We start from the raw sequence: 922,746 nt of genomic DNA, 5'->3' as shown, positions 1-922,746 counted from the left end.
GCGCGAGATCGCGGACCGGGCACGGCAGAAGGGCATCTGGCTGGCGCCGGGGGATTTCTTCCATCTCTCGTCACCGCACAAGACCAGCTTCCGCTTCAATGTGGGGTATGCGGATGTGCCGGAGTTGTTTGATTTTTTGCGGGGGTTGTAGGATCTGGTAGCTGAGGATGCAAACAGTCCCCGAAGGGGAAATGTACTTGGCCACGGCTGGCGTGCCACACTCTGTGGCGCCGGGAAGTCATGGCACACTGACGACCCTTGATCCCGTCGGAACCTGAAAGAGTGAGCCCAACCATGACGTTTTCTGCACCAAGCCCCATCCGCGCCGTCGTCTTCGATTTCGGCGGCGTACTTCTGGACTGGAACCCGCAGCATCTGTATCGCAAGCTGATCGCTGACGAGCAGGAGCGCGACCATTTCCTCACACACATCTGTTCGCCCGAATGGAATGTGCAGCAAGACGGCGGCCGCACCCTGGCCGAAGGCACCGCGCAGCTGATCCGGCAGCATCCCCGGCACGAGGCGCTGATCCGCGCCTTCTATGACCGCTGGATCGAGATGCTGCCTGGTCCATTGCCCGAGGGCGTGGCCTTGCTGCGCGAATTGCATGCGCAGCAGGTGCCGGTGTTCGGTCTCACCAACTGGTCTGCCGAGACCTATCCGCATGCGCGGGACTATCACGATTTCCTGCAGCTGTTTCTCGATATCGTGGTCTCGGGCCACGAGCGTTGCATCAAGCCCGAGCCGCGCATCTTCGAGATCGCGCTGGAGCGCTATTCACGGCATCTGCCGGGTCTGAAGCCGGAAGAACTGGTCTTCATCGATGACCTGCAAAAGAACATCGACGGTTGCCGCGCGCTGGGCTGGCAGGGCATCCATCACGTCGATGCCGCAGCGACCCGGGCGCAATTGCGCGCATTGGGCCTGCCGGTCTGAACCGGCCCCAGGCTCAGTCGCAACGGCCGGTCTGCAGATCGCAGCGGACCGGCGCGCTCTCCGATGCGTCCACCGGCGCGGCCGCTGTCTCATCACGCAGATAGCGCGCCCACTCTTCCGGCTGCCCCAGCCAGCGCCCGGTATCGAGCACCTCCAGCGTGTCGCCCCGTTGCAGCACGAAGGTCGGGAAGCCCCGTCCTCCGACGTAGTTGAGCAATTCACGGCTGGCCTCGATATGGTCGGCCAGTTCTTCCGATTCCACACGCTGCATCTCGCTGGCGAAGGCGGCGGGTTCGATGCCCAGTGCCTGCGCCAGTTCGGTCAGCGTCGCCAGTTCCGAAATGCGTCGCCCATGATGGTAATGCGCACTCTGGATCGCGGCCAGCATGTCCAGACCGGCCGCTTCGCCCTTGATCGCCTGCACCGCCAGCACGGCAGCAATCGGCGGGGCCGAGTCGAAGACGGCTTCGTTATCCCGCAGCAAGCCGTTGAAGTAGCGTTCGCCAAAAGCCTGTCCGGTCATCTGCGCGATGCGCTGGTCATGCGGCATCACGTACTCGCGCAACTGCGCGTCGACGCGGCGGCGGTTGCGTCCGGCCATCATGCCGCCGCCGTGCGCCTGCACCGGCAGCACCGCGCGCGCCGCCGCCACCAGCGGCGCGGCGCCGTAGCACCAGCCGCACAGCGGATCGTGGATGTAGTGAAGCACGGTCTCGTGCGGGGTGGCCGAAGCGCTCATGATGCGATGTCCTTGAACTTGAATGATGTTGCACCGGGCCTGAGGTTTTCTGCACCATCAGGCCCGTGATGCGAATGGGCTCAGTAGCCCACGGTGAAGCGTGCGCGTACGTGCCTGGGTTGTTCCAGTTCGTCCAGCAGGGCGACGGCGTAATCCTCGTAGGAGATCCAGCTCTTGCCATCGGCATCGACCAGCAGTTCGTCCTTGCCCAGGCGGAACTGGCCGGTGCGCTCACCGGGGACGAACATGGCCGAAGGCGACAGGTAGGTCCATTGCAGCTCGGTTTCCTCACGCAGGGCATTGAGGAAATCACGGCCGCCGGAAGCCTCGGGCATGTATTCGGCAGGGAATTCCGGCGTATCGATGAGCGCCTTGCCCGGTGCGATTTCCAGGCTGCCAGCGCCACCCACGACAGCCAGGCGCTTGACGCCAGCGGCCTTCACGGCCGGCAGCAGGTCGGTGGCGCCGAAGGCGGTGAAGCGGCCGCTGGAGATCACCACGTCGGCCCCCTTGATGGCCACGGCCAGGGCGCTGGCGTCCTTGACGTCGGCCGAGACGGCGGTCACGCCGGTGCGCTGGGCGATCTTGCCGGCGTCGCGGGCGATGGCGATGAGGTTGTGGCCGCGGCGCAGGGCTTCGTCCACGATGCGGGTGCCGACGTTGCCGGAGGCGCCGATGAGTGCGATTTTCATGATGTTTCCTTTCTGAGGTGGAGGGGCTGCGAGCAGATTGGGAGCAAATCGAGCCGGGGTCAAGTCAGGTTAAAGTCAGGATCAACTCAGGCCGCGTCAGGGCCACTTCATTTCACCCTTGATGACCTTGGCCGACAGCTCCAGCGAGCCGGTGTCGCCCAGGTCAGGATAGCGCTGCTTCATGGCGGCGATCAGGGCATTGCCATCGGCGGCCTTGGCGGCTTCCTGGTCGAAGGCCTTCAGGTAGTCGCGGGTGAAACGCACCGAGGCGATGTCCAGCGGCGCACCGGCGGCATAGTGGCCGGGTACGACGATGGCCGGCTTCAGTTTTTCGATGCGGCCCAGCGTACCGAGCCAGTCCAGGCGCGACTTCATGCTTTGCGTATCGGCCATCCATACGTGGATGTTGCCGGCCACGACCACGCCGCCGACCACGGCCTTGAGCGAAGAAATCCAGACGAAGCTGCGATCCGGTTGCGGACCGTCCAGGCCGACGATCTCCAGCCTGCGGCCTTCCAGCGTCAGCGTCTTGCCCTTGAGCACTTCCGGCGTGATGGTCGCGCGGGGGGCATTGTCACCCAGCTTCGGACCCCAGTAAGCCAGCTTGCCGGCAGCCGTTTCCTTGATGTGTTGCACGGTCGGCGCGGAGGCCACGATCTTTGCTTCCGGATAGGCGGCGTGCAGGGCTTCCAGGCCGAAGTAGTAATCCGGGTCGCCGTGGCTGATGTAGATGGTGGTCAGCTTCTTGCCGCTGGCGCGGATCTTTTCCACGAGCTGCTGCGCTTCGCGCTGGCCGAATTGCGCATCGACCAGGATCGCTTCGCGCTCACCCGTGACCAGCACCGAGCTGACCGGGAAGAGGGCTTCCTTGCCGGGATTGTAAATATCGAGCTTGAGCGGGGCGGCGGCCTGGACGGCAGCGCCCGAGAAGGCCAGCAGGCCGGTGGCCGCGATGGCCAGCAGGGGACGCAGCAGGCGACGGGTGGAAAACATGGCGACTCCGAAAAGAGGTGTATGGGTGTCAGGAGTGGTCATCATAGGATCGCTTTTGATTTCGAAAAACAGCATAATCGATCACAGTTTGTTTCTGAAATCGTTCAAATGAAAAAGGAAGCGCAATGGATCGCCTGATGGCCATGCAGGTCTTCGTGACGGTGGTGGACAGCGGCAGCCTGTCGGCGGCGGCCGAACAGCTGGACTTGTCGCGCCCGGTGGTCTCGCGCTACGTGGCCGAGCTGGAAGACTGGGTGGGCGCGCGGCTGCTGCACCGGACTACGCGGCGCATCTCGCTGACCGCAGCCGGTAACGAACTGCTGCCGCGTTGCCGCCAGATGCTGGAGTATTCCGAGGACATGCGCCACGCCCTCGATGGCCCCGACGAAACACCGCGCGGGCTCTTGCGCATCACCGCCAGCACCTCCTTTGCGCAGACCCAGCTGATCCAGGCCGTGGTGGATTACGGTCGCCGCTATCCGGGCGTGGCGGTGGACCTGCTGGCGCTGGATCGCACCGTGAACCTGGTGGAAGAACGCATCGACCTGGCCATCCGCATGACCAACCGGCTGGAACCCAACCTGATTGCGCGTCCGCTGGGGGTCTGCCACTCGGTCATCTGCGCCACGCCGGATTACCTTGCGCGCCACGGCACGCCGCGCAAGGTGGAGGAGCTGGCCTTGCACAATTGCCTGACGCATTCCTATGTGGGACGCAGCCTGTGGCAATTCGATCCGAAGAAGAAAAAAACCAGGGGCGGCAAGGGGGCTGCCTCCGCGAAGACGCAGACGAAGACGCAGACGCAAAGCGTCGCGGTGGGCGGCACCATCAGCGCCAACGAGGTGACGGTGTTGCTGCAGGCGGTGCTCGCCGGTGTGGGGATCGGCCACATGCCGGCCTATATGGTGGCGCCGCTGGTGGCAAGCGGCCATCTGGTGCAATTGCTGCCCGATTACGAACCCTTGCAGCTGGGCATGTATGGCGTCTATGCCTCGCGCAAGCACATGCCGGCGACCTTGCGTACGATGCTGGATTTCCTGGCGCAGCGTTTTGCGGACCTGCCGTTCTGAGCGAGGGTGATCAGGGCGTGATGCTCAGCAGCTTGTGCACCAGTTCGGAGGAGGTGGACGCGGCGAACTTGCGCATCAATCGGGCGCGATGCATTTCCACCGTGCGCGGGCTCAGTTCCACCTGGCGTGCAATGAGCTTACTGGTTTTGCCTTCCACCAGCAGCGCGGCGATCTCGCGTTCGCGCGGGGTCAGGCCGGGGGCGATGGGGCGCTTGGCGCTGACGTCCTCGAAGGTCCAGATGCCGGCCGCGTGCGGGTTGTCGCGGTTCAGGGCATGGCCGGTGACGTGGCACCAGAACATCTCGTCGTTGGAGCGCTTCATGATGCGCTCGTCCGAATAAAATCCCTTCTCGTTGAGGAGGGGCACCAGGCGCAATCCGGTGCGTTCGAATTCGTCGGCGGTGGGATAGATTTCCTGGAAGGAAGTCTGCCGCAGCGCCTCCACCTCGTAGCCGAACATCGCCGCCATGGCCAGGTTGGCCTGCTGGATGATGCGATTGTGCGAGACGCACATGCCGATGGGCGCGTGCATGAAAACCTGTTCGAAATCGATGGGAAGTGGCTGGGTCATGGAGTTGCTGCAAATATTCGGCGGATCCCTCGCACCTGGCGGTACCATGCTGCATTGCGCCAGGTATTTTTACCGTATTGTATGGCCTATTTCAGCTGCCCTATGATATTTGGCGCTATCCGGAGCCGAACGGTGCCTGGCGACGTCCCCGCGCGTCGTGCAAGAGAAGCCCCTCTGCCCCTCCCTGTTGAAGCCGGCATGTCCGCCGGCCCGCTTGCAACCCTGCTCGCAAGACAAGAGCCGAAAGGAGACTCGTGAACAAAGTGTATCCAGACGCGGCCACCGCGTTGAAAGATATCGTCAAGGACGGCCAGACCATTGCGGTCGGCGGCTTTGGCCTGTGTGGCATCCCCGAGGCGTTGATCGCCGCCCTGCGTGATTCGGGCGTGCAGAACCTGACCGCCATTTCCAACAACGCCGGTGTCGATGGTTTCGGCCTGGGCCAGTTGCTCTCCACCCGCCAGATCAAGAAGATGATCGCTTCCTACGTGGGCGAGAACAAGGAATTCGAGCGCCAGTACCTGGCCGGCGAACTGGAACTGGAGTTCACCCCGCAAGGTACCCTGGCCGAGAAGCTGCGCGCCGGTGGCGCCGGCATCCCCGCCTTCTTCACCAAGACCGGTGTGGGCACGCTGGTGGCCGAGGGCAAGGAAGTGCGCGAGTTCGACGGTGAGCGCTACGTGATGGAACGTTCGCTGGTGGCCGATGTGTCGCTGGTGAAGGCGCAGAAGGCCGACAAGGCCGGCAACCTGGTCTTCAACAAGACCGCGCGCAACTTCAACCCCAACGTGGCCATGGCCGGCAAGGTCACCGTGGTGGAGGTGGAAGAACTGGTCGAAGTGGGCCAGCTCGACCCGGACCAGATCCACACCCCCGGCATCTTCGTGCATCGCATCGTGGTCAATGCCACGCCCGAGAAGCGCATCGAACAACGCACCGTGCGCGCATAAGGAGACACAGAAATGGCATGGACCAGAGATGAAATGGCTGCGCGCGCAGCCAAGGAACTGCAGGACGGCTTCTACGTAAACCTAGGCATCGGCTTGCCCACGCTGGTGGCCAATCACGTTCCCGCTGATATCGAAGTGTGGCTGCAATCCGAGAACGGCTTGCTGGGCATCGGCCCCTTCCCCACCGAAGACCAGGTGGACCCGGACCTGATCAACGCCGGCAAGCAGACCGTGACGACCATTCCCGGTTCGTCCTTCTTCAGCTCGGCGGATTCCTTCGGCATGATCCGCGGCGGCAAGATCAACATCGCCATCCTCGGTGCGATGCAGGTCTCGGCCAAGGGCGACCTGGCCAACTGGATGATCCCCGGCAAGATGGTCAAGGGCATGGGCGGCGCGATGGACCTGGTGGCTGGCGTGGGCCGCGTGGTGGTGCTGATGGAACACGTGGCCAAGGCCAAGGATGGCACGACCTCGAAGAAGATCCTGAACGACTGCAACCTGCCGCTGACCGGTGTGGGCGTGGTCAACCGCATCATCACCGACCTGGGCGTGATCGATGTCACGCCGGGCGGCCTGAAGCTGATCGAACTGGCGGCCGGCGTGACCAAGGAAGAAGTGATCGAAAAGACCGAGGCACCGCTGGATGTGAGCGAAGTCTGAGAGTGATCGTGGCCGATGCGTTGGCCGCGTCGTGATGAAACGAGGGGTGCCATGCAGATGGCGCCCCTTTGTCTTTGCAGCGGTCAACCGGCCTTGACGGTCAGTCCGCCCCGCTGACCCGCACCGCATTGCGCCCATCGCGCTTGGCCCGATAGAGCGCGGCATCGGCGGCATTGAGCACGTCTTCCACGCGGCGGTGGTGTTCGCGCTGGAGGGTGGCTACGCCCGCGCTGATGGTGACCACGCGCAGCGGGCTGGCGGCATGCACGATGAGGCGGCTGTAGACCGCCTCGCACAGGCGCTGGGCCATCAGGCGCGCGCCTTGTCCGTCGGTCAGCTCCAGCAGCACCACGAACTCCTCGCCACCGTAGCGACCGGCGCAGTCGGTATTGCGCGGCAGGTTTTCCGCAATGGCCTGCGCCACTTCCTGCAGCACCTCATCGCCCATCTTGTGACCGTAGGTATCGTTGTAGAGCTTGAAGTAGTCGACGTCGATGAACAGCACCGAGAAGGTCGAATTGAGATTGCGCCGGCAGCGTTCCCAGGCGGCCTGCAAGGCTTCGTCCAGGGCGCGGCGGTTGAGCAGGCCGGTGAGGCCATCGGTGAGGGCCAGTTCTTCCAGGCGCTTTTCGATGGCCACGCGGCGGCGCAGTTCCTGGCGGACGTGCCAGAGCAGATACGCCGAGAGCAGGGCAAAGACTGCCAGCGAGAGGACGACCACGTACAAGGTCTTGCGCCAGCTCTTGAAGATGGCTTCTTCCGCATAGCCGACAAAGACGATCAGCGGTGAATCAGGAATGCGGCGGAAGGTGTAGAGCCGTTCCACGCCATCGCTGATGGCGCGCGCGAAGAAGCTGCCTTCCTCATGTTGCAGGGCGCGCTGGATGCGCTGGAAATTGGGGCTGCTGCTGGCGTCGCGGCCGATCATGTCCTCGCGGTAGGGGATGCGCATGTAGGCGATGCCATCGTCCGAATACAGCGAGATGACGCCATCGTCCCCCAGCGAGAGACCTTCGAACAGATCGCGGAAATAGGCCAGGTCCAACGCCATCATGACGATGCCGCCAAAGCTGCCATCCTTATTGAAGAGGCGCTTGGACAACACCACCACGGGTAGCTCGTTGCCCAGGCTGGCACGAATCGGCCGCGACACGTACAGGCCCACCCTGGCGGAATCACGGTGCGCGATGAAGTAGGCCCGGTCGCCATAATTGGGGGCGGCCTCTCCCGGCGCGCGGCGCGAACTGGCGAGCACTTCGCCGCTGGCACCCACGACAGCCAGCCCGTTGATGTGAGCGACGCCGGCCATGCTGCCAAACAGATAGGCATAGCGCTGGGACTCATCGAGCCGCTGAACGCTCAGCGGATGCTGGTAACGGTAGGCCAGCGTGTCCAGCGACAGCGACAGCATCTCCAGGTTGCGGGAGATGGCGCGCTGGGAGATCAGGGTCACGTTGCCGGCATTGGTCACCGCCGAAAAACGCGTCTGCCGGTAACTCTGATAGAGCGTGCTGGCACACATGGCAATCACCATCAGCATTGCGATGCCCAATACCACCACCAGGTATTTCTTCAACTGCTTGATTTTGCTTCCCCCCGAAAACCCCAGGCGCAATTAACGCACAAAGCAAAACCAGCTTCCAGCTTGATCGCCGGCAACGTGATTGTCTTGCAACAAAATGCTGAACCCCGGCGTGCGCAGTCCTGTCAGATGATTCATCACCGGCGGCGCTTCGTGTTTAAATGCGAGCGCTGTCCTTGGACCGCGAGAACATCAAGAACACCCACAGCTGCGCCCGGCGCCGGAGGCCTCCTGAACATCAAGAACACCATCAAGCGCGATCTGCTGATCCTGTGGGCCTTCATTGCCCTGATCGCGCTGGTCCTGGCTTTCCTGCTGCTGCAACTGAGCCGCCAGGGCGCCTCATCGCAGATCAGCCTGGCCACCGGCCAGGCGGCGGTGAGCTGCGCCACCATGAGCGCGGGCCTGGCCCATGCGCTCTCGGGCAATGGCGTGGCGCCCGGCCGCAAGACGGATGCCGATGGCCTGCCCGGCAGTTCGGTGATGCAGGCGGTGATCGACCTCTCCCTGCGCGATCAGCCCGGTGTCGAGGGCGGCTTCTGGCATCCGCAGCGCGATGTGGTGGCCTATGCCTTCCCGACCTATGACGGCAGCGGGGTCAAGCGTGATCCGCCAGGCGCCGAGATGGAACGCATCGTCTCGACCGCGCAACGCGCACGCAATGCCGGCAGCACCGTCACGGATGTGCGTCCGGGACTGCGCGAGGCGGTCGTGTTCGCGGCCTGCCCGGTGCCGCTGGAGCATGTCTCCCTGGCGGCCTGGACCCTCAAGCGGGTACCGGTCATGAGTGCTGCCGTGCTCAACCAGTTGCTGGTGGCCAGCGCCTTGCTGCTGGCCTTCGTGATCATCAGCGGCATCTGGCTGGGCGCAACGCTCACGCGCTGGCGCCGCCAGTCCGAACGTCTGGCCAGCCAGCTCGCCCACGCCGAACGACTGGCCACGTTGGGCCGGGTAGCGGCGGGCATGGCCCATGAAATTCGCAATCCCATCGGCGCCATGCGCATGAAGGCCGAGAATGCCCTGGCCGCACCGGCGCAGGTGCGCCAGACGCGCGTGACCGGTGCGCTGGAAATGGTGGTCAGCCAGACCGAGCGGCTCGATGCCCTGGTGGCCAGTCTGCTGGCGCTGGCCCAACCCTTTCAGGTACAGCGCCAGAGCATCGACCTGTCGGCCTGGATCGAGGCGCGCTGCCAGGTGCACGCCGAACTGGCCGAGCAGCGGCAGGTCCGCCTGCACGCAGCCATCGACCTGCCCAGCTTTGCCGGCGGTCTCACCACCACTGCAATGGACCCGGTGCAGATGGCACGCGCCCTCGACAATCTGCTGCTCAATGCGCTGGCGCATTGCCATGCCGGTGGCCAGATCGAGATCGGCGCGAGGCTGCGCAATGAGCAACGGGAGGAGCGGGCCCTGCTGTTGTGGGTGGCCGATGATGGTCCGGGTGTCCCGCCCGAATTGCGTGACTGCCTGTTCGATCCCTTCGTCAGCCAGCGCAGCGGCGGCACCGGACTGGGCCTGGTGCTGGTGCGCGAGATCGTGCATGCGCATGGTGGTGTCATTACCCTGGCCGCCTCCGAGCGCGGCGCCCGTTTTGAGATGGAGTTGCCATGGCGCGCATCCTGATCGTCGATGACGATGCTGCCTTTCGCGGCAGTCTGGCCGAGACCGTCGGCGACCTCGGCCACGAGGTGCTGGAAGCCGGCAGTACCGCTGCCGGCCTGAGCCTGCTGGCCGCGCACGCGGTGGATGCGGCCATCGTCGACCTGCGCATGCCCGACGAAGATGGCCTGGTATTCCTGCAGCGCGCCCCGGCCATCGCGGCCATCCCTTGCATCATGCTGACCGCCTACGCCAGCGGTGACAACACCATCGAAGCCATCCGCCTGGGCGCCTTCGATCACCTGACCAAGCCGGTACCGCGCGCGGCCCTGGTGGAAACACTGGAGCGCGCCCTGCGCCAGAGTGCGCCCCGCACCGATACGGCCGACAGGGCAGATGCCCCCGCCAGCAGCGAACGCAATGCCCTGGTCGGCGACAGCGAGGCCATGCGCCAGGTGTTCAAGCAGATCGGGCGCGCCGCCACCAGCGACGCCACCGTCCTGATCCTGGGCGAGACCGGTACCGGCAAGGAACTGGTGGCGCGCGCCCTGCATCGCAACGGCCTGCGCGCTGCGCGTCCTTTCGTGGCCATCAATTGCGCGGCCATTCCGGCCGAACTGATCGAGAGCGAACTGTTCGGCCACGTCAAAGGTGCCTTCAGCGGCGCCACCGCAGCGCGCCTGGGCCGCTTCCAGGAAGCCCATGGCGGCACGCTGTTCCTGGACGAGATCGGTGACATGGCCCTGCCTACGCAGTCCAAGATCCTGCGCGTGCTGCAGGAACGCGAACTCACGCCGGTGGGCGGCCAGCAGCCGGTGAAGGTGGATGTGCGGGTGATCGCTGCCACCCATCGTGACCTGCCGCAGGAAATCAGCGAGGGGCGCTTCCGCGAGGATCTCTGGTATCGCCTGCAGGTCCTGTCGATCAAGGTACCGCCGCTGCGCGAGCGTCCCGGCGACATCCTCGCCATTGCCGAGCATTTCCTGCGCCAGCAGGGTGGCGATGCGCCCAAGCGCATCAGCCCGGCCGCAGCGCGGCGCCTGCTGCAACATGCCTGGCCGGGCAATGTGCGCGAACTGCGCAATACCATGGAGCGGGCGGCGGTGATGAGCCACGGCGCCTGCATCGAGGCTGAACATATTGAACTGGCCGACCGCACTGCCGTGGGCAGCGCCAGCGAAGTCGCCATCGACTGGGACGGCGAACTGGCCGTAGCGGTGGCGCAGGTCGAACGGGTGATGCTGCAGCGCGCGCTGGCGGCGGCCAACGGTAACCGCGCCGAAGCTGCGCGCCGGCTGGGCATCTCGCGCCAGCAGCTGTACCGCAAGCTGGCAGAGCCAGGGGCTGACGACCACTAGCCCGCCCGCGCTGGTGTCAGGTGCCGGGACTCAACGCTGCGTTGCATTGCGTCTTTCCAGCAGCAGGCCCAGCAGTGCGCAGCACCCTGCCAGCAGACCGATACCACCCACCCAGCCCAATGCCAGGATGCCTGCTCCCGCCGCGCTGCCCAGCGAGAAGCCCAGGTACATGGTCGAGGTATTGAGCGACAAGGCCACAGCGCGGCAAGAGAACCCGAAAAGGATTTCTGCTACAGCCGGTCGCGGTTGGAGGAGCGGTCCCGATCAGACCGGGATGGGATTGGCGATCAGCGCTTCGTTGAATCCGTTGACCAGCCCGTGTTCATTGGCGCCGGGGTTGTCGCGCAAGGGCTTGACGGCATCGACGATGATTTCTTCGGCGTCGCTCTCCAGCTTGGCCATGGTCTCGGCGATGAAGGCATCCAGCGGCATGGCGCGCGGGTCGCCGCTCTTCTTGACCAGATCGGTGTCGACCCAGGGCGGGGCGATCTCTTGCACCCGCACCGAAGTGTTGCGCAGCATGAAGCGCTGCGACATGGCATACGAATGCAGGGCCGCCTTGCTGGCCGAATACACCGCCGTGACCGCCAGCGGCACGTAGGCCAGCACCGAGGTGTTGTGGATGATGGTGGCGCGCGGCTGGGCCTTGAGCAGCTCGATCAGGGCGGAGGTCAAACGGATCGGGCCCAGCAGGTTGGTGTCGAGGATGCTGCGGCTCACCTGGTCATCGATGAGGCCGCCGGCGTCGTCGAAGGGCATGATGCCGGCATTGTTGATGAGCACGTTGAGCTTCGGGTAGCCTGCCTTCAGGGTGGCGGCGGCGGCATCGATGCTGGCGAGGCTGGAGACGTCGAATTCGATGGCGTCCATGCCGGGATTGGCGGCAGTCACTTCATCGAGCAGGGCCTTGCGGCGGCCGCCGATGATGACCTGGTTGCCCAGTTTGTGGAAGGCCTCGGCCAGGGCGCGGCCAATGCCGGAGGTGCCGCCGGTGATGAAGATGGTGTTGTCGGTCAGTTTCATGATTTTCCTTCACGTGGTCAGGGTTGGGGTGCCGCAAACGCCCGCCCGTAGCGGGCCATCGCGGCAAGGTTCATATCGGGACAAAAAAGGCCCGATCCGTGGTGCTTCGGGCCGCTCAGTGCAGATCGGTGCCGCTGTAGCGCGGCGCCGGGGTATTGGCGGAAAGCTGGGTGGCCATGTGCTGGCGTGCGCTCTCGAAACGGGTCCAGGCGTCTTCGTCATGCAGCGAGGGGATGGTGACCAGTTCGCCGCGCTGGAATCCCACCAGGGCGGCATCGACCATCTGCTCGGCCGACATCACGATGGCCGGGTCCAGGTGTTCCACCGGCAGGCCGCCGATGGCCCAGAAGTCGGTGGCGGTGGCGCCCGGCAGCACGGCCTGCACCTGCACGCCCTTGGCGCCCAGTTCATGGTGCAGCGATTGCGAGAAGGCCAGCACGAATGCCTTGCTGCCGCCGTAGACGCCATTGAGCACTTCCGGCGCCACGGCCACGATGGAGGAAATGTTGATCACCGCACCCCGGCCACGGGCCACGAAACCGGGCACGGCGGCATAGGTCAGGCGGGTGGGGGCGGTGACGTTGAGGGCGATCATGTCGCTCATGTGCTCGACCTTGCTTTGCAGCAGCGGCGTGTGCGTGCCGATGCCGGCGTTGTTGACCAGCAGGGTGATGCTGGCATCGCTGCGCAGCTTCTCTTCCACCCGGGCCAGCGCATCGGCCTGGCCGAGATCGGCTTCCAGCACTTCGACATTGCGGGCGGTCTCGTTGGTGATGCGCGCGGCCAGGGCATTGAGGCGCTCGCGGTTGCGGGCCACCAGGATCAGGTCGTAGCCCAGACGTGCCAGGCGGTCGGCGTAGATCGCGCCGATGCCGGAGGATGCGCCGGTGACGAGGGCAGTGCCACGGTGGACTTGGTTGTGCGGCTGGTTCATGCTGTTCTCCTTGGGTGTGGTGTGTCGATGGAGTGCATCTTAGGCCGCTTGCGGACTTCCGAAATGACGTATATGGTAGTGTTTTAGGACATTCGTTACGGAGTCAGGACATGCACCACATCGGCTATCTGCTCACGCAAGGATTCCAGGTCATGGGCCTGGCCACGCAGTCGGTCTTTGAATATGCCAACAAGGTCGTCGGCCACGAGTTCTACCGGATACACAACTATTCGGTGGACGGCGGTGATCTCACCTCGTCCCTGGGTATGCGCGTTACTACCGCCAGGGCAGCGGCCACGGCCACCATCGATACCTGGGTCGTCTGCGGTGTGGGCAATCCGCTGGAGTCGCCAGCGAGCCAGGAGGAGCGCGCCTTCCTGCAACGTGCAGCCAGGAAGGCCCGGCGCATCGCCGGCATCTGCACCGGCGGCTTCGTGCTGGCCGAGTCGGGATTGCTGGCGCGGCGCCGTGCCACCACGCACTGGGCGTATGCTGCGGCGATGCGTGCGCGCTTTCCGGACATCCAGGTGGAAGACGACCGCATCTACATCGTCGATGGCCCCCTGTGGACCTCGGCCGGCATGACCGCCGGGCTGGACCTGGCGCTGGCCATGGTCGGCAAGGACCTGGGCGAGGAAGTGGCGCGCAGCGTGGCGCACAAGCTGGTGATGCACCAGCATCGCGCCGGTGGACAGTCGCAGCATTCCGAAATGCTGGCGTTGGCGCCCAAGACCGACCGCATCCAGGATGCGCTGAACTATGCGCGCCGCCATCTCAAGCGCGCGCTGACCGTGGAAGAACTGGCCGAGCAGGCCAACCTGAGTGCGCGCCAGTTCACCCGCGTGTTCACGGCGGAGACCGGGCAATCCCCGGCCAAGGCCATCGAGGGCCTGCGACTGGAGGCGGCACGTTTGATGATCGAACAGAGCCGCCATCCGCTGGAAGTGGTGGCGCGCGAGACCGGTTTCCGTGACCGCCGCCACATGCGCGAAGTGTTCCTGCGCGGCTTTGGCGTACCGCCGCAATCGATGCGGCGCGAGGGGCGGGCCTGATTCGGCGCAGTCCGAAGGCCGGATCGGCCTGTGGACAATCCAATGCCGTGCCGGGCCGGCGAGGACAGCGTGTCCGGTAGCGGACGGTCAGGTGTCACGAAAACGGACACCCGACCAGTGATGGCGATGCGCAAGCTATTGATTTAAAAGGGATTCATGGCGGGCACGGGGTTTGCAGAAGACAGCGTACCCCTCTCACCCCAAAGGAGTTGCCATGAACCGTTCATCCTTTCTCCCCCGTTCGCTGGCCGCAGTGTCGGCCCTGATGCTGTCGGGTGCGCTGATGGCCGCGCAGGCCCAGGCATTGCCCCCGGCCCCGCCGCCGGGAGCTGGCCCGGTGGCAGCACCGGTGGCACCGATGGCGCCGCCCGCGCCACCTGCCACCTACGATGCCGCCATGACCGCGCAGGCCCCTATCACCGAAGGCCGCGTAAGCCGCTTCCTCATCAACCCCTACGGCGAAGTCGACGGCCTGATGGTGGGCAAGCGCACCGTGGTCAAGTTCCCGCCGCACCTGTCGCAGACGCTGCAGAACGCGGTCAAGCCGGGCCAGTCGGTGCGCGTCTTCGGTCAGGCTGAAGCGGCCGGCATGATCAGGGCCGACGCCATCGTCAATCTCGCCAACGGCCAGACCGTGATCGACCGGCCGCCCGCCTTCGATGCCAATCCGCCGCTGCCGCCGCACCTGCGCGCAGCGCAACTGCGCCCACTGTCCGTGCGCGGCAAGATCGCCCTGGTCCTGACCGGTCCGCGCGGCGAAGCCAATGGGGTCATCCTCGATGACGGCAGCATCGTGCGCTTCGCCCCCGACAGCCTGCGCACGCCCCTGGAACCCGGCGCGCCGTTTGCTGCCAATGGACTGGGGACCCGCAACAGTCTCGGCACGGCCATCGAGGCCATCGACGTCGGCGCCAGCGCGGATTCCCTGCAACCCTTGTACAGCCGCGTCCGGTAAGGGTTTGCGGCCGGGGCGGCGGATCGCTCCGGCCGATCTTTCGCGTTTCCCTTCATCCACCTGATAAAGAAAAAGAGCCATGTCGCCAAAAATCCTTCCCATCGTTTTCCTGATCGTCTCCAACGTCTTCATGACCTTTGCCTGGTACGGCCATTTGAAGTTCGAGAACCGGCCGCTGTACCTGGTGATCCTGGTCAGCTGGATGATCGCCCTGGCCGAATACTGCTTCGCCGTCCCCGCCAACCGCATCGGCCACACCGTCTACAACGCCGCCGAACTGAAGACCATGCAGGAGGTCATCACGCTGGTGGTGTTTTCGATCTTCTCGGTGTTCTACCTCGGTGAGCAGTTCACCATCAATCACCTGATCGGTTTCGGCTGCATCTGCCTGGGTGCCTTCTTCATCTTCAAGGGGCCGATCGGATGAACGCCAAGGCCGGCTCCATCGCCTGGCTGTCCAGGCTGAACTTCTTCCTGGCCGATGTGCGTGACGGGCTCGGTCCTTTTCTCGGTGTATTCCTGATGGGCCACGGCTGGGCCGCTGATGACATCGGCTACGTCATGACGCTGGGCGGCATCGCCGGCATGCTGGCCACCACCCCGGCCGGGGCGCTGACCGATGCGGTGCGCGCCAAGCGACTGGTGGTCGGAACCGGTTCGGTGCTGGTGGTGGCCGGCTCGCTGCTGTTGCTGGTCTCGCCCGGCTTCACCGTGACGGCCATCTCGCAGGTCGGTACCGGCATCGTCGGCGCCATCATCGGACCGGCCATTGCCGGCCTGACGCTGGGCATCGTCGGCCAGCGCGGCCTGCCTTCGCAACTGGGACGCAATGAGGCATGGAACCACGCCGGCAACGTCTTCTCGGCGGCGCTGGCCGGTGCGCTCGGCTACTTCTGGGGCCTGCCGGCGGTGTTCGTGCTGATGGCGGTGATGGCGGTGGCCTCGCTCGTATGCCTCTCGCGTATCCGGCCCGAGGACATCGATCACGATGTCGCCCGTGGCCTGGACCCCGAACGCGCCGCCGACCAGCCGCAGCTGTCCACCTGGCGCGTGCTGGCCGGTTCGCGCCCGCTGATGCTGCTGGCACTGGCGATGATGCTGTTCCACCTCGGCAATGCGGCCATGCTGCCCTTGCTGAGCCAGTCGGTGGTCGCGCGCGGCGGTGCTGATCCGGCGCTCTATACCGCGCTGACCGTGATCGTGGCGCAGCTGGTGATGATCCCGACGGCGCTCTTTGCAGGCCGCTTTGCCGACCGCAAGGGTTACTGGCTCCTGATCACGGTGGCGCTGCTGGCCTTGCCCTTGCGCGGCATGGTGGCCGGTGTGTGGGATTCGGCCTGGGCGCTGGTGCCGGTGCAGATGCTCGATGGTGTGGGCGCGGGTCTCTTGGGTGTGGCCTTGCCCGGTTCGGTGGCGCGCATCCTGCAGGGCAGCGGCCACATCAACATCGGCCTGGGCGCGGTGACCACCATCCAGTCTATCGGCGCGGCCATGAGTCCGGCGCTGGCGGGCGTGGTCGCCAAGCATTACGGCTATGGTGCGGCCTTCACGGCCTTGACCGGTATTGCGCTGCTGGCACTGGTGGTGTGGAGTGTGCTGGCGCAGCGGCGCGATCATGCCCCGACACAGGTGGCGGTTCAGCGCTAGAATCCTCCGCACGCCCGTCAGGGTAGAACTTGTTAGAGCCGATCATGCGTTCCCATCTGTTGTTTGCCCTTGTTCTTGCCAGCCTGCCGTGGGTGGTCCACGCAGCCGGCGACCCCGTGGCCGGCCGTGCAGCCTTTGCCAAGTGCGCCAGCTGCCATGCGGTCGGCCCGTCGGCGCGCGGCGGCTTTGGTCCGCAGCTGACCAACGTGATCGGACGCAAGGCCGGCTCCACCAGCGATTTCAAATACTCCCCGGCGATGGCCTCGGCCGGTTTCATCTGGACCGAAGACAAGCTGCGTGCCTTCCTCAAGGCGCCCAGCGATGTCGTGCCGGGCAACAAGATGCGCTTCTGGGGGATCGGCAGCGACAAGCAGATCGATGACATCCTGGCTTATCTTCGCAGCGTCGAGCAACGCTGAGCGTCAGCCAAGTCAGTGAGTCAGCCAAACGGCGGCAATCCCATGCGTCGCCGCGCCAGGTGGATGGAGCCATTGCGCATGGCCCAGCGGATCGGCTGCGCGGCCACCAGCACTGAGCGCCGCAGCAGTGCGCGCCGCACCGGACCACGCGGGGTGACGCCCAGCATCTCCTGCGCCCAGGTGGGCAGCAGGTCCACGCCACCACGCATCATCAGTCGTGTCCACGGCTGCGCTACCACGTTGGGAGCGGGTGCATTCAAGACCAACTGCAAGGTCGCGCGGGTGCGTTCGTCACAGCGCAATTGCGGCCGCATGCGCTCGATGTAGTCGGCGATGGCCACACGGGAACGGGGTACGTCGCGCGCACCCAGTGCCTCGCCAACGCGGGCGATTTCATCGAAATACCGGTCTTGCCGCGCCTGCGGAAAATCCGGATGGCGATAACGCAGATAGCCCTGCAGGAAGCAATGCACCTCGGCCACGTGCACCCAGGTGAGCAGGTCCGGGTCGCTGGCCGCATAAGGCCGCCCGTCCGGCGCCACGCCGTTGACCCCCAGATGGATCTGCCTGACCCGCGCGATCAGTCGCTCGGCATCGGCGCGTCCGCCAAAGGTGGTGCCGGCGATGAACTGCGCGGTGCGGCGCAACCGACCCAGCATGTCGGCCTGGAAGTTGGAGTGATCCCACACACCGGCCAGCGGCAAGGGATGCAGCATCTGCAGCAGCAGCGCGGCCACGCCGCCGGTCAGCATGGCGGTGAAATCGCTGTGGACCTGCCAGGCGGCGGAGTCCGGACCGAACAGGCCAGGGTCGCCCGGGGGCCTCAGGAAATCGGCACTGCCGGGGCCACGGCTGACGGACAGGACACTGGCTTCGATGCGCTGGCGCAGGAATTCCATGATGTGTAGAACCCATTTCATCAACAGGCGCACTCACGCCTGTTGATGAAATGGGTTCTGGAAGACGAAAGGGAAGGGCAGTGTGCCATAGCGCCTGCATTCCTGCCGGGGCCGTCATGTGGAGTTTTTTCCGGATGTGCTTGCAGCCGGCGAGAAGCGTCTCGCTGACATTTCTGTCAGAAACCGATACCGCGAAAAAGCCTTCTGCACGGCCCCCGCGAGGCCGCTACAATAGCCACGCCGCACGGTCTTCGAGAGCAAGCCGGACCGCACGACAGCAGCAACAGGACATCACAACTCAGGGAACGCGGCCGGGCCACCGGGGCAGCATGCCGGGCCGCGCAAGACAGAACAATGCATCGCGGGAGGGGATGGCAGGCGCCGCACGGGCAGCCTGCCTGGTCCTGCCCGTTTCACAGGGATAGCAGTTCATGAACATGGTCGCGCTGGCCTTGCGCCGCCCGTACACCTTCATCGTGATGGCCTTGCTCATCGTGCTGGCCACGCCATTGACGCTGAAGAACATGGCCACCGACATCTTCCCCGAAATCAATATCCCGGTGGTCTCCATCATCTGGAACTACAACGGCCTGTCGGCCCAGGAGATGGGCCAGCGCATCGCCGCCCAGAACGAGCGCGGGCTGACCACGGTGGTCAGCGACATCGAACACATCGAGTCGCAATCGCTGGCCGGGGTGGCGGTGATCAAGGTGTTCTTCCAGCCCAAGGCCAACATCCAGCAGGCCATCGCGCAGGTGGTGGCGTCGGTGCAGTCGCAGATTCGCCAGCTGCCGCCGGGCATCACGCCGCCGCTGGTGATCAAGTATTCGGCCTCCAGCATTCCGGTGATGCAACTGGCGCTCTCTTCGCCCTCGTTGCCGGAGCAGGCCGTCTTCGATACCGCCGTGCAGACTCTGCGCCCGCAGCTCATCACCATCCCCGGCGTGGCCGTGCCCTTTCCCTATGGCGGCAAGACGCGCCTGATCTCGGTCGACCTGGATACCCCGGCGCTGCAGTCGCGCGGACTCGCGCCCATCGATGTGGTCAATGCCATCAACACCCAGAACCTGATCCTGCCCTCGGGCACGGCCAAGTTCGGAGGCACCGAATATTCGGTCAAGATCAACGGATCGCCGGAAGCGGTGGCGGGTCTGAACGAACTGCCGGTGCGCACCAGCAATGGGGCGACCATCTATCTCAAGGACGTGGCCAACGTGCGCGACGGCTTTTCGCCCCAGACCAACGTGGTGCGCCAGGATGGCGCGCGCGGCGTGCTGCTGTCCATTCTCAAGAACGGCGGCGCCTCCACGCTGGACATCGTGGACAACCTGCGCAAGCTGCTGCCCACGGCCGCCCAGACCCTGCCGGAAGACATCAAGATCACGCCGCTGTTCGACCAGTCGCTGTTCGTCAAGGCCGCCGTGACCGGCGTCATCAGCGAGGCGCTCATCGCCGCTGGCCTCACGGCGGCCATGGTGCTGCTGTTCCTGGGCAACTGGCGCAGCACGCTCATCATCGGGCTGACCATTCCGCTGTCCATCATGGCGGCCATCCTGATGCTGGCGGCGCTGGGCGAGACGCTCAACCTCATGACCCTGGGCGGCCTGGCGCTGTCGGTGGGTATCCTGGTGGACCAGGCCATCGTCACCATCGAAAACATCGAACGTCACCTGCACCTGGGCAAACCGCTGCACGATGCCATCATCGTCGGCGCCGGGGAGATCGGCGTGCCGGCTTTCGTGGCCACGCTGTGCATCTGTATCGTGTTCGTGCCGATGTTCTTCCTGTCGGGCGTGGCGCGTTTCCTGTTCGTGCCGCTGGCCGAGGCGGTGGTGTTTGCCATGGCCGCTTCCTATCTGCTCTCGCGCACGTTGGTCCCTACGCTGGTGATGCTGCTCATGGGCAGCCACGGCCAGGTCGACAGCGCCAAACAGAGCCTGTTGCAGCGTCTCTATCGTGCCTTCGACAACCGTTTCGAGCGCGTGCGCCATGGCTATACGCTGGTGCTGTCCTCGCTGCTGGCACACCGGCGCCGCTTCGCGTTGGGCTTTTTGGGCTTCTGCCTGTTGTCCTGCCTGCTCTATCCTTTCCTCGGGCGCGACTTCTTCCCCAATGTGGATGGCGGCCAGATCCGCCTGCACATGCGCATGCCCACCGGCACCCGCATCGAGGAAACCGCACGCGCGGCCGATGAGGTCGAACGCGTCATCCGCACCCTGATTCCGGCCTCCGAACTGGAGACCATCCTCGACAACCTGGGCGTGCCCAATTCCGGCATCAATCTCTCCTACAGCAATGCCGGCACCATCGGCACCCTCGATGGTGAAATCCTGATGGCCCTGAAGGAAGGCCACCGGCCCACCGAAGCGCTGGTGGCGATGTTGCGCGAGCAGTTGCCGCGCCGTTTCCCCGGCATCGAATTCTTCTTCCAGCCGGCCGACATCGTGACGCAGATCCTCAACTTCGGCCTGCCGGCGGCCATCGACGTGCAGTTCACCGGGCCCAACATGGAAGCCAATGCGCGCCTGGCCGCCGAACTGACCAAGCAGATCCGCCTGATTCCGGGTGCGGTCGATGCCCACGTCCACCAGCGCCTGGATGGCCCCTCGCTGGACCTGCGCATGGATCGCACGCGCCTGCAGCAGTTCGGCCTGTCGGCCTCCAACGTCGGGCAGAACCTGTTGATTGCGCTGTCCGGCAGCTCGCAGACGCAACCGGCCTTCTGGCTCAATCCCAACAATGGCGTGGTCTACAGCATCGCGGTGCAGTCGCCGCAATATCAGGTCGATTCGCTCGATGCCCTGCTCAACATCCCGGTGGGCGCGGGGGCCAATGCCACCACGCCGCCGCAACTGCTGGGCAATCTGGTCGATGTGCACGCAGGACGCCAGATGGCGGTCGCCTCGCGCTACAACATCTCACCGGCCATCGATGTCTATGTCAGCGTGCAGGGCACCGACCTGGCCAGCGTGGCCGGCAAGGTCGCCAGGCTGGTGGAGGAGATCAAGCCCAGACTCGCGCGCGGCAGCCAGGTGGTCATTCGCGGCCAGGTGGAAACCATGCAGTCTTCCTTCATCGGCCTGGGCGTGGGTCTGGCCATGGCCATCGTGCTGGTCTACCTGCTGGTGGTGGTGAACTTCCAGTCGTGGATCGATGCGGCCATCATCATCGCCGCCTTGCCGGCGGCACTGGCGGGGATTGCGTGGATGCTCTTCATCACCGGCACTACGCTGTCGGTGCCGGCCCTGACCGGGGCCATCATGACCATGGGTGTGGCCACGGCCAACAGTATCCTGATCGTCGCCTTCGCCCGGCAGCGCCGCGAGGATGGGGCCACGCCGCTGGCGGCCGCTCTGGAAGCGGGCTCCACCCGTATCCGCCCGGTGCTGATGACGGCGCTGGCGATGATCATCGGCATGATCCCCATGGCCCTGGGCCTGGGCGAGGGGGCCGAGCAGAACGCGCCGCTGGGGCGCGCCGTGATCGGGGGGCTGCTGCTGGCCACCGTATCGACCTTGTTCTTCGTGCCGGTGGTGTTCGCCGGCGTGCATCAGAGACTGGCCCGCCGCGCCGACAGGCGCCGCGCAGTGGCGGGCGGGCCCGCGCATCAGGAGTCTTGAATCATGTCGCATGACCGTCATTCCGAACTCGGCATCCATCCTCTTTCCGAGGGCGAGCCGCAACAGCGCCAGCAGATGATGAAGCGCGCCAAAGTCGTGCTGGTGGTGGTGCTGGTGCTGCTGGCCGCCGTTGCCGCGCGCACCCTCATCAGCCGCGCCGCCAATGCCCGCGCACTGGAGGCCGGCACCGCTGAACGCGCCCGGGTCTTCGTGCGGGTGGCACCGGCCCGCAGCAGTACCGATGGCCAGACGCTGGCCTTGCCGGGCAGCCTGCAGGGCTTCGTGCAATCACCCATCTCGGCGCGTTCCGGTGGCTACCTCAAGCGCTGGACCAAGGACATCGGCGCGCAAGTGCAGAAGGGCGAGCTGCTGGCTGAACTCGATACACCCGAGATCGACCAGCAGCTCTCGCAAGCCCTGGCGGCGCGCCAGCAGGCCGCTTCCAGCCTCGAGCTTGCGAGGAGTTCGATGGCGCGCTGGGAAGCCCTGCGCAAGAAGGATGCGGTCTCGCAGCAGGAACTCGATGAACGCCGCAGCGCCTTTGCCCAGGCCAGTTCCAACCTGGCGGCGGCTGATGCCAACGTGGAGAGGTTGCGGCAGGTGGAAGGATTCAAGCGCATCGTGGCGCCGTTCTCGGGCATCATCACGCGCCGCAATGTGGATGTGGGTGACCTGATCGATCCGGGTGCCGGCCGCGCGCTGTTCGTGCTGTCGCAGACCGATCCGCTGCGCGTGTACGTGAACGTGCCGCAGGCTTATGCCAATCTGGTCAAGCCGGGCCAGCAGGTCACGGTGACCCAGGCCGAACTGCGCGGGCGCAAGTTCGAAGGCAAGGTGGCGCGCACTGCCGGCTCCATTGATCCGGCCACGCGCTCGATGCAGATCGAGGTGACGCTCTCCAATGCCGACCATGCGCTGCTGCCCGGCGCTTTCGTGCAGGTGGAGTTGCCGTTGAAGCCCAGCGGCACGCTGCTGGTGGCGGCCGATACGCTCATGTTCCGGCGCGATGGTTCGCTGGTGGCGGCAGTGGATGAACAGAACAAGGTGCGTCTGAAGAAGGTCAGGCTGGGCCGCAACTTCGGACTCACCGTGGAGGTGCTGGAAGGTCTGAGCGGCAATGAGAAACTGATCCTCAATCCCTCCGACTCGCTGGCCGAAGGCGACCAGGTGGAGCCGACCCTGGAGCAGCCCCAGGACAAGTCCGCCCGCCCCGCGGACAAGAAGGCCGCCTCATGAGCCTGCACCGTCCGCACAGCATGGCGCTTGCGCTGGCCGGCGCCTTGCTGCTGGCCGCGTGCGCCAGCGGTCCCGATTACGTGCGGCCCCAGCTCGACATGCCCGCCGCCTGGACGCCGGAAGCACCGTGGCGCGCCATGCAGCCGCAGGATGCCGCACCGCGCGGCCCCTGGTGGGAGCGCTTCAACGATGCCCAACTCAATGCCCTGCAACAGCAGGCCCTGGCCGGCAACCAGACCCTGGCCATCGCCACTGCGCGGCTGGCCCAGGCGCGCGCGCAGCTGGAGGTGGCGGGAGCGGCGCAATCCCCGCAGGTCGGCATCAATACGCGTGCGGCACGTGGACGTATTTCGGCCAACCGCCCACTGACCAACTACAACTCGCCCAATTACGCCACCGTACAAAACGATTTCGCGCTGGGTTTGAATGTCAGTTACGAACTGGATTTCTTCGGGCGCGTGCGGCGTTCGGTGGAAGCGGCCAATGCCTCGGCCCAGCAATCGGCCGCCGACCTGGAAAACACCCGCCTGCTGCTGAGCGCGGAACTGGCCAGCAATTACTTCAACCTGCGCGAGCTGGACGTCGAGCTGGATGTGGTGCAGCGGGCCATCGCCCTGCAACGCAAGGCCCTGGAACTGGCCAGCGCGCGTCACGACCTGGGCGCCACCTCCGGGCTGGACGTGGCCCAGCAGCAAGCGCTGCTGGACAACACCCTGACCCAGGTCGATATCCTGGGCCGCCAGCGTGCGCAGTATGAGCACGCCATCGCCACGCTGACCGGCACCCCCGCGCCCGTGTTTCGCCTGCCGCCTTCGCTGGCGCCCGTCGCGCTGCCGGAAATTCCGCTGGGCGTGCCCTCCGACGTGCTGGAACGTCGCCCCGACGTGGCCGCTGCCGAGCGCGCCATGGCCGCCGCCAATGCGCAGATCGGCGTGGCCAGCGCGGCCTTTTATCCCAGCTTCATGCTGCAGCCCGGCTACGGCGTCGACAGCCGCAACTGGGCGTCGCTCTTCAATGCCCCCAGCGTGCTCTGGTCGCTGGGCGTGTCGGCCTCGCAAAGTCTGTTCGATGGTGGTCGTCTGCGCGCTGGTGTGGATTTCAGCCAGGCCGGTTATAACGCCACCGTGGCCAGCTATCGCCGCACCGTACTGACGGCGATGCAGGAAGTGGAAGATGGCATCACCGGTATCGCCTCACTGGACCGGGCCTACCGCCAGGCGCAATCGGCCATCGCCAGTGCACGCCGGGTGCTGGAGATCGCCAACAGCCGCTACGAAGGCGGCGCGACGCCCTATCTGGATGTGATCAACGCACAACAGTCCCTGCTCAACAGCGAGCGCCAGGCGGCGCAATTGATGGGCCAGCGCTTGCTGGTATCGGTCTTCCTCATCAAGGCCCTGGGCGGTGACTGGCATGCGCGCCGACAGGCCGAGGCGGGTGAGCAGGCAGCGGTCGGTGCAATGATTGTGCAGTCACCAAGTTTATCGCCACAAGGGAATGACTGATGTGGTGGCCTGACCAGTTGACCGGCCCAGCCTGACGGCGTTGTCAGACTCGCGCCACCGCAGGGCAATTACCCCGTAAACGCCCGTGTAATCAGCGTTATGGCCGCTTCGCGACTTGCCTAGAATGACTTGTGAAATCCACCACAGCAATAATTCGGGGCAGACATGAACTGGTTCAACAATCTTAAGATCGCCAAGAAGCTCATTCTTTCCTTCGCCGCCGTGATCATCCTCACGGTCTTCCTTGGCATCTTCGCCATCCGCCAGTTGAGCGCGGTGAACCAGGCGTCCACCGACATGGCCACCAACTGGCTGCCCACCATCAAGGCGGCGCAGTCGATCCAGGCATCGCTACCGCGCATGCGTATTTCCGAATTGCAGATGATCACGGCGGTTACGCCCGCCGAGCGCGAAGACGCCATCAAGGCCATCAAGACGCGCCTGGACATCCTGGCCAAGCAGCGCGCCGCTTACGAGGCCCAGATCTCGGAGCCGGAAGAGAAGGCCGCCTACGACAAGTTCTCCAAGAACTTCGCCACTTACCTCGAGATCGACAAGAAGATCGCCGAGATCTCCGGCGCCGGCAAGGAAGAAGAAGCCCGCGCCGTCTTCAAGGGCGAGTCCAACAAGACCTTCCGCAGCATGCTGGAAAACATGGACGAGATCGTCAAGATCAACGACGTCGGCACCCAGCGTTCGGATCAGACCGCCACCGAAGTCTTCAATGCAGCACGCGCCTGGATCATCGGCTTGCTGGCGGCCATCGTGGTGATTGCCTTTGCACTGGCGCTGGCGGTGGCGCGCGCAGTCTCGCGTCCGCTCAACGAAGCCGTGAACGTGGCTGAGCGCGTGGCTCAGGGCGATCTGACGGTCGACATCCGTTCCGACAGCAAGGATGAAACCGGCATGCTGATGCACTCCTTGCGTGCCATGAACGAGAGCCTGAACAAGATCGTCAGCGAGGTGCGTTATGGCACTGATGCCATCACCACGGCCTCGCAGGAAATCGCCACCGGCAACCTCGACCTGTCTTCGCGTACCGAACAGCAGGCCGGTTCGCTCGAAGAGACCGCTTCCGCCATGGAAGAACTGACGGCGACCGTCAAGCAGAATGCCGACAATGCGCGCCAGGCCAACCAGCTGGCCGCGTCGGCCTCGGACGTCGCCAGTCAGGGTGGCCAGGTAGTCAGCCAGGTGGTACGGACCATGGAAGGCATTACCGAAAGCTCCAATCGTATTGCCGACATCATCACGGTGATCGACGGCATCGCCTTCCAGACCAACATCCTTGCGTTGAATGCCGCGGTGGAAGCGGCGCGCGCCGGCGAGCAGGGACGCGGTTTTGCCGTGGTGGCCTCCGAAGTGCGTTCGCTGGCGCAGCGCTCGGCGTCCGCTGCCAAGGAGATCAAGCAACTCATCGATGACTCCGTGGAAAAGGTCGGCGCCGGCAGTCAGCTGGTCGAACGCGCCGGCACCACCATGAATGAGGTGGTGGCCAGCGTGAAGCGGGTGACCGACGTGGTGGCCGAAATCAGCGCGGCCAGCAGCGAACAGAGCACCGGTATCGAGGAAATCAATCGTGCCATCACGCAGATGGATGAAGTGACCCAGCAGAACGCGGCCCTGGTGGAAGAGGCCGCCGCTGCGGCGCAGTCCCTGCAGGATCAGGCCGGTCGCCTCTCGCAGGTGGTCAGCGTGTTCAAGATCCGGCGCTGAACGGCGCCGGCACCGCAGCCCGCAAGCGCTTACGCCGGCGGTAGCTCGAAGCAGTAACCCACGCCATACACCGCCTGGATCGCATTGTGGCCCGGGAAAAAAGGCTCCAGCTTGCGCCGCAGGTTTTTGATGTGGGTGTCGATGGCGCGGTCGGTGACGAAGCGGTCCGCGTTGTGCAGGTGATTGAGCAACTGATCGCGCGAAAAGACCTGGCCCGGCGCGGCGGCGAAGGTCTTGAGCAGGCGCAGTTCCAGCGGGGTCAGATTGAGCGGTTCGCCGCGCACGGTGGCCTGGTGGCGCGCTTCATCGATGACCAGCGGCGAGGCCGTCTGCACCGCCTGCTGGGTCTGCGCGGCGCGCTGTACCAGCGCATTGCGGCGAAGCATGGATTTCACCCGGGCCACGATTTCGCGCGGTGAAAAGGGCGTCTTGCCGATGTAGTCGTCGGCCCCCAGTTCCAGTCCGCGCAAGCGGTCTTCTTCTTCGGCGCGTGCCGTCAGCATCAGCACCGGAACGTCCGAGAAGGTGCGCAGCTGGCGGCAGATTTCCCAGCCATCCATTCCCGGCAACATGATGTCGAGCAGGATCAGGTCCGGCCGCTGCGCGCGTACCGCGTCCAGTGCCGCATCGCCGCGCGCGACATGGCGCGAGGTGTAGCCGGCCACCGCCAGATATTTTTGCAGCAGTTCAGCCAGCTTGGGTTCATCTTCCACGATGAGGATATCGGCCGTGGCCGGTGGGCTGAACTGGAAGTCGTCGGGCGTGCTGTTCATGTGCTTTCTCCCTCGCCATCCAGGCGTGCCGGCAAGACCACGGATACGCGCAGGCCACCCAAGGGTGAAGCGCTGGCGCCGATGGTTCCCCGGTGTGCATCGACAATACGGCGGCAGATCGCCAGACCCAGCCCGGCGCCGCCGCTGGCGCGGTTGCGCGAGGACTCGACCCGGAAGAAGCGCTCGAACAGGCGGGCCATCACCTCAGGTGGCACGCCAGGTTCGCTGTCATCGAAGATCAGGTGCCAGTGTTGCTGCAGCAGGTGGGCATGTACCTCCAGGCGGCCGCCGCTGTCGGTATAGCGCAGGCTGTTCTCGAAAATATTGTTGAACAGCTGCTGCAGGCGCGCGCCATCGGCATGGAGCGGCATGGCGGCGGGCAGCGCGGTGCTCAGGCGCATGCCGCGCTGGCTGAAGCGTTCGGCGTAGATAGCCGCGCTGTCGCGCAGCAGCGGTGCCAGGTCGATGTCGGCGTGGCGATAGGTGAGTGCGCCGGCATCGGCCAGCGAGAGATCGTAGAGGTCACCCACCAGCTTGTTAAGATGTTCCACCTCGCTCTTGAGCGAGCGCAGCGTCTGCGCATCGGGCTGCAGCACGCCATCTTCCAGCGCCTCCAGCTGACCGTTGAGGATGCCCAGCGGTGTACGCAGTTCATGCGAGACATCGGCCATGAATTCGCGCCGCAGCTTCTCGTTGCGTTCCAGCGTCATGGCCAGCTGGTTGAAGTCCTGCGCCAGCATGCCCACTTCATCGCCCGATTCCACTTCCACCCGGATCGCGTAATCGCCCCCGGCCAGGCGATGCGTGGCGCGTGCGACGCGGGTCAGCGGCCGCGTCAGCACGCCCGAGATGCGCACCACCAGGAAGGCGGCCAGCATCACCGCGACCACCGCGATGACGAGCTGGGCCAGGAACTGGCTTTGCTGGAAGCGCAGGTCGATGGCACCGATCACGCTCTCAAAGGGGGTCTGCGCTACCCAGCCGACGATCACATCATCCTGCATCAGCGGCCGCAGGCGCGCGTCGGGACCGACGTTGGGATAGCCGATCACCAGCTGCCGATGGGCATCCAGCAGGGAAAAACGCAGGGTCGCACCGGTCAGGTCGGAGGGCGTCATGGGGGGCAGCGGGGTGGCCGCCATGCCATTGTGTTCGACGATGGCCGGCCTCATCAGCTCGAACCAGACGCGCGGCTTGCCCCGGATGAAGTCCCAGTTGCCATGCTCGCGATAGGCCAGCTCCAGGCGCGGCACCATGTCTTCCATGCGCTGCTGGGCCTGTTCGTTGAGGTAGCCGAGGAAGTCGCGGTTGAAGATGTAATGGCCGGCACCATTGATGGCCGCGATCACCGCCACGATCAGCGCCAGCATCGCATAGAAGAGTTTGAGGCGAATGTTGGCGCGATAGAAGAAGCGGTCAGACAGCTCCGCGATGGTGTGGGCGATGGACATGGTGGTGCTGCAGGCAGTGGGTGGAATCAGGCAAAGCTTAACAAGAACATGGCCACCGGTGGGGCCACATCAGGCCGGACCGGCCAGCCTGTTGCAGGGCTGACATACGGCCGCGTTTGCTCAAATTTCCCTCACATTTGCTGTACATCATCGTAGGTCCGATAGCTCATTGCGCCCGGAACCCTTGCCCATGGCGGCTTGCGGACGGGCAGAAAGCCACCCGATCATGTTCCATACTGCAAGCACTGCGCGCCACGCCGGGCGCCGTTCCTCCACCGCAGCGCGCCTGGCGCTGTCCCTGATGCTGGTTGCCGTCCTGGGCGCCTGCTCCAGATCGGGCGACCAGCCCAAACCGGCGGCCCAGTCCGAAGTCGGCTACGTGGTCCTCAAGACGCAGCGCCAGTCGCTCACCACCGAGCTGCCCGGCCGTACCACGGCCTACCTGGCGGCCGACATCCGTCCCCAGGTGGGCGGCATCATCCAGAAGCGCCTGTTCAAGGAAGGCAGCCTGGTCAAGGCCGGCCAGCCGCTGTACCAGATCGACCCGGCCAGCTATCAGGCGGCCTATGACAGCGCCAAGGCTTCGCTCCTGAAGGCGCAGGCCACGCTGGCTTCCTCCAGGCTGAAGGCCGACCGTTATGCCGAGCTGAACAAGATCGATGCCGTCGCCAGGCAGGACAACGATGACGCCCAAAGCACCCTGCGCCAGAACCAGGCCGATGTGGAAGTGCAGAAGGCCGCCGTGCAGACCGCCGCCATCAACCTGCAATACACCAGGATCCTTTCGCCGATCTCGGGCCGCATCGAAAAATCCAGCGTCACGCCCGGCGCGCTGGTGACGGCCAGCCAGACCACGGCACTGACCACGGTACAACAGATCGATCCGATTTACGTCGACGTCACCCAGTCCACCGTGGACCTGCTGCGCCTGCGCCGCGAACTGGCCAGCGGCCAGATCAGCAAGAGCGGCGCCAACGCGGCCCAGGTCAAGATCCTGCTGGAAGACGGCTCCACCTATGATCATCCCGGCAAGCTGGAATTCACCGGTCTGTCGGTCGATACCGGCACCGGCATGATCACGCTGCGCGCGGTCGTGCCCAATCCGGATGGCGTGTTGCTGCCGGGCGCCTACGTGCGTGCGGTGCTGGAGGAGGGGGTGGATGAACACGCCCTGCTGGTACCGCAGAAGGCCATCAGCCGCGACCAGACCGGTGCTGCCACCGCCCTGGTGGTGGGCAGTGACGGCAAGGTGCAGCAGCGCGTGGTGACCGTGGCGCGTGCGGTGGGTAACAACTGGTGGATCAGCAAGGGCTTGCAGGAAGGTGACAAGCTCATCGTCGACGGATTGCAGAAGGTGCGCGCCGGCGATACCCCGCGTGCCATCGACATCACCGACAGCCTGCAGAAGGATCTGGCGCGCGAAGCCGCAGCGGCCGCCGCTGATCCGTCGCTGGGCGGGGATGCCGGCCGGGCTGCCGGCGCAGGAACGGCGGCTGCTTCCGGCGCCCGGTCGAAGTAAGCGAGGCGCACATGGCACGTTTCTTCATCGACCGGCCCATCTTCGCGTGGGTCATGGCCATCATCATCATGCTGGGCGGCATGATGTCGATCCGTTCTCTTTCCCTGGAGCAGTATCCCAACATCGCCCCGCCGCAGGTCAACATCAAGGCCACCTATACCGGTGCCTCGGCCAAGACCCTGGAAGACTCGGTGACGCAGATCATCGAGCAGCAGATGAAGGGTCTGGACAACCTGCAATACATGTCAGCCAGTTCCAGTTCGGCTGGCTCCTCCACGGTGACGCTGACCTTTACGGCCGGTACCAATCCTGACGTGGCGCAGATGCAGGTGCAGAACAAGCTGCAGCAGGTCACGGCCCGTCTGCCGCAGGCGGTGCAGAACAATGGCGTGACGGTCACCAAGGCCTCGACCGACATCCTGATGGTGCTCTCGCTGAGTTCGGACGATCCGCGCATCACCAGCATCGACATCGGCGACTTCATCAGCAGCAGCCTGACCGACCAGATCAGCCGCGTGCCGGGTGTGGGCGATGTGACCGCGTTCGGTACCAACTACGCGATGCGTATCTGGCTCGATCCGGCCAAGTTGCAGAAGTATGCGCTCATGCCGTCGGACATCACCAGCGCGCTCGAGGCGCAGAACACCGAAGTCTCGGCCGGCGAAATCGGCGCGCTGCCAGCCCGGCCGGGGCAGCAGATCAACGCCACCATTACCGCGCGCAGCAAGCTGACCACGGCTGAGGAATTCCGCAACATCGTCGTCAAGTCGTCTGCCGACGGTTCGGTGGTGAAGATGTCGGACGTAGCCCGGGTGGAACTGGGTGGCGAAAGCTACCAGACGGCCTCGCGCCAGGACGGCAAGCCGTCCTCGGCCCTGGCGATCCAGCTGGCTACGGGCGCCAATGCGCTCTCCACGGCCGATGCGGTCAAGAAGAAGATGGCCGAGCTGGAGCCCTACTTCCCGGCCTCCATGAAGTTGAAGACCCATATCGCCTATGACACCACGCCCTTCGTGCGCGTGTCGCTGGAAGAAGTGGTCAAGACCCTCATCGAAGCCATCGTGCTGGTCGTGCTGATCATGTACCTGTTCCTGCAGAACATCCGCGCCACCTTCATTCCGGCCATCACGGTGCCGGTGGTGCTGCTGGGGACCTTCGGCATCCTGGCCATGTTCGGTTACTCGATCAATACCCTGACCATGTTCGGCATGGTGCTGGCCATCGGGCTTCTGGTGGACGATGCCATCGTGGTGGTGGAAAACGTCGAGCGCCTCATGAGCGAGGAAAAGCTCAGTCCCAAGGAGGCCACACGCAAGTCCATGCAGGAAATCACCGGCGCGCTGGTCGGCATTGCCATGGTGCTGTCGGCGGTGTTCATTCCGATGGCCTTCTTCGGCGGCTCCACCGGGGTGATCTATCGCCAGTTCTCCATCACCATCGTCTCGGCCATGGCCTTGTCGGTGATGGTGGCGCTGACCCTGACCCCGGCCCTGTGCGCCAGCCTGCTCAAGCCGCATGCGCACGGGCAGGTACAGCAGGGCAGGTTCTTCAGCTGGTTCAACCGTACTTTCGACCGCAACGCCACCCGCTACCGGGGCGGCGTGGGCGGCCTGCTCAAGCGTGGCAGGCGTGGTCTGCTGATGTATGCGCTCATTGCCGTGGCGATGGCGGTGCTGTTCATGCGCCTGCCCACCTCCTTCCTGCCGGAAGAAGACCAGGGCGTGCTGATGGCGCAAATCCAGCTGCCCACGGGCGCGACTGCCGAACAGACGGCCACCGTGGTCAAGACGGTGCAGGACTACTTCCTCAACAAGCCCGAATCGGTCGAGTCGGTGCTCGCCATCGTCGGCTCGGGCGTGGGGGGCAACAGCCAGAACAGCGCACGCGCCTTCATTCGCCTGAAGCAGTGGGATGAGCGCACCGCCGCCGACCAGTCGGCTTCCGCACTGGTGCGTCGCGCCAACATGGATCTGTCCAAGATCCGCGGCGCCCGCGTGTTCCTGATGAATCCGCCGGTGGTGCGCGGCCTGGGCCAGAGTTCGGGCTTTGACTTCGAACTCAAGGACGTGGGTGGCGTGGGTCATGATGCCCTGCTCAAGGCGCGCGATCAGTTCCTGCGGGCGGCACGCTCCAGTCCGATGCTGGCCAACGTGCGCACGACCGGCCTGGATGACACGCCGCAGCTGCGCGTGGCCATCGATGACCGCAAGGCCGATGCCCTCTCGGTGGCGACCTCGGACATCAACTCCGCACTGGCCACGGCCATGGGCGGCACCTACGTCAACGACTTCCTCAGCAATGGCCGCGTCAAGAAGGTCTATGTGCAGGGCGATGCGCCCTTCCGCATGCAGGCGGACGACCTGAACCGCTGGTTCGTGCGCAATTCGGCCAGCCAGATGGTGCCCTTCTCGGCCTTCATGACCAGCAAGTGGACCTATGGTCCTTCGCTGCTGGAGCGTTACAACGGCGTATCGTCCTTCGAGATCGTCGGTGAGCCTGCGGCAGGCGTAAGCTCCGGCACCGCCATGGCCGAAGTGCAAAAGCTGGCCGCGCAACTGCCAGCCGGCATCGGTTTCGAGTGGACCGGATCGTCCTACCAGGAACGGCTCTCGGGCAACCAGGCGCCGATGCTGTATGCGATCTCCATCCTGTTCGTGTTCCTGTGCCTGGCCGCGCTCTATGAGAGCTGGTCGGTGCCCTTCGCGGTGATCCTGGCGGTGCCGCTGGGCATCATCGGGACCGTGCTGCTGACGGGGATCTTCGGGATGTCCAACGACGTGTATTTCCAGGTGGGCCTGTTGACCACCGTGGGTCTGTCGGCCAAGAACGCGATCCTGATCGTCGAATTCGCCAAGCAGTTGCACGAATCCGGCAAGAGCCTGTGGGATGCCACGCTGGAGGCGGTGCAACTGCGCCTGCGCCCGATCCTGATGACCTCGCTGGCCTTCATGTTCGGCGTGCTGCCGCTGGCCGTGGCCACCGGCGCCGGCTCGGCCAGCCGCCGCGCCATCGGTACCGGCGTGCTGGGCGGCATGCTCTCGGCCACCATGCTGGGCATCTTCTTCGTGCCCTTGTTCTACTACCTGATCGGCACCTGGCTGGACCGCCGTGCGGCCAAGAAGCCTCGCCCGGATGACGATCACGCGATACAAAAGGAGGGCGTGTGATGAACCGTCCCGCACAACATCCATCCACCCTGTGGCCGCGCACGGCCATGATTCTGGCGCTGGCGGCGGCCCTGGCGGGTTGCGCCAGTCTCGAACCCGATTACGCCCGCCCGGCCGCACCGGTGCCGTCCGGCTGGACGCAGCAGGTCGATGGCAAGACGGTGGTCGGCACCACCGGCAAGGTGGGCCAGGCCGCCAGCGAGGTCGAGGCGGACCAGCTGGGCTGGCGCCAGTTCTTCCTCGATCCGCGTCTGCAGAAGGTGATTGCCGCCGCGCTGGAGAACAACCGCGACCTGCGCGTGGCGGCATTGAACATCGAGAAGGCGCGCGCGCAATATCGCATCACCGATGCCGATCGCTATCCGTCCATCTCCGCCACCGGCAGCGGCACCGCCAGCCGCACGCCGGCCGAGTTGTCGAGCACGGGCCGGGCCACGGTATCGCACCAGCAGAGCGTGACGGTGGGCATGAGCGCCTATGAGCTGGATTTCTTCGGGCGCTTGAAAAATCTCTCCGATGCCGCCCTCGAAACCTATCAATACCAGGTCGAGACCCGTCGCAGCACCCACATCAGCCTGGTCGCCGAAGTGGCGACGGCCTGGCTCACGCTGGCCTCCGACCGCGACCTGCTCAGACTGGCACAGGACACCTATGCCAGCCAGTCGCGGACCTATGAGTTGAACCGGCGCAGCCACGACATCGGCACCGTCTCCGGGGTCGACCTGGCCAGTCTGGAAGCCACCGTGGAATCGGCGCGCGCCGATGTGGCCAGCTACACCAGCCAGGTCGCGCAGGACATCAACGCACTGCGCCTGCTGGTGGGCGCCGACGTCGATGCGGCGCTGTTGCCCACGGGCTTGCCTGAGACGGCCAGCGTCTTGCCGGCCACCCCGGCCGGGCTGCCCTCGCAGGTGCTGCTGCGCCGTCCCGACGTGCTGGCGGCCGAGCACACCTTGAAGTCTGCCAATGCCGACATCGGCGCGGCGCGCGCGGCCTTCTTCCCCAGCATCACGCTGACCGCCGATGGCGGCACCGCCAGCCGCACGCTGGGTGGCCTGTTCAAGCCCGGCAGCGGCAGCTGGAGTTTCGTGCCGTCGATCAACCTGCCCATTTTCAACGCCGGCAGCCTGCGCGCCAGTCTGGATTCGGCCAAGATCACGCGCGACATCGACGTGGCCAATTACGAGAAGGCCATCCAGACCGCCTTCAGCGAAGTGGCCGATGCCCTGGCCGTGCGCGCCACGCTGGATCAGCGGCTGGATGCGCAGGGCAAGGCCACGGCCGCCAGCGAGAAGGCGTTCCGCCTGTCCGAGGCGCGCTACAAGAATGGCATCGACAGCTATCTCACCACCCTGGTGGCGCAGCGCACGCTGTACTCGGCCCAGCAGACCCTGATCTCGCTGCGCCTGACCGAGCAGAGCAACCGCATCACGCTCTACAAGGTACTCGGCGGGGGCTGGAACGAGCAGACGGCGCAGCCTGTTGCGGCCACGCAGAAATCGCCCTCTTGATGGCATCGAAAGAGATGGCGGCCTGGGATGGTCGAACGTTGAACCGGTCGCACGAACGGCATATTCCTGAAAATTGCCCGTGATTCGTTGGCTCGCCTGCGTGCGAGCCAGCGAGACTTTCCTGCACGGAACTTCATTTGCCAACCGACAAGCTGTCTTCATTTCGAGTTGACAAGCCGCACCCCGGCGGGAATAATCCGGCAAGTGATACGACAACGTACAAGCTCGACCGGCTACATTCGACCGTAAGCGCCGTTGCCGACATGATCGCCCTTGAACGCAGCACCCGATTCGACAACAACAACGATGAGCAACCATCAGGAGACAGCCCGCATGAGCGCAGATACCGACCGCGATGCGTGGCAAACCGCCCGCTTTTCCCGTCTGCTGCTGACCGGCGCGGCCGGCGGCGTGGGCCGGCAATTGCGGCCACGCCTGGCGTCTTTCGCCGAGCGCGTGCGGGTGGCCGATCTGGCGTCCGCGATGCAGACCGTCGATGCGGCGGCCGCGCATGAAGAACTGCTGGGCTGCGACCTGGCCGACCGTGCTGCGGTCGATGCCATGGTGGCAGGCTGCGAAGCCATCATCCACCTGGGTGGCGTGTCGGTGGAGCGTCCCTTCGAAGAGATCCTGGAAGCCAACATCAAGGGCGTCTTCCATATCTACGAGGCGGCGCGCCGTCATGGCGTCAGGCGCGTCATCTTCGCCAGCTCCAACCACGTCACCGGTTTCTATCGCCAGGATGAGCGCATCGATGCCCATGACATCAAGCGTCCCGATGGTTACTACGGCTTGTCCAAGTCCTACGGCGAAGACATGGCGCAGTTCTATTTCGACCGCTATGGCGTGGAGACGGTGAGCATCCGCATCGGATCGATCTTCCCGGAAGCCACCAACCGCCGCATGCTGGCCAGCTGGATGAGCATGGACGATTTCGAGCAACTGCTGCGCCGTGCGTTGTTCATCCCGGGCGTGGGCCACACGGTGGTCTATGGCATGTCGGCCAACGCCAAGACCTGGTGGGACAACCGCTACGCCGCGCACCTGGGCTATGCGCCCAAGGACAGTTCGGAAATCTTCCGCGCCAAGGTGGAGGCACAGCCGCAACCGGCGGCCGATGATCCGGTCATGACCCTGCAAGGCGGCGCCTTCACGGCCGCCGGGCCCTTCGATCCCCTGGCCAGTTAATTTATCCACAGCAGTTTTCGCTTCACCCTCGGCAGTACCGTCGTATTCCCGTCGCGGCCTGAAGTTCCGGCCGCGCGGCATGGCAGCACAGCACGCAACCGCTTGACCTGAATCGCAGCAAGGCAGCACCCGGCACACCGGGCCGCTCGCACGCAGCAGGATCGCGCCCGCGCCGCACCGATGTCCGGTTTCCTGAAACCTTGATGGACCGGCAGCCCATGAACTTCTCTCTCGACTTCAGTCCGCTCGCGCCGTACTGGCCCGTGTTCCTGCACGGCGCCTGGCTGACGCTGAAGATGACCACGCTGGCGGTCATCGTCGGTGTGGCCGTCGGCATCTTCGTCGCCTTCGCCAAGAACAGTCCCAATCGCCTTGTGGCCCGCACCTGCAGCGGCTATATCGAGGTGGTGCGCAATACGCCATTCCTGGTGCAGATTTTCCTGCTGTATTTCGGTCTGGCCAGTCTGGGCATCCGCATGCCGACTTTCGCGGCGGCGGTACTGGCGATGATCATCAACATCGCCGCGTATGCCGCCGAGATCATCCGCGCCGGTATCGATTCGGTGCCGCGCGGGCAGATCGAGGCCGCCGAATGTCTGGGCCTGCCGGTCTGGCGCATCCGCTGGCACGTGATGTTGCAACCGGCCATCGAGCGCGTCTATCCGGCGCTGACCAGCCAGTTCCTGCTGATGATGCAGGCCTCGGCGATGGCCTCGCAGATCTCGGCCGAGGAGCTGACCGCCATCGCCAACACCGTGCAATCCGATACCTTCCGTTCGCTGGAAACCTACATCGTGGTCGCCGCCCTGTACCTGGTGCTGGCAGTGCTGGTCAAGCTGGTGGCCTATGCCATCGGCGAGACCCTCTTCAAGCGCCGCCGCACGCTGCGTCGCACTGCCGCGCAGGGCAGGCGCAGTCCGGTCTCGCGCCTGCCGGCGACCGATCCGGCCGGGATGGCACCGCTGGCGCATGTGCCCTATGTCCATCCCGCATCACGACCGGTGGCGGTCCATACGGCAGCGTCGCTGCGCATCGAAGGGAGCACATCATGATGGGCGGCTTCAGCTGGACTTACTTTTTCTTCATGGTGCAGTCGATAGGCTGGACCCTGGTGCTCTCGGCGCTGGCCTTTGTGCTCGGTGGTGCGGGCGGCTTCCTGGTGATGCTGGCGCGCATCTCGCCGCGCGCCTGGCTGCGGCGGCCGGCCATCCTCTTCATCGAATGCGTGCAGGGCATTCCCTTGCTGATCCTGCTGTTCATCGTCTACTTCGGCCTGTCGGTATATGGGTTGGTGCTGCCGGCGCTGGTGGCAGCCGGGCTGGCGATGATGATCTATACCAGCGCCTACCTGGGTGACATCTGGCGCGGCTGCGTGCAAGCCATGCCGCGTCCGCAGTGGGAGGCATCCGAATGCCTGTCGCTGACGCGCTGGCAGACGCTGCGCCTGGTCATCATCCCGCAGGCCATGCGGCTGTCGCTGCCGCCGACCATCGGCTTTCTGGTGCAGCTGATCAAGCTGACGTCGCTGGCCTCGGTGATCGGCTTTGTCGAGCTGACCCGGGCCGGGCAGATCATCAACAACTCCATCTTCCAGCCCTTCCTGGTGTTCCTGCTGGTGGGCACTTTCTATTTCCTGCTCTGCTATCCCTTGTCGCGCTGGAGCGCATCCATGGAGAGAAAACTCAATGTCAGCCATCGCTAAAACCGAAGCCCTGCCACATCTGCGCCCGGTCGCGCCCGCCCAGGAGGCGCAGCCCATCATCGTCAGGCTCGATCAGGTCTACAAGAGCTTCGGCGACAACCAGGTCTTGAAGGGGGTGTCCTTCGAGGTGGCGCGCGGCGAGATGATCGCCATCATCGGCGCTTCCGGCTCGGGCAAGTCCACCGCGCTGCGCTGTATCGACCGGCTCGAGACCATCGATTCGGGCAGCATCGAGGTGGCCGGCATCCGCGTCGATGATCCGCAGGTGGATCTGCACCGACTGCGGCGCGAGGTCGGTATCGTGTTCCAGAGCTACAACCTGTTCCCGCATCTGAACGTGCTGGAAAACGTCATGCTGGCGCTGCGCCACGTCAAGCAGCAGGACAAGGCCGAGGCCCGCCGCGTGGCCCTGGCGGCGCTGGCACAGGTGGGGCTGGACGAGAAGGCCAGCGCCTATCCGGAGCAGCTCTCGGGTGGCCAGCAGCAGCGCGTGGCGATTGCCCGTTCGCTGGCGATGGCGCCCAAGGTGATGCTGTTCGATGAAGTGACCTCGGCGCTGGACCCGCAGCTGACCGGCGAAGTGCTGCGCGTGATGGAAGACCTGGCCGCCAATGGCATGACCATGCTGCTGGTGACGCATGAGATGAACTTCGCCAAGCGGGTGGCCGATCGCATCATCTACATGCATCAGGGCCGGGTCTGGGAAGTCGGCCCCGGCGACATGCTGGACCACCCGCACACCCCCGAACTACAAGCCTTTCTGGCCGCCGACCTGTAGCGCAAACGCTGTTCCCTGTACGACCTGTTCATAAAATAACGGAGACAAAAGATGCAAAAAACCAAATCGCGCCTCCTCGCGCGCACGGCCCTCGCCGCCCTGATCCTGGGCCTGAGCGCCCACGCTGCCCTGGCCGATCAGCTGGACGATATCAGGAAGGCCGGCAAGATCCGCATCGCCACCACCTCCAGCACGCCGCTGTTCGGCTACAGCGACGAGAAGCTGCAAGCGGCCGGTTCCGACGTCGAGGCTGCGCGCCTGCTGGCACAAGACCTGGGCGTGCAGCTTGACCTGATGCCGGTGGCCAATTCCGCGCGCGTGCCGACCTTGCAGGCCAACCGCGCCGATATCGTCGTGGGTTCGCTGTCGATCACGCCGGAGCGCCTGAAGGTCATCGATTTCTCCACACCCTATGCGGTCATCAGCCTCATCATCGGTGCACCCAAGAGCATGGCCATCAAGGATTACGCCGACCTCAACGGCAAGCGCATCGGCGTCACCCGTGCCACGCCCAACGATACGCTGACCACGCAGAACGCCAAGGGCGCCGAGATCATGCGTTATGAAGATGATGCGACCCTGATCACCTCGATGGTGACGGGCCAGGTGGAAGTCTTCTCCAGCACGCCTTCCAACCTGCAGGAGATGCAGAAGAAAGCGCCGGGCAAGAACCTGGAAATGAAATTCGAACAGAAGGCCTTTGATCTCGGTATCGCCATCAACAAGAACCAGCCGCGCCTGAAGGAATGGATCGATGGCTGGGTCAAGACCAACATGAAGAATGGCAAGCTCAATGCCATCTACAAGAAGTATCACGGCCGCGATCTGCCGGCCTCGGTGCAGAACCCCGCATAAGCGACTGTCGGCCGGACAAGGACGCCGGGCCCGGCATGGCCCGGCGTTGTTGTTTCATGCGTCGCCGTCGTTGTTAGCCGCCCTCGAAGATGCGCTGCCGCGCATGGCCGATGTGCGCCCGCATGGCCGCCTCGGCGCGCGGGGCCGATCCTGCCGCGATGGCATCGATGATGGCCTGGTGTTCATCGTCGATGATCTGGATGCGCTCGGCCTCCTGGGGCGAGCCAAGGTTCTGCGCCAGTTCCATGCACTGGCGGATCGGACCCAGGGCATGTTCGATGGTGGAGATGAAGAAGGGATTGCGGGTGGCCCGCGCAATGGCCATGTGCAGGGCCAGGTCTTCGTCCACGCCGGTCTGGCCGTTCAGTTGCGCCCGCCGCAAGGCTTGCAGGCAATTGCGCATCAGGGCCAGGTCATCGTCCTCGCGCGCGCTGGCGGCGATGCCGGCGGCGCCCACTTCCACGCATTCGCGGAAGGCGTAATAGCGCTCCACGTCATGGATGCTGGCAATCTGCGCCGGCGCGCTGCTCTGCAGGACCGGCAGGCGCTGCACGTAGTTGCCCGAGCCCCGGCGCGACACCACTATCCCTTCCGAACGCAGGCGCGAGAGCGCTTCGCGCACCGTCGTGCGCGACGCTTCGTAGCGCTGCGCCAGCTCGACCTCGGTGGGCAGCTTGCGGTTCTCGCCCCATTCCCCGCGCAGGATCGCTGCGATGATCTGCTTGCAGATGTGTTCGGAACGGCTGAGGTTGCCGCGGCGCGGAAGTTCGGGAGAATGGAGTGCTGACATGTACGATGACTGCTGCCGATGAGTTCGTCTGCGGACACTATGAAGGAGTCGACGCTGCGGTGCAAGTCTTGTCGCCCGGTGTGCGTGATCCTTCACCTGATGTCAATAAAATAGCCAGCTAATGCGCTTTCCAGGAAGGAATCTGCATCAAATTCGGTTGACTTCCTTCGCGCTGATCATTAGAGTTGTCCACCTGCATGAAGAATTAGTCCGACTAATTGCACCTTAACTTATACGACATCGTATAAATAAAATGATAAAAAAGACAATAAAAATTCATCCGGAGACAGGTATGCATTTCCCACCTGCCTGAACCCGGACGGCTCCCGCGCCGTCCTGGCCTGTCGTTGCGCGCCATCCACCGCGAGAGCGGGCGCGCACTCAGGGCCGCAGAGGCGAGGGGGCCGTGCAACGCCTGCCCTTTGAAGAACAATCCTTTTGGAGACGCCATGAAGTACGTAAGAGGAATCCGCTGGTACATGGTGACGCTGGTCACCCTGGCCCTGATCGTCAATTACCTGGCCCGCAACACCTTGTCGGTGGCCGCCCCCACCATGATGAAAGAGCTGGACATGAGTACCCAGCAGTACTCCTACATCGTGGTGGCATGGCAGATCTGCTATGCGGTCATGCAGCCGGTGGCCGGCTACATTCTCGATGCCGTCGGCACCAAGATCGGCTTCGGCATCTTCGCCCTGGCCTGGTCGCTGGTCTGTGCAGCGGCCGCACTGGCGACCGGCTGGCAGAGCCTGGCGTTCTTCCGCGCCTTGCTGGGCATGACCGAAGCGGCGGGTATTCCCGGCGGCGTGAAGGCCTCCACCGAATGGTTCCCGGCCAAGGAACGGTCGGTGGCCATTGGCTGGTTCAACATCGGCTCGTCCATCGGCGCGCTGTGCGCACCGCCGCTGGTGGTATGGACCATCCTGCATGGCGGCTGGAAGATGTCCTTCGTGGTGGTGGGCGTGCTGGGCGTGTTGTGGTTCTTCCTGTGGATGTTTTTCTACAAGAGCCCGCGCGACCAGAAGCTGCTTTCGCCGGAAGAGCGCGCCTACATCCTGGGCGGTCAGGAAAAGACGCCTGAAAAAGTCGTGCGCGAAAGCTGGACCAAGATCGTGCGCAGCCAGAACTTCTGGTCGATCGCCATCCCGCGCTTCCTGTCGGAACCGGCGTGGCAGACCTTCAATGCCTGGATTCCGCTGTACATGGCCACCGAGCGCCACATGAACATCAAGGAAATCGCCATGTTCGCCTGGCTGCCTTTCCTGGCGGCGGACATCGGTTGCGTGCTGGGCGGCTACCTGAGCCCGTTCTTCCACAAGCACCTGAACGTGTCGCTGTTCACCTCGCGCAAGCTGGTGATGCTGGTGGGCAGTCTTGCCATGATCGGGCCGGCCTGCGTGGGCTTCGTCGATAGTCCGTATGTGGCCATCGCCTTGCTCTCCATCGGTGGCTTTGCGCACCAAACTTTGTCGGGCGCGCTGTATTCGATTACCTCTGATGTCTTCACCAAGAATCAGGTGGCCACCGCCACGGGCCTGACCGGCATGAGCGGTTATCTGGGCGCGACGCTGTTCACGCTGCTCTTCGGCATCCTCGTTACACAGATTGGCTATGGCCCCTTGTTCGTGCTGCTGGCCGCGTTTGACCTGGTGGCAGTGGCGGTGGTGTTCGCGATTGCGCGTCCGCGTCCGGATGCGATTGCCTGAGTGACGTAACGGTCTTGAGGTGAAGGGGCGGCGTCGTCAGACGCCGCCCTTTTTTCATTGCCTCATTGCCTCATTGCTTCAGCGCAGCGGTGGACGCTGCATTCCCACCCACTCCTGCACCGAGGGCCGCTGCCATTGTGCCCTGGCATAAGCAGCCAGACGCGGCGGCACAGGGTCGCCGTGCAGGGCCAGGCGATTGATCATCAGCGCCAGGTCGGTATCGGCGATGCTCCACTGGCCGAAGAGGTGGTCCGCTCCTTGCGGCAGCAGCGCTTCGGCGAAGCGGAACAGTCGTTGCGCTGCGGCCTCAGCCTGTGCGGACAGGGGCGGCTTGCGCACGCCATAAAACAGCACTTGCGTATTGCGCTCTTCGCGAATGGGCAGCAGGTCGCTGCGCAACCAGGCCTGCACCTGGCGCGCGCGTGCGCGTGAGGGGAGATGGGCGGGATAGGCCGGCGGCCCGCCGAAGACCTCTTCCAGATATTCGGTAATGGCCGAGGATTCGGACAGCGCCAGGTCGCCATGCTGCAAGGTCGGCACGCGCGCCGTCAGGGACAGCGCGGCATAGGCGGGATCGTGATGGGCGGCGGCGTCCAGATCGACCGTGTGCAGCGCGAAGGGCAAGCCCTTCTCGCGCAGGGTGACGAAGACCGACATCGCGTAGGGGCTGGCGTATTGGGCGTCGACGTGGAGTTGCAGGGGCAGGGCGGATGACATGGAGTTTCTCCTTGAGAGCAGTGTTCAGAAAGCATGCGACAGCAGCGCCTGCCGCTGCGTCATCAGACGCGCGTGCAAGCCCGCGCTGACCGGCAGGAAGGGCAGGCGGACCTCTGGCGCGCACCAGCCATCGGCGTGCAGCAGGGCCTTCAGCGGTGCCGGGCTGGGTTCGGCAAACAGATCGCGGATCACCGGTTGCAACACGTCGGCGATGTACCTGGCCTGCAGCCATTGGTTGTTGCCGATCAGCGCCTGCATCAGCACATGCCAGCGCGGCATCACGTGCGCCGAGGCGGCGATGACGCCGTGTGCACCCAGGCACAGGGCCATGAAATTCTGCGCGTCATCGCCCGAGAGGATGCGCAGCGGGGTCTCGTTGACCAGGCGCTGCATCCGCTCCTGGCTGCCGCCGCATTCCTTGAGACCGACCACGCGCGCATCCTGCGCCAGTTGTTGCAGCGTCTCCAGCTCGACCTGGCAGCCGGTGCGATAGGGGATGTTGTAGACCAGCACCGGCAGGTCCGCACTCTCCGTGACCGCTTCCACATGGCGACGGATACCTTCTTGGGATGGCCGTACGTAAAGCGGTGGCGTCACCAACAGCCCATCAGGCTGCAGCGATGACAGCGCGCGTGCGCGCAGTACCGCTTCGTGCGTGGATGCGCTCGACAAGCCCATCACCAGCGGCAGCTGCGGGACCACAGCGCGCAGGGTCGCCAGCAAGGCTTCCTGTTCACCTGGCTGCAGCAGGATGCCCTCGCCCGTGGTGGCGCCGACGACCAGTCCGCTGATGCCTTGTCCGGCCAGATGTTGCGCCAGCCGCGCCAGTGCAGGGTGGTCGATGCTGGCCGCGTCGCCCGCCAGGAACGGCGTGACGATGGGGATCCAGACTCCGGTAAAACGTGTGTGCATGTGTACCTCATGAAGAACGGTTAAAAAAATCGTTCCACCGGCAGTGCGCCGGGCGAGGTCTGAAAGGAGAACGTTGTTGCGATCCAGTCCCGCCAGGCGATCCGCCGGACGGGACGTGACATCCCCGTCAGCGGAGATGCCGTTTTTTGTTGCTCAGCCCACGCATGCAGACGCCAGCGGCCGGGAGGGCAGCGGGTGACTGGATGACGGATCGCTTCTGGTGCATGGTGGGGGAAGTGATGGGCTGAGCGACGATAGTAAACGAGATCGGTGCAGAAATTCAAATGCCGTGTGGTGATTCAGCACTGTGCGATTCAAAATCGCTCCTTTCATTCCCGGCGGAAAGGGTGGCACATGAAAGGCACGCAATCGCATGGTGATGTCTCATTTGGAAATGCAATAATGGGACCTCTCTCGTGCTTGGATGAAGACATCATGAATGATGGCAGCGAGCAAGCCATCCCGGCTTTCGGTTCCGATTTCCAGGCTTTACTGCATTTTCTGCTTGAAGACGGCACGTCTACCACGTTCTCACCAGGCCGTTTCGGCTTGTTGCTGGGTACGGATCCTTCTGCGCTGACCTCCGCATGCCTGGAGCAAAACGGGGTGTCGCCCACGGTTGAATCAAAATATCTGCAGGCCCATCTGCGCGAAGCCGTGCGCGTCATCCAGCTAGCTACCGATCTTGTCGGCAGCGTGGACAAATCCCTCGCCTGGTTCAAGGATTCCCCGCTACAGGTCTTTGGCTGCAAGACACCGCACATGCTGGTCTCGGAGGGGCGCACCGATGATCTTGTGCGTTATCTGTCCTCGCTAGAGGACGGATTCGCAGGATGATCCTGACCCGTCTTGAGACGGTTGCTTATCGGGTCCATGTTCCTCGCTGGTCATTTGAGCCCACCTCGGGTGCAGGGGCAGCGCGTTTCGGCGGCAGGCTCAATCGGCCCGGCGTGCCGGCCTTATACCTCTCACTTGATACTGCCACGGCTTTGGCCGAATACCAGCAACTGGACGTGCTCCTGCCGCCCGGCGTGATCGTTGCCTATCGCATCAGCCTGGATAAGGTAGTGGATTTCCGCGATGGCGATTCATCCAACTGGAGCTCGATTTGGCAGAGCTTTTACTGTGACTGGCGACGCATGCATTTTAACGATGCCATCGAACCACCCTCCTGGCAGATCGGTGATACAGCAAGGACAGCAGGCGCCAAAGGAATCCTGTATCGCTCTGCATTGGCCAACGCGGGCTGCAATCTGGTGATCTTCACCGGAATGCTAGGCGAAGCCGATCAAGTTGAAGTCCATGATCCGCTGCGAACACTGCCGCTCGATCAGGCTTCCTGGCGATGATTGAGCCGAGATCGAACCTCTGGCCTGCTCAGCGAATCTCCGCGCTATACCTGAACTTGCTCCCCGCCCCGCGTGATTGCCGCCATTCCAGCGGCGTGCCATCCGAGCCGAAGGCGATGCGTTCGATCACCACCACCGGCGTTTTTTCGGACAAGCCCAGCAGCCTTGCCTGCGCGGCCGTCACCGTTTCCACCGTCAGGGTCTCGCGCGCCGAGGCGACGATGAGCCCGCATTCCCGCTCATACAGCGGATACAGCAGATCGCCGAAATCCTCCGGCGCCTTGTTGGCCAGGGCCTTGAAGCGCTGGGCGCACAGGTAGATGTTCTCGGCCAGGACCGGCTGGCCATCCACCTTGCGCAGGCGCAGCAGCTCGATCACCCTGGCATGGGCCTTCAGATGCAGAGCCTCGGCCGCCTGGCGCGGGGCCTCGATGATCTTGCGGCTGACGATCACGCTCTTGGGCGCCAGCGGGCGGCCGTCGGCGGATTCGAAACGGAAGAAGCGGAACAGCGAATTGTCGAAACGCGCCTTGCGCACGAAGGTGCCGCGTCCGTGCGTGCGCTCCACCAGGCCTTCGCTCATCAGCGTTTCAATCGCCCGCCGCACCGTTCCTATCGCCACCTGGAAGGTCTGGCTCAGTTCAGCCTCGGAAGGGATGGCCTGGCCCGGCTGCCACTTCTGGGCGCGGATCTGGGCCGCGAGCTGGTCGCGCAACTGGAGATACAGCGGCAGGCGGGTATCGGCACCGGTCTGGTCAAGCATGGTCACACTGGCCTTGCAGAAGGGAAAGTACGCAGTCTACCCGGGGCCGGGCTTGCCCACAACGAGGCAGTGCACCGCGCGCAACCCAAGCGGAGACGGCCACGCAGCAGATGGACGGCCACACCGCCGATGGGTGAGGATTGTTGACTCGCCATAGCTGTGTTATCGTGCGACAACTCATATAGATGTCTATATGAGCAGTCAACTACATAATTCAATCAGCTCCGCGTCACCACCCGTATCATTTCGTGCCGTCATTGCATGGAGGCGCGATCCGGGTTCTACAAGGTTGCGCGCCTTCAGCTTAGAGGACGAGACAATGTTTTCATGGTATCGGCAGGTTACTGCCAAGGAACGCAAGACTTTCTGGGCCTGCTTCAGCGGATGGGCACTGGATGCGCTGGACGTGCAGATGTTCAGCCTGGCCATTCCCGCACTGATCGCGGCCTTCTCCCTGTCCAAGGCCGACGCCGGCATGATCAGCGGTGCCACCCTGGTGGCCTCGGCCATCGGCGGCTGGTTCGCCGGTACCCTGTCGGACCGCTACGGACGTGTGAAAACCCTGCAGATCACCATCATCTGGTTTTCACTGTTCACCTTCCTGAGCGCCTTCGCCCAGAGCTACCCGCAACTGCTGGTGCTGAAGGCCTTGCAGGGCTTCGGCTTCGGCGGCGAATGGGCAGCCGGCGCCGTGCTCATGGCCGAGACCATCCGTGCCGAACATCGCGGCAAAGCCATGGGCACCGTGCAGAGCGCCTGGGCCGTGGGCTGGGGCGGCGCGGTGCTGCTGTTCTCGGTATTGTTCACGATGCTGCCGCAAGAGATGGCCTGGCGCGTGATGTTCGTCATCGGCCTGCTGCCGGCGCTGCTGGTGGTCTACGTGCGCCGCTCGGTGTCCGAGACCGATGCCTTCCTGGCCGGCCGCAAGGCAGCCGCCGCCAAGCCTGCGGCCAGCACCCTGCTGGGCATCTTCCGTCCTGACGTGCTGCGCCTGACTCTCATCGGTAGCCTCTTGGGCGTCGGTGCGCATGGCGGCTACTACGCCCTGATGACCTGGCTGCCGACCTACCTCAAGACCGAGAAGCATCTGTCGGTCCTTTCCACCGGCGGTTACCTGGCCGTCATCATCATCGCCTTCTGGTGCGGCTGCATTGCCAGTGCGCAATTGCTGGACCGTATCGGCCGCCGTCGTACCGTCGCCTGCTTCGCGCTGTGCTGCGTGGCTACCGTGCTGTGCTACATCTTCCTGCCGCTGTCCGATACCCCGATGCTGGTCTGCGGTTTTCCGCTGGGCTTCTTCGCTGCGGGTATTCCGGCCAGCCTCGGTGCGCTCTTCAATGAGCTGTATCCGAGCGGCATCCGTGGCACCGGCGTGGGCTTCTGCTACAACTTCGGCCGCGTGGCCTCGGCCGGTTTCCCGGTGCTGGTGGGCCACATGAGCGACTCGATGCCCCTGGGCCAGGCCATCGGCATCGATGCCGCCATCGCCTATTCGCTGGTGGTGATCGCCGTGCTGATGCTGCCCGAAACCAAGGGCCGCCAGATGGAAACCGGCGCATGAGTCGTACTGCAGCCCCGGCAGCCACGGTGACGCAGGCACTGCGCATCGACACGCACGCGCACGTGTTTGCGCGTGACCTGCCGATGACCGACGGCCGCCGTTACACACCCGCCTACGACGTCACGGTCGGGCAATATCTGGCGCAGCTGGATGCGCATGGCATGAGCCACGGCGTGCTGGTGCAGCCCAGTTTCCTCGGCAGCGACAATGACTACCTGCTGCAGGCCATCGCCCGCGCACCGGAGCGCCTGCGCGGCATCGCCATGATCGATGCGGGGATTGACGACCAACAGTTACAGGCATTGCGTCAGGGTGGCGTGGTCGGCATCCGCTTCAACCTGGTCGGCGGTGCGCCGCTGCCGGATTTCCGGGGCGTCTGGCACGACACGCTGATGCGCATTGCCGCACTGGGCTGGCAGGTCGAGATCCATCGCGAGGCCGCCGATCTGCCACGGGTGCTGGAACCCCTGCTGGCGCTGGGCGTAAAGATCGTGGTGGATCACTTCGGCCGGGTCGATCCGGCCCTGGGCGTCGATGATCCCGGATTCCGCTATCTGCTCTCGACCGGTGCCACACGGCAGGTGTGGGTGAAACTGTCGGCGCAGTATCGCAATGGCGGCAGCGAGGGCGGCGCACAGTTCGCGCGTCAGGCCTGGCCGCTGTTGCGCGAACACTTTGGAACGGACCGTCTCCTGTGGGGCAGCGACTGGCCGCACACCCAGCATGAAAGCGAGACCGGTTATGCCGATAGCTGGCGGCGTTTCGAAACCCTGGTGAGCAACGAGGAAGACCGTGACCGCATCACCGGCGCGACGGCGGCGCAGTTGTTCCAACTCGCCTGAGGCTTCGCCATACAGCAGAGCGGCCGTGGATGGCCAAAGCCAGTCTTCCCGCTCGTGAAAAAGCCGCCCTGCGCGGCCCACGGAGTTCTGTAAAAAAAGGGGTATCGCAATGAAATGGTTCATGGACAGGAAGATCGCCACCAAGCTGCTGCTGTCATTCGTGACCGTGCTGGCACTGATGAGTGCGCTGGGCATCTTCTCGGTCTATCAGATGGATAAGGTCAACGATGCGGCCACCGACATCGCCCACAAATGGGAGCCCGGCATCCGCATCAGCCTGATGCTGGAACGCACCCTGGTGCGCGTGCGCTCGACCGAATTCCAGCACATCCTGGGCAACGCCGAGACCATGACCACGCTGGAGAAGGCGCTCACCGAGCGCTATGCCGAATTCACACGGCTGCAACAGGAGTATCGCCAGCTCGATCTGAGCAGCGAGGAAAACGCCGCCTTCGACCAGCTCAGCCAGACCCTGGCGGCCTATCTGGTCGAGCACCGGAAGATCATTGCGCTCTCCCATGAAAACCGCAAGGATGAGGCCCTGGCCCTGACCAAGGGCGATTCGCTCAAAGCCTATCGCGCCATCGAGAAGCAGTTCGCCGCCCTGCGCCAGGCCAACATTGATCACAAGGAAGCGGCCAACACCCATGCCGATGAAGTCTTCGCCCGTTCGCAGCACTGGATCATCGGCTTGCTGGTGGTCGGCATTCTGGTTGGTCTGGCACTGGCCATCGCCATTGCCCGCGTGGTCTCGCGTCCGCTGGCCGAAGCGTTGCAGCTGGCGCGCCGCGTGGCCGCCAATGATCTGAGCGGGCAGGTCAGCGTGCACGGCCGCGATGAAACCGGCCAGCTCATGGAAGCCCTGAACCAGATGACGCAAAGCCTGGGCAACATGGTCGGCGAAATCCATCGCAGCATCGCCGTCATCAATACGGCTTCCGGCGAAATTGCCAGCGGCAACGCCGATCTTTCCTCGCGTACCGAAGCGCAAGCCTCCAGTCTGGAAGAGACCGCCTCGGCCATGGAACAGCTCACCTCCACCGTGCGCCAGAATGCCGACCATGCCCACCAGGCCAACGAACTGGTCAATACCTCCGCGCGCCTGGCGCGCGAAGGCGGCGCCGTGGTCGACCGTGTGGTACGGACCATGGGCGAGATCCGGTCCGGCTCCTCGCGCATCGCCGACATCACCGGCGTGATCGACGGCATCGCCTTCCAGACCAACATCCTGGCCTTGAACGCCGCCGTGGAAGCCGCCCGTGCCGGCGAACAGGGGCGCGGCTTTGCCGTGGTCGCCACCGAAGTGCGCAGCCTGGCGCAACGCTCGGCCGCCGCCGCCCGCGAAATCAAGGGCCTCATCGAAGGATCGGTGCAGCAGGTCGCCACCGGTGCGGGCCTGGTGGATCAGGCCGGTCAGACCATGCATGAGATCGTCGATTCGGTGGCCCGCGTGACCACGCTGATGAGCGAGATCGCCGTGGCCAGCCGCGAACAGAGCCGTGGCATCGACGAAATCAGCCACGCCGTCACGCAGATGGATGAAGGCACCCAGCAAAATGCGGCGCTGGTCGAACAGGCCGCGGCGGCGTCGCATTCATTGCGCGACCAGACGCATCAACTGGCAGCCCTGGTGGCGCGCTTCCAGTTGCGCGAGGCCTGACCTGCGCCTTGCGGCACGCAAAAAAACACAACGGGGATTGATGCGGAGTCTGCATCAAATCCCCGTATTGATGCATCCGCTGCATCGGTCCTGCAGCGGATCAGCTTGTCGTCTTCCTCATTCGATCCAGCTCAACTGCGTCAGCTTGACCCGCTCACCCAGGCGCGGCGCATTGATCAGGTGCCAGGCCGTGTACTGTTCGGCGTAGGCGGTGTCGGAGGCCATCAGGTCCACCGGCACCACCACGTCAAAACCCCGGAAGGCCGCGCTGGCCGCCGTATGCAGCACCGCACCGTGGGCTGCGGCACCGATGCAGACGACCGTTTTGATGCCCTTGTCGCGCAACATCTTTTCCAGATCGGTATTGACGAACTTGTCCGGACCGGACTTGAACAGAGGCTCGCCGCCCTGCATGGCGGCCTCGGGCCAGATATCGGCGGGCGTGCTGTTGCCGCCCAGGGTGTAAATCACCGGCACCTTCTTCTCGCGCGCCATGGCCAGCAGCCTGGCCACCCGCGGCAACATCGCCACGCAGCGCGGACGGGTCTCGGGATTGCAGGTCTGGCGCGCGATATCGAGCACCAGCACGGCCGTGGTGGCCGGGTCGATGTTCACCCGTGAGAGCGCCGGAGCGGCCGGCGCCTTCACGGCCGACCAGTCGTCATAGACCCCCTGCGCCGCAGCGGGAGCGGTGGCCAGACAGGCCGACAGACCGATCAGGGCGGTCAGGATGGCTTGGGAGAACATGCGCATGGTAGTCCTTTCAGAACGGAAGCTGAGGTGGTCGAGGGGCAGCGGGTTTGTTGATCGTATTCCTGCACGGTGCAATACGTCGCACAGCGCAGGGAAACAGATTATCGCTGAGCTTGTCCGGTCGCGCAGGACGCTTGCGTGCGCTGCTGCGCCGATGCTGTCATGCGCGCCCATATCGGCCTCACACCCCGGTGCGACTTCTCGTATCATGCTGCTTTGCATCGCACAGGCTGCCATGTCCACTTCTCCCGAAATCATCTTTCCCCGTCACGCCGTGATCATCGGCTGCGGCGCCGTCGGCCTCATGAGCGCCATCCACGCACTGGACCAGGGCTTGCAGGTCACCCTGCTGGACTTCAATGCGGTCGCCAGCGAGGAAGCGGCCAGCTATGGCAATGCCGGCTGGCTGTCTTCGCATTCGGTGATACCGCCGGTGGAACCGGGCATGTGGAAGAAGGTGCCGGGTTATCTGATGGACCCGCTGGGACCGCTCTCGATCCGCTGGCGCTATCTGCCGCGCCTGACGCCCTGGCTGCTGCGCAATCTGGCCAGCGCCCGCCGCGATCGTATCCGCAGCACCGCGCGTGCGCTGCGCACGCTGGTGGCCGATGCCCGCAGCCTGCATCTGGATGTGGCGCGGCGGGCTGGCGTGGCGCACCTGATCGATACCTCCGGCGTGCTGCACGTCTATCGGTCGCGCCGGCATTTCGACAACGATGCTTTTGGTTGGGGGGTGCGCCGCGAACTGGGCATCCGCTGGCAGGAACTGGAAGGCGACGCCCTGCGTGAGCGTGAGCCGGACCTCGACCCGGCCTTCGGTTTCGCGGTGCAGGTCGATGAGGCCGGTCATTGCAAGAATCCCGCTGCCTACCTGCAGGCCTTGCAGGCCTATGCACTGGCGCGCGGCGCCACCCGTATCGATGGCCGTGCCACCGGCTTCCGGGTGGAACAGGGGCGGCTCAAGGCCGTGTTGACCGAGGCTGGCGAGATCGTCTGCGACGCTGCCGTGATCTGTGCGGGGGCGCGCTCCAGGGCACTGGCGGCGGCCGCGGGCGACCGCGTACCACTGGAGAGCGAGCGCGGCTATCACGCCGTCATACGCGGACATGAGCATCAGGCACGCGCGCGCACGCCGATGATGGTGTCCGAATTCAAGGTCATTGCCACGCAGATGGAAACCGGCCTGCGCATCGCCGGCCAGGTCGAGTTCGCCTCCTTCGAGGCGGCGCCGGACTGGCGGCGCGGCGAGATCATGCGCGATATCGCCTGCAAACTCTTCCCCGGCCTGCCGCGTACGCTGCCGGTGGAGGACGTGAAATACTGGCTGGGCCGCCGTCCCAGCACGCCCGACGGGATGCCCTGCATCGGTCACTCCCGCCTCAGCGGCGACATCATCCATGCCTATGGCCACGGCCACATCGGCCTGGGCTGCTCGGCCCGCACCGGCCGCATCGCGGCCCAACTGCTGGCCGGTCAGGCGCCGGAAATCGACCTGACTCCCTTCAGCCCACAACGTTTCTGACTGCTCAGAAGCGGATATCGCTGGCTGCCGTGATAGTGGTACGTACCCCATAAGCGCCCAGGTTGGCCAGGGTGGTCTGGTGATGCGCGATCACATCGGTCACCGACAGTACCCCGTTGGGTGCGGTGGTATGGGCGCCGGCTGCCAGCGTCACCGGGAAACCCAATGCCAGCGCGCGCCGGACGGTGGACTCCACGCAGAACTCGGTCTGCATGCCGCAGACGACCAGTTGCGTCACGCCGTGGGACTTGAGCAGGGCTTCCAGTCCGGTCTGGTGGAAGGCATCCGAACCGCGCTTGCGCACATACAGGTCAGCGGCAGTGTGATGCAAGCCTTGCGCCAGTTGCCACCCGGCGCTGTCGTGGACCAGCGTGCCCTGGTCTTCGTGCTGCACGAAGATCACCGGCACACCGGCTGCGCGCGCCTTCCCGGAAAGCAGGTTGATGGCGGCGATGGTGCTGTCGCCGTTGGCAACGGCCTCGGGGCCGATGCACAGGGCTTGTTGAACATCGATGATGAGCAGGGCAGTGGTCATGGCAGCGTGGCCGGGTTCAATGAATCGGCCATGGTAACCCATGCCCCGCAAGCATGGCATCAGAACGAATGGCGGATACCCAGCATCGCCACGAACTGGCCGCGACCGTTGGAAGGGGTGCCGTTCTGCGAGTCGCCCACGGCGGCCACGGCATCGACGATGCTGGTGCCGGAGTTGCCCACGCGCAGCGTCTGACCATTGGCGCGCTGGTAAGCCTGGATCGCATACAAGGCGGTGCGCTTGGAGAGCGCATAGACCTGCTCCAGCGAGAGCTGGTTGTACTTGGCCGGCGAGCTGATGCCATTGCGCGCCTTCTCGGCCGTGTAGCTGTAGCCGGCAGCCAGCGTCAGGGCCGCATTGAGGTTGTAGCTGGCGATCAGGCCCACGGTGTTGAAGGTGGCCGTCTGCGTGAAGGCCGACAGTGCGCCGGGTTTGTACTGCACGTTGGAATAGTTCAGACCCATCATCAGGTCGCCCCAGGTATAGCGGGCCGCCGTGGCCAGCAACTGGGTGCTGTCGGCCGAGGCATAGCCGGCGTTGATGGGCGAATTGTTGGCGAAGCTGCCCACGTTGCCGAAGCTGCCGGCGCTGTTGCCATTGGCCAGGTTCTTCAGGCGCGTATAGCCGGCGCTCCAGGAGAAGGCCTGGTAGTCATAGCGCAGCGCGGCACTGACGCTGCTGCCGCTGGCGGCGCTACCGGCCTGTTCGCCCATGCCGTACTGGATGCCCGCCTGCAGGCCGCCCAGCGTGGGCAGCGTGTAGAGTACCGAATTGTTCATGCGCAGCGTGGTATCGAGCGCGTCGATATCACCCGGATGCGCGCCCGTGGCGCCGGTCAGCACACCGGTCGGGCCCAGTCCGCCCACGTACTGGAAGTAAGGCGTGTACTGGCGGCCCACCGTGATCTGGCCCCAATCCCTGCTGGCCAGACCGACGTAGGACTGGCGGTTGAACAGTACGCCGCTGCTGGACATGGCGCCGGTATCGGCACTGAAACCGTTTTCCAGACGGAACAGCGCGCTGGTGCCACCGCCCAGGTCTTCGCTGCCGGCAAAGCCCAGCTTGCTGGCGTTGAGCGCACCGGAGTTCATGTAGGTGTTGGAAGCGCCCCCCTGGTTGCTGCTATAGGCCAGGCCCAGGTCGACGGTGCCATAGAGCGTCACCGAGGATTGTGCCCAGGCCGGCATCGTGGCGCCTGCGCTCAGCAGGGCCGCGCACAGGTACAGGGGGCGCAGCGACAGGCTGGCGGCGGGGATGGGGAAATTTTTCGTTTTCATTCACGTCTCCTTTTTTGGCGTGGTTGTTGTGCTTGTTGTGACTGGGTGCGTTGTTCAGACCTTCATGTCGAGCCGCAGACAGCGCCAGCCATGACGGCTGACCTCGCTGGCGATGCGGGCCGCGGGCGTATGCAAGGTGCGCGTGTCGTCAGCCGGCAGCCAGATGTCCACCGTGTTGGTGGCCACCGGCATCTGGCCTTCCTGCGTCACGTGCAGCGTGATGCTGTGGGCATCGCTGCGGGCACGCACCTGCCAGCGTCCCTGCTGGCCTTCGCGCCAGGCCTGGCTGTGGCCGTCGTCCTCGATGCAGCCGCCGCTGGCTTCGCCTGCGCCGGCCACCGGGGCCACCAGGAAAGCGCGCGCATCGGCGGGCTGGCCGAAGTGCTGCTCGGCCACATTCATGGCGATGACCCCGCCCTTGCGGATGAGCATCACCGGCTGGTCCCAGGGCGCGGGCAAACGAATGCGCTGGCCGCCGGCGAAGCTCTCGCCGCTCCAGTACGACACCCAATCGGCACCTGCCGGCAGATAGACTTCGCGTTCGGTCTGCCCGGCCTCGACCACGGGGGCCACCAGCAGGTCGGTGCCCAGCATCATGTCGTCACATTCCTCATAGCAGCGGCGGTCCTGCGGGAACTGCGCGAAGGTCGGGCGCAGCACCGGCTGGTAGTCCCGGGTGGACTGCCACAGCAATTCGTAGAGGTAAGGAATGAAGCGGTAGCGCAGCTTGATGAGCGCGGCGATCTGCGCGGTCGCCTCGGGATACATCCACGGTTCGTTGACGGTCTTGTCGTCGTTCCACGAATGGATGGAGAAGCGCGGCATGAACACGCCGAAGGCGACCCAGCGCACCAGCAGTTCCGGTTCCGGCGCCGGACCTGCGAAGCCGCCGATGTCGTGGCCGATGTTGGACACGCCCGACAGCGCCAGGCCCAGGCCCATCTTGAGGTTGTAGCGCAGGGTTTCCCACGAGGTGTAGTTGTCGCCCGACCAGGTTTGCACGTAGCGCTGCATGCCGGCGCCCCCCGAGCGCGACACCAGGAAGGGACGCTGCTGCGGTGCCGCCTCGGATTGCGCCTGATGCGAGGTACGCATCATCAGCATGGTCTGCAGCACCTTGGCCTGCTGCACCGGATAGGGCGCGCCGAAGCCGTGGGCCAGGGCATCCGGGGTCCAGACCTCGAATTCGTTGTTGTCGTTCCAGGTGGCGCTGATGCCGTAGTCCAGCAGGGCCGACCTGACGTTGGCTTTCCACCATTGCTGGGTGGCGGGATTGGTGAAATCGAGATAGGCCCCGACCTCATCCCAGAACTGCACCCAGGCCGGCTGGCCCTGGCTGTCGCTGATCAAGAGCCCCGCCTCGCGCGCCTGTTCGAACTGCGGATGATCGCGCAACAGGCAGGGCTTGATGTTGGCGCACAGGTGCACGCCGGCGTCGTGATAGCTCTGCACGAAGCCTCTGGCGTCGGGGAATTTGTCGGTGTTCCAGTGGAATACGTAACGCTTGGGACCAATCGAGGTATAGCCCGAGGACAGGTGGAAGGAGTCGCACAGGATGTCGTGCTCGCGGCACTTGTCGATGAACTGCCCCATCTGCGCCTGGGCATCGGGTGCGTCGGTATAGCTCATGGTGGAGCCGGAGTAGCCCAGTCCCCACCTGGGCATCCAGGCGGGCCGGCCGGTGAGCCAGGTGAAGCGGCGGGTGGCGGCCACGGGGGTATCGGGCGAGGCGATGAAGTAGTAATCCAGATCGCCATGCGGCGCCACGAAGTAGCGATACGGACCGTGGTAGTTGTCCAGCTCGCGGCCCATGTCGAAGCGGCAGTCGGAAAGCGTGTCGTAGAACAGTCCGAAGCCGCTGGCCGCCTGTGCATTCCAGGTGATGTAGAACGGGATGTGCTTGTAGAGCGGATCGGTGTTGCGCGCGCTGTAGCCCATCGCATCGATGTTGCGCATCTCGTAGGACTGGCCGGCGCGGTTCATCTCACCGGCACGCTCGCCCAGGCCGAAGTACATCTCATCGGGCTGGCGCTTGAGGTAGTGATAGACCTGCTGATCCCAGTAACCGAAGTTGTAGGCTTGCGTGGGCCGGTCCGCCAGCACCGTCTGCCACTGGCCCTGGCGCTGCATTTCCCATTGGCAGAAGCCACCTTCCAGCATCACCGTCAGACGGATCTGCGCTGTCTCGATCTGCACACGGGTGGCTTCTTCGCGCAGCGTGAATGCGGGCAGCGTGAAGCCGCTCATGTCGCGGCGGTCACGGCCTTGCGGCGGCGTGTCTTCGGCACCGGGCGCAACGGCCCAGGAGGCCGGACCGCGCAGCTCGCCCTCGGGCAGCACCAGCACGCGCAGGATGTCTTCTTCCAGGACGAACAGTTCGATGGCCGCACCCGATTCGGCCGTCAGGCGCAGATGATTGCCGTTGCGGGACTGCAGCGCGAAGCGCGGAGGATGGAGCATGGACATGATGAAACCCTTGCGTTGCGTTTAGACAGTACGAGGCGGCGTGCGCGCGGCGCGCTCCTCATTGGATTGACCACGGATCAGGATGATGAGCAGCACGGCACCGATCAGGTCGAAGGCGCCCAGCATGCCGAACAGCGGCCCATAGCCTACCGTATCGGCCAGCGCGCCCACCAGCAGCGAGAAGCCGAGGCCGCCGATCCAGGCCGACATGCCGGCAAAGCCGCTGGCGGTACCCACCTCTTCGGGATCGAACACGTCAGCCGAGAGCGTATTGACCAGGCCGGAAATCATCTGATGCGCAAAGCCGCCCACGCAGAACAGCGCGATGGCCGTATAGGGAGAGGCCACCAGGCCGACGCAGGCCGGTCCGATCATCATCACCGCGCCCAGCACCACGCCATAGACGCGCGACCAGATCAGCGGCACGCGGAAGCGATTGATCAGCAAGGGCGACAGGTAGCCACCCACCAGCCCGCCCAGATCGGCCGCCAGGAAGGGCAGCCAGGCGAACATGGCGATGGATTTGAGATCGAGGTGACGCTCGTTGACGAAGTACAGCGGAATCCAGAAGCTGAACGTCTGCCAGGCCGGTTCAGCAAAAAAGCGCGCCAGCGCGATGGCCCAGAAGCGGCGCGACGTCACCACGTCCTTGACCGGACGCTTGCCGCGCACCGCGCTCACCGGGCGCTGCTGGCCGCTGATGATGGTGTTGCGTTCGGTGTCGGACAGCGCCGCATGGTCGCGCGGGGAGCGATAGAAGGCGAACCACAGCGCAGCCCAGACAAAACCGAGCAGGCCGGTCACCACGAAGGCCGACTGCCAGCCGTAGCGCAGTTGCAGGAAGATCACCAGCGGCGGCGCCAGCATGGCACCCAGCGAGGTACCCGAATTGAACCAGCCCACGGCCACCGATTTTTCCTTGTCCGGGAACCACTCGGCCACCGCCTTCATGCCGGAAGGAATGGCGGCCGCCTCGGTCAGACCCATCAGCGCGCGCAAGCCGGCCAGCGAGAGCCAGCCGGTCGCGCCCGCATGCAGCACGCCGGCAATCGACCACAGCACGCCGAACAGGGCAAAGCCGATGCGCAGCCCGATCAGGTCCACCACGAATCCGCAGACCGGCTGCATGATCGTATAGCCGACCTGGAAGGCGGCCACCACGTAGGAATATTGCTGGGTGCTCATCCCCAGTTCGTCCTTGAGCGTGGGCGCCAGTACGCCCAGTGAATTGCGTGCCAGATAGTTGGTGATCGTGCCCAGACAAACCAGCACGATGATCCACCAGCGCAAGCCTTTGATCGTCTTCAAGCGATGTCTCCTGAGAGGAAGTAATTGCCGCCCGGCAAAAGCCTTGGGGGAGAGCAGGCTGAACCGGGCAGATTGGTAGCGGTACCAAATTTATTTTGGTGTGATGGTAGCGGTACCAGATACGGGATGTCAACGATAGTTTCCTGACAGCAGATGCGAAAAATGATGCGAAAAATGTCCCGTCATCATTGCCACACTGACACTGCGGCGATTTGTCCCATGTTCTTGCGGCGGCCGTCTGGCTAAAATAGGTGCCTCTCATTGTTCCCATTGCCCCGTTTCTCCATGACCGCCCTGTTTGACCGCGTTGAAGGTTTCCTGCGCAAGGCATCCGGACTGCACATCGTGCTGGCCCTGCTGCTGGTGTGCAGCCTGCTGTGCTGGGCGGTATGGGTGTGGGCGACCGGTGAGGGCCGTACGCCCTTCGGCATGCTGGATTTCTGCATCACCCCGCCGGCCAGGTAAGTCCGTCGCTGCGCCGCTTGCCCATGCGCGCCACGCATGACCGTACCGCGCACAAGCTGCTGCCCTGATCCTGCACGCCCTGCGCGAAGCGCCCTACAATGGCCGCTTCCACGTTTTCTCCCGCCCGCATGCCTGATTCGCCTTCCCCCAGCGCATTCCATCCCCGCCTGACCTTGCAGACGCTCACCCGTGGCGACGGCTTGCTGGGCATGCGTGCGCATGGCCTGTTCGGGCCGCGCGGCGGCATGGTGACGGTGGCGCAGATCGAGTGGGTGTATGGCCAGGGCGCGCAGCGCTGGAGCATGCCGGCGCCCACCGGCCATGCCGATGACGAGGGCGGCTACACCCCCGCGCACATCGCGCGCGACCTGGCCGCCGAGGCCGCGGCGCTGGAGACCATCCGCGAGATGGGCCTGTTGCCGCTGCGCGAAGATGCCCTGCAATGGCGCGCCGAAAACCCCTTGCACGATGCCGGCCCGCTCTGGACCCTGATGCTGGAAGACGCCTTCGCTGACTTCTGGGCCGACCAGGCGCCGCGCCTGCAGCAACTGGGCTGGACGCTGCGGGTGCGTCCCGGGTTTGCGCACGAGAGCGTGCCGGTCACCGCCTGGCGCTTCATCGTCAGCAGCCAGACCGGCGAGGTCAGTGCGCGCGAAGTCGCCGCGCCCCTGCAACCCCGCGCCTTCTCCAGCGAGATCTTCGATGGCCTCGATCCCGCCGGCCGCTGGCTGCTCTCCATCGGTATCGAGGTCGAGGGCCAGATCATGGATGTGGCGCCGATGGTGGCCGACCTGTTGCGGCGTGATCCACGCTGGGCCGATGCACAGCAGGTCGAGCGCATGGACCCGCATGCGGTGATCTCGCTGCGTGCACCCGGTGGCCGGCGCATCGATGCCATGGCCGGTCCGCTCAAGGCGGTGGTGCTGGCGCTTTTGGATTTGCTGGTCGACCTCAAACGCAAGGAAGGCCCGCTGCAACTCTCGCCCTGGGATGCGCATCGCCTGGACAGCCTGCAAGCCGATCTGCAGGCCCTGGAAGGCGGCACTCCCTGGCGCATGAGCGGAGCCGCCGGCGTGCTGCAACTGGCGCAGCGCCTGCGTGTGGCCGGCAGCGTGCAGCCGGTGCCAGCGCCCGAGGGTTTGGGATTGACCCTGCGCGGCTACCAGCTGCAAGGCGTGGCGTGGATGCAGTACCTGCGCCAGCAGGGTCTGGCCGGTATCCTCGCCGACGACATGGGCCTGGGCAAGACCGCCCAGGTGCTGGCCCATCTGCTCATCGAACAACAGGCCGGCCGGCTCGACCTGCCGGCGCTGGTGGTGGTGCCGACCTCGCTGCTGTTCAACTGGCAGCAAGAAGCGCAGCGCATTGCACCGGCCTTGCGCGTGACGGTGCTGCATGGACCGGACCGTAGCCGCCATGTCGCCGCGATTGCCGAAGGACAGGCCGATCTGGTACTGACCACTTATCCGCTGCTCTGGCGCGACCTCGACCTGCTGCGGTCGCTGCGCTTTCATCTGCTGGTGCTCGACGAGGCGCAGACCATCAAGAACGCCTCCGCCCGCAGCACCGCAGCAGCACGCCGCCTGCACGCACGTCATCGTCTGTGCATGACCGGCACGCCGCTGGAAAATCACCTCGGTGAATTGTGGAGCCAGTTCCATTTCCTCATGCCCGGCTTTCTCGGCGATGCGCGCAGCTTTGCGCGGCTCTGGCGCAAGCCCATCGAGCAGCAGGGTGAGACGGTGCGTGCGCGCCTGCTGGCGCAACGCGTGCGCCCCTTCATCCTGCGTCGGCGCAAGGAGGATGTATTGCAGGAGCTGCCGGCCCGCATCGAGATCATCGAACGCCTGCAATTGCAGGGCCGCCAGCGCGAACTCTACGAAAGCGTACGCATCGCCGCCGACAAGCAGGTCCGGCGGGCACTCGAACGGCGCGGCCTCGGCAGCAGTCAGGTGAGCGTCATGGATGCCTTGCTCAAGCTGCGGCAGGTCTGCTGCGATCCCTATCTGTTGAAGCAGGGCCGCATGCCGCCCGGCCTGGAACGCGCCAAGACCGAGTGGCTGCGCGACACCTTGCCGGCGCTGGTGGAGGAGGGAAGGCGCATCCTGCTGTTCTCGCAATTCACCAGCATGCTCAGCCTGATCGAGGCAGAACTGCAGGCGCTGAAACTGCCCTGCCTGATGCTCACCGGTGACACCGAACCGGCCGCCCGCAGCAGTGTGATCGCGCGCTTCCAGCAAGGTGAAGTGCCGCTGATGCTGGTGAGTCTGAAGGTGGGTGGCGTCGGCCTGAACCTGACTGCCGCCGATACCGTGATCCTGGCCGATCCCTGGTGGAACCCCGCCGTGGAAGAACAGGCCATCGCCCGCGCACACCGGCTGGGACAGACACGTCAGGTGTTCGTCTACAAGCTGGTCATCGAAGGCAGCATCGAAGAGCGGCTGCTGGAACTGCAGACGCGCAAGTCAGCCCTGGCCGAAGGCATGCTGGGCCGCGACGACACGGCCACCATCAAGTTTGATGAAGAGGAATTGCAGGCCTTGCTGGCGCCGCTGGGAGCGGGCATTGCGGAGAAAATCCTGTCATAAGCCCGGCTGATGACAGAGGCCCCCGGTCATCACGTCATTCAGGATCGCCACTCCGCCACCTCTTCCAGCGTACGTCGTTCCGCATCCACTGCAAAGCGCAGCGCGCACGCCCCCGCCAACAGCGCCAGGCATGCGCCCAGCGCATAGCCGGCAGCCACCGCATGGCGGTCCCCGCTGGCGATGAGCCAGCCCAGCAGCACCGGCGCGACGAATCCACCCACCCCCGTCCCGATGGCGTAGAAAATCGAAATCGCCATGGCACGCATGCGCAGCGGGAATACCTCGCTGGCCGTCAGGTAGGCCGAACTGGCTGCCGCCGAGGCCACGAAGAACACCGCGCTCCAGCACAGCGCCAGCGAGCGCGCATCCAGCCACCCGGCATTGAAGGCCCAGGCCGTGCCCGCCAGCCCCGCACCGGAGAGCAGGTAAGTGGCCGCGATCATGCGACGGCGGCCGATGCTGTCGAACAGGTGACCCAGCAACACCGGCCCGAGCACATTGCCCAGCGCAAAGGGAAAGATGTAGAGCGCCACGCGATGGTCCGGCACCTGGAAGAAACGCGTGAGCACCAGCGAATACGTAAAGAAGATGGCGTTGTACACGAAGGCCTGCGCCACCATCATCAGCGCCACCATCACGCTGCGCTGGCGGTAGCGATGCAGCAGCACCTGAGCGATCTCGCGCCAGGGCAGCATGCCGCTGCCTGCCTGGCCCGGGGCTGCGGCCACGTCGGCCGGGGCCGGCAGGGGACCGTGCTGCTGCGCGACCTCGGCCTCGATCTTGCGCACCACCTGTTCGGCCTCCTCATCGCGGCCATGCATGAGCAGCCAGCGCGGACTCTCCGGCACATGGCGGCGCACCAGCAGCACCGCCACCGCCAGCACCGCTCCCAGCAGGAAGCAGGCGCGCCAGCCCAGCGCGGCGCCCATCACCTGCGGATCCAGGATCACCAGCGACAGGCCTGCGCCCAATGCCGCACCGATCCAGAAGCTGGCGTTGATGATGAGGTTGACCTGCCCCCGCACGCGTGCGGGTATCAACTCATCGATGGCCGAATTGATGGCGGCATATTCGCCGCCGATGCCCAGCCCGGTCACGAAACGGCACAGCGCCAGGAACAGGAAATCCTGCGCAAAGGCAGTGGCCAGGGTGGCCGCCATGTACAGCATCAGCGTGAGCATGAAGAGCCGCTTGCGGCCCAGCCGGTCGGTCAGGCGCCCGAATACCAGTGCCCCCAGCACGGTCCCGGCGATGTAGAGCGAGCCGGTCCAGCCGACCTGTGCGGCATTCAGAGCAAGGGTGTCGCTGCGTTCGAGCACGCTGCCCAGCGAACCGACCAGCGTGACTTCCAGCCCGTCCAGCACCCAGGCCACGCCCAGTGCGATGACCACGCGCCAGTGCCAACGCGACCACGGCAGGCGGTCGAGGCGGGCAGGAATGTTGGAGCAGGCATGTGCAGTCATCGAGGGCTTCCGTAACAGGGAGATCGCGGCGATTCGCAGGCGGTGCGCGCCTGAACGGCAGACCGTCTGCATGCAGCGCGGGTTCCTGTGGATGAGCTTGGCCGCCCGTGCCGGCGGCGCCTCAGTCATTTCCTGATGGGCGGGTACGGGACAGGGGAATATCATCGCCGCATTGTGATGAAACGATGAGGACGGGAAGGACATGGGCTGGTTCGATGCCATCATGCAGTACGCCATCTACGCCGCGCTGGTGCTGTGTTCGTTCGGACTGGTGGCCGCCATTGCACTGTTCATCGCACTGGAGCACCGCTGGCAGGATGAGATGGGCCACGATGCGGAAGACTTCGCGCTGCGCTGGCGGCATGCCCGCCACGACGAGACCCTCCCTACGCATCCCTGGGAAGAATTGCGCAACCGCATCGGCGAGATGCAGATCGTCGCCGAGGAGGCCGACCGGCCCAGTCCCTACAAGAACGTCGCCTGAGGGTTGTCGATTGTCTTGTTCTTGCGCGATGTCGCAGGCTTACTACTGCTCTCTCTTCTGCTGCCGGTAAGCCAGCTGCGCCCGCGTGATACCCAGCAGGCGCGCTGCCGCCGACAGGTTGCCACCGGCACGGGCGATGGCCTCGCTGATCAGGGTCTGCTCCAACGCAGGCAAGGACAGCGCGGCGTCTTCCTTCTGCTGCGCGCTGCGCCATTGCTGCACTACCTCCAGGAGGCTCCCGGCCTCGCTGCTGGCCTCGCCATGCCCATGCCCGTGCCGTCCTGCCAGCGTGCCGGTCTCGCCCTGCAGGGACAGCACCTCGTCATTGAGCCTCTCCCCGCTGATGAACATGTGCGGCAAGTCCAGCGGATGGCCTTGCGCCAGGATCACGCCGCGTTCGATGAGGTTCTGCAATTCACGGATGTTGCCCGGGAAGCTGTAGTTGAGCAGGGCCTGTACCGCCCGCTGGGTGAAACCGCGCACCGCGATCCCGTGGCGCTGACCATAGAACTTGAGGAAGTGATTCATCAGCAGCGGAATGTCGTCGCGCCGCTCGCGCAAGGGAGGCAGGTGAATCGGGAATACGTTGAGCCGGAAGAACAGGTCCTGACGGAAGCGGCCCTCGCGTACCGCCACGGCCAGGTCTTCATTGGTGGCCGCAACCACCCGCACATTGACCTTGACCGGACGGGTCGAACCCACCCGCTCGAATTCGCCCTCCTGCAGCACCCGCAGCAACTTGCCTTGCGCGACCAGGCTCAAGGTTCCCACCTCGTCGAGGAACAGGGTGCCGCCATCGGCCAGTTCAAAGCGGCCGGCGCGTGATTGCGTGGCCCCGGTATAGGCGCCGCGTTCCACACCGAACAGTTCAGTTTCGATGAGCGTCTCGGGAATGGCGGCGCAATTGATGGCGATGAAGGCTTGTCGTTCACGGCGACCGATCTGGTGCAGCATGCGCGCAAAGCGCTCCTTGCCCACCCCCGATTCGCCCGTGAAGAGCACCGTGGCATCGGTGGCCGCCACCCGGTTGAGCAGGTGGCAGGCGGCGTTGAAGGCGGCGGAGGTGCCCACCAGGGCGCGGGTCAGATCGGCCTCCATCGCCTCCACCGCCTCGGCACTGAGTCCGCCTGGGCTCTCGGCCGCGACCTCGCCATCGGTGGCCAGCATGCCGCTGCCCACGAAGTCCTGCGCATTGAGGTAGCGCAGGTCCTCTTCGGCGTCGCTCCACAGTTCGGCCGATTTGCCGATGACCCGGCAATGCGGCGTGCCCATCGCGCGACACTCCGCTTCGCGGAAGATCACCAGATGACCCAGCAGCGTACTCACATAGCCGATCGCATAGCCGATCTGCTGCCAGCATGAGGGGGCCGTGGCGATGCCGTAGGCGGCCAGATGTTCATCGGCTTCGCTGGAGTTGTGCCAGAGGAATTCGCCCTCGTAGCGCCCGCTTTGCGGGTCATAGCTGAAGCTGACCGGGATCACCTTGACCACGCCTTCCAGCGTATGCAGCCGGGTGCCGGCCATGAGGATGGTGGAGGGATCGGCATCGGGCCAGCGTTCGCGCACCAGTTGCGCATCGCGCGCGCCGGAGATGTAGCCGGCGCGGGTCAGCAGGCCGCGTGCCTTGTCGATGCCGAGATTGTCGATCAGCTCGCGCCGCAGTGTGCCCATGCTGCGGCTGTGGATGAGCAGCATGCGTTGGTCATTGAGCCAGATGCGGCCATCGCCGGGCGAAAAGAACAGGCATTCGCTCAGGTCCGCCAGGGTCGGATGGGCGTCCACGCTCCAGCGGTCGGTGCTGGCCGAACTGAGCTGCATAGGCGCTGCCGCACCCCCCTGGCTGCGCACCATCTCGGCAAGGGAAATACGCGGGGATGGCGGCATGGGCAGGCTCCTGGCTGGGATTGGGCGAGCGGGCGGTGGTGCGCGCGTTTCATTAGATGATGAAATTCAGTGCGCTGATGGTTGGCGACTTTGCGCAAATGCGCAAGCTGCAGTGCATCAAGAATTCTGCTCCGGCGCAGCAAATTCCTGGCGCCAAAAATTCGTCCGACCGCTGGTGGCGCGAGCTGATGAGCTTGCTGCAAAGCCGCATGCAATGGCGCTTTGCGCCGTGGCACAGGCTTTGCAATATGGCCGCTGATCCGGACTTACCGGCCATTACCAAGGAGACCTCGCATGCCATCCACCACCTTTCTCGATCCTTCCCGCTGGCAACGCCATCTGTTCCGCGGACGCTGGGAAGAAACCGCACACGGCACCACCGTCATCGAACCCGCCACCGGCCAGCCGCTGACCGAAGTCGGTCTGGCCGGTGCCGACGATGTGGCCATCTCGGTCCAGTCGGCCGTGGCGGCCCAGGCCGACTGGGTGGCGGTGCCGCCGCGTGAGCGGGCCGATATCTTCCGTCGTGCCGCCGCGCTGTTCCAGCAGCACTTCGACGAACTGGCGCGCATGGTTGCACGCGAGACCGGCGGCGTGCTCTTCAAGGGCGAACACGAGGTGCGCGAAGCCATCACCCTGTGCCATCTGGCCGCTGGCATGCCGCTGCAAGCCCAGGGTCAGCTGCTGCCCAGCAGCCCCGGGCGCCTGAGCATCGCCAGGCGCGCGCCGCTGGGGGTGATCGGCGTGATCTCGCCCTTCAATTTCCCGCTGATCCTGACCCTGCGCACGGTCGCGCCGGCGCTGGCCGCGGGCAATGCGGTGGTGGTCAAGCCGGATGTGCGCACGCCCGTTTCGGGCGGCTTCATGCTGGCGCGTGTCTTCGAGGAAGCGGGCTTGCCGCGCGGCCTCTTGCACGTCCTGCCGGGCGGCGCAGAAGCAGGTGAGGCGCTGGTCACGGCGCCGCAGGTGCCGATGATCGCTTTCACCGGCTCGCCCGCCGTGGGCCGCCGCATCGGTGAGCTGGCCGGACGCCATCTCAAGAAGGTCTCGCTGGAACTGGGCGGGGCCAATGCGCTGGTGATCCTTGATGATGCCGACCTCGACATCGCCGCCAGCAACGCCGCCTGGGGCGCCTGGCTGCATCAGGGCCAGATCTGCATGGCGGCCAATCGCATCCTGGTGCATGCCTCGCAGGCGCCGGGCCTGCTGGAGCGGCTGGTGGAAAAGGCGCGCCACCTGCCCGTGGGCGACGGTGCCAGCGGCCAGGTGGCACTGGGCCCGCTGATCGATGCGCGCCAGTTGCAGCGCGTGCACGGGCTGGTGCAGGACAGCGTGGCGGCAGGCGCCCGCCTGCTCGCTGGCGGCAGCTATGAAGGTTTGTTCTATCAACCGACCGTATTGAGCGGCGTGCGGCCGGGCATGCGCGTTTTTGATGAAGAAATCTTTGGTCCGGTGGCCAGTGTCATCAGCGTCGATTCCGAGGAAGAAGCCATCGCCCTGGCCAACCAGAATCAAGGCGGGCTGGCGGCCGGAGTGATCTCAGGCTCCCTCGGACGTGCCATGCGGGTGGCCGCGCGGCTGCGTCAGGGCATGGTTCACGTCAACGACCAGACCGTCAACGATGAATGCGTCAATCCCTTCGGCGGCCCCGGCATCGCCGGCAACGGCACCAGCGTGGGCGGCCCGGCCGACTGGGAAGAGTACACGCAATGGAAGTGGATCACGGTCAAGGAACAGGCCAGTGCCTATCCCTTCTGAATCCACTGCGTCGCTGAAGCAGCAAACGATATAAATCGTATAAACGATATAAACAATACCAATCATTATTCAAGGAGACCAGCATGACACTGCAAGACAAAACCATCGTCGTCACCGGAGTTGCTTCCGGCATTGGTGCCGAGACTGCCCGGCTGTTGCGGGTACAGGGTGCGCGCGTGATCGGGGTGGACCGCAACCCGCCCGCCATCAGCCTGGAGGGCTTCGTGCAGGCCGATCTTTCCAGCGCCGATGCCATCCATGACGCCGCTGCGCAGTTGCCCGAGAAGATCGATGGCCTGTGCAACGTGGCCGGGGTGCCCGGCACGGCACCGGTTGATCTGGTGGCGCGCGTCAATTATCTCGGCCTGCGCCATCTCACCGAAGTGCTGATCCGTCGCATGCCGCCGGGCAGCGCCATCGTCAATGTGGCCTCCATCCTCGGCGCCGAATGGCCCAGGCGGCTGGAACAGCACAAGGCGCTGGCACAGACCGTGGGCTTTGCGGCGGGCGCCGACTGGCTGGCGCAGCATCCGGTCCCGCAGGAAAGCTGCTACCAGTATTTCAAGGAAGCGCTGATCGTCTGGAGCATGGCGCAGGCCCAGCCGTGGTTCCTGCAGCACTCGGTACGCATGAACAGCGTGGCCCCCGGTCCGGTGATCACGCCCATCCTGGGCGACTTCGTGACCATGCTGGGTCAGGACCGCGTGCAGAAGGATGCCCACCGCATGAAGCGTCCGGCCTATCCCGACGAGATCGCTGCGGCCATTGTCTGGCTCTGCAGTGACGGCAGTCGCTGGGTCAATGGCGTGAACCTGCCGGTCGATGGCGGCCTGGCGTCCACCTACCTCTGAAGGGCCGCGACAGGCCCGATCCGATAAGAACACAAGGAGACAACATGAGAGAGAACCGACAATCTGCCCGCCTGCGCGCCGCGCGTCTGGCCCTGGCGCTGGCTTTTATGCCGGCGCTGGCCAGCGCTTTTGACCAGCCCGCCGTCAACCTGGGCAGCACCAGCTTCTTCGATGGCGCACCGCTGCCCGGCGGCCCCGGCTTTTATTTCGTCGAATACCTCACCTACAGCAAGGCCACCAAGCTGGTGGACAACAACGGCAACCGGCTCGGCTTTCCTGCTACCCAGGACATCAGCGTCTTCGCGCCCGTCACGCAGTTCATCTACGTGCCGCCCGGCGCCAAGTTCGGCAACAAGCAACTGGGCTTCCAGGTGCTGGTGCCGTGGGTGGCCAGTGCCAAGGTCGACGATGGCGCGGGCAACGCCATCCTTCGCGGCAATACCGGTATCGGCGACATCACCGCCGGCGTGTCTGTGCAGTACGATCCCGTCATGGGGACGCAAGGGCCGCTTTATTCGCAGCGCTTCGAAATGCAATTCATCCTCCCCACGGGCGCCTACGACCGCAACGCCACCGTCAATCCGGGCAGCAATACCTGGTCCTTCGATCCTTATTGGGCCGGCACGCTCTGGGCCACACCGAAGCTGAGCTTCAGCTGGCGCCTGCACTACCTCTGGAATGCCCGCAACAACTCCCCCAGTGCAGCCTTCGGCAACAACGTCAGTTCCACCCAGGCGGGACAGGCGGTGCATGCCAACTTCGCGGCCGAGTACGAGCTCAGTCCTGATCTGACCGTCGGCGCGGCCGGCTACTGGCTGCAGCAGGTCACCGATACCAAGGTCAACGGCAGCGACGTCGGCGGGCGCCGCGAACGGGTGGTCGGGCTGGGGCCGGCAGCGATGGTACGACTGTCGGAACGCGATCTGCTGTTCTTCAACGTCTATCAGGAATTCGCGGTGCGCAACCGCGCCGAGAACAGCAAATTCCAGATCCGCTACGACCATCACTTCTGAGCGCCGCCACAGGCGCACCGGCAGCGCTGCGGCTCTGCCTGCTTTCCCACAGCAGGCAGAGCCGTTGTCCGCTTATCGCGGCAGTGCGCCAAGCGGATACTCCCCTGCAAGACGGCACCTCCGTATGCCGCGTCGAGATGGGAGAACCGCATCGTGCAAGCCAACCGCCAATCCAATTCCGAACATTCCGCCAACGAACGTGTGGGTGAACACCCTGACGATCCGGCGCGCCAGCGCCTGCGCAAGTCACTGGGAGGCGGACGCACTCCGCCGGTGGAACGGCCGCCCCGTCAGATGAGGCCAGCCGCGCAGGCGCCTTCCGCATCGACTGGCGCGCGGCACGGCAACATCCAGCCCGTAGTGAAACAAGCCCAGCATGAGGAATACACCCAGCCGCTGCGCGTGAGCCAGCGCCAGTGGACCTGACATCAGGAGAGCCCCCATGAATTCGCACCGCATCCCGCCCATCGGCCTGACAGGCTGAGGCGATTGTTCCAGAACCTGGAACACTCAATTCTTTACAGCATGGTTTTTCTCCTCTGCGCTCTTCCGTAGACTTCAGTCCATCGATGAACGACATCGCAACCCAAGAAGCGATGCGGTTCTAGAGAGTGGCTTGAGCCGACCGACATCCCGGCCACATGCATCACTGAACTGTAAGCAACCCTACTGAAGTCCCCTCAACGCATTCAAGGAGAAACATCATGTCCGCAAAGACTCTCATCGCCGCCGTCCTGGCCCTGTCCGCTTCATCCGTCGCTTTCGCCGAAGCCCCCTATCCGGTCGATCAGCCCTTCGTGTCGCACACCACCCGCGCCGCCGTGAAGGCCGACCTGGCCCGCGCGCAGGCTCAAGGCATCGCCAACCAGCCTGACTCGGTGTTCCCGGTCATCAGCAATGGCCCCGCCAGAAGCGCCGTACAAACCGCCGGTGGCGCCGCCGACTCCACTTACACAGGTGCCTGATGCAGGGGCATGCGATGCGTGCGCCGATCCTGTTGGTCACGCATCGCGGTTCGCTGCACCATCACCGGTGTGAGGCAGGAACCCCAAGCACGTAAAACAAGAAAGAGGAATTCATCATGCTGCATCAACTGTTCTCGCGTAGCCTGTCCGTCTATCCACGGATTTACCTGCAATTTACCGCTCTGGTCGGTTTGCTCATTGCCGCCGAGTTCAGCTTGAGCACCCTGTCCATGATGCTGACCCAGCGCGCCGTCTATCGCGTCTCGCAACGCGTGCGCCATCGCCGTGACGTGCTGCGCCGTGCGCGCGGCGCCGAACCTGGCGGTAATTGCTGTGCCTGAGCTTTGCTCGAGAATCTGAGCCATGAAAAAAGCGGCGCATCCAATCGGGTGCGCCGTTTTTTTCGCGGCTGTTGATGCGCCGCTGCCGTCCAACGGAGCAGCGGTTGGATCGGGTCTGTCCGTCGCGCTCGGATCAGGTGGTCTACACTGGCATCACCGCAATCCGATCCACCGGAATATGGACACCATGAAACGCTCCCTGCATCTCCTCGTGATCGATCCGCAAAACGATTTTTGCGACCTGCCAGCGTCCTGGCTCCCGGCTGATCCGGCCACGGGTGGCGTATTGCGACCGGCATTGCCGGTGGCCGGCAGCCATGCCGACCTGCAACGCGTTGCAGGCCTGATCGATCAGGGTGGAGCGGGACTGTCGGCCATCAGCATCACCCTCGATGCGCACCACCGGCTGGACATCGCTCATCCCACCTTCTGGCGCCAGCGTGATGGCGCGGCCGTTGCGCCGTTCACCCAGATCGAGGCGGCGCAAGTGCGCGCCGGTGACTACCTGCCGCGTGATCCGCAGTCGCTGCCGCGCGCCCTGGCCTATCTCGATGCGCTGGAAGCCGCCGGACGCTATCGCCTGATGGTCTGGCCGGTGCACTGCGAGATCGGCAGCTGGGGCGCAGCGGTCCATGCCGACGTGCGTGCGGCCTATAACCGCTGGGAAGAAAACACGCTGGGCGTGGTCACCAAGCTGGGCAAGGGCAGCAACCCCTGGACCGAACACTATTCGGCCGTGATGGCCGAAGTGCCGGACGAGGATGATCCGGCCACCCAGCTTAATCGCGACTTCATCGCCACCCTGGCCCGGGCCGATACGGTCTACATCACCGGCGAAGCCGGCAGTCACTGCGTGCGGGCCACCACCGAGCACATCGCCGCCCAGCTCGATGCCCCCGGCCGCGCCCGCCTGGTGCTGGTGACCGATTGCATGAGCCCGGTGGCCGGCTTCGAGACGCAGTACCAGGATTTCCTCGCAGCCATGTCCAAGGCCGGCGTGCGTCTGGCCACCTCGGCTGAGGTACTGCAGGAACTGCAAGCCAACGCCTGAACCTGTTCAGCGGACAATGATGCGCTGAGGAAACGCGCCGTTGCTGCTGAACTGAGGAGGGTTTCCCTGTCTCTTCTCCACGTCCCCTGCACAGGCCCCATGCCAAAATGGCATAGGGCGCTGTCCATGCCGTTCGGTATATTGGCTGGCGTTTCAGGGAAGGGTTGCCGCCAGGTACAACGTGGCCGGTACCTTGGGGCCGCCGGACCAGTGCGGCAAGCCAAACGGGGTAGGGAAGATGGAAATCAAATGGGTGGAGGACTTCCTCTCGGTCGTCGACACGCTGAACTTCAGCCGCTCGGCCAAGTTGCGCAACGTCACGCAACCGGCCTTCGGCCGCCGCATCCGCTCGCTGGAAACCTGGCTGGGCGCTGAACTGTTCGATCGTTCCTCCTATCCCTGCACGCTCACGCCGGCCGGTGAATCCTTCGTGCCGATCGCCAAGGAAATGCTCAACCAGTCCATGCAGGCCAGGCTGGTGCTACGCGGCCAGCTGGCCGGGGCGCAGTCCTCGGTGCGCTTTGCCATGCCGCATACGCTGCTGCTGACGGTGTTCCCCAAGCTGCTGTCGGAAATCGAAAAGACCATCGGCGCCATCGTCACCACGGTCATGGCCGGCAACGTGCACGATGCGGTCATGGCCCTGGTGGAGCGCAACTGCGATCTGCTGCTGTGCTATGACCACCGCCAGCAGGGCATCGCCCTCGATACCGAACGTTATGCCGTGCTCTCGCTGGGCAAGGAACCCCTGCGCCCTTACGTGAAGACCTTGCCCGGTGGCCGGCCCAAGTACGTGCTCCCGGGCACGCCCAATGATCCGCAACCCTTCCTCAGTTATTCGCCGTATTCCTCGCTCTCGCGCATCGTCGAGAAGGCCTTGCACTCCAGCCCGCGCCGCGTGCACCTGTTCCGTCGCTTCGAGACCGACCTGGCCGAAGGCTTGAAGAGCATGGCCGTGGAAGGTCATGGCATCGCCTGGCTGCCGGCCAGCGCGGTCTCGCGTGAGATTGCCGAAGGCAAGCTGACCCTGGCCATCGCGCCCAACGACAGCGAAGCACTGGAGCAGGGGCTGTGGTGCGACGAGATGGATATCCGCGTCTACCGCCGCCTGGATGGCGCCACGCCCGACATCGACCGCATCTGGAACTACCTCAAGGCCGAGCACGGCGCGCAGTAAGCGTCTCTTGTTTTGTCGTGGCCGCCCGTGTGCGGGGCTGGTTCAGGCGGTCACTTTCTTGTCCTTGACCGCCCCCGCCGGCTTGGCCCGCAGGGCCGTGGCGGTCGCCACCAGCACGATGGCGATGCCGGTCACGGTTCCCAGGGTCACCGGTTCATCCAGCAACAGCCAGGCCCACAGCGATGCCGTCATCGGCACCAGGAAGGTCACCGTGATGGCCTTGGTGGCCCCTTCGGCGGCAATCAGTTGGAAGAACAGTGCGTACGCGATACCAGTACAGACCACGCCCAGCACCAGTACAGAGAGCAGCGCCGGCAGCGTGCCGGCCTGCAGCGCATGTGGCATCGAGGGCGCGGCCAGCGGGAGCAGGCACAGGGCGGCGGCGAACTGGCTGCCGGTGGCCATGGCAATGGGCGGGATGCCACCGGCCCGCATGCGCGTGAAGGTGGCGGCGAAACCATAGCTGACCGCAGCACCCATGGCCGCCAGCACGCCCGCAATCACCAGCGCATCGGCCGGTGCCGGGCCGATGCCCACCAGCACCGCCACCCCGACGAGGCCCAGCACGAAGGCGCCGGTGCGCACCAGGCTCAGCCGTTCACCCAGCAGCAGGAAGCCGAACATGGCCGTGAAGACCGGCGCCAGTGAATTCATGGTCGCCATGTAGGCCGAGGGAATGTGCAGCGCCGACCAGGCAAACAGAGCGAAGGGCAGGGCGGTATTGAAGACGCCGATCACCAGATAGGGCAGCCAGTTGCGGCGCCACTGCAGCGGCACCCCGCGCATGCGCGCAAAAGTCAGCAGCGACAGCGTGGCCAGCGAGGCCCGGCCGAAGGTCGTCAGCATGGGACCGAAGACCGGTGCGGCAATGCGCATGAGCATGAAGCTGGTGCCCCAGATGGCGGCCAGCAGCAACAGCTTGGCGATGTTGGAGGAGGACATGGGCGTGGACTGCACCGCAATGCGGTGTCGGGATGGCCAATCGGATGACGATTGTACGGCCACTTGTTCAACCCGTCCCGGTACAGTTGACGACTTTGTACCGTGCCACTTCAGCGGTGCGCAACAGACACATCGCGTTCTGCAGGCTAACTGTACATGTCACTGTACCGGTACACCTGCTAGGCTTGAGGATCTTGACACTCCCCCTGCAGAGGACGCGCATGCTGACGATTTACGGCCGTGACAATTCCATCAACGTACGCAAGGTTCTGTGGGCCTGTAGCGAGCTGGACATCAGCTTCGAGCGGCAGGACTGGGGCATCGGTTTCAGGGCGACCAGCGAGCCGTCCTTCCTTGCCATGAATCCCAATGCGATGGTGCCGGTCATCGATGATGATGGCTTCATCCTGTGGGAGTCCAACGCCATCCTGCGCTATCTGGCCGGGCAATATGGCGGCACCGCGCTCTACCCGCAGACCCGCCGCCTGCGTGCGCGCATCGATCAGTGGATCGACTGGCAGGCCAGCGACCTCAACCGCAGCTGGAGCTATGCCTTCATGGCGCTGGTGCGCAAGTCGCCCGAGCATGGCGATGCGCAGCAACTGGCGGCGTCCATTGCCGGATGGACGCGCTTCATGCAGGTATTGGAGCAGCAGTTGCAGCACAGTGGCGGCTTCGTGGCCGGGCCGGATTTCACGCTGGCCGATATTCCGGTGGGCTTGTCGGTGAACCGCTGGTTCGGTACGCCCTTCGATCATGCACCCCTGCCGGCCGTGGCCGCCTATTACGAGCGCCTGAGCGAGCGGCCGGGCTTTCGCGCGCATGGCCGCAACGGCATGGCCTGATGCGGGTGGGCGCGGTACACTGCCGCCTTGCGCATGCCGCGCCCATCCCGTTTGCAGGCTCACCATGGTCACCCGAAAGAAAAAACTGCTGTTCCTTGCCGCCTTCCTCGGCTGTCTGCTGTTGGCCAGCGTTCCCTTGTGGACTTTGCTTTTCTACTGACGCGCACAAAAAAATCCCCCTGGTCCAACGAACAGGGGGACAACATCATTTCATCGCGATTCAGGCAGACACACACCAGGCGGCACCTGCTCGGTGCCGTCCCGCTCGCTCAGCAAGGCGGCCGCCAGCGGGCTCGGGCCAACAGGATGATGCCCGCCGGGCACAGCGCGACGGGCATCACGGTAGAGAGAACGGCAGTCAGCAGGAAGGGGGTGAACATGATGATCTCCTCAAGACGACTTCATCTTAGGACAGACCACCGCCGCTGGCTTTAGTGATTTTCCCTAGAAAACACATACGCCGCTCAGGGAATTCCTGAGCGGCTTGCTGGCCGCCAAGGCTGCGATCCTGTCATGCCCGGTGGCACGCAGCGAAGGCAGCCTGGCCTCATCAATACCGTTCCAGCCAGTGCGCGTACGGTGCCGGCAGCGTCCACGAGGCGCGTTCCACGCCCAGTTCCTTGGCCGCCTGATAGGGCCAGTGCGGATTGGCCAGGTGGGCGCGGCCCACCATCACCAGGTCGAGCTGGCCTTCCCTGATAGCGCGCTCGGCCAGTTCCGGCGTGCCGAAGCCCCATGCCGATGAGACCGGCACGCCGGCTTCCTCGCGCACCCGCCTGGCGATCGGACCGAGGAAGGCCGGACCCCAGGGGATCTGTACTTCCGCAATGGTGAAGCCGATGGTCACGCTCACCATGTCCATGCCGCTGTCCTTGAACTGGCGCACCACGCCGATGGATTCCATCAGCGTCTCTTCATCGCGGCCATCGTATTCCAGCACGCCGAAGCGCACCGTCAGGGCCAGATGTTCCGGCCATACTGCGCGTACCGCCCGCAGGGTTTCCAGCAGGAAGCGGGCGCGGTTTTCGACGCTGCCGCCGTAGATGTCATCACGCTGGTTCGTATGCGCCGAGAAGAAACTCTGGCCCAGATAGCCATGTGCGAAGTGCAGTTCCAGCCATTCGAAGCCAGCCTCGCGGGCGCGGATCGCGGCATCCACAAAGTTCTGGCGTACGCGGGCGATGTCGTCCAGGCTCATGGCCCTGGGCAGCTTGGGCAGTCCCTTGCCATATGCGATGGCCGAGGGGGCGATGGTGTCCCAGCCGCGCGCATCGTCGGCGGCGATGTGGTCGTCGCCTTCCCAGGGGCGGTTGGCGCTGGCCTTGCGGCCGGCATGGCCGATCTGGATGCCGGGCACGGCACCGGCGGCCTTGATGGCTTGCACCACCGGCACGAAGGCTTGCGCCAGATCGTCCGACCAGATGCCGGTGCAGCCGGGCGTGATGCGGCCTTCCGGGGCGACGGCAGTGGCTTCGACAATCACCAGACCGGCACCGCCGCGGGCGATGCTGGCGTAGTGCGACAGGTGCCATTCATTGACCTTGCCGTCCACCGCCATGTACTGGCACATGGGCGGGACGGCGATACGGTTGCGCAGGCTCAGGTCCTTGAGCTTGAAAGGGGTGAACAGGGAAGACATGGGAGTTCTCTTCAACAATCAAAAAGGAATCGGCAGGCGACATGCACGCACATCACCTGTTTCGTTGGTTCGAACATATTCGAACTATGGAAGGAGTATAACCCACGGTGTATCATCCTGCAGATGCGTCCCTACAAACATCCCGAGATTGCCGAGTTCGTGCTGGAGCGCGTGCTCTACGCGCTGAGCGATTCGATCCGCCTGGAGATCGTGCGCCACCTCGCGCGCGTGGAATGTGCCACCTGTGGCGAGCTCGATGGCGGGCGTCCCAAGTCCACCGTCTCGCATCATTTCAAGGTCTTGCGCGAAGCCGGACTGGTACGTACCGAGAGCAACGGCACCACGCACATCAATACCCTGCGCAGCGCCGATATCGAACAGCGCTTCCCCGGCCTGCTGTCGGCCATCCTGGCTCAGCAGGACAAGTTGCCGGGCCGCCGCAAAAAGACGGCCTGACGCGGTTTCCGGAACTCAGAGCCTGCCGGCTGCGATGTCGGCATCCACCGCGACGAAGGCCGCCGCCATCGCGTACTGTTCCGCCTCCACCGGGGTATTGCCGCGAAAGTCCTCACACGCCACGCGCCGGAAGGCGACCGGATTGTCATTGCGATGCAGCTGGTAACTGCCGACCCAGGTACCGTCGATCTGCTCCCTGCTGCTGACCCGGATGAAATAGCCGTGACGCTCGGCCACGTCATTGTCGAGCAGGGTATCGATGACCGCGCGCGCATAACCCACCCCTGCCACTTGTGCCGACGCCACCGAGCCGAAGGGATTGCCGCGCAGGCCGGTGGCCGGTTCACCATCGATGCTGACGGCGCAGAGGACATCGCCATCGCGTTGCTGCGTGCAGGTGACACTGATGTGCTTGCCGCGATAGGTGGCGCCGTAGGTGGGGTACATGCTTGCTTTCGAGGAAGATTTTGTGAGCGCTATAGTGGCGTGATCGGTCTTGCAGGTCAATTGCCGCGCGCGGCGCGAGCACCCTGGCGATGTAAAAAAGGCCCGCATGTCTGCATGCGGGCCTTTCATTGCAACCATCCGTGCAAGCGATCAGGAACCTTCTCTGGCAAGGCCTGCGCGCATCCGGCTCACCTGGCTTTCCGACACGGCACCCGCCTGGTTGCTCCAGCCCTGGCGCACGAAGGTGGCCAGCTCGGCCGCTTCCTTGTCCGAGAGACGATGAGCGAAGCCCGGCATGACCAGGATCGACGGCGCCTTCTCGGTGGAGGGCGTGCGCGCTCCGGCCAGGATCACGTGCAGCAAGGCGCTGGGATTGTCGGCATTGACCACGGTAGCGCCATCGAGCACCGGGAAGATGCCCGGCGCACCACGGCCATTGACGAAATGGCAGGCGGCGCAATTGTCGAGATAGAGCCGCTCGCCCAGCGTCAGATCCTTGGCCGCCGTGAGTTTCCTGGCCGTGGCCTCGGCACCTTGCGGTGTCACCCGGCCGCTGCTGCTGGAGGCTACCGGCGAGAGCGTCTTCAGGTAGGCCGCGATGGCCTGAAGGTCTTCGGACTTCAGGTGCGCAGTGCTGTGCTCCACCACCAGGCTCATTTCACCGGCCACCGAGGCGGTCTTGTTGCGACCGGTCTGCAGGTAGTCGACGATATCCTGTGCGCTCCAGTGCGGCATGCCGCGCAGCGAAGGCACGGCCCAGCCGTTGAGGTCACCGCCCGAGAGGAACTGCGCCTGGCTGCTGTCGCTGGCCTTCTCGTTCATGGCGAACCCGCGCGGCGTGTGGCAGCTGCCGCAATGGCCCAGACCCTCGACCAGATAGGCACCGCGTCTGATTTCGGCGTTCCAGCCATCTTGCTCCTTGAAGGGTTTGTCATTGGCGAAGAAGATATTCCACAGCTTCATGCCCCAGCGGATATTGAAGGGGAAGCTCATGCTGCTGGCCGGCGCCGCCGTGGCCACCGGTTTGACCCCTTGCATGAAGTAGGTGTAGAGGGCATGAATGTCCTCGTCACTCACCTTGGCATAGCTGGGGTAGGGCATGGCCGGATAGAGCTGCGTGCCATCGGCGCGCACGCCGTGGCGCACGGCCTTGGCAAATTGCGCCTCGGTGTAGTTGCCGATGCCGTGTTCCTTGTCCGGCGTGATGTTGGTGGAATAGATGATGCCGTGGCCGCTGTCGATGGCCAGCCCGCCCGAATAGGCCGGCTTGCCCGCTGCGCTGTGGCAGGCCATGCAGTCGCCGGCACGGGCCAGATACTGGCCGCGTGCCACCACGTCCTGATCGGCCGCGTGCGCCGGATTGAGTGCACCCATTGCAACCAGTGCGGCCAGCGACAGGGCCAGGGCGGCAAACGATGAAGTCAGTTTTTTCATGTTCTCTCCCCCTTATACCTGGACCAGCGGGCCGGGGTTCTTCAGATACTGCGTCTTGATGGCCTGCGCTGCCATGAGCGTGATGGCGCCGATGGTGTCGGTCGGATTGGCCTGGAAGTTCTGCGGGAAGGCATTGCCGCCGGGGACGAAGACGTTGTGCACATCCCAGGATTGCAGGTACTTGTTCAGGGCCGAGTCGCGCGGCGAATCCCCCATGATGGCGCCGCCCACGTTGTGGGTGGAGACGTACTTGGTGATGTCCCAGTGCGAATCCAGGGCCAGGAAACTTTCCGACATGTGATCGGGATTGAGTTCCCTGGAAATCTTGAGCACGATGTCGCGCAGGTAGCGCTGCAGCTTCAGTTCGTTCTGGCGCCAGTCGAAGGTCATGCGCAAGAGCGGCTGGCCCCAGGGGTCCTTGTAGTTCGGATCGAGGTCGAGGAAGTGGCCGCGATAGGACATGCAGGTGGTGGTGATGCTGATCTTCATGGAATGGTCGTACCAGTCGATCATGCCCTCCTTCCAGCCGCGTCCCCAGCTCGGCGTGCCCGGTGGCAGTGCCGTGCCGATCGGTGCGCCCGACGCCTGCGAGCTGTGTATCTTGGCGCCGCCGATGAAGCCCTGCCTGATGCCGTCGTCGAAGTTGCCCGGGGAGATGTCGTTGAACATCTCGCCGCTGGCCCCCGCTGTGGCGAAGGAGTTGAAGTTCTTGTCCTTGAAGAACAGCGTCGCGCCGCCGTTGGAAAGGAAGGCGTAGTTGCGGCCGATGACGCCGGTCTCGGTGATCGGGTCATAGGGCTTGCCGATCCCCGAGAGCAGCATCAGGCGCACGTTGGCGAACTGGAAGCCGGAGAGGATCACGATCTTGGCCGGCTGGAACACTTCCTTCATGTTCTCATCGATGTAGGTCACCCCGCGCGCGGTCTTCCTGTCGGCGTGCAGGTCTACGCGGATGACGTTGGCGTTGACCTTGTAATCGAAGTTGGGCATGCGCTTGACCACATCGAGGATGGTCGTCTGCGGCGATGCCTTGGAGTAGTTCAGGCAGGGATACTTGCTGCAGAAGCCGCAATAGTTGCAGGGTGCGATCTGCGCGCCATACGGATTGGTCCAGGCCTGCGAGACATTGGCCGAGGGATTGGGGAAGGGATGGTAACCCAGCTTGCGCGCCACGTCGGCGAACAGGCTGCTGTTGTAGGTGTCGTGCAGGGGCGGCAGCGGATAGGGGTTCGAGCGCGGCCCTTCGAAGGGATCGCCGCCCGGCAGAATCTGGCCGCGCAGGTTGCCGGTCTTGCCCGACTGGCCGCATACCTTTTCGAAGAAATCATAGTGCGGCTCGATCTCGTTCCAGGTGAACGGGAAATCCTTGATGCGCATCTCGGGATCGAGCTTGCTGTGCTTGTAGGCCTGGTCGGCGTAGGTCTTGAGCTTGAGGTCGGTGGGCGTGGGACGGATCAACACCGCAGTCCAGTGCAGGCCCGAGCCGCCCACGCCGGTACCGGGCGCGAAGGCGCCCCACTTGCGGGTCGGCAGCGCCTGTTGCGCCGTGTTGTAGCGCACCGTCAGGGCGGCGTCGCGCGGCGTGGCGAAGACCTTGTTGCGGGTGGCGTAACCGTACTGGTCGGCCGGCTTGGGATAGGCGAAGTCTTCGGGCGGACGGTCCGGGCCGCGCTCCAGGGCGCGCACCTTCAGGCCGGCCTGGGCCAGTTCGATGGCCATGATGGAGCCGGCCCAGCCGAGGCCGACGATGACGACATCCACGTCGTCGTTGGTGATGTTAGGCATGGAATTGAATGGAATCGGTAAGAGGTTGCAGGCGTGAGCGGGGACAGCGTGGGCGCCTCAGGCGCGCTTGCCCGACAGGCTCACGGGCCCCAGCGGATACTTGACGTTGTGCTGGTCCACCCATTCGGTGTAGGCCGCACGCGCGCCGGGGAAGCCGATGGCGACCCAGGCCTTCATGTCCTTGTTGCCCCCGTACATGGGGTCGGCCAGGTAGCCGTTCTTGGTATCGCCCAGCAACTGGCCGAAGAATTGCGAAGGCTTCATGGCCTTCTCGCCCAGTGCGGCGAAGTCGACGCCATTTTTCTGCAGGGCCGTCAGCAGGGCATCCTTGTCGGTGGCCTCGAGCTGCTCGAAGCGCTTGCCGTGTTGCTGCTGGCTGAGCTGCTGGGTGAGGTCGATGCCGATGCGATAGACGTCCTGCGGCGCGTAGGGAATCTGGAAGCCCAGCGTGGAGGGCGCATCCGTCTGGTGCGGCCCCTGCTGGTAGATGTCGCTGCCCAGGCCGGCATGCAATTGCTGGTCGATGAAGACCGGCACGTTGGTTTCCAGCGCACCCGGTCCACGCCCTTCGGCGGGAATGAGGCGGTCGCAGGCGGCCAGGATGAAGAGCCATTGGGCGTCGTTGAAGAACACCGGCTTGTAGTGCTGCAGCTCGATGCCTTCCAGGCCATCGGCCCGGGCCTGCTTGAGCAGGGGAAGCGAGACTAGCGGAACTGCCGCTGCGGTGGCCGTGAGGACGGCGCGCCGCGAAGGACTGAACTTGGTGGTCATGATGGGAGCAAAGTGGGGTGGGTGGATAACAGCTTGCGCAATACGCCGGAGCGCATGCGCCCTGTGGCGCAATCTACCTGCCGGGACCGGTTCATGACGGACGTGCCGCTGCCCGCCCGGCTGGTGTGGCCAGCGTGCGCAGGAACGGGAGTCGTCGGGATGGAATCGGTCATGCGTCGCAATCTCAGAGTGGGTTAACACGTCTCCGATCTTGCGTCCAGCCTCGGGGGCCGGCATTTCTGGTGATTCTCCTGTCCTTGTCACGCAGATAATCTGGCAAGGAGGAGTGCTCTATGGATGAGCGGGCGCATTTTAACACCTCTAGTTGTCAGATGTCTTAAGAGGAATCACGCAACAAAATCCATCGTCACCGTCTTCGGCTACACTGCTGCCCCAGACGATTGTTCCTCTTGAACCTGATATCCGAGACCCGAGACACCATGCAGATCCGCGACGCCACCCCTGCCGACATCGCCGGCATCACCGAGATTTTCAACGATGCCGTGGTCAACACCACCGCCATCTGGAGCGACACCCTGGTCGACGACAAGAACCGTCAGGACTGGCTGGCCGCGCGGCGCCAGCTGGGCTATCCGGTTCTGGTGGCGGTCGATGGCGCGAAGGTGCTGGGCTATGCCAGCTTCGGCGACTGGCGTCCTTTCGATGGCTTCCGCCACTCGGTGGAACACTCGGTCTACGTCCACAAGGACCATCGCGGCGCAGGCCTGGGCGTGGCGCTGATGCAAGCGCTGATCCCGCGCGCCCGCGCCTGTGGCAAGCATGTGATGGTCGCCGCCATCGATGCCAGCAACGTCGGTTCGATCGCCTTGCACAAGAAGCTGGGCTTCGAGCAGGTCGGCCACATGCCGCAGGTGGGCACCAAGTTCGGCAAGTGGCTGGACCTGGCGTTCCTGCAACTGACCCTGGACCAGCGCACCGATCCGGACCGTATCGGCGGCTGAGGACTGTTCTTTCCACGACAAAAGGGCCGCTGTGACGCGGCCCTTTGTCTTGCGAGGATACGGTGTCGCTTCAGCCGTTGTGCTTCTCGGCCTCGCGCTTGTCTTCTTCGCGCCGGTCCTGCTCATGCCTGGCAGGCTCGTGCTTCTGCTCGGCGTGCTCATGCGCTGCCGCTTCGTGTTTTTCCGGTGCCGGCTTCGGTTCGTGCACGGCCTTGTTCTCTTCCCGGTTGGCATGTGCCGGTGCCTGGGGGCGCGCGTTCTCCTGCTTCATGGCCAGCGTCTTTCTTTCCTCGGCCTGTTGACGGGCCTGCTGCGCGGCATTCTGTTGGGCTTGTTCATGTTGATGGGCGGCCTGCCGTTCCTGCTGTGCACGCTGCTGCTCCTGCTGTTGCTGCTGCACGCGCTGGGCCTGCTGTTCCTTCTGTATCGTTTCCTGACGTTGCCGTGCGTTCTCTTCCTGCGCCGCCTGTGGCGGGTGCACGTTGGCCAGTTCCATCTTCTGCTGCGGCGGCTGCCCATGCTGGACCGGCATGGCGCCCGGCCGCGCGTCGCTGGCGGTGAAGTGCGGCATGCTCATGGCGGCCGGGGCCACCTGCTCGCGGCGATTGTCGATGCGGGTCTGGCTGTTGATGTTGTGCTCGTCGACATTGCGCACGTTGCTGACGTTATTCACGTGACTGACGTTGTTGACGTTGCTCACATTGCTGACGTTGTTCACGTTGTTGTTCACCACCCGCGTATTGTTGACCGTCACGTTGTTGTTGGTCACACGGTTGATCACCGTCGTCGAATGCGAGACATAGGTGGTGTTCCTGTACACCACGGCCGGCCGTTGCCAGTCGCCGGCAGGGCGGTCGCCGCCGTCGTAGCCACCCCAGCGCATGCCCCAGTCATGCCAGCCCCAGTCGGAATGATGACTGATGGCCTCGCCCACGAAGACGCCTACGCCGAAGGACAGTGCACCCACCACGACCTCATTGGTCACCGGGCTGGGCGGACGGTAGGCATAGCCCGGATACACCGGCACCGGCGGACCGTAGACTACGGCCGGGTTGTAGGCCGGCACGTAGACCGTATCGGGCTGGCTCGATTCGATCACGATGGTCTGTGGCGGCGGCGGGATCACCGGCGCGCCGGCATAGACGGTACGTGGTTCAGGCGCTTGCTCCACGCGCACGCTTTGGCTGCTGCGCGCGGTGCTCACCACCTTCAGCCTGGCCGAACTCTTGAGATTGCCGGCCTGTTGCGCACGCAGGCGCAGCTCCTGGATGGCATTCATCACGTCATTCGGATCATTGACGAAAGCATCGCCCAGCGCGCGTGTCCAGTCCGGGTTGGCGGCCATCTGCGAGAGCACTGCGGGGAACATGGTCAGCGACTTCACGCTCACGTCCCAGGCTTGCTTGTCTTCTGCGGCCTGCAGGATATCGCCCTTGAGCGCGCCGTTCTGGCTCAGCCACTGGTTGGCCGCGACGATCTGGTCTGGATAGGTGGCGCCGGCCAGCACCTGTGCCACCAGCTTGTCGGGGAACAGTGCAATCGGGGCCACCATCTGCGAGAGCTGCGCGGCCGTGGGCGGCGTATAGGGGGGCGTGGTCGGGGCAGCGGGTGCGGCCGCTGCCGTGGGCGGCGGCGCATCCTGCTTCTGGCAGGCCGAGAGCGCCAGCACTGCACCGAGCAGCGAGGCCGAGACGATGATGGCGGAAGATCTGTTTCTTGTTGTCATGATGGAGTCCTCGATCCGTGTCGGAGCATGAAAAGGCGTTGCGATAGCCGGCTAACGACGCGCGACGATGCTCAGTTGACCTCGGAATTGTGATGGGTTGTAACAGCACGGTTCTTGCCGTGCGGTCACGCTTTGTTAGGTTTCGAACACGGCCTTGATGAAAGGTTCGGTGGAACGTAAACATCGGGGAGAGGATCGCGCACGCCGGGAATCTGACAAAGCACTGACTGGAAAGCCGCACTGGAACAGGGCAGGAAGTTGATGGTGCTTGTCAGCGATTTGCAAGCTGGCGTCTCATCAGCGGGAGAGATGGCTTTCGGAAAGGTATCCGTGGAGTATTGGAAAACTTAGTTTTTTATCTGCATGAAAGTATCGCCTCTCATCGCGCAGGGCGGTCCGAGGCCGAGGATTCCTGCATGGTCAGTACATGACATAAAATGATGGAATATTCCTCAACCATGAGTTCCATTCATCCCTATGCTGGACCGCATCCACCTCTCCATCGTCCAGGAAGTCGAACGCCAGGGTTCCCTCACGGCGGCCGCTGGCGTGCTGCATGTCACGCAGTCGGCCCTGAGCCACAGCATGAAAAAGCTGGAACAGCAGCTGGGCACCGATATCTGGCTGCGTGAAGGCCGCCATCTGCGCCTCACGCAAGCGGGCCAGTACCTGCTGGCCGTGGCCAACCGCGTGCTGCCGCAACTGAGCCTGGCCGAGGAACGCCTGCGCCAGTTCGCCCAGGGCGAGCGCGGCGCGCTGCGCATCGGCATGGAATGTCACCCCTGTTACCAATGGCTGCTGAAAGTGGTGTCGCCCTATCTGGCCGCCTGGCCGGACGTGGATGTGGACGTGAAGCAGAAATTCCAGTTCGGCGGCATCGGTGCACTGTTCGGCTACGAGATCGACCTGCTGGTCACGCCCGATCCGCTGGACAAGCCGGGCCTGGTGTTCGAGCCGGTGTTCGATTATGAACAGGTGCTGGTGGTGGCCGCCGGTCATCCACTGGCCCAGGCCGATTACGTCAAGCCCAGGCAGTTGAGCAACGAGGTGCTGGTGACCTATCCGGTACCGGTGGACCGGCTGGACATCTACACCCAGTTCCTGGCGCCGGCCGGCATCGTGCCGCGCCGTCACAAGACCATCGAGACCACCGACATCATGCTGCAGATGGTAGCCAGCGGACGCGGCGTGGCGGCCCTGCCGCGCTGGCTGGTGCTGGAATATGCCGAGCAGATGGACATCGTGCCGGTGCGCCTTGGCAGGCATGGCATCGCCAAGCACATCTACCTGGGCGCGCGTGAAAGCGATGTGGAAATCGATTACCTGCGCGCCTTCATCGAGGAAGCGCGGCAGGCACAGGCCTGAACATCCCTTAGTTCGTTTTTGTGACTTTGTTCAGATGCCGTGGCCGATCCGCGTCCATCCCGCGCGCGGCCGACAATTGCGCGGCCATCACATAGAAAGCCTGGATCGCCACGATGGGATCGAGGTCCGGCGTGGCCGCCACGGGCAGGGTGAGATCGCGCTCGATCACATCCCCGGGGGCTGCCAGCAAGACCTTCGCACCGCGTGCGCGCATCTCCGCTGCCAGCGCCAGCATGCCGGCCTGGGCCGGTCCGCGGGTGGCGAACATCAGCAGCGGATAGCCTTCTTCGATCAGCGCCATCGGCCCGTGCTTGATCTCCGCACCGCTGAAGGCCTCGGCCTGGATGGCGCAGGTCTCCTTGCATTTGAGCGCCGCCTCCAGCGCCAGCGGGAAGCCGATGCCGCGCCCCACGATCATGAGCCGGTTGGCCGACACCAGCGCCTGCACCGCCGCCGACCAGTCGCATGCGCAGGCCGCGCGCAGGGCATCGGGCAACTGCTTGAGCGCATCCAGCAAGGCGGCATCGTCCTGCCAGTGCGCCGTCAGCAAGGCGCCTGCCACCAGACTCGCAATGAAGCTCTTGGTGGCCGCCACACTGGACTCCAACCCCGCATGCAGGGGCAGGCTCCATTGCGCTGCAGCCGCCAGTGGCGAATCGTTCTGGTTGACCAGCGCCACCGTGGTAGCTCCCTGTGCATGGAAGTAGCGGACCGGCTCCACCACGTCCGGGCTTTGTCCTGATTGCGAGATGGCGATGGCCAGCGCATCGCGTACCTGCAGCGGTGCCTGGTTCAGCGTCACCAGCGACATCGGCAGCGAGGCCACGATGCGGCCCAGGCGCGCCATGATGAGATAGGCGCAATAGGCCGCCGCATGATCCGAACTGCCGCGCGCCACCGTCACCACGTTGGCGGGCGGGGTGGCGCGCAATTGCCGGCCCAGGGCGGCGTAACGGTCCTGGTCACGGGTCAGCTGCACGGCCACGTAATCGGCTGCGGAGCGGGCTTCCTTAAGCATCAGCGAGGTCAATCTCTTCTCCTTCCACATAGACCGCCTTGAGGGCGAATTGCCGGTCCAGTACCACGATGTCGGCATGGTGGCCGGTGGCCAGCCGGCCCCGATCAGCCAGACCGAGGTAGTCGGCCGCATAGGTCGAGGTGCGCAGCGAGGCTTCGGCCACGTCCATGCCCAGCGAGATCAGATTGCGCAGCGCCTGATCCATGGTCAGCACGCTGCCGGCCAGGGTGCCATCGTCCAGCCGCACGCCGCCCGCGCACTTGTGCACCACCTGCCGTCCCAGCGCATAGTCGCCATCGGGCATGCCGGCCGCCGCTGTCGAATCGGTCACGCAGAACAGGCGCGGGATGGCCCGCAGCGCCGTGCGGATGGCACCGGGGTGCACGTGCAAGAGGTCCGGGATCAGCTCCGCATACTGCGCATGCGCCAGCGCCGCACCGACCATGCCGGGTGTGCGATGGTGGAAGCCGCTCATGGCATTGAACAGGTGGGTGAAGCCCGAGGCCCCATGCGCCAGCGCGGCCACGCCATCGTCATAGCTGCCGGCAGTGTGGCCGATCTGCACCTTCATGCCGCGATGGGCCAGCTTGCAGACCAGCTTCAGATGACCGTCCACTTCCGGCGCGATGGTGATGAGCCTGATCGGTGCGAGGCTGTTGAGATAGTCCACCTGTTCCAGCGAGGCCGCGATGGCGAAGTCGGGCTGCGCGCCCAGCTTGCCGGGGTTGATGTAGGGGCCTTCCAGATGTACGCCCAGCACGCGCGCCTGACCGGGCAGGCGCTGGTCGGTCGTGTTGCGGATGGCCTTCAAGGCCACTTCCAGTTCGTCCAGCGGTGCGGTCATGGTGGTGGCCAACAGGCTCGTGGTGCCGTGCCGCGCATGCAGGCGCGCGAGTACCTGCACCGCATCGCCGCCTTCCATCACGTCGCGTCCGCCGCCACCATGCACGTGCAGGTCGATGAAGCCGGGCAGGATGTAGTCGCCTTCATCGATGACGCGCGGTTGCTGCCGCAGCGGGCGGCCGTCGATGGAGCGGATGCGCTGGTCGAACACGATGCTGCCGTGGGTCCAGCCTTGCGGGGTCAGCACGTTGCCGTGCAATTGGGTCAGTGCATTCATGCCGGGGTTTCCTTGGGTTGCAGGGCGCGCCGCGCCAGCAGCAGGGCGCCATCGGCCGCGTCGGCTTGCGGTGCCACGATGCGGGCCTGCTGGCGCGGGTCCAGATAGGGCTGCAGGGCGGCGGCCAGTCCACCGCACAAGGCCAGCGGCAGGCGTTGAGCGGGGTCGAGCGTGTCGATCATCAGGCTGATCTCGGCGGCTGCCGCCTGCAGGATGACGCGAGCGGCGGCATCGTCGGCAGTATGCGCCACGACGGGCCTGGCGGCGCGCGCGAAGGCGGCCTGGTCGGCCTGGGCCAGCCAGTCCAGCAGGGTAGCGCGCTCGTCGCGTGCGGGATCGTCCGGCAGTTCGGTGCGGCACAGCGCCAGCACGGCCTCGGCCAGCGGACCGCGAGGGCTGCGGCCATCCAGGGCCAGTTGCGCATGGTGCAGGGCGCGCAGGCCCATCCAGCCGCCGCTGCCATCGTCGCCGCTGGGAAAGCCCCAGCCATCGACCACGCGGCGGCTGCCATCCACATCCAGCGACAGACCGATGGTGCCGGTGCCCACAGCGACGATGGCGCCGGGCGCCCCGCCATGCGCACCCAGCAAGGTGGTCACGCCATCGTTGACGATTTCCAGCACGCCGAAGGACGGCGCCTGTGCACGGAAGTCGGCCGACCACTGCGCCACGTTTTCGCCGGCGATACCGATGCCGACTGCCAGCGCCTGATCGGCAGGACGCCGGAGTCCGGCGCTGGCAAAGGCGTCGTCGATGGTCTGGCCGATGACGCGCCACGCCTGCGCTGCGCCGATGCGCAACGCCGAACCCGGGCCGCTGGCCTGCGCCAGCACCTGCCCTTGCGGTGAGGACAGGCGCACCAGGGTCTTGGTGCCGCCGCCATCCACGCCGATCAGATAGGCGATGCCGTCCATGCTTCAGTCCTGCCCCAGACGGCGTGCCGCCTGCAGGTTGCCGGGATTGCGCCGCCGCAGCGCCTGGCCTTGCGCATCGAAGAGATGGAAGGCGTGGCTCTGCACCGACAGCGCAAGCTGCTCGCCGATGTGGACGCTGCGATTGCCATCGCCGCGCACCACGATGTCATGGCCGCCCTCCAGCGTCACGTAGAGGAAGTTGGCCTCGCCCAGGTGCTCCACCAGGTTGACCACACCGCGCAATGGCTGACCATCGCCCAGACCTTCGCGGATCTGCTCGGCGCGCAGGCCGAGGGTGACTGCTGCACCTGTCGTGACACCCTGTGGATCGACATCGGCCAGCAGCCGCAGCCCGCCGGTGATCTCGACCTGCACGCCGCTGTCATCACAGCGCGTGACCACGCCGGGGAAGAAATTCATTTTGGGCGAACCGATGAAGCCCGCCACGAACAGGTTCTGCGGCTGCTGGTACAGCTCCAGGGGAGTGCCGGCCTGCTGGATGCGGCCCTCGTGCATGACCACGATCTTGTCGCCCAGGGTCATGGCTTCCACCTGATCGTGGGTGACGTAGACGATGGTGGCGGCCAGTTGCCGGTGCAGCTTGGCGATTTCCAGCCGGGTCTGCACGCGCAGCGCCGCATCGAGATTGGAGAGCGGCTCGTCGAACAGGAACAGGCGCGGCTGGCGCACGATGGCGCGGCCAATGGCTACGCGCTGGCGCTGGCCGCCCGAGAGTTCACGCGGCAGGCGCTGCAGCAGATGGTCGATCTTGAGGATGGCAGCGGCGTGGCGGATGCGCGTATCGATCTCGCTCTTGCTGCTGCCGGCCACCTTCAGGCCGAAGGCCATGTTCTTGTACACGTTCATGTGCGGATACAGCGCATAGCTCTGGAACACCATGGCGATGCCCCGCTCGGCCGGTGGCAGATGGTTGACCACTTCGCCACCGATGGCCAGTTCTCCGCCGCTGATCTCTTCCAGCCCGCACAGCATGCGCAGCAGGGTCGACTTGCCGCAGCCGGAAGGCCCGACCAGCACGCAAAATTCGCCATCGCGGATATCGAGGTTGAGCCCGGCCAGCACATCGGCGCGGCCATCGTAAGTCTTGCGCAATTGCTTGATGTTGACGTGTGCCATGAAGTCTCCTGTAAATTATTTGACCGCGCCTGAGGTGAGGCCGCGGATGAGCTGGCGCGAGAAGGCCACGTACAGCAGCAGCACCGGAATGACCGCCATCGACAGCGCCGCCAGTACCGAATTCCAGTCGGTGGCGTATTGCCCGATGAACTGCTGCACGCCCAGCGTGACGGTGCGTGTGTCTTCACCGGGGGCGAGGATGAGCGGGAACCACAGGTCGTTCCAGGCCGGAATCATCGTGAACACGGCCACGGTGGCAATGGCCGGACGCAGCAGCGGCAGGATCACGCGGAAGAAGATGCTGAGTTCGCCCACGCCATCGCAGCGCGCCGCATCCTTCAACTCGCCCGGGATCTGGCGCATGAATTCGGAGAGGATCATCACCGCCAGCGGCAGCCCTTGCGCCGTATAGACCAGAACCAGTGCGGTGCGGGTATTGATGAGGTCCAGCGCCACCACCAGTTGCAGGATCGAGACCGTGCCCAACCGGATCGGGATCATGATGCCGATGGCGATGAAGAAGTTCAGCGCGCGGTTGCCGAAGAAACGGTACTCGGTCAGCGCCCAGGCCGCCATCGCACCGAAGAGCACAATCAGCAGCAGGGCGGCCAGTGTCACGGCCAGGCTGTTGCCGAAGTAGAGCAGGAAGTGCGTGCCCGCCAGCACCTTCTGGAAACCGGCGAAGGTCAGTGTCTCGGCCGTGGGCAGGGCCATCGGGCCTTCGAAGATGGCATTGCGGGTCTTGAGCGAATTGATGAGGATGAGCGCAATCGGAAACAGCGCGATCACCGCATACAGGCACAGCACCGCATGCACCCAGAGACGGCCCGCCTGGCCGAAGCTGCGTTGGATCAGCGTGGGTTTGCGCATGGTGGTCGGGATGGTTGCAGAAGTGGAAGAAGCGGAGGAAGCAGATACGGGTGAAGGGGCCAGCATGTCGTCCTCCGCCTCACATGGCATAGCGCGTCAGGCGCCGCTGTACCAGTACGAAGTAAGCGCCCACCCCTCCCAGGATCACCAGGAACATCAGCGTGGCTACCGCCGCGCCCATGGTCGGGCTGCCGATCTGCGCCTGATAGCCGAAGAAGGTGCGATAGAAATAAGTGCCCAGCAGGTCGGAGGCATAGTTGGGACCGGCCAGCGCGCCCTTGACCGAATAGATCAGGTCGAAGGCATTGAAGTTGGCCACGAAGGTGAGGATGGTCACCAGCCCCAGGGTCGGGTAGATGAGCGGCAGCTTGATCTGCCAGAAGATGCGCATGGCGCTGGCGCCCTCGGCGTGGGCGGCTTCCAGCACTTCCTCGGGTACGGCCAGCAGGGCGGCATAGATCAGCATCATGGGAATGCCCACGTATTGCCATACCGAGATCAGCGAGAGCGTCACCAGCGCGGTGGATTCCTGTCCCAGCCAGGGGGCGAACCAGTCGGCCAGGCCGACGAAGCCCAGCAGTTTTTCGCTCACGCCCCACAGCGGCGAGAGGATCAGTTGCCAGATGAAGCCGATGATCACCACCGACAGCAGCGTGGGCAGGAAGATCAGCGTGCGGTAGGTGCGTGCGCCGCGCAGGCCCTTGAGACTGAAGAGCGAGGCCAGCAACAGGCCGATGGGATTTTGCAGGGCCATGTGGATGCAGAAGAACTTGACGTTGTTCCACATCGCATTCCAGAAGGCGGCCGACCAGTCGGGATCGAACAGGATGGTGCGGTAATTGTCCAGGCCCACGAAGCTGCGCACGCCCGCATCATTGGCGGTGTAGAAACCGAGGCGCAGGGTATCGAGCAGGGGCAGGGCGCTGAAGAGCGCGTAGATCAGCACGGCGGGTGCCAGCAGCACCGCCAGTTGCCAGGCGCGGATGGTTTTCACGGTGTCTCTCTTCCTGAAGGGGAGGGAGCGGACCTCTTGGCGGGTCCTCGGCTCCGGTGTAGTGCGTTGCTTGGTCAGGCCGTCAGGTCATTGTTGCGGCTTGTACCATTTGGCAAAGCCGCTCTGGATCTTGGCCGCCGCATCCTGCGGACTCATCTTGCCGTTGAGCACCTGGGCATTGACGTTCCACATTTCGTTTTCCATGCTCGGGGTGCCGCGATTCAAGATCTGCGAATTGACGCGGATGGTGGAGGCGCAGTTCTTGCGCCAGCCCATCATCTGCTTGGCAATCGGATCTTTCACCGAGATCAGGTGGTTCGACAGCGAGAAGAAGCCGGTGACCTTGTTGGTGTAGAGATCGGCAAACTCCTGCGATCCCAGCCAGGCCAGGAACTTGTAGGCGTCGTCCTTGTTCTTCGATTTCTTATTGATGCCCATGCCGATGTCGTTGTGGTCCGAGATGTAGCAGGCATCGCCATTCTTGGGCACCGGCGGCGGGAAGGCGGCGAAGTCCATCTTGCCGTTGAAGTAGGCGATATCCCACGACCCGGCCGGATAGACCGCACCCTTGCCCAGCGCGAACATGTTCTGGCTGTCGCTGTAGGTCTGGGCGGAAGCGCCCTTGGGCAGGTACTTGCCGAGCCTGGCTTCGTAGTCCCAGGCGGCCACGAATTGCGGATCGGTGAACCTGGCCTTGCCGGCGATGAGCGCCTTGCGGCCTTCTTCGCCCTTCCAGTAGTTGGGGCCGATGCTGGTGAAGAGCACCTGATGCGATTCCCACTGTTCGGCCGTGCCCATCACCAGCGGCGCGTATTTGCCATTGGCTTTGACGGTATCGAGCAGCTTGAAGAATTCCGCCTCGGTCTTGGGCGGTTCAAGGTTCAGCTCCTTGAAGATCTTGGTGTTGTAGAAGAAACCGTGGATCACCGAGGCCATCGGCATGCAGAAGGTATCCTTGCCATCATCGGTCTGCCAGGCCGCTTTCGCGGCAGGCGCGAAGAATTCCATGCCGGGCTTGCCATCCAGCTTTTCCAGATGGCCCTTGTTGTAGAGCGAGAGCGAGACGTCGAAGGGGCGGCAGGCCACCAGGTCACCGGCGGTGCCACCGGCCAGACGGGCGGCCAGGCTGGAATCGTATTCGGTCGGCGCAGTGGGCGAGAACTTCACGGTGATGCCCGGATTGCTGCGCTGGAAGGCCGGGATCAGCACCTCCTGCCACAGCGGCAGGTCATCCACGCGCCAGCTTTCGATGGTCAGCGTGCCGGCCTGGACGTGGGCAGCGGCCAGGCCCGTCAGGCCGAAGGCCAGGGCACAGGCGGCCAGCAGGCGACGGCGCGGCAGCGATGGGAAAGAGGGAATGCGGGAAAAACGACCAGGCTTTTGTTCGGTCTGCATCTTGCGTCTCCTTGGTTTTTGTGGGGATCGCAGCGGCCCTGCGCCACGAAACGCCGTGACAGTAGCAGTGGCAAGCATGTGATGCGAGCCTGCACATCGGCCCGATGGAGAGGGCCGCAAGTGTTTGATTCAAAAAGGAATTAAGTCGATTCGTCGCGATCTCCGGATTACATATCCTTACAGGCCCCGCAGCATGGCGTGGCCGGATTTTCCGAGACGGTGGATGGGCAATGTGGTGCAGCATCGGGCTGCGCCTGTGGATAAGATAAGCAGAGCCAGACTTACATTTATTAACAAGAGCTAAACCGAGTTCATCGTTTTCAAGATGCGTGCGACGGCGGCGCCCACCTGCGCAAATTGCACAATGGCAGTCACCCGGCTATAGTCTCTTCCGGTTTGGAGACAGGCAAGCTCATGACAAGAACGAAACGGCCCGCGCACGCAAGCATCGGCCCGGCCCGTTGCGGGCTGGCCGTGGCGTGGCTGCTCGCGCTGGTGCTTGGGTGGTGGGGGGCCTGTGCTCATGCACAGTCAGGCGCGCCGGTACCGCCTGCGACCGCAGGCGGTTCCTTGCAGGTGCTGCACTGGTGGACCTCGGCCAGCGAGCGCCAGGCCATCAACGTGGTGGTCAATCAACTGGCCAAGCAGGATATCCAATGGCGCGACGTCGCCATCCCCGGCGGGGCCGGCATGGGGGCCGCCAAGGTCTTGAAGAGCATGGTGCTGGCCAACCGCGCCCCGGAAGTGACGCAGTTGAACGGCGTGGTCTTCGGTGAATGGGCCGACCTCGGTCTCTTGCTGGAGCTGGACAATGTGGCCGTGCAGGGCAACTGGGAAAAGCAGATGTTCCCCACGGTCTGGTCGCTGCTCAACAATCACGGCCACGTGGTGGCCGCGCCGTTGGGCATCCACCGTATCAACTCGCTGTTCTACAACATCGCCATCTTCAAGCGCTACAACCTGACGCCGCCCAAGACCTGGGACGACTTCGAGCAGATCGTCAGGAAGCTGCAGGGCAGCGGCATCGTCCCGCTGGCGCAGAGCGCCGAGGCGTGGCAACTGGCCACGCTCTTCGAGAATATCGCGCTGGCCGAGAGCGGCCCTGCCTATTACCGTCGCCTGTTCGTGGAGATGAGTCCGGCCGCCTACCTCGACCCGCGCATGCTGCACATCTTGAAGCGCCTGCGCGGTCTGGCCGCAGCGATGCCGCAGCCGGTGCGCGAGCGCCCCTGGACGGAAGTGGCGCGCAGCATGGTCAGCGGCGAGGCGGCCATGCTCATCATGGGCGACTGGGCCAAGGGCGAACTCAATGCCTGGGGCATGGAGGTGGACCAGCAGTTCGGTTGCGCCCCGTCACCGGGCACGGGCGACTTCCACCTCTACAGCACCGATACGCTGGCCATGTTCGCCGGCAACTATGTGCACCAGCCCCTGCAGGAAACGCTGGCGCGGCTGGTCATGTCGCCTGCGGTGCAGTCCGAATACAATAGGATCAAAGGGTCCATTCCCGTGCTGCGCGCGGCCGATCCGCACATGGACCGCTGCGCGCGCGACTCCTGGCGCGCCTTCAGCAAGGGCCCGGCGTGGCAGGCGCCCAGTCTGGTGCATCGCATGGCCACCGACGATACGACCAAGGATGCCATCGTGGCCGAGGTGCAGCGCTTCTTCCTCGACCGCAGCATCAGCGAGGAACAGACCCAGAAACGGCTCGCAGCGATTGCGCGCACACTGGCGCGCAACCGCAATGATTAAGAATTTCGGAGATGGAGCAACACCATGACGCGCAAGATATTGATCGTCGACGATGACCAGAAGACCCGCACGCTCTTGAAGGCCTATCTGGAAAAGAACCAGTACGAAGTCCGCCTGGCCCACGATGGCGCGACCTTCCTGACCGAGTTCCAGCGCTTTGCCGATGAACTCTCGCTGGTGATCCTCGATGTGATGCTGCCCGACACCGACGGCTTTGCCCTGTGCAAGGCGGTACGGCGCAAGTCCAACGTGCCGGTCATCATGTTGACCGCCAGCTCGGATGAGACCGACCGCGTGGTCGGACTGGAACTCGGCGCGGACGACTACATCGCCAAGCCCTACAGTCCACGCGAACTGCTGGCCCGCATCAAGGCCATCCATCGCCGCATCGGCATCGACAGCAGCGCGGCGCCGCGCTACTACCGCTTCGCCGGCTTCTCGCTCGATACCGTGGAACGCACGCTCACCGACAGCGCGGGCGGTATCGTGCCCCTTACGGGCATGGACTACCAGTTACTGAAGTATTTCGTCGAACATCCGGGTGACGTGCTCGATCGCAACGTGTTGTGTGAAGAAACCCGCGGCCGCGATGCCGGCCCGCTGGACCGCTCGCTGGACGTGCAGATCAGCAAGCTGCGCCTGCGCCTGAATGACGGCGGCCGCCAGCCGCACCTGATCAAGACCGTGCGCGGCGCCGGCTATGTCTTCTCGGCCGACGTCAGTGCCGCAGCCGCCTGAGAACGTGGCGCCGGCCTCGGCGCCGCTGACGGTTCAGGAGACGGCCAGCCGTCCGCCCGGCCTGCGCCATCGCCTGGCGGCGCTGCTGGACTGGATGCTGCCGGATTCGCTGCTGGGCCGCCTGTCGGTGGTGATGATCTTTGGCGTGCTGGTCACCCAGCTGGCCGGTGGCCTCATCTGGGCGGCGCAGCTGCGCAGCAAGTCCGAGGCCGAGACCCGCGTGGCCGCGCAACACCTGGCCCATAGCGCCGCCTCGGCGATCCGCTATTTCATGACCCTGCCGCCCAACTACCGGCCGCTGATGATCCAGCAGTTGCGCGAGATGGGCGGCACGCGCTTCTTCATCAATGCCAACAGCAGCGCCGTGCCGGTCAATTCCATCGGCGACAATCGCCTGGCCAATCTGGCCATTGACGTGACCGCCCAGACCCTGCGCGAAGACCTGCCCTTCCTGCCGGAAGCGCGGCTGGCCTTCGCCTGGCCGGATGGCTTGCCGGTGGCCAGTGACGGTCTCACCGTCAACGACCTGCCCGACAACTGGGTGCAGCACATCTTGCTGACCAAGCCCAACTCGGCGCCGGTGCTGGTGATTCAGATGCAGGTCGAAAGCGGCCGCTGGATCTACCTGGCCGCGCTCATGCCCAATCCCTATTTCCTCGACAGCGACAACCCGCTGTGGCTGGACCGGCTGGTGCTGCAGGGTCTGTCGCTGGCGGCGATCCTGTTGCTGACCATTCTGGTGGTGCGCTGGACCACCCGCCCGCTGGCCGCGCTGGCCGATGCCGCCGAAGCCTTCGGCAAGGGCGAGACCGTGCCCAGCCTGCCCGAGACCGGCAGCCGCGAATACGTCAAGACCGCGCGCGCCTTCTCCGGCATGCGCGAGCGCATCAAGCGCTATCTGGAAGACCGCGAGCGTCTCTTCGTCTCTATCTCGCATGACCTGCGCACACCCATCACGCGCCTGAAGCTGCGCACCGAACTGATGGATGACGATGCCATGCGTACCGATTTCCATGATGACCTCGATGAGCTGGACATGATGGTCAAGGGTGCTCTGCAATCGGTGAAGGACAGCGACATCCACGAGAACCGCACCGAAGTGCGGCTCGATGCGCTGGTGCTGCGCATGATCCGCGATGCCCGCCTGGCGGGCCATGAGATCGCCTTCACGCCCAGCGGCATCAACGTCATGGGCAAGCCGCTGGCCTTGAAGCGCGCCATCGGCAACCTGTTCGACAATGCCTTGTATTACGGCCAGAAGGTGGAGATCAGCATCCGTCCCTCGGCTGGTGCCAATGGCGACCTGGTGGAAATCGAGATCCGCGACCACGGCCCCGGCGTGCCGGAAGACGCCATGGGTACACTGTTCCAGCCCTATGTGCGGCTGGAACACGGACGCGCCCAGAACAGCGGCGGCATGGGCCTGGGCCTGGGCATCTCGCGCAACATTGTGCAGGCCCACGGCGGCGAACTGCTCTTGCGCAATCATCCTGAAGGCGGCCTGATCGCCACCATCATCCTGCCGGCCCGATAAAAAAATGCGCGGGAACGGGCAAGAAGATTCATCGGTCAGACCGGACAATCGCATCAAAATCTGTCCTTATACGTAGCACTCATTTCATAAGCATCAGAAGCGTAGACTTCTGCAGACCACCCAGGAAGTGGCAATTCCGGCAGTCCCCCTCGATTCTTTCCGCAGAACATTTCTCCAAGGAGACCCATGAGCTATATCGCCGAACCCTCCCGCTACGATGGCCGCATGCCCTACCGCCGCACCGGCCGCAGCGGCCTGCTGCTGCCCGCCGTCTCGCTGGGCCTGTGGCAGAACTTTGGTGGCGTCGACAACTTCGAGACCGGCCGCGCCGTATTGCGCCGTGCCTTCGACCGTGGCGTCACCCACTTCGACCTGGCCAACAACTATGGTCCGCCGGCCGGCTCGGCTGAGGAAAACTTCGGCCGCTGGATGGCCAAGGATTTCCTGCCCTACCGTGATGAGCTGGTCATCTCCAGCAAGGCCGGCTGGCAGATGTGGCCCGGCCCCTATGGCGGCCCCAGCGGTGCGCGCAAGCACCTGATCGCCAGCTGCGAGCAGAGTTTGAAGCGCATGGGCCTGGACTATGTGGACATCTTTTATTCCCACCGCGTCGATGCCGATACACCGCTGGAAGAAACCATGGGCGCGCTGGCGCATCTGCATCGCCAGGGCAAGGCGCTCTACGTGGGCATCTCGTCCTATTCGCCCGAGCTGACCCGCAAGGCCGCCGCCATCCTCAAGAGCGAAGGGGTGCCGCTGCTGATCCACCAGCCCAACTATTCCATGCTCAACCGCACGATTGAAAGCGGACTGTTGCCGGCGCTGGAAGAACTGGGCGTGGGTTGCATCGGCTTCTCCCCGCTGGCGCAGGGCTTGCTGACCAGCAAGTATCTGGGTGGCGTGCCGGAAGGGGCCCGCGTCACGCGCGCACCGTCGCTGCCGCAGCGCATGCTGTCGGAAGACAACCTGACGCGCATCCGCGCATTGAATGCCATCGCCGAAAAGCGTGGCCAGACCCTGGCGCAGATGGCCATTGCCTGGGTGCTGCGCGATGCCCGCGTGACTTCGGCGCTGATCGGTGCGCGTACCGTCGAGCAGCTCGATGATTCTCTGGATGCGGTCAACAAGCTCGACTTCACTCCCGAAGAACTGGCCAGCATCGACCAATACGCCACCGATGGCGATGTCGATCTGTGGAAGGTGTCGTCGTCGATTACCTGAGTCTGGCGCTGGTCGGCAGCAGCGTCGTTTCACAAGCCTGTACCGTGACTGCGGTACAGGCTTTTTTCATGAGCGCTCGCCGGGGTCGGCGTCTTCCGTGCGCTCCGGGCGTGACCACATCCAGGCTGCGCCCAGCGCCATGCCCAGCGTGGCCAGCACGATCACCCAGTGGCGCTTGACCGTAAAGAGCATGATGAGCAGGCACAAGCTCATCATCAATGACGCGCTGATCTTGGCGCGCCGTGCGACGACCCGGCCGTGACGCCAGTTGTGGATCATCGGACCGAACAGGCGGTGCTGTTCCAGCCAGCGCTGCAGGCGTGGCGATCCCTTGCCGGCGGCCCAGGCCGAGAGCAGCACGAATTCCGTCGTGGGAATACCGGGAATGAAGATCGCCACGATGCCGATACCCAGGCTCGCATAGGCCAGCAGCAACCACAGCCAGCGCGTGCGGCGCGGGGCCAGCGTGCTGGGAGTGGCCTGCACGGATGTCGGCAGGGGCGACTTGACCGGACCGTCCGCCATGGCGTCAGCCCAGTGCGAAGTGCCGTTTCAGCAGTGCGCCGAAACGGTCAAAGGCGGCACGCGCGCCGGCCACCACCGCATCCTGTTGCTGCGGCGACAGGCCGGGTGCATCGAGCAAGCTGACAAAGCGGCGCCACGCCAGCGCGCGGCCTTCCGGGTAGGCGGCCAGGTTGCGCGCGCCGAAGGTTTCGCTCAAGCCCAGCTTGTCCTTGACCTCCTTGAGGAGGAAGGCCGCACCCAGCGTCGATCCTTCCGAGACATACAGCCAGCCCAGGGCGTGCGGCATGGCCACCGTCGCGGTGGCGATGTCTTGTTCGCCCGGTAGCACATCGAGGTCGGCGAGATCGGCCAGGGCAGCGGCTGCGCGTGCGCGCACCTGCACATCGGGCAGGGCCGCCTGGATGGCCGCGTCGTCGAAGAGAGGTTCGACGTCGCGCTGGAAATGATATTGCGCCGCCACGAAGCGCGCGTAATGCGCGCGGCTGGAGAAGGGTTGCGCCTGTTCCATCAGGGCATGCATCTGTTCGTGCAGGACGGCGGTCTCGGCCTTGAGGCGGGCCGACAGCAGCACGGGTGGGGTGGTGAGAGGATTCATCGTGATCGGGACGGGTCATCATGTTGCCGCTCTGAACATCAGGCAGGCCATCAGCAGATGGCCCATGCGCGGCGCGGCTGGCAGACCCGGCCTGCGGGAGGACGGAAGCGGCTGACTGCGCGGGCCATTTTAACGCAAACGGCCTGGCCCGCTTGCACGTGGTCAGGCCGTCGGGAGCAGCACCGCCGTGGCGATGGCGCTACATTTTGAAGCCGCCGACCAGTACCGACAGGCGGTGCGCCTCGTCCTGCAAGGACTTGGCGGCAGCGGCTGCCTGTTCGACCAGGGCCGCATTCTGTTGCGTGCCTTCGTCGATATGGGTGATGGCCAGGTTCACTTCCTGGATGCCGCCATTCTGCTCGCTGCTGGCGTGGGCGATCTCGCTGACGATCACGCTCACGTCGCGGATGCTGGAGACGATCTCTTCCATGGTCTTCCCGGCCTGCGCCACCAGCACGCCGCCATCGGCCACCTTGGACACCGAGGTGTCGATGAGCAGCTTGATCTCCTTGGCGGCCTGGGCGCTGCGCTGGGCCAGTGAACGCACTTCGGAGGCCACCACCGCAAAGCCGCGCCCCTGTTCACCGGCACGCGCCGCTTCCACGGCGGCGTTCAGGGCCAGGATGTTGGTCTGGAAGGCGATGCCGTCGATCACCGTGATGATGTCGGCAATCTGGCGCGAAGAGGCATTGATGGCTTCCATGGTCGAGACCACGTTACCCACCACTTCACCGCCCTCGGCCGCGATCCTGGAGGCGTTACCGGCCAGCTCGTTGGCGCGGCGGGCGTTTTCCGAGTTCTGCTGCACGGTCGAGGTCAGCTGTTCCATGGCCGAGGCGGTTTCTTCCAGAGCGCCGGCCTGTTGCTCGGTACGCGCCGAGAGGTCCTGGTTGCCGGTGGCGATCTCGGTGGAAGAGATCTTGACGGTATCGCTGCTGCGGCGCACGTCCTGCAGGATGCCGGTGATCTGGTTGACGAACTGGTTGAAGGAGCGCGAGATCTGCGTCACTTCATCCTTGCCATCTTCGGCCAGGCGCAGGGTCAGGTCGCCGTTGCCGGAGGACAGGCTGTCCATGGCACGGCGCACGCGCGAGAGGCGCTGGAACACGGCCGTGGTGATGATGCTCATGATGCCCGCCGCCGCCAGCGCCACCAGCACCAGCGCAATCATCGCCGAGCGCGTGGCATTGCGCATGCCGGCGGTGACGTCGGCCTTGTCCATGGCCAGCATCAGGGTCCACTCGGTGCCCTTGATGGGGATGCCCTTGATCAGCTTGGTGGCACCCTCCAGCTCCAGCGCGCTCACCTTGTCGTCGCTGCCCAGGCTTTGCAGGCGCTCGGGGGTGAGTTCGGCATTCCACTCCTTGGCCGGCTTGTTGACCCACTGCCCGTCCGGATGAGCCAGCATCAGGCCGTCGCGGTCCACCAGGAAGGCAAAGCTGGCCGGGGTGGGATGGATGGCCCGCACCACGTCGGAGACGCCATCGAGGAACATGGCCGCCGCCACCACGCCGGTGCGCTGACCGTTCTGCATCACCGGTGCGGTGAAGGACACCATCGGCTTCTTGGTCGCCACGTCGGTATAGGGCTTGGTCAGCACCGGCTTGCCGGCCGCGACCGCCTGCTTGTACCAGGGGCGGGCAGTCGGATCGTATCCGGCCGGCAGGCCTTCGGCGGCGGAGGTGAAGGCCGCCTTGTCTTCGCGGCCCAGGGTGGTGACGTAGAAACCGCCGCTCTTTTGCAGCATCTTGATGACGAACACCGGATCGGCACCCTGCACACCTTCTGCTGCGGCGACCGTCATTGCCGTGCGCGCCGCCACCCATTCATTGATGGCCGAGCCGAAACCGGTGGCGACCGCCTGGGCATTGCGCTCGATGGCGTTTTCGTTGTCGGTCTTGATGATGAAGAAGGAGACCGTGCCGACCACTGCCAGACTGGCGATGAGCAGGGTGATCGTATAAAAAAGGATGCGTGCCTTGATGGAGTTGAGCATGTGGGATCCCTGAAATCGTGATGGTCTGGCGTCCGCAGTCCTGTTGCCGTGGATGGCGTGCGGAGCGGTGCCTGAGTGTGGCCTTCGTGAGTGGATCGGAAACCTCGGAATACAGCGGTATTTCACCGTCTAATGCGGGCATGGGCCGCCGGTGGGCGGTTGCGGGGCGATATGAAGAAAGTTTGGCGTACAGGACGGAACCTCCCTGCAACGCTTTGCAGCAAGCGCACCGGTAAAAATGGTTGTGAACGTTTACTAAGTTTTTGATGTTGGTGTGAGACCGGGTTGGCGCCTGCTGACAGAATCATGACAACAGCTCGCGCAGCAGATCCTTGCGCGGACCCGACTTCGGTTCGAAGGCCAGCGCCTGCTCCACGTGCAGCAGGTGATGTTCCATCAGTTCGACCGCCCGTTCGACGTCGCCGGCACGGGCGGCCGCGATGAAGGCGACGTGTTCCTCGCTGGAGCAGGCGGCGTCCCGCGTGGACTGGTAGAGCATGGTGATGAGCGCGCTGCGGCGGGCCAGCTTTTCGAGGATGTCGGTGAGCACGTCGTTGCCGACGATACGCGCCAGCAGGATGTGGAAGTCGCTCAGCAGTGAAGAGCGCACCTGCATGTTGTCTTCCTTGACGGCCTGGCGTTCCAGTTCCAGATGCGCTTCCAGCCGGGCGTAGTCCTGCGGTGTGGCGCAGGCCACGAACTGGCGCACCATGGCCGCTTCCAGCGCACGCCGCACGAAGAACAGGTTGCGTGTTTCTTCCACCGTGGGCTTGCTGACGAAGGCGCCCTTGTCGGGGATCAGGTCCACCAGCTTGTCCTTGGCCAGCATCACCAGGGCCGCGCGGATCTTGGTGCGGCTGACCTGGTAGACCCGCGCCAGTGCTTCCTCGGGAAGTTTGGCGCCGGGCGGCAGGCGCTGCGCGGCGATGTTGGCTGCGATGTCGCTGGCGATGGCGTCGGAACTGTCGGGCGCGGGTGCGGGCGAGGAAGCGGTGGTCATGGCGGACAAATGCGGATGGGTCGGAAAGCCGCCACGAGGCGGGGCTCCATTGTAACCATTGCCATCCTGCCCGGCCATGACCGGTTCCCGGCGGCCGGCATCAGGCCCGGGCCGGATGGCCGCTGCCGCCCAGTGCGTCGAGGAGGGAGGCTTCTTCGTCCAGCGGCGCGACCTGCTCGCCATTGAGCACGGCGCGGGCACGCACCTTGTCGATATCCTTTTCCCAGCTGGCGATGACCACTGTGGCCACGCAATTGCCCAGCAGATTGCCCAGCGCGCGGGCGATGCCGATGAACCAGTCGATGGACAGCACCAGCACCAGCCCCACCACGGGGATGGCCGGAATGGTGGTCAGGGTGGCCGCCAGGATCACGATGGCCGAACCCGGCACGCCGTGCGCACCCTTGGAGGTGACCAGGGCGATGGCCAGGATCGCCGCGAGGTCGCCCCAGGACAGATGGGTATTGGTGGCCTGGGCGATGAACAGCGCCGCCATGGTGAGATAGATCGAGAAGGCATCCAGGTTGAAGGAATAGCCGGTCGGAATCACCAGGCCGACGGTGGATTTCTTGATGCCCATGTATTCGAGCTTGCGCATGATCTGCGGCAGCACGCTATCGGAGGACGTCGTGGCCAGCACCACCACCAGCTCTTCGCGCAGGTAGCGGATCAGCTTGAAGATCGACAGTCCGCTGGCGCGCAGGATGCCGCCCAGCACCACCAGCACGAAGAAGATCACCGCGCCGTAGAACAGCAGTACCAGCAAGGCCAGTTGCTTCAGCGAACCGATGCCGTATTTGCCGACCGTGAAGGCAATCGCCCCCAGCACGCCCACAGGCGCCAGGCGGATGAAGAAGGACATGCACTTGAAGAAGGTATCCGACAGCGAGGACACCAGCGCCACCACCGGCGCGCCCTTCTCGCCGATCAGCAGCAGTGCGCAGCCGAAGGTCACCGAGATCAGCAGCACCTGCAGCACGTCGCCGGAGGTGAAGGCGCTCACGGCCGTGGCCGGGATCAGCTTCATGATGAATTCGGCAAAGCCGGTGTCCTTGACCTTGCCGGCATTGGCCATGTAGCCGGAGAGGCTGCTGGCGTCCAGGTTGCTGGGGTCGATGTTCATGCCCGCGCCGGGATGCACCACCACGGCCAGCACCAGACCCAGCAGCAGGGCGATGGTGGTCACCACCTCGAAATAGATGATGGCCTTCACGCCCACGCTGCCGACCTTCTTGAGGTCGCTGGCGCCGCAGATGCCCTGCACCACCACGCAAAAGACGATGACCGGAATGATCATCTTGATCAGCTTGATGAAGCCATCGCCCAGCGGTTTGAGGCTCTGGGCGAAGTCCGGCCAGAGCAGGCCGATGGCAATGCCGGCCACCAGGGCCAGCACGACCTGCCCGAACAGGGACTTGAATACTTTGCTCACCGTTGTCTCCTAGTCTTGTCTTAGTGAAATGTTGCCAACCCAAGCGATCTTTTTTGTGGCCTTGGCGCCAGAGGACTATATTGCATACAATTTTTGAATACAATAAAAAAGACGAATTTTTTCGAGCCCCGCTCCATTCCGGAAGCGGGCATGCATGAGGAGACGCAATGAAAGCCCTGGACCCCTCCAGCCGACAGGCCGGCCAGCAAGCGATGCAGTGGGCCGAGCTGCTGGCGCAGTACACCGAGGCGCCGGGCATGCTGACCCGGACCTACCTCACCCCCGCGCACCAGGCGGCGGCCGCCGAGCTGATGCGCTGGATGGAACAATCGGGCCTGCGCGTGCGGCGCGACAATGCCGGCAACGTGATCGGACGCTACGAGGCCGCGCCCGGCCATGAGCACCGGCCTGCCCTGGTGACCGGCTCGCACTTCGATACGGTACGCAATGCCGGCAAGTACGACGGCAATCTCGGCATCGTCCTGCCGCTGGCTTGTATTGCCCAGTGGCATCGCGAGGGCCGCCGCTTCGCCTTCCCCATCGAGGTGATCGGCTTTGCCGAGGAAGAGGGCGTGCGCTTCAAGGCCACCCTGCTGGGTAGCCGCGCCGTGGCCGGCACCTTCGACCAGGCCGTGCTGGAAAATGTCGATGCCGGAGGCATCAGCATGCGCCAGGCCATCCAGGCGGCCGGGCTGGATCCGGCGCGCATTGCCGACGATGCCTGGAGCGCGGCCTCGGTGGCCGCGTTCGTCGAGGTCCACATCGAACAGGGGCCGATCCTGCTCAACGAGAATCTGCCGGTGGGCGTGGTCACCGCGATTTCCGGTGCCAGCCGCTTCATGGCAGAGGTACGCGGCCTGGCCGGACATGCCGGCACGGTGCCCATGCATCTGCGACGCGATGCGGCGATGGCGGCGGCCGAGACCGGCCTTTACATCGAGCGCCGTTGCGGCATCAAGCCGGGGCTGGTGGGCACCATGGGCATCCTGGAAGTGCTGCAGGGCGCGGCCAACGTGGTGCCGGGACTGGCCAGCTTTTCCATCGACATCCGTGCCGAGGAGGATGCCGACCGCCTCGCTGCGGTGGCCGACGTGCGCGCTGAAATCGAGCGCATTGCCGCGCGACGCCAGGTGGAGATCATTCTGCGCCAGACCCACGAGGCCGCCAGCGTTCCCTGCGCGCCGCGCTTGCAGGCGGCGCTGGCGCAGGCCATCGACGCTGCCGGCTGGCCGGTGCGCCATCTGCCCTCGGGTGCCGGCCACGACGCCATGGCCATGGCGCCGCTGGGCGAGGTCGGCATGCTCTTCGTGCGCTGTGGCAACGGCGGCATCAGCCATCACCCCGATGAAACCATGACGACAGAAGACGCCGGCATCGCCGCCCGGATCTTCACGCATCTGGTCGAACAGTTCCAGCCTTGAGCCCGCGCTCTGGCCCCCTCATCGCCTCAATTACGGATCACGGAGTCTTCATGCATACCATCACCATCGACGGATTCAACCTCACCGCCGCGCAAGTCGTCAGCGTGGCCCGCGCACCGCACCTGAAGGTCGCGCTGGCCGAGTCCTCGCGCACGGCCTTGAAGGAAAGCCGCGACTACATTGAACACACCTGGATGCACGATGAAGCGCCCATGATGTACAGCTTCAATACCGGTGTCGGCCTGTTGAAGGACACGCGCATCAAGGTCGAGCACATCGAGCTGTTCCAGACCCAGCTGATCCGGGCCCACAGCGCCGGCATCGGCGAACCCTTCTCCGAGGAAGTCAGCCGCGCCACCATGTTGTTGCGCGCCAACGCCTTCGCCTCCAACTATTCGGCCCCGCGTGTGGAAGTGGTGGACCGCCTGCTGGCCTTCATCAATGCCGGCATCCATCCGGTCATGCCGCAGAAGGGCTCGGTGGGCGCTTCCGGCGACCTGGCGCCGCTGTCTTACCTGGCCGCTGCCATCGCCGGTTTCGACGAGGCCGAGGTGATCTATCGCGGCCAGCGCATGCGTGCCACGCAGGCCATCGAACAGGCCGGCATCGGCCCGGTGAAATTCGACCTCAAGGCCAAGGATGCATCGGCCCTCATCAATGGCTGCACCGCGTCGCTGGCCGTGGCCATCCTGGCCGCGCATGATGCCCGCAACCTGCTCACCGATGCCTGCCTGTCGCTGGGCCTGACCCTGGAGGCGATGCGTGCGGAGATGTCGGCCTTCGATCCGCGCATCCAGCAGGCGCGTCCGCATGCCGGGCAGATCAAGACGGCCGAGGTGATCCGTACGCTCCTGAAGGGCTCCACCCGCACCACGCATGAAGCGCGTGCCGTGCAATTGCCCGAGGAATTGCGCCGCACCGACATCCCCTACACCGCCCGCATCCAGGACGTCTACTCGCTGCGCTGCGCACCGCAGGTGTATGGACCGGTCTTCGATGCGCTGGACTACATCGATACCATCATCGAGAAGGAGACCAACTCCGCCACCGACAATCCGCTGATCTTCAGCAAGGAGGACGGCGAAGGATTCGAAATCATTTCCGGCGGCAACTTCCACGGCCAATACCTGGCGCAGGCGATGGACCTGCTGGCCATGGCCATCACTGACCTGGGCAGCATCTGCGAGCGCCGCATTGCGCGCCTGATCGATCCCACACTGTCGTGGGGCCTGCCGCGCAACCTGATGAGCGGCGTGCGCGGCGTCAACACCGGCTATCCGGTGGTGCAATGTTCGATGAGTTCGCTGGTGATGGAAAACCGCACCCTGTGCATGCCGGGCAGCGTGGACAGCATTCCCTCCAAGGGCAACAGTGAGGACCACATCTCCAACTCCACCTGGTGCGCCCGCAAGGCCATGACGGTGGTGCAGAACACGCAGTACATCGTCGGTGTGGAAATGCTGCTGGCGGCGCAGGCGCTGACCATGACCGAAGAGCTGCTCAAGGACTTCACGCTGGGGCAGGGCACGCAGGCGGCCTACGCAGAAATCCGCCGCCAGATCCCGGCCTGTCTCGATGGCGACCGCTGGTTCCATGATGACGTGCAGGCCGCCCATGGCTTCGTGGTCAGCGGGTCGGTGCGGGCGGCGGTGATGGCGGCCATCGGTTCCTTTGTCTAAGGTGCTGCGCACCCAATGATGTAAATTCTTTCCCGCAGGCTCAAGTTAGAAGAAAAGCTGTCGTTCAAGCTGATTGGACGGCAGCTTTTTTTGCGACGGAGAAACATTCTTTCCTTCATCCGGGAAGGCCGGAGCGCTCGTTGCCGCGCTGATCAGGAACTGCCTGATAGTGCATCAGCACTGTCATCCACATACTGCGAGATTCTGCAGTATCACTATCCGTCGGGGGGATTCAATGAACATCAAGAACATCAAGATCAGCGTGCGCCTGGGTGCCTGCTTTGCGGTACTGGTGGGAGTCATGTGCCTGATCACTGGCATCGGCATGCAAAGCCTGTACAGCATCAGCAAGGCGTCGCGCCTGGTGGTGGAGGATCGCTACGTGAAGATTGCGCTGGTGATGGAAATCCGCGAGAACGTCAACGGCGCCGCGCGCAACCTGCGCAATGCCTTGCTGGGGCGCAATCTTGAAGAGGCCAAGCGCTATCTTGACCGTGCCGCCGGCCACAGTTCCAAGACCACCGAAGCCCTGAACCAGATCGAGAAGCTGCTCAGCACGGCGCGCGGCAAGGAGCTGTTCAAGGCCATCCACGATGCCCGCGCCGCCTACAATGCGCCGCGCGACAAGGTGCGCGAGCTGATCGTTCAGCAAAAGAAGGAAGAGGCCACCGAGGCACTGTTCAATGAAGTCATCCCCGCGCAGGATCGCTACTTCGACGCGCTCAATGCCTTCAGCGCCTTCCAGAAAACCCTGATGGACGACAGCGTGGCCCAGGGCCAGCAGACCACCGACTCGGCCATTGCCCTGATGCTGGAGCTGTCGGGCGTGGCCATCCTGCTGTGCGTGCTGGCGGCCTGGTGGGTCACGCGTTCCATCACCCGTCCGCTCAACGAGGCCGTGGACGTCGCCAGTGCCGTGGCGCAAGGTGACCTGACGGTGCAGATCGGCCAGACCAGCAAGGATGAGACCGGCATGCTGCTGGCTTCGCTCAAGACCATGAACCAGAACCTGCACCGCATCGTCAGCGAAGTACGCAACGGCACCGACACCATCAATACCGCCTCCTCCGAAATCGCCAGGGGTAACCTGGACCTGTCCTCGCGTACCGAGGAACAGGCCGGTGCCCTGGAAGAAACCGCGTCGGCCATGGAAGAGCTGACCTCCACGGTCAAGCAGAATGCCGACAACGCGCGCCAGGCCAACAGCCTCGCTGCGACCGCCTCGGACGTGGCAGTGCAGGGCGGCAGCGTGGTCGGGCAGGTGGTCCAGACCATGGGTGAGATCAACGAAGCTTCGCGCAAGATCGTCGACATCATCAGCGTCATCGATGGCATCGCCTTCCAGACCAACATTCTGGCCTTGAATGCCGCCGTGGAAGCGGCCCGTGCCGGCGAGCAGGGCCGGGGCTTTGCGGTGGTGGCGTCCGAAGTGCGCACGCTGGCCCAGCGCAGTGCCACCGCTGCCAAGGAAATCAAGGCCCTGATCGATGATTCGGTCAGCCGCGTGGACAATGGCAGTCGTCTGGTGGAACAGGCCGGTACGACCATGAGCGAGGTGGTGGCCAGCGTCAGGCGCGTCACCGACGTGGTGGCCGAGATTTCGGCAGCCAGCAACGAGCAGAGCGATGGCATCGAGCAGATCAATCATGCCATCGTGCAGATGGATGAGGTGACCCAGCAGAACGCCGCCCTGGTGGAAGAGGCTGCCGCCGCCGCGCAGTCGCTGCAGGAACAGTCGGCCCGCCTGGTGGAAACAGTAAGCATCTTCAAGCTCGGCAGCCAGGATGCCGCGCGTGCCCACGCCCCGCGTCAGCCGGCGCCGCCCAGGGCCGCCGTCAAGCCAGCCCCGGCTGCAGCTGCGGCAGCCAAGCCCAAGGCGGCCGTGCCACCGCCCTCACCGGCACCCAAGGCCTTGCCGGCCAAGCCGGATGCCGGCACCAAGGCCGCCAGCAAAGCCCTGCCCGCCGATGACGGGGATTGGGAACAGTTCTGAGGATGCGCGGGCTCAGGCCCGCAATTGCACCCCGCCGGGAAAGACGATGCGCACCAGCAGGCCGTTGCCTTGCAATGGTGTATCCAGCGTGACCGTGGCCCGGTGCATGGCGGCGATCTCGCGCACGATCGCCAGCCCCAGCCCGGTGCCGCCCGGATTGACGTGCTGGGTGGCGCCGGCGCGATAGAAGGGTTCGAACACTTTTTCGCGTTCGGCCTCGGCAATGCCGGGGCCGTTGTCTTCGACCTCCAGCAGGGCAGCGGTCGGCTGGCCCGGACTGCTCACGGCGCGCACGCGCAAGGTGACCTGGCCGCCGATGGGCGTATAGCGGATCGCATTGTCCAGCAGGTTCACCATCAGTTCATGCAACAGCAGGGCATTGGCTTCGATGCTGATATCACCCTCCTCCTCGAAGGCCAGTCCGATACGTCGCGACACGGCCTGCTGCGACAACTCCAGCGCCACCTGACGCGCCGCATCGGTGAGCGAGATGCGCCGTGTGCCGCCTTCGGCCGCGCCATGTTCGGCGCGTGCCAGCGTGAGCAGGCGGTTGGCCAGATGCACGGCGGCATCGGTGGTGCGCGCCATGCCTTCGACCAGATCGCGCAGTTCGGCTGCATCGAGCCGCTCGCGCCTGAGCTCGCGCAGGGTCAGTTCGGATTGCGTCTTCAAGACCGTCAGGGGCGTGCGCAACTGGTGCGAGGCATCGGCAATGAAGCGCCGCTGCGCACTGATGAGCGCTTGCAACCGGCCCATGTAGCCATTCATGGCGCGCACCAGCGGGCGCATCTCCTTGTGCACCAGCGCCGGATCAAAACCGGACAGATCGGTCGGTGCGCGCGACTCGACCTCGCCCTTCAGTTGCATCACCGGACGCAGCACGAAGCGCACCGCGAACCACACCAGCAGCGCCGCCACCGTCACCAGCGTACCCTGGCGCCAGAGCGTATCGAACAGGATTTTGCGAGTCATGCCGTTGCGGCCTTCCATGGTCTCGCCGACCTGGATCAGGGCGATGCCGCGCATGCTGTCGTCGTACACCGGTTGCAGCAGTGCGGCGATGCGGATGGGCTGGTTGTGATAGTCGGCCTGGTAGAAGCGCACCAGCGCCGGATAGGCTTCGGAACGCTTGACGTCGGCCGGCACCGGCGGCAGGTCTTCATACCCCGAGACCAGCTCGCCCTTGAGGCCCGTGACCTTGTAGTAGATGCGGCCCAGGGTATCGGTCTCGAAGCTGTCCAGTGCTACGTAGGGCACGTCGGCCGTGACGTGGCCATCGACGATGGAAACCCGTTCGGCCAGCGCGCGGGTGGAGGCCAGCAGCGAGCGGTCATAGGCCAGGTCGGCCACCTCCAGAGCGTTGTAGTAGACCGAGACGGCATCGACGGCCACCAGCAGCGTCAGCGGGATCAGCAGCCAGCGCACCAGCTGGCTGCGCAGGTTGCCCAGTCGGCGCGCCGCCTGCGCCATCACGCCGCCTGCAGCAGGTAGCCCAGGCCGCGCAGGGTGGTGATGCCCACGCGCCCGGGGCCTTCATGTTCGAGCTTCTTGCGCAGGCGGTGGATGTAGATTTCGATGGCGTCCACGCTGGCATTGTCGTCCAGCGAAAACACCTGCTGGAACAGCTTGTCCTTGGGCACGGTATGGCCCTGGCGCACGATCAGCGCTTCCAGCACGGCATGTTCGCGCGGGGTCAGGGCCAGCAGTTCGCCGCCATAGGTGAAGGTGCGCGAGACGGTATCGAAGTTCAGCGCGCCGCAGGCCACGGTCACCGTTTCCTGGCTCTGCGAGCGGCGCAGCAGGGCTTTGACGCGCGCTTCCAGTTCTTCCAGTTCGAAGGGTTTGGCCAGGTAGTCGTCGGCGCCCATGTTCAGGCCGCTGACCCGGTCGGCCAGGCCGCCGCGTGCAGTCAGGATCAGTACCGGCGTGCGGCTGCCGCGTGCGCGCATGCGCTTCAATACTTCCAGTCCATCCATGCGCGGCAGGGTGAGGTCGAGGATCACCAGCGCATAGTCCTGCGTGAGCAAGAGGCTGTCGGCGTCGGCGCCGTTGTGCGCGCATTCCACCGTCAGGTGGGCATCGCGCAGGGCCTTGGCCAGCCAGCGGGAAAGTTCGATATGGTCTTCGACCAGCAGGATACGCATGAAGCGGCCTTTTTTAATGTCGGTGCGGTAGGGCTTGTCTCCAGCGCGGATGCTAACAGATGGCCCGCCGCCTTTGAAATGCCTGCGCCCGGCCATTGTGGAAACTGCGTAGCATCGATCCCACAGTGACAGCTTCGCTGAAAGCCGGCTGAAAGCCTTTTCTTGTAGGATGCGCCCATATCAAAAAAATCCAGGCAGGAGACACATCATGACCGTCCACAGGTCCGGCTGCGCCGGGACCGACTTTTCCGATTCACTTTCCCGCTGCTGCTGAGCGCCATGATGGCGGCTCGCCGGCATCTCTTGTGTCATTTCCTGGCCGCATGCCTGCTGGCATGCGCGGGCTCGTGCGCGCTGGCGGTCGAATGCATCGTCCCGGCCAAACCTGGCGGCGGCATGGATGCCTCCTGCAAATTGCTGCGCCGGGTGATGCAGGAAGAGGGCCGCCGGGATGCCTTCAAGCTGGCTTACTTGCCCGGTGGCATCGGCGCGGTGGCGTGGAGTTCGGTGGTCTCGCAGCGGCGCGGCGGGCCGGAGACACTGGTGGCTTTTTCGGGTGGCTCGCTGCTGAGCCTGGCGCAAGGCAAGTATGGCCGCGCTGATGTCAGCGATGTGCGCTGGGTGGCCGGCATCGGCATCGACCACGGCATGATCGCCGTGCGCAATGATGCTCCCTGGCGCAACCTGAAGCAATTGCTGGAAGCGATCCGCAAGGATCCCTCGGCGGTCACCGTGGGATTGTCCGGTACCGTGGGCAGCCAGGACTGGCTGAAGATGGCCCTGCTGGCGCAGCACGCCGGTTTTACGCCGCGTCAGTTCCGTTTCGTGGCGCTCGAAGGTGGCGGAGATTCGTTTGCAGCCTTGCAGGCCGGGCACGTGCAGGTGATCTCCGGCGATACCTCGGAGGCCGCCTACTTCCTGGCCGAAGGCCGGGTGCGGATTCTGGCGGTGCTGTCCGAGCAACGCCTGCCGGGGCCGCTGCAGCAGGTGCCGACTGCGCGTGAACAGGGCTATGACGTGGTATGGCCCGTCATCCGCGGCTTCTACATGAGCCCGCATGCGCCGGAGGCGGACTACCGGCGCTGGGTGCAGTATTTTGACCGCGCGCTGGCCGATCCCGCATTCGATCGCCAGCGTAGCGTCGGCGGCTTGCAACCCTTTGCCATGACCGGCAAGCCGCTCTCGGATTACATCGCGCAGACCGTTGCGCGCTATCGCAGGCAGTCCCAGGAGTTGGGCCTGGTGCGCTGACAAGCCAGGTTGCACACGCCGTCAGGCGTGTTCTGCAGCCGGGCCGGCGCGAGGTCCGTTTCATCATCAAGGAGAACCCATGTTGCACAAACGTCGCCTGAGCATTGCGCTCGGCCTGGCCCTCGCTTTGCCCGTCACTTTCAATGTCGCTCATGCCGATACACCGGCCGGCTATCCGGCCGATTACGCCAAGCTCATCGAGGGAGCCAAGAAGGAAGGCAAGGTCGTGATCTACAGCACCACCGATTCCAAGGCAGCCGAAGCGCTGATCAAGGATTTCGGCGCGCTCTATCCGGGCGTGAAGGTCGAGTACAACGACATGAATTCCACCGAAGCCTACAACCGCTTCATCTCGGAAGCCGCCGCCGGTGGCGCCACCGCCGACGTGATGTGGTCGGCTTCGATGGACCTGCAGGTCAAGCTGGCCTCCGAAGGCTATGCGGTCGCGTACAAATCGCCCGAAGCCGCCGCCCTGCCAGCCTGGGCCAACTGGAAGGACACCGCCTACGGCACCACCTTCGAGCCCGCCGCCATCGTCTACAACAAGCGCCTGGTGAGCGAGGCCGAAGTACCGGCCACCCACGACGATTTCACCAAGCTTTTGGTCAGCAAGCAGGACAAGTTCAAGAACAAGGTCACCACCTACGACATCGAGAAATCCGGCGTCGGTTTCAGCCTGATGACCTTTGACCTGAAGCACAATCCGCATTTCTGGGATTTCGCCAAAGCCATGGGTGGCGTGGCCGCACGCGTGCAATCTTCGACCGGCACCATGCTCGAGCGCATCTCCTCGGGTGAAAACCTGATCGGCTACAACATCCTCGGCCCCTATGCCCTGGTGCGCGCCAAGAAGGACCCCTCCATCGGCGTGGCCTTCACCAAGGATTACAACCTGGTGCTTTCGCGCGTGATCTTCATCAACAAGGCCGGCAAGAACGTCAATGCCGCCAAGCTGTGGGTGGACTACATCCTCTCCAAGCGCGGCCAGACCATCATCGCCAATGATGCGCAGCTCTTCGCCATCCGGGGCGATGTGACCGGTGCCACCACTTCGGCCGAGCTGACCAGGCAACTGGGCGCATCGCTCAAGCCCATGCCGGTCTCCACCGAGCTGCTGGATTATCTGGACCAGAAGAAGCGCCTGGACTTCCTGAAGCAGTGGAAAGAAGCCACCAAGAAGTAAATCTTTTATATCAATTCCGTCACGGACCGGGTAGGGCGCAGTGCCGAGGTCGTCGCGCCTTCGATACGACCCTGCGGGTCTACTCAGTCCGAACGGGATGTTTGTCATCACCTGGAACGCATCTCACGCCTGTTGATGAAATGGGTTCCAGCAACATCGTTGTTCCGGAGCGCGGCCCTGCCGCCTCCCTGCCGGTCCTGATCCATCTGCCCACTCATGAGGCGCAACATGCAAACCACCACAACGCTAACGCGCAGCGAGCAAGCCCTGCCGGCCCGCCGTCTCCGGCTGAACTGGCCGCGCGGCCTGGTCGTGCTGCTGGCCGCCCTGGCCATCTTCGTGCCGCTGCTGCTGATCTTCTATCAAAGTTTTTTATCGGCGCCGTTCTTCGCACCGGTCAAGACGCTGACCTTCGATTCCTATCGCTTCATCTTCGATGATCCGGACTTCCGCCAGGCCTTCGTCAATGGCCTGACGCTGGCCACCGGCCTGGCCCTGATCGCCGTGCCGCTGGGCGGCATGCTGGCCTTCCTGATGGTGCGCACCGACCTGCCGGGCCGCAGCTTCATCGCCCCCGCACTGATGGTGCCCATCTTCGTCTCGCCCATGGTGATCGGCTTCGGCTACGTGGTCTCGATGGGGCCGGTCGGTTTCTATACGGTGTGGGTCAAGAACCTGCTGTCGGTGTTCGGCTTCGAGGGCGACCCCTGGAACATCTATTCCTTCACCAGCATCGTCATCATCGCCGGCCTGACCCACGTGCCGCACGTCTACCTGTATGCTTCGGCCGCGCTGCGCAGCCTGGGTTCGGATGTGGAAGAAGCGGCCCGCGTGGCCGGTGCTTCGCCGCTGCAGGTCGCGCTGAACGTGTCGCTGCCGATGATCACTCCGGCACTGGCTTACTCGGGCGTGCTGGTGTTCTTCCTCGGCTTTGAAGTGTTCGGCCTGGTGCTGGTGCTGGGCGATCCGGAAGGCCACCTGGTGCTGCCGACCTATCTCTACAAGCTCACCAACAAGCTGGGCACGCCTTCGTACCACCTGATGGCGGCGGTGGCCGTGTGCCTGGTGGCGGTGACCATGCCGCTGGTGATGCTGCAACGCTGGCTGCTGCGCTCGGCCAACAAGTACGTCGCCATCAAGGGCAAGGGCGCGCGCCAGAAGGCGCTGCCGCTGGGCAAGTGGCGCTGGGTGGCCTTTGCGCTCATCGCCGGCTGGCTGCTCTTTACCGTCATCATCCCGCTCTCGGGCATCGGCCTGCGTACCTTCGTCTCGCACTGGGGCGATGGCGTGAGCCTGCTGGAGGTGCTGACCTTCGACAACCTGTTGAACGTCTGGGACCAGCCCTCGCTGGTGCGCGGCATCATCAACACGGTGTTGATCGGCGTGATCGGCGGCGCCCTGGCCGTGGCCTGCTATACCGCCATCGCTCTGGCCATGCACCGCAAGCAGGATGGCGTGACCCGCTTCCTCGACTACAGCGTGCTGGTGCCGCGTGCGGTGCCGGGCCTCTTGGCCGGTCTGTCCTTCCTGTGGGTGTTCCTGTTCGTGCCCTCGCTGCTGGACTCGGCCCTCAAGGGCATCGACAACCCCGTCGCCCTGTGGCTGGTGGACAGCTTGATCCCTGCCCTGCGCGGCCTGCGTTCGACCATCTTCTCGGTCTGGCTGGCGTACTCGGTGGTGTGGATGGCCTACGGCCTGCGCCTGATCAATACCGCGCTGCTGCAGGTCGGCCCGGAACTGGAAGAAGCGGCGCGCGCCGTCGGTGCCTCGCGTTCCCGCGTCACCCGCGACGTCACCATCCCGCTGGTGCGCTACGGACTGGTGGGCGCCTGGCTGATGGTGTTCCTGATCTTCGAGCGCGAGTATTCCACCGGCGTCTACCTGCTCTCGCCCGGTACCGAGGTGATCGGCTCGATGATCGTCTCCATGTGGGCTGCCGGCGCGGTGGAACTGGTGGCTGCGCTGTCCTTCATCAACATCACGCTGGTGGCCGTGGGCCTGGGCATTGCACTGCGCTTCGGCGTCAAGCTGCACGACTGAGCCGCACCAGCCTCCCTATAGAGCATTCTGAGGAATCATCATGACCGAACTTTCCGTCAACGACCTGCACCTGGACTATGGCACCGGCGCTTCCGCCAATCCCATCCTCAAGGGCGTCTCCATGCAATTGCAGCGCGGTGAAGTGGTGGCGCTGCTGGGCCCCTCCGGCAGCGGCAAGACCACGCTGCTGCGCGCCGTCGCCGGGCTGGAGTCGCCCAAGGCGGGCACCATCGACATCGGCAGCCGCCGCGTCTTCGATGGCGCGCGCAATTTCGAGATGCCGGCCGAAGAACGCAACCTGGGCCTGGTGTTCCAGTCCTATGCGCTGTGGCCGCACAAGACGGTGGCCGACAACGTGGCCTATGGTCTGAAGCTGCGCAAGACGCCTTCGGACGAGATCGCCAGGCGCGTCAAGGAAGTGCTGACGCAACTGGGCCTGGGCCATCTCGGCGAGCGCTATCCGCACCAGCTTTCCGGTGGTCAGCAGCAGCGCGTGGCCATTGCCCGCGCGCTGGTCTACAACCCGCAGGTGATCCTGCTCGATGAGCCTCTCTCCAACCTCGACGCCAAGCTGCGTGAGGAAGCGCGTGCCTTCCTGCGCGAACTGATCGTGCGCCTGGGCCTGTCGGCCCTGATGGTGACCCACGATCAGGGCGAGGCCATGGCCATTTCCGACCGCATCCTGCTGCTCAACAATGGCCGCATCGAACAGCAGGGCACGCCGCAAAGCATGTACCAGACCCCCAATACCCTGTTCACCGCCGAGTTCATGGGCAGCAACAACAAGCTGGCCGCCGAAGTGGTGAGCCGCGAGGGCGAGCGCGTGACCCTGAAACTCGATGGCGGCACCGCCGTGGCCACCCTGCGCGGCCGCGACGACGCCCGTCCGGGCGAGCAGCTCACCGGCATCATCCGCGTCGAGCAGGTGCGCATCTCGGGCGAGCAGACCGGCAATGCGATCCGCCTGCCGCTCTCCACCTGCATGTACCTGGGCGACCGCTGGGAATGCCTCTTCAAGGTCGAGGGCGGCGCGGCCGGTTCGGTCGGCCTGCGCGCCTATGCGCCGCAGCGTCTGGACCAGGGCGAGTACTGGCTGTCGCTGCCGGAACAGGCCTTGTGGGCATTCTGAAAAACTAAGACCGGTCACGGGCGTTTTTAAGTTTTCCGTGCGCCGGAACTTAGTTTTTTGACGGTTCATCGCATCGATGAAAACCAGCGGGGAGGGCTATCCGCTCTTGCCTCGCTCACCCGGCCGGTCCGGGTGCGTGAACAGAAGACGTCGCCCGGTGCTGCCGTGCCGACGCTATCCAGTGCTTTCAACCAAGTAGGAGACCTCAGTGCAAAAACATCACTTCACCGCCGGCATGCTCGCGGCATTTGCGGCCTTGACCGCGAGCGGCGCCCAGGCGCAGTCGTCCGTCACCATCTATGGCCTGATCGATTCGGGCGTGGAATATCTCACCAATGCCAACGCCGCCGGCAACAGCCTGGTGCGCCTGAGTTCGGGCACGATGAACACCTCGCGCATCGGCTTCCGTGGTACCGAAGACCTGGGCGGCGGCCTCAAAGCCGTGTTCCAGCTGGAGAACGGTTTCAAGCTGGATAACGGCGGCCTCGACGGCGATGCCAACCAGCTCTTCAACCGCCAGTCCAACGTCGGCCTGGAAGGCGGCTTCGGTCGCGTGGTGGCGGGCCGTTCCTTCTCCACCACCTATGACTTCATCCTGCCCTTCGACCCGATGGGTTACTCGGCCAACTATTCCTGGGTGACCTCGGCCGGTGCTACCGGTGGCCGCAAGGACGGCATGCCGACCGGCGTGTCCAACCTGGTCAAGTACCAGGGTGAGTTCGGCGGCGTGAAGGTCGGTGCCATGTATGGTTTCGGCGAAGTGGCCGGTGACACCGGCAATGGCGCCAAGTATGGCGTCGGCCTGGGCTGGGGTTCGGGCCCGTTCAGCGTGGCGGCCACCTATGACCGCAACAACAGCACCACCACCGCCAACACGGCCTATGACCGCGCCACCAGCGCCCACCTGGCTGCGGGCTACCAGCCCGCCGACGCGTGGAAGTTCAACCTCGGCTATCGCTACTACAAGAAGACCCTGGCCAGCGGCGCGACCGACCTGCGCAGCGACTTCTTCTGGGGCGGCGTGACCTACAAGTTCACACCGGCCATGAGCGTGATCGGTGCGATCTACTACCAGAACATCAAGAACGTGGCCAATGATGCCGATCCCATCATGTATTCGCTGCGTCTGAAGTATGCGATGTCCAAGCGCACCGACCTGTACCTGAGCACCGCCTACGCCAAGGCCAGGAACAACCAGCTGGTCGGCCTCTCGCGGGATGATGCGGGCTTTGGCAGCAGCCAGTTCGGCATGACCCTGGGCATGCAGCATCGCTTCTGATGTCCGTGTAGCACCCTGGCCCGGCGCGCGTGGTTGGCGTGCGGGCCGCGATAGTCTTGAGCCGTCTTTGACCGGCGCACCCCTGCTCATGGCAGGCGTGCGCCGTTTTTCATCGGGGCTGGTGCTGTGACCAATTGAGCTGCAGGCGATCGATGAGGTCTTCGGTACAGGCAATGCGGTCGCAGCCCGCCATGCTCGAGGCCATGTGCGCACTGACTGTCATGAAGAAGATCGCGCTGACCATGATCCTGGCCCAGGGGATACGGCGCTCTGCACTCTGATGTTCGGCGCTTTGCAGCAACAGCAGCATGGCCGGATATTCGGCGCTCTTGACGCCCAGCAGAGCGGCGATGACGATGATGGCCGTCAGCGAAAACAGCGCCGTCCAGGTGTAGAAATGCATGCCCTCAAAAAGCGGCCCATGCGGCGTCTGGCCCGGCATCGCCTCCAGCGAGATCTGGCGCAGCGCGATCAGTCCGGTCAGCAACGCGCCCGTCAGCGCCACACCGTAGTGCGCGCTCTTGACGCCGAAGCGCAGATTACGCATGAAACCGATGCCCGTGAGGATGATGCCCATGCGCTGCAGTTGACACATCGGACAGGGAGGTACCTGCAGCACCCATTGGTGGTACAGCAACAGGAGCAGGCTGGCGCTCACGGCCAGCAGGCACACGCAATTGCAGAAGATGCCGCCCGGCAGGACGGGCTCGCGCGGGGTGAAGACGACGGAACGGTCCATGAGAGGGCGCCATTACAGGATGAAACCCAGGCGATCCTGGGTGTATTGGCTGAACCACCATAGAGTCACCGCCGTACTTGCCAACCATAGCTTATTGCTCATGGATTTCCAGCCGAGTGCAATTCCGAACACGGTCAGGAAGGCCAGCAGGAAAGGAACATAAAGGAACATAGGTCTGTCCGGAGTTTGTCCGGATTCATATCCGGTTGTTTGTTTGTTTGTGCGCTTTGGTTAGCAATCGTAGCCGAATGGCCGTGTAAATCTCGCTGAAAAGCCTCGAATAAAATCGAGATTTACTCACTTTATTTGGGGTGGGCTCAGCGTTATCGGACATCAATAAAGAAGGAGATGCCGATGCAGGCATCAGCAAGTCAGGCCCGGCCGGGTCATCAGGATGTGCGCCGGGTGGTGGCGGTTGTGAAAAGCTGCGCGCGGTCATGGCAAGACCTCTGCCGACATTGTTGTCGAGCGCGATGGTTTGCTGTTGCGGTCAATGACGGGAGATTATCGGATCGGGGTGATCCGTTGAAAACTAAGTTTTTTGAATATTCTCTCTAATTAGCGAATCAAAAAAACTTAAAAAATTCACTGGTAAACGCAGCGCTACTACAAGCCGTTCGTCCTGAGTAGCGGCGCAGCCGCGTATCGAAGGCGCGCCGGCGCATCAGGTCTCGGAGCGCCTTCGAGTCGGCCCTGACGGGCCTGCTCAGTCCGAACGGTTTCTGACGACACCGGCTCACTTGCGCTTGCGCCGGCTCGGCGCCATCTCCCGCATCAGGGCAATGAAGCGCTGTGCCCCCAGTCCAAGCGGGCGGTCCTTGTTCCACACCACGTCCACCCACATGCGCTGCTGGTTGCTGATGTTGTCGAAGTCGATGACCACCAGCGTGCCGGCCTCGATCTGCGCCTGCACCAGACTGAGCGGCAGATAGGCCCAGCCCAGGCCTTCACGCACCAGCGACAGCGTGGCCAGGTGATTGTCGGTGCGCCAGATGTGGCGCGCCAGGAAGAAGCGCGGGTCGGAAATGCTGGCGTCGCGGCTGGCCACGGCGATCTGGCGGATGTCGTACAGGTCCTCGTAGCGCAGCTTGCGCTTCTTGCGTAGCCGCGCCGGATGGTCGGGGGCGATCACCGCCACCATCATCTCGCTGCTGAATTCCTGGAAGGCTTCGCGGTCATTGCCGGCGTGGCGCTCGAAGACCAGTGCCAGTTGCGCCGTATCGTCATAGAGCATGCGCATCGCATCGGCCTGTGGCGAGGACAGCACCTCCACTTCCAGCGAAGGAAACTCCGCTGCCAGCACCGCCAGCGGCTTGGCCCAGGGCACCGACAGCAGTTCGGGCGCGACGGCCAGCGTGAGCTTGCGCTCCAGCCCCTGATGCATGGCCAGCGCATGGGCATCGAGCTGGCGCAGGGTGCTGGCCAGCAGGCGTGCATCCGGCTCCAGTGCCCGCGCCAGTTCGGTGGGCCGGGCGTCACGCGCGGTGCGGTCGAACAGCACCAGGTCCAGCTCCGCTTCGAGCTGGCTGATGGTCATGCTGACCGAGGAGGGCACCCGCCCCAGCAGGCGTGCCGCTGCGGAAAAGGAGCCACTGTCGAGCACGGCCAGGAAGACCCTTACATTGTCACTGGAGAACGCCATGGCCTGTCCCTTGCAGATGTTGCGGAGCTGAAGCGGCATCGACGACCTGTCAGAAAAACTGAAAGAAGCCGACTTCATCCATCAAAAATATCATCATAGAATGCTTCCCGTCGCGCCGCCAGTCCGAATGCTGGCGTGCCGCTGTCTTCAGGAGCACATCATGCAAGGATTCAAACGCAAGCTGGTCTATGCCTGCCTCTTCGAGGGGCTGGCCATCCTCTTCACCACGGTCGGGCTGAGCGTCTTCGCCGGTCACGACAGTGCGCATGCATCGGCCGCCGCCGTGGCCTCGTCGGCCATTGCCTTCGTGTGGAATTTCATCTTCAACACCCTCTTCGAGCGCTGGGAAGCACGCCAGCCGCGCCGTGGCCGCAACTTCGCCCGGCGCGCCGCGCACGCCCTCGGTTTCGAAGGCGGCCTGGTGGTGATGCTGGTGCCGCTGTTTGCCTGGTGGCTGGGCATCAGCCTGTGGGAGGCGCTGGTGCTGGATTTCGGGCTGATCGTCTTCTTCATGATCTACACCTATCTGTTCAACCTCGGCTTTGATCGCGTCTTCGGCCTGCCCAGCTCGGCCATGCCGGCTGCTGCACAGACGGCCGAGGCGCGCTGACGGCAAAGGGGGCTGCGGGTTTGTCTTACAATGACCCGCTCAGCCCACCTGCCAGGAAGCCCATGTACATCCCCACCCACTTCGCCGACCAGGACACCGCCAGCCTGCACCAGCTGATCACCGCCCATCCCTTTGGCGTGCTGATCTCGCATACTGCCAGCGGGCTCGATGCCAATCACCTTCCTTGCCATCTCGACCCGGCCCAAGGCGCGCTGGGCACGCTGCATCTGCACGTGGCGCGTGCCAATCCGCTGTGGCGCGAACTGGCCGATGGCGATACGGTGCTGGTCGTGTTTTCTGCAGGCGATGCCTATATCTCGCCGAGCTGGTATCCCAGCAAGCATGAGGCGCATCGTCAGGTGCCGACCTGGAACTACGCCGTGGCCCATGCCCACGGACGCGTCACCATCCGCGATGACGAGCGCTACCTGCGCGGCGTGGTGGCACGCCTGACGCGCACCCACGAGGCCGGCGAGCAAAAGCCCTGGAAGATGTCGGACGCGCCCGCCGACTATACCGACACGCTGCTCAAGGCCATCGTCGGCATCGAGATCGGGATCACGCGCCTGGAAGGCAAGCGCAAGCTCAGCCAGAACAAGGACGTGCGCGACATCGAGAGCGCCGGCAACACCCTGGTCGAGCGCGGCCACGCCGGAATCGGCCAGGCCATGCTGCAAGAGGCTGCGCGCAAGCAACAGTGAGCGGCGACAACAATACGGGCCTGCCCAGGCGGGCCCCTGCCGCTCTGTGTAGAATGCCGGGACAGGGCCGCTGTACGCCCGTCCGCTATTGACGATTTCCTCGAGGTTGAACATGACTGCTCTGGCCACCCCCGCCGTTCCCGCCGCGCGCAGTGATTCTCTCGGTTGCTCGGCTACCCACCTCAAGCAGAGCTGCGAGTTGCAGGGCAGCCAGTTCAGTTTCTATCGCAAGCGGGTCGAGAGCCGTGAGGTATCGCAGGTCTACACGCCGGCCTCCGACCGGGGTTTCCTGGTCGGTATTTCGATGGCACAGCAACATCGTCGTCACATCTTCCGTGGCAGTCAGCGCGCGCAGTTCGAGTTTGAACGCGGTGCCGTCTATACCCGCGATTTTTCCGAAGACTACCGGGCCGAGTTGCAGGGGCCATTCGATTTCCTGCTGGTGGAGTTGCCGCCCTCGTGGTTCGCCACCGTCAATGACGATCTGCGCGGACGCAAGGTCACGGGTCTGTCCACCGTCACCGGTCAGGGCGATCCGGTGCTGGCGCATCTGGCCGCAGCACTGGCACCGGCGCTGGCAGACCCTGATCCCGACAAGCAGCTCTTCGTCGACCAGCTCGGGCTGGCCATGGGCACCCACCTGCTGCAACGCTATGGCGGCGCCCGCCTCCCGCTGCCGGGCAATGCGCGCCTGTCGCGCGTGCATGAGGAGCGCGCCAAGCAGATGCTGTTGCAGAAGGCCGATGGCAATGTCTCCATCCCCGAGATCGCGCGCGAATGCAATATGTCGGCCAGCTATTTCCTGCGCGCCTTCAAGGCCAGCACCGGCCATACGCCGCATCAGTGGCTGATGATCCAGCGCGTGGAGAGGGCGCGGGAATATCTGCGTCATACCCGCCTGTCGCTGGCCGAGATTGCAGTGGCTTGCGATTTCTACGACCAGAGCCATTTCAGCCGCGTGTTCTCCCAGGTGGTCGGCAGCACGCCGGGCGCCTGGCGCCGCCCGCTGGGCTGAGGGCGCTGCCCGTTCAGGGCACGCGCGGCAGATCGAAGCTGAACACGGTTCCCTGCGGCTGTGCCGCCGCCACGCGCAGGCGGCCGCGATGGGTTTCGATGATGGAGTGGCAGATCGCCAGACCCATGCCCATGCCATTTTCCTTGGTGGTGTAGAAGGCATCGAAGATGCGCGGCATGGCCTCGGCGGCGATGCCCTCGCCGCTGTCCTGTACCTGTACCTCGACCCGCTGTTCATTGCTGCAACTGGCGCTGATGCTGAGCACGCGGGCATTTTCCGGCACCGCCACCATGGCGTCGATGGCATTGACCAACAGGTTCAGCAGCACCTGCTGCAACTGCACCGTGTCGCCCAGCACAAAGACATCGGCGGGCGTGAGCGTCAGCGCCAGATTCACTTCGCGCTGCTCCAGCTCACTGCGCGAGAGCGTCAGGACGTGGCGGATCAGCGCCGGCAGGTTGATGCGTTCGAACTGCGGTGCGCGATTGCGGGTGAGGTTCTGCAAACCGCTGATGATGCCGCCGGCGCGCTGGCCTTCGCTGATGATGTCGCGCAGGCTGGCACGCGCATGGTCCAGTTCCGGTTCGGGCCGGTTCAGCCAGCGCAGGCTGGCGCCGGCATTGGAGACGATGGACATGAGCGGCTGGTTGATCTCATGGGCGATGGAAGCGGTCAGCTGGCCCACCGTATTGGCGCGCGCCACGCGCTCCATGTCCACCTGGGCCGCGCGAATGGCGTATTCGGCCTGGCGCCGCACGGTGATATCGGTGGCCGTGCCCATGTATTCGGTAAAGGTGCCGTCCACCCACACTGGCTTGCCGATGCCGGAGATATAGCGCACCTCGCCGGTATCCTGGCGGCAGATGCGATGCTCCACACGGATGGTGCCGCCCATGGCCACGGCGGCGTTGACGGTCTCGATGACTTCCTGCCGGTCATCGGGATGCATGATGGCCGCGAACTCGTCGTAGGTGAGGCAGTTGCGTCCGACCGGCAAGCCATAGATGCGGCACAGTTCGTCGGAGCAGAACATCAGGTCTTCGCGCACCAGGTAGCGCATGCTGCCGGTATGGTTGAAGCGCTCACCCTGCTTGAGCAGTTCCTGGCTGGTGCGCAGTTCGCGTTCGGCGCAGATCAGCATTTCCTTTTCCAGCAGCGCCTGGGCGTGGTCGGCGGCATTGGCCAGGACCACGGCGGCATGGGCGGCCAGATGATGGACACGCCGTGTGATGGCGGCCGTGGGTACGTCGTCGTAATACAGCAGCAGCTCGCCGTGCGACTGACCACGATGGTGGAGGGGCAGGGTGAGCTGTGCCGATTGCAGATCGTCGGGCCGGGCGATGCAGTCACGCTGGCGGTTGCTGAGGTCGCCGCCGATGCGGTGGGCTTCGGCCTGGATCAGGGCCAGGCCGGCGTCATGCCGCACCAGCAGACAGCGCCGTGCGCCGCCGAGATCGCACAGGGCGCGGGTGATGGCGGGCTGGAGCAGGACCGGATCGAGCAGTGCCGACAGTTCGCGCAGGGTCTGCAGCAAGGCGTCGTCGTCGGAAAGGCGCGGGTCGGACGGCAAGGGGATCTCCTGGCAGGCAAGGTTGGGCTGAAGGCGCATTGTGCCGCATTGCGGCCCCTTGTGCCGTTCAGGGAGGTCCGTAGAGCAGGGTGGCCGTCAGCATCACCAGGAGGATATCGGCGTCGACCGGCTTGGCCAGCAGCGCCAGGCCCATGTCGGTGGCGCGCTGGCGCTGTAGTGGCGTCACCTGCGCCGAGATGAACAGCACCGGCAGTCCCGGCCGCAACTGTGCCAGCCGCTCGGCCAGCTCGAAGCCGCCCATCTGCGGCAGGTTCAGGTCGACGATGGCGCAGCAGGCCACCGGCAGGCAGGTACTGCTCAGGAAATCCTCGGCACGGTAGAAACTGCAGCTGCGATGCCCGGCCGAATCCAGCAGGTTGCACAAGGCCGCGCGGACCCCGAGATCGTCATCGATCACCGCGATGGGGCGGTGTGATGGCGGCGTGTTCTCGCCTTCGTTCGTCATCGTCAGCTCGGCGGCCTTTGATGCAGCGCTTACTGCTGGTCCGGCGGCGGCGTGCCCGTGATCTTGGGCATGCATTCGCGGTGGAACCACGATGCCGTCAGAGGTTCACCGGCCAGCCGCCGGCGTGCGATGGGCACCAGCTGTTCGCCGATCAGCATGCCCAGCAAGCCCAGCAGGGCGATGATGGGCGGTGCCGGCGACTGCACGTGCAGGGCGGCGTAGATGAGGCCGGCAAGCAGGCCCATCAGTAGGGAAATGAGATAAGGTTTCATGCAGACTCCTGGCTCCAGACTCCAGACTCAGTGGCCCAACAGCGGACCCAGACCGTTGATCAGGCGTTCGGCCAGCACCATGCCCAACAGCCCGATCAGGGCGATGCCGGGTGGCGCCGGTGAGCGCACCTTCAAGAGCGCATAGACGACACCGATCAGGATGCCGGCACCCAGGGAAATCAGATAAGCGGACATGGCCCGGCTCCTCGATAAAGATGGGACGCCGCCGCGTCCGGCCGATGGGATGGCCATAACGCAGCGGCGCAGAGAGCAGGCGCTTACTTGGCCGGCACCGGTGCCAGGGTCTTCTGTTTGCCGTGCGGGCGCTGCTCGGCCTTGTGCACCATGGTGTAGGCGTAGTCCACGCCCATGCCGTAGGCACCCGAGTGTTCGCGCACGATGTCCATGACGGCGCTGTAGGTTTCCTTGCGGGCCCAGTCGCGCTGCCATTCCAGCATCACCTGCTGCCAGGTCACGGGGATGACGCCAGCCTGGATCATGCGCTGCATGGCGTAGTCGTGGGCTTCCTTGGAGGTGCCGCCGGAGGCGTCGGCCACCATGTAGATTTCGTAGTCGCCTTCGGCCATGGCGCACAGGGCGAAGCTGTTGTTGCAGACTTCGGTCCACAGGCCCGCCACGACCACCTTCTTCTTGCCGTTGGCCTTGAGGGCGTCGCGCACCTTCTGGTCATCCCAGGAATTCATGGAGGTGCGTTCCAGGATGTCGTGCTCGGGGAAGACCGACAGCAGTTCCGGATAGGTGTAGCCGGAAAAACCTTGGGTTTCGACGGTGGTGATGATGGTGGGGATGTTGAACGCCTTGGCCGACTTGGCCAGGGCGACGACGTTGTTCTTGAGGACCTGACGGTCCATCGATTGCACGCCGAAGGCCATTTGCGGCTGATGGTCGATGATGATGAACTGGCAGTTGGTCGGGGTCAGCACGTCGAGCTTGGTATTGGTGGTCATGATGTTTCCGTAGGTGGGATGTTGGTGGAGGAGAGTGCCGGTCCGGCGTCGGGGGATGGACGACGCAGACCGGCCGACAGCGGGAGTGAGGCTGCCGGAGGCGATCATAGGCAAGCGCGCAGGGCGTTGCCATTATCTGTTCGTATAGCTAGACGCTGGCTGTGCGTTTTTGCACACTGCAAGCACCAACAAAAGCACCAACAAAAGCGCAGGGGATGAACGGCTCGCGGCAAGCGGCCGCCACCACTTGCGCAATCCGCCCTCTTCATTCGCCTTAGCCCATGCCCGGAGCCTCCATGACGACCGCAGCCAGCGTGACCCCAGACCTGATCCTGTTGAACGGCAAGATCCACACCGTCGACAAGCAAAACCCCATCGCCGAGGCCGTTGCCATCGGCGGCGGAAAATTCCTCGAAGTCGGCAGCGCCGCCGACGTGATGCGCGGCAAGCAAGCCACCACCAAGGTCATCGACCTGGGCGGGCGCACCGTCATCCCCGGCCTGAATGACTCCCACCTGCACCTCATCCGTGGTGGCCTGAACTACAACCTGGAACTGCGCTGGGAAGGCGTGCCCTCGCTGGCCGATGCGCTGCGCATGTTGAAGGACCAGGCCGCACGCACCCCGCATCCGCAATGGGTGCGCGTGGTGGGCGGCTGGACCGAATTCCAGTTCGCCGAAAAGCGCATGCCCACGCTGGAGGAATTGAACGCGGCCGCGCCCGATACCCCGGTCTTCGTGCTGCACCTGTATGACCGCGCGCTGCTCAATCGCGCCGCGCTGCAGGCGGTGGGCTATACCAAGGACACCCCCAACCCGCCGGGTGGCGAGATCGTGCGCGATGCCTCGGGCAATCCGACCGGCATGCTGATCGCCCGTCCCAATGCCATGATCCTGTATGCCACCCTGGCCAAGGGACCGACCCTGCCGCAGGAGTATCAGGTCAACTCGACCCGCCAGTTCATGCGCGAGTTGAACCGCCTGGGCGTGACCAGTGCCATCGATGCCGGCGGCGGTTTCCAGAACTACCCGGACGACTACCAGATCATCAACAAGCTGGCGGCCGATGGACAACTGACCATCCGCATCGCCTACAACCTGTTTACCCAGAGCAAGGGCGGCGAACTGGCCGACTTCCAGAAATGGACCGGCATGGTCAGGCCAGGTGACGGCGACGATTTCCTGCGTCACAACGGCGCCGGTGAAATGCTGGTGTTCTCGGCGGCCGACTTCGAGGATTTCCTGGAACCGCGTCCCGACCTGGCCGAGGGCATGGAAGACGAACTCGAGCGCGTGGTGCGCCACCTGGTCTCGAACCGCTGGCCGTTCCGCCTGCATGCGACTTATGACGAATCGATCTCGCGCATGCTGGACGTCTTCGAGAAGGTCAACCGCGACATCCCCTTCGATGGCCTGCACTGGATGTTCGACCACGCCGAGACCATCACCGAGCGCAACATCGAGCGCGTCAGGGCGCTGGGCGGCGGCATTGCCATCCAGCATCGCATGGCCTTCCAGGGGGAATACTTCATCGACCGCTATGGCGCGGAGGCGGCCGAGCACACACCGCCCATTGCCAAGATGCTGGAGATGGGCGTGCCGGTCGGTGCCGGCACCGACGCCACCCGCGTGGCCAGCTACAACCCCTGGACCGCACTGTACTGGCTGGTCTCGGGACGTACCGTGGGCGGCACCAGGCTGTATGGCACGGCCGGCCGCCTGCCGCGCGAGACCGCGCTGGAACTGTGGACCGCAGGCAGCGCCTGGTTCTCCAGCGAGCAGGCCAAGAAGGGCCGCATCCAGGCCGGCCAGCTGGCCGATCTGGCGGTGCTGTCGGCGGATTTCTTCAGCGTGCATGAAGACGACATCAAGGCCATCGAATCGCTCATGACCGTGGTCGATGGCAAGGTGGTCTATGGCGCCGGCCCGTTCTCCTCGCACGGCCCCGGTGACATCCCGGTGCTGCCCGAGTGGTCGCCGGTGGCCAAGGTGCCGGGACACTATCGCGCCCTCGCCAGGACCGATGCTGCGCGCCAGAAGAAGACCGCGCTGCCGCATGCCTGCGTGGGCTCCTGCGGCGTGCATGGTCACGCGCATGACGTCGCGCGCAAGTCCAGCGTGCCTGTCTCCAACTTCGCCGGTTTCTGGGGCGCGTTGGGTTGCAGCTGCTTCGCGTTCTGAGGGAGGCGATCATGGAGACACGCCATCCCACCCTCTGGCAGGGTTTGCCGGTGCCGCCGCTGGACCTGGGTTTGCTGTTCCTGCGGGTGGCCGGCAGCTTCATGCTGTTCTACGTGCATGGCCTGCCCAAGCTCATGCATTACGCGCATGAGCTGACCGTCATCGAGGACCCCTTCGGCCTCGGCCCCACGGTATCGCTCTGGGCCGCCATCCTCGCCGAGGCGCTGTGCCCGGTGTTGATCGCCCTGGGCGTGTTCACGCGCCTGGCCTGCCTGCCCATCATCGGCGTGCTGCTGGTGGCCATGCTGGCGGTGCATCCGGGCTGGAGCATTGCCGAAGGCCAGTTCGGCTGGCTGCTGCTGGTGATCTTCACTTCCATCGCACTGTGCGGGCCGGGCCAGTGGCGGTTGCGGAATTCTCCTGCTCAGCAGTAGGAATTAAGTTTTTGTATTGCAATCACTAAGTTCCGGTAGCAAAAAAACTTAGTTTTTTTCCGGTCGCCTTGCGACGCGCAAGGCGGCCTGCTCCCCCCAAGGGCGCAGCAATCGACATGCCCCTCACACCTCATCAAGGAGTCACACCATGAGCACCATCACCACCCGCGACGGTACCGAAATCTATTAGAACCCATTTCATAAATAGGCGTGAGATGCGTTCTGTCCAGAAAGGGCGCTGGCAAGGCGCGCGACGCGTCGTGTGGCGGTGCCACACGCAAGGAGTGCAACGCGGCCAGCGCCCTTTCTGGACAGAACCCGCAGGGAGCGGCCCGTTTGGGCGAATTGCTGCGTTACGAATTTGGGTCAAGACGCCCAGTCTTGACCCAAATTCGCGCCTTGCACTTCATCCCAAACGGGACTCGCTCGCACTCACGCCTATTTATGAAATGGGTTCTACAAGGACTGGGGCAGCGGCCAACCGGTCGTCTTCGGCCACGGCTGGCCGCTGGATGGCGACATGTGGGAATACCAGATGAACTTCCTGGCCGAGCGCGGCTATCGCGTCATCGCCTATGACCGCCGTGGCTTCGGCCGTTCCAGCCAGCCCTGGACTGGTTACGACTACGACACCTTCGCCGATGACCTGGCCGAGCTGATGGACAAGCTGGACCTGCAGGGCGCGACCCTGGTCGGTTTCTCCATGGGCGGCGGCGACGTGGCCCGCTACATCGGCCGTCATGGCAGCAAGCGCGTGGCCAAAGCCGCGCTGCTGGGCGCGGTGACGCCGATCTTCGGCCAGGCGCCGGACTTTCCGCAGGGCGTGCCGGCCGAGGTCTTCGCCGGGATCACAGAAGGTTTGCTGAAGGACCGTGCGCAATTCATCAGCGACTTCGCGGCCGTGTTCTTCGGCACCAATCGTCCGGGCAAGGCCGATGCGGTCAGCCCCGGCGTGCTGGCGCAGACCTTCAACATCGCCATGCTGGCTTCGCTCAAGGGCACGCTGGATTGCGTGACGGCCTTCTCCGGCACCGACTTCCGTGAAGACATCAGGAAATTCAACTTCCCCACCCTGGTCATCCACGGCGATGACGATCAGATCGTCCCCTTCCAGACCACCGGCAAGCTGGTGGCCGAGATGGTGCCGGGCGCGCAACTGAAGATCTACAGCGGCGCGCCGCACGCCCTGTGCGCCACCCACAAGGACCAGATCAATGCCGACCTGCTGGCCTTCCTGAAGGGATAAGCAGCATGAGCCTGGACGCCAGCCGACGCCAGCAGCAGGAAACGCGCCGGCTGGCATCCATCTAAGCCGTGCCGGTTGTCCGGCGGAAACAGGGCAGGAGTCAGGACTTGACGCTCCTGCCCTTTTTGCGTTTTCCTTCACCTGTGTCTGACGGACCGGCCTGTCTTGCGCTATGGTGGCGGGGCGGTTTTTTTCTCTTCATCTCCAAGGATTTTTCGTGTGATCCAGCCCTTGCCCACCCGTGTCATGAAACGTATCCGCCTGCAGGACGACATCACGCTGGCGCGTGCGGCCCAAGGCGGGGTGCCGGAGCATGCGCCGGTGATCGACATTCCCGGTGACGAGGCGTTTTCCATCATCGTGCAATTGCAGGATTTCCGGCATCACAAGCTCTGGCGTGGCCAGCAGCTGGTGCATGCGGGTGCTCACCGGCGCGGCGAGATGGCCATCACCGACCTGCGCGAGCAGTGGCGCTGCCAGCATCTTTCGGATTACGACAACGTGCGCCTGCAACTGCCGCGCGCCACCATCGAGCACTGGAGCGAAGAGAGCGGACGCCGCATCAGCGGCTTGCAGCAGCGTCAGGCGGTGCGTGACCCGGTGGTCTGGCATCTGGTGCAGGCGATGTTGCCGATGCTGGGCGAGGCCGCCAATGACGGCGATACGGTCTTCATCGACACCGTGACGCTGGCCCTGCACACCCATCTGGCGCAGCATTACGGCGGCCAGCCCGCGCCGCGCGGCAGCGGTCGGCTGGCCGGCTGGCAGCAGGTGCGGGTGCGCGACTACATGCTGGCGCATCTGGCCCAGCGCATGAGCCTGGCTGAGCTGGCCGCGCAATGCGGCCTGTCGCGCGCGCATTTTTCACGGGCCTTCAAGCTCAGCTTTGGCCTGCCGCCGCATGCCTGGCTGCAACGTCAGCGCATCGCCCTGGCCTGCAAGCTGCTGCGCGAGGGCGGCAAGAGCATGACGGCCATCGCGTTCGAATGCGGGTTCTCCGACCAGAGTCACTTCAGCCGTGTGTTCAAGCAGGTGATGGGGGTGGGGCCGATGGTGTGGATGCGGGGGCGGGATGGGTGAGGCGAAGACAGCGGGTGAAGTCAGGCCTCCATCCTGCTTCCTCGTCCGCCGATGGATAGCTCTTCCCGGCAGCTTGCATCCTCAACGATGCTGCGCCAGCCATTCGCGCAAGGCGCCGTTCATCCGGCTTTGCCAGCCCGCGCCCTCGCTCTTGAACGCCTCGAGCACATCCATATCGAAACGCATCGTCACCTGCACCTTCGTACCGCTACCGGCCGGGCGGCCACGGCCGCGCGCTGGCCGCATGACTGCAAAATCCTCTGCGCTCAGAGGTGGATTGTCCGGGTCTGACAAGGCTGCCGCAGTGATCGCTGCATCTTCCTCATCGCCGGGGGGAAGCGCCCCTTGTTTAATTTTCGGCATACAGTTGAAACTCCCTTTGATTGGCCTTGCGCAGGCTGATCATGCGCCGCTGGTCATCCCGTATGACATAGACAGCCACATGAAGCCGCAAACCGATGAAGGCAATGGCGATTTCTCTTTGCTCTTTGTAGTCGTGCCGGTCATCGGTTCTGATCAGCGCATCGTCCCAATCCATCTCGGCGGCCAGCGCCAGTGAGACGCCATGTTTGGCAAGGTTGGCCGCATCTTTGGCGGGGTCGAATACGATGTCCATGCATATTATCGTAGCTACGATAAATGTGCGGATCAAGGATTATTTGTAGCTACATATAAAACCGGCACCAAAGCACCAGCGAATCTGAGGGAGAAAAAGTACCCGGCAGATCCAAGGTGGTGGTCGAGCGGTTGAGTCAGAAGCTGGAGATATCGGAGGACTTCGCACCGATTTGCTTGAGCTCATCGGTAGGTGACAAAGAATGCGTCCTTGCAGAAAACCGCTGCGGGCCTAGCGCTGCCTCGCCGAATGAATCTGCAGGCGCTCTGCCGTGCGCACCAGATCGGCCAGGGTCCTGGTCTGCATCTTGTCCATCACGCGGCGTTTGTGGACCTTGACGGTGATTTCGCTGATGCCCAGCTCGGTGGCGATCTGCTTGTTGAGCAGTCCGCCGATGGTCAGTTCCAGCACTTCGCGTTCGCGCGGGGTCAGCTTTTCCAGACGCGAGGCGCTGGCCGCCTGCTCGGTCCGCTGATGCAGATCGCGCCCGGCGATGACCAGCGCTTCCTGCACCGCGCCCAGCAGGCGTTCGTCTTCGATGGGTTTGGTGAGGAATTCATGCGCGCCCGCCTTCATGGCCTGGACCGTGGCGGGAATCGTGCCATAGCCCGAGATGAAGATGACCGGAATGGCCTCGCCCCGCTGCTCCAGATGGCGTACTACCGCGAAGCCGTCCGAGCCGGGCATCTTCATGTCCAGCAGCAGGCAGCAGGGCGTGCCGGTCAGCGGCTCCCGCAGAAATTCATCGGCCGAGGCAAAGCCGCGCGCCGTCAGGCCGGCCGAGGCCAGCAGTCTCAACAGGGCGGTCCTGATCATGCCATCGTCATCGACGACATATACGGTACTTTCCATGGTTTCATCCGTCTTGCCGGGTTGCGAAAATCCTCGCGCGAACAAGGCCGATTGCGTCGGAGCAGGGCGCGCAAGCTTCGCAGACGCCACCGGCCATGCCGTGCAGTACTCGCATCATCAGCATTCAGGCCGGGTTTGGATTGTACAAATGTGCTCTTTTTTGTAGAAAATGCCTTTGTGGCAGCTTCTTCGCCTGTATCGTTGCCGTATCGGCAATGGTTCAGCCAATGCCGTGCTTGTCTTATCCACAGGGATAATGGGCGCCTCGCGCCGGCGGTGCTAAGGTGTGCGGCCTGGCCCCCGCCCTCAGAACAGAAGCGAGACCCCCTCATGAATGCCGCACAACGCAACAATCGCCTCCAGTCCGCCGGACTGGCCTTCCTCGCCGCCTATGTCGATACCCTGGGTTTCATTGCCCTGTTTGGTCTGTTCACGGCGCACGTGACGGGCAACTTCATCCTCATCGGTGCGGCCCTGGCGGACAGTTCGCAGATGTCCATCCTGCTCAAGTTCCTGGCCTTCCCGGCCTTCATCCTCGGTGTGGCCGTGGCACGGGTTTACATCGCCGCCATCCAGCGCCGCCGTGGTCGCGCGCTGGGCTGGTCGCTCCTGCTGCAACTGCTGCTGCTGATCGGGTTCATGGTCTGCGGCATCGCCGCCGCACCGGTGCAGTCACCCACGGCCAGCTGGGTGATGGCCGCCGGCCTGCTGGGCACCGCCTCCATGGGCGTGCACAGCGCCATCAGCCGCCTGCTGCTGGCGCATCTGGCGCCGACTTCGCTCATGACCGGCAACGTCACCCAGGTGGTGATCGACGTGGTGGACATGCTGCGCGGCGCCGCCGATGCCGGTACCACCGAGCGCTGCATCAAGTTCGTGTGGCCGGTGCTGTCCTTTGGCGCGGGCGCCATTGCCGCCGCCTTCGCCTATCACGCCATCGGCTTCGCCGGGCTGATCGTGCCGGTGCTGATCCTGGTGGCGCTGGTCGTGTGGGAATTCCGCCAGCCACTGCCGGCCACGGCGGCGGGTCAGTGAACAAGTCGCGGCTGGAAGCCTTCAGCGATGGCGTCATCGCCATCGCGATCACCATTATGGTGCTGGGGCTGCAAACGCCGCAGGGCGCGCGACTCGCCGATCTGGCACCACTCATGCCGCCGCTGTTGAGCTATGTGCTCAGCTTTGTCTACATCGGCATCTACTGGGTCAATCACCATCACCTGCTGCACCTGGCCACGCAGGTCGACCGCCGGGTGCTGTGGGCCAATCTGCATCTGCTGTTCTGGCTGTCGCTGCTGCCGCTGGTCACCTCATGGGTGGCCAACCATCATCGCCAGAGCGCGCCGGTAGCTTGCTATGGCGTGGTGCTGCTGATGTGCTCGCTGTCCTTCCTGCTGTTGAAACGCGCCTTGCGCCACAGCGAGGCCGCGCATCCGTCGCTGGCGGCCCTGCTCGGCCAGGGCCGCAAGAATGCGCTCTCCATCCTGTGTTATGCGCTGGCCATTCCGTTGTCACTGGTCACGCCGCTGGGCGCCACCGCGGTCTACGTGCTGCTCGCTCTGCTGTGGTTCCTGCCGGACCATCACTTCGAAGCGGCGCGCACCAGCGTCAACTGATTGCGCGAACTCATCCGCCCAGCTTGTCCCACAGCGCCTGGTCATTGAAATCGCGGATCACCGCATGTGCGCCGGCCGCACGCAGGCGCGCTTCATCCAGTCCGCCCAGCATGCCGAAGGTCCAGACCTGCGCGCTGCTGGCGGCTTTCACACCCGAACCCGAATCCTCGAAGGCCACCGCCTGTTCCGGCCGGCCGCCCAGCAGTTGCAGGGCGGTCAGGTAGGGCAGCGGATCGGGCTTGGCGCGCGCCAGTTCATCGCCGATCACCAGCGTATCGAAGCGGCCGGCCAGGCCGGTGGCCTTCAACATCAGCTCGGCATTGGCGCGCGGTGCATTGGTGACGACGGCCGACCGTCCGCCGATGCGGGCGATGTGCTCCAGCAGGCGTTCGATGCCGGGCGTGGGCGCGACCTCTTGGTCCAGCTGCGAGCGGAACAGCTGCTCTTTTTCTTCGGCCAGCGGCAGATATTGCTCCGGCGGCATGCCGGGGAAGAGGTGATTGAAGATCATGGCATTGGAGGCGCCCATGATGTGGGTCTTGTAGTAGTCGACATCCACCGAGCGGTCCCAGCGCGAGAGGATGGTGTTGAAGGCGGCGTGGTGCAGGGCGTCGCTGTCCATGAGCGTGCCGTCGAGGTCGAACAGGAAATGGGTAATGGCCATGTGAGTCGTGAGCTGAGAGGAGTGATCCGCCGCCTCGGGCGACGGCAGGGACGATGCGCGAGCGGCCATTCTATAAGACCCGGCGCGGATGTGCCGGGCAGGTTTTCCGCTATGTCGCGCTGATTTTTTCCCACTTTCCTACGCCGGCTGAAGAACTGCGCCGATGGCGCCGCCGCTAGCGCGCCCCTACAGTCTCATCGTGGCAATGCCCCCCGGCCCTGCGCTCGCCGCAGGGATCAATCCATCAAGAATCGCGAGGAGACTCATGACCACCTCAACCATCCATCCCCTTCCAGCGGCCAGCGTCGAGGCCGCCGACAACAACGGCTCCGGCGTCTCCTGGGGCGCCATCCTGGCCGGTGCCTTCGCGGCGGCGGCGCTGTCCTTCATCCTCGTGATGCTGGGCTTCGGCCTCGGTTTTTCATCGATCTCGCCGTGGTCCGGCGAAGGGGTCTCGGCCAAGACCATCGGTTATTCCACGGCCGGCTGGCTGCTCTTCACCCAGATCGCGGCCTCGGCCATCGGCGGTTTCCTGGCCGGTCGCCTGCGCGTGAAGTGGGCCGGCCTGCATACCCGTGAAGTCTATTTCCGCGATACCGCGCATGGCCTGCTGGCCTGGGCAGTGGCCTCGCTGGCCACCGCCGCCCTGCTGGGCTCGGCCGTGGGCAGCGTGATCTCGGGCGGCGCCAGGACCATCGGGGCCGCCGGCGGTGCGCTGGGAACCGGTGCCGTCGCGAGCGCTGCGGCCATGGGCCCGGACGGTGCGCAACAGGCGGGCAACCTGGCCGATCGCGCTGCGGGATACTTCATCGATTCCATGTTCCGCACCGGGACCAACACCAGCGCTGCCCCCGGCGCCGGTGCTGCACCTGCCGCGCCGGTGACTGCGCCTGGCGGCAACGATGCCGCCACCGGTTCTGCCGCTCCGGCTGCGTCCGCTGCACCTGCTGCCCCGCTGGCCGCACCGACGCCCGCCGATGGCCGTGAACTGAGCGCGGCCCAGCGCATGGAAGTGGCGCGCGTGTTCGGCTACTCGCTGGCCAACCAGCAACTGGCCGACAACGACAAGCGTTACCTGGGCCAGCTGGTGGCGCGCCACACCGGCCTGTCGCAAGCCGATGCCGAGAAGCGCGTGGCCGATACCTTCGCCGCCTACCAGCGCAATCTGGAGCAGGCCGCCACCAAGGCCAAGGAAGCCGCCGACGCCGCCCGCAAGGCCGCTGCCTATGCCGCGCTGTGGATGTTCCTGGCGCTGCTGTGCGGAGCCTTCGTCGCCAGCTGGCTGGCCACCTATGGCGGCCGCCTGCGTGACCGCAATGAACTCTACGGCGAGCCGGTGCTGCACCAGCGCGTGCACGATCAACACGATCACCGCGTCGGCGCACCTGAACATCAACTTTGATAGGAGACTGACATGGGTGCCATTCTGCTCTGGCTCTTGGGGATTCCGATTCCCATCATCCTGCTGCTGATCCTGCTGTTCTGAGGGTTTCGGCGCAATGGAAGGAAAATGACAACGGGCGGCCTGTGAGCCGCCCGTTGTCGCAGGTCAGCAGGAAATCGCTTCAGGGCGGGTGAAGCATCTGACCCAACTGCGGGATGAAACCTGCCGCCACTTTCCGGCCGATTGCCGGCGCACGGAAACCGCTTCAGTCTTCCTCGACCCAATCCACCACGGCCCCCAGCGAACGCAGGTTTTCCACGAACTTAGGATGGGCGCGGCGGATCGGCAGGGCATTGCGGATTTCGGAGCGGCCTTCGATGCTGGCGGCCACCATGAACAGGGCGATGGCCACGCGGATGATGTAGGGGCTCTCCACCGAGGCCGGCGAGAGCGGCAGTCCGCCGAAGGTGATGAGGCGATGCGGATCGCCCAGGAACACGTGGGCACCGAACTTGGAGAGTTCGCTGCTCCAGCCCATGGCACCGTCGTAGATCTTGTTCCAGAACATGGTATTGCCCTCGGCCTTGACGCCCAGGGCGATGAAGATGGGCAGCAGGTCCACCGGAAGATACGGCCAGGGCGCCGCTTCCACCTTGGTCAGGATGTTGCTGGTAAAGGGTTTGACGACCTTGAGCGGGCCGTTCTGGCGGGTGTGCGACCAGCCGTTTTCATGCACCACTTCCACGCCGAACTTGGCGAAGGTGCGGTCGATCAGCGGGAACTGTTGGGGCGCGCTGTTGCGCACCCGGACCTGACCACCGGTGATGGCGCCCATGGCGAGGAAGGTGGCGATCTCGTGGAAATCCTCGTCGAAGCGGAATTCGCCGCCACCCAGCTGGCCGCCGCCGCGCACGCTCACGCGCGAGGTGCCGATGCCCTCGATCTGCACGCCCATCATCGCTATGAAACGGCAGAACTCCTGCACGTGCGGTTCGGAAGCCGCATTGGTGAGCACCGATTCGCCCTCGGCCGCAGCGGCGCACAGCACGAAGTTCTCGGTGGTGGTGACCGAGGCATAGTCCAGCCAGTGATGGTTGGCCTGCATGCGGCCGTGGGTGCGGATGATGAGCGAATCAGGACTGCTTTCGACCTGGGCGCCAAAGCGCTGGAATACCTCGACGTGGGGATCGATCTCGCGCACGCCCAGGGTGCAGCCCTTGACGTCGTTTTCCAGCCGCGCCACGCCGAAGCGCGCCAACAGCGGTGGCACCAGCATGATGGAGGAACGCATCTCCTCCGGCAGATGGTGGATCTTGGGATCGAAACGGGTATCGCGGTGATGCAGCTCCAGCACGCCGCTGGCATAGTCCACCTTCACCTCGCTGCCCAGCACGCGGAAGATCTCCAGGATCTTCTTGACGTCGGTGATCTCGGGAATGCCGATCAGCCGCAGCGGCTGGTCGGTCAACAGCGTGGCACAGAGGATGGGGAGGACCGCATTCTTGTTGGCGGAAGGGATGATGTCGCCGCGCAGCGGGCGGCCACCGTGTACGATGAGATTGGACATGAAGAAATCAACGGTTCAGTCAGACGGGAGTGCGCCGGAAGCAGCCTGCCCCGGCCGGGAATGGACAGATTATGCGCCGCCCGGTTGCAGCGAGGGAAGCAAATTATGGTGCGCTCGGGGCGTGGCTCGGGGTTTGTCGCCTTGTCATCTTCTTCACCGGTGGATGCACCAAGCTCAAGGGTGCTGCATCAAAAGCCAAGTTTCCGTATCATGGCCGGTCTTGGATGAACGCACCGACAAGGTTTTCGACGATGTTTTGCACGCAGCAGTCCCGTTCCGGTAATGATTTACGCTTTTTCCTGTTGATCCTGCGCCGCGCCGGCGTGCTGGCACGCCTGCTGATGTGCAGCGTCCTGCTGCTGGTGTTGACGGCGCTCTCCGGCAAGGTCAGCGAAGCCCAGGCCGCCGGTTCCACGGCGGGCAAGCATCGTCCCGCCACCAGCGGTGCCAAGGGCCGCAAACGCAGCGTGCGCAAGAAGGCGGCGGCGCCAGCGGCGCGCAGCGCGCACCATGTCCGCCGTCGCGGCCATGCGGCGGCAGCCTCCGCCGCTGCGGTGGGCGCGGCAAGCACGGCCGCAGTGACCAGCGCAGCCACCGCAGCCACCGCCGCCACCCCGGCGGCGGCGACCAACACCAAGCCGGAGCTGCTCTCGCGTTGCGGCTTCACGGAAGCCTCGCGCCGCCACATCTTCTCGCGTGGCGTGTATGTGCTGGATGAACAGACCAATACCCCGCTCTTTGAACGCAACCCCGATACGGTCGCGCCCATCGCCTCGGTGAGCAAGCTGATGACGGCCATCGTCTGGCTGGACCAGAAATCGCTGCCCATGAACCAGCGTCTGGAGGTGACCGAGGACGATCTGGACAACCTCAAGTTCACCCATTCGCGTCTGAACGTGGGTGCGAGCCTCTCGCGTGCGGACATGCTGCACATTGCCCTGATGTCGTCCGAAAACCGTGCGGCCGCCGCCATCAGCCGCGACTATCCGGGTGGCCGTCCGGCCTTCGTGGCGGCCATGAATGCGCGCGCCAGGGAGTTGGGCATGAGCCATACCCATTTCGAGAACGGCACCGGCCTCTCGCCCGAGAATGTCTCGACCCCGCGCGAGCTGGCCGAACTGGTCAAGGCGGCCAATCGCTACCAGCTCATCCGCAATGATTCGCTGGACAAGCAGAAGATCATCAACATCGGACGCGGCCAGTTGCAGTACATCAATTCCAACCGCCTGATCCGCTACGGCCAGGTCAACGCCTCGCTGCAGAAGACCGGCTTCATCAACGAATCCGGCCACAACATGGTGCTGCGCCTGCTGGTGCATGACCGCCGTCCGGTGATCGTCACCATGCTGGGCAGCGATACCGCCGAGGGCTCGCGCCTGGATGGCGTGCGCATCGCCAAGTGGCTCAACTGTTCGCTGAACTGAACTGCCATCCGGCCGGCGCCATCTCGGCCGGCGCCTGGAACAGGCGCGCGCGGTTGCGGCCTTCGCGCTTGGCCTGATAGAGCGCCTGGTCGGCCGCCTTCACCACTTCCTCGACACTGCGGTGCACGCTGCGGTCCAGGCAGGCTATGCCGATGCTGATGGTGAGGCGGCCGAAGGGACTGCGTTCATGCGGGATCTTCTGCGCCTGCAGCGCCGCAAGGATCTGCTTGGCCACATGCAGTGCGCCCTCGGCATCGGCTTCGTCGAGCAGCGCCACGAATTCCTCGCCGCCATAGCGTCCGCTCCGGTCGCAATGTCGGGCGACCGCGCCCCTGATGCAACGGGCCACGGCCACCAGGGCATAATCGCCCGCCTTATGGCCATAGGTATCGTTGTAGAGCTTGAAGAAATCCACATCCGCAAACAGCACCGCAAAGCGCGCCATTTCATTACGCTGGGCTTTGTGCCATGCCCCTTGCAAGCTCTCGTCGAGGGCGCGGCGGTTCAGCAGGCCGGTCAGTTTGTCGGTGCGGGCCTGCTCTTCCAGTTGCTGGTCCAGCTTGCTGCGGCGGAAGAATTCGTCGCGCAGCCGGCTGATGAGATAGATGCCGGCGATACTGAAGGCTGCCATCAGGAACACGACCGCATACAGCATGCGCGTCCATTCACCGAACAGTTCACGCTTGGCCCATCCGATGAAGACCACCCAGCGGTTCTGCGGGATGCGCACATAGGCATACAGGCGTTGCACTTCATCCTGCGGGGAGCGCGCGAAATAGCTGCCTTCGGCGGGCGAGTCTGGCGACAGCATGGTATGCAGATGCGGGAGATGACCCGCCTGCGATCCGATGAAGGCCTCGTCGTAAGGCTGGCGCATGTAGGCGACTCCATTCATGGAATAGAGCGAGATGACGGCATGCTTGTCCAGTGACAGGCCCTCGAAGAGCTGCCGGAAATAGTCCAGGTACAGCACCATGAAGGCGATGCCGGCAAAACTGCCATCCACCTCCACCAGGCGCTTGGAGAGCACGATCACGTGGACGCGCCGTTCGATGCGCACCGACAGCGGTGGCGAGACGTACAGCGTGGCGCCTGCGTCGTTGCGCGGAACGTCGAAGAAATCGCGTCCCGAAAAGAGCCCGGGCATGATCTCGCCCAGTACCGGCGAACCGACCACCAGTTCGCCTTCGGCATTGACGATGCCCTGCGCGGCGATATAGCTGGCCTCGACCTTTTCGCCCAGCAGGAATTCCAGCTGCTGTTGCGCGGGCATGCTGTGCAGCCGGGTATGGCGATAGCGCCAGGCCAGGCTGTCCAGGGCCAGCGAGAGCAGTTCCATGTTGCGCGAGATCGAGCGTTGCGCAATGCGCGCCACGTTCAGGGCATGATTGATCGAGCTGCGTTCTATCTGCTTGTAGCTCTGATAGAGCACCAGCGCGGTGATGACGGCTGCCATCAGCGCCAGGACGCAGATGATCAGGGTCATGTTGCGTTTGAGGCGTTTGATTTTTATCTCCCCTTACCTTGTCATGACAAGACTTCCCTCGATGCAATATCGCACCGGGAATTGCGCTTGGCAATGAAAAGGAATCCGGGGAAAACCTTATGGCATCAGGCCATAAATCCGCGCCGAGGATTCACCCCACAAGGCATCCTGATCAGCGGGAGAAAGACGTTTGGCCGCCCATTCGCGTACCACCGCCACCACCCGTGCATAGGAGGCAGCGAGCAGGCACACGGGCCAGTCCGAACCGAACATGAGGCGCTGCGGACCGAACAGCTCCAGCGCCGTATCGAGGCATTGCACGATGTGATCGAAGTCGCGCGTGCACAGGCCGCGCAGCCAGTCGGCTTCGGTCAGCAGGCCCGAGATCTTGCAGGCCACGTGCGGCATGGCGGTCAGTTCACGCATTTCCTGGCGCCAGCGTTCGAAGGCGGCGCGGCCCTTGCGGAATTCCTTCAGGGCCGGTTTGCCGAGATGGTTCAAGACCACCCAGTGCTGGTCATGCAGCGCGCAGAGCTGGCGCAGTTGCGGCAGGTGGCGTTCATGGGCCAGCACGTCCAGCACGTAATCACGCTCCTGCAGCCAGCGTACGCCGCGATGGAATTGCGGTCGGGACAGCAGCAGGCCGGCATCATCGTCTTCCTGCATGGGATGGCGCAGTCCCAACAGCTTGGACCGGCCCCACTGCTCCATGCGCTCGGCCAGTTGCGGCGCGGCGATGTCGTCCCAGGCGATCACGCCGGCAATGCGCGCATCACGCCGCGCCATCTCCAGCAGGAAGCCGGTTTCCTCGCGGCCCGGACGGGCTTGCACCGTGATCGACGCATGCAGGCCCTGCGCCTCCAGCAGCGGCTGGAACTGGTAGGGCAGGCGGTCTTGCGCCAGCAGGTCCATGCCGGTACCGATCCAGGGATAGTCCTCGGAACGGTAGCGCCAGAAGTGCTGGTGCGCATCGATGCGCATCGGCCCCTTGATCCTTCTCACCGGGGCCGGTGGCATGCGCAATTCACGATGCAGGGTCAGCATGTCAGTGATTGTGCCGGGGCATGGTTTGCGCCACGCCCTGGTACTTCAAGGCCAGTTCCATGCAGGCACCGGTCTCCAGCTGACCGACCGTGCTGCGATAGATTTCCTGCCAGGGCGTCTGGCTGGGCGGTACCGGCGGGATGCCTTCGCTCTTGCGACGCGCCAGTTCTTCCTCGCTGATGAGCATGTTGCATTCACCGGTGTTGAGATCGATGCGCACGCGGTCGCCATCGCGCAGATACGCCAGACCACCACCGACGGCGCTCTCGGGCGAGGCATTGAGGATGGAGGGGCTGTCGGAAGTGCCGGACTGGCGGCCATCGCCCAGCGTGGGCAGGGTCGAGATGCCGCGCTTGATGAGCGCGTCCGGCGGTTGCATGTTGACCACCTCGGCCGAACCGGGCCAGCCTACCGGACCGGCACCGCGAATGGCCAGCAGGGTGTTCTCGTCGATCTGCAGTGCCGGATCGTTGATGCGGGCGTGGTAGTCGTCCGAACCATCGAAGACCACGGCACGGCATTCGAAGATGTTCTCCTGGCCGGGCGTGCTCAGATAGCGCTCGCGGAAAGTGTCCGAAATCACGCTGGTCTTCATGATGGCGAAGTCGAACAGGTTGCCCTTCAACACCAGGAAACCGGCGCGTTCGCGCAGCGGCGCGGAAAATGCGTAAATCATTTCCCTATCCTGCGACTGACGGCCCTGCAGGTTCTCGGCCATGGTCTTGCCGGTGGCGGTGATGCGCCCGGCGCGCAGCTTGCCGGCCTGCTGCAGTTCCCACATGATGGCCGGTACGCCGCCAGCGCGGTGGAATCGTTCACCGAGGTACTTGCCGGCCGGCTGCATGTTCAAGAGCAGCGGCACATCGTAACCATACTGCATCCAGTCTTCCGAATGCAGTTCCACGCCCGCATGGCGTGCCATGGCCATGATGTGCGGCTGGGCATTGGTGGAGCCGCCGATGGCCGCGTTGACGACGATGGCATCGAGGAAGGCGTCGCGCGTGAGGATGGCCGAAGGACGCAGGTCTTCGTACGCCATGCCGACGATGCGGCGGCCGGTCTCGTAGGCCATCTGGCCGCGTTCGCGGTAGGGCGCGGGGATGGCCGAGCAGCCGGTCAGCGACATGCCCAGCGCTTCGGCCATGGCGTTCATGGTGGAGGCGGTGCCCATGGTGTTGCAGTGGCCGGAAGAGGGCGCGGAGGCAGCGGCGATCTCCAGGAATTTCTCGTTGTCGATGGTGCCGGCCGAGAGCAGCTTGCGGCCTTTCCAGATGGCCGAGCCGGAACCGACCAGCTCGCCGTCCATCCAGCCATCCAGCATGGGGCCGCCGGAGAGCACGATGGCCGGGATGTCCACGGTAGCGGCCGCCATGATCTGCGAGGGCGTGGTCTTGTCGCAGCCGGTGGTGAGCACCACGGCATCGATGGGATAGCCATGCAGGATTTCCACCAGACCCAGGTAGGCCAGGTTGCGGTCGATGGCGGCGGTCGGACGGCGGCAGTTCTCGAAGATGGGATGCAGCGGAAACTCCATCGGAATCCCGCCCGCATCGCGGATGCCGTCGCGCACCCGCTTGGCCAGTTCCAGATGGATGCGGTTGCACGGGCTGATGTCGCTGCCGCTCTGGGCGATGCCGATGATGGGACGGCCCGAGCGCAGTTCTTCGGCGGTGATGCCGTAGTTCATGAAGCGCTCCAGGTAGAGCGCGGTCATGTCGATGTGGTCGGGGTTGTCGAACCAGTCCTGGGAGCGGAAGCGACGGGGTGTGGCGGTAGGCTTGTTCATGGAGTCCTCTGGGCCGCAAGGCGTGTAGTGAAATTACGCGCCCAGCCAGCCGGCATCGACGTAGTATTCGCGACCGGTGCACTTGGCGCCGCTGTCGGAGGACAGGAACAGCGCCAGTGCAGCGACGTCATGCGGATCGATGCGGGTAGGCAGGCATTGCGCAGCCAGGATTTTCGCCTCTTCTTCGGGTGTGTGCCAGAGCAGGGTCTGACGCGGGGTGCGGATGGCCCCCGGAATGATGGCATTGACGCGTACGCCCTCGCGCCCGAAGTCGCGCGCCATGCCGCGGGTCATGCCTTCGATGCCGGCCTTGGCGGTCATGTACAGGGTGAGGTCCGGCAGGCCCAGGTGCCAGGAGATCGAACCGAAATTGAGGATCACGCCCTGCTTGCGCTCACGCATGCCCGGCAATACCGCCTGGGCGCAGAAGAACTGATGGCGCAGGTTGACCGCCAGGCGCTCATCCCAGTAGGCGGGGGTGACGGCCTCGGTCTTGTGGCGGTCATCGTTGGCAGCGTTGTTGATGAGGATGTCGACACCACCCATGACGGTCTCGATCTCGGTGAAGGTGGCGCGCAGGGCTTCCAGGTTCATCAGGTTGCAGGGGAAAAAGCGCGGTGTGATCGCGGCATCCTTGAGCGAGGCCACCAGTGCCTCCGAGGAGTCGGTGGCGATATCCAGGAAGCAGACCTGCGCGCCTTGCCCGACGAAGGCTTCCACCAGGGCCGCACCGATGCCGCTGCCGCCGCCGGTGATGACGACGCGTTTGCCGGCGAGGCTGCGATAGAGGGCGTGTTCGAAGACGGGGGTGGTAGCTGCGGTCATGCTTGGTTACTCCAGAGGATAGGATGGGCCGCTGGTGCGGCCCGGAAACGATATAAATGATTTGTAATACTGGTGGATCAGCGGCCTGAACGGGTACTCACGTCGACCCACACCGCCAGCACCAGGATGCTGCCCTTGACGATCATCTGCCAGTAGGTTCCCACGTCCAGCATGGACATGCCATTGTCCAGACTGGCCATGACCAGGGCGCCAATAAGCGCGCCATAGATGGTGCCGGAGCCGCCGCGCATGGAAGTGCCGCCGATGAAGCAGGCCGCGATCGCATCGAGTTCACCCATGTTGCCAGCCGACGGCGAGCCTGCCGCCAGGCGCGCCGTATTGACCAGCCCGGCCAGTGCGCACATCAGGCCCATGATGCCGAACACCCACAGCTTGACGGCCTGCACGTTCACGCCCGACAGGCGGGTGGCTTCCATGTTGCTGCCCACCGAATAGATGCGGCGGCCGAACACGGTCTGCGTGCTCACGTAGCTGAACAGGCCCAGCAGCGCCAGCAACAGCAGCACCGGCACGGGGATGCCGTCATAGCTGTTGAGCGTGCGCACGAAGGCCAGCAGCACCGCGCCGATCACCAGCACCTTCAGGCCATCGCGCCACAGCGCCACCAGCGGCAGGCCATGACGGCTGCGGTTGACGCGGCTCATCCACGTCAGCGCCACGGCCAGCACGAACAGCGCAATGCCCAGCGCCACACCGATCTGCGGCGGCAGATAGCCCTGGCCGAGATAGACCATGTTGTCCGACACCGGCGCAATGGTGAGGCCGCCGGTGATGCCCAGCAGGATGCCGCGGAAGGCCAGCATGCCGCCCAGGCCGACGATGAAGGAGGGGATGCCCAGATAAGCCGTCAGGTAGCCGTTCAACAGACCGAGCCCGAGTCCGAAGCCCAGCGCCAGCACCAGGTTCAGTGCCAGCGGCAGATGATGGCTCACATCCAGCAGCGCGGCGATGCCGCCCAGCAGGCCCAGCAGCGAACCCACCGACAGGTCGATTTCGCCGGCGATGATGACCAGCACCATGCCGCAGGCCAGGATGCCGGTCACCGACATCTGGCGCAGCAGGTTGGAGAGATTGCGGGGTGTCACGAAACCGCCATCGGTCATGAAGCTGAAGAAGCCCCAGATGATGGCGATGGCGATCAAGAGCGCAATGATCTTGTAGCGGCGAAACACCAGCTTCAGATTGGCCATGCCGCCCGCTCCACCGACCGCACCGCCGGTGGCGCTGCTCAGATTGCTTGTAGTCATACCGAATTCACCTTGTGATGTTTTGTCAGACCGCCACCGCGCGTGGGGACGCTTGCGGGACGGGCTGGTTGATGGCAGCGGCCAGCACGGTTTCCTGGCTCAGGTTGTCGTTGATGAAGTCGCCGCGCAGTTTGCCTTCGCCGATCACCAGCACGCGGTCCGACACGCCGAGCACTTCGGCCAGTTCGGAGGAGACCATGATGATGGCCAGGCCCAGTTTGGCCAGCTCCGAGATGAGCCGGTAGATTTCCGCCTTGGCGCCCACGTCCACGCCGCGCGTGGGTTCGTCCAGGATCAGCACCTTGGGCTGGGCCAGCAGCATCTTCGAGAGCACCGCCTTCTGCTGGTTGCCGCCCGACAGCCCCGTGATGGGCAGGAAGGGCGAGGCCGTCTTGACGCGCAGGCGGCTGATCTCGTCCTGGATGGTTTTCAGTTCGGCGCTACTGTCGATGCGGGTGCCACGCGAGAAGCGGTTCAACACCGTCAGCGTGATGTTCTGGCCCACGTCCAGATCGGGCACGATGCCGTGGTGCTTGCGGTCTTCCGGCACCATGCACAGGCCCTGGCGGATGGACTTCAGGGGCGAGCCGGTATCGGCCGGCTTGCCCTCCAGCAGCACCTGCCCTTCGTAACGTCCGCGGTAGGCGCCGAAGATGGCTGACACCAGTTCGGTACGCCCCGCACCGACCAGTCCGGCAATGCCCAGGATCTCGCCCCGGCGCACGCTGAAGGAAACATCATCGACCCGCTTGCGACGTGGATTGTCGATGTCGTAGCAGGTGATGTGGCGGGCTTCGAGCACCACTTCGCCGATGGCGTGATTGCGCTCGGGATACATGGCGGTGATTTCGCGGCCGACCATCTGCGTGATGATCTTGTCCACGTCCATCTCCTGCATGGGCGTGGTGGCGATGTGCCTGCCATCGCGGATCACCGAGATGGTGTCGCAGATCTCGGCCACTTCGTCGAGCTTGTGGGAGATGTAGACGCAGGCCACGCCGCGCGCCTTCAGGTCCTTGATGATCTTCAACAGCACTGCGATCTCGGAGGCGGTGAGCGACGACGAGGGTTCATCCAGGATCAGCAGGCGCGCATCCTTGTTGAGCGCCTTGGCGATCTCCACCAGTTGCTGATGGCCGCCGCCATATTGCGAGACCGGCAGGGCCACGTTGATGTCGGGCATGTTCAGTTCGCGCATCAGTTCTTCGGCGCGGCGATACATGGCCGGGTAGTTCATGCGTCCACCCGGCAGGGTGATCTCGTGGCCCATGAAGATGTTCTCGGCCACCGACAGCTCGGGGACCAGCATCAGTTCCTGGTGGATGATGACGATGCCGGCGGCTTCGGTGTCACGCACCGAATGGGCCTGCAACGGCTTGCCGTCCCACAGGATTTCGCCGTCCCAGGTGCCGTGGGGATAGACACCGGAGAGGATCTTCATCAGCGTCGATTTGCCCGCGCCGTTTTCACCGCACAGGCCCACGCATTCACCGGGCCGGATCTTGATGTCGATGCCGTCCAGGGCACGCACACCGCCAAAGCTCTTGACGATGCCTTTCATTTCTAACAGATACTCGGACATGCCTGTTCTTTCCAGTCAGTCTTCAGGGTCTGCGCCGCGCAGGGCGGCGCAGACGGCGATGCCGGCTGCTCCGGGGGATGCAGCCGGCATGCTTGAGTCAGCGATCAGCGGCCGTCGATCTGGGCCTGGGTGTAGAAGCCATCATCGACCAGCACCTTGACGTTTTCCTTGGTCAGCAGGATGGGTTTCAAGAGCAGGCTGTCGACCTTCTTGAAGCCGTTGTCATACTGGGCGTTGTAGGTCGGCTTCTCGTTGCGGGCCAGTTGCACGGACAGGTTGGCGGCTTCGGTGGCGATCTGCTTCAGGGGCTTGTAGACGGTCATGGTCTGGGTCCCGGCCACCACGCGCTTGACTGCGGCGAGATCGGCATCCTGACCCGAGACCGGCACCTTGCCGGCCAGCTTCTGCGCGGCCAGAGCCTGGATCGCGCCACCGGCAGTGCCGTCGTTGGAGGCCACGATGGCGTCGATCTTGTTGTTGTTGGCCGTCAGCGCATTCTCGACGATGGACAGCGCTTCGGTCGGGTTCCATTCCTTGACCCATTGCTGGCCGACGATCTTGATGTCGCCCTTGTCGATGTAGGGCTTCAACGCCTTCATCTGACCTTCGCGGAACATCTTGGCGTTGTTGTCGGTGGGCGAGCCGCCCAGGAGGAAGAAGTTGCCCTTGTTCTTGACCTTCAGGATGCCCTCGGCCTGCATTTCACCGACCTTCTCGTTATCGAAGGAGATGTAGGCATCGACATCGGCGTTGAGGATCAGGCGGTCATAGGACAGCACCTTGATGCCGGTCTTCTTGGCTTCCTTGATGGTGTTGGTCAGGACCGTGGCGTTGAAGGGGACGATCACGATCACGTCCACGCCGCGCGAGATCAGATTCTCGATCTGCGAAATCTGGCGTTGCTCGCTGGCATCGGCCGATTGCACATAGACCTTGGCGCCCAGCTTTTCGGCGGCGGCGGTGAAGAAGTCGCGGTCGCGCGCCCAGCGCTCCACGCGCAGGTCATCGATGGAAAAACCGATCTTGGGATTCTTGGCGTCGGCCATGGCGCTGCCGGCCACCATGGACAGGGTGGTCACGGTCATCAGCGCCAATACGGTCTTCTTCAGCATTGCCTTCATAGTCCAGTCTCCGATTTGAATTGAATTTGAATTGATTATGATTTTTGAAGCGGCATGACCGGGTGGAATCGGTGGCCCGTTTTGGGGCAATCTCTTCCGGGGGCGCTTGGGGCCGAGCTTGTCAGGATGGGGTCACGCCGCATGATGGTGCGAGGGGGAGTCTAGCCCCGTGCCAATCCCCTCTACAATTACGAAATTCACCAAACGGCTTAGTGATTCTTTTTGTTGCAGGAGCACATATCCGTCATTTCGACGATGGCTCGCTACAATTCGACGAACACAAGAACGGCGCGCCCGACGACGCCGGCAAACAGGAGACACAGCGTGGCAAAAACTCCCACGGTGCACCGGATTGCCTTGCTCTTCAATGGCAACAAGATTTTCGACCGGGAAATCATTTCCGGCATCGGCGAATACATTAGCAGCACCCGCGCCTCCTGGGACTTGTACCTGGAGGAGGATTTCCGCTGCCGCCCGCAGGGCATCGAGCGCTGGGCCGGGCACGGCATCATTGCCGACTTCGACGACCCCGTGACGACCGCCGCGCTGGAAGGCGTGCAGTTGCCGGTGGTGGCCATCGGCGGCTCCTATGCGGACCCCTCGCAATATCCGGCCAACCGGCCCTACGTGGCCACTGACAACTACAAGATGGTCAAGCTGGCCTACGACCACCTGATCGAAGCCGGCCTGCAGCATTTCGCCCTGTACAGCTTGCCCGAGTCGCCCTGCAACCGCTGGGCGCAGGAGCGCGAGCGCATCTTCACCGACCTCACCGGGGCGGACGGCATCACCGGTCACATCTATCGCGGCGTGGGCACCAGTGCGCAGTCCTGGGATACCGCCGTGGAGCAGCAGATCGCCTGGGTGCGCAGCCTGCCCAAGCCGGTGGGCATCATCGCCGTCACCGATGCGCGGGCGCGGCAGTTGTTGCAGGCCTGCCTGTTCGCCGGCATCGCGGTGCCGGAGCAGGTGGCGCTGATCGGGATCGACAATGATCCGCTGGCACGTGTGCTCACGCGCATTCCCCTGAGTTCGGTGATCCAGGGCAGCGTCGAGATGGGCCGCACCGCCGCCCACCTGCTGCACCAGATGCTGCATGGCGCGCGCTTTCCGGACACGCGCATCATGGTGCCGCCGGTGGGTATCAACGTGCTGGCTTCCAGCCGCCACGAGGTGCGCAATCATCCGCACGTGATGCAGGCGCTGCACTTCATCCGCCAGTACGCCTGTCAGGGCATCAAGACCGACCAGGTGGCCGACTACGTGGGCATCTCGCGCTCGTCGCTGGAATGGTATTTCCGCCGTGAGCTGGGCCGCAGCGTCCATGATGAGATCCTGCGCTTCAAGCTGGAGGCCGCCAAGCGCATGCTGGAACAGGCCGGCAGCCATGCCGCCGACATCGCCGTGAGCTGCGGTTTTACCACCGTGCAATACCTGCACGCCGTGTTCAAACGCGAACTGGGCTGCACGCCCAGGGAGTATCAGGAACAATTCGTCGCCGGACTGGAGCGCTCGGCTGCGCCGTCCGCCTCCGCCGTCCGACCCAAGAAGAAATCCACGGGGCCCTCCCTTCTTACCACCACAAAATGACGCACTTCACCCTCTCCCACACCACCTCCGCTGACGGTATCCGTCTCTACACCCTGCGCAATCACACCGGCATGCGCGTGACCATCAGCGACCTCGGCGCCACCATGGTCAACTGGTGGGCACCGGATCGCTATGGCCGTGAGGCCGATGTCCTGCTGGGCTTTGAGCGGGTCGAGCAATACGCGCACAACCCGGCGTATTTCGGCGCCATCGTCGGGCGCTGGGGTAACCGCATTGCCGGGGGACGTTTCGAACTCGACGGCGTGGCACATCAGGTCGATTGCAACGAAGGCGACAATCATCTGCATGGCGGTCGCGAAGGTTTCCATGCCCAGCGCTGGCAGGTGCAGCCCGATCCCGAAGGTCTGCGCCTGATGCTGGTCTCGCCGGCGGGGCAGGCGGGCTTTCCCGGCACGGTGATGGCGTCGGTGCTGTACCGGCTGGATGATGAGGGCCAGTTGCGCATCGACTACACCGCCACCAGCGATGCGGCCACGCCCATCAACCTGACCTCGCATGCCTACTTCAACCTCAATGGTGGCACCAGCGATATCCGCGATCACATCATCGCCATCGAGGCCGATGGCTACCTGCAGGTCGATGCCAGGCTGATTCCGGAAGGCCGCGCCGATGTGGCCGGCAGCGCCTTCGATTTCCGCCAGCCGGCCCCCATCGGCCCGCGCCTGGACTGGCCCGATCCGCAACTGAAACTGGCCGGTGGCTTCGACCATTGCTATTGCCTGCGCAGCGAACATGAACCGGCGCCGGGCGAGAGTCGCGTGGCGCAGACCCTGCGCGAGGTGGCCAGCGTCTACGAGCCGGGCTCGGGGCGCGAGTTGCGCGTTTCCACCACCGAGACGGGGTTGCAGTTCTATAGCGGCAATTTCCTCTCCGGTGTGCAGGGCCGGGGCGAGCAGCCGTATGCCATCCATGACGGCTTCTGCCTGGAGGCGCAGTCCTATCCCGATCAGGTCAACACGCCATTGCGCGAGGCCGTGATCCTGCGGCCGGGACAGGTGTACCGGCAGACCACGGTGTATCGCCTGGGGGTGCGGGACTGACGGCCTTGCGCCGCGAATACTTATTGAAAAATTTTTAGAAAGCGGCGTTACCTTCGCCCCTGCCGCTGACATCTCTTCTTTCCCTCCTTAGCCTCCTCGGAACACGGCGCTGCTGACGCGGCGCCGTTCCATTTCCCCGTCTGAGTTCATCCGTTGTATTTGCATGCAAGATGCGCTCGCCGCAGCCGGGTGTGCGTACAAGGCTTGCAATGGGGCTCTCAATCCAATAACCTAACGGTTAGGTTTATGAAGATCTGTTCCCATCGAGGCTACGTTGTTTCCATCTTCACCCGCAACGAGCACTGCCCGCCGCATGTGCACGTGGGAAACCAGCGCTGGGATGCCCGCTTCCAATTCAGCTTTTGGCATAACGGCGTGGCGCTCTGGGACGTGAAGCCGACAGGACATGGACCGAGCGCCTCCCTGCTCGAGGAGCTCAGGCAGGTCATCGAACAACCGGCCAACCTGCGGATGGCACGCCAGCGGTGGTGGTTGAGCCGGCACTCTGTCTGTGTCGACCACCAGCATTGGGATTCCTGCCGGGAACAGGTGGTCAGCCCCAGCGTGTTCCGGAGGAACACCTTCGAGATCGTCTCGGCCCGTTATGTGCCCTGGCGCGACCGAACCGAGTTGCAACTTGTCGGGCATGCGCTGCCCCTGGAGATCGAGTTATGACAGTCAAAGCAAAGAAACGCGATAACCCTTCCGTCACGGAGGAAGTGCTGGAGCAGGCCATGGCCCTGGGCCGACAGCGCAGCCAGTCCGGCTTGCAGGCTACCCGCGTGACTTACTTGCCCAGCCTTGAAGTCATCGCTATCGGCTTCGCCGACAAGACCGGCATCTTCCTGCCGATTGACCACTATCCCGAGTTCAGCACCTTGAGTACAGCTGAGCTGGGGCGCATCGAAATCGGATACGCCGGCACCGCCCTCTGCCTCGAAGAGCGGGACCTGCACGTGTCGATAGCGGGGCTGGTCGCAGCCAGCCCTTCGCTGATGAAGTTGGCCACCACGGTCGTCGCCGCCCGCAACGGCAGCCGCAGCAGCGAGGCCAAGATTCTGGCCGTACGCGAAAATGGCAGGAAGGGCGGACGGCCACGCAAGGCGACCGACGCCAGCTAGCCGGGACGATCTGCAAGCTCTTGCGCTCGGGTTGAGCGCTGCCCTGGTTTCTGACTTTTCCCTTCACCTCCGGACGAGATTCATTAGCTCGTCTAATATCCCCTTTAAGTTCAGCTCAGCTAATCAGTCCCCGCGTGATGCGCCATCATGCGGGGATTGCATTTAATGTCGCCTTGCTGCGTCCTTCACATCCCTCCAGAGCGCCCGTCCGCGCTGGCTTGCGTTCTCAACCCCGATGGCAGGAACCATGGAACTCCAGATCAACGACAAGACTTACCAGATCACCTCCGATGCCGAAACGCCCCTGCTGTGGGTGATCCGCGATGAACTCGGCATGACCGGGACCAAGTACGGCTGCGGCCTGGCCCAATGTGGCGCCTGTTCGGTGATGGTCGATGGCGAGGTGCTGCGCTCCTGCGTCATGCCGGTGGGCGCCATGGCCGGGCGTAAGGTCACCACGATTGAAGCGGTCACCGCCGATCCGGTCGGCCAGAAAGTGGTCGATGCCTGGGTCAGGCATCAGGTGCCGCAATGCGGCTATTGCCAGTCCGGCCAGGTGATGGCCGCCACCGCCCTCCTGAAGCAGGTGGCCCAGCCCAGCGACGAACAGATCGCCGCGGCCATGGTCAACCTCTGCCGCTGCGGTACCTACAACGCCATCAAGGCCGCCATGCATGACTTGTCAGGCGCAACTGGCGCAACTGGCGCACCAGCCGCCGCTGCTGCGGCCACCTCGCCGGCCGCACCGGTTGGTACCGATGGCGTGAACCGTGCCGCCGTGGCCGCTGCCGCCGTGGTCGGCGTGGGGGCCGTCGCCGCCATCCAGTGGAGCAAGACCCAGAAGGCCAAGGCCGGCAAGGAGCAAGCATGAACCAGCCACGCGATCTGCCGCTGCACGAACTGCTGCCCGAGGGCGAGCCGGTCAACGTCTCGCGCCGCCGCTTCCTGCTGACCTCGGCCGGCACCGCCGCCGGTTCGCTGGTGGTCGGCTTCACCTTGCCGGCCGGCAATGCCCGTGCGCAGGCCAATGCCGCGCCGGCTGCGCCCGGCACGCGCGTGCCGGCCTTCCTGGAAATCCGTCCCGACAACAGCATCCATCTGCAAAGCCCCTTCGTCGAAGGCGGGCAGGGCATCTTCACGGCCATGGCACAGATCGTGGGCGAAGAGCTGGATGCCGATCCGGCGCGCTTCGTAGTCCACAATGCGCCCGCCAATGACCAGTACAAGGTGATGGACATCGGCATTCGCATCACCGGTGGCAGCATGTCGGTGCGCACCAGCTATCCGACCATGCGCCGCGTGGGTGCACTGGCGCGTCATCTGCTCATGCAGGCCGCCGCCAATCAATGGCAGGTGCCGCTGGAGAGCCTCACCACCGAGCCCGGACGCGTGGTGCATGCGGCCAGTGGCCGTTCGATCAGCTATGGCGAACTCGCGCCCAAGGCGCTGGACCTGCCCAATCCGCCGCTGGAGACCATCCGGCTCAAGGACGACAGCCAGTTCCGCTGGATCGGCAAGCCCCTGGCGCGATTGGATGTGCTCGACAAATCCACCGGCCGCGCGCAATACGGCATCGACACGCAAGTCGAGAACATGCTGCAGGCCGCCGTGCAACACGCACCCCGCCTGGGGCTGGACGTGGGCAGCATCCGCAATGAAGCCGAGGTGCGCAAGATGAGCGGCGTGCATTCGGTGCATCGCCTGCCGGGCGCTGTGGCCGTGGTGGCCGAGCGCTGGTGGAATGCCAAGCGCGCCGTCGAAGCGCTGCAGGTCGACTGGAGCGACCCCGGCCCGGCACCGGATCGCCGCTACGTACCGGCCGACTTTTCCACCGAGGCCTTCGCCGATCAGCTGGCCAGGTCCACCGCCACGGTGGATGAGTCCGAGAACGAAGGCGACGTGGCCAAGGCCCTGGCCAGTGCCAAGACCGTGGTGCAAGCCAGCTACCGCAGCCAGTACCTGAACCACGCGCAGCTGGAGCCGCCCTCGGCCACCGCCCGCTTCAATGCCGATGGCACGCTGGAGATGTGGATACCCAACCAGGCGCCGGAGATGTTCCAGGGCGCCATCGCCAAGCAGACCGGACTGGCCCCGGAAAAGATCATCATCCATTCGCCGCTGCTGGGCGGCTTCTTCGGGCGTCACTTCCTCTACGAGACGGCCATGGTGTTCCCGCAGGCGATCCAGCTGGCCAAGGCCGTGGGCCGTCCGGTCAAGGTGATCTGGAGCCGCGAGGAGGAATTCGCCCGCGACACCATGCGTCCGATGGCGGTGGTGCAGTTCCGCGCCGGCCTGGATGACAAGGGTTTCCCCATCGCCATCGAAGCCATCAGCGCCACCGAAGGTCCGACCGAATCGATTGCCAACAAGCGCAACAAGATCGACCCGACCGCGCTGGAAGGATTGGCCGGCAAGTCCTATCAGTTTGCCCACAAGCGCATCGGCCAGCGTTTCGTGAAGAACCCGCCCATCCTTGGGTACTGGCGTTCGGTCGGCAATTCGATGAATGACTTTTTCTACGAAGCCTTCCTCGACGAGATCGCCGACAAGGGCGGCCAGGATCCCTATGAGCTGCGCCTGCTGCAGGGCAACGAGCGCCTGACCACGCTACTGCGTGCGGCCGCCGATCTGTCCGGTGGCTGGAAGCGCGGTCCCTTCACTGCGCCCGACGGCACGCGCCGCGCGCGCGGTATCGCCATGGCCAAGGCCTTCGGCACCGAGACGGCGGCCATTGCCGAAGTCTCCATCGAGAACGGCCAGGTGCGCGTGCACGACATCTGGGAAGCCATCGATCCGGGCCGCATCGTCAACCCGGCCATCGTCGAGGCGCAGGTCAATGGCGCCGTCACGCTGGGCCTGTCGCAGGTCTTGCTGGAAGAGGTGGTCTACAAGGAAGGCGCACGCGTGGCACGCAACTAAGATCTCTACCCCATCCTGCCGCCGCAGCGCATGGCACGGGTCCACGTGAAGATCATCGAGAGTGGCGCCAAGATGGGCGGCATCGGCGAGCCGCCGCTGCCGGCCGTGCCGCCGGCGGTGGCCAATGCGGTATCGCACCTCACCGGCCAGCGCATCCGCAGCATGCCGCTGTCGCATTACACCTTCAAGGTCTGATGGCGGACTGACGCATTCATGACTGATAAAAAAAACGGCAAGCTGCGCGTCTTCCTGTTGATCCTCGCAGCGCTGGTGATCGCCGCAGCCTGGATCGCCCTGCGTACCCCGGCCTCGCCCTTCGACGCCGCGCCGGCACCACCGCCGCCTTCGGCCGAACTGATCCGGCGTGGCGAGTATGTGGCACGCCAGGCTGATTGCGTGGCCTGCCACAGTACGCCCAAGAGCAAGCCCTTCGCCGGTGGGCTGGAAATGGCCACCCCGCTGGGTTCCATCTACGCCACCAACATCACGCCCGACCGCGGCAGCGGCATCGGCGACTACACCCTGGCCGAATTCGACCGCGCCCTGCGCCACGGTGTGGCGCGCGATGGTCACCGGCTCTATCCGGCCATGCCCTATCCCTCCTACGCCAAGATGTCGGACGAGGACATCGGGGCGCTCTATGCCTACTTCATGCATGGCGTCAAACCGGTGGTGCAGGCCAATCAGGAAAGCGAGATTCCCTGGCCACTCAACATGCGTTGGCCGCTGGCCTTCTGGAATCTGGCCTTCACCAGCCCGCATCCCTACCAGCCTGATCCGAAACAGGATGCACTCTGGAACCGGGGCGCCTATCTGGTCCAGGGGGCCGGCCACTGCGGCAGCTGCCATACGCCGCGCGGCGTGGCCATGAACGAAAAGGGGCTCGACGGCGGCAACCCGCTCTACCTGTCCGGTGCACTGCTCGATGGCTGGTACGCCCCCAGCCTGCGCGGCGACGTCAACATCGGCATCGGCCGCTGGAGCGAGGCGGAGGTGGTGCAGTTCCTCAAGACCGGCCGCAACCAGCATGCGGTGGTGTTCGGTTCCATGGCCGATGCCTTCAACAACTCTACGCAGTTCATGAGCGACCAGGATCTGCAGGCCATCGCCCGCTACCTGAAGTCCTTGCCGGGCGATCCCAGGCGCGATGGTGATCCTTGGAAATATGATGGCGGCACCACCACCGCCCTGGCTGCACAACGCCTGGAGACGCCCGCTGCACGCACCTACATGGCCAAGTGCGCGGCCTGCCATGCGGTCGATGGGCGCGGGCGTGCGCCGTGGATTCCACCGCTGGCCGGTGCCGTCTCCTCGCTGGCCAGGGAGGACGCATCAGCCATCAACGTGACCCTGAACGGCTCGGCGCGTGTGGTCGCTGCTGGCGTACCGGATTCGTATCGCATGCCGCCCTTCCGCAATCAGTTGAGCGATGCCGAGATCGCCGACGTGCTCACCTTCGTGCGCAGCAGCTGGGGCAACCACGGCGGCGCGGTCAAGGTGGAAGACGTCAAGACCCTGCGCGAACGCACCAATCCGGCCAGCAGCAACCCCATCGTGTTGCAGATGCGCTGATCCTGTTTTTCATGAAGTCCCGTTCGGACCGCTGGCCTTGACAGGCAGCGGTCCTTTTTTATGCCGGGCAGGGCAGATCAGGCAGTACGTTGGGCCAGGAAGACGGCACCGGCGACGTCAGCGCCGATTTCCTTGCGCAGCACGTGCAGGCTGCGATGCCGCAATGCCAGCCCGCACTGCGCCAGGAGGCGCGCCACGGCATCCGGCCGGTGCCGGTAGCGTCCGCTCGGATGCAGCAGGAAGTCCTGGCCGGCAGCTTCATCGGAGGCCAGTACCTCGATGGTGAAGACCAGATACCCACCTTCTTTCAGCGCCGCATGCATTGACGTCAGCAGCGGGAGCAGGTGACCGAAATAGATCAGGGTATCGGCGGCAGCGATGAGCTCGCAGGAAGCAGGCACGCTGGCCAGATAGCGGCCGATCTCGGATTTCACCAGCAGATCATAGTGGCCGCTGGCAGCGGCCTTGGCGAGCATCTTGCCGGAGAGGTCGACACCAACCAGATGGGCGCTGTAAGGCGCCAGGACCGGCGCACACAAGCCGGTACCGCAGCCGAGATCGATCGTGCGGCCTGGCTGCACAGGCGGATCGATCCGCGCCAGGCCGGTGGCGATCATCTGCGCACCGCGATAGTCGAGGCTGTGCAGCAGGTTCTGTTCGAAGGTCTCGGCGTAGCGGTCAAAGTGACGTTCGATGTAGGCGTCCGAGGCGCGCACCGGAACCTCTTGCTGCGAGCATGCCGCCAGCATGTGGGCCGCGACCGGATGATCCGGTTCTTCGCTGAGCCAGGTGCGATAGACCTCGGCGGCTTCCTCCAGACGGTTCAGGAAGTAGAAGGAAATGCCCAGCAGCTCGCGTGATTTGCCCTCCCATGGCGGCAACACGTAGGCACGGCACTGGTAGTGCGATGCCTGCATGTTGTCGCCTTCCTGCTCGTAGATCGCTCCCAGTTGCTGCAGCGCGGCCAGGTTGTCGGGCTGCAACGCCACCGCCTGCAGGAAAGCGGAACGCGCTTGCCCGACATGCGCCATTTGCCGCAGCGCGCTTCCCAGGTTGGTCCAGCATTGTGCATCATCGGGCAGGCAGCTGACCGCCTCCTGATAGGCCTCTGCAGCGGCTTCCCACAAGCCCTGCGCGAACAGCACATTGCCGCGGTCGTTGTGCCAATGGCCTTGTCCCGGATCGAGCGCGGCCGCCAGTTCCAGGGATTCGATCGCCTCGGCATGGCGGCCTGCCTGGTACAGGTAGATGCCGTAGTAATGCAGTGCCTCGGGATGGATGGGGTCGTCTTCCAGAATGCGCAGGTAAGTTTGAGCTGCGGCTTCGGCATTGCCGGCCAGATGCTCGTCGATGGCGGCGGCCAGTGTGGTCGTATCAGTCATGGTGCAGGAGCAGAGAGGGCAGAGCCCGGCGAGATACCGTGTGGGTAGCTCGGCGCAGGGTGGCTCAGCGTTTCGGGGCGGGGCTGGCGGTCGGCGATGCGGCTTCTTTCATCGATGCGACCGATAAGGTTTCCGGCAGGCGCAGGCCATTCTTGACGGCCAGTACCTCGGCCATCACGCTCACTGCGATTTCCGCTGGCGTCTTGCTGCCGATGTAGAGCCCGATGGGTCCGCGCAGGCGCGCCAGGCTTTCTTCGGTCTGGCCGAAGTGGGTGATCATGCGGTCCTTGCGCGCCGCACTGTTGCGGCGCGAACCGATGGCACCGACATAGAAGGCCGGGCTGGCCACCGCTTCCAGCAGTGCCAGGTCATCCAGCTTGGGATCGTGGGTGAGGGCGATGACGCAGCTGCGCTGATCGGGGCGGAAGGCCAGCACGGCATCGTCGGGCATGTCGGTGACAATGCGTACGCCCTCCACCGACCAGCTGCCCAGGTATTCCGAACGCGGATCGCAGATGGTCACCGAAAAACCGTTGAAGAGCGCCATCGTCGCCAGGTATTCGGCCAGCATGCCGGCACCGATCAACAGCATCCGGTAATCCGGCCCCATGGTATGGCGCAACGTGTTGCCGTCGAACACCAGTTCGGTCGGCGACTCGCTGACTTCGATGCGGCTGCGGCCATCGTGGCAATCCAGGCGGCGACAGACCAGCTGGCCACGTTCCAGCGTGTTGACCAGTTCGTCCAGCATGTCCGCCGGTGGATCGAATTCCAGCAGCAGCGCCAGCGTGCCGCCGCAGGGCAGGCCGAAGCGATGTGCCTCATCGGCATCGATGCCGTAGCGTACCTGCTGCGGCGCCTCGGCGCGGCCCCAGCCTGCCGGGCGCTGGCTGAGGTACTGGAACAGCAGGTCATCCTCGATGCAGCCACCGGAGACCGAACCGATGAGCCGGCCGTCATCGCGGATCGCCAGCTGTGATCCCACCGGCCGCGGTGACGAGCCCCAGGTCGAGACCACGGTGGCCAGCAGGGCGCTACGGCCCTCGCGGCGCCAGTCGCGCAGGGCGCGCAATACCTTGAGGTCGGTGGTGTCGTTCATCGGAGGGCATTCACAGGGTGTTCACGAAGCGGTACAGGCGGCCAGTCTGACATGAGATCGGCGCCGGAACTAATTAGCCCGGCTTATAGACCAATTAAGCCCGGACCGGCTAATCTCGCTTCGCATGATGAGGCAGAATCGCCAGACTGGCACGCACTCTGCCCGCCTGGCGGATGCATCGGAAATGACTCGCCGATGTCCGTTTCCGTCCTGGAATTTTAGGCAGGAATCCTGGTGAAATAGGCCTGTCTTTGCTGTTTGATGAACGCCACAATATTCCATTTACATCCATTTCCATGACAGGTTGACGAGTTCTTTGCCTGTTCATTTTCATCGCCAGCTTACTTTAGGAGATCCCATGCAAGTACATGCTTATGGCGCCCACGCGGCCGACAAGCCGATCGAACATCTCGAAATCACCCGTCGCGCCACCGGCCCGCACGACGTGCAGATCGATATCGCCTACTGCGGCATCTGCCACTCCGACCTGCACCAGGTCCGTTCCGAATGGGCCGGCACCCAGTACCCCTGCGTTCCCGGCCACGAGATCGTGGGCCGTGTTGCGGCCGTGGGCAAGCACGTCAGCAAGTTCAAGGTCGGCGATCTGGTCGGCGTGGGCTGTATCGTCGACAGCTGCCAGAGCTGCCCGGACTGCGAAGAAGGCCTGGAAAACTATTGCGACAACATGGTCGGCACCTACAACGGCAAGACCGACGACGCCCCCGGCTGGACCCTGGGCGGCTACTCGCAGCAGATCGTGGTGCATGAGCGCTACGTGTTGAACGTGCGCCATCCGGAAGCCGACCTGGCCGCCGTGGCCCCGCTGCTGTGCGCCGGCATCACCACCTATTCGCCGCTGCGCCACTGGGGCGCCGGTCCCGGCAAGAAGGTCGGCGTGGTCGGCATCGGCGGCCTCGGCCATATGGGGATCAAGATCGCGCACGCCATGGGCGCGCACGTGGTGGCCTTCACCACATCAGAATCCAAACGCGCCGATGCCAAGGCCCTGGGTGCCGATGAAGTGGTGGTCTCGCGCAACGCTGAAGAGATGGCCGCGCACGCCAAGAGCTTCGACTTCATCCTCAATACCGTGGCGGCACCGCACGACCTCGATGCCTTCCTCTCGCTGTTGAAGCGTGAAGGCACCATGACCCTGGTCGGCGCACCGGCCACGCCGCATCCGTCGCCGAATGTCTTCAATCTCATCATGAAGCGCCGTTCGCTGGCCGGCTCTCTCATCGGTGGCATTCCGGAAACCCAGGAGATGCTGGACTTCTGCGCCGAACACGGCATCGTCGCCGACATCGAACTCATCCGTGCTGAGGAGATCAACACTGCCTACGAGCGCATGCTCAAGGGCGACATCAAGTATCGCTTCGTGATCGACAACGCCAGCATGGCGGCCTGATTGTTGTAACAGCGCGGCCTCAAGAAAAATCGGACTGGTGCCATCGCGCCAGTCCGATTTTTTTAGCTCCCGTGTTCAGCGCCTGGCGCGGTGCGCGGATGAGTGCGATGAGGGTGATGGCGGCTTGCCGCCACGCAGGGACATGGCAGGGTAAAGCCGTCAGTCGGTGACGACCGGCCCACCCAGGTATTGCTCATCACTGACCGGTTCCATCCACTCGACGTTCTTGCCATCGAGCAGCTCGGTGATGGCCACGTGCGTCATCGCCGTGGTGGCGGTAGCGCCGTGCCAGTGACGGCGCTGGCAGGGGCACCACACCACGTCGCCGGCCCGGATCTCGGTACGCGGGCCGCCTTCGCATTGGGTCCAGCCTACCCCCTGCGTGACAATCAGGGTCTGGCCCAGCGGATGGGTATGCCAGACGGTGCGGGCGCCGGGTTCGAAGGTGACGATGGCACCGCCTGCACGCGCCGGTTCCTCGCCCTGGAAGAAACTGTCGATACGCACGTTGCCGGTGAAGAAGGAGGCCGGACCTTTGGCCGAAGGAGTGCTGCCGTTACGGATGATTTTCATGGAGATGTCCTCTTGGTGACTGAATGCCCGCGATCCTGGCGTGCCGTGAGCGCGGCCAGCAAGGCAGCGGCCAGCAGCACGCCGGCGCTGGCAAAGAAGCTGAATTGATAGCCGCCGTGATCGAACAGCAGGCCGCCCATGGTCGATCCCAGTCCGATGGCCAGTTGCACCAGCGCGACCATCAGCCCGCCACCGGCTTCGGCGTTCTCGGGCAGGGTACGGGCCACCCACGACCACCAGCCCACGGGGGCCGCCGTCGTCACCAGGCCCCACAGCGCCAGCAGCAGGCTCACCGGCAACACGTGATGACCGCAGGCCACCAGTGCCAGCGCGATGATGGCCATCAGCAGCGGGATGAAGACCAGCGTGGCATAGAACGAACGCTGCAGCCACCGCCCGATCAGCATGGTGCCGATGAAGCCGGCCACGCCGATCAGCAGCAGGATCAGCGACAGGGTTTGCACCTGCACGCGCGTCTCGTTTTCGAGGAAGGGACGCAGATAGGTGAAGAGCGTGAACTGGCCCATGAAGAGCAGGCTCGCACCCGCCATGCCCAGGGCCACCAGAGGTGTGGCGAGCAGGGCCAGTGGATGCGGTGCGGCCTGTGCACGCGCCGCAGGACGCATCGGCGGCAGGCTGGCCCCTTGCCACAGCAGTGCCAGCAAGGCCACCGGCGCCAGGCACAGGAAGGCGCCGCGCCAGCCGATGACGGCACCGAGATAGCTGCCCAGCGGTGCGGCCACCACGGTGGCCAGGGCATTGCCGCCATTGAAGATGGCCAGGGCGCGCCCCACCTTGTGCGGCGGTACCAGGCGGATGGCCGCAGCGGCCGACATCGACCAGAAGCCGCCGATGGCGATGCCGATCAAGACCCGCCCGGCCATGTAGACGGGATAGTTGGGCGCCCATGCAATGACCGGAGCGGACAGCAGCATCAACGCTGTCAGCCACAGCAGCAGCGTCTTGCGCGGCAGCCTGCCGGCCAGGCGTGCAATCGACAGGCTGGTGAGGACGGCGAAGGTGCCGGAGACCGAGATGGCCTGCCCGGCCAGCCCTTCGCTGACCCCGAGATCATGTGCGATGGGTGTCAGCAGGCTGACCGGCATGAATTCGGAGGCCACCAGCGCGAAGGCCGTGAGCGTCATGGCGAAGACGCCGCTCCAGCAGGCGTGCGCTGGTGCGTCCGACGAGAGAGGCAATACGGTGGAAGAAGAACTGCTCATGATGATGACCGGCAATACCCTGCCAGCCGCCTCACGCCATGGAGCGTACGCGGCACTGGCAGTGTCTGCCCTGGAGAATGTCGAAGCGGCCCAGTGTCGCGCGCCCGCTCCATATTGACTAGAACCCATTTCATAAATAGGCGTGAGATGCGTTCTGTCCAGAAAGGGCGCTGGCAAGGCGCGCGACGCGTCGTGTGGCGGTGCCACACGCAAGGAGCGCAACGCGGCCAGCGCCCTTTCTGGACAGAACCCGCAGGGAGCGGCCCGTTTGGGCGAATTGCTGCGTTACGAATTTGGGTCAAGACGCCCAGTCTTGACCCAAATTCGCGCCTTGCACTTCATCCCAAACGGGACTCGCTCGCACTCACGCCTATTTATGAAATGGGTTCTAGGTAATCAGTCCTTAATTACCCTATTAGAAGAACTAATCAATGAATCCCATCCCCCTCCGGCATCGCGTCCTGTTTGCAGCGGGCCGATCTCAGGCTGACCTGATGTTCTTGCTCACCATTGGAAGGGTGGCTGCATGATCAAACGCAATCTCAACGACTTGCTGGGCTTTGTCACCGTTGCGCGTGAGGGCAGTTTCACGCGCGCCGCCGCCACCCTGGGTGTGACGCAATCGGCGCTCTCGCAAGCCATCCGCGGCCTCGAAGAGCGCCTGCAGATTCGCCTGTTGACCCGCACCACGCGCAGCATCGCGCTCACGCCAGCAGGGGAGCGCCTGATCCAGACCATCGGCAACCGCTTCGACGAGATCGAAGCCGAGCTCGATGCGCTCACCGCCCTGCGCGAAAAACCCGGCGGGACCGTCCGCCTCACCTGTGGCGACGGCATGATCCAGCGCGTCCTGCTGCCCAAGCTGGCGCCGCTGTTGAAGCGCTATCCCGACATCAAGCTGGAGTTCGACATGAGCTATGCCCTGCGCGACATCGTGGCGGACCGCTTCGATGCCGGGGTGCGCTGGGGCAGGACCATCGACCGCGACATGATCGCGGTACCCATCGGCCCGCCGTTGCGCATGGTGGTGGCGGCCTCGCCGGAGTATTTCACGCGCTATCCGGTGCCGCAGCATCCGCACGATCTGATGGCCCAGGATTGCATCAACCAGCGCATGCCTACCTCGGGCGGACTCTACGTGTGGGATTTTGAAAAAGACGGCGAGAAGATCAACGTGCGCGTCGATGGCGCCCTCATCTTCAACACCGTGCCGCCGCAGATCGACGCTGCCCTGGCCGGACTGGGCGTGGTACTGCTGCCGGAAGACGACCTGCAAGCCCATCTCGACAGCGGCCGGCTGGTGCGGGTGCTGGAGGACTGGTGCCCGGTCTTCGAAGGCTATCACCTCTACTATCCGAGCCGGCGCCAGCCTTCGCCGGCGTTTTCGCTGGTGGTCAATGCCCTGCGCTATGAAGGACGCTCGCGCCAGCCAGGCTGATGACGGGAGGCCGGATTCATAAGCTGGGCTGATGACAGTATTCAGGGCGCCGGGGCTAATCGGAAACCGCTGGTGCGGCGACAATCGGCGCAGATGAATTTCCTGCGGGCTGCCCATGTCTTCTTCATCCCTGCTGCGCCTGATACTGAGCGCTTTCCTGATGGCTGCGATGGCAAGCCTGTTGCCCTGGCAAGCCGTGGCCCAGACCCGTTCCCCTGCTAAGAGGCTGCCCATGACCCTGCGCATCACCATTGCCGACACCATCCTCACCGCCCGCCTCGAAGGCGGGCAGGCCGCCCGCGATTTCGCTGCGCAGCTGCCGCTCACGCTGGAACTCTCCGACTATCACCAGACCGAGAAGATCGCCCAGCTGCCGCGCAAGCTCGATGTGCGCGGCGAGCCGGACGGCTATACGCCGCGCACCGGTGACATCGCCTTCTATGCGCCCTGGGGCAATATCGCCTTGTTCTACAAGGACTTCGCCTACTCGAAAGGACTGGTCAGGCTGGGCCACATCAGCGGCGACCTCGACGTCCTGCGCCAGCCGGGGCCTTATACGGCGCTGATCGAGCAGGAGTGAAGCCTTCCCGCGATCACGCTGCGTACCTGCGCAGCGCGGCCAGCGGCACGTGCAGTTCTTCCATGGCCGCGAAACTTTCCAGCAGATAATCCACCGCCACCCGCACACGCGGGGCCACCAGCGCACGATGCGGATACTGCAGGCACATCTCGTAATGGCCCGGATGATGGCTGCGCGGCAGCAGCACCTTCAGTTCGCCGCGCTGAAGATGGCGCCACGCATGATGTGCCCCCACTTCGGCCACGCCCAGGCCGGCCAATGCCGCCTGCACCAGCGTCTCCGGCGAGGAGAGGGTCAGCAGCGCCTGTTCGGTATTCCAGGTCGTCATGCTGCCGTCGCTGCCCTGGAAATTCCAGGGCGACACCTTGCCCCCCAGGAACTTGCGCGTGATCAGGTCGTGCCTGTGCAGGTCCTGCGGCCGGCGCGGCGTGCCGCGCGCTTCCAGGTAGGCCGGGCTGGCCACCAGCACCAGATTCAGTTTGCAGATGGTGCGCGAGACCAGCGAGGAATCGGCGATGCGTCCACCGCGGATGGCCAGGTCATAGCCGTCCTGTACCAGATCGATCACCCGGTCATCGAAATCCACCTCCAGCGACAGTGCCGGATAGCGCCGGGTCAGGCCGGGCAGCAGCGGCAGCAACTGTTCGCGTCCGAAGGCGGCGCTGGTGGAGATGCGCACACGGCCGGCCGGCGCGGCGCGCGCAGCGACTACGGCATCGGTGGCCTGGTCCAGTGCATCCAGGGCAATGCGCGCCTGACGCAGGAAGGCGTTGCCTTCCTCGGTCAGGTTCAGGCTGCGCGTGGTGCGGTTCATCAGCCGCACGCCCAGCGCCGTCTCCAGTCCGGCCACGTTCTGGCTGACCGCCGCGGAGGAAATGCCCAGCGCCCGGCCGGCACCGGCAAAGCTGCCGCTATCGGCCGCCTGCACGAAGGAAATGATCGCGCGTACCCGCTGTGAAGTATCCATGCCAGATGTTCTCCGGGAAAAAGATTGATAAGTTCATCTTGATGAATCCTAAACGATTGCACCGCTACCGTCATCGAATCATGTTGCCCAGAATAAGCCCTGTCACCGTTTGACCCGTTTGATTTATCCACAGGAGAAACCATGAACATCAGCATCGTCTTCGACAGCGGCTACGGCCACACTGAAAAACTCGCACAATCCGTGGCACGCGGCGTGGAGGAAATCGCGGGTGCCCACGCCATCCTGGTGCCGCTATCGGCCGGCAGTGTCGACTGGAGCGCCATCGCCGACAGCGAGGCTGTCATCTTCGGCTCGCCGACCTACAACGGCACCATCTCTGCGCGCTTCAAGCAGTTCATGGAAGACTCCACCCGCCAGGCGTGGATCCCCCAGACCTGGCGCAACAAGGTCGCTGCCGGCTTCACCAATTCCGGCGCCCTGCATGGCGACAAACTCAATTCCCTGATGACCATGGCGCTGTTGGCCGCCCAGCACGGCATGATCTGGACGGGCATCGATCTGTTCCCCGGCAAGACCGGTGACGAACTCAATCGCATCGGTGGCTGGCTGGGCGCGATGGCGCAATCCGACGATGCCCCTGCCGACGTTACCCCCGGCGCCAGCGACCTGGCCACGGCGGCCTACCTGGGCAAGCGCGTGGCCGAAGTGGCCGCACAATTCGCACGCGGCCGCGCCTGAGCGCAAAGGAGCCCGTCATGTCACAAGCCTCTGCAACCGATGCGCTCTTCGAGATGCTCTCCAGCGTGGCCCCGGCGCTGGTCGACCTGACCCGCGAGCACGTGGTCGATGAACTGTGGCACCGTCCCGGCCTGAGCACACGCGAGCGCGCCCTGGTCACGGTGGCAGCCCTGGTGGCACGCAATGCCACGCTGGCTTATCCGCATTACTTCAACAAGGCGCTCGACAGCGGCCTGTCGGCCGACGAGCTGAGCGAGCTGCTGACCCATCTGGGCTGCTACGCCAGCCTGGCCAATGCCTTCGCCGCCATCGGCGCGGCGCGCGAGGTGCTGCTGCAGCGCGGCCTGCAGGTGGACTTGCCGGCCGCTGCGGCACCACCGTTGCTGGATCTGGCGGCGGTCGTTCCGTTCCACCTTCAGGAAGCGGTGTTCGGCATCGGGCAGACGGCCTCGCTCTCGCCGGCACTGGCGCACTTCACCGAAACGGTCTTGCTGCAGAAGATCTGGCGCCGTCCCGGACTGCCCGCGCGCGAACGTGTCCTGGTCACCCTGGCGGCTCTGGCGGCGATGGGCCAGACCGAGCGCCTGCCTGCCTATCTTGCCCTGGCCAGCCATCACGGATTGCACCGTGAGCAGTTTGGCGAGGCATTGGCGCATATCGCCTTCTATTGCGGCTGGGGTCTGGCACAGAGGGCGGCGGCAGTGGTGATGGCGGAGTGATCCGGATGAGTGAGCCAGATATCAGTTCAGCTGATATCAAAATTCGCTTTTCAGGATTGGATGAATAATTCGCCGGACTGCATCATGCAGACCTGTCCAACATTCATCCAGGAACTCCCATGTCCGCTTCTGCCCCGACCCAGGCCGCCATCGTCTGGCCTGCCGGCTATCTGCCCGGTACCACCGACAACTATGTTTCCAATGAAGTGATCATTGCCGGCCTCTCGGCGGCGCAGGTGTGGCCGCTGCTCAATGACACCACCGCGTGGTCGTCCTGTTACGGCAACGCCAGCGAGATTCGCTTCCACGACGGCAGCGGCCCGCTGCTGTCGGCGGGCGCACGTTTTCGCTTTACCACCTTCGGCTTTGCGGTCGAGGCCCAGGTGACCGAGTATGTCCCGCCACGGCCCGGCCACGCCGCCCGCGTGGCCTGGCACGGCTGGGTCGAGGGCGATGCCGCACAGCGCCTGGATGTGCACCATGCCTGGCTGTTCGAGGATCTGGAAGGCGGGCGCGTGCGCATCCTCACGCAGGAAACCCAGAACGGCCAGCCTGCCCGCACGCTGGCGGCGACCCTGCCCAATCCCATGCTCAATGCCCATCAGGAATGGATCACCGGTCTGGCCCGGGCAGCGGCGGCCGTCGCTGCACGCCGTTAAGGCAACAAGCCCGCCGTGGCAAAGAGCAACTGTCGCAGCCAGCGCTGAGCCGGATCGCGGTGGGTGCGTTCATGCCAGGCGGCGGTCTTGGTGAAACCGGCAATTTCCAGTGGCGGGTCCAGCAGTTTCAGGCCGGCCACGCCCGCCACCAGCCGATAGGGAACCACCGCCACCAGATCGGTATTGCGCAAGATTTCCGGCAGCACGAGGAAGCGCTTGACCGACAGACTCACGCGCCGCTGCAATCCGCGCTGGGCCAGCGCCTGGTCGGTCACGCCGTGGAAGGGATCGCCTGCATACGACACCAGTGCATGGTCGAGCGCACAGAACTGCCTGAGCGACATGCGCCGCCCGCGCACCACCGGATGATCCTCGCGCAGCGCGCAGACGTAGTGTTCATCGAAGAGCCGCCGCGCATGCAGACCGGGCGGGGTGTCCTGCGGCGTGGTGAGGGCCAGGTCGATCTCGCCGCGTTCCAGCCGCTCCTGCAGCGGCGCATCCTCCATCGAGGCCAGCGCCACCCGGATATACGGCGCATGCTGCTTGAGCGCAGCCAGAAAAGGCAGCGCCACCGCCCGCAAGGCGTAGTCGGTGGCGGCGATAGTGAAATCCAGTTGCGCAGTGGCCGGGTCGAAGACCGGCGGATGCAGCAGGCCGTCGATGTCGCGCAGTACGCGCTGCACCGGCTGGGCCAGCTCCAGCGCCCGTGGCGTCGGGATGATGCCGCGCTGGCCGCGCGCAAACAGCGGGTCATCGAAACTCTCGCGCAGCCGCGTGAGGATGCCGCTCATGGCCGGCTGGCTCACACCCAGGCGGGCGGCGGCGCGCGTGACGTTGCGTTCGTCCAGCAGGGCGGCCAGCGCCTTGAGCAGGTTCAGGTCGAGCGTGCGGAGGTCGGTCTTTTTCATGCGCGGCAGGTCGGCTGGGTGAGATTGAAATGACGCATGGTAGCAAGCCCCTGCGACAAATTGCCACATTCAATTCGCCATCATCCCCGCTTATCCTTGCCGCTCCTGATTTCCCATGCGGCATCCAGGGGACGGCAGCGTGACTGCCGGGCGAGGCCGCATGCCATTCGATGATTACAAGACCAATGACCATCATTTCTGCCCGCAGGCCCGGGCCGCTGCATCGCGCCCGACCCATGTTGAAACTGACCGCCCTGTCCAGCCTGCTGGCCCTGGGCGCCGCACCCTTGGCCATGGCGCAATCGGCCGGCGCTGGCGAGGACTCTGCGCTCACGCTGGGCACGGTGGAAGTCAGTGGCCGCCGCAGCGGCCCGCTGCCGGTGAACAATGTGCTCAGTTCGGTCGACCTGATCGGGGCCGACCGCATCCAGCAACAGCAGGTGCAATACAACTGGGAGCTGTTTGCGCAGTCGCCGGGCGTCATGCTGACCCGCTTCCATCAGGGCAACGAGTCGGGCAAGCTTTCTTTTCGCGGCTTCAACGGTGAGGGCGAGGTCAATGCCGTCAAGCTCCTCATCGATGGCGTGCCCAGCAACGACAATGCCGGCGGCATGCCCTTCCTGGGCACGCTGTTCCCGCTGGACATCGAGCGCATCGAAGTCGTGCGCGGCACCAACGATGCGCGCTACGGCCTGCACAATATCGCCGGCAACGTCAACATCGTCACCCGCCAGGGTGGCAACTACGATGAAGCGCGCCTGAGCTATGGCAGCTTCAACACGCGCCAGGTGCAAGTGGTCAAGGGCGTGGAGAACGGCAACTGGTCACAGAACTATTTTCTCGGTTACGAAAAATCGGATGGCTACCGCCAGCATGCGCAGAGCGAGAACATCGCCTTCTCCGGCAAGTGGTTCTACACCAGCGATGACGGGCGCTATCGCACCGGCCTGAGCATTCGCCATGCCAACGCCTACGCGCAGGAACCGGGCTACCTCACCGCCCAGGATGCATACAGCAACCCGACGTCTTCCTATGCCTATGCCCAATCCGATGGCGGAAACCGGCAGATGGATCAGGTCAGTCTGCATGTCGATGCCGACATTGACGACCAGCTCTCGGTCGGTGCGAGGCTCTACCTGAACCGGGTCCGCGACCAGCGCTGGCTGCGCTATTCCTCCACCACCTCGCAGCAGGAACGCCTCATCGACGAGACCCACTACGGCCTGCTGACCACGGCCACCTATCGTCCCCGCTGGCAGGCGCTGGGGGGCATGAGCGACCTGGCACTGGAAGGTGGTTTCAACCTGGAGCGTCAGGAAGACCAGAGTCCGCGTTACAACACCGTCAACCAGGTGCGGGTGTCGCAGACGCGCGATCATCATTTCGTCTTCGATACGGTGGGCGCCTATGTGCAGGCCGTGATCAAGCCGGTAGAGGCGCTGCGCATCATTCCCGGCTATCGCGTGGACCACGTGGGAGGACGTTTCAATGACCCGTCGCGCGGCGTGAGCTATGGCATCCAGGACTACGGCTATATCCGCCAGCCCAAGCTGAGCGTGGTGTACACGCCGATCCGCCAGGCCAGTGTCTACGCCAACTGGGGCCGGACCTTCCAGGTTGGCGCGGGCGCTGCGGCCTACAAGTCCAACAACAATGACTTGCGGCCGTCCCTCAACGAGGGTTGGGAAAGCGGTCTCAAGTTCACCCCGGTGGAGTGGCTGGATGGTCGCGTGGCGGTGTGGGAGCAGCGCGCTTCGGATGAGGTCAGGCGGCGTCTGAACGACCCCACGGGCGACTCTGAAAACGTCGGCAGCACGCGGCGCAGCGGTGTCGACCTGCAGCTCAATGTGCGTGCCGGCAAGCGCATCACACTGTGGCTGGCCTATTCGCGCCAGCGTTCGGAAATCGTCACGCCCGACCCGACGGCGCCCAATACCATCGGCAAGGAGATCGACCATGTGCCGCGCACCGTCTATTCGGGCGGGATCGATTATCAGGCCAGCGCGGACCTGAAGCTGTCCGCCTCGGTCAACGGCCAGGGCAGCTATTACCTGACCACCGCCAATACCGGCGGCAAGTTCGGTGGCTATACGCTCGTCGATGCCAGCGCCACCTATCAGCTCACGCGCACACTGAGCCTGGAGTTGCAGCTCAAGAACCTGGCCAATCGCTACTATGAATACGTCTGGATCAATGACCGGACCCGGCATGCTCCGGGGGACGGGCGGGCAGTCTATGTGTCGGCCAATGTGAAGTATTGAACAAAAACAGGGCAGGGCAAGCAGCCCTGCCCCGCCTGCCGGGGGCGCTGATGACGGTGGTTCCTGCTGTTCCCGTGCCTGCTGTCTGAGCATCTCCTCCCTCTTCCGTTCCAGCGCGGATTTCCTGCCCGATCAGGCCCGGTTCAAGACCTTGACGAAGGTCTTCGACTGGTCGATCAAGGAGATTTTTATATAAGGAATGCTTATGCAATGAATAAAGAGAATAAGCTATTTCAGCGACATCGGATATGTGACCATCGCAGCCATGGATACCCCGATGCTCCCCCCAAGCGCTGCCATCACCCTGGCCGAGGCACGCTCCGAACACGTTGCGGCCATGCTCGACATCTATGCCGTCTACGTGCTGACCTCTTTGTGTACGTTTGAGGAGGTACCGCCGTCGCTGGCGGAGATGCATCGCCGCCTCGACCGGCTGCGCCGCGCCGGCCTGCCGTGGCTGGTTGCCCTGGAGGGGGCAGAGGTGATCGGCTATGCCTATGCCGCTCTCTATCGGACACGCTCGGCTTATAACGGGACGGTGGAGAGTTCGATCTATGTCAGCAACCGGCACCACGGCAAGGGCGTGGGCAAGCGGCTGATGAGCGCGCTGGTGGAACAATGCCGTGCCCAGGGCTATATGCAGATGGTGGCCGTCATCGGCGACAGCGGCAACCTGGCCTCCGTCACTTTGCATCGCAAGCTGGGGTTCCAGCACATCGGTACGCTCAGGAACGTGGGCCGCAAGTTTGATTGCCTGGTCGATACGGTGCTGATGCAATTGCCTCTGGCAGCGGAATCAGTGCGCTGACGATGCGACCGGCGCATGGATGATTGCTGCTCCGCGTGCAAACCGGCCAGCGCGCATTCTGGGGGCGACCTCTCGCACTCGCAGATTTAATGTGAACAGGCCCTAGTGGAGGCCATCACGATGAGACAGGCCGTCCCTCCCAATCCTGCCGGATAGGGACAGCCACTGCGCTGCCTGGACTGTCAGGCAGCGCCTGCGCTCAGAAGCCCAGACTCAACATCCCCACCAGCTGGTTGCCCTGCTTGATATCAAAGCGGTTGTAACCGCCCAGGATGGCCTGCAGCGACCAGGTGATGGACGAATTCGGGAACGGCGCCGACAGGCCCAGCGTCAGGTGGCGCAGGCCGCCGCTGCTGGGGCCGTTGCCGGCGAAGCAGCCATTGACCACGAACGCCTGCCCGGCGCCGCAGGCCGTGCCGGTGGCGGTATCGCGGGTGCCGAGGTACTTGCCTTCGCGGTGATAGGTGTAGGCGCCCAGCGTACTGGTGAAGGTGATGTCGTAAGGCAGCGGCCTGGTGTAGGCCAGGGTCCAGTAGGTGTCGCCCTTGTTGCCCCAGACCACATCGTTGAGCAGCGTCTGCGCGTTCAGGGACAGCGCGCCCCAGGTCAGTCCGGCCTTGGTTTCGAAGGCATTGGCATGGCTGCCGTTGGCATAGTAGTAGCCGGTCATGCCCAGGGTATAGCCGAGGTCGCCGGTGATGTTGCCGGCGTAGGCGAAGTAGAGATCGTTTTCGACCGAGCGCGGTTTCTGGAATTCGGTGATGCTGCGGTCACTGTAGGAATTGCCCAGCTGCTTGTACGAATAGTTGATGGTGGACGCCCAGTAGCCAAAGCTCCAGCCGCTGGTGTGGACGAAATCGATGCCCCATTGCAGCGCAGCCTGGTCAGACTCAGGCGCATCGGCACCGGCATTGCCCAGCGGCTGGCCATTGCCGTAGGTGGTGGTGACACCGCGCAGCACGTAGCGCGAGGCCAGGTCGATGTGCTTGGTGATGGTCCAGGGGCCGGCGGGCTCTGCGGTGGCAGCCGGAGCGGCATCGTCGGCCAGTGCCGGTGCGCAGGCCAGCAGGGCGGCGAGCGCAGCGGCACAGGTGCCGAGGACAGAGCGGCTGTGCAGGCGCGACAGGGAAGTGGTGTAGGTAGTCAAGGTTCTCTCCGTGGGTTGAACTGTATCGTTGTGAAAGCAAGGGACGAGCAGGGCCCGGCGGGTCCGTTGCCGGACCCGCGCAAGTCGTTTGTGATGCAGGTACTGCGGGGACTACAGGCGCATGCGCGCGAAAAACTTAAAGTTTTCCGTCGGCCGCCATCTTCATGTAGGTCGGATCGAAGCGCAGCTTGACGTTCTTCTTGTCGCCGATCACCACGTTGCCATCGAAGGCGATGCCGATGCCATCGGCGCTCTTGACGTTGGGGCCGAGGATGCCGTGGTCAAAGCTGAACTTGGCGATACGGCCCATGATGCCGGGCAGTTCCTTCTTGGTGGCGAACTCCAGCGCCGCCTTGGGCTGGTAGAACATGGCCGTGGCCGCGAGCTGCGACTGGAAGCCCGCCAGGTCGGTGCCGGAGGCCTTGCCCATGGCGGTCAGCGCGCGGGTGGCACGCTCATCCTTGGCGGTCATGATGGACATCATTTCGTACCAGGCGCCGGTGAGTGCCTTGCCCAAGGCAGGGTTCTCCTGCAGGGTCTTGGTATTGACGACCATCAGGTCCATGATTTCACCGGGCAGCTGCCTGGAGGTGTAGACCAGCGAGACATCGGGCGATGCGGCAATCGAGGACAGCATCGGGTTCCAGGTCACCGTGCTGGTGACAGCGGGGGTGGCGAAGGCGGCGGTGATGTCGGCGTCGCTGGTGTTGACCACCTTGACGTCACGCTCGCGCAGGCCGGCCGTTTCCAGTGCCCGCGCCAGCAGGTAATGCGAGACCGAGAATTCCACCAGCTGCACCGACTGGCCCTTGATGTCGGTCAGCTTCTTGTTCTTCCCCTTCAGCACGATGCCGTCGTTGCCGTTGGAATAGTCGCCCACGATCAGGGCGGTGGAGTCCACGCCACCGGCTGCGGGAATGGTGAGCGCATCCATGTTGGTCATGGTGCAGCCGTCGAACTTGCCGGCGGTGTACTGGTTGATCGATTCCACGTAGTCGTTCAACTGCACGGCACTGATGGTGATGCCGTACTTCTTGCCCCACTTGGCCAGGATGCCTTGTGCCTGGGCTTCGCCCCAGGGCATCCAGCCGGCATAGATGGAAGTACAGACCTTGAAATCGGTGCGGGGGGCGGCGTGGGCGGATGAGAGCGCGCCAGCGAAGGCGGCCAGGGCGATGGCAGCGCCACCAAGGATTCGGGAAATGTTGTACACGGCGTAGGGTCCTCGAAGGGTTTATTGGAAAAAAGCCCGGGAGCGGCGCGCTCTTGCGATCGCGTCATCTCCCGGGCTTTTCTCCCGCCGTGTAACCTCTTGCGAGGTCGACTGCTCTCGGACCAGACATCCGCACCAGCGAACCGGAACCCTAGCTGTCCATTGCAAATTGTGCTGACTCAAGACCGGACTCGCCGGCTCCCGCTCGCTTTTCAGCAAGGTTCGTGCCAATCCGATGGCGATGCCTGAACGATGCCTGAACCGCGTTTTCGCTATTAATAGGGCACCGGCCAGAAGGACTAGCGCGCGGGTCGGAATGCGCGCCGATGGCGCAGCCGCCGCGCGCCAAATCGGTGCCGGCGTGCACCATGCTTGCGCTGGCGCGCGCTGCGGCGGTCGGGCTGTTCCGTCGGAAGCCAGCACAGGAGCGGCTTTGCGCCGTCCGTCCCGATCGTGCAAAGCTTGGCCCGGAACTTGCATACAAGATCGTCGTTCTCGCATAGGGCGAGCCAAGACGACTTGGATTGGAGCACTGGCATTCGCGCAGGCTTCGACAACCATCCTGGACGGCCAGGCCATGTTCGCAGGAGTAGACCATGCCCACGACCCGCTCAAGCAGTGCCGCCGTTTTTCCCATCGCCTTTTCCACCGAGGCCACGCAAGCGTTGCCGCTGTGTGGCCGGATGCGCACTTCATTGCTGCTCATCGAGGCCCTGGCGCACGCCGTGCAGTGGCTGCGGCGCCGGCGGTGATGGTATGGAATTTGCTGAAATCCACATCAATGCAGAGCAGTCCGCACCGATGATCTGAGATGAGTTGATCGTCCAACGGCTGCACAAGTAGTCCAAATAGCTGGCTAGGGTTCCGGTCTGCCGCAGGCAGATGACTGGTCCGAGAGCCGGCGACCTCGGTCGAGGTTACACGGCGGGACAAAAGCCCGGGAGAGAGTTGCACCACAGGTGCCGCGCTGCTCCTGCTTTTGTTCAACCCCGACCGGAGTCCATCGTGATCGCTGTTCGCATCCCCAGCTCCCCTCTGGCAGCCTCTGCGCTGCCTCCATCCCTGTCGCAGGGAGGCGCATCATGCGTTTCCTGAATCGCCATCCCGACCGCTCCGGGCAATGGCTGCTCACGCTCTTGCCCTTCCTCATCCTGGCGCTGCTCTACGCCTTCGGTTCGGCTACGCGCCTGGCCGACAATCCCAACGACAAGCTGCTGCCCAGCCTGGGGCAGATGGTCGATGCGATCCGCCACATGGCCTTCATGGAAGATCCGCGCACCGGCGACTATCTGTTCTGGAGCGACACCCTGGCCAGCCTGCAGCGGGTGCTGCTGGGCCTGGGCATCGCCGCCGTGGCCGGGTTGGTGCTGGGCATTGCCAATGGCATCTTCCCGGTTCTGCGCGCCGGCTTCTCGCCGCTGCTGACGGTGATTTCGATGGTGCCGCCGCTGGCGATCCTGCCGATTCTCTTCATCGTCATGGGGCTGGATGAATTGTCCAAGGTGATGCTGATCGTCATCGGCGTTACGCCGCTGCTGGCGCGCGACCTCGAACATACCGGCCGCGCCATTCCCGCCGAACTGCTGATCAAGGCGCAGACGCTCGGGGCCAACAGCTGGACCTTGGTCGTGCGCGTGGCCTTGCCGCAGATGCTGGCGCGTCTCTTGGTCTCGCTGCGGCTGTCGCTGGGCGCGGCCTGGCTGTTCCTGATTTCCGCCGAGGCGATTTCGGCGACGGCCGGTCTCGGCTATCGCATCTTCCTCGTGCGTCGTTACCTGGCCATGGACATCATCCTGCCCTATGTGGTCTGGATCACGCTGCTGGCCTGGCTGATGGACTGGCTGCTGCGTGCCGTGCACCGGCGCTTCTTCCCCTGGGCTGAAGGAGGCCGCGCATGAGCTACATCGAGATCCGCAACGTCTGGCAGCAATATGCTCAGAACGTGGTGCTGGAACGCCTGAACCTGCGCGTGGAAGAAGGCCAGTTCTGCACCCTGGTTGGTGCTTCCGGCTGCGGCAAGTCGACCTTCCTGCGTCTGCTGCTGGGGCAGGAGCGGCCGAGCAAGGGACAACTGCTGCTGCAGGGCCAGCCCTTCCCGGGCGAGCCGGATGCTACGCGGGGCGTGGTGTTTCAGCGCTACTCCGTGTTCCCTCACCTGAACGTGCTGGACAACGTGACCATCGGCCTGGAGCTGCCCCAAGCGCCGCTGCTGGGGCGCCTGTTCGGCGGTGCCAAGCGGCGCGCGCGGGAAGAGGCGGCGCAGCTGCTGCATCGCGTCGGGCTGGGTCATGCATTGAATCTGTATCCCGGCAGTCTGTCGGGCGGCATGCAGCAGCGCCTGGCGATCGCCCAGGCGCTCATCGTGCGCCCGCGCGTGCTGCTGCTGGATGAACCTTTCGGCGCGCTCGATCCGGGCATCCGCAAGGAGATGCACACCCTGCTGCTGGACCTGTGGAAGGACAGCGGCCTGACCGTCTTCATGGTGACCCACGATCTCTCCGAAGGCTTCACCCTGGGCACCCGGCTGCTGGTGTTCGACAAGGTGCGCGTCGATCCGCAATACCCGCAAGCCTATGGCGCCCACATCACTTACGACATCGCCCTCAACGAGGCCCGCGCCCGCGAACAGGCCGGCAAGCTGGCCTCCCTCATCACTGCAAAGGAAAGCTGACATGAGCAAGGATCCCCTGGCCCTGCAAGCCAGACTCTACGAAGAAGTGCTGCCCGGTGGCGGCCATACCTCTTTCATCCTCAAGCGCGGCCAGTCGCTGCGCATCACCGACATCGAAGGCGGCGCCAACGTCAGCATGATGATGTTGAACGCCCAGCAGCCCAGCGAACGGCTGAACCTGCCCGATACGCTGAAGGGCCAGCACACCGCGCGCCTGCAGGCCGGCCATTGCCTGTACTCCGACATGGGGCGCGTGCTCGCGGCCATCACCGAAGATACCTGCGGCTGGCATGACAGCTTCGGCGGCGTGCTCAATGCCGAAGAGGTGCGCGAGAAATACGGCCAGGGCCGCTATCAGGAACTGCGCAACGGCTTCTATCGCAACGGCGCCGACAACCTGCTGGTGGAAATGGGCAAGTGGAACCTCGACCTGCAAGACCTGCTGATGGTGGTGAACCTGTTCTCGCGCGTGAGCGTGGATGCCGAGGGCGTGTTCCACTTCGTGCCCGGCAATTCCAGGGCCGGTGACTTCATCGAGCTGGCCGCACCGATGGATACGCTCATGATCCTGACGGCCTTGCAGCATCCCATGGACCCGCATCCGCACTACGCGCCGCGCCCGGTCCGGCTGGAATGGCTGCACACGCACAGCGACGACAGCACGCATGCCTGCCGCCATTCGCGCCCCGAGAACGAGCGCGCCTTCCACAACACCGAACGCTTCCATCTCTGAGCCAGGGAGAATCACATGCACATCATCGAAAGCCAGCGCGTCCCCGAGCAAGCCGTGTTCCGTCACGTGATCCCGGCCGGCGAACCTTATCTCTTCAACGTCCGCGCCGGCCAGACCGTGCGGCTGCTGGATCTGGAAGGCAACCAGGCCATCGACACCCTGTTCTACAGCAGCACCAATCCGCGCGAACGCTACGATCCCCAGCGCACGCTGCGCCGCCAGAACCGCGCCTACCTGGGCGCGGGCAGCGTGCTCTATTCCAACCTGGGGCGTGCCCTGGCCACCATCGTGGCCGATACCTGCGGCCGCCATGACACCCTGGGTGGCGCCTGCGCGCAGGAGAGCAATACCGTGCGCTATGCGCTGGAGAAGCGCTACATGCACAGCTGCCGCGACAATTTCCTGTGCGCCTGCCTGCACGACGGACGCCTCAACAAACGCGACATCGGCGCCAACATCAACTTCTTCATGAACGTGCCGGTCACGCCGGAAGGCGGCCTCACCTTCGAGGATGGCATCTCCGCGCCCGGCAAGTACGTGGAGCTGCGCGCCGAGCAGGACCTGATCGTGCTTATTTCCAATTGCCCGCAGTTGAACAACCCCTGCAATGGCTGGAACCCGACTGCAGCCGAAGTGCTGGTCTGGGACTGATACCTGTCGCATGCGCGCACGCTGCCCTGCACCTCTCGCGGACGACCGCGAGCCGGTTTTCCGAATCACGGGACGACCCGGATTTCAAGGCCACCTGAATGTTTGACCATCTGCTCATCGCCAACCGCGGCGCCATTGCCTGCCGCATCCTGCGCACCCTGCGCACGCTGGACGTGACCGGCGTGTGCGTCTATTCCGAAGCCGATCTCGGCAGCCTGCACGTGCTGCAGGCCGACCGCGCCATCTCGCTGGGCGAAGGTCCGGCCACCCAGACCTATCTCGCCGTGGACAAGATCCTGGCGGCCGCCCGCGACAGCGGCGCCCAGGCCATCCATCCGGGCTATGGCTTCCTGTCCGAGAATGCCGGCTTTGCCGAAGCCTGCGAAGCGGCCGGCATCGCCTTCGTCGGACCCACCCCCGCACAGTTGCGCATCTTCGGCCTGAAGCACACGGCACGCGCACTGGCGCGCGAGCAGGGCGTACCGATGCTGGAAGGTACGGACCTGCTGGAGACGGCCGACGATGCCCTGGCGGCCGCCGCCCGCGTGGGCTATCCGGTAATGTTGAAGAGCACTGCCGGTGGTGGTGGCATCGGCATGCGCGTCTGCCGCAGCGATGCCGAACTGGCCGATGCCTTTGATTCCGTGCGCCGGTTGGGCCAGAACAATTTCAGCGATGCCGGCGTCTTCATCGAAAAATACATCGAACGTGCCCGCCATCTGGAAGTGCAGGTCTTCGGCGATGGGCAGGGTGAGGTGATCGCCCTGGGCGTGCGTGACTGCTCGGTGCAGCGGCGCAACCAGAAGGTGCTGGAAGAAACCCCGGCCCCCAACCTGCCCGAGGGCATGGCCGAGGCCCTGTGTGCCGCTGCCATCAAGCTGGCGCGGGCCGTGAACTACCGCAGTGCGGGCACGGTGGAGTTCGTCTATGACAGTCAGGCCGGGCAGTTCTACTTCCTGGAAGTCAACACGCGCCTGCAGGTGGAGCATGGCGTCACCGAACAGGTCTGGGGTGTCGATCTGGTGCGCTGGATGATCGAGCTGGCCGCCGGCGAGCTGCCGCCGCTGGCACAACTGGCAGCCACCTTGCAGCCGCGCGGCCATGCGATCCAGGCGCGTCTTTACGCGGAAGATCCGGGCCGCCAGTTCCAGCCCTGTCCCGGCCTGCTGACAGCGGTCGAGTTTCCACCCGCCGATGGCCAGGCACTGCGCATCGATACCTGGGTCGAGGCCGGATGTGAGATCCCGCCGTATTTCGATCCCATGATCGCCAAGCTCATCAGCTGGCAGCCCACCCGTGAAGAAGCGCGTCTGGCGCTGGACACCGCCTTGCGCGAGACCCGGCTGTATGGCGTGGAAACCAACCAGCACTACCTGCGCCAGATTCTGGCCGATGTGCCGTTTGCCAGCGGCCAGCCGTGGACACGCTGCCTGGAACAACTGGTCTATCGCGCCGACACGGTGGAAGTGCTCTCACCCGGCACCCAGACCACGGTGCAGGACCATCCCGGTCGCATCGGCTACTGGGCTGTCGGCGTACCGCCTTCGGGACCGATGGATGAGCGCGCGCTGCGCCTGGGCAACCGCCTGCTGGGCAATGCCGAGGATGCGGCCGCGCTGGAAGTGACCATGAGCGGGCCGGTCCTGCGCTTCAACACGGCGGCCATGGTGGTGGTCACCGGGGCGGCGATCCCGGTGCTGCTCGATGGCGTGGCGCAGCCGATGGCGACCGTACTGCAGGTGGCCGCCGGCAGCACCCTCAGGCTCGGCACCATCAGCGCTGCCGGTGCCCGCAGTTATCTGGCTGTGCGTGGTGGTGTGCAGGTGCCGGCTTATCTGGGCAGCCGCAGTACCTTCACGCTGGGGCAGTTCGGTGGTCACGCCGGGCGTGCGCTGGCCAGTGGTGACGTCCTGCACCTGCTGCCGCTGGCCGATGGCGACGCGGCGGCAGCCGGGCAGACCCTGCCGGACGGCCTGTATCCCGCACTGGAGACGGTCCGGCAGGTCCGTGTGATCTACGGTCCGCATGGCGCGCCGGAATATTTCACACCGGCTTACATGGAGACTTTTTTTGCGACCGACTGGGAAGTCCATTTCAATTCCAGCCGCACCGGCGTACGCCTGATCGGTCCCAAGCCGGAGTGGGTGCGCGACAGCGGCGGCGAGGCCGGCCTGCATCCCTCCAACATTCATGACAATCCCTATGCCGTGGGTGCGGTCGACTTCACCGGTGACATGCCCGTGATCCTGGGGCCGGATGGTCCCAGTCTGGGCGGGTTCGTCTGCCCGGTGACGGTGATCGAGGCCGATCTCTGGCAGATCGGCCAGCTCAAGGCCGGCGACAGGCTGCGCTTCGTCCCGGTGGACGTGGCCACGGCGCGTCGTATCGCGCTGGCCGCCCACGCCGCTGTCGCCAGCCTGCAGCCGCAACCGGTGACATGGACGCCCGCTGCTCTGACCTCGCCCATCGTGCTGGACCTGGGACAGGATGAACGGCGCCTGGTAGCGCGCCTGTCGGGTGATGCCAATCTGCTGCTGGAAGTGGGCAGCCCGCAGCTCGACCTGGTGCTGCGCTTCCGCGTGCATGCGCTGATTGCGGCGCTGGAAGAACAGGCCCTGCCCGGCGTGATCGATCTCACCCCCGGCATCCGCTCGCTACAGGTGCATTACCAGCCGGAGGCTCTGCCCCTGAGCACCCTGCTGCAGACCATCAGCGGTTTGTGGGATGCCGTCTGCGCCCGCGAAAACCTGACGGTTTCGTCGCGTATCGTGCATCTGCCCTTGTCCTGGGATGATCCGGCCTGCCAGCTCGCCATCGAGAAATACATGACCACGGTGCGCAAGGATGCGCCGTGGTGTCCCAGCAATCTCGAATTCATCCGTCGCATCAACGATCTCCGGGATATCGGTGCCGTGCGCGAGACCGTCTTCGATGCCAGCTATCTGGTCATGGGACTGGGCGACGTCTATCTGGGCGCGCCGGTGGCTACCCCGCTGGACCCGCGCCATCGCCTGGTCACCACCAAGTACAACCCGGCGCGCACCTGGACCGCCGAGAACTCGGTAGGCATCGGTGGCGCCTACCTGTGCATCTACGGCATGGAAGGGCCGGGCGGTTACCAGTTCGTCGGACGCACCCTGCAGATGTGGAACCGCTATCGCGAGGTCGCGGCCTTCCACGGCAAGCCCTGGCTGCTGCGTTTCTTCGACCAGATCCGTTTCTATCCGGTCAGCGCCGAGGAATTGCAGACCATTCGCCGCGATTTTCCGCTGGGCCGTTTCGAGATCGGTATCGAAGAGACCCGCCTCGATCTGGCGCAGTACCAGGATTTCCTGCAGCGCGAAGCCGAGGGCATCGCCGCCTTCCGCCAGCACCAGCAGGCGGCCTTCGATGCCGAGCGCCAGCGCTGGATCGCCAGCGGCCAGGCCGACTTCGAGAGCGAGGAAAGCAGTGCCGTCGTACAAGAGGATCAGCCGCTGCAGGCAGGGCAAGTGGCCGTCGATGCGCCCATTGCCGGCAATCTCTGGCAGGTCAAGGTGAGTCCGGGCCAGCGTGTGGCACAGGGTGAACTGCTGATGATCCTGGAATCGATGAAGATGGAAATCAACATTGCCGCGCCCGAGGCCGGCATCGTCGCCGAAGTACGCGTGCAGCCCGGCAGCCCGGTGCGTGCAGGCCAGTGCGTGCTGGTGATGGAACAGACCCCACAGGAGGCCGCATGATCCATTCCTTTGACCTGCGCATCGATGCGCTCACCGCCGCCTATCGCGCGGGCACGCTGGACCCGCGTACGGTGATCAGGCGCCTGCGTGAAACCGCAGAGAAACTCAATCCGCAATACCGGCTCTACATCCACCTGCTGAGCGAGGCAGAAACCGAGCCCTATCTGCAGGCGCTGGAACGGCAATCGCCGCACAGCCTGCCGCTGTATGGCCTGCCCTTCTCGATCAAGGACAACATCGACCTGGCCGGCATCCCGACCACGGCCGGCTGTCCGGCCTTCAGCCATGTGCCGCGCGAAAGCGCCACGCTGGTGGCGCAACTGATCGGGCTGGGCGCCATCCCCATCGGCAAGTGCAACCTGGACCAGTTCGCCACCGGTCTGAACGGCACGCGCTCGCCTTATGGCGCCTGCCGCAACAGCGTGCATCCGGACTATCCCTCCGGCGGCTCCTCCTCCGGTTCGGCGCTGGCGGTGGCGCTGGGCCTGTCCAGTTTTGCGCTGGGTACCGACACTGCCGGCAGTGGTCGCGTCCCGGCGGCACTGAACAACCTGGTCGGGCTCAAGGCGACCAAGGGTTTGCTGTCCACCGCCGGGGTGGTGCCCGCTTGCCGCACGCTGGATTGCGTCACCTTCTTCACCGCCACGGCGGCCGAAGCCAGCCACTTGCTGGCCTTGTGTACGCAGTCCGGGCAGTCCGATGAGCGCGACGAATACAGCCGTGCCAACCTGCCGCACAACGACGCCTCGGCGTTCCGGCCGCCGCGCCAGGGACTGCGTTTCGGCGTGCCGCGTCAGCTGGAATTCCTCGGCTGCAGCGAAAGCCCGGCCCTGTTCGTGGAGGCGCTGGCGCAGATGGAAGCCATCGGCGGCGTGGCCGTGCCCATCGATTTCACGCCCTTCCTGGAGGCTGCGCGCCTGCTCTACGAGGGACCATGGGTGGCCGAGCGTTACAGCATCATCGAAACCTTGTTGCAGGAACGGCCCGAGGCCGTCTTGCCGGTGATCCGCGACGTGCTGCGCAAGGCGCCCGAGTACAGCGCCGTGGATACCTTCCGCGCGCAATATCGCCTGCAGCAACTGAAGGTCGAATGCGACCGCATCCTGGCCACCGTCGATTGCGTGGTGACGCCGGCCTACCCGCGTCCGGTGACGCTGGAAGAATTGCGCGAGCAGCCGGTACAGCGCAATTCGGACCTGGGCTGGTACACCAATTTCATGAACATGCTGGATTACGCTGCCGTGGCCACACCCATGAACTTCATGAAGAATGGCCTGCCCTGGGGGATCACCGTGTTCGGCCCGGCCTTCAGCGACCAGGCCCTGCTGGGCGTGGCCGATGCCTTGCAGCGCGCACACGGACAGCCGCTGGTCGGACAGCGCCAGATCGAAGGGCGCTTGCTGGCGGCCTGAGCGAAAAGGGGGAGACTCAGGCGTCCGGCAGGATTTCGGTCAGCGACAGGATCGCCTGGGCCACCTCGGCAATGCGCCGGTTCTGGTTCATCGCATGCTTGCGCAGCAGGCGATAGGCGGCTTCTTCGTTGAGTCCCTGCTTCATCATCAGCACGCCCTTGGCGCGCTCGATGAGCTTGCGTTCTTCCAGGCTCTCGCGCACGGTGGCCAGTTCCTGGGTCAGGTTTTGCAGGCGTTCGGACTGGCTGCGCAGGATCTCGACGATGGATTGCGTCAGGTGCGGACCCACGCCTGCGCGCAGCGATTCCTCCGGCAGGGTCTGGCCTTCCAGGCTGGAAGAGAACGCCGCCAGCGGGGCCAGCGGGTCCAGTGCATCGGCCTGGCTGAAGAGCTGGCCCTGGTCGTCCAGTTCCTTCTGCAATTCGACGATCTTCTCCCGGCATTGCGACTGCACGTATTGCGCCAGATGGATCTCGACCTGATGCAGACCATCGATGCGGGTGGAGCAGCATTGATACCAGGCATCGGCCAGGTCGGTCGCCAGTGGCCGGTCGTGAGCGGTGAGCAGCTTGCGGCGCAGCCTTTCCAGATCGGCCAGGGGCAGGGTCGCCTGCATGGCGCTCCATTCGTTGCGGAAGCCCTCGGCGAAGGATTCGAAGCGGCGCAGGGCCTGCTCCTGCATCTCGATCTGGGTCTCGATGGCTTGCTCCTGCTCGCGCGTGATCTTGCCCATGGCAAAGGCAGCGGCGCCGGAGGCACGTTCGCGGCCGGCGAATTCCTTGCCCTGCATGAGGTTGAACAGCGCCACCAGCAGGCGCGAGATCTGCGGATCGACCGCCACGTCGGCGGCTTCGAACACCAGCGCCAGCAGCGCTCCCACCACGGTCTTGAAGCGCTCGTAGCTGGCCGCCGGCGTGCAGGCCAGCGCGGCCACGTCGGCGCGCAGCCTGGGCATGCCATCGAGGGCATGCAGGGCGAAGGCGATACGGGTGTACAGGCGCGCACCGTTGGAGAGGGCGTTGTCGTGTTCGGTCGATTCCAGCCAGGCCTCGAACTGGCGCTGTGCCGCCTGGCTGGCGGCCACGCGCTCCTGCCATACCTGCCCGTCGCGCTCGCCGCGCGAGCCGAGGTAGATGTTGGAAATGCCGCGCTCCTGCTGCAGGCAGTGGATCAGCTTGCCTACTGTCAGGACCAGCTGGCAGGTGCGTGCCAGGCGTTGCAGTTCTTCCACTTCGCAGCGGCGGGCGGTGATCAGGTAGTTCAGGACTTGGCTCATGGACGGCAGGACGAAAAAATCTCAGGGATACCGGCAATGCCAGCAAGATTCATGCAATGCAGGTAATGCATGTGTTTCCCGGATTGTAATGGAATCGTCCTGCGCGACGCCGCCTGCCAGCGCGGCCTATCGGGCGATATACCACTCGTAGCGGTGATTCCAGGCCACGAACAGGTTCATCGTCACGGCCCCGACCAGCGAATACATGACCCGCTCTGCCGGCAGGAAGAAGGCGGCCGTGGCGAACAGCGCCAGATCAAAACCCATCAGCAGCCAGCCGGCCTTGAAGCCGGTGCGTTCCTGCACGTAGGTGGCGAGGATGCTCATGCCGCCGCAGCTGGCCTGATGGCGGAACAGGCCGATGAGGCCAATGCCCACGCACAGCCCGGCCAGCACCGCGCCCACGGCGGGATCGAGATGGCTGTAGCTGATGTAGTTGCCGGCGATGTTGGTCAGCAAAGAGACTGCCGTGACGGCGGCCAGGGTGCGCCAGGTGAAGGCCGCCCCCATGCGCAGGGCGGCCAGCAGGTAGAAGGGCAGATTGATGAGGGTGAAGGCCATGCCGAAGCTCATGCCCGTCACATAGGTCACCAGAAAGGCCACGCCGGCGATCTGTCCGATGATCAGCCCCAGACTGTGCAGCATGGACATGCCAAAGGAAATCATCACCACGCCGAAGAGCTGGCCTTGCAGGTTGTCGATCCAGCTGTGGCGCACGGGCGGCGTGGAGGCAATGGGCGTGGAGGGCGAGGAATCCGCAGTGGAAGTCGTCATGGCAATACCAATCATCAATCGTGGATAACGAACGCGTCACGTCAATGGCCATGCCCGCGGGTAAGCCGGCACAGCCATCGGTGTGCAGCTGCCTTCAATCGTCGGCAGCCGCCGCAGGAGCGCATGGTAAAGGATTTGTTGCAGTGCCGCGATGACCGGATGAGGCGGCGCGGCGCCATTGCAACAGTTCTCGTCTAGCAGGAAATGTGCCAGACGCCGTGCCGGACGAGCGGGTGCCGGCATCTGAGCGGCGTTCCCGTGATCTAGAGCACCTTGCTCCAAACCTGGGCATGTCGCCCTGGTCCGTAGAACCCATTTCATAAATAGGCGTGAGTGCGAGCGAGTCCCGTTTGGGATGAAGTGCAAGGCGCGAATTTGGGTCAAGACTGGGCGTCTTGACCCAAATTCGTAACGCAGCAATTCGCCCAAACGGGCCGCTCCCTGCGGGTTCTGTCCAGAAAGGGCGCTGGCCGCGTTGCACTCCTTGCGTGTGGCACCGCCACACGACGCGTCGCGCGCCTTGCCAGCGCCCTTTCTGGACAGAACGCATCTCACGCCTATTTATGAAATGGGTTCTAGTAGTCCGTCATCGCGCCGTGGCTGGCATCGAAGAGATGATCGTAGAAACCCCAGCTGGCCCGGTAACGCGGTCCGCTGTTGACTACCAGTTGCCCGCGCCTGCCGCACGGGCCTCGTCACACGTTGGCCGCAGCAGTGCGCGGCCGATCAGGATGCGCCTGAACACCTGAGTGCCCCGCCCGGCGATCCGGTGCTCACTCCGACTGCATCCCTAGGCGAGGTGCGTACGGAAGAAACTGGTCAGCTTGTCAAAGGGAATCAGATCAACCCGGTCATACAGGTCAACGTGAACCGCTCCCGGAATGATCATCAGCTCCTTCGGTTCGGCCGCTGCCGCGAAGGCGGTTTCGCTGAAGTAGCGCGAATGTGCCTTCTCGCCGTGGATCAGCAACAGCGGACGTGGCGAAATCTCCTTGATGTAGCTGAGGATGGGCATGTTGACGAAGGACAGCGGCATGGTCACGGTCCAGGACGCATTGGAGTTCACCGATCTTGGATGGAAACCGCGGGCGGTCCGGTAGTAATCGTGATACTCCACCAGGAACCGTGCTTCGCCGCCCTTGAGCTGGTTCATGACCGGACCATAGGCGGGAGTGCCGTTCTCGGCGTCCTTCCAGCGTTGCTGGCCCAGTTGCTCCAGCATCTGCGTGCGCTGCGCCAGGGTTACGCTGTCGTTGTAACCCCGCGAGAGCACGCGCGTCATGTCATACATGGTGCTGGCGACCACCGCCCTGACGCGCTTGTCCACTGCGGCTGCGTTCAGGGCCATGCCACCCCAGCCGCAGACGCCGATCATGCCGATGCGTGCGCGATCCACGTTGGGCAGCAAACCGATGAAGTCGACCGCAGCGCTGAAGTCCTCGGTATTGATGTCGGGCGAAGCCACATTGCGCGGCTCGCCGCCACTCTCGCCGGTGAAGGATGGATCGAAGGCCAGCGTGACGAAGCCGCGCTCGGCCATGGTCTGGGCATACAGCCCGGAGGATTGCTCCTTGACCGCACCGAACGGACCGCTGACCACGATGGCGGCAATGCGGCCGCTGATGTTCCTCGGTTCATAGAGATCACCCGAGAGCACGATGCCATAGCGGTTGCGGAAGCTGACCTTGCGGTGCTCCACCCTGGCGCTTTGCGGGAAGGTCTTGTCCCACAGCGCGCCACCGTCGGTGAATTGCAGGGGCAAGCTGCGGGTGGCTTGTGCGCTGGCAGTCGTCACGAAAGTGGTTCCCAGGGCGGCAAGACCGGCGCCGGCCGCCTTGAGCATGCCGCGCCGGCTTACGGTGGTCTGTTCCGGAGGGAGGGATTTTTCTGCGATTTCGGTATGTTCGTTCATTGCATTTCCAGTCACTGGGGCTACAGCACGCAAAGGGGGAAAGGAAGTTCAGCGGAGCGCTCAACCCACCAGCCGCCGGGCCGCTGCCCGGCGTTTGTCGATGCTGGTGAGCACGGACGGGCGTCCGCGTCTTGCGCCGGGTTCGCTGGGGGGGGGGGCAGCTTCCCTGGGCACGGCAAAGTCTGTCAGGGGCGGGCGACTCTGACTAGCCGGGCAATGCTTAATTCCCTTATTAGGGCGGCTAATGGATGGACCTTGCTGCATGCAACCAGTCGGGTTTGCATACAACTTCGATTGGCTACCAACGCATGGTCTTTGCGAAGTCCACGAAGGCGCGCAATGGCGCCGGCAGGTAACGGCGACCAGGATAGTACAGCAACGGGCCGGTAAAGCTGGGCCACCAAGGCTTCAACAATGGCTCCAGTTCGCCGCGGTCGATATAAGGCTGCAGCCACTCCTCGAACAGGTAGATCACGCCCGCGCCGGCGACCGCCGCATCAACTGCCAGGTCAGCGGCAGCACCAAAGTTGACGATCAGCGGTCCGTTTGTTTCCACCGTCAATGATTTTCCTTTTTTCGTAAAGTGCCACGGCGGCATGGCACCACTGGAAAAGCGTCCGCGCAGACAGATATGCTCGCGCAGATCGCGCGGGTGCCTTGGCCTGCCGTGTTGTGCGAGATAACCGGGCGAAGCCGCCAGTGCCATGCGCTGACGCCGCGGACCAATAGGAATCGCCACCATGTCTTGATCCATGCTTTCTTCATATCGGATGCCGGCGTCACAGCCTGATTGCAGCAGGTCCACGAATCGATCCTCCACGATCACCTCCAGGCAGATTTCGGGGTACTCGGCAAGGAATTGCGGAACGATGCGCGGCAATACCAGTCTGGAGGCCGCCAATGGAACATTCAGTCGCAAGCGCCCGGCGGGACGGTCACGAAAACCGTTGACCACGTCCAGCGCCGATTCAACGGCGCTCAGTGCCGGTGTCAGTTGTTCCAGCAAGCGCTGGCCAGCATCGGTTGTCGCCACGCTGCGTGTGGTTCGATTGAGCAGTCGCACGCCGAGACGTGACTCCAGCCGGCGTACAGCCTCGCTCAGTTGCGAAGCACTGGTACCGGTGATACGTGCGGCGCTGCGAAAGCCGCCATGCGTAGCGACGGCCATGAAGGCGCCAATGTCTTGTAGATCAGCCATTGCCATTGGATTGTCTGGAATTTCGCACACCCTGTCTTATTGTTCGGGATTGTCGCACAACGCCGGGGCTCCTACACTGCCCTCAAGTTATGCATGTCCGCAACCAGGGAGACAAGGATGAATCAAGCTCAACAAGCCGGCCGCTATCTGCTCGGCGATCTCGACGTTACTCGCATGGGGTATGGCGCCATGCAGCTGGCGGGCCCCCATGTGTTTGGTCCTCCCAAGGATCGACAACAGGCCATCACCGTGCTGCGCTCAGCAGTGGAGATGGGCATCAACCACATCGACACCAGCGATTTCTACGGTCCGCACGTCACCAACCAGATCATTCGCGAGGCTCTGCATCCATATCGCGACGACCTGGTGATCGTGACCAAGATTGGGGCTCGTCGCGGGGACGACGCCTCATGGCAGAAGGCCATGTCTGCCGCCGAACTGGAATCGGCTGTGCACGACAATTTGCGCAATCTGGGCCTGGATGTACTGGATGTGGTGAACCTGCGCCTGATGTTCGATGTGGCCGGACCGGCGGAGGGTGATCTCGAAGAACCGATGAGTGTACTGGCGGACCTGAAGCAAAAAGGTCTCGTCCGGCATATCGGCCTGAGTAACGCGACGGCCAGACAGATCGCCCAGGCAAGGACGATGACGGAGATCGTCTGCGTGCAAAACCAATACAACCTTGCCCATCGGGGTGACGACGCGCTGGTAGAGCAGCTGTCGAAAGAAGGGATTGCCTACGTGCCGTTCTTCCCGCTGGGTGGCTTCTCGCCCCTGCAATCGAAGACGCTTGAGCGCGTGGCTGCCGACTGCGGGGCGACGCCGTTGCAAACGGCTCTGGCGTGGCTGCTGCAACGTTCTCCGAATATTCTGCTGATTCCGGGAACCTCTTCGGTTGGCCATCTGCAGCAGAACATCGCTGCCGCCGCCTTGAAGTTGTCGGACGAAGCGATAGCCGCCCTCGATAGTATTGGGGCATCTGCCAGCTGACAAGCTGACGAAGTTCAGCGCGGCATTTTCCGCGCCGCGATCTCTGTCAACTTAGGAGGCAAATTTCCGGGGAGAGCGGGGCAGTTTCCGATGCAACTCGACAAGTGGCAACGTGACACACTGTTGACCAGAAATGAAAAGCTTTCCTTTTCTTGGAAATCTTCCGCAGTCCCTTGTCTAGTCTACTCCTTTAAAAAGGAAAGCCTTATTTTGGGCATGCCTTTCCAGAAAAATCGTGGTGCTGAAAAAAGGAGAAATGAAAGCCTTTCTTTTCTGATGACAACGCCACTTTGAGTGCCGAATCGAGCAACGACTCCAAAGTTTGCATTTTTGGGGTATCCATCGACGGAGCAGACGGACCAGCTGGGAACCATGCGCATGGATAGGAGGCTGGCGAGATTGAGCGGGAGAAGTGGGGCGTCGTGACTATTACCGGCCGCAACTCTGGCTGCAGCTCATGGTCTGCCCTTTCCTCATCTCCCTCTCCACATGCTGTGGGCCCCGCCGGACCTTTCTACGATGGCCGTCAGATAACAAGCCGCCCAATCGTTTATGCGTCGCTCTACAGTGCCCCTTAAATCGAACGCTCAACTCCCATGGCTCGATTAAAGGTACATAGTCCGTAACCCCCTTTCTCCATCTCCATCCAAGCCTTAAACTGGCCGCATTCGCCACCGCGAACCGCATTAGGAGCCTCTATGAAGACGCTTGACGACATTTCGGCCTACCTACGCAACGCCTTAAGCAATTTTGTCTACGATTACGACGCCCTCGACGCTGAACTGGGGCTCGCCGCGGGCACCATTGTGCGCATCCTGGACGCAACGGGCGACTATTCCGTCATGGAGCTGATGGTGGTGCTGCACCGCTTCGGCCTCGAACTCGATATCTTCGACCAGATAGAGCTGAAGAAAATGAAAGAAGGACCGCGTGGCCCTTCGCCAGAGCTGACCGTCAAGACGAGGGTTCAGATTGCTGTGGACAATATTACCCAACCAAAGAGGAGTTCCAATTGAAAAGCCTTGATGTTTACTACGAAGGCTGGGGAGAGCGCTGGCATCTAGGAGTATTAGAGCAGGGCACTGACGGTAACGTTGTCTTTAGCTACACCTTCCAAGCTGTCATGCAAGGCCTTGAGCTGTCTCCGCTCAAACTCCCGATGGGGGAGCAATCGTTCACCTTCCGGCGGGAACAGAAATTTCTGCCAGGGCTTTTCGCAGACAGCTTGCCCGACGGGTGGGGGATGATGTTGATGGACCAGTATTTGCGCAAGAACGGCCTCGAAATCGACGACGTGTCATCACTTGACCGTCTGGCTCTCCTTGGAAGCCAGACGATGGGTGCTCTGACATATGCGCCGGCCCAAGTCTTGACTGCGCCCACGACAACCTTTGACCTTTGTGAGCTGGCACAACAGGCTCAGGATGTTATGCGCGGCAAGGATATCGAGTTCTTTCTTCCACTATTTGCGGCAGGAGCTGCTCCACACGGCGCACGACCCAAGATTCTAGTGGATTACAACCCGTCCACCGGTGACATGAAGATGCAGGACGTCGCAAACGGTATCCCCTGGATGGTGAAATTCCAATTGCCCGGTGAGCACAAAGAGGTGTGCGCCATTGAGAACACCTACGCCGCCTTGGCGCGGGACTGTGGATTAGATATACCTGCCACCCGATACTTTGACCTATCCAAGAAGCTGGGCGCTTTCGGTGTCGCTCGCTTCGATGTAGAAAACGGTTTGCGCGTGCCAGTCCATACGTTGGCCGGCGTCACAGGTGCAGACTTCCGCGTGCCTGGGGCATTGGGCTATACAGAGTTCCTCCAGGTTACGCGCGAGCTCACAGGAGAAGGGGGCGAGGTGGAAAAGGCATTTGCCCGCGTGGTGTTCAATGTCGTATTCAATAATCGAGACGACCATCCCAAGAACATCTCCTTCTGTATCGATAAGGACCGCCGCTGGAAGCTGTCGCCGGCCTATGACTTGACTTTTGCAGCGGGTCCCGGTGGCTATCATCAGATGGATGTGATGGGAGAAGCGCGGGCAATCACTCGTAACCACATGATTGAGCTTGCTGCTTTTGCAGACATCTCGAGCGACAAGGCGCAAGAATATATAGACAGGCATTTGGCTGTCGCTGGCGGCTTTGCCAAGGCATTCGATGCCGCGGAAGTCCGTGCGGCCACAGTTCGCGGCATGGCCGCCCAGGTGAAGGCCAATGTGGAGCGATTGAGCTAACTGCTTGGGAAACAGCGTTATCCCGGAAGCGGATAATTATCCAGACTCGGTATAACGCGGTATAGCGGCGCAATTCCTTGTTTCCCTAAGAGTCGGATACACCCATGGAGCATCACTTTATCCTCCGATATGTGCTAGACCCGGCCGACGCCGCCAGTGACGTGGACGATAACTGACTTGAAATCGGCGTTCTCCGAGAGTCGGATAATTATCCTGAAGCTGTATAACGCTGCTTACTCGGAGTAATTCTGGAGAACGACGGTCGAGCAATGTTCTTCCGGAAACTAATCTGAAAATCTACATACTTTTCGGACAAAACCATCATAAATCGAAGTGGTTTTCGGACAAGCCGGGAAAAATTGGCACCTGTTTCGGACATACGATGCTCTGTTTGAGAGCAACTTGTTTTCGTCGCAGGGCGGCCTGAACTGATGCCATCGGCTCCACCAGGAAGCGACATGGAACATGAATTCACCCTTCGATTTCAGCTAGACCCGGCCGACAGCGCCAGTGATGCGGACGATATCCTCGAACGGCTCGGTGAGGCTGGCTGCTTGGATGCTCTCGTTGAAGTAGGTACGCCTGGGAAAATTGTTCTCGATTTCACGCGCAATGCTACCTCTTTGGAGCAGGCAATTCGTGTTGCTATAGCGGACGTCGAGAGTGCCATACCGACCGCAGTGCTCTATTCGACGGAGGTTCCAGACAATGGGGAGGAAAAGGACGCGGTCCTCATGGAAAAACTGGCCCTCATGGAAAGCCTGATGAAGGAGGTCGCGGCCTGGGTGGATGAGAACCAACTCACTTACGCCGGTGCCTCAGACAAACTTGGGGTGAAGCCCGCGCGGGTGTATGAAATAACGCGGTTGAATCCTGAGAATATCACTATCGATTCTCTCGTCGATATTCTGTTGCGAGCGGGGAAGAGTGTCCGTTTCGGAATAGAAGAGTCGACCCACCAACGATACAGGCTGGCCGACTTGATGGCAGACATGCCGCAAGGGATGCCACGTGTCGCAGGCTGGGATGGTATGCCCTCGGCCGGAATGGAGACTAGCTAGTGTCCGCTTTGAATTTGTCAGACGCCTTAGAGCTCATTGAGGAATTCTCCGTTCTCTCGGACGTCCATCCAGGGGAATTCGTGTACGTCTGTATCAGTAGAGACGCGGCATTTCACCTTGGCTGCCGGCTGAATGGCCCATACTCGGTTGACCTTCATGTCGGCTCATCTTACCGTTTTGCCAAGAGCTATGCCGGGTTGGGTCTCCGCGAAGCCAATGAAGTTGCACTACGGCACCTGTTGAAGATGTAGACGGCGTTGCTCCCACGCTGCATTGAATTTGCGTTGTAAACATCAGCTTGATATGCTGTCCTAAAGGACCTCTTGAGCCGACTCGCGAGGTCGCCCGCCAAGTTCTGCTTGGCCTAGCAATCGCTAGGTAAGAGGAATCGGACCCGATGGACCAGAGGCCCCGCTTGTCGGGGCTTCTGCATGTTGATGCGGTATTTGCGCCGTGGCTGGTTTCGTGCCCCGAAATCGAGTGGCGATACATACCATCATGCTCCATTTATCATAAGAGAAAAAAGTCCTCCCTGTCGTTTCGGTGAGAGCCAACAGCCAGCAAGGAGGTCTAGTCGAAAGACTAGCAAGGCTTAGCAAAGCGGGTGTCCGTGGTAAAAGCTAAGCGCCGCCTCATCTTAGGAATGAGGTTCCACCTGGAGTGGAATAGCCAAGAGAAGTCCCGCGACCTATTCCTGAGAGGCCTATATTTTTCCTTGAAGCGCAGCCGATTTCGATTGTGCCGCGATATCTCTGTATGTAGAGGGAATCGCCCCGTTGCCGCACTGAATAAACGACGCAGACAATATCGGTCTGTAGGCGTTAATATTGCCGGTAAAAAAGGGGGGACTCAAATATGCAGAAAATCAACTATCACCAAGTGAATGGGCGGTATGCCGCAGCGAAGGATGGGGAGTTGTTTCGTCCGGGTGCAAAAAATCCTGCGGTCTACTTCCTCGTTCGGCCAGATTCAACTGCGCCGTTCTATGTTGGGGAGTACGGAAAAGCTGCAACATATGACGTGGTGGAACGTATTCGACGGCACTTTGGCGCGACTGGCACGCTTCGGCGTGTTGCACTCAACATGGGAGCATACGGCTACGATTTGCCGACGGAGTTCACCGCGTACGTGAAAATGCTTGGTCCGGATTATCAAGATGTGGAGCGACGTACTAGCCTAGAGGCGTGGCTGATTCACATTTTGTGCCATGACCTAAAAAAACAAAGTTCAGAGTTTTGTGTGGTGAAGCACAACGCACCGCTCGCCATCTACAGAGGGGAGAAAGCAGTCGCCCGTCAGATTTTGGCGGAACTGATGGGCACGGTTGTCGAAGAAGAAGTGAATCAGGCCTTGGCGTAAGCGTAATCACACGCTCTCCCTAGTGCTGGTCCCCGCCCGATTCTTTGAAGAACCGCTCTCTGGATGTTTGCGGTAACCGTGCGCCGGCCCGAACGAATAGCCAGGCTTGGACCTGTTCGGCACACCCCTGGCTGGTATCTTTGAGCTCAATGCCCTTCTGGACCATGCGACTCCCCCGGAAAGCATCGACCTGGACGTCAAGCAGCTCCATCAACACCTCACTGGATTCGCGCTGCAGCGGCGCAACTTTGGTCGGCCGGCCGCGCGCGTCATCGCTGTTGGTGATAATCAGTTCGCCAATCTGGCGGGGCTCATCGCCCACTAATTCTTATTTCACCTCAATGCCGTTTCGGCGCATTTGAATACCCGATTCATCATGGAATACCATGTAGAACTGCGTTACGAATGAATAATCGTTCCAGTGGTCGATTTCCAAGAAGACAGTGTTTGTGGCGTTGGCCGGAGCTTTCCCTCCCCTGGGAAGCACTTTAAATATCATCCTTAAACCCCCTATTGATTTTGCTTGTAGGTTTTCAGCTATTGGTTTTTGAGGCCCTAAATACACCTCTCTGTATTAAGGTTCTCCTTACATATAGAAGCCCTTCCGTTTATTTCTCCGTAATCATTAGAGAGGAAAGGGACTTCGCTCTTTAATACGAGCACAGACACCTTCCCAATACATCCCCAAATTTAGAAGCGTTTTAAGTCGGCGTATTGCGCTTCGCGCTTTGCAGCCCAGGCGACTAGCGCGCGACCGCAACGTGCACCTGATGTTTTTCCTGAAGGCGCTGTATAAGAAGAAAAGCCATCATTGTATTGGCAAATTCGCCAAAAAAATCTATGAGCAGCTAGCTGCCCAGTTGGTTCGTGAGGCCAAGGGCAGCGGCGCTCTGAATGGCTTGTTCTACGAAAACCTTAACAGCCGGATGGTTTCGTTCACCCTTCCGGTAGGCAATCGAAATTCGTCGCTTGACCTCAGGGGATAATTTGACTGCGGCGACCTTGTTCAATCGGTAGGCAACCCGCAAGCCTGGCATCACGGTCACCGAACAGCCGGCGGAGACCATCGCGGATACAACCTCGAACCCGCGGCAGTTGGCATTCACGTTTGGCTCGTAACCTGCCCGCCGGCACAAATTCTGAACGAACTCAGCGTAGACGCTCGAAGCTGAATCCAGTGCCCATTGTTCGTCTCGAAGTGCTCCGATGGATACTGTCTGCTTCTTTGCCAGCGGATGCTTCTGCGGAAGCAGCACATATAGGTAGTCATCAAGCACATGGTGATATTCGGCCGAATTCGGCTTGGTTGCCAGCTGCAGCGATAAGTCATCAACGAACGATACGTCGGACTGCCAGGAACCAAGCGCTGCGAGGCCATCGGAAGGCTCCATCTCGTCTATTTTCACCTGCAGGTAGGGGTAAGTCTCCCGAAGTGCATTCACCACGTGAGGCATCAACGCGGCTGCGACTGTCGGGAAGACGGCCACACGAAGTACACCCGCTACTTCTTTCTTCAATTGGGCGATGTCGGCTTTCGCCTCATCCAGGACCACCATTAATCGCTCTGTGTGCTCGACCAGGAGTTCTCCAGCCGGCGTCAGGCGGACTCCGCGTCCTTGGCGCTCTGTAAGCGGTACGCCAACTTCCTCTTCCAACTGCGAGATTTGTTGCGACACAGCAGATGCAGTAAGGCAGAGAGCGTCTGCTACTGCAGCCATTGTTTGCCGATTAGCTAGCTCGCGAAGCGCGCGAAGCCTGGATATTTCCATGTGGATACCTCAAATAAATCGGAAATTTTACTAATGTATATCTTAAATAATGATAAGTAGACCTAAGTAAAGGCGATTCCTATTATGAGCTGGCAAGTAACCGCCAGCCAATCAAAATGGAGGAATCTCATGAAACGCTTTGCTTTTGCACTACGCATCATCCTTCTTGCCGCCGCCTGTATGGCGGCGTCTACCAGCCAAGCGGCCTCGGTCCTGGACAAGGTCAAGCAGCGCGGCGTGCTGAATTGTGGCACGGACAATTCTGCCCCAGGCTTCGGCTACCTCAACACCAAGAACGGCGAGATGGAAGGTCTGGACGTTGACATGTGCCGCGCGGTTGCCGCGGCAGTGCTCGGTGACGCGAAGAAGGTGAAATTCGTCGTGGTCACCGACAAAAGCCGCTTCAACGCTGTACAGACCAATCAAGTGGATGTCGTATTTGCCCACACCACGGTGAAGCCCGCGAGAGAATCGGCCATCACGGTGGATTTCCTTCCCATCTACTTCTATGACGGCAATGCCATCATGGTGAAGGGCAACAAAATCAAGTCGGTCAAGGAATTGAACGGTGCCACCATCTGCACCACCCAAGGTTCCGCTACCGAGCAGACACTCTCCGGCTACATCAAGGCCAACGGCTGGAGTGCCAACACCAAGGTCCTGACCTACGAGAACCTGGAAAAGTTGTTCGCCGCGATGGAGTCAGGCCGCTGCATCGGTATGAGTACGGACCGCTCCGCACTGGCTGCATGGAAAGCTAATGCACCCAAGCCGGATGAATACATGATTCTCCCCGAGAGCCTGGATAAATCGCCGTTCGCCGGCTTCACCGTGGCTAATGACTCGCGCTGGAGGAACGCGCTCCGCTGGATTACCTACGCATTGTTCCAAGCGGAAGAAAGCAAGATTACGTCCACGAACATCGAAGCTAGCCTGAAGAGCAAGGACCCGTTCCAGCAGAAGTTCCTGGGCGTCGGTGGCAGCTTTGGTCCTGACTTCGGTCTGCCGGCAGATTTCGTGAGCAAGGTCATTACCCAAGTCGGTAACTTCGGCGAGATGTATGAGCGTAACCTGGGCCCCAAGACGCCGACCTATGTTGACCGCAAGGGTACCCTGAATGCGCCTTGGACCGAAGGCGGTGCCCTGTACTCACCGCCCTGGATTTGAACAGGCTGAACTGCGCCAGGCCGTCTGGCCTGGCGATATCGCCATCTAACTGGTCCTCAGCAAAATGACTCAGATGACTATCGAAATCCCGGCTTCCACGGCAGGTACCGAAGTTAAGTCGCGTCGGCGGCTCCTGTATCTGGCAAAGCAAGCGTCCATCGTCGTGGTTGCAATTGTCCTGTTCGCCTGGCTTGCCTATGCAATCCGCAGCGGCTTGGCGCGCAACGGTATCAGCTTTGACATGGGCTTCCTCTCCCAGTCCGCGAACTTTGACATCAGCGAAGGTGAGCTGGTGACGTTGGATGGCATGCGCAAGTTCGTGTCGAGCGATACCAACGCCCAGGCCCTGTTCCTGGGCCTGTTGAACACCCTGAAGACATCGTTGTTGGCCATTGCGGCCGCCACTGTTCTCGGTGTGTTCCTGGGTATTGCCCGTGTTTCACAGAATTGGCTGGTGCGCCAACTGAGCTTCGTACTGGTCGAATTCGTCCGAAATACGCCGATGCTCATTCAGCTGGTGTTTTGGTATTTCGCTGTTGTCCTGCGCATGCCAGCGCTCAATGATGCGACTCTCTGGCTGAATTCGGTTCTGTTCTCCCAGCAAGGCCTCTATTTCCCTGGATTGGAGCTGGTTCAACAGCCGTCACTCACTGCCATGGTAGCAATGCTCCTGGTGCCCGTCTTCCTGCTGAAAGCTGGACTGAGCAAACAAAAGCGTATTGCCTGGGTGGCTTACGCTGTCGTCAGCCTTGTGGTCAGTCTCGCTTTGGGCTTCCCTCTGGTAGCGACCTATCCTGAAATTACCGGCTTCAACGTGAGTGGCGGTTTCAGTCTGAGCCCTGAAATCATCGCGTTGCTACTTGGCCTGAGCGTTTATACGGCAGCCTTCCTGGCTGAGATTGTGCGCGGTTCCATCAATGCCATTCCGAAGGGACAGTGGGAGGCGGCTGCCGCGCTTGGACTCACACGTCGCGCGACCTTCAAGGATGTGCTGATTCCACAGGTCGCCCGCGTCGTACTGCCGGCTTTCGGTAACCAGTACATCAGTCTGGCCAAATCGACCTCCCTGGGCATCGCGATTGGCTTCTCTGACTTGTTCAACGTCTATGGAACGGTCGCTAACCAATCGGGACGGAGCCTTGAAGGGATGATTGTGGTGATGGTGGTGTACCTGCTGGTCAGCTGGATGATTAGCTGGGGGATAAACGCGGCAAACAAGCGCTTGCTCAAAAAAGGAGGTGCCCGATGAGCGCCAATAGCATCTCGATGAAGTGGGTGAGAAGGAATCTCTTCGCTACACCAGCGGATTCGCTTCTGACGCTGGTCATTCTTCCGCTGATTATCTGGGCTGCCATCTCTTTGCTTCACTGGGGCATCAGCGTGGCCAAATGGCATGCGGTCGAAGAGAATCTGCGCGTGTTGATAGTCGGAACCTTACCGGCAGAGCTGGTGCCCAGAGTCTGGGGGGCAGCCGTCCTGAGTTCTGCTTTGGTCGGTATCACTTTCAGTGCCCTCGTGACGGCATCGGCGAGCTTTACCATGGCATCCATTGTGGTCCTTGCGTTTGTCGGTCTCTATGCCTCCTATAGCGGCGGCAGTACAGCGACCTATCTCTTTGGTTGCATGGCGGTGGGCATCCTCGCTCATGCGGTGGCATTGAAGGTGTCGTCACTCAGGAAATACGCTGCTGTATTGTGGTGCCTCGGGTTCCTCGCCATTATGGGGCTCGTTGCTCCGGCGGGATGGGACCGCGTTGGTGGCCTGATGATGAGCGTGCTCTTTACCCTGGCCGCCTCGGTTCTCTCCATTCCGCTTGGCGTGGCGTTGGCCTTTGGTCGCCGGAGCAGGTTTGCGGGCGTCCAGGTAATTTGCACCTCCTATATCGAGGTGATGCGGTCACTGCCTTTGATTTTGGTTGTCTATTGCATCTGGGTAGTGACTCCGCTGCTGAGCCCGGAACATCCTGGCCCCGACCTTGTGCGCGGTCTTTTCGGCTTCACGCTGTTCTTTGCGGCGTATGTCGCCGAATACGTCCGAAGCGGTCTACAGAGCGTTCCCAAAGGGCAGGTCGAGGCGGCACAGTCCCTCGGCATGACTCCGTATTACATCAATCGCGATGTGGTATTGCCGCAGGCCCTGAGGGTGGTGGTGCCGGCGCTGGTGGGTAACGTCCTGGACGTGTTCAATACCGTTCCGCTGCTCTTCATTATCGGAATCACGGATTTCTTGCGCGCAGGCCAGATGGTGTTGGTGAATCCGCAATCGGGTGGTTACACCTATGAAATCTACCTGTTCATGTTCACGGTTTACCTGGCAATCGCCTCCGTCGTTACTTTCGGTGCGCGTCGACTCGAAGCCAAGATGGCGAGCGGCCATCGCTGATATCTGCAGAAAGGAAATCTGAATGAATGCGATTGTTTCTATTCGTAATCTGAACAAAGCCTACGGTCCGGTGCAGGTGCTGCGCGGTGTTGACCTTCAAATCGGCCGTGGTGAGGTGGTTGTGGTCATCGGTGCCAGCGGTTCGGGAAAATCAACGCTGATTCGCTGTATCAATGGTCTGGAAGTATTTCAAAAGGGGAGCATTCTAGTCGATGGCTGCGAACTTCCTTGCGAAGAGGAACGTGAAATCGGCGACGATAAGCGTCTGACCGACGTTCGAAAAGGTGTAGGGATGGTCTTCCAGCAGTTCAACCTGTTCCCACACATGACGGTACTGGAGAACATCACACTGGCACCCATGCGCGTGCGGCACAAGAACCAAAAGGACGCCGAGGAAAACGGGATGCGGCTGCTGAAGCGCGTCGGCCTGCAGGACCACGCAATGAAATATCCCGGACAACTGTCAGGAGGACAGCAGCAGCGTGTTGCCATTGCGCGTGCCCTGGCCATGGAACCCCACGTCATGCTGTTCGATGAGCCCACTTCCGCGTTGGACCCCGAGATGGTGCGCGAAGTCCTTGATGTCATGCGGGAGCTGGCCAACGAGGGAATGACGATGGTCATTGTGACGCATGAGATGGGTTTCGCGCGTGAAGTTGCGAATCGCGTCGTCTTTATCGACCGCGGAACGGTACTGGAGGCCGGCAGCCCGGAGGACATCTTCGATAGCCCGAAGGAGGAACGGACGCGTTCGTTCCTGTCGCGGGTACTGAAGCACTAGGAAATAGTGCATTGAACGTTGTAAAGGAAAGACCAATGACAGCACTAGATAGCGCCGGACTGGCGCAGGGGACAGGGGACCGTTGCAAGGTGCCAGAGATTTGGGACGCTCTGTTTGCACAAGCAAAGGAGCTCCAGGCCACGACCCCGCTGCTGGGAGGGACACTTGACCAACTGATTCTTGCGCAGCCGTCGTTCGAAGCAGCTCTGGCAGCCACGCTTGCGCAAGCGATTGAGGCATCGGCCCCTGAGGCCATCCAACTCTTTGGCGAGTTCAAGACCGTTCTCGAACGCACACCGGAAATCTCCGAGTTCGCCGCGCTCGACTTGGAAAAGCTGGATGCGGTCAATCCTGCATGCCCTGACCTACTGACGGGATTCCTCAGCTTTCGCGGCTTTCAGGCACTTCAGGTTTATCGCATTACAAATGCGCTGTGGGTGGAGCGCAAGCACCAGTTGGCGGCAATGATTCAGAACTGGAGCGCCATCCAGTACGGCATCGATATTCACCCTGCTGCGCGTATCGGCAAGCAGGTATTTATCGACCACGGTATGGGGCTCGTTGTCGGGTCGACCGCTGTTATTGAAGACGATGTAAACATTTGGCATGGCGTCACCCTGGGCAGCACGTTGACTCAGGCCGGCGACCGGCATCCCAAAATTCGCAAGGGGGCAACCGTTTGTGCGGGTGCGACAATTTTAGGAAACATTGAAGTGGGACCTGGCGCCTTGGTGGCTGCCTCCAGCGTCGTGCTGAAGAGCGTTGGTGCTCGCAAGGTTGTGGCCGGCATTCCCGCCAAGGAGATTGGCGACGTTCCTGAGCGTCTTGACGCCATCGACGCAGACTTCAAATCAACATCCACTCAGGCTCAAAAGAGGTAGATATGGCACAAACGCAATTTGGTATTGACCATCCGGTCGTGACCGTTCGCGACTTCGAGCACGTCCGCAAGCAATTTCAGAAGCTCGGATTTGCTCCTACTCCTGTCGGGTATCACCCTTGGGGAACGACACTCTCGCTGCTGATGTTCGTCGATAACTTCATCGAAATCATCGCGGTGCATGACGCTTCCAAGTTTGGTACGAACGCTGTCAACGGCTTTTGCTACGGGAGCAATGTGGGCAACTTCACTGACCGGGTCGAAGGTCTCGGCTTGGTGGCGTTGCACAGCAAGGATGGCAAGGGAGACCATCAGTTGTTGATGGAGCGCGGTCTGAAGAGTCAAGGACAAATTGACTTCGTCCGCAACATGAAGAAGCCAGATGGTACGCCAGATGTGGCGGTTGTCTCTCTGGGGCTGTTCATGAATGAGGAGCAGCGCGATGTCTCTAACTTCATCTGTCACCAGCATCGGCCGGAGCTCATCTGGATTCCTGAGTGGCAGAAACACCCGAACGAGGTCAATGCGGTCACTGCGGTGACCTACGTAGCACCTGAGCCCAAGCTACTGGCGCGTCGCTACGAGCAGTTCTATGGTAAATCGGCCGTGACGGTGAGTGATGGTCTGGTGGTGGCCGATACAGGGTGTGGATTGATTCGAATTGCCACAAAGGATGTTGCCAAAGCGCTTCTGGGGGAGGTTGACTTTCCGAAGTGGGATGATGAAGACCAAGCGCATGGCATTTCAATCTCGGTTTCTACACCTCAATTCGCGAACCTGGAAAATATCTGGCAAGAAAATGGTGTGCGTTTCCAGAAGTCGCCCAGTGGAAGCTATGTCATCTCACCTGACCAGTGTGGCAATGTGATTATGGAATTCCAGAGAGCATAAGGTGTGAGCTGTAACGAGTACCACGCAGTACCTTCCCTTTTGGCCCCCGTGTGGGGCCCTTTTTTCGGCCATCAAATTTGGAATGCTTTCATCCTTGTACTCAGGTGCTGCAGTAGACGGTCTGCTGCAAGGGATAGCTTCCGGCCTGTCCGCGTAATCAGATGCGCCTCCGAGCGGGCCAAGAGGGTGTTTCGGACGGGGATTGTATAGAGCTCGTCGTTAGACATTTCCGCTGTAACGGCGAACAGTGGAAGCAGGGTAAAGCCCAATTCTGATTTCACGAAGTGCTTCAAGATGGCAATGGAGTTCGTCGTAATGGTGGGAGAGAAGCGCACCTTCTCGATAAGCATCGCTGCTTCAACCAGTTGACGTGTTCCATAGGCAAGGTGCGTCAGCGCCATTGGATAGCTGGCCAAGTCCCGCAACGTCACTGACTCGACCTTCCCCAGAAGAGGGAACTCTTTTCCCACAATCGCGTACATCGGCTGCTTGGCAATGGCGCGACTGACAATCTTCGGGTCAACAGGCGGGTTGAAAACTAGTCCAATCTCCGCTTCGTCAGACCCTACAGCGCTGACGACTTCGTTCGTTCCGGCCAGGTCCAGAACCAGCGATATCTCGGGGTACTTCTTGCAAAACTGCTTGATGGGGCCGCTCACCATGTCAGAGATGAAACCTTCACCCATGATGACGTTTATCGAGCCGCGGCGCAGGCCTCGAATCTCCTGAAGTTTCGTCAGTAAATCCGACTGGTGCGAACGTTGTTCGCGGAAATATTCGATGAGCAGCTTTCCCGCCTCGGTAGGGCTAACCCCTCGTTTGTGTCGCTCAATGAGGGGAACGTCCAGCTCTTGTTCGAGCAGGCTTATCTGCCGACTGATTGCCGATGGCGCGATGTCCAACGAATCGGCCGCCGCTCTCACCGTCCCCGTTTTGACTGCTTCGAACAAATAGGAGAGACGGTTTTCATTCAACATCTCGCTCATTTCAAGTTCTCCAAATTAGAACAATAAAGATTATCCGTGCACATTGATTGTAATTGCCAAAGACTCCAAACTCAACGTCATGCGATGCAAGTTCAGCTAAAAGGCACTCATCTACCAGCAAGTTGTGCCTTACACCTGTTATTTGCTGCATTGCGCAATTTTGGTGCGATTCTGTGCATCCTTATGAGGCGGGGCGCATTCATTTGGTGATTTATTAACTGAGCAGAGGAACGGAATGAAGAAGATTGGGGTTATCGGCCTGGGCAATATGGGCAAGGGCATGGCGTTTTCGTTGAAGCGCGGTGGCTATGATGTTCTGGGCTTTGACGCCGTGGAAGTGACGCGTGCGACCATCTCGCAAGAAGGCTTGGCCTGTGCGGGCTCCATTGCGGAACTGGCGGAAGCTGTGGATATGGTTGTGCTCTCGCTGCCGACCTCCGATATCGTGGAGAAGGTTGTTCTTGGCGAAGACGGTTTGCTGCGGCACGGCAAAAAGGGCTTGGTCATCGTGGACACAACCACCGCTGACCCCAACAGCACCCGCCGAATCGCCGCTGAGCTGAAGTCTGCCGGCATCGACTTCGTTGACGGTCCCGTCAGCGGAGGTCCCAAGGGCGCTGCAACTGCGACCATGGGTATGGTTCTGGGCGGCGACAAGGAAGTCATTGACCGCATCGAGCCAGTTCTGTCCGTCATGAGCGGCAAGCGTGTACATGTTGGTCCGGTCGGTGCCGGCCACGTCGCCAAGCTGCTCAATAACCTGGTCACAGGTACACACCTCTTGATTTCGGGCGAAGCTGCGCGTATTGCCACCGCCGCAGGTCTGGACCCGCAGCAAATCTTTGAAGGCCTGAGTGCCGGCTCCGCTGGCAGCAAAGTCATCGACAACTTCTTCCCCACCTGGATTTTCAACGGTGCCTTTAACTCCGGCTTCACGATGAAGCTGATGCGTAAGGACCTGCGCTTGGCTATGAATCTCATCCGGGAAACGGAAGCACCGACACCGCTGGCGAAGGAAGCGGGCCGCCTTTGGGCGAAGAGCATCGAGGGTATCGAGGACCCCGAAGACTTCAACCGCATCGTCCAGTACATCGAGAAATAATCACACCCCATCGGAGTAAATAACATGCAACAGAACGACGCAGAAAACCTGATTCTGGCTTTTTCCCATTTCTTCCCGGGTGCCAAGGAAGTCGGCTCCTACATCAACGGCGAGCTGGTTGCCGGCAGTGGCGATTCCATCCAGCTCTTCAACCCCGCAACTGGCAAGCCCACCATCTCCTATAAGGATGGCGGTGCCAGCGCGGTCGAAGCTGCCGCTGTAGCAGCCGAAAAAGCGCAAAAGCAGTGGTGGGCGCTGACCCATGCTGCCCGTGGTCGTGTGATGTACGGTATCGGTGCCAAGATTCGTGAACAGGCCGAGCCGCTGGCACGTCTGGAATCGATGTCATCCGGCAAGCCGATTCGCGACTGCCGTGGCGAAATGCAGAAGGTCGCCGAGATGTTCGAGTATTACGCCGGCTGGGCAGACAAATTCTACGGTGAAGTCATCCCCGTCCCGACCTCGCATCTGAACTACACACGTCGAGAGCCCTACGGCACTGTCTTCCAGATGACACCATGGAATGCACCGGCCTTCACCTGCGGCTGGCAGCTGGCACCGGCATTGGCGACTGGCAACGCAATTCTGCTGAAGCCATCCGAACTGACGCCTTTCTCGTCCTTGGCCATCGCCAGCCTGTGTGAAAAAGCAGGCATCCCCGTCGGTCTTATCAACGTCCTGGCAGGTCTTGGTCAAACCATGGTACCCAAGGCAATGAGTACTTGGGCAGTCAAGAAGGTGATTTTCGTTGGTTCGCCAGGAACCGGCGCTCTCATCGCCAAGGCCGCTGCCGAGCGCGTCATGCCATGTGTTCTGGAGCTGGGAGGCAAGTCTGCGAACATTGTGTTCGATGACGCTGACTTGCGTCTAGCCGCTTATGGTGCGCAAGGAGCTATCTTCTCGGGCGCCGGCCAGAGCTGCGTTGCAGGCTCCCGCATCCTGGTTCACCGCAAGGTCTACGACCAATTCGTAGAAACAGTCGCTGCCGGCGCGCAAAAAATCAAGGTCGGTGCACCGCTGGAGGATGCCACCGAAGTTGGCCCCATCAACAACCAGAAGCAGTTTGAGCACATCAAACACATGGTGGCAAAGGGCATAGAAGGTGGCGCATCATTGGTCGCTGGTAGCACCAACTATTCTGAAGACGGCTACTTCGTGCGTCCGACGCTGCTGGCCAACGCTACGAACGCTATGGACGTCTCCCGGACCGAAATCTTCGGTCCGGTTGCAGTCGCGATTCCCTTCGAAAGTGAAGAAGAAGCTATCGCCCTTGCTAATGACAGTGAATTCGGTCTGGCCGGTGCAGTATGGACTAAGGATGTGGCGCGTGGTCACCGCATCGCGGCTCAGGTGAATGCAGGTACGTTCTGGATTAACAGCTACAAGACCATCAACGTTGCATCGCCGTTCGGCGGCTTCAACAGAAGTGGCTACGGTCGTTCGAGCGGCATGGAAGCACTTTACGACTACACGCAAACCAAGAGCGTCTGGGTGGAGACCTCGGCGAATCCGGCCACACCTTTTGGCTACGCATAACCCGCAGCAACCAATCATAAAATTCAAAAACACCACTTTGCCCCGTGCGAAGTGGTTTCTGTTTATGTAAGGGAGAAGGAAAATGCAAGGTACCTACGCAGGCCATGTTGTCGGGAGCGATACCAAGTTCCCGTTCCTCAAGCTGTATATTTTTACCGCAATCGTCATGCTGGCGGCCGACTGGATTGGTTCGGTGACTTTCAATGTTGGGCCGGGTAAAGTTGTGTTGCTTCCGATGGTCTGGGCCATCATCATGGGGGGGCTGTTGGGTGTTTTTCGTCAATCCATGCCGCCTTTGTTCCGGGTGGATACGGCTTTGCAGTTCCGTGCTGCTGCTGTTCTGCAGCCCGCGCTGCTGCTGTTTATTGCAAAGCTGGGCCTGATGGTCGGTAACTCGCTCCCTAAGCTGGCCGCTGCCGGATGGGCCCTTGCATTCCAAGAGCTTGGCCACTTTGTTGGAACCATTCTGATTGGCTTGCCATTGGCGCTATTGCTGGGTATCAAGCGAGAGGCTATCGGCGCCACCTTCTCCGTCGGCCGCGAACCTAGCCTAGCCATCATCGGCGAGCGCTACGGTATGGATTCGCCTGAAGGTCGGGGCGTCCTGGCTGAATATCTGACTGGGACCCTTTTTGGTGCAGTATTTATCGCCGTTCTAGCAGGCTTCGTCGCTAGCCTGAATATCTTCCATCCCATTTCCTTAGCGATGGGCTCGGGCGTAGGCTCGGGCAGCATGATGGCCGCTGCATCCGGTGCCATTGCCGCGCAGCAGACACCAGAGGTCGCCAAGGATGTGATGACCTTTGCTGCCGCTAGTAACCTTATTACCACCACAATCGGTACGTACTTCACGTTGTTTATTTCATTGCCGTTGGCGGTTTACGGCTACCGTTTTCTGGAGCCGATTCTTGGTCGTACTACCAAAGCCTCGACCGACCAGAGTAAAGTTTCGGCCAATGACCACGCTGAAGTCCCAGAGCTGAGCGAAGTGCAAAAATGGGGTGTATGGATTGTGGCAGCTGGGCTGACCATGGTTAGCGACCGGATTCTGTACGGCACCAGTTTGGCAGATACTTTCCCAGGCATGGTGGTGATGCTGGTCGCCGTGGCTATCGGCGATTTGCTAGCACGCATTACCGGCCGTAAGATTCCTGCAGTCTGCTGGGTATCCTTAGTGGCAATGGCGATTACCTCGCCGCTGTTTCCATGGGATGCGCAGATGGTCGCCATTACCGGGAAAATCAATTTCTTGGCCGTGACGCCTGTCATGTTGACGTTTGCGGGATTGTCCCTGGCCAAGGACCTTCCTGCTTTCCGTCGTCTGGGCTGGCGCATTGTCCTGGTTTCATTTGCCGCAAATGCTGGCACCTTCCTGGGCGCTACTCTGGTCGCAGAGTTCTTCCACCGCTAATAAGAAGGGGGATATATCCCCTTCAAATGGAGCAAATAATGGCTGTGAGCGTTTTCGACATCTTCAAGATTGGTATTGGCCCTTCCAGCTCCCATACGGTCGGACCAATGCGGGCCGCGCTGATGTTTGCTAATCACTTGAAGGAGGAATCGCTTCTCCCAGCCATTCGGGAAGTAAAAGTGGTCTTGTATGGTTCCTTAGGGGCCACAGGGAAAGGACACGGCACGGACAAGGGAGTAATTCTGGGCTTGATGGGCCATGCACCGGAGACCCTTAATCCAGACCTGGCCACCGGCCTTATCGTGGCAATGCGCGAGTCAGGCTCACTGAAGGTGCTGAATGACCACCGGATTCGTTTCGTTGAGAAGGAGCACATCTTGTTCTATCGCCGCGAAGCGATGCAAGAGCACCCCAATGGGATGAAGTTCGACGCGTTTGGCGCAGAACAGGAGCTGGTGGCAAGCAAGTCATATCTCTCTGTCGGTGGTGGCTTCGTCGTCACTGCCGGTGCCGCGAATACTCAGGTGATTCATGCGGCCGACCGTTTGCCGTACGCTTTCAAGACTGGCGATGAGTTGCTCAAAGTCTGTGCTGACAAAAAAATGTCCATTGCCGAAGTCATGCTTGAGAATGAAAAGACCTGGCGGCGGGAATGGGAAATCCGCGACAAGTTACTGGAAATCTGGTCGGTAATGCAGGCTTGTGTCGAGCGGGGATGTCATTCACTGGACCCGATGCCTGGTCCGCTGAAGGTGCGTCGTCGTGCACCTGACCTCTACAAGCACCTGAGCAAACATGGTGAGCGCGGCCTTGCGGACCCGCTGTCCGTGCTCGACTGGCTCAACTTATATGCAATGGCCGTCAATGAAGAAAATGCCTGTGGAGGTCGTGTCGTGACAGCGCCCACCAACGGGGCGGCCGGTATCATTCCTGCGGTGCTGCACTATTACGAGCGGTTCTTCCCGGGCGCTAGCGACAAGGGCATCGTAGAATTTCTCCTCACGGCTGGGGCAATCGGCATCCTTTACAAGCTCAACGCCTCGATTTCTGGTGCGGAAGTCGGCTGCCAGGGTGAGGTCGGGGTCGCTTGCTCAATGGCGGCAGCAGCCCTTTGTGCCGTGATGGGTGGGACCGTTCCGCAAGTCGAGAACGCCGCTGAAATAGGCATGGAACACAATCTCGGACTGACATGCGACCCGGTTGGTGGCATGGTGCAGATTCCGTGCATCGAGCGTAACGCGATGGGTGCCAGCAAGGCGGTCAATGCTGCACGTATGGCGATGCGCGGCGATGGGACACACTTCGTTTCACTGGATTCGGTCATCAAGACCATGAAGGAAACCGGTGCAGACATGAAAACAAAGTACAAAGAAACCTCACGCGGAGGGCTGGCTGTCAACATCATTGAATGTTAACAGTCAGGCATTCCTGCTCACTTAACGCAACTTCCTGAAGCAACATCGCAGATATCCCTGTGTTGGGAGGAAGTTGCTTCGCCAAAAATTCGTAACGCCAATATTGGAAAGCAGCCAGCCATGAAATTCTCGCTCCTCCGTTCCTTCCGGTCGCGGATTTTGTTGATTTCATCCGTCACGGTCATCATCGCTTTAAGCATTACAGGTATCGCTACCTACTTCATTGTTAATGAAAGCATGACGAAGTCCTTGAATCATGACCTTGACGAAATCGCTCGTGGCAATGCACTCGCGGTAGAAAAGTGGGTTGAAGCAAAAGTTACGCAGGTCAATGCTGCTGCCAAGGACGTCGAGCATGGTGACCCGCAAGGACTGGTAAAACACATGGCATCTGCCGGTGGTTTCACGACGACGGCGGTAGGGTGGGCGGACAAATCGTTCTTTACCACCGATTCTGCTGTTCCTGCCGGCTACGACCCTACGGCCCGTCCTTGGTACAAACAGGCGCTAGAGGCAGGGAAATTGATTGTCACGAAGCCCTACGGTGACGCAAGTACGGGGAAACTGTTCGTGGCATTTTCAGAACCAATGATACGCAATGGTGCCGTTGCGGGAGTCGTTCAAGGTGCGGTCTCGCTTTCAGGCCTGAAGGATGTCGTCTCTGCAATCAAGCCAACGCCATCCAGCTATAGTTTCGTCGTCAGCAAGGCCGACCAGGTATTGGCCCATCCGGATAATGCTCTTGTTCTGAAGAGTTCGTCCGCCATTTCTCCAGAGCTTACGACTGACCGTGTTTCGGGGCTGGCCAACTCTTCCGACATGCCAACCATTTCCTTGGATGGTGCGCCGAAGCTGTTGAAGGTCAAGGCAATTACCGGTACAGATTGGTATCTGGTCGTGGCCTTGGATAAGACTGAAGCGACGTCTGCGTTGTTGGATGTGGTCTATGCGACCCTTTCTCTCATCATCGTGCTGACCATCGTTGCGGCAATCGTCAGCGCCGCGTTGAGCGCCAAGTCATTCAAGCGACTATCAGCAACACGCGATGCGATGGATGCCATCAGCGCAGGCAGTGGTGACCTTACTCAACGTCTAAATGTTGACGGTGGGGACGAAATCGCACAGATTGCGCTGTCATTCAATAAGTTTGTCGAGCATATCCAGTCGATTTTGATTGAGATTCGCCGCGGCGCTGACGCTATCAAGGTCGCTACCGGCGAGGTTGATGCCGGTAACCTGGACCTGTCCCGACGTACCGAAATCGCGGCAAGCAGTCTTGAAGAAACATCTGCTGCCCTCGCGGACCTCACTCGGGCCGTTCAACAATCAGCCGGGGCTGCGACCCAGGTCAACAGATTGGCGGCTCAAGCCACCTCCTTGGCAGAGAAAGGTGGACTGGTTGTTGGCGGTAGTGTCGAAACAATGCTGGAGATTGCCAAGGCCTCCACGCAGATTGCAGACATTATTGGTGTTATCGACGGTATTGCCTTCCAGACGAATATTCTGGCACTGAATGCAGCGGTCGAGGCCGCTCGAGCCGGAGAAAATGGCAGAGGATTTGCCGTTGTCGCAAGCGAGGTGCGTAGTCTTGCCGGGCGAAGTGCCGCAGCCGCCAAAGAAATCAAGTCACTCATCGAGGCATCTCAGGCTACGGTGGGACGTGGGGCTGAGCGTGTGAAGGATGTAGGCGCAATGATGGATGAACTCGTCGCTGGAGTTTCTAGCGTCACGGGAATTATTGCCGAAATCAGCGCGTCACTGAACGAACAAAGCACCGGTATTACACAGATTAATACCGCTGTTTCCGAACTGGATGAAATGACTCAACAGAATGCCGCACTTGTAGAAGAAGTGAGTGCTGCCGCGTCGATGCTTGAGCAACACTCCACTGCGCTGTCGTCGGCCGTGAGTACCTTTAAGCTTGAAAATAAGAGCAAGGTATCGGGAATCCCGCTGGCGGGCAATTAGCCTTCTCAGCAGTGAAATTTGAAGGATTCCCTGAATTGCGGCCATTGAGGAAATCTTGTCGCCGTAAGTAGAACCAAGATGCTGATGAACCTTTTGGGCATATATCGTGTGTAGAACAAAAATTGACGTACTCATTTCGTAAGGCAACTTATGTCAAACAATACCCTAGTTAGCATTATGCGTGCATGCAGGCACGCCATTCACTCACATCCCGAAACCGCGTTTGAAGAACATCGAACTGCTGCGCTCATTGCCGGAAAGCTTCGTGATGCCGGTATTGAGGTGCATGAGGGAATCGGTAAGACGGGATTGGTCGCAGTTATACGGAATGGAGATGGTCCCAGTCTCGGTCTACGCGCCGATATGGATGCACTACCGGTAACGGAGGCCAACGAGTTCTCTCATCGTTCTCAAGTGGCTGGGAAGATGCATGCCTGCGGCCATGATGGACATTCATCCATGCTCTTGGGGGCGGCATTACATCTCAATGCGAACCGGAACTGGCGTGGAACCATCAATCTCATCTTCCAACCCGCGGAAGAGTCGTTTGGTGGAGGCAAGGTCATGCTGGAAGACGGACTCTTCGAGAGATTCCCGTGTGATGCGGTCTTTGGTATGCATAACTGGCCCGGTTTACCTGCTGGGACCTTTGCAATCAATCATGGGCCGATGATGGCCGCGTTGGATACATTTGAGATTGCCGTCCTTGGCAAAGGAGCCCATGCCGCGATGCCTGAGTCGGGTATAGACCCCTTGCTGATTGCCAGCCAAATTGTGGTGGCGCTCAATACCATCATCAGTCGGAAGGTCTCTCCTAATGAATCTGCAGTCTTGACGGTGACACAGATTCACGGTGGGGATGCGTGGAACGTCATCCCTGACCGCGCTGTAATTCGCGGTACGGTTCGTTGCTTCTCCGAGAAGCTGCAGAATTACATCGAAGAGCAAATTCGGAAGGTCGCTCAATCGATTGCCTGCATGAGTGGTGGCCAGGCCGAAGTGGGCTACACGAATGGATACCCGCCAACCATCAATCATCACCATGAAACAGATGTCGCTATTAAGGCTGCGCAGGAATTAGTGGGTGAAGAGAAGGTTTTATTTGACTGCGTTCCGTCAATGGCTTCAGAAGATTTCGCTTTCATGCTGAAGGCAAAGCAAGGCGCTTATATCTGGTTAGGCGTTGATGGTGAAAGCCCTAGCGCCAAGTTACATAACCCGCTATATGACTTCAATGATGATGTTCTTGAAACGGGGATGATGTACTGGGTTACTCTTGCAGAGCAATTCTGCTCTATTTCTTAGTATTTTTTGCAGGAAAATCTGGCTCTTCCATTATTCACATCTTTTCGCAGTAGATATCAAGGTGCAGTTCGTGGAGGGTTAGCAGCGTGGTGCTCAGAAACACCCCATTCAGGATGTTGAGAGCGTCGAGCATAATTCCCCCCGGAATCCTTATTTTCCTTGTTTGGTATATGAGAGAACGCCATTTTTGCGATTTCTCTACGGCAAGTCTACGTATTTCGTAGAGATTTCACAAGCACGTTCTACGAATATCGTAGGATGTCAAAAAAGACCCCATCCATAGTTTTCGGAGCACGTCTGCGCCAGGCACGCCTGCACGCGGATATTCCGCAAGACCAGCTGGGTGTGAGGATTGGTCTGGATGAAACGACCGCGAGTGCACGTATCAGTCGATATGAGACTGGTGCTCACGAGCCGCCGTTTGAGACTGCGAAGAAGATAGGCGTGGCGTTATCCGTGCCGACTGCTTTCTTTTATTGCGAAGACGATGGTTTGGCGGAGGTCGTCCGCCAGTGGGGTGCTCTTAAGAAAAAAGACCGCGAAAAAGTAAGAGCGCTACTCAAAGAGATTTCGGCCGAACGCTGATTTTCGGATTGCTCTGCTAAGTCCGTGCGCGCTGCATCCGAGGGAGGCAAGTGACCCGACTTGGCTGCCATTGGAATGGCTCCTATTTGGTCACACCCTATGTGGATAAATCCATCCGTTTCGCTAAGAGCTATGCCGTGTTGATTTGACGTGCTGTTAATGTGGCTGCGCTACGAAATCTACCGGAGAATGCAGTCGGCATCGTGCACTGGTTCCAGTGAGCAGCTAGAGTATTAACCCTCGAAAAGTCCTGGCTGAGTATGTTGCTCATGATGCTGAATGACTTTCAGGACCCTGCGTTCGGTATTGATTTTCTGCCCGACTTTGTACTGTTGGATGTGCATCTCAACCTGTAGCATGTCGCCCTTTCCGAATCGTTCGCCTTCATTCACGCGACGTACGAAGTCTTCATCTGCCATTGTGGCTGAGAAATTATTGCTGTCGCCATCGCTGAATTTCCACTTATTCCCTTCTTGGAAGTTCGGCGAAAGTAGAATGAGTGACATGGTCACCACGTTATCCGAGAGTTTTTCCTCACGAACAATTGGGACGAAATAATCAGCTTCGTCTTTTTGTACTTCTGCCAAGGCGTCGCTTGCGCCATCAATGTTCACTGAGTCAATGCCTGATTTGTGCAGGGCATCACGAACAAAGCGACCAACGGTCTCTGCCCCTTTATCGCTTAAGACGAGATTCAGGGCTTCAGTCTGAACTTGGATTACTTGGCCATTGTTATTGGTCACATTGGCCTGCATGCCTTTCTCATTGGTGTACGAAACAGCCTTTGGAGCCGCCCCTTTGAGGAATTTCCACAAAGACATTGCATCTTTGACGAGCGAGTAGACATCTTTGGCTGAGACAGTCGCCAAGAGCGTCGCTGCCGGCCCGGCGATGTCCATGACCAGATTGGTGACAAATGAGCCGTGTTCAAAGCCTGAAACTTCTGCTTTTACGTCGGTGTGGTCGCCGTACTTGGATTTCACCGCAGTGACCATGAATTCCGAAAAGGCCACCATATTGCTGGCTGCCTGGTAGACATCCATGAGGCCATTGTCTACCGCCGGCCCCTTATACCGGATTGAGATGCTGGTCTGCATCGGGCTTTCCCTCTATTTTTGTAAGGTAGGTTGCAATGTTGATACATCGGAGTTGCAATGACAAGCAAAGCACTACATCCGAACGCACTCATTTCGGAAATTCTTTGAATCGCGCTTGCAAGGCATCCCGGTTGGGCATTTCGGATGGGCTATGCGGATGTACGATTTCCCGCCCCTCCAATTGCTTGTACTCGGAGGCAAGCAGTTCTGGGGCCAGTCGCACTTTCAGCTGGCTGTCAATAAACAACAGCTTTAGGTCGAATAGTGTGTGGATATCGGCACGAAGCAGCAAGCCGTTCGTGACATCATAGTTAACCGCTTCAGAGTGCGGGCGGATGTGTGCAGCTTCAAGCAATCCTTCTACTCGGCATTTTGTAACCGCGCATTGCTTGCGATAGGCCGCCAGGAGTTTATTGCGAAACTCCGTCTGGCCCTGTCTAAGCTTGATGACGCCGAGGACATCCTGTTTCCAGGTGTCCATGTCGTTTCCGTCACTTGAGATTGAGTCCAGGAGGCCTTTAGGCTCTGAGCCTCGCACTAGAAGATATTCACCATTATCTTCGTTGTAGTTGTGAACGTACCAGGGGATTGGGTCTAGTGCGCGAAATTGGACGTGAGAGCTACCTTCGCCTTGGCGCTCTCTGTCATGTCTATCCCCACGTGCAATGATGACCGATATAGGCATCCGTCGGTCATAGGATTCTTTTACAGCTTGGTCGAATTCGTCTGCACGAACAGCTTGAATCAGACCGCGAATTCGCTGTGATTCGCTCGTCTCGGGGTTTCGTGCGTCCTCGCGTAAGAAATCGCGCAGTCCTCGCATGCTTTCAGACGTGACGATGTCATTTTCTTCGATTCTGAGGTCGTCGTGCCATAGGCAAAGTACGTACTTTTCATGCAATGACCCAAAGGACCAGTTGTAGCAGTAACGTCCGTTGGCTTTAATGGCGCCGGCCACATCGCCGTTTGCCTTTTGGTGCCATTTTTGTGTTGATATGCCCGCGACGTTTAGAAGGTCATAGATGGTTTCCTTCGTTTTTGGAGCTAAGCTGGCCAAGGTCGAAAGCAGGCTGGCGCTTTGCCGTTTGAAGGACACCTCTTGCCGGTCAAAATTCACAGACTCCTGGCGCCAGCCGGCCGATTGCCAGAGATGGGCCCAGTTATGGGTGTTTGTCGTTTGGTTCGACCACCACGCCTGATGTTTGTGCGCACTCGCCGGAAGTGTATCCCCGATAATTTCCTCGATTTCTGCAAAAGAAATCGTCACAAAATCCGCTCGTAGCCCGGCCAGATGGCGCCCTAGCGCACTATATTTCTTCTCTTTCATGCAACCCCCACAGATGCATTTGATTGTTTTTTTAAGGTATCAAGTGTACCCGCGGTGATAGTCGTTTGCTGCTGGGTCAGAAATAAGCGATGCAGATGCCTGGCTGCCAGGAGGGATGTGGGTGAAGCTGAGTCTGCATTTCTCCCTACATCTCCACCGTGCACCCGCCCGCGTGGGCACGAAAAATACGCAACTACTCCCGAAGAAGTTTAAGCATTTCAAGTGGCATCTGCGCCTTAACCTCCTCTATGAGGTCTGGGTAGACATCGAGAAGCGTGAATCTTCTCCAAGATTTGTTCAAATAGGGTATCGGGTCTGAGTTCGTCATCGTTCTCATCATCTTCCGAAAGGCAAGCCCATTGAAGCCAAGTTTGTTCATCGTAGACACCATGGTTTCTAGGCGTTGCTGACGCTTCTTGGCCGTATTCTCCTTCTCTAAGAAAGAAGCTGCTCCATCGCAGAATAGGCGTGCAGCGGTCGTGAGGTGAATTCCAATTTTTCTACCTTTGGCCTCGTGAAGCATCGCCATCATGGCCGCCCTGTAGTTTCTCTGTTCGAAAACAATTTCGTAGAATGTACGGTAAATAGCGATGCTGTCTTCCGCACTTATATCAATCGTCGGCGCAATCAGACCCATAAAGGGGGCCGATTTGTTGATATCGACAACTTTGAGGGACCAGGCCGCACGGCATGCCGCTAGGTGTATCGATAATCTCCCATGGAGTGCTTTGTTCACTGAGCGTAACAGCGTGAAGAACTCCTTCCATGGAATCATCTCTCCATTCACTTCAATCCCAGTTTTGTCGGAATGGGCATCAATATGGAAGATGACATGGCCATCTTGATGACTTGCAGCATTGTCAGTTACTTCCTTGAAGAACTTTTCGAGCTCTGACTTATTCTCGATATTTGCTTCGAAAATATCTATTTGAGTTTCAGCAGCAGCACGGCGGGCTTCAAGGTCTTCCACCAAGCGGCGAACAATTCCACGTTCCGCCTGCGGCATTTGATTGATGAAGTAGACCGCCGCGAGAATTACTTTCTTCCCCATTTATTTCCTTTCTTGAGCTAAGTTGGCGCGCGGTGGGCATCAGGCCAACTCATCGGCCTCACGCCTTGTCGGCCATGCTGTCTCTGGTATCGAAGTGCGACGCTTACGCTTCTCAATAGCCTTGTCTATCTTTTCCAACGGATGGTCGAAGAAGTGCTGCCGGAACGTTTTCTTGAGCGACGTGTTACCGGACTGCGATATGCGCTCGGCTAATTCCTCTCCGCTCACAAGCACCAGTTTGAATTTCCGAACTTCGTCCTGTTTTGCGGCAAACATCGCTTGGGCTCTTTCGCTCAACTTCCCGGTAGTCCACAATTCAGATATTTGGTCCACATCTCGCCAATCAGGGTGAGCTGCTGCTACTCGGCGAATCAATGGAATGCGGTCGTTCAGCCATCGCTCAACGTCATTGTCGGAAACAGTGCCACCAGGCTTGTATCCTTTGCATTCGATGAATCGCATGGGTTTTTTGTAGTGTGTCACTAGAACATCTACTTCGGCCTTTGCATCCATTTCGTCGCGTACGACCTGGTTCATTGAGATTTCGGTGCTGGCTTCGTTAGTGCGTACATACTCCGCGACCAGGTATTCGAAAAGAGCCCCTCGGAGATTCAGTGCTGCGCCTTCGATGTGCTTCAGATTTGTGAAAATCTCATCAAGACGCTCAAGACCGGCCGCGCTTGGATACAGGTCAGTCAATAAGCTGGTCAGCTTCTTGAGTGCCTCTGCTACCTCTTTGCCAAAAAGAGTCTCGGTCGTTGCCGCAACAATTCCTTCCGAACGTGCGAGTGCGAAGGCTTTTTGGTCAAAACCATCAGCTACAAAGAAGTACAGGCAGCGCCCTACATTTTTCAGGTTGCGTAGAGTCTTACATTTATTGATGAATGGCCGAATATGTTCTTCGCGAATGTTGGTGCCGAGTAGCACATCGCAGGCTAGAAAACCTGGCTTCGGTGCGCTTCCGTTCCATTGGAGCATTGGCGAAAGATAGGATGGACCGGTCAAATCCCAGCTGAAAGTGCCTACGCGGGGCTGCTTTCCATCTTCGTTCTCGTCTCTGATAGCCACCTTCTGGTAGCTAACAAAGCCCAGGTCCCTCGCCCAATCTCGCACTGCTCCAAGTAAAACCTCTTCGGTCCGTAGGCGCGCACGCATCTTCGCAACTTCTATTGCATCAGGTAGACGTTGATTGCCAAGTTCTATGCATTGGCCAACTCCCGGTACGTCGACCAATTGGACAAGTTTGGACGCAAGAAGTATTTCCAATATTTTGGCCGGCGCGAGATGCCCCTTTTTTGCAAGTGGTGCTCCGCACGCAATTTCGAAGTGCTTCCTGGGCATGATGCCGCGGCGTGCGAAGAGACAGGCTAGGGCGCTGCCGTGAGAAATGCTGTGCTTCAACAGGTCGCGAATGAGCGCGTCCCAAAACATGGGGGAAGCATAGTCTTTCTGGAAATAGATGAATTGGGCATTACGAGGAAACTTGACGTATGCCAATTTTTTAATGGTCTTGTTTCGTGAGACCTTCTGGCGGGCATTGACGGCCGTAACGCCGTACTTTTCCACCAAGGTGGCGACAAGCGTCGTGCTGACGCAAGGCCCGTGCATCGCAAGAGCGTGTTCTACGATATCCATCAGAATTCCCCTAACACCTGTCACACGGCGCCATTGATAATCGGATGTCACACTACGCTATTTACAACAATTAACTACGTGGCTGGGCGCAGTTGAAGAGGGAGTGTGCTTTTATGACAGTAACACGCGGGTTTCAGGCCGATGAAATCACTCAAAACGGCAGGGCTTGTCACAGTCGACTTCATTTAGTCCTCCAGCCGGCCACTTTTAGCAGCAAAGCAGATAGCATTTAATTGTCAAAATGATATTTATTTGTCATTTTTGCCAATGACCGATTCTTGACCAGGTGCAACTTTTTACACCAAATGGTTAAATAAAAATACATATTTTCACGTAACATTAACAGCTGAAAATGCAAGTAACTCGACTCACAAAGACTGCGGCACGGGAATGCCGCGTGGGGGATGGTGCTGGCTGACCGTTCAGGTCTCGGCACCGGTATTCAGCCTGGGGGCCCTTCATCATGGAGTGATGAACGGTCAAAGCGCTGCATTGCAAGGGGAGCATCGGTTGATTCGCACTGTGTATGGCGACTTTGATGGCACCAGTTGGGAGCGTCATTGCCAAGCCGCTTTTAAAATCAAATATGGGGATGAGTACCAGCCCATGCCTGCCTCCTCTCCAGGAGACTTTGGCATTGAAGGCTGGACTTCTGACGGCACGGTATTCCAGTGCTATTGCCCTGAAAAAGAATATACGCGCGACGAGCTGTACGAAGCGATTCGCGACAAGATTACTACCGACATACCCAAGCTCAAGAAGAACGAAGTCGAACTGACTAAGCGGCTTGGAATCCAGATTAAACGGTGGATTTTTGTCACGCCAATTGTGGATGATAATGATTTGCACGTTCATGCTCGCAAGAAGGAAATCGAGGCGAAAGCCTGGGGTATTCCGCTTCTGCATGCTGATTTCGACATCAAGTTGCAAGATGCTGGCTTCTATGCAAACGAGTTTGAGCAATGCCGCCGCACTGATGGCGTCGGTCTTCAAATTGGCCCCATCCTGCCCAAGGAAGACGTTCTTCCAGGGCTGCCGCGGGAATATCTGAGCCTGATTGAAAGAAAGAACAGGGTTCTTCTGAAATCCAGGTCTAGCTCGCCGACATTCGATAACGAGCTGGCGGAACTCAATCAGATTACTGAATCTGAATTCCTTCAATGCGACGATAACCTCGCTGAGATTGAGCGCGCTTCGCCTCAAGCATATCGAAAGCTCTATCACGTCATCGGCCAGTACGGCAACGAGATGAAGAAGAAGCAGCTGCGCTGGAACGGTCAGCCCAACGAGCTAGTAGAAAAAATCCGAGAAGAGCTCAGCCAGCGAATCGCGCTGGAACTGGGCGGTGCTATTTCGCATAACAGTGTTCAACGGACTGTGGACCTTCTCATCTCACGGTGGCTGGCTGTTTGCCAGCTCGACGTAAGGGAATAAGCCATGTTCTCGTTTGAATTCACGATACGGCCATCATCAGTCCTTCCGGACCATAGGCCAATGTACAAGATTACCCAGATTCTTCTGGTTCTCCACCTGGCGTCGCGCGCTAAGCAATCGAGTCTCATCAGGTTGCAGCTATTTAACTGGGTCTTGAAGGATGCAGAGCGTCAGAAGAAGCTGCTTGCTGCTTCTCAGGAAAATCAAATTAGCTTTCCAGCATGGGGTGTTGACCCAACCCTTAACAAGGCACTTGCTTTCGCGAAGGCAGATGGCCTGATTGACCCTGTAGCTCAAGGCTTCAAGTTATCAATGTTGGGACAGAAGTTCTGCGCGCGCGTCATCAAGGAAGGTCTGTTTGAAGAGGACCGAGCATTCTTAGAAACCATCGGGATATCTGTGACCCAGAAGATGGTTGATGCAATAGTGAACAGGTGGGGGTGAGAGTGTTTATTCGAGCAGTCCAAATAAAAATCAATAGTGCGGGAAGCACCTACGGCTTTGAATGCAAGTTCGATAGCGGCCTGAACATCATCAAGGGGAATAACTCCTCCGGAAAAAGTACATTCGTAAACACGCTGCTCTATGGCTTGGGCCTTGAGGAGCTTGTCGGCGCCAAGGGCGAGAAGACCTTGACGTCCGCGGTCCGCGATGAATTCACAATCAGCGGGCGTAAGCACAAGATTGACGAATCGGCCGTCCTTGTCGAAGTCTCGAACAAGGAGGGGAAAGTCGTAACGTTCCGGCGCCCGTTGAAGAACGAGAAGAAGTCGACGAAGCTCGTTGAGGTCTTCGAATGCTCCATGCTTCGCGAGCCACCAGCAGAACTTCCGAAGCCGAAGGCGCTTTACCTCCATGATTCGGGTGCGGCGAAGTACGAAGAGGGATATCTCCGTTATCTCGAGACGTTCCTGGGCATGGAATTGCCGCGAGTACAGTCCTCAACTGGGGACCTGGTTCATCTCTATCCTCAAGTGGTCGCCGCTGCACTCTTCATCGAACAGAAGCGTGGCTGGACTGACTACATTGCGAACATTCCGTTCTACAAAATTCTCGGCGCGCCAACTCGCGTCGTTCAGTACCTGCTTGGCCTTGATAACTTTGCTTTAGAAGAGAAGAAGGCAATTACTGAGGCTGAAATCTCGAAGATTCAGACATCTTGGGGCTATGCATATCATGACCTTCAGAGCTTTGCCCAGCCTCTAGGAATCTCCGTCAGAAATATTCCAAGGTTGCTGACGTCAGATTTCCAGCGAGGCGATGCGTCGCTGTGGATGAAAATCAACGGCGAAGAGAAGCCGCTGTCCAACGTCACTATCCTAAAACGAGATGAGTGGCACGCATTGGAAGACAAGAAGTCGGAAGGAACTACGTCTTCGTCGCCGGAGACGGTGCAATTGCTTAATGCAGAGACTGCAAAATTGGAGGCGTTGACTAGGCGATATGAGCGGGTATCGGCCGAGGCAAGGCTGCGTAACTCCAGTCTTACTGAGTTCAGGCAGCTGCTGGAGCAGGCCGAGTCGGACATCCGAAAGAACAAGACGACACGGAAGCTCCTTCAGTTGGGGGCTGAGGACGATTTGAGTATCGCGGAATCCAGGTGCCCGACTTGTAATTCGCCGGTGTCCGATACCTTGATGCAGGAGATTGAAGGCATTGAGTCGATGGACTTGCAGGCAAACATCGATTACCTGGAGGCGCAGATTAGTATGCTGCGCCGGCAGATTGCTGGCCTTGATTTCTCTTACCAGGAAAGCCTCACTACTCAGCGCCAGCTGGAAGTGTCGATTGTCGAACAGCGTGAGTACGTCGTGGCACTCCGGAACTCAATTGTCAAATCCGACAATACGCTTGAGGCCGATATCCGCAAGCAGCTGATGTTGGAACGCGAGATTAACAACTACATCGCGGCCGAGAATCGTCTCTCAAAATTTCTCGAACGCGCTTCGGGCCTACTGGAGCGTTTGCTTGAGGCCGAGAAGGCTAAGAAGGATATGCCTAGCGACCTGTATTCGGCCTCAGATAGAACGAAGATTCGATTACTTGAGCAGAATTTCCGGGCTAACGCACAATCCTTCAACTACGCTAGTGTGGATGTAAGGGAAGTGACTATTCACCCTGGTACGCTGATGCCGGCGTTGGGAGACCTCACGTTGCGGGAGATTCTCCTGAAGAGCGCTCACTCTGAATCGTCCGCGAGTGACTTCGTTCGTCTGATTTGGGCATTTTTGATTGCTATTTATCAGACCTCAGCGACGCGCCAGTACGGAGGTAATCATCCTGGCATCTTGCTGTTCGATGAGCCAGGGCAGCACTCGATGAGTCAGGATAGTCAGAAGGGACTCGTTCAGACTTTCAGCGGTACGTCTGCTCTGCAGAGTATTGTTGCAGCGTCGTTTGATGAGAGCCCAGCAGTTTTCGCCGCAGTAACGCACGGAAGTAAATTTCATCTCATCGAATTGCCAGAGAAAATTATTCAGCCCCTCGAACACGATGGCGCTTTGTGAATTCGTTAGTTTTTCTAGTTGTTTTTATCTAGCTGGAGATTAAGCGTGGTCGCAACTTCGAAGGTCGAAAGTCTCAAGAAATATCTCGTCGAGAACCCTAAAAGAGTTTGGGGAGAAAACGCCCCCGTTCCGATTTTCGCAGATATGTCCAAGCCTGAGTTAGAGGGGCAAAAGGAATTTCTTCGATTGGGTACCTCTATTTGTAATTGGTTTAGTCGGTCCCTTCAGGATAAATACCGGCTTCCAATTGAGTTTCTAGTTTTGGAGCGACCTCAACCCAACGCATGGGCGGTATGGCCAGGTACATATTATGGGGTTTTGCTGACGACCAGTTTGATTGAAAACATGCAGTCTGTTTGCGGTCAAGTGATTAGATTTCTTAAGAGCGCAGAGAATTCGTCAGAGAAATTTTTTCTCAAAACGGCTTGGGACGCGCTCCCACATAATGAAGAGAGCTACGAAAGCTACGGCGGTTTGTTAGCGCATATTGCATTCACATTCATCGTGAACCATGAGTTGGCACATGTAGGGCTTGGTCACGAGAGGGCATTCGCGCTCAAGAGGGAAAATGAGCAGGTCAGCGCAGATATGTTTGTGTCAGAAGAATGCATCGGGGAAATCTACGATGTGGCAGCTGCCGTGGGGGATTCGAAATTAAAGAATTGGGAATATTTTCAGGCATTGGAGGTGGATGCCGATATCAATGGGCTAGTGAATACGCGCTTCCTGGTTTTTTACTTGAAATCACAGTTTGAGAATAAGGGCCTCCAAGAGGCCGGCAGCATGGGCCCTGTTTGGAACGCCGTACTAACCAATGACTATGCAAGAGAGCTGGCAATTTCAATCGGTGTAGCTATAGGGCTTTTTTGCCTGCGGCCTAGGATTGAAAAGGCGAAATCGGGCCTATTGGAAGGGCGAACACATCCGCCGCTGCCAACACGGTTAATGCTGCTGCAACACATGAACAATAGATTTTCGGGGCCTAGTACGAGCGACGTTCGAGGCGACTCGATATTGGTCGCGTCGGCACTGTTTATGATGCTGAGTCAGGCGGAGTCTTTGTTGCAATGTGGTGTTTCGTCGGTGCAGCAGGAGGCGACTGCCAACAACACAAATAGAGTAGTGGATGATGCACTTCGACTGTTTGGTACTCAGGAGGCACTGGCTCGATATGACGTAATCGGTGCCCACTTTAAGAAACTGCAACCAGTGATGCAAGAGCTTCGAAAAATAACCATGCCATGGACAAGAGTGAACTTAGATGAATGCTTCAAATGGGAAGAATCTGAGGATGTTGGTGCATTGAAAACCAATAAATCTGGTGCTAAGAGAACAGAACGTTAACGGTCTGAAATGTTGGTGAAATGAGAAATGTGTCTGCATATGCGGGCACATTTTTTTTCCACTGCACTGTAAGCAGTTAAGCGGAATGTTGTGTAAAGTGAACCGCTATATGTGACCGGTATTGTGGGGGTAAAAACTGGGCGCACGTCGCAACAAAATTCCAATATCGCGAGGGAAGTCGAATGAGAATTGCGTCGCTAGCTATCACCAACTTTCGTGGCATTAAGTCAGCTCATATCCTTTTTCGCAAACACACGGTGCTTGTGGGTGCCAACAATACTGGGAAAAGCACCATCATTGAGGCCCTCACGCTGCTATTTGGCCGAGACAAGCTGATTCGAGAGCTCACCGAACACGATTTCTTCGGGTCTTCGCCAGCGCCAGTTGACCGTATCAAATTGGTCGCTACCATCACCGACTTCGATGGGAACACTCCGGAAAAGAACACCGATTGGTTTCGTGAAGGACGTGGAGTACCGAAATGGCTTGATGAAAAGACTGGGAACGTGTCCCCAGTCCCAACGAAGGTGTTCACGCAACTGTGCTGCCAGGTGGCTGTCCAGGCTTATTTTGACAGTGACTCCTTGTCGGTGGAGATGTTGCGTTACTTTCACGACCATGACAATCCAATCGACCCCTTCGCTATCGACTCACCGGTTCAAGTTCAAGGAAAACTTATTCAGCAGTTTGGTTTTTTCCTGGTTCGAGCGAATCGGAGCTGGGACAAAGTGCTTTCATGGGGAAGCGAATTGTTTCGGCGGACAGTCAGGGCCGCAGCGGCACAACCCGCAGTCGCCATATTGGCTGAACGGGACCGATTGAGAAAGCCTGACAGCCCAATCGAAGATGATGAGCAAATCGCTCAGCTAGTTGCGAATGTAAATAAGCAACTAGGAAAATTCATTGAACGCTCCCCCGCGTTGAATCTGCGTCTAACCAATACCGACAGCCGTTCAGTTCTCGATGCTGTCGTCGCGCACTTCTCCGTAAATGAGGGGCATAGCGTACCTGCCGCGCGCCAGGGAAGTGGCCTGATTTCACTCCAAGGCCTGATGTTGCTATTGGAGCTGGGGCGTCTCAGGGCGGAATCTGGAGAGGGCTTCGTAATGGCGTTGGAAGAGCCAGAGATACATATACCTCCGTCTAGTCAGCAGCAGCTGGTGCATCGAGTTCAGGCTCTCTCAACTCAGACCTTCATAACCACTCATTCGCCATCTGTTGCCGCACTAGCAGACCCGACGTCTGTTCTTCTGTTGCACAATGAAGATGGAATCCTCACTGCGGAGCCGTTTCTTCAAGAGACGCTTCCGAACACTGCACCGGCGTGGCAGCGAAAGCTATTTCAAATGATGCGTGTTGAGGTAATGACTAGCTTGATGCACCCACACGTCATCGTTCCTGAAGGCCGTGCGGACTACTATCTTCTACGAACGATATTGCGCTCTGTTGTTCTAGGTGATGGGTGGATAGCTGAAGAGTCACCTACGTTCGGGCTGGAAATTGGTGTTGTTCCTACTGAGGATGCCAAGGTCATTGAAACATACGGAGCGCTATCCAGATTGCACGGGGCAGTGTGCTGTCTGGTAGACGGTGACGGGGCGACGCGAGAAAGCAGGCACTGGAGAGCGGGGAGGCCAACGCTAAGCAAATGTTCGAAACCACGTTCTTCAACATGTTGAATCTGCAAAGCGCTACGGTTGGGCAGTTGCGATTTTCACCAGCGAGAGTTCATATCGATGGTGAGGCCAGCCTTACCGAGCTATCCCGTTATCTTCACGGCTCGCAAGAGGAAAGAGGTCGCTCAGTTTTCGGAGTTGTTCTCCAGGCGATGAAAGAGAAATCCGAGGGCTCTGAGTCGCGAGTACCAATCCGACCAAAGAGACAGCGCATTGCTTTGGAGCGGGGTGATACTCCTAAGAAATCGCCTCCGACCGCAGCTCGGGTCTACCAGGAAATACAAGAAAAACACAACTATGTGCTTGGCCACTATTTCAGAAACCTGTACCAGGTTCTTGCCTATATCCATGCCAGCGCACCGGTCGAAGTTGACCGAGGAAATGAACTGGCGCCGTCGCCAAAGAGATATTCGAACATCCTTCGTGCTCAGCTATCGTCTGATGAACTGGTAGCTCTTTATTTCAATTGCCAAGGCACGTTGGTTGATGATGGTACCTTCAGGGGATATCTCATTGAATACGAGATGCTTGAACATATGCCACTTGAGTATGACAAAGAGCGCAACGCATTGTTGGTGAAGGCCTACGCCTTTACGGCCGATATTTTGGAATATGCGGTCGTCAGTCCTAGTGGCTCCATTAGGAGTGCGTTTGGAAAAAATCCGGACGTACTTGAATTTCTGGAAGTCAATCCTGGTGTTGTGACACAGACCCAAATGCCTGGGCGATGGGACCGGTTGAAGCGGCAAGAAGCCTAGGATTTTCATTTTCACCAGCCAAATATATCGTCGAGAAATTCAGTGGCAGCATTCCCTAAACGTGGTTATCTTCGCGCGCTTTATACTTCTCGCTTCAAGTTAAAAACAGTAATTGTGGGGGTATATGCGGAAGAAAAACATTCCAGGACTTCAGCGGTTGCGGGAAGAATCCGAGCGTAAGCGGCGGGAGACAGATACGCATGGTCGAGGCTTCCTTGCCTGGTGCAAGCGTAGGTGGGTCTATATCACCAGTGTGTTGGCTGGTTTAGGCGGCGTTATTGCATTTGTTTTGACCCAGGGTCCAACAGCGTTGACCAATGCACAGATGCTTCCAGGAAAAATAAAGGAGACGGTCAGCATGGCGCGTAGCTGGTATTACGATGATGCGAAATGGACAGGTGCCTGGTCGGACATGGTCGAAGGAGTCATTGGTGGCCCAGAGCTAAGCCGAAACGAAGTGTATTTAACCCTTGATGTCCAACAAGGAATTGCTTCAGGGACAATTTCCACAAAAGAAATTTGTCGCGTCCTGCCGTTTATGTTTGTGCAGTTTAAAGGAGAAATAATCTCGGGGCAGCTCTATGCAAAAGCATACGACTGGATTGACGGAAAAGAAGAATCGATGTTTTCATTCCGTATGCACAACGGAGTGATTACTGCGCTTGTTGACCCATTACGATTCCTTCCTGATAAGGCTGTTCTGGACAAAGAGATGGGCAAAGTTGGGAATGGGGAATACGCTGAAGCAAAAATGTCGGGCCTTGAGTGCAAATATCAGTCTGAGCTGAAGCTCCAGCGCTTCCTCGAGCATCTGGATAGCAAGAAAATTGACAAGGTAACTCCCTAGCGCGGAGTCCGGTGCTTTCGTGGTTGGGGAAAGATATTGAAAACAAAAATCAAAGAATACTTCCTGAGCAGGGTTCTGTTCAGATATACCAAAAGGCCTTCGCCTCTCCAAATTCCACTGAATTCGCCGGCAAACGATGACCGGAACTACTACACCGTGCGGCTACGCTGGGAGACGCCGGGTGTAATGCTTGTTGGTGGATTCGATGGTGAAACTGTGTATGGGAGACGTTTCGAAAATGACGAGAACATCCTTGACGCTACGATTTCTCTCGAGGAAGCTGCCGCGGCAGACGTTGAGATTGTTTTCTATTACCGCAGGTTTCAATTTACTTCTCAAAACCCGATAGCATTTGAGATTATGCGTGGTTTGCAGTTTCATCGAATAACTGCTGACTGGTCTTATTTCGTGCAGTGGTTCTATAACAAGAAATCGCTAGCAACAGTTGAACGTTTTGATTTGCTCCGACTGATGATTGACCGGACCATCGAGCGGCCAGATATTGTCTTTCATCCGGTATATCTGGCAGGAGACCAAAGTCGACGGGCCATCTTTCATCCGGGATTCGCTCGTACCACTGCGTACTACAAGCTTTTGCTTAATTCTTTGGTAGCGGACGGTCTCGTTGAGAAAGTTAATAATGAGTACAAAATCACCCCTCAGGCTTTCGGTGCCTTGAGCGAATACGAGGATGAAAAGCGCCGGCACACCAGTGCAAATCGGTTGCAGTTTTGGGTGGCATTTTTCGGTATCGTGTCAGCTATCGGAACGTTGGCACAGGCATGGCCAATCATTAAAGGGTGGTTATCGTAAGGAGCAAGGAACGCGTGTTTGAGCCGACAGTTGTCGTTTAGCTATATCGTTCTAGTGGCTACTACCCGAAATGCATCAGAAAGCAAACATAGCGAGGACTGCCGAATGCGAATTGCATCACTGGAGATTACTAATTTTAGGGGCGTGAGGGAGGCACACATTGTTTTTCAAAAACACACGGTACTTGTGGGCGCGAATAACACTGGAAAAAGTACCGTTATCGAAGCACTTACTCTCCTCTTTGGGCGAGATAAGTTGATTCGTGAGCTTAGCGAACATGACTTTTACGGTTCTAATCCTAAGCCCGCAGACCGGATTAAGCTCGTCGCGACTATTTCCGATTTCGAGGGAAACCACCCTGAGCGGAATTCAGATTGGTTTCGCGAGGGGCGCGGCGTTCCGAAGTGGCTCAATGAGAAGACGGGTGCCGTTTCCGCCGTGGAAACCAAGGAATTCACAAAGCTGTGTTGCCAGATAGCTGTCCAAGCTTATTTCGATAGCGATTCACTGTCCGTGGAAATGTTCCGGTACTTCCATGACCACGACAATCCGATTGACCCATTTGCTCTCGATTCACCCGTTCCGGTTCCGGGAAAACTGATTCAGCAGTTTGGTTTCTTCCTTGTTAGAGCAAATCGCAGCTGGGACAGAGTTCTCTCATGGGGAAGTGAGCTGTTTCGGCGGACAGTGAATGCTGCTGGCGCCCAGCCAGCAGCCGCAATATTGGCTGAAAGAGACAGGCTGCGTACGCCGAATAATCCTATTGAAGACGATTCCGAGATTGCCCAACTGGTCTCGAACGTCAATGCTCAACTAGCGAAGTTTATAGAGCGCTCCCCCGCACTGAATTTACGACTAACCAACACGGACAGTCGCTCGGTCCTTGAGACCGTTGTTGCGCATTTCGCGGTAAAGGACGGGCATAGCGTACCGGCCGCGCGACAAGGTAGTGGTTTGATTTCGCTGCAAGGGGTGATGCTGTTACTGGAACTGGGGCGCCTTCGAGCAGAGTCTGGAGAGGGATTCGTAATGGCTCTTGAAGAACCCGAGATTCATATCCCGCCTTCAAGTCAGCAGCAATTGGTTCATAGAGTGCAGGCGCTATCCACACAAACCTTCATAACCACTCACTCTCCCTCGGTCGCTGCGTTGGCCGACCCGACGTCGGTTCTGTTGCTGCGTAATGAAAACGGCAACATGCTCGCGGAGCCATTTCTCCATGAGGCTTTGCCGAACACGGCGCCGGCATGGCAGCGAAAGTTATTTCAGATAATGCGCGTCGAGGTAATGACTAGCCTGATGCACCCTCATATCATCGTTCCCGAGGGACGCGCTGACTACTACTTATTGCGTACAATTCTGCGGGCGGTCGTTCTGGGTGATGGATGGAATTCTGAGGAATCGCCAGTCTTTGGTCTAGAAATTGGCGTCGTTCCCACTGAAGATGCGAAAGTCATCCTGACCTACCAGGCACTCTCTCGATTACATGGAGCGGTGTGTTGCTTGGTTGACGGTGATGCTGCTGGTAATGATTATGTGAAGAGTCTATTGGCCGAGAAGACTCGGCCGAAAGCCATTATTCAGTGGGACGCCGGGGCCATGATTGAGGATGTCGTTGGGTGGATTTTGGAGGCTGCCGAGAGAGACGCGTGGGCTGAGTTGAGAGACACATCTAATCCGCCGTCAACAGATGTTGTTCAGTTAGTTGCCTATCTTAAGGCGCACAAGGTCGACATCGTCGCCTATGAAACTATAGCAAGCGTAATTGGGCGCCATCGGGGATGTCGAGAAAGGGCGGTAGGCCTATTCACGGGGCTTGCTGCTACGTGTAATGGTCAGGAGAACGAACACTTCAAGCTCAATGGGGATGTATGGACATTCCAGCGGTAAGCATGCGCGTATTTTCGGGCGGTGCCGGATTCGGTAAGACCTTCCATGTAATGCAAGCGCTTGAGGAGTACCTGCAGGTCAATCCCCTTAAGGACGGGCAGAAGGTTCTTGCTTTGACCTACATGCATGGTTCAAGAAGGCGTTTGCACGGACGCTTGGAAGAGAATAAGGGCCTCGCCGGCCGCTTTGAGTGCGTTGTTTTGGATGGCCTCGCAGGCCGTGTCGTTCTGCGATGGCAAGCTCTGCTATTGAAAATGGGACGCAGTGTTCCAGCAGTTGGCGACTTCAATAATATGTGCGAGGCAGCGGCACTTCTGCTTCGAGATGAAGTAGTGTGTCGATGGATGGCGGCCACATATCCAGTTCTTATTCTGGATGAGGCACAGGATTTGGATATTTCCCGCTTGGCGATTATTCAAGCCTTGTCTGTCTACATTAACGTCATTGCTGCCGCTGACGAATTCCAGTGTCTTGATGACAAGTTGCGTCCAAACAAGGCCTTCGAATGGCTTGAGTCGGCAACAGAAGTTGAGTGGCTGACGAAACTACAGAGAACGAAATCCGGGGAGTTGCTCGGCGCCGCAGCAGCCATTCGGAATGGTGTGGCACCGGTAAGCGGAAAGGAATTTCGAATCCTATTGGCACCAAGAACGCGGACGGCAGGGAGTTTTCTCGCCAATCAGCTAGCTTGGTACGGAAGGGCAAAGACTACTGCAATTATCACAACGGCAGTGCGTGGTTTTGCGACGAGTGTATGTACATGGGTGGCAGAGAACAAGGCCGACAAGACGGGTACGGGGCCATTCTTTATTCCCTGGGAGGTTTCAGAGTCTAAGGCTGCCGAGGTATATCTTGGTGCCTTGAAATTGCCAGCTGCGGCAGGCGCGCAAGCCTTCATTGAGTATATTAAAGCAGCTGGAGATGACCGGACTTTGAAGGACGTGTGCGATTGGTTCGATATACAGAGGCGTGCACTTGGTGTCACGGAATTCCAAAAGGACGTGGTGATTGAAGTAATTGAGCGTTCATTTTCGAGTAGGCGGCATGCCTCGCCAAAGGGACGGTCGCGGGTTGCGCTAACCGTACATGGTGCAAAGAATCGTGAGTTTGATAACGTAGTAGTTCTATGGTCGGCGGCAACTGTAGGTGATGCGGACCATCAGCGTCGGTTGCTGTATAACGCCGTTACTCGAGCGAGAGAGCGCTGCCTGGTGTTGGTTCACTTGCCCCAGGCAATGAGAAGTCCACCGTTCGCTTGATGTTGCCTGAGTGCGTCCGTAATTAAGGCCATTTTTTGTGGTCTACTTCGACCATTGGCCGGAGGATTTCCTTCTATCTTTGTTTTGCTTGTAGTTAGCAAGCATTAGTGCACTTTTCGCCCCAACCGCGCCCGACCCTAAGCCATCAGCTTGCCTCCTGGTTTCCGTTGGCATCCATTGACGTTATATCCGAACTCTTTCGTTTGCTTGCATTCACTGTCACGCGTTTTTGAGTTCTTGTCTCGTGAATATGCAAGCCAATACGAATTCGAGAGCGCTTATCAAACAACTCACTGAATGTCGCTCCTGGCGACAGAGCTTCAAGGTAGCAGATGATGTGCCCAAAGGAGACGCCGGCATCGCCATTCTCAATTCGATAGATGGTGTTTCTCGATAGGCCGGCAAGGCGCGCGGCATCATCCTGGCGCAACTGGTGGGCATGCCTTATCCGGGCAAGCATCTCCCCAACCTCGGCCATCTGTAGTGCCGCGGTTGTGGATGAAGATGCTTGCGAATGTCGTGTCACCACACAGTCCTAGGTAAGGTGTACATGGTCATCATCATTATTCGCTTCCCAACTTGCGGCGATAAACTACAGGAGCGAGGAAATCATCATCATCGTCGTCCTCACCCCTTGAGTTATCAGTCGGTTGTGAAGGCGCGGTGGCAGTAACAGGAGCTCGAGCGGGAAAATTAGGAACCTGAGTGTTGAAATGATTTCTCAGCGCTACTTCATCCTCTTGCTGGCGCACCGTAGTTGCGATTGACTTCGCTGTTCGAGCGTCCACAGCGCCTGCGGCCACGGCAACGTTGGAATTGCGAACAATAGAATCGATTTTTCCTGCCCGTACACGAGACAAAAGCGCAGTGTGCGATTTCTTACCTACCCCAGCGGCAACGTCACGCTCAACTTGCTGGACTGATGCGGTATCGCTCATGTTGATAATGTCGTGCCACTCCACCGTTGAGTTCCCGAAGCGACGCGCCGTCGTCGGAGTGGCATCAAGCTCCAAGAGTTGCCCTTCTGGTCCAATCCACCAAAGAGTTAGAGGGCAAATTGGAGTTCGGTGGACAGTAATTTTGATTTCCATATTGCTGTTCTCACGCTTGAGCAGGTTGACGTAGCTTCTAAGGGCTGGGGAGCTGAAGTACCTACCGGTCCCCCAATTCACCTGGCCCTCTTTCACACTCCTGGACTTCGTTGTGCAGAACTGGGTGAACAGTTCGAATTCGGATAGATTCCAATCCTCGTCGCCGGTAAGCAGTGACTTGGAATACTCGAAAGCACCGGCCGGGGTGGGGGGGAGGCCAAGTTTCATCATCTCGTCGCGCATTTCTACGGTTCTGTAGAGCTTGGCGTCGGGAGTGGTGTTCTTGATGCTGATAGCCTTTATCAGCTCCTGCATGAATACGGTGAAATCGACTCCGCCGCTTGCTCGGGCTGCTTCGTACTGCTTCTTATCTAAGTAGTCATCGCCAATCGGCTTGATGGCACCCGGCATATGCTCCATTGCGCGTTTCATTAAGCCAATCGTTCGCTCCACATGAGGCTTTGCCTCAGGGTCACCGGGATTAGCGATAAGAAGAGGAATTCCCAATTTTTTGACGATTGATTCAACGACTACTTGTGAACGGCCATTGCCGCGGTCGATAAGGACACTACTAGCGCAACCGAAGACCATTCCAGGTAGGTCAGGAGGTAGCTCCCATTTTTCGAGTTCAAAGTCTTTAGGGGTGAACGCAGAAAATGCCAAAGCAAGGTAACTGTTTGCGTCTTCAGGACGCCATGTGACGTACCAGCCAACGATAGCGGTGCTAAAGCGGTCTACGCAAAGGAGGATGGTGGGGCGGTCCTGACCACGTACAAATAAGGCTTTGTTGGCGAAGCGAACAAAGTTATCTGCAAGCGTGCCGTCCATCTCGTAAAGAAAGTCCCCAGCCTCCACAAAGTCCTGGGTGCTGCCACCACTGAGCTGACGCGGATAATTCGGGTCAAGTCGTCGCGCCCGTTCCTTATCAATAGCAACAGCTCGCCAGCGTTCATAAGCAAGCGAGGCCATATATTTTTGCTCAGGCAGCTTGTTCTTTTCGCTGACGAATTTCAAACCGGTTCCGTCGTCTCCAGCCTCTTTGCTTTTCCAATACGCTTCACTGCAGAATCGGTTATAGATGACCTTGAGCGAGTCGTCTGTTCTTCCTTGCGCCTCTGCGTAATCGAGCCACTTATCGACGAACCATTGAGGTGCCTGTCTCGACTTGTTGTCAGTCTCTGGGTTGAGTCGCTGCGCGTGGCGAGGTCCTCCCAGCGCCTTGGATTTCGGTTTTTTATCCCGTTGAAGCCTACGACCAATTCCAGGGCCGCCTTGCAACCAAAAGTGCGGTATTTGGGCGTTGCGGTGCTGATAGAATGCTTGCGCCGCTATCCAAGCTTTTACGGTCTTCTTTTCGGTGCGCTGCGCCGCCGCGACATCGCTAACGGTGCTTTCATATAGCTTCTTGTCAGTAAGCAAGCGCGGCCAGGCAGTGCGCCAGATATACTCGATAGCATTGTCTCGTTTCTCTTGATTGGGAAACTCCGTAAGGCTGTAGCTGCTCTCACCGATTTCAGCTGGAAGGATATTTATCCCAAGTTCACGCAGTGCTCCGCTCTTCTCAAGAGTACGAAATTTACGAATCGTCCACGTAACCATCCCTTCGTGGACAATTTTGGGTGGGCGAAGTAGCTCCAGAGGGCCGTCATCTGCTTTGACCGCGACCTTCATCAAAAAATAGCGGCGCGTATCCTTGTGGATAATTCGGTATGTGCGTGATAGGCCACCACCTACAAGCTCGATGTCCTTGTATTTAGGCTTTTGGGGAACGGTAACTGTGTTACTCATAGTCGTCATTAGTGGCGATTAATAGCGATACGGTGGGATTGCCAGACGAAATTCCATGTTGTGGCGCAGAGGAAATTTATGGTCCCAGCGCAAGTAGCCGCAATAATGCGCGACTGCGAAGTACCGATAGCATTCACTTCGGGTGAGCTCCATACGATTTCCAATCGTAGTGAGGACTTGACTCACGCTGCCCTTCGCTTTGGTCTTCTTCAGCCTTGCCGCAAAGTCAGCCGCTGTGTGAGAGTGCTCGTGGACGTCGCGAATCCTGCCTAACCAGCGCAGGATGTGAACATTATTTCGATGTTCTTGTTCTGAAAAGGTCATGTCAGTCATGATTTCGAATGTGCTATTCCAACGAGCCCGCAACGCCTTTTCCTTCTCATGTCGAAGGATGACATTGGGCAACTGAAGTAACGCGGCTGGCTTTCCTGAAATGGTGTGGTAAAGCAGTTCTTTTTTGCCAGGGAGTGCCAAAGTCGCTACGCAATCGACCGTGATGACGAGTTGCGCTGGCACCTTTCCGTGGAAATCCGGGATGGTTTTGCGCATCATCTCGGCCTTTTGCTTGGCTAGAGCCCATTTTTCCTGGTCGAATTCTGGGTATTGCGCGCGAATTTCTACTACAAGGGGATTCAGTTCCAAGAAGGTGTGTATCCGCTGCTCGATAAAAGAGTGGAACGGAATGATGCCGTTGGCCTTACGACTGAACATCCACCCGGCGACACCGCCCCGACCGTCTATAGCGTCTTTCCAATGCTCGTACTTATTAGTGACGCTGCGCACGCCGCGCGGGTCGTAGAGCGGCAACTCTACCGGCTGGAGAATGGCCGTTCCAACATAACCACGCAGCTGAAATTCCTGGTCGGAAATAGGCTCGGCCAATGACTCAGTTGTAAGCCTGGATGTACGCAAAGTTGACGACCTCGCTCGTGAAAAAGAGAGAGCACTGCAATCGCCATTGATTAATTTTGGGCGAGCCATTTTCTGAGAAGGGAAAGTCGGCGATTGAAATTAGGCTTAGACAAGTTTTGATACCACTCTTCGTCTCCGTAAGGGTGGCCAGGAGATTTCTCATTAACCCGTTTGCACATAATTCCAATGTTTCGCAGCTGATATGTTCTCTTCTTTGTATCGTCTACGTAAGCAAGCAATGCAGCTTGCACCTCTGGAGAATTACGGATAATCGCATTTCCCCGATAGCTAGAATTTTTCAACAGGGCGAATTTCGTTATTCGCTTTTCGGGAAGAGACGTTACGAGAAACTGGTGACGACGGCGTATATGCTCAACCAATTTTGCGACGCTGGTGGCGTAGTTTCTAGGCATCGGTGACTCTGACGAAGCTCCCTCCAGCATTCCTTTTACCTTCAACTTCTGCTTTGTGAAGCGACGCTTGAGCCAATCAGCCGCGTGAATTCCGAGATGGGTATAGATTTCTCTCCCACCCAGTGACTTTCGAAATTTGGCTCGTGTAAGAGATGGCTGCTCTTCGAGGGCAGCTTCAACGATAGATTTGTATTTCTCAGTAACTGAGACGAGGTCTTCGATAGTTTTGAGGGTTGGTTCTTCCAGAGGTACAGGTCCCCTATAATTTCTCGGAGAAATTGCCTCCACTGAATTTTTATGTACGAGCGATACGCAATTGGCTGCCACAATGAAGCTGTCCATATTTTCAAACAGTGCATGTATTACTGTTAAAACGTTGACAGGGTGTTTCGCACGGTACTCATCATCTTTCGATGTCGAAATCTTGGCTAATGTTTGCGCTGATATGCCGAGTCGATTGAATCCGTCAATGCCGATTTTCTCCACGAGGCGATTCTTTATTATGTTGTCTGGGTCGTCCGATTTTTCTTGATATTCGCGCACTTTCGTAGCTATAGCGGCAAAGATGCTATCCGCAGAGAGGCTCTCCAGCTCTCCGTGGAGGACTCGCCGAGCAGATGCCGCAACTTTGGCGAGGAAATCAATTTCGACTTCAGAAAGTTCATCGACCGGTTCCATGCCGCGTTCACAACAGAACATTGTGGGGCGAGTGAACTGAAGCTGCTCATTACAACTCTGGCAAGGCCTTAGCAAAACCTGCTTATGCGTCGGGCACACTTTGATGCCAGGAACATTGAAGAGTCTGTCCCATACCGCGTAGTGATATTGTCCTCCTGGATTTGAGAGGCATTCCGAACAAAGGGCCCTGTAAAATTTGGTTTTGCCAAGAAATCCGAGCGCAATTGTTGAGTCATTGTTGCCCAACGCATAACGATAGATTGAGTCCTTAACTTCATCGGCGGACAGAAGAGACGCAAGCCGAAAGCAGGTGTTGTTCAATACAACAGAATGTGCGTCTTTTAATCCAATCGGGAAGTCGGCCACGAAGCGCTCGATATTCGACGGATGCAGCCAAGGAGCATTTTTTGAATGCGCACGGGTTCCTGAAGAATTGATTAAGTAGTTCGTCTTCCTGCGGAAAAAGGTCTCTGTTGCTAGCCAAGCCATGATGTTTTCTTCGTCCTGAATAGGTATCGAATAGGCGCCTTGAGATTTAAATTCCATTTCCAATCTGCGGTTCTCTTTCTTTTTGTGTCTTACGTGCAAATGTTTTCTGAATGGTCGATGGTCTCAGGGAGAGCGCTCGAGCAATAGTTGATAGCTTGTAGGGCGGAATTTGACCGGAGCTGTAGGCCCAGCGAATGCGACGTGCAATGAATTCTCTTGGCGATTCGATTACGCTTCTCACTTGGTCTCTAGTTGCAGTGCTCTCGAATGCATGTTCGCTCAAGCCGATGGCGATTCGCAGTCGGTAGGCGCTTTTGAAAACCGGCTTTGTTCCGGGAGCGGTGTATCTATCATGAGCACCGCTTAGTGCGGCACTCAGCCTTGCCAGCAGTAGGCCATTTCTGGACTTGATGGAATGTCGTCTCCGAGCCGCCCTAGCTGTCTCAATCTCGTTTAGCCAAGAACGAGCATGGCGATATAGGTGCACCCAAGTTGCGGTGTACTTCTGACGTAGACTTTTTTCAGACGCAGATGGATGGCAACGAACCGCATCTAGCCAAGCCGCTTTTGCATCTTCCGTACGCTGTTGAGTTCTCCTCTGAATCGGCAAGACGCGGTCCTCCCTGCTAGCCAGGATTCGATAGGCAGTGGACTGTGATACTTTGAATCTCCTCATCACATCCTTCGGATGCGCACCCTCGTTGAATGCCTGATGAATTGACTGCATAATCGCTTGGTCGAGTTTCTTGGGTCGCCAGACGCGTGCAATCCCATACCGTCGGCACATGCAATTGAGGTAAGAGGCGCTTACGCCAAGTGCTGTAGCTGCTGATGTGAGTGAGCTATGTTCTAACAGAGCAGTACGAATCTGCTCTTCGGATGGCTCCACAGGTTCTGGCGCTCGGGCTTCGGGCCTGGTGGCTCGGAGGCTACATGCGCAGCTTTCGGCAAACCATTTGAACAGTACGCACCACACCGGATGTAGTGCACGGTCTTCCCGGAGCAGCGACCGAAGTGCGTTCTCAACGTATTTAGGACTGGTGCATAGGATGTCTAGGCGGACATCGCTGAACGAACCACTATAGAAACCTACGAACGCATGCAGAAGTTCGACCAGGTTGAGCCGGCCATTCCCGCCAATCCATCTGCCCAAAGTCAGGGCTTCAACTATTGCACGCCGGTTGAACGGCGATTGCTCAGCTTGGATTTGAAGGCATTGATGCATCAAAACCGAATACTCAAATTCTCTCAGGCGTTGATATGCACTCGTTGCGTCTCGGCACACTTGGTCAAAGAGCAGCGCCTGTTCTGCAGTCGAGCGTAATTCGACGCCATGGATTGGGCACATAGAGACGAACGGTAGGCCGTTATGCAGCTCGATGTGTGCAAATCCGCGTGTTACCATCTGCTCATCGCAGCATTCAGGGCACTGGCGATATAGCCTCTCGCTGACCGCAAAGAGAGCAGGGAGGAAGCTAGGACGCACCGGCCCCACAGGCCTGCCAACAAGCCTGGCTCGCAGAACGTCATACCTGGCTGAAGATATGCCGCAGCGAAATGCATTCTCTTCAGTATGTTCAGATACGAGCGCGTCGAGGGACTTATACAAATATCCCAGATTGTTGTGATAAGTGTTCAAACCACTAGGCATGCCATCCAACCCAGGAAGCTTCTCCAGGATGAGAATGGACTTCTGGCGTAATGAATTGGTCTTGGCCATCGTTCGTACATGGCAAGCATGGTCATGCAGTACCTGCCCCTTAACAAGGGGCGCTGCGTAAATAATGTCCTCGTCTGGTGTCATCGCGCACCCCTCACAAATTTGCGTATGTCCCAATGCACCGGCCTTCCTCTCCAGGATGGAAGAGGACGCCAGCGCATCTAGGCGTCACAGCGCTACGGAGTAGGCTCTGCCTATCCGATTGCTGATGTTTTGGGCTTTGGAGAACGGATGATTCCAACAGAGCGTGGCGAAGGTCGAATACCGCTGGTCAGACCCGTCCCTACCCAAGACTCATAGGCAGGATTGCAGACAATTGCGGATGGCATGTAGTCTGGATACCTTCGGAAGTCATCTTCGCTCTGGACGTGGCCCGTGGTGCCAACTTGATAGGCGATTTGGCGCAAACGCTTGCTTAGCTTGCTAGTGTGGCCCATCATTTTTTTCACGCGCTCCGCTTTGAGGTTTGATGCTTCCAAACTCTCGGGATGTCGGAGAAGTTCTCGATGAGGCTCGGCATTCTGCGCTGTCTTCTCCGATTCTTCGCCGGATTCAAACGTTTCTCCGCTTTGGGTGAATGCAATGGAATGCCTCATGAAATCCCAGACGCCGTAGACCATGTGTTGAAGCACGGGGCTATGTTCGTATGCCCACAAAGGGAAAGATTTATGCATCTCGGTCTGCGACATGGCGCTCATTCTCCAAATTTCACTAACGGTGCTATACCAGCTCCCATTAATGTCCAGCTCCCCACCTTTCAATGGAGGCGAGAAATCATCCAAATCCAGTTTTGGCCCCGAAGTCAGATAGGGACCTGGCATGCTTCCATTCGCCAGTCGGTGCATGAAGAGAGGAGTACCAAATATCACTACAGGGATGCCCGTCCACTTGCTGACCTCCGCAATGGTGTCCAAGACTTCCGGCGTGCCAGGAGTAAGTGATGCGTTGTTGCAGCCGTCGATAAGGATGACCCCAATGTTGAACTGGATGAACCATGACTTCACGGTATTGGTGCCATTAATATCGCTCTCAATCTCTCTCAAGAGCCTATCACTGGCATTTGCATTCGCAATCTCAGCCCGCAGAACGTAACGAATGTGTCGGAGAAATTCAGGGCGCGAGTTCTTCCATTCCAGCTTAAGCACCGGAATGATTGCGAGGAAATCAGGAAGTGGTGGAGAGCACCGCAGTCGTTGAGCGCTACCGAGCAGGTGATGAAGGCGGTCGCACAACAGGCTCTTTCCACTACCGGAGCTTCCAATCACGCTGAACACTTGGCTAGCGAAAGGTGCCTCCGGCATTGGTTTGATTTGATTTTTCCCCATTAGCAACTCCTCCTGCTGATAGAAGAAGCTGGCATATCTGGGATTTGAGAAGTCCCTGAGATTCAATGCACTAAACATCGCGCCACCCAGAGTCTGCACGAATTCGGCAATGTGATTGGTCGGGATGTAGATGTCCGTGAGCAGACTGTTCAACGCAAGTCGTTTCGCCTCCGGTGTTTCGTCCCTATAACGTGCCTTTGCACATTCCGGTTCTTTGCCGAGCCACTGACTCAGCTCATCAATCGTTCTAAGTGCAGCGAACGTTTTCAAGCCCGGCACCTGCTCGATTGCATAGGCGCCTACTGAGGTCGCATTTCTGGCGCCGCTTACGACCAACTGGCCCAAGCTCCCAAGAGCTTGCATTTCTCGACTATTGGTCACATTTCCTCCGTGCAACTATCTCGTCCGAGCTTTTCAGTGTCGGCTCGGAGGGAGAAACAACTTTGCTACGCAGGCGTGCGTAGTCGGCCGGCCAGCTCGCAAGCGGCGGACTATTGTCAAGAAGTGACGATTGGGTAAGGGTGAATGGCTGGTTGCATTCGAGCGGCCGCTCGGAGCGGCAATGATTCTCCGAGGGCGGCATGGCGCCGCCCCCGTCGCGGGTAGTCCCGGACATGATGTCCCTTTCAGACGCTTGAGCGTCTCGAGCAATGCTGCGAAGCAACATTGACTTTAGGCTTGCCCCATGAGACTATCCGCGCGTACGTGCGCATAGCCTTAAGTGGCGTGCCGACCGCGGCTCGAGGTGGTGACACACCTCGAGCCCATTTTTTTTGACGTGCCGACCGTATTGTCTAATTCATTTGATTGCCTCTTTGATAATTGATATACCGTTAAAGTCACAGTATCGCTACAAAAAACTATCTACCATTGCAGTAGTAGTTGCAGATGTTTGTAAACAAACCTATAATTCATTTACTCCCAAACTTAAGCGTACTGATATTATCGGTGTATTGTATGTCCGATAAATGCAAGTACGGGTCGTCATATTAGCTGAGCTTTTTTTTTGCCGCAAGCAATTTGTGGCTATTTTTGTTCGTCCTTGCTCAACCTCTGTAATTTTCAGTCTCTCCTTTCCCGCTTTCCTTCCCTTTCTTAGTTCGATAAAGCTTTTGCGTTCCTCAAATTGAATTCGCGGATGCAGAAGACTGGTGTCGCGCAGTAAGCCTCAATACAATCGCATAATTCGTTGCCTCTATTGGTTGGCGTTAGCATCCCCGTTTTCTGAGTATTCTCATCGTCGTCGTTCGGCATATTCTTGCCGTATACGATAGTCCAAAAATTTTCGAATGCAAGGGCAATATGAATAAGCCTTGGGCAAATTTGGCCAGTCGTGTCGTACGCGTTTTATTGGCCCGAAAGGGGCTTAAGACAGGAGACGTACCTGCTTTACTAAAACAAGATTGCGAAGAAGGCTTAGAGATTGATGGGCAGGCACTATCGGAATTGATAGCGAAAGAGCGAGTGGATTTGGAGTTGTTTTTGCGAATTCTCTTGGCTATTAATCATGAGGTTCCGCCGCGTTGGGTGAAGTTTGCTATTGGTCAAAGAGCGGGCTGGAAGTCGCTTTGTGCCTCAATTTTGGCTGAAGAGATTCGAAATTATCCATCAATGAATCGTGATGAAATTGCTCAAAGAATGGCGTCGCTACACAGAGGAGTGTCTGCTGCAACTTGGCAGGTAAAAATCAAAGAGGGAGACCTTACCTTGGGCGAGTTTATGTCGCTTTTAAACGAGATTGGGTCGACGAGTCTCGCGCAGTACCTCGATTGGGATGACGTAGTCGCAGCCGCTCAGGCAACACGGAAAATGATGGATTGATGTTTGACTTGGCGGGATAAGCTCCTAAAATAAATTGGCAAGAATCTTGCCAATGAAAGGAGGTCTTGATGCCGGCGCCAGTTAAAGAAATAGTGGCCAAGCTCTACAAGCCGCCAGCTGATGGTGGCCGTCAAATCCTGGTCACCTCTCGCGCAGTAGCTGAAAAACTCCCCCGGATTCCTGGCGTGGCACTAATCTCGATTACAGCTCCTGGACGGCCAATCGCGGACGTCGATGGCTTCGATTTACTGCTCAGAATGAGTTTTGCTGACGTCGACTTTCTCGCAAAAAGAGCGTCGATGAAAGCTTCGCGTTTGGAGCAAGAGATATTTTCAGTGAAGCATGCGGAAGAGATAAAGCGATTTGTTTACGAGCTTCCAGGGTCAGTGAGGACCTTGGTCATCCACTGTGAAGGTGGATACTCGAGGTCGGCCGGTGTGGCTCTCGCGCTCCATCAATTGTGTGGATACCAAACAGACTTGAGGCACCTTAAAGAGGCGAATTCCTCGATTGTGCAGTTGATGACGGGCCGCTTCAGATGAGGCTCTTGAGTGCCTCGGAGACGGCGAAGGTGCCAAAAAAAAGGTCGATAAATGGGTCTGTCAAAGCAAAAAAACAGGCGAATGCCAGAAGAACTGACATCGCCTGTGTTCCTTGCTGGGCGTAAGTTAGCGCTTGATTCCGATTGCACCAGGGAGTGAATTAATTCGCTCCATAGGGAGGGAATTAACTTTCCTCGACACACGGCAGACCACCACCGCCCCTCTCACTCCACCGTCACCGACTTAGCCAAATTGCGCGGCTTATCCACATCCGTCCCCCGCGCCAACGCCGTGTGATAAGACAGCAACTGCAACGGCACCACATGCAGAATCGGCGACAGCACGCCATAGTGCTCCGGCATCCGGATCACGTGCACGCCCTCCGCCGAGGTGATGCGTGAATCGCCATCGGCAAACACATACAGCTGCCCACCCCGCGCACGCACTTCCTGCATGTTGGACTTGAGCTTCTCCACCAGCGCATCATTGGGCGCAATGGTGACCACCGGCATCTGGTCGGTCACCAGGGCCAGCGGGCCGTGCTTGAGTTCGCCGGCGGCATAGGCTTCGGCGTGGATGTAAGTGATCTCCTTGAGCTTGAGCGCACCTTCCAGCGCGATCGGATAATGCAGGCCGCGCCCCAGGAACAGCGCATTCTCGCGGCGGGCGAAGGCTTCCGCCCAGGCGACGATGGACGGCTCCAGCGCCAGTACGCTCTGCAACGCGGCAGGCAGGTGGCGCATCGCCTTGAGATGCGCAGCTTCCTGCTCTTCGGTGAGCAGGCCGCGCGTCTGCGCCAGCGCCAGCGTCAACAAGAAGAGCGCGGCCAGCTGCGTGGTGAATGCCTTGGTCGAGGCCACGCCCACTTCCACACCGGCACGGGTGATGTAAGCCAGTTCGCATTCGCGCACCATGGCGCTGGTGGCGACGTTGCAGACCGTCAGCGTGTGCTGCATGCCAAGGCTGCGCGCGTGCTTCAACGCGGCCAGCGTGTCGGCGGTCTCGCCGCTCTGCGAGATGGTGACCACCAGGGACTTCGGGTTGGGCACGCTGTCGCGGTAACGGTATTCGCTGGCGATCTCGACGTTGACCGGGATCTTCGCAATCGATTCCAGCCAGTACTTGGCCGTCAGGCCAGCGTAATAGCTGGTGCCGCAGGCCAGGATCAGGACGGAATCCACTTCCTTGAAGACCTTGTAGGCCTTGTCGCCAAACAGCTCGGGCATGATGCCGACCACACCTTCGAGCGTGTCGGCAATGGCGCGCGGCTGCTCGAAGATTTCCTTTTGCATGTAGTGCTGGTACGGACCCAGCTCGACCGCGCTGGTATAAGCCTGCACGGTGCGCACTTCACGCTCGACCGGGCGGCCGGCAGCGTCGACGATCCAGACCTTCTGCAATTGCAGGTCGACCACATCGCCTTCTTCCAGATAGATGATCTGGTCCGTCGTGCCGGCCAGTGCCATGGCGTCGGAAGCGACGAAGTTCTGACCTTCGCCCACGCCCACGATCAGCGGCGAACCCTGGCGCGCAGCGACCACGCGGTGCGGTTCGTCGGCACAGAAGACGGCGATGGCGTAAGCCCCGGTGAGGCGGCGCACGGCCTGCTGCACGGTGTTGAAGAGATCGCCGTCATACATGTGGTCGACCAGGTGGGCGATCACTTCGGTATCGGTCTGGCTCTCGAAGACATAACCGGCGGCCTGCAGCTCGGCGCGCAGCTCGTCATGGTTCTCGATGATGCCGTTGTGGACCAGCGCGATGCGGTCCCGCGAAAAGTGCGGGTGGGCATTGTGGGTGGCCGGCGCACCGTGGGTGGCCCAGCGCGTATGGGCGATGCCGGTGAAACCGGCCAGACCGCTCTGCGCCACCTGCTGCTGCAGCTCGGCCACGCGGGAAGTGCTGCGCGAACGCTGCAGCTTGCCATCCACGTACAGCGCCACGCCGCAGGAATCGTAGCCACGATATTCGAGGCGCTTCAGGCCTTCGAGCAGGATGGGAGTGACGTTTTGTTGCGCTACCGCGCCGACGATGCCGCACATGACTTACCTCGCTGGAAAAGATGTGCATGCATCTTAGGGGAGATGGTGTGAAATAAGATTTCTAAAATCTCATGGATATGAACTAATATTGCCACATCGCTGGGCTGCGAAATAATATTAAATTTAAAGCGATTTTTTGAATTTATATCGCGCCCCTGCTGTTTTATCGTCAGTCGATGTCAGGCCACTTCATCCAATTTTTCGATCATCCATGAAAACCCCGCTCCCGCTGGACGACCTGGACCGCCGCATCTTGCAAGCCCTGCAAAGTGATGCCAGCCAGACCAATCAGGAACTGGCCATGCGCGTGCATGCCTCGCCGCCGACCTGCCTGCGCCGCGTCAAGCGGCTGGTGGAGGCGGGCGTGATTGCGCGTCAGGTGGCTTTGTTGGACCCGGCGCAGCTGGCTTCCACGCTCACGGCCGTGGTGGAGATCACCCTGGACCGCCAGGGCGAGGAAGAGCAGCAGGCCTTCGAGGCGCTGGTGGCGGCGGAGACGGCGGTGCAGCAGTGCTACCGGGTCTCGCCGGGGCCGGATTTCGTGCTGGTGGTGCTGGTGCGCGACATGCCGGCCTATCACGCGCTGGCGCACCGGCTGTTCGCTTCGCAGCGCAATGTGCGCAACGTGCGCAGTTACTTCTCCATCCACCGCAGCAAGTTCGAGCCGGCCATCCCGTTGGACGACGCCGACGCCATTTCCTGAAAAACGGGCCCTTGCTTCACCATTGGCCGTGTCTGCCTGTGGATAAGTCAGGCGGGGTGGCATTTTCGGGTTTTTTACTGCATATCGCCCTAAAACCACCCCTGCGACTCAAGTTGCCCACAGGCGCAACTCCGCCTGCGCTTACTTCTTGATCTTGACCGGCCGTTGCCATCCCGCCAGCGACAGCTGCTTGGCGCGTGACAGGGTAAGCTGTCCGGCCGGCGCATCCTTGGTCAATGTGGTGCCGGCACCGATGGTGGCGCCCTTGCCCACGCGCACCGGCGCGACCAGCTGGCTGTCGCTGCCGATGAAGGCGTCGTCTTCGATGATGGTGCGGAATTTGTTGGCACCGTCGTAGTTGCAGGTGATCACGCCGGCACCGACGTTGACGCCGCTACCCACATCCGCATCGCCCACGTAGGCCAGGTGATTGGCCTTGCTGCCCACGCCGACGATGCTGTTCTTGACCTCGACGAAGTTGCCGATGTGCACGTCTTGCGCCAGTTCGGTGCCGGGGCGCAGGCGCGCGTAGGGGCCGATCTGGGCGCCGTCGCCGATCACCGCATCCTCGATGTGGGTGAAGGCTTTGATGGTCACGCCGGCGCCGATGCGGGCATTGCGGATCACGCAGTGCGCGCCGATGTGGCTGCCCTCGCCGATGCTGACCTGGCCTTCGAAGACGCAGTTGACGTCGATGCTCACGTCACGTGCGCACGCGAGCGTGCCGCGTACGTCCAGGCGCGCCGGGTCGGCCAGGGTCACGCCGGTTTCCAGCAGGCGATGGGCGATGTTGCGCTGGTGCACGCGCTCCAGCTCGGCCAGTTGCACCTTGCTGTTCACACCCAGGGTTTCGGCCACATCGTCGGGCTGGGCCGAGACCACTTCCACGCCATCGGCCACCGCAGCAGCGATGACGTCGGTCAGGTAGTACTCGCCCTGGGCATTGTTGTTGGAGAGCTGCGAAAGCCACTGGCGCAGGCGCGCCGTGGGCGCGACGATGATGCCGGTGTTGACCTCGCAGATGGCGCGCTCGGCCTGGCTGGCATCCTTCTGCTCGACGATGCGCCTGATCTTGCCCTCCTCGCGCACGATGCGGCCATAGCCGGTGGGGTCGTCCAGGGTCACGGTGAGTACGCCCAGCTTGTCCTGGCCGGCCCCCTCCAGCAGGCGCCGCAGCGAGGCCGCGGTGGTCAGCGGCACGTCGCCATACAGCACCAGGGTGGGAGCGCCATCATCGAGATGCGGTACCGCCTGCATGACGGCATGGCCGGTGCCCAGCTGCGGTTCCTGCAAGGCAAAGGCCAGACCCTGGCCGGCAAAGGCCTTGGGCACGGCATCGCCGCCGTGGCCGTAGATCACGCACAGTTGCGTGGGCGCGAGCTGGCGGGCGGTATCGATGACATGGCCCAGCAAGGGTTTGCCAGCGAGCGGATGCAAGACCTTGGGAAGCGATGATTGCATGCGTTTGCCCATGCCGGCGGCGAGGATGACGATGTTCATGAGGGGTAAGGGAAGGGCCGGAGAAAAAGCCAAAAGTCTAGCATGCACCCTCGGCCCGCCCCTACGCATCGGGTCGCAAAAGATGAAGCTGAGGGGCGTTTGGCGTTGTACTCCGGTTTTTATGCGCACGGCTGCCGCTTACCATGAGAAGCTGTGCAAGTTCGTCTGCGCCCTTGCTGCCTGCGCATGAAGGCGCGCAGCCGCGCATTTGTGGATGAGCGATCAATAACAACCGGTCCGGCCCAGGCCGACCCTTCCTGGAAAGTGCATGAAGATTCTTCTGTTGAACGACGAGTTCTATACCACCGGCGCCAGCACTGCGATGCTGCGCCTGGCCGAGCGGCTGGTGCAGAACCATGAGGTGTCGGTGCTGCCGCGTATCGATGGCCAGGGTGAAGTGCGCAAGCAGTTCGAGGCGATGGGCATTCCCATCGTCAAGGATCTGGCGGGCAATCCGGATGTGATCGTTTCCAACTGCATTCTCTCGGGTCAGCTGGTGGGTGAGCTGGCACCGCGCTGCCCGGTGATCTGGTGGATCCACGAGGCCGAGATCGGGCGCGACCTCCTGCTGCGCTATCCCAACATGGCGCAGGGCTTCAAGAGCGCCTCGCACATCGTCTTCCAGACCGAGTTCCAGCGCATCGTCTACGGCAGCTTCCTGTTCGACAGCCCGGCCATGGTGCATGTGCTGCCGTTCTGGAATGACGCCATCTATCGTCAGGAAGACCTGCAACCCAAGCCCAAGGATAAAAAACGCATCGTCTGCATCGGCACCATCGAGCCGCGCAAGCGCATGGAAGACACCATCATGGCCGTCAACGCCATGAGCGGTGAGCAGCGTGCCGGGATCGAGTGCGTCTTCATCGGCAAGTACCTGCAACTGGGCGAGGGCGCGCGCAAGCTCTCCGAGGCGCTGCCGGAGCGCTACCGCTTCCTGGGCGAGCAGCCCAATGAAGAAACCCTGCGCTACCTGGCCTCGGCCGATGCCTATGTGCTGGCCAGCTCCAGCGAATCCCAACCCCTGACCATCTGGGAAGCCTTCGAACTGAATGTGCCGGTCTGCCTGTCGGACCTGGAAACCTACCGCCACGTCGGTCTGAAGAACGGCGTCAACGCCCTGATGCATCCGGTGGGCAACATCGATCTGCTGTCGTCGAACCTGCAGATGGTGCTGCATAACGAGGATGTGCGCCGCCGCGTCACGCGCGCAGGCAAGAGCCTGCTGCTGAAGAATCTCACGCGGGAATGGTCGGAGGAATTCGAGCGCCTGATCCTGCGCACGCAGACCATGGCCGAGATCCGCAAGATGGGATATTGAGATGTGCCGGAGCTGATCCGGCGCCTTGCCCTCAGTTCAGGCTCTGATAGAAGGCGATCTGGTTCTCGCTCAGGGTACGCAGGTCTTCGTTGTTGAGATAGCCGGCATACCACTGCGCGGTCAGCTCCAGCGCCGTGTACAGCTCCATGCGCGGAATCCAGTCCAGGCGCTGGCGTGCCTTGGAGATATCCAGCCGCAGCACCGCCTGCTGCTGGTCGTCCGGCTCGGGTTCGAGGCGTACCTCGATCGGCTCCACATCGTTCTTCTGCAGTGAGTGATTGAAGGTGGCGCAGAGCTGGGCCACGGTCTGCAGGTCGGTATCGGCCGGTCCGAAATTCCAGGCCTCGGCATAGGTGCTGCCCTGTTCGTAGAGCAGCTTGCCGATCTGCAGGTAACCCGACAGCGGCTCCAGCACGAATTGCCAGGGGCGCACCGCGCGCGGCTGGCGGATGACCACGGGTTCTTCCTTTTCCAGGGCACGGATGAAGTCAGGCACCAGCCGTTCCGGCGAGAAATCGCCGCCGCCGATGACGTTGCCGGTACGCACCGAGGCCAGGCCGACCTGGCTGCCCTTCTCGGATGAAAAATAAGAACGCCGATAGGCCGCCGTGACCAGTTCGGCGGCGCCCTTGCTGCTGCTGAAGGGATCGCGTCCGCCCATGGGGTCGTCCTCACGGTAGCCCCACAGCCATTCACGGTTCTCGTAGCATTTGTTGCTGGTGGCCACCACGACCGCACGCACGCTGGGCGTCAGGCGCACCGCCTCCAGCAGGTGGGCGGTGCCCATCACGTTGGTGGCGAAAGTATCGAGCGGATTCATGAAAGCCTGGCTGATCTGCGGCTGGCCGGCCAGATGGAACACCACGTCCGGCTGCACTGCCGCCAGCGTCTCGGCCAGATGGCGCGGGTCGCGCACGTCGCCGGTGGTGGTCTGCACGCAGTTGTGCAGGCGCGCCAGGTGGAACAGGCTGGGATTGGTCGGGGCCGGCAACGCGTAGCCGCTCACCCTGGCTCCCATCAGGTGCAGCCACAAGGTCAGCCAGCTCCCCTTGAAGCCGGTATGACCGGTGATGAAAACGCGCTTGTCGCGCCAAAAGTTAGCCATCAGGCAGCCTCTTACACGTATGGCAGAGAGTCGTTCGGGGTGCAGAGGCTTGACGGCGGCGAGCCCGTCAATCACGCGGATGGCGATACCACGCAGCCCAACCCCTGTTCTTGCCGGGCCACGTTTCCCTGCGAAACCACGACTGCATGGTTATGTTTGTTTTTCCCTGGCAATGCGGCTTCACGGCACGACATTGCAACAGGACAAATTAGAACATGCGTGTTTTGGCCTTCAAGCGTGGAAGAGGAGGGTATTTGATGCCCATTCCCAAATATAGCCGTATGACAACAAAAATTTACTTTTGCGCATGCCGAAGAAACCGGCTGCCAGCCCGAAAGCCGCGCCGGAGCTGGCTTTCGTACTGATGAGGTGAGACGCCCTGTCTCGCTGGACTAAGTTTTCGTGCAGGGCTGCGATGAGCCGCTGCGTATCGTTACATGTCGTCACTTATCGTGACGTCAGACCAGATTGATGACCGACTGGCTCTGGTCGGGTTTGTCGTCGCGGTCAAAGAGGGTATCGCCCTGGGCCTGCTTGCCCGGTCCGGCGGTGAAGTGGGTGAAATCGAAGAGGCTGCGGTCCAGCATGTGCGAGGGCGTGATGTTGGCCATGGCCGTGAACATGCTCTTGATCCACAGGGGATTGGTTTTTTCCCACTGGTTGAGCATCTCGCGCATGGCCTGACGCTGCAGGTTGGGCTGCGAGCCGCACAGGTTGCAGGGGATGATGGGGAATTCCATGGCGGCCGCGTACTTCTTGATGTCGGGCTCGCGCACGTAGGCCAGCGGGCGGATCACCACGTTCTCGCCATCATCGGCGATCAGCTTGGGCGGCATGGTCTTGATCTTGCCGCCGTAGAACATGTTGAGCATGAAGGTGTGCAGGATGTCGTCGCGATGGTGGCCCAGCGCGATCTTGGTCGCACCCAGCTCCTTGGCCACGCGGTAAAGGATGCCGCGGCGCAGGCGCGAGCACAGCGAGCAGGTGGTCTTGCCCGGCGCGATCTTCTCCTTGACGATGCTGTAGGTGTCTTCCTCGACGATGCGGTAGGGCACACCGATGCGCGCGAAGTATTCCGGCAGGATGTGTTCGGGGAAGCCCGGCTGCTTCTGGTCCAGGTTCACGGCAATGATCTCGAACTTCACCGGGGCCACGCTCTGCAGGTAGCGCAGCGTGTCCAGCATGGTGTAGCTGTCGGCACCACCCGACATGCAGGCCATGATGACGTCGCCATCGCGGATCATGTCGAAGTCGGCGATGGCTTTGCCGGTCAGGCGGCGGATGCTTTTTTCGAGCAGTTCGAAACGGCGCGAACCGCGCGCGGTGACTTCAGCGTGACCACGCTCGTCCTGCGAGGACGACGCATCGAGGTTGGTCAGGTCGGTCAGTTCAGTCAGTTCAGACAATTGCACTGCGGCTGCAATGTCGTTCATGGGAAATTCCTTCAATCGGTAGGCTGTTGCTGCCGGACGAGCGTAGTTGCCGTCCATCAACATCGATGAGGCAATGGGCGGGAGGGCTGCGTGCGGGCGGAGGACCGGCATTTTCTCATGCAGCGCCGGTTCCTGCCATTTCTGCGTGGCTTGCCGCAGGGCAAGCGTCGCATGGATGCCTCATCGGGCCGATGGGAGAAGCGCTACTTGTCCGACTGCAGCGCGCCCAGGGGCTGTTCAGACTTCATTCGCACTCGCAGATTACGTGTGAACCGCCCCTAGCCCATGCCGGTTGCGAATCTGGCGGATGGCCGCCACCAGAGAATCGATGAACGCCGCCACCGCCGGCGGCAGCTTGCGGCCGGCCATGGTCTGGACCTGCAGGGTGCGCTGGTGCAGTTCACTCTCGGCCATGGGTACCAGCGCCATGCCATCTTCCTCGGCGCGTTCTTGCACGGTGAGGAAGCCGCCCAGCGCCACCGTGTCGGGGGAGCGGGCCGTGAAACGATACACGGCCCCCAGCGAATGACTGGTGAAGACCGGCGCGAACAGCAGGCCGCGCATGCCGCAGGCGATGTCAAACAGCTGGCGCACCGTGGAGCCCTGCTCGGGCAGGGCCAGCGGGTAGGGTGAAAGATCGTTCAGCGCCAGGAGCTTGCGCGCGGCCAGCGGATGGTCGCGCCGCATCAATGCGAAGATCGGTCCCGATTCGCGGTAGGCGATGTTGAGACCTTCGACCGGCCCCAGGCTGTACGTGACGGAGATGTCGGCCTCGCCATCGATGACCATCTGCGACGCCCTGGCTGCGCCCACCACATTGAGCTTGAATTGCATCCCCGGATATTGCTCGCGGAATTGCGCCATCACGTTGGGCAGCAGGTCCCAGGCAAAGCCTTCCGAACAGGCCAGCGTGACCACGCTCTGGCCCACCGCATGCAAGCCCTTGACCTCGGCCATGACCTGTTCGACCTCCAGCAGGTTGCGGCGCGCAAAGGCCATCAGCACCTCGCCGGCCGGCGTGAGCACCATGCCGCGCGCACGGCGCTCGAACAGCGGCACGCCGGTTTCTTCTTCCATCTTGGCGATCTGGCGGCTCACCGCCGAGACCGCCACGTGCAGCCGCTCGGCCGCAGCGGTCAGGGAGCCGGTGCGACCGACCTGATAGAAATAGCGTAAAGCGGTACTTTGCATGGCAGGCAATGCTTTCTCAAATTGGCAATCATCTGCGGATATCCTTGCAAAGCTCGGCAAGGCCATGATGGTGCGAAGCGGAAAAGCGCACGAAATAACCCCGATCCGAGGCGGATCGTGCACCCTTGTTGGGCTGAATTGCAGTGCAAAACACAATAATTCATTTTGCCTATTTTCGAAAGGATCGTTTTAAAAATTGACATTGTTAGAAACCATATCGGCTCCTAGAATCCTTCATGGCATCAGTTCATCAGGAGTCTTCCATGTCCCGCAGTACCGCTCTTCGCCTGGCCGCCGAGTATTTCGATTCCGGCCGCTTCCAGCATGACCTGCAGCGCCGCATCGCGCTGCCCACCGAAAGCCAGAATGCCGACCGCCGCGCCGAACTGGCCGCTTATCTCGGCGAAGAGATCGCGCCCGCCCTGGCCGCGCTGGGCTTCGAGACGCAGCAGATCGCCAATCCGGTGGAAGGTGCACCGCCCTTGCTGCTGGCGCGCCGCATCGAATCGGCCGAGGCGGTGACGGTGCTCATGTATGGTCACGGCGATGTGGTCAATGGACAGGAAGGCCGCTGGCAGCAGGACCGCTCGCCCTGGGCGCTGAGCCAGGACGGCGAGCGCTGGTATGGTCGCGGTGCGGCCGACAACAAGGGCCAGCACAGCATCAACCTGGGCGCGCTGGCCGCCGCTATCGAAGCGGCTGATGGCAGGCTGGGCTGCAACCTGAAAATGATTTTCGAGATGGGTGAGGAAGTGGGCTCGCCCGGTCTCTACGAGGCCTGCCGCGATCACGCTGATTATCTGAAAGCCGACCTGTTCCTGGCCTCGGATGGCCCGCGCCTGGCGGCTTCCAGCCCGACGCTCTTCCTCGGTTCGCGCGGTGCGCTGCAATTCAAGCTGGTGCTCGATACCGGTAACGGCGCGCACCATGCCGGCAACTGGGGCGGCGTGCTGCGCAATCCGGCCACGGTGCTGGCCAATGCCGCCGCGTCGCTGGTGGATGGTCGCGGCGTGATTCGGGTGCCGGGTTTGCGTCCGCGCAATGTGAGCGAGCGGGTGCGTGCGCTGGTGCGCGACTTTGCCGTGGGCAGTGATCCCGGCGATCCTGTGCTCGATGCGCACTGGGGCGAGCCCGGCCTCTCCGCGGGTGAGCGCCTGTTCGCATGGAATACGCTGGAGCTGATCGCCTTCGAGGCCGGCAATGCGCAGCGTCCGGTGGGCGCGATTCCCGCCCGTGCGCAGGCGGTGTTCCAGCTGCGCTTCGTGGTCGGCACGGTGTGGGAAGACGTGCAGCAAAGCCTGCGCCGTCATCTCGATGAACACGGCTACGAGGATGTGCAGATCGAAATCCAGGCGGCCGCGCCGGCCACGCGCCTCGACCCGGACGATGCCTGGGTGCGCCTGGCTACGGCTTCCATGCAGGAGAGCAGCGGCAAGCGCGTGACCATCCTGCCCAATCTGGGCGGCACCATTCCCAATCACTGCTTCTCCGAAGCGCTGGGCCTGCCCACGCTGTGGATGCCGCATTCCTATCCGTCCTGCTCGCAGCATGCGCCGGATGAACACCTGCTCGCACCGGTGGCGCGCGAAGGCCTGCAACTGATGGCGGGCCTGTTGTGGGATATCGGCCAGCAGGGGCGGCAGGTGCGCCAGCAGCGGGCGCAGTCTGCGGTTGCCTGAATCACCCCTTTTTCATTTTCATTTTCACGAACGCAAGCCAGCGCAGTCCATCTTCCAACGGGAACACGACCATGAACGCAGCGTCACCCTCGGCAACACCGGAAATTTCTTCAGCAGCAGAAGCGGCGCCCGCGCCCATGTCGGCCGCGCGCACGCGGCGGCTGATCGTCGCCTCCTCCATCGGCAATGCGCTGGAGTGGTTCGATTTCGTGGCCTATGGTTTCTTTGCGGTGACCATCTCCAAGTTGTTCTTCCCGACTGGTGACGAGACGGTCTCGCTGCTGGTGACCTTCGCCACCTTCGGGCTGTCGTATCTGTTCCGCCCGCTGGGGGCGATCCTGCTGGGCTGGTATGGTGACAAGGTGGGCCGCAAGCCGGCGCTGCTGGTCTCGCTGTCGATGACAGTGGCCGGCACCCTGATCTGTACCGTGATTCCCACCTACGAAAGCATCGGCGTGGCTGCGCCCATCGGCATCCTGGTGGCGCGCATCCTGCTGGCGCTGTCGGCGGGTGGTGAGTTCGGTTCGGCCACCGCCCTGTTGACCGAGACCGGCTCCAAGCGCCGCGCTTTCATGGCCAGCTGGCAATTCTCCAGCCAGGGTGCGGCCGCCCTGATGGCGGCGCTGGCCGGCTTCCTGCTGAACCAGTGGCTCACGCCCGAGCAGATCGCCGCCTGGGGCTGGCGCCTGCCGTTCGCCTTCGGCTTGCTGATCGCACCGGTGGGTCTGTACATCCGCCGTCACATCGATGAAGTACCGATGGCAAAGAAGGTGCAAGTGGTCGGCGAGGACGATGCCAGCTGGGGCCTGCAGGTCACGCGGGTGCTGGTGGCCATGGGCATTCTCTCGGTCTCCACCGCCGCCACTTACCTGATGCTGCTGTACATGCCGACCTATGCCATCAAGCAGCTGCATCTGCCGCAGTCCACCGCCTTTGCCGCGGCCGCCGTGACCGGCGCCATCCTGATGATCGGCGCGCCTTTCATGGGCATGCTGGCCGACCGCGTTGGACGTGCCCGCATCATGGTGGTGTCCACGGTGCTGACGCTGGCCACCATCTATGGCTCCTTCGTCTGGGTGATCGCCATGCCCACCGTGTGGGTGATGATGGCCATCATGATCTGGGCCGGTATCCTCAAGGCGGTGTATTTCGGCTCGCTCGGGGTGGTGCTGTCCTCGATCTTCCCGCCGGCCACGCGGGTGCGCGGCATGGGTATCAGCTATAGCCTGGGAGCAACCATTTTCGGCGGCTTTACGCCCTTCATGGTGACCTGGCTGGTGGGCAAGACCGGCAATCCTGTCTCGCCCAGCTATTACCTGATGGTTTGCGCCGCGATCAGCCTGTTGTGCGTGAGCATTTACCACTTCCGCCTGAAAAAATACCTGTGAAAAAATGCACAGGTGGCACGCGGCACGGGAATTTTTTCCCGTGCCGCGCTACCATGGCGGTCTTGCCGGACAAGCTGGACTGTGCCGGCATCGGCGTTTTCCCACATTGACGAGGTTTCCATGTTTTCGCATCTCCCGCCGTATGCCGGCGATCCCATCCTGAGCCTGATGGAACAATTCCAGCGCGATGAGCGCAGCAACAAGGTCAACCTGAGCATCGGCATCTACACCGATGGTCGTGGCGTGGTGCCGGTGCTGCCCTCCGTGCGAACCGCTTCGGCTGCGGTGGCCGAGACCGGCGCGCCCTATGTCTACCTGCCCATGGAAGGCCATGCCGCCTACCGTCAGGCGGTCGCCAAGCTGCTCTTCGGCGCTGACCTGCCGTCGGCCGAACACCTGGCCATCGTCCAGACCCTGGGCGGTTCGGGCGCACTGAAGGTCGGTGCCGACCTGATCGCGCGCTTCTTCCCGCAGCCCACCATCTGGCTGCCGGACCCGACCTGGGACAACCACGTCGGCATCTTCGAGGGCGCAGGTTTCAAGACCGAGCGTTATCCCTACTACGATGCCCAGACCAAGGGCCTCAACTTCAACGGCATGCTGGACAAGCTGCAAAGCCTGCCCAAGGGCGCCGTGGTGCTGTTGCACCCGTGCTGCCACAACCCGACCGGTGTCGACCCGACCCGCGCGCAATGGGAGCAGATCATCGCCGTGGTCGAGCAGCGCGGCCTGCTGCCCTTCTTCGACCTGGCCTACCAGGGCTTTGCCGAAAGTCTGGATGAGGACATCTGGCCGGTGCGCGAAGCGGTGCGTCGCCAGATTCCCTTCTTCCTGTCGAACTCCTTCTCCAAGATCTTCTCGCTCTACAGCGAGCGCATCGGTGCCTTGTCGGTGTTCTGCCCGCAGGCAGGCCAGGCAGCCAACGTGCTGGGCCAGCTGAAGCTGACCGTGCGTCGCAACTACTCCAGCCCCGCCCGCAATGGCGCGCTGCTGGTGGCGCATGTGCTGGGTGACGACAAGCTGGCTACGCAATGGCGCGCCGAAGTCGAGGAGATGCGCGTGCGCGTGCGTGACATGCGCGTGAAGCTGGCTTCGCAGTTGAAGAGCGCGGTGCCGGATCAGGACTTCTCCTTCCTGCTGCGCCAGAACGGCATGTTCGGCTACACCGGCCTGACATCGGCGCAGGTGGACCGCCTGCGTGAAGAGTTCGGCGTCTACGCCGTGGGCACTGGCCGCATCTGCGTGGCGGGCTTGAACGACGGCAACGTCGCCCGCGTGGCCGAGACCATGGCCGAGGTGCTGCGTGGCTGAAGTGGCAAGCAAGGCCGCGGTTTCTGCGGCCGACCTGCGGCACAAGAGTTATGAAGACGTGCTGGCCCTGGTGGCCGGTACGCTCTTCGTCTCGCTGGCCGTGAACATGTACAGCCAGGTGGGCCTGCTGACCGGCAGCACTGCCGGGCTGGCCTTCCTGACGCATTACCTGACGGGCCTGCCGTTCGGGGTGGTGTTCTTCACCATCAACATCCCGTTCTACTACTTCGCCTTTCGCCGCATGGGCTTGCGCTTCACCGGCAAGACCTTCTGTGCGGTGGCGCTGGTGTCGGGCTTTTCGCTGATGCATCCGCACTTCATCGGCTATGCCAGGCTGGACCTGTTCTACAGCGCCGTGCTGGGCGGCTTGCTGATGGGCGTGGGCTTCGTGATGCTGTTCCGTCATGGCGCCAGTCTTGGTGGCATCAACGTGGTGACGCTGTTCCTGCAGGACAAGTATGGCCTGCGCGCCGGCAAGCTGCAGATGGCCGTGGACGTGGTGATCGTGCTGTGTTCGCTGTTCGTGGTGACACCGCGCGTGCTGCTGGCTTCGATCCTGGGCGCGGTGATGGCCAATCTGGTGATTGCCTTGAATCACCGGGCGGGAAGGTATATGGGGATGTAAGAAGCTCGGGGATGTAAGGCTGCGAAATAACGAATGCCGTTCAGTACAGACTGAACGGCCAGATTGATGACAAAGCCCTGGCGAGAGCCAAGGCTTTGTTGTTTAATCGGTCATGCTCAAAAAACCGACAGCCGCCCAGCACGAGTTAGAGATGGTGACCATCGAGATGCTCGTGCCCAAGGACCACCTGCTGCGCAAGATCGACGCGGCGGTGGATTTCGAGTTCATCCGCGAGAAGGTGGCGCATCTGTATTGCGCCGACAATGGCCGCCCGGCACTGGACCCGGTGGTACTCTTCAAGCTCTTGTTCATCGGCTACCTCTTCGGTATCCGCAGCGAGCGCCAGCTCATCCGCGAGGTCCAGGTCAACGTGGCCTATCGCTGGTTTGCCGGATTCCGTCTGACCGACAAGGTGCCGGACTCCTCCACCTTCTCCCAGAACCGGCGCCGCCGCTTCATTGATACCACCGTCTATCAAGACATCTTCGACGAGATCGTGCGCCAGGCCATTGGACGCGGCATGGTCGATGGCCGTGTGCTCTACAGCGACAGCACCCACCTCAAGGCCAACGCCAACAAGAACAAGTTCGACTACGTTCAAGTTGCCCAGACACCCTCGGCCTATCTGGCCGAACTGGATGCGGCTGTGGATATCGACCGTGCCGAGCATGGCAAGAAGCCGCTCAAACGTGACGATGATGATGAGCCGCCCACCAAAGAGATCAAGGTTAGTCGCACCGATCCCGAGAGCGGCTACATGGTGCGCGACGACAAGCCCAAGGGCTTCTTCTACCTGGATCACCGCACCGTCGATGCCAAGCATTGCATCATTACCGATACCCATGTCACGCCCGCCTCAGTCCATGACAGTCAACCTTATCTGGCACGCCTGGATCGTCAGCGCCAGACGTTCGGATTTGATGTACAGGCCGTTGGCCTGGATGCTGGCTATTTCACACCGGCCGTCTGCCAGGGACTGGAGAATCGCGAGATCAGCGGCGTGATGGGCTACCGCACACCCAACCACAAGCCGGGGACATTCTTTAAACGGGCGTATGAGTACGATGCCTACCGTGACGAATACATCTGCCCGCAGGGCCAGTCCTTGCACTACAGCACCACCAATCGGCAGGGGTATCGGGAATACAAATCCAAGCCTGAACAATGCCGGGGCTGCAAGGTACGCGAGCAATGCACCAATAGCGCCAATGCGGTCAAGGTGGTGACGCGCCATGTGTGGGAGCGTTCCAAGGAGAAGGTGGATGATCGGCGTCGTACCGAATGGGGCAAGCGCATCTATGCCCGACGCAAGGAAACGGTAGAACGCAGCTTCGCCGACGCCAAGCAATTGCACGGACATCGCTATGCCCGCATGCGCGGCTTGCGCAAGGTCGCCGAGCAGTGCTTGTTGGCGGCGGCGGCCCAGAACATGAAGAAGATTGCCCTGCTGGTGGCGCGCTTGCGCGCGCTTTTACCGGGCTTGAACGCCTATGCCAGCGTACAAAAGTGGCTACAGAGAAAAATGAGCGCATTGCTTGGCTTCTGCGCCATCGACCATCTGCAAATTACCTGCGCCTGAAAAACAAAACCCCGTGTTCGAAAACACGGGGTTCGTCATCAACCTGGCCGTTCAGTACAGACTGAACGGCATTTTTTTCGCGGTGTTTTCAGGCGCTCAGGAGTTCGCTGCCGGCCGATTTCACGGGATAGGGCTGGATCAGCAGGTCAGCCGGGAGATTCAGGCCGGCGCTGAGCCTGCGGATCATGTCGAGGGTCAGCGGACGCACCCGGTTGAGAATATCGGAGACGCGGCCACGTGGCCCCAGATAAGGCTCCAGATCCTTGCGCGAAAGTCCGCGCGCTTCCATCACGTGCAGCAGAAAGTCGATGGGATCAGGATCATCGATGGCAAAGTGCGCGCGCTCGTAATGGGCGATGAGCAGGGTGAGCACATCGAGCTGGTCCGCTTGTTCGGACCGCGCAGGCGCGTCCCACAGCCGTTCTGCTTCGGCCAGTGCGGCGCGGTAATCCTTGCGGGTGCGTATCAGTTTGAGTTGCATATGACGTTCCTTCAAATCGTTTCCACATCGATGGCGTCGTATTGGCGATGCGTGCCGACGAAGCGGATGTAGATCAATTCCTTGTCGTAGCGCACCGCGACGACCAGGCGGTAGTCGTTGCCCTTGATGTTGAACACCACCCGGTTGTTTCTGATGAAACTGGCATTGCGATAGGCCGCCTTGATATCGGCCGGCGTTTTCCAGTTCACCCGGCTGGCCAGGGCGTGCCAGGCACGCAGCGGAGTCTCCGCGGCAGGATGGGCGGTCCAGAAAGTCCGTAGTGTGGAGAGGGCAATGATGCGCATCGGCACACCGTAACATGCTACCACCTTGGTAGCAGAAGGGAAGCCGAAACTCCGGTCAATTCTCGAAAAAATAAAACCCCGCATCAAGCGGGGTCAGCAGGACAAAGCAATCTGGCCGATGCGGATCAAGCCTTGATCCGGAAAGTCTCCACCCCCACCGAATCACAATCCGGATACACGTCCGGCTTCTCGGTCGACACCCGCACCGCGCGCACCTTGGGATGGGCCAGCATGGCGGTCATGACGTCATCGCACAGGGTTTCCTGCAGGTGGATGTGGCCGCGCGCCATGCGTTCGGCGATGGTGGAGCGGATGAAGTCGTAGTCCACCACTTCGTCCAGATGGTCCGCGGTGGGCGTGGTCTCGGCCAGCGGGACGTAGAGGTCGACGTTGATCAGGATGCGCTGCTCACCCTTCTTTTCGAACTCGTGCACGCCGATGTTGATGAACACCTCGTAGTTGCGCAGGAACAGGCGGCGGCAATCTTGCAGGGAAGGATGGGAGAGGAAGAGCATGATCAAAAAAGTAAAAGTTATTTCGCCACGAACATGACGTCGCGCAAAAGGGGAAGCAAATGCTGGCCGCCATCGACCAGCAGGGTGGTGCCCGTCACGGCCCGCGCCGAAGCGACGTAGCAGACCGCAGCGGCAATGTCCTCGGGCGTGCTGCCACGGCCCAGAGGCGTGACGGTGTGGGCTTTCCCGAACTGTTCCTCGGTCTGGTCGCCCGAGACCATGGTCAGTCCGGGTGCCACGCCGACCACCCGCACCTTGGGCGCCAGTGCCTGTGCCAAGAGCGTCGTGGCGCTGTGCAGGGCAGCCTTGGAGAGGGTATAGGACAGGAAGTCGGGATTGGGATTGTACAGTTTCTGGTCCAGCAGGTTGATGACGACGGCCTGCTGTCCCTCGGGCGTGGCCTCGTACAAGGCCTGCGCCAGCAGCACCGGGGCGCCGACATTGGCGCTCATGTGGCGCAGCAGGCGTTCGTTGCCGAAGCTGGCGGCGTCATCGTAATCGAACAGCGAGGCGTTGTTGACCACGCAGGTGATGCGGCCCAGCGGCGCGGCTTGCGGCAGCAGGGTGCGCACCTGGGCTTCATCGCCCAGTTCGCCCTGCACTGCCAGGGCGCGGCGGCCGAGCGCTTCGATCTCGCGCACCAGCGTGTCGGCTTGCTCGCGCGAACGGTTGTAGTGGACGGCCACGTCCCAACCCGCGCGGGCCAGGGCCAGCGCGATATGACGGCCGATGCGGCGTGCCGCCCCCGTGACCAGCGCAATATCTGCAGAAGAGGGTGATGTCATGTTCCCGGTTTCCAATCGTCGATACAATACGGCCCATGCAACTGCAACTACCCGAACCCGGCGCTGACGCACAGTCCGCCTCGCAGACCCTCCAGCACCTGATTGCGGACGAGATCGCCGCAGCCGGCGGCTGGATCTCTTTCGAACGTTACATGGAACTGGCCCTGTATGCGCCGCAGGTCGGCTACTACAGCGGCGGTTCCGCCAAACTGGGCAAGGAGGGGGATTTTACAACCGCCCCGGAAATCTCGCCCCTCTACGGTGCCACCCTGGCTCACCTGGCCGCCGAAGTGATCGCCGCGAGCCCGCAGATAGCCAACGTGCTGCTGGAGTTCGGTGCCGGCACCGGCAAGCTGGCGCGTGACATCCTCACCGAATTGCAATCGCGCGGGGCGCTGCCCGAGAAATATTTCATCGTGGAAATCTCGGCGCAACTGCGCGCCCGACAACGCGAAACCCTGGCCGCTTTCGCGCATCTGGTGGAATGGCTCGATGCGCTGCCGGAAACTTTCTCGGGCGTGGTGGTCGGCAACGAAGTGCTCGATGCCATGCCGGTACGCCTTGCCATCAAGGCCGGGCAAGGCTGGCAGGAACGCGGCGTCACGCTCGATGCATCGGGCCGCCTGCAGTTCGCGGACCGCACCGTGAGCGACCTGCCGGTGGCGCAGATTCCCGAGGCCGATGCATTGCCGGTCGGCTATCTGACCGAACTGTCGCCGGTGGCCATCGGCTTCATGCACACGCTGGGCCGCATGCTGGCCAGCGGCCCCGGTGCGCTGGCGATCCTTCCGGATTACGGATTCCCTGCGGCCGAATACTATCTGCCCGACCGCGACCAGGGCACCCTGATGTGTCACTACCGCCATCATGCCCACACCGATCCTTTCTACTGGCCGGGTTTGCAGGACATCACCGCGCACGTGGATTTCACCGCGATGGCCGTGGCCGCCGTGGAAGAGGGCGCCGAAGTGCTGGCCTATACCAGCCAGGGCGCCTTCCTGCTCAATGCCGGCATCGGCGAACTGCTGCTGCGCACGTCGCCGGAGGACAGCGCACACTACCTGCCGCTGGCCAACGGCATGCAGAAACTGATTTCCCCGGCCGAGATGGGCGAGCTCTTCAAGGTGCTGGCCATCGGCAAGAATGTCCAATGGCCGGCCCGCATGCTGCGTCACGACCGTACCCATCGCCTGTGAGGAGTCACGCATGATTCGCTGGATCGTCGTCATCTTCCTCTCGGTCATCGTGTTCTCGACCTTGTTGCCCTGGCTGGAAAAGCTGGGCATCGGCCGCTTGCCGGGAGACTTGCGTTTCCGTTTGTTCGGCCGCATCTTTTCGTTGCCCTTCGCCTCCACCATCCTCATTTCGGTAGTGGTGTTCCTGCTGGCGAAGATCCTCTGAGTCCGATCAGGAGTTGTAGACATGCGCGTATTGCTGGTGGAAGACGATCCCATGGTAGGCGAGGCTGTGCGCAAGGGTTTGCGCCAGGATGGCTTCACCATCGACTGGGTACAGGATGGCAGGTCGGCCGACGTGGCCCTGCGCACCGAGGACTACGCCATGCTGCTGCTGGACCTGGGCCTGCCGCAAAAGGATGGCCTGGCCGTGCTGCGCACCCTGCGTGAACGCGGCAGCGCCATTCCCGTCCTCATCACGACCGCGCGCGATGCCGTGGCCGACCGCGTGGCCGGGCTCGATGCCGGGGCCGACGATTACCTCATCAAGCCCTTCGACCTGGAAGAACTGTCGGCTCGCATGCGTGCGCTCTCGCGCCGCCAGGCCGGACGCGCCGAGAGCCTGGTGCAGGTGCGCGAGGTGGTCTTGAATCCGGCCACCCATGAAGTGACCGTGGGCGGCAAGCCGGTCAACCTGTCGGCGCGCGAATTCGCGCTGCTGCACGCTTTCATGGATCGTCCGGGCGTGGTGCTCTCGCGTGCCCAGCTGGAAGAAAAACTCTACGGCTGGGATGACAGCATCGAGAGCAATGCCGTCGAAGTCCACATCCACGCGCTGCGCAAGAAGGTCGGCAGCGACTTCATCAAGAACGTGCGCGGCGTGGGCTATCTGGTGCCGGCATGAAATCGATCCGCAACAAGCTGCTGCTGTGGCTGGGACTGGGGCTGTTCTCCATCATCCTGCTGGCCGGCGTGGCGCTGTATTTCCAGGCGCGCGGCGAGGCCAACCAGATCTTCGATTACCAGATGCGCCAGATCGCGGCCTCGCTGCCGCGTCAGGCCTTCTCGCCCATCTCGCCGGGGCAGCAGTTCCCCGAGCTGGAAGACGAGATCATGATGCAGATATGGGACAGTAGTGGCGCGGTCATCTATCACTCCCATGCGCGCGGGGCCATGCCGCGCCAGGCCGAGCTGGGTTTTGCCAACGTGCGCGGACCCAATGGCATGTGGCGCGTCTACAGCGCCCAGATCGGCAGTACCGTGGTGCAGGTGGCGCAGCCGCAGAGCGCACGCGACGAGATCGCGGCGCAGATGGCGGTCAAGACGGTGGTGCCTTTGCTGCTGCTGTTCCCGCTCATCGGCGTGCTCTCGTGGGTGGCCGTCAGCCGTGGGCTGGCGCCGGTGCGCAAGGCTGCGGCCGAAGTGGCGGCGCGCGACATGAACTCGCTGCAACCGCTGTCGGACGTGGGCATGCCGCAGGAAATCCAGCCGCTCACCCATGCGCTCAATGACCTGCTGGCGCGCCTGAAACATTCCACCGAAACCCAGCGCGCCTTCGTCGCCGATGCCGCGCATGAGTTGCGCACACCGCTGACCGCCTTGCGCCTGCAGGCGCAACTGGCCGAGCGTGCCACCGATGAAGAGGAGCGACGCGCCGCCTTCGCCGACCTCAAAAGCGGACTGGAACGCGCCACCCACCTGGTGCACCAGCTGCTCACGCTGGCGCGCCAGGAACCCGATGCGATGGGCTTTGCCGAGATCGATCTGCGCGCGCTGCTGGGTAGCGTGGTGGGCGACCTGTCGTCGGTGGCCGAGCATGGCGGCATCGACCTGGGCTTGTCGGAGCAGGGCGATGATGGCCGGCCGCTGCGCGTGCGGGGCAATGGCGATGCCTTGCGCATTCTCTTCAACAACCTGGTGGACAACGCCTTGCGTTATACGCCGGCCGGCGGCGTGGTCGATGTCGGTTTCGAATTTTCCGCTGCGGATAGCTGCACGGTGGTGATCCAGGACAGCGGCCCCGGTATCGCCGAGAGCGAGTTGCCGCGCGTCTTCGATCGCTTCTATCGCGCCCAGCGGAGCCAGGAGCAGGGCGGCACACGGGCCGCTTTCGGTAGCGGACTGGGGCTGGCCATCGTACGCCAGATCGCCGACCTGCACCGGGTACCGGTGCAATTGCGCAATACCGGACGCGGTTTGCAGGCGCGGGTGGTGTTCACCCTGCTGCCCGGATGAAGGGCTCCGGCGCCGTCCGGGGAGCATTAAGCGTGGATGAATGCTCCTTTTTTCAGCCTTAAGTTTGTCTTAATTTTCACTGCTTAATCTTCACTCCAACGGTTGAGGCCAAGAGGTCGCGACCTTCCAGATTCCGTCTGATCAAGGAGAAGAAGATGAGCCGTCGCATCGTTTTTGTTCGTAACACTTTGGCTGTCATGATTGCCGCAGTGGTCGGCGGCAGCTACGTCTATTTTCGCGGTGCCGACCTGCCGTCGGCGCACGCGGCCGCGCTCAACGCCCCGCTGGTGGCGTCCAACCCCGCGCCCGCTGCCCCGGCCGGACCGGTGGTGGCGGCGGCGACCGATTTCTCGGGCATCGTCCAGCGCTACGGCCCGGCCGTGGTCAACATCAGCGTCACCGGCAAGGCCCGCAAGGTCGCCGATGACGATGACAACGGCCTGGATCCCAACGATCCCTTCTCCGAATTCTTCAAGCGCTTCGGCCCGCAACTGCAGATGCCGCAGCAGCCGCGCATCATGCACGGCCTGGGTTCCGGTTTCATCATCTCGCCGGATGGTCTGATCATGACCAATGCCCACGTGGTCGATGGTGCGCAGGAAGTGGTGGTCAAGCTGACCGACCGTCGCGAATTCAAGGCCAAGGTGCTGGGCATCGACAAGCAGAGTGACATCGCCGTCATCCGCATCGATGCCAAGAACCTGCCGACGGTACAGATCGGCGACCCCTCCCGCGTCAAGGTGGGCCAGCCGGTCCTGGCCATCGGTTCGCCCTACGGCTTCGACAATACGGCCACGGCCGGCATCATCAGCGCCAAGTCGCGCAGCCTGCCGGATGACAATTACGTGCCCTTCATCCAGACCGACGTGGCGGTCAACCCTGGCAACTCCGGTGGCCCGCTGTTCGATCTGAACGGGCAGGTGATCGGTATCAACTCGCAGATTTACAGCCAGACCGGGGGCTTCCAGGGTCTCTCGTTCTCCATCCCCATCGATGTGGCCATGAAGGTGGAGCAGCAACTGATCACCCACGGCAAGGTCACCCGTGGCCGTCTGGGCGTGTCGGTGCAGGATCTGAACCAGGCCTTGTCCGAATCCTTTGGTCTGAAGAAGGCCGAGGGCGCGCTCATCAGCTCGGTGGAAAAGGGCAGCCCGGCCGACAAGGCGGGTCTGCAGGCGGGTGACGTGATCCTGAGCTTCGATGGTCATGCGATCGATCATTCGGTGGACCTGCCCACGTTGGTAGCCGACACCGCGCCGGGCAGCAGCAAGCCGATGCAGGTCATGCGCGGCGGCAAGGTGATGACCATCAACGTGACCGTGGGCGAGGTGAAGCAGGCCAAGAATGAGGCCAAGACCGGCAAGTCCGATGACCAGGGGCGCCTGGGTCTGGCGGTGCGTCCGCTGGACAAGGATGAGCAGGCCCAGATCGGTGGTCAGAAGGGCTTGCTGGTGGAAGATGCCAGTGGTCCGGCTGCCGTGGCCGGTATCCAGAGCGGCGACGTGATCCTGGCGCTCAATGGCACGCCGGTCTCCAGCGTGGCGCAGTTGCGCAAGCTGGCCAGCGAGGCGGGCAAGAGCGTGGCGCTGCTGGTGGAACGCGGCGACGAAAAGATCTTCGTGCCGCTGGCCCTGAATTGATTTATATGATTTATATGATTTAAGGTTTTGCAGTGAGTAGTACCGGTGAGTAGTAAGCAGTGAGTAGTAAGTGGTAAGCAGTGAGTAGTAAGCAGTGAGGGATTTGGCCGGGCGTGCGCAAGCGTGTCCGGCCTTTTTTTCATTCGGCCGGTGGCGTTGGCGGCGCGGGTTTTTCGCGCCACTGGTCATGCGCATGATCGCGCTGCATGGCCTCGCGGTCACCGGCGAACATGGCCTGCAATTCCTCGCGGGCCTGCACGGCCATGGACACCATCTGCGCCTGGTCCTTGTAATGCGGGTAGAGCGCTGCCAGGGTCTTGAGATTGTGCGCACGGAACTTCATCGCCGCCTCGCGCGCGCGATAGGCGCCGAAGTCCAGCTGCTGCAGCACCTGGCGGCCCATGTGCAGGGCGCTTTCGAAGGTCTCGCGTTCCAGTACCGTCACGCCACGGTCCATCAGGTCGTAGTAATGCGTGACGTTGCGCGCGCGGGCGGCGATCTGCAGGTGCGGGAATTCCTCGCGCACCTTGTCGACCATCTCCAGCGCGGCTTGTGCATCGTCGATGGCGATCACCAGCACGCGCGCCTTGTCGGCGCCGGCAGTGCGCAGCAGGTCGATGCGTGTGGCATCGCCATAGAAGACCTTGAAGCCGAACTTGCGCAGGAAATCGATCTGGTCCGGATCATGATCCAGCACCGTGGCGCCGATGTCGTTGGCCGCCAGCAGACGGCCGACGATCTGGCCGAAGCGGCCGAAGCCGGCGATGATGACGGCGTTGTCCTGCGGGCCGATCTTGTCTTCCGCACGGCGCTTGCCGCCTTCCAGCCAGCGCACCAGCAGACGGTCATGCACCAGCAAGAGCAGCGGCGTGATCAGCATCGACAGCGCCACCACGACCACCAGCATGGAAGAAATCTCGGGCGTGAGCACCTTGGCGGTGACGGCCGCGCCGAAGACGATGAAGGCGAATTCCCCGCCCTGCGAGAGCAGGAAGGCGAAGAACAATTGTTGTCCACGCGGGATACCGAAGCAGCGCCCCAGGAACCACATCACGCAGGTCTTGATGGCCAGGAAGCCCGCCACCATGCCGAGGATGCGCCAGGGCTGGGCGAGGAAGACACCGAAGTCCACCGACATGCCCACGGCGATGAAGAACAGGCCCAGCAGCAATCCCTTGAAGGGTTCGAGGTCGCTTTCCAGTGCGTGGCGGTATTCGGAATCGGCCAGCAGCACGCCGGCCAGGAAGGTACCCAGCGCCATCGACATGCCCACCGATTGCATCAGCAGGCAGGTGGAGATGACCAGCAGCAATGCAAAGGCGGTGAAGATTTCGCGCATGCCGGTCTTGGCGATGATGCGCAGGATGGGGCGTATCAACACCCGTCCGCCAAAGATCAGCAGCGCGATCACCAGCGCCACCTGCCCCGCATGCAGCCAGCCTTGCCCGCTGCCCTGGCTGGCGGCCACGCCCAGCAGGGGCACGGCGGCCATCATGGGAATCGCGGCGATGTCCTGGAACAGCAGGATGGAAAAGCCCGCCGCGCCTGCCGGGGTGGCCGTGAGCTTGCGTTCGCCCAGCGTGGCCAGGGCGATGGCGGTGGAGGAGAGCGACATGCCCAGTGCGGCAATGAGGCCGATGCGCCAGGGCACGCCCGCTGCCAGCGCGGCGGCGAACAGGGCCAGCGAAACCGCCGCTACCTGCACGCTGCCCCATCCGAAGATGGAACGGCGCAGCGCCCACAGGCGTTTGGGATCGAGTTCGAGGCCGATCAGGAACAGCAGCAGCACCACGCCGAATTCAGAAAATTCGAGGATGTGCTTGACCTCGGTAATCAGTCCCAATCCCCAGGGACCGATGACGATGCCGGCCAGCAGGTAGCCCAGCACCGCGCCCAGGCCCAGGCGCTTGGCAATGGGGACGGCCGCCACGGCCGCCAGCAGGTAGACGAGGGCGATCAGCAGTTGTTCATCCATGGCGAGGTCCGGTAGGGTGATGGCGGAAAAGAGCAGGGCGCAGCGTGAAGACGGGCGCGAAATCGGAGCGGGGCCTCATGCCTGCAAGCCCTCCAGGTAGCGCTCAACATGGCGCTGGAATTGGACCGGCGGCACGTGATGGGCGCCATGCAGGATCAGCGGTTCCACCCACTGCATGCCGCACAGGCGTGCGGTCTGCTGGTAGGGCGGCAGGAAGTCGGCGAAGGGATGGCCGTGGCGGCCCGTGCTCTGGTAGGACGCTGTTTCGCCACCCGTGGATACCACCAGCCAGAAGCGCTTTCCCTGCAGCGCGTGACCATCGTGGCCGAAGGCCCAGCCGCGCGCCAGCACGCGGTCCAGCCACTCCTTCTGCAGGGGCGGCATGCTGTACCAGTGGATGGGATGTTGCATCACGATCAGCTCGGCCTGGCTCAGCAGTTGCTGTTCGTGTTCGACATCGATGTGGAAATCGGGGTAGTGCTCGTAGAGATCATGCACGGTCACATCGGGCAGGCGGGCGGCCGCTTCCAGCATCAGGCGATTGGTGCGCGAGAGCTCGGCGGCGGGATGGGCATACAGGATCAGGACCTTGGACATGGTAGTGGCGCAGGTAATGTGGGCGGCGGCAGGGCGGACAGGTGGTACTCGGGTGTACTCGGGTGTAAATGGCCGGAACATGCATGGCCCTGATGCTGTCTGCCCTGAAGAGGGAAAGGAGTGTGCCACGAAAGCGCGGCGGCCGGCTTGGATGAAACTGATCGAGGGCTGCTCTCCCGGCGGGTGTCCAAAGCCGGGCAATGCGCTTATACTCAGCCACTTCCCGGGCCCCGTCGCGCCATCGCCGGCCTGTGTGCCGACGGCGGCACTCGTCGCAGTTCATTCTGACTACCTATAGCAGCCATGTCCGACATCCAAGATTCTGAAGCCAACCTGCCGCCAGACCGTACCCCGGGGGCGGTGCCGGCCAAGCCCGTGTCAGCCGACGCCTCCGGTGCGCCGGCTGCCTCCCAGCAACCCGATCAGCCGCCCGCCGCATCTGCTACCAAGGTGGTAGCAGCGACGCCGACGGCGACCACACCCACCACCCCGACTACCCCGCCCCAGCCGGCACCGGGGGCGCAGTCCTCTGCCGAGGCCGCCCAGGCCCAGAGTGCCGGCCAGGCGCAGCACAGCCCCTATACCTCGGTGCCGCCGCCGCATCATGCCGGCGACGCTCCGTGGGCGCAGACCTGGCGCTTCCTGACGGCGCGTCTGCGCCAGCTGTCGGACAAGGCCGGCCGCCGCGTCATGCAGCGCACGCTCAAGATCGGCGTGTCGGCGCGCATCTTCCATCCCGAGAGCGGTGCCAAGGGCTTGCGCAGCAAGACCCTGCAGTATCTGGAAGAGTCGATTGCGCAATGGGTGATGTCGCGTGACGTGCTGGTGTTCATGATCCCGACGGTCAATACCAATGGCCTGGTCCATCCCAGCAATATCCGCCTGCGCGATTATGCGAAGCACCTGGATGGCCTGGTGCTGCAGGGGGGCGCCGATGTCTCGCCGCAAAGCTATGCACAGGCCGCGACCCGGCCCGAATGGAGCGGCGACCGCGTGCGCGACATGTACGAACTGGAACTGCTGCATGAATTCATCGAGGCCGGCAAGCCGGTGCTGGGCATCTGCCGTGGCTGCCAGCTGATCAACGTGGCCTTTGGCGGGACGCTCTATCAGGACATCGCTTCCGATGTGCCCACCGCCATTGCGCACGTCAATGACCAGTACGACAGCAACTACCACACGCTGCACTTCCCGCAGGGGTCGTCGCTGGCGGGCATGGTCAAGACCGAGCATGCCCTGGTCAATTCGATCCACCATCAGGCCGTCCATCAACTGGGGCGGGATCTGTCGGTGGAGGCGGTGTCGGGGCCTGACCAGATCGTCGAAGCCATCCGTTACCGCAAGGCGCCCTTCGTGATGGGCTTGCAGTGGCACCCGGAATTCCACCGTGCCGGTGGCCCTGAACTGCTCGACTGTACGCCTATACTGGACAGTTTCTTGCGGGCAGCGCGCGAAACCCGTTTCTGATCCTGTCGGATTGGCCGGAACCTAAGTCCGCCAGCGTCATCGAATCTTCTTTGCGCTGGCGCAAGCCTTCTGCATCGCCACTGCAGCAAAGCCGCAATGCGCTATCCGCGTGCTTGCGGACTCTGTAGAATCAACAGGTCGTCGCAACGCAGCACTGCATTCAGGGAGCGGCGACCTTCTCGTCTTTTTCATCATCGGCAAACAAGGAGAATTTACATGCCCCAATCCCCCGCACTGAAGACCGTTCGCAACGATATGAAGACGCTGGTCAAGGACGCCCAGGCATTGTTCGCCGAAGCCGCCGCCGCCACGGGCGAAAAGGCTGACGAGCTGCGCGCGCGCGGCCTGACCCTGCTGGAAGCCGCGGCCGAAGCCGCCCAGAACGCCCAGGCTGCCGCCATCGAGAAGGGCAAGGAAGTCGCCGCCAAGACCGACGACTACGTGCATGAGAACCCGTGGCGCGCCGTGGCCATCTCGGCCGGCCTGGGCCTGCTGGTGGGCCTGGTCATCGGCCGCAGCAAGTAAGCTGCCCGATGGCGACTCCCCACAAGGAAGGCCCGCCACCGGCCGCCCACCCCGGCCTGACGGCGGGCCTGCTGGGCCTGGCCAAGAACTTGCTGGGCCTCATCATCAGCCGCATCGAACTGGCTTCGCTGGAGATGTCGGAGATCGGCGCCAACCTGGTCCGCTTCGCCGTCATCTTCGTGCTGGCCGCTGTCGCGCTGTGGTTCGCCATCGCCTTCTGGTCGGTGTTGATCGTCATGCTGGCCTGGGATACCTGGGGCTGGCGGATCCTGGCGCTGCTGGGCTTCGTCTTCAGCGCGGCGACCGTGGGCCTGGTGTGGTATGCCCGTTCGGTGCTGATGCAGGGCAAGCTGTCCCTGCCGCAGACCATGAGCGAACTGCGCAAGGACCGCGATGCGCTCTTGTGATGCGGCCAGCGCCATTTTTCCCGGTTAAATGAGGACGGCATGAGCGATCAGGACCAGGGCATGACCCATGAGGAACGCAAGCGCAAGGTACTTGCGCAAGGCGCGCTGTACCGGCTTGGCGTGATGGAAGCGCGCGAAGTGGTGCGCGAGAACCTGAGCGCCGAGTCGCTGGCCAAGGGCGCCTTGAGCCGGGTGGGCCATTTTGCCGCGTCGCTTTTTGGCGGTGGCAGGACGGTCCAGTCGATCAAGTCGCTCACCTCCGGCGGGCTGGGCAATCTCAACCTGCAGACGGTGACGCCGCTGCTGATGACGGGCGCCTCGCTGTTGTCGCGCCGCTGGCTGCGCAAGCCCTTGCTGATGGGTGGCGTGATCGCGGCTGTGGGCGGTCTGGCGTATTACGTCAGCCAGCGCGGTGGCCGCAGCGATTCGGCAGCACCGGATGACGCTGCAGCACCGCAAGGCCCGGCCGAGCCGGATTGAGCAGATCATGACGGCCAGTCGAGGTGATATGACTGGCCATGATGTTCCCGCAAAGGCATCCGGAATTCCGGGTGCCTTTGTCATTCATGGTTACAGGTTGGGCAAGCGCGGCAGGAACATATCGCCTCCAGTGCGCTCTGAAGCACACCGGCCCCTGGCCAGGACAACAAGACTGAGAAGGCAAGAAAGGACATGACATGAAGAAAATCTCGATTGCAGCAATCGTCGGCGTACTGGCGCTCTCCGGCTGTGCCGACATGAGCGAGACCCAGCGTGGCACGGCCACCGGCGCCGGCATTGGCGCGGGCCTGGGCGGCATCATCGGCGCGGCCACGGGCGGTGGCGGAGGCGGACGCGCGCTGGGTGGCGCGGCCATTGGCGGTGCCATCGGCGCAGTGGCCGGCAACATCTGGTCCAACCGCATGGAAAACCAGAAACGCGCCATGGAACAAGCCACCCAGGGCACCGGCGTGCAAGTCACCCAGACGGCCGACAATCGCCTGAAGCTGGAAATCCCCAGCGACATCTCCTTCGATACCGGCCGCGCCGACATCAAGCCGGAGATGCGACCGGTGCTGGACCGCTTCGCTGCCACCCTGGTGGAGAACCCGGCCACCACCGTCACCATCGTGGGCCACACCGACAACACCGGCAGCGATGCCATCAACGATCCGCTCTCGCAACAGCGCGCCGCCCGTACCCGCGATTACCTGAGCGCGCGTGGCGTGGCTGCCAGCCGCTTCAGCATCATGGGCCGTGGATCGCATGAGCCGCTGGTGCCCAACACCAGCGATGCCAACCGTGCCAAGAACCGTCGCGTCGAAATCTTCGTGGCCGAGCAGCAGGCCGCCGCACCGGTGCAGCAGGCACCGGGTGGCTATCCGCCGCCCCCGCCACAGCGCTATTGAGGCGATATGAAGGATTCTCCGGTGCGCCGGCAAGGCGGGCGCATCTGGAGAAGCCTGCAGGGCGAGCGACCGGCAATGCGCCCTCATCGAAGCTGAACGGAAATGTAAAAATCCCCGGATTTTGTCCGGGGATTTTTTTGAGCTGACCTGTTGGCCGGATGGCCGGGAATCAGGCTTACTTGGCGGCTGCGTCTGCCGCCGGTGCAGCGCCGTCGGCGGCGGCCGGGGCCTTCACTTCGGGTTCCTTGAACTTGGCGCCGGACTGGTTGGCCATGTAGACCACGGTGCGCTGGATCTCGACGTCATCCAGATCCGGGTTGCCGCCCTTGGCGGGCATGGCGCGCAGGCCGTTGATGGCGTGCGAGACCAGGGTGTCATAGCCTTGCGCGATGCGGGCCTGCCAGGCGGCGGCGTCGCCGACCTTGGGGGCGCCGGCCACACCGGCACTGTGACAGGCCGAGCAGGTGGTCTTGTAGATTTCTTCACCGGAGAGCAGTTGCTTGGGACCATTGGCATCCCGGAAGGTGAAGCCATCGTCGGAAACGGGTTTGATGCGTGCCGCGATCATCTCGGGCGTCTGGCTGTCGGAGCCGGCACCGGTCTTCTGGCCATTGGTCACGTACTGCACCAGCAGCACGATGCACACGATGGGGACCATAAAACCTGCGACCACGGCTGCGATCAATTGCTTGGGAGTCTTGATTGCCGACTCGTGTTCATGCTGAGCTGAGCTCATTGGCGTCCCTCCGTAATGTTTCCTCGAAATTGGGGCGGAAAACGTCGGTTCCCTTTGTATCGCCTCATCGCTGATGGCCGTCTGGCCGGGCATTGCGTGGTACCAGGATCAGGCAGGGCTGTCATTGCGCTCTCTCGCCGAACTCTTGATTATAGTCACAATGCTTTCCGTTTGACACGGAAAAACCGCCAGCGCCATGGACGTCCCGCAGGAAAGACGGTATCCTTCAGGCCTTTCCGGGGTTCGCCCCGATTCAGCGCGGCTGTAGCTCAGTGGATAGAGTATTGGCCTCCGAAGCCAAGGGTCGTGGGTTCGATCCCCGCCAGCCGCGCCAAATTTCCCTTTCAATACAATGGGTTGCGTTACGCAATCCTAAGCTTTGTTTAGCGATAAATCGCATAATTTGGCACACTGGATGTGCCATTTTTGTGCCAGCGCAGTCGCATAAAAATCACAATAGCGGCCACCAGACTGGCATTCATTGCTAAACATCGCACAGGCGTAAGTCTAGTTTCCTTTCTTGCATTGGCACAGCCACGGTGTGTTTGCTATTTGATTTAGCGCACAAGATTGCATTTCCATCGTGTAATATTGCAACCAATCGCGCTGAGAGCATTTCTCCTCGATACAAAAATATGTGACCTTACGATTTGCGCTCAAGAGGTTGCTCCAAGAACCGAGGAAAGTGTTGGTCGTTCAGTAACCCTCTGCCTGAAACGGAATGGCGGAGGCTAGAAAGGATGCCGAAAGGCAATCGCCGTGAGGCAGGCACTACCAGTCAGAGTGAGGCTGGATTCCAAGAGTGTCTGTCTTAGGAGAGCGGGTGCGACATGGGGGACTACCCCGTCGTATGACCTTTGAGCTACGTGACAGGCCCCAATTGCTGGCGTAAGTCCTGATCAAAAGAAAGGTTGTGCGTACTCCGTGGACTCATTCGATCCTATCCAACTGGATGGGCTCGGAGCCATTCGTCCATGAAGAATTTACTCTCTGTAGAACAACTAGCCGTCTTCCTGCATAAGTCGGTTGCCAGCATTCGTAGCGATGCAACGCGCAACCCGCAATCCCTTCCTCCTATTTGCCGTCTACCTGGTACAAAGCGCTTGCTCTGGCGTTCAGAGGATGTCGAGTCTTGGCTTCAGCAGTACGTACGTAAGGCCGTCATGCCTGAAGTGTTGCTTGTACCTCGCAAGAGAGGGCGTCCAAGAAAAGGCCCGGCATTAGATTCTAGATTGGCGGCTACGGACAGGGCTTCGGAGGTACGACATGCCGACCACTAATATCGTATCGGGTTCTGCGCGTCGTCCTAGTGCTAAGCGCCTCGAGGAGGCTTACGATGCACTCACGAAAAAGAGGCGCTTTGGCAAACTCGCGATGGTAGACGGGTGCCATAAGGAATTCTTTTGGGTGCCAAATAACGGTTCAATGCGGGCTATTCCTAACGCCTTTGCCAGGTCCAGCCTCTTCGGCAAGGCTGCCAAAAGAGGGTTGGTGAGAGCGGATGGAGAGACACTTGTTTCTTATGGAAATATCGTTCTTGTTTACTGGGGAACTTGGCTAACTGAAGTGCACGAAGAGGCCTGGATGCAGTTGATGTACGAGGCTCGTTATGCTACTTCTTGGCAGAGAGTGCAGGTAAGAGCCTCTAATTTTCTTAGGGCGCTGGGTAAGTCAAATGGCGGTGGACAGTATGCGCAGCTCGAGCAGGTCTTGAAGACCTTGGAAAATGCGCGATTCACCATCAGAAAATTAGCAAATGGCCTCTGGAGCGATATTACTGTCGATGGTCCGCTTCATTTCCTCAGCAATTTAGAGTTTTCCAAAGGAAATCGGACTTTTTCATTTCAAATCGATCCGAGATGGATTGCACTGTTTGAAAACAATGAATACGTGCGTATCGATTGGAAGACTAGATTGTCGTTTGGAAGAAATCAATCGCTGGCTAAAGCATTACAAAGCTATATCGGGTCGTCCTCAGAAACATCGCAAAGGAGGAAGGTCGAATGGTTAAGAATCAAATTGCGTTACACCGGTCCAACGCGAAAGTTTAAAGAGGCGTTCGTGCATGCTATGGAAGTTCTAGAGAAGGCAAATTTTGCAGGCAGAGCTCGATTTGAGGAAGCAAGGGATGGTGCGCTGATGGCCGTTTGGGAGCGGTTGTGAATAACTCTCGACATCGAGTTCCACTGGTGTCGATATTCGGCTCCGTCTATTCGACAATCGGATCCATATTTTCGACATCGGGAGCCTCTGATTCGACATCAGACTCCTCATTTTCGACATTCAAATCCTACCTGGCGTCTAGAAACCTTATCGGCGGTGGATTTACGCCGAGTCTATTCGCTCCTATCTGTTCTTTATCTTTAAGAAACCAAGGTATACCGGGGAGCGTTTTCTCCTCTGGGAAATTCAACTATCTCTTGATAAAACATGTTTGACGCCCCGATGAATTCTCGTGCAATTTCGGATGTTTGTTAGTCAAAGCTCCGATGCAGTATTTTGCATGGTACCGTGCAAAATACTGCACCTTCGATGCAACAGATCAAAAATCCTGGTTGGTTTTTGAGATTAAGACGGCTTTCCCCGATAGCTAAATTTAAGTAATAGGAGGAATTCTCGAAAAACCTAGACGCTATTTAATCGATGCAATTACGGCATTAAGCTTGGGAAGCTTCCAAGAGTTAAATTTATTGACTCGCAACCCTAACGTGCGTTTGAGCCGTTCGAGAAACGGTCGTACTCGGATCTCATTCCTGGCGTTCTGACTAGCATCATCTCCACCAATAATGTTCACGGCAATTTCTGAATATAGTTCAAGTGCCTTTTTGGCGTATTTATCAATGGCAGCCTTAAAATCGTCATGATCCATTTTTTTCAGCGACAGCTTGGATAAATCAGAGCCTGACTGTTCAATGAGGACATTTGCAACGTAAATGCCCCAAGGTGTTCCATGAATACCTAAAATGGCCTTGATTATCAAGTCAGGCTGGCTATGGCCCGACAACATACTTGCTCTTTCCTTTTCAATAGCCTGTGCGATCAACCATGCCAGAAAAACGCGTTCTGCTTGCAGCCCTCTAGGGAAAATCGACTTATACGATTTATCAAAGAGATCCGTTTTGCGTCGTACGGAGTCAAGAACTGTCTCTTCCGAGATCGCGGCCAAAAATTGAGCAATCTTTTCCAGCTCAATCCGTTTAGGATTTTTAGAACCCATTTCATAAATAGCGCCGCATGAGGATGACGGAGAAAGCGAGATGAACGAAGCCTGTGTAATGATCGGCGCAACGCTCCCATCGGGTAAGTACACGCTTGAAGGCATTAAGCCAGGCAAACAGTCGTTCGATCTTCCATCGGCGCCGGTATCGGCGCAGCGCCCGGCCGTCTTGAGTGACCGCTCTTTTTCGATTGCTCTTGTGTGGTGCGATCAGTTCAATGCCTTTGGCAGCAAGTCTTTGATCGAGCGGATCACTATCGTAGGCGCGATCCCCAATAATTCGTTCGGGTCGTCCCACTGTGACAATCTCATCGAGGGTAGCCTCGACAAGGGTGACTTCATGTGGGCTAGCAGAAGACGTGTGCACGCCGAGTGGAAGACCAGTAGCGTCTGCAATAACCATGAGCTTCGTACCCTTGCCCCGCTTGGTCTTTCCGACCTTTGGGCCCCTTTTTTTGCCAACACAAACGTGCCGTCAATAAAGCATTCGGAAAGATTGATTTGGCCAACCTCTTCGAGGTGTTGCGCCAGTGCTTCGAGTATGTGCCGTAGCACGCCACTCTTGACCCAGCGCGAAAATCTTCGGAAGCATGTCGTGCCAGAGGGGAACCGATCTGGCAAATCACACCAGGCCGCACCGGTGCGTAGCACCCAGAGAATCCCGTTCATGACGGCGCGGTTGCTGTGCAATTCCGGGCGTCCACGCCCATCATCACGTCTAGGTGTTTCTGGTATCAGCGGCTCCAGAATCGCCCATTGTTCGTCTGTTAGTTCTTCTCTTCGTGCCATACGAAGAAGTTAACACGCACGATAAAAAGTTAACAGACCCTATTTATGAAATGAATTCTAGCTAAACGAGCTCCTTCTTGTTTAGGCGCGTAGTCATAGTCAATTTCGAGGAATGCGGTACGAAGCCCTTCTTGAATCGGATCGAGCAATCGAACCGCAGATAACTTAACTGGGTTCTGAGTATTATTGTAGCGAACGATATCTGTCAGCAGAGTTTTCTTCGCTCCTACGACACGAACCAGCACTTGGGCTTTTGCTGCTTGTTTATCTTTTTCTATTGCTTTAGATAGACTAACCGTTGTTTGGCAGCCGTTAACAATAGAGAATTGTTTGATACGAAATACCTTGGGGCTCTCTTGCTGAAAGCTCTCTGCAACGACGGTGATCCCATTATTTAATGCCCAAAAATCACCGGGCCTTGTCGCAGCGGTTTCAATCATTTTCTCGTTGATGCCCCCTTTGCGTTGTCCAATAAAAAGGCGAACGTTTCCTTCAAAGAGCTGATTTGGATAGGTCTGATACCAACGTGCCAACTCGGCCGCAGCCACAGACCCGACGATAGCTTGACCAAAATCACCCTTTATGTCAGGTAAAACACCGGTGAAAGCTAGCGTGTCTTCAGGAACTGTACGATTTGCTGCCTGCGCGATTATATATTTGTCGTAAAGCGTATCTTGATACTCGTAGAAGAACGTAACATCAGTGCCGTAACTTTTAGCTCTTGAAACGGACGCCTGTTGGCGAGCAATTTGATCTGATTTTGCCGCTAGAGTTACTAATCCAAAAACTAAAGAAAAGTTCTGTACGTCAGGTTCAAGAAGACGTTGATAGATATCTTCTCTTCCAGCATGCGAAAAACTAATCGGGTCGCGAACACTGGTTAGTGAAGCAACAAGGGCATTCCATTTCTTTATTGCGGCAGCTCTCTCAGCTCTGTCCGATACGTACCCTTGGAGCACATAGATTGTCTCTTGGTCAGTATCCACGTATATGAAGTCACAACCAGCGTCCTCAGGACCATCTACGGAAGCGGCATCAATAGCATCATCTTCATCAATTCCTAAGAGCGTTGACGCATACCAGGCTGTTATAGCGCGGTCTCTGCTTATCCCACCTCGAAGTGCTATCGCGTCAATAGATTCAAAGAGAGCTTTACGGGATTCAATTTGTTTTGAATTTTCCTTTTTTGCTGTCGCCATTCCCATCCCCAATTTTTGGTTGCATTACTGTTAAGTGGTTTGTGCTTACATATTATTTAATAAATATAACCTAAATTTTGGGATCTCGATTTTTCGATTGAAGGAACCTGATTCGATACTAATTGTGCAAAGTGTGATCAAGCGTTCTAGAACGGCTTAATTTGAATAACACCGTATCAGGCCCGCCGAAAATAGACTTTCGCTACTGCTACCCTCAAATATCGCTATCGTGATCACAGAGAGTAACAGCGGAAAAATCGCTCGTGGTTTGGGAAGAATAGTGATTGAACAGGGAGGGTAGGGCGCTAGCAGATTCTGCGGTGGCTCTTTAGCGGCTAAAAAGTCGGCGCGAATTTATGGGCAGGATGTGTGAAGGTGGCCACCTTCGACAATTTATTCGCAACTCCGTGCTCAACATTTAAATTCGGTGCCTCAGCGCGTTGCTGCGTTGAAAAATGTCTAGGAGGATCTGATGAGGTGGGCTGAATTTTGCCATCCTCAGTCATGAGGTTTCTCTGCGGACACGCCTGTCACACCCATTGCGTTTGGTGTCATTATGGCAATGGTTGCATTGTGATAAATTACGGTAACTTCGGGGTGTAAACCATATTTCATAAAAATGGGGAGAAGGGATGGCAAAGCCACGTGTTTTTTTAAGTTCAACGTTTTATGACCTGCATCAGTCGCGCGAGGACATTGATCGCTTTGTACGCTCGCTGGGATATGACTGTGTACGTCATGAGGCCGGCGCGATTCCGTATGCTAAAGACAATCGTCTAGAAATGTCTGCTTATCGTGAAGTTGAACTGTGCGATATTTTCGTAACAATAATTGGCGGAAAGTTTGGTACAGAGTCTAAGGAAAACGGTGGACACTCTATTACGCAGAATGAAATTATTAGAGCGTTAGAGAAGGGGATTCAAGTCTACATATTTGTTGAGCGAAGTACGCTTACTGAGTATGAAGTATGGCGCCTGAACCGGGATACCCAAGGCATCAAATATCGGTATGCAGATGATCCAAGGATTTACTCATTTATTGACCGTTTGTACGATCTGCCCAATAACAATCCGATCGTCGGGTTCGGAAATGTCTCGGAAATTACAGCCTATCTGCTAGAACAATGGGCGGGCCTTTTTCAGCGTTTTTTGAGTCAGCAAAGCCGAATGAAGGAAGTCGCAATTGTCGATGATATGAAAGGTATTGCCTCGACTCTTCATGAGATGGTCAATTTCCTGTCGCGCGCGAATCAAGATAAGGACGATGCACTGCGTGCAATCTTATCTACAAATCACCCGATCTTTGCGCGATTGGCAAAAATAACTAATACGCCATATCGGTTGTACTTCACTTCGCGCAGCGAGATGGAAGTTTGGCTTAAAGCTAGGAATTGGCTGCCAATGGACAGGGAGTTTTATTCAGAAGGAAGTTTGATGGAATATGCCAATGAGGACATCGGGTGGATGGCGTTTACTGAGCCTGTTTTTCAAGAAAATGGCATCTTGAAGAACTATGCTGCCGGGGATTGGAATGATGGTTGGATTTCGCTTCATCCAAATCCGCGATCCCAAGCGGCTCAAGCAAAGAATTCACGGGTTGTCCGCAAAGGGAAGCCGAATGTGCTAGATGACGATGACATCCCGTTCTAGGTTATCGCTTACGGATTTCAGTTTGGATATTTCTGAGGAGTTGGAGGGTATCCAACTCCTCAGAGATATAGTTATTTTCTAGCGATTATTTTCAGGTAATTGAGAATCTATTTTTTTCATAAAGTCCCTCATGAGTTTAAAAAGATGCTCGCCTTCTGTTACGCCTAGAGTGGTTTCGCCGCAGTAATTGCAATAGATGCATTCAATGTCGTGAAAGACTATCGATTCGCTCTTATAAGTACGCGCTATTGAGCGCGGGCCGGAGATGGCGCCTTCAATTCCACAGTTTGCGCATTTCATGTTTAGCCTTTGTAGCTCTGCATCTATGGTTCCAGTTTTTTTGCCAAATCTTCGGCTCGCAGATGGGTATATCGTTTCAGCATTTCTAGTGTTTTATGACCTGTAATCGTAGCAACTTCCATAATATTTAGCCCCTTCTCGAACAAACGGCTCGTAGCTTCATGCCGTAAATCGTGGAATCGAAGGCTCACGATATTCGCGCGGTGTTTTTCGCAGGCTCGTTCAAAGGCCTGGCTCATTGATTCCGGCTTCATCCTGAAAACTGCTTCACTCTCATTTCTACTGAGTGTCTTGAGCGCCGCAACGGCTTTCGGTGATAGAGGCACAGTACGAGGCACATCAGTCTTTGTCCTGGGGATATGAGCGATTTTCTTTTCTAGGTCGATTTCATCCCAGGCTAAGAAGGCCAGCTCACTGCGTCGTAGACCTGTCTCCAACGCTAAGACAATTGCTACACTCAACTCTACCGACTCAGTTGTCTTGAGAATCGATTCGATCTCGGCGTCGGTCACGCGTCGGTCACGTCCCCTAGGCTTCGCAGGCTTGCGTACCTGAGCTGTTGGCAGTCCATTGGGGAGGTGGATGCCCCAATCAATTGATGCGGCCTTTAGTACGCGATTTAGCAAGTTTATCTCGTGAATAACGGACTGAGGAGAAACAGATTTCAGCCTCTGATCCCGAAACTTGGCCACCTGGCTCGAGCTGAGGCTAGCCAATCGGTAAGCGCCAAATGCCTCATTCAGCGTCTTTAGTCTTGATTTGTCTGACGGTGCACCGCGCTTCGAAGGTAGCACTTCTGCCTCGTAGCGGGCCAGAATATCCCTGACTAGGGTACCTTCCGCCTCAGTACGAGAGACAAAAACACCGCGCTCCATCTCAGACTCGATAATGGTCGCCCAACGCCGTGCATCGGCTTCTTTTGTGAACGTCTTGGTTTGGGCAGGGTAGCCCCGTTTGCGAATCTGTACGTGGTACTGGCCTTCGCCTTTTTTGCGGATGGTTGGCACGTTGCTTCCCGGCACTGAGTGGGCAAGACGTCAGTGTGCCAAAATTGTGCCAATAAATAAAGAAAAATCCGGAGAGTCGCTATTTTAATGGGGTGAAATTGGGCCTCCGAAGCCAAGGGTCGTGGGTTCGATCCCCGCCAGCCGCGCCACTTCCATTCCTGCGCACTTGATGAAAACGGAAGCATAAGCTTGCCGTTCGGCAGCGTTATACTTCCCGTCCATTGCGACAAAAATAGGCTTCCAGACCCGAGCGGCGGCAAGCAGTCAAGCAACCCTTCTCTACCCACCTGGCTCCACGCCAGATACAAAATTGTAAAAAAAGCAACGTATTCTGCTGGGAAACAGTATGCGGTTGTTGTGAGATAGATACTTTGCGCGATATCAATGATGGACGCCGGATATGCACTTTTATCCTGGATTCCCTAGGGCATCGCTGAATTTGTATTCGATTCCGTGAATTCCGAGGCAAGTCCCCTGTGGCTATCTATTCTTTCTCCAGCCAGGAGTCGGATCGGTTCAGCGGCGCCACAAATGGCTGCGCAATCTATACGTTTTTTCCGCACCCTGATCTTCAGAGTGGTGTTGCCGATCACCTGCGGCGGTTTCCGGACAGCATCATAAATTCTTATAAGGTGGGACCACCCAGTTGTTGCCGGTAATAGGCGAGGATCTTATCCGTCATTTCCGTCGCACGTTTCGCGCTTTGGCAGAACAGTTCCGTCGCATCGGCCTGCATGCCGCACACCTGTGCCAGCACGCCCATGTGGAAAAGAATCTCGGGATCTTCAGGCTGATCGTTGAGCGCCTGATTGAGCGTGGCGAAGGCTTGCTCGTACTGCTCCTGCGCGATCTGCCACTGCGCCAGCTCCACCGCATTGTGCGGCGGGGATGGCGGCAAGCCGCTTTGGGGGGCTGGCCGGCGCGGCATTATCCGCAGCCGCCCTTGGTAGGCCTCGATCACCGGCTTGAGCACGTCGGGTGACTGCCGGATCGCTTCGGCGAAGATATTGTTTGCATCGTCGAGCATGCCCGACTGTAGGCCGATGCATCCCAACTGGAACAGGAACTCCGGATGATCCAACAGTGCCTCCTGTTTTGAGAGAAGCAACTGATAGGCATTGTCGAGGTCGCCGGCATCGATCATGCTGCGGGTTTCGCGCAGGAAGGCCGTGGCCTCGTCTTCGGCCGCATCTGGGAACCCGGACGTCGGCGGTGCGGGCGAGGCGGAGAGTGGAGCAGCCGCTTCCTCCATCCGCAGGCGTTCGCCTGTCAGCTTACGCTCGATGGCGTTCCACATGAATGACAGACGGAAGTCGCCGGTCAGGTCGGCGCGTGAACATTCGACCTGGGCGATGATGCGCATGATCTCGAAATGGCGCGGCATCAGGCAATTGTCGGCAGTCTTGTCGCGTTGGAAGATATGCAGCAGCTCCTTGAGCTCTTCCAGCGCCTGTCCCAGTAGCTCTTGCGACACCGGCATGCCCAGGCGTTTGCCTACATGAGCCAGCAGCCAGCCGGGCTCTGCCGCCGGAGAAAAACCGGTCCTGGCAGCGCTGCCGGTGAGCAGCATCGCATCGAAGGCGCGTGCCAGAAGTTCAGCGCGTGCGCTGCCCGGATCGAAGCGGGTCAGAGTCTCGATCCGCCATAGGAAGGTATGCCCCTCGCTGGCCATGGCGTCGTAATGGTTGTGCCAGCCAGCCGCACGCTCCTGCCTGGTGTAACGCGGCAAGCGTTCGTTGAGCACCTTGCGCCGGCCGTGGGCACTGCTCCGGATCGGGTAGTGGCGCAGGATGAACGGAATCGGGAACACTTGTCGCCCAGCGAACCCGACGTTGTGACCGCCGGAGGAAGCTAAATCGAATTCGACCCCGGTGTTCTTCCAGGCCTTGATCTGCAGCGCATTGACCCATTCGCCTGGCTCGTAATACTGGAAGCGTTGGCGCAGGTCGTCACCGGGTTGGAAGCTGTCGTCAACCGGCCGGAAGTTGAACAGTGCGAAATTGACGGCGTTGAAGCCGAGCGAATCGACTACGCCAAAGGCATCAGCCAAGGACATGTCGGGCCACGGCGATTCGCGCAGTTCATCGGCGTCAGCATGGATGATCCAGTCGGCCCCCAGCTGCGCGGCCAACTGCGATTTGCGCATCAGGATCTCGCGCCACAGGTATTGCTTCTCCAGATCGGCCGGAGGGCCCGGTGGGAAGGCCTCAATCTTGAGCAGTCCACGTCCGAGCCACTGGCTGGCGACTTCGACCGTATTGTCGGTGGAATGATTGTCCAGCAGGTAGACCTCGCAGCCGTTGTCGATCAGGTCGCCAATCACCTGGCCGATCACGTCGCCTTCGTTGAAGGAGGAGATCAGCGCAATCACGCGCAGGCGACGTTGCGGCAGCAGGTCGCGCAGGCGGGTGGCGGAACTGGCGGAAAATGGAATCATGATGCTGTCCTGGAGATCGTCGGTGGCCGTCGGCTGTGGCCTGTCATCAAAAGAAATGTTGCTTGCTACGCTCATCGGCGCGCAGCGGTTCGCATTGCTGCAGGATACGGTTGCGCAAGGCGAAGAAATTAAGGAAGTAGCGCTGGTGACGGGTTTCCATGAAGGCCAGCTTGAGCGCATTGCACGTCATCATGTCGTTCCAGTAGGGAATATACGCAGGGTTCGACCAGGGCATGAGCTCGATGTCGTAAGCTACGGTCTTTATCGAAGGATCCAGCGCCAGTATCAGCGAGGCCAGACGTTCTACGATGAACACCTTCATGTTCAACGGCGACTTCTGGCGATAATCGGTGAGTGCGTCGATCTTCCGTCCCAGGCTGCTGTTGCGGTCCTCTGCCCATGCGAAGAGTTGTTCGGTCAAGGCAAACCATTGCGCCCAGAAGCTCGGCTTGGCGACAAAGTAATTGCAGAAGATGGTGCTGCGCAAGTCCATCGCAAGGCGCGTGAAATCGACCTTGATGTCCAGCGCTGCCAGAAACTCGTTGGTGATGTCGATCAGGCCCGGGTGGTAGCGGTTGCCGTGCTCGAAGACGTTGAGGTAGCACAGGGAGTCCTGGCGCAGCGGCGAGATCGAATAGACATCATGGCCCGGATGGGTATTGATGAAGGCGTGTACCTGTTCGGCACTCAGGTTGGTCTTGTAGCGAAACGCTGGCGAGAGGAAGCCGTACAGCTCATCGCTGTTGATCACGTTGTTGAGCAGAAAGGTCCGCATCGGCCAGTACTCGCGCCAGTCCGGGCGGGGGTTTTCGCTGTTGTCGAGCGGCAGGAAACCCGGATCGAGCATACGGTGGGTCTGTTCATCGTAGTGAATCTGATAGATGTTGGCCTTGGTCATGTTCTCTCCTGATGCTGCCAAGACGCCATGCCTGAGGTCGCATGGTCGCAGCCCGACATCTGCCCCCTCTGCGCTACCGCATTGCCATCGTTACGGCTGTGCTCGCAGGGATTGCCATCGGCAATGGACGGCGCAGAGAGACGGTGATTGAAATCCATGGTGGTCAAACGTTGGCTAAGGATGCAAGGGACGGTTGCAGCGAAGACCGCAATCCCCTTTTCCTGACGGTAATCTGCGACTGCACGCGATCGTTCGCTCTGACAGGTGCGCTCATAAAGGAGGCTTGAGGGCGGAAGCGCCCTCAAGGCAGGCCGCAAGGGCAGCAAAAAACGTAGAAATCCGCCGCTCGGGATGCGTTGTGATCTACGTGTCGCTTCAGCGGCGGAAATCGAATACTAACTCTGTGATGCCTTATTGACCGGCATTATTCCCCCAAGCGTTTTTCATGAACGCAGCCGCTCATTCCAGACCGGCACGCGCTCTTGTCAGGCGTTCCTGGAAGAAGTCGACAATGTCCTTTACCACCTCTGGTGCACGTAATGCCGCTTGGTAGAAGAGTTCCTTGGCATCATCGTTCATGTTGCAGATGGCCGCCAGGCGACCCAACTGAAACACGACGGCAGGATTCTGTCCATCAGTCTTCAGGGCTTCTGTCAGCACCTTGAAGGCTTCCTCGTAGCGAGCTGCCTCGATGTGACCCATACCAATCTCCAGCGGAGTCATCGGTGCCAGCAGCGGCTGGGTCGCGACCTGAGTTTGCTCGACCATACGCTCGAGCTGAGCCAAGTCCCGCAGATAATTGCCGTTGTCGGCTTCGCGCATTTCCGGTGAGGCGGCCAGCCAGCGTTCGCAGAATACGCCCAGATCGCGCACTGCCAAGGAATTCAGACTCACACCAGGCACCACTGCCAGCGAAGTCTTGCGCTGCATCTCACGATTGTTGCTGATGGTCAGTCCACAGTAAGCGGGACGCAAGCCTGCGTTGCTGAGCATCGCTTCCAGTTCGGCCAGATTCCATTCGCGGATGTGTGTGGGGTTACCCGGTGGCCCCATATCCTGATAACCGCGCTCCAGATCGCGTTCGGGTGTAGAGATCACAGCCACCTTGGCATGTAACAGATAGGAGCGGATCAGTGCCATGAGAGGGGTCGGATTGACCAGATGCTCAATCACGTCGGAGCTGATCACCACAGCGTTTTGCAGCACATCAGGCGGAAACTGCACGCCGTCGCTGTTTTCCAGATCTACCTCGACCCAGTTGCCGAACGGGTAGTTGGCACGGCAATACTCCAGGTTGCTTCCGAAGTCCAAGCCGATGATCTGGAATTCGGGATACATCATGGATAGCTTGCGTGCACGTCCGCAGCCGATATCGATGATGTAGCGGCAACCATGCTGGCGTGCCAGAGTGGCGGCTAGCGGATAAACCTCGGGTTGCCAGACTGTACCGTCATCGTGGATGTCGGCATAGTATTCCGGTTGCGTGCGGGACTGATAGCCCGGCTTGATGAAGAAACTTGCGGCAGTCACGATGGTTCCTATGAGTAGAACTTGAAAAGGAAAGAGCTTCCAGCGACGCATCCAGCGGATGGTTCCGCGCCGATGGATCGATGCAGGTGCTGAAGATTGTAGCAGTTCATATTGGCTCCGAACGACTGAAATCGACTTCTACTCCGTCTCTCAGCCAGCGCAGAATCTGCGCGACGCGTAGCTCGGTGGTATGCAACGTGAGTATCTTCTGACGGGCATTGGTGGCCAGGCGTTGGGCCAGTACCCGATCCTTGTTCAGGCGGTCGATCTGATGGGCCAGATGTTCGGGTGATTCCGGATCGTAGAGCAGGATGTCCTGTTCGTCCTGGAACAGTGCATTGGTGCGCGGTCGACCCGGTATGCTGCAGGAGATGACCGGCTTGCCCGCCGCCATGCCTTCATAGACTCGGCTCGGGAAGCCCTGGAAGAACGAAGGCAGGTTCGCCACCGCCACGCCTTTCTGCAGACTGCGCAGCCACAGGCTGAAGATGTCGTGGCGCAGGGTACGTAGCAATCCGAGATAACGCTCAAGCATCTGAGGCGTGGCCTGCAGCCCCATTCCCAGAGCGTGGGTGGTCAGGCTCTGCAGGCGGTCGAACAGGGCTGGGTAGTCGGTCTGATATTCCATCGATGGCCCCGGTTGTACCAGCAAACCATTCAGTTTGGGATGCTTCATCCAGTCCTGGCGCTTGCCATACAGTGCGCCGTAGAAGACTGCGTAGGAATTGGTCGTCGTCGGTGCGACCTGAATGCTGGCACGCGGTACCGTCTGCGGCCACCACATGGCCTGAATCTGCCCACTTTGGTTGAGCTCTCCAGCATCCTGCTCGTCGACCAGTAACACGTGGGTCATGTGCGCCATTCGCTTCACCACCCGTTGCCGACGCTCCCTGAGATTGGGCTCCAGCTCATAAACGTAAGGCTCGTACTGCAGCGATTCCATCACGAATCCCAGACGTACAGGCGCCAAGCTGGCGACCCAGGTCAGGAAGTCCTCGTCATAGTCGGCATGTACCAGCTCGATCCAGACCTGGTCGTAGCTGCGTTGGCCGATCATCTGGCGCAGACGCGAGGGCCAGTTGCCACGCGAATTGTTATCCATGCCGTAGATGCTGGGAACGCTCAGGACGTCGGCGCCGCTTTGGCGTAGTGTCTGTTCCATCCCCATCTGGGTGGTGTACGCCAGGCTGCGTGCCATGCGCCAGTCCGGAAACTCCAGAAAGATGAAGAGGATGCGGGGAGCGGGAGAAGTCACGTAGGCTACCTCAGAGAAGAGCGGTGCGAGCACCGCGGGTTTGCTGCAGGATCAGGGCAGCTGCCCGGGCAAAGTCTTCTGCCTGGAATACGCCGGCCGGACAGTGTTCCTGTTCTTCGCGTCCATAGCCGGTTTGTACGAGCACGCAGCGCACGCCGGCGGCCAGCCCGGCTTCGATATCGCTGAGCTTGTCGCCGACCATCCATGACTGCGCCAGATCAATGTTCCACTCACGCTGAGCGCGCAGCAGCATGCCTGGCGCGGGCTTGCGGCAATCACAGTTGCGGATGACGCCGTGCTGCGGATGGTGCGGGCAATGATAGTAAGCGTCAATGCCGCTGCCGACAGCACGTAAATCCTCGTCTACCCGGGCATGCAGGCGCGCGATGGCTGCCTCGTCATAGTAGCCGCGCGCCACACCCGCCTGGTTGGTCACCACTATGTTGAGAAAACCGCCCTCGCGAAGCTGCCTCAGCATCTCTACCGAATCGGGGATCCACTCCCAATCCTGATACAGATGTAGATAGTTCTTCTCAACATTGAGCGTGCCATCGCGATCGATGAACACACAAGGGCGAGGTTGCTCAGACATTGCCATATTTGGTGTTCTTGACCATCGTGTAACCCTTGACCAGTTCGGCGATACCGCGATCAAGCGAAAACTCCGTTTTGAAGCCGGTCGCTTCGATCTTGGCGTTGGACACGATGTAGTTGCGCTGATCCGGATCCTTGCCAATGGCTGCTTCAGCAAAGATGAATTCGGGTACGTGACGGGAGATCACTTGGCACAATTCCATCTTGGAGACATTGGCATCGGACAGTCCGACGTTGTAGATCTGGCCCTTCATGGTCTCGAAGTTGGCAATGCCGTGCTGGAAGGCGCGGGTGACGTCGCGCACGTGCACATAGTTACGCTTGAAGTGCGGTTCGAACAGCATCACGAACCGGTCGTATACGGCGCGGTAGGTGAAGTCATTGACTAGCAGATCGATCCGCATGCGGGGCGACATGCCAAACACCGTGGCCAGGCGGAAGCTGATGGCGTTGGGGTGTTCCATGATGGCCTTCTCGATCTCAACCTTTTCGATGGCGTATTGCGAGATCGGACGCAGCGGCGATTCCTCGGTACAAAAATTATTTTCATCGCCCGAACCATAGGCGCTGTTGGTGGTGGGCATCAGCAGACGCTGTTGCGGGCTCAGGTGCTTGAGCATCATCAGGATGGCGTCATGGTTGACCGAGGTGGCACCGATCGGATCCTTGTTGCACAGGGGCGCCCCCACGTAGGCCGCCAGCGGGATGATGATGTCGGCCTGCTGCATCAGCGGCAGCATGGTCTTTTCCAGGCGGATATCACCACGCACGACCTTGAAGTTGTCGTGGTAGCAGACATGCGACAGGCTGGTCTGTCCGTACATCAAGTTATCCAGCACGGTCACCTTGTGGCCATCAGCCAGAAGTGCAGGCACCAGGATGGAACCGAGATAGCCGGCGCCGCCGGTGACGAGGATGTTGTAAGACATGATGAAAAATCCTTTGTAGAGAACGGAAAATTAGTCGCCGAAGAGGGCTGATTGCACACTCTCGCACAGTATGTCGGGCATCGTCGTTTTCATGTCTGCTCCTTGACCTGCATGACGCTGGCGGCACGGTGATAGTCGTCGGGGATGCCGATATCGATGAAGCTGCCTTCAAAGGCTAGTCCGACCATGCGCTGTCCTGCTGCGAACGCGCGCGGGAACAGGTCGTTCTCCAGCGAGACACTATCCCCGGCTTGTACACCAAGACTGGCGACGGCGCGTGGATGGATGCAATAGACGCCGCCATTTGCCAGGCATTCATCGCCATCCTGGCTCGACTTGAGCTCGGTAATGGAACCTTCCTCGCTCACGCCCATGCCGAGGTAGCGGCTGGTCTGGCGGGTACGGAAGAGCGAGAAGCACCAGTCACTGTCTCGATCGGTCGCGAATTGCTCCAGTACGCGCAGCTGCACGGCGAAATAGGTATCGCCGTTGAGCAGAAGGAAGCGTTGCTGCGCTGGCAGTTTCTGCAGCGCAAGCAGTATGCCGCCTCCGGTTCCGAGCGGGCTTTGCTCAATGACGTAATCCAGCCTCGTGCCGCGGTAGTTGCTACCGAAGTAGCCGCTGATGGCTTCATGGCGATAACCCACGGCCAGCACGAAATGTCTGATGCCCTGGGCGATCCAGTAGTCGAGCTGGTATTCGAGGAAAGGGCGCCCTTTGATGGGTGCCATCGGCTTGGGCAGATCCGGCACTGCACTACGCAAGCGTGTGCCCAGGCCTCCAGCAAGGATCACGGCAGACTGGATTGCCATCGCTCAGACCGCGTTGAGAATGCGACAGATGTCGTCCACCTCGGCATCGGCGAGATCGGGGAAGTTACCGATATAGAAGCCGTAGAAGTGGACGTGCTCGGTCTGCGGGAACTGCTGGTAATGATCGGCTGGGACGATGCCCTTAAGGTAGGGCTGCCGCACCTGATTGCCACCGCCAGCGCTGCCGCGGCGGAACTCGATGCCATTGCTGCGCATGGTCTGCATCAGACGTTCGACGAATTGTTCATCGGCATCACGCAGGATCAGGTTGAATGCGTAGTTGCTGGAGCCTTCGGTCTTGAAGTCGACACGGTAGCGCTGGCTGTCGATCTGTTTCAGGAAGCGCATCATGTTGACGGTGCGGCGCGCGCAATTCGCGTCGAGACGTTTGAGTTGCTTACGGCCCAAGATGGCACCGATTTCGGTGTTGCGCACATTGTGGGCAGGGTAGGCGAAGATGAAATCCGGGTTGAGCTGCGGATACTGCTGACGATACCGTAGCTTCAGATCGTCGTCGGTGGCTTCGCGCACCATGCCGTGTGAGCGCAACATGCGTACCTGCTGATAGACCTCGGGGTCGTTGGTGCAGACCATGCCACCCTCGATCGTACTCATATGGTGGGCATAATAGAACGAGAAGTTGGACATCCAGCCGAAGCTGCCCAGTCGCCGGCCATTGTGGGTTGCACCGTGAGACTCGCAGACATCTTCGATGAGAGGGATATTGCGGCTTTCCAGTTCGCTCAATAACTCATCTGTTAGGCCGTCGAAGCCCTGCACGTGAGTCAAGAAGACCGCACGGGTGCGCTCGCTGATCTTCGCCAGGATTTGATCCGGCGCCATTGCCAGCGAGTGTGGGTCGATATCTGCGAAGACCGGCGTGAAGCCGCACTGGATCACGGTAGCAATGTCAGACACCCAGGTCAGTGGCGGCACGATCACCTCGCCGCCTTCCGGATGGCGCAGCTTGAGCACCGCCATGCTCAGCAGGTTGGCCGATGCCCCCGAATTGACGAATACGCTGTATTTCACCCCGAGCCACTCCGACCATTCTTTCTCGAAGGCGCGTACGTTGGGGCCGTTGGTGAGGATAGGGTCGTCCTGGCGCAAATGTTCGATGACCGCATCAAGGTCTTCGCGCAGGATGTTGTTTCTCATCAGGGGGTATTTCATCATGCTGTTCCGTAGGCTGGTTCTAAGGGGAGAATCATTTCTCGTTATAGTAATCGCCGTACTCGACGATGATGGTGCTGCGGCCATCATCTCGCAGCAGTGCGCGCTCGTAAGCAGGGAAGATATCCTCCGGTTCATCCAGGCGGATTACCTCGATGGTGCTGCACATCAGGCGCAATGCATCGGTAAAGTCGCCGATGTGCTGGTGTTGCGGATGCATCGGACGCTGCGCGCCGATGCCGGTGCGCACGATGGCCTTGGCTTTGTAGCCTCCGTTGGACATGACATCAATCTTGTCCAGATGGCTAATCAGCTGGCTCATGGCACACAGCAGAAAGTTCCAGCGCGGAAAGATACTTACCGGCACGACGCCGTTGAGCGCCATTCCGGTGGTCATGCCCATCTGCATTTCTTCGGCTACCGGCAGTTCGATGAGTCGCTCACGGGGCACATCCTTGAGGGTATTGCTCATGGCGGTACCCGCTACAGCCACGGCCTGGCCCATGAATACCGTACGTGGGTCCTGGGCGAGGAAATCCATTGAGCGCTTCAGTTCATCAAAGTATTTCATTGCTCGGCCTTTGCCTTAAAACTGTACACGCACGCCGGCGCCGGCATGCGGATATTTGGTTTGATAACGGTAGTAGGTGATGTAATCATCGTTGACATCCTGGTAGCTCAACGTGGGCTGTGCCCATGCTTCGCGGGTGTCGGTGCAGACCGATTTCTCGTTGTCTTCCACCACGAAGTGGATGGGCAAGTTGTGGTTGCGGCTGTACTTGATAGATTCGTGGGCGATGCCGGTTTCAGAGGTCATCTCGCCCATGAAGCAGTAGACGCGTGCATCTTCACCGCTACGCTGAATTGACATGGCCGTGCCCACCGCGATGGGCAGTACGCCGCCGACAATCGCCGAGGAATAGATCCGGTGTTCGGGGAAACATAGCGAAATCGAACGGCCTGCCAGGATCTCGTCGCGCACCTGCTGTGGCGGTACTCCCTTGAGCAGGCACTGGTAATGTGAACGCCAGGAGCAGAATATCCAATCCTGTGGCCGGATATTCTTGAATACCTTGATGATCTCTTCTTCGTTGCCGTAGTACAGATGGACTGGCGCGCGGATCTTGCCGGCGTTGAATGTCGCCGCAATTTCCTCTTCGAAGGCAATGAGCTCGTCTTTCGTCATTATTTCACCAAATTAAAATGGCGCCGTAGCGCCGGTTTCATCGAAACCTTCCTTAGCGGCACGCTGGCTAGGAAGCCTGGCTGGCCTTATTTTGCAGGTACCAGGAGTAGGTATCATGCAGTCCTTGCTCCAAGCTTACCTGCGCATGCCAGCCCTGCTGGTGCATGAGTCTGCTGTCGAGCAGCTTGCGCAGGGCACCGTCCGGTTTGCTACGGTCAAATTCGATGCGACCTTCATAGCCGACCACGGCGGCGATTGTCTCGGCCAGCTCTAGTATGGAAATATCGCTGCCCGAGCCTACGTTCATAGGCAGGGACAGTTCGGGTAACTCTTCCCTCATCATCAGCAGCGATGCGGTGGCGATGTCATCGGCGTGGATGAATTCGCGACGCGGCGTGCCGCTTCCCCATAGCGCGACCGTTGGAGCCCCCTCAGTCTTGGCATGGTGGAAGCGTGACAACAGCGCCGAGAGGACATGACCGGACTTGGGATCAAAGTTGTCGTTGGGGCCGTAGGCGCTGTTGGGAATGAGCGGGATGAAACGCTGCTGGCCATACTGGCGGTTGTAGGCCAGACACAGTTGTACGCCGGCCAGTTTGGCGATGGCATAGGGCAGGCTGGTCGGTTCCGGGTGACCGGTCAACAGGGCCGACTCAGGCATGGGCTGACTGGTTTCACGCGGATACATGCAAGACGAACCGAACATCACCAGCCGCTTCACGCCGACGCGATGCGCGGCGCCCAGGACATTGAGCGAGATCGCCAGGTTGGCATCAATGAAGTCGGCGGGGAAGCTCTGGTTTTCCAGGATGCCGCCGACCTTGCCGGCAGCGAGCATGACATACGCAGGCCGTTCGCGCTCGAAGAAGGCATCTACCTGTCCTTTGTCGCGCAGGTCCAGTTGGGCGTGCGTGCGGTTGATCAGGTTATGGTAGCCGGCTGCTTGCAGGGCGCGCTGGATAGCCGAGCCGATCAGCCCGGTATGACCAGCCACGAAGACGGGCACATCGCGCGGTGGCATGTCAGCCGGGAGCTTCACTATGGTGGGCCGGTTCATCAATTCAATCCGTTGGGTTGATACATGACGATGCGGCTGCCGCCTTCGTCAAACTTGAAGGGTACATGGATGAGGTGGCTCAGGCGCTTGCGGACGGCATCATGATTTTCGGGTTTGGCGAACAGCATCAGGAAGCCGCCACCGCCCGCACCCATGATCTTGCCGCCGATGGCGCCGGCTTTGATCGCTTCCTGGTACAGATGATCGATTTCGCTGGTGGAAACTTTGTCCGATAGGGCGCGTTTGCACAACCAACTCTCATGCAGCAGTTTGCCGATTTCATCGATGGCAATAGTTTCGCTCTGCAGGATTGCGATGGCTTCGTCGACCATTTCGCGCATGCGGTGCAGCTGCGCCTGCCGTTGATGCAGATTCTCGATCTGCGATTTTGCTACTTCCGACGCGATGCGGGAAAAGCCGGTGAAACACAGCATGAGATGGCTCTGGAATTCATCCAGGCGCTCTTGGCGCAGCACTACCGGCGATGTGGAGAAGCCGCCATTGCGATGGAATTCGATCAGGTTGAAGCCACCGTAGGCGGCCGATACCTGGTCCTGCGATCCGACATTTTCCCCAAGGACATTCTGCTCGATATGGATGGCGGTACTGGCCAGATATTCCTTGGAGGCGTAGCGGCCTTCGAGTGCTGCCAGCGCGTGAAGCAGACCCACGGTGAACGAGGAACTTGATCCCAGTCCGGAGCGCGCGGGCAAGTCGCCGTCGTGGTGGATCTCCAGCCCGCGCTCGCAGCCGGTCCAGCCGAGGATGCCACGTACCGCCGGGTGTTTGATCTCATTGATGCTCTGCACGTTTTCAATGAGCGAGTGCACGATGCGGTGCCTGTGTTCGAAGAACGGCGGCAGATAGCGGCAGGTGATGTAGCAATACTTGTTGATGCTGGTAGCCAGCACAGCGCCGCCGTGTTCGGCATACCAGCCGGGATAGTCGGTGCCGCCGCCGAAGAAGGACATGCGGAAGGGAGTGCGGGTGATGATCATTATCGTTATCCGTATTTAACTGACGCACCTGGGCAGCCGCACAGCGCCACGGACGGCACCGCGCAAACTCAGTCGCCGAGGATTTTGCGGCGCAGTTTGATCTTGGTCATTTCCTGCAGGTGTTGAACCACGTCCGCGCCGAACTTGCGCTGCACCAGCGCCAAGTAGCTTGGGGCGGTGAAGTAGCGAGTGAAGGCTTCGTCACGGAACTTGAGCACTTCGGCCGATGTAAGCACCTCAGTGCGCAGTGGCAGGCATTCGTAGCTGTGCTGCGAATAGCCTATCCAATTGTCGGGAAGTTCCCAGTTCTTTGCCAGTGCCATGGTGTAAAGCTTTGAGCCGGGATAGGCCATGGCGCAGTAGAAGTTGGCAAACTCGCAGTTGGCTTCTAGCGCCAGTTCCAGCGTTTCCTGCATGGACTGTTGGGTATCGTCGGGTAGTCCGAAGATATAGTTGCCGATCACGTTGATGCCGGCATCCTGGATCTTGCGTACGGTCTTGATGATGTCCGTCGAAGCGAACCGGCCTTTTTCCACGCCGTCGCGCACCATCTTGCTGCCTGATTCAATGCCCAGCGCCAGCCAGCGAAAGCCGGCCTTGTGCAGCTTCTCCAGGAAGGAGTCCTTGACGGTATCGACGCGGGCGTAGGCCCAGATGTTAAGGTCGTAGCCGCGCTCGATAATATGGTCGCAGATGCCCAGGACGTGGCTCGGGTTAAGGACGAACATCTCGTCGACGAACTTGATGTTCTTGACGCCGTACCGGCTGACTAACAGATCAATTTCCTTGATTACGGCGTCGGGCGACCACATCCGGTAGGATGGCTTGCCAAACGGCGCGTTGATGCAGCAGAACGAGCACTTATAGGGGCAGCCCAGGCTGGTGTGCATAGACACGTAGGGCTTGCGATCGAAGATATGGTCGAAGCAATGCCAGTTGTGGGCGCGATACTTGTCCATGGGCAAAAGATCCCATGCCACACCAGGCATTTCTTCGTCCAGATTCTCCATCAGTTCTCCCGGCGGGTTGGACATGATCACGCCACCCACCTTGTACCAGAGGCTTGGGATGCCGGCGAAGGAGCTGGCGCCGCTCTTGAGCGCGCGTACCACGCCAAGAATGGTTTCCGGCCCTTCGCGGTCGCATACGAAGTCGATGCGTTCCTCGCGTAGCGTTCGCTCGGGTAGGGCGGCAGGATGGGTGCCCGTCATCATGATGCGGCAATTCGGCATCAACTGCTTGAGAGCTGCGCAGGTTTCACCGGCGGCGGGCATGTTCTGGGTGGAAGCCGAGGGCTGGAAACCGTAGACCACCATCACGATCAGGGTAGGCCGATGTTGCTGCTGGACGAGTTCGGCGACGTGTTGCGGATTCAGGCCATGAGCGGGCGCATCGACAATGGCCACCGACATGTCGTGGCGACGCAGGTAGGTGGCAAACAGACCGGCCAGTGACGGCGGTTCAATGGCCGACAGTTCGTCGCCTAGTTTCTGGTAGACGGCCTGGCGGCTGCCGGGATTGATCAGGACGACGTCGATGTTCTTTGCTTCTGGCACGTTGGCGATCTCCTTATGGCGCTTGCGATGCTATCGGCCAGAATTTCCATAATGCATCGATTGGGCAAGGCAAAACGGCTTATCTCCATGCTGCAGGCTGGCAGGACGTCATGGATTAAGTCAGTCTACGTGGATTCATTAATTCGTATGGGAGGATTACAGGGGATTTTCCCGTCTACCTTTTGTATTAGCGCAGCCAAGGGCGCGTCACTCCTGGCCTATCTCCGCTTGCCTGGCCTTCTACGGCGGGGGAGCCGAAGTCTTCGTCGAGGTCATTGGCGCGTTAGTAACGCATGTCGGCGAGCTGCTGCTGTATATATTTTTTCCCGAATCTGCTGACTATCGCCACTGTTAGGCGGGCAGCAGATTCGTGCCGGAGCAGTGGAGATCACTTGAGGGATCGGCTGTTCAGACTCAAGGATGAGTTTGCTGCCGATGAAGCCCCGCCGTCCGTACCGAAGGTCATGATGCTGAAGCTTCAGCTCAAGATTTGAACCCGTTGGGGTTCATCTGCTGCCAGCGCCACGAATCGGCACACATGGCGTCCAGCCCCAGCTTGGCTTCCCAGCCGAGCTTGCGGCGCGCTTCGGCCGGATCGGCATAGCAGGAGGCGATGTCGCCCGGACGGCGTGCCGCGATCGTGTAGGGAATAGGTTTGCCCGCGGCCTTCTCGTAGGCCTTGACCACATCCAGCACGCTGTAGCCATTGCCGGTGCCCAGGTTGACGGCGAAGCATTGCGGTTCGGTCAGCGCCTGCAGGGCAGCCAGGTGGCCGGTGGCCAGGTCGACCACATGGATGAAATCGCGCACGCCGGTACCGTCGGGGGTGGGGTAGTCCCCGCCCCAGATGTTCAGTTTTTCACGGCGGCCGACGGCGACCTGTGCCACGTAAGGCATCAGATTGTTGGGGATGCCGCCCGGGTCTTCGCCGATCAGCCCGCTCTCATGCGCGCCCACCGGATTGAAGTAGCGCAGCAGGGCGATCTTCCAGTCGGGATGCGCGCGATGGTAATCGCGCAGCATGTCTTCGATGACGATCTTGCTGCGGCCATAGGGATTGCTGGCCGACAGCGGATGCGATTCCGTCAGCGGCAGGTATTGCGGATCACCATAGACCGTAGCCGAGGAAGAGAACACGATGGTCTTCACGCCGGTGGCCTCCATCGCCTCCAGCAGGCGCACGGTGCCCACCACGTTGTTGTCGTAGTACATCAGCGGCTTTTCCACCGATTCGCCCACGGCCTTGAGACCGGCGAAATGAATCACCGCCTCGCACTTGAATTCTCGCAGCACGCTTTCCAGCTGCTCGCGGTTGCGGATGTCGCCCTTGACCAGCGAGAGCTTGCGGCCGGTAATCTGCTGAACCCGCGCGGCAGCTTCAGGGCTGCTGTTGCAGAAGTTGTCGAACACGATGACTTCATGACCTGCCTTCAGCAATTCCACGCAGGTATGGGAACCGATATAACCGGCACCGCCGGTGACAAGAATATTCATGTGAGCTTCGCTTGATAAGTTGGCAACGTCGTGATTATGTCAGACTCCGTGCGATTCCCATCGATTAGAGCATGGGAAGCTCGCGGCCCAAGCGTGGATCAACCGGACTTTTTCTTCATATCCTTCCATTTCGGCAACTTGGCGTGCTCCTGTAGCGACAAGGCAGAAAGCCGTCGCCGGCACGGTTCGACCACTGCGCCGGTCTGGTGAGCCGGCTCACTTTTTGCCGGTCTTCGCTGTGCTGCAACATGGGGTGGGAAAAAGCGAGCCGGGTCGTCTGATCTCTGTGGTTTTGCTGACAAAATGTCAGCGGATCCTGAAAACGTTTGCGAGCGCCTGGCGAATTTCCGTAAATCATTGAATTTGCGGGATATTTCGCTGGCGTCGGGCGGCGTTTTTGATTAAATTGTGCGCTGTTTTCGTGATCGGCGTCACATCCGGTCAGCACGACCTTCATTCGCGCCATTTCATGGCGGAATGCACAAAGATGAATAAACAGGCGGGAAGGGAAAATCCCTCAAGCCGGAAGGGCGGGTCGGCGACAAGCGTGCCGCGGCAAAGTTTCCTTGTTGCGCCGCAAAAAATCGAAGTGGCTGCTTATTTGCCACAACTCGCCGCGAAGTGCCCCAGATAAGCCCTTGATCTGGCTGCAAAAGGTTTGACTTACCAGAAAACGAACCTTTATAATCGCCGGGCTTTTAAGATGCCGTCTGCTCGTAAAGGGTGCGGCGCATGCACGATATTGGATAGATATGCTGCGCATCATTCTCTTGCAGCTCGTAACCACGGTCGTCGCCGCCCTGGTGGCGGGCATGCTCGGCGGACTTCCGGCGCTGTGGTCCGCATTGTTGGGAGGCGTCTGCTGTGTCGTTCCCAATGCCCTGTTTGCACTGCGACTTCATGTCAGTGCGCAGAAACCCGGTGGTACCAACCCGATGACGTTTTTCTTCGGGGAATTTATCAAGATTGCTACGACCTTTGCGCTCATGGGCGCAATCGTTTGGTTGTACCACGGTGTTCACTGGCTCGCATTTTTGCTGAGCTTCATCGTGGTGCTTAAGAGTTATTTCATTTTACTGTTTAGACACCGACCATGACCGTAGAAGCCGCAGAGCACGCGCCGACAGCCTCTGAATATATCGTCCACCACCTCGGACACTTCTCCACCCATCACCAGACCAAGATCGTCGATTTCTCCAATCTGAACGTGGACACCATCTTCTGGTCCGTGTTCTGTGGCGTGGTCGCCTGCTTCTTCATGTTCCTGGCCGCCCGCAAGGCGACCTCGGGCGTGCCGGGCCGTTTCCAGGCCTTCGTCGAGATGGTCGTGGAAATGGTCGAAGACCAGTCCAAGGCCATCGTCCACGGTGACCGCACCTTCATCGCCCCGGTGGCGCTGACCGTGTTCGTCTGGGTCGCCCTGATGAACTCGCTGGACTTCCTGCCGGTGGACCTGGCTTCCGGCATCCTTGGCCTGTTCGGCCTGGGTGAAATGCACCACCGCATCGTTCCGACCGCCGACCTCAATGGCACCCTGGGCATCGCCCTGGGCGTGCTGGCCCTGATGCTGTACTACAGCGTCAAGATCAAGGGTGCCGGCGGCTTCATCCACGAACTGTTCGCAGCACCTTTCGGCATCTGGCTGGCGCCGTTCAACCTGCTGCTGAACATCATCGAATTCGCCGCCAAGACCGTGTCCCTGGGCATGCGACTGTTCGGCAACATGTATGCAGGCGAACTGTTGTTCCTGCTGATCGCATTGCTGGGATCGACCGCGACCGCATTCGGCTTCATCGGCCATGTGATCGCCGGTTCTATCTGGGCAATTTTCCACATCCTGATCGTGTTGCTCCAAGCATTCATCTTCATGATGTTGACACTGGTTTACCTGGGCCAGGCGCACGAAGCGCACTAACACAAGGCTTGCAGTACCTGTTTTTCAGTTTGTTTTTTGGTTTTGTATTTAATTTAACTTTTCTTAAGGAATTGTCATGACTGATGTCTCTTTCGTTGCTCTGGCTTGCGGTTTGATCATTGGCCTGGGTGCTATCGGCGCTTGTATCGGTATCGCGATCATGGGCGGTAAGTACCTCGAAGCATCCGCACGTCAGCCTGAACTGATGAACACCCTGCAAACCAAGATGTTCCTGCTGGCCGGCCTGATCGACGCCGCCTTCCTGATCGGCGTTGGTATCGCCATGCTGTTCGCCTTCGCAAATCCGTTCATCGCCAAGTAATTCGCGCTTCATAGCCGATTCTCATCTGCCGGACGATTGGTTCCGGCACTCGTTATTCTGAGAAGGAAATTACCGTGAACTTAAATGCAACATTGATTGCACAGTTCGTGGTCTTCTTCATCCTCGCCGGCTTCACGATGAAATTCGTGTGGCCGCCGTTGATTAAGGCGCTCGACGAACGCGCCAAGAAGATTGCGGACGGGCTGGCAGCCGCTGACCGCGGTCGCGCCGATCTGGCCGCCGCCGAAAAGCGCATCCAGGGCGAACTGGCGTCGGCACGTGATGAAGGCCAGAAGCGCATCGGCGAAGCCGAAAAGCGCGCTCAGCTGATCATCGAAGAAGCCAAGAAGACGGCTGCTGAAGAAGCTGCCCGCATCATCGCCAACGCCAAGGCAGACGCTCAACAGCAAGTGAACCAGGCGCGTGAAGAACTGCGCGGCCAGGTCGCAACGCTCGCCGTCAAGGGCGCGGAACAGATCCTCAAGCGCGAAGTGAATGCGGCTGCTCACGCCGACTTGCTGAATCAACTGAAGACAGAGCTGTAATATGGCCGAACTCGCAACGATCGCTCGTCCTTACGCCGAAGCCTTGTTCCGTGTGGCCAAGGCAGGCAGCCTGGCAGCCTGGTCCGATCTCGTCGACGAGATGGCCCAGGTGGCAGCGCATCCCGAGGTGCAGGCTCTGGCGCAGAATCCTTCCGTAACGCACGACAAGCTGGCTGAAGTGTTTGCCGCCGCCGTGAAGACCCCGTTGTCCGTCGAGGCGACCAATTTCGTCAAGACGCTGGTGGACAACGGCCGCCTGGTGCTGCTGCCGCAGATCGCCGAACAGTTCCACGTGCTCAAGAACACGGCGGAAGGTTCGGCCGATGCCAACATCGTGAGCGCCTTTGAGCTCAGCGATGCCCAGGTCAAGGATGTGGTCGCGGCACTGGAGAAGAAGTTCGGCCGCAAGCTGAACCCCTCCGTGACGGTCGACAGCAGCCTGATTGGCGGTGTGCGCGTCGTGGTCGGCGACGAAGTGTTCGATACCTCCGTGCGCGCGAAGCTGCAGCAGCTGCAAGCTGCTCTGGCCGCGTAAGTGCCTCTGGCTGGCTAAGCGAAAGAACAATTTTTAGGAGTTAGTATGCAACTCAACGCATCTGAAATCAGCGAGCTGATCAAGAGCCGGATCCAAGGCCTTGGCGATACCGCTGAGATTCGCAATCAGGGCACGGTCATCTCCGTGTCCGACGGTATCTGCCGTATCCATGGTCTGTCCGACGTGATGCAAGGTGAGATGCTGGAATTCCCGGGCAACACCTTCGGCCTGGCGCTGAACCTGGAGCGTGACTCGGTAGGCGCCGTTATCCTGGGCGAGTACGAACACATTTCCGAAGGCGATCTGGTCAAGTGCACCGGCCGCATCCTGGAAGTGCCGATCGGTCCTGAACTGAAGGGTCGCGTCGTCAACGCACTGGGCCAGCCGATCGACGGCAAGGGTCCGATCAACGCCAAGCTGACCGCCCCGATCGAGAAGATCGCTCCGGGCGTGATCGCGCGTCAGTCCGTGTCGCAGCCGATGCAGACCGGCCTGAAGTCGATCGACTCCATGGTGCCCGTCGGCCGTGGCCAGCGCGAGCTGATCATCGGCGACCGCCAGACCGGCAAGACCGCTGTTGCGATCGACGCCATCATCAATCAAAAGGGTCAGAACATGACCTGCATCTACGTTGCGATCGGCCAGAAGGCTTCGTCGGTCAAGAACGTGGTGCGCGCACTGGAAGCCCACGGCGCGATGGAATACACCATCGTCGTGGCAGCGACCGCCTCCGAATCGGCAGCGATGCAATACGTGTCGGCCTACTCGGGTTGCGCCATGGGCGAATACTTCCGCGACCGCGGCCAGGACGCCCTGATCGTGTATGACGATCTGTCCAAGCAAGCCGTGGCCTACCGTCAGGTCTCGCTGCTGCTGCGCCGTCCGCCGGGCCGTGAAGCCTATCCTGGCGACGTGTTCTACCTGCACAGCCGCCTGCTGGAACGTGCTGCCCGCGTGAACGCCGATTACGTCGAGAAGTTCACCAACGGCGAAGTCAAGGGCCAGACCGGTTCCCTGACCGCACTGCCGATCATCGAAACCCAGGCTGGTGACGTTTCGGCCTTCGTTCCGACCAACGTGATCTCGATCACCGACGGCCAGATCTTCCTGGAAACTTCGCTGTTCAACGCCGGTATCCGTCCTGCGATCAACGCCGGTATCTCGGTGTCGCGCGTCGGTGGCGCTGCTCAGACCAAGGTCATCAAGGGCCTGTCCGGCGGTATCCGTACCGACCTGGCACAGTACCGTGAACTGGCTGCCTTCGCGCAGTTCGCTTCCGATCTGGACGAAGCCACCCGCAAGCAGCTGGACCGCGGTGCGCGCGTGACCGAACTGTTGAAGCAGGCTCAGTACACTCCGCAATCGATCTCGATCATGGCCGTCACCCTGTTCGCCGTCAACAAGGGCTACATGGATGACGTCGAAGTGAAGAAGATCCTGGCCTTCGAGTCGGCTCTGCACAACTTCATGAAGACCAGCCACGCTGACCTGCTCAAGAAGATCGAAGACACCAAGCAACTGGATAAGGATGCTGAGGCAGCCCTGGCAGCCGCCATCGCTGACTTCAAGAAATCCGGCGCGTACTAATTCTTACTGAAGCTATAAGGAGTCTTACTCATGGCTACAGGTAAAGAGATACGTGGCAAGATCAAGAGCGTAGAAAATACGAAGAAGATCACCAAGGCGATGGAAATGGTCGCGGCATCCAAAATGCGCAAGGCGCAGGACCGGATGCACGCAGCCCGCCCGTACAGCGACAAGATCCGCAACATTGCGGCCAACCTGTCGCAGGCCAATCCGGAGTACGTGCACCCGTTCATGGTCCAGCAGGACACGGCCAAGCGCGTTGGTTTCATCGTCGTCACGACCGACAAGGGTCTGTGCGGCGGCATGAACACCAACTCGCTGCGTCTGCTGACCAACAAGTTCCGTGAACTGGAAGGCCAGGGCAAGTCCATTGAAACCGTCGCCATTGGCAACAAGGGTTTGGGTTTTCTGAATCGCATCGGCGCCCGTGTGGCCGCCAACGTGACGCAACTGGGTGATACGCCGCACCTGGAAAAGCTGATCGGCCCCGTCAAGGTGCTGCTCGACGCTTACCAGGAAGGCAAGCTGGACGCGGTGTACCTGGTGTACACCAAGTTCATCAACACGATGAAGCAGGAAGCCACCCTGCAGCAGCTGCTGCCGCTGACCAGCGACAAGCTCAAGGCTGACGAGGGTGCGCACTCCTGGGACTACATCTATGAGCCCGATGTGCAATCCGTGGTGGACGAACTGCTGGTGCGTTACGTCGAAGCGCTGATCTATCAAGCCGTCGCCGAGAACATGGCCTCCGAGCAATCGGCGCGCATGGTCGCGATGAAGGCCGCCAGCGACAACGCAGGTAGCGTGATCGGTGAGTTGAAGTTGGTCTACAACAAGACTCGCCAGGCCGCCATTACCAAAGAGCTGTCGGAAATCGTCGCCGGTGCGGCTGCGGTCGGCTGATCAGCTGGCGTAGCGTAGCGAAACAGAATTTAAATTTTATCTATTGAAGGAACGAAAATGGCTGATGGCAAAATCGTTCAGTGTATCGGCGCTGTGGTGGACGTGGAGTTTCCGCGCGATGCGATGCCCAAGGTTTACGATGCCTTGAAATTGGAAGGTTCGGATCTGACCCTGGAAGTCCAGCAGCAGCTGGGCGACGGCGTGGTCCGTACCATTGCGCTCGGTTCGTCGGACGGTCTGCGCCGCGGCCTGACCATCTCGAACACCGGCAAGCCGATCACGGTCCCCGTCGGTACCGCGACCCTGGGTCGCATCATGGACGTGCTGGGCAACCCGATCGACGAATGCGGTCCGGTCTCGCACGAGCAAACCGCTTCGATCCACCGCAAGGCTCCCGCGTACGACGAACTGTCGCCCTCGCAAGAGCTGCTGGAAACCGGCATCAAGGTGATTGACCTGGTGTGCCCGTTCGCCAAGGGTGGTAAGGTCGGCCTGTTCGGTGGTGCCGGTGTGGGCAAGACCGTGAACATGATGGAACTGATCAACAACATCGCCAAGGCGCACAGCGGTCTGTCCGTGTTCGCCGGTGTTGGTGAGCGTACCCGTGAAGGTAACGACTTCTACCATGAAATGGCAGAAGCCAAGGTGGTGGACCTGGAAAACCCGACCAATTCCAAGGTCGCCATGGTCTACGGCCAGATGAACGAACCGCCGGGCAACCGTCTGCGCGTGGCGCTGACCGGCCTGACCATCGCGGAAGGTTTCCGTGACGAAGGCAAGGACGTGCTGTTCTTCGTCGACAACATCTACCGTTACACCCTGGCCGGTACCGAAGTGTCCGCGCTGCTGGGTCGTATGCCGTCCGCCGTGGGCTACCAGCCGACGCTGGCCGAAGAAATGGGCCGCCTGCAAGAGCGTATCACCTCGACCAAGACCGGCTCGATCACCTCGATCCAGGCCGTGTACGTCCCTGCGGATGACTTGACCGACCCGTCGCCGGCAACCACCTTCGCCCACCTGGACTCGACCGTCGTTCTGTCCCGTGACATCGCCTCGCTGGGTATCTACCCCGCCGTCGATCCGCTGGACTCGACCTCGCGCCAGCTGGACCCGCAAGTGGTCGGCCAGGAGCACTACGAGACCGCGCGCGCTGTTCAGGGCACCCTGCAGCGCTACAAGGAACTGCGCGACATCATCGCGATTCTGGGCATGGACGAACTGGCACCGGAAGACAAGCTGATCGTCGCACGCGCTCGCAAGATGCAACGTTTCCTGTCGCAGCCCTTCCACGTCGCCGAAGTGTTCACCGGTTCCCCGGGCAAGTACGTTTCGCTGAAGGACACGATCAAGGGCTTCAAGATGATCGCCAGCGGCGAACTGGACCACCTGCCGGAACAAGCGTTCTACATGGTCGGTACCATCGACGAAGCAATCGAAAAGGCCAAGAAGATCAACTAAGACTGACCATGCCGTGGTCGATCTCGGGTGCACCACCCGAGAAGACCTTGGCAGGTAAGTAAATTTTGATTTATTGGCGCCGCCCCTGTTCGCAGGGGCGGTCAATCGACTAGGAAACGACATGGCACATACTATTCACGTGGACGTGGTCTCGGCGGAAGAGGAAATCTTCTCCGGCGAGGCAGAATTCGTCGCGTTGCCGGGCGAAGCGGGTGAACTGGGTATCTATCCCCGTCACACCCCGCTGATCACGCGCATCAAGCCAGGTGCTGTCCGTATCAAGGTCCCGGGTCAGGCGCACGAGGAATTCGTGTTCGTGGCCGGTGGCCTCCTGGAAGTGCAGCCCGACGCCGTGACCGTGCTGGCCGACACCGCCATCCGTGGTGCCGACCTGGACGAAGCCAAGGCCGCCGAAGCCAAGCGTCTGGCCGAAGAAGCGCTGGTCAACCGTGACTCCAAGATCGACCACGCTGCAGCCCAGGCCGAACTGGCCGCCGCTGTCGCACAGCTGGCCGCGATCCAGAAGTTGCGTCAGAAGCGCTGATCGGCAGCGGCGTTCTTCCCTGCGAGGAGCGTCCCGGCACGGCAGCACAGCAGTACAGCAATACAGCGGTAAATGAAAGGCAGCTTCGGCTGCCTTTTTTCATGCGCGCTCGTTTCCTCTCCTGCGCATAAAGAGTTCATCCTTGCAGATGCCGAGCCGGGGCGTCGGCGGCTCCAAGACTGACCAGATCTGGCGGCTTCCAGGCCGTATGAATTAATCTGGATCAAGCTTGCCCTCGCGTCGCACGTACTGGCGCTGCGGCAACTTTCATCCTCGGGTAAAGTGCGCTGACGTGAAGGACAGAACCAATTCTGTCCGACCAAATCATTTAGAGCATCAGCCTCATTTCAATCCAGCCGGACAGGAGCCCCCATGTCGTCAGCTGCACCCGCATCTTCCGCATCCCCTTCTCCGACCACAGCGCGCCAGTACGGCAAGCCCATCATTGCCGTGGTCGGCCTGTCCAACCGCCCCGAGCGTGCCAGCTTTGACGTGGCGGCCTATATGCAGTCAGCGGGGTACCGCATCGTCGCCGTCAATCCGATGTATGCCGGCCAGACCATCCTCGGCGAGTACTGCCATGCCAGCCTGCAGCAGGCCAGCGCGGCACTGGCCCAGGAAGGCCGGCGCATCGCCATCGTCGATTGCTTCCGCAAGTCGGCCGACATCCCGCCCATCGTCGATGAGGCCATCGCCATCGGCGCCGAATGTGTATGGATGCAGCTCGACATCGTTCACGAAGAAGCCGCTGCCCGTGCGCGTGCGGCCGGACTGAAGGTGGTCATGGACAAGTGCATCAAGATCGAACATGCCATGGGGCAGTCGCATGGCGTGTTGTAATGCCGGGGTGGTGAAATACGGAAATCATTTATAACGAAAAAAAGCGAGACAGCATGGCAAAGAAAATCGGCCCGCAATTCATGGTCCACCCCAAGTTCGTCCTCAAGGAAAGCGACGCCTCGACCAAACCACTGTCCAGCGGCGACAAGGAAACCGATCGCGCCACCGTGCAGCGTCTGGCGGCCGAGATCGGCCTGCAGCAGCAGATGCTCTATGCCGGCCACAAGCACAAGGTACTGGTGGTCCTGCAAGGCATGGATACCAGCGGCAAGGATGGCACCGTCAATGACGTCTTTGCGGCGGTCAATCCCCAGGGTATCCGCATCGCCAACTTCAAGGGGCCGACCGCCATCGAGCTGGCCCACGATTATCTGTGGCGCGTGCATGCGCAGGTGCCGGTGGCGGGGGAGATCGCGGTATTCAACCGCAGTCACTACGAGGACGTGCTCATCACACGCGTGCATGACTGGATCGATGACAAGGAGTGCAAGCGCCGCTATCGCCAGATCAACGACTTTGAACGCATGCTGTGGGAAACCGGGACGGTGGTGATCAAATTCTTCCTGCACATCTCGAAGGCCGAGCAGAAGTCACGCCTGCAATCGCGCATCGATGATCCCAACAAGCACTGGAAATTCGATCCCCAGGACCTGGCCGAGCGCAAGTTCTGGGACGCCTACCAGCAGCGCTATCAGGAGGTGCTGCGTCAGACCAGCACCTTGCATGCGCCCTGGTATGTGGTGCCGGCCGACTCCAAGACCCATCGCAACCTGCTGGTGGCCAATGTGGTCCTGGAGACCCTGCAGAAGCTCAAACTGCGTTTCCCCGATCCCAAGCCTGAACTGAAGGAACTCAAGTTCGATTGAGGCACAGGCCGGGGCCGCGCCATCAGCTTACTTCAGCCACTTGTCGAAGATGCGCTGGTATTCGCCGGTGGCCTTGGCCAGGTGCAGCCAGGTATCGACGTAAGCCTTGAAGGCGACATCGCCGCGCGGCAGCAGGTAAGCCTTCTCGGCGAACTGCAGCGGCTGGTCCGGCTGCACTGGGCACAGTTCCGGATGCATCTTGGATTGCCACAGCGTTTCGCTGGCGTCGGTCACCATCACGTCGGCCTTGCCATCGATGATCTGCTGGAAGATGGTCACGTTGTCGGGATGCAGCAGCAGCGTGGCGTGCTTGTAGCCGGAGCGGGCAAAGCGTTCGTTGGTGCCGCCCGGGTTGACGATGGCGCGGGTGCCGGGCTGGTCGATCATGTCGAAGTTGCGGAACTTGTCTTTGTCGGCACAGCGGATGATGGGGGCCTTGCCATCGACCATCACGGTCTCGGAGAAGGCCGCCTTGCGGGCGCGGTCCAGGGTGACGGAGATACCGCCCATGCCGACGTCGCACTGCGCGATGAAGTCATTCATCAGGGTGCTCCAGGTGGTCTTGATGAACTGCGCTTCCACGCCCAGCGACTTGGCCAGCGACTGGCCGAGTTCCACGTCCATGCCCTCGAAGGTCTGGTCGGGGCGATAGTAGGTGAAGGGCTTGTAGTCGCCGGTCATGCAGATGCGCAGCTTGCCGGACTTGAGCACCTGGTCCAGGCGCGATGCGGGGACGGCCTCTTCGGCGCGGGCTGCCGACAGCGACAGGACAAGTGACAGGGCCGCCAGGCCCGCCAGCAGGGCGGTGCGGATGATGGACTTCATGGAGCCTCCTCGTGGGGTGTGATGAGCGATGGATTCGGTCCGTCTCTTGTTGACCGGAATGGATCGGAAAGACCGGCTGATGGCAGCCGCCAGATCATAGCAAAACGTGTGCCACGACCTACATCAATATTGGTGCGCGCCGTTCATGACAATTAGCCGGAAAGCCAGGCGCGGAGGATGAGATAATGCCGGATTGTCGTCAGACCGCATTGCAGGCCGACCATGTCCTCTTCTTCTTCCATGTCCACCTTCGCTCCGCTCAAAAACGATACCTTCCTGCGTGCGCTGCTGCGCCAGCCCACCGAGTACACGCCGCTGTGGCTGATGCGCCAGGCCGGCCGCTACCTGCCGGAATACCGCGCCACGCGCGCCCGCGCCGGCTCCTTCATGGGCCTGGCCACCAACCCCGACTACGCCACCGAGGTCACGCTGCAGCCGCTGGAACGTTATCCGCTGGATGCCGCCATCCTGTTCTCGGACATCCTCACCGTGCCCGACGCCATGGGCCTGGGCCTGTATTTCGCCGATGGCGAGGGGCCCAAGTTCGAGCGTCCCCTGCGCGACGAGGCCGCCATCCAGGCGCTGCAGGCGCCCGACCTGGGCAAGCTGGATTACGTCTTCAAGGCCGTCACCCAGATCCGCCGCGAACTCGACGGCCGGGTGCCGCTGATCGGCTTCTCCGGCAGCCCCTGGACGCTGGCCTGCTACATGGTCGAAGGCGGCGGCTCGGATGATTTCCGCCTGGTCAAGAGCCTGCTCTATCGCCGCCCTGACCTGATGCATCACATCCTCAAGATCAATGCCGATGCCGTGGCCGCCTACCTGAACGCCCAGATCGCCGCTGGTGCCCAGGCCGTGATGATCTTCGACACCTGGGGCGGTGCGCTGGCCGATGGCATCTACCAGCAATTCTCGCTGGCCTACATGCAGCAGGTGGTGAGCCAGTTGCAGCGGCAGCAGGATGGCCAGCAGATTCCGGTGATCGTCTTCACCAAGGGCGGCGGCCTGTGGCTGGAGCAGATCGCCGCCATCGGTGCCGACGCCGTGGGCCTGGACTGGACTGTCAACCTGGGCGAAGCGCGTCGCCGGGTGGGCGACAAGGTGGCCCTGCAAGGCAACCTCGACCCCAACGTGCTCTTCGCGGGCGACCAGGCCATCCAGGCCGAAGTGCGCAAGCTGCTGGAGTCCTTCGGCCGCCCTGGCCCCGGCAGCGGCCACGTGTTCAACCTGGGCCATGGCATCTCCCAGCACACCCCGCCGGAAGCAGTGGCCACCCTGGCCCAGGCGGTGCATGAGATCAGCCGGTCCCTGCGCAATTGAACATGCGCATATCTGTCGCTATCTGTTCGTATCTGTGCGGATGGGCAAGTCCATATGCACATCCTTGCCATTGGACGGGGACTTATGCACATCCCTGCGCATTTTCTGGTTGAGAATTAAATTTATTGGAATATGAAGGTTTGTGAAGCTTGTGTTTCACAAGTCGTTGATTTTGTTGGGTTTATTTTTTGACCCATCAGGCGCGATATGGCTGGAAACCGCGCCAGCCGAGGGCTGTGGACTTGTCAAGACCCACTTGTCAACAAAGTTGTCCACAGGCGCTGTGCATAAGATCCAAAAGCGTTTACAAAACCGCCGCTTATCGAAATCTTTGAAGGTTTACTTTAAGTTTGTAGGACAGAGAGGCGATGGATTGCCGTCCAAAGTAGACAAAATTTTGTCGGTCAAGACTTGACAAACGCCGTGGCCGTGGTCTCCAGACAAGGACTTATGCACACAGGATGCATTTGGCACATGCACAAAGATTCTATGTAAAAATATTTTTCCTGCTTGGGATTGCATTTATAAGTCATTGATTTTGTTGATCTAATTTTTTGCCCTCCATTTGGGCAGCGCATCGCAAGCCACAGCCACACTGCGTGGAGACATGTCAAGAGGGACTTGTCCCCAAAGTTATCCACAAACTATGTGGATAGGTCCAAAAATGACGATGAAACCGAGGCTTAGCCGGGTTTTTCAGGATTTACATTAAGTTCGTGGAACAACGTCTGCTCCAGGTGGCGCTCGATACGCCCCTGCATACCGTCTTCGATTACCGCTGGCAGGCTGCCACGCCGGAAGAGTCCATGCCGGCCATCGGCCAGTTGGTGGTGGTGCCGTTTGGCCGCCGCGAAGCCGTCGGCGTGGTGGTCGGCCACGCCGAGCAGACCGACTTGCAGGCCGACAAGATCAAGGACGTCATCGCGGTGCGCCACCAGTTGCCGCCGATGTCGGCGCACTGGCTGGCACTGTGCGGCTTCGCCGCCGATTACTACCAGCGTCCGCTGGGCGAGGTGATGCTGCCCGGCCTGCCCAAGAACCTGCGCGCGTTGACCACGGTGGCGCTGGACAAGGCGCTCAAGGCCCTGGGCCGCCTGAGCGCACCCAAGAAGACCAAGACCAGGCGCAAGGCGCGCGCAGAGGCAGAGGCCAGCCCCGTCGAGTTGGCGGTGACTGAAGCGCCGGCCTCACCGGACCCGCTGCAACTGGGCGCGGCACCGCCCCTGAACCCGGCCCAGCAGCAGGCCGTGGAGGCCATTGCCGGTGCCCGTGGCTTTGCGCCGCTATTGCTGTACGGCGTGACCGGCAGCGGCAAGACCGAGGTCTACCTGCAGGCCGCCGCCGCCATCCTGCGCCGCGCGGCTGACGAGGCGGCGGCACAGCCCGCCGCGCCGACACAGACGGCCGCCGCGCAGATCCTGGTGCTGGTGCCCGAAATCAACCTCACCCCCCAGCTGGAAGGCAACATCCGCGCGCGCTTCCCGCATCTGAACGTGGTGGCGCTGCACAGCGGACTGGCCGAGGGCGAGCGCGCCCGCAACTGGCTGGCCGCGCACCTGGGACAGGCCCACATCGTGCTGGGCACGCGGCTGGCGATCCTGTCTTCGCTGCCCGCGCTCAAGCTCATCGTCATCGACGAGGAACACGATCCCTCCTACAAGCAGCAGGAAGGGCTGCGCTATTCCGCCCGCGATCTGGCGGTGTGGCGGGCGCACCAGTTGGGCATTCCGGTGGTGCTGGGCTCGGCCACGCCTTCGCTGGAAACCTGGCACCACGCCCAGGCCGGCCGCTATCGCCGGCTGGAACTGCGCCAGCGCGCTGCCCGGCAGGCGGTACTGCCCACCGTCAAGGTGATCGACATGGAGCGCGACAAGCCCGTCGATGGCCTCACCGCCGGCCTGATCGCGGCCGTGCGCAAGCGCCTGGAGCAGGGCGAGCAGTCGCTGCTGTTCCTCAACCGTCGCGGTTATGCCCCGGTGCTGGCCTGTGATGCCTGCGGCTGGATCAGCAACTGCATGCGCTGCGATGCCTTCATGGTGGTGCATCGTCCCGAACGCCGCCTGCGCTGCCACCATTGCAGCCTGGAGCTGGCCATTCCGCGCGCCTGCCCGACCTGCGGCAATGTCGACCTGCAACCCTTGGGACGGGGCACCCAGCGGGTGGAAGAGGGCTTGCAGGCGATCTTCCCCGGCGCCCGCGTACTGCGCATCGATGCCGATTCGACCCGCCTGAAGGGCTCGGCCCAGAGCGCTTTCGACAGCGTGCACCGGGGCGAGGTGGATATTCTGGTCGGCACCCAGATGGTGGCCAAGGGGCATGACTTCAAAAAGCTCACCCTGGTCGGCGTGCTCAATCCCGATACCGCGCTGTTCTCGCACGATTACCGCGCCAGCGAACGGCTCTTCGCCCAGCTCATGCAGGTGGCCGGCCGCGCCGGCCGCGCCGGGCTGTCGGCCGACGGCAGCTCGGGCGAGGTGCTGATCCAGACCCGCTATCCACATCATCCGCTGTACCAGGCGGTGATGCGCCATGACTACGACGGCTTTGCCGGCGACCTGCTGGAGGAGCGCCGCCAGGCCCATTTCCCGCCCTTCATGTACCAGGCGCTGCTGCGCGCCGAGGCACGCGAGCTGGATACGGCCCTGGCCTTCCTGAAGCAAGCCGCCACCCTGATGGAGGCACCCGCCATCACCATCAACGAACCCATCCCGATGACGCTGATGCGGGTGGCCAATGTCGAGCGCGCGCAATTGCTCATCGAATGCCCGTCACGGCCGGCCCTGCAGGGTTTCCTGAAGCAATGGCTGGCCGAACTGCGGCAGTTGAAAACCCGCGCCCGCTGGTCGCTGGAAGTCGATCCGGTCGATATATGAAGGCAGCGCTGCACCAGGCGGGCTGCGGGCTGATTGTGAAAGCGGGCGTGAAGTTTTCTGTCAAATTCTGGCGGGCCGGTTTGTTGTGATTGAGGCATCTTTCTGAACCGGAGGGCTTGCCCGCATGCAAGCTGCTTGCTCGGGCAGTCAACATGGCGCGCCTAGCCGGTATAATCTCGGCTGCTCAACCAATTGCAAGCGATCCCTCCGCGCGGCGCAGCCTGCCAGACCAGCGCCTCGGCCGCTTCCGCTTTACCCCTCATTCCCATGCTCGCACAACAGAAACAACGCATCTCCGACCTGTTCTCGTCCGCCTTGCAGCCGCTGCTGGCTGATAGCGGCCTGACCCCGACCATCACCCTGGAGCGTCCGCGCGATGCCTCGCACGGCGACATCGCCTGCAACATCGCCATGCAGCTGGCCAAGCCGCTGAAGAAGAATCCGCGCGAACTGGCGCAAGCCATCGTGGCCGCCGTGATGGCCGACCCGGCGCGCGAAGGCCTGGTGGAATCCGTCGAGATCGCCGGCCCCGGCTTCATCAACCTGCGCGTGGCGGCCGCCGCCAAGCAGGCCGTGGTCAAGGTGATCCACGAGCAGGGCGAGGCCTTTGGTCGTGGCACGGCCGGTGCCGGCCAGAAGGTGCTGGTCGAGTTCGTCTCGGCCAATCCTACCGGCCCGCTGCATGTGGGTCATGGCCGCCAGGGCGCGCTGGGCGATGCGCTGTCCTCGCTCTTGGAAGCCCAGGGCTACGACGTGCTGCGCGAGTTCTACTACAACGATGCGGGCGTACAGATCGCCACCCTGGCCACCTCGGTGCAGGCGCGCGCGCGCGGCTTCAAGCCGGGTGACGCCGAGTGGCCCGAGTCGGCCTACAACGGCGACTACATCGCCGACATCGCACGCGACTTCCTCGACAAGAAGACCGTCTCGGCCAGCGATGGCGAACCCGTCACCGGCAGCGGCGACGTCGAAGACATCGAATCGATCCGCCGCTTCGCCGTGGCCTACCTGCGTCACGAACAAGACCTGGACCTGCAGGCCTTCGGCGTGAAGTTCGACAATTACTATCTCGAATCCTCGCTCTACGCCGACGGCAAGGTGGCCGCCGCCGTGGACGCGCTGGTCGCTGCGGGCAAGACCTACGAACAGGATGGCGCGCTCTGGCTGCGCACCACCGACTATGGCGACGACAAGGATCGCGTCATGAAGAAGACCGACGGCACCTATACCTACTTCGTGCCCGACGTCGCCTATCACATCAACAAGTGGCAACGCGGCTACGGCAAGGTCATCAATATCCAGGGCAGCGACCACCACGGCACCATCGCCCGCGTGCGCGCCGGCCTGCAGGCCGCTGGCGTGGGCATTCCGCAAGGCTATCCCGACTACGTGCTGCACAAGATGGTCACCGTCATGCGCAATGGCGAAGAGGTCAAGATATCCAAGCGTGCCGGTTCCTACGTCACCCTGCGTGACCTCATCGAATGGTCGGCCGGCGAGCCGGTGGAAGGCCAGGAACGCGATCTCACGCGCGGCCGCGATGCGGTGCGCTTCTTCCTCATCTCGCGCAAGGCCGATACCGAGTTCGTCTTCGACGTCGACCTGGCGCTGGCGCAGTCCGACGAAAACCCGGTCTACTACGTGCAGTATGCGCATGCCCGCATCTGCACCGTGCTGGGCAAGTCGGGCGTGGATGAAGAAGCGCTCAAGACCACGGCTGACCTGTCGCTGCTGACCGCCCCGCGCGAAGCCTCGCTGCTGGCCAAGCTGGCCGAGTATCCGGACATGCTGGCGCACGCCCTGCAGGAGCTGGGACCGCACCAGGTGGCCTTCTACCTGCGCGATCTGGCAGGGGAACTGCATAGCTACTACAATGCGGAACGCGTGCTGGTCGATGATGTCCCAACCAGGTCCGCACGCCTGGCGCTGTTGTCCGCCACCCGCCAGGTGCTGCGCAACGGCCTGGCACTGTTGGGCGTATCGGCTCCGGCCAGAATGTAAAACAAGCGAAAACAAGCAGCTAAAGAGAAACGTGAAACCGTTGAACGCGAAATATCACAAGCAGGCCGGCGGTACGCTGCTCGGCCTGATCCTGGGTTTGATCGTCGGCCTGGGGATCGCCGTGGGTGTGGCACTGATGATCACCAAGTCGCCCATCCCCTTCGTCAACAAGGTGGCACGCCCCGAGCGCGCCGACCCGACCCCGGCCCAGGCGGCCGACCCCAACCGCCCGCTCTACGGTAATCGCGACATTGCCCGCGAAGCTGCGCGTGACCAGCAGCAGTCGCAGACCCCGGTGCCGCCCAATACGGCTACCGCGCAGCCTGTACCGCCTGTTGCGCCGGCGCCGCAGGCCAGCGCTCCGGCGGCGCCGGCCAATCCGGCCCCGTCGAAGTCCGAGACCAGGACGTCTGAGGCCAAGCCATCGGCCGCCACGCCGCCGGCCTCGGCCTCCAAGGGCGACACCAATGACGACAAGTGGACCTACTTCCTGCAGACCGGCGCCTTCCGCGACCAGGCCGATGCCGAAAGTGCCCGCGCCAAGCTGGCCCTGCTGGGCTTCGAGGCCAAGGTCACCGAACGCACTGCAGACAGTGGCGTACTCTACCGTGTGCGCATCGGACCCTTCGAGCATGCCGATGCCATGAACCGCACGCGCAGCAAGCTGTCCGATAACGGGGTCGATGCCGCCATCGTGCGCATCCCCAAATAAACCAGATCGCACCGTGGATGCCGGCGGCAGGGGATAACCGACCGGCACGACGGGCCTGGAACGGCCACCGGCCGATTCCACCGACTATCCATCAGAGAGGGTAATACCATGCGTTTCCATCAAAAGCTGCTGGCTGCGGTCAGCTTCGGCGTGCTGGCTTTCACCGCCAGCGTCGGTGCCTCGGCCTCGCCGGCCAATCCGCAAGTGGGCAGCGACTACCGCGTGCTGGAACAGGCCCAGCCGACCGATTCCGGCAACAAGGTCGAAGTCATCGAATTCTTCTGGTACGACTGCCCGCACTGCGCGGCCTGGGATCCGTCGCTGACGGCGTGGGTCAAGAAGCAGGGTGACAAGATCAACTTCAAGAAGGTGCCGGTGGCCTTCCGCGAAAACTTCGTGCCGCAGCAGAAGCTCTACTACACTCTGGAAGCCATGGGCCGTGCCGACGAGCTGACTCCCAAGATTTTCCAGGCCATCCACGTGGAAAACCAGCGCATCAACACCGACAAGACCATCCTGGCCTACATCGAGAAGATCGGCCTGGACAAGCAGAAATTCCTCGACCTGTACAACTCCTTCGGCGTGCAGACCAAGGTGCGCCGTGCCGCCCAGCTGCAGGAAGCCTACAAGGTCGATGGCGTGCCGATGATCGCCATCGATGGCCGCTACGTCACCTCGCCGGCCGTGGTCGGCGTGGCCCTGGCCAACCAGCCCGAATCAATGCAGCAAGCCGCCGCCCTGCAGGTGATGGATCACCTGGTGGCCAAGGTGGCAGCTGAAAAGGCTGCCGGCAGCACACCCGCCAAAAAGAAATAAGCTTCACCCGTTCCATACGGTCCGCGTCCGCAAGGCCGCGGACCGTTGTCGTTTGGGCAGCAGTGTTTACCTAAACCTTCATATCACCTCAGGAGCAGGCATGGCCAACCCTCTCGTCGTTGCAGCCCAGGAACGCGTGTTCCTCACCGGCGCCTCCAGCGGAATCGGCATGGCCCTGGCGCACGCCTACGCCCGCCGTGGTGCCACCCTCGGTCTGGTCGCGCGCCGCACGGCCGAGCTGGAAGCCCTGCGCGAGAGCCTGCCGCATCCGGAACGGCACCGCGTCTATGCCCTCGACGTGACCGACCACGCGGCGCTGGCCGCTGCCGCCGAGTCCTTCCTGGCCGAGTTCGGCGGGGCCGATGTGGTCATTGCCAATGCCGGCATCTCGCAAGGCACGCTGACCGAATACCAGGAAGACCTGGCCGCCTTCGAACGCATCCTGGCCGTCAACGTCACGGCCACCTTTGCCACCTTCACGCCTTTCGTGGCGCGCATGAAGGCCGCGCCCGAGGCGCAGCGCCGCCGCTGCCGCCTGGTCGGCATCGGCAGCGTGGCCGGTATTCGCGGCCTGCCGGGCGCGGGCGCCTATAGCGCCTCCAAGGCGGCCGTCATCAGCTACTGCGAATCGCTGCGGGTGGAGTTGCGTTCCTCCGGCATCAAGGTCGTGACCATCGCGCCCGGTTACATCGATACGCCGATGACGCGCGTGAACACCTATCCCATGCCCTTCCTGATGCCGGTGGAGCGCTTTGCCGAGCGTGCGGTGGAAAGCATCGCTGAGGGCGTGAGCTATCGCGTCATCCCGTGGCAGATGGGGGTGGTGGCCAAGCTGCTGCGGCTGCTGCCGAACTGGCTGTACGATATGGCCTTCGCCCGCGCGCCCCACAAGAAACGCAATCTGTAAATCAGGCGGCTGCGGCCGCTTCTGGAGTTTTTCATGAAGATCATTTTTGCCGGCACGCCGGAATTCGCCGCCGTCGCGCTCGAAGCGCTCTATGCCGCCGGTCACGAGATCACCCTGGTGCTGACCCAGCCCGACCGCCCCGCCGGACGCGGCATGCAGCTGCAAGCCTCACCCGTGAAGCAGTGCGCCATCAAGCACGGCACGCCGGTGGCGCAGCCGGTCTCCCTGCGCCTGAACGGCAAGTATCCGGACGTGGCGCAAGAAGCCCACGCCCTGCTGCAATCGACCCCGCATGATGTGATGGTGGTCGCGGCCTATGGCCTGATCCTGCCGCGCAGCGTGCTCGACATCCCGCGCTACGGCTGCATCAACATCCACGGCTCGCTCTTGCCGCGCTGGCGCGGCGCCGCGCCCATCCATCGCGCCATCGAGGCGGGCGATGCCGAGACCGGCATCACCATCATGCAGATGGAAGAGGGGTTGGATACCGGCCCCATGATGCTGAGCGAAAGCGTCCCCATCGCTGAGGATGACACCACCGGCAGCCTGCATGACAAGCTGGCCGCGCTGGGCGGCAAGATGATCGTAGCAGCGCTGGAGAAGCTGGAGCGCGGTGAGTTGCCCGCGACACCTCAGCCGGAAGAGGGCGCCAACTATGCCGCCAAGATCGCCAAGGAAGAGGCCGCGCTGGACTTCAGCCAGAGCGCCGTGCAGCTGGCGCGCCGCATCCGCGCCTTCAATCCCTTCCCCGGCGCGACCGGCCGCTTCGGCGACACCGTGGTCAAGCTGTGGCAGGCGCGTCCGGTCAGCGTAGCCCAGCGGGGCAGCCCGGGCCAGGTCTTGTCGGCCGATGCCCAGGCCGGCATCGTGGTGGCCTGCGGCGAAGGCGCGCTGCTGCTGACCGAGTTGCAAAAACCCGGCGGCAAGCGCCTGCCGGCGGCGGAATTCCTGAAGGGTTTCACGATGGAAGGTGGACGGTTCGACTGAGCCGTTCCGGGCAGGTGCGCCTCAGCCGAGCTGCCTGAGCACGTGCGGCAGATGCCGCCAGAACAATTCCTCGCCCAGATGCACCCGTGCCTGCCAGTCATCGGCGGCGTCGTCATTGGCGCCGTCGGTGATGAACTTGAAGGCACGCCACGGCACGCCGAAATGCTTGCAGACGCGGGCGATGGCAAACAATTCCATATCCACCAGATCCACCTTCTGCTCCAGCAGCCAGTCATCGGCTGCCGTCACGAAGCTGTCGCCGGTGCCGCAGAGCACGCCCGGATAGCCCGATTCCAGCCGGGCCGGCTGCTGTACCTGATCCATCAGCGGCGTGACGCCACGCGGCGCCAGCGGCGTGGCATCCATGTCGCGCTGGAGCACGGCGGCCACTTCCAGCAAGCCATCATGCAGCGGATCGATTTTGCCGGCCGTGCCGAAATTGATGACCGCGCGCGGACGATGGGTCAGGATGGCCTGGGTGGTATGCAGCGCGGCATTGACCTTGCCGACGCCGCAATAGACCACCTGCACGCCGGCCGGAGCAGCAGCGGCATTGAGTTCACTTTCCAGCGCGGTCAGGATGAGGATGGGCGGATGATCTGGCATCTGTGTAAATAGTTAACGGTTTGCAACGAAGCCCTGCCCGCAAAGCCTCCCCGGAGGCGGCGGCAGGGTGCTTTGGCGTATAATCGGGGTCACTTTTTGCCTGCCGAACCGGTCCTTTCCTGGCCGGTTTTTTTATCCGCAGCGCGCCCGTGCGCGGGGGGCAGGCTCTGCATTGTTGCCGTAACCAGAGAAAAACGCCAGATGAAGCCGAACGAACTGTGCCAGACCGAATTGCTGCTGCGCGACCTGATGTCGCAGCGCATCCTCATCCTCGATGGCGCCATGGGCACCATGATCCAGCGCTACAAGCTGACTGAAGAGGATTATCGCGGCCAGCGTTTCGCCGACTTCAGCGTTCCCGGCAAGGAGCTCTTCGTCAAGGGCAACAATGAACTGCTCTCGCTGACCCAGCCGCACATCATCCAGGAAATCCACGAGCAATACCTGGCCGCCGGTGCCGACCTGATCGAGACCAATACCTTCGGCGCCACCAGTGTGGCCCAGGACGATTACCACATGGCGCACCTGGTCTACGAGATGAACGTGGAATCGGCGCGCCTGGCGCGCGCGGCCTGCGACAAGTACTCGACCCCGGACAAGCCGCGCTTCGTGGCCGGTGCCTTGGGCCCCACGCCCAAGACCGCCTCCATCTCGCCGGACGTCAACGACCCGGCCGCCCGCAACGTCACCTTCGATCAACTGGTCGCAGCCTACCTCGAGCAGACCCGCGCCCTGGTCGAAGGCGGGGCCGACGTGCTGCTGGTCGAGACCATCTTCGACACGCTCAACTGCAAGGCGGCTTTGTTCGCCATCGATACTTTCTTCGAAGAGAGCGGCAAGCGCCTGCCCATCATGATCTCGGGCACCGTGACGGACGCCTCCGGCCGCATCCTGTCGGGCCAGACCGTGACCGCGTTCTGGAACTCCATCCGCCATGCGCGCCCGCTGACCGTGGGCCTGAACTGCGCCCTCGGTGCGGCCCTGATGCGCCCCTATGCGGAAGAGCTGTCCAAGATCGCCGACACCTTCGTCTGCATCTATCCCAACGCCGGCCTGCCCAATCCGATGAGCGACACCGGCTTCGATGAAACACCCGATGTCACCTCTGCATTGTTGAAGGAATTCGCCGAGAGCGGTTTCGTCAACGTCGCCGGTGGCTGCTGCGGCACCACGCCGCCGCACATCAAGGCCATTGCCGAGACGGTGGCCACGATCCCCCCGCGCAAAGTCCCCGAGCCGACCCACGAGATGCGCCTGTCGGGCCTGGAGCCCTTCACCATCAATGACGATTCGCTGTATGTGAACGTCGGCGAGCGCACCAACGTCACCGGTTCCAAGGCCTTCGCCCGCCTGATCCTGAACGAACAGTACGACGAAGCCTTGGCCGTGGCCCGCCAGCAGGTCGAGAACGGCGCCCAGATCATCGACATCAACATGGATGAAGCGATGCTCGATTCGGTCGCCGCCATGACGCGCTTCCTCAACCTGATCGCCTCCGAGCCCGACATCGCGCGCGTGCCCATCATGATCGACTCTTCCAAATGGGAAGTCATCGAAGCGGGCCTGAAGTGCGTGCAGGGCAAGTCCATCGTCAACTCCATCTCGATGAAGGAAGGCGAGGAGAAATTCCTGCGCGAAGCCAAGCTGTGCCGCCGCTATGGCGCGGCCGTCATCGTCATGGCCTTCGACGAAGTGGGCCAGGCTGATACCTTCGCCCGCAAGATCGAGATCTGCGAACGCGCCTATCGCCTGTTGGTGGACAAGCTGGACTTCCCGCCCGAAGACATCATCTTCGACCCCAACATCTTCGCGGTCGCCACCGGCATCGAGGAACACAACAACTACGCGGTCGACTTCATCGAAGCCACCCGCTGGATCCACCAGAACCTGCCCTACGCCAAGATCAGCGGCGGTGTTTCCAACGTCTCCTTCAGCTTCCGCGGCAATGATCCGGCGCGTGAAGCGATCCACACCGTTTTCCTGTATCACGCCATCAAGGCCGGCATGACCATGGGCATCGTCAATGCCGGCATGATCGGTGTTTACGACGACCTGCCGGCCGAGCTGCGCGAGCGCGTGGAAGATGTGGTCCTGAACCGCCGCGAAGACGCCACCGAACGCATGATCGAATACGCCGCGACGCTCAAGGCCGGCGACAAGAAGGAAGAAGCCACCCTCGAATGGCGCAACCTGCCGGTGGCCAAGCGTCTCTCGCATGCGCTGGTGCACGGCATCACGCAATGGATCGTGGAAGACACCGAAGAGGTGCGCCAGCAGATCGCCGCCGATGGCGGCCGCCCCATCCATGTGATCGAAGGTCCGCTGATGGATGGCATGAACGTGGTCGGCGACCTGTTCGGCCAGGGCAAGATGTTCCTGCCGCAGGTGGTCAAGTCTGCGCGCGTGATGAAGCAGGCCGTGGCGCACCTGATCCCCTTCATCGAGGAAGAGAAGCGCCAGCTCGAAATCGCCACCGGTGAAGTCGCCAAGCCCAAGGGCAAGATCGTCATTGCCACCGTCAAGGGCGACGTCCACGACATCGGCAAGAACATCGTCACCGTCGTCCTCCAGTGCAACAACTTCGAGGTCGTCAACATGGGCGTGATGGTGCCCTGCGCCGAGATCCTGGCCAAGGCCAAGGAAGAGAAGGCCGACATCATCGGTCTTTCCGGCCTGATCACCCCGTCGCTGGAAGAGATGGCCTACGTCGCCAAGGAAATGCAGCGCGATCCGTATTTCGCCGGTCTCAAGATGCCGCTGATGATCGGTGGCGCGACCACCTCGCGCGCGCATACGGCCGTCAAGATCGCCCCCAACTACGAAGGCCCGGTGGTCTACGTGCCGGACGCCTCGCGTGCCGTGTCGGTGGCGCAATCGCTGCTGGCCGACGAGCAGAAGACCCAGTACGTGGCTGAACTGAACGCCGACTACGAACGCATCCGCGAACAGCACGCCAGCAAGAAGGCCGCACCCATGCTGTCGCTGGCGGCAGCGCGCGCCAACAAGACCAAGCTGGACTTCGCCCCGGTCAGGCCCAAGTTCATCGGCCGCCGCCTGTTCAAGAATGTGGACCTGGGTTTGCTGGCCAACTACATCGACTGGGGTCCGTTCTTCCAGACCTGGGATCTGGCCGGTCCTTACCCTGCCATCCTCACCGATGAAGTCGTGGGCGAAGCCGCGACCAAGGTCTTCCAGGAAGCCCAGGCGATGCTGAAGAAGATCATCGACGGCCGCTGGCTCACCGCCAATGGCGTCATCTCGCTCTTGCCGGCCAACACCGTCAACGACGACGACATCGAGATCTACACCGACGACAGCCGTAGCCAGGTTGCCTTCACTTACTATGGCCTGCGCCAGCAGACCGAGAAGCCGGTGGTCGATGGCGTGGCGCGTCCCAACCAGTGCCTGTCTGACTTCATCGCGCCCAAGGACTCGGGCGTGCAGGATTACATCGGCATGTTTGCCGTCACCGCCGGCCTCGGTATCGAGAAATACGAAAAGCGCTTCGAGGATGCCCACGACGATTACTCCTCGATCATGCTCAAGGCCCTGGCTGACCGCCTGGCCGAAGCCTTCGCCGAATACCTGCATGAACGCGTGCGCAAGGACCTGTGGGGCTACGCGGCCGATGAGAACCTGAGCAGCACCGATCTCATCAAGGAAAAATATCTCGGCATCCGTCCCGCACCCGGCTATCCGGCCTGCCCGGAGCACACCGTGAAGGCTGACGCTTTCCGCGTCATGCAGTGCGATGAAATCGGCATGCAGCTCACCGAGTCTTACGCCATGTTCCCCGGTGCCTCGGTATCGGGCTTCTACTTCGCACATCCGCAGTCGAAGTACTTCGTGGTCGGCAAGATCGGCGAAGACCAGGTGGCCGATATGGCAGAGCGCCGTCATGTGCCCAGGGAAGAGGTGGAACGCTGGCTGGCGCCGAATCTGTAAATGATTTGCGCATGGACCGTCCGGCGTGGTGCCGGACGGTTTGTTTCAGCCCTTGGCCGCTTGTCCTTGTATTCCCCAGCCGTCCTGCTATCATCCACGCCCGCCGTTCCGTAGCCCTGCTTTTGCCATGATCGATTCCGCTGACCACGTCACCCATGCACTGCCCGTGACCGTGGCCACGCGCCTGCACTTCACCGACGGCAAGACGCGCGCCATCTTCACGGTGGACCTGGTGCAGGATCTCTTGGGCGACTGGGTGCTCACCCAGGCCTGGGACGGCATCGAAGGCCGCAGCGCCGTGCGTCGGGTGGTGGTGGCCGGGCATGAGGAGGGGCTGCTGATGCTGCAGAAGATTGCGCGGCACAAGGAGCGGCTGGGGTTTCGGCAGGTGCATCTTTATCACGTAGGTTGAGGCTATAGGCTGCGCCATTACTGTCCGCCGTTCTAGCCCTTGTGGCCGGGCGGCTTTTTTATGTCTCCGCCTGCAAGCCGGCATCCCGCGTGATAGGCTAGAACCCATTTCATAAATAGGCGTGAGATGCGTTCTGTCCAGAAAGGGCGCTGGCAAGGCGCGCGACGCGTCGTGTGGCGGTGCCACACGCAAGGAGTGCAACGCGGCCAGCGCCCTTTCTGGACAGAACCCGCAGGGAGCGGCCCGTTTGGGCGAATTGCTGCGTTACGAATTTGGGTCAAGACGCCCAGTCTTGACCCAAATTCGCGCCTTGCACTTCATCCCAAACGGGACTCGCTCGCACTCACGCCTATTTATGAAATGGGTTCTAGTCAGCCTGGGATTTGCACCCATCGGATGCAATCTGTTGCACAGTTGCGCGGCCTATCAAAAAACTTATAAATGCCGACGCAAAAACTAAATCACCAACGCGATAAAAATTAGTCCGGAGACAGACCGTGCCGCCTTCCTTGCCCCATTCCGCCACTGACCGCCACCAGATCGATTCCTCCTACGCCGTGCTGCGCCTGTGCATCACCCTGGTCCTGATGATCGTGGGCGCCAGCGGCATGTACGTGATGGCGGTGGTACTGCCGGCGGTGCAGGCGCACTTCCAGGTGGATCGTGGGCTGGCTTCCATGCCCTATACCCTGACCATGCTGGGCGTGGGCGTCGGCGGCCTGTTGATGGGGCGCATGGCCGACCGTTCCGGCATCACGCGTGCGCTGCTGCTGGGCGGGGCCTGCCTGGGCGCGGGCTTCATCGCGGCGGCGCTGGCGCCCAACATCTGGTGCTTCATGGCCGCGCACTGCCTGTTGATCGGTTTCCTCGGCACGGCCTGTACCTTCTCGCCGCTGGTGGCCGATACCTCGCTGTGGTTCCGCAAGCGGCGCGGTATCGCCGTGGCGGTGTGCGCCAGCGGCAATTACCTGGGCGGCGCGTTGTGGCCGCCCATCGTCCAGCACTTCGTCGACAGCGTGGGCTGGCAGCAGACCTACATCGGCATGGGCATCGCCTGCAGCCTCATCATGTGCAGCCTGGCCCTGCTCATGCGCGCCCGTCCGCCGCTGCAGGACAGCGGGCCGGCCAGCACCCGCGCCGGCGGCGGTCCGCGTCCCTTCGGACTGGCGCCGGGTTCCGCTCAACTGCTGCTGTGCGTGGCCGGCGTCGCCTGTTGCGTGGCCATGGCCATGCCCCAGGTCCACATCGTGGCCTACTGCGGCGACCTCGGCTACGGCCCGGCGCGTGGCGCCCAGATGCTCTCGCTGATGCTGGCCTGCGGCGTGGTCAGCCGCCTCGTCTCCGGGGCCATCTGCGACCGCATTGGCGGCCTGCGTACCTTGTTGTTGGGCTCGGCGCTGCAGGGCTTGTCGCTGCTGCTGTTCATTCCCTTCGACAGCCTGGCGTCGCTCTACATCATCTCGGCCCTGTTCGGCCTGTTCCAGGGCGGCATCGTGCCGTCCTACGCCATCATCGTGCGCGAGTATTTTCCTGCCGCTGAAGCCGGGCAGCGCGTGGGCGCGGTCATCATGGCCACCATGTTCGGCATGGCACTGGGCGGCTGGATGTCGGGCAAGATCTTCGACCTCACCGGCAATTACCATGCGGCCTTCGCCAACGGCATCGCCTGGAACCTGCTGAACCTGAGCATCGCCGTGCTGCTTTTTACCCGCGCGCGCGGCATGGGCCTGCGCACCGCCTGAGTACCGCCTGAGCGCCGCCTGAGCACGGGCAGGCGCAGCGTGGTTGGCAGCGCAGCGGCTTTCCGCTACGCTGCCGGGTCACACCCTCAATGCCGTTTTTTCCGATTGCGCCATGTTCATCCTCTTTCTCAAGGCCGTCCTGCTGATCCCGGTCACGCTGCTGCCCATCCTCAATCCCCTGGGGATCGCGCCGGTATTCGCCAACCTCTTGGGCAACGTCAGCCGCAGCACCGAAAAGCGCATCGCGCGCCAGGTGGCCATCAATTGCTGGTTCATGCTGGTGGCGGCGATCTTCATCGGTTCGCACGTGCTGACCTTCTTCGGCATTTCCTTGCCCATCGTGCGCGTGGGCGGCGGTTTGCTGGTGGCGGTCTCGGGCTGGAAGCTGTTGAACGACAACAGCCAGGACAGCGCCATTCCCACCCAGGTGGCCAAGTCCTATGACGAAGACCTGCCCGATGAAGAAATCAAGGCACGCAGCTTCTACCCGATGAGCTTCCCCCTGACCGTCGGCCCCGGCACCATCGCGGCCTCCATCACCTTGGGTGCCAACACGCCCACGCGCCTGCTCGATTGGGTGATTTCGGTGGGCAGCGCCGCACTGGGCGCAGCCGTGACCGCGCTGGTGATCTTTCTCTGCTACAACTATGCGCACAAGCTGGTCAACCTGATGGGCCGCCTGGGCACCATGGTGGTGTTGCGGCTGTCGGCCTTCATCCTGCTGTGTATCGGGATCCAGATCTTCTGGTCGGGGATGTCGGCGCTGCTGGCCGAGGCGGGGATCAGCGGCGTGGCGCCGTAAGGAACAGGTCCCGGCGCCTGTTCCCAATAAGGTCAGCTAAGCTTTTGTTGATAGCGTTGACCCCACGGCCGAACTTACATCGGCTTGTGGACCATCAGCCAATAGACGATGACCAATCCGCCAAACGCGGGAAAGCCGAGCACGGTCCAGATCCGTTCAAAGCGCCAGAAACGCTCCGGCAGATCAGTGCCAGCGGCCGCCGCCGTTTGCGCCATGTCTCGCATTCTCAGCTGCAGCCATACCACCGGCAGCCAGCAGATCCCCGCCAGCGCGTACAGCGCCAACGACCAGAGCAGCCAAGGTGAAGTGATAGGGTAGCCGGCCAGATGCATCATCCAGAATCCGGAAAGCGGCTGGATGATGACCGCTGGCGTGGTGAAACACCAGTCCGCTCGAGCGACCCAGCGGGTGACCACGGCGATGGCCTGGACGTTGCGGCTGCGGTTGGTAAAGAACATGTAGAACGCGGTGCCGAAGCCGGTGCCGAACATGAAGGTGGCCGACATGATGTGCAGCCATTTGGTGGCGAGATAGTCCATGGTGTTCTTGCTCCTTAGTCTTGTTTTTCGGAGTTTGCCGTCAGCCGCCACATGATGAACATGAGGGCAAGCAGCGGCAGGTTCTTGCTCAGCGGGCCGAAGGGGTGCATCCAGAATTGCGGCAGGCAGAAGGACATGATTGCCGTATAGCCCAGCACCAGCGTCATCTGCAGCGGCCATATCCATGACCGCCGCGCCACCAGTACGATCACGCCGATGGTGGCGTCCAGCAAGCTGGCACCCAGCAGCGCAGGTTCTGCCCATGCGTGCGGCAGGCCGCATTGCGCCAGCCAGTCCAGGCTTTGGGTATGCGGCCAGCCGAACCACGAGGCGTACGCCGTGAGTATCCAGAGCAACGCGATCACCAGTCGGCAGGCCGGAAGCGCCCAGGCGCAGACGGCGCGCGCCCTTTGCGCGGGGCCGGTGAAATCCTCGGGGCGGCGCAAGGGGCGGCCGAGTATCGCGCGCACCGGTCCGCTATCTGCGGTATTGCTGCCGTCGGCACTTTGTTCCAACATGCGCAGCGAGTCCACTGTCAATGCGCTGCCCGGCAGCAGTTCGGCGCAGCGCGCGAGCAGGCGGGCAGGTGCGGCGGGAAGCGTCAATACCAGGCCGGGCGGCCAAGCCATTGCCGCACGCAGGGTTTCGATATAAGCGGCAATGCTCAGCGCACGCGGACCAACTGCCGCCAGTTCGCGTGGTACCGGCCCATCGGAGGTGAGCAACGTTACCAGCACGTCGGCCAGGTTCTCGACGTGGATGGGTTGCACCAGCGCACGGTGGGCCATGGGCATGATGATCAGTGGCAGACTGGCCATCATGGTGAACACGCGACTGCTGGCACCTTCATCGCCGTAGACCAGTGACGGACGTACCACAGTGCCGGCCAGCCTGCGCTGCAGCAGGTCGGCATCGGCGGTCCCCTTGCTGCGCCAATAGGCAGTCACGGCGTGCGGTTCGCTGCCCAATGCCGACACCTGCACCACGCGCGCCACACCGGCTTGTTCGCAGGCAGCAAAGAGAGCGATGGGCATCTGGTGATGCAAGCGCTGGAAATCGCCCGGACGGCTTTCGCGAATGATTCCGACGCAGTTGATGACCGCATCGATACCTTCCAGATGCGGCAGCCATGCCTGGGCGTCGGTGAGCGAGGCAATGTCGAGCTCCTTGCATGCGACCAACGTGCCCGAGGGCTTGCTGCGGCTGACGCCGATGGCGTGGTGGCCCGCCCGCTGCAGCGCCGCCATGGTGTAGCTGCCGATCAGGCCGGTGGCGCCGATGACGAGGATGTTCATGATGCGGCTCCCCGCAGCGCTACCGGCGAGCGCGGCGCCATCTGCCATGCGGCCATGACCTCGCGCACACGCCAGCCCAGCACACCCGCCGCCGTGATGCCGAGCAGCCACTGCACCGCGCCATGCATCAAGCGGACCAGCCATCTTCTTGTACCTGTGGAAGTGTTCATCTCGTTTTATGTCTTTAATTTCTGTATAAACAGAAATTCATAATAAAAAAAATGGCCTTCAAAAGCCCGTTCCCTCGCGCCTGCAGAGGCCGCTCTCGCAGGATGCGGAAGGGCGTACGCCGACCAGACCCAACAGCCGGGAGACTCCATAGCGGTGACGAGCGAGGAGTGCATACAGCGCTGACCAGAGCCTGCGCAAGGCGCGTACGCGCAGCGGCCATACCATCCAGCCGCGTCCGGCCAGCGTATAGGCGGCCAGGATGCTGTCGATCCCCACCAGCAGGCGACCGTCGGCGGTCGTACTGTGCAGCAGTGCATTGAGTGCGGCCAGGTCGGTGCCGAGCGAGGCTGGCGAAAAATCATCTTGAGCGATGTCGACGAAAGCCAGCTTGCCGGCCTTGTCCCAGCGGCGCAGCTTTTGCATTTCTGTGACACACAGGCCGCAGCGGCCATCAAAGTAGAGCGTGAGTGCGGGGCCGGTCATGATGACTCCTTGTCGTCGTTGCTAAGCAGGCGCGCAAACTTGCCGCCCATCTTGAGAAAGCGTTGCAGGGTTGCAGGTGGCAGGTGCTTGTAGTCGTCGTAGGTGGACATGAGCATTTCCAGGAAGGCCAGCACCTGATCCATCTTGGCCTTGGTGGCGCTTTCCAGGGCGGGGTCGTGTTGCGCTTCCGATGCGCATTCACGCAATACCGTGAGGGTGGGATCTATTTCCCGGCGCTTGCGCTGCTCCATGATGACGCGGAAGATTTCCCACACGTCCTGCAAGGCAATGAAGTGGTCGCGACGGTCGCCCGCTACGTGGGTGATGCGCACCAGTCCCCAGCTTTGCAGCTCCTTCAGGCTGTTGCTGACGTTGGAGCGCGCCACCCCCAGCGTGTCGGCGATGTCTTCGGCGGGCAGCGGCTGGTTGACCAGGAACAGCAGGGCGTGGAGTTGCGCCACGGTGCGATTGACTCCCCAGCGGGTGCCCATCTCGCCCCAGTGGAGGATGTACTTGTGCATGGTCGGAGAGAGGTTCATTTTGTTCCATCGTTTCTGTTATTACAGAAATGATGGAACAAAATGAGCGGGAAGTCAAAGCCAATTGCAGAGGGGCGGCGCGTGTGAAAGGAACAGGCTCTATTTCAACCAGCCCAACTCATCCAGCGCATCCTGCACCAGCTCCAGCCGCAACAGCGGATTGTCCAGCGCCAGCAGGCTCTGCTTGAGGTTCACGGAGATCGGCATCATCTCGGCCCAGCGGTTGGCCACCCAGCCGCAATCGTCCAGCCGGTAAGGCGCGGCGATGGGCACTTCGCTGTCCGGCAGGCCCTGGCGCAGCACCGATTGCAGCAGGTTGTCCAGCGCCTGCGAGGTATTGCGCAACTCCTCAGGAATCGTCACCGCGTGGTCCGCTTCCATCACTTCCACCTGTGCCGTCCATAGTCCGTGTTTCTGCTGCTCGGCCTGCAGGATGCGAAAACGCTCCCCACCCAGGCAGGCAATGCGCATGAGGCCGGGCGAGGGTGTGCTCCATTCCTGGATGCGCGCCACCGTGCCCACGCCGACGAAGCGCTCGGTCTGGCCGGGGCGGCGCACTTCCGATCCCTCCGTCAGGGCCACCACGCCGAAGCTGCTGCCCTCGGCGATGCACTTGCGGATCATGTCCAGGTAGCGCACCTCGAAGATCTGCAGCGGCAGCCGTCCTTCCGGAAAGAGCGTACTGGCCAGCGGAAACAGCGGGATGGTCTGGGCCGAGATCGGCGGGCGCGGGGTAGCGGGGGCGGCGGGCATGATCACTCCTGAGTGAAGTCAGTCATGAACGCAGCGCATACCGGTTCTCGGCCACGCATTCATAGCGCTGCACGATGTAGCCGTTGTCGTCCACGCTTTCGAGATAGACGTCGAACTGCCACAGCCGCGCCATGTGGCGCAGCACCTCGTTGGTACTGTCGCCCAGCGAACGGCCGTCACTGCGGAAGTGGCGCAGCGTCAGGCTGCGATTGCCGCGCGTGTTGACCGACCAGACCTGGATGTTGGGCTCGCGATGATTGATGTCGTACTGCCGCGACAGCGCCTGGCGCACGTACTGGAAGCCGCGTTCGTTATGGATGGCCGAGACCTCGATCTCGCTGCGCGCCTCGTCATCGAGCACGGCGAACATGCGCATGTCGCGCATGAGCTTGGGCGAGAGATATTGCGCGATGAAGCTCTCGTCCTTGTAGTTGCGCATCACGTATTGCAGGGTGTCGAGCCAGTTGCGCCCGGCGATGTCGGGGAACCACTCGCGGTCTTCATTGGTGGGGTTCTCGCAGATGCGGCGGATGTCGCTCATCATCGAGAAGCCCAGCGCATACGGATTGATGCCGTTGTAATACGGCTTGGTGATGGGCGGCTGGAACACCACATTGCTGTGCGAATGCAGGAATTCCATCATGAAGCCATCCGTCAGGCGGCCCTGGTCATACAGCGTATTCAACAGCGTGTAATGCCAGAAGGTGGCCCAGCCTTCGTTCATCACCTGGGTCTGGCGCTGCGGGTAGAAATACTGTCCGACCTTGCGTACGATGCGGATGACCTCGCGTTCCCACGGCTCCAGCAGGGGCGCATTCTTCTCGGCGAAATACAGCAGGTTCTCCTGTGGTTCGGACGGGAAGCGGCCTTCGACAGTCGCGGCGGCCGTTTCCTTTTTGGCCGGCAGGGTGCGCCACAGCTCGTTGACCTGCGACTGCATGTAGGCTTCGCGTTCGCGCTGGCGCGCCTTCTCCTGCGCCAGCGACAGGCGTTGCGGACGCTTGTAGCGGTCCACGCCGTAATTCATCAGCGCATGGCAGGAGTCCAGCAATTCCTCCACGCGTTCGAAGCCGTGGCGCTCTTCGCACTCGGCGATGTAATTGCGCGCATACACCAGGTAATCGATGATGGCGCTGGCATCGGTCCACAACTGGAACAGGTAATTGCCCTTGAAGAAGGAGTTGTGCCCGTAAGCCGCATGAGCGATGACCAGCGCCTGCATGGTCATCGTGTTCTCTTCCATCAGGTAGGCGATGCAGGGGTCCGAGTTGATGACGATCTCATAGGCCAGGCCCATCTGCCCGCGCTTGTAGTCGCGTTCGGTCAGCATGAAATGCTTGCCGTAGGACCAGTGCCGGTAATTGACCGGCATGCCGTGCGAGGCATAGGCATCCATCATCTGTTCGGCCGAGATGATCTCCAGCTGGATGGGATAGATGTCCAGCTCGTAACCCTTGGCTACGCGTGCGATTTCCTCGTTGTAGCGCTCGATGAGTTCGAAGCTCCAGTCCGAGGGGCAAGGCAGCGGGTCATGCTTGAAGCGGCTGTTCATGCGTGCACCTGCTTTTCAAAGAGTTCGCGGAAGACCGGGTAGATCTCGGCGGCCGATTGCACCTTCTTCATGGCGAAGTGCGGATGCGACTCGACCAGTTGCAGGTACTCGGTCCACAGGTTCTGTTCCGGCTCGGCTACCTGGATGTAAGCGAAGTAGCGCGTCAGCGGCAGGATGGCGGACTCCAGCAGTTCGCGGCACTTGGGGGAGTCGTCATTCCAGTTGTCGCCATCCGAAGCCTGCGCGCCGTAGATGTTCCACTCGCTGGGCGAATAGCGCTTGGTGATGATGTCGTGCATCAGCTCCAGCGCACTGGAAACCACCGTGCCGCCGCTTTCCTGCGAATGGAAGAAGGTGTTTTCATCGACCTCATCGGCGCGGGTGTGGTGGCGGATGAAGACCACTTCGATGTGTTCGTAGTTACGCGTCAGGAAGAGATACAGCAGGATGAAAAAGCGCTTGGACAAATCCTTGCGCTGCTCATCCATCGAGCCCGACACGTCCATCACGCAGAACATCACCGCGCGGCTGGACGGTTGCGGCTGGCGCACCCGGTTCACATAGCGCAGGTCGAAGGGATCGATGAAGGGGATGCGCAGGATGCGGGCGCGCAAATGTTTCACTTCCTCTTCCAGCAGCGGGATGTCGGCGCTGTGCTCCTCGGGTTTGCGCTTCATCTTGGCCAGTGTTTCCTCGGCCACGTCGAGCTGGCGCTGCAGCGGTCCGCCCAGGGCGATGCGGCGGCCCAGCGAGGAACGCAGCGAACGCACCACGTCGATGTTGTTGGGCGAACCGTCGACCGAATATCCGGCGCGCTGGTTCTTCCAGTTCGGTACCTGCAGCAGGTTGGTTTCGACCAGGCGCGGCAGTTCCAGATCCTCGAAGAAGTAATGCATGAATTCTTCGCGGGTCAGTTCGAAGGTGAAATCGTCCTGTCCTTCGCCCTCGTTGCTGGCACTGCTGCCGCCGCCACCACCGCTGCCGCCGTTCTGGCGCGGGATGCGGTCACCCTGCAGATAATCCTGGTTGCCCGGATGCACGGCTTCGCGTTTGCCGCCCTTGCCGTGATGGAAGAAAGGCTCCGAGACATCCTTGCGCGGGATGCTGATGCTCTTCGATTTTTCCAGATCGGTGATGCTGCGGTCGCGCACGGCGTCCGCCACCGAACGTTGGATATGCCCCTTGAAGCGCCGCAGGAAGCGCTCCCTGTTGGCGATGCTCTTGTTCTTGCCAGCCAGCCTGCGGTCGATGATCTGATGCAGCACTCGGTTCTCCTGCTAGTGGTCGGCGGTGCGCCAGGCGCACGGCGCCGAAGGGTCGCCGCGTGCATCGCCACGCATGCCGCGGCGATGCGCAACAGCGGCGCTTACGAGGACTTGCGCACGCGCAGGTACCATTCGCACAGCAGGCGTACCTGCTTGGGCGTGTAACCTTTGCTGACCATGCGGTTCACGAAGTCTTCGTGTTTCTGCATTTCCTCGGTGGAGCCCTTGGCGTTGAAGGAAATCACCGGCAACAGGTCTTCGGTGTTGGAGAACATCTTCTTCTCGATCACCACGCGCAGTTTTTCGTAACTGGTCCACAGCGGATTCTTGCCACCGTTGTTGACCCGCGCACGCAGCACGAAGTTGACGATCTCGTTGCGGAAGTCCTTGGGATTGCTGATGCCGGCAGGCTTCTCGATCTTTTCCAGTTCCGCATTCAGGGCCGCGCGGTCGAAGCTCTCGCCGGTATCGTGATCGCGGTATTCCTGATCCTGGATCCAGAAGTCGGCATAGGTGACGTAACGGTCGAAGACGTTCTGGCCATATTCCGAATACGACTCCAGATACGCCGTCTGGATTTCCTTGCCGATGAATTCGGCGTAGCGCGAGGCCAGCGTGTCCTTCACGAAGGAGAGATATTTCTGCTCGACCTCCTGCGGGAACTGCTCGCGCTCGATCTGCTGCTCCAGTACGTACATCAGGTGCACGGGATTGGCCGCTACCTCGGTGGTATCAAAGTTGAACACCCGCGAAAGAATCTTGAAGGCGAAGCGCGTGGAGATGCCGTTCATGCCTTCATCGACACCGGCATAGTCGCGGTACTCCTGATAGGACTTGGCCTTGGGGTCGGTGTCTTTCAGATTCTCGCCGTCATAGACCTGCATTTTGGAGAAGAGGCTGGAATTTTCCGGTTCCTTCAGGCGTGTCAGCACCGAGAACTGCGCCATCATCTTCAGCGTGCCCGGCGCGCATGTGGCCTTGCCCAGCGACGAGCTGCGGATCAGCTTTTCGTAAATCTTGATTTCTTCGGACACGCGCAGGCAATACGGCACCTTGACGATGAAGATGCGGTCCAGCAGCGCTTCATTGTTCTTGTTGTTGCGGAAGGCCTTCCATTCCGATTCGTTGGAGTGGGCCAGGATGACGCCATCGAAGGGGATCGCACCGAAACCCTCGGTGCCCTTGAAGTTGCCTTCCTGCGTGGCCGTCAGCAGCGGGTGCAACACCTTGATGGGGGCCTTGAACATTTCCACGAATTCCAAGAGGCCCTGGTTGGACAGGCACAGGCCGCCCGAGTAGCTGTAGGCGTCGGCATCGTCCTGCGAATATTGTTCCAGCTTGCGGATATCGACCTTGCCGACCAGGGTGGAAATGTCCTGGTTGTTTTCATCGCCCGGCTCGGTCTTGGAAATGCCGATCTGGCGCAGGATGGACGGATAGCGCTTGACCACGCGGAACTGGCGGATGTCGCCGTTGTACTCGTGCAGGCGCTTGACCGCCCACGGGCTCAGGATGGGTTTGAGGTAGCGGCGCGGGATGCCGTACTGCTCTTCGAGGATGGGGCCGTCTTCGTCGTAATCGAACAGGCCCAGCGGAGATTCATTGACCGGCGAACCCTTGATGGAATAGAAGGGCACCTGCTCCATCAATTGCTTGAGGCGTTCGGCGATGGAGGACTTGCCGCCACCGACCGGACCCAGCAGGTAGAGGATCTGCTTCTTCTCTTCCAGGCCTTGCGCGGCATGGCGGAAATACGAAACAACCTGCTCGATCACTTCTTCCGCGCCATAGAATTCCTTGAAGGCGGGATAGACCTTGATGACCTTGTTGGCGAAGATGCGCGAGAGGCGCGGATCTTCCCGGGTGTCGACCTTCTCCGGTTCGCCGATGGCCATCAGCATCCGTTCGGCAGCCGATGCATAGACTGCCGGGTCGTTCTTGCAAAGATTCAGATACTCTTCAAGCGATAATTCTTCTTCTCTGGTCTTGTCGAACCGGCTTGCAAAGCTGCTGTAGATATCCATACCACCTCCGTCGCTCTCAAAAAAGTACGAAACAGATTCATATGTCTGGACTTGCCATCTGCGGTTATCGAAGAACGCGTCGGTGACTCTGCACTGCGTCATTGCCGGTGTGTTCTTTGAAAGCCGTAGCTTCTACAGCGTGATGTGAAGAGGTATTCACATCGTGGTTTTATTCTATTCCTTTTTTGCCGTCTGCTTGGTGATCCCTCTGGTGCAGCTTCGTTCATCAGGGTCAGGATTTTTGTGCGCTTTCCCGCCCATTGAGGTGAAGCATTGATCCTCTCGACTGCGCCGGGGGCGCAAAGAGAGCTTCACTTCATGCTCTTTCAATGTGCGGATTGCTTCAGCGGTTGACCTCACGGTGCGCTATTTTCGCGCAGCGCGCCATCGTGAAAAATCTGATGGCCGGCGGGAGAAAACAGGCGGACAATGCCTGTCGGGCGGTTGAGCAGGCCGGAAAGCTGGCCCTGCAGATGCTGCCGTTCTCCTCCTGCCGGTGCAATTCGCCTGTCCCTCGCACCGATCTCTTTGCTTCATATCCCCTTATAGCTGGAATCGTGCCAGGCATGGTTTATATATTGCAGGGTCCGGCCAGCGTGCGGCATCTTTTTTGTAACGGGGGCGATTGGGCTGCTTGGCTGTTGCTGATCCGCCTCATCCCGGCTGACGTGCAAGGACGTTCAGCGCCGCTGCAAAAATGCTTTAGATGATTTACAGATTTGTTCATGCGCGGCGCGCATGGGCTGTCCCTGTTTTGTTCATGAGGGATGTACATGAGCTGAAGGCTAGTGTTGAAACCGGGATGATTTCCTGCAAGAAACTTCATAGGGCCTGTTTCCGGGCATTTTTGCAATTGCGCCACGCTGCGAGGCCGAACCCGGCCGTTGGGCGCGCCGGGAAGGGCGCAAAAGCGCATAAGTCATTGACAGCTAAGTAGAAAATGCAGTCTAATTCAGGGTTCACCATCTGAAGAATTGCGCGCGGTGCCGTCGCAGTGCTGTTTCAGTTGCCCACCGGTCGATTACCCAGGTAGCCACCGGGAGGCGGCAGAGGCCAACAGAGTTAATGGTGTCAGCGATGCAGGGGCTGCCGGCTTGGTGGGCGGCAGGGCATCGGTGATGCGGAACAGGCACACCGAAAGCGGTTCCAGAATTCCGATTTATTTTTGCTGTTTGCTCCAAGGCAGCCCAACTTAGCGAGTCCAACATGAAACGTACTTACCAACCTTCCGTCGTGCGTCGCAAGCGTACCCATGGTTTCCGTGCCCGTATGGCCACCCGTGGCGGCCGTGCCGTGATCAACGCCCGTCGCGCCAAGGGCCGCAAGCGTCTGGCTGCAGTTTAAGCCGGGGCTTTGCGCTGCCGTTTCGTGTGACGGACGTCCGTTCACCGCTTCCAGCACGTCAAGCAGGCGACTTCCCACGCGATCGGCGAATCGTTAAAACGGATGAGTTTTCATCCGTTTTTCGTTTGCGCCCCGTGTATCGCACCGAGCATTTCGTGTTGTACGCACGCCGCAACAGTTTGTCGCAGGCCCGTCTGGGCGTGGTGGCGGCCAAGCGGCTGGCACCGCGTGCGGTCACCCGCAACACGATCAAGCGGGCCACGCGCGAGCTGTTTCGCCAGGCTGAACTGCCTGCCGTGGACTGCATCGTGCGCTTGTCGCGCCCGGTCAATACCAGGAAAGATCCCGCCCGCAGCGCGGCCGTCAAGGCCCTGCTCCGGGCCGAACTGACGCAATTGTTCGCCTTCCTGCCGGGCGCCCCCGCGTTCGCCAGGAAATAGCCAGGAAACAGGAAGTGATGAAGACGCCTTTGCTCCTGCTGTTACGTGCCTACAAGCTGGGAGTGAGCCCTTTCCTGGGGCAGAATTGCCGTTTCTATCCCAGCTGTTCCGACTACGCTGCCGAGGCCGTGCGTCTGCATGGCGCGCTCAAGGGCAGCCTCCTGGCCGGCAAGCGTCTGTGCAAGTGCCATCCCTGGCATGCCGGTGGCCTGGACTTCGTGCCGGGCTCGGCCGAGGCCCGTGCGCAGGCCGAGGCAGAGGCACGAGGTCCGTCTTCGTCGACTGCCGTTCCCGATTCCCCGACCACTGCGCTGCCGGCTTCGGTGGCGCGGATGTCTCCCCCTGTGGCCGCTGACGGTTGCAGCCACTCCTGAACTCATCAATACGCATATGGATATCAAACGTACCGTCCTGTGGGTTGTATTCTCCTTCTCCCTGCTGCTGCTCTGGGATGGCTGGATGCGCCATAACGGACATCAGTCGATGTTCTTCCCGTCGGCCAATCCGACTCAGGAGCAAGCCGCCGCCAATCCGGCCGCGCCCACCGCCAGCCCGAGCGGTTCTCCGGTGCCGCAGGCAGGCACGCCGGCGCCGGCTCCCGGCGCCGTGCCGGGCGCTGATGTCGCTGCGGCCACCAAGGGCGAAACCATCACCATCACCACCGATCTGGTCAAGGCCAGCATCGATACCGTGGGCGGTGAGTTGAAGCGCCTGGAACTGCTGAAGCAACCCGACGTGGTGGACCCCACCAAGAATGTGGTGCTGTTCGATTCCGAACCCGGCCATATGTACCTGGCCGAATCGGGTCTGATCGGCGGTCCTTTCCCCAACCACAAGACCATCTTCACCGCACAGCCGGGCCCGCGTTCGCTGGACAACGGCAATGAAGTGCAGCTGGTGCTGGTGGCCGAGGAAGGTGGCGTGAAGCTGACCAAGACCTACACCTTCAAGCGCGACAGCTACCTCATCGACGTCAAGCACACCGTGACCAACACCACGGGCGCGGCCATCAATCCTTCGCTGTACCTGCAACTGGTGCGCGATGGCAACAAGCCGGGCGGCGAATCGCACTTCTACAGCACCTTCACCGGTCCTGCGGTCTACAGCAATGCCGAGCACTTCGAGAAGCTGGACTTCGAGAAGATCGCCAACGGCAAGCAGCAGCACGTCACCAAGGCGGACAATGGCTGGATCGCCATGGTGCAGCACTACTTCGTCTCGGCCTTCATCCCGCCCGAGAACGCGCAGCGCGACATCTTCAGCAAGAAGGTCGGCGACAACCTGTACGCGGTCGGTTCCATCCTGCCGCTGGGCACCGTGGCGCCCAACGCCAGCGTGACCATGGACAGCCAGCTGTATTCCGGCCCGACCATTTCCAAGACCCTGCAGGCGATTGCCCCGGGCCTGGACCTGGTGCGCGACTACGGTCACCTGACCGTGATCGCCGAGCCGATCTTCTGGCTGATGACCCATATCCACAACCTGGTGGGCAACTGGGGCTGGACCATCATCCTGCTGACCGTGCTGATCAAGCTGGTGTTCTTCCCGCTGTCGGCTGCCAGCTATCGCAGCATGGCCAAGATGAAGGCGGTCTCGCCCAAGATGCAGGCCATCCGCGAACGCCACAAGTCTGATCCGCAGGCCATGAACCGCGAGATGATGGCGCTCTACAAGACCGAGAAGATCAACCCGCTGGGCGGCTGCCTGCCCATCGTGATCCAGATTCCGGTGTTCATTTCGCTGTACTCGGTGCTGCTGGCCTCGGTGGAAATGCGCGGCGCGCCCTGGCTTGGCTGGGTGCATGACCTGACCGCGCCCGACCGTCTGTTCGGCACCATCCCTTACTTCAACATGCCCATCGGTCTCTTGCCGATCATCATGGCTGCGTCGATGTTCCTGCAGACCAAGCTGAACCCGACCCCGCCCGATCCGGTGCAGGCCAAGGTGATGATGTTCATGCCGCTGGTGTTCTCGTTCATGTTCTTCTTCTTCCCGTCCGGCCTGGTGCTGTACTGGGTGACCAACAACATCCTGTCGATCGCGCAGCAATGGGTGATCACCCGCAACATCGAGAGCGGCAAGACCAAGTAAGCCGGTTCTTGCAGGCCATCAAGAGAAAAACCCGTGGAATCCACGGGTTTTTTTTCGGTCGTACAGCGCAGGCAGAGTTAACATGGCCTTACGTCGTTGCTCCGAGGGGGATGCAGCGGCGGGCTCACCTCAACACAACAACAAGTATTCGCAGATGACTTTCGATTCTTCTCCCATTGCTGCCATCGCCACCGCACCCGGACGCGGGGGCATCGGCGTGGTCCGCATCTCCGGCAAGAACCTGGCGCCGGTGATCCGCGCCGTGTGCGGCCGCGATAGCCTGGCGCCGCGTCATGCCACCTATCTGCCCTTCCTCAATGAAGACGGCAGTCCCATCGACCAGGGTCTGGCGATCCACTTCCCGGCGCCGCATTCCTATACCGGCGAGGATGTGCTCGAACTGCAGGGCCACGGTGGCCCGGTGGTGATGCAGATGCTGCTGGCGCGCTGTGTGCAGGCGGGCGGCGAGATCGGCCTGCGCCTGGCCGAACCGGGCGAATTCACCCAGCGCGCCTTCCTCAACGACAAGATCGACCTGGCCCAGGCCGAGGCCGTGGCCGACCTGATCGAAGCGACCACCGAGGCAGCGGCCAAGTCGGCCTCCGAATCGCTCTCGGGCGCTTTCTCCAAGGTGATCCACGAACTGGTGGATCAGGTCACGCGCCTGCGCATGCTGGTGGAAGCGACGCTGGATTTCCCCGAGGAAGAAATCGATTTCCTGAAGCAGAGCGATGCACGCGGCCAACTGGCTACCATCCGCAACACGCTGGAAGAGGTCTTCAAGCATGCGGCCCAGGGCGCCTTGTTGCGCGATGGTCTCAATGCGGTGCTGGCCGGCAAGCCCAACGTGGGCAAGTCTTCGCTGCTGAATGTGCTGGCCGGATCGGACGTGGCCATCGTCACGCCCATCGCCGGCACCACGCGCGACAAGGTAACGCAGACGATACAGATCGAAGGCATGCCGCTCAACATCATCGACACGGCAGGTATCCGCGAGGCCGGTGAAGATGGCAGTGGCCCGGATGAAGTCGAGCGCATCGGCATCGAGCGCACCTGGGCCGAGGTGGCCAAGGCCGACGTGATCCTGCACATGCTGGACGCTGACCGTGGCCCCACGCTGGAAGACGAGAAGATCACCGCGCGCTTCCCCGAGGGCGTGCCCATCATCCGCATCTGGAACAAGATCGACCGCTCCGGCCACAAGCCGGCCGTGGACAAGATGCACGACGTGACCCACGTCTATCTGTCGGCGGCCGAAGGGCAGGGCGTGGACTTGCTGCGCGCCGAGCTGCTGCGTATTGCAGGCTGGCAGCAGACGGTGGAGTCGCGCTACCTCGCGCGTGAGCGGCATCTGCTGGCGCTGAAGGCGGCCGATGAGCATCTGGCCCAGGCAGCCGCACATGCGGCGCTGGACAACGAGGCTGGCGAGCATGCATTGGATCTGTTTGCTGAAGAGCTGCGATTGGCGCAGGAACGTTTGTCCAGCATCACCGGCAAGTTCACGCCGGATGATTTGCTGGGGGTGATCTTTTCGCGGTTCTGTATCGGCAAATGAGCGCTACCCGCCGCAAAACGGCGCCGGGCGCGGCGGGCAGGCAAAGTGAGGCGGAAAGCGCTTCCTGACAGATTCCCCACATTCCACTGCGCAATTGCAACGAGTGTTACAGCATGTAAAAAGGTTGGAGGGTGCGGAGGGGCATCGTTATTCTGAAGTTCCTCCCCCTCCAATTCATCACCCCTGAGAATTGGATTTAACCCGCCACCGCAAGGTGCGCGGGTTTTTTTATGTCCATATCGTTCTGTGCAGGCTCTGCAGCAAAAGGACTGCGCTGCTAATATGCCTGCTGCCTGAATTCATCCCCTCAACTCTCTTCACAGGAAACAGAACATGTCCGCCAATCCGCGCAACGCCGACTATCCCATCGATCCGCAATTCCTGAACCGCTGGTCCCCGCGCGCCTACAACGGTGCCGAGATCTCCGAAGAAACCGTCCTGACCTTCCTCGAAGCCGCGCGCTGGGCGCCCTCGGCCTACAATGCCCAGCCCTGGCGCTTCGTCTATGCACGTCGTGGCACGCCCGCGTGGGATAGCCTGCTGGGTCTGTTGAACGAATTCAACCGCAGCTGGTGCGCCAACGCGTCCGCCCTGATCGTGGTGCTGTCGCGTACCGTGATGGTGCCGCCGGGTGCGACCGAGGCGGTGCCTGCACCGACCCATTCCTTCGACACCGGTTCGGCCTGGGGCTATCTGGCGCTGCAGGCGTCGTTGTCCGGCTGGCATGCGCATGGCATGGCTGGTTTCGACAAGGAAAAGGCGCGTACCGAGTTGAACGTCCCGGCCGAGTTCTCGGTGGAGGCGATGGTGGTGGTGGGCAAGCTGGGTGACAAGTCCATCCTGCCGGAAGGCCTGCAGGCCCGTGAAGTACCGAGCCCGCGCGAGCCGCTCTCCAAGCTGGCATTCGAGGGCAAGTTCAAGGCATAAGGCCTGCTCGTAAAATATTTCGCAATTTTCTAAAATAGGGCTGGCTTTTTTAAAAAGCCTCTCCTATAATAGCGATCTTTCAGCAAGCAACGACAGCTGAAACGGTTTTAGGAGTGGTAGTTCAGTTGGTTAGAATACCGGCCTGTCACGCCGGGGGTCGCGGGTTCGAGCCCCGTCCGCTCCGCCAGATAAAACGCCTCATTCGAAAGAATGGGGCGTTTTTGTTTTTGCGCAGCAAAAATTGCGGAGCGGAGGGAGCCGCCTGCGCGGCTCCCGGCGGGGCGTTTTTGTTTTTGGCGCGTCTTTCCCGTTCGGACTGAGTAGCCCGCAGGGCGTATCGAAGGCGCACATCATTCGAATAAAAAAGCCGACGCACCCCAAGGTGCATCGGCCTCCTCATACAGCTAGCAAGTCCATTCAACCCTTGCCCTTGCTCCCCGACAACTGCTCCACCACCTGCCTTGGCGCCTCGGCATAGTGCTTGAACTCCATCGAGTAAGTCGCACGCCCCTGCGAGAGCGAGCGCAGCGTGGTCGAGTAGCCGAACATTTCCGACAGCGGGACTTCAGCACGCACCAGCTTGCCGCCGCCCACCATGTCTTCCATGCCCTGCACCATTCCGCGCCGCGAGGACAGGTCGCCCATCACGTTGCCCATGAATTCTTCGGGCGTTTCCACCTCGACCTGCATCATCGGCTCCAGCAACATCGGACCCGCACGCTTCATCGCTTCCTTGAAGGCCATGGAGCCGGCCATGCGGAAGGCGTTCTCGTTGGAGTCCACATCGTGGTACGAACCGAAGGTCAGCGTGGCCTTCACGTCCACCACCGGGTAACCCGCCAGCACGCCCGCTTTCAGCGACTCCTGGATACCCTTGTCGACCGCCGGGATGAACTCGCGCGGGACCACGCCACCCTTGATGGCATCGACGAATTCATAGCCCTTGCCGGCTGGTTGCGGCTCCAGCTTGATCACCACGTGGCCGTACTGCCCGCGCCCACCGGACTGCTTGACGAACTTGCCCTCGACATCTTCCACCGGCTTGCGGATGGCCTCACGATAAGCCACCTGCGGCTTGCCCACCGTGGCCTCGACGTTGAACTCGCGCTTCATCCGGTCCACCAGAATTTCCAGGTGCAGCTCGCCCATGCCCGACATGATGGTCTGGCCCGATTCCTCATCGGTATGCACGCGGAAGGACGGGTCCTCCTGCGCCAGGCGGTTCAGGGCGATGCCCATCTTTTCCTGGTCGGCCTTGGTCTTCGGTTCCACTGCCTGCGAGATCACGGGTTCAGGGAAGATCATGCGTTCCAGGATGATGGGATGTTCCGGATCCGACAGCGTGTCACCGGTGGTCACGTCCTTCAGCCCCACGGCAGCCGCGATATCGCCCGCGAACACTTCCTTGATCTCCTTGCGCTCGTTGGCATGCATCTGCAGGATGCGGCCCAGGCGTTCCTTCTTGCCCTTGACCGGGTTGTAGACCGTATCGCCCGAATTGACGATGCCGGAATACACGCGGAAGAAGGTCAGCTGCCCCACGAAGGGATCGGTCATGATCTTGAAGGCCAGCGCCGAGAACGGTTCCTCGTCCGATGGATGGCGCTCGATCTCGCTGTCATCCTCGGCATGGCCGGCGATGGCCGGCACATCGACGGGCGAGGGCAGGTAATCGATCACCGCATCCAGCATGGCCTGCACGCCCTTGTTCTTGAAGGCGCTGCCGGCCAGCATCGGTACGATCTCGTTGGCCACCGTGCGCAGGCGCAGGCCGCGCTTGATGTCGTCTTCGGTCAGGGGATTGCCGGAGAGATATTTCTCCAGCAGTTCCTCATTGGCCTCGGCAGCCTGCTCGACCATGTGGTCGCGCCACTGGCGCGCGGTGTCCTCCAGCTCCAGCGGGATGTCTTCGTACTTGAACAGCACGCCCTGGCTGGCCTCGTCCCAGATGATGGCCTTCATCTTGACCAGATCGATCACGCCCGAGAAATGGTCTTCCGCGCCCACCGGAATCTGGATGGGGACGGCTTTGCCTTTGAGGCGTTCTTCGATCTGCTTCTGCACGCGGAAGAAGTCCGCGCCGATGCGGTCCATCTTGTTGACGAAAGCGATGCGCGGCACCTTGTACTTGTTGGCCTGGCGCCAGACCGTCTCGGACTGCGGCTGCACGCCGCCCACCGAGTCGTACACCATCACCGCGCCATCGAGCACACGCATGGAGCGCTCCACCTCGATGGTGAAATCCACGTGGCCCGGGGTATCGATGATGTTGATGCGATGCTCGGGGTAATTGCCGGCCATGCCCTTCCAGAAGGCCGTGGTGGCGGCCGAGGTGATGGTGATGCCGCGTTCCTGCTCCTGCTCCATCCAGTCCATGGTGGCCGCACCGTTGTGCACTTCACCGATCTTGTGATTCACACCCGTATAAAAAAGAATGCGCTCGGTGGTCGTGGTCTTGCCCGCGTCGATATGCGCGCTGATACCGATGTTGCGGTAGTTTTCTATTCGGGTCTTGCGGCTCATGGCATGTCCTTTCGATGGGTGCCGTCAAATGCCGGGTTTAGTAATTCCGGGTTAATTTGCGGTGAATGATGTTGCTCGCCACCATTTATTTATGTAACGAGCATTAGATAATAGGAATGTCACGGGCAAACTTCAAGGGCCGCTGATTTATTTTTGTAACGCCGATTAAAATAAACTACACTGCGAGGCAACACCATTACCGCCTGGGGTAATACCCCGCAAAGGATACCGATGATAAAGACCCGGGGCCGCCCGCGCAGCTTCGACCGCGAACAGGCACTGCATCAGGCCATGCAGGTGTTCTGGAGCAAGGGATATGAAGGCACCACCATGGCCGACCTGACCGAGGCCATCGGCGTGAAGGCGCCAAGCCTCTATGCCGCCTTCGGCGACAAGGATGCGCTGTTCAGGGAAGTCGTGGAAGTCTATTCCCGCACCGTCAGCGCCGGACCGCTGCGCCTGTTGCAGGCCGGCAAGGGCATCCGCGAAGACCTGTACGCCATGCTGCGAGCCAGCGTGCGGATGTATTCGGGCAAGACGACGGTGCCGGGCTTGCCGGCAGGAAAGGGGTGCATGGTAGTGATTTCAGCCATCAACTGTGCGCCCGAGAACAGCCAGCACAGTGATGCTCTCTCGCAACGCCGTCACAAGCGCCGCAACGAAATCCGCGCACGACTGCTGCAGGCCCAGCGTGAAGGCGAGATCCGGGCCGATGCCGACGTCACTGCCCTGGGGGATTTCTACACCAGCTTTCTCAATGGCCTGGCGCTGGGTGCGCGCGACGGTGTTTCCAGTGCGCGGCTGGCGGCGACGCTGGCTCACGCGATGCTGCCGCTGGAGAACGTGCTGCTCACGCCTCAGGGTTAGGATCACTGACCCCTTTCCATTGTTGCGCCCATGAAAAACGGGAGCCCGTGGGCTCCCGTCGTCATATCGCGAGCAACGCGGCCTGTCGCTCAGGCTGCCTGCGCCAGCGTTCCGTCGTTTTCCTTCAGTTGGCCTCCCAGCGCATCGACCAGCGCGGCCAGCAGCTTGGCCAGTTCACCGGCCATCAGCATGAAGTCGCCATCGAAGCGTTCATCGTCGTTCTTGCCGGCGATCTCGCTGTCTTCCTTGAGCACGTCCAGCGGCGCGATGCGCTTGACCGACAGGTTCTCGGTCAGCACGAAGGACACCTTGTCCGCCCAGGTCAGCGCCAGGCGCGTGCACTGCTTGCCGGCTTCGATGTGGCGGCGGATGTCGTCGGCTTCCAGCGTGTGGCGCACGTAGCGCACGGTGGCTTTGCTTTCGGCGGTGGAGCGCAGCTCGGTATCCTGGTCCACGGTGAAGCCGTTGGGGGCTTCGTCGCTGGCCAGCCAGTCGGTCATCGCGGCAGCCGGTGACATCACGGTGCGCAAGGTTTCCAGCGGGAACTTGGGGATGGCCTTGAACAGCAGTTTCAACACTTCCTCGGCCTTGGAGGGCGAGCCGGCATCGACCAGCAGCCAGCCATTGACCGGATCGATCCACACCCAGGTGCTGCGCACCACCGAGAAGGCGCGCGGCAGCAGCTCATCGGTGACCTGCTCCTTCAGTTCCTTGGTCTGCTTGCGGCCCGGCGGGAAACCTTGCTGCTCTTCCAGCTCGGCAGCACGGGCCTTGGTGACCTGGTTGATGACGGTGGAGGGCAGCAGTTTCTTCTCGGTGTCGAGCTTCATCAGCAGCTGGCGGTTGACCACATGCACCAGTTTTTCATTGTTGCGCGGCGGCACCCAGCCCTGGCTCTGCATGTCCAGGCTGGAGCAGGCGGTGAAGGCCTGCGGTGCGAGATGGGATTCGAGTTCGTCGGCGCTGATCGCCCACGGTGCGGGCAGACGGTAGATCTGGAGATTCTTGAACCACATAGGTTTCCGGAGCAGGGAAAGAGGGAAAGGGAGAGATTTTACACGCCCGTTCTCCGGCAAGCGATGTCGGATTGTCCACGCTTGCAGTTAAATTTTCCATGGCCGGGCTTGTCGCAGATCACACCAGAAAAACGCACAGAAAGTTCGCATGCAAAGTGATCAGCCGCCGAACGGCAACTCCGCCTGCAGCGCCTGTGTCGTCAATGCAAGCTCATCCTTGCGCGAGAGCGCACCCACGCGCACGCCGAGCAGGCGCAGCTTCTTTTCCAGCGGTACGCGCTTCAGACATTCGCCTGCGGCCTGGCGGATGGTGGCAGCGTCGCCGGTGGGCGACGGCAAGGTCACATCGCGCGTGACACCCTGGAAATCGGCGTATTTCAGTTTGATGCCGATGGTGCGTCCGACATAGCCCTTGCGTTCCAGATCGCCAGCCAGCTTGACGCACAGGGCGGTAAAGATTTCCGAGAGTTGTGCGCGGTCGGTGCGCGCATGCAGGTCGCGTTCAAAGGTGGTTTCGCGGCTGATGGATTTGGGTTCGGAGTAAGTCTGCACCGGCCGGTCATCGATGCCTTGCGCCACACGCCCCAGCCATTCCGAATAGCTGCGGCCGAAATGCGCACGCAGCAATTCAGGCGAGGCACCTGCGAGATCGGCCACGGTCTCGATGCCCAATGCCGCCAGTTTTTCGGCGGCCTTCGGTCCGATGCCGTTGATCTTGCGCGCCGGCAGCGGCCAGATGCGGCGTTCGATATCCTCGGGCGTGAGAATGGTCAGGCCGTTGGGTTTGTCCAGTTCGGAAGAGATCTTGGCCAGCATCTTGTTGGGCGCCACACCGATGGAGCAGGTCAGTGCGGTGGCCGCGTGCACCGCATCCTTGATTTGGCGCGCAAGCTCATGCGCGGTATCGGGCCACGCAGAAAGATCGATATAGATTTCATCGATGCCGCGATCTTCGATCAGCGGCGCGATGCTGCGCACGGCTTCCTTGAACAGGCGCGAGTATTTGCGATACGCCTCGAAGTCGGTCGGCAGCAGGATCGCGTCCGGTGCCAGCTGGGCCGCCTTCATGATGCCCATGGCCGAGAACACGCCCAGCGCGCGGGCTTCGTAGGTGGAGGTGGTCACCACGCCGCGCCCGGCGTAATCGCGCAGGCGGAAATACTGGCGCGTGCCATCGGGCAGCTCTACCGGCCGCGTGGCCGAACCGCCGCCGATGACCACGGCCTGGCCGCGCAGGTCGGGATAGCGCAGCAATTCCACCGAGGCATAGAAAGCATCCATGTCGAGGTGGGCGATGCGGCGTTCGTTGGTCATGCTCTTGCGCGCGAAGGAGGGAGGCGGACGCTGCGATCAGTAGTGCGGCGGCTTCTCGTTGGCAGCGGCGCGGTCCTGGCTGGTATCGGACAATTCCTTGAAGCGTTTGGCCAGGGCATGCAGCAGCATGTCCAGTTCCTCGATCTTTTTTTCCTGGCGATAGACGGTCTGGTTCAGTTCGTCCAGCAGGTGTTCCTGATGGGCGATCTTCATTTCGAGGTCGATGAGGCGGTCGTCTTGGGTCACTTGTGTTGTTCCTTGTAAGAGTTGCCGAGACTGGCGGCGCGGTCATCGCTGATGAGCCAGTGCAGCGCTCCAGCAGCAGCGGCGCGGCCGGTGGCAAAGCAGGCGGTGAGCAGGTAGCCGCCGGTGGGCGCTTCCCAGTCCAGCATCTCGCCGGCGCAGAAGACCCCCGGCAGTGCGCGCAGCATCAGCGCATCATCGAGCGCCTCGAAGCTCACGCCACCGGCGCTGCTGATGGCTTCGGCGATGGGACGCGTGCGCAGCACCGTCAGCGGCAGCGCCTTGATGGCGCGCGCCAGCTTGCCCATGTCGGCGAAGTCGTCCTTGCTGAGCAGCTCGCGCAGCAGTCCGGCCTTCACGCCCTTGAGATGCAAGCGGCTTTGCAGATGGCTGGAGAGTGAACGCGCACCGCGCGGATGGGCCAGTTCGGCTTCCACTTTTTCCAGCGGCCAGTCGGGCAGCAGGTCCAGATACAGGCGCGCCGAGCCTTCTGCCGTGATGGTGTCGCGCAAGGCCGAGGACATGGCATAGACCAGGCTGCCTTCGATGCCGTCGGCAGTGATGATGAATTCGCCGCGGCGATTCTGCACGCCGCCGCTGGGCAGCGCCGTGCTGGCCACCACCGGCTTGACCGGTTCGCCGGCGAAGCGGCTGCGGAAATGTTCGCTCCAGTCCAGTTCGAAGCCGCAGTTGGAAGGCAGCAGCGGTGCGACCTCGACCTGGCGGTCTTGCAGCAGCGGCACCCAACTGCCGTCCGAGCCCAGGCGCGGCCAGCTGGCGCCGCCCAGGGCCAGCACCACGGCATCGGCACGGACTTCGCTTGCGCCGTCGGGATGGACGAAACGCAGCGTGCCGTCGTCCTGCCAGCCCAGCCAGCGATGACGCATATGGAAGCGCACACCGGCCTCGCGCAGCCGGTGCAGCCAGGCGCGCAGCAGCGGTGCGGCCTTCATCTCGCGCGGGAAGACCCGGCCGGAGCTGCCCACGAAGGTCTCGATGCCCAGGCCGTGTATCCAGGCGCGCAACTGATCGGCGTCGAAGCGGCGCACGAAGGGCGCCACCTGTTCACGGCGATTGCCATAGCGCGGCAGGAAGTCCGGTTGCGGTTCGGCGTGCGTGATGTTCATGCCGCCGCGCCCGGCCAGCAGGAATTTGCGACCGGCCGAGGGCATGGCGTCGTAGACGTCCACGGCGGCGCCTTGCGCGGCCAGGACTTCGGCTGCCATCAGCCCGGCCGGACCGGCGCCGATCACGGCCACGCGGCGACTGCCGGGAGCGAGTTGGGGGAGAGTATGCATCGATGTCATGCGCGGCATGATACCGCCCGCCTGCCACCAGTGCACGCCATCGATGCGGTCAGCGGCGATGCGGTGCGCTGTACTTGCTTTCCAGACGGGCCACGACCAGTGCCAGGCAGATGGTCATGGAGAAATACAGAATGGAAATGGTGATGTACGGCTCCCAGTAGCGTGCATAGGTACCGGCCACGGTGCGTGCCGCATAGGCCAGTTCGGCCAGGCCGATGGCCGAGACCAGCGAGGAATCCTTCAACAGCGTGATGGCCTCGTTGCCCAGCGGCGGCAGCATGCGGCGAAACGCCTGCGGCAGCACCACATAGCGCATCGTCAGGCCATAGTTCATGCCCAGGCTGGCGGCGGCATAGGACTGCCCGCGTTCGATGGACTGGATGCCGGCGCGGAAGATTTCCGAAATGTAGGCCCCCGCATTGAGCGACAGCGCCACCGTACCGGAGAGGAAGGCGCCATAGTCCTGCTTGATGGTGCGCGCCAGTTCGCCGGTGATGAGCAAGCCATGTTCCTGCTGCACCAGCAGCGGCATCAGCGCGAAGTGGATCAGCATGATCTGCACGAACAGCGGCGTGCCCCGGAAGAAGGCCACGTAGAAGCTGGCCAGCCAGCGCATGCATTTGAGGGGCCACTTCCAGGGGCCGTGCTGCATGTCGGCCAGGCGCAGCATGCCCACCAGCAAGCCGATCACGGTGCCGATCAGGATACTGATCAGCGACACCTGCAAGGTCATGAGAACGCCCTTGGCGAACAGCGGCGCGTAGCCTTGGATGATGCTCCAGCGGAAATCCATGTCGGACTCGATTGGTGATTGAAGAGGGAAGAAAAACGGGGACGGCGGCATTGCGCCACCGTCTTGCTGCCAGGTCAGGCAATCATGCAGTCATGCACTCATCCAGTCCTCCAGAGGATCAGATGAGCGATGCGCGAGCTGCCGGCTTACTTGCCGAAGTATTGTGCGCTGATGGCCGCGAAGCTGCCATCGGCCTTCATCTCGGCCAGGCCCTTGTTGATCCTGGCCAGCAGTTCCGGATCATCCTTGCGCACGGCGATGCCGTAGTCTTCCTTGGGGAAGTCCGGATCGGTGACGGTGCGCAGCCTGCTGTTGGGGTTGTTGGCGATGTAGTTCTTGACCACCGGTTCATCGGCCACGACCGCATCGACGCCGCCGCTTTCCAGTTCCTTCAGGGCCAGCGGGGTGGAGTCGAAGCGCTTGATCCTGGCGCTGTTCTTTCCCAGCACCTGCTGCACCAGTTCATCACCGGAAGTGGCGCTCTGGGTGCCCACGGTCAGGGGCTTGAGGTCCGCCATCTTGCTGACCTTGGTATCGGCGGCGGGCAGGGCGATGGTCTGGGTCGCCACGAAGTAGGGCTCGGAGAAGGCCACGGTCTTCTTGCGCTCGTCGGTGATGGTGATGGCCGAGATCAGCAGGTCGCGGTCACCTTGCGCGAGGAAATTGAAGAAGCCTTCGAAGGGCGTGGGCACGAACCTGACCTCGATGCCGATCTTCCTGGCCAGGGCCTTCATGACGTCGATGTCGAAGCCGACCACTTCCTTCTGTTCGTTTTCGGAGGAGAAGGGGGCATAGGCCGATTCCACGCCGACCACGTAGACACGGGCGGCAGCGGCTTGCGGCGCGGCAGCAGCGGCGCTCTTGTCTTCTTGCTTGCCGCAGGCGGCCAGGCCCAGCATGCCGACGAAGCCGGCGGTCAGCGCCAGCGTACGGGCGTGGCGGGAGAACATCTTGATCATTGCTTGATTTCCTTGTCTGGAATGGTTGAGGGCAACAGAGGCAGACTGCGCGGATGGCACGGCGGGCGGTGTTGCTTCGATGGAACTCGGGGATTTTTTTGCAGGCGGCATTGTAAACCGCCCGGGATGGAGGGAGGGCGGTTACACGTCAAATGAGCAAGGAAATAGACCACATCGAGGCCATCACGTGGCATCCCTACAATTTTCGGGGCGGGCTGGTGGAAATTCTGCTGATCCTGAACACGAGCCGGCACTGCCAGTCAGCCATAAGAGGCCGTTGCCAGGCTGGAAATGAGGGTACAGCCGCAGGCCGATCGATGTCCTTGCAGGGCCACCATGCGTCCGCCGATCAGATAGGTTGGCGCGCCTTCGATAATCGGATTCGTGCCATGCCCTTTTTGCGGGCAACTCACCAGATCACCGACACGGGCGATGCCGATGCCGTGGAGGGTATGGGTGGGAGAGGCAGAGATCACGTTGCCACCATGCGAGGTGGCGTCACCGAGACGGATGATGGGCAGCGGCATAAATGGCTTTCTTGAAGGAAGAGAATGGGCGCATCAGAATGCACCGGGGCGTGTGCGCAGCGTAGGGATCACCTTGTCCCACAGGTAGACGGCTTCGGCTTCGCTCAGGCTGGGGGTGAGGATAGGCGGTGGATATGCATGCTCGTCGCGATTCTTCGGATCAGGTTCGGGTTTGCGTTTGCCCACATTCATTTCCACATCGATAGAAGGATTGGTGACGCCATCTCCCCGGCGTGTGTCTTCGTAGCGGAATTCCATTGAAGGAATCTTGGTATGTTCATCCGGGGTCATATAAAGCACCTCCTGTCCGGGGAGCTCGTGGAAGATTCTGCCGCTCCTGATGAGGCGTCCCTCGCCCGCCTTCCAGATGGGCGCCAGAAATTTCATCCGGTCCAGCAGCGTATCGTTGTCCCGTGGGCCGGATAAGGTCGCCAACGTGAAATACACATCGTCGACCTCGTTCAGATGATAGAAGAAGCGGATGCTTTCTTCGCTAGATGCGGGGCCCGCGACAAAGCCGTTGAGGATGCAGGTGCCCTGGCCTGTGGGGATTTCGTTGCCGCGGGGGCGGGTGCGGTGGTAGACCTTGAGTAGGGCGGCCATTTTCTCTGGTGTTGTGGTGGGTATCGGGCCATTAGGATTTTCTTCCTTTGAATAACTCATATCCCTGGCTGCGATCTGCATTTTTATTTGATAGCCGTCACGCCAATCCATGAGTTCAAGGGTGCGGAACATATTGCTGAACTCATTTTCGGCGCGATCAAAAATCACGCCTCTAGCATTTGGGAGGGGAAGAATCTCCTTGAGCGTCGCAGTATTTGGTTCGCGTAAAAGGGTTTCTGACTCAAGCACTCTCTTTCTTGTCTCCAGCGCTTGATGGAACTCCGCTTCTGACCGCGCTTTGATATCGATGGTGACGCCGTCGATTTCTTGACCACCCTCGGTGTTGAGAATGAAGCTTTCTGGCAAGTCAATCAGATAGCGTCCGAAACATCTCGTAATCATTTTTTCGGTAATGGCGTTCATTTTCTGTGTTTCCTTCGCGGTGAGTATTGGGACTCCAGGTTGGCATCCAAAAAAAGCAAGCAAGATCAATACGAGCAAGACGCCAGCAGACCCAAGCAATCTATTTCTCATAATTCTTTTCATTCGTAGTCAAGAGGTGTGCCTTTGACCGCCTGCGCGATTTGCACGATGGAACGGAGGGTAAATTCTCTGGCGATGTCTGAATCTTTATAAGCAGGCTCATGCCCAACTGAAACGCGAAGCAGTGATTTGATGCCAGGATGTTCTTTGGGGGCAATGCCAGAACGATGAGGAACCGTGCCGTCACCGTTTTCGTCTGGCTCGCTGATCCTGAATAATTCGTTGGGCGCTATTTTTTCTGCTCTCATATCGAGAGGATAAAGTGCCGTCCTTGTTTTCCCCAATTCCCCATAGAAGTTCAATTTGGCGTTTAATACGTCTTTGTTCGGTTGCGCTATAGCCGGCTGTCTGAACGACTGGAAATTGGTCTGCCAAAGTACGCTTCCATAAGCTTTAAACCGTCTATCGCTCCCGAAAAACGCGAAAGTATTGCGGTGGTATTTTTCTTCAATTGCTAGAACTCATTTCATAAATAGGGTCTGTTAACTTTTTATCGTGCGTGTTAACTTCTTCGTATGGCACGAAGAGAAGAACTAACAGACGAACAATGGGCGATTCTGGAGCCGCTGATACCAGAAACACCTAGACGTGATGATGGGCGTGGACGCCCGGAATTGCACAGCAACCGCGCCGTCATGAACGGGATTCTCTGGGTGCTACGCACCGGTGCGGCCTGGTGTGATTTGCCAGATCGGTTCCCCTCTGGCACGACATGCTTCCGAAGATTTTCGCGCTGGGTCAAGAGTGGCGTGCTACGGCACATACTCGAAGCACTGGCGCAACACCTCGAAGAGGTTGGCCAAATCAATCTTTCCGAATGCTTTATTGACGGCACGTTTGTGTTGGCAAAAAAAGGGGCCCAAAGGTCGGAAAGACCAAGCGGGGCAAGGGTACGAAGCTCATGGTTATTGCAGACGCTACTGGTCTTCCACTCGGCGTGCACACGTCTTCTGCTAGCCCACATGAAGTCACCCTTGTCGAGGCTACCCTCGATGAGATTGTCACAGTGGGACGACCCGAACGAATTATTGGGGATCGCGCCTACGATAGTGATCCGCTCGATCAAAGACTTGCTGCCAAAGGCATTGAACTGATCGCACCACACAAGAGCAATCGAAAAAGAGCGGTCACTCAAGACGGCCGGGCGCTGCGCCGATACCGGCGCCGATGGAAGATCGAACGACTGTTTGCCTGGCTTAATGCCTTCAAGCGTGTACTTACCCGATGGGAGCGTTGCGCCGATCATTACACAGGCTTCGTTCATCTCGCTTTCTCCATCATCCTCATGCGGCGCTATTTATGAAATGGGTTCTAGGTGAAATTCTCTGACCTTTCCCTGAATGAGCGCCGAGAAACCAGCCCAGTCGGCATCAATTTCTCGCTGCTGCCTTGCTTGACTCATCGGTGTGCGAGGAGTGATCAGATGATCTTCACACATGCTCCACCACCGTCCACGTACGGTGTAGATTTCGTTGTACGGATCGTTATTGCGCGGCAAACTGACTACACTGCTTCCATCATCAATCCTGAGCCAGCCATTTCCATATTCCGGCGTTGGCAGCAGCTGTAACGGGCCTGGTGCACTGGATAACACCGCAGTCATTTCTGCCGCATCTTCTCCCAATACTTTTGCTGCCAGCCATCCGCCTTCCGTTCCCGATTTGAATCGTCGATAGACAGCGGCCGCGCCGATGGCGGGCATGACACCGTGAACGATGCCCAGGATCTTGTCCGACATGCCGAGTACTTCCGAGCAATAGCGCGCCACAAGTCCGCCCATGGAATGCGTCACCAGAATCACTTTCTCGCAGCGCTTCTTCTCCTTCTTGTATCGTGCGATTACGCTGTTGATTCGCTCACGTAGGGGCAGATATTGGCCGGCCTGTTGCCTGATCCACAGGGTGACAGGCTGGGCAATCAACGGTTCCAGCGCAATGCCGGTCTGCGTGGCCAGCACATCGATGCTGACCTCGTAGCCTTGGCTGAGGTGTTCTGTGGCTACCAGCCGTTGCGGCAGGAGGATATCTTTTCCGAGGGGGGAATCCAGCCTGAGCAGCCGGAGATGCTGTCCCATGGGCGCTGGGGAGCGGGATGAAGCATTCTGCAAGGGGGGAGCCATGCGGGGCGGTTTCCAGGGAGAGATTGTGCAATCCCGAACACGCCAGTGAACAAGCTGGAAGAAATCGCGGCAATTTTTCTGAACTGCCTGCGCGTTGTGCTTGCCTGTGGAAAGTCCCGGATGCGGACCATGCCCGTGGACACATCAACACAGCTGAGGCCCCGGGCGACGAAGGCGTAAGTCTCCGATGCGCAGGGCGCTTTCTCAATGGAAGAATTTCTATTTTTCGCGTGAATTATGTACGCGGACAAGGCCGGTGGCCTCAACGAGATTCACGGTCTGCGACGCAGAGCGCCACGCAAGACTAGCCCTGCTCAGGCGTATTCCGAGGCTTCTGCAACAGCGCCTTCAAATTGGCCAGCCGCGCCTGCGGCGTGATCTTCTCGCTTTCTTGCGGCACTGCCTCGCCTTCATCCAGGCGCATCTCTTTGACGAAGCGCGAGATCTGGCATTCGATCACTTCCTTGGCGCGCTTGCGGCGCTTGCACCAGGACAGGTGCAGCGAACGTTGTGCGCGCGTGATGCCGACATACATCAGGCGACGTTCTTCTTCCACGCGCGCAGCGGCCTCCTCGGGCGGCGTATCCGGGTCGCCCTTGTGCGGCAGGATGCCTTCTTCCACACCCACCAGAAACACATGCGGAAACTCCAGTCCCTTGGACGCATGCAGCGTGGACATGCGCACCGCGTCCTGCTCTTCGTCGCGCCCTTCGAGCATGCTCATCAGTGCCACCATCTGCGTGATCTCCAGCAGGTTCTTTTCCTCGCCTTCACCATCGCGGCCACCGCAGGCGCGTTCCTTCAACCAGTTGATGAAGTCCACCACGTTCTGCCAGCGCGCCTGCGCGGCGCGTTCCTCGAAGCTGTCGTAGAGGTAGAACTCGTAGTTGATCGCCTCCATCATGTCGTCCAGTACCTTGCCCGCCTCTGCGCCGCTGCCCGACGGACCCGGCCGCGTGGCGCGCGACTCCAGTGCATTGATGAAATCGCAGAACTTGCGCAGCGGCAGCAGCTGGCGGTCGGTCAGCTTGTCTTCCAGGCCGCCCTTGTAGACCGCCTCGAACAACGAACACTGCCACTGCCCGGCCAGCGTGCCCAGCACTTCCAGCGTGGCTTGTCCCACCCCACGGCGCGGCGTGGTGACGGCGCGGATGAAGGCCGGGTCATCGTCCTGATTGGCGATCAGACGCAGGTAGGCAATGATGTCCTTGATTTCGGCACGGTCGAAGTAACTCTGGCCGCCCGACATCACGTAGGGAATGCGTTCGCGCCGCAGTGATTTTTCCAGGATGCGGGCCTGATGGTTGCCACGATAGAGAATCGCGTAATCGGCAAACTTGGCACGCCGCTCGAAGCGGTGCGCTGACAGCGTGATGGCGATCTGGTCGGCTTCGGCTTCTTCGTCATCCATCGCCATGACCGTGATCGGATCACCCAGTCCGTGTTCGGACCACAGGGTCTTGTCGAACAGCTTGGGATTGTTGGAGATCACCGCGTTGGCGGCCTGCAGGATGCGCGTGCTGGAACGGTAGTTCTGTTCCAGCTTGATCAGGTGCAGGTTGGGAAAATCCACGCCCAGCAGTTTCAGATTCTCGATGGTCGCGCCGCGCCAGGCATAGATGGCCTGGTCGTCATCACCCACGGCGGTAAACATCGGCTTCTTGCCCACGCCGGTCACCAGCAGCTTGACCAGTTCGTACTGGCAGGTGTTGGTGTCCTGGTATTCGTCGATGAGCAGATAGCGCAGCTTGCGCTGCCAGCGGTCGCGCACTTCCTCGTTGCTGCGGAACAGTTCCACCGGCAGGCGGATCAGGTCGTCGAAATCGACCGCCTGGTAAGCCTTGAGCGTGGCCACATAGCTGCGGTAGATGCGCGCGGCCTGGGCTTCGTCTTCGGTGCGGGCGTTCTTCTCGGCCAGGTCGGGATCGACCAGGCCGTTCTTCCACAGCGAGATCGCATTCTGGATGCCGCGGATGATGGCCTTGTCGGTGGTCACCGCCAGTTCTTGCACGAGGGAAAAACAATCGTCGCTGTCCATGATTGAAAAGCGATCCTTCAGCCCCAGATGCTGGGACTCCTGCCGCAGGATCTTCACGCCCAGCGAATGGAAGGTGGACACCGTGAGGTGCTTGGCCTGCCTGGGGTCCTTGAGCAGCTTGGCGATGCGCTCCTGCATTTCCAGCGCGGCTTTGTTGGTGAAGGTGAGCGCGGCGATGTTGCGCGATTCGTAGCCGCAGTTCTCGATCAGGTGGGCGATCTTCTGCGTGATCACGCGGGTCTTGCCCGACCCGGCCCCGGCCAGCACCAGGCAGGGCCCGGCCATGTAGTGGACGGCTTCGCTTTGCGGCTTGTTCAGGCCGAAGGAGGGTGCGGACATACGGAGGCGATCGGCGTGGGCAGGAGAAGAAACGAGGCGCCATTGTAGCAGCCCGTCCGCGCCGGCTGGCTGCGCCTGTGGGACAATGCCCGCATTGCCGGCGGCAACAACATCACGAGAGCAACCATGAAATTCAACCACCTCATCCAGATCAACGATCCGACCAATCCGCTGATCGATTCCCTGACCCGCGAGCAGCTCTGGCGCGGCCTGGTCCTGCGCGCCGAATCGCCGCGCCTGTTCATGCCGCACCTGGACGACTGCCGCCTCACCGAAAAAAGCCTGGACAGCGTGCGCCGCGAGTTGCGCTATGGCGAACTGGTCATCATCGACAAGGTAACTTACCTGCCGCAGATCCAGGTGCTCTACGAAGTGCCCGCGCAGGGCGATATCCCGGCCTCGCGCATGAGCATGACCATCGAGGAACCACAGGCCGATGTGCTGTTCGTGCGTTTTGAATACGACGATGGCAAGCCCGAGGGCGGTACCGGCGAAGAGGCGTTCTACGACGACTTCCGCCGCTCGGCCTACCAGGAAGCCGATATCGATACGGTGCGCATCATCCGCGATCTGACCCGGCGCGGTGAGCTGCATTGAGGAAACTGAATCAGGGCGGCGTTTGAGTCAGTTTTCCTGATGCAATAAAAGAAGGCGCGCTCCCGCAGGAGCGCGCCTTCTTGCTTGATGCGCCGCATTCAGGCTCAGGCGTCAGGCTCAGGCCAGCAGGCGTCCCAGTGCGCCATTGACCAGTGCGCCACCGATGACCAGCCAGGCAAACAGCACCGCACCCAGGATCATCGGCTTGATGCCCGCGCTGCGCAGCGCCGAGAGGTGGGTGGACAAGCCCAGGGCCGCCATGGCCATGGCCAGCATCAGCGTATCGGCCTGCAGCACCAGCTGGTTGAGTGCAGCGGGCAGCGGGAAGAAGGAGTTGAACACCACCACACCGATGAAGGCAAAGGCGAACCAGGGAATGGACAGCTTGCGGTGCTGATGCGGGTGTGCACTGACCGACGGTGCCGCCTTCATCGACAGCATCAGCAGGAAGGGCGCCAGCATCATCACGCGGACCATCTTGGTGATGACCGCCACATCGGCCGTGTGCTGGTCGATGGAGCGCGCAGCGGCCAGCACCTGCGCCACCTCATGGACGGTGGAGCCGATGTAGACGCCGAAGTCCGGCAGGCGCATGCCCCACATCGGTTCGGCCTGCAGCGTGTAGAGCAGCGGATAGAGGAAGATCGCCAGCGAACCGAAGATGACCACGGTCGATACCGCCACGGTGACCTGCTCGCTGCGTGCGCGCAGCACCGGCTCGGTGGCCATCACGGCAGCGGCGCCGCAGATGGAACTGCCGGCACCGATCAGCAGGGCGGCATCGCGATCCAGCTTCAACAACTTGGTGCCGACCAGCCAGGCCAGCCCGAAGGTGGACAGCAGCATGGCTGCATCGATCACCACACCGGCCACACCCACGTGCGCGATATCCTGGAACGTCAGGCGAAAGCCGTAGAGGATGATGCCCGCACGCAGCAGCGTCTGCTTGGAAAAGCGCACGCCCTCGCCGCAGTACGCACCCAGGCGCGGATAGACGGTGTTGCCGATCACGATGCCCAGCACGATGGCGACCGTGAGCGCCGAGAAGCCGTGATTCTGCAGCCAGCCGATATTGCCCAGGCTCATGGCGGCCCAGGCGACGGCGCCTGAAAGCGCCAGTCCGGCGGCGGCCGGGGGCAGGGGGGAGGTCTGGATGGCGGTACGCATGGGGCTCTCCACAAAGGGTGTGCTGTCGATGGAGTGCACTTTACGCCTCGGGTCTATAAAAGAAAAACGCGTTATTTTGCTAATATCTACCTGTTCAGTAGGTAGATGTGCAGTGACGTTTTCTGCGCACTCCCATGTCGGAAATGCATAAAGGAGAATCAATGAGGATCACGCTGCGACAATTGCAGATTTTCCTGGCCGTGGCCCAGTCGGGGTCCACCACGGCGGCGGCCGCTCTGGTGGCGCTGTCGCAGTCAGCGGCCAGTGCGGCGTTGAACGAACTGGAAAGCCTCTTGGGTGTGCAACTGTTTGATCGCGTCGGCAAGCGGCTGGTGTTGAACGACAGCGGCCGCCAGCTGCTGCCGCAGGCGCGCCACATGCTGGATGCGGCGCAGACCATCGAGCGCCAGTTCAGCGATCCGGCTGCTGGCAGCGACTTGCATCTGGGCGCTTCCACCACCATCGGCAGCTATCTGCTGCCGGCCATGATCGCCGCCTATCGGCGCAGCCATACAGGGGCGCGGGTGCGCGCGCTGGTGGCCAATACGGCCGATATCGTGGATGCGGTGGTCAATTTCGAAGTGGATGCCGGGCTCATCGAAGGGCCCTGCCATGCCGATGATGTACAGGTGGAGCCGTGGATGACCGATGAACTGATCGTGGTGGCCGCACCCAGACACCCCATCGTCCGCGCGCGCCGCAAGATCACCTTGAAGATGCTGCGCGAAGCCGACTGGCTGCTGCGCGAAGCCGGGTCCGGCACGCGCGAGGCGGTCGAGCATGCGCTCATTCCCTACCTGCATTATTTGCCGTCGTCCTTCGAGTTCGGCAATTCGGAAGCCATCAAGCGCGCTACCGCCGAAGGGCTGGGTATCAGCTGCCTGTCACGCTCGGTGGTGGAAGATCTGATCGAATCGAAAAAGCTGGTCGAACTGGACACGCCGTTGCCGACCTTGCGCCGACATTTCTACATGGTGGTCAGCCGCCACCGCGCGCCTTCGCCCAGCCTCACGGCCTTGCTGTCGTTCTGCCGGGACTGGGCGCAGCGGCAGGCGCCGCACTGAAGGACGGGGCTTGCCCGAGGCGGGGTCAGATCGGCTCGAACACGCCCGCGCTGCGGTTCTTGGCGACCTTGTTCCAGGCGAAGATGCGGCCGTTCATCGCCACATACACACCCGGCGGCAGCACCTGGGCCACGCCGCAGGCAAAGCCGAAGTTGAAGAAGGCGTCGGAATTGGCGATCTCGTAGGGAATCATGGCGCCGGTCAGCACCACGGTCTTGTCGGTCAGCGCCGGGCCCAGAACCTGGGCGGTCTGCTGCATGGTGTCGGTGCCGTGGATGATGACGATGGCCTGCTGCGCCGAGGCCTGGCAGGCTTGCAGCACGCGCTGGCGGTCGGCGTCCTGCATCTCCAGAGAATCGAGCAGGCGCAGGGTTTCCAGGGACACTTCGGCGGTGATGCGGGCGCGGGCGATGACGTCCGGCAAGTGGCTCTCGGCAAAGCCAAGCTGGCCCGCGATTTCGTCGTAGTGCTTGTCGAAGGTGCCGCCGGTGGCGATGATGCGCAGGCTCATGGGTTTCCTATCTTCCAACTGGTCAAAATGTTCATGTCGCGGGATAAGCAAGATACGGTCCCGCAGGCCGCGTGTCCAGCGGCCGCTTCGGCCGTGCAGTTGCGGGCAGGGCCGTTGGAAGGCGCTATCTTACACGCAGGAAGCTTCATTTACGCGCTCTGGCGGGCGGCCCGGAGCGATTTCCCAAGGACATTTATAATGGGCCGGATATGAAACCTCTGGCACCCGGCACCGTCATCTTCCACCGCCATCGCGGCTATGGCGTGATCGTGCTCGTCAACCTGATGACGGGCTGGATTTCTGCGCGCTTCGGCAACGAGGTGCGCACGCTGGACCTGAACCTGTCCTCGGATGAAGTACAGCACGCCGATGGCACGCCCATCCTGTTTCGCCGCGCCCCGCCGGACCGCATGCCGCATGCGCGCCTGATGGCCATGGTGCGCGAGCTGCATCGCGCCGGTTACCAGCGGCTGTACCTGTATAGCTGGCCCAAGCCGTCCGGGCTGCACTGGCGCTGGCATCTCTTCAGCGGTCCGCGCAACTGGATCGAGCGGCCCTGGCGCGAGGGCTGGTATGGTTCGGGCGCGGAGTACAACTTCAATCCGGTGATGGGCTGGGGCGATGGTCCGTCGTCCTCGCCCGAGGAACTGGCACGCCTGCTGGCGCAGTTCGATCCTCAGGGACTGGCCCGGGCGCTGGGGGAAGACGAGGAGCACGCCAACTGGTTTGAACTGGTGTGCGCCACGCTGCTGCCGGATTACGCCTTCAGCCTGGGCTGGCACGACAATGGCGGCGGCATGCCGCAACACCTGCCGGTGATGCCGATCCGGCGCAACGTGCCCGACTACGCCGGTCCGCCGCTACCCTGGCCGCCGGGCTGGCGCCACCTGTGGAAGCGCGGTGGCCCGATGCCGCAGCTGGCCTACGATCCACCGGTCAGAACCATTCACCGCATCACCCCAGAGCCTCAGGATTGAGCACGTTGCTGGGCGTACCGGCGGCGTAGTCGACGATGTTCTGAAAGGCTGCGCGGAAGTAAAGTTCATATCCGTCTTTTTCCACATAGCCCAGGTGCGGGGCGGCCACCACGTTGTCCATCTTCAGCAGGGGCGAGTCCACCGGCAGCGGTTCGCGCTCGTAGACGTCGAGCGCGGCCAGTCCGGGACGACCGGCCACCAGCGCCGCTTCCAGCGCATCGGCTTCGACCAGTTCGGCGCGGCTGGTGTTGACGAAGCAGGCAGTGGGCTTCATGCGCGCCAGGTCGCTGGCCTTGACGATGCCGCGGGTGGCGTCGTTGAGGCGCAGATGCAGGCTCAGCACATCGGCCTGGGTGAAGAAATCTTCCTTGCTGGCGGCGGCTTGCAGGCCATCCTTGATGGCTTGTTCGCGGCTGGCCTCGCGCCCCCACACCACCACCTGCATGCCGAAGGCGCGGCCATAGCCGGCTACCAGCCGGCCGATCTTGCCATAGCCCCAGATGCCCAGGGTGCGGCCCTTCAGGGCGGTGCCGATCAGGTTGAGATGCGGCGTGGGCGAGACCTGCTGCCATGCGCCCGCGCGCAGGGCGGTGCAGTATTGCGGCACGCGGCGCATGGCGGCCATGATGAGGGCCCAGGTCAGTTCGGCCGGCGCGGTCGGATCGCCCACGCCTTCGACGACGGCGATGCCGCGCTCGGTGGCGGCCGGTACGTCCACGTGTCCGCTGACCTTGCCGGTCTGGGAGATCAGTTTGAGCAGGGGCAGTTTTTCCAGCAGGGGTCTGGTGAGCGCGGTGCGTTCGCGGATCAGCACCACGGCGTCAAACGGCGCCAGGCGCGCAGCCAGCTGGCCGACGCCGCGCACGGTGTTGGTGAATATCTTGACGTCGTGGCCATCGAGCAGGCGGAAGCAATCGAGATGGCGCACGGCATCCTGGTAGTCGTCGAGGATGGCGATTTTCATGGAGGTCTCCTGGCACGCTTGAGGGGCGGTGCCGGCCACCTGGTGGGTGGCCGGCGCGGGCGTCCATCATAAAGCGATTGCCCGGATTCGGCACGGGGTGGCTGCGATGGCGGGCGAGTTCAGGAGATCAGTGGCCGATGTCGATCACCACCTTGCCGCAGACGCCCGAGGCGCTGGATCAGTTCGCCTGCCTGGGGTTCATGAATCCGCGCACACGCATGGTCAAGCCCTGGCGTTTCAGTCATGAGGGGGTGGAAAGCTCGCATATTCCCAAGGGCTTGCTGGCGATGGATCATGTGGAGTCCATCGTGGCTGCCGCGCAGGCCGGTGGCGGCATCATCCAGCAGATGTCGGTGACCCTGGATCCGGCCCTGCAGGAGGGCAGTCTCTTGCCGGTTCTGCCGGAATGGCAGGTGGCCGGTCCCGACATCGTGGCGCTCTATCAGCCCAATCGCCGCGAGACAGCCAAGGTGAAAGTTTTCGTCGCTTTTTTGCATGAGATATTCACGTCATGAATGATTGATCGACCGCAATGCCGCGAGAATCCAGCATTCATGCGCTTTTCAGGCGAATTGGTGTTATGCGTAACAGTAATGAAAAAACAGATTTTTTTTGATTTGTAATTACCTACTACATAAGTCGGGTATTTTTCGCTACAAATTTGCGTAAATTCCGTTTTATCGGGTTACAATCCTTGCCACTTTCCTGCACTCTCGACTGTCGAAGAGTGAACAAAACCCGCCGCCAGCAAGGAGGCGGGCCAGGTGGCCGGGCTCTTGCAGACGGTCGCCATCGACAAGACCGCCGTACTGCAGCTGGCGTGTGGACCCCGCCGGACCTTTGCAACGACGATCCTGCCGTGCCAACCGAATTCATCAACTTGTGGCATTGGAGGTAGCATATGAACCAACCCCTCATGGCAGGCATTCCCGCAGTCAATGCGCCCGCCTACGTCAAACATCAGAAACTGATCAACTGGGTCGCCGAAATCGCCGCGCTGACCAAGCCGGCTCGCATTTACTGGTGCGATGGTTCGCAGGAAGAATACGACCGCCTGTGCGCAGAAATGGTCGCCGCCGGCACCATGAAGAAGCTGAACCAGGAAAAGCGCCCGAACAGCTACCTGGCCTGCTCCGACCCGTCCGACGTGGCCCGCGTGGAAGACCGCACCTTCATCTGCTCGCAGAACAAGGAAGATGCCGGCCCGACCAACAACTGGACCGATCCGGCCGAGATGCGCCAGACCCTGAATGGTCTGTTCGACGGCTGCATGGCCGGCCGCACCCTGTACGTGGTGCCGTTCTCGATGGGTCCGCTGGGTTCGCCCATCGCCCACATCGGCGTGGAATTGTCCGACTCGCCCTATGTGGCGGTGAACATGCGCATCATGACCCGCATGGGCAAGGCTGTGTATGACGTGCTGGGCGCCGATGGCGAGTTCGTGCCCTGCGTGCACTCGGTGGGCGCACCGCTGGCGGCTGGCCAGAAGGATGTGGCCTGGCCGTGCAATGCCACCAAGTACATCGTCCACTATCCGGAAACCCGCGAGATCTGGTCCTACGGTTCGGGCTACGGCGGCAACGCGCTGCTGGGCAAGAAGTGCTTCGCCCTGCGCATCGCCTCCACCATGGGGCGCGCCCAGGGCTGGCTGGCGGAGCACATGCTGATCCTCGGCGTGGAATCGCCCGAAGGCAAGAAGCACTACGTGGCGGCGGCCTTCCCCTCGGCCTGCGGCAAGACCAACTTCGCCATGCTGATCCCGCCCAAGGCCTTCGGCGGCTGGAAGGTCACCACCATCGGCGACGACATCGCCTGGATCAAGCCGGGTGCAGATGGCCGCCTGTATGCCATCAACCCGGAAGCCGGCTATTTCGGCGTGGCCCCGGGTACCAACGAAAAGAGCAACTACAACTGCATGGCCTCGGTTTCGGCCAACACCATCTTCACCAACGTGGCGCTGACCGATGACGGCGACGTCTGGTGGGAAGGCATGACCAAGGAAGCCCCGGCGCACCTGATCGACTGGCAGGGCAAGGACTGGACCCCGGAAATCGGCAAGGAAACCGGCCGCAAGGCAGCTCACCCGAACGCCCGCTTCACCGTGGCTGCCACGCAGAACCCGGTGATCGACCCGGCCTGGGATGATCCGGCCGGCGTGCCGATCTCGGCCTTCATTTTCGGCGGCCGCCGTTCCACCACCGTGCCGCTGGTGACCGAAGCCCGCAACTGGGTGGAAGGCGTCTACATGGCCGCGACCATGGGCTCGGAAACCACTGCTGCGGCCGTCGGCCAGCAGGGCGTGGTGCGTCGCGATCCGTTCGCCATGCTGCCCTTTGCCGGCTACAACATGAGCGAATACTTCCAGCACTGGCTGGACATCGGCAAGAAGATCGCCGCCTCGCCGGCCGAGCTGCCGAAGATCTACTGCGTCAACTGGTTCCGTACCGATGCCGACGGCAAGTTCGTCTGGCCGGGCTTCGGCGACAACATGCGCGTGCTGAAGTGGATGCTGGATCGCATCGAAGACCCGCAAGGCGTCAAGACCGGCGGTGTCGAGCACCTCTTCGGCATCACCCCGCGTTTCGAGGATCTGCAATGGGAAGGCCTGGACTTCAGTGCCGAACAGTTCACCACCATCACCTCCATCGACAAGGCTGCCTGGGCCAAGGAACTGGAGCTGCATGCCGAACTGTTCGACAAGCTCAAGCACAAGCTGCCGCCCGAACTGCAAGGCGTGAAGGACAAGCTGGAGAAGAAGCTGGCAGCTTAAGCTGACCGGCACGGAGAAGACGGGATACGCCCGCCGCAGAGATGCGGTGGGCGTTTTCTTTTGGGTGGCGCGCGGGTTTTGCCCGAATCACCCCGGCATCAGCAAGCTCAGCGGCATGAGCGCTTCGCGCAGAGCATCGGGCAGCGCCACTGGCCGCCGACTGGCGCGATCCACGTACACATGCACGAAGTGGCCTTGCGCGGCAGCAGTGTCCGTGCCGCCCTTGAAGATGCCCAGCTCATAGCGCACGCTGCTGCGCCCCAGATGCGCTACCCGCACGCCCACCTCGATCTGGTCGGGGAAGGCCACCGAGGCGAAATAGTTGCACTGTGTCTCGATGACCAGCCCGATTACCTCTCCCCGTTCGATGTCCAGCACGCCGCGCTCGACCAGATAATGGTTCACTGCCGTATCGAACCAGCTGTAATAGACCACATTGTTGACGTGACCATAGACATCGTTGTCCATCCAGCGCGTCGGGATCGGGTGGAAATGCAGGAAATCGGCGCGGCGGCCGGGTTGGGGACGGTGCTCGCTCATTGGTTCATCAGGGTCAGGATTGGTCAGCTTGTGCGCTTGCACAAGAACGGCGTGCTTGCAGTAACATTGCTCCCACTTCCGGTAGCACCCGCTGCCGGAGGTGCCCCATCTTAAGCGATCACGACGGGAGATTGGCCAGTGCCGTGCTTGCATCTGCACCAGCCGGTGCCATGTATTTCGGGTGACCGCGCTGTTGTTGTGGTCGCCGGCGCTGCCGATAGCCTGATCCCCAAGTGCGATAGTTAAATCCAATCAAAAGTATTGATTAAATAAAATTGATCTATTTTGTTTGGCGTTCTACTATGCATCCCATCGCTTCACTCAACCCCCTTTAAAAGGAAATCGACATGTCCCTGATCAACACCACTATCAAGCCGTTCAAGGCAACCGCTTACCACGATGGCAAGTTCGTCGACATCACCGAAGCAACCCTGAAGGGCAAGTGGTCCGTGTTCGTGTTCTACCCGGCCGACTTCACTTTCGTGTGCCCGACCGAGCTGGAAGATCTGGCCGACAACTACGCTGAATTCAAGAAGCTGGGCGTTGAAATCTACGGCGTGTCCACCGACACCCACTTCGCCCACAAGGCATGGCACGACACTTCGGAAGCCATCAAGAAGGTGCAATACCCGCTGGTTGGCGACCCGACTGCCACCCTGGCACGCAACTTCGAAGTGCTGATCGAAGAAGAAGGCCTGGCCCTGCGCGGCACCTTCGTGATCAATCCGGAAGGCGAAATCAAGGTCATGGAAGTGCATGACAACGGCATCGGCCGTGACGCTTCGGAACTGCTGCGCAAGGTCAAGGCCGCCCAGTACGTCGCCTCGCACCCGGGCGAAGTCTGCCCCGCCAAGTGGGAAGAAGGCGCTGCCACCCTGAAGCCTTCGCTGGATCTGGTCGGCAAGATCTAAGCAACACCCCGCCGTATCGCGCCAGCCAAGCGCTGTTCTCCGGCTGGCGCTGCACTGAACATCCCGCAGTACCCGTCCTGACCGGCTCTCCCCCCGGGCAAGCGGCTGATCCCCACAAGGGCAAGGCCGTGGTCAGGGCGATCTTGAATCTCTCAACGAGGAAGTAATCATCATGCTTGATGCCAATCTCAAGACCCAATTGAAGGCCTATCTGGAAAAGGTCAGCCACCCGATCGAGATCGTCGCGTCGCTCGATGATGGCGCCAAATCCCGTGAGATGCAGGAACTCCTGCAAGACATCGTGCTGCTGTCCGACCGCATCAGCCTGGTCGAACATCGCGGCACCAGCAAGGACGCGCGTACCCCGTCCTTCAAACTGAACCGCCCCGGGACCAACATCAGCGTCGAATTCGCCGCGATCCCGATGGGCCACGAATTTACCTCCCTGGTGCTGGCCCTGCTGCAAGTGGGCGGCCACCCGGTCAAGCTCGACGACAAGGTGATCGAACAGATCAAGAACCTGGACGGCGACTACCGTTTCGAGACCTACGTCTCGCTGACCTGCCAGAACTGCCCGGAAGTCGTGCAGGCGCTTAACGTGATGTCCATCATCAACCCGCGCATCCAGTCGGTGACCATCGACGGCGCGCTGTTCCAGGGCGAAGTCGAGCAGCGCCAGATCATGGCCGTGCCTACCGTCTATATGAACGGTGAAGTCTTCGGCCAGGGCCGTACCGGCGTGGAAGAGATCCTCGCCAAGCTCGACACCGGTGCCGCTGCCCGCAAGGGTGAAGAATTGAGCGCCAAGGAGCCGTACGATGTCCTCATCGTCGGCGGTGGCCCGGCCGGTGCAGCGGCTGCCATCTATGCAGCGCGCAAGGGCATCCGCACCGGTGTGGTGGCCGAGCGTTTCGGCGGCCAGGTGCTCGATACCCTGGCCATCGAGAACTTCATCTCGGTGCAGGAAACCGAAGGCCCGCAATTCGCGACCGCGCTGGAACAGCACGTGAAGGCCTATGACGTCGACATCATGAACGTGCAGCGCGCCGAAGCCCTGGTGCCGGGCGACAAGCTGATCGAAGTGAAGCTGGCCAATGGCGGCGTGTTGAAGGGCAAGACCGTGATCCTCTCCACCGGTGCCCGCTGGCGCAACGTCAACGTGCCGGGCGAGCAGGAATACAAGAACAAGGGTGTGGCCTATTGCCCGCACTGCGATGGTCCGCTGTTCAAGGGCAAGCGCGTGTCGGTGATCGGTGGCGGCAACTCGGGCGTGGAAGCGGCCATCGACCTGGCCGGTATCGTCGCCCATGTGACCCTGATCGAGTTCGCGGCTGAACTCAAGGCCGATGCGGTGCTGGTGCGCAAGCTCAAGAGCCTGCCCAACGTGACCATCGTGACCTCGGCGCAGACTACCGAGATCACCGGCGACGGCCAGCGCGTCAACGGCATCAGCTACAAGGAACGGGATACCGGCGAGATCAGGCACGTGGCGCTGGAAGGCGTGTTCGTCCAGATCGGCCTGGTGCCCAATACCGAATGGCTCAAGGGTACCCTGGCGCTGTCCAAGCACGGCGAGATCGAGATCGATGCCAAGGGTCAGACCTCGATTCCGGGTGTCTTCGCAGCGGGCGACGTGACCACCGTGCCGTACAAGCAGATCGTCATCGCCGTGGGTGCGGGTGCTACGGCGGCGCTGTCGGCCTTCGATCACCTGATCCGTTCGTCGGCCGATGACGCGGCGCCGGCGGTGGCAAAGGAAGCGGTTGCTGCCTGAGCCAGCTCAGTAGATTGAAACGCCACCGCTGAGCCGGTGGCGTTTTTTTGCGCGCAGGAAGCACGCACAAGGGAATAAAAAAACGCCATCGGTTTCCCGATGGCGTTTTGCTGCAGGCAGCAGATACAGCCGCGTGGCGCTTACTTGAACATCAAGCGCAGCGAATCCCAGGCACGGCCGATGAAGCCTGCCGGACCCACCGATTCCAGTGCGATCACCGGCAGTTCGGCCACGGTCTTGTCATCGATGGTCACCTTCAGGGTGCCGACCTTGGCGTTTTCCGAGATCGGGGCGATCAGCGGATCATTGCGTTCCAGCTTGGTCTTCACCTTGTCAGCCGTTCCCTTGGGAATGGTGATGTAGACATCATTCTTGAAACCGACCTTGATCTTGCTCTGCGAACCCTTCCACACGTCCGGCGTATCCACGGCCTGGCCCTTGGCGTACAGCTTCACGGCGTCGAAGTTCTGGAAGCCCCAGTTCAGCAGCTTCTGGCTTTCCTGCGTACGCACCTGGTCGGAGACGGTACCGATCACCACCGAGATCAGGCGGCGCTCGCCATTGGGCACCGGACGGTGCGCCGAGGTGATCAGCGAATAGCCGGCGCTGGAGGTGTGGCCGGTCTTCATGCCGTCCACCGTCGGGTCCAGCCACAGCAGGCGGTTGCGGTTGGGCTGGGTGATGTTGTTGTAGGTGAACTTCTTCACCGAGTAATAGCGCTTGTAGTAGTCGGGGAAGTCGTTGATCAGGTTGCGGCACAGGATCGACAGGTCACGCGCAGTGGTATAGGTATCCGGGCTGGGCAGGCCGTGCGGGTTGCTGAAGTGGGTATTGGTCAGGCCCTGACGCTGCGCCTCACGATTCATCAGCTGCACGAACGCGTCTTCGGTACCGGAGACCGCTTCGGCCACGGCTACGGCCGCATCGTTGCCCGACACCGAGATCAGGCCATAGAGCAGGTTGTCGATGGAGACCGGCTTGTTGGGCTCGATGAACATCTTGGAGCTGCTCGGATCGACCTTCCAGGCGTTGACGGAAACGTTCACTTCCTGTTCCAGGCTCAGGCGCTTGTCGCGCAGGGCGGCGAAGGCCAGGTAGGCGGTCATCAGCTTGGTCAGCGAAGCCGGTTCCACACGCATGTCGGGCTCGCTGGAGGCGATCACCTGGTTGGCCGAGGCGTCCAGCAGCAGCCAGCTCTTGGCCGCCACGGTCGGCGGCGGCAGGGTTTGGGCGGAGGCGGTTAGGGCGGAAAGAGATAGGACGGTTGCGGCGAATGCCGCGAGAAGCTTTTTCATCGGTGCCTAAGAAAAATTGCCAGCACGGGGGAACATCGTAGCTGTTGGTTTGAAAAGAGGGTGAGGCAGGGCGGATCAGTCTGGTTCAATCGGTGAGAACAGCCCGCAAAGGCGCACGGAGCACCGATCGAGCTGGTCGCACTGAATTATAAAACGTCATGCGGTATCGTTCCCAATTGAATGAATCTTCATCCCCGAAAATCCCCTCACGATACCGGCACGGCGTTCTCTGCGTGCCTCGCACAGCGCCGCCATGGCTTCTGGATGGACGTCGGACTTGCTGGAAACGTTCATGCCTGAAGCTGCGCCGGGCGGCGATGCCAGCTTTCGACCACGACATTTTTGATATGTTGCAGCTTGCGGTGAAAAAAGTGATCCGAGCCCGGAATCACCACCACCGGCAGCTCCTGCGGCCGCGCCCAGTCGAGCACGGCCGACAGGGGAATGGTGTCGTCCTGCTCGCCGTGGATCAGGATGGTATTGGCCGGTGCCGGCGGCATGGGCCACTTGCCGGCGGCGGTACCCACCAGCACCAGGCGCTCGGCGGCCGAGGCGGGATCCTGCTGCAGCAGGCGCTGCTGCAATTGCGCCTGCACGAAGGTACCGAAGGAGAAGCCGCCCAATGCCAGCGGCAGGTCGGGATAGCGGGTGCGCATGTGCTGCAGCAGCAGGGCCATGTCGTCGGTCTCGCCGGCGCCGTGGTCATGCACGCCTTCGGACTTGCCCACGCCACGGAAATTCATGCGCACCGCCACGTAGCCCAGCGCCAGGAAGGTGCGGGCCAGGGTTTGCGCGACCTTGTTGTCCATGGTGCCGCCATAGAGCGGATGCGGATGCGCCACCAGCGCCAGTCCGACCGGCGCGGCGAAGAGTTCCGGATCGGGCAGGTCCAGCGCGCAGTCGAGCTGGCCGACGGCGCCGGCGATTTGGAAGTTTTGGGTGTGTACGTTCATGGCTTGCCGGGAAACGAATGAGGAGAAGCTTGCTGCAAGCGGCCTGCGGGGCCGCAGGGTGATCAGACGTTCATATCGTCATATTTTCAGGCGATCCACGACCTTGCCGCCGACGATGTGGCTGTCGATGATCTCGTCGATGTCTTCCTTGTCGACATAGGTGTACCAGGTGCCTTGCGGGTAGATCACCACCACCGGACCTTCTTCGCAGCGCTCCAGGCAGCCGGCCTTGTTGATGCGCACCTTGCCGGGGGCGGACAGGCCCAGTTGCTTGATGCGTTTCTTGGCGTGTTCCTGGGCGGCCTGCGCGCCCTTGTCGGCACAGCAGGTACGTTCGCCGGGCTGGCGCTGGTTCAGGCAGAAGAAGACGTGATGTTCGTAGAAGGGCTTATCTTGATCGCTCATGGAATGGCCTGTGGAGAGTGGCGATGATGCCGGCGCGGGCCGGCGAAACGTCAATGATACACCCCGGTCAGCTTTGCCTGCGGTGCACCGGGTGGAACAGGAACCAGAGCGCCAGGAAGGGCCACAGCACCGACAGGAACTGCGCGGCGCCGTCGAAGTTGAGGAATTTGCCCTGTACCCAGGTTTCCAGCGTGGAGAGGTAATAGGGGTTGGCCGGCACCGCATTGGTCACCACCAGGCTCACGATCAGCGCCAGCGCCGCCACCCGCCGCTGCGCCGTGGGCGGCGCCCACGCCAGTCCCGCGATCATCATCGTGCCCAGCATGATGCCGCCCACGGCGCTGGGCGAAATCCACACGAAGGCGTTCTGCGGTGCGAAGAAGAGCGCGCAGGCCAGCGACTTGGTGGCGATGCAGGCCAGCAGGTAAAGCGCCAGCAGGCGCCGCCGCGGGGCCTGTCGGCGCAACAGCAGCAGTGTCAGCAGGGCCGCACCGGTCAGCCCGCAGGCGGTGACGATGACGTCGGCCAGCCAGTATTGCTCGGCGCTGGGCTGCGCACTGTTGAGCCAGGCAGTGGCCAGATCGATGGGGGTATCAAGGAGATCGGAGAAGAAGGCCGACAATGGCGGCACCAGATGCCCCAGGCCGAACAGGTGGTTCTGCGGATAGATCAGCGCCAGCGGCCACAGTCCGGACACGACCAGCCCCCGGCTGGCCTCACTGGAGAACCAGCGCCGGCGCAGCAGCAAAAAGCGGCTCTCGTGCAGGAAGGTGCGGCTGCAGGCCGCGCCCAGCAGGGCGCCCAGCACTACGCCCAGGGAATTGGTCAGCAGGTCCAGGTTGGAGGGCACGCGCGAGGGCAGGTAGGTCTGGACCGCTTCCATGCAGGCAGACAGCAGCACCCCGGCCAGCGTGGCCGGCCACACCGCCCACCAGGGGCGCAGATGCGGATGCAGCGCCAGCACCAGCAGCAGGCCCAGCGGGACGTAGCCGGCCACGTTGGTCCAGACGTCGAAGACCGTCCAGTAATAAGGCAGCCGCGCGCCCAGGTAATCGAAGGGTCTGATGCCCATGTCGCGCCAGCCGGAGAAGGGATACCAGCTGGCGTAGACGATCAGCAGCGTATAGAGCAGCAGGCTCACGCGCGCAAACGAGGACGCCAGCGGCGCACTGGCCGGGGTGGCGGGAGGCTCGGGGCGGGAGTCGGAGGGGGCAGGCATGGGCCAGAGGTTAACCGATTTCAGGCCGGATGGCGCCGGCTGTCAGCCGCCTTTACCTTTGGCCGCAGCCCGCGCGGGCACAGTCTGCCGTTACAATGCGCAGCATGAGACTGACTTTCCCCCTGTCCGCCGAGCCTGAGCCGGCGCCGCTGGTGCGCCCGGAGCGCATCGGCATGCTCCTGGCTGGTTCCGACAGCCAGGGCCAGCAACGCATCGATGTCGAAGCAGTGGCCCAGACCGGCTCCACCAACGTCGACCTGATGCAGCGCCTGTCTACCCTGGAGCGTCCGCTGCTGCTGGTGGCCGACCGCCAGACCGCCGGCCGCGGCCGCGCCGGCCGTCCCTGGCACGCCGTTCCTGAAGATTCGCTGACTTTTTCGCTGGCCTGGCGCCTGCAGCGCCCCACCCATGCCTTGCTGGGTTTGCCGCTGGCCGTCGGCGTGGCATTGGCCGAGGCGCTGGAAGTCTTTGGCATCCGGCCGCAGCTGAAGTGGCCCAATGATGTCTTGCGGGATGGCGCCAAGCTGGCGGGCATCCTCATCGAGACCGCCGCCGATGGCGGCCGCGCCGAGGCCACCTGGGCCGTGATCGGGATCGGCCTGAATCTGGCCGCGCCGGCGGGCCTGGAAGATGAACTCCAGCGCGCCATCGGCGCCGCTCCCGAACTGCAGAAGGTGCCGCGCGAGACCGTGCTGGCCATCATTGCCAGCGCGCTGGCGGGCGTGCTGGAGGAATTCGAGGCGCGCGGCTTCGGGGCCTTCGTCAAGCGCTGGGAGGCCTTCCACGCCTATGCCGGCCAGTCCGTCAAGATCGTCGACAACGGCCGCGTGCTGCAGGAAGGCACGGCCGTCGGGGTGGACATGATGGGCCGCTTCCTCATGGATACCGAGGCCGGACAGGTCGAGATCCTGGCCGGCGATGTGTCGCTGCGCCTGCAAGACGCATGATGCTGCTGATCGACGCCGGCAATACCCGCATCAAGTGGGCGCTCGCGGCCGCTGCCGGTGAGGCCGCCGCGCTGCCCGTGCGGTGGTTGCAGCAAGGGGCGGTGGAACGCGCCGGGGTGCAGGCACTGGCGCAGGATTGGGCGGCACTGGCCAGCCAGCTGGCACCTGCGGCGGACCTGCAGGTCTGCGTGTCCAACGTCGCCGGAACGGCCCTGCGGGAGAGCCTGCAGGCCATCCTGCATACGGTGTTCGGGCCGCGCGCGGTGATCGAATGGTTTGCCTCCACCCCTGAGCGCGCCGGCCTGCGCAATGGCTATCGCCATCCCGGCCAGCTCGGCTGCGACCGCTTTGCGGCGGCCATCGGGGCGCGCGCGCTGTTTCCGGGACAGGAACTGCTGGTGGCGACCTGCGGCACGGCCACCACCATCGATCTGGTCACTGCCGGCGGTGTTTTCGAGGGCGGCATGATCCTGCCGGGCTTCGGCACCATGGCCACGTCGCTGGCCTTGAATACCGCCCAGCTGCCCCGCATCGATGGCGCTGCACCGCCCGAACGCCTGTTTGCCGACAATACGGTCGACGCCATCGTCGCCGGCTGCATCGCGGCCCAGGTCGGGGCCATCGAGCATGCCCTGGCCGAACGGCGCCGCCTGCATCCCGGCGCCGCGCTGCGCTGCTTGCTGGCCGGTGGGGCGGGCGTGTTGCTGGCGCCTTATCTGGCGCTGGGCGATACACCGCTGGAAAAAGTGGATAATCTGGTGCTCATTGGCCTGTATGCGGCCATGAACCATGGACGCTGAACGCCTGTCCATGCAGGCAGGCAAATCAAACACGGCAAGGAAGACTGGGCGCGGATGAAGCTGAAACTGCTTTTTTGGCTGTTGCTGGTGGGTAACGTAGTCCTGTTCGGACTGTCGCGCGGCTATTTCGGCGCCAACGCCACAGAACGCCGTGAACCCCAGCGCCTGGCCGAGCAATTGCGGCCCGAATTGCTGAGCCTGCTGCCGGCCAACAGCGAAAAACTGGCCTCGCAAGCACGGCCCCAGCCTACCACGGCCCAGGTCGCCAGCGCCGAGGCGGGTAATGCGGCGGTGGCCCCGCCTGCAGCCCCGGGATCACAGTCGGCAGCCGCAGCCACGCCGGCTGCGGTGGCTGCGGCCCCGCAGGCCGCCCCCGTCACGCCCTCCTGTACCGAAGTAGGCAACTTCACCGTGGCCGATGCGCGCCGCTTCTCGGACCAGCTGGCCTCCCTCAGGCTGGGCGACAAGGTGGTCCAGAAGCTGACCCAGGACGTGACCAGCCACATGGTCTACATCCCGCCCGAAGGGGGCCGCGAAGGGGCCGACCGCCGCGTGGCCGAGCTGCGCCGGCTGGGTATTGGCGATTTCTATGTGATTCCCGACAGTTTCCCCAATCCGGCACTGCGTTATGGCATCTCGCTGGGCATTTTCCGTACCGAGGACGCGGCCAAGGCCTATGTGGGCCAGCTGATCTCGCGCGGCGTGCGCAGCGCCCGCATCATTGCGCGCCGTTCCGGGGCCGGCAAGCAGGTCTTCCAGCTGCGTGACCTGAGCCCGGAGGCGCGCACCGCCCTGGAGAACATCAAGAGCGCCTTCCCGGATCAGGAAATCCGCGCCTGCAGCGCCTGAGCGCGGCGGCGTTGTCTGGATCGGACACGCCGCATGTTGCAGTGCGAAGCCGGGCGGCTTTCCATGTAAAATCGCGTCCCTAACGCATCACCCCATCACTTTTTCCTCATCGCATCGACAGGACATTGCCATGACCACCGACCTGACCCACGTAGCCCCCCAGATCAAAGCCGAAATCCTGGCCGAGGCGCTGCCGTACATCCGCAAATTCCACGGCAAGACCATCGTGGTCAAGTACGGCGGCAACGCGATGACCGAAGAAAGCCTGAAGCACGGCTTCGCCCGCGACGTGATCCTGTTGAAGCTGGTCGGCATGAATCCGGTGGTGGTCCACGGTGGTGGCCCGCAGATCGATGCGGCGCTCAAGAAGATCGGCAAGCAGGGTACCTTCGTTCAGGGCATGCGCATTACCGATGAAGAAACCATGGAAGTGGTGGAATGGGTGTTGGGCGGTGAAGTGCAGCAGGACATCGTGATGCTGATCAATCACTACGGCGGCCAGGCGGTGGGCCTGACCGGCAAGGATGGCGGCCTGATCCGCGCGCGCAAGATGCAGATGCCGGACAAGGAACATCCCGGCGCCTTCCTCGACATCGGCTACGTGGGCGAGATCGAGGCGATCAACCCGGCGGTGGTCAAGGCGCTGCAGGATGATGCCTTCATCCCCATCATCTCGCCCATCGGTTTCGGCGACGATGGCCAGGCCTACAACATCAATGCCGACGTGGTGGCCGGCAAGATCGCCGAGATCCTGCATGCCGAAAAGCTGATCATGATGACCAACATCGCCGGCGTGCAGGACAAGGCCGGTAACCTGCTGACCGACCTGTCGGCGCGCGAGATCGACGAGATGTTCGCCGACGGTACCATCTCCGGCGGCATGCTGCCCAAGATTTCCTCGGCCCTGGACGCGGCCAAGTCGGGCGTGAACACGGTGCACATCATCGACGGCCGCATCGAACACTCGCTGCTGCTGGAAGTGCTGACCGAACAGGCTTTCGGGACCATGATCCGTTCGCACTGATCGGACTGCCGGGCAGGGACGACGAAAAAGGGATGAGTTTGCGCTCATCCCTTTTTGTTTATCCACAGCGTTTTCAATAGAGTTGTCTGACCTGCAATCCCCTCTTGCCCAGCAAGACCGGCACGCTGTCGGGGCCGACCAGATGCAGAATCCCGATGGCCGCCACCGCCTGGTCCTGCTCCCTGAGCAGTTCGGCGATGCCGGCGGCCAGACCCGGATTGCGTTTGCGCAGTAGCGTGTCCACCGCGAAGCGGCTGGTGAAGCTGTGGTCGTGCTGCATCTCCTGCAAGGCGGTGGCAAAGCCGGCGCTGTCGGCGCCGCGCCAGGCGTCGACCAGGCGGTCCAGCTTGCGGGTGAGGTCGGCATCGTCCAGCTCCTGCAGGGTGTCGGACAGGAATTGCGCCTGCTGTGCCGGGGTCAACTGGCTGAACAGGCTCATCTGGCGCTGGGCACCTTCCAGTTCGACAATCCGGCCGCCGTGGGCGCGCACGGTCTGGGCCAGGTGGTTATCCACGGCCAGGTCGGTACGATAGCCGTGGCGCACATACTCCTGCACGCTCAGGACCATCGCCAGCATCCAGGGACGCATCTGCTGCACCTTCGCGGCAGGCATGCCGAAACGCCGCAAGGCGGCCTCGGTGCGCTGGCGCAGCGCCGGGTCGAACTGGTCCAGCAGATGCTGCCCGGCGGGATAGACCGCGTAGCGCTGCACGGCGTTTTGCATGGCCACTGCGTTCTCCGGGTCCAGTTCCAGCGCCAGTACGGGGGTATCGGCCAGGGCCTGTTGCAGCGTCGGTTCCAGCGGATAAAAATCCGGGGCGCCGACATGGATGGTGCCAAACAGCAGCAGTGTGTGCTGCCCGTCGGAGATCTGGTAAAGCGCGCCGTGGGGTGGCGCCGACGAGGGGAGTTGGGTGGTGCTGGCCGCACGGGCCGGCGCCAGCAGGTTCAGGCAGGACAGCCAGGTCAAACTCACTATAATCAAGCGTTGCATCAATCGGGTCACTGCTGGCCTTTCTTTCCTTGCTTGCTGAAGGTGCGCCCCGGTCCTGGCGGCGCGCCGGTCTTTTTTATGGCGTCCAATACTACACCGCTCTGGCTGTTCGATCTCGACAATACCCTGCACAACGCTTCGCACGCGATCTTCCCCGCCATCAATAGCAACATGAACCGCATCATCAAGCGCGTGCTGGACAATGATGGCCGGCCCAGCGATGAGGCGGCGGTCAATTACCTGCGGCGGCATTACTGGAAGCTCTATGGTGCGACCCTGCTGGGTCTGGTGCGCCATCACGGCCTGGCGGTGGACGAATTCCTGCATGAGGCGCATCTCTTCGATGACCTGCCCGGCATGGTGCGGGCCGAGCGCGGCATCGGGCGCTGGCTCGCGCAACTGCCGGGGCAGAAGATCCTGCTGACCAATGCCCCGCGCCGCTATTCGCGCGAGCTGGTACGGCACCTGGGCCTGCACCGGCATTTCTCGCATCACATCTCCATCGAATCCATGCACGTGCATCGCCAGCTGCGTCCCAAGCCCTCGCGCATCATGTTGCGCAGGCTGCTGGCGCGGCACAAGGTGGCGCCGCATCGCTGCATCCTGGTGGAAGATACGGTGGATAACCTCAAGAGCGCCCGTGAACTCGGAGTGCGCACGGCCTGGGTGACCCAGTACCTGCGCGGTAGCCAGGCGCTGCTCGGGCATATCGGCGGGCAGCGCGTGCTGAGCCGCTTGCCGGGTTTTGTCGATGTGAAGGTTCGTTCAGTGCGGCAGTTACCGCGGCGGCTTGCAGCGCTGGGGGCTGCACGCTGAGGTGAAGGTAATTGTCAAAAATCAGTCAGCGCAATCAGCGCACCAGCCCTTGATGGTCAGTTCCACTTCGTGACTCTGGAAGCCCTTGCCCAGGGTCTTGCGCAGCGCCGACTGCAGTTGCGCGGCGGTGGAACGGTGGCGCTCGGCCTCGGGCAGCACGGTGGCCAGGAAATCGGTGCCATCGCTGGCATCCAGACAGAACACCCGATGACAGCGGGTGCACTTGAAGTGGCCGTGCTGATGCTGCTTGCCTTGTGAATGATCGTGCAGGCCGTGCTCGGCCTGATCGGTGCCGGCGCTGTAGCGGAAGATGCGGTCGTCGCTGGAAATCTTGTGCGCCAGGCCGGCTTCGGTCAGGCAATCCAGGGCACGGTAGAGGGTCACCCGATCCATGTCGGCGAAGCGGTCCTGGATATCCTGGTGGGAGGCGGCACTACGGGTTTCCAGTAGCGCGCCCAGGACGTTGACCCGGGCTTGCGTCACGCGCACGCCGGCTTCGCGCAGTTGCGCCTCGGCCAGCGCGGCCACTGACGCGGCTTGCGCGGCAGTGCTGGCGGGGGAGGGTTCGGCGGCTTTGGCTTTCATGGTCGGCATGGGCGATTTGGGTTGGGCCAGCCAGGCTGGCAAGGGAAAACGATCACACGGGCGTGCGCAAGCCTCCATTTTAGCCGATGCCGGCCCGGCGCTCGCGCATGGCGCTGCCGGCGCTATTTGCCGCTGTTCTTGCGGGCGCGCGGATGGGCCTGGTCATAGACCTGGGCCAGGCGCTGGAAGTCCAGCGCGGTATAGACCTGGGTGGCGCTGATGGAGGCGTGGCCCAGCATTTCCTGCACCGCACGCAGATCGCCTGAGCTTTGCAGCACGTGCGAGGCAAAGGAGTGGCGCAGCATGTGCGGATGCACGTCGGCCGGCATGCCCACGCCCTTGGCATGGGCATTCAGGCGCAGCTGGGTGACCCTGGGCGACATGCGCGCGCCACGTTCATTGAGAAACAGCGCATGCCCATCCGTGCCGCCATCGGCCTTGACCAGGCTGGCGCGCAAGGGCAGCCAATCGTTGATGGCCTGCAGGGCCGCCTTGCCCACCGGGACCTTGCGCTTCTTGCCGCCTTTGCCGGTGACGGTGACCTCGGCCTCGGCCAGGTCGATCCAGCCGGCTGATTCATAACTGCCTTCGCGCACATCGGCCACGTCGATGCCCACCAGTTCGGAGACCCGCAATCCACTGGAATAGAGCAACTCGAACATGGCCCGGTTGCAGGCCGCCAGGGTGGACGCCGGATCGCGCGCCGGATCGACCTGCGACACCAGTCGGATGGCGTCATCGGCTGGCAGGGCCTTGGGCAGGGGTTTGCTCTTCTTGGGTGGCTTGATGCCATCGACCGGGTTGGCCCGCATCGCCTGTTCCAGCGCCAGCCAGGCGAACAGGCCGCGCCAGGCCGACAGCTTGCGGGAGATGGAGCGGGCATTGAGCCCGCGCGCATGCAGGCGGGCGGCGCATTTGCGGATCTGCACCTGGGTCACCTGCTGCAGCAAGGGTTCGCCGGCATCCGGCGATGCACCGGGCACTGCCAGCAGGGCGCGCAGCTCTTGCAGGTCGCGCGCATAGCCGGAGAGCGTATGCGGCGACAGCTTGCGCTGGCTGCGCAGGAAGGAAAGATATTGGGCGATCAGGGAAGAGGCCGGGGCAGCTGCATCATCCATGCGGTCGCTCCTCAGCCGCTGCTGCCGCTGCCGCTCAGCGCAGCAGGCAGGCCAGGGCGGCGCTGCCGGTTTCACCGATGCGGGTCAGGAAATCGGTGCCCATGTCGGCGCTGAAGCGGTTCGGATCGGGCGAGCCCAGCACCAGCAGGCCGAAGGCTTCGGGGGCCGCGCCCACGCGCAGCGGCAGCATGGCGACTGACTTCACGGAAGCGGCATCGTCCAGCCAGGTGGCTGCTTCGAAATCCTTGTTGGGACCGCAGAAGGGGGTCGAGAGACCGTTGGCGAAGAGGCGGGCGTCGTCCGAGACTTCTTGCGTGGCCCAGCTGTCGGCGTGGTCGGCACCGAGGTTCCACAGGCGCACCGTCACTTGCGGCACGTGGAAGATCTCCTGCAGCTGCGATACCAGCACGCGCGGCAGGTCAGCGGCGTCGCGGGTGAGCAGCAGGGCGCGGCTCCATGCCTGGAACTTGCTGGTGATCTCGTCGTTTTCCTGGGCGATACGCATCAGGTCGGCCATGCGCAGTTCCTGCACGCGGATCTTTTCGCGCAGGATTTCCATCTGGCGTTCCTGCAGCGATACGGCGCGGCCCATCACGGGACTGGTCAGCCTGACCGTCGAAAGCAGTTCGGCATGCTCCTCGAAGAAATGAGGGTGGTCGAGCAGGTAGTCGGCAATCAGGCTGGAATCCAGTTCGGTGGTCATCGTTGCGGGGTCTGTGTTGGAGTGCCGGCTGCGCGCGGGAATGGGCGCGCCGGAAGTATCGCGAGATTATCCTCGGTATCGGACACACTGACAATCATCGGCGCCGTCGGGCCGGCCTGGTGGCAGCATGTCAAGAGGATGGGCAAAAGAAAGAGGCCTGCATGATTGCTCATGCAGGCCTCCTTCGGTACGACTCAGGTTCAACTCAGGTTGAGCCCGGCAAGTTCATGCCGGTTTCAGGTCCTGGAATTAGAACTTGTGACGGATACCAACTGCAACAGCGGTTTGGCTGTCGGTGCCGTTGCCGATAGCCGGCAGGGCGGTGGTAGCAGCAGTACCGGTTGCATCGCCGAACACGCCAGGGTTGGTCATGTCGGTTGCGCGGATGTTAGCCACGAATGCGTACAGGTCGGTACGCTTGGACAGCCAGTAGTCGGTACCCAGGCTGATTTGGGTCAGCTTGCCCTTGTTGGACGAGTTGAAGTCAGCACGGGTGTGGGTCACTGCGCCCAGCAGCTTCAGCGACGGGTTCAGGGAGTAGGCGGTACCGATTTCATAGATGTCGGCCTTGTTGGCGGCAGACAGAGTCTTGGCATTGACGCCGGTCGGGGTAGTGGTGTTCAGGTCTTGCTTGACGCGCGAGTAGTTACCGTACACGCGGGCCGGACCGAACTGGTACGAAGCCACCACGTTCAGACCCTTATAGGCGCTGTTGCCAGCTTGGGCAGCGGTAGCGGTCGACAGCAGGCTGGTGTCCGAAGGAGTGCTGCCTTGCTTGGACTGGTAGTAGTTGATGCCCAGACCCAGAGGACCGTTGTCGTACTTGCCGCCGATGCCGAAGGATTGGCCAGCGGAGGTCTTGCCAGCGGTTTCACCGAAGCCGTAGATCAGGTTACCAGTGAAGCCGCTCAGGCTGTTGGTGGTGTAGCTGATGGAGTTGTTGGTACGGGTACCTTCCAGGCGGTTCAGGTTGTGGCCAACAGCGCCGGTCACGCCACCGAAGTCGTTCACCGAGGTGTAAGCGGAGATGGTGTCAGCGAAGTCGGTTTGACGGCCAACCAGCACGCTACCGAAGCCACCCGACAGACCGACCACCGACTTGCGGCGGAACAGGTTGGTCGCACCAGGATCTTGGCCGTTCAGGGCGCCGTTGTCGTTGTTGAAGCCGGTTTCCAGTTGGAACACAGCCGACAGGCCACCGCCCAGGTCTTCCACGCCCTTGAAGCCGATACGCGAACCTTGGATCACGCCGGAGTTCACACCGAACTTGCTGCCGGTGCCCAGAGTGGAGGTGTTCACTGCCTTGCTGGTGTAAACCAGACCGGTATCAACGATACCGTAGATAGTAACGGAGCTTTGTGCTTGAGCAGCACCTGCGAACGCGCCGAGGACGGCCAGTGCCAGCAGAGATTTTTTCATTTGACATCCTTCTATAAAAATAGTCTTGAGGATCCGTACTTCTGGTCGGATGGTGAGACATTAAGGGTTCTCATTTGGCGTGGCCGCAGATTGGTCACGTGGAGGGCGGAATTTTGGTTGAAAGCGTCAATCCGCTGGGGGAGTGTTGTTTTTTTCAAACGCTTTCCTGCCCGTCAATGCCTGACAGGCAAATTTTGGCTTGCAGATTGTCACTCATTAACGGCACGGCAGGCCAAAACTTGATCCGCCTCGTCTCGTCAATGCATTTGTTGTTAAAACGATGCATTTCGATAGTTTTCGAGGGATTTTTAAAAAAATGTCGATTGTGCGGCATAATTTTGGCTTTCTGACCTGATGTGGAGGCTGGATGGCCAATCGCGAGGATCTAGCAATCATCCGGGCAGCACGTGCCGGACAGGCTCAGGCGCAACTGAGCTTGGGCAAGCGTTACCTGTTTGGCGGCAATGGTTTGCCCCAAAGTCCGGGCACCGCCTTTCACTGGCTGGAGCGGGCGGCGCGCCAGGGACTGGCCGATGCGTGGATGCTCATTGCCCAGCATATTCCCTATGAAGTCGTGACACCGCTGGCCAGGCCGCATGAGGCTGCGCAGTGGTATGAACGGGCCTTCGAGGATGGCATTACCCGCGCCGGTCTCGTCCTGGCACGCCTGGTGCTGGAACATCCGGCCGGCGTGGCCGCGGCCAGCGCCGAGCAGAAGAGCCGCGCCCTGCGTGCGCTCGAAGCGGTGGCGCGCGAGGGCGATCCGGATGCGCAATGGCTGCTGGCGCGCCAGGGCGAGCGTGTGCTGGCGCCGCTGGCCGCGCCGGCCCCGACGGCTGAGGACGCACCGCCAGCGGTAACGGCGGTAGTTCAGCCCGAGCAACTGCAGCAGTGGACGCAAAAGGCCGCCGATGCCGGCATCGAGCAGGCCCAGCATGCGCTGGCCGATAGCGCCTGGCGTCAGTCCGACCTCGACGCTTTCCGCCGGCGCGCCCAGCCCCTGGCCGATGCCATGCTGCGCCAGCATGAGCAGTTGGTGGCACAGCTCAATGCGCCCTCCGAAGCCCTGGCAGCGACCTTGGGCGCGCAGAACATCCAGTTGCTGTGCCGCCTGGCCCAGGTGCATCTGGCCGACAAGCGTCCTGATCTCCTGCAGGCCCAGCAATTGCTGGAACTGGCGGCCCTGGCCTGCGACCGCGAAGCGCAACTGGCGCTGGGCCTGTTATACGGGCGGGTCGACGAGGCGGGCGAGCGGCGTTTCGCCGGACAGGGCTCGGCCAATTACAAGAAGGCCATCCGCTGGCTGACCCTGGCTGGAGAGCAAGGGATGGCGGCGGCCTGGTATGTGCTTTCCCGCATCTATCTGAAACCGGAGTTTTCCCAGCGCAACCTTGCCGACGTGCAGCATTATCTGGAGCGCGCTGCCGAAATGGGGCACGTGGAAGCGCAGCTGGAATGCGGCGTGAGCGCCTGGCGCAACCGCCGTGATGATGCCGCCAACGATGTCCGTGCCCTTTACTGGCTGCAAAAGGCTGCGACCCAGGGCGCGGCCCAGGCGCAGGCCTTGCTGGACAAGGTGGCCGACCGTCCCCAGGCAGCCGGGTGGGCCGTGCAGGCGCGCGCCCAGATGAGCCGCGAGCAGGTCAATGCCCACCCCTTCCTGGCCGCCCGCATCGAGCTGGCCATGCTGTTTGGCCTCACGCGGCCCGAAGCGCTGCTGATCGACCTGAAGCAGGCCGATTGCGGGCATTGCCTGATGGTGGACATCCGCAGCCAGTACGCCCGCAGCAAGCGGCGACTGATCATGGTGGAAACCGGCGAGCAGCGCGGTGCGCTCAACCGCATCGGGCGGCTCTTCGAGGATATGGATTGCGGTCCCACCGGGCCGGAAGGCAACTACCGGCAGCGCTTGTACCGTCTCAAGACGCTCTTGCCGCAGTCGCAGGAAGAGGACCAGGCCGAAGCGCAGGATCTGGCTGCCTGAGCCGCAGGCTTGCCGGGCGGTTACCGGTTACCCATGAAAAAGCGGCTTGCCGATAACCCGGCAAGCCGCTTTTTCTCTATATGCGATGGGATCAGAGCGAATCAGGCAGTTCGATTTCGCCTTCAAACACGGTGACCGCCGGTCCGGTCATCATCACCGGTTCACCCGGCCCGGCCCAGGCGATGTTGAGCACGCCGCCGTGGGTCTGGACCGCCACCGGCGAATCCAGCAAGCCACGGCGGATACCCGCCACCACCGCCGCACAGGCCCCGGTGCCGCAGGCCAGGGTCTCGCCCGCGCCACGCTCATAGACGCGCAGATTGATGTGGTGGCGGTCTACCACCTGCATGAAGCCGGCATTGACGCGCTTGGGGAAGCGTTCATGGCGCTCGATCAACGGACCGTCCACCAGTACCGGGGCGGCTTCGCTGTCTTGCACCACCTGTACCGCATGCGGGTTGCCCATCGACACTACCGAGATCCACGTGGTCTTGCCGGCCACATCCAGCGGCCAGAGCGTGTCTTCGGCCTGGCTGCGGTGCTGCAGATTGCGGCTGTCGAAGGGGACGTCGGCGGGCGTGAGAATCGGCGCGCCCATGTCCACGGTGATCTGGCCATCCTCTTCCAGGCGCGGCTCGATCACGCCGGACATGGTTTCCACGCGGATGGCGCGCTTGTCGGTCAGGCCCTTTTCGGTGACGAAGCGCACGAAGGCGCGCGCACCATTGCCGCATTGTTCGACTTCTCCGCCATCAGCGTTGTAGATGCGATAACGGAAATCCACACCGGCGCCTTGCGCCTTCTCCACCACCAGCATCTGGTCGGCACCGATGCCGAAGCGGCGATCGGCGATGAACTGCCACTGGGCGGGGGTGAGCGAAATGGCCTGGGTGACGGCATCGAGCACGACGAAATCGTTGCCGGCGCCGTGCATCTTGGTAAATTTGATTTTCATCGCATCATTATAAGTACGCGCTGCCCTTTTCAAAGAGCAGCAGGGGGATGGCGTCAGTGCTGACCCTTGCGGTAGAGGTCCGGTTCACCCGGCGGGCGGTTCTTGAAACGCTTGTGTGCCCAGAAATATTCGGCCGGGGCTTCCAGCACGCGCTCTTCGATGAAGGCATTCATGCGGCGGGTGGCGGCCACGATGTCTTCGCCGGGATAGTCCTCCCAGGCCGGATAGAAGGTGGTCTTCCAGCCGCGATAGCCGGGCAGGAAGGTGGTGATCACCGGCACCACCGAGGCCCCGGTGGCCGCAGCGATGCGGGCGGTCGCCGTGAGGGTGGCGGCGGGTACGCCGAAGAAGGGCACGAACTCGGCATCGCGGGTGCCGAAATCCATGTCGGGCAGCATGATGAAGGGCAGGCCTTCGCGCATGGCGCGGATGATGGGCTTGACGCCCTTCTCGCGCGCCAGCAGCGTCACGGGGCGGAAGCGCGAGCGGCCCTTGAGCAGGGCCTGGTCCACCACTTCATTCTGCTGGCGGGAATAGATGGTGCAGACTGAATAATCCGAATTGAGCACCAGGGCGATGCCGGGGATTTCCAGGCAGACGAAATGCGGGCACAGCAGGATGGTCGGGCCGCGGTCGAGCGTCTCGAAGGGAATGCCGGGCTCGACCTGGATCAGGCGCTTCAGGCGCGACTCCGGCGCCCACCACAGGATGCCGCGTTCCAGGGCGCTGCGGGCATAGGCCTGGAAGTGGCGGCGGGCGATCAGGCGGCGCTCCTGTTCCGTCTTCTCGGGAAAGCACAGCCGCAGGTTGATCAGCGTGATGCGGCGGCGCGGCCGCATATAAATATAGAGCAGCCAGCCCAGCGCTTCACCCAGCCGCCCCAGAACCGGCAGCGGCAGCCAGTGCAGCAGCCACATCAGCCCGATCAGGGCCTTCATTGCGCTGCTCCCGGCGGGGTCACGCCAGGCGGCGTCTTGTAGCGGTTGTAGCTCCAGATATATTGCGCGGGGCAGCGGGCGATCAGTTTTTCCATCGCGGCATTGATGGCGCGGGCCTGCTGCTCGGGCGTGTCGCCCAGTTCACCTTCGAAGGGGACGAAATGAATCGCATAACCCCGGCCCCAGGAGAGGCGCTCGGCATAGGCCAGGATGATGGGCGCACCGCTCATCTGTTGCAGCTTGGCCGGCAGGGTCATGGTATAGGCCGGCTTGCCGAAGAAGTCGGCCCATACGCCTTCGCCGTTCTGCGGCACCTGGTCGGGCAAGAGGCCAATGGCCTGGCCATTCTTGAGTGCCTTGAGCAGGATGCGCACCCCAGCCAGGTTGGCCGGTGCCAGGTGCAGGTTGGCGCGGGCGCGGGCGCCTTCGATCAGGGGTTTGAGCGCGGCCTTGCGCGGCGGGCGGTACAGCACGCTCAGGCTGTTGTGGCGCGCCACCGATTGCGCCGAGATCTCGAAGCAACCCAGGTGAGGCGTCAGGAAGACGATGCCTGCCCTAGCATCCAGGGCTTGCTGGACCAGTTCCCAGTTGACGATGCGCGCCGTGCGCAGCACCCGCTGCGGGCTCGCGCACCAGATGAAGGGCAGCTCGAACATGCCCTTGCCGGCTTCGCCCACGGCCTTCAGGAGGCTGCCGCGATGGCCCGCCAGCGTGATGTTGCCGGTCAGGCGGCGGCGATAGGAGGGCGACAGCAGGAACACCAGCCAGCCCACGCCCACCCCGATGGCATGCAAGGCCGGCAGCGGCAGGAAGGAGAGCAGGCGGAATAAAGAAACGAGCATACTTGCCGATAACAAAAAAGCGGACCCTATCCGCCGTCAAATTGCAGAAAAATGCAAGAGGCGTAAAATAGCACATGCCGTCGAGTTAATGACAACTTGCGAGACGGGGTACAAATATCGCTAAAGCGTCGCAGGCACGACTAACGATGGGCCGCGACATTTGCTAAATCGTTTTCAGTCAGAGGCTTGCATGTCCAACGAATATCTCTTCACTTCCGAATCCGTCTCCGAAGGCCATCCCGACAAGGTGGCCGACCAGATCTCGGATGCCATCCTGGACGCGATCTTCACCCAGGACCCCTATTCCCGCGTCGCCGCCGAAACCCTGTGCAACACGGGTCTGGTGGTGCTGGCCGGTGAAATCACCACCCGCGCCAACGTCGACTACATCGAAGTGGCCCGCGAAACCATCAAGCGCATCGGCTACGACAACGCCGACTTCGGCATCGACCACAAGAGCTGCGCGGTGCTGGTCGCCTACGACAAGCAATCCCCCGACATCGCCCAGGGCGTGGATGAAGGCCGTGGCGTTGACCTCGAGCAAGGTGCCGGCGACCAGGGCCTGATGTTCGGCTACGCCTGCAACGAAACCCCGGAACTGATGCCGGCCGCGATCTACTACGCGCACCGCATCGTCGAGCGCCAGTCGCAACTGCGCAAGGATGGCCGCCTGCCCTGGCTGCGTCCGGATGCCAAGTCCCAGGTCACGCTGAAGTACGTGGATGGCAAGCCGGTCGCCATCGATACCGTGGTGCTGTCGACCCAGCATTCGCCCGACATCGAGCAGAAGGACATCCACGAAGCCGCCATCGAGGAAATCATCAAGCCCGTGCTGCCGGCTGAATGGCTCAAGAACACCCGCTACCTGATCAACCCGACCGGCCGCTTCGTCATCGGCGGCCCGCAAGGCGACTGCGGCCTGACCGGCCGCAAGATCATCGTTGATACCTACGGCGGTGCTGCGCCCCACGGTGGTGGCGCCTTTTCCGGCAAGGATCCGTCCAAGGTCGACCGTTCGGCCGCCTACGCCGGCCGCTACGTGGCCAAGAACATCGTCGCCGCCGGCCTGGCCGAGCGCTGCCAGATCCAGGTGTCCTACGCCATCGGCATCGCCAAGCCGACCTCGGTGATGGTGACCACCTTCGGCACCGGCAAGATCAGCGATGAAAAGCTGGCGCAACTGGTGCAGGAGCACTTCGACCTGCGCCCCAAGGGCATCGTCCAGATGCTGGACCTGCTGCGTCCGATCTACGCCAAGACCGCCGCCTACGGCCACTTCGGTCGCGAAGAGCCGGAATTCACCTGGGAACGCACCGACAAGGTGGCTGCCCTGCGTGCATCGGCCGGTCTGTAAGCCAGCCCGGCCGGCGCCGGCCGCGTGAAGCGCGAATGAAGCCGGAAAACGGGCGGGTGAAGATCAATTCACCCGCCTGTTCCAAAGATTGACTAACGCCGGCCCCGCGCTACAATGCTGTTCCCCGCGAATGAAGATTCGCGCCATTTTTCCGATGTCGGCATTGCGTCTGGAAAGTCAAATCTCACAATGCCTCACCGCTGCAAGGAGCGTTGCGACAGGGAAATCCCCTGCCAGGCTTGACGCGGTGAACAGGCGCAAGTCGCCTGGCAACCGCGCTCACGTTACTTTTTTTCTGGCTTTTTCATGAAAGGAGGGCGTGAACAGCGCCATTGCCATGACTACTCAAACCAATCAACAAGACTACATCGTCGCCGACATCAAGCTGGCCGACTGGGGGCACAAGGAAATCAAGATCGCCGAAACCGAAATGCCGGGCCTGATGGCGATCCGCGAGGAATTCGCCGCGTCCCAGCCCCTGAAGGGCGCCCGCATCACCGGTTCGCTGCACATGACCATCCAGACCGCCGTGCTGATCCAGACCCTGGAAGCACTGGGCGCGCAAGTGCGCTGGGCCTCCTGCAACATCTACTCGACCCAGGATCACGCCGCTGCCGCCATCGCCGCCAACGGCACCCCGGTCTTCGCCATCAAGGGCGAAACCCTGGATGAATACTGGGAATACACCCACCGCATCTTCGAATGGACCGACGGTGGTTATTCCAACATGATCCTGGACGACGGCGGCGACGCCACCCTGCTGCTGCACCTGGGCGCCCGTGCCGAAACCGACATCTCGGTGCTGGCCAAGCCGGACTCGGAAGAAGCGGTCTGCCTCTTTAACGCCATCAAGCGCTACCTGGCCAAGGATGCCAACTGGTACTCCAAGCGCCTGAAGGAAATCAAGGGCGTGACCGAAGAGACCACCACCGGCGTGCACCGCCTGTACCAGATGCACAAGGAAGGCAAGCTGGCCTTCCCGGCCATCAACGTCAACGATTCGGTCACCAAGTCCAAGTTCGACAACCTGTACGGCTGCCGCGAATCGCTGGTGGACGGCATCAAGCGCGCCACCGACGTGATGATCGCCGGCAAGGTCGCCATCGTGGCCGGCTACGGTGACGTCGGCAAGGGCTCGGCCCAGGCCCTGCGCGCGCTGTCGGCGCAAGTGTGGGTCACCGAAATCGACCCGATCTGTGCCCTGCAGGCCGCCATGGAAGGCTATCGCGTGGTGACCATGGATTACGCCGCCGAACACGGCGACATCTTCGTCACCTGCACCGGCAACTACCATGTGATCACCCATGAGCACATGAAGAAGATGAAGGACCAGGCCATCGTCTGCAACATCGGCCACTTCGACAATGAAATCGAAGTCGCCGCCCTGAAGCAGTACACCTGGGAAAACATCAAGCCGCAGGTCGACCACGTGATCTTCCCCGACGGCAAGCGCATCATCCTGCTGGCCGAAGGCCGCCTGGTCAACCTGGGCTGCGCCACCGGCCACCCGTCCTACGTGATGAGCTCGTCCTTCGCCAACCAGACCATTGCGCAGATCGAACTGTTCGTCAATACCAAGAACTACCCGGTGGGCGTGTACACGCTGCCCAAGCACCTGGACGAAAAGGTGGCCCGCCTGCAGTTGAAGAAGCTCAACGCCCAGCTGAGCGAACTGACGCCGGAACAGGCCGCCTACATCGGCGTGAAGATCGAAGGCCCTTACAAGCCCGAGCACTACCGCTACTGATCCCTGTCCGGGCGGGCTCCATCGCGGGCCGGCCCGGCAGCCTCAGCATCGTCTGCGCCTGCGGACCTTGCATCGCCGGGGTTGGTGATGCAAGCTCCCGGGTGACATCATCATTCCCCGACGGGGTTGAAAGGATTTTCCGTGCGCCTGCTGCTGACCTGGCTCATCAATGCACTGGCCTTGCTGGCCGTTCCCTACCTGATGCACTCGGTGCAGGTCGACAGCTTCGGCTCGGCCCTGCTGGCCGCGCTGATCCTGGGCTTTGTCAATACCATCGTGCGTCCGGTGCTGGTCGTGCTGACCCTGCCGGTGACCATGCTCACCCTGGGCCTGTTCATCCTGGTCATCAATGGCTTGATGTTCTGGGTCGTGGCACAACTGGTCGGCGGCTTCCATGTGGCCGGCTTCTGGGCTGCGGTCGGTGGCGCACTGCTGTACAGCATCGTGTCCTGGGCATTGTCGACACTGTTGCTGAAATCGGGTTCGAATCCATGAGTACACATAATTTCAGTATCGAATTTTTCCCGCCCAAGACCGCCGAAGGCACGGAAAAGCTGCGCGCCACCCGCGCCCGGCTGGCCGCGCTGGCACCGAAGTATTTCTCGGTGACCTTTGGCGCCGGCGGTTCCACGCAACAAGGCACGCGCGACACCGTGCTGGAAATCATCGGCGAAGGCCATGAAGCCGCGCCGCACCTGTCCTGCATCGGCAGCTCGCGCGCCAGCCTGCGCGCCATCCTGGAAGATTACCGGGCGCAAGGCATCAGGCGCCTGGTGGCTCTGCGTGGCGACCTGCCCAGCGGCTATGGCGCCATGGACCAGGCTTCCAGCGAATTCCGCCATGCCAACGAGCTGGTCGAGTTCGTCCGCGCCGAGACCGGCGACTGGTTCCACATCGAAGTGGCCGCCTATCCCGAGATGCACCCGCAAGCGCGCTCCCCGCAGGACGACGTGCAGAACTTCGCGCGCAAGGTCAAGGCCGGCGCCAATTCGGCCATTACGCAGTACTTCTACAACGCCGACGCCTACTTCCGCTTCGTCGACGAGGCCGCCAAACTGGGCGCGACCGTACCGGTCATCGCCGGCATCATGCCCATCACCAACTACACGCAGCTGATGCGCTTCTCGGACATGTGCGGTACCGAGATCCCGCGCTGGATTCGCCTGAAGCTGGCCAGCTACGGCGACGACACCGAATCGATCCGCGCCTTCGGTCAGGAAGTGGTGACCCAGCTGTGCCAGCGTCTGCTGGCAGGCGGTGCGCCCGGTTTGCATTTTTATTCACTGAACCAGGCCGGTCCCACCGAGGCCATCTGGCAGGCCCTGCTGAAATAAGCCGATACCTGCGCCTCATGCGAAAAGCCGGACCTCGAGTCCGGCTTTTTCGTTCATAAGGGCTTTTTCCGGGCTCAGAACGAGTGGCGGATGCCGGCCATCAGCACCGTCTGGCTCTTGCCGGAGGAGGCCGTGCTGTTCTGCGAATCGCCCACCGCGGCCAGGGCGTGGATGATGCTGCCGTTGGACGCCAGGGTATTGCCGCCGGCCAGCTGATAGGCCTGCAGGAAGTACAGGGCCGTACGCGGCGAGAAGGCATAGGTTTCCTGCAAGGCCAGCTGGTGGTAGTTGGCGGCGGTATCGATGCCATTGCCCTTGTTGGCGAAGGTGTAGCTGTAGCCGGCCGCCAGCGTCAGCGCCTGGCTCCACTGATAGGTCGTGAAGGCGCCTGCCGTCTGGAACTTCACATCCTGCGTGAACAGCGAACCGCTGCCCGGACGATATTGCGCCACGCTGTAGCTGGCGCCCAGCATCAGCTTGTCGATGGTGTAGCGCGCGGCGGCGGCGATCATCTGCGCGCTGTTGGCGGTCTGGTAGCCGGCGTTCACGGCCGAGTTGGGGATGTTGGCGGTGGCCGTGGACGAGCCCCAGGTGGCGCTGCTGGTGCCGCGGTTCAGGTGCTGGTAGCCCAGCGCGAAATTCCAAGCGCTGACGTTGTATCTGAACGCCACGCTGTAGGCGCTACCGGTGGCGGTGGAGCCGGCCGTCTCGCCCATGCCGTACAAGGCGCTGACCTGGGCTCCGCCCATGACGGGCGAGCTGTAGCTGATGGCATTGCTGCTGCGTACCGAGGTGTCGAGCGCATCGACATCGCCCGGATGGGCGCCGGTGGCACCGGTCAAGACCGTGGTCGAACCGATGGAACCGACGTACAGGTAATAAGGCGTGTACTGGCGGCCCACGGAGACCGAGCCGGCCGTCTTGCTGGACAGTCCCACGAAGGACTGGCGATTGAACAGGGTATTGGCCGAACTCATGGCCCCGGTATCGGCATCGAAACCATTCTCCAGCTGGAAGAAGGCTTGCAGGCCGCCGCCCAGGTCTTCATTGCCCTTGAAACCGATCTTGCTGGCCGAGAGATTGCCCGAGCGCATGTAGACGTTGTGGGCGCCGTTCTGGCTGCTGCTGTAGACCAGGGCGTTGTCGACCACGCCATAGATGGTCACATTGCTCTGTGCCAGCGCGGCCAGCGGTGTCGCAGCCAGCAGCAGGGTGCCGGCGATCCAGGGATTGCTTCGTTTCATGGGGTTCCTCGTTGTCATGTCATGCGCCCGGTGGTCCGGGCGCGGCTGTTGGCGGCGTCACCGCCCCGGTCCGATGGCCCCGCACAGCGGCGGCGCCCATCGGCTTGCCGCCCCGTCCAGCGATGAGCGGGGCGAAAAAGACTGGCTGGCCGGCACAAGGCCCCGGATCAGGGCAATGGCGGCACAGTGAAGACGGATGACGCGGGGCGGCAGGCCACCGGCAAGAGGCAGGGCGAAATGGGCATGGCGGGTCTCCGGGTCAATGAGCTTTGCTCTGGCGGCAAATGCGGTCTGATGAACGGTCAGGTAGTCTGACTTATGGTCAAGTTGTTGGTCATCAGATGTCTAACATCAAAATGCTCTCATTCGGACCGGGCGCTGTCAAGGCGCTTTCGTGTTGCAGTGCAGCTAATACGTGGAAAAACGACGATATGAAGGAAAAGTCAGGGCATCACCCGTCCGCGTGGCCGGGCGCCAGATATGTTCGATGAGATGTGACGTCTTATGTCAAAACGGGGAAATTTTGCTCAGCCCGTTGCGCCGCCCTCGGGCCCGGCCTCGGTGAAGATGACGTCCAGCGGCCTGTCATGCGCCTGCGCGGCAAAGTCCGCGCGCCCGAAGCCATAGCAGACCCCGATGGCCAGCGGCGGCGGTACGGCTGCCAGCGTGCGGTCATAGAAACCGCCGCCATAGCCGAGCCGGAAGCGCTGGGCATTGAAGCCCACGCAAGGAATCAGCAAGGCTTGCGGCTGCACGACGGCCGCGCCGGCGGGCGGCACCATGGTGCCCATGGCGTCTTTTTCCAGGATGTCGCCGGGATGCCAGGCACGAAATTGCAGCGCCGCCTGTTTGTCCACCACGACCGGCAGGCACAGGTGCACGCCGCGTGCGGTCAGCGCGTTATAGGCCGCAGACAGATCCGGTTCACGCCGGATCGGCTGATAGACCGCCAGGCTGTGGATCGCCTGCGCGGCGCACCAGTGCAGCACGCGCTGCCCGATGAGCGCATCGGCGGCGGCCTTGTCCTCCTCGCCCAGGGCCTTGCGGCGCGCCAGCAGTTCGGCGCGCAGCCGCTGTTTGTGAAGGGCGGCCGCCTCCTCTTGCGTCGGTGGAGGGAGCGTGTCGCGTGCTATGCTTGGGTTCATTATTTGTTCCAACAATCTGCATGAAAAAGCTTGCATGAGTATGCGTCCGAAGAATCATCCGTTCAACCAGCGCCTGCGTGCGCTGGCCGCCTCGCTGGCGCTCCCCCTGGCCCTGGCGAGCGGCGTCATGCTCACCGCTGCGCCCGCCGCCCACGCCCAGAAGCGTCTGGCGCCGGACGCCAGTCCTGACGACATCTTCCTGGCCCTGCGCCAGGCCGCCGCCAGCGACAATGCCGCCCTGGCGCAAGACTTGGCCGCGCGCCTGTCGGGCTACGAGCTGGCATCCTACGTCGATTACTACCGCTTGAAGCCGCGCGTGCGCGACTACAGCGCCAGCGAGCAGGAGATCCGCGATTTCCTGGCGCGCTGGGATGGCCAGGCCATCGCCGACCGGCTGCGCAACGACTGGCTGCTGGCGCTGGGCAAGACCGGCAACTGGACCGTTTTCGATGAGCAGTATCCCAAGTTCGTGCTCAATGACGATACCCAGGTCAAGTGCTTCGCCCTGAACTCGCGCGCGCTCAAGGGGGCCAATGTCGCCGATGAGGCGCGCACCCTGCTGAGCAATCCCAAGGACTACGGCCAGGGTTGCAGCGACCTGATCGCCACGCTGGCGCAGAACGGTCAGTTCACCGATGCCGACGTCTGGTTCCAGATCCGCCAGGCCGCCGAGAATGGCAATGCCACCGTGGCGCGCCGTGCGGCCGTGCTGGTCGATGGCGGGGATGTCAGCGTGACCCAGGTGATGGACCGTCCGGCGCTGATGCTGGCCAAGGGGCCGGGCCGGGGGGCTGCCAACCATCAGCTCTACATCATCGCCCTGGGGCGCATCGCAAAGAACAATCCGACCCAGGCCGCGAGCTATCTGAACGATGCCGGGCGCAACATGAGCTCGCTGGAAGTCGCGCAGGGCTGGGCGCAGATCGCCCTGGCCGCCTCCTACAAGCTGGCCCCGGAAGCTTCCGATTATTGGCGCAAGGCCAAGGATGCGCCGCTGACCCAGGATGCGATGCAGTGGAAGGTGCGCATGGCCCTGCGCGACGGTGACTGGAAGACCGTACGCAAGACCATCGAAGCCATGCCCGCGCCGCTGCGTAGCGACATCACCTGGGTCTACTGGCTCGGCCGCGCGTTGAAGGCCGAGGGGCAGACCGATGCGTCGCGCCGTCTGTTCGAATCCATCGCGCCCAATTTCAGCTTCTACGGCCAGCTGGCGCTGGAAGAACTGGGCCAGCAGATCACCATCCCGCCCGGCCCGACCCCGCCGGGAGCCGGTGAAGTGGCGTTGTATTCGCAGAATGCCGGTTTCAAGCGCTCGCTCAAGTTTTACCAGCTGAACCTGCGTTTCGAAGCGATCCGCGAATGGAACTGGGAACTGCGCAATATGACCGACCGCCAGTTGCTGGCCGCAGCCGAATACGCGCGCCAGAACGACGTGCTGGACCGCATGGTCAACACCTCCGACCGCACCAAAACCGAGTTCGATTTCACCCAGCGCTTCCCGGCACCGCACCTGCCCGAGATGAATGCGGCCACGCGTCCGCTGGGCATGGAGAACGCCTGGGTCTATGGCCTGATCCGCCAGGAGTCGCGCTTCATCAAGTCGGCCCGTTCGCATGTGGGTGCGTCGGGCCTGATGCAGCTCATGCCGGCCACCGCCAAGTTCGTCGCCAGGAAGATCGGCATGACCGAATTCACCGCCGATCAGGTCAACGACATCAACACCAACCTGCTGCTGGGCACCAGCTACCTCGACATGGTGTTGAACAACCTGGACGGCTCGGAGACCCTGGCCACCGCCGGTTACAACGCCGGCCCCGGCCGCCCGCGTACCTGGCGTGCGAGCTTGCCGCGCCCGGTGGAAGGGGCGATCTTCGCCGAGATCATTCCTTTCAATGAAACCCGGGGCTATGTCAAGAACGTGATGTCCAATGCGACTTACTATGCGGCCATGTTCGAGAACCGCCCGCAATCCCTGAAGCAACGCATGGGCACGGTCGCACCCAACGCCAACGTCGCCACCGACCTGCCCTGATGCCATCGCCCTGGCCGCCAGCCCACGCGGCGGCCAGACGCCCCTGGAAATCGGAGAGAGACAAATGACAGTCAAGAAGATCCTCGTCATCGGCGGTTCCGGCTTCATCGGCACGCGCCTGATCGAACTGCTGGGCAGTACCACCGGCTATCGCATCATGGTGCCGACGCGCCGCTACGAACGCGCCAAGCACCTGCTGGTGTCGCCCGTGGTCAGCGTGGTCCAGGCCAACATCCATGACGATGCCGTGCTGGCGCGCCTGGTGGCCGAGGCCGATGTTGTCATCAACCTGGTCGGCATCCTGCAATCGCGCCCGGCGCGCGGCGGTGCCGCCTATGGTCCGGATTTCGAACGCCAGCACGTGCTGCTGCCGCGCCGCATCGTGGCGGCCTGCATACAGCAGGGCGTGCCGCGCTACCTGCACATGAGCGCGCTGTGCGCCGATGCACAAGCGCCGTCGATGTACCTGCGTTCCAAGGCCGCCGGCGAGAAGGAAGCCCTGGCTGCGCCGGCGCTGGACGTGGCGATCTTCCGTCCTTCGGTGGTGTTTGGCGAGGGCGACAATTTCATCAACATGTTCGCCGGCCTGAACCGCATGTTCCCGGTGATCCCGCTGGGCAGTCCCGATGCACGCTTCCAGCCGGTGTATGTCGGCGATGTGGCGCAGGCCTTCGTCAATGCGCTGGCGCTGCCGCACCTGGGCGGCAAGGTGTTCGAACTGGGCGGACCCAAACAGTACACGCTGCGCGAACTGGTGCGCCTGTCGGGCTGGTACAGCGGCCATCCGCGCCCCGTCATCGGCTTGCCCGATGCGCTGGGCTGGCTGCAGGCCTTTGCGCTGGAACACCTGCCGGGCAAGCTGATGAGCCGCGACAACGTGGCTTCGATGCAGGTAGATAACGTCCTGCATGGCCCCCTCGCGCCCGAATTGCAACTTGCGCCGCGTGCGCTGGAGGAGGTCATTCCCGGCTATCTCCTGCCGCGCAGCCCGCAACAGCAATTCGACTTCTTCCGCAGCACCGCGCGGCGCTGAATGGTTCAGCCGCTGCGTCCTTGATCTTCGAGAAACGAGCCCTCATGCAAGATACAGAACTGGATCCGGTATTGTCCGAAACGCTGCGCAAAGCCGGACGACACATGCCCACCCTGGTGATCGCCAACAAGAATTATTCGTCATGGTCGATGCGCCCCTGGGTCACCGCCGTGGCCTTCGACATTCCTTTCAAGGAAGTGCGCGTGCTGCTGGACCAGCCCGAGACCGCCAACGAGATCGCCCGCTACACCGGCTCGGGCCGCGTACCGGTGCTGCTCGATGGCGACATCGCGATCTGGGATTCGCTGTCCATCTGCGAATACCTGGCCGAGCAATTCCCCGACCGCCACCTGTGGCCGGCCCGTACCGATGCGCGCGCCATCGCCCGCAGCATCTGTGCCGAGATGCACTCCGGTTTCACCGGCCTGCGCAGCGCCATGAGCATGGACATCCGTGGCCGCTATCCCGGCAAGGGCCGCACGCCCGAAGCGCAGGCCGACATCGCGCGCGTGTGCGAGATCTGGGAAGAATGCCTGTCGCAATTCGGCCATCATGATTTCCTCTTCGGCGATTTCTCCATCGCCGATGCCTTCTATGCCCCGGTAGTGATGCGTTTCGTCAGCTACCAGGTGCCACTGGCGCCGGCCCTGCAAGCCTATGCCGATCGCGTGCGCGAGCACCCGGCGGTGGCACGCTGGATCGCCGAGGCGCTGGCCGAGAAGGAAATCCTGCCGGACCACAAGTGAGGTCGGGCCGATGAAGACCTACACCGTCGGCGGCGCAGTGCGCGACGGCTTGCTGGGCCTGCCGGTGAAGGACCGCGACCACGTGGTCGTGGGTGCTACGCCGGAGCAGTTGCTGGCACTGGGTTTCCGCCCGGTGGGCAAGGATTTTCCGGTGTTCCTCCATCCCCGGACCCACGAGGAATATGCGCTTGCCCGCACCGAGCGCAAGACCGCGCCCGGCTACAAGGGCTTCGCCTTCCACGCCGCGCCTGATGTCACGCTGGAAGATGATCTTGCGCGCCGTGACCTCACCATCAATGCGATTGCACAGGATGAGGATGGCACGCTGGTCGACCCGTATCACGGTCGTGCCGATCTGGAGGCGCGCGTATTTCGGCATGTCTCCGAGGCCTTCGTCGAAGACCCGGTACGCATTCTGCGCGTAGCGCGTTTTGCCGCGCGCTTCGCCGACTTCACGGTGGCGCCGGAAACCAATACGCTCATGCAGCGCATGGTGGAAGAGGGCGAGGTCGATGCCCTGGTACCCGAACGCGTCTGGCAGGAACTGGCGCGCGGCCTGATGGAGCACAAGCCGTCGCGCATGTTCGGGGTCTTGCGCGCCTGCGGCGCCTTGCAGCGCATCCTGCCCGAGCTCGATGCGCTGTGGGGCGTGCCGCAGCCGGAGAAATGGCATCCCGAGATCGACACCGGCGTGCATGTGATGCTGGTGGTGGATTGGGCGGCAGCGCAAGGCTTTTCCCTGCCGATCCGTTTTGCCGCGCTCTTGCACGACCTCGGCAAGGGCAGCACCCCACCCGAGATGTGGCCGCGCCATCACGGCCATGAAGCGCGCAGCGAGCGCCTGGCCGAGCAGGTCTGTGCGCGCCTGAAGGTGCCCGGCGAATGCCGTGACCTGGCCCTGATGACGGCACGCGAACATGGCAACGTGGGGCGCTGCTTCGAGATGCGCCCCGATACCCTGGTCAGGTTCTTCGCGCGCTGCGATGCCTTCCGCAAGCCGCAGCGCTTCATCGACATGCTGCGCGCCTCGGAATGCGATCATCGCGGCCGTACCGGACTGGAGCAACAGCCTTTCCCGCAGGCCGCCTATCTCGAAGGCGCGCTGCAGGCTGCGCAAGCCATCGATGCCGGTGCCATCGCGCAGCAGCATACACAGCCGCAACGCATTCCCGAGGCCATCCTGGCGGCGCGCACCGCGCAGGTGGCCGCTTACGTCGAGCAGCATCGTCCGTCGCAGCAGCCATGAAGGAGACCGCCTGATGAGCCATCCTTTGTCACGACTGCTGCAGCGCCTGCGTGGCCAGCAGCCCGCGCCACTGCCCGCGCAGGACGGCAGACAGGAGAAGCCGCATGTCTTCGTCAAGGAGCTGTCGCCGCGCGCGCGCCGCCATCTGCTGCGCCACTTCCTCGCGTTGGAAGAGAAGGACCGGCTGCTGCGCTTCGGCTCCAAGCTCTCCGACGAGATGGTGACGCGCTACGTGGAGGGCATCAACTTCGAACGCGATACCGTCTTCGGCGTCTATGACCGTCGCCTGCGTTTGCTGGGCGTGGGCCATCTGGCGTTTGCGCCCAAGGAAAGCACGCGCATCAGTGGCGCCACCATCAAGCCGGTGGTGGCCGAGTTCGGTGTGTCCGTGACGGCCGCTGCGCGCGGACTGGGCGTGGGCACGCGCCTGTTCATGCGGGCCTCGGTGCATTGTCGCAATGCCGACGTCGATACGCTGTACATGCACTGCCTCTCGTCGAACAAGGTGATGATGCACATCGCCAAGAAGGCCGGCATGGAAATCCACCGCGATTATGGCGAGGCCGATGCCTATCTCAAGATCAAGCCGGCCAATTCGGCCACGGTGTTTCAGGAAGCACTGGAAGAGCAGGTCGCCATGCTGGACTACATCGTCAAGGCCAACTTCAGGGCGCTGCTGAAATGGGGGGCGCGCGTGACCGGCATCGGCACCAGAAAGAAGGACGACGGCGCGCCACCGCCGGCCGCCTGATGCGCTTCTTGCGCAAGCGCACATGACCATCCCGGCTGCGGGGCGCATAATATGCGCCTCACTTTGATAACGGGTATGCCATGAGCACCAATCCCAACACCGATGATTTCTTCGCCACCGTCGCCACCAAGTCCGATAGCGGAGCCTTGCGTGGCGACTACAGCCAGGCCGACGCCAACTACGTCGTGGCACAGAACTGGGATGGCTACACGCCGGCCCAGCATGCGCTGTGGCGTCGCCTCTACGAGCGCCAGGCCAAGTTGATTCCCGGCCGCGCCTGTGACGTCTTTATCGACAGCCTCAAGGCGCTCGACGTCTCGCAAGGCATCCCGCGCTTCGACCGCACCACCGAGGCGCTCTACAAGGCCACCGGCTGGCAGCTGGTGGCGGTGCCGGGCCTGGTGCCGGACCAGACCTTCTTCGAGCATCTGGCCAACCGCCGCTTTCCGGTCACGGTATGGCTGCGTGAAGAGCACGAGTTCGACTACATCGTCGAGCCCGATCTGTTCCATGACTTCTTCGGCCATGTGCCGCTGCTGTTCAATCCGGTCTTCGCCAATCACCTGCAGGAATATGGCAAGGGTGGCCTGAAGGCGCTCAAGCTCGACGGGCTGGCTTATCTGGCGCGCCTGTACTGGTACACCATCGAGTTCGGACTGATCCAGAGCAAGGAGGGTTTGCGCATCTACGGCGCCGGCATCCTGTCCTCGGGCGGCGAGGTCGAGTATTGCCTCTCCAGCGCTCAGCCGCGCCGCGTGCCGTTTCAGGTGGAACGCATCATGCGCACGCTCTACAAGATCGACACCTATCAGGAGACCTATTTCGTCATCAAGGATTTCGAGCAGCTCTTCAACGACACGGCACCGGATTTCACGCCGCTCTACGAGCGGCTCAAGCAGCAGGAGGCCTTGCCGGCCAATACGCTGCTGGCGGGTGAGTCCAATCTTCCTCCCAACCCCTGATTCCGCCGGGCCGGTCTTGGCCAGCGAAATGAAAAACGCCGTCCCTGTTGTCATGGACGGCGTTTTTCTATTGGCGGAGAGCGCAGGCACCATCGAAGTAATGCGAGAAATGTGGTCAGCTTGCTGACCCCAGACCCTCGCGGTGATCCAGGTCAAGGGGCCGCTGATCTGCGCAAGGACAATGCAGACATCCCCACCCTTGAGGAAGGAGCACGTCATGCATCACCGATTCACGCTGTCTGTCCTGCTTGCCACCGGCATCTCGCTGGCCGCACCTGTCCTTGCCGCAGGCAAGGAACCTATCACTCCCATCCAGCCTGCCCGGGTCAGCAAACCGGCCATGGTCGAGTTGGGCAAGAAGCTGTTTTTCGATCCGCGTCTGTCCAGGTCCGGGTTCATTTCCTGTAACTCATGCCATAACCTGTCCATGGGAGGGAGCGACAACCTCAAGACCTCCATCGGCCACAACTGGCATGAGGGACCGATCAATGCGCCCACGGTACTCAATGCCAAACTCAATATTGCGCAATTCTGGGATGGCCGTGCGGCCGACCTGAAGGCACAGGCCGGCGGGCCTATCGCCAATCCCGGCGAGATGGCGTTATCGCACGCCCTGGCGGTGGATGTCCTGCAATCGATACCGGCGTATGTGGCCGCGTTCAAGCAGGTCTTTGGCAACGACAAGCTGGGCATCGATGAAATCACGCAAGCCATTGCCGCCTTCGAAGAGACCCTGGTCACGCCCAATTCGCGTTTCGACAAATGGCTCAAGGGCGACCGCAAGGCGCTCACGCGCACCGAGCGGGAGGGCTACCAGCTCTTCAAGTCGGCCGGTTGCGTGGCCTGTCACAACGGGGCGGCCGTGGGCGGCAGTTCATTCCAGAAAATGGGCCTGGCGGAACCCTATGTCACCGCCAATGCGGCGCAGGGCAGGGCGGGCGTCACGGGCAAAGATGCCGATCGTTTCACCTTCAAGGTGCCGACCTTGCGCAATATCGAACTGACCTATCCGTATTTCCACGATGGGGCGGCGGCTACCTTGTCGCAAGCGGTCGATACCATGGCCCGCATCCAGCTTGGCCGTCAATTCAGCGCAGAGGACAACGCCAAGGTAGTGGCGTTCCTGAAGACGCTCACGGGTGAGCAGCCCCGCATTGTGTTGCCGATATTGCCGCCCTCCTCGGAGCACACTCCCCCGCCCCGTCCCTTCGGGACGAACTGAGCGCACATAAAAAAACGGATCCGGCAGGGGGAGGCCGGATCCGCGAGCTAGTGGTGCTTTCAACACTAGAGGGGAGGAACCTTGCACAGTAACGGATACCAATCAATCGCTGTTCAAGTGAGGTCTATTAAACGTCAGCCGTCGGGCTCCTCCAATGTCTTTTACGGGCTGTTACATTCACGTCTTGCTTGTAACAGATGAACGGTTCTGCAGCCTTTTTTTTCAGCCGGAAATGTTGTTCTTTTTCTCTTTCCGGCATTTTCTTCTTTGCACCGACGTGAATGCCGCAGGACTTGCGGAAACTGTTTCCTGTGTGCCAAAAAAGCCCGGAAACCCTGCTGCGGCGCGCGTAGCGGGGTGCTCCCCCTTGTGCTAACTTGAGACCACAACTTGAAGACACCCGGTTCACAAGACCGAGGTGTTCCCGAATCCCGACAGATTGGCGTAGCGATGCAGCGACACTGCGTCGAGCGTGACTGCCGGGACCATGTGCAAGGCAAAAACAAGATTTTTGGCACGGAGACCACATGAACGCACCCCTACCCGCCGGGCAACGCCTGCTGCTGGACGATGTATCCCTGGACGACAAATTTGCATTGGAACGCGGCCGCGTCTTCATGACCGGCATCCAGGCGCTGATCCGCCTGCCGATGCTGCAGCGGCAATACGATGAACGCGCAGGACTCAATACCGCCGGCTTCATCACCGGCTATCGCGGCTCCCCGTTGGGATCGGTGGACCAGACCGCCGAGAAGGCGCGCAAGTACCTGCAAGCCAAACAGGTCAGATTTCACCCCGGCATGAACGAAGACCTGGCCGCCACCAGCGTGTGGGGCACGCAGCAGGTCAATCTCTTCCACGGTGCGCAATACGATGGCGTGTTCTCGCTGTGGTATGGCAAGGGGCCGGGCGTGGATCGCTGCGGCGATGTCTTCAAGCATGCCAACATGGCGGGTACGTCAAAGCACGGCGGCGTGCTGGTGATTGCCGGCGATGACCACGCCGCAAAATCCTCCACCGCGGCCCACCAGAGCGAACACATCCTCAAGGCCTGCGGCATTCCGGTGCTCTATCCGTCCTCGGTGCAGGAGTATCTCGACTACGGCCTGCATGGCTGGGCCATGAGCCGCTACACCGGCTTGTGGGTGGCGATGAAATGCGTGACCGACCTGGTGGAATCGGGCATGTCGGTGATGATCGATCCGGAGCGCGTGAAGATCCAGCTGCCCGAAGATTTCGCCCTGCCGCCCGATGGCCTCAACATCCGCCTGCCCGACACCGTGCTGGGCCAGGAAGCGCGGATGATCAACTACAAGTGGTATGCCGCGCTGGCCTATGCACGCGTGAACAAGCTCAATCGCATCATCTGGGACAGCCCGCGCGCGCGCATCGGCATCATCACCGCCGGCAAGTCCTATCTCGATACGCGCCAGGCGCTGGAAGACCTGGGCATCGATGAACAGGTCGCGGCCGATATCGGTATCCGTCTCTACAAGGTCGGCATGACCTGGCCGCTGGAGGCCGAGGGCGTGCGCGAATTTGCACAGGGCCTGGATGAAATCCTGGTGGTCGAGGAGAAGCGGCAGATTCTTGAATACCAGTTAAAGGAAGAACTCTACAACTGGCGCGACGATGTTCGTCCCCGCGTGGTCGGCAAATTCGATGACACCGGCGAATGGAGCGGCTCGCAGCGCGAAGGCCACGGCAACTGGCTGTTGCCGGCCACCTATGAACTCAATCCGGCGCAGATCGCACGCGCGATTGCCACGCGCATCTCGCGCTACTTCGCAGGCCATCCGGTGGAGCAACGCGTGCGTACGCGTGTGGCCTATCTCGAAGCCAAGGAGGCGGCCCTCAACATCAGCAGCAAGCCCGATCCCGACAAGGACCGCGTGCCGCATTTCTGTTCGGGCTGCCCGCACAATACCTCCACCAAACTGCCCGAGGGCAGCCGTGGCCTGGCTGGCATCGGCTGCCACTACATGGTCACCTGGATGGACCGCGAGACCAAGCTCTTCACCCACATGGGCGGCGAGGGCGTGACATGGGTCGGGCAGGCGCCGTTCACGAATGAAAAGCATGTGTTCGCCAACCTGGGCGATGGCACCTACTTCCATTCCGGCCTGCTGGCGGTGCGGGCCTCGGTCGCGGCCAAGGTCAATATCACCTACAAGATTCTCTATAACGATGCCGTAGCGATGACAGGCGGGCAGGAGTTCGATGGCCCGCTCGATCCGGCCATGATCTCGCGCCAGCTCGCAGCGGAAAACGTGCGGCCCATCATCGTGGTCACCGACGAGCCCGACAAATATCCGGCAGGCACCCAATGGGCCGAGGGCGTGACCATCCGCCATCGCAGCGAACTCGATGCCGTGCAGCGCGAACTGCGCGAACAGCCGGGCGTGTCGGCCATGATCTATGACCAGACCTGCGCTTCCGAAAAGCGCCGCCGCCGCAAACGCAATGCCTATCCCGATCCGGCCAAGCGCGCTGTCATCAACGAGGCGGTATGCGAAGGCTGCGGCGATTGCAGCGTGCAGTCCAATTGCCTGTCGGTGGAGCCGCTGGAAACCGAGTTCGGCCGCAAGCGCCAGATCAACCAGTCTTCCTGCAACAAGGATTATTCCTGTGTGAACGGTTTCTGCCCCAGCTTCGTGACGGTCGAGGGCGGTCAGCTGAAGAAGCCCGCGCGGGCCAAGGCGCAGTCGGCTCCTGCCATGCCGATACTGCCGGAGCCGGTGCTGCCGGGACTGGCGCAGCCTTACGGCATTCTGGTCACCGGGGTGGGCGGTACGGGTGTCATCACCATCGGCCAGATCATCGCCATGGCCGCGCATGTCGAAGGCCGCGCCTGCTCGGTGCTCGACATGAGCGGGCTGGCGCAAAAAGGCGGGCCGGTGATGTCGCACGTGCGCGTGGCCGAAGATGCCGGGCACATCCATTCCACCCGCGTGGGTACCGGGATGGCGGACCTGGTGATCGGCTGCGACGTCATCGTCACCGCCGGGCGCGATGCGCTCTCGCGCATGGGCGAGGGACGTACGCATGCTGCCGTCAATTCGACCCAGCTGCCGACGGCCGCCTTCGTGCGCAATCCGGACTGGCAGTTCCCGACCGCCTCCAGCGAAGGCGAGATCGCCCGGGCCTGCGGCCGCGACAACCTGGCCCTGGTCGATGCCGGCCGCATCGCCACGGCATTGATGGGGGATGCGATCGCGACCAACATGTTCATGCTCGGCTATGCCTGGCAAAAGGGTTGGGTGCCGCTGTCGGAAGCAGCACTGCTGCGGGCCATCGAACTCAATGCGTTGCAGGTGGACTTCAACAAGCAGGCCTTCGCCTGGGGCCGGGTGGCCGCGCATGACATCGATTTCGCGCTGGCGGCCGCCGGCCGCAATGGCATTACGGCGCAAGTGATCGAGTTCAAGCGCACGCCGACCCTGGAAGAACTGGTGCAACGGCGCGAGGCTTTCCTGACCGACTACCAGAACGCCGCCTATGCGCGTCGCTATCGCGATGCCGTGGAGCAGGTGCGTGAGCGCGAGAGTGCGCTGGGGGAGGCCGGGCGTGGCCTGAAACTGAGCCGCGCCGTGGCGACCTCGCTGTTCAAGCTGATGGCCTACAAGGATGAGTACGAAGTCGCCCGCCTCTATACCGAACCGGCCTTCCGCGCCAAGATCGCCGGCATGTTCGAGGGCGATTACAAACTGCGCTTCCATCTGGCGCCGCCGTTGCTGGCCAGGCGCGATGACCAGGGCCATCTGCGCAAGCAGGCCTTCGGCAGCTGGATGATGCCGGCCTTCGGGGTACTGGCCAGGTTGCGCTTCCTGCGCGGTACCGCCTTCGATCCCTTTGGTTACACCGAAGAGCGCAAGCAGGAGCGCGCGCTCATTACGCAATATCGTCAGATGATGTCGCGCCTGCTGGAGCGACTCACGCCGGAGAACCTGGAGCAGGTCGTCGCCCTGGCCCGCATCCCGGAAGAGATTCGCGGTTATGGCCACGTCAAGCAACGTCATCTGCAGGCGGCCATGCAGAAGCAGGCGGTCTTGCTGGCGCAATTCGAACAGGGGGAGACGACAGGCCGGCCGCAATCACCGCAAGGCGGCGGCAAGCAGGCGGCCTGAGGAGGACGGGAAAGCCGATGCCGGGCAGCGCGTCAGGCCAGGCGGCCGCCGCTGACCCGCTCGATGCCGGCCAGGTCGCGCCAGCTCCGGACTTCCTGGAAACCGGTGCCGGCCAGCAGCGCCCGTACGGCGCCAGCCTGGTCATAGCCATGTTCCATCAGCAGCCAGCCGCCCGGCATCAGGTGCGCCGGCGCTCCGTCAATGATGCTGCGCAGGTCGCTCAAGCCATCGGCATGGTCGGTCAGCGCATCGACCGGTTCGAAGCGCAGGTCGCCCTGGGACAGGTGGACGTCGCCCGCGACGATGTAGGGCGGGTTGGACGCGATCACGGCAAAGCGCTGGTCCTGGGGCAGGGCGGCGTACCAGTCGCTTTCCAGAAATTGCACGCGCACCTGATTGATCGCGGCATTCTCGCGTGCGATGGCGAGGGCGGCAGCACTGGCGTCCAGCGCCGTGATCTGCGCATCGGGGCGGGTATGGGCGATGGCAATGGCAATGGCGCCAGAACCGGTGCCCATGTCCAGCAGCGCGCCACCCCGCGGCAATCTTTCCATGGCCAGCTCCACCAGCAGCTCGGTATCGGGGCGGGGGATCAGCACGTCCGGCGTGACGCGCAAGTCCAGTCCATAGAATTCGCGCTGGCCGATGATGTAGGCAATCGGTTCGCCGCGCAGGCGGCGGGCGTAGAGGGCCGTGAGCTGCGCCGATTCTTCGGAGCTGAGACGGCGTTCGGATTGGGTGATCAGCTGCACGCGCGTCATGCGCAGCGCGTGGCAGAGCAGGATGCGGTTCTCCAGCGGGTCCAGCGGCGCCGTCTTCAGCACGGTGGCCAGCGTGCAGCCGGCATAGCTGGAGAGCGGCTCCATCACTTCCAGAGGGTGGTGCGCGGGGCGCGCTTGAACAGTTGCACCGCCAGCACCACGGCCAGCACGCCAAACCAGATCAGCGACCAGGTGGGAATCTGCAGGCCGAACACGGGCGGCCACGGGGCCGAGCAGAAACCGTCGGCCATGAACATCTGCGGCCACAGCTTGACCGTGGGCAGCTGGTTCAGTGCCGTTTCCAGCGGATCGGTGGTGCAGGACACGCCCGGATGCGCCTTCACGTACAGATGCCAGATGGCCGTGCCAGCACCGCCCAGTGCGGCCAGCAGGCCCAGGCCGGCGCTGCCGCGGCGGGCAGCTTCGGGCATCACCGCGCCGATCAGGGCGAAGACGCCGATCAGCATGAACATGTAGCGCTGGATGATGCACAGCGGGCAGGGCTGCATTTCTTCGACGATCTGCAGGTACATGGCAACGCCCAGCAGGGCGGCGCAGGCCAGCGCCACCAGCAGGAAAACCGCTTTGGATGATTTCATGGTTGAGGAGTCAGTGATTCATTAATGGGGGCGGAGGGGCCAGGAGCTGGCCGATACGAATGGGCATGCGGATTTTCCACCATCCCGCGATTGTAGAGAAGTCCTTGCCTGTGTGCATGCTGGCCGCACAGGCAAATCAGCCAAATGACCGGAAAGCGTCTCTGAACCCGCCGTCCCGGCTTGGTTCCACCCGGTTTCAGTCGTCGCCCAGTTGCGCCAGCAGTTCGGCCTGGTGCTCGGTGATGAGAGCATTGGTCAGTTCATCCAGGTCGCCATCCATGATGAAGTCCAGCTTGTAGAGCGTCAGGTTGATGCGGTGGTCGGTCATGCGCCCCTGCGGGAAGTTGTAGGTGCGGATGCGCTCGCTGCGGTCGCCGGAGCCGATGAGCGACTTGCGGGTGGCCGCCTCTTTGGATTGCTGTTCGCGCAATTGCACGTCCTTGATCCGGGCTGCCAGCACTTTCATCGCCTGCGCCTTGTTCTTGTGCTGGCTGCGGTCGTCCTGGCATTCCACCACGATGCCGGTGGGCAGGTGGGTGATGCGCACGGCCGAATCGGTCTTGTTGATGTGCTGGCCGCCGGCACCGGAGGCGCGGTAGGTATCGATGCGCAGGTCGGCCGGGTTGATGTCGACGTCCTCGACTTCATCGGCCTCGGGCATCACCGCCACCGTGCAGGCGGAGGTGTGGATGCGGCCCTGGGTTTCGGTGGCCGGTACGCGCTGCACGCGGTGGCCGCCGGATTCGAACTTCAGGCGTGAATAGGCCCCGAAGCCGGCGATGCGGGCAATCACTTCCTTGTAGCCGCCCAGTTCCGATTCGGAGGCCGAGACGATTTCCACCTGCCAGCGCTGGCGTTCGGCATAGCGCGTGTACATGCGCAGCAGGTCGCCGGCAAACAGGGCCGATTCGTCACCTCCCGTTCCGGCGCGGATTTCCAGAAAGATGTTTCGTTCATCATTGGGATCCTTGGGCAGCAGCATCTTCTGCAGATCCAGCTCCAGCGCCTCCATGCGGGCTCTGGCGGCATCGATTTCTTCCTGCGCGAACACCTTCATATCGGGGTCCGACAGCAGCTCGCCGGCGGTGCGGATATCTTCACTTGCCTGCACATAGTCGTGGTACAGCGCCACCAGGGGGCCCAGTTCGGCATGCTCGCGGGTCATCTTGCGGAAGTTGTCCATACTGGCGGTGGCATCTTCCTGGGCCAGCAGGCTGTTGAGCTCTTCCAGCCGTTCGGCGAGCTGGTCCAGTTTGGCGAGCATCGAGGGTTTCATGGGTGGTCGAATCCGGTAAAAAAGAGAGACGTCGGCAGCTCGCGGGGGAGCGGCGCGCAGGGCCGGCCAGGGCAGGCCGGCAGGAAAGGAAAACGCTAACGCTTGGCGCGGAACAGTTGCGGCAGCAGCGAGGCCAGCTGGCTGCGCTGTTCACCCTGGGCGTGATGCAGGGCCTGTTGCGGGCCGTGCAGGAACTTGGCGGTCAGGCCCTTGGAGAGCGCATCGAGCACCGCGTCCACATCCTCGCCCCTGGCCAGCATGCGGCGCGCGCGCTCCAATTCGGCCAGGCGCAGGGCCTCGCCGGTTTCCTGCAGATCCTGGATCAGCGGCACCATGGCGCGGCTGTCGATCCAGTGCATGAAGGATTGCACCCGGGTTTCGATGATGGCTTCGGCCTGGGCGACCGCCGCCTGGCGGTTTTCCACGCCGCTCTGGACCACCGAGGCCAGATCGTCCACGGTATAAAGGAAGACGTCATCCAGGCGCCCGACTTCGGCCTCGATATCGCGCGGCACGGCCAGGTCGACCATGAAGATGGGTTTGTGGCGGCGCGCCTTGACCGCGCGTTCGACCAGCCCCAGGCCGATGATGGGCAGCTGCGAGGCGGTACAGGAAACCACGATGTCGAAACTGGCCAGTTGCGCCGGCAGGTCGGCCAGGCGGATGGCGCGGCCACTGAAGCGATGGGCCAGGTTTTCGCCACGCTCCATGGTGCGGTTGGCCACCGTCAGGGTCTTGGGATTCTGGGCCGCGAAGTGGGTGGCGCACAGCTCGATCATCTCGCCCGCGCCGATGAAGAGCACGTTCTGGCCAGAGACCGAATCGAAGATGCGCTGCGACAGACGCACGGCAGCAGCAGCCATCGAGACGCTGTGTGCGCCAATTTCCGTGGTGCTGCGCACTTCCTTGGCTACCGCGAAGGTGCGCTGGAACAGTTGATGCAGATAAGTGCCCAGGCCACCGGCGGCATCGGCCTGACGCACCGCATCCTTCATCTGGCCCAGGATCTGCGGCTCGCCCAGCACCATCGAGTCCAGCCCGGAGGCGACGCGGAAGGCATGGCGCACGGCATTGTCCTGCGGCAGCCAATAGAGATAGGGACGCAGATCGGCGTAGGGAATCCGGTGATATTCGGCCAGGAACTGCGCAGTACGGTCGATGGCGAATTCCACGCCATCCGGGCCCGCTGCGGCAGCGGCATACAGCTCGGTGCGGTTGCAGGTGGAGAGGATGGCGGCCTCGCCCGAAGCCACCACCTTGTCGTGCCCACCGAACCATGCGCGCGCGGACGCCACTGCCTGACCGATCTGGTCAGCAGGGAAAGCCACTTTCTCGCGCAGCGAGACCGGCGCGGTAGTGTGGTTGAGTCCGACGGCGAGCAAATGCATGGAGGAATCGACTATAAGGCAGCAGTGCCGATGAGCTGGAAATTCACTTCTATGGCCGCGAAACTGAATGGAAATCGATCATTGCAGCGCAATTCGAACAAAATCAGACAGATTCGGCCCCGGTTATGGGAATAATTATACTCTTTGCCCAATCTGCGGTCCGGCGCGTCCTGATAATCGGTCGATGTCCCTGATATGGATCACGCTTGGTGCAGATGACAGGTGCGCCGGGGCAACACCTTTTCCGGTTTTCTGGGCGCGCGTCTTTTCCGCCCGGGTCTTTATTCCCGTGCGTGCAGCTCTTCCATCGCCTGCGTTCCTTCCAGCCGTTCCAGCTGGTAGCCATAGCCATAGACCGTGGCCAGCTGGTAGCCATTGCCGGGGTGCAGGCCCAGCTTGGTCCGGATACGCGAGACGTGGGTATCGATGGTGCGGGTGGGGGTGTCCGGTTCGGCGCCCCAGATGCGCTCCTGCAGGAAGGCGCGCGACAGCGGACGCCCCAGGTGCTGCATGAACAGCAGGGCCAGTTCGACTTCCTTGCGGGTCAGGGTGGCATCCATGCCGGGGCGCTCGGGATGGGTGATGCGCAGGCGCGCCAGGTCGACCATGAAACCACCGGCTTCGACCACGCTGGGCGGTGCCTCATAGGGCTGCGCTGCCAGCAACAGCAGATCCAGCCGCAAGGCCAGCTCTTGACGTTCGACCGGCTTGACCAGGAAATCGTCCGCCCCCGCCATGCGCAGGTTGCGCAGCCAGTGCTGATGGGCCGGAGTGCACAGCAGCAACACCACCGGCCGGGCCTTGGCTGCTGCCGGGGGACGGTGCTGTTGCACGAGCATGGTGACCGCATGTTGATGGCGCTGCAGGTCGTCCAGGTCCAGCACGACCAGATTGGCGCGCTCGGCGCAGGCGGCCGCAAAGCCCTCCACGCCGCTGTAGACCTGGCATTCGTGGCGCTCGGCCAGCTGCGTGACCAGGGTCACGGTATCGGCGTCTTTGGAAATGATCCCGATTTTCATCGCATCAGTTCAGGAATGATGTAAAGGGGGATCAACGCGCAGCGTCCCCCACTGGTGCACCGTATTGGCAAAAAGGGCAGCCGCAGCTGCCCTTTGTTCGTCTGTGACGTGTGGCCGCGTTCAGGCTGCCGGCACGTCGCTGTCGGGCAGCACCACGTTCACGTCCAGCACTTCCAGGTTGCCCTGGCGGTCCAGCGAGATCTTGATGTCGTCGGCATTGACCTTGGTGTACTTGGAGATGACCTCGATGAGTTCCTTGTGCAGGGCCGGCAGGAAGTCCGGACCCTGGCGGCCGTTGGAACGCTCGCGGGCGATGATGATCTGCAGCCGCTCCTTCGCCGCCACCGCACTTTTGGGCTTGCTGGGGAACAGGAAAGAAAGCAGGGACATGTCACTTACCTCCGAAGATGCGCTGCAGGAGGCCCGGCTTTTCATAGGTGGTGAAACGCAGCTCGACGGTCTCGCCGAGGAAGCGCGACACCACGTCCTGGTAGGCCTGGGCCACGTCGGTATCCTTCATATGGATCGCCGGCGAGCCCTGGTTGGAAGCCTGCAACACGGTTTCCGATTCGGGGATGATGCCGATGAGGGGAATGCGCAGGATTTCCTGCACATCGGTATAGGACAGCATCTCGCCGTCTTCCACGCGCTTGGGCGAATAACGGGTGATGAGCAGATGTTCCTTGACCGGCTCGCCGCCCGAGGAGGCGCGGCGCGACTTGGCCTGGATGATGCCCAGGATGCGGTCCGAGTCACGCACCGACGACACTTCCGGGTTGGACACCACGATGGCTTCGTCGGCAAAGGTCAGCGCCATCACCGCACCGTGTTCGATACCGGCGGGGGAGTCGCAGATGATGTATTCGAAGTCCATCTTGGCGAGGTCGTTCAATACACGCTCCACGCCTTCTTCGGTCAGGGCGTCCTTGTCGCGGGTTTGCGAGGCCGGCAGGATGAACAGGTTGTCGCAGTGCTTATCCTTGATCAGGGCCTGGTTCAGCGTGGCTTCCTTGTTGATCACGTTGATCAGGTCGTAGACCACGCGGCGTTCGCAGCCCATGATCAGGTCCAGGTTGCGCAGACCGACGTCGAAGTCGATCACGGCCGTCTTGTGGCCGCGCATGGCCAGGCCCGATGCGAAACTGGCGCTGGACGTCGTTTTGCCGACGCCGCCCTTACCCGAAGTCACAACGATGATTTTTGCCACGAAAAACTCCTTAAGAAGAACAGTACGCCGGCAGTTCCGGCTGGATTCGTTTATATGATTTACGCCGGCGTCTTACGACGCCGACATGGGCAGCACGTCGATGCGTTCGCCTTGCAGGCGCACCTGCACCTGCTTGCCGACGAGCTCCGGAGCATGACCGTTCTCGAAGGTCCGATAGACCCCCGCAATGGAAACCAGTTCCGCTTCCAGTGAAGCGGCGAAGATGCGCGCCGTCGTATTGCCCGACGCTCCGGCCAGGGCGCGGCCACGCAGCGGCGCGTAGACGTGGATGCAGCCATCGGCGATCAGCTCGGCGCCGTTGTTGACCACGGCCAGCACCACCAGGTCGGCCCCGCGCGCATAGATGCGCTGGCCGGCGCGCACCGGGGTGTCGATGACCACGGTGTTGGCCGCCGGGGCTGGGGCGGACTGCGGAGCGGGCGCAGCGGGAGCAGGCGGTGCCACCGGGGCGGCTACCGGAGTTGGTGCTGGTGCGGCTTCCTGGGCCGCCGCCTCTTGCGCACGCGCGTTGGCAGTGCCGGCACCGGCCACGGCCGAGTTGTCGATGGCCAGGCCCTGGGCGACGATGCCGCCATGCAATTCTTCCGGCGCATTGCGCACGGCCACCGTATTCAAGCGGAAGCGCTTGAACAGCGCCACCACGGCGCTCCAGTCGATGGCCGCAGCGGCCGCCGCATCCAGGGTGCCGATGTCCAGCACCGCGAATTCGTCTTCGAAGAAATCGGCTACGCCGCCGGTCATTTCCTTCAGGGCTTGTTCCAGCGAAGTCGGATCGGTTTCATGCAGGATTGCCGAAATGGCAACTACAGTGGAAATCTTGATTTCGATCGGTTTGCGCGCTTTTTGCATAAATCCTGTAGTTCAATGCGGCAGAAAGTGAAGAAAAATGCATGCTTTCCACCCGGTTTGGCTGTGCATTATACAGGCTGGATGCGGCTGCGATAGCGGTGGAGCGGGGGTTTTCGGCGCGCCGGGCAAGACTGTCCGGTGATTCGGCAAAAGTTGCCGTCGTGAAGATTTCTGACAGAAAAGTGCCTCCGCAAGAGCGCACATTGCCAAAAAAAACCGCCGGCACCTCGCGATGCCAGCGGTCTTCATCATGCCTGCCCCGGTCGCACGACAGCAGCGCCGGGGAAGAGGCCGGGAATCAGCCCGGAACCTTGCCGTCCACGCCATCGACGTAGAACTTGATGCCATGCAGGAAGCCGTCATCGGCCACGGCGTCCTTGCCCAGTACTTCCTTGCCGGTGTTGTCCTTGATCGGACCCTTCCAGATCGGGGCCGAGCCGTCGACGATGCCCTTCTTGCGCTCTTCCACCAGCGACTTCACGTCGGCCGGCAGTTCAGGATTGAAGGCGGCCAGGTCGATGCCGTTTTCCTTCAGGCCGATCCAGCTGGTGCTGCTCTTCCACGAGCCATCCAGCACGGCTTGCACGCGCGCGGTGTAATACACGCCCCAGTTGATCATGGAGGCGGCCAGGTGGGCCTTGGGGCCGAAGCTGGTCATGTCGCTGTCCCAGCCGAAGGCATAGACACCCTTTTCCTGCGCGGTCTGTACCACGGCAGCGGAGTCGGTGTTCTGCATCAGCACATCCACTCCCTGGCCGATCAGGGTGGTGGCGGCTTCACGTTCCTTGCCCGGATCGAACCACTTGTTGACCCATACCACGGCGGTGGTCGCCTTCGGATTGACCGAACGCGCACCCAGGGTGAAGGAGTCGATGTTGCGGATCACTTCAGGAATCGGCACCGAGGCCACCACGCCCAGCTTGCCGGACTTGCTCATCTTGCCCGCGACCACGCCGGCCAGGTACGCGCCTTCATAGGTGCGCACGTCGTATTGCGCCAGATTGTCGGCGGTCTTGAAGCCGGTGGCGTGTTCGAATTTCACATCCGGGAATTCCTTGGCGACCTTGAGCATGGCTTCCATGTAACCGAAGGTGGTGCCGAAGATCAGCTTGTTGCCATCGGTGGCCAGCTGGCGGAACACGCGCTCGGCGTCCGCGGCGGATTCGGGAATGTTTTCGACGAAGGTGGTCTTCACCTTGTCGCCGAATTTCTCTTCGACCGCCTTGCGGCCCTTGTCATGCGCGAAGGTCCAGCCGGCGTCGCCCACCGGGCCGATGTAGACGAAGGCGACCTTCAGCGGATCGGCTGCCGGTGCAGCGGCCGCCGGCGCAGCAGCGGGCGCGGCGGCAGCGGGCTCTTCCTTCTTGCCGCAACCAATCAGGGTTGCTGCGGCCAGGGTGGCGAGCATCGTCAAGGATGCCCTGCGCGAAATCTTCATTGTGTTCTCCCTCAAGGTCAGTGGATAAATGCAAGTGCTGCTACAAAAACGGAATAAACGGAATAAACGATTTAAACGATATAAACAATATAAATAGTTCAGGAAGCGCCCGGACGGAACGGCTTGCCCAGCGAGGCCGGCATGTTCAGGCGGATCCAGTCGGGGTTGCGCGAGATCAGTGCCAGCACCACGATGGTGGCCAGATACGGGGCCATCGACAAAATCTGCGAAGGAATGGTCACGCCCATGCCCTGCAGGTAGAACTGCGCAATGGTGACACCGCCAAACAGCAGCGACCCCAGCAAGACCCGTGCCGGACGCCAGGTGGCAAAGGCCGTCAATGCCAGTGCGATCCAGCCGCGTCCGGCCACCAGGCCCTCGACCCACATCGGGGTATAGACCAGTGACATGTAGGCGCCGGCCAGGCCGCAGCAGGCGCCACCGAACAGCAGCGCCAGATAGCGGATGCCGCGCACCGAATAGCCCAGCGCATGCGCCGACTCCGGCGATTCGCCCACTGCGCGCAAGACCAGTCCGGCGCGCGTGCGATACAGGAACCACATGCTGGCCAGGCACAGTGCGAAGGCCACGTAGCTCATCCAGTGCTGATGGAACAGTGCCTTGCCAAGGAAGGGGATATCGCCCAGCAGCGGAATCGAATTCGCTTGCGCCGGCAGCGCCAGGCCGACGAAGCGCTGGCCGACGAAGGCCGACAGGCCGGCACCGAAGATGGACAGCGCCAGCCCGGTGGCGACCTGGTTGGTGGCCAGGCGCAGCGCCAGCCAGGCAAAGAGCGTGGCCATGAGCATGCCGCACACGGCGCCGGCAGCGAAGCCCAGCAGCGGACTCTTGGTGGTATAGCCGACCGCAAAGCCGGCGATGGCCGCCACCAGCATCATGCCTTCGGCACCCAGATTGAGCACGCCCGAGCGTTCATTGATCAAGAGCCCGATGGCGGCCAGCAACAGGGGTGTGCCCGCGTTGATGGAGGCGGCGATGAGAGGAGCGAGTTGTTCCATGTCCTGTCCTGATTCCTTAGACTTTCTTTTTCCACGCCAGACGGTAATCGATCAGGGTATCGCAGGCCAGCAGCAGGAACAGCAGCATGCCCTGGAATACCCCGGTGATTGCCGAAGGCAGCCCCAGGCGCGACTGCGCCAGCTCACCCCCCAGATACAGCAGCGACATGATCAGTCCGCCCAGAATGGCGCCCAGCGGATGCAGGCGGCCGATGAAGGCGACGATGATGGCCGCGAAACCATAGCCCGGCGACACCGAAGGCAGCAACTGGCCGATCGGCCCGGCGATTTCGAATGCGCCTGCCAGTCCGGCAAACGCCCCCGAGATCAGCAGCGACACCCACAAGGCCGAACGCGCCGAAAAGCCCGCATAGCGCGCCGCATGCGGGGCCACGCCGCCGACCATCAACGAGAAGCCGCGCAGGCTGCGCATCATGAAGATCGCCATCAGGATGGCCGCCACGATGGCCACCGCAAAGCCGATATGCAGGCGCGTGCCCGACATCAGCATGGGCAGCATGAATTCGCCGGAGAACACCTTGGACTGCGGGAAGTTCATGCCGTTGGGGTCCTTCAGCGGACCATTGACGGCCCACATCAGCAGCAACTGCGCCACATAGGTCAGCATCAGCGAGACCAGGATTTCATTGGCATTGAACTGGTCGCGCAGAAACGCCGTGATGGCCGCCCACAGCGCACCGCCGATCACACCGGCCACGATCATGAGCACCAGCCCCATGCCGCCGGAGATCGCGTGGCCGGGCACATCCAGCCACACCAGCATGGCCCCCGAGCACAGTGCGCCGATGGTGAATTGCCCTTCGGCACCGATGTTCCAGATGCTGGCGCGGAAGCACACGGCCAGCCCCAACGCGCAGAGGATCAGCGGCACTGATTTGAGCAACAGCTCACTGATGGCGCGCTTGCCATTGAAGGGATCGACCAGGAACACCTTCAGCCCGGCCAGCGGATCCTTGCCCAGCGCCAGGAACAGCAGCGCGCCCAGGAACAGCGTGGCGACGATGGCGATGACCGGCGAAAGATAGGTCATCGTCTTGGACGGCGCTGCGCGCAGTTCCAGACGCAGCGGGAAGCTCAAGCGTTCAGCCATGCTGCACCTCCGCACCGGTGGCCCTGGCTTCATCCCACAAGCCGCTCATCCACACGCCGACCTGCTCGCGGGTGGCCTGCTCGATCGGGATCGAAGGCGACAGGCGGCCCTTGGCGATGACGTGCAGGCGATCACATAATGCGAATAATTCGTCAAGTTCTTCCGAGATCACCAGCACGGCACAACCTTCCTGTTTCAGTTTCAAGATTTCGCCGTGGATCTGGGCGGCTGCGCCCACGTCCACGCCCCAGGTCGGCTGCGCCACCACGAAGACCGCAGGCTTGCGTTCCATTTCGCGGCCGACGATGAATTTCTGCAGATTGCCGCCCGAGAGGCTCTTGGCCGGCGCATCCGGTCCGGCCGCCTTGACCTTGAAGCGTTCGATGATGGATGCCGCAGCACGCCGCGTAAAACCGAAATCGATCATGCCGCGTTTTACGTAGGGCGCTTTCTGATGCGACAGCAGCATGTTGGCCGTGAGCGAAAGCGTAGGCACGGCACCGCGCCCCAGGCGTTCTTCCGGCACCAGGCCCAGGCCCGCCGCGCGGCGCGGATTGGGCGAGAGGTCGCCCACGGCCTTACCGGCCAGCATGATCATGTTGGGCGCGGCGCGCTGGTCTTCGCCGGAGAGCGCCGCCAGCAGCTCCTGCTGGCCATTGCCCGAAACCCCGGCGATACCGACGATCTCACCGGCCCGTACCTCGCATTCGATGTCCTTGAGTTCGGTGGCAAACAGATGTGCCTTGGGCAGCGAGAGCCGGTTCACGTGCAGCTTGCGCTCATTGCGCAGCGATTCCGGATTGCGCTCGCGCTGCAGGCGCACCAGTTCGTCACCGATCATCATGCGCGAGAGGCTGGCACTGCTTTCGTTGCGCGGATCACAGTTGCCGGTCACGCGGCCACCACGCATGACGGTGGCGCTGTGGCACAGCGCGCGGATTTCGTCGAGCTTGTGGCTGATGTAGAGAATGCTGCAGCCCTCGTCGGCCAGGCGGCGTAGGGTCACGAAGAGTTTTTCCACCGCCTGCGGGGTCAGCACCGAGGTCGGTTCATCCAGGATCAGCAATTGCGGTTCGGTCAGCAGCGCCCGCACGATCTCCACACGCTGGCGCTCACCCACCGACAAGGTATGGACGTGGCGCTGCGGTTCCAGCTCCAGACCGTATTTCTCGCCGGTGCGGGTGATGCGCTCGGCCAGTTCCTTGAGATCGGTTTTGGCGTCCAGGCCTAAGGCGATGTTCTCGGTCACGGTGAGGGTATCGAACAGCGAGAAATGCTGGAACACCATCGCAATGCCCAGCTTGCGCGCCACCTGCGGATTGGCGATCTGCACCGTCTCACCGTTCCAGCGCAGTTCGCCGGCATCGGGCTTGACCGCACCGAAGATGATTTTCATCAGGGTGGACTTGCCCGCGCCGTTCTCCCCGAGTACGGCGTGGATCTCGCCGGGCGCCACCGCCAGGCTGACGTCATCGTTGGCCAGCACGCCCGGATAGGCCTTGCGCACATGGCTGATTTCAAGACGGAGTGGAACTGCGCTCACGTGATTTCCCTGTGGTGATGTATGTCGTAATGCAACGCAGCCTGCGTACCTGCTGCCGCCGCGAGCGCCCCCTGCGGCTCGCACGCGCGACATCATAGACAAATTGCGCCGCGCCGCCTACCGCTTTTGCCGGGATTTGCGCCGCTTCCGCCGCGCAAAGGTCCGATTTATCTCATTTTCCGCGATGCGCCCAGGCCGTGGTGCGCTTCTCGATGATGGCAAACAGCTCGTACATCGCCATGGCCATGGCGCCGATCACCACCAGTCCGGCAAAGGCCAGCGGCATCTTCATCGACGACCCGGCCGACACCAGCAGATAACCGATGCCCTGATTGGAGGCGTTCATCTCGGAGACGGTCGAGCCGACGAAGGCCAGCGTGATGGCGACTTTGAGCGAGGCAAAGAAATAAGGCATGGAGCGCGGCAGGCCGACCTTGAGCAGGATATCCATGCGGCGCGCGCCCAGCACGCGCAGTACGTCTTCCAGTTCCGGCTCCAGCGTGGCCAGGCCGGTGGCGATGTTGACCATGATGGGGAAGAAGGAAATCAGGAAGGCCGTCAGGATCGCCGGCCCTGCACCGATACCGAACCAGACCACCAGCACCGGCACGAAAGCCGCCTTGGGCAAGGCATTGAAAGCCGTCATGAGCGGATAGGCGGCGGCATACAGCATGGGTGAAGAACCGATCACGAAGCCCAGCGTCACACCGACCACCACGGCAATGGCAAAGCCCACCATGGTGACCCAAAAGGTCGACAGGGCATGCTCGGTGATCGGACCGGCATAGTCCACCATGGCCTGCAGGATGGACGCGGGGCTCGGAAAGATGAAGTCCGAGACCTGCCACACGCTGCAGATGAATTGCCACACGCCCAGGATGGCGAGCAGCAGGAACCAGGGCGCCAGCGTGGTGGCGGCGCGGTTGAGTTTGCCGTTGAAGGGAGTTTTCATGAGTATCCTTGGCCGGGGCGATGGGCTCGTCAGGTATTGCGCACGTGGCCGATGTGCTCGCGCAGTTCATGCACCAGCGCGTTGAAGCCGTCGGTATAAGTCGTTTCCAGCGGGCAGGGACGCGGCAGCGGATTTTCCCGTCGCACCACGATACGTCCCGGGCGCTTGCTCATCACGTAGATGGTGTCGGCCAGGAAGGCCGCTTCGCGCAGGTCGTGCGTGACCAGGATGACGTTGAAGCGACGCTCGGCCCACAGGTCGCGCAGCACGCACCACAGTTCCTCGCGGGTGAAGGCATCGAGCGCGCCGAAGGGTTCGTCCAGCAACAGCATCTTGGGTTCGTGGATCAGCGCGCGGCAGATCGAGGCGCGCTGCTGCATGCCACCCGAGAGTTGCCAGGGAAACTTGTCGGCATAGCCGTCCAGGCCCACGGTCTTGAGGAGCTTGAGGGCGCGCTCGGTGTATTCGGCCTTCTTCTGCTTGAAGTCGCGCCGATAGGGTTCAACGATCTCCAGCGGCAACAGCACATTGTCCAGCGTCGTGCGCCAGGGCAACAGGGTCGGCGCCTGGAAGGCCATGCCGACGAACTTGAGCGGACCTGTGACCGCCTGGCCATTGATGACGACACTGCCGCGATTGGGTTGCTTCAAGCCCGTGGCCAGCTTCATGAAGGTGGATTTGCCGCAGCCGGACGGCCCGACGATGGCGATGAATTCGCCTGCGCGGGTCTGCAGGTCGATGTCTTCCACCGCAAATTCGGTGGCGCCATCATAGGCCAGGTAGACGTGGCGGAAATCGACGAAAGGTTCGCTCATGAATGCAGTCAGGTTGGGGCGTGCGGCCCCGGCTGGCACGGCGTGATCCGGCCTGCCGGGGAGGGTGTTGCTGAAACGATATAAATGATTTACTTGGGGAATACGTCCAGCTCGGCCTTGCTCGGCAGGAAGCTGCCGTTCCAGATCTTGTCCGCATTGACGCGGGTCTTGGTGCCATAGGCGTCCGAGACCTGCGAGGCCATCAGGGTCAGGCGCGGACCGTAGACCTGGCCATAGCCTTCGGCCTTGGCATGCGGCGTGGCGATGGCGCTGGTTATGGCCAGCTTCAGGCGGCGCAGTTCCAGCTTCTCGTCGATGAGGCCATCGCGTTCCTTCAGAACTTTGATGGCGGCTTCGGGATTGGCCATGACGTCGCGGCTGGCCTTGGCGAAGGCGCGCAGGAAGCCCTTGACGGCTTCCGGCCTGCTCTTGACCATGGCCTCGGAAGCGATGATGGTATTGCCATACAGGCGCACGCCATAGTCCGGGTACATCATCACGTTGATGTCTTCATCCTTGATGCCGCGTGCATTGAGGTTCAGCAGCGACGTGAAATAGAAACCGGTGATGGCATCCACATCGCCACGCGCCAGCATGGTCTCGCGCAGCGGCGGGTCCATGCTGGTCCACTGCGCCTTGGCGGCATCGAGACCGTTGGCCTTGGCAAAAATCGGATAGGCGCGACGGCCGGCGTCGAACACCGGCGCGCCCAGTTTCTTGCCGGCCAGGTCGGCGGGCTTCTTGATGCCGGATTTCTTGAGCGAGAACACCGCGGCCGGGGTGTCGTTGTAGACCATCATCACCGCCACCGGCTTGCCCGGTGCATCGGGATTGTTGGCCGTGAATTCCATCAGCGCGGCCATGTCGGCAAAGCCCATGTCATAGGTACCCGAGGCCACGCGATTGACGGCGTTGCCCGAACCGTTGCCGGCATCGATGGTGACATCCAGTTTTTCCTGCGCGAAGTAACCCTTGGACTTGGCCACCAGAAAGAGCGCGGCCGGGCCTTCGAAGCGCCAGTCCAGCTGGAATTTGATCCGGGTTTCCTGCGCCAGGGCGAGCGAGCAGCTGGCGCTGAGCAGAAGGCTGATGCCGAGTTTGAAGAACTTGCTGGAATGCACGGTGGACTTCCTTCTCTGTACGTTTGAATGTGAGATCCCGCAGCTTCAATAGCATTTAATGTGCCAAGCATCCGCAGGAGCGGTGCGCGCCGTATTGCCCCGGCTGCTCGCGCTCGCAGCAGGCGAATGCGGTCAGCAAGCTGTCCTCGCGATGATCGACAGGCGTGGTATTTTTTGTCGACAATTAAAAAATCCATTTGCGACAATTTGGTGCTTCGCTGCACCTAAGTAGAAAAAAGTGCACTAAAAAAATTTGGCTGGCAGGGCTGTAAGGCAGATGGAGCGCGCCTTCTGCTGTTTTTTGTCGTTGCGCGCCCGGCAGATGCGATTGTCAACAATGCGAGCTACCCTCCTGCTGCGCATGGCGCGGGGGCTTGGGAAACCGCCCCGGTTCGGCTAGGATTGCGCCCCGCGCGCGCAGCGTATGGTCGATATCGGTCGATATCGGCTCGCGTTGCCGCAGGCATCAACTGCTGGCCTGGGGGGCTGGCACGGGCTTTGCGTAAACGCTGCCGTCGGTGCGGGTGTCGGCAGCGCTGTCTGCAATTTGCCAGACCTTATTTGACAAAGGCAAGCACACGCGGGGTGCTGATTTCCATATTGCGGCGGGGAGAGTGCAAGGTGCCGCAGGATGCGAATCGGACTCCGATTCAATCGCTATTTTTTAGAGAAGCAACACAGGGAGAAACTTATGAAGAAGGGTATCAAGGGGAAGTACTGGATGATGGCAGCGGTGGTCGCTTCGGCCGCAGGCAGCCTGTCGGCGCAAGCCGCTGACTGGTCGGACAATTCGATCGGCTACCGTTACGGCACGAAGTTTGCCGAGCCCTTCAATTCGCAGGACATCGCCAAGAGCATCATCAATTTCACGCATGCCAGCGGCTACAAGTACGGCACCAACTTCCTGAACGTGGACCTGCTGATGTCCAACAGCAAGGATGACAATGCCCAGGAAGCCTACATCGTCTACCGCAACACCCTCGATATCGGCAAGATCAGCGGCAAGGACCTGTCGTTCGGCCCGGCACGCGGCGTGGGTCTGACATTGGGCTTTGACTGGAACACCAAGAACGACAAGAGCTACGCTTCCAAGAAGCGCATGTGGGTGGTCGGTCCGACCCTGATGATGGACGTGCCTGGTTTCCTGAATGTGAGCGTGCTGGCGCTGTTCGAAAGCAACCAGCCCATCGGCGTTTCCAGCCGCTACACCTATGACACCCACCCGATGCTGAATCTGTCCTGGGGCATTCCGCTGGGTTCGACCGGCCTGTCTTTCGAAGGCTACACGAACTACATCGCGTCCAAGGGCAAGAACGAGTTCGGCGGTCCGACTTCGGCCGAGCTGAACTTCGACGGCCAGATCATGTATGACCTGGGCACGACCATGGGCATGGGCAAGAACACCTTGCGCGTGGGTCTGGAATATCAATACTGGCGCAACAAGTTCGGCAACCCGAACTACGTTCCGGGTTCGCTGGCCAAGACCCCGATGGTGCGCGCCGAGTACCACTTCTGACCGGTCGGTTCGGTCCGGCTGCTTGCAGCGTCGTGGCGATGCCGGGTCTTCGGATCCGGCATTTTTATTGGGCGTCCGGCGCGGCAGCGCTCAGCCCGCATGGGCCGGGCGGGAAATGGCTACACTGTCGGGAGTGCTCAGGGTGCTCTTGATATGTTTGTTGGCGTATGTGGGTTATAGGAATGGCGACATATGGCAGCGGTCGCCTTGAGATTTAATGGCTGGTTTTGAAGCGGGCGGGCTGGCTGTGTGGCGGCCTTGGTCCATCGATTGGAATATGAGGGCGGAGCATCATGGAAGCATACCTACTTGACTGGCTGAATCTGCTGCTGCGCTGGCTGCACGTGATCACGGCAATTGCCTGGATCGGTTCTTCGTTTTATTTCGTCTGGCTGGACAACAGTCTGGTGGCACCGACCGATCCCGAGTTGAAGGAGAAGGGCGTCGGCGGCGAGTTGTGGGCGGTGCACGGTGGCGGTTTCTACAATCCGCAGAAGTACCTGCTGGCGCCGAAGGTGTTGCCGGAGCATCTGCACTGGTTTTATTGGGAGTCCTACAGTACCTGGCTGTCGGGCTTTGCGCTGTTTTCCTTGTTGTATCTGTTCAATGCGAACGTGTTTCTGGTGGACCGCAACGTGTTCGACATGTCGGCGTCGATGGCCGGCGGCACCGCCATTGCGTTCCTGGTGTTCAACTGGCTGATCTATGACGCGATCTGCAGCACCATCGGGGATCGGCCGGGGGCGGACCGGCTGGTCAATCTGCTGGTGGGGTTGCAGGTGATCGTGTCGGTGTGGGCGGCTTGTCATCTGTTCTCGGGGCGGGCGGCTTTCCTCATCAGCGGGGCGTCGCTGGCGACGATCATGAGCGCGAACGTGCTGGTGTGGATCATTCCGGGGCAGCGCAAGATGGTGGCTTCCATGCGGGCCGGACAAGCACCCGATCCGATTCATGGCAAGCGCGGCAAGCAGCGTAGCGTGCACAACACTTACTTCACCTTGCCGGTGTTGTTTGCGATGCTGTCCAATCACTACAGCATGACTTATTCGGCGCCGCATAACTGGGTGGTGCTGTTGTGCATCATGGCGGCGGGGGCCTTGATCCGGCAGTTCTTCGTGTTGCGGCACAAGGGGGTTTATAACTGGTGGTATCCGGGGATTGCTGTTGGTTTGTTGCTGGCGGTGATCGTCTGGATGAGTCCTGCCATGCAGGCCAGGCCGGTTGCTGCTTCTTCGCCCGTTGCTGGTGCTTCTGCTCCTGCCGCTGTTGCTGAGGCGGGTGGGGCGTTTGCTCAAGTACAGCAAGTCATTCAGGCGCGATGCATTCAGTGTCATTCGGCGCAACCTACCCTCATGCCCGTTCCCGGCAAGGGCGTTCTGCTCGATTCGCCTGAACATATCTCGCAGCATGCTCAGCAGATTTATCAACAAGCCGTGGTGCAGAAGGCTATGCCGCTTGGGAACATGACTCATATCACCGATGATGAACGCGCCATTATCGGGAAGTGGTTTGAAAGCGGTGCTGCCGTTCGGTGATGTTTTGATTGTTGGTTTGTCTTGGCGGGCTGTTTTTCTGGTTGTTCCGTTTGGCGTAGTCTGCACGGATTGCTTTTCTGCGCTCTAGCTTAATTCTTATCATTCTCCGGTCGGAGCGGAGCGCCGGGGGCGGCCCGGCAGCCGCTCACTTTTCTTGTCTCGCCAAGAAAAGTAAGCAAAAGAAGGCGACCCCAGAGAGCCAGCCCTCCTTCGGAGGGTCCCCGCCGCAGCGAAGCGAAAAGTGGGAAGAATAGAGTCGCTTCGCTCCCACTATTCTTCTGATCCACTTTTCGCTCCGCTGCGGCGGCTGGCTCTATGGGGAAAAACCAAACGGGCTCGCCTGCGGCCTCGCGGGGGCTCGCCTGCGGCCTCGACCTTTTGCACATTCACACTTCCGCTCTGTGTTTCGAATTTCGGATTTCGGGTTTTTCTTTTTTTAGTTTTTATTGTTTAAATAATTTCCGTCCGTTCGACCTGAGTAGTCGCGCAGCGACGTATCGAAGGCTAGAGAACGCCAACGCAAAGCCGAAGGCGAGTAGGAGGTCTCACGATGCCGAAGGCGAGGCAGTCAGGCAGTCCGCATCTGCGCCGCCGCTTCAGAGAGCAACAAAACGGATCAGGAAAATAGTCGGAGCGAAGCGACTCTATTTTCCCCGTTTTGTTGCTCTCTGAAGCGGGGACCCTCCGAAGGAGGGCGGTGCAGCTGCGGTCGCCTTCTTTTGCTTACTTTTCTTGGCGAGACAAGAAAAGTGAGCGGCTGCCGGGCCGCCCCCGGCGCGTTCTTCCGACCGGAGAATGATAAGAATTAAGCTAGAGCGCAGGACAGTAATCCGTGCAGACTACCCCAAACCGCAAACCAACAAAGAAAAAAATACCGCCCAAGGATAAATCCCCAAGCGGTATCAATTCATTCCAAAAAAGAATAAATCAGCGCTCCGAAAAAGGATGCGTCTTCCTCCAATGCTCAGCAATATCAATCCGCCGGCAAATCCAAACCTGATCATGTGACTGAACATAATCAAGGAATCGCTGCAAGGCCCGGAACCGCCCCGGCCGCCCCAGCAAGCGGCAGTGCATCCCCACCGACAGCATCTTCGGTGCCTCTTCGCCCTCCGCATAGAGCACGTCGAAACTATCCTTCAGATACTGATAGAAATGCTCGCTGGTATTGAACCCCTGCGGCGTCGCAAAGCGCATGTCGTTGGAATCCAGGGTATACGGCACCACCAGATGCGGCGCCTTCACCCCGTCACTGGTTTCCACTTCCATCCAGAACGGCAGATCATCCCCGTAATAATCCGAGTCATACGCAAAGCCCCCATGCTCCACCACCAGCTGCCGCGTATTGGGCGAATCCCGCCCCGTATACCAGCCCAGCGGCGCGCTCCCCGTCAGCTCCCGGAAGATCTGCACCGCCTCCCTCATATGCGCGCGCTCGGTCTCGATATCGATGTTCTGATAATGAATCCACTTCAAGCCGTGGCAGGCAATCTCATGCCCCAGCTCCAGGAACGCCTGCGTCACCTCCGGCGAACGCTGCAAGGCCGTGGCCACGCCAAAGATGGTCATCGGCAGACCACGCTTTTCGAACTCGCGCAGGATACGCCACACGCCGACGCGCGAACCATATTCGTAAATCGATTCCATCGACATGTGCCGCGCCGGATAAGCCGCCGCCCCCACGATCTCCGACAGGAATTGCTCGGATGCAGGATCACCATGCAGGACGCAATTCTCGCCGCCTTCTTCATAATTGAGCACGAATTGCAAAGCCACCCGCGCCTGGCCGGGCCAGCGCGCTTGCGGCGGGTTGCGGCCGTAGCCGGCCAGGTCGCGGGGATAAGTTTGTTGCTGGGACATAAGTTCTTCGTTTGGCTGTCAGGAAAGAAAATCGCAGCGCCCGACCACAGCGCCGCCTTGGAAATCAGACACGGGCAAAGCCGCTCAGCAAACCATGATAAGCCTTCGGCAAAGGCCTTGCCCACTCGCCCCCCTTGGCCGTGCCCAGTCCGAGCGCCACCAGCGATTCGGCCAGCTTGACCGCCGCAGTGACACCATCGATCACCGGCGCACCAATGTCGCGGCCAATCGCCGCACACAGGTCCGCCATACCGGCACACCCCAGGACGATGGCCTCGGCATCATCCTCGGCCAGCGCGCGCCGACATTCGTCGGTGATACGGGCACGTGCGTCGGAGGCCGGGTTCTCCAGCTCCAGCACCGCAATCTCGCAGGCCCGCACGTTGCGGCAAAAACGCTGCATGCCGTAACGCTCGGCCAGGTGCCAGGCCATGCCGCTGGTGCGCGCCAGCGTGGTCACCACCGAGAAGGACGGGGCGACCAGGCTGGCCATGTGCATCGCCGCTTCCGCAATTCCGATCACCGGACCACGGGCCAGCTCGCGCGCGGCCGACAGGCCAGGATCACCGAAGCAGGCGATCACGTAGGCGTCATAGCCGTCGCGCTCACCCTGTTCGATTTCCTGCAGCAGACCGGGCACGGCCAGCGCTTCGTCATAGTGGCTTTCAATCGAGGCCGGTCCCATCTGCGGACTCACGCCCGTGATCTCGGTACCGGGCGCGGCCACCGCCCGCGCACACGCGGTCATGGCCTCGGTCATGCTCATGGTGGTGTTGGGATTGATCAGCTTGATACGCATGCTTGTTCCTTGAGACAGCGGATTGTATTCAACGCTTGCGCGCGAACATCAGGTAGAACACCGCGCCCAGCGCCGCACCGATGAACCAGGAGAAGTCCGCTGCTTTACGCAGCTGCGGCAGCATGACGCAGGCCACGCAGACCGCAGCGGCCAGCACCAGCGCCTTGACCGCATCACGGTTGATGCCGTTGGTGTACCAGTAGCGGCCCTCGGGACGCAGGGTGTAGAGATCTTCCACCTTCACCTGGCGCTGTTTGACCAGGTAGTAATCAGCCAGCAGGATGCCATACAACGGTCCGATGAAGCCGCCCAGCACGTCCAGCGTGTAATGGATCACTTCCGGATTGCCGAACAGGTTCCAGGGCGTGATGAAGATCGAGGCCGTGGCCGCCATCATGCCGCCGGCGCGCCAGCTGATGCGGCTGGGCGAGAGGTTGGAAAAGTCAAAGGCAGCCGAGACGAAATTGGCCACGATGTTGATGCCGATGGTGGCCGTGAGGAAGGTCAGCGCGCCGATCACGGCCGCCGTGGTGCTGTCGATGCGCGAAACCGTTTCCACCGGATCGGTGATCAGCTCACCGAACACGGCAATGGTGGCCGAAGTAGTAACGACCGTTACTATCGAGAAGGCCAGGAAATTGACTGGCAGGCCCCAGAAATTGCCGCGCTTCACATCGGCAAAGGTGTGGCAGTAGCGCGAGAAGTCGCCGAAGTTGAGCATCGGCCCCGAGAAGTAGGACACCACCAGCGAGATGGCCGTGATCATCACCGAGACCGCCGCCCAGCCGCTGTACTTGATCTCGCCCAGGTTCAGGCCGACGTTCTGCCAGCCTGCCTTGTAGATCATCCAGCCCGCCAGGACGAACATGACCACATAGACCGCCGGACCGGCGAAGTCGATGAATTTCTTGATGGTCTCCATGCCGTTCCAGAACACCAGCGCCTGCAATACCCACAGCAGCAGGAAGCCGCCCCAGCCCAGCGTGGAGAGGCCGGCGAAGGAGTGTACGTGGACATCGGCATAGGGCTTCAATTCCGGGAAGAACTTCAGCACCACCACCACGAAAGCGGCCGAAGCCAGATAGGTCTGGATGCCATACCAGGCCACCGCGATCAGGCCGCGGATCATGGCCGGCACGTTGGCGCCCAAGACGCCGAAGGACAGGCGGCTCATCACCGGATAGGGCACGCCGTGCGCCTGGCTGGGACGCGCCACCAGATTGCACAGCAGATAGACGATGCTGATGCCGATCAGCAGCGAGATCAGCACCTGCCAGCTGGTCAGGCCCAGCGCGAACAGGCTGCCGGCGAACACGTAGCCGCCCACGCTGTGCACGTCGGACATCCAGAAGGCAAAGATGTTGTAGGAACCCCAGGTCTGTTTCTTCAGCGGGGCGAGGTCTTCATTGGTCAGGCGCGCATCGTCGGCGCCGGCGAGATAGGTGCCGGGTGCAGCGGAGGGGGAAGCGTCGGTAGTCATGGCCGGTCTCCATCAGAGAGAAAGGTTGGGTGAAACGAATCACGCCCGGCCACGGCCGGGCTGTTCAACGGACTTCCTGCATGCTCTTGTCGGCATGGTGGTGGTCACACGGTCGGTACTGCATCGAGCCGCGCGACGTGGCCCTGTTTGTTTCTCACTTCCTTCTTCCATCTTCCCGATCCTCCTAGGCGGGAAAATCAGGATGTGCGCGCCGGCCCGTGGGTCACAGTCCCTTGCCGAGCACGGCACGCAGATCGAACTGATCATCCGCATCCGGCCGTACCCGGTCCTCGCACAAATGCAAGTGATGTGCCATATGCGACTGGGCGGCGGCAACATCGCCTTTTTCCAGCGCTTCCAGCACGGTCTCGTGTTCATCGAAGGAGCAGGCGTTGTGGCCCGGTGCCTCCGTCTTGGCGATCATCAGCGTGGTGCGCGAGACCAGCTTGCGCAGCGTTTCCACCAATAGCGCATTGCCGGTCAGCTCCGCCAGTGCCAGGTGGAACTGGGCGGAAAGCCTGATCCAGCGCGGCCGGTCGCCGTTCAGATAACAATCCCGTTCCTCCTCCACCATGCGCCGCAGGCCGGCGATCTGGCGCGTGCCTGCCTCGCGTCCGACCTTCTCCAGCACCGCATGTTCGAGGATGTTGCGCAGCTCGAACATGTCGCGCACCTCCGCATGCGAGGGGCTGGCGATGAAGGCGCCCCGGTTGGCTTCCAGATCGACCATGCCCTCGGAAGCCAGGCGCGAGAGCACCTTGCGCACCGTGTGGCGGGCCGTGTCGTAGATCTGGCACAGGGTCTGCTCGGTCAGCTTGGTACGCGGCGGCAGGCGGTGTTCCATGATTGCGTCATAGATGTCCTGGTACATCCTTTCCTCGACCGCTCCCGTGCTGTCGCGCTCGCGCGCACTGGCGCGGGCCGGGGCGGCTGGGGAACGTGCGGTTTTGCTGGCTTTGTTCATGATGCTCATGCTCTGGCTGGAATGACTGTCTGGAAGGGCTTGCCGGTCAACAACGAGGCGCATGGATCGTCAACAATCTGAAAATGGATTTGCAACAAAATGGGGCTCATTCTGCACCAAAAAGAAAGCTGGGTGATCCGCTTTGGGTCACGGCAGAACGGACTTTCGATGCTGCGACGCAGCGCCGGGGGCCTGTTCTTCCCTTGTAGCCAATAGTGGAGCCCATGCTGCATGGCGTAATCTTTGTTCCAAAAATTGTTGTCAATTTGTGCGCTCGATTGCGGCAAAACAGGGTGGTCAATGGTGTCGGTGGTGTGCTGCAATAGGCAGCCGGACCGTCGCCAATCTCCTTCAACTTCCATGCAAGAAGCGTGCTTGACCGTCGGGAGATATGAAAACGCCCGGCGCAGTGGCCGGGCGGGAAGATCAACAGCAGATCAATAGCGTAGCGTGCTCAGTGGCTGGCGGCATATTGTTCCAGCTCCTGATGCAGGGTGGCCTTGTCTTCGTCGGACAGGAAGCAGGCGTCGATGCCATTGCGGGCCAGTTGCAGCACCTGATCGCGCGAGAGGTTCAGCGAGCGCGCCACGGCATGGTAGTTGGCGTTCATGTAGCCGCCGAAGTAGGCCGGGTCGTCCGAATTGACGGTGACGGCCAGGCCGGCCTCCAGCAGGCGCGCCAGGTTGTGCTCGGCCATGTCCTTGACCACGCACAGCTTGAGGTTGGACAGCGGGCACACCGTCAGCGGGGTGCGCTGCTGCGCCAGGCGCTGCATCAGGGCCGGGTCTTCCTCGCTGCGCACGCCGTGATCGATGCGTTCCACGTGCAGCACGTCGAGCGCGCCGGTCACGTAGGCGGCCGGGCCTTCCTCGCCGGCGTGCGCCACCAGGCGGAAGCCCAGCTCGCGGCAACGGGCGTAGACGCGTTCGAATTTTTCCGGCGGATTGCCGCGCTCGGAGGAGTCCAGGCCGATGCCCAGCCATAGGTCGGCATATTGCTCGCGCAGTGGCAGGGCTGCTTCCAATGTGGCGAAGGCGTCTTCTTCGGAGAGGTGGCGCAGGAAGGACATGATCATCACGCTACCGAAACCATCGCGGCGACGTGCGTCGCGCAGGGCGCCTGCGATGCCGGCGAACACGGTGGCAATGGGAATGCCGCGCTCGGTGTGGGTTTGCGGATCGAAGAAGATCTCGGCATGGCGCACATTGTCGGCTTGCGCGCGGGCAATGTAGGCGGCCGTCATGTCGTAGAAGTCCTGTTCGGTGCGCAGCACGTTGGCGCCGGCGTAGTAGAGATCGAGGAAGGACTGCAGGTCGCTGAAGTTGTAGGCCGCACGCAGGTCTTCGACCGAGGCGTAGGGCAGGGCGACCTTGTTGCGCTGGGCCAGCGCGAACATCAGCTCGGGTTCCAGCGTGCCTTCGATGTGCAGGTGCAGTTCGGTTTTCGGCAGACCGGCGATGAAACCGTCCAGCGCGGCGCCGGTAGCGGAGGAAGAAATGACAGCTGAGCTCATGGAAACGACCCTTCAAAAATGAGAAACAGGGAAGGCGGGCGCTGGATGCAGTCCCGGCGGGCGTGGCGCAATACCCCATCGCGCCAGCATGGCCGCCTTCCGGACCCCGCATTATCACGCAAATCCCGTACCTGGCTCCACAAAGGTAAAACCGGGTAGTTCGCTGAACCAATGGCGCGCCGGTTGCTCTGAAGGGCAGCGCGATTCCGTCCTGCGGGGCGGGACTTTGGCGGAGATGCATCGAAATCTCGCCAGCAACGGGCAAGACATGATTAAATGCTACGCTTCTTGGGGGAAACCAATGCGCAATTCGATCAGGGAAACCATGCAGTGGATGTTGGGTGGTGCCGTGCTGGCGGCCATGGCAGGCTGTTCCATGATGCCGTGGACGGAGGCTGAGGATCCGACGGTGGTGCCGTACAAGACTGTCCTGAGCGGTTCTTACCAGGGTTTTCTGAGGAACTGGGATGAACAGCGCCAGCCGGTCTTCTGCGCCCTGATCCGCAGCCGCGAAGAATGGGACCGCTGGATGCAGCCGGCCCCGGTGATGAACGACAAGCGCCCCTTCGGACCTTCGTCCGATCATTTCGAGCGCAAGCAATATCTGGTGGTGGCACGCAGCATGACCGCCCCCGACGCCGCCGAGCGGCCGCACGTTTTCACGCCGCTGTCGGTGCGTTTGCGCGACGGCTCCCTGCGGCTGAACTATCTCTATCGCGCACCGGCTTCGGGCGCCTCATATCGCGTCAAGGACTATCTGATGGTGTCCATTCCCAAGGATCGCTTCACCACGGGGCCGGTGGTGTTTTATGAGAATGACCGGAAGGTGTGTGAAGTGGAGCGGTGAGTTGCGATGGCGTTATCGCATCCTGCAAAAGCCCCGGTTTCAGCCGGGGCTTTTTGATTGCAGATGATGCGTAAAAACGGATTGATCAGACCGTTGCAAGCTTGACCGGCAGAACCGCAGCCAGCGCAGGTTTCAAGCCCCCTGCGTCATCCCGATGAACTGCTGCAATTCCGGCGTCTTGGGATTGCCGAACAATTCCTCCGGCGGGCCGATCTCATGCACCTTGCCCTGGTGCATGAACACCAGCCGGTTGCAGACCTCGCGCGCAAAGCGCATCTCGTGCGTCACCATCAACAGCGTCATGCCCTCCTTGGCCAGGCCGCGCATGACGGTCAGCACTTCATTGACCAGTTCCGGGTCCAGCGCCGAGGTGATCTCGTCGCACAGCAGGGCCTGCGGGTTCATCGACAGCGCACGTGCAATCGCCACGCGCTGCTGCTGGCCGCCGGAGAGCTGGTCCGGATAGGCATCGAACTTGTGACCCAGACCAACCTTTTCCAGATTGGCCTTGGCCGTCGCCATGGCCTCGGCTTCGCTCGTGCCCTTGACGATCATCGGCGCAATCATTACGTTGCGCCCCACCGAGAGATGCGGGAACAGATTGAACTGCTGGAAGATCATGCCGACCTTCAGCCGAAGGTTGCGCAGTTCCAGTTCGCTCGCCCCCAGCTTGGCGCCGGCCACGCTGATGTTGCCTTCGTCGATGCTCTCCAGGCCGTTGATACAGCGCAGGAGAGTGGACTTGCCCGAGCCGCTCTTGCCGATGATGGCGATCACTTCACCCGGTTCGACGTCCAGGCTGATGCCCTTGAGGACTTCGTTGTCGCCGAAGCGTTTCTTGACGTTATCAATGGCGATGAGCGGCATTGTATTTCCTTTCTAAAGACTGGCTGTACTTGGACAGCGGCCAGCAAAGCACGAAGTAGAAGGCGCCCACGATGGCAAACACCGTGAAGGGGCGGAAGGTGGCATTGGTGATGACGGTACCTGCCTTGGACAATTCGATGAAGCCGATGATGGAAGTCACCGCCGTGGACTTGATGATCTGCACGCCAAATCCCACCGTCGGTGCAATCGCAATACGGAAAGCCTGCGGCAGCACGATGTAGCGCATCTGCTGGAAGTAGCCCATGGCCAGCACCGAGGAGGCTTCCCACTGCCCCTTGGGAATGGCTTCCACGCAGCCGCGCCAGATTTCGGCCAGATACGAGGCGCTCCAGCACATCAGCGCCAGCCCGGCCGCCAGCCAGGCGGGTACCTCGATACCGAACAGTGCGATGCCAAAGAAGACCAGGAACAGCTGCATCAGCAGCGGCGTGCCCTGGAACAGTTCGATGTAGAGCCGTGCGATCTGGCGCAGCCAGTTCTGGCGCGAGGTGCGCATGAAGAGGATGACCAGGCCCAGCGCGCCGCCCAGCAGGAAGGTGACCAGCGACAGGAGAATGGTCCAGCGCCAGGCCAGCATGAGGTTGCGGACGATATCCCAGGTGGTGAACGAAATCATGCGGTCCTCCGGGCGGTGATGAAGTAGTGGCCGATCAGGCGCAGCAGCTGGCGCAGCAGGATGGCCAGCACCAGATAGATGGCGGTGGCGACGATGTAGGCTTCAAAGGCGCGGAAGTTGCGGCCCTGGATGTAGTTGGCCGCGAAGGACAGTTCTTCCACCGCGATCTGCGAACACACCGCCGAGCCCAGCATGACGATGACCACCTGCGAGGACAGCGCCGGCCAGATCTTCTGCAGCGCCGGGCGCAGGATGATGTGGCGGAAGATCTGGCTGCGCGACATCGACAGCGATTGCGCCGCCTCGATCTGCCCGCGCGGGATGGCCTGCACGCCGGCACGGATGATCTCGGTGCTGTAGGCGCCCAGGTTGATCACCATGGCCAGGATGGCGGCGGTGATTTCGCTGATGTGGATGTCCAGCGAAGGCAGGCCGAAGAAGATGAAGAACAGCTGCACCAGGAAGGGCGTATTGCGGATGATCTCCACATAAGCGCTGACGATGGGTTTGAGCCAGCCCGGCCCCTGCGTGCGTGCCCAGGCACCGAAGATGCCCACGGCCACGCCCAGCACGCCGCCGATGGCGATAAGCTCGGTGGTGGTCGCCACACCCTTGACGATGACGTCGGTGTAGTCGAGCGTGGAAAGAAAATCGAATTGATAAGCCATGATGTCGTGTCTGCCCTGCCTTCAAGATGCTGCGTTTGCCGGGTTGTCCGCCTGCCTGCTGCCTGGGTGAAACCGTATTGCAAGTGTGTTGCTACTGTATTGGGCGGTGTTGCCAACTGTATTGGCGGCCCTGGTGCGACTGTATTGGTGCACACCCCCCAGGTGTGCGCTCACTGTCGTGCCTGTTGCCCGTTGCCTACTGCACTGTGACAGCCAGGCAGCAGGCACGACAGTCCGGGACTACTGCAAATTACAGGCCAGCTGGCAGAGGCAGACCCAGCCACTTTTGCGAGATGGCGTTGAGGCTGCCGTCCTTCTTGGATTCGGCCAGGATGGCGTCGACCTTTTCCTGCAGCTTCTTCTCATCCTTGTTCAGGCCGATGAAGCAGGGCGAATCCTTGATGAGGAACTTGGTTTCGGGCTTCTTGGGCGGGTTCTTGGCGATGATGGCCGCAGCCACCACGTTGCCGGTCGCCACCAGTTGCACCTGGCCGGAGAGGAAGGAGCTGATGGTGCTGTTGTTGTCTTCGTAGCGCTTCACGGTGGCCGAGGCCGGCACGATCTTGGTCAGTTCCAGGTCTTCCACCGAACCGCGGGTCACCGCAATGGTCTTGCCGGCCAGATCGGCCGCGCTCTTGACCGGCAGGTCGGCCGGACCGAACACGCCATTGAAGAAGGGCGCATAGGCGGCGCTGAAGTCGATCACTTTTTCACGCTCGGCATTCTTGCCCATGCTGGAGATGACCAGATCGACCTTCTTCGTGGTCAGGTAGGGAATGCGGTTGGCGCTGGAAACCGGGATCAGTTCGACCTTCACGCCCAATTTCTTGGCGATCAGGGTGGCCACGTCGATGTCCAGGCCCTGGGGTTTCAGGTCGCTGTCGACCGAGCCAAACGGCGGGAAGTCAGCCGGCACCGCCACGCGCAGCGTGCCGTGCTTCTGGATATCGTCCAGGGCGTCGGCGCGGGCAGCCGACGCGGAGAACATCATGGCGCCGGCCATCAGGCCGAGCAGGAGTTTGGTCAGTTTCATAGCAGTTTCCCTTGGGTTGATGTCGTTGACTACGTTGATGAGCGGCCCGTGCGATGCGCCGGCTAGGGCCGTTTGTTTTCCTGGCGCAGCGCTGCAGCATCGCCGGCAACCCCCTGCCGCGATACCGAAGCCAGCGCCTGCCGCAGCGGTTCCAGCGGATCGCTGCTGCGCATCTGGGTGAGCCCTGATTCCACATGTTGCAGATGGTCCTGCATCAGTTGCTCTGCCTGTTCCAGATCGCCGCGTTCCAGCGCCTCGACGATCAATACATGTTCCGAACACGAATCCTCGGCCTGCTCCGACGACTGGTGCAGCATGGCCGTCAGGGTGGTGCGGGCGGTCAGGTCGCGCAGCGTTTCCGACAGCAGCGAGTTGCCCAGGCATTCACACAGGCAGACATGGAAGTCCCCCAGCAAATAGCTGCGTGCCCCCACGTCGGCCCCCGCAATGGCCGCTTCTTCACGCGCGATATGGTCGCGCAACTGGCCGATGGCCTCTGCGCTGATCGGCCGCACCCGCGCCTGGCGCAACAGGCCCAGCTCGATCACGCGGCGCGCCTCGAAGGCTTCGCGCGCCTGCTGCGCAGTCGGCTCGATGACGAACCAGCCGCGCCGCGCACTGACGGTGACGATGCCGCGTGCCATCAGCCGGGTCAGCGCTTCGCGTACCTGGGTGCGCGAGACGCCGAACAGGTCGGCCAGCTGCTGCTCGCCCAACCGGGTCCCCGGCGCCAGTTGCTTGGCGAGGATGGCCTCGGTGATGCGGACCGCAATCTGCGACGACGACTTGACGGAAGGATCGATGCTCATGCCCTCTCATCAGCAAGTTGTGTGCCACGCTGATATACAAGATTGGCATACAACCGGTGGCGACGATTATTGGCGCCGTGGTGGCGCTCTGGCAAGGGTTTGCGGCGGTTGTCGCGGTGCGGTCACGGTGGCGCCGATGCCGTGGACGCGGTGCAAAAGCGCCGGTATGCACGCGCAAGGACTGGTGGTGCCTGCTTTTGGTGCGCCGCTGGCGGCCGGCAGCGCGACAGAGGCGCCCCGCTTTTGTGCACTGTGTTGTCAAATGTGAACAAACTTGTCGATTTTGATCGGCATGCGGACGCGGTTGCCCGACAACATTTTCATTCCCTAAGACATCTATTTCCTTTTAGGTAATAAATTTGAAGTTGAATCTAGTTAAAATCTGATACAGATTGCTAACAAGTACACAGGGTATTTCCGGTCCGTCTTTACGTCACCAGGTAAGGACGTCGATTCCGGCGCAGGATTCTTCCCCCTTGCGGGGCAGCGATGGTGGTCTCAATCAAGTCTCAAGATGACAGCAAATTATTCGGGGGAGCACGTGCCGCGCTCTGCAGCAAGCAACACACCTCAGGGGAAAGCAGGCCGAAGCCGGCGCATCGTGCGCACGCTGCTCCGGACCTTGGCCGCCGCAGCGGCCGCCTTGCTTACCGGCGCCGCGCCGGCGCAGAGCCCAGGGGCGGCAACGCCTGCGGTGTCGGCACCAGCGCCGGGCTCGATCGCCTTCTATTACGGCCCCAATCCGCCGCTGGCCGATCTGCAGGCCTTTGACGTGGCGGTGGTGGAGCCGGCCTTCGTGCGCGATCCCGCGGCCCGCACGCGCAGCGCCGCCAATGGCGCGCATGAATTGTTTGCCTACGTCTCGTTGGGCGAGGTGCAACCGTCCCGACCCTATTACAAGCAGATGCCGCCTGGCCTGCTCAAGGGCGACAACGCCGCCTGGGGCAGCCGCGTGATCGACCAGACCGCCCCCGGCTGGCGCGACTTCTTCCTCGACAAGATCGTGGCACCGCTGTGGGCGCAGGGTTGGCGCGGCTTCTTCCTCGATACCCTGGATTCCTATCAGCTCTTCGCCAAGACCGATGTTGAGCGCGCCGCCCAGACCCGCGCCATGATCGCCACGTTGCGTGAATTCAAGCGCCGCTATCCGCAGGCCAGGCTGATTCTCAATCGCGGCTTCGAACTGTTTCCGGAGGTGGCACCGCTGACCTATGCAGTGGCCGCCGAATCGCTCTATCGCGGCTATGATGCCGGCCGTCGCAGCTATGGCACCGTCAGCGACAGTGACCGTGCCTGGCTGTCGGGCCAGATGCGCACCGTGCGCGACCGCTACGGCATACCGGTGATCGCCATCGATTACGTCGACCCTCTGCAGCCCGGCGCCCGTGCACTGGCACGGGAGACCGCCAGGAAGATCAGTGCCGATGGCTTCCTCCCTTGGGTGGCCGATGGCACGCTGATGTCCATGGGCTTGTCCACGGTTGAACTGGTGCCGCGCAACGTGCTGGTGCTGCTGGACGTGCCTGAGGGCAGCGACCTGCACACCAGCGAGGCCCAGCGTTTCCTGGGTATCCAGCTCAACCATCTGGGATTGCGCTACGAATTCCGCGATGTCAGTCACGAAGGCTTGCCCACTGAACCGCTGGCAGGACGCTATGCGGGCGTGGTGACGTGGTTCCGCAGCGGCACCGACCACCAGGCGCTGGGGCCGTGGATCGCCCAGCGCATCAAGGAGGGCGTGCCGGTGGCCATCTTCAATGCCTTCGGTTTCCAGATGACCAGGCTCAGTGCCGGGATGCTGGGGCTGACCAGCTTTGCCGCGCCCGTGCCGGAGCATCTGGAAGTGACCCAATCAGACCCCGAGCTGATGGGATTCGAGACCACGCCACGGGTAGACCGCACCCAACTGGAGGCGGTGCGCCTGACCGATCCAGCCGGCAAATCCTTGCTGCGCATGAAGGACGGCCACAACAATACCTACGATGCCGCTGCCCTCACGCCGTGGGGCGGCTTTGCACTGGCGCCGTTTGCCACCACCACGCTGCAGGTGATGGACCCGCCGCGCTGGGTGCTGCAGCCCATGCTGTTCTTGAAGCGCGCGCTGCGTCTGCCCGACATTCCCGTGCCGGACGTGACCACCGAAGGTGGCCGCCGCATCCAGACCAGCCATCTCGATGGCGACGGTTTTCCTTCCAAGGCGGAATATCCGGGCTCGCCCTTTGCGGTCGAAGTGCTGCAGCGTGAAATCTGGGATCGCTATCGCTTTCCGGTCACGGTCTCGGTGGTGGAGGGCGAGCTGAGCCCGCAAGGCGTCTATCCGCAGCTGTCCGCGCAGACCACGGCGCTGGCGCGCAAGATGTTCACGCTGCCCTACATCGAGCCGGCCAGCCATTCCTTCTCGCATCCCTTCAGCTGGGCCGATGCGATGCATGACACCCGTACCGCCGACATCAGCCAGATGGATGGCGACGCCTCGCACACGCTGGACATTCCCAACTACAAGTTCAATTTGCAGCGCGAGATCAAGGGCTCGATGGATTACATCAACAAGACCTTGCTGCCGCCCGGCAAGAAGGCCGAGGTCTTCCTCTGGACCGGTGATTGCGTGCCGCCCCCGGAAGCCATCGCCCAGACTTACCTGGACGGTTTTCTCAACATGAACGGCGGCGACACCATGATCACCCGGAGCCGCAATACCTGGACCGACATCGCCGCGCAGGGCGTGCGCAAGCAGGGCTGGTACCAGGTGTTCGCGCCCAACCAGGACGAGAACGTCTATACCGGCAACTGGACCGGTCCCTTCTACGGCTTCCAGCGCGCCATCGAAAGCTATGAACTGACCGGTGAGCCGGTGCGCTTCAAGGCCGTGGACATCTACTACCATTTCTACGCCGGTACCAAGCCGGCCTCGGTGGCGGCGCTGCACAAGATCCATCAGTGGGCGCAGGCGCAGCCGTTCACGCGCCTGTATGTCTCGCAATACATCCGCAAGGTGCTCGACTTCGAAAACACCAGCATCGCCCGCACCGCCGATGGCACGCTGGTCTATCGGACCGGCGCCTATCTGCGCACACTGCGCATTCCCGCCGGGGCCGCCGACGTGGACCTGTCCGTGCCCGGCATCGCCGGTATCGCGCCCGGCCCCAGTGGCCGCTATCTCATCACCTCGGCGGGCGAAGTGCGCATCCGCCAGCGCAGTGAATCCACCCAGCCCGACGCCTCGCCGGCCTTGCCGATGCTGCTCGAGGCTGCCGGCCAGGTGGGCGACTTCCAGCGCAGCATCAACGGCAACAAGGCCGAGCTGCGCTTCTCGCTCACGGCCAATGGTGCTTCCACTTTCAGCATCACCGGTGCGCGCAGCTGTAGCGCCACCGCCGACGGCGTGGCGCTGCCCAAGGGCAAGTCGGTCAGCATCACCGGCCAGCCGTGGTATCGCGATGCCGCGGGCAAGTCCGCAGTTTCATCCGCAGTACATTCCTATGACATCGGCTCCGCAACCGCCCCGCTCTCGACAACACGGCACCTGGTACTCGTTCAATGCACCTTATGAACGGGCCAGGCTGTTCTCGCCCTGGACGATTGCCGGCTTTGCCCTGGCGGTCGGGACGGTGCTCGCCCTGGTCTATCCCAAGGTCTCGCTGCAGCAGCGGCTGGAAGTGGCCAATGCCAGTGGCCGTTCGGACCAGCTGACGGTCGAGTACATCAAGGTCTTTCTCAAGGCCCAGCCGGGCAACGCCGCCCTGCGTGCGGAGCTGGTCAAGCAGATGATCGATCTCGGGCAGTTCGCGGAGGCGCGCCAGCAACTGGCCCTGCTGCAGATGGACAGCACCGCAGCAGCACGCCTGTCGGCCGCCTGGCTGGAATACCGCATCCGTCAGCAGGAAGCCTTCGCGCTGCCGCAGAACTCACCCGCGCGTGCGTCCATGCTGGCGCAGTTGCATGAGCAGCTCACCGTGCTGATGACCTATCCGCTCACGGCGCAGCAATGGCTGACCCTCTCGCAGGATGCGCTGGCGCTGGGCGACAGCGCATCGGCCCGGGCCGCGTTCGCGCGCCTGCTCTCCGATGGCGGCGCGACCGACATGTCTTATGCCCAGGCCGTGCGCCTGGGGAACCAGAGCCTGGGGGTAGGGGATTACCACAGCAGCGCCTCCTTCTACCTGCTGGCCATGCAGCATGCCGGTTCACTGGCTGCGCGTCGCGAGAATTTCCTCGATGCCATGCGCACCTTGCAAGCCGGTGGCTTGTATCAGGAGGCGCTGGCTGCTGCCGACGCCAATCTCGGTGTCCTCGCCAATGACAAGGCCGTGCTGCTGTTCCTGACCCATCTGGCCCAGGCCGCCAACCGGCCCGACGTTGCCGAGCGCTACGTCAGGCAGTTGCTGCAACTGTCGATGGCGCACTCAATGGGCTCGCTGGCCGCTGCGCGGACCGGGCAGGGCGGCATGGTGGCAGTATCCATGCGCGACTTCCAGCATCGCCTGCGCCAGATGCAGTCCCTGCTGCACCAGCCGCAGCGTTTGCAGTGGCAACTGCGCCGTGCCATGCAGCAGGGCCGCGTGATGCAGGTGGCCGACCCCACCCGGCCTTCCGCTGCGGATGAGGCCTCCAGCCGCGCGCTGGCACGGCTGTCCTTTGATGATGAGATCTACACGCTGGCCTACAACGTATTCCTCGCCAATCGCAACCTGACCGATGCACGCCTGCTGGCGCAATCGGCGGTTCGCCAGCGGCCCGATGACGCTGCCTGGCACAAGCGCCTGGCCGAGGTGTGCGAATGGAGCGGCGTACCGGAACAGGCCACGCCGCACTGGCTGGCCTATGCGCGTCTGACCGGGGATGAGGCGGCCTGGGATACCGTGCTGCGCATCGCCGCCGGTACCTTTGAGCAAGACATCCTGGTCGAAGCCCTGCAGCACAAGATGCAGGCCGAACCCGGCAATGCGCAGTGGGTCAACCTGCTGGTGGCGCAATACGAAAACATCGGCCAGCCCGAACGCGCCGCCACCTTGCTGGAAGAGCGCCTGCGCAGGCAGTCTGGTCGCAGTGCCGATGCCAGCACCGAACGCAACGGCGAGATGGACGCGCTGGCCAGGCTCTACCTGCGCATGGGGCGTGATGACGATGCCCTGGCCACCTTGCGGCGCCAGCGTGAGGAGTTCGGTCCCTCCGCCGCCAATGCGCTGATGACATCCAGTCCGCTCTATCTGCGTGGCCGCCTGCAGGAAGCGCTGGAGGTCATGCGCGGCGCCGCCAGAGTCGCCCCGGATGGCAACGTCGACTTCTGGCGCACCTACGCCGAAGTGGCGCGCTACCTGGACCTGAACGAGGAGGCCCGGCTCGGCTATGATCGCCTGCTGGCCAGTGACCAGGCCAACGAAGGCGACATGAGCAACATGATGGTGGTCATCCAGGAGCGCGAACCGCGTGCCGCCGCCGAGCTGGCCGAGTTCGGATTCCAGCGCACCGGCGTGCCCAATTTCGCGGTGCAGGCGCTGACCTACCGGCTGCGTCTGAATGACCTGGAAGGCGCGCGCAGCTTCCTCGCCAGCATCACCCCCAGGCAGAATGCAGTGCTGGAAAAAAACCTGCCTTTCCTCCTCGTGCGGGCCTCGCTCAGGCAGCTGCAGCGCGACTTCGACGCCGCACTCGCCGACATGCGCCTGGCGCTGTCGCTGGCGCCACGTTCGCCCGATGTGCGCGCCGAGACGCTGTGGTTGTTGATCGCCACGCGTGACACCGCGCTGCTCAACCGTGCGCTGACGATGTGGGCGCATGACGCCGAAACCATGCCGCAATTGTGGGGGCCATACGCGGCGGCCAACATGTCACTGAACCGGCACGACCTGGCATTGCACTGGTTCCGCAAATCCGGATTTCCGCATAACGACTACCTGTGGCTGATGAGCTATGCCGAAGTCCTCGAGGCGACCGGCCAGGCGGACCTGGCCTGGCGCATCCGCCGCCATGCCTGGCTGGAACTGCGCGACCCGCAATTGCTGCGCAACGTTCCGCCCGCACAGCTGCACGAATGGCGCGACCGCCTGGCCGCGATGGCGCCGCTCTTCATGGGCGCTGACGAGAGCGCCGGCGTGATGCGCGCACTCTTGCAAAGCGACGTGACGCGCCTGTCGGTGCCGGACACCACGCCCATTCCCGCCGATGGTCCCACCCTGCTCAGGGACATGCAGCAGGCTGCCCGCAGCGATACCGCCGAGCGCGTGGAGAACGAGGCAATCGCGCAGCGCCTGGCCCAGGGACCGGCGGCATTGTTTGCACGCACCCGTGACAGCGGTCAGCGACCATTGGACGATGCGCGCTTGTCCGCCGGCGTGCGCGAACTGGCGCTGGCCTATGCGATGAATCAGAACCAGTCCGACCTGGCCCGCGCCTGGCTGGCGACGCGCTTTGCCCGTCAGCTCGACAAGCCGCTGTGGGGCGAACTGGCGATGGCCTTGGGCAGCAATGACCGCCAGCGCCTCAATGCGATGCTGGACAACGTGGCCGACTGGCTGCCCATGTATGACCGGGTTGAAGCCGCGCGGGTGGCCGGCCGCGTCGGTCTGGCGCAGACGCTGGCCTTCGACCAGCTGCAACGCCTGCCGGACGACGATGAACTGCATGCCCGCCTGAGCGGTCTGGTCACCGACGAGCCGCCACGTCTGGCAGCCGGCTACACGGCCACGCGTGAATTTCCGCTGGCCACCAAACTTTTCACGGTCAATACCGGAGTGGCCATCACGCCGGGGACGCGTTTCTCCTTCGGCTACACCGAACGGCACCAGACCGTGGACGACACCACCTTGCTGGGTGATGTGCCCGCAGTGGACCGGCTGTTCGAATTCACGCTGCGGCGGCGCATCGAAGACGGCTTCGTCAGCGCCGGCCTGCAGCACCGCGATGCCATGGCCTCCTTCAATGGCCTGCGTCTGCAATTCTTGCAGCAGTTCACCCCCAGTCTCACCCTCTCCGGCAATGGCGGTCTGAACCTGGCGGCCACCGACTCGGCGCTCATTCGCGTCGGCGGGCGGCGCAGCGGTGGCGAACTGAATCTGAACCTGCAACTGAGCCGCACCGAATACCTGCGCCTGGGCGGCGGCCTGCAGCGCTACCAGTCGCAGATCGGCACGGCGCTGGGCAATGGCCGCACGCTCAATGCCGAGATCGGTACCCACCTGCGCGTGGAATATCCGAACCTGACCCTGCGCGGCTTCGTCACCGATGCCAAGTACAGCAACCGTGGAGCCAGCGATGCGCAGATCGCGCGGCTGGTCCCGGCCGGTACCGATCCTGCGGCCTTTCGCATCATGCCGGTGGATGCGCGCTCCTGGGGCGTGGCGCTGGGGGCGGGCACGGTCGTGGAAAATACTTACACGCGTGCCTGGCGTCCCTATGTCGAGGTCGGCATGACCCGTACCTCCGATATCGGCTGGGGCCGCAACCTGCGCGCCGGCTTCGCGGGCGGTGTGGTGGGACAGGATGTGCTGTCGGTGGATGCGCAAAGCACCAGCGCCACCCCCAATACTCCGCAGCGCGGGTTTGAACTGAACGTGCTCTACAAGTGGTTCTATTGAATTCCATGAGGCCGGCACCCGAACCATAACGAAACCGATTGATCCATGAAACCGATGAATTGGCCTCATTAATTTGTGGCCCTTCCCACTCAGACATTGCTCCCAGGTGACCACCATGACAACCAAGATCCGCTCCCTTCTCTTCAAACTCGGCAGCGTTGCAGCCCTGGCCCTGAGCCTGGCCGCCTGCTCCACCACCGACATCGGCCAGGCGCCGTCGATCGCCGCCGATGCACGCTGGGGCTTGCTGCCCTTTGCCAATCACACCGAGACGCCACAGGCCGGACTGCGCGCTGAATCGATCTCGGAAAGCATCCTGCGGGCCGACGGCCTGACCGAGCTGCGCCGCTATCCGGCCTCGCTCAACAATGAAACCCTGTTCGAACCGATGGACCGCAAGCAGTTCGATGCCGCCCTCGACTGGGCGCGCAGCGAAAACATCGCCTATGCGCTGTCCGGCACGGTCGATGAATGGCGCTACAAGGTGGGTATCGATGGCGAACCGGCGGTGGGCATGACCCTGCAACTGATCGAAGTCTCCAGTGGCCGGGTGGTCTGGGCCGCTGCCGGCGCCAGGAGCGGCTGGAGCCGCGAAGCCCTGTCGGCGGTGGCGCAGAAGTTGATGCGCAGCCTGCTCTCGCCCCTGCGTTCGCTGGCCCGGACAGCGGCGGCGATCAACGCGGGATCGGCGAGCGCGGCGGAGGCCCTGCCCGCAAGTGCCAACCCCGAGCAGCAGCGCCCCTGATGGGAGAGAACGTGAACGATCGCCAACGGCGCACCTCCGCATCGCCGCCCGCCCGGCCGTGGGCGGCCAGTCCTCGTCCGGCCGCCACGGCAGCGCAGAAGCGTCAGAAGTTCTGGGCGCGCATGTTCACGCGTTTTGATACTGACAGCGGTTCACCGCGCAAGGCGGCCCTGCGCATCGTTGAGACCATTGCCCTGGTGGCGGCAGCGCTGGCGGTGGCCTGGTGGCTGGCACCGGAAGATCCCTTCGGCCTGAATGCGCAGTTCCCCTGGCTGTGGCTGATGCCGGCCATCCTGGCCATGCGCTATGGCAGCACGCTGGGTGTGGTGGCGGTGGCCACCATGCTGGGCGGCTGGTACCTGCTCATGCATGGCAGTCACGAGGATGCGGCCCAGGCCGTGGTGTCGGCGGCGCGGGCGTTTCCGCAAGCGTATTTCCTGGGCGGTCTGATATTGACGCTGCTGTGCGGCCAGTTCGCCGAGGTCTGGAATGCGCGCAGCCGCCGTCTGCGCGGGGTCAACGCCTATCTGGAAGAGCGCCTGACCATGCTCACCAAGAATCACTTCCTGCTGCGTCTGTCCCATGAGCGGCTGGAGCAGGATCTGCTCTCCAAGCCACTGACCCTGCGCGAATCGTTGGACCGCATGCGTGCGCTGACGCTCACGCAATACCTGCTGGACCCGGCCCGCATGCCGGCGCCGGATGCGTTCTTGCAGATCCTGGTGCAGAGCTGCCAGGTGGAGTCGGCCTCGGTATTCGCCTGCGATGCACAGGGCCATGTACTGCCGGAGCCTGCGGCCAGTGTGGGCAAGGTCACACCGCTGGAGATCGAGGATCCTCTGGTGCGCTATTGCCGGGAACAGCAGAAGCTGGGCCACATCCAGACCGAGAGCCTGAACCAGAACCTGCGCAACCAGAGCCGCTATCTGGTGTGCGCGCCGCTGCGCAACTACGAGGGTCGCCAGTTCGGTCTGCTGGTGGTGGAGAAGCTGCCCTTCCTGGCGCTGAACGAAGACACGCTGCAACTCATGTCGGTGCTCATCGACTACTATGCCGATGGCATCGAGATGGGCGACAGCGCCCGTGCCATCCTGCAGCAGCTGCCGACCTGCCCGCCCGAACTGGCGGTGGACCTGGTGCGCCTGCATCGCCTCAAGCGCAGCACCGACATCGATTCTTCGCTGGTGGCGCTGGTGTTCGGCGACGACGAACTCTCGCGTGACATGTACGACCAGATCCGCCGCTTGAAGCGCGCTGCCGATGTGGTCTGGACCTACAAGGCAGGCGGACGCAACGTGTTGATGACACTGCTGCCACTGGCCGGACCGGCAGCGGTGGATGGCTACCTGATGCGTATCGAGGCCGCCTCCCACGCCCAGTTCGACAACAAGTCCCTGGCCAACTTCGCCGCTGCCCACACCGCTGCGCTGGGCAGCGATGAGCCGATGCGCCTGCTGATCAATCTGGTGGAACGCTGTGCTGCTTAAACTCTCCGCTGCCGGTCTGAGTTTCGAGACCGCCTCCGTGATCCTGCTGCTGCAGGGCGGCACCGGGCTGCCCGTGCTGGTTGGCTATCTGCTGCTGCATCTGGTCTCATCGGGGCTGTTCGCGCTGGCCATCGCCCGGGTGGCGCCGCCGCAATATCGGCGCCCGGGCAGGGCCTTGCTGGTGTACCTGTTCGCTTTCAATTTCTTCATTCCCATCGGCGGCGTGCTGTGTGCCGTGGTGGCGCTGCTGGTGGCAGTGCTCTGGCCCAAGGACAAGCCGGAAGATCATTTCGACACCAGTCAGGCACCGGCCTTCGTCACCGCGCGGCGGCGCGAGGGCAGCGGCTTTTCCGGCAACCGCGTGCGCGCCCAGCTGGGCAACGTGGCCACGCCCGTGGACAAGCGCTTGAACGCCCTGGTGGCGATCCAGAGTACCCCGACGCGCGCCAGCGGCGCTTCGCTGCGCGGCCTGCTGGGCGACCCGGCCGATGATGTGCGGCTGCTGGCCTACGGCATTCTGGACGGCAAGGAAAAGAAGATCACCCAGCGCATCGTCGACATGCGCAATCATCTCAAGACGGTCACCGATGCCGAAACCCTGAGCATCCTGCACCAGCAGGTTGCCGAGCTGTATCAGGAACTGATCTACCAGAACCTGGTGCAGGGCGACCTGCTGCACTACTCCTATACCCAGATGCGCGAGCATGCCCGGGCGGCGCTGCAGATCGATGCCGCCCAGCCCGGCCTGTGGTTCATGCTGGGCCGGCTGGAGCTGGCCAATGGCAACCTGGCCGAGGCCGCCGAGGCGTTCCGGCGCGCGCATGACCATGGCTTCTCGCGGGTGCGGCTGCTGCCTTACCTGGCCGAGCTCAGTTTCCTCGAACGCGACTACGAACAAGTGCGCAAGCTCTTCATCGAAATGCAATACGATCCCAGCGTGTCCTCGCAGCCGCAACTGCACCGTTACTGGCGCCACGGCCGGCGCACCATCGCCAACCGGCCCGACACCTACACTGCCGCACCCGCTGCACGTCCTACCGGAGGCCGCCGATGACTGCCCCTGCGATCAAGCCCGTTGCCGGCGATGCGTCCTACCAGCGGCGTGCCAGCGACTGCGATGTCATGCTGCTGCTCGAAGGTACTTTCCCCTATGTCAGCGGTGGCGTCTCCAGCTGGGTCAACCAGATCATCAAGGGCTTTCCCGAGATCCGTTTCGGCCTGTGCTTCATCGGCAGCCGGCCGGAGGACTACGGCACGCCCAAGTATGCGTTGCCGGACAACGTGGTCCATCTCGAAACCCACTTCATCCACGAACATCTCTCGGCCACGCAAGTGGTCCGCTCGCGCGGCGATGCCGAAGCGTTCGAGCGTGTGGACGAACTGCATGCCATGTTTCGTGCCTACGACCGTACCGATGCCTCCTCCCATCAGGCCCTGGTGAACCAGCTGGGCGAGCTGATACCGCTGATGGCCGATGGCGGCAAGATGGACCAGGACACCTTCCTCTTCAGCAAACGTTCCTGGGACTATCTGGCTTCGCAATACCGCATCTTCTGTACCGACCCGTCCTTCGTGGATTACTTCTGGACCGTGCGCATCATGCACCAGCCGGTGTGGACGCTGGCCCGCGTGGCGCGCCAGCTGATCCCGGCACGCTGCTACCACACCATCTCCACCGGTTATGCGGGTTTCCTCGGGGCGCTGATGAAGATGCAGACCGGCCGTCCGCTGATCCTCTCCGAGCACGGCATCTACACCAAGGAACGCAAGATCGACCTGTTCCAGAGCGAATGGATCCGCGACAACCGCAACGTCTTTGAAAAGGATGCCTCGCAGATCCCTTACTTCCGCGAGATGTGGATTCGTTTCTTCGAGGCCCTGGGCCGGCTGTGCTATCAGGCTTCCAACGAGATCGTCGCGCTCTACGAGACCAACCGCCTGCGCCAGGTGCAGGACGGCGCGCCGGCCGAGCGTACCCGCAACATCCCCAATGGCATCGACCTGCCGCGCCTGTCGAAGCTGCGCGCCTTGCGCAGCGAGAAGATTCCGCCGGTGCTCTGTCTGCTGGGCCGGGTGGTGCCGATCAAGGACGTCAAGACCTTCATCCGCGCCATGCGTACCGTGGTCAACCAGTATCCCGAGGCCGAAGCCTGGATCGCCGGGCCCGAGGACGAAGACCCGGCCTATGCCGGCGAATGCCACGCCATCGCCGAGGGTCTCGGCCTGAGCGAGAAGGTCAGGTTCCTGGGCTTCCAGAAGATCGATGAACTCATGCCCAAGATCGGACTGGTAGTGCTCTCCAGCATTAGTGAGGCCTTGCCGCTGGTGCTGCTGGAAGGCTTTGCTGCGGGTGTGCCGGCCGTGGCTACCGACGTGGGGTCGTGTCGACAGCTGATTCATGGTCTCACTGAAGAAGACAAGGCGCTCGGTGCCGCCGGTGATGTGGTGGGCATCGCCCAGCCGCAGGCGCTGGCCGATGCGGCCCTGGCACTGCTGACCGATCCGGCGCGCTGGTATGCCGCCCAGGCCGCAGGCATCGCACGCGTGGAGCGCTACTACACCCAGGACATGATGTTTGGCGCCTACCGCGAGCTGTACCAGCGTTCGCTGCAGAGCGGCCAGGACACCGACGCCGCATCCGGCCAGCCGCTGCGCTGCCCGGTGCGGCACTGACAAGGAAGAACATGGCCGGTATCGGTTTTGAACTGCGCAAGATATTGAAGCGCGACAGCCTGCTCTCGCTGATGCAGGCATATTCTTACGCAGCCCTGATCAGTTCGGGGCCGTGGATCATGTCCATCGTCGGCATCCTGGTCATCGGCCTGGTCAGCTATACGGTCAACATCCCCAAGCTAGCCATCGTGCAGTTCCAGGTCAGCATCACCTACGTGATTTCGCTGTCGCTGATCTTTACCGGCATCTTCCAGCTGGCCCTGACGCGCTTTGCCGCCGACCGCCTGTTCGAGAAGGACAACCACGCCATCCTGCCCAATTTTCATTCGGTGTCATTGGCCGTGACCGTGCTGGGCGGGGTGCCGGGATTGCTGGCGGTAGCTTTCCTGTTCCCGCAGCAGAGCGCGCTGTACCGGCTGCTCCTGCTGGCGGCCTTCATCATCATGTGCAACATCTGGATCGCCACCATCTTCCTGTCGGGGATGAAGCAGTACCAGGCCATCTTCTGGATTTATGCCCTGGGTTACACGGTGACCGTGGTGGCCGCGCTGCTGCTGCGTCCGCTCGGACTGGAGGGCTTGATGGGGGGCTTCGTGATCGGCCAGGCAGTGTTGCTGATGGCGATGATGGCGCTGATCCTGCGTAATTTTCCTTCCGATCGCTTCATCTCCTTCGAGTTCTATGAGCGCAAGAAACTCTATCCCTCGCTCATGGCCATCGGCCTGCTCTACAACACCGCGATCTGGATCGACAAGGCCATGTTCTGGTACACCCCGGAGACCAGCCAGGCCATCATCGGCCCGCTGCGCGCCTCGGTGATCTATGACCTGCCGGTGTTTCTGGCCTACCTCTCCATCATCCCCGGCATGGCCATTTTCCTGCTGCGCATGGAGACCGATTTCGTCGAGGACTACGATGCCTTCTACGAAGCGGTGCGCACCGGCGCCTCGCTGGAAACCATCGAGAAGCATCGCAACGGCATGGTGGAGACGGTACGCCTGGGCCTGCTGGAAATCATCAAGATCCAGGCCATCACCACCTTGCTGCTGATGGTGACGGGCGAAGCCATCCTGAAGTGGCTGGGCATCTCCACGCTCTACCTGCCGCTGCTCTACATCGACGTCATCGCCGCCAGCCTGCAGGTGGTGCTGCTGGGCATCCTCAACGTCTTCTTCTATCTCGACAAGCGCCCCATCGTGCTGGGCCTGTGCGGCAGTCTGGTGCTGCTCAACATCGGCTTCACCGCGCTGTCGCTGCACCTGGGGCCGACCTTTTACGGCTTCGGTTTTGCGCTGGCGGTGTTCGTGGTGGTGCTGGCCGGTTTCGTGCTGCTCACGCGCAAGCTGGAACTGCTGGAGTACGAGACCTTCATGCTGCAGTGAACGCTTGCCCGTTCATTGCGGCAGTTCCTGCGCTTTCCATTTTTTCCACAGGCGCCGCGTGCGCTCGTGGCCATCCCTGACCTGCCCGGCCAGGTAGCCGCGCGCATAGGCGATGCTGGGTGCAATACGCGCCTGCTTCTGCTGCAGTTGCTGCAGCAGGGCATCGGCGACCACCAGGTCATTCTGCAGGCCGAGCTGGTCCTGCAGGCGCGACAGCGCCTTCAGGTAGGGGCGGCTGCTCTTTTCCCCATACAGGGCCTGGAAGAACTCGATGTCGTAGCGCATCTTCTTGGCGGCAATGCGGGCACGGTGGCGCGCGCGGTCATTCTCTTCCAGATGTTCGCCGCGCTTGTTGAGCCGCTTCTCATCCCGCCGCAGCCGCTGCTGCGCAAAGCGTGACAACGGTTGTGCCAGCGCCTTCTGCCCGGCTGCATCGAGTCCCTCGCGCCAGCCCGCCAGCAACAGCCAGCGGCTGAACTGCAGTACCAGTGCGGTGTAGCGCGGGGAGGCCACGGCTTGCACCGCCCGCGCATGTTCCTTGCCGGCCTCCACCAGTGCGGCGTGACGTACCCGTTCCAGATCGATGGCGCCGATGGCCTGTGGTGGCAGGGTCGTCAGGGTCTGGGTCGCCAGCACATCCCAGTCGCGTGCGTTACCGATGGCTTGTGAGACCCAATCGAATTCGGCCGCCAGAGGTGCGGGCAGGACGATCTCGGGTTCAAACAGGGTGAAGGCCGATCGCAGGCGACGCAGACCCACGCGCATCTGGTGCAGGCGTTCGATGTCCTCGCTGTCCTGGTCGGCGATGTCATTGGCCTGAATCTGCGCCATGCAATTGTTGACCACCGCCAGGAAAGCCTGCTCCACCGGCATCTTGCGTGCCAGTTCCAGCGGCCTGGCGCGACTGGCCGAAGACACGGCGGCCGCCCCGCTCTGGGCGCGGCGGGCCTGATGGAACAGCGCATAGCCACGTTGTGCCTTGCTCTGGATGCCGATGCGCAGCGGCAGGTCCTGCAGCAACTGCAACGCGAAGTCGAAGAGGGCACTGGCCTCGCCCTGTTTGAGTTCCAGTTCGATTTCGCAGACCTCCGCCGTGAGTGCGCCATGTTCGACGCTGCCCTGGTCGAGCACGCATTCGACCTCGGCGCCGTCGGCCAGCACCAGATCCCACACCATGCGCTGGATGCGCGTGCTGAAGATGGGCGTCAACTGCGCGGCGGTCTTGTCGGAAAACACCTTCCTGGCCCAGGCTTCGTCGGAGGCTGCCAGCTCGCGCAGCACCGGCAGGTCGGGTTGTTCACCTTCCACCAGGGACTCCCATTCATTGCGCTGGTGCAGGCCGCCACTGACGCCGCCGCCGGCCTTGAGGGTCTGGATATATTCACTTCCGGTCCGGCGCACCCGCAGGCCGGCTTCGTGCTGGCGCAGCAGCAGGTCGGGCGTATCGAAATAGGTGCCGGTCTGGTCCTTGAGGCGCGGTGCGGCCAGGGCGTGGCGCTTGATCAGCGGATGGCCGATGAAGGCCTTGGTGTGCTCGGGGGCGAGCAGCAGTTTCAGTTCGGTTTCCATGAGGCTTGCCGTGTCGGTTGGAAGTAGGGCGCCGCGGGCCGGGCCAGCGGCGCAGGAGAAGGTGCCGCCCGGCGTTGCGCCATGTAGCGCGCGGGCGGCTTGCCCAGGGTTTTCCTGAACATGGTGATGAAGGCGCTCACCGAGTCATAGCCCAGGTCCTGCGAGACGCGCTGCACCGAACAGCCCGAGGCCAGCCGCTGCAGCGCCAGCATCAGGTGGATCTGGCGACGCCAGCGGCCGAAGCTCATGCCGGTCTCGGCCTGCACGAAGCGGGCAAAGCTGCGCTCGCTCATCGCATGGCGCTGCCCCCATTCGGCCACCGTGCTGCGGTCGGCGGGGTGCTCGGCCAGATGGCGCGCAATGGCGCGCAGGCGCGAATGCTGCGGCACCGGCAAATGCAAGGGCAGGGCGTGGCGCTGGCTGTGTTCCAGTTCCTCCACCAGCACCGCTGCCAGGCGCGCGGTGCGCTCGTGGGGCGCATAGTCCTGGCGCTGCTCGGCCAGGTGGCAGATCATCTGGACCAACAGCGGCGAGAGCGCCAGCGTGCAGCACTGGTCCGGCATGCTGGCCGCCTGCGGTGCGATGAAGAGAAAACACAGCTGCCCGTCGAGCGTGACGCGGTTGCTGTGCGGCACGCCCGGTGGCACCCACACCGCCGATTGCGGCGGCACGATCCACATCCCCTGGGCCGTTTCGCAGGTCACCGCGCCGCGCAGCGCGACCACCAGCTGGCCCTTGCGATGGCTGTGGAACGGCGTCTCGCGTTCGTTCTGGCAGGTGTGGACGCGCAAGGCCGTGACCGCTGCATCGAGGCGGTCCGGATCATGTTCGACCAGGCTGGCGTAGAGGGAGGCCATGAGGGTATTGACCGTTTTTAGCAATATCCTGGCATTGTAGCCAAATACGTGCAGAGCGCGATTGGCTAAGCTGGGCGCTCACTGCTTCTGATCAAATCCGGCTCCGATGACCCAGCCCGTGCACGCTATCCCCTCCGATGATCCCGATGATCGCCGCCCTGCCCAGGGCCGGGCCTGGCTGATCGTCGGCATTCTTCTGATTGCCGCCAATCTGCGGGCGCCGGTCACTGCCGTGGGGCCGTTGATGGGCTTGCTGCAGCAGAGCTTTGCGCTCTCGGCCGGTGCGGCGGGCCTGATGCTGAGCTTGCCGCTGCTGTGCTTCGCGCTGGTGTCGCCGCTGGCCGCGCGGGTGGCACGCGGCCTCGGTCTGGAACGCACCCTGCTGCTGGCCTTGCTGTTGATCGCCGGTGGCATCCTGCTGCGTTCCTCCGGCTCGGTGGCGGCCTTGCTGGCCGGCACCGGTCTCATCGGCTGCGGGATTGCCGGCGGCAACGTGCTCTTGCCCAGTCTGCTCAAGCGTGACTTTCCCGATGACCTCACGCGCATGACCGCCATCTATGCCCTCACCATGGGCGGTGCATCCGCGCTGGGCTCGGTCTGTGCCGTGCCGCTGGCGGCCGGCCTGGGCTGGTCTTGGGCGTTGGTCTCTTTCGTTGCGCTGCCATTGGTGACGATGCTGGCCTGGCTGCCGCAATGGCGGAGCGCGATCCGCCCGACCAGCGCTCCCGTGCGGGCTGCTTCGATGTGGCGCCAGCCGCTGGCCTGGCAGGTGACTTTCTTTCTGGGGACCAATTCGCTGGTGTATTACGTGGTCACGGCCTGGCTGCCTTCGATCCTCGCGGCCAATGGCCATAGCGCCGTGGAGGCCGGCAACCTGCATGGCCTGATGCAGCTGGCCTCGGCCCTGCCGGGCCTGCTGCTGGTACCGCTGGCCCCGCGCCTGCGTGACCATCGCCCGGTGGCGGCAGGCATGTCGGCCGCTACCGTGCTCAGCCTGGCCGGCCTGATCATCTGGCCGCAGGCTTCCATCGTCTGGGTGCCGCTGTTCGGATTCGGCACCGGCGCGGTGCTGATCCTGGGCCTGGCCTTCGTCGGCACGCGCGTCTCCACGCCACCGCAGGCGGCGGCGCTGTCAGCCATGGCGCAGTGCGTGGGTTACCTGCTGGCGGCGGCGGGGCCTATCCTCATGGGGCGGCTGCACGATGTCAGTGGCGGGTGGAGCGTGGTCCTCATCTTGTGTGCCGGTGCAGCGGTGTTGATGGGCGTGCTGGGATGGCTGGCCGGGCGACCGGGCAGGGTGATCGGGGCGACAGCATAGAGGGCGGCAGCCGCGACTGGCAAAAACCGGCGGCTTCGCGGATGATGGCGGCTGCATCGTGAACGTGCGATCTGCTGGCCGCTGTTTTCGATCTCATCCTGCTGCCCGTCGACTTTCTGCTAATGCTCACCATGAACGAATCGCTGTTTGCCCCGGTAGACCTGTATTGCGAACGTCTCAGCACCGCCTTCTGGGCTGAGCCCGTCAATGCGCTTTCCAATCTCGCTTTCCTGCTGGCCGCGTTTTGCCTGTGGCGCTTGCCGCTGCCCGATGGGCGCGGCACGGTGGCGATGTCACGGCTATTGACGCTGATGGTGGCCGTGATCGGCGTGGGCAGTTTTCTTTTCCACACCTTTACCGTGCGCTGGGCATTGTTTGCCGATGTCATTCCCATTTCGGTCTATCAGGTGCTGTTCCTGGCGTTCTACCTGCGCAAGGTGGCGCGCTGCGGCGGGCTCGCGACGATGGGCTGGGTCTTGTTCTTCTTTGTCGTCACCTATGGGGTGGGCATGCTGCCGGAGCAGTGGCTCAATGGCTCGGTGGCGTCATATGGATCGGCCTGGCTGTTCATTGGCGGACTGGGTGTGTATCACTGGCGTATGCGCAAGGTAGAGCCCATGATCCTGCTGCTGGCGGCAGGGGTATTTACGCTGTCGCTGGTGTTGCGGTCGCTTGATATGGTGGCTTGCCAGTACGTCAGCATCGGAACGCACATGTTCTGGCACGTATTGAATGGCGCCGTGCTCTATCTCACTACGCGGGCCTTCATTCTCAATGCAGGGGGATTTGATAAGCGAGCTATGGATTGAGTTATCTGCATCGTCGCTTCTTTTTTCCTGCCGCGTAGTTGCGATTTTATAACGTCAATATGATGACAGACCGTCTGGAAAGTCCTGTGGTCAACGCTTGTTCCACGAGGAAAACATGGTTTTTCTAACATCATGAGCGACGTTTAGACGATCCGTTCGTCATTCTTTTGTCAGCATCGGATGCGAGCATTCAGATGAAAGGAGCTCGCCATGCATCGCAAAGGAAAGACTTATTCCTGGCTCAGCGAAGAGATCGCGCCTGCCGAAAGAACCGAAGCCTGGCAGACAGCACTATGCCGTTCGTATCAGGAGTGGGCCTTGACGCAAGCGGTGTCGCCGGATTTTCGGGCTCATCTCGTCAGACACGAATTCGATGATCTGTCGCTCATCAATACGATCTGTGATCCCTGCGAGGGAAAGCGCGATCACCAGACAGTCAAAAGGGATGACGATATACATATCGGCATACAGCTTTCGGAGAGCGGCAGCGAACGTTTTCATTCTGCCGGACACAGCCTGGAGGTCGGGGCCGGTGACCTGATCGTATGGACCACCGCCAACGCCACCCGTTTCGAGGTGACGCGGACCTTGCACAAGCTCACGCTGATGCTGCCATGGCGCCTGTTGCGAGAGCGCTTCCCCGGACACAAGGAGCCGCCATGCGGCGGCCGGGTGGAGAGCCGTCACGGTATCGGCTACCTGCTGGCCAACCACATGCGGGCCATGGCCAGCGAGCTGCTGCAGCTCGAGCACCATCTGCTGGGGGCCGCCAGCCGCTCTCTGCTGGAGCTGGTTAATGCCCTGCTGCACCATGATGCGCGGGCGGCCGGCGACAATGCTTCCGTCAAACGGCAATTGATCCAGGAATATATTCTTCGCCACCTGCATGACGACGCGCTCAGTCCGGGTGTCATCGCCTCTGCCCATCAGATCTCCTTGCGCCAGCTGCATCTGCTTTTCCAGCATGAAGACATGGCGGTGTCCCGCTTCATTCTGCAAAAGCGTCTGGAAGCCTGCAAGAACATGCTGAGCGATCCCGCCTTCAATCATCTGCAGATCTCGGAGATCGCCTACAGCAAAGGCTTCAACTCGATGAGCCATTTCTCCCGCGTCTTCAAGCTGGCCTTCGATTACACGCCCAACGAATTGCGCCGGCTTCTGGCGCAGCGTCTGAACAGAAAATGAGATGTCCGCATCCGAGTCATCATTTCGTGAGATCGCTGCACTCAGAGGCAACACTGCTGCGCTCTCGGGCAAGAAGTTGGCGGCTCTCGCTGATAGTCTTCTGCGGGGGCTATTCACTGCAAAGAACCAGTCTCACCGATCAGCCTGCGATGGGCTGGCAGGCATTTCTCGCAGCTCTTGCAGCTTCTTGACTGGCGTCGCCGGGAGGAAGGCGCGACGCGCGCATACCGTTGTTCGGCGCAGTCCTGCTCTCCTCTTTCATGTGGATCAGCCCCGGTTTGTCCAACAATAACCCGGGGGTAGTGTGAAAAAATTCCGTGATCTGAAGATCGCAAAGAAACTCGTCATCTCGTTCGGCCTGATCTTGATCTTCACAACCTGCATCGGTGCGTTCTCGCTCTGGCAGCTTGATCGTGTGCACGCGTCGGCCGATGAACTGGCAAGCAACTGGCTGCCCAGCATCAAGACCTTGGGCGACATCAAGCTGCTGTTGGCGCGGCTGCGCAGCAACGAGGCGCAATTGATCGTCTATGCCACCGATCCTGCGCTGACGAAGACGCTGCGGGGGCGCACGCAGGATGTGCTCAGTGATCTCAAGGCGGCCCTTGAAACCTATCAGGGTCAGATTTCCGAGCCCGAGGAAAAAGCCGTCTATCCGGATGCCAGCCGCCGCATCGACATGCTGTTGCGTCAGCATGCTGAATTGATGGAAGCACTGGAAGGCGGCCGTCCCGACAGGGCCGCTTCCCTCTTTGCGGGCGACTCTTCGGATGTCTACTTTTCTCTGCTCAAGGACTTCTCCGTCCTGGCCGACGTCAATCGCCGCGGCGGTGACCAGTCCGCTGCGCAGACGGCCCGTATCTATGGGCAGTCGCAAACCTTGATCGCTGCTGCGCTTGTCGCCGTCCTCTTGCTCGGAGGCGCGCTCTCGGTGATCGTTGCGCGCGCCATTGCCGCACCGCTGAGGCTGGCGGCCAGGATCGCCAATACCGTGGCTGCAGGCGACCTGCGCACTGACATTGCCCTGGCCGGAAAGGATGAAACCGGGGAGGTCATCGCTGCTCTGCGGCACATGAATGGAAATCTCCGGGAAATCCTCAAGGGCGTCAAAGGCGGTGCGGACAACGTGGCCACGGCATCGCAGCAGATTGCCAGCGGCAACATCGATCTGTCGGCGCGCACCGAGGAGCAGGCCAGTTCGCTTGAGCAGACCGCCTCGGCCATGGAGCAGATCACCGGCAGCATCTTGCAGACCACCGCCAACTCGCAGCAGGCCGATGCGCTGGCCGTGAATGCGTCGGCGGTGGCGGGGCAGGCGGGCGAGGTCGTCCAGAGCGTGGTCTCCACCATGTCCGCGATCAGGCAGGCGTCGGCACGTATCGTGGAGATCATCGCCGTCATCGATGGCATTGCCTTCCAGACCAATATTCTCGCGCTCAATGCGGCAGTGGAGGCAGCGCGTGCCGGCGACGAGGGACGGGGATTTGCGGTGGTCGCTGCCGAAGTGCGCAGCCTGGCACAGCGCTCGGCAACGGCCGCGCGCGAAATCAAGGACCTCATCGACAATACGGTCGAACAAGTTGGCGTCGGTAGCGTGCTGGTCGAGCAAGCCGGGACGACCATGCAAAGCGTCGTGGCAAGCGTGGAGCAGGTGACGGCCATCGTGGCCGACATTGCCCGGGCCAGCGATGACCAGAGCAAGGGGATTGCCGAAATCAATTTGGCCATCGGGCAGATGGATGGCGTGACCCAGCAGAATGCGGCACTGGTGGAGGAGGCCGCTGCGGCTTCACAGGGATTGCAGGATCAGGCCGTGGTTCTCTCCACCTTGGTGGGACGGTTCCGGCTTCCGGCCGAACCGCAGACGGTACCTGCTGCGCAGGAAGCGGGTGCGGCATGAGCAACGGCAAGCCAGAACGGCCGGTGCCGCTGTCTGAAGAAGCGCTGCGCCTGATCGTCAGCAGCACCATCAGGCTGGCCGAAGACCTGGATCGGCTGCGCGCGGTCTTCGAGAGCGCCACCACCAGTTTGCCTGCCTCTGTCGCAGATGACTTCGAACAGGAGCTTCATTGTTTGATCGGGCAATGCTATCGGCAGGCGGAGGATCCACGCGAATTCCAGACGTGTGTCGATGTGCTCGGTGAGATCGGCCCTATCCTGTTCGTGCAAAAAATCTTGTGGAGCGAAGACGTCACGGAGATGGCGATGGCCGCCTCCCTGCACAGACTCGTGCCCGGCCTCAATGTCCTGGTGGAAAAATATCCCGCTCTCTTGATGCGCAATGCGCATGGCGCGCTGCGCAAGCTCAAGAAAGGAGGGGAGAGTGGCTGACGCGTGCGTTGCCCCTGCTCATCCCTTGCTTGCCCGGGCCCGCGCCGGGCGTGTGCCTTCGAGCGTCCCGCCCTTGTACGGCACCCGCCCCGAGGGCACCACCACGGCGGCCTTCTGCACGTGTCCTTCCTGGTCGTCAAAGAACATGTGCGCACCGAAGGCCTGCAAGACCTCGGCCTTGTTCAGGCCGCCGAGGAAGAAGGCTTCATCCACCGTCACATTCCAGGTCCGCAGCGTATGGATCACGCGCTGGTGCGCGGGACTGTTGCGGGCAGTGACGATGGCGATGCGCACCGGGCACTCCCTGGGTGGAAATTGTTTCTGGATCGCCGACAAGGCCAGCAGCAGCTTGGCGAACGGGCCTTCCTTCATGGCTTTCTTGCGATGGCGCTGCTCATGGCGGGTAAAAGCCTCCAACCCCTTCTCCGCAAAAATGCGTTCGGACTCCGCCGAAAACAGCACGGCGTCGCCGTCGAAGGCAATGCGGATCTGCTTGTCCGGTGCGCTGTAATCCAGCGGGGCGGCATAGAGCTGGGCGGCGGCCACGCCGGCATCGATGGCTTCCTGCACGTCGCCGGTATCGCGTGAGAGGAAGAGGTCGATCTTGAAGGCCTGCAGATAGGGCGCCGTCGGCCCGCCGCCGGTGAAGGCGGCGCGGCTGATGTCGAGCTTGTGGGCGGCAATGGCATTGAAGGCGCGCAGGCCCGTGTCAGGCGTATTGCGCGAGATGACCACCACTTCCACCAGACGGCGTTCCGGGATCAGTTCATTCAACTGCAGCAGCGCCTTGACCAGCGGGAAAGCCGTGCCGGGTTGCAGCGGATCGTTCTCGTGATCGCGCTGGTATTGCGCATAGGCGTCCACGCCCTGCTGGTCGTAGATGGCGTTTTCCACTTCGAGGTCGAAGAGGGCGCGTGACGAGATTCCAATGACGAGCTTGTCCGAGAGATCGTAGGGCATGCGGCACATCCAGGGCGGAAAAGCCCTGATTGTAGAGCCTGTAGCGCGACCCGGCTGGATCAGTGCGGCGATGGCGCAGATATTCGTATTCTTGATGTCTGGAGCGAACTGCTGCATATATCACAATAAGTGCTTCTATCTGCGCGCAATGTTCGCCAAACGGGGGTGTTACTCCCGGTAAAGAGAAAAAATCGCATTGCCCCGTTCAAAATAAATTTGTATGATGACCGGATAACCTGACTATAACGACCGCGAGACATCCATGTTTCAGAAGATCCCCGCACAGGCGCTCAGCGATTCTGTGGCCAGGCAATTACTGGACAACATCGACGCCGGTGCTTTCCCCCGCGGCAGCAAACTGCCCACGGAAGCGGTGCTGGCGCAGCAGTTCGGTGTGAGTCGTACGGTGGTGCGCGAAGCGATTGCGCGCCTGAAGCATGAGGGCGTAGTCGAGCCGCGCCAGGGCAGCGGTGTGTTCGTGACCGAACAGGCCGGCATCAAGCCGCTGCGCATCGATTACACCGAGGTCAGTTCGCCCGATGCGGTATTGCAGATCGTCGAGCTGCGCCGCGCCATCGAAGCCGAAGTGGCGGCACAGGCGGCCAAGCGCCGCAGCGCCGAGGACTTGCAGGCCATCGAGGCGGCACTCGCGCAGATCGGTGTCGATGTGGCAGCAGGCGGGGATGGGGTGGCGGCCGATGTGGCCTTCCATCGTGCACTGGCGCAGGCCACGCGCAATCCCTACTTCATCAAGACGCTGGAATTTTTGTCCCAGTATCTGGAAGCGGCCACGGCAGTCACGCGCGGCAATGAAGCACGTTATGAAGATTTCTCGCGCCAGGTGCGCGAAGAGCATGAGGCCATCGTCGCTGCCGTTCGCGCCGGCGATGAAATGGCCGCGCGCAATGCGGCGCAGACGCACATGTTCAACGCGGCACGGCGCTTGAGCCAGGGACAGTCCTGACAGGGATGAATCTCTGGCCCGCATTGCATTAAATGATTTAAAACATTTATAAGATTTAAACGATTTAAACGATTTAAAAGATTTAAAAGATCAGAAGTTTTACGTGATTTGAAATTCTGACGCCGGCCTGTGCCGGCGTTGCATCATCAACCCGGCGCAACGTCCTGCCAACACAAGAGCGGCAGCGGCGCCATCAATGCGGAGGCAATTATGTCCAGGAATGTAGGTGTGATCGGTTTGGGAGCCATGGGTTATGGCGTGGCCAGCTCGCTGTTGCGTGCCGGTTTCAACGTGCATGCCTGCGACGTGCGCAAGGAAGTGCTGGACAAGTTCGCCGCCGCCGGTGGCGTGGCCTGCGCCAACCCGGCCGAGCTGGCCGGCAAGGTCGATGTGGTCATCACCCTGGTGGTCAACGCCGCGCAGACCGAGATGGTGCTCTTCGGCGAGAACGGTGCCGTGTCGGCCATGAAGCCGGGCAGCGTCGTCATCTCCAGCGCTACCGTGGCGCCGGACTTTGCCATCGAACTGGGCAAGCGCCTGGCCGAGAAGGGCCTGCTGCTGCTGGACGCACCGGTCTCCGGTGGTGCCGCCCGTGCCGCCTCCGGCGAGATGACCATGATGACCTCCGGCCCCGCCGAGGTCTATGCCAAGATCGAAGACGTGCTGGCCGGCATGGCCGGCAAGGTCTATCGCCTGGGCGACACCCACGGCATCGGCTCCAAGGTCAAGATCATCAACCAGCTGTTGGCCGGCGTGCACATCGCTGCCTCCGCTGAAGCCATGGCCCTGGGCCTGCGCGAAGGCGTCAATCCGGATGCGCTGTATGAGGTCATCACCCATAGCGCCGGCAATTCGTGGATGTTCGAAAACCGCGTGCCGCACATCTTGAACGGCGACTACACCCCGCTGTCGGCCGTGGACATCTTCGTCAAGGACCTGGGCCTGGTGCTCGATACCGCCCGCCGCAGCAAATTCCCGCTGCCGCTGTCGGCCGCGGCCCACCAGATGTTCATGATGGCCTCCACCGCCGGTCATGGCGGCGAGGATGATTCGGCCGTCATCAAGATCTTCCCCGGCATCGACCTGCCGCCGGCCAAGGCCAAGTAAGTCGTCGTCCCTGCATCTGAATCGAGGAGTATTCATGTCCACATCCCGTCCCTTGCTGGGTTGTATCGCCGACGATTTCACCGGCGCCACCGACCTGGCCAACATGCTGGTGCGCGGCGGCATGCGCACCGTGCAGACCATCGGCGTGCCCAGCGAAATGCCGGCCGTGGCAGCCGATGCGCTGGTGATCGCGTTGAAGTCGCGCACCATCGCTCCCGCTGACGCCATCGAGCAATCCCTGGCCGCACTGCGCTGGCTGCAGCAGCAGGGCTGCACGCAGTTCTTCTTCAAGTATTGCTCCACCTTCGACTCCACCGACGAAGGCAACATCGGTCCGGTGACCGATGCGCTGATGAAGGAGCTGGGCGTGGCCTTCACCATCGCCTGCCCGGCCTTCCCGGAAAACGGCCGCACCATCTATCGCGGCTACCTGTTCGTGGCCGATGCGCTGTTGAATGAATCGGGCATGGAGAACCATCCGCTGACGCCGATGACCGATGCCAACCTGGTGCGCGTCCTGCAGCGCCAGACCGAATCCAAGGTCGGCCTGGTGCGCTACGACACCGTGGCGCGCGGCGCGGCTGCGACGCAGGAGCGCTTCACCGCCCTGCGGTCCGAAGGCGTGAAGATGGCCATCGCCGATGCGGTCTCCGACAAGGATCTGTTCACCCTGGGCGAAGCCTGCGCCGAACTGAAGCTCATCACCGGTGGTTCCGGCGTGGCGCTGGGCCTGCCGGAGAACTTCCGCCGTGCCGGCCTGCTGACTGCGGCCGGTGAAGCCGCGCAACTGCCCAAGGTCGATGGCCTGTCGGTGGTGCTGGCCGGTTCCGCCTCCAAGGCGACCAATGCTCAAGTGGCCGAATGGAAAGCCAGGCGTCCCGCCTTCCGCATCGACCCGCTGGCGCTGGCCCGTGGCGAAGACGTGGTGGCACAGGCGCTGGCCTTTGCCGATGAACGCATCAAGAACGAGCCGGTGCTGATCTACGCAACGGCCACCCCCGATGAAGTCAAGGCCGTCCAGAAGGAACTGGGCGTAGCCAAGGCCGGCCATCTGGTCGAGCAGGCGCTGGCATCGATTGCCGCTGGTCTTAAGCAACGTGGCGTGCGCCAGTTCGTGGTGGCCGGTGGCGAGACCTCGGGCGCAGTGGTGCAGGCACTGGACGTGCGCGCCCTGCGCATCGGTCCGCAGATCGATCCGGGCGTGCCGGCGACCGCCACCCTGGATGAGCAACCGGTGGCACTGGCGCTGAAGTCGGGCAATTTCGGCAGCGTCGATTTCTTCGAGAAGGCACTGCGCTATCTCGACGGGAAGACGGCATGAGCCGCACCACCAACGAAAGCGCGTTGCGCGAAGAGATCTGCCGTATCGGCGCCTCGCTCTACCAGCGCGGCTACACGGTGGGTTCGGCCGGCAACATCAGCGCCCGTCTTGATGACGGCTGGCTGATCACACCGACCGATGCCTGCCTCGGCTTCCTCGATCCGGCTGCCATCGCCAAGGTCAATGCGGCCGGTGAATGGGTCTCGGGCGACAAGCCCTCCAAGACCCTGGTCCTGCATCGCGCCATCTACGACAACAATCCCGAGATGCATGCGGTGGTGCATACGCACTCCACGCATCTGGTCTCGCTGACCATCAATGGCGTCTACAGCGAAGAGGATGTATTGCCACCCATTACGCCGTATTACGTGATGAAGGTCGGCCACATCCCGCTGATCCGCTATGCCCGTCCGGGCGCACCGGAAGTGGCCGAGCAGGTGGCGAAGATCGCCACGCAAGTGCGCGGCGTGCTGCTGGAGCGGCTCGGTCCGGTGGTGTGGGAAAGCTCGGTCTCCAAGGCCGCTTTCGCACTCGAAGAGCTGGAAGAAACCGCCAGGCTGTGGCACCTGGCCGGTGGCCGTGCCACCCCGCTGGAAGAGGCGGCATTGCAGGACTTGCGCGATACCTTCAAGGCGCGCTGGTAAGTAGTAACGCTGGAAAATAGTAACGATAGTTACCAGGCAGCGTCAGCAACCCATCGCAACAACGCGTCATGGTGGCCGGTTTTGGTCCGCCATGCCCCGCTTGCGCCCAACGGAAGGTGGTGGGTGCAAGCGATCGCCAAGCCGGCGCAAGACCGGCCAGTCAATGCCGGCTGTCGTCCTGTTGTGCAAAAACAGGACGATGGTCCGATTGAATCCATAAATTGCCCGTCAGACCACGGGCACCAAGCAACCAGCGGCCGTGCGAGCAGCCGCGACACTCTTAGGGAGATGTAACATCATGACCACCGCAAGCACTACCGGCGTCGGCCTCGACGTCAATGACAAATCCAAGGACGGGCTGTACAAGAAAGTCTTCTGGCGCATCATGCCGTTCCTGATGCTGTGCTACGTGATCGCGTATCTGGATCGCGTCAACGTCGGCTTCGCCAAGCTGCAGATGTCGCAGGACCTGGGCTTTTCCGAGACCGTCTTCGGTCTGGGTGCAGGTCTGTTCTTCATCGGCTACTTCCTCTTCGAAGTGCCCAGCAACATCCTGATGCACAAGGTCGGCGCGCGCATCTGGATCGCCCGCATCATGATCACCTGGGGCATCCTGTCGGCGGCCTTCATGTTCGTGCAGAACGCCACCCAGTTCTACGTCCTGCGCTTCCTGCTGGGCCTGGCCGAAGCCGGTTTCTATCCCGGCATCATCCTCTACCTGACCTACTGGTTCCCTTCGCACCGCCGTGCCAAGGTGATCGCGGTCTTCATGTCCGGCATTCCGGTAGCCGGCATCCTGGGCAACCCGCTGTCGGGCTGGATCATGGATGCCTTCCATCAAAATGGTGGACTGGAAGGCTGGCAGTGGATGTTCCTGATCGAAGCCATTCCGGCCGTGCTGATCGGCCTGGCCACCATCCTGTATCTGGACAACGACGTCAAGAGCGCCAAGTGGCTCTCCGATGAAGAAAAGGCCAGCCTGCAGGCCGACATCGACGGCGACGCCAAGGGCAAGGAAAGCAAGCACGGCTTCGGTGCCATCATCAAGGATGCGCGTGTCTGGCTGATGTGCCTGATCTACTTCTCCTTCGTGATGGGCCAATACGGTCTGACGTTGTGGATGCCGACCCTGGTCAAGGCCACCGGCGTGAAGGGCAATCTGGAAATCGGCCTGCTGTCGGCCATTCCGTTCGGCTGCGCCATCATCGCCATGAACCTGATCGGCCGCAGCGCCGACCGCATGCGTGAGCGTCGCTGGCACCTGGTGATCCCGGCCCTGATGGGTGGCGTGGGCTTCGTCGGTGCGGCCCTGTTTGCCGACAACACCGCCGTCTCGATCGCTTCGCTGTCGCTGGCCGCAGCCGGTGTGCTGACCTGCGCACCGCTGTTCTGGTCGCTGCCGACCGCCTTCCTGTCGGGCGCTGCGGCGGCCGTCGGTATTGCCGCCATCAACTCGGTGGGCAACCTGGCCGGTTTCGTCAGCCCCTACCTGATCGGTTACCTGAAGGACCTGACCCACAACAACGCGACCGGCATGTACATGCTGGCGGTGATGTTGGTGGTCGGTTCCATCGCCACCCTGGCCACCAAGCCGGGCCTGGTCAACAAGTAAGCCAAGCTCTCGTCGAAGCCCGCATGGCTGTGCCTGCGGGCTTTGACGTTTTCTGCACTGCCGGTGATGGCGCCGATCTTTGCGTTGATCGCGCTACACTGGCCCCCTCGTTATCAAGGAGAACCCGATGCTGCGTTTCGCTGCCAACCTGAGCATGATGTACGTGGAACACGATTTCCTGGACCGCTTCGCCGCCGCCGCCAAGGATGGCTTCTCCGGCGTCGAGTTCCTGTTCCCGTACGACTACCAGCCTGAAGAAATCAAGTCGCGCCTGGAGGCCAACGGCCTGACCCAGGCGCTGTTCAACGCGCCCCCCGGCGACTGGGCCGCCGGCGAGCGCGGCATCGCCTCGCTGCCCGGCCGCGAAGACGAATTCAAGCGCAGCATCGAGACTGCGCTGAAGTACGCCTCCGTCATCGGCAACAAGACCCTGCACGTGATGGCCGGCCTGATCAAGCCCGAGCAGGATCGCGCGCGTCATCGTGCGGTGTATCTGGACAACCTGTCCTATGCGGCACACCAGGCTGAATCGGCCGGTCTGACCGTGGTGATCGAGCCGATCAACACGCGCAATATTCCCGGCTTCTTCCTCAATCGTCAGGACGATGCGCAAGCCATCTGCGCCGAAGTGGGCGCGCCCAATCTGAAGGTGCAATTCGATTGCTACCACTGCCAGATCGTCGAAGGCGACGTCGCCGTGAAGTTGAAGCGCGACATGCCCGGCATCGGCCACATCCAGATCGCCGGTGTGCCTGAGCGCCACGAGCCGGATGTGGGCGAGCTGAACTATCCGTATCTGTTGAAGCTGATCGATACCCTGGGTTACCAGGGATGGATCGGTTGCGAATACAACCCGGCCGGTGCGACCTCGGCGGGATTGGGATGGTTGCAGGCACTGGCTGAGCAAGGCCTGACCACGCTGAAGAAGTGAAGGCTTGACGGCTCCGGAACCGGAGCTGCGTGAGATGTGAGAATGCCGTCCGGTGTTGAGCCGGACGGCATTTTCTTTGATTGGGAAGGACTCAAGCGCAGATCGGGTTGCCTTGTTTTCCGCTCTTGGTGGTACGCGTCGTGCCGGACTTTTTCACCGGTGTCATCTTGGTGATGGCGGCGCGTCGTGGTGCCGGTTTCTTCGTTGCAGGAGACTGGGCGGATGATGTCTTTACGGTGCCGGATCGTTTGGGTTTGCGCACCCCTTGAGGTGCGGCAATGCTCAAGCGCAGGTCGAGTGCACCGAGTAAGCGAAGGACGGTGCCCAGCCTGGGCTCCGCACCCGGCTTGAGGGTCTTGTAGAGGCTTTCACGGCCCAAGCCTGCCTTGCCGGCCACCTCCGCGATACCCTGCGCGCGGATGACGTCATTGAGCGCGGCCATCAGGAAGTCAGGATCGTTTTCTTCCAGCGCAGTCTGGAGATAGGCGGCCATGTTTTCTTTGCTGTCGAGATAGTTGGCAGGATCAAAGGTAGAAATGTGCAGATCCTTGTTGCTGAGTTTTCGGCTGGCCATGGTGATTCCCTTGTGATCCCGGTCAATGTCATGATTTCTTCAATTGATGCCACAACTCCCTCGCAGCGACGATGTCCCGCGCCTGCGGATCCTTCAGGTGGGTCAGCCACGACTGGAACTTGCCTGTTTCCTTGATGATGTACATGGGGAGCGATGGAAGCATTGTATGCGATATCGCTCAGGATTGTATCCATTTGGATACAATGGACCCGAATCACTTTCTTTTATTGCGTTCAATATCGTGAATTGACGAGCCCTCCTGTATGCGATGGAATGACTCATGTGCGGAAGATGAATGGCGTTGAAGGCATCCTGAAAGGTCAGAACAAATCGATTTCCCCACCCACCGGCTTGGCCTGCAGCCTGGACGCATATTCACGCTCGCGGCTGGCCAGATCGGCGCCGGCCTCCTTGATCTTCTTGACCAGCACCTTGCCCGTGCGCGGGAAGAAATGCACCTTGCGCGGCCAGATGTCGTTGAGGTCTTCGGCCACCACGCGGATCTTCTCGGCCGAGAGGTAATTCTTGACGAAGGCGGCATTGCGTTCGCCTACGTTCATGGCGTTCATGCCGCGCAAAACCGCACCGCCGCCGAAGACCTTGCATTCCAGGTTCTCGCGCCGGGCACCGGCCTTGATGACGTCGTTGATCAGCACTTCCATCGCATAGGTGCCATAGCGCATCGAGGCCGAGACCGGGCTGTCGGCTTCGCCGCCGCCATCGGGCAGCATGAAGTGGTTCATTCCGCCCACGCCGGTCACGCGGTCACGCAGGCAGGCCGAGACGCACGAACCCAGCACGGTGACGATCATCATGTCCTGGCCCGTGTAGAAGTACTCTCCCGGCAGGATCTTGGCGGTATCGCAGTTGAAGGCCCGGTCGTGGTACAGATAGGAAGCAAAATTTTCCGGCTTGTTGATGACGGTCTGCATACGGGCCCCTGATGGCTGTTGTGCCCATCCCGATGAGGGATGGTGAGTGTTATTGGTTCTTGCATTGTCAGGCAGGCACGGTCCGGCCGATATCGGGGATTTCCCGAGGCCCTAGAACAGGCTTGCGGCCCCGCGTTAATGAGGGATATCCGCAATCCCTCTTCACTCCCATGCCGTGATACGCTTCGCCCCCTCAACATGACCCCATCCCGGTCCGCTCTGACGGAGACGATTTGTACAGGCATTCCCCAAATGCCGGAGACAGGCATCGGACAGGCAGTTGAACCCGGCAGGCACGGCCCGGCAAGCTCTGGCCCGTGTGCCGTGGCCCCGCGCGGCCATGCCCGGCTGGCGTTGCACGCGCTTGCGACGCCCATGACGCATCCATCCATTCCTGCCCTCCACGGCGGGCGCAGGGTCTTGCGCCATGCGCCGGTTGTCCGACTCCCCGCCCTGGCGCAGGGGAGGCAGCCCTCTCTCATCACAAACGGATTAGACAATGTTGAAAAAATCCCTCCTGGCTTTGCTGGGACTCGTAGTCGCGCTGGTCACCACGCCGGCATCGCAGGCGGCTGACGTCAAGAAGGTCGACGTGCTGCTGGTCGGCGGCGGCATCATGAGCACCACCCTGGCGGTCTGGCTCAATGAGCTGGAACCGGGCTGGACGATGGAAATGGTCGAGCGCCTCGACGGCGTGGCCGAGGAAAGCTCCAACGGCTGGAATAACGCCGGTACCGGCCATTCGGCCCTGGCCGAACTGAACTACACCCCCGAAGACAAGGACGGCAAGATCCAGATCGCCAAGGCCATCGAGATCAACGAAGCCTTCCAGATCTCGCGCCAGTTCTGGTCCTGGCAGGTCAAGAACGGCGTGCTGAAGAACCCGCGCTCCTTCATCAACTCGACCCCGCACATGAGCTTCATCTGGGGCGATGACAACGTGGCCTACCTGAAGAAGCGCTACGAAGCCCTGCAGGCCAGCCCGCTGTTTGCCGGCATGCAGTATTCGGAAGACCACGAGCAGATTAGGAAGTGGGTACCGCTGATGATGGAAGGGCGCGACCCCAACCAGAAGCTGGCCGCCACCTGGAGCCCGCTGGGCACCGACGTCAACTTCGGCGAGATCACGCGCCAGTTCGCCGCCTATCTGCAGAGTCGTCCGAACTTCGCGCTGAAGCTGTCCAGCGAAGTGCGCGAGATCACCCGCAATGCCGATGGCACCTGGCGCATCACCTACAAGAACCTCAAGGATGGCAGCACCACCGAGACCGATGCCAGGTTCGTCTTCATCGGCGCCGGTGGCGGTGCACTGAAGCTGCTGCAGAAGTCTGGCATCCCCGAGGCGCGTGATTACGCAGCCTTCCCGGTGGGCGGCTCCTTCCTCATCACCGACAACCCGGACGTCGCCCAGCGCCACCTGGCCAAGGCCTATGGCAAGGCCTCCGTGGGCGCACCGCCGATGTCGGTGCCGCATCTGGATACCCGTGTGCTCGATGGCAAGCGCGTGATCCTGTTTGGCCCCTTCGCCACTTTCTCGACCAAGTTCCTGAAGCAGGGCTCGCTGTGGGACCTGTTCTCGGCCACCACCACCCACAACGCCTGGCCGATGGCCCGTGTCGGTATCGATGAATACCCGCTGGTGGAATACCTGGCCGGCCAGCTGATGCTGTCCGACGACCAGCGCTTTGCGGCGCTGAAGGAATATTTCCCCAATGCGAAGAAGGAAGACTGGCGCCTGTGGCAAGCCGGCCAGCGCGTGCAGATCATCAAGCGCGACGAGGCCAAGGGTGGTGTCCTGAAACTGGGCACCGAGATCGTGGCCTCGGCCGATGGCAGCATCGCCGGCCTGCTCGGCGCTTCGCCGGGCGCTTCGACGGCCGCGCCCATCATGCTGACGGTGTTGCAGAAGGTCTTCAAGGACAAGCTGGCCACCCCCGAATGGCAGCAGAAGGTGCGCCAGATCGTGCCCAGCTACGGCATCAAGCTCAACGACCATCCGGACCAGGTTGCCAAGGAATGGGCCTATACCGCCGAAGTGCTGCAACTGATGCCGCCCCCGGTGATCGCTCCCAAGGCCGCTGGCCACGGCGCTGGCAGCATGGACAAGCCCAAGGCCAATGCATCGGCCGATATGGCGCTCTGATGGCGGGTTGCCTGTTTTTCAGGCGACCGGGATATGAAATTCTGTTAGAAAAATCAGGAAACTGAAAAATGGGTAGCCCGGTTCGTACCGGCTACCCATTTTTCATGAGGCGCTGCTGGCCGTGCAAGGCAGCGGCAGCTTCAGCAGGGCCGGCCAGCTGCGGTCCCAGTCGCTCTCATGGGCCATGCCCGGCACGATCATCAGGGCGGCACAGCGGCCCGTGCGGGCGACGAAGCTGCGTGTGACGGCAGGGATGATCACGGCATCCTCGGCACCGCTCACATGCAGTTGCGGGATGCGTGCCACCTGTGGCGCGAAGTCGATGGCATTGAGCGAGCCGGGCATCTGCGAGACCTGATGCCAGTCATTGACGGCCACGTGATCCAGATTGCCGGCCACGGTGCGGATAGCGCTCACATCCTTGCGCTGCGCCGCCAGCAGAACGGCGATGGTGCCTCCCCCCGAATACCCCACCAGCTCCAGACGCGCGGGCTGCAGCCGTGCGATGTAGCGGTTGATGGCTTCATTCATGGCGCTGACCACTTCGGGCGAATAGCGCAGGCCGCTCCAGTACGCTGGCTGGCAGGCCGGATTGCGTTCCATCGGTGTGAACTGGCAGGGCCGTGCCAGGTACACCACGTCGCCGCCGTCGCTGGCGGCCAGGCGCAGGCCCATGGCCATGTGCGGTGTGGGATCGGGCGAGAGCTGGGTCCGCGTGATCCAGGCACGGCCGTCGCCTTCCAGATAGATGCGCAGCAGCGGGGCCTTGGGCCTGGCGTGGACGTAGGCCGTCAGCACGAAGGGACCGCCGCGCACTTCTTCGCGTTGCAGGCCGGAGGGGGCGGCCAGGGTGTCGGCGCGTTTTACCAGGTTGCTGGCGCAGCCTGTGAGGAGGGTGAGGCTGGCCAGGACGGCGGGAAGGAGTCGGTGAAGGAGAGAGGAGCGCATCGCGCGATTGTCGCTTGAGTCAAATCGGCTCGCAAGCGTCACGCTGGTTGGCGGCTGGCTCAGTTATCAGCTGACGTGATGGCAGCGTTGATTCGGGCTTTGGAAAATGATGACAGCAGATGTGCTGCTTGAGGTGCGCTGGTTTCACCGGGTCATGGCACCGGAACCAGGAATGTGGCGCAGAAACGAAAAACGCCAACCCGAAGGTTGGCGTTTTCTATAACTTGGTGGCCCGGGGCGGAATCGAACCACCGACACAAGGATTTTCACTCCGATACTCTATTTCCTATCGGCAACGCCGTAAAAATACCCTGAATTACAGATATGCCCACTAGTCTTCACCTGACGTTTCCAGAAACGTAAAGCCCCGAATTTTACTCGGGGCTTTTTTGGTAAGTACTCTGGTGGCATATAGCAGAGCGGTTAAAACACAAAAATGCACATGTCGCGAGTAAGAAAATATTTTTCAAAATTCAAGCCACATCAGCAGCAGTAGCCCTTTCGGATATCGACCAAGCAGGTGAAAAAACAGCGCGGTCGAGCGCTATCGCCGATTCCTGTCCGAAGATTGCAACATTGGTTTCGCCAGAAAAATGCCAGCTAGTCTTGTCCATATTCGCAGAACCAATAATGTTCATCACACCATCGACGCACAAGTACTTCGCATGATTAGCCCCCATGTTGGCCACGTTGCCCTCTGGTGTAGGAGCTTCGTCAGGGAGTTTCGGGTTGCGGAAGTAACGTACGTCTAAATTCTCTGGATTGCCACTACGCTTACGTAGATTAGCTATGGCCTCATCGTTAGTGCCACCGGCAATGATGTTTCCAACCCTCTCATCATTAAAGCCTTTCGAAATCACTATTTGAACCGAAACGCCTCGTTTCAGCGCCTTAGCCAGCGCTGAAATTACCGAAGGTGTATTCAAATTTGGAGTCATTATCTGTATGGACTGCTGAGCGTTATTAATTGCGGCAAGAAATGCCTGATTTTGAGGCGTGTCATTCCCCGCATTTAGCAAATTCCAATTAGGCCGCCTAGTAACAACTGCCATCTTGAAGCCAGCGTCTGAAGATGTCGCAGGAAAATCGACAGGAGCAGCAAGGGACTCCAATGCAGAGGTTTCTTGATCGGGATTGACGCTTGCATTCCAGTTCGTAACGAAATCCTCTCTTAGACTAATAGAAACGGGTCCAGAAAAGGTCACTCCAAAATCATAAGCAGGGCTATCACTGGAATAGCCCCTTGAATCTCAGGACACGAAGACTCTCTTAAAATAGAGGATAGTCTTATGACCAGTTTTACGACTAGGCAAACCGTGGAGCACATCGAGATTCTGACCGAGCCGGAGCGTCGCAGAAGACGCACGCCCCAAGAAAAAATAGCCATCGTCCAGGAGACCTTGGCTCCTGGAGCTTCCGTATCAGCCGTTGCCAGGCGACACGGGGTGAACGCGAACCAGGTGTTTGGTTGGCGCAAGCAGTACCAGGAAGGCAGTCTGACCGCCGTCAAGGCTGGCGAGACGGTAGTCCCGGCCTCGGAGCTGGCCGCGGCCATCAAGGAAATCAAAGAACTGCAGCGGCTGTTGGGCAAGAAGACCATGGAGAACGAGATTCTGCGCGAGGCCGTCGAATGGGGCCGGTCAAAAAACCTGATTGCGCGCTCGCCCTTGCTGCCGGAGGACGACCAATGAAAGTGGTCTGTGACGTTCTCGGTGTGGCGCGCTCTGCAGTGGCAGTAAAACGAGCCCGGAGCCCGGAATGGCGAGATGGCCGTAGTGCTCGCAAAGTCGGCGACAGCGGCTTGCTCGAAGAGATTGAGCTGTATGTCGCGAGCTTGCCGAGCTATGGCTATCGCCGCATCTGGGCTTTGCTGCGACGTAGCCGGGAATCTCTGGGGCAAGCGTGCGTGAACCATAAGCGGGTCTATCGCGTCATGCGAGAGCACGCGTTGCTGCTGCGCCGACCTGGTGTGAGACGCGACAATCGACGCCACGATGGTCGCGTAGCGGTCAAGCAAAGTAATGCGCGCTGGTGTTCGGACGGCTTCGAATTCCGTTGTGATGACGGGGCTGCATTGAGAGTGACGTTTGCACTGGATTGTTGTGACCGTGAAGCCATCAGCTGGGCGGCCACTACCGGTGGGCATAGCGGGGATGTCGTGCGCGACGTGATGCTGGCCGCCGTGGAGCAGAGGTTTGGAAGCACGCAGACTCCACAGGTGATTGAATGGCTCAGCGACAACGGCTCGGCCTACATCGACCATCGCACACGCAGCTTCGCTCGCGAGCTGGGATTGGAGCCCTTGACCACGCCCGTGCGCTCGCCACAGAGTAACGGCATGGCGGAGCGGTTCGTAAAAACGATGAAGCATGATTACATCGCCTTCATGGACAAGCCCGATGTGCCTACGGCGCTCACGCATCTGGCCTCTGCCTTCGAGCAATACAATGAGCGCCATCCGCACAAGGCCCTGAAATACCGCTCGCCTCGCGAGTTCAGACGGGCTGCAGCATCAGTAACTTAACGATGTCTGAGTGTCCTGAATTGCGGGGGCAACTACAATCACCATGATTTCGGGACTGAACATTCGCACCTGTCACGGCAGATTTCCTACCGTCCACAACAACACTCTTGGCATGTAATGAGTTTGAAGAGCTATGTTGATGAACGCGTACTTGAAAATCAGCGGCTTCTATAAGCTTGGAATACTTGTGGTCTAAAGATGACTTGTAGTTTCCTACAATCGCATCAGGCGTAGACGCCCAACGTTTGCTGGGGCCACGCTTCTTATTCGCGGAGGTCATCTTCATGAACTTTTCCGCAAATCCAGTTCCTTCGTTAATAAGAATACAGACACGTAGTTTCTTCTGCGCAGTCGGTTCGGATGCGGATATTCTGTGCCGAGCATCGATAGCCTCAAGCAAACCATCTAGTATTGCTTTCGCTCCCGGCGAACTTGGCTCCCAAGCAAACGTCTGAATGAGGACTTCTTCTCTCGCAGAGCTAGCGAGCTTAGCTTGGCTGGCGAAAATCTCGTCTCCAGTTAGATCTATACTCTCGATCTTTTTATTTTCGGTAACCATCAACGACTTGGGAACGGTGCCATTTTGAGCGTAGAAGAGCGCCTTGCTCAATATGGAAGACTCTAGCTCACTAATACGCTGTAGAGAAAAGGAAGTGACCGATGTACTTTGACCACTTTCTAGGACACCCCCAGATGAAGTTCCTGCCAATGCCTTTTCAGATGGCCAGCACGAGGAGAATTTCTTGAGCATCGAAACGACATTTTCACTTTTCAAGCGAGCGGGTTTCGTGGAATCTTGCGATTGAACGCGAGGCGGCGAGTCTGATTGCTCGCTTGGGAGATCTAAGGTCTCTATCGAAGTTTGGGGGGGAGAGCTGTTGCCGATACGCATAATAAGCCTCTGTGAGAGAGCAGAAATTTATATGCTTGTGTAGCAACTCGCGTCAGCAAGTTCCAAATCGGAGCGATTGAGAATGCCTACTTGTTGGCGCTGAAATCCTCACCTGACTTTCAAGAAGCGCGATGCCCCGAATTTTCATCGGGGCATTTTGTTTATTTTTGAAAACGCATACTGCTTAAAGTCAAAAGCAAGTGAGTATGTTGCAGTGAATCACATTTCACTACGGCGAGGAAGCAAATCCTGCTCAACGAGCCTTATTTCAATGGAGGTAGCCACCTTGATGTGCTCCTCATTTTGAACCGAAAAGGGCTCGTCCAAGATACTAACGACGATAGTCCCTTTTTGCTTCCCGGTGCTATCTGCAACGGGAATCAACTCTTGTTGCTTTTACAAACCTTCCCCCTTGCGGCAAAAGCCTTATGCGCCGTCTATTCGATCATCGGGCGAAGAACTCAGGAAAACGGCGGCAGGCGGTGGAGTCGAAACGACCGAAACCGCCGGTCTTACGGAGGGCTCCGAATCTAGGAACCCGGTCAGCTTTAACACCACCTCGAAGGCGCGATCATGGAACAACCAGAACTGCCCCTGCTGCATTTCCCGTATCAACCGTACTTTGCGCGTTTCAAGCGCACACGCAAGGCGCTAGCTCCTTCCAACTTTGTCCCGCCGTGGAAGCAACTGCGACTGACGCTGTATGTCCGCAATCTGATGCGGAAGGGCGCGGCCTTCATCTGGACACGCCCGGATGGCCGTCAATTCTTCTGCAAGACCATGCGCCAACTGGTGGCGCGGATCATGGACTACGATGGCTATATCCTGCATACGATTTTCCAGTACAAGAACGGGCGTTTGATCCGCACCTGATTTAGAGGCGTGACACCTGAAGGACAAGAAGAATTTCCGTCTTGCTGTTCTGGCCGGTATTGGAACGCATCCAATCAGGCAGGAACGAGAAGCCAATGCGGCCGGAGCTTTCCCGGTTCTCCGCAAGACCACCGATGATGACGACATCACCGTCAGCGACCGATAAGGACGTACTGACTTCGCGTTTGGTCAGCGTGGGCGAATTGTTGACGCCGGTTTGCGTGACGATGAAGTTTGATAGCTGCTGGCCGACCGTCAAATCCACTACTGACTCCCGCACAATCGGTTTCAGATCGAAAATAACGCCCGAACTGCGATACTCGACCGACTGCACCGGAGCGCTTCCATTTCCGGGATAGCTGATTGCGCCCAGCACAGGCACATCCTGACCTACAGCGAAGCGACCAGCGGCACCAGAGCGCACACGTAATGACGGCGCGGATATCGTCTTGAAGCGGCTGTCACTAGAGAGCGCTGCAAAGACGGCATCAATGGATGCATTCTTGATTCGCACGAAACCATCAAGCGTGGAAGGTGTAGAGACGCCAGCAGAGACAGTGCCGCCGAGTAGATGCAGCGCGAGAGAAAACGCCGAGCCTTCAGCCCCATTGGAAGCGACCTCAAACACCTGGCCGCGTACCATCACTTCGCCTTGCCGTGTATCCAGTTGCGCAAGCAGTCCGGACAACTTCTTGATATCTGTTTCCGTCCCATTGAATACCAGCGCATCAGGATCAGTATCGAGCAGTGAAGCGGCAGATCCTGCAGGAGCAGGCATTTTCGATTGGCCGGTGGCTGCATCTGCCGTGATCGCTTGCGGCGCGCCGTGAACAGAACGTGTAGAGGTGAATTCACCTTTCGGGAAGAGGCCCCGCAATAGCTCTACCAGATACGTCACATCCCGATACTTGGGTCGATACACGAAAGGTTCTTTATCCGGCTCCACCTCTTTCACAATCCCGACGATATCAACGCCGTTCACCGTGCGCACTGATAATCCGAGTAGACCCATGAAGCGAGAGACTTCAGAGCGAGCAGAAACGCCCGTGCCAAATCGGAATGAGACGAGCCGCTCATCGGCTACGACTTCAGGCTGTATCAGGTAGGGCGTTTTGAGAATCTGCGTATACATCGCTTCAACCGCTTCCGCCACGCGCACCCGAGAGAACTCCATTGCGCTATCAGACTGTGGAGGCACACCATCCGGCAGCGGCATAGACAAGGGCATCAGAGGCAGCAGCGGGCCAGTCGGAGCAGCGACCGCGAGCACGCTGTACGCCATCAGTAACGCAGTAATTACGCACTTCATTTCTTCCCCTCGATATGAACTGGATGAATGACTGCGCCGGAATAGCGCGTCACTTTGGCACCATCAATTTCCCCAATGGTTTGCGGTCCCATCTGGACGAACATTGAAGGGGATTCATACCGTAAACGGCCCGCCTCATCCGCGATGACGACATAGCTTGTCGTGCCAAAACGCGCCGTCCCTACAATGCGCCACGCATCGGAAAATGCAGGCTTCGCGGACTGTGCGGCAGATTGCTTTGCGTTGTTAGCGTTCGCGTCTTGCTTCCCTGCCTGAGTTGATTCGGCGACGGGCTTGGGATGAAAAAAGCGGTTGATGCTGCACAGCCCAACCACCAAGGCCACCAGCAGAACCCCGGCTGTCATCCAGATCTTTTTACGCGCCAGCATGTTTTGGCGCTTATCCACATTGACTATTTTCCCGTCTGCGCCACCCTTAAATGAGGAATACAGAGGGAAGATATCTTTACGGTACTTGCGCAGCTCAACACTGATTCGCGCTGCCTTGCTCTGCTTATTCCCCTCGAAAATCGACACGCTGTAATGCGTGGGCATGCCTAGAGATATTTTCTTGTGCGTGCGAATGTGGAACGCCACCACGTTCTTTACGAAGCGATTCAGCGTAGACATGTCCTGAATCATCAGGACCAAATCGCAGGCCACTCCCGTTTGCTCATTGGTGAAATGCCGATGCTCAAGGAAGAAGCTCTTATGCTCCTGCAAGAGATTCGCACCAGTGGCAGGCCAGAATCGCCACGCCTCATCGATGCAGACCAAATCCCCAGGCTGAACGATGGTATCGGTATGCGCACCTTTCTTGTCGTCGTAATAGGGAAAGAAATTGGCGAGCGCGACATCACCATTTGTCACATGGACCACCTCGCCTAGTTGCTCAGGAACTGGCTTGTATGTCTTTCCAATGTAGGCGCGGATCTTGTCTCCATCGATCCCGTCCACATTGGTTACGACGCGCCGCCCTTTGGCGATCGCCGGGACGATGACTTCCGCCACCACCTCATAACTTTTTCCGGAGCCCATCAGGCCGGTATAGACATTGATGCCCATGATTAGCCAATCAACGGGATGCGGCGAATCGTGAAGCGCGTCACGTAGGCCGAGAGCAGAAGCGGTATCCCGGCCTTGATATTGAATAGGTTCAGGAAATACCAGACCGCATTAGGAATGCCGCCAAAGGCATTCGTGAGTTGATCGCCAGTCGGAAGGAATTGCACGATGACAGCCATAAATTCAGTCGTCACAAAGAACAGTGCAAAGAACACGACGAATTTAACAATAATCGACCGCAGAACGAATGCAAGGACGGCATTGAGCGCAGACAGAACGATGCCAAACATGACTTGTTCCCCTTATGAGCGAAGGACAATGAACAGCGCTAGGAGCGCATAGACCACGGCCATTGCCGCATAGAGGGAAGACCTCGATTGCTCCAGGAGCGGACAGTGATCCTTCAACGCGATATCTTTGCCGAAAACCGGAACAGTCCAAGTCGGGCATTGCACATCCACACTAGGGACAACGAAGGATTTCAGTGTCGGAAAGATATTGCGCGTGGGCGCAATAATTTGCGTGGCCGTTGGAATGGGCTCCAAGGAGGGAGCGCCAATGCCGGGATCAGGTCCGAGGTTTTCCAGCGGCTGAATGCTGGGATTGCTGCCTGTATTCGGTGCCGAACTGGACGGATCAACGGAAGATTGCGGAGTGCTGGAAGTAGGTAATCCAAACGGCGACGAGCTAGCCGGCGAACTAGAAACGGGGCCAGTACTCGGAATCGGATTGGTCACATTGCCGGTGCCCGGATCTACCGGTGTGGCTTGCTGAGGTGTTGCGAAGTCTCCTACGGTCGGCCAGTAATCGGGATGCGAGGACTGCCAATTGGAGACATCGCCGGTTGTGATCGGATTGGAGGCGTCATACGGCAGACCATCGTAGCCGGACGAACCTGCAGCGCTTCGCCACGCTGCATTGGCGATATCGGCAATGGGTTGAGTTGGCAAAGGCGCTGCCAGATCAGAGGAGGACAGTGACTTGGCCGCGTCAGCAGCGCTCATCGAAGGGGCAGCAGCTAACTCTTTGAAATTGGAAGCGGGACAGACGCCGTTTGAGGCCGTGAGCTTGATGCCGGGACAGAGCGTTTTATTGTTGGACGATTTCTGAGGTGCGCCCAGCGAGCCATTATCTTCTGTGTAGGAGCCGCCCGTATCTGAAACAACGGTGCGTATCAGGTGGCAGAAACCGTCTGAGTTCAAGACAGCGCGTTGCGTACCGTGTCCACCGGAAATCGTGAAGTCAGAATACGATGCGCCTAAACAAGCAGTGGCCGGAGAAGTCGCCACTGCATTAGAAAAAATATAAATCGTATCCGGAGGTGCAAGGCCCGCAGGCGTATTGATCGAGCTAGGGTTATCGCCAACTTGCACACTTCCGTTTTTGCCGTAGTACCACTTTGCCCCGAGATAGCCGATAGCCCAACCAACGGCACCAGCCACTGCAAGCGCTCCGATAACAATAGCGCCGACCGTCCCCCAAGCTACCAGCGTGCTAGAGGCGGCAGCAGCGCCACCGGCAGCAGCTTGGGCTTGCGTCGCCTTCACAACAGCATCCGTGAGCGGATAAGACGAACGTACCAACGTATTTGCCAAGCGGGGATCAGATGCGGAAATACCGTTGGATACGGCTTTTGCTTGAATTACACCGGCCAGCGCATTCTGTACTTTCGAGACCGGCACATTAGCGCTATGCGCACCCAACCAAACGTTCCACAGCGCTACGAGCAAGAGGAAATGAGCGCGCTTCATTTTGAAACCTCAAGGCCGACGACCACAGCCCAAGCGCAAACCATGCCCCACGCGAATGCAATCAGATACCACCAGTTCGAGTAATTCACGCCTTCCCCCTTTTCGTATGGACGAAAAAAAGGACGATGCAGCGCTACATCGTCCCTGATTACAGCTTGGCGAACCTTAGGCCGACTTCAGGAACGCCATCACCAGCTTGGCCGCTTTCACGGTCACATGCACCACGGCCAGCACCGCACCGATGGCCAGAACGCCGGTCACGATGTCACCGGACGAGACAGCACCGGTGATCGAACTCAGATCCACCGTGGTGCCAGCAGCATGAGCGGGCACAGCAGCGACTGCCGCCACACCAGCAGCGGCGACGGCTGCACCCTTCTTGAACTTGGAGAGCACTTGCATGGTTTTACCCCTATAAAACGCCGGAAACGTCCGGCAGCGCTTGCCCGAGATAGGCAAATCTTTAGCAGAAAGCGCGGAAGATCAACACGAAGTCCAGCACCCACAGAGCGGCGACGCCTGCCGCCAATAGTCCTGTTATTGCACCTGTTGACATCACCCCTCCCGAATCATTTGAAGTACTGCGCCAATGCAACGCCCGATCAGGAAACACGCCATCACCAAGGAGAAACCGGCAGTCCAGACACCAGCCACTGACGATGCATCCGGCGTATCCAGCGTTGTTTCCAGCAACCCGACCTGTAGCGCCGATGTACCGCCGTCGCACGAGAGCTTGCCGTCTACTGACACGGTAGGTGCGGCATCTTGCGAGCAGTACAGGACGTACTTAGGCATCGGATTTATCGTTACGCGTAACGGAAATTAGGAAATCGAACTTGCGCCGCTGGCGAAACTCGCGCTGACGTTGTGCATTCGTTTTAGGTGCGAGCTTCGGCGGGCGGCCACGGCGGGGACTACTAAACAGATCCGCCGTGAATTTATCCGCCGCCTGTTTCATGGTCAGGCTGGCACGGCGGCAGAAGCAGCAGGCTTGGCTTGCGGGCGTGCAGCACCACCGCCATGCGGATGAAGTGCAGTGATGCGAGGAACAACGAGGCGCTCAAAGCTCACATCGAGTTGGAATTCTGCGAGGTACTTACCGGGAATCGTGTCCTTCAGCGAATCAGGTAACAGCAGTTCGCCAACTTTCGCGCCGTTGTCGCCGCCAGTGACCACGCATTGAGCCCGGTACATCTTCCAGGGATTGCCGGTCTTGCGGCTGACGCCGGAGGACTCTTGGACGGAGACGATTTCAATCAGGTGCTTGTTATCGATTGCAGACATGGTTTTTCCTTTGAACAGTTTTGGACCCACGCAGGGCGAATGAACGGCGGGAGAACGCATGTGCCATAATGCGTTCCAAATGAGTTATAAAACTTTTGAGTTTGCAACTCAATCGAGTCATAACGCAGGGCAAGTATAACTCAAACGAGTTTTATCGACGCGTGATAACGCGGCTTTGCCGTTGAATTTATTTAATTGATTTTGTGATTTTGATAGGAGAGGGTGCCATGACATTGCAAGACGCAATTAACAAGGCAATCAAAGACCGCACGCTTTATCGCGTGGCAAAAGACTGGGATATGAGCTACACCACGCTGCATCAGTATGTGAAGAAGGGGCGTACGCCAGATGCGGAGACCGCGTTGAGAATTGCAGATGAGGCCGGAATCGACCGTGGAGATATGCTCGTCCTCATGGCGGAGGCCGAGAAAGCAAAAAAGGCAGCGACGCCGATCAGCGCTGCTGCCTCTTCCGAGAAATCTTGGTGGCCCGGGGCGGAATCGAACCACCGACACAAGGATTTTCAATCATCCGAAAATTCTTTTAAAAACATATAGTTATTAATATTTCGCTCTACCAAACGTTATATTCGGCGACTCGCAAAACCTTTCTGCACCGCAAGCTCTGCAAAATTGTAGAATAAGATTCCACATGGAAATCTTGAGGGGCACTATGGGCGTAAAGATGTCGCATGCTAGGGACGCGGGTGGTAACGAGGTCGCATTGGATCAGGCGCAATTCAATCCACGTGCCCTTTATCGATGCGCAAAATGTGCATCTGAAGTTGTCTATAACGCGGGGTCGAATCCCGAGAGGAACGGACGGCGAGTGATCGTTCCTCATTACTTCAAGCTTAAGAAAAATGTAGTGCACGAGGACACTTGCACTTTCAATGTCCTAGGGCAAGTGAAAACTATTGCTGCCGCTGAATCAACCCCGGAGTTCATCGGACAATTCGAAGATGGCGTATTTGAGCTTCGATTGCTGCTTCCCGAAAATCCCAAGAAAAAAGACGTTGGAAATACAAAGCAGTCTGGTGAAGATGAGGTAAAAGCTGGGCGTCCAGGTGGAGAAAAGAAATATGTGAGTGCCGGACGTCTCAATTCTTATCTGAACACCGCTGCACGCGTTATGAAGTTGAGAGCATTTTGTGAAGAGCATTCAGAAATCGAAGACCATCTCATTCTGAAGTTCGGTACGACGCAGATTTTTTGGAAAGACTTCTTTTTTGAGGTAGACGACTACAAACGCTTGTATCGACTTTTGGGAAAAATGACTCATCCCTATCCTGTTGCTGTCTCAGGAAAAATAGATAAGATAACGCGGCGAGAGTCGAAGTACGAAAAAGGTTCAGCCTATTGGCTCGTGTCGTTAGATCAAGCGTACGAAGAGCCCGATGAGAATGGAGTGGTCAATAAAACTTCGATGGCGATTACTGTCTATGATGAACGCCTTTTAGCGCATTTCAAAGAAGACGACGATGTCGTGGTGTTTGGCGAGTGGGGAAGGAGAGATGTGACGAAGCAGCCTAATAAGAAGGCTGATTCAAAGGTTAAATTCTGGGAAAACTTACCGCTAAATTTTCATCTAACTCATCAAAAGCAAATCATCGTGATTTGATTGTTTCGTTGAGAATCCTAGAAAAAAAAGGCCTAAATTATTTAGGCCTTTTTCATTTTTGGAAGATGGAAACTGTTTTCAGAGTGCCTCTTCATTATATGGATATAGCGTTTTATTGGCTTCCATCGCCGTTCTGAAAGACTGTTTTTTCTTCCTTCGCTTGCAGCATCAGCGCATTGAAATTCTTTTGAGCGGTATCTTCGATTATCCATGGATATGCCTTCAGCGATTTCGCAAAGCTGTATACGGCTTGGGGCAGTCCACTTATCTCCAGTTGGTGCTTTTCTCTTTCCACGCGGACCTTCGTCATTGCAGCCGAGTATCTGCCTTCTGGATCATGCTCTCCCTTCAAAACATGATGGGCATTATGAATGTGCCTTTCAGCAGCCTTTGATATCGAGTCATGTGATTCGGAATTGTCTGGCTCTTTTTCTTCGAAGTATTTCAGCATTAGCTCGCGCGTAACTTGTGCTGCTGCAATTTTACTGCTCAGGTAAGGACCTATGTTGCAGCCAAGGTCTTTGCTATCCGGTCTGAGCAGACCGAGTTCGGGCACGTCCTGACCAGTTACTAGCCACACTGCGTACTGTGGCCATGCCGTTCCCACAGCTTCGATCATGTCCGGGTTCGGCCGTTGGCGACCGTAATAAAAGCTTTTCCAATTGTCCGCTGGAATGCCCGTCATGGCCTCTAGCTGCCCAAATTTTCCACGTTTGTCGGTCTGAACATCAATCAGCAATTTCATGCGATCTGACAGCTTGTCGGTAAATGTTTCCATTCTGCAATCCCTTTCATTTCATTGAGTAATTCTATCGTCTTAGGGTGTATTTATCACTAATTCGTTGACGCCATACATTTATCGTGATAAATTGACCTCGACTGGTGAGTATTACACCTTATATGGTGTTTTTTACATAGTCATTTATGCCTGGATCTTAGAAAACCCGGAAATATAGGACTTTTGCGCGGTTCGGCGCATTTTTGCTCAGGGCTAACGCCCCCAATTCAATTCGAAAGTTGAGGAAATCGCATGGATACGAAACATTTGGTCAAGCTCGTTGGTTACAAAGTCATTCCCTATCGCAATAAAAATACTGGTGAGCCAGAGGAAATACGACTCGCACAATGCGTTATCACTTCCGAAAATATCGAGAAGGGGCCGCAGGTGATTGTTGGGGAACTCATGATGCCTAAGCATCTTCGAGATACTCCTCTTGGCGATTACATCGCTGAATTTGAAATCGCCGTCGATAAAACTTTGCGTATCGGCGCCAGGCTGACCAATCTCCATCCCATCGGCGCAGGAGCCCCTAGCGCACGTCCGTCTTCAAGTAAAGAACAAGAAAAGAAAGCTGCGTAGAAATGGCAGCAGGCTCAGTTCAGACGGTCCTGGTCTGCGTTCCCTCTCAATTTTCCCAAGCCCCATGTCCTGCAGGAACGGCGATTACCGTCGCCAAAGCATATTTGATTGATGAGTCACAGGCATCGAGCGTCGAGGCCCAGAACGCGCCTTTTGACTATGCCTATGCCTCGGGACTTTGGGGAATGGGATTCAGCTTTGTAGTGGGATTGTTCTTAGTTTCGAAGTCGGCCGGAACGATCCTAAACATGATTCGCAGGTAGCGAGTAACCGACCGGACGGTAATCCGGATTTTTATAGGAGAAATTTATGAACAAATTCGTGAAGCGCGGTATGGCCGCTGTTGTCACTACCGCCGTAGCAGGTTCGGCAATGGCGGCTGGAGGTGGTCCGGATATGACCGGTCTGACGTCCGCCGTGGACTTCGGCACAGTGACGACGGCTGTCTTGTCGATTGCCGGCATGTTGGCTGTTGTTTACATCGCAGTGAAGGGCGCGAAGATCGCGCTGGCCATGCTGAAAGGCGGCTAATCGGAAGTGCCAGTGGGGTGCGAAGCTGCACCCCATTTTTTGTGTATGGAGCGTGTGATGACGATCAATCAGCTTTGGTATCTAGCGATGTTCATGTGGGGGATCGCTTCTGCATGGGCGGTAATCGAAGGTTTAAAGAACGGATGATTCTATGGAAAAGATAATTTTTCTAGTCCTGTGTATTTTCTATTTCCTCTCCCTTGCCTTCCAGTTTCTGAATGACGATTTTGATCATTGGTCAGATCCATTTATCCACGCATTCTGCCGACCTCTTGAGTTAATCGGTTATCAGCGCGCGCTCTTTCTCTTGTTGGTCGTCGTACTAATCGCTCTGGCTATTCCTATCGAATTTCTTTGACTATGTGTAAACACATTTTTTGCTTCGTGATGGGGCTGCTGGTCATGTTGAGAGTCGATGCCGGAGCACTTCCAAATTTCTCCGGCTCGGTCAATAAGGCTGTTGCTCAGACCATCGAAAAAACGGCAATACGGCGAGGATTTGCAGCCAACGACCCAAGGGTTGCGGTCACTTATACAGGAGTTGCCTCCGTTGCAGCGGGTATCGCTGCTGATGTTGCAGTAACCGCCGCGACTGCTGCTACTGCGCCAGTTTGGCTTTCATTAGCTGCCGGTTTGGGGGCTGCGGCTATCGTCGGCGGTCTTGCGTATGGCGCTTACAAGGTCTTTTTTGATGACGATAGTTCTGCCGCAAAATTTGTCCTGCGAACGACCGCCAGTACGCCAACTGGAACAGTGACCACGCCTAGCGGTAGCAACACATATGTTCAAAGCGGCTTGAAAGTGGACAGTCTTAACCATTTAGTGGGGTCTACTCGGTTGCGAATTCCCAATGGTATGCCGTTCAATTTCCACGGTATTAGCGTGTACTGCGATGATCCAACTATCTGCATGCAGCTAGCGGTTCAGGGATGGATCAATATAGGCGGTGGTACGGGGGCCGTGTTCGATGTGCCATGCAGTGCTGAAGTGAGTTCTGTCATTACGTGCGGCGCAAGAAGAATTGGATCTGGTGGAAATACAACGCCTCAATCCTCTTGGATGGTTGGCACCTATCAATTCAGTATGGTCAATAATTCTTTGTATTCGGCTACAGTCAAAGGAAAGATTTCTGATATCGCGGCCGCAGTCCCTCAAACGGAACTGGATAAGGCCGCCGACGCCTCAGTAATCGCAGCTTTGGCCAACATGCTGTGGCAGCGAGCCGCGTCTCAACCTGGCTATCAGGGCGTTCCATATTCCACCACAGACCCGGTTACAACTGCCGACGCGGCTAGTGTGCAGTCGGCTAATCCATCTACCTGGCCTAGTAATTCGGAACTTATCGCTCCCGTGTCGAGCGGCGCAGGTCAAGCCGTACCGATATCTCCGTCTATAACGCCAGGACAACCTTCATCGAATCCTGGTACCGATCCGGGCGTAGGAACAAACGTCAACGTGGTAAACACTCCGAATGTGAACGTCGTCAACAAGGTTCAGGTGGATCTCGGAGCTGACCCGGCTGTCACGACGCCAGCGCTGGAATCAGCCCCGACCGCGAAAATGATCCTTGACCCGCTGCTGAACCTCTTTCCAACGGTGAAGAATTTTGCGGTTCCTTCTCATGACTCAATCTGTCCCAAGCCGACCATGAATTTGTTCGGTAAATCGCTGGTATTGAGCGTGCATTGCGATCTTCTCGAATCGATCAGAGCAACACTGTATGCAACGATGGCCTTCGTTTGGACCATCGCTGCTATGTTTATCGTCCTGAGGGCCTGAGAATCATGTTTGCGATTTTAGCGTCAGCGGTCAATGTTCTCCTTGGCTTCGTCTTCAGGTCAGTGATAGTGAAGTTCGTTTTGTACTTCGGCCTATTTTTTGTTGTCACTGAGTTTCTTCAAATACTTTCTCCGCTCTTGCCTACAGCCTCGGGCCTAACAAATTCCCTGGCGGGAGTGCCGAGTGGGGTGTGGTACTTCCTCGACCTGTTCAATATCTCTTACGGAATGCCAGCGCTGCTATCCGCATTCGTGACGCGATTTGTCATTCGCCGCTTACCTATCATCGGATAGCTTATGCCCATCAATGCATATACCGGCCTGATGCGCTCTGGAAAAAGCTATGAGGTCGTGTCGGAAGTAATCTTGCCAGCAATCGCTCGTGGTCGACGCGTGGTGACGAATATCGACGGCATTTCCGAATCGAAAATTCATCAATATATCTTTGAAAAACAAAACATTCCTCTCGCGTCTTTGGGGAAAGTAATTCATGTCGATAATCAGGACGTCTTTCGGGAAGATTTTTTTCCCTATTTCGATGACATGAAGAGCGCTCACGTCAACACTGTCGTCCAGCCGGGGGATATTGTCTGCATCGATGAAGCATGGCGGTTCTGGGGCGCTGGAAAGATTCACAAAAACCATCAGTCATTTTTTCTAGAGCATGGGCACTTCACTGATGAAGAGACTGGTGTGGCATGTGATCTTGTCTTGATGGTGCAGGACATCAGTACGCTAAATCGATTTTTAAAAAATGTTGTTGCTTTCACGTTTAAGACGCATAAGAAGGTGTCGTTGGGCATGAACAATACCTACAGCATCAACTGCTGGGAGGGATACAAGCTCAATAAGGCGACGCTGGTTGGTACGTGGATACGCAAATATAAAAAAGAGATTTTCCCTCTCTATAGTTCGTTTAAAGGTGGAGTTAGTGGAAAGACTGAGACGGTCGATCAGCGGCAGAATAAATTTAGTGGAAAGCGGATCTGGATCACTCTGGGAACCCTCTTAATAGAACCCATTTCATAAATAGGCGTGAGTGCGAGCGAGTCCCGTTTGGGATGAAGTGCAAGGCGCGAATTTGGGTCAAGACTGGGCGTCTTGACCCAAATTCGTAACGCAGCAATTCGCCCAAACGGGCCGCTCCCTCCGGGTTCTGTCCAGAAAGGGCGCTGGCCGCGTTGCGCTCCTTGCGTGTGGCACCGCCACACGACGCGTCGCGCGCCTTGCCAGCGCCCTTTCTGGACAGAACGCATCTCACGCCTATTTATGAAATGGGTTCTAGTCACTTTGGGCTGCGGATTTGCTATATGGCGCTTCTTTCATCCTAAACAAAGCAACGAAGCACCTGACAAGTCAGTTGCTCAATCTGAAATCGCTGCAAAACCGGCTCCCCGAGGTTCACCAGATCCAATAGCGCCGCTTCAGCGCAGTGAGATATGGCGTATTGTCGGCAGCTACATGGTGCGTAATGAGTCATTCGTTGTGCTGGCTGATTCTCGCGGTGTTTTAAGAGTTGAGTCTCCCTCGCTCTTCAGTGGATCACGCTATTCAATGACGGGGAGTGTGGATCAATCATTAGTGACGATCTGGACAGGGTCTGCTGGCGGACCTGTGGGCACCGATGCCGTAGTTAAACCTCCTCTGCCTCCTCTTGGCCAGATGCCTACTAATCGCCCTTAACGACCATGAAAAAATTATTGTTTGTGATTCTTCTGTGTTTCGCAATACCGTCGTTCGCCGGGAAGAAAGAGGTGGTGCCATCACACTTGGAGTTTCGCGAAGTGCGGATTGCAGAGGTCGTTCAGTTGATATTTGCAGAAACAAAAGACACGCCTTACGTGATTGACCCAGAGGTCTTGGCGGACAAACGGATCGTTTCCTTTCGATACGATGCTCAGATGGGGGACTTCTCCCGATTTCTCTCTGGTTTTCTCGAATCGATCGATTTAATGGTTACTAATCGCGACGGAATCACATATATCGCGAAGAAGGTTAAAGAGGCGCAGGTCGAGCTGCCCGCCGACGCATATGTGTATCGGCCTCGATACAGGGATGGGTCGTACTTGAGTGATCTTTTGGCTCCGCTATTCAAAGGCCAGTTCACCGCGAAAAAGGCAATTCATGCTGCTCCAGAAAACATGGCGCCTCAACAATCGGTCCCCCGTGGCTCTGCTGCTGCACTTATTGATCGAAGAAGCGACACGTTGGTATTTCTGGGGTCAGTTGAGGAGATTGCTCGGCTGAAGCAAGTCTTGCCGCAGGTGGATACCCCCAAGAAAAGTGTCATGGTTCAAGCTATTTTGTACGAGGTTCAAACCTCCAATAGCGACGGAAGCGCGTTCAATATCGCGCTGAATCTTTTAGGAGGAAAAGTCAGTGGTTCGCTTGGTCAAGCAATTGACCCCATGGCGAACGTTTTCAAGTTCGCTAATGTCAGCATCAGCGCTGTTTTATCGAACCTTTCTTCTGATAGCCGTTTCAACGTGGTTTCAACGCCGAGTTTGCGCGTGACCTCGGGGGAAACAGGGCATCTGGTCGTCGGCCAGGATGTTCCTGTGTTGTCTCAAGTTAGCTATGGCGGAAATGGAAATACACCGTTGCAATCCGTCGAGTACAGGTCGAGCGGTGTCATATTCGATCTCCAGCCAATAGTGCGTGAGTCCATAGTGGATCTTGATCTTACGCAACAGGTTTCCAATTTTGTCAGTACCAACACGGGGGTGAATGCTTCGCCGACATTGATAAAGCGTGAGATAAAAACTGCGCTGTCCATGGAGGACGGGGAATTGGTCGTGATAGGCGGCGTTGCAGAGGATAAGAACAGTAATTCACGCAGTGGAATTTCCTTTCTTCCGAAGTTCTTTCAGTCGACAAACTTTAGCAATACAAAGACAGAGATTCTTCTTATTCTTAAGCTGACGCGTATTTAATCTATGACGCTACTTTCACAAAATCGCATAAAAAAAATCCGTGAGCGCTTCACTGGTCGCGTGAGGTATGTCGCCGAGTCGCAAATCAAAATTCGTCGTGGAAAGCTATGGGTCAAGATTAATCCACGTCTCTTGCGTAGAGCGCGTCTCTATCCAGGAAGCCCAGTAGTTACCTTCGCTAAGCCGGACGCGGGAATGGTGGTGGTGAGACGCTTGCGGTACGCCAAGAGTAACGGTGGCCGCGCTGGTACCTACTGAACAGGTATTAAGTGCGGATTAAGCGCCCGTTTTTGAAGTTAAAAATATTGCGCAAGATATAGCCATCGTAATCCATGATTCGCGCCACTAATTGGCGCATGTTCTTGCAAAAGAATTGCCGTCCATCCGGGCGCGTCCAGATGAATGCAGCACCCTTTCGTATCAGATTGCGGACATACAGCGTCAGGCGTAGTTGCTTCCACGGCGGGACGAAGTTGGACGGTGCCAGCGCCTTACGCTTGCGCTTGAAGTGAGCGAAGTAAGGTTGATACGGGAAATGCAGCATCGGCAGTTCTGGTTGTTCCATGATCGCGCCTTCGAGGAGTTGTTAAAGCTGACCGGGTTCCTAGATTCGGAGCCCTCCGTAAGACCGGCGGTTTCGGTCGTTTCGACTCCACCGCCTGCCGCCGTTTTCCTGAGTTCTTCGCCCGATGATCGAATAGACGGCGCATGAGGCTTTTGCCGCAAGGGGGAAGGTTTGTAAAAGCGCGGATCCTGGCGCTTTTATGAATGCCCCCTTGCGGCAAAAGACGCGCCGGCTATCGTTCATCGAAAGGCGGAGAACTCAGGAAAACGGCGGGTGGTTGATCGGAGAAACGGCCTCAAGCGCCTATGAGTGCGCAGCACTCACTGATTAGGTTCTATGTGTCCGATTGCCTGCGTCGCGGCGTTAGCTGTCGGAGATTTTGGTAAGTGATCCCACGTGTGGCGGTGCGCTTGGTCGCGGCGCCCGCAACGTAGTGAGGACGGCGCGAGCGAAGCGCGCGCCTAAACTTGTATTAGGGACACTTAACGGATGGCGAAGAGTGATTGGTGCCTCGGGGGCAGAAATTGGCAGTGGTTTTGAAATAGGTTTTTGTTTTTAAAAATAAAAAGAGACGCAACACCGGCAAGTGTTCGTCTCCATGATCAACGCAAAAATAGGGTTGCGCTAATGACTAGAAATATAGGCGATGGGTCTTTTTTAAACAATGATTTCCAGCCGGATGGATGTCGGCTTGCAACAGATGAGGAAACCGCAAATTGGCTGCTGGATGATGGCCCAGTCCTTAAGACTACGTGGATGGTATACGACAGGCAATTTCCGGACGGGCAGCGGGAGATATGCGCCAGTCGCTTCGTTCGTATAAAACAAAGCGGGCCACTTCCATACGCGAATAGAGCTAAGCGGGGAGAGTCGGAAAAGCGTGCGGAAAATAATGATGACAGCGCTAAACGTGCCAGGCAGGCTGTACGTCTTCGTTGTAAATCTATTCGTGCAGACCGGATGCTGACGTTGACCTATAGAGAAAATATGAAGGATTGGGTGAGATTGTTAAAGGATTGGGACGCTTTTCGCCGCCGTATGTCCAGGTATAAGCAGTTTCACTATGTGGCTACTGTAGAGCGTCAGGAGCGTGGCGCTTTTCATATTCATGTCGCTGTCCATGGGCGCCAGGTGTATCAGCTAATTCGTTCAATTTGGCAGCGTATTGTTGGTTTGGGGCCAGATGGTAAGCAAGGTGGACAAATTAATGTTCGCGACCCGCACAAGTTTGGATTTGGTAAAAATGGAGCGCATAAGCTGGCTGGTTACATCAGCAAATATATCTCCAAGGATCAAGGTTCCCACGGATTGAATAAGAAACGCTATTGGACCTCGCGGGGAATCGTTGTGCCAGAAAAGAATTTTTACCAACTCCCCTACGGTACAACAGAGTTTGAGGCCTATTCGCACGTCATGCAGATTGCGGCAACAGATAACAACGATGGAATGAATTTTTTCGCAAATTCTGCACTTGGAGTGTGCTGGATTGCTACAGCTCCTAAATTTGAGGATCGGGGGGCTGCTTGATATTTTTGACGAACGATGAGTTGCGTGAATTGACTGGATACGCCTACTGCTCTCATCAGATTCTATGGTTGAGAAATCATAACTGGAAATTCGAGGTGAGCGGACAGCGTCGACCGAAAGTGGCGAGAGCGTATTTTGAGTTACGCATGCTAGGGAAAGATGTTCAGTCTAGAAGTTTGGTTGTAGAGGATTTGAAGCGTCCAAATTTTTCTGCTATTGGAAAAATGCTGCGTAAATAATTATGGGAAGAAGGCGACAAAATAATCACAATTTACCTCCTCGCATGAATCTCAAGAATGGACGGTACTATCATGTGTCAGGTAGCTCTCCTCGAAAGTGGACGCCACTAGGTGACGATATAAACGAGGCTCGAAGGCTGTGGGCAGAAATCGAGTGTGAGCCGGTTAGCACTGATGACAAGACATTCTCGGTGGTAGGCGCTCGCTATATGCGGGAGGTCTTGCCAACGCTTAGAGCGCATACTCAGCGTGATTATCAGCAATATTTTAGGTTGCTAGAGGCCGTATTTGGATCCATAGCAATTGATGTCATTAGGCCATACGATATTGCGGAGTATCTGCGCGTCAGAGGTGAGACTTCGAAGGTCAGGGCAAACAGAGAAAAGGCATTATTCAGTACGATCTTTAATCACGCACGCTCATGGGGATATACAGATCTAACTAATCCGTGTATCGGCATAAAAGGTCATAAGGAAAAGGCTAGGGACAGATATGTCTCTGATGATGAATATAGATCTGTTTGGGCGTGCGCTCACCCCACTGTCCAAGACGCAATGGATTTGGCTTTATACACTGGCCAGCGTCCGGCAGATGTGCTGAAAATTACGACTGATGACATACATGACGGGAAGCTAGCGATTACGCAGAATAAGACAGGGAAGAAGCTAAGAATTTCTATTGAGGGGGAGCTTGCAGAGGTTGTTCAGCGAATTATGCAGAAACCCCGTCAGTCGTCAGATAAGATGCTATTGCAGGACGCTGATGGCTCTTCGCTTACTTACTTTGCGCTTCGATCTCGGTTCGATATCGCAAGGAAAAAAGCCGGTGTAAGTTTTCAGTTCAGAGATATAAGGGCGAAAGCCGCGACGGATGCTGAGGATCTGGCTCATGCACAGAGTCTCTTGGGGCATAAAAATAGAAGCACAACAGAGATTTACACAAGGGAGCGACGTGGCGAGATAGTGCGCCCGCTGTTGAAGAGGAAGTAATGTGAAGGGCTTAAATGGAGGAATTGATGGCTTGTGTGGATTTTAAAGACATCGCGATAGTTTTAAGTAGTGCGATAGCTGCGATAGCGACTTTGTCGGGGGTAGCGATTACTAATTTCTTTAATCATAGGCTCGCCAAATTCAATCTTGAATCTGAAAATAAGCAGAAGGATAAGGAACGAAAATTAGAAAAGGTCGAAGAGATTTATTTCTTATACGAAAAATGGGAAGTCGAATTCTCAAAGATTTATTTGAACAATCTGCGATGCTATCTCAAGAAGCTGTCGTATTCCCAAGTTATGGAGCTTACGAAGCCATCGGAAATGCTGCTCCCTGGGGAAGCCCAAAAAATAAAAATGCTCTTGAACGTGCATTTTCCTCTTTTGGCAGAAGCTTATAAACCAGTCGATGATGCCCGTAGGAAGATCGCCCAGTTTTTGTGTGATCCTGCCGAAAGTAAGTTGACCGCGGATAGTTTTATTGCGGCTCAGAAGAATTTCGAGGCAATCTCGGCCGACTTCAAGAAGAAGATTAGCGAGCAGGCAAATCCTGTTGTCTAGGCATTTTTAGCTGTCCTAGCCGGGCTTCTCCCCAAAAACCATCTGTACTAGTTTTATTTGTGATGTAAATTTCCCGTTGGGGCCGGTGGCTGGAATATGAATAGCATTCCAGCCAATTACTTGGGTCGCGCAGGTGGTGGCGGCGGCGGATTTGGGGGCGCATGCCTTTCTGTAAGGGGAATTGGCTGTTGGTTGCTGTCTAAGGTATTTTTCATATTCTCTTTCGTTAATTATTCTTTGACGCGGTTATTTAACTCCACCTGACATTTTTCTCTTAGGCTTTGGGTCAGGAGGACATCGTGCTTCAGTCTTTTGATTTCATTTGCGTAACGCTTGCGAAACCCTAGAAGCTCATCTTGGAATGATTCGATTGGGAACTCAGGATTAATGCGCATTTTCACTCTGAAGCTCTCCAGGTCAATGCGGAGCGTCGAAAATACAATCCTACTATTAGGGTGGTCGCGCAGTTTTTCTGCCACCGTCAGTTGTTTGGCGAAGATTACGAGAAGCGCGCTCGCTGTAGTGAGCAGCGGCCACACCCAAGAATAATCAGGATGTTTCCATAATGCCCATCCTGCAACAGCGGAACTGCCGGAAGTAACGGCAGCAGCAATTTTCGTTACATGATCAAAATAGGACCATCGACCGATTAGGGCGTCTTCTACTATCTCGGCATAGTAAGTTTGGTAATAGCTGAAATATGCAGCATTCCAAATTTCATCGCGTGGGTCTGTCGCCATTTTTTTCTTTTTTAATCTCCATCACAAGCTCTAGAACGAGTAGCTGATGGGTGAATTGTAGAAAACAGCGTTGAATTGTAGAAAAGCGGACTAGCCGTTATTCACAGTTAGTCCGCTTCGTATTTGGTGGCCCGGGGCGGAATCGAACCACCGACACAAGGATTTTCAATCCGATCTTCGTTCGCCATTAAAAGACGCAAAGCTATGAAGATCTTAAAATATGCGCACTAAATCTTGCCAATGACTTACCAAGGCCACTATCGCACTACTTCCTTCTCGAAGCACCAAAAAGAAAGCCGAGCGCAGAGCTGATTAGGCCAAAAATATACTTTTGTGCATCTGCTAACCGCTGACTATCGTTGCCTTGGCCAACAGGCAGGAACAACGTAAGAATAAATACACAGACGCATACAATTGCGATGAGACCAGCAATATTGGTAGGAGCAGCCGTGTTACCAAAAAATTTCCCAAGCCACCCGAGATCCTGCTCATTCTGACGAAGCTCATATTCCCGCCCGGTATCTTCGAAGAACTTTTGTTCATCCCTACCAGTAGGTGCTTTGCTTTTGCTCTTGCCGTTGGTGGCAGGTTTAGATGACTTTTCAGCGCTTGGGTCAATTACGAGCCCGTTTTTATCATTAGCTTCAAGTGCACCCGGCAGCCCGCTTTCAGACGACCCAGAGGCGGCTTCACCAGAAGATGCAGCCGCCTTTCCCCCCCTACGGCTTGTCACCATGCAGTGCCTCCCTGTGCCGCTTGAGCTGGATTAATACGTCGAACAGCCTCACCAAAGTGCTCTTGGATAGTAGGAAATGGGATATCAGCACCGTGCATACCTTCAGAATTACGCCATGTGATATCCCACGGGCTGCCTGCCGCATGAGTCATTTCAGACAGCGCGATACCGGTGTACGGACCGTAGCTATTCCAAACATTGTTTAAAAAGTGCAACAGGCCGGGGTCTGTCGGCAGAGGTACATCTTGAAAAGAGCCATTCACGAAACCCTTTGCTTTGCTACGAATTGCACCAGCACCGTAAGGCTTAAATTCGTGATAAAGCGAAGGTATTACTGGCCCATACTGCCATGCCTCGACGTTCTCATTAATGAGCGGTTTCCCAAAATGTCCAGCAAACCAACCATGAGCGTAGTACACCAATTTTTGCAACTTCATTGGATCAATGCTTTGTCCTTCTCGGGCGGCAGCTTCTAAAAAGAAGTTCGCTATTGATTTTGGATCATACATTGCTCTCTCCTTAAAACTTTGTACGCGTGATGCTACAGGATATGGGGACACAATTCCCAGTTTTCCACATACTGTTCATTTATACAGCAAATTTAGGGAATTTGTGTTACGAAACAGTGAAAAGTCCTTCTTTGGCTAAAAAACAAGAAGCGAACCTCTTTATCAAAAATTTCCTTGGGGAAATTTTCTAATAAAAACTGCTAATATTTAGCGAAACGGCGGAGCATCAGCCATAGCAGATGAGTCCGCGAACATAGGGCGGCGTATAAGGCCCCCTAAATTTTCCGCATAAATGGCCAAATGTGCAGCAGAAAAGTGTGCATATCTTAAAACCATATCGTAAGTGCGCCAGCCGCCAAGTTCCTGAAGGACATGCAAAGGAGTCCCTCCCTGTACATGCCAGCTAGCCCATGTATGCCTCAAGTCATGCCATCTGAAGTCCTCGATATGACAACGCTTTAGAGCTTTATACCAAGCAGCTGTAGATGTCTGCTGAATGCGCTCACCTTGATAAGTGAAGACGAAACGAGGATGACGGTTCAATCTCGATGCAAGGATAGCCAATGCATCCTGATTTAATGGAACAGCTAGAGCCCGTCTATTCTTCATCTCGTCATGATGCACCCATGCGACCTGACGGCGCATGTCTACCTGTGACCATTCAAGTCCGGTGACGTTGGTCTTACGCAAGCCTGTAGCCAGGCTGAAAGCTGCCATGTCAGAGAGGTGCTCAGGAAGTTCGTGAAGAAGCTTAACAGCCTCATCGCGCGACAAGAAACGGATGCGCGAACGAGGTTCAGTAAGCAATCGAATAAAGGGAGGTTCCTCTATCCATCCCCATTCACGATGGGCCAAATTGAGAACCGCGCGCAATAGCGAAAGCATACGATTGATGGTGGCGGCACGCACGCCGCTGCGCGATTTGCGGTCACGCAAAGCCCTGATAACATCACGGTCGATATCGGCCAGAGCCACATGTGCCAGGTGAGGGCGCAACCATCGGAAAATAGATTCATCAGAAAACATTGATGCTTTATGAGAGCGCTCCGTCTTCCAGCGCTCCTCTGCATCACTCCATGTAACCGGCGAAACCACTACACATCCCCTCGACGTGTAAAGAAGCGTTGAATCTTAATCTCACTTCGTGGGAAAAATTTCTCAAATTTCCTCAACGGTGGAACGCTAACTCTTTGCGGCTGCAAACCAATAGAACGAGTTGAGCCGGTCATGATACTGAGTGATGTCATCAAAGCCTCGCATCGCAAACTCTTGTGCAACGAGTACAACAATGTCGAAACTGTCGGTATCGGCTTTAAAATAAATTTTGTATTGGTTCGGCTTGGCGATCCCGCGTGATGCCCAATAGCTCTTCTTGTTGAAGCGCGCCTCTTCCAAATTCTTCGAAACATATTTGCTGATGTAGCTAGCGATCCGATGCGCCGAGTTACGGCCACGCGGTCTAGTGAAATCAACATTACCGTTATCCTTTCCGACGACTCGCCGCCACATAGAGCGAATCAGGTTCCAACTGCGAACGCGGACCCCATGCTCATCCTGAAGCCACGCCGGAAATTGCTGGCAAGCGATATGGACATGTAATGCACCTCGCTTTTGTACTTCCAGAGTTGCAACGTAATGGAAGTCGCCAACACTCCGCAGACGTTCTCGGAACGCTTTGAAATCCGCCTCAACGCGTGTGTAATCGGTCACGCACTCTCGATAGGTCAGCGTCAGCAAGCAATCTGCCTGGAGCATCTTCGCCAGCCTTCGTACCTTCGTCTTCGCCCGCCGTGCTGCCACAATTCGAGCTTTCTCATGATCGCCTTCACCTCGTTTAGTTGGCTCTTCACATTCCGTTGAATAATCGAAAATCTGTCCATCGCTATATGTCTCGCGGTTCTCATCGATAAACACCTCGATACAGTTGGGGAATTCGGTCACTGTCAGCGTTTTCCAACGCTGCACATCTGTTCCCGCAAAATATGAACCCAATGAAGCCTTCAGATTGGCGTTAGCCGCAACCTTATCTATACTCGTTGTAAGCACAATTTTTCCTCGCTAGCGTTGTGTGAGCCCGGCAGCGTTGGCGCGCTGATCCGGGTATTTTTACGTCTATCAAAAACCACTTTTCCAACTCGCCGAAAAGGCTGTTCTTTCTGTGTTTTCCTTAAGTGTTCTAGGTACAAGTCTAGGCGCTCGCTTCGCTCGCGCCGTCCTCGCAAGCTGCGGGCGGCGCGATCTTGCTGCGCCTCTTTTTTGTTACGCGTAACGGAAATTCCCCGCCCTCATCGAGCGCCGCAGCGCCTTGGATCAACCGCATAAAACCTGACTTGTGAGTGCTTTGCACTCATGGGCAGTTGAGGCCGTTTCTCCGATCAACCCGCCACCGTTTTCCAGAGTTCTCCGCCTTTCCGATGAACGATAGCCGGCGCGTCTTTTGCCGCAAGGGGGTATTCATAAAAGCGCGAGCAACCGCGCTTTTACAAACCTTCCCCCTTGCGGCAAAAGCCTCATGCGCCGTCTATTCGATCATCGGGCGAAGAACTCAGGAAAACGGCGGCAGGCGGAGGAGTCGAAACGACCGAAACCGCCGGTCTTACGGAGGGCTCCGAATCTAGGAACCCGGTCAGCTTTAACACCACCTCGAAGGCGCGATCATGGAACAACCAGAACTGCCCCTGCTGCATTTCCCGTATCAGCCCTACTTCGCCCATTTCAAGCGCACACGTAAGGCGCTGGCCCCGTCCAACTTCGTCCCGCCGTGGAAGCAATTGCGTCTGACGCTGTATGTCCGCAATCTGATGCGCAAGGGTGCTGCCTTCATCTGGACGCGCCCAGATGGCCGTCAATTCTTCTGCAAGACCATGCGCCAACTGGTGGCGCGGATCATGGACTATGACGGCTATATCCTGCATACGCTTTTCCAGTACAAGAGTGGGCGTTTGATCCGCACCTGATTTATAGGCGTGACACCTGAAGGACGAGAAGAATTTCCGTCTTGCTGTTCTGCCCGGTGTTGGAGCGCATCCAATCAGGCAGGAACGAGAAACCAATGCGGCCTGAGCTTTCCCGATTCTCCGCAAGACCACCGATGATGACGACATCACCGTCAGCGACCGATAAGGACGTACTGACTTCGCGCTTGGTCAGCGTGGGCGAATTGTTGACGCCGGTTTGCGTGACGATGAAATTTGATAGCTGCTGGCCGACTGTCAAATCCACTACTGACTCTCGCACGATCGGTTTCAGATCGAAGATAACACCCGAGCTGCGATATTCCACCGACTGCACCGGAGCGCTTCCATTCCCCGGATAACTGATCGCACCCAGCACAGGCACATCCTGACCAACAGCAAAGCGACCAGCGGCACCAGACCGAACACGTAGCGATGGCGCGGAAATCGTCTTGAAGCGGCTATCGCTGGAGAGCGCTGCAAAGACGGCATCAATGGACGCATTCTTGAGGCGTACAAAACCATCGAGCGGGGAAGGTTGCGAAACGCCCGCAGAGACGGTGCCGCCGAGCAGATGCAGCGCGAGAGAAAACGCCGAACCTTCAGCCCCATTGGAGGCGACTTCAAACACCTGGCCCCGTACCATCACTTCCCCTTGGCGCGTATCCAGTTGCGCAAGCAACCCGGACAGTTTCTTGATGTCTGTTTCCGTCCCATTGAACACCAGCGCATCAGGATCGGTATCAAGCAGAGAGGCGGCAGACCCTGCAGGAGCAGGCGCTTTCGATTGACCGGTGGCTGCATCTGCCGTGATCGCTTGCGGCGCACCGTGAACAGAGCGCGTGGAGGTAAATTCCCCTTTCGGGAAAAGGCCGCGCAATAGCTCTACCAGATACGTCACATCCCGATACTTCGGTCGATAGATGAACGGCTCTTTGTCCGGCTCCACTTCTTTCACAATCCCGACGATATCAACGCCATTCACTGTGCGCACTGATAAACCGAGTAGGCCCATGAAGCGAGAAACTTCAGATCGAGCAGAAACGCCAGTGCCGAAGCGGAATGAGACAAGCCGTTCATCGGCTACGACTTCAGGCTGTATCAGGTATGGCGTTTTGAGGATCTGCGTATACATCGCTTCAACCGCTTCCGCCACGCGCACCCGCGAGAACTCCATTGCGCTATCGGACTGTGGCGGCGCACCAGCGGGAAGCGGCATAGACAAGGGCATGAAAGGAAGCAACGGGCCAGCAGGGGCAGCGACCGCGAGCGCGCTATAAGCCATCAGTAACGCAGTAATCATGCGCTTCATTTCTTCCCCTCGATATGAACTGGATGAATGACTGCGCCGGAATAGCGCGTCACCTTGGCACCATCAATTTCCCCAATGGTTTGCGGTCCCATCTGGACGAACATTGAGGGAGATTCGTAGCGCAAACGTCCAGCCTCATCCGCAATGACGACATAGCTTGTCGTGCCGAATCGCGCCGTCCCTACAATCCGCCACGCGTCCGAGAATGCGGGCTTTGCGGTCTGTGACGCAGACTGCTTTGCGTTGTTAGCATTCGCGTCTTGCTTCCCTGCCTGAGCTGATTCGGCGACCGGCTTAGGATGAAAAAAGCGATTGATGCTGTACAGACCAACCACCAAGGCCACCAACAGAACACCCGCCGTCATCCAGATCTTTTTACGCGCCAGCATGTTTTGGCGCTTATCGACATTGACTATTTTCCCGTCCGCCCCGCCCTTGAATGAGGAATACAGAGGAAAGATATCTTTACGGTACTTGCGCAGTTCGACACTGATCCGCGCTGCCTTGCTCTGCTTATTCCCCTCGAAAATCGACACGCTGTAATGCGTGGGCATGCCTAGAGATATTTTCTTGTGCGTGCGAATGTGGAACGCCACCACGTTCTTTACGAAGCGATTCAGCGTAGACATGTCCTGAATCATCAGGACCAAATCGCAGGCCACTCCCGTTTGCTCATTGGTGAAATGCCGATGTTCAAGGAAGAAGCTCTTATGCTCCTGCAAGAGATTCGCACCAGTGGCAGGCCAGAATCGCCACGCCTCATCGATGCAGACCAAATCCCCAGGCTGAACGATGGTATCGGTATGCGCACCTTTCTTGTCGTCGTAATAGGGAAAGAAATTGGCGAGCGCGACATCACCATTTGTCACATGGACCACCTCGCCTAGTTGCTCAGGAACTGGCTTGTATGTCTTTCCAATGTAGGCGCGGATCTTGTCTCCATCGATCCCGTCCACATTGGTTACGACGCGCCGCCCTTTGGCGATCGCCGGGACGATGACTTCCGCCACCACCTCATAACTTTTTCCGGAGCCCATCAGGCCGGTATAGACATTGATGCCCATGATTAGCCAATCAACGGGATGCGGCGAATCGTGAAGCGCGTCACGTAGGCCGAGAGCAGAAGCGGTATCCCGGCCTTGATATTGAATAGGTTCAGGAAATACCAGACCGCATTAGGAATGCCGCCAAAGGCATTCGTGAGTTGATCGCCAGTCGGAAGGAATTGCACGATGACAGCCATAAATTCAGTCGTCACAAAGAACAGTGCAAAGAACACGACGAATTTAACAATAATCGACCGCAGAACGAATGCAAGGACGGCATTGAGCGCAGACAGAACGATGCCAAACATGACTTGTTCCCCTTATGAGCGAAGGACAATGAACAGCGCTAGGAGCGCATAGACCACGGCCATTGCCGCATAGAGGGAAGACCTCGATTGCTCCAGGAGCGGACAGTGATCCTTCAACGCGATATCTTTGCCGAAAACCGGAACAGTCCAAGTCGGGCATTGCACATCCACACTAGGGACAACGAAGGATTTCAGTGTCGGAAAGATATTGCGCGTGGGCGCAATAATTTGCGTGGCCGTTGGAATGGGCTCCAAGGAGGGAGCGCCAATGCCGGGATCAGGTCCGAGGTTTTCCAGCGGCTGAGTGCTGGGATTGCTGCCTGCATTCGGTGCCGAACTGGACGGATCAACGGAAGATTGCGGAGTGCTGGAAGTAGGTAATCCAAACGGCGACGAGCTAGCCGGCGAACTAGAAACGGGGCCAGTACTCGGAATCGGATTGGTCACATTGCCGGTGCCCGGATCTACCGGTGTGGCTTGCTGAGGTGTTGCGAAGTCTCCTACGGTCGGCCAGTAATCGGGATGCGAGGATTGCCAATTGGAGACATCGCCGGTTGTGATCGGATTGGAGGCATCATACGGCAGACCATCGTAGCCGGACGAACCTGCAGCGCTTCGCCACGCTGCATTGGCGATATCGGCAATGGGTTGAGTTGGCAAAGGCGCTGCCAGATCAGAGGAGGACAGTGACTTGGCCGCGTCAGCAGCGCTCATCGAAGGGGCAGCAGCTAACTCTTTGAAATTGGAAGCGGGACAGACGCCGTTTGAGGCCGTGAGCTTGATGCCGGGACAGAGCGTTTTATTGTTGGAAGATTTCTGAGGTGCGCCCAGCGAGCCATTGTCTTCCGTATAGGAGCCGCCCGTATCAGAAACAACGGTGCGTATTAGGTGGCAGAAACCGTCTGAGTTCAAGACAGCGCGTTGCGTACCATGTCCACCGGAAATTGTGAAGTCAGAATACGATGCACCCAAACAAGCAGTGGCCGGAGAAGTCGCAACTGCATTGGAAAAGATATAAACGGTATCCGGAGGAGCGAGGCCCGCAGGCGTATTGATCGAGTTAGGGTTATCGCCAACTTGCACACTTCCGTTTTTGCCGTAGTACCACTTTGCTCCAAGATAGCCGATAGCCCAGCCAACAGCACCGGCCACTGCAAGCGCCCCAATGACAATCGCACCGACCGTCCCCCAAGCTACCAGCGTGCTAGAGGCGGCAGCAGTGCCACCGGCAGCAGCTTGGGCTTGCGTTGCCTTCACCACAGCATCCGTCAGAGGGTAAGAAGAACGCACCAACGTATTTGCCAACCGGGGATCAGATGCGGAAATGCCGTTGGATACGGCTTTAGCCTGAATCACACCGGCAAGCGCATTCTGTACTTTCGAAACCGGCACGTTAGCGCTACGCGCATCCAGCCAAACGGTCCACAGCGCTACGAGCAAGAGGAAATGGGCGCGCTTCATTTCGAAACCTCAAGGCCGACGACCACCGCCCACGCGCAAACCATGCCCCACGCGAATGCGATCAGATACCACCAGTTCGAGTAATTCACGCCTTCCCCCTTTTCGTATGGACGAAAAAAAGGACGATGCAGCGCTACATCGTCCCTGATTACAGCTTGGCGAACCTTAGGCCGACTTCAGGAACGCCATCACCAGCTTGGCCGCTTTCACGGTCACATGCACCACGGCCAGCACCGCACCGATGGCCAGAACGCCGGTCACGATGTCACCGGACGAGACAGCACCGGTGATCGAACTCAGATCCACAGTGGTGCCAGCAGCATGAGCAGGCACAGCAGCGACTGCCGCCACACCAGCAGCGGCGACGGCTGCACCCTTCTTGAACTTGGAGAGCACTTGCATGGTTTTACCCCTATAAAACGCCGGAAACGTCCGGCAGCGCTTGCCCGAGATAGGCAAATCTTTAGCAGAAGGCGCGGAAGATCAACACGAAGTCCAGCACCCAAAGAGCGGCGACGCCTGCCGCCAATAGTCCAGTTATTGCACCTGTTGACATTACCCCTCCCGAATCATTTGAAGTACTGCGCCAATGCAACGCCCGATCAGGAAACACGCCATCACCAAGGAGAAACCGGCAGTCCAGACACCAGCTACTGACGAGGCATCCGGGGAGTCCAGCGTTGTTTCCAGCAACCCAACCTGTAGCGCCGCTGTACCACCATCGCACGAGAGCTTGCCGTCTACTGACACGGTAGGCGCGGCATCTTGTGAGCAGTACAGGACGTACTTAGGCATCGGATTTATCGTTACGCGTAACGGAAATTAGAAAATCGAACTTGCGCCGCTGGCGAAACTCGCGCTGACGTTGTGCATTCGTTTTAGGTGCGAGCTTCGGCGGGCGGCCACGGCGGGGACTACTAAACAGATCCGCCGTGAATTTATCCGCCGCCTGTTTCATGGTCAGGCTGGTACGGCGGCAGAAGCAGCAGGCTTGGCTTGCGGGCGTGCAGCGCCACCAGCGTGCGCATGAAGCGCAGTGATGCGAGGAACAACAAGGCGCTCAAAACTCACATCCAGTTGGAATTCTGCGAGGTACTTGCCGGGAATCGTGTCCTTCAGCGAATCAGGCAACAGCAGTTCGCCCACCTTCGCCCCGTTGTCGCCGCCAGTGACGACGCATTGAGCCCGGTACATCTTCCAGGGATTGCCGGTCTTGCGGCTGACGCCGGAGGACTCTTGGACCGAGACGATTTCAATGAGGTGCTTGTTATCGATTGCAGACATGGTTTTTCCTTTGAACAGTTTTGGACCCACGCAGGGCGAATGAACGGCGGGAGAACGCATGTGCCATAATGCGCTCCAAGTGGTGTATAAACCGAATGGTTCATATCCCCATTCGTTGTGCGCAACAAATGGAGTGCACAACGAATGGAGTGCATAATAAATCAATTGCACAACGTTTGGAGTGCAATTCTCATTGTTTTTAATTATTGTTTTTCGGAAATAAATAGGAGCTACTTATGACGCTGCAAGAAGTGATCGACCAAGCGATTGGCGAGCGCACGCTTTACCGGACGGCGAAGGATTGGGGGATGAAATACGAGACTCTTCGGAAGTACGCACGGGAGGGGCGCGTACCTGACGCGAAGACGGCCTTGAAGATTGCGGATGATGCGCGAATTGATCGCGGGGAAATGCTCGCCTTGATGGCAGCAGCAGAGGAAACAAAAAAGGCAGCGACACTCGAGAGTGTCGCTGCCAATTCTGCTGAATCTTTGGTGGCCCGGGGCGGAATCGAACCACCGACACAAGGATTTTCAATCCTCTGCTCTACCAACTGAGCTACCAGGCCAAGACGGACAAGTATAGACACTTTAAAAAATTATGCAAGTCCTTTTTGAAAAATAGTTTTCGCCACCCCGTTTATAATCGCCGGCATGACTACCCAAGCACACACCCATTCCTCTTCGTCGGCTGCGGCTGGCACTGAAATCTGCATCGTCGGCGACGGCGCGGTCGGCAAGACGGCGGCGCTGGGGCTGGCCCAGGCGGGCTTCAAGGTGACCCTGCTGGCCCCCCCGCCTGCGACCGCCACGCCCGATCCCGCCAGCTGGGACGTGCGGGTCTACGCCCTCAACCACACCGCCCATCGCCTGCTGTCCTCGGTGCGCGTCTGGGATGCCATGGATGCCTCGCGCATCGCCCCTGTGGATAACATGACCGTGCACGGCGATGGCGTCCCAGAGAAAGCCCGGCCCGGCCTGCTCACCTTCGATGCCTATGCCGCCCGCACCGATGCCCTGGCCTGGATCGTCGAGGACCGCAACCTCGACCAGGCGCTGGACGCCGCCCTGCGCTTCGCCCCCAACGTGCGCGTGCTGCACGGCCGCGCCACCGCGCTGGCGGTGGCCGGTGAAACCGCCACGCTGACGCTGGAATCCGGCCAGTCGCTGTCGGCCTCGCTGGTGGTCGGTGCCGACGGTGCCAACTCCTGGGTGCGCGGGCAGTGCGATATCGGGCTCGATTACCGCAGCTACGGCCAGAACGCCATCGTCACCAATTTCTCCTGCGAGCTGCCTCATCGCGGCGTGGCCTATCAGTGGTTCAGCCCCACCGAAGGCGTGATCGCCCTGCTGCCGTTGCCGGGCAATCGCGTCTCGCTGGTCTGGTCTGCGCCCCAGGCGCTGGCCGATCAGTTGCTGCAGCTGCCGTTGTCGGCCCTGGCTGAGCGCCTGGCGCAATGGGCCAAGCCAGTGCTGGGCGCACTCACGCCGCTGCAGCCCGAAGTGGCCAAGGCCTTCCCGCTGCGCCTGATCAAGCCGCACGCGATGATCGCTCCGCGCGTGGCCTTGATCGGCGACGCCGCCCACGTGGTGCATCCCATGGCCGGGCACGGCATGAACCTGGGCTTCGGTGATGTGGCCGCGTTGATCGATATCCTGGTCAAGCGTGAACCGCAGTACGACTGCGGCGACGAGCGCGTGCTGCGCCGCTATGCCCGCGCCCGCAAGGAAGAAGTGCTGCTGATGCAGATCGCCACCGATGGTCTGCATCGCATCTTCTCCACCGAGGCCGAGCCGGTGCGCCTGGTGCGCAACCTCGGCATGAGCCTGGTCAACCGCCTGCCCATCCTGAAACGCCGCCTGATTGCGCACGCGCTGGGGCAGTAAGCGGCGCCGATTTCAGGTAAGGTAGGGCCTCTGGCGAAGCGCGGCCGCTGTCGTGGCTCTCTTCGCCAGCAAAACACTTCCCCCCGACATTATTGAAAGACATGTGCGAACCCAGTCCTGGCGCGGCTTTGCGGCCGATGCTCCGAAGATTGGAAGCGCGTTTGATTTGAATCAGGACGAGTATGAAAAAATTTTTGACCGCAGGTGCGAGTTCCTTGCGCCATCTGAGCATGGCGGCGCTGCTGCTGGCTTCCACCCTGGTGGGCATGAGCGCCCACGCGCAAGCCGAGGCCGCCGACAGCACCGAGGCCACCATCAAGAAGCTGATCGAACCGCGCCTGGGCAAGGATGCGAAGGTCGATTCGGTGACCAAAACGCCCTATGCCGGCCTGTATGAAATCCAGATCGATGGCGACGTCATCTATACCGATGCCAAGGCCCAGTACCTCTTCATCGGCCGCGTGGTCGATGCGCAGAGCTACCGCGACTACACCAAGGAAAAGATCGAGTCGCTGAACCAGGTGCCGTTCTCGGCGCTACCGCTGGGCAAGGCCATCAAGACCGTCAAGGGCAACGGCAAGCGCGTCATCGCCATCTTCGAAGATCCCAACTGCATCTACTGCAAGCGCCTGCACAAGACCCTGCAGGAAGTGGACAACATCACTTACTACACCTTCCAGTACAACATCCTCTCGCCGGACTCCATCGTGAAGTCGCGCAACATCTGGTGCGCGCCCAATCCGAGCAAGGCATGGAACGAATGGATGGTCAGCGGCAAGGAAGCACCCGCTGCCGCCGCCTCCTGCAATGCCCCGCATGAAGAGGTGCTGGCCCTGGGCAAGAAGCTCAAGGTCACCGGCACGCCGACTATCTTCTTTACCGATGGCTCGCGCATCCCGGGTGCGGTCGATGCCAAGGGACTGGAACAGAAACTGTCCTCGCTGAAGTAAGCGGACAAAGAAAAAGGGCGCTCGTATGCGGGCGCCCTTCGTTCATCCTTGCTCTGCAGGGGGGCTTACTTCCCGGTATGCAATTCCATCATCGCCTGTTCGAACTTGCCCTGTACCAGCAGGGCAATGATGTTGAGGCTCTTGTCCAGCGCCTCGTTGATCAGCGCCTGTTCTTCCTTGCGCGGCCGATGCAGCACGAAGTCGGCCACCGGCTGCTGCAGGCCCAGCGTGCGCGGATGGCCGATGCCCAGGCGCAGGCGCCAATAGTCCTGCGTGCCGAGGGCGGCGGTGATGTCCTTCAATCCATTGTGCCCGCCCGAGGAACCGCCTTTCTTGATCTTGGCCGCGCCCGGTGGCAGATCGAGTTCATCATGCACCACCAGCACTTCATCCGGATTGATCTTGTAGAAGCGCGCCAGTGCACCGACCGACTGGCCGGAGCGGTTCATGTAGGTCTGCGGTTCCAGCAGCCAGACTTCATTGCCGGCGATGCTGGTCTTGCCCGCCAGCGCGTTGAAGCGCTGCTCGCGTGTCAGGCGCACCGGACCGGCGAGGTTGTCGACCAGCCAGAAGCCGGCGTTGTGGCGGGTTTGTTCGTATTCCGGGCCGGGGTTGCCGAGACCGACGATGAGACGGATGGACATGGTGCAAAAAGACGAGGACGCGCGATGCGAAAGCGTCGATTATCCCGGCTTTGGCCGCCGCCGTCCAATTCCCCACGCGCCGGATCTGCCCGCGCGGCCTGCTTTGGCGTGCAATCGGGCAATGTCAAGATTGGCGTGGCTGCCTGAATTGCGTATCATCCAACGCTTGTTTTTGCTCACCGCATAACCGCTTAATTGCTTAACTGTTGACTGGGTTTCACCATGCTGCCTTCTATCGAACAACGACTCGCCCTCGAACTCGCCGCCAAGCCGGTTCAGGTCGCTGCCGCCATCGCCTTGCTGGACGAAGGTGCCACCGTTCCCTTCATCGCCCGCTACCGCAAGGAAGTTACCGGCGGCCTGGACGATGTACAACTGCGTTTGCTGGAAGAACGCCTGCGTTATCTGCGCGAACTGGAAAGCCGCCGCGCCGCGATCATCGCCTCCATCGAAGAGCAGGGCAAGATGACGCCCGTGCTGCTGGACGCCATCACCCACGCGGAAGACAAGACCCGCCTGGAAGACCTCTACCTGCCCTACAAGCCCAAGCGCCGCACCAAGGCCCAGATCGCCGCCGAAGCCGGCCTGACCGAACTGGCCGATGCGCTGTTGAACGATCCGACCCTGAATCCGGAAGAAGAAGCGGCCAGGTTCATCAAGCCCGCCTTCACCACCGACAATGGCGACAACCCTGGCGTGCCCGATACCAAGGCGGCGCTGGATGGCGCACGCCAAATCCTCATGGAGCGCTTCTCGGAAGACGCCGAGCTGCTGCAGAGCTTGCGCGAATACCTCACCGAGCACGGCGTGGTCGAATCCAAGGTGATCGAAGGCAAGCAGGATGCCGGTGAAAAATTCGCCGACTACTTCGATTATTCCGAAACCTATTCCACCATCCCCTCGCACCGCGCGCTGGCCTTGTTCCGTGGCCGTCGCGAAGAAATGTTGAACGTGGTGCTGCGCCTGGACAGCGAAGAAGAAAAGCCGAAGTGGGACGCTCCGCACAACCCCTGCGAAGGTCGCATCGCTTCGCGCTTTGGTGTCTCCAACAAGGGCCGTGCTGCCGACAAGTGGCTCTCCGATACGGTGCGCTGGGCCTGGCGCGTGAAGGTCTTCATGCACCTCGAAACGGAGCTGATGACCACCCTGCGCGAGAAGGCCGAGGCCGAAGCCATCAACGTCTTCGCCCGCAACCTGAAGGATCTGCTGCTGGCCGCACCGGCCGGCCCGCGCGCCACCATGGGCCTGGACCCCGGTCTGCGTACCGGCGTGAAGGTCGCTGTCGTGGACGCCACCGGCAAGGTCGTGGCCACCGACACCATCTATCCGCACCAGCCGCGCAATGACTGGAATGGTTCGCTGCATACCCTGTCGCAACTGGCCGAGAAGCACAATGTCTCGCTGATCTCGATCGGCAATGGCACCGCCTCGCGTGAAACCGACAAGCTGGCCCAGGACCTCATCAAGCTGCGCCCGGAACTCAAGCTCACCAAGATCGTGGTGTCCGAAGCGGGCGCATCGGTGTATTCGGCCTCCGAATTCGCCTCCAAGGAATTGCCGGATCTGGACGTGTCGCTGCGCGGCGCGGTCTCGATTGCGCGCCGCCTGCAGGATCCGCTGGCCGAGCTGGTCAAGATCGATCCCAAGTCGATTGGCGTGGGCCAGTACCAGCACGATGTGAGCCAGACGCAACTGGCGCGCTCGCTGGATGCGGTGGTGGAAGACTGCGTGAACGCGGTGGGAGTCGATGTGAACACGGCTTCCGCGCCCCTGCTGGCGCGCGTCTCCGGGCTTAACGCCAGCGTGGCGCAGAGCATCGTGTCCTACCGCGATATGAAGGGTATGTTCAATTCGCGGGCAGCCCTGCGCGAAGTGCCGCGCCTGGGCGAGAAGACCTTCGAGCAGGCCGCCGGCTTCCTGCGCGTGATGAATGGCGAGAACCCGCTGGATGCCTCCGCAGTGCACCCGGAATCCTATCCGCTGGTGCAAAAGATCCTGGCCGACATCAAGAAGGATGTGAAGAGCGTGCTGGGACAGACCGCCTTGCTCAAGAGCCTGTCGCCGGCCAAGTATGCCGATGAGAAGTTCGGCGTGCCCACCGTCACCGACATCCTGAAGGAACTCGACAAGCCCGGCCGCGACCCGCGTCCGGAGTTCACCACCGCCACCTTCAAGGAAGGCGTGGAAGAGATCAAGGACCTGCGCGTGGATATGATCCTGGAAGGCGTGGTCACCAACGTGGCGGCCTTCGGTGCCTTCGTGGACATCGGCGTGCATCAGGATGGCCTGGTCCACATCTCGGCGCTGTCCAACAGCTACGTGAAGGACCCGCACACCGTGGTCAAGGCTGGCCAGGTGGTCAAGGTCAAGGTGCTGGAAGTGGACGAGAAGCGCAAGCGCATCGCCCTGACCATGCGCCTGAACGACACCGCCCCGGCTCCGGGTGCGCGCAATGAACAGCGCGGCGACCGCACCGATTCGCGCCGCCTGTCGCAACACCAGAACCAGCGCGGCCGCGAGCAGGCACCGGCCAACAACGCGATGGCGGCGGCGTTTGCGAAGTTGCGTGGGTGATGTTTTGCAGGTATCGAGAGCGGTTTTTTCGTAGCTTATAGATACAATGAAAACTTAGTAAAAAGAGGCTGTTTCCTTATGGAACAGCCTCTTTTTTATTAGATTTTAAGAGAAGAAGTTGGATGCTACGGAAAGGCCGATCAGGCGCTCGTACTGATCCGCGTCTGGCTCACCGACACCGAAATGCTCACCGTCGTCTCGCTGGCCACCACCGTGCCGCCCTGGCCATCAGCGTTGCCATCGCTGCCCGCACCGTCCTCACCCTCCGGCTTGCCACCCTTGACCTTGTTGATGAAGTCGCCCAGCGCCTTCTGCACCAGGTCATAGGTCTTGTCGATGTTGCTGGCGATATCGCCTTGCAGGACGTTGAGGCTCTCCAGGATGCCGCGTGCTTCCTTGAAACCCTGGTCCACGCCCTTGAAGATGAGGTTCATGTAGTCATCGATGTTGCTGGCATCGTCCTTGTCCGGGTTGTTTTTCTTGTAGAGGTCGAACATGTTGGTGATGAAGGAGACGATGCGTCCGGCCGTGGCTTCAGGGGAATTGTCCTGCTTTGCTGCGGTCTGGATGGCGTTGTCGCCCAGCTGCGGTCGCAGGATGTCGTTGATGTTTTCGATGGCGGTCTTGTAGACCAGCGCCAGGGGATCGTTCTGGGTCTGCAGCGAGACTTCCAGCGATGACTGCACGATGGACAAGTTGAACTGCGCCTTGGCACCGCTGACCGTGAGCAGGTTGGACTGGCGGGCCTCGGCGATCTTGTCGCCGCTGGTGCTCTCACCCGCAGTCGCGGGCAGCTTGTCGCTGGCCGATAGGCTTGCCGGAGTCGACGCGTTGGATGAGTTGGTGGCGGGCAGCAGGGACTGGCTGTCCACGCCGGTGGTGTTGCCGATAGCCATGACGGTCTCCTGAAAATGAAAGGGGATCCGGGCATCAAGGGGGAAGACGGATCCAGCGAAGCAGGGCTGCGCACCATGCGCATCCACTCCGTTCCTGCATAACGGCCCGTTCAAAGCGGACTTGATATTGACAGAAATTTACATGTGGCAGTTTCAGCGCTGATGCGCTTGTCGCTGCGGTCGGCCATTTGTCCAAGATGATGAAAACCCTTGCCGGGCAAGGGTTTGCGGCGAGTCGTCACGTGCCGTCAAGCCGAGTCGGGCGTGAAAATAATATGGAAGAAAAATGTAACGAGATGTGGAAGGTCGAGGGCTTGAGGCGTGTTCTTGCGGACGTGCAATGAAATCACCCGCAAATTCATCAAGGAGGTGCCGGGAGAAAACGCAGCGTATCGAAACGCTGCGTTCAGTGTTGCGGATTCACTCCATGACGAACAGACGACGGTGTTCGCGGATCGCATAGCGGTCTGTCATGCCGGCGATGTAATCGGCGACCTTGCGGGCCTGCTTGTCGAGACGCTGGGTGTCGTCGGCAACGTTCTTGACCTGATAATCCGGCGGCAGCAGGTTGGGCTGGGCGATGAAGGCTTCGAACATTTCGGCGATGATGCGGCGCGCCTTGGCCGTCATGCGGTTGACCTGGTAATGACGGTAGAGCTTCTCGCGCAGGAATTTCTTCAGTATCGCCGCTTCGGCCGCCATGGCGTCGGAGAAGGCGATCAACTGCGGTGCATTGCGCACGTCCTCGATGTCGCGCGGAGCGATCTCGGCGATGCGGCTGCGCGAGGTCTGGTTCAGGTCGACGATGAGCGCATTGATCATGCGGCGGACCGTCTCATGGATCATGCGGCGGCCGGTGATGCCGGGGTAGGTTTGTTCGACCTCGCGCAGATGGCGCGCAAAGAAATCGACTTCGCTCATCAGTTCCATCGTCAGCAATCCGGAACGCAGGCCGTCGTCGATGTCGTGGTTGTTGTAGGCGATCTCGTCGGCCAGGTTGGCCAGTTGCGCTTCCAGCGAGGGTTGCTTCTTCTCCAGGAAGCGCAAGCCGATCTCGCCCAGCTGGCGTGCATTGTGCAGGGAGCAGTGCTTGAGGATGCCCTCGCGCGTCTCGAAGGTGAGGTTCAGCCCATCGAAAGCGCCATAGTGCTGCTCCAGCTCATCCACCACGCGCAGGCTCTGCAGGTTGTGCTCGAAACCGCCGTGATGCTTCATGCAGTGATTCAGCTCATCCTGGCCGGCGTGGCCGAAGGGCGTATGGCCCAGGTCGTGGGCCAGCGAGATGGCTTCCACCAGGTCTTCGTTCAGTTGCAGGTTGCGCGCGCAGGAGCGGGCGATCTGCGCGACTTCGATGCTGTGGGTCAGGCGGGTGCGGAACAGGTCGCCTTCATGATTGACGAAGACCTGGGTCTTGTATTCGAGACGGCGGAAGGCGGTGGAATGGACGATGCGGTCACGGTCGCGCTGGAACTCGCTGCGCGAACCGGGTGGGGTTTCACTGTAGCGCCGGCCTCGCGAACTTGCCGAGTGGGCGGCATAGGGGGCGAGATGGTCGGGCGCTTCAGTGTGCATGCTTATTCTCCGGTGCAGGCCGCCAGGGTTTGCAAGAGCAGTTCCTGCGGCGCGTTGGTGATCAGGGGGCTTCCCAGCGGCTTGATCAGGATGAACTTGATCGCGCCGCCTTCGTTCTTCTTGTCCACTTCCATCAGGTCCAGCCAGCGTTCGGTGCCCAGGTCCGGCGCCACCGTCGGCAGGCCGACAGCGGCAGTGACGGCACGGATGCGCTCACGCGTGGCGCCATCGATGTAGCCCAGGCGCTGCGACAGATCGGCCGCCATCACCATGCCGCAGCCTACCGCTTCGCCATGCAGCCATTGACCATAGCCCAGACCATTCTCGATGGCATGGCCGAAGGTATGGCCGAAGTTGAGGATGGCGCGCAGGCCGCCTTCACGCTCGTCCTGGCGCACCACTTCGGCCTTGATCTCGCAGGAACGCTGGATGGCATAGGCCAGGGCGGCGTCATCCTTGGAGACCAGGCGGTCGATATTGGTTTCGATCCAGTCGAAGAAGGGCGCATCGATGATGGCGCCGTGCTTGATGACTTCGGCAATGCCGGCCGACAGTTCGCGCGCCGGCAGGGTGTGCAGCGTGGCGGTGTCGGCGATGACGGCCTGCGGCTGGTAGAACGCACCGATCATGTTCTTGCCCAGCGGATGGTTGATGCCGGTCTTGCCGCCCACTGACGAATCCACCTGCGACAGCAGCGTCGTGGGCACTTGCACGAAGGGTACGCCGCGCATGTAGGACGCCGCCGCAAAGCCGGTCAGGTCGCCGATCACGCCGCCGCCCAGGGCGATGAGGGTGGTCTTGCGGTCGCACTTGTCGGCCAGCAGGCGATCGAAGATCTTCATCAGGCTGGACCAGTTCTTTTCTTCTTCGCCATCGGGCAGCACGATCTCGGTGACCTGCTTGCCGGCCGCGCGCAGCGCGTGTGCCACCTTGTCGAGGTAGAGCGGACCCACCTTGTCGTTGGTGACGATGGCCACGCGCTTGCCCTTGACGTATTGCGGCAGCAGGCTGGCGTCATCCAGCAGGCCACGGCCGATGTGGATGGGATAGCTGCGCTCGCCCAGGTCGACGTTGAGGGTGAGGGCGGCGATCGAAGTAGCGGCGGGGGCGGTGTTCTGGTTCATGCTGCGAAGGCTGGGTTCGGCGCTGGCGGCGCCATGAAGGATCTGGGTGGAGTGGCTGCTGGAGAGCGTGGTGGTGCCATCAGCGGCCTGGGTCAGGATGGCGCTGCTGGTCTCGAATACGACGGTTTCGTCAGGTTCTGGAACGGGTTGCCAGGTGCCTTCCTTGGGCGAGAGTTCGAGGTGGCTGATGATGGTCTGCACCAGGAACTGCACATTGGGCCGGTTGGTCTCGACCACGAAATCGGCCACTTCGCGATACAGCGGATCACGCTGACGCGAGAGCTCTTCGAGCTTGCGGCGCGGATCGGCGGTCTGTAGCAGCGGGCGGTTCTTGTCGCGCCCGGTGCGCTGCAGGATCTGGTTGATGCTGGCGCGCAGGTAGACGACGGTGCCGCCTTTCTTGAGGTTGTCACGATTCTCGGCGCGCAGGACGGCGCCGCCGCCCGTGGCCAGCACGATGTCGGGCAGGGCCGCCAGCTCGCGGATCACCTCGGCTTCGCGGCGGCGGAAGTTTTCCTCGCCCTCGATCTCGAAGATCACCGGGATGGTGGCGCCGGTCCGCGCTTCGATTTCGTGGTCCGAATCGACGAAACGCTTGTTCAGCTTTTTGGCCAGGGCCCGGCCTATGGTGGTCTTGCCGGCTCCCATCAGGCCGACAAGGAAGATGCTTCCAGTCATATCTAAGAATTCTGCGCTCTGCGCTACTGGCCAATGTCACGGCGCCGCACGTCTGCCGGCACGGTCGCCTGCCGCCCGGTGGACGGCTGCCAGGCCGGCTGCGGGCGGGCTTGCGCCCGGCGCGCCGGGCCTGGAACAGCGATTTTACCGTCCTTTGCCCCGCCACCGGGGAAAAATCCCGTCTGCCGGGGCGTCCGGCTCAATACGGGCGCGGCGCGGCGACGATGCGGGGCGTCAGGAAGATCAGCAGCTCGGTCTTGTCGCGCACCTTGCGCTGGCTGCGGAAAAGCGCGCCCAGTACCGGGATTTCACCCAGCAGCGGCACCCGGGTCTCATGGTCGTTGTCGGTCTGGGTATAGATGCCGCCGATGACCACGGTGCCGCCGTCCTCGACCTGGACCTTGGTCTTGATGTGCTTGGTGTTGATGGCCAGCCCGCCGGGCGTGATGTTGCCCCGACTGTCCTTGTTGACGTCCACGTCGAGGATCACGTTGCCGTCCGGGGTGATCTGGGGCGTGACTTCCAGCTTCAGGTTGGCTTTCTTGAAGGCGGTGGCGGTGCTGCCATTGCCAGCGGATTGCTGGTAGGGAATTTCTTCACCCTGCTCGATCAGCGCGGCCTGCTGGTCGGCCGTGATCAGGCGCGGACTGGAGACGATCTTGCCGCGTCCGTCGGCTTCCAGCGCCGACAGTTCTACATTGAGGAAGCGCTGGGCCGCCGCATTGAAGAGGGTGAAGGCGAAGCTGCCGGGCACCGCGCCGCTGAGAGGCTCGGCGCGCAGGTTCAGAGCCGGTTCGCGCAGGTAGAGATCGGGCGTGGCCGGTGTCTGTCCGCTCTGCTCGCCGATGGCGGCATAGCCATTGCCCACGGCGGCCCCGCGTGTGGTGGCCGCCAACCCCAGCTTGACGCCCAGGTTGCGCGAGAAACTGTCATCGGCCTCGACGATACGGGCTTCGATCAGGACCTGGCGCGAGGCCACGTCGATGCGCTCGATCAGCTTGCGTACATTGGCCAGCACGGCGAGGGTATCGGTGACCAGCAACTGGTTGGTGTGGCTGTCGATCAGGGCGCTGCCCCGGCGCGAGAGCAGGGCATTGCGGCGATTGGCCTGGGTGCTGCCGTCTTCGCCGATGCCCAGCGCCTTGCGCAAGGTGTCTGCGCGCTGGTAATTGAGCTGGAAGCTCTCGGCGTGCAGCGGTTCCAGATCGGCGATCATGGCTTTCTGTTCCAGCTCCAGCCGTTCGCGCGCCAGCATCTCGTCGCGCGGCGCGATCCACAGCACCTCGCCATGGCGACGCATTTCCAGGCCCCTGGCCTGCAGGATCAGGTCCAGTATCTGGTCCCAGGGCAGGTCCTTCAGGCGCAGGCTCAACTGGCCCGACACCGTATCACTGGCCACGATGTTCACGCCGCTGTGCTCGGCCAGCACCTGCAGGGCGGTGCGCACGTCGATGTTCTGGAAATTCAGCGACAGCCGCTGACCGCCGTAGCTCTTGCCTTCCGGCAAGCCCGCTGTCGCGCTGCCTGCACTGACAGGCAATACGTCGATCATCAGCCGCTGCCGGGTCTGGTAAGCCTGGTAGCGCCATGGGCCCTGCATTTCCAGCACCAGGCGTGCGCCATCCTGATGGGAAAGTGCGGTGTATTGCGTGACCGGCGTGCCCAGTTGCCCGGTTTGCACTTGCCGCCGCAGCGCCAGTGGCACGGTGGCCCCGGCGATGTCGGCAATCAGCCGGCCACCGAGCTGGCGTACTTGGACGGTGTGCTCGCTGCTGCCCATTTCCACGCTCAGGCGCGCCTCACCCAGCGTGCCACGGCGCAGGTCAATCGATTGCAGTGCTGCCGGATCGGGCGCGGGGCGCAGTGCCAGTTCTACCATCAGGCGATCTTCCCCGGCGCGCAGGCGATGCGTGAAGGGCTGCTTGAGGGAGACCTGCAGGCGCAGGCGTTCATCGTCTGCCGCGAGCTGGATGCGCTTGACCAGGCCGCTGCCGGCCATGGTGCGGGCGAGCGTTTCAGCGGCGCTGGTCTGAGGCAGATCGAGCACCAGCTGGGGCGGATCGATCAGCTGGAAAGCCTCGACCTGGGCCGGCTCCAGCGGATCTTGCAGGCGCAGTTCCAGCGTAGCGCCGTCGCTGCCCGGGTGGATGTGGATGGCCAGCAGGCGGTTGCCGGCGGTGGCGGCCTGGCTCAGCAGCAGGATGAGCAGGAGCAGGATCCTCTTCATGGTGTGACTCCGGGACGAATCAGGCGGCGCCGGGGACCCCGGCCATTGCGAGCAGGCGGGCGTGAAGGCGCGAGTGTCATGGGGCTCGGCGTCGGCAGGGTGGTCATGGCGATGGTCTGTGGTTGGCCATCATGACCGATGTCGATGGCCTCTTCGCGTACCGCCAGCACGCGGCCTAGTCCGTCAGGCAGCGCATCTCCGGCCTGCAATTGCCGGGTTGCGCCTTTCAGTTCGGCGATGGCGATCCACTCCTGGTCGCGGCGCAGCGTGCCCAGCAGGCGTAGGGTGGGGGCGGGTGCTGAGACGGCAACGGCGGGCACGGCGACCTGGGCTGGGCCGCCTTCATCGTCGTCGTCGTGCTCACGAACGCGAGGGGCGGCGCGCCTGGACGGGATGGCAGGTGCGAATTCACTGAGCCGGAAGGGATCGGGCAATTCAGCGTGGTCGCGGTTGTCCGTCTCATCAGTGGACGGTGCGGGAAGCACGGCCGGGGCGGCCCGAGCTGCCGCCGATTGTTGTGTTTGCTCGCGCCACGCTTGGGTGGCTTTCACTTCATCGGGATGGTCAACGGCCAGCACGGCGCCATACACAACGCCCGCCAGCAACAGCGGCAGCAATGCCAGCCAGAGCAGGCTCATGGTGCGGACTCCTTCGACTCCGTGGACGAGAGGGGGAGGGCCAGGGGAGCGCTGACGGTGGCATTCATCTGCAGCACTGCCTGGCCGCCTTGGTCCGTCACGCTGATGTCGAGCCGTTCGAACAGCACCGGCAGAGGCTGACTGCTTACCAGTTCGACGAAGCGCAGCAGGCCGGCATGGCTGCCGCGCAGCACAATGGTGGCAGTCAGCTTGCCGCTCAAGGGCTTGAAGGATTCCAGCGTCAGCCCGCATTCACCGGCGCGGCGGGCCAGCTTGGCTTGCAGCAGGTCCGGCTGTGCCTGGTCGGCTGGCCAGATCTGCGGCTGCTGCCCGGCCAGTTGTATGGTCAGCGTGCGTTCGCGGGATTGCAGGGCCGGCTGCTGCCCAATTTGCATCAGCGCCGCCTGGTACTGCAGACGCAGGTCCTGCTGACGCTGGCGCGCTGCCTGCCGGCGGTCGTCCAGTTCGGTCACGGCCATCAGCACGCCGCTGGCCGCCACCAGCAGCATGACCAGCATCCACAGCACCAGGCGTGCAGCCAGCGGCCAGTGGGCGGGATGGGTGGACCAGCGGTTCTGGCTCACGGTGCGGCTCCCCCGGATGCAGGAAGCGACGGGACCAGAGGGATGGCCAGGGTGAAGGCGTAGGCACCGTCTTCGGCCTGCAGGTCATGCAGGGTGCTCCCCTCCAGTCCGGCGGCGGCGAGGGCGGCCGCAAAATCGCGGACTTCCTCGGCGCTGGCGGCCTGGCCCCGCAATTCACCGCGGTCGCCTTGCAGCAGGATGCGCTGCAGGCGGATGCTGCTGCGGCTCGCCTGTGCGGCTTGTGCCGCTGCCCGCAGCAGCAGTCCGGCCTGGTGACGGCGCCGGCCGAGCTGCTGGTGGCTGCCGAGCTGCTTTTCCAGCGCGGCAATCCGGCTGCGCAAGACGGAAGCTTGCTTTGCCTGCGGTGCCAAGGCTTGCAATTCTCCTGTCAGCAGGTCATTGGCCTCCTGCAGGGACGCCGTGTGCAAGACGATGCGCACGCCCGGCAAAGCCGCCAGCGTGACGCCCAGCAGCAGGGCGCAGGCGAGCATGCGATAGAAATCCTGTTCACGTGAGCGCCTCCGCTGCGCCGGCGAGCGTGAAAAATCCATGCCGCATCTCATGCCAGTCCCTCCCAGGCCAGTGCCAGTGCAAGGTGATAATCGGCGGGCATCTGCGCGGCGATCTGCGGTGCCAGTATCAGCGAGGAGGGGGGCGTGGCCACGCGCGCTTCCAGTCCCGCGTATTTGGTGAAGGCACGCGCAAGCGCTGCCAGTGCAGGATGGTCGCCGCTGAGCAGCAGCCGGCGCGGCAGTGGCTTGAGCAGCGGCGCGGCCTGGGCCAGCAAGGCCAGGTGGGCCGTGCTGGCGGCCACGGGCGGCATGGCATGGCTGGGGCCTTCGCCATGCAGCAGCCACCGGCCGCTACGGTCCAGCCGCAGCACGGCGTTCTGGTCGGCCCGCCCGTCTTCGCGCAGCCAGGCCGCCAGGCAGAGGTCTTCCGGCGCCAGCGTGGCCAGCGGACGACCGATGGCCGCGGCCAGAGAAAGGCGGTCTTCGATGGCCAGCCGTGAGGCCGCCACGGCCAGCACCTGCTGGTCCAGCGGAGAACCCGGCTGCGGGCCGAGTTCGCGGTAATCCAGTGCATGGTCATCGGTGCTGATGCCGTGGGCGGCCATCTCGCTGTGCACCTGCTGCAGGCGCTGCACCGGATGAGCTCCGGCCGGTAGTACCAGACGCTGGCCGATGAGGCAGCGGGCAGGAACGGCCAGCGCCACGGTGGCACGCTCGCAGCCGGGTTGCTCCAGCAGGGACCGGCAGATCAGGACCAGCGCGTCGAAATCGGTGATCTGCCCGTCCTGGCAGATCACCCCGCCCGTGAGCCGCTGGGTCACCCACAGCAGTTGCGCGCGCTGGCCGGTGCGGCGCAACAGCGCCAGGCGCACGCGGTCGGGGGCGATATCCAGCCCTGCGCACAGGCGCGTGGTGCCGGGGCCAAAGAAAAGGGGGAAGCCAGCCATATGCAGTTCTCTTGCAAAAGGAAGCTTCGGATTGTCCGGCCGGCGCGGCGAGGCGGGAATAGAGGAAACTTGAGGAATGCCTGCAAATTCGCAGCAATTCCCGCCGCGATGTGTAGCCGATGCCGCACCTCCTGTCTTCTCCCCGGAACCGGCCCATTGTCCTTTGGTCTATTTGCAACACCTGGCCGCGCGACGCCTCAGGGCGAGCCGCTATAATGCGGGCTTGTTTCTTCCACCCGGCTCTGGCCTGCAGCTTCGGCCTGCTTTAACGCTTAATTCGAATGTCTTCATCTTCCAACGGCGGCGATCAACGCAAACCGGCATCGGCCGAGGCCCCCGCAGAAAAGGCGCCCCGCAAGCGCATGCACTGGTCGCTGCGCATCCTCCTGGGCTTGTTCGGTACCGTGCTGGGCCTGGTGGTGATGGTGCTGCTGGGCGTGACCTTCATCGTCGCCCTGACCTATCCCAAGCTGCCCGATCTCGATACGCTGACTGACTATCGCCCCAAGATTCCGCTGCGCATCTTCTCGGCCGATGGTGTGCTGATCGGTGAATTCGGCGAGGAACGCCGCAACCTGGTCCACTTCAAGGACATCCCGGACATCATGAAGAAGGCCGTGCTGGCCATCGAGGATGACCGTTTCTATGAACACGGCGGCGTCGACTACCAGGGCATCGCCCGCGCCACCTTCTCCAACCTCTCCGGCGGCGGCGGCGGTGCCTCCACCATCACGCAGCAGGTGGCGCGCAACTTCTTCCTGACCAGCAACGAGCCGACCTTCCTGCAGAAGGCGGTGCGCAAGTTCTTCTATGAGATCCCGCTGGCCTGGAAGATCGAGAACAACCTCACCAAGGACCAGATCCTCGAGGTCTACATGAACCAGATCTATCTGGGCCAGCGCGCCTACGGCTTCGCCTCGGCCGCCCAGATCTATTTCGGCAAGCAGCTCAAGGACATCACCATCGCCGAAGCCGCGATGCTGGCCGGCCTGCCCAAGGCGCCCTCGGCCTACAACCCGGTGGTCAATCCCAAGCGCGCGCATGCACGCCAGCAGTACATCCTGCTGCGCATGCGGCAGCTGGGCTACATCACCGATGCCCAGTATCAGGAAGCCAAGGATGAGGAACTGCGCGTCAAGGGCGACAGCTCGGCCTTCGGCATGCACGCTGAATACGTGGCTGAAATGGCGCGCCAGCTGGTCTATGCGCAGTACAAGGACGAGACCTACACGCGCGGCCTGAACGTCTTCACCACCATCACCAAGACCGACCAGGATGCTGCCTACATCGCCCTGCGGCGCGGCATCATCGATTACGAGCGCCGCCACGGCTATCGCGGTCCGGAAGGCTACATGGACCTGCCGGAGAACGCCTCCAAGGAAGTCGTGGAAGATGCGGTCGAAGTGGAACTGGCCGACCATCCCGACAGCGACGACATGGTGGCCGCCGTCGTGCTGGAGGCCAAGCCCAAGGAAATCACCGCCATGCTGGCCACCGGCGAAGAGATCAGCATTTCCGGCGCCGGCCTGGGCTTTGGCGCCAACCTGCTCTCGGACAAGGCCCCGCCGCAGAAGAAGATCCGCCGTGGTGCCATCATCCGCGTGTTCCAGGATGGCAACAGCTGGATCATCACGCAGATGCCGGAAGTAGAATCGGCCTTCGTCTCGGTCAATTCGCAGGATGGCGCGATCCGGTCGCTGGTGGGCGGTTTCGACTTCAACCGCAACAAGTTCAACCACGTCACCCAGGCCTGGCGCCAGCCGGGTTCGTCCTTCAAGCCCTTCATCTATTCGTCCTCGCTGGAAAAGGGTTTGTCGCCGGCCACCATCATCAATGATGCGCCGCTGACCTTCACCCAGACCGGTGGCCAGGTGTGGCAACCCAAGAACTATGGCGGCAAGTTCGAAGGCCCGATCTCGATGCGCCGCGCCTTGCAGAAGTCGATCAACCTGGTCTCCATCCGCATCCTCGAGCGCGTGGGCGTGAAGTATGCGCAGGAATACATCACCCGTTTCGGTTTCGATGCCGACAAGAACCCACCCTACCTGACCCTGGCGCTGGGTGCGGGCAACGTGACGCCCTTGCAGATGGTGGGCGCGTATTCGGTGTTCGCCAACGGCGGCTACAAGATCAATCCCTACCTGATCACCAAGGTCACCGACAGCAACGGCGAAGTCCTCTCGCAGGCCAAGCCGGCCACCGCCGACGATGAATCCAACCGCGTCATCGATGCGCGCAATGCCTTCATCATGGACAGCATGCTGCGCGACGTGGTGCGCCATGGCACGGCGGTCAAGGCACTGTCCCTGAAGCGCACCGACCTGGCCGGCAAGACCGGTACCACCAACGATTCCATGGATGCCTGGTTCGCCGGCTACCAACCGGGTCTCACCGCCATTGCCTGGATCGGCTACGACCAGCCCAAGAGCCTGGGCGACCGCGAAACCGGCGGCGGCCTTGCCTTGCCGGTGTGGATCAGCTACATGTCCAAGGTTCTCAAGGATGTGCCCAACGTGGACCGCAAGGTGCCGGATGGCGTGATCGAATCGGGCGGCGAGTACTACTATGCCGAGTTCCCGCCCAGCGCCATGGTGCGCGACCTGGGCATGGGCGACCACGGCGGGATGACACCGGAAGAAGAAAAGGCCAAGACGCAGATGAAGAACGAATTGTTCTGATGATATAAAAAATATAAACGGTTTATATCGTTTATATTTTCAACGACTGCGGCCTCCGACGAAAAACCGCCTGTTGCGAGACAGGCGGTTTTTCTATGGTTCTTCGAAGAATTCCGTGGCGTGGGCGTGCGTTTTTCAGTCCTTGCCGGACACCGCATGGCTGATGCTGCGCATGGCCAGCATGGTCAGCACTTCGTCCTGTTCCACGCCATAGTCGCTGAGCTTGACGATGACCGTGCGCGTGCCCGGATTGACGTAGATGTACTGGCCGAATACGCCGATGGCCGCAAAGTCGCGGTCGTCCGCATTGCCCGGCGGGATCCACCAGCCATCGCGGTAGTCCAGCGCATTGCCGTTGTTGACCGGCCGGCGCGGCTCGGCCGCCCACGCGGGGCTGACGACCTGCTGGTCGCCGATGCGTCCGCCATGCAGATACAGCAAGCCCAGGCGGGCGAAGTCGCGGGCGGTGGTGTTGAGGCAACAGAAGGCCTTCTCCACTCCGTGCTGGCGGCTGTCGACGCTCCAGCTGGCGTCCTCCTCCATGCCCAGCGGTTCCCACAGGGCTTGCTGGGCGAAGTCGGAGAGGCGCATGCCGGTCGCGCGCGCCAGCACGCGCGAGAGCACCAGCGTATCGACGCTGCGGTATTCGAAGCGCGAACCGGGTGCAAAGCGCAGCCCGCTGCGCCGCGCGATGAAGCGCTGCAGGTCGGTGCTGACAAACATGCGCACCACCGGCGAGGTCAGCGAGCCGCCGTAGTTTTCTTCCACGTCGATGCCCGAGCGCATGTCCAGCAACTGGCCGATGGTGATGTTGGCATAGGCCGGTGAAATCTCGTCGCGCTTGAGGTAGCGGCCGATGGGATCGTTGAGCGAGCCGATCTTGCCCTGCTTCAGTGCCACGCCGGTCAGGGCCGAGACGAAGGACTTGGAGACCGAGAACGAGGTGAAGCGCGAATGGGCGTCATAGCCATCGATGTAGCGCTCGTAGATCACGCTGCCATCCTGGATCACGACGAAGGCGTGCGCCGCCGTGCCCTTGATGAAATCGGGCAGGGGCAGGCGCTTGCCCTCTTTCCAGGGCACATCGAGGTCCAGCGCACGCAGTGCCGTGGGCAGCGGCTGCGGATGCGAGGAGCGTGCAATCGGATTGGATTCGAAGACCTTGTAGCTCTGGCTGCGCGGGGTCAGGTCGAATTGCAGGTCGACCAGCGTCGGCAGGCTGGGCAGGTCGGCGATGCGACGGCCGATCTCGGCGCCGGCCAGCAGCACCATCAGCACGGCGGCGCTGCGGGCCAGCAGGGTGGTGGTGCGGGTGTGGGGCATGAGGCTCGTCTTTGGAATGGTGAGCCTATTGTGCCCGATTACCCGACGCTTTTGCTTGCCGCGTACTGCTGGTAGCCGCGTGCGCGCAGTTCGCAGGCCGGGCACTTGCCGCAGCCATGACCCCAGTCATGCAACTGGCCGCGTTCGCCCAGGTAGCAGGTATGGGTGTCGGCGCGGATCAGGTCCACCAGCGGCGCACCGCCCAGCGACTCGGCCAGGGCCCAGGTCTGGGCCTTGTCGATCCACATCAGCGGGGTTTCCACCTTCAGTTGCGTGGCCATGCCCAGGTTCAGCGCCACTTGCAGGGCTTTCATGGTGTCGTCGCGGCAATCGGGATAGCCGGAGAAATCGGTCTCGCACATGCCGCCCACCAGCACGTTCAGGCCGCGGCGATAGGCCAGCGTGGCCGCCACGGTCATGAACAGCAGATTGCGACCGGGCACGAAGGTATTGGGCAGGCCGTTGTCCTGCATGGCGATATCGACGTCGCGGGTCAGGGCCGTGTCGGAAATCTTGCCGATCAGCGAGAGGTCGATCATGTGGTCCTCGCCCAGGCGGGCCTGCCATTCGGGCGAGAAGGCTCTCATCTTTTTCAGCAGCGCCGGGCGCACTTCCAGTTCGATGGCATGGCGCTGGCCGTAGTCGAAGCCGATGGTTTCCACGCGCTGGTAGCGCGACAGCGCCCAGGCCAGACAGGTGGTGGAATCCTGGCCGCCGGAGAAGAGCACCAGGGCGCTCTGGGTGTTCAGGGTGGGGGCGATGGCGGAAGTAGCGGACATGAACGGGCTCGACACGTAATGGGGGGAATGGATGCGCAAAAATCGGCGCGGCTAGCTTAGTTGGTTTTCTTGACCGAATCCAGCACCTGCTCGATATAGTCGCCATTGGGATCGGTGAACTTCAGGCGCACCGGATACCACTCCATCTTGGGCGCGAGCCAGATATCGAGCTTCTGCGCCTGGTCGTCCGGCGGCGGATTGCGGAACACGTGCAGGGCTTCGGTTTCGCCCTGGGCGGTGCTGACCTTTTCGCGGCCGATCACCTTGAACGTCCACTGCTCGGCATCGCGCGGACCGGCCACGAAGAACTTCCATTCCGAACCCGGTTTCATCTTGGCTGCATTGGCGCGCGCAATGGCGACGAACTGCCAGGTGATGCCGGTACGGTCCTGCTCGCCCCCCTGCAGCGGGAAGCTGTCTGCCGATTCGGTGAAGGTGATCTTGTTCTGTTCGCGGTTGAAGGTGGTGGTGGTCGGTTCGCGGCGCAGACGTTTTTCGACGAAGCGCGCCGGGGCCAGGCCATAGGCATCGACGGCACCTTCGCTGCTGGTTTCCAGGATCTTGCCCAGCAGCATGGCGCGGGTCTCGGTGTTGACGCTGTAGGCGGTCTTGCTCTGGGTCCACTTCACCAGCCCTTCGCCCTTGAGGTCGAGGCCGCTTTGCTTGGCGCTGATGGCGTAATGCAGCTCGGCCGAGGGCGGCAGGTTGTAGGGACGTTTTTCCACCGGATGCGGGCCGTCGGCGGCCAGGGCGGGGGCGCTGCCCAGCAGGGCGGCCAGCGGCAGCGCAGCCAGGGTGGTCAGGAGGCGATATGAAAGTTGTTTCATGGCGGATTCTTTGTGTTGGTCTCTATCGGTCTTTGGCGGCGGGGCATGTTTTAGCCATATGACGAAATACGACCAAAATGCCGGAAGAGGGTTCTGCCGTATTGCTGCGCAATTGTTTCCGATTTTGACAGGACTTGCAGAAGCAGTCCTGAATTGTCCTCATGAGCCCGGCGTTTTGAGGTCCGTCAGGTCGAGCTGGGTGTAGTCGCCGTTGGGGCGCAGGTCGGTATAGCGCACCCGCACCGGATACCACTCATGCTGGGGGGCCAGCCAGATATCGACGCGATCGTCATAGGAGCCGGGCTTGGGCATGCGCACCACGTGCCAGGTCTGCACGTGGCCCACGGGCAGGTTAATGGCTTCCTGCCCCAGCACCTGCACGCGCCAGATTTCACCATCGCGCACCCCGGCCACGAACAGGTCGATCACCGTGCCGGGCTGGAATTGCGCGGCATCGCCCCGGCCGATGGCGGCCAGCTGCCAGATCAGGCTGGCGCGGTCCTGTTCGCCGCCGTGACGGGGGTAGCGCGTGGTGGAGGCCGAAAAGCTGACCTCATTGCGCTGGCGATTGAAGTGGGTGTTGGTGGCGGACTTGAAGCCCTTCTGTTCCGTGTAGAGCTCCGGCGAGACGCCCCAGGCATCGAGTTCGCCCACGCTGGTGAAATTGAGCAGGGTAAAGAACAGCGCCTTGGCCTTGCCCTCGACACGATAGTGGCTGCCGTCGTTGGTCCAGGCGATGCTGCCGCGGCCGTAGGCGGGCTGCTGGTCCTTGGTGCCGGTGACGTCGTATTCCAGCAAGACGCTGGGCGGGGCGCTGGTCTGGTATTGCTTGCCCGGTGCCGCCTCCTGGCCCTCGCTGCTGCCGGTGCCGGAGGCGCTGCCTGTCCCTTCGCCATTTCCCTGTGCAGCCTGGCCGCTGCCACTGGCGGGCGCGGCGGGGGCGACCGCTTGCGGCGCTTCAGGTGCAGGCGTGGTGATGCGCTCGACGGTTTCGCGGATCGGTTCGTCGGGTGGTTCGATCGAGGGCTCGGGCGCGCGCGCACGTCGGGGTGCCGGGGCGGGATGGCTGCGGGAGATCGCCGGTCGGGCCGGCTTGGGCTGCATCGGCAGCGCGACCGGCTGCTCGGGCGGTGGCACCGGATGCAGTTCGACCGTGAGGGTGGGCGCCGGCGCATCGCTCTGGCCCGGCACGATGATGTGACGGCGGCCCCAGTCCACCAGCAGGGCGTGCAGCGTCAGGCTCAATGCAATCAGGATCAGCAGGCGCGGCCAGCGCCGGGTGGGACGGGAAACTTCGCTCATGCCCGCCAGTGTATCGGATCAGGTGCGGGCCGTCGTGCCCGCGCGCGCCAACGGAAGGCCAATTCAAACAAGTACAATGCGCTTTTTGCCGTTGCCCTTTGCAGATCGATGAACCTGTCCCTGTCTTCCCGCCTGCCTTTGCGCATGTTGTCGGCCGCCCTGATGGCGCTGGCCGCCTTCTCCACCTCCGCCTCCACCTCCGCTGCTCCCTTGCCACCCGTGCGCATCGGCATGATCGATGGCCTCTCCGGTCCCTTCGCCAATGCCGGTGAAGCGGTGGTGCGCAACATCAGCTATGCCATCGAGCGCGTCAATGCGCGTGGCGGCGTGAGCCTGCCCGATGGCAAGCACCTGTTGCAGCTCTCCACCTTCGACAACAAGCTGGGCGTGGAAGACTCGCTGGTGCAGTTTCGCCAGCTCACCGACGAGCGCATCCCCTTCCTGATCGAAGGCAACAGTTCAGCCGTGGCCGCTGCGCTCATCGATGCGGTCAACAAGCACAACCAGCGCGAACCGGATCATCGCGTGTTGTTCCTCAATTACTCGGCGGTCGATCCCGCGCTGACCAATGAGAAATGCAGCTTCTGGCACTTCCGTTTCGATGCCAGCGCCGACATGCGCATGCAGGCCCTGACCGAAGCCATCAAGGCTGATCCCGCGACCAAGAAGGTCTACCTGATCGGCCAGGACTACAGCTTCGGCCGCCAGGTGGCCAAGGCGGCGCGCGAGCAGCTGGCGGCCAAGCGGCCCGACATCGCCATCGTCGGTGATGAGCTGCATCCCATCGGCAAGATCAAGGATTTCGCACCCTACATCGCCAAGATGCGTAGCGCCGGAGCCGATGCCGTCATCACCGGCAACTGGGGCAATGACCTGACACTGTTGGTGAAGGCTGCGCGCGATGCCGGTTTCAAGGCCAAGTTCTATACCTTCTACGCAAATAGCCTGGGCGCGCCTGCGGCCATCGGTGATGCGGGTGTGGGCGTGGTGCGTGCGGTGGCCGAGTGGCATCCCAATGCGGGTGGTAATCCCGGTTCGCCCAGCGATGACTACTATCAGCAATTCCGCAAGCGCTACCCCCAGCCCAAGGATGATTACCTCTACCTGCGCATGCAGGTGATGATCGACATGCTGGTCAAGGCCATCGAAAAAGCGAAGAGTACCGATCCCAAGGCGGTTGCATATGCCCTGGAAGGCGCGCATTATCAGAACGCCTTCCACGAGGCGAGCATGCGGGCCGAGGATCACCAGCTGATCCAGCCGCTCTACCTGATGCAGATGCAGCGCGCCGACAGCGGCGGCATCCGTTTCGACAATGAGGGCAGCGGCTTCGGATTCCGCACCGAGCGCTTCATCCCGGCCGGGCAGACCGCACTGCCGAGCACTTGCCGGATGCAGCGCCCGCCTCGCTGACAGCCACACCACAACAACAGGAGCGATCAATGCTGAATCATGACCAGATGCCGGGTGCAGGCTCGGTAGCCGATACCATCGATTTCATGAAGAAGATGTGGAGCAGCATGGGCGCCCCCGCCATGGCCACGCCCTCGCTGTCGGTGGAGGACATCAACAAGAAGATCGCTGACCTGAAGACCGTGGCTTCCTGGCTGGAGCTGAACCTGAACATGTTGAAGGCCACCATCCAGACGCTGGAAGTGCAGAGCGCCACCCTCTCCACGCTGCAGGCCATGAGCGAGATCATGGCCTCGCGCGGCGCCCCTGATGCGGCATCGCAGGCCGATGAGAAAGACCGCCCGGCGCCGGCCTTCCCCTTCGGCTTCCCGATGTGGCCGGGTGCAGGCGGCAAGCCGGAGGAGACGGGCGAAGAAGAGGGCGAGCCGCACGCCGGTGCGGCTGATACGCCTGATGTTGCAGAGGAGCAAGCTTCTTCACCGCATGCCGAATCCGGACCCGAACCCGGCGCTGAAGAAGCGAGCGCAGCGCCGCCGGCCCCCGATCTGCAATCGGCCATCGCCAACCCCAACGCCTGGTGGAACGTCTTGCAGGAGCAGTTCAAGCACGCTGTGGGCAATGCCCTGGCCGGCAGTCTGCCCGAGCAGGAACCGCTGCTCAAGCCCGCCAAGCCGCCCAAGGCGGCCAAGGCCCCCAAGCCTGCCAAGGCGCCCAAACGTAGCGAAAATAAGACAGTCGCCCCGAAGCCCAAGGCCGGCCCGAAAGCCAAGCCGGCTGCGGCTTCCAGGCCGGCCAAGGGAGCCGGGCCGGCGGCGGCCAAGCCAGCGCCCAGGAAAGCGCCCAAGCGTGCGGAAAATACGAGCGCGCCGGTCAGGACGGCTGTTGTACAATCCGGGCAAAACAAGAAGCCAGCCTCCCGCAAGCCAACTTCCCCCTGATCCTCGCCAAGGCAGAGCCTGGCCCCGGGCGCGAATGCGCAGGGGCCTCTGTCATATTGCTGAAACCTGAGCGTTTTAGGATGGGGCAGGAAAATCTTGTTAAAATCAAACACTTAACGCATATAGGCACACACAGAGATGCTGTACCCAGAATTGTTCAAATCGCTAGAGCAGGTCCGTTGGAATATGGATAAGGATATTCCTTGGGACAAGTTCGACGCTTCCTTGCTCACCGACGAACAGGCGCAGACCATCCGCATGAACGCCATCACGGAATGGTCGGCCCTGCCCGCCACCGAGATGTTCCTGCGCGACAACCGCGGGGACAGCGATTTTTCGGCATTCATGTCGGTATGGTTCTTCGAGGAACAGAAGCACTCGCTGGTGCTGATGGAATACCTGCGCCGCTTCCGCCCGGACCTGTGTCCGACCGAAGAAGAACTGCACAACGTGCGCTTCGAGTTCGATCCCGCCCCGCCGCTGGAAACCCTGATGCTGCACTTCTGCGGCGAGATCCGCCTGAACCACTGGTACCGCTGTGCCGCCGACTGGCACACCGAGCCGGTCATCAAGCAGATCTACAAGATCATCAGCCAGGATGAAGCCCGCCACGGCGGCGCCTACCTGCGCTACATGAAGAAGGCCTTGAACGAAGTGGGCGACAAGGCCCGTGCCGCTTTCGCCAAGATCGGCGTGTTGATGGCTTCGGCGCGCCGCACCGAAAAGCCCCTGCACCCGACCAACCTGCACGTGAACCAGGCGCTGTTCCCCAACGACACCGTGCAAAGCCGCCTGCCCGATCCGGAATGGCTGGAACGCTGGCTGGACAGCCAGATCAAGTTCGACGGCGAATGGGAAAAGAAGGTCGTCGACCGCATCCTGCACAACATGTCGCTGCTGTTTGAACGCACCTTCAGCAACGTCCAGGAGCTGAACCGCTACCGCAAGGAAGTGACCCAGCGCCTCATGCCGGCCGGCGCGGCCGCAGCCTGATCGGGAAAAATCCTTCACAGGCAGTACAATCGCAAAGCCGCAACCGCGTTGGTTGCGGCTTTTTTCATCCTGCAACGATTCCCTCAAGATGGCCGACTTCGAATCCAAACTCTGCACCCGCGACGAACTCCAGCAGCGCGTGGCCCAATTGCCCAAGCCGGTGGTGATGACCAATGGCGTCTTCGACATCCTGCATCGCGGCCACGTGACCTATCTGGCGCAGGCCCGCGCCCAGGGCGCCTCGCTGGTGGTGGCGGTCAATACCGATGCGTCGGTCAAGCGCCTGGGCAAGGGTGATGACCGGCCCATCAACACCTGCGAAGACCGCATGGCGGTGCTGGCGGCCCTGGAATCGGTCTCGCTGGTGGTCCCCTTCGATGAAGACACGGCGCTGGAGGCCGTGCAGCAGGCGCGTCCGGAGATCTACGTCAAGGGCGGCGACTACGACATGCACGCCATCCCCGAGGGCCAGGCCGTGGCAGCCTATGGCGGACAGGTGCTGGCCATTGCCTTCGAGCATGACCGCTCCACCACCAAGCTGCTGGCCAAGGTGCGCAAGCTGGCCGGCTGATCGCCGCACGCTCCAAAACGACAAGGCCGGCAGGAGCATCGCTCGCTGCCGGCCTTGTCGTTTCAGGTTGCTGAATGGGTCAGTGGTGCATGTGACCCTTCATGTCCTTCATGTCATCCATGCCCGCTGCTGGTGCATTGCGGTCCTCGACGTTGAAGGTCACCTCGACCTTGCCCGCCTTCTCGAAGCTCAGCGTGGCCGGCACCTTGTCACCCGCCTGCAGCGGCTTGGACAGGCCCATCAGCATGATGTGGTAGCCATTGCCCGGCTGCATGGCGATCTTCTGGCCGGGTTTGACTTCCAGTCCGCCACTGACTTCGCGCATCTTCATGACATTGCCTTCCATGGCCATGGTGTGGATTTCCCCCGACTTGGCCACCGGCGAAGACACGGCGATCAGGCGATCCGGCGTGCTGCCCTTGTTCTCGATGCTGATGTAGGCACCTGCGGCCGGCTGGCCGGGCACGGTCGCGCGGGCATAAGGATGGCCGATTTCCAGCTGGCCCAGCTTGTATTCATGGGCCTGCGACAGCGGGGCGGCGCAAAGCAGGGCGCAAGCCATGGTCAGGGCGGCCGGGATTTTGACAAAATGCTTCATAGATAGGATTCCTGGTTGTCTTGTTCATGTCTGGAATGCGGGCGTGCGGCCCGCAGTGGTCGGCGCAAAGGCGCCAGGGACGGCGCTGTTCAGGCAGGGGGTGCGCGGGCCTGGGGCGATCCCGGCGCCAGGCTGGCCGAGCGCAGGGGTGTCTCGGCGCGCACCAGCGGATAGCTGATGCCAGGCAAGACGGTGGTATCGAAGAAGGAAGACGCCGGCGCCGGCGAAGCCGCATGGCTGCCGCAGCACAGCGTGCAGTAGCTGGCCGCCAAATGCGCCGGGGCATTGGCGGGCGTGCCGCCGCCCACGCTGCAGATGGCCATGGCGGGAATGTCCCGCAGGGTGCGCGCGGCGGCCTGCTGCCACCAGGGCGCGGCCACCATCGCCAGCACCAGCATCAGGCTGGTCCACACCTGCGCCCGCAGCCAGGGGCGGCGCAGTGCAGGTCGCGTGGAAGAGGGGCGCAGGCGGGAAGACATGGGGCCAGATTATAGCAACCGGCCCTGCGTTTGCCCTGCGCCAGGCTTGATGCCGATCAGGGCGCGTTCACCAATGCGAGTGCCCCGTCTGGCCTGCCATGGCGGCGGCCGGGCGCGTCCTCATGCAAATTGATTGTTCACATGCGCTAGGCTAGACTTAGCGTCTTTTCAGGATTTCGGGTATTTCATTCACATTTTTGCAAGGGAGACTGCATGTCCTACCACCCCAAGCTGGCACTGCGCGCCATGGTTGCCGCCCTGTCCCTGGCTGCCGTCTGTGCGGCCCCGGCCATGGCTGCCGACAAGTCGGTCGCGGTGACCGCCATCGTCGAGCACCCGGCCCTGGACGCCATCCGTGACGGCGTGAAGGACGAGTTGAAGGAAGAAGGCTTTGAAGCCGGCAAGAACCTGAAGTGGGAATACCAGAGCGCCCAGGGCAACACCGGCACCGCCGCCCAGATCGCCCGCAAGTTCGTCGGTGACCAGCCTGACGCCATCGTGGCCATCGCCACTCCTTCGGCCCAGGCCGTGGTGGCGGCCACCAAGAGTATCCCGGTGATCTATTCCGGCGTGACCGATCCGGTCGCCGCGCAACTGGTGAAGGACTGGAAAGCCTCCGGCACCAACGTCACCGGCGTGTCCGACCTGCTGGAACTGGACAAGCAGGTCGACCTGATCAAGCGTGTGGTGCCCAATGCCAAGCGCGTGGGCATGGTCTACAACCCGGGCGAAGCCAACTCCGCCGTGGTGGTCAAGGCCTTGAAGGAACTGCTGGCCAAGTCCAACATGACCCTGGTGGAAGCCGCTGCGCCCCGTTCGGTGGACGTCGGTTCGGCTGCCAAGAGCCTGATCGGCAAGGTCGATGTGATCTACACCAACACCGACAACAACGTGGTCTCGGCCTATGAAGCGCTGGTCAAGGTCGGCAACGACGCCAAGATCCCGCTGGTGGCCTCCGACACCGATAGCGTCAAGCGTGGTGCCATCGCTGCCCTGGGCGTGAACTACTACGACCTGGGCCGCCAGACCGGCAAGGTCGTCGGCCGCATCCTCAAGGGTGAAAAGCCGGGCGACATCGCCTCGGCCACCAGCAGCAAGCTGGAACTGTTCGTCAACACCGCCGCCGCCCAGAAGCAGGGCGTGACCCTGTCGCCGGAACTGGTGAGCTCGGCCAAGACCGTCATCAAGCAATAAACAAGGTATCGCCTGAAGATCCCGCTGCCATGCGGGATCTTCCGTATCTGGCCGCAACGCCGCAGCAAGATGTCCCCATACGCATAACGGGCCCGGTCGAGAGGACCGCCGAGGCCTGACCACCATGAAAGAGGAGAGACCATGTTTGCAGTATCGAAGTCATTGCGCGCCGTCGCCGGCGCGCTCGCCCTGAGCGCCATCTGCGCATCCGCCCTGGCCGCCGAGAAGGTGGTGGCCATCACTTCCTTCGTCGAACACCCGGCCCTGGACGCCGTGCGTGACGGCACCAAGGACGAACTGATCGCCGAAGGCTTCGAGCCCGGCAAGAATTTGAAGTGGGATTTCCAGAGCGCCCAGGCCAATGCCGGTACCGCCGGCCAGATCGCCAAGAAGTTCGTGGGTGACAATCCGGATGTGATCGTCGCCATCGGCACCCCCTCGGCGCAGCCGATGGTGGCCGCCACCAAGACCATCCCCATCGTCTATTCGGCCATCGCCGATCCTATGGCCGCGCAGCTGGTCAAGGACTGGAAGCCCTCCGGCACCAACGTGACCGGCCTGTCGCACATGCTGGATCCCGTCAAGCAGGTCGAGATCATCAAGCGCGTCGTGCCCGAGGCCAAGCGCGTGGGCGTGGTTTACAATCCGGGCGAAGCCAATTCCGTGTCGGCCCTGAACAACCTCAAGGGCGAGCTGCAGAAAGCCGGCCTGACCCTGGTGGAAGCCGCCGCGCCCCGTTCGGTGGACGTGGCCCCGGCCGCCAAGAGCCTGATCGGCAAGATCGACGTGATGTACACCACCACCGACAACAACGTGGTCTCGGTCTTCGAGTCGCTGGCCAAGGTCTGCAACGATGCCAGGATCCCGCTGATCGCCTCCGACACCGGCAGCGTCAAGCGCGGTGCAGTGGCCGCCCTGGGTGTGAATTTCTACGACATGGGCCGCCAGACCGGCAAGGTCGTGGCGCGTATCCTGAAGGGCGAGAAGGCTGGCGAGATCGCCTCGTCGCCGGTCAAGAACCTGGAGCTGTACGTCAATACCTCGGCAGCGCAAAAGCAAGGCGTTACCCTGTCGCCGGAGTTCCTGAAGTCGGCCACCAAGGTGCTCAACTAAGCATGACCGCAGTCTGATCCGTCGGCCATGCACCGCCGGCGCCGCACCACCCGTGCAGCGTCGGCGTCACGCAGAAGACATTCGGCATTGGCGTACCGCGCCTTGCCGAATGTGTTTTTTTTAGAAAGTCCTTTTTATGTCGCTGTATACCCTCCTGGGCGCGCTGGAGATCGGCCTGATCTTCAGTCTGGTGGCCCTTGGCGTGCTGATCTCCTTCCGCATCCTGGTGTTCCCTGACCTGACCGTCGACGGCAGCTTCCCGCTGGGCGGCGCGGTGGCCGCCACCATGATCGCGGCGGGCTACAATCCCTTCCTCGCCACCTTCGCGGCCCTGCTGGCCGGGGCGCTGGCCGGTTTCATCACTGCCTGGCTCAACGTACGGCTGAAGATCATGGACCTGCTGGCCAGTATCCTGATGATGATCGCGTTGTACTCGATCAACCTGCGTGTGATGGGCAAGCCCAACGTGCCGCTCATTTCGGAGCCGACCATCTTCACCATCCTGCAGCCGGACTGGATTCCCGATTACGTCGGCCGTCCGCTGATCCTGCTGGTGGTGGTGACCGCTGCCAAGCTGCTGCTGGACTGGTTCTTCTCTTCCGAGATCGGCCTGGCCATGCGCGCCACCGGCGCCAATGCCCGCATGGCGCGCGCCCAGGGCATCGCCACCGGCCGCGCCACGCTGGCCGGCATGGCCCTGGCCAATGCGCTGGTGGCACTGGCCGGTGCCCTGTTTGCACAGACCCAGGGCGGCTCCGACATCTCCATGGGCATCGGTACCATCGTCATCGGCCTGGCGGCCGTGATCATCGGCGAGAACATCCTGCCGGCGCGCCGCCTGGTGTGGACCACGCTGGCGGTGATCCTGGGCGCGATCCTGTATCGCTTCTTCATCGCGCTGGCGCTCAACAGCGACTTCATCGGCCTGCAGGCGCAGGATCTGAATCTGGTGACGGCCGTGCTGGTGATGCTGGCGCTGGTGCTGCCCATGGGCAAGCGCAAGTTGAAACTGCTGAGAAAGGGAGCCTGACATGTTGAGAGCCACCGATCTCAAGATCACCTTCAATCCCGGCACCCCCATCGAGAACCCGGCCCTGCGCGGCCTCTCGCTGGAGATTCCGACCGGCCAGTTCGTGGCCGTGATCGGCTCCAATGGTGCGGGCAAGTCCACCTTCCTCAATGCGATCTCCGGTGACCTGCTGGTCGATACCGGCAAGATCGAGATCGACGGTACCGACGTCACCCGCAAGCAGGCGTGGGACCGCGCCGGCATGGTGGCGCGCGTGTTCCAGGATCCGATGGCCGGTACCTGCGAGGCGCTGACCATCGAGGAGAACATGGCGCTGGCGATGGCGCGTGGCCGTCGTCGCGGTTTCAACTTCGCCATTCGCGGCAAGATGCGCGAGCTGTTCCGCGAGAAGCTGGCCATCCTCAACCTGGGGCTGGAGAATCGCCTCACCGACCGTATCGGCCTGCTCTCGGGCGGCCAGCGTCAGGCGGTGAGCCTGTTGATGGCCTCGCTGCAGCCTTCGCGCATCTTGCTGCTGGATGAGCACACGGCCGCGCTGGACCCGAAGACGGCGGCTTTCGTGCTGGAACTGACGGCCAAGATCGTCTCCGAGGCCAAGCTGACCACCATGATGGTGACCCACAGCATGCGCCAGGCGCTGGACTACGGCGACCGCACCGTGATGCTGCACCAGGGCCGCGTGGTGCTGGATGTCTCCGGCCCCGAACGCGCCGGGCTGGACGTGCCGGACCTGCTCAAGATGTTCGAGCAGACGCGCGGGGAGAAGCTCTCGGACGACGCCCTGCTGCTGGGTTGATCGGTCCTGCCAACGAAAACGGCTCCCCCGGGAGCCGTTTTTTCATGGGCGCAGCGGATCGTCAGCTGCCACCGTCATAGCCATTCTGCCGCCAGGCTTCATACACCACCACCGCCACCGTATTGGACAGGTTGATGCTGCGATTGCCCGGCCGCATCGGCAGGCGGATGCGCTGTGCGCTCGGGAAGGATTCACGCCGCTCTGGTGCCAGCCCGCGCGTTTCCGAGCCGAACACGAAGGTGTCGCCCGGCCGGAAGGCCAGCCCGGCAAAGGGTGTGGAGCCATGCGTGGTCATGGCGAACATGCGTGTCTCATCGAACTGCGGGTCCTGACGGCGATGGGCCAGGAACTGGTCCCAGTCCTTGTGGACCTGCATGTTGGCGTATTCGTGATAATCCAGCCCGGCGCGCCGCATCTTGGCATCGTCGAGCGGGAAGCCGAGCGGCTCCACCAGATGCAGTTGCGCACCGGTATTGGCGCACAGGCGGATGATGTTGCCGGTATTGGGAGGGATCTCCGGCTCGACCAGGACGACGTGGAACAAAAAACTTCTCCTGCTAAAAAAGAGGGCCGGATTCAGACCGGCAGGGTGCGCGCAAAGACCAGATTGGTCACGCGCCGGGCGCCGTGCCGCTTGAGCACGATCGCCACTTCATTCAAGGTAGCCCCGGTGGTCATGACGTCATCGACGATGCCCACGTGCAATCCGCGCACCTGGTCCATAGCGGCAAAGGGCAGGGCGAAGGCCGAGCGCACGTTGCGGGCGCGCGCACCTACCGGCAGTGCCGACTGCGCCTGGGTTTCCTTCTTGCGTTCCAACAGGCGCGGCTGTACCGGGATATCCAGCAGCTTGCCCAGCGGCCGGGCGATTTCCAGCGCCTGGTTGAAACCGCGCTCCTGCAGGCGCGCCAGTCCCAGCGGCACTGGGGCCAGCAGGGTGGGAAGAGGTAACTGCACGTCGCTACCCGGCACCGGATTGCGACGGGTGGCATCGAAGATCAATCGCGCCAGCAGCGGCGCCAGACGCAGGTCGCCACCGAACTTCAGGGCCAGCGCCAGCTGGTCGGACGGGGCGAAATAATCGGTGGCCACGATGGTGGCGTCGAAGGCCGGGCGCTCCTTCATGCAGGCGCCGCAGCGCAGGTCCTTGCCGGTCACCGGCATGGGCAGGGCGCACTGGATGCAGCGGCGGTGCTGGCGCGTATAGAAGCGCTTGTGGCAGTGCGCGCACAGGGTCTCGCGCCCGGCCGCGCCGCACAGCGCGCAGGAGGAGGGCAGCAAAGGCGGCAGGCAGGTCAGCAGGCGTTGCAGCCAGCCGGGGCCGGATGCGGTCTTGCCCGGTCCGGCCGGCTTGCCGCCGACGGCACGATAAGCGGTGCCAGGCTTGGCCTGGGGCGATGCGGCGGCGGGTTTGGAGGGTTTGATATCCATGTGAGGTGCGCCCGGGAAAAATGGATTTCGACTAAACTACGCGCATTATCGCATCAGCCCCATGCCGCCACACTGCTGCGCTGTCCATCTTCCTGTTCGTTCCGGTTTCATTGCCATGTCCCTGCCACCGCCTTCTGCCAGCGCCAAGCTGAGCGCTCCCATCGATCTGCCCCTGGTGCGCCGCCGCTTCGGCCAGCCGCAGCGCGTGGCCGAATCCGATTTCCTGCGCCGCGAAGTCTCGGCCCGCATGCAGGAGCGCCTGGCGCTGGTGAAAATTGCCCCACGTGAAGTCTTGGACGCCGGATGCGGCGAAGGCGCCGACCTGCCGGTACTGCAGAAGCGTTATCCCGAGGCGCAGGTGATCGGTCTGGACGGCGCCTACGGCATGCTGGCCAAGGCTGCCGAACACCAGCGCGGCGCGCAGACGGCGATGAACCGCCTGTTCGGCTCCATCAACAAATGGCTGGGCGCCGGCAGCGGCGGCGCAAGCGGTCCGGCCCTGGCCTGCGCTGATTTCGCCCGCCTGCCGCTGGCGGCCAATGCGCTCGATCTGGTCTGGTCCAACCTGGCCCTGCACTGGCATCCGCAGCCTGATCGCGTCTTCGCCGAGTGGCGGCGCGTGCTGCGGGTGGAGGGCCTGCTGATGTTTTCCTGTTTCGGCCCGGATACGCTGCGCGAGGTACGCAGTGCCTTCGAACAGATCGATCTTGCACCGCACACCTTGCCCTTCGTCGACATGCACGACTTCGGCGACATGCTGGTCAATGCCGGTTTTTCCACCCCGGTGATGGACATGGAAACCATCACCGTGACTTACGAGGCCCCTCAACGGCTGCTCGAAGACGTGCGCGCGTGGGGCGGCAATCCGCTGGAATCGCGGCGTCGCAGCATGATGAGCCGCAGCCAGTACCAGCGCCTGCTGGCGGCCTTCGAGGCCATGCGCAAGCCCGACGGCAAGATCCCGCTGACCTTCGAGATCGTCTACGGTCACGCCTTTCGCCCGGTGCCCAAGACCACGGCGGCCGGCGAGAGCATCATCCGTTTCGAGCGGCCCTCGCGATAGCCCGATTCTTCATCAAGGCTCAGGCCAGCAGCACACTCCGGCCTGCCGGATAGTTGCCCTATCGTCACGTCCCGCCTCCTTTCCTACCCCTACGTGCGCCGCAAAGCCGCGCCCCTGGCCGCTTTGCGCGCCACCGTTGCCAATGCGGCGGTGCGTGCTTGATCCGTGGCGACGTTAGCCCTTATACTCAAATGGGTAAAAAAATTCATACAAAGAAATTCCGGCAAGACGAATAGCAAGAATAAATAAACACCGCAAAACGAATAGCCACGGATAGCGCCATACCAAGGACGTCCCCAGCCTCACCGGGCCGCCCGCATCCAGTGAGTGTTCCTGCGGTGAGAAATAGAATTAGAAGCAGAGACAGAGACACACAGACACGCTCGACCGACAATCATGCTGGCGAGGTGCTATGGAGACGCGGGAATGGATACTGAAGCGCAATTGTTCGATTGCGCCACGCCAGCTGGCGTGGGTCTTCGCAATCCTTTGTACGGTTTCACTCACGGTCGCGCTGGGTTTCACGTTGCGCGGCGCATGGATCATCCTGGTTTTTTCATGCATTGAACTGATGGCGGTGGGCGCGGCCATGCTGGTCTACGCCCGTCACGCCACCGATAGAGAAGTGCTGGTGCTCGCCGAATGGCCTGGAGGTCGAGGTGATCCTGGGCAGCCGGTCGCACCGCAGCAGCTTGCAGTTGCATGGCATGCGCATCGCTTTTCCTGTCGGCCACCGCGCACTGGTGGCGCTGGAGAGCCGGGGGCAGCGCGTGGAAGTGGGGCGGTTCATGCACCCCTGGCAACGGCGCGCCTTCGCGCAGGAGCTGGAACGTGAACTGGCCGCCAGGGTCGGCGGGATGGCCGCACTCTCATTCTTATAATTTTGGGCTCTAGAGGAAATCCATGAAACTTGCGAAGCGCCTTCAATCCTTGACCCTCGGTGCCTCGCTGCTGGCGGCCGGCTTGCCGGCCTGGGCAGTGGTGGACAGCCCGGGGGGGCCGGCCGTGCGGCAGATGAATTTCCAGCCACCGGTGACCAAGATCGCCGAGCAGATCTATGACCTGCACATCCTGATGCTGATCATCTGTCTGGTCATCTTCGTGGCCGTGTTCGGCGTCATGTTCTATTCCATCATCAAGCACCGCAAGTCGCTCGGCCACAAGGCCGCCACCTTCCACGAAAGCACGACCGTGGAAATCGCCTGGACCGTGGTGCCTTTCCTGATCGTCATCGGCATGGCCCTGCCGGCCACCAAGACGGTGGTGGCGATGAAGGACACCTCCAATGCCGACCTCACCATCAAGGTCACCGGCATGCAGTGGAAATGGGGATATGACTATCTGAAGGGCGATGGTGAAGGTATCTCCTTCCTCTCCAGCCTGGCCACGCCGCGCGAGCAGGTCACCGATCCGAGCCTGAAGAAAAACGACAACTACCTGATCGAAGTGGACAATCCGGTGGTGGTGCCCGTCAACAAGAAGGTGCGCCTGGTGACCACCGCCAATGACGTGATCCACTCCTGGACCATCCCCGCCTTCGGCGTGAAGCAGGATGCGATTCCCGGCTTCGTGCGCGATACCTGGTTCCGCGCCGAGAAGATCGGCACCTATCGCGGCCAGTGCGTGGAGCTGTGCGGCAAGGATCATGCCTTCATGCCCATCGTGGTCAACGTGGTCAGCGAAGACGACTACAAGAAATGGGTCGACGGCAAGAAGAAGGAAATGGCCGCCAAGGCCGATGATCCCAACAAGGTCTGGACGGTCGACGAATTGAAGCAGCGCGGCGAGAAGGTCTATGCCGCCAACTGCGTGGCCTGCCATCAGGCCACCGGCAAGGGTGTGCCGGGTGCCTTCCCGGCGCTCGATGGCAGTGCCGTGGTCAACGGTCCCAAGGATGGCCAGATCCACATCCTGCTCAACGGCAAGAACGCCATGCCGGCCTGGAAGGGTGTGCTCAACGACACCGAGATTGCCGCCGTCATCACCTACACGCGCAACAACTGGTCCAACAAGGCCCAGGAAAACATCGTGCAGCCGGCCGAAGTGCTGGCCGCCCGCAAGTAATCGTTTGGAGAACCGGACATGACTACCACCGTCGATCACGCCCCCGATCATTCCCACGATCACGGGCATGGGCATGCACATGACGACCACGCGCACGATCATCCGCACGGCTGGCGCCGCTGGCTCTTCGCCACCAACCACAAGGACATCGGTACGCTCTACCTGTGGTTCTCGTTCACCATGCTGCTCTCGGGCGGGGTGCTGGCGCTGCTGATCCGGGCCGAGCTGTTCCAGCCGGGGCTGCAGTTCTTCCGTCCTGAATTCTTCAACCAGCTCACCACCATGCATGGTCTGGTGATGGTGTTCGGCGCCATCATGCCGGCCTTCGTGGGCTTCGCCAACTGGATGATCCCGCTGCAGATCGGCGCCTCCGACATGGCCTTTGCGCGCATGAACAACTTCTCGTTCTGGCTGCTGCCGCCTGCGGCGCTGCTGCTGGCGGGTTCCTTCCTGGTACCGGGTGGCGCCACCGCCGCGGGCTGGACGCTGTATGCGCCGCTGTCCACGCAGATGGGGCCGGGCATGGACATGGGCATCTTCGCCATGCACATCATGGGCGCGTCTTCCATCATGGGCTCGATCAACATCATCGTCACCATCCTGAACATGCGCGCGCCCGGCATGACGCTGATGAAGATGCCCATGTTCTGCTGGACCTGGCTCATCACGGCCTACCTGCTCATCGCCGTGATGCCGGTGCTGGCCGGTGCCATCACCATGACGCTGACCGACCGCCACTTCGGCACCTCCTTCTTCAACGCCGCCGGTGGCGGCGACCCGGTGATGTACCAGCACATCTTCTGGTTCTTCGGCCACCCCGAGGTCTACATCATGATCCTGCCGGCTTTCGGCATCGTCTCGCAGATCATCCCGGCCTTCGCGCGCAAGCCGCTGTTCGGCTATGCCTCGATGGTGTATGCCACCGCCTCGATTGCGATCCTGTCCTTCATCGTCTGGGCGCACCACATGTTCACCACCGGCATGCCGGTGACCGCGCAGCTGTTCTTCATGTACGCCACCATGCTGATTGCGGTACCGACCGGCGTGAAGATTTTCAACTGGATCGCCACCATGTGGCGCGGCTCGATGACCTTCGAGACGCCGATGCTGTTCTCGGTGGGCTTCATCTTCGTCTTCACCATGGGCGGCTTCACTGGCCTGATCCTGGCGGTCACGCCCATCGACATCCAGATGCAGGATACCTACTACGTGGTGGCCCACTTCCACTACGTGCTGGTGGCGGGCTCGCTGTTTGCGCTCTTCGCCGGTTACTACTACTGGGGTCCGAAGTGGACCGGCTTCATGTACAACGAATGGCGCGGCAAGTTCCACTTCTGGGCCTCGCTGATCACCTTCAACATCACCTTCTTCCCGATGCACTTCCTGGGGTTGGCAGGGATGCCGCGCCGCTATGCGGACTATCCGGCGCAGTTCACCGACTTCAACATGATCGCCTCCATCGGCGCCTTCGGTTTCGGGCTGTCGCAGGTGTACTTCCTGTTCTTCGTGGTGATCCCATCGATCAAGGGCGGCAAGAAAGCCGAGGCCAAGCCCTGGGAAGGCGCGGAAGGACTGGAATGGACCGTGCCCAGCCCGGCGCCTTTCCATACTTTCGAAGAACCGCCGGTGGTGAAATGATCGCCTGTGGATAACACAAGTCATCGCAGCTAATGCAAAGGCAACCTTCATGACCGAACGCAAGAAACCCAACAACCTGCGCACCGGCCTGCTGCTGGGGATGGTGGCGCTGGCCTTCTTCGTCGGCATCTTCATCAACCGCATCTGGTTTGCCCAATGAGCAGCAACGACGATCACATCGAAGAGGGCGCATCACGCGGCCTGAACCGCGTGATGTTCAGGAAGCTGTTGGTGGTGGCGGTGCTGATGTTCGGCTTCGGCTATGCGCTCATTCCGGTCTATCGCAAGATCTGCGAGGTGACCGGCGTGAACTTCCTCACGCCCAAGGATGCGACGGTGGAAGCGCCAGCCAATACGCAGATCGACAAGACGCGCACCATCACCGTGGAGTTCGATGGCAATGCCCAGGGCCCGTGGCGCTTCCGTCCGACGGTCACCAGCCTGCAGGTGCATCCGGGCGAGATGACCCAGGTCACCTACGAAGTGGTCAACACCCAGCCGCGCAATGTGGATGCGCAGGCCATCCCGAGTTATGCACCGATGCAGTCGGCGGCCTTCTTCAAGAAGGTGGAGTGTTTCTGTTTCACCCAGCAGACGCTGGGGCCGAACCAGGCCAAGCAGATGCCGGTGGTGTTCTACATCGATCCCAAGCTGCCCAAGGAAGTGACCACGATCACGCTGTCCTATACCTTCTTCGAGATCAACGGCAAGGACAAGACGGCGGGCTGAGCCGCCGTGAGGAGATGGTGTGAACGATGAGCTGAAACAGGCGGCGCGGCGCAAGGCCTCCTTCGGTGCGACGATGAAGGCGGTGTTCTGGTCCTTCTTCGGCGTGCGCAAGCGCAAGGATTATGAATCGGATGCGGCGCAGCTGAACCCGGTCCACGTGATCATCGCCGGCATCCTCGGTGCGGTGATTTTCGTGGCGGTGCTGGTGAGCATCGTCAAGCTGGTGCTGCGCAGCGCCACCGGTGGATGAGCTGCACCGCCTTGAAAGAGCATTAAGGAAAAGTGAACCTGGATCGCAAGAGCATTCAACGCAGCTTAATGCTCGCGCCGCCAGCCAATGCAGTCAGATTTCGTACCGGGAGAAGAACATGAGTTCTCAGCAAGCCAAGGCACCCCATTATTTCGTTCCGGGCCCGTCGCGCTGGCCGATGATGGCGGGCATTTCCATGCTCATCACCATGATCGGGGCCTCGGCCTGGGTCAATGGCGTTTCGTGGGCGCCCTACGTCAACATCTTCGGCATCCTGATGGTGCTGGTGGTGCTGTACTACTGGTTTGGTGATGCCATCCGCGAATCCGAGTCCGGCCTCTACAGTGAGCGCATCGACCTGTCCTATCGCTGGAGCATGAGCTGGTTCATCTTCTCGGAGGTGATGTTCTTCGGCGCCTTCTTCGGGGCGCTGTTCTATGCGCGTAGCATCACCATGCCGTGGCTGGCCGATCTGGATCACAAGGTGATCTGGCCCGACTACACCGGGCAGTGGGGCAATGTCGGCCCGGCCGGTACGGTGGAAAATTTCACCACCATGGGACCATTCCCTATCCCCACCATCAACACCCTGCTGCTGCTGAGCTCGGGCGTGACGCTGACTATCTCGCACCACGCCATGCGCGCCGGCCATCGCGCGCAGACGGCGGTGTGGCTGTTCCTGACCATCCTCCTGGGCGCGGTCTTCATGGGTTTCCAGGCGTATGAATATATCCACGCCTATACCGAGCTGAACCTCAAGCTCAGCTCCGGTATCTATGGCTCGACCTTCTTCATTCTGACGGGCTTCCACGGCTTCCACGTGACCATGGGGGCCATCATGTTGTCGGTGGTGCTCTATCGCGTATTGCGCGGGCACTTCACGCCCACGCATCACTTCGCCTTCGAGGGCGCGGCGTGGTACTGGCACTTCGTGGACGTGGTGTGGCTGGGCCTGTATGTGGTGGTCTACTGGCTGTAAGCGCGCCGCTGCCCTGCGCACAAGCCGCACCTCGGTGCGGCTTTTTCATGCGCGGCGCGCGTTAAATCAGCGGATGCCGGTCGGCTGTATCCAGCCCAGCTTGTAGCTCAGGAGGATGAACAGGAACAGCGCCACCGAGAAGCCGACCCGCAAGGTCAGCGCCTGCACGGTGCGGTTGCTCTTGCCCTTGTCGCGCATCAGGAAGATCAATGCCGAGGCCAGGCTGGCCAGGATCAGGATGAAGGCGATGGCGACGACGATTTTCATGAGGATGGAACCCTGTCTCCGAAGGCGTGCATGCGGTATGCTGCGACGCTGGTGTGTATGTGATTTTTCTTGTTCCGTGTGCGGTTCATTGTAAGGCCAAACTTCATCGATGCCGACCCGATTCGTTTTCCGCTTCATCCCCTTCTGCGCCACGCTGGTCGTGGCCGCCGCCGGCATTGCGCTGGGGCAGTGGCAGACGCATCGCGCCGAAGAGAAACTGGCCTTGCAGCAACGCATGCAGGCGCGGGGCAGCGCGGCTCCCCTCAATGGGTTGCCGCTCGATGCGAGCGATGCGGAGTTCCGACCTATCCGCCTGCGCGGCCACTATCTTGCGCAGTGGACGCTCTATCTGGAAAACCGCCCCTACAACGGCGCCGTGGGGTTCCATGTGCTGACGCTGTTCCAGCCCGAGGGCAGTGCGCAGGCCGTGGTCGTGGCACGCGGCTGGGCGCCGCGCGATGCTGCCGATCGCACACGCGTGCCGCAAGTACCGCCGCCGTCCGGCATGACCGAGGTGGAGGGCATCTTGCGCAAGGATGCAGGCCACGTCATGCAGCTGGGCACAGCCGATGCGCCACGCCCGCAAGCCATCCTGCAGAACCTGGACCTGTCGGCGCTGGCCGCAGCGAGCGGACTGTCCATCGCACCGCTGGTGATCGAGCAGAGCGGGGCGGCGGGCGACACGCTGGTGCGCGACTGGCCTGCTCCGTCATTGGGTATCGATCGTCATCGCGGCTATGCCGTGCAGTGGTATGCACTGGCGGCGATGGCCCTTCTTTTTTTCATCGTGACAGGATTCAAACGTGGTCGTCATGACAAAGCCTGAAGTCCCCCAGCCATCCGCATCCAACGACGATGCACGCCGACGCCGCATCGGCCGCTGGAAGATGCTGGCCGTGGTCGCCGTGTGCGCGGCACCGCTGATCGCGTCTTATCTCACCTATTACGTCATCAAGCCGCAGAGCCGCAACAACTATGGCGCGCTGATCGATCCACGGCAGTATCCGATTCCCGAGTTGGGCAGCAGCGCCATCGATGGCAGCCCGGCCAGGCTGGAGGATTACAAGGGCAAGTGGGTGATGCTGCAGGTCGATGGCGGCGACTGCGGCGAACCCTGCCAGAACAAACTGCTGACCATGCGCCAGCTGCGGCTGATGCAGGGCAAGGAGATGGACCGCATCGAACGGGTCTGGCTGGTCACCGACCGCACCCCGATTGCGACCCTGCTGCTGCGCGAATACGACGGAACCGATATCCTTCGGGTTGACGCTGGCAAATTGCAGTCCTGGTTGCCGGCCGATGCCGGGACCACCGCCCGGGACCACATCTACCTGATCGACCCGCTGGGCAACCTGATGATGCGTTTTCCCAAGAACCCCGATCCCGGCAAGATGAAGAAGGACATTTCCAAATTGCTGCGCGCTTCCTCCATCGGCTGATGCGGTGGATCGCAGTCGCGCAGTGACGCACGTTTGACTCAAGATGAATGCAACGACGCTGATACAACTGGGCCTGACCGGGCTCGTGGTGGCACTGATTCCGCTGGCGCTGGTGTGGCGCGCACAGGGCGTGACCAACAAATACCGCAAGCTGGTGTGGGTGACCCTCTTCTTTACCTTCGACCTGATCATGTTCGGTGCCTTCACGCGCCTGACCGACTCGGGTCTCGGCTGTCCTGACTGGCCGGGCTGCTACAGCCATGCCAATCCGCTGTTGGCGCATGAGCACATCAATGCCGCCGAAGCCGCCATGCCCTTTGGCCCCGTGACCTGGGCCAAGGCCTGGATCGAGATGATCCACCGCTATTTCGCCATGGCGGTGGGCTTCCTCATCATCGTGCTGATGGTGGTGGCGTGGCAGCGCTGGATCAGGTCGGGCAAGACCGAACTGCAGTTCCGTCCCTGGTTCCCGACGGCGCTGCTGGGCTTTGTCTGCCTGCAGGGGGCCTTCGGCGCGTGGACCGTGACCATGAAGCTGCAGCCCATCATCGTCACCACGCACCTGCTGCTGGGCCTGACGCTACTGGCCATGCTGACCTGGCTGGCAGCGCGGCAGGAGACGCATGTGCCGGTCTCTGCGAGCGGTCGCGCGTTGATCGTGCCGGCCAGCATCGGTGCGACGCTGCTGGGCTTGCAGATCGCGCTGGGCGGCTGGGTCAGCACCAATTACGCGGCGCTGGCCTGTTCCGACTTCCCGCTATGCAATGGCAAGCTGCTGCCTGACATGGATTTCGAACACGGCTTTACGCTCTGGCGCCATCTGGGCATGACCGCCTCCGGCGATTACCTGCCGGTCGAAGCGCTGACAGCGATCCATTGGGTGCATCGTAGTTTTGCCTTTGTCGTCATCTTGTATGTTGTATGGCTGGCACACCGGGCGCTGCGCGATGAGGGGCTGCGCAAGACCGCCCGCTGGATGCTGACGGTGCTGGGTTTGCAGCTCTGTACTGGTCTGGCGACCATCTATCTGAACTGGCCGCTGGCCATTGCCGTGATCCACAACGGCGGTGCGGCGCTGCTGGTCATCCTGATGGTCATGTTAAACTACAAGGTCCGTTACGCACCCTCCAGCCTGGCCACCGCTGCTCCACCAGTACACGCCCGGCCCGTCACGCCATGACCACATTGACCGCCCAACCCAACCGCATCGCCCAGTACTGGGCACTGACCAAGCCGCGCGTGACGCAGCTGGCGGTGTTCTGTGCCGTGATCGGCATGTTCCTCTCCACGCCTGAACTGCCGGACTGGCACAAGGTCATCTTCGGCACGCTGGGCATCTGGCTCCTGGCCGGTGCGGCCTTCGCCATCAACTGCCTGGTCGAGCGCGAGATCGATTCGCGTATGGCCCGCACGGCGCGCCGTCCGATGGCGCGCGGTGAAATCACCGTGGGCCAGACCCTGGTGTTCTCGGGCGTGCTCGGTGGCCTGGGCATGTGGGTGCTGTACAACCTGGTCAATCCGCTGACCATGTGGCTGACCTTCGCCACCTTCGTCGGTTACGCCATCATCTACACCATCATCCTCAAACCGGCGACCTCGCAGAACATCGTCATCGGCGGCCTGGCAGGCGCCATGCCGCCTGCGCTGGGCTGGGCAGCGATGGCCAATGACGTGCCGATGCAGGCCTGGGTGCTGGTGATGATCATCTTCATCTGGACCCCGCCGCACTTCTGGGCGCTGGCCATGTACCGCCGCGACGACTACGCCAAGTCCGGCCTGCCGATGCTGCCCATCACGCACGGCATGGACGTGACCAAGCTGCACATCCTGATGTACACCATTGCGCTGTTGGCGGTGAGCATGCTGCCGTTCGCCATCGGCATGAGCGGCTTGATCTATCTGGGTACGGCCATCGTGCTGGGCGGGATCTTCTTGTGGTATTCGTGGCAGATCTATCGCCATTACACCGACCTGATCGCGCGCAAGGCTTTTGCGTATTCGATCATCTACCTGTCCATCCTGTTTGCGGTGCTGCTGGTGGACCACTATTTCCTGTTCCGCAGTTTCTGAACACATGAAAAGATTTCTCTCGGCGCTGCTGCTGGCAGGCTGCGCGACACTGCTGGCGGCCTGCGGCCAGTCCAAGCCTGAACTGAAGTTCAACAATACGGATGTCACCGGCCTGGACTATGCCAAGGACTTCGCGCTCACCGACCACAACGGCAAGCCGCGCACCCTGGCCGATTTCAAGGGCAAGGTGGTGGTGATGTTCTTCGGTTATACGCAATGCCCGGACGTGTGTCCGACCACCATGGCCGAGATGTCCAACGTCATGAAGGAACTCGGCCCGGATGCCGACCGGGTGCAGGTGCTCTTCGTCACCGTCGATCCCGAGCGCGATACCCAGGAAGTGCTGGCGCAGTACGTGCCGGCCTTCGACAAGCGCTTCCTCGGTCTGCGCGGCGATCTGCAGCAGACCGAGAAGGTGGCCAAGGAATTCAAGGTGTTCTACCAGAAGGTGCCGGGCAAGCAGCCGGGCAGCTATACGATGGATCACACCGCAGGCAGCTATGTGTTCGACCCGCAGGGACACATCCGCCTCTTCGTCAAGCATGGCCAGGGGCCGCAGACGCTGGCGCACGACATCAAGTTGTTGCTGTCGTGATGGTTTGCGAAAAGAGATAAACGATATAAATCGTTTAGATAAAAAAAGGCGCCCGAGGGCGCCTTTTTTAATTGCTGATGAATCGGAGTGAAGAGGCGATCAGGAATAAGCCTGCAGCGCGGTCTTCATCTTCTTCAATGCCACCGCTTCGATCTGGCGGATACGCTCGGCCGAGACGCCGAACTCGTCTGCCAGTTCATGCAGGGTGGCACCCGAGCCATCGTCATTGGCCAGCCAGCGGGCCTCGACGATGCGGCGCGAGCGGTCATCCAGCTTGGACAGTGCGGCTTCCAGGCCTTCGGACTGCAGGCGGTCGTACTGCTTGGCCTCGATCACGCGGGTCGGTTCCGAATTGTCGGAAGACAGGTAGGCGATGGGCGCGAACTTGTCATCGTCATCATCGGTGGGCGATTCCAGGGCGATATCGCGACCGGACAGACGGGTTTCCATCTCGATCACTTCTTCGCGCTTGACGTCCAGGGTCTTGGCCAGAGCCTCGACCTGGGCCGGCGTCATCGCGTCCAGACCTTCCTTGTGGCTGCGCAGGTTGAAGAACAGCTTGCGCTGGGCCTTGGTGGTAGCGACCTTCACCAGGCGCCAGTTCTTCAGGATGTACTCGTGGATCTCGGCCTTGATCCAGTGCATGGCATAGGACACCAGGCGCACGTTCTGGGCCGGGTCGAAACGCTTGACGGCCTTCATCAGGCCGATGTTGCCTTCTTGGATCAGGTCGGCATGCGGCAGGCCGTAGCCGAGATAGCCGCGGGCAATCGATACCACCAGGCGCAGGTGCGACAGCACCATCTTCTGGGCGGCGCCCAGGTCGTTCTTCTCACGCAGGTCGCGTGCCAGCTTGACCTCTTCTTCCTGGGTCAGCATGGGCAGGCGGTTCACTGCCGAGATATACGCGTCGATATTGCCCAGGCTGCCGGAAAAACCCAGCGCGAGCGCATTGGACTCGGCAGGCATGAGTGCAGTGTGTGCAGACGCAGTTTTCATGGATTCTCCTTGGTTCCTTCACGGAAACAGTATGAAACGGTAGGAAGCGGATGCTTCGGTTGCCGGGGGCAATGTGGTCCAACTTCCCCGGCCCGGCCAATGCGGCCGGACGCTGTTTGGTGCAGTGCTCCCCTAAAACTGGAGCAATTCGAAAACTATTTTAGCACTCGTCACCCGGGAGTGCTAATTGCATGATGGTGAGGCGGTGATAGTCAAGCTCTATTGCTGTTAAGCTAACCATTGCATTAATTCCCCTCCATCTTAGTCGCCTTTGGGCGACAAAAGTTGCAATGGGGGTCAAAAGCGGCTCAGAAACTTGTAACAATTTTTGCAGGGCGAAAGGGCCGGGAAGCGCTGATCACCCGATCCCCTGAGCCAGCCGGCAAAGAGGCGGTAAAACAGGCAAATGAAGCGGGCTTCATGGTGAGGACGGCGGGACGGCCTCTTTATTGTGTCCGGCAACCGGCAGATGAATGTTCTTGCCAAAAAACGATGCCCGCAACAGCGGGCATCGTTTGTGCGGCGGGCTCGGCAGCGCCGGCTGAGATTCAAGCCTTCCTGGCCAACTGCCTGCGCACCGACAGCATCGCCCCGAACAAGCCCAGCAAGCCGCTGATGACCAGCAGCAGGCCGATGGCCATGGCGCTGGGCAGGGCCAGCTGGAATTCCGATGCATAGAGATGAGCAAAATCCAGAATGGCTTCGTTCAGCGGCTGCTGTGCCGCCACTACCAGCCCCAGCGCCACTACCCCGGCGCACAAGCCCAGCAGGGCGCCGGTGTAGTAGAAGGGCCGATAGATGAAGGCATTGGTCGCCCCGAACAGGCGCGACACCTCGATCTCATCGCGCTGCGTCATCACCTGCAGGCGGATGGTGTTGAACACCACCGCCACCACCACCGCCCCCAGCGTGATGCCCAGGAACAGCAGCACCAGCCGCAGGATGCGCAGCAGCGCCGCCAGCCGCTTGACCCATTCGGAATCGATCTGCACCGTGTCCACGCCCGGCTGCTTCTTCAACTGTTGGGCGATGTCATCCACGCGGGTGGCGTTCATGGCGTTTTCCAGGCCGGGCAGGCGCACCACGTAGCTGTCCGGCAGCGGATTGCTGCCCAGCGTGGCGAGCACATCGGCCAGGCCGGTCTTGCTCTTCATCGCCTCAAAAGCCTTCTCGCGCGGGATGAATTCGACCTTGCCGTTGGTCTTGCCGTCCTTGAGGATCTGGCTGATGGTCTTGCCCACCGCCTGGGCCGCCTCGCGGCTGGCGTCGGGCTTCATGAAGATGCTGATCTCGGGCTCCACCGACATCTGGTCCGAGATCGGCCGCACATTTTCCAGCGCCGACAGGCCCGCAAAGGGCAGGGCCAGCGCAATCGAGACCACCAGCACGTTGAGCACGAAGTTGCCCGGCGAGCGCAGCAGGTGGCGCAGCGCATCGGCGATGGCGGCGAAATGCTGTCCGAGCCAGTTCATGGCGATACCTCCACGGGATTGGCCACGCCGTTGTGCCAGCCATCGACGATGCGGCCACGGTCCAGGTAGATGATGCGGTCGGCCCCGGTGAGGAAATTCTCGTCGTGGGTCGAGATCAGGCAGGTCACGCCCACACCGTGGAAGGATTTCAGCGCCGCCAGCACCTTGTTGGCATTGGCGCGGTCCAGGTTGGCAGTCGGTTCGTCGGCCAGGATGATCTGCGGCCGGTTGACGATGGCACGCGCGATGGCCACCCGCTGCTGCTCGCCACCGGACAGCTCCAGCGGCTCGCAGCGGGCCTTGTCCAGCAGGTCCACCTTGTCCAGCGCGGCGCGGGCGCGCTTTTCGGCGTCCTGGCGGGAAGCGCCGGTCACGATCAGCGGCAGCATCACGTTGGCCAGCAGATTGCGGTCCAGCAACAGTTTCTGCTGCTGGAAGATCAGGCCCAGGTTGCGCCGCAGATAGGGCAGGCCGGAAGGCTTGAGCTCCACGATGTCGGTGCCGCTGACGGTGAGCTTGCCCGAGGTAGGCCGCTCGATGGCGGCGATCATCTTCAGCAGAGTCGATTTGCCGGCGCCGGAAGGGCCGGCCAGAAAGATCAGTTCGCCCTTCTTCACCGACAACGTGATGTCGCGCAGGGCATAGACCTCGCGCGCGTATTGCTTGGAAACCCGGGTAAATTCAATCATCGTTCAACTCAGGAGGGCGTCGACGAATTCAGTGGCGTTGAAGGGTTGCAGGTCTTCGATCTTTTCGCCCACGCCGATGAAGTACAGCGGCACCGGGCGGGTCTTGGCGATGGCGGCCAGGATGCCGCCCTTGGCCGTGCCATCCAGCTTGGTCACCACCAGGCCGGTCAGCCCCAGCGCATCATCGAAGGCCTTGACCTGGGCCAGCGCGTTCTGTCCGGTGTTGCCGTCGATGACCAGCAGCACTTCGTGCGGGGCCGAGTTCATGGCCTTGGCGATGACCCGCTTGATCTTCTTGAGTTCATCCATCAGGTGCAGTTGCGTGGGCAGGCGGCCGGCCGTATCGACCATCACCACGTGGGTACCGCGCGCCTGGGCCGAATGCACCGAGTCATAGGCCACCGCAGCCGGATCGCCCGACTCCTGCGCAATCACCTGCACGTTGTTGCGCTCGCCCCAGACCGCCAGCTGCTCGCGGGCAGCGGCGCGGAAGGTGTCGCCCGCAGCCAGCAGCACCGACTGGCCGTGGGCCTGCAGATGCAGCGCCAGCTTGCCGATGGTGGTGGTCTTGCCGGCACCGTTGACGCCGGCAATCATCATCACCAACGGCTTGTCGCGGCCCAGCACCAGCGGACGCTGCAGCGGCTGCAGCAGGTCGATCAGCAGGGTGCGCAGGGCGGTGCGCACCTGGGCGGCTTCGGTGAGGCGCTCGTTTTTGACCTTTTTCTTCAGTTCGTCCAGCAGCCACTGGGTGGCTTCGACCCCGGCGTCCGAGACCAGCAGGGCCGACTCCAGTTCCTCGTACAGGTCTTCATCAATGCGCGCACCCACGAAGAGCGTAGTCAGATTGCTCGATGTCTTGGACAGCCCGGCCTTCAGGCGCGAGAGCCAGGAGCGCTTGGCCTCGGGCGCAGGTTCCGGGGCGGCGACGATCTCGACCTCTTCTGCCACCTCTTCAACGGCGGCCACCGGCGCGGGTTCGGGCGCGGGTTGTGGTGAGGGTGCAGCCACCGGAGCCGGTGCAGCTGAAACGGGAACGGAAACGGGCGCGGCAGGAACATCAGCTACAGGCCGGGGCGCCGGCTCGGCCTGGGGCGGCAGCGCGGGTTGCGCTTCCGGTTTGGGTTTTCTCTTGAAGAAACTGAACATCGGATGGCGGATAGGCTGGATGGTAGCTGCGGCCGGGGCGGGGAGGGCGGGACGGCAGGCGCGTGGCTGCCCTGACAACCGCAGTGGACAGGTTACAATTGCCCCTCCACAAGACCCGCGCATGGCCGCCAGGGTCAATGAATCCAGCATTTTATCAGAGCACAGCCCATGAAATCGAAGATCAGAGCCCTCCTGGCCACCGCCCTGCTGAGCCTGCTCGCCGGCACGGCAGTCCAGGTGCGGGCCGAGCCGGCGCAGGAGTTCGTGCTGGCCAATGGCATGAAGGTCGTCGTCAAGGAAGACCGCCGCGCCCCCACGGCGGTGCAGATGGTCTGGTACAAGGTCGGCAGCATCGATGAACTCAACGGCACCACGGGCGTGTCGCACGCGCTGGAACACATGATGTTCAAGGGCACGAAGAATCACAAGGTCGGCGAATTCAGCCGTCTGGTGGCCGAACTGGGCGGCCAGGAAAACGCCTTCACCGCCAATGATTTCACCGCCTACTTCCAGCAGATCGAAAAAAGCCATCTCGAAAAAGTGATGGCCCTGGAAGCCGACCGCATGGCCAACCTGCAATTCGACGCCAGCGAGTTCGCCAAGGAAATCCGCGTCATCATGGAAGAGCGCCGCTGGCGCACCGACGACCAGCCCTCGGGCCTGTTGAACGAAGCCCTGAACGCCGCCGCCTGGACCGCCCATCCCTATCACCATCCGGTGGTCGGCTGGATGGACGACCTGCAGCACATGAACGTGCAGGACATCGCCAACTGGTACCGCCAGTGGTACGCCCCCAACAACGCCACTCTGGTGGTGGCCGGCGACGTCGATGCGCAGCGGGTGCTGGCGCTGGCGAAGAAATATTTCGGCAAGATCCCGTCCCACCCCGTGCCCCGGGGCAAGCCGCAGAACGAGCCCGAACAGCTGGGCATGCGCCGCGTCACCGTCAAGGCGCCGGCCGAGAATCCCTACGTGGTGATGGCCTGGAAAGTGCCGGCGCTGCGCAAGGTCGAAGCGGATCAGGAAGCTTACGCCCTCGATGTGCTCTCGGCCGTGCTGGATGGCTATGACAATGCCCGCCTGACGGCCGGCCTGATCCGCAATGGCGGCAAGGCCACGGCAGTCGGCGCCAGCTACAGCGGCGTGGCGCGCGGACCGGTGCTGTTCACGCTGGAAGGCAGCCCGGCCAATGGCGTCACCACCGAAGAACTGGAAGGCCTGCTGCGCGCCGAGGTGCAGCGCATCGCCAGCGAAGGCGTGTCCGAGCAGGAACTGCAGCGCGTGAAGACGCAACTGATCGCCGCCCAGGTCTACAAGCGCGATTCCGTCTTCGGCCAGGCCATGGAAATCGGCATGATGGAAACCATCGGCCTGGGCCAGAAGAACATCGACCGCATCATCGAGCGTCTCAACAGCGTGACCGCCGCCCAGGTGCAGGCGGTCGCACAGAAGTACTTCAAGGACGATACGCTCACGGTCGCCACGCTGGTCCCGCTGCCGCTGAACGGCAAGAAGCCCGCCGCGCCGCCGCCGGGCTTGCTGCATTGAATGCAGGCGTGTCGGCACCATTAAGGCTGGTTTAATGGTGATTGCTAGAGCATTAATGCTGGATGAATGCCGGGTGACACGGTTCACCCGTTCCTGATTGATCTGATTGATGTGATTGATCGGCTTCTGTTCTTCACGGAGAAAACCATGCCCGTCATCGTCGTCGCCAATCCCAAGGGAGGCGTAGGCAAGACCACCCTGGCCACCAACCTGGCCGGTTATTTCGCCAGCCTCGGCCATGCCGTGATGCTGGGCGACATCGATCGCCAGCAGTCCTCGCGTGCCTGGCTGTCGATTCGCCCGGAGCAGGCCCGCCCCATCAGCACCTGGGACATCAACGAAGACTACGTGGCCAAGCCCCCCAAGGGCAGCACCCACGTGGTCCTCGACACCCCGGCCGGGCTGCATGGCTGGCGTCTCAACGATACGCTCAAGCTGGCCGACAAGATCCTGGTGCCGTTGCAGCCGTCGATCTTCGACATCCTCGCCACCCAGGATTTCCTGCGCCGCCTGGCCAATGAAAAGGCGGTGCGTGATGGCGAGATCGACGTCGGTATCGTCGGCATGCGCGTCGATGCGCGCACCCGCTCGGCCGAGCAACTGCAACGCTTCATCGAAGGCCTCAAGCTGCCGGTGCTGGGCCATCTGCGCGACACCCAGAACTACGTGCAACTGGCCGCCCACGGCCTGACCCTGTGGGATATCGCGCCCTCGCGCGTGCAGCGCGATCTCGAACAATGGCAGCCCATCCTGCAATGGCTGGCCGGCCAGCCATCCACAGATCAGAACGCATGACTCTTAGCTTTCCATGAAAAAAATCTTTTCTCTCCTGCTGCTCCCGCTGGCCTTCCTCACCAGTGCGCCCGCCTCGGCGGCCCTGGCCATCCAGTCCTGGACCCAGCCCGATGGCGCACGCGTGCTGTTCGTGGCCAATCATTCCATTCCCATGCTGGATGTGAGCGTGCAGTTCGATGCCGGCCAGCGTCGGGACCCCGCCGCCAAGGCCGGCCTGGCCGAGCTGACCGTGGCCAGCCTCACACGCGGCGTGGAGGCCGCCAACGGCGCGCCCGCACTGACCGAAGCCCAGATCCTCGACGGCTTTGCCGATGTGGCCGCCCAGCAGCATGGCGGCGCCGGGCAGGACCGCGCCGGCGTGAGCCTGCGCACCTTGTCCTCGCCTGCCCAACGCGATGCCGCGCTGGGCTTGCTGGCCCGCATGCTGGCCCATCCGGCCTTCCCGCAGGCGGGCCTGGAGCGTGACCGTGCGCTGGTCATCGCCAATCTGAAGGAAGAACTGACCAAGCCCGAGGCCATCGCTGAAAAGGCCTTCATGGAAGCCGCCTACGGCAGCCATCCCTATGCCGTCGATGCCAGCGAGGCCAGCCTGCAAGCCATTACCCGCGAAGACCTGCTGGCCTTCCATCGCGTCCACTACGTGGCCAACCGCGCCGTCATCGCCATGATCGGCGACATCACCGAAGCCCAGGCACGCGCCATCGCCACCGCACTTACGCGCGACTTGCCGCAGGGTGTCGCCTTGCCGGCGCTGCCACCGGTTGCCGCGCCCAAGGGGAGCGAGCAGCGTATCGCCCATCCGGCCTCGCAATCGCACATCCTCATCGGTGCACCGGCCCTTCAGCGCGGCGACAATGATTTCTTCGCGTTGACCGTGGGCAACTACGTGCTGGGCGGCGGCGGTTTTGTCTCGCGCCTGACCGATGAAGTGCGCGAGAAGCGCGGCCTGAGCTACAGCGTCTACAGTTATTTCTCGCCGCTGGCCCAGCCCGGTCCCTTCCAGATCGGCCTGCAGACCAAGAAGGAGCAGACCGCCGAAGCCCTGCGCGTGACCCGCGCCACGCTGGACAAATTCCTGCAGGAAGGCCCGACGGCCGCCGAACTGAAGGCCGCCAAGGACAACCTCGCCGGAGGCTTCGCCCTGCGCATCGACAGCAATGCCAAGCTGTTGGAAAACCTCTCCGTGATCGGCTTCTATGGCCTGCCGCTGGATTACCTCGACCACTGGATCGAACGCATCCGCGCCGTGAGCGTGCAGGATGTGCGCGCGGCCTTCCGCAGGCATGTGCATCCGGAAGAGTTGTCTACCGTCATCGTCGGTGAAGCCGGCGACTGAATATCGGAGCCAAGGGTTTTTAGTCAATCTCCCAAAAACCGTTCGAACTGAGTAGGCCCGAAGGGCCGTATCGAAGGCGCTGCCGACGGTGCGCCTTCGATACGCGGCGATGCCGCTACTCAGGACGAACGGGGATCGGAGTCTCTGGCCGGCAAGCCCAGTCCGTTCCGTTGAGATCAACCGACGGCCCCGCCGTCAGCAGCAAGGAAAGTCATGCGCAAGAGCAGTCCTCCCTCCCAAGGCACGCCCTCCAAGGGCGGCAAGCCGGCCAAGCCCGTCAACCGTGGTCCGCACCAGGTGCGCATCATCGGCGGCCAGTGGAAGCGCACGCCGCTGCCGGTGCTGGATGCCGAAGGCCTGCGTCCCACGCCCGACCGCGTGCGCGAGACCGTCTTCAACTGGATCACCCATCTCATCGATGGCCAGTGGGATCAGCTCGCCTGCCTGGACCTCTTCGCCGGTTCCGGTGCGCTCGGTTTCGAAGCCGCCAGCCGTGGCGCGCGCCGCGTGGTGATGGTGGAACACAGCGGCCCGGCCGTGCGCCAGCTCGAAGCCAACCGCGACAAGCTCAAGGCTGATACGCTGGCCATCGTCCGCGGCGACGCCCTCGGCGCGGTGCACAGCGCGGCCCAGCGCGAGCCCGGCGGCTACGGTCTGGTATTCATCGATCCGCCTTATCACCAGGGCTGGCTGGAAAAAGTGTTGCCGGCGTGCATGCCTTTGCTCACCCCTTCCGGGCTGGTGTATGCCGAAGCCGAATATGCGCTCGATGGCGAGCATGCACCCGAATGGATGCAGGATTGGGAAGTGGTCCGCTCCGACAAGGCCGGCATGGTCTTCTATCATTTATTGCAACGCAAAAGCAGTGCCCAAATTGAGGCATAATGCGCCTTCTGATTCAATAGCCGGTGAGGAGACACCATGGTCACAGCTGTATATCCGGGGACCTTCGATCCGTTGACGCGTGGGCACGAGGACCTGGTTCGCCGCGCATCCGGATTGTTTGACAAGCTGGTCGTGGGCGTAGCCGACAGCAAGAACAAGAAACCCTTCTTCTCGCTCGAAGAGCGCCTGTCCATTGCCAACGAAGTGCTGGGGCACTATCCCAATGTCCAGGTGGAAAGTTTTTCGGGCCTGCTCAAGGATTTCGTGCGCCAGAACAATGCCCGCGTCATCGTGCGCGGCCTGCGCGCGGTCTCGGACTTTGAATATGAATTCCAGATGGCCGGCATGAACCGCTACCTGCTGCCGGACGTGGAAACCCTGTTCCTGACGCCCTCTGACCAGTACCAGTTCATCTCCGGCACCATCGTGCGCGAGATCGCCCAGCTGGGCGGCGACGTCTCCAAGTTCGTGTTCCCCTCGGTGGAGAAGTGGCTCAAGGAAAAGATCGCCAAGCAATGAGACCGGCGATGTACAGGAAGGGAAACAAAAGGTAGGGCAATGATGTTTCAAGCAAGCGAGGTGCGGCAATGGCACTGATGATTACCGACGATTGCATCAACTGCGACGTCTGCGAACCGGAATGTCCCAACGAGGCCATCTACATGGGGCCGCAGATCTACGAGATCGATCCGGACAAATGCACCGAGTGCGTCGGCCATTTCGAGGAACCGCAATGCCAGCAGGTCTGCCCGGTGGCCTGCATCCCCTTCAATCCGGCCTGGCGCGAAAGCCGCGAGCAGTTGATGGACAAGTACGAACGCCTGCAGGCCGAGGCCAAGCGCAGCTGATCGTACGGCAGCAGTCGTGCTGCAAGTCAATGCCGTTCAGTGCTGCACTGAACGGCATTTTGCATTCCACATTCCGTTCGTCCTGAGTAGCCGCGTAGCGGCGTATCGAAGGCGCGCCCGAGTTTCAATCACCGGCACGCCTTCGATACTCCCCGGTGGAGCGACTCAGGACGAACGGCCCGCTATCAGCCAACATGAACAGGTGTTGTGCGCAGAATTTGAAGGAAGTGACCTGCACGTAGATTCTGCTGATGTCACTCCCTATGTTTGAGAAATAACATGCACCACCTCCCCAAGTCCGCCGTGGCGGCACTGCTGATCAATACCCTCATCTGGGGCCTGTCCTGGACCGGCACGCGTGCGCTGGAAGGCATGGGCCTGCACCCGGTCTGGGCCACCGCCGCCATCTTCAGTGCCTGCGCACTGCTGCTGCTGAGCCGGCGCTACCGCGAACTGCCGCTGTTGTGGCGCCATCCGGCGCTGCTGTGCATGGGGCTGGTCACGGGCCTGACCAACTGTTCCTTCAACGTGGCCGTGGCCTATGGCGACGTGGTGCGGGTGATCCTGCTGTTCTACCTGATGCCGGTATGGACCGTGATCCTGGCGCGGCTGATGCTGCATGAAGCCATCACCCCGCGCTCGCTGGCGCGCGTGGCGCTGGGGCTGGGTGGCGCCTTCATCGTGCTGTACCAGCCGCGCCTGGGTCTGCCTTTTCCGCAGAGCCTGCCGGACTGGATGGCGGTGCTCTCGGGCCTGCTCTTTGCGCTCACCAACGTGCTGTTGCGACGGCTGCATGGCGTCTCCGACGGCACCCGCGCCGTCGCCATGCTGACCACCAGCGGCCTGCTGGCGAGCCTCTTGGGTGTGGTCTTGTCGGCCAGCGGCGTGATTGCCTGGCCGCTGTCTCTGTCGGCGTCTGCCGGGCCGGTGGTGGCGCTGTGGGCGGGGCTGTTCCTGGTCTCGAACCTGTGCCTGCAATATGGCGTGGCGCGCCTGCCGGCCAACATCGCGGCCGTCATCATGCTGGCCGAAATCCTGGTGGCGACCTTCTCGGCATGGATGCTGGGCGCGGCCGAACTGCGGCCGCAGGACCTGATCGGCGGCGTGCTCATCATCGCCGCGCCGTGGATCGTGCGTGACCGCCAGGCGGCGGTACAAACGGCCTGATCAGTCCGCCAGCATGACCCGGTTGCGCCCGCCCTGCTTGGCCTGGTAGAGCGCCAGGTCGGCCGCCTTGAGCATGGCCTGCTTGACATCGACGGCCGGGCGACTGCGCTCGGGCGGCGACAGCGACGCCGCACCGATGGAAGCGGTGATACGCAACGGATCGCGCGAGCCTTCGATCATCACCCCGCGGCTGCAGATGCCGGCGCGAATGCGTTCGGCGATGCGCACGGCATCGTCGCGGGTGGCGTGCGTCAACAGCACCACGAATTCTTCTCCGCCAAAGCGGCCCAGCGCATCCGACAGGCGCAGTTCCTTCTTGATGCGTGCGGCCACTTCGCGCAGCACATCGTCGCCACTCTGGTGGCCGAACTGGTCATTGACGCGCTTGAAATGGTCGATGTCGATGAACAGGCAAGACAAGGCCGAGCGCTCACGCTGACTGCGCGCCACTTCTTCCTGCATGCGCTGCTCGATGTAGCGACGGTTGTTGACGCCTGTGAGCGGATCGGTCAGGCCGATGTGCTTGAGGCGCTCGTTGTTGATGACGTTTTCCAGGCAGATGGCGGCCACGGTCGCCAGGCGCTGGATGAAATCGGTGGCCAGGGAGCGCGTAAAACGCTCGCCATAGGCGCTGCCCAGCGACAGGTAGCCCAGCAACCGGTGCTGGCGCACCAGCGGCAGCACCGCCACGCTCACCGGCTGGTAATGCGGGAACAGCGGCCCGTGCAGGGCCGGGTTGTACTGCCCCAGGCGCGGCTTTTCGGCCGACAGCGGGCCCTCTTCATCGATGAAGTGCAGCGGGTCTTTCAGGAACAACAGCTTGGGAAATTCATTGACCCCGATCTGCAGGTCGCGCAGGATGCGCTGGATCGCGTAGTCGCCATCGATCAGGGAAAGCGTCACCGTCTCCAGGCTGAACACGCCCGGCATCACGGTCAGGATGACGTCGATCAGTTCGCGGAATTCGCTGGCGCCGATCAGTTTCAGGTCGAAGGCCTGATGGCGCTCGATGATGGACTGGTTGATGTGCGCCTGCTGCAGCAGATCCTTCAGTTCGCTTCTCAGTTGCGCATTGTCGGCAATCAGCGCTTCCGTATCGATGGTGGCTCTCATGTGCTCATCTGCATTTTCCGGCGTGTCGCCGGCCCCTTGCCCAAACCGGTTGCCCGGTCTCCATTGAGCCTGCCACGCGGCTAGCGTGCGGCCTGACTGCTTGTGCTGCGGTGATCCGATCCAGGTTTATCGGCAGGCGTGGCGGCAACTGAAGCCCTGCCACGCTGTTCCCCATGCCGTGCAAGAAGCGTTCCCGCGCCTGTTTGCTGCCCTTACGCCGCCTGCGGCGCGAAGAAGCGATCACCCATCTCTTCCAGCCCCAGCGTACGCAGCACCTCCTGCAGCCGCTCGGCCGGACGGCGACGCGGCAGGTCGCGGTATTGCGCAATGATTAACTCGTTCTTCATCGAATGTTCCCAACCCACCAGCTCGGTCACGCTGACCTTGTAGCCGTGCGCTTCCAGTTGCAGGCAGCGCAGCACGTTGGTGACCTGGCTGCCGAATTCGCGCGTATGCAGCGGATGGCGCCAGATCTCGGTGAGCGAATTGGACAGCGACTTGCCCTTGTTGCGGTTCAGGACCGATGCCACCTCGGCCTGGCAGCACGGCACCAGCACGATGAAACGGGCCTGTTTGGCCAGGGCGAAATGGATGGCGTCATCGGTGGCGGTATCGCAGGCATGCAGCGCGGTGACCACATCGATTTTTTCCGGCAGGCGCGGCGAGGTGATCGAGTCGGCCACCGACAGGTTGAGGAAGGACATGCCGCCAAAGCCCAGGCGCGCGGCCAGTTCTTCGGACTTGCGCACCAGCTCTTCGCGGGTCTCGATGCCGTAGATGCGCGGCGCACCGGCCAGGCCCTTGAAGAACAGGTCGTAGAGGATGAAACCGAGATAGGACTTGCCCGCGCCGTGGTCCACCAGACTCACGTCGGGATGATCGTCCAGCACTTCCTGCAGCAGCGGTTCGATGAACTGGTAGAGGTGATAGACCTGCTTGAGCTTGCGGCGGCTGTCCTGGTTCAGTTTGCCGTCGCGCGTCAGGATGTGGAGTTCCTTGAGCAGCTCGATGGACTGGCCGGGCCGGATCTCATGCGCCTGCGCGGCGCTCTCTGCGGCGGGTTTGCCCCGGCTCTGCTGGCGGCCGGAGGCATTGGGGGATTGCTTGCTCATGGTGCTGCACTGGCGAAGGGCCGGCGCGCAGGCCGGCGGGTTGGTATCGGGGGCAAGATCGGCATCCACACCCGTTCGGACCTGCTCAGTCCGAACGGTTTCTTGAAGCGAAATGAATCGTGGGAGCCGAATGGAGCCGTGGCCGGGCATTTTACCCGATCCCGATGTCAAGCTCGTGAAGTGCAGCGCCTGGCGGGAGCTTGTTGCCTGTCGGCAAAGTCCGCCACAGGCCTCAAGCTCGCCGGTCTTATGCCACCCGTTCGATCACCAGCGCAATGCCTTGTCCCACGCCGATGCACATCATGCACAGCGCATAGCGCCCACCGCTACGCTCCAGCTGGTTGATGGCCGTGGTCACCAGCCGTGCGCCGGACGCGCCCAGCGGATGGCCGATGGCAATGGCGCCGCCATTCGGATTGACGTGCGCCGCATCGTCGGGCAAGCCGAGATCGCGCGTGACGGCCAGCCCTTGTGCGGCAAAGGCTTCGTTGAGTTCGATCACGTCCATCTGCGCCAGTGTCAGGCCGACTTGCGCCAGCACCTTGCGTGCCGCCGGTGCCGGGCCGAAGCCCATGATGCGCGGCGCGACACCTGCGGTGGCCATGCCCAGCACGCGTGCACGGGGCTTCAATCGATACAGGTCGGCGGCCTTGGGCGAGGCCAGCAGCAAGGCACACGCCCCGTCATTGACGCCGGAAGCATTGCCGGCGGTGACCGTGCCATCGGGCCGCACCACACCCTTGAGTCTGGCCAGCGTGGCCAGGGTGGTGTCCGGACGCGGATGTTCGTCGGTGGTGACGATGAGCGGATCGCCCTTTTTCTGCGGGATCGTCAGCGGCGTGATTTCGTTCGCAAAGAAGCCCGCCGCCTGCGCCGCAGCCCAGCGCTGCTGGCTGCGCAGCGCAAAAGCGTCCTGGTCGGCACGGTTGATGTTGAAATCGGTGGCGACGTTTTCTGCAGTCTCGGGCATGGAGTCGATACCGTACTGCGCCTTCATCAGCGGATTGACGAAGCGCCAGCCGATGGTGGTATCGAAGATCGCCGCACTGCGCGCAAAGGCCGACTCCGCCTTGCCCATCACGAAGGGCGCGCGCGTCATGCTCTCCACGCCGCCGGCGATCATCAATTGCACCTCGCCCGACCTGATGGCGCGCGCGGCCATGCCCACCGCATCGAGGCTGGAGCCGCACAGACGGTTGATGGTCGTGCCCGGCACCTCGATGGGCAGGCCGGCCAGCAAACCGGCCATGCGGGCTACGTTGCGGTTGTCTTCACCGGCCTGGTTGGCGCAGCCGTAGAGGATGTCGTCCACGCGGCTCCAGTCCACGCCGGGGTTGCGTTCCATCAGGCTGCGAATCGGCGCGGCGGCCAGGTCGTCGGCGCGCACCGCGCCCAGGGCGCCGCCGTAGCGGCCGAAGGGCGTGCGGATGGCGTCACAGATCAATGCTTGCATAGGTCTCTTTCTTCCGGGATCAAGGGTTTGCGGGCCGTGCCTCAGGCCGGGAGGGCCGACGCCACGGCGCTGTCAGCCTTCTTGCGATGGTCGATCACCCGTTTGGCCTTGCCCACGGAGGTGCGTTCGATCATCCCGGCCGGCACCACCGTCACCTTGGTGGAGATGCCCACATAGGTCTTGATGCTGTGCTGCAGTTCCTTCTCCAGCGCCTCCACGTGTTCGTTGGAGGCATCCTCGCGCAGCTCGGCGAAGACGCTCATGCTGTCCATATGGCCGTGACGTTCGATCTGCAACTGGTATTGCGGGGCCAGTTGCGGCAGCTTCAGGATCAGTTCCTCGATCTGGGTGGGGAACACGTTCACGCCACGGATGATGAGCATGTCATCCGAGCGCCCGGTGATCTTGCCGATACGGCGCATCGAGCGCGAGGTCGGCGGCAAGAGGCGCGTGAGATCGCGCGTGCGGTAGCGGATCATCGGCAGCGCTTCCTTGGTCAGCGAGGTAAAGACCAGTTCGCCTTCTTCGCCATCGGGCAGCACTTCGCCGGTATCGGGATCGATGATCTCGGGATAGAAATGGTCTTCCCAGATCACCGGGCCATCCTTGCTCTCGATGCATTCGCTGGCCACACCCGGCCCCATCACTTCGGACAGGCCATAGATGTCCACCGCATCGATGCCGGCGCGCTGCTGGATTTCGCGGCGCATGGCATCGGTCCAGGGTTCGGCGCCGAAGATGCCGACCTTGAGCGAACTGGCCGCAGGGTCCAGACCCTGGCGCTGGAATTCCTCGATCACGTTGAGCATGTAGGAGGGCGTGACCATGATGATGCTGGGTTTGAAATCACGAATGAGCTGCACCTGTTTTTCGGTCTGCCCGCCCGACATGGGGATGACGGTGCAGCCCAGTTTTTCCGCGCCATAGTGCGCGCCCAGGCCGCCGGTGAAGAGGCCATAGCCATAGGAAATCTGCACGATGTCGCCGCGCCGTCCACCGGCGGCGCGAATGGAGCGGGCTACGACGGTAGCCCAGGTGTCGATGTCGTTGCGCGTATAGCCCACCACGGTCGGCTTGCCGGTGGTGCCGCTGGAGGCGTGCACCCGCACCACCTGTTCGCGCGGTACGGCAAACATGCCGAAGGGATAGTGATCGCGCAGGTCCTGCTTGGTGGTGAAGGGGAATCTGGAGAGATCCGACAGGCTCTTGAGGTCGTCCGGATGCACGCCGGCCTGGTCGAAGGCGTTGCGATAGTGCGCCACGTTGTCATAGGCGTGCTGCAAGGACCATTTCAGGCGTTGCAGTTGCAGTGCCTGCAGTTCGTCGCGACTGGCGGTTTCGATGGGTTCCAGATCGCCGGGTTGTGGAGTGCGGGTGGTCATGGTGGTCTCCTGTCTCTGTTGCTCTGTTGGTATCGGTGTTCTTTTATGCGCGGCCTTGCTGTGCCGCCGGCAGTGCGGCGATCACCTCGCCCTTGATGCGATAGGACTTGCCCCGGAACAGCGCGATGATCTTGCCGTCCTGGTTGCTCACGGTGATGTCGTAGACGCCGGTGCGGCCGGCCAGCGTGCGTTCCTGCGCCTCGGCGGTCAGGACGTCATTGCGCAGGGCCGGTGCCACGTATTCGATGCTGCAACCCGATGCCACGGTGTTGAGATTACGGCTGTTGCAGGCAAATGCAAAGGTACTGTCGGCCAGCGCGAAGATGAAACCGCCGTGGCAGGTGGCATGGCCGTTGAGCATGTCGCTGCGCACCAGCATGCTCATACGGGCGCGGCCCGGGCCGACGTCGAGGATCTTCATCCCCAGTGACTGCGACGCATTGTCGCGCGGGTACATGGCCTGCACCGTGGCTTCGGCCAGGGCTTGCGGCTCCATCTCGTTCGATGGGAAAGACAGTGCGGTCTCATTCATGGAATTTCCTTCCGGAAGCTTGCAGACGTTGCAGCAGGGGCGAGAGCCGATAGCGGTCCTCGCCATAGGTGGCACCGAGCTGGCGCAAGACGCTGGCGACCGTATCGATGCCGATGGCATCGGCCCAGGCCAGCGGACCACGCGGATAGTTGACGCCCTTCTGCATGGCCAGATCGGCGTCGGCCCGGCTGCAGACCCCCTGGTTGATCGCATCGGCGGCTTCGTTGACCAGCATGCAGACGGTGCGCATGACCACCATGCCCGGCACGTCGGCCATCGGCGACAGCGCAAAGCCGCAGGCTTGCAGCACGCCCGCAGCCACCTGGTAGGCGCGGTCGCGGCACTGGTCGGCGCGGGTGATGCCCAGGCGTGTGGCCCGTGCATAGTCCAGCGCCAGGTCCACCAGCACCACGTCGGGCATGTTGTAGTCGTAGGACTGCTGGGTGGCGGTACGGCCTTCGGTGAGGTAGACGCGGGCGGGACCGGCCTTCATCAGCAGATTGTCGGCACGCGGGGGGCAGTATTCCACCCGGCCCTGGTAGCGCGCGCGTACCACTTCCACCAGCGGATGCGTGCCGAACAACTGCAGCGGCACCGTGGGCGGATCGAAGCTTGGCTCGGTCGCGGGCTGAGGTGTCTCGGCGCCGCTGCCGTAGCGATAGAAGCCATACCCGCTCTTGCGGCCCAGGCGGCCGGCATGCACCAGCTCCTGCTGGATCAGCGAGGGCGTGAAGCGCGGATCGTTGAAGTAGGCATGGAAGACTGATTGCGTCACCGCGAAATTGACGTCATGTCCGATCAGGTCCATCAGCTCGAACGGCCCCATGCGAAAGCCCCCGGCTTCACGCATGACGGCATCGATGGTGGCCGGCTGCGCGCCGCACTCATGCAGCACGCGCAGGGCTTCGGCGTAGTAGGGCCGGGCCAGACGGTTGACGATGAAACCCGGTGTCGAGCGGGCCACCACCGGCACCTTGCCCCACGCCCGCGCGGTGTCGTGCAGGCATTGCACCACGGCCGTATCGCTGGCCAGACCACGGATGATCTCCACCAGCCCCATCTGCGGCACCGGGTTGAAGAAGTGCATGCCCGCCAGGCGTTCGGGGTGGCGCAGCGGGGCGCCGATGTGGGTGATCGAGATCGAGGAGGTATTGCTGGCCAGGATGCATTGCGCATCGACGATGGCTTCCAGCTTGCCGAACAATTCCTGCTTGGCCGCCAGTTGTTCGACGATGGCCTCCACCACCAGGCGCGCGCCGTGCAGGTCTTGCAAGCTGCCTGCGACCGACAGCCGTTCGCAGGCGTCCTGGGCCAGTTGCGAAGGGATCTTGTCCTTGTTGGCCAGCTTGTCGAGGTTTGCACGGATGTCGCTGATGGCCTTGGCGGCGCCGCCTTCGCGGCTGTCGTAGAGCTGCACCGGATGGCCGGCGAGTGCCGCCACCTGGGCGATGCCGGCCCCCATGGTGCCGGCGCCGATGACCGCCACCGCAGCGCTGGCGGGCAGGGCGTAGCTGTTCTGAAGTTCGCTCATGTCATTGGCCCGTGAAGTGCGGTGCGCGCTTTTCCAGGAAGGCGCTCACGCCCTCGCGGTAATCGCGGCTGTGGCCCAGCGCGCGCATGGTGTCGCGTTCCAGGTCCAGCTGCTCGCTCAGCGTATGCGCCGGGCTGGCATACAGCGTGGCCTTGGTCGCGGCCAGGCCGCGGGTCGGGGCGCGGGCGAAGTGCGCGGCCATGGCGCGGGCCTGCTCCATCAGCTTGTCGTCATCGACGCACTTCCAGATCAGGCCCCAGTGCTCGGCCTGTTCGGCGCTGATCTTCTCGCCCAGCAGCGCCATGCCCATCGCACGCGCCGTACCGACCAGGCGCGGCAGGAAGTAGGTACCGCCGGTGTCGGGGATCAATCCCAGCTTGCAGAACACTTCCACGAAGCTGGCCGAGCGCGCTGCCAGCACGATGTCGCAGGCCAGCGGCAGGTTGGCGCCCGCACCGGCGGCCACGCCATTGACCGCGCAGATCACCGGGAAGGGCAGGGCGCGCAGCGACTTCACCAGCGGGCCGTAGTACTTGTCGATGGATTCACCCAGGTCCACCGCATCGTCGCCGGGGTTGACGGCGCGGTCGCCCAGGTCCTGGCCGGCGCAGAAGCCGCGTCCGGCGCCGGTCAAGAGCAGCACCCGCACCGTGGGATCGGCCTGCAGGGTGGCGATGGCCTCGCGCAATTCCAGATGCATGGCCACCGTGAAGCTGTTGAGCTTGTCGGGACGGTTGAGGGTGATGACGGCCACGCCGTCATGGTTCTCGAAGAGGATGGATTGGTAGCCCATGGTCAGTTGTCCTGGTCGAAGTCCAGCAGCAGCTTGTCGCTCACCGGGAAGGACTGGCAGCTCAGCACGAAGCCGCGCGCGATCTCGTAGTCTTCCAGCGCGTAGTTGGCATCCATGTCCACCTTGCCCTCGACCACCTTGCAGCGGCAGGTGGCGCACACGCCGCCCTTGCAGGAATAGCGCAGGTCGATGCCGTGCCTGAGGCCCGCATCGAGCACCGATTCCTTTTCCTTGTCCATGGTGAAGACGTTGTGATAGCCATCCACGATCACGGTGACCTCGCATTCCTTCTTGCCTACCACCGGGCGCGATACGTGCTCGCGCGCCGGTGTGCCGGCCGCGAACAGCTCGGTCTTGATCTGCGCCTTGGGCATGCCGTGCGCCTGCAGCGATTCGGTCACCGCCTGCACCATCTCTTCGGGGCCGCACAGGAAGACCGCGTCGACGTCCCTGAGATTGATCCAGGAAGTAAAGAAGGCATCACACTTGGCGCGGTCGATGCGACCGTTGAACATTTCCACGTCCTGCTGTTCGCGGCTCATCACGTAGACCACCTTGAAGCGTTCGAGGTAGGTATCCTTCAGGTCGGTCAACTCTTCCTTGAAGATCACCGAGGACGAGGATCGGTTGGCATAGATCAGCATGAAATGGCTGTGCGGCTCGGCCAGCAGCGTGGTCTTGATGATCGACAGCATCGGCGTGATGCCGCTGCCGGCCGCGAAGGCCAGGTAGTGCTTGCGGTTGGAGGGGTCCAGCGGCACGTTGAAGTGGCCCATGGGCGGCATCGCCTCGATGCGCTGGCCCGGCGCAAAGGATTCATTGGCCCAGTTCGAGAACAGGCCACCGGGCACGCGCTTGATGGCGACCCGCAACTGCTTGTCCTGGCGCGCCGAGCAGATCGAATAGGAACGGCGCAGCTCCTCGCCCTGCAACTGCGAGCGCAGCGTCAGGTGCTGGCCCTGCTCATAGGCGAAGGTGTCCTGCAGCTCGGGCGGAACGTCGAAGGAGACCACGATGGTATCGCGCGTTTCCTGCTTCACGCCCGAGATGGTCAGTGGATAGAATTTGTTCATGATGTTGTGCCTTGGTTCTGGAACATTGAGCGCGGCTCAATGCGCCTTGAAATAATCGAACGGTTCGCGGCAGTCCTTGCACTGGTACAGCGCCTTGCAGGAGGTGGAACCGAACTGGCTCACGCACACCGTCTGCATCGAACCGCAATGCGGGCATTGCACCTGGGGCGCGGCCTGGCGTCTGAGGCTGATGCCGCGGATGTCGATGACCTGCTGCGCCGGCGGTGCGATGCCGTATTGCTGCAGGTTGCGGCGGCCTTTCTCGCTCATCCAGTCGGTGTTCCAGGCCGGTGCCAGTTGCGTGCGGATGGCCACCTCGGCCAGTCCGTGCTGCCTGAGTGCAGCGCGGATGTCCTGCGCGATGACGCCCATGGCCGGGCAGCCCGAGTAGGTCGGCGTGATCACCACCGTGCAGCGCGCGGCCCCGGCATCCTCATCGGATACCTCGACCTCGCGCACGATGCCCAGGTCCACCACCGAGATGACCGGGATTTCCGGATCGGGGATGGCTTCCAGCCATGCCCAGATGCGGGCCTGCAGCGCCTGCGCCGAGGCAGTGAGCTCGCTCACCACTTCGCTCCCGGATAGGCGCGCTGCAGGAACTGCATCTCCGCCAGCAGATAGCCCAGGTGCTCGGTATGACGACCGGCCTTGCCGCCGCTCTGCATCCACAGGCCGGCAGCAGGCAGTTGCAGCGTGGCTTCGCGCATCACCTCGATGACGTGCTGCTGCCACTTCTGCTGCAGTTCGCCCAGATCCGGCGCGATGCCATTGGCGTGCATGACCTGATCCAGCGCGTCGGCGGCGAACAGTTCACCGGTGTACATCCACAGCGCATCGATGGCATCCTGCATGCGGCGATGGCTTTCCCCGGTGCCGTCGCCCAGGCGGATCATCAGGTCGGTGCTGCGGCGCACGTGATAGGTCACTTCCTTGAAGCATTTCTGGGCGATCTCGGCGATGCGGGCATCGCGGCTGTCGCACAGACCCTCCAGCAGGAAGTAATGCCATACGTCGAAGAGGAACTGGCGTGCCAGCGTGTCGGCATAGCTGCCATTGGGCAGCTCTACCAGCAGCAGGTTGTGGAACTGGTGGGCATCGCGCAGGAAGGCCAGCTGGTCTTCGTCGCGGCCCGCACCCTCCAGTTCGGCGGCATAGGCCAGCCACAGACGGGCCTGGCCGATCAGGTCCAGCGAGACGTTGATGAGGGCCATGTCTTCTTCCAGTGCCGGACCCTTGCCGCACCATTCGGAGAGGCGTTGCGAGAGCACCAGGGCGTTGTCGCCCAGGCGTCGCACGTAATCGGTTTTGTCGGTCATGGTGCGCCTCTTACAGGTTCTTCAGTTCAGCCGGCATGGGGAAGAAGGTCGGGTGGCGATACACCTTGCTGTTGGCCGGTTCGAACAGCGGCGCCTTGTCGCCGGGGCTGGAGGAGACGATATCGGCCGCGCGCACCACCCAGATGCCCACGCCTTCGTTGCGGCGGGTGTAGACGTCGCGGGCATTGTTGATGGCCATCTCGCCATCGGGGGCATGCAGGCTGCCGACGTGTTTATGGGCCAGACCGTGCTGGCTGCGGATGAAGACTTCCCAGAGAGGCCATTCCTTGCTCATGATGCGTTTCCTTGTTGGCGGGCCGCCGTGCTTGGCTGGCGGCCACTGGCATGGTTGTGAGATGAAGCGATGCAAAAAAAGGGAGTGTCGGCGGCTCAGGCCGCCTTGCGCGCGGCGCGCTTGTCGGCATGCGCCACCAGCGCATCGCGGAACCAGGCGCCGTCGTCGTAGGCCTTCTTGCGGGTGGCCAGGCGTTCGCGGTTGCAGGGGCCGTTGCCGCGCACCACGTTGTTGAATTCGTCCCAGTCGATGGCGCCGAAGTCGTAGCGGCCGCGTTCGGCATTCCACTTGAGGTCGGGGTCGGGCACGGTCAGGCCCAGGTATTCGATCTGCGGGATGGTCTGGTCCACCATGCGCTGGCGCAGTTCATCGTTGGAGAACAGCTTGATGCGCCATTGCATCGACTGCGCACTGTTGACCGAATCGGCGTCGGAGGGGCCGAACATCATCAGCGCCGGCCACCACCAGCGGTTCAGCGCATCCTGCGCCATCTGCTTTTGCTCGGGTGTGCCGCGGCACAGCGCCAGCATGATGTCGTAGCCCTGGCGGGCGTGGAAGGATTCTTCCTTGCACACGCGCACCATGGCGCGCGAATAGGGGCCGAAGGAACAGCGGCACAGCGGGATCTGGTTGATGATGGCCGAGCCATCCACCAGCCAGCCGATGGCGCCCATGTCGGCCCAGCTGAGGGCGGGATAATTGAAGATGCTGGAATACTTGGCGCGCCCCGCATGCAGCTCGGCCAGCAGGTCGTCGCGCGACACGCCCAGGGTTTCGGCGGCGCTGTAGAGATACAGACCGTGGCCGGCCTCATCCTGGATCTTGGCCAGCAGGATGGCCTTGCGCTCCAGCGTGGGTGCGCGCGTCACCCAGTTGCCCTCGGGCAGCTGGCCGACGATTTCCGAGTGGGCGTGTTGCGAGATCTGGCGTACCAGAGTCTTGCGATAGGCTTCGGGCATCCAGTCCTTGGGCTCGATCTTCACGCCTGCATCGATGCGTGCCTGGAAGGCCTGCTCTTCGGGGGACATGTCCTCGATGCTGCGCACCTTGGACAGTCCGGTTTCTACGAGTTGTGCATACATGGTGCTTCTCCATGGAAAATGGCACGCCGGACGATGGACGACGGACGAACGAGATCCTGGCCGCCTGGGCCCGCTTCGGGTGCCTGAAACTGAATACTTAAAAAACTGAAAAATGAAAACTGGTAACTTCGGTTACTAATTTCGCCGCTAAGTCCGCTGCTATGTCCGCTGCTAAGCCCGCTTCGCCGCAATCAGCGGCTCGACCATCGGCGCAGCCAGCGCTGGCCGGTCGGCGTCGATCTCGCGCAAGGGGCTGACCTCGCGCAGGCTGTGCAGGCTGCGCCGGGCCAGGTCGTGATAGGTGCGGGTGCCTTCCTGTTTCCAGGCGATCTCTTGGTCCGACAGCTCGCGTACCACCTTGGCCGGCACACCCGCCACCAGCGTGCGCGGGGCAATCTGCATGCCGGCGCGCACGAAGGCGCAGGCCGCCACGATGGCCTGTTCGCCCACGACCGCCTCATCCATCACCACCGCATTCATGCCCACCAGCGCATCGCGCCTGACGGTACAGCTGTGCAGTACGGCGCCGTGGCCGATGTGGCCGTTTTCTTCCACCACCGTCGCGTGGCCGGGGAAACCATGGATCACGCAGGTGTCCTGCACATTGGCGCCACGCTCCAGCACGATGCGGCCGAAGTCGCCGCGCAGGCAGGCCGCCGGGCCGACATAGCAGCCGGGCCCGACGATGACGTCGCCGATCAGTACCGCCGTGGGATGCACGTAGGCCGTCGCATCGACTACCGGGATCACGCCTTCCATCGAATAACAAGGCATTGCTGTCTCCTTTGCCGGCTCTTCCGGCCACGCGGAAAAACCATTTGCCTGTCGCTGTTTTTTGAGGAATAATAAGTTCGACCGACCGGTTGGTCAATAATGTTTTGAAGATTTTTTCTGACCGGTCAGAAAGTGCATTGACGGATCGGGAAGGCCGGGCGGTTGGTGCAGGCAGATCGGAGATGTTTCGCCAGAGTTTTGATTTACGGCACAATCATGACTTTTGCAGAGATATCGAAGAGGACGCACTTATGCCACGCAAGCGTGCAGCGGGATATGACAACCAGCGCGAGACCATCGTCGAACAGGCAGCGGCCCTGTTTGCGCGCAATGGTTTCGTGGGCACATCGATGAATGAAGTGGCGCTGGCCTGCGGCCTGTCCAAGGCCTCGCTGTATCACTACTTTGCCGACAAGCATCAGTTGCTGATGCACATCTGCGAGGACCACATCGACCGCCTGTGCGGCCTGGTCGATGAAGTCGCGCAGCAGGAGTTGGACCCCGAGCCGCGCTTGCGCCTGCTGATCCAGCGCTTCGTGGAGGAATACCGCGATGCCCAGAACGAGCATCGTGTACTGACCGAGGACGTGCGCTTTTTGGAACCGGCCGACCAGAAGCGCATCCTCAACGGCGAGCGCAAAGTGGTCAAGGCGGTGGCCGACGCGATGTGCGCGGTGCGGCCGGAACTGGACCGCAGCCGCATGGGCAAGCCGCTGGCCATGTTGTTGTTCGGCATGATCAACTGGATGTTCATGTGGTTCAAGCCCGAGGGCGAACTGACCCATGAACGCATGGCGGTGGTCGTGTCGGAGCTGCTGTTTGGCGGAATCGGCGCCGTGAGCCTGGACGGCGCGGGAAAGAAGAAACGATGACGTGAACCCTTGAGCGGTGGCGTCATTGCAGGCATGCAGCACCACAATGACAACACATCAAGGAGACCTTCATGCAGTTCGCTCGCCCCCTGCTCGCGCTGGCCCTGGCCGGCTGCGCGCTCGCTGCACACGCCGACATCAACGTCGGCGTCACCGTGTCCACCACCGGCCCGGCCGCCTCGCTGGGCATCCCCGAGAAGAACACCATTGCGCTGCTGCCCACCACCATCGCCGGGCAGAAGATCAACTACATCGTCCTCGATGACGCCTCCGATACCACGCAGGCGGTCAAGAATGCGCGCCGCTTCGTCACCGAAAACAATGTGGATGTGATCGTGGGCTCGTCGATCAGCCCCAATTCCATCTCGATGAGCGAAGTGGCGGCCGAAGCGCAGACGCCGATGATCTCGCTGGCGGCGGCCGCGCGCATCGTCGAGCCCATGGATGCGAAGAAGAAGTGGGTCTTCAAGACCCCGCAGAACGACATCATGATGTCGCTGGCTATTGCCAAGGACATGGTGGCGCGCGGCTACCAGCGCATCGCCTTCATCGGTTATGCCAATGCCTACGGCGAAGGCTGGTATGAAGAATTCAAGAAGGCCGCCGGTCTCAAGAAACTGGAACTGGTCGCCAATGAGCGCTTCGCGCCCAACGATACTTCCGCTACCGCGCAAGCCCTGAAGCTGGTCGCGGCCAAGCCCGACGCCATCCTCATCGCCGCCTCCGGCACACCGGCCGTGGTGCCGCAACGCGCCTTGAAGGAACGCGGCTTCAAGGGCCAGATCTACCAGACCCACGGCGTGGCCAATGCCGACTTCCTGCGCGTGGGCGGCAAGATGCTCGACGGCACGCTGCTGCCTGCCGGTCCCGTTCTGGTGGCGGCGCAACTGCCGCTCAACAATCCCATCCGCAAGGTCGCGCTGGACTACACCACGAAGTACGAAGCCGCCCACGGCAAGGACAGCGTGTCGCTCTTCGGCGGCTATGCCTGGGATGCGGGCGTGCTGCTGCAGTCAGCCATTCCCGTGGCGTTGAAGCGCGGCAAGCCGGGCACGCCGGAATTCCGCGCGGCCCTGCGTGATGCGCTGGAAGCCACCAAGGAAGTCACGGGCGTGCATGGCGTCTACAACATGTCGGCCACCGATCATCTGGGTCTGGATCAGCGGGCTTCGGTGATGGTCAAGATCGTTGATGGCGCCTGGCAGTACCAGCCCTGAGGGCCTGTAGCGATTGCACTTGCAGCCCCCACTGACCGTTCGACCTGAGTAGCGGCGTAGCCGCGTATCGAAGGCGTGACGACGGTACAAGCTCCGCAGCGTCTTCGATACGGCCCGCAGGGCCACCTCAGGTCCAACGGTTAGCGGAGCATTTTTTAGACCAACGTCGGATGCATTGAACAATGCGCACGCAGTTCTCCAACAGCTGCCGTCCGATCTTGAAACTGTTCATTCCTTATCCCTCATCAGGAGTCTCCAATGACCACCCGACCACCCCTCCTCCAGAGTTTCATCGCCGGCCGCTGGCTCGGCGCAACCCCGTCCCAGGCGCTGCACAGCGCCGTCAATGGCCGCCCCGTCGCCAGCACCCACGATGAAGCCATCGATTTCCGCGAAGCGCTGGAACACGCCCGCAAGAAGGGTCTGCCCGCCCTGATGGCGCTGGACTTCCAGCAGCGCGCCGCGATCCTCAAGGCGCTGGCCAAGTACCTGATGGAACACAAGGAAACGCTCTACGCCGTCTCCGCCCACACGGGCGCGACCCGCACCGACAGCTGGATCGACATCGAAGGCGGCGCCGGCACCCTGTTCACCTATGCCAGCATCGGCACCAATGAATTCCCGTCCTCCAACCTGGTCCATGAAGGCCCGGCCCTGCCGCTGGGCAAGCAGGGCCGCTTTGCCGGCACCCACATCCTGGTACCGCGCGGTGGCGTGGCCGTGCACATCAATGCCTTCAACTTCCCGGTCTGGGGCATGCTGGAAAAATTCGCGCCGACCTTCCTGGCCGGCATGCCCTGCATCGTCAAGCCGGCCACTGCCACCAGTTACCTCGCCGAAGCTGCAGTGCGCCTGATCCAGCAATCGGGGCTCTTGCCCGAAGGCGCGCTGCAACTGGTCATCGGCAGCACCGGCGACCTGCTGGACCGGCTGCAGGCGCAGGACGTGGTGACCTTCACCGGCTCGGCCGATACGGCGGCCAGACTGCGCGCGCATCCCAACCTGATCGCCAATTCGATTCCCTTCAATGCCGAAGCCGATTCGCTGAACTGCGCCATCCTCGGTCCGGACGTGACGGTCCACGATGAAGAGTTCGATCTCTTCGTCAAGGAAGTGGCGCGCGAGATGACCACCAAGGCCGGCCAGAAATGCACGGCGATTCGTCGCGCCATCGTGCCGCGCCAGCATCTCGATGCGGTGGCCGAGAAACTGGCGGCGCGCCTGTCCAAGATCGTCACCGGCGATCCGGCGCTGGAAGCGGTGCGCATGGGCCCGCTGGCTTCGCTGGCGCAGCAGCGCGACGTGCAGGAGCGCGTGGCCCTGTTGAAGCAGAGTGCCGAACTGATCCTCGGCGCGGAGGGCAGCTTCCAGCCGCAAGGCGAGGGCGTGGCCGAGGGCGCGTTCTTCGCGCCCACGCTGCTGCTGGCGCGCGATACCTCCCCAGGCAGTCCGGTGCATGAAGTGGAAGCCTTCGGTCCGGTCAGCACGCTCATGCCTTACGACGATCTTGACGAAGCCTTGACCTTGGCCGCACGCGGACGCGGCAGCCTGGTGGCCAGCCTGGTCACGCGCAGCCCGGCGGTGGCGGCGCGCGCCATTCCGGTGGCGGCGGCCTGGCATGGCCGTCTGCTGGTACTGGATCGCGAAGCCGCACCGGAATCCACCGGCCACGGTTCGCCCCTGCCGCAGCTCAAGCATGGCGGTCCGGGCCGCGCTGGCGGCGGTGAGGAGCTGGGTGGTTCGCGCGCCGTGAAGCACTACCTGCAACGTACCGCCGTGCAAGGTTCGCCGACCATGCTGGCCGCGGTCGTCGGCGAGCACGTGCGGGGCGCGCAGGTGCGTGAGTCGGATATCCATCCCTTCCGTCACTACTTCGAGGATCTGCAGATCGGCGATTCGCTCACCACCCATCGCCGCACCGTCACCGAGGCCGATATCGTCAATTTCGGCTGCCTCTCGGGCGACCATTTCTACATGCACTTCGATGAGGTCGCGGCGCGCCAGTCGCCCTTCGGCAAGCGCATCGCGCATGGCTACTTCGTGCTCTCGGCGGCCGCCGGGCTGTTCGTCTCGCCTGCGCCCGGTCCGGTGCTGGCCAACTACGGGCTGGACACGCTGCGCTTCGTCAAGCCGGTGGGCATCGGCGACACCCTCTCTGCACGCCTGACCTGCAAGCGCAAGATCGACCGCAACAAGAAGGATGCCAATGGCCAGGGCCAGGGTGTGGTGGCCTGGGATGTGGAGGTCAGCAATCAGGAGGGCGAACTGGTGGCCTCCTACGACATCCTCACGCTGGTGGCCAAGAAACCGGCCGCGTGACATTTCCCGTTTTTTGACAGGAAGCTTCATGTGCCTGGCGGGAATCGCGCCAGACACAAGGTACCCAGCCCAAAGGTTCACTTCTGAAAAGAACCGGGCTTATCCGGCACGCCGCAGCCCGATCTGCGGCGGCCGGTCATGACAGGAGGAGACAAATGGATACGAGCATTCTGACCGTGCTGATCCAGGACGGCATCACGACCGGCGCCATCTATGCGCTGCTGTCGCTGGCGCTGGTACTGGTGTTTTCAGTGACACGGGTGATTTTTCTGCCGCAGGGCGAGTTCGTCGCTTTCGGCGCGCTGACGCTGGCGGCGATCCAGAACGGGCATGCCCCCGGCACCGCTTTGCTGCTGGTAGCGCTCGGTGGCGTGACGCTGGCTGTGGAGGCGGGCAGCGCCTTGCGTCTGGCGGCGAATCGCGCACGCCTGCTGCGCCGCCTGCCGCTGCTGCTGGTCATGCACATCGGCCTGCCGCTGGTGCTCTACGGACTGACGCTTTATATGGACCTGCAGGCGCTGGCCATGCCCTGGCAGATTCTGCTGGCGCTGTTGATCGTGGTACCGATGGGACCGATGATTTATCGCGTGGCCTATCAGCCGCTGGCGCATTCGAGCGTGCTGGTGCTGCTGATCGTCTCCCTCGGCGTGCATCTGGCGATGGTCGGGCTGGGTCTGTTGATGTTCGGCCCGGAAGGGACCAACACCAAGCCTTTCACCGAGCTGCAATTCAATCTCGGCGACAGCCCGGTCTCGGGCCAGAGCGTGATCGTGCTGGTGACGGTGGCCGCCCTGATCGCCGTGATCTACCTCTTCTTCGAACGCACGCTGACCGGCAAGGCCTTGCGCGCCACTGCCGTCAACCGCCTCGGTGCGCGGCTGGTGGGGGTGGGCATCAACCAGGCGGGCAAGCTGTCCTTCGCGATGTCGGCCGGGATCGGCGCGCTGTGCGGCATCCTGATTGCGCCCTTCACCATCGTCAACTATGAGTCGGGCTTCATCATCGCCCTGAAAGGCTTTGTGGGGGCGATCTTCGGCGGGCTGGCGAGTTATCCGGTTGCGGCGCTGGGTTCGGTATCGGTCGGACTGATCGAGAGTTTTTCTTCCTTCTGGGCCAGTGCCTTCAAGGAACTGATCGTCTTCACGGTCATCATCCCCATCCTGTTGTGGCGCTCGCTGACCAGCCATCACATCGACGAAGAAGCCTGAGGACACCGCCATGACTGCATTCACATCGCATCGCGCCGCCGTGCCGGCGCTGTTCTTCGTTATCGTACTGGCGCTGCCATTGCTGGGCCTGCCGCCGTTCTGGGTGACGCTGCTGTCCTATGTAGGCCTGTATGCCATCGTCGCGTTGGGGCTGGTGCTGCTGACCGGCGTGGCCGGGCTGATCTCCTTCGGGCAGGCGGCCTTTGTCGGCATCGGTGCCTATACCACGGCGTATCTGACCACGCAGTTCGGGCTCTCGCCGTGGCTGGGTCTGCTGGCCGGCATTGCGCTCACGGGATTGTCGGCCTTTCTGATCGGCGCGCTCACCATGCGCATTTCCGGTCATTACCTGCCGCTGTCCACGATAGCCTGGGGGCTGTCGCTGTACTACCTGTTCGGCAATCTGGAGATGCTGGGCAAGCATGACGGCATCAATGGCATCCCCGCCATTGCCATCGGCAGCGTCACGTTCGGCAATGGGGCGTCGATGTACCTGCTGATCTGGGCCGTGGTGATCGTGGCGCTGGTGTCGGTGCTCAACTTCCTCGATTCGCGCGCGGGCCGTGCGGTGCGTGCGCTCAGGTTCGGCACCGTGATGCCCGAGGCGATGGGGGTGGACACGGCCCGGCTGAAGATCGTCGTCTTCGTCTATGCGGCAGTGCTGGCGGGCATTTCCGGCTGGCTCTATGCGCACCTGCAACAGGCGGTCAATCCCACGCCCTTCGGCCTGAAGTACGGCATCGACTATCTGCTGATGGTGGTGGTGGGCGGTGCCGGTCATGTGTGGGGGGCGCTTCTCGGTGCGGGCCTGCTGGCGGTGCTGAGCAATTTTCTGCAGGAGTGGTTGCCGGGCGTGCTGGGCACGGGCGGCAATTTCGAAGCCATCGTCTTTGGCATCGCGCTGGTGATCTTCCTGCAGTTCGCCAACGAGGGCTTGTGGCCACGTGTGCAGGCGCGCTTCGCACGCCGCCTGCCGCGTCAGTTGCCGGTGGATGCGGCCCCGCTGACGCAGCTTCCCAAGCCGGTGCGCGGGGAGGTGATCCTGGAGGTGGAGGCCGCCCGCAAGCAGTTCGGTGGACTGGTGGCGGTCAATGATGTGAGCTTCTCGGTCAAGGCCGGAGAGATCGTCGGGCTGATCGGGCCCAATGGTGCGGGCAAGTCCACCACCTTCAATCTGGTCACCGGGGTGCTGTCCATCACCAGCGGCAAGCTCAATTATCGCGGGCAGTCGCTGGCGGGATTGTCGTCACGCGCCATCTCCAGCCGTGGTATTGCACGCACCTTCCAGCACGTGCGGCTGGTACCGGGCATGAGCGTGCTGGAGAACGCCGCCATGGGCGCGTTCCGGCGCGGCGAGTTCGCGCCTCAGCGCGGCATCCTCGCCAGCCTGGTGCGCGGCAATCGCAAGGAAGAGGCGCGCATCCTCAGCGAAGCGCGGCGACAACTGGAACGCGTGGGACTGGGCGAGCTGATCGACCGGCCTGCCGGCAGCCTGGCGCTGGGCCAGCAGCGCATTCTGGAAATCGCCCGTGCGCTGTGTTGCGATCCGGCCCTGTTGCTGCTGGATGAACCCGCTGCCGGTCTGCGCCTGCAGGAAAAGCAGGCGCTGGCCGCCTTGCTCGACAAACTGCGTGGCGAGGGCATGGCGGTGCTGCTGGTGGAGCACGACATGGATTTCGTGATGCAACTGACCGACCACATCGTGGTCATGGAATTCGGCAGCAAGATTGCCGAGGGCACGCCGGCCCAGATCCAAGTCCACCCGGCCGTGCTGGAAGCCTATCTGGGAGGAGCCCAATGACCACCGTCGCCACCATGATGACCTCTGCCGGCGCCGCGCCCGAGGTCCACGCCACCACCGCCCCCGTGCTGCTGGAAGTCAGTGCTCTTTCGGCCCGCTATGGCAAGGTGCCGGCATTGACCGGGGCGGCCTTGTCGCTGCGTGCCGGCCAGATCGTGACCGTCATCGGACCCAATGGCGCGGGCAAGTCGACCTTGCTCAATGCCATGATGGGCGCACTGCCAGCGGGGGCGGCGGCCAGCGGGCATATCGCTTTCGCGGGCGAGGAGGTGAGCCAGATGGAAGTCGAAGAGCGGGTCGCACGCGGCCTGTCGCTGGTGCCGGAAAAGCGTGAATTGTTTACCTCCATGACGGTGGAAGACAATCTCTTGCTGGGCGCCTACAAGCGGCGCCGCAATGGCGAGTCCGGCTATCTGGATCAGCAGGAATTCGTCTATGCGCTGTTCCCGCGCCTGAAGGAGCGGCGCAGGCAGGCTGCCGGTACGCTCTCCGGCGGCGAGCGCCAGATGCTGGCCGTGGGGCGCGCGCTGATGGCCAAACCGAAGGTGCTGATGCTGGATGAACCCAGCCTCGGACTGGCACCGCTGATCACGCGGGAAATTCTTTCCATCATCAGCCAGTTGCGCAGTACCGGTGTGGCGACCTTGCTGGTGGAACAGAATGCGCGCGCGGCCCTGCAGGTGGCCGATTACGGGTATGTGCTGGAGATGGGCGAGATTGTCTGCGAGGGTGCAGCCGGGGTGCTGGCGGCGGACAAGAAGATCGTGGAGAGTTATCTGGGGGTGGCGCGGCATTGAGCTTGCGCTCGCGACGCTTCCATTCTGTGCATGCGGGGCCCCGTCCCGCTGGCCTCAGTCCAGGGTGATGGAGCGCTTGCGGTGTTGCCACTTCGCGCTGCGCCCTTTGCCATTGGGTTCGATCAAGCCTTCTGCTTTCATCGTCCGCAGCACTACCCGCACCATGTCGCGGCTCACGCCCGGACAAGCCAGCTCGATTTCCGAGATGGAAAACGGCAGCCTGCGCTTGAGGATTTCAGCGCGGACCCGGTCGCCTTTGGCGCCGCGTCCGCGCTGGATGGTACCGACCCGCTCTTCGAACTCCTTGTAGGCGCGCAGCAAGGCGCCCCAGAAATAGTTCAGCCACGGCGCGACATCGTGCTTTCCTTTATGCCAGCGGCGGGAGCTGGCCTCCAGGGTTTCGTAGTAGCTTTCCTTGGACTCCTCGATGATGCGTTCCAGACTGATGAAGCGGCCGACCGCGTAGTCGAAGTGATAGAGCAGTTGCAGGGTCAGCAGTCGTGCCATCCGCCCGTTGCCGTCAGGGAAGGGATGGATGCAGAGGAAATCCAGGATCGCCAGCGGGACCAGCACCAGAGGATCGGCCAGTTGTTGATTCAGTGCGTGTCGATAGGCGCCGATCAGGTCATTCATCGCCATTGGCGTCAGATGCGCAGCGACCGGGCGGAAGCGGATACGCGAACTGCCATCTGCGTGGCGTTCGATGATGTCGTTGTTGGTGCCTTTCCAATGCCCCCCTGTCTGGGGCATGTACCGGTACATCCGGTCATGTAACTGCAACAGCGTGCTGGCCGAGAACGGCATGTGCTCGCCGCTTTCATGGATCAGATTGAGCGCATCGCGATAGCCCGCCAGCTCTTGCTCGGATCGGCTCTTTGGCGCGGCGTTCTTCAGCACCAGTGGCTTGAGCCGGTGCGCCGCGACGACGACACCCTCCAGGCGCGTCGATGATTCGGTCGATTCGACCACGGCAACCTGGCGCAGATCATTCAACATCTCGGGGGATTGGGCGGCATACAGCAATTGCTTGCCGCGATGTTCACCGAGTGCGCGCAGCGTGGAAAGCTGTGCGCTATTGAAACGCAGGCCTGCTAGATAGGCGGGAGCGAAGGAAAGCATGGGTACCTGACGAAGGGGCGAATGGGGTAATAATATCTATTAACAGGGTAGTTAATGGAACTATTACCCCAATATCTGCCTGATCCTCGTCATTCTTCGAAGGCCCCTGTTTCTATCGTCGGGAGCTTGCCAGAGACAGATGTATTCGCCGCAGGGGCAAGGGTATTTGCCGTAAGACATGCGGCGAATGAACAGCAATCAGTCGCTCACTCTGCGGCCTGCAAGGTTTTCCCTGCCCGTGCGCGCTGCTGCAACAAGGCATACACCCCCATCGATGCCACGAAGGTCAGCGGTGCCGACAGCGACAGCCAGAAGCCGCCCGTCTCCATCAGCACGAAGCCCAGCACCACGCCGCAGAACCAGGCGCCCAGCCCGACACGGTTGATGCCCGCTGTGCCATCGGTCGCGGTGCCGTGGTCGCCCGTGGTGAGAATATGCGCCAGCGCCACCCCGACCCACGCCACCACGAACACACCCTGATAGGCCAGCGCCTTGAGCAGGTAGGAGAACACGTCGGCCAGCATCAGTGCATACACCACCGCGCCCACTACCACCGCCCATACCAGACGCGAGGCGCGCAGGCCCAGCAGGTTGCCGAAGAAGGCCTGCATGTTGACCGTGGCCAGATAGTAGTTGGCGGTGTTGATGCGCGTCTGCGTAACCCAGACGAAGAGCAATCCCCAGAATCCCATGAGCTTGAGGATGGCCATCACCACCGACACTTCAGAGACCGGACCATCCTGTGGAATGCTGCTGGCCAGGTAGATGCCGGCTGCGCCATTGAGCAGGATGGTGACCAGGTAGAAGGGCATGCCGAAATTGAAGCGGCCGTGATACGTGGCATCTTCGGGCTTGCCGAAGCGGGCGTAGTCGAAGGTGAACATCATCAGCACCCACACGCCCATGTAGTACGTGAAGCAGCTCCACCAGCCATCGGCCGGCGGCACGGCCGGGCCGAAGTCCAGCCACTGCGGCTGGTAGCCGTACTGGCTCACCGCCAGCACCAAGGCCATCAACAGGCCCAGCAGGTAGAACGGCAGCAGCACGCCGTTGAACTTGTCCAGCCAGTGCTGCACGCTGCCGAAGACCAGCGGCACGCTGTAGAGCACCACAATGAGCGCGGCCACCGGATAGAGCAGCGACGGGTAGAGATGATGCAGCGCCACCGCGATCACCGAGCCCTCGAAGACGGCATAGTAGATCGCGGTGGAAAAGAAGATCAGCGTGGCCAGCGAGGCGCCCAGCCGTCCGAACAGGATGCGCGAGAACAAGGCCACCGACAGGCCGGTGCGCATGGCGTAGCGACTGATGCAGGCATTGATGAGCCCGTAGCTGATGACCGAGAGCACCATGCCGATGAGGGCATTGCGGGCACCATAGGTCAGCGCCAGCGAGGCTCCCACGACGATGTAGAAGATCGCGCTGCAGACGGCCCACCAGGCCATCGTCAGCGAGAGTTTGCCCATGCGCGCACTGGCAGGGACGCTGTGGGTGGAGAGGTCGATTTCCTTGTTCTGCGTTTGTGATAAGCCGGCCATGTCAGTTTCTCCTGAGACGTTGAAGCGATGATTCAATGAGGCGGATGAGAGGCGAGAGCGAAAAACGAAAGCGAAAAAACCGAAGCAAAAAACCGAAGCGAAGTCCCAATGGAATTGCGTATGCAAAACCTGCAGGCAAAGCCGCGCCCATCCCGGGGCGGCGGATGAGCGCCGGCCCGGGCGGGAATCAAGCGGTGGGATGTGCGGCTGTGACGGTCTCAGCCGCCCAGGAGACTGCCAAGGCGCAGGAAACGCTGCTGGTACTGGCGCCGCGCCTCCAGCGCCTGCTCCAGCGTCACGCGCACGAACTGCGCCTTGTGGTTGGGTTGCAGTTGTCCGATCAGGTCGAGGTCGGCGCTGATGACGGTGCCGATGGTGGCGTAACCACCACCGGACACGGCATCGCGCAACAGCACGATGGGCTCCACGCCACCGGGGATCTGGATCGAACCGATGGGGTAGCAGGCATCGACGATATTGGACGGATCCGAGCCGGCGCCGAAGGGTTGTTCACGCGGTCGGAACTGCATGGGCTGGCCGCCCTTGAAGCGGTAGCCGATGCGGTCCGCTTCCGAAGCCACGGTCCAGGTATCGGCAAAGAAGCGCTCCACGGCGTCGTCCGTGAGGCGATGTATGTACAGCCCCGGCACCACGCGCAGCGCGGCTTCGCGGTCGAACACCGGGACCAGTGACAGCGGCAGGGCACGCCCTTCGACGGCCTGCGAGGACGCGCGGCCCAGCGGCAGTTCGTCGTCCTTGGCCAGCTTGCGGCCATGCCATCCACCGAGTGCGCCCAGCGCATAGGTGGCGCGACTTTCCAGCACCAGCGGCACGCCGATGCCACCGGCGATGGCGAGATAGCTGCGCGCGCCGGCCTTGGGATAGTCGAAGCTGAGTACCTGGCCGCTGCGCACCTTGAAGGCGGTATCGAGCGGCCGGTCACTGCCATCCACGCGCGGCTGCATGCGCGCGCCGGTGACGGCGACCAGTGCATCGCACTGGAACTCCAGCTGCGGTCCCATCAGGCTGCATTCCAGAGCCGAGGTGGTGGCGGGGTTGCCCACCAGCAGGTTGGCGCTGCGCAGGGCGTATTGGTCCAGTGCGCCGGAGGGCGGAATGCCCAGGTGGTAGTAGCCTTCGCGGCCGCCGTCCTGCACCGTGGTCGCCAGGCCGGGCTGTTTCACCTTAATCGTCATGGAGGGCCTCCTTGAGAGCGTGGATGCAGGCTGTCGGATCGGCCTGGAAGGCATCGAGATCGAAACTGGCCGCGCGGATGCGCAGGTCGAAACGGCCGGCCTCGACCGCCGCGATGGCGGCGTCATACCCGGCACGGTCGATGGGCTTGAACTGCACGATGTCGCCGGCACGGAAGAACACCATCGACTCCCGCAGATAGGGCAGGCCCTGCGCCGGATCGTAGATGGGCGCGGGCGTGACGCCGAACATCTGGTAGCCGCCAGCGCCGCGTACCGAGTAGATGCAGCCGAAGCAGCCACCGTGTCCCAGCGTCAGCCTGGGCGTATCGGTACGGGGACGCAGGTACTTGGGCACCTGCAGTTGCTTGTCCTGCCCGACCATCTGGTACATGAAGGGCAGTCCTGCCACGAAACCGACCATGGAGACGAACCAGGGCGTGCCACTATGAGCCGCGATGAAGGCTTGCACCTCGTCATAACCGTTGATGCGCGCCGCGTATTGCAGATCGGTGGAGGACGGGTCCTGATGGCGGTCACGGAAGCGCGCCTGGGTTTCATTGGTCCAGGGATCGTCATACAGCACCGGCACTTCGATGATGCGGGTCTGGATGCGGCGTTCGGCAGTGGTACTGGCTTCGAGCGCCTGGACCTGTTCCAGCAGAGCCAGCGGATGGATCAGGTCGGGGTTGAAACGGATCTGGAAGGAGGCATTGGCCAGGCACACATCCAGTACGCCGGGCAGCGCCAGTTGCTCCACGGCGCGGGTGATGGCCATGGCGCGGAAGAAGGCTTCCAGCGACATCGATTCGGATACTTCCGCAAAGAGGTGTTCATCACCGGCGATGCTGTAGCGGATCGGGGTGGAGGGCAGGGATTGTGGGCTGTTCATCTCAGGCCTCCTCAAGTTGCGCGGTGCGGGCCGCTGCGCGTTCGGCCAGCCAGGTTTCCAGTGCGCCGGTATCGAAGCGCGCCGCCTGCACGCGCGCATCGGCCAGCAGCCACTGATGCAGTGGCAGTGTGGTGGCCATGCCGCCGACCCGCGTGGCGGCGAGGGCCGCCTGGGCGCGTTCGATGGCCTGCGCCCTGTCCTTGCCATGCACCACCAGCTTGGCCAGCAGCGAATCGTAATACGGCGGGATGCGATAGCCGGTATAGAGGTGGCTCTCCACGCGGATGCCTTCGCCTTGCGGCCAGTGCAGGTCAGACACCGTGCCTGGACAGGGGAAGAAATTGCGCTCCGGGTCTTCGGCGTTGATGCGCATCTCCACTGCGGCGCCTTGCATGCGGATGTCGGATTGCCGCAAGCCGAGCGGCTCGCCGCCCGCAATGCGCAACATGGCCTGCACCAGATCGATGCCGGTGATCATCTCGGTGACGGGATGCTCGACCTGGATGCGCGTATTCATCTCGATGAAGAAGAACTCGCCGCTCTCGTCATCGAAGAGATATTCCAGCGTGCCGGCGCCACGATAGTGCAGCTGTTCGGCCAGGCGCACTGCGCTGTCGCAGAGGGCTTGCCGCTGCGCGGGTGTGAGGGCGGGCGAGGGCGCTTCTTCTAAGACCTTCTGGCGGCGCCGTTGCAGCGAGCATTCGCGTTCGAACAGGTGTACGGCGCGCTGACCATCGCCCAGGATCTGCACTTCGATGTGGCGCGCGCGGCGGATGAAGCGTTCCAGATACACCGCCCCTGATCCAAATGCGGCCTGCGCTTCGCTTTGTGCGATGGGGAATTCCCGCGCCAGTTCGGCAGCATCGCGCGCCATGCGGATGCCGCGACCACCGCCGCCCGCCGAGGCCTTGATCAGCAGGGGATAGCCGACCTGTTCGGCACAGGCCAGTGCAGCGGCAAGATCATCGAGTTCACCGGGCGATCCCGGCACCACCGGCACGCCGGCCGAGGCCGCAGTACGGCGCGCTTCGGCCTTGTCGCCCATGCGGCGGATGGTATCGGCATCCGGCCCCACGAAGATCAGCCCGGCCTCGGTGACCGCTTGCGCAAAGGCGGCATTCTCCGAGAGGAAGCCGTAGCCGGGATGGATGGCATTGGCACCGCTGGCGCGTGCGGCCTGCAGCAGTGCCTCGGTGTTGAGATAGCTGCGGTCGGCGCGGGCCGGTCCGATGATCTGGACTTCATCGGCCATGCGCGCGGCCATCGAATCAGTGTCAGCCTCGCTGCAGGCGGCCACGGTGGGGAGGCCCAGGGCTTGCGCGGCGCGCAGGATGCGCACGGCGATCTCGCCGCGATTGGCGATCAGGAGTTTGGTGATGGAGCTGCTCATGGTGCTGCCTCAACCTGCCGTCTCGATCACGGCCACCAACTGGCCGGGTTCGACCGGATCGCCGTTCTCGACGTGGAAGGCCACCAATGTGCCGCCGTGCTCGGCCTGCAATTCCGTAAATTGTTTCATCACTTCGATCAGGCCGATCACGGCGCCGGCTTCGATGAGGTCGCCTTCCTGTGCATAGGGTGGAGCCTCCGGGCTGGACCGGCGATAGAAAGTGCCGGGCAAAGGGGAGTGCACTTCTTGGACTGCCATGACTTTTCTCCTTCGTGTGATGAATGGTGTGGATCAGCGCGGTGCGGCGATGACGATCTCGGCGGCCTCGAGGCTCTGGCGCGTGGCCTGCACTAGTGCCAGGGCGCCGGGGGTATCGCTGTGGATGCAGACGGACTCGAAGGCGATGGGAATATCGCGCCCTTGGACCGTGCGCACCACGCCTTCGCGGCAGGCCCGCAGCACCTTGGCCGCCACCTGCGCCGGATCGAGCGCACCGACCCGGCGGGTGAAGACGATGGAGCCGCTGTTGTCGTAATCGCGGTCGGCATAGAACTCGCAGACCACGGCCTGTCCCAGTTCCTGGGCCACGTGCCAGATGGCCGAGCCGTGCATGCAGAACAGAAGCAAGTTCGGGTCCAGCTGGCGCAGGGTCTGCACGAAGATGCGTGCAGCCTCTTCATCACGGGCCAGGTGCATGTAGAGCGCGCCATGCGGTTTGATGTGTTGCAGGGCCATGTCGTTGAGGCGGGCGAACTCGCGCAGGGCGCCGAGCTGGTAGAGCATGTCGTTGACCAGTTCGGTGGCCGGGGCGTTGAGGTGGCGGCGGCCGAAGCCGACCAGATCGCGGAAGCCCGGATGCGCGCCGATAGCCACGCCATGTTGCCGCGCCTGTTCCACCGTGCGCCGCATGGTGTTGGGATCGCCCGCATGGAAGCCTGTGGCGATGTTGGCTGAACTGATCAGGGGCATGATGGCTGCATCGACGCCATCGCCGATGGTCCAGGGACCGAAGCCTTCGCCCATATCCGAATTCAGATCGATTTTTCTCATCTTGTGGTCTCCTGCGCTGCCGGAATCAGCGCGTGAAAATGAGTATAGAAATCGGCCACGGTATTGGACAGATGTATTATCAGAGGGCTTGATATCGAAAAATCCGATAGCTTATGAAAGGCATCAAACATGGCCATCACCCTCCGCCAGATTCGCTATTTCGTTGCCACAGCGGAAGTGGGACAGATTTCGCAGGCGGCGATCCACCTGCACATTTCGCAGTCCTCGGTCACCAGTGCCATCCAGGAACTGGAGTCCTTGCTGGGGGCGCCGCTGTTCATCCGTTCTCCGCAGGGGATGATCCTCACCGACAGCGGGCGGCATTTCTTGAATCATGCGTATTCGATTCTGCGCAGCGTGGACGATGCGATGAAGAGTCCGCTGCCGGACAACACCGCCAGTGGCAGTTTGCGCGTGGCCGCCAGTTACACGGTGCTCGGATATTTTTTGCCGCACCATTTGCAGCGGCTGTCGCAGTCTTATCCGGGGATCAAGCTGCACGTGCATGAGAAGGAGCGTGCGGAGATTGAGCAGAGCCTGTTGGAGGGCGACATCGACATGGCGGTGGTGCTGACGTCCAACCTGCGCCATCGCGAGATCGCCTATGAGACGCTGTTCGGTTCGGTACGCCGGCTGTGGCTACCGGCGCGCCATCCGCTGGGCGAGCGCTCGGTGGTCAATCTCTCCGAGGTGGTCCATGAGCCCTTCATCCTGCTGACGGTGGACGAGGCCGACAAGACCGCGCTGCGTTACTGGAACCAGAGCGGACGCAAGCCCAACATCATCATGCGCACCAGTTCCATCGAAGCGGTGCGCAGCATGGTGGCCAATGGTTCGGGGGTGGCGATCCTGTCGGACCTGGTGTATCGGCCCTGGTCACTGGAGGGGTTGCGTATCGAGACCGTGCTGCTGATGGATCACGTGCCGGCCATGAACGTGGGCCTGGCGTGGCGCAAGGGAGTGAAATTTACGCCGGCGATGGAGGCGGTGCGGGAGTATTTCAGGCAGTCGTTTTTGACGCCGCAGTTGAGTAGTGGGAGGAGGTGAGGGAGGCTTCGCGCAGCAAGAGGAGATCGGAACTTCGACGCATCAATCGATATGGCATATGTACGAGCATCATCCCAATGCGTAAAAAATAAATGGATTTACGCGGAGCTTCGTGCTCAGTCTGAATGACGATCTACGATGTTGGCCTGCCACTCTTTGCACAGCTTGCGAAAAGAACGACTATTGTCGAAAGCCTCTTGTAGATCGAAGTGAGCTGTGAATGCTGGTTGGTCCAGCACGACACTGTATGTTCCACTTCCCATATTCCTACGTATCCAGCCTTTAGCGTCCCGAGGTGTTTCCGCATCAACAGGTTTTTCATCCGGGCAACGAAAGCCGCGTTGTCCATCGAGTGATTGAGCCGATGCTATGAACCAGGCTTCGTATTCACGATTGGCGAACACCACCGATATACGTCGATGAGGAACGTGCTTTGTCGCACGCAGATAGACTTGCCGCCCCAAATCGGCTGGGCAGTCATCATCAGCATCCAGGACTACCAAAATCCATCCTCCATCTCCGCACTTGGCCGCAGCCAGTAAGAGCTGTTTTCGGAACTCGTCATCGCGATTGAGGAAGCGGTCTCGGTGTACTCGAATCGGCGGGAGTATGTGAGCGTAGTCAGTGCCGGGGCGCCATTCATTCAAGCGTCTCAACAGGACCGGCAAAGCGGCTACTTCACCATCTCCCTCTACAATGCTGGCGATAGAAATCATAAAGAGTCAATTTCGCTGAAAAGGTCTCCAGCGCTAGCTTTATCTTGCTGCTCGATGCTGGCTCGGTCAGGTGCCAGTTGATTCATGCGCAACAGCTCGCCAGCCGAGAATAGATGCTCGCGCATCACTTGTCGCGAGGCATCGTCAAGTGGTGCGACCTTTGTTTCTCCTGCTTCAGATACCACTGCCAATACCGCATCGGCGTCGATGTTTCGATCGTCAAGTAGATCTGGGCTATGGCTAGTCACTAACACTTGGGTATTTTTTGACGCGCGAACTAACGCCTCGCGTAGTGCACTACTCGCCGCAGGATGTAGCGCCGTTTCAGGTTCCTCGATACCGATTAAAGTTGGAGAGTAATCTACGTTGCTCTGTAATAATGCCGTGAGTACACCGAGCGCGCGTAGTGTGCCGTCGGACATGTTTTGCGCAAGAAAGCGCCAAGGATGCTTGGAACCGGCCATTTCTTGGCGAAACTCCAGTGTCTCCATCGGGCCGATGGGCTCTCGCCCGACACCATGAACCATGGGCGCTACCGAGTGAAGATATTCCTGAATTAGCAGGATCTGGTCAGGTGCCACCTTTTCCAGATGTCCAATTACGCTAACGATATTTTCTCCGGATGGTCGCAACAAGCGACCATCCTGCGGTTTCTGTAATTCACGCATCAGCTTTGGATTCAGGTTGTAGAAACCCATCGTTGTCAGCGCATCGAATACAGGACGGAAAACGGTCAGGCCGGAGGCCGCCACCAACGCTAGCCTGTCCGCTGTGATTGATGGAAAAGTGGGTTCGCTGCTGTCGCGCAACTTACCCTTTTGGATGCGAAAGAAAGGACCTTTGCCAATGCCGGAGACAACACACTCTTCTTTCTGGACTTCGTAGGCTCCGTTCTTCAACGCGCCGATGACGAAGCCATAGTACCCTGGCTGACCGCTCGGCAAAACAAACTCGATTCGGATGGCGAAATGGGTGGGATGCCCCCCACTGCGGCGTCGCACCTCATTGATGCCGCCTCGTTCATTGAGCGCACTGTCCAGTGAGTTGAAAAGTGCATCGCGCACGAAATGGAGCGCATCCATGAAATTGCTTTTACCCGCGCCATTATGTCCGACGAGATAAGTTAGCGGGTTTAAGCGCACATCACAATAACCGATGCTCTTATAGTTTCGGAGAGCCACGCGATCAATGAAAGGGGCCTTTGTCATGCTTTTCTCTTTCCTCAGACTTGGTAAGCCTTCATGACTTCAGTGGAGATGGTGTAATCCGAAAAGCTGGCATCTCAAGATAGTCTGCGACCGATGTTCTTGCATAGCCGCCGTTGAGTGCTCCCGTGCATTGACGGGAGAACGAAGGTCGGATATTGGAGAACCGCTTAAGAATTGCCCGTGCTAAATCACCTAATAAATATCGAAGCAAGGTGGAAAATTCCGGCCACGGTCGCGGAATTACCGCCAGCCACATTCCGTATGATCAGTTTCAGACATTGAACAAGAAATTCATCACATCCCCATCCTTGACCACATACTCCTTGCCTTCGGCGCGCATCTTGCCCGCTTCCTTGGCCCCCGCCTCACCCTTGAAGGCGATGAAGTCCTCAAAGGCAATCGTCTGCGCACGAATGAAGCCGCGCTCGAAGTCGGTGTGGATCACGCCAGCCGCCTGCGGGCCGGTGGCGCCCACCGGAATCGTCCAGGCGCGCACTTCCTTCACGCCCGCGGTGAAGTAGGTCTGCAGGCCCAAGAGCTTGAAGGCCGCGCGGATCAGGCGGTCCAGGCCCGGTTCTTCCATGCCCATGTCGGCCAGGAAGTCGGCCTTGTCGGCGTCGTCCAGGTCGGCGATCTCGGCTTCGATGGCCGCGCAGATGGCCACGATGGGGGCGTTCTGTTCCTGGGCGTAGGCGGTCAGCTGGTCCAGCAGCGGGTTGTCGGTGAAACCGCTGTCGGAGACGTTGGCCACATACATCGCCGGCTTGGCCGTGATCAGGCACAGCGGCTTGATCAGCAGCATCTCTTCGGCATCCAGCCCCAGCGCGCGCACCGGCTTGGCTTCGTCCAGCGCCGGCATGATGCGCTCCAGCAGGGCCACCAGCTTGGCAGCATCCTTGTCGCCGGAGCGTGCCTTCTTCTGTTCGCGGTGGATGGCTTTCTCGACGGTGCCCATGTCGGCCAGCGCCAGTTCGGTCTGGATCACGGCGATGTCGTCCAGCGGGCTCACGCGGCCGGCCACGTGGATCACGTTCGGATCTTCGAAGCAGCGCACCACGTTGACGATGGCGTCAGTCTCGCGGATGTGCGACAGGAACTGGTTGCCCAAACCTTCACCCTTGGAGGCACCCGCCACCAGGCCGGCGATATCCACGAATTCGACCGTGGCCGGCAGGATGCGCTCGGGCTTGACGATCTCGGCCAGCGCCTTCAGACGCGGATCGGGCACTTCCACGATGCCGACATTGGGCTCGATGGTGCAGAACGGATAGTTCTCGGCGGCGATGCCCGCCTTGGTCAGCGCGTTGAAAAGAGTGGACTTACCGACGTTGGGCAGACCCACGATGCCGCATTTGAGGCTCATGACAGATTCTTCCGAAAGCAAAACCGACATTGTATCAAGGCGCAGGCGCCAACCCACAGCTTTGCGATGCAGCATCGATTCGTCGGCCCGCGCTGTGGTATCGCGTCATCGCTGGTAACATGCGAGCGATAAATCGCATCTTTGACTTGTCGGTGATGCACCATTTCGTTGCAGGCGCACCACGCAATGAGAAATTATTTACCTATGCAATATTTAACTGACTCATTCGTCAGCAAGTTGTGTGCAAGAAATAGTTGCTATTTGTGGCGAACATGCATGTAACTTGTTAAGAACGTCACTTTTCGCTGTCTCTGATTTACAGGCTGTATTGCCTTCTTGAAAGCGATTTGTAAAATTTGCTCTACAATGTCGGTTTTCCCAAGAACTCAAAGAATCCCTTTGACTAATATCGTCGAAATCCGCGATCTGCATTTCCGCTATGGCGACCGGCCCATACTGACCGGTCTGCATATGGACTTCCCGCGCGGCAAGGTGGTGGCGGTGATGGGCGGTTCCGGATCCGGCAAGACCACCATCCTGCGCCTGATCGGCGGGCAGTTGCAGCCGCAGCAGGGCAAGGTGGAAGTGGATGGCGAGAACGTGCCGTCGCTGGCGACCAGGCAACTGTATCTGCTGCGCCGCAAGATGGGCATGCTGTTCCAGAACGGCGCGCTGTTTACCGACATGACGGTGTTCGACAACGTGGCCTTTCCGCTGCGCGAGCATACCGATCTGGATGAAACGCTCATCCGCGACCTGGTGCTCATGAAGCTCAACGCCGTGGGGCTGCGTAATGCCGCCGCGTTGAAGCCGGCCGAGATCTCCGGTGGCATGGCGCGCCGCGTGGCGCTGGCACGGGCCATCGCGCTGGACCCGGCGCTGATCATGTATGACGAACCCTTCGCCGGGCTCGATCCGATTTCCATGGGCGTGACGGCCAATCTGATTCGCCGGCTCAATGATGCCCTGGGTTCGACCTCGATCCTGGTGTCGCACGATGTGAACGAATCCTTCGCCATTGCCGACTATGTGTATTTCCTGTCGGCCGGCAAGATCGTGGCGCAAGGGACGCCGCAAGAGATGCGTGAATCCACTGATCCCTATGTGAAGCAATTCGTCCATGCCCAGGCTGACGGCCCGGTGCCTTTCCATTATCCCGGCAAGTCGCTGGCCGAGGACCTGGGCCTGGGAGGTGGCGCATGATCGTCAACTTCGTCAGCGGCCTGGGCCGCAGCATGCGCGAGTTCGTGGTCGGGGTGGGCTTTGCCGCGCGCATGTTCGTCAATACGCTGGGGGCCTCGCTGGGCCTGCTGCGCCGGCCGCGCCTGATCACTGACCAGATCCACTTCATCGGCAACTATTCGCTGGTGATCATCACGGTGTCGGGCCTGTTCGTTGGCTTCGTGCTGGGTCTGCAAGGGTATTACACGCTGAACAAGTACGGTTCGGAACAGGCATTGGGCCTGCTGGTGGCCTTGTCGCTGGTGCGCGAACTGGGGCCGGTGGTGACGGCACTGCTCTTTGCCGGGCGCGCCGGAACCTCGCTGACCGCCGAAATCGGTCTGATGAAAGCCGGCGAGCAACTGTCGGCCATGGAAATGATGGCCGTGAACCCGCTGCAACGCGTGGTGGCGCCGCGCTTCTGGGCCGGCGTGGTGGCCATGCCGGTGCTGGCAGCCATTTTTAGCGCCGTCGGTGTGCTGGGCGGCTATGTGGTCGGCGTGCTGCTGATCGGCGTGGATGAAGGGGCGTTCTGGTCGCAGATGCAGGGCGGGGTCGATCTGTGGAGTGACGTCGCCAATGGCGTGCTCAAGAGCATCGTCTTCGGCGTGGCGGTGACCTTCGTGGCGCTGTTCCAGGGCTATGAAGCGCAGCCGACGCCCGAAGGCGTGGCCCGCGCCACCACCCGGACCGTGGTGATCGCCTCGCTCACCGTGCTGGGCCTGGATTTCCTGCTGACTGCACTGATGTTCAGCTGACCGGCCGCAATGCTTGGACAAGCGCCCGGCATGGGCGCAACGATGTGAATAAAAGGGTTGAAAAAGGGTTCAATATGCAACGTAAATCTCTGGATGCCTGGGTCGGAATCTTCGTGCTGGCCGGTGTGGCTGCACTGGCTTTCCTGGCGCTCAAGGTCGGTAACATGAGCTCGATGTCGTTCGGCCAGAAGACCTATGCCCTGAAGGCAAATTTTGACAACATCGGCGGCCTGAAGTCGCGTGCGGCCGTCAAGAGCGCCGGCGTGGTGGTGGGCCGGGTGGATTCGATCCGCTTCGATGATCAGACCTTCCGTGCCGTGGTCACGCTGAACATGGACGACAGCTACAAATTCCCCAAGGACAGCTCGGCCAAGATCCTGACGTCGGGTCTGTTGGGTGAACAATACATCGGCATCGAGCCGGGCGGCGATACTGCTAACCTGGCCTCGGGCGATACGATTAAGATGACGCAATCCGCCATCGTGCTGGAAAACCTGATCGGCCAATTCCTGTACAGCAAAGCGGCAGAGGGAAAGGATGATTCCAAATGAATCAAATGAATAAAAAAACCATCAATACCGCCTACGCAGGACGCCTCGGCGCCTTCGCCCTGGCGGCCGCCGCCCTGACCGGCTGCGCCAGCACCAACAGCAATCCGAACGATCCGCTGGAAGGCTTCAACCGCAGCATGTTCAGCTTCAACGACACGTTGGACCGCGTGGCCCTGAAGCCGGCCGCGCAAGCCTATGACACCGTGGTGCCGACCCCGGTCCAGCATGGTGTGGGCAACTTCTTCGGCAACCTCGGCGATGTCTGGTCCTCCATCAACCAGCTGTTGCAGGGTCGGATCGAGCAGGGTGTCTCCACCTTCATGCGCGTGGCCATCAACACCACCTTCGGTCTGGGTGGCGTGCTGGATGTGGCGACCGAAGCCCGCCTGCCGCGCGAGAAATCCGACTTCGGCCAGACCCTGGGCCGTTGGGGTGTAGGTTCCGGTCCTTACGTGGTGCTGCCGTTCTTCGGTCCTTCCACGGTGCGCGACACCGCCGGCATGCCGGTGGACCTGTACGGTGACCTGTGGACCTACAAGCGCCCGACCCGCTGGCGCAACGTCGGTACGGTGGTACGCATCGTCGACCGCCGCGCCCAGTTGCTGGACGCCTCGACCCTGCTGGAAGACGCCGCGCTGGACAAGTATGACTTCGTGCGCGACGCCTACCTGCAACGCCGCCAGAGCCAGATCAATGGCGCTGCCGGTGGCCGTGAACGGAAGGAAGAAGCCATCAAGCCCTGATGGCTGGATGCGATGGAAGGCGGCACAGGCCACGCCGCCCGCCGGGGGCCATGGCCTTGAAATACGGTTGAACTGCCCAATCTGCCCACTCTACGCATAGTCTGCAGCTCGCGCTGCCCGATCTGTAACATCCGTGCCCAACTGTGACGGCGCGGGAACCCCGCTCCCGGGCGGGCTTCGAAGGACATGCCGGCTGCCGTTTTCCCTGCTTTTGCTGCGCGCCCGTCCCAGTGACGGCGCCCTGGCAGCCCAGCCCCCCTTCTGCTGACTCGAATGGAAACTGAATTATGAAGATGCTTACCAAACTTTTTGCCGTCGCCGCCTTCGCCGTTCCGGCGCTCGCCTTCTCGGGTGCCGCCTCGGCCCAGGAAGCCCCTGATGCGCTGGTCAAGCGCATCAGCTCCGAAGTGCTCGATACCGCCAAGAACGACAAGGACATCCAGTCCGGCAACAACAACCGCATCATGGAACTGGTGGAGCAGAAGATCCTGCCCTATGTCGACTTCGAACGCATGACCCAGCTGGCCGCCGGCCGCTACTGGCGCCAGGCCACCCCGGACCAGCAGAAGCAGCTGATCACCCAGTTCCGCAGCCTGCTGGTGTTCACCTACTCCGGCGCGCTGTCGCAGGTGCGTGACCAGAAGATCGAATTCAAGCCGCTGCGTGCCGCCCCGACCGATACCGAAGTGGAAGTGAACTCGCAGGTGATCTCCGCACGTGGCGGCGAGCCGATCCAGCTGAGCTATCGCCTGGAAAAGAAGCCCGACGGCTGGAAGCTCTATGACGTCAACGTATTGGGCGCATGGCTGGTGGAAGCCTATCGTGGCACCTTCGCCAACGAGATCAGCAAGGGCGGCATCGACGGCCTGATCAAGGCCCTGGCCGACAAGAACCAGCAACTGGCCGCGCGCGGCAACGGCAAGAAGTAATTGCCGTCGCCCTTCATCGTCATCCATACCGACCACTGATCCGAAAGAGCGCATCATGTTCAAGCCCGGCGCCTCGTTGACTTTCACCAATGCCAGCACGGTCCTGCGCGAGGGCCTCTCGGCCATCGCCGCCGGCCAGGCCAGCATCGACGTGAGCGAGGTGGCGGTGGTCGATTCCTCGGCCGTGGCCACGCTCCTGGCCTGGCGGCGCGCTGCTGCCGGTCGTGGCGCGGTGCTGGACTTCGGTACCTTGCCGGCCAACCTGCAAAGCCTGGCCGATCTCTATGGCGTGACCGCCTTGCTGCAAGGCGCAGCCGCGCCGACCTCCGCTACCGATCGACATCACTGATCGCTTTCTCCCCTCTGGTCCGGTCTCCCGGGCGCCGGGAAGCCCCTGCCCGGGCGGCCCGGAATATCGAATTCCCCTATAATCGAAGGTTTTGCAGGCGCGCTGGCAGCGTTGGCGGTGTTTTTCCTTTTCGCCCATGCCGTATCCCACCGGTCTGCAATACCGAAACACCGCGCTATTTTCATGGCGCAACGACAACATGGCTGCGCTTGCACGCCTCCCCAGCGGAGCGCCTGACGTAGCCAGGGCGAGGCGGACAGCGGATTCCCCGGTGGAACTCCTGCCTCCTTATTTATTTCTGGCAAGTAACGTATTGAACGGGCGAGGCAATGGCCGCTCTCCAAATCACAGACATCAAGAAGCGCTATCAGTCCCTGCAGGCGCTGGGCGGGGTGTCGCTGGCGATCGAAGAAGGTGAATTTTTCGGTCTGCTCGGCCCCAATGGCGCTGGCAAGACCACGTTGATTTCCATCATCGCCGGGCTGAACCGGGCCGATTCGGGCTCGGTCACCATCCATGGGCATGACGTGGTGAGCGACTATCGTGGCGCCCGCATGAACCTGGGTGTGGTGCCGCAGGAACTGGTCTTCGATCCCTTCTTCACCGTGCGCGAGACCTTGCGCATGCAGTCCGGCTATTTCGGCCTGACCAACAACGACAAGTGGATCGACGAGGTGATGGAAAACCTCGACCTCACCAACAAGGCCGATACCAACATGCGTGCGCTCTCCGGCGGCATGAAGCGGCGCGTGCTGGTGGCCCAGGCGCTGGTGCACAAGCCGCCCGTGATCGTGCTCGATGAACCGACCGCCGGGGTGGACGTGGAACTGCGCCAGACCCTGTGGCAGTTCATCGGACGCCTGAACCGCGAAGGCCACACCATCGTGCTGACCACGCACTACCTGGAAGAAGCCCAGGCGCTGTGCAACCGTATCGCGATGCTGAAGTTCGGCAAGGTGGTCGCGTTGGACTCGACCGAGGGCCTGATCCGCCGCATCTCCGGTTCGCAGATGCGGCTGCGCCTGAAGCGCGGCAGCCTGCCCGATGGCTTGAAGGCGCTGGTCATCTATCCGGAAGAACTGTTGTCGGGCAATAAATTCACGCTGCGCGTGACGGACTACAAGGAAGTCGAGCCCATCCTGGCCACGCTGCGCGCCTCGGGCGCGGAGATCGACGATCTGCAGTTGCAGCAGGCCGACCTGGAAGACGTCTTCATCCAGATCATGGGAGATGAAAAATGATTGGCTTCCGTACCCTGTTCTACAAGGAAATCCTGCGCTTCTGGAAGGTCGCCACCCAGACCATCACCGCCCCCATCGTCACGGCCCTGCTGTACCTGCTGATCTTCGGCCATGTGCTGCAGGATCGCGTGCAGGTCTATCCGGGCGTGAACTACACCGGCTTCCTGGTGCCGGGCCTGGTGATGATGAGCGTGCTGCAGAATGCATTTGCCAACAGTTCGTCTTCGCTGATCCAGTCCAAGATCACCGGCAACCTGGTGTTCGTGCTGTTGACGCCCTTGTCGCACTGGGAACTGTTCGGCGGCTACGTGCTGGCGGCCGTGGTGCGCGGCCTGATGGTGGGCGCGGGCGTGTTCGTGGTGACCGCGTGGTTCGGCCACCTGGACTTCGTGGCGCCGCTGTGGATCCTGGTGTTTGCCCTGCTGGGCGCAGGCATCCTGGGCACGATGGGGCTGATCGCCGGTATCTGGGCCGAGAAGTTCGACCAGCTGGCCGCGTTCCAGAATTTCCTGATCGTGCCGCTGACTTTCCTGGCCGGCGTGTTCTATTCGATACACTCGCTGCCCCCGTTCTGGCAGGCGGTATCGCATTTCAACCCGTTTTTTTATATGATCGATGGCTTTCGCTACGGCTTCTTCGGCCAGTCCGACATCCCTCCCATGACCAGCCTCGGTATCGTCGCCGTGTTCTTCGTGGCGCTGTCTACCCTGGCCGTGCGCATGCTCAAGAGCGGCTACAAGCTGCGCGCCGGTTCGCATTGAACACGCTGCGACCTGCAATCTCCCCCCATTCCCGTGAAGAGCCTCAACATGCTACCCACACCTGAACTCGTCAAAAGCTACATCGCCGCCGGCCTGGAGTGCCAGCACCTCGAAGTGGAGGGCGACGGCCAGCACTTCACCGCCGTCATCGTCGCCGAGGCGTTCGCCGGCAAGCGCCTGATCCAGCGGCACCAGCTGGTCTATGCCGCACTGGGCGACCGCATGCGCGAAGAAATCCACGCGCTGTCGATGAAGACCCTGACTCCCGAAGAATTCCAGAAATAAGGCAACACGATGGACAAGCTTTTGATCCGTGGCGGCAAACGCCTCTCCGGTGACCTCACCATTTCCGGTGCGAAGAATGCCGCGCTGCCTATCCTGTGCGCGGGCCTGCTCACCGATGGCGACCTGGTGCTTTCCAATGTACCGCACCTGCAGGACGTGGCCACCATCACCAAGCTGATGACCCAGATGGGCTTGCGCGTGCGCGAGAACGGCGAGCAACTGGTCTTGAACGGCAACGACATCACCCGCCCCGAAGCGCCCTATGAGCTGGTCAAGACCATGCGTGCCTCGATCCTGGTGCTGGGCCCGCTGCTGGCGCGTTTCGGCCAGGCCAAGGTGTCGCTGCCCGGTGGCTGTGCCATTGGTTCACGTCCGGTGGACCAGCACATCAAGGGACTGCAGGCGATGGGCGCGGAAATTCATATCGAAGCCGGATACATCTATGCCAAGGCCAAACGCCTGAAGGGTGCGCGTATCGTCACCGACATGATCACCGTCACCGGGACCGAGAACCTGCTGATGGCCGCCGTGCTGGCCGAGGGCGAGACCGTGCTGGAAAACGCCGCACGCGAACCCGAAGTGGGCGACCTGGCCAACCTGCTGGTGAAGATGGGCGCGAAGATCGAGGGTATCGGCACTGATCGCCTGGTGATCCAGGGTGTGGACAAGCTGCACGGCGCCGAGCATGAAGTCATCGCCGACCGCATCGAGACCGGCACCTTCCTGTGCGCCGTGGCCGCCACCGTTGGCGACGTCACCCTGCACCGTACCCGTGCCGGACTGCTGGATGCCGCGCTCGACAAGCTGCGCGAAGCCGGAGCCATCCTCACTTCGGGCGAGGACTGGATCCGTATCCAGATGGCGCGTCGTCCGAAGGCGGTGAGCTTCCGCACCACCGAATATCCGGGCTTCCCGACCGACATGCAGGCGCAGTTCATGGCCCTGAATTGCCTGGCCGAAGGCACCAGCCACGTCACCGAGACGATTTTCGAAAACCGCTTCATGCACGTGCAGGAGTTGAATCGCCTGGGCGCGGCCATCGATGTGGAAGGCAATACTGCCATCGTCACCGGCGTGGAAAAATTCCTCGGTGCGCCCGTGATGGCGACCGACCTGCGCGCTTCGGCTTCGCTGGTCATCGCCGGCCTTGCGGCCGAGGGCGAAACGGTGGTGGAGCGCATCTACCACCTCGACCGTGGCTATGACCGCATGGAAGCCAAGTTGTCGGCCATCGGCGCCGATATTGAACGCATCAAGTAAGTTAGACGGATTCCAGAAAAAGCACACCATCATGACCCAACAACTGACGCTGGCGCTCTCCAAGGGCCGTATTTTCGAAGAGACCCTGCCGCTGCTCAAGGCCGCCGGCATCACCGTGACCGAGGATCCGGAGTCCTCGCGCAAGCTGATCCTGCCGACCAATGACCCCGACGTGCGCGTGATCATCGTGCGCGCCTCGGATGTGCCGACCTACGTGCAATACGGCGCGGCCGATTTCGGCGTGGCCGGCAAGGACGTGTTGATGGAACACGGCGGCGAAGGCCTGTACCAGCCCATCGACCTGAACATTGCCAAGTGCCGCCTGTCGGTGGCGGTGCAGGAAGGCTTCGACTACGCCAATGCGGTGCGCCAGGGGGCGCGCCTGCGTGTGGTGACCAAGTACGTCAATACCGCACGCGAGCATTTTGCGTCCAAGGGTGTGCACGTGGACCTGATCAAGCTGTATGGCTCGATGGAACTGGGCCCGCTGGTGGGCCTGTCGGATGCCATCGTCGATCTGGTCAGCACCGGTGGTACCTTGCGTGCCAACAAGCTGGTGGAAGTCGAGCACATCATCGACATCTCCTCGCGCCTGGTGGTGAACCAGGCCGCGCTGAAGTTGAAGCGCGAGCGCCTGCAGCCCATTCTCGATGCCTTCGAGAAGGCGTCCAAGGCCAAGTAATCCCACGACCCCAGATATCTTCGCAGAGCAGGTGAGACCATGAGCATTGCCATCCGAAAACTCGATTCCGCCGATGCCGGCTTCCGTGACAAGCTGTCGGCCGTGCTGGCCTTCGAAGCCAGCGAGGACGAAGCCATCGACCGCGCCGCGGCCACCATCCTGGCTGACGTGAAGGCGCGCGGTGACGCCGCGGTGCTGGAATACACCCAGCGCTTCGACCGCGTGCATGCCGCTTCCGTGGCCGGCCTCGAGATCGGTCAGGACGCCCTGCAAGCCGCGCTGGCCGGGCTGCCCGAGGCACGCCGCCATGCGCTGCAGACCGCCGCTGATCGCGTGCGCGCCTATCATGAGCGCCAGAAGAAGGAATGCGGCTCCGATGGTTTCCTCTATCGTGAAGCCGATGGCACCGAACTGGGCCAGAAGGTCACGCCCCTGGATCGCGTGGGCATCTACGTGCCGGGCGGCAAGGCGGCTTATCCGTCATCGGTGCTGATGAATGCGATTCCGGCCAAGGTGGCCGGCGTGCAGGAAGTGATCATGGTCGTGCCCACGCCCGATGGCGTGAAGAATGAACTGGTGCTGGCGGCAGCCGCCATCGCCGGCGTGGATCGCGTCTTCACCATCGGCGGTGCGCAGGCCGTGGGTGCCCTGGCCTATGGCACCGCGACCATTCCGCAGGTGGACAAGATCGTCGGCCCCGGCAATGCCTATGTGGCCGCCGCCAAGCGCCGCGTGTTCGGCGTGGTGGGCATCGACATGATCGCCGGTCCCTCCGAAATCCTGGTGATCTGCGATGGCGCGACCGATCCCGACTGGATCGCCATGGACCTGTTCTCGCAAGCCGAGCACGATGAACTGGCGCAATCCATCCTGCTGTGCCCGGATGCGGACTACATCGCCAAGGTGGAAGCCTCGATCAATCGTCTGCTGCAAGACATGCCGCGCAAGGACGTCATCCGCACTTCCCTGACCGACCGCGGTGCCCTGATCAAGGTGCGCGACATGGAAGAGGCCTGCGAGATCGCCAACATGATCGCCGCCGAACACCTGGAAATTTCCGCGCAGGAACCGCAGCAGTGGGCGGACCGCATCCGTCACGCCGGCGCCATGTTCCTCGGCCGCTTCTCCTCCGAATCGCTGGGCGACTACTGCGCCGGACCCAACCACGTGCTGCCGACCTCGCGCACTGCACGCTTCTCTTCGCCGCTGGGCGTGTATGACTTCCAGAAGCGTTCGAGCATCATCCGCGTCTCGGAAGAGGGCGCGCAGACGCTGGGCAAGATCGCCGCCGAACTGGCGTATGGCGAAGGCCTGCAGGCGCACGCCCGCTCGGCCGAATTGCGCCTGAAGAAGTGACATGATGACGTCGGCCACCGACCCCCTTGCAGGCGCCGGCTGGCTGGACCGCGTTTTTTGCGAGGATGCGCTGGCCGTCGAGGCTGGTTTCGCGCGCATTCCCGATGGCAGTGTCGATCTGCTGATCGCCGATCCACCGTATGGGCTGGGCAAGGATTACGGCAACGATTCGGACAAGCTCGATACCGCCGCTTATCTGTCCTGGACCGAGCAATGGATCGATGCCGCGCTGCCCAAGTTGAAGCCCAATGGCAGTCTCTACATCTTCCTGACCTGGCGCAATTCGCCGGAGATCTTCGTGATGTTGAAGCAGCGCATGACCATGATCAACGAGATCATCTGGGATCGTCGTGTGCCGTCGATGGGCGGCAGCACCCGGCGTTATTCGTCGGTGCATGACACCATCGGTTTCTTCGCGCGCGCCAGGGATTACTTTTTCGACCTCGATGCCATCCGCATCCCCTACGATGCCCAGACCAAGAAGGCGCGTTCGCGTTCCATCTTCGTCGGCGCCAAGTGGCTGGAGATGGGCTACAACCCGAAGGATGTGTGGAGCGTCTCGCGCCTGCATCGCGAGCACAAGGAGCGCGCCGACCATCCCACGCAAAAGCCGCTGGAAGTGGTGGAGCGCATGGTCAAGGCTTCCTGTCCGCCGGGCGGCGTGGTGCTCGATCCCTTCATGGGCAGCGGCACCACGGCCGTCGCGGCGCGGCGCTGCGGGCGGCACTTCACCGGTTTCGAACTCAATCCCGATTATTGCGAACTGATCCGCCGGCGCATCGATGCCCTCGACGCGCCGGCCCCTGTGAGTCAAGACGATGAATCCCTCCAAGCCTGAGACCGTGGACCAACTGCTTGCCAATGTGATCCGTCCCGTGGTGCGCGGCTGGCAGTCCTATCACGTGCCCCCGGCCGAAGGGCTGGTCAAGCTCGATGCGATGGAGAATCCCTACGTGTTGCCGCTTGCGCTGCGCGAGGAACTGGCGCAGCGATTGGCCGCGCTGGAGCTCAACCGTTATCCGGTGCCGTCCTATACCCGGCTCAAGGCGGCCATCTGCGCGCAGCTCGGCGTGCCGTCCGGTTACGACGTCTTGCTGGGCAATGGCTCCGATGAGCTCATCACCATGCTTTCGGTGGCTTGCGCGATTCCGGGGCGCACGGTCCTGGCGCCGGAACCGGGCTTCGTCATGTACGGCATCTCGGCAGCGATGGCCGGACTGAACTATGTGGGCGTGCCGCTGCGCGCGGACCTCACGCTGGACTTGCCGGCCATGCTGGCTGCCATCGAAGAGCACAAGCCGGTCATCACCTGGCTGGGCTATCCCAACAATCCGACCGGCACGCTCTACCCGATGGCTGACGTGCTGCGCATCATCGAGGCCGCGGCTCCCTACGGGCTGGTGGTGGTGGATGAGGCTTATCAGCCCTTCGCCGCCTCGACGCTGATGCCGACATTGCCGCAGCACAACAATCTGCTGGTCATGCGCACCGTCTCCAAGCTTGGCCTGGCCGGCATCCGCCTGGGCTACGTTTCCGCGGCCCCGGCCCTGTTGCGCGAATTGGACAAGGTGCGCCCGCCCTACAACGTCAATGTCCTCACCGAAGCGGCAGCGCTGTTCGTGCTGGAGCACTTGCCGGTGCTGGAGGCGCAGGCGGCGCAGCTGCGTGAAGCGCGCGGGCTGCTGGCGACTGAACTGGCGGCGCTGGAGGGGGTGGAGGTGTTCCCCTCGGCGGCCAATTTCATCTTGATTCGCGTCCCGGATGTCGATAAAGTCTGCGCCGCCTTGCTGGCGCGCAGGGTACTTGTCAAAAATGCCGGTAGAATGCACGTATTGCTGCAAAACTGTTTGCGCATTACCGTCAGTTCGGATGAAGAAAACGCCATCTTCCTGACGGCCCTGAAAGAGGCACTGCGCGAGCATTGAGGGATGTACGCTCGCGCCCAGGCAAGCTGGCACCAGGCATTACCCAACGATAGAACCCGTCTAACCTCTACCATGTCTACACCGAGAACCGCGGAAGTCGTCCGCAACACCAACGAGACGCAGATCCGCGTTGCGATCAACCTGGATGGCACCGGCCAGCAGAAGCTGGATACCGGCGTGCCCTTCCTGGATCACATGCTGGACCAGATCGCCCGCCATGGCCTGATCGACCTGGACATTCACGCCAAGGGCGATTTGCACATCGACGCGCACCATACGGTGGAAGACGTGGGCATCACTCTGGGCATGGCCTTTGCCAAGGCCATCGGCGACAAGAAGGGCATCCGCCGCTACGGCCATGCCTACGTGCCGCTGGATGAAGCCCTCTCGCGCGTGGTGATCGATTTCTCCGGCCGTCCCGGCCTGGAATACCACATTCCCTTTACCCGCTCGATGATCGGCTCCTTCGATGTGGACCTGACCAGCGAGTTCTTCCACGGTTTCGTCAACCATGCGCAGGTCACCCTGCACGTGGACAACCTGCGTGGCGTGAATGCCCACCACCAGGCCGAAACCGTGTTCAAGGCCTTCGGCCGCGCGCTGCGCATGGCCGTCGAACTCGATCTGCGCGCTGCTGGTACGATTCCGTCCACCAAGGGCAGCCTGTAAATCGCAGGGTATCGCTAAACATCATCTGGGTTTCCCGGTGCGTGAGCACCGTTCAATGTCGCCATGAATAAAATTGTTGTAGTCGATTACGGCATGGGCAACCTGCGCTCGGTGGCGCAGGCGCTGCGCCATGTCGCGCCTGAAGCCGACGTGCGCATCTCCGGCGAGGTCGCTGATATCCGCGCCGCCGACCGCGTGGTCCTGCCCGGCCAGGGTGCCATGCCGGATTGCATGCGCAGCCTGCGCGAATCCGGCGTGCAGGATGCCGTGCTTGAAGCCTCCCGCACCAAGCCGCTGTTCGGCGTGTGCGTGGGTGAACAGATGTTGTTCGACTGGAGTGAAGAAGGCGACACCCCCGGCCTGGGCCTGCTGCCCGGCAAGGTGGTGCGCTTCGAACTCGAAGGCGTGCGCCAGGACGATGGATCGCTGTTCAAGGTGCCCCAGATGGGCTGGAACCATGTACACCAGACCAGCACTCACCCGCTGTGGGAAGGTATCGCCGATAATGCCTTCTTCTATTTTGTCCACAGCTATTACGCCGTCCCGGCCGATGCGTCGCACGTCGTCGGCCAGACGCCGTATGGCCGTGATTTCGCTTGTGCCGTGGCACGCGATAATATCTTTGCAACCCAGTTCCACCCGGAAAAAAGTGCCTCGGCGGGTTTGCAGCTGTATCGGAATTTCGTACACTGGAAACCTTAATTTTTTGCCTTTCCGGCAAGAACTTCGCCGCAGAGCGTCGCCAACCCTTCTTTTTTACTGACTAGTCATCCCCTAGCCATGCTGCTCATACCCGCCATCGACCTGAAAGACGGTCATTGCGTACGCCTCAAACAAGGTGATATGGAACAAGCCACCGTTTTCTCCGAAGATCCGGCGGAAATGGCCCTGCACTGGCTCAAGCAGGGGGCGCGCCGCCTGCACCTGGTGGACTTGAACGGCGCCTTCGCCGGCAAGCCCAAGAACGAGGCGGCGGTGAAGTCCATCCTGAAAGTCGTCGCCAGCTTCGCCGAGGAAAACGAGGTCGAGGAAATCCCGGTGCAACTGGGTGGCGGTATCCGCGACCTCGATACCATCGAGCGCTACCTGGACGATGGCCTCTCCTACATCATCATCGGCACCGCTGCGGTGAAGAACCCCGGCTTCCTGCATGATGCCTGCAGCGCCTTCCCCGGCCAGATCATCGTCGGCCTGGATGCCAAGGACGGCAAGGTCGCCACCGATGGCTGGAGCAAGCTGTCCGGCCACGAAGTGGTGGACCTGGCGCAGAAGTTCGAAGGTTATGGCTGCGAAGCCATCGTCTACACCGACATCGGCCGCGACGGCATGATGGGCGGCGTCAACATCGAGGCTACCGTGCGCCTGGCGCAGGCGGTGACCATTCCCATCATCGCTTCGGGCGGCGTCCACAACGTGGGCGACGTCGAGGCGCTGTGCCGGGTCGAGGATGAAGGCATCGAAGCCGTCATCTGCGGCCGTTCCATCTACGAAGGTACGCTGGACCTGCGCAGCGGCCAGGATCGTGCGGATGAACTGACGCGCGAACTGGAAGCCAACCGCCTGTCCGGCAGCAAATAACATGGCCCTTGCAAAACGCATCATCCCTTGCCTGGACGTGACCGCAGGTCGCGTGGTCAAGGGTGTCAACTTCCTGGAGCTGCGCGATGCCGGCGATCCGGTCGAGATCGCGCGTCGCTACGACGAGCAGGGCGCCGATGAGCTGACCTTCCTCGACATCACTGCCTCCTCCGACGGCCGCGACCTGATCCTGGACATCATCGAAGCCGTGGCCTCGCAGGTCTTCATCCCGCTGACGGTGGGTGGCGGCGTGCGCGCGGTGGAAGATGTGCGCCGCCTGCTCAATGCCGGCGCCGACAAGGTGGGCATCAATACCTCGGCCGTGACCAATCCGCAGCTGGTGGCCGATGCGGCCAACAAGTACGGCTCCCAATGTATCGTGGTGGCCATCGACGCCAAGCGCGCCGGTGACGGCAAGTGGGAGGTCTACACCCACGGTGGCCGTAATGCCACCGGCCTGGATGCCGTCGAATGGGCGCGCAAGATGGCGCAGCTGGGCGCGGGCGAAATCCTGCTGACCAGCATGGACCGTGACGGCACCAAGAGCGGTTTCGACCTCGACCTGACCCGTGCGGTCTCGGAAGCGGTCAGCATTCCCGTGATTGCATCGGGTGGCGTGGGCGGCCTGCAGGACCTGGCCGACGGCATCACCAAGGGCAAGGCCGATGCGGTGCTGGCCGCCAGCATCTTCCACTATGGCCAGCACACCGTGCAGGAAGCCAAGCGCTTCATGGCCGATCAGAACATTTCCATGAGGCTGGCATGAGCATCAGCGCCAAATGGCTCAACAAGGTCAAATGGGATGAGGTCGGCCTGGTGCCGGTGATCGCCCAGGAAGTCGGCAGCAATGACGTGCTGATGTTCGCCTGGATGAACCGCGAGGCGCTGGCGCGCACCGTGGAGATCGGCCAGGCGGTCTATTGGAGCCGTTCGCGCAAGAAGCTGTGGCACAAAGGTGAAGAATCTGGTCATTTCCAGAAGGTGCATGAAATCCGCCTGGACTGTGACGAAGACGTGGTACTGCTCAAGGTCGAGCAGGTCGCCGGCATCGCCTGCCACACCGGCCGCCATTCCTGTTTCTTCCAGAAGTTCGAGGGCAGCGCCGACAGCGGCGAATGGGTGACCGTCGAGCCGGTCCTGAAGGATCTGCAGCCCGGTGCCGGTGGTGGCCCCGTGGCCGCCGCGCAGGCCGAACCGGCCGCCAGGCCCAAGCGCGTGCGCAAGAGCATCCCCAAGCCCGTCGACAGTGACAAGACCCCATCATGAGTGAAACCCTGAAGCGCCTGGCCGAGGTCATCGAGTCGCGCAAGCTGGCCAATGGCGGCAATCCCGAGAAATCCTACGTCGCCAAGCTGTTTTCCAAGGGTGACGACGCCATCCTGAAGAAGATCGGCGAGGAAGCCACCGAAACCGTGATGGCCGCCAAGGATGCCCGCGTCTCGGGTGACAAGTCCAAGGTGCTCTACGAGTGCGCCGACCTGTGGTTCCATTCCATGGTCCTGCTGGCGCAGTTCGACCTGAGCCCGCAGGACGTGCTCAATGAACTGGCGCGCCGCGAAGGCCTCTCCGGCCTGGAAGAAAAGGCGGCCCGCAAGGACTGACCTTCTGCCTGTCTTTCCATTCCCCCTTGTTTCCCAGGAGTACGGCTTTGGATAATTGCATTTTCTGTAAGATCGCTGCAGGCCAGATTCCCTCGAAGAAGATCTACGAGGATGAGGACCTGATCGCCTTCCACGACATCAACCCGGCCGCGCCGGTGCATTTCCTGATCGTGCCGCGCCAGCATGTGGCAACGCTGGCCGATTGCGGTGAGCAGCACGCCGCCTTGCTGGGCAAGATGCTGACCCTGGCACCGCGCCTGGCGGCCGAGCAGGGCTGCGGCTATGGACTGGACGCCGAAGGCAAGCCCACCGGCGGTTTCAAGACCCTGGTCAACACCGGACCGGATGGCGGCCAGGAGGTGTACCATCTGCACATGCACGTGATTGGCGGCCCGCATCCCTGGCGGGTACGGTTCGTGCAACAATAAGGATTCGCCGGCCCGGGGGCTGGCAGGTTCACTTGTACACAGGGCAGGGATGTCCGCTTAGGAGAAAAGAATGGGTTCGTTCAGTATTTGGCATTGGCTGATTGTTCTGGTGATCGTGATGCTGGTCTTCGGTACCAAGAAGCTCGGCAACATGGGTTCCGACCTGGGCAAGGCAGTCAAGGGCTTCAAGGATGGCGTCAAGGGCGCCGAGGAAGAGAAGAAGGATGTGGCCATCGACGTGCAGGCCAAGGAAAAGGACAAGTCCGGCAGCTGATCAGGTCGCCCGCCAGTCCTGCCTGGCGGGTTGCATGGCCCGCCTGGTGTTTGTTTGCGGGCATTCCCGTCTTCAAGCGCATGCCGCGTCCTCGTTGTCCTCTTAATGTCCACACAGACTCATGATTGATATCGGCCTTACCAAGCTGGCCTTGATCGGCGTGGTCGCGCTGGTCGTGATCGGCCCCGAGCGCCTGCCCAAGGTGGCGCGCATGGCCGGCACCCTGTTCGGCCGCGCCCAGCGCTACATCAACGACGTCAAGTCCGAAGTCAGCCGCGAGATGGAACTCGACGAGCTGCGCAAGATGCAGAAGGACGTGCAGGATGCCGCCAGCGACGTCAGCAACAGCATTCACAAGAGCATGTCCGAGACGGAAGCATCGATCAATGACGCCTGGAACGGCGGCGACGATTCTTCCAGTTCCGACAGCGCCAGTGCGGGCGGCAGCTGGACCCGCACGCCCGATCCCTCCCTGCTGGCGATCAAGGCCAAGGCCTTCCGCCGCAAGAAGCTCTCGCGCACCACCGGGGTGCCGGCCTGGTACAAGCACCAGAGCGGCCACAAGACCCGTGTGATCTCGGCCTCGGCCCGCGTGGCCAAGTACCGCCGTCCGGTCGGCACCGGCAAGTCCGCCGGTTTCTTCTAATCTGGCGCAGCGCGTCTCACTTCATCAGAATTCCGACCCCATGGCTGAAGAAAACACCCAGGCCGAAGACACCTTCATCTCGCACCTGATCGAATTGCGCAGCCGTATCGTCAAGGCGGCGGCGGTGGTGCTGGTGGTGTTCCTGTGCCTGATGCCCTTTGCGGCCCACATCTTCGACGTGCTGGCCGCGCCGATGATTCACGCGCTGCCCGCGGGCAGCAAGATGATCGCCACAGGTGTGATCACGCCTTTCCTGATCCCTATCAAGGTCACCATGCTGGTGGCGGTGCTGATCTCGCTGCCCTGGGTGCTGTACCAGCTCTGGGCCTTCGTCGCGCCGGGCCTGTATGCGCACGAGAAGCGCCTGATCGCGCCGCTGGTGATCTCGTCCTCGCTGCTGTTCGTGACGGGAGTGGCGTTCTGCTACTTCTTCGTCTTTGGCGTGGTCTTCCCGTTCATCAACAATTTCGCGCCCAAGTCGGTCTCGGTGGCGCCTGACATCGACAGCTACGTCGATTTCGTACTGACCATGTTCGTGGCCTTCGGCGTGACCTTCGAGGTGCCGGTGATCGTGATCGTGCTGGTGCGCATGGGCCTGGTGCCGCTGGCCAAACTGAAGCAGATCCGTCCCTACGTGATCGTCGCCGCCTTCATCGTCGCGGCCGTGGTCACCCCGCCGGACGTGATGAGCCAACTGATGCTGGCCGTGCCGCTGGTGCTGCTCTACGAAGTGGGCCTGCTGGTGGCGCCGATCTTTGATCGTGCCACGCGGGCGCCGGATGCCGAACCCAGCAGTTCGGTGTCGTCCGAATAAACCAGCTTTCCCGCAAAAACAAAGCCCGCTCGATGATGAGCGGGCTTTGTCCTTTTGGAACAGGCAACAGGCGGCCCGGTCATTCCTCGCTGGTCACCAGCGGAATCTCGCGCAGCCATTGCACCAGCGGATAGGCATCCTTGAATCCTTCCAGTACGCGCTTGCCGAGGTCGGCAGGAATCTTCTTGCGGATATCTTCTTCGGTCCAGACGATGAAGCTCTTCAGCTTCACGTATTCGATATTTGGCGTGTCGGGATCGAAGCCCTTGGGCGGGCGTTGCAGCTTGCCTTCCTCCTGCAAATCGCCATAAGTCGCCACAAGCTTCTTGTTCTTGCGCATCTTGGTGAAGCCCGCTGCATCCTCCACCACCCGGTTGCGGATGGCACGCAGGCGTGGCGTCGGCGGCAGGTATTCGCCACCGGCGATGAGCAGCTGGCCGGCTTCATTGATGTGGAAGTAGTACGCAGGACCACCGCCCTGGCTGGGCTTCTTCAGGCCGCTGGCGGTGATGGCGGCCGAGAAATGAGTCTTGTAGGGGCGTTTGTCGTGCGAGAAGCGCATGTCGCGGTTGATGCGGAAGAGCGCCTTCTTCGGATTGCAGCCGGCGATGGCCGGATCGAACTTGCTGATCTCGGCAATGAGCTTGATGGTCAGCGCCAGGAATTCCTCGCGCAGGATGTCATAGCGCGGCTTGTTCATGACGAACCAGGCGCGGTTGTTGTTTTCGGAAAGTTCGCCCAGGAACTGGATCAGGTCACGCACGTGCATGGATGGTTTTCTCCTGGCTCATTCTTCGTCGGCATCATCGTTCTTGGGCGGCGGCGGACGCTTGCCCACGGTGATGTTCAGCTTGGTTTCCTGTGCCTTGCGCAGCACCGTCATGGCGGTCTGCTGGCCGGGCGTGAGTTGAGCGATGACGTTGAGCATCTCGGTGGTATCGGCCACGGGCTTGTCGTCGATGCTGACCAGGATGTCGCCCGGACGCATGCCCGCGCGATCAGCCGGACCACCCTTGAGCACGCCCGCAATGATGGCCCCGGTCTTCTTGCCCAGGCCGAAGCTTTCGGCCAGTTCCGGCGTGATGTCCTGCGGTTCCACACCGATCCAGCCGCGCACCACCTGGCCGTGGCTGATGATGGCTTCCATCACGGTCTTGGCGGTGGACATCGGGATCGCAAAGCCGATGCCGAGGTTGCCGCCGGTACGCGAATAGATCGCCGTGTTGATGCCCAGCAGGTTGCCATTGGTATCGACCAGCGCACCACCCGAGTTGCCGGGGTTGATGGCGGCGTCAGTCTGGATGAAGTTCTCGAAAGTGTTGATGCCGAGGTGATTGCGACCCAGCGCCGAGACGATGCCCATGGTCACCGTCTGGCCCACGCCGAAGGGGTTGCCGATGGCCAGCACGACATCGCCCACCGAACTGTTTTCCGGGTGGCCCAAGGTGATGGCCGGCAGGTTGGGCAGGTCGATCTTGATGACGGCCAGGTCGGTCTCGGGATCGATGCCGACCACCTTGGCGCTGGCCTTGCGGCCATCGGCCAGGGCCACTTCGATCTTGTCGGCCGCTTCCACCACGTGGTTGTTGGTCAGGATGTAGCCCTGCGGGCTGACGATCACGCCAGAACCGAGGCTGGATTGCTTGTCATCCTGCTGCTGCTCGTCGAACTGGTCGCCGAAGAACTTGCGGAAGAAGGGATCGTTCTGGAAGGGGCTCTTCTGTGGGCGCGCTTCGGTCGTGGTGAAGATATTGACCACCGAGGGCATGGCCTGGCGCGCGGCATGGCGGTAAGAATCCAGGGCGGGCGCGGCGGGCGTGGCTTCCTGCATCTGGATCGTGGACTGGGCAGGGCGTGCGCGCGAAGTGAAGGATCCGGACAGCCAGTCCGGCTTCAAGGTCGCTACAATGAACCACACTGCCAGACCCACTGTTACGGTCTGGGCAAACAACAGCCATAAACGTCGCATAAAGAATTCTTGGTTTTGATTTGAAATCGGATGAGGAAGAGATGACCCGCCACATTAGCAGAAACGAGTTCGCAGTCTATCTGGGGCAGACGCTTAACGCGGCGCAATATCGCGATTATTGCCCAAACGGCTTGCAGGTGGAAGGGCGCACCACCATTGGGCGCGTGGTCAGTGGCGTGACCGCCAGCCTGGCGCTGATCGAGGCAGCAGCGGCGTGGCAGGCCGATGCCATCCTGGTGCATCATGGTTACTTCTGGCGCGGTGAAGACATGCGCGTGATCGGTCAGAAGCAGCGTCGCCTGAAGCTGTTGCTGGCCCATGACATCAACCTGTTCGGCTATCACCTGCCGCTGGATTCGCATCCCGAACTGGGCAACAACGCCCAGCTGGCCAAGCGACTCGGCTTCGAGGCCACCGGCCGTTTCGGCGAAAACGACATCGGCTGGATCGGCCGCTGCCATGCGCCTGCCGTCAAGACGGCAGCCGACCTGGCGATGTTGATCGAAGAGCGTCTGGGCCGCACGCCGCTGCTCATCGGCGACCCGCATCAGCCCATCGGCCAGGTCGCGTGGTGCACGGGCGCGGCGCAGGGCATGCTGGGGGATGCCATCGAGGCTGGTGCCACGGCTTACATCAGCGGCGAGATTTCAGAGCCGACCGTGCATCTGGCGCGCGAGACCGGCACCGTCTATCTGGCCGCCGGCCACCATGCTACCGAGCGTTACGGCATCCAGGCGTTGGGTGAGCATGTGGCGGCGCACTTCGGTATCGAACACCGTTTCATCGATATCGACAATCCGGTATGACACCGGGCTGCAACGCCTTAAGCTTCACACCTGAATTACCTTATGTGAAGGATTCTGGGGCAGGGCAGCCGTCAGTCCTGCTTCTTGAGCGCATCGCGGATTTCGCGCAGCAGGAGCACGTCTTCCGGTGTCGGGGCGGGTGCGGCGGGGGTGGCTTCCTCATGCTTGGAAGCGAGGTCGCGCGCCTTGTTGATGGCGCGCACCATCTGGAAGATGATGAAGGCCAGGATCAGGAAGTTGATGAAGATGGTCAGGAAGTTGCCGTAAGCGAACACCGCGCCGGCCTTCTTGGCTTCGGCCAGCGGCAGACCGTAGGCTTGTCCGTTCAGGGGCAGGTAGTAATTGGCGAAGTCCAGGCCGCCGAAGATCTTGCCGACGATGGGCATGATGATATCCTCGACCAACGAGCTGACGATCTTGCCGAAGGCTCCGCCGATGATGACACCGACAGCCAGGTCGACCACGTTTCCCTTGATCGCGAAGGCGCGAAAGTCCTTGAGCATGCTCATCCCTGGTTTCTCCTTTGAAAGTTGCTGTTTACACATGAGGTGCGCTTACAACGGGTTATATCCTGCCCGTCAGGAAAAGTAAATCGGACAAGCACTGACGCCGCACTGCAAAAAAACAGAGAACGAGAGCAGATTGACAAGGGGTTGCGCTGCGTCAAATGTTCATTTTCACCAGCCTGTACCATACCGGCCGTTAGCTACAAAACCCTATTCAGCTTATATATAATCGAAAAGTTGCATGAGGGTCACTTAGAAGGTCCACGCTAACTTACATTTGGAGATTGGGGTCTTTATGACTGACGAGAATCAGGTCGACGCGAGTCGACGAGGTTTGCTTGTTGCGACTTGTGCGGCCGGAGGTGTAGCGGGTTTGGCCACCGCTGGAGCATTCGTCTCCACCCTGCAACCTTCTGAACGCGCCAAGGCAGCGGGCGCACCGGTGGAAGTGGATATTTCTTCACTGGCGCCCGGTGAAATGCGCACCGTCGAGTGGCGCGGCAAGCCGGTCTGGATTCTCAAGCGTACTCCCGAGATGATCGCTTCGCTGAAGCAGACCGATGGCGAAGTGGCCGATCCCAATTCCAAGCGCACCGATTTCTCCCAGACGCCCGATTACGCGCTCAACGAGTGGCGTTCCGTACGCAAGGACATCCTGGTGGTGGTCGGCATCTGCCCGCACCTCGGCTGCTCGCCCAGCTCCCGTTTCCAGAGCGGCCCGCAGACCTCGCTGCCGGACGACTGGCATGGCGGCTTCCTGTGCCCCTGCCACGGCTCCACCTTCGACCTCGCTGGTCGCGTCTACAAGAACAAACCGTCGCCGGACAACCTGCAAGTCCCGCGTTACATGTTTGAAGGCGAAAACAAGCTCGTTATCGGCAAGGACGAGAAAGGGGAGGCCTGATCATGGGAGCATTTCACGAAAAGAAGCTGCCTGAGGACGCGCCCGTCGCGGCCAAGGCGCTCAACTGGGTCGACGCGCGCTTTCCGCTGACGGCCACCTGGAAAGCCCATCTTTCCGAATACTACGCACCGAAGAACTTCAACTTCTGGTACATCTTCGGCTCCCTGGCCTTGCTGGTGCTGGTGATCCAGATCGTCACCGGCATCTTCCTGGTGATGCACTACAAGCCCGATGCCAGCCTGGCCTTTGCGTCAGTCGAGTACATCATGCGCGACGTGCCCTGGGGCTGGCTGGTGCGTTACATGCATTCCACCGGCGCCTCGGCCTTCTTCATCGTGGTCTACCTGCACATGCTGCGGGGCCTGCTGTATGGCTCTTACCGCAAGCCGCGCGAGCTGGTGTGGCTGTTCGGCGTGGGTATCTTCCTGTGCCTGATGGGTGAAGCTTTCTTCGGTTACCTGCTGCCCTGGGGCCAGATGTCCTACTGGGGCGCACAGGTGATTGTGAACCTGTTCGGTGCCATTCCCTTCATCGGCCCTGACCTGTCGCTGCTCATTCGCGGCGATTATGTCGTTTCCGACGCTACCCTGAACCGCTTCTTCTCCTTCCACGTGATCGCCATTCCGCTGGTGCTGATCGGCCTGGTGGCGGCGCACATCATCGCGCTGCACGAAGTGGGCTCGAACAACCCGGACGGCGTGGAAATCAAGGAAAAAACCGATGAAAACGGTGTGCCGCTGGATGGCGTGCCGTTCCACCCGTATTACACGGTGCATGACATCTTTGGTGTCTCGATCTTCCTGCTGGTGTTCTCCGCAGTGATCTTCTTTGCGCCGGAAATGGGCGGCTACTTCCTGGAGTACAACAACTTCATCCCGGCCGATTCGCTCAAGACACCGCTGCACATCGCCCCGGTCTGGTACTTCACTCCGTTCTACTCGATCTTGCGTGCCACCACGGCCGACTTCATGGGCTGGCTCATCGCCGGTGTGGCGGCCTATGTGGCGCTGCTGGTGTTCAAGTCGCGCCTGACGGCCAAGCTGAAGATGGTAGCCATCGTAATCGGCCTGGCCGTCATCGCCGGCATGCTGGTCTTCGATGCCAAGTTCTGGGGCGTGGTCCTGATGGGCCTGTCGGTGGTGATCCTGGGCGGCTTGCCGTGGCTGGATCATTCGCAGGTCAAGTCCATCCGCTATCGCCCGAGCTGGCATAAATACGTGTATCTGGTCTTTGGCATTGCCTTCGTCATCCTCGGCTACCTCGGCGTGCAACCGCCGACGGCCATCGGCACCACCGTCTCGCAGGTGTGCAGCTTCATCTACCTCGGCTTCTTCCTGCTGATGCCGTGGTGGAGTGCTGCCGGCACCTTCAAGCCGGTCCCCGAGCGCGTCGTCTACCATCCGCACTAAGCCAGCCGCCAAAGGACAAGAACATGACATTGCTCAAGAAAGTGATTGCCGCGCTGGCCCTGCTGCCAGCGCTGGCCTGCGCCAACGAAGGGGGCTACCCGCTGGACCGTGCCCCGGATCGCACCAAGGATGTTGCCGCGCTGCAAAATGGCGCCAAGCTGTTCGTCAACTATTGCCTGAATTGCCACGCGGCTTCATCGATGCGCTACAACCGTCTGCGCGACATCGGCCTGACCGAAGAGCAGATCAAGGACAACCTCATGTTCAGTGGGGAAAAGGTCGGCGATCTGATGAAGATTTCGATGTCGCCGCAAGATGCCAAGGCCTGGTTCGGTGCCACTCCACCCGACCTGTCGGTGATCGCCCGCGCGCGCGCATCGGAAGCGGGCAGCGGTCCGGACTGGATTTATACCTACCTGCGCAGTTATTATACGGACGACAGCCGTCCCACCGGCTGGAACAACATGCTGTTCCCCAACGTTGGCATGCCGCACGTGTTGTGGGAATTGCAAGGTATCCGCAAGGCCAAGTTCGTGGAAGAGAAGGATCCTCACGACGCGAACAAGACCATCCACAAGTTTGCCGGCTTCGAACAAGTCAAGCCAGGCAAGATGAGCACGGCGGAATATGACAACAATGTCGCCGATCTCGTTGCTTATTTGCAATGGATGGGCGAACCGGCGCAGAATACGCGCAAGCGCCTGGGTGTCTGGGTGCTGTTGTTCCTGGGTCTCTTCTCGGTATTGGCGTGGCGTTTGAACGCGTCCTATTGGAAGAACATCAAGTAAAAACGTACAATCACGTATCCGCGCAGTTTTTGCGGAATTGCGTATCGGGGTGAGCGTTATGCGTCTCGCCCCCCTTTTGTTTTTAGGGCTCTGAAAAAATGATGGTTCTCTACTCGGGCACGACCTGCCCATTTTCGCAACGTTGCCGCCTCGTCCTGTTCGAGAAGGGGATGGATTTCGAAATCCGTGATGTTGACCTGTTCAACAAGCCGGAAGATATCTCGGTCATGAACCCGTATGGCCAGGTGCCCATTCTGGTTGAACGTGACCTGGTGCTGTATGAATCGAACATCATCAACGAATACATCGATGAGCGCTTCCCGCACCCGCAGCTGATGCCGGCTGACCCGTTGATGCGTGCCCGTGCGCGCCTGATGCTGTTCAACTTCGAGAAGGAACTGTTCGTTCACGTGCACACCCTGGAAAATGAAAAGTCCAAGGCTGCCGAGAAGAACCAGGAGAAGGCCCGCCACGAGATCCGTGACCGCCTGACCCAACTGGCACCGCTGTTCCTGAAGAACAAGTACATGCTGGGTGACGAGTTCTCCATGCTGGACGTGGCCCTGGCTCCGCTGCTGTGGCGCCTGGATCACTATGGCATCGAGCTCTCCAAGACGGCCGCGCCGCTGATGAAGTACGCCGAGCGCATCTTCTCGCGTCCTGCCTACATCGAAGCCCTGACCCCGTCCGAAAAGGTCATGCGTCGTTAAGCCGTACCTGCTGCGCTGCCGCTTCGGTGGCGGCGCAGCGGCAAGTCGCCCAGATTGCAGTTCCACCCCGGCCTTGCCGGCAGATGCGTTTTACAGGCGCGTCGCACATCACACCAGTCATGCCAGAAGTCTCCACCAAGCCTTATTTGCTGCGCGCCATCTACGAGTGGTGCACCGACAATGGCTATACGCCGCACATCGCGGTGGTCGTCGACAGCCGCACCCGGGTGCCGATGCAATTCGTCAAGAATGGCGAGATCGTCCTCAACATCAGCTTCGAGGCCACCAGCGGCTTGAAGATGGAGAACGACAACATTCACTTCAGCGCCCGTTTTGGTGGCGTTTCGCGCGATATTCTGATCCCCGTGGAAAACGTGATCGCCATCTATGCCCGTGAGAACGGCCAGGGCATGGCATTCGAAGCGCCTGCGCCGTCCACGGCCGAAGAGGCGCAACAGGCGCCTGAGCAGGAAGGCAGTGCGCCGGTGCTGTCGTCGGTTCCCGTCTCGGAGCCCGAAAAGAAGCCTGCCGAAGGTGGCGACAAGGGCGATGATGATCCGGAGCCACCGAAAAAGGGTGGCCGCCCTGTACTGACGCGCATCAAGTAGGCTATAATCGCCGGCTGAAGTTTTTGCTGGCTTAGCTCATCTGGTAGAGCACCTGACTTGTAATCAGGGGGTGGCGGGTTCAAGTCCTGCAGCCAGCACCAGTATCTAAAAGGCTCTCCGACCGGAGAGCCTTTTTATTTTGCTCCGCAATTCTTCTTTTGCTCCGCAATTCAGACAGTTAGCTGAAATTGCTCAAAATCACTCGTATTCCGCGAATAGCATCCAGACGTATTCATCCGCTAAGATTTATTGGCATTGCGCTATCATCAGCCAAGCTCAGCTGAGCCGGAAAATAATTCAAAGAGGGGCTATGACATTCGATATTGACGTTGCGGCCAAACTGCTCTCCACGCTGGTAACAGTTGTTTTGGCAGTGGTGAAACTCATCGCCGATAGGAGGCCGCGCCTGGTCGCTTATTTCGGCCATCGGTCAGAACATCATGTGAAGCAGAAGGTTGCCGCAAATGGAGATGTGACGCAGCCACCATTTGAAGTTTATACACACAGCGTTGTCATCGCCAATGTAGGTAAAAAGACCGCGTTTAACATCAGGCTGGGTCATCAATACATGCCGGATTCCGTGACTCTGTATCCCTACAGCACACCGTTTAAGATCGAACATAATGCAGATGGTTTTGCGGAGCTGCTGATTCCAACCCTAGTTGCGAAGGAGGAGGTGACCGTTTCCTATCTTTATTTCCCCCCGATAACGTGGCACAAAATCAATACCTATGTAAAGTCGGATGAAGGATCCGCGAAAGTCTTTGAGCCGGTGAGATACGAACCGCCGTCTAAATCAAAGATACGGGTTGTGATCCTGCTCATGCTGATGGGCGCATTCACTCTGACGTATGGGATCATTCGAGTTGCTTACTGGCTCGGTACGTATCTCTACAACCTGCAAGCAACATGACAAAGGCCGCCTTTGGGGCGGCCTCATTATTCGGTCGGCATTACCTTGCGACCACGGCGCTTGCGGACATAGTTTTCCGTCATCACCACACTCGCGTGGCCGAGCTGCTGCTGAGCCTCGCGGATATCCTTGGTCTTGTCCGTCTTGTCGGTAGCAGCCTTCGCACGCAGGTCGCGGAACTGGAAGTCATCCCCCTCAACGCCAGCAGCATTACGTGCGGCCTCGAAGCGAAAGCGCAGCGCCGCCCGGCCCAGAGGCTGACCTTCCTCATTGACAAGCAACCTTGTTGAGACCACGACACCGGATATGCCGCGCTTTCTCGCCTTGATGCGCTCGATTAGCGCCGCGAGCTTTCCTTCGATAGCAATGCGCAGCTTGTGCCCGGTCTTGTTCTGCCGCACTTCGATGCTGCCTTCACGTAGGTGCGTTTCATCGATCTTCAGCAGGTCCGCCGGCCGGCCGCCGGTGAGATATGCCAGGTCCATTGCCTCACGCGTCGGAACGTCCGCTTTGCCCCACACGGCATGGAAGGCGTCGTCGTAGACATAGGTTTCACGGCCATACTCACGGAACGACTTGATACCGGCGCATGGGTTCGGAAGGTCGGTCAGCCCCTCGGCCCGCGCTGCATTCCAGATGTGCGAAATGAGCGACTTCTCACGATTGGCCGCTACTCGACCTTCGTTGCCTTCCACCTGCTCACCCTTCTTGCGCAATGCATCTTGCGTTCGCTGGACGCGCCATGACAAAAACTGTTTGATGTGGATGGGCTTGATTTCTTCAAGCGGTGCCGGCGGATTATCGAAGAATGCAAGCAGTGTCTCAATCTGCCGCAATTTCTCTTCCCTCGTTTTCGGCGCATTCTCGATCAAGTATTTTTTCTGATAAACCTCGCACGCATAACGGAACGTCACCACCTTGGACACAGTGGAAGGCGGCATCGCCTCCAGTTCGGCCCACTTCCGTACGGCCTCGACATAGTTAGAGCCGAGAGGAATCTCACGACGCGGCTTGCCGCCGGCATCGTAGTAGTAGTAAATCACGCCACTGCGCTGCTCACGCGCACGCACACCGCGTGGAAGATTCGAATTTTTCGACGGCCTGCGCCCCATGTCATGCCCCAATCACTGCTGGTTTCCATCCTTTTTTCGGGGCCTCTGCCGTGCGGCGCGATTCTACCGCCGACAGCAGGACCACCGGCCGGCCGCGCGCATTCAAGATAAAGGGAATCCCAATTGCGCGCAGGAATGCCGCCTGCATCTCGTACTTGGTCTGCTTGACGCCGGCGCGGGTAGAACCACGCCGAATGCCTGTGAGACGCTCCAAGCTTTCATCGTCAAGGAACAATTCACTCATGACTGTGGTTCCCTCTTTCCCATTTCAACACCCAGATTGCCGCTGTAGTCGCTCAAGCAAAGACGTTTGGTTTCACGATTTGCGGTATTGCGGCGTAGATTCCCCGCATCATCGCAAGTGAGGATGTCCGCCAGCGGCACCCCTCGGAATTGCCCCGCCAGCTCGTTGTCCAGCTCTACCCACGCGAATTTCTGGCCGTTGCCCAGGTGCTGACGGATGATCGACACATAACCCGCCAGCACGCCGTCATCGGGTGTATTGAACGTAATCCGGTCCAGGGCTTGCGGTGGCAGCATGACGAAATCACGCTGTTTCGGCTGCTTGGCGAAATACTTGGCGGCGTAGCCTTCGGCGCGGTAAGACACGGCGGGATTGGTGGTTGTGGTTGCGTTCACTTCTGGATCTCCTGAATGGCCGTAACAGAACACACGCCAAAACGATCGACGGCGGCGGCGATCACGTCGCAGCTATGGGCTGCGATGGCGGTGTAAGAATGGCGTGCGCTGGCAGTGCGCACGACGACACGAAACGCGGTCATGGAGCGTTCCCTTTCGTTGGGTTGGTATCAATCGGAAGTTCGGTCACATCCAGCCGGCCGGCGCGCCAGTCGGCCACCTGGCGAGGTGTGCCGTGACGCGGCGACTTGTCCGGCACCGGCAACATTCGCGGCCAGGGGCATGCCTTGATGGCGTCCCATGAGGCCAGGGCCCGGCGCTGTTCGTCCGCCGTCATAGCCGGGGCTGGCCACGCGGGCTTGTCATCCACAACCGGCCGGGGCCAGGGGCATGCGCCCAGGGAGAGCCAGGCATGATCGATCTGCGCGGCCTGGTCCGGCTGGAACATGACCGGTACCGGCGCGGTCTTCGGCTCAAAGGACACATCGGCCGCAAAGTCAGGCCCGGCGGGCTGCGTACAGTTATTTACACGAGTCCAAGGGAACCCCGAACCCGCCGATGTGCGGGCGTCGTGCCCTTGAACTGGTGTCCATGTATGCCGAACGGACTTGAACACCACGCCGGCCATTTGGCGGCACTGGACGCCATAGGGCATGACGCGCTCGCACTCTTCATAGCGACCGGTGACAGTCTTGGTTTCTTTGGCCAGCGTGACCATCAGATCGTCGCGCTTCACGATGGCACCGCCTTGGGCGCGCAAGTAGCTGGCCCAGCATGCACGCTTCTCGCCCTCGACCTTTTGTACGGCATCCCAGGCGGCGGCCATCGCTGGCGGCGCCTCTTGCACCATGTCTGCCGGAACGCGCCGCAGCTCGCGCCAGACGCTCACAGGCGCGCCACCCCACTGCTGGAACTGCCGAATGCCCCAGCGGGCGGCCCAGGCTTCTACGCGCGCCGAGGGCGTCAGCTCATAATCACCGGCCGTGTCAGTGGTCACCACGTAGCCTTCTTTGGTCTTGTGGTCGGCCACGCCGTCAATGTTCTTGGCCACATACTTGGCGATGTAGCCGGCGGCGCTGCCCTTCGACCAGTCAATGCGCTTCACGTCCAGGCGGCGCTTGAATGCGCCAGGCTCGCCACGGTCCACGCGCCAGGCGTAGCGCTTCATCACGCGAATAGCCCGGCCGGCCACGTCCTTGACGTGCGGCGTGGTGTAGCCCGGCAGAGCGCGCACGAACACCAGCATGTGCCAATGCGGGCATCCATCGTGATGCGGTTCAGCAATGCGGAAGCCGTACAGGCCGATGCCGCGCCGTGCCAGCGCCGAGCGCGCCAGGGCAGTCATCTTGCCCAGGTACTTGTTAGCCCTGCGCGGATCGGAGCCGTCATATTTCGGATTTGGCTTGCCGCTATGTAGCGTCGCATGAAAGCGGGACGGGCAAGACCACGTGAGAAACAGGCCTTCGTCCTTGCACTCGCGCGCAATGGTTTCAAAGCCGTTGATGCGCAGCATGAGCTCACCGCGCCGAATGGTTTTATTGGCGGTGGTCTTCTCGGCCAGCTCTGCGATGCTGAATTCCTGGCCAGCCTCGTTGCGCACCATCGTCGCTTCCAACGCCGCTGCATTGCGCTTGTTCTGCGCCAGGCGCGACAGCACCGCATCATTGCTGGCATAGGGCTCGCCGTGATAGTGGACATAGCCCAAGCGGATATTGCCGCCCTCGAAGGCACGGCCAACCACCTTGCGCAGTTGACGGCGCCACCAGCGCGGGTCCACCACACGCGCAATGATGGCGCGCAGGTCGTCGTCGTCCACCTCGGGCACGTCAATGCCGTAATCGCTGCATTCCTGCTCGATGATGTCGCGGGCGTGCGTGTCGGAAATCGCCTTCCAAAGCATCTTCTTGACGTTCTCGGCGGCCTTCTCGGCAGTGGCGCAGATTTCAGCGTCATCTTGCGAAAGATCAATTCCGGCCGGCACGTAGTGCGCGGCGAAGTCACGAACGAAATCGAGGGCGACCGGCTCGAAGATCCGGCGCCAGTGCCATACCGACATGAGCTCAAGCGCCTGGCTGACAACACGGCCGCGCCACTTCAGCGGGATGCGTTCCAGTTCGCTGGCAAACTGAGGCGAATCGAGAAAGGCCTTGTGCTGGCGTCGCGTCTTCGCGTCGACTTTTCTATACTGCATTGAGGGCTCTTTCATAAGTCGTAATCGCACGCAGCACCGCATGGCGCATGGCCAGGCGTTCGGCTTCGGTAAAGGAGTGAATGGGGGATTCCCAGCGGTCCGGCGGGAGGCCCGCCAGTGCCAGGATGTGTCGGCGCACCGGCTTGGCAGTGGCCGCCCAGGAATAGGCGACGCCGATCTGGTGGTTAGGCCGCTTGCGCGTACGCAGCAGCATCATGGCCTTTTCCAGCTCGGCTTTTGCGGCCTCATCACCCGGTGGCGTTGGCACCTGAGCCGCACGCTCGCGCAGTAGATCCGTTGCAGGACGGAATGACGCATGATCCTTGATACGGGCGCAGCGCATGTTCAGCCTTTCACCAGGCCGAGTGCCGACAACAGTGCCGGGGCGAGCAACAGAAGCGCTGCCATGCAGTGGGCAAATACGGTTCGCATCACCACTCCCCCAGCAGGCCGCCCAAGAGTTGAAGCCGCCATGCAAGACGATTGCCAATGGCGTGCTTCCCCTCCCAGATCACGTCCCGTTGCGGCACAGTAATAGAGTCCCAGCTCAGCATTCTCTGCGCGCGGCGGTACAAGCTCAGATCATCTTTCAAGTGCTGGCTGATAGCGCGCGTTACCTTCAGATTCGCGGTGGTCATGATTTTTTAGGGTGAGCGAATCCTGCGTGCGCCAAACGGCGCACGGCAGGTTTTGATTTGTCGGGTGTTGGGCGACCGCTTAGGCGGTCGCGAGGTCTAGCGTCATCTGGTTCTTGGCAGCCAGAAACGCGCGCGAGGAAATCGGAATGCGCACGTCCGGGTTCGGCATGGCTGACATCGATACGGTGCGCGAAACCTCAAGCGTGGCCACGAAGGTGTGGCCGCATTCGGCGTTTTGGCACTGATAGGTGATTTCCTTCATCATCGACGACATGGTGCGACTCTTCGCCGCGCGCACCGGGCTTTGGCAGTGCGGGCAAGGCAGGCTGATTACTCGCATGGTTTGGTCTTTCCCCCGACAGCGTAGAGTGCCCGGCCTCTGCCGGTGATGCGCCTCGCGCCGTTACGTACTGCTGTTTTGACGAGCCATTCCAATGCCTGATCGATAGACTCCAGACCTTCGCGCTGACGGATCTTCTCAATCATCTGGCGTTCATCGTCCGAGAGCATGGTTTCGTTGAAAGGCATTTTCGGTTGCTCAAAAGTTGCTTATTGCTGCCTTCGATCAGAACGGGCCGCGCGCTACGCTAGAGCCTGAATCAGATGCGAGGATTGCCGCCGCCTGGCGCAACGCCAGTTGGCGCAGGATGGTGGCGACGGGCTCGCCCTGGTAGTGAGCCAGTGATTCGACAAGCGCCTGTTCGTAATCGTCGAGGCGGAGCATGTGGCGATGCTGCCTTACGCGCTTCGGGTCTGGATACATGGCGGAATTTCCCCTAAGTCAGACGGTTGCGGATTGGAGCTCTTTTTCGTAGGCGGCTAGGCCCCGCAAGAACATCACGCGGATGAAAGCCGCGCGGGTGCGGTGGTCTCGGCGGGCGAGAATCTGCGCTTTGTCGATTTCTTCAGCGGTCAGACGTAGCGTGATCGGCAGCGAGCAATGGGCCGCTGCGCCAGTTTGGGCGGTGTCTTGGGTGCTCATGGGTTAATATTTGTGTACGTCACTTAGCAATGACGTGAATATAGAGTCCAAAAAGACTCATGTCAAATTGTTTTTGCGTCTTTATGAACACAATCGGGGAACGTCTCAAGGCCGAGCGCACGCGCTTGGGCTTCAATCAGACAGAGTTTGCCGCCGTCGGCGGTGTCCAACGTAGGGCTCAACTGTTCTACGAACAAGATGAGCGCCGCCCTGATGCTGGGTATTTACAAGCGGTCTCCCGGCTGGGGGTCGATGTCCAATTTGTCGTGACTGGAACCCCGAGTATGCAGGCGTTGACGCCCGAGGAAACCCAGCTTCTCGATGGATTCAGAAAGCTGGATATCAAAAATAAGGCGCGCGTGCTGGGAGTGATCGAGGGGGCAGCTCCAATCGAATCCGCAAGAGCGATTGTCACTGTCGGTGGGAATGTCGGCCAGCAGATTCATGGCGATGTGCATGGAACGGTTCAAGGACCGGACATGCGTAAAAAGGTCATCAAGAAGAAGTAAACTTTGTCGGTTCTTCGGCGCCGAACAGAGTTCTAGCGCGCGAGCACGGGGCCGCATTTTTTTTGTTTTCGGAAGCGTGACAGGGAGTGACGCCACGGATGTAATTGGCAGGTTTGTAATGTCTGAAAAAGTAGAAGTAAGGGGTGACGTTGCCCAACTCATCGGAGGCAACGTCAACGAGGCACCACGTCAAAACAACGTCGTGAATTTCAACTTGGGGAGCGACAAGGCACCGGCGCAAACGCTCACCGACTTGCAGCGCAAACGAATAGCTGGGTTGGTGCGCGAGCTTTGTGCGCTAACGCAAGAGGACACCCTCGACGTTTATCGCGTAATCCTGACCGAGTTCGGGGCCGAGCGAATGAAAGACATCCCGCGCGAGAAATATCACGAAGTCGTCGCTCAGGTCGAACGCTGGATAGCCGAGAACAAGCCGGGCGCTCAGAAGACACCGGCGGCAGCAGTGGGACTAAAAGCAGCGTTCCAGGCCCCAGCATCTGTCATGTCAGGGGATCACTGCCGCACATGCGGCGAGAAAGACCTTGGTTATGTACGTTTGCAGCGTGTGTCGCGCGGACAGTGGATATTAGCGGCACTCTTAGCTTTAGCGTGCGCGATGCTGCTTTACAAAATGCCAGCTCAGCCAGATGTAGCGCCTACAGCAGAACATCATTGCTTCTACGAAGGTAAGCCGTATTCGCAGGGAAGCGCAATCAATGTCGCAGGAAATAGCCTGAGGGAATGCCGCGCAGATGACAGCGGGGCAGCAACATGGATGGGTCCAAAGTAGCCGCAATTCAATTCGAGGGAACCTGTGATCGATATTACAAAAAAAAGCCTGCAGCAGATTCAGTGCCCAACGAACTGGAACTGTGAGCGAACGATAACGCGCCAGGTTATGCCGGCTGCTAATTACTACAGTGAAGCTTTCACTGTTGAATCTGCTTCCAGCAAAATGCAGATGCCAATTTTTGGATATGCAGAATTCGTGGCTGCTATGGCGCTGCTCGCCGTTGTATATACGATAACGGACTTGAGGTATAAGTTTCGTGCTCGAGTTGCCCCCATACCACTGTACCAATTGACGGCCGTCTTTTCGGTTGTTATTGGTGTCGGGGCACTCGTGTCGAATTATTGGTTTTCAGAGGAGCTGCCGATATGGCACTTCCTCAACAGTCTTGCGTTAATTCAATCTATTCTTGGGGCAATTTTTCTAATTTTGATGTGTGCATGGGCATTCTTTGTCGGCATGCCGGCGAAATATCAGCGCGCAAACTGCGTTGCCTTTGCCCGTGCGGTAAATGTTCGCATCATCTCAGGAAAGAAGGAAGAATTGCTTATGCTGGCTGATGCTCTTGGCGATACAGCGCAAGAGATCGTAAGGAACGCTCCGACTGCGAATGAACGTACGCAAGCAATGGTCGTTGCTCCATTCCTGACGGATGCGCAGACATTTAAAACCTATACCAATGATCTGCTGTTCATGCTGGCATCTCCCCGGATGACTCAAGCTATCGCCGAATCATCGGGCATAGCAGCAATGCGCCTCTTTTTGGAAGCGAGCAAACAAGAGAAGCGCGACATCAATCTTTCACTTTTTTCGCGCAATCTGATTGATGCGATGCTCAAGAACAAAAATTCGCTACTGTATGCAGAACAGGATATCCATGAACATGGCTTTCTCGGTCACATGCAATATTTTAGAAAGGCGATCTTTGGCGATTACAAGCTAGTGGAGCAGCAGGGGAGTTATATACATTCCCCCCTTGACGCAAAAGGGTCAATAGAAGACCCATACGATGCTGAACAGCTAGAAGTCTATGGCCAATGCTTTTTGATAACCGCGCAAGACTATCTCAGAGTAAACAGCCATTTTCCGCACTCCTTCACTCTCTACCGCTTTCTTTCGAATTTAGTCGATAACATTCAACACTCAGGATTCAATAAATATGACGGAAGTATCATCAATCCTAAAGCCCCCCTGGAAAAATTCCGAATTGCCTCGAAAATCTTCGCGCAGTTGATTAGTATGTTTGATGGAGCTTATGCGAGAGCAAATTACCGCCCACCCCTCAAACAATCTTTATTTATTGAAAGAATTGCGGGACAAGTTTCCTCGCTTATTGAGGCGGGATTACGCTTGGAATTAGAACACAGCTCTACACAATGGTGGCTGCATTATTCGATGATATGGGACACGTTCTTTAATAACGACAACCCAGGAGCTGTTAGCCTACAGATCAGGCGGCTTGTTCTACGAATTTTTGGCACATCCATTCGCCAACTAGAAAAATATCCGAACTATTCGAATACCGCTATCTATGCGTTCTCCCTAAACATAGCAAACTTCTCCCGATCGATGTCAAGAAAAAGGGAACGATCCGAGAGACAGACAGACGCGTTTCTGCGAGGTGTGATGATGTGGACTCGAAAACATTTTACTAATGTTGTTGAGAACAATCCTCGCGCCCTTGAGAAAATGCTTCCCTCTACCATCAGCTATGACTCATATAGAGGGGTACTGATTCGTCATTACCATGAAAAACTTAGCGGAACAGATAAGCATCAGACGACCGAATTTAAGTTACTCAAGCGGCAGAAACTGATCTATTAATCGGAACGATTTTCGGCGATGATCTCGCGGACCTCTTTGATTTTTGCCCACTCTAGCGCTGCAGCACGGGTGGCACTTTGCTTGGTGGCATAGGTCCTGTTCAGCGTCTTGGCGTTGTCGGCCTTGCCTGCCAGCTCGGTGCCCTTGTTGTTTTTCTTCTTTGCTTTGTCGTGCCATCCCGCTTTCACGCCGGTGATGCCTTCCTCCGGATCGTGATCAAGCTCGCGCTCTGTGTCGGCTTCCTCAGATTTGGTCTCGAACTCAATGCGCGTGGTAAAACCGCTGCCGCTGATGGAATGTGTGACGGTCTTCGATAGCCATTCCGTCGCATCAATATCTGCCTTGAACCCGGATACCACCACAGGCGATTGCGGCATGATGCTGGCATCGCCGAGCGCAAGCTGCATCTCGAAGGTGGCCAAGCCACGTTCAATGCGCTGCCACTCGGCCACGGCGGCAGCACGCGCATCAGTCTCATTCGCGAACGTGGTGCGCAAGCGCTTGCTGTTGCCTGCCTGGCCCGCAACGACACTGCGGCGGCGTCCGTATTTCTCATCCATCCAGAATGCGCGAACGCCGCTATACGCATCGGATTCTGAGCTGTGATATCGGTGCTGGTCCCCCAACGCCCGCGCCACCTTTACCACCGGCAGCGGCTTTCCGCTGGCGGTGCGACTCTCGTTGATCGGCATGAACAACAACGTGTCATTTTTCACCGTGGCCACCGCATCATATTTCTTGCCCAGGCGACGCAGCAGTGCGGAATCGCTTTCATGCGTCTGGTCCAGGTGCTGGATGGCGATGGAGCGTAGGCCGGCCGATATCCCTGATGCCAGGCCATTGCCGGCGGCGATGGCATCCACCACGGCGCCGAGTGTGGTCTCATGGAAACTACGGTCTCGCTGCTGCCGAAACGCATCGATCATGCTGGCCGACCTGGCGCGGATGGTCAGCCGGTCCGGTGCGCCGCTGTGTTCCACCTCGGAGACCACGAACGCGCCCTTGTCGACCAGCGGCGAACCCAGCCAGCCAAGCGCGAAATGCAGCTTGGCGCCCTTCGGTGGAATCTTCAGCTTGCCATCCGAATCGTCCAGCTCGATGTCCAGTTGATCGGCCTCATCCCCCCGGCATTCGCGCAAGGTGATGCTCATGAGCCTGTCCGAAACGGGGCGGCTGATATCCTTGTCTTCGATGACGATGCGGAAGGCTGGCGCGGTGGTGGTCATTGCCCAACTCCCCCGATTTTCCCGGCAGCACCGCTAAGCGAGCTGGCCGCCCCACTGACCTTACCCACTATCGCACTGGCCGTGCTTGTGACGCCGCCGATGGCACTGCCGACCACATCACGCGCCTTATCTGCGATGCTGTTCGTGATGCCGTCGATGTCGACCATGTTGCGCAGATCCGAGATATCGCCCAGGCCCAGCGACGACAGCACGCTATCGTCAGTGCGTCTCAACTTGATGGTGAATTCGATGCGCTTGGCATCGCCGTCGCCATCCAACACGGTGCGCCCCTCGTCCATGCTCTCGATGACGTAGGAGCCATAGATGCGCCCCGTTCCCTGGATCAGGAACCAGCTCTTGCCGGTGTCGGCCATCAGGCGCAGGGCATCGAGCGAGAAGGCGCTGCCGGTCAGCTCCGGTGCAATCCAGCCCGACAAGGTAATGGTGTCATCCCCTTTACCGGTGAACTGCACCGCGTCGCGCCGGCCCACGCGCGCATTGCTGGCGAACTTCCATTGCGTCTGCCGCTGCAGCTCTTGATAGGCGAGCGTGGGCAAGCTGAAGACGAACATTCCCAAGACCATCATCATGACGTTTTTCCTTAATCCCAATCTGCGAGGTTCGAGCGCTGGCGCGACGCCTTCATGCGGTCGCGGCGATCCAGCTCAATAGCCACCGCGCGGGCGATGGCTTGCTCATCCATGCCAGGCGTCGGCTGGATGATGATTTGCACCGTGTCGCCCTGGTAGACGACGGGCTGCGCAGCGCCACCGCTGATCGGTGGCCGGCTATCGAGGGCCATTGCCGGCACGCTGCCCGCGCCAATAGCAACGGCTGCGCCCGCGCTGGCCAGCTTGCCGGCGAGGCTGCTGACGGTAGACAGCGGGCCGTCCTGGCCACGATTCAAGCCCACGGCCAGGCCCTGCATGGTGTAGTCGCCCAGCTCGGCAAAGACCCGGCTCGGGCTATGGATGTCGAGCTTTTCCTTGAACCAGCCAATGACACTGGCCCCGGCGCCCAGCACCGCATCCTTGACGGCACCGATGCCGCTGGTAATGCCGTTGACCAGGCCGCGCAGGATCATGGCGCCGAACTCGGTAAATTTGGCCGGCAGCTCGATGCCGAACCAGCTCAGCACGCCCGCAAATGCCTGGTAGAACAGGCCCACCGGAGACCAATTCAAGATCAGCGCGCCCACGCCGGCCAGGCCGCCCGCGAAGGCGCCGCGTATCTGCTGCCACAGGTTGCCGAAGAAGCCGGCAATGGGTTCCCAATTCCGGTACAGCAGATAGGCAGCGGCGGCGATGGCGGTCACCGCCAGGCCAATGGGGTTCATCAGGAAGATCCGTCCCAGCCACATGAAGACCGTGCCGACGCCGCGCAGGATCGGCATGAGCAAACTCCCCTGCAGCCCGATCTTTGCGAACAGAACGTGCAACATGGCATAGGGACCGATGATCGAGGCCAGGGCGAGCATCAGCGGCCCTATCACCACCATGATGGCGGCGATGGCACTGAAGGCCACAATCATGGCCTTGGCGGTGGCCGGATTGCGCTCCATGAAGCCGGTCAACGCTTGGACGGCATTGGCGGCCATCTGCAGGCCAGAGGCGTAGAGCGGCAGGATCTTGGTGCCCAGCTCCAGTTTCAGGTCTGCCACCTTTGACAGCGTTTCCAGTTCCTTGCCGCTGGCGGTGTCCCGGCCGAGCTTGTCGAGCTCGTCGATGTTGGCGGCGCCCCGGTTCAATTTCTCGTTCTTGTGGATCTGCGTACGCTGCTGGTACATGGTCGAGAAGAGCTGCGCCGCTGTGCGGTTCGAGAAGATCCCGCCGATGGCGTCGAGGATCCCCTTTTCGTCCGTGATGCCCTTGCTGGCCAGTTGCGGCAACAGCACTTTCTCCAGCCATTCGAATTGGTTCTCGCGGAACAGGTCCGCGCCCTTGATGGCGCCCGGATTCAGGAACGAGACCTGGCCGGCCTTGTCATGCTTCACCTTGGATTGGTCACCGATCAGGCCCAGGTCCGACAGCATGGCAATGGAACGCTTGGTGGTGCGGCCCTGATAGAGGTTCTGATAAGCGCTCATCATCGAGGTGCCGACCCGGTTACCGCCCATTTCCTGCACCAGGGATTCGAGCTGGTAATAGAAGGCTTCATCCTTGATGCCCTTGGCCGCGATACCACCGGTCTTGATGAGGTTCAACCACTCGCCCGGCCCGACCCGGCCGCCCGTGGCAGTCAGCACCTGCTGCACCATATTGGCCTGCTTGGAGAACGTACCAATGTCCTTGGTGCCGTTGCGCATTTCGATGACCTTGAGCATGTCCATGAACTTGCGCTCGTTCTCCGCGCCCTCGGCTTCCCCGTAGAAGGCGTGATTGCCGAATTTCATCTTGGCCATCATGGGCGCGACCATTTCGGCGTGGTGCGTGTCGCCAAAGGCCGTAATGCCGTCGCGCAGCAACTGCAGGTTGTCGAGCTGGCTGGTGCCGTAGGTTTTCATGTCGCGCGCGAACTTGATCGCCTCGGCGGTGGCGGCCGGTCCCAGGCCGAGCGCACGCACGCGGCCGTTCTCGGTCTCGTAGTGCTTGGCCTCTTTCAGGCCGGCCAGCACAGGGGCGCCCATGGCGGCGCCGCTGGCCGTGGCCCCCACGCCGGCCGCTGCCAGGCCGCCCGCCGTGCTGCGCAGCTTGTCAGCGCGCTGGCGCGCATTGGCCATCACCTGCTGCTGACGATGGTTGGCGGTGAGCTTCTTCTGCTGGTCCGCTAGTTCGGCATTGGTGGCGGCAATGCTGTTCTTGAGCCAGGTCTGCGCATTGGCGAGCTGGCGCGAGCCGATGCCGGCATCGGCCAGGCGTTCGCGCAAGGCGCGATACTGCGTGCCTTGCCGCTCGCTGGCCTCCTGCAGAGACTTGACGCTGCGCACCGCTGCATTAAATTCGCGCGTCATGGCGCGGGTCGGGTTCTCGGTAGCCTTCATCCTGGCCGCCAGCTCAGCGACGCGCTGCTGCGCGGTGGCCAACTCGGCATTCGTCTTGCGCATGCCCTGGTGCAGGTCACGCAGGCCGTTGAGGTCGCTCTGCTGCTTGTTCAGCTCGCGCAGGCGGTCGCTGGTGTCCTTCAGTGCCTTACCGGTGTCCTTGGCGCCGCCGGCAATCTTCTTTAGCGGGGCGGTGATTTTCTCCATCATGGAGAACACCACCTGCATTTTCAGTTCATTTGCCATTTACTCCGCCCCGCTTCTTACTCGGGCGCGCTCGCGCCACTTCATGAGGTCTGCCAGTTCCAAGTCCTCCATCGCGGCCGGTGGCCAGTGGAACACCGTCGCGATGTCGGCCATGGCGTCTTCTACTTCGATTGGGAGACCAAGGCCCGGTCCGCCTTCGGTGCCAAAAAAACAGAGACCTCCATGCCGCACTTGATCAGGTCGGCCGGGTCCATGGCGGCGACGTCGAACTGCGTCAGGGCGGGTTCACTGATGCGCGGCAGCACCACCTGCAGCGCGCTCACGTTCATGTTCATGAGATCCATCAGGCTGACGCCACGCAGGGCGCCGGACTTGGGGCGGCGCAGGGTCAATTCGGTGATTTGGGTATTGCCGCGCGTCAGCGGTTCGTCCAGCTCGACAACAACGGTTTCGATTTTGGGGGCGGTTGCGGTGGTGGTCATAGTGCTTCCTTTTCAGATTGGGAATTGGGAGAGGCAGGCGGCGCGATGCCGCCTGGCCATTACAGACCGATGGCCTTGCGGATGTCGGCGCGGCGGTCTTCGCCGCCGACGATCTCGATGCCGTTCATGAAGTCGAAATCGAAAATCACCTCGTTATCGATGGTGAGCTTGTACGCGCTCAGGGGCATGCTGAATTTGTGCGAGGTGTCGTCGCCCACCTTGGCATTACCCATATCCACTTCTTTGTAGCGGCCACGCACAGTGATTTCAACCGCCTGCACGGATGCATCGTCATCGCTCTGATACGCGCCAGCGAAGCGCAGTTGCACGGCACCATGCGTCTTGGCGGCATACTGCTTGAGCGCTTCCTTGACCAGGCCGCCGGCAGTCCACTCCAGTTGCAGGGCTTCCTGGCCCAGGTCCGCCGACACAGGGCCGGACATGCCGCCCGCGCGATATTCCTCCATCTTGCGCGACAGCTTCGGCAAGGTCACTTCAGTGGCCATGCCGGCAAAGCTGATGCCGTTCTCGAACAAATTAAAATCCTTCAGTTTGTGGGGCATGCCCATGTCTTGCTCCTATGATGTGAGGACGGGAGGCGGCCGGGCGTACCGGCCGGCTACCCATTAGGCGGCGACGCGCGCGGCGAAGTCGGCCAGGTATTGGTCGGTAATGCGCTGCTGGAACAGCAGGTTTTCCACCGGGGGCACCGGGGTGTAACCGTAGTCGATGGTCAGCTTGCCGGCCTTCAACGTGTCCTTGTCGTTGAATTGCTCATCGAACCAGGCTTCACCGTCGATGATGTAGCCGCTGGCCTTCAGGGAGCGGAACTTGGCATTGATGCTGGCCACCAGATCCTTGACGAGAGAAGGCGTCATCGGCAGGTCGACATAGACCATGTGCGCTTCAGCGATGGTGTCGGCCAGCACCTGTGCGGTGCGCGTGTAGTTCTCGAACGGGAAGTAACCACCCTGGATTTCGCAGGTGCGCGAGCCCCAGAAGCGATAGCCGCTCATGTTGATGAGGGTGGTGACTTCCTTGGCATTGAGCACGCCGGCGTCCGTCGCTGGGTCTTGCAGATCCCAGAACACGTCACGGCTGATGCCGGTCGGACCGTTCACCACTACGTTGGAGAGAGTCTTGTGCCAGCCGGTCTGCTCGTCGATCTTGGCGCGCAGGCCCAGCGCGTAGGCCACGGCCGAGATACTCACATCCGCGTTAGAAGACGTGTCCCACGAGACGAATTCCGGCCAGATCAGCATCACTTCACGCTGACCGAATTCCGCACGGTAGGCGGTGGCGGCCACCACCGTGGCGCAGTTCCAGCAGGATGCGTAGACGAAAGCGCGCAGGGTCTGCGCCAGGGAGGCCAGAGCATTGGTCACCGCCTTGGTATCCAGGCCCGGCGCGCCCAGGATGCGCGGCTTGATGCCGAGCTTGGCTTGCGCCGCCAAGAGGGCCTTGGAGCCGGTATAGCGGCCCTCGGCCGAGACGCCGCCGATGACCAGGCTGGTTTGCTCGTCCTCATCGTCGCCTTCGGCCACGCGCACCAGCACCACCAGGGGTTTGGCTTGCGCTGCGATGGCTTCCAGCACGCGGCGCATGGTGCCGCTCTTGCCGGCCTGGGCTTGCGCTGCTACCACATTGGTAATGAGCACAGCGGTGTCCAGCGGGAAAGTCTCGGCGTCGGCATCGTCGGCCGTGACGATCACGCCGATGACGGCGGTAGAGACGGTGCGAATGGGGCGTGTCCCCTCGTTGATTTCGATGACACGCACGCCGTGGTGGTAATCGGTTGCCATGGTGGCTTACTCCTCAGAAAAATAGGGTGGAATGTGACTGCCTCAGGTCAGGGTCTGCAGCTCGTCCCGGAGCGCGGACGCGGCGGCTTCAAGCTCCGCCACGCGGGCCTTGTCGGCATCCGTTCCCGTGCCCGCGTAGAGAGCACGAAGCGGGCGCAAACTGGCCGCATCGATCTTGTCCAGCTCCGCGAGGATGAGCAGGCGGCGATCAGGCACGGCATTGTTCTCGCTCAGGTCTGTTCGCCCGGCGGCGTTGATCGTGATGACCTTGCCTTCGGCTTGTCCGCTCAGAAGGCGTGCATATTCGTCGTCTGTGATTTCTACTGCGTCGCCAGGGATCGGACTGTGAATGCGCGAGTCGAGGAACCCTGATGTTTGGGAGAAATATTTCATGGGTGCTCCTATCGCCCGATGGCGAACCAGGTAATGTTCGTATTGACGGCACTGGAAAAGGCGTTGAATCCAGTCACGGAAGTCGAATTGACCGATACGACGCCGGAAGAATAGCCATTCGTGTTAGAAATCGTGAGTGCCAGCAACGCGGTCGGAAACGCGATGGGGAATGCCCACCCCGTCGCAGCCCCAGCGGTGGACGAGACATAGCCCTGGCCCCATTGCAGAATCAGGCCGCCGAGCCAGGTCGGGAAAATGAAATAGCCGGCGGCCGCGCTGTAGTAGGCAGAAAAGCCGGCACGCAGCTTTCTTGGCGTGACGATAGTGGCGTCATCTGTGCCAGCCGTGACCTGTGCTTGCGTCGCGATCTTGGCCGCGCCCATCACCGCCTCGGTCGCCTGCACCAGCTTCTTGGCAATGGCCTTGAATACCTTCAGCGGGGTCATGGCCTTGGTGTCGTCGGCGCCTGCCTCGGCTTCATCAGTCGTTGCCAGCCTGACGATGCCTTGATTGGCTTCTGCTGCCTCGCCGAGCAGTGTTACGACCTTCTCGCGCGTCACTACGTATTGCGGATGAGGGTCGGCCTTTTGCTCATGCGCCGTCACTGCGTCGTCAGCGTACTTGCGCGTCGCCAGGACCACAGCAGGATCAATCTTCAATTCAACAGCGGCAGTGCTTGCCACCAGCAAGACGACGCGCACCACCTGATCCTTACCGGCGCCGTCGGCCAACAGCGGCTTATAGCTGGGCGGGCAGTTCGCCACCGCGCACAGGTTACCGGCGTCGTCGAAGATACCGATTTCGCGCACCCACCAGCCGCCGACATCGGCCGGCAACACCTGCTCGATGATGATCTGGCTGGGGTTCTTCGGATCTTTGTCGAGGGTATTGATGGGCGCGCGGCGTTGCTCTTTCACAAGGGCGGTCTGCTTGCGATCCGGCACCGGCACGGCGCCATTGCCATCGCCCACGGCCATGTGCGTCAACTTCAGCGGAATGCCCAGCGCCAGGGCATTGGCGATTCGGGCCTCGCCGATTTCAGTCGGAATAGAAAAATAGGTGCTCATGGGTAGATGCTCATGATTTCAATAATGTGGGTGGCACAGCCGATGAATGGCCCGCCGGCGGTCTCGATGCTGTCCGGGGTCCAGGGATAGACCGTGACCGCCTCGCCAAACTGCGCGTATGCGCCAACGTTGATTTGTCCACGGGTCTCCAGATGGATACGCAGCCCGGTCAAATGGCGGGACAGCGGCTTGGCGTCGTCAATGAGCCGTTCCATTTCGAGGAACATTTCATCGGTGATGCCCGAATCCAGCACGCCGACCTCAAGTGCGAAGGTGCCGCGCGGGCCGCGTGGTTCGGTCTGCCACCATTCACTGATCTTGATGATGTAACCCAGGGACTCCACGACGCCGCGCACGGCCGCGATGGTGCCCTTGTGCTGGTGGATGTAGCGGGCGGCCTTGATCGTGCCGCGCTTGATGGCCTCGGGCCAGGTATCGTCCCAGCGATCCACCGAAAAGGACCAGGCCAGGAAGGGCAGCAACTCCACCGGGCAGCGGTCGGGATTCCACAGCAGACGAAGGGGCACCGGCGTGTCGGCCAGGGCGGCGCAGGCGCGCGCGAGCGCGCGCTCCAGGTGCGTCGTATTGGGCGGCAGGGTCGGGACCGGGTTATACATCGTCCACCTCTTCCAGCACCTCGGCGGTGATTGTGATGCCGGTGCAGCGTGCCGCTTGCGTGCGTCCGCAGAGAATGTCCGCCGCTGGGGATTTCACGACGACATTGCGCACGCCTTCGACCTTCAGCGCAGCCACATAGGCATTGCGATAGACGCTATAGCCCAGCGGGCGCAGCGGCTTGGAGATAGCGGCCGCGTTCGACCGGGCGGCATTCAGAGCGATGGGTGCCTCGGGGCCTTTTTCGACATACACCACCGCTTCCAGCGCGTAGTCCGTGACCTGGCCCTGTACCACCGAGACCAGATCGCCCAGGGGACGGATATCCTCGGCCGACAGTGCGGCATCGACGGTTTGCAGCAGGTCGGCCGGCGCCTGCCAGTCATCCGAGTTCGCCAGGACGGCCACCACGACTTCGCACGGTGCTGGGCTGACGGCGCGCGCGTCCAGCACGCGGCCGTCAGCACTGCGCGCATGGAATTCATAGGCATTGCGCGGGCCGGCTGTCGAGAGCGCATCAGGCGCTTCCTGAATGCGCAGGCGGTACGCATCGTCGCCTTCCAAGACCTCGGCCACCGGCGGCGAGGCATCCGGATCAGCTTCGACCAATACCAGGCGCTTCACGTTGGTATTGGCGCCGATCTGGTCGAGATCTGAGCCGATGGCAAACGACAACATGACCGCCTTGGCGGCATCGTTGACGCGATTGCGCAGCAATAGCTCTTGATAGGCGTTCTCCTGCAGCAGCTTGGTAGCCGGCTCAGACTCCAGGGACAGCACATTGGCAGCGGCCTCGCGCTCATCTTCCGGCAGCAGTGCCAGCACGGCCGCCTTGCGACTGGCCAGGATGGTTTCGAAGTCCAGTGTTTCCAGCACTTGCGGTGCCGGCAGCAGGGACAGGTCGATGGGCGAGCTCATTGCGTCGCCCCTTCACGGACCTGCACGGAAAATTCGACAGCGGTGCCATTGGTAACACCTTGCAGCACCACCGAGATTGCGCCGCTGGCGTCCCGGTTGAGGTTCACCGACGAAAGAGAAATGCGCGGCTCCCACAGCGTCAGACGATAGGCCACGGCCGCATAGATGCGCATGACGGTCACCCCATTCAGGGGCTGGTCGATCAGCTCGGGGATTTCCGAGCCATAGGCGCGGCGGTAGATGCGGGTGCCCAGCGGCGTCATGAGGATATCGCGCACGGACTGGCGGATGTGATCCAGCAGAGATAGGCTGCTGCCGGTGGAGGCGTTCATGGCGATCATGGCAGCGGCGTTCCCGACTTCTCATCGCCGCGCTTGATCTCGCCGTGCGGGTGATTGCGCAGACTGATATTGCCGGCCTTCACGTCGCCGGTCGCGTTCACCTCGCCATCAATGACCATCGCGGCGCCACCGTCGCCGCCCTGGACCTTGGCGCCATTGTTCAATGCGCTGAAGCCTTCCACCACCAGATTGCCCTTGATGGTCACATTGCCGGTGCAGGTGGTTTGTGGTGCGTCGGCGGTCACCGCATCGGCTTTCACCAGGGCCGAGCTGCCGGCCGGCAGGATGGCCGACAGCGAGTGCTTGCCGAAATCGTAGAGCACAACGGCGCCGTCCGGATAGTGGATGGAGCGAATCTTGAGAGAGGTTTGCGGTGCCGGGGAATCGGCCGAGAACAGGCCGGCCAGGACTTTACCTTGGGTCAGGTCGCCATTGGGGGAGAAGACGATGACTTGCTCGCCGATGGACGGCGGGCACCAATCGATGACATCCCCAGCACGCAGCGCGATCCATTGCAGCCAGGTGGTGAGCAGCGTGGGAGATAAGCGCACGCGCACCTTGTCCGCATTGATCTCGGCAATCTTGCCGGTGCGGATCAAATTGGGGATGGTGCGAACGAGTTCGGAGAGGTCGGGCGTCATGCAACCCATGTTGCCGCATCGCGCGTGCGAAGGCACTTACTGACGGGTTGATATAGCGCTAAATAACTTTCCCCAATATTGCACACGCTCTTGACTTGGCAAGATGCAGCAGCTCAAGTTTGATTAACTTCATGGCATTCGGAGCGTCGCATTATGTCAGCAATATGTCAGCGCCTAGTAAAGCTAGGGTCAGGAAAATAGTAGAAACTACATGATGAGCTTGGAAGACACCTTCTGCATATCTAATCGCCTCATGACAGTAAAATATTTAATGCGCATTGTATCGAAAGTCGTTGTCGCTACTATCACCGCTTTTTCCTGCCACTTTCCTGTCTCAGCACAGACCCAGTTGGATAAGCATCTCGTTGAGGAAATCCCCGGCCTGATCAGAGAGCCAACAATTCTCGCCGTACCAAAAGAAAACGGAGATGTCGCTCAGCTGGATGCATTTATCACCAGACCATCAAAGCCGGGACAATATCCAGTAGTCATTATTACAAATGGTACGGATGGGAATGCAAAAAGTGATCGTATATCGCTGAATCCCAACCGCTTTTCAGCGGCAGCTATTGCCTTTGCTAGACGAGGATATGCTGCGGTGGTGGTCCTACGCCAAGGATATGGCCGCTCCACCGGCATCCCGGAATATTTCGGTGGCAGCTGTCTTTCTCCCCGCCACTTTGCAGCGGGAATGGCCGCTGCTAGCGATATCACAGGAGCACTGGTCGCGATTCGCAAACAAGCTTGGGCAAGTTCAGAACATGCATTACTTGTGGGGATGTCGTCAGGAGGTTTCACGGTATTGGCTGCAAGTGCTGAAAATTCCCCGGGGGTTAGTGGCGTGATTGCATTCGATCCTGGCCGAGGAGCACGACAAGATGGCCAGGTCTGTGACAAGCAAGGATTGATGGATGCGCTCTCCGAGTTTGGCCGGCAAGCAAGGATACCCACTCTATGGATCTACGCTGCCAATGACACGTGGTTCCCACCGGCGCTAGGAAAAGAGATGTGGTCTAGCTACAAGAATGCTGGAGGCCAAGCCGAGCTGTTTATCGCGCCTGCGTTCAAAAAAAACGGCCACACTATTCTGGTCTCCGCAGAAGAGGGCCTTTGGTGGGGAAGAGTTGAGCAATTTCTTCGTGAACATAGTTTACCCGCAGATGAAATCGTGAAACAGCCCGTAGTGAAACTGCCTCCACCTTCAGGCTTGACCGCCGCCGGCTATAAGGCATTTGAAGAATACGTAAAGCTGCAGAGCTACGAAAAAGCTTTCGCCTCGAATGGGGAAGGCATCTGGGGAAGCGCACGATGGGCCAGGACGAAGCAGGAAGCCGCTGAAATCGCAACGAACGCCTGCAATACCGGAAAGAAACCAGATGCACCCCAATGTCGCCTTTATGCACTTGGTGATGAGGTCGTAGAAAACGACAAGAATTGAAGCTGATATCCCTTTTCAGTCTTGTATGAGGTTGTCTGAATTCGTCAACGTCCTTCCGTGCCGACAAACATCAAAATTGATAGCCATAACCTATGCGCCAAATGCATCAATTATTTAACCTGTTCATTCTTATCCTTTCGATGCTCTCGGGACTTTGCGTAACTTGCTCTGTTCACGCTCGAGAAGCCGGGTTACCAATGAATGAAAGCGTTGAGACTATTGATGTTGCCGTTAAGGATGTGCATGGAAATGAAGAAGTCGGCAAAATTGTTATTACAGAATTCAGGCCGGACGGTGCCGGCCCTTTTCCCATTGTTATCATGAATCACGGGCGCAGTTCTGCCAGTCGGAGCGAGCCACCGAGGTTTCGTCATCCCCGGCAGGCACAGTATTTTGTGGATCATGGTTTCGCAGTATTTGAGCCTACGAGGATTGGATACGGAGAGTACGCTACAACATTCGATCCAGAAAGCAGTGGTAGCTGTAGGGGCAAGCATTACGGGGCGGTCGCGGAGGCCGGTAGTGCCGAAATATTGGCAGTGTTAAACCACATAAAAAGTTTTTCTTTTGTCGATCCTCAGAAGATATTGCTGGTTGGACAGTCAGTGGGAGGATATCTGACAATGGCCGCCGCAGCGCGCCATCCAAGTGGACTAATTGGCGCAATCAATTTCGCGGGCGGCCATGGAGGTAACATGAATAAGCACACTGGCACGCCTTGTAGTCCGCAAAAACTTGAGAATATGTTTGAACGGTTCGGAAGGAGTACGACAGTTCCCACTCTGTGGATCTATACAGAAAACGATCCGCTGTTCGGTCCCCGGTACAGTCGCGCATGGTACGACGCATTCATTGCATCAGGCGGTATGGCTGAGTATCACCTCTTGCCACCATTTGACCATAACGGACACGCTCTTTTTGCCAGAGGGATGGCAAAGTGGACTCCAATAGTAGATGCATTTTTGACGAGATTAGGGGTGGCCAATTGATGGATTTTGCTGATCATGAGGAATAAACCCATCCCGTTCTAAGATTCCTTCATCGTTTTAAACCAAGGCGGCTGTACGGCGTGCCACTCTAATTTGAGCAATGTTCCAGCAGGATTCTGCGTAACGCTGAAATGTCAGCGTCCGTGAACCCTAATAGCGGTCTGGCTGGGTATTTGTAGCTCGGCCCGCTTGGAGCAACTTGGTCTTGCAGGCCCTCATGATGCACGCGCGCGATGCGCGCCACCTTCCCAAAGAAACCGATCGATGCTTGATTGGCATCCGCCTGCACTTGCAAATAGGCATTCGTGCGCAGCTTGTTGAACATGGCCGCCTTCTGCCGCTTGATCCGGCCAGACTTGCCGCGCAGTTCCTTGCGATTCTTGCGCGCTGGATAAGGCGTGCCATCGGGCGCCACCTGCTGGGCGATCAGGCGCGCATGCTCGCGCCGCAGGTCATTGGCCACCTGGCGCACCAGCTGGCGCCGTTGCGCCGGCTGCACCTTGGCCATCAAGGCGCCGGCCCACTCTTCCAGGCGTTGCAGATCATCACTCATGGCAGTGTCGGTACTTCCCATTCGGCCAGCAGGCTATCGCCCTGGTAGAGCTGCCAGAAGTCATCAGCGAATGGCGGCGTGAGATGAGGCTCGGCTGCGTGGATGATCTCCAGCCGGCCGCCGTCCTGCCGTTTCACGATGGTGCGTTCCGTGAGCGCCAGCTTGATCGACAGATCGAGCGAGTCCGCGCTGTTCATGTCCACTTCGAAGCGGATGGCCTTTTTGGCGTTCTCTGGATTGGCAAACGCTTCCCGTTGATGAACCCGCATCCACGCCAGCAGCGGCACGAACACCAGATCGAGGTCCAGGCCGATGTCGGTCAAGATCAGATTCAACACATAGTCATACTCGAAGGACAGACCGGCCGTGCCGGTGGCGCGCGATCCGCCTTCATCGATGAAGATGTGCAGCTTGTCCGGATTCTGCGCCAGATCCTTAATGGCCTTGCGCAGGTAATCCCGCAGATTGTTGGGCTTGTACATTCAGTTTCTCGCGCAAGGCATTGTAGGCATCGATCAGGGCATTGCTTTGTCGGATGGCGTCATCGCCTTCGCTGGCGATGTCGTCAAGAAACTCTGCTGCCGCTGGCGTAAGTTCGGATCGCGCTTCCTGACCAGCTCCACCGGCAGTGCCGGTATCTGCGCAACTGGCCCCGGCGGGCACTGCAGCGACGACGGGGACTGACAGCCGGATAGCGCCGCTGCGCACACCAGCAATGTAAGTGTCTTTCTCATGGCGGGCAGCATCCCTTTCATTGGTGAGCTTGTCGGTAATGGCCTGGATGGCGTCGCGCGCGTTGCGCTCGGCCTTCAACACCTGTTGAGTGCGTTCGGCCCTGGCGTCGGCCGCTGCCTGATTGGCAACGGCAATGCCAGTCTTCAGGTGGTCAATGTCGGCATCCTTGCGCCATCCCTGGATAGCCCAGGCGGATGCAAAGGCCACCGCCAGCAAGCCGATGCCGAGAGCGGCACGCAACCGGGTGCGCCAGGTGTCGGTCAGCGTCATGCCAATACCCCGCCGGCATCCAGGAAGGCCAAGTGCAGTTCCTCGCTGGTTTTCAGGGTCGGCAGCACGATGGCGTCACCGCCTTCCCGCGTGAATGCCTTTTCGAGATCCACATAGCGATGCTCGAACTGGCCATAGCCGGCGCCCGGCAAGGATGCCCAGATGTTTTTGCACTTGGCGATGGCGTCGGCCAGGCGGCCGGCGTCGATATCGGGCAAGGCCCGGCATTCCTTGATCTGCTGCAGGGCGATGGCGTCTTGCACCTCCGGCCCGAATCCGGTTAGTCCGAGCTGCTTGCGGTAGATATCGTAGTAGCGCATCAGCAGCTGATAAGCACCGGCCGCCGTGGACCAATTCTGGATACGAGGAATCCAGACGCGCACGCGCGGATGATCGGCGTAGCTGGTAAAACGGGTGCGTCCGACGATCTGGTCATAGCCGCGGTCGCGCGTGGTCGGCGAATTGGACGTGCCTTCGGAGAAGCGCAGCATGCCCAGGAAGGCGCGGCGGTTATCGGTAGCGTTCACAGTGTTTCCTTCACGTCGCGCGCCAACTCGGCAATATCCTTGCCCTGGCGCCGCTGGAACCATAGCGCCACGGCCCGCGTAATCCACCAGGCCGGCGCGCCGACCATCAAATCGACCGGCTTCGGCCCCAGCGCGGCCGCGATGGCCGGCACATGCTGCAGCAGCAGGGAAAACGCCAGGTCGCCGAACATGATGGAGAAGGCGCCCGCGCACGCCAGGCGCACCACGAATTCCTTTTCGTTGAACGAGCCATCGGCATTGCGCGGCGGCAGGACGATGTACAGCAGCGCGGCGCCGACCATGCCGAGCACGGCCTTGATGCCGTAGATTTTCAGGATGGCAGCGATGCCACCGGCGGATTCTGCTGCCATAACGTGATTTCCCCTTGTCAGTAATTTGGTATTCATGTCGTCAGTCCCACAGGCTGATACTGTCTTGCGCCGCGCTGGGTGCTTCCACTGCAGCGGGCAGCGTGACCATCGTGCCCGCCGGCAGCACCGCCCCCAACGCGGCCAAGGCAGGATTGAGCGCAAGCGCCTGCTCCACATAGCCGCTACTGGCGCCCAGGTAGCGAAACACCAACGCATCGAGCGTATCTCCCTGCTGGCTGCGTACCTGCATCAGATCAGCTCCACGGTCGCATGCGTGCGGCCGAGAATGTCATTGATGGCCCAATGGCCGTTACGGCGCTGCACGTCCGGCGCCATGTCCATCCATTCCATGTTTTTCTTGTCGGTCAGCGCGCTCGCGGTGGTGTCGTAGTCCCGATAGCTCTCGAAGATGTCAGCCTTGGCGAAGCTGTAGACGGCGCGACGATAGTGCGCGACGTACTGGCTTTCGCCGTCCACCTTGAGCGCGGGCACCTCTTCCAGCTTCTGAACACCACTGGCCAGGTGGCCCGCCTGCCAGTCCCGTAGCAGTCGATTGGCCGTCAGGATCGCGTCTATCAGGGCCGGGCGGAGCCGCGCATCGGTCACCGTCGAATCCAGCCGCATGGCATCCCGCATGGCCGGCATGCTGATGTCGGGGAAAAATCCGTCATTGGTGATGGCCTTCACATCGGCCGGCATGGTCGGCGCCGCCGTTACCGGCACCTCGTCGATATAGCTCATGGTCTTGAAATGTGTGGGGGGCGGTGGCCGAGACATCCGACGAACAAGGTCGCTTCCGTCTCGGGCCGCCCCTGCGCCGTGGGGTGCTCTTTACTTGGCCGGTTCGGCGAACTTCTTGAGTCGCCGCTCCAACCGCTCGATTTCCTTCTTGACGCCGGCCGCCTGGTGCAGCTCGCTCGCCCGGGTGAGGTGCTGCAGCGAAGCCGTGGCCCGGTCGGCCGTGGCCGCAGTGATGTTCTCGGCATCCACCTGATTGACCAGCTCCAGCAGGGCCAGGCCCAGCGCCTTATGCACCTTGGCGCGCGCCTGGTCGGGCGTATCGGCATTGCCGGTCATGGCCAGCACCTGTTGCAGGATCTCGGCCGCGCGGGCAGGGTCATCCTTCAGCTTGCCGCCCAGGCTGGCGCCCGCGAAATCGTCCTGCAGCAGCGTGGGCAAGGTCCGGTTGTAGCGATCCGGCAAAGTGAACTTGTGTTCCAGCGCATAGGCCGAGAGCTGCAAGGCGCGTTCGTAGTCGCCGACATCGATGTGCCACACCAGCACATTGACCAGCACTTCGTCGTGGGCACCACGGCCGCCCGACAGCACGCCATCAATCCAGTCCTGATAGGCCGGCAGCAGGGTGGCCTTCATTTCGATCTTGCGTTCGATGGATTGGATGTTGGACAGCGTGCGCCGGTCCTCATGCAGCTTCATCAGCATCAACTCGTAGGCGCTGCCTGTGGTCACGCCGCCCGGCTCGCCGGCAGACGCCGCCAGCTTGCCGAGCATGCGCTCACGGTGGCGCGCGGCGGGAGACAGGCGCGACATCAGGCGCCGCCCGCTGCCGCATCCTGCAGCACCACGTTTTCCACCAGGGCGGCCAGGCCCTCATCCTCGATCACGTAGGCGTCATTGGACGATTCATAGTTCTCGATGCGGTCGGCCTTCGGTTCATCGACCACACGGCGGCGGCGGCCACCGTTCTGGAAGTAGATCGACAGGTTGTCCAGGCGGGTAATCAGCATGGCATTGGCCGGGAAGGACGGCACGCGCACCGCCGGCAGGCCGCCGATACGCTTCTGGCTCACGATGATGTCAGCGGCCAGGGCTTCAGTCGGTGCCTGATCCTTGTTGATCAAGGGGAAATACTTGTCGTGCAGCAGCTCGCGGCCGACGATGACCACGAGGCCCGTATCGTCCTGATACCACGGGTCCAGATTGGTCACCGCGTCATACACGGCGGCATCGAGGTTCACGTAATCGGCGCCCGCGCCCTTGCCGATGACCACCTTGCCCGGCAGATCCTGGCCGACCAGGCCCATGACGCGATGCGGCGACTGCTCGCGGATCTGCTGCAGCCAGCCCTTGTTCACGTCCTGCAGCAGCGGATACAGGTCGAGATTGGTATCGGCGGCCACTTTCACGCCGTTGAAACCGATCATGATGCGGTCCAGCGCCTGGCGTTTCAGGATCGCATTGGCCAGACGCAGTTGGAAGTCCGGGAACTTGGCCCAGGCATCCAACTTGGCATAGGTGATATGGGTGTCGAAATTGGTCTTCTCGCAGCGATAGCGGGTGTTCGACATGGCCGATGCGTCGCGAGTACTGCGGCGCTTGTCGCCGCGCGTATCGGTACGGCTGGCGATGGGGCCGGACACGCCCAGGCCGATTTTTTCGCCTTCCTGCTCATCGACGCCGATCAGGTTGATGCTGGACAGGAATTCGGACGATTCCTGCATTTTGTCTTCCAGCTTCTGTTGCACGGTCGGGTCCACCGAGAAGGTCGAATGGACGGCACCGCCGGCAACATCATTCAGGCTCGCCAGGCGCGCAGTGTAGGCGTTATAGGCGGCACGGGTCTGATTCTTCATGTGTTCTGCTCCAGGGTAAATTCAGAAAATAGGTTCGCGCGAGACTGGCTTAGAACTCGGTCTGCACGGCGCCGCTGCTGCCGCCACCGGTGGCAGGCGGGCGTTGTGTGCTGTTCTTGTCGGTCAGGTTGACGGTCTGGCGGAACTGCTCGGCGGCGGTCGATTCATCGCCCACGCGCTTTTCCAGCTTCTCCAGGCGAGCCACAGCGTCGGCCACATCCTTGCTCGCTTGCGCGGCAGACTGCGCGAACTCGCCGACCTTCTCGGCCACGGCGGTCATTGCAGCAACCACATCGGCATGCTGGGCATCGGCCTTCTTCTCGCCACCGCCGATGCGGCTGAACAGCTGCTTGATGGTCTCGGCCACGCTCGGGCCGTCTTCTTCGAATTCGAGCTTGGCCTCGATGGCTTCGGAGAACAGGTTCTCCGGCTTCAGCTTGCGGGGAGTAAAGGGGGAGGCCTTGGGATTGGTGGCCGAGAACTGCAGAATCTCGGTGCCCAGGCTGGCGGGGCTGTCGGTCACAGCCAGGCCCACGAGATAGGAGCTACCGGTATCCGCGAACTTGTCGGCCAGCTCGATGCTGGTGAAGATCTTCTGGCGATCCTTGTTCATGGCGATCAGCGCAGGCGTCGGCTCGATCTGAGCGAACAGAGCCAGGCGCCTACCGTTCTCGGTGTCGACCTCTTCGGCCTTCAATGCCAGGACATCGCCGTAGGCCTTGAACGGACCATCGGGCAGCAGGCTGCGCAGATGTTCGACCCACACGCGAGCGCCGTAGGTTTTCACGTTATAGCTGTCGGCCATCTGCTGGATTTGCTCGCGGCTGATGCTACGGCCGTCGGTGGTCGCGCCCTCGGTCGCGACGCGGAAAAATTTGCTCTTGGTTGCCATGAGTTTTCGCGCTCGTTATCGGTTGATCGGATAACGTCATCTTCTGCCGATGGGCGAAATGCATCAATGAACTGAGGGTTGAAAAGGGGGATAGCGACTCGGCAAAGTCCCCGCTACGCGCGCGCGCCGCCTACGCTTGCGGCATGTTAGAAATTCCAGAAGACATCAAAGACAACATCGACCAGGCGGCCGAGCCTCGGCACGTTGCGCGCCGCCTGTATTTCGAGGGCTGGCGCATCTCGTCGATTGCGCGCCACCTGAAGATTAAGCGATCTACCGTCAATAGCTGGAAGCACCGCGATGAATGGGAAAAGGTCTCGCGCTTGGAGCGCGTAGAGATTGCCCTTGAAGCGCGCATAGTGCAACTGATCGCCAAGGAAGTAAAGGGCAATGGCGAGTATAAGGAACTCGATGCACTGATGCGCCAGCTTGTGCAGGCTGCGCGCGTGCGCCGCTATGAGCAGCCGGGCGGCAATGAGACCGACCTCAATCCCAAGCTCGCCAATCGCAATGCCGGCCCGAAGAAAAAGCCGGTGCGCAACGAGTTCAGCGAAGAGGCGCAGCAACGCATCGTCGAGGCATTCAACGATTCCCTGTTCGACTATCAAAAGGTCTGGTACCGAAACGGCAGCGAGCGCACTCGCATCATCCTGAAATCGCGCCAGATCGGCGCGACCTGGTACTTCGCCCGCGAAGCTTTGATTGATGCGATCCAGACCGGACGCAATCAGATTTTTCTCTCGGCCTCGAAATCGCAGGCGCACGTCTTCAAGCAATACATCATCCAGTTTGCGAAGGACGCATGTGGCGTGGAGCTGTCCGGCGATCCTATCGTGCTGCCCAATGGCGCGCACCTGTATTTCCTCGGCACGAACGCCCGAACGGCCCAGGGCTATCACGGCAACTTCTATTTCGATGAATTCTTCTGGACGCACAATTTCACCGAGCTGAACAAGGTGGCGTCAGGCATGGCCCTGCATAAGAAGTGGCGCAAAACCTACTTCTCGACACCCTCGGCCACCACGCACCAGGCCTATCCGTTCTGGACCGGTGATGCGTTCAACAAGCGCCGCGCCAAGGGCGAAAAGGTCAACATCGATGTGAGCCACAAGCGCCTGTCATCGGGCTTCACCGGTGAGGACAAAATCTGGCGCCAGATCGTCACGATCATGGACGCCGCTGCTGGTGGCTGCGACCTGTTCGACATCGACGAACTGCGCGACTTCGAATACTCGCCGGACCAGTTCGACAACCTGTTGATGTGTAACTTTATCGACGATTCCGCGTCGGTGTTCCCCCTGGCCGACCTGCAGCGCGGCATGGTGGATTCGTGGGTGGATTGGGACGACTATAAACCGTTCACGGCTCGCCCCTTTGGCCACCGCCCTGTGTGGATCGGCTATGACCCATCACTGACCGGCGACAGCGCCGGCTGTTCGGTGATTGCCCCGCCGCTGGTCCCTGGTGGCAATTTCCGCATCCTTGAACGCCACCAGTGGCGCGGTAAAGATTTTGCGGAACAGGCCGCGCTCATCAAGGAAATGTGCGGTCGCTACAACGTCCAGTACATCGGCATCGACACCACCGGCATGGGCGTGGGCGTCTATCCGCTGGTGAAGCAGTTCTTCCCTGGTGCGACCGCCATCAGCTACTCGCCCGAAGTCAAAACGCGGATGGTGCTGAAGGCCCAAAACATTATCCGCAGTGGCCGCCTGCAGTTCGATGCGGGCTGGACGGACATCGCGCAGTCCTTCATGGCCATTCGCAAGATCCTCACGCCCAGCGGCCGCGCTGTCACCTATGACGCTGGCCGCTCGGAAGAAACCGGCCACGCTGACTTGGCCTGGTCGGTCATGCACGCCCTCGACTATGAGCCCTTCGAAGGCACCACCGCTAACAACACATCATCTATGGAGTTCTTCTGATGAAACACAGAGCACGCCGCCGCGCGGCTGCATCCGCCAATACCGTGCCGGCCAAGGTCGAGGCGCCGCCGTCGCCAGCCGTCGAGGCGTTTTCTTTTGGCGATCCGTCGCCCGTGCTGGAGGGGCGGGACATGCTCGCCGATGTCGAGTGCTACCGCAATGGCGATTGGTACGAGCCGCCCTTGAGCATGGGGGGCCTGGCCAAGTCCTTGAATGCCAGCGTTCATCACGCTAGTGCGATCTGGTGCAAGGTCAATATCCTGGCCTCGACCTTCCAGCCGTCCGCCGTATTGTCGCGCGGCGACTTCACGCGCCTGGCCCTGGATTTCCTGTTGTTCGGCAACTGCTATGCCGAGCGCCGCGAGAGCATGACGGGCAAGCTTTTGAGCCTCAAGCCGGCATTGGCCAAATACACGCGCGTGGGCGTGGAGTCAGGGCGGTATTTCTTCGTCAATGGCTGGCGGGATACCTACGAATTCGAGCGCGACACCATTTGGCACTTGCAGGCGCCCGACATCAATCAGGAGGTGTATGGGGTGCCGCAGTACGTGAGCGCGCTGCAATCGGCCTGGCTCAATGAGTCAGCAACGCTCTTCCGCCGACGCTACTACCTCAACGGCTCGCATGCGGGCTTCATCCTATACATGACCGACACCGCCAGCAACGTCAACGACGTGGACAAGCTGCGCGAGGCGATGCGCAACAGCAAGGGACCGGGCAACTTTCGCAACCTGTTTGTGTATGCACCAGGCGGCAAGAAAGATGGCCTGCAGATCCTGCCGGTTTCCGAGATCGCGGCCAAGGACGAATTTTTCAATATCAAGAACTGCACTCGCGACGACGTGCTGGCCGCGCATCGCGTGCCGCCGCAATTGCTCGGGACCATGCCCAATAACACTGGCGGATTCGGCGATGTGACGAAGGCCGCTGCCGTCTTTGGCTGCAACGAGATTGAGCCGCTGCAGGCGCAGTTCCTTTCCTTGAACGAGTGGGCCGGTCAAGACGTGGTTCGGTTCCGCCCCTACCAACTTCCTACCAATGAGGGCAAATAATCATGAGCGATCACGCCGACAACGCAGACAGCAGAATCTATCGAACCATCGACGCCGGCTTGGCCGCCGCACGACGTGCGCCGGCATTGCAGCCTGACTGCAGGTGCCACTTCTGCGACGAGCCAGTAGCCGTCGAGCTGCTGTTCTGCGACATTCATTGCCGGGATGACTATCAGAAGATGGACTCGGCGCGGCGCCGTACGGGAAGACGTTAGCTATAGATTCGAAAAACGAGGAAGCAAGTCTTGATCTGCAAGGCGAATCTCAATCGCGTTTGCAACCTTGATGTGCTCCTTGTTTTTTACAGAGAACGTTTCGTTCGGAACGCTGACGACGATCGTTCCTTTCTGCTTCTTGTCTTTGTCCCAAACTGGAATCAGCTCTGGAGCCTCTGGCACCTGTGCGGGTGTCAGTATCTCAGGCAAATACAGCATCCAGCCGACGCATGGGCGATCTTCGAAGACGGCATGTCGGGTTTCGTACGGAGGAGGGCTGACCTGGATAAAGGGTGCAGGGAAGATTTCTAGAAGTGTATTGATAATCTGAACAATATTCCCCTTTTCCTCCAGAGTATGAACGGCTTTTGCATTGATTTCAAAGGCCGAGTTCGAACTATTCGACGCGACAGATAGTTCATGCAGGATGACTGCTCCACCAATATCTTCCTGACCGTTCCATACACCTAATGCTCTAAAGGTTGCTGATGGATCGTTTTTTTCCTCTTCTTTGAAAATAGAAATAGCCGCCTCCGACGGCCCATTTTTCTCAAAAGCGACGTTGCGGCGTGCATTGTCAGGTGTATCCGCTGGCGGGCACCAGTCTTCAAGCGGCATACCTATTTTGTCTAGCGACGTAGCTACCTTCCATAGCTGATTGAGCTGTTCGGGAATACTAGGAAGGGTATCGATGCCGGCTTTATAAGCGAACTGAATATTCATGAGATTAGGGCATAAAAACCACAGTGATGAGTAAACCTCTGGCGCTGAACCGGCGCCGCATATGGTTGGCAACGAATTTCTCCATGAAGTACCAATTGAGACGTGCAGGAGACGATGCTGTAGTCACCGCATTTTGCTTTGCTGCTTGCGTCAGAAGCTTCCTATATCCGGTGAACGAAAAAAAGAACTTGGGCTTGTCCGCCTCTTGATCAAAAAATTGGGCGTATCTTGCTTTGGCCTCCTGCAAGAGGCATTCAGGAGAACGGAATCCATCAAAGTCCACGCCAGAAAATGCCCACTCAGTATAGGGCGCAAAGCCCGTCACTCGCGCTTGGTACTCGCGAGAGATATCGGACATATTCCATCGCCGCGATACTACTGCGCCACCGTTAGGCGGACATTCCTTACATTTTTCGCTCTGCTTTGTCACGTCCACTTGGGCAAGCGGCTTGCTTTGAGCTTCTTCAGCCTTCTTGGAATTTGTATAGACCGCAGCGGCTCCACCGGCTACGGCAGCAGTGCCAGCTAGTCCCAGCCATGCTGCTACCTCAGCAGAGATGGCCGGTACGAACGGGATAGCGAGAAAGCCCATGCTTATTCCTCTTCTTGTTCTGAAGTGCGAGCAAAGTAGCGCAGCACATCTTTCATATCGCTCAGCCGCTGCTCAGGCGTGGCACCGGGCTTGCTCAGGTATTGTTGCGTCTGCGGCCGTTGGAATATTCCGGGCAGATCGGCGGACATGTACATCATGTAGATGAGCGAAGGCGTCTGCGTGAATCCCAGGTTCAGCCCATTGTCATAGGCGGCGCGCATTCGTCCGATGATCTCGGCGCGGCCTGGATGCGCCTGGAGATCAGGCCGATCTGCCAGGAACTCATCGGCAACCGCAGCAACGAAATTGTCAGTGTCGCGCGCCTGTATCTTCTGGAATTGTTCTTCAGTGATTCTGAGCATGATGCCTTCCAATGCGCACACGGCGGCCATCCATGAAAAACAGCCATTCGGTAATCCCATCGAACAGATAGCTACGCTGCGCCTCATCAAAATCCCGCGCGGCATTGGCCAGCGCTCGCGGATCCCATAAACGCAGCAGGGCCTGTCGACCGTCTGGCAGCAAGACCTGCACGCGGGCCTGCAGCGTGGCCGCCATTTCACCCAGATCCATTGAACTGATGAGCCATGACACTGCGGGCGACCTTGCCTCCAGTCGTGTCACATTGTCGTGCAGATCGGCGGGGGCGTCTTCGGCATCCAGCAGCCACGGTCCTGATGGAGCGAGGTGCGCATCGACTGTACCGAGGAAGAGTCCGCGCACGTGCAGATCTTCCTCCAGGGTCTTTTCATAATGAGCCTGGTAGTGAAAGCCATCCACCAGGGCATATAGCTTGAGTTGCGGCATGGTGCTGCGCAGTTGCGCAAGCCGCTGTTGAATGTCGGCAGGCATCAGTCGCGCACGATCATGGTTGCGCCGGACTTCGCTGCATTCATCAGGCAACTGAGGCAGATGCCAGAATCTGCTGGGGGCAGTGCATTGGTCACGGTGCTGGCGGCAGCGGAAGCGTTGGCGGCCGTACCTGCATCCTGTTCGATGGAGTGGGTAGTGACCGCCTGTGTGGCCATCAGGACCGCACCACATGCGGTGCGGTCTCCCTCGCGAGCAGGTGCCTTGCCGTTAGTGATCATGTCTTCGGCACCGGTGGTGATCGGGAAGGTCCCTTTGCAGCGCGGGCAGAAGGTCAGATCGCCGATGCCTGCCACGGCCTTGCCATGGATCAGAAAGGTCTGATCGCCGCTGATGACCGTGCCGCCATGGCTGGTCTTGTCTCCAATGGTGATGAATGGACGACTCATGATTTTCTCGCCAGGTTAGACATGGCGCACCAGTGCTGCGCTGTTGTGCTGACTTTGACGAGGGGCAACAGAATTTGTTCCCAGTGTGCGGGAAAGCCGCTCTGATGGCTCCCGATGCGTTCGAGGGCCGGGTGTGGAGGAGGGCGGGGACTGAAATGATTGCAAAAATGCAATTATTTTTGTCTTTTTCAGCCCGGCGCGCGCGGTTGCCCCCACCCCGCGCCTGCCCGCTACATAGGTCGGTTTTGACTCAAATTTGCGTCAGGCCCGGAAGCCCGCCCAGCCTGGGGCCCCTTCCGACCTGGCGGGCATCAGATCTGACGCATTTTGACTCAGCTACAATCCCTCATCTCGAGCAATAACGGCCCTCAGGCTGGACCGGGCCATTCGATCAAGTGATTGATCCAAATCACTCTGGAGAATTGAACCGAGAGGGGGTAATAGAGTTGCCTTCGGCGAGCCTCATGGCCGAAAAAAAAACCGCAGAACGCGGTTTTTTCATTTGTCTTTGTAAGCGGACAGGCTTCATCTAATTTAACCCACCTCCCATTAACTGCCGGTTACAGCCATGTGCGCTCATATCGAATAGGACGAAACAGTAAGCTCGTCCTCTTAGCTGTGCACGGCTCACTTCCACAAACCGGAACCAGCTTCCTCTCCTTACGGGACAATCTGCCCTATGCAACCAGCTTTGCAAGGAAACCTTCGGCACCGGCGATGTCAACAAAGTGTGCTCGGATCGAATCGCCATTATTGTAGTCAACGATAATCTCGACCTTGCTGAAATTACCCGATGGATTCTGCATATCAATCTTCTTCAGAATATTAATTGCATCTGCCGGGCTGCGAGCGGCTATCTTGTTCCCAAATAAAGGTATAACCCAAATAGCCGAAATAAGACGTTCAAGGGAGGCCTTTAAAGCGGTCATAAACCGATCCGTTTCATCTTTTGAGACGTTGGTGAGGTCGAGCCGGAGCTTTTCTTTCTGCGCGTCAGTAAGGTTTGCTAATTTTCTGTTTGCATCAGCATAAACATCATCAGGAGTATCTTCGTCGAACTCAATGTCAAAGCCAATCCCACGAAATGCCTCTACAACGCTCTGATAGGGAATATACAAGACCGCAAACTTATTATTCCGCAGTTGGGTCAGCGCATTACCCGTAAATTCCCCAGCTAAAACTGCACCGTAAAACGGGGCGGATAAATGGTGCAATTCAATAATGGGGAGGATCGCGCCTTGAATCTCCTGTGCTTTATTCTTCGAGTGCTTAGTGTAACGCCTCCACGCCGCCTCAATGAACGCAACCGGGGTGCCCCGTTTAGTTTCGGTGCCACCGACCTCGATAACGAAGTCCAAGTCGTGCTTGTTGCCGTATTTATCCTCCCAGGTAACCTTTTTGCCCGTCCGCGCCGGCCGCTGCTTCTGCCAATCCAGATAGTAGTTCTTTGAGTTCGCAAACGCCTCTAGTCTCGGCTTTAAGATTCTCTCGAGCACTATGTACTCAAGCAAATTACCTAGGTCCTGCCCAAATTTGTGGCCCGGCGCACTCGCCATAGAATTATCCCCTTATCCAAAGTCTACCTTCGTGAAGCGGAACATCATGCTTCCTATTTTTCCACTTTACGTTGCGCTCACGTATTTTTTCAAACGACCACTCGCTGAAACCACAGGCTATAGCCTGCGCCCCTAGCCACTTTTCAGCCGGCGCGTGAACGCCGTATGGTGCCGAATCGCCTATAACCAGGCACATATTACTGCCGCTTTTGGTCACTCTCCGCAGCGCCTTGAGAGTTTCTCCCATATCCGAATAGTAAGCGGCAATCATCGTATGATAGTGCTTACTCCCGCCTTTTGTCATCCTGACAACTGCGAGCTCATTGCACACCTTGGAGATTTCATCCCTGATGGGGGCTAATGAAGGTCTGGCAAGCAGCTCGTCTAATTTCAATTTTTCCTTAGAAGCGTGCTGCGAGCTTGAACAAATCAGAAATTTTCTTACAGCTCCATGCAGGTCACCCCACGAATCAATCTCGCCCCAAAAGGTCATTTCCAGTCGCGTCGCATCAGCATAGTCATAATTGTTCGCGTATGGTGGTGAGGTCACAACAAGGTCTACTGATTGGTCGGGAACGCCAGCGAGCTGGCGGGCGTCGCCTTGCAATAGTGTCGCGATCGAGGCGGAGCGTTCAGATCTGACTTTTGCCATGTCTTCGGCCATGATCAATGATTGAGCGGTAAGCGCTTCAGCAGGCATGGTAACCGTAGCTTTACGTTTGTTCGGCAGAACGTATTGCCACTGCGCAGTACCGACATGGCTTGTCGGTCGCAAGATGGAGTTAATAGCTAAAAACAACAGGGAGCGCGCCCCAATTGCGAGTTCTGGCGAGACATCGATTGCAGCCTGTCTCAGCTTTAACAATTCCAGCAGTACTTGCGGTTCGTAGCATTTCACTAGGAGGTCTGGAACCTTTGGGGGAAGCTCCAGCGAAGAAAGCGCAGCACGTTTTTCTACCTCAGCGATGGCGCTTCTGAACTCTTCTATAGAAGTCGACCAGGCCAACTTACCATGCGCTAGTCTAAAGACAAATGGATGTGATTCGACGCCAAAAGAAGGGACACCTGCAATGTCAGCCTCGACACAAACTGTACCGGAACCGACGAAAGGGTCCAAAACTGCAACAGGATTGTACTGTTGGATAACGCTCCGCACCCAATCGGAAGAGAATCCAGCCGAGTACCTAAACCACCTGTGTATCGGAAGTTTCATATTGGGGGTGAATGTGCCAGACTGCTCGTTAGCGCGTTGTTCGACGCTCTTGCCCCCATCTACCGGAGACGCGCCAAAAAGATCATCTTGATATGGAGTTTGCATATGTATAACACTCAGATATTTGGTTACAGTAGAGCAGTCCGCCAATGAAGCGGAAATCATAGCTCGGGACCAGAAATTCAGGAGGAAGTTAGGGGATTTTGCAGATAATCCACTAACAGAGGCAAGCTAGGCTGGGAAGGGGGGACCAACCTTAGCAAGGGTTGGCGCGGCTGGCGGGGATCGAACCCACGACCCTTGGCTTCGGAGGCCAATACTCTATCCACTGAGCTACAGCCGCGCGGGGGAGAAAAAAGAAGCGAAGCATACCGCTTTTCCTTCGCCCCGTCTACGGAACCGGGACGTTAGGTTAGCCTTACACGCTGTTTCTGAATAACAAATCCCGCCCCGATTTGGATAAACAAACGCCCGCGTAATGCGGGCGTTTACACTGGTAGAAAAGTCGACCCGCCGATTGCGGTCATTGGTAGCTGTAGCAAACATTCGCATCTGCCGACCAAATTTCTGCTTCGCAATTTGGAAATGGTTGAGGCCCAGTAAGGGCTTGCGCGGCGCTAAATTTCTCAATTGCGAAGCAAAAAATGAGCTAAGTATTTGATATAATTGAAATTCGCGCCGGACTTGTAATCAGGGGGTGGCGGGTTCAAGTCCTGCAGCCAGCACCAATACCGAAGCGGCTCACAGCGATGTGAGCCGTTTTTCTTTTGCTCTGCAATTTGGGCTGTCGGTCTGCATGCTGCCCGACATGCGTCGCAAGATGAGTAGAGTGCTCAATACCGGCAGGAAACGCTGGTGCAACGGCACCAGGCTATCATCGAAGCTCTTTTGCGCGACGACCGATAGACCCGCCCCACGGTCATCGCCGTCGCCACGACAATCTTGTGGGCCGCTGTCGCTCACGCGCCTTACCGCCATCTCTTCGGTTCATTCTCGGAATCTCGCCATGGAAATCAAAGTCAACTTCCTCGACAAGCTGCGTCTTGAAGCCAAGTTCGACGACTTTACCGTCATCGCCGATCAGCCCATCCGCTACAAGGGAGACGGCTCGGCACCGGGTCCCTTTGATTACTTCCTGGCGTCATCGGCCCTGTGCGCGGCGTATTTCGTGAAGCTGTACTGCAACACGCGCAATATTTCGACCGAGAATATTCGCCTGTCGCAGAACAATATCGTTGACCCGGAAAACCGCTACCGGCAGACCTTCAAGATACAGGTAGAACTGCCGGCCGACATCGAGGAAGCAGATCGCCGCGGCATCTTGCGCTCGATCGAGCGCTGTACCGTCAAGAAGGTGGTTCAGGAAGGGCCGGAATTCGTCATCGAGGAGGTGGAAAATCTGGATGCCGATGCGCAGTCCTTGCTGACCCTCAAGCCCGAGGCCGGTGCCAGTACGCATATCCTGGGCAAGGACCTGCCGCTGGAACAGACCATCGCCAACATGTCGGGCTTGCTGGCCGAACTGGGCATCAAGATCGAGATTGCTTCCTGGCGCAACATCATTCCCAATGTGTGGTCGCTGCATATCCGAGACGCGCATTCGCCGATGTGCTTCACCAACGGCAAGGGCGCCACCAAGGAAAGCGCGCTGGCCTCGGCCCTGGGCGAGTACATCGAACGCATCAGCAACAACCACTTCTACGCCGGTTCCTACTGGGGCGAGGAGATCGCCAATGCCGAGTTCGTGCATTATCCCAACGAGCGTTGGTTCAAGCCCGGGCGCGGGGACAAGCTACCCAAGGAGATCCTCGACGCGTATTGCCTGGAGATCTACAACCCCGACGGCGAGCTGCGTGCTTCGCATCTGATCGACACCAATTCCGGCAATGCGCAGCGCGGCATCTGTTCGCTGCCTTATGTCCGTCAGTCAGATGGTGAAGTGGTGTATTTCCCGTCCAACCTGGTCGAGAATCTCTTCGTCAGCAACGGCATGAGTGCCGGCAATACCTTGCCGGAAGCGCAGGTGCAATGCCTGTCGGAGATCTTCGAGCGCGCAGTCAAGCGCGAAATTCTGGAAGGCGAGATCTGTCTGCCGGACGTACCCCAGGAAGTCCTTGCGAAATACCCTGGCATCGTGGCAGGCATCCAGGGATTGGAAGAGCAGGGCTTCCCCGTGCTGGTCAAGGATGCTTCGCTGGGCGGTGCCTATCCGGTGATGTGCGTGACCTTGATGAACCCGCGCACCGGTGGCGTTTTCGCCTCCTTCGGTGCGCACCCGAGTTTTGAGGTGGCGCTGGAGCGCAGCCTGACTGAACTGCTGCAAGGGCGCAGCTTTGAAGGCCTCAACGATCTGCCGCAGCCGACCTTCGAGAGCAATGCGGTGACCGAGCCCAACAATTTCGTCGAGCACTTCATTGATTCGTCCGGCATCGTGTCGTGGCGTTTCTTCAGTGCGAAGGCCGACTACGAATTTGTGGAATGGGATTTCTCCAGCCAGGGTGCGGATTCCAATGCTGATGAGGCGGCTACCTTGTTCGGCATTCTGGAGAAGATGGGCAAGGAGGCCTACGTCGCCGTGTACGATCAACTGGGCGCTACGGCTTGCCGTATTCTGGTGCCGGGTTACTCCGAGGTCTATCCGGTGGAGGACCTGATCTGGGACAACACCAACAAGGCGCTGCTGTTCCGCGAGGACATCCTGAACCTGCATCGCCTGGATGACAAGACGTTGGCGGCCTTGCTCGACCGCCTGGAGAACAATGAGCTGGATGATTACTCGGATATCGCCACCCTGATCGGTATCGACTTCGACGAGAACACCGAATGGGGCCAACTGACGGTGCTCGAACTGAAGCTGCTGATCAACCTGGCCTTGAAGCAGTTCGAGGAGGCACATGACCTGGTCGGCGCCTTCCTGCAGTACAACGACAATTCAGTCGAACGAGGTCTGTTCTACCAGGCCCTGAACGTCGTGCTGGAAGTGGAACTGGATGACGAGCTGGAACTGGCCGACTACGAGGTCAACTTCCGCCGCATGTTCGGCGATGCGCGCATGGACGCGGCCATCGGATCGGTGACGGGAAGCGTGCGCTTCTTTGGCTTGACGCCGACCAGCATGAAGCTCGAAGGCTTGGAGCGTCATCAGCGGCTGCTTGATAGCTATCGCAAGCTGCACAAGGCGCGGGCGAGATTTGCGCAGGCGGATGCCGCTTGAGGGAATTCATTCACTTCATGAGGGTGCAGTCGCAATAGCTAAGCCTGCATCCGCGTTGAGATTGATCATCAAGTCTTTGATGTTCGTTGAACCCATGTCAGGGTTGGAGTCCACTGTTTGTCTTCATTTCTGATCGGAGTCCCATTGCCAGTTGGTGGCGCCATAGTGAGAACTCACGGTTGGCATGATCTCTTCGCGCTTCAACTTGCTTCGGGAATTTAGTTGGGCCGGTTTGAAATAATATCCATCTGCCGGGCAGAGTTCTCCGCTTGCAACGCGTCGCTTGAAATCCTGCGGTGCGCTTAGCGATGTTACCTTCCGTTGATGGTCACCTTCTTGACCAGCGTCCATGTGCATGGAGCGGTCTGATGCGGAGCTTCTTCACCGTATTTTTCTGAGGTGTGCGGAATATAGAGAGATTGCATTCCCAGGAATATGCTGCATTCGGGTGCCTCATCAATGTCCGGGCCGAGGAACTGAGCGCTGGAATTGGATTGGTCTGGAACATAGATGCCTGGTATTGGCGGTTGCTGTCCTGTTCGCGCGGTGGTGGAAGGATCAAGCATGTAGCCAGGCCAAGTATCCGGCGCATCAAGTGGCCCCCGGTCCTCGGGGGTATAGCCGGGTGACAAGGTTCCGGCCGACCAGTATGCACCTTGAGTAGATATGATGTTGCGAGCCCGGACGAGCGCCTGACTCAATAGGCGTCGATACGTACGAACGCCTTCATCGCCCATCCAGTCAGCGGAAAATTCGAGCTGCCCCTTGAAGTCCGAGCGCACTCCATGCGCGCTGTTGAGCCCATCGAAGTCTCCATCAGACAACTTGATATAACCGCTGCAGAGGCCGTCGAATGTATCTCGGAAGTTGGGAAGCATCTGTTCTCCCAAACGATATCAGGTTGTTCAGGTAGAGCGCGGTTGCGGTAATCGCGCGGCAAGTTTTGCATGAACTGATTCAGCCGCGATTCCACAAATTCAAGTAGCTCTTACCAGCTGTCTCGCAATTGGCTCAGGTATTCAAGAGAGGTGTAACGTTCCAAGAGAAAAATCTCTTGTGGATCGATATGGCCAGGAGAGTTAATCATTTCTTTTTTGACGCGTACCAATTGTTAGTGAGAACCGGAATGCTCACCAAAAAGAGTACTTGAATATCCAGATGACCGAGCGGCGAAAAAATGGTGAAGCAGCGAGACATGTCTCTTCTGGCACGTCATGTATTCAATCCTGATCTGAATCCCATTGCCAGATAGTTGCGCCATATTCGCTATTGAGATCAGGCATGGTTTCCCCTTTGCTGAAATACCTGCGGGAATTGATCTTGGACGGGGTGAAGTAATATCCTGAACGGCTACAGATGGCACCGCTTTCCAGTCGAGCTGCCGTTCCTGCCTGATCAAGGGGAACATCTTCAGAGAAATCGACAGGCTGTCCGTGAAGTTGTTCTACATAAATCCAATCGCAGGGGCGTGACGTGAAAGCTTGTCGAGCTACCAAACTTGGAGCCAGTTTGGGTTTACTAACACTTTCCTTGAAGTATGGATCTACCATCAGGCGAGGATCTTGAAGGTGGCTCTGCACAAATTGATTCATGCGGTGATCATCTAGCCACAGAGCTTGACGACCGACACTTGCTAGTGCGTCCAGTCCCAGATCGTTAAACGTACTGCACTTCTTGAGTCCTCCAGAAGGATTTCCGGTCCAGCAAAACTGGGGAGTGCCATGAGGGTCGTCGAGCGGCAAATAGACACCGGTACGTGGCGGCGTTGCGCCGCTACTGGAGATGATGTCGCTACGAAGTCTTAATGCCGTGGCATCTCTAAGTGCCTCGGGGTGTTCGGCCAGGCAAAGCGTCAAACCAAAATCATTCCACCCTCCAGCAACGTTGAATTTTGTTAATGTTCTGTCGATTTTGTCCGCGTAGAGATAGACGTCATTGAAGAGGGATTGGAAGTCACCTTCCTCTTCAGGTGTCATCCATGCCAGGGAGAACTCTGCCAAGGCCCGAGCACAATTATCCGCAGCGGTAAATGAATAGACTTCGAATGCACGCTGTGCGATTTGCTTGGCGACAGAGAGTTCGAAGTCGGCAAGAAATGGCCAGCCATTATTGGCCCAGTTCTCCGAGGTGTCACGTGTTCCCCAGCGGCTATTGGTCAGTAGTGCGTCGCGGCCTTGAAGCTTGGCTTTGTCCAGGGTGGGGTCGATGAACTGCATTAGCGATCGAAGGCGATCCTGTAATCCTTGCAGGTAAGAAAGCGACGCAAAGTGATACAGCAAAGAGACGTGTTTCTTTTGTGTCAAACTGAGTTGGAATGGAATATCAGACATTTTGTTTAGTGATTCAGTTTTGTGATTTGACCCGGAAGACTTGGTAGTCCGATCTTTTCTCCCAATCCTGCTCCTCCGAAATCCGAATAGCCCCATCCGGTATCAAAGGGGCCGCTGATGTTGGGGTGATTGATTGATTCTCGCAGGCTGACGTAGTTTTCTCTTTGTGCAGCATCTAGCTTGTCATATTCTGTTGTGCTCAGAGCATTTTGCAATTTTTGGGACGCATCACCATGGCGGGGGTAGTAAAGCATCGTGTCGTTGCGGGCATCATTACGGGGTACGTTAAATACGATTTGCTCCCAACCGCCCTCAAGATGTCGATCTGCAAGACTATCCTTGAATTGGGTGGATGCCTTCCCGCGCCAAACTTTCAGGCTCTCACCAGATTTGACGTCATAGATCACAAACTGACCATTCACGTTCCAGTCCGGCCATACCGCCAGGTGCTTGCGCCATGCCGCACGTGGATCGGCTGCCGCCTGCAATTGTTTGAAAATATCTTCTGTAACCCAGCAATCACTCATGGCTCGGCTATTTGGAGATAGGATTCTGTAGAGCCGAGCCGGACCCCTTATTTCATCTGCTATCAACGTGTTGAAAGATTTTACGTTGTGTGGGAGAAGCGCCGGCCATCCTTCGGCAACTTTCTCATCAACATATAATTTACTTTCCGAAGGGACCAGTCCCGGATATTCTTTATCTTCTCCCTTGCTGAGCCAAGACGGCGGAGGCTCTGTCTCCCGCATCAGCTTGACCGCCTCCGCCTCCGGAAGCGCGCCACGATAGTGTATGTTATTGAGATTGATGATCCCGCGCTGTCGCTCCAGCGACTCACGCTCCAGCCGCATGATGATGCTATCCAGGGCATTCTGGACCGGGCGCAATGCTTCTCCGAGATGCTTGTCCGCTAGCCGGCAGATATTGTGCACCTCTTCAAGATAATGTTTTGCTTTGGCGCCTATATTGGGCACCCAGGTGACCTTGGCGGCCAACTGTTCAAGTGCGCTGATGCCACGGTCAAAGGCTCTTAGCAGCGAGCTGACATTGACCTTGCCACGAACAGTCCTGATTTCATTTGCCGACCACTTGAATACTTCGTCCACTTTGAGCTGGCGCAGGTATTTTTGCACATCACGCCTGCGCAGAAAACCGACGACCATCGTCATGGCCGCATCGATCGCCTTGATGGTAGCGTCGCCACCCATGCGCCGGATAAAGTGGAAGAAGATCTTCAGTACGCCTTTGACCAGCGAACCCAGTGTCGGGAACAGCCCGATCAATGTCAGTGCCAAGGCGACCCAGGCCCAGGTGTCCGACGTGTCCTTGCGGAGCTTGTTGCAGTTGGCGATCAGGTCGCGGACATCACACACCTGATCGACCAGGGGAATCATCGAGATGGCTGCATCGGTCATCAACTGGCCAGTGGAGCGCTCTTCATTGAAGTCCCCTTGCATGGCTTCCCAGAACCAGACGAAAGGATTGGTGCTGGGTTCTTGCGCCTTTTTCTGATCGTCGGTTACCCACGCAAGTGCATCGCGCAGCTGGGTCGAATTCACATCAGCCATGCGTTTTCCTTCATATTGACTCCTTGGAGCTTTATGCCGTTGATCGTTGCATTCGACGGTGGATTCCTGTTGAAGCCCAAGGCTTCAGTCGAGCGCACTTAAAGAGAAATGGAACAGGGATAATCCACTCAGCCGTTGCTGAAGTCTTCCAGCGGGGCGGCAGGCTTGTCGCTTTCTGGTTTGCGTGGCTTGTAGACAACCTTCGTTACCTGCTTGCGTTCGATATTTTCATGCAGAGCTTTCCCCTGATCGTCCAGCTTGCCTGTGAGTTTGGCGCCGTCCTTGAAGTGGATTTCGTAATCTGCTCCACTGATGCCCGAGCCGGTTTCAGGCTCCATGTAATGCAATGCAATCCAATTATTTTCGGCAGACATTCCATCGGGTAGTGGCGGAAGCATCGCCGCTGCACTCGCCCCACCCGGAAACGCATGCGTCGCCCCCTTCACCGAAAACGTCCCCGGACAAGCAAACGTAATATTTCCGCCCTCCAGCGTCACCGAAGCCTGTCCCGCCTGCAGCACGATCTTCTGGCGTGCCTTGATCTCGATGCCTTCATTGACGCTGATCACGCTCACATCCTTGTCGGCCAGAATCTCCAGCGCATCGGTATGCGCCTGCAACGAGACCGGTCCGTTGCCCGCGTAAGCCTGGATACCGCCCTCATGCGCAAACAGGGTGGCCGCCTTGCCAGCGGCCAGACTGGTGGTGTCGGCAGCGGTCCAGTGGGTATCGCCCTGGCTGGTCCAGTGCAGATTCTCGCCGGCATAGAGCACCGTGGAGGCAGTGCTTGCCCAGTTGATGTTGGCAGGGGATTCCATCAGCACCGCCGCCTTGGCGAACTTCTCGACCGGCTGCGCGCTGTCGCTCTCGCGGGATCCCTCTTTGCTCTTGAATGCATCCTGACCATTGACGCTACCCGGATGCTTGCCCTGGTCAGCCGGGTCGATGATGGAGATGAAATCGGTCTTGGCCTGCAAGGCAGCCGTACTATGCAGCGCCTGCTGCTGGGTAGCGGAGTCGCCCATCGTTCTGGCCAGTTGCTGCGCTCCCTTCAGTTGGGCGACGGCTTCATGAGCATCCATTTGCGTGCTGGTCACGCTTGCCCCGGCAGCGGGACGCGCCGTCGAGGAAATCAGCAAGCCCTCCGCACCGCGGACCACGCCCCAGGCATCGCTGCGCAATTCAAAGCCCTGGCCGCGATAGCTGCCACGCCGGGCGCCGGTGTCGGCCGGCGGCGGTAAGTTTCAGCCAGTTAGGCAGTGAGTCACTTGTCTGCGCTGGTCCGCAATCTTCATGTGAATGGTCACGAGTACCAATACGTGTGAGGGATAACAGGAAACTTCTGGTCAAGCAGATTCTTCATTCAGCCAGCACCCAGCGCACTGTGCGTCCCTGATGCAAGGGCAATAGCTCACCAGCCTTCAGTTCGATGCTGGCTGTTATATCGGACTCCACCAGCCATCTACCGGTCTTGGGGGCGGCCGTACCGCTTTCAGTCCAGGTGATCTCATCGCTTACTGACATGATTGGATCTGCCGATTTCTTTGCTTCAGGCTGGGCGAAACGGTAATGCTTTTCCTCTTCGGGGATAGAGCCGTTAGTATAGCGATCATCACGCCACAACAATCGCCAGGTAGTGTCCATATCCACGCTGTCATCAATGATGAAGGCGCTCGTCGTAGGCGCGGGGGAGCCCCCATGCAGATAGTTCATCGCACCCATTATGGAGAAAGGTGGTTCGGGTTTCTCTGCCTTTCCGAGCAGAAGCATTATCAGTGATGGCTTGGGAACATCGATCGGCTCCCAGATTCCCGAGCAAGGTATCAACTCACCAGTTCGAACGAATGTATTGTCTTTGGGATCAGTGGAATAGCCCCTTGAATCTCAGGACACGAAGACTCTCTTAAAATAGAGGATAGTCTTATGACCAGTTTTACGACTAGGCAAACCGTGGAGCACATCGAGATTCTGACCGAGCCGGAGCGTCGCAGAAGACGCACGCCCCAAGAAAAAATAGCCATCGTCCAGGAGACCTTGGCTCCTGGAGCTTCCGTATCAGCCGTTGCCAGGCGACACGGGGTGAACGCGAACCAGGTGTTTGGTTGGCGCAAGCAGTACCAGGAAGGCAGTCTGACCGCCGTCAAGGCTGGCGAGACGGTAGTCCCGGCCTCGGAGCTGGCCGCGGCCATCAAGGAAATCAAAGAACTGCAGCGGCTGTTGGGCAAGAAGACCATGGAGAACGAGATTCTGCGCGAGGCCGTCGAATGGGGCCGGTCAAAAAACCTGATTGCGCGCTCGCCCTTGCTGCCGGAGGACGACCAATGAAAGTGGTCTGTGACGTTCTCGGTGTGGCGCGCTCTGCAGTGGCAGTAAAACGAGCCCGGAGCCCGGAATGGCGAGATGGCCGTAGTGCTCGCAAAGTCGGCGACAGCGGCTTGCTCGAAGAGATTGAGCTGTATGTCGCGAGCTTGCCGAGCTATGGCTATCGCCGCATCTGGGCTTTGCTGCGACGTAGCCGGGAATCTCTGGGGCAAGCGTGCGTGAACCATAAGCGGGTCTATCGCGTCATGCGAGAGCACGCGTTGCTGCTGCGCCGACCTGGTGTGAGACGCGACAATCGACGCCACGATGGTCGCGTAGCGGTCAAGCAAAGTAATGCGCGCTGGTGTTCGGACGGCTTCGAATTCCGTTGTGATGACGGGGCTGCATTGAGAGTGACGTTTGCACTGGATTGTTGTGACCGTGAAGCCATCAGCTGGGCGGCCACTACCGGTGGGCATAGCGGGGATGTCGTGCGCGACGTGATGCTGGCCGCCGTGGAGCAGAGGTTTGGAAGCACGCAGACTCCACAGGTGATTGAATGGCTCAGCGACAACGGCTCGGCCTACATCGACCATCGCACACGCAGCTTCGCTCGCGAGCTGGGATTGGAGCCCTTGACCACGCCCGTGCGCTCGCCACAGAGTAACGGCATGGCGGAGCGGTTCGTAAAAACGATGAAGCATGATTACATCGCCTTCATGGACAAGCCCGATGTGCCTACGGCGCTCACGCATCTGGCCTCTGCCTTCGAGCAATACAATGAGCGCCATCCGCACAAGGCCCTGAAATACCGCTCGCCTCGCGAGTTCAGACGGGCTGCAGCATCAGTAACTTAACGATGTCTGAGTGTCCTGAATTGCGGGGGCAACTACAATCAGGAACTTCATGGAGCAAGGGCGGATATTTCCAAGACTGAAGCCGTTTCTTCAGCCATTCGTTGTAACGAACCGGTGCCGCTTCATCAGTGAAGCGAGATTCAAGGATGTATTTTGCGCATTGGCCCCAAGCCTTTGCCAACTGGATAAGCGCTTCACGGAATTCAGCCCATCGTGGCGTATGCTCCTCGTCGATTCGATTTTCTCCAATGTCGATGCGCTCCAGAAGTTGTGAATAGTGAGACAAGATACGCCGCGCCATAGCAAATTCTCCATTGGCGTCAAACTTGAAAACACGTTTATCGCCCTTTTTCAGGCGTATAACACCTTCTTCGCAGTGGGCGAGGCATTTAAGAATATAGGCGTATTCGGTATGCGATAAGGAGGTCTGATTGGTCCAGCCGCGATCATCAGCCTCGCGCACACTGGTCTCGGCGGCGTCCGCCCATGCGTTATAAAACGTTAGTATTCGCTGCCACGCAGTCAGCGAAGTTAGTTTCTTCAGAAGATAGAATAGCTGCTGTCGCTCGGACGGAGAGGGCAGCATAATGCCGTTGATTTTTCTATTGCCGTGTTGAGGCATGGATTAATGAGAACCTGTTCGTTATCTTTTCCCGCCTGTTCGCGAGCGCCGACACGTGCAGTTTGCACTTCTTCGCAATGGGCCAGGCTTTTTAAAAGGAATGTGTAGTCCGAATAAGGTAAGGATGTCATTTTCCCCCAGCCCCGGGTATCTGCTTCCCGAACGCTACTTTCTGCCACGTTCACCCAGGCTTGGTAAAACTCGAAAATCCGCTGCCACGCAGTTAGCGAGCTGATCTTTTTAAGATAATGGAAAATTTGGCGCCGCTCGTTCCTCGATGGGAGCAGGATGTCTTGGATATCCATATCGCTGAGTTGCCTTGCGGTCGGACTCACAGTTCGGTAAACCTTCGCAATCTTGGCTGGAGAGTTAGGGGGGGGGCTAGATTCTGATTGAAATCCCTCGCCGGTTACGTATGGGCAGTGCACTATTCTTAACGAATTGTCAGAGGAACGCTGTGCGATCTTCCTGGCGAAAGACAGTGTGAAGTCGTGAAGAAATGACCAGCCGTAATTGAGCCATTTCTCTGAGATGTTACGTGTTCCCCAGCGGCTATTGGACAGAGGTTCATCGCGCCATTTCGGATTGGTCCGATCAAGAGTTGGAACGCTGAATTTGTATTGAATCACCATCTTGTTTTTGATGGGGCCGGATGAGCGTCAAGGAATCGGCGGATCCTTATAGGATTCATCAATCCTTATTCCCTGTTGGCGCAAGGCGTTTTCAGCCTGCTGACGCTCCTCTTTCATTAGCTTTATTTCCGCAGGAAGCGCTTGCTGAAAAATGGTGCGCTTGTCGGGTCCAACCAATTGGCGGAGCTGTTCCTTCTCGGTCCTGAGATTATATTCAACGAAGTACGCGCCAGGTTGATGTACGTCGCCACGTGAAAGGTCGCGGGACAGAGTGATCGTCAGGTAGCCACTCTTGCTCGAAAACTTCCAAAGGGTGCGCTCAGGCAGATGCATCCATTCATTCAGTGTAGGAGGGTGGGCAGGATCCAGTCCATAGATGGAAGACGTAGATTGCGCATAGCGGATTGCCTCCGTTCCCGACAGGCGGGGGGCGTCCAGGTCGATATACCGACTCCAGGACGCCTTGCGTAGCCGTTCAAGAATGGATAGGAATTGCTGCCTGGCGGCGTCGTGCATGATTGGACTGCTGTCCGCCAGTCCAGCGTTGATGTTCCATTCGATGATGTTTTCGCTGGGAAAAGAAGCTGAGTAATTACCGGTCACGCTCAGTGCATGATTGACAACGAATAGAGTGTCAGCCGTCCCGACTTCAATAGTGCCGCGAGCATCCGTGGTCCATTTTGTCGAATAGAATTTCGCGCCGGAAGGATGGTCGCTCAATATAAAACGCCCAGGATATCTTTTGAGAATATCGTCACCGGACTGACCAAGTTGAATATGAATTTTCTGATCCATTGTGGGGTTTTCTCCTTTATCTTGCTTACCACAGCCACTTAGCATAGCGGAGGCCAAAGCAGCGCAAAATATTCTATAAAGCCATTCCTTTAACGAGATCGACATAGGACTCATGAAATCCTACAGAGGGTTATAGGCAGGAATATTCTGCGATTGATCTTCATTGACCCATCCGGCCATCGCATGAAGTTCTCTTTCCATATATTGCTTTTCATTCTGCATTAAAAAGTGGAAGCGTCTTGCCGCTTCGGTAATCCAATTCATGCGGCTTTCGAAATCTTCAAGAATGGTCGAGCCAGATGCAAGCGATTTTTTTTGTGCATCTTTGGTATCGCAGGCACTCGTGAAAGCCAGTTTCAATTCCGGCGATACCATATCGACAACGGGCCAGCGTTGCATGCCCACAAAGAAGGAAAAGCATTTGTCTTGATAGATCAGAGGTTGCAGAATGACTTTTTGTTCGTGATTTGCAATAGCCAACAAATGAGCCATTTTCAACTCCTCTTGCCTACTTCCAGGTCGGCTCGCTTCGATCTGCTTGACGAGATTGAACCCACTGATGATGTAATCGCATATGCTCATGTTTTTGATCTTGGCAAGTGCATCATCTTTCCACGGATAATTGGCCACTTGATCCTTGACAGGCTTAATGTAGCCTGATGCATCGCGACACCGAACACAGTCGTCAAAGCTTTTGTGGAAGCGTGTGTAGTACCAGTGCCACCCGCTGATGTCATAAAACAACCATAGATTTCCTTTAGCGAGCCCTTGAAATACAGGGTTGGCAATTACTACTCGGCCATCGTCCAATGAGCAAGCTACAGTTTTGCTGGCGAAGGCGCCGAGAGCCATCCAATAAAAGCGTCCTTTTTTTGTTGGGTCACCGTAATCTTCCGTTTCGAGATAGAAGCGTGCATAGCTAGCCGATATCCTACGAGCCCGATCACTGTAGATCGGGATGATGGAACCTTCATTACGTCCATGCAGCCTGCAGAGGCGTTTAGTGCTCATTTCCTGAATCATCGACCACATCAGAGTGCAGTCACACTTGAGCTCTTTCTTCGAGTTCTCAATGGTGTTGGTTTGCGACTGGACTTTATCAGAGGCGCCCATTTCATCTCTCCTTTGCATCTTTTTGGCTGCTCAAAATTTGGCCGGTACGATCTTGAACCACTCCATGGTGAACTCCACATTCTCGCTGACATCCGTGCTGACGCGCTCGCTCATGCCGTCCTTTGCGGTAGCTGCCAGCTGATCTCCGGCTGAACTCTTGATCCGATAAGGGATGCCAGAGAGTGGAGTCCCATTGGGATCCTTCACCACGAAGGCTTCGTCGAAGAGCTTGTACTTGGTGTCTGGCAGCGCAATGAGATCCGGAGAGACGCTCGCCCCACCCGGAAACGCATGCATCCCCCCCTTCACCGAAAACATCCCCGGACAAGCAAACGTAATATTCCCGCCCTCCAGCGTCACCGAAGCCTGCCCCGCCTGCAGCACGATCTTCTGGCGCGCCTTGATCTCGATGCCTTCATTGACGCTGATCACGCTCACATCCTTGTCGGCCAGCATCTCCAGCGCATCGGTATGCGCCTGCAATGAGACCGGTCCGTTGCCCGCATAAGCCTGGATACCGCCCTCATGCGCAAACAGAGTGGCCGCCTTGCCAGCGGCCAGACTGGTGGTGTCGGCAGCGGTCCAGTGGGTATCGCCCTGGCTGGTCCAGTGCAGGTTCTCGCCGGCATAGAGCACCGTGGAGGCAGTGCTGGCCCAGTTGATGTTGGCAGGGGATTCCATCAGCACCGCCGCCTTGGCGAAATTCTCGACCGGCTGCGCGCTGTCGCTCTCGCGGGATCCCTCTTTGCTCTTGAATGCATCCTGACCATTGACGCTACCCGGATGCTTGCCTTGGTCAGCCGGGTCGATGATGGAGATGAAATCGGTCTTGGCCTGCAAGGCAGCCGTACTATGCAGCGCCTGCTGCTGGGTAGCGGCGTCGCCCATCGTTCTGGCCAGTTGCTGCGCTCCCTTCAGTTGGGCGACGGCTTCATGAGCATCCATCTGCGTGCTGGTCACGCTGGCCCCTGCAGCGGGACGCGCCGTCGAGGAAATCAGCAAGCCCTCCGCACCGCGTACCACGCCCCAGGCATCGCTGCGCAATTCAAAACCCTGTCCGCGATAGCTGCCGCGCTGGGCGCCGGTGTCAGCCTGTTCGATCAGATGGCCGAGACTGAGCTGGGATCTGGCCCGGCTGGAGGCCAGCCGCATGCGTAGTTGCGATTGCGTGTCGTCCACCACCCATTGATTGAAACCGCTGCCATCATGCGCCGTGCTGTGCCATCCCGAGATCGTGCCGGCGTGGTTGGCTGCGGAATCAGCACCGGCCGGGAAAGGCGGCACATCGCTGCCGTTGTAGAGCTGCGCGACGACGACAGGCCGGTCGATATCGCCCTCGATGAAATCAATCAGCACCTCGCTGCCAATGCGTGGCGTGAACTGGCTGCCCCAGTTGGGGCCGGACTGGGCTTCGGCCACCCGTACCCATGTGCCGGAGGCGTCGTTGCCGGGCGCGTTGCCGTCTTTGTCATCGAGGTTGCCGGTCTCGCGCAGGCCGCCAGGATTCGGCGCCTGGCCGCGCTGCCAGTGGAACTGCACCTTGACGCGATGATTGCGGTCCGTGGTAATGGCAGCGTCCGGCAGGCCGGTGACCAAGGCGGTCTGCGTGCCGCGTGCAGTGGGCTTGAGACGCTCCGTGATCGCAGCCGGAACGATGGGAACCACATCGCGCACGGCCACGAAGCTGTTGCGGTAGGTGCCGGCTTTGAGTTCATCGTCTGAGCTGGCACGCGGCGATGGTGAACCGGCCCAGCCCTGGCCGAACGACGCGGGCAATACCTCGTCAAGGATCCGGACGATGTTGCTCTCGAAATTGTTGCGGGCACTATGGCTGACCGAAAGCAGCTTGAAACGGTTCTCTCCCTCGGGATAGCGCTCATGCTGGGTGAGCGCGAACTGAGCACCGGCACTGAACTGACGCACTGCGCCCGCACCTTCGAAGCGCTTGTTCTGCAGTTCCATGGCCTGCAGCATCAGCAGGGCATGCTCCGATGCCGCCTGCTGGTCGGCAAAGTCCTGCTGGCCGCTGCCGTCGTAGATCGGCAGGGCAGGGAGCTCGCCGGCATCCAGGCTGGAGCGCTCTTCGGCCGAAGGTGAAGAAATCTTCTCAGGATGCCAGCTGGCCAGGGCCACCGCGTTGGAACGGACGCTGCGCACGGCGCTGAAGTCGGTGATGGCATCACTGGACTCGGTGGCTGCGACACGGTGAAAGCGAACGCGCGTATCGCCACCCGGCAGGTCCGGCGCCTTGGCGTTACGGTCGAAGATGACCAGTTTGTGTCGCGCCTGTTGCTGGCCGGAGGCTTGACCATCGTCACCATCCTGCTGATGTTCGAAGCGGAAGTTGAGGCCTTCGCTGGCCAGGATGCGGCGCAGGAAGGCAAAATCGCTCTCACGGTATTGCGTGCAGATATCGCGCCGGGCGAGCGTCTGCGTCACGTCCAGCGAGAAATTGGCTTGTGGGTATTCCTTCAGGACTGCGCTGGCGATGTCGGTGATGCTCATGTCCTGGAACAGAAAGCTGTCGCGGCGCCGGTCGAGGAAGGCCAGGAAGGATTCCAGCCGCAGCCGGTAGCGTGCCAGACCGCCATCGGCACCCAGCCAGGAAGCCTGGGTGCAGTAGCCGTGCCAGGCGCGCCGGCTGCCATCGGCCTGCAGCAGCCGCAGGGTCAGCTCGGTGCCGATGAATTGCTTGAGATCGAGATCGGTGGAGACGGACAGCGCATCGATGTCGAACAGGAAGTTCTCATTGACGCTTTCCTGGCCGTGGAAGCGTTCCACCACCAGCGATTGAGGCAGGTCGGCAGCCTGGACGCTGCTCAGGGTGATCAGGCGAGCATGTTGCGACAGGCCTGGACCGAAGAGCTGGCTGATGACGCTATTGAGAGTATCGGGAAAGGGCGGATTCATCCGAGTGGCCTTCCATGAAATTCAAGGGAGATCGCGCTCAGGGCAGCGTAATGGTCAGGTTGGCCGTGCGTGGCGCCAGCTTGACGATATCGGAATAGCCGGCAAGTCCGTTCTCGGTGCCGCTGGTGAGCATCCAGTTCAGGCCCAGGTAGGCAAACAGGGCGATCAGTGCGAACAGGGAAGCCACCACCCACAGTGGTACGTCATTGCGCAGCTTGTTGACGATGGCATCGGGCCGCGCCCAATGCGGCGCGAATCCTGCGCTCTTGCCCTTGAGGTGGGCGATTTCGTCACCCAGCCGGGCGGTCAGATAATTCAGTTTTTCCGGACCTTCCAGCGCGTACTTTCCCTGGAGCCCTAGCAGCAGGCACATATGAAAGACTTCCAGCGCCTGGATGTGCGCATTGCCGCGTACGCGCAGGTCTTCCAGCTGCTTGAAGAAATTTTCACCTGCCAGTTGATCGCCGAACATGGTCAGCTGCAAGGGACGGCGCTCCCAGGCATCGCGGATGCCAAAGCTGGAGCGCAGGATGATTTCATCGACCGAGGCGCAGAAGGCATATTTGGCGGCATAGACGTCTTCGGGCGAGACATCGAGCTTCTTGGCATTGCGCTCCACGTCGCCGAGGAATTTTTGCATCTTGACCGCGAAGGAAGCTTCATCCACCGGCGCGCTGCCGTTCTTGAGCATGAAGAGCGCGTAGAAGCCGTCATACATCAGATCCAGCAGCGAACGCGCATTGACGGGGGCGCTGGCCATCTGGGCCGACGGCAGAGGGTCGGCATCGAGCAGGGAAGGGGCTGAAGTCATGTTCATTGCGTCACCGCCAGGAGTTCAAGTTTGAGTTCGCGGATACCGGAGGGCACATAGATGCAGATCGATTGCGCCTGCAGCATACGTTCGTACATGGCCCCCTTGCTTTCGAGCGTGAAGTAATAGGTGTCCGGACGCACAGGCAGCGCAGCGGGCACCTGGGGCGAGTGCACCAGCTTGACGCCCGGCAGTGCCGCCAGCACGAATTTCTCCACATCGTCGGGCGCGCCGATCTTGAAGCGCAACGGCACCACCTCGACCAGCTCGATGGCCGGCAGGTCGGCGTTGACGGCGAGATAGAAGCTGGTCTTCTCGTCGATCTTTCCCGAGTCCAGCATGCCCATGTGATAGGAGGGCTTGTTCTCGTGCAGGGCGATGGCGAAATAGCGTGAGGAGATGACGGTATCGAGCAGCTCGCGGATGATGCCATCGAGCCGGGCGAACGGCGGGCCGGGATCGCGGTGGTCATAAGGAGGCAGGTCCGCCAGCGCCAGGCTGCGCGAGAACGTCATCAGCGAACCGGCCAGCGCCAGCAGTTGTTCAAAGAGGCGCTCGGGATGCAGCTGGGGGGTGTTCAGATAATGGGAAAGGCTGGCGTAAGCGGTGCTGGCTGTATGCAACAGCCAGAACGAGGTAATGTCGCCGGAACGGAATTCCACCACGCTCTTGCTCGGTTCCCGATGATGACCGTAGAGCGCGCTCACCTTGGCCTGCAGGGCATCGAGCAGGCGCCGCAGGCGCAGGAACAGCAGGGGCGCCGCCTGCACGGAAAGGCTGGGCGCAACGAAATCCGGGTCCAGCTCGAATCCGGATGAGCTTGCGCGGCGCAGGCGTACGATCGGGATGCAGACCAGCGAATCGCGCGGTTCGTTTTCCGATACCAGCCTGACCGCTTTCTTCAGATAGCTCATTTCGGCCTTGGCGGCGTCGGTGAAGAGATCGGGCGTTTCGATATTGTCTTGAACGTAGCGGCTCGACTGATGATTGCCGGTGCCGGAAGCGAAATTGCTGCCGAAGCTCTTCAGTGCCGGCAGGGCCGCATAGAAGGTGACGGACTGCTGCGACAGTGGAATCTCGGTCAGCTCGATGGGATCGGGCAGGTCGTCGGCGTCCGGGGCCTTGTAGATTTCACCATCCTGGAAGATGGCCGACAGTTCGATGATACGCAGCGTATTGTTGTTCAGGGCATCGCGATCCACCTGAAGGGAAGAGACGCCCCAGCAATAGGGATTGAGCGCCAGCGCGGTCTGGTGCAGACGCGTTTCGTGATAATGATCCTGGCGCTGGAAGTGTTGCGGCCGGAGGAAAAGACCTTCGCCCCAGAGGACTTTGTTGGAGTGATTCACCTGGATTGCCCCGTTGTGATGATAGTCATGTCGCGATGCCTTGCGAGTTGTTGTTTGAATTTCAATGACACTGAACCGGTGCCAGCATCAGATTCTTTTCCAGCGGCTTGCCCTGCGCATCGATGGCGACCGCCCCTGCGCCCACGGTCAGTGAGCAGGATTGCAAGCCGACGGTGATGCCGTTCTTCTCTGCTTCGTCGGCCTTGAAGACCGCGCGCCAGCGCTGCTGCGCCGGGTTGACGAACAGCGCCACCACGCCGATATAGCCGGCTTCATAACTGACCTTCTCGGAAATTTCATAGCGCTGGCCTGGTACCAGCGTGACCTCCTTGACTTCCAGAAGATCGGCTCCCAAGGCTTCCTTCTCTTTTTGCGCGCTCAGGAACGTGTCGTATGACGCTTGTTGAAAACTAATGTTCTGCTTGAGCTTATAAATTTTTACGACCAGGGCCAAGGGGCGCTGCTGCGGGTCCAGGTTGAGCGCCTTGGAGGCATGCAGCTTGATGGGGACGGTGCGCGGCTGCTTCATGGCATCGGGCACTTCCGGGGTATCCGGTTTTTTCAGGCCCAGCGCCTCCAGTGTGGACTTGGCTGCCTGTGCGACCCCGGTCGCCGCGCCAACGGCGGCACAGCCGGACAGGGAAAAGATGGCAACTCCCGTTGCCAAGTAGTTAATCAATCCTTTTTTCAACTCTGCCCCGTATGTTCTATTGGATTTCTGATGAGCGATTTCTCGCGTGCCGAAAAAATTTTAGGAAGTCTCTACAGATTGCGGAACTGCGTTTTCCCGTGAAGGTCTATGCGATACATTTGGACGAGCTTAAGTTCAAATTACTTAAAACTATTAAGTCGGGAAACAACCTGATAGTCGTAATTAGAACGTGGCGTAGTTAAAAAGTGCGGTTTCCAAAAGCATCAATTTCGCCCGAAAACTGTCGTCGCATCTCATTCGCAATCTAAAAATCAGGAATCTCCGGAATTTTTCGGTCCCGGCTAATTTGCTTGTGCGATCTCGTGCAAGGCTTTCTTAATGTCATAAATATAAGGAGTGGTTTCCAATGCGTGCGAGCAAATTGAAGTCAGGTCTGATCATCCCGGCGTTGCTGGCAGTGATGTTGGCGGGATGCGCCAATACCCAGACCAAGCCCAGCCCCGAGGACGAGGCCAAGAACACGTTGGAAAGCGGAGTGGCGCAGGCCAACACCGCGCAGGCGGAAGGCAAGAGCGATGAAGCGGTGTCGGTACTGAAGGTGGTGGCGAGCCGCTTCCCCGCCGACAAGACGCCGTGGGTGCGTATCGCCCAGATCCGTTTCGATGCGGGTGACTACAGCGATGCGATCGTCAACGCCCAGGAAGCGCTCAAGCGCGACCCCGCCGACAAGGTGGCCAACAGCATCGTGACAGTCTCGGGGCTGCGTCTGGCAACGAAGGCGCTGGGGGATCTGCGTTCGCAGAATGCTCTGAATGGTTCGGTCAAGACCGAAGCTCAGGATCTGACCAAGATTCTGCGTGAGAGCCTCGGCGAAAACACCCTGGTCCCGCCGCCGGCCAAGGCGGCAGCAGCGCCGCGTGCTCGCGGCAAGGTGGCGCGCAAGGCGGCACCAGCCCCGGCTGCGGACGCCGATGCCGGCAATGGCGGCAGCAGTGGCAGTGGCCCCAATCCGTTTGGCAATCTGAAGTAAGGCGTGCCGGCGGGACACTTACCGTGCTCCCGCCTTTCAAGCCGCCTCAGGTGATGGGGCGAGTCACTCAATACAGCAGCGGAGCAAACATGGCCAAGAGAGAAAGCATCCAGAAGAAACTGCAAAAAGTGCGTCCCCCGCGCGTGCAGATGACTTATGACGTCGAGATCGGTGACGCCATCGAAAAGAAGGAGTTGGCCTTCGTCACTGGCGTGGTCGGAGATTTCGGCGGAAATTCGGAGGTGCCGCAACCGCGCCTGAAGGATAGAAAATTCATCAACATCGATCCCGACAATTTCGATGAAGTGATGAAGGGGATCGAGCCCCGCGCCGTCTACCGCGTCCCCAACGAGCTCTCCGACAAGGGCGGGGAATTCGCCGTAGAGCTGAAGTTCCGCTCGATGGAAGATTTCCGCCCGGAGTCAGTGGTGCAGCAGGTCGAGCCGCTGCGCAAGTTGCTGGAAGCGCGCACCAAGCTGGCTGATCTGCGCAACAAGATCGCCGGCAACGACAAGCTCGAAGACATCCTCAGCGACGTGCTCAACAGCACCGAGAAGCTGGCCGAACTCAGCAAGCAAACCAACAAGTAAAAGAGATCCTCATGTCCGTTCAAGCCCACACCGACGCTGCCGCAAGTGCCGCGCCTGCCGCTGCCGGCAGTACTCTTCTGGACGATATCGTCGAACAAAGCAAGGTCGCGAAGTCGTCTTCCGAGCATGACCGCGCCAAGGATCTCATTTCCGAACTGGTCAGCCAGGTCATGGAAGGCACCGTAGTCGTCTCCGAGAATCTGTCGGCAACCCTGGATGCGCGCATTGCCGAACTGGACCATCTGATCTCCAACCAGGTCAGCGCCATCATGCATGCGCCCGAGTTCCAGAAGTTGGAAGGGAGCTGGACCGGGCTGAACTACCTGGTCCGCAACACCACCGTCGGCGAGAACCAGAAGATCAAGATCCTCAACGCCACCAAGAAGGAACTGGTCAAGGACTTCAATTCGGCACTGGAGTTCGACCAGAGCGCCATGTTCAAGAAGGTGTATGAAGAAGAATTCGGCACCTTCGGCGGCGCGCCCTTCGGTGCCTTGCTCGGCGATTTCGAGATCACGCGACAACCTGAAGATATGTACTTCATCGAGCAGATGTCGCGTATCGCCGCCGCTTCTCACGCTCCCTTCATCACGGCCGCCTCGCCGGAGCTGTTCGGCCTGGAGAGCTTCGCCGACCTGGGCAAGCCGCGTGACCTCTCCAAGGTCTTCGATACGGTTGAATATGCCAAGTGGAAGTCCTTCCGTGAATCCGAGGATTCGCGCTATGTCGGCCTGACGCTGCCACGCTTCCTCGGTCGCCTGCCTTTCAACCCCAAGGATGGGACCACGGTCGAAGGCTTCAACTTCGTTGAGGACGTGGATGGCACCGATCATTCCAAATACCTGTGGTGCAACGCCGCCTATGCCTTCGGCAGCAAGCTTACCAAAGCCTTCGAGGATTTCGGCTGGTGTGCAGCGATCCGCGGGGTGGAGGGCGGTGGCCTGGTCGAGGACTTGCCTACCCACACTTTCAAGACCGATGAAGGCGAAGTGGCCCTGAAGTGCCCCACTGAAATTGCCATCACCGATCGCCGCGAGAAGGAGTTGTCGGATCTGGGTTTCATTTCGCTGGTCCACTGCAAGAACACCGACTACGCCGCTTTCTTTGGCGCGCAGTCCGCCCAGAAGCCAAAGAAGTACAACACGGACGCCGCCAACGCCAATGCGGTCCTGTCCTCGCAGTTGCAATACATCTTTGCCGTCTCGCGAATCGCTCACTACATGAAGTCGATGATGCGGGACAAGATCGGCAGCTTTGCTGCCGCCTCGAACGTCGAAGACTTCCTCAACCGCTGGATCGCGCAATACGTGCTGTTGGATGACAACGCCACGCAGGAAGCAAAAGCGCAATTCCCGCTCCGTGAAGCTTCGGTACAGGTGTCGGAAGTGCCGGGACGGCCAGGTGTTTATCGCGCCGTGTCGTTCTTGCGTCCGCATTTTCAGTTGGATGAACTGTCGGTGTCGCTTCGGCTGGTTGCGGAGTTGCCGCAGGCAGGTAAATCCTAACTATTTTTCCTCCCTCATGTTTACAGGATAAGTTATGGCAATTGACGTCTATCTGCAAATCGACGGCATCAAGGGTGAATCCACTGATGACCTGCACAAGGATTGGATCGAGTGCAAGACCGTTGACTGGGAAGTCCTGCAGCCGAAATCGGCAACTGCATCGACCGGTGGTGGTCACACCGCTGAACGTTGCGAGCACAAGGACATCGTGTTCACCAAGGTGGCTGACCTGGCTTCGCCCCTGCTGCTGCAAAACTCTTCCTCGGGCAAGACCATCCCCAAGGCGAAGTTCGAATTCATGCGCGCCGATGGCAAGGGCGAGCGCGTGCGTTACTTCGAAATCGAACTGACCAACGTCATGATCAGCAGTGTCAAGCCGTCCATCGAATCGGGCGAGATCCTGAACGAAAAGGTCGGCCTGAAGTACTCCACCGTGAAGTGGAAGTACACCCAGCAGAAGAAGGATGGCGGTACCGCCGGCAATACCTCGGGCGGCTGGGATCTGTCCACCAATAAGGTCATCTAAGGGAATCTTGCACTGAACGGATGAGCTGTCGTCAAAAGAACAGACATTCATGAAGCTGTACGACGTCCGCCGGTCTTCCGGCGGACTGCCGTTTTCAGCGCCAATCGATACCAACATCCGATCACCAGAAGCGGGAAAGCATATGAAAGGCTTCGCGCCCAGCCTGTTTGACAAGCTGATGAATGATGGACCACGTTCTTCCTTCAGCCCTGTCGTCAGCCGCCTGTCGATAGAGGAGCTCAAGGATGTCGTGGCGCGAGACCTGGAGGCGATGCTCAACACGCGCTCGGTCGTTCCCGAGGAACTGCTTCAGCAGTATCCGGAATGCAGCAATTCCATCATCGCCTATGGCCTCAATGATTTTGCCGGCATGAGCCTGGCCAGCCTGGATGACCGCACGGCGATCTGCCAGTCCCTGGAGCAGGCCATTACCCGGCATGAGCCCCGGCTGCGCAACGTGAAGGCCACGCTGGAGATTCAGGAAGGTTCGATCAACCGTCTCAACTTCGCCATCAGTGCCTTGCTGGTGGTCAATGCTGCGCGCGAGACCGTCAATTTCGATGCCGTGCTGCAGCCTTCTACCTTGCAGTATTCGATCAGCAAGTCGCGAACGACCCGCATAGGAGTTTAAGTGCAAGAGCTGCTACCTTATTACGAGCGCGAGCTGAGCTTCTTGCGGCGGTATTCGCGCGAGTTCTCCGAGCGCTATCCCAAGATCGCCGGCAGCCTGCTGATGGCCGGCGAGATCTGCGAAGACCCGCATATCGAGCGCATGATCCAGTCCTATGCGCTGCTCAACGCGCGTGTTTCCAAGCGGCTGGATGATGATTATCCCGAATTCACAGAGGCCTTGTTCGAGGTTCTCTATCCGCATTACCTTCGTCCTTTCCCCTCCTGCTCAATCGCGCGCATGGATTACGCGGCATCAGCCGCGCAGTTGACCAATGCCACCATCATCCCGCGTGGTACAGCGCTGTCCACGCGGCCGGTCAAAGGGGTGGTGTGCCGGTTCCAGACGGCGTATGACGTACCGGTGGCACCGATGCGCCTCTCTCACGCCGTCTTCTCGCCCATCATCGATGCGCCGGAGGCGGTCGTGCTGCCGACCTCAGTGACGTCTTCCCTCTCCATTACCATCGAGACCACGACGGAGCAGGTCACACTGGCCAAGTTGGGACTGGCATCCCTGCGCGTATTCATCGATGGCGAGGCATCGTTCTGCGCGGCCCTGCGCGACAGCCTCTTCATGCGCAGCACCGCAGCCTGGGTGGAATTGCCACGTAGCGGTCGCTGGACCGCCCTGCGCAAGCTCCCTCTGGCGGAGGTCGGGTTCGCCGAAGAGGATGCACTCATCGACTTCCCTTCCCAGTCGCATCCGGCCTACCGCCTGTTGACCGAGTATTTTGCTTTCCCCGAGAAATTCAATTTCTTTGATATCGACTTGTCGGCGATCCTCGCCGTGCTGCCCGCGAATACCAAAAGCTTCACCTTGCACCTGGGCTTGTCCGGCCTGCGTGCCGATTCGCATATCGCCCGGCAGCTCGGGGGCGTCAGCGCTGCCAATCTGCTGTTGGGCTGCACCCCCGTCATCAATTTGTTCAGCCAGCGCGGCGATCCGATCCGGCTTACCCATGCCGGTGCCTCCTATCCGGTCTTGCCCGACGGCCGGCGTGCCTTCGGTTATGAGGTCTATTCCATCGATTCGGTACAACTGGTGCGGCAGACCCCCCAGGGCGAATCGATCACGCAATTCCGCCCTTTCTATTCGCTACGCCACGGACAGGCCCCCGAGAGCGAGGGCCATTACTGGGCCATGCGTCGTGATGAGCTGGTGGCGCTGAAAAGCCCCGGATATGAAACCGAGATCACCATCGTCGACATCGATTTCGATCCCGCCAAGGTCGAGACCGACACGCTGAGCATCGAGCTGACCTGCACCAACCGCGATCTTCCGGCCCTGCTGACCTATGGCTTGCCCGGCGGCGACCTGAGCCTGGAAGGCGGCGGCGTGATCCGTACCGCCGCCCTGTTGCGCAAGCCGACACTGCCTTCGCGCTTCGAACGCGGACGCGGCGCGCAATGGCGGCTGATCTCGCATCTCTCGCTGAATCACCTCTCCTTGATGCGTGGGGGGCTGGAAGCCTTCCAGGAGATGCTGACGCTCTATGACCAATCCAATTCGCCCATTTCGCAACGCCAGATCAGCGCACTGGCCGCCATCGACCATCGGCCCACGACCGCATGGTTACCCGGCAATCCCTTTGCCAGCCTGGTCCGTGGCATCGAAGTCAAGCTGACCGTGGACGAAGAGGGTTTCGTGGGAAGCGGACTACACGCCTTTGCCGGCGTGATCGACCGCTTCCTGGGCTTGTACGTGCACGCCAACAGCTTCTCGCAGTTGACCGTGATATCCAAAAGAACCGGGGAGGAACTCTTGAAATGCAGGCCACGCAGCGGAGATTTGAGCCTAGCGTGATCGAGCGGCTCTTCGCCGCTCCCCATCGCTTCCAGTTTTTCCAGGCCGTGCGCATGATCGAGCTCTGGTTCAAGCGCAATGGTGTGCCGCACGAACGTGCGGTCAGTGATTTCCTGCGCTTTGCCAACCGCACCGTGCTTGGTTTTCCGGCCAGCGAGATCGAAGGGATCGACACCTTCCCGCCGCGCGACGAGGAAACGAACTCGATCGCTCAAATGGAACAGGCATTACGTAGCGGACAGATGAAGTACGTCCGGCTCACGCCGACCTTCATGGGCTTCCTGGGTGGCAGCGGTTCGCTGCCGGCGCACTATACCGAGCGTATTGCACGTCACCAGATTGAGCAGAGAGATGAAGGGCCGCGCGCCTTTCTGGATGTGTTTTCGACACGTTCGCTGGCCTTGTTCTACCAGGCATGGAGCAAATATCGTCTGGCTTTTCAATACGAAGCCGGTCGCCGCGACACCTTCCTGCCCTTGCTGCTCTCGCTCTCCGGGCTGGGCTTTCGTTCTCTGCGCGAGCGTCTGCAGGATCTGGAAGGCAACGGGGTACGCGACGAATCGCTGGCCCATTTTGCAGGTGCTTTCCGCCATCGGCCTGCCTCTGCGCCGTATATGCAGAAGGTGTTGGGGGAATATTTTTCGGTGCCGCTGGAAATCGAGCAATTCGTCGGCTATTGGTACAAGGTTCCGCGCGAACACCAGACCATGCTGGGATCGACCAATTCTGCCCTCGGCACCGCCATGGCGGGCGAGCGGGTATGGCAGCGCGACCTGCGCATGCATCTGCGCATCGGCCCGCTGGCGATGAAGGACTTCGAGCAGTTCCTGCCCGGGAAAAGGGCCTCGCTGGCCCTGGCGCGCATGTTGGGAATGTTCACCAGCTCTACCCTTGAATATGAAGTGCAACTGGTACTGCGCGCCCAGGATGTCCGCGGGATGGCGCTGACAAGCACACGTGAAGGCGGACGTCTTGGATGGGATACCTTCATCGCCACCGCGCCCGAGACACGGGACCGCGCCGATATCCGCTACGAGATTGCCATGCAGTGACGTGAACGAAAAGTACAAAAACCAGGACGGCCGCCGCGGCCGTCACCACCACCAGCAGGAAGGAAGAGCAGCATGGGCATCAACCTCAAATCCCTCATCAGCAAACTCAACGACACCGCGCGCCTGGCCACTGAGCGTGCGGCCACGCTGTGCATGTCGCGCGGCCAGTATGAAGTCGACCTGGAGCATCTGTTCCTGGCGCTGCTCGAACAGCCGCAATCCGACTTCAGCCTGATCGCGCGCCGTAGCGGCATCAGTACCGACAGCCTGCAAGCCGATCTTGAGCGCGAGATTGCCACCTTCAAGAACGGCAATACCCGCACCCCCGTTCTGTCGCCGCACCTGCAGACGCTGTTTGAACACGGCTGGCTGATCGCATCGCTGGAGGGTGGCAATCCCTCCATCCGCAGCGGACATCTCTTGCTGGCACTGTTGACACAGAGCGAACTGTCTCAACTGGCTTATCGTGGCTCCAAACTATTCGCCAAATTCAAGGTGGACGAGCTCAAGCATGACCTGCACCGGCTTGCTGAAGGCTCCATCGAGTCGCCCGCGACGGGAAATGCCGACACACACGATGATGCAGAGCATGGCGGCGATCCGGTGGGCGAACTCAAGCAGCGTACCGCCTCGAAGACGCCTGCGCTGGACCAGTACACCACGCCGCTGACCCAGCGCGCCCGCGATGGCAAGATCGATCCGGTCATAGGGCGCGATGCCGAGATCCGCCAGGCCGTCGACATCCTGCTGCGGCGCCGTCAGAACAATCCCATCCTGACCGGCGAAGCCGGCGTGGGCAAGACTGCCGTGGTCGAGGGGCTGGCGCTGCGCATCGTTCAGGGCGACGTGCCGCAGCCCTTGCAGGGCGTGGAGATCCATACGCTGGACATGGGCCTGCTGCAGGCCGGGGCCAGCGTCAAGGGCGAGTTCGAGAATCGCCTCAAGAACGTGATCGATGAAGTCAAGAAGAGCCCGCATCCCATCATCCTCTTCATCGATGAGGCGCACACCATGATCGGCGCCGGTGGCCAGGCCGGGCAGAACGATGCGGCCAATCTGCTCAAGCCGGCCCTCGCGCGTGGCGAGCTGCGTACCATCGCTGCCACCACCTGGAGCGAATACAAGAAGTACTTCGAAAAGGATGCAGCGCTGGCCCGGCGTTTCCAGGTCATCAAGGTCGAAGAACCGACCGAGGAGGTGGCCTGCGCCATGTTGCGCGCCATGGCCCCGCTCATGGAAAAGCACTTTGGCGTGCGTGTCTATGACGAAGCCATCACCGAAGCCGTCCGCCTTTCACACCGCTACATCAGCGGCCGTCAGCTGCCTGACAAGGCCATCAGTGTGCTCGATACCGCTTGCGCCAAGGTGGCGCTGGGGCAGAATGCCACGCCCGCGTTGCTGGAAGCCGTCACTCGCCGACTGGAACGTCTGGATGCGGAGATCTCCGCCCTTCAGCGCGAGACAGCCAGCGGTTCGCCGCATCAGGCGCGATTGGCCGATCTGCAGAAACAGCATGCTGCCGCCCTGGCCGAACAGCGAGATCTGCAAACGCGCTGGCAGCAGGAGCGCGAACTCAACGAACGCATCCAGCAAGCCCGGACTGCGCTGGAAGACGCCAACAAGGATGGCGCTGCAGCCTCGGACGCAGAAACCGCGCGTGCTGAACTGAAGCAATTGCTGGACGAGCTCAAGGAGCAGCAGGGTGAGGCGCCGATGGTCCCGGTCCAGGTGGATGGGCAAGTGGTCGCCGAGATCGTGGCTGGTTGGACCGGCATCCCGCTGGGCAAGATGGTCAAAGATGAAATCAAGACCGTGCTGGGCCTGGACGACCTGCTGCGCGAGCGTGTGCTGGGGCAGCCGCAGGCCACCTCCGCCGTGGCCCAGCGCGTACGCACCTCGCGCGCCAATCTGGATGACCCCGGCAAGCCCAAGGGCGTGTTTCTGTTCGTAGGGCCGTCCGGCGTCGGCAAGACCGAGACGGCGCTGGCGCTGGCCGATGTGCTCTACGGCGGTGAACGCAAACTGATCACCATCAACATGAGTGAATACCAGGAAGCGCACACCGTCTCCGGCCTCAAGGGTTCGCCACCGGGCTACGTCGGCTATGGCGAAGGTGGTGTGCTGACCGAGGCGGTGCGGCGCAATCCCTACAGCGTGGTGCTGCTCGACGAGGTGGAAAAAGCCCACCCGGACGTCCTGGAGCTGTTCTTCCAGGTCTTCGACAAAGGCGTGATGGATGATGGCGAAGGGCGCGAGATCGACTTCAAGAACACCATCATCATCCTCACCAGCAATGTGGCGTCGTCGCAGATGATGCAGGCCTGCCTCAACAAGACCCCGGAGGAATTGCCGACACCCGATGAACTCGACGCCCTGATCCGCCCGCAGCTGGTCAAGGCGTTCAAGCCGGCGTTCCTGGGACGGTTGAAGGTCATTCCCTACTATCCGATCGCCGACGAGGTGCTGGTCGAGATCATCAAGCTCAAGCTGGCACGCATCGCCAAGCGCATTGCAGAGAATCACAAGGCCGAGTTCAGCTACGACAAGGCACTGGTTGAGGCCGTGCTGGCGCGCTGCACCGAGGTCGATTCGGGCGCACGCAATGTGGACAACATTCTTAACGGCAGCCTTTTGCCGGAGATCGCCGAAAGCGTTCTGGCGCGCATGGCCGAAGGGCAGGGCATCAGCCGCATCAAGGTATCGGCCAGCAAGAAGGGCGATTTCAAATACACCATCCAGTAAGCCTCACGAAGTGATCAAGACCATGACGTGTTCTTCCCCTTTCCTTCATCTGGCGTGCGTCGCCACTGATCCAATGCAACCAGAAACGGTGCGGCCATGATCACCTCGGCCATTGCCGCCCTGGCAGGCGCTTGGAACCAATCCACGCGGGTGATGCGCCTGTACATGACATCAGGCGCGGACCTGGGTGCGGATACGCTGATGGCGGAAAAATTGCAGGCCGTCGAAGCGATCAGTCCGGTTCAGGAGGGCATCGATGGCAGCCGTCTCGATGCCGCCATCGCGGGCTATCGTCTTCAACTCTCCTGCCTTAGCCTGAACGCCACTATTTCGCTGCGCCAGCTGCTGGGACAAGCGGTGCTGCTCGAACTGGACACGGACGGTGCTCCGCGTTCCTTCCATGGCCACGTCACCGATTGCCGGATGGAGGGGGCCAACGGCGGTATGGCGCGTTACGTGCTGACCATCGAGCCGTGGCTGGCTTTCCTGCGGCACCGGCGAGACAGTGCCGTGTTCCAGGACATGACGGTCCCGGACATCATCGAATCGGTCTTTCGTGACTACCAGGGAGAAGGCAAGCTGCAGCCCGCCTGGCGACTGGACCTGCAGGATGCCTCGGTGTATGCCAGGCGCAGCCTGACCACCCAGTATCAGGAAACCGATCTGGCCTTCGTCAACCGCCTGCTGACCGAGGAAGGCTTGTTCTACTACATCGAGCACACTGGCGATACGAGCGGTGCCAGTCTGGGGATGCATACGGTGGTCATCGCCGACCACAACGGCAGCTTCAAGCCCAATGCACGCGAGCGGATCGCCTTCAGCCAGCCCGGCGCGGTCATGCCCGAGGACAGCATCGACCGCTGGCGCAGCGTTCGGCGCTGGCAGAGCAATGCAATCGAGATCCTGACCTGGGACTATCGCCAGGCCGCTGTGCGGGAAGCGAGCAGCATGAGCAGTGCAGGCGGCGATAAAGGCGATGGCGGTGGCGATGCGGCGCCGGGCGGCCTGGTACTGGCCCTGCGCGATGCGCCCGGCGTGTATGCCAACGAAAACCGTGCCCAGGCCGAGCGCCAGGCGCGCAACCAGATGCAGGCCATTGAGGCGCGTAATGAAGTCTTCACCGGAACGGGCACCGTGCGCAGTCTCTCACCCGGAACGACCTTTACCCTGACTGGTCATTACGACCATGGTGGCAGTGCAGATGATCAGTTCGTGCTGCTGCGTGTGGTCCATCAGGCGCATAACAATCTCAACGCCGACCTCAAGGCTGAAGCCATGCGACTGCTGGGCGAAGCCAGTCTGGACGAGGATGGCGGCACGGCCAGCCTGCTCGATACCGCCTTGCAGCCTGCTCGCGGAGAAGTGCGACCGGTCTACCGTAATCGCTTCGAAGCCATTCGCAACAAAGTTCCTTATCGTCCACTGGTGACCGATGCCGAGGGTAATCGGCTCCTTCCCAAGCCCGCCGCGAGCGGCCAGCAGACCGCCGTCGTCGTGGGCGCGCAGGGACAACCGGTGCATACCGACCGCGACAACCGCATTCGCGTGCAATTCCACTGGCAGCGCGGCGAGCGCAGCCATAGCGGCCTGAGCTCGCCGGCACCGGATGGTCACGTGGGCGCGCCCGCCAATGAACAATCGGGCACGTGGGTGCGCGTGTTGGCAGGCATCGCGCCCACGGCGGGCGCCAATTGGGGCGGCCAGGCGGTACCCCGTGTGGGGCAGGAAGTCCTGATCGACTTCATCGAAGGTGATATCGACCGCCCCGTGGTCATCGGCACCTTGTACAACGGCCGTGGCCAGGACAATGCCCAGGGCAACCAGGTCGGGCAGGGGGCGGGTGCGGCCACTGGCAATGCGCCCGCCTGGTTTCCTGGCGACAGTGAGGGGCACCAGCATGCGGCCGTCCTCTCGGGTATCAAGACCCAGGCGCTGGGCGCCAGCCAGAGCGGTGGTGGGGCCTACAATCAGCTGGTGTTCGACGACACGCCCGGCCAGTCGCGCGCTTCGCTGCAGCAGCATGCGGACAGCCACGACGGTGCCAGCGAACTCAATCTGGGCCTGTTGCGCCAGCAGACTGACAACCAGCGCCTGGCCACGACCGGACAAGGTTTCGAGCTGAAGACGCGCTACAGTGCGGCCGTGCGTGGAGGACAGGGATTGCTGCTGTCAACGGAGAAGAGCGCGGCCGCGCAGCTGGATGTGCGTGGCGCGCTCTCGCAGCTTGCGGACAGCGTGGAGAAGCAGAAGCAACTGGCCGAGACGGCGCAGAAGCACAATGCCAAACTCGACGGTGAGGCTGAAGCGGGCAAGTTGCCCGCCGTGGAGTCTCTGGCGGAGTCCATCGAGGTGCTCAAGGCGAGCGCCACGGCTTCGGCAGGCAACGGTGGTGGTGACGATGGTGGTGAATCAGGCTCAAGCGCCGCGACGGCTTTCAGCGCACCACAATTGCAACTCTCCAGCCCGGCCGGTATCGCTGCGGCCACTCCGACCAGCGCCATCCTGGCTGCAGGTGTGACCACCAGCATCACGGCAGGCAAGGACATCAACCAGATTGCCCAGGGCAATCTGCATCATCTGGCCAAATCGGGCATCAGTCTCTTCACCTATGGCAAGGCCAGTGATGCCAGCAAGCCGGTTCAGGATGCCGGCATGGCCCTGCATGCGGCGTCGGGCAAGGTCAGCGTGCAGAGCCAGGCGGGAAAGACCATGCTGACATCGGCCAAGCAGTTGACCGTAGCCAGTGTGGGGCAGGATGTGCAGATCACGGGCAAGCAGCATGTGCAGTTCAGTGCGCAGGGTGCGTGGCTGAAACTGGAGGGCGGCAACATCGAGGTGCATGGGCCGGGGGCGATGGAGTTCAAGGCGAGTGCCAAGGAGTTGACGGGGCCGGCCAGTAGCACCTCGTCTTTGTCTATGGCCAGCGGCGACGTCAAGGGGTGCTCCCAGACCAGTCAGGACGCCAGTGCCGCGATGGCCGCTATCCAGACGCTGTAGGGCACAACAGAATGGAAGAGAACAACACAGTTATCGCAACGCCTGTGTGGGATTCGCATATTCGGGCTTTGCATTCCCGATTTCAAGACGAGCCCTGCATCGCCTGGATCAACCCCGCCCAGGGTGATCCATTCGAGACAGATGAGCTTGTAGGAACCCGGAAAGTACCGGTGCCGGTAATGCATCCACGCTTTGACCAGCGCTATGCTCCTTACCTGGTTGAGCTCGATCTGTCCCGCTTTCAGGATGGCACTGTGCTGGCTCGCACCGTGGAGTTGGCTGCCAACGCATGGACTCTGGATAGCTTGCAGCAAATGAATGGCCAGCCGGTGTGCGGCTGGGTGGCAGCCCCATGCTCGGCGCGCGAGCTGGCGACTTACTGGGCTCGGACCTGCCACGTCCATTACCGCAACGGGCAGGCCAAGTTGCTGCGATTTCATGATCCGGGGGTGCGCGAATGGCTTTGGCCTGCGCTCGACTCTCAGCAGCGCCGCGTCCTGCTGGGGCCAGCGTTGCACATCATGTCAGTCGGACGCGATGGCGATCTGCTGCATCAGTCTATCGATGATCACCAGCCGCTGCGAGAGAGCGCATCCCTGACGCTGACCGCCAAGCAATGGAACGAGGTGGAAGATTATGCGGTCGTTCACGCTGCCTGGCTCGCCCTGTGTGGACAGAACGAAGCATGGCGTAGCCGTCTATCGACGCGCCCTGGCTGGCATCAGCATGTACTGAATAGTTTGGAAAGAGCCACTGAATACGGCATCACCGACTCACCGGATCGTGCATTGTTCGCACGGCACGCCCTGGAAATTGGTACGCATTTCCATTTGCATGCTGCGCTCGCGCCGGTATGGGAAAAGACGCGTGTCGGTGAATTCTACGGTGGAGCGCTCGAAGAGGTATTCGGAGACAGTGCCGACCGCCTGTCTCTCCATCTGCATCACGAGGTTTGAATCATGGCTTGCACCAATCCACAGAATCCGACTTGCCCCAACTGCAACAAGAGTGGGCTGGCCATCCTGCCAGCACGCTATGCGGTGGTGCCCATGGATATCGATGCTGCCGTACCAAGCCCCATGGGCAACAAGGTGACTAGCGTCAAGCTGAACCACCACAAATATGCGCTGCGCGCGTTGAGGGCTGGATTTCTTTACGTGTTTCATGAGAAGCATCCGCGCGGCAGTCACATCAAGTGGGAGGTGTACGGTGTCTCCGAAGCGGGTACCTTGTGGAAGATGCCTTCTGCCAGCGCCATCAAGGCCGTGCTTGAGGAGCCGCAGTGCTCACGTAACGGCCACAATCTTTCGGCCTCGGTCATCACGATTGAATCCCCCGAGAAATGTAAGCGTGTCTGGATCGCTTTCTCGGAGCATATCTGGAGTGCCGAGACGCTGGCAGACTTCGAGAAGGACGCCAAACTGCGTGACCGGCGCATGCAGACTTTCCTGCCTGCGACCTGGGTCACCGCCGGCGGCTATCGCCATGGGTTGCCTGCAATAAAGGCAAACATTGAGCAGATTCTTGAATACAAGCCAGGCTTCCGAGCCGACAGCCTGAATCAGAAAGCGGTACCGAAGATCAGCCGTCCTGCCAGGAACGGAAGCTACTTTGCTGACGTACTCAAGAAGCAGAGTACCCTTTATACAGCCATTGAGCGAAGTGGGCAGAGTGAGCCGGTTGCCAAGCTCATGGCCGAGATCGGGAAGAATTCAAAAGGAAAAGACTACCTGCCGCTGGTCATGGGTGTGTGGGATGCGGTGGGCATCGTTCACGAACTCAACGGTTTTCGCAATGATGTCGTTGGCTGCTCCGAGAAATACATGGAAGAGCTGCAGATGGAGGTCTCGGCGATGATGGCCATCGACGGTCTCAAGGAGGTCTTGGGCCAGCGAGCAGCCGATGCGCAGGACAGCTTTCAGCAAGACATGAAGAGCCACAACATGCCTCAGCCCGATACCAGTGGCCGGCGCAAGTATGCGTCCACGCTGCCTCCTGCGGAACAGGCCAAGGCCAACGAAATTAGCGACTTCATTGATGAACTGAAGCAGAAGCAAGTTCCGACGGTCGTTATCCAACCGACCTATCTTGATCATGTGAATACGATGCCAGAACCTCAGCGTAGCGTTGAATTGGCAAAGTTGCGCAAGCAGGCCGATGACTTCGTAAGAACGCGGGACAGGAATGCCACCAGCAATATCGAGGGTGCGAGAACCAGCGCTTGGTCAAAATACGAAAAGAAGCTGGATAAGAAGCGCTATACGGAGTTCAAGAAAAATTATGCGGCTTTCCAGGACGACATAACGAAGATCGCCAACGACCGAACGGGAGATTTGGTGAGCTGGCTTGAAGCGAAGAACCTGATCGATGCGTTTACCGAGTTCCACGGAAAGAGCGTGAGCGACGGCGTGGTGTTCGATGATCAGGTGGGCAGGGCGATCTTTGGCATGAATCATAGCAATGTAGGACAGGACAAAATCGCTGCTTGGGTCAAGGAGATGAAAACGACCGAGACCAACCTCCTTTGGCGCGCCATGGCATTGAATCAGATTGACGCGATGCCCGAGTTGGATGCGTACCTGCAGGAGGCCAAGCAAAACAATGAGAAGAAGATCCTGGCGAGTACGGTCGATTGGATTGCCATCGGTCAAAAGAGCCTGAAGACCCTGGCTGATACCTATAAAAAAGCCATTGGCATCTACAACGCCAATACCAATGCCGCCTCCGAAAAAGGCTCAATGGCATTCAATGTCAGGGTCAAACCGATCAAGACCTTCGGGATCGATCTGAAGATCATGACGGTCGGCGATGCCATCATGAGGAACTTCAAGTTGGCCAGCACGCTTGATTATTTTGGCGAAAAGATGGTGCAGCACATGCTGAGTGTGCGAGCACTCGTCAACCCGCTGGATTCCTTGCAGCTGATTCAGGCGCAGGCCAAGAATGACGGCGTGATCAGGCAGCAGACCATCGAACGCTTACGCACTGCACGTGCGTTTCTGGCCAGTGATCAACCAGCCATGCGCAATGCGCAGACTGAAAGCATGCGTCGCGCTTGGGAGGACTTCAAGAAAAGCGAGAAGGCGCCCACCGCGATCAAAGATGTACGTGTGGCGTTGCTGGTGATGATCATTGAGGGAGTTAATTTCTCCAAGATGGCGCATGCCTGCATAGAAAAAGGGGATGCGAAGAGCTGGTGGGGGCTGGTGGCCTCTGGCATGACCATTACTAGTGGTCTGTTTGATGTGGCCGGAGGCATTCTGAAAAATATGACGCAGAATGCCAAGGGAGAGTTCGACAAGGGTGCCAGCTTGTGGAGTTACCAGCGGCTTAAGTTGTTTGGTGGAGTGTTGAGTAGTGCTACGGCGGCTATTGGAGTTGTTTTGGACATTAAAGATACATTTAAAAACTATGACGAAGGCCAGATAAAAATTGCTACTTTATATGGTGTCAAGGCCTTCCTCGGAGGATTGAGCGCAGCTCTTTCTTTTGCTACAGCACTTACGTATTCAACACCATTTTTTAAGCAGCTTGTAACGCGATCCGCCGTAGCGCTAAGTGCTCGCGTGGCGAGCTCTGTCGGCATGGAAGTTGTTGCAGCACGTATCTTGTTAATGTCTGCTGGAGCTTGGGCATCCTTGGCGGTCTTCACGGTACAGGTTCTAATCTGGATATTCAGTGATGACGAATTGCAGATATGGTGTGCGCTTTCCTTCTTCGGTGAAAATAATATGGAGCCAGGTGCTTATCGTTCCTTACGTGAACAAAATGATGGCCTTAATAGAGCCCTGATTGGTATTGGATTAGCATAAGTCATTCCCAAGAGCGGCTGGCCTTCAATTCAAGATGGCCGCCGGTCGGCACTTGAGTTAGTTACGATACACCGTTATTAGATTACCCATGACAAATTACGTAGATCATCCGCAGAAAAATCCTTTGCAAAAAATAGCGGGGAAAATTGAATCCTATCGACAAGAACGGCTAAGTGCTAGTTTTGTATTTACCAGGTCCGACCAAACAAAAATGGGGGCGATCGCAGTTGCCTCGGCAGCAGCAGGTTTGGCCGGGCAGGCCGCGATCATGTCGAACTACGTTTCTTCGGTGGAAGAAGAGGCTGACTATATTCAATTTACGTTGGATGACAAAAAAGTTAAAGGCTGGCTCTGGAGAAGTCCATTCAAGGAAGGAGATGAAATCGTTGCAGCGGTCGAAAAGCGAGGAGACCATTATGAGTTGTACGGGTTGATGCGTCCTTCAGATAAGGTAATTTCGCTGTACCCGCATTGCTCACGTGGACGAGCGCGGCATGTCAGAACCGTTGTGAAGTGGTGGCTTATTTTGACGTCGATGTTCTTTCTGTTTTTACTTATGTTGCCAATGCTCGGAGGACGATTGGGGGTTCTTGAGTTTTGGTCTCATGCCGTTAATCGAGATCCTACTATCATCCTTATTTTTCTTGGTGTAGTTATTTTCTTTATGGTCATGTGCTTTAGCTTGGGGAGAAAGTGGATGCCCTTTGTACGATTAGCTGAAAAGGTCTTTCGAATACTGGAATTGCCATCGCCTTCCAATATTGATCTGAAGAAGTCCACCAAATTGCATAAGACCGAGAACGATCCGCCTGAATGTGGCGTGATGTATTTCAAATATTAGGGTAATCATACGGGGGCGATGTGATTGAGCTGGCTCCCGCACCTACCTATGGCTCAATACTTATGCTGATTTGCCAGCACCACACCAGCAGCGACGTCATTGATTTTGAACCGACTACCGGACTATGGCGGTACGTTGACACTCCTTGGAGAGGCAGTGACACAGATCTCAGTGCTCACTTTGCTCTACCCATAAGGGGTTCGTACATTGAAGTAGAAGGAAAACGCTTCTACGCCTATTGGACAGCAGATCGTGTATTGACGTTTGTCACGCCGGACAACAAGCAATTTGCACTTTTCCGTCATCTAGCTGGAGCACTGTTTGAGGATTTGCGAGACGGCCTGCAATTGGATCTGGTCCCCGCGCAAAAAAATGACGGCAGTCTTGTGCCCGGATACTCAACCATGATTTTGCGAGACAAGGATGGGGGCTTGCTTCATACGATCACGTACAACTCAAATTATTATCTGAAACTCTATCTCGCCGACTTCACTCCGTTCACCGATAGAAATCTAGCCTCGTGGGATTTTTTTGTCAGCCTGAAGAACGGAATTGAAAAGATATCGGGCATGTGTATATCCGCAGAAAAAATAGCTGATGTTGATACCAGTCGGATTCGCATCAAGTCAGGAGCGGCGTGTCCGCAAACTGGCTATTGGTTGGTCGCGGATGTGGTCGACGATAAAGAATATGTTGAAGCAGGATCTCCCATGCCACGCTCATTCGATAGGGAGGTGACTTGGGAGTGGTTATCCGAAGACATCATTCCACATGATCTATTCCCGGAAGAATCGATGGAATGATCGCTTTCCCCAACGAGATACGCCCTCTCAAAAACCGCGTAGGTCACCGTAAATCCGGATGAGCAGATGAAGGAAATGAAGATGCTGATCTTTGATCATGTGACCGGAGATGACATTGTCGATTTCGACCCAGCGACCGGGCTCTGGCGTTATCCAGAAAAGCCGAGAGTGACGCCTGAGCTTGAGATCATGGCAAGGTTCACCCTCCCGGTGAGAGGAAGCTTTACTGAAGTCGATGGCAAGCGTTATTACCTTTATTGGACAGCGGACCGGATCTTGCTCTTCAGACTTCCGGATGGGACCGAATATACGTTGTTCCGCCACCTTTCAGATGCACGTTTTGAAGATCTGCGCGACGGGCTGAAATTCGAGATTGTCCCGGCGGAGAGAAGAGATGGCAGTGCTATTCCCGGATATTCAACAGTGCGAATGCACGACAAAACCGGTACGTTATTGCACGAAGTTTCTTATTTTTCGCAACGGTATCTTCAGCTCTACATGATGGATATCACACCCTTTACCGATAGAGATCTTGGAACATGGGATTTCTTTGTTGCGCTCAAAGATGCTGTCGAAAAAATAAGTAAGAAATGCTCGAGCGAGCAGAACGAAATTCCGCTTGCCTCCAGGATACGGGCGAGAACTGGAGAGCGCTGCCCCCTGGATGGTTTTTGGTTGGTAGCCGATTCCGTGGATTATCGGATAGAGGCCAAACAAGGCGAGCTGATGCCCTCCAGTCAGGACCGCAATGTGAATTGGGAATGGATTTCTCGTGAACTGATTCCTGCGGGCCTTTTCACCGACTAGAACAAATCGAGATATCTCTCACGGCACAGCGCACCTGCGGATCGTTGAGGAAAATAGCAATGCTTGTTTACCAGCACCATACAGGTAGCAAAATCATCGACTTCGATCCAGAAAATGGGCTTTGGCGATACCCCGAAGAAGAGCAACGAACCTCCGATCTGGAAATTTTGGGCCGATTTTCGCTGCCCGTTCGTGGAAGCTACATCGAGGTAAATGAAATACGCTACTACCTCTATTGGACGGCAGATCGGATATTGAATTTGATAACGCCTGACAACAAGACATATCCATTGTTTCGACATCTCAAAGAAGCGCTCTTCGAAGATTTGAGCAATGGCTTGCAGATAGCCATCGCACCTACGCAGAACAATGATGGGAGCGAGAAGCAAGGTTACTCTACGGTTCGTCTATCAGACAAGGATGGCCGTATCCTTCACGAAGTATCGTATAACTCACGATACTATCTGGAGCTATACATGAGCGACCTGACCCCATTCACCGACCGGACTCTATCGACCTGGGATTTTTTTGTGGCGCTCAAGGACGGCGTGGAAAAAATCAGGAAGAAGTGCGTACCGTGTCCAGAGACAATAACGGATGTCGTACGCATCAGGTCAAAGTCTGGCCAAATCTGTCCGAAAAGCGGCTTCTGGCTTGTCGCAGATCTTGTCGATGAAAAAATCGAGTGCGAGCAAGGAGACATCATGCCTCTATCGATGGGACGTGATGTGGCATGGGAATGGATATCTCAGGATATCGTTCCTCGAGAACTTTTCCTCGACGAAGATGAAGGGGAGCCGCAAGCATCCATCGGATCGTGAGGTCCTATTTCATGGTCAAACACGTCCGGAAAGCAAAGAGAACTGAATCATGCTGCTGTACCTCCACCATACCGCTGGCGATGTGATTGAGCTGGCTCCCAGCACCTACCTATGGCATTACGCAAAGACATCTCGAGGCGGTACAGATACGTCGATTATGGGATTCGTGGTCGAGCCAATCCGTGGTAGCTACACCGAGGTGGATGGAAAACGCTATTACCTTTATTGGACAGCAGATCGAATTCTGAAATTTGTCACACCCGAGAATAAGGAATATAAGCTCTTTCGTTACTTGAAAAAGGCTCTTTTTGAAGATCTAAGGGATGGACTGCATATGGAGCTGGTGCCCACCGAAAAGAAGGATGGGTCTGCAGTTCCAGGTTATTCAACCTTTCGCCTGCTCAACAGCCGTGACGAGATATTGCATGAGGTTTCCTATCACGCTCAGTTCTTCGTCGATCTCTATCTCGGAGATTTCACTGCATCAGTTGATCGCGATCTCGGAACATGGGACTTCTTCGTGGGATTGATGCGTGGCGTAGAAGAAATCGCCAGCAAGTGCGTAGAAAATCCTGAGCTGATCGGTCCGGACCTGGATCGTATCCGTGTACCCACAGGGGCAACCTGCCCCAGGACAGGATTTTGGCTTGTCGCGGACTTATTCGACGATAAGACAAGAATTGAAGAAGGAAAGCCTATGCCGCCCTCGCTCGGGCGGGATGTGGTGTGGGAATGGCTATCGGTTGATATTGTTCCTCCAGAATTCTTCTTATAACCTGTCACGTTCGATTGCAGGCGCGACAGGATCCAACGCTGTGACCCAGGATCATACTTATGCTGATTTTCCATGGCTTTGAATCAGATTGACGACGCTTGAGTTGGATGCGTACCTGCAGGAGGCCAAGCAAAACAATGAGAAGAAGATCTTGGCGAGTAAGGTTGATTGGATTGCCATCGGTCAAAAGAGCCTGAAGACCCTGGCTGATACCTATAAAAAAGCCATTGGCATCTATAACGGCAATACCAATGCCGCCTCCGAAAAAGGCCCCATGGCATTGAACGTCAGGTTCAAGCCGATCAAGACCTTCGGGGGCGACCTGAAGATCATGACCGTCGGCGAATCGTCCAGTCCCAGAGGAACAGTTCTGTATGAGGAGTTGTAGATGAGTCGAGTCCGGTCCCGCTTTAATCCGCCCAATCAACATTGGTACGAGGATTTACCCGACCATCAGGCAGACCTCGGTCGCGATATAGAGTCCCCTACGCTCGCTGACGACATCAATGCAATCAGCGAAAGCTATCTGGAAGTGTCGCGCGCGGGCAATGTGATCCGGGGCGGTTTGCTGATGGTGGGCATCGTAATGGTTGTGTTCTTCTCCTGGCTAGTGATGCACCTGGTAGCGGCGAGCATTGGGCCAGATGACGCGCTGATCTTTCCCGTCATTAGTTGGAGTTTGCTTGCTTTGGGAATGACATGTGCCATTTTCAGTATGGTTCTGGACTGCCGCATTCCGCGTGATATGCCGGTACGTTTCGACCGCGATAAAGGCAAGGTCTATGCCTATGATTATCCAATTCGCTTGATGCCGTTCCCACCCCGTCGGTCGAAACTGAAGATATTTTCCTGGCAAGACGTGCAGGCCGAGATTACCAAGCAGTCCGGAACCACGGAGGTGCTTGAGCGGATCACCCTCAGAGGCAACGACATTACAACCCAAGGCTTGCAGTCTATCTGGTCCTATGTGCGAAGGTACATGGAGCAGGGCCCATCCAATCTGCCAACGCTACATGTGCGTGAGCGGCGGATTTCCTTGTTGAATAGCCTGTTCTTCTACATGCCCTATCTCGCTCCGGGAGAAGAAGGGCGGTTCTATCGTAGCCGTATGGGCGCGGTAGAGTTGATTCTTGCGTTTCTGATGATCTGGTTCTTCTGGATTTGGCTGCCGTTAGGGCTGTGCTACTACGTTGCAATGAAATGTGCTCCACAGCCAAGCTGGCCTGAAGGCTTGGATCGATGGAGCCGTTGGGGAAAAATTGAGATATCGCTCTTTGGACAACTGAGGTTCAGTAGATGTCCGTTTTGGAATCTGAAGAGTCCTGATTGACCGACTCGATGGCGAAGAAAAGTCATGGCTGACAGGAACAGTTGTCAATGAGGAGTTGCTCGTTTCTGTCGCTCTTATCCATGGGCGGGGGGCACCTGCTCATCTCCTCATACAATTTCATACTTATTCATCTGTCGCCGCGAACACCCGCCCCCAACCCTTGTCCAACCCGCTCCAAGGCCCGCCACTTCCAGCACGCACATGCAGGACCAGCGGGGATCATCATGACAAGAAAATAACTGATCGGGATCGCATCGACCATGAAACTGCCCACCCTGAAATCCTTGCTCGGCGTCAAGCCGCCCACCTCTGCCGTGGACCCGCTGCTCAAGCCCATCAATGACAATCATCCCGCCGGCGAAGACCTTTCCTTCACCGCCGACCTCGACGCCATCGCCGAGGCGCGACGCTTCGATGATCCGACCCTGGATCAGGGCGAATGGGTCACCGACATCAAGGAAGCCGACTGGATCTTCGTCGAGCAGCGCTGCGCCCAGCTCATCGAAACCCGCAGCAAGGATCTGCGCCTGGCCGTCTGGTACAGCGAAGCCGCCTGCAAGACGCGCGGCCTGCGTGGGCTGGGCGATGGCTTCCTGCTGGTGGCTGGCCTGTTCGACCAGTTCTGGGATCACCTCTACCCCCTGTCGGAAGAGGGCGACCACGACCGCCGCGTCGGCAACCTCACCTGGTTGTTGTCGCGCTCGGTGCAGATGTCGCGCGAGATTCCGCTGACCGAAGGACGCGGCAGCGCCTTCTCCCTGCTCGACTTCGACGGCGCTCGCACCCGCGCCGCCAATGCCGAGCGCATCGCCAACGAGGGCGGGCAGCCGGAGGAGGGCGTCAAGCTGGCCGTGATGGAGTCGGCCCGCAAGCGCAGCTCACATGCCTTCTATGAAGCCATGCTGGCCGATACCCAATACTGCCTGCAATGCCTGGAGCAGTTCGAAAAGTCCGTGGACCAGCGCCTGGGCGTCGATGGCCCCGGCTTCTCTGCCGCACGCGAGGCGATCACGCTGGTACACGACACCATCGTCCGTTTTGCTGCCGACACCGGGCTGCGTTCAGTTGCGCCTGCGGAGATCGCCGTCGCAGACGAGAACACCGCCGCCGTCGCCGCGCAACTGAGCGAGCCTGGCAACCCTGTTGCGGCGCCGGTCCAGCATCAAGGCCCCATCCGCACCCGCGCCGAAGCCATCGCCCAATTGCGTGCGGTGGCGGAATTCTTCCGCCGTACCGAGCCGCACAGCCCGGTCGCCCACCTGGCGGACAAGGCCGCGCAGTGGGGCGAAATGCCCTTGCATGCCTGGCTCAAGACCGTCATCAAGGATAATGCCGCGCTGTCCCACGTAGAGGAACTGCTGGGATTGCAACCGCCGCCGCAGGATTGAGGCCCCGGCGGCCTCAGCCCCAACGAAAAAAGGAACCGCCAAAAGGGTTCCTTTTTCGTTTGGAGAAAATCCGCTCGCCGCTATTTGGCAATGCGAAATTCGATGCGGCGATTCTTGGCGCGTCCTTCCGCCGTGCTGTTGGAGGCAACCGGTCGGTCCGGCCCCTGGCCGGAGGTGCTCAGCAGGCTTTCATCCACACCCTTGGCGCTCAGGTAAGCCTTGACTGCATCGGCCCGTGCCAGGGAGAGCGAGATGTTGCTTGCCCGCAGACCTTCATTGTCGGTATTGCCGATGATCTCGACATGCCGGCCCTTGAGCTTGAGCATGGTCGCGGCGATTTCATCGAGGATGCGTTTGCCTTCCGGCGTCAGCGTAGCCTGTCCACTCTCGAACGACACCACGCGGTTGGCCAGGGCGTTGTCCAGCAAGCCCTGTTCCGAGGTCGAGACCCGCAGGCCATTGTTGACGGTATAGGAAGAATTGAGACTGCTGGCCATGTCGCTGGCAATCTGCTGGCGCTGCGCTTCGTTGGCCACTTCTCCGGAAATGCTGACGGTGGTGCCGTCGATCTTCAGCTGTCCACGGCTGACGGCTTTAAGATTGGGGGAGATCAGTTTCTGCACGTGCGTGTTCCAGTTGGCTGGCAAGACCACCTGGCCAACAGCGATCTGGTCCACCACGCGATCAGCACCGTAGACTTCACGCAGTCGCGCCAGCGCCGCTGCCTTGCTGGCTTCGTCCGGCACGGTGCCGGTGACCAGGACCTGGCCCGGCGCGGGGGTGGCGACGGGCGGAGCGACGTTCTGTGCCTGGCTGGCGGCACAGGCGAGCCAGGTTGCGCTCAACAGCGCCAGCCGGCAGGAGTGGGAAAGTAGGTTCATCTTCAAGATTCAGGCTCCGATGAAAGCTTCGCGGAACGACGCGATGGCCGAGGTTAGCGAGAGGTCGGGGTGGGCCAGGTAGCTGGAGAGTTTCTGGATGCCATAGTCACCACCCACATGCTCTTCCACCCAGTCGGCATCGTCGAAGGGGATGTTGTGCTCGGCACCGGCCTGGGTATCCATGACCGAATGCAGCGTGCGCGGCGAGGCGCCCGAGAAACCGAGGAACATCGCCGGTCGCTCATCCAGCCGCGTCACAAACAGTGCCAGCTCGAAATCGGAACGCGTGAGGAATGGCGTGATCAGGTGCATCCAGAAACTGGCTACCAGGCTGCGGTACATCGGGTCGCGCGGCAACGGCAGGATCAGGTTCTTGTCGAGGCGGCTGGAGGTGCTGGCCATGACCGGTTGCAGCAGCAGGCCCAAGGCCAGTAACAGCTGGCGCAGGTTGCCGGTGAAGCCGGCCTCGGCCAGCATCTGTTGCAGCGAACCGGTGGTTTGCAGTTCCAGGAAGTCGGCAAAGGCAGCATGGTAGCCGGCGCTGTTGATATCCAGCTCCAGCGTGGCCGAGGCCAGCGTCTGCAGCGGCTGGCCGGGATCGGGGGCGTTGAGCACGCCTTGGGTGAGCGACTCCAGGCGAGACCACAGGCGCGACAGGATCAGCGGACTGTTGCTGACGAAAGTCACCGGGTCTTCGACATCGAAGGCACTCATCGCGATAAACGGGAAGCGGCGCTGCGACTGGTCGCCGCTGGTACGAAGGTGGCCCGCCACGGCGCGCCGGCTGCGCGGGCCCATGACCACGAAGTGCAGGGGCTTGACGCCATCGTAGATGATCTTCCAGCGCGCATCGCGCGAAAGCAGCTCCATGGTCTGCGCCAGCCAGTTGTCCAGCAGCGTGATCAGGGCGGCATTGTCGGTGGCCTTGATGAAATCCCCGCGGGTCGGAATCTTGCCGAAATAGCCGATCTTGATGGGGGTGCCGGTTGCACTCATTGCTTAGCCCCTGTGGTGATGGATTGAGTTTGCGGTGGTACTTGTGGCGCCGGCGCGCCGGCCGGCGAGGGAGCCGGGGCCGGCACCGGTACTTCCGGAGCCCCGCCTGCGATGGTTTCCGGCAGCTTCAGGCCACGCAGGGCGGCCGTGCCGCGGGCGGCGCCATTGCTGCTGCCGGAGACCTCGGCGCTGCTGATGATCTTCAGGTTCACCACCACCGTCACGCCCTCGTTAGTCCACGACAGTTCGAAGGCGCCGTTGTCCTTGCGCTTGCGCTGGGCCGTGTTGATCAGGCGTTCCAGGCCGAAGCGTCCGGGCTGGTTGGCCACTTCTACGGTCTTGCCGTCGTAGGTCACGGCAGTCACCCTTGCGCCCGGCGAACCCTGTGGATTGGGCCAGACGAAGTTGGTCCATTGCGCCTGGGTGTTGCGGTAGCGCAGTTGCTGTCCATCGATCTCGATGGTGTATTCCAGCGCGCCCGGCGCCGGCTGGGGCTGGATCTGGAACACGGTCTGTGCATCCGCAGCGCCGCCACCGCCTGCGCCAGTCCCGCCCGGTGTGCTGATCCAGTCGGCGAAACTGGTGGTGATGGCCGGCGACAGGGTGATGCCCATGTCGGCCCACTTGCGCGGTGACAGCGTGTCACCCCGGCGTACCACCAGCGGTCCCATGGCCGTGGTCACGAACTTGGAGATTGCACCATTCTCGCCAAAGACGGTGCCGATCTCGCCGCTGTTGGCCTCGATCTTGGAATTGGGCGAGAACGGATACTTGGCGGCCAGATTGTTCTGGAACGGCTCGTACACCTGGGCACGCCAGATCTTGTTGACTTCGCCTTCGGTCGGACGCACCAGGGCATTGAAACCCTGCACCAGCGGACGCACCAGCAGCGGACGCAGGGTGGTCTTCTGCTGATCGTTCAGGCCGGGCAGCATTTCCTCATCGACGAACTTGAGCGAATCCGACAGTTCCGAACCATTGCCTTCCAGCGTTTGCTGCATCAGCTGCTTGGCGCCCGGGCCGGTGTCGCCCTGGTTCTTGATGGTGTTCAGGCGGGTGCGCAGTTTGGAGAGATTCTCCATGTAGCCGCGCATGAGCGAATTGCCCTTGTCCTTGCTCACCACCAGCCGTGCCACGCCCGCGAATTCCCGGCCTACCGGTCCCATCGGGAGGGCGGTACTGCCATCGGTATTCAACTGGGTCGGCACGGGTGCCGGGGAGCGGCGCAGGATGGTCTCCTTGAACCAGCCCATGAAACCCTTGCTGGCATTGGCGAGGCCTGCATCGACCAGCGACGGGTTATCCCACGAGGTCTCGTCGTAGACCGTGTTGATCACCTTGTTGAGCGGCGAGGTCAGCGGGTCACCCAGGCGGTTCATCGCATTGGTGGCATCGTCCAGGTTGCGCAGTTCGACGATGCTGACGCCCTGCAGGAATTTCTGCCACTCGCGCGCGTATTCGGTCTTGTACTGCGACACCAGGGCTTTCTGGATCTGTTCCGGACTGCCTTCCAGCGTCAGGTCATCCTTGGAGGAAGTCTTGAGCACCCAGTCGGCGCTTTGCAGTTCCTTGTTGGCGGCTTCCTTGAAGGCGTCCTGCACGAACTTTTCCCAGGCGTCACGGGTGAAGGTGCCGGGGATGGCGTAGCTGCCCATCACCAGTTCCTTGTCCTTGTCGCCGACGATGCGGGCTACGGTCATGGAGGCAAAGCGCGTCGCGGCGCGCGCCTTGACATCCGCATACACCCGTTCACGCGCCGGCATGCCACGCACCACGCGGCGTAGGTTGTCACGCGTCTGGTCGACCAGGGTCAGCTTGTTTTCCACCGTCGGCCAGGACGGATCATTGATCTGCTCCAGCGAGAAGCTGATGAGACGCTCCGCGCTGCGGATCATCTGCTCGCGCGGCATGGTGCCGCGATTGGTTTCCAGCCAACCGCGCCAGAAGCGGGTGATCTGGTCGCTCAGGTGGCTCGATTCGGCACGCGACTTGTCGGCCAGCATCAGGTAGGTCTTCAGGGCATTGTAGGCATCTTCCACGCTGGTGGCCGAGCTGTCCTTGTAGGTGCGCAGGGCGCTGGTGGCCTGCCCGATATTGTCCGCCACCGGGGTGATGCCACCGGGTTGGGGCGGCTTGGACATCGGTTCCAGTTTGCCGGAATTGGCGTTGACTTCCATCAGATAGGTTTCGATGTTGGAGGCCACCGGCTTCAACATGATTTCCTTGATGCCGGCAAAGTATTCCTCACGCAGCTTGCGTTCCAGCAGGTCGCCCTGATACAAGCCGAGCCCCACCGAGATCGGGCGGCTGGAGCGATAGCGATCCAGTTGTTCGATGCGGTCTTGGAGGATCTCCAGCGCCTCGAAGCGCGATTGCAGGTCCAGACGCTTTTCCTGCAGCTTGACGGCCTTGTCCATGTCAGCCTGGACATTGGCCACCAGCTGGCGGTTGCCCATGTAGGACCAGCTCCATCCGCCCAGCAGCGCACCCAGCAAGGTCACGGCGGCGAAGAAGGTGACGTAGCGCATGCGGATCTTGTTGCGACTGGTGTACTGCGCTACCAATTGCTTGTCGGCGAAGATCACCTGCTTGAACAGGTTGTGCAGGAAGAAGCCGTGCTGGGAGAAGAGCTCGCGCTGCGGCTTGTGTTCCAGCGTCAGGCCGAAGCGGTCGGCGATGCGTTGCGAGGAGGCGCTGACGGTCGCGCCTTCCTGCAAGGCGCTGGTGAAATAGAAACCGCGGAAGACCGGCTTGAACTGGAAGGGATTCTCTTCGAACAGCGTAGTCACGAAGGAGCGCAGCACGCCCTTGATGGAGGAGAATTCCAGCGGGAAGGTCAGCACTCCCGGCGCCAGGTTCTCGCCGCGCTTGACCGACATGTTGGCCAGGCTCATCTCCTTGAGGCCGGCATAGAGTTCATCGAAGCGCTCGTCGAAGAAATTGCTGACTTCCTGCCCGCTACGCTTGCGGTTATAGGCCAGCGTCGCCCCCCAGACGCGATCGCGTTCGCTGCGTTCGGTATCAAGGAAGAATTCATTGAAGCCGGTGATGAGGTCGGCCTTGGTGAAGACCACATAGACCGGCGCGAAGACTTCCAGCTTCTCGGTCAGTTCCTGCACGCGCTGGCGCAGGTTCTTGGCCAGGTTGATGGCGAACTCGGGGCGGTTGCCGGTCAGCTCGGCGATGCTGACCGCAATGATGATGCCGTTGATCGGTGCCTGTTTGCGATAGCGCTTGAGCAGGCCCAGAAAGCTGAACCATTCATTTCGGTCTTCTTCGTACACCGAGTAGCGCCCGGCGGTATCGAGCAGGATGCCATCGGTAGTGAAGAACCAGTCACAATTGCGTGTACCGCCCACCCCGTGGACGATCTTGCCGCCCTTGTCGGCGAAGGGGAACTGCAGGCCGGAATTGGCGATGGCGGTGCTCTTGCCGGCCGCAGGATTACCGATGACCATGTACCAGGGCAGTTCGTACAAGGCCGCGGCGCCCGACTTCTGTCCCAGCTTGGAGGTCTTGATGGTGTTGATGGCTTCCAGCATGCGCTGGCGCAGGGCCGCCACATCGTCGCGGCGGGCGCTGTCGCTGCTGCCCGTCGCCGGCTGGGCGGCTTGCTGCTCCAGCACGTTTTCCAGCTTGCCGGCTGCGCGCCGGACTTTCCAGCGCTTGTAGAGCCAGAACGCCAGCCAGGCCAGCAACAGCAGGCCGAACAGGGCGGCGGCCCAGGTCAGCGCCAGCTCCAGCTGGTCGGCACCGATGAAGAGGAAGGCGGCCAGGGCCGCGAAGCCCAGGAGGATGAGCACGCGCGTGTCGCTGAGGATATGCCAGAGTCGTTGCATGATGTGAGCGCTTTGGAGTGGAGTTCTTGTTATGGGGTCGCTGGAGCAGGCACCGAAGATGCCGGGGATGCCGCAGGTGTTGCAGGATCGGGGGTTGATGCAGCCTGTGCCGGGATCGCCGGCGCACGGCTGAGGGCGACGACGGCGCGCTGGTGGGCGTCCTCGTTGCATACGCACAGGCTGGGTTCGCCGCTCTCGTCAGTAGCCGCGTGGGCCAGCACCAGGGCCGACAGCGCCGTGGCCAGGCCGGCCGAACCGCAAGTCGCTCCCAGCTTCACGCACTGGCTGCCCAGGTCCAGCTCGGGCAGCACGGCATAGCCCAGCTTCATGATTTCGTCGGTGCGGCTGGCGCGATAGTCGCCATCGCTCACCAGCAAGCTCAGCTGTTCGGGCGCAATGGCGGCGTCGCGCAACGCTCCCTGCGCGAGCTGGATCAGCAGTTCGCCATTGAGGCGGCGTGCCTGGTCGACGGATTGCTCATGGCGGCCCAGGCTGGCGCGGTGCAGCAGTACCGGATCGGTGGTGCCCATGGCCAGTGCCTGTGTCGTATCGGCCAGGATCAGGCCGGCGGCGGCTTCGCCCGGCGATTTGCCGATGCTCTGCGCGCCTTGCAGCAATTGCTTGGCTTGCTGCCATGCCTGCACGATCTGCGGGTCCAGGTTGGACTGAGCCGCAATGACCATGGCCAGATAGGACGAGGACAGATAAGGGGAGGGCTGCTGGCTGCGCGCATCGCGGCTGGTGGCGATCAGACGGTCCAGGTGCAGCAGGGGATGGGCGTTCTCGCCAGCGGCGGCAGGCAGCACATTGAGCTTTTCGGCAGGCCAGCCTTGCCGGCAGACCAGTTCGCCCAGCCAGTGCGCGGCCTGCAGGCGTTGCTCGCCGGCCCAGGTGGGGGGCAGCAACACCAACAGATGCAGATGGGGCAGGCCAACGGCGTCCTGCTGGTGGCGCGGAGCCTCCCGGTACTCCTCCAGCAAGGGATGCCATTGCAGACGGTCGCCCAGTTCGCGGGCGATATCGGCGGCCAGGGCCAGGCTGCGCCAGTGGGCATCGTCAAGATACATCGGGCCCTGCTCGGGGAAATGCTGCTGCTGCCAGGTTTCGAAGATTTCGCGTGTTTCTTCATCCTGCACATCAGCAATGCGCCCCGCGAGGATGGGCATGTCCTGATCGTTCACCAATTCGCTATCCAGCGGCAAGCGCAGGGATTGCGCCTTGAGTTGTTCGAGCAGGCTGCCGGCGTCAGCGCCGAAGGGCGAGCGCAAGGCGGTGGCGACGATGGCCAGCGTCCAGCGGCGTTCGGGGGGAGGTCCGGGTTCGGCGGTAGCGGCAACCGGGGCAGGGGCCGCCGCCGCTGCGGCCGCCTTGGCTGCGGCGGCGGCCGCCAGGGCAGTCCTGGCCTTGGCCACGGCCCAGACCAGCAGCAGAAATGCGGCCGGCAGCACCAGCAGATAGAGGATGACGTCACCGCCGTCCGGCATGTGGTTGGCGCCGGACCAATAGGTGATGAACATCACCCAGGTGACCAAGAAAACTGCGACGGTCAACAGACCCCGCTTTATCCATGTGCTCATCAGCGTTCGCTTTCCGGATTTTTATTGTTGTGTGAGCCCTGCCCCTGCCGTGATGGTTTGCGCTGCTCAGAGCGTCGTGGTGGCCTGGCCGGCGATCAGCACCGCACCACATGCGGTCTTGTCACCGTCGCGGGCCACCGGGGAGCCATCCACCACCATCGTGGGATCGCCGCTGACGATGCTGGTGGTGCCATGACGCGGGCAGCTCACCTTGTCGCCGATGCGCGCCACCAGCTTGTTGCCGACCAGGGTCTGGCCGGAGCCTTCGATGACGCTGCCGCCGTGCGAGGTCTTGTCTCCCAGGACGATGATCGGTTTGCTCATGGTGATTCCCCTTGTATTTTTTACGGTCTGTCTTTCGCCGGATCGTGATGAACGTCTTCGCGTAAAACTTTACTTTTTCATCACGCCCGGCATGCGATATTCGGTATGGCCGAAATCCATCAGCTTCCAGCGACCACCCCAGGTCAGTCCCACTGATTCGGCGACTTCGCCATAGAGGCGATAACCCTCCATGGCCCATGGATCCTTTTCGCTGATCACCAGCTTGCCGTTGCGGACAAAGGCACAGTCGCCAGCCAGGCCATATTGGTGGTAGCTCTGGAATGCCGCGGCGTTGGTGACGTTGCCACCCATCCCGGCCAGCATGTTCTGGCGCTCCGGACTGCGATAACCCTCGATGAGCGCCATCTCGTAGCCATGCTTTTCCTTCATGATCTTGAAGACCAGGAGCAGGCGTTGGGCGTATTCAGGATTGAGCAGTTGCCAGTTGCGGCTGGCATTGACCAGCATCGGACGGACCTGGACCACTTCAGCCGTCGTAAACATGTCCGGCGGCAGGGGCGGCGGTGGTACGAGTTGCTCGCCTTTCAAAAGTTCCGCGATTTGAGAATTGGTTACGCGCTGTGTGTCATCGAATCCCTGCAGCATCGATTTCCCGCTTAACAGAAAAGCAATGACGGCGGGACCGATCAGCAAGACGGCGATGGTCGACACGATTACGTAATTACTGCGCACGTAGTTCACACCCGCTGTCAGGGAACTCCGGACATTCGATGTGGTCCCTGCAATCACCTCATCGCCTCTTCTGTTCCAGCGTTCCCACCAGGACCGCAGACCGGAAAGCCGGGCGTGCAGGAAGCGTAGCGTCAGCACTCTGCCGGATGGAAACAGCAGCAGCCACATGGCAAAGCCGGTGACCAGCAGATAGGCGGCAATGAGAAGGAACAACACGAAGAATCCCCTTTTTATTCTGACCGGCGCTGGGAGGCTTTGAAGTGCGGACGCCGACATGTTTCTGGAATGGAGCCGGCTCACTGGCGAGTGATCGCGCAAGACTGGCAGGAAACGGGAAATCAATAAAAATCAAACAACTTGTTTCAAGTTGGATAACACAGGAGTACGGCCTTGCAGCCTCCGAACCAAGAGAAACCTGCGTCCAGAAGACCGAGCTTGATGCCTGCATCCGACACTTCGTCTGCGGATGAAGTTCGCATCCTCAATTCGATTTCGGATGGAAAGAACAATGCCCGCAGCAGCGCCGGCGCCGCTGTGCGCAAGCCACGCCGCGTGCTGGCCATCGTGCTGCTGCTGTTGCTGGTGGCAGGCGGGGTCACGCTGGCGGCCTTGCGTATGAATGCTCATGAGGCTGCGAGCGCGCCTGTACAAGCGTCGTCGGTACCGCCGGTGCCTCCGCTGGCGTCGGCCACCCCTGCGGCCACGCCCGCGCCCGCGCCTGGCGCGGTCAGCGAGCCCGCTGTGGCGCCTGCCGATGCTGCCGTCATCAACGACACCAATGCGCCGGCTCCCGATGTTGCTGCCGCACCCGCTCCACGCGGGCCGGACCAATTGACCTCGGCGCTGGAGGAGGGTGTCAAGCCGCCACCGGCCGCCCTGAAGAATGCGCTGGAAGCCAAGCCCGAGAAATCGGACAAGCCCGCCAAGCAGAGCGCCCAGCACGATGAAAAAAAGAAGAAGAGTGCCAAGGCCGACAACCACAATGACAGCGACGTCGATCTGATCAAGGCACTGGTCGCCCGCTCCGGCGAGACCGACAAGAAGCACGCCCCCAAGAGCGGCAATGGTGGCAGCAGCGACGCCCCGCAAAAGCCCCTTCCGCCCCAGGCCAGCGCGCCCAGACAGAAAGAGGCCCGCAACGTCGACGTAGTGGAACGCAGGAACGGCGAGAGCACGGCCTCGCTGCTGCAACGCTGCCATGCGCTGGGTTTCGTGGAAGGTGAATTCTGCCGCTGGCGTATCTGCTCGGGCCGCTGGGACAGCGATCCCGCCTGCAAGGTCGCCGATGCGAACAACTGAAGCGAGCCGCTCTACCCGCGGCCGTATGGCGATCATTGATCTGAAACCTGTTCCTCATCCTGCACAACCGGTGACCGATGTCTGAGCTGCTGAACCAGCTGGTGCAATTCACCAGCGCGACCCGTCTCTATCGCCTCTCCCTGGGAGAGGGCGCAGCGTCCGGCGATTTGCTGGTGGAGGCCTTCGCCGCCTCCGAAGGCGTGCACGCGGTCGGCGTGCGCGAGATGATCGCCCTGAGCCTGGATGCAAGCCTCTCGCTGAACGCCTTGATCGGCCAGAAAGCCAGTTTGGAGGTGAGCCTGGCCGACGGCAGCAGCACCAGTTTTTCCGGACTGGTCAACGAAGTCGCCAAGCTCGGCAGTGAAGGCGGCTTCGCGCGTTATCGACTGCGCCTGGTGCCGTGGATCTGGCTGCTGAGCCAATCCCGCAACAGCCGCGTGTGGCAGGACAAGAGCGTCGTGGAGATCATCGAGGACGTCTTCGCGGGCTATGCTCCGCATGCGGCCTGGCACTGGTCGGACGAAGCCATGCCTTTCCTGCGGGACCTGCCGCCGCGTAGCTACACGGTGCAGTACCGCGAAAGCGATCTCGATTTCGTGAGCCGCCTGCTGGCTGCAGAGGGCTTGTCCTGGCGTGTTGAGGAGTCTGGCGATGCCGCTGCCGGTCATCGCGTGGTCCTCTTTGCGGACTCTTCCCAGACCAGTGCCTTCCCTGAGGATGCCAGCAGCGCCGCCAGTCTGGGCGGCCAGGGCATCCGCTTCCATGCCGGTGGCGCCCGCGAGGAGCAGGACAGCATCCAGGCGCTGGCGGCGCGACGCAGCTTGCAGCCCGCTTCTTTCACCTTGCTTTCCTACGATTACAAGAGCAAGCAAGCGGTCGCCACCAGCATGCCCACCCGACACGAATTCGGCCACGAGGATGCCCCCCGCCTGGAAAGCTACGACAGCCCCGGTCTCTACGCCTATCGCAATGCCGCCGAGGCCGACCGCTACGCCCGCTTGCATCTGGAAGCCAGCGAAGCTCGCAACAAGTTGTGGCAGGGGCGCAGCACGGTGCGCACGCTGCGTCCGGGCACGCGCTTCACGCTCACCCAGGGTCCGCTGGGCCTGGCCGCTGCCACCGGCAAGCCGCCGGAATACGCAGTGGTGTCGGTCATGAGCGCAGGCGTAAATAATTTACCCAAGGATGCGCAGGAGGGCCTGGCCGAACTGTTCGGCCCGCTGCCGCCGCTGCTGGAAGAATGCCTGGCTGCATGCCAGGCCCAGCAAGTCGGCGCGCAGGGCAAGCTGCGTCCTGATTCCATCACCGTGAGCAATCGCGCCGACCTCGATGCGATGATCGCGCAGGCCCGCAAGCTCGGTTACGCCAATAGCTTCGAAGCGATCCGCTCCGATGTCGTGTGGCGTCCTGTACTGGCCGATGGCACTGGCCTGTATCGTCACGCCGGCGCCACCGCCAGAGGCAGCCAGAGTGCCATCGTGGTCGGTCCCAATGGTGAAAGCACGGCCAACGGCGCCGATGAAATCCATTGCGACCGCCTGGGCCGGGTGCGCATCCGCTTCCACTGGCAGGGCCGCAACAACGATGCCGCTGCAACCTGCTGGGTGCGCGTGGCGCAGCGCTCGGCCGGTGGTGGCAATGGCATGCAGTTCCTGCCGCGTATCGGTCAGGAGGTGCTGGTGCAGTTTCTGGAAGACGACATCGATCGCCCGGTCATCCTGGGCGCACTCTACAACGGCCAGGGTGAAGGTTCTGCCGCGCCCACGCCCGGCGGCGAAGCCGCACAGGGCAGCGACCAGGAGCGCGGCAAGGTCTTCACCAGTGCCACTGATCTTTCTCCCAGTGGCCAGGGCAATCTGGCCGGTGGCCATGCGCCGACCTGGCACGGTGGCAGCCAGGATGGCGATGGCCACCGCAACGCTGCCGCACAATGGGGCATCCGTTCCAAGGAATTCGGCGGATCCGGCTACAACCAGTTGCTGTTCGACGATACCGATGCCCAGGGTCGCATCCAGCTCAAGACATCGCAGGCCGCCACCGAACTCAATCTCGGCCACCTGATTCACACAGCCGATAACTACCGGGGCAGTTTCCGTGGCACCGGTGCGGAACTGCGCACCGATGCCTATGGTGCGATTCGCGCGGGCAGTGGCATTTTGTTCTCCAGCTACCAGATCCAACATGGCGCCGCCAGCCGCGACCCGGCCAGCGACAATGCCGGCGGCATGGCCCTGTTGAAGCAGGCCACGCTGCTGGGCAAGACTTTCAATGAAGCGGCGGTGACCCACAAGACCGTCGCCCTCACCAGCCATGTCGGCCCGGTACAGGCCAATGCCAGCGTCATCAATGACAGTGCCGCGCCCCTCGAAGCCATTCGCACGGCGGCCGCCGGCATGGTCGATAGTGCGGCCGACAAGAGCGGCGAGGACGTGGCGGCCGCCAATACGCAGATGGGCGATGGCAAGGTCCCGCAGAGCACCTCGGCCCTGATCGGCATCGCCGCGAAGGAAGGCCTGGGCGCGGTCGCGGGCCAGCATCTGCAACTGGCCAATGGCGAGACGGTGAGCCTGATGTCCGGCCACGACAGCCAGCACGTGAGCGGCAACCAGTTGCGCATGCGCAGCGGTCAGGCCTTGGGTGTGCTGGCCGGTGCCATGGCGGCTGGCGAGGGCGGGCAGGGTTTGCAGATGATTGCCGCGCAGCAGAATATCGATGTGCAGGCGCAAGGCGATACGCTGGCGGTGCAGGCGCGCGATCAGGTGAGCGTGGTGAGTGCCAATGCCAGCGTGGATTGGGCGGCGGCCAGGAAGATCACGCTGTCCACGGCGGGCGGGGCCAACATCACCATCGAGGGCGGCGATATCACGGTGCAGTGTCCGGGCAAGCTGACCATTCATGCGACGCAGAAGGTGTTTGAGGGGCCGGTGCAGCAGCAGGTGCCGATGCCTGTGTTGCCCAACAGCGTTTGCAAGGAATGCATCCTGGCGGCGATGAAGCAGGGTGCGCCGGGAGTACTGGTATGACCGATCATGCCTGCCAACCCCTGCTGGACTGGCTTCATGCGCCCGCGCAAGTGCCACTGCACCGCTTTGCCCTGCTCGATAGCGCGCCGGTGGAGGGCGCATTCCGGCAGCGGCCCCTGCAGGGTGTGCGTCATGCTTCATTGTTCGAAGGACGGAGAGAAGCCATCCTTCCTGAAATCGCCCCCTTGCTGATCGATCTGGACACCGCGCACAACAGCGCCTTGCAGCGTCTGTGCGAATGGCTCTGGTCGATGGGCCTTGAGCATCCTTGCCTGTCCTGGATGGCATCACCCTTACCGCTTGATGCGCTGGCAGCTCATCTACGGCTGTTCCATACCGTGGATCTGAGTGAGGGCCAAACCATGCTGTTGCGCTGGTACGATACCCGCATCCTTCCGCAATGGCTGGCCTGCCTCACGCCACAGCAACACGCGCAGTTCTGCGCTCCCCTGGCGAACCTGTCCTGCCTGGACCGTACGGCGTGTGTGCAGACATTTATCCAGGGCCGCCAGGCAGACCGCATGGAGCCCCTGTCCGAACCTGCATTGGGCAGATCATTGGTGCAACTTGATGACCATCAGTTTGCGCAGCTGATGCATGCCTCCCAGGTCGATACCCTGATCAATCGTTTGCAGTTGCTGATTGCCCCCGAACTCGCGCGTGTGGCGCGCGCACGGCTGGCAGCGTTCATACAGACGCATGTCGACCAGCTCTGCGCTGCGGGGATAGACGATACCGAGCGCCAGATCCAATGCCTCTTGCCGGCCCTGTACACCTCGGGTGCGGCCTGGCGGCATCCTGCCTTCGCCTCCTTGCTGCAAGACCCTCCAGTTGGGTTCAAGGCCTTCGCGGCGGCGATTCAGGGGCTGCCGGATGATATCTATGCGGCCGATCTTCCCTTGTGGGAGAAGGAAGATCCTGCCGGCAGGCAGCATGTGGCGGCATGAACGGAGGCGCGTTGCAGTGTTGCCAGCGGCTGAAAAATGCTCGTGCCATGAATGCGCAGATGAGGGTAATGATAGGGAAACTTCCTGTTGGCGCGATGCTTGTAGTGCTGACGGGATATGATGGATTTTCTTCCGAACCGACCTATAGCGGCTTGAGTCTGGAGGCGTTCAACTACACGCCTTCAACCTGGACCGCTTTGTGATCAAAGACAAATACGGAAATAAAGGTTCAGGTGGTGGAGATTTGCCACCTGGTTCGGGTGAAGGGGTTTGCATTTTTATCCGGATGGTCATATCGAGCCTGAATTCAGAACTGATCTCGGTGGATCTCGTTTCAACTATGGCGCCATTGATCAACGTCTGGTGACGCAGTACGGCAAGCAGATGCCGAGATACGCCAGATCCCCTCACGGAAGCTGGGAGACGAGGCGGATTGATCATGAATGTTTCTGCTGAAACTGTGTGAACAGGAAATTAAGATAACAGGAGATCGGATGAAAAAAATTGGCGTCGCCTTGTTCAGTGCAGTTGCGGTGATAGTGGCGTTGGTGGGATGCGATGGGCTTTCTTCCGAACCTACCTATACCGGCTTGAGTCTGGAGGCGTTCAATTACACGCCCTATAACCTGGACCGCTTTGTGATCAAGGATAAATATGGAAATAAAGGTTCTGGCGGAGGCGATTTGCCACCAGGTTCCGGGGAAGGGCGGTTGTCATGCTGCTATGAATTGAAAGGGACTGAGTTTGAAGTGGAATGGGAGGCATATGATGCAGACATCGCTTCGCGGGACCTTTATGCGCCGATCAAAAAAATTAGGTCTACTACCAAGGTGAATATTTCGCCGACGAAGATAGAAGGGGGCTCAGGCACCAGGATTCTGGGGTTGCATTTTTACCCTGATGGTCATATTGAGCCCGAGTTTCGGTCGGATCTCGGAGGGTCGCGTTTTAACTATGGCGCTATCAACTATCAAATCGTGACTAAATACGGACAGCGGATTAATCCGGGCGAACAGCTTAACTCCGCTGAAGTATTTAGACGGACCGCAAGATTGGCGGGGCAGGGGTGGATTAAGTATCGTTTAACAGATGATGCAGACCTAGAGCAGTATGTGTATTTCACCTTGTTAGTCAGTAAGAATTTCGACGGTCACCCGCAGGTAAAGAAAATTTTGGAAGACACCAAGGGAAAGCCTGGTGCATTCGCGGTAGCAATGAAAAATTTGCCGCCTCGTGTCATCGCTGAGATTAAGGCGATGCCATCATCAGATAGTAAGGGGAAGTAAATGACCGAGGCCAAACAGGATGACAAGAGTAGGAATGCTGATCCTGTCGACAGAACTCCTCCCAAGGTCGTTACTGCGATGGGAGCAGCAGTCAGCGCCCGCCAACGAGCGCAGGCTCTAACCTGTCAAGCAGACATCCATATAGGTTTTTTCTTCGACGGTTTTGGTCGAAATCGCGACCTGGATGATCCTGAAACTTCCCGTTATTCGAATATATGTCGGCTTTGGGAAGCACACAGAGACAATAAAGATTCTCGACGGGATTTCTTGCCAAATCAGTTTTGGTATGCGTTCTACTATTCCGGACTCGGTACAAAACTCAATGAAGACGCCGCCAACCGCGATATCGTCCGTGCGGCTACCAAAATTGCGAAGAATGCCGGGGGCGCAGCCCTGTCTGCGGCGAGCAAGATCGCTGGCTACGATCGCGTAGAAAAATCGGTCAAGACAGTAACGGGTGTTACTGATCCGATGAAGATGGGCGGTAAAGTATTGAAGGATTCGTTGACGGAGATGTCTTTCCGTCCGGTGGTCAAAGCCTACAAGGACGTCATCAAGGAAACGAAGGCCTTGCCTGGCAATGTCCGGCGAATGCTGACCATGGCCAGCAGCGATCGCTGGGTCATGCGTGGCAAGGCATCATTGCGCGGTTTTCTGTACGACCTCAAGAAAAATCCCCTGAAAGCCAGCTGGTCTGCCGCCAAGGTGTTGATGGCCGATGTGGTGGCCGATTCCATTCCCATGGTGCGCGACAGTGCCGCCAGTGCCAGTCTCTTCGGAACCGGCGTTGATGTAAGGCTCAGTGCCGCATTGGACCAGTTCAAGGCCGCCTATGAAGATGCCAAGGGAAAGATTCCCAAGGTCCAGCGTATCCAGGTCAGCGTCTTTGGTGCAGACCGTGGATGTGTCATCGCGCGTGCTTTCGTCAATGAACTGGCGCGTATCTACAAACGTGCCAACGAACAGGACCTGGCCATTGAAGGTAACCCGATCGAAATCAAATTCGTCGGATTACTCGATAGCGTTGCTTCGATCATGGAGGAAAACAAGCTGATCGGTTGCTTTCCCCTCGTAGGTTCCATCAAGCAGAACTATGGCGATCGCCCTTTGGGAATACCGCCGGCGGTACAGCGTTGTGTGCATTTTGCTGCGGCACACGAGCTACGTTTCTATCAGCGCCTCGATAGTCTGGAGAAGACACGCGGCGAGCAATATCTGTATCCGGGGACGAGTGAGGATGTCACCGGACGGTACGCTCAATTTCCGTGGTGAACTTCAACGGGTGCCGTTGCGTGACATGCTCAACGAGGCGTTGATTTCGGGTGCAATGATGGACAGGATGGAGGATCTCGCAATCTATAAACCGATTACCTTTCAGCGTTTCTCACTAGCTGCTCCCATCGTCGACGACAAATCCAGCTACCGCATGATGGAACTGGTCAACGCCTATCGTGACGTCGTTCCGCGCACGCCAGGCCTGGATTTTCTCAAGCATATGAGCGTCTTCATTTCCTGGCTGGCGGTGCGCTATCAGTCCAAGGAATTCCGCGAATCCGTGACCACCCATGCAGACGCAGTGCGCGCTGCCCAGGATCAACGGCGCGAACGGCGTGAACGTGCGGAGAAGGCGTTCGCAGAGGCGCGCCGCACGGCCTCGACCGATCGTGAAGCTTATGGCCGCGCTATGGCAGAGCTGTTTGCGGCTCAGGATGATGAAACCCGGAACATGCCAAACACCGTCTTGGAAGTGCATCGCCCCTTTGTCAGCGTCTGGGAGCGCCTGGACAAGGAGGCCCAGGAAGTCGTAAAGCAGCGGGCCCGCTACCAGAAACAGCAGGACGACGAACCCGAACGGAAGATGAAATGGCAGAAGTACGTTGACGAGCATCCGACCGCATTCATGGATCGCTCTGGCCAAAAGCTCTCCTACCAACCGGAACGTCCTGTGATGACGCCCGAGCAGGTCACGCTGGCCGATGCCTGGATCAATGCCTCCAATGGCAAAAGCCCGCTGCCCGACAAGGTGATGGCCCTGTTCGACCTGCTGGTCCATGACACCATGCTCACCAGCTGGCACGACCATGTGTTGTCGGCGACCTTGTATTTCCAGACACGCTCCGTCGATACCTTCGGCAAGACCGACCCCAAGAAGGAAGAAGAGACCCGTAAGATTGACGACCTCAACGCCGCAGCGGTTCGTAAGCTGCAGGCCAATGCCTTTATTGCGCCTAACTAGAACCCATTTCATAAATAGGCGTGAGATGCGTTCTGTCCAGAAAGGGCGCTGGCAAGGCGCGCGACGCGTCGTGTGGCGGTGCCACACGCAAGGAGTGCAACGCGGCCAGCGCCCTTTCTGGACAGAACCCGGAGGGAGCGGCCCGTTTGGGCGAATTGCTGCGTTACGAATTTGGGTCAAGACGCCCAGTCTTGACCCAAATTCGCGCCTTGCACTTCATCCCAAACGGACTCGCTCGCACTCACGCCTATTTATGAAATGGGTTCTAGAACGCATCCCGTCTCTATTGATGAACTGATGCTCTGCAAGAGGAAAGCCACCTGCACGGTCCTCTCGGCTTGGCCGACAGATCAGGCAAGACGCTGAAAGTCAGATAGCGGGTAGCCCTTATGGGAGAACGCTGCATACGCCAGGGAACGCTGAAGATTGAATGCGGATTTCTTTGGCGTGATCCGCCGATGACTTGGATAATGATAAATAATTTAAATGAAATATTTTTGCGCAATGTCCACGGGCCCCTTGGTACGCCCGATGCTCCTTGCGCTGCTGCTTCTTCTCAATGGATGTGGAGAGGTACCGGAACGTACGGAGTCGATGGATATGCAGGCATTCAACCATACCGCTCACGGAATCGAGGACTTTGATGTCACCGTCATTCCCGGGATGCGTTCCGGTGGCGGCTATATTGCCGCCGGATCAGGAGGTGGTGCGGTCTGCTGCATCACTGTGCCGCATGACTGGAAACCGGGGATCATGGCGACCATCCATGTCCGCACTTACAACAGTGCCGGAGAAAAGCTGGAGCCGTCCTGGACTGTGCCGGTGCCACAATACACGCCGGAGAATGCCGGTCACTTTGCGGTACATTTCCTTCGCAATGGGCAGGTCAAGGTATTCGTGACGAATCTGTCCCCGTGGCATCCCGACTATCCCCTCAAGGGCGACGAGGCCCAAATGAAGCCGGCGACCAGCTGATGCGATCCGTGGATTGACCAGCGCTGATGTCCGATGGCCCGCCTTTGCAGGCCTGAAAGCGAACCCGCGTCAGGTCACCGGCGATAGTTGCACGACGCATCTTTCCCTCTTCACGCCATCCTCCCCACCCCCAACCGAAACACGCTCACCGACTCCGCCAGCCTGCGCGCCTGTTCCTTGAGCGCTTCCGTGGCGGCCGCCGCTTCTTCCACCAGCGCGGCATTCTGCTGCGTCACCGTATCCATCTGTGCAATGGCCTGGTTGACCTGTTCGATGCCGGCTTCCTGTTCGCCGCTGGCGGCCGAGATCTCGCTCATGATTTGCGTCACGCTGCGCACGCTCACCACCAGCTCTTCGATGGTCGCCCCCGCATTCTTGACCAGATGGCTGCCGGCTTCCACCTTCTCCACCGATTTGCCGATCAGGTCCTTGATCTCCTTGGCCGCTGTCGCCGAGCGCTGTGCCAGGCTGCGCACTTCCGAGGCGACCACCGCGAAGCCGCGCCCCTGTTCGCCCGCCCGTGCCGCTTCCACTGCCGCATTCAGGGCCAGGATGTTGGTCTGGAAGGCAATGCCGTCGATCACGCTGATGATGTCGGCAATCTCGCGCGCCGACGCCTGGATCTCGTCCATGGTGCTTACCACATCCGATACCACCAGCCCGCTGCGCGAGGCCACATCCGACACCGAGCCCGCCATCGCATTGGCCTGGCGCGCATGATCGGCATTGCGGCGTACGGTGGAGGTGATCTGCTCCATCGCCGCCGCCGTTTCTTCCAGCGAGCTGGCCTGCTGTTCGGTACGCGCCGACAGGTCCAGGTTGCCGCCGGCGATCTGGGTCGAGGCGGTGACGATGGTATCGCTGCCGGTGCGCACTCCGCCGACGACCCGCTGCAGGCTGGTGTTCATCTCCTTCAAGGCCTGCAGCAACTGGCCAGCCTCATCCTTGCGCGTTACCACGATACGGCTGCTGAGGTCGCCGGTGGCCACCGTCCTGGCGACGGTGACGGCTTCGTGCAAGGGGCGGGTGATGGAACGGGTGGCCAGCACGGCCAATACCGTCGCGAGCAGCACCACGACCACACCCACGCCGAGTTCGACGGACTCCCCGCCGTGGATGGCACGGGAGATTTCCTGGCCGGTGCCATTGGCGTTCTCATGGGCGATCTCCAGCAGGCCCGCAAAGCCGACAGCCAGGGCCTTGTCTGCCCCGGCGATGGCCGCATCGACCTCGGCCACCGACGCGCCGGCCGCTTTCATGGACTGGGCCTTGGCCAGCGCTTCACGGTACTGGCGTTCGCCGGTGCCAATCTTCGCGAGCAGCTCTTCTTCCTTGGGCTGCTCAATCCCCAGCTTGCGGTATTCGGCCGTCAGGCGCGCGATCTCATCCATGTCGGCGAGGAAGCGCTTGTCGTAGTCCTTGCCGCGTATCACGTAGTCCTTGAAGTCATGCACGCCATCGCCCAGCTTGATGTAACCCTGGGTGGCGTAAGCCTGTTTGCTCAGCACGGTGCCGTAAAAGACGGTCCAATGGTGCCCGATCCGGTTCAGTGTCAGGAGGGAAGCTGCAATGAGCACGCAGGCCAGCAACGTGACAAGCAGAAAGGAGCCGCCGAGGCGGGTGCCGATTTTCATGCAGGTTCCTTCAAATTATTTATATGATTTAGCAATTCTGACGCGCTACGGCCGTGGCGAAAGCCAAGGGAAGACGGAGAAAAACGGTGCAACTCATCATTTGTCATACCACTTGATTGCATAAGGGAAAGATTCCCGGCGACATTTTTTCACTCAGTGAAAAAGAGCATTGCCGGAGACCAAGTTTTTCTCATGGGCGGGGATCGATAAAATTCTTGCATGGGAATGAAGCATCGTTAAGAGATACGCATCACGCTGCATCCGCTTGCATTCCAGGGAGCAGAACATGAACACCTTGAACACCCTGAACAACCACTTCACCCGGCAACTCGCCCTGATCGCCGCACTGTCCCTGACCAGCCTGATCGCGCAGGCCGCCTACGCCGACGATGGCGCCAGCACGGCCACGGCAAAGGCCGCGCCCACCGCTACCACCAGCACCGCTGCGGCCGCCCCGGCCGGCCAGACTGGCCTGACGCGCGCCCAGGTCGTCGAAGACCTGAAGCAATACCAGCGCGCACACGCCAACCCCAGCTACGCGGAGCTGGTCTTCCTGCGTTGAGAGGGCATGAAAAATGCCGCTTACTGCGGCAGGAACATCTTCTGCAACAAGCTGATGAGCTGGGCGCGCTCGGCATCCGAGAGCATCTCGGTGGCCTTGAGTTCCAGTTCGATGGCGGTCTGTTCGGCCTTGGTGCACATGCGCATGCCGGCCGTGGTCAGGGCCAGTACCTGTGAGCGGCGGTCCTGCGGATTGCGCTGACGCATGACCAGGCCGCGCTGCTCCAGCTTGTCCAGCAAGGTGGCCAGGTTGGGCGGAGAGACGTTGATGGCCTTGGACAGGCGCTTCTGGTTGATGTCGGGATTGGCCTTCAACAGACTCAACACCGTGAAGTCCACCGGCCGCAGTTCGAACTTGGCCATGCGCTTTTCGAACAGCGGCATGATGGTGATGTAGGCGCGGCGGCAGTTGTAGCCGACCAGGCTCAACAGCAGTTGCTGGTCCAGCGCCTCGCTTTGCGCAGCATCGTCGTCGGAATCGAAATCAGCCGGCTTCTTGGGCAGCATGGTGGTCCAGGTCGGTGGGAAGAGGCGGCAGCCCGGTCGCCAGGCAGCCTTCGATCACGCTGGACAACTGGTGGACTTCCGCAAACACAAAGGCGAAATGATAGCACGCAGCATCCCGCTTGCCGCCATACCAGGCCGGGTCCGAGGCCATGGCCGACAGCGCCCGCCGCCCGGCGCGCAGCCACATCCAGCCCAGTGCCACATGGCCGGTCAGGCGCAGCATCTCATCGGCCACGTAGTAGGGCAGAGCGGGTGACTGCACTGCTGCTGCAGCAATGCGGGCGGCAAATCCCCTTAACTTGTCCACAGCCTCTGCCAGTGATCGGGCCTGATCCGCAAACGAGGATGCGTCACCGGACTCTGCGCTCACCAGCGCGAGGAAATCGTCCAGCCTCCGCCCTTCATCGCCCAGCACCTTGCGCATCAGGAAGTCGATCGCCTGGATCTCGTTGGTTCCCTCGTAGATCATGGTGATGCGGGCATCGCGCATGAACTGTTCAATCCCCGTCTCGACCACGTAGCCGTGTCCCCCGAAGACTTGCAGCGCGCGGCTGGCACACTGGAATCCCTGATCGGTGAGGAAGGCCTTGATGACCGGCGTGATGAATTCCAGTCGCTCATGATGGCGCCGCCGCATCGCCGCCTCCGTATGATGCTCGGCCAGGTCCAGCAGCAGGCCGGCCCAGCAGGTCAACAGGCGCGCGCCCTCGATGCGGCAACGCTGTTCCATCAATAGCTTCTGCACCGCCGGATGGCGCACGATCAGATCGCTCGCCGACGAGCCCGGTGCGCGCGACTGGCGGCGTTCTCGTGCATAGGCGCTGGCGCGCTGGTACGCGGCCTCGGCCAGCCCCAGTCCCTGCGCGCCCACATGCAGGCGCGCCGCATTCATCATCACGAACATGGCGGCCAGTCCGCGTCCCGGCTCGCCCACCATCCATGCCTGCGCCTGTTCGAAATGCAGGCTGCAGGTGGCGCTGCCATGTATCCCCATCTTGTGTTCGATGCCGGTGCATTGCACGCCATTGCGGCTGCCATCGTCCATCATGCGCGGCGCCAGGAACAGCGACAGGCCGCGGCTGCCCGGCAGCGCATCGGGAAGACGCGCCAGTACCAGATGCACGATGTTGTCAGTGAGGTCGTGTTCGCCACCGGAGATGAAGATCTTGTCGCCCGTGAGGCGATAGCTGCCATCCTCCTGCGGCACCGCACGTGTGCGCAACTGCCCGAGGTCACTGCCGGCCTGTGCTTCCGTCAGGCACATGGTGGCCAGCCACTGGCCGCTGGCGATCTTGTCGAGATAGCGCGCCTGCAGCTCGGGCGAGCCATGCGCGCACAGGCAGGCATAGGCCCCGTGCAGCAGGCCCGGATACATGGTCCAGCCATGATTGGCTGCGCTCAGCATTTCATAGAGCACGCAATCGAGCACGTGCGGTAGGCCCTGTCCGCCATGCTCCGGGGCGCAGGCCAGTGCCGGCCAGCCGCCCTCGCAGAATTGCCGGTAGGCCTGGGCGAAACCAGTCGGCGTGGTGACCGTTCCATTATTGAAACGGCAGCCCTCGCTATCGCCGATAGCGTTCAGGGGGGCCACCACATCGGCAGCGAAGCGTCCGGCTTCTTCCAGCACCTGCATCATCAATTCGCCATCGAACTCGGCATGGGCCGGGAGCGCGCGCAAGACCTGCGGTGCCTGCAGCACTTCATCGAGCACGAAGGCGAAGTCGCGCAGGGGTGGGGCGTAATGCATGGTCATCCTCCGCGTCTCAGTTCAGCAGGTAGGCGTCATACACCACCGCATTGCCCAGCCGCATGGCGTAGCCCACGCCCATGGCACGGTTGAGCCAGTCATATTTCCTGGAGGCGGTTTCGAAGTTCATGAACAGCCGGAAGGTATAGCGCGAGGGATCGACCGGCTTGCCCTTGGCGACCTCGGCCATCACCTCCGGCGGTCCGTAGCGCACGCCGCGGGTTTGCAGGTAGACCAGTTCGCCATCGTCGAGCTTGAGCAGGTAGCGCGTATCGATGATGGCCAGGCCGTCTGCGGTGACGGTCTGCCAGTCGGCACCGTTGTTGAGAATCTCGCCATTGATCAGCGGTCCCTTGAAGCTGCCGCCGGTGATGGGGATGATGCGGCGGCGGCCCAGGTCGGAGGTCTTGCCCAGTTCCCAGACCGGCGCCACCAGGTCCACCGAGAAGCGCGCCAGGAAGGCCAGTTTGGGTTGCGGCGGGACCAGCGTGGTGTTGTCGGCGTCACTGGCCGCATGCACCTGGAAGGACAGCATCAGTGCGGCCAGCAGCAGGAAAAACTTTTTCATGTGGGTCTCCTCGTCTTATGTGTTTTTGACATACCGTGGTGCAGAAAACGTCAGGCCTCAGGAAGCCGCCACCACCTCGGCTTCCGCCTTCTTGCCGAATCCCAGATAGGCCTGGATCACCTGCGGATCGCCCGCCAGTTTTTCCGACTCACCTTGCATGGTGACCTTGCCCAGTTCCAGCACGTAGCCGTAGTCGGCCGTCTGCAAGGCCGCGCGCGCGTTCTGTTCCACCAGCAGCACCGAGATGCCGGCCGTGCGCAATTCGGAAACGATATGCAGGATTTCCTTGACGATGCGCGGCGCCAGACCGAGGCTCGGTTCATCGAGCATCAGCAGTTCCGGCTTGGCCATCATGGCGCGTCCGATGGCCAGCATCTGGCGCTCGCCGCCCGAGAGCGTGCCGGCCTGCTGGGTGCGGCGTTCCTTCAGTCGCGGGAACAGATCGAAGACGGTGGCCAGTTGATCCAGCGGCTGTGCCTGCCGCAAGCGCAGGCGGCGAAATCCCCCCAGCAGCAGGTTGTCTTCCACGCTCATGGTGGAAAACAGTTCGCGCCGCTCCGGCACCAGGGCGATGCCCGCCATCACGCGCTGTTCCAGGCTCCAGCGTTGCACCGGCTGGCCTTGATAACGCACCGTGCCCTGCGCCGGCAGCACGCCCATGATGGCGTTGAGCAGCGTGGACTTGCCCGCGCCATTGGGCCCGATCACGGTGGCAATGCTGCCGCGTTCGAGCTTGAGATTGATGTCGTGCAGCGCCTGCACCTTGCCATAGCTTGCGCGCAGCTGCGCGACGTCGAGGACCAGTTCGCTCATTCGATTCCACCCAGGTAGGCTTCGATCACGGCAGGATGCCGGCTGATCTCTTGCGGTGTGCCTTCGGCGATCTTGGTGCCGAATTCCATCACCACGATGTGGTCGGTCAGTTCCATGACGAATTCCATGTCATGTTCCACCAGCAGGATGCTCATGCCATCGGCGCGCAACTCCTGCAGCACCTTGGAGAGCGCCTGCTTTTCCAGATGGCGCAAGCCTGCGGCCGGTTCATCGAGCAACAGCAGCAAGGGATCGCAGCACAGCGCGCGGGCGATCTCCAGGATGCGTTGCTGGCCCAGCGCCAGGTTGCCCGCCTGTTCGTGCATCAGATGCTGCAGGCCGACACGATGCAGGGCGCGTGCCGCTTCGTCCAGCAGCGCCTTCTCTTCGGCGCGTTCCAGATGCAGCATGGCATTGACCGTATTGCGCAGGAAACCCTGCTGGCTGCGCATGTGCGCACCCAACGCCACGTTCTCCAGTACCGTCATGCCCGGCAGCAGCCGCACGTGCTGGAAGGTGCGGGCGATACCGAGCCGTGCGATGGCACGTGCCGGCAGACCGGCGATGTCGCGGCCGTTGAAACTGACCCGTCCGCCGCTGGCATGCAGCAGGCCGGTGACCAGATTGAAGGTGGTCGATTTGCCCGCGCCATTGGGACCGATCAGGCCGACGATCTCGCCCGCCTTCACGTTGAAGGACACGTCATTGACCGCCACCAGCCCGCCGAAGCGCTTGTTGATCTGGTCCACTTGCAGCAGCGGCGCACCGCGTGCGGGGCCGTTGCGCTTGTCCATCGCAGCGGTGCCGGCCACCCGCAGTGGTGCCGGCGCGGCCGGGAAGGCACGCAGCCACAGCGCGCGCACCCACGGCCACAGTCCGCCGCGTGCGTATTTCAGCAACAGGATCAGGATCAGGCCGAAGACGATGCTTTCATAACTGCCGCCATCGCCCAGCAGCGCCGGCAGCAGCACCTGCAACTGGTCCGACAGCAGTTTCAATACACCCGCACCCAGCAGCGCACCCCAGATATGGGCGATGCCGCCGACCACCACGATGAACAGATACTCGATGCCCATGGAAAGGCTGAAGGGCGACGGATTGACGGTGCGCTGCATGTGCGCGAACAGCCATCCCGAGACCGAGGCCAGCAGCGCGGCAAAGACGAAGATGAGGATCTTGTAGCGTCCCGTATCCACGCCCATGGCCTCGGCCATCGAACGGCCACCCTTGAGGGCGCGGATGGCACGTCCCGCGCGCGAATCCAGCAGGTTCAGCGAGACCCACGCGGCGGCCAGCACGATGGCCCAGATCAGGTAATACAGGTGGCGCTCCTTGGCCAGGTCCATGCCCGCCAGCTGCAGCGCGGGAATGCCGGAGATGCCGTCATACTTGCCCAGAAAATCCACCTTGCCGAACAGGAAGTACAGGCTGATGCCCCAGGCGATGGTGGCCAGCGGCAGGTAGTGGCCGGACATGCGCAGGGTGATGCGGCCCAGCACATAGGCCGACACGCCGGTGATGAGCAATCCTGCCGGCAGCGTCAGCCAGGGTGATACGCCATGCACGGTGGTCAGGTAAGAGGTGGTGTAGGCACCCATGCCGACGAAGGCTGCCTGCCCGAAGGAAGTCATGCCGCCGATGCCGGTCAGCAGTACCAGGCCGATGGCCACCAGCGCATACAGGCCGATGTAGTTTGCCTGGATCACCCAGAACTGCGGGGTGGGCAGGATGGGGAACAGCGCCAACACGAGCAGCAACGCGTAGAGAGGGAGTCGTTTGTTCATCATTATTCCTCGTCCTCGTCATGCGCGGGCGTGACCAGCGAGCGCCACAGCAGGATCGGCAACAGCGCCAGGAACACGATCACCTCCTTGAAGTCGCTGGCCCAGAAGGAACTGAAGGATTCCAGCAGGCCCACCAGCAGCGCGCCTCCTGCCGCCGCCGGGAAGCTCGCCAGCGCACCGATGGTGGCGGCGACGAAACCCTTCAAGCCGATCAGGAAACCCGAGTCATAAAAAATGGTGCTCATCGGACCGATCAAGACGCCCGACAGAGCACCGATAAACGCCGCGACGGCAAAGGACAATTTGCCCGCCAGCGTCGTGGAGATTCCCATGAGCCGTGCGCCCAGGCGATTGACCGCCGTGGCGCGCAGCGCCTTGCCATACAGCGTGCGCCCGGAGAACAGCCACAGCGCCACCAGCAGCGCAGCGGCGGCGGCGACCACCACCACGGTTTGCGCGCTGAGCGTGAGCGAAGCGAGATTCCAGCGCTCATCCCAGAAGGCCGGCGTACGGAAACCCTCGGCCCCGAAGAACACCAGCCCCAGTCCGGTCATGGCCAGGTGGATGCCGACCGAGACGATCAGTAGTTGCAGCACGCTGGCATCGGCCATCGATTCATAGACCACCTGATACATCAGTGGCCCGATTGCGGTGATGAGCAGCAGCGTCAGCAGCACCTGCACCGGCAGGGCGAACTGCTGGGGTGCGGCCCACCAGACCAGCGCGGCAATGGCGATGGGTACGCCCAGCGTACCCAGCAACGTGCGCGGCAACAGTGCAGCCTGCCCGGCGCGCAAGAGCTGCGCGGCCTGCATGCCGGCCGCACACACGGCCAGCACCAGCAGCAGCCACAGCGGGCCGGGGCGCTGGCCTTGCTGCAGCATGGCCAGGGTGAGTGCGCCATAGGCGACGAATTCACCCTGCGGAATGAAGAGGATGCGGGTGACCGTAAAGACCAGCACCAGTGCAATGGCGATCAGGCCATAGACGATGCCGTTGGTCAGGCCATCCAGGGTCAGGATGGCGGCGATGGAGGAGTCCATGGTTCGGGTGTGGTGCAGAAAACGTCAGGCTGGAAAACGGCGGCGCAAGCTGGAGACCTCGCGCCGCCGCGCGGACAGGGCAGGGCGGATTACGGATTGACCGCCTTCCAGTTGCCGTTCTGGATGGTCAGCATGATGCGCGCATCATCACCCAGGCCGAAGTGATCCTTGGGCGAGTAATTCAGCGTGCCCTGCGAGATCTGGATCGGACCGGCGCTTTCCAGCGCTTCCTTCAGGGCCGCACGGAAGGCGGGCGTACCGGGTTTGGCTTTCTTGAGCGCCATCGGCACCACCTTTTGCAGCACCAGTTGCGCATCATAGGTATGCGCCGCGAAGAGATTGCGCGTACCTGCGCCAAACTGCTTCTCGTAACGCGTGACGAAATCCGTCGCCAGCGGCTTGGAGGGATTGCCGTCCGGCAGGGCTTCCGGCACCACGGCCGGTCCCGAGATGACGTAGGCACCTTCCACATCCTTGCCGCCCAGGCGGATCAGGTCGCGCGAGGCGGCACTGTGGGTCTGGAAGATCTTGCCCTTGTAGCCGCGTTCGATGAGCGCCTTGTGCGGCATGGCCGCGCCGCTGCCGGAGGCCACCACCAGCACTGCATCCGGGTTGGAACTGACCACGCGCAGGGCTTGTGCGGTCACGCTGGTGTCGGCGCGCGAGAAGCGTTCCACCGTACCCATCTTCATGCCGGCGGCGGTGGCCAGGCGCTGTACTTCCTTGAGCCAGTTCTCTCCATAGGAGTCGGAGTAGCCGAGGAAGCCGATGGTTTTTACGCCCATCTTCTTCATCTGCTCCACTACGCCACCGGCCATGACGGCGGTCGATTGCGGCAGGCGGAAGGTCCAGGCGTCTTTTCCTTCAGCGGTCTCGATAGGGGAGATGGCCAGCTGCACCGTCTGCGATTCCAGCGCCACGTCGGCCACGGCCAGCGTGGGCGGCACGGCGGCCGAGCCGATGAGCAGGTCCACCTTGTCCTCGGCCACCAGGCGGCGCGCGTTCTTGCTGGCCTGGGTGGGATCGGTGGCGTCGTCGAGGATGATCATCTTGACCTTCTCGCCGCCGATGGTCTCGGGCCACAGCGCAAAGCCGTTCTTGGCCGGAATGCCCAGGCCCGAACCGGGACCGGTCAGCGACATCACCACGCCGATGGTCAGTTCGGCATGTGCCATGCCTGCACAGGCCAGCATGGCTGCCAGTACGCCTGCCTTGATTGCCAGTTTGGTTTTCATCTCCGTCTCCTTGTATTTATGTATCGAATGCTCGATTTATAGCGGGCAGTGCGTAATCGTCCTGCCTCGTTTGCTGCTGATTCACTACGGTCCGAACGGGGGCTCATCGTTCAGCTGCACATCTCCCTGATATCTGCCGGAATGGGAATCGCCTTGATGCGGTCAGGATCATCCGGATGGCGGATGGCGAAGACGCGCACGTCGCGGCCTTCGCACAGCAGTTCGCCATCGCGCCTGATCTCATGCTGCATCACGAAGGTCTTGTCATTCCATTCGACGATGGTGGAATGCACTTCGATGCGGTCACCATAGGTGGCAGGACGCACGAAGCGCGAGCTGATATCCACCACCGGCGTGCCGATGATGCCGCGCGTCTTTTCGGTTTCGCGCCAGGGCGGCACGCCGCATTCATGGAAGAAATTGCGTGAGGCCGCGTCATACCAGCGGAAGAAATTGGGGAAGTAGACGATGCCGGCCGGATCGCAATCGCCGAATTCCACGCGTACCGGATGAATGATGGTCTTGCCCATGCCTGCTCCTCGATCCTTAACGTGGCGCCAGGCGCAATGCGCCGTCGAGGCGGATCACTTCGCCATTGAGCGAGAGATTGGTGGCGATGTGCAGGGCCAGCTGCGCATATTCTTCGGCCTTGCCCAGGCGCTTGGGGAAGGGGATGGAGGCGGCCAGCGATTGCTGTACCTCTTCCGGCAGCTTGTAGAGCAGGGGCGTGAGGAACAGGCCCGGCGCGATGGTCACCACGCGGATGCCGTGTTGCGCCAGGTCACGTGCCAGCGGCAGGGTCATGGACGTGATGCCGCCTTTGGAAGCCGCGTAGCCGGCTTGTCCGACTTGTCCATCGAAAGCCGCCACCGAGGCGGTCGCCACGATCACGCCGCGCTCGCCCTCGGCCAGAGGCTCGGCAGCGGCCATGCGTGCGGCTGCCAGGCGGATCACGTTGAAGGTGCCGATCAGGTTGACGTTGACGATGCGGCTGAAATCCTCCAGCGGCATCGGGCTGCCATCCTTGCCCACCATGCGTTTTGCGCCACCGATGCCGGCACAGTTGATGAGGATGCGCGGCACGCCGTTGGCCTCTTGCGCGGCATCGAGGGCAGCCTGCACCGAAGCGCTGTCGGTGATGTCGCAGCGCACGGCATGGCAGCGCAGTTCATCGGCCAGGGCCTGGGCCGCTTCCATGTTGACGTCGAGGATGGAGACGCGGGCGCCGGCCTGCACCAGCTGGCGCACGGTCTCGGCTCCGAGTCCGGAGGCGCCGCCCGTCACCAGGGCAGCTTGTCCTTGCAGTTGCATGAAGAATGTCCTTCTCGAATGAACGGTTCAGTGGGAAGCCGAGGGGTTTTCCAGCAGCAGGGCAATGCCCTGGCCGCCGCCGATGCAGGCCGAGGCCACGCAGTAGCGTGCGCCACGGCGGTTCATCTCACGGGCTGCCGTGATCGACAGACGCACCCCGGTCGCAGCCAGCGGGTGGCCCAGGGCGATGGCGCCACCGTTGACGTTGAGGCGTTCGCGGTCGATGCCCAGTTCCCGTTCAACGGCCACGATCTGCGCGCCTTGCGCCTCGTTGATCTCGAAGCAGCCGATGTCGGCTACCGTGAGGCCGTTGCGTTCCAGCAGTGTGCGGATCGCCGGCACCGGGCCGATGCCCATGATCTCGGGCGGCACGCCCGCGACGGCCGCCGCGACCACGCGCGCCAGCGGCTGCTTGTCATGGCGGCGCACGTAATCGCCCGAGGCGACGATGGTGGCGGCCGCCGCATCGACCAGCGCCGAGGAGTTGCCACCGGTCTGCACCCCGTCCGGATAGAGCGTGCGCAGCCTGGCCAGTACCTCTACCGGCGAAGGGCGCGGATGGGTGTCGGTGGCGGCTTCGCTGATCTTGCCTTGCAGCTTGATGTGACGGTCGTTGTAGCCATCCAGGCGGAAGGTTTCATTGACGACCGGGACGATCTCGCCCGCGTGGAAGCCGGCGGCCTGTGCCTTGAGCGCGCGCTCGAAGGAATACGCGGCGTATTCGTCGACCTCGGCGCGGGTGATGCCATATTTCTTCGCCAGGTTCTCGGCCGTCTGCGGCATGGTGATGCCGGGGGCCGGATCGACCAGTGCTTCCCACATGTAGTCCTGGAATTCCACCGGTGCGCCCAGCTTGAAGCCGGTGCGATGGCCGAAGGCGGCGATGGGATTGCGCGTCATCGATTCGCTGCCGACGATCAGCGCGGTCTCGGTATAGCCGCGTTCGATCTGATCGCCGGCCTGACGGATCAGTTCGAAACCGGTGCCGCAGATGCGCTGGACCATGATGGCCGGCGTGCTGATGGGCACGCCCGCATACAGGCCGATGTGACGCGGCAGCATGTACTGGTAGGCGTCGCCGGGCGCCATGTTGCCGGCGATGACCGAACCGATGTCGGTAGCGGCGATACCGGTGCGCGCCAGCACTTCGCGCGCCACCTTGATACCCATGTCGGTGGGCGAGAGCTGGCTGAAGTTGGTGCAGTAATCCACCATGGGCGTGCGTACGCCGCCGACCAGCCAGATGTCGTTGAAGCTGGAATAGAACGCTGCTTGTGCCATGTCTGTTGCTTCCTCAGTGAGCGGGGGAGAGCGCGGCCTGCGCGGTCAGCACGGCCGGATCGGTGCCGGCGTAGAGCATCTCCACCAGGGCAGCGCGGTGGGTCAGCACGGAGCGCTGGTTGACGGAACCCTTGTCGGTGATTTCGCCACGATCAAAGGATGGCGGGTCGATCAGCACCAGTGCCCGGGTCACGCGGTTGGAACTGCCGGTGGCATGCGCTTGCAGACGGTCCAGCACGCCCTGGAAGAAGTCGCGCACCGGCGCCGCATTGAGCACGTCTGCGCGCGGTGCGTCGGCGGGCAGGCGCGCCAGCTGGCGGCAGCGTTCGATGTTGGGGACGATGAGCATGCCCACTTCGTTGCGGTCGTGGCCGGTGATGACGGCATCCTGCAGGTAGGGAGCGCCTTCATGCGCAATCAGGGCGCGCAGGGGGCCCACGCTGACCCAGGTGCCGGTATAGAGCTTGAAGTCCTCGGCCACCCGGCCATCGAACATGAAACCGCGATCCGGATGGGCGGGGTCCAGCCAGCGTACCGCGTCACCGGAGCGGAAATAGCCCTCTTCATCGAAGGCCTCGGCGGTCTGTTCCGGGGCGCGCCAGTAACCGGGCGTGACGTTGGGGCCGCGATAGCGGATCTCGATCTTGTCGCCATTGGGTACCAGCTTGATTTCCATGCCCGGCGTGGGAATGCCGATCTGCCCGGCCTGCACCTGGTGGTCCACCACGAACAGCGCCGAGGGCGAGGTCTCGGTCATGCCCAGACCGCAGGACATCACGATGCGTTCGCCGCAGGTGGCCTCGGCCGTGGCGTGCAGCTTGTCCCAGACCGGCTGGGCCAGGGCGGCACCGGCATAGAACTGCATGCGCAGGCGGCTATAGAATTTCTCGCGCAGCGCCTGGTCCTTCTCCAGCGCGTGGGCGATGCCTTCCCAGCCCACCGGTACGTTGAAATACACGGTCGGTGCAATCTCATGCAGGTTGGCCAGGGTGGTCGCCAGACCCTGCGGCGTGGGTTTGCCCTCGTCGATGTACATGGTGCCGCCGTTGTAGATCACGATGCCCACGTTGTGGTTGGCACCGAAGGTGTGATTCCAGGGCAGCCAGTCGATCAGGATGGGCGGCTCTTCGGCCAGGAAGGGGAAGGTCTGCACGATCATCTGCAGATTGCTGCACATCATGCGCTGGGTATTGATGACCGCCTTGGGCATCTTGGTCGATCCCGAGGTGAAGAGGAACTTGACGATGGTGTCCGGACCGGTGGCGGCATAGGCGCGCTCGACTTCATCGCCGGCGCGTGTGGCTTCCAGCTCGGCATAGAGCGTGCACTCGCGCCCGGCGGGCGGTGCCTCGGTGACCACGAATTCGATGTCGGGGGCGACCGCATTGACGGCAGCGGCGAACTTCTCGCCATGCGCGGCGAAGATCAGTCCGGGCGTGAGCAGCTGCACCGCATGGCGCAGCTTGGCGTAGTCCTTGGACAGCAGCGAATAGGCCGACGACACCGGGGCATACGGCACGCCCGCGTAGTGGCAGCCCAGCACCAGCATGGCGTGTTCGAGATCGTTCTCGGACAGGATCAGCAGCGGGCGCTCGGCCGACAGCCCGCGCTGCAACAGCGCCTGGCCGATGCGGCGTGCGCTTTGCAGCGCCTGGCCGTAGCTGATGCGGCGCCACTGGCCATCCTTATCCCGACGCGCCATGTAGGTGCGGTCGGGATCGACCGTGGCCCAGTGGATCAGCTTGTCGGTCAGGCGCGCCGGATAGGCTTCCAGCGGCTGGCGGGTCTTGACGATGGAGATGCCGTCAGCGCCCGGCACGACGTCAACGCCGCCGATACCGAACCTGACGCTGCGATAGCGAGGTGGAGTGTTCATACATGTCTCTGTTGTGTTGCCGGTCCGGGCCTAGCCGGGCTGGCGTGTTGTTGTGTACTTCTCTGTATTACTGACTTGCTGGCCTGCTTATTTTTTTCAGGTGGGCCTGACCTTGTTCTGCTTGTGATCGAGGAAGGCCGCTAGGCGGCCCTTGGTATCGGGATCGCTGCCGGCCACGGCAGCCATGAGCGATTCGGTCATCAGGCCGTCCTGGATCGACTGGTCATGGATGCGCGGCAGCACGTGCATGATGCCGTAGTTGGTCATGGGCGCATTGCGGGCGATGCGCTCGGCCAGTTCGCGCGCCTTGTCCAGCCCGGTGCCGGCGGCCACGCTGTATTGCGAGATGCCGGCCTGATGACCTTCTTCGGCATTCAACACGCGCCCGGTCAGCATCATGTCGGCCATGCGCGCCACGCCGATCAGGCGCGAGATCCGTACCGAACCGCCGCCGCCGACGAAGAGGCCACGCTGTCCTTCCGGCAAGCCATAGAAGGCGCTCGGTTCGGCCACCCGGATATGCGCGGCCGAGGCCAGTTCCAGCCCGCCGCCGATCACCGCGCCATGCAGCACGGCAATCACGGGCACGCGGCCGAAGGCGATCTGCTCGAAGGCCGCATGCCACATGCGGGAGTGATGCAGGGATTCGGTGGTGTCGCGCTCGCGCAGTTCGGACAAATCCAGACCGGCGCAGAAGTGTTCGCCGATACCGTGGATGATGGCCACCTTCACGCCCTCGGGCAGATCCTGGAAACAGTCGCGGATGGCACGCACCAGCGGATCATTGAGGGCGTTGCGTTTGGCCGCGCGGTTGAGCGCGATCTCGGCGATGGCGCCGTGAATTTGGATGTCGATGAGGTCGCTGTGCTGGTTCATGCTGTCTCTGAAGGTCTCTGAATGTCTCTGTGTGCTGCGTTGGCTTTTGGAATTAGTTATAACTTATAACGTTTATTCAGTATAAGTAAAGTCGAGGTAAACGCAAGCCCTTCGGCATTTCGCTCGGTGCGAACAACGTAAAAGCGGGCGATTAACGAACGAAAATGAAGTCGCCCGCATCGGCCGGAATTGCTGCGCCGCGTCGCAATGATGACGGCGTGATGACCGATATCGCGCCAGCCTGCATCGCTGTTGGGCCACTAAAGAAAAACGCCGGTGTGCACTGCATCACCGGCGTTTCCGTGGAGTATCGGCGAGTGATTACTTGCCGGTGTCCTTCATGTTGTCGAACTTGTCGAACTCGACGTTGTAGGCTTCGTTGCCGATCTTCTCGACCTTGCGCACGTAGACGGTCTGCACGATGTCGCGCGTGGCCGGGTCGATAGCAATGGGGCCGCGCGGGCTGACCAATTTCATGGTCTTGAGGATGGCCATGGCGCGGTCGCCATCGATCTTGCCGTTGAGTTTCCTGCTGACTTCGTAGATGGCGTTCATGCCGTCATACGCGGCCACGGCCATGAAGTTGGGACGGCCCGCGTCGGGATTGGCGGCCGCAAAGCTTTTCAGGAAGGCCTTGTTCTCCGGCGAATCATGCGCGGCCGAATAGTGGAAGGTGGTGATCACGCCCAGCGTGGAGTCGCCCATGGCCGGCATCACATGATCGTCGGTCAGGTCGCCGGTGGCGATGACCTTGATGCCGGCCTCGGCCAGGCCGCGTTCACGGTAGCCTTTCATGAAGGCAATGCTTTGCTCGCCGGCCGGCACGAAGATGAACACCGCCTCCGGCTTGGCATCCTTGATGCGCTGGATGTAGGGAGCGAATTCAGGATTGCGCAGCGGTACCCGGATCGATTCGACCACCTGGCCGCCACCACCCAGCAGATTGGTCTTGAAGGCGGTCTCGGCATCGATGCCCGGCCCGTAATCGGCCACCAGCGTGACCACGCGCCTGATGCCGTTCTTCAGCGCCCAGCTTGCCATGGGGCCGGAGACCTGCGGCAGCGTCATCGAAAATCGCGCGATGTAGTTGGACTTGGTGGTGATGACGGAGCTGGCCGCGTTCATGATGATCATGGGCTTTTTGGCCTGCTCGGCGATGGGCGCGACGGCCAGCGCTTCGGGCGTCAGACCGAAGCCGGCCAGGAAATCCACCTTGTCGCGCACGACCAGTTCCTGCGCCAGACGCTTGGCGATTTCCGGCGCGGGGCCGGTGGTGTCCTTGATGATGATCTGTACCTTCTTGCCGGCAACCTGGTCACCATGCTGCGCCATGTAGGCCTTGATGCCGCCTTCCATCTGCTTGCCATAGTCGGCGAAGGGGCCGGAGAAGGCGGCGATCAGGCCGACCTTGATGGTTTCCTGACCGTGCGCAAGCGCGCTCAGCAAGGTGCCGGAGGCGGCCATCACGGCCAGCATTGCGATCTTCTTGAACCTCATTGTCTTGTCTCCTTTGTGATTGGGGTGAGCGGCGATGAGCCTGCGGTTCTGTCGCCGCGCTGATGGTCTCATCGCCGGTCCGACTGTTGCAGACGGACGACGCATCGAATTCCCTTCCTTGGCTCGCCTTGTTGACAAAGCTTCGGTGCGGACAATAGTATCGCACCATCCGTTCGGTGAACAAACTGATGTGCGGTAGCCGAACGACCAATAAAAGTTATAAATAATAAGCAACGAGACGCTTCTTTCTGCGGTGCCCGCCTGGCGGCGCCGACCAACTCGCTTTTTTGAAGATGACACCGGAGGTGTCACCGCAGTACGCATGCCGATGGCGCTGACCATGGGGCCGGGGGATTTTTTCGCCCGCGCTTCGGGAAGCCGCCATGCGGCCGCAGGAATTCGCAACAGGCAGTCGCAGTACACCCAGAGGGGGACTGGCCACACCGGAAGTCCCCCGGCCGGGGAGCGGCGAATCGCTGGCGTGCGCCTGGAGGAGGGCGAGCGCCGGCAGTGAACCGGCCATTCACATTCAATGAAATCAGGAGGAGATGGCAATGACAACAAAAAACACCTTGCGCGCAGTGGCCCTGGCCGCGGCCGCATGTGCGATGTACACAGGCATGGCCGGTTCGGCCATGGCACAGAGTTCGGTGACCATCTATGGGATCATCGATACCGGCGTGGTCTACACCACCAATGCCAATGCGGCCGGCAATTCGGTCTTCAAGATGCCATCGCTGACGGGCACGTTCCCCTCGCGCATCGGCTTCCGTGGTACGGAAGATCTGGGCGGCGGCCTGCAGGCGATGTTCGTGCTGGAAAACGGTTTCGCGCCCGACACCGGCGCCCTGGGGCAGGGCGGACGCCTCTTCGGCCGCCAGTCGTATGTGGGACTGAAGGGGGGCTGGGGCCAGCTCATGCTGGGTCGCCAGATCAACATGACCTACATCTCGCAGCTCAAGACGGACGTGATGGGGCCCAACATCTTCGCTATCGGCAGCATCGACAGTTATCTGCCCAATGCCCGCAGCGATAACGCCATCGGCTATCTTGGCAGTTTCAGCGGCTTCACCGTGGGCGCGACCTACAGCTTCGGGCGCGATGCGTCCTCAGCCGGTGGCCCGGCCGCGACCAACTGTCCCGGCGAAGTGGCGGGCAACAGCAAGGCCTGCCGCCAGGTCACCGGCCTGCTGGGGTATGACGGCCAGGGCTGGGGCGTCACCTCCTCCTATGACATCCTGTATGGCAATACCGGCGCTTCCGGTGGCCTGACCAGCAGCGACAACAGCGATCAGCGCGTCACCCTCAACGGCTACTACATGATCGGTGATGTCAAGATCGGTGGCGGCGTGGTGGATCGCCGTACCCGCGCGGCCACTACCAATACCGATTCGGATCTCTACTACCTGGGCTTGAGCTATCCGCTGACCACCGCTCTGGTACTGGATGCGCAGGTCTCGCGCCTGGACGTCAAGAACAGCGCCAACGACGTCACCCTGTCGGTGGCGCGGCTGACCTACAACCTGTCCAAGCGCACGGCGCTCTACACCTCGGTGGGCTACATCAAGAATGGCGGCACCTCGGCGGTGGCTATCGATGCCGGTGGTACCGTGGGCGCGGGCAAGAACCAGTTTGGCGTGATGTCGGGCATCCGTCACACCTTCTGATCCGGCGGGTCAATGAACGACAGGCAGTCTTGAGGAGGATGGCGCACCCGGACACCAGATGGGTGCGCCGACATCCGCAGTACGACAAAGGCAGGGTCTGTTTTTGTCTTCGGTCCGCGCTCCTCTTTGCAGGAGGCGCGGACCTGTTTTTTCAGGGCAGCAGCACCGACAATTCCTGCGCGCCGCGCAAGAGCACCGGCAGGATCTCTTCTTCCATCTGTGCCAGCGAGACGCGCGCGGCCTGTGCGCCCACGTTCAATGCCGCCAGCACGTTGCCGGAGGCGCCGCGCACGGGCACGGCGATGGAGCGCAGGCCGACTTCGAGTTCTTCATCGATGACGGCATAACCCTGCTCGCGCACGCCGGCCAGGATGTCGCGCAGGCGTCGTTGCGAGACCACCGTCTTGTCGGTCAGTGCGCGCAGCTTGACCTTCTCGAAGTAGGCCTTGAGCTGGTCATCCGGCAGATGCGCCAGCATGGCCCGGCCCAGCGAGGTGCAATAGGCCGGCAGGCGACTGCCGGTATTGAGCGCCACCGACATCACGCGCGAAGTGGCCGAGCGCGCGACGTAGAGCACTTCATTGTCATCCAGCACCGCCAGCGAGCAGGACTCGCCCAGGGTGCGGCTGATGTTGTTCAGGTAGGGCTGTGCAGAAACGGTCAACGGGGTGGACGACAAATAGGAGTAGCCCAGCGTGAGGATCTTGGGACGCAGCGAGAAATTGTTGACGTCCGAATCGGCATAGCCCAGTTGCTTCAAGGTGTGCAGGCAGCGCCGCACGGCCGCTCGCGGAATGCCCGTCTTCTGGCTGATCTGGGCGATGGTCAGGCTGCGGCGCGAATCACTGAAGGCGCGGATCACCGCCAGTCCGCGTGCCAGCGAGGTCATGAAGCTGGGATCGGTGAGGGCGTCGATCTCTTCGGCGATGGTCAGCTCGCGTTCGGCCTCGGGCGCGCTGCCGCCCCGGTCTTCGTCCCTGGCCTTGCTGCGGCGACTGGCCGTGGCTGCAGTCTTCGGCAGCTTGGCATCCTTGGCAGCGGTGGCGCTTTTGGCGGCGGTCTTGCGGGTTTTGGCAGCAGGTGCGATGGGCATGGGCTCTGATGGGCTCTCTGATCTGATGAAAGAGGTCGGTATGGGCAATGTCAGGTGACGTCAGGATTTTAGCGTTTTGTGCGGCAAGCGAACACATCCTGCGGTTTTTTCTTGACGGCCGTCAAGCCGGATCGCTAAACTCTTTTTGTGCGAAAATCAAACATTAGTTCGGTGATCGAACATATCGGTGCAGAAAACGTCAGCCCGCCGACGCCCGTTGAGCCCTGTTGACGCCCCTCTGAACCCGCCGACATGCCCGTCCACACCGGCACAGACAAGTCCCGAAGCGCCTGACCGCATGGCACAGAGAAGTGCGGCCAGGCATCCAGCAGGCGCAGTTGCAGGCGCCTCATCTAAAGTGAGAGCAACGTGATCAATAAAATTTCTGACTCCCTGGAGCAGGCGGTGGCCGATATCCATGATGGCGCCACCATCATGATCGGTGGCTTCGGCAATGCCGGCATGCCCTCGGCCCTGATCGATGCGCTGATCGCCCAGGGCGCGCGCGATCTGACCATCGTCAACAACAATGCCGGCAACGGCGATACCGGCCTGGCCGCCTTGCTCAAGACCAGGCGTGTCAGAAAGATCATCTGTTCCTTCCCGCGCCAGACCGATTCCCACGTCTTCGATGCGCTCTACCGCGCCGGCGAAATCGAACTGGAACTGACCCCGCAAGGCAACCTGGCCGAGCGCATTCGCGCCGCCGGTGCCGGCATCGGCGGATTCTTCTCCCCCACCGGTTATGGCACCATGCTGGCCGAAGGCAAGGAAACCCGCTTGATCGATGGCAAGCACTACGTGCTGGAGTCGCCCATCCACGCCGACTTCGCGCTCATCAAGGCGCTGCGTGGCGACCGCTGGGGCAACCTGGTGTATCGCAAGACCGCGCGCAACTTCGGTCCCATCATGGCCATGGCCGCCAAGGTCACCATCGCTCAGGTGAGCGAAGTGGTAGAGCTGGGCCAGCTCGATCCGGAAAACATCATCACGCCCGGCATCTTCGTGCAGCGGATCGTGCAAACCAAGGAGGCACAGCAATGAAGCGCTTTACCCGTGAAGAGATCGCCGCCCGCGTGGCCCAGGATATTCCCGAGGGCGCCTACGTGAACCTGGGCATCGGCCTGCCGACCAAGGTGGCCAACTATCTGCCGGCCGACAAGGAAATCTTCCTGCACAGCGAAAACGGTGTGCTCGGCATGGGCCCGGCCCCGGCTCCCGGCGAGGAAGACGAAGACCTCATCAATGCCGGCAAGCAGCCGGTCACCCTGCTCACGGGTGGCGCCTACTTCCACCATGCGGATTCGTTCGCGATGATGCGCGGCGGCCATCTCGACATCTGCGTGCTGGGTGCCTTCCAGGTCTCGGCCAAGGGCGACCTGGCCAACTGGCATACCGGTGCGCCCGACGCCATCCCTGCGGTGGGCGGTGCGATGGACCTGGCCATCGGCGCCAAGCAGGTGTTCGTGATGATGGACCACCAGACCAAGACCGGCGAGAGCAAGCTGGTGCAAGCGTGTTCCTATCCGCTGACCGGTATCGGTTGCGTCAATCGCATCTACACCGACCTGGCCGTCATCGATGTGACCCCGCAAGGCCTGCAGGTGCGCGAGATCGTCGAAGGCCTGTCCTTCGAGCAATTGCAGGAGATGACCGGCGCGCCGCTGCGCCCGGCCGCCTGAACCCGTCACTCTTATCGCTGTGAGGAATGCATGAAAGACGTATTTATCTGTGACGCCATCCGTACCCCCATCGGCCGCTATGGCGGCGCGCTCAAGGACGTGCGCGCCGATGATCTGGGTGCCGTGCCGCTGCGCGCGCTCATGGAGCGCAATCCGCAGGTGGACTGGAAGGCTGTCGATGATGTGATCTTCGGCTGCGCCAATCAGGCCGGTGAAGACAACCGTAACGTGGCACGCATGTCACTGCTGCTGGCCGGCCTGCCGCAGGAAGTGCCGGGCAGCACCATCAACCGCCTGTGCGGTTCCGGCATGGATGCGCTGGGCACGGCCGCGCGCGCCATCAAGTCCGGCGAGACCCAGCTGATGATTGCCGGCGGTGTCGAATCGATGACCCGCGCCCCCTTCGTGATGGGCAAGGCCGACAGCGCCTTCTCACGTCAGGCCGCGATCCAGGACACCACCATCGGCTGGCGTTTCGTCAATGCCCTGATGAAGCAGAAGTATGGCGTGGATGCCATGCCCGAGACCGCCGAAAACGTCGCCGTCGATTTCAAGATCAGCCGCGAAGACCAGGACCAGTTCGCCGTGCGCAGCCAGGCCAAGGCTGCCGCCGCGCAGGCCAACGGCACCCTGGCGCAGGAAATCGTCCCGGTGGTCATCCCGCAGAAGAAGGGCGACCCCATCACCGTGAGCCAGGATGAACATCCGCGCGCGACCAGCATGGAAGCGCTGGCCCGTCTGAAGGGCGTGGTCCGGCCCGATGGTAGCGTTACCGCCGGCAATGCCTCGGGCGTCAACGATGGCGCGTGCGCCTTGCTGCTGGCCAGTGCCGAGGCCGTGGAGAAATACCGGCTCAAGCCGCGCGCCCGCATCCTGGGCATGGCTACGGCCGGTGTTGCGCCGCGCATCATGGGCATGGGCCCGGCCCCGGCCAGCAAGAAGCTGCTGGCGCAACTGGGCATGAGCATCGATCAGATGGACGTGATCGAACTCAACGAAGCCTTCGCCTCGCAAGGCCTGGCGGTGTTGCGCGAACTGGGTGTGGCCGATGACGATGCCCGCGTGAACCCCAATGGCGGCGCCATTGCCTTGGGCCATCCGCTGGGCATGAGCGGTGCCCGTCTGGTCACGACCGCCACCTATCAGCTGGAGCGCACGGGTGGCCGCTACGCGCTGTGCACCATGTGCATCGGCGTGGGGCAGGGTATCGCGATGGTGATCGAGCGCGTCTGATCTACCCGGAATGGCGTGACGCACACGCGGCGTTGCGCCATCCATGAATTCCGCCGTGGTCTTCGTGAAAATTGATCAGGCATGCATTGAGGCAGGCGCAGCACAATAGAAAAATAATTTATCCCATTTCCAAGCGGCCACCGAAAAAAGAGAGCCGCAGGCCAGAAGAGGAGACACATCGCATCATGCATCCGCATCATGACTGCGCGCCGCGTGCGGCTGCGCCCAGCAATCGTCGGCGGGGAGGTGCGCCATGCTAGGCAACTTCCTCGGTGTGCTCTTCGACGGCATCGCCTATGGCAGCCTGCTGTTCCTCATCAGCGTGGGCCTGTCGGTGACCATGGGCATGATGAATTTCATCAACCTCGCACACGGTGCCTTTGCCATGCTGGGCGGCTATGTCTGCGTGACGCTGCTCAACGGTATCGGCCTGCCCTTCCTGGCGACGCTGCCATTGGCCTTCATCGCCGCCGCGCTGGTCGGGCTGGTGCTCGAACGCTCCCTCTATCGCCGTCTCTACAAGGCCAGCCATCTTGACCAGGTGCTGTTTTCCATCGGCCTGACCTTCATGTCGGTGGCTGCGGCCACCTGGCAGTGGGGGCCGACCCAGCAGCCGGTGGTGCTGCCGGACTGGCTGCGCGGACAGGTCTGGCTGCTGGGGCTGGAGGTGGGGGCCTATCGCGTCTTCCTGATCGGTGTCGTGGTGGTGGTCACGGTGGCGCTGGGGCTGTTGATCGAGCGCACCCGCTTCGGTGCGCAGATCCGCGCCTCGGTCGATAACCAGGTCGCCGCCGCCGGGCTCGGCATCAACGTCAGCCGTGTCTTCAGCCTGACCTTCGCGCTCGGCTCGGGTCTGGCGGGTCTGGGCGGTGGGCTGGGCATCGATGTGCTGGGGCTGGACCCGACCTTCCCGGTCAAGTACATGGTCTACTTCCTGCTGGTGGTGGCCGTGGGCGGTGCCGGCACCATCAAGGGGCCGCTGCTGGCCGCGGTCATCCTGGGCGTGTTCGACGTGGCCGGAAAATATTACGTGCCCGAGATCGGCGCCTTCGTCATCTATGGCCTGATGGTGGTGCTGCTGATCCTGTTCCCGGCCGGCCTGATGCGCAGACGCGGATGAGTACCTTCAACTCCACTTCCTTACCCGCAGCCCGCACCGGAAAGCCCGCCATGAAGCCTGCCCTGCACCTGCCCAACGACCGCTGGACGCCACTGGAGATCGCCTTCTGGCTGTTGCCGGTCGCGGCCTATTTCGTCTTCCCCGATTATCTGGTGCTGATCAGCCAGATCATGATCGTGGGCCTGTTCGCGCTCTCGCTCGATCTCATCCTCGGTTATGCCGGTATCGTCTCGCTGGGCCATGCCGCCTTCTTCGGCCTCGGTGCCTATACGGCCGGCCTGCTGGCGGTGCATGGCTGGGGCGAGCCCATCACGGGTCTGCTGCTGGCGGCCGGGGTGGCGGCCATCGCCGGGTTTCTGGTGAGCTTTCTGGTGGTGCGCGGGGCCGACCTGACGCGCCTGATGGTGACACTGGGCATCGGCCTGATGCTGTTCGAGGCGGCCAACAAGGCGGCCTCCATCACGGGCGGCGTGGATGGTTTGTCGGGCATGGTGATGGGCAAGATCTTCGGGGTCTTTGAATTCGACCTTAATGGTCGCGTCGCCTATGGCTACAGTTTCGCGGTGCTGCTGTTGTTGTTCGTGGTGCTGCGGCGCCTGGTCAATTCGCCCTTCGGCCTGGGCCTGCGCGGCATTCGCGAGGGTGGCCGCCGCATGCCGGCCATCGGCGCGGACGTCAACCGGCGTCTGGTCGTGATCTTCACCATCGCTGCGGCCGTGGCTGGCGTGGCCGGCGCGCTGCTGGCGCAGACCACGCAGTTCGTCGGACTGGACGTGCTGGGCTTCCCGCGCTCGGCCGAACTGCTCATCATCCTGGTGCTGGGCGGTACCGGTCGCCTGTATGGCGGGCTGGTCGGCGCGCTGGTCTACATGCTGGCGCAGGACACGCTCTCCGGGCTCAATCCGGCTTACTGGCAATTCTGGATCGGCCTGCTGCTGATCGTCATCGTCCTGTTTGCGCGCGGCGGTCTGCTCGGTGGACTGGCCGTGCTGCGCGACAAGTTCTTCAAGGGAGGCCGCGCATGAGCACGCATCTGCATCCTGCCGATACCACGCTGCGCACGGAGGGCCTGAGCAAGCGCTGGGGCAGCTTCGTGGCCAATAGCGACGTTTCGCTCAGCTTTGCACCCGGCGCACGTCATGCGCTGATCGGCCCGAATGGTGCGGGCAAGACCACCTTCATCAACCTGTTGACCGGCGGCTTTGCCCCGAGCAGCGGCAAGGTCTGGTTCGGCGGCGAGGACATCACCGCGCTGCCCCAGCATGAGCGCGTCAAGCGTGGCATGACGCGCACCTTCCAGATCAATACGCTCTTCGCCGGACTCACGGTGCTGGAGTCGGTGGTGCTGGCCATTCAGGAGCGGCGCGGCCTGCAATACCGGTGGTACCAGACCGTGGCCAGCCAGACCGAGGTGGTGGAAGAAGCCATGGCCTTGCTGGTCTCGCTGAAGCTGGAGCAGGAAGCCAACAGCATCACGCGCAGCCTGGCCTATGGCAAGCAGCGTCTGGTCGAGATCGCGCTGGCGCTGGCGACCAGACCCAAGGTCTTGCTGCTGGATGAACCGGCGGCCGGCATTCCCTCGGCGGAAAGCCGCGAGCTCTTCGAGGTGATCGCGCAATTGCCACGCGAGGTCACCATCGTCTTCATTGAACATGACATGGGACTGGTCTTCCGTTTTGCCGAACGCATCACCGTGCTGGTGGGCGGCAAGGTGCTGGTGGAAGGCACGCCCGCCGAGATCGCCGCCGACCAGCGGGTCAAGGAAGTCTATCTGGGGGAGGCCGAACATGTCTGAACTGCTGGCACTGGAAAAGGTCAGCGCCGGCTATGGCGAATCGATCGTGCTGGAAGACATCTCCTTCGCCATGAACGAAGGCGAGAGCCTGGCCCTGCTGGGCCGCAACGGCGTGGGCAAGACCAGCCTCTTGATCACGCTCATGGGCCTGACCCGCCTGCACGGTGGCAGCATCCGCTGGCGTGGCGGCAACATCGCCCGCGTGCCCACCCACAAGCGCGCCCACGCAGGCCTGGGCTGGGTGCCGCAGGAACGCTTCATGTTTCCTTCTCTGTCGGTGGAAGAACACCTGACGGTGGTCGAGCGCGGTGGCCAGTGGAATCTGCAAAAGATTTACCAGATATTCCCGCGCCTGCATGAGCGTCGCCACAACATGGGCAACCAGCTCTCCGGTGGCGAGCAGCAGATGCTGGCGATTGCCCGCGCGCTCATGACCAGTCCCAGCATCCTGCTGCTGGACGAACCGATGGAAGGGCTGGCCCCCATCATCGTGCAGGAACTGCTGAAGGTGATTCGTCGCCTGGTCAGCGAGGAAGGCATGTCGGTGATCGTGGTCGAACAGCACGCGCGCATGGCGCTGTCATTGACCCAGCGCGCCATCGTGCTCGATCGCGGCCGCATCGTGCATGCTTCGGACAGCCAGAGCCTGCTGGCCGATGGCGAGAAACTGGACCGGCTGGTGGCGGTGGCCTGAGCGCGCCTGCGCGGTGGCCCGACCTTTCATTACCCAGGATCAGCAGGACGCCGGCTGTCCGTTCGTACCCTCTTGTGGCGGACCTGAATGCGCGTTGGTCAGCTGGCGCAGGCGGATCCATTCATCGTCGCCGCGTCCGATGATGGTGTCCGAGCGCGGCCAGTCCATCAGGTCCAGTACGCCGCCTGCGGCGAGGTCTGGCCGCTCGCGGCCATGCACGACCTGGAGTACGGGCCGGGTCAGGTCAGCTGCGTTCTGACGGATCACCAGCCCGGCCAGTCCCGATTCCAGCCGCACCAGCGAACCCACCGGATAGATACCCAGGGTCTTGACGAAAGCCAGCAGCAGGCGGCGGTCGAAATGACCTTCCCATCTGGCCATCTGCGAGATCGCTTCGGCCGGATCCCAGCCGTGCTTGTAGGGGCGTTCCGAGGTCAGCGCATCATAGACATCACAGACCGTCGTCATGCGCGCATACAGCGAGATCGATTCGGCCGGCAGGGCATCGGGATAGCCTCGCCCATCCATGCGTTCGTGGTGATGGCGGCAGACGTCGCAGGCATAGTCCGGGATGTCCGGGTTCCGGATCAGGTACTGGTAGCCCAGTTCCGGATGCTGCTTGATCAGTTCAAATTCCTTGTCGCTCAGCTTGCCGGGTTTGTTGAGGATGTCCTTGTCGATGAATGCCTTGCCGACGTCATGCAGGTAGCCGCTCAGTCCCGCTTCGCGGCAGGCCGCTTCACTCAGTCCCAGCGTACGGCCCAGGGCCACCATCAGTGCGCAGACCGCCACCGAATGCAGATAGGTATATTCGTCATCGAGCTTCAGGCGCAATACGCTCAGCAGGCCGTTCGGGTCACGCAGCACCGAGCAGGCGATCTCCTCCACCAGCGCCAGGCACTGCGGCAGTTCCACCAGCTTGCCCATGCGTGCGGCATTGAACATGTTGCGGGTAATCTCCCGCGCATGTTCGCGCAAGGCCACTGCGCTGGCGCTCTCCGGCGCGGCGGGGAAGGCGCTGTCAGGCGTCATGGACGGCGCGGGTGCTTGCGCGCTTGTCCCGGCATCCTCTACATCCTCCGCATTCTCCACATCCGCGCCACGTGATACATCGATCCAGCAATAGGCAATGCCGCTCTCGAGCGCCTGCTGCAGATCGCTTTCCCGCCTGAGCAAAAAGCGTGTCTTCCAGAACGGGTGTGCCAGCCAGCCGGCCTCGAATCCGCAAAAATACATCCCGAGGACCAAGTCCCCGACCTTGATTTTCTTGAGCATTGGTTGGAACCCATTTCATCAACAGGCGAAAGTTGCGTTCGGTCTATCGGAGCGCGTCGCAGGCGTTTCGACCGCTGTATTCGCTAGCGGAGACGGGCAGGGTAGGGGCGCGCCTGTCGCTTGGCAGCGGCGCACGGCCATGCGGATCGCGCTGTGGGAGACCATGCTGCTGGCTGTAGCGGGTCGCGCGGTATCGGCGCGCGATGTCGGAATGTATCCGTATGGAAACTGTGCGGCGTCATCATACCTTCATCAGTTTTCTTGAGAATCCTTCAAATCCGCATAACGTTTATTTGATATTTGAATTGGTATCCGTTTTCAGGCGCGGTATGTTCGGCATCTTTCATCTGGGGAATGGAGAGGGCATGGCCAATTTCGATCTGAACCTGCTGCCGATTGCCTTGGCGATCTTTGAAGAACGCAGCGTGAGTGCGGCTGCAAGGAAGCTCGACATGAGCCAGCCTGCCGTGAGTGTCGCGCTCAACAAACTGCGCATTGCGCTGGGAGACCCGCTGTTCGTGAAGACCGGACGCGGCATGCAGCCTACCCCGCGTGCCATCACGCTGATCGGGCCGACCCGCGAAATCATGCAGCGTGTCCATTCAGACGTCCTGACCACCGATCAGTTCACGCCGGCCACGACCACCAAGCGCTTCGTGCTGGGGCTGTCGGATTTCGGCGAGCTGATGCTGCTGCCACGCTTGCTGGCGCGTCTGCGCGATGAAGCGCCGCATGCCTCGGTGGTGACGGTGATGCCGGCGGCCGAAGAGCTGGTCGGAGCGCTGGAGAGTGGTGCGGTCGATCTGGCCATCGGGTATTTTCCGCACCTCAAACAGAGGAATTTTTTCCAGCAGCGTTTGCTCTCGCAGGATTTTGTCTGCCTGCTGCGTGCCGGCCATCCGTTGCAGATGCAGAGGATCAGCCTGGAGCACTACCAGGCGGCAGGGCATATCGCGGTCAATGGCGAAGGACGGGACGAGCCGCTGTGCGAACGCTTCCTGCTGCGCCGAAAGATCCGTCGACGGGTCACGCTGTCGACCGCGCACTTCATGGCCATTCCCTTGCTGGTGGCGACTTCTGATCTGATCGCCACGGTGCCGCGCGCGTTTGGCGAATTCGTTGCGCGTTTTTCCGGTATCCGGCTGGTCGAGCCGGGTTTCGAGATGCCTTCGATGGATCTGAAGCAGCACTGGCATCGCAAGTACCACAAGGATGGCGGCAATGCCTGGCTGCGCGGGCTGACGGCGACCGTGTTTGCCGCCGGTACGGAACTGGTGCCGTCTCAGTCTTCGTCGCAGCGTTCCTCTTGCAACCTGGCCAGTGGCGCACGGCTCTGAGGGTTGTTCAGCTGTACCAGCTTGTCCAGCAGCAGCATGAATTGTCGCTGCTCGTCCTGGTCCAGCGGCGCCAGCAGGCGCTTGCGCAGGCGCTGCAAGCCGGGGGTCAGTTCTTCCAGCAGGGTTTGTCCGGCCGGCGTGATGCGCAATGCGCGCTGGCGCCGGTTGTGCGGGATGACCTCTCGCACCAGCAGGCCCTTTTCTTCCAGGCGGGCGCAGACGGTGGCACCGGTCGAGGTATCGATGGCCACCAGCCCGGCCAGGGTCACCTGGTCGATGCCGGGATGATTGGAGAGCATGCGCAGGATCGCGTATTGCACGGGAGTAAGGATGCCGCCGATCTCGTCATGGAAGATCGATACCGAAATCTGCTGCGCCCGCCGCAACAGGTGGCCGGGATGCTCGTAGAGGTCGGTCAGCGGGTTTTCGTCGGGAGCGTGCGCAGTGTCGGGCATGGCGGATTCGGTCAGCAATGGATGAGCTTCAGGCAGAAGCGGTGAGCAGGCAGTGTAAGGTCCGCCGCGTTTTCCCTCAATCAATTGATAATTGATGCAACGCGCAATGAAAAAACTCCGCCAGCGCGTTTACTTGCGCAGCGGATTGGCGGATACTTTTCTAACATTCAGTGTGCTGAATATTAAAACAGAAAAATGCGAGACCCGACAGGATCTGGATCAACAGAACTGCGGAAAAACACAAGCTGGAGCAGTCCCATCATTAGTGCGCTGGCCGCAAGAGGCCGGCGCTGATTGAGGAATTCACCCAACAGGAGATCGTCATGTTCCCCAAGAATGCCTGGTACGTCGCCTGCACCCCCGACGAAATCGAAAGCAAGCCCCTGGGTCGCCAGATCTGCGGCGAGAAGATCGTGTTCTATCGTGGTGCCGAAAGGCAGGTCGCGGCCGTCGAGGATTTCTGTCCGCATCGCGGCGCGCCGCTGTCGCTGGGCTTCGTGCGCGAAGGCCAGCTCGTCTGTGGCTACCACGGCCTGGAAATGGGCTGCGATGGTCACACCCGCAGCATGCCCGGCCAGCGCGTGCGCGGCTTTCCGTGCATCCGCAGTTTCCCGGTGGTGGAGCGTTACGGTTTCATCTGGGTATGGCCGGGTGACAAGGAGCAGGCCGATCCCGCGCAGATCCATCATCTGGAATGGGCGGACAATCCCGAGTGGGCTTATGGCGGCGGGCTGTATCACATCAATTGCGACTATCGCCTGATGATCGACAACCTGATGGACCTCACCCACGAGACCTACGTCCATGCCTCCAGCATCGGCCAGAAGGAGATCGACGAGGCGCCGGTCCATACCCGTGTGGAGGGCGAGCAGGTCATCACCAGTCGCTTCATGGAGAACATCATGCCGCCGCCGTTCTGGCGCATGGCCTTGCGCGGCAACGGGCTGGCCGATGACGTGCCGGTGGACCGCTGGCAGATCTGCCGCTTCTCGCCGCCCAGCCACGTGATGATCGAGGTAGGTGTGGCGCATGCCGGGAAGGGCGGTTACGAGGCCGCGCCGGAACACAAGGCGTCCTCCATCGTGGTGGATTTCATCACGCCCGAGACCGAGACTTCGCACTGGTATTTCTGGGGCATGGCGCGTCATTTCCGTCCCGAGGACAAGGAGCTGACGGCCACCATCCGCGAAGGCCAGGGCAAGATCTTCGGCGAGGATCGCGAGATGCTGGAGCTGCAGCAGGCCAATCTGCTGAAGTATCCCGAGCGCCGTCTGCTGGCGCTGAACATCGATGCCGGTGGGGTGCAGTCGCGCAAGGTGCTGGACAAGTGGCTGGCGCGCGAAGCCGAGGCCGGCAAGGCTGCGGCTGCCTGAGGAGCGACGATGACGACATTGCAGGTCAAGGTCGCGGCGCGCCGCGAGGAAGCCGACGGCATCGTCGGACTGGATCTGGTTTCGGTGGATGGCGTGCCCTTGCCGGCCTTCACGGCCGGTGCCCACATCGACGTGCATCTGCCGGGCGGCTTGCTGCGCCAGTATTCGCTGTGCAATGCCCCGCATGAGCAGCATCGCTATCAGATCGGCGTGCTGCGCGATGCCAATTCGCGTGGGGGTTCGGTGGCGGTGCATGAGGCGCTGAAGGTGGGAGGCGTTGTGACCATCGGCGTGCCCCGCAATCAGTTCGCGCTGGTGCCGGCGCAGCACAGCCTGTTGCTGGCCGGTGGCATCGGCGTGACGCCCATCCTCTGCATGGCCGAGTCTCTGGCAGCCTCGGGGGCTTCCTTCGAGATGCATTACTGCGCGCGCTCGCCGGCACGGCAGGCGTTTCGTGAGCGTATTGCGGCCTCGGGATTTTCCGGGCGCGTGGTACATCATTACGACGATGGCGATGCCGCGCAGAAGCTCGATCTCGACGCGTTGCTGGCACATGCTGATCCTTCCACCCATCTCTACGTTTGCGGTCCCGCTGGTTTCATCAGTTACGTGGTCGATACGGCGCGTGCGCGCGGCTGGCCGGAATCGCAGGTCCATTTCGAATACTTTGGTGCGGCGCCGGTGCAGGCCGATGGCAATGGCAGCTTCGACGTGAAGCTGGCCAGCAGCGGGCAGGTCTATACCATTCCTGCGGATCGCACGGTCATCCAGGTCTTGTGCGAGCATGGGGTGGATGTGCCGGTGTCGTGTGAACAGGGTATTTGCGGGACTTGTCTGACCCGGGTGCTGGAGGGCGAGCCCGATCATCGCGACCAATACCTGACCGATGAGGAGCGGGCTGCCAATGACCAGTTCACCCCTTGCTGTTCGCGCGCCCGGAGTCCTTTGCTGGTGCTGGATCTGTAGTGCTTTCGCGGTAAATCATTTACTGGAAAAGAACATGAGGAGACATGATGAGCGAGATGATCAATAGCCGCCGTCGCCACCTGGTGCTGGCGGGATCTGCATTGGCGGCGGGTGCGGTGCCGATGCTGGCGCGTGCGGCGGACCCGCTGAAGGTGGGCCTGATCGTGCCGATGTCGGGGCCGTTTGCGTCGACCGGGCGGCAGATCGAGGCGGCGGTGAAGCTGTATCAGCAAAAGTTTGGTGACAGCGTGGCCGGGCGCAAGGTGGAGATCCTGTTGAAGGATGACGGCGGGGTCTCGCCGGATGTGACCAAGCGGCTGGCGCAGGAGCTGGTGTCGCGTGACAAGGCGCAGGTCTTGATGGGTTTTGGGCTGACGCCCCTGGCGCTGGCAGCTGCTCCCATTGCTACGCAGGCCAAGGTGCCGATGATCGTGACGGCGGCGGCGACTTCGATCATTCCGCAGCGTTCTCCTTATATCGTGCGTACCGGGTTTACGCTGGCGCAGGTGACTTCGCCGCTGGCTTCCTGGGCGGCGAAGAACGGCATTAAGAGTGTGGTGACCTTCGTTTCCGATTACGGGCCGGGGCTGGATGCGGAGAAGGTGTTCGTGAAGACGTTTTCAGAGGCGGGGGGCAAGGTGGTGGAGAGCGTGCGGGTGCCTTTGCGCAATCCTGATTACGCGCCTTTCCTGCAGCGGGTGAAGGATGCTAAACCGCAGGCTTTGTTCGTTTTCGTACCTTCCGGTGAGGGGGCTGCGGTGTTGAAGCAGTTCACGGAGCGGGGACTGGGGGCGGCGGGGATTCGGCTGATCTGTACTGGCGATGTGCTCGATGATGATCTGATGGCGGGCATTGGTGCGGCGGCCAAGGATGTGGTGAGCAGTCATCATTATTCTGCGGCGCATCCTTCTGCTTTGAACAAGGAATATGTGGAGGCTATTGCCAAGGCTAACAAAGGGATGCGCGCGAACTTCCATTCCGTTGGGGCTTATGACGGGATGCATCTGTTGTATGAGTCTCTCAGGAAGACGGGGGGCGATGCCGATGGGGAGAAGCTGCTCGGTGTGATGAAGGGGATGAGCTGGGAGAGCGTTCGGGGGCCGGTTTCCATCGATGCATCTACGCGCGATATCGTTCAGACCGTTTATATGCGTAAGGCTGAGTTGCGGGGTTCTGAATTTTATAATGTTGAGTTTGATCAGGTGGAGAGGGTTCGGGATCCTGGGGTTTGAAGTTCTTTTTCAGCGGCCGTCCTTGGTTTTTATCGGGCGGCTTTTTTGTGTTTAGGTTTGGCGCAGTCTGCACGGATTGCTTTCCTGCGCTCTAGCTTAATTGTGTTCTCTCTCCGGTCGGAGCGGAGCGCCGGGGGCGGCCCGGCAGCCGCTCACTTTTCTTGTCTCGCCAAGAAAAGTAAGCAAAAGAAGGCGACCCCAGAGAGCCAGCCCTCCTTCGGAGGGTCCCCGCCGCAGCGAAGCGAAAAGTGGGAAGAATAGAGTCGCTTCGCTCCCACTATTCTTCTGATCCACTTTTCGCTCCGCTGCGGCGGCTGGCTCTATGGGGACAAGCCAAACGGGCTCGCCTTCGGCTTCGCGGGGGCTCGCCTGCGGCATCGACCTTTTGCATATTTCCCCTTCCGCTCTGAATTTCGGATTTCGGATTTCGGATTTTGGATTTTTGGTTTTGAGTTTTTCTTTTTTTTTAGTTTTTATTTTTTAAATAATTTCCGCCCGTTCGACCTGAGTAGTCGCGCAGCGACGTATCGAAGGCTAGAGAACGCCAACGCAAAGCCGAAGGCGAGTAGGAGGTCTCACGATGCCGAAGGCGAGGCAGTAAGGCAGTCCGCATCTGCGCCGCCGCTTCAGAGACCAACAAAACGGATCAGGAAAATAGTCGGAGCGAAGCGACTCTATTTTCCCCGTTTTGTTGGTCTCTGAAGCGGGGACCCTCCGAAGGAGGGCGGTGCAGCTGCGGTCGCCTTCTTTTGCTTACTTTTCTTGGCGAGACAAGAAAAGTGAGCGGCTGCCGGGCCGCCCCCGGCGCGTCCTCCCGACCGGAGAATGATAAGAATTAAGCTAGAGCGCAGGAAAGCAGCCTGTGCAGACTGCCCCAAAACCTAAACTCATCAAAGCCCGTCAATAAACCCACAAACCAATTCAGCAAACACACCAGGCTGCTCAACAGCACTGACATGGGAAGCATCAGCAATGACTTCCAACCGTGCACCAGCAATACCATCCACCAACGCCTGCGCCATAGAAACCGGCGTCCCCTGATCCAGCTCCCCGGCAATCACCAGTGTAGGCACGCGGATAGACCCAAGGCGGGCAGCAGTATCCACGGTCCCGACCGCATGACAGCACCCCACATAGCCCACCGCATCAGTAGTCACCAGCCGATGCCGATAACGCGCAACGGTAGCTGCCTGAGAAGACCGGAAGCCCTCATGGAAATACCGCCCCATCACCGCATCCGCAATCGCCTCGATGCCCTGAGCACGAACGGTAACAATGCGCTGCCGCCAGGCCTCCCGCGCCGCATCAGGATAAGCCGAAGTGGTATTGGCCAGCACCAGGGCGCGCACCAGACCAGGATGCCGCAAGGCCAGCTCCTGCCCGACCATCCCCCCCATCGACAGACCCACCCACACCACCGGACCGCTATCAAGCTCACGCAACAACCGCGCCGCATCATCGGCCAGGTCCGCCATGCTGTAGAGCCCATCGACCTTCTCCGAACTGCCATGCCCGCGATGATCGTAAGCAATCACCCGGCAATCGGCCGCCAGCAGATTGGCCAGCCCATCCCACATCATCAGATCCGTCCCCAGCGCATGCGACAACACCACCGTATGGCGCGGCGCCTTGCCGTTGCGCGGCTCGCGCAGCGTGTAATGCAGCGCCGGTGAAGACGCCGTACGGCCCTCGCGTCCGACCCCCGGATGCACGCTCGCAGAGGGCGACTGCGGGACCACCGCATAACCGATCTGCTCACCCACTTCCCGCAAGATTTTCTGCGCATGGGTAAAGGCGGTATTGCCCGCCGGCACGCCCGCATAGACCGACGCCTGGATCATGACTTCCTTCATCTCGTCCGGTGTCAGGCGGGTGGCCGGATCACCGGTCAGCCCCGCGCGCACGTGCAGTTCGAATTCTTCCCAGCGGCCCAGCGCGATGGTGATGGCCAGCACGATGATGCGGCGGGTCTTGTGGTCCAGACCGGGACGTCCCCAGATCTCGTTCCAGGCAAAACGCGTGATCAGGTTCTGGAAGTCGGCATTGAAATTGGTGGCGTTGGCCACCGAACGGTCAACCCATTGGTCGCCCAGCACGCTGCGGCGATTGCGCATGCCGCGCTCGAAATCATGGTCCAGCGGATCGTAGCTCATGGTGTGTTCTCTTCTGTCTCGATGTGGTTGTTGGAGGTGGAGATGTCAGCGGGTCAGTGGTTCAAGGCAGCAGCATCGCGCGCAGATGTTCAAGCTGCCCTTCAGCGATGCGGCGCGCAGGACGCGTGGCCTGCACCGGATCGAACAGGCCGCGCAACATGTGCAGGTCGATTTCCTTGCGCAGCTGCGCATCGGCCTGCACCGCCTCGACCAGCACGTCCACCAGTTGCGCGCCATCGGCCACGGCCTTGCGCGTCAATTGCTCCAGCAGGCTGTGTGCACGCGGGCGGCCGATCACGCCGGCCAGGGCGATGGAGGCGGATTCCGCAAAGACCAGTCCCTGCAAGGCGTCGATGTTGCGCAACATGCGCGCCTCGTCGATGAGCAGTGCGGCAAAGGCATCGTTGAGCGCACGCAGCGCGCCATGCACCCCCAGGAAGAGTGCCGGCCATTCGGCCAGTTCGGCCTGCCAGTTGCCCAGGCCGCGTTCATGCTGCTGCGACATCGCACCCAGCAAGGCCGCTGCCTGCTGCGGCGCGCGTGCCGCCGCCGCCAGGGCGATCATGGAAGAGACCGGATTGCGCTTGTGCGGCATCGCCGAGGAACCGCCACGGCCATTGCCGGAGGGCTCGGCCAGTTCGGCGATTTCGCCTTGCGCCATCAGCGACAGATCGGTGGCGATCTTGCCCAGGCTGCCCGCCAGTACGGCCATCTCGGTGCCCAGACGAATCCATTCGTCACGCTGGGTGTGCCAGGCGGCATCGGGTGTCTTCAAGTCAAGCGCCGCCGCCATGCGCGCGGCAACCGCCGGTCCCTTCTCGCCCAGCACGGCCAGCGTGCCCACTGCGCCACCCAGTTGCAACTGCAAGGCGCGTTCGGCCAACATCTGCAGTTGCGCGCGCGAGCGCAAGAGGGGCGCGGCCCAGTTGCAGAATTTGAAGCCCAGGCTGGTGACCTGTGCCGGTTGCATCAGCGTGCGCGCCAGCACCGGCGTATCCAGATGGGATTGCGACAAGTCCAGCAGGCGGCGCGAGAGCTGGTCCAGTTCGCCATCGACCAGCCGCAGGGCCTCGCGGGTGACCAGCACCATGGCCGTATCCAGCACGTCCTGGCTGGTACTGCCCCAGTGCACGTGGGTGGCGGCCTCTTCGCTGTAGAGCGCGACGGTGCGCTGCAATTCCTTGACCAGCGGAATGGCCAGGGCACCGGCACGGCGGCCGGCGACGATCAACGCATTGATGTCGTAGAGCTGGGCGCGGCAGACGCTGGCAATGGCGCGTGCGGCGGCGTCGGGGATGACGCCCTCGGCGGCTTCGGCTTCGGCCAGGACTTGTTCGAAGCGCAGCATGGCTTGCACCACCGCCTGGTCATCGAACACCGCAATCATCTCGGAAGTGGTGAGGAAGCTGTCGAAGATCGAAACGCTCATGTAGTCTCCAGTGCTTGCCCTTGCGGCGTGATCCAACGCGAACAGGATCCGGCAGGCTAGGGCCTGTTCACCTTCAATCTGCGAGATGCGTTGCCCCCAGAAGGCGTGCTGGCAAGGCGCGCGGCAGGGCTGGTGGTGGTGCCACCAGCCCTGACGTGCAACGCGGCCAGCGCGCCTTCTGGGGGCAACCCTCCGGGAGAGGCCGCCAAGCGTCGCCTGCCGTTGTTGCAGCTCCTTGCCGTGGCACCACCACGGCGCGTCGCTGCGCCTAGGCAGTCAACGCTTGGCGACCTCTCGCACTCGCAGATTGAAGGTGAACAGGCCCTGTGCCTGCGGATCCCAGGGTCGTCACGCCGTAACGGGCGTTCAGGTGTAGTCGAAGAATACCGTCTCGCGCGCGCCTTGCATGTGGATGTCCCACTGATAGCTGCCGTCAGGCTGCTTGCGTGCGATCAGGGTGTCGCGGCGATTGGCCGGGACTTGTTCCAGCAGGGCCGATTGCGCCAGCGCCGGGTCGTCTTCCAGGAAGATGGCGGTGAACTGGTGCTTGATCAGGCCGCGTGCAAACACGGTCACGTAGGCAACCGGCTTGCCGGCAGGCGCTTGCGGCAGGGACAGCGAAAAAGTGAAACCGCCCTCTTCGTTGGTGGGTACGCGGCGATATCCGGGAATGGCATGTGACGCTTCTGCCGCCACACTGCCAGGCACCCAGGCTTCTGCCCAGGCGTCGTTGATGGGTACGCCGTCACCGTCGAGGATGGCGCCGCTGATCTTGACCTGCGGTGCGCTGCTGTCCACGCGGGACGTCAGTTCTACGGCCCAGGCCCAGGCTTCGTGCGGGAAGGGGCCGATGGTTTGCGAAGTGGTGATGTTGCTCATGTGGTCTCCTGCCTCGTTCTCAGATGCCCATGGGCGTGGCGTTGCGGCCGCGCAGGACGATATCGAATTCATAGCCCAGCATCTTGTCGTCCACCGTCTCTTCCATCGAGAAGCGCGAGATCAGGCGCTGGCGCGCGGCTTCGTCAGGAATGCTCTGGAAGATCGGGTCGTAGGCGAACAGCGGATCGTTGGGGAAGTACATCTGCGTCACCAGTCGCTGTGCATAGACATTGCCGAACAGCGAGAAGTGGATGTGCGCCGGACGCCAGGCCTTGTGGTGGTTGCCCCAGGGATACGGGCCGGGCTTGATCGAGACAAAGCGATAACGGCCATTGTCATCGGTGAGCATCTTGCCGAAGCCGGTGAAGTTGGGGTCCAGCGGCGCATCGTGCTGGTCCTTCTTGTGGAAGTAGCGGCCCGCGGCATTGCATTGCCAGACTTCCAGCAGGGAGTTGCGCACCGGCTTGCCGTCTTCATCGAGCACGCGGCCGGTGACGACGATCTTCTCGCCCAGCGGCTCGCCCTTGCCCTGCTTGGTCAGGTCCATGTCGTGCGGCAGGATCAGCTTGGGCGAGGCGAACAGGTTGGTGCCGGTGGCGGTCTCGTCGCGCACGCGCAGCGGTGCTTGCGTGGGGCCGCGCTTGACGGTGGACTTGTAAGGGGGATAGATCAGTTCCGGATAGACACCGGGTTCGATGGCATCGAATTGCATGAGGTCTCCTCAGGTCGACGTTGTGATTGCGGCGTCGTCCTCGGATTCCTTGCCTGCCGGAATGTGCGATTGGCGCGCCGTGCTTGGGTGTGGACAGATAGTAGGCAAGCAGACCTTCGCTCTCAAGGCCAACGCAGCGCAGCATATGCGCCATGCGCCCGCTTTGTGCGAGAATCGCACAAATGGCCGATTTTTTGTATTGAACGGAAAACGGCGCGTGTCAGCTTGTTTTATCCACAGGGCGGGAGAGCATGCAGCAAGAGCAAATCGATGAAGAGCCGGGGGAGGGCGAGGACGGTCCCTTGAAGCGTGACCTGGTGGCCGGGCTGGAAAAGGGCCTGCAGGTCATCGAAGCCTTTGATCAGGAGCGTTCGCGCCTGACCATCGCCGAGGTCGCGCAGCTGACCGGCCTGACCCGCGCTGCCGCGCGCCGCTACCTGATTACGCTCACGCACCTGGGCTACATGCGGCACGACAACAAGACTTTCTCGCTCACGCCGATGGTGCTGCGGCTGGGCCAGTCCTATCTGCATTCGGCGCGGCTGCCGCGCATCGTGCAGCCGCTCTTGTACCGGCTGGCCTATTCGCTCGGCGAGGCGGCCTCCTGCGGGGTGCTCGATCATGACCAGCTGGTGTGCGTGGCGGCGGTGAGCGCGGGACAACTGGTCTCGACCACCTTGCAGCCGGGCACGCGGGTACCGGCCTATTGCACCGCAAATGGTCGCATCCTGCTGGCCAACCTGCCGCAGGCGCAGCTCGATGCCATCCTCGCGCGGGCCCAACCGGAAGCCATTACGGCCCATACCATCACCGACGTTGAACGGCTGGGCCTGGAGATCGCGCGCGCCCGTGCACAGGGTTACGCGCTGGTGGACCAGGAACTGGAACTGGGCCTGCGCACCATGGCCGTGCCGGTGCGCAATTTTCGTGGCGAGGTGGTGGCGGCGATGAACATCAGCGTGCACGCGGCCCGCATGAAACTGGAAGACATGGTGGAACGCTGCCTGCCGGCCATGTTGAAGATACAGGTGGAGCTGGGAGCGCTGCTGTGAGGCTTGGCTGGGATTCGAAGATGGGGCTGTCATTTTTGTTTTTGCGCCAGGCATCGGTGATGCTTCGATACGGCCCTGCGGGCCTACTCAGCCCGAACGGTGGGAGGGTGTGTCAAGGAAAGCCTTCCTTCGCCTCGCCTGTTGGATGGATGTGCCACCACCCGTTCGACCTGAGTAGCGGCGAAGCCGCGTATCGAAGGCGCGCCTGCCAGCCCGAACGGTAGGCGGGTGTATCAAGCAACGGTGGGAGGGTGTGTCAAGGAAAGCCTTCCTTCGCCTCGCCTGTTGGATGGATGTTCCACAACCCGTTCGACCTGAGTAGCGGCGAAGCCGCGTATCGAAGGCGCGCCAGCGCTTCCCGGGGCGCGGCGGTTTTATTCCTCCACATGCGTGCGCCGGTATTCCTTGGGCGTCATCCCCATATGCCGCTTGAAGAGCCGGCTGAAATACGCCGGATCCTGAAAGCCCAGTTCATAGGCAATGGTCGAGATGCCTGAAGGCACATAGGTCAGCTTGCGGCACGCCTCCAGGATCAGCCGCTGCTGCGCCAGGTCGAAGGCCGAATGACCGGCCAGCTTCAGGCACAGCCGATTGAGCCGGCTGGGCGTGATGCGCAGCCGCTCGGCATACACCGTCACCTGCCACTGCTCCTTGAAATGCTGCTCTACCAGCGCGCGAAAGCGGCTGAACAATTCAAAGTCGCCGCGCCCCGACAGTTCGGCCGTGCGATGATCCGCTTCCAGCCGCACCAGCAGCAGCATCACGCTGCGTGCCAGCCATTCGAGCATCAGCGTGTGGCCGGTGCGGGGCGCTTCCGATTCGGCGATGAGCAGGCGCAGCAAGGTCTCCATGCGTTCGCGCAAGGCCGGCACGCGCCCCAGTTCGATGGCCATCGGGCGCAGGAACAAGGGGGAGAACAACTCGCCATGTCCCTCGCCGCCACCTGCCGAAAACACCACGTGCGGATCGACGGTCAGCACGAAGCCGACAGCCTGCTCCGAAAAGTCGAAGCCATGCACCAGCGAAGGATGGATGGTGATGACCACCGGGCCGTCGACTTCCCATACCTCTTCTTCCATCAGCGCACTGACGTGGCCGGACATTAAAAAAAGTACCTGAAAAAGTCCGGCATGTGTGTGCGGTGCAATATGCCAGTCGTGCACGCGGCTGCGCGTCTCGATCAGTTCGATGTGGACGGACTCGGCATCTTCCGGCCGGGAAGCCTCTCCATACAAGGAGAATTGCGGCACTTCGCTGGTGCGGGGTTTGTTGCGGGGCAGGGGCATCGGGTCTCCATGCGGTGCGGCAGGGTGAGTCGGTGTTGTCGGGTGCTGTAAAAATAGTACAAGTATTTGGCGGAATCATCCATTTTTAATTCGGCGGGTGGCGTCTAAGATTCTCGCCATACGAAGAATAAGAACAGATGACGTTGCGCTTTTTCCGGACTTTTGCACCAGTGCGTAAAGAAGGGAAAGGGCGTCCGACCTTTATACGGAGACCTCCACCATGCGTACCCAAGTTGCCATCATCGGCGCCGGCCCGGCCGGTTTGTTGCTGTCCCACCTGCTGCACCTCAAGGGCATCGAATCGGTCGTGCTGGAAACGCGCAGCCGCGAAGAAATCGAATCCACCATCCGTGCCGGCGTGCTCGAGCAGGGCACCATGGACATCCTCACCGAGACCGGCGTGGGCGAGCGCATGAAGCGCGAAGGCGCGCTGCATCACGGCATCGAACTGGCCTTCGGTGGCCGCCGCCATCGCATTGATCTGACCGAGCTGACCGGCCAGGCCATCACCGTCTATGCCCAGCATGAAGTGATCAAGGATCTGGTGGCCGCGCGTCTGGCCGCGCAGGGGCAATTGCTGTTTGGTGTCAGCGGTACCAGCATCGAAGGCATCGAGACCGACAAGCCGCGCGTGCGCTTCATGCACGAGGGTGAGCAACATACGCTGGAGGCGGATTTCATTGCGGGCTGCGACGGTTTCCATGGCGTCTCGCGTCCGGCCATACCGGAAAGCCGCCGCCAGGATTACCAGCGCATCTATCCCTTCGGCTGGTTCGGTGTGCTGGTGGAAGCGCCGCCTTCGTCGGACGAACTGATCTATGCCCAGCATGATCGCGGCTTCGTGCTCATCAGCACGCGCTCGCCCACGGTGCAGCGCCTGTATTTCCAGTGCGATCCCAAGGACAGCGTGGACAACTGGAGCGATGACCGCATCTGGAATGAATTCCATACCCGCCTGGAAAACGGCGATGGCTGGCGCGTCAAGGAAGGCAAGATCTTCCAGAAGGGCATCATCGGCATGCGCAGTTTCGTCTCTACGCCCATGCAGCACGGCCGCCTGTTCCTGGCCGGCGACGCCGCGCACATCGTGCCGCCGACCGGTGCCAAGGGGCTGAATCTGGCGGTGGGCGACGTCAAGCGGCTGGCCCAGGGCATCGAGGCCTTCTATCGCAACTCCAGTGAGGAAGGTCTGGCCTCCTATACCGAGCAGGCCTTGAAGCGCATCTGGCGCGCCGAGTATTTCTCCTGGTGGATGACCAGCATGTTGCACACCTTCGAGGATGCCTCGCCGTTCCAGCGCCAGATCCAGCGCGCCGAGCTGGAGAACGTGGTCAATTCGCGGGCACTGTCCACCGCACTGGCGGAAAATTACGTCGGCGCATTCTGAGTCGCACCGTAGCAGAAGTCCGAGACGCCCGCGCAAGCGGGCGTTTTCATTGGAGCGCGGTGCGGTCTGCGTCATTGACCTCGGCGCCGTCACTGCGTATCAGGAGGCGTCGGCAGTGACGGCGCGCCATGTGGAGATACACATGGCAATAGCATTGCGCGCCCGCCAGCGCAGTCACGATGCTGCCGGGATGGCCCAGGCCGAGTGCGCGGCCCAGCGCCGCGAGCAGGGCGCAGGCCAGCAGACCCAGCCAGGCTTGCCCGTGACGCTGCAAGCGCAGAGAGACAGCGTGCCAGCGCGCCAGATACGGGCGGCGGTCAAGACCGGGGAATGCGGGAATCTGCCTGAGCGACCAGTAGCGTTTCATGCCAGCCTCCGTGGGTTCCCGCCGTGGTGCGGGAGGGCAAGGTGCTGCGTTCTGGACTTCGATGGATGATGCTGTTTCGTCATGGTGGCACAGCGCTCTGACAATGCACTGACGTCGACCTGACATGAAGATGTCGCCGCGCGATTGACTCGGGATTGGCTGCGGCAAGCTTTCCTGCACGACCACACCAGGCTCTACAATGCGGCATGAACTTGCCCGAACTCCACACCCTGATCTGGGATGAGCTGCGCCGTGGCGCCAGTCCCGTACGCTCGCCTTTTACCATCTGGCAACTTGCCACCCTCGGCCTGGATGGCGCGCCCCAGCTGTGTTCCATCGTCTTGCGCGAGGCCGATGAATCCCGCCACACGCTGTGCTTCCACACCGATCTGCGCTCACCCAAGCTGGCCGAGATCCGCGCCGATGAGCGGGTGGCCATGCTCGGGCTGGACCTGGACCGGCACCTGCAATTACGCCTCAACGGCAGGGCAAACGTGGTGGCGGATGCGGTGCGCATCGGCCGCATGTGGTCGGGCGCGCGGCCCCATACGCTGATCCTGTACAAGACCCCGCATGCGCCCGGCACGCGTCTGGCGCAACCGGACGAAGGCCGCGTGCCGGAGCAGGGCAGCAGTGATGGCTTCGAGAATTTCGCGCTTGTGGAGGTGGTGCTGGAGCGCATCGAGATGCTGGACCTCACGCCGGGCCAGCATCGCCGCGCGCGTTTCGAGGGCGGGCAGGGGCAGTGGCAGGGGCAGTGGATCGCCCCGTGATGACGGACTGCTTCAGGCCAGCGCGGGATAGGTGAAGCCGAGGAAGTGCACGGCATTGAGCACGAAGTGCAGGACGATGGCCGCTTCGATGCGCCCCGTGCGCTGGAACACCCAGCCATAGCCGAGACCGGCCACGCCCGCCAGCGCCGCATAGATCAGGCCACCGCCGAGGTGGGCTGCGGCGAACAGCGATGCCGATACGAGCAGCGCCAGCGAGCTGCCACCGCGCAGCTTCTGCAATGCGCGCTGCAGACGATGATGGATCACGCCACGGAAGAAGGCCTCTTCCGCCACTACCGTCAACAGCAGATTGATGATGAGGAACGCCGGCGTGAATTCCGGCCACTTCAGATCGGGTTTGACCATGCCGGCGAGACAGCCCAAGCCCATCACCAGGACGATGGTGAAGGCAGCCGGCGGCACGGTCATGCACAAGGCGCTGCGCCATTCCTTCCACGCATGGCAGCGCGGCGCGAGCAGGGCCAGCAACAGCAGTCCGGCCGCTCCCTTGTCGATATTGGCATACAGCATGAAGGGCCGCGCATCGGCTGTGATGGCCGTTGCCGGGACGATCAGCACATTGTGGAAGCCCGGCCAGCGATGCAATGCCAGCAGCAGGGCGAGCAGCAGTGTCACGCTCAGCAGGATATGACGTTGCCATGCGCTGCGCGCATGCGTACTGGTCCATGCTGTCATCCCCAACAGGGCGAGCCCGGCTGCGGCGATCAGAGTGAGTTGGCCATTGAAGAGACCCGCGGTAACGGCCAGCACCAGCAGCGGCAGCCAGGCGGGGATGGACAGCCGTCCCGCCAGCGGCAGGGCGGGCAGCCAGACGGCGCAGATGGCCAGCATCAGCAGAATGGGGGAAGACATGGAGGGAAATCCGGATCGATGCAAAGCCGGTGTTTTAACATGGCAGCGATCATGGCGGCCAGTCTCCCGCAACACGATGCGCAATTTCGGTCAGGATTTGTGCCGCCGTTTCTTGCACAGTACGTCCCGTGAACCGAGGAGCCCATGAGCGACGACCGCAAAAAAGCCTATCAAGCCCGATTCGAGCGCGTGCTCGACCACATCGAGGCGCATCTCCACGCACCGCTGGAGATGGAGCAGCTGGCGGCTGTCGCGCATTTTTCGCGGTTCCATTTCCAGCGGCAATTTGCCGATTTCACCGGCGTCGGGGTGGCGCGCTACATCCTGCTGATGCGCTTGAAGCATGCCAGCCTCCAACTGGCGTTCCAGCCGCAGCGACGCATCATCGACATCGCCCTCGAAGCCGGTTTCGAAAATCCGGAATCCTTCACTCCACTACCTCAACCTGCTGCCGGCGACCCCGCCTGGCGAGTTGCTGACCGACATCTACCTGCCATTGAAACAGGCGCGCGTGTAGCCGCGTTACCGTCTGTCAGGAATTTCCCGATGCCGGACGCGGCGGCTGTCCTGTAAAACGTTTGCAGTAGCCATCACTGGTTTGTGCACTCTTACAGGATGTTTCCAGGCAGCATGAGTTTTCCCTGCATCATCATGATCGACCCGAGTGAAGAGGCGGCCGAGCTGGCGCGCTTCGCCTTGTGGCGTGCGGGTCTGCATTGCCTCTTTCGCGCCTGTCCGGACCTGGAGACGGCGCGCCGCTGCCTGCTGCAGGGCCGCCGCGTGGACGATGGCGCTGCGCCCAGCCTGATCCTGCTGGAGTCCGACATGGAGTGCGGCGATGGGCTGGACCTCTTGCGTGAGTTGCGCGCCAGCAAGCATCTGGCCGAGGCGCCGGTGGTGGTCTTTCCCTCCTACGATACGGAGGGCGAGCGTGCGGCACTGGCGGCGGGCGCCAGCGAATACCTGCCCAAGCCGGTCGATGGCGAGCACTATGCGCGTTGCGTGGTGGAGATGGTGGAGCGCTGGTGCAATGTCGATGAGGCCGCCGCGCCGCTGGCCGAGGACGTGATGCGCGAGGGGCTGGCCGGTTTGCCGGGACATCCGCATTGAATTTTGTTTTGCGCAGAAAGAGCAAAGGGCCGCGCGGCCCTTTTTTCATTGCGCAGTACTGCTCAGCGGCGCGTCTTGATCTTGGGCGTGGGCAGGGCGGTCTTGTACTTGATCTGCTTCAGCGCAAAGCTGGAGCGGATGTTCTTGATGCCGGGAATCTTGGTCAGGTGATCGACGATGAAATGTTCCAGTGTCAAAAGGTCCGGCACCACGATGCGCAGCAGGTAATCCTCGTCGCCCGTCATCAGGTAGACTTCCATGACTTCATCGAAGGCGCTCACCGCCGTCTCGAACTGGGCCAGTGCTTCGGCGCCCTGGCGTTCCAGGATGACTTTGACAAATACGTTCACCTTCAGGCCCAGCAGGTGCGGATCGGCCAGCGCCACATAGCGCGAGATGATGCCTTCCGATTCCAGACGCTTCACACGGGCCAAAGTCGGCGAGGGTGACAGGTTGATGCGGCTGGCCAGCTCCAGATTGCTGATCGAACTGTTCTCCTGCAGGATGTTCAGGATGCGCAAATCGGTGGTATCTAGTTCCATTATCGAAATTAAATTCTGTCAGTTTCAGTTTTGCAGCACTGGATGCTGAATATTGTACGGCAACTTCCCATCTTAAGTGACTCATGCCGGGGCATCCGGCGTATCGTAGTCCGGTGGTTCCATCACGCAGGCCCTCAACAACGACAAGACCGAAAAGGCGCCGGGCGCAGGGAGACAGATGGCGCGGCCTGTGTTTTACCGGCTTTTTGTCTCTTTGCATAGAGCAGCGATGTGCCCGGTCCGGCGCAACCCGACAGGAGAAGACGAAGTGGACATGTCCCGCCCCAGCGACAGCGATATCCCGCGCGATATCGACATCGATGCCCAGGAAACCCAGGAATGGCTGCAAGCCCTGCAAAGCGTGCTGACCGAGGCCGGCCCGGAACGTGCGCGCTTCCTGCTCTCGCGGCTGTCGGCGGCGGCCCGGCAATGGGGCGTGAACTGGCGCGATGCGCGCAACACGCCCTACGTCAACACTATCCGGCCTGAACAGGAACCGCCTTTTCCGGGTGGCTCGGATGCGCAGGCCATCGAAGAGCGCATCGCCAGCATCATGCGCTGGAATGCACTGGCCATGGTGGTGCGCGCCAATCGCGCTTATGGCGAGCTGGGCGGGCATATCGCCAGCTATGCCTCGGCGGCGGATCTGTTCGAGGTTGGCTTCAACCACTTCTTCCGCGCCCGCGATGCGCAGTTCGCCGGTGATGTCGTCTACTTCCAGCCGCATTCCGCGCCGGGCATCTATGCACGGGCTTTCCTCGAAGGCGCGCTCGCCGAAGAGGACCTGGCCTACTACCGGCGCGAGATCGAGGCCAAGCGTGTCGGGCGCCAGGGTCTGTCGTCCTATCCGCATCCCTGGCTGATGCCGCAGTTCTGGCAGTTCCCGACCGGCTCCATGGGGATCGGTCCTATCAATGCGATCTACCAGGCGCGCTTCCTGCGCTACATGGAACATCGCGGCCTGTTGCAGGATCAGGGGCGCAAGGTCTGGGGCGTGTTCGGCGATGGCGAGATGGACGAGCCCGAATCGCTGGCTGCGCTCTCGCTGGCCTCGCGCGAGAAGCTGGACAATCTCATCTTCGTGGTCAACTGCAACCTGCAGCGCCTGGATGGACCGGTGCGCGGCAATGGCCACATCGTCGATGAGCTGGAAACGCTCTTTGCCGGGGCTGGTTGGAACGTCATCAAGCTGCTGTGGGGTTCGGACTGGGATGGTCTGTTTGCCCGCGACAAGGACGGCGAACTGGTCGATGCCCTGAACCGTACGGTAGACGGGCAATTGCAGACCTTCGCCGCCAACGATGGCGCCTTCAACCGCCAGCACTTCTTCGGCCAGACCCCGGGTACGCGCGCCATCGGTGCCACGCTCACCGATGAGGAAATCAATCGCCTGCGCCGTGGCGGGCACGACATGAAAAAGATTTACTCGGCCTACCAGGCCGCAGCCCGCCATCGTGGCCAGCCGACGGTGATCCTGGCGCAGACCAAGAAGGGCTACGGCATGGGCGCGGCGGGCGAAGGCAAGATGACCACGCACCAGCAGAAGAAGCTGGATGAAGAAAGCCTGCTGCAATTCCGTGACCGCTTCAAGCTGCCGCTGAGCGATGCGCAATGCCGTGAGCTGGCCTTCTACAAGCCGGCCGATGACAGTCCCGAGATGAAGCACCTGCACGCGCGCCGCGCCGCCCTCGGCGGTTATCTGCCGCGCCGCCATGTGGGGCCCGCCCGGCGCGCCGTGCCGGCACTGGAAGCGCATAGCAGGTTTGCGCTGGAAGCCGATGGCAAGGAAATGTCCTCCACCATGGCCCTGGTGCGGCAGCTCGGCAATCTGTTGAAGGACAAGGATTTCGGCCAGTACGTGGTGCCCATCGTCGCCGATGAGGCGCGTACCTTCGGCATGGCCAACCTGTTCCGCCAGGTCGGCATCTATTCGTCGCAAGGGCAGTTGTATGAGCCGGAGGATATCGGTTCCATCCTCTACTATCGTGAAGCCAGGGACGGGCAGATCCTGGAAGAGGGCATCACCGAAGCCGGTGCGATTTCCTCATGGACGGCTGCGGCGACCGCCTATTCGGTGCATGGCACGCCGATGCTGCCGTTCTACATCTATTACTCGATGTTCGGTTTCCAGCGCATCGGCGACCTGATCTGGGCGGCGGCGGACCAGCGTGCGCGCGGCTTCCTGATCGGCGCCACGTCGGGGCGCACGACCCTGGGTGGCGAGGGCTTGCAGCATCAGGATGGCAGCAGCCTCGTCACGGCGGCATCGATTCCGAATTGCGTTTCGTATGATCCGGCCTATGCCTATGAGCTGGCGGTGATTCTGGATGAGGGCATGCGTCGCATGATGGAGCGCGGCGATGACGTGTTCTACTACCTCACCGTCACCAACGAGAACGAAGCTCAACCCAGTTTGCCGGATGGCGTGCAGGAGGGCATCCTGCGCGGCCTGTACTGCCTGCGCCGCAAGCCGGGGGCGCAGGTGCGGCTGCTGGGTTCCGGTCCGATGTTGAAGGAAGCGGTGGCGGCGGCTGCGCTGCTGCAGCAGCACTGGCAGATCGAGGCCGAGGTGTGGAGCGTGACCAGTTACACCGAACTGGCGCGCGATGGCGTGGCGGCTCACCGGAAGCAGCGCTTGTCGGGAACGGAGGTGGAGCCTTACGTGACGCAGCAGTTGCAGGGCAGCGATACGCCGGTCATTGCGGTGAGCGACTACATCCGCACCTTGCCGGAGAGCATTCGCGCTTTCGTGCCGGCGTCTTATGTGACGCTGGGCACGGACGGGTTTGGGCGCAGCGATACGCGGGTGAATCTGCGTGATTTCTTTGAGGTCGATGCGCGCTGGATTGCTTATACGGCCTTGTGCGAAGTGTGGGAGAGGGACCGGGCGCGGCTGGACGAGGCTGCGCGGCTCCTGGGCATCGTTACCGCACAGTCCTGGTCGAATACAGTCTGATGAAGATCGTCAGCGCGGGGCGCCGGGATCAGCCCCGGTGCCGGCGGCCGCGCACCACATGCAGCGGGAACACCAGCGCCAGCATCAGGCAGGCGATGCAGTGGATCCAATGCACGGTATCGCGCCATTGCTCCGGCGCATAGAACAGTCCCAGCGCGCTCAACAGTGCCAGCGCGAATCCCAGCAGCACCAGTATGCCGTGCCGTATATTGCGGCGGGCTTTCCAAGTGACGATGACGTGCTGCGGCAGTGCGGCCCCAATCAGCAGGATCGCAATGATGCTGCTGCAGCCATGAACGATCCACCAGGGCTTGAGTTGGGGCACGGGCATCTCCAGCCAGTCCAGGCAGAGGAACCAGCCTGTGCCGCTCATGAAACACGAGCCCAGGATCCAGAAGCTGGTATGTCTCTGCCAGCGATGCATTTTGCCGGGCAGCCGGCGATTTGAATGGGCGAACTTGTCGGTCATGACGTTCAGCGTTGCTGTGCCAAAGGAGGGTGCAGGATGAAGGCCTGTGCCTGGAATTGCGCCAGGAAGCCGGCATGGAATGGCTGCGGCGGGGCAGCGTCGAGTGGTGAGCTGCGCTGCGGCGCTCGGCTGGCACATACTGCGACGGCCTTGGTCAGTGCGTCGGCGATCATGCAGGTGGGGGCCAGCACCGTGTAGCTCACTGGTGCAGTGAGCGATTTTCCCTGGGGATCGAGCAGGGCGCAGGTGGCTTCGCCTGCATGCTCGCACAGCGAGTAGTAGGGCGCGGAGGTGGCGACGGCGCCCTCGGCCAGTTGCCCCAGCAGCACGGCCAGACCGGGTGCGGTCGGGTGGCGGATGAAGATATCGGTTGCCTCCCGGCCGCTGATGCGGATATCGCCGCCTGCGTTGATGCGGCAACGGGACACGCCTGCGGCATGCAGGGCGTCGACCGCCTTGTCCACAGCAAAGCCTTTGGCGATGCCGCCCAGGTCCACGCAGGTCGGTCGCAGTACGGTCACTGTCTGCGCGCCTTCCAGTTGCAATCCCTCCAGGCTGGAATGCGCCAGTGCTCGCAAGCCATGGTCGGGCAGCAGGCCGCTGTGCACCAGCCTGTGCGCGATGCCGCAGTCGAACTGCCCATCGGTGGCGGCATGCAGCATCATGGCCGTTTCCAGCACTTCGTAAGTCCAGGCCGGCAGCTTCAGCGAGACGCCAGCAGGGGTGCGGTTGAGCCGCGACAGGCTGCTCTGTGGTGCGTGGAATGACATTTCCTGCTCCACCGCCGCAATGGCGGCGAAGGCGCTGGCGAAGAGGGACTCCCGGGCGCTGGCGCTGCCCGGGAGATCTTCTTCATGAATGGCGATCTCGACCAGCGTGCCCAGGGCGGGGCGGCATTGTTGCTGCATCGTTTGCATCACGCCGGGCTGCTTTTGAGCACCATCTCGTAGAAGCTCATCACGCGCCGTACGCCATCGGTGATGTGCTTGCAGGACAGGGTGGCGCCGCCGATGTTCTGGATATCCTTTTCCAGCTTGATTGGCGCGGCGGCCGTCTTGCCGATGAATTGGCTGCGCCATGAGGCTTCGGCCACTTCATAGCCATAGGACTCATGGTATTCCAGCACGGCGATCTGAACGATTTTGCCATCCGGGCCAATGCCCACGGCGTAGGTGATCATTTCATGCTTGCCGACCACTTCGTCGATCACGAACCAGCCGCCATTGGCGGTCTTCCAGATGCGGTTACCCTGGAAGGGATGGGAGACCGAGGAAATGTCGCGTAGTTGCTGCTGTTGCGCCGGCGTCGGCAGGAACGGCCGGTGAACCAGCGTCTGCCCGGGGAACATCGCTTGCTGGGCCTGTTCCACGGTGCTGTAGACCTTGGCTTGTACCGTGAACGGGATGACCGAGCCGCACAGGGCCAGGACCAGATTAGTTGCAGGAGTGAATTTCATTATTGTTATGTTAGATGGAGGGCAGGCTTGGCTGGATTTGGCGGCCCGCCCTCGGGTTGATACGAATTCAGTTGAGCGGGATACCGAACTTGATCATCACTTCGTCGCGGCCATGGTTGTCCGAGACATGGCCGTTGGAGCAATCGGCTGTGCCATCGTTATAGCATCGGCCGTTGAGCTGATGGCGCCAAGCGGCTGTGACCCACCAGTCTTTCTCCGCATAGTGCAGCGTCGGACCGAAGAAGTTGGCCGTTTGCGAATGCGACTGGTAGAAGTTGCCGTCGTAGTCGGTGTGCAGGCGGCCTTCCAGACCGATGGTCCAGCGCGGCGCCACGCGGTAGCTCATGCCATACAGGAGGTCGAGCATGGAGTTGTGGATCACGCCATCGGCATACTTCTCGCGTTCCAGTTCGCTCAACACGTTGATGGCGAAGACCAGGCGATCATCCAGGAAGTTGCTCTGCAAGATCAGGCGGGTTTCCAGTTCGTTTTCCAGCTTGCCGTAGGTCGGTTCGACATACACGCCCACGCCAACCGGCGAGGTCAGCGGATTGGTGATGCGGTAGATCGCTTCCAGCGAAAAACCGTCAATGCCGCGCTGGCGGAAACTGTCCGTGCTGCCGCTGACCGAGGCCGGTACGCCGAAGCCGGCGGTGCACGGAACGCTGTCGTTGCAGGCTTCCGGATTGATGTAGTTCTTGTTGGCGTTGATGGAGTAGGCATTGATGTAGCCGGCCACCTGCAGGTCATTGGTCAGCCCGTACTCCAGCGCTGAACGATACTGGGTCCAGTTGTAGCTGCCGGCCGATTGATTGTGGGTGACGTCGATTTTTTGTTCAAACTCCAGTTTGCCTTTGGGTTGGATGTCCAGCGTGTAGAGCCAGCCGAAGGCACCTTCGCCGGCGTGGGCAGGAAGCAGTGCAGCACCGGCCAACAGGCCAGCGAGCAGTTTGATCGGTTTGGATAGTGTCATTGGAGTGGATGAGTGAGAGAGGGTTGAGGGGCGGCGGCTGTTTTCATTCTCGCTGTAAATAAGACGTATTTCTATTTTGAGCAACAATTCGGCGATCTATGTCGGTGGCGTGAGGCTACCGATATAGCTATCGCAGGGCCAATTTGTTGCTCAGATTGAGTAATGACGTCCAAGTCGAAAAACATGTCTGCCCCATGCAAAGCATGACGGGGCCGGCTCGCCGCGATTGTCTTGCCTTGGGATTTGGCTATTGTTCTATTTGGCTACTATCCCGCACTTTGTGTGCGCACGAGCGGTTCATCAGGTTGCATGAGGTGCTCGGTAACATGAAGGTGCTGCACAGACGTGTCTAGTATTGCATCAGCTTCTGACAAAATACTGACAATATGCTGACAGCATAGTGAGGTGGATCTGTGTGAATGAGGAGAGTAGTAGTCTCTGCACGGATGAAAATCTCTCATCTGCCGAAAAGATGGCGCTGCTATAGTCGGGCCCTCAAGGAGAGATCGCACTGCCGCCGTCATGTGATGGCGATATCAGACACCATGGAGGAATAGACACAATGGCAGCAACCACACCGACCAAACGTATTGCGCTGGTGACCGGCGCAGGCTCCGGCATCGGCCGGCAGATCACCCTGGCGCTGCTGCGCGAAGGCTATGGCGTGGCCCTGGCCGGACGCCGCCAGGACGCGCTGGAAGAGACCGTCAGGCTGGCCGGCGAGCACGGTGCCAATGCGCTGGTGGTGGCGGCCGACGTGACCGATCCGGCGTCGGTGAAGCAGCTGTTCGCCAGGACGCGTGAGCGTTTCGGTCGGCTCGACCTGCTCTTCAACAATGCCGGCATCTTCGCGCCGCCCGTGTCGCTGGAAGAGCTGAGTGTGGAGCAGTGGAAGGCGGCGGTGGACATCAACCTGACCGGCGTCTTCCTGTGCACGCAGGAAGCCTTCCGCATCATGAAGGATCAGTCGCCGCGCGGGGGCCGCATCATCAACAACGGCTCGATCTCGGCACATGCGCCGCGTCCGTTCTCGGCGTCCTATACGGCGACCAAGCATGCCATCACCGGCCTGACCAAGGCCACCTCGCTCGATGGCCGCGCCTACGATATTGCTTGCGGCCAGATCGACATCGGCAACGCCTCCACCGACATGACCACGTTGATGAAAAAGGGCACGCTGCAGGCCGATGGTTCCACCAAGGTCGAGCCGACCATGGATGCGGAACACGTGGCCAAGGCTATCCTCTACATGGATAGCCTGCCGCTGGAAGCCAATGTGCAGTTCATGACAGTGATGGCGACCAAGATGCCCTATATCGGGCGCGGTTGATGGTGACTGCACTCTGACAGATGAAGAAATGGCCGCAGTGATGAGCTGCGGCCATTTTCTTTGGGAACCAGGCGGCCGGTTCAGTCCACCCCACCCTTCATGCCTTGCCATTCGGGCGTGAGCTGCATCGGGATGCCGAGCATGTCCAGCACGCGGCCCAGCGTGTGATCGACCATTTCTTCCATGGAAGCGGGACGCTGGTAAAAGCCGGGCAGGGGCGGGAAGATGACTCCGCCCATTTCGGTCACGGCGGTCATGTTGCGCAGGTGCGCCAGATTGAAGGGCGTCTCGCGCACCATCAGCACCAGGCGCCGGCGTTCCTTCAGCACCACATCGGCGGCGCGGGTGATGAGGTTGTCGGACAGGCCGTGGGCCACGGCCGCCAGCGTCTTCATCGAACAGGGCGCCACCACCATGCCGGTGGAGGCGAAGGAACCGCTGGCGATGCAGGCACCCACGTCACGCACGTTGTGTACCACGTCGGCCAGGGCTTCGACATCCTTGCGCCGCATGTCCAGCTCCTGGTGGAGATTGAGCACGCCGGCTTCGGAGACCATCAGGTGCGTTTCCACCTGACCATGTTTGCGCAGATGCTCCAGCAGCCGCACGCCATAAATGGCACCGGTCGCGCCGGTGATGGCGACGATCAGGCGCTGGCGGGGCTGGCCGGAGGAAGTACTCACGAACGAATGCGGATCAGGAAGGAATCAGCCCTTGATCAGGGTCTGCAGTTCGCCCGAAGCGTACATCTCGCTCATGATGTCGGAGCCGCCGATGAATTCGCCCTTCACGTACAGCTGGGGAATGGTCGGCCAGTTCGAGTATTCCTTGATGCCCTGGCGCACGTCCGGGCTTTCCAGCACGTTGACGGTGACGATGTTTTCGGCGCCGCTGGCTTTGAGCAACTGGATGGCCTTGCCGGAAAAGCCGCATTGCGGGAATTGCGCAGTGCCCTTCATGAACAGCACCACAGGGTTTTGGGTCACGGTTTCTTTGATCCAGGATTGGACGTCGCTCATGGCTATGCCTTTAAAAATGGGATTGCCGACATTATAGGGAAAAGCCGGCAGCCGCGTTGAAAACGACTGCGCGCCGGCAGTCTGCGCAATGTGGTGGAAATTGCATCCGGGAAATAATTTATATGATATGCAGACTCTGAAGCCTAATATGAGGACGCCAGCCGCAGCCTTCAAGCGGAGCAGCGGATCGGCAGCTCGCTGCAGAGAGTCATGGCTGTGGAAAGTTGCCGGTGATTATCTTTTATATCTTTTCCACAGGGCTTGCCGCCCGACTGCGCGGCCAATGAAAAAGGGCGCTTGCGCGCCCCTTCCTCATGAGATTCGGCTGGCGTTCTCAGCAGCCTGCGGGCTGCGAGTCAGCTTGCCGACGTTGTCCTTGGCTTATGCCGCTCCGGCCACCGCATCAGCCGGCGCTTCATCCGGCAGGCGCTTGGCCATGGAGTGATGTTCCTGCAACTTGTCCTTGTGCTTGATGACCTGACGATCGAGCTTGTCGATCAGCGTGTCAATGGCAGCATAGAGGTCGTGTGCAATGCTTTCTGCATGTAAATCCTTCCCCTTGATGTGGACGTTGATTTCCGCTTTTTGGCGCTTTTCCTTTTCTGTGAGTTTATCTACGCTCAGGATCACGCTGACGTCGATCACGTTGTCGAAATGGCGCTTGATACGTGTGAGCTTGCTTTGCACGTATTTCCGGATGGCGGGGGTCAGTTCGAGGTGGTGTCCACTGATGGTCAGATTCATACAAGACTCCTATCGTGAAGTCACTGGAGGTTCGTGCAATCGATCCTTGCTGCAGCTGTACCACGGGCACGGTCTTCGTGTCGGATGGCATGGGCATCAGCGGGATGCTTGCCGGAACACAGCAACGGTACTGCAGAAAAACTGAGGAAAAACTCAGAGGGACTTGCGGAGATTGACCGGCGGAATCTTCAACACTTCGCGGTATTTGGCGACTGTGCGTCGCGCGACCACCATGCCTTGTTCTGCCAGCATATCCGCAATCTTGCTATCGGATAATGGGGTCTGCGGGTTCTCGGCTCCTATCAACTGTTTGATCAGCGCCCGTATCGCGGTGGAGGAGGCTTCGCCCCCGGTTTCAGTCGCGACGTGGCTACCGAAGAAGTACTTCAACTCAAACATGCCGTGCGGCGTGAGCATGTATTTCTGAGTTGTCACGCGAGAGATGGTGCTCTCGTGTAGACCCAGTGTATCAGCAATTTCACGCAGCACAAGGGGGCGCATGGCCACTGCCCCATGTGAAAAGAAGTTTCTTTGACGTTCCACAATAGCCTGTGCGACACGCAAAATCGTGTCGAAACGCTGGCGCATATTCTTGATGAGCCACTTGGCTTCCTGCAGCTGCGACGACAGCGATCCTTCTCCCTTGGCCTGCTTCAGCGCGCTGGCATACATCGCATTGACACGCAGCTTGGGCATGACCTCATGGTTGAGCATGACCTGCCAGCCGTTCTTTGTTTGTTTGACAATCACGTCCGGCACCACATAGTCCGAGGCATCGCGCGCGAAATCGGCGCCCGGATGCGGACGGCACTGGCGGATCACGGCCTGGGCTTCGCGCAGGTCTTCGTCATCGCAATCGAGGGCTTTCTTGATCTTGTTGAAGTCGCGCTGCGCGAACAGCGGCAGGTAATCTTCCACGATGCGCAGCGCCAGCTTGCGCGTGACGAAGGGGATCTTGGGCAGGCGACGGATCTGCAGGGCCAGGCACTCACCGGCACTGCGCGCACCCACGCCGGCCGGGTCCAGGCTCTGCAGCAGCTTCAGGGAAATCGACAGCTCTTCCATGTCGATGCCCAGTTCTTCGGGCAGGCGCGCGAGGATGTCTTCCAGCGGCTCTTCGAGATAGCCGCTCTCGTCGAGCGCATCGGTGAGCAACTCCAGCAGGGCGCGGTCGCGCTGGGTGCGTGCGGTCACGCGGATCTGTTCCAGTAGGTGCTCGCGCAGGGTCAGTTCGTGGGCTTCGAGTTGCGGGCGGGCGTCGTCGTCGTCAGGCGACTTGCCGCTGCGGGCCACATCATCGAAGCTCCAGTCGGCCTCACCGGTGACGCCGTTCTCGGGATTGTTGTCCTGGTAGTCAAAACTGGAATCGCCATCGGCGGCTGCCGGTGCCGGCTCGGCATTGCCTTCGCCAGAGGTGTCGGCTACGCCGCTGGAGGGCGAGCTGGAGACCGCGCCATCGGCCAGCAGGCGCACCGAATTGTCGAGCGCATCGTCGAGCCGCTCCAGCAAGGGATTGTCCGAGAGGATCTGTTCCAGTTCCTGGTGCAGTTCCAGCGTCGACAGTTGCAACAGTCTGATCGACTGCTGCAGTTGCGGCGTCAATGCGAGGTGCTGCGAGGTACGTAACTGGAGAGACTGTTTCATCTGTCTTTCTGGAAGCGGCGTGGTCCGCTGGTTGCACTGCCTGTCGTTGCGTCAGTAGGTTGGCCTGCTTACATGCGGAAGTGTTCACCCAGATACACGCGGCGCACCGATTCGTTGGCGATGATCTCTTCCGGACTGCCGCTGGCCAGCACCGTACCCTGGTTGATGATGTAGGCACGGTCGCAGATGCCCAGCGTCTCGCGCACGTTGTGGTCGGTGATGAGCACGCCGATGCCACGTTCCTTCAGGAAGCGCACGATGCGCTGGATCTCGATCACGGCAATCGGGTCGATACCGGCAAAGGGTTCATCGAGCAGTACGAAGCGCGGATCGGTGGCCAGCGCGCGGGCGATTTCCACGCGGCGGCGCTCGCCGCCGGAGAGCGACAAAGCCTGACTCTCGCGCAGCTTCTCGATCTGCAGTTCATGCAGCAGATTGTTGAGGCGGCCCTCGACTTCATCACGCGAGAGCGGCTTGCCTTCTTCTCGGCGCAGTTCGAGCACCGCGCGGATATTGTCTTCCACCGTCAGCTTGCGGAACACCGAGGCTTCCTGCGGCAGATAGGACAAGCCCATGGTGGCGCGCTTGTGGATGGGCATGCGTGAAATGGCGGTGTCGTCCAGCGCGATCTCGCCGCCATCGGAAGGCACCAGACCCACGATCATGTAGAACGAGGTGGTCTTGCCGGCGCCGTTGGGGCCGAGCAGTCCGACCACTTCGCCGCTGCGCACTTCCATCGAGACGTCGCGCACCACCTGGCGCGCGCCATAACTTTTCTTCAGGCCGCGAACGACCAGCGAGCTGGTGGTCATCGTTACTGGTCCTTTCCGCTCTGGCGACGCGGCGCAGGCTGCGCCGGCGTGGTCTTGGCGGCCGGCTGGGCCGGTGTGGCGGTGCCATCCGGCGGTGGATTCTTGGGCTGGATCACGGCCGTGATGCGGCCTGCGCCGGGCTTGCTTTCGCCGCTGGCGGTGTTGTTGACCGAATAGAATTCGGCGCGGCTGTCATAGGAAATGAACTCGCCGTTGACTTCATCGGTGATGCGATCACCATCCATGCGCTGGATGTGCGCGCGCTGGAACAGCTTGGAAACTTCGGTCTGCTCCGAATATTCGATACGCTCGGCCTGGCCTTCGATCCACAGGTTGGGACCGCCGTCGCGCTTCTGGCGGAAGTTGGCCAGCGAACCCGGAGCCGCGTACAGCACTGCGTTTTCATAACCGTACTGGTCGGTCGTCAATACCACCCGGCCGGCCTTGATGATGAGAGTGCCGCGGGTCATGACCACGTTGCCGGTGAAGGTCTTCACCTGGCGCACGTCGTCATAGACCATCTGGTCTGCCTCGATGTTGGTGGGCTTGGTGGAGTCCGCCTTCTCGGCGTTGGCCACGCCGCACACGGCAGCCAGCATCAGCATGGGCAGTAAGAGTGAGCGTTTCATTGGTTTCCTGTCTGGTCGGTTCTTGGCGTTCTTGTCTCGGATTCAACCGGCTTAGCGTTTCTTGGGGGTGGGCTCGTAATAGCCGCGTACATTGCCGAAGAGCTGCACCACCTGGGTCGCGTTGTTGGCCACCATGCCTACGCCGTTCAGGCGCGTGGTGCCCATGGTCATGGCCACCGGCTTGTCGGTCTTGACGATTTCATCGTCAGGCAACAGCAGAAGGTATTCCGAGACCAGGTGCATTTCCTCGCGGCCCTTGTAGGGGGAGCGGATGGCATTGGCGTTGCCGTACATGTGAATCTTGGTCTGGTCATCGGTCACGCGCGCGGTGTCCGAATAAAGCTCCATGGGCGCCTGGTTCTGGTCCAGGTTGTGCACCACCGGTTTGGTGATTTCGAAGGAGTCGTCACTGGGGAAGTGCACCATCTTGACCCCGGAGACGTCATAGCGCGGCAGGCCGGTGGGGCCCATCTTCACGTAGTTGAAGTTTTCCAGGTAGTAGTCGGGTTTGCCGCGTGGGCGCTGTGCCGGTTGCTGGTCGCCGGCCGCGCGCATGGCTTGCATCACCCAGAAGCTGCCCAGCGCTGCGCCGATCAGGATCACCAGGATCACGGCCAGACGGATGCGCTCGGCATTGCGCTCGCCGCTGCGCCCGCTCATGCCAGGTACGGCGCCAGCGCCGCCTCGTAGTTGTGTTGCGCCGCCAGCACCAGGTCGCAGATTTCACGCACGGCGCCATGGCCGCCGCTGGCCTGGGTCACGTAATCGCAGCGCGCCTTCACTTCACGATGACCATTGGCCACACACGCCTTGAAGCCCACGCGGGTCAGCACCGGCAGGTCGATGATGTCGTCGCCCAGATAGCCGCAGGCCGCTGGCGTGAGCTGAACCTGCTGCAACAGTTGTTCGAAGGCCTGGCGCTTGTCGTGCACGCCCTGGAACACGTGCGCAATGCCCAGGTCGCGGGCACGGCGCACGACATAGGGCGACTGGCGTGCAGTGATGATGGCCGCGGCCGTGCCGTATTGCTGCATCATCTTGATACCGTGGCCGTCCAGCGCATTGAAGCGTTTGAAGACTTCCCCGTCTTCGCCGTAGAACAGGCCGCCGTCGGTGAGCACGCCATCCACATCGAAGATCATCAGGCGCACGGCGGCTGCCTTGGCGAGCGCGGCAGCGGGCAGGGTGCTGGCAAAAGCTGGCGCGTTCATCAGATCACCTTGGCGCGGGTGAGGTCGTGGATGTGCAGCGCGCCCGTAAGCACGCCGGCCGCATCGGTGACCAGCAGCTGGTTGATGCGGAACTGTTCCATCAGCTGTACGGCATCGACCGCCAGCTGGTCCTGACCAACGGTTTGCGGATGAGCATGCATGACTTCGGCAATGCTGAACTTGCCAAAGTCCTGGCCACGCTCCAGCAGGCGGCGCAGGTCGCCATCGGTGAAAACCCCGATGGGGCGGAATTGCTCGTCCACCACGGCGGTCATGGCCATGCCCTTGCGGGTGATTTCCATCAGCGCGGCCGATAGCGACACATCCGGACGCACGGCAGGAATGGCCTCGCCACTGCGCATGACGTCGCGCACGTGGGTCAGCAGGCGGCGGCCCAGGGCGCCACCGGGATGAGAGCGCGCAAAATCTTCCTCGACGAAACCGCGCGCATCCAGCAGCGACACCGCCAGGGCATCGCCCATGGCCAGCGTGGCGGTGGTGCTGGCCGTCGGCGCCAGGTTGAGGGTACAGGCTTCCTTGGCCACGCCCACGTTGAGGTGCACCGCAGCCAGCCTGGCCAGTGAAGAGTTGTCATTGCCGGTCATGGCGATGATGACCGTGCCCATGCGCTTGATGATGGGAACGATGGCCAGCAGCTCGGCCGTTTCGCCGGAATTGGAGATGGCGATGAAGACGTCGCGCGCCGTCACCATGCCCAGGTCGCCGTGCGCGGCTTCGGCCGGATGCATGAACAGCGCCGGCGTGCCGGTGGAAGCCAGGGTGGCGGCGATCTTGCGGCCGATGTGGCCAGACTTGCCAATGCCCGAGACCACCGCGCGTCCCTCGCATTGCAGCAAAGCCTGCACGGCCTGGGCCAGCGGCTCTGCGCTGTCGTCGCTGAGGCGCTCTTTCAGCGCCAGGATGGCATCGGCTTCGATCTGCAGGGTCTGGCGTGCCAGGGCGATGGCACGGCGGGCAGCCCCGGCCGAAAAAGATGCAGACGTAGTTTTGTCATCGGTTACACTCATAACCGAAGTATAAACGAATTGGCAAAGCAAAAAACTTGCCAGATGTAAGGGAATGCTGCTGGAATGGATGCGAAGTGCAGCTTCGCGTCGCGCCGCAGCACCGCATCCACAGGGGGATTCCGGCTCGGGCCGGGTGCCGGGGCGGGAGGGCGGCAGGCCTGGACCGCGCTCCGCCGGGGGTGAACAACTCTGCTGTTGTTGTTCCACACATGTGAATTTTAAGGCATCCCCGCCAGGATGGGTTCTCCGCTCGCCTGCTGGCCGGTTTGACTGCTCCGTGCTGGTGCGTTGTCAAAACGTTCATATCGAAATCCGCCGCGCTTCCGTGGCCTTTGACGAGAAACCCGACAAGCAATGTTTTCCGGACTGGAACTGACTCTTTTCCTTCTGGCTGCGGCGGTACTGGGCGTGGTCGCCTTCCGCATGATGCAGTTGCCGCCCATGCTGGGCTACCTGGTGGTGGGCATCATCATCGGCCCGCACGGCCTGGCGTTTGCCGAGGACAACGAAACCACCCATGCCCTGGCCGAGTTCGGCGTGGTGTTCCTGATGTTTTCGATCGGGCTGGAATTTTCGCTTTCCAAGCTCTCGGCCATGCGCCACATCGTCTTCGGACTGGGCGTGGCGCAGGTGGCCACGACCATTGCCGCCACCATGCTGCTGGCCTGGGGCGCGGCCATGGTGCTGCCGCAATTGATCAACGTGAGCTGGCAGGCGGCCTTCGCGCTGGGCGGCGCACTCACCATGTCTTCCACGGCCATCGTCTCCAAGCTGCTCACCGAACGGCTAGAACTGGAAACCGAACACGGCCGCCGTATCCTCGGCGTGCTGCTGTTTCAGGATCTGGCCCTGGTGCCCTTGCTGATCGTAGTGCCTGCGCTGGCCAACAATTCCGGCAACATCATGGTCACGCTGGGCTGGGCCGTGGGCAAGGCGCTGGTGGTGCTGGCGCTGTTGCTGTTCTTCGGCAGCAAGCTCATGCGCGGCTGGTTCCGTATCGTGGTCAAGCGCCGCTCGCAGGAACTGTTCATGTTGAACCTGCTGCTCATCACCCTGGGCGCGGCGTGGATCACCGAGAAGGCCGGCCTGTCGCTGGCCCTGGGCGCCTTCATCGCCGGCATGCTCATTTCCGAGACCGAGTTCAAGCATCAGGTGGAAGAAGACATCAAATCCTTCCGCGACGTGCTGCTGGGTCTGTTCTTCATCACCATCGGCATGCTGCTCAATGTGCGTACGCTGGTGGATCACTGGTTCCTGGTGCTGGTCTTGCTGACCGGTCCGGTGCTGCTCAAGTTCGGCCTCATCGCCGCCCTGGCGCGCCTGTTTGGTTCCAGCACCGGCGTGGCATTGCGGGTGGGTCTGGGGCTGGCGCAGGCGGGCGAGTTCGGCTTCGTGCTGCTGAGCCAGGCCGGTGGCCTCAAGCTGGTCGATCCGATGTTGATTCAGGTGATCCTGGCGGCGATGGTGCTGTCGATGCTGGCCACGCCCTTCATCCTGGCCCAGTCCGATGCCATTGTCATGAAACTCTCTGCCAATGAATGGATGCTGCAATCGCTGGCGCTGACCCAGTTGGCCACCCGCACCATGGGTGTGCAGAAGCACGTGATCATCGCCGGCTTCGGCCGCAGCGGCCAGAGCCTGGCGCGTCTGCTGGAAGAGGAGGGCATCGCCTACCACGCGCTGGAGATGGATCCGGAACTGGTGCAGGACGCCCGCAATGGGGGCGCCAACGTCTCCTATGGCGATGCCGCCCGGCGCGAGAGCCTGGTGGCCGCCGGCATTCATCGCGCCGCCGCGCTGGTGGTGACTTATGCCAGCACCCCCTCCGCCTTGAAGGTTCTGCATCACGCGCATGAACTGGAACCGGAACTGCCGGTGATCGTGCGCAGCCACGACGATGCCGATCTGGAAAAGCTGCTCGCAGCCGGCGCTACCGAAGTCGTGCCCGAAGCGCTCGAAGGCAGCCTCATGCTGGCCTCGCACGCGCTGGTGATGCTGGGCGTGCCGCTGCGCCGCGTGGTTCACCGGGTGCAGGATGCACGCGATGAGCGCTATGCCTCGCTGCGCGGTTACTTCCACGGTATGTCGGATGCCGAAGCCGATGGCGTGGGCATGAACGTGCGCCTGCAATCGGTGACCCTGATCGGGGGCGCCAGCGCGCTCGGCCATACCCTGGCCGAGATCGACCTGCCCTCGCATTGCGGTGCCGAGATCGCCATGCTGCGGCGTGGCAAGCAGCGTCTTGACGCGCCCGAAGAGACCGTGCTCATGGCCGGTGACATCGTGGTGTTGCGCGGAAGTTCGGAAAGCATCCTGCGCGCCGAAAAGCGCCTGCTCAGCAAATAGGGCGCAGGCGCTTTCTGCGCTTTGTATTTTGGTATGTGCAGTGACGCTGCTGCCTTCATCGGCAGGTCATCTCATCATTCCAGTCCTCCGAAAAATTTACTCCCACGGCCCTGTTCGGGGCTATTCCCCTGGTACGAGAAATGCTAGTGTTTCCTGGCGGCAGCGAAGCGGCCTCATCGGCGCTCTGTCCGCATCAGGACTACGGGTTCACACAATGAATCCGTTGCATAGAAAACAAAATTGAAGTCCAGGAGAAATATGTTCAGCAAATTAACCATCAGGGCCCGCCTGATTTTCGTCATCGGTTTTCTCGCCTTGATGCTGGTGGCCTCGGGCATATTGGGTCTGGTCGGCCTGCGCTCGACCAATGCGCAGATGCGTTCGCTTTACGAAGACCGGCTGGTCGCCTTCTCCCAGCTGGAGCGCATGTCGGCAGCGCTGGATGCGGCCCGCAATGGCATCTCCACCTCCATCGTGGGCGACTCCGGCGACATCGATGCCAACATGGACAAGATCGAAAAAGCCATCAAGGCCAACGATGCCGTCCTCAAGCAATATCAGGAGACCCAGCTCACCGGCGAGGAGCGTGCGCTGCTCGACAAGCTGGTTCCGCAGCGCCAGAAGTTCGTCGCCGAAGGCATCAAGCCCGCTGCCGATGCCTTGCGCAACCGCGATTTCCAGGGGGCGATCGAAGTGTATGGCGGTGTCATGCTCAAGCTCTACACCGAGGCGCATGCCACCCTGGCGCAATTGATGGATTTGCAGCGCCGGGTCGGGCGCGAGTTGCATGAAGAGGCGCAGCAGCGTTACCAGACCTTGCTGGTGGTGATGGGCGTGGCCATGGCGGCCGGCCTGGTGGTGGCGCTGCTGATGGGCGTTCTGTTGGTGCGCGCCATTTCGCGGCCGCTGCGGCGCGCGGTCACGGTGGCCCAGGCGGTAGCCGCAGGCGACCTGACCCAGCAGATCGAAGTACACAGCCAGGATGAAACCGGCCAGTTGATGCAGGCGCTGCAGCAGATGAATGAGAACCTGCAGAATATCGTGGGCCAGGTGCGCCAGAGCACGGACACCATTGCCACCGCGTCCAGCGAGATTGCGCATGGCAATCTCGACCTCTCTTCGCGCACCGAGCAGCAGGCCGGTGCGCTCGAAGAAACCGCCTCGGCCATGGAGCAACTGACCTCCACCGTCCGTCACAATGCCGACAATGCGCAGCAAGCCAAGGAACTGGCGCAATCGGCCTCCCAGGTAGCGGTGCGCGGCGGGGAAGTGGTGCGTCAGGTGGTCGATACCATGAGTTCCATCAACCAGTCCTCCGGCAAGATCGTCGACATCATCAGCGTGATCGATGGCATCGCCTTCCAGACCAACATCCTCGCTCTGAATGCCGCCGTGGAAGCGGCGCGCGCCGGCGAGCAGGGGCGCGGTTTTGCGGTAGTTGCCTCGGAAGTGCGTTCACTGGCCCAGCGCTCGGCCTCGGCAGCCAAGGAAATCAAGGTGCTGATCGATGATTCGGTCACGCGCGTGGGCAGTGGCAGCGCGCTGGTGGCGCAGGCCGGAGAGACCATCGACGAAGTGGTCAAGCGGGTGCAGCGCGTGAGTGAAGTGGTGACCGAGATCAGCGCCGCCGGTCAGGAGCAGAGCCAGGGCATCGAAGAAGTCAACAATGCCATCACGCAGATGGATGAAACCACGCAGCAGAATGCCGCGCTGGTGGAACAGGCGGCCGCTGCTGCGCAGTCGATGCAGGAGCAGGCCTCGCGTCTGTCGGAGGCGGTCAGTGTGTTCCGGCTCGGCCGCACCGTTGGACTGGCAGCAGCACCGGGCCTGACCACGCCGGCATCGGTTTCCTTGCCAGGCAAGGGCGGCTTGCTGCTGCATTGAGATCCGGGCGCCTTGTCCCGTGCGTGAGTGCGCGGGACAAGGCCGGCAGGCTGGTCAGGATTGGTCGGCAAATGTCAGCCGTTTCCTGAAAAGATGCGTAACACTCCCATCGTTATCCCCAAACAACGATAGGGAGAGAATGTTGAGCAAGCCAATCCAATCGCGCGCTGCAGGCCATTCCGGCCTGCCTTTGTCGCTCCCCGTGCTGAGCCGCCTGAACCGCCTGAGCATTCGGGTGCGCCTGATGCTGGCCATGGGCTTCCTGGCCATCATGCTGGTCAGTTCTGGCACGGTGGGTCTGGTATCCATGCGCACCACCAATCAACAGATGCGTTCGCTCTACGAGGACCGTCTGGTCGCCTACGCCTACCTGGAACAGATCGAGTCTCTGCTCGAATCGGCCAACAACGGCATCTACAGCATCATTACCCTGGACTCCAGCGAAGGCTGGAACCCGGATGAAATCGACCAGCGCCTGGACAAGATCGAAAAGTCGCTGCTGTCGCTCGAGCCGGTCATCAAGTCCTATCAGGCCACCTACCTCACGCCTGAAGAACTGGGACTGCTGGACAAGTTTCTCAAACTGCGCCAGCGCTTCGTGGAAGAAGGCGTCCAGCTTTCCGTTGCGGCCTTGCGCAAGCGCAGTTTCCAGACTGCCGACGATATCCATGGCGGCCCCATGCGCAAGATCTGGAGCCAGACGCAGGAGACCCTGAGTCAACTGAAGCAATTGCAGATCCGTGTCGGGCGGGAGTTGTACGAGAAGGGGCAGGAAGATTACCGGCAGCTCATGTTCATCGTCAGCGCGGCGATAGGCGCCGGGATCTTTCTGGCCATCGTGGAAGCCATGCTGCTCATTCGCGCCATTTCGCAGCCGCTTGGCCAGGCAGTGGAGGTGGCACAGGCGGTTGCAGCGGGCGACCTGAGCCGCGAGGTGATGGTACGCAGCGAGGATGAAACCGGCCAGGTGATGCAGGCCTTGAGGGAAATGACGGCACGCTTGCATCACATCGTCAGTACCGTGCGGGCCAGCACCGAGACCATTGCCCAGGCCTCGCGCGAAATCGCCAGCGGCAACCAGGATCTGTCGGCGCGCACCGAACAGCAGGCCACCTCGCTGGAACAGACGGCATCGGCCATGGCCCAGCTCACCTCTACCGTGAAGCAGAATGCCGACAATGCCAGTCAGGCCAACCAGCTCGCGGCCTCAGCCTCAGAGGTGGCGGCACGAGGCGGCGAGGTGGTGCGCGAGGTGGTCGATACTATGGACTCCATCAATCGCTCCTCCACGCGCATCGTCGACATCATCGGCGTGATCGACGGCATTGCCTTCCAGACCAATATCCTCGCCCTCAATGCCGCCGTGGAAGCGGCGCGGGCCGGTGAACAGGGGCGCGGCTTTGCGGTGGTGGCCGCCGAGGTGCGCTCGCTGGCGCAGCGGGCAGCGGCGGCCGCCCGCGAGATCAAGGATCTGATCGACGATTCGGTGGACAAGGTGGGCAAGGGGACGGTCCTGGTGAACCAGGCCGGGCAGACCATGGAAGAAGTCGTGGCCAGCGTGCGCAAGGTGAGCGATATGGTCGGCGAGATCAGTGCCGCCAGCCAGGAGCAGAGCAACGGGATTCAGGAGGTCGACCGCGCCATCGTGCTCATGGACAGCTCAACCCAGCAGAATGCCGCGCTGGTCGAGCAGGCTACCGCCTCGGCGGCGGCCCTGCAGCAGCAGACCCAGAAACTGGAACAGGCACTCAGCGTGTTCCAGCTCGGTGCCTTGAACCGTACCGGTACAGTGATATCGGGTGTGCCAGTACAGTCGACTCAACTGTCCAGGGCCACATCCTCGGATGCGGCCGAACGGGTACCCGGCAAGGGTGGGTTGCTTTTGCCGTGATAGGCGAACACGGCCGAACACTTCACCTGGTCACTCTCGTTACGCCCGGCGGCATGGAACAGTCCGCTATGGAACAGCACCACGTCGCCCGGCGCCAGTGACAGCGCCATGCCCTGGGCGAACAGAGCCTGGTTGGCCGCCACGTCCGGACGCAGGAAGTCCAGTTCATCCATCTGTTCAGGTTGCAGCTTGAGCTTGTGCGAGCCGGGGATGAACTTGAGCGCGCCGTTCTCCGGTGTTTCTGCGCCCAGCGCCAGCCAGACCGAAATGAGTTCGTTGCGCGGGAAGGACCAGTACCGGATGTCACGATGCCAGCCGGTGGCAGTGCCAAAGGCCGGATGCTTGGTCATCACGCAATTGTGATGCGCCAGGGTGAGGCAGACCGGCTCTTCGAACAGCTGGTGCAGCATCGCCACCAGCTGCTTGTCGCCGGCCCATTCGCGGTACACCGGATCGCGCTGCCAGGCCGCGCGCAGACGCCGTGCGGTACGGCCACCTTCGGCCTCCAGCGAGGCGGGGGCACCTTCGTAGCCGACCTCGGCTTCGTATTCCAGCGGGGCGACGGCGCGTTGCAGGTGGTCCCGGGTGACGGCGAGCAGTCGCTCGCGCAGATCGGCAGGGACCATGCCCGGCAACAGCAGATAACCCTGTTCGCGGAAGAAGGCGACCTGGGCGGGGGACAGCGGGTTCGACATGATGGACTTTCGGTTTGCACGCGGTCCCGTTCATGGAGGACGGGACCGCCTGATGATGCGCCGGATGGCGGCCAGGAGCATGACTGTATGCCTTGGCCGGCGCCGCGCAAGATACAGATGGGCGGTTTTTCTGTATCGTTTTGCGCGGGCGCAAGTCCGGACTTGTTTTTTACTTCGCTTTCTTCTTCAACAGCGGGGCCAGGTACTTGCCGGTGACGCTGGCCGGGTTCTTTGCCACGTCTTCCGGGGTGCCGGCCGCCACGATACGGCCACCGCCCGCACCGCCCTCGGGGCCGAGGTCGATGATCCAGTCGGCCGTCTTGATGACGTCCAGGTTGTGCTCGATGATGGTGACCGTATTGCCCTGGTCGCGCAGGCGGTGGATCACCTTGAGCAGCAGGTCGATATCGTGGAAGTGCAGACCGGTGGTCGGTTCATCCAGGATGTAGAGCGTGCGGCCAGTATCGCGCTTGGACAATTCCAGCGACAGCTTCACGCGCTGCGCCTCGCCCCCCGAGAGCGTCGTCGCGCTCTGCCCCAGCTTGATGTAGCCCAGGCCGACGTCCAGCAGCGTCTGCAACTTGCGGGCGATCAGCGGCACGGGTTTGAAGAACTCATGCGCATCTTCCACCGTCATGTCGAGGATCTCGGTGATGTTCTTGCCCTTGTATTGCACTTCCAGCGTTTCGCGGTTGTAGCGCTTGCCGTGGCAGACGTCGCAGGGCACGTACACGTCCGGCAGGAAGTGCATCTCCACCTTGATGACGCCATCGCCCTGGCAGGCTTCGCAGCGGCCGCCCTTGACGTTGAAGGAGAAGCGCCCGGCGCTGTAGCCGCGCTCCTTGGCCATCGGCACGGTGGCAAACAGGTCGCGGATCGGCGTGAACAGGCCCGTATAGGTGGCCGGATTGGAGCGCGGGGTGCGGCCGATGGGCGCCTGGTCCACGGCGATCACCTTGTCGAAGTGTTCCAGTCCGCCGATGGCTTCGTGTTCGGCCGGTTCGGTTTGCGAACCGTACAGGTGGCGTGCCGCTGACAGGTACAGCGTGTCGTTGACCAGGGTCGACTTGCCCGAGCCGGAGACGCCGGTCACGCAGGTCAAGAGGCCGACCGGCAATTCCAGGTCGACGTTCTTCAGGTTGTTGCCGCTGGCACCGGTGATGGTGAGCATGCGCGATTCATCGCAGGGCGTACGCTTCTTGGGTACTGCGATTTCCAGCGAGCCGTTGAGGTATTTGGCGGTCAGCGACCTCTTGTTCTTGAGGATGTCCGCCAGCGGACCATGGGCGATCACGTCGCCACCATGCACCCCCGCGCCGATGCCCATGTCCACCACGTAGTCGGCGGTGCGGATGGCGTCTTCGTCGTGTTCCACCACCAGCACGGTATTGCCGATGTCGCGCAGGTGCTTCAGGGTATCGATGAGGCGGTCGTTGTCGCGCTGGTGCAGGCCGATGGAGGGCTCATCCAGTACGTACATCACGCCGGTCAGGCCCGAGCCGATCTGCGAAGCCAGGCGGATGCGCTGGGCTTCACCGCCCGAGAGCGTATCGGCGCTGCGTTCCAGCGAGAGATAGTCCAGGCCGACGTTGTTGAGGAAGGTTAGGCGCGAGACGATTTCCTTGATGATGCGATCGGCGATTTCCTTCTTGGCACCGGTCAGCTTCAAGGTCTCGAAGAAGGAGAGGGTCTCGCGCAGCGGCGTGGCAGCGACCTCGTAGATGGCACGCTGCTGCTTGCCTGCGCCCACCTTCACATAGCGCGCTTCCACCCGCAGGCGGGCGCCGTGGCAGGACGGGCACTGCTTCTCGTTGATGAACTTGGCCAGTTCTTCCTTGACCGCCATCGAATCGGTTTCGCGATAGCGGCGCTGCAGGTTGTTGACCACGCCTTCGAAGGTGTGCTCCTTGACCACCGTGCGGCCGCGCTCGTTGACGTAGGCGAATGGAATGGTCTGACGACCCGAGCCGTACAGCACGACCTGCTGGGCCTTGTCGTCCAGCTGTTCGAAGGGCAGGTCCAGATCGAAATCGTAGAAGGCGGCGATGCTGGTGAGCATCTGGAAGTAGAACTGGTTGCGGCGATCCCAACCCTTGATCGCACCCGAAGCCAGGGACAGATTGGGGAAGGCGACGATACGCTTGGGATCGAAGAATTCGATATGACCCAGGCCGTCGCATTCGGGGCAGGCACCCATGGGGTTGTTGAAGGAAAACAGGCGCGGCTCCAGTTCCTGCAGCGAATAGCCGCAGATGGGGCAGGCGAACTTGTTGGAATAAAGGTGTTCCTTGCCGCTGTCCATTTCCAGCGCAATGGCGCGGCCATCGGCCAGGCGCAGCGCGGTCTCGAAGCTTTCGGCCAGGCGCTGCTTGATCTCCGCCTTGACCTTCACGCGGTCGATCACGACGTCGATGGTGTGCTTCTCGGTCTTCTTCAGCTTGGGCAGATCGTCGACTTCATAGACTTTGGCCGTACCGGTACCGCTCTGTATGCGAAAGCGCACGAAGCCCTGGGCCTGCATCTCCTCGAACAGGTCGGCATGCTCGCCCTTGCGGTTGGCTACCACCGGCGCCATGATCATCAGCTTGGTGTCTTCCGGCAGCGCCAGCACGGCATCGACCATCTGCGAGACCGACTGCGCTTCCAGCGGATGTTCGGGGTGGTCGGGGCAATAGGGCGTGCCGACGCGGGCGTACAGCAGGCGCAGGTAATCGTGGATCTCGGTGACCGTGCCCACGGTGGAGCGCGGGTTGTGCGAGGTCGCCTTCTGCTCGATGGAGATGGCCGGGGAGAGGCCCTCGATCATGTCGACATCAGGCTTTTCCATCAGCTGCAGGAACTGCCGCGCATAGGCCGACAGCGACTCCACGTAGCGGCGCTGGCCCTCGGCATACAGCGTATCGAAGGCCAGCGACGACTTGCCCGAACCGGACAGGCCGGTGATGACGATGAGCTTGTTGCGGGGGAGGTCTAGGTTGATATTCTTGAGATTGTGCGTGCGCGCGCCGCGAATGCGAATTTCTTCCATGGATGCCTTCAGCTAGGGGTTGCCTGCCCCCGCGTGCAATGACGCCGTGCGCGGAGCAGCGATGGGACAACATGTAACTATAACAGGACTGCGAATGGCCGGCAGGCGGGGCTGCAGCAGCAGATCACCCAGGTGGGCATGGGCGCCCGGATTGAAAGCGCGGCAGTGAAAAAAGCCATGGACTTGCACCGCAAATGACGCAGGAAACCGCACGTCCGGACCTGGTGAAGTGAAGTTTCCGGCGCGGCCAGAGAAGCAAAAAGCCGGCCCATGGCCGGCTTCAGATTGATGACAAAGCCCTGGCGAGAGCCAAGGCTTTGTTGTTTAATCGGTCATGCTCAAAAAACCGACAGCCGCCCAGCACGAGTTAGAGATGGTGACCATCGAGATGCTCGTGCCCAAGGACCACCTGCTGCGCAAGATCGACGCGGCGGTGGATTTCGAGTTCATCCGCGAGAAGGTGGCGCATCTGTATTGCGCCGACAATGGCCGCCCGGCACTGGACCCGGTGGTACTCTTCAAGCTCTTGTTCATCGGCTACCTCTTCGGTATCCGCAGCGAGCGCCAGCTCATCCGCGAGGTCCAGGTCAACGTGGCCTATCGCTGGTTTGCCGGATTCCGTCTGACCGACAAGGTGCCGGACTCCTCCACCTTCTCCCAGAACCGGCGCCGCCGCTTCATTGATACCACCGTCTATCAAGACATCTTCGACGAGATCGTGCGCCAGGCCATTGGACGCGGCATGGTCGATGGCCGTGTGCTCTACAGCGACAGCACCCACCTCAAGGCCAACGCCAACAAGAACAAGTTCGACTACGTTCAAGTTGCCCAGACACCCTCGGCCTATCTGGCCGAACTGGATGCGGCTGTGGATATCGACCGTGCCGAGCATGGCAAGAAGCCGCTCAAACGTGACGATGATGATGAGCCGCCCACCAAAGAGATCAAGGTTAGTCGCACCGATCCCGAGAGCGGCTACATGGTGCGCGACGACAAGCCCAAGGGCTTCTTCTACCTGGATCACCGCACCGTCGATGCCAAGCATTGCATCATTACCGATACCCATGTCACGCCCGCCTCAGTCCATGACAGTCAACCTTATCTGGCACGCCTGGATCGTCAGCGCCAGACGTTCGGATTTGATGTGCAGGCCGTTGGCCTGGATGCTGGCTATTTCACACCGGCCGTCTGCCAGGGACTGGAGAATCGCGAGATCAGCGGCGTGATGGGCTACCGCACGCCCAACCACAAGCCGGGGACATTCTTTAAAAGGGAGTATGAGTACGACGCCTACCGTGACGAATACATCTGCCCGCAGGGCCAGCCCTTGCACTACAGCACCACCAATCGGCAGGGGTATCGGGAATACAAATCCAAGCCTGAACAATGCCGGGGCTGCAAGGTACGCGAGCAATGCACCAATAGCGCCAATGCGGTCAAGGTGGTGACGCGCCATGTGTGGGAGCGTTCCAAGGAGAAGGTGGATGATCGGCGTCGTACCGAATGGGGCAAGCGCATCTATGCCCGACGCAAGGAAACGGTAGAACGCAGCTTCGCCGACGCCAAGCAATTGCACGGACATCGCTATGCCCGCATGCGCGGCTTGCGCAAGGTCGCCGAGCAGTGCTTGTTGGCGGCGGCGGCCCAGAACATGAAGAAGATTGCCCTGCTGGTGGCGCGCTTGCGCGCGCTTTTACCGGGCTTGAACGCCTATGCCAGCGTACAAAAGTGGCTACAGAGAAAAATGAGCGCATTGCTTGGCTTCTGCGCCATCGACCATCTGCAAATTACCTGCGCCTGAAAAACAAAACCCCGTGTTCGAAAACACGGGGTTCGTCATCAACCTGAAGCCGGCCCATGGCCGGCTTCGGAGTGATTGCCTGTTCAGGACGCCGAGTTCAGCCGGCGCGCTGGTAGACTTTGAGCAACTGGCCTTCGTCGCCATCCCGCCGGCCTTCCCAGAACAGCGTCCAGAGACCGTGCGGGCGCTTGCCGGCATCCGGCATCTCCTGGATCAGCCAGCGGCATTGGGTCTGGGCGGCATCATCCACGGGCTGGTGCAGGATGCCGGTGTAGTAGTACAGCATCGGCGCTTCCGATTCGCCCAGCGCCTGGCTGGCCATGCAATCACCTTCTTGCCAGGCCGGGCCGATCTTGGCCTTGAGGTCGGCGTAGACATATTCATAACTCTTGCCGTAGTCCGCCCAGGGCAGCAGCAGCGTGAAGGCCAGGCCCCACATCAGGGTGATCCCGCCAAACCAGGAGAACGCGCCGCGCCACGAGCCCGCCCGGTGCAGCAGGCCCAGCGAGACGATCCACAGAATGCTCATGGCACCGGCGGCCAGCACGGCCAGTGGCTGGATGGGCGTCACGAAGCTCAGCGGCAGCCACTTGCCCATGAAGGCGATGGACTCGTGCTGGTCGGCCGGCGAGGTCGAGACGATGTAGGTGGCCCAGATGCCGATGGCCAGTGCGCCAAAGCCCAGGCGCGAGAACCAGTCCCAGGCCAGGTGGGCCGCTGCGGGCAGGCGCGGCAACGCACGCGCGCCCAGCATCACCAGCGGCAGCAGCACCGGCAGCAGATAGAGCTGGCGTGCCGTGGCCGAGCTTTGCAGCACGGCCAGGCTGATGGCGCCAAAGGCCAGTGGCAGCGCCACCTTGGGGGCGCCCGGCCGGCGCCAGTCGCCGCTGGCCAGCGCCAGCACGGCCAGCATCGAGCCCGGCAGGGCGAAGCCGGTCAGTGCGCGCAGGATCACGGTGTGGTCGTTGTCCGAGCCCAGCTTCTTGACCGAGAAACCGAAGAAGCGGCCCACGTTGTTGTCCCAGAACCATTCCATGAACAGCGGCATGGAATGCTGGGCCAGCAGCGCCGGCCAGATCACGAAGAAGGGCAGCGAGACCAGCACTGCGGCACCGACCATCTTCCAGTAAGAACGCGAGCGGCAGGCCGGCACCATCATGCCCATGGCCATCGCCGTGGCAGCAAAGGTCAGCGGCACGAACAGGCCCTTGGTCATCTCGGTAATGCCCACGCCCAGGCCGAACCAGAAGGCGGCGCTCCACGCGGGCGTGCGGCGCTCCTCATTCAGGGCGATGGCCAGCAGGCCGTAGGTGGCCATGGCTCCGCCGGTGACCAGCGCGACGTCGGTGAACATGTCATGGGCATGCTTGACCATGCCCGGCGAACCGGCGAACAGCGCCAGGGTCGCCAGCACCGGCAGGCTCATCAGGCTGCGCTCGCCCCACATCATCTTGGCGATCCTGGCGACGAACACCAGCGTGACCAGGTTGTAGAACACGCTGGCCAGGCGGGCGCCCTCGTGATACGGCAGCAGCGGGTAGGCCAGTTTGGCCAGCAGCACGGCCGTCCAGTAATACAGCGGCGGCTTTTCCATGAAAGGCTGGCCGGCATTGGTGGGCACCAGGTACTCGCCGGAGACCAGCATGTGATGGATCATGCCGAAGGTGTAGGTTTCATCCTGCTTCCAGGGACCATGACCGAAGATGCCCGGCAGCAGCCATGCTGCGCCGGCCAGGACCAGCAGCAGCCAGGCCAGCCGCGCGGGCAGGGCGCGCTCGCCGGCCGTCGAGGTCGGGGGCGCAGATCGGGAAGTGCTCGGCTTGCCTTCGGTGAGCGAATCAAATAGGAACATGCTGAATATACGGATGCGAGCAGCCTGCGCTGCCCGCGCAACAAACAAAAATGGAAAACCAGGGGATATCGAGGTTGCGCACGCCAACCAGCGTGCCGCCCCATGCGTGGCACCGCCTAGCCTGTTCGCCATCCTCTGCGTCCGGGTTTTCTCCCCCATTACGCGTGATTGCCTTATTTTTCTTGGCGAAGATTGTTGCCGGGCTAAAACTTCCGGTGAGGGAAGCGGCACCTGTTATGAGCACTGCAGAAAAACGGAGCAATGCGATATTTTGGCACAATGTGTGTCTAATATGACAGATTTGTCAGCGATCTTGTGAAGATTTGGGGTGGGTTTGTCAATATTCGCGTCATTCGCGCCACGCCAGGTGCGCTTGGGCAGGGCGCGGGGCTTGATGCAGGACATGGAAGCGCGTCAATCCTCCGGGATGGCATCGTATTGCCGGGCCTGGCCTGCCGGTCGGCCGGACTATCCTGTTACCATACGGCTTTTGCCCTGGCCGGGTTTGCATCAGTGCATCACTGGCCAGGCAGCCGCCAACGCCAGCCACGAATCGTATGTCCCACCACACCCGTTCCATCGCACAGCCTGAAAAATCCGGCATGTCGCGCGCCGAGGTGCGCGCCAGCGTTTCCCTTGCCTCCATTTTTTCCCTGCGCATGCTGGGCCTGTTCCTGGTACTGCCGGTGTTCGCGGTGCATGCGCACAGCCTGCCGGGCGGCGACAGCGACACCCTGGTCGGCATTGCCCTGGGTATCTATGGCCTGGCACAGGCCTGCGGGCAGATTCCCTACGGGATCGCCTCCGACCGTTACGGCCGCAAGCGCATCATCGTCATCGGCCTGCTGCTCTTTGCGCTGGGCTCCTTCGTCGCCGCCGGCGCCCAGAGCGTGCTGTGGCTGCTGATCGGCCGGGCGCTGCAGGGATCGGGCGCGATCTCGGCGGCCATTACCGCCTTCATCGCCGACTCCACGCGGGAAGAGCACCGCACCAAGGCCATGGCCATGGTGGGGGCCTCCATCGGCGTGACCTTTGCCGTCTCGATGGTGGCTTCGCCACTGCTCTACAAGTCCATCGGCATGGGCGGCATCTTTGGCCTGACCGGCGTGCTTTCGCTGATCGCCATTGCGGTGGTGCTCTGGGTGGTCCCGGCTGCACCGATGGTGCAGGCACGCCGCGTGTCGCTCTCCGAGGTCTTGCGCCATGCTGAGCTGCTGCGCCTCAACTTCGGCGTCTTCACGCTGCACCTGACCCAGGTGGCCATGTTCATGGTGGTGCCGGCGGCGCTGGTGCAGCTGGCCGGTATCCCGCTGGGCGAACACTGGAAGATCTACCTGCCGGTGGTACTGGCTTCCTTCGTGCTGATGCTGCCGCCCATCTTCGTGGCCGAGAAATATGGCCGCATGAAGCCGGTCTTCATCGCTGCCATCAGCCTGATGCTGGTGGTGCAGCTGGGCTTCTGGGCGGTGCTGTCGCATCCGCTGGCCAAGGTATGGATGCTGGTGGGGCTGCTGTTCCTGTTCTTTGTCGCCTTCAACATCCTGGAAGCGGCCCAGCCCTCGCTGGTCTCCCGCATCGCACCGCCGGCGGCCAAGGGTGCGGCGCTCGGGGTGTACAACACCTTGCAGGCGCTGGGACTGTCGTGCGGGGGCGCCCTGGGCGGCTGGCTCAAACAAAATGTGGGGAATTCCGCCGTGTTTCTCTTGTCAGCCGTGCTCACCCTGACCTGGCTTATAATCGCGGCTAACATGAAAAACCTGCCGCGCCGCTCTGCGCAGGCGGCGGGTGCAACAGCCTAAACGTATTCAGGAGAAACAATGGCATCGGTCAACAAAGTCATCATCGTCGGCAATCTCGGGCGCGATCCGGAAACACGCTACATGCCCAACGGCGAAGCCGTCACCAACATCGCCGTCGCCACGACCGAAAGCTGGAAGGACAAGAACACTGGCGAAAAGAAGGAGCTCACCGAATGGCATCGCATCACCTTCTACCGCAAGCTCGCTGAAATCGCCGGCCAGTACCTGAAGAAGGGCTCGCAGATCTACGTCGAAGGCCGCCTGCAGACCCGCAAGTGGCAGGACAAGGAAGGCGTCGAACGCTACACCACCGAAATCATCGCTGACACCATGCAGATGCTGGGCGGCCGTCAGGGCGCCGGCGGCGGTGGTGGCGGCATGGACGAAGGCGGTTATGGTGGCGGTGGTGGCGGCAGCTACGGCGGCGGCGCGCCGCGCCAGAGTGCCGGTGGCGGTGCAGCCGGTGGTGCTGCTCCGCGCCAGCAGCCGGCGCAGCGCCCGGCCCCGAACTTCTCGGACATGGACGACGATATTCCCTTTTGAAGTCTGCAAGACCCCGTCTCGCGTCAGACATGCAAAACCCTCGCTTCAGCACGAAGCGAGGGTTTTTTGTTTTGAAGTGGCCTGATCGCCGGCCAGCCCGTCACCTCATAGGCATTTCTCGTTCTGCCCCGCCCCCGGCGGAAAGACGCCCACCTGCCGCCATTGCCCCTTGGCGTGATACTGATACAGCCGGAAGCGCGGCGCCGCGTTGGCGCCGCTGGCCGTGAAACTGATCGGCCCGCTCAGGCCCGCATGGCGCATGCGGTGCAAGGTTGCCGCAATCTTTTCGCCGTCGGTCGAACCGGCTTGCTCAATGGCGGCGATCATCATGCTGGTAGCGTCATACGCATAGTAGGAATAGGGACTGGGCGCGGCGTTATAGCGTCGCACGTAGGCCTGGGTGAAGGCTTTCCAGCGCGGACAGTGCTCGCGCGCCAGTTCGTACTCCAGCACATGGGCCTGCGGCAGTTCGCCCTCGCCGAACGACAGGCTGCTGGCGCCGCCCACCAGCAGCAGTTTGGCATCCAGCCCGGTACGGCGCACTTCCTCCACGAAGGCTGACGCCTGCGGAAACAACGCAAGGAACACGAGCACATCGGCCTGATACTGGGTCGCGGCCTTGACCGCCGCATTGAAGTCGGTGCTGCGGCGGCCGACCAGATAGCGTGTGGCGCTCAGTCCCGGATGCTTGATCAGGTGCGCGGCGAGCTCATCGGTGAGCGCATTGCTGTAGGCCGAGTCATTGTGAATGATGAAGACCCGTTTGCCCTTGAGGGTGGCGGCCGACACCTGGGCCAGCACCGCGCCCACATCGGCCGTCCCGCCCACCACCCGGAAGGGCATGCGGTTGCCCTGGCTGGTCCACTGGCTGGTGCCGGCCGTAAAGGATATCTGCGGAATGCGGGCCGCTTCGTAGAGTTCTGCCGTGGCCATGGCGGCGTCGCTGCTCCAGGGGCCGATGACTCCGGCGACTTTTTCCTTGATGAAGTAACGTGCCACGTTCACGCCGAAATTGGCCGTTCCCTGGTCATCCTGGGCCAGCAGGCGGAAACGATACGAAGACTTCTTCCGCGCAGCCAGGGCGTTGCCATCCTCGACGGCCAGCTCCGCGCCACGCCAGGCACTTTGCACGATGGGTTGCGTCAGCCATGCGCTCAGGCCCAGCGTCACCTGCCGGCTGTCCTCCGACCTGGCCGGTGCCATCGTCCACAGCAGCAATGTGGCGATCCAGACCGCCCGCATGATGGTGGCGCTCCACATGTCATCCCCCTTGACCCGGCTTGAGCTGCAGCCGCCCGTGATCTTGTGATGGTCTTGCATGGATGTTCACATTGACTGGTCAAAATATACACCCTTGTTCCGATGAAGCAGCCACAACGGCGGCACAAGGCGCCCGTCAGGGGCTTCTGATGCGCTCTGCGCCGGTCTGGCGCTCCCCTGCACAACGCCAGCTTCTCCCACTTCTTCAGAAAAATACCGTCAATCAGGAAAATCCTTGTCTTTTTCCTGAAAAAACGGATTAGCTCATCAGTAACGACATTGAATAACCAAATATAACCAATAAAATAAATTTAGCATTCTTAATTCAGTTTATTTATTTAAATCAATGAACGGGCAGGCCAACAAGCTCACCGAGCTGGTCGCTGCCTTCAAGCTCAGGAACCCGTCCGCTGTACTGGCGATGCGCTAGCGCCGCGAAACGCCCGACTGGCGGGGGCTGGCGGGCGATGTGAACGAAGATTCAGTCGCGTGCCGGGAATGCCCGACAGGCGGCATGGCCGCTCTGGACCGCATGAACCTTCCGGCGATTTTTGGTCGGATTCATTCCGGCCAGCGCAGTTCGAAACAGCTCCCGCCCAGGGGCGAGGGGCGGCAGTCTGCCTGGCCGTGATGCGCGCTGGCGATGGCGCGCACCACGGCCAGTCCCAGGCCGCTCCCCTTGGGCGCAGCCGCACCCGCATGCGCTGCGCGCTGGAAGGCATCGAAGATGCGCCCGGCGTCGGCCTCCGTCAGACCGGGGCCGCTGTCTTCCACCCGCAGACAATGCTGGCCATCGATCTGCGCGGTGCTGATGTGCAAGGGCCCCGGCGTGGCGTGCTGCAGGGCGTTTTCCAGCAGGGCCAGCAAGGCCTGTCGGATGCGCACCGGGTCGCATACCGCGGCGTGCGCACTGAGCGCCACGGTGAGGGTGAAGCCCTTTTCCTGCAGCGCCGCCTCGCACGCCTTGAGCACCGTCATGACCTCGTGCCGCAGGTCGGTCTGCTGCAACTGGATGCGCAGGTGACCGTTTTCGGCCAGCCCGACGATGCGCAAGTCCTCGATCAGCCGGCCCAGTCCTTCCACCTGCACCAGCAAGCTGGCAAAGAGCGCCGGATCAGGCTGGAACACGCCATCGGACAAGCCCTGCAAGCGTCCGCGCAGGATCGTCACCGGGGTACGCAATTCGTGGGCAATCGCGGCGTTCCAGAAGATGCGCTCCTGTTGCGCGCGCTCCAGGCGCTCGGCCATGGTGTTGAAGTCACTGATGAGTTGCGACGCCTCGTCCAGCGGTTGCCGTTGCGCCGCCGCGCGCGCGGCCAGATCCCCTTGCGCCACCCGGCGCAGGCTGCTGGCCACCGAATTGAGGGGCGTGAGGATACGGCGCGACAGGCGCATCGCCACCCACACCGCGATGGCCATGCCGATCAAGGTGGTGACGATGATCCATCCCCATTCCGCAGGCGAGGGCAGCCAGCTGTCCGGTGCCGAGAGCGCCGTGGGCATGAGGATGAACATGGTCGAATAAAACCCGTACGACCCCAGCAGCACCATGAGCATGATGCTCAGTGCCAGGATGGCGATGGAGCGGATGATCTGGCGCGCCAGCCCCTTGCCGCGCCAGAGGGTGATGAGATCGATGTCGGGTTTCATGTCTGCCTTGCTGCCTGAGACTCAGCTGCCCGACCGGAAGCGATAGCCGACCCCGCGGATGCTCACCGGGATGCCGGCGATGCCCAGGTCTTCCAGTTTCTTGCGCAGCTTGCTGACATGGCTGTCCACGGTGCGCTCCAGGGTATCGCCCTCGGGCAGGCAGGTCGCCAGCAGTTCGGCGCGGCTGAACACGCGGCGCGGTGCACGCGCCAGCTGCGCCAGCAGTTTGAATTCGGTCAGTGTCAGGACCAGCGTATGGCGCACCCCCTCGATCTCGGCCACTATCTCATGCTGTTCGAAGTCGATCACGAAGGGCGGGGCGCGCAGGATGCGCCGCTCGTCGCGCGCCTCGCGCGGCAGGCTGCGGCGCAGTACCGCTTCCACCCGTGCCACCACCTCGGCCGGATTGAAGGGCTTGACCACGTAGTCATCGGCACCGATGCGCAAGCCCATGAGCTTGTCCACGTCCTGATCCAGCGCGGTCAGCAGGATCACCGGCGTATGGCCGCGCTGGCGGATCTGCGCCAGTACCTGCCAGCCGTTGACCTGCGGCATCTGGATGTCCAGCAGCACCAGGTCCGGCTTGAGCGAGAGATGCAGTTCCAGTGCCCTGGCACCATCGGCCGCGTGCACGCTGCGCATGCCGCTGCGGGCCAGGTAGGCGGCGAGGATCTCGGCGATCTCGATGGCATCCTCGGCGATCAGGATCAACGCTCCCTGCACCGCGGTATCCTCGCCCAGGCCCAGCTGGGGTGCTGTCATTGTTGCCTTCTCCATCGAAACTCCATAGTTGTACCGCGCAATCCTCACGCCGATGGCCCAGACTCCGCCTTCGCCCGCGATTGTACTGTCGCCCTGCGCCAAGCGACAGGGGGCTGGCCTGGACCGGTAGCCACGACCTTCGCGCGTTCCCCTCGATGGAGTTTCTGCATGCCCCGCTTTTTCATCGACCGTCCCGTCTTTGCCTGGGTGGTCGCCCTGTTCATCATGCTCTTCGGCGTGATCGCCATGAGCCAGTTGCCCATCGCCCGCTATCCCTCGGTGGCTCCGCCCAGCGTGACGATCACCGCCACCTATCCGGGCGCCACGCCCCAGACCATGAACGATGGCGTCATCAGCCTGATCGAGCGCGAGCTATCGGGCGTGAAGAACCTGCTCTATTTCGAATCCTCGGCCGATACCTCGGGCAGCGCCCAGATCACCGTCACCTTCAAACCGGGCACGGACCCGGAACTGGCGCAGGTGGATGTGCAGAACAAGCTCAAGGCCATCGAAGCGCGTCTGCCGCAGACGGTGCGGCAGAACGGCGTGAGCGTGGAATCGGCGGCCTCGGGCTTCCTGCTCATGGTCAGCCTGACCTCCACGGATGGCCGCTACGATGAAATCCGTCTCAACGATTACCTGGCCCGCAATATCGTCGAAGAGCTGCGCCGTATCGAAGGCGTGGGCCGCGTGCAACTGTTTGGTGCCGAGCAGGCCATGCGCATCTGGATCGATCCCTTCAAGCTCAATGCTTTCGGCCTGTCGGTGAGCGACATCAGTGCCGCGATCAACCAGCAGAACGCACAGATTGCTCCGGGGCGCCTGGGTGATACGCCAACTGTACCGGGCCAGCAGATTGCCGTTCCCCTGACTGTACCGGGCCAGTTGCAGTCACCGGCCCAGTTCGCTTCCATCGTGCTCAAGGCCAAGGCGGATGGTTCGCGGGTATTGCTGGGCGATGTGGCGAAGGTCGAGCTGGGTGCGCAGTCCTACGCATTCGTCAACCGTGAGAACGGCAAGCCCGCCGGTGTGGCTGCGGTGCAGCTCTCGCCCGGGGCCAATGCCGTGCGCACCGCTGCGGCCATCCAGGCACGCATGGAAGAACTGCGCCCCAGCCTGCCGCAGGGCATGCACTTCTCGCTGCCCTACAACACGGCGCCCTTCGTCAAGGTGTCCATCCAGAAAGTGGTGCAGACCCTGATCGAAGCCATGGTGCTGGTGTTCCTGGTGATGTACCTGTTCCTGCAGAACGTGCGCTATACCCTCATCCCGGCCATCGTCGCGCCCATCGCCCTGCTGGGCACGCTGGGGGTGATGCTGGTGGCCGGCTACTCGGTCAATGTGCTGACCATGTTCGGCATGGTGCTGGCCATCGGCATCATCGTCGATGACGCCATCGTGGTGGTCGAAAACGTCGAGCGCATCATGGCCGAGGAGGGGCTCGCGCCGCGCGAGGCGACCATCAAGGCCATGCGCGAGATCACCGGGGCCATCGTCGGCATCACCCTGGTCCTGACGGCGGTGTTCATCCCCATGGCGCTGGCCAGCGGATCGGTCGGGGTGATCTATCGCCAGTTCGCACTGGCCATGGCGGTGTCGATCCTGTTCTCGGCCTTGCTGGCGCTGAGCCTGACGCCGGCGCTCTGTGCCACGCTGCTCAAGCCCGTAGCGCCCGGCCATCATGAGAAGCGCGGCGTCTTCGGTGCCTTCAACCGCGCCTTCGCCCGCCTGACGCGGCGCTACGAATCGCTGCTGGGCCGCGTCATCGCGCGGGGCGTGCGCATGATGCTGCTCTATGGCGCGCTGTCGCTCTTGCTGGTGCTGGGCTTGCGGGCACTGCCCTCGGCCTTCCTGCCGGAAGAAGACCAGGGCTATTTCATGACCAGTTTCCAGCTGCCCGCCGATGCCACCGCCGAGCGCACTGCCCGCGCCGTGGATCAGTTCGAGCGCTATCTGAAGACGCGCGAAGATATCGGTGCCAATCTGTCCGTACTGGGCTTCGGCTTTTCCGGTTCCGGTCCCAATGCCGCGATGGCCTTCACCGAACTGAAGGACTGGAAAGAGCGCAAGGGTTCCACCGCCGCGCTGGAGACCCAGCATGCGCAGGCCGCGATGGAAAGCGGTGTGGATGGCATCGTCATGAGCCTGCTGCCCCCGGCCATCGATGAGCTGGGTAATTCCTCCGGCTTTGCCATGCGCCTGCAGGACCGCGCCAACCAGGGCAATGCCGCGCTCAAGGCGGCCGAAGCGCAGCTGCTGGCGCTGGCTGCCCGCAGCGACAAGCTGGCAGGCGTCTATTCGGATGGCCTGCCGTCCGGTTCCGGCCTGCAGCTGGAGATCGATCGCCACAAGGCGGCCGCGCTTGGCGTGTCCTTTGCCAGCATCAGCGACACCCTGTCGGCCGCCATCGGTTCGCTCTACGTCAATGATTTCCCCAATGCCGGCCGCATGCAGCAGGTCATCGTGCAGGCCCAGGCCGCATCGCGCATGCAGATCGAGGATGTGATGAAGCTGCATGTCCGCAACCAGAGCGGCGGCATGGTGCCGCTGGCCGAACTGGTCAGGCCGTCCTGGCAGATGTTGCCCACGCAACTGCAGCGCTATCAGGGATTCCCGGCAGTGCGCATTTCAGGCAGCGCCGCCGCGGGCGTGGCCAGTGGGGAAGCCATGGCCGAGATGGAGCGCCTGGCGCAGCAATTGCCGCCCGGCTTTGCCGTTGCGTGGACCGGCCAGTCGCTGCAGGAACGCCTCTCGGCAGCCCAGGCGCCGATGCTGATGGGCTTGTCGATGCTGGTGGTGTTCCTGGTGCTGGCGGCGCTCTACGAGAGCTGGCGCATTCCGCTGGCAGTCATGCTGGCGGTGCCGCTGGGACTGGTCGGCGCGGTGGCAGCGGTGATCTTGCGCGACATGCCCAATGACGTCTTCTTCAAGGTCGGCATGATCACCGTCATCGGGCTGTCCGCCAAGAATGCCATCCTCATCGTGGAATTCGCCCGCCAGTTGCGAGCCGAAGGCGCCGGGCTGGTGGAAGCGGCGATCAAGGCGGCGGTGCTGCGTTTGCGGCCCATCCTCATGACGTCGCTGGCCTTTGCGCTGGGCGTGGTGCCGCTCATGCTGGCCTCCGGTGCCAGCGCCGAGACACAGCGTGCGATCGGTACGGGCGTCTTCGGTGGCATGATCAGTGCGACCGTGCTGGCAGTGTTGTTCGTGCCGCTGCTGTTCGTGCTGGTACTGGGCGCGGGGGCGGGGCGGCGGCGCCCGGATCAGCGCAGGGAGCAGCCCTGATGCAACCGTGCAGTGAGGGGCGGCGCAATGCGTCCCCTCCTGCGCTCACGGCACAGACCCGGACGGCCAGCGGCCCTAGATCAGGCGCCCACGGGCGGTGCGAAATCCCCGTCCTTGCGCGCAGCGGCAGGCACTGGTGCGGCTTGTACCGGCGCTGCGCCGGCCGGCTCGTGCTGCTGCGCGCCCTCGGCCACCATGCTGCTTTCCTGCGCGACCGGCTGCATGTCTTCTGGGCTGAAGACGGCGGGGTGGCCCGATGCGCTGCCGGCCTGCGTATTGACGGCGCGGCGGTTGAGCTCGCCGTAGCGGCGCAGTACCGGTCTGGCAGCGGCCAGCATGGCCAGGGAACCAGCGGCCAACATGAGGAAGGACGTCTTTTTCATTGCGGCTCCTGTAGGCATCGCGGGGATGCAAATCGGATAGGGATCGGTAGGGGAGCCTTGATTATCGCCAGCCGAGCTGGGCACGCCTGTCGGACGATGGCGTAATCCGCCGTCGGCCAGGCTTTGATTTTGTGGATGAGCTGCAGAAAACAAAAAAGGGTCCATCTTGCGATGGACCCTTTTTCTACTACATATGGTGCGGCTGGCAGGAATCGAACCCACGACCCCTTGGTTCGTAGCCAAGTACTCTATCCAGCTGAGCTACAGCCGCGAAAGACCGAGATTATAAGGAGCTTTTCTAAAAAGTACAAACATTTTTTCGTGACCCCGCAAAAAAACTTCATGGCCGCGCTTCAATACACCTCCCGCGAGGCAAACGGGTGGTACTGGAACAACCAGGTCTCGCTGAGCGCCTGGCTCTGATGGCGCAGGAACAGGCGCAGCTCGACCGGCTCCGCGCCGCTGGCGGTAAGGTCGAACTGCGCGCGCCAGTGGCCGGGCACGCCATTGGGCAGGGCTTCGGTGTAGACGTAGGAAATGCTGCCGCGCGAGGCGGTGATGACGGCTTCCGGTTGCACGCCGAAGGGCAGGGCCTCCAATGGCTTGCCCTTGAACTCCACCATGAACTTGCGCACCTGCGGCGGGCGCGCCTGTCCAGGCTGGCCGCCGCGTCCCAGGCGCGTGGCCACGCAGCGCGCCAGCGGGGTGGGGAAGGGCTCGTCCTGCTGCCAGTAGAGCCGGTAGCGCAGGCGATACGCATTGCCCGCGCGCGCCGGAGCCTTGGGCACCCACATGGCGACGATGTTGTCGTGGATCTCGTCGTCGGTGCGCAGTTCGATCAGTTGCACTTCGCCGTCGCCCCAGTCGCCCAGCGGTTCCACCCACAGGCTGGGGCGGCGTTCGTAATGCACGCCATCCAGATAATGATCGAAATCCCGGTCGCGCTGCAGCAGCCCGAAGCCGCGCAGGTGCTGGTCGCTGAAGGCCGAGGCCATGGTGCGCGGCGGATTGTTGAGCGGTCGCCACAGATGTTCGCCGGCGCCATTCCAGATCGCCAGACCGTCGGAGTCATGTACCTCTGGCCGCCAGTCCACGCCCGTGCCCTTGACCGTTTCCGAGAACCAGTACATCGAGGTGGCCGGTGCCAGCCCCAGGCGCGCCACGTCGCGGCGCAGGAACAGGGACTTGTCGATCTCCATGCCGACGCCGCCCCCGTCCTTGCGCTGCATGGCGAAGCGATACGCGCCGGTGATGCTGGGGCCATCGAGCAGTGCGTAGACCACCACGGTATCGCTGTGCGGCGCGGAAGGCTCGAAGAAGAATTGCGTGAAGTCGGGAAATTCCTCCGGCCGGTCGGCCTGGGCCACATCGATGGCAATGCCGCGTGCCGACAAACCGTACTGGTACAGATCGCCGATGGCACGGAAATAGGACGCGCCCAGAAACGCCACCCAGTCATTATTGCGCCAGTCCTTTAGCTGTTGATCGGCCAGGCGGCTTTCCTGGAAGCGGAAACCGGCAAAGCCGCTGCCCGCAGGCAGCCGGTGCGCGGGGCTGTCAGCGGGCATGTCGAAGTAGTCATCGCGGTAGGACACTTCCTGCGCCTGTACCGGTACAGTGGCATCGCCTCGACCAGTAAGGATGAACATCCGTACCGGTACACGAAAGAACTTGCCGAGATGAAAGAAGGTCACCGGAAACGCGCCGGGGCCTTGGGCGAAGAGGGCATCCGCAGTCTTGAAGCGGATCTTGCCGTGGGCTTCGTAATCGATCTGGTCCAGTACGTCGGCGGGCGCAGCGGGCGGGGCCTGATAGGGCGTGCGGGCCATGTCGCGGGCGCGGGCGATGAGCGTGTCGAAGGCAAACGGCTGCGCGCTGCCCAGGCGCAAGCCCTGTGCCGCCAGCGCGCGCGGCGACAGACCGAGTGCGGCCATCGCTGAGGCGGCGCTGGCGGCGGCGAGGAAATGACGGCGGCTGGGCATGGGTGGTTCTCCTGTGAGGCGGCCTCATGGCGGCGGTGGCGGGGCGATGCGAACTCTACAGAGTCAGTGCGGCTGCGCTTGGTTCCGCCCACAAAAAAGCCCGCTGCGCAGGCAGCGGGCTTTCAGACTGATGCGGGTTCCGGATGACCGGAGCGGCAGGATCAGTATTCCCAGAACATCTTCTGGATTTCCTTGGTATCGGTGGTCTTGGTCAGCGCCAGCATCAGCAGGATGCGTGCCTTCTGAGGATTCAGCGTATCGGAGACCACGAAGTCCAGCTTGTCGTCATCGGCTTCACCGTTGCGTGCCACGATGCCCTGGCCGACACGGCTGGAGCGCACGATCACGACACCCTTCTTGCGCGCTTCGGTCAGTGCCGGCACCACGGTGTTGTTCAGGCTGCCGTCACCCACGCCGGCGTGGATGATGCCTTGCGCGCCAGCGGCCACGAAGGCGTTCAGCGCAACCGGGTTCATGTTGGCGTAGCCGTAGACGATATCGACTTGCGGCAGCTTGTCCAGGTTCATGATGTCGAAGGGCGTGTCGACCGTGTTCTTGCGGGTCGACTGGCGATAGAAGTAAGGCTTGCTGCCCTGGATGTAGCCCAGGAAGCCCAGTTCCGGCGTCTTGAAGGTGTCCATGGTGGAGGTGTTGGTCTTGGTCACTTCACGGCCAGCATTGATCTGGTCGTTCAGGGTCACCAGCACGCCCTTGCCGACGGCTTCCTTGGAGCCGGCCAGCAGCACGGCGTTGTACAGGTTGATCGGACCATCCGCACTGATGGCGGTGGACGGACGCATCGCGCCCACGATCACCACCGGCTTCCTGCTCTTGACCACCAGGTCCAGGAAGTAGGCGGTTTCTTCGATGGTGTCGGTACCGTGGGTGATGACGATGCCATCCACATCGCTCTGCGCCAGCAGGGTGTTGACGCGCTTGGCCAGCTTCAGCCAGGCGTCGTTGTTCATGTTCTCGCTGGCGATCTGCATGACCTGCTCGCCACGCACGTTGGCGACCTTCTTCAGTTCGGGAACGGCTGCGATCAAGGCGTCCACGCCGACCTTGGCAGCGGTGTAGCCGACGGTGGTTGTGCTGGTGGCGCCGGTGCCGGCGATGGTGCCGCCGGTGGCCAGGATGACCACGTTGGGCAGGTTCTGTGCGTGAGCTGCAGCGGCCGCAGCCAGGCAGAGCAGGACCAGCATTTGCTGGAAGATTTTTCTGATAATCATGTGTGCCTCTGAACGAATGATTGAATGAATTTTCTTAGTTTTTATTGGTAGCCCGGCACGGATGCTCGACGTCTTGCTGCGTGATGCCTCCCGGCCAAAGCGCCGACACGATAGCACCGGTGCGCGCCGCAATCAAAGCTTTTTTTATCCGATGAGAAAGCCGCATGGCAGAGCGCTTTGCGGCGGGGTGGCATGCACGTTTCGTGCGTTTTGAAGGAGGGTGAGTGAACGGAAAGGACAGAATGTTGCACCTCTGACGGAGCGCTGACGCGGCTCTCGCCGGCTTCTGGCGCGCGGTAGGCGGTCGCTTCTTTGCGTGGAGAAAAAATAAGTAAACGCGGCCGTAGGACTCGGAAGATACCACCGAACAGGAGCACCGCAAAGCCGGACAAGCGCGTCATTGTCCTGACTGATCCGCGTATGCTGCGGCTGCATGGAATGGCCCGCTCTCAGGTAAGATGGTGCTGCGCACAAGTGGAACCCATTTCATCAAAAGGCGTGGGTTCTCGTTTCGATGAATGACCGGTCCAACCGGCCGCGCCGCTCCAGCGCATTGGACTGACCCCCGGTGTGGCGCGCGGCAATGATGGAGAACCACGATGTTTGCCACAGAAAAATTCACCAACCCCGAAGCCGCCTATGCGCGCGTGCTGGAAATCTACGAGCACAACACCGCCATCCTGCGCGATGCCTTCCGTCAGTTCGCCAGCGATGCGGGCATGCAGCAGCGGGTGCGTGCCTGCTATCCCTTCGTGCGCATCACCACGGAAAAATCCACCCACACCGATACCCGCCAGTCCTTCGGCTTCGTCGCCGGTCCCGGCTGCTACGAGACCACGCTCACGCGTCCCGCGCTGTTCCATCAATACCTGCTGGCGCAATTCAAGCTGGTGCTGCAGAACCATGAGGTGCCGCTGGAAGTGGGCGTGAGCGACATGCCCATCCCGGTCCACTTCGCCTTCCCCGAGGGCATCCACGTCGAAGGCAGCCTGGATCCGGAACACCTGCGCACGCTGCCCGATTACTTCGACCTGCCCGACCTGGCAGCCATGGATGACCGCATCGCCAACGGCACCTATGAAGTGGACAACGGTGCCTGGCGCGAAGGGCCGCATCCGCTGGCGCTGTTCACCGGTCCGCGCATCGATTATTCGCTGCATCGCCTGCGTCATTACACGGCGACCTCGCCGGACCAGTTCCAGCGCTATGTGCTCTTCACCAACTATGCTTTCTACGTCGATGAATTCGTGCGCCTGGGCCGGCGCCTGATGGAGCCGACCGATGATCCGGATGAGCTGGCCTATCGTCGCCAGTACACTGCCTTCGTCGAGCCCGGTAATGTCACCACCTGGAGTGCCAACCAGACCGGTACACAGACCAGGCCAGTTTCCGGTGTGGCACCGGCACGGCAGCCGCAGATGCCGGCCTATCACCTGCAGCGCGCCGATGGCAGCGGCATCACGCTGGTCAACATCGGTGTGGGTCCGTCCAATGCCAAGACGGTGACTGACCACGTGGCGGTGTTGCGTCCGCACGGCTGGCTGATGCTGGGCCACTGCGCCGGCCTGTCGGCCTCGCAGCGCATGGGCGACTACGTGCTGGCACATGCCTACGTGCGTGACGATCACGTGCTCGATGACGACCTGCCGTTGTGGGTGCCGATCCCGGCCCTGGCTGAAGTGCAACTGGCCTTGCAGGATGCGGTGGCCAGCATCACCCAGCTGGAAGGCTACGAATTGAAGCGCATCATGCGTACCGGTACAGTTGCCTCGGTCGATGACCGCAACTGGGAGCTGCGCGACCATCGCATGCCATTGCTGCGTTTCTCCCAGAGCCGCGCCATCGCACTGGATATGGAAAGCGCCACGGTGGCCGCCAACGGCTTCCGCTTCCGGGTGCCTTACGGCACGCTGCTGTGCGTGTCGGACAAACCGCTGCACGGTGAAATCAAGCTGCCCGGCATGGCCAATACCTTCTACGAGCAGCGCGTGGCGCAGCACTTGCAGATCGGTATCCGCGCGCTGGAGTTGTTGCGCAACAATGGCATCGAGCAGGTGCACAGCCGCAAGCTGCGCAGCTTTGCGGAGCCGGCGTTCCGCTGAACGTCTCGCCGTCATTGCTGCAAACGGGAACGCCCGCGACAGAAGATGTCGCGGGCGTTTTTGTTTATGTGATGCGCATCAGCGCGGCAAGCGATGCGTCATGGTCAAGCGATAGTAGAGCCCGGCACCGATCAAGAGGGCCACGGCCGCCACGCACAGCGACGGCGTGAAGGAACCGCTGCCGTGGACCAGTGCGGTGGCCAGCGGCGGGCCGGCGATCTGGCCGATGCCATAGGCGGCCGTCATCAGGGCCATGAGGCTGCTGGCGTGTTCGCGGCGCAGGCGGCGCGCCTCGCGCATGCCGAACAAGGTGATGGCCGTGAAGGGCAGGCCCAGCAGCAGGCAGCTCAGCGCGAATCCGGGGGCGCTGGGCAAGAGGATGGATACCAGCACACCCGCCGCCTGCATCAGGTAGGCGGCAGTCAGCAGCAGGCGCTGGTCGGCCTGCACTGAGAGCCGTGTCGCGCTGAAGGCGCCCAGCGCGACCGACAGGCCGAAGATCGGCCAGAAGTAATCCGGCCAGACCGAGCCCGGTAGCGCTTGGCGCGCGATCACCGGTAGGAAGGTAGCGGTGATGATGTAGCCGAAGCCGGCGATGCCATAGGCGAAGACCTGGATCAGCACTTCACTCTTCTGGCTGGCCGATTCCGGTACGGGGGCCTGTGCTGCATTGCTGTCATGCGGATGTACATTAAGGCCGCGCCCGGCATCGAAGCTGAACGACTTCCACACCAATGCAGTGAGCCCCAGCGCAATCACGCCGAAGGCAATCCAGCCACCGGCCGCCAGCCAGCCCGCCGCGATCATCGGGCCCGAGAGCAGGCCGGTCAGGGCAATGCCCAGTCCGGGGCCGCAGAAGATCACCCCGCCCAGTTCCGGACGGCCGAGTTGCGTCAGTTGTTGCAGGCACCAGCCGGCCGTGTAGACGAATACATAGGCGCTGGCCACGCCCGACAAGAAACGCATCCACAGCCAGGCCACGTCATGATGCAGCACCCCCATGCCCAGCGTGAGCAGGATGGTCACCACCAGTCCTGCGCGCAGCATGGCCACGCCGCGCTTGCTGCGATGAAAGGCGCACAGCATGGCGCCGGCGAAGTAGCCCAGATAATTGGCCGTGGCCAGCCAGCCCCCCATCTGCAGCGACAGGCTGCCCTCATGCAGCATCATCGGCAGCAGCGGCGTGAAGGCGAAGCGGCCGATGCCCATCGCCACTGACAGGGCCACCATGCCGGACAGGCAGACTTTCCAGGCCAGTGCGTGGATCGGGGCGGCGGGCATGGATGAGGCGGGCTGGGTCATGGACTTCACAGAGGCGTGAGGGGAACGGGTGTCTATGCTATCGTCTTTCGGTCATTCCAAAAAATGAATAATCGGGATGACTTCATCTGGATTTGAGAACATCCCCGGAGCGCTTCATGGAACTGGCCGAACTGGAAATCTTCCGCACCGTCGTCGCCGAAGGCGGCGTGACCCGCGCCGCTGAGCGGCTCAACCGGGTGCAGTCCAATGTCACCACGCGCATCAAGCAGCTGGAAGAATCGATCGGCGTGCCGCTGTTCGTGCGCGACCGGCGCCGGCTGGTATTGACGGCGGCAGGCGAGGCGCTGCTCGATTACGCCGAACGTATCCTCGATCTGGTGCAGGAGGCGCGCCAGGTGGTCGCGCCGCAAAGCCCGCGCGGGCGGCTGCGCATCGGCTCCATGGAAAGCACCGCCGCCAGCCGCTTGCCGGCGCCGCTGGCCGAATTCCACCAGCGCTGGCCGGAAGTGCGGCTGGAATTGTCGACGGGGCCGACCGACGTGCTCATCGCCGGCGTACGGGCCTGCAAGCTCGATGCCGCGCTCGTGGCCGGGCCCATCGATGATCCGGCCTTGGCCGCCATGCCCCTGTACAAGGAAGAACTGCTGCTGGTGACCCCGTGCAATCATCCGCGCGTGCGCTCGCCCGGCGATGTGCGGCTGGAGACCCTGATCGTCTTCGAACAGGGCTGCGCCTACCGTCGCCATGCCGAACACTGGTTCGCCCGCCAGGGCAAGGGCGGCGGGCCGCTGCGCATACTGGAACTGGCCTCCTATCACGCCATCCTGGCCTGCGTGGCGGCGGGCGCCGGGGTGGCGGTGGTGCCGCGTTCGGTGATCGCCATGCAGATGGCACCGCATGGCTTTGCCACGCACTTGCTGGGCCGCGACGGGCGGGTCACCACCTACCTTATCAGCCGGCGGGAACGCACTTCGGCCGCCTTGCTGGCACTGCGTTCTTTACTTGCGGCAAGCCTTTGATATAGTGGATTCATATCGGCCCCATCGGGTATGCAGGCACGTGCCAGTAAATATGTATTGCCGTGCAGCATATGAGCAGGGTGTAACCATTTGTAAAAACGGCTGTCACGGGGAGTTGTTTTCCCTATATTGGAGGTCCCCCTCCATTCTCCCCCCCGAGAATGGGATTTACCCCACGGCTCGCAAGGGACGTGGGGTTTTTCTTTTGTCCCGCCGCTTTTCTTCCCATTTCCGATGTGTCATTTCCCGTCATTTACGACGTAGCTGACATGAAGTTGACAGCGACGAGAATTGGTGAGTTCATATGTTTAATATTGCATATATGTTGCCTTTTTCAGCTCTTCCTTGGACGTCAACGGAAAATGTTTCGGCACGGCCATCCGAGTCTATTTTTCTTCCGCGCCGGCTTGCCTGACCCCTCCTCTGGAGGGCGTACTGCCACCGATCAGGTTGCCGCGCGCGGCCGTCTGGATCGCCAGCACGGCCGGATGGCTCAACCGGCGCTCGACCGAGATGGCATAGAACTGCTCGCGGATGGCGTCGGTCTTGCCGATCTCCACGAGCCCGTACTGCTTGCGGATCTGCGCGGCAATGGCGGTGGGCGCCGCGAAGATGCCGGCGCCGGCGTCGCCGAAGGCCAGCAGCAGGGCGCCATCATCGAATTCCCCGGTGATCTGGGGGCGGATGCCCTGCTTCTCGAACCAGCGCAACAGGCGCGGACGCACGGCGGCATCTTCACCCGGCATCAGGAAGGGAGCACCGTCCAGGCTGCGCGGAAAATCCTTGCGGTAGCGCCGCGCCAGCTCGGGGGTGGCGAAGAAGCTGGTATCGCATTCGCCCAGCAGGTGGTGGTAGCCGCGCACGTCCACATTGGGCGGCATGGGGCTATCGGCGATGATGATGTCCAGCTTGTGGATGGCCAGGTCGGCCAGCAGCACGTCGAGCTTGCCTTCGCGGCAGATGATGCGGATCGGGTCCTGCATGGCCAGTGCGCTTTCCAGCAGCAGGTAGGCAATCGCCTTGGGCACGGCATCGGCCACGCCCACGCGCAGCTGCAGGGTGCGTCCACCGGGGCGCAGGCGCAGCGCTTCTTCCAGTTCCTCTCCCAGGCTGAAGATGCGTTCGGCGTAATCGAACACCATGCGGCCTTCGTCGTTGAGTTCCAGCCGCCGTCCCACGCGCTTGAAGAGCTTGTAGCCCAGCGATTCCTCGAACAGGCTGATCTGGCCGCTGATGGTCTGCGCCGTCAGGTGCAGGCGCTCGCTGGCGCGCGCCACGCCGCCGGTCTTGGCGACCGTCCAGAAATAGTGAAGATGCTTGTAGTTGAGGCTGGCCATGGCAATCATCCTTGATGCGATACTTCGGTTTTTCCGAAGGATTATCTCAAAATATTCGAATTTTCATTCATCAGGCTTTGGCCTAAAGTGACGCCTTGTCCGGTAGTGATCTTGAGTTGTCAACGCGCCGGGCATCGTTGCCAAACCTGACTTTGAGGAGAGCCTGATGAAATGTCCCGTCTGCACATCTCACAACCTGCTGATCTCGGAACGCCAGGGCATCGAGATCGATTACTGCCCGCAGTGCCGGGGCGTGTGGCTGGATCGCGGCGAGCTGGACAAGCTGATCGAACGTTCCGCCGCCAGCCAGTCCAACGCAGCGGTTCCCATGCCAGCAGCGCGGCCGGCCATGCACACGCCGCCGCCACCGGCTTACGATGCCCGCTTCGGGCATGGAGGGCATGGATATGAATACAAACGCAAGAAAAAAGGCTTTCTGGGCGAAATCTTCGACTTCGATTGAAGATTTTTTCCAAAATACGAAAAACCGATCCCGCCGCCGGCGGATGAACAAGAAGAGAGAGGTCTGACGTGAACGGTGTAGAGAGTTTCGCAAGCCTGCCCATGTGGGGTGGCTTCATCGTATTCGTGCTGGGTATGCTGGCGGTGGACATGTTCGCCCTGGGCGGACGCAATGCCCACCGGGTGTCGCCCAGGGAGGCACTGGCCTGGTCGGTGGTGTGGGTGTCGCTGGCCTTCCTCTTTGCCGGCCTGATGTGGTGGTACCTCGATGCCAACGTCGGCCGCGAGTTCGCCAACCAGAAGGGCGCCGAGTTCCTCTCCGGCTACCTGATCGAGAAGGCGCTGTCGGTGGACAACATCTTCGTGTTCCTGATGATCTTCAGCTATTTCGCCGTGCCGGCTGAAATGCAGCGCCGGGTGCTGCTGTACGGTGTGATCGGTGCCATTGTCATGCGCGCCGTGATGATCCTGCTGGGCGCCTGGATGATCGCGCAGTTCAGCTGGATTCTGTATGTGTTCGGCGCCTTCCTGGTGTTCACCGGCGTGAAGATGCTGATCTTTGCCGACAAGGAAGCCGACCTGAGCGACAACCCGCTGCTGCGCTGGCTGCGCGGCCATATGAAGATCAGCAACGACTACGACGGCGAAAACTTCACCACCCGCATCAATGGCGTGCGCTATTTCACCCCGCTGATGCTGGTGCTGCTGCTGATCGAGATTTCCGACGTGATCTTCGCGGTGGACAGCATCCCGGCCATCTTCGCCATCACCAAGGATCCGTTCATCGTCTTCACCTCGAACATGTTCGCCATCATGGGTCTGCGTGCGCTGTACTTCCTGCTGGCCGATTCGGCAGAGCGCTTCCACCTGCTCAAGTATGGCCTGGCCCTGGTGCTGCTGTTCGTGGGCGGCAAGATGCTGGCCTCCTACTGGTTCCACGTGCCGGTGCTGGTGTCGTTGTCCATCGTGGGCAGCATCCTGCTGGTTTCCATCATCGCCAGCCTGGTGCTGAGCAAGGACAAGGCCAAGGAAAACGCCGCCTGACGGCACCTGTGAAGAATTCACCGTGGGGCTTGACCGGTCGGAGCAATCTGGCCGGTTTTTTTATGCACAGGTGAAGTTTCTTGCGATTCCATGCAAATTGGGCATCGCATGTTTATTGGGGACGGAGTGCATTAGAATGTCCGCTCCCATTCTTCAGGTTTGCAGTGTCTGCCATGGCCCGCCTTCCCCGACTCGTCGTTCCGCACCAGCCGCACCACATCATCCAGCGCGGCCATGATGGCCTGGTCATCTTCCGCGATGCCGATGACCACCTGGCCTTCCTGGGCTGGCTCAAGGATGCCGCAAGGCAATTCAAGGTGGCCGTGCACGCCTACGTGCTCATGCCGGATCACCTGCACCTGCTGGCCACGCCGTCCGATGACCAGGGCCTGGCACGGATGATGCAGTGGGTAGGGCGCCACTACGTCCCGTATTTCAACCAGAAGCATGGACGCAGCGGCACGCTGTGGCAGGGGCGCTACCGCGCCACCGTCATCGACGCCGAACTCTACCTGCTGGCCATCTGCCGCTACATCGAGCTGAACCCCGTGCGCAACGGCCTGACAGTCAGCCCGGGGGATTACCCCTGGTCCAGCTACATGCATCACATCGGCGCCAAGCAGGATGGCCTGATCACTGACCATCCTCAATATTGGTCGATTGGCAACACTCCCTTTGATCGCGAGATCGCCTATCGCCAGCTCACCGAAGAGGGACTGGCGCGCGCCGAAGTGGAGCGCATCACCGATGCCACGCTCAAGGGTTGGGCGCTGGGTTCGGAAGGTTTCAAGCAGGGGCTGGAACGCCAGACCCACCGGCGCGTCAGTCCGGCCAAGCGCGGCCGCCCGGCTGCCGTCCGCACGGCGGCCGAGGCGGAAGACGTAGCCGCACGGCAAGAATCGTAGGGTTTCAAAAATAAGTCTTTGTAATCAATGACTTGAATCCGCGGTGCATTGCTCTGTCCCCAATTAAAAAATCCTGAAAATCTTGGGGATTTAAATTGGACTCAGACCCTAATTATTTTTATTGAACTATTGGGTGCAGTGCACTATTCTTCAAATCCTTACTGTCAATGTGGTGGAGTACCGTTATGCACGCGCAAGGCCTTTACGACCCAGCAAATGAACATGACGCCTGTGGCGTCGGTTTCATCGCCCACATCAAGGGCAAGAAATCCCATTCCATCGTTGACCAGGGTTTGCTCATTCTGAAGAACCTGGATCACCGGGGTGCGGTCGGTGCCGACCCGTTGATGGGTGACGGTGCCGGTATCCTGATCCAGATCCCCGACCAGTATTACCGTGAAGAGATGGCCAAGCAGGGCGTGGACCTGCCGCCGCCCGGTGAATACGGCGTGGGCATGATCTTCCTGCCCAAGGAAAACGCTTCCCGCATTGCCTGTGAACAGGAAATCGAACGCGCGGTGCTGGCCGAAGGCCAGATCGTGCTGGGCTGGCGCGATGTCCCGGTGGACCGCGACATGCCGATGTCCCCCACCGTGCGCGAAAAAGAGCCGGTGATCCGCCAGATCTTCATCGGCCGTGGTCCGGACGTGATGGTCACCGACGCGCTGGAACGCAAGCTGTACGTGATCCGCAAGTCTTCCGGCCACGCCATCCAGGCGCTGAACCTGTTGCATGGCAAGGAATTCTTCGTGCCCTCGATGTCGGCCCGCACCGTGGTCTACAAGGGCCTGCTGCTGGCCGACCAGGTTGGCGTGTACTACAAGGACCTGCAGGACGAGCGCTGCGTCTCGGCCCTGGCCCTGGTGCACCAGCGCTTCTCCACCAACACCTTCCCGGAATGGCCGCTGGCCCACCCGTACCGCCTGATCGCCCACAACGGCGAAATCAACACCGTCAAGGGCAACTTCAACTGGATGCGCGCCCGCGAAGGCGTGATGCAGTCGGCCGTGCTGGGTTCGGACCTGAAGAAGCTGTTCCCGCTGATCTATGAAGGCCAGTCCGATACCGCCAGCTTCGACAACGCGCTGGAACTGCTGGTCATGGCCGGCTATCCGCTGCCGCAGGCGATGATGATGATGGTGCCCGAAGCCTGGGAAAACCACACTTCGATGGACGACAACCGCCGCGCCTTCTACGAATACCACGCCGCCATGATGGAACCGTGGGACGGCCCCGCTGCGCTGGCCTTCACCGACGGTCGCCACATCGGCGGCACGCTGGACCGCAACGGCCTGCGTCCGGCGCGCTACATCGTCACCGATGACGACCTGGTGGTGATGGCTTCCGAATCCGGCGTGCTGCCGATTCCCGAATCCAAGATCATCCAGAAGTGGCGCCTGCAGCCGGGCAAGATGTTCCTGATCGACCTGGACGCCGGCCGCATCATCGACGACAAGGAACTCAAGGACACCTACGCCAACGCCAAGCCCTACAAGCAGTGGATCAACTCGGTGCGCGTCAAGCTGGACGAGCTGAAGGAAGAGCCGCGTCAGCCGTCGTCGTCCCTGAAGCTGCTGGACCTGCAGCAGGTCTTCGGCTACACCCAGGAAGACGTCAAGTTCCTGATGGCCCCCATGGCCAGCGGTGGCGAGGAAGCCATCGGCTCCATGGGCAATGACTCGCCGCTGGCGGTCATGTCCAACAAGAACAAGCCGCTGTACAACTACTTCCGCCAGCTGTTCGCGCAGGTGACCAACCCGCCCATCGACCCGATCCGCGAAGCGCTGGTCATGTCGCTGGTGTCCTTCATCGGTCCCAAGCCCAACCTGCTGGACACCAACAACATCAACCCGCCGATGCGTCTGGAAGTATCGCAGCCGGTGCTGGACTACGACGACATCGCCAAGCTGCGCAACATCAGCGCGCACAGCGGCGGCAAGTTCAAGTCCTACGAACTGAACATCTGCTATCCCGTCGCCTGGGGCAAGGAAGGCATCGAAGCGCGCCTGGCTTCGCTGTGCGCCAAGGCGGTCGATGCGGTCAAGTCGGGCCACAACATCCTGATCATCTCGGACCGCAAGGTCGATGCCGAGCAGCTGCCGATCCCGGCACTGCTGGCGACTTCGGCCATCCACCAGCACCTGGTCAGCAAGGGCCTGCGCACCTCCACCGGCCTGGTGGTGGAAACCGGCTCGGCCCGCGAAACGCACCACTTCGCCCTGCTGGCAGGTTATGGCGCCGAAGCGATCCACCCCTACCTGGCGATGGACACCCTGGCCGACATGGCCAAGGGTCTGCCGGGCGACCTGTCGCCGGAAAAGGCCATCTACAACTTCCAGAAGGCAATCGGCAAGGGCTTGCTGAAGGTCATGTCCAAGATGGGCATCTCGACCTACATGTCCTACTGCGGCGCGCAGATCTTCGAAGCCATCGGTCTGTCGAAGGCGCTGGTGGACAAGTATTTCAAGGGCACCGCCTCCAACGTCGAAGGCATCGGCGTGTTCGAAGTGGCCGAAGAAGCGCTGCGCCTGCATACCGCCGCCTTCAGCGCCGACCCGGTGCTGGCCAATGCACTGGACGCCGGTGGCGAATACGCCTTCCGCATCCGTGGCGAAGAGCACATGTGGACCCCGGACGCGATCGCCAAGCTGCAGCACTCGACCCGTTCGAACAGCTACAACACCTACAAGGAATACGCCCAGATCATCAACGACCAGTCCAAGCGCCATATGACGCTGCGCGGCCTGTTCGAATTCAAGATCGACCCGTCCAAGGCGATCTCGATCGATGAAGTGGAACCGGCCAAGGAAATCGTCAAGCGCTTCGCCACCGGCGCCATGTCGCTGGGCTCGATCTCGACCGAAGCCCACGCCACGCTGGCTATCGCCATGAACCGTATCGGCGGCAAGTCCAACACCGGCGAAGGTGGTGAAGACGTCAACCGTTATCGCAACGAGTTGAAGGGCATCCCCATCAAGCAAGGCGCGACCCTGGCTTCGGAAATCGGCAAGGAACACATCGAAGTCGACATCCCCCTGCAGGAAGGCGACTCGCTGCGCTCGCGCATCAAGCAGGTGGCCTCGGGCCGTTTCGGTGTCTCCGCCGAATACCTGATCTCGGCCGACCAGATCCAGATCAAGATGGCCCAGGGCGCCAAGCCCGGCGAAGGCGGCCAACTGCCCGGCCACAAGGTCTCGGAATACATCGCCAAGCTGCGCGTGTCGGTGCCGGGCGTGGGCCTGATCTCGCCGCCGCCGCACCATGACATCTACTCCATCGAGGATCTGGCCCAGCTGATCCACGACCTGAAGAACGTCAACCCGCGCGCTTCCATCTCGGTCAAGCTGGTCTCTGAAGTGGGTGTCGGTACCGTGGCTGCCGGCGTGGCCAAGGCCAAGTCGGATCACGTGGTCATCGCCGGTCACGATGGCGGTACCGGTGCCTCGCCGCTGTCCTCGATCAAGCACGCCGGTTCGCCGTGGGAACTGGGCCTGGCTGAAACCCAGCAGACCCTGGTCCTGAACGGCCTGCGCAACCGCATCCGCGTGCAGGCTGACGGCCAGATGAAGACCGGCCGCGACGTCGTGATCGGCGCCATGCTGGGCGCGGACGAATTCGGTTTCGCCACTGCGCCGCTGGTGGTCGAAGGCTGCATCATGATGCGCAAGTGCCACCTGAACACCTGCCCGGTGGGCGTGGCGACGCAAGATCCGGTGCTGCGCGCCAAGTTCTCCGGCAAGCCGGAACACGTGGTCAACTTCTTCTTCTTCATCGCCGAAGAAGCGCGCCAGATCATGGCTCAGCTGGGCATCCGCAAGTTCGACGACCTGATCGGCCGTGCCGACCTGCTGGACCGTTCCAAGGCGATTGCCCACTGGAAGGCCAAGGGTCTGGACTTCAGCCGCATCTTCCATCAGCCCGAGTCGAAGCTGCCGGTGTACCACACCGATGTGCAAGACCACGGCCTGGACAAGGCACTGGACCACAAACTCATCGCGCAAGCCAAGATCGCGCTGGAGAAGGGCGAGAAGGTCTCCTTCATCTCCCCGATCAAGAACCTCAACCGCACCGTCGGCGCCATGCTCTCGGGTGAAGTGGCCAAGCGTTACGGCGATGAAGGCCTGCCGGACGACACCATCCACATCCAGCTGCAAGGGACCGCAGGCCAGTCCGCCGGCGCCTTCCTGGCCAAGGGCGTGACCCTGGATCTGGTCGGTGAAGGCAACGACTACGTGGGCAAGGGCTTGTCGGGTGGCCGCATCATCGTGCGTCCCAACACCGAGTTCCGTGGCCGTGCCGTGGACAACATGATCTCCGGCAATACCGTCCTGTACGGTGCCATCAGCGGTGAAGCCTTCATCAACGGCGTGGCTGGCGAGCGTTTTGCCGTGCGTAACTCCGGCGCCACTGCGGTGGTGGAAGGCACGGGCGACCACGGTTGCGAATACATGACCGGCGGCACCGTGGTGGTGCTGGGCAATACCGGCCGCAACTTCGCAGCGGGCATGTCGGGTGGTATCGCTTACGTGTATGACCCGGAAGGCGATTTCGCCGGCAAGTGCAATACCGCTATGGTCAGCCTGGAGAAGGTCTTGTCCGACACCGAGCAGGAGCAGACCCTGGGCCGCGACATCTGGCACAGCCTGCAGCGCGGTGGCGAACGCCAGACCGACGAAGCCATCCTGCGCGGCTTGATTGAACGCCACTTCAAGTACACCGGCAGCACGCGTGCGCGCTACCTGCTGGATAACTGGGCGGCGTCGCGCGCCAAGTTCGTCAAGGTGTTCCCGACCGAGTACAAGCGTGCGCTGGCCGAACTGGCCGCCGCTGCCGAAACGAAGAAGGAAAAGGTCGCCGCCTGATCTTCAGGCAGTGATCGGACTAATCAATCAAGCACGCCGGCGGGCGTGGCGCCACCCAGAGTGAGAGCGCAGCCCGCCGCATCCTTAGCGAGAATGTGAGAGGAAAATGGGAAAAGCAACCGGTTTCATGGAGTACCAGCGCCTGAAAGAGGCCAGCGAGGCGCCTGCCGCGCGTACCAAGCATTACAAGGAGTTCGTCCTGCACTTGAGCGACGCCGACGCCAAGATCCAGGGCGCGCGTTGCATGGACTGCGGCATCCCCTTCTGCAACAACGGCTGCCCGGTCAACAACATCATTCCCGACTGGAATGACCTGGTGTATCGCGGCAACTACAAGGAAGCCCTGGATACCCTGCACCAGACCAACAACTTCCCCGAGTTCACCGGCCGCATCTGCCCGGCACCGTGCGAAGCCGCCTGCACCCTGGGCATCAACAACGACGCCGTGGGCATCAAGTCGATCGAGCACTTCATCATCGACAAGGGCTGGGAAAACGGCTGGGTGGTGCCGCAACCGGCTTCGGTGAAGACCGGCAAGAAGGTCGCCGTGGTCGGTTCCGGTCCTGCCGGCCTGGCCGCAGCCCAGCAGCTGGCGCGCGCCGGTCACGACGTGACCGTGTTCGAAAAGAATGATCGCGTCGGCGGCCTGCTGCGTTATGGCATCCCTGACTTCAAGATGGAAAAGTCGCACATCGACCTGCGCGTGGAACAGATGAAGGCCGAAGGCGTGAGCTTCCGCACCGGTGTCTTCGTCGGCAAGGATTTCCCCGAGACCGTCAACAACTGGTCCAAGGAAACCGTCACCCCCGAAGAACTGAAGAAGGAATTCGATGCGGTGATCATCGCCGGTGGCGCCGAGTCCCCGCGTGACCTGCCGGTGCCGGGCCGCGAACTGAAGGGCGTGCATTTCGCCATGGATTTCCTGCCGCTGCAGAACAAGGTCAATGCCGGCGACAAGCTCAAGAACCAGATCATGGCCACCGGCAAGAACGTGGTCGTCATCGGCGGTGGCGACACCGGTTCGGACTGCGTGGGTACTTCCAATCGTCACGGTGCCGCTTCGGTGACCCAGTTTGAACTGATGCCGCAGCCGCCCGAGTCCGAAAACAAGCCGCTGGTCTGGCCCTACTGGCCGATCAAGCTGCGCACTTCTTCCTCGCACGAGGAAGGTTGCCAGCGTGACTTCGCGGTCACCACCAAGCGTCTGGAAGGCAAGGGCGGCAAGGTCGAGAAGCTCATCGCCGCACGCGTCGAGTTCAAGGACGGCAAGATGGTCGAAGTGCCCGATTCGGAATTCGAAATCAAGGCCGACCTGGTGCTGCTGGCCATGGGCTTCGTCTCGCCGGTGCAGCAGGTGCTCGATGCCTTCGGCGTCGAGAAGGATGCGCGCGGCAACGCCAAGGCCACCACCGATGGCGAAGGCTGCTACAAGACCTCGGTGGAGAAGGTCTTCGCCGCCGGCGACATGCGCCGTGGCCAGTCGCTGGTGGTGTGGGCGATCCGCGAAGGCCGCCAGTGCGCACGTGCGGTGGATGAGTTCCTGATGGGTTCTTCACTGCTGCCGCGCTGATCGGCGCGCTTCCAGCCGTCTGTAAATGATTTATATGATTTAAAAAGTTAGTTTGCAGTTCGTGTGACCCTGGACCCCGGGCCGGCGCAAGCCGGTCCGGTTTTTTTTCGTCCGTGGCCCGCGCCCCATGTTGCGCGGCAGCGCGTGTAAAATGGCCCATCGCCGCTGGCCGGCACCATCCCTACCGCACATTGCAATGGCAACCCCGATCCGCTACCGCATCACTTCCCTCGATCCAGCTTCCCACCTCTACGACGTCAGCGTCACCGTCGATGCCCCGGCCGCCGATGGCCAGGTCTTCTCGCTGCCGGCCTGGATTCCGGGCAGCTACATGATCCGCGAATTCGGCAAGAACATCGTCCAGCTGCGCGGCCAATCCAATGGCCGCAAGGTGGTCGTCAGGAAGCGCGACAAGCACACCTGGCAAGCCGCTCCCTGCAAGGGCGCGCTCACGCTGCACTATCAGGTGTATGCCTGGGATCTCTCGGTGCGTACCGCGCATCTGGATCGCACCCACGGCTTCTTCAATGGCACCAGTGTCTTCCTGGCGGCGCATGGCTTTGAAGAAGGCGAGCACGTGGTGGAGATCGTCCGTCCGGAAGGGGAGGATTTCAAGCGCTGGCGCGTGGCCACGGCGTTGCCCGAACTCAAGGCCAGGCGCTATGGCTTCGGCACCTATGTGGCACAGAACTATGATGAGCTGATCGATCATCCGGTGGAGATCGGCGATTTCGCCCTCGCCACTTTCCAGGCGCATGGCGTGCCACATGATGTGGTCGTCACCGGTCGTGTGCCTAATCTCGACCTGGCGCGCCTGTGCGACGATCTCAAGAAGATCTGTGAGGCGCAGATCGCCTTCTTCGAGCCGCGCAGCAAGCGCGCACCGATGGATCGCTACGTCTTCATGACGCTGGCCGTGGGCGATGGCTATGGCGGTCTTGAACATCGCGCATCGACCGCGCTGATCTGCTCGCGCGCCGACCTGCCGGTCAAGGGCAAGCCGGAGCAGACCGATGGCTACCGCACCTACCTGGGCTTGTGCAGCCATGAGTATTTCCATACCTGGAACGTCAAGCGCATCAAGCCGGCGGTATTCGCACCCTACGATCTGCGCCAGGAAAATTACACCTCGCTGCTGTGGCTCTTCGAGGGCTTCACCAGCTATTACGACGATTTGTTCCTGGTACGTACCGGCGTCATCGATACCGACAATTACCTCAAGCTGGTCGGCAAGACCATCACCGGCGTGCTGCGCGGCAGCGGTCGCAAGAAGCAGAGCGTGGCGGAGTCCAGCTTCGATGCCTGGGTCAAGTATTACCGCCAGGATGAAAACGCCAGCAATGCCATCGTCAGCTACTACACCAAGGGTTCGCTGGTGGCACTGGGACTGGACCTGAGCATCCGCACCCAGACCCGTGGCCGCCGCTCGCTGGATGACGTGATGCGCGGCCTGTGGACGCGCTACGGGCGCGACTTCTACAGCGGCAGGCAGCAGGGCGTAGCCGAAGACGAGATCCTGGCCGTGATGGAAGAGTTGAGCGGCGCCGACCTGAAGCGCTTTTATGACCGCCATATCCTTGGCACCGAGGATGTGCCGCTGGAAGATTTGTTGCCGGCCTTCGGTGTCGTCTACGATGCCAGCCTGCCTGCAGATGCCAAGCCCTGGCTCGGTGCGCGCATCGGCAAGGAGGGCGGCGATGCCAAGCTGGCGGCCGTGTATGAAGGCGGTCCGGCGATGCAGGCGGGATTGTCGGCCGGTGACAGGCTGGTCGCCATCGACGGCCTGCGCGTGCCGGCCTCGGGGCCGGACGGTTTGCTGGCGCGCTATCGTCTCAATGACACCGTGCGTATCCACGCTTTTCGTCGTGACGAGCTGATGGAGTTCAGCCTCAGGCTCAAGGCCGATAGCGCCCCGCAGGTCAGCCTCAGGGCCATGGGCAAACCGGTGGCAGTGGTACGCCAGCGTCTGGCGTGGCTCACGCTGAAGGGCCGCTGATGTGATGCGTCGACGCCCGGCGCCATAACGCCAGACGAAAAAAAACCGCCAACGCAAATTGGCGGTTTTTTCTTGCAGCGGAAAAAGCGGATTACTTGGCTTCTTCAGCGCCGCCTGCAGCAGCTTCACCTTCAGCGGCCACTTGACCAGCCGGCACGGTGGCGGTGGCGATGGTCAGGTTTTCCTGGGTCACGGCGGTCACGCCGTTGGGCAGCTTCAGGTCGCCCAGGTGGATCGACTGGCCGACGTCCAGCTTGGACAGGTCGACTTCGATGAACTCGGGCAGGTTCTTCGGCAGGCAGGTCACGTCCAGTTCAGCAGCGACGTGGCTGATGATGCCGCCGTGCAGCTTGACGGCCGGCGAGATTTCAGCGTTCACGAAGTGCAGGGGCACCTTGGTGTGCAGCTTCTGGGAAGCGTCCACGCGCTGGAAGTCAACGTGCAGGACCAGTTGCTTGTAAGCGTGGACTTGGAAGTCACGCAGCAGCACTTGCTCGACCTTGCCTTCGATTTCCAGGTCCAGGATGGACGAGTGGAAGGTTTCCTTCTTCAGGGCATGATACAGCGCGTTGTGGTCAACAGCGATGTTGGTCGGGGCAGCGGTGCCACCGTAGACGATACCCGGGGTTTGACCCGCGCGACGCAGGCGGCGGCTCGCTCCGGTGCCCTGTTCATTACGCGGAAAGGCGATCACTTTCATTTGATAACTCCAAAGTTGGCGGGGCTCGTCGTTGCATCAATGAAGCGACGGTTGCCCCGTGTGGTAAATATTCCCCGCGACCAGGGAATACGAAAAAACCTCGCCACGGAAAACCGCAGCGAGGCGAATGCAAATCTTATTCAGCAAACAGCGACATCACCGAGTCACCCTTGGTGATGCGCTTGAAGGTCTCGGCCAGCAGGTCGGCGCAGGTCAGCTGACGCACCTTCGGGCAGCCGCGTGCAGCGGGCGAGAGCGGAATGGTGTCAGTGACCACCAGTTCGTCCAGCGGCGAATTGGCGATGCGCTCGATGGCCGGACCCGACAGCACCGGGTGCGTACAGTAGGCCACGACCTTCTTGGCGCCGCGTTCCTTGAGCACTTCAGCCGCCTTGGTCAGGGTGCCGGCGGTGTCCACCATGTCGTCCATGATGACGCAGTTGCGGCCTTCGACTTCACCGATGATGTTCATCACCTCGGAGACGTTGGCCTTCGGACGGCGCTTGTCGATGATGGCCAGGTCGCAGTTCAGGCGCTTGGCCAGCGCACGTGCGCGCACCACGCCACCCACGTCGGGCGAGACCACCAGCAGGTCTTCGTAGTTCTTGTTGACCAGATCGCCCAAGAGGATGGGTGAAGCGTAGATGTTGTCCACCGGGATATCGAAGAAGCCCTGGATCTGGTCTGCGTGCAGATCCATGATCAGGACGCGCTCGACGCCGGCTTCCTGCAGCATGTTGGCCACGACCTTGGCCGAGATGGCCACCCGTGCCGAACGCGGGCGGCGATCCTGGCGGGCATAGCCGTAGTAGGGGATGGCGGCGGTGATGCGACCGGCCGATGCGCGCTTCAAGGCATCGACCATGATCATGATTTCCATCAGGTTGTCATTGGTCGGTGCGCAGGTGGACTGCAGCACGAAGACGTCCTTGCCGCGAACGTTTTCATTGATCTCGACCATGACTTCGCCATCGGAGAACTTGGAAACGTTGGCCTTGCCCAGCGGGATACCGAGTTTCTCAGCGACGCCGCGCGCCAGTTCGGGGTTGGCGTTGCCCGTAAAAACCATCAGGTTCTCAAGTGCCATGTGGGTATCCCTGGAATGCAATCGTTAAAAAGTCGAAAAGCCGACAACGCTTGACCTGATCAGTCTCACATTGACGGCTTATTTTTCTGACTGGACCCGGGCCTGAACGAAAGGCCTGTCCGAATTAAATGGCAGGGGAACAAGGATTCGAACCTTGGAATGCCGGAATCAAAATCCGGTGCCTTAACCAGCTTGGCGATTCCCCTACGCAACTTGCTGTTTGCCGTATCGGCGCGCTCATCATCAGGCGCTGCGTCTTCGTCAAACAAATTCTTTCTTACGACTGCACTAAATGGGCGAGAGGATGTTCCTGCATCGCTTTGGCTTTCCAGCCGATCCAGCGCGAAGGCAATTGCTTGAGCACTTCGCCTGCCTGATGTTCGTGTTCGAATGCACAAAACACACAGGCGCCAGATCCGGTCATTCTTGCGCTCCCGAATTTGCCCAGCCATTCGACTGCTGCTGCCACTTCGGGGAAATGCGCTGTTGCCACCATTTCCAGATCGTTTTTCCCGAAGCTGGAAGCAACTTGTTTCGTCGCATCAGGAAAGTCCGTTATTCTGACGGGTTGCGTATCCCTTGTCAACAACTTTGATGAAAAAATTACTGAGGTTGGAACAGATACGCCCGGTTCGATCACCACGTACCAGCAATCTGCCGTACGCAGCGCCGACAATTCTTCACCGACACCTTCAGCGAATGCATTGCGGCCGAACAGGAAGAAGGGAACGTCGGCCCCCAACTGCAGGCCCATCTCCATCAGCGAGGCGCGATTGTAGCCGCATTTCCATAGATGATTCAAGACCATCAGCGTGGTGGCCGCATCCGAGGAGCCGCCGCCGACCCCGCCGCCCATGGGCAGCAGCTTGTGCACCGTGATGTCGGCACCGAGTTGAGCATTGCCGCTGGCCGCGCGCAGCAGGTGCGCGGCGCGGATCACCAGGTCCGATTCCTCGGGCACGCCGGGTACCTCGTTGGTACGGCGGATCTGCCCGTCCCCACGCAGGCGGAAGTCCAGCGTGTCGCAGCGGTCGATCAGCTGGAAGGCCGATTGCAGCAGGTGATAGCCATCCGGGCGGCGGCCGGTCACGTGCAGGAACAGGTTGAGCTTGGCCGGCGCCGGGCAGGCGGTGAGGGTGGTGGTCATGCTTGGTACGGATTGTTCAGTTGAGGAGCAGGCGCCATGAAGGCAAGGCTGGGGATTCAGGTTCTCAGGGCTTCTTCCATCCATCGATGGCGATGCGGATCGATACCTTGCCGGCCTGCGTGGTGCTGCGGGTCAGGTCGATGCGCTTGGGGCGCGTCTGGCCGCTGGCGGCATCGCTCTCCCAGTTGGCATAGGTGACGCGCCAGCCATCACGGGTGGTGAAGCTGGCGTCGTTCTCGCCAGTCTTTGCCACGAAGGGTTTTCCATTCGCATCGGTGCCGCTACCCTGCAGCCACTGGCGCATGCCCGACACCGGCAGCGGCCAGCCCAGCGATTGCGCGGCCAGGGCGTCCACGTCGGCGGCGACCTGCGGCGCGCGGCCGGACTGCACCAGCGTGGCGATGCCGGGCCTGACGTTGATGGTGGCCACGGTCTGGCCCAGCGGCGAGAACATCTCCAGGTTCAGCTCCTGCGCGGTCTGCTTCCAGAAGAAGCTGCCGTGCAGGGATTGCGGGCGGTCATCCTGCTCGTACTGCACCGAGATGCGGCCATCGATCTCGATGCTGGCCTGATAGGCCGGTGCCGTGGCATTGGTCGGCACGGCATCCTGCGAGACCGTGGCGCAACCGCCCAGCAGACCGGCCAGACAGACGGCCGCGAGCTTCGGAAAAGCGCATGTCTTGCTCATAACTTCACATTGAGCCGCGCCAGCGTGCTTTTCAGGACTTCGTTATTGGGTTCTTTCAGGCTGACTTCGCGCCATACCTTGCGCGCTTCGTCCTGCTTGCCATTGGTCCACAGCACTTCACCCAGATGCACGCCGATTTCCACGTCCGGCCGCAAGGCATAGGCGCGGCGCATCTGCGTCTCGGCCTGTTCAAGACGGCCCATGCGGAACAGCACCCAGCCCAGGCTGTCGGCGATGAAGGGGTCTTCCGGTGCCAGGTCGGAGGCCTTCTGGATCAGTTCCAGCGCTTCGGGCAGGCGCACGTTGCGGTCCGCCAGCGAATAGCCCAGGGCGTTGTAAGCGTGCTGGTTGCCGGGGGCCAGCTTCATGACGCGGCGCAGCGAGGCTTCCATCTCGTCGTACTTGCCCAGCTTGTCCAGGACCATGGAATAGTCGTAGAGCAGGTCGGTATTGTTGGGGAAGCGCTCCAGGCCGCTCTTGAGCACATCAGCCGCCTCCTGGTTGCGGTTGGCGTCGCGCAGCAGGGTGGACTCGGCCAGCATCAGCTGCAGTTGCTCGCCGTCGTTGGTCGATTCGGACTGGGCATCTTCCAGCGCCTTGCGGGCGCCTTCGATGTCGTTCTTGCGGGACAGCAGCTGGGCACGTCGTACCTGCAGGCTGATGTAACCCTCGGTGCCGGGTTCGGCCTGCTCCAGATAGCGCAAGGCCGAATCCAGATCACGGCGCTCCTCGGCGATGCGCGAGAGCAGCAGCAGCGCCTGGCTGGGGTCGCGGTCTTCTTCGGGCTGGGCCGAGAGCACCTGCAGGTAGCGCTGCAGATAGTATTCGGCATCCTTCAGCTGGTTGGTCTCGGCCGAGAGCACGCCCAGGGCGAAGAGCGTGGTGGCATCTTCGCCGTCTTCCTTCAACAGGGTTTCGAACTGGCTGCGGGCCTGCTTGAACTCCTTCTGCTCGACCAGGCTGCGGGCGTAGGCCACACGCACTTCGCGCGCATCCGGATACTTGCGCAGGAAGTCGGTCACCAGCTTGGTCGCATCCTTGTTGTTGGAGGCGACCTGGGCAGCGGTGAGTACGGCCAGTTCCGAATCGGGCTTGATCTTCAGGGCGGCGGCGGCTTCGCGCTGGGCGGTGGCACCATCGCCCATGCTGAAGGCACCCTGGGCCAGTGCCAGGTGGGTTTCCATCAGGTCGCCGTAGGGCTTGCTGATATTTTGCAGGATGGCGTAGCTGGCTTGCTTGTCCTTGGCGCGCGCCAGCAGGCGCTGCACCTGCAGCAGCATCGGGCCGCGCGCCTGCGGGGCGGCGTCGGCCAGGCGCTGGGTCAGGAGCGGTTCGATCTCGTCCACGCTGTCCGAGAGCATGATCAGGCCCAGGTAGTTCTGCAGGGCTTCATCCGAATGCGGCGCCAGTTCGGTCCACAACCGCACGGCCACCAGGGCTTCTCCGGGCTGGCGCGCCGTCACCGCCATTTCGGCGGCACGCTTGGCCAGGCGCGGGTCGCGCGTCTGCTGGGCAGCGGCCAGCATGGTCACGTAGGCTGATTGCCACTGGCCGCGCTGGAAGGCGATCTCGGACGTCAGCACTTTGTAAAGAATGTCTTCGCTCAGCGCCACGGCGGGCAGCGCATCTTCCTGCGGCTGTACCCGGGCCTTGGCGGCCTTCTTGCGACTGGCTTGCTTGGAGGAAGACGACGAGGATGCCGTCTTCTGATCCCCCTGGGCGTTCTCCTTGTCGCCGGGCTGCTGGAAGACCGAGCAGGCTGTCAGCAGCAGGGAACTGGTGAGGAGGGCGATGGTTTTTTTCAAGATGTCATCCTGACGATTCGACAGAGGTTCGATTTTACGCGCAACAACCGTGGCGTTGCTGACAGCGCAGTGTAATCCATCTTTGACAAGCTTCCGCATGCCGCGTGCGCGCGCGGCTTCAGGTCTTGATTTCGGCAAGTGCATTATCATATGCAGCTTCCCGCTCGTCCCGGCTATCCCTGACCTCCCCGAACGCAAGCCCATGCCTGAATTACCAGAAGTCGAAGTCACCCGCCGCGGGGTCGCACCCCATCTGGAGGGGCAGACCGTCAGCGGCGTCGTGCTGCGCCATACCGGCCTGCGCTGGCCTTTCCCCACCGGACTGGATGCGCTCCTGACCGGCCGCGTGATCCGCAGTACCGGACGGCGCGGCAAATACCTGCTGATCCATTTCGACCATGGCACGCTCATCGTGCACCTGGGCATGTCGGGCCATCTGCGCATCCTGCCGCCGGGCATCGCCCCGCAAAAGCATGACCACTTCGATCTGGAAGTGGGCGGCCAGGTCATGCGCATGACCGACCCGCGCCGCTTCGGTGCCATCCTCTGGCACGACCTCAGCGAGGGCGACATCGAGGAACACCTGCTGCTGCGCAGCCTGGGCGTGGAACCGCTGGAAGACAAGTTCAGCGCGGCCGAACTGTTCAGGCAGACGCGCGGGCGCAGCGCCCCCATCAAACAGGTGCTGCTGGCCGGCGATATCGTGGTCGGGGTCGGCAACATCTATGCGTCCGAGAGCCTGTTCAAGGCCCGCATCAATCCCAAGACGCCAGCGGGAAAGATCAGCCTGGCACGCTACGAACGCCTGGCCGAGGCCATTCGCGAGACGCTGGCCGCCGCCATCGAGCAGGGCGGCAGCAGCTTGCGCGACTTCATTGCCGTAAACGGACAGTCGGGTTACTTCCAGCAGAATTACTTCGTCTACAACCGTACCGGCGAGCCTTGCCGCATCTGCGCCACACCGATCCGCCAGATCAAGCAGGGCCAGCGGTCCACCTTTTATTGCGTGAACTGCCAGAAATGAAGGGTCTCGTCGAACCGCGCCGCAAGAAGGCGGCCGCCAGCCAGGACGCTGGTGCGCAGTATGAAGATCCCTCCTTTTCGGCGGCAGTGATCGCCTGGCAGAAGCAGCACGGCCGTCACAAGCTGCCCTGGCAGAACACGCGCGATGCGTATCGGGTGTGGCTCTCCGAGATCATGCTGCAGCAGACCCAGGTGGCGGCCGTGATTCCGTATTACCAGCGCTTCCTGGAACGTTGCCCGGATGTCTTCGCCCTGGCCGCTGCGCCCTCCGAAGACGTGATGGCGCTCTGGAGCGGGCTGGGCTACTACACCCGCGCACGCAACCTGCACAGGTGCGCGCAGCGCGTGGTGGCGGAATATGGTGGACGCTTCCCGGATGATCCGGCGCTGCTGGCCGACCTGCCCGGCATCGGGCGCTCCACCGCCGCCGCCATCGCGGCCTTTTCCTACGGACGGCGCGCGGCCATTCTCGATGGCAACGTCAAGCGTGTGTTTGCGCGGGTGTTCGGCATCGATGGCTATCCCGGTGCCAAGCCGGTTGAAGACCAGCTCTGGCTGCGCGCCGTGGCGCTGCTGCCCGAGGACGATATCGAGTCCTATACCCAGGGCCTGATGGATCTGGGCGCAACGCTGTGCGTGCGCGGCAAGCCCGCCTGCACGCGCTGTCCCCTGGCCGCACGCTGCGTGGCACTGGCCGATGACCGCGTGGCCGAGCTGCCGGTGAGCAAGCCGAAGAAAGCCGTGCCGGAAAAGGACACCGTGATGCTGGTCATCACCCACGGAGCAGATGTGTTGCTGGAACAGCGCCCGGACAGCGGCATCTGGGGCGGCCTGCTGTCACTGCCGGAAATCGCGGTCAGTGACGCCGCAGGATTCGATACCGCCGTCCATACGCTGGTGGCGCCCTATGGCGAACTGGACGGCTGTCGCAAGCTGCAGCCGTTCTCGCACGTCTTCACGCACTTCAAGCTGCATGTCGCGCCCTTCCAGGTGGCCTTGAAGAGCCGCACGCATCACATCGCCGAGGGCGCGCTGCTCTGGTATCCGGCCAGCAGGCTGGCCGATGCGCCCTTGCCGGCGCCGGTCAAGAAACTCTTGCTGGGGGTCTTGCGGTCGGACGATTTGCTGGCCACTACCTGAACAGTTCACCTGACAGTTGCGGTCCAGCTACCTGACACTTCAGTGCCAAGCCGCTGACAGTTCAGCAGCGGACACCGTATCAGTTCAGTTGCCGATGCCGGCACACCACCTGTTCAGTTGCGCGGAAGTGGCTGGCCAGTTGTTCTGCCAGATAGACCGAACGATGCTGGCCACCCGTGCAGCCGATGGCCACCGTGAGATAGCTGCGGTTGTCGTTCTTGAAGGAGGGCAGCCACTTTTCCACAAAGCTGCGGATGTCGTTGAACATGTCGGCCACTTCGGGATAGCTGGCCAGGAACTCGATCACCGGCGTATCCCGTCCGGTCAGCGGACGCAGCCGGGCATCGTAGTGCGGATTGGGCAGCATGCGCACGTCGAACACCAGATCGGCGTCCAGCGGCAGGCCGTGCTTGAAGGCAAACGATTCGATGAGCAGCGTCAGCGGTGAGCGCTCCAGGTCCACCAGCTCCTTGATCCAGCGGCGCAGCTTGTTGGAACTGAGTTCCGACGTATCCATCACCAGGCCGATGTCCTGCAGGTCGCCCAGCATGTCTTTCTCCAGAGCGATGCACTCGGTAAGAGTCAGGCGGTCATTCGGATTGCGGCCCGGCAGCAGGCGATGTGACAGCGGATGGCTGCGGCGCGTCTCGGAAAAGCGGGTGATGAGGGTCTCGTCGGAGGCGGTCAGGAAGAAGACCTTGACGTCATGGCCATCGCTGCGCAACTGCTCGATGTCGGTACGCAGCGTGGCCAGCGAATCGGCGCTGCGCGCATCGGTGGCCACTGCAAGCATGCTGGCGCCTTCCTTGATGCGCGTCTGTACCAGATCGCACAGCAGGGAAGGGGGGAGATTGTCCACGCAGAAATAGCCGGCGTCTTCCAGCACGTGCAGTGCTACCGATTTGCCGGAACCGGAAATGCCGGTGATCAGAACGATTCGCATGCCGGCAATCATAACGCATCGTCCGGCCGGAAGTGACGATGCGGGAATGAAGAAATGCTGCCTAAAGTTTTCCCGGCAAGCGGGAAAGCCGCGCCCCGTGGGCTATTCGCCGTTCATGGCGCGGCGCTGGCGTTCGATGAATTCCTTCAAGGTGTCGATGCCGCGCAGTTGCAGGATGGTATTGCGCACGGCGGCCTCCAGCAGCACCGCGATGTTGCGGCCGGCGGCCACGGGAATGACCACCTTGCGGATCGGCAGGCCCAGCACTTCTTCGTACTGCGCATCCAGCGGCAGGCGTTCGTAGTTTTCTTCCAGGGTGCTGCGGCGGACCAGGTGCACGATCAGTTTCAGGCGCATCTTGCGGCGTACGGCAGTCTCGCCAAAGATGGCCTTGATGTCCAGCAGACCCAGGCCGCGCACTTCCAGCAGGTTCGCCAACAGCGGCGGGCAGCGGCCCTCGATCATGTTGGGTGCGATGCGGGCGAACTCCACCGCATCATCGGCCACCAGGCCGTGGCTGCGCGAAATCAGTTCCAGACCCAGTTCGCTCTTGCCCAGGCCCGATTCGCCGGTGATGAGCACACCCACGCCCAGTACGTCCATGAACACGCCATGCATGGTGATCTGCTGCGCCAGTTTCTTGGACAGATACACGCGCAGATAGTCGATCACCTGGGCGGCCGGCAGCGGCGTGGAAAACAGCGGGATGTTCTTTTCATCGCAGACCGCCAGCAGATCGGGCGGTGTCGACAGGCCCTGCGCGATGATGAAGGCGGGCGGTTCTCCGGCCACCAGTTCGGCGGTCTGGTAGGCGCGCGAGGTGTTGGAGAGACGATTGTAGTACTCGATTTCCTGATGGCCGAAGACCTGCAGGCGGCCGGGGTGGATCAGGTTCAGGTGACCAACCTGATCGGAGGCCGACACGGCGTCGCCGGAGATGAGGCGCTCGCCGCCGGGGAAGCCGGCGAACCAGCCCAGTTGCAGGGACTCACGGTTTTCTTCGTACAGCTGCTGAATCGACAACGCGGAATAATTGGGCATGGAGATCCGGATCTGCTGACAGGATAGAGGGCGGCCTTGCCGCCGGTGTGATGCAGCGTACTTGTGCCGGTTTTTTCAGCCGGCTTTTTCCATCGAAGTCTGCCAGGTCACGATGCGGGCATGCACCACGGCGGGATCGGACTCGACGGTGAGTTCGTTGCGGAAGGCATCATCGGAAAACATCTCGGCGATTTCCGAGAGGATTTCCAGATGCTGCTGCGTCACATGATCGGGAATGAGCAGGAACACCAGCAGCTTGACCGGCTGACCATCGGGCGACTCGAAGGGAATCGGCGCGGCCAGGCGCATGAACAGGGCCAGCGGCGCCTTCAGGCCCTTGATGCGGCCGTGCGGCACGGCCACACCATGACCCAGGCCGGTCGAACCAAGGCGCTCCCGGGCAAACAGGTTTTCGGAAACGGTAGAGCGGGCGATGCCGCTGTTGTTTTCGAAGGTCAGGCCGGCTTGTTCGAAAGCTCTTTTTTTGCTGGAGACTTCCAGATCCAGAACCACGTTTTCTGGAGACAGGATTTTTGCGAGATTAGTCATGACGCTCAAGAATTTGCTACGGGCTGAAGCTTTGAGCAGGATTATAGGCTTCTTTGCCGGCGGCGGAAGGCTTTGAAAGCGCTGAACAGGAGGGGATTTCGGGCAGAAGGGGCCGAATTGATGCGCTCTGCGGCATGCAGGCCGATGATCGTGAGCAACATGTTGCCACAAGGGATAGGAAGCCGTGATGCTTGGCGATGATGTGGGCCGATGCCTGCCTCAGGGCAGGGACATCGGCTGGCTCATCGGTCATCTGATCACTCTGACCTGGCGGCAGTGAAGAAGCACATGCCCAGGAGGCCATCCTGCGCCTTGCCGGGCTTACATCTCGATACGGCCGAAGATCAGCAGCACGTCGCCGTTGTTCTTGCTGGAGGAAAAGCGCGGCACGTAGGCGAACATGAGCTTGGCCTTTTGCGTGCCGACGGACGCCAGCGGCAGCGGCACCGGGAAAGGCACGCTGTGGAAGTAATCCTGACGACTCATCAGCATGGCCGTGCCGCCCAGGCCCAGCTCCAGGCCGCTATGGGCGATCGGGAACACCCATTCATAGGCGTAGCCGGCCATGTATTGCGGATGACGGTGGGAATCCTTGATGACGAAACCGTACAGGGATTCATCATCGCCCTTCTCATTGCGCAGAGTCTTGCCATAGCCCAGGCCCCAGGCGTGTTCATTGAGCTCGTTGAGCTTTTCGCGGCTGTAGGTGCTGCGGCCGTGGTGGGCCACCCCGGACAGATAAATGGCATCGTCGCCCTGGTCCCAGATGTGGCTGGCGTGGTCCTTGACCTGTTGCCACAGGCTGTACTGGTTGTCTTCGGCGTGGGCGGCGGGGGCCAGGCTCAAGGCAGCGGCGCCGGCAAGGGCCGCTTTGCGCAAGATCGCGCCAATGGTGAAGGAAGCGGCCTGGCGCCGGGGCTGGGAGGTGGTTTTCATGATTGTTATGAATGGAAAAGCAAAAACGCGACAACGGGAAAACAAGAGGGTGGAGAAAGTCGGACACGCAGCAGAGAGGGGCGCGCCAGCTCATCAGTCAACATGGACAGGCATCGAGGCAAAAGTATCCCGTGATGATGAGTTTGCCAAAAGGCAAGATGTTACCAAAAACCTGTTCGATCCTTATCTCTGCGAGACGACGGACTCTCTTCCCGTAAGGTTTGGTAACAATTTGGCCGCGCAAAGTGGCTGGCAAGCCACAATGCATGGGCTCACTGGCGGGCGTTGCGCAATTGCGAGGGCGGTTTGGCGCTGGAGAAATTGCTGCGCCAGGGATTGATGTCCAGCCCGCCGCGCCGCGTGTAGCGGGCGTAGACGGCCAGTTTCTGCGGTTTGCAGTGGCGCAGGATGTCGGTGAAGATGCGTTCCACGCATTGCTCGTGGAATTCATTGTGCTCACGGAAGCTGATGATGTACTTCAGCAGCCGCTCCTGATCGATGGGCGCACCCACGTACTGGATCTGCACGCTGCCCCAGTCGGGCTGGCTGGTCACCGGGCAGTTGGACTTGAGCAGGTGCGACACCAGCGTCTCTTCCACCGTGGCTTCCTCCGTATTGGCGCGCAGCAGGCTGCCATCGGGATGGGCGCCGGTAGCGGCCGGTTCGATTTCCACATCGAGCCGGTCCAGCAGCAGCCCGGAGAGTTCGCCGAACTGCAGCTGCCCGAACTGCGAGGATTCGGTCAACGTCACCTGCACGCTGGCGCCCGCGGCGGCCGAAAGATCGGTGCGCAGCTTGTCGATGAGCTGGTCGGCGCTTTCCAGGCGTTCCTGATTGAAGGAGTTCAGGTACAGCTTGAAGGACTTCGACTCGATGATGTTGGGCGAATCGGCCGGCACCATGAAGGTGGCGATGGCGATCTGCGGCTTGCCGCGCAGGTTCAGCCAGGAAATTTCATAGGCCGTCCAGAAGTCCGCACCGAAGAAGGGCAGGGTGCCGCTGATCTGCAACTCGGCACGCTTGGGCGCGCGCGGGATGGGGAACAGCAGGCTGGGGTCGTAATGGGTCGGATATTCCGAACTCTTGCCCAGGGGCGAGCTTTCCGGCGAATGGCCGACGATGGATGCGGACGGGGTGGTGTGGTCCATGTGAATACTCCTGAGGTGCTGCGGGTTCAGCTTGTTCGTTCAGTAGTCATGCTGCCCCGCGCGCCGGTGGAGCGGCGCGCGGGCGGGCAGCGTTCGGCCTTAGCCGAGGAAGAGCTTGTACAGCGGGTTCTTGGTTTCGTCCCAGTGACGATAGCCCAGCTGGGCCAGGAAGGCGCGCAATTCCTTCATTTCCTTCTTGGGCACCTGCAGGCCGATCAGGATGCGGCCGACGTCGCCGCCCTGGTTGCGGTAATGGAACAGGCTGATATTCCAGCCAGGGTTCATGCTGGAAAGGAACTTCATCAGCGCGCCCGGACGCTCGGGGAATTCGAAGCGATACAGCAACTCATCGCCCGCCAGTTCACTCTTGCCGCCCACCAGGTGACGGATGTGAACCTTGGCCAGTTCATCATGGGTCAGGTCGAGCACGCCAAAGCCGGCCTTCTCGAAGTTGCGCGCGATCTTGCCGGCTTCATCGGCCGCCGACACCTGGATGCCCACGAACACGTGCGCCGCCCTGGCATCGCTGATGCGGTAGTTGAATTCGGTGACGTTGCGCGGGCCCACGGTTTCACAGAAGCGGCGGAAGCTGCCGCGTTCCTCGGGAATGGTGACGGCGAAGACCGCCTCGCGCGCCTCGCCCGCATCGGCCATCTCGGCCACGAAGCGCAGGCGGTCGAAGTTCATGTTGGCGCCGCAGGCAATGGTGATCAGGGACTCGCCCTTGATCGGCTTCTTGCTGGCCTTTGCGCGCTCCACGTAAGCCTTGGCACCGGCCACGGCCAGCGCACCGGCGGGTTCGACGATGCTGCGGGTGTCCTGGAAGATGTCCTTGATGGCGGTGCAGACGGCATCGGTGTCGACGATGATGATGTCATCGACCAGTTCTTTGGCGATGCGGAAGGTTTCTTCACCTACCAGCTTGACGGCCGTCCCGTCCGAGAACAGGCCCACATCCGGCAGCGCCACGCGGCGGCCGGCTTTGAGGCTGCGGGCCATGGCGTCGGAGTCGGTGGTCTGCACGCCGATGATCTTGATGTCCGGGCGCACCGCCTTGACGTAGGAAGCCACACCCGCGATCAGCCCGCCACCGCCGATGGCCACGAAGATGGCGTGGATAGGGTCGGGATGCTGGCGCAGGATTTCCATGCCCACCGTGCCCTGGCCGGCGATCACGTAGGGATCATCGAAGGGGTGGACGAAGGTCAGCTTCTGCTTCTTTTCCAGCGTCAGCGCGTGTTCGTAGGCATCGGTGAAGGAGTCGCCGAAGAGCACCACTTCACCGCCGCGCGCCTTGACGGCATCGATCTTCACCTGCGGGGTGGTGGTGGGCATGACGATGACGGCGCGGCAGCCCAGGCGTGCTGCGGAAAGCGCCACGCCCTGGGCGTGGTTGCCGGCGGAGGCGCAGATGACGCCGCGCTTCAGTTGCGCCGGGCTCAGGTGGGCCATCTTGTTGTAGGCGCCGCGCAGCTTGAAGCTGAACACGCTCTGCATGTCTTCACGCTTGAAGTAAATTCGATTATCAATCCTTTGCGACAGCGTGTTCGCCAGTTCCAGCGGGGTTTCTTGGGCGACGTCGTAGACGCGGGCGGTCAGGATTTTTTTCAGATAATCGTTACTCATGTTGGTCATCAATGAAGTGAAGTCAGGCGAGCAGCAGCGGGTTCAGGCGCGGTCATATCGCAATCAGGTAAAGGAAATAAAGGCTGGGTAAGCCGCTTGGGATTCCACCTGGGCAAGGCTGGCCGGTCACCGGTCCTGGCCAGGGGAACTGGGCATTATAAGGGAGCGGGGCTGGTCAACGCCAAGCGGGCACTGCCCAGGGGTGATGTGAATGTTTCTTCCATTCTTGAAATCAGGCACTGCGGCACCAGCTAGAATGCACGCTGCGCCATTCACCGGGCTTGACGGATGGCAAGTTTCCTCCCTGGCTGCGGCCAGTTCTCCACCTACCTGCCATCTGCATGATCGAATCCGCCGTTCTCTGGCTGCTCAATATTCTGGCCATTCCTACCGTGGGCCTGACCTCGGTCTTTCTGATCAGCTTCGTCTCGGCCACCTTGCTGCCGCTGGGCTCGGAACCGGCGGTCTTTGCGGTCATCAAGGCCAGTCCGGAGATGTTCTGGCCGGTGATCCTGGTGGCTACCGCCGGTAACACGCTGGGTGGTATCGTCGATTACTGGATGGGCTATGGGGCCAAGCAGGCCTTTGCCAAGGAGCGCTCCACGCGCTGGTTCCACTGGCTGGAGCGCTTCGGCGCCAAGACCATGCTGCTGGCCTGGCTGCCCGGCATCGGCGACCCCATCTGCACCCTGGCTGGCTGGCTGCGGCTGCCGTTCTGGCCTTCGGTGATCTATATGGCCATCGGCAAGTTCGTCCGCTATGTGCTGATGACCTGGCTGCTGCTGAACGTGCCGGATGGCTTCTGGCACAAGCTGGGGGACTGGCTGGCGTAAATTTCGGGCTATATGAAGGAAAACGGCGCCGCAAGGGCGCCGTAGCCGTTTCCTGGCACGGGCTGGAATTATCCTGCCAAATTCGGGACCAGGCTTTCGACCAGGCGGATGGCCAGGAAGGTGGCCGTCACGCCCAGCACGGCCAGGTGGCGGGTCTTGAGCATCATGGCCAGGCCGGTGTCTTCGTTGAGGATGGCGGTGTGCATGGTGATCTCCTTGGTACGTTGATCTGGCCTTTTCAGGCCTTGCATTGGGCATAGTCAGCCAGGGTGATGGCCAGGTTTTCCAGAAATTCGCTCATCAGGGTCTGCAACATGGGGTCCTCCTTCGTGGAACGGGTTCAGGGCGCTTCCCTGATGTCTGGATGGATTATAGGTTTTCGCAATCGTTTAATTGAAGTTGATTGTTTTTATGAATTCAATTGGCTGAGCCTATCGCCGCGCTAGTCCCTGCAAACGTCGCCTATCCGCCGCACAAGGGCGCGCAAAGCGCGTGCGGGCCTGCCCAAAACGGGTGCAGGCCGTCGCGAGTTTTGCCAATAGGCTAAAATGCACCTCCGGCAGCAGATTTACCTCATACATCGATGAACGCCCCCGCACAGATCCAGGCTTTGCTTACAGACGCGCCGCATGGCGCCGCGACCCCGCGCTTGCGCGAAATCCCGTACAACTACACTTCCTTCTCCGATCGCGAGATCGTGATCCGGTTGTTGGGCGAAGCCTCCTGGTCCCTGCTGGACGAGCTGCGCGGCAAGCGCCAGACCGGTCGCTCGGCGCGCATGCTGTATGAAGTATTGGGCGACATCTGGGTAGTCCGCCGCAATCCCTACCTGCAGGATGACCTGCTGGACAACCCCAAGCGCCGCGCCGCCCTGATCGAGGCGCTGAACCATCGCATCAACGAAGTCGACAAGCGCCGCCTGGCCACCGACCTGGCCGAATCCGGCGACGCCGACGCCCAGCGCCGCAGCGCCAGCGTGGAAGCCTTGCTGAAGGCGGCCAAGAAGGCCATCGGTGACTTTGCCGAAGAATTCCGCCAGACCTATGATTTGCGCAAGCGCGCCACCAAGGTTCTGGGCCGCTACACCGCCAAGGACAACATCAAGTTCGACGGCCTCTCGCGCGTCTCGCACGTGACCGACGCCACCGACTGGCGCGTCGAGTACCCGTTCGTGGTGCTGACCCCGGATACCGAAGATGAAATGGCCGGCCTGGTCAAGGCCTGTATCGAACTCGGCCTGACCATCATCCCGCGCGGCGGCGGCACCGGTTATACCGGCGGCGCCATTCCGCTCACGCCCATGTCGGCCGTCATCAACACCGAAAAGCTGGAACAGCTGGGCGCGGTCGAAATGACCATGCTGCCCGGCGTGGACAAGCCCTACGCCACGATCTATTCGGGCGCGGGCGTGGTCACCAAGCGCGTCTCGGATGCGGCCGAAAAGGCCGGCTTCGTGTTCGCCGTGGACCCGACTTCTGCTGAAGCCTCGTGCATCGGCGGCAACGTCGCCATGAACGCCGGCGGCAAGAAGGCCGTGCTGTGGGGCACCGCCCTGGACAACCTGGCCAGCTGGCGCATGGTCGATCCGCAAGGCGACTGGCTGGAAGTGACCCGCCTGGACCACAACCTGGGCAAGATCCACGACGTCGAAGTGGCGCGCTTCAAGCTGGAGTGGTCGCATCCCGGCGAGAAGGGCCAGAAGACCGAAGTCTTCAAGACCGAGATTTTGGAAATCTCCGGCAAGAAATTCCGCAAGGAAGGCCTGGGCAAGGACGTCACCGACAAGTTCCTCTCGGGCCTGCCGGGCGTGCAGAAGGAAGGTTGCGATGGCTTGATCACCTCGGCCCGCTGGATCCTGCACAAGATGCCCAAGCAGACCCGCACGGTCTGCCTGGAATTCTTCGGCCAGGCGCGTGATGCGATTCCCTCCATCGTCGAAATCAAGGATTATCTCGACGCCGAAACCAAGAAGGGCGGCGCCATCCTGGCCGGCCTGGAACACCTGGACGAGCGCTACCTGCGCGCGGTCGGCTATGCCACCAAGTCCAAGCGCGGCGTGCTGCCCAAGATGGTGCTGATCGGCGACATCGTGGGTGACGACGAAAACGCCGTCGCGGCCGCCGCCTCGGAAGTGATCCGCATGGCCAACAACCGCGTGGGCGAAGGCTTTGTGGCCGTGAGCCCGGAAGCGCGCAAGAAATTCTGGCTGGACCGCTCGCGCACGGCGGCCATCGCCAAGCATACCAACGCCTTCAAGATCAACGAAGATGTGGTGATCCCGCTGAACCGCATGGGCGAATACACCGACGGCATCGAGCGCATCAACATCGAACTGTCGATCAAGAACAAGCTGCAACTGCTGGCCGAACTGGACAGCTTCTTCGTCAAGGGCAACCTGCCGCTGGGCAAGAGCGACGACGCCGAAGGCGACGACATCCCCGCCGCCGAAATGCTGGAAGACCGCGTGCACCAGGCCGAAAGCCTCTTGGAACAGACCCACGCACGCTGGTCCTATCTGCTGGCCAATCTGGACAAGCCGCTGGGTGAAGCCAAGGGTGAACTGGCCGCACTGGGCCTGGAAAAGATGCTGCCGGTGTTCGAGCAGCGCCTGATCGACCAGCCCGAAGCCGCCGTCTTCCACGTGGTGCAGGACCGCACCGTGCGCATTTCCTGGAAGCAGGAAGTGCGCGCGCAACTGCGCCAGATCTTCTCGGGCGCGGCCTTCAAGCTGATCCTGGAAGAATGCCAGGCCATCCACAAGCGCGTGCTGCGCGGCCGCGTCTTCGTGGCGCTGCACATGCACGCGGGTGATGGCAACGTGCACACCAACATCCCGGTCAATTCCGACCACTACGAAATGCTGCAGGATGCCCACGTCGCCGTGGCGCGCATCATGAAGCTGGCCCGTTCGCTCAATGGCGTGATCTCGGGCGAACACGGCATCGGCATCACCAAGCTGGAATTCCTCACCGAAGACGAAATCGGCGAATTCCGCGAATACAAGAAGCGCGTGGACCCGGAAGGCCGCTTCAACAAGGGCAAGCTCCTGAACCTGCCCGGCATGGAAGCCGACCTCTCCAATGCCTACACGCCTTCGTTCGGTTTGATGGGCCACGAATCGCTGATCATGCAGCAGAGCGACATCGGTGCGATTGCCAGCAGCGTCAAGGACTGCCTGCGCTGCGGCAAGTGCAAGCCGGTCTGCTCGACCCACGTGCCGCGCGCCAACCTGCTCTACTCGCCGCGCAACAAGATCCTGGCGACTTCGCTGCTGGTGGAAGCCTTCCTCTATGAAGAGCAGACCCGTCGCGGCGTCTCCATCAAGCATTGGGAAGAATTCGAGGACGTGGCCGACCACTGCACGGTCTGCCACAAGTGCGTCACGCCTTGCCCGGTCGATATTGACTTCGGCGATGTCTCGATGAACATGCGCAACCTCTTGCGCAAGATGGGCAAGAAGTCCTTCAATGCCGGCACCAATGCGGCCATGTTCTTCCTCAACGCCACCGACCCGGCCACCATCAACGCCACCCGCAAGGTGATGACGCAGTGGGGCTTCAAGGCGCAGCGCCTGGGCAACGACCTGATGAAGAAGTTTGCGAAAAAGCAGACCCAGAAACCGCCCGCCACCGTCGGCAAGCCGCCGGTCAAGGAGCAGGTCATCCACTTCATCAACAAGAAGATGCCGGGCAACCTGCCCAAGAAGACCGCGCGCGCGCTGCTCGATATCGAGGATGACAAGATCGTCCCCATCATCCGCAATCCCAAGACCACCACGGCCGATACGGAAGCGGTGTTCTACTTCCCCGGTTGCGGTTCGGAGCGCCTGTTCTCGCAGGTGGGTCTGGCCACGCAAGCGATGCTGTGGAACGTGGGCGTGCAGACGGTGCTGCCGCCGGGCTACCTGTGCTGCGGCTATCCGCAACGCGGCACCGGCGACTTCGCCAAGGGCGAGAAGATCATCACCGACAACCGTGTGCTGTTCCACCGCGTGGCCAATACGCTGAACTATCTCGACATCAAGACCGTGGTGGTGTCCTGCGGTACCTGCTACGACCAGTTGCAGGGTTATGAATTCGAGAAGATCTTCCCCGGCTGCCGCATCATCGACATCCACGAATACCTGCTGGAAAAGGGCGTCAAGCTCGAAGGCGTGACCGGTACCCGCTACATGTACCACGATCCCTGCCATAGCCCCATGAAGCAGCAGGATCCGCTGAAGACCGTCAACTCGCTCATCACCACGGTGGATGCGCAGAAGATCGAGAAGAACGATCGCTGCTGCGGCGAGTCGGGCACCTTCGGTGTCTCGCGTCCGGATGTCTCGACCCAGGTGCGCTTCCGCAAGGAAGAGGAAATGAAGAAGGGCACTGACAAGGTGCGCGCAGACGGCTTCACCGGCGACGTCAAGATCCTGACTTCCTGCCCGTCCTGCTTCCAGGGCCTGTCGCGCTACAACGAGGATGCCGGTACCACCGCCGATTACATCGTGGTCGAAATGGCGCGCCATCTGCTGGGCGAGAACTGGATGCCGGAATACGTCGAGCGCGCCAACAATGGCGGCATCGAACGCATCCTGGTGTAAGAGGAACCGACCATGAGCCAGACTCCAGCCTGTGAACTGTGCGCCGGCGACGGCGGCGAAGTGCTCTGGCACCATCCGGAATTCCGGGTGGTGCTGGTCGATGAGCCGGATTATCCGGGCTTCTGCCGTGTGATCTGTAATGCGCACGTCAAGGAAATGACGGACCTCGCACCGGCGCAGCGCACCCTGATGGCCAATGCGGTGTGGGCAGTCGAGGCCGCGCAGCGGGCGGTGATGCAACCCGAGAAGGTCAACCTGGCCACGCTGGGCAACATGACGCCGCACGTGCACTGGCACGTGATCCCGCGCTTCACCGATGATCGTCACTTCCCCAGCCCGGTCTGGGCCGAGCCGCGCCGCGCGGCCGATACCGCCAGCCTCACTGCGCGCCGCGCCCTGCTGCCGCAGTTGCGCGAAGCGGTGCGCCAGCAGCTCGATGCGGCGGGCCTGACGGCCTGATCTGCAGGCACTGCGCAAGCCCGGCCTGGACAGCTCCGGCCGGGTTTGCATTTCATCTTACGAATTTCAAGGGAGAGCCCATGAGCGCCCCGTCTTCTCCGGTTCCGGTGTCCTTCAAGGTGCGCAAGCTTTCGCGTCTGGTCGAGGTCGAGTTCGATGATGGCATGATGTTTTCTCTGCCCTTTGAACTGATGCGCGTCTATTCGCCCTCGGCCGAAGTGCGCGGTCACGGGCCGGGCCAGGAAGTGCTGCAGACCGGCAAGCGCGAAGTGGAAATCCACGGTATCGAACCGGTCGGCAACTATGGCGTGAAGCCACTGTTTTCCGATGGTCATGCCAGCGGCATCTTTACCTGGGATTACCTCTACCAGCTTGGCCGTGACCAGGCCGCGATGTGGGAAGCCTATCTGCAGAAACTGGAAGCGGCCGGGTTCACGCGCGAAAGCGGGCGTGATCATCAGCCCGAGGCCAGCGGTGGCTATGCCTGCGGCCATGCACACTGAACCGCGCTGATCCGTAGCGCTTCCTGCTGATCCAGGGCAAGCTCTGCGCGGGCCCGTCTCTTATAATGTCGTCTTCATCGTTACAGGCCTAGCCATGACCAACACCACCCATTTCGGTTACGAAACCGTCAAAGAAGAAGAGAAGGTCCGCAAGGTCGCGGAAGTGTTCCACTCCGTCGCCGCCAAATACGACGTCATGAACGACTTCATGTCGGCGGGCCTGCATCGCATCTGGAAAGCCTTCACCATCGCCCAGGCCGGCGTGCGTCCCGGCTTCAAGGTGCTCGACATCGCCGGTGGCACCGGTGACCTCTCCAAGGTCTTCGCCAGACAGGCTGGTCCGAGCGGTGAAGTCTGGCTCACCGACATCAACGAATCCATGCTGCGCGTGGGCCGCGACCGCCTGCTCAACAAGGGCATCGTCACCCCGACCATGTTGTGCGATGCCGAGAAGCTGCCCTTTCCTGACAATTACTTCGACCGCGTGTCGGTGGCCTTCGGCCTGCGCAACATGACCCACAAGGATGCCGCCCTGGCCGAAATGCGCCGCGTGCTGAAACCCGGTGGCAAGCTGCTGGTGCTGGAATTCTCCAAGGTATGGGAGCCGCTGAAGAAACCCTATGACGTCTATTCCTTCTCGGTCCTGCCGTGGCTGGGCAAGAAGGTCGCCAACGATGCCGACAGCTATCGCTACCTGGCCGAATCGATCCGCATGCACCCCGATCAGGAAACCCTGAAGCAGATGATGGAACAGGCCGGTCTGGATCGCGTGCAGTACTTCAACCTGACTGCCGGTGTGGCCGCGCTGCATACGGGCATTAAGATGTAATGAATGCTGGGCGCGCCAGCATTAAGGCTGGCTTAATTATGCCCGGCGACAATGATGGCTCCGATTCTGCGGACTTGCTTTTCCCTCGGCCCGCCCGCAGCGTCGGCATCATCCACAAGAGGCAAGCCCATGAAAAAAATCCTCCTCGCACTGCTGCTGGCGATCACCTCGCTCTCCCTCATCATGTCGCCCGCCGAGGCCAAGCGCCTGGGTGGCGGTGGTTCCTTCGGCAAGCAATCCTCCAATTACTCGCGCCAGGCGGCGCCTTCCGCGCCGTCTTCGCCGTCCTATAGCCAACCGTCGGCGACGCCTTATCGTCCCTCGGCACCGGCCGCCGCACCGCAAAGCGCACCCCTGCCCAAGCCCGCCAGCCCGTGGCGCAATATGCTGGGCGGTGCGCTGCTGGGCTTCGGTCTCGGTGCGCTGATGTCGCACTTCGGTATCGGTGGCGCATTCGGCGGCATGCTGGGTTCGCTGCTGACCATCGCGCTGCTGTGCGCGGCGGTGATCTTCCTGATCCGCCTGTTTGCCCGTGGCCGCGAGGCGCAGAACAACAATCCGGCCTATGCCACGCCGACGCCGGGCGTGAGCCCCATCGGCAGCGCCGTCGGTGCCACGCCCGAGATCGGTTCGGGCCTGCGCGACATCAATACGCCTCCGGCTGTCCCGCACGCGTCGCCCGCTGCCCTGCAAGGCAGTGGTTACGGTGGCACGGCCCAGCCGGCGCAGATCCAGCAATGGGGCATTCCCGAAGGCTTTGATACGGCGGGCTTCGTGCGCAATGCCAAGACGTATTTCATCCGCCTGCAGGCGGCCTGGGATCGCGCCGACGTCAACGACATCCGCGAATTCACCACGCCCGAGATGTTTGCTGAATTGCGCATGCAACTGACCGAACGCGGTGCCGCGCCCAATGCCACCGATGTCGTGCAGCTCGATGCGCAATTGCTGGGCATCGAGACCATGGCCTTCGATTACCTGGCCACGGTGCGCTTCCAGGGCTTGATCAAGGAAGCGCCGGATGCCTCGGCCGAACCCTTCGCCGAGATCTGGAATCTGTCCAAGCCGCTCAACGGCAGCGGCGGCTGGGTGCTGGCGGGTATCCAGCAGGTCTGATCACGCTGATGCCCCGGCAAGGCGCGCTGGATCAAGCAACACGCAGTACCCGGACCTTGCCGGCGCGCCAAGCTGGTACACTTGAAACCGCCCGGCTTTTGCGGGCGGTTTTGTTTTTGCGGGGGTGAATTGTTCTGCTCCTGCGTACCCATACCTTAGCCTCTGGCCCAACCCGATTCTGGAATCCATGTCCGTGCTGCCCGATCCATCCACCCTTGCCCTCGACCCCATGAAACCTGCCGCCGCGGTGATCAACCATCTGCTGGCACAGGAGCCCTGGGCGCGCGACACGCTCATCGCCCACGCCGGCAAGGTGGCCTGCATCGATACCGGTGTCATGCCGCTGCGCCTGAAGGTGACCGGTGATGGCTATCTGCAGGATGTGCCGGCCGATGCGCCCGCCAACGTCACGATCCGCCTGAAGCTTTCCGACCTGCCGCTCATTGCCGCCAACCGCGAGCGTGCGGTCTCCTACGTCAAGCTGGAGGGCGATGCCGATTTCGCCAATGCCATTTCGCAATTGAGCCAGAAGCTGCGCTGGGATGCCGAGGATGATCTCTCCCGCGTGGTCGGCGATGTCGCTGCCACCCGTATCGTCTCCGGTGCGCGCGGCCTGTTCGAGGCCGCCCGCACTACCCAGCGCAAGCTGACCGAAAACCTTGCCGAGTATTTCCTGGAAGAACAACCGATGCTGATCCGCCCCCGCCAGTTGCAGGATTTTTCTGCCGACGTCGTGCGCCTGCGCGATGACCTGGAACGCCTGTCCAAGCGTATCGAAAAACTGGAGCGTCGTTAAATGCTGCTGCGTTCCATGCGTCTGCTCAAGATCATCCGCGTGGCCATCCTGTATGGCCTGGATGAAATCATCGCCTTCGAATTCGCGCCGCCGCGCATCGCCCGCATCATCAACCGCGTCTTCTTCTGGCGCGACCTCTCCGCGCCACGCGGCGAGCGTTTGCGCCGCGCGCTGGAAGACCTCGGACCCATCTTCATCAAGTTCGGTCAGGTGCTCTCGACCCGGCGCGACCTGATGCCACCCGACATCGCCAACGAACTGACCCTGCTGCAGGATCGCGTGCCGCCCTTCGATTCGGAACTGGCAGTCAGGCAGATCGAGAAATCGCTGGGTGCGCATCCGGATCAGCTCTTCGCCAGCTTCGAGCGCACTCCGGTGGCCTCGGCCTCGATTGCGCAGGTCCACTTCGCCACCCTGAAGGATGGCAAGGATGTGGCCGTGAAGGTGCTGCGTCCCGGCATGCGCGACATCATCGATCACGACATCGGCTTGATGCACGTGGCCGCCGACTGGCTGGAACGCCTGTGGGCAGACGGCCGGCGCCTGAAGGCCAAGGAAGTCGTGGGCGAGTTCGACAAGTACCTGCACGACGAGCTGGACCTCATGCGCGAAGCCGCCAACGCCAGCCAGCTGCGCCGCAACTTCGCCGAGTCCACGCTGTTGATGGTGCCGGAGATGTATTGGGATTATTGTTCACCGTCGGTCATCGTGATGGAGCGCATGGTGGGCATCCCCATCTCGCAAACCGAGCGCCTGCGCGCCGAAGGGGTGGACCTGGCCAAGCTGTCGCGCGATGGCGTGGAGATTTTCTTCACCCAGGTGTTTCGCGATGGCTTCTTCCATGCCGACATGCATCCGGGCAACATCCTGGTGTCGGTGGCACCGGAGAGCTTTGGCCGTTACATCGCGCTGGACTTCGGCATCGTCGGCACGCTCAATGATTTCGACAAGGATTACCTGTCGCAGAATTTCCTGGCCTTCTTCCGCCGCGACTACAAGCGCGTGGCCGAGGCCCATATCGAATCCGGCTGGGCACCCAAGGAAACCCGCGTCGATGAACTCGAAGCCGCCGTGCGTGCCTGCTGCGAACCGATCTTCGACCGTCCGCTGAAGGACATCTCCTTCGGCCAGGTGCTGCTGCGCCTGTTCCAGACCTCGCGCCGTTTCAACGTGGAAGTGCAGCCGCAACTGGTGCTGCTGCAGAAGACGCTGCTCAACGTCGAGGGCCTGGGCCGCCAGCTCGATCCCGATCTAGATCTGTGGAAGACTGCCAAACCTTATCTGGAACGCTGGATGAGCGAGCAGATCGGCTGGCGCGGATTCGTCGAGCAGCTGAAGGTGGAAGTGCCGCGCTACAGCCGCCTGCTGCCGGAACTGCCGCGCCTGGCGCACCAGGCACTGACGCGCTATACCGAAGGCGAGAACCAGCCGCAGAACACCGAGCTGATCCGCAAGCTGCTGGCCGAGCAGCGGCGCACCAACATGCTGCTGGGCGTGATCGTCTATTTCGGCGGCGGGCTGATCGGCGGCATCATCGTCATACAGATGCTGATGCATTTCCTGAAGTTCTATTGATGTAAATGATTTAAACAATATAGATAATTTGGATGATTCGGGGAATTTGAATATTCTCTTCTGCGAGCGCCGGCCTGTGCCGGCGTTTCGCATGGTCCAACCAGAAACGACAGAGGCGCAAACACCGTGGGAACCAACGACAACAGCCTGGCCGATGCACGCGTGCGCATGTTGCCCTACATCGTGGCGGCGACTTTCTTCATGGAGTATCTCGACACCACCATCATCGCCACGGCCTTGCCGCAGATGGCGCAGTCCTTCGGGATCGGACCCAATGAGCTGAGCCTGGGCATGACGGCCTACATGCTGACGCTGGCCGTGTTCATTCCCGTCAGCGGCTGGGTGGCGGACCGCTTCGGTTCGCGCACGGTGTTCGGCATGGCCATTGCGATCTTCACGCTGGCGTCGGTGCTGTGCGGTTTTTCACAGAACGTGTGGGAGTTCACGGCGGCGCGCGTGCTGCAGGGACTCGGGGGCGCGATGATGGTGCCGGTCGGGCGCATGATCGTGGTGCGCAGTACCGGCAAGGACCGCCTCATGAAAGCCATCGCCACCATCACCTGGCCGGCCATCGTGGCGCCGGTGGTGGGGCCTTCCATCGGCGGTTTCATTACGACGTATGCCTCGTGGCACTGGATCTTCCTGATGAACGTACCGTTCGGTCTTGCGGCCTTTGCCGCGGTGATGATGGTGGTGCGCAATGAACATGGCCACGACAAGCGACCGCTGGACGTGACCGGTTTCATCCTCTCGGGCGCGGCGCTGACCTCGCTGCTGTATGGCACCGAAATCGCCAGCCACATGGAATCCAACATCAAGGTGGCGCTCGGTTTCGTGGCGCTGGGCGTGGTGCTCGGCTACTGCGCGTGGCGCCACATGCAGCGCATCGAACATCCGCTGCTGGATTTTTCCAACCTGCGCATTCCGACCTATTCGGTGACGGTGCTCACCGGTTCGCTCACGCGCATCGGCGTGGATGCGGTGCCTTATCTGATGCCGCTGATGTTCCAGATCGGTTTCGGCCTGACTGCCTTCCAGTCGGGTTTGCTGTTGCTGGCCACCGCACTGGGCAATCTGGGCATGAAGGCGTTCACTACGCGCATCCTGCAGCGCTTCGGTTTTCGCCGCGTGGCGGTCAACAATGCGGCCATCGCGGGCTGCCTCATCATCGTGTGCGGTTTGCTCACGCCTGGCATGCCCTTGCCGGTGATTCTTGGCGTGATCTTCTGCTACGGGCTGTCGCGCTCGATGCAATTTTCTACCCTGGCCACGCTGGCCTATGCGGATATCAGCGATGCCCGCAAATCCTCGGCCAGCACGCTCTGGAGCGTGGCGCAGCAAATGACCATCGGCATGGGCATCGCCTTCGGCGCGCTGGCCTTGCGTATCGCGGCGGCGCTGCGTGGTGAGCAGATCGATACCGGCTCTGCGCATTTCACGCTGGGTGATTTTCAGTGGGCCTTTGCGATGGCCGGCGTAGTGACATTGATCTCGGTGATCGGCTATCGCGGTCTGGCGCCGGATGCCGGCAGCAATATCGGTGGTGGCATGCGCGCAGCGCAAGGCAAGCGCTGAGCGCCGGCAAGACGTAAAAAAACCTCGCCCTGGGCAATACCGGGCGAGGTTTTTTATGGGCGGAAAGTGGGCTCAGGCGAACAGCCGTGCCAGCTCCACACCCGGTTCAGGGGCGCGCATGAAGGCTTCGCCGACCAGGAAGGCGTGCACGTCGGCGTCGCGCATGCGCTTGACGTCATCCGGCGTGGCGATGGCCGATTCGGTGACCACCAGTTTTTCCGGCGGAATGCGGGGCAGCAGGTTCAGCGTGGTGTCGAGCGTGGTCTCGAAGGTGCGCAGGTTGCGGTTGTTGATGCCCAAGAGGCGCGTCTTCAACTTCAGGGCGGCATCCAGCTCGGCGCTGTCGTGTACTTCCACTAGCACGCTCATGCCCAGTTCATGGGCGCAGGCTTCCAGCTCGGCCATCAGGCCGTGGTCCAGGGCCGCCACGATCAGCAGGATGGCGTCCGCCCCCCAGGAGCGGGCCTGATAGATCTGGTAATGATCCATCATGAAATCCTTGCGCAGCGCCGGCAGGGCGCACGCGGCGCGCGCCTGTCTGAGGTAGTCCGGCGAGCCCTGGAAGAATTGTTCATCCGTCAGTACGGACAGGCAGGCCGCGCCATGTTCGGCATAGCTCACGGCGATCTCGGCCGGCTTGAAGTCGGGACGGATCACGCCTTTGGAGGGCGAGGCCTTCTTGACTTCGGCGATCACGCCGGCCTGGCCGTTGGCGATCTTGCCGCGCAGGCTGTCTTCGAAGTTGCGCAGTTCCGAGCGCAATTCGCTGTCGGTTTCCACATCGCGGCGCAGACTGGCGAGGTCGCGCTGCTTCTTGGCCAGACGCACTTCCTCGGCCTTGACGTCGAGGATCTTGTTGAGGATGTCGGACATGGGGCTCCTTGTCGGTTTCAGTGTTTGCCGCCAAGCTGGCGCGTGATCTGCACGAACTGCTCCAGCTTGGCACGGGCGGCGCCCGAGGCGATGGTGGCGCGCGCGGTGGCAATCCCCTCGGCAATGGAGGGTGCCACACCTGCCGCGTACAGGGCGGTGGCGGCATTGATGACTACGATGTCGCAGACCGGACCGGGTTCCCCGCGCAGGGCTTCAAAGATCTTTTCCTTCGATTCGGCGGCATTGGCGACCTGCAGGTTGCGGCTGGCAAACATGGACAGGCCGAAGTCTTCCGGATGGATTTCGTATTCGCGGATCTCGCCATTGATGAGCTCTCCCACCATGGTGGCGCCGCCCAGCGTGACTTCATCCAGGTTGTCGCGGCCCCAGACCACGATGGCGTGCTGCGCGCCCAGGCGTTGCAGTACGCGCACCTGGATGCCCACGAGATCCGGATGGAACACCCCCATGAGGATATTGGGCGCCCCGGCCGGATTGGTCAGCGGACCGAGGATGTTGAAGATGGTGCGCACGCCCAGTTCCTTGCGCACCGGCGCGGCATGCTTCATCGCGGCATGGTGGTTGGGGGCGAACATGAAGCCGATGCCGGTCCGGGCGATCGATTGCGCCACCTGCTCGGGTTGCAGGTTGATGTCTGCACCCAGGGCTTCGAGCACGTCGGCGCTGCCGGATGAGGACGATACGCTGCGCCCGCCATGCTTGGCCACGCGCGCACCGGCCGCAGCGGCGACGAACATGGAAGCCGTGGAAATATTGAAGGTATGCGCGCCATCGCCGCCGGTGCCCACGATGTCGAGCAGGCCGGTGGTGTCGGCCATCGGCACCTTGGTCGCGAACTCGCGCATGACCTGGGCGGCGGCGGCTATCTCGCCGATGCTTTCCTTTTTCACGCGCAGGCCCATCGTGAGCGCTGCGATCATGACTGGCGACATCTCGCCACCCATGATCTGGCGGAACAGCGTGAGCATTTCATCGTGGAAGATTTCGCGATGTTCGATACAGCGCAGCAGCGCTTCTTGCGGAGTGATGGACATGTCGTGTCTCGTCTTGTTGTGATGGCCTCAGCCGTGGGCGCTGCCGGTCAGGAAGTTCTTGAGCAGGGCGTGACCGTGCTCGGAGAGGATGGACTCGGGGTGGAACTGCACGCCTTGCAGATCGAACTCCTTGTGGCGCACACCCATGATCTCGCCATCGTCGGTCCAGGCGGTCACTTCCAGGCAATCCGGCAGGGTGGCGCGTTCGATGGCCAGCGAGTGGTAGCGGATCACCGTGTAAGGCGTGGGCAGGTCCTTGAAGACGCCCACACCGGTGTGCGCGATCTTGGAAGTCTTGCCATGCATGACCTGCTTGGCGCGGATGATGTTGCCGCCGAAGGCTTCACCGATGGCCTGATGGCCCAGGCAGACGCCGAGGATGGGCAGCTTGCCGGAAAATTCCTTGAGCAGGTCCACGCAGATGCCGGCTTCCTTGGGGCTGCAGGGGCCGGGGGAGAGGCAGATGCGTTCCGGGTTCAGTTTCTTGATGTCATCCAGCGTGATCTCGTCATTGCGGATGGTCAGCACCTCTTCGCCCAGCTCGCCGAAGTATTGCACCAGGTTGTAGGTGAAGGAGTCGTAGTTGTCGATCATCAGCAGCATTTAGATTTCTCCGTCCAGGCCATCTTGCACTTGTTCAGCAGCGCGCAGTACGGCACGCGCCTTGTTTTCGGTTTCTTCCCATTCCATTTCCGGCACCGAGTCGGCCACGATGCCGGCAGCCGCCTGCACATACAGCGTGCCATCCTTGATGACGCCGGTACGGATCGCAATGGCCACATCCATCTCGCCGCCGAAGGAGAGATAGCCGCAGGCGCCACCATAGATGCCGCGCTTGGTGGGTTCCAGCTCGTCGATGATTTCCATCGCACGCACCTTGGGCGCGCCCGACAGGGTGCCGGCCGGGAAGGTGGCCTTGAGCACATCCAGATTGGACATGCCGGGCTTCAAGATGCCCTCGACGTTGGAGACGATGTGCTGCACGTGGGAATATTTCTCGATCACCATCTGGTCGGTGACCTTGACGCTGCCGGTGGTGGCGATGCGGCCGATGTCGTTGCGGGCCAGGTCGATCAACATCACGTGTTCGGCGATTTCCTTGGGATCGGCCAGCAGTTCGCGCGCCAGCTGTTCATCGCGTTCGATGGTGGAGCCGCGCGGACGGGTGCCGGCCAGCGGGCGGATGGTGATCTTCTTCTGGTCTTCGCCGATGGATTCGTTGCGCACCAGGATTTCGGGTGAGGCGCCGACGATCTGCATATCGCCGAAGTTGTAGAAGTACATGTAAGGCGAAGGGTTCAGCGAGCGCAGCGCGCGGTACAGCATCAACGGCGAGTCGACGTAGGATTTCTTCAGGCGCTGGCCGATCTGCACCTGCATCAGGTCGCCGGCCATCACGTATTGCTTGGCGCGGGCGACGGCCTTGAGGTATTCGTCCTTGGGGAATTCGCGGATCGTTTCGGTACGCACCGAACCGGTGGTGACGGGCGCATCGGCCGGTCGTCGCAGCATGGCGCGCAGGTCGCGCAGTCGCTGTCGGCCACGGGAGAAGGCTTCCGGCTGGGTGGGGTCGGCGTAGACGATCAGATAGAGCTTGCCGGAAAGATTGTCGATGACGGCCAGTTCTTCGGTCAGCAGCAGCTGGATGTCGGGCAGGCCGAGGGTATCCTTGGGCGCGCTGTCTTCCAGGCGCTTTTCGATGTAGCGCACGGCGTCATAGCCGAAGTAGCCGGCCAGGCCGCCGCAGAAGCGCGGCATGCCGGGGCGGATGGCGACCTTGAAGCGGGACTGATACTGGGCGATGAATTCCAGCGCATTGCCTTCGGCGGTTTCGATCACCACGTCATTTTTCAGCACTTCGATCTGCTTGCCGCTGCAGCGGATCTTGGTCGAGGCGGGCAGGCCGATGAAGGAATAGCGGCCGAAGCGCTCGCCCCCCACCACCGACTCCAGCAGGAAGGTGTTCTTGCCGGTGTTGTGGCTCTGCGCCAGCTTGAGATAGAGCGTGAGCGGCGTTTCCAGGTCGGCGAAGGCTTCGGCGATCAGGGGGATGCGGTTGTAGCCTTCGGCGGCCAGCGATTTGAATTCGAGTTCGGTCATGTTTCACTCCAGACCGCCATTGTAGGGTACGCGGGCCTGCCCACTGGCGGTGCGCAGGCGCAATGCGCGATGCACACGATGACCGTGGACAGCTGCGGACTCTCGTCAGCGGTGTCGTTAAGGGAAATACGGGGGATGCGGGTACTACAACAAACGACCCGGCACGCAGGTGCGGCCAGGTCCAGGCGTCATTTACCGAGCCTGGAATTGCCAGCGTCGCCACAGCCAGGCCTCAGGGGCGGCTGTCGGTTGAGCGGTACGTTTGTTGTTGCGAAACATTGATGTGGGGTCGCGGTTGGATCTTCGGTCTATCGACCGGTGGCCTGAGAGGGTGTCAGTCCACCGAGATTTGCTGCGCTGCTTCTACAAGCGTCGAAACTATACCATCCGAATCGACGTCGTGTATAGATTCACCGTGGTTGTATCCATACGGAACATTCAGGACACGGCATCCCGCCGCGCGGGCCGCCTGGGCATCGTTGCTGGAGTCGCCGATGGCCACCACCTGCGCCGGTTCCAGGGCGAAATCCTTGCAGACTTGCAGCAAGGGCATGGGATCGGGCTTCTTCCTGGGGAAGGAATCACCGCCATAGACGATCTCGAAGAAATCGCGCAGGCCCTTCTTCTGCAGCAGCGGCACGGCAAAGGCCAGCGGCTTGTTGGTCACGCAGGCCAGGCGCAGGCCCTTGCCACGCAGGGCTTGCAGGCCCTCGATCACGCCCGGGTAGAGCGAGGAATAGTCGCCGTTGATTGCCAGGTAATGCTCGGTATAGCTGTCCAGCGCTTGCTGGAAGTACTGCGCCGCTTCATCTTCGGCATAGTCCACGGCCAGCACGCGGCGGATCAGGTTCTCGGTCCCCTTGCCGACGAAGTTGACGATAGTTTCCTGGGACAGTGGCGTCAGTCCCAATTCTTCACGCATGCGATTGACCGCCACATGGAAGTCGGCCGCCGTATCCAGCATGGTGCCGTCGAGGTCGATGATGGCGGCCTTGATATTGGTCAGATTCTTCATATGCTCTGGAAACCTCGTGGTTGATGCGTCTGGCGAAGGGGTGGGATCAGACCTGGGCCAGCTCGGCGCGCATGGCGTCGATGACGGCCTTGTAGTCCGGCTTGCCGAAGATGGCTGAACCGGCCACGAAGGTATCGGCACCGGCGCGGGCGGCGGCGGCGATGTTCTCGATCTTGATGCCGCCATCGACTTCCAGCAGGATGTCGCGGCCGGATTCATCGATGCGGCGGCGCACTTCGGCGATCTTCTTCAGGGCTTCCGGAATGAAGGACTGGCCGCCGAAACCGGGGTTGACCGACATGATCAGCACCATGTCCAGCTTGTCCATCACGTGATCCAGGTAGTGCAGGGGCGTGCCGGGGTTGAACACCAGGCCGGCCTTGCAGCCGTTGTCGCGGATCAGTTGCAGGGAGCGGTCGATGTGCTCGGAGGCTTCCGGGTGGAAGGTGATCAGGTTGGCGCCGGCCTTGGCGAAGTCGGGGATGATGCGGTCCACGGGCTTGACCATCAGGTGCACGTCGATGGGCACCTGCACGTGCGGACGGATGGCTTCGCAGACCAGCGGGCCGATGGTCAGGTTGGGGACGTAGTGGTTGTCCATCACGTCGAAGTGGATGAAATCGGCGCCGGCGGCGACGACATTGCGCACTTCTTCACCCAGGCGGGCAAAATCGGCGGACAGGATGCTGGGGGCGATACGGTAGGTCGGCATGGCTGTAAAGAAAGGATGGCTGAATCGACAGTTGCCCGCCGGGCGCAGGCGCGGAGGCGGCAAAGCCGCTATTCTACCTTGCTGCGCCGCGCACCGGCCCGGCCGATGAGCTGGTCGGAGCCCTGAAAGGGCAGACGGAACGCATCGGCTTGCGCTGCTTGCGGAATTCGTGTGCAATCCGGGATGGTCGCGCGACGGCCCCTCTTCACAACACAGGAAACCCCATGGCAGCGTATGAGTTCACGGTGACGGTCAAGACCCAGTACCTGGAGGAACAATCCGATCCATCGCGTTCGCATTACGTGTTCGCCTATGCGATCAGCATCGTCAACAGCGGCACGGTGCCGGCCCAGCTGATCTCGCGTCATTGGGTCATCACCGACGCCAACAACCACGTGCAGGAAGTGCGCGGCCTGGGCGTGGTCGGGCACCAGCCATTCCTGCAGCCGGGCGAACAGTTCGAATACACCAGCGGCACTTCGCTCAATACTCCCCAGGGCAGCATGCATGGTGAATATTTCTGCGTGGCCGAGGATGGCGAGCAGTTTGATGTGCGCATTCCCGAGTTCGTACTTTCACTGCCGCGCACCTTGCACTGAATTTTTCTTCCTGAAACCGGGCGGCGGATTTTTCAGCGCGGGTCGCTGTCTGTCGTCTCTCGCGCTTGCTGCTGCTCTTTCTGCTTCGCGCTGACGGGCCGGCCATCGTGTTCCTTGCGGCCCGAGAACATGGTCCACCAGACGATGAAGACCAGCACGAAGAAGGCGGCGCAAGCTTCCAGGATCAACCACAACATGAATTTGTCTCCGATGTCATTGAATCGTTTTGCCAAGCTTTCGGCGCTGCGGCGTCTCAGTGTACCTGCAATGGCGGTCTCGGTCGCCGTCCTGCTGGCGGCCTGCCAGACCACGCCGCTGACTACGCCCGCTCCGAGCGAGTCGGCGCCCAAGCCGGTCGTCCAGCCGGGGCCGGCCATGCGCGCCACCACCTTTGCCCAGTTGCCCGGCTGGAACAACGACGACCTGCGCGAAGCCTGGCCGGCCGTGCAGTCTTCCTGCTCGGTCATGATCAGAAAGCCCGAGTGGCGCGCGGCCTGCAGTGCGGCCCAGCAGGTCAATGCCAATGACCTGGGCTTCCTGCGCCAGTACTTCGAGACCTATTTCACGCCCTGGCAGCTGTTCAATCCGGATGGCACCGATACCGGGCTGGTGACCGGCTACTACGAACCGCTGCTGCGCGGCGCGCGTCGCCGTGGCGGGCCTTACCAGACACCGCTGTACCAGGCGCCGGATGATCTGCTGACCATCGACCTGGCCAGCGTCTATCCGGAGCTGAAGAACCTGCGCCTGCGCGGCAAGGTGGTCGGACGCAAGGTGGTGCCGTATCCGACCCGCGCCGAGTTGATGCAGGGCAATAGCCTGGCCGGCAAGGAAATCGTCTGGGTGGATGATCCGGTGGAGGCGTTCTTCCTGCAGGTGCAGGGTTCGGGCCGCGTGTATCTGCCGGAGTCGCGCGAAACCATCCGCCTGGCTTATGCGGACCAGAACGGGCGTCCCTACAAATCCATCGGGCGCTACCTGGTGGACAAGGGCGAGATGGAGCTGTCCCAGGCCTCGGCCCAGAACATCAAGGCCTGGGTCCAGGCCAATCCGGCGCGCAAGGAAGAGTTGCTCAATGCCAATCCCAGCTATGTCTTCTTCAAGGAAGAAAAGCTGCCCGATCCTTCCAAGGGACCGAAGGGCGCCCAGGGCATCCCGCTGACCCCCCAGCGTTCCATCGCCATCGACCCGCAGCATGTGCCGCTGGGCGCACCTGTGTTCCTGTCGACCACTTTGCCCAACAGCGATCGTCCGCTGCAGCGGCTGGTGGTGGCGCAGGATACGGGTGGGGCCATTCGTGGCGTGGTGCGTGCCGACTATTTCTGGGGCTTTGGCGATGAGGCCGAGGATCGCGCCGGGGCCATGAAGCAGCGCGGCATGATGTGGGTGCTGTTGCCCAAGGGGATGACGCCTTCTGGTGGCAACTGACCCCTTGAAGTTGCCTTGATGCAATTGAAAAAGCCTGATCCTGCCGAGGGATCAGGCTCAGATTGATGACAAAGCCTTGGCGAGAGCCAAGGCTTTGTTGTTTAATCGGTCATGCTCAAAAAACCGACAGCCGCCCAGCACGAGTTAGAGATGGTGACCATCGAGATGCTCGTGCCCAAGGACCATCTGCTGCGCAAGATCGACGCGGCGGTGGATTTCGAGTTCATCCGCGAGAAGGTGGCGCATCTGTATTGCGCCGACAATGGCCGCCCGGCACTGGACCCGGTGGTACTCTTCAAGCTCTTGTTCATCGGCTACCTCTTCGGTATCCGCAGCGAGCGCCAGCTCATCCGCGAGGTCCAGGTCAACGTGGCCTATCGCTGGTTTGCCGGATTCCGTCTGACCGACAAGGTGCCGGACTCCTCCACCTTCTCCCAGAACCGGCGCCGCCGCTTCATTGATACCACCGTCTATCAAGAGATCTTCGACGAGATCGTGCGCCAGGCCATTGGACGCGGCATGGTCGATGGCCGCGTGCTCTACAGCGACAGCACCCACCTCAAGGCCAACGCCAACAAGAACAAGTTCGACTACGTTCAAGTTACCCAGACACCCTCGGCCTATCTGGCCGAACTGGATGCGGCTGTGGATATCGACCGTGCCGAGCATGGCAAGAAGCCGCTCAAGCGCGACGATGATGATGAGCCGCCCACCAAAGAGATCAAGGTTAGTCGCACCGATCCCGAGAGCGGCTACATGGTGCGCGACGACAAGCCCAAGGGCTTCTTCTACCTGGATCACCGCACCGTCGATGCCAAGCATTGCATCATTACCGATACCCATGTCACGCCCGCCTCAGTCCATGACAGTCAACCTTATCTGGCACGCCTGGATCGTCAGCGCCAGACGTTCGGATTTGATGTACAGGCCGTTGGCCTGGATGCTGGCTATTTCACACCGGCCGTCTGCCAGGGACTGGAGAATCGCGAGATCAGCGGCGTGATGGGCTACCGCACACCCAACCACAAGCCGGGGACATTCTTTAAAAGGGAGTATGAGTACGACGCCTACCGTGACGAATACATCTGCCCGCAGGGCCAGTCCTTGCACTACAGCACCACCAATCGGCAGGGGTATCGGGAATACAAATCCAAGCCTGAACAATGCCGGGGCTGCAAGGTACGCGAGCAATGCACCAATAGCGCCAATGCGGTCAAGGTGGTGACGCGCCATGTGTGGGAGCGTTCCAAGGAGAAGGTGGATGATCGGCGTCGTACCGAATGGGGCAAGCGCATCTATGCCAGACGCAAGGAAACGGTAGAACGCAGTTTCGCTGACGCCAAGCAATTGCACGGACATCGCTATGCCCGCATGCGCGGCTTGCGCAAGGTCGCCGAGCAGTGCTTGTTGGCGGCGGCGGCCCAGAACATGAAGAAGATTGCCCTGCTGGTGGCGCGCTTGCGCGCGCTTTTACCGGGCTTGAACGCCTATGCCAGCGTACAAAAGTGGCTACAGAGAAAAATGAGCGCATTGCTTGGCTTCTGCGCCATCGACCATCTGCAAATTACCTGCGCTGAAAAACAAAACCCCGTGTCCGAAAACACGGGGTTCGTCATCAACCTGAGCCTGATCCTGCCGAGGGATCAGGCTTTTTTACCGATGACGGCCGGGTTCAGCGCAGTACCAGCACCGGGATGGTGGAATGGGTCAGCACCTTCTGCGTCTTGCTGCCCAGGAAGATGCGCGAGAGCCCGCTGCGTCCGTGGGAAGCCATGAAGATGGCGTCGCAGCCGTGCAGTTGCGCCGCCTTGATGATTTCTTCATCAGGGTTGAAGGACATCACGATCTCGGTCTGGCAGGGAACGCCGGCCGCTGCCGCAGCGTCGGCGATCTTCTTGATGTGCTGGTTGGCCAGGGTCTTGACGTTTTCTTCATAGAGGGCAGGATCGATGGCCATCGAGCTTTCGGCCAAGGGCGAGAAAGGATACGGCTCGGCCACCGAGATGCCGATGATGCTTGCGCCGCAGTGTCTGGCGTAGTCCACCGCAGTGGCAATGGCCTTGTTCGAACGGTCGGAGCCGTCGGTGGGCACGAGTATGGTCTTGAACATGATGGCCTCCTTTTATCGGGATAAGAAAGGCGCCGCAGGGCGCTTGAGGGATGACTCCAATATAGACCCGAGGTGCCTTGCCCGCCTGAAATTCTGGGCAGTCATTGCGCCAGGTCGGACTGGCGCATTATTTTTCGCTTATTCTTGCGGTTCGCCGTGCCGGCTGCTGCCACGTCCGGCCGGATTGCCGATTCATTCATAAGAAGGAGACCTGCTATGAGCTACCAAAACATCCTGGTCGAGACCCACGACAAGGTTGGCCTGATCCGCCTGAACCGTCCCAAGGCGCTCAATGCCCTGAGCGACGACCTGATGAGCGAGCTGGGCACGGCCTTGCTGGCCTTCGACGCCGACGACGGGATCGGCTGCATCATCGTCACCGGCAGCGAGAAGGCATTTGCGGCGGGGGCGGACATCAGCGTGATGGCCGGGTTTGACTATATGGATGTCTTCAATGGCGAATTCATCACCCGCAACTGGGAGACCCTGCGCCGCATCCGCAAGCCGGTGATTGCGGCGGTGGCGGGTTACGCGCTGGGTGGCGGCTGTGAGCTGGCGATGATGTGCGACTTCATCATCGCGGCCGACAATGCGAAGTTCGGGCAACCGGAGATCAAGCTGGGCATCATCCCCGGGGCCGGTGGTACGCAGCGCCTGCCGCGGGCGGTCTCCAAGTCCAAGGCCATGGATCTGGCGCTGACGGCGCGCATGATGGATGCCGAGGAGGCCGAGCGGGCCGGACTGGTGTCGCGCATCGTGCCGGCGGACAAGCTGATGGAAGAAGCCATGGCGGCCGCCGTGACCATTACCGAGATGCCGCGCCAGGTGGCGATGATGGTGAAGGATTCGGTCAACCGGGCCTATGAGACTACGCTGTCCGAGGGGATGAAGTATGAACGCGCGCTCTTCTATAGCTGCTTTGCTACTGAAGACCAGAAGGAGGGCATGAAGGCCTTTCTGGAAAAGCGGCCGGCGGTGTTCAAGAACGCTTGATCACTTCTCTTTTCATGCCGTAGAAAGGGGCGCCCGTCAGGGCGGCCCTTTTTTCTGAATGATTTACGATTTCTTCATATCGGCCGCAAAGCCACGCCAGTAGCGGATGTAGTTGCCCCCGCAATTCAGGACACTCAGACATCGTTAAGTTACTGATGCTGCAGCCCGTCTGAACTCGCGAGGCGAGCGGTATTTCAGGGCCTTGTGCGGATGGCGCTCATTGTATTGCTCGAAGGCAGAGGCCAGATGCGTGAGCGCCGTAGGCACATCGGGCTTGTCCATGAAGGCGATGTAATCATGCTTCATCGTTTTTACGAACCGCTCCGCCATGCCGTTACTCTGTGGCGAGCGCACGGGCGTGGTCAAGGGCTCCAATCCCAGCTCGCGAGCGAAGCTGCGTGTGCGATGGTCGATGTAGGCCGAGCCGTTGTCGCTGAGCCATTCAATCACCTGTGGAGTCTGCGTGCTTCCAAACCTCTGCTCCACGGCGGCCAGCATCACGTCGCGCACGACATCCCCGCTATGCCCACCGGTAGTGGCCGCCCAGCTGATGGCTTCACGGTCACAACAATCCAGTGCAAACGTCACTCTCAATGCAGCCCCGTCATCACAACGGAATTCGAAGCCGTCCGAACACCAGCGCGCATTACTTTGCTTGACCGCTACGCGACCATCGTGGCGTCGATTGTCGCGTCTCACACCAGGTCGGCGCAGCAGCAACGCGTGCTCTCGCATGACGCGATAGACCCGCTTATGGTTCACGCACGCTTGCCCCAGAGATTCCCGGCTACGTCGCAGCAAAGCCCAGATGCGGCGATAGCCATAGCTCGGCAAGCTCGCGACATACAGCTCAATCTCTTCGAGCAAGCCGCTGTCGCCGACTTTGCGAGCACTACGGCCATCTCGCCATTCCGGGCTCCGGGCTCGTTTTACTGCCACTGCAGAGCGCGCCACACCGAGAACGTCACAGACCACTTTCATTGGTCGTCCTCCGGCAGCAAGGGCGAGCGCGCAATCAGGTTTTTTGACCGGCCCCATTCGACGGCCTCGCGCAGAATCTCGTTCTCCATGGTCTTCTTGCCCAACAGCCGCTGCAGTTCTTTGATTTCCTTGATGGCCGCGGCCAGCTCCGAGGCCGGGACTACCGTCTCGCCAGCCTTGACGGCGGTCAGACTGCCTTCCTGGTACTGCTTGCGCCAACCAAACACCTGGTTCGCGTTCACCCCGTGTCGCCTGGCAACGGCTGATACGGAAGCTCCAGGAGCCAAGGTCTCCTGGACGATGGCTATTTTTTCTTGGGGCGTGCGTCTTCTGCGACGCTCCGGCTCGGTCAGAATCTCGATGTGCTCCACGGTTTGCCTAGTCGTAAAACTGGTCATAAGACTATCCTCTATTTTAAGAGAGTCTTCGTGTCCTGAGATTCAAGGGGCTATTCCAGCGGATTTGAGGCTGATTCAGAAAAGCCTTGAAGCGTCCCGGCTAAATTATTTTCGATTTTTCTTCAAAAAGTGCTTGCGCGGTATGAAGAGCGTTGCTATAGTTCGCCCCCTGCTGACGCGACACACGAAGCGAAGTTGAAAAACAGAGCGACAAAGGTCGGCGAAGCAAAGAGGTGTGAAGCAGGTTGTAAGGCGTTTTAAATGGAAGTAGTCGAAGCGGAAGTTGAGCGAGACGAAAAAATTTAAAGCGAATCGCAAAAAAGTAGTTGACGCGATAAGCAAACTGCTACATAATCTCATTTCTCTGCTGCTGACGAACAAAACGATTCGCAGCGATGCAAACAGCGCCAAGCGCGTTTGCGGCAGACAGATCTTTAAAAATTAACAGCCGATAAGCGTGGGCGTTTAATGAAGTGCGACAGAGCCTTGGTTCTGGAAACTTTAAATATTAAATGCTCACAAGAAATATAGGTAAGTTCGCAAGAAATTACCTGTCAGTATTTTGAGAGAGCGATGCCCTTCGGGGTAGCCAGAAATGGCACAAAACAGAGATTAAACTAAAGAGTTTGATCCTGGCTCAGATTGAACGCTGGCGGCATGCCTTACACATGCAAGTCGAACGGCAGCATAGGAGCTTGCTCCTGATGGCGAGTGGCGAACGGGTGAGTAATATATCGGAACGTGCCCTAGAGTGGGGGATAACTAGTCGAAAGATTAGCTAATACCGCATACGATCTACGGATGAAAGTGGGGGATCGCAAGACCTCATGCTCCTGGAGCGGCCGATATCTGATTAGCTAGTTGGTGGGGTAAAAGCCTACCAAGGCGACGATCAGTAGCTGGTCTGAGAGGACGACCAGCCACACTGGGACTGAGACACGGCCCAGACTCCTACGGGAGGCAGCAGTGGGGAATTTTGGACAATGGGGGCAACCCTGATCCAGCAATGCCGCGTGAGTGAAGAAGGCCTTCGGGTTGTAAAGCTCTTTTGTCAGGGAAGAAACGGTTTTGGCTAATATCCAGAACTAATGACGGTACCTGAAGAATAAGCACCGGCTAACTACGTGCCAGCAGCCGCGGTAATACGTAGGGTGCAAGCGTTAATCGGAATTACTGGGCGTAAAGCGTGCGCAGGCGGTTGTGTAAGACAGATGTGAAATCCCCGGGCTCAACCTGGGAATTGCATTTGTGACTGCACGGCTAGAGTGTGTCAGAGGGGGGTAGAATTCCACGTGTAGCAGTGAAATGCGTAGATATGTGGAGGAATACCGATGGCGAAGGCAGCCCCCTGGGATAACACTGACGCTCATGCACGAAAGCGTGGGGAGCAAACAGGATTAGATACCCTGGTAGTCCACGCCCTAAACGATGTCTACTAGTTGTCGGGTCTTAATTGACTTGGTAACGCAGCTAACGCGTGAAGTAGACCGCCTGGGGAGTACGGTCGCAAGATTAAAACTCAAAGGAATTGACGGGGACCCGCACAAGCGGTGGATGATGTGGATTAATTCGATGCAACGCGAAAAACCTTACCTACCCTTGACATGGATGGAATCCCGAAGAGATTTGGGAGTGCTCGAAAGAGAACCATCACACAGGTGCTGCATGGCTGTCGTCAGCTCGTGTCGTGAGATGTTGGGTTAAGTCCCGCAACGAGCGCAACCCTTGTCATTAGTTGCTACGAAAGGGCACTCTAATGAGACTGCCGGTGACAAACCGGAGGAAGGTGGGGATGACGTCAAGTCCTCATGGCCCTTATGGGTAGGGCTTCACACGTCATACAATGGTACATACAGAGGGCCGCCAACCCGCGAGGGGGAGCTAATCCCAGAAAGTGTATCGTAGTCCGGATTGGAGTCTGCAACTCGACTCCATGAAGTTGGAATCGCTAGTAATCGCGGATCAGCATGTCGCGGTGAATACGTTCCCGGGTCTTGTACACACCGCCCGTCACACCATGGGAGCGGGTTTTACCAGAAGTGGGTAGCCTAACCGCAAGGAGGGCGCTCACCACGGTAGGATTCGTGACTGGGGTGAAGTCGTAACAAGGTAGCCGTATCGGAAGGTGCGGCTGGATCACCTCCTTTCTAGAGTGCGCACGAAGTTAAGCGTCCACACTTATCGGCTGTAAATTAAGAACAGTTATTTGGTGAAGCGCGGTCTGTGACACAAGGTCATCGACTGGCTACTGATACTGATCCAAGCGGGTCTGTAGCTCAGCTGGTTAGAGCACCGTGTTGATAACGCGGGGGTCGTTGGTTCGAGCCCAACCAGACCCACCAAGGTTTCGGGGGTTTAGCTCAGCTGGGAGAGCACCTGCTTTGCAAGCAGGGGGTCGTCGGTTCGATCCCGTCAACCTCCACCAAGAAATGTCAAACCTAAGTCAGCGTGTATGACGTAGCGATTTAGGTTTGATCTTTTACGATCAATGGCTGTTTTTGTTCTTTAACAATCTGGAAGAAGTAAAGATTCATTTAAACGATCGCCAGGACTACGGTTCTTGCGAAAGTAAAAATGGGTGTGATTGTATCAATCAAAGTATTACGAAGTGATCTTAGCAATTAGAAGACTTACTTTGGAATACGGCAAACGCTAAAACTCAACGCTTCATATAACGCTCTTGTAAAAGAGGCTAACGTTATAGGAACAAGCGAATAAGTGCACATGGTGGATGCCTTGGCGATTACAGGCGATGAAGGACGTAGTAGCTTGCGATAAGCTGCGGGGAGCTGGCAAACAAGCTTTGATCCGCAGATTTCCGAATGGGGAAACCCGGCCGTAAGGTCATCGTTATCTGAATACATAGGGTAACGAAGCGAACGTGGCGAACTGAAACATCTAAGTAGCTACAGGAAAAGAAATCAACCGAGATTCCCAAAGTAGTGGCGAGCGAAATGGGATCAGCCTGCAAGATTTAGCATCAACGATAGCAAAACGGAATGGAAAGTCCGGCCATAGTGGGTGATAGCCCCGTATGCGAAATCGATGGTGTGGAACTAGGCTTGCGACAAGTAGGGCGGGACACGTGAAATCCTGTCTGAATATGGGGGGACCATCCTCCAAGGCTAAATACTCGTAATCGACCGATAGTGAACCAGTACCGTGAGGGAAAGGCGAAAAGAACCCCGGAAGGGGAGTGAAATAGATCCTGAAACCGTGTGCATACAAACAGTAGGAGCCTCGTAAGGGGTGACTGCGTACCTTTTGTATAATGGGTCAGCGACTTACATTCAGTGGCAAGCTTAACCGAATAGGGAAGGCGCAGAGAAATCGAGTCCGAATAGGGCGTTCAGTCGCTGGGTGTAGACCCGAAACCAGATGATCTATCCATGGCCAGGTTGAAGGTGCGGTAACACGCACTGGAGGACCGAACCCACTAATGTTGAAAAATTAGGGGATGAGCTGTGGATAGGGGTGAAAGGCTAAACAAATCTGGAAATAGCTGGTTCTCTCCGAAAACTATTTAGGTAGTGCCTCAAGTATCACCATCGGGGGTAGAGCACTGTTATGGCTAGGGGGTCATCGCGACTTACCAAACCATTGCAAACTCCGAATACCGATGAGTGCGAGCTTGGGAGACAGACGCCGGGTGCTAACGTCCGACGTCAAGAGGGAAACAACCCAGACCGCCAGCTAAGGTCCCAAAGATTGGCTAAGTGGAAAACGAAGTGGGAAGGCTAAAACAGTCAGGAGGTTGGCTTAGAAGCAGCCATCCTTTAAAGAAAGCGTAATAGCTCACTGATCGAGTCGTCCTGCGCGGAAGATGTAACGGGGCTAAGCCAGTCACCGAAGCTGCGGATATCCGTAAGGATATGGTAGGAGAGCGTTCTGTAAGCCTGTGAAGGTGTCTTGTAAAGGATGCTGGAGGTATCAGAAGTGCGAATGCTGACATGAGTAGCGATAATGCGGGTGAAAAGCCCGCACGCCGTAAGCCCAAGGTTTCCTGTTCAACGTTCATCGGAGCAGGGTGAGTCGGCCCCTAAGGCGAGGCAGAGATGCGTAGCTGATGGGAAGCAGGTTAATATTCCTGCACCGTCGTTAGATGCGATGGGGGGACGGATCGCGGAAGGTTGTCCGGGTGTTGGATGTCCCGGTTTTTGTATCGAAGAAGGCTGTTAGGCAAATCCGGCAGCGTAATTCAAGGGTATGAGACGAGCGAACTTGTTCGCGAAGCAATCGGAAGTGGTTCCAAGAAAAGCCTCTAAGCTTCAGTCTAACGAGACCGTACCGCAAACCGACACAGGTGGGCGAGATGAGTATTCTAAGGCGCTTGAGAGAACTCGGGAGAAGGAACTCGGCAAATTGGTACCGTAACTTCGGGATAAGGTACGCCCAAGTAGTTTGACTGGCCTGCGCCAGAAGGACAAAAGGGTTGCAATAAAATGGTGGCTGCGACTGTTTAATAAAAACACAGCACTCTGCAAACACGAAAGTGGACGTATAGGGTGTGACGCCTGCCCGGTGCTGGAAGATTAAATGATGGGGTGCAAGCTCTTGATTGAAGTCCCAGTAAACGGCGGCCGTAACTATAACGGTCCTAAGGTAGCGAAATTCCTTGTCGGGTAAGTTCCGACCTGCACGAATGGCGTAACGATGGCCACACTGTCTCCTCCCGAGACTCAGCGAAGTTGAAATGTTTGTGATGATGCAATCTACCCGCGGCTAGACGGAAAGACCCCATGAACCTTTACTGTAGCTTTGCATTGGACTTTGAACCAATCTGTGTAGGATAGGTGGGAGGCTTTGAAGCAGGAACGCTAGTTTCTGTGGAGCCGACCTTGAAATACCACCCTGGTTTGTTTGAGGTTCTAACCTTGGTCCGTTATCCGGATCGGGGACAGTGCATGGTAGGCAGTTTGACTGGGGCGGTCTCCTCCCAAAGTGTAACGGAGGAGTTCGAAGGTACGCTAGGTACGGTCGGACATCGTGCTAATAGTGCAATGGCATAAGCGTGCTTAACTGCGAGACTGACAAGTCGAGCAGGTACGAAAGTAGGACATAGTGATCCGGTGGTTCTGTATGGAAGGGCCATCGCTCAACGGATAAAAGGTACTCTGGGGATAACAGGCTGATTCCTCCCAAGAGTTCATATCGACGGGGGAGTTTGGCACCTCGATGTCGGCTCATCACATCCTGGGGCTGTAGCCGGTCCCAAGGGTATGGCTGTTCGCCATTTAAAGTGGTACGTGAGCTGGGTTTAAAACGTCGTGAGACAGTTTGGTCCCTATCTGCCGTGGGCGTTGGAAGTTTGAAGGGGGCTGCTCCTAGTACGAGAGGACCGGAGTGGACGAACCTCTGGTGTATCGGTTGTCACGCCAGTGGCATTGCCGAGTAGCTAAGTTCGGAAGAGATAACCGCTGAAAGCATCTAAGCGGGAAACTCGCCTTGAGATGAGACTTCCCGGGAACTAGATTCCCCTAAAGGGTCGTTCGAGACCAGGACGTTGATAGGTCAGGTGTGGAAGCGCAGTAATGCGTTAAGCTAACTGATACTAATTGCCCGTGCGGCTTGTTCCTATAACATTAGCTCTGTTATAGACAGGTTGAGCATATATTGTGTTTGCCCTAGTGCATCACACCCAAGAATCTACTAAATACTTCTTCCAGTTTGGGTCAGTTGCTGCTCCATCGAGAGCAACTGACTTTACAAGTTATGCCTGATGACTATAGCAAGTTGGTACCACCCCTTCCCATCCCGAACAGGACCGTGAAACGACTTCGCGCCGATGATAGTGCTGCAACCAGTGTGAAAGTAGGTCATCGTCAGGCTTGTTACCCCCAAAAACCCTCGTTACGCAAGTAGCGAGGGTTTTTGCTTTGGGCGAACGGTTTGTGCGCATGCTGACCCGTGCAGAATCCAGGGCTGGTCACTGATCCGGGAGTTCGCTGCTGAGTTGAGGATGCCAGCATCAAGGTTTAGGGTGATGGCGAACCTGACTCCCGCCATCCGCCAGGATCGGCGCTCGTCAAACCGCGCATTCCTTCAACATTTCCACAGGCCGCGCGCCGCGAGGGCCGCCAACAGGCTGCAAGAGGCCGTTTCCTTCATATCGCCCCGAAACCGCCTATATAGCGGCACGAGCGACGCGGCTGAATTCTCCACAGTGCACACGGAGTGCTAGCGCTGAATAATGGCCCGAGCCCGCGATTCAAAGGCCACCGCCGAAGACAATCAATTGGATTTATACACAGCCTGTGACCTGCGTCGGTAATTTGTAGCCAATCAGGCAGTGAGTCGGTTGTCGATCATATTCGATTCCAACCAGGCTCGACGGACCGTAGCTGGAGGTTGGTAGTTATGTGCGCTATGCGGTCTGCGCTCGTTGTAGAACTGACGCCATCTTTCAATCAGCACTTTCGCTTCTGCCCGGCTGCGGAACCACTCCCGGTTAAGCAGTTCGTCACGCAGCTTGCCATTGAAGCTTTCCACGAATCCGTTCTGCCATGGACTGCCTGGCGCAATGAAGGCCGGACCAACTGAGGCGTCCCGCAGCCATCGCATGACCTTGGCCGCTGTGAACTCGGCTCCATTGTCCGACCGAACGTAGGCCGGCTTTCCATGTAACCGCATCAAGCGCGAGAGCGTCAGGATAACGTCCTGGGAGCGCAAACTGGCAGCAACTTCGATGGCCAGGCATTCCCGGGTGTATTCATCGATCACGCACAGCATCTTCAACGAGCGTCCATCCACCATCTGGTCATGAACAAAGTCGTAGCTCCAGACCGAATTGGGCTTGGTTGCTCCAGGTAGCCGAATATCATTGCCGCATCGACGCCTGCGAGGCCGCTTTCGTGGAAGGCCCAGTTTTAGCTCGCTCCAGAGCCGTCGCACTCGGGACTCGCCCAAGGCCAGCCAGGCAGACATACGTCGGTAGCCGAAGCGAGGGACCTCTTGCGATGCCGCGATGAGCTGCTGCGTCAGGCTCCGATCCTTTTCGGGTTGTAGCAACTGATAACCTGCTACCCGCCGGCTCAGTTCCAGATAACGACATGCCTTGCGTTGCGACAGCCCCCGACGAGTAAGGACTTCCAGCGCTTCGCGCCGGCCCGCGGAGGTCATCATTTTTCTCGGCTTAACTCCTTCAAGCCATCAATCACCAGCAGTTGTTCCGCCACCATGCGTTTGAGCTTGTCGTTCTCCGATTCAAGCTCTCTGAGCCGCCGGGCGTCCGAGACATCCATACCGCCAAACTTGTTTCTCCAGCGGTAAAAGGTCTGCTCAGTAATGTTGTGGCGCTTGCACAGATCTACCGTCGCAATCTCCTTGCTCTCCGCCTCCCGCAAGATGCTGATGATCTGTTCGTCCGTAAATCTCTTCTTCATTGAGTTCTCCTTGGCGTTAGCATAAAGAACTCACTTACCCGGTGGCTACAAAATTCGTCTCAGGTCACCTGTTCAGCTGCCCGATGCAGCTGTTAATTTATGCACAGGTGAAAATCCAACCGACAATCTTCCGCAACCCAACTCCGATCAAGCCGTGAATGCGATGGACGATAAAAAAGCCGGCATAGCCGGCTTCTTCATCTGTACCACCTGGAACGTAAACTTAGAACTTATAAGCCACACGCGCCACAGCAAAGTTCACGCCGCCGTTAGGTTGCTTAATACCACCGTTGGAGAAGTGCTGCAGGCGGATGCCCAGGTCCAGGCCGTTGCTGAACACGTAACCGGCGCCGATATGGTCGCCAAACTGGAATGCGGTCGACAGCACTTTGTCATTGTTGCGGTAGAGCTTCGAGAACAGGTGCACGCCGATACCAGCTTCGCCGTAGAAACCCTTGCCATCGTCACGCTGGAAACGCAGCACCGGCGTCAAGCCCAGGTCGATCAGGTTGGCGCTGTCATTGGTCTTGTTGTAGTGGTTCATGCGCCAGTCGGCCAGCGACAGATCCCAGTAGCCGCCGATGTGGGTGCCGTTGGACTGCCAGAAATTCCAGTTCGGCCCCCAGTTGAACTGCGCGCCGATACGGGCCAGTTGGGTGTTGTTGCCGGTACCGTATTCCAGCGACATGCCGTCGATGGCATAGCTGGGCGATTGGATGGCGATGGCGGCGACGCCAGCGAAAACGATCTTGGCAACCAGGCTCTTCATTTTAGTCATGGGGTTTCTTTCAGCGCGTAAATTGTTTAGAAGGATTTTTGCGTGTATTCGGCGCGACGCCAAGGCATCCGCGGGACGCGATATTCTCTCATAATCATCACAAATGCATACTCGCGTGGACGATTGTGCCGCGTCCTTGCCACAACCGGTCTACAGACTCACGGGCGGTAGCTGTACTCAAGTCTTCCCGGCACCTCCACACGGATCGCCAACACATGGCCGGACAGCGGGTACTGCGCCAGCTCGGCATCGCTGCGCCCATTGCGCCCGGTCGTGATGAAGAGCGTGCGCAGATCCTCTCCACCGAACGCCACCATGGTCGGACACCGCGCCGGCAACCGGATCTCCCGCAGGATCTCGCCCTGCGGCGACAGGCGCAACACCCGTCCGCCCTCGAACATCGCGCACCAATAAGCGCCTTCGCTATCGACCGCAGCACCGTCCGGCCGCCCACCATAATCCGCTGCGCTCTTGTCGCTGTCGAACTGGCGCAGCAGGCGGCAGTTGCTGGTCTGTCCGGTGGCCAGGTCATAGTCATACACATGGATACGGTGTGCCGGCGTATTGGCGTGATACATCAAGCACTGATCCGGGCTGAAGGCCACGCCGTTGGAGGTCACCACTGCATGATGCGCATCGCGCAGCGCATTACGCTCGAAGCAATACAAGGTCCCGCCATCCCGATCGCGCGGCTCGTAGATCGTGCCGCACCAGAAGCGTCCGGAAGCATCGCAGCGGCCATCGTTGAAACGGATGTGTGCCGTATCGTAGGGCGCCGCCAGCAACATCGACAGCGCAGCATTGCCGGTATTGAGATGGAACATGCCCGTGCGCAACGCGACCACCAGCCCGCCTTGCGCATGCTTGACGATGCTGCCCGGTTCTTCCGGCATGTCCCATTGCTGGTGCTGCTGCGTTGCCAGTACCAGCTTGTGGACCGCCTTGCCGGGAATGTCGATCCAGTACAGCGCCCCTTCTTCGGCATGCCACAAGGGCGATTCGCCCAGCAGCATTGGCGCGGAAGTGACGGCAGTGAGAGTGTCGGCAGAAAATGCGGAAGATGCCTGGGACATGGACTTGCCTGTAAGCACGAATGAGGAAGCGATCATTATGCCGCGATGCGCTCGATTGAGAAACCTGATCAACACCAGCGCAAAGGACAAGGCCCGCAAGAAAAAACGGCATGCCCAAAGCATGCCGTCCTGAGGACCGAACTAAACCTGTTGCCGATCTTCGTCTTTCAGTTGGACCATCCCCCATCGATCATGTGGATAGAACCGGTGGTGAAGTTGGACTCGTCGGACGCCAGATACAGCGCCAGCGCCGCCACTTCCTCGGCCTTGCCGATACGTCCCATGGGCTGGCGTGCGACGAAGGCCGCGCGCACTTCCTCTTCGCTCTTGCCGGTCTCCTTGGCCTGGGTGCTGATGCGCTGGTTCAGCGAAGGCGATTCGATGGTGCCCGGGCAGATCGCATTGCAGCGGATACCTTGCGCCACGAAGTCGGCCGCCACCGATTTGGTCAGACCCACCACCGCCGCCTTGGAAGCGCCATAGGCGAAACGATTGGCCACGCCCTTTACGCTCGAGGCCGCCGAAGCGATGTTGACGATGGAACCGGCCTTCTTGGCCAGCATGCCCGGCAGCACTGCGCGGATGGTGTGGAACATGGCCTTGGCATTGAGATTGAAGGAAAAGTCCCAGGCCTTGTCATCGCATTCCAGGATGTTGCCGGCGGCCACATAGCCGGCGCAGTTGAAGAGCACATCGATGCTGCCCACCTTGGCCACCAGTGCCTTGATGGCGGCGTCATCGGTGACGTCCAGCAGATCGGTTTCCACGCCGGCGATGCCGGCCAGTTCATCCAGGTGCGGCTTGCTGATGTCGGTGGCGATCACGCGCGCGCCTTCGCGCGCAAACAGTTCGGTGGCGGCGCGGCCAATGCCCTGGGCCGCAGCGGTGATGAGGACGGTCTTGCCGGCGAGGCGGCCAGTGGATGCGGACATGCTTGTTCCTTTGCGATTAAACGAGTTTACGGTTGGCGAGGTTCTTGTACAGCGCAGTGAGGCCGAAGGTCCAAGGTGCAGTCTGGTCGCTGAAGTTGACGGTGTTCACCAGCGCGCCCAGTTTGGGAGTGGAGATGGTGACGATATCGGCGACCTGATGGGTGAAACCCTGGCCCGGACCGAAGCGGTCCTGGGTCGGTGCGAACATGGTGCCCAGGAACAGCACCAAGCCATCCGGATACTGGTGATTGGGACCGATCGCATGTTCCACCAGTTGCAGCGGATCGCGGCTGATCATGGACATCGAGCTGCTGCCCTTGAGCGTGAAACCTTCCGTGCCATCGACCCGCATTGTAAGTTCGGCGCGACGCACGTCGTCAATTGAAAAGTTTGCGTCGAACAGACGAATGAAAGGTCCGACCGCGCAGGACGCATTGTTGTCCTTGGCCTTGCCCAGCAGGAGGGCGCTGCGGCCCTCGAAGTCGCGCAGGTTGACGTCGTTACCCAGCGTGGCGCCGACCACCTTGCCGCGGCTGTTGATGGCCAGCACGATTTCCGGTTCGGGATTGTTCCAGGCCGACTTGGGATGAATGCCGACCTCATCGCCCAGACCCACCGAGGACATCGGCTGGGCCTTGGTGAAGATCTCCGCATCCGGACCGATGCCCACTTCCAGGTATTGCGACCATACCCCTTGTTCCAGCAGCACTTCCTTCAGGCGCGCCGCTTCGGCCGAGCCTGGCACCACGCTGGAGAGGTTGTCGCCGATCACGGCCGTGATGGCCTTGCGTACCGATTCGGCCTTGCCGGCATCGCCACGCGCCTGTTCCTCGATCACGCGCTCCAGCATGCTGGCCACGAAGGTCACGCCGCTGGCCTTGACTGCCTGCAGGTCGATGGGCGCCAGCAGCCAGGGTCGCGAGGTATCGCGACGGGCGGCGTCGGCGTTGTCCAGCAGCTCTTGCAGCGTGGCAATGCGACTCATGTTGGTGGCAGCGCGTACGGCCGCAGCCGGGTCATCGAGCTCCAGCAGTTCGCTGGAGGTGGCCGCGATGAGGGTCAGATCATAGGCGCCCTCGGCATCGATCCTGACCAGCACCGGGCCCACGCCCGGTTGCCAAATGCGGCCGACCAGCGTGGCCTGCGCGTGGTCTTCAGGCAGATGCGCCTGAAGCGAAAAAGTATGTGCCATGTTCGTGATTCCTTATGTTGGAGGCGGGCCCGGACTACACGGGAAGCGGGCATCGCCACGATGGTTCGTTCTGCAGGGGGAAGCGAAAACAACACTAGCCCAGCCGTAGCCGGGCGCTGATGATCTGCATCAGGATCAGGTATAGACACCGATGTGCCAGGGCACGAATTCGTTTTGCCCATAGCCATGCAATTCGCTCTTTGTCTTCTTGCCGGAAGCGGTATCGAGGATCATCTGGAAGAAGCGTTCGCCGATCTCTTGAGGTGTCACATTCCCATCGGCAATCTCGCCGCAGTTGATGTCCATGTCTTCTTCCTGCCGCTGCCACAGTGCGGTGTTGGTCGCCAGCTTGAGCGAAGGCGCCGGTGCGCAGCCATAGGCCGAGCCACGCCCGGTGGTGAAGCAGATCACGTTGGCGCCGCCCGCGACCTGTCCGGTGGCCGAGATCGGGTCATAGCCCGGGGTATCCATGAAGACGAAGCCGCGTGCGGTCACGGTCTCGGCATATTTGTACACGTCCACCAGATTGGTGGTGCCGCCCTTGGCCACCGCACCCAGCGACTTTTCCAGGATGGTGGTCAGGCCGCCTGCCTTGTTGCCGGCCGAGGGATTGTTGTTCATCTCGGCATCGTTCTTGGCGCAATACTCCTCCCACCAGGCGATGCGGGCCAGCAGCTTCTCACCGACTTCCGGCGAGACGGCGCGGCGGGTCAGCAAGTGTTCGGCACCATAGATTTCCGGTGTCTCCGAGAGGATGGCCGTGCCGCCATGCCGCACCAGCAAGTCCACCGCCGCGCCCAGCGCCGGGTTGGCGGTGATGCCCGAGTAACCATCGGAACCGCCGCATTGCAGACCCAGCGTGAGGTGTCTGGCCGATACCGGTTCGCGCCGGATATCGTTGGCCTTGGGCAGCATCTTCTTGATTTTTTCAATTCCCAGCGCCACCGTTTTGGCAGTGCCGCCGGTGCCCTGGATGGTGAAGGTGTGGAAGTACTCGCCTTCCTTCAGGTTCTGGCTTTCCATGAGACCCGAGATCTGGTTGGTCTCGCAGCCCAGGCCCACCACCAGCACGGCAGCGAAGTTGGGATGGGTGGCATAACCGGCCAGCGTGCGGCGCAGGATCTGCAGCGGCTCGCCCTGTGAATCCGTCGCGCAGCCCTCGCCGTGGGTGAGCGCCACTACGCCGTCGATGTTGGGATAGTCCGCCAGCACTTCCGGATGGATATCGCGGCGGAAGTAATCGGCAATGGCGCGCGCAGCGGTGGCCGAGCAATTCACCGAGGTCAGTACGCCGATATAGTTGCGCGTGGCCACGCGGCCATCGGGGCGCACGATGCCCATGAAGGTGGCCGGTTCGGCGACGAAATCGACCGGCTTCACATCCGCGCCGAAATGGTGTTCGCGCGAGAACTCGGCCATGGCCAGGTTGTGGGTGTGCACGTGTTGGCCGGGCGCAATGTCCTGGCTGGCCATGCCGATGATCTGGCCATAGCGCTTGACCGGTTCGCCAGCGGCAATGGCGCGGGTGGCCAGCTTGTGACCGGCGGGGATGAGGCCCTGGACCTTGAGGCCGCCTTCGTCCTGCAGCACGGTGCCGGAGATGAGCTGCTGGCGGGCGATGACGACATCATCGACCGGGTTCAGGCGAATGACTGGAGAGATGGCTTTCATGTTGATCTCATTGAGAGCGTTGTTGCTGCAGGCTGGCCGCAAACGCGGCGGGCACATGTCGCAGGCGTGGAGTCCTGCGACATGCCGGAAAAATTACTTGGGTGCGAACTGCGCCAGATCAGGCATGGGGCTGCCCACCCATTGCTGGTAGATGCCGGGCAGCTTGCCATTCTTGAGGTTGGCGGTGATCCATTCGTTGAGCCACTTCTCCAGTGCCGGTTCGCCCTTGCGCAGGCCGATGGCATACGGAATGTCCTTGATGGCGAACTTGGTCTCCAGGTTCTTGGACGGGTTCTGCTTGGCAATGGCCGAGGCCAGCGAATTGGGCGTACACAGTGCATCGACCTGGCCCGAGATGATGGCGGCCGTCACGGTCGCATCGTCATCGAAGCGCACGATGTTGGTACCCTTGGGCGCAATCGGAGTCAGCAGCGTATCCTGCATGTTGCCCCGGACCACGGCCACGCGCTTGCCGTGCAGATCGTTGAGGCTCTTGATGTTCTCGCTCCTGGGCGCAGCCACCACGAACTGCGAGGCACCGTAGGGTTGCGTGAAGGCGACCACCTTCTGGCGTTCCGGCGTGATCGAGAAGGACGAGATCACCATGTCGGCCTTGCCGGTCATCAGGAAGGGAATACGATTGGGACCGGTCACCTGCACGATCTCCAGCTCCACCCCCATGTCCTTGGCCAGCAGGCGTGCCGTCTCCACATCCGAGCCCTGCGGTTCCAGCCTGGCGTTGGTCATGCCGAAGGGAGGGGCGCCGAGGTCGATGGCGATGAGCACCTTCTTGCGCGCCTTGATGTCGGCCAGGGCATCGGCTTGTGCGGCCTGTGCAAAACAAGCCAGGCCGAGCACGACGGCGGCGGCTTTTCTGGTAAAGCTGAGCAGATTCTTCATGAGGGTCTCCTGTGTAGTTGTAGGGTGCTGCTGAAAATCAAATCCATACAAGCGCAATTCAGAGGTCGCTGGCAACGAACTTCTGCAATTCGGCGGTCTTCGGGCTGCTGAAGAGTTCGTCCGGTGGTCCCATCTCCCACACCTGGCCCTGATGCATGAACACCAGCACGTCGGCCAGCTTGCGGGCAAAGGCCATCTCGTGCGTCACCAGTACCATGGTCATGCCGCCGCGCGCCAGGTCTTCCATCACCTTCAGTACCTCGGCCGTCAGTTCCGGGTCCAGCGCCGAGGTCACTTCATCGAACAGCATCAGCGCCGGTGCCATCGCCAGCGAGCGGGCAATCGCCACCCGCTGCGCCTGACCACCGGAGAGTTGCTCGGGATAGGCTTCCTTCTTGTTTTCCAGGCCGACCAGTTGCAGCACCTTGTGGGCGATCTGCTTCGCTTCCTCGTTCGACATCTTCTTGATGGTGGTCAGCGCCAGCGTGATGTTGCGCTCCACTGTCAGGTGCGGGAACAGGTTGTAGCTCTGGAAGACGATGCCGACCTGCTTGCGCAATTCGCGCAGATTGAGCTTGTCCGGATGATGAATATCATGTCCGCATACATGGATGTCGCCGCCATCGACTTTCTCCAGACCGTTCAGGCAGCGCAGCAGCGTGCTCTTGCCCGAGCCGCTCTTGCCGATGATGGCGACCATCTGGCCCTTCTGTACCTCCAGCGACACGCCATTCAAGACCTTGTTGCTGCCGAAGCTCTTGTGCAGATCCTTGATCTTAACGATGGCTGACATTGAGTTTCCTTTCAAAGTGCTTGGACAGCGCCGACAGCGGGAAGCACAGGCAAAAATAGATGAGCGCCACGCAGCCGAACACGGTGAACGGCTGGAAGGTCGAGTTGTTGATGATCTGGCCGGCACGCGAGAGATCGACGAAGCCGATCACCGAAGCCAGCGAGGTGTTCTTGACGATCTGCACCATGAAGCCCACCGTGGGTGGCGTGGCGATCTTGGCGGCCTGCGGCAGGATCACCTTGGTGAGCTGTTCGAAGCGGTTGAAGCCCAGGCATTCCGAGGCTTCCCATTGGGTCTTGGGCACCGCCTGGATGCAGCCGCGCCAGATCTCGCCGAGGAAGGCGGCGCAGTAGATCGCAAAGGAAATCCCGGCCGCCACCAGCGGGGTGAGCTTGAAGCCGGCGATGGCCAGTCCGAAGTAAGCTACGAACAGGATCACCAGCAGCGGAATGCCTTGCACCACCTGGATGTAGGTGCTGGCGATGCCGCGCAGCAGGGCATTCGGAGAGACCCGCCACAAGGCGATCACGAAACCGGCCACACCGCCGAAGACGAAGGCCACCAGCGACAGCACCACGGTCCAGACCGCCGCTTGCAACAGGTATTCCACGTGCAGAAAACTGAATGCGTTCATCGCACCTCCTTACAGGCTGGTGCCAAGCTTGCGCTTGCGCACGAAGGCCATCTGGCTGATCGCCCAGAATGCGCCACGAAACAGGAAGGAAAGAACGAGATACGCCACCGCGATGACCGCATACACCTCGAAGCTGCGGAAGGTCTCCGACTGCACCAGGTTGGCGGTGGCGGTCAGCTCTTCGGCCGAAATCTGCGAGGTGATGCTGGAGGCCAGCATCAGCAGGATGAACTGGCTGGTCAGCGAGGGATAGACGCGCTCCACCGCCGGCAGCAACACCACGTGCCAGTAAACGTGAAAGCGCGACATGCCCAGGCATTCGGCTGCCTCGATCTGACCGGGATGGATGGAGTTGATGCCGGCGCGCATGATCTCGGTGGTATAGGCACCCACGTTGACGGTCAGTGCAATGACCGCAGCGGTCTCGGCGCTGAGCTTCCAGCCGATGCTGGCCAGGCCGAAGAACACCAGGAACACCTGCACCAGCAGCGGCGTGTTGCGGATGATCTCGACATACGCCAGCACCAGAGCGCGCAGCAGCGCGATGCGGCTCTTGCCGGCGATGGCGCACAGCGTGCCGACCACGAAACCCAGTGCGATGGAGAGCGCCGAGAGCTGGATGGTCAGCCAGGCGCCCATCAGCAGGCGATCCCAGTTGGCGAACACGCTCATGAAATCGAAGGTGTAATTCATCGACGCTCCATCCGTCTGGCCTCAGGGGAGGGGGGATACAGCAGCATGGGGGTGGTCTCCTTGATCGTTTTCCTGGGGACGGCCTCTTGTTGTGCGACCGTGAGGTCGGGGCCTTGGCATGATTGCCGTTACATCGATGGTCATGCGCCTGGTGGCGGGACTATAGCTGCTTGACGCCTCCCGGCCTGAAGTGCGACTGCACGTGCGCAATGCCATTGACCAGCGGTGCGCCGAACTCGGGAATGCTGATCTCGAAGCTGTCGCCATCCTCGGTGCGCACGCTGTAGGCGAAGGACAGATTGGCCGCGCCCATGTAGTACACGTGCACGTCGCCGGGGTGCAGCAGATGCGCATATTTGAAGGTGTGGTATTCGAGGTTCTCGATGGCGTGGCACATGTTGTCAGGTCCGGTCAGGAATTCCTGCTCCCAGATCACGCGGCCACGGCGCCGGATGCGCGTCATGCCCACCAGATGCGCCGGTGGCAGACCCACCAGCAACTCCGGCCCGAAGGAGCAGTGGCGCAGCTTGGAGTGACCCTGATAGAGGTAATTGCGGCGCTCCATCACATGGTCGGAAAATTCGTTGCCGATTGCAAAACCGAGCCGGCGCGGACAGCCCTCGTCATCGATCAGATAAAGCCCGACGATCTCCGGTTCTTCGCCGCCATCGGTGGCAAAGTCGGGACGCGGCAGCGGCTGGCCGGGCGCGACGATGCAGCTGCCGTCGCCCTTGTAGAACCATTCCGGCTGCACGCCCACCGTGCCCGGTGCGGGGCGGCCACCGGCGATGCCCCATTCGATCATCAGTTGCGTATCGGTCTTGTCGAGCTCGTCGCCTTCAATGCGGCGATGCATCTTGTCGCGGGTGGTGGCGCTGCCCAGGTGCGTGGTGCCGGCGCCGCTGACGCGGCAGTGCGCCGGATCGGGATGGTCCAGCGGTGCCAGGATGCGGCCTTCGGACAGGAGGGCGGCATAGTCTTCCGACTGGCCGCTGTTGAGAAGCTGGGCCAGGCGCTCCAGGCCGGTGCCGCGCTGTATCGCCAGCAAGGCCAGTTCGCGCATGGTCGCCACCTCGCCCAGCACCTGGATGCAGGGGCCATCGACGATGCCTACGCGGCGTTCGCCATGATGATCGCGATATTGAATCAGCCTCACCGGGTCTCCTTTTTCCTCGTCGTGCACAGGCCGCCGCTCAGGGCGGGCCGCTGCTGGCGGAGCGAAGCGCAGGACAGGCAGAGCAATTCGCAAGCGGCAGGAATCCTGCCCTCAGGCGATGCCACCCGTAGATCAATCTGCCCGTCGTCTCCTGAGCTTTTTTCACGCATCGCCGTGGGCAGAGGGCAGATGCGCTAGCATTGTGGTTTTTCCGGGACGACTATAAGAGGCTGACACAAGCATGTCTAATGAGCTTAATTCATCGGGTGATAACCGACTGGAAGAGGCGGGCGCCCTGGCTGATGCGCTGCCTTCGGTCGGTTCCATCGTCAGCCGCCTGCGCTTTCGCCAGGTCGCGCTGCTGACGGCGCTCGACGAGCAGGGCTCGCTGCACAAGGCAGCCGAGGTGATGCACATGACCCAGCCGGCCGCCACCAAGGCCTTGCATGAAATGGAAGACGCGCTCGGCGTCACCCTGTTCGACCGCTCCCCGCGCGGCATCGAGGCCACCGAGCTGGGCCGCTGCGTGATCCGCTATGCGCGCCTGATCCAGAGCGACGTGGCCAACCTGCGCGAAGAATTGCAGAACATGATCAGCGGCCGGGGTGGCCGGCTGTCCATCGGCACCATCATGGGCGCGGCGCCCTTCGTCACGCGCGCGCTCTCGCGCCTGCGCGAGATCCAGCCGGACGTCTCCATCGAAATCAGCGAAGACACCAGCGCGCGCCAGTTGCTGCTGCTGGACCAGGGGCGCATCGACCTGATGATCGGGCGTTCATCGGTCAGTTCACAGCCCAACCTCTACCATTACGAAATGCTGCGCGGCGAACCCATGTGCATCGTCAGCGGCATCGACCATCCGCTGGCCACGGCTCAGAAGGTGCGGCTGCAGGAACTGGCCGGGGCGTCCTGGATTCTCTATTCCAGCAACATGCCCATGCGCATCTGGATCGAGCACGAGTTCAAGCTGGAGGGCTTGAAGGTGCCCGGCAATGTGATCGAGACCGCTTCGCCCTTCGTCACCATCACCCTGCTGGCGCAATCGAACATGGTGGCCGTGATGCCGCTGGACATCGCCCACTTCTTCGCCGCGCGCCAGATGCTGGGCATCCTGCCGGTCAACCTGAAGACGCGCATCGAGCACTACGGCATCGTCACCCGCAAGAACAGCACCTTGTCGTCGCTGGCCAAGATGTTCATCCAGATCCTGCGCCAGCAAAACTGATTCTCCGAGATGGCCTTCTCCTTCCGTCCGGACTGAGCAAGCCCGTCAGGGCCGTAGCGAAGACGTGGTGCATGTGCGCCTTCGATACGCGGCTGCGCCGCTATTCAGTCCGAACGGGTTCCTGTGGTTTTGCGCTTTGTTTGTGATTTTTTTACACGTTCAGGTTTTTCCGGATGTCGGGAAGCGTGATTTTCCTGTTAGTGTTCGTCTGCGGTCGGGGTGGCCGCAGACTTTCCCTCAGAATCCGATTTCCGATTTCTCCGGTTGGCCTTCATGAATTTGCGTCTTCCGCGTGTGCGCACGCGCCTCGTTGCTCCTGCTCTTGCTTCCCTTCCTGCTTGGTTCACGCGGTCCGTGCTGGGCGCGCTCTGTGTGAGCGGTGCCGTGCTGCTGGCCGGTTGCGCCGGGCAGCAGAGCGCACCGCTTGATCCTGCCGCAAAACAAGCCAGGCTGGACCAGGCCCTGGCACTGTTCTCGGCCAACCCGCCCGAAGGATTGCCGGCCGGCTGGGAGCCGCTGGTCTTTACCCGCAAGAAGATCCCCACCGAATACCGCCTGGTGGAGGACCATGGCCGCAGCGTCTTGCACGCCTGGGCCGACCGCGCTTCTTCCGGTCTGCGCCATACGGTCGATATCGACATCAACAAGAAACCCTGGCTGTCGTGGAGCTGGAAGGCGGCCGGCCTGATTCCCACGGCCGATCTCAGTCAGCGGGAAACCGATGATTCCCCCGTGCGCATCGTGCTGGCCTTCGATGGCGATCACGACAAGCTCTCGCTGATGGACACCATCCTCTTCGATACCGCCAAGCTGCTGACCGGGCATGAATTGCCCTATGCCACGCTGATGTATGTGTGGGATCCCAAGGCACCGGTGGGCAGCGTCTTCGCCAATGGCCGCACCGGCCGCATCCAGATGCTGGTGGCCGAAAGCGGCGCGGACCATGTGGGCCAGTGGCGCAGCTACCAGCGCAACGTGGCCGAGGATTACGAGCGCATCTTCGGTGAAAAACCCGGCCGCCTGATCGGCGTGGGCGTGCTTACCGATACCGACAACACGGCGCAGAAGATGGAAGCCTGGTATGGCGACATCCGCCTGATGCGCGAGGCCGGGCCGGCCCCTGCACCCTAGGGCCTCAGACGCCGCGCCACCAGGCCGCGACGTGGCCCCAGAAACCCTTGGGGCCTTCATCGAAGAGCCAGGGTTTTTCGCGCTTGAGCTTTTCCATCATGTCGCTCTCGGCTTTTTCGGAGACGTTGCCGAAGGCCCGTCCCAGCTTCAGCAGGGTGCGCATCGCTCCCAGTTTTTCGCGTGCCACCATGCCCGAGGCATGTTCGATGGCGATGTGGGTCTCGCGCAGTTCCTGCACCAGGGCAACGGCCAGCTGGTAGGCGGGCGTCTTCAGGCGCTCCTGCACCACGCCGATGTTGGTGGCCGATGCCTTGATCTGCGCGGCCAGCACGTCGATCTGGGTTTCATCGCCCTTGGCCTGCTTGATGATGGCCGTGGCCCACGCCTTGGAGGCGGCCACCAGGTCGTCGGTGGTCCAGTCGTGGCGCACCGCGATCCAGAAACCGTAGTTGGCGGCCTGTTCGATCAGGATCTGCACCACGTCCGGAAATTCCTTGTCCATCGCCCGCCGTGCCCACGCATACTGGCCCGACAGCATCAGGTGCTGGACCGCTTCCTCGGTCAGGAAATTGGTGTTTTCCGAAATCTTGGCCAGCAGGTAGTTATCGAAAGAGGGTTTGACGAAGCCCGAATCGATCTTGGTCGAGAGTCGCACGAAGTTCTGATAATCCCGCTCCAGCGAATCGTAGATGTCGTCCTTGAGGATGATTTTGATCTGTTTCATGCGGCTTCCTCTCGGAACTGGTCCGATGTTGTGGTGCCGGCAATGCGCCCCTGAGCTTGCCGGACCGATTGTAATAACGCGTTGTCAACCATGGTGCTGCCAGGAAACTTGTTATCGGCATCCCTGCCACGAAACTTTACGTCGCCCCTTCAGCACCCGGCTCAATAACTGCGCAAGCCGTAGCGCTGCCGGGTTTCCCCGTCCGGCAGCAACTGGTCACGATATAGCGCCCAGGCGGGATCGCTCAGCACGGCGGTGCTGGTCTTGCATCCCTGGCACAGCTGCGCATGCACACCGGCCACTGTGGCTTCCAGCCCATTGGGATCGGTCACGTAGAACCAGGATTGCTGCTGGCCCTGGCTGAAGGCCGTGCCGGCGTAGATGCTGCGGGTTTTCTTGCCGATGGCCGCGGCCACCTGGTCCGACAGGGCTTCCAGCCGGTCCTGCTCGGCCGGCGCGGGCAGGCCGTCGGCGCTGGCGGGCGCATAGTTCACGCGCGTGACCACGACATAAGGAAAACCGGAGAGCGGGAAGCTGCGCCGCAGGCCCATGTCCAGCTTGACCAGCGTGAGTCGCTCGCCGCGCTGGGCCTGGTAGCTCCACCATTCCGGCTCGAGGTCTTGCGTCAGAGCCGAGCGCGCCAGCAGTACCAGCAAGGCCAGCAGCAGCGCGCGTTTCATTGCGACCCCCGCTTCAGCTGGCCAGCACGGCCAGCAGCGCCAGCAAGGCCGGCAGGCCCTGCACATAGAGGATGGTGCGCTTGGCGGTGAGCCCGCCGTAGATAGCGGCTACCAGCACGCAACCGAGGAAGAACAATTGGACTGAGCGATCACCCGTGCCCAGGCTCCAGAACAGGCCGGCGGCCAGGAAGCCGTTGTAGAGCCCCTGGTTGGCGGCCAGCACACGGCTGGCCTGCGCGGCTTCGCGTGATTGACCGAAGGCTTTCAGGCCCATGGGTTTGGTCCACAGGAACATTTCCAGGATCAGGATCCAGACATGTTCCAGGGCGACCAGCAGGACCAGGATGATGGCGAGCGTATGCAAAGCTTCTCCCTTTTATCGTTATACGTATTGGCCGCGCCGTCGCGTGCGGCGGGTTCTGGCGATCATGCCTGAAATGCCGCCGCTCGCCAATGCCCAGGGCCGGTCCGCACTTACTTCGCCTGCAGGAATTTTTCCGCCAGCCGCACCCAGTAGGTGGCGCCGATGGGCAGCAGGTCGTCGTTGAAATCGTAGCTGGGGTTGTGCAGGTTGCACGGGCCCAGGCCATGACCATGATCGCGGTGGCCGCCGTCGCCATTGCCCAGGAACACGTAGCAGCCCGGCTTGTGTTGCAGCATGAAGGCGAAATCCTCGGCGCCCATGGTCGGCTCGGTGTGGGCATCCACATGGTCGGCGCCGAACTGTTCGGTCAGCACCTCGACGGCGAAGGCGGTTTCCTTGGGATGGTTGATCAGTGGCGGATAGTTGCGGTTGAAGCGGAACTCGACCGTGGCATCGAAGGCGGCGGCGGTGTGCTCGGCGATCTCCTGCATGCGGCGCTCGATCAGGTCCAGTACCGGCAGGCTGAAGGTGCGCACGGTGCCGACCATCATGGCTTCGTCGGGAATGACGTTGGTGGCGCTGCCGGTGTGGATCTGGGTGATCGATACCACCGCGGGATCATTCGGATTGACGTTGCGCGCCACGATGCTCTGCCAGGCCTGGGCGATATGGACCGCCGTCATCACCGGATCGACCGCCTTGTGCGGCTGCGCCGCGTGCGAACCCTTGCCGCGCACGGTGACGTGGAACTCGTTGCTGGAAGCCATCTGCGGACCCGGCGTCACGCCGAAGTGACCGGCCGGGATGCCGGGCCAGTTGTGCATGCCGAAGACGGCATCCATCGGGTATTTCTCGAACAGGCCATCCTGGATCATCCGCTCGGCGCCACGTCCGCCTTCTTCGGCCGGCTGGAAGATCACATACACGGTGCCATCGAAGTTGCGGTGCTGCGAGAGGTAATAGGCCGCGCCCAGCAGCATGGCGGTATGGCCGTCGTGGCCGCAGGCGTGCATCTTGCCGAGATGGCGCGAGGCATGCTCGAAGGTATTGATCTCGGGCATGGGCAGCGCATCCATGTCGGCGCGCAGGCCGATGGCGCGCGGGCTGTCGCCCTGTTTGATGATACCGACCACGCCCGTCACCCCCAGTCCGCGCACGACCGGAATACCCCACTCAGTCAGCTTTTGCGCCACCACGTCGGCGGTGCGCACTTCTTCGTAGGCCAGCTCGGGATGGGCGTGGATGTCGCGGCGGATCTTCTGCAGTTCGGACTGGAACTGGACGATGGGGTCGATGAGTTTCATGGGAAGTCTGGCGTCAAGGCTGTTGTCGTAAGTGCAGCTATGTTACCGCGCCTTGGCCGCAGGGAGGGGCCGTACGATTTCGGTCACTACATCCGCAACGAGCCAGCCGGCCCCGGATGGCCATCGCGATCATGTTGAAATATTTATTCCATTTAATTTGAAAAGCGAATATAGTTTTCAAAAAAAGGAGCGGGCGTCCCGTGCGCCTCAATTTCACTTGGAGACATCGATGATCGAAGTGGCAATTTTTGGTGCCGGACGCATCGGCAAGATTCATGCCGCCAATATCGCGGCACAAGCCGGCGTGAGGCTCAAGTACGTCTGTGACGTCCATGCCGGCAGCGCTGCCGAGCTGGCGCAACGGCATGGCGCCCAGGTGGGGCGGGTCGAACAGGTGCTCGACGATGGCAGCGTGGCCGCCGTGGTCATTGCTTCCAGCACCGATACCCATGCCGACCTGATCCTGCGCGCCGCTGCCGCCGGCAAGGCCATCTTCTGCGAAAAGCCGGTCGATCTCGACCTGCAGCGCGCGCAGGCCTGCGCCGAGGCGGTCCGGGCGGCGGGTGTGACCTGCATGATCGGCTTCCAGCGGCGCTTCGATCCCACCTTCGAATCCCTCAGCCAACGCCTGCAGGCGGGCGAGATCGGGGAACCCGAAATGCTGCTGGTTACCAGTCGCGATCCGGGCGCACCGCCGCTGTCCTACATCGCCAGCTCGGGCGGCATCTTCAAGGACATGCTGATCCATGACTTCGATATCTTCCGCTGGATCCTGGCCGATGAAGCCGTGAGCATTTTCGCCACCGGCAGTTGCCTGACCGACCCGGCCATCGCCACGGCCGGTGATGTCGATTCCACCGCCGTCACCATCACCACCCGCAGTGGCCGCCTGTGCCAGATCAATACCAGTCGGCGCGCCGCCTATGGCTATGACCAGCGTTTCGAAGTGCTGGGCAGCAAGGGGATGTTGCAGGCCCGCAATCATCGTCCCACTGAAGTCGTAGCGGCCACGGCCAGCCAGGTCAGCAGTGACTTGCCGGAACACTTCTTCCTGGAACGCTATCGTGCTGCCTATGCGCGGGAGATGAGCCATTTCTTCCAGTCCATGCAGGACGGAACCCCGGTGCGCACCACCATCGACGATGGGGTCAAGGCGCTGAAGCTGGCCGAGGCCGCGGCCACCTCCTGGCGCGAAAAACGCATCGTCAGTTTGTCGGTATGAGCGCCCCCGCAACGCTGCAGGTCGGCGTGGTTGGCCTGGGGCGCATGGGGCGACGTCACGCCGAGAACATCGCTTTCAATGTGCCCGGCGCCAGGCTGTGCGCGGTGTGCAGTCCGCTGCCGCAGGAACGCGAGTGGGCGCAGCAGCATCTGCAGGGCGCCCAGTGCTACGACGATTACGCGGCCTTGCTGCGTCACCCCGGGCTGGATGCGGTATGGCTGGTGACGCCCACGGCCTTGCATGGGGAACAGATCATCACGGCGCTGCGGGCGGGCAAGCATGTGTTCTGCGAAAAGCCGCTGTCACTGGATCTGGAAGAATGTCATCGTGTGGCGCTCGAGGCAGAGCGGCATCCGCGACTGAAGGTGATGATCGGTTTCGTGCGCCGCTTCGATGCCAGCTATCAGGATGCGCATCGCAAGATCAGCGAGGGTTTGATCGGCGATCCCTTCATGGTCTATTCACAGACCGCAGACGCACTGGACCCGGATGGCTTCTTCGTGCGCTTTGCGGCCGGCAGTGGCGGACTCTTCCTGGATTGTTCGGTGCATGACATCGACCTGGCGCGCTGGCTGCTGGGCGCAGTCCAGCCGGTACGGGTGATGGCCAGCGGCGTGCGCGCCGTGCACCATGACCTGGCTGCGTTTCAGGACATCGACAACGGCGTGGCCATTTGCGAATTCGCGCAGGGCCGCCTGGCCACTTTCTATGCCTCGCGCACCATGGCCCACGGGCACGAGACGATGACCGAGATCGTCGGCACTCGCGGTCGTCTCAGCGTGGGTGCCAATCCCGCCCTGAATCGCCTCACCATCGCCGATGCCCACGGGCTGCGCAACGAGTGCACGCCCAGTTTCGTCGAGCGTTTTGCCGATGCCTTCGTCACCGAGGCGCGGCATTTCGTCGATGCAGTGCGCTACGGCACACCGCTGGCGCTGACCCTGCAGGATGCCATCGAAGCGACCCGCATTGCGGTGGCCATGCGCCAGTCGCAGCTGCAACAGCAGGCAGTGCTGCTGTAACGCGGCGGCACCGCAGGGGCTCACTGGCCGGCGTCGTCGTATCCATCGATGGGGTCGGCCTCTTCCACATCCAGCTCCATGCGATAGGCCAGTGCGATGAACAGCGCCTGCGACAGGCACATGGCATTGGTCAGTGACCGGAATGAAAAGGCGCTGCTCTCCTTGACCTGCAATAACACCGAGGCATGTCGCGCCAGCGGGCTCAACTGGCTGTCGGTAATGACCAGGGTACGCGCCTGGCGATGATGGGCCAGGCGCACGCAGGCCTGAGTCTCTTGTCCGTAGGGCGTGAAGCTGATGGCGATGAGTACGTCGTGCTTGTCGATGCTGCGTACCTCTTCGCGGAACATGCCGCCGGCGCCCGAGATCAGGTGAACGCGCTTGTTGGTGTGCTGCAAGGCATAGGCGAGATGATTGGCGATGGGGAATGAGCGACGCACGCCGATCACGTAGATGTTCTCGGCCTTGAGCAGCAGCTTCACGGCGGTCTCGAACTGTTGTTCGTCGAAACCGGCCAGCAATTCATCCAGCCCGGCCCGGCTGGACTGGATGAACTCGCGCGCCAGTGCCCCGCTGGTCACGCGCGTGGGCTTGCTCTGGATCAGGTTGCGGATGCGGCGCTGGTAATTGCGGGAGGGAATGGCCTGCGCCGTATAGGCCTCGCGAAACACCGCCTGCATTTCGCTGAAGCCCGAGAATCCGAAATGCTTGGCAAAGCGCACGATGGCCGAGGGCTGCACCTGGCATTGCTCGGCGATGTCGCTGATACGCTCCAGCATGAGGCTGGTCTTGTGTTGTTCCACATAGGTGGCAATCACCTTGAGCTGGCGTGACAGAGAGTGATATTGCGCTGCTACCTGCAGCATCAGTTCATCGACAGTTGGAGTATCCACTGCGCCTCTTTCTTCTGGGAGTTGGTCGTCAAGATCCAGTCAGGGACTGGGTGATGGTCAGATTATAAGAGCAAGAGAGGTCATCAAGTTGAAATAAAAATTCTATTTTCAAAATAAATGAAAAAAATTATTGCGCATCGGTCCGCCCTGTTCTATTGTTAGTTACCGCTTCCGGTGTCGTCATTTCCGGCACATAAAAAGAGAAGGCGACGCTCATCAGAAAGCGGCCCACGGCAAGAACAATAACGGAGACAACCATGATGCAAAGACTTGGACGCAAGGGACTGCTGGCCGCTTTCTCGGCCGTAGCCCTGTTGGCTGCTGCTGCCCCCTCCCACAGCGTAGCTGCCAATGAACGATTCGTACTGATCAGCCATGCCCCCGATTCCGACTCCTGGTGGAACACCATCAAAAACGCCATCAAGCAAGCCGGCGAGGATTTCGATGTCAGCGTGGATTACCGCAATCCCTCCAACGGCGATCTGGCTGACATGGCGCGGCTGGTGGAGCAGGCTGCGGCGCGCAACTACAACGGCGTGGTGGTCAGCATCGCCGACTTCAGCGTGCTCAAGAAACCCATCGAAACGGTGGTAGCCAAGGGCATTCCCGTCATCACCATCAATTCCGGTACCCAGCAGCAGAGCGAACAACTGGGTGCGCTGATGCACGTAGGCCAGCCCGAGTATGACGCCGGCTATGGCGCCGGACAGAAGGCCAAGGCCGCCGGCATCAAGTCCTTTCTGTGCGTGAACCACTACGCTACCAATCCCTCTTCGTTTGAACGCTGCCGTGGTTTTGCAGAAGCCATCGGCGCGGACTACAAGAAGTCCACGCTCGACACCGGCATCGACCCCAATGCAGTGGAAAGCAAGGTCAGCGCCTACCTGCGCAACAATCCCGGCACCCAGGCGGTGCTGGCGCTGGGGCCGGATTCGGCGGTGCCCAGCCTGCGCGCCCTGCAGAAGATGGGCCTGAAATCCAAGGTCTGGTTTGCCACCTTCGATCTGTCCGAGGAGATCGCCAATGGCATCAAGGATGGTTCGGTGCAGTTCGCCATCGACCAGCAACCCTACCTGCAGGGGTATATCCCGGTGGCCGTTCTGGCCCTGTCGCGCCAGCTCAAGACCAATGACGTGGCCGTGCTGCAGGACAAGCTCAAGAGCAATGCCAAGTTCTAGGCCCGCCTGGCCGAGTATGGCCTGGCACCGATCTACGGACCGCGCCACATCAGTTCAGGCCCCGGCTACATCACCCGGGACAACCTGGACAAGGTGCTGAAGTACGCCGGCCAGTATCGCTGATCGCTCAGGCGCGCGGCATCGCCGCTCCCTGGCAAGCCGTCCGCGCGCGCCGCTCCTTCCGGCGACCGGCGTGCGCGGGTGGCTCTCACCCTCGAATGGAAACCGCAATGAATACAAGTGACCTGGCTGCCCAGAGCCGCCTGTCGGGCCAGCACGCCGACAGCGACGAGCGAATGCGGCAGGAAAATATTCTTTCGCGCCTGCTGAGGCGCCCCGAGTTCGCCTCTCTGGCCGGGGTCGTCCTGGTGTTCCTGGTGTTTGGTCTCACTGCCGGCGACTCCGGCATGTTCAACCTGGATGGCGTGGTCAACTGGATGCAGGTGGCGGCCTATCTCGGCATCATCGCCGTGGGTGCCTGCCTGCTGATGATAGGCGGGGAATTCGACCTCTCCATCGGTTCCATGATCGGCCTGGCCGGCATGATGGTGGCCATCCCCACGGTCTATTTCGGCTGGCCCTTCTGGCTGGCGGTGCTGTTTGCCTTCGCCGCCTCCATGGGCTTGGGCTGGCTCAATGGCTATCTGGTGATGAAGACCCGGCTGCCTTCCTTCATCGTCACCCTGGCCTTCCTCTTCATCCTGCGCGGGCTCACGCTGGCGTTGTCCATCCTCTTTGCCAATCGCACCATCGTCAGCGGCGTAGGCGAGCGCGCCACCCACGACTGGTTGGGCCAACTGCTCTTCAGTGGCAACGTTGGCGCCGGTGTATTCACCTGGCTGGCACGGCATGGCTGGATCGCCACCGTGGCCGATGGCACGCCGCTGGTCACGGGCATTCCCAAGGTCATCCTGTGGTGGGCGGTGGTGGCGCTGGCGGCCAGTTTCGTGCTGGCCCGCACGCGCCTGGGCAACTGGATTTTCGCCGTCGGTGGCGATGCCGTCGCCGCCAAGAACATGGGCGTGCCGGTGCGTCAGGTCAAGATAGGCCTGTTCGTCTTCACGGCCTTCTGTGCCTGCCTGTTTGCGGTGCTGCAAGTGGGTGACTTCGGTTCGGCCGCGGCCGACCGTGGTCTGCAAAAGGAATTCGAAGCCATCATCGCCGCCGTCATCGGCGGCGCCTTGCTCACCGGCGGCTATGGTTCGGTCATCGGGGCCTGCTTCGGTGCGCTCATCTTCGGCGTGGTGCAGATCGGCATCACCTACACCAACCTCAGCTCGGACTGGTTCCGCGTCTTCCTGGGAGTGATGCTGCTGGTGGCGGTGCTGTTCAACAACTTTGTGCGTCGTCGCATCACGGAGGCAAAATGAGCAGCCTTTCACGCTCCGATGAGGTCATCCTCGAACTGGATCAGGTCAGCAAATTCTTCGGTCCGGTGATCGCCTTGCAAAACGTCAGCCTGCGCTTGCGCAAGGGCGAAGTCCATTGCCTGCTGGGCGACAATGGCGCCGGCAAGTCCACCCTCATCAAGTTGCTGGCGGGCGTGCATCAGGCCTCCAGTGGTCGCTATCTGGTCGATGGCAAGCCGGTGCGCTTCGAGTCGCCCAAGCAGGCGCTGGATGTCGGCGTGGCGACCGTCTATCAGGATCTGGCGCTGGTGCCGCTGCTGTCGGTGGCGCGCAATTTCTTCCTGGGGCGCGAGCCGGTGCGCAAGTTTCTCGGCATTCCCGTCATGGACATCGAACTGGCCGCGCGCATCGCCAAGGAAAAACTGGCCGAGATGGGCATCATGGTGCGCGATGCACATCATCCCATCGGCACCATGTCCGGTGGTGAGAAGCAATGCCTGGCCATCGCCCGCGCCATTCACTTCGGCGCGCGCGTGCTGATCCTGGACGAGCCCACGGCGGCGCTGGGCGTGAAGCAATCCTTCAATGTGCTCAAGCTGATCCACCGGGCGCGCGAACGAGGCATCTCGGTCATCTTCATCACCCATAACGTGCATCATGCCTATCCCATCGGCGACACCTTCACCTTGCTCAATCGCGGCAAGTCGCTGGGCAGTTTTTCCAAGGACCGCATTTCCAAGGAAGAGGTGTTGGACATGATGGCAGGCGGCGCCGAGATGCAGACGCTGATGGGACAACTGGAAGGTATTCAGGTTTAAGGACAAACGTATGCAAGCTACTCACACGCCCGCACCCGGGCGCTTCGCCGCCGACCGCCGGCTCGATCTGATCTGCATCGGACGGCTGGCCGTGGATCTGTATGCCCAGCAAGTGGGCGCGCCGCTGTCCGATGTCAGCAGCTTTGCCAAGTACCTGGGCGGTTCATCGGCCAACATCGCCTTCGGCTGCGCGCGCCTGGGGCTCAAATCAGCCATGCTGGCGCGCATCGGGGACGAGGCCAATGGCCAGTTCCTCAAGTCCGAACTGGCAGCCGAAGGCTGCGACGTCAGCCATGTGACGGTGGACCCGCAACGACTGACGGCGCTGGTCATGCTGGGGCTGAAGGACAAGGACAGTTTCCCGCTGATCTTCTACCGCGACAATTGCGCTGACATGGCGCTGGCGCCGGAAGACATCGACGAAGCCTTCATCGCCAGCAGCAAGGCCCTGCTGATCACCGGTACCCATTTCTCCACGCCGCAGGTGCATCGCAGCAGCAGTCTGGCGCTGCAATATGCCCGCCGCCACAATGTGCGTACCGTGCTCGACATCGACTACCGGCCCGTGCTGTGGGGACTGACCGGCAAGGGCGACGGCGAGACCCGTTTCATTGCCAGCGATGGTGTCACCCGGCATCTGCAGGGCATCCTGCCGCAGTTCGATCTGGTGGTCGGCACCGAGGAAGAATTCATGATCGCCGGTGGCAGCACCGATATCATGCAGGCGCTGCGCTCGGTACGCGCAGTCTGCGCCGCCACGTTGGTGGTCAAGCGCGGGCCGCTGGGTTGCGTGGTGCTGCACGGGGCGATCCCGGCGCGCCTGGAAGACGGCTTCCATTACCGGGGCGTGCAGGTCGAGGTGCTCAATGTGCTCGGCGCCGGCGATGCTTTCATCTCGGGCTTCCTCAAGGGCTGGCTCAACGAGGAAGACGATGAGCACTGCTGCCGCTACGCCAATGCCTGCGGCGCGCTGGTGGTCTCGCGCCATGCTTGCGCTCCGGCCATGCCCGGTCCCATCGAGCTGGATTATTTCCTGCAACACGCCCACCGCCTGCAACGGCCTGACCGCGACGCGCACTTGCAGCGGCTGCATCGGGTGGTGAGCCGGCGACGCCATTGGGATGAGGTCAATGTGTTTGCCTTCGATCACCGCAACCAGTTCTTCGATCTGGCTGTACAAGCCGGCGCAAGCCCGGACCGCTTGCCCCGATTGAAGTGCCTGCTGGTGGAGGCCGTAGCACAGACCGAAGCGGCGCTGGGCCTGCAGGGCAAGACCGGCGTACTGATCGATGACCGTTATGGTCAGGATGCCCTCAATGCCGCCACGGGGCGCGGCTGGTGGGTGGGGCGGGCGGTGGAACTGCCCTTGTCCAATCCACTGGAGTTCGATTTCGGCCGTTCCATCGGCAGTCATTTGCAGACCTGGCCGCAGGAGCAGGTGGTCAAGTGCCTGGTGCAGTTCCACCCGGATGATGCCGTGGAAAAACGCCTGGAGCAGGAAGCCCAGATCCGCGCACTCTATCAGGCCGTGCAACGCAGCGGCCACGAACTGCTGCTGGAGATCATTCCCTCCAAGACATTGCCGCAGGACGAAGACACCGTGCTGCGCGCTCTGAAGCGGCTCTACAACCTGGACATCTATCCGGAGTGGTGGAAGCTGGAATCGATGTCGGCCCGCCAATGGGAAGCCATCGATGCTCTCATCGCTGAGCGCGACCCGTACTGCCGTGGCGTGGTGCTGCTGGGACTGGCCGCGCCGGTGACGGAACTGGCCGCGGGCTTCGCCGCCTCGCGCCATAGCAAGACCTGCCGCGGCTTCATGGTGGGGCGCACCATCTTTCACGAATCTAGCCGGCAGTGGTTGCAAGGCCACATCGATGACGCGACCCTGATTGCCCAGGTACGGCAGACCTTCGAGCAACTGATCGGTCTGTGGCGCGCCAGCCGCATCGCCGCAGTTCCGGCAGCTACGCGGGAGGCAGCATGAACGCGCTGGCGGCAGACGCGAATCGCAACGCCCGTCCCACTGTGCGTCTGACCATGGCGCAGGCCTTGGTGCGCTACCTGGATGCCTTGCGCATCCAGACACCGCAGGGTGTGGTGCCGCTCTTCGGTGGCGTCTTTTCCATCTTCGGCCACGGCAACGTGGCAGGCATGGGCGAGGCGCTCTACCAGTTTCGCGAGACCCTGCCGACCTATCGGGCGCACAATGAACAGGCCATGGCCCATAGCGCCATTGCCTATGCCAAGGCGCATCAGCGCCAGCGCATGATGGCGGTGACCACTTCCATCGGCCCGGGCGCGACCAACCTGCTCACCGCCGCCGCGCTGGCCCATGTGAACCGATTGCCGGTGCTGCTGTTGCCGGGCGATGTGTTTGTCTCGCGGCGACCCGATCCGGTGCTGCAACAGCTGGAAGATTTTCACGACCCGGGCCTATCGGTCAACGATGCCTTCCGGCCGCTGTCGCGCATGTTCGACCGCATCTGCTATCCGGAACAGTTGCTCAGTGCGTTGCCACGTGCCATCCAGGTACTGACCGATCCGGCCCAGTGCGGCCCGGTCACGCTGGCCTTGCCGCAGGATGTGCAGACCATGGCCTACGATTACCCGCTGGATTTTTTCTCGCCGCGTCTGATCGTGCCACGGGCGCAGGTACCTGCCGTGCAGGAACTGGAACAGGCCACCGCCTTGCTGCGCGAGGCACAACGGCCGCTGCTGATCGCCGGCGGTGGCGTGCTCTATGGCAACGCCTGCGATAGCCTGCGGCGCTTTGCCGAGAAGCATGGCGTGCCGGTGGCAGAAACCCAGGCCGGCAAGAGCGCACTTACCTGGTCACATGCCTTGCAACTGGGCGCCATCGGCGTGACCGGTTCACCAGCCGCTAATGCCCTGGCGCAGAAGGCCGATGTGGTCATTGCCGTCGGCACCCGGCTGCAGGATTTCACCACCGGTTCGCATACTCTGTTTGCCCACGCCAGGCTGCTCAACCTCAACATCAATGCCATGGATGCGCACAAGTGGCGCGGCATCCCCCTGCAGGCCGATGCCGGACTGGGGCTGGATGCCTTGTCGCTGTCCCTGGAAGGTTGGCACAGCGCCCCCGAGTGGAATGCGCGTGCCCGGACACTGGCGCAGGACTGGCGCGAACGCGTCGCCCAGATCACCGGCCAGACCGATACCGGAGGACGGCTGCCCTATGACGGCGAAGTCATCGGCGCACTCCAGCGCTCCGTGCCCGACTCGCCGGAGCGGGACATCGTTGTCTGTGCGGCAGGAACCTTGCCGGCTGAACTGCACAAGCTCTGGCGCGCAGGCCGTCCCGGGAGCTACCACGTCGAATATGGATACTCCTGCATGGGCTACGAGGTGGCCGGTGGCCTGGGCGTGAAGCTGGCCCACCCCGAGCGGGAGGTGATTGTCGTCGTCGGCGACGGCAGTTATCTGATGATGAATTCCGAGCTGGCCACCTCCGTCATGCTGGGGACCAAGCTCATCGTGGTGGTGCTGGACAATCGCGGCTACGGCTGCATCAACCGGTTGCAACAGGCTTGTGGCGGGGCGCCCTTCAACAACATGCTGGTCGATTGCCGGCAAGCCGGGCCCGGCGCACCGGTCATCGACTTCGCTGCGCATGCGCGTGCGCTCGGAGCACTGGCAGAGAACGTCAAGACCATCGGCGAACTGGAAGCCGCCCTGCAACGCGCCCGCGCCGCCGATCGCAGCTATCTGGTCTGCATCGACACCGATGCCAGCCGCACCACCGGCGACGGCGGCTGCTGGTGGGAAGTCGCGGTACCGGAAGTGTCGCCGCGCGTGCAGGTACAGCAGGCGCGCAGCCAGTATGAGCAAGCCCGTCAGGCGCAGTCGGTCTGAACATGCGCAGCAGTATCGGACATTGCTGCCTTCGTATTCATGAGTAGAGAGGACATCGTGGCCACACCCTTCAACGTCAAGATCGGCATCAATCCCATCTCGTGGATGAATGACGACCTGCCCTCACTGGGCGGGGAAACCCCTCTGGAACAGGCGCTCTCGGAGGGCGCCGAGATCGGCTATCGCGGCTTCGAGCTGGGCAACAAGTTTCCGCGTCAGCCCGAGGCCTTGCGTGCCGTGCTGGGCAAGTACCAGCTGGAGTGCGTCTCGGGCTGGTATTCCGGCCAGTTGGCTACGCGCCCGGTGGCCGAAGAGATTGCCGCCGTGGAAGCGCATCTGAACCTCCTGGTAGCCAATGGCGCCCAGGTCATGGTCTATGGTGAGGTGGCTGATTCCATTCAGGGAGCCGCTGTCCCGCTGTATCAACGGCCGCGCTTCACCAGTGAAGCCGCCTGGCAGGGCTATGCCCAACGGCTCAACCAGTTCGCCCGCCATCTGCTCCAGCGCGGAATCCGTCTGGCCTATCACCATCACATGGGCGCCTATGTCGAAACCACGGAGGATCTCGACAAGCTGATGGCCCTCACCGGCGAGGAGGTCGGGCTGCTCTTCGACAGTGGCCACATCGCCTTCGCTGGCGGCGATCCGCTGGCGGTGTTGCAGCGTCACCTGGCGCGTGTCTGCCACGTCCATTGCAAGGATGTGCGGCCAGCCGTGGTGAAGCTGGCGCGCAATGGTGACTGGAGTTTCCTGCAGGCGGTGATCAATGGCGCATTCACGGTGCCGGGGGATGGGGCCATCGACTTTGCGCCCCTGCTGCAATTGCTGTATCGACATGGATACAGCGGCTGGCTCGTGGTGGAGGCCGAGCAAGACCCGGCGGTGGCGCCCAGCTACCGCTATGCGCAGATGGGCTATCGTCACCTGTCGGCACTGGTGGCGGCCATCGGCAACGGCAGCCTGCAGGAGGCCGCATGAGTCTGCTTGTCAAAGCGCGGCGCAGTGGTCGCGATATCGTTCAGGTCACGCCGCAATCTGCCGGCTGGCGCTATGTGGGCTTCAGCGCCCACCGGCTGGCACGCGGTGAGTCCCTCGCCCTGGAGACCGGCGATCGCGAATACTGTGTCGTGATCCTGGCGGGTGTGGTCAGCGTCGAGGCTGGTTCCAGCCAATGGCGCGAAATCGGCCAGCGCCGTAGTGTCTTCGACGACGTACCGGCTTGTTCGGTCTACGTTCCGCATCATCACCGGCTCACCATCAAGGCCGACAGTGATGCCGAAGTGGCCCTGTGCAGCGCACCCGGCCACGGCGCTCTGCCGCCGCGCCTGATCGGCCCGCAGGCCGTGACGCAATCGGTGCGCGGCGAAGGCAGCAATACCCGTTACGTCAGCGACATCCTGCCGCAGAGCGCCGAGGCCGATCACCTGCTGGTGGTGGAGGTGCGTACGCCGGGTGGGCATTCTTCCAGTTATCCGCCGCACAAGCACGATACCGACAACCTTCCCCAGGAGAGCTTCCTCGAAGAAACCTATTACCATCGGCTCAATCCGGCGCAGGGCTTTGCCTTCCAGCGGGTGTACGTGGATGACCGCAGCCTGGACGAGTCCATGGCGGTGGAGGACCACGACGTGGTGATGGTGCCGCGTGGCTACCATCCGGTGGTGGTGCCGCACGGCTACGAGAGCTACTACCTCAACGTCATGGCCGGCCCCACCAGGCGCTGGCATTTCCGCAATGACCCGGCGCATGAGTGGATGCTCAGGACGAACACCCCGTAATGCGGCGACGGCATGGACCTTGCATTGCGCATCGATGAGCTTGGCAATTTCCTTGTGCGGCATTCCGTCACATCAGGCGCTGCTCAAGCTTCATCACGCCGTTCGGAATCCAGGCAGCGATCCCGCGAAACAAGGAAAGTAACGCCAGATCAGCCGGATTGCAGCAGTGCACCCCGCCGGCCCGCACCAGCTCCACATCACCCCGCACGATAGGTCGCTGCTGTTCACCCGGCGTGAACACGCAGCGGCCGCCCTCGACGACGCCCATCGCGATGCGCGATTTTAAGATAAAGTAGCCGCCTGGCCGCAAGGGCCGCGTCTTTTGCGGTTCGTTGCGGTTCGGCTTGTTATGGCCGTGAATCTGTTTCATTGCGCCTGATCCGTTTTTATCTTTTCATCCCCGCTTTCGGTTTCCTCTTTGCCTGCTCGCCATGACCACCACCATCGTTCGTGCCGCCTGTCCCCATGATTGCCCTGATACCTGCGCCCTGCTGGTGACCGTCAAGGACGGCGTGGCCACCGAAGTGCGCGGCGACCCTGATCACCCACCGACCGCGGGCGTGCTCTGCACCAAGGTCTCGCGCTATGCCGAGCGCACCTATCACAAGGATCGCCTGCTGCATCCCATGCGCCGCGTGGGCAAGAAGGGCGAGGGCAAGTTCGAGCGCATCAGCTGGGACGAGGCCATCGCCACCATCGCGCAGCGGCTGGGCCAGATCGCCCTGCGCGATCCGCAAGCCATCCTGCCCTACAGCTATGCCGGGACCATGGGCCAGGTGCAGGGCGAATCGATGGCCGGCCGTTTCTTCAACCGTCTCGGCGCCTCGCAGCTGGATCGCACCATCTGTGCCTCGGCCGGTGGCGCGGGCTATCGCTACACCATCGGTGCGCGCATCGGTGCCGACCTGGAGCAGGTCGATCACGCCAAGCTCATCATCATCTGGGGCGGCAATCCGATTGCCTCCAACCTGCATTTCTGGACCCGCGTGCAAGCCGCCAAGCGCAACGGCGCGCGCCTGATCGCCATCGATCCGTATCGCTCGCTGACTGCCGAGAAGTGCCACCAGCACATCGCGCTCCTGCCCGGCACCGATGCCGCTCTGGCGCTGGGCCTGATGCATGTGCTGATCGCGGAAGACTTGCTGGATCACGATTACATCGCGCGCTATACGCTGGGCTTCGATCAGCTGAAGGAACGGGTGGCCGAATGGACAGCGGAGCGCACCGCCGAGGTGTGCGGCATCAGCGCTGACGAAGTACAGAACCTGGCGCGTGAATACGCCCGCGTGGCGCTGGCCGGCGAGGGCGCCTTCATCCGCGCCAACTACGGCTTGCAGCGCGTACGTGGCGGCGGCATGGCCGCACGCAACGTGGCCTGCCTGCCGGCACTGGTGGGCGCCTGGCGCCATGCATCGGGCGGCATCCAGTTGTCGGTATCGGACAGCTTCCCCAAGGATACGGCGGCACTCAGCCGCCCTGACCTGGGCGCGCGTCACGGCAAGGCCAGCCGCATCATCAACATGAGCACCATCGGCGACGACCTCCTGAAACCGGCCTCACCCGAGTTCGGTCCCAAGGTGGAAGCGGTGATCGTCTACAACTCCAACCCGGTGGCGGTGGCTCCGGAGTCGGGCAAGGTGGCGCAGGGTTTTGCGCGCGAGGATTTGTTCACGGTGGTGCTGGAACATTTCCAGACCGATACCGCCGACTATGCTGACATCCTGCTGCCGGCCACCACGCAGCTGGAACACGTCGACGTGCATGCTTCCTATGGCCACGTCTACCTGATGGCCAACAATGCCGCCATCGCGCCCCTGGGTGAGGCCAAACCGAATACCGAAATCTTCCGCCTGCTGGCCGCTGCGATGGGCTTCACCGAGGAATGCTTCAAGGACAGCGACGATCAGCTGGCCGCCGTGGCCTTCAAGCGCGATGATCCGCGCAGCGCCGGCTACGATTGGGAACAGTTGAAGCAGAAGGGCTGGCAGCGTCTGGCGGTGCCGGTGGCGCCCTTTGCCGAAGGCGGGTTTGCCACGCCCTCGGGCAAGTGCGAGTTCTATTCCGAGCAGATGAAGGCCGCCGGTCTCGATCCTTTGCCGACCTATATCGCGCCCTATGAATCGGTAGCCAGCAATCCGCAATTGGGCGCGAAATATCCGCTGGCGATGATCTCGCCGCCGGCACGCAATTTCCTCAATTCTTCCTTCGTCAACGTGCAGAGCCTGCGTGATACCGAAGGCGAACCGCATCTGGACATGCACCCGCAGGACGCCGCCGCACGCGGCATTGCGCAGGGCGATACGGTGCGCATCTTCAATGATCGCGGCAGCATGCAGGCGCGCGTGCGTGTGACCGACAAGGCGCGCGTGGGACTGGTGGTGGGTTTGTCGATCTGGTGGAAGAAGTTCGCCGCCGATGGCAAGAACGCCAACGAAGTCACCAGCCAGCGCCTGACCGACATGGGCAATGCACCGACCTTCTATGACGTGCTGGTGCAGGTGGAAAAACTGCAGCAGCCGGCCGTGGTGGCCTGAGGTTTTCCATGCTGCGCCGTCGTCTGCGATGGGGTGCCACCGTGGCCGCAGTGGCGGGCGTGTGCGCGCTATCGGCATGCTCGACGGTTTCGTATTACGCCCAGGCCGCGCATGGTCAGTTCTCTCTGCTGGCGCAGGCCAGGCCGGTGGAGGACTGGCTCGATGATCCGGCCACCTCGCCCACGCTCAAGGCCAAGCTGCAGACGGTGCGCGAGATACGCCGCTACGCCGTCACGGAACTGGCTCTGCCCGACAACGGTAGCTACCGCAGCTATGCCCAGCTGGACCGGCCCTATGTGCTGTGGAACGTGGTGGCGGCGCCCGAGCTTTCACTGAAGGCCAAGCAATGGTGTTTCCCGATTGCGGGGTGCGTGGATTATCGCGGCTACTACCACCAGCAGGATGCCCAGGCCTATGCCGAAACGCTGAGGGAGCAGGGCTACGACGTTCAGGTGGCAGGCGTGCCGGCCTATTCCACGCTGGGCTGGTTCAATGATCCGGTGATCTCGACCTTCATCCGCTATCCCGATGGCGAACTGGCGCGGCTGATCTTCCATGAACTGGCGCACCAGAAGGTGTATGCCCCCGGCGATACTTCCTTCAACGAGGGTTTTGCCGTGGCCGTAGAAGAGCTGGGTGTGGAGCGCTGGCTGGCGGCGCATCACGATCCGGCCCTGATCGCGGCCTATCAGCACTTTGCCGCGCGCAAGCGCGAATTCCTCACACTGCTGGGCAAATACCGCGCCCGCCTGAAGGACAACTACGACAGTTGCGACAGCGATGCCGACAAGCGTCGGCGCAAGGCCGCCATCTTCGACGACCTGCGCGCCGAATATGCCCGGATCAAGGCCGCCCGCTGGAATGGCTACACCGGCTACGACCGCTGGTTCGCCATGCCGCTGTCCAATGCGCATCTGGCGCTGGTAGGGACGTATCACGACCTGGTGCCGGCCTTCCGCCATCTGTTTGAGCAAAGCAGCGGCTTCCCCGATTTCTACGACAAGGTGCGTCAGCTGGCGCACATGGACAAGGCCGCCCGCCATGCCGCGCTGGGCGATACCCGCTTGACCACAGGCAAGGAAGAGGCAGAAATATTTCCTGCCTGCACCAATGACGCGCCCAAGGCCGGTGTCCCGTCGTATCATGCCGGGTGATTTCAGGCTGCCGCGCCGAATTGGCTGACCTGGCGGTGTGCGCACACTGAGCGCGAAATCGCCCAAATCGCCGGCTATTTCGCAAAAAATCTCAACTTTAGGGCGCAAAATGCTTGCCCCGCGCCCGAATGCTGGATAGCATCTGCGGTAAATAAAAAAACAGTCGTGCTTTTTTGCTGTGCGCGCCAGCGCGGTGGCATCGCCTCACCGCCCAGCCCCAGCGCACGTTATGACCGGAGACAGAGGACACACTATGGACAGATTCTGGCTTGCATCGTATCCCGCAGGCGTTCCCGCTGACATCGACCCCAGCCCTTACGGATCGCTGGTGCAGATGATCGATGAAGCATTCGTCAAGCATGCCGACCGCAATGCCTACGTCTGCATGGGCAAGTATCTCCGCTATCGCGAACTGGATGCCATGTCGCGCGCCATGGGGGCGTGGCTGCAAGGGCTGGGCCTGCAGAAGGGCGCACGCGTGGCGATCATGATGCCCAACGTGCTGCAGTATCCGATCGCCATCGCTGCCATCCTGCGGGCCGGCTATACGGTGGTCAACGTCAACCCGCTCTACACCGCCCGCGAGCTGGAGCACCAGCTGAAGGATTCCGGTGCCGAGGCCATCTTCGTGCTGGAGAACTTTGCCTGCACACTGCAGAAGGTGGTGGCCAACACCAAGGTCAGGCACATCGTGGTGGCCAGCATGGGCGAGCTGCTCGGCACGCTCAAGGGCGCCATCGTCAATCTGGTGGTGCGCCACGTCAAGAAGATGGTGCCGGCCTGGTCGCTTCCCCATGCCGTCTCGTTCAGTCAAGCGCTCGCGCAGGGCGAGGGCAAGACCTTGCAGCCGGTGCTGCTGACGCCGGATGATTTCGCTTTCCTGCAATACACCGGCGGCACGACGGGCGTGGCCAAGGGTGCCGTGCTGACCCACCGCAACCTGATTGCCAACGTGCTGCAGGCCGAAGCGTGGCTGAACCCGGCGCTGAAGGCCGGCAAGCCCATCGACCAGCTGGTGTTCGTCTGTGCGCTGCCGCTGTATCACATCTTTGCGCTGACCGTCTGCAATCTGCTGGGCACGCGCGAAGGTGCGCTGAACCTGCTGATCCCCAATCCGCGCGACATCCCCGGTTTCGTCAAGGAACTGGCCAAGTACAAGGTCAACACCTTCCCGGCGGTCAATACGCTCTACAACGCGCTGCTCAACAACGCCGATTTTGCCAGGCTGGATTTCTCCGGCTATCGCTGCTGCGTGGGTGGGGGCATGGCAGTGCAGAAGAGCGTGGCCGACAAGTGGAAGAAGCTGACCGGCTGTCCCATCATCGAAGGCTACGGTTTGTCGGAAACCTCGCCCATCGCCAGCGCGAACCCCTGCACCATCGATGAATACACCGGCACCATCGGCCTGCCGTTGTCCTCCACCGAGATCGCCATCCTCGATGACGACGGCAATCCGGTTCCGTTGGGCCAGCCGGGCGAGATCGCCATTCGCGGTCCGCAGGTGATGCCGGGTTACTGGCAGCGTCCGGACGAGACCGCCAAGGTCATGACGCCGGATGGCTTCTTCAAGACCGGCGACGTCGGCATCATGGATGCGCGCGGCTATACCAGGATCGTCGACCGCAAGAAGGACATGATCCTGGTCTCCGGTTTCAACGTCTATCCCAATGAAATCGAAGGCGTGGTGGCGCAGCATCCGGCAGTGCTGGAGTGCGCCTGTGTAGGCGTGCCTGATGAACATACCGGCGAAGCGGTCAAACTCTTCGTGGTGCGCAAGGACAAGTCGCTGACGACCGAGCAGCTGATGGCCTACTGCAAGGAACAGTTTACCGGCTACAAGAAGCCGAAGTACATCGAGTTCCGCGATGAACTGCCCAAGACCAACGTGGGCAAGATCCTGCGCCGGGAGTTGCGGGATGATCCTGCGAAGGCGCAGCAGAAACAGGCGGCGTGAGGCGAGCGCTGCCGTAATCTGATCTCCTTAAGTTCGTCAGTCAGTTTTCTGCATCAAGGCCTGAGTCCGGTATTGCACCGGACTCAGGCCTTTTCAGTTTGGACTCACATGACATGGCTGGTGGTGAGTCGTCATTTTCCTGGGCAGATCGGATTCTCTGGATGGGTCGGCCGGCTCCTTGCCGGAATGGGCATCGCACCTTTGGGGAAATATTCATGCAGTCGCCCGCCATCGTCATCCAGAAGTTGCACGTTTCCATTGAGCAATATTAAAATGCGCGCCGGTGTTACATCAGGGAGGGAAACTTGATGAACACAGGAATCCTGCATGCGCAAAACCCTCCAGGGTCTGGAATGGCTGCTTTCAGACTATCTACACGCCCGCATTCTGCGGCTCACTTTCCCACACAACGACGCTCCCATTTCTGAACTGCTCGTCAACAAGCTTGACGCCAGCCACGGGCGGTCACGCGACTTCGCTCTCAATCTTTGGCTCCGGGCGGATAACGCCAGACCTGAACCCGGAAAGCTGACCTGCCTCCCGTGCGACATGACGCGTGACAAGCTGCCATGACGACCAAAGGAGTCATCCTCGAGCAGGCTGAGAGGTCAGCAACACACATAGAGCCGCACGGCGGAGGAGCCAACGCAGCGCTGAAACCGGAGACCACCGCAGAGAAAACGTTTTGGCAAAAATCCAGTCCTTGGCTGCACGGGGTGCTGGGCGTTGCCAGTTTTGTTCCGGGCTTGTCTGTGATCACGGGTGCGATTGATGCGGCGATCTATATGAACATACGGCCAACGGTCACAAGCTGGTACTGAGCGACGACTCCACCCTGGCTGAGGCCATCGACGGTGTAGAGATCGCATTCCAGCGTCACGCCGGCTCGCAGGAAGAAGACGGCATTCACGAATGGTCAGGTGTGCGGCACATCGTGCCTGCCAGCGTGGCCCTGAGCTCCTTCGATTTCAAATCCCCGTGCCCAAAAACCGTCGACGTCCCCACGCGCAACCATCAAGGCCTGGTTCTTCGCAAGGAGTCCTACGAATACGCGGGAGCGTATGGATTCAAGGATCGTCAGGACGGAGAGCTTCTGGCGGGGCAACGCATGGAGGAATTCGAACATGCGGGCAAGCTTTTCGAGGCCATAGGGAATAACCGCAACGTGATCCCTGGTCGCTGGTTTCGCCTCACCGGGCACTTCGACGGCGGCAGCAAGGAAGAGCGCGAATTCCTCATCATCGAAGTGCGCCACAGCGCCAGCAACAACTACCACGTCAGCAACGGCATTGCGCCCCACTACGAGAACCAGGTCAAGTGCATCCGCAAGCGCATTCCGTGGCGTCCTGGTCGTGGCTTCAACAGCGTCGAGCCAAAAATCTATGGACTGCAAACGGCGACAGTCGTCGGGCCCAAAGGCGAAGAAATCCACACGGATGAGTATGGCCGGGTCAAAGTCCAATTTCATTGGGACCGCGACGGCGAGTTCGATGAAAGAAGTTCGGCATGGCTGCGCGTGGCCACCGCCTGGGCAGGGCCAAACTTCGGCGCGACCTTCGTGCCCCGTATCGGTAGTGAAGTCATCGTGCAATTCCTGGATGGCAATCCGGATCGCGGACTCATCACCGGCATGGTGCCCAATGCCGCCAACATGCCGGCCTGGGAGCTGCCGGCGAACAAGACCCAGAGCGGCATCCTGACTAGGTCAACGCCCAAGGGCGGCTACGACAATGCCAATGCGCTGCGCTTCGAAGACAGGAAGGGCCAGGAGCAGTTGTGGCTGCACGCCGAGCGCGACCAGCTGACCGAGGTCGAGCACGACGAAGACAAATGGGTCGGCCACGATCGCCGCAAGACCATCGATCACGACGAGACCTCTCACATCGGGCATGACCGCACCGAAACCGTCGACAACAACGAGACCATCACGGTCCACAACAACCGTACCGAGACGGTCGACAACAACGAAACCATCAGCATCGGCAGCAACCGTACCAAGACCATCGGCAAGAACCGCAAGGACCAGATCGGCAAGAACTGGTCGACCCATGTCGCGCGGATGAAGACTGAAACCATCGGCATGGCCTACCTGCAGAACGTCGGCATGGGCCGCATGGAAAACGTCGGCCTGGCCTACAACCTCAATGTGGGCACTGTGATGGCGACGGTGGTTGGCATCAACCAGATCACCAAGGTCGGCAAGACCCTGTCGATCACGGCGGGAGAGGAGCTTTCCATTTCGGTGGGCAAGGCCAGTTTGCGCATGACGGCCGACGGCAAGATCTCCATCAACGGTGCCGAGATCGGCATCGAGGCCAGCGGGCCGATGCAGTTGTCCGGCAAAGACGTCGATATCAACTAACCGGGCAGCGATCATGGAATTTCGTAACCTCACGCCTTATCCGGCGATGGCGTTCGACGCGCTCGACCAGCATGACCAGCGCTTTCACGTCGTCGTCATGCGACTCACCTTTGAGTTGCAGCCCGACGGCCAGCTCTTGCTCGCACCCGAGCAAACACCGCTGGTCACCTCCGACGAGTATTACGGCGAACTGAACCGCTCCAGCGTCAGGCAGGAATCGGACCTGGCACCGTACAAGCCGCATACCGACGTCATCGTCATTGCCGACGCGCATGCGCCGCAGGGACGCGCGGCCCGCCAGTTCGAGGTCGCCATCAAGATCAACGGCGCACCGGTCGAGCCCGAGTTGCCGCCTGAACCTCATGGCTTGAATCCCTTGCAGCATGCTTCGCCCGAGCGCATGGCGCAGTGGCGGCAAGAGTGCGTGCGCCTGACGGAGCAGGCCAGGCAAGGCCCCCTCATTTTCTCCAAGACGCTGCTTGTCACGGGCCCACGTGAATGGCGCAAGCGTTCTGCCTTGCTCCGGGCGCTGTCGCTGTTCGCGCTTCCCGCATGGAAGCTGAGCACGCCCCAAGCCATCACGACGCTGCCACTGCGTTACGAATATGCCTACGGGGGCGAGAACAAGATTCTTGAAACCGAGCCGGCGGCCACACGTGTGAACAAAAAGCATCGACTGCCAGAACGCAAGCCGCTGCCTGAATCTGCGACTGACGGCGACACGCAGCAAGCCATCGCCCATGCGGTGTGTGAAGACAATCCGATAGGCCTTGGCTTCGCAGAGGATTGGTATCTCCGTGCGACAAAAACCAGCCGGATAAGGTCGCCAAGGAAGCTGCACCTGGCCCCCAACCACCCAAAAAGCCCAAGAAGGACGTCACCGTCAAGGCTCGGCAGTTTAAAGTGCCTTGTTTCCATCCGTATGATAAGAAACAATTCATGCGGATGAGCAAGGAGGAGCAGAAGGCGTTTTTGAAAGAAATGGCGGAGCAACTTAGACGTCAAGAGGAGGCCATCAACAGTCTGACTGCTAGTGAATACGCGATGGCTAGGAATGCGTTTAAGAAAATGAATCGGAATCCGGCGGCTGGCGCGGCGCAAGAAATTCAACGGGAAAATGTACGTCATAAAATGTCGGAAAGTATTGCCGATAGCCTATGTAAGCAGGGCATGAGCGAGGCAGAGGCAAGACCGAAGGCCAATGCTCGTGCGAAAAAATTGATGGAGAAATTGGCCGCATTACATGAGCCAGATATGGTTGCCGGAGGCTGGGCGCAACACAAAACGACGAGTATTGGCCGCGCTGACGTGAACAAGTCAATTGGAGCAAGCTGGAACCAGGCATACACGCCGCCTGGAAGTCGGAGTTCTGGGCAGAAGCCGCTGACTAGGGTGCAGGAGATGGATCGTGAGGCCCAACATGCGATTGACAACGGTCGTGGAAATCAAAAGATGAATGTCAAACTGGAGCCTTGCCGTGGCAAGGGAATGAGATGAGAGACGAAGGATTCAAATATTTTATTAGCATCTTTGGCGAGGCGACCAAGAGTTCTCCGGTGCCCGCCGCAAGCCTTGAGAAATGGCGCGGTAAACTTCCAGATAAGTTATTGAAATACTGGGCGCAAGAAGGATGGTGCGAATATTCGAATGGCCTCTTCTGTACAGTTGACCCTGATGACTATGAAGACCTCGTTGATGAGTGGCTTGCCGACACAGGACTGGATGAGATTGATGCGTTCCACGTGATTGCAAGGTCTGCATTTGGCGACCTCTATTTGTTCGGTGAGAAGACCGGGCGCAGTGCAACAGTTCACTGTGCCGTCAACATGGTTTTTGCGCCAAAAAATGAATTGAAGGAAAAAACTAAGGAAGATTTGGATTCTTCAATCCGCTCGTTTTTTGCGTTTAGCGATCCGGCGCGGTTTGACATCAAAGACGAGAACGGACAGCCGCTCTTCGAACGCGCCAGATCCAAACTCGGCGCACTTGAACCGCACGAAATCTATGGATTCGAGCCCGCCATCGTACTGGGCGGAAAAGTTCTCCTCGAAAATTTGGCAAAAGTGAATGCCAATGTGCACCTGACGATTCTCCGTCAATTCGCCGACCCGGAACTGCCATTCTCAGGGATCGATATTGAAAAGTTAATCGACTCTTGAAACATGCTTCATCCAGACGCAGGCATAGGTCGCCTGGCTTTTGAATCAATCAAGCTAAGGCATTGAGATGAGCGACGAAGACTTCGAATATTTCATTAGAACCCATTTCATAAATAGCGCCGCATGAGGATGACGGAGAAAGCGAGATGAACGAAGCCTGTGTAATGATCGGCGCAACGCTCCCATCGGGTAAGTACACGCTTGAAGGCATTAAGCCAGGCAAACAGTCGTTCGATCTTCCATCGGCGCCGGTATCGGCGCAGCGCCCGGCCGTCTTGAGTGACCGCTCTTTTTCGATTGCTCTTGTGTGGTGCGATCAGTTCAATGCCTTTGGCAGCAAGTCTTTGATCGAGCGGATCACTATCGTAGGCGCGATCCCCAATAATTCGTTCGGGTCGTCCCACTGTGACAATCTCATCGAGGGTAGCCTCGACAAGGGTGACTTCATGTGGGCTAGCAGAAGACGTGTGCACGCCGAGTGGAAGACCAGTAGCGTCTGCAATAACCATGAGCTTCGTACCCTTGCCCCGCTTGGTCTTTCCGACCTTTGGGCCCCTTTTTTTGCCAACACAAACGTGCCGTCAATAAAGCATTCGGAAAGATTGATTTGGCCAACCTCTTCGAGGTGTTGCGCCAGTGCTTCGAGTATGTGCCGTAGCACGCCACTCTTGACCCAGCGCGAAAATCTTCGGAAGCATGTCGTGCCAGAGGGGAACCGATCTGGCAAATCACACCAGGCCGCACCGGTGCGTAGCACCCAGAGAATCCCGTTCATGACGGCGCGGTTGCTGTGCAATTCCGGGCGTCCACGCCCATCATCACGTCTAGGTGTTTCTGGTATCAGCGGCTCCAGAATCGCCCATTGTTCGTCTGTTAGTTCTTCTCTTCGTGCCATACGAAGAAGTTAACACGCACGATAAAAAGTTAACAGACCCTATTTATGAAATGAATTCTAGCAATATTGGCGAGGCTACCAAACGCTCGACGGTACCCGCCGCAAGCCTTGAAAAATGGCGCGATAAGCTACCCGATCAATTATTGAAATATTGGCAGGAAGAAGGATGGTGCGAATACGCAAATGGTCTGTTTTGTACAGTCGACCCTGATGACTATGAAGACCTCGTTGACGAATGGCTTGCCGATACGGGATTGGATGAGATTGACTCCTTTCATGTGATCGCAAGGACTGCATTTGGCGAGCTATATTTGTGTGGTGAGAGAACCGGGCGCAGCGTCACTATTGTATGCCCCCTCAATATGGTCACTGCCCTACAAGACAAATTGAAGGAAAAAACGAAGGAAGACCAGGATTTTTCCATCCGCTCGTTTTCTGCCTTTAGCGATTCGGCCCGGTTTGACATGAAGGACGAGGGCGGAGAGCCGCTCTTCGAGCGCGCCAGGTCCAAGCTGGGCCCACTTGAACCGCATGAAATCTATGGATTCGATCCCGCTATCGTACTAGGAGGAAAAATGCACCTCGAAAATTTAGCCAAGGTGAATGCCAATGTGCACCTGACTATTCTGCGCCAATTCGCGGAGCCAGAATTGCCACTCGCGGGGATCGATATCGATAAGTTGCTCGACTCTTGATCATACAGCGATGAGCGAACAACTCAACATTCAGTCATTCGTAGATGCAGTCGCTTGCGGATTGGGGCGCATCAAGCTGAGGCAATGAGATGAGAGACGAAGACTTCGAATATTTTATTAGTAATTTTGGTGAGGCTACCAAGTGCGCCAATGTACCTGCGGCAAGCTTTGAAAAATGGCGCGGTAAGTTGCCAGATCAGTTGCTGAAATACTGGAAGCGAGAAGGCTGGTGCGAATATGTCAATGGACTTTTTTGTACAGTTGATCCTGATGACTACGAAGATATTGTTGATCAGTGGTTAGCGGACACCGGATTGAACGAAATTGACGCATTCCACGTTATCGGAAGGTCTGCATTTGGCGATCTCTATCTATTCGGTGAGAAGACGGGACGCAGCGTCACGATTGCAGCAGCTCTGAATATGATCACGGCTCTACAGAATAAATTGAAAGAAAAAACAAAGAAGGAGCTGGACTTTTCGATCTGTTGTTTTTTCTCGTTCATTAAGCCTGTCCAACTTGACATGGAGGATGACGATGGACAGCCACTCTTTGAACGTGCCAGATCCAAACTTGGCCCGCTTGAATCAAATGAGATCTATGGATTCGAGCCAGCCATTGTATTAGGAGGGAAAATGCGCCTCGAAAACCTAGCCAAGGTGAATGCTAACGTGCACCTGACTATTCTGCGCCAACTCGCGGAGCCGGAATTGCCACTCGCGGGGATCGATATTGATAAGCTGCTCAACTCTTGAAAAATGCCGTCACGACAGAACGACTAAAAATTCATCCAGCCGCAGGCTGATGCCACCTAAGTTTGGAACGCGTAAAACTTAGATATTGAGATGAGAGACGAAGACTTCAAATATTTTATTAGCAACTTTGGCGAGGCTACCAAGCGATCGCCCGTGCCCACCGAAAGCATTGAAAAGTGGCGCGATAAGCTGCCCGATCAGTTACTGAAATACTGGGAGCGAGAAGGATGGTGCGAATATGCGAATGGTCTTTTTTGCACGGTTGATCCTGATGACTATGAAGACCTTGTTGATGAGTGGCAGCACCTTATTTTTCTAAGAGGAATAAAACCAAGGAAATGAGATGAGAGTTGAAGACTCCGAATATTTTTCAAGCAAATTTGGCGAGGCCACCAAGCGCACTCCGGTACCGGCCAAAAAGCCTGAAAAAATGGCGCAACAAACTACCCGATCAGCTATTGAAATACTGGGAGCAAGAAGGCTGGTGCGAATATGCCAATGGGCTCTTTTGCACAGTTAACCCTGATGACTATGCAGGTCTCGTCGATGACTGGCTCGCGGACACCGAATTGGAGGGGGTTGACGTCTTCCATGTCATTGCGAGGTCTGCATTTGGCGAACTTTACGTCTGCGGTGAGAAGACCGGCAGCAGCGTTTCGATGAACTGCGTGCTCCATAGCGTCTCTGCTTTCGAAAATGAACTGAAGCCCAAATCCAAAGAAGACTTGGATTCTTCGATTCGTTCGCTATTCGCATTCCTTAAGCCAGATGAGTGTGATGTGGAAGACGAGGATGGTCAGCCCCTCTTCGAACGTGCGCGGTCCAAACTAGGTCCGCTTGAACCGCATGAAATATATGGTTTTCAGCCCGCCATCGTCCTGGGCGGGAGTTTCCTGCTCGAAAATCTGGTGAAAGTGAAGGCCAATGTGCATCTGACGCTGCTCCGCATGTTCGGCGAGCCAACATTCCCATTCTCGGGGATCGACATTGAAGAGTGGCTTGATGAGGCAGACACGCAGCAGTGATAGCACACCCCAAGTCATCACCCAAGTATGGAATGACTCAGGACAAGACTCCTTGGACTGAACCGCCCTCCCTGAACCCATCGGCAAAAAGCCGCTGTCCGTGACCCCCTCCGGCAGCGGCTTTCCCCCTGTATGAATCTTCAGTCAGGCACCGGCGTCACCACCGGCTTGCCAGAAAAATGCGCCTGCAAATTGGTGAACGCCAGTTCCGCCATGGCCGTCCTGGTGACCAGCGTGCCGCTGGCCATGTGCGGCGTCAGCACCACGTTCTCCAGCGCGGCCAGTTCGGCCGGAATGTTCGGTTCGTTCTCGAACACGTCCAGCCCCGCACCGGCAATCGTTCCAGCCTGCAGCGCCGCGATGAGCGCCTTTTCATCCACCACCGAACCCCGCGCCACATTGATGAGGAAGCCCTTGGGCCCCAGCGCTTCCAGCACTTCGGCATTGACAAGCGCCCGCGTCCCCGCGCCACCCGGCGTGATCATCACCAGGAAATCGACTTCGCGCGCCAGCGAGACGATGTCTTCCACATAGGTGTAGGGCACATCCTTGCGCGAACGGTTGTGATACGCAATCTGCATGTCGAACGCCGCCGCGCGCTGCGCAATGGCTTGCCCGATGCGGCCCAGGCCGACGATGCCCAGGCGCGCGCCGCTGACCTTGGTGGTGAAGGGGAAGGGCCCCTTCTTCCATTCGCCGCTGCGGGCAAAGCGGTCGGCCCGCACCACGTTGCGTGCCACGGCCAGCATCAGGGCAATGGCCATGTCGGCTACATCCTCGGTGAGCACGTCAGGCGTGTGGGTTACATGGATGCCGCGCTCGCGGGCAGCCGGTACATCCACCCCGTCATAGCCCACCCCGAACACCGAGACAATCTCCAGCGCCGGAAAGCGCGCCATGAACTCGCGGCCGACCTTGGCTTCGCCATTGGCGGCAATGCCGCGCACCTGCGGCGCGATGGCAGCGAGCGCTTCATCGGTGAGCGGATCGAGGATGAGGTTGTGGCAGGTGAAGTTCTGCTGCAGCAAGTCCAGCAGGTGCTGCGGCAGGCGGGCGACGATGAGGACGACAGGGCGGTTGGAGGATGTCATGGGCAGTATGAAGAGGAAGGCAGTGAGGGAGGCATAACCATACGTCTGCGCTGCACCCTGCGGGCTGAAAAATTTTCAAGCCCGCAGGAGGGGAAGGGCGGCGCTCAGATCGCCGGGCTGGCCCCCGCTTCGCGCACCGGATCCAGCGGCGGCAGCGGCCGCGGCTTGCGGTTTTCATCGGTAGCCACGTAAGTGAGAGTGGCTTCGGTCACCTTGACGATCTCGGTCTGCAGGCGATTGCGCTCGGCATAGACTTCGACGTTGACCGTGATGGAGGTATTGCCGACCTTGACGATATCGGCATAGAAGGACAGCAGGTCGCCCACGAAGACCGGGTTCTTGAACAGGAAGGAATTGACCGCAATGGTCGCCACCCGGCCATTGGCGCGGCGCGTGGCCGGCAGCGAACCGGCGATGTCGACCTGGGCCATGATCCAGCCGCCGAAGACGTCGCCATACACATTGGCATCGGACGGCATGGGCATGACGCGCAGTTGCGGTGCCTTGCCCGGTGGAAGTTCGGGAACGGTGGTTGACATGGAAGGCTCCTTTGCAGGTGAGGTCCGGCGGCGCGCCGGGATGGCTCTTATAATTCGGTTTTGCGCCCACAAGCGCGGCAAGCGGCTAGTGTATCGGATGTTGTGCTCTTGCTGGTTTGTGGTGCCGACCTTCTTCTTCTGTGATCCGCTTTATGCGCCGCTATCCCAATTCTTCGTCCTCGCCCCAAGCCCCCGTCAAACGCCAGCGTGGCGATTGGGAAGTGGTCCGCACGCTGCTGCCCTATCTGTGGACCTACAAGTGGCGCGTGATGCTGGCGCTGGCCTTTCTGGTCGGGGCCAAGCTGGCCAACGTGGGCGTGCCGCTGGTGCTGAAAAAGCTGGTCGATGCCATGACCATTACGCCCGCCCATCCGCAAGCACTACTGGTGTTGCCGCTGGGGCTGCTGGTGGCCTACGGCGCGCTGCGGCTGGCCACGGCGCTCTTTACCGAATTGCGCGAACTGATGTTTGCCCGCGTCACGCAACGCGCGGTACGGACCATCGCGCTGCAGGTGTTTCGCCATCTGCATGCGCTATCGCTGCGCTTCCACCTGAACCGCCAGACCGGCGGCATGACGCGCGACATCGAGCGCGGTACGCGCGGGGTCTCCTCGCTGGTGTCGTATACGCTCTTCTCGATCCTGCCGACCATCATCGAGATCGCGCTGGTGCTGGCCTACCTCATCACGCATTACGACATCTGGTTCTCGCTCATCACGGCCGGTGCGCTGGTGCTCTACATCCTCTTCACCATCACGGTGACCGAGTGGCGCACGCATTTCCGCCGCACCATGAACGAGCTGGATTCGCATGCCAACACGCGCGCCATCGATTCGCTGCTCAACTACGAGACGGTGAAATATTTCGGTAACGAGGAATTCGAGGCGCGCCGCTATGACGAAGGCCTGCAGCGCTATGAACGCGCAGCCGTCAAATCGCAGAGTTCGCTCTCGCTGCTCAACACCGGACAGTCGGCCATCATCGCCATCGCCGTCACGCTCATCCTGTGGCGCGCCATCGCCGGCGTCATCGATGGCAGCATGACGCTGGGCGACATGGTGCTGGTCAATGCCTTCATGATCCAGCTCTACATTCCGCTCAACTTCCTGGGTGTGCTTTATCGCGAAATCAAGCAGAGCCTGGCCGACATGGAACGCCTGTTCTCGCTGCTGGAAGAAAACCGCGAAGTGGCCGACCGGCCCGGTGCCCAACCCTTGAAGACGCAGGGCGCGGAGCTGCATTTCGAGCACGTCGATTTCAGCTACGAACGCAATCGCCAGATTCTCTTCGATGTCGATTTCAAGGTGCAGGCCGGTACCACTACGGCCGTGGTCGGTCACAGCGGCTCGGGCAAGTCCACGCTCTCGCGGCTGCTGTATCGCTTCTACGATGTCGACCGCGGTGCCATCCGCATCGATGGTCAGGACCTGCGCAATGTCACGCAAGCCTCGCTGCGCCAGGCCATCGGCATCGTGCCGCAGGACACGGTGCTGTTCAACGACACCATCGAATACAACATCGCCTACGGCAAGCCCGGTGCCACGCGCGAGCAGATCGTGGCAGCGGCCAAGGCGGCCTACATCCACGACTTCATCGAATCGCTTCCGGAGGGCTACGCCAGCATGGTGGGCGAGCGCGGACTGAAATTGTCGGGCGGTGAAAAGCAGCGCGTGGCGATTGCCCGCACCCTGCTGAAAGACCCGGCCATCCTGATCTTCGACGAAGCCACCTCGGCCCTCGATTCGCGTGCCGAGCAGGCGATCCAGCAGCAGCTCGAAGAGATCGCCCGCGAGCGCAGCACGCTGGTCATTGCGCACCGGCTGTCCACCATCGTCAATGCCCACCAGATTCTGGTGATGGACCACGGCCGCATCGTCGAGCGCGGCACTCACGCCGGCTTGCTGATGGCCGGTGGCCTGTATGCGCAGATGTGGTTGCGGCAGCAGGCGGGTGCGGAGGAGGAGGACGGTTCGCTCGTGCCGCAGCCCGAAGGCGTCCCAGCCGATGCCCAGGCGCAGGCCGAGCCGACCGTGCTGATGCCCCCCGGGCGGCGCTGACACGCACGCAGCTTGCGCCGGCGCGGGCGCAGCGGCACAATTCGCCCATTCGACCTAGAACGGGAAGTGGGCGGGCAATGGAAAGCAAATGGCTTGAGGATTTCGTCTCTCTGGCGGAAACGCGCAGTTTCAGTCGCTCGGCGGAGCTGCGGCATGTGACGCAACCGGCTTTTTCGCGGCGCATCCAGTCGCTGGAGGCCTGGCTGGGCACCGACCTGATCGACCGCACCTCCTACCCCACGCGCCTGACCGCCGCCGGCGAAGTCTTCTACGAACAGGCCGTGGCCATGCTGGGCCAGATCAACAATACGCGGGCGCTACTGCGCGGCAAACGGCCCACGGCGCAGACCACCATCGACTTCGCGGTGCCGCATACGCTCTCGCTGACCTATATGCCCAAGTGGTTGAGCGCGCTGGAATCAGGCTTCGGCCCCATCAATACGCGCCTCATCGCCCTCAACGTCCACGATGCCGTGATGACCATCGTCGAAGGCGGCTGCGACCTGCTGCTGTGCTATCACCATCCGCGTCAGCCGGTGCAGCTCGATGCCAGCCGCTACGACATGCTGACCATGGGCACCGAAACCCTGCGTCCTTATTCGCGCTGCGACCGCAACGGCAAGCCGGACTACGTGTTTCCGGGCAGTGCCAGGACGCCCGTGCCCTTCCTCTCGTACACCAGCAATGCCTATCTGGGCCGCATGGTGGAGCTGATGATGGCCGATACCAGGCGCCCGCTGCACCTGATGAAGCACTACGAGACCGACATGTCGGAAAGCCTCAAGATGATGGCGCTGGAAGGTCATGGCGTGGCCTTCCTGCCCGAATCCTCGGTGCTGCGCGAAGTGCGCAACCGCCAGCTGGCGCGCACCGATGGCCCCACCGGGGAGTGGGAAGTGGAGATGGAAATCCGCCTCTATCGCGAGCGCCCCACCGCACAGCGCACCGGCAAGGCGCTGGTGGCGCGGCTGTGGGAATACCTGGTGGAGCTGGATGCGCAGCGGCAAGAAAAGGCCGAGCGCAGCGAACGCGGGGAGCGTCCCAGGGCGGCTGGCGGAAAAAGTCCGCGTAATGCTGAAAAACGCGATTCCTGATCGAAAATTAACAGGTGAAAAAGGCGCAATCCCTTATCGGTAAAGGGATTCCAAAGGTTATGCAAGCGCTGCATAATTGCATGCTCACAAAGCATTAGCCTTGTTTTGAGCGGCTGGCTACGATGGCGGCGCTGAATCGGACAGGCACGAATTTCCAGCAGGCGCACCCCGCGCCGCGCTGGCAGGCGCGCCTCCGTCGCCGCCCTTGTGCGCGCCTTTGCGGCGCGTCCTGCAGGCTGATGCAGACGGAGTAAGATGCCTGGCGGACTTCGGAATTTGCAGGCCTTTTGTCTTGAACAGCACGGCTATCCAAAGGAGCGATTGCATCATGTCGAACGTACCTAATCACGAAGTGCCTTCCTATCTCGTCCCGCACGGCATCGGTCCGTGGGGCGTCTACCTCGAACAGATCGACCGCGTGACCCCCTACCTGGGCTCGCTGGCGCGCTGGGTGGAAACCCTGAAGCGTCCCAAGCGCATCCTGGTGGTCGATGTGCCCATCGAACGTGACGACGGCACCATCGCCCACTTCGAGGGCTACCGCGTGCAGCACAACACCTCGCGCGGCCCCGGCAAGGGCGGCGTGCGTTTCCACCAGGACGTGACGCTCTCCGAAGTGATGGCGCTGTCGGCCTGGATGACCGTCAAGAATGCGGCCGTGAACGTGCCCTATGGCGGTGCCAAGGGCGGTATCCGCGTCGATCCCAAGACCCTCTCCCGTGGCGAACTGCAGCGCGTCACGCGCCGTTACACCAGCGAGATCGGCATCATCATCGGCCCCAACAAGGACATCCCGGCGCCGGACGTGAACACCGATTCGCAGATCATGGCCTGGATGATGGATACCTACTCCATGAATCAGGGCAGCACGTCCTCGGGCGTGGTCACCGGCAAGCCCATCTCGCTGGGCGGCAGTCTGGGTCGTCATGAAGCCACCGGTCGCGGCGTCTTCGTGGTCGGCTGCGAAGCCGCTGCCAAGCGCGGTGTGGACATCAAGGAGGCCAGGGTCGCGGTGCAAGGTTTCGGCAACGTCGGCGGCATCGCTGCGCGCCTGTTCGCTGAAGCCGGTTCCAAGGTGGTGGCCGTGCAGGATCACGTGACCACCGTCTTCAATGCCGGTGGCCTGGATGTGCCGGCGCTGCAGGCGTATGTCGCCAGGAATGGCAGCGTGAAGGGCTTCGCAGGTGCGGACGAGATCACCGATCGCGCCCAATTCTGGTCGGTCGACTGCGACATTCTGGTGCCTGCCGCACTGGAACAGCAGATCACCGAAGCCAACGCCAATCACATCAAGGCCAAGATCATCCTGGAAGGCGCCAACGGCCCGACCACCCCGGCTGCCGATGACATCCTGCGCGACAAGGGCGTGCTGATCGTGCCGGACGTGATCGCCAACGCCGGCGGCGTGACGGTGAGCTACTTCGAATGGGTGCAGGACTTCTCCAGCTTCTTCTGGACCGAAGACGAAATCAACCTGCGCCTGACCCGCATCATGCGCGAAGCCTTTACTGCCGTGTGGCAGCTGGCCGAAGAGAAGAACGTGTCGCTGCGCACTGCGGCCTTCATCGTGGCGTGTACCCGTGTGCTGCAGGCACGCGAGATGCGCGGCCTGTATCCGTGATGCGTTGAGGCAGTAAAAAAACGGTCCGGTGATCCGGACCACAACGGCCAGAGGCGACAGCGTAAAACGCAACAGATCGCCGGCCGCAGGATTGCAGAGCAGTCTGGTTCAGGAGGAGACGTGGTGGCTGTGCGCATGCGCACCGCAGGCCCATCAGCCTTGCGGCGCAAGATCATCGGTGAAGGGCCCGGCATGTTCATGCCGGGCGCTGCCGCATGTGCATCTGCACGGCGGGCGACGTCTTTGCCTGGCCATGCCGATGTCGTCCGGCTGACGACATGTCCGGTTTTTGACAGAACCCTTCATGCTCCCGGCACTCGCATTGGCTCCTCATCCGCTTCCTTCCGTTCCTCGCAGAACAAATCTTCACATCGCCCCGCAAGCGCCGTCTATACGGGCCTGGCGCGGGGTGCTTCCGGTTCTCTCCATTTCCTGTTCATCGCTGCTGGCGCCTTGCCTGCGCGGGCTCGCGTGAGCCCTCGCCGACGGCCGGTGGCCGCCGTTTCTGGCATGGATATTGCTGAACAGAACCGGGTTGCTGCCGTGACGCCGAACGCTGCGCTGCACCTTCCTGCGCTCTGCGAAGCTGTCCTCATCGCGTCGGAGCGTCGGGCTGCCGCCATGAGGGTTTTTGCGGATTGCCAGACCGGGCGGCATATGTCGTACAATGCGCCCGCCGACAGTTGCGCTTCGGTAATTTGCCTGCATTCGGTTCATCGAGGGGGTGGGGTCGCCAGGCCTCACCAGACGTGGATCAAACAATGCTGGCAAAGAACTGTGTTAGCACACAGAATAGGCAACACGGCAGAGAACAATAACAGGCTCGTCAATACGGCCGGCCAGCCCGGTGCAGGACACCGTGCAAGCGGATCCGGCTCCAGGCCATTTGAACCGTTACGTAAAAAATTTTTCCAGGAGGTCACACAATGAAGTTATTGAAGCTAGCAGGGGTGTTGGTTGGGGCAAGCGTACTGATGAGCTCGGTGCATGCTGAGGAATTCACCGGCCGTCTGAAGAAGATCAAGGACTCCGGCACCCTGACGCTGGGCGTGCGCGATTCGTCGATTCCGTTCTCCTATCTGGATGACAAGCAGTCCTACCAGGGCTACTCGATCGACCTGTGCCTGAAGGCCGCGACCGCGATCCAGAAGAAGCTGGGCCTGACCTCGCTGAACATCAAGATGGTGCCCGTGACGTCGGCCACCCGCATTCCGCTGATCGCCAACGGCACCACCGACATTTCCTGCGACTCCGCAACCAACAACCAGGAACGCTGGAACCAGGTGGCTTTCTCGGTGACCGAATTCGTGACCGCCAACAAGTTCCTGTCCAAGAAGTCGGCCAACCTGAAGACTCTGGAAGACCTCAAGGGCAAGACCGTCGTGTCGACCTCGGGTACCTCCAACCTGAAGCAGATCACCGCGCTGAACGCCGAACGCAACCTGGGCATGAACATCCTGGCTGCCAAGGACCACGCCGAAGCCTTCCTGATGGTGGAAACCGGCCGCGCCGCCGCCTTCGTGATGGATGACATCCTGCTGTCCTCGCTGGCCGCCAATTCCAAGGCTCCCGGCGACTACCAGGTGTCGGCCGAAGCCCTGTCCGTCGAGCCGTACGGCCTGATCCTGCCCAAGGGTGATACCGAGTTCAAGAAGGTCGTGGACGATGCGCTGACCGTGGTCTACAAGGGCGACGACATCAAGAAGATCTACGCCAAGTGGTTCCAGTCGCCGATCCCGCCCAAGGGTGTCAACCTGAACGTGCCGATGAGCCCGCAGCTGCAAGCCGTGCTGGCCAAGCCGACCGACTCCTACGATCCGGCCGCCTATGCCGTGGTGCCGGAAGCGCAGAAGAGCCTGAGCAAGAAGAAGTAATCAGCGTTTCGTGCAATCGGATGAAACGGGGGCCTGTCCCCCGTTTTGTTTAACCGTGTCCGCCGCGCTTGCCTGCTGGCAAGGCGGTGGCGCCGGAGCTGACCAGACAAGAAGCGGCGCGGCATTTGCCTGGTGACCGCGCCCGAGAACACAGACTTCGAACAACAGACGAGGCCATTTATGCATTACAACTGGAACTGGGGAATCTTCTGGGAGATGTCTCCCGATGGCATCCCCTACATCGACACGCTGCTGGCAGGCCTGAAATGGACCCTGGCCACGGCCGCCTGCGCCTGGATCATGGCACTGATCCTGGGCACCATCTTCGGTACCCTGCGTACCACCACCAAACCCTGGGTCGTGCGCATTGCCAACGGCTACGTGGAACTGTTCCGCAACATTCCGTTGCTGGTGCAGATGTTCCTGTGGTACTTCGTGATGCCCGAACTGCTGCCCGCCGCCATCGGCGACTGGATCAAGAGCCTGCCGGATGCATCCTTCGTGACCGCGACCCTGGCGCTGGGCTTCTTCACCTCTTCCCGCGTGGCCGTGCAGGTGACCACCGGCATCCAGGCGCTGCCGCGTGGTCAGCGCATGGCCGGCGCCGCTCTGGGACTTACTCCCGTGCAGACCTATCGCTATGTGCTCTTGCCGATGGCTTTTCGCATCATCATCCCGGCACTGACCAACGAGTTCGCCGCCATCATCAAGAACAGCTCGGTGGCCCTGACCATCGGCCTGGTCGAGCTGACTGCCGCGACCTACTCGATGCGTGAATTCACCTTCCAGACCTTCGAGGCGCTTACCGGTGCCACCGTCATCTACGTGATCATTTCCGTCATCGCGCTGTTCCTGGCGCGCCTGCTGGAAAAAGTCACCGCCGTTCCGGGCTACATCACCGGCGGCAGCACCAGCGCAGGAGGGCATTGATCCATGTTCAGCAATTTCGATTTCGACGTCATCCAGCGTTCCTGGGTCTATCTCTTTACGACGGGCCTCAAGTTCACGCTGATCCTGACCTTCTCCGCCATGCTGGGCGGCATCATCCTGGGCACGCTGCTGGCCATGATGCGCCTGTCGTCCAACAAGCCGCTGTCGTTCATCGCGACCACCTACGTCAACCTGATCCGCTCCATTCCGCTGGTGCTGGTGATCTTCTGGTTCTACTTCCTGGTGCCCTTCATCGGTGCCTGGATCATCGGTGCCTCCGAGCCTATCCAGGTCGGTGCGTTCCAGTCGGCCCTGATCACCTTCATCCTGTTCGAAGCCGCGTATTACTGCGAGATCATGCGTTCGGGCATCCAGTCCATTCCGCGTGGTCAGGTCTTTGCCGGCTATGCCATCGGCATGAATTACTGGCAGATGATGGGCAACGTGGTGCTGCCGCAGGCCTTCCGCAACATGACCCCGATCCTGCTGACGCAGACCATCGTGCTGTTCCAGGACGTGTCGCTGGTCTACGTGCTGGGTTCGGTGCCGGACTTCGTGACCAGCGCGTCCAAGATCGCCCAGCGCGATGGCCGTCTGGTGGAAATGTACCTGTTCGTGGCCGTGGTCTACTTCGTGCTCAGCTTTGGTCTGTCGACCCTGGTCAAGCGCTTCCAGAAGAAGATCGCCATCATCCGCTAAATGTCTTTGACGGCCGCCGCCCGCGCTGTGTAGCGCCATGCTGGCGGCCAGTGAATCCAGAATTCAGAAATCCAGGAGAATCCAATGATTGAACTCAACAACGTCAGCAAGTGGTACGGCAGCTTCCAGGTCCTGACCGACTGCTCGACCTCCGTCAAGAAGGGCGACGTGGTGGTGGTGTGCGGCCCGTCCGGTTCCGGCAAGTCCACGCTGATCAAGACCGTCAACGGGCTGGAGCCGTTCCAGAAAGGCACCATCACGGTCGATGGCGTCTCGGTAGGCGACCCCAAGACCAACCTGTCCAAGCTGCGTGCGCGCATCGGCATGGTGTTCCAGAACTTCGAGCTGTTTCCGCACCTCTCCATCCGCGAGAACCTGACCATCGGCCAGATCAAGGTGCTGGGCCGCTCCAAGGAAGAGGCCACCGAAAAGGGCCTGAAGTACCTGGATCGCGTGGGCCTGCTGGCGCACAAGGACAAGTTCCCCGGCCAGCTCTCCGGCGGCCAGCAACAGCGCGTGGCCATTGCCCGCGCGCTGTCGATGGATCCCATCGCCATGCTGTTCGACGAACCGACCTCGGCGCTGGACCCGGAAATGATCAATGAAGTGCTCGACGTCATGGTCGGCCTGGCCCAGGAAGGCATGACCATGATGGTCGTGACCCACGAAATGGGCTTTGCCCGCAAGGTCGCCAACCGCGTGGTGTTCATGGACAAGGGCCTGGTGGTGGAAGATTGCGCCAAGGACGAGTTCTTCGCGCAGCCGCGCTCGGAACGCGCACGCGATTTCCTGGCCAAGATCATCACCCACTGATCGCCGCAGTCAGCATTTGCGCAAGGGCCGCTCCGGCAACGGGGCGGCCCTTTTCGTTTGGGCTACATCAAAAGGGCGGCAGGGCGCACTCCGGGGTGCTTGACGGCTACGGTAGAATGTCGCCCTTGAAGACATCGCGGCTGGCTCTCCACAGCCCGCATCCGCCGGGATGCCTCGCCAGACACTGAGACTGCCCCCCCCACTCCAAGACCGAAAGAGCATCGCAATGAGCAACGTATTGACCATCACCCGCCCGGACGACTGGCACCTGCACCTGCGCGACGGCGCCACCATGCAGGACGTGCTGCCGCATACCGCACGCCAGTTCGCCCGCGCCATCGTCATGCCCAACCTGAAGCCGCCCGTGACCACCACCGCCCAAGCCGGTGCGTATCGTGATCGCATCCTGGCCGCGCTGCCGGCAGGCATGAATTTCGAGCCGCTGATGGTGCTCTACCTGACCGACAACACCCCGCCCGAGGAAATCCGCCGTGCCAAGGAAAGCGGCTTCGTCAAGGCCGTCAAGCTCTATCCGGCCGGTGCCACCACCAATTCGGATGCCGGCGTGACCGATCTCTCCAAGTGCTACAAGACCCTGGAAGTTCTGCAGGAGTTGGGCATGCCCTTCCTGGTCCACGGTGAAGTCACCGATCCGGAGATCGACCTGTTCGACCGCGAAGCCGTCTTCATCGAGCGCATCATGAAGCCGCTGCGCCAGGCCATGCCGGAACTGAAGGTGGTCTTCGAACACATCACCACCAAGGAAGCGGCCGACTACGTGCTGGCCGGCGAAGGCCCGACAGCTGCCACCATCACGGCGCATCACCTGCTGTTCAACCGCAACGAGATCTTCAAGGGCGGCATCCGCCCGCATTACTACTGCCTGCCGGTACTGAAGCGCGAGACCCATCGCAAGGCGCTGGTGGCGGCCGCCACGTCGGGCAATGACAAGTTCTTCCTCGGCACCGATTCGGCCCCGCACGCCAAGGGTGCCAAGGAACATGCCTGCGGCTGTGCCGGCTGCTATACCGCGCTGCATGCGCTGGAGTTGTATGCGCAGGCCTTCGACAGCGCCGGTGCACTGGACAAGTTCGAGGCCTTCGCCAGCTTCAACGGTCCGGACTTCTACAATCTGCCGCGCAACACCGGCACGGTTACCCTCAAGCGCGAGACCTGGGCCATTCCGGCCGAGCTGCCCATGGGCGAGTCCACCGTGGTGCCGCTGTCGGCGGGCGAACAGATCCACTGGAAGATGGTCTGATCCGATTCACGGATCCGCCGTGTTCCTTCGTTCCCGGGCCGTTCTGCCAGTGAGGATGGCCGGGATATCCATCACAACGAGAGAAAGGCGAGCTGTATGCAATTCGTCGATGAACTGATTACCGATTTCGACAAGGCACTGCGCGTGATCAGCGGCGTGGTTTTCGAGAGCCGTCCCAACCCGGGACGCGGCCTGCCGGACGGGATCATGAGCGAGGCCGAGAAGCGCCACGCGGCCGGGCTGATGCGGGTCAACAACGTCGGTGAGGTCTGTGCCCAGGCGCTCTACGATGCCCAGGGCCGCTTCGCTCAGACCGAGGACATCAAGGAAGCTTTCCGGCGCGCCGGCATCGAGGAAGAGGATCACCTGGCCTGGACTGCCGAACGCCTGCGCGAGCTGGGTTCGCATACCAGCCTGCTCAATCCCTTGTGGTACGGCGGTGCCTACGTGCTGGGCAGCATTGCCGCGCGCCTGGGCGATGCGCGCAACCTGGGCTTCGTCTCCGAGACCGAGCGCCAGGTCGAGCATCACCTGCTGGGCCACCTGGACAAGCTGCCGGCCCAGGACAACCGCTCGCGCGCCATCGTCGACCAGATGCGCATCGATGAAATCGAACACGGCCAGGCCGCGCGCGACCTGGGGGCGGCCGAAGTGCCTGCTCCGGTGCGCGGGATGATGAAGGCTATGGCCAAGGTCATGACCACGGTGGCTTACCGGATCTGATATCGCTGATATTGCTGATATCGGCAGGATCGGCGGACATGAAAAAAGCGGCCTGGGCCGCTTTTTTCATTGTTGCCTGCATCGTCGGGGCTTATTGCTGCTGCGCGGCCGCCGAAGAGGTATCGGTAAGGTCGTCGATGATCTCGAAGGAATGCGTCATCTCGGCGGTCTTCTCCAGCATGATCGAGGCCGAGCAATACTTGTCGTGGGACAGCTTGATGGCGCGCTCCACCACATTGCTCTTCAGGTTGCGGCCACGCACGGTGAAGTGGAAATGAATCTTGGTGAACACCTTGGGATCGGTCTCGGCGCGTTCGGACTTCAGGGTCACGTCGCAGCCGCGCACGTCCTGGCCGCTCTTGCGCAGGATCACCACCACGTCATAGGCGGTGCAGCCGCCCGTGCCGGCCAGCACCACTTCCATCGGACGCGGCGCCAGGTTGCGGCCGCCGCCATCCGGCGCGCCATCCATCGTCAGCAGGTGGCCCGAACCGGTTTCCGCCGTGAAGGTCATGCCGGACAAGCCGGTCCAACGTACTGTGCATTCCATCTGTATCGTCCCAATCGGTTCCATGAAGGCCCGTATTGTAGCTGTGGATGGGCGCAGCTGCAGCCGGGGCGGGGTGGTCGATGTGAAGCTTGATGATTTTTGCGCTGCAGAAAAATTGTTGAATTATTATTCATGCTTTGCGTTCTTGCTGCGCTTTCAACTAGTTGTAACCCAGCAGTGACGCCACTTTCAGACTGTTACAAATTTATTCGCATCGCGTTATTGCGTCGCACAAACCCCTTTGCTATATTGAGTTCAACGGAAGTTTTTGCAGCACGTAACGATGTCTCCTCCACCCTCCTCATTGGTGTGGATTAAACCCGGAACCTGAGTGTCCGGGTTTTTTTTGTCCTTTTTTCGGCGCGGCGGGTTGCAAAGTTGTGCTGGCGGCAATGAAAATGCCGCTTTCGGCGGATAAAACACCGGGACAATGCCGGATCGGCGCCACAATCCCCCGAAACCTTTTGACGCTAAGTCCTTGAAAAGGCTATACTTGCCGGCTTTCCCATGCGCTCGGGAAGATAAAAGGATGAGTCCGCGAAGCGAAGTACCCAGGACAGCCGGCAACACAGGCTGCCCCGCATGAGCGGAACCGCCACATTGAGCGTTTATATACTGATAGAGAAAGTCAAACATGAAGACCTTTTCCGCTAAAGCCCATGAGGTTCAGCGCGAGTGGTTCGTGATTGACGCGACGGACTTGGTCCTCGGACGTGTTGCCAGCGAAGTGGCACTCCGACTGCGCGGCAAGCACAAACCCGAATTCACTCCGCACGTCGATACCGGTGACTTCATCGTCGTCGTCAACGCAGGCAAGCTGCGCGTGACCGGCACCAAGGCCACTGAAAAGACCTATTTCCGCCACAGCGGTTATCCGGGCGGCATCTACGAAACCAACTTCCTGAAGATGCAACAGCGTTTCCCCGGCCGTGCGCTGGAGAAGGCCGTCAAGGGCATGCTGCCCAAGGGTCCGCTGGGCTACGCCATGATCAAGAAGCTGAAGGTTTATGCAGATGGCAACCATCCGCACGCCGCGCAGCAACCGAAACCCCTCGCCCTCTAAGGAACAGACATGATCGGTAACTACAATTACGGAACCGGCCGTCGCAAGAGTGCAGTGGCGCGTGTTTTCATCAAGGCAGGTTCGGGCAACATCATCGTCAATGGCAAGCCCGCCGCTGAATACTTCTCCCGCGAAACCGGCCTGATGGTGATCCGTCAGCCGCTGGAACTGACCGGCAACGTCGAACGTTTCGACATCAAGGTGAACGTCCACGGTGGCGGTGAATCCGGCCAGGCCGGCGCTGTCCGCCACGGCATCACCCGCGCCCTGATCGACTACGATGCCGGCCTGAAGTCGGCTCTGTCCAATGCAGGCTTCGTCACCCGTGACGCGCGTGAAGTCGAACGTAAGAAGGTTGGTCTGCGCAAGGCACGTCGCGCAAAGCAATTCTCGAAGCGTTAATCGTTTCTTGCATTACGGAAAGCCGTCGGCCTTTGTGCCGGCGGCTTTTTGCTTTTGGCCTCTCTGCTTGCCCGATGCGACAGGGCGCTCACCGGCGCTTGCGCATCGTCTCGCAGTATGAAGATAATTTCCGCTGTTTACGGAATAACTTCCCGAGCGGAAATCGAGGGGAAATATTCTCCTGCTAAAATTGACCGCTTTCCTGCGTGTGATGCACGCACGTCCGGCGCTTCTGCGCCATGGCATTTTTCTTCGCCTTTTTTCGCAAGGACCAGACATGATCAAGGTAGGTATCGTTGGCGGAACCGGTTACACCGGCGTCGAATTGCTGCGTATTTTCGCCACCCATCCGCAAGCCCGGGTGGAGGCCGTGACCTCGCGCAAGGAAGACGGCATGCCCGTGGCCGAGATGTATCCGTCCCTGCGCGGCCGCGTGGATGTGGCGTTCTCCTCGCCCGACAAGGCCCGCCTGAACGACTGTGATGTGGTCTTCTTTGCCACCCCGCACGGCGTGGCCATGGCCCAGGCCCCGGAACTGGTGGCGGCCGGCGTGAAGGTCATCGACCTGGCTGCGGACTTCCGCATGCAGGACGTGGCCGCCTTCGAAAAGTGGTACAAGCTGCCGCACAGCTGCACCGACCTGTTGAAGGAAGCCGCCTACGGCCTGCCCGAACTGAACCGCGAAGCCATCCGCAAGGCGCGCGTGGTGGGCAATCCGGGCTGCTATCCGACCACCATGCAGCTGGGTTTTGCGCCGCTCCTGAAGGCTGGCGTGATCGATGCCTCGCACCTGATCGCCGACTGCAAATCCGGCGTCTCCGGCGCGGGCCGCAAGGCTGAGCTGAGCCTGCTGTTCTCGGAGGCGTCCGACAACTTCAAGGCCTATGGCGTGTCCGGCCACCGTCACTCGCCCGAGACCATCGAGCGCCTGTCGCACCTGACCAGCGACAAGGTGGGCCTGCTGTTCACGCCGCACCTGGTGCCGATGATCCGCGGCATGCATTCCACGTTGTACGCGCGCCTGACCAGAGAGATCGACAACGCCGCCCTGCAAGCCCTGTTCGAAGAGGCTTACAAGGATGAGCCCTTCGTCGATGTGCTGCCCTTCGGTTCGCATCCCGAGACCCGCACCACGCGCGCCTCCAACATGCTGCGCCTGGCCGTGCATCGTCCGGACAATGGCGACACCGTGGTGGTGCTGGTGGTCCAGGACAACCTGGTCAAGGGCGCTTCCGGTCAGGCCGTGCAGTGCATGAACCTGATGTTCGGTCTGGAAGAAACCACCGGCCTGCAACAGGTCCCGGTCCTGCCGTGAAGTACCGCTTATGGCGTCGGCGCATGAGCATTTCTGCGCCGAAGATGACCATCAAGCGCCACCTGCCGTGGCCGCTGATGATCTTGCTGTGGGCTGTGGTGGTGGCAGTGGGCGCGGCGGCGGCGGTCTGGACTTACCAGCTCGGCCGCAACAACCTGCCGGGCCTGCATGGCGATGCCAGCGAGCAGATCGAGCAACTGAGTGAACAGGTCAAGAAGCTGACGGCTGAAAATGAGCGCTTGCAATCTGCCTCCAACGCGTCGCAAAATGAACTGAAGATCGCCCAGACGGCCCAGGCCACGCTGGCCACCCAGGTCAAGAACCTGGAGGCGGAAAACAACCGCCAGAAGGAAGACCTGGCCTTCTTCGACAGCCTCCTGCCAACCAACCTGGGCGCGCCCGGCATCACCATCCAGCGCTTCAAGGCCGAACAGGCGGCACCCAACCAGCTGCGCTACCGCGTGCTGGTGATGCAAGGTGGTGGAGGAACGCAACAGTTTTCGGGAAACCTACAGCTTAGTGTCAATGTTGTACAGGGCGGCAAAGGTGTTACCATCAACTTCCCTGAAGGCAATACCGCCGACCAGGCGCGCTACCGGCTCGCATTCAAGTACTACCAGCGGGTCGAAGGCCTGCTGACCATTCCTGAGGGCGCCACCGTCAAATCGGTGGCCGTCCGTGTTCTTGACCGCGGCCAGGTGCGAGCCCAGCAGTCGGTAGATCTGTGAGGTGATTCCATGTTTACACGCAAAACCAAAAGCACGATCGACAGCCTGATCGGCATGTCCACCAGCATCAAGGGCGACGTCGGTTTCAAGGGCGGCCTGCGCATCGATGGCGCCATCAACGGCAACATCAATGCCGAGAGCGGCCAGCCCAGCGTGCTGGTCATTTCCGAGCATGCCAAGGTGGTCGGTGAGATCCGCGCGGCGCATCTGATCGTCAATGGCGAGATCATCGGCGACGTCCACTCCACCGAGTTGCTGGAACTGCAACCCAAGGCTCGCATTACCGGCAACGTCTTCTACAAGGCGCTGGAGATGCACGGCGGCGCCCTCGTCTCCGGCAAGCTCAGCCATGACCAGCAGGTGGAAACGCCGATGCTGAAGCTGGCTGCATCGTCGGAAGCATGAAAATCCGCAAGCGCTTATAATGGCTTGATCGATCCAATGTATTGATCCGCCTCAAAGCCCAGCAGGAGCCCAATATGAATGCCGTAGCCGAACTGCAACAAACCGACATGCCCGCCCCCATCAACTTCAGCGACAGCGCTGCCGCCAAGGTGGCCCAGCTGATCGAGGAAGAAGGCAATCCCGACCTGAAACTGCGCGTCTTCGTGCAAGGCGGTGGTTGCTCGGGTTTCCAGTACGGGTTTACCTTCGATGAAATCGTCAACGAAGACGACACCACCATGAGCAAGAACGGCGTCCAGCTGCTGATCGACTCGATGAGCTACCAGTACCTGGTGGGCGCCGAGATCGACTACAAGGATGACCTGGAAGGCGCACAATTCGTCATCAAGAATCCGAACGCCACGACCACTTGCGGTTGCGGTTCCTCGTTCTCGGTGTAAGCGCTGCCAGACTCCCCGCACCATGCCGGTTTGCGGGGAGATGAAGAAAAAGGACGCCCCGGCGTCCTTTTTTCATGTCCTCAATCTTCATATCGGCCTGGACCCACCGTCCGACGGGCCTCTCCGGCGCCTGCGCGCAGAAGCCGGAAAAGCCCTTTCCCGCCTCATCCCAATTCCGTGAAGGCTTTGGCCGCTGCAGCGATGGTTTCCTCGATGATGGCGTCGCTGTGCTGGGCCGACACGAAGCCTGCCTCGAAGGCGGAAGGCGCAAAGTACACACCTGCCTCCAGCATCTTGTGGAAGAAGCGATTGAAGCGCTCCTTGTCGCCTTGCATCACCTCGGCATAGCTGGTCGGTACCTTGGCATCGAAATACAGCCCGAACATGCCGCCAATCGCATCGGCGGCGAAGGTCACGCCAGCCGCCTTGGCCGCCGCGGTGAGGCCATCGGCCAGCTTGCGGGTCTGGGCCGTCAGGTGGGCGTAGAACCCGGGTTGCTGGATGATCTTCAGGGTCGCCATGCCGGCCGCGACCGTCACCGGATTTCCGGAGAGCGTGCCAGCCTGGTAGACCCCGCCCAGCGGCGCCAGATGCTTCATCACCTCGGCACGGCCACCGAAGGCGGCCACCGGCAGGCCGCCGCCGATCACCTTGCCCAGCGCCGTCAGGTCGGGGACGATGCCGTTCAATTCCTGGGCGCCGCCGCGGGCCACACGGAAGCCCGACATCACTTCGTCGAAGATCAGGATGGCGCCGTATTCGGTACACAGGCGGCGCATGGTGCGCAGGAACTCGTCCGAAGCACGCACCAGGTTCATGTTGCCCGCCACAGGTTCGACGATCACGCAGGCGATCTCGTTGCCGGCATTCTTGAAGGCTTCTTCCAGCTGCTCGGCATTGTTGTAGTCCAGCACCAGCGTGTGCTTGGCGAAATCTTCCGGCACCCCGGCCGAGGTCGGATTGCCGAAGGTCAGCAGGCCGCTGCCGGCCTTCACCAGCAGGGAATCGGCATGGCCGTGGTAGCAGCCTTCGAACTTGATGATCTTGTCGCGGCCGGTAGCGCCACGGGCCAGGCGCAGCGCGCTCATGGTGGCTTCGGTGCCGGAGGAGACCAGGCGGATCTGCTCGATGGAAGGCACCAGCTTGATGATTTCCTCGGCCATTTCGATTTCGGCCTCGGTCGGCGCACCGAAGGACAGGCCGCGCGCGGCCGCCTGCTGCACGGCCCTGACCACTTCCGGATGGGCGTGACCGACGATGGCCGGGCCCCAGGAGCCGATGTAGTCGATGTAGCGTTTGCCTTCGGCATCCCAGAACCAGGGGCCTTCGGCGCGTTCGATGAAGCGCGGGGTGCCGCCTACCGAGCGGAAGGCACGTACCGGGGAATTGACGCCGCCGGGCGTGCTTTGCTGGGCGCGGGCGAAGAGTGAGGCATTGGTCTTGGTCATGTGTGTGCTAAGCAATGTGTGCTGATCCAGTGGATCAGTTGAGGGAGGGTGGTGCGTCCAGATCGGCGGGATACTCCGATTCGCGCGCCCAGAAATAGCGGTCGGGCAGCAGCTTGCCCATGCCTACGCGCTGTGCATTGGCCAGCGCGGCCAGCGTGAATTCCTGCGCCTCGGAGGCCGCCAGCGGTACTTCCAGGTCATTGGCCAGCATCGCGGCCAGCGCACCGGAGAGCGTGCTGCCGGCGCCAACAAAGGAGCCGGGCAGGCGCGGCCAGGCATCCTGGCGCACCAGGCCGGATTCGTCGAAGAGCGAATTGGCCACTTCCTGCAGATCGGTCTGGGTATTGGTCACCAGCAGGTATTCGCAGCCCATCTCGATGATGTGCATGGCGTCCAGCATGAGCGTGTCGCCGACCACCGGCTCGCGCCAGGTCTCGGCCAGGCGCGTGAGTTCGCCGGCCGAGCAGATCAGCACGGTCGCCTGCGGGATCAGCAGTTCGCGGATGGCGATGAGGCGGTCATCCTCGTCCTCCTGATTGGCCAGGGCGCTGATGAAGGGGTCCAGGATCAGCGGCACGTCGGGGTAGTCCGAGACGATCTCGGCAATCACCGAGATGTTTTCGATGCTGCCCAGCGCCCCCACCTTGAAGGCGGATACCGCCATGTCTTCGAGAATGACGCGGGCCTGGTCGGCAACCCAGTCGACGTCGACCACCTGCACGTCTTCGACGCGGGCGGTGTCACCGATGAGCAAAGCAGTCACCACCGACAAACCGTGGCAGCCCATGGCGGCGAAGGTGGCGAGATCGGCCTGCACGCCCGTGGCGCCGACCGGATCGGCGGCGCCGAAGCTGAGGATGAGGGGAGGAGTTTGGTTTTGCACGTCGAGTAGATTAAGATAGCTGACTTAGCATTTTACTTGATTGATTTTAGGGATAGTCAGCCGTGACGAATAGCAGCCAAACCGAATTCAAAACCTGGATGTGCCTGATCTGTGGTTGGATCTACGACGAAGAAGCAGGCCTGCCCGAAGAAGGCATCGCCCCGGGCACCCGCTGGGACGACGTGCCCATCAACTGGACCTGCCCGGAATGCGGCGCCCGCAAGGAAGATTTCGAGATGGTCGCCATCTGATCGCTTCCTGATCGCCCGCCGCCGACGGCTTCGGTATCGCGTCCCGCCGCCAGGTTCCTGGTGGCACGCAGGCGGCGTCTCCTCCTTGCCGGGAGCCGTCGCTGGTCCTTTGTTTTTCCCTCTGACGAGGTTTGATGTACATCAAACTCTCGCTTTATCACGCGTTTCGTCTCGTTTTCCCATCATTTTTTCTGCCCGCTGGTGCAATGCCATTGCCAGGTGGAAAAGCGTTGAGCTTTTCTGGGTAAAATCGGCCCGGTACCAGCTTTGCCCGCCCGACCGGATCACAGGACGCGCAGACGTCCGCCCGGCACCTGAACGGCACTCCCCCCACACGGTCTTGTCAGTCGCGCCCAGCCCCGCCATCGGGCCGCTGGTCCGTTACGGCTCGCCTGTGCCCAAGCGCATGGCCGCAGGACCTTTTTTAACCGTTTCATCAGTCTGGTTGGTATGCCACACCCCAAAGATTTCTTCATCGACGCATCCCCCACCCGCAGCAGTCCTGGTTTGCAGCAGCGCGAAGGGCTGGAGCAGTTCCAGGCCTCGCTGCTGGCGCGCATGGCCGCTTCCGACAATGAAAGCATGCGCTCGCGCCGCCTGGCGGTGGCCATGGGCGAGCATTGCTGCCTGATCCCGCTGGTCCAGGCCGGTGAGATCGCGCCGCTGGCCGGCATGGCCATCACGCCGGTACCGGCCACTCACGATTGGTTTCGCGGCCTGCTCAACATCCGCGGCAACCTGATCGGCCTGGCTGACCTCACCGGACTGGCCGGTGCCCCGCCGCAAGAGATAGGGCGTAGCAGCCATGTGCTGCTGCTGGCCCACGGCCTGGCACCGCAGTGCGGCTTGCTGGTGTCAAGGGTATTGGGATTGCGCGACATAACAGAAATGACGCAAATATCGAAAAACTACGAGACCGAAATGCCCTTGCTGGGCGTTGTAGGACGTTATAAAGACAGCGGCGAAGTGCAATGGGACGAACTGGACCTGTCGCTGCTGAGCCAGGACAGCCGTTTTCTTCAGATCGGTCGCTGACAGTCGCTGCGGGAGCAGGCGCCAGAGGCGGGCGGCAAGCCGCTGCAATACCGAGAACTGAGCAAAGCAAAACACCGAAAAATCCAGAAGATCTGCGAGATCTGCAAAGAAGGAACAGGAACATCGGCCATGGAACCGACCTTGCCGTACTTGTCGAAAAAGAAGCTCCCGGCCGCCCGTCCGTCCGGCACCGGCACCGGCACCGGCAGCGCTGCCGTGACCGATGCCGATCTCGTCAAGCCGGGCGCAGGGGGCAGCACCGGCCTGCGCCTGCCCTGGCTGCACCGTTATTCACTGCGCACGCAGACGCGCGTGCTGCTGGGCGTGCTGGCGCTGTCGCTGGCGGCGCTGTGTCTGTTCATGTGGCTGGGCGCGCGCCTGTATTTGCTGGCGACATTGCAGACCAATATCGCTTCCGATCTGGTGATGCATTCCCAGCGCATCGGCAAGGCGGTGCCCAATGCCATCCAGGGCAATCCCCAGGCTTTCGTGCAACTGGCGCAGAGCCGCCTCGAATTCAATCGCGGCCTGCTGCTGCTCAGCAGCGGCGGGCCTTACCAGGGGCAGAACATCGGCTCGCCCGATCCCGCCCTCAAGCCGGCCCTGGACAACGTGGCGCGCCTGTGGCGGCGCACCGACCTGGCCGCCGAGACCATCCTCGGCATGGAAAAGGAACTGACCGGCTTCGGCGCCACCCTGAAGCGGCTCAATCAACTGCTGCCCTTGATGCTGGATCTGAGCGAGCAGATCGCCATGCTGCAGTCCCAAGGCCAGCCGACCACGCGCGAAATGGCCGCCGCCAGCCAGCTGGTGATGCTGACCCTGCGCCTGGGACGCAGCTCCAATGAATTCCTCACCTCCGATGGCGTCAACGCGGAAACCGCCTTCATGCTCGGCAAGGACATCACGGCCTTCGGCGATCTGTTGAAGAGCCTCATGGAGGGCAACGAGATGCTGCGCCTGCGGCCGGCCACCGACCCCGACCTGCGCAGCAAGCTGCGCGAGCTCACGGGCATCTTCGGCGACTACCAGCCGCAGATCGCCGGCATACTCGGCAACCTGCAGAATTTCATCGCTGCCAAGCGTTCCGAGCAGCTGGTGTTCATGGAAAACGAAACCCTCAAGCGCCATCTCACCGAGCTGCAGGATGCCTATCGGCTCGCCTTGAAGGCACGCTCCTGGACCTTCTGGGCGGTGCTTTGCGTCATGGCCACGGCGCTGCTGAGCGCCATCGGCATCGCTCTGGTGCAATTGCAGAGCAGCCGCAACAATGCCGCCGCCGCCGAAGTGCGCCGTCAGGAAGCCGAGCTGCAGCGCCAGCTGGCCCAGCAGGAAGAAGAAAAGGCCATGCGCGCCAACCACCTCACCCAGACCGCCGTGCTGCGCCTGATGACCGAGCTGCAGCGTGTTGCCGATGGCGACCTGACGGTGCATACCACGGTCTCCGATGACGTCACCGGGGCCATCGCCGATTCCGTCAACTACACCGTGGAAGCCCTGCGCGCGCTGGTGGAGCAGGTCACGCAGATGGCCGCCAAGGTGGCGCTCAGTTCCGAACAGGTACGCGGCACCACCACCGAGCTGGGCGCGGCGGCACGGGCCCAGGCGCGGCGCATCCAGCGCATCGCCCAGGCCATGCTGGAAATGTCCAACCAGATCACCGGCATCTCGGTGTCGGCCGATGAATCCGCCGATGTCGCCCGCCACGCCGTGGTGGTGGCCGAGCGCGGGGCGCGGGCGGTGGAAGATGCGGTCAAGGCGATGGACGGCATCGGCGAGCAGATCCGCGAGACCTCGGAGCGCATCAAGCGCCTGGGGGCGTCTTCGCAGATGATCGGCGAGATTACCGAGCTCATTTCCGACATCACCGAACGCACCAACGTGCTGGCGCTCAATGCCGCCATCCAGGCCGCCTCGGCGGGTGATGCCGGGCGCGGCTTTTCCGTGGTGGCCGAGGAGGTGCAGCACCTGGCCGAGCGCTCCAGTGCTGCCACCCGCGAAATCGGCGCGCTGGTACGCATGATCCAGGCCGATACCAGCGATGTGGTCGTGGCCATGGAAAAATCCACCAACGGCGTCACCGATGGTGCCGTGCTGTCGGACGCGGCCGGCAGCGCCCTGGCTGATATCCGCAGCGTCTCAAAGCGCCTGGCCGACCTGATCCAGGGCATGGCGGTGTCCACCCGCGAACAGGCCGTATCGGCCAATGGCGTGGCCCAGCAGATCCAGGGCATCCTGAGCGAAAACGACATCATCGAGCAAAGCCGCGAGCAGGTTTCCACGCTCTATGAAGAACTGTGGGATGCCGCACGCCAGCTGGAAAGCTCGGTCTCACGCTTCCGCATCAAGGTTTCCTGATCCCGCCGCCATGATGACCGACACCGGAATCGCTGCTGCCCAGTCCCCCATCAGTGCAGGCGGTGACCAGCGCCTGCGCGAAACCTTGCGTCCGCTGCTGGCCATCGTGCGCCAGCAAAGCGCGGCCTGGATTGCCCGCCTCGATCAGGAGGACGTCCTGCCAGGGCTGCCGGGGCTGGTCCTGCGCACCCTGGCGGCGCTGCGCGATTACGCCGGCAGCAGCGGTGCCACGGCATTTGCCGACTCGGCCTCAGCACTATTGGAATCACTGCAGCGCCAGGGCAGCGATGCCGCCGCGCAGGCGTGCACGCGCAGCCTTCTCGACGCGGGCGTACAGGCCCTGACGGCACAGCTTGAGGCCCCGCTGACGCCGGCCATGCAGTCGCCGCCCGAAGTGATCGATCCGGTGCTGCTGCCGGTCTTTCTGGAGGAAGCGCAGGAGCTTATCGCCGGCATCGGCGAGACCTTGCTGGTGCTGCCCGACAGCGAGCGCCCCGGTGCGGCCGATGCCAGCCTGCTGGCCGAGCTGGCGCGTCCGCTGCATACACTCAAGGGCAGTGCACGCATGGTCGGCGCGCTGCACCTGAGCCGTTGCCTGCATGAGATGGAAGGGGCGTTGCAGCGTCTGGGCGAGGCCAGCCCGGGTAGCCCCGCTCCGCAGACCGTGGCCGCGCTGCTGGCGCTGTATGACCAGGCGGTGGAACACTTCAGCACCTTGGAGCAGGGCATGGCGGCGTTGCCGCCTACCGCTGCCGTTCCGGCCGTAGCGCCGGTCGCTGCGGCCACCGAAGGACGACTGACCGCACCGCTGGTGCGCATCCGCACCACCGTGCTGGACAGGCTGCTGAACCAGGTAGGTGAAGTTTCCATCAGCCGCGCCCAGCTGGACAACGAGATTGGCGCCCTGCAGGGCGATGCCCGCAGCCTGGGTGAAGAATTGGACGCGCTGGTCGGGCAACTGCAGCGCTGGCAGCGTAGCTGGGCGCAGAGCGCGCCACCCTCACAGGGGGAGGCCAGCACCGGCCTGACGGAACTGACCAAGGCCATGGAAGTCGCCCTGGGCGCCGCAGTGGCGCGCCAGAAGCGACTGCTGCAGCGCGTGGTGAAGACCCGCGAAGGCCTGCGCCTGCAAGGTCGCACCACGCGCGAACTGCAACAGGAGCTCATACATGCGCGCATGGTCAAGTTCAACAGCATGGAGCCGCGCATGCAGCACCTGGTGCGTCAGGTGGCAGCGGAAACCGGCAAGCCGCTGGCGCTGGACCTCTCAGACTGCCGCCTGCAGATCGACCGCGCCATCCTGGAACGCCTCATGGGCCCGCTGGAACACCTGCTGCGCAATGCCGCCGTGCACGGCATCGAGGAGGCGGCGGTGCGCCGCGCCGCCGGCAAGCCGGCCAGCGGACAATTGCGCATCCGGGCGGGCCATGAAGGCAGCCAAGCCGTCATCCGCGTCAGCGACGATGGCCGTGGCCTCGACCTGCCCGGCATCCGACGCAAGGCGGAGCAACGCGGCCTGCGCGGTGTGGCACAGTGGAGCGAGGCGCGCCTGGCCGAGCTGATCTTCGAGCCCGGCTTCAGCACCCAGGCCCAGGTCTCGGCCCTGGCCGGACGCGGCATCGGCATGGATGTGGTGCGCGCCGAAGTGGCCGCGCTGGGCGGACGCATGACGGTGCATTCAAGTCAGGGGCAGGGGGTGCTCTTCACGCTGCATCTGCCGCTCTCGCTGGCGGTCCAGCAGGTTTGCCTGCTGCATCACCGGCAGCAGCAATACGCCATTCCGTCCACCCTCATCGACAGCGTGATCCAGCTACGCAGCGAGCAGGCACGCGATGCCCTGGCGCGGCGCACGCTGGAGGTCAACGGACGGCAACTGCTGCTGCATCCGCTGCATAGCCTGCTGGACGAGCCGCCACCCGTGCCGCAGCCGGACAGCGGTAAAGCGGGTTCGGCCTTTGCCCTGCTCATCAAGAATGGTGACGAACTGATGGTCATCATGGCCGACCACGTGAGCGGCAACCGCGAGGTGGTGGTCAAGCCGGTCGGGCCACAGGTGGCCACACTGGCCGGCATGGTGGGGGCCACCGTGCTGGGCGATGGGCAGATCGTGCTCATCATCAATCCGCTGCTGCTGGCGGGCTCGCGCCCGCTGCAGGGATAGCGATCAGTTGCCGGTTGCGACAGGGCGTTGCGGATCGGAGCTCCATTCGCTCCACGAGCCCGGATACAGATGGGCGCCCGGCAGGCCCGCCACTTCCAGCGCCAGCAGGTTGTGGCAAGCCGTCACCCCGGACCCGCACTGCATGACCGCAGCCTGCGGATCACCTAGCACTGACAGCCATTCCTCACGCAATTGCGCCGCACTCTTGAAGTGGCCATCGGCTTGCAGGTTGTCCTTGAAGAAGCGATTCTTCGCGCCCGGAATATGCCCGCCCACCGCATCGATGGTTTCGTTCTCGCCACGGAAGCGGTCCGGTGCGCGCGCATCGACCACCTGCAGCGCCTGGCTCTTGAGATTGTCGAGCAGGGTTTGCGCATCCACCGTCTTCACCAGCGGGGAAAGATCCTGGATGTTGCCCGGCTCAGCCGGTGCCGGCGTCTGGGTGGTCAGCGATTCGCCCAGCGCCTGCCAGGCCGCCATGCCACCGTCGAGCACGGCCACGTCGCTGTGGCCGATCCAGCGCAGCAGCCACCACAGACGCGCCGCGTACATGCCGCCGTGGGCGTCATACGCCACCACCTGGGTATCGTTGTTGATGCCCAGCGCGCGCATGGCCTGCACGAACTGCTGGCGATCCGGCAGCGGATGACGGCCATGGAAGCGCCCGGCGGCATCGGTCTTGGGGCCCGAGAGCAGCTCATCCAGATGGGCAAAGCGTGCCTGCGGCAGGTGGCCGGCGGCGTAGGCTTCGCGGCCGTAGGCGGGATTGGTGAGGTCATGACGGCAATCCACGACCACAATGTTCAGATATTGCGCACGCGACTTCAACTCGCTGGCGCTGATGAGGGTTTGGTAGGTCATGCGGCTCTCCTTTTGTTCATAGGCCCTCCGGGCGGGCAGGATTCGGGTAGTTGCGGATCTATACTTCGGTGGCGATCGGGTCGACCTTGGGCACGTTCTTTGCCACCGGCTGGCTCTTGCGCTGGTTGCGATAGGTGGCCAGCATGCCGCTGGCCAGGATGATCGCCATGCCCAGCCAGCCGATCCAGCCCGGCGCATCGTTCCAGATCAGCACCCCGAAGAGGCTGGAAAAGACGATGCCCGTGTATTGCAGGTTGGCCGTCACCAGCGTATTGCCGAGCCGGTAGGCGCGCGTCATGGCGATCTGCGCGGTGGTGGCCGTCAAGCCTATCATGAGCACCAGCAGCACACCTGCCCACGAATGGCTGTGCCACAGCGGCACGCGGCCCGTGACCACGCTCCCGACCAGTCCGGCCAGCACGCCCGTGGCAGAAAAGTAGAACACCACCCGGTACTCCGGTTCCCCCAGCAGTCCCAGCTTGCGCACCTGCAGGTAGACCAGCGCCGAGAGCACGCCCGAGGCCAGCGAGATGGCGCCGCCCAGCAACTGATCGGCGTTCAGCGAGGGACGCATCAACAGCGCCACACCCAGGAAGCTCAGCGCCACCGTGCCGGCCAGGCCCCATTCGAATTTCTTGTGGCCCTGCCACCATCCGGCCACGAACAGCATGACCGCGATCCAGATCGAGGACATGTAGTTCAGCGTGGTGGCCGTGGCAATCGGCAGCAGGCTGAAGGAGTAGAACCACATCCACAGCGAGACCACCCCGACGCCTCCACGGATGAAGTGGTCCCGTGGGAAGGGCGTACGCAGCGTGCCGCCGCGCAGGCGGATCAGGCCGAGGATGAAAAGCACGCCGATCATGCCCCGGCAGAGCACGATCTCGGAGGTCGTGTAATAACTGCTGGCGAGCTTGACGCACACGCCCATGACGGCAAAGAGGAATGAAGCAACGAGCATCCAGAGCGATTGCATGGCGGCGTTTTCAGTAAGGTGAGCAGAGGGTGGGGAATACGGAAGGGCTGTCGCCCGGCAGGGCGCGCGCCCCAAAGAAAACGGCAGCCCCGGCGTGAACCGGGGCTGCCGTCGTGCAGCAGTTGTGACAGGTGCGGGAGGTGCCGGAGGTGAGAGAAGGAGGGCGACAATGACGGCGCAAACTGCGTCCGTCGTGAGCTTGCCGCATTGCGTACATCTGCTTCCCCCTTGCGCGACCGATGGTCTGGTTATGGTGTGCTGGTTCCCTGTGGCACCTCGAGCTGCTGGCGATACCATTCGTGGAAGTGCTGCATGCCGTCTTCCATGGGCGACTGGTAGGGACCGACTTCGCTGGTGCCGCGATCCATCAGTATACGACGGCCGGCATCCATGCGCTGGGCGATCTCGTCATCCTCGACGCAGGTCTCCATGTAGGCGGCGCGCTCGGCCTCGACCAGTTCGCGTTCGAACAGGGCGATCTCTTCCGGATAGTAGAACTCCACCACGTTGGTGGTCTTCTGCGGACCGGTCGGCCAGAGCGTGGACACCACCAGCACGTGCGGATACCACTCCACCATGATGTTGGGGTAGAGCGTGAGCCAGATGGCGCCGTATTTGGGCGGCTGGCCGTTGGAGAATTGCAGCAGCTTTTCCTGCCACTTGGCATAGGTGGGCGAGCCGGACTTGATCAGGCCGTGGTTCACGCCCACGGTCTGGACGCTGTAGTCGCGGCCGAACTCCCACTTCAGGTCCGAGCAGCTCACGAAGTTGCCCAGGCCGGGATGGAAGGGCTCGACGTGGTAATCCTCCAGGTAGACCTCGATGAAGGTCTTCCAGTTGTAGTCGCACTCGTGGACTTCGGTGTGGTCGTACAGGTAGCCGGAGAAATCCAGATCGCGCGTCACGCCCAGGTTCCTGAGCTTGTCGGCGATGTTGACGCCATTGTTTTCGAACAGCAGTCCGTTCCAGCTCTGCAGCGGGGTCTTGGACAGGTTCATGCACGGCGTCTCGCCGAAATGCGGCGCGCCGATCAGTTCACCCTTCAGATCATAGGTCCAGCGATGCAGGGGACAGACGATGTTGTTGGCGTTGCCGCGGCCATCGAGCATCTTGGCCTGGCGGTGGCGGCATACGTTGGACAGCAGTTCAATACCCTGCGCATTGCGCACCAGCATGCGGCCTTCGTTTTCCCACGGCAGCGTGGAATAGTCGCCGGCGTTCGGCACCATCAGCTCATGGCCGACGTAACGAGGTCCTTGCTGGAAGAGTTGTTTCAGTTCCCGCTGATAGAGCGGTTCGTCGAAGTAGACGTGGACTGGAAGTTGCGCGTTTGAGCGCGCCAATTTGGCAAAAGTAGCAAGATCGGACATTTCCGCCCCCAAATTAATTTGCACCAACCTAAGGAAGAAAATCCGCAAAAACCTATGTTCAAATAATATGAAGAGGAAATTTTGGACAGAACCGAGGATTATGCCACAAAACCCCCGCAAGGGGCCGGGTTTTGTGGGCAAAATGCCAGTAAATCAGCCGAATTTACAAGCTCGGCTCGAAATCATCCGACATTTCCACGCCCTCGATTGACTTGGTAATCGCCGGTTTGTTCTAAAATACCGGGTTAGATTTTTGAATGGGTCGATATGCC

848 protein-coding genes, 9 tRNA genes, 3 rRNA genes, 8 pseudogenes and 3 riboswitches (2 of these 871 only partly in view) are annotated in these 922,746 nt (G+C 61.3%); of the genes and pseudogenes, 446 read left to right on the top strand and 422 right to left on the bottom strand.

Translation table 11 applies throughout. The features are described from left to right. Both AACH55_RS24080 and AACH55_RS24075 read left to right on the top strand, forming a co-directional pair. Positions 1-151 carry the final stretch of a PLP-dependent aminotransferase family protein gene (locus tag AACH55_RS24080; protein ID WP_338717202.1) on the top strand. Its footprint begins 1,268 nt before the window's first position, so the window shows 151 of its 1,419 coding nt (coding positions 1,269-1,419); its start codon lies off the left edge, out of view; the stop codon is at positions 149-151. 143 nt (positions 152-294) lie between these two features. Further along, the gene (locus AACH55_RS24075; RefSeq protein WP_338717201.1) at positions 295-936 is read left to right on the top strand and encodes an HAD family phosphatase; all 642 of its coding nucleotides are present in this window, start codon (positions 295-297) and stop codon (positions 934-936) included. Between the two features lie 13 nt (positions 937-949). On the opposite strand, the gene AACH55_RS24070 is transcribed toward AACH55_RS24075, so the two are convergent. The 3 genes from AACH55_RS24070 to AACH55_RS24060 form a co-directional block, all read right to left on the bottom strand. Then, entirely contained in the window at positions 950-1,675 is a 726-nt protein-coding gene (locus AACH55_RS24070) for a DsbA family protein (RefSeq protein WP_338717200.1), read from the bottom strand. 80 nt (positions 1,676-1,755) lie between these two features. After that, positions 1,756-2,367 (bottom strand): NAD(P)-dependent oxidoreductase, encoded by a 612-nt coding sequence (locus tag AACH55_RS24065; RefSeq protein ID WP_338717199.1) that lies wholly within the window; start codon positions 2,365-2,367, stop codon positions 1,756-1,758. A gap of 96 nt (positions 2,368-2,463) precedes the next feature. Continuing rightward, a complete protein-coding gene (locus AACH55_RS24060) occupies positions 2,464-3,360 on the bottom strand; it encodes an MBL fold metallo-hydrolase (protein ID WP_338717198.1) in 897 nt (298 codons plus the stop codon). A 125-nt stretch (positions 3,361-3,485) separates the two neighbouring features. On the opposite strand from AACH55_RS24060, the gene AACH55_RS24055 reads away from it, so the two are divergent. Continuing rightward, positions 3,486-4,430, top strand: coding sequence for a LysR family transcriptional regulator (locus tag AACH55_RS24055; protein WP_338717197.1), 945 nt, complete (start codon positions 3,486-3,488; stop codon positions 4,428-4,430). Positions 4,431-4,440: 10 nt separating this feature from the next. Here AACH55_RS24055 and AACH55_RS24050 read toward each other — a convergent pair whose 3' ends face one another. Next, entirely contained in the window at positions 4,441-5,001 is a 561-nt protein-coding gene (locus tag AACH55_RS24050) for a PAS and helix-turn-helix domain-containing protein (protein WP_338717196.1), read from the bottom strand. Positions 5,002-5,255: 254 nt separating this feature from the next. Between AACH55_RS24050 and AACH55_RS24045 the strand changes: the two genes are divergently transcribed. Then, positions 5,256-5,951, top strand: a complete 696-nt coding sequence (locus tag AACH55_RS24045; protein ID WP_008333508.1) for a CoA transferase subunit A — start codon at positions 5,256-5,258, stop codon at positions 5,949-5,951. A gap of 12 nt (positions 5,952-5,963) precedes the next feature. Beyond that, entirely contained in the window at positions 5,964-6,614 is a 651-nt protein-coding gene (locus tag AACH55_RS24040; RefSeq protein WP_338717195.1) for a 3-oxoacid CoA-transferase subunit B, read from the top strand. Positions 6,615-6,714: 100 nt separating this feature from the next. On the opposite strand, the gene AACH55_RS24035 is transcribed toward AACH55_RS24040, so the two are convergent. Continuing rightward, on the bottom strand, positions 6,715-8,229 hold the full coding sequence (locus AACH55_RS24035) for a diguanylate cyclase (RefSeq protein ID WP_338717194.1): 1,515 nt from the start codon (positions 8,227-8,229) through the stop codon (positions 6,715-6,717). A 120-nt stretch (positions 8,230-8,349) separates the two neighbouring features. Here AACH55_RS24035 and AACH55_RS24030 point away from each other — a divergent pair, with 120 nt between their 5' ends. Further along, the gene (locus AACH55_RS24030) at positions 8,350-9,819 is read left to right on the top strand and encodes an ATP-binding protein (RefSeq protein ID WP_338717193.1); all 1,470 of its coding nucleotides are present in this window, start codon (positions 8,350-8,352) and stop codon (positions 9,817-9,819) included. Further along, positions 9,804-11,153 carry a sigma-54 dependent transcriptional regulator gene (locus AACH55_RS24025; protein ID WP_338717192.1) on the top strand — a complete coding sequence of 450 codons (1,350 nt, stop codon included), beginning with the start codon at positions 9,804-9,806 and terminating at the stop codon, positions 11,151-11,153. Before AACH55_RS24030 ends, AACH55_RS24025 begins: the two co-directional genes overlap by 16 nt. A 30-nt stretch (positions 11,154-11,183) precedes the next feature. On the opposite strand, the pseudogene AACH55_RS24020 reads toward AACH55_RS24025, so the two are convergent. The 3 genes and pseudogenes from AACH55_RS24020 to AACH55_RS24010 form a co-directional block, all read right to left on the bottom strand. Further along, positions 11,184-11,354: pseudogene (locus tag AACH55_RS24020) on the bottom strand (MFS transporter); the annotation flags it as partial. A gap of 63 nt (positions 11,355-11,417) precedes the next feature. Next, complete coding sequence (locus AACH55_RS24015; RefSeq protein ID WP_338717191.1) at positions 11,418-12,176, bottom strand: SDR family NAD(P)-dependent oxidoreductase; 759 nt, start codon at positions 12,174-12,176, stop codon at positions 11,418-11,420. Between the two features lie 115 nt (positions 12,177-12,291). Beyond that, positions 12,292-13,110: an SDR family oxidoreductase gene (locus AACH55_RS24010; RefSeq protein ID WP_338717190.1), complete on the bottom strand. Its 819-nt coding sequence runs from the start codon at positions 13,108-13,110 to the stop codon at positions 12,292-12,294. Positions 13,111-13,220: 110 nt separating this feature from the next. On the opposite strand from AACH55_RS24010, the gene AACH55_RS24005 reads away from it, so the two are divergent. The 5 genes from AACH55_RS24005 (at position 13,221) to AACH55_RS23985 (ending at position 17,183) form a co-directional block, all read left to right on the top strand. Beyond that, positions 13,221-14,162 (top strand): GlxA family transcriptional regulator, encoded by a 942-nt coding sequence (locus tag AACH55_RS24005; protein ID WP_338717189.1) that lies wholly within the window; start codon positions 13,221-13,223, stop codon positions 14,160-14,162. Between the two features lie 214 nt (positions 14,163-14,376). Next, on the top strand, positions 14,377-15,117 hold the full coding sequence (locus AACH55_RS24000) for a hypothetical protein (protein ID WP_338717188.1): 741 nt from the start codon (positions 14,377-14,379) through the stop codon (positions 15,115-15,117). A 79-nt stretch (positions 15,118-15,196) separates the two neighbouring features. Further along, positions 15,197-15,544, top strand: coding sequence for a DMT family protein (locus AACH55_RS23995; RefSeq protein WP_338717187.1), 348 nt, complete (start codon positions 15,197-15,199; stop codon positions 15,542-15,544). Beyond that, entirely contained in the window at positions 15,541-16,764 is a 1,224-nt protein-coding gene (locus tag AACH55_RS23990; RefSeq protein WP_338717186.1) for an MFS transporter, read from the top strand. The genes AACH55_RS23995 and AACH55_RS23990 overlap by 4 nt, the downstream gene beginning before the upstream one ends. A gap of 44 nt (positions 16,765-16,808) precedes the next feature. Then, positions 16,809-17,183: a cytochrome c family protein gene (locus tag AACH55_RS23985; protein ID WP_338717185.1), complete on the top strand. Its 375-nt coding sequence runs from the start codon at positions 16,809-16,811 to the stop codon at positions 17,181-17,183. Between the two features lie 20 nt (positions 17,184-17,203). Here the strand turns inward: AACH55_RS23985 and AACH55_RS23980 are convergent, their stop codons facing one another. Further along, positions 17,204-18,082: an oxygenase MpaB family protein gene (locus AACH55_RS23980; protein ID WP_338720408.1), complete on the bottom strand. Its 879-nt coding sequence runs from the start codon at positions 18,080-18,082 to the stop codon at positions 17,204-17,206. Between the two features lie 431 nt (positions 18,083-18,513). Here AACH55_RS23980 and AACH55_RS23975 point away from each other — a divergent pair, with 431 nt between their 5' ends. From AACH55_RS23975 to AACH55_RS23960, 4 genes are all read left to right on the top strand, one after another. Continuing rightward, the gene (locus AACH55_RS23975; RefSeq protein ID WP_338717184.1) at positions 18,514-21,702 is read left to right on the top strand and encodes an efflux RND transporter permease subunit; all 3,189 of its coding nucleotides are present in this window, start codon (positions 18,514-18,516) and stop codon (positions 21,700-21,702) included. Between the two features lie 3 nt (positions 21,703-21,705). Beyond that, positions 21,706-22,938, top strand: coding sequence for an efflux RND transporter periplasmic adaptor subunit (locus tag AACH55_RS23970; protein ID WP_338717183.1), 1,233 nt, complete (start codon positions 21,706-21,708; stop codon positions 22,936-22,938). Next, on the top strand, positions 22,935-24,443 hold the full coding sequence (locus AACH55_RS23965) for an efflux transporter outer membrane subunit (protein WP_338717182.1): 1,509 nt from the start codon (positions 22,935-22,937) through the stop codon (positions 24,441-24,443). The genes AACH55_RS23970 and AACH55_RS23965 overlap by 4 nt, the downstream gene beginning before the upstream one ends. Before the next feature lie 165 nt (positions 24,444-24,608). Beyond that, a complete protein-coding gene (locus AACH55_RS23960; protein ID WP_338717181.1) occupies positions 24,609-26,159 on the top strand; it encodes a methyl-accepting chemotaxis protein in 1,551 nt (516 codons plus the stop codon). A gap of 29 nt (positions 26,160-26,188) precedes the next feature. Here the strand turns inward: AACH55_RS23960 and AACH55_RS23955 are convergent, their stop codons facing one another. Further along, complete coding sequence (locus tag AACH55_RS23955; protein WP_338717180.1) at positions 26,189-26,932, bottom strand: response regulator; 744 nt, start codon at positions 26,930-26,932, stop codon at positions 26,189-26,191. Next, positions 26,929-28,383, bottom strand: a complete 1,455-nt coding sequence (locus AACH55_RS23950) for an ATP-binding protein (RefSeq protein ID WP_338717179.1) — start codon at positions 28,381-28,383, stop codon at positions 26,929-26,931. The genes AACH55_RS23955 and AACH55_RS23950 overlap by 4 nt, the downstream gene beginning before the upstream one ends. Before the next feature lie 226 nt (positions 28,384-28,609). Between AACH55_RS23950 and AACH55_RS23945 the strand changes: the two genes are divergently transcribed. The 8 genes from AACH55_RS23945 to AACH55_RS23910 all read left to right on the top strand — a co-directional run bounded on the left by AACH55_RS23945 (position 28,610) and on the right by AACH55_RS23910 (position 39,103). Beyond that, positions 28,610-29,902 (top strand): efflux RND transporter periplasmic adaptor subunit, encoded by a 1,293-nt coding sequence (locus AACH55_RS23945; protein WP_338717178.1) that lies wholly within the window; start codon positions 28,610-28,612, stop codon positions 29,900-29,902. An 11-nt stretch (positions 29,903-29,913) separates the two neighbouring features. Further along, positions 29,914-33,069 carry an efflux RND transporter permease subunit gene (locus AACH55_RS23940; protein WP_338717177.1) on the top strand — a complete coding sequence of 1,052 codons (3,156 nt, stop codon included), beginning with the start codon at positions 29,914-29,916 and terminating at the stop codon, positions 33,067-33,069. Next, positions 33,069-34,580: an efflux transporter outer membrane subunit gene (locus AACH55_RS23935; RefSeq protein WP_338717176.1), complete on the top strand. Its 1,512-nt coding sequence runs from the start codon at positions 33,069-33,071 to the stop codon at positions 34,578-34,580. Before AACH55_RS23940 ends, AACH55_RS23935 begins: the two co-directional genes overlap by 1 nt. Before the next feature lie 333 nt (positions 34,581-34,913). Beyond that, a complete protein-coding gene (locus AACH55_RS23930) occupies positions 34,914-35,768 on the top strand; it encodes an NAD(P)-dependent oxidoreductase (RefSeq protein ID WP_338717174.1) in 855 nt (284 codons plus the stop codon). Positions 35,769-35,986: 218 nt separating this feature from the next. Next, positions 35,987-36,820, top strand: a complete 834-nt coding sequence (locus AACH55_RS23925; RefSeq protein ID WP_338717173.1) for an amino acid ABC transporter permease — start codon at positions 35,987-35,989, stop codon at positions 36,818-36,820. Then, positions 36,817-37,470, top strand: coding sequence for an amino acid ABC transporter permease (locus AACH55_RS23920; protein WP_338717172.1), 654 nt, complete (start codon positions 36,817-36,819; stop codon positions 37,468-37,470). The genes AACH55_RS23925 and AACH55_RS23920 overlap by 4 nt, the downstream gene beginning before the upstream one ends. After that, on the top strand, positions 37,454-38,248 hold the full coding sequence (locus tag AACH55_RS23915; protein WP_338717171.1) for an amino acid ABC transporter ATP-binding protein: 795 nt from the start codon (positions 37,454-37,456) through the stop codon (positions 38,246-38,248). Before AACH55_RS23920 ends, AACH55_RS23915 begins: the two co-directional genes overlap by 17 nt. Positions 38,249-38,299: 51 nt before the next feature. Beyond that, positions 38,300-39,103: a transporter substrate-binding domain-containing protein gene (locus AACH55_RS23910; protein WP_338717170.1), complete on the top strand. Its 804-nt coding sequence runs from the start codon at positions 38,300-38,302 to the stop codon at positions 39,101-39,103. A 73-nt stretch (positions 39,104-39,176) separates the two neighbouring features. Here the strand turns inward: AACH55_RS23910 and AACH55_RS23905 are convergent, their stop codons facing one another. Continuing rightward, complete coding sequence (locus AACH55_RS23905; RefSeq protein ID WP_338717169.1) at positions 39,177-39,893, bottom strand: FadR/GntR family transcriptional regulator; 717 nt, start codon at positions 39,891-39,893, stop codon at positions 39,177-39,179. 449 nt (positions 39,894-40,342) lie between these two features. Here AACH55_RS23905 and AACH55_RS23900 point away from each other — a divergent pair, with 449 nt between their 5' ends. Next, the gene (locus AACH55_RS23900; RefSeq protein WP_338717168.1) at positions 40,343-41,599 is read left to right on the top strand and encodes an MFS transporter; all 1,257 of its coding nucleotides are present in this window, start codon (positions 40,343-40,345) and stop codon (positions 41,597-41,599) included. A 78-nt stretch (positions 41,600-41,677) separates the two neighbouring features. On the opposite strand, the gene yfcF is transcribed toward AACH55_RS23900, so the two are convergent. Continuing rightward, entirely contained in the window at positions 41,678-42,316 is a 639-nt protein-coding gene (gene yfcF / locus AACH55_RS23895) for a glutathione transferase (RefSeq protein WP_338717167.1), read from the bottom strand. 24 nt (positions 42,317-42,340) lie between these two features. Continuing rightward, positions 42,341-43,228: a 4-hydroxy-tetrahydrodipicolinate synthase gene (gene dapA, locus AACH55_RS23890; protein ID WP_338717166.1), complete on the bottom strand. Its 888-nt coding sequence runs from the start codon at positions 43,226-43,228 to the stop codon at positions 42,341-42,343. A 354-nt stretch (positions 43,229-43,582) separates the two neighbouring features. Here dapA and AACH55_RS23885 point away from each other — a divergent pair, with 354 nt between their 5' ends. Both AACH55_RS23885 and AACH55_RS23880 read left to right on the top strand, forming a co-directional pair. Next, entirely contained in the window at positions 43,583-44,065 is a 483-nt protein-coding gene (locus AACH55_RS23885; protein ID WP_338717164.1) for a DUF2384 domain-containing protein, read from the top strand. Then, positions 44,062-44,577, top strand: coding sequence for an RES family NAD+ phosphorylase (locus tag AACH55_RS23880; RefSeq protein WP_338717163.1), 516 nt, complete (start codon positions 44,062-44,064; stop codon positions 44,575-44,577). The genes AACH55_RS23885 and AACH55_RS23880 overlap by 4 nt, the downstream gene beginning before the upstream one ends. 28 nt (positions 44,578-44,605) lie before the next feature. Here AACH55_RS23880 and AACH55_RS23875 read toward each other — a convergent pair whose 3' ends face one another. Beyond that, positions 44,606-45,340 carry a GntR family transcriptional regulator gene (locus tag AACH55_RS23875; RefSeq protein ID WP_338717162.1) on the bottom strand — a complete coding sequence of 245 codons (735 nt, stop codon included), beginning with the start codon at positions 45,338-45,340 and terminating at the stop codon, positions 44,606-44,608. 319 nt (positions 45,341-45,659) lie between these two features. Between AACH55_RS23875 and AACH55_RS23870 the strand changes: the two genes are divergently transcribed. The 3 genes from AACH55_RS23870 to AACH55_RS23860 all read left to right on the top strand — a co-directional run bounded on the left by AACH55_RS23870 (position 45,660) and on the right by AACH55_RS23860 (position 49,403). Beyond that, complete coding sequence (locus AACH55_RS23870; protein ID WP_338717161.1) at positions 45,660-46,901, top strand: MFS transporter; 1,242 nt, start codon at positions 45,660-45,662, stop codon at positions 46,899-46,901. Then, the gene (locus AACH55_RS23865) at positions 46,898-47,743 is read left to right on the top strand and encodes an amidohydrolase family protein (RefSeq protein ID WP_338717159.1); all 846 of its coding nucleotides are present in this window, start codon (positions 46,898-46,900) and stop codon (positions 47,741-47,743) included. The genes AACH55_RS23870 and AACH55_RS23865 overlap by 4 nt, the downstream gene beginning before the upstream one ends. Before the next feature lie 109 nt (positions 47,744-47,852). Further along, positions 47,853-49,403 carry a methyl-accepting chemotaxis protein gene (locus AACH55_RS23860; RefSeq protein WP_338717158.1) on the top strand — a complete coding sequence of 517 codons (1,551 nt, stop codon included), beginning with the start codon at positions 47,853-47,855 and terminating at the stop codon, positions 49,401-49,403. 117 nt (positions 49,404-49,520) lie between these two features. On the opposite strand, the gene AACH55_RS23855 is transcribed toward AACH55_RS23860, so the two are convergent. Continuing rightward, a complete protein-coding gene (locus AACH55_RS23855; protein ID WP_338717157.1) occupies positions 49,521-50,156 on the bottom strand; it encodes an isochorismatase family cysteine hydrolase in 636 nt (211 codons plus the stop codon). A 235-nt stretch (positions 50,157-50,391) separates the two neighbouring features. On the opposite strand from AACH55_RS23855, the gene AACH55_RS23850 reads away from it, so the two are divergent. After that, positions 50,392-51,678: an FAD-binding oxidoreductase gene (locus AACH55_RS23850; RefSeq protein ID WP_338717156.1), complete on the top strand. Its 1,287-nt coding sequence runs from the start codon at positions 50,392-50,394 to the stop codon at positions 51,676-51,678. 4 nt (positions 51,679-51,682) lie between these two features. Here the strand turns inward: AACH55_RS23850 and AACH55_RS23845 are convergent, their stop codons facing one another. From AACH55_RS23845 to AACH55_RS23830, 4 genes are read right to left on the bottom strand one after another with little or no spacing between them, the layout of a single operon-like run. Continuing rightward, positions 51,683-52,213 carry a cysteine hydrolase family protein gene (locus tag AACH55_RS23845; RefSeq protein ID WP_338717155.1) on the bottom strand — a complete coding sequence of 177 codons (531 nt, stop codon included), beginning with the start codon at positions 52,211-52,213 and terminating at the stop codon, positions 51,683-51,685. Between the two features lie 59 nt (positions 52,214-52,272). Continuing rightward, positions 52,273-53,490, bottom strand: coding sequence for a porin (locus tag AACH55_RS23840; RefSeq protein WP_338717154.1), 1,218 nt, complete (start codon positions 53,488-53,490; stop codon positions 52,273-52,275). 54 nt (positions 53,491-53,544) lie between these two features. Further along, positions 53,545-55,956 carry a glycoside hydrolase family 31 protein gene (locus tag AACH55_RS23835; protein ID WP_338717153.1) on the bottom strand — a complete coding sequence of 804 codons (2,412 nt, stop codon included), beginning with the start codon at positions 55,954-55,956 and terminating at the stop codon, positions 53,545-53,547. 21 nt (positions 55,957-55,977) lie between these two features. Further along, positions 55,978-57,264 carry an MFS transporter gene (locus tag AACH55_RS23830; protein ID WP_338717151.1) on the bottom strand — a complete coding sequence of 429 codons (1,287 nt, stop codon included), beginning with the start codon at positions 57,262-57,264 and terminating at the stop codon, positions 55,978-55,980. Between the two features lie 285 nt (positions 57,265-57,549). On the opposite strand from AACH55_RS23830, the gene AACH55_RS23825 reads away from it, so the two are divergent. Both AACH55_RS23825 and AACH55_RS23820 read left to right on the top strand, forming a co-directional pair. Then, positions 57,550-57,729 (top strand): metallothio multi-domain protein, encoded by a 180-nt coding sequence (locus AACH55_RS23825; protein WP_338717149.1) that lies wholly within the window; start codon positions 57,550-57,552, stop codon positions 57,727-57,729. A gap of 98 nt (positions 57,730-57,827) precedes the next feature. Further along, complete coding sequence (locus tag AACH55_RS23820) at positions 57,828-60,317, top strand: DEAD/DEAH box helicase (protein WP_338717147.1); 2,490 nt, start codon at positions 57,828-57,830, stop codon at positions 60,315-60,317. 38 nt (positions 60,318-60,355) lie between these two features. Here the strand turns inward: AACH55_RS23820 and AACH55_RS23815 are convergent, their stop codons facing one another. Continuing rightward, positions 60,356-61,780: an MFS transporter gene (locus AACH55_RS23815; RefSeq protein ID WP_338717145.1), complete on the bottom strand. Its 1,425-nt coding sequence runs from the start codon at positions 61,778-61,780 to the stop codon at positions 60,356-60,358. A 202-nt stretch (positions 61,781-61,982) separates the two neighbouring features. Between AACH55_RS23815 and AACH55_RS23810 the strand changes: the two genes are divergently transcribed. Then, positions 61,983-62,264, top strand: a complete 282-nt coding sequence (locus AACH55_RS23810; protein WP_338717143.1) for a hypothetical protein — start codon at positions 61,983-61,985, stop codon at positions 62,262-62,264. A 42-nt stretch (positions 62,265-62,306) separates the two neighbouring features. Here AACH55_RS23810 and AACH55_RS23805 read toward each other — a convergent pair whose 3' ends face one another. Further along, on the bottom strand, positions 62,307-64,148 hold the full coding sequence (locus tag AACH55_RS23805; protein WP_338717141.1) for a sigma-54-dependent Fis family transcriptional regulator: 1,842 nt from the start codon (positions 64,146-64,148) through the stop codon (positions 62,307-62,309). A 294-nt stretch (positions 64,149-64,442) separates the two neighbouring features. Between AACH55_RS23805 and AACH55_RS23800 the strand changes: the two genes are divergently transcribed. The 8 genes from AACH55_RS23800 to AACH55_RS23765 all read left to right on the top strand — a co-directional run bounded on the left by AACH55_RS23800 (position 64,443) and on the right by AACH55_RS23765 (position 71,304). Then, the gene (locus tag AACH55_RS23800; protein ID WP_338717139.1) at positions 64,443-65,906 is read left to right on the top strand and encodes a benzaldehyde dehydrogenase; all 1,464 of its coding nucleotides are present in this window, start codon (positions 64,443-64,445) and stop codon (positions 65,904-65,906) included. 83 nt (positions 65,907-65,989) lie between these two features. Then, positions 65,990-66,757 carry a coniferyl-alcohol dehydrogenase gene (locus AACH55_RS23795; protein WP_338717137.1) on the top strand — a complete coding sequence of 256 codons (768 nt, stop codon included), beginning with the start codon at positions 65,990-65,992 and terminating at the stop codon, positions 66,755-66,757. A gap of 44 nt (positions 66,758-66,801) precedes the next feature. Continuing rightward, a complete protein-coding gene (locus AACH55_RS23790) occupies positions 66,802-67,770 on the top strand; it encodes a transporter (protein ID WP_338717136.1) in 969 nt (322 codons plus the stop codon). A gap of 153 nt (positions 67,771-67,923) precedes the next feature. Next, a complete protein-coding gene (locus AACH55_RS23785; RefSeq protein WP_338717135.1) occupies positions 67,924-68,196 on the top strand; it encodes a hypothetical protein in 273 nt (90 codons plus the stop codon). Between the two features lie 278 nt (positions 68,197-68,474). Beyond that, positions 68,475-68,735 carry a DUF4148 domain-containing protein gene (locus AACH55_RS23780; RefSeq protein WP_338717134.1) on the top strand — a complete coding sequence of 87 codons (261 nt, stop codon included), beginning with the start codon at positions 68,475-68,477 and terminating at the stop codon, positions 68,733-68,735. A gap of 116 nt (positions 68,736-68,851) precedes the next feature. Further along, positions 68,852-69,076, top strand: coding sequence for a hypothetical protein (locus tag AACH55_RS23775; RefSeq protein WP_338717133.1), 225 nt, complete (start codon positions 68,852-68,854; stop codon positions 69,074-69,076). A gap of 187 nt (positions 69,077-69,263) precedes the next feature. After that, a complete protein-coding gene (locus AACH55_RS23770) occupies positions 69,264-70,127 on the top strand; it encodes a cysteine hydrolase (RefSeq protein WP_338717132.1) in 864 nt (287 codons plus the stop codon). Positions 70,128-70,365: 238 nt separating this feature from the next. Further along, positions 70,366-71,304, top strand: coding sequence for a LysR family transcriptional regulator (locus AACH55_RS23765; RefSeq protein ID WP_338717130.1), 939 nt, complete (start codon positions 70,366-70,368; stop codon positions 71,302-71,304). A gap of 42 nt (positions 71,305-71,346) precedes the next feature. Here AACH55_RS23765 and AACH55_RS23760 read toward each other — a convergent pair whose 3' ends face one another. Beyond that, a complete protein-coding gene (locus tag AACH55_RS23760; protein WP_338717129.1) occupies positions 71,347-72,246 on the bottom strand; it encodes a DMT family transporter in 900 nt (299 codons plus the stop codon). 221 nt (positions 72,247-72,467) lie between these two features. On the opposite strand from AACH55_RS23760, the gene AACH55_RS23755 reads away from it, so the two are divergent. Beyond that, positions 72,468-73,091: a glutathione S-transferase gene (locus tag AACH55_RS23755; protein ID WP_338717128.1), complete on the top strand. Its 624-nt coding sequence runs from the start codon at positions 72,468-72,470 to the stop codon at positions 73,089-73,091. Between the two features lie 550 nt (positions 73,092-73,641). Here the strand turns inward: AACH55_RS23755 and AACH55_RS23750 are convergent. After that, on the bottom strand, positions 73,642-74,730 hold the full coding sequence (locus AACH55_RS23750; RefSeq protein WP_338717127.1) for an NADH:flavin oxidoreductase/NADH oxidase: 1,089 nt from the start codon (positions 74,728-74,730) through the stop codon (positions 73,642-73,644). A gap of 123 nt (positions 74,731-74,853) precedes the next feature. On the opposite strand from AACH55_RS23750, the gene AACH55_RS23745 reads away from it, so the two are divergent. Then, positions 74,854-75,186, top strand: a complete 333-nt coding sequence (locus tag AACH55_RS23745) for a helix-turn-helix domain-containing protein (RefSeq protein ID WP_338717126.1) — start codon at positions 74,854-74,856, stop codon at positions 75,184-75,186. Positions 75,187-75,201: 15 nt separating this feature from the next. On the opposite strand, the gene AACH55_RS23740 is transcribed toward AACH55_RS23745, so the two are convergent. The 4 genes from AACH55_RS23740 to AACH55_RS23725 form a co-directional block, all read right to left on the bottom strand. Next, positions 75,202-75,633, bottom strand: coding sequence for a hypothetical protein (locus AACH55_RS23740; protein WP_338717125.1), 432 nt, complete (start codon positions 75,631-75,633; stop codon positions 75,202-75,204). A 150-nt stretch (positions 75,634-75,783) separates the two neighbouring features. Continuing rightward, positions 75,784-77,067 carry a cytochrome c gene (locus tag AACH55_RS23735; protein ID WP_338717124.1) on the bottom strand — a complete coding sequence of 428 codons (1,284 nt, stop codon included), beginning with the start codon at positions 77,065-77,067 and terminating at the stop codon, positions 75,784-75,786. 12 nt (positions 77,068-77,079) lie between these two features. Next, on the bottom strand, positions 77,080-78,852 hold the full coding sequence (locus AACH55_RS23730; RefSeq protein WP_338717123.1) for a GMC family oxidoreductase: 1,773 nt from the start codon (positions 78,850-78,852) through the stop codon (positions 77,080-77,082). A gap of 57 nt (positions 78,853-78,909) precedes the next feature. After that, a complete protein-coding gene (locus AACH55_RS23725) occupies positions 78,910-79,623 on the bottom strand; it encodes a gluconate 2-dehydrogenase subunit 3 family protein (protein ID WP_338717122.1) in 714 nt (237 codons plus the stop codon). Between the two features lie 440 nt (positions 79,624-80,063). Here AACH55_RS23725 and AACH55_RS23720 point away from each other — a divergent pair, with 440 nt between their 5' ends. Continuing rightward, a complete protein-coding gene (locus tag AACH55_RS23720; RefSeq protein ID WP_338720405.1) occupies positions 80,064-80,585 on the top strand; it encodes an N-acetyltransferase family protein in 522 nt (173 codons plus the stop codon). A 70-nt stretch (positions 80,586-80,655) separates the two neighbouring features. On the opposite strand, the gene AACH55_RS23715 is transcribed toward AACH55_RS23720, so the two are convergent. Next, a complete protein-coding gene (locus tag AACH55_RS23715) occupies positions 80,656-82,311 on the bottom strand; it encodes a DUF3300 domain-containing protein (protein WP_338717120.1) in 1,656 nt (551 codons plus the stop codon). Positions 82,312-82,788: 477 nt separating this feature from the next. Between AACH55_RS23715 and AACH55_RS23710 the strand changes: the two genes are divergently transcribed. After that, on the top strand, positions 82,789-83,676 hold the full coding sequence (locus AACH55_RS23710; RefSeq protein WP_338717119.1) for a LysR substrate-binding domain-containing protein: 888 nt from the start codon (positions 82,789-82,791) through the stop codon (positions 83,674-83,676). A gap of 7 nt (positions 83,677-83,683) precedes the next feature. On the opposite strand, the gene AACH55_RS23705 is transcribed toward AACH55_RS23710, so the two are convergent. The 7 genes from AACH55_RS23705 to AACH55_RS23675 form a co-directional block, all read right to left on the bottom strand. After that, complete coding sequence (locus tag AACH55_RS23705) at positions 83,684-84,694, bottom strand: SIS domain-containing protein (RefSeq protein ID WP_338720403.1); 1,011 nt, start codon at positions 84,692-84,694, stop codon at positions 83,684-83,686. Beyond that, positions 84,687-85,814, bottom strand: coding sequence for an N-acetylglucosamine-6-phosphate deacetylase (nagA, locus tag AACH55_RS23700; protein WP_338717118.1), 1,128 nt, complete (start codon positions 85,812-85,814; stop codon positions 84,687-84,689). Before nagA ends, AACH55_RS23705 begins: the two co-directional genes overlap by 8 nt. Continuing rightward, positions 85,811-86,728: a BadF/BadG/BcrA/BcrD ATPase family protein gene (locus AACH55_RS23695; RefSeq protein ID WP_338717117.1), complete on the bottom strand. Its 918-nt coding sequence runs from the start codon at positions 86,726-86,728 to the stop codon at positions 85,811-85,813. The genes nagA and AACH55_RS23695 overlap by 4 nt, the downstream gene beginning before the upstream one ends. 3 nt (positions 86,729-86,731) lie before the next feature. Further along, positions 86,732-87,865, bottom strand: a complete 1,134-nt coding sequence (gene ugpC, locus AACH55_RS23690) for a sn-glycerol-3-phosphate ABC transporter ATP-binding protein UgpC (RefSeq protein ID WP_338717115.1) — start codon at positions 87,863-87,865, stop codon at positions 86,732-86,734. Between the two features lie 15 nt (positions 87,866-87,880). Further along, on the bottom strand, positions 87,881-88,735 hold the full coding sequence (locus AACH55_RS23685) for a carbohydrate ABC transporter permease (RefSeq protein WP_338720401.1): 855 nt from the start codon (positions 88,733-88,735) through the stop codon (positions 87,881-87,883). Positions 88,736-88,814: 79 nt separating this feature from the next. Further along, positions 88,815-89,729, bottom strand: coding sequence for a sugar ABC transporter permease (locus AACH55_RS23680; protein ID WP_338717114.1), 915 nt, complete (start codon positions 89,727-89,729; stop codon positions 88,815-88,817). A gap of 87 nt (positions 89,730-89,816) precedes the next feature. Then, positions 89,817-91,124 (bottom strand): ABC transporter substrate-binding protein, encoded by a 1,308-nt coding sequence (locus tag AACH55_RS23675; RefSeq protein WP_338717113.1) that lies wholly within the window; start codon positions 91,122-91,124, stop codon positions 89,817-89,819. A gap of 414 nt (positions 91,125-91,538) precedes the next feature. Here AACH55_RS23675 and AACH55_RS23670 point away from each other — a divergent pair, with 414 nt between their 5' ends. The 4 genes from AACH55_RS23670 to mgrA all read left to right on the top strand — a co-directional run bounded on the left by AACH55_RS23670 (position 91,539) and on the right by mgrA (position 96,369). Beyond that, positions 91,539-92,876, top strand: a complete 1,338-nt coding sequence (locus tag AACH55_RS23670) for an ABC transporter substrate-binding protein (protein ID WP_338717112.1) — start codon at positions 91,539-91,541, stop codon at positions 92,874-92,876. Positions 92,877-92,900: 24 nt separating this feature from the next. Next, positions 92,901-93,614, top strand: a complete 714-nt coding sequence (locus tag AACH55_RS23665) for a response regulator transcription factor (protein WP_338717111.1) — start codon at positions 92,901-92,903, stop codon at positions 93,612-93,614. Beyond that, complete coding sequence (locus AACH55_RS23660; protein ID WP_338717110.1) at positions 93,598-95,148, top strand: ATP-binding protein; 1,551 nt, start codon at positions 93,598-93,600, stop codon at positions 95,146-95,148. The genes AACH55_RS23665 and AACH55_RS23660 overlap by 17 nt, the downstream gene beginning before the upstream one ends. A gap of 186 nt (positions 95,149-95,334) precedes the next feature. Then, complete coding sequence (gene mgrA, locus AACH55_RS23655; RefSeq protein ID WP_338717109.1) at positions 95,335-96,369, top strand: L-glyceraldehyde 3-phosphate reductase; 1,035 nt, start codon at positions 95,335-95,337, stop codon at positions 96,367-96,369. A 66-nt stretch (positions 96,370-96,435) separates the two neighbouring features. Here mgrA and AACH55_RS23650 read toward each other — a convergent pair whose 3' ends face one another. The 5 genes from AACH55_RS23650 to AACH55_RS23630 all read right to left on the bottom strand — a co-directional run bounded on the left by AACH55_RS23650 (position 96,436) and on the right by AACH55_RS23630 (position 101,917). After that, positions 96,436-96,894, bottom strand: coding sequence for a YbaN family protein (locus AACH55_RS23650; RefSeq protein WP_338717108.1), 459 nt, complete (start codon positions 96,892-96,894; stop codon positions 96,436-96,438). Between the two features lie 4 nt (positions 96,895-96,898). Continuing rightward, a complete protein-coding gene (locus AACH55_RS23645) occupies positions 96,899-97,489 on the bottom strand; it encodes a biliverdin-producing heme oxygenase (protein ID WP_338717107.1) in 591 nt (196 codons plus the stop codon). A gap of 199 nt (positions 97,490-97,688) precedes the next feature. Further along, a complete protein-coding gene (locus AACH55_RS23640; protein ID WP_338717106.1) occupies positions 97,689-99,485 on the bottom strand; it encodes a methyl-accepting chemotaxis protein in 1,797 nt (598 codons plus the stop codon). Positions 99,486-99,789: 304 nt separating this feature from the next. After that, entirely contained in the window at positions 99,790-100,485 is a 696-nt protein-coding gene (locus AACH55_RS23635) for a GntR family transcriptional regulator (RefSeq protein WP_338717105.1), read from the bottom strand. Positions 100,486-100,585: 100 nt separating this feature from the next. Beyond that, the gene (locus AACH55_RS23630; RefSeq protein WP_338717104.1) at positions 100,586-101,917 is read right to left on the bottom strand and encodes a C4-dicarboxylate transporter DctA; all 1,332 of its coding nucleotides are present in this window, start codon (positions 101,915-101,917) and stop codon (positions 100,586-100,588) included. A 167-nt stretch (positions 101,918-102,084) separates the two neighbouring features. Here AACH55_RS23630 and AACH55_RS23625 point away from each other — a divergent pair, with 167 nt between their 5' ends. The 3 genes from AACH55_RS23625 (at position 102,085) to AACH55_RS23615 (ending at position 107,010) form a co-directional block, all read left to right on the top strand. Continuing rightward, positions 102,085-103,338 carry an allantoate amidohydrolase gene (locus AACH55_RS23625; RefSeq protein ID WP_338717103.1) on the top strand — a complete coding sequence of 418 codons (1,254 nt, stop codon included), beginning with the start codon at positions 102,085-102,087 and terminating at the stop codon, positions 103,336-103,338. Positions 103,339-103,388: 50 nt separating this feature from the next. Next, the gene (locus AACH55_RS23620; RefSeq protein ID WP_338717102.1) at positions 103,389-105,017 is read left to right on the top strand and encodes an aromatic amino acid ammonia-lyase; all 1,629 of its coding nucleotides are present in this window, start codon (positions 103,389-103,391) and stop codon (positions 105,015-105,017) included. A 235-nt stretch (positions 105,018-105,252) separates the two neighbouring features. Next, a complete protein-coding gene (locus tag AACH55_RS23615; protein ID WP_338717101.1) occupies positions 105,253-107,010 on the top strand; it encodes a methyl-accepting chemotaxis protein in 1,758 nt (585 codons plus the stop codon). A gap of 12 nt (positions 107,011-107,022) precedes the next feature. Here AACH55_RS23615 and AACH55_RS23610 read toward each other — a convergent pair whose 3' ends face one another. Together AACH55_RS23610 and AACH55_RS23605 are read right to left on the bottom strand one after the other, a co-directional pair. Continuing rightward, complete coding sequence (locus AACH55_RS23610) at positions 107,023-108,480, bottom strand: sensor histidine kinase (RefSeq protein WP_338717100.1); 1,458 nt, start codon at positions 108,478-108,480, stop codon at positions 107,023-107,025. Further along, positions 108,480-109,154, bottom strand: a complete 675-nt coding sequence (locus AACH55_RS23605) for a response regulator (protein WP_338717099.1) — start codon at positions 109,152-109,154, stop codon at positions 108,480-108,482. Before AACH55_RS23605 ends, AACH55_RS23610 begins: the two co-directional genes overlap by 1 nt. A gap of 279 nt (positions 109,155-109,433) precedes the next feature. Between AACH55_RS23605 and AACH55_RS23600 the strand changes: the two genes are divergently transcribed. The 5 genes from AACH55_RS23600 to AACH55_RS23580 all read left to right on the top strand — a co-directional run bounded on the left by AACH55_RS23600 (position 109,434) and on the right by AACH55_RS23580 (position 116,036). Beyond that, positions 109,434-110,405: a tripartite tricarboxylate transporter substrate-binding protein gene (locus AACH55_RS23600; RefSeq protein ID WP_338717098.1), complete on the top strand. Its 972-nt coding sequence runs from the start codon at positions 109,434-109,436 to the stop codon at positions 110,403-110,405. A gap of 79 nt (positions 110,406-110,484) precedes the next feature. Then, positions 110,485-111,588 carry an ABC transporter substrate-binding protein gene (locus tag AACH55_RS23595; RefSeq protein ID WP_338717097.1) on the top strand — a complete coding sequence of 368 codons (1,104 nt, stop codon included), beginning with the start codon at positions 110,485-110,487 and terminating at the stop codon, positions 111,586-111,588. 228 nt (positions 111,589-111,816) lie between these two features. Continuing rightward, positions 111,817-113,628 (top strand): iron ABC transporter permease, encoded by a 1,812-nt coding sequence (locus tag AACH55_RS23590; RefSeq protein ID WP_338717096.1) that lies wholly within the window; start codon positions 111,817-111,819, stop codon positions 113,626-113,628. Between the two features lie 40 nt (positions 113,629-113,668). Then, positions 113,669-114,757 (top strand): ABC transporter ATP-binding protein, encoded by a 1,089-nt coding sequence (locus AACH55_RS23585; RefSeq protein WP_338717095.1) that lies wholly within the window; start codon positions 113,669-113,671, stop codon positions 114,755-114,757. 235 nt (positions 114,758-114,992) lie between these two features. Next, a complete protein-coding gene (locus AACH55_RS23580) occupies positions 114,993-116,036 on the top strand; it encodes a porin (RefSeq protein WP_338720399.1) in 1,044 nt (347 codons plus the stop codon). A 109-nt stretch (positions 116,037-116,145) separates the two neighbouring features. Here the strand turns inward: AACH55_RS23580 and AACH55_RS23575 are convergent, their stop codons facing one another. Together AACH55_RS23575 and AACH55_RS23570 are read right to left on the bottom strand one after the other, a co-directional pair. Beyond that, positions 116,146-116,775 carry a disulfide bond formation protein B gene (locus tag AACH55_RS23575; protein WP_338717094.1) on the bottom strand — a complete coding sequence of 210 codons (630 nt, stop codon included), beginning with the start codon at positions 116,773-116,775 and terminating at the stop codon, positions 116,146-116,148. Between the two features lie 736 nt (positions 116,776-117,511). Further along, entirely contained in the window at positions 117,512-118,417 is a 906-nt protein-coding gene (locus AACH55_RS23570) for a LysR family transcriptional regulator (protein WP_338717093.1), read from the bottom strand. Positions 118,418-118,577: 160 nt separating this feature from the next. Between AACH55_RS23570 and AACH55_RS23565 the strand changes: the two genes are divergently transcribed. The 3 genes from AACH55_RS23565 to AACH55_RS23555 all read left to right on the top strand — a co-directional run bounded on the left by AACH55_RS23565 (position 118,578) and on the right by AACH55_RS23555 (position 120,743). Further along, on the top strand, positions 118,578-119,027 hold the full coding sequence (locus AACH55_RS23565; protein WP_338717092.1) for a PACE efflux transporter: 450 nt from the start codon (positions 118,578-118,580) through the stop codon (positions 119,025-119,027). Positions 119,028-119,089: 62 nt separating this feature from the next. Beyond that, the gene (locus AACH55_RS23560) at positions 119,090-119,728 is read left to right on the top strand and encodes an FMN-binding negative transcriptional regulator (protein ID WP_338717090.1); all 639 of its coding nucleotides are present in this window, start codon (positions 119,090-119,092) and stop codon (positions 119,726-119,728) included. Positions 119,729-119,840: 112 nt separating this feature from the next. Next, the gene (locus AACH55_RS23555) at positions 119,841-120,743 is read left to right on the top strand and encodes an AraC family transcriptional regulator (protein WP_338717088.1); all 903 of its coding nucleotides are present in this window, start codon (positions 119,841-119,843) and stop codon (positions 120,741-120,743) included. 13 nt (positions 120,744-120,756) lie between these two features. On the opposite strand, the gene AACH55_RS23550 is transcribed toward AACH55_RS23555, so the two are convergent. The 5 genes from AACH55_RS23550 to AACH55_RS23530 form a co-directional block, all read right to left on the bottom strand. Next, positions 120,757-122,313 carry an ATP-binding protein gene (locus AACH55_RS23550; protein ID WP_338717087.1) on the bottom strand — a complete coding sequence of 519 codons (1,557 nt, stop codon included), beginning with the start codon at positions 122,311-122,313 and terminating at the stop codon, positions 120,757-120,759. Positions 122,314-122,380: 67 nt separating this feature from the next. Then, the gene (locus AACH55_RS23545; RefSeq protein WP_338717086.1) at positions 122,381-122,779 is read right to left on the bottom strand and encodes a response regulator; all 399 of its coding nucleotides are present in this window, start codon (positions 122,777-122,779) and stop codon (positions 122,381-122,383) included. Between the two features lie 29 nt (positions 122,780-122,808). After that, positions 122,809-123,051 (bottom strand): DUF1427 family protein, encoded by a 243-nt coding sequence (locus AACH55_RS23540; RefSeq protein WP_338717085.1) that lies wholly within the window; start codon positions 123,049-123,051, stop codon positions 122,809-122,811. Between the two features lie 27 nt (positions 123,052-123,078). After that, positions 123,079-123,246: a DUF1427 family protein gene (locus AACH55_RS23535; RefSeq protein ID WP_338717084.1), complete on the bottom strand. Its 168-nt coding sequence runs from the start codon at positions 123,244-123,246 to the stop codon at positions 123,079-123,081. An 83-nt stretch (positions 123,247-123,329) separates the two neighbouring features. Beyond that, a complete protein-coding gene (locus AACH55_RS23530; protein WP_338717083.1) occupies positions 123,330-124,019 on the bottom strand; it encodes a hydrolase in 690 nt (229 codons plus the stop codon). A gap of 296 nt (positions 124,020-124,315) precedes the next feature. On the opposite strand from AACH55_RS23530, the gene AACH55_RS23525 reads away from it, so the two are divergent. From AACH55_RS23525 to AACH55_RS23510, 4 genes and pseudogenes are all read left to right on the top strand, one after another. After that, entirely contained in the window at positions 124,316-126,199 is a 1,884-nt protein-coding gene (locus AACH55_RS23525; RefSeq protein ID WP_338717082.1) for an amidohydrolase, read from the top strand. Positions 126,200-126,210: 11 nt separating this feature from the next. Beyond that, positions 126,211-126,633 carry a DoxX family protein gene (locus AACH55_RS23520; protein WP_338717081.1) on the top strand — a complete coding sequence of 141 codons (423 nt, stop codon included), beginning with the start codon at positions 126,211-126,213 and terminating at the stop codon, positions 126,631-126,633. 454 nt (positions 126,634-127,087) lie between these two features. Next, a pseudogene (locus tag AACH55_RS23515) lies at positions 127,088-127,879 on the top strand (alpha/beta hydrolase); the annotation flags it as partial. Positions 127,880-128,098: 219 nt separating this feature from the next. Next, positions 128,099-128,959, top strand: a complete 861-nt coding sequence (locus tag AACH55_RS23510; RefSeq protein WP_338717080.1) for an AraC family transcriptional regulator — start codon at positions 128,099-128,101, stop codon at positions 128,957-128,959. A gap of 81 nt (positions 128,960-129,040) precedes the next feature. On the opposite strand, the gene AACH55_RS23505 is transcribed toward AACH55_RS23510, so the two are convergent. The 3 genes from AACH55_RS23505 to AACH55_RS23495 all read right to left on the bottom strand — a co-directional run bounded on the left by AACH55_RS23505 (position 129,041) and on the right by AACH55_RS23495 (position 130,427). Continuing rightward, a complete protein-coding gene (locus AACH55_RS23505) occupies positions 129,041-129,322 on the bottom strand; it encodes a BrnA antitoxin family protein (RefSeq protein ID WP_338717079.1) in 282 nt (93 codons plus the stop codon). Next, entirely contained in the window at positions 129,309-129,575 is a 267-nt protein-coding gene (locus AACH55_RS23500; RefSeq protein ID WP_338717078.1) for a BrnT family toxin, read from the bottom strand. Before AACH55_RS23500 ends, AACH55_RS23505 begins: the two co-directional genes overlap by 14 nt. Before the next feature lie 231 nt (positions 129,576-129,806). After that, positions 129,807-130,427, bottom strand: coding sequence for a response regulator (locus tag AACH55_RS23495; protein ID WP_338717077.1), 621 nt, complete (start codon positions 130,425-130,427; stop codon positions 129,807-129,809). A gap of 330 nt (positions 130,428-130,757) precedes the next feature. On the opposite strand from AACH55_RS23495, the gene AACH55_RS23490 reads away from it, so the two are divergent. Together AACH55_RS23490 and AACH55_RS23485 are read left to right on the top strand one after the other, a co-directional pair. After that, on the top strand, positions 130,758-131,462 hold the full coding sequence (locus tag AACH55_RS23490) for a YoaK family protein (protein WP_338717076.1): 705 nt from the start codon (positions 130,758-130,760) through the stop codon (positions 131,460-131,462). After that, positions 131,459-132,040, top strand: a complete 582-nt coding sequence (locus AACH55_RS23485) for a TMEM175 family protein (protein ID WP_338717075.1) — start codon at positions 131,459-131,461, stop codon at positions 132,038-132,040. Before AACH55_RS23490 ends, AACH55_RS23485 begins: the two co-directional genes overlap by 4 nt. A gap of 10 nt (positions 132,041-132,050) precedes the next feature. Here the strand turns inward: AACH55_RS23485 and AACH55_RS23480 are convergent, their stop codons facing one another. After that, positions 132,051-132,704, bottom strand: a complete 654-nt coding sequence (locus AACH55_RS23480; protein ID WP_338717074.1) for an HAD-IA family hydrolase — start codon at positions 132,702-132,704, stop codon at positions 132,051-132,053. Positions 132,705-132,969: 265 nt separating this feature from the next. Between AACH55_RS23480 and AACH55_RS23475 the strand changes: the two genes are divergently transcribed. Then, a complete protein-coding gene (locus tag AACH55_RS23475) occupies positions 132,970-134,106 on the top strand; it encodes a hypothetical protein (protein WP_338717073.1) in 1,137 nt (378 codons plus the stop codon). Between the two features lie 247 nt (positions 134,107-134,353). Here AACH55_RS23475 and AACH55_RS23470 read toward each other — a convergent pair whose 3' ends face one another. Beyond that, a complete protein-coding gene (locus AACH55_RS23470) occupies positions 134,354-135,655 on the bottom strand; it encodes a UDP-N-acetylglucosamine 1-carboxyvinyltransferase (protein WP_338717072.1) in 1,302 nt (433 codons plus the stop codon). A gap of 251 nt (positions 135,656-135,906) precedes the next feature. On the opposite strand from AACH55_RS23470, the gene AACH55_RS23465 reads away from it, so the two are divergent. Next, entirely contained in the window at positions 135,907-137,079 is a 1,173-nt protein-coding gene (locus AACH55_RS23465) for a serine hydrolase (RefSeq protein WP_338717071.1), read from the top strand. Here the strand turns inward: AACH55_RS23465 and AACH55_RS23460 are convergent. The 7 genes from AACH55_RS23460 to xylF all read right to left on the bottom strand — a co-directional run bounded on the left by AACH55_RS23460 (position 137,060) and on the right by xylF (position 146,191). Then, the gene (locus tag AACH55_RS23460) at positions 137,060-138,565 is read right to left on the bottom strand and encodes a GGDEF domain-containing protein (protein WP_338717070.1); all 1,506 of its coding nucleotides are present in this window, start codon (positions 138,563-138,565) and stop codon (positions 137,060-137,062) included. The genes AACH55_RS23465 and AACH55_RS23460 overlap by 20 nt on opposite strands. 117 nt (positions 138,566-138,682) lie before the next feature. After that, the gene (locus AACH55_RS23455; protein WP_338717069.1) at positions 138,683-139,609 is read right to left on the bottom strand and encodes an amidohydrolase family protein; all 927 of its coding nucleotides are present in this window, start codon (positions 139,607-139,609) and stop codon (positions 138,683-138,685) included. Position 139,610: 1 nt separating this feature from the next. Further along, on the bottom strand, positions 139,611-141,395 hold the full coding sequence (locus tag AACH55_RS23450; protein WP_338717068.1) for an IlvD/Edd family dehydratase: 1,785 nt from the start codon (positions 141,393-141,395) through the stop codon (positions 139,611-139,613). A gap of 33 nt (positions 141,396-141,428) precedes the next feature. Then, a complete protein-coding gene (locus AACH55_RS23445; RefSeq protein ID WP_338717067.1) occupies positions 141,429-142,220 on the bottom strand; it encodes an SDR family oxidoreductase in 792 nt (263 codons plus the stop codon). A gap of 77 nt (positions 142,221-142,297) precedes the next feature. After that, the gene (locus AACH55_RS23440) at positions 142,298-143,431 is read right to left on the bottom strand and encodes a sugar ABC transporter permease (protein ID WP_338720397.1); all 1,134 of its coding nucleotides are present in this window, start codon (positions 143,429-143,431) and stop codon (positions 142,298-142,300) included. Positions 143,432-143,513: 82 nt separating this feature from the next. Beyond that, positions 143,514-145,070, bottom strand: coding sequence for a D-xylose ABC transporter ATP-binding protein (gene xylG, locus AACH55_RS23435; RefSeq protein ID WP_338717066.1), 1,557 nt, complete (start codon positions 145,068-145,070; stop codon positions 143,514-143,516). Positions 145,071-145,174: 104 nt separating this feature from the next. After that, entirely contained in the window at positions 145,175-146,191 is a 1,017-nt protein-coding gene (gene xylF / locus AACH55_RS23430) for a D-xylose ABC transporter substrate-binding protein (RefSeq protein ID WP_338717065.1), read from the bottom strand. A gap of 324 nt (positions 146,192-146,515) precedes the next feature. On the opposite strand from xylF, the gene AACH55_RS23425 reads away from it, so the two are divergent. From AACH55_RS23425 to AACH55_RS23390, 8 genes are all read left to right on the top strand, one after another. Next, positions 146,516-147,781 (top strand): DNA-binding transcriptional regulator, encoded by a 1,266-nt coding sequence (locus tag AACH55_RS23425; protein WP_338717064.1) that lies wholly within the window; start codon positions 146,516-146,518, stop codon positions 147,779-147,781. Continuing rightward, positions 147,778-148,842, top strand: a complete 1,065-nt coding sequence (locus AACH55_RS23420) for an aldose epimerase family protein (RefSeq protein ID WP_338717063.1) — start codon at positions 147,778-147,780, stop codon at positions 148,840-148,842. Before AACH55_RS23425 ends, AACH55_RS23420 begins: the two co-directional genes overlap by 4 nt. 246 nt (positions 148,843-149,088) lie before the next feature. Next, the gene (locus AACH55_RS23415) at positions 149,089-149,517 is read left to right on the top strand and encodes a DUF4160 domain-containing protein (RefSeq protein WP_338717062.1); all 429 of its coding nucleotides are present in this window, start codon (positions 149,089-149,091) and stop codon (positions 149,515-149,517) included. Beyond that, complete coding sequence (locus tag AACH55_RS23410) at positions 149,514-149,963, top strand: DUF2442 domain-containing protein (protein ID WP_338717061.1); 450 nt, start codon at positions 149,514-149,516, stop codon at positions 149,961-149,963. Before AACH55_RS23415 ends, AACH55_RS23410 begins: the two co-directional genes overlap by 4 nt. Positions 149,964-150,210: 247 nt before the next feature. Further along, the gene (locus AACH55_RS23405) at positions 150,211-150,834 is read left to right on the top strand and encodes a (2Fe-2S)-binding protein (RefSeq protein WP_338717060.1); all 624 of its coding nucleotides are present in this window, start codon (positions 150,211-150,213) and stop codon (positions 150,832-150,834) included. Continuing rightward, positions 150,831-152,882, top strand: a complete 2,052-nt coding sequence (locus AACH55_RS23400) for a molybdopterin cofactor-binding domain-containing protein (protein WP_338717059.1) — start codon at positions 150,831-150,833, stop codon at positions 152,880-152,882. Before AACH55_RS23405 ends, AACH55_RS23400 begins: the two co-directional genes overlap by 4 nt. Positions 152,883-152,912: 30 nt before the next feature. Next, the gene (locus tag AACH55_RS23395; protein ID WP_338717058.1) at positions 152,913-153,077 is read left to right on the top strand and encodes a hypothetical protein; all 165 of its coding nucleotides are present in this window, start codon (positions 152,913-152,915) and stop codon (positions 153,075-153,077) included. Between the two features lie 18 nt (positions 153,078-153,095). Further along, a complete protein-coding gene (locus AACH55_RS23390; RefSeq protein ID WP_338717057.1) occupies positions 153,096-154,454 on the top strand; it encodes a cytochrome c in 1,359 nt (452 codons plus the stop codon). Between the two features lie 77 nt (positions 154,455-154,531). Here the strand turns inward: AACH55_RS23390 and AACH55_RS23385 are convergent, their stop codons facing one another. Together AACH55_RS23385 and AACH55_RS23380 are read right to left on the bottom strand one after the other, a co-directional pair. Beyond that, positions 154,532-155,836, bottom strand: coding sequence for a tetratricopeptide repeat protein (locus AACH55_RS23385; RefSeq protein WP_338717056.1), 1,305 nt, complete (start codon positions 155,834-155,836; stop codon positions 154,532-154,534). A 64-nt stretch (positions 155,837-155,900) separates the two neighbouring features. Further along, a complete protein-coding gene (locus AACH55_RS23380) occupies positions 155,901-156,935 on the bottom strand; it encodes an XdhC family protein (RefSeq protein ID WP_338717055.1) in 1,035 nt (344 codons plus the stop codon). Between the two features lie 358 nt (positions 156,936-157,293). Here AACH55_RS23380 and AACH55_RS23375 point away from each other — a divergent pair, with 358 nt between their 5' ends. Beyond that, complete coding sequence (locus AACH55_RS23375) at positions 157,294-158,343, top strand: NAD(P)-dependent alcohol dehydrogenase (RefSeq protein WP_338717054.1); 1,050 nt, start codon at positions 157,294-157,296, stop codon at positions 158,341-158,343. Positions 158,344-158,502: 159 nt separating this feature from the next. Here AACH55_RS23375 and AACH55_RS23370 read toward each other — a convergent pair whose 3' ends face one another. Together AACH55_RS23370 and AACH55_RS23365 are read right to left on the bottom strand one after the other, a co-directional pair. Next, the gene (locus AACH55_RS23370) at positions 158,503-158,916 is read right to left on the bottom strand and encodes a cupin domain-containing protein (protein WP_338717053.1); all 414 of its coding nucleotides are present in this window, start codon (positions 158,914-158,916) and stop codon (positions 158,503-158,505) included. After that, the gene (locus AACH55_RS23365; protein WP_338717052.1) at positions 158,913-160,139 is read right to left on the bottom strand and encodes an MFS transporter; all 1,227 of its coding nucleotides are present in this window, start codon (positions 160,137-160,139) and stop codon (positions 158,913-158,915) included. Before AACH55_RS23365 ends, AACH55_RS23370 begins: the two co-directional genes overlap by 4 nt. Before the next feature lie 526 nt (positions 160,140-160,665). Here AACH55_RS23365 and AACH55_RS23360 point away from each other — a divergent pair. Both AACH55_RS23360 and AACH55_RS23355 read left to right on the top strand, forming a co-directional pair. Beyond that, positions 160,666-161,577 (top strand): LysR family transcriptional regulator, encoded by a 912-nt coding sequence (locus AACH55_RS23360; RefSeq protein WP_338717051.1) that lies wholly within the window; start codon positions 160,666-160,668, stop codon positions 161,575-161,577. A gap of 115 nt (positions 161,578-161,692) precedes the next feature. Then, positions 161,693-162,157 carry a cyclophilin-like fold protein gene (locus AACH55_RS23355; protein ID WP_338717050.1) on the top strand — a complete coding sequence of 155 codons (465 nt, stop codon included), beginning with the start codon at positions 161,693-161,695 and terminating at the stop codon, positions 162,155-162,157. Between the two features lie 13 nt (positions 162,158-162,170). Here the strand turns inward: AACH55_RS23355 and AACH55_RS23350 are convergent, their stop codons facing one another. After that, a complete protein-coding gene (locus AACH55_RS23350; RefSeq protein WP_338717048.1) occupies positions 162,171-163,124 on the bottom strand; it encodes a LysR family transcriptional regulator in 954 nt (317 codons plus the stop codon). Positions 163,125-163,265: 141 nt separating this feature from the next. Between AACH55_RS23350 and AACH55_RS23345 the strand changes: the two genes are divergently transcribed. From AACH55_RS23345 to AACH55_RS23335, 3 genes are all read left to right on the top strand, one after another. Beyond that, positions 163,266-163,823: a flavodoxin family protein gene (locus AACH55_RS23345; RefSeq protein WP_338717047.1), complete on the top strand. Its 558-nt coding sequence runs from the start codon at positions 163,266-163,268 to the stop codon at positions 163,821-163,823. Between the two features lie 17 nt (positions 163,824-163,840). Next, positions 163,841-164,542 (top strand): carboxymuconolactone decarboxylase family protein, encoded by a 702-nt coding sequence (locus AACH55_RS23340; RefSeq protein ID WP_338717046.1) that lies wholly within the window; start codon positions 163,841-163,843, stop codon positions 164,540-164,542. A 119-nt stretch (positions 164,543-164,661) separates the two neighbouring features. After that, positions 164,662-165,201, top strand: coding sequence for an SRPBCC domain-containing protein (locus AACH55_RS23335; protein ID WP_338717045.1), 540 nt, complete (start codon positions 164,662-164,664; stop codon positions 165,199-165,201). Here AACH55_RS23335 and AACH55_RS23330 read toward each other — a convergent pair. Beyond that, entirely contained in the window at positions 165,198-166,109 is a 912-nt protein-coding gene (locus AACH55_RS23330) for a LysR family transcriptional regulator (protein ID WP_338717044.1), read from the bottom strand. The two genes, AACH55_RS23335 and AACH55_RS23330, sit on opposite strands and share 4 nt — an antisense overlap. A 236-nt stretch (positions 166,110-166,345) precedes the next feature. On the opposite strand from AACH55_RS23330, the gene AACH55_RS23325 reads away from it, so the two are divergent. Both AACH55_RS23325 and AACH55_RS23320 read left to right on the top strand, forming a co-directional pair. After that, a complete protein-coding gene (locus tag AACH55_RS23325; protein WP_338717043.1) occupies positions 166,346-168,370 on the top strand; it encodes a TonB-dependent receptor in 2,025 nt (674 codons plus the stop codon). Between the two features lie 277 nt (positions 168,371-168,647). Further along, a complete protein-coding gene (locus AACH55_RS23320) occupies positions 168,648-169,178 on the top strand; it encodes an N-acetyltransferase family protein (protein WP_338717042.1) in 531 nt (176 codons plus the stop codon). Between the two features lie 199 nt (positions 169,179-169,377). Here AACH55_RS23320 and AACH55_RS23315 read toward each other — a convergent pair whose 3' ends face one another. Together AACH55_RS23315 and AACH55_RS23310 are read right to left on the bottom strand one after the other, a co-directional pair. Then, complete coding sequence (locus tag AACH55_RS23315; protein ID WP_338717041.1) at positions 169,378-170,325, bottom strand: TorF family putative porin; 948 nt, start codon at positions 170,323-170,325, stop codon at positions 169,378-169,380. A 136-nt stretch (positions 170,326-170,461) separates the two neighbouring features. Beyond that, the gene (locus AACH55_RS23310; RefSeq protein WP_338717040.1) at positions 170,462-171,538 is read right to left on the bottom strand and encodes a putative urea ABC transporter substrate-binding protein; all 1,077 of its coding nucleotides are present in this window, start codon (positions 171,536-171,538) and stop codon (positions 170,462-170,464) included. A gap of 66 nt (positions 171,539-171,604) precedes the next feature. Next, positions 171,605-171,704: riboswitch (guanidine-I (ykkC/yxkD leader) on the bottom strand. Positions 171,705-172,134: 430 nt separating this feature from the next. On the opposite strand from AACH55_RS23310, the gene AACH55_RS23305 reads away from it, so the two are divergent. The 7 genes from AACH55_RS23305 (at position 172,135) to atzF (ending at position 180,727) form a co-directional block, all read left to right on the top strand. Next, positions 172,135-172,290 carry a hypothetical protein gene (locus AACH55_RS23305; protein ID WP_338717039.1) on the top strand — a complete coding sequence of 52 codons (156 nt, stop codon included), beginning with the start codon at positions 172,135-172,137 and terminating at the stop codon, positions 172,288-172,290. 93 nt (positions 172,291-172,383) lie between these two features. Next, a riboswitch (guanidine-I (ykkC/yxkD leader) is annotated at positions 172,384-172,484 on the top strand. A 136-nt stretch (positions 172,485-172,620) separates the two neighbouring features. Then, complete coding sequence (locus tag AACH55_RS23300) at positions 172,621-173,436, top strand: ABC transporter permease subunit (protein WP_338717038.1); 816 nt, start codon at positions 172,621-172,623, stop codon at positions 173,434-173,436. Continuing rightward, complete coding sequence (locus tag AACH55_RS23295) at positions 173,433-174,209, top strand: ABC transporter ATP-binding protein (RefSeq protein WP_338717037.1); 777 nt, start codon at positions 173,433-173,435, stop codon at positions 174,207-174,209. The genes AACH55_RS23300 and AACH55_RS23295 overlap by 4 nt, the downstream gene beginning before the upstream one ends. 1 nt (position 174,210) lies before the next feature. After that, entirely contained in the window at positions 174,211-174,942 is a 732-nt protein-coding gene (locus AACH55_RS23290) for an urea amidolyase associated protein UAAP1 (RefSeq protein WP_338717036.1), read from the top strand. 15 nt (positions 174,943-174,957) lie between these two features. Next, a complete protein-coding gene (locus tag AACH55_RS23285; protein WP_338717035.1) occupies positions 174,958-175,593 on the top strand; it encodes an urea amidolyase associated protein UAAP2 in 636 nt (211 codons plus the stop codon). Between the two features lie 98 nt (positions 175,594-175,691). Then, positions 175,692-179,315 carry an urea carboxylase gene (uca, locus tag AACH55_RS23280; RefSeq protein ID WP_338717034.1) on the top strand — a complete coding sequence of 1,208 codons (3,624 nt, stop codon included), beginning with the start codon at positions 175,692-175,694 and terminating at the stop codon, positions 179,313-179,315. Then, entirely contained in the window at positions 179,312-180,727 is a 1,416-nt protein-coding gene (atzF, locus tag AACH55_RS23275) for an allophanate hydrolase (protein WP_338717033.1), read from the top strand. The genes uca and atzF overlap by 4 nt, the downstream gene beginning before the upstream one ends. Positions 180,728-180,743: 16 nt before the next feature. Here the strand turns inward: atzF and AACH55_RS23270 are convergent, their stop codons facing one another. From AACH55_RS23270 to AACH55_RS23255, 4 genes are all read right to left on the bottom strand, one after another. After that, entirely contained in the window at positions 180,744-182,003 is a 1,260-nt protein-coding gene (locus AACH55_RS23270) for a nitrate- and nitrite sensing domain-containing protein (RefSeq protein WP_338717032.1), read from the bottom strand. Positions 182,004-182,129: 126 nt separating this feature from the next. Next, complete coding sequence (locus tag AACH55_RS23265) at positions 182,130-182,777, bottom strand: YitT family protein (RefSeq protein ID WP_338717031.1); 648 nt, start codon at positions 182,775-182,777, stop codon at positions 182,130-182,132. 790 nt (positions 182,778-183,567) lie between these two features. Then, positions 183,568-184,689: an alpha/beta hydrolase gene (locus AACH55_RS23260; RefSeq protein ID WP_338717030.1), complete on the bottom strand. Its 1,122-nt coding sequence runs from the start codon at positions 184,687-184,689 to the stop codon at positions 183,568-183,570. A 298-nt stretch (positions 184,690-184,987) separates the two neighbouring features. Continuing rightward, positions 184,988-185,887 carry a LysR substrate-binding domain-containing protein gene (locus tag AACH55_RS23255; protein WP_338720395.1) on the bottom strand — a complete coding sequence of 300 codons (900 nt, stop codon included), beginning with the start codon at positions 185,885-185,887 and terminating at the stop codon, positions 184,988-184,990. 117 nt (positions 185,888-186,004) lie between these two features. On the opposite strand from AACH55_RS23255, the gene AACH55_RS23250 reads away from it, so the two are divergent. The 7 genes from AACH55_RS23250 to AACH55_RS23220 all read left to right on the top strand — a co-directional run bounded on the left by AACH55_RS23250 (position 186,005) and on the right by AACH55_RS23220 (position 191,864). Further along, positions 186,005-186,880: an aldo/keto reductase family oxidoreductase gene (locus AACH55_RS23250; protein ID WP_338717029.1), complete on the top strand. Its 876-nt coding sequence runs from the start codon at positions 186,005-186,007 to the stop codon at positions 186,878-186,880. 90 nt (positions 186,881-186,970) lie between these two features. Beyond that, positions 186,971-187,174: a hypothetical protein gene (locus AACH55_RS23245; protein WP_338717028.1), complete on the top strand. Its 204-nt coding sequence runs from the start codon at positions 186,971-186,973 to the stop codon at positions 187,172-187,174. Between the two features lie 404 nt (positions 187,175-187,578). Further along, positions 187,579-187,896 (top strand): hypothetical protein, encoded by a 318-nt coding sequence (locus AACH55_RS23240; RefSeq protein ID WP_338717026.1) that lies wholly within the window; start codon positions 187,579-187,581, stop codon positions 187,894-187,896. Continuing rightward, a complete protein-coding gene (locus tag AACH55_RS23235) occupies positions 187,893-189,119 on the top strand; it encodes a type II toxin-antitoxin system HipA family toxin (RefSeq protein WP_338717025.1) in 1,227 nt (408 codons plus the stop codon). The genes AACH55_RS23240 and AACH55_RS23235 overlap by 4 nt, the downstream gene beginning before the upstream one ends. 458 nt (positions 189,120-189,577) lie before the next feature. Then, positions 189,578-190,180, top strand: a complete 603-nt coding sequence (locus tag AACH55_RS23230) for an XRE family transcriptional regulator (protein ID WP_338717024.1) — start codon at positions 189,578-189,580, stop codon at positions 190,178-190,180. An 855-nt stretch (positions 190,181-191,035) separates the two neighbouring features. Next, positions 191,036-191,539: a hypothetical protein gene (locus AACH55_RS23225; protein WP_338717023.1), complete on the top strand. Its 504-nt coding sequence runs from the start codon at positions 191,036-191,038 to the stop codon at positions 191,537-191,539. A gap of 106 nt (positions 191,540-191,645) precedes the next feature. Then, positions 191,646-191,864 (top strand): hypothetical protein, encoded by a 219-nt coding sequence (locus AACH55_RS23220; RefSeq protein WP_338717022.1) that lies wholly within the window; start codon positions 191,646-191,648, stop codon positions 191,862-191,864. A 523-nt stretch (positions 191,865-192,387) separates the two neighbouring features. Here AACH55_RS23220 and AACH55_RS23215 read toward each other — a convergent pair. After that, positions 192,388-193,308: a LysR family transcriptional regulator gene (locus tag AACH55_RS23215; protein ID WP_338717020.1), complete on the bottom strand. Its 921-nt coding sequence runs from the start codon at positions 193,306-193,308 to the stop codon at positions 192,388-192,390. Between the two features lie 129 nt (positions 193,309-193,437). On the opposite strand from AACH55_RS23215, the gene AACH55_RS23210 reads away from it, so the two are divergent. The 6 genes from AACH55_RS23210 to AACH55_RS23185 all read left to right on the top strand — a co-directional run bounded on the left by AACH55_RS23210 (position 193,438) and on the right by AACH55_RS23185 (position 199,409). Further along, the gene (locus AACH55_RS23210) at positions 193,438-194,475 is read left to right on the top strand and encodes a transporter substrate-binding domain-containing protein (protein WP_338717018.1); all 1,038 of its coding nucleotides are present in this window, start codon (positions 193,438-193,440) and stop codon (positions 194,473-194,475) included. 73 nt (positions 194,476-194,548) lie between these two features. Beyond that, on the top strand, positions 194,549-195,724 hold the full coding sequence (locus AACH55_RS23205; protein WP_338717017.1) for an ABC transporter permease subunit: 1,176 nt from the start codon (positions 194,549-194,551) through the stop codon (positions 195,722-195,724). Further along, on the top strand, positions 195,721-196,857 hold the full coding sequence (locus AACH55_RS23200; protein ID WP_338717015.1) for an amino acid ABC transporter permease: 1,137 nt from the start codon (positions 195,721-195,723) through the stop codon (positions 196,855-196,857). Before AACH55_RS23205 ends, AACH55_RS23200 begins: the two co-directional genes overlap by 4 nt. 22 nt (positions 196,858-196,879) lie before the next feature. Then, the gene (locus AACH55_RS23195; RefSeq protein WP_338717013.1) at positions 196,880-197,638 is read left to right on the top strand and encodes an amino acid ABC transporter ATP-binding protein; all 759 of its coding nucleotides are present in this window, start codon (positions 196,880-196,882) and stop codon (positions 197,636-197,638) included. Positions 197,639-197,673: 35 nt separating this feature from the next. Further along, complete coding sequence (epsC, locus tag AACH55_RS23190; protein ID WP_338717012.1) at positions 197,674-198,519, top strand: serine O-acetyltransferase EpsC; 846 nt, start codon at positions 197,674-197,676, stop codon at positions 198,517-198,519. Between the two features lie 2 nt (positions 198,520-198,521). Beyond that, complete coding sequence (locus AACH55_RS23185; protein WP_338717011.1) at positions 198,522-199,409, top strand: VOC family protein; 888 nt, start codon at positions 198,522-198,524, stop codon at positions 199,407-199,409. A gap of 71 nt (positions 199,410-199,480) precedes the next feature. Here AACH55_RS23185 and AACH55_RS23180 read toward each other — a convergent pair whose 3' ends face one another. Then, positions 199,481-200,395, bottom strand: coding sequence for a LysR family transcriptional regulator (locus AACH55_RS23180; protein ID WP_338717010.1), 915 nt, complete (start codon positions 200,393-200,395; stop codon positions 199,481-199,483). 235 nt (positions 200,396-200,630) lie between these two features. On the opposite strand from AACH55_RS23180, the gene AACH55_RS23175 reads away from it, so the two are divergent. From AACH55_RS23175 to AACH55_RS23145, 7 genes are all read left to right on the top strand, one after another. Further along, positions 200,631-201,497: an NAD(P)-dependent oxidoreductase gene (locus AACH55_RS23175; RefSeq protein WP_338717009.1), complete on the top strand. Its 867-nt coding sequence runs from the start codon at positions 200,631-200,633 to the stop codon at positions 201,495-201,497. 24 nt (positions 201,498-201,521) lie between these two features. Then, positions 201,522-203,033, top strand: coding sequence for an aldehyde dehydrogenase family protein (locus tag AACH55_RS23170; protein ID WP_338717008.1), 1,512 nt, complete (start codon positions 201,522-201,524; stop codon positions 203,031-203,033). A gap of 82 nt (positions 203,034-203,115) precedes the next feature. Then, positions 203,116-204,444 (top strand): DUF3100 domain-containing protein, encoded by a 1,329-nt coding sequence (locus AACH55_RS23165; RefSeq protein WP_338717007.1) that lies wholly within the window; start codon positions 203,116-203,118, stop codon positions 204,442-204,444. Between the two features lie 38 nt (positions 204,445-204,482). Continuing rightward, positions 204,483-205,859 (top strand): L-serine ammonia-lyase, encoded by a 1,377-nt coding sequence (locus tag AACH55_RS23160; RefSeq protein WP_338717006.1) that lies wholly within the window; start codon positions 204,483-204,485, stop codon positions 205,857-205,859. Positions 205,860-205,979: 120 nt separating this feature from the next. Beyond that, positions 205,980-207,827 carry a methyl-accepting chemotaxis protein gene (locus AACH55_RS23155; RefSeq protein ID WP_338717005.1) on the top strand — a complete coding sequence of 616 codons (1,848 nt, stop codon included), beginning with the start codon at positions 205,980-205,982 and terminating at the stop codon, positions 207,825-207,827. A gap of 150 nt (positions 207,828-207,977) precedes the next feature. Beyond that, complete coding sequence (locus AACH55_RS23150; RefSeq protein ID WP_338717004.1) at positions 207,978-209,132, top strand: M20 aminoacylase family protein; 1,155 nt, start codon at positions 207,978-207,980, stop codon at positions 209,130-209,132. A 258-nt stretch (positions 209,133-209,390) separates the two neighbouring features. After that, positions 209,391-209,717 (top strand): helix-turn-helix transcriptional regulator, encoded by a 327-nt coding sequence (locus AACH55_RS23145; protein ID WP_338717003.1) that lies wholly within the window; start codon positions 209,391-209,393, stop codon positions 209,715-209,717. A 233-nt stretch (positions 209,718-209,950) separates the two neighbouring features. Here the strand turns inward: AACH55_RS23145 and AACH55_RS23140 are convergent, their stop codons facing one another. The 4 genes from AACH55_RS23140 to AACH55_RS23125 all read right to left on the bottom strand — a co-directional run bounded on the left by AACH55_RS23140 (position 209,951) and on the right by AACH55_RS23125 (position 214,827). Continuing rightward, positions 209,951-210,814: a hypothetical protein gene (locus tag AACH55_RS23140; protein ID WP_338717002.1), complete on the bottom strand. Its 864-nt coding sequence runs from the start codon at positions 210,812-210,814 to the stop codon at positions 209,951-209,953. An 88-nt stretch (positions 210,815-210,902) separates the two neighbouring features. Further along, entirely contained in the window at positions 210,903-212,141 is a 1,239-nt protein-coding gene (locus tag AACH55_RS23135; RefSeq protein WP_338717001.1) for an HNH endonuclease, read from the bottom strand. A 193-nt stretch (positions 212,142-212,334) separates the two neighbouring features. Continuing rightward, on the bottom strand, positions 212,335-213,192 hold the full coding sequence (locus AACH55_RS23130; protein ID WP_338717000.1) for a hypothetical protein: 858 nt from the start codon (positions 213,190-213,192) through the stop codon (positions 212,335-212,337). 39 nt (positions 213,193-213,231) lie between these two features. Then, positions 213,232-214,827: a hypothetical protein gene (locus AACH55_RS23125; protein ID WP_338716999.1), complete on the bottom strand. Its 1,596-nt coding sequence runs from the start codon at positions 214,825-214,827 to the stop codon at positions 213,232-213,234. Between the two features lie 471 nt (positions 214,828-215,298). On the opposite strand from AACH55_RS23125, the gene AACH55_RS23120 reads away from it, so the two are divergent. The 10 genes from AACH55_RS23120 (at position 215,299) to AACH55_RS23075 (ending at position 227,355) form a co-directional block, all read left to right on the top strand. Further along, a complete protein-coding gene (locus AACH55_RS23120) occupies positions 215,299-216,261 on the top strand; it encodes a hypothetical protein (protein WP_338716997.1) in 963 nt (320 codons plus the stop codon). A 60-nt stretch (positions 216,262-216,321) separates the two neighbouring features. After that, positions 216,322-216,705: a hypothetical protein gene (locus AACH55_RS23115; protein WP_338716996.1), complete on the top strand. Its 384-nt coding sequence runs from the start codon at positions 216,322-216,324 to the stop codon at positions 216,703-216,705. A 2-nt stretch (positions 216,706-216,707) separates the two neighbouring features. Beyond that, positions 216,708-218,768, top strand: a complete 2,061-nt coding sequence (locus tag AACH55_RS23110) for an AAA family ATPase (RefSeq protein WP_338716995.1) — start codon at positions 216,708-216,710, stop codon at positions 218,766-218,768. Between the two features lie 45 nt (positions 218,769-218,813). Next, complete coding sequence (locus AACH55_RS23105; protein WP_338716994.1) at positions 218,814-220,112, top strand: hypothetical protein; 1,299 nt, start codon at positions 218,814-218,816, stop codon at positions 220,110-220,112. 182 nt (positions 220,113-220,294) lie between these two features. Then, positions 220,295-221,791, top strand: a complete 1,497-nt coding sequence (locus AACH55_RS23100) for an AAA family ATPase (RefSeq protein WP_338716993.1) — start codon at positions 220,295-220,297, stop codon at positions 221,789-221,791. Then, complete coding sequence (locus AACH55_RS23095) at positions 221,761-222,546, top strand: putative phage abortive infection protein (RefSeq protein ID WP_338716992.1); 786 nt, start codon at positions 221,761-221,763, stop codon at positions 222,544-222,546. The genes AACH55_RS23100 and AACH55_RS23095 overlap by 31 nt, the downstream gene beginning before the upstream one ends. A gap of 124 nt (positions 222,547-222,670) precedes the next feature. Further along, entirely contained in the window at positions 222,671-223,393 is a 723-nt protein-coding gene (locus tag AACH55_RS23090; protein ID WP_338716991.1) for a hypothetical protein, read from the top strand. Between the two features lie 36 nt (positions 223,394-223,429). After that, complete coding sequence (locus tag AACH55_RS23085; RefSeq protein ID WP_338716990.1) at positions 223,430-224,206, top strand: hypothetical protein; 777 nt, start codon at positions 223,430-223,432, stop codon at positions 224,204-224,206. 105 nt (positions 224,207-224,311) lie between these two features. Continuing rightward, a complete protein-coding gene (locus tag AACH55_RS23080; protein ID WP_338716989.1) occupies positions 224,312-226,096 on the top strand; it encodes an AAA family ATPase in 1,785 nt (594 codons plus the stop codon). After that, positions 226,078-227,355, top strand: coding sequence for an ATP-dependent helicase (locus AACH55_RS23075; RefSeq protein WP_338716988.1), 1,278 nt, complete (start codon positions 226,078-226,080; stop codon positions 227,353-227,355). Before AACH55_RS23080 ends, AACH55_RS23075 begins: the two co-directional genes overlap by 19 nt. 145 nt (positions 227,356-227,500) lie before the next feature. On the opposite strand, the gene AACH55_RS23070 is transcribed toward AACH55_RS23075, so the two are convergent. The 6 genes from AACH55_RS23070 to AACH55_RS23045 form a co-directional block, all read right to left on the bottom strand. Further along, a complete protein-coding gene (locus tag AACH55_RS23070; protein WP_338716987.1) occupies positions 227,501-227,881 on the bottom strand; it encodes a helix-turn-helix transcriptional regulator in 381 nt (126 codons plus the stop codon). 37 nt (positions 227,882-227,918) lie between these two features. After that, positions 227,919-230,234: a hypothetical protein gene (locus tag AACH55_RS23065; protein WP_338716986.1), complete on the bottom strand. Its 2,316-nt coding sequence runs from the start codon at positions 230,232-230,234 to the stop codon at positions 227,919-227,921. Between the two features lie 18 nt (positions 230,235-230,252). Continuing rightward, positions 230,253-231,116 carry a hypothetical protein gene (locus tag AACH55_RS23060; RefSeq protein WP_338716985.1) on the bottom strand — a complete coding sequence of 288 codons (864 nt, stop codon included), beginning with the start codon at positions 231,114-231,116 and terminating at the stop codon, positions 230,253-230,255. A gap of 80 nt (positions 231,117-231,196) precedes the next feature. Then, positions 231,197-232,783 (bottom strand): hypothetical protein, encoded by a 1,587-nt coding sequence (locus AACH55_RS23055; RefSeq protein ID WP_338716984.1) that lies wholly within the window; start codon positions 232,781-232,783, stop codon positions 231,197-231,199. Further along, positions 232,773-234,446: a TnsD family Tn7-like transposition protein gene (locus AACH55_RS23050; protein ID WP_338716983.1), complete on the bottom strand. Its 1,674-nt coding sequence runs from the start codon at positions 234,444-234,446 to the stop codon at positions 232,773-232,775. Before AACH55_RS23050 ends, AACH55_RS23055 begins: the two co-directional genes overlap by 11 nt. Before the next feature lie 194 nt (positions 234,447-234,640). Beyond that, positions 234,641-236,152 (bottom strand): AAA family ATPase, encoded by a 1,512-nt coding sequence (locus tag AACH55_RS23045; protein ID WP_338716982.1) that lies wholly within the window; start codon positions 236,150-236,152, stop codon positions 234,641-234,643. A gap of 921 nt (positions 236,153-237,073) precedes the next feature. Between AACH55_RS23045 and AACH55_RS23040 the strand changes: the two genes are divergently transcribed. Further along, positions 237,074-237,592 carry a hypothetical protein gene (locus AACH55_RS23040; RefSeq protein ID WP_338716980.1) on the top strand — a complete coding sequence of 173 codons (519 nt, stop codon included), beginning with the start codon at positions 237,074-237,076 and terminating at the stop codon, positions 237,590-237,592. A gap of 68 nt (positions 237,593-237,660) precedes the next feature. Then, positions 237,661-238,134: a hypothetical protein gene (locus AACH55_RS23035; protein WP_338716978.1), complete on the top strand. Its 474-nt coding sequence runs from the start codon at positions 237,661-237,663 to the stop codon at positions 238,132-238,134. Between the two features lie 224 nt (positions 238,135-238,358). Here the strand turns inward: AACH55_RS23035 and glmS are convergent, their stop codons facing one another. Further along, a complete protein-coding gene (gene glmS, locus AACH55_RS23030; protein WP_338716977.1) occupies positions 238,359-240,176 on the bottom strand; it encodes a glutamine--fructose-6-phosphate transaminase (isomerizing) in 1,818 nt (605 codons plus the stop codon). A 211-nt stretch (positions 240,177-240,387) separates the two neighbouring features. On the opposite strand from glmS, the gene AACH55_RS23025 reads away from it, so the two are divergent. Beyond that, positions 240,388-240,879, top strand: a complete 492-nt coding sequence (locus AACH55_RS23025) for an Lrp/AsnC family transcriptional regulator (protein WP_338716976.1) — start codon at positions 240,388-240,390, stop codon at positions 240,877-240,879. A 141-nt stretch (positions 240,880-241,020) separates the two neighbouring features. Here the strand turns inward: AACH55_RS23025 and glmU are convergent, their stop codons facing one another. Next, positions 241,021-242,379 carry a bifunctional UDP-N-acetylglucosamine diphosphorylase/glucosamine-1-phosphate N-acetyltransferase GlmU gene (glmU, locus tag AACH55_RS23020; RefSeq protein ID WP_338716975.1) on the bottom strand — a complete coding sequence of 453 codons (1,359 nt, stop codon included), beginning with the start codon at positions 242,377-242,379 and terminating at the stop codon, positions 241,021-241,023. Between the two features lie 268 nt (positions 242,380-242,647). On the opposite strand from glmU, the gene AACH55_RS23015 reads away from it, so the two are divergent. Beyond that, positions 242,648-243,697 carry a glycosyltransferase family 4 protein gene (locus AACH55_RS23015; protein ID WP_338716973.1) on the top strand — a complete coding sequence of 350 codons (1,050 nt, stop codon included), beginning with the start codon at positions 242,648-242,650 and terminating at the stop codon, positions 243,695-243,697. A 31-nt stretch (positions 243,698-243,728) separates the two neighbouring features. On the opposite strand, the gene rfbG is transcribed toward AACH55_RS23015, so the two are convergent. The 3 genes from rfbG to AACH55_RS23000 form a co-directional block, all read right to left on the bottom strand. Continuing rightward, the gene (gene rfbG, locus AACH55_RS23010; protein ID WP_338716972.1) at positions 243,729-244,802 is read right to left on the bottom strand and encodes a CDP-glucose 4,6-dehydratase; all 1,074 of its coding nucleotides are present in this window, start codon (positions 244,800-244,802) and stop codon (positions 243,729-243,731) included. Between the two features lie 458 nt (positions 244,803-245,260). Continuing rightward, complete coding sequence (gene ttcA, locus AACH55_RS23005) at positions 245,261-246,235, bottom strand: tRNA 2-thiocytidine(32) synthetase TtcA (protein WP_338716971.1); 975 nt, start codon at positions 246,233-246,235, stop codon at positions 245,261-245,263. Between the two features lie 261 nt (positions 246,236-246,496). After that, the gene (locus tag AACH55_RS23000) at positions 246,497-247,426 is read right to left on the bottom strand and encodes a LysR family transcriptional regulator (RefSeq protein WP_338716970.1); all 930 of its coding nucleotides are present in this window, start codon (positions 247,424-247,426) and stop codon (positions 246,497-246,499) included. Between the two features lie 263 nt (positions 247,427-247,689). On the opposite strand from AACH55_RS23000, the gene AACH55_RS22995 reads away from it, so the two are divergent. The 5 genes from AACH55_RS22995 (at position 247,690) to AACH55_RS22975 (ending at position 254,008) form a co-directional block, all read left to right on the top strand. After that, positions 247,690-249,105: a M20 family metallopeptidase gene (locus AACH55_RS22995; RefSeq protein ID WP_338716969.1), complete on the top strand. Its 1,416-nt coding sequence runs from the start codon at positions 247,690-247,692 to the stop codon at positions 249,103-249,105. Between the two features lie 71 nt (positions 249,106-249,176). Continuing rightward, entirely contained in the window at positions 249,177-250,493 is a 1,317-nt protein-coding gene (locus tag AACH55_RS22990; RefSeq protein WP_338716968.1) for an MFS transporter, read from the top strand. 120 nt (positions 250,494-250,613) lie between these two features. Continuing rightward, positions 250,614-251,804 (top strand): amino acid aminotransferase, encoded by a 1,191-nt coding sequence (locus tag AACH55_RS22985; RefSeq protein ID WP_338716967.1) that lies wholly within the window; start codon positions 250,614-250,616, stop codon positions 251,802-251,804. Beyond that, a complete protein-coding gene (locus AACH55_RS22980) occupies positions 251,797-252,429 on the top strand; it encodes a YitT family protein (protein WP_338716966.1) in 633 nt (210 codons plus the stop codon). The genes AACH55_RS22985 and AACH55_RS22980 overlap by 8 nt, the downstream gene beginning before the upstream one ends. A gap of 112 nt (positions 252,430-252,541) precedes the next feature. Further along, positions 252,542-254,008: an IS1182 family transposase gene (locus AACH55_RS22975; protein ID WP_338714814.1), complete on the top strand. Its 1,467-nt coding sequence runs from the start codon at positions 252,542-252,544 to the stop codon at positions 254,006-254,008. Between the two features lie 88 nt (positions 254,009-254,096). Here the strand turns inward: AACH55_RS22975 and AACH55_RS22970 are convergent, their stop codons facing one another. The 4 genes from AACH55_RS22970 to AACH55_RS22955 form a co-directional block, all read right to left on the bottom strand. Continuing rightward, the gene (locus tag AACH55_RS22970; protein WP_338716965.1) at positions 254,097-254,489 is read right to left on the bottom strand and encodes a helix-turn-helix domain-containing protein; all 393 of its coding nucleotides are present in this window, start codon (positions 254,487-254,489) and stop codon (positions 254,097-254,099) included. A gap of 11 nt (positions 254,490-254,500) precedes the next feature. Then, positions 254,501-254,794, bottom strand: coding sequence for a type II toxin-antitoxin system HigB family toxin (locus AACH55_RS22965; RefSeq protein ID WP_017449860.1), 294 nt, complete (start codon positions 254,792-254,794; stop codon positions 254,501-254,503). A gap of 125 nt (positions 254,795-254,919) precedes the next feature. Next, positions 254,920-255,309, bottom strand: coding sequence for a dihydroneopterin aldolase (locus AACH55_RS22960; RefSeq protein ID WP_008333021.1), 390 nt, complete (start codon positions 255,307-255,309; stop codon positions 254,920-254,922). A 17-nt stretch (positions 255,310-255,326) separates the two neighbouring features. Continuing rightward, positions 255,327-256,094, bottom strand: coding sequence for an SDR family oxidoreductase (locus AACH55_RS22955; protein ID WP_338716963.1), 768 nt, complete (start codon positions 256,092-256,094; stop codon positions 255,327-255,329). Between the two features lie 35 nt (positions 256,095-256,129). Between AACH55_RS22955 and AACH55_RS22950 the strand changes: the two genes are divergently transcribed. The 5 genes from AACH55_RS22950 (at position 256,130) to AACH55_RS22930 (ending at position 261,144) form a co-directional block, all read left to right on the top strand. Beyond that, positions 256,130-257,290: a class I SAM-dependent methyltransferase gene (locus AACH55_RS22950; protein ID WP_338716962.1), complete on the top strand. Its 1,161-nt coding sequence runs from the start codon at positions 256,130-256,132 to the stop codon at positions 257,288-257,290. A 10-nt stretch (positions 257,291-257,300) separates the two neighbouring features. Then, positions 257,301-257,495, top strand: coding sequence for a DUF2905 domain-containing protein (locus AACH55_RS22945; protein WP_034332265.1), 195 nt, complete (start codon positions 257,301-257,303; stop codon positions 257,493-257,495). Positions 257,496-257,516: 21 nt separating this feature from the next. Further along, on the top strand, positions 257,517-258,173 hold the full coding sequence (locus AACH55_RS22940; RefSeq protein ID WP_338716961.1) for a response regulator: 657 nt from the start codon (positions 257,517-257,519) through the stop codon (positions 258,171-258,173). Then, positions 258,170-259,504 (top strand): ATP-binding protein, encoded by a 1,335-nt coding sequence (locus tag AACH55_RS22935; protein WP_338716960.1) that lies wholly within the window; start codon positions 258,170-258,172, stop codon positions 259,502-259,504. Before AACH55_RS22940 ends, AACH55_RS22935 begins: the two co-directional genes overlap by 4 nt. Positions 259,505-259,659: 155 nt before the next feature. Then, entirely contained in the window at positions 259,660-261,144 is a 1,485-nt protein-coding gene (locus AACH55_RS22930) for a DegQ family serine endoprotease (RefSeq protein ID WP_338716959.1), read from the top strand. A 139-nt stretch (positions 261,145-261,283) separates the two neighbouring features. Here the strand turns inward: AACH55_RS22930 and kefC are convergent, their stop codons facing one another. Both kefC and AACH55_RS22920 read right to left on the bottom strand, forming a co-directional pair. Then, complete coding sequence (gene kefC / locus AACH55_RS22925; RefSeq protein ID WP_338716958.1) at positions 261,284-263,119, bottom strand: glutathione-regulated potassium-efflux system protein KefC; 1,836 nt, start codon at positions 263,117-263,119, stop codon at positions 261,284-261,286. A 75-nt stretch (positions 263,120-263,194) separates the two neighbouring features. Continuing rightward, positions 263,195-263,716 (bottom strand): NAD(P)H-dependent oxidoreductase, encoded by a 522-nt coding sequence (locus tag AACH55_RS22920; protein WP_338716956.1) that lies wholly within the window; start codon positions 263,714-263,716, stop codon positions 263,195-263,197. A gap of 303 nt (positions 263,717-264,019) precedes the next feature. Here AACH55_RS22920 and AACH55_RS22915 point away from each other — a divergent pair, with 303 nt between their 5' ends. From AACH55_RS22915 to AACH55_RS22895, 5 genes are all read left to right on the top strand, one after another. After that, on the top strand, positions 264,020-265,183 hold the full coding sequence (locus AACH55_RS22915; protein ID WP_338716955.1) for a type 1 glutamine amidotransferase: 1,164 nt from the start codon (positions 264,020-264,022) through the stop codon (positions 265,181-265,183). Positions 265,184-265,399: 216 nt separating this feature from the next. Further along, the gene (locus tag AACH55_RS22910; RefSeq protein ID WP_338716954.1) at positions 265,400-265,708 is read left to right on the top strand and encodes a DUF883 family protein; all 309 of its coding nucleotides are present in this window, start codon (positions 265,400-265,402) and stop codon (positions 265,706-265,708) included. An 8-nt stretch (positions 265,709-265,716) separates the two neighbouring features. Beyond that, positions 265,717-266,115 carry a phage holin family protein gene (locus tag AACH55_RS22905; protein WP_338716953.1) on the top strand — a complete coding sequence of 133 codons (399 nt, stop codon included), beginning with the start codon at positions 265,717-265,719 and terminating at the stop codon, positions 266,113-266,115. A gap of 39 nt (positions 266,116-266,154) precedes the next feature. Further along, entirely contained in the window at positions 266,155-266,595 is a 441-nt protein-coding gene (locus tag AACH55_RS22900) for a hypothetical protein (protein ID WP_338716952.1), read from the top strand. Between the two features lie 197 nt (positions 266,596-266,792). Then, on the top strand, positions 266,793-267,503 hold the full coding sequence (locus tag AACH55_RS22895; protein ID WP_338716951.1) for an OmpA family protein: 711 nt from the start codon (positions 266,793-266,795) through the stop codon (positions 267,501-267,503). A gap of 175 nt (positions 267,504-267,678) precedes the next feature. On the opposite strand, the gene AACH55_RS22890 is transcribed toward AACH55_RS22895, so the two are convergent. Next, positions 267,679-268,239, bottom strand: coding sequence for a c-type cytochrome (locus AACH55_RS22890; RefSeq protein ID WP_338716950.1), 561 nt, complete (start codon positions 268,237-268,239; stop codon positions 267,679-267,681). A gap of 258 nt (positions 268,240-268,497) precedes the next feature. Here AACH55_RS22890 and AACH55_RS22885 point away from each other — a divergent pair. Next, positions 268,498-268,573, top strand: a tRNA-Arg gene (locus AACH55_RS22885). A gap of 932 nt (positions 268,574-269,505) precedes the next feature. Next, positions 269,506-270,402, top strand: a complete 897-nt coding sequence (gene trfA / locus AACH55_RS22880; protein WP_338716949.1) for a plasmid replication initiator TrfA — start codon at positions 269,506-269,508, stop codon at positions 270,400-270,402. Between the two features lie 469 nt (positions 270,403-270,871). On the opposite strand, the gene AACH55_RS22875 is transcribed toward trfA, so the two are convergent. From AACH55_RS22875 to AACH55_RS22865, 3 genes and pseudogenes are all read right to left on the bottom strand, one after another. Beyond that, a complete protein-coding gene (locus tag AACH55_RS22875) occupies positions 270,872-271,456 on the bottom strand; it encodes a hypothetical protein (protein WP_338716948.1) in 585 nt (194 codons plus the stop codon). Between the two features lies 1 nt (position 271,457). Next, positions 271,458-272,245: pseudogene (locus AACH55_RS22870) on the bottom strand (IS5 family transposase). A gap of 29 nt (positions 272,246-272,274) precedes the next feature. Then, complete coding sequence (locus AACH55_RS22865; protein ID WP_338716947.1) at positions 272,275-273,444, bottom strand: AIPR family protein; 1,170 nt, start codon at positions 273,442-273,444, stop codon at positions 272,275-272,277. 632 nt (positions 273,445-274,076) lie between these two features. Here AACH55_RS22865 and AACH55_RS22860 point away from each other — a divergent pair. Next, positions 274,077-275,093, top strand: a complete 1,017-nt coding sequence (locus AACH55_RS22860) for a DUF4062 domain-containing protein (protein WP_338716945.1) — start codon at positions 274,077-274,079, stop codon at positions 275,091-275,093. Between the two features lie 323 nt (positions 275,094-275,416). Here the strand turns inward: AACH55_RS22860 and AACH55_RS22855 are convergent, their stop codons facing one another. The 16 genes from AACH55_RS22855 to AACH55_RS22780 form a co-directional block, all read right to left on the bottom strand. Next, on the bottom strand, positions 275,417-276,400 hold the full coding sequence (locus tag AACH55_RS22855) for a site-specific integrase (protein WP_338716944.1): 984 nt from the start codon (positions 276,398-276,400) through the stop codon (positions 275,417-275,419). A 625-nt stretch (positions 276,401-277,025) separates the two neighbouring features. Then, positions 277,026-278,912, bottom strand: coding sequence for a glycosyltransferase family 2 protein (locus tag AACH55_RS22850; protein ID WP_338716943.1), 1,887 nt, complete (start codon positions 278,910-278,912; stop codon positions 277,026-277,028). After that, the gene (locus AACH55_RS22845) at positions 278,884-279,735 is read right to left on the bottom strand and encodes a hypothetical protein (protein ID WP_338716942.1); all 852 of its coding nucleotides are present in this window, start codon (positions 279,733-279,735) and stop codon (positions 278,884-278,886) included. Before AACH55_RS22845 ends, AACH55_RS22850 begins: the two co-directional genes overlap by 29 nt. 459 nt (positions 279,736-280,194) lie before the next feature. Beyond that, positions 280,195-281,265, bottom strand: coding sequence for a methyltransferase domain-containing protein (locus tag AACH55_RS22840; RefSeq protein ID WP_338716941.1), 1,071 nt, complete (start codon positions 281,263-281,265; stop codon positions 280,195-280,197). 106 nt (positions 281,266-281,371) lie between these two features. Then, positions 281,372-282,520 (bottom strand): glycosyltransferase, encoded by a 1,149-nt coding sequence (locus AACH55_RS22835; protein WP_338716940.1) that lies wholly within the window; start codon positions 282,518-282,520, stop codon positions 281,372-281,374. A 10-nt stretch (positions 282,521-282,530) separates the two neighbouring features. Next, positions 282,531-283,088 (bottom strand): D-glycero-beta-D-manno-heptose 1,7-bisphosphate 7-phosphatase, encoded by a 558-nt coding sequence (gene gmhB, locus AACH55_RS22830; RefSeq protein ID WP_338716939.1) that lies wholly within the window; start codon positions 283,086-283,088, stop codon positions 282,531-282,533. Positions 283,089-283,104: 16 nt separating this feature from the next. Further along, positions 283,105-284,043, bottom strand: coding sequence for an NAD-dependent epimerase/dehydratase (locus AACH55_RS22825; RefSeq protein WP_338716938.1), 939 nt, complete (start codon positions 284,041-284,043; stop codon positions 283,105-283,107). An 89-nt stretch (positions 284,044-284,132) separates the two neighbouring features. Then, complete coding sequence (locus AACH55_RS22820; RefSeq protein ID WP_338716937.1) at positions 284,133-284,855, bottom strand: nucleotidyltransferase family protein; 723 nt, start codon at positions 284,853-284,855, stop codon at positions 284,133-284,135. 3 nt (positions 284,856-284,858) lie between these two features. Continuing rightward, positions 284,859-286,031 carry a DegT/DnrJ/EryC1/StrS aminotransferase family protein gene (locus AACH55_RS22815; protein ID WP_338716936.1) on the bottom strand — a complete coding sequence of 391 codons (1,173 nt, stop codon included), beginning with the start codon at positions 286,029-286,031 and terminating at the stop codon, positions 284,859-284,861. A gap of 31 nt (positions 286,032-286,062) precedes the next feature. Continuing rightward, complete coding sequence (locus AACH55_RS22810) at positions 286,063-286,599, bottom strand: hypothetical protein (RefSeq protein ID WP_338716935.1); 537 nt, start codon at positions 286,597-286,599, stop codon at positions 286,063-286,065. A gap of 15 nt (positions 286,600-286,614) precedes the next feature. Continuing rightward, entirely contained in the window at positions 286,615-287,214 is a 600-nt protein-coding gene (locus AACH55_RS22805; RefSeq protein ID WP_338716934.1) for a thiamine pyrophosphate-dependent enzyme, read from the bottom strand. Between the two features lie 67 nt (positions 287,215-287,281). Next, positions 287,282-288,271, bottom strand: coding sequence for a GDP-L-fucose synthase (locus AACH55_RS22800; RefSeq protein WP_338716933.1), 990 nt, complete (start codon positions 288,269-288,271; stop codon positions 287,282-287,284). Then, positions 288,271-289,269: a kinase gene (locus tag AACH55_RS22795; protein WP_338716932.1), complete on the bottom strand. Its 999-nt coding sequence runs from the start codon at positions 289,267-289,269 to the stop codon at positions 288,271-288,273. The genes AACH55_RS22800 and AACH55_RS22795 overlap by 1 nt, the downstream gene beginning before the upstream one ends. A 68-nt stretch (positions 289,270-289,337) precedes the next feature. Then, the gene (locus tag AACH55_RS22790; protein ID WP_338716931.1) at positions 289,338-290,825 is read right to left on the bottom strand and encodes a radical SAM protein; all 1,488 of its coding nucleotides are present in this window, start codon (positions 290,823-290,825) and stop codon (positions 289,338-289,340) included. A 483-nt stretch (positions 290,826-291,308) separates the two neighbouring features. Continuing rightward, complete coding sequence (gene galE / locus AACH55_RS22785) at positions 291,309-292,319, bottom strand: UDP-glucose 4-epimerase GalE (RefSeq protein ID WP_338716930.1); 1,011 nt, start codon at positions 292,317-292,319, stop codon at positions 291,309-291,311. A 115-nt stretch (positions 292,320-292,434) separates the two neighbouring features. Beyond that, complete coding sequence (locus tag AACH55_RS22780) at positions 292,435-292,776, bottom strand: hypothetical protein (protein ID WP_338716929.1); 342 nt, start codon at positions 292,774-292,776, stop codon at positions 292,435-292,437. 295 nt (positions 292,777-293,071) lie between these two features. On the opposite strand from AACH55_RS22780, the gene AACH55_RS22775 reads away from it, so the two are divergent. The 11 genes from AACH55_RS22775 (at position 293,072) to AACH55_RS22725 (ending at position 301,834) form a co-directional block, all read left to right on the top strand. Continuing rightward, complete coding sequence (locus tag AACH55_RS22775; RefSeq protein WP_338716928.1) at positions 293,072-293,416, top strand: ATP synthase subunit I; 345 nt, start codon at positions 293,072-293,074, stop codon at positions 293,414-293,416. Continuing rightward, the gene (gene atpB, locus AACH55_RS22770) at positions 293,413-294,234 is read left to right on the top strand and encodes a F0F1 ATP synthase subunit A (RefSeq protein WP_338716927.1); all 822 of its coding nucleotides are present in this window, start codon (positions 293,413-293,415) and stop codon (positions 294,232-294,234) included. Before AACH55_RS22775 ends, atpB begins: the two co-directional genes overlap by 4 nt. A gap of 76 nt (positions 294,235-294,310) precedes the next feature. Further along, a complete protein-coding gene (atpE, locus tag AACH55_RS22765; RefSeq protein WP_006461334.1) occupies positions 294,311-294,556 on the top strand; it encodes a F0F1 ATP synthase subunit C in 246 nt (81 codons plus the stop codon). Positions 294,557-294,630: 74 nt separating this feature from the next. Next, positions 294,631-295,101, top strand: a complete 471-nt coding sequence (locus tag AACH55_RS22760) for a F0F1 ATP synthase subunit B (RefSeq protein WP_338716925.1) — start codon at positions 294,631-294,633, stop codon at positions 295,099-295,101. 1 nt (position 295,102) lies between these two features. Beyond that, positions 295,103-295,636, top strand: coding sequence for a F0F1 ATP synthase subunit delta (locus AACH55_RS22755; RefSeq protein WP_338716924.1), 534 nt, complete (start codon positions 295,103-295,105; stop codon positions 295,634-295,636). A gap of 45 nt (positions 295,637-295,681) precedes the next feature. Then, the gene (gene atpA / locus AACH55_RS22750; RefSeq protein WP_017449813.1) at positions 295,682-297,223 is read left to right on the top strand and encodes a F0F1 ATP synthase subunit alpha; all 1,542 of its coding nucleotides are present in this window, start codon (positions 295,682-295,684) and stop codon (positions 297,221-297,223) included. Positions 297,224-297,253: 30 nt separating this feature from the next. Continuing rightward, positions 297,254-298,126: a F0F1 ATP synthase subunit gamma gene (gene atpG / locus AACH55_RS22745; RefSeq protein WP_008332980.1), complete on the top strand. Its 873-nt coding sequence runs from the start codon at positions 297,254-297,256 to the stop codon at positions 298,124-298,126. Between the two features lie 57 nt (positions 298,127-298,183). Continuing rightward, a complete protein-coding gene (gene atpD / locus AACH55_RS22740; RefSeq protein ID WP_008332979.1) occupies positions 298,184-299,584 on the top strand; it encodes a F0F1 ATP synthase subunit beta in 1,401 nt (466 codons plus the stop codon). Positions 299,585-299,705: 121 nt separating this feature from the next. Further along, entirely contained in the window at positions 299,706-300,128 is a 423-nt protein-coding gene (locus AACH55_RS22735) for a F0F1 ATP synthase subunit epsilon (protein WP_013236284.1), read from the top strand. A gap of 372 nt (positions 300,129-300,500) precedes the next feature. Beyond that, positions 300,501-300,968 (top strand): CoA-binding protein, encoded by a 468-nt coding sequence (locus AACH55_RS22730; protein WP_338716923.1) that lies wholly within the window; start codon positions 300,501-300,503, stop codon positions 300,966-300,968. A 53-nt stretch (positions 300,969-301,021) separates the two neighbouring features. Next, positions 301,022-301,834 (top strand): polyphosphate kinase 2 family protein, encoded by an 813-nt coding sequence (locus AACH55_RS22725; protein WP_338716922.1) that lies wholly within the window; start codon positions 301,022-301,024, stop codon positions 301,832-301,834. 27 nt (positions 301,835-301,861) lie between these two features. On the opposite strand, the gene AACH55_RS22720 is transcribed toward AACH55_RS22725, so the two are convergent. After that, on the bottom strand, positions 301,862-302,659 hold the full coding sequence (locus AACH55_RS22720) for a transporter substrate-binding domain-containing protein (RefSeq protein ID WP_338716921.1): 798 nt from the start codon (positions 302,657-302,659) through the stop codon (positions 301,862-301,864). Positions 302,660-302,899: 240 nt separating this feature from the next. On the opposite strand from AACH55_RS22720, the gene hemE reads away from it, so the two are divergent. From hemE to fmt, 7 genes are all read left to right on the top strand, one after another. Further along, entirely contained in the window at positions 302,900-303,979 is a 1,080-nt protein-coding gene (gene hemE / locus AACH55_RS22715; RefSeq protein ID WP_338720393.1) for a uroporphyrinogen decarboxylase, read from the top strand. Positions 303,980-304,695: 716 nt separating this feature from the next. Next, positions 304,696-306,852 carry a primosomal protein N' gene (locus AACH55_RS22710; RefSeq protein ID WP_338716920.1) on the top strand — a complete coding sequence of 719 codons (2,157 nt, stop codon included), beginning with the start codon at positions 304,696-304,698 and terminating at the stop codon, positions 306,850-306,852. A 267-nt stretch (positions 306,853-307,119) separates the two neighbouring features. After that, positions 307,120-308,853 (top strand): arginine--tRNA ligase, encoded by a 1,734-nt coding sequence (gene argS, locus AACH55_RS22705; RefSeq protein WP_338716919.1) that lies wholly within the window; start codon positions 307,120-307,122, stop codon positions 308,851-308,853. A 31-nt stretch (positions 308,854-308,884) separates the two neighbouring features. Continuing rightward, positions 308,885-309,565 (top strand): SPOR domain-containing protein, encoded by a 681-nt coding sequence (locus AACH55_RS22700; RefSeq protein ID WP_338716918.1) that lies wholly within the window; start codon positions 308,885-308,887, stop codon positions 309,563-309,565. Positions 309,566-309,673: 108 nt separating this feature from the next. After that, positions 309,674-310,381, top strand: coding sequence for a thiol:disulfide interchange protein DsbA/DsbL (locus AACH55_RS22695; protein WP_338716917.1), 708 nt, complete (start codon positions 309,674-309,676; stop codon positions 310,379-310,381). A gap of 100 nt (positions 310,382-310,481) precedes the next feature. Then, on the top strand, positions 310,482-311,288 hold the full coding sequence (locus AACH55_RS22690) for an SDR family oxidoreductase (RefSeq protein ID WP_338716916.1): 807 nt from the start codon (positions 310,482-310,484) through the stop codon (positions 311,286-311,288). 33 nt (positions 311,289-311,321) lie between these two features. Further along, a complete protein-coding gene (fmt, locus tag AACH55_RS22685; RefSeq protein ID WP_338716915.1) occupies positions 311,322-312,275 on the top strand; it encodes a methionyl-tRNA formyltransferase in 954 nt (317 codons plus the stop codon). Between the two features lie 21 nt (positions 312,276-312,296). Here fmt and AACH55_RS22680 read toward each other — a convergent pair whose 3' ends face one another. After that, a complete protein-coding gene (locus AACH55_RS22680; RefSeq protein WP_338716914.1) occupies positions 312,297-312,881 on the bottom strand; it encodes a 5'-methylthioadenosine nucleosidase in 585 nt (194 codons plus the stop codon). Between the two features lie 201 nt (positions 312,882-313,082). On the opposite strand from AACH55_RS22680, the gene metH reads away from it, so the two are divergent. The 4 genes from metH to AACH55_RS22660 all read left to right on the top strand — a co-directional run bounded on the left by metH (position 313,083) and on the right by AACH55_RS22660 (position 319,782). Then, positions 313,083-316,826, top strand: a complete 3,744-nt coding sequence (gene metH, locus AACH55_RS22675; protein WP_338716913.1) for a methionine synthase — start codon at positions 313,083-313,085, stop codon at positions 316,824-316,826. 127 nt (positions 316,827-316,953) lie between these two features. Beyond that, positions 316,954-317,238, top strand: a complete 285-nt coding sequence (locus AACH55_RS22670; RefSeq protein ID WP_058897034.1) for a hypothetical protein — start codon at positions 316,954-316,956, stop codon at positions 317,236-317,238. 497 nt (positions 317,239-317,735) lie between these two features. After that, the gene (locus AACH55_RS22665) at positions 317,736-318,980 is read left to right on the top strand and encodes an MFS transporter (protein ID WP_338716912.1); all 1,245 of its coding nucleotides are present in this window, start codon (positions 317,736-317,738) and stop codon (positions 318,978-318,980) included. Between the two features lie 112 nt (positions 318,981-319,092). Continuing rightward, positions 319,093-319,782, top strand: a complete 690-nt coding sequence (locus AACH55_RS22660; RefSeq protein WP_338716911.1) for a MarC family protein — start codon at positions 319,093-319,095, stop codon at positions 319,780-319,782. A gap of 74 nt (positions 319,783-319,856) precedes the next feature. Here the strand turns inward: AACH55_RS22660 and AACH55_RS22655 are convergent, their stop codons facing one another. The 9 genes from AACH55_RS22655 to AACH55_RS22615 form a co-directional block, all read right to left on the bottom strand. After that, on the bottom strand, positions 319,857-320,321 hold the full coding sequence (locus AACH55_RS22655) for a DUF2269 domain-containing protein (protein ID WP_338716910.1): 465 nt from the start codon (positions 320,319-320,321) through the stop codon (positions 319,857-319,859). Positions 320,322-320,335: 14 nt separating this feature from the next. Beyond that, entirely contained in the window at positions 320,336-321,616 is a 1,281-nt protein-coding gene (locus tag AACH55_RS22650; RefSeq protein WP_338716909.1) for an SDR family oxidoreductase, read from the bottom strand. Further along, on the bottom strand, positions 321,613-321,786 hold the full coding sequence (locus AACH55_RS22645; protein ID WP_338716908.1) for a hypothetical protein: 174 nt from the start codon (positions 321,784-321,786) through the stop codon (positions 321,613-321,615). The genes AACH55_RS22650 and AACH55_RS22645 overlap by 4 nt, the downstream gene beginning before the upstream one ends. 58 nt (positions 321,787-321,844) lie before the next feature. Beyond that, the gene (locus AACH55_RS22640; protein WP_338716907.1) at positions 321,845-322,270 is read right to left on the bottom strand and encodes a DUF393 domain-containing protein; all 426 of its coding nucleotides are present in this window, start codon (positions 322,268-322,270) and stop codon (positions 321,845-321,847) included. Continuing rightward, positions 322,267-322,809: a MarR family transcriptional regulator gene (locus AACH55_RS22635; RefSeq protein ID WP_338716906.1), complete on the bottom strand. Its 543-nt coding sequence runs from the start codon at positions 322,807-322,809 to the stop codon at positions 322,267-322,269. Before AACH55_RS22635 ends, AACH55_RS22640 begins: the two co-directional genes overlap by 4 nt. Positions 322,810-322,908: 99 nt before the next feature. Continuing rightward, positions 322,909-323,562 (bottom strand): LON peptidase substrate-binding domain-containing protein, encoded by a 654-nt coding sequence (locus AACH55_RS22630; protein WP_338716905.1) that lies wholly within the window; start codon positions 323,560-323,562, stop codon positions 322,909-322,911. A gap of 22 nt (positions 323,563-323,584) precedes the next feature. Then, on the bottom strand, positions 323,585-325,114 hold the full coding sequence (locus tag AACH55_RS22625) for a SpoVR family protein (protein WP_338716904.1): 1,530 nt from the start codon (positions 325,112-325,114) through the stop codon (positions 323,585-323,587). Continuing rightward, positions 325,111-326,379 carry a YeaH/YhbH family protein gene (locus AACH55_RS22620; protein WP_338716903.1) on the bottom strand — a complete coding sequence of 423 codons (1,269 nt, stop codon included), beginning with the start codon at positions 326,377-326,379 and terminating at the stop codon, positions 325,111-325,113. The genes AACH55_RS22625 and AACH55_RS22620 overlap by 4 nt, the downstream gene beginning before the upstream one ends. Before the next feature lie 101 nt (positions 326,380-326,480). Beyond that, the gene (locus AACH55_RS22615; protein ID WP_008332931.1) at positions 326,481-328,403 is read right to left on the bottom strand and encodes a PrkA family serine protein kinase; all 1,923 of its coding nucleotides are present in this window, start codon (positions 328,401-328,403) and stop codon (positions 326,481-326,483) included. A gap of 389 nt (positions 328,404-328,792) precedes the next feature. Between AACH55_RS22615 and AACH55_RS22610 the strand changes: the two genes are divergently transcribed. The 8 genes from AACH55_RS22610 (at position 328,793) to AACH55_RS22575 (ending at position 334,947) form a co-directional block, all read left to right on the top strand. Then, on the top strand, positions 328,793-329,113 hold the full coding sequence (locus AACH55_RS22610; protein WP_338716901.1) for a hypothetical protein: 321 nt from the start codon (positions 328,793-328,795) through the stop codon (positions 329,111-329,113). Positions 329,114-329,609: 496 nt separating this feature from the next. Beyond that, positions 329,610-329,747 carry a 50S ribosomal protein L34 gene (rpmH, locus tag AACH55_RS22605; protein WP_006461360.1) on the top strand — a complete coding sequence of 46 codons (138 nt, stop codon included), beginning with the start codon at positions 329,610-329,612 and terminating at the stop codon, positions 329,745-329,747. 26 nt (positions 329,748-329,773) lie between these two features. Continuing rightward, the gene (rnpA, locus tag AACH55_RS22600; RefSeq protein WP_338716900.1) at positions 329,774-330,187 is read left to right on the top strand and encodes a ribonuclease P protein component; all 414 of its coding nucleotides are present in this window, start codon (positions 329,774-329,776) and stop codon (positions 330,185-330,187) included. A gap of 17 nt (positions 330,188-330,204) precedes the next feature. After that, positions 330,205-330,561, top strand: a complete 357-nt coding sequence (gene yidD, locus AACH55_RS22595; RefSeq protein WP_338716899.1) for a membrane protein insertion efficiency factor YidD — start codon at positions 330,205-330,207, stop codon at positions 330,559-330,561. A 16-nt stretch (positions 330,562-330,577) separates the two neighbouring features. Beyond that, positions 330,578-332,278, top strand: coding sequence for a membrane protein insertase YidC (gene yidC / locus AACH55_RS22590; protein WP_338716897.1), 1,701 nt, complete (start codon positions 330,578-330,580; stop codon positions 332,276-332,278). Between the two features lie 154 nt (positions 332,279-332,432). Further along, positions 332,433-333,833 carry a tRNA uridine-5-carboxymethylaminomethyl(34) synthesis GTPase MnmE gene (gene mnmE / locus AACH55_RS22585; protein WP_338720390.1) on the top strand — a complete coding sequence of 467 codons (1,401 nt, stop codon included), beginning with the start codon at positions 332,433-332,435 and terminating at the stop codon, positions 333,831-333,833. Positions 333,834-334,166: 333 nt separating this feature from the next. Further along, positions 334,167-334,760 (top strand): nitroreductase family protein, encoded by a 594-nt coding sequence (locus AACH55_RS22580; protein WP_088755109.1) that lies wholly within the window; start codon positions 334,167-334,169, stop codon positions 334,758-334,760. A 110-nt stretch (positions 334,761-334,870) separates the two neighbouring features. Beyond that, positions 334,871-334,947 (top strand) — tRNA-Asp (locus tag AACH55_RS22575). A 230-nt stretch (positions 334,948-335,177) separates the two neighbouring features. On the opposite strand, the gene fusA is transcribed toward AACH55_RS22575, so the two are convergent. Further along, a complete protein-coding gene (gene fusA / locus AACH55_RS22570; protein ID WP_338716896.1) occupies positions 335,178-337,283 on the bottom strand; it encodes an elongation factor G in 2,106 nt (701 codons plus the stop codon). A gap of 231 nt (positions 337,284-337,514) precedes the next feature. Between fusA and AACH55_RS22565 the strand changes: the two genes are divergently transcribed. Continuing rightward, positions 337,515-338,150 (top strand): TetR/AcrR family transcriptional regulator, encoded by a 636-nt coding sequence (locus tag AACH55_RS22565; protein ID WP_338716895.1) that lies wholly within the window; start codon positions 337,515-337,517, stop codon positions 338,148-338,150. 89 nt (positions 338,151-338,239) lie between these two features. Here AACH55_RS22565 and AACH55_RS22560 read toward each other — a convergent pair whose 3' ends face one another. The 9 genes from AACH55_RS22560 to AACH55_RS22520 form a co-directional block, all read right to left on the bottom strand. Further along, complete coding sequence (locus AACH55_RS22560; protein WP_338716894.1) at positions 338,240-339,166, bottom strand: recombination-associated protein RdgC; 927 nt, start codon at positions 339,164-339,166, stop codon at positions 338,240-338,242. A gap of 159 nt (positions 339,167-339,325) precedes the next feature. Further along, entirely contained in the window at positions 339,326-340,480 is a 1,155-nt protein-coding gene (gene dinB / locus AACH55_RS22555; RefSeq protein ID WP_338716893.1) for a DNA polymerase IV, read from the bottom strand. A gap of 36 nt (positions 340,481-340,516) precedes the next feature. After that, the gene (locus AACH55_RS22550) at positions 340,517-340,726 is read right to left on the bottom strand and encodes a SlyX family protein (RefSeq protein ID WP_008332911.1); all 210 of its coding nucleotides are present in this window, start codon (positions 340,724-340,726) and stop codon (positions 340,517-340,519) included. Continuing rightward, the gene (locus AACH55_RS22545) at positions 340,723-342,021 is read right to left on the bottom strand and encodes a TIGR03862 family flavoprotein (RefSeq protein ID WP_338716891.1); all 1,299 of its coding nucleotides are present in this window, start codon (positions 342,019-342,021) and stop codon (positions 340,723-340,725) included. Before AACH55_RS22545 ends, AACH55_RS22550 begins: the two co-directional genes overlap by 4 nt. A gap of 58 nt (positions 342,022-342,079) precedes the next feature. Further along, complete coding sequence (locus AACH55_RS22540) at positions 342,080-342,823, bottom strand: amino acid ABC transporter permease (RefSeq protein WP_338716890.1); 744 nt, start codon at positions 342,821-342,823, stop codon at positions 342,080-342,082. Between the two features lie 146 nt (positions 342,824-342,969). After that, positions 342,970-343,782, bottom strand: a complete 813-nt coding sequence (locus tag AACH55_RS22535) for a basic amino acid ABC transporter substrate-binding protein (protein ID WP_338716889.1) — start codon at positions 343,780-343,782, stop codon at positions 342,970-342,972. Between the two features lie 260 nt (positions 343,783-344,042). Continuing rightward, positions 344,043-344,309, bottom strand: coding sequence for a PAAR domain-containing protein (locus AACH55_RS22530; RefSeq protein ID WP_338716888.1), 267 nt, complete (start codon positions 344,307-344,309; stop codon positions 344,043-344,045). A 33-nt stretch (positions 344,310-344,342) separates the two neighbouring features. Further along, a complete protein-coding gene (locus AACH55_RS22525) occupies positions 344,343-345,335 on the bottom strand; it encodes a T6SS immunity protein Tli4 family protein (protein ID WP_338716887.1) in 993 nt (330 codons plus the stop codon). A 119-nt stretch (positions 345,336-345,454) separates the two neighbouring features. Then, entirely contained in the window at positions 345,455-345,757 is a 303-nt protein-coding gene (locus tag AACH55_RS22520; RefSeq protein ID WP_338716886.1) for a hypothetical protein, read from the bottom strand. Between the two features lie 213 nt (positions 345,758-345,970). Between AACH55_RS22520 and AACH55_RS22515 the strand changes: the two genes are divergently transcribed. After that, positions 345,971-346,758, top strand: a protein-coding gene (locus tag AACH55_RS22515) for an IS5 family transposase (protein ID WP_338716885.1) whose coding sequence is annotated in 2 segments (ribosomal slippage) — positions 345,971-346,322 and positions 346,322-346,758 — 789 coding nt in all. Because the reading frame shifts where the segments join, the coding sequence is not laid out codon by codon here. On the opposite strand, the gene AACH55_RS22510 is transcribed toward AACH55_RS22515, so the two are convergent. Next, the gene (locus tag AACH55_RS22510) at positions 346,753-347,529 is read right to left on the bottom strand and encodes a hypothetical protein (protein ID WP_338716884.1); all 777 of its coding nucleotides are present in this window, start codon (positions 347,527-347,529) and stop codon (positions 346,753-346,755) included. The genes AACH55_RS22515 and AACH55_RS22510 overlap by 6 nt on opposite strands. Positions 347,530-347,878: 349 nt before the next feature. Then, positions 347,879-349,951 (bottom strand): UvrD-helicase domain-containing protein, encoded by a 2,073-nt coding sequence (locus AACH55_RS22505; RefSeq protein WP_338716883.1) that lies wholly within the window; start codon positions 349,949-349,951, stop codon positions 347,879-347,881. A 126-nt stretch (positions 349,952-350,077) separates the two neighbouring features. Between AACH55_RS22505 and AACH55_RS22500 the strand changes: the two genes are divergently transcribed. After that, on the top strand, positions 350,078-350,548 hold the full coding sequence (locus AACH55_RS22500) for an SRPBCC family protein (RefSeq protein ID WP_338716882.1): 471 nt from the start codon (positions 350,078-350,080) through the stop codon (positions 350,546-350,548). 117 nt (positions 350,549-350,665) lie between these two features. On the opposite strand, the gene AACH55_RS22495 is transcribed toward AACH55_RS22500, so the two are convergent. Beyond that, positions 350,666-351,715: a YeiH family putative sulfate export transporter gene (locus AACH55_RS22495; protein ID WP_338716881.1), complete on the bottom strand. Its 1,050-nt coding sequence runs from the start codon at positions 351,713-351,715 to the stop codon at positions 350,666-350,668. Positions 351,716-351,876: 161 nt separating this feature from the next. Here AACH55_RS22495 and AACH55_RS22490 point away from each other — a divergent pair, with 161 nt between their 5' ends. Next, a complete protein-coding gene (locus AACH55_RS22490) occupies positions 351,877-352,779 on the top strand; it encodes a LysR family transcriptional regulator (RefSeq protein ID WP_338716880.1) in 903 nt (300 codons plus the stop codon). 25 nt (positions 352,780-352,804) lie between these two features. On the opposite strand, the gene AACH55_RS22485 is transcribed toward AACH55_RS22490, so the two are convergent. Continuing rightward, positions 352,805-353,290 (bottom strand): asparaginase domain-containing protein, encoded by a 486-nt coding sequence (locus AACH55_RS22485; protein WP_338716879.1) that lies wholly within the window; start codon positions 353,288-353,290, stop codon positions 352,805-352,807. Positions 353,291-353,499: 209 nt separating this feature from the next. Between AACH55_RS22485 and AACH55_RS22480 the strand changes: the two genes are divergently transcribed. Continuing rightward, positions 353,500-354,267: an L-asparaginase gene (locus AACH55_RS22480; protein WP_338716878.1), complete on the top strand. Its 768-nt coding sequence runs from the start codon at positions 353,500-353,502 to the stop codon at positions 354,265-354,267. On the opposite strand, the gene AACH55_RS22475 is transcribed toward AACH55_RS22480, so the two are convergent. Then, positions 354,245-355,231 (bottom strand): D-2-hydroxyacid dehydrogenase family protein, encoded by a 987-nt coding sequence (locus AACH55_RS22475; protein WP_338716876.1) that lies wholly within the window; start codon positions 355,229-355,231, stop codon positions 354,245-354,247. The two genes, AACH55_RS22480 and AACH55_RS22475, sit on opposite strands and share 23 nt — an antisense overlap. 137 nt (positions 355,232-355,368) lie before the next feature. On the opposite strand from AACH55_RS22475, the gene AACH55_RS22470 reads away from it, so the two are divergent. Both AACH55_RS22470 and AACH55_RS22465 read left to right on the top strand, forming a co-directional pair. Then, positions 355,369-355,746 carry a LysR substrate-binding domain-containing protein gene (locus tag AACH55_RS22470; RefSeq protein ID WP_338716875.1) on the top strand — a complete coding sequence of 126 codons (378 nt, stop codon included), beginning with the start codon at positions 355,369-355,371 and terminating at the stop codon, positions 355,744-355,746. A 386-nt stretch (positions 355,747-356,132) separates the two neighbouring features. Then, positions 356,133-358,001 (top strand): phosphoenolpyruvate carboxykinase (GTP), encoded by a 1,869-nt coding sequence (locus AACH55_RS22465; RefSeq protein ID WP_338716874.1) that lies wholly within the window; start codon positions 356,133-356,135, stop codon positions 357,999-358,001. Positions 358,002-358,088: 87 nt separating this feature from the next. Here AACH55_RS22465 and AACH55_RS22460 read toward each other — a convergent pair whose 3' ends face one another. After that, positions 358,089-358,541, bottom strand: coding sequence for a thioesterase family protein (locus AACH55_RS22460; protein ID WP_338716873.1), 453 nt, complete (start codon positions 358,539-358,541; stop codon positions 358,089-358,091). A gap of 347 nt (positions 358,542-358,888) precedes the next feature. On the opposite strand from AACH55_RS22460, the gene ahpC reads away from it, so the two are divergent. Together ahpC and ahpF are read left to right on the top strand one after the other, a co-directional pair. Further along, positions 358,889-359,452: an alkyl hydroperoxide reductase subunit C gene (gene ahpC / locus AACH55_RS22455; RefSeq protein WP_008332872.1), complete on the top strand. Its 564-nt coding sequence runs from the start codon at positions 358,889-358,891 to the stop codon at positions 359,450-359,452. 172 nt (positions 359,453-359,624) lie between these two features. Then, the gene (gene ahpF, locus AACH55_RS22450; RefSeq protein WP_338716872.1) at positions 359,625-361,226 is read left to right on the top strand and encodes an alkyl hydroperoxide reductase subunit F; all 1,602 of its coding nucleotides are present in this window, start codon (positions 359,625-359,627) and stop codon (positions 361,224-361,226) included. 140 nt (positions 361,227-361,366) lie between these two features. Here the strand turns inward: ahpF and AACH55_RS22445 are convergent, their stop codons facing one another. The 4 genes from AACH55_RS22445 to AACH55_RS22430 form a co-directional block, all read right to left on the bottom strand. Beyond that, entirely contained in the window at positions 361,367-362,521 is a 1,155-nt protein-coding gene (locus tag AACH55_RS22445; RefSeq protein ID WP_338716871.1) for a D-alanyl-D-alanine carboxypeptidase family protein, read from the bottom strand. Positions 362,522-362,811: 290 nt separating this feature from the next. Continuing rightward, complete coding sequence (locus AACH55_RS22440) at positions 362,812-363,474, bottom strand: alpha/beta hydrolase (RefSeq protein WP_338716870.1); 663 nt, start codon at positions 363,472-363,474, stop codon at positions 362,812-362,814. Between the two features lie 78 nt (positions 363,475-363,552). Beyond that, entirely contained in the window at positions 363,553-363,879 is a 327-nt protein-coding gene (locus AACH55_RS22435; protein WP_338716869.1) for a (2Fe-2S) ferredoxin domain-containing protein, read from the bottom strand. 67 nt (positions 363,880-363,946) lie between these two features. Beyond that, on the bottom strand, positions 363,947-365,098 hold the full coding sequence (locus tag AACH55_RS22430) for a VanZ family protein (RefSeq protein ID WP_338716868.1): 1,152 nt from the start codon (positions 365,096-365,098) through the stop codon (positions 363,947-363,949). A gap of 104 nt (positions 365,099-365,202) precedes the next feature. On the opposite strand from AACH55_RS22430, the gene AACH55_RS22425 reads away from it, so the two are divergent. The 4 genes from AACH55_RS22425 to argB all read left to right on the top strand — a co-directional run bounded on the left by AACH55_RS22425 (position 365,203) and on the right by argB (position 368,718). Further along, the gene (locus tag AACH55_RS22425; RefSeq protein WP_338716867.1) at positions 365,203-366,045 is read left to right on the top strand and encodes a biotin--[acetyl-CoA-carboxylase] ligase; all 843 of its coding nucleotides are present in this window, start codon (positions 365,203-365,205) and stop codon (positions 366,043-366,045) included. Next, on the top strand, positions 366,042-366,845 hold the full coding sequence (locus AACH55_RS22420; RefSeq protein WP_338716866.1) for a type III pantothenate kinase: 804 nt from the start codon (positions 366,042-366,044) through the stop codon (positions 366,843-366,845). Before AACH55_RS22425 ends, AACH55_RS22420 begins: the two co-directional genes overlap by 4 nt. 54 nt (positions 366,846-366,899) lie before the next feature. After that, positions 366,900-367,694 carry a hypothetical protein gene (locus tag AACH55_RS22415; protein WP_338716865.1) on the top strand — a complete coding sequence of 265 codons (795 nt, stop codon included), beginning with the start codon at positions 366,900-366,902 and terminating at the stop codon, positions 367,692-367,694. 130 nt (positions 367,695-367,824) lie between these two features. Next, a complete protein-coding gene (gene argB, locus AACH55_RS22410; protein ID WP_008332843.1) occupies positions 367,825-368,718 on the top strand; it encodes an acetylglutamate kinase in 894 nt (297 codons plus the stop codon). Positions 368,719-368,791: 73 nt separating this feature from the next. Here the strand turns inward: argB and AACH55_RS22405 are convergent, their stop codons facing one another. After that, complete coding sequence (locus tag AACH55_RS22405; protein WP_338716862.1) at positions 368,792-369,694, bottom strand: TraB/GumN family protein; 903 nt, start codon at positions 369,692-369,694, stop codon at positions 368,792-368,794. Positions 369,695-369,790: 96 nt separating this feature from the next. Between AACH55_RS22405 and AACH55_RS22400 the strand changes: the two genes are divergently transcribed. Beyond that, a complete protein-coding gene (locus tag AACH55_RS22400; protein ID WP_338716861.1) occupies positions 369,791-370,528 on the top strand; it encodes an HAD-IA family hydrolase in 738 nt (245 codons plus the stop codon). 21 nt (positions 370,529-370,549) lie between these two features. On the opposite strand, the gene AACH55_RS22395 is transcribed toward AACH55_RS22400, so the two are convergent. From AACH55_RS22395 to AACH55_RS22380, 4 genes are all read right to left on the bottom strand, one after another. Further along, positions 370,550-371,122, bottom strand: coding sequence for a transcriptional repressor (locus tag AACH55_RS22395; RefSeq protein ID WP_338716860.1), 573 nt, complete (start codon positions 371,120-371,122; stop codon positions 370,550-370,552). A gap of 113 nt (positions 371,123-371,235) precedes the next feature. After that, positions 371,236-372,231 carry a tyrosine recombinase XerC gene (locus AACH55_RS22390; RefSeq protein ID WP_338716859.1) on the bottom strand — a complete coding sequence of 332 codons (996 nt, stop codon included), beginning with the start codon at positions 372,229-372,231 and terminating at the stop codon, positions 371,236-371,238. A 34-nt stretch (positions 372,232-372,265) separates the two neighbouring features. Beyond that, positions 372,266-372,934, bottom strand: coding sequence for a DUF484 family protein (locus tag AACH55_RS22385; RefSeq protein ID WP_338716858.1), 669 nt, complete (start codon positions 372,932-372,934; stop codon positions 372,266-372,268). Positions 372,935-373,183: 249 nt separating this feature from the next. Then, positions 373,184-374,353 (bottom strand): porin, encoded by a 1,170-nt coding sequence (locus AACH55_RS22380; RefSeq protein ID WP_338716857.1) that lies wholly within the window; start codon positions 374,351-374,353, stop codon positions 373,184-373,186. Between the two features lie 367 nt (positions 374,354-374,720). Between AACH55_RS22380 and AACH55_RS22375 the strand changes: the two genes are divergently transcribed. After that, positions 374,721-376,337, top strand: a complete 1,617-nt coding sequence (locus tag AACH55_RS22375; protein ID WP_338716856.1) for a hypothetical protein — start codon at positions 374,721-374,723, stop codon at positions 376,335-376,337. 91 nt (positions 376,338-376,428) lie between these two features. Here the strand turns inward: AACH55_RS22375 and dapF are convergent, their stop codons facing one another. From dapF to AACH55_RS22360, 3 genes are read right to left on the bottom strand one after another with little or no spacing between them, the layout of a single operon-like run. Beyond that, on the bottom strand, positions 376,429-377,292 hold the full coding sequence (gene dapF / locus AACH55_RS22370; RefSeq protein ID WP_338716855.1) for a diaminopimelate epimerase: 864 nt from the start codon (positions 377,290-377,292) through the stop codon (positions 376,429-376,431). Between the two features lie 53 nt (positions 377,293-377,345). Further along, positions 377,346-378,230, bottom strand: coding sequence for a lipid A biosynthesis acyltransferase (locus tag AACH55_RS22365; RefSeq protein WP_338716854.1), 885 nt, complete (start codon positions 378,228-378,230; stop codon positions 377,346-377,348). Beyond that, positions 378,227-379,072, bottom strand: coding sequence for a lysophospholipid acyltransferase family protein (locus AACH55_RS22360; protein WP_338716853.1), 846 nt, complete (start codon positions 379,070-379,072; stop codon positions 378,227-378,229). The genes AACH55_RS22365 and AACH55_RS22360 overlap by 4 nt, the downstream gene beginning before the upstream one ends. 190 nt (positions 379,073-379,262) lie before the next feature. Here AACH55_RS22360 and metK point away from each other — a divergent pair, with 190 nt between their 5' ends. From metK to metF, 4 genes are all read left to right on the top strand, one after another. Then, positions 379,263-380,426 (top strand): methionine adenosyltransferase, encoded by a 1,164-nt coding sequence (metK, locus tag AACH55_RS22355; RefSeq protein WP_338716852.1) that lies wholly within the window; start codon positions 379,263-379,265, stop codon positions 380,424-380,426. 198 nt (positions 380,427-380,624) lie between these two features. After that, positions 380,625-380,714: riboswitch (S-adenosyl-L-homocysteine riboswitch) on the top strand. A gap of 31 nt (positions 380,715-380,745) precedes the next feature. Beyond that, positions 380,746-382,173, top strand: coding sequence for an adenosylhomocysteinase (ahcY, locus tag AACH55_RS22350; protein ID WP_338716851.1), 1,428 nt, complete (start codon positions 380,746-380,748; stop codon positions 382,171-382,173). 141 nt (positions 382,174-382,314) lie between these two features. Continuing rightward, on the top strand, positions 382,315-382,668 hold the full coding sequence (locus AACH55_RS22345) for a phage holin family protein (RefSeq protein ID WP_338716850.1): 354 nt from the start codon (positions 382,315-382,317) through the stop codon (positions 382,666-382,668). Beyond that, positions 382,665-383,507, top strand: coding sequence for a methylenetetrahydrofolate reductase [NAD(P)H] (gene metF, locus AACH55_RS22340; protein ID WP_338716849.1), 843 nt, complete (start codon positions 382,665-382,667; stop codon positions 383,505-383,507). Before AACH55_RS22345 ends, metF begins: the two co-directional genes overlap by 4 nt. 74 nt (positions 383,508-383,581) lie before the next feature. Here the strand turns inward: metF and AACH55_RS22335 are convergent, their stop codons facing one another. Then, positions 383,582-384,751, bottom strand: coding sequence for a porin (locus AACH55_RS22335; protein WP_338716847.1), 1,170 nt, complete (start codon positions 384,749-384,751; stop codon positions 383,582-383,584). Positions 384,752-385,278: 527 nt separating this feature from the next. Next, the gene (locus AACH55_RS22330) at positions 385,279-385,896 is read right to left on the bottom strand and encodes a 5-formyltetrahydrofolate cyclo-ligase (protein WP_338716846.1); all 618 of its coding nucleotides are present in this window, start codon (positions 385,894-385,896) and stop codon (positions 385,279-385,281) included. 34 nt (positions 385,897-385,930) lie between these two features. Between AACH55_RS22330 and AACH55_RS22325 the strand changes: the two genes are divergently transcribed. The 8 genes from AACH55_RS22325 to AACH55_RS22290 all read left to right on the top strand — a co-directional run bounded on the left by AACH55_RS22325 (position 385,931) and on the right by AACH55_RS22290 (position 398,018). Continuing rightward, positions 385,931-387,931 carry a transglycosylase SLT domain-containing protein gene (locus AACH55_RS22325; protein WP_338716845.1) on the top strand — a complete coding sequence of 667 codons (2,001 nt, stop codon included), beginning with the start codon at positions 385,931-385,933 and terminating at the stop codon, positions 387,929-387,931. 64 nt (positions 387,932-387,995) lie between these two features. Next, complete coding sequence (locus tag AACH55_RS22320) at positions 387,996-388,964, top strand: complex I NDUFA9 subunit family protein (RefSeq protein ID WP_338716844.1); 969 nt, start codon at positions 387,996-387,998, stop codon at positions 388,962-388,964. A gap of 44 nt (positions 388,965-389,008) precedes the next feature. Next, positions 389,009-389,710, top strand: a complete 702-nt coding sequence (locus AACH55_RS22315) for a glutathione S-transferase family protein (protein WP_338716843.1) — start codon at positions 389,009-389,011, stop codon at positions 389,708-389,710. A 10-nt stretch (positions 389,711-389,720) separates the two neighbouring features. Beyond that, the gene (locus AACH55_RS22310; RefSeq protein WP_338716841.1) at positions 389,721-390,956 is read left to right on the top strand and encodes a multifunctional CCA addition/repair protein; all 1,236 of its coding nucleotides are present in this window, start codon (positions 389,721-389,723) and stop codon (positions 390,954-390,956) included. Between the two features lie 13 nt (positions 390,957-390,969). After that, the gene (locus AACH55_RS22305; protein ID WP_338716840.1) at positions 390,970-391,707 is read left to right on the top strand and encodes a GNAT family N-acetyltransferase; all 738 of its coding nucleotides are present in this window, start codon (positions 390,970-390,972) and stop codon (positions 391,705-391,707) included. An 80-nt stretch (positions 391,708-391,787) separates the two neighbouring features. Continuing rightward, positions 391,788-392,669: a phenylalanine 4-monooxygenase gene (phhA, locus tag AACH55_RS22300; RefSeq protein ID WP_338716839.1), complete on the top strand. Its 882-nt coding sequence runs from the start codon at positions 391,788-391,790 to the stop codon at positions 392,667-392,669. 217 nt (positions 392,670-392,886) lie between these two features. Beyond that, positions 392,887-393,891 carry a cytochrome-c peroxidase gene (locus AACH55_RS22295; protein WP_338716838.1) on the top strand — a complete coding sequence of 335 codons (1,005 nt, stop codon included), beginning with the start codon at positions 392,887-392,889 and terminating at the stop codon, positions 393,889-393,891. Positions 393,892-394,418: 527 nt separating this feature from the next. Continuing rightward, complete coding sequence (locus AACH55_RS22290) at positions 394,419-398,018, top strand: indolepyruvate ferredoxin oxidoreductase family protein (RefSeq protein WP_338716837.1); 3,600 nt, start codon at positions 394,419-394,421, stop codon at positions 398,016-398,018. A 32-nt stretch (positions 398,019-398,050) separates the two neighbouring features. On the opposite strand, the gene prmC is transcribed toward AACH55_RS22290, so the two are convergent. From prmC to AACH55_RS22215, 15 genes are all read right to left on the bottom strand, one after another. Continuing rightward, entirely contained in the window at positions 398,051-398,884 is an 834-nt protein-coding gene (prmC, locus tag AACH55_RS22285) for a peptide chain release factor N(5)-glutamine methyltransferase (protein WP_338716835.1), read from the bottom strand. Continuing rightward, positions 398,884-399,378, bottom strand: coding sequence for a disulfide bond formation protein B (locus tag AACH55_RS22280; protein ID WP_338716834.1), 495 nt, complete (start codon positions 399,376-399,378; stop codon positions 398,884-398,886). Before AACH55_RS22280 ends, prmC begins: the two co-directional genes overlap by 1 nt. A 196-nt stretch (positions 399,379-399,574) precedes the next feature. Beyond that, a complete protein-coding gene (prfA, locus tag AACH55_RS22275) occupies positions 399,575-400,654 on the bottom strand; it encodes a peptide chain release factor 1 (protein ID WP_338716833.1) in 1,080 nt (359 codons plus the stop codon). A gap of 95 nt (positions 400,655-400,749) precedes the next feature. Beyond that, positions 400,750-402,042, bottom strand: a complete 1,293-nt coding sequence (gene hemA / locus AACH55_RS22270; protein ID WP_338716832.1) for a glutamyl-tRNA reductase — start codon at positions 402,040-402,042, stop codon at positions 400,750-400,752. Between the two features lie 281 nt (positions 402,043-402,323). Beyond that, complete coding sequence (locus tag AACH55_RS22265) at positions 402,324-403,061, bottom strand: response regulator transcription factor (RefSeq protein WP_338716831.1); 738 nt, start codon at positions 403,059-403,061, stop codon at positions 402,324-402,326. 120 nt (positions 403,062-403,181) lie between these two features. Beyond that, positions 403,182-403,451, bottom strand: coding sequence for a cell division topological specificity factor MinE (gene minE, locus AACH55_RS22260; RefSeq protein ID WP_006465131.1), 270 nt, complete (start codon positions 403,449-403,451; stop codon positions 403,182-403,184). Position 403,452: 1 nt separating this feature from the next. Next, on the bottom strand, positions 403,453-404,268 hold the full coding sequence (gene minD, locus AACH55_RS22255; protein WP_338716829.1) for a septum site-determining protein MinD: 816 nt from the start codon (positions 404,266-404,268) through the stop codon (positions 403,453-403,455). Positions 404,269-404,340: 72 nt separating this feature from the next. Then, a complete protein-coding gene (gene minC, locus AACH55_RS22250; protein ID WP_338716828.1) occupies positions 404,341-405,138 on the bottom strand; it encodes a septum site-determining protein MinC in 798 nt (265 codons plus the stop codon). Positions 405,139-405,436: 298 nt separating this feature from the next. Then, the gene (locus AACH55_RS22245) at positions 405,437-406,576 is read right to left on the bottom strand and encodes a BMP family ABC transporter substrate-binding protein (protein ID WP_338716827.1); all 1,140 of its coding nucleotides are present in this window, start codon (positions 406,574-406,576) and stop codon (positions 405,437-405,439) included. Positions 406,577-406,674: 98 nt separating this feature from the next. Next, positions 406,675-407,595, bottom strand: coding sequence for an ABC transporter permease (locus AACH55_RS22240; protein ID WP_338716826.1), 921 nt, complete (start codon positions 407,593-407,595; stop codon positions 406,675-406,677). 16 nt (positions 407,596-407,611) lie between these two features. Next, on the bottom strand, positions 407,612-408,706 hold the full coding sequence (locus AACH55_RS22235; protein WP_338716825.1) for an ABC transporter permease: 1,095 nt from the start codon (positions 408,704-408,706) through the stop codon (positions 407,612-407,614). Beyond that, positions 408,699-410,249, bottom strand: a complete 1,551-nt coding sequence (locus tag AACH55_RS22230; protein WP_338716824.1) for an ABC transporter ATP-binding protein — start codon at positions 410,247-410,249, stop codon at positions 408,699-408,701. The genes AACH55_RS22235 and AACH55_RS22230 overlap by 8 nt, the downstream gene beginning before the upstream one ends. A 172-nt stretch (positions 410,250-410,421) precedes the next feature. Then, on the bottom strand, positions 410,422-411,201 hold the full coding sequence (locus tag AACH55_RS22225) for an ABC transporter permease (protein ID WP_338716823.1): 780 nt from the start codon (positions 411,199-411,201) through the stop codon (positions 410,422-410,424). 29 nt (positions 411,202-411,230) lie between these two features. Continuing rightward, positions 411,231-412,016, bottom strand: a complete 786-nt coding sequence (locus AACH55_RS22220) for an ABC transporter ATP-binding protein (RefSeq protein WP_338716822.1) — start codon at positions 412,014-412,016, stop codon at positions 411,231-411,233. Between the two features lie 89 nt (positions 412,017-412,105). Then, the gene (locus tag AACH55_RS22215; protein ID WP_338716821.1) at positions 412,106-413,137 is read right to left on the bottom strand and encodes an ABC transporter substrate-binding protein; all 1,032 of its coding nucleotides are present in this window, start codon (positions 413,135-413,137) and stop codon (positions 412,106-412,108) included. A 691-nt stretch (positions 413,138-413,828) separates the two neighbouring features. Here AACH55_RS22215 and AACH55_RS22210 point away from each other — a divergent pair. Continuing rightward, complete coding sequence (locus AACH55_RS22210) at positions 413,829-414,653, top strand: outer envelope protein (protein WP_338716820.1); 825 nt, start codon at positions 413,829-413,831, stop codon at positions 414,651-414,653. A 293-nt stretch (positions 414,654-414,946) separates the two neighbouring features. After that, entirely contained in the window at positions 414,947-416,188 is a 1,242-nt protein-coding gene (locus AACH55_RS22205; protein WP_338716819.1) for a urate hydroxylase PuuD, read from the top strand. 927 nt (positions 416,189-417,115) lie between these two features. On the opposite strand, the gene puuE is transcribed toward AACH55_RS22205, so the two are convergent. From puuE to AACH55_RS22175, 6 genes are all read right to left on the bottom strand, one after another. Continuing rightward, positions 417,116-418,048, bottom strand: a complete 933-nt coding sequence (gene puuE, locus AACH55_RS22200) for an allantoinase PuuE (RefSeq protein WP_338716818.1) — start codon at positions 418,046-418,048, stop codon at positions 417,116-417,118. Positions 418,049-418,112: 64 nt separating this feature from the next. After that, on the bottom strand, positions 418,113-418,847 hold the full coding sequence (locus AACH55_RS22195; protein WP_338716817.1) for an aspartate/glutamate racemase family protein: 735 nt from the start codon (positions 418,845-418,847) through the stop codon (positions 418,113-418,115). A gap of 28 nt (positions 418,848-418,875) precedes the next feature. Then, on the bottom strand, positions 418,876-420,327 hold the full coding sequence (locus tag AACH55_RS22190) for an NCS1 family nucleobase:cation symporter-1 (protein ID WP_338716816.1): 1,452 nt from the start codon (positions 420,325-420,327) through the stop codon (positions 418,876-418,878). Between the two features lie 223 nt (positions 420,328-420,550). Further along, entirely contained in the window at positions 420,551-421,291 is a 741-nt protein-coding gene (locus AACH55_RS22185; protein ID WP_338716815.1) for a GntR family transcriptional regulator, read from the bottom strand. A gap of 5 nt (positions 421,292-421,296) precedes the next feature. Continuing rightward, positions 421,297-421,653, bottom strand: coding sequence for a hypothetical protein (locus tag AACH55_RS22180; protein ID WP_338716814.1), 357 nt, complete (start codon positions 421,651-421,653; stop codon positions 421,297-421,299). A gap of 92 nt (positions 421,654-421,745) precedes the next feature. Then, positions 421,746-422,804 (bottom strand): adenosine deaminase, encoded by a 1,059-nt coding sequence (locus AACH55_RS22175; RefSeq protein WP_338716813.1) that lies wholly within the window; start codon positions 422,802-422,804, stop codon positions 421,746-421,748. A 301-nt stretch (positions 422,805-423,105) separates the two neighbouring features. Here AACH55_RS22175 and AACH55_RS22170 point away from each other — a divergent pair, with 301 nt between their 5' ends. Next, positions 423,106-423,651 carry a hypothetical protein gene (locus AACH55_RS22170; RefSeq protein WP_338716812.1) on the top strand — a complete coding sequence of 182 codons (546 nt, stop codon included), beginning with the start codon at positions 423,106-423,108 and terminating at the stop codon, positions 423,649-423,651. Positions 423,652-423,783: 132 nt separating this feature from the next. Here the strand turns inward: AACH55_RS22170 and AACH55_RS22165 are convergent, their stop codons facing one another. The 5 genes from AACH55_RS22165 to AACH55_RS22145 form a co-directional block, all read right to left on the bottom strand. Further along, on the bottom strand, positions 423,784-424,518 hold the full coding sequence (locus AACH55_RS22165; RefSeq protein WP_338716811.1) for an amino acid ABC transporter ATP-binding protein: 735 nt from the start codon (positions 424,516-424,518) through the stop codon (positions 423,784-423,786). Continuing rightward, a complete protein-coding gene (locus AACH55_RS22160) occupies positions 424,499-425,155 on the bottom strand; it encodes an amino acid ABC transporter permease (protein WP_338716810.1) in 657 nt (218 codons plus the stop codon). Before AACH55_RS22160 ends, AACH55_RS22165 begins: the two co-directional genes overlap by 20 nt. Continuing rightward, positions 425,152-425,823 (bottom strand): amino acid ABC transporter permease, encoded by a 672-nt coding sequence (locus AACH55_RS22155; protein ID WP_338716809.1) that lies wholly within the window; start codon positions 425,821-425,823, stop codon positions 425,152-425,154. Before AACH55_RS22155 ends, AACH55_RS22160 begins: the two co-directional genes overlap by 4 nt. A gap of 250 nt (positions 425,824-426,073) precedes the next feature. Continuing rightward, positions 426,074-426,856 carry a transporter substrate-binding domain-containing protein gene (locus AACH55_RS22150; protein ID WP_338716808.1) on the bottom strand — a complete coding sequence of 261 codons (783 nt, stop codon included), beginning with the start codon at positions 426,854-426,856 and terminating at the stop codon, positions 426,074-426,076. Between the two features lie 62 nt (positions 426,857-426,918). Beyond that, on the bottom strand, positions 426,919-427,665 hold the full coding sequence (locus AACH55_RS22145; RefSeq protein WP_338716807.1) for a GntR family transcriptional regulator: 747 nt from the start codon (positions 427,663-427,665) through the stop codon (positions 426,919-426,921). A 601-nt stretch (positions 427,666-428,266) separates the two neighbouring features. On the opposite strand from AACH55_RS22145, the gene AACH55_RS22140 reads away from it, so the two are divergent. The 7 genes from AACH55_RS22140 to pelG all read left to right on the top strand — a co-directional run bounded on the left by AACH55_RS22140 (position 428,267) and on the right by pelG (position 441,526). Next, entirely contained in the window at positions 428,267-431,215 is a 2,949-nt protein-coding gene (locus AACH55_RS22140; protein ID WP_338716806.1) for a bifunctional glycoside hydrolase 114/ polysaccharide deacetylase family protein, read from the top strand. After that, entirely contained in the window at positions 431,145-435,239 is a 4,095-nt protein-coding gene (locus tag AACH55_RS22135; RefSeq protein ID WP_338716804.1) for a tetratricopeptide repeat protein, read from the top strand. Before AACH55_RS22140 ends, AACH55_RS22135 begins: the two co-directional genes overlap by 71 nt. Before the next feature lie 115 nt (positions 435,240-435,354). Further along, entirely contained in the window at positions 435,355-435,984 is a 630-nt protein-coding gene (locus AACH55_RS22130; protein ID WP_338716803.1) for a penicillin-binding protein activator LpoB, read from the top strand. Between the two features lie 11 nt (positions 435,985-435,995). Continuing rightward, entirely contained in the window at positions 435,996-437,471 is a 1,476-nt protein-coding gene (locus AACH55_RS22125; RefSeq protein WP_338716802.1) for a PelD GGDEF domain-containing protein, read from the top strand. Continuing rightward, positions 437,461-438,525 carry a hypothetical protein gene (locus AACH55_RS22120; protein WP_338716801.1) on the top strand — a complete coding sequence of 355 codons (1,065 nt, stop codon included), beginning with the start codon at positions 437,461-437,463 and terminating at the stop codon, positions 438,523-438,525. Before AACH55_RS22125 ends, AACH55_RS22120 begins: the two co-directional genes overlap by 11 nt. A gap of 68 nt (positions 438,526-438,593) precedes the next feature. Continuing rightward, positions 438,594-440,144 carry a GT4 family glycosyltransferase PelF gene (pelF, locus tag AACH55_RS22115; RefSeq protein WP_338720388.1) on the top strand — a complete coding sequence of 517 codons (1,551 nt, stop codon included), beginning with the start codon at positions 438,594-438,596 and terminating at the stop codon, positions 440,142-440,144. Between the two features lie 11 nt (positions 440,145-440,155). Beyond that, positions 440,156-441,526, top strand: a complete 1,371-nt coding sequence (pelG, locus tag AACH55_RS22110; protein WP_338716800.1) for an exopolysaccharide Pel transporter PelG — start codon at positions 440,156-440,158, stop codon at positions 441,524-441,526. Between the two features lie 12 nt (positions 441,527-441,538). Here the strand turns inward: pelG and AACH55_RS22105 are convergent, their stop codons facing one another. Beyond that, entirely contained in the window at positions 441,539-443,095 is a 1,557-nt protein-coding gene (locus AACH55_RS22105) for a CHAD domain-containing protein (RefSeq protein WP_338716799.1), read from the bottom strand. After that, positions 443,080-443,952 (bottom strand): helix-turn-helix transcriptional regulator, encoded by an 873-nt coding sequence (locus AACH55_RS22100; RefSeq protein WP_338716798.1) that lies wholly within the window; start codon positions 443,950-443,952, stop codon positions 443,080-443,082. The genes AACH55_RS22105 and AACH55_RS22100 overlap by 16 nt, the downstream gene beginning before the upstream one ends. Before the next feature lie 106 nt (positions 443,953-444,058). Between AACH55_RS22100 and AACH55_RS22095 the strand changes: the two genes are divergently transcribed. The 5 genes from AACH55_RS22095 to AACH55_RS22075 all read left to right on the top strand — a co-directional run bounded on the left by AACH55_RS22095 (position 444,059) and on the right by AACH55_RS22075 (position 449,595). Then, the gene (locus AACH55_RS22095) at positions 444,059-445,270 is read left to right on the top strand and encodes an MFS transporter (protein ID WP_338716797.1); all 1,212 of its coding nucleotides are present in this window, start codon (positions 444,059-444,061) and stop codon (positions 445,268-445,270) included. Between the two features lie 122 nt (positions 445,271-445,392). Continuing rightward, complete coding sequence (locus AACH55_RS22090) at positions 445,393-446,079, top strand: ceramidase domain-containing protein (protein WP_338716795.1); 687 nt, start codon at positions 445,393-445,395, stop codon at positions 446,077-446,079. Between the two features lie 210 nt (positions 446,080-446,289). Then, positions 446,290-447,264 carry a helix-turn-helix domain-containing protein gene (locus AACH55_RS22085; RefSeq protein WP_338716794.1) on the top strand — a complete coding sequence of 325 codons (975 nt, stop codon included), beginning with the start codon at positions 446,290-446,292 and terminating at the stop codon, positions 447,262-447,264. Positions 447,265-447,568: 304 nt separating this feature from the next. Continuing rightward, entirely contained in the window at positions 447,569-449,164 is a 1,596-nt protein-coding gene (locus tag AACH55_RS22080) for a methyl-accepting chemotaxis protein (protein ID WP_338716793.1), read from the top strand. Next, on the top strand, positions 449,161-449,595 hold the full coding sequence (locus AACH55_RS22075; protein ID WP_338716792.1) for a hypothetical protein: 435 nt from the start codon (positions 449,161-449,163) through the stop codon (positions 449,593-449,595). Before AACH55_RS22080 ends, AACH55_RS22075 begins: the two co-directional genes overlap by 4 nt. Positions 449,596-449,613: 18 nt before the next feature. On the opposite strand, the gene AACH55_RS22070 is transcribed toward AACH55_RS22075, so the two are convergent. Next, positions 449,614-450,555 carry a 5'-nucleotidase gene (locus AACH55_RS22070; RefSeq protein WP_338716791.1) on the bottom strand — a complete coding sequence of 314 codons (942 nt, stop codon included), beginning with the start codon at positions 450,553-450,555 and terminating at the stop codon, positions 449,614-449,616. 262 nt (positions 450,556-450,817) lie between these two features. Here AACH55_RS22070 and AACH55_RS22065 point away from each other — a divergent pair, with 262 nt between their 5' ends. The 6 genes from AACH55_RS22065 (at position 450,818) to otnI (ending at position 457,134) form a co-directional block, all read left to right on the top strand. Then, a complete protein-coding gene (locus AACH55_RS22065) occupies positions 450,818-451,519 on the top strand; it encodes a FadR/GntR family transcriptional regulator (RefSeq protein ID WP_338716790.1) in 702 nt (233 codons plus the stop codon). 192 nt (positions 451,520-451,711) lie between these two features. Continuing rightward, positions 451,712-452,626, top strand: a complete 915-nt coding sequence (ltnD, locus tag AACH55_RS22060) for an L-threonate dehydrogenase (RefSeq protein WP_338720386.1) — start codon at positions 451,712-451,714, stop codon at positions 452,624-452,626. 34 nt (positions 452,627-452,660) lie between these two features. Continuing rightward, entirely contained in the window at positions 452,661-453,947 is a 1,287-nt protein-coding gene (gene otnK / locus AACH55_RS22055; RefSeq protein ID WP_338716789.1) for a 3-oxo-tetronate kinase, read from the top strand. Continuing rightward, positions 453,944-454,591 (top strand): aldolase, encoded by a 648-nt coding sequence (locus AACH55_RS22050; protein ID WP_338716788.1) that lies wholly within the window; start codon positions 453,944-453,946, stop codon positions 454,589-454,591. The genes otnK and AACH55_RS22050 overlap by 4 nt, the downstream gene beginning before the upstream one ends. A 298-nt stretch (positions 454,592-454,889) precedes the next feature. Next, a complete protein-coding gene (locus AACH55_RS22045; protein WP_338716787.1) occupies positions 454,890-456,203 on the top strand; it encodes an MFS transporter in 1,314 nt (437 codons plus the stop codon). A gap of 127 nt (positions 456,204-456,330) precedes the next feature. Continuing rightward, complete coding sequence (gene otnI, locus AACH55_RS22040; protein WP_338716786.1) at positions 456,331-457,134, top strand: 2-oxo-tetronate isomerase; 804 nt, start codon at positions 456,331-456,333, stop codon at positions 457,132-457,134. Positions 457,135-457,225: 91 nt separating this feature from the next. Here the strand turns inward: otnI and AACH55_RS22035 are convergent, their stop codons facing one another. Together AACH55_RS22035 and cheD are read right to left on the bottom strand one after the other, a co-directional pair. After that, positions 457,226-457,708, bottom strand: coding sequence for an addiction module antidote protein (locus AACH55_RS22035; protein WP_338716785.1), 483 nt, complete (start codon positions 457,706-457,708; stop codon positions 457,226-457,228). Positions 457,709-458,028: 320 nt separating this feature from the next. Continuing rightward, positions 458,029-458,640 (bottom strand): chemoreceptor glutamine deamidase CheD, encoded by a 612-nt coding sequence (gene cheD / locus AACH55_RS22030; RefSeq protein WP_338716784.1) that lies wholly within the window; start codon positions 458,638-458,640, stop codon positions 458,029-458,031. A gap of 499 nt (positions 458,641-459,139) precedes the next feature. On the opposite strand from cheD, the gene mqo reads away from it, so the two are divergent. After that, positions 459,140-460,783 (top strand): malate dehydrogenase (quinone), encoded by a 1,644-nt coding sequence (mqo, locus tag AACH55_RS22025; RefSeq protein WP_338716783.1) that lies wholly within the window; start codon positions 459,140-459,142, stop codon positions 460,781-460,783. Positions 460,784-460,885: 102 nt separating this feature from the next. Here mqo and AACH55_RS22020 read toward each other — a convergent pair whose 3' ends face one another. Both AACH55_RS22020 and AACH55_RS22015 read right to left on the bottom strand, forming a co-directional pair. Next, positions 460,886-461,731, bottom strand: coding sequence for an alpha/beta hydrolase (locus tag AACH55_RS22020; protein ID WP_338716782.1), 846 nt, complete (start codon positions 461,729-461,731; stop codon positions 460,886-460,888). A gap of 473 nt (positions 461,732-462,204) precedes the next feature. Next, the gene (locus AACH55_RS22015) at positions 462,205-462,936 is read right to left on the bottom strand and encodes a phosphatidylserine/phosphatidylglycerophosphate/cardiolipin synthase family protein (protein ID WP_338716781.1); all 732 of its coding nucleotides are present in this window, start codon (positions 462,934-462,936) and stop codon (positions 462,205-462,207) included. Between the two features lie 84 nt (positions 462,937-463,020). Between AACH55_RS22015 and AACH55_RS22010 the strand changes: the two genes are divergently transcribed. After that, positions 463,021-464,255 (top strand): IS3 family transposase gene (locus AACH55_RS22010; protein WP_338715475.1). Its coding sequence is split into 2 segments (ribosomal slippage): positions 463,021-463,381 and positions 463,381-464,255, totalling 1,236 coding nucleotides; the frame shifts between segments, so codons are not numbered across the junction. On the opposite strand, the gene AACH55_RS22005 is transcribed toward AACH55_RS22010, so the two are convergent. Beyond that, positions 464,227-465,006, bottom strand: coding sequence for a hypothetical protein (locus AACH55_RS22005; RefSeq protein ID WP_338716780.1), 780 nt, complete (start codon positions 465,004-465,006; stop codon positions 464,227-464,229). The two genes, AACH55_RS22010 and AACH55_RS22005, sit on opposite strands and share 29 nt — an antisense overlap. Before the next feature lie 714 nt (positions 465,007-465,720). On the opposite strand from AACH55_RS22005, the gene AACH55_RS22000 reads away from it, so the two are divergent. After that, positions 465,721-466,020, top strand: a complete 300-nt coding sequence (locus tag AACH55_RS22000) for a hypothetical protein (RefSeq protein ID WP_338716779.1) — start codon at positions 465,721-465,723, stop codon at positions 466,018-466,020. A 1-nt stretch (position 466,021) separates the two neighbouring features. Here AACH55_RS22000 and AACH55_RS21995 read toward each other — a convergent pair whose 3' ends face one another. The 6 genes from AACH55_RS21995 to AACH55_RS21970 form a co-directional block, all read right to left on the bottom strand. Beyond that, entirely contained in the window at positions 466,022-467,329 is a 1,308-nt protein-coding gene (locus AACH55_RS21995; protein WP_338716778.1) for a type II secretory pathway, component PulD, read from the bottom strand. Then, positions 467,326-468,393, bottom strand: a complete 1,068-nt coding sequence (locus AACH55_RS21990) for a zonular occludens toxin domain-containing protein (RefSeq protein ID WP_338716777.1) — start codon at positions 468,391-468,393, stop codon at positions 467,326-467,328. Before AACH55_RS21990 ends, AACH55_RS21995 begins: the two co-directional genes overlap by 4 nt. 2 nt (positions 468,394-468,395) lie before the next feature. Beyond that, positions 468,396-468,683: a DUF2523 family protein gene (locus tag AACH55_RS21985; protein ID WP_017453338.1), complete on the bottom strand. Its 288-nt coding sequence runs from the start codon at positions 468,681-468,683 to the stop codon at positions 468,396-468,398. A 12-nt stretch (positions 468,684-468,695) separates the two neighbouring features. Next, a complete protein-coding gene (locus AACH55_RS21980; protein WP_338716776.1) occupies positions 468,696-470,144 on the bottom strand; it encodes a hypothetical protein in 1,449 nt (482 codons plus the stop codon). 165 nt (positions 470,145-470,309) lie between these two features. After that, positions 470,310-470,546: a hypothetical protein gene (locus AACH55_RS21975; protein WP_061790620.1), complete on the bottom strand. Its 237-nt coding sequence runs from the start codon at positions 470,544-470,546 to the stop codon at positions 470,310-470,312. Positions 470,547-471,104: 558 nt separating this feature from the next. Further along, positions 471,105-471,428 carry a hypothetical protein gene (locus AACH55_RS21970; RefSeq protein WP_061790570.1) on the bottom strand — a complete coding sequence of 108 codons (324 nt, stop codon included), beginning with the start codon at positions 471,426-471,428 and terminating at the stop codon, positions 471,105-471,107. A gap of 227 nt (positions 471,429-471,655) precedes the next feature. On the opposite strand from AACH55_RS21970, the gene AACH55_RS21965 reads away from it, so the two are divergent. Together AACH55_RS21965 and AACH55_RS21960 are read left to right on the top strand one after the other, a co-directional pair. Beyond that, complete coding sequence (locus tag AACH55_RS21965; RefSeq protein ID WP_338716775.1) at positions 471,656-471,985, top strand: hypothetical protein; 330 nt, start codon at positions 471,656-471,658, stop codon at positions 471,983-471,985. 94 nt (positions 471,986-472,079) lie between these two features. After that, a complete protein-coding gene (locus AACH55_RS21960) occupies positions 472,080-473,048 on the top strand; it encodes a hypothetical protein (protein WP_338716774.1) in 969 nt (322 codons plus the stop codon). Positions 473,049-473,160: 112 nt separating this feature from the next. Here AACH55_RS21960 and AACH55_RS21955 read toward each other — a convergent pair whose 3' ends face one another. Next, complete coding sequence (locus tag AACH55_RS21955) at positions 473,161-473,826, bottom strand: hypothetical protein (RefSeq protein ID WP_338716772.1); 666 nt, start codon at positions 473,824-473,826, stop codon at positions 473,161-473,163. Positions 473,827-474,078: 252 nt separating this feature from the next. On the opposite strand from AACH55_RS21955, the gene AACH55_RS21950 reads away from it, so the two are divergent. The 6 genes from AACH55_RS21950 to AACH55_RS21925 all read left to right on the top strand — a co-directional run bounded on the left by AACH55_RS21950 (position 474,079) and on the right by AACH55_RS21925 (position 479,650). After that, positions 474,079-474,408 carry a hypothetical protein gene (locus AACH55_RS21950; RefSeq protein ID WP_338716771.1) on the top strand — a complete coding sequence of 110 codons (330 nt, stop codon included), beginning with the start codon at positions 474,079-474,081 and terminating at the stop codon, positions 474,406-474,408. A 309-nt stretch (positions 474,409-474,717) separates the two neighbouring features. After that, positions 474,718-474,939 (top strand): hypothetical protein, encoded by a 222-nt coding sequence (locus tag AACH55_RS21945; protein WP_338716770.1) that lies wholly within the window; start codon positions 474,718-474,720, stop codon positions 474,937-474,939. A 387-nt stretch (positions 474,940-475,326) separates the two neighbouring features. After that, entirely contained in the window at positions 475,327-476,718 is a 1,392-nt protein-coding gene (locus AACH55_RS21940; protein WP_338716769.1) for a hypothetical protein, read from the top strand. 5 nt (positions 476,719-476,723) lie between these two features. Further along, positions 476,724-477,011, top strand: a complete 288-nt coding sequence (locus AACH55_RS21935) for a DUF2523 family protein (protein WP_338716768.1) — start codon at positions 476,724-476,726, stop codon at positions 477,009-477,011. 3 nt (positions 477,012-477,014) lie between these two features. Further along, a complete protein-coding gene (locus tag AACH55_RS21930; protein WP_338716767.1) occupies positions 477,015-477,746 on the top strand; it encodes a zonular occludens toxin domain-containing protein in 732 nt (243 codons plus the stop codon). 659 nt (positions 477,747-478,405) lie between these two features. Further along, on the top strand, positions 478,406-479,650 hold the full coding sequence (locus AACH55_RS21925) for a hypothetical protein (RefSeq protein WP_338716766.1): 1,245 nt from the start codon (positions 478,406-478,408) through the stop codon (positions 479,648-479,650). A 265-nt stretch (positions 479,651-479,915) separates the two neighbouring features. On the opposite strand, the gene AACH55_RS21920 is transcribed toward AACH55_RS21925, so the two are convergent. Further along, positions 479,916-480,215, bottom strand: a complete 300-nt coding sequence (locus tag AACH55_RS21920) for a hypothetical protein (protein ID WP_338716765.1) — start codon at positions 480,213-480,215, stop codon at positions 479,916-479,918. 549 nt (positions 480,216-480,764) lie between these two features. On the opposite strand from AACH55_RS21920, the gene AACH55_RS21915 reads away from it, so the two are divergent. The 3 genes from AACH55_RS21915 to AACH55_RS21905 all read left to right on the top strand — a co-directional run bounded on the left by AACH55_RS21915 (position 480,765) and on the right by AACH55_RS21905 (position 483,530). After that, a complete protein-coding gene (locus tag AACH55_RS21915) occupies positions 480,765-481,742 on the top strand; it encodes a hypothetical protein (RefSeq protein WP_338716764.1) in 978 nt (325 codons plus the stop codon). Positions 481,743-482,025: 283 nt separating this feature from the next. After that, the gene (locus tag AACH55_RS21910) at positions 482,026-482,970 is read left to right on the top strand and encodes a tyrosine-type recombinase/integrase (protein WP_338716763.1); all 945 of its coding nucleotides are present in this window, start codon (positions 482,026-482,028) and stop codon (positions 482,968-482,970) included. Positions 482,971-482,984: 14 nt separating this feature from the next. After that, on the top strand, positions 482,985-483,530 hold the full coding sequence (locus AACH55_RS21905; RefSeq protein WP_338716762.1) for a hypothetical protein: 546 nt from the start codon (positions 482,985-482,987) through the stop codon (positions 483,528-483,530). Between the two features lie 230 nt (positions 483,531-483,760). Here the strand turns inward: AACH55_RS21905 and AACH55_RS21900 are convergent, their stop codons facing one another. The 5 genes from AACH55_RS21900 to AACH55_RS21880 all read right to left on the bottom strand — a co-directional run bounded on the left by AACH55_RS21900 (position 483,761) and on the right by AACH55_RS21880 (position 487,561). After that, entirely contained in the window at positions 483,761-484,270 is a 510-nt protein-coding gene (locus AACH55_RS21900; RefSeq protein WP_338716761.1) for a hypothetical protein, read from the bottom strand. A 265-nt stretch (positions 484,271-484,535) separates the two neighbouring features. Beyond that, the gene (locus tag AACH55_RS21895) at positions 484,536-485,006 is read right to left on the bottom strand and encodes a hypothetical protein (protein WP_338716760.1); all 471 of its coding nucleotides are present in this window, start codon (positions 485,004-485,006) and stop codon (positions 484,536-484,538) included. After that, entirely contained in the window at positions 485,000-485,515 is a 516-nt protein-coding gene (locus AACH55_RS21890) for a type II toxin-antitoxin system antitoxin SocA domain-containing protein (protein WP_338716759.1), read from the bottom strand. Before AACH55_RS21890 ends, AACH55_RS21895 begins: the two co-directional genes overlap by 7 nt. Before the next feature lie 207 nt (positions 485,516-485,722). After that, on the bottom strand, positions 485,723-486,610 hold the full coding sequence (locus AACH55_RS21885; protein ID WP_338716758.1) for a tyrosine-type recombinase/integrase: 888 nt from the start codon (positions 486,608-486,610) through the stop codon (positions 485,723-485,725). 87 nt (positions 486,611-486,697) lie between these two features. Continuing rightward, complete coding sequence (locus AACH55_RS21880; protein WP_338716757.1) at positions 486,698-487,561, bottom strand: hypothetical protein; 864 nt, start codon at positions 487,559-487,561, stop codon at positions 486,698-486,700. Positions 487,562-488,172: 611 nt separating this feature from the next. Here AACH55_RS21880 and AACH55_RS21875 point away from each other — a divergent pair. Then, positions 488,173-488,472: a hypothetical protein gene (locus AACH55_RS21875; RefSeq protein ID WP_338716756.1), complete on the top strand. Its 300-nt coding sequence runs from the start codon at positions 488,173-488,175 to the stop codon at positions 488,470-488,472. 1 nt (position 488,473) lies between these two features. Here AACH55_RS21875 and AACH55_RS21870 read toward each other — a convergent pair whose 3' ends face one another. From AACH55_RS21870 to AACH55_RS21840, 7 genes are all read right to left on the bottom strand, one after another. After that, entirely contained in the window at positions 488,474-489,781 is a 1,308-nt protein-coding gene (locus AACH55_RS21870; protein ID WP_338716755.1) for a type II secretory pathway, component PulD, read from the bottom strand. After that, positions 489,778-490,845 (bottom strand): zonular occludens toxin domain-containing protein, encoded by a 1,068-nt coding sequence (locus AACH55_RS21865; protein ID WP_338716754.1) that lies wholly within the window; start codon positions 490,843-490,845, stop codon positions 489,778-489,780. The genes AACH55_RS21870 and AACH55_RS21865 overlap by 4 nt, the downstream gene beginning before the upstream one ends. A 2-nt stretch (positions 490,846-490,847) precedes the next feature. Further along, positions 490,848-491,135 carry a DUF2523 family protein gene (locus AACH55_RS21860; protein WP_017453338.1) on the bottom strand — a complete coding sequence of 96 codons (288 nt, stop codon included), beginning with the start codon at positions 491,133-491,135 and terminating at the stop codon, positions 490,848-490,850. A gap of 12 nt (positions 491,136-491,147) precedes the next feature. Further along, positions 491,148-492,596 (bottom strand): hypothetical protein, encoded by a 1,449-nt coding sequence (locus AACH55_RS21855; RefSeq protein ID WP_338716753.1) that lies wholly within the window; start codon positions 492,594-492,596, stop codon positions 491,148-491,150. A 165-nt stretch (positions 492,597-492,761) separates the two neighbouring features. Further along, positions 492,762-492,998: a hypothetical protein gene (locus tag AACH55_RS21850; RefSeq protein ID WP_061790620.1), complete on the bottom strand. Its 237-nt coding sequence runs from the start codon at positions 492,996-492,998 to the stop codon at positions 492,762-492,764. Positions 492,999-493,556: 558 nt separating this feature from the next. After that, positions 493,557-493,880: a hypothetical protein gene (locus tag AACH55_RS21845; protein ID WP_338716752.1), complete on the bottom strand. Its 324-nt coding sequence runs from the start codon at positions 493,878-493,880 to the stop codon at positions 493,557-493,559. Between the two features lie 492 nt (positions 493,881-494,372). Beyond that, positions 494,373-494,448 (bottom strand) — tRNA-Phe (locus tag AACH55_RS21840). Between the two features lie 85 nt (positions 494,449-494,533). Between AACH55_RS21840 and AACH55_RS21835 the strand changes: the two genes are divergently transcribed. Together AACH55_RS21835 and AACH55_RS21830 are read left to right on the top strand one after the other, a co-directional pair. After that, a complete protein-coding gene (locus tag AACH55_RS21835; protein ID WP_338716751.1) occupies positions 494,534-495,766 on the top strand; it encodes a UbiH/UbiF family hydroxylase in 1,233 nt (410 codons plus the stop codon). A 182-nt stretch (positions 495,767-495,948) separates the two neighbouring features. Continuing rightward, entirely contained in the window at positions 495,949-496,716 is a 768-nt protein-coding gene (locus AACH55_RS21830; RefSeq protein WP_338716750.1) for a DsbC family protein, read from the top strand. 65 nt (positions 496,717-496,781) lie between these two features. Here AACH55_RS21830 and pth read toward each other — a convergent pair whose 3' ends face one another. Continuing rightward, positions 496,782-497,360, bottom strand: a complete 579-nt coding sequence (gene pth, locus AACH55_RS21825; RefSeq protein ID WP_338716749.1) for an aminoacyl-tRNA hydrolase — start codon at positions 497,358-497,360, stop codon at positions 496,782-496,784. A gap of 222 nt (positions 497,361-497,582) precedes the next feature. Here pth and AACH55_RS21820 point away from each other — a divergent pair, with 222 nt between their 5' ends. Next, on the top strand, positions 497,583-499,934 hold the full coding sequence (locus AACH55_RS21820; protein ID WP_338716748.1) for a Tex family protein: 2,352 nt from the start codon (positions 497,583-497,585) through the stop codon (positions 499,932-499,934). Positions 499,935-500,074: 140 nt separating this feature from the next. Here AACH55_RS21820 and AACH55_RS21815 read toward each other — a convergent pair whose 3' ends face one another. From AACH55_RS21815 to pilM, 8 genes are all read right to left on the bottom strand, one after another. Next, positions 500,075-500,830 carry a DUF5610 domain-containing protein gene (locus AACH55_RS21815; RefSeq protein ID WP_338716747.1) on the bottom strand — a complete coding sequence of 252 codons (756 nt, stop codon included), beginning with the start codon at positions 500,828-500,830 and terminating at the stop codon, positions 500,075-500,077. Positions 500,831-501,250: 420 nt separating this feature from the next. After that, complete coding sequence (locus AACH55_RS21810; RefSeq protein WP_338716746.1) at positions 501,251-502,402, bottom strand: deoxyguanosinetriphosphate triphosphohydrolase; 1,152 nt, start codon at positions 502,400-502,402, stop codon at positions 501,251-501,253. A gap of 2 nt (positions 502,403-502,404) precedes the next feature. Further along, positions 502,405-504,204: a bifunctional shikimate kinase/3-dehydroquinate synthase AroKB gene (aroKB, locus tag AACH55_RS21805; protein ID WP_338716745.1), complete on the bottom strand. Its 1,800-nt coding sequence runs from the start codon at positions 504,202-504,204 to the stop codon at positions 502,405-502,407. Positions 504,205-504,403: 199 nt separating this feature from the next. Next, complete coding sequence (gene pilQ / locus AACH55_RS21800) at positions 504,404-506,431, bottom strand: type IV pilus secretin PilQ (protein WP_338716744.1); 2,028 nt, start codon at positions 506,429-506,431, stop codon at positions 504,404-504,406. Continuing rightward, the gene (locus tag AACH55_RS21795) at positions 506,428-507,069 is read right to left on the bottom strand and encodes a hypothetical protein (protein WP_338716743.1); all 642 of its coding nucleotides are present in this window, start codon (positions 507,067-507,069) and stop codon (positions 506,428-506,430) included. The genes pilQ and AACH55_RS21795 overlap by 4 nt, the downstream gene beginning before the upstream one ends. Beyond that, positions 507,066-507,653: a hypothetical protein gene (locus tag AACH55_RS21790; protein WP_338716742.1), complete on the bottom strand. Its 588-nt coding sequence runs from the start codon at positions 507,651-507,653 to the stop codon at positions 507,066-507,068. Before AACH55_RS21790 ends, AACH55_RS21795 begins: the two co-directional genes overlap by 4 nt. Further along, positions 507,650-508,204, bottom strand: a complete 555-nt coding sequence (locus AACH55_RS21785) for a pilus assembly protein (protein ID WP_338716741.1) — start codon at positions 508,202-508,204, stop codon at positions 507,650-507,652. The genes AACH55_RS21790 and AACH55_RS21785 overlap by 4 nt, the downstream gene beginning before the upstream one ends. 8 nt (positions 508,205-508,212) lie before the next feature. Then, on the bottom strand, positions 508,213-509,112 hold the full coding sequence (pilM, locus tag AACH55_RS21780; RefSeq protein ID WP_338716739.1) for a pilus assembly protein PilM: 900 nt from the start codon (positions 509,110-509,112) through the stop codon (positions 508,213-508,215). Between the two features lie 362 nt (positions 509,113-509,474). Here pilM and AACH55_RS21775 point away from each other — a divergent pair, with 362 nt between their 5' ends. Then, complete coding sequence (locus AACH55_RS21775; protein ID WP_338720384.1) at positions 509,475-511,790, top strand: penicillin-binding protein 1A; 2,316 nt, start codon at positions 509,475-509,477, stop codon at positions 511,788-511,790. A 135-nt stretch (positions 511,791-511,925) separates the two neighbouring features. Here AACH55_RS21775 and AACH55_RS21770 read toward each other — a convergent pair whose 3' ends face one another. The 4 genes from AACH55_RS21770 to AACH55_RS21755 form a co-directional block, all read right to left on the bottom strand. Further along, positions 511,926-513,113 carry a serine hydrolase gene (locus AACH55_RS21770; RefSeq protein WP_338716738.1) on the bottom strand — a complete coding sequence of 396 codons (1,188 nt, stop codon included), beginning with the start codon at positions 513,111-513,113 and terminating at the stop codon, positions 511,926-511,928. A gap of 38 nt (positions 513,114-513,151) precedes the next feature. After that, on the bottom strand, positions 513,152-513,892 hold the full coding sequence (queC, locus tag AACH55_RS21765; RefSeq protein WP_338716736.1) for a 7-cyano-7-deazaguanine synthase QueC: 741 nt from the start codon (positions 513,890-513,892) through the stop codon (positions 513,152-513,154). 56 nt (positions 513,893-513,948) lie between these two features. Then, the gene (locus tag AACH55_RS21760) at positions 513,949-514,719 is read right to left on the bottom strand and encodes a DUF3108 domain-containing protein (protein ID WP_338716735.1); all 771 of its coding nucleotides are present in this window, start codon (positions 514,717-514,719) and stop codon (positions 513,949-513,951) included. A 159-nt stretch (positions 514,720-514,878) separates the two neighbouring features. Continuing rightward, positions 514,879-516,021, bottom strand: coding sequence for a DUF3108 domain-containing protein (locus tag AACH55_RS21755; protein ID WP_338716734.1), 1,143 nt, complete (start codon positions 516,019-516,021; stop codon positions 514,879-514,881). Between the two features lie 108 nt (positions 516,022-516,129). On the opposite strand from AACH55_RS21755, the gene AACH55_RS21750 reads away from it, so the two are divergent. From AACH55_RS21750 to rfaE2, 4 genes are all read left to right on the top strand, one after another. Beyond that, positions 516,130-517,434, top strand: a complete 1,305-nt coding sequence (locus AACH55_RS21750; RefSeq protein ID WP_338716733.1) for a branched-chain amino acid ABC transporter substrate-binding protein — start codon at positions 516,130-516,132, stop codon at positions 517,432-517,434. A 29-nt stretch (positions 517,435-517,463) separates the two neighbouring features. Further along, complete coding sequence (locus tag AACH55_RS21745) at positions 517,464-518,372, top strand: PhaM family polyhydroxyalkanoate granule multifunctional regulatory protein (protein WP_338716732.1); 909 nt, start codon at positions 517,464-517,466, stop codon at positions 518,370-518,372. A gap of 138 nt (positions 518,373-518,510) precedes the next feature. Further along, entirely contained in the window at positions 518,511-519,365 is an 855-nt protein-coding gene (locus AACH55_RS21740) for a ferritin-like domain-containing protein (protein WP_338716731.1), read from the top strand. An 88-nt stretch (positions 519,366-519,453) separates the two neighbouring features. Then, positions 519,454-519,936, top strand: a complete 483-nt coding sequence (gene rfaE2, locus AACH55_RS21735; RefSeq protein ID WP_338716730.1) for a D-glycero-beta-D-manno-heptose 1-phosphate adenylyltransferase — start codon at positions 519,454-519,456, stop codon at positions 519,934-519,936. Between the two features lie 79 nt (positions 519,937-520,015). Here the strand turns inward: rfaE2 and AACH55_RS21730 are convergent, their stop codons facing one another. Together AACH55_RS21730 and AACH55_RS21725 are read right to left on the bottom strand one after the other, a co-directional pair. Further along, positions 520,016-520,534, bottom strand: a complete 519-nt coding sequence (locus tag AACH55_RS21730) for a copper chaperone PCu(A)C (protein ID WP_338716729.1) — start codon at positions 520,532-520,534, stop codon at positions 520,016-520,018. Between the two features lie 89 nt (positions 520,535-520,623). Next, on the bottom strand, positions 520,624-521,013 hold the full coding sequence (locus AACH55_RS21725; RefSeq protein WP_338716728.1) for a hypothetical protein: 390 nt from the start codon (positions 521,011-521,013) through the stop codon (positions 520,624-520,626). Between the two features lie 213 nt (positions 521,014-521,226). On the opposite strand from AACH55_RS21725, the gene AACH55_RS21720 reads away from it, so the two are divergent. From AACH55_RS21720 to AACH55_RS21705, 4 genes are all read left to right on the top strand, one after another. Beyond that, a complete protein-coding gene (locus AACH55_RS21720; protein WP_338716727.1) occupies positions 521,227-522,207 on the top strand; it encodes an ABC transporter substrate-binding protein in 981 nt (326 codons plus the stop codon). Between the two features lie 141 nt (positions 522,208-522,348). Then, positions 522,349-523,320 carry an ABC transporter substrate-binding protein gene (locus AACH55_RS21715; RefSeq protein ID WP_338716726.1) on the top strand — a complete coding sequence of 324 codons (972 nt, stop codon included), beginning with the start codon at positions 522,349-522,351 and terminating at the stop codon, positions 523,318-523,320. Positions 523,321-523,456: 136 nt separating this feature from the next. After that, complete coding sequence (locus AACH55_RS21710; RefSeq protein ID WP_338716725.1) at positions 523,457-524,350, top strand: ABC transporter permease; 894 nt, start codon at positions 523,457-523,459, stop codon at positions 524,348-524,350. 1 nt (position 524,351) lies between these two features. Next, positions 524,352-525,146, top strand: a complete 795-nt coding sequence (locus AACH55_RS21705) for an ABC transporter ATP-binding protein (RefSeq protein WP_338716723.1) — start codon at positions 524,352-524,354, stop codon at positions 525,144-525,146. A 61-nt stretch (positions 525,147-525,207) separates the two neighbouring features. Here the strand turns inward: AACH55_RS21705 and AACH55_RS21700 are convergent, their stop codons facing one another. Next, positions 525,208-525,690, bottom strand: coding sequence for a tRNA (cytidine(34)-2'-O)-methyltransferase (locus tag AACH55_RS21700; protein WP_338716722.1), 483 nt, complete (start codon positions 525,688-525,690; stop codon positions 525,208-525,210). Between the two features lie 32 nt (positions 525,691-525,722). After that, entirely contained in the window at positions 525,723-526,577 is an 855-nt protein-coding gene (locus AACH55_RS21695; protein WP_338716721.1) for a ComF family protein, read from the bottom strand. A 115-nt stretch (positions 526,578-526,692) separates the two neighbouring features. Between AACH55_RS21695 and AACH55_RS21690 the strand changes: the two genes are divergently transcribed. The 9 genes and pseudogenes from AACH55_RS21690 to AACH55_RS21650 all read left to right on the top strand — a co-directional run bounded on the left by AACH55_RS21690 (position 526,693) and on the right by AACH55_RS21650 (position 533,300). Next, positions 526,693-527,640 (top strand): methyltransferase domain-containing protein, encoded by a 948-nt coding sequence (locus AACH55_RS21690; protein WP_338716719.1) that lies wholly within the window; start codon positions 526,693-526,695, stop codon positions 527,638-527,640. 412 nt (positions 527,641-528,052) lie between these two features. Beyond that, positions 528,053-528,220, top strand: a pseudogene (locus AACH55_RS21685) (DUF2244 domain-containing protein); the annotation flags it as partial. A 79-nt stretch (positions 528,221-528,299) separates the two neighbouring features. Continuing rightward, positions 528,300-528,521 carry a DUF2244 domain-containing protein gene (locus AACH55_RS21680; RefSeq protein ID WP_338716718.1) on the top strand — a complete coding sequence of 74 codons (222 nt, stop codon included), beginning with the start codon at positions 528,300-528,302 and terminating at the stop codon, positions 528,519-528,521. Positions 528,522-528,543: 22 nt separating this feature from the next. Continuing rightward, positions 528,544-529,704, top strand: coding sequence for a cytochrome c oxidase subunit II (coxB, locus tag AACH55_RS21675; protein WP_338716717.1), 1,161 nt, complete (start codon positions 528,544-528,546; stop codon positions 529,702-529,704). 18 nt (positions 529,705-529,722) lie between these two features. Further along, the gene (gene ctaD, locus AACH55_RS21670) at positions 529,723-531,342 is read left to right on the top strand and encodes a cytochrome c oxidase subunit I (RefSeq protein ID WP_088756827.1); all 1,620 of its coding nucleotides are present in this window, start codon (positions 529,723-529,725) and stop codon (positions 531,340-531,342) included. A 49-nt stretch (positions 531,343-531,391) separates the two neighbouring features. After that, positions 531,392-531,502, top strand: a complete 111-nt coding sequence (locus tag AACH55_RS21665; protein WP_338716715.1) for a cytochrome oxidase small assembly protein — start codon at positions 531,392-531,394, stop codon at positions 531,500-531,502. Next, positions 531,499-532,071 carry a cytochrome c oxidase assembly protein gene (locus AACH55_RS21660; protein WP_338716714.1) on the top strand — a complete coding sequence of 191 codons (573 nt, stop codon included), beginning with the start codon at positions 531,499-531,501 and terminating at the stop codon, positions 532,069-532,071. The genes AACH55_RS21665 and AACH55_RS21660 overlap by 4 nt, the downstream gene beginning before the upstream one ends. Positions 532,072-532,144: 73 nt before the next feature. Then, the gene (locus tag AACH55_RS21655) at positions 532,145-532,321 is read left to right on the top strand and encodes a DUF2970 domain-containing protein (RefSeq protein WP_338720382.1); all 177 of its coding nucleotides are present in this window, start codon (positions 532,145-532,147) and stop codon (positions 532,319-532,321) included. Positions 532,322-532,439: 118 nt separating this feature from the next. Next, entirely contained in the window at positions 532,440-533,300 is an 861-nt protein-coding gene (locus tag AACH55_RS21650; protein WP_338716712.1) for a cytochrome c oxidase subunit 3, read from the top strand. Between the two features lie 66 nt (positions 533,301-533,366). On the opposite strand, the gene AACH55_RS21645 is transcribed toward AACH55_RS21650, so the two are convergent. Beyond that, positions 533,367-533,567 carry a twin transmembrane helix small protein gene (locus tag AACH55_RS21645; protein WP_013236083.1) on the bottom strand — a complete coding sequence of 67 codons (201 nt, stop codon included), beginning with the start codon at positions 533,565-533,567 and terminating at the stop codon, positions 533,367-533,369. 109 nt (positions 533,568-533,676) lie between these two features. Between AACH55_RS21645 and AACH55_RS21640 the strand changes: the two genes are divergently transcribed. From AACH55_RS21640 to AACH55_RS21620, 5 genes are read left to right on the top strand one after another with little or no spacing between them, the layout of a single operon-like run. After that, positions 533,677-534,393, top strand: a complete 717-nt coding sequence (locus tag AACH55_RS21640) for an SURF1 family protein (protein WP_338716707.1) — start codon at positions 533,677-533,679, stop codon at positions 534,391-534,393. Then, on the top strand, positions 534,380-535,006 hold the full coding sequence (locus AACH55_RS21635) for a cytochrome C oxidase subunit I (RefSeq protein WP_338716705.1): 627 nt from the start codon (positions 534,380-534,382) through the stop codon (positions 535,004-535,006). The genes AACH55_RS21640 and AACH55_RS21635 overlap by 14 nt, the downstream gene beginning before the upstream one ends. A gap of 43 nt (positions 535,007-535,049) precedes the next feature. Then, the gene (locus AACH55_RS21630; protein WP_338716703.1) at positions 535,050-536,186 is read left to right on the top strand and encodes a COX15/CtaA family protein; all 1,137 of its coding nucleotides are present in this window, start codon (positions 535,050-535,052) and stop codon (positions 536,184-536,186) included. Beyond that, a complete protein-coding gene (gene cyoE / locus AACH55_RS21625) occupies positions 536,183-537,076 on the top strand; it encodes a heme o synthase (RefSeq protein ID WP_338716702.1) in 894 nt (297 codons plus the stop codon). Before AACH55_RS21630 ends, cyoE begins: the two co-directional genes overlap by 4 nt. A 4-nt stretch (positions 537,077-537,080) precedes the next feature. After that, on the top strand, positions 537,081-537,671 hold the full coding sequence (locus AACH55_RS21620) for an SCO family protein (RefSeq protein WP_338716700.1): 591 nt from the start codon (positions 537,081-537,083) through the stop codon (positions 537,669-537,671). A 99-nt stretch (positions 537,672-537,770) separates the two neighbouring features. Here AACH55_RS21620 and rpoH read toward each other — a convergent pair whose 3' ends face one another. From rpoH to ftsY, 4 genes are all read right to left on the bottom strand, one after another. After that, the gene (gene rpoH / locus AACH55_RS21615; RefSeq protein WP_061789945.1) at positions 537,771-538,670 is read right to left on the bottom strand and encodes an RNA polymerase sigma factor RpoH; all 900 of its coding nucleotides are present in this window, start codon (positions 538,668-538,670) and stop codon (positions 537,771-537,773) included. Between the two features lie 548 nt (positions 538,671-539,218). Continuing rightward, on the bottom strand, positions 539,219-540,142 hold the full coding sequence (gene ftsX / locus AACH55_RS21610; RefSeq protein WP_338716696.1) for a permease-like cell division protein FtsX: 924 nt from the start codon (positions 540,140-540,142) through the stop codon (positions 539,219-539,221). Beyond that, positions 540,139-540,831: an ATP-binding cassette domain-containing protein gene (locus tag AACH55_RS21605; protein WP_338716695.1), complete on the bottom strand. Its 693-nt coding sequence runs from the start codon at positions 540,829-540,831 to the stop codon at positions 540,139-540,141. The genes ftsX and AACH55_RS21605 overlap by 4 nt, the downstream gene beginning before the upstream one ends. 3 nt (positions 540,832-540,834) lie before the next feature. Then, positions 540,835-541,980, bottom strand: a complete 1,146-nt coding sequence (gene ftsY, locus AACH55_RS21600) for a signal recognition particle-docking protein FtsY (RefSeq protein WP_338716693.1) — start codon at positions 541,978-541,980, stop codon at positions 540,835-540,837. Between the two features lie 168 nt (positions 541,981-542,148). Between ftsY and AACH55_RS21595 the strand changes: the two genes are divergently transcribed. The 7 genes from AACH55_RS21595 to AACH55_RS21565 all read left to right on the top strand — a co-directional run bounded on the left by AACH55_RS21595 (position 542,149) and on the right by AACH55_RS21565 (position 548,559). Continuing rightward, entirely contained in the window at positions 542,149-543,528 is a 1,380-nt protein-coding gene (locus AACH55_RS21595; protein ID WP_338716692.1) for a pitrilysin family protein, read from the top strand. 147 nt (positions 543,529-543,675) lie between these two features. Then, positions 543,676-544,323: a ParA family protein gene (locus AACH55_RS21590; RefSeq protein ID WP_338716690.1), complete on the top strand. Its 648-nt coding sequence runs from the start codon at positions 543,676-543,678 to the stop codon at positions 544,321-544,323. A 13-nt stretch (positions 544,324-544,336) separates the two neighbouring features. Further along, a complete protein-coding gene (locus AACH55_RS21585) occupies positions 544,337-545,659 on the top strand; it encodes a pitrilysin family protein (RefSeq protein ID WP_338716688.1) in 1,323 nt (440 codons plus the stop codon). A 213-nt stretch (positions 545,660-545,872) separates the two neighbouring features. Next, entirely contained in the window at positions 545,873-546,544 is a 672-nt protein-coding gene (rsmD, locus tag AACH55_RS21580) for a 16S rRNA (guanine(966)-N(2))-methyltransferase RsmD (RefSeq protein WP_338716686.1), read from the top strand. 36 nt (positions 546,545-546,580) lie between these two features. Then, positions 546,581-547,063 (top strand): pantetheine-phosphate adenylyltransferase, encoded by a 483-nt coding sequence (gene coaD, locus AACH55_RS21575; protein ID WP_006461533.1) that lies wholly within the window; start codon positions 546,581-546,583, stop codon positions 547,061-547,063. A 68-nt stretch (positions 547,064-547,131) separates the two neighbouring features. Beyond that, positions 547,132-547,392 (top strand): YfhL family 4Fe-4S dicluster ferredoxin, encoded by a 261-nt coding sequence (locus AACH55_RS21570; protein WP_034330680.1) that lies wholly within the window; start codon positions 547,132-547,134, stop codon positions 547,390-547,392. A 279-nt stretch (positions 547,393-547,671) separates the two neighbouring features. Continuing rightward, positions 547,672-548,559, top strand: a complete 888-nt coding sequence (locus AACH55_RS21565; RefSeq protein WP_338716680.1) for a DMT family transporter — start codon at positions 547,672-547,674, stop codon at positions 548,557-548,559. Here AACH55_RS21565 and AACH55_RS21560 read toward each other — a convergent pair whose 3' ends face one another. The 13 genes from AACH55_RS21560 to paaY all read right to left on the bottom strand — a co-directional run bounded on the left by AACH55_RS21560 (position 548,560) and on the right by paaY (position 561,018). Continuing rightward, a complete protein-coding gene (locus AACH55_RS21560; RefSeq protein ID WP_338716679.1) occupies positions 548,560-549,672 on the bottom strand; it encodes a sensor domain-containing diguanylate cyclase in 1,113 nt (370 codons plus the stop codon). A 212-nt stretch (positions 549,673-549,884) separates the two neighbouring features. Further along, on the bottom strand, positions 549,885-550,784 hold the full coding sequence (locus AACH55_RS21555; RefSeq protein WP_338716678.1) for an SAM-dependent methyltransferase: 900 nt from the start codon (positions 550,782-550,784) through the stop codon (positions 549,885-549,887). Positions 550,785-551,031: 247 nt separating this feature from the next. Next, on the bottom strand, positions 551,032-552,237 hold the full coding sequence (gene pcaF / locus AACH55_RS21550) for a 3-oxoadipyl-CoA thiolase (protein WP_338716677.1): 1,206 nt from the start codon (positions 552,235-552,237) through the stop codon (positions 551,032-551,034). Positions 552,238-552,278: 41 nt separating this feature from the next. Further along, positions 552,279-553,619, bottom strand: coding sequence for a phenylacetate--CoA ligase PaaK (gene paaK / locus AACH55_RS21545; RefSeq protein ID WP_338716676.1), 1,341 nt, complete (start codon positions 553,617-553,619; stop codon positions 552,279-552,281). Between the two features lie 43 nt (positions 553,620-553,662). Further along, entirely contained in the window at positions 553,663-554,151 is a 489-nt protein-coding gene (gene paaI, locus AACH55_RS21540; RefSeq protein WP_338716674.1) for a hydroxyphenylacetyl-CoA thioesterase PaaI, read from the bottom strand. Next, positions 554,144-555,682, bottom strand: coding sequence for a 3-hydroxyacyl-CoA dehydrogenase (locus tag AACH55_RS21535; RefSeq protein WP_338716673.1), 1,539 nt, complete (start codon positions 555,680-555,682; stop codon positions 554,144-554,146). The genes paaI and AACH55_RS21535 overlap by 8 nt, the downstream gene beginning before the upstream one ends. Before the next feature lies 1 nt (position 555,683). Further along, the gene (gene paaG, locus AACH55_RS21530; RefSeq protein WP_338716671.1) at positions 555,684-556,475 is read right to left on the bottom strand and encodes a 2-(1,2-epoxy-1,2-dihydrophenyl)acetyl-CoA isomerase PaaG; all 792 of its coding nucleotides are present in this window, start codon (positions 556,473-556,475) and stop codon (positions 555,684-555,686) included. 2 nt (positions 556,476-556,477) lie between these two features. Beyond that, complete coding sequence (paaE, locus tag AACH55_RS21525) at positions 556,478-557,548, bottom strand: 1,2-phenylacetyl-CoA epoxidase subunit PaaE (RefSeq protein ID WP_338716670.1); 1,071 nt, start codon at positions 557,546-557,548, stop codon at positions 556,478-556,480. A 36-nt stretch (positions 557,549-557,584) separates the two neighbouring features. Continuing rightward, positions 557,585-558,118 carry a 1,2-phenylacetyl-CoA epoxidase subunit PaaD gene (gene paaD, locus AACH55_RS21520; RefSeq protein ID WP_338716668.1) on the bottom strand — a complete coding sequence of 178 codons (534 nt, stop codon included), beginning with the start codon at positions 558,116-558,118 and terminating at the stop codon, positions 557,585-557,587. Then, the gene (gene paaC / locus AACH55_RS21515) at positions 558,115-558,867 is read right to left on the bottom strand and encodes a 1,2-phenylacetyl-CoA epoxidase subunit PaaC (protein ID WP_338716667.1); all 753 of its coding nucleotides are present in this window, start codon (positions 558,865-558,867) and stop codon (positions 558,115-558,117) included. The genes paaD and paaC overlap by 4 nt, the downstream gene beginning before the upstream one ends. Before the next feature lie 10 nt (positions 558,868-558,877). Beyond that, positions 558,878-559,162 carry a 1,2-phenylacetyl-CoA epoxidase subunit PaaB gene (gene paaB, locus AACH55_RS21510; RefSeq protein WP_008332574.1) on the bottom strand — a complete coding sequence of 95 codons (285 nt, stop codon included), beginning with the start codon at positions 559,160-559,162 and terminating at the stop codon, positions 558,878-558,880. A gap of 95 nt (positions 559,163-559,257) precedes the next feature. Then, on the bottom strand, positions 559,258-560,244 hold the full coding sequence (gene paaA, locus AACH55_RS21505) for a 1,2-phenylacetyl-CoA epoxidase subunit PaaA (RefSeq protein ID WP_338716666.1): 987 nt from the start codon (positions 560,242-560,244) through the stop codon (positions 559,258-559,260). 171 nt (positions 560,245-560,415) lie between these two features. Then, positions 560,416-561,018, bottom strand: a complete 603-nt coding sequence (gene paaY / locus AACH55_RS21500; protein WP_338716665.1) for a phenylacetic acid degradation protein PaaY — start codon at positions 561,016-561,018, stop codon at positions 560,416-560,418. A gap of 251 nt (positions 561,019-561,269) precedes the next feature. Between paaY and AACH55_RS21495 the strand changes: the two genes are divergently transcribed. From AACH55_RS21495 to AACH55_RS21470, 6 genes are all read left to right on the top strand, one after another. Continuing rightward, positions 561,270-561,890 carry a TetR/AcrR family transcriptional regulator gene (locus tag AACH55_RS21495; RefSeq protein WP_338716663.1) on the top strand — a complete coding sequence of 207 codons (621 nt, stop codon included), beginning with the start codon at positions 561,270-561,272 and terminating at the stop codon, positions 561,888-561,890. A 71-nt stretch (positions 561,891-561,961) separates the two neighbouring features. Next, positions 561,962-563,107, top strand: coding sequence for an ABC transporter substrate-binding protein (locus AACH55_RS21490; protein ID WP_338716662.1), 1,146 nt, complete (start codon positions 561,962-561,964; stop codon positions 563,105-563,107). Between the two features lie 258 nt (positions 563,108-563,365). Continuing rightward, a complete protein-coding gene (gene paaZ, locus AACH55_RS21485; protein ID WP_338716661.1) occupies positions 563,366-565,426 on the top strand; it encodes a phenylacetic acid degradation bifunctional protein PaaZ in 2,061 nt (686 codons plus the stop codon). 155 nt (positions 565,427-565,581) lie between these two features. Beyond that, positions 565,582-566,634 carry a branched-chain amino acid ABC transporter permease gene (locus tag AACH55_RS21480; protein WP_338716660.1) on the top strand — a complete coding sequence of 351 codons (1,053 nt, stop codon included), beginning with the start codon at positions 565,582-565,584 and terminating at the stop codon, positions 566,632-566,634. Between the two features lie 10 nt (positions 566,635-566,644). Then, positions 566,645-568,435, top strand: coding sequence for a branched-chain amino acid ABC transporter ATP-binding protein/permease (locus tag AACH55_RS21475; protein WP_338716659.1), 1,791 nt, complete (start codon positions 566,645-566,647; stop codon positions 568,433-568,435). A 14-nt stretch (positions 568,436-568,449) separates the two neighbouring features. Then, positions 568,450-569,232, top strand: coding sequence for an ABC transporter ATP-binding protein (locus AACH55_RS21470; RefSeq protein WP_338720380.1), 783 nt, complete (start codon positions 568,450-568,452; stop codon positions 569,230-569,232). A gap of 54 nt (positions 569,233-569,286) precedes the next feature. On the opposite strand, the gene AACH55_RS21465 is transcribed toward AACH55_RS21470, so the two are convergent. The 7 genes from AACH55_RS21465 to AACH55_RS21435 form a co-directional block, all read right to left on the bottom strand. Beyond that, entirely contained in the window at positions 569,287-570,351 is a 1,065-nt protein-coding gene (locus AACH55_RS21465; protein WP_338716658.1) for a Fic family protein, read from the bottom strand. A 206-nt stretch (positions 570,352-570,557) separates the two neighbouring features. Further along, positions 570,558-571,889, bottom strand: coding sequence for an allantoin permease (locus AACH55_RS21460; protein ID WP_338716657.1), 1,332 nt, complete (start codon positions 571,887-571,889; stop codon positions 570,558-570,560). Between the two features lie 218 nt (positions 571,890-572,107). Then, positions 572,108-573,085: a biotin-dependent carboxyltransferase family protein gene (locus tag AACH55_RS21455; protein WP_338716656.1), complete on the bottom strand. Its 978-nt coding sequence runs from the start codon at positions 573,083-573,085 to the stop codon at positions 572,108-572,110. Further along, entirely contained in the window at positions 573,075-573,974 is a 900-nt protein-coding gene (locus AACH55_RS21450; protein WP_338716655.1) for an allophanate hydrolase subunit 1, read from the bottom strand. Before AACH55_RS21450 ends, AACH55_RS21455 begins: the two co-directional genes overlap by 11 nt. A 1-nt stretch (position 573,975) precedes the next feature. Continuing rightward, positions 573,976-575,364 (bottom strand): acetyl-CoA carboxylase biotin carboxylase subunit, encoded by a 1,389-nt coding sequence (locus tag AACH55_RS21445; RefSeq protein WP_338716653.1) that lies wholly within the window; start codon positions 575,362-575,364, stop codon positions 573,976-573,978. Positions 575,365-575,373: 9 nt separating this feature from the next. Further along, complete coding sequence (locus tag AACH55_RS21440; RefSeq protein WP_338716652.1) at positions 575,374-575,622, bottom strand: acetyl-CoA carboxylase; 249 nt, start codon at positions 575,620-575,622, stop codon at positions 575,374-575,376. 33 nt (positions 575,623-575,655) lie between these two features. Continuing rightward, the gene (locus AACH55_RS21435; RefSeq protein WP_338716650.1) at positions 575,656-576,414 is read right to left on the bottom strand and encodes a 5-oxoprolinase subunit PxpA; all 759 of its coding nucleotides are present in this window, start codon (positions 576,412-576,414) and stop codon (positions 575,656-575,658) included. 129 nt (positions 576,415-576,543) lie between these two features. Here AACH55_RS21435 and AACH55_RS21430 point away from each other — a divergent pair, with 129 nt between their 5' ends. After that, complete coding sequence (locus AACH55_RS21430) at positions 576,544-577,461, top strand: LysR family transcriptional regulator (RefSeq protein ID WP_338716648.1); 918 nt, start codon at positions 576,544-576,546, stop codon at positions 577,459-577,461. 116 nt (positions 577,462-577,577) lie between these two features. On the opposite strand, the gene AACH55_RS21425 is transcribed toward AACH55_RS21430, so the two are convergent. The 3 genes from AACH55_RS21425 to ychF all read right to left on the bottom strand — a co-directional run bounded on the left by AACH55_RS21425 (position 577,578) and on the right by ychF (position 580,748). Further along, the gene (locus AACH55_RS21425; protein WP_338716647.1) at positions 577,578-578,177 is read right to left on the bottom strand and encodes a DUF4276 family protein; all 600 of its coding nucleotides are present in this window, start codon (positions 578,175-578,177) and stop codon (positions 577,578-577,580) included. Further along, positions 578,174-579,385: an AAA family ATPase gene (locus tag AACH55_RS21420; RefSeq protein WP_338716646.1), complete on the bottom strand. Its 1,212-nt coding sequence runs from the start codon at positions 579,383-579,385 to the stop codon at positions 578,174-578,176. Before AACH55_RS21420 ends, AACH55_RS21425 begins: the two co-directional genes overlap by 4 nt. Positions 579,386-579,656: 271 nt before the next feature. Continuing rightward, a complete protein-coding gene (ychF, locus tag AACH55_RS21415) occupies positions 579,657-580,748 on the bottom strand; it encodes a redox-regulated ATPase YchF (protein WP_241821180.1) in 1,092 nt (363 codons plus the stop codon). Between the two features lie 399 nt (positions 580,749-581,147). Between ychF and AACH55_RS21410 the strand changes: the two genes are divergently transcribed. The 24 genes from AACH55_RS21410 (at position 581,148) to tatC (ending at position 598,819) form a co-directional block, all read left to right on the top strand. Continuing rightward, positions 581,148-581,951, top strand: a complete 804-nt coding sequence (locus tag AACH55_RS21410; RefSeq protein ID WP_338716644.1) for an ABC transporter ATP-binding protein — start codon at positions 581,148-581,150, stop codon at positions 581,949-581,951. Then, positions 581,948-582,727 (top strand): lipid asymmetry maintenance ABC transporter permease subunit MlaE, encoded by a 780-nt coding sequence (mlaE, locus tag AACH55_RS21405; protein ID WP_338716643.1) that lies wholly within the window; start codon positions 581,948-581,950, stop codon positions 582,725-582,727. The genes AACH55_RS21410 and mlaE overlap by 4 nt, the downstream gene beginning before the upstream one ends. 74 nt (positions 582,728-582,801) lie before the next feature. Next, positions 582,802-583,278 (top strand): outer membrane lipid asymmetry maintenance protein MlaD, encoded by a 477-nt coding sequence (mlaD, locus tag AACH55_RS21400; protein ID WP_338716642.1) that lies wholly within the window; start codon positions 582,802-582,804, stop codon positions 583,276-583,278. A 5-nt stretch (positions 583,279-583,283) separates the two neighbouring features. After that, complete coding sequence (locus AACH55_RS21395; protein ID WP_338716641.1) at positions 583,284-584,021, top strand: VacJ family lipoprotein; 738 nt, start codon at positions 583,284-583,286, stop codon at positions 584,019-584,021. Positions 584,022-584,308: 287 nt separating this feature from the next. Then, the gene (locus AACH55_RS21390; RefSeq protein WP_338716640.1) at positions 584,309-584,950 is read left to right on the top strand and encodes an ABC transporter substrate-binding protein; all 642 of its coding nucleotides are present in this window, start codon (positions 584,309-584,311) and stop codon (positions 584,948-584,950) included. Positions 584,951-585,005: 55 nt separating this feature from the next. Beyond that, entirely contained in the window at positions 585,006-585,299 is a 294-nt protein-coding gene (locus AACH55_RS21385; protein ID WP_338716639.1) for an STAS domain-containing protein, read from the top strand. A gap of 329 nt (positions 585,300-585,628) precedes the next feature. Continuing rightward, a complete protein-coding gene (locus AACH55_RS21380) occupies positions 585,629-586,540 on the top strand; it encodes an ABC transporter ATP-binding protein (RefSeq protein ID WP_338716638.1) in 912 nt (303 codons plus the stop codon). Next, on the top strand, positions 586,537-587,301 hold the full coding sequence (locus AACH55_RS21375) for an ABC transporter permease (protein ID WP_008332476.1): 765 nt from the start codon (positions 586,537-586,539) through the stop codon (positions 587,299-587,301). Before AACH55_RS21380 ends, AACH55_RS21375 begins: the two co-directional genes overlap by 4 nt. Before the next feature lie 48 nt (positions 587,302-587,349). Continuing rightward, on the top strand, positions 587,350-587,586 hold the full coding sequence (locus tag AACH55_RS21370; RefSeq protein WP_008332475.1) for a BolA family protein: 237 nt from the start codon (positions 587,350-587,352) through the stop codon (positions 587,584-587,586). Positions 587,587-587,595: 9 nt separating this feature from the next. Continuing rightward, the gene (gene murA / locus AACH55_RS21365; RefSeq protein ID WP_338716637.1) at positions 587,596-588,846 is read left to right on the top strand and encodes a UDP-N-acetylglucosamine 1-carboxyvinyltransferase; all 1,251 of its coding nucleotides are present in this window, start codon (positions 587,596-587,598) and stop codon (positions 588,844-588,846) included. Positions 588,847-588,877: 31 nt separating this feature from the next. After that, a complete protein-coding gene (gene hisG / locus AACH55_RS21360; protein ID WP_338716636.1) occupies positions 588,878-589,528 on the top strand; it encodes an ATP phosphoribosyltransferase in 651 nt (216 codons plus the stop codon). A gap of 39 nt (positions 589,529-589,567) precedes the next feature. Then, positions 589,568-590,884: a histidinol dehydrogenase gene (gene hisD / locus AACH55_RS21355; protein WP_338716635.1), complete on the top strand. Its 1,317-nt coding sequence runs from the start codon at positions 589,568-589,570 to the stop codon at positions 590,882-590,884. Between the two features lies 1 nt (position 590,885). Next, positions 590,886-591,722 (top strand): site-specific DNA-methyltransferase, encoded by an 837-nt coding sequence (locus tag AACH55_RS21350; protein ID WP_338716634.1) that lies wholly within the window; start codon positions 590,886-590,888, stop codon positions 591,720-591,722. Further along, positions 591,703-592,809, top strand: coding sequence for a histidinol-phosphate transaminase (hisC, locus tag AACH55_RS21345; protein ID WP_338716633.1), 1,107 nt, complete (start codon positions 591,703-591,705; stop codon positions 592,807-592,809). Before AACH55_RS21350 ends, hisC begins: the two co-directional genes overlap by 20 nt. Before the next feature lie 72 nt (positions 592,810-592,881). Next, entirely contained in the window at positions 592,882-593,478 is a 597-nt protein-coding gene (gene hisB / locus AACH55_RS21340) for an imidazoleglycerol-phosphate dehydratase HisB (protein ID WP_338716632.1), read from the top strand. Between the two features lie 63 nt (positions 593,479-593,541). Next, a complete protein-coding gene (hisH, locus tag AACH55_RS21335; protein WP_338716630.1) occupies positions 593,542-594,180 on the top strand; it encodes an imidazole glycerol phosphate synthase subunit HisH in 639 nt (212 codons plus the stop codon). Between the two features lie 78 nt (positions 594,181-594,258). Next, positions 594,259-595,056, top strand: a complete 798-nt coding sequence (hisA, locus tag AACH55_RS21330) for a 1-(5-phosphoribosyl)-5-[(5-phosphoribosylamino)methylideneamino]imidazole-4-carboxamide isomerase (RefSeq protein WP_338716629.1) — start codon at positions 594,259-594,261, stop codon at positions 595,054-595,056. A 1-nt stretch (position 595,057) separates the two neighbouring features. Next, positions 595,058-595,822, top strand: coding sequence for an imidazole glycerol phosphate synthase subunit HisF (hisF, locus tag AACH55_RS21325; RefSeq protein ID WP_017453776.1), 765 nt, complete (start codon positions 595,058-595,060; stop codon positions 595,820-595,822). Next, on the top strand, positions 595,819-596,322 hold the full coding sequence (gene hisI / locus AACH55_RS21320) for a phosphoribosyl-AMP cyclohydrolase (RefSeq protein ID WP_338716628.1): 504 nt from the start codon (positions 595,819-595,821) through the stop codon (positions 596,320-596,322). Before hisF ends, hisI begins: the two co-directional genes overlap by 4 nt. Next, positions 596,319-596,657, top strand: coding sequence for a phosphoribosyl-ATP diphosphatase (locus AACH55_RS21315; protein WP_069374928.1), 339 nt, complete (start codon positions 596,319-596,321; stop codon positions 596,655-596,657). Before hisI ends, AACH55_RS21315 begins: the two co-directional genes overlap by 4 nt. A gap of 47 nt (positions 596,658-596,704) precedes the next feature. Further along, complete coding sequence (locus tag AACH55_RS21310) at positions 596,705-597,085, top strand: histidine triad nucleotide-binding protein (protein ID WP_338716626.1); 381 nt, start codon at positions 596,705-596,707, stop codon at positions 597,083-597,085. A gap of 70 nt (positions 597,086-597,155) precedes the next feature. Continuing rightward, positions 597,156-597,359: a Sec-independent protein translocase subunit TatA gene (tatA, locus tag AACH55_RS21305; RefSeq protein ID WP_338716625.1), complete on the top strand. Its 204-nt coding sequence runs from the start codon at positions 597,156-597,158 to the stop codon at positions 597,357-597,359. 121 nt (positions 597,360-597,480) lie between these two features. Next, positions 597,481-598,005, top strand: a complete 525-nt coding sequence (tatB, locus tag AACH55_RS21300) for a Sec-independent protein translocase protein TatB (RefSeq protein WP_338716624.1) — start codon at positions 597,481-597,483, stop codon at positions 598,003-598,005. Between the two features lie 40 nt (positions 598,006-598,045). After that, positions 598,046-598,819 (top strand): twin-arginine translocase subunit TatC, encoded by a 774-nt coding sequence (gene tatC / locus AACH55_RS21295; protein WP_338716623.1) that lies wholly within the window; start codon positions 598,046-598,048, stop codon positions 598,817-598,819. Between the two features lie 79 nt (positions 598,820-598,898). Here the strand turns inward: tatC and AACH55_RS21290 are convergent, their stop codons facing one another. Beyond that, positions 598,899-599,588 carry a DUF2461 domain-containing protein gene (locus AACH55_RS21290; protein WP_338716622.1) on the bottom strand — a complete coding sequence of 230 codons (690 nt, stop codon included), beginning with the start codon at positions 599,586-599,588 and terminating at the stop codon, positions 598,899-598,901. Positions 599,589-599,606: 18 nt separating this feature from the next. Beyond that, a complete protein-coding gene (locus tag AACH55_RS21285; RefSeq protein ID WP_338716621.1) occupies positions 599,607-600,788 on the bottom strand; it encodes a Do family serine endopeptidase in 1,182 nt (393 codons plus the stop codon). Between the two features lie 41 nt (positions 600,789-600,829). Here AACH55_RS21285 and AACH55_RS21280 point away from each other — a divergent pair, with 41 nt between their 5' ends. Continuing rightward, entirely contained in the window at positions 600,830-601,594 is a 765-nt protein-coding gene (locus tag AACH55_RS21280) for a Nif3-like dinuclear metal center hexameric protein (RefSeq protein ID WP_338716620.1), read from the top strand. Between the two features lie 71 nt (positions 601,595-601,665). On the opposite strand, the gene mscL is transcribed toward AACH55_RS21280, so the two are convergent. Further along, positions 601,666-602,103 carry a large conductance mechanosensitive channel protein MscL gene (gene mscL, locus AACH55_RS21275; protein ID WP_338716618.1) on the bottom strand — a complete coding sequence of 146 codons (438 nt, stop codon included), beginning with the start codon at positions 602,101-602,103 and terminating at the stop codon, positions 601,666-601,668. 292 nt (positions 602,104-602,395) lie between these two features. On the opposite strand from mscL, the gene petA reads away from it, so the two are divergent. The 7 genes from petA to AACH55_RS21240 all read left to right on the top strand — a co-directional run bounded on the left by petA (position 602,396) and on the right by AACH55_RS21240 (position 607,432). Beyond that, the gene (petA, locus tag AACH55_RS21270; protein WP_338716617.1) at positions 602,396-603,004 is read left to right on the top strand and encodes a ubiquinol-cytochrome c reductase iron-sulfur subunit; all 609 of its coding nucleotides are present in this window, start codon (positions 602,396-602,398) and stop codon (positions 603,002-603,004) included. Positions 603,005-603,006: 2 nt separating this feature from the next. Further along, positions 603,007-604,413, top strand: a complete 1,407-nt coding sequence (locus AACH55_RS21265) for a cytochrome bc complex cytochrome b subunit (RefSeq protein ID WP_338716616.1) — start codon at positions 603,007-603,009, stop codon at positions 604,411-604,413. Positions 604,414-604,436: 23 nt separating this feature from the next. Then, positions 604,437-605,201, top strand: a complete 765-nt coding sequence (locus AACH55_RS21260) for a cytochrome c1 (RefSeq protein ID WP_338716615.1) — start codon at positions 604,437-604,439, stop codon at positions 605,199-605,201. A gap of 98 nt (positions 605,202-605,299) precedes the next feature. Then, positions 605,300-605,911, top strand: a complete 612-nt coding sequence (locus AACH55_RS21255) for a glutathione S-transferase N-terminal domain-containing protein (RefSeq protein ID WP_017453790.1) — start codon at positions 605,300-605,302, stop codon at positions 605,909-605,911. 119 nt (positions 605,912-606,030) lie between these two features. After that, on the top strand, positions 606,031-606,519 hold the full coding sequence (locus tag AACH55_RS21250; protein ID WP_338716614.1) for a ClpXP protease specificity-enhancing factor: 489 nt from the start codon (positions 606,031-606,033) through the stop codon (positions 606,517-606,519). A gap of 25 nt (positions 606,520-606,544) precedes the next feature. Next, positions 606,545-606,620 (top strand) — tRNA-Thr (locus tag AACH55_RS21245). 209 nt (positions 606,621-606,829) lie between these two features. Next, the gene (locus tag AACH55_RS21240; RefSeq protein WP_338716613.1) at positions 606,830-607,432 is read left to right on the top strand and encodes a hypothetical protein; all 603 of its coding nucleotides are present in this window, start codon (positions 606,830-606,832) and stop codon (positions 607,430-607,432) included. A gap of 26 nt (positions 607,433-607,458) precedes the next feature. On the opposite strand, the gene AACH55_RS21235 is transcribed toward AACH55_RS21240, so the two are convergent. The 11 genes from AACH55_RS21235 to AACH55_RS21185 form a co-directional block, all read right to left on the bottom strand. Beyond that, entirely contained in the window at positions 607,459-608,475 is a 1,017-nt protein-coding gene (locus tag AACH55_RS21235; RefSeq protein WP_338716612.1) for a tyrosine-type recombinase/integrase, read from the bottom strand. Positions 608,476-608,545: 70 nt separating this feature from the next. Then, a complete protein-coding gene (locus tag AACH55_RS21230; protein ID WP_154134052.1) occupies positions 608,546-608,788 on the bottom strand; it encodes a DUF4224 domain-containing protein in 243 nt (80 codons plus the stop codon). Then, positions 608,785-609,183 (bottom strand): hypothetical protein, encoded by a 399-nt coding sequence (locus tag AACH55_RS21225; protein ID WP_338716611.1) that lies wholly within the window; start codon positions 609,181-609,183, stop codon positions 608,785-608,787. Before AACH55_RS21225 ends, AACH55_RS21230 begins: the two co-directional genes overlap by 4 nt. Beyond that, positions 609,180-609,326, bottom strand: coding sequence for a hypothetical protein (locus AACH55_RS21220; RefSeq protein ID WP_338716610.1), 147 nt, complete (start codon positions 609,324-609,326; stop codon positions 609,180-609,182). The genes AACH55_RS21225 and AACH55_RS21220 overlap by 4 nt, the downstream gene beginning before the upstream one ends. Next, a complete protein-coding gene (locus AACH55_RS21215) occupies positions 609,323-611,374 on the bottom strand; it encodes a replication endonuclease (RefSeq protein ID WP_338716609.1) in 2,052 nt (683 codons plus the stop codon). The genes AACH55_RS21220 and AACH55_RS21215 overlap by 4 nt, the downstream gene beginning before the upstream one ends. Beyond that, a complete protein-coding gene (locus tag AACH55_RS21210; RefSeq protein ID WP_338716608.1) occupies positions 611,364-611,591 on the bottom strand; it encodes a hypothetical protein in 228 nt (75 codons plus the stop codon). The genes AACH55_RS21215 and AACH55_RS21210 overlap by 11 nt, the downstream gene beginning before the upstream one ends. Before the next feature lie 214 nt (positions 611,592-611,805). Continuing rightward, a complete protein-coding gene (locus AACH55_RS21205; protein ID WP_311434117.1) occupies positions 611,806-612,012 on the bottom strand; it encodes a hypothetical protein in 207 nt (68 codons plus the stop codon). 79 nt (positions 612,013-612,091) lie between these two features. Then, positions 612,092-612,352, bottom strand: coding sequence for an ogr/Delta-like zinc finger family protein (locus AACH55_RS21200; protein WP_274620128.1), 261 nt, complete (start codon positions 612,350-612,352; stop codon positions 612,092-612,094). Then, positions 612,343-612,540, bottom strand: coding sequence for a hypothetical protein (locus AACH55_RS21195; protein WP_324874959.1), 198 nt, complete (start codon positions 612,538-612,540; stop codon positions 612,343-612,345). Before AACH55_RS21195 ends, AACH55_RS21200 begins: the two co-directional genes overlap by 10 nt. A gap of 37 nt (positions 612,541-612,577) precedes the next feature. Then, the gene (locus AACH55_RS21190) at positions 612,578-612,775 is read right to left on the bottom strand and encodes a hypothetical protein (RefSeq protein WP_241812768.1); all 198 of its coding nucleotides are present in this window, start codon (positions 612,773-612,775) and stop codon (positions 612,578-612,580) included. 18 nt (positions 612,776-612,793) lie between these two features. Next, positions 612,794-612,994 carry a hypothetical protein gene (locus AACH55_RS21185; protein WP_338716605.1) on the bottom strand — a complete coding sequence of 67 codons (201 nt, stop codon included), beginning with the start codon at positions 612,992-612,994 and terminating at the stop codon, positions 612,794-612,796. Between the two features lie 83 nt (positions 612,995-613,077). Between AACH55_RS21185 and AACH55_RS21180 the strand changes: the two genes are divergently transcribed. The 3 genes from AACH55_RS21180 to AACH55_RS21170 all read left to right on the top strand — a co-directional run bounded on the left by AACH55_RS21180 (position 613,078) and on the right by AACH55_RS21170 (position 616,117). Beyond that, the gene (locus AACH55_RS21180; RefSeq protein ID WP_338716604.1) at positions 613,078-613,503 is read left to right on the top strand and encodes a helix-turn-helix transcriptional regulator; all 426 of its coding nucleotides are present in this window, start codon (positions 613,078-613,080) and stop codon (positions 613,501-613,503) included. A gap of 118 nt (positions 613,504-613,621) precedes the next feature. Continuing rightward, positions 613,622-614,293, top strand: a complete 672-nt coding sequence (locus AACH55_RS21175) for a hypothetical protein (RefSeq protein ID WP_338716603.1) — start codon at positions 613,622-613,624, stop codon at positions 614,291-614,293. Positions 614,294-614,317: 24 nt separating this feature from the next. Next, the gene (locus tag AACH55_RS21170) at positions 614,318-616,117 is read left to right on the top strand and encodes a hypothetical protein (protein WP_338716602.1); all 1,800 of its coding nucleotides are present in this window, start codon (positions 614,318-614,320) and stop codon (positions 616,115-616,117) included. On the opposite strand, the gene AACH55_RS21165 is transcribed toward AACH55_RS21170, so the two are convergent. Genes AACH55_RS21165 through AACH55_RS21105 form a run of 13 tightly spaced genes read right to left on the bottom strand, consistent with a single transcriptional unit; the run spans position 616,114 to position 626,789 of the window. Continuing rightward, a complete protein-coding gene (locus AACH55_RS21165) occupies positions 616,114-617,343 on the bottom strand; it encodes a contractile injection system protein, VgrG/Pvc8 family (RefSeq protein WP_338716601.1) in 1,230 nt (409 codons plus the stop codon). The two genes, AACH55_RS21170 and AACH55_RS21165, sit on opposite strands and share 4 nt — an antisense overlap. Beyond that, complete coding sequence (locus AACH55_RS21160) at positions 617,340-617,933, bottom strand: phage tail protein (RefSeq protein ID WP_338716600.1); 594 nt, start codon at positions 617,931-617,933, stop codon at positions 617,340-617,342. The genes AACH55_RS21165 and AACH55_RS21160 overlap by 4 nt, the downstream gene beginning before the upstream one ends. A gap of 11 nt (positions 617,934-617,944) precedes the next feature. Continuing rightward, the gene (locus AACH55_RS21155; protein WP_338716599.1) at positions 617,945-620,569 is read right to left on the bottom strand and encodes a phage tail protein; all 2,625 of its coding nucleotides are present in this window, start codon (positions 620,567-620,569) and stop codon (positions 617,945-617,947) included. Further along, a complete protein-coding gene (locus tag AACH55_RS21150) occupies positions 620,570-620,683 on the bottom strand; it encodes a GpE family phage tail protein (RefSeq protein ID WP_121043124.1) in 114 nt (37 codons plus the stop codon). An 8-nt stretch (positions 620,684-620,691) separates the two neighbouring features. Further along, positions 620,692-621,012, bottom strand: a complete 321-nt coding sequence (locus tag AACH55_RS21145; RefSeq protein ID WP_338716598.1) for a phage tail assembly protein — start codon at positions 621,010-621,012, stop codon at positions 620,692-620,694. Positions 621,013-621,071: 59 nt separating this feature from the next. Beyond that, on the bottom strand, positions 621,072-621,581 hold the full coding sequence (locus AACH55_RS21140; protein ID WP_338716597.1) for a phage major tail tube protein: 510 nt from the start codon (positions 621,579-621,581) through the stop codon (positions 621,072-621,074). Between the two features lie 57 nt (positions 621,582-621,638). Continuing rightward, on the bottom strand, positions 621,639-622,814 hold the full coding sequence (locus AACH55_RS21135) for a phage tail sheath protein (RefSeq protein ID WP_338716596.1): 1,176 nt from the start codon (positions 622,812-622,814) through the stop codon (positions 621,639-621,641). Between the two features lie 42 nt (positions 622,815-622,856). Beyond that, complete coding sequence (locus AACH55_RS21130) at positions 622,857-623,207, bottom strand: hypothetical protein (RefSeq protein WP_338716595.1); 351 nt, start codon at positions 623,205-623,207, stop codon at positions 622,857-622,859. 8 nt (positions 623,208-623,215) lie between these two features. Beyond that, entirely contained in the window at positions 623,216-624,274 is a 1,059-nt protein-coding gene (locus AACH55_RS21125; protein ID WP_338716594.1) for a phage tail protein, read from the bottom strand. Continuing rightward, the gene (locus AACH55_RS21120) at positions 624,271-624,891 is read right to left on the bottom strand and encodes a phage tail protein I (RefSeq protein WP_338716593.1); all 621 of its coding nucleotides are present in this window, start codon (positions 624,889-624,891) and stop codon (positions 624,271-624,273) included. Before AACH55_RS21120 ends, AACH55_RS21125 begins: the two co-directional genes overlap by 4 nt. Then, positions 624,884-625,807 carry a baseplate J/gp47 family protein gene (locus AACH55_RS21115; RefSeq protein ID WP_338716592.1) on the bottom strand — a complete coding sequence of 308 codons (924 nt, stop codon included), beginning with the start codon at positions 625,805-625,807 and terminating at the stop codon, positions 624,884-624,886. The genes AACH55_RS21120 and AACH55_RS21115 overlap by 8 nt, the downstream gene beginning before the upstream one ends. Continuing rightward, positions 625,804-626,148: a GPW/gp25 family protein gene (locus AACH55_RS21110; protein WP_204727237.1), complete on the bottom strand. Its 345-nt coding sequence runs from the start codon at positions 626,146-626,148 to the stop codon at positions 625,804-625,806. The genes AACH55_RS21115 and AACH55_RS21110 overlap by 4 nt, the downstream gene beginning before the upstream one ends. After that, positions 626,145-626,789 carry a phage baseplate assembly protein V gene (locus tag AACH55_RS21105; protein ID WP_338716591.1) on the bottom strand — a complete coding sequence of 215 codons (645 nt, stop codon included), beginning with the start codon at positions 626,787-626,789 and terminating at the stop codon, positions 626,145-626,147. Before AACH55_RS21105 ends, AACH55_RS21110 begins: the two co-directional genes overlap by 4 nt. A 211-nt stretch (positions 626,790-627,000) precedes the next feature. On the opposite strand from AACH55_RS21105, the gene AACH55_RS21100 reads away from it, so the two are divergent. Both AACH55_RS21100 and AACH55_RS21095 read left to right on the top strand, forming a co-directional pair. Next, positions 627,001-628,227 carry a CocE/NonD family hydrolase gene (locus tag AACH55_RS21100; RefSeq protein ID WP_338716590.1) on the top strand — a complete coding sequence of 409 codons (1,227 nt, stop codon included), beginning with the start codon at positions 627,001-627,003 and terminating at the stop codon, positions 628,225-628,227. A 92-nt stretch (positions 628,228-628,319) separates the two neighbouring features. Continuing rightward, positions 628,320-629,216, top strand: coding sequence for a prolyl oligopeptidase family serine peptidase (locus AACH55_RS21095; protein ID WP_338716589.1), 897 nt, complete (start codon positions 628,320-628,322; stop codon positions 629,214-629,216). 88 nt (positions 629,217-629,304) lie between these two features. Here the strand turns inward: AACH55_RS21095 and AACH55_RS21090 are convergent, their stop codons facing one another. From AACH55_RS21090 to AACH55_RS21045, 10 genes are all read right to left on the bottom strand, one after another. Continuing rightward, a complete protein-coding gene (locus tag AACH55_RS21090; RefSeq protein ID WP_338716588.1) occupies positions 629,305-629,769 on the bottom strand; it encodes a phage virion morphogenesis protein in 465 nt (154 codons plus the stop codon). Further along, entirely contained in the window at positions 629,766-630,251 is a 486-nt protein-coding gene (locus AACH55_RS21085) for a phage tail protein (protein WP_338716587.1), read from the bottom strand. The genes AACH55_RS21090 and AACH55_RS21085 overlap by 4 nt, the downstream gene beginning before the upstream one ends. Continuing rightward, positions 630,205-630,774, bottom strand: a complete 570-nt coding sequence (locus tag AACH55_RS21080; RefSeq protein WP_338716586.1) for a lysis system i-spanin subunit Rz — start codon at positions 630,772-630,774, stop codon at positions 630,205-630,207. Before AACH55_RS21080 ends, AACH55_RS21085 begins: the two co-directional genes overlap by 47 nt. After that, the gene (locus AACH55_RS21075) at positions 630,771-631,301 is read right to left on the bottom strand and encodes a glycoside hydrolase family 104 protein (RefSeq protein WP_338716585.1); all 531 of its coding nucleotides are present in this window, start codon (positions 631,299-631,301) and stop codon (positions 630,771-630,773) included. The genes AACH55_RS21080 and AACH55_RS21075 overlap by 4 nt, the downstream gene beginning before the upstream one ends. Continuing rightward, complete coding sequence (locus AACH55_RS21070) at positions 631,298-631,672, bottom strand: hypothetical protein (protein ID WP_338716584.1); 375 nt, start codon at positions 631,670-631,672, stop codon at positions 631,298-631,300. Before AACH55_RS21070 ends, AACH55_RS21075 begins: the two co-directional genes overlap by 4 nt. A gap of 40 nt (positions 631,673-631,712) precedes the next feature. Next, positions 631,713-631,922, bottom strand: coding sequence for a tail protein X (locus AACH55_RS21065; RefSeq protein WP_338716583.1), 210 nt, complete (start codon positions 631,920-631,922; stop codon positions 631,713-631,715). Continuing rightward, positions 631,922-632,413: a head completion/stabilization protein gene (locus AACH55_RS21060; RefSeq protein WP_338716582.1), complete on the bottom strand. Its 492-nt coding sequence runs from the start codon at positions 632,411-632,413 to the stop codon at positions 631,922-631,924. Before AACH55_RS21060 ends, AACH55_RS21065 begins: the two co-directional genes overlap by 1 nt. Before the next feature lie 90 nt (positions 632,414-632,503). After that, positions 632,504-633,223, bottom strand: a complete 720-nt coding sequence (gpM, locus tag AACH55_RS21055; RefSeq protein WP_338716581.1) for a phage terminase small subunit — start codon at positions 633,221-633,223, stop codon at positions 632,504-632,506. Further along, positions 633,223-634,266, bottom strand: coding sequence for a phage major capsid protein, P2 family (locus tag AACH55_RS21050; protein WP_338716580.1), 1,044 nt, complete (start codon positions 634,264-634,266; stop codon positions 633,223-633,225). Before AACH55_RS21050 ends, gpM begins: the two co-directional genes overlap by 1 nt. Positions 634,267-634,315: 49 nt before the next feature. Further along, positions 634,316-635,158, bottom strand: coding sequence for a GPO family capsid scaffolding protein (locus AACH55_RS21045; protein WP_338716579.1), 843 nt, complete (start codon positions 635,156-635,158; stop codon positions 634,316-634,318). A 143-nt stretch (positions 635,159-635,301) separates the two neighbouring features. Here AACH55_RS21045 and AACH55_RS21040 point away from each other — a divergent pair, with 143 nt between their 5' ends. Together AACH55_RS21040 and AACH55_RS21035 are read left to right on the top strand one after the other, a co-directional pair. Then, positions 635,302-637,083, top strand: coding sequence for a terminase ATPase subunit family protein (locus AACH55_RS21040; protein WP_338716578.1), 1,782 nt, complete (start codon positions 635,302-635,304; stop codon positions 637,081-637,083). Further along, positions 637,083-638,135, top strand: coding sequence for a phage portal protein (locus AACH55_RS21035; protein ID WP_338716577.1), 1,053 nt, complete (start codon positions 637,083-637,085; stop codon positions 638,133-638,135). Before AACH55_RS21040 ends, AACH55_RS21035 begins: the two co-directional genes overlap by 1 nt. A 215-nt stretch (positions 638,136-638,350) precedes the next feature. Here AACH55_RS21035 and AACH55_RS21030 read toward each other — a convergent pair whose 3' ends face one another. The 9 genes from AACH55_RS21030 to AACH55_RS20990 all read right to left on the bottom strand — a co-directional run bounded on the left by AACH55_RS21030 (position 638,351) and on the right by AACH55_RS20990 (position 644,656). Further along, the gene (locus AACH55_RS21030) at positions 638,351-639,073 is read right to left on the bottom strand and encodes an immunity 52 family protein (protein WP_338716576.1); all 723 of its coding nucleotides are present in this window, start codon (positions 639,071-639,073) and stop codon (positions 638,351-638,353) included. 4 nt (positions 639,074-639,077) lie between these two features. Next, positions 639,078-639,665, bottom strand: coding sequence for a restriction endonuclease fold toxin 5 domain-containing protein (locus tag AACH55_RS21025; protein ID WP_338716575.1), 588 nt, complete (start codon positions 639,663-639,665; stop codon positions 639,078-639,080). A 2-nt stretch (positions 639,666-639,667) separates the two neighbouring features. Continuing rightward, positions 639,668-640,027 carry a hypothetical protein gene (locus tag AACH55_RS21020; RefSeq protein WP_338716574.1) on the bottom strand — a complete coding sequence of 120 codons (360 nt, stop codon included), beginning with the start codon at positions 640,025-640,027 and terminating at the stop codon, positions 639,668-639,670. Next, positions 640,011-640,472, bottom strand: coding sequence for a DUF4123 domain-containing protein (locus tag AACH55_RS21015; protein WP_338716573.1), 462 nt, complete (start codon positions 640,470-640,472; stop codon positions 640,011-640,013). The genes AACH55_RS21020 and AACH55_RS21015 overlap by 17 nt, the downstream gene beginning before the upstream one ends. 44 nt (positions 640,473-640,516) lie before the next feature. Next, a complete protein-coding gene (locus AACH55_RS21010; protein WP_338716572.1) occupies positions 640,517-640,924 on the bottom strand; it encodes a PAAR domain-containing protein in 408 nt (135 codons plus the stop codon). Positions 640,925-641,601: 677 nt separating this feature from the next. Continuing rightward, positions 641,602-642,480, bottom strand: coding sequence for a hypothetical protein (locus tag AACH55_RS21005; protein WP_338716571.1), 879 nt, complete (start codon positions 642,478-642,480; stop codon positions 641,602-641,604). Between the two features lie 4 nt (positions 642,481-642,484). Continuing rightward, positions 642,485-643,798, bottom strand: a complete 1,314-nt coding sequence (locus AACH55_RS21000) for a DNA modification methylase (protein WP_338716570.1) — start codon at positions 643,796-643,798, stop codon at positions 642,485-642,487. A 162-nt stretch (positions 643,799-643,960) separates the two neighbouring features. Next, positions 643,961-644,036, bottom strand: a tRNA-Arg gene (locus AACH55_RS20995). A gap of 398 nt (positions 644,037-644,434) precedes the next feature. Continuing rightward, complete coding sequence (locus tag AACH55_RS20990) at positions 644,435-644,656, bottom strand: hypothetical protein (protein ID WP_338716569.1); 222 nt, start codon at positions 644,654-644,656, stop codon at positions 644,435-644,437. 43 nt (positions 644,657-644,699) lie between these two features. Between AACH55_RS20990 and AACH55_RS20985 the strand changes: the two genes are divergently transcribed. Then, positions 644,700-646,907 (top strand): OsmC domain/YcaO domain-containing protein, encoded by a 2,208-nt coding sequence (locus tag AACH55_RS20985; protein ID WP_338716568.1) that lies wholly within the window; start codon positions 644,700-644,702, stop codon positions 646,905-646,907. A 311-nt stretch (positions 646,908-647,218) separates the two neighbouring features. Here the strand turns inward: AACH55_RS20985 and AACH55_RS20980 are convergent, their stop codons facing one another. The 6 genes and pseudogenes from AACH55_RS20980 to AACH55_RS20955 all read right to left on the bottom strand — a co-directional run bounded on the left by AACH55_RS20980 (position 647,219) and on the right by AACH55_RS20955 (position 652,632). Next, positions 647,219-647,785, bottom strand: coding sequence for a hypothetical protein (locus AACH55_RS20980; RefSeq protein WP_338716567.1), 567 nt, complete (start codon positions 647,783-647,785; stop codon positions 647,219-647,221). 342 nt (positions 647,786-648,127) lie between these two features. Continuing rightward, complete coding sequence (locus AACH55_RS20975; protein WP_338716566.1) at positions 648,128-649,237, bottom strand: hypothetical protein; 1,110 nt, start codon at positions 649,235-649,237, stop codon at positions 648,128-648,130. 5 nt (positions 649,238-649,242) lie between these two features. Then, positions 649,243-650,805: a hypothetical protein gene (locus AACH55_RS20970; RefSeq protein WP_338716565.1), complete on the bottom strand. Its 1,563-nt coding sequence runs from the start codon at positions 650,803-650,805 to the stop codon at positions 649,243-649,245. Positions 650,806-650,933: 128 nt separating this feature from the next. Then, the gene (locus AACH55_RS20965; protein ID WP_338720378.1) at positions 650,934-651,782 is read right to left on the bottom strand and encodes a DUF2345 domain-containing protein; all 849 of its coding nucleotides are present in this window, start codon (positions 651,780-651,782) and stop codon (positions 650,934-650,936) included. 93 nt (positions 651,783-651,875) lie between these two features. Further along, positions 651,876-651,965, bottom strand: a pseudogene (locus tag AACH55_RS20960) (hypothetical protein); the annotation flags it as partial. 199 nt (positions 651,966-652,164) lie between these two features. Further along, entirely contained in the window at positions 652,165-652,632 is a 468-nt protein-coding gene (locus AACH55_RS20955; protein ID WP_338716564.1) for an Imm72 family immunity protein, read from the bottom strand. A gap of 96 nt (positions 652,633-652,728) precedes the next feature. On the opposite strand from AACH55_RS20955, the gene AACH55_RS20950 reads away from it, so the two are divergent. Continuing rightward, positions 652,729-653,963, top strand: a protein-coding gene (locus AACH55_RS20950) for an IS3 family transposase (RefSeq protein ID WP_338715475.1) whose coding sequence is annotated in 2 segments (ribosomal slippage) — positions 652,729-653,089 and positions 653,089-653,963 — 1,236 coding nt in all. Because the reading frame shifts where the segments join, the coding sequence is not laid out codon by codon here. Here the strand turns inward: AACH55_RS20950 and AACH55_RS20945 are convergent. The 8 genes from AACH55_RS20945 to tssJ form a co-directional block, all read right to left on the bottom strand. Continuing rightward, positions 653,935-654,585, bottom strand: a complete 651-nt coding sequence (locus AACH55_RS20945) for an Imm71 family immunity protein (protein WP_338716563.1) — start codon at positions 654,583-654,585, stop codon at positions 653,935-653,937. The genes AACH55_RS20950 and AACH55_RS20945 overlap by 29 nt on opposite strands. Next, positions 654,504-654,890: an Imm71 family immunity protein gene (locus AACH55_RS20940; RefSeq protein ID WP_338716562.1), complete on the bottom strand. Its 387-nt coding sequence runs from the start codon at positions 654,888-654,890 to the stop codon at positions 654,504-654,506. The genes AACH55_RS20945 and AACH55_RS20940 overlap by 82 nt, the downstream gene beginning before the upstream one ends. A 354-nt stretch (positions 654,891-655,244) precedes the next feature. Further along, a complete protein-coding gene (locus AACH55_RS20935) occupies positions 655,245-656,012 on the bottom strand; it encodes a hypothetical protein (protein ID WP_338716561.1) in 768 nt (255 codons plus the stop codon). 120 nt (positions 656,013-656,132) lie between these two features. Next, a complete protein-coding gene (locus AACH55_RS20930; RefSeq protein ID WP_338716560.1) occupies positions 656,133-657,125 on the bottom strand; it encodes a hypothetical protein in 993 nt (330 codons plus the stop codon). A gap of 30 nt (positions 657,126-657,155) precedes the next feature. Then, positions 657,156-660,035: a type VI secretion system Vgr family protein gene (locus AACH55_RS20925; RefSeq protein WP_338716559.1), complete on the bottom strand. Its 2,880-nt coding sequence runs from the start codon at positions 660,033-660,035 to the stop codon at positions 657,156-657,158. A 37-nt stretch (positions 660,036-660,072) separates the two neighbouring features. Continuing rightward, positions 660,073-660,846: a type IVB secretion system protein IcmH/DotU gene (gene icmH / locus AACH55_RS20920; RefSeq protein ID WP_338716558.1), complete on the bottom strand. Its 774-nt coding sequence runs from the start codon at positions 660,844-660,846 to the stop codon at positions 660,073-660,075. Positions 660,847-660,848: 2 nt separating this feature from the next. Further along, the gene (gene tssK, locus AACH55_RS20915) at positions 660,849-662,195 is read right to left on the bottom strand and encodes a type VI secretion system baseplate subunit TssK (RefSeq protein WP_338716557.1); all 1,347 of its coding nucleotides are present in this window, start codon (positions 662,193-662,195) and stop codon (positions 660,849-660,851) included. A gap of 61 nt (positions 662,196-662,256) precedes the next feature. Beyond that, complete coding sequence (gene tssJ, locus AACH55_RS20910) at positions 662,257-662,886, bottom strand: type VI secretion system lipoprotein TssJ (protein ID WP_338716556.1); 630 nt, start codon at positions 662,884-662,886, stop codon at positions 662,257-662,259. Between the two features lie 367 nt (positions 662,887-663,253). Here tssJ and AACH55_RS20905 point away from each other — a divergent pair, with 367 nt between their 5' ends. The 19 genes from AACH55_RS20905 (at position 663,254) to tssA (ending at position 686,342) form a co-directional block, all read left to right on the top strand. Beyond that, the gene (locus AACH55_RS20905) at positions 663,254-663,877 is read left to right on the top strand and encodes a hypothetical protein (RefSeq protein ID WP_338716555.1); all 624 of its coding nucleotides are present in this window, start codon (positions 663,254-663,256) and stop codon (positions 663,875-663,877) included. 89 nt (positions 663,878-663,966) lie between these two features. Continuing rightward, complete coding sequence (gene tssB / locus AACH55_RS20900; RefSeq protein WP_008332276.1) at positions 663,967-664,467, top strand: type VI secretion system contractile sheath small subunit; 501 nt, start codon at positions 663,967-663,969, stop codon at positions 664,465-664,467. Between the two features lie 11 nt (positions 664,468-664,478). Next, positions 664,479-665,972: a type VI secretion system contractile sheath large subunit gene (tssC, locus tag AACH55_RS20895; RefSeq protein WP_338716554.1), complete on the top strand. Its 1,494-nt coding sequence runs from the start codon at positions 664,479-664,481 to the stop codon at positions 665,970-665,972. A gap of 34 nt (positions 665,973-666,006) precedes the next feature. Then, entirely contained in the window at positions 666,007-666,498 is a 492-nt protein-coding gene (locus AACH55_RS20890) for a type VI secretion system tube protein Hcp (RefSeq protein WP_338716553.1), read from the top strand. Positions 666,499-666,640: 142 nt separating this feature from the next. After that, entirely contained in the window at positions 666,641-667,129 is a 489-nt protein-coding gene (gene tssE / locus AACH55_RS20885; protein WP_338720376.1) for a type VI secretion system baseplate subunit TssE, read from the top strand. Then, entirely contained in the window at positions 667,130-668,974 is a 1,845-nt protein-coding gene (gene tssF, locus AACH55_RS20880) for a type VI secretion system baseplate subunit TssF (RefSeq protein ID WP_338716552.1), read from the top strand. After that, on the top strand, positions 668,938-670,026 hold the full coding sequence (tssG, locus tag AACH55_RS20875; RefSeq protein WP_338716551.1) for a type VI secretion system baseplate subunit TssG: 1,089 nt from the start codon (positions 668,938-668,940) through the stop codon (positions 670,024-670,026). Before tssF ends, tssG begins: the two co-directional genes overlap by 37 nt. Positions 670,027-670,098: 72 nt before the next feature. Then, on the top strand, positions 670,099-672,768 hold the full coding sequence (gene tssH / locus AACH55_RS20870) for a type VI secretion system ATPase TssH (protein ID WP_338716550.1): 2,670 nt from the start codon (positions 670,099-670,101) through the stop codon (positions 672,766-672,768). Positions 672,769-672,864: 96 nt separating this feature from the next. Then, entirely contained in the window at positions 672,865-675,765 is a 2,901-nt protein-coding gene (gene tssI, locus AACH55_RS20865) for a type VI secretion system tip protein TssI/VgrG (protein ID WP_338716549.1), read from the top strand. Positions 675,766-675,776: 11 nt separating this feature from the next. Further along, the gene (locus tag AACH55_RS20860; protein WP_338716548.1) at positions 675,777-676,721 is read left to right on the top strand and encodes a DUF4123 domain-containing protein; all 945 of its coding nucleotides are present in this window, start codon (positions 675,777-675,779) and stop codon (positions 676,719-676,721) included. Between the two features lie 3 nt (positions 676,722-676,724). Beyond that, entirely contained in the window at positions 676,725-679,577 is a 2,853-nt protein-coding gene (locus tag AACH55_RS20855) for a T6SS effector BTH_I2691 family protein (protein ID WP_338716547.1), read from the top strand. Positions 679,578-679,665: 88 nt separating this feature from the next. Next, the gene (locus tag AACH55_RS20850) at positions 679,666-680,418 is read left to right on the top strand and encodes a putative type VI secretion system effector (protein ID WP_338716546.1); all 753 of its coding nucleotides are present in this window, start codon (positions 679,666-679,668) and stop codon (positions 680,416-680,418) included. 20 nt (positions 680,419-680,438) lie between these two features. After that, a complete protein-coding gene (locus AACH55_RS20845) occupies positions 680,439-681,221 on the top strand; it encodes a hypothetical protein (RefSeq protein WP_338716545.1) in 783 nt (260 codons plus the stop codon). 75 nt (positions 681,222-681,296) lie between these two features. Further along, entirely contained in the window at positions 681,297-682,028 is a 732-nt protein-coding gene (locus tag AACH55_RS20840; RefSeq protein ID WP_338716544.1) for a hypothetical protein, read from the top strand. A gap of 59 nt (positions 682,029-682,087) precedes the next feature. Further along, positions 682,088-682,849 carry a hypothetical protein gene (locus tag AACH55_RS20835; protein ID WP_338716543.1) on the top strand — a complete coding sequence of 254 codons (762 nt, stop codon included), beginning with the start codon at positions 682,088-682,090 and terminating at the stop codon, positions 682,847-682,849. Positions 682,850-682,898: 49 nt separating this feature from the next. Then, complete coding sequence (locus AACH55_RS20830; protein WP_338716542.1) at positions 682,899-683,624, top strand: hypothetical protein; 726 nt, start codon at positions 682,899-682,901, stop codon at positions 683,622-683,624. Between the two features lie 88 nt (positions 683,625-683,712). Next, on the top strand, positions 683,713-684,012 hold the full coding sequence (locus AACH55_RS20825) for a hypothetical protein (RefSeq protein WP_338716541.1): 300 nt from the start codon (positions 683,713-683,715) through the stop codon (positions 684,010-684,012). Beyond that, positions 684,013-684,954 carry a DUF6708 domain-containing protein gene (locus AACH55_RS20820; protein WP_338716540.1) on the top strand — a complete coding sequence of 314 codons (942 nt, stop codon included), beginning with the start codon at positions 684,013-684,015 and terminating at the stop codon, positions 684,952-684,954. It begins immediately after the preceding gene. A 260-nt stretch (positions 684,955-685,214) separates the two neighbouring features. Then, entirely contained in the window at positions 685,215-686,342 is a 1,128-nt protein-coding gene (gene tssA / locus AACH55_RS20815; protein WP_338716538.1) for a type VI secretion system protein TssA, read from the top strand. An 80-nt stretch (positions 686,343-686,422) separates the two neighbouring features. Here the strand turns inward: tssA and AACH55_RS20810 are convergent, their stop codons facing one another. The 6 genes from AACH55_RS20810 to AACH55_RS20785 all read right to left on the bottom strand — a co-directional run bounded on the left by AACH55_RS20810 (position 686,423) and on the right by AACH55_RS20785 (position 694,868). Further along, a complete protein-coding gene (locus AACH55_RS20810; RefSeq protein WP_338716536.1) occupies positions 686,423-687,223 on the bottom strand; it encodes an OmpA family protein in 801 nt (266 codons plus the stop codon). A gap of 9 nt (positions 687,224-687,232) precedes the next feature. After that, positions 687,233-688,219 carry a type VI secretion system-associated protein TagF gene (gene tagF / locus AACH55_RS20805; protein ID WP_338716534.1) on the bottom strand — a complete coding sequence of 329 codons (987 nt, stop codon included), beginning with the start codon at positions 688,217-688,219 and terminating at the stop codon, positions 687,233-687,235. Continuing rightward, the gene (gene tssM, locus AACH55_RS20800) at positions 688,216-692,058 is read right to left on the bottom strand and encodes a type VI secretion system membrane subunit TssM (RefSeq protein ID WP_338716532.1); all 3,843 of its coding nucleotides are present in this window, start codon (positions 692,056-692,058) and stop codon (positions 688,216-688,218) included. Before tssM ends, tagF begins: the two co-directional genes overlap by 4 nt. 29 nt (positions 692,059-692,087) lie before the next feature. Then, entirely contained in the window at positions 692,088-693,575 is a 1,488-nt protein-coding gene (locus AACH55_RS20795; protein ID WP_338716530.1) for a hypothetical protein, read from the bottom strand. Between the two features lie 126 nt (positions 693,576-693,701). Continuing rightward, a complete protein-coding gene (locus AACH55_RS20790) occupies positions 693,702-693,959 on the bottom strand; it encodes a PAAR domain-containing protein (RefSeq protein ID WP_338716528.1) in 258 nt (85 codons plus the stop codon). 69 nt (positions 693,960-694,028) lie between these two features. Further along, entirely contained in the window at positions 694,029-694,868 is an 840-nt protein-coding gene (locus AACH55_RS20785; RefSeq protein ID WP_338716526.1) for a M15 family metallopeptidase, read from the bottom strand. 222 nt (positions 694,869-695,090) lie between these two features. On the opposite strand from AACH55_RS20785, the gene AACH55_RS20780 reads away from it, so the two are divergent. From AACH55_RS20780 to AACH55_RS20740, 9 genes are all read left to right on the top strand, one after another. Continuing rightward, entirely contained in the window at positions 695,091-695,951 is an 861-nt protein-coding gene (locus AACH55_RS20780) for a hypothetical protein (RefSeq protein ID WP_338716524.1), read from the top strand. Positions 695,952-696,028: 77 nt separating this feature from the next. Further along, entirely contained in the window at positions 696,029-698,974 is a 2,946-nt protein-coding gene (locus AACH55_RS20775; protein ID WP_338716522.1) for a type VI secretion system Vgr family protein, read from the top strand. Continuing rightward, positions 698,971-699,921, top strand: a complete 951-nt coding sequence (locus AACH55_RS20770) for a DUF4123 domain-containing protein (RefSeq protein WP_338716521.1) — start codon at positions 698,971-698,973, stop codon at positions 699,919-699,921. Before AACH55_RS20775 ends, AACH55_RS20770 begins: the two co-directional genes overlap by 4 nt. After that, a complete protein-coding gene (locus AACH55_RS20765) occupies positions 699,918-700,124 on the top strand; it encodes a hypothetical protein (protein WP_338716520.1) in 207 nt (68 codons plus the stop codon). Before AACH55_RS20770 ends, AACH55_RS20765 begins: the two co-directional genes overlap by 4 nt. Further along, positions 700,121-700,288: a hypothetical protein gene (locus AACH55_RS20760; RefSeq protein WP_338716518.1), complete on the top strand. Its 168-nt coding sequence runs from the start codon at positions 700,121-700,123 to the stop codon at positions 700,286-700,288. Before AACH55_RS20765 ends, AACH55_RS20760 begins: the two co-directional genes overlap by 4 nt. A gap of 127 nt (positions 700,289-700,415) precedes the next feature. Then, positions 700,416-701,207 carry a hypothetical protein gene (locus tag AACH55_RS20755; protein WP_338720374.1) on the top strand — a complete coding sequence of 264 codons (792 nt, stop codon included), beginning with the start codon at positions 700,416-700,418 and terminating at the stop codon, positions 701,205-701,207. Further along, the gene (locus AACH55_RS20750; RefSeq protein ID WP_338716517.1) at positions 701,208-702,479 is read left to right on the top strand and encodes a hypothetical protein; all 1,272 of its coding nucleotides are present in this window, start codon (positions 701,208-701,210) and stop codon (positions 702,477-702,479) included. It begins immediately after the preceding gene. Continuing rightward, positions 702,445-703,443: a hypothetical protein gene (locus AACH55_RS20745; RefSeq protein WP_338716516.1), complete on the top strand. Its 999-nt coding sequence runs from the start codon at positions 702,445-702,447 to the stop codon at positions 703,441-703,443. Before AACH55_RS20750 ends, AACH55_RS20745 begins: the two co-directional genes overlap by 35 nt. A gap of 531 nt (positions 703,444-703,974) precedes the next feature. Next, positions 703,975-704,418: a DUF3304 domain-containing protein gene (locus AACH55_RS20740; protein WP_338716515.1), complete on the top strand. Its 444-nt coding sequence runs from the start codon at positions 703,975-703,977 to the stop codon at positions 704,416-704,418. A gap of 110 nt (positions 704,419-704,528) precedes the next feature. Here AACH55_RS20740 and AACH55_RS20735 read toward each other — a convergent pair whose 3' ends face one another. Next, entirely contained in the window at positions 704,529-706,052 is a 1,524-nt protein-coding gene (locus tag AACH55_RS20735; RefSeq protein ID WP_338716513.1) for a methyl-accepting chemotaxis protein, read from the bottom strand. A gap of 286 nt (positions 706,053-706,338) precedes the next feature. Between AACH55_RS20735 and AACH55_RS20730 the strand changes: the two genes are divergently transcribed. Further along, the gene (locus AACH55_RS20730) at positions 706,339-706,614 is read left to right on the top strand and encodes a hypothetical protein (RefSeq protein ID WP_338716512.1); all 276 of its coding nucleotides are present in this window, start codon (positions 706,339-706,341) and stop codon (positions 706,612-706,614) included. 20 nt (positions 706,615-706,634) lie between these two features. Here AACH55_RS20730 and AACH55_RS20725 read toward each other — a convergent pair whose 3' ends face one another. The 13 genes from AACH55_RS20725 to AACH55_RS20665 form a co-directional block, all read right to left on the bottom strand. After that, a complete protein-coding gene (locus AACH55_RS20725) occupies positions 706,635-707,120 on the bottom strand; it encodes a MarR family transcriptional regulator (RefSeq protein ID WP_338716511.1) in 486 nt (161 codons plus the stop codon). Beyond that, entirely contained in the window at positions 707,098-708,873 is a 1,776-nt protein-coding gene (locus tag AACH55_RS20720) for an acyl-CoA dehydrogenase (protein WP_338716510.1), read from the bottom strand. Before AACH55_RS20720 ends, AACH55_RS20725 begins: the two co-directional genes overlap by 23 nt. Before the next feature lie 10 nt (positions 708,874-708,883). Further along, entirely contained in the window at positions 708,884-709,435 is a 552-nt protein-coding gene (locus AACH55_RS20715; protein ID WP_338716509.1) for a DUF3237 domain-containing protein, read from the bottom strand. 57 nt (positions 709,436-709,492) lie between these two features. After that, positions 709,493-710,248: an ABC transporter ATP-binding protein gene (locus tag AACH55_RS20710; RefSeq protein ID WP_338716508.1), complete on the bottom strand. Its 756-nt coding sequence runs from the start codon at positions 710,246-710,248 to the stop codon at positions 709,493-709,495. Next, on the bottom strand, positions 710,245-712,035 hold the full coding sequence (locus AACH55_RS20705; RefSeq protein ID WP_338716507.1) for a branched-chain amino acid ABC transporter ATP-binding protein/permease: 1,791 nt from the start codon (positions 712,033-712,035) through the stop codon (positions 710,245-710,247). Before AACH55_RS20705 ends, AACH55_RS20710 begins: the two co-directional genes overlap by 4 nt. Further along, positions 712,035-713,075, bottom strand: a complete 1,041-nt coding sequence (locus tag AACH55_RS20700) for a branched-chain amino acid ABC transporter permease (protein ID WP_338716506.1) — start codon at positions 713,073-713,075, stop codon at positions 712,035-712,037. Before AACH55_RS20700 ends, AACH55_RS20705 begins: the two co-directional genes overlap by 1 nt. 89 nt (positions 713,076-713,164) lie before the next feature. Next, positions 713,165-714,310 carry an ABC transporter substrate-binding protein gene (locus tag AACH55_RS20695; RefSeq protein WP_338716505.1) on the bottom strand — a complete coding sequence of 382 codons (1,146 nt, stop codon included), beginning with the start codon at positions 714,308-714,310 and terminating at the stop codon, positions 713,165-713,167. A gap of 110 nt (positions 714,311-714,420) precedes the next feature. Beyond that, positions 714,421-714,840, bottom strand: coding sequence for a thioesterase family protein (locus AACH55_RS20690; RefSeq protein ID WP_338716504.1), 420 nt, complete (start codon positions 714,838-714,840; stop codon positions 714,421-714,423). 16 nt (positions 714,841-714,856) lie between these two features. Beyond that, the gene (locus AACH55_RS20685) at positions 714,857-715,621 is read right to left on the bottom strand and encodes an SDR family NAD(P)-dependent oxidoreductase (protein WP_338716503.1); all 765 of its coding nucleotides are present in this window, start codon (positions 715,619-715,621) and stop codon (positions 714,857-714,859) included. 27 nt (positions 715,622-715,648) lie between these two features. Further along, a complete protein-coding gene (locus tag AACH55_RS20680) occupies positions 715,649-716,902 on the bottom strand; it encodes a thiolase family protein (protein WP_338716502.1) in 1,254 nt (417 codons plus the stop codon). 13 nt (positions 716,903-716,915) lie between these two features. Continuing rightward, on the bottom strand, positions 716,916-718,778 hold the full coding sequence (locus AACH55_RS20675) for a feruloyl-CoA synthase (protein ID WP_338716501.1): 1,863 nt from the start codon (positions 718,776-718,778) through the stop codon (positions 716,916-716,918). 96 nt (positions 718,779-718,874) lie between these two features. Further along, positions 718,875-719,654: a crotonase/enoyl-CoA hydratase family protein gene (locus AACH55_RS20670; RefSeq protein WP_338716499.1), complete on the bottom strand. Its 780-nt coding sequence runs from the start codon at positions 719,652-719,654 to the stop codon at positions 718,875-718,877. A 321-nt stretch (positions 719,655-719,975) separates the two neighbouring features. Beyond that, a complete protein-coding gene (locus AACH55_RS20665) occupies positions 719,976-721,151 on the bottom strand; it encodes an ABC transporter substrate-binding protein (protein ID WP_338716498.1) in 1,176 nt (391 codons plus the stop codon). Between the two features lie 554 nt (positions 721,152-721,705). Between AACH55_RS20665 and AACH55_RS20660 the strand changes: the two genes are divergently transcribed. Then, entirely contained in the window at positions 721,706-722,818 is a 1,113-nt protein-coding gene (locus tag AACH55_RS20660; RefSeq protein WP_338716497.1) for a porin, read from the top strand. 151 nt (positions 722,819-722,969) lie between these two features. On the opposite strand, the gene AACH55_RS20655 is transcribed toward AACH55_RS20660, so the two are convergent. Next, the gene (locus AACH55_RS20655) at positions 722,970-723,911 is read right to left on the bottom strand and encodes an IclR family transcriptional regulator C-terminal domain-containing protein (RefSeq protein ID WP_338716496.1); all 942 of its coding nucleotides are present in this window, start codon (positions 723,909-723,911) and stop codon (positions 722,970-722,972) included. 369 nt (positions 723,912-724,280) lie between these two features. Here AACH55_RS20655 and AACH55_RS20650 point away from each other — a divergent pair, with 369 nt between their 5' ends. The 7 genes from AACH55_RS20650 (at position 724,281) to AACH55_RS20620 (ending at position 730,435) form a co-directional block, all read left to right on the top strand. Next, positions 724,281-724,955 carry a 3-oxoacid CoA-transferase subunit A gene (locus tag AACH55_RS20650; RefSeq protein ID WP_338716494.1) on the top strand — a complete coding sequence of 225 codons (675 nt, stop codon included), beginning with the start codon at positions 724,281-724,283 and terminating at the stop codon, positions 724,953-724,955. Further along, complete coding sequence (locus AACH55_RS20645; RefSeq protein ID WP_338716492.1) at positions 724,952-725,593, top strand: CoA transferase subunit B; 642 nt, start codon at positions 724,952-724,954, stop codon at positions 725,591-725,593. The genes AACH55_RS20650 and AACH55_RS20645 overlap by 4 nt, the downstream gene beginning before the upstream one ends. Positions 725,594-725,623: 30 nt before the next feature. Further along, a complete protein-coding gene (gene pcaF / locus AACH55_RS20640) occupies positions 725,624-726,826 on the top strand; it encodes a 3-oxoadipyl-CoA thiolase (RefSeq protein ID WP_338716491.1) in 1,203 nt (400 codons plus the stop codon). Positions 726,827-727,079: 253 nt separating this feature from the next. Then, on the top strand, positions 727,080-727,946 hold the full coding sequence (locus AACH55_RS20635) for a branched-chain amino acid ABC transporter permease (RefSeq protein WP_338716490.1): 867 nt from the start codon (positions 727,080-727,082) through the stop codon (positions 727,944-727,946). A gap of 50 nt (positions 727,947-727,996) precedes the next feature. Next, positions 727,997-728,971 (top strand): branched-chain amino acid ABC transporter permease, encoded by a 975-nt coding sequence (locus AACH55_RS20630; RefSeq protein WP_338716489.1) that lies wholly within the window; start codon positions 727,997-727,999, stop codon positions 728,969-728,971. Next, positions 728,968-729,741: an ABC transporter ATP-binding protein gene (locus tag AACH55_RS20625; protein WP_338716488.1), complete on the top strand. Its 774-nt coding sequence runs from the start codon at positions 728,968-728,970 to the stop codon at positions 729,739-729,741. The genes AACH55_RS20630 and AACH55_RS20625 overlap by 4 nt, the downstream gene beginning before the upstream one ends. Beyond that, positions 729,734-730,435 (top strand): ABC transporter ATP-binding protein, encoded by a 702-nt coding sequence (locus AACH55_RS20620; RefSeq protein WP_338716487.1) that lies wholly within the window; start codon positions 729,734-729,736, stop codon positions 730,433-730,435. The genes AACH55_RS20625 and AACH55_RS20620 overlap by 8 nt, the downstream gene beginning before the upstream one ends. A gap of 39 nt (positions 730,436-730,474) precedes the next feature. Here AACH55_RS20620 and AACH55_RS20615 read toward each other — a convergent pair whose 3' ends face one another. Next, complete coding sequence (locus tag AACH55_RS20615; RefSeq protein ID WP_338716486.1) at positions 730,475-731,710, bottom strand: HD-GYP domain-containing protein; 1,236 nt, start codon at positions 731,708-731,710, stop codon at positions 730,475-730,477. Positions 731,711-732,075: 365 nt separating this feature from the next. Between AACH55_RS20615 and AACH55_RS20610 the strand changes: the two genes are divergently transcribed. Next, positions 732,076-733,047: a LysR family transcriptional regulator gene (locus tag AACH55_RS20610; RefSeq protein WP_338716485.1), complete on the top strand. Its 972-nt coding sequence runs from the start codon at positions 732,076-732,078 to the stop codon at positions 733,045-733,047. Here AACH55_RS20610 and AACH55_RS20605 read toward each other — a convergent pair. Next, on the bottom strand, positions 732,993-733,502 hold the full coding sequence (locus AACH55_RS20605; RefSeq protein WP_338716484.1) for a MarR family transcriptional regulator: 510 nt from the start codon (positions 733,500-733,502) through the stop codon (positions 732,993-732,995). The genes AACH55_RS20610 and AACH55_RS20605 overlap by 55 nt on opposite strands. Positions 733,503-733,608: 106 nt before the next feature. Between AACH55_RS20605 and AACH55_RS20600 the strand changes: the two genes are divergently transcribed. Genes AACH55_RS20600 through AACH55_RS20585 form a run of 4 tightly spaced genes read left to right on the top strand, consistent with a single transcriptional unit; the run spans position 733,609 to position 737,073 of the window. Next, positions 733,609-733,800, top strand: coding sequence for a hypothetical protein (locus tag AACH55_RS20600; RefSeq protein ID WP_338716483.1), 192 nt, complete (start codon positions 733,609-733,611; stop codon positions 733,798-733,800). 25 nt (positions 733,801-733,825) lie between these two features. Continuing rightward, the gene (locus tag AACH55_RS20595; protein WP_338716482.1) at positions 733,826-734,875 is read left to right on the top strand and encodes an aromatic ring-hydroxylating dioxygenase subunit alpha; all 1,050 of its coding nucleotides are present in this window, start codon (positions 733,826-733,828) and stop codon (positions 734,873-734,875) included. Positions 734,876-734,884: 9 nt separating this feature from the next. Continuing rightward, a complete protein-coding gene (locus AACH55_RS20590) occupies positions 734,885-735,841 on the top strand; it encodes a PDR/VanB family oxidoreductase (RefSeq protein ID WP_338716481.1) in 957 nt (318 codons plus the stop codon). Positions 735,842-735,888: 47 nt separating this feature from the next. Then, positions 735,889-737,073, top strand: coding sequence for an ABC transporter substrate-binding protein (locus AACH55_RS20585; protein ID WP_338716480.1), 1,185 nt, complete (start codon positions 735,889-735,891; stop codon positions 737,071-737,073). 890 nt (positions 737,074-737,963) lie between these two features. Here the strand turns inward: AACH55_RS20585 and pcaD are convergent. The 4 genes from pcaD to pcaH form a co-directional block, all read right to left on the bottom strand. Continuing rightward, positions 737,964-739,226, bottom strand: a complete 1,263-nt coding sequence (gene pcaD / locus AACH55_RS20580) for a 3-oxoadipate enol-lactonase (RefSeq protein WP_338716479.1) — start codon at positions 739,224-739,226, stop codon at positions 737,964-737,966. 61 nt (positions 739,227-739,287) lie between these two features. Then, positions 739,288-740,655, bottom strand: coding sequence for a 3-carboxy-cis,cis-muconate cycloisomerase (gene pcaB, locus AACH55_RS20575; RefSeq protein ID WP_338716478.1), 1,368 nt, complete (start codon positions 740,653-740,655; stop codon positions 739,288-739,290). 366 nt (positions 740,656-741,021) lie between these two features. After that, entirely contained in the window at positions 741,022-741,534 is a 513-nt protein-coding gene (locus tag AACH55_RS20570; RefSeq protein ID WP_338716477.1) for a protocatechuate 3,4-dioxygenase, read from the bottom strand. Positions 741,535-741,553: 19 nt separating this feature from the next. Then, a complete protein-coding gene (gene pcaH, locus AACH55_RS20565) occupies positions 741,554-742,246 on the bottom strand; it encodes a protocatechuate 3,4-dioxygenase subunit beta (protein ID WP_338716476.1) in 693 nt (230 codons plus the stop codon). Between the two features lie 251 nt (positions 742,247-742,497). On the opposite strand from pcaH, the gene AACH55_RS20560 reads away from it, so the two are divergent. After that, positions 742,498-743,298 (top strand): IclR family transcriptional regulator C-terminal domain-containing protein, encoded by an 801-nt coding sequence (locus AACH55_RS20560; RefSeq protein WP_338716475.1) that lies wholly within the window; start codon positions 742,498-742,500, stop codon positions 743,296-743,298. Between the two features lie 374 nt (positions 743,299-743,672). Here the strand turns inward: AACH55_RS20560 and AACH55_RS20555 are convergent, their stop codons facing one another. Continuing rightward, positions 743,673-744,584 carry a helix-turn-helix domain-containing protein gene (locus tag AACH55_RS20555; protein WP_338716474.1) on the bottom strand — a complete coding sequence of 304 codons (912 nt, stop codon included), beginning with the start codon at positions 744,582-744,584 and terminating at the stop codon, positions 743,673-743,675. 220 nt (positions 744,585-744,804) lie between these two features. Between AACH55_RS20555 and AACH55_RS20550 the strand changes: the two genes are divergently transcribed. Then, the gene (locus tag AACH55_RS20550; protein WP_338716473.1) at positions 744,805-745,971 is read left to right on the top strand and encodes a 4-hydroxybenzoate 3-monooxygenase; all 1,167 of its coding nucleotides are present in this window, start codon (positions 744,805-744,807) and stop codon (positions 745,969-745,971) included. A 46-nt stretch (positions 745,972-746,017) separates the two neighbouring features. Here AACH55_RS20550 and AACH55_RS20545 read toward each other — a convergent pair whose 3' ends face one another. Further along, a complete protein-coding gene (locus AACH55_RS20545) occupies positions 746,018-746,338 on the bottom strand; it encodes a hypothetical protein (RefSeq protein ID WP_338716472.1) in 321 nt (106 codons plus the stop codon). A 206-nt stretch (positions 746,339-746,544) separates the two neighbouring features. Here AACH55_RS20545 and AACH55_RS20540 point away from each other — a divergent pair, with 206 nt between their 5' ends. Beyond that, positions 746,545-747,111: a pyridoxamine 5'-phosphate oxidase family protein gene (locus tag AACH55_RS20540; RefSeq protein ID WP_338716471.1), complete on the top strand. Its 567-nt coding sequence runs from the start codon at positions 746,545-746,547 to the stop codon at positions 747,109-747,111. Positions 747,112-747,123: 12 nt separating this feature from the next. Here AACH55_RS20540 and AACH55_RS20535 read toward each other — a convergent pair whose 3' ends face one another. Then, positions 747,124-747,984 (bottom strand): CPBP family intramembrane glutamic endopeptidase, encoded by an 861-nt coding sequence (locus AACH55_RS20535; RefSeq protein ID WP_338716470.1) that lies wholly within the window; start codon positions 747,982-747,984, stop codon positions 747,124-747,126. A gap of 144 nt (positions 747,985-748,128) precedes the next feature. On the opposite strand from AACH55_RS20535, the gene AACH55_RS20530 reads away from it, so the two are divergent. After that, complete coding sequence (locus AACH55_RS20530; RefSeq protein WP_338716469.1) at positions 748,129-748,557, top strand: AraC family transcriptional regulator; 429 nt, start codon at positions 748,129-748,131, stop codon at positions 748,555-748,557. Between the two features lie 57 nt (positions 748,558-748,614). Further along, on the top strand, positions 748,615-749,094 hold the full coding sequence (locus AACH55_RS20525; RefSeq protein ID WP_338716468.1) for a response regulator: 480 nt from the start codon (positions 748,615-748,617) through the stop codon (positions 749,092-749,094). A 62-nt stretch (positions 749,095-749,156) separates the two neighbouring features. Here the strand turns inward: AACH55_RS20525 and AACH55_RS20520 are convergent, their stop codons facing one another. After that, the gene (locus AACH55_RS20520; RefSeq protein ID WP_013235910.1) at positions 749,157-749,636 is read right to left on the bottom strand and encodes an Lrp/AsnC family transcriptional regulator; all 480 of its coding nucleotides are present in this window, start codon (positions 749,634-749,636) and stop codon (positions 749,157-749,159) included. A gap of 274 nt (positions 749,637-749,910) precedes the next feature. Here AACH55_RS20520 and mdeB point away from each other — a divergent pair, with 274 nt between their 5' ends. Continuing rightward, positions 749,911-752,592 (top strand): alpha-ketoglutarate dehydrogenase, encoded by a 2,682-nt coding sequence (mdeB, locus tag AACH55_RS20515; RefSeq protein ID WP_338716467.1) that lies wholly within the window; start codon positions 749,911-749,913, stop codon positions 752,590-752,592. Positions 752,593-752,620: 28 nt separating this feature from the next. On the opposite strand, the gene AACH55_RS20510 is transcribed toward mdeB, so the two are convergent. The 4 genes from AACH55_RS20510 to AACH55_RS20495 all read right to left on the bottom strand — a co-directional run bounded on the left by AACH55_RS20510 (position 752,621) and on the right by AACH55_RS20495 (position 755,490). After that, positions 752,621-752,917 carry a hypothetical protein gene (locus AACH55_RS20510; RefSeq protein WP_338716466.1) on the bottom strand — a complete coding sequence of 99 codons (297 nt, stop codon included), beginning with the start codon at positions 752,915-752,917 and terminating at the stop codon, positions 752,621-752,623. A gap of 149 nt (positions 752,918-753,066) precedes the next feature. Continuing rightward, a complete protein-coding gene (locus AACH55_RS20505) occupies positions 753,067-753,978 on the bottom strand; it encodes an FAD:protein FMN transferase (protein WP_338716465.1) in 912 nt (303 codons plus the stop codon). Continuing rightward, on the bottom strand, positions 753,978-754,517 hold the full coding sequence (locus AACH55_RS20500) for an FMN-binding protein (protein WP_338716464.1): 540 nt from the start codon (positions 754,515-754,517) through the stop codon (positions 753,978-753,980). The genes AACH55_RS20505 and AACH55_RS20500 overlap by 1 nt, the downstream gene beginning before the upstream one ends. Positions 754,518-754,584: 67 nt before the next feature. Then, positions 754,585-755,490 carry a DUF6662 family protein gene (locus tag AACH55_RS20495; RefSeq protein ID WP_338716463.1) on the bottom strand — a complete coding sequence of 302 codons (906 nt, stop codon included), beginning with the start codon at positions 755,488-755,490 and terminating at the stop codon, positions 754,585-754,587. 562 nt (positions 755,491-756,052) lie between these two features. Here AACH55_RS20495 and AACH55_RS20490 point away from each other — a divergent pair. After that, positions 756,053-756,820 (top strand): SDR family oxidoreductase, encoded by a 768-nt coding sequence (locus tag AACH55_RS20490; RefSeq protein WP_338716462.1) that lies wholly within the window; start codon positions 756,053-756,055, stop codon positions 756,818-756,820. An 80-nt stretch (positions 756,821-756,900) separates the two neighbouring features. Here AACH55_RS20490 and AACH55_RS20485 read toward each other — a convergent pair whose 3' ends face one another. From AACH55_RS20485 to AACH55_RS20445, 9 genes are all read right to left on the bottom strand, one after another. Beyond that, complete coding sequence (locus AACH55_RS20485; protein ID WP_338716461.1) at positions 756,901-757,503, bottom strand: UbiX family flavin prenyltransferase; 603 nt, start codon at positions 757,501-757,503, stop codon at positions 756,901-756,903. Between the two features lie 24 nt (positions 757,504-757,527). Then, entirely contained in the window at positions 757,528-757,839 is a 312-nt protein-coding gene (grxD, locus tag AACH55_RS20480; RefSeq protein ID WP_017452551.1) for a Grx4 family monothiol glutaredoxin, read from the bottom strand. 381 nt (positions 757,840-758,220) lie between these two features. Continuing rightward, entirely contained in the window at positions 758,221-758,583 is a 363-nt protein-coding gene (gene raiA, locus AACH55_RS20475) for a ribosome-associated translation inhibitor RaiA (protein WP_338716460.1), read from the bottom strand. A 153-nt stretch (positions 758,584-758,736) separates the two neighbouring features. Further along, positions 758,737-760,227, bottom strand: a complete 1,491-nt coding sequence (locus AACH55_RS20470) for an RNA polymerase factor sigma-54 (RefSeq protein ID WP_338716459.1) — start codon at positions 760,225-760,227, stop codon at positions 758,737-758,739. 68 nt (positions 760,228-760,295) lie between these two features. After that, on the bottom strand, positions 760,296-761,039 hold the full coding sequence (gene lptB / locus AACH55_RS20465; RefSeq protein ID WP_338716458.1) for an LPS export ABC transporter ATP-binding protein: 744 nt from the start codon (positions 761,037-761,039) through the stop codon (positions 760,296-760,298). A 2-nt stretch (positions 761,040-761,041) separates the two neighbouring features. Beyond that, positions 761,042-761,668, bottom strand: coding sequence for a lipopolysaccharide transport periplasmic protein LptA (gene lptA / locus AACH55_RS20460; protein WP_338716457.1), 627 nt, complete (start codon positions 761,666-761,668; stop codon positions 761,042-761,044). Between the two features lie 51 nt (positions 761,669-761,719). Further along, positions 761,720-762,328, bottom strand: a complete 609-nt coding sequence (lptC, locus tag AACH55_RS20455) for an LPS export ABC transporter periplasmic protein LptC (protein WP_338716456.1) — start codon at positions 762,326-762,328, stop codon at positions 761,720-761,722. Next, a complete protein-coding gene (locus AACH55_RS20450) occupies positions 762,325-762,879 on the bottom strand; it encodes an HAD family hydrolase (RefSeq protein ID WP_338716455.1) in 555 nt (184 codons plus the stop codon). The genes lptC and AACH55_RS20450 overlap by 4 nt, the downstream gene beginning before the upstream one ends. Continuing rightward, positions 762,879-763,907: a KpsF/GutQ family sugar-phosphate isomerase gene (locus tag AACH55_RS20445; protein WP_338716454.1), complete on the bottom strand. Its 1,029-nt coding sequence runs from the start codon at positions 763,905-763,907 to the stop codon at positions 762,879-762,881. Before AACH55_RS20445 ends, AACH55_RS20450 begins: the two co-directional genes overlap by 1 nt. A 354-nt stretch (positions 763,908-764,261) precedes the next feature. Here AACH55_RS20445 and AACH55_RS20440 point away from each other — a divergent pair, with 354 nt between their 5' ends. The 3 genes from AACH55_RS20440 to AACH55_RS20430 all read left to right on the top strand — a co-directional run bounded on the left by AACH55_RS20440 (position 764,262) and on the right by AACH55_RS20430 (position 770,028). Next, complete coding sequence (locus AACH55_RS20440; protein WP_338716453.1) at positions 764,262-766,253, top strand: cation:proton antiporter; 1,992 nt, start codon at positions 764,262-764,264, stop codon at positions 766,251-766,253. A gap of 258 nt (positions 766,254-766,511) precedes the next feature. Beyond that, positions 766,512-768,137 carry a methyl-accepting chemotaxis protein gene (locus AACH55_RS20435; RefSeq protein ID WP_338716452.1) on the top strand — a complete coding sequence of 542 codons (1,626 nt, stop codon included), beginning with the start codon at positions 766,512-766,514 and terminating at the stop codon, positions 768,135-768,137. Between the two features lie 214 nt (positions 768,138-768,351). Then, entirely contained in the window at positions 768,352-770,028 is a 1,677-nt protein-coding gene (locus tag AACH55_RS20430) for a methyl-accepting chemotaxis protein (protein WP_338720372.1), read from the top strand. Here the strand turns inward: AACH55_RS20430 and AACH55_RS20425 are convergent. Next, positions 769,956-770,723 carry a phytanoyl-CoA dioxygenase family protein gene (locus AACH55_RS20425; RefSeq protein ID WP_338716451.1) on the bottom strand — a complete coding sequence of 256 codons (768 nt, stop codon included), beginning with the start codon at positions 770,721-770,723 and terminating at the stop codon, positions 769,956-769,958. The genes AACH55_RS20430 and AACH55_RS20425 overlap by 73 nt on opposite strands. Positions 770,724-770,892: 169 nt before the next feature. Further along, positions 770,893-773,751, bottom strand: coding sequence for an excinuclease ABC subunit UvrA (uvrA, locus tag AACH55_RS20420; protein WP_338716450.1), 2,859 nt, complete (start codon positions 773,749-773,751; stop codon positions 770,893-770,895). A gap of 334 nt (positions 773,752-774,085) precedes the next feature. Between uvrA and AACH55_RS20415 the strand changes: the two genes are divergently transcribed. Continuing rightward, positions 774,086-775,552, top strand: coding sequence for an IS1182 family transposase (locus tag AACH55_RS20415; RefSeq protein WP_338716201.1), 1,467 nt, complete (start codon positions 774,086-774,088; stop codon positions 775,550-775,552). Positions 775,553-775,649: 97 nt separating this feature from the next. Here the strand turns inward: AACH55_RS20415 and AACH55_RS20410 are convergent, their stop codons facing one another. Beyond that, entirely contained in the window at positions 775,650-777,404 is a 1,755-nt protein-coding gene (locus AACH55_RS20410; RefSeq protein ID WP_338716449.1) for a glycosyl transferase, read from the bottom strand. Between the two features lie 557 nt (positions 777,405-777,961). Between AACH55_RS20410 and AACH55_RS20405 the strand changes: the two genes are divergently transcribed. Then, on the top strand, positions 777,962-779,203 hold the full coding sequence (locus AACH55_RS20405; RefSeq protein WP_338716448.1) for an MFS transporter: 1,242 nt from the start codon (positions 777,962-777,964) through the stop codon (positions 779,201-779,203). A gap of 18 nt (positions 779,204-779,221) precedes the next feature. Then, complete coding sequence (gene ssb / locus AACH55_RS20400; RefSeq protein WP_338716447.1) at positions 779,222-779,746, top strand: single-stranded DNA-binding protein; 525 nt, start codon at positions 779,222-779,224, stop codon at positions 779,744-779,746. Positions 779,747-779,851: 105 nt separating this feature from the next. Here the strand turns inward: ssb and AACH55_RS20395 are convergent, their stop codons facing one another. The 3 genes from AACH55_RS20395 to AACH55_RS20385 all read right to left on the bottom strand — a co-directional run bounded on the left by AACH55_RS20395 (position 779,852) and on the right by AACH55_RS20385 (position 783,418). Beyond that, positions 779,852-781,066 (bottom strand): branched-chain amino acid ABC transporter substrate-binding protein, encoded by a 1,215-nt coding sequence (locus AACH55_RS20395; RefSeq protein ID WP_338716446.1) that lies wholly within the window; start codon positions 781,064-781,066, stop codon positions 779,852-779,854. Positions 781,067-781,567: 501 nt separating this feature from the next. Next, entirely contained in the window at positions 781,568-782,656 is a 1,089-nt protein-coding gene (locus AACH55_RS20390; protein ID WP_338716445.1) for an ATP-binding protein, read from the bottom strand. A 21-nt stretch (positions 782,657-782,677) separates the two neighbouring features. After that, positions 782,678-783,418: a response regulator gene (locus AACH55_RS20385; protein WP_338716444.1), complete on the bottom strand. Its 741-nt coding sequence runs from the start codon at positions 783,416-783,418 to the stop codon at positions 782,678-782,680. Positions 783,419-783,586: 168 nt separating this feature from the next. On the opposite strand from AACH55_RS20385, the gene AACH55_RS20380 reads away from it, so the two are divergent. Beyond that, on the top strand, positions 783,587-786,703 hold the full coding sequence (locus tag AACH55_RS20380) for a multidrug efflux RND transporter permease subunit (RefSeq protein ID WP_338716443.1): 3,117 nt from the start codon (positions 783,587-783,589) through the stop codon (positions 786,701-786,703). A gap of 80 nt (positions 786,704-786,783) precedes the next feature. On the opposite strand, the gene AACH55_RS20375 is transcribed toward AACH55_RS20380, so the two are convergent. From AACH55_RS20375 to AACH55_RS20360, 4 genes are all read right to left on the bottom strand, one after another. Then, positions 786,784-787,086, bottom strand: a complete 303-nt coding sequence (locus tag AACH55_RS20375; RefSeq protein ID WP_338716442.1) for a hypothetical protein — start codon at positions 787,084-787,086, stop codon at positions 786,784-786,786. Between the two features lie 194 nt (positions 787,087-787,280). Then, a tRNA-Arg gene (locus tag AACH55_RS20370) sits at positions 787,281-787,357 on the bottom strand. An 82-nt stretch (positions 787,358-787,439) separates the two neighbouring features. Continuing rightward, positions 787,440-789,068, bottom strand: coding sequence for a glucan biosynthesis protein D (locus tag AACH55_RS20365; protein ID WP_338716441.1), 1,629 nt, complete (start codon positions 789,066-789,068; stop codon positions 787,440-787,442). A gap of 161 nt (positions 789,069-789,229) precedes the next feature. Further along, positions 789,230-790,297, bottom strand: coding sequence for a type II asparaginase (locus AACH55_RS20360; protein ID WP_338716440.1), 1,068 nt, complete (start codon positions 790,295-790,297; stop codon positions 789,230-789,232). 599 nt (positions 790,298-790,896) lie between these two features. Here AACH55_RS20360 and AACH55_RS20355 point away from each other — a divergent pair. After that, complete coding sequence (locus tag AACH55_RS20355; protein ID WP_338716439.1) at positions 790,897-792,399, top strand: AMP nucleosidase; 1,503 nt, start codon at positions 790,897-790,899, stop codon at positions 792,397-792,399. Between the two features lie 78 nt (positions 792,400-792,477). On the opposite strand, the gene AACH55_RS20350 is transcribed toward AACH55_RS20355, so the two are convergent. Next, entirely contained in the window at positions 792,478-793,701 is a 1,224-nt protein-coding gene (locus AACH55_RS20350) for an MFS transporter (RefSeq protein ID WP_338716438.1), read from the bottom strand. Positions 793,702-793,817: 116 nt separating this feature from the next. On the opposite strand from AACH55_RS20350, the gene AACH55_RS20345 reads away from it, so the two are divergent. Beyond that, positions 793,818-794,681 (top strand): LysR substrate-binding domain-containing protein, encoded by an 864-nt coding sequence (locus AACH55_RS20345; protein ID WP_338716437.1) that lies wholly within the window; start codon positions 793,818-793,820, stop codon positions 794,679-794,681. Positions 794,682-795,067: 386 nt separating this feature from the next. Here the strand turns inward: AACH55_RS20345 and nhaR are convergent, their stop codons facing one another. Further along, positions 795,068-796,018 carry a transcriptional activator NhaR gene (gene nhaR, locus AACH55_RS20340; protein ID WP_338716436.1) on the bottom strand — a complete coding sequence of 317 codons (951 nt, stop codon included), beginning with the start codon at positions 796,016-796,018 and terminating at the stop codon, positions 795,068-795,070. 166 nt (positions 796,019-796,184) lie between these two features. Here nhaR and AACH55_RS20335 point away from each other — a divergent pair, with 166 nt between their 5' ends. The 6 genes from AACH55_RS20335 (at position 796,185) to AACH55_RS20310 (ending at position 806,857) form a co-directional block, all read left to right on the top strand. After that, the gene (locus AACH55_RS20335; protein ID WP_338716435.1) at positions 796,185-796,481 is read left to right on the top strand and encodes a zf-TFIIB domain-containing protein; all 297 of its coding nucleotides are present in this window, start codon (positions 796,185-796,187) and stop codon (positions 796,479-796,481) included. Between the two features lie 68 nt (positions 796,482-796,549). After that, positions 796,550-797,524, top strand: coding sequence for a TerC family protein (locus AACH55_RS20330; protein WP_338716434.1), 975 nt, complete (start codon positions 796,550-796,552; stop codon positions 797,522-797,524). 173 nt (positions 797,525-797,697) lie between these two features. After that, on the top strand, positions 797,698-798,429 hold the full coding sequence (locus AACH55_RS20325) for a transposase (protein ID WP_338716433.1): 732 nt from the start codon (positions 797,698-797,700) through the stop codon (positions 798,427-798,429). A 185-nt stretch (positions 798,430-798,614) separates the two neighbouring features. After that, complete coding sequence (locus AACH55_RS20320) at positions 798,615-803,291, top strand: glutamate synthase-related protein (protein ID WP_338716432.1); 4,677 nt, start codon at positions 798,615-798,617, stop codon at positions 803,289-803,291. A 106-nt stretch (positions 803,292-803,397) separates the two neighbouring features. Beyond that, on the top strand, positions 803,398-804,861 hold the full coding sequence (locus AACH55_RS20315) for a glutamate synthase subunit beta (protein ID WP_338716431.1): 1,464 nt from the start codon (positions 803,398-803,400) through the stop codon (positions 804,859-804,861). Between the two features lie 196 nt (positions 804,862-805,057). Further along, positions 805,058-806,857 (top strand): M61 family metallopeptidase, encoded by a 1,800-nt coding sequence (locus tag AACH55_RS20310; protein ID WP_338716430.1) that lies wholly within the window; start codon positions 805,058-805,060, stop codon positions 806,855-806,857. A 91-nt stretch (positions 806,858-806,948) separates the two neighbouring features. Here the strand turns inward: AACH55_RS20310 and AACH55_RS20305 are convergent, their stop codons facing one another. The 6 genes from AACH55_RS20305 to AACH55_RS20280 all read right to left on the bottom strand — a co-directional run bounded on the left by AACH55_RS20305 (position 806,949) and on the right by AACH55_RS20280 (position 812,284). Further along, positions 806,949-807,557, bottom strand: a complete 609-nt coding sequence (locus AACH55_RS20305) for a 50S ribosomal protein L25/general stress protein Ctc (RefSeq protein ID WP_338716429.1) — start codon at positions 807,555-807,557, stop codon at positions 806,949-806,951. A gap of 136 nt (positions 807,558-807,693) precedes the next feature. Beyond that, complete coding sequence (locus AACH55_RS20300) at positions 807,694-808,644, bottom strand: ribose-phosphate pyrophosphokinase (protein WP_013235852.1); 951 nt, start codon at positions 808,642-808,644, stop codon at positions 807,694-807,696. Positions 808,645-808,773: 129 nt separating this feature from the next. Beyond that, a tRNA-Gln gene (locus AACH55_RS20295) sits at positions 808,774-808,850 on the bottom strand. A 71-nt stretch (positions 808,851-808,921) separates the two neighbouring features. After that, positions 808,922-809,791, bottom strand: coding sequence for a 4-(cytidine 5'-diphospho)-2-C-methyl-D-erythritol kinase (gene ispE / locus AACH55_RS20290; RefSeq protein WP_338716428.1), 870 nt, complete (start codon positions 809,789-809,791; stop codon positions 808,922-808,924). A 64-nt stretch (positions 809,792-809,855) separates the two neighbouring features. Beyond that, a complete protein-coding gene (gene lolB, locus AACH55_RS20285) occupies positions 809,856-810,479 on the bottom strand; it encodes a lipoprotein insertase outer membrane protein LolB (protein ID WP_338716427.1) in 624 nt (207 codons plus the stop codon). Then, positions 810,476-812,284: a tetratricopeptide repeat protein gene (locus tag AACH55_RS20280; protein WP_338716426.1), complete on the bottom strand. Its 1,809-nt coding sequence runs from the start codon at positions 812,282-812,284 to the stop codon at positions 810,476-810,478. Before AACH55_RS20280 ends, lolB begins: the two co-directional genes overlap by 4 nt. A 202-nt stretch (positions 812,285-812,486) precedes the next feature. Between AACH55_RS20280 and mutM the strand changes: the two genes are divergently transcribed. Beyond that, on the top strand, positions 812,487-813,308 hold the full coding sequence (gene mutM, locus AACH55_RS20275; protein WP_338716425.1) for a bifunctional DNA-formamidopyrimidine glycosylase/DNA-(apurinic or apyrimidinic site) lyase: 822 nt from the start codon (positions 812,487-812,489) through the stop codon (positions 813,306-813,308). Further along, complete coding sequence (gene mutY, locus AACH55_RS20270) at positions 813,305-814,447, top strand: A/G-specific adenine glycosylase (protein ID WP_338716424.1); 1,143 nt, start codon at positions 813,305-813,307, stop codon at positions 814,445-814,447. Before mutM ends, mutY begins: the two co-directional genes overlap by 4 nt. Before the next feature lie 79 nt (positions 814,448-814,526). On the opposite strand, the gene rapZ is transcribed toward mutY, so the two are convergent. The 6 genes from rapZ to ilvA form a co-directional block, all read right to left on the bottom strand. Further along, positions 814,527-815,390 carry an RNase adapter RapZ gene (rapZ, locus tag AACH55_RS20265; protein WP_338716423.1) on the bottom strand — a complete coding sequence of 288 codons (864 nt, stop codon included), beginning with the start codon at positions 815,388-815,390 and terminating at the stop codon, positions 814,527-814,529. 102 nt (positions 815,391-815,492) lie between these two features. Then, positions 815,493-816,431, bottom strand: coding sequence for an HPr(Ser) kinase/phosphatase (gene hprK / locus AACH55_RS20260; RefSeq protein ID WP_338716422.1), 939 nt, complete (start codon positions 816,429-816,431; stop codon positions 815,493-815,495). A 75-nt stretch (positions 816,432-816,506) separates the two neighbouring features. After that, entirely contained in the window at positions 816,507-816,980 is a 474-nt protein-coding gene (locus tag AACH55_RS20255; protein ID WP_338716421.1) for a PTS sugar transporter subunit IIA, read from the bottom strand. 321 nt (positions 816,981-817,301) lie between these two features. Further along, positions 817,302-817,916, bottom strand: coding sequence for a hypothetical protein (locus AACH55_RS20250; RefSeq protein WP_338716420.1), 615 nt, complete (start codon positions 817,914-817,916; stop codon positions 817,302-817,304). A gap of 272 nt (positions 817,917-818,188) precedes the next feature. Continuing rightward, on the bottom strand, positions 818,189-819,064 hold the full coding sequence (gene queF / locus AACH55_RS20245) for an NADPH-dependent 7-cyano-7-deazaguanine reductase QueF (protein WP_338716419.1): 876 nt from the start codon (positions 819,062-819,064) through the stop codon (positions 818,189-818,191). 99 nt (positions 819,065-819,163) lie between these two features. Continuing rightward, positions 819,164-820,699, bottom strand: coding sequence for a threonine ammonia-lyase, biosynthetic (gene ilvA / locus AACH55_RS20240; RefSeq protein WP_338716418.1), 1,536 nt, complete (start codon positions 820,697-820,699; stop codon positions 819,164-819,166). Positions 820,700-821,031: 332 nt separating this feature from the next. Here ilvA and AACH55_RS20235 point away from each other — a divergent pair, with 332 nt between their 5' ends. After that, a complete protein-coding gene (locus AACH55_RS20235; protein ID WP_338716417.1) occupies positions 821,032-821,523 on the top strand; it encodes a YqaA family protein in 492 nt (163 codons plus the stop codon). A gap of 68 nt (positions 821,524-821,591) precedes the next feature. On the opposite strand, the gene AACH55_RS20230 is transcribed toward AACH55_RS20235, so the two are convergent. After that, complete coding sequence (locus tag AACH55_RS20230) at positions 821,592-821,729, bottom strand: hypothetical protein (RefSeq protein ID WP_338716416.1); 138 nt, start codon at positions 821,727-821,729, stop codon at positions 821,592-821,594. A 377-nt stretch (positions 821,730-822,106) separates the two neighbouring features. Between AACH55_RS20230 and AACH55_RS20225 the strand changes: the two genes are divergently transcribed. From AACH55_RS20225 to AACH55_RS20190, 8 genes are all read left to right on the top strand, one after another. After that, positions 822,107-826,108 (top strand): FAD/FMN-binding oxidoreductase, encoded by a 4,002-nt coding sequence (locus AACH55_RS20225; RefSeq protein WP_338716415.1) that lies wholly within the window; start codon positions 822,107-822,109, stop codon positions 826,106-826,108. Between the two features lie 12 nt (positions 826,109-826,120). Further along, entirely contained in the window at positions 826,121-826,567 is a 447-nt protein-coding gene (locus tag AACH55_RS20220) for an HIT family protein (RefSeq protein WP_338716414.1), read from the top strand. Between the two features lie 80 nt (positions 826,568-826,647). Continuing rightward, positions 826,648-827,070, top strand: a complete 423-nt coding sequence (locus tag AACH55_RS20215; RefSeq protein ID WP_338716413.1) for a DUF971 domain-containing protein — start codon at positions 826,648-826,650, stop codon at positions 827,068-827,070. A 94-nt stretch (positions 827,071-827,164) separates the two neighbouring features. Continuing rightward, positions 827,165-827,899, top strand: coding sequence for a bifunctional demethylmenaquinone methyltransferase/2-methoxy-6-polyprenyl-1,4-benzoquinol methylase UbiE (ubiE, locus tag AACH55_RS20210; protein WP_008332016.1), 735 nt, complete (start codon positions 827,165-827,167; stop codon positions 827,897-827,899). 129 nt (positions 827,900-828,028) lie between these two features. Then, on the top strand, positions 828,029-829,015 hold the full coding sequence (locus AACH55_RS20205) for a Tim44-like domain-containing protein (RefSeq protein ID WP_338716412.1): 987 nt from the start codon (positions 828,029-828,031) through the stop codon (positions 829,013-829,015). A gap of 187 nt (positions 829,016-829,202) precedes the next feature. Then, a complete protein-coding gene (locus tag AACH55_RS20200) occupies positions 829,203-829,811 on the top strand; it encodes an SCP2 sterol-binding domain-containing protein (protein WP_338716411.1) in 609 nt (202 codons plus the stop codon). Continuing rightward, positions 829,812-831,386, top strand: a complete 1,575-nt coding sequence (gene ubiB, locus AACH55_RS20195; protein ID WP_338716410.1) for a ubiquinone biosynthesis regulatory protein kinase UbiB — start codon at positions 829,812-829,814, stop codon at positions 831,384-831,386. 168 nt (positions 831,387-831,554) lie between these two features. Then, complete coding sequence (locus AACH55_RS20190; protein WP_338720370.1) at positions 831,555-832,961, top strand: MFS transporter; 1,407 nt, start codon at positions 831,555-831,557, stop codon at positions 832,959-832,961. Between the two features lie 72 nt (positions 832,962-833,033). Here AACH55_RS20190 and trpC read toward each other — a convergent pair whose 3' ends face one another. The 6 genes from trpC to rpe all read right to left on the bottom strand — a co-directional run bounded on the left by trpC (position 833,034) and on the right by rpe (position 838,716). After that, complete coding sequence (gene trpC / locus AACH55_RS20185) at positions 833,034-833,834, bottom strand: indole-3-glycerol phosphate synthase TrpC (protein ID WP_338716409.1); 801 nt, start codon at positions 833,832-833,834, stop codon at positions 833,034-833,036. A gap of 17 nt (positions 833,835-833,851) precedes the next feature. Further along, positions 833,852-834,889 carry an anthranilate phosphoribosyltransferase gene (gene trpD, locus AACH55_RS20180; RefSeq protein ID WP_338716408.1) on the bottom strand — a complete coding sequence of 346 codons (1,038 nt, stop codon included), beginning with the start codon at positions 834,887-834,889 and terminating at the stop codon, positions 833,852-833,854. A 27-nt stretch (positions 834,890-834,916) separates the two neighbouring features. After that, a complete protein-coding gene (locus tag AACH55_RS20175) occupies positions 834,917-835,492 on the bottom strand; it encodes an aminodeoxychorismate/anthranilate synthase component II (protein WP_039786828.1) in 576 nt (191 codons plus the stop codon). Beyond that, positions 835,493-836,989 carry an anthranilate synthase component I gene (trpE, locus tag AACH55_RS20170; protein WP_338716407.1) on the bottom strand — a complete coding sequence of 499 codons (1,497 nt, stop codon included), beginning with the start codon at positions 836,987-836,989 and terminating at the stop codon, positions 835,493-835,495. It abuts the gene before it with no gap. A gap of 334 nt (positions 836,990-837,323) precedes the next feature. Next, positions 837,324-838,004 (bottom strand): phosphoglycolate phosphatase, encoded by a 681-nt coding sequence (locus tag AACH55_RS20165; RefSeq protein ID WP_338716406.1) that lies wholly within the window; start codon positions 838,002-838,004, stop codon positions 837,324-837,326. A gap of 46 nt (positions 838,005-838,050) precedes the next feature. Then, on the bottom strand, positions 838,051-838,716 hold the full coding sequence (gene rpe, locus AACH55_RS20160; protein WP_013235823.1) for a ribulose-phosphate 3-epimerase: 666 nt from the start codon (positions 838,714-838,716) through the stop codon (positions 838,051-838,053). Between the two features lie 224 nt (positions 838,717-838,940). Between rpe and apaG the strand changes: the two genes are divergently transcribed. Further along, the gene (apaG, locus tag AACH55_RS20155; protein WP_338716405.1) at positions 838,941-839,315 is read left to right on the top strand and encodes a Co2+/Mg2+ efflux protein ApaG; all 375 of its coding nucleotides are present in this window, start codon (positions 838,941-838,943) and stop codon (positions 839,313-839,315) included. Positions 839,316-839,347: 32 nt separating this feature from the next. On the opposite strand, the gene AACH55_RS20150 is transcribed toward apaG, so the two are convergent. Further along, positions 839,348-839,512: a hypothetical protein gene (locus tag AACH55_RS20150; RefSeq protein WP_338716404.1), complete on the bottom strand. Its 165-nt coding sequence runs from the start codon at positions 839,510-839,512 to the stop codon at positions 839,348-839,350. Between AACH55_RS20150 and AACH55_RS20145 the strand changes: the two genes are divergently transcribed. Together AACH55_RS20145 and AACH55_RS20140 are read left to right on the top strand one after the other, a co-directional pair. Then, the gene (locus tag AACH55_RS20145) at positions 839,511-840,743 is read left to right on the top strand and encodes a murein transglycosylase A (protein ID WP_338716403.1); all 1,233 of its coding nucleotides are present in this window, start codon (positions 839,511-839,513) and stop codon (positions 840,741-840,743) included. The genes AACH55_RS20150 and AACH55_RS20145 overlap by 2 nt on opposite strands. A 111-nt stretch (positions 840,744-840,854) precedes the next feature. After that, positions 840,855-842,198: pseudogene (locus AACH55_RS20140) on the top strand (IS1182 family transposase); the annotation flags it as partial. Between the two features lie 217 nt (positions 842,199-842,415). On the opposite strand, the gene AACH55_RS20135 reads toward AACH55_RS20140, so the two are convergent. Next, on the bottom strand, positions 842,416-842,853 hold the full coding sequence (locus AACH55_RS20135; RefSeq protein WP_338716402.1) for a universal stress protein: 438 nt from the start codon (positions 842,851-842,853) through the stop codon (positions 842,416-842,418). A 216-nt stretch (positions 842,854-843,069) separates the two neighbouring features. On the opposite strand from AACH55_RS20135, the gene AACH55_RS20130 reads away from it, so the two are divergent. Next, a complete protein-coding gene (locus AACH55_RS20130) occupies positions 843,070-843,846 on the top strand; it encodes an enoyl-CoA hydratase (RefSeq protein ID WP_338716401.1) in 777 nt (258 codons plus the stop codon). 144 nt (positions 843,847-843,990) lie between these two features. On the opposite strand, the gene AACH55_RS20125 is transcribed toward AACH55_RS20130, so the two are convergent. Beyond that, a protein-coding gene (locus AACH55_RS20125) for an IS3 family transposase (protein ID WP_338715475.1) occupies positions 843,991-845,225 on the bottom strand; the annotation gives its coding sequence in 2 pieces (ribosomal slippage) (positions 843,991-844,865 and positions 844,865-845,225; 1,236 coding nt in all). 614 nt (positions 845,226-845,839) lie between these two features. Here AACH55_RS20125 and AACH55_RS20120 point away from each other — a divergent pair. The 5 genes from AACH55_RS20120 (at position 845,840) to rrf (ending at position 851,053) form a co-directional block, all read left to right on the top strand. Then, positions 845,840-847,372: ribosomal RNA gene (locus AACH55_RS20120) — 16S ribosomal RNA — on the top strand. A 118-nt stretch (positions 847,373-847,490) separates the two neighbouring features. Then, positions 847,491-847,567 (top strand) — tRNA-Ile (locus AACH55_RS20115). A 7-nt stretch (positions 847,568-847,574) separates the two neighbouring features. Next, positions 847,575-847,650 (top strand) — tRNA-Ala (locus tag AACH55_RS20110). A 279-nt stretch (positions 847,651-847,929) separates the two neighbouring features. Continuing rightward, a 23S ribosomal RNA gene (locus tag AACH55_RS20105) occupies positions 847,930-850,801 on the top strand. Between the two features lie 139 nt (positions 850,802-850,940). Next, a 5S ribosomal RNA gene (gene rrf, locus AACH55_RS20100) occupies positions 850,941-851,053 on the top strand. The 16S, 23S and 5S rRNA genes sit together here with 2 tRNA genes alongside, the layout of an rRNA operon. A 454-nt stretch (positions 851,054-851,507) precedes the next feature. On the opposite strand, the gene AACH55_RS20095 is transcribed toward rrf, so the two are convergent. From AACH55_RS20095 to araD1, 11 genes are all read right to left on the bottom strand, one after another. Further along, positions 851,508-852,607, bottom strand: a protein-coding gene (locus AACH55_RS20095) for an IS3 family transposase (RefSeq protein WP_338716400.1) whose coding sequence is annotated in 2 segments (ribosomal slippage) — positions 851,508-852,352 and positions 852,352-852,607 — 1,101 coding nt in all. Because the reading frame shifts where the segments join, the coding sequence is not laid out codon by codon here. 223 nt (positions 852,608-852,830) lie between these two features. Then, the gene (locus AACH55_RS20090) at positions 852,831-853,385 is read right to left on the bottom strand and encodes an acyloxyacyl hydrolase (RefSeq protein ID WP_338716399.1); all 555 of its coding nucleotides are present in this window, start codon (positions 853,383-853,385) and stop codon (positions 852,831-852,833) included. Between the two features lie 158 nt (positions 853,386-853,543). Beyond that, positions 853,544-854,458 (bottom strand): SMP-30/gluconolactonase/LRE family protein, encoded by a 915-nt coding sequence (locus tag AACH55_RS20085; RefSeq protein WP_338716398.1) that lies wholly within the window; start codon positions 854,456-854,458, stop codon positions 853,544-853,546. Between the two features lie 167 nt (positions 854,459-854,625). Continuing rightward, a complete protein-coding gene (locus AACH55_RS20080; protein ID WP_338716397.1) occupies positions 854,626-855,390 on the bottom strand; it encodes an SDR family oxidoreductase in 765 nt (254 codons plus the stop codon). A gap of 16 nt (positions 855,391-855,406) precedes the next feature. Further along, positions 855,407-856,582 carry a fumarylacetoacetate hydrolase family protein gene (locus AACH55_RS20075; protein ID WP_338716396.1) on the bottom strand — a complete coding sequence of 392 codons (1,176 nt, stop codon included), beginning with the start codon at positions 856,580-856,582 and terminating at the stop codon, positions 855,407-855,409. A 135-nt stretch (positions 856,583-856,717) separates the two neighbouring features. Then, positions 856,718-858,253 (bottom strand): altronate dehydratase family protein, encoded by a 1,536-nt coding sequence (locus AACH55_RS20070; RefSeq protein WP_338716395.1) that lies wholly within the window; start codon positions 858,251-858,253, stop codon positions 856,718-856,720. Positions 858,254-858,346: 93 nt separating this feature from the next. After that, positions 858,347-859,153 carry a transporter substrate-binding domain-containing protein gene (locus AACH55_RS20065; protein ID WP_338716394.1) on the bottom strand — a complete coding sequence of 269 codons (807 nt, stop codon included), beginning with the start codon at positions 859,151-859,153 and terminating at the stop codon, positions 858,347-858,349. A 58-nt stretch (positions 859,154-859,211) separates the two neighbouring features. Continuing rightward, positions 859,212-859,946 carry an amino acid ABC transporter ATP-binding protein gene (locus AACH55_RS20060; RefSeq protein ID WP_338716393.1) on the bottom strand — a complete coding sequence of 245 codons (735 nt, stop codon included), beginning with the start codon at positions 859,944-859,946 and terminating at the stop codon, positions 859,212-859,214. Then, a complete protein-coding gene (locus tag AACH55_RS20055) occupies positions 859,930-860,580 on the bottom strand; it encodes an amino acid ABC transporter permease (RefSeq protein WP_338716392.1) in 651 nt (216 codons plus the stop codon). Before AACH55_RS20055 ends, AACH55_RS20060 begins: the two co-directional genes overlap by 17 nt. Positions 860,581-860,589: 9 nt before the next feature. Then, positions 860,590-861,273: an amino acid ABC transporter permease gene (locus AACH55_RS20050; protein ID WP_338716391.1), complete on the bottom strand. Its 684-nt coding sequence runs from the start codon at positions 861,271-861,273 to the stop codon at positions 860,590-860,592. A 160-nt stretch (positions 861,274-861,433) separates the two neighbouring features. After that, positions 861,434-862,429 carry an AraD1 family protein gene (gene araD1, locus AACH55_RS20045; protein ID WP_338716390.1) on the bottom strand — a complete coding sequence of 332 codons (996 nt, stop codon included), beginning with the start codon at positions 862,427-862,429 and terminating at the stop codon, positions 861,434-861,436. 241 nt (positions 862,430-862,670) lie between these two features. Between araD1 and AACH55_RS20040 the strand changes: the two genes are divergently transcribed. Next, a complete protein-coding gene (locus AACH55_RS20040; RefSeq protein WP_338716389.1) occupies positions 862,671-863,654 on the top strand; it encodes a LysR family transcriptional regulator in 984 nt (327 codons plus the stop codon). A 354-nt stretch (positions 863,655-864,008) separates the two neighbouring features. After that, a complete protein-coding gene (locus AACH55_RS20035; protein WP_338716388.1) occupies positions 864,009-864,785 on the top strand; it encodes a DUF3047 domain-containing protein in 777 nt (258 codons plus the stop codon). A 4-nt stretch (positions 864,786-864,789) separates the two neighbouring features. Here AACH55_RS20035 and AACH55_RS20030 read toward each other — a convergent pair whose 3' ends face one another. From AACH55_RS20030 to AACH55_RS20015, 4 genes are all read right to left on the bottom strand, one after another. After that, complete coding sequence (locus AACH55_RS20030; protein WP_338716387.1) at positions 864,790-865,509, bottom strand: DUF4088 domain-containing protein; 720 nt, start codon at positions 865,507-865,509, stop codon at positions 864,790-864,792. Positions 865,510-865,670: 161 nt separating this feature from the next. Continuing rightward, positions 865,671-866,189, bottom strand: a complete 519-nt coding sequence (locus AACH55_RS20025) for a DUF695 domain-containing protein (protein WP_338716386.1) — start codon at positions 866,187-866,189, stop codon at positions 865,671-865,673. 13 nt (positions 866,190-866,202) lie between these two features. After that, the gene (locus AACH55_RS20020) at positions 866,203-866,553 is read right to left on the bottom strand and encodes a DUF1304 domain-containing protein (RefSeq protein ID WP_338716385.1); all 351 of its coding nucleotides are present in this window, start codon (positions 866,551-866,553) and stop codon (positions 866,203-866,205) included. A gap of 110 nt (positions 866,554-866,663) precedes the next feature. After that, positions 866,664-867,857: a M20 aminoacylase family protein gene (locus tag AACH55_RS20015; protein WP_338716384.1), complete on the bottom strand. Its 1,194-nt coding sequence runs from the start codon at positions 867,855-867,857 to the stop codon at positions 866,664-866,666. A gap of 229 nt (positions 867,858-868,086) precedes the next feature. On the opposite strand from AACH55_RS20015, the gene iolG reads away from it, so the two are divergent. Both iolG and AACH55_RS20005 read left to right on the top strand, forming a co-directional pair. Beyond that, complete coding sequence (gene iolG, locus AACH55_RS20010; RefSeq protein ID WP_338716383.1) at positions 868,087-869,079, top strand: inositol 2-dehydrogenase; 993 nt, start codon at positions 868,087-868,089, stop codon at positions 869,077-869,079. After that, on the top strand, positions 869,076-870,101 hold the full coding sequence (locus AACH55_RS20005) for a Gfo/Idh/MocA family oxidoreductase (RefSeq protein WP_338716382.1): 1,026 nt from the start codon (positions 869,076-869,078) through the stop codon (positions 870,099-870,101). Before iolG ends, AACH55_RS20005 begins: the two co-directional genes overlap by 4 nt. Positions 870,102-870,121: 20 nt before the next feature. On the opposite strand, the gene AACH55_RS20000 is transcribed toward AACH55_RS20005, so the two are convergent. Then, the gene (locus AACH55_RS20000; protein ID WP_338720368.1) at positions 870,122-870,967 is read right to left on the bottom strand and encodes a MurR/RpiR family transcriptional regulator; all 846 of its coding nucleotides are present in this window, start codon (positions 870,965-870,967) and stop codon (positions 870,122-870,124) included. A gap of 284 nt (positions 870,968-871,251) precedes the next feature. On the opposite strand from AACH55_RS20000, the pseudogene AACH55_RS19995 reads away from it, so the two are divergent. From AACH55_RS19995 to iolB, 7 genes and pseudogenes are all read left to right on the top strand, one after another. After that, positions 871,252-872,295 (top strand): annotated as a pseudogene (locus AACH55_RS19995) (sugar ABC transporter substrate-binding protein). A 107-nt stretch (positions 872,296-872,402) separates the two neighbouring features. Next, positions 872,403-873,542: an ABC transporter permease gene (locus AACH55_RS19990; protein ID WP_338716381.1), complete on the top strand. Its 1,140-nt coding sequence runs from the start codon at positions 872,403-872,405 to the stop codon at positions 873,540-873,542. After that, positions 873,539-874,339, top strand: a complete 801-nt coding sequence (locus AACH55_RS19985; protein ID WP_338716380.1) for an ATP-binding cassette domain-containing protein — start codon at positions 873,539-873,541, stop codon at positions 874,337-874,339. Before AACH55_RS19990 ends, AACH55_RS19985 begins: the two co-directional genes overlap by 4 nt. 10 nt (positions 874,340-874,349) lie before the next feature. Continuing rightward, positions 874,350-876,326: a 5-dehydro-2-deoxygluconokinase gene (gene iolC / locus AACH55_RS19980; RefSeq protein ID WP_338716379.1), complete on the top strand. Its 1,977-nt coding sequence runs from the start codon at positions 874,350-874,352 to the stop codon at positions 876,324-876,326. Next, complete coding sequence (iolD, locus tag AACH55_RS19975) at positions 876,323-878,215, top strand: 3D-(3,5/4)-trihydroxycyclohexane-1,2-dione acylhydrolase (decyclizing) (RefSeq protein ID WP_338716378.1); 1,893 nt, start codon at positions 876,323-876,325, stop codon at positions 878,213-878,215. Before iolC ends, iolD begins: the two co-directional genes overlap by 4 nt. A gap of 39 nt (positions 878,216-878,254) precedes the next feature. Next, the gene (gene iolE, locus AACH55_RS19970) at positions 878,255-879,193 is read left to right on the top strand and encodes a myo-inosose-2 dehydratase (RefSeq protein WP_338716377.1); all 939 of its coding nucleotides are present in this window, start codon (positions 878,255-878,257) and stop codon (positions 879,191-879,193) included. Then, positions 879,190-879,993, top strand: coding sequence for a 5-deoxy-glucuronate isomerase (iolB, locus tag AACH55_RS19965; protein WP_338716376.1), 804 nt, complete (start codon positions 879,190-879,192; stop codon positions 879,991-879,993). Before iolE ends, iolB begins: the two co-directional genes overlap by 4 nt. 67 nt (positions 879,994-880,060) lie before the next feature. Here iolB and AACH55_RS19960 read toward each other — a convergent pair whose 3' ends face one another. After that, positions 880,061-880,363, bottom strand: a complete 303-nt coding sequence (locus AACH55_RS19960; RefSeq protein ID WP_338716375.1) for a hypothetical protein — start codon at positions 880,361-880,363, stop codon at positions 880,061-880,063. A 61-nt stretch (positions 880,364-880,424) separates the two neighbouring features. Between AACH55_RS19960 and AACH55_RS19955 the strand changes: the two genes are divergently transcribed. From AACH55_RS19955 to AACH55_RS19915, 9 genes are all read left to right on the top strand, one after another. Then, positions 880,425-882,527 (top strand): molybdopterin oxidoreductase family protein, encoded by a 2,103-nt coding sequence (locus AACH55_RS19955; RefSeq protein ID WP_338716374.1) that lies wholly within the window; start codon positions 880,425-880,427, stop codon positions 882,525-882,527. An 8-nt stretch (positions 882,528-882,535) separates the two neighbouring features. Next, positions 882,536-883,681 carry an aminopeptidase gene (locus AACH55_RS19950; protein ID WP_338716373.1) on the top strand — a complete coding sequence of 382 codons (1,146 nt, stop codon included), beginning with the start codon at positions 882,536-882,538 and terminating at the stop codon, positions 883,679-883,681. 253 nt (positions 883,682-883,934) lie between these two features. Next, entirely contained in the window at positions 883,935-885,635 is a 1,701-nt protein-coding gene (locus AACH55_RS19945; protein ID WP_338716372.1) for a long-chain fatty acid--CoA ligase, read from the top strand. Positions 885,636-885,962: 327 nt separating this feature from the next. Next, positions 885,963-886,208 (top strand): hypothetical protein, encoded by a 246-nt coding sequence (locus tag AACH55_RS19940; RefSeq protein WP_338716371.1) that lies wholly within the window; start codon positions 885,963-885,965, stop codon positions 886,206-886,208. Further along, on the top strand, positions 886,205-886,456 hold the full coding sequence (locus AACH55_RS19935; protein ID WP_338716370.1) for a hypothetical protein: 252 nt from the start codon (positions 886,205-886,207) through the stop codon (positions 886,454-886,456). Before AACH55_RS19940 ends, AACH55_RS19935 begins: the two co-directional genes overlap by 4 nt. After that, positions 886,447-887,997 carry a type VI secretion system tip protein TssI/VgrG gene (gene tssI, locus AACH55_RS19930; RefSeq protein WP_338720366.1) on the top strand — a complete coding sequence of 517 codons (1,551 nt, stop codon included), beginning with the start codon at positions 886,447-886,449 and terminating at the stop codon, positions 887,995-887,997. The genes AACH55_RS19935 and tssI (AACH55_RS19930) overlap by 10 nt, the downstream gene beginning before the upstream one ends. A gap of 13 nt (positions 887,998-888,010) precedes the next feature. Next, positions 888,011-888,946: a DUF2169 domain-containing protein gene (locus AACH55_RS19925; RefSeq protein ID WP_338716369.1), complete on the top strand. Its 936-nt coding sequence runs from the start codon at positions 888,011-888,013 to the stop codon at positions 888,944-888,946. Beyond that, a complete protein-coding gene (locus AACH55_RS19920; RefSeq protein ID WP_338716368.1) occupies positions 888,937-889,494 on the top strand; it encodes a polymorphic toxin type 15 domain-containing protein in 558 nt (185 codons plus the stop codon). Before AACH55_RS19925 ends, AACH55_RS19920 begins: the two co-directional genes overlap by 10 nt. Continuing rightward, positions 889,491-890,156 carry a GAD-like domain-containing protein gene (locus tag AACH55_RS19915; protein WP_338716367.1) on the top strand — a complete coding sequence of 222 codons (666 nt, stop codon included), beginning with the start codon at positions 889,491-889,493 and terminating at the stop codon, positions 890,154-890,156. The genes AACH55_RS19920 and AACH55_RS19915 overlap by 4 nt, the downstream gene beginning before the upstream one ends. A 107-nt stretch (positions 890,157-890,263) precedes the next feature. Here the strand turns inward: AACH55_RS19915 and AACH55_RS19910 are convergent. Continuing rightward, positions 890,264-891,051: pseudogene (locus AACH55_RS19910) on the bottom strand (IS5 family transposase). Between AACH55_RS19910 and AACH55_RS19905 the strand changes: the two are divergent. The 4 genes from AACH55_RS19905 to AACH55_RS19890 all read left to right on the top strand — a co-directional run bounded on the left by AACH55_RS19905 (position 890,985) and on the right by AACH55_RS19890 (position 893,526). Beyond that, complete coding sequence (locus AACH55_RS19905; RefSeq protein WP_338716366.1) at positions 890,985-891,746, top strand: GAD-like domain-containing protein; 762 nt, start codon at positions 890,985-890,987, stop codon at positions 891,744-891,746. The pseudogene AACH55_RS19910 and the gene AACH55_RS19905 overlap by 67 nt on opposite strands. Before the next feature lie 89 nt (positions 891,747-891,835). Further along, positions 891,836-892,501, top strand: coding sequence for a GAD-like domain-containing protein (locus tag AACH55_RS19900; protein ID WP_338716365.1), 666 nt, complete (start codon positions 891,836-891,838; stop codon positions 892,499-892,501). A gap of 90 nt (positions 892,502-892,591) precedes the next feature. Next, positions 892,592-892,843, top strand: a complete 252-nt coding sequence (locus AACH55_RS19895; protein WP_338716364.1) for a GAD-like domain-containing protein — start codon at positions 892,592-892,594, stop codon at positions 892,841-892,843. An 8-nt stretch (positions 892,844-892,851) separates the two neighbouring features. Beyond that, a complete protein-coding gene (locus AACH55_RS19890; protein ID WP_338716363.1) occupies positions 892,852-893,526 on the top strand; it encodes a GAD-like domain-containing protein in 675 nt (224 codons plus the stop codon). 140 nt (positions 893,527-893,666) lie between these two features. Here AACH55_RS19890 and AACH55_RS19885 read toward each other — a convergent pair whose 3' ends face one another. Continuing rightward, positions 893,667-894,617: a 2-hydroxyacid dehydrogenase gene (locus AACH55_RS19885; protein ID WP_338716362.1), complete on the bottom strand. Its 951-nt coding sequence runs from the start codon at positions 894,615-894,617 to the stop codon at positions 893,667-893,669. Between the two features lie 104 nt (positions 894,618-894,721). Further along, complete coding sequence (locus AACH55_RS19880) at positions 894,722-895,156, bottom strand: acyl-CoA thioesterase (protein WP_338716361.1); 435 nt, start codon at positions 895,154-895,156, stop codon at positions 894,722-894,724. Positions 895,157-895,308: 152 nt separating this feature from the next. Between AACH55_RS19880 and AACH55_RS19875 the strand changes: the two genes are divergently transcribed. From AACH55_RS19875 to coq7, 9 genes are all read left to right on the top strand, one after another. Then, complete coding sequence (locus tag AACH55_RS19875; RefSeq protein WP_338716360.1) at positions 895,309-897,213, top strand: ABC transporter ATP-binding protein/permease; 1,905 nt, start codon at positions 895,309-895,311, stop codon at positions 897,211-897,213. Positions 897,214-897,290: 77 nt separating this feature from the next. Further along, positions 897,291-898,307, top strand: coding sequence for a LysR family transcriptional regulator (locus tag AACH55_RS19870; RefSeq protein ID WP_338716359.1), 1,017 nt, complete (start codon positions 897,291-897,293; stop codon positions 898,305-898,307). A 328-nt stretch (positions 898,308-898,635) separates the two neighbouring features. Further along, the gene (locus AACH55_RS19865; RefSeq protein WP_338716358.1) at positions 898,636-899,928 is read left to right on the top strand and encodes a Glu/Leu/Phe/Val dehydrogenase; all 1,293 of its coding nucleotides are present in this window, start codon (positions 898,636-898,638) and stop codon (positions 899,926-899,928) included. Positions 899,929-900,854: 926 nt separating this feature from the next. Further along, positions 900,855-901,802 carry an amino acid ABC transporter substrate-binding protein gene (locus AACH55_RS19860; RefSeq protein WP_338716357.1) on the top strand — a complete coding sequence of 316 codons (948 nt, stop codon included), beginning with the start codon at positions 900,855-900,857 and terminating at the stop codon, positions 901,800-901,802. 180 nt (positions 901,803-901,982) lie between these two features. Beyond that, entirely contained in the window at positions 901,983-902,732 is a 750-nt protein-coding gene (locus AACH55_RS19855; protein ID WP_338716356.1) for an amino acid ABC transporter permease, read from the top strand. 3 nt (positions 902,733-902,735) lie between these two features. Then, the gene (locus AACH55_RS19850) at positions 902,736-903,431 is read left to right on the top strand and encodes an ABC transporter permease subunit (RefSeq protein ID WP_006461962.1); all 696 of its coding nucleotides are present in this window, start codon (positions 902,736-902,738) and stop codon (positions 903,429-903,431) included. Between the two features lie 84 nt (positions 903,432-903,515). Continuing rightward, complete coding sequence (locus tag AACH55_RS19845) at positions 903,516-904,244, top strand: amino acid ABC transporter ATP-binding protein (RefSeq protein ID WP_006461963.1); 729 nt, start codon at positions 903,516-903,518, stop codon at positions 904,242-904,244. A gap of 226 nt (positions 904,245-904,470) precedes the next feature. Then, positions 904,471-905,505 carry a dihydroorotase gene (pyrC, locus tag AACH55_RS19840; RefSeq protein WP_338716355.1) on the top strand — a complete coding sequence of 345 codons (1,035 nt, stop codon included), beginning with the start codon at positions 904,471-904,473 and terminating at the stop codon, positions 905,503-905,505. 96 nt (positions 905,506-905,601) lie between these two features. Then, positions 905,602-906,228 (top strand): 2-polyprenyl-3-methyl-6-methoxy-1,4-benzoquinone monooxygenase, encoded by a 627-nt coding sequence (coq7, locus tag AACH55_RS19835; RefSeq protein WP_338716354.1) that lies wholly within the window; start codon positions 905,602-905,604, stop codon positions 906,226-906,228. 91 nt (positions 906,229-906,319) lie between these two features. On the opposite strand, the gene AACH55_RS19830 is transcribed toward coq7, so the two are convergent. Continuing rightward, complete coding sequence (locus AACH55_RS19830; protein ID WP_338716353.1) at positions 906,320-906,778, bottom strand: OsmC family protein; 459 nt, start codon at positions 906,776-906,778, stop codon at positions 906,320-906,322. 255 nt (positions 906,779-907,033) lie between these two features. Continuing rightward, positions 907,034-907,414 carry a hypothetical protein gene (locus tag AACH55_RS19825; RefSeq protein WP_338716352.1) on the bottom strand — a complete coding sequence of 127 codons (381 nt, stop codon included), beginning with the start codon at positions 907,412-907,414 and terminating at the stop codon, positions 907,034-907,036. Here AACH55_RS19825 and rplM point away from each other — a divergent pair. From rplM to erpA, 6 genes are all read left to right on the top strand, one after another. Beyond that, entirely contained in the window at positions 907,413-907,841 is a 429-nt protein-coding gene (rplM, locus tag AACH55_RS19820; protein WP_013235788.1) for a 50S ribosomal protein L13, read from the top strand. The genes AACH55_RS19825 and rplM overlap by 2 nt on opposite strands. Positions 907,842-907,850: 9 nt before the next feature. Then, positions 907,851-908,243 (top strand): 30S ribosomal protein S9, encoded by a 393-nt coding sequence (gene rpsI, locus AACH55_RS19815; RefSeq protein WP_006461968.1) that lies wholly within the window; start codon positions 907,851-907,853, stop codon positions 908,241-908,243. Between the two features lie 277 nt (positions 908,244-908,520). Continuing rightward, on the top strand, positions 908,521-909,558 hold the full coding sequence (gene argC, locus AACH55_RS19810; protein WP_338716351.1) for an N-acetyl-gamma-glutamyl-phosphate reductase: 1,038 nt from the start codon (positions 908,521-908,523) through the stop codon (positions 909,556-909,558). Positions 909,559-909,581: 23 nt separating this feature from the next. Then, positions 909,582-910,286 (top strand): DUF6776 family protein, encoded by a 705-nt coding sequence (locus AACH55_RS19805; RefSeq protein WP_338716350.1) that lies wholly within the window; start codon positions 909,582-909,584, stop codon positions 910,284-910,286. 9 nt (positions 910,287-910,295) lie between these two features. Next, the gene (locus tag AACH55_RS19800; protein WP_338716349.1) at positions 910,296-910,691 is read left to right on the top strand and encodes a polymer-forming cytoskeletal protein; all 396 of its coding nucleotides are present in this window, start codon (positions 910,296-910,298) and stop codon (positions 910,689-910,691) included. Positions 910,692-910,765: 74 nt separating this feature from the next. Beyond that, entirely contained in the window at positions 910,766-911,131 is a 366-nt protein-coding gene (gene erpA / locus AACH55_RS19795) for an iron-sulfur cluster insertion protein ErpA (protein ID WP_008331898.1), read from the top strand. Positions 911,132-911,295: 164 nt separating this feature from the next. Here erpA and hemL read toward each other — a convergent pair whose 3' ends face one another. Both hemL and AACH55_RS19785 read right to left on the bottom strand, forming a co-directional pair. After that, positions 911,296-912,579 (bottom strand): glutamate-1-semialdehyde 2,1-aminomutase, encoded by a 1,284-nt coding sequence (hemL, locus tag AACH55_RS19790; RefSeq protein ID WP_338716348.1) that lies wholly within the window; start codon positions 912,577-912,579, stop codon positions 911,296-911,298. A 34-nt stretch (positions 912,580-912,613) separates the two neighbouring features. Beyond that, a complete protein-coding gene (locus AACH55_RS19785; RefSeq protein WP_338716347.1) occupies positions 912,614-913,462 on the bottom strand; it encodes a hydroxymethylpyrimidine/phosphomethylpyrimidine kinase in 849 nt (282 codons plus the stop codon). Positions 913,463-913,560: 98 nt separating this feature from the next. Here AACH55_RS19785 and AACH55_RS19780 point away from each other — a divergent pair, with 98 nt between their 5' ends. The 4 genes from AACH55_RS19780 (at position 913,561) to AACH55_RS19765 (ending at position 919,267) form a co-directional block, all read left to right on the top strand. After that, positions 913,561-913,713, top strand: a complete 153-nt coding sequence (locus AACH55_RS19780) for a rubredoxin (RefSeq protein WP_006461975.1) — start codon at positions 913,561-913,563, stop codon at positions 913,711-913,713. A 450-nt stretch (positions 913,714-914,163) separates the two neighbouring features. After that, the gene (locus tag AACH55_RS19775; RefSeq protein ID WP_338716346.1) at positions 914,164-914,748 is read left to right on the top strand and encodes a chemotaxis protein CheW; all 585 of its coding nucleotides are present in this window, start codon (positions 914,164-914,166) and stop codon (positions 914,746-914,748) included. A 129-nt stretch (positions 914,749-914,877) separates the two neighbouring features. Beyond that, positions 914,878-917,106 (top strand): methyl-accepting chemotaxis protein, encoded by a 2,229-nt coding sequence (locus tag AACH55_RS19770; RefSeq protein WP_338716345.1) that lies wholly within the window; start codon positions 914,878-914,880, stop codon positions 917,104-917,106. A 10-nt stretch (positions 917,107-917,116) separates the two neighbouring features. Continuing rightward, positions 917,117-919,267, top strand: coding sequence for an ATP-binding protein (locus AACH55_RS19765; RefSeq protein ID WP_338716344.1), 2,151 nt, complete (start codon positions 917,117-917,119; stop codon positions 919,265-919,267). A 3-nt stretch (positions 919,268-919,270) separates the two neighbouring features. On the opposite strand, the gene AACH55_RS19760 is transcribed toward AACH55_RS19765, so the two are convergent. From AACH55_RS19760 to AACH55_RS19750, 3 genes are all read right to left on the bottom strand, one after another. Beyond that, positions 919,271-920,128, bottom strand: coding sequence for a sulfurtransferase (locus AACH55_RS19760; protein ID WP_338716343.1), 858 nt, complete (start codon positions 920,126-920,128; stop codon positions 919,271-919,273). A gap of 58 nt (positions 920,129-920,186) precedes the next feature. Further along, entirely contained in the window at positions 920,187-921,104 is a 918-nt protein-coding gene (locus AACH55_RS19755; protein ID WP_338716342.1) for a DMT family transporter, read from the bottom strand. 248 nt (positions 921,105-921,352) lie between these two features. After that, positions 921,353-922,474: an aromatic ring-hydroxylating dioxygenase subunit alpha gene (locus tag AACH55_RS19750; RefSeq protein ID WP_338716341.1), complete on the bottom strand. Its 1,122-nt coding sequence runs from the start codon at positions 922,472-922,474 to the stop codon at positions 921,353-921,355. Between the two features lie 267 nt (positions 922,475-922,741). Between AACH55_RS19750 and AACH55_RS19745 the strand changes: the two genes are divergently transcribed. Further along, a protein-coding gene (locus AACH55_RS19745) for an exodeoxyribonuclease VII small subunit (RefSeq protein WP_338716340.1) crosses the window boundary here: on the top strand, positions 922,742-922,746 show its start. Its footprint extends 259 nt past the window's final position; 5 of the gene's 264 nt are visible here — the first part of the coding sequence; its start codon is at positions 922,742-922,744; its stop codon lies beyond the right edge, outside the window.

It is taken from the genome of Herbaspirillum sp. DW155, assembly GCF_037076565.1.
GTDB lineage: Bacteria > Pseudomonadota > Gammaproteobacteria > Burkholderiales > Burkholderiaceae_D > Herbaspirillum.
The sequence above is the reverse complement of the archived record's forward strand: the minus strand, read 5'-3'. Positions and strand labels throughout refer to the sequence as shown.

Coding starts and splice junctions, on each gene's coding strand:
- AACH55_RS24075 (WP_338717201.1), top strand. CDS start 295: ATGACGTTTTCTGCACCAAGCCCCATCCGCGCCGTCGTCTTCGATTTC.
- AACH55_RS24070 (WP_338717200.1), bottom strand. CDS start 1,675: ATGAGCGCTTCGGCCACCCCGCACGAGACCGTGCTTCACTACATCCAC.
- AACH55_RS24065 (WP_338717199.1), bottom strand. CDS start 2,367: ATGAAAATCGCACTCATCGGCGCCTCCGGCAACGTCGGCACCCGCATC.
- AACH55_RS24060 (WP_338717198.1), bottom strand. CDS start 3,360: ATGTTTTCCACCCGTCGCCTGCTGCGTCCCCTGCTGGCCATCGCGGCC.
- AACH55_RS24055 (WP_338717197.1), top strand. CDS start 3,486: ATGGATCGCCTGATGGCCATGCAGGTCTTCGTGACGGTGGTGGACAGC.
- AACH55_RS24050 (WP_338717196.1), bottom strand. CDS start 5,001: ATGACCCAGCCACTTCCCATCGATTTCGAACAGGTTTTCATGCACGCG.
- AACH55_RS24040 (WP_338717195.1), top strand. CDS start 5,964: ATGGCATGGACCAGAGATGAAATGGCTGCGCGCGCAGCCAAGGAACTG.
- AACH55_RS24025 (WP_338717192.1), top strand. CDS start 9,804: ATGGCGCGCATCCTGATCGTCGATGACGATGCTGCCTTTCGCGGCAGT.
- AACH55_RS24015 (WP_338717191.1), bottom strand. CDS start 12,176: ATGAAACTGACCGACAACACCATCTTCATCACCGGCGGCACCTCCGGC.
- AACH55_RS24010 (WP_338717190.1), bottom strand. CDS start 13,110: ATGAACCAGCCGCACAACCAAGTCCACCGTGGCACTGCCCTCGTCACC.
- AACH55_RS24005 (WP_338717189.1), top strand. CDS start 13,221: ATGCACCACATCGGCTATCTGCTCACGCAAGGATTCCAGGTCATGGGC.
- AACH55_RS24000 (WP_338717188.1), top strand. CDS start 14,377: ATGAACCGTTCATCCTTTCTCCCCCGTTCGCTGGCCGCAGTGTCGGCC.
- AACH55_RS23995 (WP_338717187.1), top strand. CDS start 15,197: ATGTCGCCAAAAATCCTTCCCATCGTTTTCCTGATCGTCTCCAACGTC.
- AACH55_RS23990 (WP_338717186.1), top strand. CDS start 15,541: ATGAACGCCAAGGCCGGCTCCATCGCCTGGCTGTCCAGGCTGAACTTC.
- AACH55_RS23985 (WP_338717185.1), top strand. CDS start 16,809: ATGCGTTCCCATCTGTTGTTTGCCCTTGTTCTTGCCAGCCTGCCGTGG.
- AACH55_RS23980 (WP_338720408.1), bottom strand. CDS start 18,082: ATGGAATTCCTGCGCCAGCGCATCGAAGCCAGTGTCCTGTCCGTCAGC.
- AACH55_RS23975 (WP_338717184.1), top strand. CDS start 18,514: ATGAACATGGTCGCGCTGGCCTTGCGCCGCCCGTACACCTTCATCGTG.
- AACH55_RS23970 (WP_338717183.1), top strand. CDS start 21,706: ATGTCGCATGACCGTCATTCCGAACTCGGCATCCATCCTCTTTCCGAG.
- AACH55_RS23965 (WP_338717182.1), top strand. CDS start 22,935: ATGAGCCTGCACCGTCCGCACAGCATGGCGCTTGCGCTGGCCGGCGCC.
- AACH55_RS23960 (WP_338717181.1), top strand. CDS start 24,609: ATGAACTGGTTCAACAATCTTAAGATCGCCAAGAAGCTCATTCTTTCC.
- AACH55_RS23955 (WP_338717180.1), bottom strand. CDS start 26,932: ATGAACAGCACGCCCGACGACTTCCAGTTCAGCCCACCGGCCACGGCC.
- AACH55_RS23950 (WP_338717179.1), bottom strand. CDS start 28,383: ATGTCCATCGCCCACACCATCGCGGAGCTGTCTGACCGCTTCTTCTAT.
- AACH55_RS23945 (WP_338717178.1), top strand. CDS start 28,610: ATGTTCCATACTGCAAGCACTGCGCGCCACGCCGGGCGCCGTTCCTCC.
- AACH55_RS23940 (WP_338717177.1), top strand. CDS start 29,914: ATGGCACGTTTCTTCATCGACCGGCCCATCTTCGCGTGGGTCATGGCC.
- AACH55_RS23935 (WP_338717176.1), top strand. CDS start 33,069: ATGAACCGTCCCGCACAACATCCATCCACCCTGTGGCCGCGCACGGCC.
- AACH55_RS23930 (WP_338717174.1), top strand. CDS start 34,914: ATGAGCGCAGATACCGACCGCGATGCGTGGCAAACCGCCCGCTTTTCC.
- AACH55_RS23925 (WP_338717173.1), top strand. CDS start 35,987: ATGAACTTCTCTCTCGACTTCAGTCCGCTCGCGCCGTACTGGCCCGTG.
- AACH55_RS23920 (WP_338717172.1), top strand. CDS start 36,817: ATGATGGGCGGCTTCAGCTGGACTTACTTTTTCTTCATGGTGCAGTCG.
- AACH55_RS23915 (WP_338717171.1), top strand. CDS start 37,454: ATGTCAGCCATCGCTAAAACCGAAGCCCTGCCACATCTGCGCCCGGTC.
- AACH55_RS23910 (WP_338717170.1), top strand. CDS start 38,300: ATGCAAAAAACCAAATCGCGCCTCCTCGCGCGCACGGCCCTCGCCGCC.
- AACH55_RS23905 (WP_338717169.1), bottom strand. CDS start 39,893: ATGTCAGCACTCCATTCTCCCGAACTTCCGCGCCGCGGCAACCTCAGC.
- AACH55_RS23900 (WP_338717168.1), top strand. CDS start 40,343: ATGAAGTACGTAAGAGGAATCCGCTGGTACATGGTGACGCTGGTCACC.
- yfcF (WP_338717167.1), bottom strand. CDS start 42,316: ATGTCATCCGCCCTGCCCCTGCAACTCCACGTCGACGCCCAATACGCC.
- dapA (WP_338717166.1), bottom strand. CDS start 43,228: ATGCACACACGTTTTACCGGAGTCTGGATCCCCATCGTCACGCCGTTC.
- AACH55_RS23885 (WP_338717164.1), top strand. CDS start 43,583: ATGAAAGGCACGCAATCGCATGGTGATGTCTCATTTGGAAATGCAATA.
- AACH55_RS23880 (WP_338717163.1), top strand. CDS start 44,062: ATGATCCTGACCCGTCTTGAGACGGTTGCTTATCGGGTCCATGTTCCT.
- AACH55_RS23875 (WP_338717162.1), bottom strand. CDS start 45,340: ATGCTTGACCAGACCGGTGCCGATACCCGCCTGCCGCTGTATCTCCAG.
- AACH55_RS23870 (WP_338717161.1), top strand. CDS start 45,660: ATGTTTTCATGGTATCGGCAGGTTACTGCCAAGGAACGCAAGACTTTC.
- AACH55_RS23865 (WP_338717159.1), top strand. CDS start 46,898: ATGAGTCGTACTGCAGCCCCGGCAGCCACGGTGACGCAGGCACTGCGC.
- AACH55_RS23860 (WP_338717158.1), top strand. CDS start 47,853: ATGAAATGGTTCATGGACAGGAAGATCGCCACCAAGCTGCTGCTGTCA.
- AACH55_RS23855 (WP_338717157.1), bottom strand. CDS start 50,156: ATGCGCATGTTCTCCCAAGCCATCCTGACCGCCCTGATCGGTCTGTCG.
- AACH55_RS23850 (WP_338717156.1), top strand. CDS start 50,392: ATGTCCACTTCTCCCGAAATCATCTTTCCCCGTCACGCCGTGATCATC.
- AACH55_RS23845 (WP_338717155.1), bottom strand. CDS start 52,213: ATGACCACTGCCCTGCTCATCATCGATGTTCAACAAGCCCTGTGCATC.
- AACH55_RS23840 (WP_338717154.1), bottom strand. CDS start 53,490: ATGAAAACGAAAAATTTCCCCATCCCCGCCGCCAGCCTGTCGCTGCGC.
- AACH55_RS23835 (WP_338717153.1), bottom strand. CDS start 55,956: ATGTCCATGCTCCATCCTCCGCGCTTCGCGCTGCAGTCCCGCAACGGC.
- AACH55_RS23825 (WP_338717149.1), top strand. CDS start 57,550: ATGACCGCCCTGTTTGACCGCGTTGAAGGTTTCCTGCGCAAGGCATCC.
- AACH55_RS23820 (WP_338717147.1), top strand. CDS start 57,828: ATGGCCGCTTCCACGTTTTCTCCCGCCCGCATGCCTGATTCGCCTTCC.
- AACH55_RS23815 (WP_338717145.1), bottom strand. CDS start 61,780: ATGACTGCACATGCCTGCTCCAACATTCCTGCCCGCCTCGACCGCCTG.
- AACH55_RS23810 (WP_338717143.1), top strand. CDS start 61,983: ATGGGCTGGTTCGATGCCATCATGCAGTACGCCATCTACGCCGCGCTG.
- AACH55_RS23805 (WP_338717141.1), bottom strand. CDS start 64,148: ATGCCGCCATCCCCGCGTATTTCCCTTGCCGAGATGGTGCGCAGCCAG.
- AACH55_RS23800 (WP_338717139.1), top strand. CDS start 64,443: ATGCCATCCACCACCTTTCTCGATCCTTCCCGCTGGCAACGCCATCTG.
- AACH55_RS23795 (WP_338717137.1), top strand. CDS start 65,990: ATGACACTGCAAGACAAAACCATCGTCGTCACCGGAGTTGCTTCCGGC.
- AACH55_RS23790 (WP_338717136.1), top strand. CDS start 66,802: ATGAGAGAGAACCGACAATCTGCCCGCCTGCGCGCCGCGCGTCTGGCC.
- AACH55_RS23780 (WP_338717134.1), top strand. CDS start 68,475: ATGTCCGCAAAGACTCTCATCGCCGCCGTCCTGGCCCTGTCCGCTTCA.
- AACH55_RS23775 (WP_338717133.1), top strand. CDS start 68,852: ATGCTGCATCAACTGTTCTCGCGTAGCCTGTCCGTCTATCCACGGATT.
- AACH55_RS23770 (WP_338717132.1), top strand. CDS start 69,264: ATGAAACGCTCCCTGCATCTCCTCGTGATCGATCCGCAAAACGATTTT.
- AACH55_RS23765 (WP_338717130.1), top strand. CDS start 70,366: ATGGAAATCAAATGGGTGGAGGACTTCCTCTCGGTCGTCGACACGCTG.
- AACH55_RS23760 (WP_338717129.1), bottom strand. CDS start 72,246: ATGTCCTCCTCCAACATCGCCAAGCTGTTGCTGCTGGCCGCCATCTGG.
- AACH55_RS23755 (WP_338717128.1), top strand. CDS start 72,468: ATGCTGACGATTTACGGCCGTGACAATTCCATCAACGTACGCAAGGTT.
- AACH55_RS23750 (WP_338717127.1), bottom strand. CDS start 74,730: ATGTCTTCCCTGTTCACCCCTTTCAAGCTCAAGGACCTGAGCCTGCGC.
- AACH55_RS23745 (WP_338717126.1), top strand. CDS start 74,854: ATGCGTCCCTACAAACATCCCGAGATTGCCGAGTTCGTGCTGGAGCGC.
- AACH55_RS23740 (WP_338717125.1), bottom strand. CDS start 75,633: ATGTACCCCACCTACGGCGCCACCTATCGCGGCAAGCACATCAGTGTC.
- AACH55_RS23735 (WP_338717124.1), bottom strand. CDS start 77,067: ATGAAAAAACTGACTTCATCGTTTGCCGCCCTGGCCCTGTCGCTGGCC.
- AACH55_RS23730 (WP_338717123.1), bottom strand. CDS start 78,852: ATGCCTAACATCACCAACGACGACGTGGATGTCGTCATCGTCGGCCTC.
- AACH55_RS23725 (WP_338717122.1), bottom strand. CDS start 79,623: ATGACCACCAAGTTCAGTCCTTCGCGGCGCGCCGTCCTCACGGCCACC.
- AACH55_RS23720 (WP_338720405.1), top strand. CDS start 80,064: ATGCAGATCCGCGACGCCACCCCTGCCGACATCGCCGGCATCACCGAG.
- AACH55_RS23715 (WP_338717120.1), bottom strand. CDS start 82,311: ATGACAACAAGAAACAGATCTTCCGCCATCATCGTCTCGGCCTCGCTG.
- AACH55_RS23710 (WP_338717119.1), top strand. CDS start 82,789: ATGCTGGACCGCATCCACCTCTCCATCGTCCAGGAAGTCGAACGCCAG.
- AACH55_RS23705 (WP_338720403.1), bottom strand. CDS start 84,694: ATGCTTAAGGAAGCCCGCTCCGCAGCCGATTACGTGGCCGTGCAGCTG.
- nagA (WP_338717118.1), bottom strand. CDS start 85,814: ATGAATGCACTGACCCAATTGCACGGCAACGTGCTGACCCCGCAAGGC.
- AACH55_RS23695 (WP_338717117.1), bottom strand. CDS start 86,728: ATGGACGGCATCGCCTATCTGATCGGCGTGGATGGCGGCGGCACCAAG.
- ugpC (WP_338717115.1), bottom strand. CDS start 87,865: ATGGCACACGTCAACATCAAGCAATTGCGCAAGACTTACGATGGCCGC.
- AACH55_RS23685 (WP_338720401.1), bottom strand. CDS start 88,735: ATGCGCAAACCCACGCTGATCCAACGCAGCTTCGGCCAGGCGGGCCGT.
- AACH55_RS23675 (WP_338717113.1), bottom strand. CDS start 91,124: ATGCAGACCGAACAAAAGCCTGGTCGTTTTTCCCGCATTCCCTCTTTC.
- AACH55_RS23670 (WP_338717112.1), top strand. CDS start 91,539: ATGACAAGAACGAAACGGCCCGCGCACGCAAGCATCGGCCCGGCCCGT.
- AACH55_RS23665 (WP_338717111.1), top strand. CDS start 92,901: ATGACGCGCAAGATATTGATCGTCGACGATGACCAGAAGACCCGCACG.
- mgrA (WP_338717109.1), top strand. CDS start 95,335: ATGAGCTATATCGCCGAACCCTCCCGCTACGATGGCCGCATGCCCTAC.
- AACH55_RS23650 (WP_338717108.1), bottom strand. CDS start 96,894: ATGGCGGACGGTCCGGTCAAGTCGCCCCTGCCGACATCCGTGCAGGCC.
- AACH55_RS23645 (WP_338717107.1), bottom strand. CDS start 97,489: ATGAATCCTCTCACCACCCCACCCGTGCTGCTGTCGGCCCGCCTCAAG.
- AACH55_RS23640 (WP_338717106.1), bottom strand. CDS start 99,485: ATGCTCAACTCCATCAAGGCACGCATCCTTTTTTATACGATCACCCTG.
- AACH55_RS23635 (WP_338717105.1), bottom strand. CDS start 100,485: ATGACCACCGCTTCCTCGCCCGCACCCGCGCCCGACAGTTCCGACGCC.
- AACH55_RS23625 (WP_338717103.1), top strand. CDS start 102,085: ATGAAAGCCCTGGACCCCTCCAGCCGACAGGCCGGCCAGCAAGCGATG.
- AACH55_RS23620 (WP_338717102.1), top strand. CDS start 103,389: ATGCATACCATCACCATCGACGGATTCAACCTCACCGCCGCGCAAGTC.
- AACH55_RS23615 (WP_338717101.1), top strand. CDS start 105,253: ATGAACATCAAGAACATCAAGATCAGCGTGCGCCTGGGTGCCTGCTTT.
- AACH55_RS23610 (WP_338717100.1), bottom strand. CDS start 108,480: ATGGCGCAGGCGGCGCGCCGACTGGGCAACCTGCGCAGCCAGCTGGTG.
- AACH55_RS23605 (WP_338717099.1), bottom strand. CDS start 109,154: ATGCGTATCCTGCTGGTCGAAGACCATATCGAACTTTCCCGCTGGCTG.
- AACH55_RS23600 (WP_338717098.1), top strand. CDS start 109,434: ATGATGGCGGCTCGCCGGCATCTCTTGTGTCATTTCCTGGCCGCATGC.
- AACH55_RS23595 (WP_338717097.1), top strand. CDS start 110,485: ATGTTGCACAAACGTCGCCTGAGCATTGCGCTCGGCCTGGCCCTCGCT.
- AACH55_RS23590 (WP_338717096.1), top strand. CDS start 111,817: ATGCAAACCACCACAACGCTAACGCGCAGCGAGCAAGCCCTGCCGGCC.
- AACH55_RS23585 (WP_338717095.1), top strand. CDS start 113,669: ATGACCGAACTTTCCGTCAACGACCTGCACCTGGACTATGGCACCGGC.
- AACH55_RS23580 (WP_338720399.1), top strand. CDS start 114,993: ATGCTCGCGGCATTTGCGGCCTTGACCGCGAGCGGCGCCCAGGCGCAG.
- AACH55_RS23575 (WP_338717094.1), bottom strand. CDS start 116,775: ATGGACCGTTCCGTCGTCTTCACCCCGCGCGAGCCCGTCCTGCCGGGC.
- AACH55_RS23570 (WP_338717093.1), bottom strand. CDS start 118,417: ATGGCGTTCTCCAGTGACAATGTAAGGGTCTTCCTGGCCGTGCTCGAC.
- AACH55_RS23565 (WP_338717092.1), top strand. CDS start 118,578: ATGCAAGGATTCAAACGCAAGCTGGTCTATGCCTGCCTCTTCGAGGGG.
- AACH55_RS23560 (WP_338717090.1), top strand. CDS start 119,090: ATGTACATCCCCACCCACTTCGCCGACCAGGACACCGCCAGCCTGCAC.
- AACH55_RS23555 (WP_338717088.1), top strand. CDS start 119,841: ATGACTGCTCTGGCCACCCCCGCCGTTCCCGCCGCGCGCAGTGATTCT.
- AACH55_RS23545 (WP_338717086.1), bottom strand. CDS start 122,779: ATGACGAACGAAGGCGAGAACACGCCGCCATCACACCGCCCCATCGCG.
- AACH55_RS23540 (WP_338717085.1), bottom strand. CDS start 123,051: ATGAAACCTTATCTCATTTCCCTACTGATGGGCCTGCTTGCCGGCCTC.
- AACH55_RS23535 (WP_338717084.1), bottom strand. CDS start 123,246: ATGTCCGCTTATCTGATTTCCCTGGGTGCCGGCATCCTGATCGGTGTC.
- AACH55_RS23530 (WP_338717083.1), bottom strand. CDS start 124,019: ATGACCACCAATACCAAGCTCGACGTGCTGACCCCGACCAACTGCCAG.
- AACH55_RS23525 (WP_338717082.1), top strand. CDS start 124,316: ATGACGACCGCAGCCAGCGTGACCCCAGACCTGATCCTGTTGAACGGC.
- AACH55_RS23520 (WP_338717081.1), top strand. CDS start 126,211: ATGGAGACACGCCATCCCACCCTCTGGCAGGGTTTGCCGGTGCCGCCG.
- AACH55_RS23505 (WP_338717079.1), bottom strand. CDS start 129,322: ATGCCGAAAATTAAACAAGGGGCGCTTCCCCCCGGCGATGAGGAAGAT.
- AACH55_RS23500 (WP_338717078.1), bottom strand. CDS start 129,575: ATGGACATCGTATTCGACCCCGCCAAAGATGCGGCCAACCTTGCCAAA.
- AACH55_RS23495 (WP_338717077.1), bottom strand. CDS start 130,427: ATGGAAAGTACCGTATATGTCGTCGATGACGATGGCATGATCAGGACC.
- AACH55_RS23490 (WP_338717076.1), top strand. CDS start 130,758: ATGAATGCCGCACAACGCAACAATCGCCTCCAGTCCGCCGGACTGGCC.
- AACH55_RS23480 (WP_338717074.1), bottom strand. CDS start 132,704: ATGGCCATTACCCATTTCCTGTTCGACCTCGACGGCACGCTCATGGAC.
- AACH55_RS23475 (WP_338717073.1), top strand. CDS start 132,970: ATGACCACCTCAACCATCCATCCCCTTCCAGCGGCCAGCGTCGAGGCC.
- AACH55_RS23470 (WP_338717072.1), bottom strand. CDS start 135,655: ATGTCCAATCTCATCGTACACGGTGGCCGCCCGCTGCGCGGCGACATC.
- AACH55_RS23465 (WP_338717071.1), top strand. CDS start 135,907: ATGTTTTGCACGCAGCAGTCCCGTTCCGGTAATGATTTACGCTTTTTC.
- AACH55_RS23460 (WP_338717070.1), bottom strand. CDS start 138,565: ATGACCCTGATCATCTGCGTCCTGGCGCTGATGGCAGCCGTCATCACC.
- AACH55_RS23455 (WP_338717069.1), bottom strand. CDS start 139,609: ATGCTGACCCTGCATCGTGAATTGCGCATGCCACCGGCCCCGGTGAGA.
- AACH55_RS23450 (WP_338717068.1), bottom strand. CDS start 141,395: ATGAACAAGCCTACCGCCACACCCCGTCGCTTCCGCTCCCAGGACTGG.
- AACH55_RS23445 (WP_338717067.1), bottom strand. CDS start 142,220: ATGACCGCAGCTACCACCCCCGTCTTCGAACACGCCCTCTATCGCAGC.
- AACH55_RS23440 (WP_338720397.1), bottom strand. CDS start 143,431: ATGGCCAATCTGAAGCTGGTGTTTCGCCGCTACAAGATCATTGCGCTC.
- xylG (WP_338717066.1), bottom strand. CDS start 145,070: ATGTCCGAGTATCTGTTAGAAATGAAAGGCATCGTCAAGAGCTTTGGC.
- xylF (WP_338717065.1), bottom strand. CDS start 146,191: ATGAAGGCAATGCTGAAGAAGACCGTATTGGCGCTGATGACCGTGACC.
- AACH55_RS23420 (WP_338717063.1), top strand. CDS start 147,778: ATGACGCACTTCACCCTCTCCCACACCACCTCCGCTGACGGTATCCGT.
- AACH55_RS23415 (WP_338717062.1), top strand. CDS start 149,089: ATGAAGATCTGTTCCCATCGAGGCTACGTTGTTTCCATCTTCACCCGC.
- AACH55_RS23410 (WP_338717061.1), top strand. CDS start 149,514: ATGACAGTCAAAGCAAAGAAACGCGATAACCCTTCCGTCACGGAGGAA.
- AACH55_RS23405 (WP_338717060.1), top strand. CDS start 150,211: ATGGAACTCCAGATCAACGACAAGACTTACCAGATCACCTCCGATGCC.
- AACH55_RS23400 (WP_338717059.1), top strand. CDS start 150,831: ATGAACCAGCCACGCGATCTGCCGCTGCACGAACTGCTGCCCGAGGGC.
- AACH55_RS23395 (WP_338717058.1), top strand. CDS start 152,913: ATGGCACGGGTCCACGTGAAGATCATCGAGAGTGGCGCCAAGATGGGC.
- AACH55_RS23390 (WP_338717057.1), top strand. CDS start 153,096: ATGACTGATAAAAAAAACGGCAAGCTGCGCGTCTTCCTGTTGATCCTC.
- AACH55_RS23385 (WP_338717056.1), bottom strand. CDS start 155,836: ATGACTGATACGACCACACTGGCCGCCGCCATCGACGAGCATCTGGCC.
- AACH55_RS23380 (WP_338717055.1), bottom strand. CDS start 156,935: ATGAACGACACCACCGACCTCAAGGTATTGCGCGCCCTGCGCGACTGG.
- AACH55_RS23375 (WP_338717054.1), top strand. CDS start 157,294: ATGCAAGTACATGCTTATGGCGCCCACGCGGCCGACAAGCCGATCGAA.
- AACH55_RS23370 (WP_338717053.1), bottom strand. CDS start 158,916: ATGAAAATCATCCGTAACGGCAGCACTCCTTCGGCCAAAGGTCCGGCC.
- AACH55_RS23365 (WP_338717052.1), bottom strand. CDS start 160,139: ATGAGCAGTTCTTCTTCCACCGTATTGCCTCTCTCGTCGGACGCACCA.
- AACH55_RS23360 (WP_338717051.1), top strand. CDS start 160,666: ATGATCAAACGCAATCTCAACGACTTGCTGGGCTTTGTCACCGTTGCG.
- AACH55_RS23355 (WP_338717050.1), top strand. CDS start 161,693: ATGTCTTCTTCATCCCTGCTGCGCCTGATACTGAGCGCTTTCCTGATG.
- AACH55_RS23350 (WP_338717048.1), bottom strand. CDS start 163,124: ATGGATACTTCACAGCGGGTACGCGCGATCATTTCCTTCGTGCAGGCG.
- AACH55_RS23345 (WP_338717047.1), top strand. CDS start 163,266: ATGAACATCAGCATCGTCTTCGACAGCGGCTACGGCCACACTGAAAAA.
- AACH55_RS23340 (WP_338717046.1), top strand. CDS start 163,841: ATGTCACAAGCCTCTGCAACCGATGCGCTCTTCGAGATGCTCTCCAGC.
- AACH55_RS23335 (WP_338717045.1), top strand. CDS start 164,662: ATGTCCGCTTCTGCCCCGACCCAGGCCGCCATCGTCTGGCCTGCCGGC.
- AACH55_RS23330 (WP_338717044.1), bottom strand. CDS start 166,109: ATGAAAAAGACCGACCTCCGCACGCTCGACCTGAACCTGCTCAAGGCG.
- AACH55_RS23325 (WP_338717043.1), top strand. CDS start 166,346: ATGTTGAAACTGACCGCCCTGTCCAGCCTGCTGGCCCTGGGCGCCGCA.
- AACH55_RS23320 (WP_338717042.1), top strand. CDS start 168,648: ATGCTCCCCCCAAGCGCTGCCATCACCCTGGCCGAGGCACGCTCCGAA.
- AACH55_RS23305 (WP_338717039.1), top strand. CDS start 172,135: ATGCCCACGACCCGCTCAAGCAGTGCCGCCGTTTTTCCCATCGCCTTT.
- AACH55_RS23300 (WP_338717038.1), top strand. CDS start 172,621: ATGCGTTTCCTGAATCGCCATCCCGACCGCTCCGGGCAATGGCTGCTC.
- AACH55_RS23295 (WP_338717037.1), top strand. CDS start 173,433: ATGAGCTACATCGAGATCCGCAACGTCTGGCAGCAATATGCTCAGAAC.
- AACH55_RS23290 (WP_338717036.1), top strand. CDS start 174,211: ATGAGCAAGGATCCCCTGGCCCTGCAAGCCAGACTCTACGAAGAAGTG.
- AACH55_RS23285 (WP_338717035.1), top strand. CDS start 174,958: ATGCACATCATCGAAAGCCAGCGCGTCCCCGAGCAAGCCGTGTTCCGT.
- uca (WP_338717034.1), top strand. CDS start 175,692: ATGTTTGACCATCTGCTCATCGCCAACCGCGGCGCCATTGCCTGCCGC.
- atzF (WP_338717033.1), top strand. CDS start 179,312: ATGATCCATTCCTTTGACCTGCGCATCGATGCGCTCACCGCCGCCTAT.
- AACH55_RS23270 (WP_338717032.1), bottom strand. CDS start 182,003: ATGAGCCAAGTCCTGAACTACCTGATCACCGCCCGCCGCTGCGAAGTG.
- AACH55_RS23265 (WP_338717031.1), bottom strand. CDS start 182,777: ATGACGACTTCCACTGCGGATTCCTCGCCCTCCACGCCCATTGCCTCC.
- AACH55_RS23260 (WP_338717030.1), bottom strand. CDS start 184,689: ATGAACGAACATACCGAAATCGCAGAAAAATCCCTCCCTCCGGAACAG.
- AACH55_RS23255 (WP_338720395.1), bottom strand. CDS start 185,887: ATGGCTGATCTACAAGACATTGGCGCCTTCATGGCCGTCGCTACGCAT.
- AACH55_RS23250 (WP_338717029.1), top strand. CDS start 186,005: ATGAATCAAGCTCAACAAGCCGGCCGCTATCTGCTCGGCGATCTCGAC.
- AACH55_RS23245 (WP_338717028.1), top strand. CDS start 186,971: ATGCAACTCGACAAGTGGCAACGTGACACACTGTTGACCAGAAATGAA.
- AACH55_RS23240 (WP_338717026.1), top strand. CDS start 187,579: ATGAAGACGCTTGACGACATTTCGGCCTACCTACGCAACGCCTTAAGC.
- AACH55_RS23230 (WP_338717024.1), top strand. CDS start 189,578: ATGGAACATGAATTCACCCTTCGATTTCAGCTAGACCCGGCCGACAGC.
- AACH55_RS23225 (WP_338717023.1), top strand. CDS start 191,036: ATGCAGAAAATCAACTATCACCAAGTGAATGGGCGGTATGCCGCAGCG.
- AACH55_RS23215 (WP_338717020.1), bottom strand. CDS start 193,308: ATGGAAATATCCAGGCTTCGCGCGCTTCGCGAGCTAGCTAATCGGCAA.
- AACH55_RS23210 (WP_338717018.1), top strand. CDS start 193,438: ATGAAACGCTTTGCTTTTGCACTACGCATCATCCTTCTTGCCGCCGCC.
- AACH55_RS23205 (WP_338717017.1), top strand. CDS start 194,549: ATGACTATCGAAATCCCGGCTTCCACGGCAGGTACCGAAGTTAAGTCG.
- AACH55_RS23200 (WP_338717015.1), top strand. CDS start 195,721: ATGAGCGCCAATAGCATCTCGATGAAGTGGGTGAGAAGGAATCTCTTC.
- AACH55_RS23195 (WP_338717013.1), top strand. CDS start 196,880: ATGAATGCGATTGTTTCTATTCGTAATCTGAACAAAGCCTACGGTCCG.
- epsC (WP_338717012.1), top strand. CDS start 197,674: ATGACAGCACTAGATAGCGCCGGACTGGCGCAGGGGACAGGGGACCGT.
- AACH55_RS23185 (WP_338717011.1), top strand. CDS start 198,522: ATGGCACAAACGCAATTTGGTATTGACCATCCGGTCGTGACCGTTCGC.
- AACH55_RS23180 (WP_338717010.1), bottom strand. CDS start 200,395: ATGAGCGAGATGTTGAATGAAAACCGTCTCTCCTATTTGTTCGAAGCA.
- AACH55_RS23175 (WP_338717009.1), top strand. CDS start 200,631: ATGAAGAAGATTGGGGTTATCGGCCTGGGCAATATGGGCAAGGGCATG.
- AACH55_RS23170 (WP_338717008.1), top strand. CDS start 201,522: ATGCAACAGAACGACGCAGAAAACCTGATTCTGGCTTTTTCCCATTTC.
- AACH55_RS23165 (WP_338717007.1), top strand. CDS start 203,116: ATGCAAGGTACCTACGCAGGCCATGTTGTCGGGAGCGATACCAAGTTC.
- AACH55_RS23160 (WP_338717006.1), top strand. CDS start 204,483: ATGGCTGTGAGCGTTTTCGACATCTTCAAGATTGGTATTGGCCCTTCC.
- AACH55_RS23155 (WP_338717005.1), top strand. CDS start 205,980: ATGAAATTCTCGCTCCTCCGTTCCTTCCGGTCGCGGATTTTGTTGATT.
- AACH55_RS23150 (WP_338717004.1), top strand. CDS start 207,978: ATGTCAAACAATACCCTAGTTAGCATTATGCGTGCATGCAGGCACGCC.
- AACH55_RS23145 (WP_338717003.1), top strand. CDS start 209,391: ATGTCAAAAAAGACCCCATCCATAGTTTTCGGAGCACGTCTGCGCCAG.
- AACH55_RS23140 (WP_338717002.1), bottom strand. CDS start 210,814: ATGCAGACCAGCATCTCAATCCGGTATAAGGGGCCGGCGGTAGACAAT.
- AACH55_RS23135 (WP_338717001.1), bottom strand. CDS start 212,141: ATGAAAGAGAAGAAATATAGTGCGCTAGGGCGCCATCTGGCCGGGCTA.
- AACH55_RS23130 (WP_338717000.1), bottom strand. CDS start 213,192: ATGGGGAAGAAAGTAATTCTCGCGGCGGTCTACTTCATCAATCAAATG.
- AACH55_RS23125 (WP_338716999.1), bottom strand. CDS start 214,827: ATGGATATCGTAGAACACGCTCTTGCGATGCACGGGCCTTGCGTCAGC.
- AACH55_RS23120 (WP_338716997.1), top strand. CDS start 215,299: ATGAACGGTCAAAGCGCTGCATTGCAAGGGGAGCATCGGTTGATTCGC.
- AACH55_RS23115 (WP_338716996.1), top strand. CDS start 216,322: ATGTACAAGATTACCCAGATTCTTCTGGTTCTCCACCTGGCGTCGCGC.
- AACH55_RS23100 (WP_338716993.1), top strand. CDS start 220,295: ATGAGAATTGCGTCGCTAGCTATCACCAACTTTCGTGGCATTAAGTCA.
- AACH55_RS23095 (WP_338716992.1), top strand. CDS start 221,761: ATGTTCGAAACCACGTTCTTCAACATGTTGAATCTGCAAAGCGCTACG.
- AACH55_RS23090 (WP_338716991.1), top strand. CDS start 222,671: ATGCGGAAGAAAAACATTCCAGGACTTCAGCGGTTGCGGGAAGAATCC.
- AACH55_RS23080 (WP_338716989.1), top strand. CDS start 224,312: ATGCGAATTGCATCACTGGAGATTACTAATTTTAGGGGCGTGAGGGAG.
- AACH55_RS23075 (WP_338716988.1), top strand. CDS start 226,078: ATGGACATTCCAGCGGTAAGCATGCGCGTATTTTCGGGCGGTGCCGGA.
- AACH55_RS23065 (WP_338716986.1), bottom strand. CDS start 230,234: ATGAGTAACACAGTTACCGTTCCCCAAAAGCCTAAATACAAGGACATC.
- AACH55_RS23055 (WP_338716984.1), bottom strand. CDS start 232,783: ATGGAATTTAAATCTCAAGGCGCCTATTCGATACCTATTCAGGACGAA.
- AACH55_RS23050 (WP_338716983.1), bottom strand. CDS start 234,446: ATGGCCAAGACCAATTCATTACGCCAGAAGTCCATTCTCATCCTGGAG.
- AACH55_RS23040 (WP_338716980.1), top strand. CDS start 237,074: ATGAATAAGCCTTGGGCAAATTTGGCCAGTCGTGTCGTACGCGTTTTA.
- AACH55_RS23035 (WP_338716978.1), top strand. CDS start 237,661: ATGCCGGCGCCAGTTAAAGAAATAGTGGCCAAGCTCTACAAGCCGCCA.
- glmS (WP_338716977.1), bottom strand. CDS start 240,176: ATGTGCGGCATCGTCGGCGCGGTAGCGCAACAAAACGTCACTCCCATC.
- AACH55_RS23025 (WP_338716976.1), top strand. CDS start 240,388: ATGAAAACCCCGCTCCCGCTGGACGACCTGGACCGCCGCATCTTGCAA.
- glmU (WP_338716975.1), bottom strand. CDS start 242,379: ATGAACATCGTCATCCTCGCCGCCGGCATGGGCAAACGCATGCAATCA.
- AACH55_RS23015 (WP_338716973.1), top strand. CDS start 242,648: ATGAAGATTCTTCTGTTGAACGACGAGTTCTATACCACCGGCGCCAGC.
- rfbG (WP_338716972.1), bottom strand. CDS start 244,802: ATGGCTAACTTTTGGCGCGACAAGCGCGTTTTCATCACCGGTCATACC.
- ttcA (WP_338716971.1), bottom strand. CDS start 246,235: ATGAACGACATTGCAGCCGCAGTGCAATTGTCTGAACTGACTGAACTG.
- AACH55_RS23000 (WP_338716970.1), bottom strand. CDS start 247,426: ATGCAAAGTACCGCTTTACGCTATTTCTATCAGGTCGGTCGCACCGGC.
- AACH55_RS22995 (WP_338716969.1), top strand. CDS start 247,690: ATGTCCCGCAGTACCGCTCTTCGCCTGGCCGCCGAGTATTTCGATTCC.
- AACH55_RS22990 (WP_338716968.1), top strand. CDS start 249,177: ATGAACGCAGCGTCACCCTCGGCAACACCGGAAATTTCTTCAGCAGCA.
- AACH55_RS22985 (WP_338716967.1), top strand. CDS start 250,614: ATGTTTTCGCATCTCCCGCCGTATGCCGGCGATCCCATCCTGAGCCTG.
- AACH55_RS22975 (WP_338714814.1), top strand. CDS start 252,542: ATGCTCAAAAAACCGACAGCCGCCCAGCACGAGTTAGAGATGGTGACC.
- AACH55_RS22970 (WP_338716965.1), bottom strand. CDS start 254,489: ATGCAACTCAAACTGATACGCACCCGCAAGGATTACCGCGCCGCACTG.
- AACH55_RS22965 (WP_017449860.1), bottom strand. CDS start 254,794: ATGCGCATCATTGCCCTCTCCACACTACGGACTTTCTGGACCGCCCAT.
- AACH55_RS22960 (WP_008333021.1), bottom strand. CDS start 255,309: ATGCTCTTCCTCTCCCATCCTTCCCTGCAAGATTGCCGCCGCCTGTTC.
- AACH55_RS22955 (WP_338716963.1), bottom strand. CDS start 256,094: ATGACATCACCCTCTTCTGCAGATATTGCGCTGGTCACGGGGGCGGCA.
- AACH55_RS22950 (WP_338716962.1), top strand. CDS start 256,130: ATGCAACTGCAACTACCCGAACCCGGCGCTGACGCACAGTCCGCCTCG.
- AACH55_RS22945 (WP_034332265.1), top strand. CDS start 257,301: ATGATTCGCTGGATCGTCGTCATCTTCCTCTCGGTCATCGTGTTCTCG.
- AACH55_RS22940 (WP_338716961.1), top strand. CDS start 257,517: ATGCGCGTATTGCTGGTGGAAGACGATCCCATGGTAGGCGAGGCTGTG.
- AACH55_RS22935 (WP_338716960.1), top strand. CDS start 258,170: ATGAAATCGATCCGCAACAAGCTGCTGCTGTGGCTGGGACTGGGGCTG.
- AACH55_RS22930 (WP_338716959.1), top strand. CDS start 259,660: ATGAGCCGTCGCATCGTTTTTGTTCGTAACACTTTGGCTGTCATGATT.
- kefC (WP_338716958.1), bottom strand. CDS start 263,119: ATGGATGAACAACTGCTGATCGCCCTCGTCTACCTGCTGGCGGCCGTG.
- AACH55_RS22920 (WP_338716956.1), bottom strand. CDS start 263,716: ATGTCCAAGGTCCTGATCCTGTATGCCCATCCCGCCGCCGAGCTCTCG.
- AACH55_RS22915 (WP_338716955.1), top strand. CDS start 264,020: ATGTCCGACATCCAAGATTCTGAAGCCAACCTGCCGCCAGACCGTACC.
- AACH55_RS22910 (WP_338716954.1), top strand. CDS start 265,400: ATGCCCCAATCCCCCGCACTGAAGACCGTTCGCAACGATATGAAGACG.
- AACH55_RS22905 (WP_338716953.1), top strand. CDS start 265,717: ATGGCGACTCCCCACAAGGAAGGCCCGCCACCGGCCGCCCACCCCGGC.
- AACH55_RS22900 (WP_338716952.1), top strand. CDS start 266,155: ATGAGCGATCAGGACCAGGGCATGACCCATGAGGAACGCAAGCGCAAG.
- AACH55_RS22895 (WP_338716951.1), top strand. CDS start 266,793: ATGAAGAAAATCTCGATTGCAGCAATCGTCGGCGTACTGGCGCTCTCC.
- AACH55_RS22890 (WP_338716950.1), bottom strand. CDS start 268,239: ATGAGCTCAGCTCAGCATGAACACGAGTCGGCAATCAAGACTCCCAAG.
- trfA (WP_338716949.1), top strand. CDS start 269,506: ATGCCGACCACTAATATCGTATCGGGTTCTGCGCGTCGTCCTAGTGCT.
- AACH55_RS22875 (WP_338716948.1), bottom strand. CDS start 271,456: ATGGGTTCTAAAAATCCTAAACGGATTGAGCTGGAAAAGATTGCTCAA.
- AACH55_RS22865 (WP_338716947.1), bottom strand. CDS start 273,444: ATGGCGACAGCAAAAAAGGAAAATTCAAAACAAATTGAATCCCGTAAA.
- AACH55_RS22860 (WP_338716945.1), top strand. CDS start 274,077: ATGGCAAAGCCACGTGTTTTTTTAAGTTCAACGTTTTATGACCTGCAT.
- AACH55_RS22850 (WP_338716943.1), bottom strand. CDS start 278,912: ATGAGCGTAGCAAGCAACATTTCTTTTGATGACAGGCCACAGCCGACG.
- AACH55_RS22845 (WP_338716942.1), bottom strand. CDS start 279,735: ATGACCAAGGCCAACATCTATCAGATTCACTACGATGAACAGACCCAC.
- AACH55_RS22825 (WP_338716938.1), bottom strand. CDS start 284,043: ATGTCTTACAACATCCTCGTCACCGGCGGCGCCGGCTATCTCGGTTCC.
- AACH55_RS22820 (WP_338716937.1), bottom strand. CDS start 284,855: ATGGCAATCCAGTCTGCCGTGATCCTTGCTGGAGGCCTGGGCACACGC.
- AACH55_RS22815 (WP_338716936.1), bottom strand. CDS start 286,031: ATGATGAAATACCCCCTGATGAGAAACAACATCCTGCGCGAAGACCTT.
- AACH55_RS22810 (WP_338716935.1), bottom strand. CDS start 286,599: ATGAAATACTTTGATGAACTGAAGCGCTCAATGGATTTCCTCGCCCAG.
- AACH55_RS22805 (WP_338716934.1), bottom strand. CDS start 287,214: ATGACGAAAGACGAGCTCATTGCCTTCGAAGAGGAAATTGCGGCGACA.
- AACH55_RS22800 (WP_338716933.1), bottom strand. CDS start 288,271: ATGAACCGGCCCACCATAGTGAAGCTCCCGGCTGACATGCCACCGCGC.
- AACH55_RS22795 (WP_338716932.1), bottom strand. CDS start 289,269: ATGATCATCACCCGCACTCCCTTCCGCATGTCCTTCTTCGGCGGCGGC.
- galE (WP_338716930.1), bottom strand. CDS start 292,319: ATGAATATTCTTGTCACCGGCGGTGCCGGTTATATCGGTTCCCATACC.
- AACH55_RS22780 (WP_338716929.1), bottom strand. CDS start 292,776: ATGAAGGTCGTGCTGACCGGATGTGACGCCGATCACGAAAACAGCGCA.
- AACH55_RS22775 (WP_338716928.1), top strand. CDS start 293,072: ATGCTGCGCATCATTCTCTTGCAGCTCGTAACCACGGTCGTCGCCGCC.
- atpB (WP_338716927.1), top strand. CDS start 293,413: ATGACCGTAGAAGCCGCAGAGCACGCGCCGACAGCCTCTGAATATATC.
- atpE (WP_006461334.1), top strand. CDS start 294,311: ATGACTGATGTCTCTTTCGTTGCTCTGGCTTGCGGTTTGATCATTGGC.
- AACH55_RS22755 (WP_338716924.1), top strand. CDS start 295,103: ATGGCCGAACTCGCAACGATCGCTCGTCCTTACGCCGAAGCCTTGTTC.
- atpA (WP_017449813.1), top strand. CDS start 295,682: ATGCAACTCAACGCATCTGAAATCAGCGAGCTGATCAAGAGCCGGATC.
- atpG (WP_008332980.1), top strand. CDS start 297,254: ATGGCTACAGGTAAAGAGATACGTGGCAAGATCAAGAGCGTAGAAAAT.
- atpD (WP_008332979.1), top strand. CDS start 298,184: ATGGCTGATGGCAAAATCGTTCAGTGTATCGGCGCTGTGGTGGACGTG.
- AACH55_RS22735 (WP_013236284.1), top strand. CDS start 299,706: ATGGCACATACTATTCACGTGGACGTGGTCTCGGCGGAAGAGGAAATC.
- AACH55_RS22730 (WP_338716923.1), top strand. CDS start 300,501: ATGTCGTCAGCTGCACCCGCATCTTCCGCATCCCCTTCTCCGACCACA.
- AACH55_RS22725 (WP_338716922.1), top strand. CDS start 301,022: ATGGCAAAGAAAATCGGCCCGCAATTCATGGTCCACCCCAAGTTCGTC.
- AACH55_RS22720 (WP_338716921.1), bottom strand. CDS start 302,659: ATGAAGTCCATCATCCGCACCGCCCTGCTGGCGGGCCTGGCGGCCCTG.
- hemE (WP_338720393.1), top strand. CDS start 302,900: ATGTCCACCTTCGCTCCGCTCAAAAACGATACCTTCCTGCGTGCGCTG.
- argS (WP_338716919.1), top strand. CDS start 307,120: ATGCTCGCACAACAGAAACAACGCATCTCCGACCTGTTCTCGTCCGCC.
- AACH55_RS22695 (WP_338716917.1), top strand. CDS start 309,674: ATGCGTTTCCATCAAAAGCTGCTGGCTGCGGTCAGCTTCGGCGTGCTG.
- AACH55_RS22690 (WP_338716916.1), top strand. CDS start 310,482: ATGGCCAACCCTCTCGTCGTTGCAGCCCAGGAACGCGTGTTCCTCACC.
- fmt (WP_338716915.1), top strand. CDS start 311,322: ATGAAGATCATTTTTGCCGGCACGCCGGAATTCGCCGCCGTCGCGCTC.
- AACH55_RS22680 (WP_338716914.1), bottom strand. CDS start 312,881: ATGCCAGATCATCCGCCCATCCTCATCCTGACCGCGCTGGAAAGTGAA.
- metH (WP_338716913.1), top strand. CDS start 313,083: ATGAAGCCGAACGAACTGTGCCAGACCGAATTGCTGCTGCGCGACCTG.
- AACH55_RS22670 (WP_058897034.1), top strand. CDS start 316,954: ATGATCGATTCCGCTGACCACGTCACCCATGCACTGCCCGTGACCGTG.
- AACH55_RS22660 (WP_338716911.1), top strand. CDS start 319,093: ATGTTCATCCTCTTTCTCAAGGCCGTCCTGCTGATCCCGGTCACGCTG.
- AACH55_RS22655 (WP_338716910.1), bottom strand. CDS start 320,321: ATGGACTATCTCGCCACCAAATGGCTGCACATCATGTCGGCCACCTTC.
- AACH55_RS22650 (WP_338716909.1), bottom strand. CDS start 321,616: ATGAACATCCTCGTCATCGGCGCCACCGGCCTGATCGGCAGCTACACC.
- AACH55_RS22645 (WP_338716908.1), bottom strand. CDS start 321,786: ATGAACACTTCCACAGGTACAAGAAGATGGCTGGTCCGCTTGATGCAT.
- AACH55_RS22640 (WP_338716907.1), bottom strand. CDS start 322,270: ATGACCGGCCCCGCACTCACGCTCTACTTTGATGGCCGCTGCGGCCTG.
- AACH55_RS22635 (WP_338716906.1), bottom strand. CDS start 322,809: ATGAACCTCTCTCCGACCATGCACAAGTACATCCTCCACTGGGGCGAG.
- AACH55_RS22630 (WP_338716905.1), bottom strand. CDS start 323,562: ATGCCCGCCGCCCCCGCTACCCCGCGCCCGCCGATCTCGGCCCAGACC.
- AACH55_RS22625 (WP_338716904.1), bottom strand. CDS start 325,114: ATGAACAGCCGCTTCAAGCATGACCCGCTGCCTTGCCCCTCGGACTGG.
- AACH55_RS22615 (WP_008332931.1), bottom strand. CDS start 328,403: ATGGATATCTACAGCAGCTTTGCAAGCCGGTTCGACAAGACCAGAGAA.
- rpmH (WP_006461360.1), top strand. CDS start 329,610: ATGAAACGTACTTACCAACCTTCCGTCGTGCGTCGCAAGCGTACCCAT.
- yidD (WP_338716899.1), top strand. CDS start 330,205: ATGAAGACGCCTTTGCTCCTGCTGTTACGTGCCTACAAGCTGGGAGTG.
- yidC (WP_338716897.1), top strand. CDS start 330,578: ATGGATATCAAACGTACCGTCCTGTGGGTTGTATTCTCCTTCTCCCTG.
- mnmE (WP_338720390.1), top strand. CDS start 332,433: ATGACTTTCGATTCTTCTCCCATTGCTGCCATCGCCACCGCACCCGGA.
- AACH55_RS22580 (WP_088755109.1), top strand. CDS start 334,167: ATGTCCGCCAATCCGCGCAACGCCGACTATCCCATCGATCCGCAATTC.
- fusA (WP_338716896.1), bottom strand. CDS start 337,283: ATGAGCCGCAAGACCCGAATAGAAAACTACCGCAACATCGGTATCAGC.
- AACH55_RS22565 (WP_338716895.1), top strand. CDS start 337,515: ATGATAAAGACCCGGGGCCGCCCGCGCAGCTTCGACCGCGAACAGGCA.
- AACH55_RS22560 (WP_338716894.1), bottom strand. CDS start 339,166: ATGTGGTTCAAGAATCTCCAGATCTACCGTCTGCCCGCACCGTGGGCG.
- dinB (WP_338716893.1), bottom strand. CDS start 340,480: ATGACCAACGAACGCCGCATCGCCCACCTCGACATGGATGCTTTCTAT.
- AACH55_RS22545 (WP_338716891.1), bottom strand. CDS start 342,021: ATGCATACTCTCCCCCAACTCGCTCCCGGCAGTCGCCGCGTGGCCGTG.
- AACH55_RS22540 (WP_338716890.1), bottom strand. CDS start 342,823: ATGGATTTCCGCTGGAGCATCATCCAAGGCTACGCGCCGCTGTTCGCC.
- AACH55_RS22535 (WP_338716889.1), bottom strand. CDS start 343,782: ATGATCAAGATGTTCTCCCGCCACGCCCGTACGCTGGCGCTGACCGCC.
- AACH55_RS22530 (WP_338716888.1), bottom strand. CDS start 344,309: ATGCCGCTGCCCATCATCCGTCTCGGTGACGCCACCTCGCATGGTGGC.
- AACH55_RS22525 (WP_338716887.1), bottom strand. CDS start 345,335: ATGAACGCCATTACCGAAAAAATGATTACGAGATGTTTCGGACGCTAT.
- AACH55_RS22510 (WP_338716884.1), bottom strand. CDS start 347,529: ATGGGACAGCATCTCCGGCTGCTCAGGCTGGATTCCCCCCTCGGAAAA.
- AACH55_RS22505 (WP_338716883.1), bottom strand. CDS start 349,951: ATGTCCGCACCCTCCTTCGGCCTGAACAAGCCGCAAAGCGAAGCCGTC.
- AACH55_RS22500 (WP_338716882.1), top strand. CDS start 350,078: ATGAAATTCAACCACCTCATCCAGATCAACGATCCGACCAATCCGCTG.
- AACH55_RS22495 (WP_338716881.1), bottom strand. CDS start 351,715: ATGCGTACCGCCATCCAGACCTCCCCCCTGCCCCCGGCCGCCGCCGGA.
- AACH55_RS22490 (WP_338716880.1), top strand. CDS start 351,877: ATGAGGATCACGCTGCGACAATTGCAGATTTTCCTGGCCGTGGCCCAG.
- AACH55_RS22485 (WP_338716879.1), bottom strand. CDS start 353,290: ATGAGCCTGCGCATCATCGCCACCGGCGGCACCTTCGACAAGCACTAC.
- AACH55_RS22480 (WP_338716878.1), top strand. CDS start 353,500: ATGAAACCTCTGGCACCCGGCACCGTCATCTTCCACCGCCATCGCGGC.
- AACH55_RS22475 (WP_338716876.1), bottom strand. CDS start 355,231: ATGAAAATCGCCATCCTCGACGACTACCAGGATGCCGTGCGCCATCTC.
- AACH55_RS22470 (WP_338716875.1), top strand. CDS start 355,369: ATGTCGATCACCACCTTGCCGCAGACGCCCGAGGCGCTGGATCAGTTC.
- AACH55_RS22465 (WP_338716874.1), top strand. CDS start 356,133: ATGAACCAACCCCTCATGGCAGGCATTCCCGCAGTCAATGCGCCCGCC.
- AACH55_RS22460 (WP_338716873.1), bottom strand. CDS start 358,541: ATGAGCGAGCACCGTCCCCAACCCGGCCGCCGCGCCGATTTCCTGCAT.
- ahpC (WP_008332872.1), top strand. CDS start 358,889: ATGTCCCTGATCAACACCACTATCAAGCCGTTCAAGGCAACCGCTTAC.
- ahpF (WP_338716872.1), top strand. CDS start 359,625: ATGCTTGATGCCAATCTCAAGACCCAATTGAAGGCCTATCTGGAAAAG.
- AACH55_RS22445 (WP_338716871.1), bottom strand. CDS start 362,521: ATGAAAAAGCTTCTCGCGGCATTCGCCGCAACCGTCCTATCTCTTTCC.
- AACH55_RS22440 (WP_338716870.1), bottom strand. CDS start 363,474: ATGAACGTACACACCCAAAACTTCCAAATCGCCGGCGCCGTCGGCCAG.
- AACH55_RS22435 (WP_338716869.1), bottom strand. CDS start 363,879: ATGAGCGATCAAGATAAGCCCTTCTACGAACATCACGTCTTCTTCTGC.
- AACH55_RS22430 (WP_338716868.1), bottom strand. CDS start 365,098: ATGCCTGCCCCCTCCGACTCCCGCCCCGAGCCTCCCGCCACCCCGGCC.
- AACH55_RS22425 (WP_338716867.1), top strand. CDS start 365,203: ATGAGACTGACTTTCCCCCTGTCCGCCGAGCCTGAGCCGGCGCCGCTG.
- AACH55_RS22420 (WP_338716866.1), top strand. CDS start 366,042: ATGATGCTGCTGATCGACGCCGGCAATACCCGCATCAAGTGGGCGCTC.
- AACH55_RS22415 (WP_338716865.1), top strand. CDS start 366,900: ATGAAGCTGAAACTGCTTTTTTGGCTGTTGCTGGTGGGTAACGTAGTC.
- argB (WP_008332843.1), top strand. CDS start 367,825: ATGACCACCGACCTGACCCACGTAGCCCCCCAGATCAAAGCCGAAATC.
- AACH55_RS22400 (WP_338716861.1), top strand. CDS start 369,791: ATGGCGTCCAATACTACACCGCTCTGGCTGTTCGATCTCGACAATACC.
- AACH55_RS22395 (WP_338716860.1), bottom strand. CDS start 371,122: ATGCCGACCATGAAAGCCAAAGCCGCCGAACCCTCCCCCGCCAGCACT.
- AACH55_RS22390 (WP_338716859.1), bottom strand. CDS start 372,231: ATGGATGATGCAGCTGCCCCGGCCTCTTCCCTGATCGCCCAATATCTT.
- AACH55_RS22385 (WP_338716858.1), bottom strand. CDS start 372,934: ATGACCACCGAACTGGATTCCAGCCTGATTGCCGACTACCTGCTCGAC.
- AACH55_RS22380 (WP_338716857.1), bottom strand. CDS start 374,353: ATGAAAAAATCTCTGCTGGCACTGGCCGTCCTCGGCGCGTTCGCAGGT.
- AACH55_RS22375 (WP_338716856.1), top strand. CDS start 374,721: ATGGCCAATCGCGAGGATCTAGCAATCATCCGGGCAGCACGTGCCGGA.
- dapF (WP_338716855.1), bottom strand. CDS start 377,292: ATGAAAATCAAATTTACCAAGATGCACGGCGCCGGCAACGATTTCGTC.
- AACH55_RS22365 (WP_338716854.1), bottom strand. CDS start 378,230: ATGAAGGCCCTGATCGGGCTGATGTGGCTGCTGCACTGGCTGCCGCTG.
- AACH55_RS22360 (WP_338716853.1), bottom strand. CDS start 379,072: ATGCTCGTTTCTTTATTCCGCCTGCTCTCCTTCCTGCCGCTGCCGGCC.
- metK (WP_338716852.1), top strand. CDS start 379,263: ATGTCCAACGAATATCTCTTCACTTCCGAATCCGTCTCCGAAGGCCAT.
- metF (WP_338716849.1), top strand. CDS start 382,665: ATGAGTACACATAATTTCAGTATCGAATTTTTCCCGCCCAAGACCGCC.
- AACH55_RS22335 (WP_338716847.1), bottom strand. CDS start 384,751: ATGAAACGAAGCAATCCCTGGATCGCCGGCACCCTGCTGCTGGCTGCG.
- AACH55_RS22330 (WP_338716846.1), bottom strand. CDS start 385,896: ATGAACCCAAGCATAGCACGCGACACGCTCCCTCCACCGACGCAAGAG.
- AACH55_RS22325 (WP_338716845.1), top strand. CDS start 385,931: ATGAGTATGCGTCCGAAGAATCATCCGTTCAACCAGCGCCTGCGTGCG.
- AACH55_RS22320 (WP_338716844.1), top strand. CDS start 387,996: ATGACAGTCAAGAAGATCCTCGTCATCGGCGGTTCCGGCTTCATCGGC.
- AACH55_RS22315 (WP_338716843.1), top strand. CDS start 389,009: ATGCAAGATACAGAACTGGATCCGGTATTGTCCGAAACGCTGCGCAAA.
- AACH55_RS22310 (WP_338716841.1), top strand. CDS start 389,721: ATGAAGACCTACACCGTCGGCGGCGCAGTGCGCGACGGCTTGCTGGGC.
- AACH55_RS22305 (WP_338716840.1), top strand. CDS start 390,970: ATGAGCCATCCTTTGTCACGACTGCTGCAGCGCCTGCGTGGCCAGCAG.
- phhA (WP_338716839.1), top strand. CDS start 391,788: ATGAGCACCAATCCCAACACCGATGATTTCTTCGCCACCGTCGCCACC.
- AACH55_RS22295 (WP_338716838.1), top strand. CDS start 392,887: ATGCATCACCGATTCACGCTGTCTGTCCTGCTTGCCACCGGCATCTCG.
- AACH55_RS22290 (WP_338716837.1), top strand. CDS start 394,419: ATGAACGCACCCCTACCCGCCGGGCAACGCCTGCTGCTGGACGATGTA.
- prmC (WP_338716835.1), bottom strand. CDS start 398,884: ATGGAGCCGCTCTCCAGCTATGCCGGCTGCACGCTGGCCACCGTGCTG.
- AACH55_RS22280 (WP_338716834.1), bottom strand. CDS start 399,378: ATGAAATCATCCAAAGCGGTTTTCCTGCTGGTGGCGCTGGCCTGCGCC.
- prfA (WP_338716833.1), bottom strand. CDS start 400,654: ATGAAACCCTCGATGCTCGCCAAACTGGACCAGCTCGCCGAACGGCTG.
- hemA (WP_338716832.1), bottom strand. CDS start 402,042: ATGCATTTGCTCGCCGTCGGACTCAACCACACTACCGCGCCGGTCTCG.
- AACH55_RS22265 (WP_338716831.1), bottom strand. CDS start 403,061: ATGAAAATCGGGATCATTTCCAAAGACGCCGATACCGTGACCCTGGTC.
- minE (WP_006465131.1), bottom strand. CDS start 403,451: ATGTCCCTGCTTTCTTTCCTGTTCCCCAGCAAGCCCAAAAGTGCGGTG.
- minC (WP_338716828.1), bottom strand. CDS start 405,138: ATGCAAAAAGCGCGCAAACCGATCGAAATCAAGATTTCCACTGTAGTT.
- AACH55_RS22245 (WP_338716827.1), bottom strand. CDS start 406,576: ATGAAGATTTCGCGCAGGGCATCCTTGACGATGCTCGCCACCCTGGCC.
- AACH55_RS22240 (WP_338716826.1), bottom strand. CDS start 407,595: ATGGAACAACTCGCTCCTCTCATCGCCGCCTCCATCAACGCGGGCACA.
- AACH55_RS22235 (WP_338716825.1), bottom strand. CDS start 408,706: ATGGCTGAACGCTTGAGCTTCCCGCTGCGTCTGGAACTGCGCGCAGCG.
- AACH55_RS22225 (WP_338716823.1), bottom strand. CDS start 411,201: ATGAAAACTCCCTTCAACGGCAAACTCAACCGCGCCGCCACCACGCTG.
- AACH55_RS22220 (WP_338716822.1), bottom strand. CDS start 412,016: ATGAGCGAACCTTTCGTCGATTTCCGCCACGTCTACCTGGCCTATGAT.
- AACH55_RS22210 (WP_338716820.1), top strand. CDS start 413,829: ATGAAGAAGGGTATCAAGGGGAAGTACTGGATGATGGCAGCGGTGGTC.
- AACH55_RS22205 (WP_338716819.1), top strand. CDS start 414,947: ATGGAAGCATACCTACTTGACTGGCTGAATCTGCTGCTGCGCTGGCTG.
- puuE (WP_338716818.1), bottom strand. CDS start 418,048: ATGTCCCAGCAACAAACTTATCCCCGCGACCTGGCCGGCTACGGCCGC.
- AACH55_RS22195 (WP_338716817.1), bottom strand. CDS start 418,847: ATGCGTATCAAGCTGATCAATCCCAACACCACCATGAGCATGACCGAG.
- AACH55_RS22190 (WP_338716816.1), bottom strand. CDS start 420,327: ATGACTACCGACGCTTCCCCCTCCGCTGCACCCGGCACCTATCTCGCC.
- AACH55_RS22185 (WP_338716815.1), bottom strand. CDS start 421,291: ATGAACAAAGCCAGCAAAACCGCACGTTCCCCAGCCGCCCCGGCCCGC.
- AACH55_RS22180 (WP_338716814.1), bottom strand. CDS start 421,653: ATGGAAGTTGAAGGAGATTGGCGACGGTCCGGCTGCCTATTGCAGCAC.
- AACH55_RS22175 (WP_338716813.1), bottom strand. CDS start 422,804: ATGAGCTCAGCTGTCATTTCTTCCTCCGCTACCGGCGCCGCGCTGGAC.
- AACH55_RS22170 (WP_338716812.1), top strand. CDS start 423,106: ATGCGCAATTCGATCAGGGAAACCATGCAGTGGATGTTGGGTGGTGCC.
- AACH55_RS22165 (WP_338716811.1), bottom strand. CDS start 424,518: ATGCCGCTCATCGCCATTGATAACGTCAAGAAACGCTTCGGCGACAAC.
- AACH55_RS22160 (WP_338716810.1), bottom strand. CDS start 425,155: ATGATTTCGTTCACCACCTGGGATATCGTCCGCAACCTCATGCTGGCC.
- AACH55_RS22155 (WP_338716809.1), bottom strand. CDS start 425,823: ATGGCTTATCAATTCGATTTTCTTTCCACGCTCGACTACACCGACGTC.
- AACH55_RS22150 (WP_338716808.1), bottom strand. CDS start 426,856: ATGAAACTGACCAAACTCCTGCTCGGCCTGATGGCCGGCGCCATGATG.
- AACH55_RS22145 (WP_338716807.1), bottom strand. CDS start 427,665: ATGAGCATCGATCCTTCCGTCAAGTCGTCGTCGCAGATTGCGGTCCGC.
- AACH55_RS22135 (WP_338716804.1), top strand. CDS start 431,145: ATGACATCGGCTCCGCAACCGCCCCGCTCTCGACAACACGGCACCTGG.
- AACH55_RS22130 (WP_338716803.1), top strand. CDS start 435,355: ATGACAACCAAGATCCGCTCCCTTCTCTTCAAACTCGGCAGCGTTGCA.
- pelF (WP_338720388.1), top strand. CDS start 438,594: ATGCTGCTGCTCGAAGGTACTTTCCCCTATGTCAGCGGTGGCGTCTCC.
- pelG (WP_338716800.1), top strand. CDS start 440,156: ATGGCCGGTATCGGTTTTGAACTGCGCAAGATATTGAAGCGCGACAGC.
- AACH55_RS22105 (WP_338716799.1), bottom strand. CDS start 443,095: ATGGAAACCGAACTGAAACTGCTGCTCGCCCCCGAGCACACCAAGGCC.
- AACH55_RS22100 (WP_338716798.1), bottom strand. CDS start 443,952: ATGGCCTCCCTCTACGCCAGCCTGGTCGAACATGATCCGGACCGCCTC.
- AACH55_RS22095 (WP_338716797.1), top strand. CDS start 444,059: ATGACCCAGCCCGTGCACGCTATCCCCTCCGATGATCCCGATGATCGC.
- AACH55_RS22090 (WP_338716795.1), top strand. CDS start 445,393: ATGCTCACCATGAACGAATCGCTGTTTGCCCCGGTAGACCTGTATTGC.
- AACH55_RS22085 (WP_338716794.1), top strand. CDS start 446,290: ATGCATCGCAAAGGAAAGACTTATTCCTGGCTCAGCGAAGAGATCGCG.
- AACH55_RS22075 (WP_338716792.1), top strand. CDS start 449,161: ATGAGCAACGGCAAGCCAGAACGGCCGGTGCCGCTGTCTGAAGAAGCG.
- AACH55_RS22070 (WP_338716791.1), bottom strand. CDS start 450,555: ATGCCCTACGATCTCTCGGACAAGCTCGTCATTGGAATCTCGTCACGC.
- AACH55_RS22065 (WP_338716790.1), top strand. CDS start 450,818: ATGTTTCAGAAGATCCCCGCACAGGCGCTCAGCGATTCTGTGGCCAGG.
- otnK (WP_338716789.1), top strand. CDS start 452,661: ATGTCCACATCCCGTCCCTTGCTGGGTTGTATCGCCGACGATTTCACC.
- AACH55_RS22050 (WP_338716788.1), top strand. CDS start 453,944: ATGAGCCGCACCACCAACGAAAGCGCGTTGCGCGAAGAGATCTGCCGT.
- AACH55_RS22045 (WP_338716787.1), top strand. CDS start 454,890: ATGACCACCGCAAGCACTACCGGCGTCGGCCTCGACGTCAATGACAAA.
- otnI (WP_338716786.1), top strand. CDS start 456,331: ATGCTGCGTTTCGCTGCCAACCTGAGCATGATGTACGTGGAACACGAT.
- AACH55_RS22035 (WP_338716785.1), bottom strand. CDS start 457,708: ATGGCCAGCCGAAAACTCAGCAACAAGGATCTGCACATTTCTACCTTT.
- cheD (WP_338716784.1), bottom strand. CDS start 458,640: ATGCAGACCGTCATCAACAAGCCGGAAAATTTTGCTTCCTATCTGTAC.
- mqo (WP_338716783.1), top strand. CDS start 459,140: ATGTTGAAAAAATCCCTCCTGGCTTTGCTGGGACTCGTAGTCGCGCTG.
- AACH55_RS22020 (WP_338716782.1), bottom strand. CDS start 461,731: ATGCGCTCCTCTCTCCTTCACCGACTCCTTCCCGCCGTCCTGGCCAGC.
- AACH55_RS22005 (WP_338716780.1), bottom strand. CDS start 465,006: ATGCTCAAGAAATTCTCCTCGTGCTGGCCATCTGAAAAGGCATTGGCA.
- AACH55_RS22000 (WP_338716779.1), top strand. CDS start 465,721: ATGGAACAACCAGAACTGCCCCTGCTGCATTTCCCGTATCAACCGTAC.
- AACH55_RS21995 (WP_338716778.1), bottom strand. CDS start 467,329: ATGAAGTGCGTAATTACTGCGTTACTGATGGCGTACAGCGTGCTCGCG.
- AACH55_RS21990 (WP_338716777.1), bottom strand. CDS start 468,393: ATGGGCATCAATGTCTATACCGGCCTGATGGGCTCCGGAAAAAGTTAT.
- AACH55_RS21985 (WP_017453338.1), bottom strand. CDS start 468,683: ATGTTTGGCATCGTTCTGTCTGCGCTCAATGCCGTCCTTGCATTCGTT.
- AACH55_RS21980 (WP_338716776.1), bottom strand. CDS start 470,144: ATGAAGCGCGCTCATTTCCTCTTGCTCGTAGCGCTGTGGAACGTTTGG.
- AACH55_RS21975 (WP_061790620.1), bottom strand. CDS start 470,546: ATGCAAGTGCTCTCCAAGTTCAAGAAGGGTGCAGCCGTCGCCGCTGCT.
- AACH55_RS21970 (WP_061790570.1), bottom strand. CDS start 471,428: ATGTCTGCAATCGATAACAAGCACCTGATTGAAATCGTCTCCGTCCAA.
- AACH55_RS21965 (WP_338716775.1), top strand. CDS start 471,656: ATGACATTGCAAGACGCAATTAACAAGGCAATCAAAGACCGCACGCTT.
- AACH55_RS21960 (WP_338716774.1), top strand. CDS start 472,080: ATGGAAATCTTGAGGGGCACTATGGGCGTAAAGATGTCGCATGCTAGG.
- AACH55_RS21955 (WP_338716772.1), bottom strand. CDS start 473,826: ATGGAAACATTTACCGACAAGCTGTCAGATCGCATGAAATTGCTGATT.
- AACH55_RS21950 (WP_338716771.1), top strand. CDS start 474,079: ATGGATACGAAACATTTGGTCAAGCTCGTTGGTTACAAAGTCATTCCC.
- AACH55_RS21945 (WP_338716770.1), top strand. CDS start 474,718: ATGAACAAATTCGTGAAGCGCGGTATGGCCGCTGTTGTCACTACCGCC.
- AACH55_RS21940 (WP_338716769.1), top strand. CDS start 475,327: ATGGGGCTGCTGGTCATGTTGAGAGTCGATGCCGGAGCACTTCCAAAT.
- AACH55_RS21935 (WP_338716768.1), top strand. CDS start 476,724: ATGTTTGCGATTTTAGCGTCAGCGGTCAATGTTCTCCTTGGCTTCGTC.
- AACH55_RS21930 (WP_338716767.1), top strand. CDS start 477,015: ATGCCCATCAATGCATATACCGGCCTGATGCGCTCTGGAAAAAGCTAT.
- AACH55_RS21925 (WP_338716766.1), top strand. CDS start 478,406: ATGAAAAAATTATTGTTTGTGATTCTTCTGTGTTTCGCAATACCGTCG.
- AACH55_RS21920 (WP_338716765.1), bottom strand. CDS start 480,215: ATGGAACAACCAGAACTGCCGATGCTGCATTTCCCGTATCAACCTTAC.
- AACH55_RS21910 (WP_338716763.1), top strand. CDS start 482,026: ATGAATCTCAAGAATGGACGGTACTATCATGTGTCAGGTAGCTCTCCT.
- AACH55_RS21905 (WP_338716762.1), top strand. CDS start 482,985: ATGGAGGAATTGATGGCTTGTGTGGATTTTAAAGACATCGCGATAGTT.
- AACH55_RS21900 (WP_338716761.1), bottom strand. CDS start 484,270: ATGGCGACAGACCCACGCGATGAAATTTGGAATGCTGCATATTTCAGC.
- AACH55_RS21895 (WP_338716760.1), bottom strand. CDS start 485,006: ATGGTGACAAGCCGTAGGGGGGGAAAGGCGGCTGCATCTTCTGGTGAA.
- AACH55_RS21890 (WP_338716759.1), bottom strand. CDS start 485,515: ATGTATGATCCAAAATCAATAGCGAACTTCTTTTTAGAAGCTGCCGCC.
- AACH55_RS21875 (WP_338716756.1), top strand. CDS start 488,173: ATGGAACAACCAGAACTGCCCCTGCTGCATTTCCCGTATCAGCCCTAC.
- AACH55_RS21870 (WP_338716755.1), bottom strand. CDS start 489,781: ATGAAGCGCATGATTACTGCGTTACTGATGGCTTATAGCGCGCTCGCG.
- AACH55_RS21865 (WP_338716754.1), bottom strand. CDS start 490,845: ATGGGCATCAATGTCTATACCGGCCTGATGGGCTCCGGAAAAAGTTAT.
- AACH55_RS21860 (WP_017453338.1), bottom strand. CDS start 491,135: ATGTTTGGCATCGTTCTGTCTGCGCTCAATGCCGTCCTTGCATTCGTT.
- AACH55_RS21855 (WP_338716753.1), bottom strand. CDS start 492,596: ATGAAGCGCGCCCATTTCCTCTTGCTCGTAGCGCTGTGGACCGTTTGG.
- AACH55_RS21850 (WP_061790620.1), bottom strand. CDS start 492,998: ATGCAAGTGCTCTCCAAGTTCAAGAAGGGTGCAGCCGTCGCCGCTGCT.
- AACH55_RS21845 (WP_338716752.1), bottom strand. CDS start 493,880: ATGTCTGCAATCGATAACAAGCACCTCATTGAAATCGTCTCGGTCCAA.
- AACH55_RS21835 (WP_338716751.1), top strand. CDS start 494,534: ATGACTACCCAAGCACACACCCATTCCTCTTCGTCGGCTGCGGCTGGC.
- AACH55_RS21830 (WP_338716750.1), top strand. CDS start 495,949: ATGAAAAAATTTTTGACCGCAGGTGCGAGTTCCTTGCGCCATCTGAGC.
- pth (WP_338716749.1), bottom strand. CDS start 497,360: ATGTCCATCCGTCTCATCGTCGGTCTCGGCAACCCCGGCCCGGAATAC.
- AACH55_RS21820 (WP_338716748.1), top strand. CDS start 497,583: ATGCTGCCTTCTATCGAACAACGACTCGCCCTCGAACTCGCCGCCAAG.
- AACH55_RS21815 (WP_338716747.1), bottom strand. CDS start 500,830: ATGGCTATCGGCAACACCACCGGCGTGGACAGCCAGTCCCTGCTGCCC.
- AACH55_RS21810 (WP_338716746.1), bottom strand. CDS start 502,402: ATGCACACTGAAGCGCCCGACCATCTCGCCCCCTATGCCGCCCACTCG.
- aroKB (WP_338716745.1), bottom strand. CDS start 504,204: ATGACTGGAAGCATCTTCCTTGTCGGCCTGATGGGAGCCGGCAAGACC.
- pilQ (WP_338716744.1), bottom strand. CDS start 506,431: ATGAAGAGGATCCTGCTCCTGCTCATCCTGCTGCTGAGCCAGGCCGCC.
- AACH55_RS21795 (WP_338716743.1), bottom strand. CDS start 507,069: ATGAGCCTGCTCTGGCTGGCATTGCTGCCGCTGTTGCTGGCGGGCGTT.
- AACH55_RS21785 (WP_338716741.1), bottom strand. CDS start 508,204: ATGGATTTTTCACGCTCGCCGGCGCAGCGGAGGCGCTCACGTGAACAG.
- pilM (WP_338716739.1), bottom strand. CDS start 509,112: ATGGCTGGCTTCCCCCTTTTCTTTGGCCCCGGCACCACGCGCCTGTGC.
- AACH55_RS21775 (WP_338720384.1), top strand. CDS start 509,475: ATGCACTGGTCGCTGCGCATCCTCCTGGGCTTGTTCGGTACCGTGCTG.
- AACH55_RS21770 (WP_338716738.1), bottom strand. CDS start 513,113: ATGCCCCACACCCGCACCACCACCCTGCTGGCCCGCAGCGCCGCCGTG.
- queC (WP_338716736.1), bottom strand. CDS start 513,892: ATGTCCGCTACTTCCGCCATCGCCCCCACCCTGAACACCCAGAGCGCC.
- AACH55_RS21760 (WP_338716735.1), bottom strand. CDS start 514,719: ATGAAACAACTTTCATATCGCCTCCTGACCACCCTGGCTGCGCTGCCG.
- AACH55_RS21755 (WP_338716734.1), bottom strand. CDS start 516,021: ATGAGCGAAGTTTCCCGTCCCACCCGGCGCTGGCCGCGCCTGCTGATC.
- AACH55_RS21750 (WP_338716733.1), top strand. CDS start 516,130: ATGAACCTGTCCCTGTCTTCCCGCCTGCCTTTGCGCATGTTGTCGGCC.
- AACH55_RS21745 (WP_338716732.1), top strand. CDS start 517,464: ATGCTGAATCATGACCAGATGCCGGGTGCAGGCTCGGTAGCCGATACC.
- AACH55_RS21740 (WP_338716731.1), top strand. CDS start 518,511: ATGCTGTACCCAGAATTGTTCAAATCGCTAGAGCAGGTCCGTTGGAAT.
- rfaE2 (WP_338716730.1), top strand. CDS start 519,454: ATGGCCGACTTCGAATCCAAACTCTGCACCCGCGACGAACTCCAGCAG.
- AACH55_RS21730 (WP_338716729.1), bottom strand. CDS start 520,534: ATGAAGCATTTTGTCAAAATCCCGGCCGCCCTGACCATGGCTTGCGCC.
- AACH55_RS21725 (WP_338716728.1), bottom strand. CDS start 521,013: ATGTCTTCCCGCCTGCGCCCCTCTTCCACGCGACCTGCACTGCGCCGC.
- AACH55_RS21720 (WP_338716727.1), top strand. CDS start 521,227: ATGTCCTACCACCCCAAGCTGGCACTGCGCGCCATGGTTGCCGCCCTG.
- AACH55_RS21715 (WP_338716726.1), top strand. CDS start 522,349: ATGTTTGCAGTATCGAAGTCATTGCGCGCCGTCGCCGGCGCGCTCGCC.
- AACH55_RS21710 (WP_338716725.1), top strand. CDS start 523,457: ATGTCGCTGTATACCCTCCTGGGCGCGCTGGAGATCGGCCTGATCTTC.
- AACH55_RS21705 (WP_338716723.1), top strand. CDS start 524,352: ATGTTGAGAGCCACCGATCTCAAGATCACCTTCAATCCCGGCACCCCC.
- AACH55_RS21695 (WP_338716721.1), bottom strand. CDS start 526,577: ATGGATATCAAACCCTCCAAACCCGCCGCCGCATCGCCCCAGGCCAAG.
- AACH55_RS21690 (WP_338716719.1), top strand. CDS start 526,693: ATGTCCCTGCCACCGCCTTCTGCCAGCGCCAAGCTGAGCGCTCCCATC.
- coxB (WP_338716717.1), top strand. CDS start 528,544: ATGAAACTTGCGAAGCGCCTTCAATCCTTGACCCTCGGTGCCTCGCTG.
- ctaD (WP_088756827.1), top strand. CDS start 529,723: ATGACTACCACCGTCGATCACGCCCCCGATCATTCCCACGATCACGGG.
- AACH55_RS21665 (WP_338716715.1), top strand. CDS start 531,392: ATGACCGAACGCAAGAAACCCAACAACCTGCGCACCGGCCTGCTGCTG.
- AACH55_RS21660 (WP_338716714.1), top strand. CDS start 531,499: ATGAGCAGCAACGACGATCACATCGAAGAGGGCGCATCACGCGGCCTG.
- AACH55_RS21655 (WP_338720382.1), top strand. CDS start 532,145: ATGAAGGCGGTGTTCTGGTCCTTCTTCGGCGTGCGCAAGCGCAAGGAT.
- AACH55_RS21650 (WP_338716712.1), top strand. CDS start 532,440: ATGAGTTCTCAGCAAGCCAAGGCACCCCATTATTTCGTTCCGGGCCCG.
- AACH55_RS21645 (WP_013236083.1), bottom strand. CDS start 533,567: ATGAAAATCGTCGTCGCCATCGCCTTCATCCTGATCCTGGCCAGCCTG.
- AACH55_RS21640 (WP_338716707.1), top strand. CDS start 533,677: ATGCCGACCCGATTCGTTTTCCGCTTCATCCCCTTCTGCGCCACGCTG.
- AACH55_RS21635 (WP_338716705.1), top strand. CDS start 534,380: ATGACAAAGCCTGAAGTCCCCCAGCCATCCGCATCCAACGACGATGCA.
- AACH55_RS21630 (WP_338716703.1), top strand. CDS start 535,050: ATGAATGCAACGACGCTGATACAACTGGGCCTGACCGGGCTCGTGGTG.
- cyoE (WP_338716702.1), top strand. CDS start 536,183: ATGACCACATTGACCGCCCAACCCAACCGCATCGCCCAGTACTGGGCA.
- AACH55_RS21620 (WP_338716700.1), top strand. CDS start 537,081: ATGAAAAGATTTCTCTCGGCGCTGCTGCTGGCAGGCTGCGCGACACTG.
- rpoH (WP_061789945.1), bottom strand. CDS start 538,670: ATGAAAACTGCGTCTGCACACACTGCACTCATGCCTGCCGAGTCCAAT.
- ftsX (WP_338716696.1), bottom strand. CDS start 540,142: ATGAACTGGCTCGGACAGCATTTCGCCGCCATCGCCGATGCGCTGCGC.
- AACH55_RS21605 (WP_338716695.1), bottom strand. CDS start 540,831: ATGATTGAATTTACCCGGGTTTCCAAGCAATACGCGCGCGAGGTCTAT.
- ftsY (WP_338716693.1), bottom strand. CDS start 541,980: ATGTTCAGTTTCTTCAAGAGAAAACCCAAACCGGAAGCGCAACCCGCG.
- AACH55_RS21595 (WP_338716692.1), top strand. CDS start 542,149: ATGAAATCGAAGATCAGAGCCCTCCTGGCCACCGCCCTGCTGAGCCTG.
- AACH55_RS21590 (WP_338716690.1), top strand. CDS start 543,676: ATGCCCGTCATCGTCGTCGCCAATCCCAAGGGAGGCGTAGGCAAGACC.
- AACH55_RS21585 (WP_338716688.1), top strand. CDS start 544,337: ATGAAAAAAATCTTTTCTCTCCTGCTGCTCCCGCTGGCCTTCCTCACC.
- rsmD (WP_338716686.1), top strand. CDS start 545,873: ATGCGCAAGAGCAGTCCTCCCTCCCAAGGCACGCCCTCCAAGGGCGGC.
- coaD (WP_006461533.1), top strand. CDS start 546,581: ATGGTCACAGCTGTATATCCGGGGACCTTCGATCCGTTGACGCGTGGG.
- AACH55_RS21570 (WP_034330680.1), top strand. CDS start 547,132: ATGGCACTGATGATTACCGACGATTGCATCAACTGCGACGTCTGCGAA.
- AACH55_RS21565 (WP_338716680.1), top strand. CDS start 547,672: ATGCACCACCTCCCCAAGTCCGCCGTGGCGGCACTGCTGATCAATACC.
- AACH55_RS21560 (WP_338716679.1), bottom strand. CDS start 549,672: ATGAGAGCCACCATCGATACGGAAGCGCTGATTGCCGACAATGCGCAA.
- AACH55_RS21555 (WP_338716678.1), bottom strand. CDS start 550,784: ATGAGCAAGCAATCCCCCAATGCCTCCGGCCGCCAGCAGAGCCGGGGC.
- pcaF (WP_338716677.1), bottom strand. CDS start 552,237: ATGCAAGCATTGATCTGTGACGCCATCCGCACGCCCTTCGGCCGCTAC.
- paaK (WP_338716676.1), bottom strand. CDS start 553,619: ATGACCACCCGCACTCCACAACCCGGCGATCTGGAACCCATCGAAACC.
- paaI (WP_338716674.1), bottom strand. CDS start 554,151: ATGAATGAGACCGCACTGTCTTTCCCATCGAACGAGATGGAGCCGCAA.
- AACH55_RS21535 (WP_338716673.1), bottom strand. CDS start 555,682: ATGAGCGAACTTCAGAACAGCTACGCCCTGCCCGCCAGCGCTGCGGTG.
- paaG (WP_338716671.1), bottom strand. CDS start 556,475: ATGGGCTACCAATCCATCCTCTTCGAGAACCATGACGGCGTGGCCGTC.
- paaE (WP_338716670.1), bottom strand. CDS start 557,548: ATGAACAAATTCTATCCACTGACCATCTCGGGCGTGAAGCAGGAAACG.
- paaC (WP_338716667.1), bottom strand. CDS start 558,867: ATGACCGACAAAACCGATTACGTGCGACGCCTGGGCGACAACGCCCTG.
- paaB (WP_008332574.1), bottom strand. CDS start 559,162: ATGAGCAAGGAATGGCCTCTCTGGGAAGTCTTCATCCGCAGCCAGCAC.
- paaA (WP_338716666.1), bottom strand. CDS start 560,244: ATGTATGCACAACTCGTAGAAACCGGACTGTCCAAGGTGCGCAGCATC.
- paaY (WP_338716665.1), bottom strand. CDS start 561,018: ATGCCTTGTTATTCGATGGAAGGCGTGATCCCGGTAGTCGATGCGACG.
- AACH55_RS21495 (WP_338716663.1), top strand. CDS start 561,270: ATGCCACGCAAGCGTGCAGCGGGATATGACAACCAGCGCGAGACCATC.
- AACH55_RS21490 (WP_338716662.1), top strand. CDS start 561,962: ATGCAGTTCGCTCGCCCCCTGCTCGCGCTGGCCCTGGCCGGCTGCGCG.
- paaZ (WP_338716661.1), top strand. CDS start 563,366: ATGACCACCCGACCACCCCTCCTCCAGAGTTTCATCGCCGGCCGCTGG.
- AACH55_RS21480 (WP_338716660.1), top strand. CDS start 565,582: ATGGATACGAGCATTCTGACCGTGCTGATCCAGGACGGCATCACGACC.
- AACH55_RS21475 (WP_338716659.1), top strand. CDS start 566,645: ATGACTGCATTCACATCGCATCGCGCCGCCGTGCCGGCGCTGTTCTTC.
- AACH55_RS21470 (WP_338720380.1), top strand. CDS start 568,450: ATGATGACCTCTGCCGGCGCCGCGCCCGAGGTCCACGCCACCACCGCC.
- AACH55_RS21465 (WP_338716658.1), bottom strand. CDS start 570,351: ATGCTTTCCTTCGCTCCCGCCTATCTAGCAGGCCTGCGTTTCAATAGC.
- AACH55_RS21460 (WP_338716657.1), bottom strand. CDS start 571,889: ATGGCCGGCTTATCACAAACGCAGAACAAGGAAATCGACCTCTCCACC.
- AACH55_RS21455 (WP_338716656.1), bottom strand. CDS start 573,085: ATGACGATTAAGGTGAAACAGCCCGGCCTGGCGACCACGGTGCAGGAC.
- AACH55_RS21450 (WP_338716655.1), bottom strand. CDS start 573,974: ATGAACAGCCCACAATCCCTGCCCTCCACCCCGATCCGCTACAGCATC.
- AACH55_RS21445 (WP_338716653.1), bottom strand. CDS start 575,364: ATGAGCAGCTCCATCACCAAACTCCTGATCGCCAATCGCGGCGAGATC.
- AACH55_RS21440 (WP_338716652.1), bottom strand. CDS start 575,622: ATGGCAGTCCAAGAAGTGCACTCCCCTTTGCCCGGCACTTTCTATCGC.
- AACH55_RS21435 (WP_338716650.1), bottom strand. CDS start 576,414: ATGAGAAAAATCGATCTGAATTCGGATATGGGCGAAGGCTTCGGTCCC.
- AACH55_RS21430 (WP_338716648.1), top strand. CDS start 576,544: ATGGCCATCACCCTCCGCCAGATTCGCTATTTCGTTGCCACAGCGGAA.
- AACH55_RS21425 (WP_338716647.1), bottom strand. CDS start 578,177: ATGATTTCTATCGCCAGCATTGTAGAGGGAGATGGTGAAGTAGCCGCT.
- AACH55_RS21420 (WP_338716646.1), bottom strand. CDS start 579,385: ATGACAAAGGCCCCTTTCATTGATCGCGTGGCTCTCCGAAACTATAAG.
- ychF (WP_241821180.1), bottom strand. CDS start 580,748: ATGAGCCTCAAATGCGGCATCGTGGGTCTGCCCAACGTCGGTAAGTCC.
- mlaE (WP_338716643.1), top strand. CDS start 581,948: ATGATCGTCAACTTCGTCAGCGGCCTGGGCCGCAGCATGCGCGAGTTC.
- mlaD (WP_338716642.1), top strand. CDS start 582,802: ATGCAACGTAAATCTCTGGATGCCTGGGTCGGAATCTTCGTGCTGGCC.
- AACH55_RS21395 (WP_338716641.1), top strand. CDS start 583,284: ATGAATAAAAAAACCATCAATACCGCCTACGCAGGACGCCTCGGCGCC.
- AACH55_RS21390 (WP_338716640.1), top strand. CDS start 584,309: ATGAAGATGCTTACCAAACTTTTTGCCGTCGCCGCCTTCGCCGTTCCG.
- AACH55_RS21385 (WP_338716639.1), top strand. CDS start 585,006: ATGTTCAAGCCCGGCGCCTCGTTGACTTTCACCAATGCCAGCACGGTC.
- AACH55_RS21380 (WP_338716638.1), top strand. CDS start 585,629: ATGGCCGCTCTCCAAATCACAGACATCAAGAAGCGCTATCAGTCCCTG.
- AACH55_RS21375 (WP_008332476.1), top strand. CDS start 586,537: ATGATTGGCTTCCGTACCCTGTTCTACAAGGAAATCCTGCGCTTCTGG.
- AACH55_RS21370 (WP_008332475.1), top strand. CDS start 587,350: ATGCTACCCACACCTGAACTCGTCAAAAGCTACATCGCCGCCGGCCTG.
- murA (WP_338716637.1), top strand. CDS start 587,596: ATGGACAAGCTTTTGATCCGTGGCGGCAAACGCCTCTCCGGTGACCTC.
- hisG (WP_338716636.1), top strand. CDS start 588,878: ATGACCCAACAACTGACGCTGGCGCTCTCCAAGGGCCGTATTTTCGAA.
- hisD (WP_338716635.1), top strand. CDS start 589,568: ATGAGCATTGCCATCCGAAAACTCGATTCCGCCGATGCCGGCTTCCGT.
- AACH55_RS21350 (WP_338716634.1), top strand. CDS start 590,886: ATGATGACGTCGGCCACCGACCCCCTTGCAGGCGCCGGCTGGCTGGAC.
- hisC (WP_338716633.1), top strand. CDS start 591,703: ATGAATCCCTCCAAGCCTGAGACCGTGGACCAACTGCTTGCCAATGTG.
- hisB (WP_338716632.1), top strand. CDS start 592,882: ATGTCTACACCGAGAACCGCGGAAGTCGTCCGCAACACCAACGAGACG.
- hisH (WP_338716630.1), top strand. CDS start 593,542: ATGAATAAAATTGTTGTAGTCGATTACGGCATGGGCAACCTGCGCTCG.
- hisA (WP_338716629.1), top strand. CDS start 594,259: ATGCTGCTCATACCCGCCATCGACCTGAAAGACGGTCATTGCGTACGC.
- hisF (WP_017453776.1), top strand. CDS start 595,058: ATGGCCCTTGCAAAACGCATCATCCCTTGCCTGGACGTGACCGCAGGT.
- hisI (WP_338716628.1), top strand. CDS start 595,819: ATGAGCATCAGCGCCAAATGGCTCAACAAGGTCAAATGGGATGAGGTC.
- AACH55_RS21315 (WP_069374928.1), top strand. CDS start 596,319: ATGAGTGAAACCCTGAAGCGCCTGGCCGAGGTCATCGAGTCGCGCAAG.
- tatA (WP_338716625.1), top strand. CDS start 597,156: ATGGGTTCGTTCAGTATTTGGCATTGGCTGATTGTTCTGGTGATCGTG.
- tatB (WP_338716624.1), top strand. CDS start 597,481: ATGATTGATATCGGCCTTACCAAGCTGGCCTTGATCGGCGTGGTCGCG.
- tatC (WP_338716623.1), top strand. CDS start 598,046: ATGGCTGAAGAAAACACCCAGGCCGAAGACACCTTCATCTCGCACCTG.
- AACH55_RS21290 (WP_338716622.1), bottom strand. CDS start 599,588: ATGCACGTGCGTGACCTGATCCAGTTCCTGGGCGAACTTTCCGAAAAC.
- AACH55_RS21285 (WP_338716621.1), bottom strand. CDS start 600,788: ATGCGACGTTTATGGCTGTTGTTTGCCCAGACCGTAACAGTGGGTCTG.
- AACH55_RS21280 (WP_338716620.1), top strand. CDS start 600,830: ATGACCCGCCACATTAGCAGAAACGAGTTCGCAGTCTATCTGGGGCAG.
- mscL (WP_338716618.1), bottom strand. CDS start 602,103: ATGAGCATGCTCAAGGACTTTCGCGCCTTCGCGATCAAGGGAAACGTG.
- petA (WP_338716617.1), top strand. CDS start 602,396: ATGACTGACGAGAATCAGGTCGACGCGAGTCGACGAGGTTTGCTTGTT.
- AACH55_RS21265 (WP_338716616.1), top strand. CDS start 603,007: ATGGGAGCATTTCACGAAAAGAAGCTGCCTGAGGACGCGCCCGTCGCG.
- AACH55_RS21260 (WP_338716615.1), top strand. CDS start 604,437: ATGACATTGCTCAAGAAAGTGATTGCCGCGCTGGCCCTGCTGCCAGCG.
- AACH55_RS21255 (WP_017453790.1), top strand. CDS start 605,300: ATGATGGTTCTCTACTCGGGCACGACCTGCCCATTTTCGCAACGTTGC.
- AACH55_RS21250 (WP_338716614.1), top strand. CDS start 606,031: ATGCCAGAAGTCTCCACCAAGCCTTATTTGCTGCGCGCCATCTACGAG.
- AACH55_RS21240 (WP_338716613.1), top strand. CDS start 606,830: ATGACATTCGATATTGACGTTGCGGCCAAACTGCTCTCCACGCTGGTA.
- AACH55_RS21230 (WP_154134052.1), bottom strand. CDS start 608,788: ATGAGTGAATTGTTCCTTGACGATGAAAGCTTGGAGCGTCTCACAGGC.
- AACH55_RS21220 (WP_338716610.1), bottom strand. CDS start 609,326: ATGACCGCGTTTCGTGTCGTCGTGCGCACTGCCAGCGCACGCCATTCT.
- AACH55_RS21215 (WP_338716609.1), bottom strand. CDS start 611,374: ATGCAGTATAGAAAAGTCGACGCGAAGACGCGACGCCAGCACAAGGCC.
- AACH55_RS21210 (WP_338716608.1), bottom strand. CDS start 611,591: ATGATGCTGCTGCGTACGCGCAAGCGGCCTAACCACCAGATCGGCGTC.
- AACH55_RS21205 (WP_311434117.1), bottom strand. CDS start 612,012: ATGACCACCGCGAATCTGAAGGTAACGCGCGCTATCAGCCAGCACTTG.
- AACH55_RS21200 (WP_274620128.1), bottom strand. CDS start 612,352: ATGCGAGTAATCAGCCTGCCTTGCCCGCACTGCCAAAGCCCGGTGCGC.
- AACH55_RS21195 (WP_324874959.1), bottom strand. CDS start 612,540: ATGCCTTTCAACGAAACCATGCTCTCGGACGATGAACGCCAGATGATT.
- AACH55_RS21190 (WP_241812768.1), bottom strand. CDS start 612,775: ATGTATCCAGACCCGAAGCGCGTAAGGCAGCATCGCCACATGCTCCGC.
- AACH55_RS21185 (WP_338716605.1), bottom strand. CDS start 612,994: ATGAGCACCCAAGACACCGCCCAAACTGGCGCAGCGGCCCATTGCTCG.
- AACH55_RS21180 (WP_338716604.1), top strand. CDS start 613,078: ATGAACACAATCGGGGAACGTCTCAAGGCCGAGCGCACGCGCTTGGGC.
- AACH55_RS21175 (WP_338716603.1), top strand. CDS start 613,622: ATGTCTGAAAAAGTAGAAGTAAGGGGTGACGTTGCCCAACTCATCGGA.
- AACH55_RS21165 (WP_338716601.1), bottom strand. CDS start 617,343: ATGACCACCACCGCGCCAGCCTTCCGCATCGTCATCGAAGACAAGGAT.
- AACH55_RS21160 (WP_338716600.1), bottom strand. CDS start 617,933: ATGATGATGGTCTTGGGAATGTTCGTCTTCAGCTTGCCCACGCTCGCC.
- AACH55_RS21155 (WP_338716599.1), bottom strand. CDS start 620,569: ATGGCAAATGAACTGAAAATGCAGGTGGTGTTCTCCATGATGGAGAAA.
- AACH55_RS21150 (WP_121043124.1), bottom strand. CDS start 620,683: ATGGCCGACATCGCGACGGTGTTCCACTGGCCACCGGCCGCGATGGAG.
- AACH55_RS21145 (WP_338716598.1), bottom strand. CDS start 621,012: ATGACCACCACCGCAACCGCCCCCAAAATCGAAACCGTTGTTGTCGAG.
- AACH55_RS21140 (WP_338716597.1), bottom strand. CDS start 621,581: ATGGGCATGCCCCACAAACTGAAGGATTTTAATTTGTTCGAGAACGGC.
- AACH55_RS21135 (WP_338716596.1), bottom strand. CDS start 622,814: ATGGCAACCGATTACCACCACGGCGTGCGTGTCATCGAAATCAACGAG.
- AACH55_RS21130 (WP_338716595.1), bottom strand. CDS start 623,207: ATGAAATATTTCTCCCAAACATCAGGGTTCCTCGACTCGCGCATTCAC.
- AACH55_RS21125 (WP_338716594.1), bottom strand. CDS start 624,274: ATGAGCACCTATTTTTCTATTCCGACTGAAATCGGCGAGGCCCGAATC.
- AACH55_RS21120 (WP_338716593.1), bottom strand. CDS start 624,891: ATGTATAACCCGGTCCCGACCCTGCCGCCCAATACGACGCACCTGGAG.
- AACH55_RS21115 (WP_338716592.1), bottom strand. CDS start 625,807: ATGAGCTCGCCCATCGACCTGTCCCTGCTGCCGGCACCGCAAGTGCTG.
- AACH55_RS21110 (WP_204727237.1), bottom strand. CDS start 626,148: ATGATCGCCATGAACGCCTCCACCGGCAGCAGCCTATCTCTGCTGGAT.
- AACH55_RS21105 (WP_338716591.1), bottom strand. CDS start 626,789: ATGACGCCCGACCTCTCCGAACTCGTTCGCACCATCCCCAATTTGATC.
- AACH55_RS21100 (WP_338716590.1), top strand. CDS start 627,001: ATGATGAGCTTGGAAGACACCTTCTGCATATCTAATCGCCTCATGACA.
- AACH55_RS21095 (WP_338716589.1), top strand. CDS start 628,320: ATGCGCCAAATGCATCAATTATTTAACCTGTTCATTCTTATCCTTTCG.
- AACH55_RS21090 (WP_338716588.1), bottom strand. CDS start 629,769: ATGAGTGATGATCTGCAACGCCTGGAAGAGTGGGCCGGCGCCTTGATG.
- AACH55_RS21085 (WP_338716587.1), bottom strand. CDS start 630,251: ATGTACAAGCCCAACAATCTGCGGGATTACCTGCGCAAGGCCATTAAG.
- AACH55_RS21080 (WP_338716586.1), bottom strand. CDS start 630,774: ATGACGCTGACCGACACCTGGCGCACCCGGTTGCGTGCCGCTCTCGGC.
- AACH55_RS21070 (WP_338716584.1), bottom strand. CDS start 631,672: ATGGCAGCAGAATCCGCCGGTGGCATCGCTGCCATCCTGAAAATCTAC.
- AACH55_RS21065 (WP_338716583.1), bottom strand. CDS start 631,922: ATGCAGGTACGCAGCCAGCAGGGAGATACGCTCGATGCGTTGGTGTTT.
- AACH55_RS21060 (WP_338716582.1), bottom strand. CDS start 632,413: ATGAGCTATATCGACGAGGTGCCGGTAACGGCGGCGCCGACCATGCCG.
- gpM (WP_338716581.1), bottom strand. CDS start 633,223: ATGTCGCGCCTGTCTCCCGCCGCGCGCCACCGTGAGCGCATGCTCGGC.
- AACH55_RS21050 (WP_338716580.1), bottom strand. CDS start 634,266: ATGAAGAATCAGACCCGTGCCGCCTATAACGCCTACACTGCGCGCCTG.
- AACH55_RS21045 (WP_338716579.1), bottom strand. CDS start 635,158: ATGGCAACCAAGAGCAAATTTTTCCGCGTCGCGACCGAGGGCGCGACC.
- AACH55_RS21040 (WP_338716578.1), top strand. CDS start 635,302: ATGTTAGAAATTCCAGAAGACATCAAAGACAACATCGACCAGGCGGCC.
- AACH55_RS21035 (WP_338716577.1), top strand. CDS start 637,083: ATGAAACACAGAGCACGCCGCCGCGCGGCTGCATCCGCCAATACCGTG.
- AACH55_RS21030 (WP_338716576.1), bottom strand. CDS start 639,073: ATGAATATTCAGTTCGCTTATAAAGCCGGCATCGATACCCTTCCTAGT.
- AACH55_RS21025 (WP_338716575.1), bottom strand. CDS start 639,665: ATGGGCTTTCTCGCTATCCCGTTCGTACCGGCCATCTCTGCTGAGGTA.
- AACH55_RS21020 (WP_338716574.1), bottom strand. CDS start 640,027: ATGCTCAGAATCACTGAAGAACAATTCCAGAAGATACAGGCGCGCGAC.
- AACH55_RS21015 (WP_338716573.1), bottom strand. CDS start 640,472: ATGCCGCAACTCAAGCTATATGCCCTGGTGGATGGCTTTCACTACCAG.
- AACH55_RS21010 (WP_338716572.1), bottom strand. CDS start 640,924: ATGAGTCGTCCATTCATCACCATTGGAGACAAGACCAGCCATGGCGGC.
- AACH55_RS21005 (WP_338716571.1), bottom strand. CDS start 642,480: ATGGCGAGTGCGCCGGGCCACAAATTTGGGCAGGACCTAGGTAATTTG.
- AACH55_RS21000 (WP_338716570.1), bottom strand. CDS start 643,798: ATGCAAACTCCATATCAAGATGATCTTTTTGGCGCGTCTCCGGTAGAT.
- AACH55_RS20985 (WP_338716568.1), top strand. CDS start 644,700: ATGGAAATCAAAGTCAACTTCCTCGACAAGCTGCGTCTTGAAGCCAAG.
- AACH55_RS20980 (WP_338716567.1), bottom strand. CDS start 647,785: ATGCTTCCCAACTTCCGAGATACATTCGACGGCCTCTGCAGCGGTTAT.
- AACH55_RS20975 (WP_338716566.1), bottom strand. CDS start 649,237: ATGTCTGATATTCCATTCCAACTCAGTTTGACACAAAAGAAACACGTC.
- AACH55_RS20970 (WP_338716565.1), bottom strand. CDS start 650,805: ATGGCTGATGTGAATTCGACCCAGCTGCGCGATGCACTTGCGTGGGTA.
- AACH55_RS20945 (WP_338716563.1), bottom strand. CDS start 654,585: ATGCCTCAACACGGCAATAGAAAAATCAACGGCATTATGCTGCCCTCT.
- AACH55_RS20940 (WP_338716562.1), bottom strand. CDS start 654,890: ATGGATATCCAAGACATCCTGCTCCCATCGAGGAACGAGCGGCGCCAA.
- AACH55_RS20935 (WP_338716561.1), bottom strand. CDS start 656,012: ATGGATCAGAAAATTCATATTCAACTTGGTCAGTCCGGTGACGATATT.
- AACH55_RS20930 (WP_338716560.1), bottom strand. CDS start 657,125: ATGGGCGCCTCTGATAAAGTCCAGTCGCAAACCAACACCATTGAGAAC.
- AACH55_RS20925 (WP_338716559.1), bottom strand. CDS start 660,035: ATGAATCCGCCCTTTCCCGATACTCTCAATAGCGTCATCAGCCAGCTC.
- icmH (WP_338716558.1), bottom strand. CDS start 660,846: ATGACTTCAGCCCCTTCCCTGCTCGATGCCGACCCTCTGCCGTCGGCC.
- AACH55_RS20905 (WP_338716555.1), top strand. CDS start 663,254: ATGCGTGCGAGCAAATTGAAGTCAGGTCTGATCATCCCGGCGTTGCTG.
- tssB (WP_008332276.1), top strand. CDS start 663,967: ATGGCCAAGAGAGAAAGCATCCAGAAGAAACTGCAAAAAGTGCGTCCC.
- tssC (WP_338716554.1), top strand. CDS start 664,479: ATGTCCGTTCAAGCCCACACCGACGCTGCCGCAAGTGCCGCGCCTGCC.
- AACH55_RS20890 (WP_338716553.1), top strand. CDS start 666,007: ATGGCAATTGACGTCTATCTGCAAATCGACGGCATCAAGGGTGAATCC.
- tssE (WP_338720376.1), top strand. CDS start 666,641: ATGAAAGGCTTCGCGCCCAGCCTGTTTGACAAGCTGATGAATGATGGA.
- tssG (WP_338716551.1), top strand. CDS start 668,938: ATGCAGGCCACGCAGCGGAGATTTGAGCCTAGCGTGATCGAGCGGCTC.
- tssH (WP_338716550.1), top strand. CDS start 670,099: ATGGGCATCAACCTCAAATCCCTCATCAGCAAACTCAACGACACCGCG.
- tssI (WP_338716549.1), top strand. CDS start 672,865: ATGATCACCTCGGCCATTGCCGCCCTGGCAGGCGCTTGGAACCAATCC.
- AACH55_RS20860 (WP_338716548.1), top strand. CDS start 675,777: ATGGAAGAGAACAACACAGTTATCGCAACGCCTGTGTGGGATTCGCAT.
- AACH55_RS20855 (WP_338716547.1), top strand. CDS start 676,725: ATGGCTTGCACCAATCCACAGAATCCGACTTGCCCCAACTGCAACAAG.
- AACH55_RS20850 (WP_338716546.1), top strand. CDS start 679,666: ATGACAAATTACGTAGATCATCCGCAGAAAAATCCTTTGCAAAAAATA.
- AACH55_RS20840 (WP_338716544.1), top strand. CDS start 681,297: ATGAAGATGCTGATCTTTGATCATGTGACCGGAGATGACATTGTCGAT.
- AACH55_RS20835 (WP_338716543.1), top strand. CDS start 682,088: ATGCTTGTTTACCAGCACCATACAGGTAGCAAAATCATCGACTTCGAT.
- AACH55_RS20830 (WP_338716542.1), top strand. CDS start 682,899: ATGCTGCTGTACCTCCACCATACCGCTGGCGATGTGATTGAGCTGGCT.
- AACH55_RS20820 (WP_338716540.1), top strand. CDS start 684,013: ATGAGTCGAGTCCGGTCCCGCTTTAATCCGCCCAATCAACATTGGTAC.
- tssA (WP_338716538.1), top strand. CDS start 685,215: ATGAAACTGCCCACCCTGAAATCCTTGCTCGGCGTCAAGCCGCCCACC.
- AACH55_RS20810 (WP_338716536.1), bottom strand. CDS start 687,223: ATGAACCTACTTTCCCACTCCTGCCGGCTGGCGCTGTTGAGCGCAACC.
- tagF (WP_338716534.1), bottom strand. CDS start 688,219: ATGAGTGCAACCGGCACCCCCATCAAGATCGGCTATTTCGGCAAGATT.
- tssM (WP_338716532.1), bottom strand. CDS start 692,058: ATGCAACGACTCTGGCATATCCTCAGCGACACGCGCGTGCTCATCCTC.
- AACH55_RS20795 (WP_338716530.1), bottom strand. CDS start 693,575: ATGTTCATCACCTATTGGTCCGGCGCCAACCACATGCCGGACGGCGGT.
- AACH55_RS20790 (WP_338716528.1), bottom strand. CDS start 693,959: ATGAGCAAACCGATCATCGTCCTGGGAGACAAGACCTCGCACGGCGGC.
- AACH55_RS20780 (WP_338716524.1), top strand. CDS start 695,091: ATGCCTGCATCCGACACTTCGTCTGCGGATGAAGTTCGCATCCTCAAT.
- AACH55_RS20775 (WP_338716522.1), top strand. CDS start 696,029: ATGTCTGAGCTGCTGAACCAGCTGGTGCAATTCACCAGCGCGACCCGT.
- AACH55_RS20770 (WP_338716521.1), top strand. CDS start 698,971: ATGACCGATCATGCCTGCCAACCCCTGCTGGACTGGCTTCATGCGCCC.
- AACH55_RS20765 (WP_338716520.1), top strand. CDS start 699,918: ATGAACGGAGGCGCGTTGCAGTGTTGCCAGCGGCTGAAAAATGCTCGT.
- AACH55_RS20755 (WP_338720374.1), top strand. CDS start 700,416: ATGAAAAAAATTGGCGTCGCCTTGTTCAGTGCAGTTGCGGTGATAGTG.
- AACH55_RS20750 (WP_338716517.1), top strand. CDS start 701,208: ATGACCGAGGCCAAACAGGATGACAAGAGTAGGAATGCTGATCCTGTC.
- AACH55_RS20745 (WP_338716516.1), top strand. CDS start 702,445: ATGTCACCGGACGGTACGCTCAATTTCCGTGGTGAACTTCAACGGGTG.
- AACH55_RS20740 (WP_338716515.1), top strand. CDS start 703,975: ATGCTCCTTGCGCTGCTGCTTCTTCTCAATGGATGTGGAGAGGTACCG.
- AACH55_RS20735 (WP_338716513.1), bottom strand. CDS start 706,052: ATGAAAATCGGCACCCGCCTCGGCGGCTCCTTTCTGCTTGTCACGTTG.
- AACH55_RS20730 (WP_338716512.1), top strand. CDS start 706,339: ATGAACACCTTGAACACCCTGAACAACCACTTCACCCGGCAACTCGCC.
- AACH55_RS20725 (WP_338716511.1), bottom strand. CDS start 707,120: ATGCTGCCCAAGAAGCCGGCTGATTTCGATTCCGACGACGATGCTGCG.
- AACH55_RS20720 (WP_338716510.1), bottom strand. CDS start 708,873: ATGACCATGCATTACGCCCCACCCCTGCGCGACTTCGCCTTCGTGCTC.
- AACH55_RS20715 (WP_338716509.1), bottom strand. CDS start 709,435: ATGAAAAAGTTTTTCCTGCTGCTGGCCGCACTGATGCTGTCCTTCCAG.
- AACH55_RS20710 (WP_338716508.1), bottom strand. CDS start 710,248: ATGAGCGAACTGGTCCTCGACGTCGCGCAGCTGCGCGCAAGCTATGGC.
- AACH55_RS20705 (WP_338716507.1), bottom strand. CDS start 712,035: ATGATGAACAAACGACTCCCTCTCTACGCGTTGCTGCTCGTGTTGGCG.
- AACH55_RS20700 (WP_338716506.1), bottom strand. CDS start 713,075: ATGGACTCCTCCATCGCCGCCATCCTGACCCTGGATGGCCTGACCAAC.
- AACH55_RS20695 (WP_338716505.1), bottom strand. CDS start 714,310: ATGAAAACCAAACTGGCAATCAAGGCAGGCGTACTGGCAGCCATGCTG.
- AACH55_RS20690 (WP_338716504.1), bottom strand. CDS start 714,840: ATGGGCAAGACCATCATTCATCCGGTACGCGTGGAATTCGGCGATTGC.
- AACH55_RS20685 (WP_338716503.1), bottom strand. CDS start 715,621: ATGCAACTGCAAGGACAAGCTGCCCTGGTGACGGGCGGCGCCTCCGGA.
- AACH55_RS20680 (WP_338716502.1), bottom strand. CDS start 716,902: ATGGCACAAGCAGCGTTCTATTCCAGCTTCAACGACATCTGGCTGGTC.
- AACH55_RS20675 (WP_338716501.1), bottom strand. CDS start 718,778: ATGAACACTCCACCTCGCTATCGCAGCGTCAGGTTCGGTATCGGCGGC.
- AACH55_RS20670 (WP_338716499.1), bottom strand. CDS start 719,654: ATGAACCAGCACAGCGACCTCATCGACATCCAAATTCACGGCGCCATC.
- AACH55_RS20665 (WP_338716498.1), bottom strand. CDS start 721,151: ATGAGGTTCAAGAAGATCGCAATGCTGGCCGTGATGGCCGCCTCCGGC.
- AACH55_RS20660 (WP_338716497.1), top strand. CDS start 721,706: ATGACAACAAAAAACACCTTGCGCGCAGTGGCCCTGGCCGCGGCCGCA.
- AACH55_RS20655 (WP_338716496.1), bottom strand. CDS start 723,911: ATGCCCATCGCACCTGCTGCCAAAACCCGCAAGACCGCCGCCAAAAGC.
- AACH55_RS20645 (WP_338716492.1), top strand. CDS start 724,952: ATGAAGCGCTTTACCCGTGAAGAGATCGCCGCCCGCGTGGCCCAGGAT.
- pcaF (WP_338716491.1), top strand. CDS start 725,624: ATGAAAGACGTATTTATCTGTGACGCCATCCGTACCCCCATCGGCCGC.
- AACH55_RS20635 (WP_338716490.1), top strand. CDS start 727,080: ATGCTAGGCAACTTCCTCGGTGTGCTCTTCGACGGCATCGCCTATGGC.
- AACH55_RS20630 (WP_338716489.1), top strand. CDS start 727,997: ATGAAGCCTGCCCTGCACCTGCCCAACGACCGCTGGACGCCACTGGAG.
- AACH55_RS20625 (WP_338716488.1), top strand. CDS start 728,968: ATGAGCACGCATCTGCATCCTGCCGATACCACGCTGCGCACGGAGGGC.
- AACH55_RS20620 (WP_338716487.1), top strand. CDS start 729,734: ATGTCTGAACTGCTGGCACTGGAAAAGGTCAGCGCCGGCTATGGCGAA.
- AACH55_RS20615 (WP_338716486.1), bottom strand. CDS start 731,710: ATGCTCAAGAAAATCAAGGTCGGGGACTTGGTCCTCGGGATGTATTTT.
- AACH55_RS20610 (WP_338716485.1), top strand. CDS start 732,076: ATGGCCAATTTCGATCTGAACCTGCTGCCGATTGCCTTGGCGATCTTT.
- AACH55_RS20605 (WP_338716484.1), bottom strand. CDS start 733,502: ATGCCCGACACTGCGCACGCTCCCGACGAAAACCCGCTGACCGACCTC.
- AACH55_RS20600 (WP_338716483.1), top strand. CDS start 733,609: ATGAAAAAACTCCGCCAGCGCGTTTACTTGCGCAGCGGATTGGCGGAT.
- AACH55_RS20595 (WP_338716482.1), top strand. CDS start 733,826: ATGTTCCCCAAGAATGCCTGGTACGTCGCCTGCACCCCCGACGAAATC.
- AACH55_RS20590 (WP_338716481.1), top strand. CDS start 734,885: ATGACGACATTGCAGGTCAAGGTCGCGGCGCGCCGCGAGGAAGCCGAC.
- AACH55_RS20585 (WP_338716480.1), top strand. CDS start 735,889: ATGAGCGAGATGATCAATAGCCGCCGTCGCCACCTGGTGCTGGCGGGA.
- pcaD (WP_338716479.1), bottom strand. CDS start 739,226: ATGAGCTACGATCCGCTGGACCATGATTTCGAGCGCGGCATGCGCAAT.
- pcaB (WP_338716478.1), bottom strand. CDS start 740,655: ATGAGCGTTTCGATCTTCGACAGCTTCCTCACCACTTCCGAGATGATT.
- AACH55_RS20570 (WP_338716477.1), bottom strand. CDS start 741,534: ATGAGCAACATCACCACTTCGCAAACCATCGGCCCCTTCCCGCACGAA.
- pcaH (WP_338716476.1), bottom strand. CDS start 742,246: ATGCAATTCGATGCCATCGAACCCGGTGTCTATCCGGAACTGATCTAT.
- AACH55_RS20560 (WP_338716475.1), top strand. CDS start 742,498: ATGCAGCAAGAGCAAATCGATGAAGAGCCGGGGGAGGGCGAGGACGGT.
- AACH55_RS20555 (WP_338716474.1), bottom strand. CDS start 744,584: ATGCCCCTGCCCCGCAACAAACCCCGCACCAGCGAAGTGCCGCAATTC.
- AACH55_RS20550 (WP_338716473.1), top strand. CDS start 744,805: ATGCGTACCCAAGTTGCCATCATCGGCGCCGGCCCGGCCGGTTTGTTG.
- AACH55_RS20545 (WP_338716472.1), bottom strand. CDS start 746,338: ATGAAACGCTACTGGTCGCTCAGGCAGATTCCCGCATTCCCCGGTCTT.
- AACH55_RS20540 (WP_338716471.1), top strand. CDS start 746,545: ATGAACTTGCCCGAACTCCACACCCTGATCTGGGATGAGCTGCGCCGT.
- AACH55_RS20535 (WP_338716470.1), bottom strand. CDS start 747,984: ATGTCTTCCCCCATTCTGCTGATGCTGGCCATCTGCGCCGTCTGGCTG.
- AACH55_RS20530 (WP_338716469.1), top strand. CDS start 748,129: ATGAGCGACGACCGCAAAAAAGCCTATCAAGCCCGATTCGAGCGCGTG.
- AACH55_RS20525 (WP_338716468.1), top strand. CDS start 748,615: ATGAGTTTTCCCTGCATCATCATGATCGACCCGAGTGAAGAGGCGGCC.
- AACH55_RS20520 (WP_013235910.1), bottom strand. CDS start 749,636: ATGGAACTAGATACCACCGATTTGCGCATCCTGAACATCCTGCAGGAG.
- mdeB (WP_338716467.1), top strand. CDS start 749,911: ATGTCCCGCCCCAGCGACAGCGATATCCCGCGCGATATCGACATCGAT.
- AACH55_RS20505 (WP_338716465.1), bottom strand. CDS start 753,978: ATGCAAACGATGCAGCAACAATGCCGCCCCGCCCTGGGCACGCTGGTC.
- AACH55_RS20500 (WP_338716464.1), bottom strand. CDS start 754,517: ATGAAATTCACTCCTGCAACTAATCTGGTCCTGGCCCTGTGCGGCTCG.
- AACH55_RS20495 (WP_338716463.1), bottom strand. CDS start 755,490: ATGACACTATCCAAACCGATCAAACTGCTCGCTGGCCTGTTGGCCGGT.
- AACH55_RS20490 (WP_338716462.1), top strand. CDS start 756,053: ATGGCAGCAACCACACCGACCAAACGTATTGCGCTGGTGACCGGCGCA.
- grxD (WP_017452551.1), bottom strand. CDS start 757,839: ATGAGCGACGTCCAATCCTGGATCAAAGAAACCGTGACCCAAAACCCT.
- raiA (WP_338716460.1), bottom strand. CDS start 758,583: ATGAATCTGACCATCAGTGGACACCACCTCGAACTGACCCCCGCCATC.
- AACH55_RS20470 (WP_338716459.1), bottom strand. CDS start 760,227: ATGAAACAGTCTCTCCAGTTACGTACCTCGCAGCACCTCGCATTGACG.
- lptB (WP_338716458.1), bottom strand. CDS start 761,039: ATGACCACCAGCTCGCTGGTCGTTCGCGGCCTGAAGAAAAGTTATGGC.
- lptA (WP_338716457.1), bottom strand. CDS start 761,668: ATGAAACGCTCACTCTTACTGCCCATGCTGATGCTGGCTGCCGTGTGC.
- lptC (WP_338716456.1), bottom strand. CDS start 762,328: ATGAGCGGGCGCAGCGGCGAGCGCAATGCCGAGCGCATCCGTCTGGCC.
- AACH55_RS20450 (WP_338716455.1), bottom strand. CDS start 762,879: ATGAACGCGCCAGCTTTTGCCAGCACCCTGCCCGCTGCCGCGCTCGCC.
- AACH55_RS20445 (WP_338716454.1), bottom strand. CDS start 763,907: ATGAGTGTAACCGATGACAAAACTACGTCTGCATCTTTTTCGGCCGGG.
- AACH55_RS20440 (WP_338716453.1), top strand. CDS start 764,262: ATGTTTTCCGGACTGGAACTGACTCTTTTCCTTCTGGCTGCGGCGGTA.
- AACH55_RS20435 (WP_338716452.1), top strand. CDS start 766,512: ATGTTCAGCAAATTAACCATCAGGGCCCGCCTGATTTTCGTCATCGGT.
- AACH55_RS20425 (WP_338716451.1), bottom strand. CDS start 770,723: ATGTCGAACCCGCTGTCCCCCGCCCAGGTCGCCTTCTTCCGCGAACAG.
- uvrA (WP_338716450.1), bottom strand. CDS start 773,751: ATGGAAGAAATTCGCATTCGCGGCGCGCGCACGCACAATCTCAAGAAT.
- AACH55_RS20415 (WP_338716201.1), top strand. CDS start 774,086: ATGCTCAAAAAACCGACAGCCGCCCAGCACGAGTTAGAGATGGTGACC.
- AACH55_RS20410 (WP_338716449.1), bottom strand. CDS start 777,404: ATGTTCCTATTTGATTCGCTCACCGAAGGCAAGCCGAGCACTTCCCGA.
- AACH55_RS20405 (WP_338716448.1), top strand. CDS start 777,962: ATGTCCCACCACACCCGTTCCATCGCACAGCCTGAAAAATCCGGCATG.
- ssb (WP_338716447.1), top strand. CDS start 779,222: ATGGCATCGGTCAACAAAGTCATCATCGTCGGCAATCTCGGGCGCGAT.
- AACH55_RS20395 (WP_338716446.1), bottom strand. CDS start 781,066: ATGCAAGACCATCACAAGATCACGGGCGGCTGCAGCTCAAGCCGGGTC.
- AACH55_RS20390 (WP_338716445.1), bottom strand. CDS start 782,656: ATGAAACCCGACATCGATCTCATCACCCTCTGGCGCGGCAAGGGGCTG.
- AACH55_RS20385 (WP_338716444.1), bottom strand. CDS start 783,418: ATGACAGCACCCCAGCTGGGCCTGGGCGAGGATACCGCGGTGCAGGGA.
- AACH55_RS20380 (WP_338716443.1), top strand. CDS start 783,587: ATGCCCCGCTTTTTCATCGACCGTCCCGTCTTTGCCTGGGTGGTCGCC.
- AACH55_RS20375 (WP_338716442.1), bottom strand. CDS start 787,086: ATGAAAAAGACGTCCTTCCTCATGTTGGCCGCTGGTTCCCTGGCCATG.
- AACH55_RS20365 (WP_338716441.1), bottom strand. CDS start 789,068: ATGCCCAGCCGCCGTCATTTCCTCGCCGCCGCCAGCGCCGCCTCAGCG.
- AACH55_RS20360 (WP_338716440.1), bottom strand. CDS start 790,297: ATGATTATCAGAAAAATCTTCCAGCAAATGCTGGTCCTGCTCTGCCTG.
- AACH55_RS20355 (WP_338716439.1), top strand. CDS start 790,897: ATGTTTGCCACAGAAAAATTCACCAACCCCGAAGCCGCCTATGCGCGC.
- AACH55_RS20350 (WP_338716438.1), bottom strand. CDS start 793,701: ATGACCCAGCCCGCCTCATCCATGCCCGCCGCCCCGATCCACGCACTG.
- AACH55_RS20345 (WP_338716437.1), top strand. CDS start 793,818: ATGGAACTGGCCGAACTGGAAATCTTCCGCACCGTCGTCGCCGAAGGC.
- nhaR (WP_338716436.1), bottom strand. CDS start 796,018: ATGGCCAGCCTCAACTACAAGCATCTTCACTATTTCTGGACGGTCGCC.
- AACH55_RS20335 (WP_338716435.1), top strand. CDS start 796,185: ATGAAATGTCCCGTCTGCACATCTCACAACCTGCTGATCTCGGAACGC.
- AACH55_RS20325 (WP_338716433.1), top strand. CDS start 797,698: ATGGCCCGCCTTCCCCGACTCGTCGTTCCGCACCAGCCGCACCACATC.
- AACH55_RS20320 (WP_338716432.1), top strand. CDS start 798,615: ATGCACGCGCAAGGCCTTTACGACCCAGCAAATGAACATGACGCCTGT.
- AACH55_RS20315 (WP_338716431.1), top strand. CDS start 803,398: ATGGGAAAAGCAACCGGTTTCATGGAGTACCAGCGCCTGAAAGAGGCC.
- AACH55_RS20310 (WP_338716430.1), top strand. CDS start 805,058: ATGGCAACCCCGATCCGCTACCGCATCACTTCCCTCGATCCAGCTTCC.
- AACH55_RS20305 (WP_338716429.1), bottom strand. CDS start 807,557: ATGAAAGTGATCGCCTTTCCGCGTAATGAACAGGGCACCGGAGCGAGC.
- AACH55_RS20300 (WP_013235852.1), bottom strand. CDS start 808,644: ATGGCACTTGAGAACCTGATGGTTTTTACGGGCAACGCCAACCCCGAA.
- ispE (WP_338716428.1), bottom strand. CDS start 809,791: ATGACCACCACCCTCACCGCCTGCCCGGCGCCGGCCAAGCTCAACCTG.
- lolB (WP_338716427.1), bottom strand. CDS start 810,479: ATGAGCAAGACATGCGCTTTTCCGAAGCTCGCGGCCGTCTGTCTGGCC.
- mutM (WP_338716425.1), top strand. CDS start 812,487: ATGCCTGAATTACCAGAAGTCGAAGTCACCCGCCGCGGGGTCGCACCC.
- mutY (WP_338716424.1), top strand. CDS start 813,305: ATGAAGGGTCTCGTCGAACCGCGCCGCAAGAAGGCGGCCGCCAGCCAG.
- rapZ (WP_338716423.1), bottom strand. CDS start 815,390: ATGCGAATCGTTCTGATCACCGGCATTTCCGGTTCCGGCAAATCGGTA.
- hprK (WP_338716422.1), bottom strand. CDS start 816,431: ATGCCCAATTATTCCGCGTTGTCGATTCAGCAGCTGTACGAAGAAAAC.
- AACH55_RS20255 (WP_338716421.1), bottom strand. CDS start 816,980: ATGACTAATCTCGCAAAAATCCTGTCTCCAGAAAACGTGGTTCTGGAT.
- AACH55_RS20250 (WP_338716420.1), bottom strand. CDS start 817,916: ATGAAAACCACCTCCCAGCCCCGGCGCCAGGCCGCTTCCTTCACCATT.
- queF (WP_338716419.1), bottom strand. CDS start 819,064: ATGGACCACACCACCCCGTCCGCATCCATCGTCGGCCATTCGCCGGAA.
- ilvA (WP_338716418.1), bottom strand. CDS start 820,699: ATGACCAACATGAGTAACGATTATCTGAAAAAAATCCTGACCGCCCGC.
- AACH55_RS20235 (WP_338716417.1), top strand. CDS start 821,032: ATGATCGAATCCGCCGTTCTCTGGCTGCTCAATATTCTGGCCATTCCT.
- AACH55_RS20230 (WP_338716416.1), bottom strand. CDS start 821,729: ATGCACACCGCCATCCTCAACGAAGACACCGGCCTGGCCATGATGCTC.
- AACH55_RS20225 (WP_338716415.1), top strand. CDS start 822,107: ATGAACGCCCCCGCACAGATCCAGGCTTTGCTTACAGACGCGCCGCAT.
- AACH55_RS20220 (WP_338716414.1), top strand. CDS start 826,121: ATGAGCCAGACTCCAGCCTGTGAACTGTGCGCCGGCGACGGCGGCGAA.
- AACH55_RS20215 (WP_338716413.1), top strand. CDS start 826,648: ATGAGCGCCCCGTCTTCTCCGGTTCCGGTGTCCTTCAAGGTGCGCAAG.
- ubiE (WP_008332016.1), top strand. CDS start 827,165: ATGACCAACACCACCCATTTCGGTTACGAAACCGTCAAAGAAGAAGAG.
- AACH55_RS20205 (WP_338716412.1), top strand. CDS start 828,029: ATGAAAAAAATCCTCCTCGCACTGCTGCTGGCGATCACCTCGCTCTCC.
- AACH55_RS20200 (WP_338716411.1), top strand. CDS start 829,203: ATGTCCGTGCTGCCCGATCCATCCACCCTTGCCCTCGACCCCATGAAA.
- ubiB (WP_338716410.1), top strand. CDS start 829,812: ATGCTGCTGCGTTCCATGCGTCTGCTCAAGATCATCCGCGTGGCCATC.
- AACH55_RS20190 (WP_338720370.1), top strand. CDS start 831,555: ATGTTGCCCTACATCGTGGCGGCGACTTTCTTCATGGAGTATCTCGAC.
- trpC (WP_338716409.1), bottom strand. CDS start 833,834: ATGTCCGACATCCTCAACAAGATCCTCGACGTCAAGGCCGAGGAAGTG.
- trpD (WP_338716408.1), bottom strand. CDS start 834,889: ATGTCCATCACTCCGCAAGAAGCGCTGCTGCGCTGTATCGAACATCGC.
- AACH55_RS20175 (WP_039786828.1), bottom strand. CDS start 835,492: ATGCTGCTGATGATCGACAACTACGACTCCTTCACCTACAACCTGGTG.
- trpE (WP_338716407.1), bottom strand. CDS start 836,989: ATGACCGAACTCGAATTCAAATCGCTGGCCGCCGAAGGCTACAACCGC.
- AACH55_RS20165 (WP_338716406.1), bottom strand. CDS start 838,004: ATGAAGAATCTGACCAATATCAAGGCCGCCATCATCGACCTCGACGGC.
- rpe (WP_013235823.1), bottom strand. CDS start 838,716: ATGCCGACCTACCGTATCGCCCCCAGCATCCTGTCCGCCGATTTTGCC.
- apaG (WP_338716405.1), top strand. CDS start 838,941: ATGGCAGCGTATGAGTTCACGGTGACGGTCAAGACCCAGTACCTGGAG.
- AACH55_RS20145 (WP_338716403.1), top strand. CDS start 839,511: ATGAATTTGTCTCCGATGTCATTGAATCGTTTTGCCAAGCTTTCGGCG.
- AACH55_RS20150 (WP_338716404.1), bottom strand. CDS start 839,512: ATGTTGTGGTTGATCCTGGAAGCTTGCGCCGCCTTCTTCGTGCTGGTC.
- AACH55_RS20135 (WP_338716402.1), bottom strand. CDS start 842,853: ATGTTCAAGACCATACTCGTGCCCACCGACGGCTCCGACCGTTCGAAC.
- AACH55_RS20130 (WP_338716401.1), top strand. CDS start 843,070: ATGAGCTACCAAAACATCCTGGTCGAGACCCACGACAAGGTTGGCCTG.
- AACH55_RS20090 (WP_338716399.1), bottom strand. CDS start 853,385: ATGACTAAAATGAAGAGCCTGGTTGCCAAGATCGTTTTCGCTGGCGTC.
- AACH55_RS20085 (WP_338716398.1), bottom strand. CDS start 854,458: ATGTCCCAGGCATCTTCCGCATTTTCTGCCGACACTCTCACTGCCGTC.
- AACH55_RS20080 (WP_338716397.1), bottom strand. CDS start 855,390: ATGTCCGCATCCACTGGCCGCCTCGCCGGCAAGACCGTCCTCATCACC.
- AACH55_RS20075 (WP_338716396.1), bottom strand. CDS start 856,582: ATGGCACATACTTTTTCGCTTCAGGCGCATCTGCCTGAAGACCACGCG.
- AACH55_RS20070 (WP_338716395.1), bottom strand. CDS start 858,253: ATGAAAGCCATCTCTCCAGTCATTCGCCTGAACCCGGTCGATGATGTC.
- AACH55_RS20065 (WP_338716394.1), bottom strand. CDS start 859,153: ATGAAGAATCTGCTCAGCTTTACCAGAAAAGCCGCCGCCGTCGTGCTC.
- AACH55_RS20060 (WP_338716393.1), bottom strand. CDS start 859,946: ATGTCAGCCATCGTTAAGATCAAGGATCTGCACAAGAGCTTCGGCAGC.
- AACH55_RS20055 (WP_338716392.1), bottom strand. CDS start 860,580: ATGAACGCATTCAGTTTTCTGCACGTGGAATACCTGTTGCAAGCGGCG.
- AACH55_RS20050 (WP_338716391.1), bottom strand. CDS start 861,273: ATGAATTACACCTTCGATTTCATGAGCGTGTTCGCCAACTGGGATCGC.
- AACH55_RS20040 (WP_338716389.1), top strand. CDS start 862,671: ATGTCTAATGAGCTTAATTCATCGGGTGATAACCGACTGGAAGAGGCG.
- AACH55_RS20030 (WP_338716387.1), bottom strand. CDS start 865,509: ATGAAACAGATCAAAATCATCCTCAAGGACGACATCTACGATTCGCTG.
- AACH55_RS20025 (WP_338716386.1), bottom strand. CDS start 866,189: ATGAAACGCGCGCTGCTGCTGGCCTTGCTGGTACTGCTGGCGCGCTCG.
- AACH55_RS20015 (WP_338716384.1), bottom strand. CDS start 867,857: ATGAAACTCATCGACCCCATCGTCCAGTTCCAGTCCGAACTGCAGAAG.
- iolG (WP_338716383.1), top strand. CDS start 868,087: ATGATCGAAGTGGCAATTTTTGGTGCCGGACGCATCGGCAAGATTCAT.
- AACH55_RS20005 (WP_338716382.1), top strand. CDS start 869,076: ATGAGCGCCCCCGCAACGCTGCAGGTCGGCGTGGTTGGCCTGGGGCGC.
- AACH55_RS20000 (WP_338720368.1), bottom strand. CDS start 870,967: ATGCTGCAGGTAGCAGCGCAATATCACTCTCTGTCACGCCAGCTCAAG.
- AACH55_RS19990 (WP_338716381.1), top strand. CDS start 872,403: ATGAATACAAGTGACCTGGCTGCCCAGAGCCGCCTGTCGGGCCAGCAC.
- AACH55_RS19985 (WP_338716380.1), top strand. CDS start 873,539: ATGAGCAGCCTTTCACGCTCCGATGAGGTCATCCTCGAACTGGATCAG.
- iolC (WP_338716379.1), top strand. CDS start 874,350: ATGCAAGCTACTCACACGCCCGCACCCGGGCGCTTCGCCGCCGACCGC.
- iolD (WP_338716378.1), top strand. CDS start 876,323: ATGAACGCGCTGGCGGCAGACGCGAATCGCAACGCCCGTCCCACTGTG.
- iolE (WP_338716377.1), top strand. CDS start 878,255: ATGAGTAGAGAGGACATCGTGGCCACACCCTTCAACGTCAAGATCGGC.
- iolB (WP_338716376.1), top strand. CDS start 879,190: ATGAGTCTGCTTGTCAAAGCGCGGCGCAGTGGTCGCGATATCGTTCAG.
- AACH55_RS19960 (WP_338716375.1), bottom strand. CDS start 880,363: ATGAAACAGATTCACGGCCATAACAAGCCGAACCGCAACGAACCGCAA.
- AACH55_RS19955 (WP_338716374.1), top strand. CDS start 880,425: ATGACCACCACCATCGTTCGTGCCGCCTGTCCCCATGATTGCCCTGAT.
- AACH55_RS19950 (WP_338716373.1), top strand. CDS start 882,536: ATGCTGCGCCGTCGTCTGCGATGGGGTGCCACCGTGGCCGCAGTGGCG.
- AACH55_RS19945 (WP_338716372.1), top strand. CDS start 883,935: ATGGACAGATTCTGGCTTGCATCGTATCCCGCAGGCGTTCCCGCTGAC.
- AACH55_RS19940 (WP_338716371.1), top strand. CDS start 885,963: ATGCGCAAAACCCTCCAGGGTCTGGAATGGCTGCTTTCAGACTATCTA.
- AACH55_RS19935 (WP_338716370.1), top strand. CDS start 886,205: ATGACGACCAAAGGAGTCATCCTCGAGCAGGCTGAGAGGTCAGCAACA.
- AACH55_RS19925 (WP_338716369.1), top strand. CDS start 888,011: ATGGAATTTCGTAACCTCACGCCTTATCCGGCGATGGCGTTCGACGCG.
- AACH55_RS19920 (WP_338716368.1), top strand. CDS start 888,937: ATGCGGATGAGCAAGGAGGAGCAGAAGGCGTTTTTGAAAGAAATGGCG.
- AACH55_RS19915 (WP_338716367.1), top strand. CDS start 889,491: ATGAGAGACGAAGGATTCAAATATTTTATTAGCATCTTTGGCGAGGCG.
- AACH55_RS19900 (WP_338716365.1), top strand. CDS start 891,836: ATGAGAGACGAAGACTTCGAATATTTTATTAGTAATTTTGGTGAGGCT.
- AACH55_RS19895 (WP_338716364.1), top strand. CDS start 892,592: ATGAGAGACGAAGACTTCAAATATTTTATTAGCAACTTTGGCGAGGCT.
- AACH55_RS19885 (WP_338716362.1), bottom strand. CDS start 894,617: ATGACATCCTCCAACCGCCCTGTCGTCCTCATCGTCGCCCGCCTGCCG.
- AACH55_RS19880 (WP_338716361.1), bottom strand. CDS start 895,156: ATGTCAACCACCGTTCCCGAACTTCCACCGGGCAAGGCACCGCAACTG.
- AACH55_RS19875 (WP_338716360.1), top strand. CDS start 895,309: ATGCGCCGCTATCCCAATTCTTCGTCCTCGCCCCAAGCCCCCGTCAAA.
- AACH55_RS19870 (WP_338716359.1), top strand. CDS start 897,291: ATGGAAAGCAAATGGCTTGAGGATTTCGTCTCTCTGGCGGAAACGCGC.
- AACH55_RS19865 (WP_338716358.1), top strand. CDS start 898,636: ATGTCGAACGTACCTAATCACGAAGTGCCTTCCTATCTCGTCCCGCAC.
- AACH55_RS19860 (WP_338716357.1), top strand. CDS start 900,855: ATGAAGTTATTGAAGCTAGCAGGGGTGTTGGTTGGGGCAAGCGTACTG.
- AACH55_RS19855 (WP_338716356.1), top strand. CDS start 901,983: ATGCATTACAACTGGAACTGGGGAATCTTCTGGGAGATGTCTCCCGAT.
- AACH55_RS19850 (WP_006461962.1), top strand. CDS start 902,736: ATGTTCAGCAATTTCGATTTCGACGTCATCCAGCGTTCCTGGGTCTAT.
- AACH55_RS19845 (WP_006461963.1), top strand. CDS start 903,516: ATGATTGAACTCAACAACGTCAGCAAGTGGTACGGCAGCTTCCAGGTC.
- pyrC (WP_338716355.1), top strand. CDS start 904,471: ATGAGCAACGTATTGACCATCACCCGCCCGGACGACTGGCACCTGCAC.
- coq7 (WP_338716354.1), top strand. CDS start 905,602: ATGCAATTCGTCGATGAACTGATTACCGATTTCGACAAGGCACTGCGC.
- AACH55_RS19830 (WP_338716353.1), bottom strand. CDS start 906,778: ATGGAATGCACAGTACGTTGGACCGGCTTGTCCGGCATGACCTTCACG.
- rplM (WP_013235788.1), top strand. CDS start 907,413: ATGAAGACCTTTTCCGCTAAAGCCCATGAGGTTCAGCGCGAGTGGTTC.
- AACH55_RS19825 (WP_338716352.1), bottom strand. CDS start 907,414: ATGTTTGACTTTCTCTATCAGTATATAAACGCTCAATGTGGCGGTTCC.
- rpsI (WP_006461968.1), top strand. CDS start 907,851: ATGATCGGTAACTACAATTACGGAACCGGCCGTCGCAAGAGTGCAGTG.
- argC (WP_338716351.1), top strand. CDS start 908,521: ATGATCAAGGTAGGTATCGTTGGCGGAACCGGTTACACCGGCGTCGAA.
- AACH55_RS19805 (WP_338716350.1), top strand. CDS start 909,582: ATGAGCATTTCTGCGCCGAAGATGACCATCAAGCGCCACCTGCCGTGG.
- AACH55_RS19800 (WP_338716349.1), top strand. CDS start 910,296: ATGTTTACACGCAAAACCAAAAGCACGATCGACAGCCTGATCGGCATG.
- erpA (WP_008331898.1), top strand. CDS start 910,766: ATGAATGCCGTAGCCGAACTGCAACAAACCGACATGCCCGCCCCCATC.
- hemL (WP_338716348.1), bottom strand. CDS start 912,579: ATGACCAAGACCAATGCCTCACTCTTCGCCCGCGCCCAGCAAAGCACG.
- AACH55_RS19780 (WP_006461975.1), top strand. CDS start 913,561: ATGTGCCTGATCTGTGGTTGGATCTACGACGAAGAAGCAGGCCTGCCC.
- AACH55_RS19775 (WP_338716346.1), top strand. CDS start 914,164: ATGCCACACCCCAAAGATTTCTTCATCGACGCATCCCCCACCCGCAGC.
- AACH55_RS19770 (WP_338716345.1), top strand. CDS start 914,878: ATGGAACCGACCTTGCCGTACTTGTCGAAAAAGAAGCTCCCGGCCGCC.
- AACH55_RS19765 (WP_338716344.1), top strand. CDS start 917,117: ATGATGACCGACACCGGAATCGCTGCTGCCCAGTCCCCCATCAGTGCA.
- AACH55_RS19760 (WP_338716343.1), bottom strand. CDS start 920,128: ATGACCTACCAAACCCTCATCAGCGCCAGCGAGTTGAAGTCGCGTGCG.
- AACH55_RS19755 (WP_338716342.1), bottom strand. CDS start 921,104: ATGCAATCGCTCTGGATGCTCGTTGCTTCATTCCTCTTTGCCGTCATG.
- AACH55_RS19750 (WP_338716341.1), bottom strand. CDS start 922,474: ATGTCCGATCTTGCTACTTTTGCCAAATTGGCGCGCTCAAACGCGCAA.